The organism is Mesobacillus sp. ABV4_180, from assembly GCF_056158485.1.
The window spans coordinates 3,136,602-4,059,347 of record NZ_JBSWTJ010000001.1 but is presented as its reverse complement, the minus strand read 5'-3'; the positions used below and the strand labels follow the sequence as shown (position 1 = coordinate 4,059,347).

893 protein-coding genes, 17 tRNA genes, 3 rRNA genes, 4 pseudogenes, 10 riboswitches and 1 other annotated feature (1 of these 928 cut by a window edge) are annotated in these 922,746 nt (G+C 42.8%); of the genes and pseudogenes, 653 read left to right on the top strand and 264 right to left on the bottom strand.

The features are described from left to right. Positions 1-11 precede the first annotated feature (11 nt). From gntK to ACXAEA_RS20650, 3 genes are all read right to left on the bottom strand, one after another. Entirely contained in the window at positions 12-1,547 is a 1,536-nt protein-coding gene (gntK, locus tag ACXAEA_RS20660; RefSeq protein WP_475097721.1) for a gluconokinase, read from the bottom strand. After that, complete coding sequence (locus ACXAEA_RS20655; protein ID WP_475097720.1) at positions 1,540-2,268, bottom strand: GntR family transcriptional regulator; 729 nt, start codon at positions 2,266-2,268, stop codon at positions 1,540-1,542. The genes gntK and ACXAEA_RS20655 overlap by 8 nt, the downstream gene beginning before the upstream one ends. Positions 2,269-2,864: 596 nt before the next feature. Further along, entirely contained in the window at positions 2,865-3,770 is a 906-nt protein-coding gene (locus tag ACXAEA_RS20650) for a nuclease-related domain-containing protein (RefSeq protein WP_475097719.1), read from the bottom strand. Positions 3,771-3,880: 110 nt separating this feature from the next. Beyond that, positions 3,881-4,057, top strand: a riboswitch (Lysine riboswitch). 159 nt (positions 4,058-4,216) lie between these two features. Here ACXAEA_RS20650 and ACXAEA_RS20645 point away from each other — a divergent pair. The 3 genes from ACXAEA_RS20645 to ACXAEA_RS20635 all read left to right on the top strand — a co-directional run bounded on the left by ACXAEA_RS20645 (position 4,217) and on the right by ACXAEA_RS20635 (position 8,145). After that, positions 4,217-5,836 carry an amidohydrolase gene (locus ACXAEA_RS20645; protein ID WP_475097718.1) on the top strand — a complete coding sequence of 540 codons (1,620 nt, stop codon included), beginning with the start codon at positions 4,217-4,219 and terminating at the stop codon, positions 5,834-5,836. A gap of 228 nt (positions 5,837-6,064) precedes the next feature. Then, entirely contained in the window at positions 6,065-7,792 is a 1,728-nt protein-coding gene (locus ACXAEA_RS20640; protein WP_475097717.1) for a methyl-accepting chemotaxis protein, read from the top strand. A gap of 158 nt (positions 7,793-7,950) precedes the next feature. After that, positions 7,951-8,145, top strand: coding sequence for a hypothetical protein (locus tag ACXAEA_RS20635; RefSeq protein WP_475097716.1), 195 nt, complete (start codon positions 7,951-7,953; stop codon positions 8,143-8,145). A gap of 48 nt (positions 8,146-8,193) precedes the next feature. Here the strand turns inward: ACXAEA_RS20635 and ACXAEA_RS20630 are convergent, their stop codons facing one another. Together ACXAEA_RS20630 and ACXAEA_RS20625 are read right to left on the bottom strand one after the other, a co-directional pair. Continuing rightward, on the bottom strand, positions 8,194-8,988 hold the full coding sequence (locus ACXAEA_RS20630) for an alpha/beta fold hydrolase (RefSeq protein WP_475097715.1): 795 nt from the start codon (positions 8,986-8,988) through the stop codon (positions 8,194-8,196). Between the two features lie 136 nt (positions 8,989-9,124). Beyond that, positions 9,125-14,680, bottom strand: coding sequence for a pullulanase (locus ACXAEA_RS20625; RefSeq protein WP_475097714.1), 5,556 nt, complete (start codon positions 14,678-14,680; stop codon positions 9,125-9,127). Positions 14,681-15,149: 469 nt separating this feature from the next. Between ACXAEA_RS20625 and ACXAEA_RS20620 the strand changes: the two genes are divergently transcribed. From ACXAEA_RS20620 to ACXAEA_RS20610, 3 genes are all read left to right on the top strand, one after another. Further along, positions 15,150-15,935: an arylamine N-acetyltransferase family protein gene (locus ACXAEA_RS20620; RefSeq protein WP_475097713.1), complete on the top strand. Its 786-nt coding sequence runs from the start codon at positions 15,150-15,152 to the stop codon at positions 15,933-15,935. 61 nt (positions 15,936-15,996) lie between these two features. Beyond that, entirely contained in the window at positions 15,997-16,806 is an 810-nt protein-coding gene (locus ACXAEA_RS20615; protein ID WP_475097712.1) for an EcsC family protein, read from the top strand. Between the two features lie 284 nt (positions 16,807-17,090). Then, the gene (locus ACXAEA_RS20610) at positions 17,091-18,212 is read left to right on the top strand and encodes an SH3 domain-containing protein (protein WP_475097711.1); all 1,122 of its coding nucleotides are present in this window, start codon (positions 17,091-17,093) and stop codon (positions 18,210-18,212) included. A gap of 38 nt (positions 18,213-18,250) precedes the next feature. On the opposite strand, the gene ACXAEA_RS20605 is transcribed toward ACXAEA_RS20610, so the two are convergent. Further along, positions 18,251-19,270 carry an acyltransferase gene (locus tag ACXAEA_RS20605; RefSeq protein ID WP_475097710.1) on the bottom strand — a complete coding sequence of 340 codons (1,020 nt, stop codon included), beginning with the start codon at positions 19,268-19,270 and terminating at the stop codon, positions 18,251-18,253. 120 nt (positions 19,271-19,390) lie between these two features. Further along, entirely contained in the window at positions 19,391-20,647 is a 1,257-nt protein-coding gene (locus ACXAEA_RS20600) for an MDR family MFS transporter (protein ID WP_475097709.1), read from the bottom strand. Positions 20,648-20,745: 98 nt separating this feature from the next. On the opposite strand from ACXAEA_RS20600, the gene ACXAEA_RS20595 reads away from it, so the two are divergent. The 5 genes from ACXAEA_RS20595 (at position 20,746) to ACXAEA_RS20575 (ending at position 24,970) form a co-directional block, all read left to right on the top strand. Further along, positions 20,746-22,392 (top strand): ABC transporter substrate-binding protein, encoded by a 1,647-nt coding sequence (locus tag ACXAEA_RS20595; protein WP_475097708.1) that lies wholly within the window; start codon positions 20,746-20,748, stop codon positions 22,390-22,392. Positions 22,393-22,493: 101 nt separating this feature from the next. Continuing rightward, on the top strand, positions 22,494-22,685 hold the full coding sequence (locus ACXAEA_RS20590) for an antitoxin VbhA family protein (protein WP_475097707.1): 192 nt from the start codon (positions 22,494-22,496) through the stop codon (positions 22,683-22,685). Between the two features lie 177 nt (positions 22,686-22,862). After that, positions 22,863-23,495 carry a 2OG-Fe(II) oxygenase gene (locus ACXAEA_RS20585; protein WP_475097706.1) on the top strand — a complete coding sequence of 211 codons (633 nt, stop codon included), beginning with the start codon at positions 22,863-22,865 and terminating at the stop codon, positions 23,493-23,495. Between the two features lie 116 nt (positions 23,496-23,611). After that, positions 23,612-23,887, top strand: coding sequence for a hypothetical protein (locus ACXAEA_RS20580; RefSeq protein WP_475097705.1), 276 nt, complete (start codon positions 23,612-23,614; stop codon positions 23,885-23,887). Positions 23,888-23,992: 105 nt separating this feature from the next. Continuing rightward, complete coding sequence (locus tag ACXAEA_RS20575; RefSeq protein WP_475097704.1) at positions 23,993-24,970, top strand: GNAT family N-acetyltransferase; 978 nt, start codon at positions 23,993-23,995, stop codon at positions 24,968-24,970. Positions 24,971-25,562: 592 nt separating this feature from the next. Here ACXAEA_RS20575 and ACXAEA_RS20570 read toward each other — a convergent pair. Beyond that, a complete protein-coding gene (locus tag ACXAEA_RS20570; RefSeq protein WP_475097703.1) occupies positions 25,563-27,056 on the bottom strand; it encodes a peptide MFS transporter in 1,494 nt (497 codons plus the stop codon). Positions 27,057-27,369: 313 nt separating this feature from the next. On the opposite strand from ACXAEA_RS20570, the gene ACXAEA_RS20565 reads away from it, so the two are divergent. The 3 genes from ACXAEA_RS20565 to ACXAEA_RS20555 all read left to right on the top strand — a co-directional run bounded on the left by ACXAEA_RS20565 (position 27,370) and on the right by ACXAEA_RS20555 (position 31,604). Beyond that, positions 27,370-27,828 (top strand): DUF305 domain-containing protein, encoded by a 459-nt coding sequence (locus ACXAEA_RS20565; protein WP_475097702.1) that lies wholly within the window; start codon positions 27,370-27,372, stop codon positions 27,826-27,828. Positions 27,829-27,943: 115 nt separating this feature from the next. Beyond that, positions 27,944-28,792 carry a P-loop NTPase family protein gene (locus ACXAEA_RS20560; RefSeq protein ID WP_475097701.1) on the top strand — a complete coding sequence of 283 codons (849 nt, stop codon included), beginning with the start codon at positions 27,944-27,946 and terminating at the stop codon, positions 28,790-28,792. Between the two features lie 178 nt (positions 28,793-28,970). Beyond that, positions 28,971-31,604 (top strand): MSCRAMM family protein, encoded by a 2,634-nt coding sequence (locus ACXAEA_RS20555; protein ID WP_475097700.1) that lies wholly within the window; start codon positions 28,971-28,973, stop codon positions 31,602-31,604. Between the two features lie 47 nt (positions 31,605-31,651). Here ACXAEA_RS20555 and ACXAEA_RS20550 read toward each other — a convergent pair whose 3' ends face one another. Both ACXAEA_RS20550 and ACXAEA_RS20545 read right to left on the bottom strand, forming a co-directional pair. Next, a complete protein-coding gene (locus ACXAEA_RS20550; protein ID WP_475097699.1) occupies positions 31,652-32,038 on the bottom strand; it encodes a hypothetical protein in 387 nt (128 codons plus the stop codon). Between the two features lie 382 nt (positions 32,039-32,420). Beyond that, positions 32,421-32,912, bottom strand: a complete 492-nt coding sequence (locus tag ACXAEA_RS20545) for a hypothetical protein (protein ID WP_475097698.1) — start codon at positions 32,910-32,912, stop codon at positions 32,421-32,423. 112 nt (positions 32,913-33,024) lie between these two features. Between ACXAEA_RS20545 and ACXAEA_RS20540 the strand changes: the two genes are divergently transcribed. After that, positions 33,025-33,471: a DUF4385 domain-containing protein gene (locus ACXAEA_RS20540; RefSeq protein WP_475097697.1), complete on the top strand. Its 447-nt coding sequence runs from the start codon at positions 33,025-33,027 to the stop codon at positions 33,469-33,471. Positions 33,472-33,511: 40 nt separating this feature from the next. On the opposite strand, the gene ACXAEA_RS20535 is transcribed toward ACXAEA_RS20540, so the two are convergent. The 3 genes from ACXAEA_RS20535 to ACXAEA_RS20525 form a co-directional block, all read right to left on the bottom strand. Beyond that, entirely contained in the window at positions 33,512-35,167 is a 1,656-nt protein-coding gene (locus ACXAEA_RS20535) for a glycerol-3-phosphate dehydrogenase/oxidase (protein WP_475097696.1), read from the bottom strand. Between the two features lie 185 nt (positions 35,168-35,352). Then, positions 35,353-35,898, bottom strand: coding sequence for a glycerol-3-phosphate responsive antiterminator (locus tag ACXAEA_RS20530; protein WP_475098184.1), 546 nt, complete (start codon positions 35,896-35,898; stop codon positions 35,353-35,355). 43 nt (positions 35,899-35,941) lie between these two features. After that, positions 35,942-36,664, bottom strand: a complete 723-nt coding sequence (locus ACXAEA_RS20525; RefSeq protein WP_475097695.1) for a TspO/MBR family protein — start codon at positions 36,662-36,664, stop codon at positions 35,942-35,944. Positions 36,665-36,882: 218 nt separating this feature from the next. Here ACXAEA_RS20525 and ACXAEA_RS20520 point away from each other — a divergent pair, with 218 nt between their 5' ends. Further along, positions 36,883-37,803, top strand: coding sequence for a methyl-accepting chemotaxis protein (locus tag ACXAEA_RS20520; RefSeq protein WP_475097694.1), 921 nt, complete (start codon positions 36,883-36,885; stop codon positions 37,801-37,803). 418 nt (positions 37,804-38,221) lie between these two features. Beyond that, positions 38,222-39,886, top strand: coding sequence for a ribonuclease J1 (gene rnjA / locus ACXAEA_RS20515; RefSeq protein WP_475097693.1), 1,665 nt, complete (start codon positions 38,222-38,224; stop codon positions 39,884-39,886). 106 nt (positions 39,887-39,992) lie between these two features. Here rnjA (ACXAEA_RS20515) and ACXAEA_RS20510 read toward each other — a convergent pair whose 3' ends face one another. Beyond that, positions 39,993-41,849: an LTA synthase family protein gene (locus ACXAEA_RS20510; protein WP_475097692.1), complete on the bottom strand. Its 1,857-nt coding sequence runs from the start codon at positions 41,847-41,849 to the stop codon at positions 39,993-39,995. A gap of 263 nt (positions 41,850-42,112) precedes the next feature. On the opposite strand from ACXAEA_RS20510, the gene ACXAEA_RS20505 reads away from it, so the two are divergent. Next, entirely contained in the window at positions 42,113-42,982 is an 870-nt protein-coding gene (locus ACXAEA_RS20505) for a cation diffusion facilitator family transporter (RefSeq protein ID WP_475097691.1), read from the top strand. Between the two features lie 88 nt (positions 42,983-43,070). On the opposite strand, the gene ACXAEA_RS20500 is transcribed toward ACXAEA_RS20505, so the two are convergent. Then, positions 43,071-44,324: a helix-turn-helix domain-containing protein gene (locus ACXAEA_RS20500; protein WP_475097690.1), complete on the bottom strand. Its 1,254-nt coding sequence runs from the start codon at positions 44,322-44,324 to the stop codon at positions 43,071-43,073. A gap of 355 nt (positions 44,325-44,679) precedes the next feature. Further along, a complete protein-coding gene (locus tag ACXAEA_RS20495) occupies positions 44,680-46,428 on the bottom strand; it encodes a M4 family metallopeptidase (RefSeq protein ID WP_475097689.1) in 1,749 nt (582 codons plus the stop codon). A 234-nt stretch (positions 46,429-46,662) separates the two neighbouring features. Here ACXAEA_RS20495 and ACXAEA_RS20490 point away from each other — a divergent pair, with 234 nt between their 5' ends. The 7 genes from ACXAEA_RS20490 (at position 46,663) to ACXAEA_RS20460 (ending at position 53,148) form a co-directional block, all read left to right on the top strand. Beyond that, complete coding sequence (locus ACXAEA_RS20490; RefSeq protein ID WP_475097688.1) at positions 46,663-47,361, top strand: DUF4047 domain-containing protein; 699 nt, start codon at positions 46,663-46,665, stop codon at positions 47,359-47,361. Then, a complete protein-coding gene (gene sipW, locus ACXAEA_RS20485; RefSeq protein WP_475097687.1) occupies positions 47,330-47,875 on the top strand; it encodes a signal peptidase I SipW in 546 nt (181 codons plus the stop codon). The genes ACXAEA_RS20490 and sipW overlap by 32 nt, the downstream gene beginning before the upstream one ends. Before the next feature lie 81 nt (positions 47,876-47,956). Next, on the top strand, positions 47,957-48,586 hold the full coding sequence (locus tag ACXAEA_RS20480) for a TasA family protein (RefSeq protein WP_475097686.1): 630 nt from the start codon (positions 47,957-47,959) through the stop codon (positions 48,584-48,586). 419 nt (positions 48,587-49,005) lie between these two features. Beyond that, entirely contained in the window at positions 49,006-50,001 is a 996-nt protein-coding gene (locus ACXAEA_RS20475; protein WP_475097685.1) for an ABC transporter permease subunit, read from the top strand. Between the two features lie 65 nt (positions 50,002-50,066). Then, positions 50,067-51,635: an ABC transporter permease gene (locus tag ACXAEA_RS20470; RefSeq protein ID WP_475097684.1), complete on the top strand. Its 1,569-nt coding sequence runs from the start codon at positions 50,067-50,069 to the stop codon at positions 51,633-51,635. Between the two features lie 210 nt (positions 51,636-51,845). Beyond that, entirely contained in the window at positions 51,846-52,814 is a 969-nt protein-coding gene (locus tag ACXAEA_RS20465; RefSeq protein WP_475097683.1) for a TRM11 family SAM-dependent methyltransferase, read from the top strand. A gap of 151 nt (positions 52,815-52,965) precedes the next feature. Further along, positions 52,966-53,148: a DUF3896 family protein gene (locus tag ACXAEA_RS20460; protein WP_475097682.1), complete on the top strand. Its 183-nt coding sequence runs from the start codon at positions 52,966-52,968 to the stop codon at positions 53,146-53,148. A gap of 181 nt (positions 53,149-53,329) precedes the next feature. Here ACXAEA_RS20460 and ACXAEA_RS20455 read toward each other — a convergent pair whose 3' ends face one another. After that, the gene (locus tag ACXAEA_RS20455) at positions 53,330-53,827 is read right to left on the bottom strand and encodes a hypothetical protein (RefSeq protein ID WP_475097681.1); all 498 of its coding nucleotides are present in this window, start codon (positions 53,825-53,827) and stop codon (positions 53,330-53,332) included. A gap of 96 nt (positions 53,828-53,923) precedes the next feature. Between ACXAEA_RS20455 and ACXAEA_RS20450 the strand changes: the two genes are divergently transcribed. The 5 genes from ACXAEA_RS20450 (at position 53,924) to ACXAEA_RS20430 (ending at position 58,687) form a co-directional block, all read left to right on the top strand. Next, complete coding sequence (locus tag ACXAEA_RS20450) at positions 53,924-54,508, top strand: vWA domain-containing protein (protein ID WP_475097680.1); 585 nt, start codon at positions 53,924-53,926, stop codon at positions 54,506-54,508. Between the two features lie 18 nt (positions 54,509-54,526). Beyond that, positions 54,527-55,177: a DUF4352 domain-containing protein gene (locus ACXAEA_RS20445; RefSeq protein WP_475097679.1), complete on the top strand. Its 651-nt coding sequence runs from the start codon at positions 54,527-54,529 to the stop codon at positions 55,175-55,177. Between the two features lie 250 nt (positions 55,178-55,427). Beyond that, a complete protein-coding gene (locus tag ACXAEA_RS20440; protein WP_475097678.1) occupies positions 55,428-56,456 on the top strand; it encodes a hypothetical protein in 1,029 nt (342 codons plus the stop codon). 154 nt (positions 56,457-56,610) lie between these two features. Then, positions 56,611-57,297: a response regulator transcription factor gene (locus tag ACXAEA_RS20435; protein WP_475097677.1), complete on the top strand. Its 687-nt coding sequence runs from the start codon at positions 56,611-56,613 to the stop codon at positions 57,295-57,297. After that, positions 57,287-58,687: a HAMP domain-containing sensor histidine kinase gene (locus tag ACXAEA_RS20430; RefSeq protein WP_475098183.1), complete on the top strand. Its 1,401-nt coding sequence runs from the start codon at positions 57,287-57,289 to the stop codon at positions 58,685-58,687. Before ACXAEA_RS20435 ends, ACXAEA_RS20430 begins: the two co-directional genes overlap by 11 nt. 104 nt (positions 58,688-58,791) lie before the next feature. On the opposite strand, the gene ACXAEA_RS20425 is transcribed toward ACXAEA_RS20430, so the two are convergent. Next, on the bottom strand, positions 58,792-59,880 hold the full coding sequence (locus ACXAEA_RS20425; RefSeq protein WP_475097676.1) for a GIY-YIG nuclease family protein: 1,089 nt from the start codon (positions 59,878-59,880) through the stop codon (positions 58,792-58,794). A 217-nt stretch (positions 59,881-60,097) separates the two neighbouring features. Between ACXAEA_RS20425 and proC the strand changes: the two genes are divergently transcribed. Then, entirely contained in the window at positions 60,098-60,946 is an 849-nt protein-coding gene (proC, locus tag ACXAEA_RS20420; protein ID WP_475097675.1) for a pyrroline-5-carboxylate reductase, read from the top strand. Between the two features lie 42 nt (positions 60,947-60,988). Here proC and ACXAEA_RS20415 read toward each other — a convergent pair whose 3' ends face one another. Then, a complete protein-coding gene (locus ACXAEA_RS20415; RefSeq protein WP_475097674.1) occupies positions 60,989-61,462 on the bottom strand; it encodes a hypothetical protein in 474 nt (157 codons plus the stop codon). Positions 61,463-61,649: 187 nt separating this feature from the next. Here ACXAEA_RS20415 and ACXAEA_RS20410 point away from each other — a divergent pair, with 187 nt between their 5' ends. After that, positions 61,650-63,371 (top strand): ABC transporter ATP-binding protein, encoded by a 1,722-nt coding sequence (locus tag ACXAEA_RS20410; protein WP_475097673.1) that lies wholly within the window; start codon positions 61,650-61,652, stop codon positions 63,369-63,371. A 75-nt stretch (positions 63,372-63,446) separates the two neighbouring features. Further along, on the top strand, positions 63,447-63,671 hold the full coding sequence (locus ACXAEA_RS20405) for a hypothetical protein (protein ID WP_475097672.1): 225 nt from the start codon (positions 63,447-63,449) through the stop codon (positions 63,669-63,671). A gap of 61 nt (positions 63,672-63,732) precedes the next feature. Here the strand turns inward: ACXAEA_RS20405 and ACXAEA_RS20400 are convergent, their stop codons facing one another. From ACXAEA_RS20400 to ACXAEA_RS20385, 4 genes are read right to left on the bottom strand one after another with little or no spacing between them, the layout of a single operon-like run. Then, positions 63,733-64,038 carry a PTS sugar transporter subunit IIB gene (locus ACXAEA_RS20400; RefSeq protein WP_475098182.1) on the bottom strand — a complete coding sequence of 102 codons (306 nt, stop codon included), beginning with the start codon at positions 64,036-64,038 and terminating at the stop codon, positions 63,733-63,735. Between the two features lie 10 nt (positions 64,039-64,048). Continuing rightward, positions 64,049-64,366 carry a PTS sugar transporter subunit IIA gene (locus ACXAEA_RS20395; protein ID WP_475097671.1) on the bottom strand — a complete coding sequence of 106 codons (318 nt, stop codon included), beginning with the start codon at positions 64,364-64,366 and terminating at the stop codon, positions 64,049-64,051. A gap of 20 nt (positions 64,367-64,386) precedes the next feature. Further along, positions 64,387-65,655 carry a PTS cellobiose transporter subunit IIC gene (celB, locus tag ACXAEA_RS20390; protein ID WP_475097670.1) on the bottom strand — a complete coding sequence of 423 codons (1,269 nt, stop codon included), beginning with the start codon at positions 65,653-65,655 and terminating at the stop codon, positions 64,387-64,389. Positions 65,656-65,669: 14 nt separating this feature from the next. Further along, positions 65,670-66,986, bottom strand: coding sequence for a 6-phospho-beta-glucosidase (locus ACXAEA_RS20385; protein WP_475097669.1), 1,317 nt, complete (start codon positions 66,984-66,986; stop codon positions 65,670-65,672). A gap of 213 nt (positions 66,987-67,199) precedes the next feature. Here ACXAEA_RS20385 and ACXAEA_RS20380 point away from each other — a divergent pair, with 213 nt between their 5' ends. The 7 genes from ACXAEA_RS20380 to ACXAEA_RS20350 all read left to right on the top strand — a co-directional run bounded on the left by ACXAEA_RS20380 (position 67,200) and on the right by ACXAEA_RS20350 (position 73,418). Beyond that, positions 67,200-67,925, top strand: coding sequence for a GntR family transcriptional regulator (locus tag ACXAEA_RS20380; RefSeq protein WP_475097668.1), 726 nt, complete (start codon positions 67,200-67,202; stop codon positions 67,923-67,925). 15 nt (positions 67,926-67,940) lie between these two features. After that, positions 67,941-68,633 (top strand): chitin disaccharide deacetylase, encoded by a 693-nt coding sequence (chbG, locus tag ACXAEA_RS20375; RefSeq protein ID WP_475097667.1) that lies wholly within the window; start codon positions 67,941-67,943, stop codon positions 68,631-68,633. A gap of 276 nt (positions 68,634-68,909) precedes the next feature. Then, a complete protein-coding gene (locus tag ACXAEA_RS20370; protein WP_475097666.1) occupies positions 68,910-69,293 on the top strand; it encodes a GntR family transcriptional regulator in 384 nt (127 codons plus the stop codon). After that, on the top strand, positions 69,293-70,195 hold the full coding sequence (locus ACXAEA_RS20365; RefSeq protein WP_475097665.1) for an ATP-binding cassette domain-containing protein: 903 nt from the start codon (positions 69,293-69,295) through the stop codon (positions 70,193-70,195). Before ACXAEA_RS20370 ends, ACXAEA_RS20365 begins: the two co-directional genes overlap by 1 nt. Then, positions 70,173-70,922, top strand: coding sequence for a hypothetical protein (locus ACXAEA_RS20360; RefSeq protein WP_475097664.1), 750 nt, complete (start codon positions 70,173-70,175; stop codon positions 70,920-70,922). The genes ACXAEA_RS20365 and ACXAEA_RS20360 overlap by 23 nt, the downstream gene beginning before the upstream one ends. Continuing rightward, positions 70,919-71,608 carry a hypothetical protein gene (locus ACXAEA_RS20355; protein WP_475097663.1) on the top strand — a complete coding sequence of 230 codons (690 nt, stop codon included), beginning with the start codon at positions 70,919-70,921 and terminating at the stop codon, positions 71,606-71,608. Before ACXAEA_RS20360 ends, ACXAEA_RS20355 begins: the two co-directional genes overlap by 4 nt. Before the next feature lie 211 nt (positions 71,609-71,819). Beyond that, positions 71,820-73,418 (top strand): aspartate:alanine exchanger family transporter, encoded by a 1,599-nt coding sequence (locus ACXAEA_RS20350; protein ID WP_475097662.1) that lies wholly within the window; start codon positions 71,820-71,822, stop codon positions 73,416-73,418. 40 nt (positions 73,419-73,458) lie between these two features. Here ACXAEA_RS20350 and ACXAEA_RS20345 read toward each other — a convergent pair whose 3' ends face one another. After that, entirely contained in the window at positions 73,459-73,908 is a 450-nt protein-coding gene (locus tag ACXAEA_RS20345) for an Lrp/AsnC family transcriptional regulator (protein ID WP_475097661.1), read from the bottom strand. Positions 73,909-74,187: 279 nt separating this feature from the next. Here ACXAEA_RS20345 and ACXAEA_RS20340 point away from each other — a divergent pair, with 279 nt between their 5' ends. The 11 genes from ACXAEA_RS20340 to ACXAEA_RS20290 all read left to right on the top strand — a co-directional run bounded on the left by ACXAEA_RS20340 (position 74,188) and on the right by ACXAEA_RS20290 (position 84,837). After that, a complete protein-coding gene (locus ACXAEA_RS20340; RefSeq protein ID WP_475097660.1) occupies positions 74,188-75,747 on the top strand; it encodes an ABC transporter substrate-binding protein in 1,560 nt (519 codons plus the stop codon). A gap of 77 nt (positions 75,748-75,824) precedes the next feature. Then, on the top strand, positions 75,825-76,778 hold the full coding sequence (gene nikB, locus ACXAEA_RS20335) for a nickel ABC transporter permease (protein WP_475097659.1): 954 nt from the start codon (positions 75,825-75,827) through the stop codon (positions 76,776-76,778). 59 nt (positions 76,779-76,837) lie between these two features. Then, positions 76,838-77,668, top strand: a complete 831-nt coding sequence (locus tag ACXAEA_RS20330; RefSeq protein WP_475098181.1) for an ABC transporter permease — start codon at positions 76,838-76,840, stop codon at positions 77,666-77,668. 10 nt (positions 77,669-77,678) lie between these two features. Beyond that, entirely contained in the window at positions 77,679-78,335 is a 657-nt protein-coding gene (locus ACXAEA_RS20325) for a DUF1028 domain-containing protein (protein WP_475097658.1), read from the top strand. Continuing rightward, positions 78,332-79,366 carry an ABC transporter ATP-binding protein gene (locus ACXAEA_RS20320; protein ID WP_475097657.1) on the top strand — a complete coding sequence of 345 codons (1,035 nt, stop codon included), beginning with the start codon at positions 78,332-78,334 and terminating at the stop codon, positions 79,364-79,366. Before ACXAEA_RS20325 ends, ACXAEA_RS20320 begins: the two co-directional genes overlap by 4 nt. Then, positions 79,323-80,312 carry an ABC transporter ATP-binding protein gene (locus tag ACXAEA_RS20315; RefSeq protein WP_475097656.1) on the top strand — a complete coding sequence of 330 codons (990 nt, stop codon included), beginning with the start codon at positions 79,323-79,325 and terminating at the stop codon, positions 80,310-80,312. Before ACXAEA_RS20320 ends, ACXAEA_RS20315 begins: the two co-directional genes overlap by 44 nt. Positions 80,313-80,464: 152 nt before the next feature. Next, on the top strand, positions 80,465-82,075 hold the full coding sequence (locus ACXAEA_RS20310; protein WP_475097655.1) for a gamma-glutamyltransferase family protein: 1,611 nt from the start codon (positions 80,465-80,467) through the stop codon (positions 82,073-82,075). A gap of 24 nt (positions 82,076-82,099) precedes the next feature. Next, on the top strand, positions 82,100-82,672 hold the full coding sequence (locus tag ACXAEA_RS20305) for a chromate transporter (RefSeq protein WP_475097654.1): 573 nt from the start codon (positions 82,100-82,102) through the stop codon (positions 82,670-82,672). Beyond that, positions 82,672-83,199 carry a chromate transporter gene (locus ACXAEA_RS20300; protein ID WP_475097653.1) on the top strand — a complete coding sequence of 176 codons (528 nt, stop codon included), beginning with the start codon at positions 82,672-82,674 and terminating at the stop codon, positions 83,197-83,199. The genes ACXAEA_RS20305 and ACXAEA_RS20300 overlap by 1 nt, the downstream gene beginning before the upstream one ends. 128 nt (positions 83,200-83,327) lie before the next feature. Beyond that, on the top strand, positions 83,328-83,900 hold the full coding sequence (locus ACXAEA_RS20295; protein WP_475097652.1) for a helix-turn-helix domain-containing protein: 573 nt from the start codon (positions 83,328-83,330) through the stop codon (positions 83,898-83,900). Beyond that, positions 83,878-84,837 carry an alpha/beta hydrolase family protein gene (locus ACXAEA_RS20290; RefSeq protein ID WP_475097651.1) on the top strand — a complete coding sequence of 320 codons (960 nt, stop codon included), beginning with the start codon at positions 83,878-83,880 and terminating at the stop codon, positions 84,835-84,837. Before ACXAEA_RS20295 ends, ACXAEA_RS20290 begins: the two co-directional genes overlap by 23 nt. Before the next feature lie 46 nt (positions 84,838-84,883). Here ACXAEA_RS20290 and ACXAEA_RS20285 read toward each other — a convergent pair whose 3' ends face one another. Together ACXAEA_RS20285 and ACXAEA_RS20280 are read right to left on the bottom strand one after the other, a co-directional pair. Continuing rightward, on the bottom strand, positions 84,884-85,738 hold the full coding sequence (locus ACXAEA_RS20285; protein ID WP_475097650.1) for an amidohydrolase family protein: 855 nt from the start codon (positions 85,736-85,738) through the stop codon (positions 84,884-84,886). Positions 85,739-85,749: 11 nt separating this feature from the next. Then, positions 85,750-88,797 carry a GNAT family N-acetyltransferase gene (locus ACXAEA_RS20280; protein WP_475097649.1) on the bottom strand — a complete coding sequence of 1,016 codons (3,048 nt, stop codon included), beginning with the start codon at positions 88,795-88,797 and terminating at the stop codon, positions 85,750-85,752. Between the two features lie 387 nt (positions 88,798-89,184). Between ACXAEA_RS20280 and ACXAEA_RS20275 the strand changes: the two genes are divergently transcribed. From ACXAEA_RS20275 to ACXAEA_RS20260, 4 genes are all read left to right on the top strand, one after another. After that, complete coding sequence (locus ACXAEA_RS20275) at positions 89,185-90,240, top strand: hypothetical protein (RefSeq protein ID WP_475097648.1); 1,056 nt, start codon at positions 89,185-89,187, stop codon at positions 90,238-90,240. A gap of 129 nt (positions 90,241-90,369) precedes the next feature. Then, complete coding sequence (locus tag ACXAEA_RS20270; RefSeq protein ID WP_475097647.1) at positions 90,370-90,891, top strand: methylated-DNA--[protein]-cysteine S-methyltransferase; 522 nt, start codon at positions 90,370-90,372, stop codon at positions 90,889-90,891. A gap of 114 nt (positions 90,892-91,005) precedes the next feature. Further along, complete coding sequence (locus ACXAEA_RS20265) at positions 91,006-91,563, top strand: undecaprenyl-diphosphatase (RefSeq protein WP_475097646.1); 558 nt, start codon at positions 91,006-91,008, stop codon at positions 91,561-91,563. Between the two features lie 137 nt (positions 91,564-91,700). Then, complete coding sequence (locus tag ACXAEA_RS20260) at positions 91,701-92,966, top strand: hemolysin family protein (protein ID WP_475097645.1); 1,266 nt, start codon at positions 91,701-91,703, stop codon at positions 92,964-92,966. 55 nt (positions 92,967-93,021) lie between these two features. On the opposite strand, the gene ACXAEA_RS20255 is transcribed toward ACXAEA_RS20260, so the two are convergent. The 4 genes from ACXAEA_RS20255 to ACXAEA_RS20240 all read right to left on the bottom strand — a co-directional run bounded on the left by ACXAEA_RS20255 (position 93,022) and on the right by ACXAEA_RS20240 (position 94,663). Further along, positions 93,022-93,153 carry a hypothetical protein gene (locus tag ACXAEA_RS20255; RefSeq protein ID WP_475097644.1) on the bottom strand — a complete coding sequence of 44 codons (132 nt, stop codon included), beginning with the start codon at positions 93,151-93,153 and terminating at the stop codon, positions 93,022-93,024. Between the two features lie 36 nt (positions 93,154-93,189). Next, entirely contained in the window at positions 93,190-94,056 is an 867-nt protein-coding gene (locus ACXAEA_RS20250; RefSeq protein WP_475097643.1) for a permease, read from the bottom strand. A 28-nt stretch (positions 94,057-94,084) separates the two neighbouring features. Beyond that, positions 94,085-94,255 (bottom strand): hypothetical protein, encoded by a 171-nt coding sequence (locus ACXAEA_RS20245; protein ID WP_475097642.1) that lies wholly within the window; start codon positions 94,253-94,255, stop codon positions 94,085-94,087. Positions 94,256-94,333: 78 nt separating this feature from the next. After that, positions 94,334-94,663 (bottom strand): ArsR/SmtB family transcription factor, encoded by a 330-nt coding sequence (locus ACXAEA_RS20240; RefSeq protein WP_475098180.1) that lies wholly within the window; start codon positions 94,661-94,663, stop codon positions 94,334-94,336. 234 nt (positions 94,664-94,897) lie between these two features. Between ACXAEA_RS20240 and ACXAEA_RS20235 the strand changes: the two genes are divergently transcribed. From ACXAEA_RS20235 to ACXAEA_RS20195, 9 genes are all read left to right on the top strand, one after another. After that, positions 94,898-95,242: an ArsR/SmtB family transcription factor gene (locus ACXAEA_RS20235; RefSeq protein WP_475097641.1), complete on the top strand. Its 345-nt coding sequence runs from the start codon at positions 94,898-94,900 to the stop codon at positions 95,240-95,242. Between the two features lie 15 nt (positions 95,243-95,257). Then, a complete protein-coding gene (locus tag ACXAEA_RS20230; RefSeq protein WP_475097640.1) occupies positions 95,258-96,553 on the top strand; it encodes an arsenic transporter in 1,296 nt (431 codons plus the stop codon). 19 nt (positions 96,554-96,572) lie between these two features. Further along, positions 96,573-96,995, top strand: coding sequence for an arsenate reductase (thioredoxin) (arsC, locus tag ACXAEA_RS20225; protein ID WP_475097639.1), 423 nt, complete (start codon positions 96,573-96,575; stop codon positions 96,993-96,995). A gap of 74 nt (positions 96,996-97,069) precedes the next feature. Further along, a complete protein-coding gene (gene arsD, locus ACXAEA_RS20220; protein WP_475097638.1) occupies positions 97,070-97,417 on the top strand; it encodes an arsenite efflux transporter metallochaperone ArsD in 348 nt (115 codons plus the stop codon). A 15-nt stretch (positions 97,418-97,432) separates the two neighbouring features. After that, positions 97,433-99,223, top strand: a complete 1,791-nt coding sequence (arsA, locus tag ACXAEA_RS20215) for an arsenical pump-driving ATPase (protein ID WP_475097637.1) — start codon at positions 97,433-97,435, stop codon at positions 99,221-99,223. Further along, positions 99,220-99,642, top strand: a complete 423-nt coding sequence (locus tag ACXAEA_RS20210) for a protein-tyrosine phosphatase family protein (RefSeq protein WP_475097636.1) — start codon at positions 99,220-99,222, stop codon at positions 99,640-99,642. Before arsA ends, ACXAEA_RS20210 begins: the two co-directional genes overlap by 4 nt. Positions 99,643-99,808: 166 nt before the next feature. Continuing rightward, on the top strand, positions 99,809-99,937 hold the full coding sequence (locus tag ACXAEA_RS20205) for a hypothetical protein (RefSeq protein WP_475097635.1): 129 nt from the start codon (positions 99,809-99,811) through the stop codon (positions 99,935-99,937). 161 nt (positions 99,938-100,098) lie between these two features. Next, positions 100,099-100,449 carry a MerR family transcriptional regulator gene (locus ACXAEA_RS20200; protein ID WP_475097634.1) on the top strand — a complete coding sequence of 117 codons (351 nt, stop codon included), beginning with the start codon at positions 100,099-100,101 and terminating at the stop codon, positions 100,447-100,449. Continuing rightward, positions 100,442-100,903 (top strand): SRPBCC family protein, encoded by a 462-nt coding sequence (locus ACXAEA_RS20195; RefSeq protein WP_475097633.1) that lies wholly within the window; start codon positions 100,442-100,444, stop codon positions 100,901-100,903. Before ACXAEA_RS20200 ends, ACXAEA_RS20195 begins: the two co-directional genes overlap by 8 nt. 225 nt (positions 100,904-101,128) lie before the next feature. Here ACXAEA_RS20195 and ACXAEA_RS20190 read toward each other — a convergent pair whose 3' ends face one another. Both ACXAEA_RS20190 and ACXAEA_RS20185 read right to left on the bottom strand, forming a co-directional pair. After that, positions 101,129-101,569, bottom strand: coding sequence for a hypothetical protein (locus tag ACXAEA_RS20190; RefSeq protein ID WP_475097632.1), 441 nt, complete (start codon positions 101,567-101,569; stop codon positions 101,129-101,131). Between the two features lie 3 nt (positions 101,570-101,572). Continuing rightward, positions 101,573-101,917: an ASCH domain-containing protein gene (locus ACXAEA_RS20185; RefSeq protein ID WP_475097631.1), complete on the bottom strand. Its 345-nt coding sequence runs from the start codon at positions 101,915-101,917 to the stop codon at positions 101,573-101,575. Positions 101,918-102,079: 162 nt separating this feature from the next. Between ACXAEA_RS20185 and ACXAEA_RS20180 the strand changes: the two genes are divergently transcribed. The 5 genes from ACXAEA_RS20180 (at position 102,080) to sdaAA (ending at position 106,152) form a co-directional block, all read left to right on the top strand. Next, positions 102,080-102,418, top strand: coding sequence for a PadR family transcriptional regulator (locus tag ACXAEA_RS20180; RefSeq protein ID WP_475097630.1), 339 nt, complete (start codon positions 102,080-102,082; stop codon positions 102,416-102,418). Then, the gene (locus ACXAEA_RS20175) at positions 102,419-102,955 is read left to right on the top strand and encodes a DUF2812 domain-containing protein (RefSeq protein ID WP_475097629.1); all 537 of its coding nucleotides are present in this window, start codon (positions 102,419-102,421) and stop codon (positions 102,953-102,955) included. Between the two features lie 310 nt (positions 102,956-103,265). Beyond that, entirely contained in the window at positions 103,266-104,309 is a 1,044-nt protein-coding gene (locus ACXAEA_RS20170) for a GGDEF domain-containing protein (protein WP_475097628.1), read from the top strand. A 135-nt stretch (positions 104,310-104,444) separates the two neighbouring features. Beyond that, positions 104,445-105,110, top strand: a complete 666-nt coding sequence (gene sdaAB / locus ACXAEA_RS20165) for an L-serine ammonia-lyase, iron-sulfur-dependent subunit beta (RefSeq protein ID WP_475097627.1) — start codon at positions 104,445-104,447, stop codon at positions 105,108-105,110. A gap of 139 nt (positions 105,111-105,249) precedes the next feature. Then, complete coding sequence (gene sdaAA, locus ACXAEA_RS20160; RefSeq protein WP_475097626.1) at positions 105,250-106,152, top strand: L-serine ammonia-lyase, iron-sulfur-dependent, subunit alpha; 903 nt, start codon at positions 105,250-105,252, stop codon at positions 106,150-106,152. Between the two features lie 135 nt (positions 106,153-106,287). Here the strand turns inward: sdaAA and ACXAEA_RS20155 are convergent, their stop codons facing one another. Both ACXAEA_RS20155 and ACXAEA_RS20150 read right to left on the bottom strand, forming a co-directional pair. Then, complete coding sequence (locus tag ACXAEA_RS20155; protein WP_475097625.1) at positions 106,288-107,301, bottom strand: PTS sugar transporter subunit IIC; 1,014 nt, start codon at positions 107,299-107,301, stop codon at positions 106,288-106,290. A 30-nt stretch (positions 107,302-107,331) separates the two neighbouring features. Beyond that, a complete protein-coding gene (locus ACXAEA_RS20150) occupies positions 107,332-108,312 on the bottom strand; it encodes an L-lactate dehydrogenase (RefSeq protein WP_475097624.1) in 981 nt (326 codons plus the stop codon). Positions 108,313-108,675: 363 nt separating this feature from the next. Here ACXAEA_RS20150 and ACXAEA_RS20145 point away from each other — a divergent pair, with 363 nt between their 5' ends. The 41 genes from ACXAEA_RS20145 to ACXAEA_RS19945 all read left to right on the top strand — a co-directional run bounded on the left by ACXAEA_RS20145 (position 108,676) and on the right by ACXAEA_RS19945 (position 151,437). Next, entirely contained in the window at positions 108,676-109,836 is a 1,161-nt protein-coding gene (locus ACXAEA_RS20145) for a murein hydrolase activator EnvC family protein (RefSeq protein ID WP_475097623.1), read from the top strand. Between the two features lie 99 nt (positions 109,837-109,935). Continuing rightward, the gene (locus ACXAEA_RS20140) at positions 109,936-110,307 is read left to right on the top strand and encodes a MerR family transcriptional regulator (RefSeq protein ID WP_475097622.1); all 372 of its coding nucleotides are present in this window, start codon (positions 109,936-109,938) and stop codon (positions 110,305-110,307) included. Further along, entirely contained in the window at positions 110,304-111,971 is a 1,668-nt protein-coding gene (locus tag ACXAEA_RS20135; protein ID WP_475097621.1) for an acyl-CoA dehydrogenase family protein, read from the top strand. The genes ACXAEA_RS20140 and ACXAEA_RS20135 overlap by 4 nt, the downstream gene beginning before the upstream one ends. A 596-nt stretch (positions 111,972-112,567) precedes the next feature. Further along, a complete protein-coding gene (locus ACXAEA_RS20130; protein ID WP_475097620.1) occupies positions 112,568-113,713 on the top strand; it encodes a DegT/DnrJ/EryC1/StrS family aminotransferase in 1,146 nt (381 codons plus the stop codon). Between the two features lie 8 nt (positions 113,714-113,721). Then, positions 113,722-114,342: a sugar transferase gene (locus ACXAEA_RS20125; RefSeq protein WP_475098179.1), complete on the top strand. Its 621-nt coding sequence runs from the start codon at positions 113,722-113,724 to the stop codon at positions 114,340-114,342. 24 nt (positions 114,343-114,366) lie between these two features. Continuing rightward, positions 114,367-114,933, top strand: a complete 567-nt coding sequence (locus ACXAEA_RS20120) for a GNAT family N-acetyltransferase (protein WP_475097619.1) — start codon at positions 114,367-114,369, stop codon at positions 114,931-114,933. 39 nt (positions 114,934-114,972) lie between these two features. After that, complete coding sequence (locus ACXAEA_RS20115; RefSeq protein WP_475097618.1) at positions 114,973-116,055, top strand: lipid II:glycine glycyltransferase FemX; 1,083 nt, start codon at positions 114,973-114,975, stop codon at positions 116,053-116,055. An 89-nt stretch (positions 116,056-116,144) separates the two neighbouring features. Continuing rightward, positions 116,145-116,216 (top strand) — tRNA-Ala (locus tag ACXAEA_RS20110). Between the two features lie 164 nt (positions 116,217-116,380). Next, positions 116,381-116,707 carry a helix-turn-helix domain-containing protein gene (locus ACXAEA_RS20105; protein ID WP_475097617.1) on the top strand — a complete coding sequence of 109 codons (327 nt, stop codon included), beginning with the start codon at positions 116,381-116,383 and terminating at the stop codon, positions 116,705-116,707. 169 nt (positions 116,708-116,876) lie between these two features. Next, positions 116,877-117,596, top strand: a complete 720-nt coding sequence (locus ACXAEA_RS20100; protein WP_475097616.1) for a YveK family protein — start codon at positions 116,877-116,879, stop codon at positions 117,594-117,596. Continuing rightward, a complete protein-coding gene (locus ACXAEA_RS20095) occupies positions 117,586-118,245 on the top strand; it encodes a CpsD/CapB family tyrosine-protein kinase (RefSeq protein WP_475097615.1) in 660 nt (219 codons plus the stop codon). The genes ACXAEA_RS20100 and ACXAEA_RS20095 overlap by 11 nt, the downstream gene beginning before the upstream one ends. Positions 118,246-118,586: 341 nt before the next feature. Then, positions 118,587-120,413 (top strand): polysaccharide biosynthesis protein, encoded by a 1,827-nt coding sequence (locus ACXAEA_RS20090; protein WP_475097614.1) that lies wholly within the window; start codon positions 118,587-118,589, stop codon positions 120,411-120,413. Positions 120,414-120,483: 70 nt separating this feature from the next. Beyond that, positions 120,484-121,683 (top strand): glycosyltransferase family 4 protein, encoded by a 1,200-nt coding sequence (locus tag ACXAEA_RS20085; protein WP_475097613.1) that lies wholly within the window; start codon positions 120,484-120,486, stop codon positions 121,681-121,683. Continuing rightward, positions 121,670-122,506, top strand: a complete 837-nt coding sequence (locus tag ACXAEA_RS20080; RefSeq protein WP_475097612.1) for a glycosyltransferase family 2 protein — start codon at positions 121,670-121,672, stop codon at positions 122,504-122,506. The genes ACXAEA_RS20085 and ACXAEA_RS20080 overlap by 14 nt, the downstream gene beginning before the upstream one ends. 53 nt (positions 122,507-122,559) lie before the next feature. Then, positions 122,560-123,663 (top strand): EpsG family protein, encoded by a 1,104-nt coding sequence (locus ACXAEA_RS20075; RefSeq protein ID WP_475097611.1) that lies wholly within the window; start codon positions 122,560-122,562, stop codon positions 123,661-123,663. After that, positions 123,656-124,777 carry a glycosyltransferase family 1 protein gene (locus ACXAEA_RS20070; RefSeq protein WP_475097610.1) on the top strand — a complete coding sequence of 374 codons (1,122 nt, stop codon included), beginning with the start codon at positions 123,656-123,658 and terminating at the stop codon, positions 124,775-124,777. Before ACXAEA_RS20075 ends, ACXAEA_RS20070 begins: the two co-directional genes overlap by 8 nt. A 46-nt stretch (positions 124,778-124,823) precedes the next feature. Next, the gene (locus ACXAEA_RS20065) at positions 124,824-126,017 is read left to right on the top strand and encodes a glycosyltransferase (RefSeq protein ID WP_475097609.1); all 1,194 of its coding nucleotides are present in this window, start codon (positions 124,824-124,826) and stop codon (positions 126,015-126,017) included. Positions 126,018-126,037: 20 nt separating this feature from the next. After that, complete coding sequence (locus tag ACXAEA_RS20060) at positions 126,038-126,196, top strand: YwzD family small protein (RefSeq protein ID WP_475097608.1); 159 nt, start codon at positions 126,038-126,040, stop codon at positions 126,194-126,196. A 35-nt stretch (positions 126,197-126,231) separates the two neighbouring features. Next, positions 126,232-127,386: a DegT/DnrJ/EryC1/StrS family aminotransferase gene (locus ACXAEA_RS20055; RefSeq protein WP_475097607.1), complete on the top strand. Its 1,155-nt coding sequence runs from the start codon at positions 126,232-126,234 to the stop codon at positions 127,384-127,386. Between the two features lie 59 nt (positions 127,387-127,445). Then, positions 127,446-128,411 carry a polysaccharide pyruvyl transferase family protein gene (locus ACXAEA_RS20050; protein ID WP_475097606.1) on the top strand — a complete coding sequence of 322 codons (966 nt, stop codon included), beginning with the start codon at positions 127,446-127,448 and terminating at the stop codon, positions 128,409-128,411. Positions 128,412-128,434: 23 nt separating this feature from the next. Beyond that, positions 128,435-129,700, top strand: coding sequence for a peptidase (locus tag ACXAEA_RS20045; RefSeq protein WP_475097605.1), 1,266 nt, complete (start codon positions 128,435-128,437; stop codon positions 129,698-129,700). 13 nt (positions 129,701-129,713) lie between these two features. Next, entirely contained in the window at positions 129,714-131,264 is a 1,551-nt protein-coding gene (locus tag ACXAEA_RS20040; protein WP_475097604.1) for a lipopolysaccharide biosynthesis protein, read from the top strand. A 26-nt stretch (positions 131,265-131,290) separates the two neighbouring features. Next, positions 131,291-132,385, top strand: a complete 1,095-nt coding sequence (locus tag ACXAEA_RS20035; RefSeq protein WP_475097603.1) for an acyltransferase family protein — start codon at positions 131,291-131,293, stop codon at positions 132,383-132,385. A gap of 200 nt (positions 132,386-132,585) precedes the next feature. Beyond that, entirely contained in the window at positions 132,586-134,664 is a 2,079-nt protein-coding gene (locus ACXAEA_RS20030) for a right-handed parallel beta-helix repeat-containing protein (protein ID WP_475097602.1), read from the top strand. Between the two features lie 37 nt (positions 134,665-134,701). Then, the gene (locus tag ACXAEA_RS20025) at positions 134,702-135,790 is read left to right on the top strand and encodes an acyltransferase family protein (RefSeq protein ID WP_475097601.1); all 1,089 of its coding nucleotides are present in this window, start codon (positions 134,702-134,704) and stop codon (positions 135,788-135,790) included. 182 nt (positions 135,791-135,972) lie between these two features. Further along, positions 135,973-136,848, top strand: coding sequence for a hypothetical protein (locus ACXAEA_RS20020; RefSeq protein WP_475097600.1), 876 nt, complete (start codon positions 135,973-135,975; stop codon positions 136,846-136,848). A gap of 170 nt (positions 136,849-137,018) precedes the next feature. Beyond that, complete coding sequence (locus tag ACXAEA_RS20015; RefSeq protein ID WP_475097599.1) at positions 137,019-137,486, top strand: VanZ family protein; 468 nt, start codon at positions 137,019-137,021, stop codon at positions 137,484-137,486. Between the two features lie 240 nt (positions 137,487-137,726). Next, positions 137,727-137,951: a hypothetical protein gene (locus ACXAEA_RS20010; protein ID WP_475097598.1), complete on the top strand. Its 225-nt coding sequence runs from the start codon at positions 137,727-137,729 to the stop codon at positions 137,949-137,951. 47 nt (positions 137,952-137,998) lie between these two features. Then, a complete protein-coding gene (locus ACXAEA_RS20005; protein WP_475098178.1) occupies positions 137,999-138,772 on the top strand; it encodes a hypothetical protein in 774 nt (257 codons plus the stop codon). Next, positions 138,772-139,032: a PqqD family protein gene (locus tag ACXAEA_RS20000; protein WP_475097597.1), complete on the top strand. Its 261-nt coding sequence runs from the start codon at positions 138,772-138,774 to the stop codon at positions 139,030-139,032. The genes ACXAEA_RS20005 and ACXAEA_RS20000 overlap by 1 nt, the downstream gene beginning before the upstream one ends. Beyond that, complete coding sequence (locus tag ACXAEA_RS19995) at positions 139,022-139,513, top strand: S24/S26 family peptidase (RefSeq protein WP_475097596.1); 492 nt, start codon at positions 139,022-139,024, stop codon at positions 139,511-139,513. Before ACXAEA_RS20000 ends, ACXAEA_RS19995 begins: the two co-directional genes overlap by 11 nt. Beyond that, a complete protein-coding gene (locus ACXAEA_RS19990) occupies positions 139,489-141,300 on the top strand; it encodes an ABC transporter ATP-binding protein (protein ID WP_475097595.1) in 1,812 nt (603 codons plus the stop codon). Before ACXAEA_RS19995 ends, ACXAEA_RS19990 begins: the two co-directional genes overlap by 25 nt. A gap of 45 nt (positions 141,301-141,345) precedes the next feature. Then, entirely contained in the window at positions 141,346-142,308 is a 963-nt protein-coding gene (locus ACXAEA_RS19985; protein WP_475097594.1) for a nucleotidyltransferase family protein, read from the top strand. Between the two features lie 55 nt (positions 142,309-142,363). Then, a complete protein-coding gene (locus ACXAEA_RS19980) occupies positions 142,364-142,660 on the top strand; it encodes a DUF5658 family protein (protein ID WP_475097593.1) in 297 nt (98 codons plus the stop codon). 107 nt (positions 142,661-142,767) lie between these two features. Next, positions 142,768-144,330, top strand: a complete 1,563-nt coding sequence (locus tag ACXAEA_RS19975) for a SulP family inorganic anion transporter (RefSeq protein WP_475097592.1) — start codon at positions 142,768-142,770, stop codon at positions 144,328-144,330. Between the two features lie 353 nt (positions 144,331-144,683). After that, positions 144,684-145,709: an ABC transporter ATP-binding protein gene (locus tag ACXAEA_RS19970; protein ID WP_475097591.1), complete on the top strand. Its 1,026-nt coding sequence runs from the start codon at positions 144,684-144,686 to the stop codon at positions 145,707-145,709. After that, positions 145,684-146,472: an ABC transporter permease gene (locus ACXAEA_RS19965; RefSeq protein ID WP_475097590.1), complete on the top strand. Its 789-nt coding sequence runs from the start codon at positions 145,684-145,686 to the stop codon at positions 146,470-146,472. The genes ACXAEA_RS19970 and ACXAEA_RS19965 overlap by 26 nt, the downstream gene beginning before the upstream one ends. 11 nt (positions 146,473-146,483) lie before the next feature. After that, the gene (locus ACXAEA_RS19960; RefSeq protein WP_475097589.1) at positions 146,484-147,275 is read left to right on the top strand and encodes an ABC transporter permease; all 792 of its coding nucleotides are present in this window, start codon (positions 146,484-146,486) and stop codon (positions 147,273-147,275) included. 205 nt (positions 147,276-147,480) lie between these two features. After that, a complete protein-coding gene (locus ACXAEA_RS19955; RefSeq protein WP_475097588.1) occupies positions 147,481-148,707 on the top strand; it encodes an ATP-binding protein in 1,227 nt (408 codons plus the stop codon). A 230-nt stretch (positions 148,708-148,937) separates the two neighbouring features. Next, positions 148,938-150,122 carry an HD-GYP domain-containing protein gene (locus ACXAEA_RS19950; RefSeq protein WP_475097587.1) on the top strand — a complete coding sequence of 395 codons (1,185 nt, stop codon included), beginning with the start codon at positions 148,938-148,940 and terminating at the stop codon, positions 150,120-150,122. 136 nt (positions 150,123-150,258) lie between these two features. Then, the gene (locus ACXAEA_RS19945; RefSeq protein ID WP_475097586.1) at positions 150,259-151,437 is read left to right on the top strand and encodes a hypothetical protein; all 1,179 of its coding nucleotides are present in this window, start codon (positions 150,259-150,261) and stop codon (positions 151,435-151,437) included. 26 nt (positions 151,438-151,463) lie between these two features. On the opposite strand, the gene ACXAEA_RS19940 is transcribed toward ACXAEA_RS19945, so the two are convergent. After that, positions 151,464-152,516, bottom strand: a complete 1,053-nt coding sequence (locus ACXAEA_RS19940) for a M20 family metallopeptidase (RefSeq protein ID WP_475097585.1) — start codon at positions 152,514-152,516, stop codon at positions 151,464-151,466. Between the two features lie 283 nt (positions 152,517-152,799). On the opposite strand from ACXAEA_RS19940, the gene ACXAEA_RS19935 reads away from it, so the two are divergent. The 5 genes from ACXAEA_RS19935 (at position 152,800) to ACXAEA_RS19915 (ending at position 162,214) form a co-directional block, all read left to right on the top strand. Continuing rightward, complete coding sequence (locus ACXAEA_RS19935) at positions 152,800-156,279, top strand: bifunctional 2',3'-cyclic-nucleotide 2'-phosphodiesterase/3'-nucleotidase (RefSeq protein ID WP_475097584.1); 3,480 nt, start codon at positions 152,800-152,802, stop codon at positions 156,277-156,279. A 340-nt stretch (positions 156,280-156,619) separates the two neighbouring features. Continuing rightward, positions 156,620-159,004, top strand: a complete 2,385-nt coding sequence (locus ACXAEA_RS19930) for an immune inhibitor A domain-containing protein (protein ID WP_475097583.1) — start codon at positions 156,620-156,622, stop codon at positions 159,002-159,004. Positions 159,005-159,313: 309 nt separating this feature from the next. After that, positions 159,314-160,459: a DEAD/DEAH box helicase gene (locus tag ACXAEA_RS19925; RefSeq protein ID WP_475097582.1), complete on the top strand. Its 1,146-nt coding sequence runs from the start codon at positions 159,314-159,316 to the stop codon at positions 160,457-160,459. 114 nt (positions 160,460-160,573) lie between these two features. Beyond that, positions 160,574-162,055, top strand: a complete 1,482-nt coding sequence (locus tag ACXAEA_RS19920; protein WP_475097581.1) for an amidase family protein — start codon at positions 160,574-160,576, stop codon at positions 162,053-162,055. Between the two features lie 24 nt (positions 162,056-162,079). Continuing rightward, a complete protein-coding gene (locus ACXAEA_RS19915; protein ID WP_475097580.1) occupies positions 162,080-162,214 on the top strand; it encodes a hypothetical protein in 135 nt (44 codons plus the stop codon). A 245-nt stretch (positions 162,215-162,459) separates the two neighbouring features. Here ACXAEA_RS19915 and ACXAEA_RS19910 read toward each other — a convergent pair whose 3' ends face one another. Next, the gene (locus ACXAEA_RS19910; RefSeq protein WP_475097579.1) at positions 162,460-163,326 is read right to left on the bottom strand and encodes a YitT family protein; all 867 of its coding nucleotides are present in this window, start codon (positions 163,324-163,326) and stop codon (positions 162,460-162,462) included. Positions 163,327-163,512: 186 nt separating this feature from the next. Here ACXAEA_RS19910 and ACXAEA_RS19905 point away from each other — a divergent pair, with 186 nt between their 5' ends. From ACXAEA_RS19905 to ACXAEA_RS19885, 5 genes are all read left to right on the top strand, one after another. Then, positions 163,513-164,493, top strand: coding sequence for a CBS domain-containing protein (locus ACXAEA_RS19905; protein ID WP_475097578.1), 981 nt, complete (start codon positions 163,513-163,515; stop codon positions 164,491-164,493). Positions 164,494-164,605: 112 nt separating this feature from the next. After that, a riboswitch (SAM riboswitch) is annotated at positions 164,606-164,706 on the top strand. Between the two features lie 71 nt (positions 164,707-164,777). Then, on the top strand, positions 164,778-165,920 hold the full coding sequence (locus tag ACXAEA_RS19900; protein WP_475097577.1) for a trans-sulfuration enzyme family protein: 1,143 nt from the start codon (positions 164,778-164,780) through the stop codon (positions 165,918-165,920). 101 nt (positions 165,921-166,021) lie between these two features. Then, positions 166,022-167,323, top strand: a complete 1,302-nt coding sequence (locus ACXAEA_RS19895) for a methyl-accepting chemotaxis protein (protein WP_475097576.1) — start codon at positions 166,022-166,024, stop codon at positions 167,321-167,323. Positions 167,324-167,404: 81 nt separating this feature from the next. Next, a complete protein-coding gene (locus ACXAEA_RS19890; RefSeq protein WP_475097575.1) occupies positions 167,405-167,965 on the top strand; it encodes a general stress protein in 561 nt (186 codons plus the stop codon). A 256-nt stretch (positions 167,966-168,221) separates the two neighbouring features. Next, positions 168,222-169,310 (top strand): hypothetical protein, encoded by a 1,089-nt coding sequence (locus tag ACXAEA_RS19885; protein WP_475097574.1) that lies wholly within the window; start codon positions 168,222-168,224, stop codon positions 169,308-169,310. A gap of 55 nt (positions 169,311-169,365) precedes the next feature. On the opposite strand, the gene ACXAEA_RS19880 is transcribed toward ACXAEA_RS19885, so the two are convergent. Next, positions 169,366-169,509 (bottom strand): hypothetical protein, encoded by a 144-nt coding sequence (locus ACXAEA_RS19880; RefSeq protein WP_475097573.1) that lies wholly within the window; start codon positions 169,507-169,509, stop codon positions 169,366-169,368. Between the two features lie 125 nt (positions 169,510-169,634). Here ACXAEA_RS19880 and safA point away from each other — a divergent pair, with 125 nt between their 5' ends. Next, positions 169,635-170,243, top strand: a complete 609-nt coding sequence (gene safA / locus ACXAEA_RS19875; protein ID WP_475097572.1) for a SafA/ExsA family spore coat assembly protein — start codon at positions 169,635-169,637, stop codon at positions 170,241-170,243. Positions 170,244-170,285: 42 nt separating this feature from the next. On the opposite strand, the gene ACXAEA_RS19870 is transcribed toward safA, so the two are convergent. Beyond that, the gene (locus tag ACXAEA_RS19870) at positions 170,286-170,786 is read right to left on the bottom strand and encodes a hypothetical protein (RefSeq protein WP_475097571.1); all 501 of its coding nucleotides are present in this window, start codon (positions 170,784-170,786) and stop codon (positions 170,286-170,288) included. Between the two features lie 205 nt (positions 170,787-170,991). On the opposite strand from ACXAEA_RS19870, the gene ACXAEA_RS19865 reads away from it, so the two are divergent. From ACXAEA_RS19865 to ACXAEA_RS19840, 6 genes are all read left to right on the top strand, one after another. Next, the gene (locus ACXAEA_RS19865) at positions 170,992-171,336 is read left to right on the top strand and encodes a lmo0954 family membrane protein (protein ID WP_475097570.1); all 345 of its coding nucleotides are present in this window, start codon (positions 170,992-170,994) and stop codon (positions 171,334-171,336) included. Between the two features lie 43 nt (positions 171,337-171,379). After that, a complete protein-coding gene (locus ACXAEA_RS19860; RefSeq protein ID WP_475097569.1) occupies positions 171,380-172,024 on the top strand; it encodes a PspA/IM30 family protein in 645 nt (214 codons plus the stop codon). A gap of 135 nt (positions 172,025-172,159) precedes the next feature. Beyond that, a complete protein-coding gene (liaF, locus tag ACXAEA_RS19855) occupies positions 172,160-172,894 on the top strand; it encodes a cell wall-active antibiotics response protein LiaF (RefSeq protein ID WP_475097568.1) in 735 nt (244 codons plus the stop codon). Further along, positions 172,891-173,937 carry a sensor histidine kinase gene (locus tag ACXAEA_RS19850; protein WP_475097567.1) on the top strand — a complete coding sequence of 349 codons (1,047 nt, stop codon included), beginning with the start codon at positions 172,891-172,893 and terminating at the stop codon, positions 173,935-173,937. Before liaF (ACXAEA_RS19855) ends, ACXAEA_RS19850 begins: the two co-directional genes overlap by 4 nt. Continuing rightward, positions 173,930-174,562: a response regulator transcription factor gene (locus ACXAEA_RS19845; RefSeq protein WP_475097566.1), complete on the top strand. Its 633-nt coding sequence runs from the start codon at positions 173,930-173,932 to the stop codon at positions 174,560-174,562. The genes ACXAEA_RS19850 and ACXAEA_RS19845 overlap by 8 nt, the downstream gene beginning before the upstream one ends. Before the next feature lie 18 nt (positions 174,563-174,580). Then, entirely contained in the window at positions 174,581-174,763 is a 183-nt protein-coding gene (locus ACXAEA_RS19840; protein WP_475097565.1) for a hypothetical protein, read from the top strand. 31 nt (positions 174,764-174,794) lie between these two features. Here ACXAEA_RS19840 and ACXAEA_RS19835 read toward each other — a convergent pair whose 3' ends face one another. Beyond that, positions 174,795-174,989, bottom strand: coding sequence for a hypothetical protein (locus ACXAEA_RS19835; RefSeq protein ID WP_475097564.1), 195 nt, complete (start codon positions 174,987-174,989; stop codon positions 174,795-174,797). 290 nt (positions 174,990-175,279) lie between these two features. Here ACXAEA_RS19835 and ACXAEA_RS19830 point away from each other — a divergent pair, with 290 nt between their 5' ends. The 4 genes from ACXAEA_RS19830 to ACXAEA_RS19815 all read left to right on the top strand — a co-directional run bounded on the left by ACXAEA_RS19830 (position 175,280) and on the right by ACXAEA_RS19815 (position 179,486). Next, on the top strand, positions 175,280-175,435 hold the full coding sequence (locus tag ACXAEA_RS19830) for an RAxF-45 family protein (protein ID WP_475097563.1): 156 nt from the start codon (positions 175,280-175,282) through the stop codon (positions 175,433-175,435). 162 nt (positions 175,436-175,597) lie between these two features. Beyond that, positions 175,598-177,517: a ribosomal protection-like ABC-F family protein gene (gene abc-f / locus ACXAEA_RS19825; RefSeq protein ID WP_475097562.1), complete on the top strand. Its 1,920-nt coding sequence runs from the start codon at positions 175,598-175,600 to the stop codon at positions 177,515-177,517. Between the two features lie 134 nt (positions 177,518-177,651). Beyond that, positions 177,652-178,983, top strand: a complete 1,332-nt coding sequence (locus tag ACXAEA_RS19820; protein WP_475097561.1) for a polysaccharide biosynthesis protein — start codon at positions 177,652-177,654, stop codon at positions 178,981-178,983. Positions 178,984-179,099: 116 nt separating this feature from the next. Further along, positions 179,100-179,486: a DUF1284 domain-containing protein gene (locus ACXAEA_RS19815; protein WP_475098177.1), complete on the top strand. Its 387-nt coding sequence runs from the start codon at positions 179,100-179,102 to the stop codon at positions 179,484-179,486. Between the two features lie 16 nt (positions 179,487-179,502). Here ACXAEA_RS19815 and ACXAEA_RS19810 read toward each other — a convergent pair whose 3' ends face one another. Together ACXAEA_RS19810 and ACXAEA_RS19805 are read right to left on the bottom strand one after the other, a co-directional pair. After that, positions 179,503-180,162 (bottom strand): TrkA C-terminal domain-containing protein, encoded by a 660-nt coding sequence (locus ACXAEA_RS19810; protein ID WP_475097560.1) that lies wholly within the window; start codon positions 180,160-180,162, stop codon positions 179,503-179,505. A gap of 91 nt (positions 180,163-180,253) precedes the next feature. After that, positions 180,254-180,526 (bottom strand): hypothetical protein, encoded by a 273-nt coding sequence (locus ACXAEA_RS19805; RefSeq protein WP_475097559.1) that lies wholly within the window; start codon positions 180,524-180,526, stop codon positions 180,254-180,256. 220 nt (positions 180,527-180,746) lie between these two features. Here ACXAEA_RS19805 and ACXAEA_RS19800 point away from each other — a divergent pair, with 220 nt between their 5' ends. Further along, positions 180,747-181,682, top strand: coding sequence for a magnesium transporter CorA family protein (locus ACXAEA_RS19800; RefSeq protein WP_475097558.1), 936 nt, complete (start codon positions 180,747-180,749; stop codon positions 181,680-181,682). A gap of 199 nt (positions 181,683-181,881) precedes the next feature. Here the strand turns inward: ACXAEA_RS19800 and ACXAEA_RS19795 are convergent, their stop codons facing one another. The 5 genes from ACXAEA_RS19795 to ACXAEA_RS19775 all read right to left on the bottom strand — a co-directional run bounded on the left by ACXAEA_RS19795 (position 181,882) and on the right by ACXAEA_RS19775 (position 185,956). After that, on the bottom strand, positions 181,882-182,214 hold the full coding sequence (locus ACXAEA_RS19795) for a DUF3243 domain-containing protein (protein WP_475097557.1): 333 nt from the start codon (positions 182,212-182,214) through the stop codon (positions 181,882-181,884). 655 nt (positions 182,215-182,869) lie between these two features. Beyond that, positions 182,870-183,505, bottom strand: a complete 636-nt coding sequence (locus ACXAEA_RS19790; protein WP_475097556.1) for a Bax inhibitor-1/YccA family protein — start codon at positions 183,503-183,505, stop codon at positions 182,870-182,872. Positions 183,506-183,585: 80 nt separating this feature from the next. Further along, the gene (mscL, locus tag ACXAEA_RS19785; protein WP_475097555.1) at positions 183,586-183,954 is read right to left on the bottom strand and encodes a large-conductance mechanosensitive channel protein MscL; all 369 of its coding nucleotides are present in this window, start codon (positions 183,952-183,954) and stop codon (positions 183,586-183,588) included. A 135-nt stretch (positions 183,955-184,089) separates the two neighbouring features. Further along, positions 184,090-184,362 carry an acylphosphatase gene (locus ACXAEA_RS19780; protein WP_475097554.1) on the bottom strand — a complete coding sequence of 91 codons (273 nt, stop codon included), beginning with the start codon at positions 184,360-184,362 and terminating at the stop codon, positions 184,090-184,092. A 361-nt stretch (positions 184,363-184,723) separates the two neighbouring features. Further along, on the bottom strand, positions 184,724-185,956 hold the full coding sequence (locus ACXAEA_RS19775) for an aminopeptidase (RefSeq protein ID WP_475097553.1): 1,233 nt from the start codon (positions 185,954-185,956) through the stop codon (positions 184,724-184,726). 193 nt (positions 185,957-186,149) lie between these two features. On the opposite strand from ACXAEA_RS19775, the gene ACXAEA_RS19770 reads away from it, so the two are divergent. Next, positions 186,150-186,545, top strand: a complete 396-nt coding sequence (locus ACXAEA_RS19770) for a hypothetical protein (protein ID WP_475097552.1) — start codon at positions 186,150-186,152, stop codon at positions 186,543-186,545. 82 nt (positions 186,546-186,627) lie between these two features. On the opposite strand, the gene ACXAEA_RS19765 is transcribed toward ACXAEA_RS19770, so the two are convergent. Together ACXAEA_RS19765 and ACXAEA_RS19760 are read right to left on the bottom strand one after the other, a co-directional pair. Then, positions 186,628-187,896, bottom strand: a complete 1,269-nt coding sequence (locus tag ACXAEA_RS19765) for an MDR family MFS transporter (RefSeq protein WP_475097551.1) — start codon at positions 187,894-187,896, stop codon at positions 186,628-186,630. A gap of 123 nt (positions 187,897-188,019) precedes the next feature. Next, entirely contained in the window at positions 188,020-190,116 is a 2,097-nt protein-coding gene (locus ACXAEA_RS19760; RefSeq protein ID WP_475097550.1) for a DNA topoisomerase III, read from the bottom strand. Between the two features lie 85 nt (positions 190,117-190,201). Here ACXAEA_RS19760 and ACXAEA_RS19755 point away from each other — a divergent pair, with 85 nt between their 5' ends. After that, the gene (locus ACXAEA_RS19755) at positions 190,202-190,651 is read left to right on the top strand and encodes a GNAT family N-acetyltransferase (RefSeq protein WP_475097549.1); all 450 of its coding nucleotides are present in this window, start codon (positions 190,202-190,204) and stop codon (positions 190,649-190,651) included. A gap of 55 nt (positions 190,652-190,706) precedes the next feature. Continuing rightward, positions 190,707-191,123 (top strand): NUDIX hydrolase, encoded by a 417-nt coding sequence (locus ACXAEA_RS19750; RefSeq protein ID WP_475097548.1) that lies wholly within the window; start codon positions 190,707-190,709, stop codon positions 191,121-191,123. 36 nt (positions 191,124-191,159) lie between these two features. Here the strand turns inward: ACXAEA_RS19750 and ACXAEA_RS19745 are convergent, their stop codons facing one another. After that, positions 191,160-191,477: a YbjQ family protein gene (locus ACXAEA_RS19745; protein WP_475097547.1), complete on the bottom strand. Its 318-nt coding sequence runs from the start codon at positions 191,475-191,477 to the stop codon at positions 191,160-191,162. Positions 191,478-191,606: 129 nt separating this feature from the next. Further along, positions 191,607-191,771, bottom strand: coding sequence for a hypothetical protein (locus ACXAEA_RS19740; RefSeq protein WP_475097546.1), 165 nt, complete (start codon positions 191,769-191,771; stop codon positions 191,607-191,609). 125 nt (positions 191,772-191,896) lie between these two features. Here ACXAEA_RS19740 and ACXAEA_RS19735 point away from each other — a divergent pair, with 125 nt between their 5' ends. Next, positions 191,897-192,508 carry a peroxiredoxin gene (locus tag ACXAEA_RS19735; RefSeq protein ID WP_475097545.1) on the top strand — a complete coding sequence of 204 codons (612 nt, stop codon included), beginning with the start codon at positions 191,897-191,899 and terminating at the stop codon, positions 192,506-192,508. Positions 192,509-193,432: 924 nt separating this feature from the next. Next, the gene (locus tag ACXAEA_RS19730; protein ID WP_475097544.1) at positions 193,433-193,807 is read left to right on the top strand and encodes a DnaJ family domain-containing protein; all 375 of its coding nucleotides are present in this window, start codon (positions 193,433-193,435) and stop codon (positions 193,805-193,807) included. Between the two features lie 47 nt (positions 193,808-193,854). Here ACXAEA_RS19730 and ACXAEA_RS19725 read toward each other — a convergent pair whose 3' ends face one another. Next, positions 193,855-195,336 (bottom strand): methyl-accepting chemotaxis protein, encoded by a 1,482-nt coding sequence (locus ACXAEA_RS19725; RefSeq protein ID WP_475097543.1) that lies wholly within the window; start codon positions 195,334-195,336, stop codon positions 193,855-193,857. 200 nt (positions 195,337-195,536) lie between these two features. Here ACXAEA_RS19725 and motA point away from each other — a divergent pair, with 200 nt between their 5' ends. The 7 genes from motA to ACXAEA_RS19690 all read left to right on the top strand — a co-directional run bounded on the left by motA (position 195,537) and on the right by ACXAEA_RS19690 (position 202,175). After that, positions 195,537-196,331, top strand: a complete 795-nt coding sequence (motA, locus tag ACXAEA_RS19720; protein WP_475097542.1) for a flagellar motor stator protein MotA — start codon at positions 195,537-195,539, stop codon at positions 196,329-196,331. Continuing rightward, complete coding sequence (motB, locus tag ACXAEA_RS19715) at positions 196,324-197,091, top strand: flagellar motor protein MotB (protein ID WP_475097541.1); 768 nt, start codon at positions 196,324-196,326, stop codon at positions 197,089-197,091. The genes motA and motB overlap by 8 nt, the downstream gene beginning before the upstream one ends. Before the next feature lie 114 nt (positions 197,092-197,205). Continuing rightward, positions 197,206-198,423: an MDR family MFS transporter gene (locus tag ACXAEA_RS19710; RefSeq protein WP_475097540.1), complete on the top strand. Its 1,218-nt coding sequence runs from the start codon at positions 197,206-197,208 to the stop codon at positions 198,421-198,423. A gap of 426 nt (positions 198,424-198,849) precedes the next feature. Beyond that, positions 198,850-200,199: a nitrous oxide reductase family maturation protein NosD gene (gene nosD, locus ACXAEA_RS19705; protein WP_475097539.1), complete on the top strand. Its 1,350-nt coding sequence runs from the start codon at positions 198,850-198,852 to the stop codon at positions 200,197-200,199. Next, positions 200,196-200,657, top strand: a complete 462-nt coding sequence (locus ACXAEA_RS19700) for a nitrous oxide reductase accessory protein NosL (protein ID WP_475097538.1) — start codon at positions 200,196-200,198, stop codon at positions 200,655-200,657. Before nosD ends, ACXAEA_RS19700 begins: the two co-directional genes overlap by 4 nt. Next, positions 200,654-201,472 carry an ABC transporter permease gene (locus tag ACXAEA_RS19695; protein ID WP_475097537.1) on the top strand — a complete coding sequence of 273 codons (819 nt, stop codon included), beginning with the start codon at positions 200,654-200,656 and terminating at the stop codon, positions 201,470-201,472. The genes ACXAEA_RS19700 and ACXAEA_RS19695 overlap by 4 nt, the downstream gene beginning before the upstream one ends. Beyond that, positions 201,465-202,175, top strand: coding sequence for an ABC transporter ATP-binding protein (locus ACXAEA_RS19690; protein ID WP_475097536.1), 711 nt, complete (start codon positions 201,465-201,467; stop codon positions 202,173-202,175). The genes ACXAEA_RS19695 and ACXAEA_RS19690 overlap by 8 nt, the downstream gene beginning before the upstream one ends. A 43-nt stretch (positions 202,176-202,218) precedes the next feature. Here the strand turns inward: ACXAEA_RS19690 and ACXAEA_RS19685 are convergent, their stop codons facing one another. Next, a complete protein-coding gene (locus ACXAEA_RS19685) occupies positions 202,219-202,866 on the bottom strand; it encodes a nitrous oxide reductase accessory protein NosL (RefSeq protein ID WP_475097535.1) in 648 nt (215 codons plus the stop codon). A gap of 261 nt (positions 202,867-203,127) precedes the next feature. Here ACXAEA_RS19685 and ACXAEA_RS19680 point away from each other — a divergent pair, with 261 nt between their 5' ends. From ACXAEA_RS19680 to ACXAEA_RS19670, 3 genes are all read left to right on the top strand, one after another. After that, positions 203,128-204,225 (top strand): carbohydrate kinase, encoded by a 1,098-nt coding sequence (locus ACXAEA_RS19680; RefSeq protein ID WP_475097534.1) that lies wholly within the window; start codon positions 203,128-203,130, stop codon positions 204,223-204,225. A gap of 12 nt (positions 204,226-204,237) precedes the next feature. Next, positions 204,238-205,164: a pseudouridine-5'-phosphate glycosidase gene (locus ACXAEA_RS19675; protein ID WP_475097533.1), complete on the top strand. Its 927-nt coding sequence runs from the start codon at positions 204,238-204,240 to the stop codon at positions 205,162-205,164. 701 nt (positions 205,165-205,865) lie between these two features. After that, positions 205,866-205,951: riboswitch (cyclic di-GMP riboswitch) on the top strand. Positions 205,952-205,979: 28 nt separating this feature from the next. Next, entirely contained in the window at positions 205,980-206,108 is a 129-nt protein-coding gene (locus ACXAEA_RS19670; RefSeq protein WP_475097532.1) for an anti-repressor SinI family protein, read from the top strand. A gap of 120 nt (positions 206,109-206,228) precedes the next feature. Here the strand turns inward: ACXAEA_RS19670 and ACXAEA_RS19665 are convergent, their stop codons facing one another. Then, a complete protein-coding gene (locus ACXAEA_RS19665; protein ID WP_475098176.1) occupies positions 206,229-206,549 on the bottom strand; it encodes a helix-turn-helix domain-containing protein in 321 nt (106 codons plus the stop codon). Positions 206,550-206,796: 247 nt separating this feature from the next. Between ACXAEA_RS19665 and treR the strand changes: the two genes are divergently transcribed. Further along, positions 206,797-207,522 (top strand): trehalose operon repressor, encoded by a 726-nt coding sequence (treR, locus tag ACXAEA_RS19660; RefSeq protein WP_475097531.1) that lies wholly within the window; start codon positions 206,797-206,799, stop codon positions 207,520-207,522. A gap of 59 nt (positions 207,523-207,581) precedes the next feature. Here treR and ACXAEA_RS19655 read toward each other — a convergent pair whose 3' ends face one another. Beyond that, positions 207,582-207,857, bottom strand: a complete 276-nt coding sequence (locus ACXAEA_RS19655) for a late competence development ComFB family protein (RefSeq protein ID WP_475097530.1) — start codon at positions 207,855-207,857, stop codon at positions 207,582-207,584. Between the two features lie 202 nt (positions 207,858-208,059). Here ACXAEA_RS19655 and ACXAEA_RS19650 point away from each other — a divergent pair, with 202 nt between their 5' ends. The 4 genes from ACXAEA_RS19650 to gnd all read left to right on the top strand — a co-directional run bounded on the left by ACXAEA_RS19650 (position 208,060) and on the right by gnd (position 211,491). Further along, positions 208,060-208,578, top strand: a complete 519-nt coding sequence (locus ACXAEA_RS19650; RefSeq protein WP_475097529.1) for a type 1 glutamine amidotransferase domain-containing protein — start codon at positions 208,060-208,062, stop codon at positions 208,576-208,578. Positions 208,579-208,725: 147 nt separating this feature from the next. Further along, entirely contained in the window at positions 208,726-209,475 is a 750-nt protein-coding gene (gene map, locus ACXAEA_RS19645; RefSeq protein ID WP_475097528.1) for a type I methionyl aminopeptidase, read from the top strand. Positions 209,476-209,601: 126 nt separating this feature from the next. Beyond that, on the top strand, positions 209,602-210,462 hold the full coding sequence (locus ACXAEA_RS19640; RefSeq protein WP_475097527.1) for a MurR/RpiR family transcriptional regulator: 861 nt from the start codon (positions 209,602-209,604) through the stop codon (positions 210,460-210,462). A gap of 129 nt (positions 210,463-210,591) precedes the next feature. Beyond that, positions 210,592-211,491 (top strand): phosphogluconate dehydrogenase (NAD(+)-dependent, decarboxylating), encoded by a 900-nt coding sequence (gene gnd / locus ACXAEA_RS19635; protein ID WP_475097526.1) that lies wholly within the window; start codon positions 210,592-210,594, stop codon positions 211,489-211,491. A gap of 233 nt (positions 211,492-211,724) precedes the next feature. On the opposite strand, the gene ACXAEA_RS19630 is transcribed toward gnd, so the two are convergent. From ACXAEA_RS19630 to ACXAEA_RS19620, 3 genes are all read right to left on the bottom strand, one after another. Beyond that, positions 211,725-212,033 (bottom strand): hypothetical protein, encoded by a 309-nt coding sequence (locus ACXAEA_RS19630; protein ID WP_475097525.1) that lies wholly within the window; start codon positions 212,031-212,033, stop codon positions 211,725-211,727. 126 nt (positions 212,034-212,159) lie between these two features. Beyond that, positions 212,160-212,384, bottom strand: coding sequence for a DUF1128 domain-containing protein (locus ACXAEA_RS19625; RefSeq protein ID WP_475097524.1), 225 nt, complete (start codon positions 212,382-212,384; stop codon positions 212,160-212,162). A 95-nt stretch (positions 212,385-212,479) separates the two neighbouring features. Further along, positions 212,480-213,835 (bottom strand): alanine/glycine:cation symporter family protein, encoded by a 1,356-nt coding sequence (locus ACXAEA_RS19620; RefSeq protein ID WP_475097523.1) that lies wholly within the window; start codon positions 213,833-213,835, stop codon positions 212,480-212,482. A gap of 313 nt (positions 213,836-214,148) precedes the next feature. Here ACXAEA_RS19620 and ACXAEA_RS19615 point away from each other — a divergent pair, with 313 nt between their 5' ends. Both ACXAEA_RS19615 and ACXAEA_RS19610 read left to right on the top strand, forming a co-directional pair. After that, entirely contained in the window at positions 214,149-214,508 is a 360-nt protein-coding gene (locus tag ACXAEA_RS19615; RefSeq protein ID WP_475097522.1) for a YtxH domain-containing protein, read from the top strand. A 36-nt stretch (positions 214,509-214,544) separates the two neighbouring features. Then, positions 214,545-215,360, top strand: a complete 816-nt coding sequence (locus tag ACXAEA_RS19610) for a YihY/virulence factor BrkB family protein (RefSeq protein ID WP_475097521.1) — start codon at positions 214,545-214,547, stop codon at positions 215,358-215,360. A 618-nt stretch (positions 215,361-215,978) separates the two neighbouring features. Here ACXAEA_RS19610 and ACXAEA_RS19605 read toward each other — a convergent pair. After that, positions 215,979-217,898 (bottom strand): heavy metal translocating P-type ATPase, encoded by a 1,920-nt coding sequence (locus ACXAEA_RS19605; protein WP_475097520.1) that lies wholly within the window; start codon positions 217,896-217,898, stop codon positions 215,979-215,981. 201 nt (positions 217,899-218,099) lie between these two features. Here ACXAEA_RS19605 and ACXAEA_RS19600 point away from each other — a divergent pair, with 201 nt between their 5' ends. Beyond that, entirely contained in the window at positions 218,100-219,038 is a 939-nt protein-coding gene (locus ACXAEA_RS19600) for a DMT family transporter (RefSeq protein WP_475097519.1), read from the top strand. A gap of 15 nt (positions 219,039-219,053) precedes the next feature. Here ACXAEA_RS19600 and ACXAEA_RS19595 read toward each other — a convergent pair whose 3' ends face one another. Then, entirely contained in the window at positions 219,054-220,232 is a 1,179-nt protein-coding gene (locus ACXAEA_RS19595) for an MFS transporter (RefSeq protein ID WP_475097518.1), read from the bottom strand. Positions 220,233-220,410: 178 nt separating this feature from the next. On the opposite strand from ACXAEA_RS19595, the gene ACXAEA_RS19590 reads away from it, so the two are divergent. The 18 genes from ACXAEA_RS19590 (at position 220,411) to ACXAEA_RS19505 (ending at position 240,104) form a co-directional block, all read left to right on the top strand. Beyond that, on the top strand, positions 220,411-220,797 hold the full coding sequence (locus tag ACXAEA_RS19590) for an OsmC family protein (protein WP_475097517.1): 387 nt from the start codon (positions 220,411-220,413) through the stop codon (positions 220,795-220,797). A 29-nt stretch (positions 220,798-220,826) separates the two neighbouring features. Further along, the gene (gene cax, locus ACXAEA_RS19585) at positions 220,827-221,891 is read left to right on the top strand and encodes a calcium/proton exchanger (protein ID WP_475097516.1); all 1,065 of its coding nucleotides are present in this window, start codon (positions 220,827-220,829) and stop codon (positions 221,889-221,891) included. Between the two features lie 693 nt (positions 221,892-222,584). Then, a complete protein-coding gene (locus tag ACXAEA_RS19580) occupies positions 222,585-223,202 on the top strand; it encodes a YczE/YyaS/YitT family protein (protein ID WP_475097515.1) in 618 nt (205 codons plus the stop codon). An 81-nt stretch (positions 223,203-223,283) separates the two neighbouring features. Continuing rightward, a complete protein-coding gene (locus tag ACXAEA_RS19575; RefSeq protein WP_475097514.1) occupies positions 223,284-224,117 on the top strand; it encodes a YfkD family protein in 834 nt (277 codons plus the stop codon). Between the two features lie 165 nt (positions 224,118-224,282). Beyond that, complete coding sequence (locus ACXAEA_RS19570; RefSeq protein WP_475097513.1) at positions 224,283-225,065, top strand: YtxH domain-containing protein; 783 nt, start codon at positions 224,283-224,285, stop codon at positions 225,063-225,065. Positions 225,066-225,243: 178 nt separating this feature from the next. Beyond that, positions 225,244-226,929 (top strand): gamma-glutamyltransferase, encoded by a 1,686-nt coding sequence (gene ggt / locus ACXAEA_RS19565; protein WP_475097512.1) that lies wholly within the window; start codon positions 225,244-225,246, stop codon positions 226,927-226,929. A gap of 197 nt (positions 226,930-227,126) precedes the next feature. Next, positions 227,127-227,312: an SE1561 family protein gene (locus ACXAEA_RS19560; RefSeq protein WP_475097511.1), complete on the top strand. Its 186-nt coding sequence runs from the start codon at positions 227,127-227,129 to the stop codon at positions 227,310-227,312. 176 nt (positions 227,313-227,488) lie between these two features. Beyond that, positions 227,489-229,042, top strand: a complete 1,554-nt coding sequence (locus ACXAEA_RS19555) for a fumarate hydratase (protein ID WP_475097510.1) — start codon at positions 227,489-227,491, stop codon at positions 229,040-229,042. 163 nt (positions 229,043-229,205) lie between these two features. After that, entirely contained in the window at positions 229,206-230,015 is an 810-nt protein-coding gene (gene pdaA, locus ACXAEA_RS19550) for a delta-lactam-biosynthetic de-N-acetylase (protein WP_475097509.1), read from the top strand. A gap of 113 nt (positions 230,016-230,128) precedes the next feature. Then, positions 230,129-230,989 (top strand): DNA-3-methyladenine glycosylase family protein, encoded by an 861-nt coding sequence (locus tag ACXAEA_RS19545; RefSeq protein WP_475097508.1) that lies wholly within the window; start codon positions 230,129-230,131, stop codon positions 230,987-230,989. A 15-nt stretch (positions 230,990-231,004) separates the two neighbouring features. Further along, the gene (gene rlmD / locus ACXAEA_RS19540) at positions 231,005-232,423 is read left to right on the top strand and encodes a 23S rRNA (uracil(1939)-C(5))-methyltransferase RlmD (RefSeq protein ID WP_475097507.1); all 1,419 of its coding nucleotides are present in this window, start codon (positions 231,005-231,007) and stop codon (positions 232,421-232,423) included. Between the two features lie 17 nt (positions 232,424-232,440). Then, positions 232,441-232,944, top strand: a complete 504-nt coding sequence (locus tag ACXAEA_RS19535; RefSeq protein WP_475097506.1) for a ferritin — start codon at positions 232,441-232,443, stop codon at positions 232,942-232,944. A 342-nt stretch (positions 232,945-233,286) separates the two neighbouring features. Further along, positions 233,287-233,658: a lipoprotein gene (locus tag ACXAEA_RS19530; RefSeq protein WP_475097505.1), complete on the top strand. Its 372-nt coding sequence runs from the start codon at positions 233,287-233,289 to the stop codon at positions 233,656-233,658. Between the two features lie 167 nt (positions 233,659-233,825). Next, positions 233,826-235,901 (top strand): catalase, encoded by a 2,076-nt coding sequence (locus tag ACXAEA_RS19525; protein ID WP_475098175.1) that lies wholly within the window; start codon positions 233,826-233,828, stop codon positions 235,899-235,901. A gap of 63 nt (positions 235,902-235,964) precedes the next feature. Further along, positions 235,965-236,594, top strand: coding sequence for an NAD(P)H-binding protein (locus tag ACXAEA_RS19520; RefSeq protein ID WP_475097504.1), 630 nt, complete (start codon positions 235,965-235,967; stop codon positions 236,592-236,594). Positions 236,595-236,609: 15 nt separating this feature from the next. Next, positions 236,610-238,226 (top strand): FMN-binding glutamate synthase family protein, encoded by a 1,617-nt coding sequence (locus tag ACXAEA_RS19515; RefSeq protein WP_475097503.1) that lies wholly within the window; start codon positions 236,610-236,612, stop codon positions 238,224-238,226. A 103-nt stretch (positions 238,227-238,329) separates the two neighbouring features. Continuing rightward, on the top strand, positions 238,330-239,001 hold the full coding sequence (locus tag ACXAEA_RS19510) for an oxidoreductase (RefSeq protein ID WP_475097502.1): 672 nt from the start codon (positions 238,330-238,332) through the stop codon (positions 238,999-239,001). 5 nt (positions 239,002-239,006) lie between these two features. Then, positions 239,007-240,104 carry an MBL fold metallo-hydrolase gene (locus ACXAEA_RS19505; protein WP_475097501.1) on the top strand — a complete coding sequence of 366 codons (1,098 nt, stop codon included), beginning with the start codon at positions 239,007-239,009 and terminating at the stop codon, positions 240,102-240,104. Positions 240,105-240,165: 61 nt separating this feature from the next. Here ACXAEA_RS19505 and ACXAEA_RS19500 read toward each other — a convergent pair whose 3' ends face one another. Then, positions 240,166-240,522, bottom strand: coding sequence for a winged helix-turn-helix transcriptional regulator (locus ACXAEA_RS19500; RefSeq protein ID WP_475097500.1), 357 nt, complete (start codon positions 240,520-240,522; stop codon positions 240,166-240,168). A 293-nt stretch (positions 240,523-240,815) separates the two neighbouring features. Between ACXAEA_RS19500 and ACXAEA_RS19495 the strand changes: the two genes are divergently transcribed. Next, positions 240,816-242,006, top strand: a complete 1,191-nt coding sequence (locus ACXAEA_RS19495) for an MFS transporter (RefSeq protein ID WP_475097499.1) — start codon at positions 240,816-240,818, stop codon at positions 242,004-242,006. 219 nt (positions 242,007-242,225) lie between these two features. Continuing rightward, complete coding sequence (locus tag ACXAEA_RS19490; protein WP_475097498.1) at positions 242,226-244,244, top strand: phospholipase D-like domain-containing protein; 2,019 nt, start codon at positions 242,226-242,228, stop codon at positions 244,242-244,244. Positions 244,245-244,298: 54 nt separating this feature from the next. Here ACXAEA_RS19490 and ACXAEA_RS19485 read toward each other — a convergent pair whose 3' ends face one another. Next, complete coding sequence (locus ACXAEA_RS19485) at positions 244,299-247,358, bottom strand: efflux RND transporter permease subunit (protein WP_475097497.1); 3,060 nt, start codon at positions 247,356-247,358, stop codon at positions 244,299-244,301. 318 nt (positions 247,359-247,676) lie between these two features. Here ACXAEA_RS19485 and ACXAEA_RS19480 point away from each other — a divergent pair, with 318 nt between their 5' ends. The 3 genes and pseudogenes from ACXAEA_RS19480 to ACXAEA_RS19470 all read left to right on the top strand — a co-directional run. Beyond that, complete coding sequence (locus tag ACXAEA_RS19480; RefSeq protein WP_475097496.1) at positions 247,677-248,426, top strand: 2-phosphosulfolactate phosphatase; 750 nt, start codon at positions 247,677-247,679, stop codon at positions 248,424-248,426. Positions 248,427-248,492: 66 nt separating this feature from the next. Continuing rightward, positions 248,493-249,056: a helix-turn-helix domain-containing protein gene (locus ACXAEA_RS19475; RefSeq protein ID WP_475096935.1), complete on the top strand. Its 564-nt coding sequence runs from the start codon at positions 248,493-248,495 to the stop codon at positions 249,054-249,056. Then, a pseudogene (locus ACXAEA_RS19470) lies at positions 249,017-249,883 on the top strand (IS3 family transposase); the annotation flags it as partial. The gene ACXAEA_RS19475 and the pseudogene ACXAEA_RS19470, both read left to right, overlap by 40 nt. Positions 249,884-249,949: 66 nt before the next feature. Here ACXAEA_RS19470 and ACXAEA_RS19465 read toward each other — a convergent pair. Continuing rightward, positions 249,950-251,368 (bottom strand): glycoside hydrolase family 18 protein, encoded by a 1,419-nt coding sequence (locus ACXAEA_RS19465; protein ID WP_475097495.1) that lies wholly within the window; start codon positions 251,366-251,368, stop codon positions 249,950-249,952. A 136-nt stretch (positions 251,369-251,504) separates the two neighbouring features. Here ACXAEA_RS19465 and ACXAEA_RS19460 point away from each other — a divergent pair, with 136 nt between their 5' ends. Together ACXAEA_RS19460 and ACXAEA_RS19455 are read left to right on the top strand one after the other, a co-directional pair. Further along, positions 251,505-252,101, top strand: coding sequence for a LysE family translocator (locus ACXAEA_RS19460; RefSeq protein WP_475097494.1), 597 nt, complete (start codon positions 251,505-251,507; stop codon positions 252,099-252,101). Positions 252,102-252,147: 46 nt separating this feature from the next. Further along, on the top strand, positions 252,148-252,561 hold the full coding sequence (locus ACXAEA_RS19455) for an NUDIX hydrolase (protein ID WP_475097493.1): 414 nt from the start codon (positions 252,148-252,150) through the stop codon (positions 252,559-252,561). Positions 252,562-252,605: 44 nt separating this feature from the next. Here the strand turns inward: ACXAEA_RS19455 and ACXAEA_RS19450 are convergent, their stop codons facing one another. Then, a complete protein-coding gene (locus ACXAEA_RS19450) occupies positions 252,606-253,091 on the bottom strand; it encodes a QueT transporter family protein (protein WP_475097492.1) in 486 nt (161 codons plus the stop codon). Between the two features lie 6 nt (positions 253,092-253,097). Further along, positions 253,098-253,142: riboswitch (PreQ1 riboswitch) on the bottom strand. Positions 253,143-253,226: 84 nt separating this feature from the next. Here ACXAEA_RS19450 and ACXAEA_RS19445 point away from each other — a divergent pair. Together ACXAEA_RS19445 and ACXAEA_RS19440 are read left to right on the top strand one after the other, a co-directional pair. Continuing rightward, positions 253,227-253,688 carry a GNAT family N-acetyltransferase gene (locus tag ACXAEA_RS19445; protein ID WP_475097491.1) on the top strand — a complete coding sequence of 154 codons (462 nt, stop codon included), beginning with the start codon at positions 253,227-253,229 and terminating at the stop codon, positions 253,686-253,688. Between the two features lie 52 nt (positions 253,689-253,740). After that, a complete protein-coding gene (locus tag ACXAEA_RS19440; RefSeq protein ID WP_475097490.1) occupies positions 253,741-254,550 on the top strand; it encodes a class I SAM-dependent methyltransferase in 810 nt (269 codons plus the stop codon). A 6-nt stretch (positions 254,551-254,556) separates the two neighbouring features. Here the strand turns inward: ACXAEA_RS19440 and ACXAEA_RS19435 are convergent, their stop codons facing one another. Next, positions 254,557-255,438, bottom strand: coding sequence for an alpha/beta hydrolase family protein (locus ACXAEA_RS19435; protein ID WP_475097489.1), 882 nt, complete (start codon positions 255,436-255,438; stop codon positions 254,557-254,559). Between the two features lie 313 nt (positions 255,439-255,751). Further along, complete coding sequence (locus ACXAEA_RS19430; protein ID WP_475097488.1) at positions 255,752-255,904, bottom strand: hypothetical protein; 153 nt, start codon at positions 255,902-255,904, stop codon at positions 255,752-255,754. Positions 255,905-256,185: 281 nt separating this feature from the next. Between ACXAEA_RS19430 and ggt (ACXAEA_RS19425) the strand changes: the two genes are divergently transcribed. The 10 genes from ggt (ACXAEA_RS19425) to ACXAEA_RS19380 all read left to right on the top strand — a co-directional run bounded on the left by ggt (ACXAEA_RS19425) (position 256,186) and on the right by ACXAEA_RS19380 (position 264,530). Continuing rightward, entirely contained in the window at positions 256,186-257,859 is a 1,674-nt protein-coding gene (gene ggt / locus ACXAEA_RS19425; RefSeq protein ID WP_475097487.1) for a gamma-glutamyltransferase, read from the top strand. Positions 257,860-257,922: 63 nt separating this feature from the next. After that, positions 257,923-259,071, top strand: coding sequence for a M20 family metallopeptidase (locus ACXAEA_RS19420; protein ID WP_475097486.1), 1,149 nt, complete (start codon positions 257,923-257,925; stop codon positions 259,069-259,071). A gap of 161 nt (positions 259,072-259,232) precedes the next feature. Next, positions 259,233-260,078, top strand: a complete 846-nt coding sequence (locus ACXAEA_RS19415; RefSeq protein ID WP_475097485.1) for a pirin family protein — start codon at positions 259,233-259,235, stop codon at positions 260,076-260,078. A gap of 287 nt (positions 260,079-260,365) precedes the next feature. Then, on the top strand, positions 260,366-260,494 hold the full coding sequence (locus ACXAEA_RS19410; protein ID WP_475097484.1) for an FbpB family small basic protein: 129 nt from the start codon (positions 260,366-260,368) through the stop codon (positions 260,492-260,494). Positions 260,495-260,520: 26 nt separating this feature from the next. Beyond that, a complete protein-coding gene (locus tag ACXAEA_RS19405; protein ID WP_475097483.1) occupies positions 260,521-260,913 on the top strand; it encodes a sporulation protein in 393 nt (130 codons plus the stop codon). A 66-nt stretch (positions 260,914-260,979) separates the two neighbouring features. After that, the gene (locus ACXAEA_RS19400; protein WP_475097482.1) at positions 260,980-261,594 is read left to right on the top strand and encodes a protein kinase family protein; all 615 of its coding nucleotides are present in this window, start codon (positions 260,980-260,982) and stop codon (positions 261,592-261,594) included. 204 nt (positions 261,595-261,798) lie between these two features. Continuing rightward, positions 261,799-262,647: an STAS domain-containing protein gene (locus tag ACXAEA_RS19395; protein WP_475097481.1), complete on the top strand. Its 849-nt coding sequence runs from the start codon at positions 261,799-261,801 to the stop codon at positions 262,645-262,647. Positions 262,648-262,723: 76 nt separating this feature from the next. After that, positions 262,724-263,206 carry an AAA family ATPase gene (locus ACXAEA_RS19390; RefSeq protein ID WP_475097480.1) on the top strand — a complete coding sequence of 161 codons (483 nt, stop codon included), beginning with the start codon at positions 262,724-262,726 and terminating at the stop codon, positions 263,204-263,206. Positions 263,207-263,280: 74 nt separating this feature from the next. Then, the gene (locus ACXAEA_RS19385) at positions 263,281-263,733 is read left to right on the top strand and encodes an N-acetyltransferase family protein (protein WP_475097479.1); all 453 of its coding nucleotides are present in this window, start codon (positions 263,281-263,283) and stop codon (positions 263,731-263,733) included. A gap of 143 nt (positions 263,734-263,876) precedes the next feature. Further along, the gene (locus ACXAEA_RS19380; RefSeq protein ID WP_475098174.1) at positions 263,877-264,530 is read left to right on the top strand and encodes a DsbA family oxidoreductase; all 654 of its coding nucleotides are present in this window, start codon (positions 263,877-263,879) and stop codon (positions 264,528-264,530) included. 96 nt (positions 264,531-264,626) lie between these two features. On the opposite strand, the gene ACXAEA_RS19375 is transcribed toward ACXAEA_RS19380, so the two are convergent. After that, a complete protein-coding gene (locus ACXAEA_RS19375; protein ID WP_475097478.1) occupies positions 264,627-265,253 on the bottom strand; it encodes a nitroreductase family protein in 627 nt (208 codons plus the stop codon). Between the two features lie 198 nt (positions 265,254-265,451). Here ACXAEA_RS19375 and ACXAEA_RS19370 point away from each other — a divergent pair, with 198 nt between their 5' ends. Then, positions 265,452-266,012, top strand: coding sequence for a sugar O-acetyltransferase (locus ACXAEA_RS19370; protein WP_475097477.1), 561 nt, complete (start codon positions 265,452-265,454; stop codon positions 266,010-266,012). Positions 266,013-266,044: 32 nt separating this feature from the next. Here the strand turns inward: ACXAEA_RS19370 and ACXAEA_RS19365 are convergent, their stop codons facing one another. The 3 genes from ACXAEA_RS19365 to ACXAEA_RS19355 all read right to left on the bottom strand — a co-directional run bounded on the left by ACXAEA_RS19365 (position 266,045) and on the right by ACXAEA_RS19355 (position 268,528). Continuing rightward, positions 266,045-266,761 carry a DUF3784 domain-containing protein gene (locus ACXAEA_RS19365; protein WP_475097476.1) on the bottom strand — a complete coding sequence of 239 codons (717 nt, stop codon included), beginning with the start codon at positions 266,759-266,761 and terminating at the stop codon, positions 266,045-266,047. 138 nt (positions 266,762-266,899) lie between these two features. Continuing rightward, complete coding sequence (locus ACXAEA_RS19360) at positions 266,900-267,178, bottom strand: hypothetical protein (protein ID WP_475097475.1); 279 nt, start codon at positions 267,176-267,178, stop codon at positions 266,900-266,902. Positions 267,179-267,322: 144 nt separating this feature from the next. After that, positions 267,323-268,528: an MFS transporter gene (locus ACXAEA_RS19355; protein WP_475097474.1), complete on the bottom strand. Its 1,206-nt coding sequence runs from the start codon at positions 268,526-268,528 to the stop codon at positions 267,323-267,325. A 286-nt stretch (positions 268,529-268,814) separates the two neighbouring features. Here ACXAEA_RS19355 and ACXAEA_RS19350 point away from each other — a divergent pair, with 286 nt between their 5' ends. The 3 genes from ACXAEA_RS19350 to ACXAEA_RS19340 all read left to right on the top strand — a co-directional run bounded on the left by ACXAEA_RS19350 (position 268,815) and on the right by ACXAEA_RS19340 (position 270,221). Beyond that, on the top strand, positions 268,815-269,447 hold the full coding sequence (locus ACXAEA_RS19350; protein ID WP_475098173.1) for a cell wall hydrolase: 633 nt from the start codon (positions 268,815-268,817) through the stop codon (positions 269,445-269,447). 105 nt (positions 269,448-269,552) lie between these two features. Then, positions 269,553-269,681, top strand: a complete 129-nt coding sequence (locus ACXAEA_RS19345) for a hypothetical protein (RefSeq protein WP_475097473.1) — start codon at positions 269,553-269,555, stop codon at positions 269,679-269,681. A gap of 21 nt (positions 269,682-269,702) precedes the next feature. Next, the gene (locus tag ACXAEA_RS19340; RefSeq protein WP_475097472.1) at positions 269,703-270,221 is read left to right on the top strand and encodes a GNAT family N-acetyltransferase; all 519 of its coding nucleotides are present in this window, start codon (positions 269,703-269,705) and stop codon (positions 270,219-270,221) included. 47 nt (positions 270,222-270,268) lie between these two features. Here ACXAEA_RS19340 and ACXAEA_RS19335 read toward each other — a convergent pair whose 3' ends face one another. The 4 genes from ACXAEA_RS19335 to ACXAEA_RS19320 form a co-directional block, all read right to left on the bottom strand. Continuing rightward, on the bottom strand, positions 270,269-270,556 hold the full coding sequence (locus tag ACXAEA_RS19335; RefSeq protein ID WP_475097471.1) for a hypothetical protein: 288 nt from the start codon (positions 270,554-270,556) through the stop codon (positions 270,269-270,271). Positions 270,557-270,562: 6 nt separating this feature from the next. Beyond that, on the bottom strand, positions 270,563-270,940 hold the full coding sequence (locus tag ACXAEA_RS19330) for an SHOCT-like domain-containing protein (protein WP_475097470.1): 378 nt from the start codon (positions 270,938-270,940) through the stop codon (positions 270,563-270,565). 11 nt (positions 270,941-270,951) lie between these two features. Further along, complete coding sequence (locus ACXAEA_RS19325) at positions 270,952-271,317, bottom strand: DUF2089 family protein (protein ID WP_475097469.1); 366 nt, start codon at positions 271,315-271,317, stop codon at positions 270,952-270,954. 161 nt (positions 271,318-271,478) lie between these two features. Further along, positions 271,479-272,309 carry a glycerophosphodiester phosphodiesterase gene (locus ACXAEA_RS19320; RefSeq protein ID WP_475097468.1) on the bottom strand — a complete coding sequence of 277 codons (831 nt, stop codon included), beginning with the start codon at positions 272,307-272,309 and terminating at the stop codon, positions 271,479-271,481. Positions 272,310-272,644: 335 nt separating this feature from the next. Here ACXAEA_RS19320 and ACXAEA_RS19315 point away from each other — a divergent pair, with 335 nt between their 5' ends. The 5 genes from ACXAEA_RS19315 to ACXAEA_RS19295 all read left to right on the top strand — a co-directional run bounded on the left by ACXAEA_RS19315 (position 272,645) and on the right by ACXAEA_RS19295 (position 276,360). Continuing rightward, complete coding sequence (locus ACXAEA_RS19315; protein WP_475097467.1) at positions 272,645-273,280, top strand: pyroglutamyl-peptidase I; 636 nt, start codon at positions 272,645-272,647, stop codon at positions 273,278-273,280. A 30-nt stretch (positions 273,281-273,310) separates the two neighbouring features. Next, entirely contained in the window at positions 273,311-274,027 is a 717-nt protein-coding gene (pxpB, locus tag ACXAEA_RS19310) for a 5-oxoprolinase subunit PxpB (RefSeq protein WP_475097466.1), read from the top strand. Positions 274,028-274,032: 5 nt separating this feature from the next. Next, a complete protein-coding gene (locus tag ACXAEA_RS19305; RefSeq protein WP_475097465.1) occupies positions 274,033-274,800 on the top strand; it encodes a LamB/YcsF family protein in 768 nt (255 codons plus the stop codon). Then, positions 274,797-275,732 carry a 5-oxoprolinase subunit C family protein gene (locus ACXAEA_RS19300; RefSeq protein ID WP_475097464.1) on the top strand — a complete coding sequence of 312 codons (936 nt, stop codon included), beginning with the start codon at positions 274,797-274,799 and terminating at the stop codon, positions 275,730-275,732. The genes ACXAEA_RS19305 and ACXAEA_RS19300 overlap by 4 nt, the downstream gene beginning before the upstream one ends. Before the next feature lie 112 nt (positions 275,733-275,844). Beyond that, positions 275,845-276,360, top strand: a complete 516-nt coding sequence (locus tag ACXAEA_RS19295) for a CBO0543 family protein (protein WP_475097463.1) — start codon at positions 275,845-275,847, stop codon at positions 276,358-276,360. A 299-nt stretch (positions 276,361-276,659) separates the two neighbouring features. Here ACXAEA_RS19295 and ACXAEA_RS19290 read toward each other — a convergent pair whose 3' ends face one another. The 4 genes from ACXAEA_RS19290 to ACXAEA_RS19275 all read right to left on the bottom strand — a co-directional run bounded on the left by ACXAEA_RS19290 (position 276,660) and on the right by ACXAEA_RS19275 (position 280,286). Then, positions 276,660-277,871: an MFS transporter gene (locus ACXAEA_RS19290; RefSeq protein ID WP_475097462.1), complete on the bottom strand. Its 1,212-nt coding sequence runs from the start codon at positions 277,869-277,871 to the stop codon at positions 276,660-276,662. Between the two features lie 12 nt (positions 277,872-277,883). After that, positions 277,884-278,330, bottom strand: a complete 447-nt coding sequence (locus ACXAEA_RS19285; RefSeq protein ID WP_475097461.1) for a MarR family winged helix-turn-helix transcriptional regulator — start codon at positions 278,328-278,330, stop codon at positions 277,884-277,886. 138 nt (positions 278,331-278,468) lie between these two features. Beyond that, on the bottom strand, positions 278,469-279,365 hold the full coding sequence (locus ACXAEA_RS19280) for an ABC transporter permease subunit (protein ID WP_475097460.1): 897 nt from the start codon (positions 279,363-279,365) through the stop codon (positions 278,469-278,471). 12 nt (positions 279,366-279,377) lie between these two features. Continuing rightward, positions 279,378-280,286, bottom strand: a complete 909-nt coding sequence (locus ACXAEA_RS19275; protein ID WP_475097459.1) for an ABC transporter permease subunit — start codon at positions 280,284-280,286, stop codon at positions 279,378-279,380. Positions 280,287-280,476: 190 nt separating this feature from the next. Here ACXAEA_RS19275 and ACXAEA_RS19270 point away from each other — a divergent pair, with 190 nt between their 5' ends. After that, positions 280,477-280,953, top strand: coding sequence for an ArsR/SmtB family transcription factor (locus ACXAEA_RS19270; RefSeq protein ID WP_475097458.1), 477 nt, complete (start codon positions 280,477-280,479; stop codon positions 280,951-280,953). After that, positions 280,954-282,222 carry an MFS transporter gene (locus ACXAEA_RS19265; RefSeq protein ID WP_475097457.1) on the top strand — a complete coding sequence of 423 codons (1,269 nt, stop codon included), beginning with the start codon at positions 280,954-280,956 and terminating at the stop codon, positions 282,220-282,222. 47 nt (positions 282,223-282,269) lie between these two features. Here ACXAEA_RS19265 and rluF read toward each other — a convergent pair whose 3' ends face one another. After that, positions 282,270-282,977: a 23S rRNA pseudouridine(2604) synthase RluF gene (gene rluF, locus ACXAEA_RS19260; RefSeq protein ID WP_475098172.1), complete on the bottom strand. Its 708-nt coding sequence runs from the start codon at positions 282,975-282,977 to the stop codon at positions 282,270-282,272. Positions 282,978-283,130: 153 nt separating this feature from the next. On the opposite strand from rluF, the gene ACXAEA_RS19255 reads away from it, so the two are divergent. The 4 genes from ACXAEA_RS19255 (at position 283,131) to ACXAEA_RS19240 (ending at position 288,568) form a co-directional block, all read left to right on the top strand. Further along, a complete protein-coding gene (locus ACXAEA_RS19255; protein WP_475097456.1) occupies positions 283,131-284,210 on the top strand; it encodes a lipocalin family protein in 1,080 nt (359 codons plus the stop codon). Positions 284,211-284,327: 117 nt separating this feature from the next. Then, the gene (locus tag ACXAEA_RS19250) at positions 284,328-285,632 is read left to right on the top strand and encodes a DUF2254 domain-containing protein (protein WP_475097455.1); all 1,305 of its coding nucleotides are present in this window, start codon (positions 284,328-284,330) and stop codon (positions 285,630-285,632) included. 165 nt (positions 285,633-285,797) lie between these two features. Continuing rightward, positions 285,798-288,014, top strand: coding sequence for a sensor domain-containing protein (locus ACXAEA_RS19245; protein ID WP_475097454.1), 2,217 nt, complete (start codon positions 285,798-285,800; stop codon positions 288,012-288,014). Positions 288,015-288,109: 95 nt separating this feature from the next. Continuing rightward, positions 288,110-288,568, top strand: coding sequence for a DUF1259 domain-containing protein (locus tag ACXAEA_RS19240; protein ID WP_475097453.1), 459 nt, complete (start codon positions 288,110-288,112; stop codon positions 288,566-288,568). A 235-nt stretch (positions 288,569-288,803) separates the two neighbouring features. Here ACXAEA_RS19240 and ACXAEA_RS19235 read toward each other — a convergent pair whose 3' ends face one another. The 5 genes from ACXAEA_RS19235 to ACXAEA_RS19215 form a co-directional block, all read right to left on the bottom strand. Continuing rightward, positions 288,804-289,724 carry a ketopantoate reductase family protein gene (locus tag ACXAEA_RS19235; RefSeq protein ID WP_475097452.1) on the bottom strand — a complete coding sequence of 307 codons (921 nt, stop codon included), beginning with the start codon at positions 289,722-289,724 and terminating at the stop codon, positions 288,804-288,806. Positions 289,725-289,784: 60 nt separating this feature from the next. Continuing rightward, positions 289,785-289,940: a hypothetical protein gene (locus ACXAEA_RS19230; RefSeq protein WP_475097451.1), complete on the bottom strand. Its 156-nt coding sequence runs from the start codon at positions 289,938-289,940 to the stop codon at positions 289,785-289,787. Positions 289,941-289,942: 2 nt separating this feature from the next. After that, positions 289,943-291,394 (bottom strand): carbon starvation CstA family protein, encoded by a 1,452-nt coding sequence (locus ACXAEA_RS19225; RefSeq protein WP_475097450.1) that lies wholly within the window; start codon positions 291,392-291,394, stop codon positions 289,943-289,945. A 175-nt stretch (positions 291,395-291,569) separates the two neighbouring features. Continuing rightward, complete coding sequence (locus ACXAEA_RS19220; RefSeq protein ID WP_475097449.1) at positions 291,570-292,301, bottom strand: LytR/AlgR family response regulator transcription factor; 732 nt, start codon at positions 292,299-292,301, stop codon at positions 291,570-291,572. A gap of 3 nt (positions 292,302-292,304) precedes the next feature. Beyond that, the gene (locus ACXAEA_RS19215) at positions 292,305-294,035 is read right to left on the bottom strand and encodes a LytS/YhcK type 5TM receptor domain-containing protein (RefSeq protein ID WP_475097448.1); all 1,731 of its coding nucleotides are present in this window, start codon (positions 294,033-294,035) and stop codon (positions 292,305-292,307) included. A 123-nt stretch (positions 294,036-294,158) separates the two neighbouring features. Here ACXAEA_RS19215 and ACXAEA_RS19210 point away from each other — a divergent pair, with 123 nt between their 5' ends. Further along, the gene (locus ACXAEA_RS19210; RefSeq protein WP_475097447.1) at positions 294,159-294,866 is read left to right on the top strand and encodes a DNA alkylation repair protein; all 708 of its coding nucleotides are present in this window, start codon (positions 294,159-294,161) and stop codon (positions 294,864-294,866) included. Positions 294,867-294,932: 66 nt separating this feature from the next. Here the strand turns inward: ACXAEA_RS19210 and liaG are convergent, their stop codons facing one another. Next, entirely contained in the window at positions 294,933-295,799 is an 867-nt protein-coding gene (gene liaG, locus ACXAEA_RS19205; RefSeq protein ID WP_475097446.1) for a LiaG family protein, read from the bottom strand. Between the two features lie 165 nt (positions 295,800-295,964). Beyond that, entirely contained in the window at positions 295,965-297,197 is a 1,233-nt protein-coding gene (gene pepT / locus ACXAEA_RS19200) for a peptidase T (RefSeq protein ID WP_475097445.1), read from the bottom strand. Between the two features lie 132 nt (positions 297,198-297,329). On the opposite strand from pepT, the gene ACXAEA_RS19195 reads away from it, so the two are divergent. The 6 genes from ACXAEA_RS19195 (at position 297,330) to ACXAEA_RS19170 (ending at position 301,235) form a co-directional block, all read left to right on the top strand. Then, positions 297,330-297,479 (top strand): hypothetical protein, encoded by a 150-nt coding sequence (locus ACXAEA_RS19195; protein WP_475097444.1) that lies wholly within the window; start codon positions 297,330-297,332, stop codon positions 297,477-297,479. A 67-nt stretch (positions 297,480-297,546) separates the two neighbouring features. Next, positions 297,547-297,656, top strand: a riboswitch (TPP riboswitch). 71 nt (positions 297,657-297,727) lie between these two features. Then, complete coding sequence (gene thiM / locus ACXAEA_RS19190) at positions 297,728-298,543, top strand: hydroxyethylthiazole kinase (RefSeq protein WP_475097443.1); 816 nt, start codon at positions 297,728-297,730, stop codon at positions 298,541-298,543. Between the two features lies 1 nt (position 298,544). After that, the gene (gene thiD / locus ACXAEA_RS19185) at positions 298,545-299,381 is read left to right on the top strand and encodes a bifunctional hydroxymethylpyrimidine kinase/phosphomethylpyrimidine kinase (RefSeq protein ID WP_475097442.1); all 837 of its coding nucleotides are present in this window, start codon (positions 298,545-298,547) and stop codon (positions 299,379-299,381) included. Continuing rightward, positions 299,354-300,001, top strand: coding sequence for a thiamine phosphate synthase (gene thiE / locus ACXAEA_RS19180; RefSeq protein WP_475097441.1), 648 nt, complete (start codon positions 299,354-299,356; stop codon positions 299,999-300,001). The genes thiD and thiE overlap by 28 nt, the downstream gene beginning before the upstream one ends. Positions 300,002-300,013: 12 nt before the next feature. After that, positions 300,014-300,517, top strand: a complete 504-nt coding sequence (gene thiW / locus ACXAEA_RS19175) for an energy coupling factor transporter S component ThiW (protein ID WP_475097440.1) — start codon at positions 300,014-300,016, stop codon at positions 300,515-300,517. Between the two features lie 103 nt (positions 300,518-300,620). After that, the gene (locus ACXAEA_RS19170) at positions 300,621-301,235 is read left to right on the top strand and encodes an exonuclease domain-containing protein (RefSeq protein WP_475097439.1); all 615 of its coding nucleotides are present in this window, start codon (positions 300,621-300,623) and stop codon (positions 301,233-301,235) included. 35 nt (positions 301,236-301,270) lie between these two features. Here ACXAEA_RS19170 and trhA read toward each other — a convergent pair whose 3' ends face one another. Then, the gene (trhA, locus tag ACXAEA_RS19165) at positions 301,271-301,918 is read right to left on the bottom strand and encodes a PAQR family membrane homeostasis protein TrhA (protein ID WP_475097438.1); all 648 of its coding nucleotides are present in this window, start codon (positions 301,916-301,918) and stop codon (positions 301,271-301,273) included. 133 nt (positions 301,919-302,051) lie between these two features. Between trhA and ACXAEA_RS19160 the strand changes: the two genes are divergently transcribed. Beyond that, a complete protein-coding gene (locus tag ACXAEA_RS19160; protein ID WP_475097437.1) occupies positions 302,052-302,645 on the top strand; it encodes a DUF1836 domain-containing protein in 594 nt (197 codons plus the stop codon). A gap of 5 nt (positions 302,646-302,650) precedes the next feature. Beyond that, entirely contained in the window at positions 302,651-302,881 is a 231-nt protein-coding gene (locus ACXAEA_RS19155; protein ID WP_474835894.1) for an excisionase family DNA-binding protein, read from the top strand. A 34-nt stretch (positions 302,882-302,915) separates the two neighbouring features. On the opposite strand, the gene ACXAEA_RS19150 is transcribed toward ACXAEA_RS19155, so the two are convergent. Further along, on the bottom strand, positions 302,916-304,577 hold the full coding sequence (locus tag ACXAEA_RS19150; protein WP_474835893.1) for a PAS domain S-box protein: 1,662 nt from the start codon (positions 304,575-304,577) through the stop codon (positions 302,916-302,918). Between the two features lie 180 nt (positions 304,578-304,757). After that, on the bottom strand, positions 304,758-305,132 hold the full coding sequence (locus ACXAEA_RS19145) for a hypothetical protein (protein WP_475097436.1): 375 nt from the start codon (positions 305,130-305,132) through the stop codon (positions 304,758-304,760). A 218-nt stretch (positions 305,133-305,350) separates the two neighbouring features. Here ACXAEA_RS19145 and ACXAEA_RS19140 point away from each other — a divergent pair, with 218 nt between their 5' ends. Then, complete coding sequence (locus ACXAEA_RS19140) at positions 305,351-306,175, top strand: alpha/beta fold hydrolase (RefSeq protein WP_475097435.1); 825 nt, start codon at positions 305,351-305,353, stop codon at positions 306,173-306,175. Positions 306,176-306,193: 18 nt separating this feature from the next. On the opposite strand, the gene ACXAEA_RS19135 is transcribed toward ACXAEA_RS19140, so the two are convergent. Continuing rightward, positions 306,194-307,138: a Gfo/Idh/MocA family protein gene (locus ACXAEA_RS19135; RefSeq protein WP_475097434.1), complete on the bottom strand. Its 945-nt coding sequence runs from the start codon at positions 307,136-307,138 to the stop codon at positions 306,194-306,196. A 298-nt stretch (positions 307,139-307,436) separates the two neighbouring features. On the opposite strand from ACXAEA_RS19135, the gene ACXAEA_RS19130 reads away from it, so the two are divergent. Then, positions 307,437-309,770 (top strand): immune inhibitor A domain-containing protein, encoded by a 2,334-nt coding sequence (locus ACXAEA_RS19130; RefSeq protein ID WP_475098171.1) that lies wholly within the window; start codon positions 307,437-307,439, stop codon positions 309,768-309,770. 48 nt (positions 309,771-309,818) lie between these two features. Here ACXAEA_RS19130 and ACXAEA_RS19125 read toward each other — a convergent pair whose 3' ends face one another. The 6 genes from ACXAEA_RS19125 to ACXAEA_RS19100 form a co-directional block, all read right to left on the bottom strand. Then, positions 309,819-310,169 carry a hypothetical protein gene (locus ACXAEA_RS19125; RefSeq protein ID WP_475097433.1) on the bottom strand — a complete coding sequence of 117 codons (351 nt, stop codon included), beginning with the start codon at positions 310,167-310,169 and terminating at the stop codon, positions 309,819-309,821. Positions 310,170-310,257: 88 nt separating this feature from the next. Next, complete coding sequence (locus ACXAEA_RS19120) at positions 310,258-310,755, bottom strand: N-acetyltransferase family protein (protein WP_475097432.1); 498 nt, start codon at positions 310,753-310,755, stop codon at positions 310,258-310,260. Positions 310,756-310,906: 151 nt separating this feature from the next. Then, positions 310,907-312,568, bottom strand: coding sequence for a glutamine--tRNA ligase/YqeY domain fusion protein (locus ACXAEA_RS19115; RefSeq protein ID WP_475097431.1), 1,662 nt, complete (start codon positions 312,566-312,568; stop codon positions 310,907-310,909). Positions 312,569-312,729: 161 nt separating this feature from the next. Beyond that, positions 312,730-314,382, bottom strand: coding sequence for a M20/M25/M40 family metallo-hydrolase (locus ACXAEA_RS19110; RefSeq protein WP_475097430.1), 1,653 nt, complete (start codon positions 314,380-314,382; stop codon positions 312,730-312,732). Between the two features lie 116 nt (positions 314,383-314,498). Then, positions 314,499-316,502 carry a methyl-accepting chemotaxis protein gene (locus ACXAEA_RS19105; RefSeq protein WP_475097429.1) on the bottom strand — a complete coding sequence of 668 codons (2,004 nt, stop codon included), beginning with the start codon at positions 316,500-316,502 and terminating at the stop codon, positions 314,499-314,501. A 148-nt stretch (positions 316,503-316,650) separates the two neighbouring features. Beyond that, positions 316,651-318,018 (bottom strand): S8 family serine peptidase, encoded by a 1,368-nt coding sequence (locus ACXAEA_RS19100; RefSeq protein WP_475097428.1) that lies wholly within the window; start codon positions 318,016-318,018, stop codon positions 316,651-316,653. Between the two features lie 397 nt (positions 318,019-318,415). Here ACXAEA_RS19100 and ACXAEA_RS19095 point away from each other — a divergent pair, with 397 nt between their 5' ends. The 6 genes from ACXAEA_RS19095 (at position 318,416) to ACXAEA_RS19070 (ending at position 323,333) form a co-directional block, all read left to right on the top strand. Further along, positions 318,416-319,567, top strand: a complete 1,152-nt coding sequence (locus ACXAEA_RS19095; RefSeq protein ID WP_475098170.1) for an MFS transporter — start codon at positions 318,416-318,418, stop codon at positions 319,565-319,567. Positions 319,568-319,690: 123 nt separating this feature from the next. Beyond that, positions 319,691-320,449: a threonine/serine exporter family protein gene (locus tag ACXAEA_RS19090; protein ID WP_475097427.1), complete on the top strand. Its 759-nt coding sequence runs from the start codon at positions 319,691-319,693 to the stop codon at positions 320,447-320,449. A gap of 15 nt (positions 320,450-320,464) precedes the next feature. Then, positions 320,465-320,908, top strand: a complete 444-nt coding sequence (locus ACXAEA_RS19085; protein WP_475097426.1) for a threonine/serine exporter family protein — start codon at positions 320,465-320,467, stop codon at positions 320,906-320,908. A 133-nt stretch (positions 320,909-321,041) separates the two neighbouring features. Continuing rightward, a complete protein-coding gene (locus tag ACXAEA_RS19080; protein ID WP_475097425.1) occupies positions 321,042-321,572 on the top strand; it encodes a PadR family transcriptional regulator in 531 nt (176 codons plus the stop codon). An 85-nt stretch (positions 321,573-321,657) separates the two neighbouring features. Continuing rightward, positions 321,658-322,656: an alpha/beta fold hydrolase gene (locus ACXAEA_RS19075; RefSeq protein ID WP_475097424.1), complete on the top strand. Its 999-nt coding sequence runs from the start codon at positions 321,658-321,660 to the stop codon at positions 322,654-322,656. Between the two features lie 41 nt (positions 322,657-322,697). Then, complete coding sequence (locus ACXAEA_RS19070; protein WP_475097423.1) at positions 322,698-323,333, top strand: histidine phosphatase family protein; 636 nt, start codon at positions 322,698-322,700, stop codon at positions 323,331-323,333. 125 nt (positions 323,334-323,458) lie between these two features. Here the strand turns inward: ACXAEA_RS19070 and ACXAEA_RS19065 are convergent, their stop codons facing one another. Continuing rightward, entirely contained in the window at positions 323,459-324,448 is a 990-nt protein-coding gene (locus ACXAEA_RS19065) for an NADPH:quinone oxidoreductase family protein (RefSeq protein WP_475097422.1), read from the bottom strand. Between the two features lie 411 nt (positions 324,449-324,859). Between ACXAEA_RS19065 and ACXAEA_RS19060 the strand changes: the two genes are divergently transcribed. The 7 genes from ACXAEA_RS19060 (at position 324,860) to ACXAEA_RS19030 (ending at position 330,758) form a co-directional block, all read left to right on the top strand. Continuing rightward, complete coding sequence (locus ACXAEA_RS19060) at positions 324,860-326,029, top strand: MFS transporter (RefSeq protein ID WP_475097421.1); 1,170 nt, start codon at positions 324,860-324,862, stop codon at positions 326,027-326,029. Beyond that, the gene (gene fdhF / locus ACXAEA_RS19055; protein ID WP_475097420.1) at positions 326,010-328,139 is read left to right on the top strand and encodes a formate dehydrogenase subunit alpha; all 2,130 of its coding nucleotides are present in this window, start codon (positions 326,010-326,012) and stop codon (positions 328,137-328,139) included. The genes ACXAEA_RS19060 and fdhF overlap by 20 nt, the downstream gene beginning before the upstream one ends. A gap of 14 nt (positions 328,140-328,153) precedes the next feature. Then, positions 328,154-328,552 (top strand): 4Fe-4S dicluster domain-containing protein, encoded by a 399-nt coding sequence (locus ACXAEA_RS19050; protein WP_475097419.1) that lies wholly within the window; start codon positions 328,154-328,156, stop codon positions 328,550-328,552. A 427-nt stretch (positions 328,553-328,979) separates the two neighbouring features. Beyond that, positions 328,980-329,714, top strand: a complete 735-nt coding sequence (locus ACXAEA_RS19045; RefSeq protein ID WP_475097418.1) for an Mrp/NBP35 family ATP-binding protein — start codon at positions 328,980-328,982, stop codon at positions 329,712-329,714. Between the two features lie 24 nt (positions 329,715-329,738). Further along, a complete protein-coding gene (locus ACXAEA_RS19040) occupies positions 329,739-330,266 on the top strand; it encodes a QcrA and Rieske domain-containing protein (RefSeq protein ID WP_475097417.1) in 528 nt (175 codons plus the stop codon). Further along, positions 330,259-330,456 carry a hypothetical protein gene (locus ACXAEA_RS19035; protein ID WP_475097416.1) on the top strand — a complete coding sequence of 66 codons (198 nt, stop codon included), beginning with the start codon at positions 330,259-330,261 and terminating at the stop codon, positions 330,454-330,456. Before ACXAEA_RS19040 ends, ACXAEA_RS19035 begins: the two co-directional genes overlap by 8 nt. Before the next feature lie 89 nt (positions 330,457-330,545). Beyond that, entirely contained in the window at positions 330,546-330,758 is a 213-nt protein-coding gene (locus ACXAEA_RS19030) for a hypothetical protein (RefSeq protein ID WP_475097415.1), read from the top strand. Positions 330,759-330,788: 30 nt separating this feature from the next. Here ACXAEA_RS19030 and ACXAEA_RS19025 read toward each other — a convergent pair whose 3' ends face one another. Further along, the gene (locus ACXAEA_RS19025; RefSeq protein WP_475097414.1) at positions 330,789-331,298 is read right to left on the bottom strand and encodes a hypothetical protein; all 510 of its coding nucleotides are present in this window, start codon (positions 331,296-331,298) and stop codon (positions 330,789-330,791) included. Positions 331,299-331,671: 373 nt separating this feature from the next. Between ACXAEA_RS19025 and ACXAEA_RS19020 the strand changes: the two genes are divergently transcribed. Further along, positions 331,672-334,413, top strand: a complete 2,742-nt coding sequence (locus ACXAEA_RS19020; protein ID WP_475097413.1) for a dynamin family protein — start codon at positions 331,672-331,674, stop codon at positions 334,411-334,413. A 166-nt stretch (positions 334,414-334,579) separates the two neighbouring features. Here ACXAEA_RS19020 and ACXAEA_RS19015 read toward each other — a convergent pair whose 3' ends face one another. The 3 genes from ACXAEA_RS19015 to ACXAEA_RS19005 all read right to left on the bottom strand — a co-directional run bounded on the left by ACXAEA_RS19015 (position 334,580) and on the right by ACXAEA_RS19005 (position 337,210). Beyond that, the gene (locus tag ACXAEA_RS19015; RefSeq protein WP_475097412.1) at positions 334,580-335,359 is read right to left on the bottom strand and encodes a formate/nitrite transporter family protein; all 780 of its coding nucleotides are present in this window, start codon (positions 335,357-335,359) and stop codon (positions 334,580-334,582) included. 157 nt (positions 335,360-335,516) lie between these two features. After that, positions 335,517-336,731, bottom strand: a complete 1,215-nt coding sequence (locus tag ACXAEA_RS19010; protein WP_475097411.1) for an MFS transporter — start codon at positions 336,729-336,731, stop codon at positions 335,517-335,519. Positions 336,732-336,838: 107 nt separating this feature from the next. Then, on the bottom strand, positions 336,839-337,210 hold the full coding sequence (locus ACXAEA_RS19005) for a VOC family protein (RefSeq protein WP_475097410.1): 372 nt from the start codon (positions 337,208-337,210) through the stop codon (positions 336,839-336,841). 174 nt (positions 337,211-337,384) lie between these two features. Between ACXAEA_RS19005 and ACXAEA_RS19000 the strand changes: the two genes are divergently transcribed. The 7 genes from ACXAEA_RS19000 to ACXAEA_RS18970 all read left to right on the top strand — a co-directional run bounded on the left by ACXAEA_RS19000 (position 337,385) and on the right by ACXAEA_RS18970 (position 343,156). Continuing rightward, positions 337,385-338,194, top strand: coding sequence for a basic amino acid ABC transporter substrate-binding protein (locus ACXAEA_RS19000; protein ID WP_475097409.1), 810 nt, complete (start codon positions 337,385-337,387; stop codon positions 338,192-338,194). Positions 338,195-338,321: 127 nt separating this feature from the next. Then, on the top strand, positions 338,322-338,978 hold the full coding sequence (locus ACXAEA_RS18995; protein ID WP_475097408.1) for an amino acid ABC transporter permease: 657 nt from the start codon (positions 338,322-338,324) through the stop codon (positions 338,976-338,978). Beyond that, positions 338,975-339,697 carry an amino acid ABC transporter ATP-binding protein gene (locus tag ACXAEA_RS18990; RefSeq protein ID WP_475097407.1) on the top strand — a complete coding sequence of 241 codons (723 nt, stop codon included), beginning with the start codon at positions 338,975-338,977 and terminating at the stop codon, positions 339,695-339,697. The genes ACXAEA_RS18995 and ACXAEA_RS18990 overlap by 4 nt, the downstream gene beginning before the upstream one ends. 171 nt (positions 339,698-339,868) lie before the next feature. Continuing rightward, on the top strand, positions 339,869-340,585 hold the full coding sequence (locus ACXAEA_RS18985; RefSeq protein ID WP_475097406.1) for an MBL fold metallo-hydrolase: 717 nt from the start codon (positions 339,869-339,871) through the stop codon (positions 340,583-340,585). A gap of 4 nt (positions 340,586-340,589) precedes the next feature. Beyond that, the gene (locus ACXAEA_RS18980; RefSeq protein ID WP_475097405.1) at positions 340,590-341,159 is read left to right on the top strand and encodes a TetR/AcrR family transcriptional regulator; all 570 of its coding nucleotides are present in this window, start codon (positions 340,590-340,592) and stop codon (positions 341,157-341,159) included. A 95-nt stretch (positions 341,160-341,254) separates the two neighbouring features. Further along, positions 341,255-342,445: a M14 family zinc carboxypeptidase gene (locus ACXAEA_RS18975; protein ID WP_475097404.1), complete on the top strand. Its 1,191-nt coding sequence runs from the start codon at positions 341,255-341,257 to the stop codon at positions 342,443-342,445. Between the two features lie 282 nt (positions 342,446-342,727). Further along, positions 342,728-343,156, top strand: coding sequence for a hypothetical protein (locus ACXAEA_RS18970; protein ID WP_475097403.1), 429 nt, complete (start codon positions 342,728-342,730; stop codon positions 343,154-343,156). A gap of 42 nt (positions 343,157-343,198) precedes the next feature. Here the strand turns inward: ACXAEA_RS18970 and ACXAEA_RS18965 are convergent, their stop codons facing one another. The 4 genes from ACXAEA_RS18965 to ACXAEA_RS18950 all read right to left on the bottom strand — a co-directional run bounded on the left by ACXAEA_RS18965 (position 343,199) and on the right by ACXAEA_RS18950 (position 348,980). Next, positions 343,199-345,577: a M14 family zinc carboxypeptidase gene (locus tag ACXAEA_RS18965; RefSeq protein ID WP_475097402.1), complete on the bottom strand. Its 2,379-nt coding sequence runs from the start codon at positions 345,575-345,577 to the stop codon at positions 343,199-343,201. Positions 345,578-345,794: 217 nt separating this feature from the next. After that, a complete protein-coding gene (locus ACXAEA_RS18960; protein ID WP_475097401.1) occupies positions 345,795-346,163 on the bottom strand; it encodes a DUF948 domain-containing protein in 369 nt (122 codons plus the stop codon). Positions 346,164-346,385: 222 nt separating this feature from the next. Next, complete coding sequence (locus ACXAEA_RS18955) at positions 346,386-348,092, bottom strand: hypothetical protein (RefSeq protein WP_475097400.1); 1,707 nt, start codon at positions 348,090-348,092, stop codon at positions 346,386-346,388. 24 nt (positions 348,093-348,116) lie between these two features. Further along, positions 348,117-348,980: a hypothetical protein gene (locus ACXAEA_RS18950; RefSeq protein WP_475097399.1), complete on the bottom strand. Its 864-nt coding sequence runs from the start codon at positions 348,978-348,980 to the stop codon at positions 348,117-348,119. Positions 348,981-349,252: 272 nt separating this feature from the next. On the opposite strand from ACXAEA_RS18950, the gene ACXAEA_RS18945 reads away from it, so the two are divergent. The 13 genes from ACXAEA_RS18945 (at position 349,253) to ACXAEA_RS18885 (ending at position 369,445) form a co-directional block, all read left to right on the top strand. Then, entirely contained in the window at positions 349,253-350,170 is a 918-nt protein-coding gene (locus tag ACXAEA_RS18945) for a DMT family transporter (RefSeq protein WP_475097398.1), read from the top strand. 187 nt (positions 350,171-350,357) lie between these two features. Continuing rightward, positions 350,358-351,125 (top strand): 3-hydroxyacyl-CoA dehydrogenase, encoded by a 768-nt coding sequence (locus ACXAEA_RS18940; RefSeq protein WP_475097397.1) that lies wholly within the window; start codon positions 350,358-350,360, stop codon positions 351,123-351,125. A gap of 149 nt (positions 351,126-351,274) precedes the next feature. Beyond that, complete coding sequence (locus ACXAEA_RS18935; RefSeq protein ID WP_475097396.1) at positions 351,275-353,101, top strand: LysM peptidoglycan-binding domain-containing protein; 1,827 nt, start codon at positions 351,275-351,277, stop codon at positions 353,099-353,101. A gap of 124 nt (positions 353,102-353,225) precedes the next feature. After that, a complete protein-coding gene (locus ACXAEA_RS18930; RefSeq protein WP_475097395.1) occupies positions 353,226-355,274 on the top strand; it encodes a sigma 54-interacting transcriptional regulator in 2,049 nt (682 codons plus the stop codon). Positions 355,275-355,712: 438 nt separating this feature from the next. Then, positions 355,713-357,236: an acyl-CoA synthetase gene (locus ACXAEA_RS18925; protein ID WP_475097394.1), complete on the top strand. Its 1,524-nt coding sequence runs from the start codon at positions 355,713-355,715 to the stop codon at positions 357,234-357,236. A gap of 27 nt (positions 357,237-357,263) precedes the next feature. Beyond that, the gene (locus ACXAEA_RS18920) at positions 357,264-358,409 is read left to right on the top strand and encodes an acyl-CoA dehydrogenase family protein (RefSeq protein ID WP_475097393.1); all 1,146 of its coding nucleotides are present in this window, start codon (positions 357,264-357,266) and stop codon (positions 358,407-358,409) included. Between the two features lie 56 nt (positions 358,410-358,465). Beyond that, on the top strand, positions 358,466-359,620 hold the full coding sequence (locus ACXAEA_RS18915; protein WP_475097392.1) for a thiolase family protein: 1,155 nt from the start codon (positions 358,466-358,468) through the stop codon (positions 359,618-359,620). 308 nt (positions 359,621-359,928) lie between these two features. Then, entirely contained in the window at positions 359,929-361,500 is a 1,572-nt protein-coding gene (locus ACXAEA_RS18910; RefSeq protein WP_475097391.1) for a fatty acid--CoA ligase, read from the top strand. Positions 361,501-361,518: 18 nt separating this feature from the next. After that, a complete protein-coding gene (locus ACXAEA_RS18905; RefSeq protein WP_475097390.1) occupies positions 361,519-362,601 on the top strand; it encodes a CaiB/BaiF CoA transferase family protein in 1,083 nt (360 codons plus the stop codon). A 39-nt stretch (positions 362,602-362,640) separates the two neighbouring features. Continuing rightward, complete coding sequence (locus ACXAEA_RS18900) at positions 362,641-364,260, top strand: long-chain fatty acid--CoA ligase (protein ID WP_475097389.1); 1,620 nt, start codon at positions 362,641-362,643, stop codon at positions 364,258-364,260. 209 nt (positions 364,261-364,469) lie between these two features. Beyond that, positions 364,470-366,191: an ABC transporter ATP-binding protein gene (locus ACXAEA_RS18895; protein ID WP_475097388.1), complete on the top strand. Its 1,722-nt coding sequence runs from the start codon at positions 364,470-364,472 to the stop codon at positions 366,189-366,191. Then, entirely contained in the window at positions 366,188-367,969 is a 1,782-nt protein-coding gene (locus ACXAEA_RS18890) for an ABC transporter ATP-binding protein (protein ID WP_475097387.1), read from the top strand. The genes ACXAEA_RS18895 and ACXAEA_RS18890 overlap by 4 nt, the downstream gene beginning before the upstream one ends. Positions 367,970-368,149: 180 nt before the next feature. Further along, positions 368,150-369,445: an ATP-binding protein gene (locus tag ACXAEA_RS18885; RefSeq protein ID WP_475097386.1), complete on the top strand. Its 1,296-nt coding sequence runs from the start codon at positions 368,150-368,152 to the stop codon at positions 369,443-369,445. Positions 369,446-369,953: 508 nt separating this feature from the next. On the opposite strand, the gene ACXAEA_RS18880 is transcribed toward ACXAEA_RS18885, so the two are convergent. From ACXAEA_RS18880 to ACXAEA_RS18865, 4 genes are all read right to left on the bottom strand, one after another. Continuing rightward, positions 369,954-370,205 (bottom strand): small, acid-soluble spore protein, alpha/beta type, encoded by a 252-nt coding sequence (locus ACXAEA_RS18880; RefSeq protein ID WP_475097385.1) that lies wholly within the window; start codon positions 370,203-370,205, stop codon positions 369,954-369,956. A gap of 368 nt (positions 370,206-370,573) precedes the next feature. Next, complete coding sequence (locus tag ACXAEA_RS18875) at positions 370,574-370,759, bottom strand: YfhD family protein (protein WP_475097384.1); 186 nt, start codon at positions 370,757-370,759, stop codon at positions 370,574-370,576. A gap of 122 nt (positions 370,760-370,881) precedes the next feature. Continuing rightward, complete coding sequence (locus ACXAEA_RS18870; RefSeq protein WP_475097383.1) at positions 370,882-371,001, bottom strand: YfhE family protein; 120 nt, start codon at positions 370,999-371,001, stop codon at positions 370,882-370,884. A 66-nt stretch (positions 371,002-371,067) separates the two neighbouring features. Next, positions 371,068-371,967 (bottom strand): TIGR01777 family oxidoreductase, encoded by a 900-nt coding sequence (locus tag ACXAEA_RS18865; protein WP_475097382.1) that lies wholly within the window; start codon positions 371,965-371,967, stop codon positions 371,068-371,070. Positions 371,968-372,066: 99 nt separating this feature from the next. Between ACXAEA_RS18865 and recX the strand changes: the two genes are divergently transcribed. Then, positions 372,067-372,879 carry a recombination regulator RecX gene (recX, locus tag ACXAEA_RS18860; protein ID WP_475097381.1) on the top strand — a complete coding sequence of 271 codons (813 nt, stop codon included), beginning with the start codon at positions 372,067-372,069 and terminating at the stop codon, positions 372,877-372,879. A gap of 16 nt (positions 372,880-372,895) precedes the next feature. Here the strand turns inward: recX and ACXAEA_RS18855 are convergent, their stop codons facing one another. Further along, on the bottom strand, positions 372,896-373,573 hold the full coding sequence (locus ACXAEA_RS18855) for an SDR family NAD(P)-dependent oxidoreductase (protein WP_475097380.1): 678 nt from the start codon (positions 373,571-373,573) through the stop codon (positions 372,896-372,898). 88 nt (positions 373,574-373,661) lie between these two features. On the opposite strand from ACXAEA_RS18855, the gene ACXAEA_RS18850 reads away from it, so the two are divergent. Next, positions 373,662-373,997, top strand: a complete 336-nt coding sequence (locus ACXAEA_RS18850; protein ID WP_475097379.1) for a YfhH family protein — start codon at positions 373,662-373,664, stop codon at positions 373,995-373,997. Between the two features lie 21 nt (positions 373,998-374,018). On the opposite strand, the gene ACXAEA_RS18845 is transcribed toward ACXAEA_RS18850, so the two are convergent. Then, the gene (locus tag ACXAEA_RS18845) at positions 374,019-374,201 is read right to left on the bottom strand and encodes a small, acid-soluble spore protein K (RefSeq protein WP_475097378.1); all 183 of its coding nucleotides are present in this window, start codon (positions 374,199-374,201) and stop codon (positions 374,019-374,021) included. Between the two features lie 117 nt (positions 374,202-374,318). Here ACXAEA_RS18845 and ACXAEA_RS18840 point away from each other — a divergent pair, with 117 nt between their 5' ends. Further along, positions 374,319-374,594 (top strand): YfhJ family protein, encoded by a 276-nt coding sequence (locus tag ACXAEA_RS18840; protein ID WP_475097377.1) that lies wholly within the window; start codon positions 374,319-374,321, stop codon positions 374,592-374,594. 34 nt (positions 374,595-374,628) lie between these two features. Here the strand turns inward: ACXAEA_RS18840 and ACXAEA_RS18835 are convergent, their stop codons facing one another. Beyond that, positions 374,629-375,615 (bottom strand): metal-dependent hydrolase, encoded by a 987-nt coding sequence (locus ACXAEA_RS18835; protein ID WP_475097376.1) that lies wholly within the window; start codon positions 375,613-375,615, stop codon positions 374,629-374,631. 141 nt (positions 375,616-375,756) lie between these two features. On the opposite strand from ACXAEA_RS18835, the gene ACXAEA_RS18830 reads away from it, so the two are divergent. Continuing rightward, the gene (locus ACXAEA_RS18830) at positions 375,757-376,053 is read left to right on the top strand and encodes a hypothetical protein (protein WP_475097375.1); all 297 of its coding nucleotides are present in this window, start codon (positions 375,757-375,759) and stop codon (positions 376,051-376,053) included. A gap of 81 nt (positions 376,054-376,134) precedes the next feature. Continuing rightward, positions 376,135-377,208, top strand: a complete 1,074-nt coding sequence (gene mutY, locus ACXAEA_RS18825; protein WP_475098169.1) for an A/G-specific adenine glycosylase — start codon at positions 376,135-376,137, stop codon at positions 377,206-377,208. Between the two features lie 29 nt (positions 377,209-377,237). On the opposite strand, the gene ACXAEA_RS18820 is transcribed toward mutY, so the two are convergent. Next, on the bottom strand, positions 377,238-377,462 hold the full coding sequence (locus ACXAEA_RS18820) for a hypothetical protein (protein ID WP_475097374.1): 225 nt from the start codon (positions 377,460-377,462) through the stop codon (positions 377,238-377,240). A gap of 181 nt (positions 377,463-377,643) precedes the next feature. Between ACXAEA_RS18820 and fabL the strand changes: the two genes are divergently transcribed. From fabL to ACXAEA_RS18770, 10 genes are all read left to right on the top strand, one after another. Next, entirely contained in the window at positions 377,644-378,393 is a 750-nt protein-coding gene (fabL, locus tag ACXAEA_RS18815) for an enoyl-[acyl-carrier-protein] reductase FabL (protein WP_475097373.1), read from the top strand. A gap of 88 nt (positions 378,394-378,481) precedes the next feature. After that, positions 378,482-378,673, top strand: a complete 192-nt coding sequence (locus ACXAEA_RS18810) for a gamma-type small acid-soluble spore protein (RefSeq protein WP_475097372.1) — start codon at positions 378,482-378,484, stop codon at positions 378,671-378,673. Positions 378,674-379,412: 739 nt separating this feature from the next. Then, entirely contained in the window at positions 379,413-379,667 is a 255-nt protein-coding gene (locus tag ACXAEA_RS18805) for a YgaB family protein (protein ID WP_475097371.1), read from the top strand. Between the two features lie 233 nt (positions 379,668-379,900). After that, on the top strand, positions 379,901-380,431 hold the full coding sequence (gene ntdP / locus ACXAEA_RS18800) for a nucleoside tri-diphosphate phosphatase (RefSeq protein ID WP_475097370.1): 531 nt from the start codon (positions 379,901-379,903) through the stop codon (positions 380,429-380,431). A 95-nt stretch (positions 380,432-380,526) separates the two neighbouring features. Continuing rightward, positions 380,527-382,275 carry an ABC transporter ATP-binding protein gene (locus tag ACXAEA_RS18795; RefSeq protein WP_475097369.1) on the top strand — a complete coding sequence of 583 codons (1,749 nt, stop codon included), beginning with the start codon at positions 380,527-380,529 and terminating at the stop codon, positions 382,273-382,275. 323 nt (positions 382,276-382,598) lie between these two features. After that, on the top strand, positions 382,599-383,612 hold the full coding sequence (locus tag ACXAEA_RS18790) for an ABC transporter ATP-binding protein (protein WP_475097368.1): 1,014 nt from the start codon (positions 382,599-382,601) through the stop codon (positions 383,610-383,612). Next, on the top strand, positions 383,587-384,555 hold the full coding sequence (locus ACXAEA_RS18785; RefSeq protein ID WP_475097367.1) for an ABC transporter ATP-binding protein: 969 nt from the start codon (positions 383,587-383,589) through the stop codon (positions 384,553-384,555). The genes ACXAEA_RS18790 and ACXAEA_RS18785 overlap by 26 nt, the downstream gene beginning before the upstream one ends. A gap of 91 nt (positions 384,556-384,646) precedes the next feature. Continuing rightward, positions 384,647-386,251: an ABC transporter substrate-binding protein gene (locus tag ACXAEA_RS18780; RefSeq protein WP_475097366.1), complete on the top strand. Its 1,605-nt coding sequence runs from the start codon at positions 384,647-384,649 to the stop codon at positions 386,249-386,251. 147 nt (positions 386,252-386,398) lie between these two features. Beyond that, entirely contained in the window at positions 386,399-387,403 is a 1,005-nt protein-coding gene (locus tag ACXAEA_RS18775; RefSeq protein ID WP_475097365.1) for an ABC transporter permease, read from the top strand. 17 nt (positions 387,404-387,420) lie between these two features. Beyond that, positions 387,421-388,320 carry an ABC transporter permease gene (locus ACXAEA_RS18770; protein ID WP_475097364.1) on the top strand — a complete coding sequence of 300 codons (900 nt, stop codon included), beginning with the start codon at positions 387,421-387,423 and terminating at the stop codon, positions 388,318-388,320. 42 nt (positions 388,321-388,362) lie between these two features. Here the strand turns inward: ACXAEA_RS18770 and ACXAEA_RS18765 are convergent, their stop codons facing one another. From ACXAEA_RS18765 to ACXAEA_RS18755, 3 genes are all read right to left on the bottom strand, one after another. After that, a complete protein-coding gene (locus ACXAEA_RS18765; RefSeq protein WP_475097363.1) occupies positions 388,363-389,445 on the bottom strand; it encodes an FUSC family protein in 1,083 nt (360 codons plus the stop codon). Positions 389,446-389,669: 224 nt separating this feature from the next. Next, positions 389,670-394,139, bottom strand: coding sequence for a glutamate synthase-related protein (locus ACXAEA_RS18760; protein WP_475097362.1), 4,470 nt, complete (start codon positions 394,137-394,139; stop codon positions 389,670-389,672). Between the two features lie 345 nt (positions 394,140-394,484). Continuing rightward, positions 394,485-395,780: a glutamate-1-semialdehyde 2,1-aminomutase gene (locus ACXAEA_RS18755; protein ID WP_475097361.1), complete on the bottom strand. Its 1,296-nt coding sequence runs from the start codon at positions 395,778-395,780 to the stop codon at positions 394,485-394,487. 210 nt (positions 395,781-395,990) lie between these two features. Between ACXAEA_RS18755 and ACXAEA_RS18750 the strand changes: the two genes are divergently transcribed. From ACXAEA_RS18750 to perR, 8 genes are all read left to right on the top strand, one after another. Next, positions 395,991-397,004 carry an ABC transporter ATP-binding protein gene (locus ACXAEA_RS18750; RefSeq protein ID WP_475097360.1) on the top strand — a complete coding sequence of 338 codons (1,014 nt, stop codon included), beginning with the start codon at positions 395,991-395,993 and terminating at the stop codon, positions 397,002-397,004. Next, positions 396,997-397,788: an ABC transporter permease gene (locus tag ACXAEA_RS18745; RefSeq protein ID WP_475097359.1), complete on the top strand. Its 792-nt coding sequence runs from the start codon at positions 396,997-396,999 to the stop codon at positions 397,786-397,788. Before ACXAEA_RS18750 ends, ACXAEA_RS18745 begins: the two co-directional genes overlap by 8 nt. Positions 397,789-397,792: 4 nt before the next feature. Then, positions 397,793-398,578 (top strand): ABC transporter permease, encoded by a 786-nt coding sequence (locus ACXAEA_RS18740; RefSeq protein WP_475097358.1) that lies wholly within the window; start codon positions 397,793-397,795, stop codon positions 398,576-398,578. Between the two features lie 221 nt (positions 398,579-398,799). Further along, positions 398,800-399,207, top strand: a complete 408-nt coding sequence (locus tag ACXAEA_RS18735; RefSeq protein WP_475097357.1) for an ion channel — start codon at positions 398,800-398,802, stop codon at positions 399,205-399,207. A 76-nt stretch (positions 399,208-399,283) separates the two neighbouring features. Then, on the top strand, positions 399,284-399,751 hold the full coding sequence (gene bcp / locus ACXAEA_RS18730; RefSeq protein WP_475097356.1) for a thioredoxin-dependent thiol peroxidase: 468 nt from the start codon (positions 399,284-399,286) through the stop codon (positions 399,749-399,751). Positions 399,752-400,000: 249 nt separating this feature from the next. After that, on the top strand, positions 400,001-400,945 hold the full coding sequence (locus tag ACXAEA_RS18725; protein WP_475097355.1) for a D-2-hydroxyacid dehydrogenase: 945 nt from the start codon (positions 400,001-400,003) through the stop codon (positions 400,943-400,945). Between the two features lie 3 nt (positions 400,946-400,948). Then, complete coding sequence (locus tag ACXAEA_RS18720) at positions 400,949-401,512, top strand: cob(I)yrinic acid a,c-diamide adenosyltransferase (RefSeq protein ID WP_475097354.1); 564 nt, start codon at positions 400,949-400,951, stop codon at positions 401,510-401,512. A 109-nt stretch (positions 401,513-401,621) separates the two neighbouring features. Then, a complete protein-coding gene (gene perR, locus ACXAEA_RS18715; protein WP_475097353.1) occupies positions 401,622-402,065 on the top strand; it encodes a peroxide-responsive transcriptional repressor PerR in 444 nt (147 codons plus the stop codon). Positions 402,066-402,139: 74 nt separating this feature from the next. Here perR and ACXAEA_RS18710 read toward each other — a convergent pair whose 3' ends face one another. Continuing rightward, positions 402,140-402,490, bottom strand: a complete 351-nt coding sequence (locus ACXAEA_RS18710) for a YgzB family protein (RefSeq protein ID WP_475097352.1) — start codon at positions 402,488-402,490, stop codon at positions 402,140-402,142. A 154-nt stretch (positions 402,491-402,644) separates the two neighbouring features. Between ACXAEA_RS18710 and ACXAEA_RS18705 the strand changes: the two genes are divergently transcribed. The 19 genes from ACXAEA_RS18705 (at position 402,645) to ACXAEA_RS18615 (ending at position 410,350) form a co-directional block, all read left to right on the top strand. Further along, positions 402,645-403,520, top strand: a complete 876-nt coding sequence (locus ACXAEA_RS18705; protein WP_475097351.1) for a nucleotidyltransferase-like protein — start codon at positions 402,645-402,647, stop codon at positions 403,518-403,520. Between the two features lie 315 nt (positions 403,521-403,835). Further along, positions 403,836-405,385 (top strand): 16S ribosomal RNA (locus ACXAEA_RS18700). A gap of 207 nt (positions 405,386-405,592) precedes the next feature. Then, positions 405,593-408,527: ribosomal RNA gene (locus tag ACXAEA_RS18695) — 23S ribosomal RNA — on the top strand. Between the two features lie 148 nt (positions 408,528-408,675). Next, positions 408,676-408,791, top strand: a 5S ribosomal RNA gene (rrf, locus tag ACXAEA_RS18690). The 16S, 23S and 5S rRNA genes sit together here with 15 tRNA genes alongside, the layout of an rRNA operon. Positions 408,792-408,858: 67 nt before the next feature. Then, positions 408,859-408,933, top strand: a tRNA-Asn gene (locus ACXAEA_RS18685). 3 nt (positions 408,934-408,936) lie between these two features. After that, positions 408,937-409,028 (top strand) — tRNA-Ser (locus tag ACXAEA_RS18680). Positions 409,029-409,044: 16 nt separating this feature from the next. Next, positions 409,045-409,116: transfer RNA gene (locus ACXAEA_RS18675), tRNA-Glu, on the top strand. Between the two features lie 20 nt (positions 409,117-409,136). Beyond that, positions 409,137-409,212 (top strand) — tRNA-Val (locus tag ACXAEA_RS18670). Positions 409,213-409,230: 18 nt separating this feature from the next. Further along, positions 409,231-409,304, top strand: a tRNA-Met gene (locus ACXAEA_RS18665). A 40-nt stretch (positions 409,305-409,344) separates the two neighbouring features. Beyond that, positions 409,345-409,420: transfer RNA gene (locus ACXAEA_RS18660), tRNA-Asp, on the top strand. 5 nt (positions 409,421-409,425) lie between these two features. Further along, a tRNA-Phe gene (locus ACXAEA_RS18655) sits at positions 409,426-409,501 on the top strand. Between the two features lie 70 nt (positions 409,502-409,571). Beyond that, a tRNA-Tyr gene (locus ACXAEA_RS18650) sits at positions 409,572-409,656 on the top strand. Between the two features lie 6 nt (positions 409,657-409,662). Then, positions 409,663-409,736 (top strand) — tRNA-Trp (locus ACXAEA_RS18645). Between the two features lie 11 nt (positions 409,737-409,747). Continuing rightward, positions 409,748-409,823, top strand: a tRNA-His gene (locus ACXAEA_RS18640). 38 nt (positions 409,824-409,861) lie between these two features. Continuing rightward, a tRNA-Gln gene (locus ACXAEA_RS18635) sits at positions 409,862-409,936 on the top strand. A gap of 4 nt (positions 409,937-409,940) precedes the next feature. After that, positions 409,941-410,015 (top strand) — tRNA-Gly (locus tag ACXAEA_RS18630). A gap of 8 nt (positions 410,016-410,023) precedes the next feature. Further along, positions 410,024-410,098 (top strand) — tRNA-Cys (locus ACXAEA_RS18625). Between the two features lie 42 nt (positions 410,099-410,140). Then, positions 410,141-410,225, top strand: a tRNA-Leu gene (locus ACXAEA_RS18620). Between the two features lie 51 nt (positions 410,226-410,276). Further along, positions 410,277-410,350, top strand: a tRNA-Gly gene (locus tag ACXAEA_RS18615). 158 nt (positions 410,351-410,508) lie between these two features. Here ACXAEA_RS18615 and ACXAEA_RS18610 read toward each other — a convergent pair. Next, positions 410,509-411,177 carry a B3/B4 domain-containing protein gene (locus ACXAEA_RS18610; RefSeq protein ID WP_475097350.1) on the bottom strand — a complete coding sequence of 223 codons (669 nt, stop codon included), beginning with the start codon at positions 411,175-411,177 and terminating at the stop codon, positions 410,509-410,511. Positions 411,178-411,280: 103 nt separating this feature from the next. Between ACXAEA_RS18610 and queG the strand changes: the two genes are divergently transcribed. The 7 genes from queG to yhbH all read left to right on the top strand — a co-directional run bounded on the left by queG (position 411,281) and on the right by yhbH (position 418,989). Then, entirely contained in the window at positions 411,281-412,438 is a 1,158-nt protein-coding gene (queG, locus tag ACXAEA_RS18605; RefSeq protein WP_475097349.1) for a tRNA epoxyqueuosine(34) reductase QueG, read from the top strand. 88 nt (positions 412,439-412,526) lie between these two features. Further along, complete coding sequence (locus ACXAEA_RS18600; protein WP_475097348.1) at positions 412,527-413,414, top strand: amidase domain-containing protein; 888 nt, start codon at positions 412,527-412,529, stop codon at positions 413,412-413,414. A gap of 123 nt (positions 413,415-413,537) precedes the next feature. Then, a complete protein-coding gene (gene trmL, locus ACXAEA_RS18595) occupies positions 413,538-414,017 on the top strand; it encodes a tRNA (uridine(34)/cytosine(34)/5-carboxymethylaminomethyluridine(34)-2'-O)-methyltransferase TrmL (protein ID WP_475097347.1) in 480 nt (159 codons plus the stop codon). A 61-nt stretch (positions 414,018-414,078) separates the two neighbouring features. After that, positions 414,079-414,828, top strand: a complete 750-nt coding sequence (gene nfsA / locus ACXAEA_RS18590; protein WP_475097346.1) for an oxygen-insensitive NADPH nitroreductase — start codon at positions 414,079-414,081, stop codon at positions 414,826-414,828. Positions 414,829-415,151: 323 nt separating this feature from the next. After that, the gene (locus tag ACXAEA_RS18585) at positions 415,152-417,047 is read left to right on the top strand and encodes a PrkA family serine protein kinase (RefSeq protein WP_475097345.1); all 1,896 of its coding nucleotides are present in this window, start codon (positions 415,152-415,154) and stop codon (positions 417,045-417,047) included. Positions 417,048-417,322: 275 nt separating this feature from the next. Then, positions 417,323-417,505, top strand: a complete 183-nt coding sequence (locus ACXAEA_RS18580; protein WP_475097344.1) for a hypothetical protein — start codon at positions 417,323-417,325, stop codon at positions 417,503-417,505. 317 nt (positions 417,506-417,822) lie between these two features. Further along, complete coding sequence (gene yhbH, locus ACXAEA_RS18575; RefSeq protein WP_475097343.1) at positions 417,823-418,989, top strand: sporulation protein YhbH; 1,167 nt, start codon at positions 417,823-417,825, stop codon at positions 418,987-418,989. A 108-nt stretch (positions 418,990-419,097) separates the two neighbouring features. Here yhbH and ACXAEA_RS18570 read toward each other — a convergent pair whose 3' ends face one another. Continuing rightward, on the bottom strand, positions 419,098-420,300 hold the full coding sequence (locus tag ACXAEA_RS18570; protein WP_475097342.1) for an NAD(P)/FAD-dependent oxidoreductase: 1,203 nt from the start codon (positions 420,298-420,300) through the stop codon (positions 419,098-419,100). A gap of 124 nt (positions 420,301-420,424) precedes the next feature. After that, positions 420,425-421,225 (bottom strand): C39 family peptidase, encoded by an 801-nt coding sequence (locus ACXAEA_RS18565; protein ID WP_475097341.1) that lies wholly within the window; start codon positions 421,223-421,225, stop codon positions 420,425-420,427. 574 nt (positions 421,226-421,799) lie between these two features. On the opposite strand from ACXAEA_RS18565, the gene ACXAEA_RS18560 reads away from it, so the two are divergent. The 5 genes from ACXAEA_RS18560 (at position 421,800) to ACXAEA_RS18540 (ending at position 428,471) form a co-directional block, all read left to right on the top strand. After that, entirely contained in the window at positions 421,800-423,317 is a 1,518-nt protein-coding gene (locus tag ACXAEA_RS18560; RefSeq protein WP_475097340.1) for a glycine betaine uptake BCCT transporter, read from the top strand. A 211-nt stretch (positions 423,318-423,528) separates the two neighbouring features. Next, positions 423,529-424,467, top strand: coding sequence for a sugar-binding transcriptional regulator (locus tag ACXAEA_RS18555; RefSeq protein ID WP_475097339.1), 939 nt, complete (start codon positions 423,529-423,531; stop codon positions 424,465-424,467). A gap of 292 nt (positions 424,468-424,759) precedes the next feature. Further along, a complete protein-coding gene (locus tag ACXAEA_RS18550) occupies positions 424,760-425,974 on the top strand; it encodes a NupC/NupG family nucleoside CNT transporter (RefSeq protein ID WP_475097338.1) in 1,215 nt (404 codons plus the stop codon). Positions 425,975-426,458: 484 nt separating this feature from the next. Further along, entirely contained in the window at positions 426,459-427,625 is a 1,167-nt protein-coding gene (locus ACXAEA_RS18545; protein ID WP_475097337.1) for a glucose-1-phosphate adenylyltransferase, read from the top strand. 72 nt (positions 427,626-427,697) lie between these two features. After that, positions 427,698-428,471: an NRDE family protein gene (locus ACXAEA_RS18540; protein WP_475097336.1), complete on the top strand. Its 774-nt coding sequence runs from the start codon at positions 427,698-427,700 to the stop codon at positions 428,469-428,471. 42 nt (positions 428,472-428,513) lie between these two features. On the opposite strand, the gene ACXAEA_RS18535 is transcribed toward ACXAEA_RS18540, so the two are convergent. Both ACXAEA_RS18535 and ACXAEA_RS18530 read right to left on the bottom strand, forming a co-directional pair. After that, on the bottom strand, positions 428,514-429,479 hold the full coding sequence (locus ACXAEA_RS18535) for an NAD(P)H-dependent flavin oxidoreductase (protein WP_475097335.1): 966 nt from the start codon (positions 429,477-429,479) through the stop codon (positions 428,514-428,516). Between the two features lie 164 nt (positions 429,480-429,643). Beyond that, positions 429,644-430,474, bottom strand: a complete 831-nt coding sequence (locus ACXAEA_RS18530) for an aldo/keto reductase (protein WP_475097334.1) — start codon at positions 430,472-430,474, stop codon at positions 429,644-429,646. A 369-nt stretch (positions 430,475-430,843) separates the two neighbouring features. Between ACXAEA_RS18530 and ACXAEA_RS18525 the strand changes: the two genes are divergently transcribed. Further along, positions 430,844-431,689 (top strand): DegV family protein, encoded by an 846-nt coding sequence (locus tag ACXAEA_RS18525; protein WP_475097333.1) that lies wholly within the window; start codon positions 430,844-430,846, stop codon positions 431,687-431,689. Between the two features lie 126 nt (positions 431,690-431,815). Here ACXAEA_RS18525 and ACXAEA_RS18520 read toward each other — a convergent pair whose 3' ends face one another. Beyond that, positions 431,816-433,108, bottom strand: coding sequence for an NCS2 family permease (locus tag ACXAEA_RS18520; protein ID WP_475097332.1), 1,293 nt, complete (start codon positions 433,106-433,108; stop codon positions 431,816-431,818). A gap of 94 nt (positions 433,109-433,202) precedes the next feature. Beyond that, positions 433,203-433,304: riboswitch (purine riboswitch) on the bottom strand. Between the two features lie 409 nt (positions 433,305-433,713). Between ACXAEA_RS18520 and ACXAEA_RS18515 the strand changes: the two genes are divergently transcribed. Together ACXAEA_RS18515 and ACXAEA_RS18510 are read left to right on the top strand one after the other, a co-directional pair. Continuing rightward, positions 433,714-434,436, top strand: a complete 723-nt coding sequence (locus ACXAEA_RS18515) for a CBS domain-containing protein (protein WP_475097331.1) — start codon at positions 433,714-433,716, stop codon at positions 434,434-434,436. Positions 434,437-434,619: 183 nt separating this feature from the next. Beyond that, complete coding sequence (locus ACXAEA_RS18510; RefSeq protein WP_475097330.1) at positions 434,620-434,940, top strand: hypothetical protein; 321 nt, start codon at positions 434,620-434,622, stop codon at positions 434,938-434,940. A 48-nt stretch (positions 434,941-434,988) separates the two neighbouring features. On the opposite strand, the gene ACXAEA_RS18505 is transcribed toward ACXAEA_RS18510, so the two are convergent. Both ACXAEA_RS18505 and ACXAEA_RS18500 read right to left on the bottom strand, forming a co-directional pair. Beyond that, complete coding sequence (locus tag ACXAEA_RS18505) at positions 434,989-435,516, bottom strand: D-glycero-alpha-D-manno-heptose-1,7-bisphosphate 7-phosphatase (RefSeq protein ID WP_475097329.1); 528 nt, start codon at positions 435,514-435,516, stop codon at positions 434,989-434,991. Positions 435,517-435,528: 12 nt separating this feature from the next. Beyond that, positions 435,529-436,173 (bottom strand): DNA-3-methyladenine glycosylase, encoded by a 645-nt coding sequence (locus ACXAEA_RS18500; protein WP_475097328.1) that lies wholly within the window; start codon positions 436,171-436,173, stop codon positions 435,529-435,531. Positions 436,174-436,360: 187 nt separating this feature from the next. Here ACXAEA_RS18500 and ytvI (ACXAEA_RS18495) point away from each other — a divergent pair, with 187 nt between their 5' ends. Further along, positions 436,361-437,392, top strand: a complete 1,032-nt coding sequence (gene ytvI, locus ACXAEA_RS18495) for a sporulation integral membrane protein YtvI (protein ID WP_475097327.1) — start codon at positions 436,361-436,363, stop codon at positions 437,390-437,392. A 78-nt stretch (positions 437,393-437,470) separates the two neighbouring features. Further along, complete coding sequence (locus tag ACXAEA_RS18490; protein WP_475097326.1) at positions 437,471-437,650, top strand: H-type small acid-soluble spore protein; 180 nt, start codon at positions 437,471-437,473, stop codon at positions 437,648-437,650. Between the two features lie 15 nt (positions 437,651-437,665). Here ACXAEA_RS18490 and ACXAEA_RS18485 read toward each other — a convergent pair whose 3' ends face one another. Beyond that, complete coding sequence (locus ACXAEA_RS18485) at positions 437,666-438,940, bottom strand: ATP-binding protein (protein ID WP_475097325.1); 1,275 nt, start codon at positions 438,938-438,940, stop codon at positions 437,666-437,668. A 306-nt stretch (positions 438,941-439,246) separates the two neighbouring features. On the opposite strand from ACXAEA_RS18485, the gene ACXAEA_RS18480 reads away from it, so the two are divergent. The 8 genes and pseudogenes from ACXAEA_RS18480 to ACXAEA_RS18445 form a co-directional block, all read left to right on the top strand. Further along, the gene (locus tag ACXAEA_RS18480; RefSeq protein WP_475097324.1) at positions 439,247-440,863 is read left to right on the top strand and encodes a GGDEF domain-containing response regulator; all 1,617 of its coding nucleotides are present in this window, start codon (positions 439,247-439,249) and stop codon (positions 440,861-440,863) included. Next, positions 440,864-441,910 (top strand): HEAT repeat domain-containing protein, encoded by a 1,047-nt coding sequence (locus tag ACXAEA_RS18475; RefSeq protein ID WP_475097323.1) that lies wholly within the window; start codon positions 440,864-440,866, stop codon positions 441,908-441,910. Beyond that, positions 441,907-443,310 (top strand): glycosyltransferase family 2 protein, encoded by a 1,404-nt coding sequence (locus ACXAEA_RS18470; RefSeq protein ID WP_475097322.1) that lies wholly within the window; start codon positions 441,907-441,909, stop codon positions 443,308-443,310. Before ACXAEA_RS18475 ends, ACXAEA_RS18470 begins: the two co-directional genes overlap by 4 nt. After that, on the top strand, positions 443,307-443,993 hold the full coding sequence (locus tag ACXAEA_RS18465) for a hypothetical protein (RefSeq protein ID WP_475097321.1): 687 nt from the start codon (positions 443,307-443,309) through the stop codon (positions 443,991-443,993). Before ACXAEA_RS18470 ends, ACXAEA_RS18465 begins: the two co-directional genes overlap by 4 nt. After that, the gene (locus tag ACXAEA_RS18460; protein WP_475097320.1) at positions 443,983-446,559 is read left to right on the top strand and encodes a hypothetical protein; all 2,577 of its coding nucleotides are present in this window, start codon (positions 443,983-443,985) and stop codon (positions 446,557-446,559) included. Before ACXAEA_RS18465 ends, ACXAEA_RS18460 begins: the two co-directional genes overlap by 11 nt. Then, positions 446,559-446,939: a response regulator transcription factor gene (locus ACXAEA_RS18455; protein ID WP_475097319.1), complete on the top strand. Its 381-nt coding sequence runs from the start codon at positions 446,559-446,561 to the stop codon at positions 446,937-446,939. Before ACXAEA_RS18460 ends, ACXAEA_RS18455 begins: the two co-directional genes overlap by 1 nt. Further along, the gene (locus tag ACXAEA_RS18450) at positions 446,917-449,373 is read left to right on the top strand and encodes an ATP-binding protein (RefSeq protein ID WP_475097318.1); all 2,457 of its coding nucleotides are present in this window, start codon (positions 446,917-446,919) and stop codon (positions 449,371-449,373) included. The genes ACXAEA_RS18455 and ACXAEA_RS18450 overlap by 23 nt, the downstream gene beginning before the upstream one ends. Positions 449,374-449,756: 383 nt before the next feature. Continuing rightward, positions 449,757-449,975, top strand: a pseudogene (locus ACXAEA_RS18445) (glutaredoxin family protein); the annotation flags it as partial. A 35-nt stretch (positions 449,976-450,010) separates the two neighbouring features. Here ACXAEA_RS18445 and ACXAEA_RS18440 read toward each other — a convergent pair. Next, on the bottom strand, positions 450,011-451,186 hold the full coding sequence (locus ACXAEA_RS18440) for a polysaccharide deacetylase family protein (RefSeq protein ID WP_475097317.1): 1,176 nt from the start codon (positions 451,184-451,186) through the stop codon (positions 450,011-450,013). Positions 451,187-451,492: 306 nt separating this feature from the next. Here ACXAEA_RS18440 and ACXAEA_RS18435 point away from each other — a divergent pair, with 306 nt between their 5' ends. After that, positions 451,493-452,845 carry an L-cystine transporter gene (locus tag ACXAEA_RS18435; RefSeq protein WP_475098168.1) on the top strand — a complete coding sequence of 451 codons (1,353 nt, stop codon included), beginning with the start codon at positions 451,493-451,495 and terminating at the stop codon, positions 452,843-452,845. Positions 452,846-452,899: 54 nt separating this feature from the next. Here the strand turns inward: ACXAEA_RS18435 and ACXAEA_RS18430 are convergent, their stop codons facing one another. From ACXAEA_RS18430 to ACXAEA_RS18420, 3 genes are all read right to left on the bottom strand, one after another. Beyond that, positions 452,900-453,475 (bottom strand): YitT family protein, encoded by a 576-nt coding sequence (locus tag ACXAEA_RS18430; RefSeq protein ID WP_475097316.1) that lies wholly within the window; start codon positions 453,473-453,475, stop codon positions 452,900-452,902. Positions 453,476-453,589: 114 nt separating this feature from the next. Then, positions 453,590-454,891, bottom strand: a complete 1,302-nt coding sequence (locus ACXAEA_RS18425) for an NCS2 family permease (protein WP_475097315.1) — start codon at positions 454,889-454,891, stop codon at positions 453,590-453,592. A gap of 180 nt (positions 454,892-455,071) precedes the next feature. After that, positions 455,072-456,889, bottom strand: a complete 1,818-nt coding sequence (locus ACXAEA_RS18420; protein ID WP_475097314.1) for a beta/alpha barrel domain-containing protein — start codon at positions 456,887-456,889, stop codon at positions 455,072-455,074. 172 nt (positions 456,890-457,061) lie between these two features. On the opposite strand from ACXAEA_RS18420, the gene ACXAEA_RS18415 reads away from it, so the two are divergent. Beyond that, positions 457,062-457,244 (top strand): small, acid-soluble spore protein, H family, encoded by a 183-nt coding sequence (locus ACXAEA_RS18415; protein WP_475097313.1) that lies wholly within the window; start codon positions 457,062-457,064, stop codon positions 457,242-457,244. 133 nt (positions 457,245-457,377) lie between these two features. Next, positions 457,378-457,761, top strand: coding sequence for a DUF302 domain-containing protein (locus tag ACXAEA_RS18410; protein ID WP_475097312.1), 384 nt, complete (start codon positions 457,378-457,380; stop codon positions 457,759-457,761). Positions 457,762-457,805: 44 nt separating this feature from the next. Here ACXAEA_RS18410 and ACXAEA_RS18405 read toward each other — a convergent pair whose 3' ends face one another. Next, positions 457,806-458,804 carry an inorganic phosphate transporter gene (locus ACXAEA_RS18405; RefSeq protein WP_475097311.1) on the bottom strand — a complete coding sequence of 333 codons (999 nt, stop codon included), beginning with the start codon at positions 458,802-458,804 and terminating at the stop codon, positions 457,806-457,808. A 12-nt stretch (positions 458,805-458,816) separates the two neighbouring features. Then, positions 458,817-459,434, bottom strand: coding sequence for a DUF47 domain-containing protein (locus ACXAEA_RS18400; protein WP_475097310.1), 618 nt, complete (start codon positions 459,432-459,434; stop codon positions 458,817-458,819). Positions 459,435-460,190: 756 nt separating this feature from the next. Here ACXAEA_RS18400 and ACXAEA_RS18395 point away from each other — a divergent pair. Next, a complete protein-coding gene (locus ACXAEA_RS18395) occupies positions 460,191-460,451 on the top strand; it encodes a GlsB/YeaQ/YmgE family stress response membrane protein (protein ID WP_207499179.1) in 261 nt (86 codons plus the stop codon). Positions 460,452-460,584: 133 nt separating this feature from the next. On the opposite strand, the gene ACXAEA_RS18390 is transcribed toward ACXAEA_RS18395, so the two are convergent. Further along, positions 460,585-461,505 carry an RluA family pseudouridine synthase gene (locus tag ACXAEA_RS18390; RefSeq protein WP_475097309.1) on the bottom strand — a complete coding sequence of 307 codons (921 nt, stop codon included), beginning with the start codon at positions 461,503-461,505 and terminating at the stop codon, positions 460,585-460,587. Between the two features lie 380 nt (positions 461,506-461,885). Between ACXAEA_RS18390 and ACXAEA_RS18385 the strand changes: the two genes are divergently transcribed. Next, positions 461,886-462,284 (top strand): YhcU family protein, encoded by a 399-nt coding sequence (locus ACXAEA_RS18385; protein WP_475097308.1) that lies wholly within the window; start codon positions 461,886-461,888, stop codon positions 462,282-462,284. A gap of 53 nt (positions 462,285-462,337) precedes the next feature. Here the strand turns inward: ACXAEA_RS18385 and ACXAEA_RS18380 are convergent, their stop codons facing one another. Both ACXAEA_RS18380 and ACXAEA_RS18375 read right to left on the bottom strand, forming a co-directional pair. Continuing rightward, on the bottom strand, positions 462,338-462,808 hold the full coding sequence (locus ACXAEA_RS18380; protein ID WP_475097307.1) for a thioredoxin family protein: 471 nt from the start codon (positions 462,806-462,808) through the stop codon (positions 462,338-462,340). 1 nt (position 462,809) lies between these two features. Beyond that, on the bottom strand, positions 462,810-463,247 hold the full coding sequence (locus ACXAEA_RS18375) for a disulfide oxidoreductase (protein WP_475097306.1): 438 nt from the start codon (positions 463,245-463,247) through the stop codon (positions 462,810-462,812). A 238-nt stretch (positions 463,248-463,485) separates the two neighbouring features. Between ACXAEA_RS18375 and ACXAEA_RS18370 the strand changes: the two genes are divergently transcribed. The 5 genes from ACXAEA_RS18370 (at position 463,486) to ACXAEA_RS18350 (ending at position 469,663) form a co-directional block, all read left to right on the top strand. Further along, positions 463,486-465,027 carry a GNAT family N-acetyltransferase gene (locus ACXAEA_RS18370; protein ID WP_475097305.1) on the top strand — a complete coding sequence of 514 codons (1,542 nt, stop codon included), beginning with the start codon at positions 463,486-463,488 and terminating at the stop codon, positions 465,025-465,027. Positions 465,028-465,219: 192 nt separating this feature from the next. Further along, positions 465,220-466,965 (top strand): phospho-sugar mutase, encoded by a 1,746-nt coding sequence (locus ACXAEA_RS18365; protein WP_475097304.1) that lies wholly within the window; start codon positions 465,220-465,222, stop codon positions 466,963-466,965. Between the two features lie 40 nt (positions 466,966-467,005). Next, complete coding sequence (locus ACXAEA_RS18360; RefSeq protein ID WP_475097303.1) at positions 467,006-467,728, top strand: SDR family oxidoreductase; 723 nt, start codon at positions 467,006-467,008, stop codon at positions 467,726-467,728. A gap of 135 nt (positions 467,729-467,863) precedes the next feature. After that, positions 467,864-468,982 (top strand): GAF domain-containing sensor histidine kinase, encoded by a 1,119-nt coding sequence (locus ACXAEA_RS18355; protein ID WP_475097302.1) that lies wholly within the window; start codon positions 467,864-467,866, stop codon positions 468,980-468,982. 21 nt (positions 468,983-469,003) lie between these two features. Continuing rightward, positions 469,004-469,663, top strand: a complete 660-nt coding sequence (locus tag ACXAEA_RS18350; protein WP_475097301.1) for a response regulator — start codon at positions 469,004-469,006, stop codon at positions 469,661-469,663. Positions 469,664-469,768: 105 nt separating this feature from the next. On the opposite strand, the gene ACXAEA_RS18345 is transcribed toward ACXAEA_RS18350, so the two are convergent. Further along, the gene (locus tag ACXAEA_RS18345; protein WP_475097300.1) at positions 469,769-470,023 is read right to left on the bottom strand and encodes a YhdB family protein; all 255 of its coding nucleotides are present in this window, start codon (positions 470,021-470,023) and stop codon (positions 469,769-469,771) included. 224 nt (positions 470,024-470,247) lie between these two features. Here ACXAEA_RS18345 and ACXAEA_RS18340 point away from each other — a divergent pair, with 224 nt between their 5' ends. The 11 genes from ACXAEA_RS18340 to ACXAEA_RS18290 all read left to right on the top strand — a co-directional run bounded on the left by ACXAEA_RS18340 (position 470,248) and on the right by ACXAEA_RS18290 (position 481,523). Further along, complete coding sequence (locus ACXAEA_RS18340) at positions 470,248-470,571, top strand: DUF3889 domain-containing protein (RefSeq protein ID WP_475097299.1); 324 nt, start codon at positions 470,248-470,250, stop codon at positions 470,569-470,571. Positions 470,572-470,639: 68 nt separating this feature from the next. Next, positions 470,640-472,052, top strand: a complete 1,413-nt coding sequence (locus ACXAEA_RS18335; protein ID WP_475097298.1) for a SpoVR family protein — start codon at positions 470,640-470,642, stop codon at positions 472,050-472,052. Positions 472,053-472,233: 181 nt separating this feature from the next. Then, the gene (locus ACXAEA_RS18330) at positions 472,234-473,169 is read left to right on the top strand and encodes a cation diffusion facilitator family transporter (protein WP_475097297.1); all 936 of its coding nucleotides are present in this window, start codon (positions 472,234-472,236) and stop codon (positions 473,167-473,169) included. 144 nt (positions 473,170-473,313) lie between these two features. Further along, positions 473,314-473,682 carry a YidH family protein gene (locus ACXAEA_RS18325; RefSeq protein ID WP_475097296.1) on the top strand — a complete coding sequence of 123 codons (369 nt, stop codon included), beginning with the start codon at positions 473,314-473,316 and terminating at the stop codon, positions 473,680-473,682. 560 nt (positions 473,683-474,242) lie between these two features. Further along, the gene (locus ACXAEA_RS18320) at positions 474,243-476,603 is read left to right on the top strand and encodes an EAL domain-containing protein (RefSeq protein WP_475097295.1); all 2,361 of its coding nucleotides are present in this window, start codon (positions 474,243-474,245) and stop codon (positions 476,601-476,603) included. A gap of 45 nt (positions 476,604-476,648) precedes the next feature. Further along, a riboswitch (guanidine-I (ykkC/yxkD leader) is annotated at positions 476,649-476,744 on the top strand. A gap of 199 nt (positions 476,745-476,943) precedes the next feature. Then, positions 476,944-477,267 carry a quaternary ammonium compound efflux SMR transporter SugE gene (sugE, locus tag ACXAEA_RS18315; protein WP_475097294.1) on the top strand — a complete coding sequence of 108 codons (324 nt, stop codon included), beginning with the start codon at positions 476,944-476,946 and terminating at the stop codon, positions 477,265-477,267. A 145-nt stretch (positions 477,268-477,412) separates the two neighbouring features. Further along, entirely contained in the window at positions 477,413-477,754 is a 342-nt protein-coding gene (locus tag ACXAEA_RS18310; protein ID WP_475097293.1) for a PadR family transcriptional regulator, read from the top strand. Continuing rightward, positions 477,741-478,376 (top strand): HAAS signaling domain-containing protein, encoded by a 636-nt coding sequence (locus tag ACXAEA_RS18305; protein ID WP_475097292.1) that lies wholly within the window; start codon positions 477,741-477,743, stop codon positions 478,374-478,376. Before ACXAEA_RS18310 ends, ACXAEA_RS18305 begins: the two co-directional genes overlap by 14 nt. 111 nt (positions 478,377-478,487) lie before the next feature. Then, positions 478,488-479,951, top strand: a complete 1,464-nt coding sequence (locus ACXAEA_RS18300) for a DUF4153 domain-containing protein (RefSeq protein ID WP_475097291.1) — start codon at positions 478,488-478,490, stop codon at positions 479,949-479,951. Between the two features lie 119 nt (positions 479,952-480,070). Continuing rightward, positions 480,071-480,427 carry a hypothetical protein gene (locus ACXAEA_RS18295; protein ID WP_475097290.1) on the top strand — a complete coding sequence of 119 codons (357 nt, stop codon included), beginning with the start codon at positions 480,071-480,073 and terminating at the stop codon, positions 480,425-480,427. Positions 480,428-480,566: 139 nt separating this feature from the next. Continuing rightward, complete coding sequence (locus tag ACXAEA_RS18290; RefSeq protein WP_475097289.1) at positions 480,567-481,523, top strand: cation diffusion facilitator family transporter; 957 nt, start codon at positions 480,567-480,569, stop codon at positions 481,521-481,523. 228 nt (positions 481,524-481,751) lie between these two features. Here ACXAEA_RS18290 and ACXAEA_RS18285 read toward each other — a convergent pair whose 3' ends face one another. Next, positions 481,752-483,101, bottom strand: a complete 1,350-nt coding sequence (locus ACXAEA_RS18285; protein WP_475097288.1) for a hemolysin family protein — start codon at positions 483,099-483,101, stop codon at positions 481,752-481,754. A gap of 499 nt (positions 483,102-483,600) precedes the next feature. On the opposite strand from ACXAEA_RS18285, the gene ACXAEA_RS18280 reads away from it, so the two are divergent. After that, positions 483,601-484,671 carry an ATP-binding protein gene (locus tag ACXAEA_RS18280; protein ID WP_475097287.1) on the top strand — a complete coding sequence of 357 codons (1,071 nt, stop codon included), beginning with the start codon at positions 483,601-483,603 and terminating at the stop codon, positions 484,669-484,671. Positions 484,672-484,773: 102 nt separating this feature from the next. Here the strand turns inward: ACXAEA_RS18280 and ACXAEA_RS18275 are convergent, their stop codons facing one another. Further along, positions 484,774-485,313 (bottom strand): GNAT family N-acetyltransferase, encoded by a 540-nt coding sequence (locus ACXAEA_RS18275; RefSeq protein WP_475097286.1) that lies wholly within the window; start codon positions 485,311-485,313, stop codon positions 484,774-484,776. Positions 485,314-485,437: 124 nt separating this feature from the next. Between ACXAEA_RS18275 and ACXAEA_RS18270 the strand changes: the two genes are divergently transcribed. Then, the gene (locus ACXAEA_RS18270) at positions 485,438-486,712 is read left to right on the top strand and encodes a dicarboxylate/amino acid:cation symporter (RefSeq protein WP_475097285.1); all 1,275 of its coding nucleotides are present in this window, start codon (positions 485,438-485,440) and stop codon (positions 486,710-486,712) included. A gap of 86 nt (positions 486,713-486,798) precedes the next feature. On the opposite strand, the gene ACXAEA_RS18265 is transcribed toward ACXAEA_RS18270, so the two are convergent. After that, positions 486,799-487,929, bottom strand: coding sequence for a histidine kinase N-terminal domain-containing protein (locus ACXAEA_RS18265; protein WP_475097284.1), 1,131 nt, complete (start codon positions 487,927-487,929; stop codon positions 486,799-486,801). A 240-nt stretch (positions 487,930-488,169) separates the two neighbouring features. Beyond that, a riboswitch (TPP riboswitch) is annotated at positions 488,170-488,276 on the top strand. 106 nt (positions 488,277-488,382) lie between these two features. Here ACXAEA_RS18265 and thiT point away from each other — a divergent pair. The 5 genes from thiT to ACXAEA_RS18240 all read left to right on the top strand — a co-directional run bounded on the left by thiT (position 488,383) and on the right by ACXAEA_RS18240 (position 492,247). Then, on the top strand, positions 488,383-488,982 hold the full coding sequence (gene thiT, locus ACXAEA_RS18260) for an energy-coupled thiamine transporter ThiT (RefSeq protein ID WP_475097283.1): 600 nt from the start codon (positions 488,383-488,385) through the stop codon (positions 488,980-488,982). 233 nt (positions 488,983-489,215) lie between these two features. Then, on the top strand, positions 489,216-489,440 hold the full coding sequence (locus tag ACXAEA_RS18255) for a FeoA family protein (RefSeq protein WP_475097282.1): 225 nt from the start codon (positions 489,216-489,218) through the stop codon (positions 489,438-489,440). Continuing rightward, entirely contained in the window at positions 489,437-491,449 is a 2,013-nt protein-coding gene (feoB, locus tag ACXAEA_RS18250; protein WP_475097281.1) for a ferrous iron transport protein B, read from the top strand. The genes ACXAEA_RS18255 and feoB overlap by 4 nt, the downstream gene beginning before the upstream one ends. Before the next feature lie 21 nt (positions 491,450-491,470). Next, positions 491,471-491,632 (top strand): FeoB-associated Cys-rich membrane protein, encoded by a 162-nt coding sequence (locus ACXAEA_RS18245; protein ID WP_475097280.1) that lies wholly within the window; start codon positions 491,471-491,473, stop codon positions 491,630-491,632. Positions 491,633-491,782: 150 nt separating this feature from the next. Then, positions 491,783-492,247 carry a helix-turn-helix transcriptional regulator gene (locus tag ACXAEA_RS18240; RefSeq protein ID WP_475097279.1) on the top strand — a complete coding sequence of 155 codons (465 nt, stop codon included), beginning with the start codon at positions 491,783-491,785 and terminating at the stop codon, positions 492,245-492,247. 95 nt (positions 492,248-492,342) lie between these two features. Here the strand turns inward: ACXAEA_RS18240 and ACXAEA_RS18235 are convergent, their stop codons facing one another. Beyond that, on the bottom strand, positions 492,343-492,861 hold the full coding sequence (locus tag ACXAEA_RS18235; protein ID WP_475097278.1) for a universal stress protein: 519 nt from the start codon (positions 492,859-492,861) through the stop codon (positions 492,343-492,345). Between the two features lie 219 nt (positions 492,862-493,080). Between ACXAEA_RS18235 and ACXAEA_RS18230 the strand changes: the two genes are divergently transcribed. Next, positions 493,081-495,405: a transglycosylase domain-containing protein gene (locus ACXAEA_RS18230; RefSeq protein WP_475098167.1), complete on the top strand. Its 2,325-nt coding sequence runs from the start codon at positions 493,081-493,083 to the stop codon at positions 495,403-495,405. A 473-nt stretch (positions 495,406-495,878) separates the two neighbouring features. Here the strand turns inward: ACXAEA_RS18230 and ACXAEA_RS18225 are convergent, their stop codons facing one another. Continuing rightward, positions 495,879-496,202 carry an HPr family phosphocarrier protein gene (locus tag ACXAEA_RS18225; protein ID WP_475097277.1) on the bottom strand — a complete coding sequence of 108 codons (324 nt, stop codon included), beginning with the start codon at positions 496,200-496,202 and terminating at the stop codon, positions 495,879-495,881. A 230-nt stretch (positions 496,203-496,432) separates the two neighbouring features. Between ACXAEA_RS18225 and ACXAEA_RS18220 the strand changes: the two genes are divergently transcribed. The 7 genes from ACXAEA_RS18220 to fumC all read left to right on the top strand — a co-directional run bounded on the left by ACXAEA_RS18220 (position 496,433) and on the right by fumC (position 504,940). After that, positions 496,433-497,713, top strand: coding sequence for an MFS transporter (locus tag ACXAEA_RS18220; RefSeq protein ID WP_475097276.1), 1,281 nt, complete (start codon positions 496,433-496,435; stop codon positions 497,711-497,713). Positions 497,714-497,874: 161 nt separating this feature from the next. Next, a complete protein-coding gene (gene sigY, locus ACXAEA_RS18215; RefSeq protein WP_475097275.1) occupies positions 497,875-498,426 on the top strand; it encodes an RNA polymerase sigma factor SigY in 552 nt (183 codons plus the stop codon). Beyond that, entirely contained in the window at positions 498,392-498,739 is a 348-nt protein-coding gene (locus ACXAEA_RS18210; protein WP_475097274.1) for a YxlC family protein, read from the top strand. The genes sigY and ACXAEA_RS18210 overlap by 35 nt, the downstream gene beginning before the upstream one ends. Then, complete coding sequence (locus ACXAEA_RS18205) at positions 498,736-498,942, top strand: sigma-Y antisigma factor component (RefSeq protein ID WP_475097273.1); 207 nt, start codon at positions 498,736-498,738, stop codon at positions 498,940-498,942. The genes ACXAEA_RS18210 and ACXAEA_RS18205 overlap by 4 nt, the downstream gene beginning before the upstream one ends. A 431-nt stretch (positions 498,943-499,373) precedes the next feature. Continuing rightward, on the top strand, positions 499,374-501,131 hold the full coding sequence (locus ACXAEA_RS18200; protein ID WP_475097272.1) for an ABC transporter ATP-binding protein: 1,758 nt from the start codon (positions 499,374-499,376) through the stop codon (positions 501,129-501,131). Continuing rightward, entirely contained in the window at positions 501,128-503,131 is a 2,004-nt protein-coding gene (locus ACXAEA_RS18195) for an ABC transporter ATP-binding protein (RefSeq protein WP_475097271.1), read from the top strand. The genes ACXAEA_RS18200 and ACXAEA_RS18195 overlap by 4 nt, the downstream gene beginning before the upstream one ends. A 429-nt stretch (positions 503,132-503,560) precedes the next feature. After that, positions 503,561-504,940 (top strand): class II fumarate hydratase, encoded by a 1,380-nt coding sequence (fumC, locus tag ACXAEA_RS18190; protein WP_475097270.1) that lies wholly within the window; start codon positions 503,561-503,563, stop codon positions 504,938-504,940. A gap of 80 nt (positions 504,941-505,020) precedes the next feature. Here fumC and ACXAEA_RS18185 read toward each other — a convergent pair whose 3' ends face one another. Continuing rightward, on the bottom strand, positions 505,021-505,224 hold the full coding sequence (locus ACXAEA_RS18185) for a small, acid-soluble spore protein, alpha/beta type (protein ID WP_475097269.1): 204 nt from the start codon (positions 505,222-505,224) through the stop codon (positions 505,021-505,023). A gap of 355 nt (positions 505,225-505,579) precedes the next feature. Here ACXAEA_RS18185 and ACXAEA_RS18180 point away from each other — a divergent pair, with 355 nt between their 5' ends. Continuing rightward, the gene (locus ACXAEA_RS18180; protein WP_475097268.1) at positions 505,580-505,822 is read left to right on the top strand and encodes a hypothetical protein; all 243 of its coding nucleotides are present in this window, start codon (positions 505,580-505,582) and stop codon (positions 505,820-505,822) included. Positions 505,823-505,884: 62 nt separating this feature from the next. Here the strand turns inward: ACXAEA_RS18180 and ACXAEA_RS18175 are convergent, their stop codons facing one another. Beyond that, positions 505,885-506,985, bottom strand: a complete 1,101-nt coding sequence (locus tag ACXAEA_RS18175; protein WP_475097267.1) for an ABC transporter ATP-binding protein — start codon at positions 506,983-506,985, stop codon at positions 505,885-505,887. A 137-nt stretch (positions 506,986-507,122) separates the two neighbouring features. After that, positions 507,123-508,022 (bottom strand): PucR family transcriptional regulator, encoded by a 900-nt coding sequence (locus ACXAEA_RS18170; RefSeq protein ID WP_475097266.1) that lies wholly within the window; start codon positions 508,020-508,022, stop codon positions 507,123-507,125. Positions 508,023-508,179: 157 nt separating this feature from the next. Here ACXAEA_RS18170 and ACXAEA_RS18165 point away from each other — a divergent pair, with 157 nt between their 5' ends. Beyond that, positions 508,180-508,440: a metal-sensitive transcriptional regulator gene (locus ACXAEA_RS18165; RefSeq protein WP_475097265.1), complete on the top strand. Its 261-nt coding sequence runs from the start codon at positions 508,180-508,182 to the stop codon at positions 508,438-508,440. Between the two features lie 69 nt (positions 508,441-508,509). Here the strand turns inward: ACXAEA_RS18165 and ACXAEA_RS18160 are convergent, their stop codons facing one another. The 6 genes from ACXAEA_RS18160 to ACXAEA_RS18135 form a co-directional block, all read right to left on the bottom strand. Next, positions 508,510-508,695 carry a hypothetical protein gene (locus ACXAEA_RS18160; protein WP_475097264.1) on the bottom strand — a complete coding sequence of 62 codons (186 nt, stop codon included), beginning with the start codon at positions 508,693-508,695 and terminating at the stop codon, positions 508,510-508,512. A 60-nt stretch (positions 508,696-508,755) separates the two neighbouring features. Continuing rightward, on the bottom strand, positions 508,756-508,968 hold the full coding sequence (locus ACXAEA_RS18155; RefSeq protein WP_475097263.1) for a YheE family protein: 213 nt from the start codon (positions 508,966-508,968) through the stop codon (positions 508,756-508,758). 372 nt (positions 508,969-509,340) lie between these two features. Beyond that, positions 509,341-510,528, bottom strand: coding sequence for a YheC/YheD family protein (locus tag ACXAEA_RS18150; RefSeq protein WP_475097262.1), 1,188 nt, complete (start codon positions 510,526-510,528; stop codon positions 509,341-509,343). Continuing rightward, positions 510,525-511,892 (bottom strand): YheC/YheD family endospore coat-associated protein, encoded by a 1,368-nt coding sequence (locus ACXAEA_RS18145; protein WP_475097260.1) that lies wholly within the window; start codon positions 511,890-511,892, stop codon positions 510,525-510,527. The genes ACXAEA_RS18150 and ACXAEA_RS18145 overlap by 4 nt, the downstream gene beginning before the upstream one ends. Then, positions 511,889-512,974 carry a YheC/YheD family endospore coat-associated protein gene (locus ACXAEA_RS18140; protein WP_475097259.1) on the bottom strand — a complete coding sequence of 362 codons (1,086 nt, stop codon included), beginning with the start codon at positions 512,972-512,974 and terminating at the stop codon, positions 511,889-511,891. Before ACXAEA_RS18140 ends, ACXAEA_RS18145 begins: the two co-directional genes overlap by 4 nt. Positions 512,975-512,993: 19 nt before the next feature. After that, positions 512,994-514,091: a YheC/YheD family endospore coat-associated protein gene (locus tag ACXAEA_RS18135; protein WP_475097258.1), complete on the bottom strand. Its 1,098-nt coding sequence runs from the start codon at positions 514,089-514,091 to the stop codon at positions 512,994-512,996. A 245-nt stretch (positions 514,092-514,336) separates the two neighbouring features. On the opposite strand from ACXAEA_RS18135, the gene ACXAEA_RS18130 reads away from it, so the two are divergent. The 4 genes from ACXAEA_RS18130 (at position 514,337) to ACXAEA_RS18115 (ending at position 518,426) form a co-directional block, all read left to right on the top strand. Then, complete coding sequence (locus ACXAEA_RS18130) at positions 514,337-514,696, top strand: YlbF/YmcA family competence regulator (protein WP_475097257.1); 360 nt, start codon at positions 514,337-514,339, stop codon at positions 514,694-514,696. Positions 514,697-514,824: 128 nt separating this feature from the next. Next, a complete protein-coding gene (locus tag ACXAEA_RS18125; RefSeq protein ID WP_475097256.1) occupies positions 514,825-515,697 on the top strand; it encodes a Cof-type HAD-IIB family hydrolase in 873 nt (290 codons plus the stop codon). A gap of 266 nt (positions 515,698-515,963) precedes the next feature. Further along, entirely contained in the window at positions 515,964-517,472 is a 1,509-nt protein-coding gene (locus ACXAEA_RS18120; protein ID WP_475097255.1) for a coproporphyrinogen III oxidase, read from the top strand. Positions 517,473-517,634: 162 nt separating this feature from the next. Further along, complete coding sequence (locus ACXAEA_RS18115) at positions 517,635-518,426, top strand: enoyl-CoA hydratase (protein WP_475097254.1); 792 nt, start codon at positions 517,635-517,637, stop codon at positions 518,424-518,426. Positions 518,427-518,464: 38 nt separating this feature from the next. Here ACXAEA_RS18115 and ACXAEA_RS18110 read toward each other — a convergent pair whose 3' ends face one another. Continuing rightward, a complete protein-coding gene (locus tag ACXAEA_RS18110) occupies positions 518,465-518,650 on the bottom strand; it encodes a YhzD family protein (RefSeq protein WP_207499016.1) in 186 nt (61 codons plus the stop codon). A 147-nt stretch (positions 518,651-518,797) separates the two neighbouring features. Between ACXAEA_RS18110 and ACXAEA_RS18105 the strand changes: the two genes are divergently transcribed. The 7 genes from ACXAEA_RS18105 (at position 518,798) to ACXAEA_RS18075 (ending at position 527,599) form a co-directional block, all read left to right on the top strand. Next, on the top strand, positions 518,798-519,697 hold the full coding sequence (locus ACXAEA_RS18105) for an ABC transporter ATP-binding protein (protein ID WP_475097253.1): 900 nt from the start codon (positions 518,798-518,800) through the stop codon (positions 519,695-519,697). Beyond that, positions 519,690-520,943: an ABC transporter permease gene (locus tag ACXAEA_RS18100; protein ID WP_475097252.1), complete on the top strand. Its 1,254-nt coding sequence runs from the start codon at positions 519,690-519,692 to the stop codon at positions 520,941-520,943. The genes ACXAEA_RS18105 and ACXAEA_RS18100 overlap by 8 nt, the downstream gene beginning before the upstream one ends. A 255-nt stretch (positions 520,944-521,198) precedes the next feature. Continuing rightward, positions 521,199-521,894 (top strand): Type 1 glutamine amidotransferase-like domain-containing protein, encoded by a 696-nt coding sequence (locus ACXAEA_RS18095; protein ID WP_475097251.1) that lies wholly within the window; start codon positions 521,199-521,201, stop codon positions 521,892-521,894. Positions 521,895-522,013: 119 nt separating this feature from the next. Next, positions 522,014-523,237, top strand: coding sequence for a metallophosphoesterase family protein (locus ACXAEA_RS18090; protein ID WP_475097250.1), 1,224 nt, complete (start codon positions 522,014-522,016; stop codon positions 523,235-523,237). Positions 523,238-523,255: 18 nt separating this feature from the next. Continuing rightward, a complete protein-coding gene (locus tag ACXAEA_RS18085) occupies positions 523,256-526,255 on the top strand; it encodes an ATP-binding protein (RefSeq protein WP_475097249.1) in 3,000 nt (999 codons plus the stop codon). A 76-nt stretch (positions 526,256-526,331) separates the two neighbouring features. Next, positions 526,332-527,276: a 3'-5' exoribonuclease YhaM gene (gene yhaM / locus ACXAEA_RS18080; RefSeq protein ID WP_475097248.1), complete on the top strand. Its 945-nt coding sequence runs from the start codon at positions 526,332-526,334 to the stop codon at positions 527,274-527,276. 140 nt (positions 527,277-527,416) lie between these two features. Next, positions 527,417-527,599 carry a sporulation YhaL family protein gene (locus ACXAEA_RS18075; protein WP_475097247.1) on the top strand — a complete coding sequence of 61 codons (183 nt, stop codon included), beginning with the start codon at positions 527,417-527,419 and terminating at the stop codon, positions 527,597-527,599. Between the two features lie 65 nt (positions 527,600-527,664). Here the strand turns inward: ACXAEA_RS18075 and ACXAEA_RS18070 are convergent, their stop codons facing one another. Beyond that, complete coding sequence (locus ACXAEA_RS18070; protein WP_475097246.1) at positions 527,665-528,546, bottom strand: peptidylprolyl isomerase; 882 nt, start codon at positions 528,544-528,546, stop codon at positions 527,665-527,667. Positions 528,547-528,739: 193 nt separating this feature from the next. Here ACXAEA_RS18070 and ACXAEA_RS18065 point away from each other — a divergent pair, with 193 nt between their 5' ends. From ACXAEA_RS18065 to ACXAEA_RS18055, 3 genes are all read left to right on the top strand, one after another. Beyond that, on the top strand, positions 528,740-528,820 hold the full coding sequence (locus ACXAEA_RS18065; protein WP_207499173.1) for a YjcZ family sporulation protein: 81 nt from the start codon (positions 528,740-528,742) through the stop codon (positions 528,818-528,820). Between the two features lie 89 nt (positions 528,821-528,909). After that, the gene (locus tag ACXAEA_RS18060) at positions 528,910-528,993 is read left to right on the top strand and encodes a YjcZ family sporulation protein (protein WP_110943592.1); all 84 of its coding nucleotides are present in this window, start codon (positions 528,910-528,912) and stop codon (positions 528,991-528,993) included. Positions 528,994-529,083: 90 nt separating this feature from the next. Beyond that, positions 529,084-529,176: a YjcZ family sporulation protein gene (locus ACXAEA_RS18055; protein ID WP_475097245.1), complete on the top strand. Its 93-nt coding sequence runs from the start codon at positions 529,084-529,086 to the stop codon at positions 529,174-529,176. A gap of 107 nt (positions 529,177-529,283) precedes the next feature. On the opposite strand, the gene ACXAEA_RS18050 is transcribed toward ACXAEA_RS18055, so the two are convergent. Further along, positions 529,284-529,472 (bottom strand): hypothetical protein, encoded by a 189-nt coding sequence (locus tag ACXAEA_RS18050; protein WP_475097244.1) that lies wholly within the window; start codon positions 529,470-529,472, stop codon positions 529,284-529,286. Positions 529,473-529,580: 108 nt separating this feature from the next. Between ACXAEA_RS18050 and ACXAEA_RS18045 the strand changes: the two genes are divergently transcribed. Further along, complete coding sequence (locus ACXAEA_RS18045; RefSeq protein WP_475097243.1) at positions 529,581-529,847, top strand: DUF1878 family protein; 267 nt, start codon at positions 529,581-529,583, stop codon at positions 529,845-529,847. Here ACXAEA_RS18045 and ACXAEA_RS18040 read toward each other — a convergent pair. Together ACXAEA_RS18040 and ACXAEA_RS18035 are read right to left on the bottom strand one after the other, a co-directional pair. Then, entirely contained in the window at positions 529,809-530,384 is a 576-nt protein-coding gene (locus ACXAEA_RS18040; protein ID WP_475097242.1) for an HTH-type transcriptional regulator Hpr, read from the bottom strand. The genes ACXAEA_RS18045 and ACXAEA_RS18040 overlap by 39 nt on opposite strands. Positions 530,385-530,634: 250 nt before the next feature. Next, positions 530,635-531,000 carry a YtxH domain-containing protein gene (locus ACXAEA_RS18035; protein ID WP_475097241.1) on the bottom strand — a complete coding sequence of 122 codons (366 nt, stop codon included), beginning with the start codon at positions 530,998-531,000 and terminating at the stop codon, positions 530,635-530,637. A 174-nt stretch (positions 531,001-531,174) separates the two neighbouring features. On the opposite strand from ACXAEA_RS18035, the gene yhzF reads away from it, so the two are divergent. Next, a complete protein-coding gene (gene yhzF / locus ACXAEA_RS18030) occupies positions 531,175-531,366 on the top strand; it encodes a membrane protein YhzF (protein ID WP_475097240.1) in 192 nt (63 codons plus the stop codon). A 138-nt stretch (positions 531,367-531,504) separates the two neighbouring features. On the opposite strand, the gene ACXAEA_RS18025 is transcribed toward yhzF, so the two are convergent. From ACXAEA_RS18025 to ACXAEA_RS18015, 3 genes are all read right to left on the bottom strand, one after another. Next, a complete protein-coding gene (locus tag ACXAEA_RS18025) occupies positions 531,505-532,023 on the bottom strand; it encodes a tryptophan transporter (RefSeq protein WP_475097239.1) in 519 nt (172 codons plus the stop codon). A 124-nt stretch (positions 532,024-532,147) separates the two neighbouring features. Next, the gene (serC, locus tag ACXAEA_RS18020) at positions 532,148-533,230 is read right to left on the bottom strand and encodes a 3-phosphoserine/phosphohydroxythreonine transaminase (protein WP_475097238.1); all 1,083 of its coding nucleotides are present in this window, start codon (positions 533,228-533,230) and stop codon (positions 532,148-532,150) included. Positions 533,231-533,360: 130 nt separating this feature from the next. Beyond that, on the bottom strand, positions 533,361-533,780 hold the full coding sequence (locus ACXAEA_RS18015; protein WP_475097237.1) for an HIT family protein: 420 nt from the start codon (positions 533,778-533,780) through the stop codon (positions 533,361-533,363). A 621-nt stretch (positions 533,781-534,401) separates the two neighbouring features. On the opposite strand from ACXAEA_RS18015, the gene ACXAEA_RS18010 reads away from it, so the two are divergent. The 3 genes from ACXAEA_RS18010 (at position 534,402) to ACXAEA_RS18000 (ending at position 537,171) form a co-directional block, all read left to right on the top strand. Continuing rightward, a complete protein-coding gene (locus ACXAEA_RS18010) occupies positions 534,402-535,142 on the top strand; it encodes an ABC transporter ATP-binding protein (RefSeq protein WP_475097236.1) in 741 nt (246 codons plus the stop codon). Continuing rightward, positions 535,135-536,346 carry an ABC transporter permease gene (locus ACXAEA_RS18005; protein ID WP_475097235.1) on the top strand — a complete coding sequence of 404 codons (1,212 nt, stop codon included), beginning with the start codon at positions 535,135-535,137 and terminating at the stop codon, positions 536,344-536,346. The genes ACXAEA_RS18010 and ACXAEA_RS18005 overlap by 8 nt, the downstream gene beginning before the upstream one ends. 102 nt (positions 536,347-536,448) lie before the next feature. Further along, positions 536,449-537,171 (top strand): EcsC family protein, encoded by a 723-nt coding sequence (locus ACXAEA_RS18000; protein ID WP_475097234.1) that lies wholly within the window; start codon positions 536,449-536,451, stop codon positions 537,169-537,171. Positions 537,172-537,216: 45 nt separating this feature from the next. On the opposite strand, the gene ACXAEA_RS17995 is transcribed toward ACXAEA_RS18000, so the two are convergent. Both ACXAEA_RS17995 and ACXAEA_RS17990 read right to left on the bottom strand, forming a co-directional pair. After that, entirely contained in the window at positions 537,217-538,434 is a 1,218-nt protein-coding gene (locus tag ACXAEA_RS17995; RefSeq protein WP_475097233.1) for a M20 family metallopeptidase, read from the bottom strand. Positions 538,435-538,589: 155 nt separating this feature from the next. Continuing rightward, entirely contained in the window at positions 538,590-539,981 is a 1,392-nt protein-coding gene (locus ACXAEA_RS17990) for a hypothetical protein (protein WP_475097232.1), read from the bottom strand. A gap of 402 nt (positions 539,982-540,383) precedes the next feature. Here ACXAEA_RS17990 and liaF (ACXAEA_RS17985) point away from each other — a divergent pair, with 402 nt between their 5' ends. From liaF (ACXAEA_RS17985) to ACXAEA_RS17975, 3 genes are read left to right on the top strand one after another with little or no spacing between them, the layout of a single operon-like run. After that, entirely contained in the window at positions 540,384-541,154 is a 771-nt protein-coding gene (liaF, locus tag ACXAEA_RS17985) for a cell wall-active antibiotics response protein LiaF (RefSeq protein WP_475097231.1), read from the top strand. A gap of 11 nt (positions 541,155-541,165) precedes the next feature. After that, positions 541,166-542,209, top strand: coding sequence for a sensor histidine kinase (locus tag ACXAEA_RS17980; protein ID WP_475097230.1), 1,044 nt, complete (start codon positions 541,166-541,168; stop codon positions 542,207-542,209). Continuing rightward, complete coding sequence (locus tag ACXAEA_RS17975; protein WP_475097229.1) at positions 542,209-542,850, top strand: response regulator; 642 nt, start codon at positions 542,209-542,211, stop codon at positions 542,848-542,850. Before ACXAEA_RS17980 ends, ACXAEA_RS17975 begins: the two co-directional genes overlap by 1 nt. Positions 542,851-542,881: 31 nt before the next feature. On the opposite strand, the gene ACXAEA_RS17970 is transcribed toward ACXAEA_RS17975, so the two are convergent. Next, positions 542,882-543,388, bottom strand: coding sequence for an antibiotic biosynthesis monooxygenase family protein (locus tag ACXAEA_RS17970; protein WP_475097228.1), 507 nt, complete (start codon positions 543,386-543,388; stop codon positions 542,882-542,884). 302 nt (positions 543,389-543,690) lie between these two features. On the opposite strand from ACXAEA_RS17970, the gene hemE reads away from it, so the two are divergent. From hemE to ACXAEA_RS17945, 5 genes are all read left to right on the top strand, one after another. After that, positions 543,691-544,737, top strand: a complete 1,047-nt coding sequence (gene hemE, locus ACXAEA_RS17965) for a uroporphyrinogen decarboxylase (RefSeq protein WP_475097227.1) — start codon at positions 543,691-543,693, stop codon at positions 544,735-544,737. Positions 544,738-544,827: 90 nt separating this feature from the next. Then, positions 544,828-545,766, top strand: a complete 939-nt coding sequence (gene hemH, locus ACXAEA_RS17960; RefSeq protein WP_475097226.1) for a ferrochelatase — start codon at positions 544,828-544,830, stop codon at positions 545,764-545,766. Between the two features lie 25 nt (positions 545,767-545,791). Beyond that, positions 545,792-547,219: a protoporphyrinogen oxidase gene (gene hemY / locus ACXAEA_RS17955; RefSeq protein ID WP_475097225.1), complete on the top strand. Its 1,428-nt coding sequence runs from the start codon at positions 545,792-545,794 to the stop codon at positions 547,217-547,219. Positions 547,220-547,546: 327 nt separating this feature from the next. Continuing rightward, on the top strand, positions 547,547-548,119 hold the full coding sequence (locus ACXAEA_RS17950; protein ID WP_475097224.1) for a TetR/AcrR family transcriptional regulator: 573 nt from the start codon (positions 547,547-547,549) through the stop codon (positions 548,117-548,119). 74 nt (positions 548,120-548,193) lie between these two features. Continuing rightward, entirely contained in the window at positions 548,194-550,395 is a 2,202-nt protein-coding gene (locus tag ACXAEA_RS17945; RefSeq protein ID WP_475097223.1) for a YhgE/Pip family protein, read from the top strand. Positions 550,396-550,507: 112 nt separating this feature from the next. On the opposite strand, the gene yhfH is transcribed toward ACXAEA_RS17945, so the two are convergent. Further along, a complete protein-coding gene (gene yhfH / locus ACXAEA_RS17940; protein WP_475097222.1) occupies positions 550,508-550,642 on the bottom strand; it encodes a protein YhfH in 135 nt (44 codons plus the stop codon). Positions 550,643-550,812: 170 nt separating this feature from the next. Between yhfH and ACXAEA_RS17935 the strand changes: the two genes are divergently transcribed. The 10 genes from ACXAEA_RS17935 to ACXAEA_RS17890 all read left to right on the top strand — a co-directional run bounded on the left by ACXAEA_RS17935 (position 550,813) and on the right by ACXAEA_RS17890 (position 561,208). Further along, positions 550,813-551,547: an MBL fold metallo-hydrolase gene (locus ACXAEA_RS17935; protein WP_475097221.1), complete on the top strand. Its 735-nt coding sequence runs from the start codon at positions 550,813-550,815 to the stop codon at positions 551,545-551,547. Between the two features lie 15 nt (positions 551,548-551,562). Beyond that, on the top strand, positions 551,563-552,552 hold the full coding sequence (locus ACXAEA_RS17930; protein WP_475097220.1) for a lipoate--protein ligase: 990 nt from the start codon (positions 551,563-551,565) through the stop codon (positions 552,550-552,552). A gap of 176 nt (positions 552,553-552,728) precedes the next feature. Beyond that, positions 552,729-554,285 (top strand): fatty acid--CoA ligase family protein, encoded by a 1,557-nt coding sequence (locus tag ACXAEA_RS17925; protein WP_475097219.1) that lies wholly within the window; start codon positions 552,729-552,731, stop codon positions 554,283-554,285. Positions 554,286-554,393: 108 nt separating this feature from the next. Continuing rightward, the gene (locus tag ACXAEA_RS17920) at positions 554,394-555,170 is read left to right on the top strand and encodes an enoyl-CoA hydratase-related protein (protein WP_475097218.1); all 777 of its coding nucleotides are present in this window, start codon (positions 554,394-554,396) and stop codon (positions 555,168-555,170) included. Between the two features lie 333 nt (positions 555,171-555,503). After that, entirely contained in the window at positions 555,504-556,232 is a 729-nt protein-coding gene (locus ACXAEA_RS17915; RefSeq protein WP_475097217.1) for an AzlC family ABC transporter permease, read from the top strand. Next, on the top strand, positions 556,225-556,530 hold the full coding sequence (locus ACXAEA_RS17910) for an AzlD domain-containing protein (protein WP_475097216.1): 306 nt from the start codon (positions 556,225-556,227) through the stop codon (positions 556,528-556,530). Before ACXAEA_RS17915 ends, ACXAEA_RS17910 begins: the two co-directional genes overlap by 8 nt. Before the next feature lie 167 nt (positions 556,531-556,697). After that, complete coding sequence (locus ACXAEA_RS17905; RefSeq protein WP_475097215.1) at positions 556,698-557,486, top strand: ABC transporter ATP-binding protein; 789 nt, start codon at positions 556,698-556,700, stop codon at positions 557,484-557,486. Then, positions 557,470-558,225: an ABC transporter permease gene (locus ACXAEA_RS17900; RefSeq protein ID WP_475097214.1), complete on the top strand. Its 756-nt coding sequence runs from the start codon at positions 557,470-557,472 to the stop codon at positions 558,223-558,225. Before ACXAEA_RS17905 ends, ACXAEA_RS17900 begins: the two co-directional genes overlap by 17 nt. Positions 558,226-558,241: 16 nt before the next feature. After that, complete coding sequence (locus ACXAEA_RS17895) at positions 558,242-559,243, top strand: aliphatic sulfonate ABC transporter substrate-binding protein (protein ID WP_475097213.1); 1,002 nt, start codon at positions 558,242-558,244, stop codon at positions 559,241-559,243. Between the two features lie 678 nt (positions 559,244-559,921). Next, complete coding sequence (locus ACXAEA_RS17890; protein ID WP_475097212.1) at positions 559,922-561,208, top strand: M48 family metallopeptidase; 1,287 nt, start codon at positions 559,922-559,924, stop codon at positions 561,206-561,208. A gap of 116 nt (positions 561,209-561,324) precedes the next feature. Here ACXAEA_RS17890 and ACXAEA_RS17885 read toward each other — a convergent pair whose 3' ends face one another. Next, positions 561,325-561,561: an IDEAL domain-containing protein gene (locus ACXAEA_RS17885; protein WP_475097211.1), complete on the bottom strand. Its 237-nt coding sequence runs from the start codon at positions 561,559-561,561 to the stop codon at positions 561,325-561,327. A gap of 189 nt (positions 561,562-561,750) precedes the next feature. Here ACXAEA_RS17885 and ACXAEA_RS17880 point away from each other — a divergent pair, with 189 nt between their 5' ends. Further along, complete coding sequence (locus ACXAEA_RS17880) at positions 561,751-562,329, top strand: competence protein ComK (protein WP_475097210.1); 579 nt, start codon at positions 561,751-561,753, stop codon at positions 562,327-562,329. A 21-nt stretch (positions 562,330-562,350) separates the two neighbouring features. On the opposite strand, the gene ACXAEA_RS17875 is transcribed toward ACXAEA_RS17880, so the two are convergent. Further along, positions 562,351-562,743 carry a YhjD family protein gene (locus tag ACXAEA_RS17875; RefSeq protein WP_475097209.1) on the bottom strand — a complete coding sequence of 131 codons (393 nt, stop codon included), beginning with the start codon at positions 562,741-562,743 and terminating at the stop codon, positions 562,351-562,353. A 228-nt stretch (positions 562,744-562,971) separates the two neighbouring features. On the opposite strand from ACXAEA_RS17875, the gene ACXAEA_RS17870 reads away from it, so the two are divergent. The 6 genes from ACXAEA_RS17870 (at position 562,972) to ACXAEA_RS17845 (ending at position 571,168) form a co-directional block, all read left to right on the top strand. Next, a complete protein-coding gene (locus ACXAEA_RS17870) occupies positions 562,972-564,957 on the top strand; it encodes a S9 family peptidase (RefSeq protein WP_475097208.1) in 1,986 nt (661 codons plus the stop codon). A 155-nt stretch (positions 564,958-565,112) separates the two neighbouring features. Further along, entirely contained in the window at positions 565,113-566,048 is a 936-nt protein-coding gene (locus ACXAEA_RS17865; protein WP_475097207.1) for an LCP family protein, read from the top strand. Positions 566,049-566,178: 130 nt separating this feature from the next. Then, a complete protein-coding gene (locus ACXAEA_RS17860; protein WP_475097206.1) occupies positions 566,179-566,796 on the top strand; it encodes a TVP38/TMEM64 family protein in 618 nt (205 codons plus the stop codon). Positions 566,797-566,827: 31 nt separating this feature from the next. Then, entirely contained in the window at positions 566,828-567,382 is a 555-nt protein-coding gene (lepB, locus tag ACXAEA_RS17855) for a signal peptidase I (RefSeq protein ID WP_475097205.1), read from the top strand. Between the two features lie 108 nt (positions 567,383-567,490). Beyond that, positions 567,491-570,733 (top strand): winged helix-turn-helix domain-containing protein, encoded by a 3,243-nt coding sequence (locus ACXAEA_RS17850; RefSeq protein ID WP_475097204.1) that lies wholly within the window; start codon positions 567,491-567,493, stop codon positions 570,731-570,733. 39 nt (positions 570,734-570,772) lie between these two features. After that, positions 570,773-571,168 (top strand): VOC family protein, encoded by a 396-nt coding sequence (locus ACXAEA_RS17845; protein WP_475097203.1) that lies wholly within the window; start codon positions 570,773-570,775, stop codon positions 571,166-571,168. Between the two features lie 16 nt (positions 571,169-571,184). On the opposite strand, the gene ACXAEA_RS17840 is transcribed toward ACXAEA_RS17845, so the two are convergent. The 3 genes from ACXAEA_RS17840 to ACXAEA_RS17830 form a co-directional block, all read right to left on the bottom strand. Beyond that, positions 571,185-571,502: a hypothetical protein gene (locus ACXAEA_RS17840; RefSeq protein ID WP_475097202.1), complete on the bottom strand. Its 318-nt coding sequence runs from the start codon at positions 571,500-571,502 to the stop codon at positions 571,185-571,187. A gap of 75 nt (positions 571,503-571,577) precedes the next feature. Further along, a complete protein-coding gene (locus ACXAEA_RS17835; RefSeq protein WP_475097201.1) occupies positions 571,578-571,832 on the bottom strand; it encodes a hypothetical protein in 255 nt (84 codons plus the stop codon). Between the two features lie 43 nt (positions 571,833-571,875). Next, positions 571,876-572,133: a DUF3949 domain-containing protein gene (locus tag ACXAEA_RS17830; protein ID WP_475097200.1), complete on the bottom strand. Its 258-nt coding sequence runs from the start codon at positions 572,131-572,133 to the stop codon at positions 571,876-571,878. Between the two features lie 244 nt (positions 572,134-572,377). Here ACXAEA_RS17830 and ACXAEA_RS17825 point away from each other — a divergent pair, with 244 nt between their 5' ends. The 11 genes from ACXAEA_RS17825 to ACXAEA_RS17775 all read left to right on the top strand — a co-directional run bounded on the left by ACXAEA_RS17825 (position 572,378) and on the right by ACXAEA_RS17775 (position 582,160). Then, positions 572,378-573,586 (top strand): substrate-binding domain-containing protein, encoded by a 1,209-nt coding sequence (locus tag ACXAEA_RS17825; RefSeq protein WP_475098166.1) that lies wholly within the window; start codon positions 572,378-572,380, stop codon positions 573,584-573,586. Between the two features lie 99 nt (positions 573,587-573,685). Further along, positions 573,686-574,459 carry an ABC transporter ATP-binding protein gene (locus tag ACXAEA_RS17820; RefSeq protein ID WP_475097199.1) on the top strand — a complete coding sequence of 258 codons (774 nt, stop codon included), beginning with the start codon at positions 573,686-573,688 and terminating at the stop codon, positions 574,457-574,459. After that, complete coding sequence (locus ACXAEA_RS17815) at positions 574,437-575,144, top strand: ABC transporter ATP-binding protein (RefSeq protein WP_475097198.1); 708 nt, start codon at positions 574,437-574,439, stop codon at positions 575,142-575,144. The genes ACXAEA_RS17820 and ACXAEA_RS17815 overlap by 23 nt, the downstream gene beginning before the upstream one ends. A 17-nt stretch (positions 575,145-575,161) precedes the next feature. Beyond that, a complete protein-coding gene (locus tag ACXAEA_RS17810; RefSeq protein WP_475097197.1) occupies positions 575,162-576,022 on the top strand; it encodes a branched-chain amino acid ABC transporter permease in 861 nt (286 codons plus the stop codon). A 7-nt stretch (positions 576,023-576,029) separates the two neighbouring features. Then, positions 576,030-577,040 (top strand): branched-chain amino acid ABC transporter permease, encoded by a 1,011-nt coding sequence (locus ACXAEA_RS17805; RefSeq protein WP_475097196.1) that lies wholly within the window; start codon positions 576,030-576,032, stop codon positions 577,038-577,040. Beyond that, on the top strand, positions 577,040-577,219 hold the full coding sequence (locus ACXAEA_RS17800) for a hypothetical protein (RefSeq protein ID WP_475097195.1): 180 nt from the start codon (positions 577,040-577,042) through the stop codon (positions 577,217-577,219). Before ACXAEA_RS17805 ends, ACXAEA_RS17800 begins: the two co-directional genes overlap by 1 nt. Before the next feature lie 22 nt (positions 577,220-577,241). Next, entirely contained in the window at positions 577,242-578,252 is a 1,011-nt protein-coding gene (locus ACXAEA_RS17795; protein WP_475097194.1) for a 3-oxoacyl-ACP synthase, read from the top strand. A gap of 7 nt (positions 578,253-578,259) precedes the next feature. Then, a complete protein-coding gene (gene phaZ, locus ACXAEA_RS17790; protein WP_475097193.1) occupies positions 578,260-579,162 on the top strand; it encodes an intracellular short-chain-length polyhydroxyalkanoate depolymerase in 903 nt (300 codons plus the stop codon). A 12-nt stretch (positions 579,163-579,174) separates the two neighbouring features. After that, positions 579,175-579,915, top strand: a complete 741-nt coding sequence (gene fabG / locus ACXAEA_RS17785; RefSeq protein ID WP_475097192.1) for a 3-oxoacyl-ACP reductase FabG — start codon at positions 579,175-579,177, stop codon at positions 579,913-579,915. A 254-nt stretch (positions 579,916-580,169) separates the two neighbouring features. Further along, positions 580,170-580,499, top strand: a complete 330-nt coding sequence (locus tag ACXAEA_RS17780; protein WP_475097191.1) for a hydrolase — start codon at positions 580,170-580,172, stop codon at positions 580,497-580,499. 137 nt (positions 580,500-580,636) lie between these two features. Next, a complete protein-coding gene (locus ACXAEA_RS17775) occupies positions 580,637-582,160 on the top strand; it encodes a class I adenylate-forming enzyme family protein (protein WP_475097190.1) in 1,524 nt (507 codons plus the stop codon). Positions 582,161-582,220: 60 nt separating this feature from the next. On the opposite strand, the gene ACXAEA_RS17770 is transcribed toward ACXAEA_RS17775, so the two are convergent. Further along, complete coding sequence (locus ACXAEA_RS17770) at positions 582,221-583,372, bottom strand: MFS transporter (RefSeq protein ID WP_475097189.1); 1,152 nt, start codon at positions 583,370-583,372, stop codon at positions 582,221-582,223. 238 nt (positions 583,373-583,610) lie between these two features. On the opposite strand from ACXAEA_RS17770, the gene addB reads away from it, so the two are divergent. From addB to ACXAEA_RS17755, 3 genes are all read left to right on the top strand, one after another. Beyond that, positions 583,611-587,186: a helicase-exonuclease AddAB subunit AddB gene (gene addB, locus ACXAEA_RS17765; RefSeq protein ID WP_475097188.1), complete on the top strand. Its 3,576-nt coding sequence runs from the start codon at positions 583,611-583,613 to the stop codon at positions 587,184-587,186. Continuing rightward, complete coding sequence (gene addA, locus ACXAEA_RS17760; RefSeq protein WP_475097187.1) at positions 587,179-590,973, top strand: helicase-exonuclease AddAB subunit AddA; 3,795 nt, start codon at positions 587,179-587,181, stop codon at positions 590,971-590,973. The genes addB and addA overlap by 8 nt, the downstream gene beginning before the upstream one ends. A gap of 931 nt (positions 590,974-591,904) precedes the next feature. Beyond that, the gene (locus tag ACXAEA_RS17755; protein ID WP_475097186.1) at positions 591,905-592,213 is read left to right on the top strand and encodes an HNH endonuclease; all 309 of its coding nucleotides are present in this window, start codon (positions 591,905-591,907) and stop codon (positions 592,211-592,213) included. On the opposite strand, the gene ACXAEA_RS17750 is transcribed toward ACXAEA_RS17755, so the two are convergent. The 6 genes from ACXAEA_RS17750 to ACXAEA_RS17725 all read right to left on the bottom strand — a co-directional run bounded on the left by ACXAEA_RS17750 (position 592,210) and on the right by ACXAEA_RS17725 (position 594,223). Next, a complete protein-coding gene (locus tag ACXAEA_RS17750; protein ID WP_475097185.1) occupies positions 592,210-592,428 on the bottom strand; it encodes a spore germination protein in 219 nt (72 codons plus the stop codon). The genes ACXAEA_RS17755 and ACXAEA_RS17750 overlap by 4 nt on opposite strands. A gap of 88 nt (positions 592,429-592,516) precedes the next feature. Then, positions 592,517-592,900 (bottom strand): spore germination protein GerPE, encoded by a 384-nt coding sequence (locus tag ACXAEA_RS17745; protein WP_475097184.1) that lies wholly within the window; start codon positions 592,898-592,900, stop codon positions 592,517-592,519. A gap of 4 nt (positions 592,901-592,904) precedes the next feature. Next, a complete protein-coding gene (locus ACXAEA_RS17740) occupies positions 592,905-593,084 on the bottom strand; it encodes a spore gernimation protein GerPD (RefSeq protein WP_475097183.1) in 180 nt (59 codons plus the stop codon). Then, positions 593,081-593,698, bottom strand: coding sequence for a spore germination protein GerPC (gerPC, locus tag ACXAEA_RS17735; RefSeq protein ID WP_475097182.1), 618 nt, complete (start codon positions 593,696-593,698; stop codon positions 593,081-593,083). Before gerPC ends, ACXAEA_RS17740 begins: the two co-directional genes overlap by 4 nt. Before the next feature lie 39 nt (positions 593,699-593,737). Next, positions 593,738-593,986: a spore germination protein GerPB gene (locus ACXAEA_RS17730; RefSeq protein WP_475097181.1), complete on the bottom strand. Its 249-nt coding sequence runs from the start codon at positions 593,984-593,986 to the stop codon at positions 593,738-593,740. A 15-nt stretch (positions 593,987-594,001) separates the two neighbouring features. Further along, entirely contained in the window at positions 594,002-594,223 is a 222-nt protein-coding gene (locus ACXAEA_RS17725) for a spore germination protein (protein WP_475097180.1), read from the bottom strand. Between the two features lie 185 nt (positions 594,224-594,408). On the opposite strand from ACXAEA_RS17725, the gene ACXAEA_RS17720 reads away from it, so the two are divergent. The 6 genes from ACXAEA_RS17720 (at position 594,409) to ACXAEA_RS17695 (ending at position 601,375) form a co-directional block, all read left to right on the top strand. Beyond that, positions 594,409-596,001 carry a long-chain-fatty-acid--CoA ligase gene (locus ACXAEA_RS17720; RefSeq protein WP_475097179.1) on the top strand — a complete coding sequence of 531 codons (1,593 nt, stop codon included), beginning with the start codon at positions 594,409-594,411 and terminating at the stop codon, positions 595,999-596,001. A 135-nt stretch (positions 596,002-596,136) separates the two neighbouring features. Further along, positions 596,137-597,321, top strand: a complete 1,185-nt coding sequence (locus tag ACXAEA_RS17715) for a DUF418 domain-containing protein (protein ID WP_475097178.1) — start codon at positions 596,137-596,139, stop codon at positions 597,319-597,321. Further along, a complete protein-coding gene (locus ACXAEA_RS17710; protein WP_475098165.1) occupies positions 597,321-597,854 on the top strand; it encodes a DNA topology modulation protein in 534 nt (177 codons plus the stop codon). Before ACXAEA_RS17715 ends, ACXAEA_RS17710 begins: the two co-directional genes overlap by 1 nt. A 1-nt stretch (position 597,855) precedes the next feature. Next, complete coding sequence (locus tag ACXAEA_RS17705) at positions 597,856-598,764, top strand: fumarylacetoacetate hydrolase family protein (protein ID WP_475097177.1); 909 nt, start codon at positions 597,856-597,858, stop codon at positions 598,762-598,764. A gap of 85 nt (positions 598,765-598,849) precedes the next feature. Beyond that, entirely contained in the window at positions 598,850-599,203 is a 354-nt protein-coding gene (locus ACXAEA_RS17700) for a YisL family protein (protein ID WP_475097176.1), read from the top strand. Between the two features lie 126 nt (positions 599,204-599,329). After that, the gene (locus ACXAEA_RS17695) at positions 599,330-601,375 is read left to right on the top strand and encodes a sensor domain-containing protein (RefSeq protein WP_475097175.1); all 2,046 of its coding nucleotides are present in this window, start codon (positions 599,330-599,332) and stop codon (positions 601,373-601,375) included. 78 nt (positions 601,376-601,453) lie between these two features. On the opposite strand, the gene ACXAEA_RS17690 is transcribed toward ACXAEA_RS17695, so the two are convergent. Further along, positions 601,454-602,014 carry a DUF2777 domain-containing protein gene (locus tag ACXAEA_RS17690; protein ID WP_475097174.1) on the bottom strand — a complete coding sequence of 187 codons (561 nt, stop codon included), beginning with the start codon at positions 602,012-602,014 and terminating at the stop codon, positions 601,454-601,456. Between the two features lie 273 nt (positions 602,015-602,287). Here ACXAEA_RS17690 and asnB point away from each other — a divergent pair, with 273 nt between their 5' ends. Continuing rightward, on the top strand, positions 602,288-604,135 hold the full coding sequence (gene asnB / locus ACXAEA_RS17685; RefSeq protein WP_475097173.1) for an asparagine synthase (glutamine-hydrolyzing): 1,848 nt from the start codon (positions 602,288-602,290) through the stop codon (positions 604,133-604,135). Between the two features lie 38 nt (positions 604,136-604,173). Here the strand turns inward: asnB and ACXAEA_RS17680 are convergent, their stop codons facing one another. Then, positions 604,174-605,535 carry an MATE family efflux transporter gene (locus ACXAEA_RS17680; protein ID WP_475097172.1) on the bottom strand — a complete coding sequence of 454 codons (1,362 nt, stop codon included), beginning with the start codon at positions 605,533-605,535 and terminating at the stop codon, positions 604,174-604,176. A gap of 326 nt (positions 605,536-605,861) precedes the next feature. Then, positions 605,862-607,619 carry an alpha-glycosidase gene (locus ACXAEA_RS17675; protein WP_475097171.1) on the bottom strand — a complete coding sequence of 586 codons (1,758 nt, stop codon included), beginning with the start codon at positions 607,617-607,619 and terminating at the stop codon, positions 605,862-605,864. A gap of 287 nt (positions 607,620-607,906) precedes the next feature. On the opposite strand from ACXAEA_RS17675, the gene ACXAEA_RS17670 reads away from it, so the two are divergent. From ACXAEA_RS17670 to ACXAEA_RS17650, 5 genes are all read left to right on the top strand, one after another. Beyond that, positions 607,907-609,184: a sugar ABC transporter substrate-binding protein gene (locus tag ACXAEA_RS17670; protein WP_475097170.1), complete on the top strand. Its 1,278-nt coding sequence runs from the start codon at positions 607,907-607,909 to the stop codon at positions 609,182-609,184. Between the two features lie 507 nt (positions 609,185-609,691). Continuing rightward, the gene (locus ACXAEA_RS17665) at positions 609,692-610,975 is read left to right on the top strand and encodes an ABC transporter permease subunit (protein ID WP_475097169.1); all 1,284 of its coding nucleotides are present in this window, start codon (positions 609,692-609,694) and stop codon (positions 610,973-610,975) included. Position 610,976: 1 nt separating this feature from the next. Further along, the gene (locus ACXAEA_RS17660) at positions 610,977-611,819 is read left to right on the top strand and encodes a sugar ABC transporter permease (protein WP_475097168.1); all 843 of its coding nucleotides are present in this window, start codon (positions 610,977-610,979) and stop codon (positions 611,817-611,819) included. Positions 611,820-611,890: 71 nt separating this feature from the next. Then, positions 611,891-613,423, top strand: a complete 1,533-nt coding sequence (locus ACXAEA_RS17655) for an alpha-amylase family glycosyl hydrolase (protein WP_475097167.1) — start codon at positions 611,891-611,893, stop codon at positions 613,421-613,423. A gap of 138 nt (positions 613,424-613,561) precedes the next feature. After that, the gene (locus tag ACXAEA_RS17650) at positions 613,562-614,605 is read left to right on the top strand and encodes a LacI family DNA-binding transcriptional regulator (protein ID WP_475097166.1); all 1,044 of its coding nucleotides are present in this window, start codon (positions 613,562-613,564) and stop codon (positions 614,603-614,605) included. A 59-nt stretch (positions 614,606-614,664) separates the two neighbouring features. Here ACXAEA_RS17650 and ACXAEA_RS17645 read toward each other — a convergent pair whose 3' ends face one another. The 3 genes from ACXAEA_RS17645 to ACXAEA_RS17635 all read right to left on the bottom strand — a co-directional run bounded on the left by ACXAEA_RS17645 (position 614,665) and on the right by ACXAEA_RS17635 (position 618,247). After that, positions 614,665-615,531 (bottom strand): SDR family oxidoreductase, encoded by an 867-nt coding sequence (locus ACXAEA_RS17645; protein ID WP_475097165.1) that lies wholly within the window; start codon positions 615,529-615,531, stop codon positions 614,665-614,667. Positions 615,532-615,810: 279 nt separating this feature from the next. Then, on the bottom strand, positions 615,811-617,463 hold the full coding sequence (locus ACXAEA_RS17640) for a CoA-disulfide reductase (RefSeq protein WP_475097164.1): 1,653 nt from the start codon (positions 617,461-617,463) through the stop codon (positions 615,811-615,813). Positions 617,464-617,755: 292 nt separating this feature from the next. After that, positions 617,756-618,247 (bottom strand): YajQ family cyclic di-GMP-binding protein, encoded by a 492-nt coding sequence (locus ACXAEA_RS17635; protein ID WP_475097163.1) that lies wholly within the window; start codon positions 618,245-618,247, stop codon positions 617,756-617,758. 166 nt (positions 618,248-618,413) lie between these two features. On the opposite strand from ACXAEA_RS17635, the gene ACXAEA_RS17630 reads away from it, so the two are divergent. Then, positions 618,414-619,277, top strand: coding sequence for a CvfB family protein (locus tag ACXAEA_RS17630; RefSeq protein WP_475097162.1), 864 nt, complete (start codon positions 618,414-618,416; stop codon positions 619,275-619,277). Between the two features lie 23 nt (positions 619,278-619,300). Here ACXAEA_RS17630 and ACXAEA_RS17625 read toward each other — a convergent pair whose 3' ends face one another. Then, positions 619,301-619,432 carry a DUF3941 domain-containing protein gene (locus ACXAEA_RS17625; protein ID WP_475097161.1) on the bottom strand — a complete coding sequence of 44 codons (132 nt, stop codon included), beginning with the start codon at positions 619,430-619,432 and terminating at the stop codon, positions 619,301-619,303. 63 nt (positions 619,433-619,495) lie between these two features. After that, positions 619,496-620,356: a DegV family protein gene (locus tag ACXAEA_RS17620; RefSeq protein WP_475097160.1), complete on the bottom strand. Its 861-nt coding sequence runs from the start codon at positions 620,354-620,356 to the stop codon at positions 619,496-619,498. 127 nt (positions 620,357-620,483) lie between these two features. Between ACXAEA_RS17620 and ACXAEA_RS17615 the strand changes: the two genes are divergently transcribed. Both ACXAEA_RS17615 and ACXAEA_RS17610 read left to right on the top strand, forming a co-directional pair. Then, a complete protein-coding gene (locus tag ACXAEA_RS17615; protein ID WP_475097159.1) occupies positions 620,484-621,326 on the top strand; it encodes a YitT family protein in 843 nt (280 codons plus the stop codon). Positions 621,327-621,348: 22 nt separating this feature from the next. Further along, entirely contained in the window at positions 621,349-622,134 is a 786-nt protein-coding gene (locus tag ACXAEA_RS17610) for a BsuPI-related putative proteinase inhibitor (protein WP_475097158.1), read from the top strand. Between the two features lie 36 nt (positions 622,135-622,170). Here the strand turns inward: ACXAEA_RS17610 and ACXAEA_RS17605 are convergent, their stop codons facing one another. From ACXAEA_RS17605 to ACXAEA_RS17595, 3 genes are all read right to left on the bottom strand, one after another. Further along, positions 622,171-622,362 carry a DUF3813 domain-containing protein gene (locus tag ACXAEA_RS17605; RefSeq protein ID WP_475097157.1) on the bottom strand — a complete coding sequence of 64 codons (192 nt, stop codon included), beginning with the start codon at positions 622,360-622,362 and terminating at the stop codon, positions 622,171-622,173. Then, positions 622,363-622,515: a hypothetical protein gene (locus ACXAEA_RS17600; protein ID WP_475097156.1), complete on the bottom strand. Its 153-nt coding sequence runs from the start codon at positions 622,513-622,515 to the stop codon at positions 622,363-622,365. A gap of 530 nt (positions 622,516-623,045) precedes the next feature. After that, positions 623,046-623,864, bottom strand: a complete 819-nt coding sequence (locus ACXAEA_RS17595; protein WP_475097155.1) for a Cof-type HAD-IIB family hydrolase — start codon at positions 623,862-623,864, stop codon at positions 623,046-623,048. A gap of 212 nt (positions 623,865-624,076) precedes the next feature. Here ACXAEA_RS17595 and ACXAEA_RS17590 point away from each other — a divergent pair, with 212 nt between their 5' ends. The 3 genes from ACXAEA_RS17590 to ACXAEA_RS17580 all read left to right on the top strand — a co-directional run bounded on the left by ACXAEA_RS17590 (position 624,077) and on the right by ACXAEA_RS17580 (position 626,525). After that, entirely contained in the window at positions 624,077-624,844 is a 768-nt protein-coding gene (locus tag ACXAEA_RS17590; protein ID WP_475097154.1) for a prolyl oligopeptidase family serine peptidase, read from the top strand. A gap of 76 nt (positions 624,845-624,920) precedes the next feature. Then, complete coding sequence (locus ACXAEA_RS17585) at positions 624,921-625,232, top strand: metal-sulfur cluster assembly factor (protein ID WP_475097153.1); 312 nt, start codon at positions 624,921-624,923, stop codon at positions 625,230-625,232. A gap of 171 nt (positions 625,233-625,403) precedes the next feature. Further along, on the top strand, positions 625,404-626,525 hold the full coding sequence (locus ACXAEA_RS17580) for a TIGR04053 family radical SAM/SPASM domain-containing protein (protein WP_475098164.1): 1,122 nt from the start codon (positions 625,404-625,406) through the stop codon (positions 626,523-626,525). 101 nt (positions 626,526-626,626) lie between these two features. Here the strand turns inward: ACXAEA_RS17580 and ACXAEA_RS17575 are convergent, their stop codons facing one another. Next, positions 626,627-627,325: a Crp/Fnr family transcriptional regulator gene (locus ACXAEA_RS17575; protein WP_475097152.1), complete on the bottom strand. Its 699-nt coding sequence runs from the start codon at positions 627,323-627,325 to the stop codon at positions 626,627-626,629. A 580-nt stretch (positions 627,326-627,905) separates the two neighbouring features. Between ACXAEA_RS17575 and moaA the strand changes: the two genes are divergently transcribed. Both moaA and cls (ACXAEA_RS17565) read left to right on the top strand, forming a co-directional pair. Then, complete coding sequence (moaA, locus tag ACXAEA_RS17570; protein ID WP_475097151.1) at positions 627,906-628,922, top strand: GTP 3',8-cyclase MoaA; 1,017 nt, start codon at positions 627,906-627,908, stop codon at positions 628,920-628,922. A gap of 163 nt (positions 628,923-629,085) precedes the next feature. Next, on the top strand, positions 629,086-630,597 hold the full coding sequence (gene cls, locus ACXAEA_RS17565) for a cardiolipin synthase (RefSeq protein ID WP_475097150.1): 1,512 nt from the start codon (positions 629,086-629,088) through the stop codon (positions 630,595-630,597). 126 nt (positions 630,598-630,723) lie between these two features. Here cls (ACXAEA_RS17565) and ACXAEA_RS17560 read toward each other — a convergent pair whose 3' ends face one another. Both ACXAEA_RS17560 and ric read right to left on the bottom strand, forming a co-directional pair. Next, positions 630,724-630,909, bottom strand: a complete 186-nt coding sequence (locus ACXAEA_RS17560; RefSeq protein ID WP_475097149.1) for a hypothetical protein — start codon at positions 630,907-630,909, stop codon at positions 630,724-630,726. A gap of 54 nt (positions 630,910-630,963) precedes the next feature. Next, positions 630,964-631,662, bottom strand: coding sequence for an iron-sulfur cluster repair di-iron protein (gene ric / locus ACXAEA_RS17555; protein ID WP_475097148.1), 699 nt, complete (start codon positions 631,660-631,662; stop codon positions 630,964-630,966). Positions 631,663-631,884: 222 nt separating this feature from the next. On the opposite strand from ric, the gene ACXAEA_RS17550 reads away from it, so the two are divergent. From ACXAEA_RS17550 to ACXAEA_RS17540, 3 genes are all read left to right on the top strand, one after another. Continuing rightward, a complete protein-coding gene (locus ACXAEA_RS17550) occupies positions 631,885-633,150 on the top strand; it encodes a molybdopterin molybdotransferase MoeA (RefSeq protein WP_475097147.1) in 1,266 nt (421 codons plus the stop codon). Continuing rightward, positions 633,147-633,662, top strand: coding sequence for a molybdopterin-guanine dinucleotide biosynthesis protein B (gene mobB / locus ACXAEA_RS17545; RefSeq protein WP_475098163.1), 516 nt, complete (start codon positions 633,147-633,149; stop codon positions 633,660-633,662). The genes ACXAEA_RS17550 and mobB overlap by 4 nt, the downstream gene beginning before the upstream one ends. Positions 633,663-633,866: 204 nt before the next feature. Next, positions 633,867-634,583 (top strand): YwiC-like family protein, encoded by a 717-nt coding sequence (locus ACXAEA_RS17540; protein ID WP_475097146.1) that lies wholly within the window; start codon positions 633,867-633,869, stop codon positions 634,581-634,583. Between the two features lie 42 nt (positions 634,584-634,625). Here ACXAEA_RS17540 and ACXAEA_RS17535 read toward each other — a convergent pair whose 3' ends face one another. Further along, positions 634,626-635,300: a Crp/Fnr family transcriptional regulator gene (locus tag ACXAEA_RS17535; RefSeq protein ID WP_475098162.1), complete on the bottom strand. Its 675-nt coding sequence runs from the start codon at positions 635,298-635,300 to the stop codon at positions 634,626-634,628. Positions 635,301-635,446: 146 nt separating this feature from the next. Here ACXAEA_RS17535 and argC point away from each other — a divergent pair, with 146 nt between their 5' ends. The 7 genes from argC (at position 635,447) to argF (ending at position 644,967) form a co-directional block, all read left to right on the top strand. Continuing rightward, on the top strand, positions 635,447-636,577 hold the full coding sequence (argC, locus tag ACXAEA_RS17530; RefSeq protein WP_475097145.1) for an N-acetyl-gamma-glutamyl-phosphate reductase: 1,131 nt from the start codon (positions 635,447-635,449) through the stop codon (positions 636,575-636,577). Positions 636,578-636,588: 11 nt separating this feature from the next. Continuing rightward, complete coding sequence (gene argJ / locus ACXAEA_RS17525) at positions 636,589-637,824, top strand: bifunctional ornithine acetyltransferase/N-acetylglutamate synthase (protein ID WP_475097144.1); 1,236 nt, start codon at positions 636,589-636,591, stop codon at positions 637,822-637,824. 13 nt (positions 637,825-637,837) lie between these two features. Next, positions 637,838-638,611, top strand: a complete 774-nt coding sequence (gene argB / locus ACXAEA_RS17520) for an acetylglutamate kinase (protein WP_475097143.1) — start codon at positions 637,838-637,840, stop codon at positions 638,609-638,611. Then, positions 638,608-639,762, top strand: a complete 1,155-nt coding sequence (locus ACXAEA_RS17515) for an acetylornithine transaminase (protein WP_475097142.1) — start codon at positions 638,608-638,610, stop codon at positions 639,760-639,762. The genes argB and ACXAEA_RS17515 overlap by 4 nt, the downstream gene beginning before the upstream one ends. A gap of 78 nt (positions 639,763-639,840) precedes the next feature. Continuing rightward, positions 639,841-640,920, top strand: coding sequence for a carbamoyl phosphate synthase small subunit (locus ACXAEA_RS17510; RefSeq protein WP_475097141.1), 1,080 nt, complete (start codon positions 639,841-639,843; stop codon positions 640,918-640,920). Further along, positions 640,913-644,014, top strand: a complete 3,102-nt coding sequence (locus tag ACXAEA_RS17505; protein ID WP_475097140.1) for a carbamoyl phosphate synthase large subunit — start codon at positions 640,913-640,915, stop codon at positions 644,012-644,014. Before ACXAEA_RS17510 ends, ACXAEA_RS17505 begins: the two co-directional genes overlap by 8 nt. Beyond that, positions 644,011-644,967: an ornithine carbamoyltransferase gene (argF, locus tag ACXAEA_RS17500; RefSeq protein WP_475097139.1), complete on the top strand. Its 957-nt coding sequence runs from the start codon at positions 644,011-644,013 to the stop codon at positions 644,965-644,967. Before ACXAEA_RS17505 ends, argF begins: the two co-directional genes overlap by 4 nt. Positions 644,968-645,152: 185 nt before the next feature. On the opposite strand, the gene ACXAEA_RS17495 is transcribed toward argF, so the two are convergent. After that, on the bottom strand, positions 645,153-645,965 hold the full coding sequence (locus ACXAEA_RS17495; protein ID WP_475097138.1) for an undecaprenyl-diphosphate phosphatase: 813 nt from the start codon (positions 645,963-645,965) through the stop codon (positions 645,153-645,155). A gap of 152 nt (positions 645,966-646,117) precedes the next feature. Here ACXAEA_RS17495 and ACXAEA_RS17490 point away from each other — a divergent pair, with 152 nt between their 5' ends. Together ACXAEA_RS17490 and clpB are read left to right on the top strand one after the other, a co-directional pair. After that, entirely contained in the window at positions 646,118-646,297 is a 180-nt protein-coding gene (locus tag ACXAEA_RS17490) for a YjzC family protein (protein ID WP_475097137.1), read from the top strand. A 110-nt stretch (positions 646,298-646,407) separates the two neighbouring features. Next, positions 646,408-649,008: an ATP-dependent chaperone ClpB gene (clpB, locus tag ACXAEA_RS17485; RefSeq protein WP_475097136.1), complete on the top strand. Its 2,601-nt coding sequence runs from the start codon at positions 646,408-646,410 to the stop codon at positions 649,006-649,008. Positions 649,009-649,054: 46 nt separating this feature from the next. Here clpB and ACXAEA_RS17480 read toward each other — a convergent pair whose 3' ends face one another. Beyond that, on the bottom strand, positions 649,055-649,246 hold the full coding sequence (locus ACXAEA_RS17480; RefSeq protein ID WP_475097135.1) for a YjzD family protein: 192 nt from the start codon (positions 649,244-649,246) through the stop codon (positions 649,055-649,057). Positions 649,247-649,527: 281 nt separating this feature from the next. Here ACXAEA_RS17480 and ACXAEA_RS17475 point away from each other — a divergent pair, with 281 nt between their 5' ends. The 4 genes from ACXAEA_RS17475 (at position 649,528) to ACXAEA_RS17460 (ending at position 652,454) form a co-directional block, all read left to right on the top strand. After that, the gene (locus tag ACXAEA_RS17475; protein ID WP_475097134.1) at positions 649,528-650,265 is read left to right on the top strand and encodes a hydrolase; all 738 of its coding nucleotides are present in this window, start codon (positions 649,528-649,530) and stop codon (positions 650,263-650,265) included. Between the two features lie 67 nt (positions 650,266-650,332). Continuing rightward, complete coding sequence (locus tag ACXAEA_RS17470) at positions 650,333-651,151, top strand: hypothetical protein (protein WP_475097133.1); 819 nt, start codon at positions 650,333-650,335, stop codon at positions 651,149-651,151. A gap of 144 nt (positions 651,152-651,295) precedes the next feature. Beyond that, positions 651,296-652,243, top strand: coding sequence for a BMP family ABC transporter substrate-binding protein (locus ACXAEA_RS17465; protein ID WP_475097132.1), 948 nt, complete (start codon positions 651,296-651,298; stop codon positions 652,241-652,243). 22 nt (positions 652,244-652,265) lie between these two features. Next, positions 652,266-652,454, top strand: coding sequence for a ComZ family protein (locus tag ACXAEA_RS17460; protein WP_475097131.1), 189 nt, complete (start codon positions 652,266-652,268; stop codon positions 652,452-652,454). 31 nt (positions 652,455-652,485) lie between these two features. Here ACXAEA_RS17460 and ACXAEA_RS17455 read toward each other — a convergent pair whose 3' ends face one another. Beyond that, complete coding sequence (locus ACXAEA_RS17455) at positions 652,486-652,797, bottom strand: hypothetical protein (RefSeq protein WP_475097130.1); 312 nt, start codon at positions 652,795-652,797, stop codon at positions 652,486-652,488. A gap of 275 nt (positions 652,798-653,072) precedes the next feature. Between ACXAEA_RS17455 and ACXAEA_RS17450 the strand changes: the two genes are divergently transcribed. Both ACXAEA_RS17450 and fabF read left to right on the top strand, forming a co-directional pair. Then, on the top strand, positions 653,073-654,005 hold the full coding sequence (locus tag ACXAEA_RS17450; RefSeq protein ID WP_475097129.1) for a beta-ketoacyl-ACP synthase III: 933 nt from the start codon (positions 653,073-653,075) through the stop codon (positions 654,003-654,005). Positions 654,006-654,083: 78 nt separating this feature from the next. Further along, positions 654,084-655,325: a beta-ketoacyl-ACP synthase II gene (gene fabF / locus ACXAEA_RS17445; RefSeq protein ID WP_475097128.1), complete on the top strand. Its 1,242-nt coding sequence runs from the start codon at positions 654,084-654,086 to the stop codon at positions 655,323-655,325. A gap of 123 nt (positions 655,326-655,448) precedes the next feature. On the opposite strand, the gene ACXAEA_RS17440 is transcribed toward fabF, so the two are convergent. After that, positions 655,449-656,807 (bottom strand): IS1182 family transposase, encoded by a 1,359-nt coding sequence (locus ACXAEA_RS17440; RefSeq protein ID WP_475097127.1) that lies wholly within the window; start codon positions 656,805-656,807, stop codon positions 655,449-655,451. A gap of 774 nt (positions 656,808-657,581) precedes the next feature. Here ACXAEA_RS17440 and ACXAEA_RS17435 point away from each other — a divergent pair. From ACXAEA_RS17435 to ACXAEA_RS17375, 13 genes are all read left to right on the top strand, one after another. Further along, positions 657,582-658,565, top strand: a complete 984-nt coding sequence (locus tag ACXAEA_RS17435) for an ABC transporter ATP-binding protein (RefSeq protein ID WP_475097126.1) — start codon at positions 657,582-657,584, stop codon at positions 658,563-658,565. Beyond that, on the top strand, positions 658,562-659,584 hold the full coding sequence (locus ACXAEA_RS17430; protein ID WP_475097125.1) for an ABC transporter ATP-binding protein: 1,023 nt from the start codon (positions 658,562-658,564) through the stop codon (positions 659,582-659,584). Before ACXAEA_RS17435 ends, ACXAEA_RS17430 begins: the two co-directional genes overlap by 4 nt. 81 nt (positions 659,585-659,665) lie before the next feature. Continuing rightward, entirely contained in the window at positions 659,666-661,315 is a 1,650-nt protein-coding gene (locus tag ACXAEA_RS17425) for a peptide-binding protein (RefSeq protein WP_475097124.1), read from the top strand. A 132-nt stretch (positions 661,316-661,447) separates the two neighbouring features. Continuing rightward, the gene (locus ACXAEA_RS17420) at positions 661,448-662,398 is read left to right on the top strand and encodes an ABC transporter permease (protein ID WP_475097123.1); all 951 of its coding nucleotides are present in this window, start codon (positions 661,448-661,450) and stop codon (positions 662,396-662,398) included. Positions 662,399-662,485: 87 nt separating this feature from the next. After that, positions 662,486-663,325 carry an oligopeptide ABC transporter permease gene (gene opp4C / locus ACXAEA_RS17415; RefSeq protein ID WP_475098161.1) on the top strand — a complete coding sequence of 280 codons (840 nt, stop codon included), beginning with the start codon at positions 662,486-662,488 and terminating at the stop codon, positions 663,323-663,325. A gap of 278 nt (positions 663,326-663,603) precedes the next feature. Beyond that, positions 663,604-664,323 carry a DUF2268 domain-containing putative Zn-dependent protease gene (locus tag ACXAEA_RS17410; protein WP_475097122.1) on the top strand — a complete coding sequence of 240 codons (720 nt, stop codon included), beginning with the start codon at positions 663,604-663,606 and terminating at the stop codon, positions 664,321-664,323. A gap of 179 nt (positions 664,324-664,502) precedes the next feature. Then, complete coding sequence (locus ACXAEA_RS17405; protein ID WP_475097121.1) at positions 664,503-665,525, top strand: ABC transporter ATP-binding protein; 1,023 nt, start codon at positions 664,503-664,505, stop codon at positions 665,523-665,525. Continuing rightward, positions 665,525-666,511, top strand: a complete 987-nt coding sequence (locus ACXAEA_RS17400; RefSeq protein WP_475097120.1) for an ABC transporter ATP-binding protein — start codon at positions 665,525-665,527, stop codon at positions 666,509-666,511. The genes ACXAEA_RS17405 and ACXAEA_RS17400 overlap by 1 nt, the downstream gene beginning before the upstream one ends. Positions 666,512-666,554: 43 nt before the next feature. Then, positions 666,555-668,276 (top strand): oligopeptide ABC transporter substrate-binding protein, encoded by a 1,722-nt coding sequence (gene opp4A, locus ACXAEA_RS17395; RefSeq protein ID WP_475097119.1) that lies wholly within the window; start codon positions 666,555-666,557, stop codon positions 668,274-668,276. 34 nt (positions 668,277-668,310) lie between these two features. Beyond that, positions 668,311-669,276 (top strand): oligopeptide ABC transporter permease, encoded by a 966-nt coding sequence (gene opp4B, locus ACXAEA_RS17390; RefSeq protein ID WP_475097118.1) that lies wholly within the window; start codon positions 668,311-668,313, stop codon positions 669,274-669,276. A gap of 11 nt (positions 669,277-669,287) precedes the next feature. Further along, positions 669,288-670,196, top strand: a complete 909-nt coding sequence (gene opp4C / locus ACXAEA_RS17385) for an oligopeptide ABC transporter permease (RefSeq protein ID WP_475097117.1) — start codon at positions 669,288-669,290, stop codon at positions 670,194-670,196. 550 nt (positions 670,197-670,746) lie between these two features. Then, positions 670,747-670,965, top strand: coding sequence for a YuzI family membrane protein (locus ACXAEA_RS17380; protein ID WP_475097116.1), 219 nt, complete (start codon positions 670,747-670,749; stop codon positions 670,963-670,965). An 81-nt stretch (positions 670,966-671,046) separates the two neighbouring features. Beyond that, positions 671,047-671,793 (top strand): DUF3603 family protein, encoded by a 747-nt coding sequence (locus ACXAEA_RS17375; RefSeq protein WP_475097115.1) that lies wholly within the window; start codon positions 671,047-671,049, stop codon positions 671,791-671,793. A gap of 75 nt (positions 671,794-671,868) precedes the next feature. Here the strand turns inward: ACXAEA_RS17375 and trpS are convergent, their stop codons facing one another. Both trpS and ACXAEA_RS17365 read right to left on the bottom strand, forming a co-directional pair. Beyond that, a complete protein-coding gene (gene trpS, locus ACXAEA_RS17370) occupies positions 671,869-672,858 on the bottom strand; it encodes a tryptophan--tRNA ligase (RefSeq protein WP_475097114.1) in 990 nt (329 codons plus the stop codon). An 89-nt stretch (positions 672,859-672,947) separates the two neighbouring features. Then, positions 672,948-673,174: a binding site (T-box leader), on the bottom strand. A 72-nt stretch (positions 673,175-673,246) separates the two neighbouring features. Further along, the gene (locus tag ACXAEA_RS17365; protein ID WP_475097113.1) at positions 673,247-673,606 is read right to left on the bottom strand and encodes a DUF3899 domain-containing protein; all 360 of its coding nucleotides are present in this window, start codon (positions 673,604-673,606) and stop codon (positions 673,247-673,249) included. 273 nt (positions 673,607-673,879) lie between these two features. Between ACXAEA_RS17365 and ACXAEA_RS17360 the strand changes: the two genes are divergently transcribed. The 6 genes from ACXAEA_RS17360 (at position 673,880) to ACXAEA_RS17335 (ending at position 681,078) form a co-directional block, all read left to right on the top strand. Next, positions 673,880-675,574: a peptide ABC transporter substrate-binding protein gene (locus ACXAEA_RS17360; RefSeq protein ID WP_475097112.1), complete on the top strand. Its 1,695-nt coding sequence runs from the start codon at positions 673,880-673,882 to the stop codon at positions 675,572-675,574. 140 nt (positions 675,575-675,714) lie between these two features. After that, entirely contained in the window at positions 675,715-676,644 is a 930-nt protein-coding gene (gene opp3b / locus ACXAEA_RS17355; RefSeq protein ID WP_475097111.1) for an oligopeptide ABC transporter permease, read from the top strand. Further along, positions 676,644-677,672, top strand: a complete 1,029-nt coding sequence (opp3C, locus tag ACXAEA_RS17350; protein WP_475097110.1) for an oligopeptide ABC transporter permease — start codon at positions 676,644-676,646, stop codon at positions 677,670-677,672. Before opp3b ends, opp3C begins: the two co-directional genes overlap by 1 nt. Before the next feature lie 18 nt (positions 677,673-677,690). Then, on the top strand, positions 677,691-678,725 hold the full coding sequence (locus tag ACXAEA_RS17345; protein ID WP_475097109.1) for an ABC transporter ATP-binding protein: 1,035 nt from the start codon (positions 677,691-677,693) through the stop codon (positions 678,723-678,725). A gap of 21 nt (positions 678,726-678,746) precedes the next feature. Next, positions 678,747-679,688, top strand: coding sequence for an ABC transporter ATP-binding protein (locus tag ACXAEA_RS17340; protein ID WP_475097108.1), 942 nt, complete (start codon positions 678,747-678,749; stop codon positions 679,686-679,688). A gap of 184 nt (positions 679,689-679,872) precedes the next feature. After that, positions 679,873-681,078 carry a putative glycoside hydrolase gene (locus ACXAEA_RS17335; RefSeq protein ID WP_475097107.1) on the top strand — a complete coding sequence of 402 codons (1,206 nt, stop codon included), beginning with the start codon at positions 679,873-679,875 and terminating at the stop codon, positions 681,076-681,078. Between the two features lie 105 nt (positions 681,079-681,183). On the opposite strand, the gene ACXAEA_RS17330 is transcribed toward ACXAEA_RS17335, so the two are convergent. Beyond that, positions 681,184-681,369 (bottom strand): hypothetical protein, encoded by a 186-nt coding sequence (locus ACXAEA_RS17330; RefSeq protein ID WP_475097106.1) that lies wholly within the window; start codon positions 681,367-681,369, stop codon positions 681,184-681,186. 212 nt (positions 681,370-681,581) lie between these two features. Here ACXAEA_RS17330 and ACXAEA_RS17325 point away from each other — a divergent pair, with 212 nt between their 5' ends. The 6 genes from ACXAEA_RS17325 (at position 681,582) to pepF (ending at position 688,943) form a co-directional block, all read left to right on the top strand. Then, on the top strand, positions 681,582-682,151 hold the full coding sequence (locus ACXAEA_RS17325) for a GNAT family N-acetyltransferase (protein ID WP_475097105.1): 570 nt from the start codon (positions 681,582-681,584) through the stop codon (positions 682,149-682,151). A gap of 437 nt (positions 682,152-682,588) precedes the next feature. Next, positions 682,589-682,984 (top strand): transcriptional regulator SpxA, encoded by a 396-nt coding sequence (gene spxA, locus ACXAEA_RS17320; protein WP_207498861.1) that lies wholly within the window; start codon positions 682,589-682,591, stop codon positions 682,982-682,984. A gap of 327 nt (positions 682,985-683,311) precedes the next feature. Further along, positions 683,312-683,983, top strand: a complete 672-nt coding sequence (gene mecA / locus ACXAEA_RS17315) for an adaptor protein MecA (protein ID WP_475097104.1) — start codon at positions 683,312-683,314, stop codon at positions 683,981-683,983. A gap of 139 nt (positions 683,984-684,122) precedes the next feature. Continuing rightward, positions 684,123-685,634, top strand: coding sequence for a cardiolipin synthase (gene cls, locus ACXAEA_RS17310; RefSeq protein WP_475097103.1), 1,512 nt, complete (start codon positions 684,123-684,125; stop codon positions 685,632-685,634). A 130-nt stretch (positions 685,635-685,764) separates the two neighbouring features. Next, entirely contained in the window at positions 685,765-686,967 is a 1,203-nt protein-coding gene (locus ACXAEA_RS17305) for a competence protein CoiA (RefSeq protein ID WP_475097102.1), read from the top strand. Between the two features lie 158 nt (positions 686,968-687,125). Continuing rightward, complete coding sequence (gene pepF / locus ACXAEA_RS17300; RefSeq protein ID WP_475097101.1) at positions 687,126-688,943, top strand: oligoendopeptidase F; 1,818 nt, start codon at positions 687,126-687,128, stop codon at positions 688,941-688,943. Positions 688,944-690,294: 1,351 nt separating this feature from the next. Here the strand turns inward: pepF and ACXAEA_RS17295 are convergent. The 4 genes from ACXAEA_RS17295 to ACXAEA_RS17280 all read right to left on the bottom strand — a co-directional run bounded on the left by ACXAEA_RS17295 (position 690,295) and on the right by ACXAEA_RS17280 (position 693,068). Continuing rightward, entirely contained in the window at positions 690,295-691,176 is an 882-nt protein-coding gene (locus ACXAEA_RS17295; RefSeq protein WP_475097100.1) for a ClpXP adapter SpxH family protein, read from the bottom strand. After that, positions 691,173-691,574 carry a globin domain-containing protein gene (locus ACXAEA_RS17290; RefSeq protein ID WP_475097099.1) on the bottom strand — a complete coding sequence of 134 codons (402 nt, stop codon included), beginning with the start codon at positions 691,572-691,574 and terminating at the stop codon, positions 691,173-691,175. Before ACXAEA_RS17290 ends, ACXAEA_RS17295 begins: the two co-directional genes overlap by 4 nt. A gap of 244 nt (positions 691,575-691,818) precedes the next feature. Beyond that, positions 691,819-692,460: a lytic transglycosylase domain-containing protein gene (locus tag ACXAEA_RS17285; protein ID WP_475097098.1), complete on the bottom strand. Its 642-nt coding sequence runs from the start codon at positions 692,458-692,460 to the stop codon at positions 691,819-691,821. 20 nt (positions 692,461-692,480) lie between these two features. Next, a complete protein-coding gene (locus ACXAEA_RS17280; RefSeq protein ID WP_475097097.1) occupies positions 692,481-693,068 on the bottom strand; it encodes a CYTH domain-containing protein in 588 nt (195 codons plus the stop codon). A gap of 119 nt (positions 693,069-693,187) precedes the next feature. On the opposite strand from ACXAEA_RS17280, the gene ACXAEA_RS17275 reads away from it, so the two are divergent. The 5 genes from ACXAEA_RS17275 (at position 693,188) to ACXAEA_RS17255 (ending at position 698,308) form a co-directional block, all read left to right on the top strand. Continuing rightward, positions 693,188-693,568: a UPF0738 family protein gene (locus ACXAEA_RS17275; RefSeq protein WP_475097096.1), complete on the top strand. Its 381-nt coding sequence runs from the start codon at positions 693,188-693,190 to the stop codon at positions 693,566-693,568. Between the two features lie 34 nt (positions 693,569-693,602). Continuing rightward, positions 693,603-694,241: a GTP diphosphokinase gene (yjbM, locus tag ACXAEA_RS17270; protein WP_475097095.1), complete on the top strand. Its 639-nt coding sequence runs from the start codon at positions 693,603-693,605 to the stop codon at positions 694,239-694,241. 32 nt (positions 694,242-694,273) lie between these two features. Beyond that, positions 694,274-695,074, top strand: a complete 801-nt coding sequence (locus ACXAEA_RS17265) for an NAD kinase (RefSeq protein ID WP_251477526.1) — start codon at positions 694,274-694,276, stop codon at positions 695,072-695,074. An 887-nt stretch (positions 695,075-695,961) separates the two neighbouring features. Next, a complete protein-coding gene (locus ACXAEA_RS17260; RefSeq protein WP_475097094.1) occupies positions 695,962-696,849 on the top strand; it encodes an RluA family pseudouridine synthase in 888 nt (295 codons plus the stop codon). A 385-nt stretch (positions 696,850-697,234) separates the two neighbouring features. Next, positions 697,235-698,308, top strand: a complete 1,074-nt coding sequence (locus ACXAEA_RS17255) for a CAP domain-containing protein (RefSeq protein ID WP_475097093.1) — start codon at positions 697,235-697,237, stop codon at positions 698,306-698,308. A gap of 58 nt (positions 698,309-698,366) precedes the next feature. Here the strand turns inward: ACXAEA_RS17255 and prpE are convergent, their stop codons facing one another. After that, a complete protein-coding gene (gene prpE / locus ACXAEA_RS17250) occupies positions 698,367-699,107 on the bottom strand; it encodes a bis(5'-nucleosyl)-tetraphosphatase PrpE (protein WP_475097092.1) in 741 nt (246 codons plus the stop codon). Between the two features lie 271 nt (positions 699,108-699,378). Between prpE and mgtE the strand changes: the two genes are divergently transcribed. The 4 genes from mgtE to ACXAEA_RS17230 all read left to right on the top strand — a co-directional run bounded on the left by mgtE (position 699,379) and on the right by ACXAEA_RS17230 (position 704,047). Continuing rightward, a complete protein-coding gene (gene mgtE / locus ACXAEA_RS17245; protein WP_475098160.1) occupies positions 699,379-700,704 on the top strand; it encodes a magnesium transporter in 1,326 nt (441 codons plus the stop codon). A gap of 13 nt (positions 700,705-700,717) precedes the next feature. Then, positions 700,718-702,577 carry a monovalent cation:proton antiporter family protein gene (locus tag ACXAEA_RS17240; RefSeq protein ID WP_475097091.1) on the top strand — a complete coding sequence of 620 codons (1,860 nt, stop codon included), beginning with the start codon at positions 700,718-700,720 and terminating at the stop codon, positions 702,575-702,577. A gap of 110 nt (positions 702,578-702,687) precedes the next feature. After that, positions 702,688-703,455, top strand: a complete 768-nt coding sequence (gene fabI, locus ACXAEA_RS17235; protein WP_475097090.1) for an enoyl-ACP reductase FabI — start codon at positions 702,688-702,690, stop codon at positions 703,453-703,455. 136 nt (positions 703,456-703,591) lie between these two features. Further along, positions 703,592-704,047 (top strand): CotO family spore coat protein, encoded by a 456-nt coding sequence (locus tag ACXAEA_RS17230; protein WP_475097089.1) that lies wholly within the window; start codon positions 703,592-703,594, stop codon positions 704,045-704,047. A gap of 41 nt (positions 704,048-704,088) precedes the next feature. Here the strand turns inward: ACXAEA_RS17230 and ACXAEA_RS17225 are convergent, their stop codons facing one another. After that, positions 704,089-704,592: a CotY/CotZ family spore coat protein gene (locus tag ACXAEA_RS17225; protein ID WP_475097088.1), complete on the bottom strand. Its 504-nt coding sequence runs from the start codon at positions 704,590-704,592 to the stop codon at positions 704,089-704,091. 212 nt (positions 704,593-704,804) lie between these two features. On the opposite strand from ACXAEA_RS17225, the gene ACXAEA_RS17220 reads away from it, so the two are divergent. From ACXAEA_RS17220 to spoVIF, 9 genes are all read left to right on the top strand, one after another. Beyond that, positions 704,805-705,137, top strand: a complete 333-nt coding sequence (locus ACXAEA_RS17220; protein ID WP_475098159.1) for a DUF1360 domain-containing protein — start codon at positions 704,805-704,807, stop codon at positions 705,135-705,137. A 106-nt stretch (positions 705,138-705,243) separates the two neighbouring features. After that, positions 705,244-705,369 carry a hypothetical protein gene (locus ACXAEA_RS17215; protein ID WP_475097087.1) on the top strand — a complete coding sequence of 42 codons (126 nt, stop codon included), beginning with the start codon at positions 705,244-705,246 and terminating at the stop codon, positions 705,367-705,369. Positions 705,370-705,533: 164 nt separating this feature from the next. After that, entirely contained in the window at positions 705,534-706,022 is a 489-nt protein-coding gene (locus ACXAEA_RS17210) for a YhcN/YlaJ family sporulation lipoprotein (RefSeq protein ID WP_475097086.1), read from the top strand. A gap of 15 nt (positions 706,023-706,037) precedes the next feature. Beyond that, positions 706,038-706,517: a stage V sporulation protein AC gene (spoVAC, locus tag ACXAEA_RS17205; RefSeq protein ID WP_475097085.1), complete on the top strand. Its 480-nt coding sequence runs from the start codon at positions 706,038-706,040 to the stop codon at positions 706,515-706,517. Next, positions 706,518-707,531, top strand: coding sequence for a stage V sporulation protein AD (spoVAD, locus tag ACXAEA_RS17200; protein WP_475097084.1), 1,014 nt, complete (start codon positions 706,518-706,520; stop codon positions 707,529-707,531). Positions 707,532-707,546: 15 nt separating this feature from the next. Continuing rightward, the gene (gene spoVAE / locus ACXAEA_RS17195; protein ID WP_475097083.1) at positions 707,547-707,903 is read left to right on the top strand and encodes a stage V sporulation protein AE; all 357 of its coding nucleotides are present in this window, start codon (positions 707,547-707,549) and stop codon (positions 707,901-707,903) included. Positions 707,904-707,934: 31 nt separating this feature from the next. Beyond that, positions 707,935-708,651, top strand: a complete 717-nt coding sequence (locus ACXAEA_RS17190) for a DUF421 domain-containing protein (RefSeq protein ID WP_475097082.1) — start codon at positions 707,935-707,937, stop codon at positions 708,649-708,651. A 155-nt stretch (positions 708,652-708,806) separates the two neighbouring features. Further along, complete coding sequence (locus ACXAEA_RS17185) at positions 708,807-708,941, top strand: YjcZ family sporulation protein (RefSeq protein ID WP_475097081.1); 135 nt, start codon at positions 708,807-708,809, stop codon at positions 708,939-708,941. 177 nt (positions 708,942-709,118) lie between these two features. After that, the gene (gene spoVIF / locus ACXAEA_RS17180) at positions 709,119-709,373 is read left to right on the top strand and encodes a sporulation-specific transcription regulator SpoVIF (RefSeq protein ID WP_475097080.1); all 255 of its coding nucleotides are present in this window, start codon (positions 709,119-709,121) and stop codon (positions 709,371-709,373) included. Between the two features lie 30 nt (positions 709,374-709,403). On the opposite strand, the gene ACXAEA_RS17175 is transcribed toward spoVIF, so the two are convergent. After that, positions 709,404-711,719: a UvrD-helicase domain-containing protein gene (locus tag ACXAEA_RS17175; RefSeq protein WP_475097079.1), complete on the bottom strand. Its 2,316-nt coding sequence runs from the start codon at positions 711,717-711,719 to the stop codon at positions 709,404-709,406. 211 nt (positions 711,720-711,930) lie between these two features. On the opposite strand from ACXAEA_RS17175, the gene ACXAEA_RS17170 reads away from it, so the two are divergent. Continuing rightward, on the top strand, positions 711,931-712,263 hold the full coding sequence (locus ACXAEA_RS17170) for a hypothetical protein (RefSeq protein ID WP_475097078.1): 333 nt from the start codon (positions 711,931-711,933) through the stop codon (positions 712,261-712,263). Between the two features lie 69 nt (positions 712,264-712,332). Here the strand turns inward: ACXAEA_RS17170 and ACXAEA_RS17165 are convergent, their stop codons facing one another. The 3 genes from ACXAEA_RS17165 to ACXAEA_RS17155 form a co-directional block, all read right to left on the bottom strand. After that, entirely contained in the window at positions 712,333-712,758 is a 426-nt protein-coding gene (locus tag ACXAEA_RS17165) for a GNAT family N-acetyltransferase (RefSeq protein ID WP_475097077.1), read from the bottom strand. Between the two features lie 6 nt (positions 712,759-712,764). Further along, positions 712,765-713,274 carry a YjcG family protein gene (locus ACXAEA_RS17160; RefSeq protein ID WP_475097076.1) on the bottom strand — a complete coding sequence of 170 codons (510 nt, stop codon included), beginning with the start codon at positions 713,272-713,274 and terminating at the stop codon, positions 712,765-712,767. A gap of 195 nt (positions 713,275-713,469) precedes the next feature. After that, positions 713,470-714,195: an alpha/beta hydrolase gene (locus ACXAEA_RS17155; RefSeq protein ID WP_475097075.1), complete on the bottom strand. Its 726-nt coding sequence runs from the start codon at positions 714,193-714,195 to the stop codon at positions 713,470-713,472. A gap of 205 nt (positions 714,196-714,400) precedes the next feature. Between ACXAEA_RS17155 and ACXAEA_RS17150 the strand changes: the two genes are divergently transcribed. The 3 genes from ACXAEA_RS17150 (at position 714,401) to ACXAEA_RS17140 (ending at position 718,051) form a co-directional block, all read left to right on the top strand. Continuing rightward, a complete protein-coding gene (locus ACXAEA_RS17150; RefSeq protein ID WP_475097074.1) occupies positions 714,401-715,393 on the top strand; it encodes a TAXI family TRAP transporter solute-binding subunit in 993 nt (330 codons plus the stop codon). A 179-nt stretch (positions 715,394-715,572) separates the two neighbouring features. Beyond that, entirely contained in the window at positions 715,573-716,109 is a 537-nt protein-coding gene (locus ACXAEA_RS17145; RefSeq protein ID WP_475097073.1) for a DUF1850 domain-containing protein, read from the top strand. Then, positions 716,099-718,051, top strand: coding sequence for a TRAP transporter permease (locus ACXAEA_RS17140; protein ID WP_475098158.1), 1,953 nt, complete (start codon positions 716,099-716,101; stop codon positions 718,049-718,051). The genes ACXAEA_RS17145 and ACXAEA_RS17140 overlap by 11 nt, the downstream gene beginning before the upstream one ends. 39 nt (positions 718,052-718,090) lie before the next feature. Here the strand turns inward: ACXAEA_RS17140 and ACXAEA_RS17135 are convergent, their stop codons facing one another. Further along, positions 718,091-718,312 (bottom strand): hypothetical protein, encoded by a 222-nt coding sequence (locus ACXAEA_RS17135; RefSeq protein ID WP_475097072.1) that lies wholly within the window; start codon positions 718,310-718,312, stop codon positions 718,091-718,093. 136 nt (positions 718,313-718,448) lie between these two features. Between ACXAEA_RS17135 and ACXAEA_RS17130 the strand changes: the two genes are divergently transcribed. The 6 genes from ACXAEA_RS17130 (at position 718,449) to ACXAEA_RS17105 (ending at position 722,403) form a co-directional block, all read left to right on the top strand. Then, positions 718,449-719,090 (top strand): NUDIX hydrolase, encoded by a 642-nt coding sequence (locus ACXAEA_RS17130; RefSeq protein WP_475097071.1) that lies wholly within the window; start codon positions 718,449-718,451, stop codon positions 719,088-719,090. Between the two features lie 71 nt (positions 719,091-719,161). Then, a tRNA-Val gene (locus ACXAEA_RS17125) sits at positions 719,162-719,234 on the top strand. A 111-nt stretch (positions 719,235-719,345) separates the two neighbouring features. Next, positions 719,346-719,453: riboswitch (TPP riboswitch) on the top strand. A 182-nt stretch (positions 719,454-719,635) separates the two neighbouring features. After that, positions 719,636-720,580, top strand: coding sequence for an ABC transporter substrate-binding protein (locus ACXAEA_RS17120; protein WP_475098157.1), 945 nt, complete (start codon positions 719,636-719,638; stop codon positions 720,578-720,580). A 13-nt stretch (positions 720,581-720,593) separates the two neighbouring features. Beyond that, a complete protein-coding gene (locus tag ACXAEA_RS17115; protein ID WP_475097070.1) occupies positions 720,594-720,884 on the top strand; it encodes a thiamine-binding protein in 291 nt (96 codons plus the stop codon). Further along, complete coding sequence (locus ACXAEA_RS17110) at positions 720,884-721,645, top strand: ABC transporter permease (RefSeq protein WP_475097069.1); 762 nt, start codon at positions 720,884-720,886, stop codon at positions 721,643-721,645. The genes ACXAEA_RS17115 and ACXAEA_RS17110 overlap by 1 nt, the downstream gene beginning before the upstream one ends. Further along, positions 721,645-722,403, top strand: coding sequence for an ABC transporter ATP-binding protein (locus tag ACXAEA_RS17105; protein ID WP_475097068.1), 759 nt, complete (start codon positions 721,645-721,647; stop codon positions 722,401-722,403). The genes ACXAEA_RS17110 and ACXAEA_RS17105 overlap by 1 nt, the downstream gene beginning before the upstream one ends. A gap of 77 nt (positions 722,404-722,480) precedes the next feature. Here the strand turns inward: ACXAEA_RS17105 and ACXAEA_RS17100 are convergent, their stop codons facing one another. Beyond that, on the bottom strand, positions 722,481-723,053 hold the full coding sequence (locus tag ACXAEA_RS17100; RefSeq protein ID WP_475097067.1) for a hypothetical protein: 573 nt from the start codon (positions 723,051-723,053) through the stop codon (positions 722,481-722,483). A 547-nt stretch (positions 723,054-723,600) separates the two neighbouring features. On the opposite strand from ACXAEA_RS17100, the gene ACXAEA_RS17095 reads away from it, so the two are divergent. The 9 genes from ACXAEA_RS17095 to ACXAEA_RS17055 all read left to right on the top strand — a co-directional run bounded on the left by ACXAEA_RS17095 (position 723,601) and on the right by ACXAEA_RS17055 (position 733,662). Next, the gene (locus ACXAEA_RS17095) at positions 723,601-724,353 is read left to right on the top strand and encodes a transporter substrate-binding domain-containing protein (protein WP_475098156.1); all 753 of its coding nucleotides are present in this window, start codon (positions 723,601-723,603) and stop codon (positions 724,351-724,353) included. A gap of 174 nt (positions 724,354-724,527) precedes the next feature. Next, positions 724,528-725,187, top strand: a complete 660-nt coding sequence (locus ACXAEA_RS17090) for an amino acid ABC transporter permease (protein WP_475097066.1) — start codon at positions 724,528-724,530, stop codon at positions 725,185-725,187. 28 nt (positions 725,188-725,215) lie between these two features. Beyond that, the gene (locus ACXAEA_RS17085; RefSeq protein WP_475098155.1) at positions 725,216-725,938 is read left to right on the top strand and encodes an amino acid ABC transporter ATP-binding protein; all 723 of its coding nucleotides are present in this window, start codon (positions 725,216-725,218) and stop codon (positions 725,936-725,938) included. A 151-nt stretch (positions 725,939-726,089) separates the two neighbouring features. Next, positions 726,090-727,640 carry a BCCT family transporter gene (locus tag ACXAEA_RS17080; protein ID WP_475097065.1) on the top strand — a complete coding sequence of 517 codons (1,551 nt, stop codon included), beginning with the start codon at positions 726,090-726,092 and terminating at the stop codon, positions 727,638-727,640. A 177-nt stretch (positions 727,641-727,817) separates the two neighbouring features. After that, positions 727,818-729,863, top strand: coding sequence for a bifunctional diguanylate cyclase/phosphodiesterase (locus ACXAEA_RS17075; RefSeq protein WP_475097064.1), 2,046 nt, complete (start codon positions 727,818-727,820; stop codon positions 729,861-729,863). A 103-nt stretch (positions 729,864-729,966) separates the two neighbouring features. Further along, the gene (locus tag ACXAEA_RS17070) at positions 729,967-730,659 is read left to right on the top strand and encodes a DUF975 family protein (protein WP_475097063.1); all 693 of its coding nucleotides are present in this window, start codon (positions 729,967-729,969) and stop codon (positions 730,657-730,659) included. 206 nt (positions 730,660-730,865) lie between these two features. Next, complete coding sequence (locus ACXAEA_RS17065; RefSeq protein WP_475097062.1) at positions 730,866-731,405, top strand: DinB family protein; 540 nt, start codon at positions 730,866-730,868, stop codon at positions 731,403-731,405. Positions 731,406-731,575: 170 nt separating this feature from the next. After that, complete coding sequence (locus ACXAEA_RS17060; RefSeq protein ID WP_475097061.1) at positions 731,576-732,112, top strand: NfeD family membrane protein; 537 nt, start codon at positions 731,576-731,578, stop codon at positions 732,110-732,112. Between the two features lie 11 nt (positions 732,113-732,123). Further along, the gene (locus ACXAEA_RS17055; protein ID WP_475097060.1) at positions 732,124-733,662 is read left to right on the top strand and encodes a flotillin family protein; all 1,539 of its coding nucleotides are present in this window, start codon (positions 732,124-732,126) and stop codon (positions 733,660-733,662) included. A 444-nt stretch (positions 733,663-734,106) separates the two neighbouring features. Here the strand turns inward: ACXAEA_RS17055 and ACXAEA_RS17050 are convergent, their stop codons facing one another. Continuing rightward, positions 734,107-736,995 (bottom strand): ABC transporter permease subunit, encoded by a 2,889-nt coding sequence (locus tag ACXAEA_RS17050; protein WP_475097059.1) that lies wholly within the window; start codon positions 736,993-736,995, stop codon positions 734,107-734,109. Beyond that, positions 736,992-737,879 carry an ABC transporter permease family protein gene (locus ACXAEA_RS17045; RefSeq protein WP_475097058.1) on the bottom strand — a complete coding sequence of 296 codons (888 nt, stop codon included), beginning with the start codon at positions 737,877-737,879 and terminating at the stop codon, positions 736,992-736,994. Before ACXAEA_RS17045 ends, ACXAEA_RS17050 begins: the two co-directional genes overlap by 4 nt. Before the next feature lie 169 nt (positions 737,880-738,048). Between ACXAEA_RS17045 and ACXAEA_RS17040 the strand changes: the two genes are divergently transcribed. Next, positions 738,049-739,581 carry a carboxypeptidase M32 gene (locus ACXAEA_RS17040; protein ID WP_475097057.1) on the top strand — a complete coding sequence of 511 codons (1,533 nt, stop codon included), beginning with the start codon at positions 738,049-738,051 and terminating at the stop codon, positions 739,579-739,581. Between the two features lie 27 nt (positions 739,582-739,608). Beyond that, positions 739,609-740,223 (top strand): TetR/AcrR family transcriptional regulator, encoded by a 615-nt coding sequence (locus tag ACXAEA_RS17035; protein WP_475097056.1) that lies wholly within the window; start codon positions 739,609-739,611, stop codon positions 740,221-740,223. Positions 740,224-740,260: 37 nt separating this feature from the next. Here ACXAEA_RS17035 and ACXAEA_RS17030 read toward each other — a convergent pair whose 3' ends face one another. Then, positions 740,261-741,763, bottom strand: a complete 1,503-nt coding sequence (locus tag ACXAEA_RS17030; RefSeq protein WP_475097055.1) for a potassium/proton antiporter — start codon at positions 741,761-741,763, stop codon at positions 740,261-740,263. A 12-nt stretch (positions 741,764-741,775) separates the two neighbouring features. Then, the gene (locus ACXAEA_RS17025) at positions 741,776-742,330 is read right to left on the bottom strand and encodes a tyrosine-type recombinase/integrase (RefSeq protein ID WP_475097054.1); all 555 of its coding nucleotides are present in this window, start codon (positions 742,328-742,330) and stop codon (positions 741,776-741,778) included. A 146-nt stretch (positions 742,331-742,476) separates the two neighbouring features. Between ACXAEA_RS17025 and ACXAEA_RS17020 the strand changes: the two genes are divergently transcribed. Further along, entirely contained in the window at positions 742,477-742,947 is a 471-nt protein-coding gene (locus ACXAEA_RS17020) for a hypothetical protein (protein WP_475097053.1), read from the top strand. A 53-nt stretch (positions 742,948-743,000) separates the two neighbouring features. Here ACXAEA_RS17020 and ACXAEA_RS17015 read toward each other — a convergent pair whose 3' ends face one another. Continuing rightward, positions 743,001-744,800 (bottom strand): methyl-accepting chemotaxis protein, encoded by a 1,800-nt coding sequence (locus ACXAEA_RS17015; RefSeq protein WP_475097052.1) that lies wholly within the window; start codon positions 744,798-744,800, stop codon positions 743,001-743,003. Positions 744,801-745,211: 411 nt separating this feature from the next. Between ACXAEA_RS17015 and ACXAEA_RS17010 the strand changes: the two genes are divergently transcribed. The 5 genes from ACXAEA_RS17010 to ACXAEA_RS16990 all read left to right on the top strand — a co-directional run bounded on the left by ACXAEA_RS17010 (position 745,212) and on the right by ACXAEA_RS16990 (position 750,312). After that, on the top strand, positions 745,212-746,000 hold the full coding sequence (locus ACXAEA_RS17010) for a TerC family protein (protein WP_475097051.1): 789 nt from the start codon (positions 745,212-745,214) through the stop codon (positions 745,998-746,000). A 259-nt stretch (positions 746,001-746,259) separates the two neighbouring features. Continuing rightward, positions 746,260-747,564 (top strand): hemolysin family protein, encoded by a 1,305-nt coding sequence (locus tag ACXAEA_RS17005; RefSeq protein ID WP_475098154.1) that lies wholly within the window; start codon positions 746,260-746,262, stop codon positions 747,562-747,564. 197 nt (positions 747,565-747,761) lie between these two features. Beyond that, a complete protein-coding gene (locus ACXAEA_RS17000; protein ID WP_475097050.1) occupies positions 747,762-748,676 on the top strand; it encodes a YsnF/AvaK domain-containing protein in 915 nt (304 codons plus the stop codon). 252 nt (positions 748,677-748,928) lie between these two features. Further along, on the top strand, positions 748,929-749,639 hold the full coding sequence (locus ACXAEA_RS16995) for a DUF459 domain-containing protein (RefSeq protein WP_475097049.1): 711 nt from the start codon (positions 748,929-748,931) through the stop codon (positions 749,637-749,639). 106 nt (positions 749,640-749,745) lie between these two features. Continuing rightward, complete coding sequence (locus ACXAEA_RS16990; RefSeq protein ID WP_475097048.1) at positions 749,746-750,312, top strand: M15 family metallopeptidase; 567 nt, start codon at positions 749,746-749,748, stop codon at positions 750,310-750,312. Between the two features lie 101 nt (positions 750,313-750,413). Here the strand turns inward: ACXAEA_RS16990 and ACXAEA_RS16985 are convergent, their stop codons facing one another. Together ACXAEA_RS16985 and ACXAEA_RS16980 are read right to left on the bottom strand one after the other, a co-directional pair. After that, positions 750,414-750,830, bottom strand: a complete 417-nt coding sequence (locus tag ACXAEA_RS16985) for a pyridoxamine 5'-phosphate oxidase family protein (protein ID WP_475097047.1) — start codon at positions 750,828-750,830, stop codon at positions 750,414-750,416. 94 nt (positions 750,831-750,924) lie between these two features. Continuing rightward, positions 750,925-751,161, bottom strand: a complete 237-nt coding sequence (locus tag ACXAEA_RS16980; RefSeq protein WP_475097046.1) for a hypothetical protein — start codon at positions 751,159-751,161, stop codon at positions 750,925-750,927. A 169-nt stretch (positions 751,162-751,330) separates the two neighbouring features. On the opposite strand from ACXAEA_RS16980, the gene ACXAEA_RS16975 reads away from it, so the two are divergent. From ACXAEA_RS16975 to ACXAEA_RS16925, 11 genes are all read left to right on the top strand, one after another. Beyond that, positions 751,331-752,062 (top strand): protein-glutamine gamma-glutamyltransferase, encoded by a 732-nt coding sequence (locus ACXAEA_RS16975; RefSeq protein WP_475097045.1) that lies wholly within the window; start codon positions 751,331-751,333, stop codon positions 752,060-752,062. Positions 752,063-752,262: 200 nt separating this feature from the next. After that, positions 752,263-753,735 carry a UDP-N-acetylmuramoyl-L-alanyl-D-glutamate--2,6-diaminopimelate ligase gene (locus tag ACXAEA_RS16970; RefSeq protein ID WP_475097044.1) on the top strand — a complete coding sequence of 491 codons (1,473 nt, stop codon included), beginning with the start codon at positions 752,263-752,265 and terminating at the stop codon, positions 753,733-753,735. Positions 753,736-753,935: 200 nt separating this feature from the next. Then, positions 753,936-754,235, top strand: a complete 300-nt coding sequence (locus ACXAEA_RS16965) for a metal-sulfur cluster assembly factor (protein ID WP_475097043.1) — start codon at positions 753,936-753,938, stop codon at positions 754,233-754,235. Positions 754,236-754,351: 116 nt separating this feature from the next. Further along, positions 754,352-754,717, top strand: a complete 366-nt coding sequence (locus ACXAEA_RS16960; RefSeq protein WP_475097042.1) for a hypothetical protein — start codon at positions 754,352-754,354, stop codon at positions 754,715-754,717. A gap of 215 nt (positions 754,718-754,932) precedes the next feature. Further along, complete coding sequence (locus ACXAEA_RS16955) at positions 754,933-755,031, top strand: YjcZ family sporulation protein (RefSeq protein ID WP_475097041.1); 99 nt, start codon at positions 754,933-754,935, stop codon at positions 755,029-755,031. Between the two features lie 39 nt (positions 755,032-755,070). Beyond that, positions 755,071-755,205 carry a YjcZ family sporulation protein gene (locus ACXAEA_RS16950; RefSeq protein WP_475097040.1) on the top strand — a complete coding sequence of 45 codons (135 nt, stop codon included), beginning with the start codon at positions 755,071-755,073 and terminating at the stop codon, positions 755,203-755,205. Between the two features lie 210 nt (positions 755,206-755,415). Beyond that, positions 755,416-755,943 (top strand): RNA polymerase sigma factor, encoded by a 528-nt coding sequence (locus ACXAEA_RS16945; protein WP_475097039.1) that lies wholly within the window; start codon positions 755,416-755,418, stop codon positions 755,941-755,943. Continuing rightward, positions 755,927-756,544: a hypothetical protein gene (locus ACXAEA_RS16940; protein WP_475097038.1), complete on the top strand. Its 618-nt coding sequence runs from the start codon at positions 755,927-755,929 to the stop codon at positions 756,542-756,544. Before ACXAEA_RS16945 ends, ACXAEA_RS16940 begins: the two co-directional genes overlap by 17 nt. 106 nt (positions 756,545-756,650) lie before the next feature. Continuing rightward, a complete protein-coding gene (locus tag ACXAEA_RS16935; protein WP_475097037.1) occupies positions 756,651-757,943 on the top strand; it encodes an ABC transporter substrate-binding protein in 1,293 nt (430 codons plus the stop codon). 107 nt (positions 757,944-758,050) lie between these two features. Further along, a complete protein-coding gene (locus ACXAEA_RS16930; protein WP_475097036.1) occupies positions 758,051-759,046 on the top strand; it encodes a carbohydrate ABC transporter permease in 996 nt (331 codons plus the stop codon). Next, positions 759,043-759,912, top strand: a complete 870-nt coding sequence (locus ACXAEA_RS16925) for a carbohydrate ABC transporter permease (protein ID WP_475097035.1) — start codon at positions 759,043-759,045, stop codon at positions 759,910-759,912. The genes ACXAEA_RS16930 and ACXAEA_RS16925 overlap by 4 nt, the downstream gene beginning before the upstream one ends. Positions 759,913-759,957: 45 nt before the next feature. Here the strand turns inward: ACXAEA_RS16925 and ACXAEA_RS16920 are convergent, their stop codons facing one another. Further along, entirely contained in the window at positions 759,958-760,206 is a 249-nt protein-coding gene (locus ACXAEA_RS16920; protein ID WP_475097034.1) for a hypothetical protein, read from the bottom strand. A 190-nt stretch (positions 760,207-760,396) separates the two neighbouring features. Continuing rightward, positions 760,397-760,840 (bottom strand): YkvA family protein, encoded by a 444-nt coding sequence (locus ACXAEA_RS16915; protein ID WP_475097033.1) that lies wholly within the window; start codon positions 760,838-760,840, stop codon positions 760,397-760,399. Positions 760,841-761,124: 284 nt separating this feature from the next. Here ACXAEA_RS16915 and treP point away from each other — a divergent pair, with 284 nt between their 5' ends. From treP to ACXAEA_RS16890, 5 genes are all read left to right on the top strand, one after another. Next, the gene (gene treP, locus ACXAEA_RS16910) at positions 761,125-762,540 is read left to right on the top strand and encodes a PTS system trehalose-specific EIIBC component (RefSeq protein ID WP_475097032.1); all 1,416 of its coding nucleotides are present in this window, start codon (positions 761,125-761,127) and stop codon (positions 762,538-762,540) included. Positions 762,541-762,582: 42 nt separating this feature from the next. After that, a complete protein-coding gene (gene treC / locus ACXAEA_RS16905) occupies positions 762,583-764,268 on the top strand; it encodes an alpha,alpha-phosphotrehalase (RefSeq protein ID WP_475097031.1) in 1,686 nt (561 codons plus the stop codon). A gap of 183 nt (positions 764,269-764,451) precedes the next feature. Further along, complete coding sequence (locus tag ACXAEA_RS16900) at positions 764,452-764,865, top strand: YugN family protein (RefSeq protein WP_475097030.1); 414 nt, start codon at positions 764,452-764,454, stop codon at positions 764,863-764,865. 115 nt (positions 764,866-764,980) lie between these two features. Next, on the top strand, positions 764,981-766,168 hold the full coding sequence (locus ACXAEA_RS16895; RefSeq protein WP_475097029.1) for an alanyl-tRNA editing protein: 1,188 nt from the start codon (positions 764,981-764,983) through the stop codon (positions 766,166-766,168). Positions 766,169-766,386: 218 nt separating this feature from the next. Next, entirely contained in the window at positions 766,387-766,599 is a 213-nt protein-coding gene (locus ACXAEA_RS16890) for a hypothetical protein (RefSeq protein ID WP_475097028.1), read from the top strand. A gap of 49 nt (positions 766,600-766,648) precedes the next feature. Here ACXAEA_RS16890 and ACXAEA_RS16885 read toward each other — a convergent pair whose 3' ends face one another. Continuing rightward, positions 766,649-767,524, bottom strand: a complete 876-nt coding sequence (locus ACXAEA_RS16885; protein WP_475097027.1) for a metal-dependent hydrolase — start codon at positions 767,522-767,524, stop codon at positions 766,649-766,651. 431 nt (positions 767,525-767,955) lie between these two features. On the opposite strand from ACXAEA_RS16885, the gene ACXAEA_RS16880 reads away from it, so the two are divergent. From ACXAEA_RS16880 to ACXAEA_RS16830, 11 genes and pseudogenes are all read left to right on the top strand, one after another. Further along, on the top strand, positions 767,956-769,530 hold the full coding sequence (locus ACXAEA_RS16880; protein WP_475097026.1) for a peptide chain release factor 3: 1,575 nt from the start codon (positions 767,956-767,958) through the stop codon (positions 769,528-769,530). An 866-nt stretch (positions 769,531-770,396) separates the two neighbouring features. Then, entirely contained in the window at positions 770,397-771,794 is a 1,398-nt protein-coding gene (gene nhaC, locus ACXAEA_RS16875) for a Na+/H+ antiporter NhaC (RefSeq protein WP_475097025.1), read from the top strand. Between the two features lie 236 nt (positions 771,795-772,030). After that, a complete protein-coding gene (locus ACXAEA_RS16870; RefSeq protein WP_475097024.1) occupies positions 772,031-775,294 on the top strand; it encodes an efflux RND transporter permease subunit in 3,264 nt (1,087 codons plus the stop codon). Between the two features lie 172 nt (positions 775,295-775,466). Continuing rightward, the gene (locus ACXAEA_RS16865; RefSeq protein WP_475097023.1) at positions 775,467-776,564 is read left to right on the top strand and encodes an SDR family oxidoreductase; all 1,098 of its coding nucleotides are present in this window, start codon (positions 775,467-775,469) and stop codon (positions 776,562-776,564) included. A gap of 8 nt (positions 776,565-776,572) precedes the next feature. After that, positions 776,573-778,126 (top strand): aldehyde dehydrogenase family protein, encoded by a 1,554-nt coding sequence (locus ACXAEA_RS16860; RefSeq protein WP_475097022.1) that lies wholly within the window; start codon positions 776,573-776,575, stop codon positions 778,124-778,126. Positions 778,127-778,417: 291 nt separating this feature from the next. Beyond that, on the top strand, positions 778,418-778,852 hold the full coding sequence (locus ACXAEA_RS16855; RefSeq protein ID WP_475098153.1) for a hypothetical protein: 435 nt from the start codon (positions 778,418-778,420) through the stop codon (positions 778,850-778,852). Positions 778,853-779,128: 276 nt separating this feature from the next. Continuing rightward, the gene (locus ACXAEA_RS16850; protein WP_475097021.1) at positions 779,129-779,899 is read left to right on the top strand and encodes a TerC family protein; all 771 of its coding nucleotides are present in this window, start codon (positions 779,129-779,131) and stop codon (positions 779,897-779,899) included. A gap of 184 nt (positions 779,900-780,083) precedes the next feature. Further along, positions 780,084-781,337, top strand: a complete 1,254-nt coding sequence (locus tag ACXAEA_RS16845) for a DUF5667 domain-containing protein (RefSeq protein WP_475097020.1) — start codon at positions 780,084-780,086, stop codon at positions 781,335-781,337. A gap of 118 nt (positions 781,338-781,455) precedes the next feature. Continuing rightward, complete coding sequence (gene sigI / locus ACXAEA_RS16840) at positions 781,456-782,202, top strand: RNA polymerase sigma factor SigI (RefSeq protein ID WP_475097019.1); 747 nt, start codon at positions 781,456-781,458, stop codon at positions 782,200-782,202. Next, positions 782,199-782,309 (top strand): annotated as a pseudogene (locus tag ACXAEA_RS16835) (anti-sigma factor domain-containing protein); the annotation flags it as partial. The gene sigI and the pseudogene ACXAEA_RS16835, both read left to right, overlap by 4 nt. 162 nt (positions 782,310-782,471) lie before the next feature. Then, on the top strand, positions 782,472-783,293 hold the full coding sequence (locus tag ACXAEA_RS16830; RefSeq protein ID WP_475098152.1) for an anti-sigma-I factor RsgI family protein: 822 nt from the start codon (positions 782,472-782,474) through the stop codon (positions 783,291-783,293). A gap of 108 nt (positions 783,294-783,401) precedes the next feature. Here the strand turns inward: ACXAEA_RS16830 and ACXAEA_RS16825 are convergent, their stop codons facing one another. After that, complete coding sequence (locus ACXAEA_RS16825; RefSeq protein ID WP_475097018.1) at positions 783,402-783,602, bottom strand: small, acid-soluble spore protein, alpha/beta type; 201 nt, start codon at positions 783,600-783,602, stop codon at positions 783,402-783,404. 233 nt (positions 783,603-783,835) lie between these two features. On the opposite strand from ACXAEA_RS16825, the gene ACXAEA_RS16820 reads away from it, so the two are divergent. Continuing rightward, positions 783,836-785,194 carry a TrkH family potassium uptake protein gene (locus ACXAEA_RS16820; RefSeq protein WP_475097017.1) on the top strand — a complete coding sequence of 453 codons (1,359 nt, stop codon included), beginning with the start codon at positions 783,836-783,838 and terminating at the stop codon, positions 785,192-785,194. Between the two features lie 37 nt (positions 785,195-785,231). Here ACXAEA_RS16820 and ACXAEA_RS16815 read toward each other — a convergent pair whose 3' ends face one another. Then, complete coding sequence (locus tag ACXAEA_RS16815; RefSeq protein WP_475097016.1) at positions 785,232-785,579, bottom strand: DUF3905 domain-containing protein; 348 nt, start codon at positions 785,577-785,579, stop codon at positions 785,232-785,234. A gap of 137 nt (positions 785,580-785,716) precedes the next feature. Here ACXAEA_RS16815 and ACXAEA_RS16810 point away from each other — a divergent pair, with 137 nt between their 5' ends. Further along, complete coding sequence (locus ACXAEA_RS16810) at positions 785,717-785,878, top strand: hypothetical protein (protein WP_475097015.1); 162 nt, start codon at positions 785,717-785,719, stop codon at positions 785,876-785,878. Beyond that, on the top strand, positions 785,875-786,021 hold the full coding sequence (locus tag ACXAEA_RS16805; protein ID WP_475097014.1) for a hypothetical protein: 147 nt from the start codon (positions 785,875-785,877) through the stop codon (positions 786,019-786,021). Before ACXAEA_RS16810 ends, ACXAEA_RS16805 begins: the two co-directional genes overlap by 4 nt. A 42-nt stretch (positions 786,022-786,063) precedes the next feature. Here ACXAEA_RS16805 and ACXAEA_RS16800 read toward each other — a convergent pair whose 3' ends face one another. Both ACXAEA_RS16800 and ACXAEA_RS16795 read right to left on the bottom strand, forming a co-directional pair. Beyond that, on the bottom strand, positions 786,064-787,824 hold the full coding sequence (locus tag ACXAEA_RS16800) for a B12-binding domain-containing radical SAM protein (RefSeq protein ID WP_475097013.1): 1,761 nt from the start codon (positions 787,822-787,824) through the stop codon (positions 786,064-786,066). A gap of 379 nt (positions 787,825-788,203) precedes the next feature. Then, positions 788,204-789,247 (bottom strand): acyltransferase family protein, encoded by a 1,044-nt coding sequence (locus ACXAEA_RS16795; protein ID WP_475097012.1) that lies wholly within the window; start codon positions 789,245-789,247, stop codon positions 788,204-788,206. Positions 789,248-789,574: 327 nt separating this feature from the next. Between ACXAEA_RS16795 and ACXAEA_RS16790 the strand changes: the two genes are divergently transcribed. From ACXAEA_RS16790 to ACXAEA_RS16775, 4 genes are all read left to right on the top strand, one after another. Continuing rightward, a complete protein-coding gene (locus ACXAEA_RS16790; protein ID WP_475097011.1) occupies positions 789,575-790,588 on the top strand; it encodes a 2-oxoacid:acceptor oxidoreductase family protein in 1,014 nt (337 codons plus the stop codon). Continuing rightward, positions 790,588-792,882: a thiamine pyrophosphate-dependent enzyme gene (locus tag ACXAEA_RS16785; RefSeq protein WP_475097010.1), complete on the top strand. Its 2,295-nt coding sequence runs from the start codon at positions 790,588-790,590 to the stop codon at positions 792,880-792,882. The genes ACXAEA_RS16790 and ACXAEA_RS16785 overlap by 1 nt, the downstream gene beginning before the upstream one ends. Positions 792,883-793,023: 141 nt before the next feature. Then, on the top strand, positions 793,024-794,607 hold the full coding sequence (locus ACXAEA_RS16780) for a PAS domain-containing sensor histidine kinase (protein ID WP_475097009.1): 1,584 nt from the start codon (positions 793,024-793,026) through the stop codon (positions 794,605-794,607). A 138-nt stretch (positions 794,608-794,745) separates the two neighbouring features. After that, on the top strand, positions 794,746-795,330 hold the full coding sequence (locus tag ACXAEA_RS16775) for a DUF2087 domain-containing protein (protein ID WP_475097008.1): 585 nt from the start codon (positions 794,746-794,748) through the stop codon (positions 795,328-795,330). Between the two features lie 108 nt (positions 795,331-795,438). Here ACXAEA_RS16775 and ACXAEA_RS16770 read toward each other — a convergent pair whose 3' ends face one another. Further along, a complete protein-coding gene (locus ACXAEA_RS16770) occupies positions 795,439-796,221 on the bottom strand; it encodes a carbon-nitrogen family hydrolase (RefSeq protein ID WP_475097007.1) in 783 nt (260 codons plus the stop codon). A 130-nt stretch (positions 796,222-796,351) separates the two neighbouring features. Between ACXAEA_RS16770 and ACXAEA_RS16765 the strand changes: the two genes are divergently transcribed. The 10 genes from ACXAEA_RS16765 to ACXAEA_RS16720 all read left to right on the top strand — a co-directional run bounded on the left by ACXAEA_RS16765 (position 796,352) and on the right by ACXAEA_RS16720 (position 805,154). Continuing rightward, positions 796,352-797,545, top strand: a complete 1,194-nt coding sequence (locus ACXAEA_RS16765) for an aminotransferase class I/II-fold pyridoxal phosphate-dependent enzyme (RefSeq protein WP_475097006.1) — start codon at positions 796,352-796,354, stop codon at positions 797,543-797,545. Between the two features lie 62 nt (positions 797,546-797,607). Further along, a riboswitch (SAM riboswitch) is annotated at positions 797,608-797,716 on the top strand. A 98-nt stretch (positions 797,717-797,814) separates the two neighbouring features. Next, entirely contained in the window at positions 797,815-799,038 is a 1,224-nt protein-coding gene (gene mtnW / locus ACXAEA_RS16760) for a 2,3-diketo-5-methylthiopentyl-1-phosphate enolase (RefSeq protein ID WP_475097005.1), read from the top strand. Beyond that, positions 799,035-799,697: a 2-hydroxy-3-keto-5-methylthiopentenyl-1-phosphate phosphatase gene (locus ACXAEA_RS16755; protein ID WP_475097004.1), complete on the top strand. Its 663-nt coding sequence runs from the start codon at positions 799,035-799,037 to the stop codon at positions 799,695-799,697. Before mtnW ends, ACXAEA_RS16755 begins: the two co-directional genes overlap by 4 nt. Continuing rightward, a complete protein-coding gene (locus tag ACXAEA_RS16750; RefSeq protein ID WP_475097003.1) occupies positions 799,694-800,329 on the top strand; it encodes a methylthioribulose 1-phosphate dehydratase in 636 nt (211 codons plus the stop codon). The genes ACXAEA_RS16755 and ACXAEA_RS16750 overlap by 4 nt, the downstream gene beginning before the upstream one ends. A gap of 28 nt (positions 800,330-800,357) precedes the next feature. Then, on the top strand, positions 800,358-800,891 hold the full coding sequence (locus ACXAEA_RS16745) for a cupin domain-containing protein (protein WP_475097002.1): 534 nt from the start codon (positions 800,358-800,360) through the stop codon (positions 800,889-800,891). Positions 800,892-801,047: 156 nt separating this feature from the next. Then, on the top strand, positions 801,048-801,293 hold the full coding sequence (locus ACXAEA_RS16740; RefSeq protein WP_475097001.1) for an aspartyl-phosphate phosphatase Spo0E family protein: 246 nt from the start codon (positions 801,048-801,050) through the stop codon (positions 801,291-801,293). Positions 801,294-801,701: 408 nt separating this feature from the next. Then, positions 801,702-802,529, top strand: a complete 828-nt coding sequence (locus tag ACXAEA_RS16735) for an electron transfer flavoprotein subunit beta/FixA family protein (protein ID WP_475097000.1) — start codon at positions 801,702-801,704, stop codon at positions 802,527-802,529. A gap of 27 nt (positions 802,530-802,556) precedes the next feature. After that, a complete protein-coding gene (locus ACXAEA_RS16730; protein WP_475096999.1) occupies positions 802,557-803,582 on the top strand; it encodes an electron transfer flavoprotein subunit alpha/FixB family protein in 1,026 nt (341 codons plus the stop codon). After that, positions 803,575-804,870, top strand: a complete 1,296-nt coding sequence (locus tag ACXAEA_RS16725) for an FAD-dependent oxidoreductase (RefSeq protein ID WP_475096998.1) — start codon at positions 803,575-803,577, stop codon at positions 804,868-804,870. The genes ACXAEA_RS16730 and ACXAEA_RS16725 overlap by 8 nt, the downstream gene beginning before the upstream one ends. Then, a complete protein-coding gene (locus ACXAEA_RS16720; protein WP_023615122.1) occupies positions 804,870-805,154 on the top strand; it encodes a ferredoxin family protein in 285 nt (94 codons plus the stop codon). The genes ACXAEA_RS16725 and ACXAEA_RS16720 overlap by 1 nt, the downstream gene beginning before the upstream one ends. A 216-nt stretch (positions 805,155-805,370) precedes the next feature. Here the strand turns inward: ACXAEA_RS16720 and ACXAEA_RS16715 are convergent, their stop codons facing one another. Then, a complete protein-coding gene (locus ACXAEA_RS16715) occupies positions 805,371-805,706 on the bottom strand; it encodes a hypothetical protein (RefSeq protein ID WP_475096997.1) in 336 nt (111 codons plus the stop codon). A gap of 217 nt (positions 805,707-805,923) precedes the next feature. Between ACXAEA_RS16715 and ACXAEA_RS16710 the strand changes: the two genes are divergently transcribed. Next, positions 805,924-806,451 (top strand): hemerythrin domain-containing protein, encoded by a 528-nt coding sequence (locus ACXAEA_RS16710; RefSeq protein ID WP_475096996.1) that lies wholly within the window; start codon positions 805,924-805,926, stop codon positions 806,449-806,451. Positions 806,452-806,502: 51 nt separating this feature from the next. On the opposite strand, the gene ACXAEA_RS16705 is transcribed toward ACXAEA_RS16710, so the two are convergent. Both ACXAEA_RS16705 and ACXAEA_RS16700 read right to left on the bottom strand, forming a co-directional pair. Further along, positions 806,503-806,697 (bottom strand): hypothetical protein, encoded by a 195-nt coding sequence (locus tag ACXAEA_RS16705; RefSeq protein ID WP_475096995.1) that lies wholly within the window; start codon positions 806,695-806,697, stop codon positions 806,503-806,505. 79 nt (positions 806,698-806,776) lie between these two features. Beyond that, positions 806,777-808,006 (bottom strand): MFS transporter, encoded by a 1,230-nt coding sequence (locus tag ACXAEA_RS16700; protein ID WP_475096994.1) that lies wholly within the window; start codon positions 808,004-808,006, stop codon positions 806,777-806,779. Between the two features lie 146 nt (positions 808,007-808,152). On the opposite strand from ACXAEA_RS16700, the gene ACXAEA_RS16695 reads away from it, so the two are divergent. After that, a complete protein-coding gene (locus tag ACXAEA_RS16695) occupies positions 808,153-809,142 on the top strand; it encodes a phosphotransferase enzyme family protein (RefSeq protein ID WP_475096993.1) in 990 nt (329 codons plus the stop codon). Here the strand turns inward: ACXAEA_RS16695 and ACXAEA_RS16690 are convergent. The 3 genes from ACXAEA_RS16690 to ACXAEA_RS16680 all read right to left on the bottom strand — a co-directional run bounded on the left by ACXAEA_RS16690 (position 809,139) and on the right by ACXAEA_RS16680 (position 810,729). Further along, positions 809,139-809,324, bottom strand: coding sequence for a hypothetical protein (locus ACXAEA_RS16690; RefSeq protein ID WP_475096992.1), 186 nt, complete (start codon positions 809,322-809,324; stop codon positions 809,139-809,141). The two genes, ACXAEA_RS16695 and ACXAEA_RS16690, sit on opposite strands and share 4 nt — an antisense overlap. A 98-nt stretch (positions 809,325-809,422) precedes the next feature. After that, the gene (locus ACXAEA_RS16685; RefSeq protein ID WP_475096991.1) at positions 809,423-810,157 is read right to left on the bottom strand and encodes a TPM domain-containing protein; all 735 of its coding nucleotides are present in this window, start codon (positions 810,155-810,157) and stop codon (positions 809,423-809,425) included. Positions 810,158-810,159: 2 nt separating this feature from the next. Continuing rightward, positions 810,160-810,729 carry a LemA family protein gene (locus ACXAEA_RS16680; protein WP_475096990.1) on the bottom strand — a complete coding sequence of 190 codons (570 nt, stop codon included), beginning with the start codon at positions 810,727-810,729 and terminating at the stop codon, positions 810,160-810,162. A gap of 227 nt (positions 810,730-810,956) precedes the next feature. Between ACXAEA_RS16680 and ACXAEA_RS16675 the strand changes: the two genes are divergently transcribed. Then, on the top strand, positions 810,957-811,394 hold the full coding sequence (locus ACXAEA_RS16675; RefSeq protein ID WP_475096989.1) for a MarR family winged helix-turn-helix transcriptional regulator: 438 nt from the start codon (positions 810,957-810,959) through the stop codon (positions 811,392-811,394). Positions 811,395-811,552: 158 nt separating this feature from the next. Then, positions 811,553-813,247 carry a M3 family oligoendopeptidase gene (locus ACXAEA_RS16670; RefSeq protein ID WP_475096988.1) on the top strand — a complete coding sequence of 565 codons (1,695 nt, stop codon included), beginning with the start codon at positions 811,553-811,555 and terminating at the stop codon, positions 813,245-813,247. Between the two features lie 415 nt (positions 813,248-813,662). Here the strand turns inward: ACXAEA_RS16670 and ACXAEA_RS16665 are convergent, their stop codons facing one another. Together ACXAEA_RS16665 and ACXAEA_RS16660 are read right to left on the bottom strand one after the other, a co-directional pair. Beyond that, entirely contained in the window at positions 813,663-816,689 is a 3,027-nt protein-coding gene (locus ACXAEA_RS16665; protein WP_474835905.1) for an efflux RND transporter permease subunit, read from the bottom strand. Between the two features lie 129 nt (positions 816,690-816,818). After that, positions 816,819-818,969 carry an ATP-dependent Clp protease ATP-binding subunit gene (locus tag ACXAEA_RS16660; protein ID WP_475096987.1) on the bottom strand — a complete coding sequence of 717 codons (2,151 nt, stop codon included), beginning with the start codon at positions 818,967-818,969 and terminating at the stop codon, positions 816,819-816,821. A gap of 222 nt (positions 818,970-819,191) precedes the next feature. Here ACXAEA_RS16660 and ACXAEA_RS16655 point away from each other — a divergent pair, with 222 nt between their 5' ends. Continuing rightward, positions 819,192-820,235: a YkvI family membrane protein gene (locus ACXAEA_RS16655; protein ID WP_475096986.1), complete on the top strand. Its 1,044-nt coding sequence runs from the start codon at positions 819,192-819,194 to the stop codon at positions 820,233-820,235. Between the two features lie 47 nt (positions 820,236-820,282). Here the strand turns inward: ACXAEA_RS16655 and ACXAEA_RS16650 are convergent, their stop codons facing one another. Continuing rightward, entirely contained in the window at positions 820,283-820,942 is a 660-nt protein-coding gene (locus tag ACXAEA_RS16650) for a hypothetical protein (protein WP_475096985.1), read from the bottom strand. 185 nt (positions 820,943-821,127) lie between these two features. After that, positions 821,128-821,739: a lysostaphin resistance A-like protein gene (locus ACXAEA_RS16645; RefSeq protein WP_475096984.1), complete on the bottom strand. Its 612-nt coding sequence runs from the start codon at positions 821,737-821,739 to the stop codon at positions 821,128-821,130. A 129-nt stretch (positions 821,740-821,868) separates the two neighbouring features. On the opposite strand from ACXAEA_RS16645, the gene ACXAEA_RS16640 reads away from it, so the two are divergent. Then, a complete protein-coding gene (locus ACXAEA_RS16640) occupies positions 821,869-821,985 on the top strand; it encodes a DUF6254 family protein (RefSeq protein WP_475096983.1) in 117 nt (38 codons plus the stop codon). A gap of 45 nt (positions 821,986-822,030) precedes the next feature. Here the strand turns inward: ACXAEA_RS16640 and ACXAEA_RS16635 are convergent, their stop codons facing one another. Beyond that, positions 822,031-822,219: a YkvS family protein gene (locus tag ACXAEA_RS16635; RefSeq protein ID WP_023615106.1), complete on the bottom strand. Its 189-nt coding sequence runs from the start codon at positions 822,217-822,219 to the stop codon at positions 822,031-822,033. Positions 822,220-822,525: 306 nt separating this feature from the next. Here ACXAEA_RS16635 and ACXAEA_RS16630 point away from each other — a divergent pair, with 306 nt between their 5' ends. The 6 genes from ACXAEA_RS16630 to ptsP all read left to right on the top strand — a co-directional run bounded on the left by ACXAEA_RS16630 (position 822,526) and on the right by ptsP (position 828,663). Further along, positions 822,526-822,753, top strand: coding sequence for a hypothetical protein (locus ACXAEA_RS16630; protein ID WP_475098194.1), 228 nt, complete (start codon positions 822,526-822,528; stop codon positions 822,751-822,753). Between the two features lie 215 nt (positions 822,754-822,968). Continuing rightward, the gene (locus ACXAEA_RS16625) at positions 822,969-823,913 is read left to right on the top strand and encodes an AAA family ATPase (RefSeq protein WP_475096982.1); all 945 of its coding nucleotides are present in this window, start codon (positions 822,969-822,971) and stop codon (positions 823,911-823,913) included. 4 nt (positions 823,914-823,917) lie between these two features. Next, entirely contained in the window at positions 823,918-825,114 is a 1,197-nt protein-coding gene (locus ACXAEA_RS16620) for a DUF58 domain-containing protein (protein ID WP_475096981.1), read from the top strand. After that, positions 825,111-826,367 carry a hypothetical protein gene (locus ACXAEA_RS16615; RefSeq protein WP_475096980.1) on the top strand — a complete coding sequence of 419 codons (1,257 nt, stop codon included), beginning with the start codon at positions 825,111-825,113 and terminating at the stop codon, positions 826,365-826,367. Before ACXAEA_RS16620 ends, ACXAEA_RS16615 begins: the two co-directional genes overlap by 4 nt. Before the next feature lie 314 nt (positions 826,368-826,681). Then, entirely contained in the window at positions 826,682-826,948 is a 267-nt protein-coding gene (locus tag ACXAEA_RS16610) for a phosphocarrier protein HPr (protein ID WP_475096979.1), read from the top strand. Then, positions 826,948-828,663 (top strand): phosphoenolpyruvate--protein phosphotransferase, encoded by a 1,716-nt coding sequence (ptsP, locus tag ACXAEA_RS16605; protein WP_475096978.1) that lies wholly within the window; start codon positions 826,948-826,950, stop codon positions 828,661-828,663. The genes ACXAEA_RS16610 and ptsP overlap by 1 nt, the downstream gene beginning before the upstream one ends. A 182-nt stretch (positions 828,664-828,845) precedes the next feature. Here ptsP and ACXAEA_RS16600 read toward each other — a convergent pair whose 3' ends face one another. Continuing rightward, entirely contained in the window at positions 828,846-829,511 is a 666-nt protein-coding gene (locus ACXAEA_RS16600) for a GNAT family N-acetyltransferase (RefSeq protein WP_475096977.1), read from the bottom strand. Between the two features lie 208 nt (positions 829,512-829,719). Here ACXAEA_RS16600 and ACXAEA_RS16595 point away from each other — a divergent pair, with 208 nt between their 5' ends. After that, a complete protein-coding gene (locus ACXAEA_RS16595; RefSeq protein WP_475098151.1) occupies positions 829,720-830,619 on the top strand; it encodes an NAD(P)-dependent oxidoreductase in 900 nt (299 codons plus the stop codon). A 63-nt stretch (positions 830,620-830,682) separates the two neighbouring features. Continuing rightward, a complete protein-coding gene (locus tag ACXAEA_RS16590; RefSeq protein WP_475096976.1) occupies positions 830,683-830,859 on the top strand; it encodes a hypothetical protein in 177 nt (58 codons plus the stop codon). A gap of 34 nt (positions 830,860-830,893) precedes the next feature. Here the strand turns inward: ACXAEA_RS16590 and ACXAEA_RS16585 are convergent, their stop codons facing one another. Next, positions 830,894-832,039, bottom strand: a complete 1,146-nt coding sequence (locus ACXAEA_RS16585) for an aminotransferase A (RefSeq protein ID WP_475096975.1) — start codon at positions 832,037-832,039, stop codon at positions 830,894-830,896. A 142-nt stretch (positions 832,040-832,181) separates the two neighbouring features. On the opposite strand from ACXAEA_RS16585, the gene ACXAEA_RS16580 reads away from it, so the two are divergent. The 3 genes from ACXAEA_RS16580 (at position 832,182) to ACXAEA_RS16570 (ending at position 835,369) form a co-directional block, all read left to right on the top strand. Further along, on the top strand, positions 832,182-832,652 hold the full coding sequence (locus tag ACXAEA_RS16580) for a DinB family protein (RefSeq protein WP_475096974.1): 471 nt from the start codon (positions 832,182-832,184) through the stop codon (positions 832,650-832,652). Between the two features lie 143 nt (positions 832,653-832,795). Beyond that, on the top strand, positions 832,796-834,319 hold the full coding sequence (locus ACXAEA_RS16575; RefSeq protein WP_475096973.1) for a M1 family metallopeptidase: 1,524 nt from the start codon (positions 832,796-832,798) through the stop codon (positions 834,317-834,319). 147 nt (positions 834,320-834,466) lie between these two features. Next, entirely contained in the window at positions 834,467-835,369 is a 903-nt protein-coding gene (locus ACXAEA_RS16570; RefSeq protein ID WP_475096972.1) for a chemotaxis protein, read from the top strand. 307 nt (positions 835,370-835,676) lie between these two features. Here ACXAEA_RS16570 and ACXAEA_RS16565 read toward each other — a convergent pair whose 3' ends face one another. Then, positions 835,677-836,147 carry a YkyB family protein gene (locus tag ACXAEA_RS16565; RefSeq protein ID WP_475096971.1) on the bottom strand — a complete coding sequence of 157 codons (471 nt, stop codon included), beginning with the start codon at positions 836,145-836,147 and terminating at the stop codon, positions 835,677-835,679. Between the two features lie 134 nt (positions 836,148-836,281). Further along, positions 836,282-836,779: a L,D-transpeptidase family protein gene (locus tag ACXAEA_RS16560; protein ID WP_475096970.1), complete on the bottom strand. Its 498-nt coding sequence runs from the start codon at positions 836,777-836,779 to the stop codon at positions 836,282-836,284. Positions 836,780-836,991: 212 nt separating this feature from the next. Here ACXAEA_RS16560 and ACXAEA_RS16555 point away from each other — a divergent pair, with 212 nt between their 5' ends. Continuing rightward, positions 836,992-839,109, top strand: a complete 2,118-nt coding sequence (locus tag ACXAEA_RS16555; RefSeq protein ID WP_475096969.1) for an EAL domain-containing protein — start codon at positions 836,992-836,994, stop codon at positions 839,107-839,109. 3 nt (positions 839,110-839,112) lie between these two features. On the opposite strand, the gene ACXAEA_RS16550 is transcribed toward ACXAEA_RS16555, so the two are convergent. Beyond that, positions 839,113-839,994: a metallophosphoesterase gene (locus ACXAEA_RS16550; protein ID WP_475096968.1), complete on the bottom strand. Its 882-nt coding sequence runs from the start codon at positions 839,992-839,994 to the stop codon at positions 839,113-839,115. 172 nt (positions 839,995-840,166) lie between these two features. Here ACXAEA_RS16550 and ACXAEA_RS16545 point away from each other — a divergent pair, with 172 nt between their 5' ends. Continuing rightward, positions 840,167-840,391 (top strand): hypothetical protein, encoded by a 225-nt coding sequence (locus tag ACXAEA_RS16545; protein WP_475096967.1) that lies wholly within the window; start codon positions 840,167-840,169, stop codon positions 840,389-840,391. 36 nt (positions 840,392-840,427) lie between these two features. Here the strand turns inward: ACXAEA_RS16545 and ACXAEA_RS16540 are convergent, their stop codons facing one another. Next, the gene (locus ACXAEA_RS16540) at positions 840,428-841,216 is read right to left on the bottom strand and encodes a C39 family peptidase (protein ID WP_475096966.1); all 789 of its coding nucleotides are present in this window, start codon (positions 841,214-841,216) and stop codon (positions 840,428-840,430) included. Between the two features lie 236 nt (positions 841,217-841,452). Here ACXAEA_RS16540 and ACXAEA_RS16535 point away from each other — a divergent pair, with 236 nt between their 5' ends. The 3 genes from ACXAEA_RS16535 to ACXAEA_RS16525 all read left to right on the top strand — a co-directional run bounded on the left by ACXAEA_RS16535 (position 841,453) and on the right by ACXAEA_RS16525 (position 843,858). Then, on the top strand, positions 841,453-842,661 hold the full coding sequence (locus ACXAEA_RS16535; RefSeq protein ID WP_475096965.1) for an EAL domain-containing protein: 1,209 nt from the start codon (positions 841,453-841,455) through the stop codon (positions 842,659-842,661). 73 nt (positions 842,662-842,734) lie between these two features. Continuing rightward, complete coding sequence (locus tag ACXAEA_RS16530) at positions 842,735-842,977, top strand: hypothetical protein (RefSeq protein ID WP_475096964.1); 243 nt, start codon at positions 842,735-842,737, stop codon at positions 842,975-842,977. A gap of 212 nt (positions 842,978-843,189) precedes the next feature. Further along, positions 843,190-843,858 carry a DUF3993 domain-containing protein gene (locus ACXAEA_RS16525; protein ID WP_475096963.1) on the top strand — a complete coding sequence of 223 codons (669 nt, stop codon included), beginning with the start codon at positions 843,190-843,192 and terminating at the stop codon, positions 843,856-843,858. A 49-nt stretch (positions 843,859-843,907) separates the two neighbouring features. Here the strand turns inward: ACXAEA_RS16525 and ACXAEA_RS16520 are convergent, their stop codons facing one another. Both ACXAEA_RS16520 and ACXAEA_RS16515 read right to left on the bottom strand, forming a co-directional pair. After that, a complete protein-coding gene (locus ACXAEA_RS16520; protein WP_475096962.1) occupies positions 843,908-844,147 on the bottom strand; it encodes a glutaredoxin family protein in 240 nt (79 codons plus the stop codon). Between the two features lies 1 nt (position 844,148). Further along, complete coding sequence (locus tag ACXAEA_RS16515) at positions 844,149-845,111, bottom strand: MBL fold metallo-hydrolase (RefSeq protein WP_475096961.1); 963 nt, start codon at positions 845,109-845,111, stop codon at positions 844,149-844,151. A 183-nt stretch (positions 845,112-845,294) separates the two neighbouring features. Between ACXAEA_RS16515 and ACXAEA_RS16510 the strand changes: the two genes are divergently transcribed. The 10 genes from ACXAEA_RS16510 to ACXAEA_RS16465 all read left to right on the top strand — a co-directional run bounded on the left by ACXAEA_RS16510 (position 845,295) and on the right by ACXAEA_RS16465 (position 856,233). Continuing rightward, complete coding sequence (locus ACXAEA_RS16510; RefSeq protein WP_251478007.1) at positions 845,295-845,531, top strand: YkuJ family protein; 237 nt, start codon at positions 845,295-845,297, stop codon at positions 845,529-845,531. 173 nt (positions 845,532-845,704) lie between these two features. After that, positions 845,705-846,151, top strand: coding sequence for a cyclic-di-AMP-binding protein CbpB (gene cbpB, locus ACXAEA_RS16505; protein ID WP_475096960.1), 447 nt, complete (start codon positions 845,705-845,707; stop codon positions 846,149-846,151). Positions 846,152-846,213: 62 nt separating this feature from the next. Then, complete coding sequence (locus tag ACXAEA_RS16500) at positions 846,214-847,728, top strand: MDR family MFS transporter (RefSeq protein ID WP_475096959.1); 1,515 nt, start codon at positions 846,214-846,216, stop codon at positions 847,726-847,728. Positions 847,729-847,800: 72 nt separating this feature from the next. Continuing rightward, positions 847,801-848,694 carry a LysR family transcriptional regulator gene (locus ACXAEA_RS16495; RefSeq protein ID WP_475096958.1) on the top strand — a complete coding sequence of 298 codons (894 nt, stop codon included), beginning with the start codon at positions 847,801-847,803 and terminating at the stop codon, positions 848,692-848,694. A 73-nt stretch (positions 848,695-848,767) separates the two neighbouring features. Continuing rightward, a complete protein-coding gene (gene dapD, locus ACXAEA_RS16490) occupies positions 848,768-849,478 on the top strand; it encodes a 2,3,4,5-tetrahydropyridine-2,6-dicarboxylate N-acetyltransferase (protein ID WP_475096957.1) in 711 nt (236 codons plus the stop codon). A gap of 222 nt (positions 849,479-849,700) precedes the next feature. Next, the gene (locus ACXAEA_RS16485; protein ID WP_475096956.1) at positions 849,701-850,825 is read left to right on the top strand and encodes an N-acetyldiaminopimelate deacetylase; all 1,125 of its coding nucleotides are present in this window, start codon (positions 849,701-849,703) and stop codon (positions 850,823-850,825) included. A 44-nt stretch (positions 850,826-850,869) separates the two neighbouring features. Next, entirely contained in the window at positions 850,870-851,325 is a 456-nt protein-coding gene (locus ACXAEA_RS16480; protein ID WP_475096955.1) for a TlpA disulfide reductase family protein, read from the top strand. A 213-nt stretch (positions 851,326-851,538) separates the two neighbouring features. After that, on the top strand, positions 851,539-853,287 hold the full coding sequence (locus ACXAEA_RS16475) for an ABC transporter ATP-binding protein (RefSeq protein WP_475096954.1): 1,749 nt from the start codon (positions 851,539-851,541) through the stop codon (positions 853,285-853,287). Between the two features lie 82 nt (positions 853,288-853,369). After that, positions 853,370-855,187 (top strand): ABC transporter ATP-binding protein, encoded by a 1,818-nt coding sequence (locus ACXAEA_RS16470; protein ID WP_475096953.1) that lies wholly within the window; start codon positions 853,370-853,372, stop codon positions 855,185-855,187. A gap of 98 nt (positions 855,188-855,285) precedes the next feature. Then, the gene (locus ACXAEA_RS16465) at positions 855,286-856,233 is read left to right on the top strand and encodes a DUF4349 domain-containing protein (protein WP_475096952.1); all 948 of its coding nucleotides are present in this window, start codon (positions 855,286-855,288) and stop codon (positions 856,231-856,233) included. Between the two features lie 57 nt (positions 856,234-856,290). Here the strand turns inward: ACXAEA_RS16465 and rnjA (ACXAEA_RS16460) are convergent, their stop codons facing one another. Together rnjA (ACXAEA_RS16460) and ACXAEA_RS16455 are read right to left on the bottom strand one after the other, a co-directional pair. Then, positions 856,291-857,958: a ribonuclease J1 gene (gene rnjA / locus ACXAEA_RS16460; protein WP_475096951.1), complete on the bottom strand. Its 1,668-nt coding sequence runs from the start codon at positions 857,956-857,958 to the stop codon at positions 856,291-856,293. Between the two features lie 3 nt (positions 857,959-857,961). Continuing rightward, entirely contained in the window at positions 857,962-858,174 is a 213-nt protein-coding gene (locus tag ACXAEA_RS16455) for a DNA-dependent RNA polymerase subunit epsilon (RefSeq protein WP_475096950.1), read from the bottom strand. Between the two features lie 583 nt (positions 858,175-858,757). Between ACXAEA_RS16455 and ACXAEA_RS16450 the strand changes: the two genes are divergently transcribed. Then, complete coding sequence (locus ACXAEA_RS16450) at positions 858,758-859,528, top strand: Cof-type HAD-IIB family hydrolase (protein WP_475096949.1); 771 nt, start codon at positions 858,758-858,760, stop codon at positions 859,526-859,528. Positions 859,529-859,648: 120 nt separating this feature from the next. On the opposite strand, the gene def is transcribed toward ACXAEA_RS16450, so the two are convergent. Then, positions 859,649-860,203 (bottom strand): peptide deformylase, encoded by a 555-nt coding sequence (gene def, locus ACXAEA_RS16445; RefSeq protein ID WP_475096948.1) that lies wholly within the window; start codon positions 860,201-860,203, stop codon positions 859,649-859,651. 127 nt (positions 860,204-860,330) lie between these two features. After that, complete coding sequence (locus ACXAEA_RS16440) at positions 860,331-860,456, bottom strand: YjcZ family sporulation protein (protein ID WP_475096946.1); 126 nt, start codon at positions 860,454-860,456, stop codon at positions 860,331-860,333. Positions 860,457-860,709: 253 nt separating this feature from the next. Between ACXAEA_RS16440 and ACXAEA_RS16435 the strand changes: the two genes are divergently transcribed. The 5 genes from ACXAEA_RS16435 (at position 860,710) to lpdA (ending at position 866,881) form a co-directional block, all read left to right on the top strand. Continuing rightward, entirely contained in the window at positions 860,710-861,384 is a 675-nt protein-coding gene (locus ACXAEA_RS16435; RefSeq protein ID WP_475096945.1) for a YkyA family protein, read from the top strand. A 561-nt stretch (positions 861,385-861,945) separates the two neighbouring features. Further along, positions 861,946-863,061, top strand: coding sequence for a pyruvate dehydrogenase (acetyl-transferring) E1 component subunit alpha (gene pdhA / locus ACXAEA_RS16430; protein ID WP_475096944.1), 1,116 nt, complete (start codon positions 861,946-861,948; stop codon positions 863,059-863,061). Between the two features lie 3 nt (positions 863,062-863,064). Next, entirely contained in the window at positions 863,065-864,042 is a 978-nt protein-coding gene (locus ACXAEA_RS16425) for an alpha-ketoacid dehydrogenase subunit beta (protein ID WP_475096943.1), read from the top strand. A gap of 55 nt (positions 864,043-864,097) precedes the next feature. Continuing rightward, entirely contained in the window at positions 864,098-865,468 is a 1,371-nt protein-coding gene (locus tag ACXAEA_RS16420) for a dihydrolipoamide acetyltransferase family protein (RefSeq protein ID WP_475096942.1), read from the top strand. A gap of 3 nt (positions 865,469-865,471) precedes the next feature. Continuing rightward, positions 865,472-866,881 (top strand): dihydrolipoyl dehydrogenase, encoded by a 1,410-nt coding sequence (gene lpdA, locus ACXAEA_RS16415; RefSeq protein ID WP_475096941.1) that lies wholly within the window; start codon positions 865,472-865,474, stop codon positions 866,879-866,881. 35 nt (positions 866,882-866,916) lie between these two features. Here the strand turns inward: lpdA and ACXAEA_RS16410 are convergent, their stop codons facing one another. Continuing rightward, the gene (locus ACXAEA_RS16410) at positions 866,917-867,294 is read right to left on the bottom strand and encodes a small peptidoglycan-associated lipoprotein (RefSeq protein WP_475096940.1); all 378 of its coding nucleotides are present in this window, start codon (positions 867,292-867,294) and stop codon (positions 866,917-866,919) included. Between the two features lie 483 nt (positions 867,295-867,777). Between ACXAEA_RS16410 and ACXAEA_RS16405 the strand changes: the two genes are divergently transcribed. Beyond that, on the top strand, positions 867,778-868,653 hold the full coding sequence (locus tag ACXAEA_RS16405) for a polysaccharide deacetylase family protein (protein ID WP_475096939.1): 876 nt from the start codon (positions 867,778-867,780) through the stop codon (positions 868,651-868,653). 17 nt (positions 868,654-868,670) lie between these two features. Here the strand turns inward: ACXAEA_RS16405 and ACXAEA_RS16400 are convergent, their stop codons facing one another. Then, positions 868,671-869,105, bottom strand: coding sequence for a DUF1885 family protein (locus tag ACXAEA_RS16400; RefSeq protein ID WP_475096938.1), 435 nt, complete (start codon positions 869,103-869,105; stop codon positions 868,671-868,673). Positions 869,106-869,262: 157 nt separating this feature from the next. On the opposite strand from ACXAEA_RS16400, the gene ACXAEA_RS16395 reads away from it, so the two are divergent. Both ACXAEA_RS16395 and ACXAEA_RS16390 read left to right on the top strand, forming a co-directional pair. Continuing rightward, positions 869,263-869,562, top strand: coding sequence for a DUF3055 domain-containing protein (locus tag ACXAEA_RS16395; RefSeq protein WP_251478062.1), 300 nt, complete (start codon positions 869,263-869,265; stop codon positions 869,560-869,562). Between the two features lie 457 nt (positions 869,563-870,019). Further along, the gene (locus ACXAEA_RS16390) at positions 870,020-870,142 is read left to right on the top strand and encodes a GapA-binding peptide SR1P (RefSeq protein ID WP_079508283.1); all 123 of its coding nucleotides are present in this window, start codon (positions 870,020-870,022) and stop codon (positions 870,140-870,142) included. Positions 870,143-870,182: 40 nt separating this feature from the next. On the opposite strand, the gene ACXAEA_RS16385 is transcribed toward ACXAEA_RS16390, so the two are convergent. Continuing rightward, positions 870,183-871,652 (bottom strand): aminotransferase class I/II-fold pyridoxal phosphate-dependent enzyme, encoded by a 1,470-nt coding sequence (locus tag ACXAEA_RS16385; RefSeq protein ID WP_475096937.1) that lies wholly within the window; start codon positions 871,650-871,652, stop codon positions 870,183-870,185. A gap of 244 nt (positions 871,653-871,896) precedes the next feature. Here ACXAEA_RS16385 and ACXAEA_RS16380 point away from each other — a divergent pair, with 244 nt between their 5' ends. Further along, positions 871,897-872,856 carry an NAD(P)H-dependent flavin oxidoreductase gene (locus ACXAEA_RS16380; protein WP_475096936.1) on the top strand — a complete coding sequence of 320 codons (960 nt, stop codon included), beginning with the start codon at positions 871,897-871,899 and terminating at the stop codon, positions 872,854-872,856. 109 nt (positions 872,857-872,965) lie between these two features. Further along, the gene (locus tag ACXAEA_RS16375) at positions 872,966-873,253 is read left to right on the top strand and encodes a UPF0223 family protein (protein ID WP_475098150.1); all 288 of its coding nucleotides are present in this window, start codon (positions 872,966-872,968) and stop codon (positions 873,251-873,253) included. A 66-nt stretch (positions 873,254-873,319) separates the two neighbouring features. On the opposite strand, the pseudogene ACXAEA_RS16370 reads toward ACXAEA_RS16375, so the two are convergent. The 3 genes and pseudogenes from ACXAEA_RS16370 to ACXAEA_RS16360 all read right to left on the bottom strand — a co-directional run. After that, a pseudogene (locus ACXAEA_RS16370) lies at positions 873,320-874,186 on the bottom strand (IS3 family transposase); the annotation flags it as partial. Next, positions 874,147-874,710, bottom strand: coding sequence for a helix-turn-helix domain-containing protein (locus ACXAEA_RS16365; protein ID WP_475096935.1), 564 nt, complete (start codon positions 874,708-874,710; stop codon positions 874,147-874,149). The gene ACXAEA_RS16365 and the pseudogene ACXAEA_RS16370, both read right to left, overlap by 40 nt. Positions 874,711-874,828: 118 nt before the next feature. Next, complete coding sequence (locus tag ACXAEA_RS16360) at positions 874,829-875,449, bottom strand: YktB family protein (RefSeq protein ID WP_475096934.1); 621 nt, start codon at positions 875,447-875,449, stop codon at positions 874,829-874,831. A 169-nt stretch (positions 875,450-875,618) separates the two neighbouring features. Here ACXAEA_RS16360 and ACXAEA_RS16355 point away from each other — a divergent pair, with 169 nt between their 5' ends. From ACXAEA_RS16355 to ACXAEA_RS16345, 3 genes are all read left to right on the top strand, one after another. Next, positions 875,619-875,813, top strand: coding sequence for a hypothetical protein (locus ACXAEA_RS16355; protein WP_475098149.1), 195 nt, complete (start codon positions 875,619-875,621; stop codon positions 875,811-875,813). Between the two features lie 240 nt (positions 875,814-876,053). Next, on the top strand, positions 876,054-876,857 hold the full coding sequence (locus ACXAEA_RS16350) for an inositol monophosphatase family protein (RefSeq protein WP_475096933.1): 804 nt from the start codon (positions 876,054-876,056) through the stop codon (positions 876,855-876,857). Beyond that, complete coding sequence (locus tag ACXAEA_RS16345; protein ID WP_475096932.1) at positions 876,854-877,312, top strand: GNAT family N-acetyltransferase; 459 nt, start codon at positions 876,854-876,856, stop codon at positions 877,310-877,312. Before ACXAEA_RS16350 ends, ACXAEA_RS16345 begins: the two co-directional genes overlap by 4 nt. 52 nt (positions 877,313-877,364) lie before the next feature. Here the strand turns inward: ACXAEA_RS16345 and ACXAEA_RS16340 are convergent, their stop codons facing one another. Beyond that, positions 877,365-877,550, bottom strand: coding sequence for a YlaF family protein (locus ACXAEA_RS16340; protein ID WP_475096931.1), 186 nt, complete (start codon positions 877,548-877,550; stop codon positions 877,365-877,367). A gap of 153 nt (positions 877,551-877,703) precedes the next feature. On the opposite strand from ACXAEA_RS16340, the gene typA reads away from it, so the two are divergent. Genes typA through ACXAEA_RS16325 form a run of 3 tightly spaced genes read left to right on the top strand, consistent with a single transcriptional unit; the run spans position 877,704 to position 880,180 of the window. After that, entirely contained in the window at positions 877,704-879,539 is a 1,836-nt protein-coding gene (typA, locus tag ACXAEA_RS16335; protein ID WP_475096930.1) for a translational GTPase TypA, read from the top strand. A gap of 21 nt (positions 879,540-879,560) precedes the next feature. Beyond that, positions 879,561-879,875, top strand: a complete 315-nt coding sequence (locus ACXAEA_RS16330; protein ID WP_475096929.1) for a YlaH-like family protein — start codon at positions 879,561-879,563, stop codon at positions 879,873-879,875. Between the two features lie 11 nt (positions 879,876-879,886). Continuing rightward, on the top strand, positions 879,887-880,180 hold the full coding sequence (locus ACXAEA_RS16325; protein ID WP_475096928.1) for a hypothetical protein: 294 nt from the start codon (positions 879,887-879,889) through the stop codon (positions 880,178-880,180). A gap of 145 nt (positions 880,181-880,325) precedes the next feature. Here the strand turns inward: ACXAEA_RS16325 and ACXAEA_RS16320 are convergent, their stop codons facing one another. After that, positions 880,326-880,526, bottom strand: coding sequence for a YlaI family protein (locus ACXAEA_RS16320; RefSeq protein WP_475096927.1), 201 nt, complete (start codon positions 880,524-880,526; stop codon positions 880,326-880,328). 155 nt (positions 880,527-880,681) lie between these two features. Here ACXAEA_RS16320 and ACXAEA_RS16315 point away from each other — a divergent pair, with 155 nt between their 5' ends. Beyond that, positions 880,682-881,137 carry a pyridoxamine 5'-phosphate oxidase family protein gene (locus tag ACXAEA_RS16315; protein ID WP_475096926.1) on the top strand — a complete coding sequence of 152 codons (456 nt, stop codon included), beginning with the start codon at positions 880,682-880,684 and terminating at the stop codon, positions 881,135-881,137. 26 nt (positions 881,138-881,163) lie between these two features. On the opposite strand, the gene ACXAEA_RS16310 is transcribed toward ACXAEA_RS16315, so the two are convergent. Next, positions 881,164-881,748, bottom strand: coding sequence for a YhcN/YlaJ family sporulation lipoprotein (locus tag ACXAEA_RS16310; protein WP_475096925.1), 585 nt, complete (start codon positions 881,746-881,748; stop codon positions 881,164-881,166). A 200-nt stretch (positions 881,749-881,948) separates the two neighbouring features. Between ACXAEA_RS16310 and ACXAEA_RS16305 the strand changes: the two genes are divergently transcribed. Next, positions 881,949-883,289: a PhoH family protein gene (locus ACXAEA_RS16305; RefSeq protein ID WP_475096924.1), complete on the top strand. Its 1,341-nt coding sequence runs from the start codon at positions 881,949-881,951 to the stop codon at positions 883,287-883,289. 125 nt (positions 883,290-883,414) lie between these two features. On the opposite strand, the gene ACXAEA_RS16300 is transcribed toward ACXAEA_RS16305, so the two are convergent. Further along, positions 883,415-883,915, bottom strand: a complete 501-nt coding sequence (locus ACXAEA_RS16300; protein WP_475096923.1) for a peptidyl-prolyl cis-trans isomerase — start codon at positions 883,913-883,915, stop codon at positions 883,415-883,417. Between the two features lie 190 nt (positions 883,916-884,105). Between ACXAEA_RS16300 and ACXAEA_RS16295 the strand changes: the two genes are divergently transcribed. Continuing rightward, entirely contained in the window at positions 884,106-884,387 is a 282-nt protein-coding gene (locus ACXAEA_RS16295) for an Fpa/YlaN family protein (protein ID WP_475096922.1), read from the top strand. A 180-nt stretch (positions 884,388-884,567) separates the two neighbouring features. Continuing rightward, positions 884,568-885,767 carry an FtsW/RodA/SpoVE family cell cycle protein gene (locus ACXAEA_RS16290; protein ID WP_475096921.1) on the top strand — a complete coding sequence of 400 codons (1,200 nt, stop codon included), beginning with the start codon at positions 884,568-884,570 and terminating at the stop codon, positions 885,765-885,767. Between the two features lie 35 nt (positions 885,768-885,802). Here the strand turns inward: ACXAEA_RS16290 and ACXAEA_RS16285 are convergent, their stop codons facing one another. Next, positions 885,803-886,762, bottom strand: coding sequence for a COX15/CtaA family protein (locus ACXAEA_RS16285; protein WP_475096920.1), 960 nt, complete (start codon positions 886,760-886,762; stop codon positions 885,803-885,805). Between the two features lie 619 nt (positions 886,763-887,381). Between ACXAEA_RS16285 and cyoE the strand changes: the two genes are divergently transcribed. The 8 genes from cyoE (at position 887,382) to ACXAEA_RS16245 (ending at position 895,299) form a co-directional block, all read left to right on the top strand. Then, positions 887,382-888,308: a heme o synthase gene (gene cyoE, locus ACXAEA_RS16280; RefSeq protein WP_475096919.1), complete on the top strand. Its 927-nt coding sequence runs from the start codon at positions 887,382-887,384 to the stop codon at positions 888,306-888,308. A 102-nt stretch (positions 888,309-888,410) separates the two neighbouring features. Then, on the top strand, positions 888,411-889,484 hold the full coding sequence (coxB, locus tag ACXAEA_RS16275; RefSeq protein WP_475096918.1) for a cytochrome c oxidase subunit II: 1,074 nt from the start codon (positions 888,411-888,413) through the stop codon (positions 889,482-889,484). Positions 889,485-889,515: 31 nt separating this feature from the next. Next, a complete protein-coding gene (gene ctaD / locus ACXAEA_RS16270) occupies positions 889,516-891,387 on the top strand; it encodes a cytochrome c oxidase subunit I (RefSeq protein ID WP_475096917.1) in 1,872 nt (623 codons plus the stop codon). After that, entirely contained in the window at positions 891,387-892,016 is a 630-nt protein-coding gene (locus tag ACXAEA_RS16265; RefSeq protein WP_475096916.1) for a cytochrome (ubi)quinol oxidase subunit III, read from the top strand. The genes ctaD and ACXAEA_RS16265 overlap by 1 nt, the downstream gene beginning before the upstream one ends. Before the next feature lie 4 nt (positions 892,017-892,020). Next, positions 892,021-892,356, top strand: coding sequence for a cytochrome c oxidase subunit IVB (gene ctaF / locus ACXAEA_RS16260; protein WP_475096915.1), 336 nt, complete (start codon positions 892,021-892,023; stop codon positions 892,354-892,356). Positions 892,357-892,516: 160 nt separating this feature from the next. Further along, positions 892,517-893,428, top strand: a complete 912-nt coding sequence (gene ctaG / locus ACXAEA_RS16255; RefSeq protein ID WP_475098148.1) for a cytochrome c oxidase assembly factor CtaG — start codon at positions 892,517-892,519, stop codon at positions 893,426-893,428. A gap of 128 nt (positions 893,429-893,556) precedes the next feature. Then, a complete protein-coding gene (locus ACXAEA_RS16250; protein ID WP_475096914.1) occupies positions 893,557-894,021 on the top strand; it encodes a DUF420 domain-containing protein in 465 nt (154 codons plus the stop codon). Positions 894,022-894,126: 105 nt separating this feature from the next. Continuing rightward, positions 894,127-895,299: a GNAT family N-acetyltransferase gene (locus ACXAEA_RS16245; protein ID WP_475096913.1), complete on the top strand. Its 1,173-nt coding sequence runs from the start codon at positions 894,127-894,129 to the stop codon at positions 895,297-895,299. Between the two features lie 420 nt (positions 895,300-895,719). Here the strand turns inward: ACXAEA_RS16245 and ytvI (ACXAEA_RS16240) are convergent, their stop codons facing one another. Then, entirely contained in the window at positions 895,720-896,778 is a 1,059-nt protein-coding gene (gene ytvI / locus ACXAEA_RS16240; protein WP_475096912.1) for a sporulation integral membrane protein YtvI, read from the bottom strand. Between the two features lie 298 nt (positions 896,779-897,076). On the opposite strand from ytvI (ACXAEA_RS16240), the gene ACXAEA_RS16235 reads away from it, so the two are divergent. Next, positions 897,077-897,442, top strand: coding sequence for an Asp23/Gls24 family envelope stress response protein (locus ACXAEA_RS16235; RefSeq protein ID WP_475096911.1), 366 nt, complete (start codon positions 897,077-897,079; stop codon positions 897,440-897,442). A gap of 109 nt (positions 897,443-897,551) precedes the next feature. Here the strand turns inward: ACXAEA_RS16235 and ACXAEA_RS16230 are convergent, their stop codons facing one another. Beyond that, positions 897,552-897,911 (bottom strand): YugN family protein, encoded by a 360-nt coding sequence (locus ACXAEA_RS16230; RefSeq protein WP_475096910.1) that lies wholly within the window; start codon positions 897,909-897,911, stop codon positions 897,552-897,554. A 265-nt stretch (positions 897,912-898,176) separates the two neighbouring features. On the opposite strand from ACXAEA_RS16230, the gene ACXAEA_RS16225 reads away from it, so the two are divergent. Beyond that, positions 898,177-898,605 carry a CBS domain-containing protein gene (locus ACXAEA_RS16225; protein WP_475096909.1) on the top strand — a complete coding sequence of 143 codons (429 nt, stop codon included), beginning with the start codon at positions 898,177-898,179 and terminating at the stop codon, positions 898,603-898,605. 194 nt (positions 898,606-898,799) lie between these two features. Next, entirely contained in the window at positions 898,800-899,870 is a 1,071-nt protein-coding gene (locus ACXAEA_RS16220; RefSeq protein ID WP_475098147.1) for a CAP domain-containing protein, read from the top strand. Positions 899,871-899,934: 64 nt separating this feature from the next. Here ACXAEA_RS16220 and ACXAEA_RS16215 read toward each other — a convergent pair whose 3' ends face one another. Together ACXAEA_RS16215 and ACXAEA_RS16210 are read right to left on the bottom strand one after the other, a co-directional pair. Next, positions 899,935-900,288, bottom strand: a complete 354-nt coding sequence (locus ACXAEA_RS16215) for a hypothetical protein (protein ID WP_475096908.1) — start codon at positions 900,286-900,288, stop codon at positions 899,935-899,937. 9 nt (positions 900,289-900,297) lie between these two features. Continuing rightward, entirely contained in the window at positions 900,298-900,789 is a 492-nt protein-coding gene (locus tag ACXAEA_RS16210) for a PaaI family thioesterase (protein WP_475096907.1), read from the bottom strand. Positions 900,790-901,023: 234 nt separating this feature from the next. Between ACXAEA_RS16210 and ylbD the strand changes: the two genes are divergently transcribed. The 4 genes from ylbD to ACXAEA_RS16190 all read left to right on the top strand — a co-directional run bounded on the left by ylbD (position 901,024) and on the right by ACXAEA_RS16190 (position 902,830). Further along, on the top strand, positions 901,024-901,425 hold the full coding sequence (gene ylbD, locus ACXAEA_RS16205) for a spore coat protein YlbD (RefSeq protein WP_475096906.1): 402 nt from the start codon (positions 901,024-901,026) through the stop codon (positions 901,423-901,425). 13 nt (positions 901,426-901,438) lie between these two features. Beyond that, positions 901,439-901,678, top strand: a complete 240-nt coding sequence (locus tag ACXAEA_RS16200; RefSeq protein ID WP_475096905.1) for a YlbE-like family protein — start codon at positions 901,439-901,441, stop codon at positions 901,676-901,678. A 169-nt stretch (positions 901,679-901,847) separates the two neighbouring features. Continuing rightward, complete coding sequence (locus tag ACXAEA_RS16195; RefSeq protein WP_475096904.1) at positions 901,848-902,291, top strand: YlbF/YmcA family competence regulator; 444 nt, start codon at positions 901,848-901,850, stop codon at positions 902,289-902,291. Positions 902,292-902,554: 263 nt separating this feature from the next. Beyond that, positions 902,555-902,830 carry a YlbG family protein gene (locus tag ACXAEA_RS16190; protein WP_475096903.1) on the top strand — a complete coding sequence of 92 codons (276 nt, stop codon included), beginning with the start codon at positions 902,555-902,557 and terminating at the stop codon, positions 902,828-902,830. Between the two features lie 76 nt (positions 902,831-902,906). Here the strand turns inward: ACXAEA_RS16190 and ACXAEA_RS16185 are convergent, their stop codons facing one another. Then, positions 902,907-903,296: a DUF7147 family protein gene (locus tag ACXAEA_RS16185; RefSeq protein WP_475096902.1), complete on the bottom strand. Its 390-nt coding sequence runs from the start codon at positions 903,294-903,296 to the stop codon at positions 902,907-902,909. A gap of 157 nt (positions 903,297-903,453) precedes the next feature. Here ACXAEA_RS16185 and ACXAEA_RS16180 point away from each other — a divergent pair, with 157 nt between their 5' ends. The 3 genes from ACXAEA_RS16180 (at position 903,454) to coaD (ending at position 906,220) form a co-directional block, all read left to right on the top strand. Beyond that, positions 903,454-904,857, top strand: a complete 1,404-nt coding sequence (locus ACXAEA_RS16180; RefSeq protein WP_475096901.1) for a hypothetical protein — start codon at positions 903,454-903,456, stop codon at positions 904,855-904,857. A 298-nt stretch (positions 904,858-905,155) separates the two neighbouring features. Beyond that, the gene (gene rsmD, locus ACXAEA_RS16175; protein WP_475096900.1) at positions 905,156-905,728 is read left to right on the top strand and encodes a 16S rRNA (guanine(966)-N(2))-methyltransferase RsmD; all 573 of its coding nucleotides are present in this window, start codon (positions 905,156-905,158) and stop codon (positions 905,726-905,728) included. Further along, positions 905,729-906,220, top strand: coding sequence for a pantetheine-phosphate adenylyltransferase (gene coaD / locus ACXAEA_RS16170; RefSeq protein WP_475096899.1), 492 nt, complete (start codon positions 905,729-905,731; stop codon positions 906,218-906,220). A gap of 18 nt (positions 906,221-906,238) precedes the next feature. Here the strand turns inward: coaD and ylbJ are convergent, their stop codons facing one another. Continuing rightward, positions 906,239-907,462 (bottom strand): sporulation integral membrane protein YlbJ, encoded by a 1,224-nt coding sequence (gene ylbJ / locus ACXAEA_RS16165; protein WP_475098146.1) that lies wholly within the window; start codon positions 907,460-907,462, stop codon positions 906,239-906,241. Between the two features lie 251 nt (positions 907,463-907,713). Between ylbJ and ACXAEA_RS16160 the strand changes: the two genes are divergently transcribed. Together ACXAEA_RS16160 and ACXAEA_RS16155 are read left to right on the top strand one after the other, a co-directional pair. Beyond that, positions 907,714-908,505, top strand: coding sequence for a patatin-like phospholipase family protein (locus tag ACXAEA_RS16160; RefSeq protein WP_475096898.1), 792 nt, complete (start codon positions 907,714-907,716; stop codon positions 908,503-908,505). Then, complete coding sequence (locus tag ACXAEA_RS16155; protein WP_475096897.1) at positions 908,502-909,527, top strand: SepM family pheromone-processing serine protease; 1,026 nt, start codon at positions 908,502-908,504, stop codon at positions 909,525-909,527. Before ACXAEA_RS16160 ends, ACXAEA_RS16155 begins: the two co-directional genes overlap by 4 nt. Before the next feature lie 27 nt (positions 909,528-909,554). Here ACXAEA_RS16155 and ACXAEA_RS16150 read toward each other — a convergent pair whose 3' ends face one another. Continuing rightward, a complete protein-coding gene (locus ACXAEA_RS16150) occupies positions 909,555-910,775 on the bottom strand; it encodes a nucleotidyltransferase (protein ID WP_475096896.1) in 1,221 nt (406 codons plus the stop codon). Between the two features lie 146 nt (positions 910,776-910,921). Here ACXAEA_RS16150 and ACXAEA_RS16145 point away from each other — a divergent pair, with 146 nt between their 5' ends. The 4 genes from ACXAEA_RS16145 to ACXAEA_RS16130 all read left to right on the top strand — a co-directional run bounded on the left by ACXAEA_RS16145 (position 910,922) and on the right by ACXAEA_RS16130 (position 913,611). Further along, entirely contained in the window at positions 910,922-911,449 is a 528-nt protein-coding gene (locus ACXAEA_RS16145) for a YceD family protein (RefSeq protein ID WP_475096895.1), read from the top strand. 79 nt (positions 911,450-911,528) lie between these two features. Next, positions 911,529-911,702, top strand: coding sequence for a 50S ribosomal protein L32 (gene rpmF / locus ACXAEA_RS16140; protein WP_041965520.1), 174 nt, complete (start codon positions 911,529-911,531; stop codon positions 911,700-911,702). A 238-nt stretch (positions 911,703-911,940) separates the two neighbouring features. Continuing rightward, positions 911,941-912,708, top strand: a complete 768-nt coding sequence (locus tag ACXAEA_RS16135) for an enoyl-CoA hydratase/isomerase family protein (RefSeq protein ID WP_475096894.1) — start codon at positions 911,941-911,943, stop codon at positions 912,706-912,708. 276 nt (positions 912,709-912,984) lie between these two features. Continuing rightward, the gene (locus ACXAEA_RS16130; protein WP_475096893.1) at positions 912,985-913,611 is read left to right on the top strand and encodes an RsfA family transcriptional regulator; all 627 of its coding nucleotides are present in this window, start codon (positions 912,985-912,987) and stop codon (positions 913,609-913,611) included. Positions 913,612-913,713: 102 nt separating this feature from the next. On the opposite strand, the gene ACXAEA_RS16125 is transcribed toward ACXAEA_RS16130, so the two are convergent. After that, on the bottom strand, positions 913,714-914,187 hold the full coding sequence (locus ACXAEA_RS16125; protein WP_475096892.1) for an N-acetyltransferase: 474 nt from the start codon (positions 914,185-914,187) through the stop codon (positions 913,714-913,716). 259 nt (positions 914,188-914,446) lie between these two features. Between ACXAEA_RS16125 and ACXAEA_RS16120 the strand changes: the two genes are divergently transcribed. The 9 genes from ACXAEA_RS16120 to ftsL form a co-directional block, all read left to right on the top strand. Next, on the top strand, positions 914,447-915,790 hold the full coding sequence (locus ACXAEA_RS16120) for an acetyl-CoA carboxylase biotin carboxylase subunit (protein WP_475096891.1): 1,344 nt from the start codon (positions 914,447-914,449) through the stop codon (positions 915,788-915,790). A gap of 14 nt (positions 915,791-915,804) precedes the next feature. After that, positions 915,805-916,017 carry an acetyl-CoA carboxylase biotin carboxyl carrier protein subunit gene (locus ACXAEA_RS16115; protein WP_475096890.1) on the top strand — a complete coding sequence of 71 codons (213 nt, stop codon included), beginning with the start codon at positions 915,805-915,807 and terminating at the stop codon, positions 916,015-916,017. Positions 916,018-916,038: 21 nt separating this feature from the next. Continuing rightward, positions 916,039-917,580: an acyl-CoA carboxylase subunit beta gene (locus tag ACXAEA_RS16110; RefSeq protein ID WP_475096889.1), complete on the top strand. Its 1,542-nt coding sequence runs from the start codon at positions 916,039-916,041 to the stop codon at positions 917,578-917,580. A 397-nt stretch (positions 917,581-917,977) separates the two neighbouring features. Beyond that, a complete protein-coding gene (locus ACXAEA_RS16105) occupies positions 917,978-918,874 on the top strand; it encodes a 2-dehydropantoate 2-reductase (RefSeq protein WP_475096888.1) in 897 nt (298 codons plus the stop codon). Beyond that, positions 918,874-919,263 carry a DUF3397 domain-containing protein gene (locus tag ACXAEA_RS16100; protein ID WP_475096887.1) on the top strand — a complete coding sequence of 130 codons (390 nt, stop codon included), beginning with the start codon at positions 918,874-918,876 and terminating at the stop codon, positions 919,261-919,263. Before ACXAEA_RS16105 ends, ACXAEA_RS16100 begins: the two co-directional genes overlap by 1 nt. A 158-nt stretch (positions 919,264-919,421) precedes the next feature. Beyond that, positions 919,422-921,056, top strand: a complete 1,635-nt coding sequence (gene bshC, locus ACXAEA_RS16095) for a bacillithiol biosynthesis cysteine-adding enzyme BshC (RefSeq protein ID WP_475096886.1) — start codon at positions 919,422-919,424, stop codon at positions 921,054-921,056. A gap of 171 nt (positions 921,057-921,227) precedes the next feature. Continuing rightward, the gene (gene mraZ / locus ACXAEA_RS16090; protein WP_475096885.1) at positions 921,228-921,659 is read left to right on the top strand and encodes a division/cell wall cluster transcriptional repressor MraZ; all 432 of its coding nucleotides are present in this window, start codon (positions 921,228-921,230) and stop codon (positions 921,657-921,659) included. Positions 921,660-921,716: 57 nt separating this feature from the next. Next, positions 921,717-922,655, top strand: coding sequence for a 16S rRNA (cytosine(1402)-N(4))-methyltransferase RsmH (gene rsmH / locus ACXAEA_RS16085; RefSeq protein ID WP_475096884.1), 939 nt, complete (start codon positions 921,717-921,719; stop codon positions 922,653-922,655). A 31-nt stretch (positions 922,656-922,686) separates the two neighbouring features. After that, positions 922,687-922,746, top strand: the 5' portion of a protein-coding gene (gene ftsL / locus ACXAEA_RS16080; RefSeq protein WP_475096883.1) for a cell division protein FtsL. Its footprint extends 300 nt past the window's final position; the window shows 60 of its 360 coding nt (coding positions 1-60); its start codon is at positions 922,687-922,689; its stop codon lies off the right edge, out of view.

The following is a 922,746-nucleotide window of genomic DNA, read 5'->3' as shown; positions in this document are numbered from 1 at the left end:
AGAACATCCCCTTACTTAATCAAGCTTCTTTGATAGTTTGCGATTCTTGAATAATCTTTTTCAAGAGCACGCGATAAGCTGATAAAGATTGGCACGAGCTGCCTGTATTCCTTTGCCGCTTCTTCATTCGGCGTGTGCTTGTGTGTGCTGCCGATCATCTCGGAAGCCACTTCGAAAGAATCGATTCTTCCTGTTGCATAGAGTCCGAGGATGCAAGCGCCAAGGCAAGAGCTTTCATAGCTTTCAGGCACGACCACCTCGAGATCGAAAATATCTGACATCATTTGACGCCACACATCTGATCTTGCAAAACCGCCGGTAGCCTGGATTCTTGCAACCGGGCTTTCCATTGCTTCGGTTAATGCTAAAAAGACGGTATATAAGTTGAAAATGACACCTTCGAGTGCAGCGCGGATCATGTGCTCTTTTTTATGGGACATCGTCAATCCGAAGAAGGAGCCGCGGACATCAGGATTCCATAATGGAGCCCGTTCGCCTGCGAGGTATGGATGGAACAACAGCCCTTCCGAACCTGGTCTGACGCGCTCAGCGATTTTCGTTAAGACATTGTATGGGTCAATTCCTAAACGCTTTGCAGTCTCGACTTCCGATGATGCAATTTCATCGCGGATCCAGCGAAGGACCATCCCGCCATTATTGACAGGCCCGCCAATCACCCAGTGATTTTCAGTCAGGGCGTAGCAGAATATCCGTCCTTTTTCATCGGTTTGCGGCTGGTCGATGATCGTACGGATTGCACCGCTTGTTCCGATGGTGACCGCGATTTCGCCTTTGCCAATCGCATTGACGCCGAGGTTGGAAAGGACACCGTCACTTGCGCCGATGACGAAAGGAGTTTCTGGATCAATCCCAATTTGCTTCGCGATTTCTTGATTGCAGTTCGTGAAGGTCGTTGTTGTTGGTACAAGTTCGGATAAGTGATTTTTCGTGATTCCCGCAATTTGCAGGGCTTCTTCATCCCAATCCAGATTCTTGAGATTCATCATCCCCATCGCTGACGCAAGCGAGTGGTCAACCACATACTGGTCAAAGAACTTTTTAAAAATGAATTCCTTGATGCCGATGTATTTTTTCGCTTTTGTGGCGATTTCGGGACGCTCGTTCACGATCCAGGCGATCTTGCTCAACGGTGACATCGGATGGATCGGCGTTCCTGTGCGCTTATAAATTTCGTGTCCATTCAGTTCAGTTTTGATTTTATGCGCCCATGCTTCACTGCGGTTATCTGCCCATGTGATGCATGGTGTAAGCGGCTCGTCATTTTCATCAATCGCGATGACACTGTGCATCGCACTGCTGAATGAGATGAATGCCAGCTTTTTTTGCTGGTGGTGCTTCATGATTTTTGTGATGGCCGTCAGGACCGCCATGTAAATTTCTTCAGGGTCTTGCTCAGCTGTTGAAATATCCGGAGTGAAAAGAGGGTAGCCAATGTTTTCCTGCTGGATGACCTCGCCTTTTTCACTGAAAAGAACAGCCTTCGTACTAGTCGTACCGATGTCGACCCCTAACATATATTCAGTCACTTTTCTCCACTCCCTTGGAAAGCGTTTGCTGCGATATCCAAAGGTCTTCAACTTTACCTTGAACATCATCAAAATTTTGGTGTAAGGATTTAATCATCAGGTCGCGATTCTTCGTTTTGATGGCTTCAATATAAAGCTCATGGTTTTCGATAATGCGCTCGAAATCCTCGTACTTCTCCTCGATCCTTACTCTCATCGATAAAAGAATGAAAGCTTCCATCACGGGTTTCGTGTTATCCCAGATCATCTTGATGTAGGAATGGTTGATGGCCCGGATGATCGTTTCGTGGAAAAGCACATCCTGCAAGCTGAACTCGTCGGCATCCTTGTACTTGATGGCGATTTTCATCATTTCGAGGATTTTGCTCAACTCGAGCACCAAGTTGGTTGTATCTATTTTGATAAGTCGTTCAAAAACGAATGATTCAATCAATAAACGGACATCATAAATCTCTTCGATATCCTTTTCTGTAAGGCCGATTACAACAGCGCCCATTCTTTCCAAGCGAATCAGGTTTTCTGCTGAGAGGATTTTAAGCGCTTCACGGATGGGTGAGCGACTTACGTTGAAATCCGCAGCCAGTTTATTTTCCGAAAGGATGGCACCGCTTTCAATCAACCCCGAAATAATCTGCATCCGCAGCTCACTCGCCACACGGTCACCAGTCGAAGCCTTCGAAAGCCATTTTTGCGGATAAAGAAATTCCCTTTTTTCCGTCATTGCTACACCTTCTTCGTTAATCAAGTATACTTGTATACAAGTATTATAAAACGTACTGAGAAAATTGCAAGCGTTTTCTACTTTGATTATTTTGCCAAATTGAATTGGTTTCATTCGGGAAGGGGAATTTGAAAGGATTTCTGTCGCAGAACGTAAGGAGCTGCACCCGAAATAGGAAACACACGAGGAATTCGGTCGCAGAACGTAAGGAGCTGCGCCCGAAAAAGAGAACTCGCCAGGAATTCGGTCGCAGAACGTAAGGAGCTGCGCCCGAGTAAGAGAACTCGCCAGGAATTCGGTCGCAGAACGTGAGGAGCTGCGCCCGAAAAAGAGAACTCGTCAGGAATTCGGTCGCAGAACGTGAGGAGCTGCGCCCGAAAAAGAGAACTCGTCAGGCATTCGGTCACAGAACTTGAGGAGCTGCGCCCGAAAAAGAGAACTCGCCAGGAATTCGGTCGCAGAACGTAAGGAGCTGCGCCCGAAAAAGAGAACTCGCCAGGAATTCGGTCGCAGAACGTGAAAGGTTGTTCTCGTTAAAAAACATCCGCAAAGATTGCGGACGCTAAATGAGAGTTACTTGGTTTGGATCCGTTTTACTATTCGTAATAACGCCTATTAAAGTCACCTTGATAGGAAAGGTTTTCTTTTAAGATTCTCCTAAGTGCTTTCTGGGACGAGATACCCCCTATCCAATTATAGATTTCTTTTGTTGTCACCTTAGTATCTGGAAAGAGTATTTGATAGTCCTTAACCATTCGTAATACTGTGGATTCAATATTCTCTGTATTTCCACAATGACTGCAAAAAGATTTATTTCTACCTAAATTACTCATAAACTCCCCGCATCCATCACAAATAACCCCCTTCCTCAACCTATCAAAATCATACCCCGGCACTCTGCTAAACGGCGATTTCTTAATATGCAAGGCCAATAGAGCCTCGGCCAGTTTGGTGTGCTTGTTTGTTAATTTTGAAGAGGTCCGGTTCATCTTATCCATGAAGCGGTTCAGCTGATTCGGCAAAATTATGGGTGATTTTAATGGTGCTTGCAGTAGGGCGAATTCAGGGTTGATGAACACGAGGTGGGGTTCGAGAGGGATGTAAATGCCCAGATTCTTCAGCAGTTGTTTTAGCAGTAACTCTGCCCGATTTAGCTGATGAAGAGGGTTTTTGATTTCAGCACCTGCAGCGGTCTTGAATTTGTCTCCATCCAGATAATAGTCTCCTTCTAGATTTTTTACTTCAAAAAGGTGCAGCCGGTCTTGCGTGATCACGAAGGAGTCGATTTGAAAAAGAGTGCCATTCACTTCAAGGAGCAGGTCGTTGATAATGAGGCTTTCAACTCTATGATTGGTAAACCAATGGTCGAATTGCACTTCTCCTTCATAGCCTTTTTCGAGCGTGTAGAGGTTTTGCGCATCTTTATCTTGCAGTTCCATTCGAGGCTTGAGGGCTTGCAGGATTACTAATTCTTCTGGTTTGGTTCGTTCTTTTAAAATCATATTCCACTTCCTTTCTTCTTTCATTTTAAAAAAGTAACGCATAAAAATCAGTGAACATTCTTGGACATTTTATGATAGTATTAAGCTAATTTCATAGGATCTTATCAGATCGGTGAGGTAGAGGCGCGAATGACATGAGTAATCCATCGGAGTATGACATCGTTGATGACGGATGAAAGGGTTGTTTGCCGAAGCGTATTAAAGGTCAGACTTAATATTGCTGGGATGCTTTCTGAAAAGGAGCAGACTGTCATGCTTGAATTTGTGCATGGAGAACTACTGATCGAAACGAGGATAACGTATATTGTAAAAAGCAATGATAGGTTATTTTCTATCATTGCTTTTTTGCATGCTAGAGCTACTCCACTATCCCCTTCTATCAAACTCCAACATCCGCGCATGGGCCTCTCCTAGCTTTTCATTTTTTTTAAAAGGGGAGAATCTTCTTGAGAACCATCTATAAAAATGGAACCATCTATACATTCAATCCGCTCAAGCCAATGGTACAGGCGGTCGTCATCGAGCATGGACGATTCATCGATATGGGAACGTCTGCTGATATGGTGCTGCAATGGGGCAGCCAGGCGCAGGTCATTGATTTGGAAGGAAAGACAGCTACTCCAGGTTTAATAGATAGTCACCTGCACTTATCCATCATGGCGGATAGTTTTATCAATCTCGATTTTGCTGCCATTACTTCAAAGCATGAGATGCTGGCAAAAATCCAGGAAAAAGCAAGGCAGCTTGAGCCAGGGGAATGGATCGTCGGCAGCAGCTGGGATGAGAATCTTTTTACAGACGGGGGAATTCCGACGATTGCGGAGCTGGATTATGTGGCACCTGCCAACCCGTTGTTTTTATCAAGGACATGCCTGCACGCGGCGATCGTCAATAGCAAGGCATTGGAAGCGAGTCGCTATCATCCGGGAATCTCTGTTCCGGAGGGCGGCACGATTGTATTGGATGAAATCACGAAGCAGCCCACTGGACTGTTCCTTGAATCAGCATCGAACCTGATCAGGCAGCATATTCCTGAGAGGTCTTATGACGATTGGAAGAAAGCGATGCGCCAGACGATGTACTACGCGATGAGCAAGGGGTTAACGAGTGTGCATACGAATGATCCGCTTTATCTCGGTGGTCTCGATAAAACCTGGAATCTTTTTAATGAACTGTTAAACGGGGAACAGCTGGGTCTGCGCAGCAATCTCTTGATCAACCATGAGTTTTTAGCGGATTTAAAAGCAGCCGGAATGTATACAGGCTATGGCAATGACACGCTGCAAATTGGCGCAGTCAAGATTTTTGCCGATGGGGCGTTTGGGCGGAGGACTGCGCTTTTATCTGAAGAATACAGCGATGCACCCGGTCATTACGGCGATGCCATGTATGACCAGGAGCAGCTATTTGAGATTGTTAAAGGAGCAAGGGAGCTTGATATGCCGATTGCAGTTCACACGATTGGCGACAAGGCACTTGAAAATGTTCTCGACGTGCTGGACCAGTTTCCGGCTGCATCTTACCGTGACAGGCTGATTCATGCGCAGGTTTTACGGGAGGAATTGATTCCGCGGCTAAAAGGGCCGAACAGGATTGCTGATATCCAGCCTCGTTTTATCGCGAGTGACTTCCCGTGGGTTCAGGAGCGCCTTGGCGAACAGCGGATCAAGCTTTCCTACGCCTGGAAGACAATGATGGAAGCCGGCGTCATTTGTGCTGGTGGCTCCGATGCACCGGTCGAACCAGTCGACCCGATTCTCGGGATCCATGCCGCAGTAACGCGCAAAAAGCCAGGAGAAATGCACGAAGGCTATGTGCCAGAACAAAAGCTGCCGATGGTAGATGTATTCCGCCTGTTCACCGAACTCGGAGCATACCCAACGAATGAAGAGACACTAAAAGGCACGATTGCTAGAGGTAAATTAGCCGACATGACCGTTTACTCAGCAAATCCATTCCAGATGTCAAATCCAGATGAACTCCTATCCATGAACATCGAAATGACCATCATAGGCGGCGAAATCAAATATCGGAAACACAGGGACGGTTCTTCTGTTTCCGTTTGAAAGCACTGAAACACAGGGACGGTTCTTCTGTTTCCTTTCGGAAGCGCGACACCGTCCTTTTTATTTCCCTGAGACACAGGGAATCTTCTTCTGCTTCAATTTGGTAGCGCGAGACCCGTCCTTTTTATTTTTATGGCTAAAGTCCTAAAATTTTCTGAAATTAAACCGAAATAGATAGTAAGAGAAGAAACGGTAATTTACTCTATTGCTGGACAGGAGAGCGGAAAAATGAAATTCAAGAAGAGATTCGCAAGAAAATCACAGATGAAGTTCAGTGTTCGAGCCAAATTATTGGCGGGCTTTTTTTCGGTTTTGGCTTTGTTGGCAGTTGTGGCAATCATCACGAATTTTCAGTTTAACAACATGAATAGCCAGTATTCATCGTCTATTAATGACCGGATGGAAAAGCTGAATCTGATTGTGGAGATGAAGGATGCCATCATGAAGGAGCAGCTGGCGCTTCAAAAGTATATGGCAAATGGTGATGGTGAAAGCCTGATTGAATTTGAGGGTGCGGTAGAAGCTTTTGCCAAAAGCTCAAAGGAGTATTTGAGCACAACGAAATCCGCTGAGGGGAAAAAGGTAGGAGAGAACCTTGTGGCTGCTGAGGCAGAGTATTATAAGGTCGCTTCAGAGGCGTTTACTTTAATTCGGGATGAAGAAACGGTCAAGGTTCGGCTATTGATGCAGAAAGAAGGGAATCAGCTGATCTTTGACTTGAATTCCGCAGCGGAAGATGCTATTGAGTATCAGCAAGATGCGCTGAATTCTACGAGTGAGACGCTTTCTGGCAATGTACAGAAAGTAGCCTTGCTCATCATTGCGCTCAGTGTAGCTGCTTTTGTCATTGGAATCGTGATTGCTACTTATATCAGCAGGATGATTTCAAAGCCTGTCCAGCTTGTATCGCAGGCGGCAAAGCAATTGGCTGGCGGGAACCTGGCTATTGAAAAAATCAATGTGAAGAATAACGATGAGATTGGCCAGTTAGCAACGGATTTCAATGAAATGACGACCAACTTGAGGAATTTGATTTTTCAGGTTAGCAGTACCTCGGAGCAGGTTGCGGCATCAGCTGAAGAAATGATGGCAAGTGCCGACCAGACGAATTCTGCTACGAACCAGGTAGCGACAGCAATCCAGGAAGTCGCAGGCGGTGCAGAGCTCCAAAGCAAGAACACGGAAGAAAGCGCGAAGGCAGTAGGAGAGATGGCGGGGGGAATCCAGCGGGTTGCAGTCACGACATCCACTGTCGCAGAGTCTGCAGCTGATACGACGAAACAGGCAATGCTCGGACATGAATCTCTGGAAAAAGTCATTGAGAAGATGAAGGCGATCAATCAAACGACAGGTGAAACGAATGCCGTCATCAAGGATTTGGATCGTAAATCGGCGGAAATCGGAAAAATTATTGAAGTCATCACAGGGATCGCTGACCAGACGAATTTGCTTGCCTTGAACGCAGCGATTGAAGCTGCAAGAGCAGGGGAGCATGGAAAAGGATTCGCGGTGGTCGCGGATGAAGTACGGAAGCTGGCCGAGCTTTCAAGGCAATCAGCCAGCCAGATCTCTGGCCTGATAGAAGTCATTCAAAAAGAAACCCACCAGGTCGTGGAAATGATGAACAAAGGCACAGCTGAAATTTCTGAGGGCACCTTATTGGTAGAAGACACAGGACGGACCTTTGACGAAATTTTAAAATCGATTGAGAATGTAAGCTCGGAAATCCAGGAGGTTTCCGCTATCTCTGAAGAAATGTCGGCAAGCGTCCAGCAGGTGAACGCCTCCATTGAAGAAGTGACCAAAATCGCCCGGGATTCTGTGGCAAGCACATCAGAAATTGCCTCTGCAACGGAAGAGCAATTAGCTTCGATGGAAGAAGTAGCCTCTTCATCAGCATCACTCGCGAGACTGGCAGAAAACCTGAGAGAAATGGTAGCGAAGTTCAAGATTTAAATTGCGAGGAAGCACGGTTTCATATCGTGCTTCTTTTTTTATGCCTGACTTTCGCACACCCATAAATGCTCAATCAAGGCACATTAGCCCAAGCCAAACCCGTGATAAACGCATATAAAATTAGTGAATACAAAAAAGAGAAGAGGGAGGTAAGCCGTATGCATGCATACAGACATCCTTATCGTTCACGGGATCAGAGGTTTTTCGGTTTTGGGTTTGGGCTTCCGTTTTTAGGTGGATTGGCCGGGGGATTATTAGGAAGTGCTTTATTTTATCCGCGTCCTTATTATGGGTACCCACCATACCCGCCATATCCTTGCTGCCCGCCAAGACCGTATCCGTATTACTATTAAAAAGCTAAACAAAGGGGGAGTAAGCCAGACGGCTCACTCCCCATTTTTTTAACTGATATTCATTTTTTTGATCTGATGCTTACTCATGAAATCGAGAGAAAGCTGGTTGAATTCATCCGCTTTTTCTATATTGCAAACGTGGCCGCAGTGCTCCAGGATGACTAACTCTGAGCTTGTATCCCCTCTCAGGTCATCTGCAAGTTCTTTCACAAACATATGGTCCTCAGCTCCTGAGATATAGAACTTTGGGACATCTTCACTGATTTCCTGGACATTGCTGTATGTGGCTTCGACATCTCCGGCCAGGTGATACCATGCAAGGAAATTTTTCCTTTTCATTTTATAGGCTTCCTGGATGAAAAATCGCCTTGAGTCTTTATGGTTGTCCTTTGGCATCAGGATCAATGCCAAAATGCGATAAAGCCACATAAACGGGATGAAATCTTTTACCCACCAGGCCAATTTGATCAGCGATTTAGCGAAAAGATTCAGCCTCGTAATAGCGCCGCCAAGCACAGCGGATCTCACACGCTCGGGTTCCGTCTGCAGCAGGTGGTGGACGATGATTGTTCCGAGTGAAATGCCTACGAAATGGGCTTTCCTGATCGAGAGATGATCCAATGTTTTCACAATCTCCGAGACAATCATATCAAACGAGAAACTTCCTTTATATGAATCAATATCAGGCGAATTCCCATGCCCAGGCATGTTGATCGCCAGGATGTTGTATTTTTTAAGAAACGGTTTTAGTTGCTTGTAAAAGATATTGGAGCTCCCGCCAATTCCGTGCAGCAACACAATGTACTCCGAGCCGCGGCCCTTATATAACTTGTAATCTAGCATCCGATTCTCCTTAGGCGTTCATGAGGTGATACTTAATGATACCCTTGATGCTTTGACTAGTAAACTAAAAGGAGATGGTAAAAATAACGGCAGGCACCATCACGAGAATGATGATGCCTGCCGTAGTCTTCTATTATTACTTTTTACCTTTTTTGTCCACCTTGATGACAACAGTCGTCAATGGATCAAGTGTTAATTTGTCTTTCGTTAGTTTGAAGCCAGATGGCTTGGATACAGGGGTTTTACCTGCTTCGTCATTGTCGACAAGGACCTTTCCTTTGGAGAAGTCGAGTCCGTCAATCGTCAGCTCCCGTTTCTTAGTATCTGCGTTTACGAATACGTAGTATGTTCCAGTGTTATCGGTAGATACGTTTTCGTAGGCGATCACAAGGTCTGTATCCTTGATTTCAGGTAAATCAAGCAATCGAACATTCTGATCAACTAGTTCTTTTTCGCCGAGGCGGAAAGCGTTCGTTGACTTTCTCAGCTCGATCAAACCTTTTGTATAGGCTTGAGTTGTCGTGTTGACTGAGTATTCCTTTTTGTTCGTTGCTTTTTGCCAGTCAAACATGTTGATGGCATCGGATGAATCATAAGAATCGTGAATGAAGTATCCGAATGGGTTGCCTTGCTCATCTGTTAATTCATGATACTTCTGTTCAGGGACGCCTTCAGCTTTCCACTGTTTCGTTCTGCCGTATTCCTGGCCTGCGTGAAGGAATGCAGTTCCCTGAGACGTTAAAATGATCGAGTTTCCAATGCGGATGCGCTTATGAATTTCCAACTCATTTTCAGGTACAGAAGGGTCTTTCTTGATCGATTGGGCAATAACATCGTGAAGCGGCAGGTTGTCATGCGCTGCGATGTACTGGACCATATCGCCTGGATCATCGTCAGCTGTATTGCCCGGCTGGCCTTTAATGTTGTTGAAGATCGTGTTGATGTCTCTCGCTCCGCCTGTGATGAAGCGAGGTTCACCTTCAGAGCCGAAGCCTGATTTTAGCTCATTACGGATTTCATCGGAGAATACGCCAACATCATCCGTTTTGTCCATCCAATCCTGGTCAGCGCCCATGCCCTTAAGCTCTGGTTCAGCGATGTGGCCGGCGAATGTTCTCCAGCCTTCACCGATGAACAATGCATCAGGGTTCACAGCTGCTGCAGCATTATAAGCGTTTTGCACAGAAGGGTAGGTTGCGTCACCCATCATATCGAAACGCATTCCATCAATCTTGTATTCTTCGAACCAGTATTTCACCGAATCTACCATCAGCTTTTCAGCCATTTTGTGGCTTGTTGCCAGATTGTTTCCGAAGCCGCCAAGGAAGTTTCCTTGTGCATCCTGGAAGGCATAGTAGTTAGGAACGATGTCATTCAGCTGACTGGCTTTCGCCATATGGGTGTAAACAACGTCAAGGACGACACCCATTCCGGCATCATGGATCGCATCGATCATCTGCTTCAGTTCCTTAACACGTAATTCCGGATTAGCAGCATCTTGTGAGTAAGCTCCGTCAGGCGAGAAGTAACTGTGCGGGTCATAGCCCCAGTTGTATTCGTTGCCGCCAGCAGAGTATTCAAGCTCTCTTTGGCCCATGTTCGTCTCGTCGCCGTAATACCAGGCCATTACAGGAAGTAATTGAACATGAGTGACACCAAGCTTTTTAATATAATCAAGCTTGTCGATGAACGCTTTATAAGAACCCCATCTTGCGTCCAGGTCACCTTTTATAGAAGGATCGGATGTAAAGTCACGGACATGAACCTCGTAAATCACAGCATCCTCACGTTTTTCATAGCCTTTGATTTTAGCATGGCCGAAGTCCTCAGGATTTGTGCTGCTTAGGTCAACAATGGCTGCCTTGCCGACAGTGTCGCCGTCAGGGCCAGCATTGCCTTCTGTATTCACGGTGAAGGCTGCCATAGACTTCGCATAAGGATCAAGAACCTTGTTTGTCACTCCGTCATTTGTCACTTCATACTGGTAAAAATAACCCTTCAAATCAGACACATCCAGGTCGCCAGGAGCAACGTCTGCAGACCAGACTCCTTTTTCACCCTTCGTCAACTCGATGCTGCCGATTTGTTCAGCTGCATTGTCCTTGTTAAAGAAGTTTGCAACTACCTTGCTTGCCTTTGGAGCCCATAGCTTCAAAGTTACTGAGCCGTCCTTGTAGGAAGCGCCCAGGTCATCACCGTCGTAAGAGAACATTTCATCAAGCATTCTCCAGCCAGATGAAGCAGAAACCGTTCTGCCTGAATATGTGATGGACAATGGAAGTTTTTCTAAATCGAATTGGGCTGTTACTTCCACTTTGTTATTTTCTGTGAATTTCACACTTTCAACAGGAACGGTTTCACCTGTTGCATCTTTAATATCCAGTTTCGACTTTAAGTCTTCAGCTGTTAAGCCATCAGTCATCGTAAAGCTTAATAGAATCGTATCTTCAGAGATTACTTCAGCAGACGTAATGCCTGTAGCCTGCTCCCAGTAAGGAGATACGTAGACATTGTCATCACCCTGACGGATCCATACATGATTGTACTTATCCAGAAGGTTGAAGGTTTTGTCTCCGCCATCTTTTTCTCCGTTTGTCTTGTTAAGGGCAATCATGCCAATTGACTTAGCGTTGTCTATTAATGGAATGTCTACATACGCACCATAACGGTCTTTACCCGAGAAGGAGGCAGCCCCTGTAGGCCATCCATCAGAAGGTGCTGCGACATCTTTCCAGTTCCAGAGACCGAAGTTTTCATAGTCAGCATTGTCACGAACATAGTGGACGCGGACTGTATTGGCAGGCAGGTCGACTGGTTCATATGTGTACACCTTGTCATCGCCTTGCTTGATAAAGATTTCATTGATTTCTGATGAAGTGATGGTAAAGCCTTTGTCTCCGCCGTCTTTGCCAGCATCACCTTTTGTTACATCCATAACGAGGAAGCCGATGTTTTTCGCGCCTTCTTTAAGTTCTACGTCAATGTATGCACCGTAGCTGTCCGTTTTTTCGAACATTGTAGCTCCTGTCGGCCAGTTGGCAGAAGGGGACTTCACATCATTCCACAGCCACGCACCAAAGTTTTCATAATTATTGTCATTACGCTTGTAGTGGATTCGGATGTGGTTGGCTGGGACAGGTTCAACCGTGCCGTCGCCATTTCCATCGCCATCATCATCGCCACCGTCAGCTGGTGTAATCGACCCGCCTTCAACGGTAAGTAAAACAGTTCCGCCATCTGCTTTCGCAGGAATGGTCAGTGTTACTTTTCCATCTGCCGCAGTATATGTCTCACCTGAATAGTGGTCAGTAACAACGGCGTTGGCAGAATCCACTGTCAATGTGACTTCTTTTGCACTGTCAGCAACGTTCAATCCTACATAAGCAGCTCCATCTCCATGCTTTCGCGCAAAAAGAAGGAATTGATCGCTGTCAGAACCGGCAATTGTTTGACGATCACCTTTAGCGAACACATCAGAATAATCACTTCTAAAGTTCAAAACTTTTTTATAGTGATCAAGGACATCATTGTTTTCTACTTGATCCCATGCCAAGTCATAACGGTTATCGTATTGCGGATAGTTGTTTGCTCCGCTTTGTCCCAATTCTTCACCGTAGTAGATGACTGGCTGTCCTTTCGCTGTTGCCTGCAGGGAAGCAGCAAGTTTCAGCTTTCCTTTGTCATTTCCTTCTTTGTATAAGAATCCATCTTCATCGTGGCTTCCCAGGAACTGACCTAGTGTAGCTGTGTTATCAATTTTACCGTTACGGGCAATCAGGGCATCATTTGCAGCCTTTAGCTTGCCGTTCACAAAATCATGGGCAATGCCTTTGAATCCGAAATCAAGCAGGGAATCCATCATACCTGATTCAAGGTATCCATAGTCGTTGTTGACTTCAGCTCCCCAGGTTTCGCCGATCATCTTGTGTTCAGGCATTTTTTCTGTGATCGCGTTCTTGAACGCCATCCATGTAGTGTCTTCCACATGTTTCACTGTGTCAACGCGGAAGTAATCAATTGTGTTGCCCTTATCTGTGGTTGCTTCCTCAATCCATTTTGTCTGCCAATCAATGATTGTCTGTCGGACTGCTGGATCTTCTGTTTTAAAATCAGGAAGATCTGCCAGCTCACCAACGATTTCATCATCACCTACATCGGAACCCTGGCGGAGCAGATTGCTGTAAGTGCTGCGTTCTTCATTAGTTGGGTATCCTGCTGGCGGGTTCTCCAAAGAACCATCAAGGTCCTTTAAACCATAACCAGTATGATTCAATACAACATCCACCATAATTTTAATGCCGCGATCATGCGCAGCGTCAATCAATTGATGGAAGTCTTCCATTGTCCCGAAGTGAGGGTTTAACTTTCCGAAATTGCTGGCCCAATAACCGTGATAAGCATAATAAGAGTGCTCATCGGTGTAGCGGACATCATGCTTGATATTCTCCACGATTGGACTGATCCAGATCGTGTTTACACCTAGTTCATCCAGGTAATCCAATTTTTCAGTAATTCCCTTAAAATCGCCGCCCTGGTAAGTACCACGGTCATTCTTTGCTTCGTAGTCCTGATTATAAGGGTCATTATTACTGGAATCTCCATCAAAGAAACGGTCTGTCAGCATGAAGTAGATGATGGACTCGTCCCAGTCAAAATCGTTCTCTCCGACAGATTGTCTCGTTTTCACTGTTACGCTTGCTGTACCGTTATGTGGGTTGCCGAATGAATCGGTGACCGTTAACGGAATGGTTTTAGTGCCTGCTGTTACATTGTCATCGACTGCAATCGTTACTTCTTTCAATGAAGGGTCGATTTCTAGAGACTTTGATCCTCCAAGCTCGGAAACATCTGCAGTGATTTTGCTGATTTCAACTCCATCAGTCAGTCCCTGTACGTCAACAGACAACACAGCGTTCTGGTTGTAATCAATTTCAGCAGGATTGACTGTACCTGAAACCGTTAATTCAGCGTTGGCATAGGTGATTTTGGATACGCCGTCAACTGTGTTATAAGGATCTGTTACTTCAACAGTCTGTCCATTTTTTGTCACAAGGAATGTATATTCATGTGTGCCATTTGGAATGTTTTCGTATGGTGCTACGAATCTCTCATTCTCTGGCTCATATGTCATTTCGATGGTTTCACCATTAAACTTCAATTCTACTTTTTCAATCGTATCCATCGCATCATTTGCAAAAAGCTCTTTATCACGGTAAAAGAAGGTGGCATTGCCATTATCAATTACCGGAGCAGATCCATCAGGTACGATTCGGATTTCTTCTACACCACTTGTAATGAAGGCTTTAGTAATGGAGTCATTCTTATTCACTGGAATGAAACGATCTCCGAATTCCTTTTGGGCTGTAGCCCAATCCTCTGTACTGCGGAGGACAAAGCCGATTTCTGCTGTATTTTGCGCAACAGCAATGTCAGCTACCGCTTTGCTGCCTTCATATTTTTGAAAATCGATCTGGTCATTTTGCACGCCTGTGTTCCAGACCCAAATATTCCAATCCCCAAAATTTTGATCTTCGCGAATGTAAGTAAAACGGACTTTGCGTTCAGTAGATTCGGAAGTGGCATTCGTTCCTTCAGCCACTGCCTTATGAGCAGGTATAAAAGGAAGCCATAAGCTCATTAGCATGACCGCTGTCATGAAAATTGAGAAACTGCGTTTCGTGTTCCTTCTCATTCGAATATTTTCCCCCCTAAATAGTTTGATGTTGCTAGAGTTGCAGAAGAAATCCTCCTTTCACATATTGAGGAATCATTTTGTGAAACCGTTTGCACAAAGGGTTAAAAAATTTTAAAGCCTCCCCAAAAAAATGCAAGCGCTTGCAATCAGCTTTCCTTTCAATTTTACAATAGAATCAGCCTTCCAGCAATGAAGGCAAAACAGTTTATTGGTAGACAAATAGTGCCAAAATACTGCATAAAACCTTGCGATTATAGTCACAAAGTATCGATGGAGATGACTTTCATGAATAGTTTAATACCAGGAGTAATGTTAATAGTAGAATTATGTCGGAAAAAGAAACCTATTATCATATAAAAATGAGCCATTTGAACTATGATGAAATTTCACTTTTAGCTTTAGTCTAATTGGAAAGTGATGAAGGATATCTTATAAAATAGAATACAAATCGAAAAGAGGGATTGATATGAAAAATTTAGATCATCAATTTCGTACTAGGATTGGATATACTTTGGAAACACCCGTCAAATTTGAGAATATCAACACCATTTTAGAATTGACAGCTTCAGCCATTCCATTTGAGAACCTGCGTACATTATCTGGTGATCTTACTGTCATTGATGAAACAGCCATTGCAGAAAAGGTTTTAAAAAAGAATGAGGGCGGCCTCTGTTATGATCTGAATAGTCTCTTGTATTTGTTTTTAAAGGAGAATGATCTTGATGTCCAGCTGATTTGCGGATCAGTTTATGTCCAGGAAATTGGCGGCTTCAGCCCTACAGGGAGGACTCACGCAGCCATTTTATTGAGTGAAGGTGGCAGAAGGTATTTGGTAGATACCGGCTTCGGCGGGAATCTGCCGTTACGCCCAGTGCCGCTTGATGGGAGCGAAATCAGCACACCCACTGGGGAGTTTCGGGTAAAAAAAGAAGACAGTGAATTCGGGGATTACTTTTTAGAGATGAAACAAAAATATAAGGATTCTGGCTGGAGGGTGGGATATGCTTTTGATACCAGCGAGGCGCTGGAGGATGTCAGCGGTTTAACAGAAATGAAGAGAATCATCACAGAACATCCACAGTCACCCTTCAATAAAAAGCCTTTGCTGACACGAGTGACAGCGAACGGATCCATGGTTTTAACAGAAACAAGCTTTACCCAGTGGAAGGATAGCGGCGTGACGAAAGAAGAAATTGACTCAAAGCGATTCAGGCAGCTGGCGAAGGAATTCTATAATCTTGATGTAAAATGAAACTTTCCATACGTGCTAACCGTTAATATAAGTATTAAAAATGACAGGTGGATGAATGCATATGGATTCGAAGGACTACTTACTGAACGAATTGAAGGAAATTGAAAAATGGGAGAAGGATCAGAAGGGGCTTTGGTTTTGGGAGAAGCTCACCCGTCTGCCGTTCAAAATGCTCGACCGGTTCACGCCAAAGTTCATCCAGGAGAAAGTCGGAACCCTGCTTGATGAGCTGGGCAGCTATATACATACCGGCGGACAATATTTATCCAGCGAGAAATCTGTATTTAATTATATGGAGAAAAAGACTGGCAGAGCAATCAGCCAGTTATCGGACCTTGAGGGCGTCTCGGTTGAAGATATGAAGAAGGCGTCTTTGGCACTTGGGGAGCAGCGCAAAAAAGCAGCGACGATTCAGGGAGCAAGCACTGGAATCGGCGGGATTTTCACCCTGGCGATTGATATTCCGGCGGTGCTGGCCCTCTCGCTAAAAACACTTCAGGATATCGCGATCATCCATGGCTATGATCCGAAAGATAAGAAGGAACGCGTATTTATCATAAAATGCCTGCAGTTCTCGTCCGCTGATGTCGTCGGAAAACAGGCAATCCTGAATGAACTGACCGATTTCAACAATGATAACAAATCACGCGAAGTCATTTCACAGCTCCAGGGCTGGCGGGAAGTCACCCTGACCTATACGGAATCATTCGGCTGGAAAAAGCTCCTCCAGATGGTCCCCGTAGCCGGGATTGTGTTCGGCGCTTTCGCCAACAGATCGATGGTTAGTGATCTGGCGGAAACCGGAACCATGCTTTATCAGAAGAGACGGATATTGGAGAGGCTGTCAGAATCTGAAGACCAGCCATTATAGAATAAGACGAAACCCTCGGTGCTCCCGAGGGTTTTTTATGTGAAAAATCAATAGGGAAAGGGTCCTTTCTTATCGCTCCTATTGGTTATGCATTTTATCCTGTTTCATCGAAATGCTTGTAAAGCGAATTTCCTGTTAATTTATTTGCTTATAAACCAATGTATTCAATTATCTCCTTTTTCCCGGTTTTCATTGGACTTGGAGAGCGATTCCCGATAGTTTTGTAGTAGTTTAATAGTTTTCGACACAGCTTGCGGAAATTCTACAAAACTGGGGGAGAAAGAATGGAATTCAGAATGAAAAGTGACAACCGCTCTTCTTTTAGGAAAAGAATGACGAAAGGGATGATTGCTTCATCAATCCTGGTCAGCAGCAGCCTGTTGATGCCGGAATTTCCTTTCATGCCAGCGAAGGAATCTGTTGTTCATGCTGCCGGGCCAACTTTTACCGTTACGGCAGATGTCCTGAATGTCAGGTCCGGTCCGGGGACGAATTATGCAAAAATCGGCAGGCGGATCCAGGGCACCAAGCTTAACGTGTTTCAAAGAATGAGCAATGGCTGGTACAAAATATCTTTCAATGGAAAAACAGGCTATGTCAGCGGTGATTATGTGCACAGTTCTGCGATATACAAAGTGACGGCGACAAGATTGCATTACAGGACTGGCCCGGGCACCCAATATCAAAGCATGGGTTTGATTAACAATGGTACAGTGCTTGATGTGATCCGCCAGGAAAGCAATGGCTGGTATAAAATCTCCTATAAAGGGAAACTCGGCTATGTCAGCGGCGATTATGTTTCAACAAGTAATGGGGGAGTCACAAAAAGAATGGACATCCCTGTCATTGCACAGCGTCCGGAATTGCCGAGCGGCTGCGAGGTAACCTCACTGGCCATGGCGCTCCGTTATTACGGGATCAATGCGGATAAAACCGTCCTTGCCAAGCAAATGCCATACGACTCAACGAAACTCGTCCGAAACTCAGATGGTTCGATTAAAATATGGGGAGACCCAAATGTCGGATTTGTCGGAACACCATTTGGCAACGGCTACACCATCAACCCGGGCCCGCTTAAAAAAGTACTCGATAAGTATCGCCCGGGAGGACTCGCGCTTACCGGAAAGAATTTTACAGAAATCGAAAGTTATGTAAAAAAAGGCAAACCCGTTCTGGTCTGGTTTACCATCAACTATGAAATGCCAATTGCAAGGACATGGAAAACACCTGCCGGCAAAACGATTAATGCAGCAAGGCCTCTGCATAATATTGTCATCACAGGAACAGACGCGAACTACGTCTATTTCAACGACAGTGAAGCAGTGAAAAAAGACGTGCGAATGTCAAAGGCTAAATTCATCAACATCTATAATGCGATGGGCAAACGTGCGTTAGTAGTGAACTAATTAAGAAGCATCTGCGAACGGATTTCGCAGATGCTTTTTTAAAACAAATTTTTTAACACTAATGTCTTCAGTTTCTGGAGCAGTTGATAACTGATATACGATAAAGTAAAAACAAGAAATGCATCTACCAGATTAAGCAGTAAGTTCTGACTGCCCTGTTCCAGTCCGATTTTTTCAAAAAACAGGTCTATTACATCAATAAAGAAAACATGAATCGCATAAATCCCGAGGGAATTCGCGCCGATCTTCGTCATGAATCGGCCCTTACCAAGTTCCGGTTTGCTTAATGCGAATAAAAACAGAAACACAGTGAGGAAGATGGTCGAAAGGAAGTATTCTCCGTGTTTGGCATCCAGGCCCTTCTCAAGCCAATGTCCTTCTAAAATCTGCAGCAGGGTAAAGATGCAAAATAAATAAGTGTATAGTTTTGAATTTATTCTGCCCGGCGGTTTAATGGAAGCAAGCCAGAATCCCGCAGCAGTATAAACCAAGCTGACATACAGGGCGGCACGGGTCGTGCTTACCGGCAATTCGTCAAAAATAGAATAGGATTGCCCGAACAGGCCTAGAAGGTTGAAGCACAGGCTTATGATCAGCAGCAGCGGGACTTTATTGAATCTATAGAAGAAGTATAGAATACCAATGCTCCAGACAAGCGAAATCACAAACCACAGCTGATAGCCGCTTGTTCCCTGACCGTAATAAAGGAGATTAAGCGGAGTCAGGCCATCGATATACTTTGAAAGTTCCGCCTCGTTGTTCCCTTGGCTAATATAGATTTTTAACACATCATACACGAAATAAAAAATCAGCCAGCTAAAATAGATTTTCAGGATTTTTGTTATATATCTTCTGAAGTAAGAAAAGGACTGAGGATGGCTGTTCACTTTCAGGCTGAACAAGTATCCTGAAGCAGCGAAGAAAAAAGGGACTGCAAAGCGGGAGATATTATCAAGAATGAAATATCCAACCTGGTCATTGCTTGGGAAGGTGTGGATGACCACGACTGCGAGGATCGCGAAGAATTTGATAAAGTCGATTGCGTAATTCCGTTCCATGTTCGTGCCTCGATTCCGTAGTAAGTCCTGATATTTTCCCCTGTTCATTCCCCATTATGTAATGGTGATTCCCCAAATAAAAAAGGAGGAAAAACCATAACGGGTCCTTCCTCCTTTTTTTTATACAGTCTTACGCAGGATCAATGCCTCTTTCCGGCCTTTCCCCTGAAACAAAAACAACCCGCCATATAGCATCAAGATTCCCGCCATTAAGATGATTCCTATATACACACTCATCATGCTTGGCACCAGGAAAGCACCCATGATGATGGTGGAACGGGCAATCAGATCGGCGCCGCTGAAGCTGATTCCTGAAAAAGCGGAATAGGAGCCCCGTTTATCATCGGGCATCATATTGGCTTTTTCGGCATTGGCAATCGGGGAGTACATCAGCTCGCCGATTGTTGCGATCAGATTGAATAAAAGCAGCATGTACCAGACGTTTGCCGATGTTATGACCGTATAGCCAATGCTGTACGCGACCAGGCCTGCGAGCAACACCTTTTTCTTATTGAATCTGTCGGTGAACTTTGTGACGATAAAAGTGAACAGGACGACAAGCATCATATTTTCGATGTTCAAAATACTCAGCATCCTGACGCCGGACAGCTCGAACTCTCCCAGAAACAGCGGACGGAATTCAGCGGCAAGGCGGACACCGATATAGCTGTTCAGCGAGAATTCCGCAGCATAAATGCACATGCCGCCAATGACGGCCATCACGAACGGTTTGTCCTGAAGGGCGACCTTGTAGTTTGCCAGCAGGTCTTTGACGACGTTTTGGTGCTGTTTCGCCAATTGTGGAACAGCCGTATCCTGGAGCCAGATGGCATAGGCAATCGGCAATGTAGCAAAAGCAATCGTTAGTGTGATGAACAGGCCTAATTGATGGTGGGCATAAAACAATCCGCCAAGCGCGGCACCGATAGCCATGGACAGGTTGGTGAACCAATAATCCAGGGCATAGATGGCTTTCCGGTTTTCAGCTGTGGTTGAATCGATGATGATCGCCTGCATCGCAGGGCGGCCAAGGCTTCCGGAAAACATGAACAGTGTATAAGCAGCTGCAAAAAGGGTAATCCATTTTTGCTCTGGTACTAAGCTGATCGTCATCAGCCCCATCAAAATGGAGCTGACAGTAGATGTCGTCAGCAGGATTCTTTTGCGGTGAAAACGGTCTGATATATATCCTCCAATAAAATTGCCCACAAATGCGATGAAGACATTAACGCCAAGGAATGTCCCCGCCCAGACAGCTCCTTTATGCTGAGCAAAAAAAAGTGCCATGAACGGCAGCACCGCACTGGAAATGGCTCGATTAAAAAAAGATGTGATCAAACGGACTTTAAGATTTTGTGGATATTCTTTCCACTTCATATTGCCAGCCCCTTTCTATAATTTGTATATTAAAGGAGACGGAACAAGTTAAAAATGCCCTTTTATATAAAATATGTCCACTTTTAAGGAGAGGAACGATGGATCGCTATTTATTGACGCTCTGGAATCAGGCTGATTCTGGACAGGTAAAAGTAGAAGAGATCGCACAGCAATTAATGCTCAGTACGAAGCAAACACGGCGGAAGCTGCAGCAATGGCAAGAAGACGGGTGGCTGACTTTTCAGCCGGGCCGGGGAAGAGGAAATGTGTCATCTTTTAACTGGTGTCGGGAAGTGGAACAGGTATATGAACAGAGCTTTTACAATGCCCTTGAAAAAGAGCCGATTGAGTCTGTAAGCAAGCTGTTGCTGCTGGACTGGACGGTGGAAACGAAGCAGCGGCTAATGGCTGCTTTCCAGGGGAAGCTGGGTTTCCATCAGGAGGGGGAAGACAGCCTGATCATCCCCAGGTTCTATCCTTTTTTAACGTATCATCCGCTGAAACTGGCTGACGTCCACAGCGCGAACATCATTGCCAATCTGTATAACAGGCTCATCAGTCTGGATGCCGACAACACGATCAATCCAGAACTCGCGCATAGCTGGGAGTATACAGACCAAGAGCTGCTGCTGTATTTACGAAAGGATGTAGCCTTTCATGATGGCTCGATTTTAAAGGCGGAGGATGTGGTGCATTCCCTCCTGCAAATGAAGCAGGATGAAAACTTTGAAACAATTTGGGCGCCTATAACTTCGATTACGACACCGGCACCGCTTGTCGTGAAGCTTGAGTTTCCAGAGGGCTGTTCTTACGTCCTCCAGCTGCTGGGCCTTTTGACGGCAAGTGTTTTTAAAGAAGTGAACGGCAAGCTGGTCGGGACGGGCGGTTTTTATCTGGCTGAAGATTCAGAAGAAAAAACAACTCTTAGTGCGTTCTCTCAGCACTTTGGACACCGGCCGCTGCTCGACCGTGTTGAATTTGTCCAGGTACCGAAAGAATTCAAGGTTGTCTATCATACTGGACATGAATCGGAGATGGTGGATACCTTCAAGGTGGAAAGCGATTCAGGCTTCGGGATTGTCGTCATGAATCCATACAGGAATTCCGATATGGCCAGAAAGGAAGTGCGTGACTACGTCCATATGGTCATCGACCGGCACCGCCATGAACTATCTGAGGTGGACGCAAGAATCACTGGGAACAAAGAGGGCTGCCTGATCGGACTGTCAAAATCCTATACCATGCCAGAAGTGCCACTGCCATCAATGACCGGGCCGCTTAAGATGAAATATGTCAATTACACTACGAACACATCAATCTGGCTAAAAGAAAAACTTGAAATCGCGGGGATGGAAGTTGAGATGGAGGAAATCTCATTCCATGAGGCTCTTTATAATAGAGAACTTAAAATGGATGCCGATCTCTTTATCCATGGAGAAATCTTCGAGATGAACCAAAGCTTTTCCTATTTCTTCTTTTTAAAGAATAGCTTCTCGCCACTGCACTTTCTCGTAAAAAAAGATGAGTACCTGCTGCGGGAAGTCGAGGCGTATACCACAACACCGTTCGAGCAATGGAATGACCGCCATCTGCAAATTGAACAATATTTAAAAAATGAATCCCTGTTTGTGCCCTTGTATTTTACAAAACGGCAAATCCCATTTTCTATTAATCTGATGAATGTGGAAATCAAGCATTTTGGCTATGTGGATTTAACGAAGCTTTGGACCAAGCCAGGGATATAATGAAGCAGTACAAATTTGTGCAGTGGGTGCCTGCTGGCTGCTGTGAAAATTTTTGCCATGACCTAGTTGGTTCCTGGTAATGGCGGAGGGGAGGAAGTTAATTGGCTGACTCGATAGAAAAAGCAATGGAGAATGCAAAGGCCTCTTTGGAATTGTCAGGTTTTAAAGTAGGAGAAGGTCACACAGAGCTCGTCAGGAAAGTTCTAAAAGGTGAAATCACCGATGATGAATTCCTGGCAGAAGCAAAGCGGCTGGCAGAAAAAAAGGGAAGCGATTCAAAAAAAGATAGCTAATAAACCATTCCCCATGTAAAATTAATTGAAAATTAAATAGATTTTTAGATTCTCGTTTTGCCGTCCATTTTGAATTACAGGAGGAAACAAGGGACATTAAGACAATTATTGCTTTCGCTAATATATCAATCTAATTTTTTGAAAAATACGACTATAAGAGGTTGATGAAGGTTGAAAATGGATGTAACGACAAAAGAACCTACGATTTTTAATCACATCGGGAACAAAATCAAAACAGAGGATCGTGAAATCAACATTATAGCCAGGATGGAAGAACCGTTAATCGTCGTCTTAGGGAATGTCCTGAGTGACGAAGAATGCGATGAATTGATCAAGCTGTCAAAAGACAAACTGGAGCGTTCGAAAATCGGCAACTCCCGTGAAGTAGATGAACTCAGGACGAGCAGCAGTACGTTTATTGATGAAACTGAAAATGACGTGGTCGCCAGAGTTGAAAAAAGAATCTCCCAAATCATGGACATTCCCAATGAACATGGTGAAGGACTGCAAATACTGAACTATAAAATTGGCCAGGAGTATAAGGCGCATTTTGACTTCTTCTCGTCAACTGTAAGCAATCCAAGGATCAGCACACTCGTCATGTACTTGAATGATGTCGAGCAGGGCGGAGAAACCTACTTCCCTAAACTAAATTTCTCAGTATCCCCGCAAAAGGGCATGGCCGTGTATTTTGAATATTTTTATGACAATCAAGACTTGAACGACTTAACCCTGCACGGCGGAGCACCAGTAGTCATCGGCGACAAATGGGCCGCAACGCAGTGGATGAGAAGGAAAAGTGTGAGATAGCGGCGACATGGAAGAGCATGGTGAACATGCTTCTTTTTTTTATGAAAGAATTAATGAAACCTTTCTCTACCTGAAATCGTTAGTAGAAGTACCCTATGTAAGGAAGGCGAGAATGAATGAAGACTTTTTTTAAGGTGATCGCAGCCAGTATTCTGGGTTACCTCTTTTCCGGAGGCATCGACCTCGACGATCTGAAATTCCAAAGAAATATGAGGAAGCTGAAAAAGGAAAAATGGTTTAAGAAATTGAGCGATAACGGAATGTATTATGACAGTATCTATCAAAATGATGAATTCAAAACATACCTTACCGAGGACGGAATCGTAAATAGAATACTGAACCACGCAGAAGAAAGAGAAAAATGCCTAGCCTATATTAAAAGAGGATGGTAGCTCTAGCTGGAACTTTTTTAGCAGTGCAGATTTTTGTTGCTCTTTTTTATCAAAAATTCCCATTAAGGTAGTATAATACAAAAAAACGATAGGGAGCAGAACGCTATGGAGCTATGGAATATTTATGATCAATACAGGCATATGACAGACAGGATCCATGAAAGAGGCCAGGAGATGAAGGATGGGGACTATCATCTTGTCGTCCATGTCTGGATCGTGAATGATGGCGGCCAATTCCTGATCCAGAAGCGCCAGCCATGGAAGAAGGGCTGGGCAAATATGTGGGATTGCTCTGCTGCAGGTTCTGCTATTCAAGGTGATAATAGTGAAAAAGCGGCAATCCGCGAGGCAAAAGAAGAGCTTGGAATCGATTTAGATATCGAAAATGGGGAACGATTGTTTACGGTGAAATTTTCACGCGGATTCGATGATATTTGGCTGGTGCGGCAAAATGTAGCGATCGAAGGCCTACACATACAGGAAGAAGAAGTTGCTGATGCAAGATGGGCAAGTGAAGCTGAAATAAGAGAGATGGCGGAGAAGGGTGAATTCATTCCATTTAACTATTTCGACCTCTTGTTTGACATGGCAAATTCCAATATTGCGCTGAAAAAGGCTTCAGTGGAGGATGCAGAGGAACTACTGGCGTTGCAAAAGGAAGTGTTCCAGCCTTTATATCAAAAATACAATGACCACGAAACAAGCCCGGCAACCCAAACAATGGAGCGCTTTTTAACAAGATTCGAGCGCGGTGAGTACTTCAAGATTTTTTACGAAGGCAAGATGGCCGGCAGCGTCTGCGTCTCTGAAAAATCACCAGGATTGATGAGGCTGAATATCATCAATGTTTTAGAAAGATTCCACAACAAGGGGATTGCCCAGGAGGTCATGGAGCGGTTGGAACTCATGTATCCAGAAGCTGATGCGTGGGAACTGGACACTATCCAGTCCGAGGAGCGGAACTGCTATCTGTATGAAAAAATGGGATATAAACAATGCGGTGAATTAAAAATCATCAATGATCAGATGACAATCGTTGGGTACCGGAAAGAGACGGGCCTGAAAAAGATTGAAGTGATATAAAACTCATTTATTTGGCTGGACAAAGAAGGAAAATGAGATTGCGATTGTTTAATGGACAATTCAGAAAGAAGAGGCAGCCAAAATGTTAAGAAAGAAAGTTTTATGGACATTTCAGGATGAAGAGGCAGCCAAAAGGTCTAAGAAAGAAAGTTTTATGGACATTTCAGGATGAGGAGAAAGTCAAAATGTCTAAGAAACAGGTTTTAATGGACATTTCAGAATGAAGAGACAGCCAAGATGTCTAAGAAACAGGGTTTAATGGACATTTCAGGATGAAGAGACAGCCAAAATGTCTAAGAAACAAGGTTTAATAGACATTTCAGAACGAAGAGGCAGCCAAAATGTCTAAGAAAGAGAGTTTTATGGACATTTCAGGATGAAGAGACAGCCAAAATGTCTTAGAAACAAGGCTTAATAGACATTTCAGAACGAAAAGGCAGCCAAAATGTCTAAGAAAGAGAGTTTTATGGACATTTCAGGATGAAGAGGCAGTGGCTAAGAAACAAGGTTTAATGGACATTTCCGAAAGATGAATGAATCAAAATAAAGGACGGCCCTCCAAATGGAGTGGCCGTCCTTTTTGTAATCAAGATTATTTTACACCCTTCATGAAGCTCTGGATCTTCGGAGACATGACGAACAGGATGATACCTAGAACGATCGATGCTCCACCGATTGTTCCGAAGTAAGTCATTTCAGTTTCAGGTGAGTAGAACTTAACGATTTGTGCGTTGATTGCTTGTGCTGCAGCACTTGCAAGGAACCAAAGGCTCATTGTTTGTGCAGAGAAAGCAGCTGGCGCCAATTTAGTTGTTGCTGAAAGACCAACTGGGGAAATTAGCAACTCACCGAATACAACGATCAGATAGCTTAGAACTAGCCATAATGGGCTAACCAATGCATCTGTTCCTGTGAAGTATCCTGGAATCAGGATCACAAGGAATGATAGACCAGCAAAAATCAATGAGAATGAGAACTTCTTAGGGATTGATGGCTGGCGATCTCCCAACTTCACCCAGAATCCAGCGAAAATTGGTGCAAAGATGATGATGAATAATGGGTTCAATGACTGGAACCATGCTGGAGAAATAGTGATTCCAGCGAATTCTAATTGTGTACGCTTGTCCGCATAGTTGGCAAGGATTGTTGAACCTTGTTCCTGGATTGCCCAGAACATAACAGCTGCCAGGAATAACGGAATGTAAGCAAGAACGCGTGAACGTTCAACTTCTGTTGTTTTAGGGCTGCGGTACATGATGATGAAGTACGCAGTCGGAATTAAGATACCAAGGATTGTTACAAGGTTAATAAAGCTTTCGAATGTTAAAAGTCCAGCAGGAATTAAAATTGCACTTAAAATACCGATTGCAACGATCGCTACACCAATGATCGTGAAAGTTTTCTTCTTTTCAGATGGTGAAAGCGGGTTTGGTACAGCTGTACCAGCAAGGCCTAGGTTCTTTTTCTTTGTAAGAACGAAAACAACTAGTCCCAAGAACATACCGATTGCGGCAATACCGAAACCGAAATGGAAGTTATAAGCGTCAGAAACTGCTCCAACGATTAGTGGCGCAAGGAATGCACCTGCGTTGATACCCATGTAGAAGATTGTGAAACCAGCGTCACGACGAGCGTCTTTTTCACTGTACATTTCACCGACTACAGTCGAAACGTTTGGCTTAAGTAAACCAGTACCGATTACGATCAATACCATGGAAACGAAGAACATTGCTACGCTGCCAGGAATAGCAAGCGCGATGTGTCCAAGCATGATCAAAATACCACCGTAGAATACAGCCTGGGAAGTACCGAAAATTCGGTCAGCCATCCAGCCGCCGATGATACCTGACATGTAAACGAGTGAGCCGTAAATGGACATGATGGAAAGTGCTAAAGTTTCATCAATTCCCAAACCGCCTTTTGATACTTCGTAGTACATGTAGAATACAAGGGTCGCTCTCATTCCATAGTAAGAAAAGCGCTCCCAAAACTCAGTGAAGAAAAGTGTAAACAGACCTTTTGGATGTCCAAAGAATCCTGTTTGAGGTACACTGTCCACAATTTTCTGCCTATTTAGGTTTGACATAATTACCCCTCCCTATTTTCGTATACTAGAATACTTTTTGTTGTGTGAATTGTCAAAAACAATATTAGGAAATAAACATCACACCCCTTGATAAATAAGGATTTTGGCTGATTTTTCTCAAAAAGAAAGTTTTTTAAAAATTATTCAACTAATAAGAATTTGAAGAATTATCAGACATTTTAGTAAAAATATCCCATTCCAGCCAACTACTTTTTACCCTAATTTTTAAAAAGCAAACTGCCAAGCTGGACGAATAAACTATAGCTGTCAGGGTATGCATAGAGTATAGACATTGATGTAAGGAGGAAAGCATTTGAAAAATAATTATGGCAGATTTGGCATGATGGTTTTGACTTCCACTATTATCATGTTAATTTTGATGTATTTTAATGCGTACAGTATTGATCATGTATTTTTCAGTGAAACAAGACTATATATGGCACTTATAATGGGCGGTGTGATGGCAATTGTCATGCTTATGTTCATGAAAAAAATGTATACAAACAAGAAAGCTAATCTCGGGATTTATGCTGGCAGTGCTTTATTGATTGCGGTATCGCTGTTCCTAGTCCGCAGCCAGGCAACGGTTGATGATACATCCTGGATGAAAGCAATGATCCCGCATCATTCGATTGCGATTTTAACGAGTGAACGAGCCAATATCGAGGACCCGCGTGTTCAAAAGCTTTCAGACGAAATCATCAAAGCACAGCGCAGGGAAATCAGCGAAATGAAGATGCTGATAAAGGATCTTGAAGGGAAGGAAGATTGATGAGAAGTTTTTCCAAAAGCTTAATCCCGCCGAGGATTAAGCTTTTTTAGCCTGAAAAAGGAATTTTGATAAAGGTGGCGAATTTACGAGGGGAAGAAGGATAGGAGTGTAGCAAATGACAGCGAAATTGATTTTAGTAGAAGGGCTGCCTGGCTCTGGCAAATCGACCACAGCCACAATGATTCATGAAATCCTTGTGGAGAACAATGTGAATGCAGAACTATATATGGAGGGAAACCTTGATCATCCCGCCGATTATGAGGGAGTGGCCTGTTTTACAGAAGAGGAATTTAAAGTTCTTCTTAAGGAGAGCGTCAGCCTCAGGAAGGTATTTCAGGAGCGTGTGATGGTGAGAAGGGACCGCTATTTGCTGCCTTATCTAAAAATAAAATCAGAGCTGGGTGAAGAATTCCCAGAAGAACTGCTGGCAAGCATTTCTAAAAAGGATATCTATGAACTCCCGCTAGAAGAGAACATTGCGGTGATCACTGAAAGCTGGGAGAGATTTGCCCAAAAGGCAGAAGCAGAAGAGAAGGTCTATGTGTTTGAATGTTGCTTTATTCAAAATCCTGTTACCGTGGCAATGATCAAGTACGGTGCCTCAGAGGAAGTGTCTTTTGACTATGTAAACCAGCTTGCTCAATCTGTTAAAAAACTCAATCCTCTCCTCGTTTATGTAAGGCAGGAAGACATTGAGAAATCATTCCGCAAGACTGTAAGCGAAAGGCCGGCAGACTGGTTCAATGGGTTTGTTCATTACTATACTTCCCAGGGATATGGTGCTGCAAAAGGAATGAGCGGACTGGAGGGTACCATTGAAGTGCTGAGGGCAAGGCAGGAATTAGAGCTCAGTCTGATTGGACAATTGGACGTACCAACGGTCTGCGTTGATAACTCCCGATTTGAGCAGGAAAAGCATAAGGAGAAGCTTAAGAGAATAATAAAAACTGCACAAAACAGCTAAGCCAAATCACTATAAGGATTTGGCTTTTTTTTACATAAGAATCAAGGGGAATCCTGTCGAAATAAAAATAATTTTAATAGGTAAAATGGACGAGGAAAAGGTAGAGATAAATCGAATACAATTATCTGGGAAATGCAGGTTTGTCCTGATTTTCTACAATGAAAATGGGGGAAGATGAATGGCAAAAAAGCTCGTCTATTTGTTGTTAATGGTTTTTGTCCTTGGTACAGCCATCGGGAATGTCCATGCAGCACCGAAGAAGGAAGAAAGTACAGCAGTAAAAGGGTCAATTAAAGATCAGGAAAGGCTGCTTAACAACGGCTTGGTTGTTTTGCAGAAACAGGGCAAGGTGAACCCGATTTTTACAGAGACGGATTCCAGCGGGAACTTCAAAGCTGACTTAACAGATGGTACCTACACGGTTAAAGCTATGAAGGCAAAAAACGGTGATTGGTATAGTACTCATACAAACTTTGTTGTAAAAGAAGGAAAGATCAAGGGGTTGGATGGCGGCCATATTCAGCTGTCCGAAAAAAAGAAAGAGAAGAAAGCAAAGAGCGAATCTGCTAACCTGACTGGTGTACTAAAGGAAGGAAACAAAGGATTGAAAGCAGATTTAGTCATCTCGAAATTCGATGAAAACGAAGAAGGGATTTATCGCGTTACTTCTAAAGGCAATGGAAGCTTTTCGGCATCATTGTCTGATGGAGAATATATCCTCTATGGAATAGAAGTGGACGGCGGCCATTATCGATATGAACTTCTATTCTCAGTTGTCGATGGCAAGGTTTTAGTTGATGGTGAACCGCAATCAAAACTATCTATAGCGATTCCTGTTAATGCTTATACTGGTAAAATTCAAGATTCCGCATCCTCCTTGTCAGGGGCTGGAGTGTTATTGGAGAAACACCTTTCAGAAGAGGAATATGATACTCAATTTGTACAGTATGCTATCGCAAATAAAAAGGGAGAATTCTCTTTAAGAGAGTTAACAGATGGAAGCTATTCGATCAGTGTTGACCACCCAACTTACTATGAACATTTTGCGGTACGATTCGAAGTAGTGAATGGAACAATTTATGTTGATGGTCAAGAGACGTCTGTTTTTGAGATCACGGTGCCGGATGTGAATGTAACGGGCAAATTGACGGAAGGGAATATGCCAATCGTAAATGCGTATGTGAGCTTTGAAGGGGAAGCTGCAGACGGAGAGTATGTCGGTTTTGGTACTCAGGTAGATTCCAAAGGGAACTTCCAATATCGATTAAAGGATGGTCATTATACAGTTACCGCCATTGAAGAACAAAACAGAAGCACCATGGTGAATATCCCATTTGAAATCCGTGACGGGAAGCTAGTGCAAAATGGGGTAGAAACATCTTTATTAACGATTGATTTGCCTCCTGTTACGTTTAATGGGAAATGGATGGACGAAGGAATTGCTCTTCAGGGTGCAGTATATGTTGAATCCCTTTCAGAGGAAGATAACTACGCCTGGTATAATGCTACAACAGATGAGAATGGAGTTTACTCGCTCCGCTTGAAGGATGGAAGCTACCAGGTTACCGGCGGACACCTATTTGATGAGAATGAAGAATTAGCTCTGTCAGTTCCTTTTGAAATCATTGATGGCAAGCTCGTTGTGGCAGGTGAGGTAAAGTCCATTCTGGAATTGATGGTACCACCTGTAAGTCTGAATGGTTTGGTGAAGGACGGAGACCAGCCTGTTGCGAATGGCTGGATTTCAATTGTTTCCGAGGATCAAGGGATTTATCTTTGGAAGAGCCTGAACTCAGATGGAACGTTCAGCATGCGCCTGGCTGATGGGAATTATAAGGTAATGAATGTAGATCTCGAGGATGGAACAAGTGCGCCTATTGACCTTGCCTTCTCCATCCAGGATGGGAAAACCTATCTCAATGGCGAATTGCAAGATACGCTGGAGGTTTCCGTTCCGCCCGTTACTTTATCTGGTACACTAACGGAATCAGGAAACCCGATTATGGGCAATGTTCTCATTATGGAAATGAACAATGCGGAAAATCCGATACAATCATGGGCATGGGCGAATGAAGAAGGTCAATTCCATTCACGCCTTCCTGATGGAGATTATAAAGTGGACCTAGTCGAGCTTTACGACGATACAGCGTTTAATCCAGGAACAGAATTCAGTATTGTGGATGGCCAATTATATGTGAACGGCCAGCAGGAAGGAAAATTGGATATTGAGGTTCCGCCTGTCACAATGGCAGGAACGCTGCTTGAGTCTGGGAATCCAATCTCAGGAAGCCTCAATATCATGGAAATGAACGATGCTGAAAATCCGCTGCAATTTTGGGGCTGGGCAGAAGAAGGCAGCTTCCAATTACGGATGCCAGATGGTGACTATAAGATTTATGACGTATATCTTCACGATGGAACGGCCTTCAGTCCAGAAATAGAGTTTAGTATTATTTCTGGCCAATTATATGTGAATGGTGAATTTACCGAAGAACTTAAGATCGACATTCCGCCAGTAACGGTGTCGGGCTATGTTTTTAACGGAGAAGCCACAGTAGCTGAGGGATACGTAGCTATACATTCTTTAGATGGAAATTGGACAGCCGGATATCCTTCTTGGATCAGAGATGGATTTTATCAAATGAGGCTGCCTGATGGGGAATACGAAATTGCGATGGTAGAAGATCATCAGAACGGCGGCTCCTACTATTTTGATAAAAAATTCACGATAACAGATGGAAAACTATATGTAGATGGCCAGGAAGCAAGTTCATTGGACATCAACCTGCAGGACGGCTGGCAGCAGCCGTAAAGAAATGAAGAGCCTAATCCTTTTTATTGGATTAGGCTCTTTGTTTTCTATCTTAATCCATACATTTGCATGCAGCGATAAACACATTGGGTGTACAGGGCATCATTATTGCTGTAGTTTGCATAACAATTTCTGAGGCACTGCTGATAAGAACCATGGGTGTCAAATTGTCCCGATGGCCCTGTCCAAGGATAACCAGATGGTATCGGTCCTCCATGAGGTTGTGGTCCAGGGAAGGGTCCTAAAGGAGGTGGTCCTCCATGTGGTTGTGGTCCAAACCATGGCTGTCCTGAAGGGCCAGGTCCAATGGGGCCAAATCCGGGGCTAAGTCCGCCAGGTCCAAGTGGTCCAGGAATTCCGGGACCCAGGCCGCCAGGTCCAACCCATTGCCCTGTTCCGCCAGCTGGACCAGAAGTAAAAGGATTAAACGTCATGCGATCGCTCCATTCTATTGCATAATTTACTTCTAATAGGCTATTCAATTCTGGGGGAGATGTGATTATGGCTGTATGATTGAAGCTGGAAGACCCTCGTCAGGAAAGATAAAGGTCGCCAATACAGCTTATTGGTGACCTGAAAATTCGATAGAGGGCAAAAAAGGTAACCAATGGAGCTGGTTGGAACCCTGAAATTTGCCCTGAGTCAACAAAGGTCAGCAATATAACCAATTGGTGCCATGAAAACTCTACCGAGTGCAAAAATGGTCACCAATAAATCCGCTTGCTGCTTCACTATAGACTATTAATCAAACGTTTGATTAAAGTGGATCAATTCCATGGTAATACTGAAAAAGGGCAGCCGCGGCTGCCCCCTTTTTCAACATAACACGATGATTCTGTATGGCGTCGTTTGAGCAGGAATGCTGAAAGTAGATGGTCCATAAACTACAATCAGATTTCTGTTCGCAGGACTGTTTGTAAACCTCTGCCCATTTTCCAATAAAATCTGGGTTAGGGGTGAGAGGTTAAGCATGAGCATGCCATCACTGCTGACGAGCTGGCTGTTGAAGAAATCCACTTTCACATTTTGGCCCCGGGTTTCTTTTACCATGACAAGTGCCCGGTATTGTGGCGGATAGATCATCGGGACAGGGGCGTCAGCGTCATAGTAGCCAGTCACCCGATCGCCAACTCCGACCATCGCCTGGTCCACAAAGTAAGTCCTCGGTTCTACCACAAAATTCACTTGCCTTCCCGTTCCGTCGATGACCGACATCAATCTATAGCAGCCTTGATTTTCGCCGGATGGCGTGATGGAAAAGTCGTTTATCGTCGTTACTGTTCCACTGAAAGGTTGATATTTGACCACTCTTTTCCCTCCACTCATTGGATTCCTGCCTATATTCTATTCTTCCTGGGCAGATAGGTGCTTGTTAATAATTCGCCTGAGGGGGTAAAACAAGATAAAAAGGAATGGTGATATGCCTTTCAACTACGACCTTGATTTTGACAATATTGATTTCCGTGAGAAGCCTGAACTGTACCGGGTGGGCAGGGGGGAACAGGGTGTTTTGCTTGTTGAACCCTATAAAAGTGAAATCCTTCCTCACTGGCGGTTCAAAACGCCAGATATCGCTGCGGAATCATCAGAAAAAATCTTTGAGATGTTTCTTGAATACAAAAAGAAAAACGATTTTGTCGGGATGGACATGGCAAGAAAATTCTTGCAGATGGGCTATACTCGTGCCCGCCGCTATACGAATTATAAAGGCGGAAGGAAATATGATGAAGATGGCAAAGTGAAAGAGCGCCAGAACGATCCGGTGAAAGCAGAATCCGCGGCCATTTTTATGGAGAAATGGAAGCAGGCAAGAACGGATGAAGAGTATCTTGAGATGAAGAAGGAACACCAGAGGAAATATGGATAAAAAAGACCCCTGATTACGAGATGAATCAGGGGTCTGTGCTTTATTTTTCAGGGACAACTGCATCAGTCAAAGCTTCTTCCAATTGTAATGCGAAATCTTTCGTTTGCTGCTCGCTCCAGGCGAATTGCCCGCTCATATACTTGATTGCATTTTCTTTGAAGTTTCGCACCTGATTGATGTTGAACAAGATGGCGCCTGTACGTCTGTTAAAGAAATCGATTGGGGTAGCTGCCGCTTCATAATGGATCGCATACATCAGCTTTGCGAAAAACTCCAAAGGAAGGCCGTATTTTTCAGCATCTTCCTTGTGTGATGAAGCAAGCTGGTACACGATCGGTGCGTTCGAACCGTACTGGTATGCCAAACGGCGAGCTTCTTCGGCTGTGAAGCCTGCCTTCATCCCTTCATCAAGTTGCTTTTCAACAAAACGGCCGAAATTTGCGGAACCCCCAACCTCACCGCCTGAAATCGGCAAATGCTTGGTCTGGCATGCCGCGAAGCTGCGGCCATCTTCTTTGGAGAATTTATCAGCAAGCAGATCAACGATTGTTTCCGCCATTTTGCGGTATCCAGTCAGTTTTCCTCCGGCAATCGTTATCAGCCCTGAATCTGATTCCCAAATCTCATCTTTCCTTGAGATTTCAGAAGGGGCTTTGCCTTCCTCATGGATCAGCGGCCTTACGCCTGCCCAGCTGGATTCTACATCCTGCTCAGTGATGTTGACGTCAGGGAACATATATTTAATCGCTTTTAAAAGATAGCCCCTGTCTTCTTCCGTCATGCCCGGATTGATTGGATCCTGGTTGTAAAAAGTATCAGTGGTGCCAACATATGTCTTGCCATCGCGTGGAATCGCAAATATCATCCGCCCGTCCGGTGTATCGAAATAAATAGCTTGCTTTAGCGGGAAGCGCGATTGGTCAATGACGATATGAACACCTTTTGAAAGCTTCAGCGTTTTGCCTTTTTTCGAGTCATCCATCTCACGGATGCCATCAACCCATGGACCGGTTGCATTGACGATTTTTTTGGCATGGACCTCGTATTCCTCTCCTGTTAAAAGATCCTCGACGAGCACGCCTGAAACGATTCCATTGTTATAAATCAGGTTCTTCACTTTGGAATAGTTCAATGCTGTTGCACCTTTTTTGACAGCCTGCTTCATGACTTCGATGGTGAGGCGGGCATCGTCTGTGCGGTACTCCACATAATAACCGCCGCCTTTTAATCCGTCTTTTTTTACAAGCGGTTCCCTTGAAAGTGTTTCTGTTGCGCTGAACATTTTCCGGCGCTCTGATCTTTTAACGCCCGCAAGAAAGTCATATACACGAAGGCCGATTGAAGTGCTGAAACTGCCGAAAGTACCGCCTTTATGGAAGGGAAGCAGCATCCATTCTGGTGTCGTGACGTGCGGGCCATTTTCATAGACAATGGCCCTTTCCTTTCCGACTTCCGCGACCATTTTCACCTCGAATTGTTTTAAATAGCGCAGTCCGCCATGGACGAGTTTCGTTGAGCGGCTTGAAGTCCCAGCTGCGAAATCCTGCATTTCCAAAAGTGCGGTACTGATTCCTCTTGTAGAAGCATCCAATGCTATTCCAGCTCCGGTAATACCGCCGCCAATAACAAGGACATCGAATGCTTTGTTTTTGAGTTTACTAACGGTATGTTCACGTTCGAGATTTGAAAACTTCATATGACGCGCCTCCTCTTGGTAAAGAAAAAGAGACCACAAACAACATCATCGCGAATGCGTAATGTTATCGTGGTCTCTCCGTTTCTCCTGCCAAATTATTAACTTATCATCATCATACCACAATAACCTATATTTTTCATGGCATTAATATGTCAAATTCATAACAGTGATTAGCGTTTTACAACTTACATTTCCCATAAATCTCTTTTGGAAGTTGTAATCGCATCTGCACCGGCATTCAATGCATTTTTGACATCTTCGGGTGTGCGGATTAATCCTCCTGCAAAAATAGGGGTCTTGACGCGTTCCTTAACCTCCTTGATCATCCAGGGCATAGCTCCAGGCAAGACCTCGATATAATCAGGTCGAGTTTTTTCAATCAGCCTGTAGCTTTTTTCAAGCGCATGGGTATCGATGAGGAAGATCCTCTGTACAGCAATGACCCCTTTTTGCTTCGCTTTTAAAATAACGCTGGACTTGGTCGAAATCAGTCCATACGGTTTGTATTCCTGGCAAATATATTCTGTTGAATAATCATCGCTTTTCAGGCCTTGAATCATATCAACGTGGTAAATCATTTTTTTGCCATACTGTTTTGCCATTGAATTGACGTGTTTTAATTGAGAGATATGCATTTCTAAAAACACCCCAATCTCAAAAGGGCTTTCCAGGAACTGTTCAAATTCCTTCATGTTAGAGGAAGCAGGCAAAATTTTTTGATCCAACAAAATCCCTTCCTTAAAATCGTTTATCAATTATCTTACCATAAGCTGTTCATCGCTTTCTATTCAGGCATAAAAATATCCCGATCAGGATTATGACCGACAACACATATGAAGTAGTGCTAACGAAAGGGTGGGATGAAGCATTTTTAACGCCTATTCCGATAAAAGCCCAGATGAATACAAGGGGATAGAAACAGTCTTCATTTTTATAGGTAAAATAAACAGCTAGGAGTGTGGCAATTAAAAGCATGATGAGTGTCCATGTACCATCTGATAGCCCAAATCCGTTCCAGCCGGTGTATTTCAGGTAATAGCTGATATTTGCGATGGTCGCAACACTGATCCAGCCGAGGTAGACAGAAAAAGGGAGGAGATCCCATAAAGACGTCTTTTCAATCCTTATGACATGGTAAAGTTTGATCAAAGTAAGCAGCAGGCCGATCATCACGAACACTGTGAACAGGAAAAACTCGAAATGCCATAATAGAATCCAGGCAATGTTTAGGGCAGAGCTAAGCAAATAAAGAGGAGCAGCTTTTTTGTAGACCGGCAAATCCCTTCTCGAAGAAGGAAACTGCCTGATTGTCCAAATAAACAGTAAGAAATAAATCAGTCCCCAGATTCCAAATACATATCCAGCCGGGGTAAACAACACATCCAATTTATTTGAGATTTCCCCGGTTGTTTGCCCGTTGATCGGGAGGATATTAGCAAGCGCATTGACCAGCACAACCAGCAGCGTGGCGATCAAATTTATTATGATACGTCCCATTCAATTCACCACTTTCTTCTCCAGAACTTTGTCTATTCTATTCCACTTGAAAGAAGTCCATAACCACTTATAGCCTTTACGTTAGGAGATAAACATATGAATGTGTTCAAAGGTTGTATTGATTTAAGAAATAAACACACTTAAATTTGTTAAGTAAACACACGGCTAGTACGATAGTAATAGAGATTGGCAGACTAAAGACAAAGAGGATGACATATATGTTCACAAGTACCCCAGTAAAAAGTACACAGGTTTTTCAGGAAGATGCGGTCTTGGCAGCCATTGAAAAATCATTAGCAATGATCGAGTTCGATCCAAATGGAAAAGTGCTCTGGGCGAATGAGAACTTTGCCAGGACAGTCGGATATAGAGTGGAAGAAATGCCTGGCTTGATGCACAAACAATTTTGCACACCCGAATTTGCAGGCAGCAGAGAATACATGGAATTATGGAGAAATCTGCGAGGCGGCAAAAGCTTTCAGGAAAAAATCCAGCGCGTCACAAAACGAGGGATGCTGATCTGGCTTGAGGCGACTTATACCCCAGTGTATGATTCTGCTGGGAAGGTTGTTGGCGTATTGAAAGTGGCAACGGATATTTCCGAGCGGGAGATGAACACCTCAAAAGTAGCCCAGCAGCTTCAGCAGATGTCTGAAGACCTAAGCGGCCGAGCGGAAACAGGAATTATGAGGAGTGAAGAAGCAGCACTTGCAGCCAGCAAGCTTGTCGCCGAATCGAAAGACAATCTCGAGATCCTGGACTCCCTGAAATCACAGGCGAAATCCATCGGAAGCATCGTACAGACCATTCGGGAAATTGCCGCGCAAACAAACCTGCTCGCGCTGAACGCGGCCATCGAAGCAGCAAGAGCCGGAGAACATGGAAGAGGCTTTAACGTCGTTGCCGGCGAAGTAAGGAAACTAGCAACACGAGTCCAGGATTCCATCCAGGAAGTCAATTCTCATATCGACGGAATTTCGGGCGAAATCAATAAAATCAGCGAAGCAACCCAACGCTCGCAAAGCGGCATTACCAACAACAAGACACTCAATGAACAGGCAGTAGCAGCCTTCAAGGAGATAGGCAGCGCCGCCCGCGAATTAGACCAGCAGGCAAAAACATTTAAGGATATATTGTAAAAATAGGACACCTTAATCAAATCAGCTATTTGATCAAGGTGTTTTTTTTATGTCAGAAGTGGTAAAGGGAAATTGAAATTGTTTTGATTGCCCTGAATGGAGCCAGAAGAGGTAAAACGGTAAAAACAGATACGCTGCTTTACCCGAAAAAAAGCCAGAACAACAAAACTGGTAAAAGCACTCCCGCAACAAAAATTCAACGCCCAAAAATTCACCATTAACCAAGCAACTTTTCTCCTATAATGTTCGTCTCATTATTAAATAGGAAAGCATTATTTGTTGAATTTCTTATTTTGTGATATATTTTAAGAATTCATACCCCCTATTTTCTCCAGCCAATTTCTTCACTAATCTTTATTTTTAAATGATTCCCGTGGGAATTGATTATACATTTGCACAAAGAAACAGGAGCTGAACTATGGAAACGAAATTGAAAAAGGATCTTAAGATTTTCGCTTTGGGCGGTCTTGGTGAGATCGGGAAAAACACATATGTAATCGAATACAAAAATGAAATGGTGCTGGTGGATTGCGGAATCAAGTTTCCGGATAACGAGCTGCTTGGAATTGACTATGTCCTAGCGGATTACACTTATCTAAAGCAAAACCAGGACAAGCTGGTTGGGATTTTCGTCACTCATGGACATGAGGACCACATCGGCGGCTTGCCATTTTTGCTTCAGGATGTAAAAGCGCCGATTTATGGCGGTGATTTTGCAGTTGAGCTGATCAAGTCGAAATTGCAGGAGCACAAAATCAAGGGCGTCAAGTTCCACCAGATCAACAATGATACGGTCGTCGAATTCCAGAATATCAAGGTGCGCTTTTTCCGCACGACACACAGTATCGCAGACTCATTTGGTGTCGTTGTTACGACTCCGGAGGGGAATATCGTCCACACAGGCGATTTTAAATTTGATTTGACACCGGTTGGAGCGGGAACGGATTTCCAGAAAATTGCCGAAATCAGCAGTGAGGGAGTGCTGTGCCTGTTATCAGACAGCACGAACAGCGAGGTGCCTGGTTTCTCCGTATCTGAAAAAAGAGTCGGAGAAGCAATCGAGGATATTTTCCAAACAGTAGACGGCCGCGTTATTTTTGCGACATTCGCATCGAATATCGACCGCGTGCAGCAAGTCGTGAAGTCATCGCTCAAGCATAACCGCAAAATGGCCATTGTGGGCCGCAGTATGGAAAAAGCATTCGAAATCGGCCGCAGGTTAGGATATATTACTGCACCGGATGAGGCCTTCGTGAGCATCAATGAAATCGGGCAAATTCCAAGCGAACAGCTGACCATCATCTGTACGGGAAGCCAGGGAGAGCCGATGGCAGCATTAGCGCGAATTGCCAATGGCACTCACAGGCAAATCTCAATCATCCCTGGGGATACGATTGTGTTCTCATCTTCGCCAATCCCGGGGAACACGGTCAGCGTGAATCGTGTGATTGACAAGCTGCACCGCATTGGCGCAGATGTCATTCACCATAAAATCAGTGAAGTCCATACTTCAGGACATGGAAAGCAGGAGGAGCAGAAGCTGATGATCCGCCTGTTGAACCCGAAGTATTTCATTCCGATTCACGGCGAATTCCGCATGCTTGACCAGCATGTGAAATTAGCGGAACAATGCGGAATCCCAAGGGAAAACTGCTTTATTTTAGATAATGGTGATGTTCTTGAACTGTCTGCTGAAGGCGGCCAGATTGCCGGCAAGGTACCAGCACAGCCAGTGTATGTTGATGGCAGCGGAATCGGCGACATCGGACACATCGTGTTGAAGGATAGAAGAGTGCTGTCACAGGACGGGCTCGTGATTGTCACGATGATGATCGACCGCGAGAAGAAGCAGCTAGTCAACAAGCCAACCGTCGTGACAAGAGGGTTCGTCTATGTAAGGGAGTCAGGCGACCTGATGAAAAATGTAGAAGAACTGATTACGGATAAAATCGTCACAGAACTGGCAGGCGGGACGAAGGACTGGTCCACTATCAAAAAGGTGGTCATTGACGTCGTGAATCCATTCCTGTACAGCAAAACAGGCAGAAGGCCAATGATCCTGCCGATTATCATGGAAATTTAAATCTGCAAAACGATCCTTTCACAGGGTCGTTTTTTTTGTACACAAAAACGATCCTTCATACAGGGCGTAAAAAAAACCCCACTGAACATCAGCGGGGGTTGTGGTATTATTGTTCATCTTTTCCATAAAAACGAAGCAAATCGCCGTAAATAATCTGGTCTGAGTAGCTCAGTTCATTCTTGGCCTGCTCCATATATGGTTCGCAGCTTGCCTGTTCAATCGGCTCTTCAGTTGCCTTGTCATAGCAAGTGCCTTTCGTGTAGACGACTTTGTCTGTGATGAAACTGCCGTCTCTCAGGACAACGAAGTTATCCTGTTTTTCGGAGAATAGGTCTCTTCCGAATTGGATATCCTGCTTCGTATCGATTCCCGCAAGGCTTAGCAATGTTGGACGAAGATCGATCTGGCCGGAAACGGTTGAAATCGTCTTTCCTTCATGGCCTGGGATGTGGATGATCATTGGTACACGCTGCAACTGTGTTGAAACAAATGGCGTGATTTCTTTGCCAAGATACTGCGCCATTGCCTTGTTATGATTTTCTGAAATTCCATAGTGGTCACCGTAAATCACAATAACCGAATTTTCGTATAGACCCTCAGCCTTCAGATCCTCGATGAATAGCTTCAATGCTTCATCCGTATAGCGGACGGTTGGGAAGTAGCGGTTCAAAGTTCCACTATTTGAATCAAACTCATCGATGAACTTGTCTTCCTCATCAAGCTCGAACGGGAAGTGGTTCGTCAGTGTGATGAACTTCGCGAAGAACGGCTTAGGCATTTCTTTCAAGTGTTCAACGGACTGATCAAAGAAATCCATGTCCTTCATGCCCCAGCCAACAGAATTCGCGTCGTCTACCTGATAATCCGGCAATGAGTAGAATCGGTCATAGCCGAAATTATTGTACATAACATCACGGTTCCAGAAACTTTTGTTATTAGCATGTAGCTTTGCTGTGTAATAAGAGTTTTCCTTCAGTTTTTCAGCCAGTGACATGTATTCATTCCCGGAGTGGGTGAAGAATACAGCACCGCGGCCAAGTGGGTATAAAGAATTCTCTAAAAGGAACTCGGAATCAGACGTTTTACCCTGTGCAGTCTGATGATAGAAATTATCAAAGTAATAGCTGTCTTTAATGAACTCATTCAGGAATGGCGTGACTTCCTGGCCATTCACTTTTTGTCCGATGACGAAATTCTGGGTAGACTCCATGGAGATGACAATGAGGTTTTTACCCTTGGCTGCGCCAAACATTTCTTTTGAAGGAGCTGCATAGTGAGCTCTTGTATAGTTTTCGATATCTGTTAACTGATTTCCATCCGCTAAAGCTCTTTGTGCGGTTGTCTTTGTTTGCAGGTAAGCATCGTAAATATGGTGATTGTATGTCCCGATATTTTTCACGAGGATTTCTCTGTCAAACGTACGAGTCAATAATTCCGGACGCTCTGATTCAGAAAGACCAAGGTTAAAAAAAGCAAGCCCGATCGCGCTGAAATAGAAGGCAGCAGCTCCAACACTTTTATATTTTCTGAATGAGATCTTAGGTGTCTTTACAAAAGCAAGGCCAAGGATGATCAGTGCATCGGCAAAATAAAGGACATCTGCCAAGCTGATCAATTCCCCGACACTGCCCTTCAAATCACCCATATTGCTCGTCTGTGTTAACAGCGGAATCGTGATGAAATCGCTGAATTCGCGGTAGTAAACAACATTGGCATAAAGAACAAAGGAAGTGATGAAGCTCGTTGCCACCACAAAGATCTTCTGTTTCCTGCCAGCCATCAGGATTCCCAGCCCCAGGATGAACATAAGGAAGCTCAATGGATTGATAAACAGGATGAATTCCTGCATTTTATTCTCAATATCTATATCAAAATTTAATTTATAAACAGTGTAGGTTTTAAGCCATAATAAGATAATGGCAATAAAAACGAAATGAATGGACATGTTCTTTTTTGTCCCCATGCAATCCCTCCTAGGATTCTATTGAAGTTTACATTTTAACATATTCTCAAGTAGATTTGTAGCATTGGCCATATACGCATAATTTTCCGATAGTTATTGTATTATAAGGCCGCATTTCAAGTGTATGGTAAAATGTACTAATTTTCCCTTGGGAAACTTTCTTGCCTGCCTGTCATTAACATGGGCACGGGTAAAAAGGTTGCTGTAGACCCACTCGCATAAGGATTGTTAAAATGTTCTAGCAGTTGATTGGAGGATGGCCCATGAATGAAGAACGTTATTTGAATTTGAAATTAGGCGAGCGAGGCGCAATCATCAGCATTGCCGCTTACATAATCCTGTCTGCCTTAAAATTATTTGTTGGATATATCAGCGGTTCGGAAGCCTTGATGGCGGATGGATTGAATAATACAACCGATATATTAGCCTCAGTTTCTGTCCTGATCGGACTAAGGCTATCCCAAAAGCCTGCAGATGAGGACCATCTCTACGGACACTGGAAATCGGAAATGGTCGCCTCGATGGTCGCATCCTTTATCATGATCATTGTTGGGTTCCAGGTGTTGATCAGCGCCATCACCTCCATTTTTGAAGGAGCAGCCGAAGCGCCGGACCTTATTTCTGCCTGGACCGGCTTATTCTCGGCATTGGTCATGTATTTGGTCTATCGCTATAATCGCAATCTCGCACAAAAAATAAAAAGCCATTCGGTCATGGCCGCGGCAAAGGATAACCTGTCCGATTCGTGGGTGAGTATCGGGACCGCCGTCGGCATCATCGGCTCCCAATTCGGTTTGCCTTGGCTCGACCCGGTCACAGCATTGATCGTTGGCGGACTTATTATAAAAACAGGCTGGGATATCTTCCGCGAAGCATCCCATCAGCTGACAGACGGCTTTGATGTAGACCTAATTAAAGAATATAAACAAACCATCTGTAATATTCCTGGTGTGAAAGGAATTAAAGATTTAAAGGCGCGGAGCTATGGCAACAATATCGTCGTAGACTGTGTCATCACCGTGAATCCGACCCTCGACATCAGCACCGCACATGATATCTCCACAAGAGTCGAGCAAAACCTGATGGAAGAATACGAAATTTATGATGTGCATGTACATGTCGAGCCGGAATGATTGACTGATTAGTGTAGACGTCTTTCAGCCAAAAAGAGGCCTGTCCCTTGCTGCCTGAATTTCAGCAGGGAACAAGCCTCAACTGTTTTTAGCGAGGGTCCTGGTTAATAAACAGATCAGCCGTCTGGACTGCTTTTTCATATTGTTTGATCTGCACATAGTAGTTGTACAGCAGCTTTCCGTACTTATTGGCATGTGTTGTATGATGATGAGAACGAAAGAATGGCATTGCGGTTTCTTCTATGTATTGATAATATTCGTCAACGTCATTGCTGATGCGTAAGATCAGAAGGGTGAACAGGATCTTATATAAAGCATTCATTGCATTTTTGGAAAGTGCAAGTCCTTCATTCGCATTCTTGAGAAGTACTCTGGCAGACAACAGTTGCCCCTCCTGAGCATTATCGAGATAATTATATAACCGGTTTAAATAGGGAGAAGACTTTTTATTCCCCGCTTTAACCGCTTTTTCATAAAAGGTGTGAGCACTTTGATAGTCCTGCCTTTTAAAATAAAGAAAGCCTAAGTTATGCAGGATCAAACCTTTTTTGTCTAAAAGACCTAATGCTTCACTGTCCTCAATTAAATTCTCATACTTTTTGACAATCTCCTCAAAATCGAGCTGAGTGCTTCCTTCCAGTTGCACTAACATTAAGCCTTCTGCCAGGATTGCTCTGGCATAATTATTCGTTTCCTTAAAATATCTGAACGCTTTTTCTGCATAGAAATATGCCATCACCTTAGATTGGGTCCAATGATAAGCCACCGCTAGATGATAGTAATATTCTGGATTCCCATATTGCTCCGGATTGACCTTCTTCAGTTCATGCAAGGCTCGTTGCCTGTTCACATTCTCCAGACGTGTATATTGAGATAAATAGTACAAACCTGTCACATGGTGGAACAAATTACGATCATATGTTGATAGGGGAGATGATTCTTTTTGTATATTCAATAATATACGGCATGCCTTTTCTGGATCATTATGTAAAATATAATATCGGGCCAAAAGCAATTGATATAGTGCAGCATAATTAGAAGCACTGATATACGGAATGCTGTCTAATTCTTTTTTTATCTTTTCAACTTCCTTTACTCTCTCCAGAATGATGGATGTATGCCATTTTTGCAGTTTCTTTTCTATATTCTGGACGGCAGTTATTTCTTTCTCGATGTCAATGTGAAGCCGCTCAGAAAACAGTTCGATAATCTCGGCAGAATACGATGTTTCTCCCCTTTCAATCCTGCTCACATGTGTCGCCGTACAAATGTCTTTTCCTAATTGCTCTTGAGTCAGCCCGGCTTTTTTGCGATAAAATTTAATGATTTCTCCCTCGAGCATGCAGATTCCCCTTTCCCAATCTAAGTTGACAAATATCAAGTTTTTGTAAAAGAAAAGCAAAAGAGCATATCGATGAATCTTCTATCTATAAATCCTTATTTTTTTTAGTATAGCTTGTTGCAAATGTCTGCACTACGGCATTAAGTATCATATTTTATGTATTGCCAGGAGAAAGAAAAACAGGTATCAAATATGGTATTTAGAATGGATTTCTTCATAAGACATAAAAGTACCCGATAGGGCAGACAGCTATTTCTTGTCTGCTCTATCGGGAATAATTTAATGCCGTATAAACTTCCAATGAATTTTTGAACCTGCACCGAACCCGTTAGGCCGACGTCTATGAGCTCATAACTTACTCAGCTGGGACACCTACTGCATCGTATGCAGCGATTACTGCTTGTGTTTGTGCCGATGGCTGTCCATTTCGATCTGGATACTTATCGCGAGTAGCTTGGATTAAAGCCTGGCGCATTTCTTTAAATCCAGATGAAGGTGTTAAATACATCGTTAGAGCACGATAGTAGATTTGCCCAGTTGCATTGCGGCCGATTCCGGTAACGGTAATGCCGTTGTGCGTACCGCCCTCGGAAATTAAGTATGCAGCTTTATTGTTGATACTGCTGTTGATATGCACGCCGCCTTTATCCAATGTACCGATATAGCGATCGTCGTAATGATCCGGGTAACGATTATCCTTCATTCCATATGCAGCAGGAAGCGTCTTTGTTTTTGGATCGCTCAATGATCGAAGTCCGCCATCTCCGGCTTTTGTTGGAGTGTAGATGTCCTCGCCCATTTCCCAATCTGCCGGACTTGTAGAAGAACCGGTAGCATACATTTCTGCCAATGCCCCAAAGATATCCGCCAGTGACTCATTTATTGCACCTGATTCATCCTGATACGTCAGGTCTGCAGTATGTTCGATTACACCGTGTGTCATTTCGTGACCTGTCACATCCAGAGCACCTGATAATGAACCAAGTACGTTTCCATCACCATCTCCGTATAGCATTTGCTTGCCGTTCCAGGCTGCGTTATTCCATTTTGAACCAATATGAACCGTGCTGATTAACGGCATACCCTTGCCGTCTATGCTGTTACGCTTGTGAGCACCCTGAAAGTACTTGTTGATTTTATCAGCATTTACATGCGCAGAAACAGCAGCAGGGTCATAGAAGAAATTGGTCGAGCTATTTGTTTTTACTTCAAATCCAGTGAATCCCAAGAGTGCTGAAAGCAGGATGAATGGAGTTTCAGCCATGCGGCGCGCCTCAAACGTCGCAAGAGGGACAATATTAGGGCTTCCGAAAGAACCGCCGGCGATCGAACCACCATATAAGTAGCTTGTACCTGTTGAAAGATCCTTTCCAACCGGGAATGACTGCATCTTGCCGAATACATCCAATCCTCTTCCGGTTGCGATTGAAAGATTTGCTGGATCCGCTTCATGCAGCGCATTGAAACTGTTCACTACTTCTCCACTTATGGCATCGACAAAGTAATGGAAGTAGCCGGGAGCCGGGGTGGAAGTGGACACTTTTACTAGATAGGTTAAGTGATATTTTCCTTCATGAGAGTAAATCGTTAATTCTGAATCGATTCCATCGTAGGTCTTCAACTCATCGACACCGATTTCGGCTGCAACCCCTTGTTTAACGATTGTCTCAGCCTCTTCCTTTGATAGAGCTGGTTCAGTCGGAATGGTTCCACGAGCCAGCTTTTGCGTGACTTTACCAAATGAAGCAAATACATTATTGTTTGCATCCAATGCAACAGTTTGGCCAGAACCGTAAATAGGAATCCCTTTGTATTGCTCGACAGTACGTACATGGTATGTACCTGTTGTACTATCACTTTGCTCACTGATGATTTTGAATTGATCCCACGTAGATACGGATTTTGTTTGGTCCAGTACTTTTGATTGAAGAAAAGCCTTCACAATCTCTTCCTTACTTAAACCCTCAGCTTGTACAGAATTTACGCTTGCTGGTCCTGCAAAAGAAGGAACAGATGGCACCAGTCCTCCCAATGCAACGGATAGAGCTAGTACAGCGGGAATAGCCGCTTTTTTACCCCTGATTTTCTTTTGTTTCTTTTTCAAAATCTTCACCCCTTCGTTATGATTGTGACACCTAACAATTAAAATTATTGGGAATATTCACACTAAAATCAATTGTGTTATATTTTCAGTGATTTTTATGAGAATTGTAGGAATCATGACTAAATACGACAAAATTCCTTTTGGTTTTGCCGTAAAAATAACACAATTTCAATCTTCCGATAATTCTGTATACTGAAGGTCAAATAGATGTCCTGCTGGAAAGGAGAGTGAGAAATGAGGGGACAGATCCATAAAGCCATCCTGCTGCCATCCATATGTTGCCTTGCTTTTTATGGAGGTGCTCAGCTGGTTGGGGAAACAGAAGCGGCCTTTTCAAGCCAGGTTTCACCAGATTCAATCACGATGTCAACAGCATTTGTTTTTCCATCAGCCATTCAACAGTTAAAGGATCGCGCACAGATAGCGGCAAAGAGCATGAAGCACAATTATAAAAAGGTCAATACTGCTTCGCCAGGTGCATCAACTGAAGAATTACATGAGAAACTTGCTGAAGTTACAGCTATAGAGAAAGAACTGACTCTGCAATTACGTGCTTTACGTGGTATGCATGATGAACTGTCCGCTTATAACATTGAAATTCAAAACCAGGGTGTGACGGATGCACAGACATTTGATTACATACGTGAGGGTTTCCAATATGTCGACAGGATATTGAAAGATGTACAAGCAACGATTGATTTTTCATACATAGAGGGCATTCGTTCTTCTGTCCAATTGCAAATCGAAGATGCAGAAGGAAAAGAGGAATCTTCCATCGAACAAGTGCCAGCCAATAATCAAAAGCCAACCAACGATCAAACACGAACCAATCTAGAAGAAAACGCCGAATTACAGGATGCGGCATCAACGAATGCAACTACCGATAAGCAGGTGACAATGGATGAAGAAGAAACTTTGGAAAATAGTGAGTAGTGTGGCAAGAACGATTTTCTTTATCGTGATATGTTTGGCGGCATTTGTGGTTCTTTCTTCCAGACTATCAGGAGGAGAACCAACCTTTTTAGGTTACCAGATAAAAGCTGTATTATCAGGATCCATGGAACCAACATTCCGAACAGGTTCGATTATTTCTATCAAGCTAGGAAATCAGCAAACTTCTTATAAAACAGGCGATGTCATTGCCTTTCGTATGGATGAGAAGTTGATTACCCATAGAATTATTGATGTCAAAAAAGAGAATGGACATGCAGTGTATCAAACAAAAGGGGATCATAACAATGGCCCTGATCTATGGAAAGTTCCTGCACAAAATGTAGTAGGAAAGTACACAAACTTTACGGTTCCATATGTAGGATATGCGCTGAATTATGTCCATTCAAAAGCCGGTTCAGCTCTTTTGTTGATTGTACCTGGGATCTTATTGATGATTTCAGCATTCCGTTCCATTGCCACTGCGAAGAAAGAACTGGAAGGAAGCAAAGCATGATGGTGGTTTCATCTCCTATGTATCTACAAAAATACATATGAGTTTAATAAATTTTTTTAATATTAAAGGGGGATTATCAGGATGAGTTTCACGAAGAATGTAAGTAAAGGGATTATGAGTGCAGCATTAGGTTTATCATTAGTTGGCGGAGGTACATTTGCATACTTCAGCGATGCTGTTGTCACGCAGAACGCCTTTGCTGCAGGTACACTGGATTTAGCCATGAACCCGAATACAGTTGTTAATATCTCTAACATTAAGCCAGGTGACGAAATTTACCGCGAATTCACTCTGGAAAATAAGGGTACATTGGACATTCACCAGGTACTGTTAGGCACAGACTATCAGGTAGAAGATGTAAAAGGTGATAATACCGGGGATTTAGCAGAACATATTAAAGTAACAATCATGTACAATACTAGCAGTGCAGCTAACACAGTTGTTGAAACGACACTGGCTGAGTTAAAAGAACAAACTCCAGATGTTACAGCAATCCCTACCTTTATTGGAAGTTCTGATGGCAATCCTAATCTTCAGCCAGATGGAATTCCTGTAGGACAACAAGAAAAAATCTTCGTCTTATTCGAGTTCGTCGATAATGGTGAAGACCAAAACCAATTCCAGGGTGATACTTTAAAAGTAGACTGGACATTTGACGGAAAAACCGGGAATTCAACCTACCACGATGATACAGATCCAGATAACAATTAAACTCCAAATAGACAAAGAATGGGACTCTCAGGAGTCCCATTCAGCTTTTGGAGAAAAGGGAAAATACAGACTGAATCTAGTCCTCGACTAGATTTTTTTCATTGTATAGGAAATTATAGAATTGTTCAGATGTGTATAACTGCATGTAGTAATCTTAATCTAGCTCCAGCGCCTAGCCCCTCGAGACGCTTCGGTCCGCCCGATGAAGTCAAAGAACGACTTCACCGGTCGGCCCTCCAGCGCTTGTCGGGGCTGAACGAGGCGCTTGCGCTTTTTGTTCTTGAGAAGCAAAGCGTTCTTTTTCCCCCTCACCCTAGTTCCGTTTGTAATTTAATGGAATAATTATCAGCTATATTCATAACTTTATTGTTACAAAGATTAAATTTTCCCAAGTACGGTGAAGGTCTGGAGGGATGCTGATGATGAAAAGGATGGATGTCCGCAGAGATCTATTAACGATTTTGTATTTTGTCTTACTTTTTGCGGGAATTGGCTTGTTCTTTGGAAATGGGAGTCTTACATATTTTGTGCGAACGCTTCAGGAGTTATATCCGTTGGGTGATGTCCTGGCAAAAATAAAGGAATTGACCTTGTTAGTCATTTCTGAGGGAAGCCTTGGGACAACTCGTAATTTTGAGAGCTATGAAAGTGTCGTGAAGGAATTTTTTATAAAAAGTCTGCCGATCATTTCTTCTGCCTTTATTGTTGCTATTCCTTTGGGAATAGCAAAAGGAATTTTTGATTTTCGCAATAAACAGGGAGCACTTGCACCAATTGGCACTGGTCTAACATCTTTCATTACATCACTGCCTGATTTTTTCGTAATTATTGCCCTGCAGTGGCTGATCCTTTATAACTTCCGCTTTATCGACTGGTTTGGTAATGATCAATGGTACAACTTTATCATACCAGCCATTTTGGTCGCCTTATATCCATTAATGTATTTTGCCAGGATCACCTCAGCTGCCCTTTCTAATGAAGAAGGAGAAATGTACATCCAGACTGCAAGGGCCATGGGGCTTACGGAAAAACTCGTTGTTAAAAAGCATATATTGAAAAAATGCCTTGTGTCCATCTTTCAACATATCCCAGTTGTCATGACCTACGTTCTATCGAATCTGTTGATGGTTGAATGGCTGCTAGACTATAAAGGGGCAGCCTGGCGTTTCCTGTATTCGATTCAGCGTATCCAAGTTCCGAAAGATAATGAATTGGGATTGGCGATCGAATTTTCGTTGTGCTTCATGGTGATCCTTTTTGTATCGCAGGTAATCAGTACAGTCTGCCAGCACAAATATCAGGTAGTAAAGGGAAATCCATTTTTATCTATACTCGGAATTTTCATTAGGTACCTATTCATATCGGTGTGTATTTTGTTAATTTTGTTATTTGTCAGCATAGCCCCTCCAGAGTAACCATCCCAACTTTAAATGGGAAGTTAAGGTGATTGCATTGAAAGAATTACTGAGGGGGGATGACCTTGAGAAAAAATTGGTCTTTGTGGTTGGGAATTAGTATGTTTAGCGTCCTATTATTTTTCGCTTTTTTTGGTGATCAACTGAGCTTTGTCGATCCAGATCCTGCTGACAGCCGTATGCGATTTTATGAAGATGGGTCTATGGCGAGAGCCCCTTTTCCTCCTTCGCTTGAAGATCCGCTGGGGACCGACAATGACGGCCGGGATTTGTTGAGTTTATTGATTATTGGGACAAAGGATACTTTGAGGTATATCTTTTTAATTGCTGGCATCCGCTATCTCATAGCCATTCCTTTGGCCTTCCTGGCAGCTTCTAAAAAGGGGCTGGCCTATAACCTGGCGAATGGCTGGAATTCTTTATTCAGCAGCGTGCCGACTGTGTTCGCAGCAATTCTTTTATTGATGCTGCCAGAACCGGTTTGGAAATTTGATGTGGACACACCCTATTCTATGTATTGGGCCATTCTTCTTCTTGCTCTTATGGAGGTCGGCAGGGTGAGTACGCTTGTTTCTCATGATATTCATGAGATTTCCGAAAAGGAGTATGTAAAGGCTGGAATCATCATCGGCAACAATCCTTTTAAAATGTATACCCACTATTACCTTCCAAACATCATGCAGAATTTGATCATTAATTTCTGCAATGATTTGGGTAGAATTACTCTTTTGATTGGCCAGCTGGCTTTATTCAGCATATTCATCGCTTCCAAGATTCTCATTCTCGAGGGAGGGGTGGTCGACATTTCGTCTGCCACATATGATTGGCAGGCCCTTCTTGAAAAATCCCGAAGCGATGTCATCAAGGCCATATGGATTCCGCTTGTCCCGGCAGTTGCAATCACGTACACGATCTTTACTTTTAATCTATTGGGAGAAGGGCTTAGGAAAAGGTTTAGTGCTGATAAAATTTCTTCTGATAGTACCCTTAAAGATAGAATGATTGAGCTTATCATCATTGGCCTGTCGCCTATAAGGAAATATAAGGGGGCTAGCTGGGGCCTTGCCTGTATTTTTTTATTTGCAGGAGGAATCATTATATTGAGCCATTTTTTGGAACCGGAGACAGTGAAGGAAGCTCCAAAGGATGAGCCTGTTATCATTGCGGAAAAGCCAGTAGATATAAGTAAAACCTATGAAAAGAAAGGTGAAATACTTGTTCCAATCAGAAAATCAACGACAAAAATGGGCGGTTTATACGATGATATCAATTTCATCAAAACCACCATGCCGCTAAAAAAATACACACCTTCCCCTGTATTTGAGTCAGGTAAAATAAAGCTCGTTTGCATGAATAGTGATACCAAATGCCGAGAACCAGTTTTCTATTTTCATTCTCCATTAAAAAGTGAGGGAGAGGCGATGAAAGCAATACAGGATCACCTTCCACAGGACACTGCGGTAAAATCGACACTCGTACAAAATGGAGATAAAATATACAACGTAACCAGCGAGATTTTCAGCAGCAGCTATCCATTAGAATCTAGAGATGGCATGAACATTACTTTTAAATTTGATGAAAACAAGTGGATCATTGCCGCAGCAGTAAGGATGGGGCATAAGAAAGAAGAGTAAAAGAATAGTACTTTCATGAATTTAAAATTTTTATCTAACAAGGTGCCTGAATGAATCAGGCACTTTATCCTTCTTTTTTCCGTAGCCTGAATGGGATTCACATGAGTCCCATTTTTCGTCTTGTAAGGGGATTTATTTTTTCATTCCAGACGTATCCAAATACTTTTATCCTGCAAACTGGTATAGTTATGGAATGGAAACAAGGAAGGAATGGAACTATTGAATTTCAATCGCTTTGAGCCTGGCTCTTATCTATATGAATATGCTTTTCCTGCAGAAGAAAGCGAATTATGCAGACTTGAAATGCGTTCGTTTTTCGGTGTGGATACCGAAAGCCATTTTCTTCAGAGTCCGGTAAAAATAGAACCGAGCAGAAGTCCTTTCATGAGAGGACGAATCGATGTCCTAATTGAGAGTGACCAACTGGAGAAACTTATTGAGCAAGTAAAGGGACTTGAGATGGGTGGCATTACTTTTAAAGTGATGTTCTTGAAAAATCCGGCCTGCGAAGTCGCCTTTAATGAAAGGCGAAGGATTGAACGTGAGGTCGGCCTGCAAGTTCCAGGGGAACCGGACCTCGAGAATCCGCAAATCGTATTCGCCCTGGCAAACGTCGATGAGCGATGGGTCTTTGGAGAATATCACAGCAGTGTAGCGGTTTGGCTGCATCATCAGCATAAACCGCACAGCTACTCAACAGCTCTCAGTACCCGGGTTGCAAGGGCTGTCGCTAATATTGCTGTACCCGATCCTGCCGGAGTAAAAGCAATCGATCCTTGCTGCGGCATTGGGACGGTTGTCGTCGAAGCCCTGTCGATGGGGATTGACATCATTGCCAGCGATATCAATCCGATCATCCTCCCGGGCACAAGGGAAAACATCGCCCATTTCGGCTATTCAACCGAAGTGAAATTCAGGGATATCCGGGCAGTGGAGGGCCATTTTGATGTCGCAATCATCGACATGCCCTATAACCTTTGCTCTGTCATCACACCACAGCAACAGCTCGAAATGCTTCAAAGCACATGGAACTTCGCAGACAAAGTAGTTATCGTCACAATTGAACCAATCGATCCAATCATCTACGATGCAGGCTTTCATATCGCAGACCGTTGTGTTGTAAGGAAAGGAAACTTCACTCGGGAAGTGATTGTTTGCAAGAAGGCGCTCAAAATCTGAGCGCCTTTCCTGTGCTCCCGATTATATGATCACCCAACCTCTATCCCTAAATTTCACAAATTCACAATAATTACAGTGATACCCATTAGGGTTTGATGAGTAAAATAATAGTGAAGAAAGCGATTTCATTTTTTAGGGAAGGGTGTTGGAAATGGACTATCAAGAAGTAAAATCCCGATTAGAAGCTTTGCAGATGCAGCTGGCGGAGAAAATGCAGAATCCAAGCCTGTCTATGGATGAAAAAATAGAACTGCAAAAGGCGATTGCCAACTATGATTATATAATCGAATTGACATGCATGAACCATTTTGAGCGGGGAGCAGTAATCCACTAATAATCGAAGCCTGGAGGACTTTCTCCAGGCTATTGTTTTGGGCAGAAATTCAGAGAAAACAATTCCGAGAATGTCCGAACCCATTGCGACTTCGGACAAATTCAGAGAAAACGATTCCCAAAATGTCCGAACCTGCGATAGACCTCAAAAGTATTCCTTCCCTAAAATCGTGTTCGATATCTTATAAAATCCCGCCCAGTGGCTTCTGGCTGAAATGATCCAATGCGTAATTGACCTGCTGGATTTCATATATTTTTCTCTCGATGCAAAACTGAATCACAAGGTCGGATGTTTCACTGTCTGACAAAGAGTAGCCGGCAGAGCTTAACAGCTTGTCGGTTTCTTTTTTATTCAGTTCCAGGGCCAACGCGAGGGCTACGACCGTATTCTTGCTTGGCCTGTATTCAGGATTCGAACGGATTTTTGAAAAATGCCTGCGGTCAATTCCGACTTTCTTATATATATCTGCATCCTTGCTGCCCTTTTTATCGATGAAACCGAACAGTACCTTCTGCAGAGTCGGTTTCCGTTTCTCTGCAATGAAACTTTCAATCTCCATCGGTGAAATGCTTTCTAGGACATAATCCTCGATTGGACCGGCGGATTTTTGATAAAGGATATAGACTAAATTCCGATCAAGATACTCCTTCAATTCCTCTATTATTCTTTTATCCAGCATGTGGCCAGCCTCCTTAAAATGTCGCTTAACAGGCGACCAAAATATGGATGAATCTAGATATGATTATATCAGATTCAGCTTAGGAGGATGATAGTGATGAACAAGAATTTAACGGAAATCATTTTTTTGCTCGACCGGAGCGGCTCTATGGCGGGGCTTGAAAGAGACACCGTAGGAGGCTTCAACGCTTTTGTAAAAAAACAGTCTGAACTCGAAGGCGAAACCATTCTGACGACAGTGCTTTTTGATGATGAATATGAAGTGCTTTGGAATGGAGTTGATGCCCGGGATGCGAAGCTGACGGAGGATGAGTATTTCGTTCGCGGGACGACCGCTCTCCTGGATGCGGTGGGAAAGACGATCCTTGAAGTTGGCTATCGTCTGGCAAAAACAGATGAAGACCGCAGGCCAGGCAAGGTTATCTTCGTTATTACAACCGATGGCATGGAGAATGCCAGCCGCGAGTTCACATACGGAAAGGTGAAAGAACTGATCCGCCACCAGCAGGAAAAATACAGCTGGGAGTTCATCTTTATGGGCGCAAACATCGATGTCGCCAGGGAAGCGGACAGTCTGGGGATCGATGTTGAGAACTCGTTTAAATTTGAGGCCTCTGAAAAAGGCATTGAAAATATGTATGAGATGGTTTCAGAATCGATCATTGAAAAAAGAATGAAGTAAAATTCAGGAGGAATGATCATGACTAACAATAAATTAGGTAACTGCAAGACTTGCGGCAAAGAGATCGCCAAAGGAGTGAAGAAATGCCCTCACTGCGGAAAAGACCAGCGCAGCTTTTTTGGACGGCATAAGATTTTAAGCTTCATTGGTGTATTGATCCTGTTTGGCATCATCGGATCAGCTCTTGGCGGCGGCGAAGAAGAAAACAGCAATGAAGGCAGCTCTTCGGTACCGGCATCAGCACCGGTGAAAGAAGAAAAAGTATTTAAAGTGGGAGAAGCTGTACAAGCGGACAATGTTGAAGTTACAGTCACAAAGTTTGAGGAAAAAGATAAGGTTGGCAATGAATTCCTCAGCAAAGCAGTCTCTGAAGGCGGGACATTCATAGCAATCCAATATAAAATCAAGAACACTTCCAAGAAGCCGATCGGTATGTTTGACTACCCTGGTGTTAGCCTTGTGGATGAAGAAGGAACGGAATATGAAGCGGATATTGATGCATCTTCTAACTATGCAGTTGAAACGAATGTAGACAATGCCAAAATTGCCAGCGACTTAAATCCTGGAATCACCGTTACAGATACAAAAGTGTTCGAAGTTTCAAAGGAAAGCTTTGCAGCAGGGAAATGGTTCATCAAGATTGGCGATGAGAAAGTGCAATTGAAGTAAATTTGGAACCCGGGACTCCCCGGGTTTTTTGTTTCTTTTTTCACTTTGACATCTTTCGGACATGAAAGAAACACCAAAAATAAGCGTAAATGTCCAGGAATTCAGCATCCCTATCAATTTTCAGCTTGTCTAATATTTTTTATTTTTTTTCATTCTGACATTTTACTGACATATTGACTCGTTAAATTATGACTATAAGGTTCATGTCCTTGAACCCTAAAATAAGAAAGATTCTAGGAGGATGTCAGATATGAAAAAGAAATCAGTTATTGGATTCACCATTGCAGGGGCATTATTGCTTGGAGGATATGCTACGACTTCATTAGCGAATGACGACAGTACTACAAGTACCGCTGCTGCTACTGTAAAAAGGTTCATCGGAAAAGGCTTTGGGCACAAAGGATTCTTTGGAGGCAATTCGGAAGAGTTGATCGAAAAGGCGAAGGACCTGGGGATCAGCACATCCGGTAAAGATGCAGAAACATTGATGTCAGAAATTCGTAATGCCACGATCAAGAATGAGGCAAAGGAACTTGGAATCAAGACTGACGGCAAGGATCTTGAAACGCTTGCAGAGGAAGTGCAATTGGCCAGGCTTAAGGAAGAGGCCAATGAACTGGGGGTATCAACGGATGGAAAGGATGCAGCTGCGCTTCATGACGCCATTCGCTTAGCCAAGCTTAAAGATGAAGCCAAAGAACTTGGCGTCTCAACAGACAGCAAGGATGCACAATCTTTAATGGAAGAGATCCAAACTGCGAAATTGAATGCAAAGGCGAAGGAGCTTGGCGTTTCCACTGAAGGAAAAAACCTGCAGACACTGCAACAGGAAGTCTATACAGCGTATGTCAATAAAGAGGCCAAGAAGCTTGGAATCACAGTAGACGGTAAAGATATCCGCGATATTGCGCAAGAAGTCCAGTCTGCTAAAGTAAAAGCAGATGCTAAAGAGCTGAAGATTACGATTGATGGAAAAACAATCAGCGAAATTGCCTTTGAGGTACGTGAAAAGAAAGTAATCAATCTGGCCAAAGAACTGGGAATTTCAACAACGGATAAAGACACACGTGAGCTAATGGAAGAAATCCAGGACAAAGATGCTGACAAGCTGGAAGAACTATTTGCTGATGACTTTGGCGGAAAAGGCGGTTTTGGATTCGGCGGCGGTCATGGCCATGGCGGCGGATTTGGAAAAGGCGGAATGGGCTCCAAGGGCGGTTTCGGAGCTGAAGGCGGCCGTGGCGGTATGCACCACAATGGCGGAGGAGCAGCTTTTTAATATGCAAACGTAACGTAATAAATTCTTCATGATCCCCCGGTACAAAGCTGGGGATTTTTCCTTTATGATGTGAGAGTATAGAATTTAGTATAGAGAAATATCCAGTAAGGCGTTTGAGCTTTTCTGTCTCGATAGGAGGGAAGGAGGGACCGCAATGAAGACAGTGTTAATTATTGAAGATGAACAAACGATTTCCCGGGTATTGTCTGTTTATTTAAAACATGAAGGCTATGAGATCATCCAGGCCTTTGATGGATACGAGGGCTTGCATTCCGTCACTCAGCAGCAGCCCGATCTTGTTTTGCTGGATATCATGATGCCGGGAATGGACGGTTGGGAAGTGTTGAAGAAGATTCGTGAAATCAGTTCGTGCCCTGTCATCATGCTCACTGCCCTTGGGGATATTGACTATCGTTTAAAAGGCCTTAATCAAGGGGCTGATGATTATATTTCCAAGCCTTTCGTCGGCGAAGAGGTGGTGGCCAGAGTCAATGCGGTGCTGCGCCGATCTTCCCATGTCCTAGATACAGAAAACACAAAGCAATTTGGCAGCCTGAAAATCAATATGGATTCTCATGTTGTCACAGTAAATGGTGAGAAAGTGATTTTGACGCCGAAAGACCTGAGTCTGCTGATTTTTTTGTCAGGGAGGCCAAACCGGACTTTTACAAGGGAAGATTTAATCGAAAATGTCTGGGGAATGGACTATGACGGTAGTGACCGTGCTGTAGACCTTTCGATTAAAAGGATTCGCCAATCATTAGCGGCATGGCCGGCTGCACAAGGCGAAATCCGGACGCTAAGAGGATTGGGGTATCAGTTCAGTGTCTATGAGAGATAAGAAACCAATTACATTGCTGAGGTATTGGACGACCAGATATCTCCTTACATTGATTGTCGGGCTGCTTTTGCTCGGTGCAGGTTCAATATGGTGGATCAAACAAACCACACTGGAAAACCGGTTGAACTTAATGCAATATCTTGCGGTGGAAACGGCTGACCGGATCGGCCAATCAGATGATAAGCAGGATTTTGACCGCTTTGACCGAAGACTTGAAGAGCAGTCTAAAATTCTTCAAATGAAAACACAGCCAAGGATTTTCATTACTGATTTAGAAGGAAAGATTTTAAATTCTGGCCCGATGAGAGGCGGGGGCGGAGGTCCTCACCATTTTTCAGGAGAGATTCCTTCAGAGATCTTAGCAAATGAAGCTAGTATTAAGATGCTGACGGAAAATGGTGAAGATATTTACACAGTGAAGTCACCGATTATCATCAATGATCTACAATCCGGCTGGGTTATTGTGATGCAAAATGCCAATGAGCTGACTGACGTCGACCAGGAATACCGTTTGTTGTTCATTCTGCTGGTGGGACTCGGGTTGCTTGGCTGGGTCGTTATTTATTTGCTGACAAAGAAAATCCTCAAGCCAATCCAGGACGTAGCCCGTGCGGCAGCCCAAGTGAGAGAAGGGAATTATGATATCAAGCTGGATTCGAATCCGAAAGAGCTTGAGATTTATGATCTCGTCACTTCTTTCAAAGAAATGACGACTCGTTTGACCCAGCTTGAACAGTTGCGTGCAGAGCTGCTGGCAGGGGTGACGCACGATTTGAAAACGCCTGTCACTTCAATCAGCGGACTCGTTCAAGCAGTAAGGGATGGGATCGTTACTGGAGAGGAACGGCAGGAGTTTCTGGATATTACGCTAAAAGAAATCCAGAGATTGCAGACGATGATTTCCGATCTGCTTGATTTCAATTCATTAGCTGCCGGTGCATTCACGATCCGGATTGAACATTGCGATATGAATAGGCTGATCCAGGATATCGGAAGACAATGGCAGGTGACACACGAGCCTGTTGATTTCCAGATCATAACGCCGGCTCAGATTCATGCCATGACCGATCCGCTGCGCTTGCAGCAAATCCTCATCAATCTATTAAATAATTCATATCAGGCTTTAGGCTCTGTTGGCACTATTTCAATCATTCTTTCAGAGGACAGGATTGATGTGAAAGATACAGGCACCGGGATTCCTGAGGAAGAGCAGGCGCTGGTGTTTGAACGATTCTTCCGTGGCGAAAAGAAAAAACTTAAGGTCAGAGGCCTTGGCCTTGGCCTGCCATTCAGCAAAATGCTTGCCCGGGCTCTGGGGGCAGATTTGGTTTTAAAGGAGAGCGATTCCCGCGGCACGACATTTTCAATTGTGTGGGAAAAGGAGACATAAGAAACGGGCTGCATTTATCTTTGCAGCCCGTTCATGTAATAGCGGTTGTTCACATAGAAGCAGTTCGTTCATGTGATGGCAGTTGTTCAAAAGAAGCAGCCCGTTCATATGTTAAGCAGCTGATCAATAGAAGCATCCAGTTCATCATGACCACTGCCATCCAGCCATTCTTCTGGAATGACAATAAATCTTGCATTGCTCCCATTCAAATAACTGTAAATGATTTGTGCTTGGTCGAGCTCTTTCTTGCCAATTACGGGAGAATTGTGTTCCTTAGTTTGTTGAAAAGAAGTAACAATCCTTGTCCTAATTTCCACTGAAAGATCCTTATTCTTCTCCAAGTGGTATTTCTTACTGAAAATGACCTTATGCCCTTTGATCAGAAAAAGCTTCAAGATGCTATCATTGATCAGTTCAACCACGACAATATTTTTATTTCCTTCCGTGAATTGAATCATATTCTCCTTATACAAAAGGATGGAGAAGGATTTAATATAATTCCTGTATTTTGCTGCTTCTTCAAATTGATATTCCGCGGAAGCATACTCCATTTTCCGCTGTAATTCTTCCAGAATCTCTGAATCAGATCCTCGGAGAAAAGAAATGAACTTTTCCACAACCCCATTGTATTGTTCAACCGCTTTTCCCCCTAAACATAAACCGTTGCACTTTCCTAGAGTATAGTTCAGGCACGGAGAACCTTTGAGGGGCTGAAGGCAGTTTATCTTAAAATACTCCTTCAAGTTCTCGATTGCTTTTTTTATATAAATCATGCTTGTATAGGGTCCGAAATAAACCGTGCCTTCACTTTCTGATTTTTCAGAAACAATGGAGATTTTCCGGTAAGGCCCGCCCATCTTAATTGCTATATAAGAATACGGAAGATGGCTCTTCATCTTTTTATTGAAAAGAGGCTTTAATTCTTTGATCAGCTTGCATTCAAGCAGAAATGCCTCGAATTCCGTATCCGTATGCAAGACGAGAAAATCATTTATGTTCGCCACCATCTTTTTGATCTTTTGAGGATGGGCTGCGGAGTTTTGAAAATAGGATTGGACCCGTTTCTTGAGGCTTTTCGCTTTCCCGACATAAATCACGGTACCCAATGAATCTTTCATTAGATAAACACCAGGAGTCAAAGGAAGGTTTTTGACCTTTTCTTTTACATTCATATTTGCTCCTTCCATCGCCATTTTTTCAATCCTTATATATCTTCATATTTTAGCATAATAGGTGATTATTCCTCTTTATCAGCATATAAAGGTGTGAATCGTCCAGATGTTTCCGCTTTCTTTCACTATCTCGGCACTATGCTTGGGAATTGCGCCGTATCGCTTGAATCTCAACCTGAGCATGTTACCATAGGTACCGTTGATAAAATGCGAACGGAAATAAATGACTTTGAGGTGAATGCTGTTGTTGAGAAATAAGAAAGTGGCTTTTTTAGGTGCAGGGTCGATGGCGGAATCGATGATTTCCGGAGTGGTGAAATCGGGAAAAATGAAGCCGGAAGATATCTTTGTGACGAACAAAAGCAATGCTGCAAGGCTTAAGCGATTGGAAGAAAGATATGGAGTCAATGCATTGGCACAGGCGGAAATGTCGTACGAATCTATAAATATCTTTATTCTGGCAATGAAGCCAATTGGAGCAGCAGGAGCCCTTGCGGATTTGAAGAATCACCTATTGCCGGGTCAAGTGGTTGTCTCGGTTCTGGCTGGCATTTCTACAGGTTTTATGGAAGAAAACCTGGAAACTGGCCAGCAGGTTGTCCGAGTCATGCCGAATACGTCGAGCATGGTCCAGGAATCTGCTACCGCTATTTCACCGGGAAAACACACAACATCAGAGAACATCGAGGATATTAAAGAATTATTAAGCAGCATGGGCAAGGTATTCCTGATCGAAGAGGAGCAGATGGATATCTTCACAGGTCTTGCCGGAAGCGGTCCTGCTTATTTTTACTACTTGATGGAGCATATGGAACGCGCAGGCAGGGAAAATGGTATGGACGAAAAAATGGCTCGTGAAATTATTGCCCAGACGATCCTTGGCGCGGCTAAGATGATTATTGAAAAGGACGAAACACCGGCAGTCCTTAGGAAAAACGTCACTTCTCCAAACGGGACTACCGCATCTGGACTGAATGCGTTAAGGAAATATAACGGGGGAACAGCGATTTCCCAGGCAGTCCATCATGCAGCGAACCGTTCAAGGGAAATCAATAGAGAGCTGGAAGGAATTCTAGTTCCATCCTGATACAAAAAAGCTCCGGACGATGATGTCCGGAGCTTTTTTTGGTCAATAAATCCGATATCGATTTGCTCTCTCGAACAAGTATTGTACACCATATAATAAATACGCTTTATAGTGTAAGTAAAAAAAGAACTGAAGATGGTTTAATTTATTGAGCCGGATGATTTTTAATTTCTTCAGGACATCAATAAAGAAGAATGCGAACAGCCCATCCGCAATCGCATTTAGAGTGATGAACTTTGTGAAATTCCCATACGAAATTTTAAGCAGCCACATGGATAGCGGCATATATGGACCTATGCTGAAAGGGAGTTCATCGCGCAGAAATGACTTTCTTTTATTATAAAACTTCCACCAATTCTTCTTATGACCATACAAATGATTCATGATTTCGAAAACGATGATAAAGATCCCCGATAATGAAAAACGCTTCCAGCTTCGTTTTCCTATGAAAAGTAAAGACAACCAGGGAACAGTGATAAGTGTAATGTTAAATAAAAAATGCCTCTTTGAAATCATCTGTATTTACCACCCTGCCTTTTGAATTCTCTATCTAAAATGTCCAATTACTGGCAAAATAAACGTAATCAAGAATATTTTAGGATACAGATATCTCCGCACCGTTGTTTTTATTTTTTACAGAATTATTGAAAAAGTGGCACTCCTTGGCATATAATCACTTGAAGATAGTAAAGGAGAGCCTACTATGATCAAGAGATTTTTTACATATTACCGCCCTCATCGGCGATTATTTATCATCGATTTCAGCAGTGCCGTCATTGTCGCCCTGCTTGAGCTGGCATTCCCGCTGGCTGTCCAATGGTTCATTGATACCCTGCTTCCTGGCGGGGACTGGAACATGATTGTCAGTGTCAGCATCGGTTTATTGCTGTTGTATGTTCTCAGCACCTTCCTTCAGTTCATCGTGAATTATTGGGGGCACAAACTCGGAATCAATATTGAGACAGATATGAGACAGCAGCTGTTCCAGCATGTCCAGAGGCAATCATTCCGCTTTTTCGATAATACGAAAACCGGCCACATCATGAGCCGGATCACGAATGACCTTTTTGACTTGGGAGAGCTGGCGCACCACGGACCAGAGGATTTGTTCATAGCGGTGATGACCTTTGTCGGGGCGTTCTGGATCATGCTGACGATCAATGTGAAGCTGGCGCTGATCACGATGATCATCGTACCGTTCCTGATCTGGCTGATTACCTATTCCAACCTGAAAATGAACGCGGCGTGGAAGAATATGTACAGTGATATCGCGGATGTGAATGCGAGAGTAGAAGACAGTGTCGCAGGTATCAGGGTGGTGCAGTCTTTTACAAATGAAAATTTTGAGATTGAGAGATTCACAATGAATAATCGCAAATTCCGTCGTGCGAAATTGACTGCCTATAAGGTGATGTCCTACAGTTCTTCGGGCATTTATATGCTGACAAGGCTCATTGTCCTCGTCGTACTCGTATACGGGGCATGGCTAAGCTTTAGCGGAAGTTTGAGCTATGGGGAGCTGGTCGGGTTTGTTCTCTATGTGAATGTGCTCTTTAAGCCGATTGATAAAATCAGTGCGATTCTGGAATTGTATCCAAAGGGAATGGCTGGTTTTAAGAGATTTATTGAGCTGATGGATCAGGATCCTGATGTCGTCGACCGTGTGGATGCGATTGAAGCAGCCTATCTAAAAGGAAATATTGAATTCCGGGATGTTACTTTTAGCTATGACCAGAACAAACCGGTTCTTGAGGAAATCGATTTGAAAATCAACCATGGCGAGACGGTCGCGTTCGTCGGTCCATCAGGGGCTGGAAAGACAACGATTTGCTCGTTGATTCCGCGCTTTTATGATGTGAATAGCGGGACTATTACGATTGATGGAATCGATATCCGCGAGATGACGAAAAAATCGCTCCGCTCACAGATCGGGATTGTCCAGCAGGATGTGTTCCTGTTTACAGGGACGCTGCGTGAAAATATTGCTTACGGCTCGCTTGGGGCAACCCATGAAGATATTGTAAAAGCTGCCAAACAGGCACACCTGGAAGACTTCATTGCTGCTCTGCCTGACGGATATGAGACTCAAATCGGTGAGCGTGGCCTGAAATTGTCTGGAGGCCAGAAGCAGCGAATTGCCATCGCCAGGATGTTCCTGAAGAACCCGCCGATCCTGATTCTCGATGAAGCAACATCGGCACTTGATACCGAGACGGAAAGAATCATTCAAAAAGCACTCGCGGAATTATCGAAGAACCGGACAACACTTGTCATCGCGCACAGGCTGGCAACAATCAGAAGCGCAGACAGAATCGTCGTTGTCACCGAAGATGGCATCGCCGAAGAAGGCAGCCATGATGAACTGATCGAACAGGGAGGCATTTTCGCCAACCTGCATAAAGTGCAGTTTGAAACTTCAATATAAAACTGGTTTATTTTTCCTTGGGTTTTGCTATTATGGAAGTAGATAGTCCAAAATGATCATGCTGAGGTGATGTAAATGACAGATATGGTTATGTACATAATGATCTTTTCGATTCCGCTCGTCGCAATCGTAACAAGTCATTATCAAAAGATAGCCAAAATCAAACACAACATGATTAAAGACGAAATCGAACTTGAAAAACTCAAACATGAAAACTACTTGCTCGAAACAGAAAAAATGAAGCTTGAACTCACCCAGATGAAACTGGAAAGTCCGTTTGAGAAGACAAAAGTGTTATAGTATTAGCCCTATTTCCAGCATGCAACAAAACGGAGGGACAGTAAACCTGTCCCTCCGTCTTTTATTTAAGCAGTTCCTCAGCTTGTTCTAATACTTTCTGCCCGTTCATCATTCCGTAGTGCATGGGGTTGATAATGTCGACTTTGATGTTGTAGGGTTTTGTTTTTTCGATGATATTATCGGACAGGTAGCGGACTTGAGGTCCGATCAGGATCACATCGAGTTCTTCCAAATAATGATTTAAATCTGCTGCTGATGTGGCGTTGATGACAGCATCCAATCCTTTTTCTTCGGCGGCTTTCCGCATTTTCTGGACCAACATGCTCGTGGACATCCCTGCCGAGCATACTAACATGATTTTCAAGATGATTCCCCCTTTACCGAGACTGATGAAGCTCGATAATTTCCTGCGCCAGTTCTTTGACCGTCATGGCATTCATAAGGTGATCCTGGGCATGGACGAGCAGAATGGTCGGACTCTGGCCTTCACCGGAAGCTTCTTTTTGAAGTAATTTTGTTTGATAACGATGGGCTTGATGAACTTCGCTTTCAGCTTCCTTCATCTTCAGTTCAGCCTGATCGAATTGTTTTTTCTTTGCCGCCTGGAGAGCTTCCATGGCGGACGACCGGGCATTTCCGGCATGTAAAATAATATGGAACGAAATTTCTTCTAATGTTAACGATTCTGTGCTCATACGATCAAATCACTACTTTCTCACTTTTTCTTGTTCTGTGCCCGCTCTGATGCAAGCAGGAATGGAATGTAAAGGAATGTGGCAATCGCCAGGTTCACCAGTTGAAGGAGAACACCCAGCCACGATCCGCCTGTCACCAGATAACCGCTGATAAGTGGAGGTGTCGTCCATGGAACGATTGCAACCGTCTTCGGCACCAGTCCTAAGCTGAGGGCGAAGTAGGAGGTGATCGTCAGCACGACTGGCGTAAGAATAAATGGGATGAACATAATCGGATTTAATACAATCGGCAGCCCGAAGATGACCGGTTCGTTAATATTGAAAATACCCGGGGCAGCGGACAGTTTTCCAACGGTGCGATAATGCTTCGATTTGACCACCAGGAAGATGGCGATGATCAAGGCAATCGTCGTTCCGGAACCACCCATGTACACATAGGCATCAAAGAAAGGTTTTGTCACCACGTAAGGGACGTCAAAGGCGCTCGTGCCGGCATTGAATAATTGCTGATTCTGTTCAATAAGAGGCAAGTAAATCGGTTCGATGATGGCACCAAGGATGTTCGAGCCATGGAGTCCGAAGAACCAGAGAAGATGATTTAAAAAGGCGACCACAATGGCGGAAGGCAGTGAGTTTGAAATCGATTGAAGCGGTTCCTGGATGACTTTGAACACCATTTCGTGCAAGCTTGATTCTGCAAAGGATGCTAATAAGGCTTGAATAAGACCAACTAAAATCAGGATGATCGTCGCTGGAACCAGCGCTTTGAACGATTTGACAACACCTTCTGGAACACCTTCCGGCATCGTGATCGTCCATTTCGATTTAATCAACAGGCGGAACAGCTCCGTAACAATAAGAGAGGTAATGAGGGCAACAAATATCCCCTGGGCACCTGTCCACGCAAAGGATATTCCCCAATCTTCTGTTACCGGCGTTAAAATGATCAACGATGCGATGGAGACAAGGGCAGCGGATAACCCATCCACTTCATACGATTTGGCAAGATGATACGAGATGGAAGCGGCGACGAGCAAACTCAGGATCGCAAAGGATCCACTCCACATGTTTCCGCCGACTGATTTCCACCCTTCACCAAATAGATTGACCATAAAGTTCTGGAATCCATCTATTGGAAGGTTGTTCACCAACACAGCCAATGACCCGACAATGATCAGCGGCATAATCGAGACAAAGCCATCGCGGATGGCGACGAGATGACGCTGAGATCCAATTCTGCCGGCAATCGGCAAGAATTTTCTTTCCATAAACCCCATTATTCTACTCATGTTCTTTTCCCCCATCAAATAGATTCATTGAATTGCGGTAAGAATTCTCTATGAGCTTCCAATAATTCATCGAGCAGCACCACGGCTACTTTTTCATTTTTTACGAGCGGATTCATGATCATCGCCCGGTAAGCATCCAAGTAGCTGCCAGACATAGCGGCTTCGATCACTAACTCTTCGAAACTCTTCATTTGTTGAATGATACCTTTAACGGAGTTTGGTATGGTCCCAATCATGATTGGAATGGGTCCGTCCCTCGTGATGTAGGAATTGACTTCAATGACGGCATCTTCAGGAAGATCGGAAATGGCCCCTTTGTTGTATGTGTTGACGGTTTGAATATCCCCAGTATTATTGAAGATGCTTGCCATCAGACTGCAGGCAGCATCACTGTAATATGCACCTCCCCGCTTTTCAAGTTCTTTTGGTTTTTCGTGTAATTCGGAATTCTTATATTGTAAGAAAAGTTCTTTTTCAACTTCTCGAACAACCTGTGCCCGTGTACGGTTTTCCCGATACGATTGAAGGTCTTTCTTCAGCACTTCATCCTCTTGAAAGTAATATTGATGATAGGGGTTCGGGAGCATATTCAAGGCTTGCAGAAATTCTTTTGACCACCCGAGAGAAACGATATTTGCCGGTGAATAATCGACATCGCCGCTTATTAATCTGTTGAGGACCTCCGAAGTGGCATCCTCACCCTGGATGGTGACTTTTTTTCCGAACACGAAATGGTTCAGTCCCAGAAATTCAATGAGAACGTCATCCTGGTCGCAATCCATCAACTCTGCCACACTGTTTTTCATGTTATACGGAATATTGCAGACGCCAATGACTTTGGGATGCCCGCTGTGCTTTAGCAAGGCTTCGGTGACGATCCCGGCCGGATTGGTAAAATTGATGAGCCATGCATCGGGACAAATCTCCATGATCTCTTCACAGATCTCGAGGAGGACGGGAATGGTGCGGAATGCTTTAAAAATACCGCCAGGACCGTTTGTTTCCTGGCCGATGACGCCATGTCTCAAAGGAATTCGCTCATCCTTTTCCCGGGCCTCAAGCCCGCCGACGCGGATTTGTGTCGTCACAAAATCAGCATCTTTTAAAGCCTCCCGGCGGTTTAGTGTCCAGTCTAGCTGAATCGGTACATCAGCTTTTTTAATCATTCTGCGAGCCAGCTCTCCGACAATCTCAAGCTTTTCCTCTCCTGCTTCAATATCCACCAGCGTAATCTTCGTCACCGGAAATCCTTCATGCCTTTTGATGAATCCTTCAATAATCTCGGGAGTATAACTTGATCCTCCCCCGATAATGACAACTTTCAGAGACATTCGTTAATCTCCTTCCTCATTGAAAGCGATTTCTTTTTGGATTAAAAAAATTTTATCCCGGTGATATATTGTAGTGACAAATATAATTTTTATGACAATTGAATGTTATTTGTAATAACAAATATTGAATTGTTCTAGAATAGTAGTGAATAGATTAATAATCAATAATGTGTTATAACAAACGTAAGGAAGAAAATGGAAAGGAGTACCTCCATGAAAGAGACACAAGATGCCAAGTCCCTGCATTCTCATATAAAAGATCAAATTATTGAAATGATTAATAGCGGAGAGTACGAACCAAATATGAAGCTGCCGACAGAAGCGGAATTCTGCGACCGATTCAATGTGAGTCGGACGACGGTCCGTACTGCCCTTCAGCAGCTGACGATTGAAGGCTATGTATACAGAGAGCAGGGACGAGGGACGTTTGTTGCTGAACAAAAGGTAAGCCAGACCCTCACGGCAACAGTGGATACGTACATGAAACAGCTGGAAACACAAGGGAAAAAGCCGAGCATCCGTGTCATCAGCCTGGATGTGATTCCGGCAGAATCGGTCGTTGAAAAATCACTGCATCTAAATCATGGAGATCCCGTCAATCGTCTGGTAAGAGTTCGATATTCCGGTCAAACCCCTTTACAATATGAAGTGGCTTATCTGCCCTGGTTTAAAACACCAGGATTGAATAAAGAAGAATGTGCAAAATCTCTCTACAAGCTGCTGAAAGCACAGTTCGATCTGAAAATAAAGAAAACAGTCGAAACCATTGAGCTGGTGCTCGCGGATGAGACTATTTCGGAAAAGCTAGAAGTAGCGGAAGGGACACCGTGTTTTAAGATGGAAACAAAGGCTTATATAGAAGACGGGTCCATCATCGAGTATTCCAGGGCGATCTTCAGGGGAGACAAAGCTAGTTTTCTTGTTGAAAGAACCTATTAGAGGGAGTGGGGAAGGATGACGAAGGTAATCGTGAACGCAGATGATTTTGGCTTATGCCGCGGTGTCAATCACGGAATCATCGACAGTTATCGATATGGTGTGGTCAATTCCACCACCATGCTGGTCAATATGCCGGGAACGGGCCATGCAGTGGAGCTCACGCAGCAGAATCCTGATCTTCGTGTCGGTGTCCATCTCACACTTACCTGTGGTAAACCGGTATTGGAGAATATCCCGTCGCTGGTGAAAGAAGATGGGACGTTCAGGCTTACCCGTACTTTTCAAGAATGGGACACCGTTGTATTACAAGATATAGAAAAGGAATGGGACGCCCAAATCCAGCGCTTTCTCTCATTTGGCATTCCGCTCTCCCACTTGGACAGTCATCATCATGCCCACAGCTGGGATCCTCTGTTGCCTGTCGTTCAAACGCTCGGCCATCGATATAATGTGAAGATTAGGAATGTCTTTAACAGAAAAATCGATGGGGTGGAGTTGTTGACGGATCGATTTTCCGTGGAATTTTACGGAGAAAAGGTTTCGGAAGAGTTGCTGCAGAGACTAATAGAAAGCAGGAAAGAGGGAGAGACGATGGAAATCATGTGTCATCCTGCATACATAGACTCCTATTTAAGAGAGAATTCATCGTATTGTGACCAGCGTTTGAGAGAGCTGGATGTATTGGTTTCTACTAAAAATTTATTATGACAAATTTCTATCCAGTTCTATTTTTAAAAAAATGGATTTTTGCAGCAGTTCATTACAGATCACCAGAGCTCAACCTCACCCAGATGAAGCTGGTAAGTCTGTTAGAGAAGACAAAAGTCTTATAGTATTTGCCCTCTCGTGTAATGCGAGGGGTTTTTTTACTTTTGAATGTTTCTTGAAAAAATTGGTTAAATATCCCTTGTTAAATTTTATAATATGTTATATAGTACATTACAACAGTAATGCACTATGTGACCTGTTAGAGGAGGTACGGGGTTGATCCTTAATTCAGATAGCATGAAACCGATTTACATCCAAATTGCTGAGTGGCTGGAAACGGAAATTCTCAGCGAGAGTATCAAGATGGATGAGAAGGTGTATTCCCAATACCAGCTTGCGGAGATGTTGAATATCAATCCGGCGACAGCGGCAAAAGGATTGAATATTTTGGCGGATGAAAACATTCTTTATAAAAAGCGAGGGCTTGGGATGTTCGTATCAACGGATGCGAAGAAGATTATCACAGCGAAACGGAGGAACCAGACGTTGAAGTCATTGGTGGCAGAGTTGGTGCGGGAAGCTGAGCACCTCCAGGTGACGGAAGAGGAATTGATCGCGATGATCCAGGAAGCCAAACGGGACTTGAAGGGGGATACATGATGAGTGTGCTCGAATTTGAATCGGTAACGAAAGCATATGGTGGAAAAAAAGCTTTGGATAGCCTCAGCTTTTCACTTGGGGAAAACAAAATTACCGGCCTGATCGGAAGGAACGGTGCCGGCAAGACGACGATGTTGAAAATCGCCGCTGGCTTTATGAAGGAGACTTCAGGAGATGTCAGAGTGTTTGGTGAGCATCCTTTCAATAATTTAATGGTGTCTGCAAATATGATCATGATTGATAACGATATGAATATGCCAACGGCACTGGATTTGGAAGAAATTCTGGCTGGCGCGGCCGAATTTTACCCGAACTGGGATATGGAGCTGGCAAAGAAACTGTTTGATTATTTCTCGCTGCACCCAGGGCAGACTCATGCCGGGCTGTCAAAGGGGATGAAGAACACGTTCAATGCGATTTTAGGTTTGGCGGCACGCTGTCCGCTGACGATTTTCGATGAGCCTACAAACGGAATGGATGCTGGAGTCAGGAAGGATTTTTACCGGGCGCTGCTGAAGGATTACCTCGCTCATCCGCGGACAATCATCATCTCAAGCCATCACCTGAGCGAGATTGAAGATATCCTCGAGGATATTTTGCTGCTAAAGGACGGAAAGCAATTTTTGCATATGCCTATAGAGGAACTTCGGGAGTATGCGGTTGTTGTCAGCGGAAAAGAGGATGCGTTGGAAGATTGGCTGCACGGCCAGGAGATTTTCCATCAGAGCAGTGCAGGATTCGGACGGAATTATGCGGTGATCCGAAATGATCTTTCAGATGATCAGATCGCTGCGGCAATGAAAAACAGCCTCGAGTTCTCAACGATTTCAAACGAGGATCTCTGTCTGTACCTGACGAGCCAGGAGAAGGGTGGGATTGATGATGTATTTAACAAAGGTTAATCTGTGGGATGTTGTGATAAAGCAGTTCCGCTTCAAGCTGAAATCTTTTCGGGGCATGTTCACATCGCTGATGATACTGCAGGTAGTTGGCATCCTGTTTTCTCTTGCTGGAGAAGGAGGAGGGGGCGGCGGCTCTGATACATTCAGCTACGATATGAAATTCTATTCTGGAAATATCATTCTTGCTTTCATGCTCATCTGGGCGTTCATTTCAGCCATCGTGGTCACCACCCAGGCCTATCGTTTTGATGATTACACTTTTGTCGCCAACAGGCTGAGCAGCCATTTAGCGAATATCCTGTTCCTCGGATGGGCAAGTGTCATCGGCGGGGTCACCTTTGTGCTTGCAAGTCAATCATTGAAGCTGTCGGTCTTTTTTCTTAAGGACCGGGAATTTATCGAAAGTCAGCCGTTGACGTTTCTGCAAATGTCAGAAGGTCTTGCTGCCACGATTCTGTATCTGTTTCTGTTCACCGCAATCGGCTACCTGGTTGGCATGCTGGTCCAAAGAAACAGGATTTTCATGCTTATCCTCCCTGCGCTTCTTTTCGGCAGCTTGTTTTTAAATGTATTAGTAAACAGCGAATCTACCTTTTTAATTGATATTGGACAATTTTTTGTGAGAGAAGCATCCTTTTTATTGTTTACGTTAAAAGTACTGGCAGCTTCCTCACTTGCCTTTGGAATATCTGCCTGGATCTCGAACAGCCTGGAGGTGAGAAGATGAGCTTAATCTTTCTGTTATTCATTATCATCTTGCTGATGCTTAGCTTCGGAAGCTTTAACAATAAGTTTTTAAGTGCCAGATTTATGAGCGGAAGCAGGATTATGAAAATCCTCGCTGGATACTTCATTATCCTGCTGGGGGCTGGCTTACTATCTCTCATGGTGACAGTGGAGGGCACCTTCAAAGGCGATTATCTGACTGATCAGGAAATAGAGGAAAACGATCGATTGAATAGCGATATTTATCCTACGATTGAATCAGGAAAAATCGATGAAGTGGAAGGGCTCATAAAAAAAGAATCCTGGGAATTTCCGCTCAAGGGGAAGCTTTTAGACATAAAGATTATGGATCAGTTTGCACAGGTTTTTATCGAAAAGGTTGACTCCCTTGAGGGGGAAGTGGAAGTGACTCATTACTCTACGTATTCCTATATTGACAATATTAATGTAACCGACCGATTCCCATCACCTGACATTCAGCTGGACGACACTACCCTGAAAATCTTTCCGCCGGATCATCTCACGATCAAGCTTGTGAAGTACACGAATGCATTTCCATTCACTCAGTTCTCCGAATACGGCGAGCAATTGGGGAACGGATATGGCATGATGCAAGGAATGGATTTCATCTATATCCGTGTCCCGGCTGACACTAAGGTAAGCGGAGACGGCTATGTCATAAACTAGAATGAAAGCCCCTCTTGAATAGAGGGGTTTTTGGCATTCGTAGATCTGAGATGGAAATTTATGATTCTAAGTTTTTCCGTTTCCATCAGAAAGGTGTTGTTTTTGTAATAAATTCGTCACTGTCTGCATTATGAAATGGACAACCAGCGTGATATTCTAAGTTGTGTGGATTTTCACAATCACAAATGCACTTATTTTGGAGGAATCATCTGTGGAAGGCATAATTGGTTTGCTTGAGGAACCGTTGATCTTATTATTTGTCATATTGTTCGTCGGCTCAGCGCTTGGCGAAATCAAGATTCGCGGACTTAGCCTTGGTACTTCGGGAGTTTTGCTTGCCGCAATGGTGTTCGGCCATTTTGGCTATCAGGTATCGCCGGTCATCCAGCAGCTCGGGCTTGGCTTATTCATTGTGGCGGTAGGGTTGTCGGCAGGGCCGCGCTTTTTCAGGATGATGAAAACGAGTGGAATCGTGTTCGGAATCATCAGCTTGCTGATTGTGTTTGTTGCATCCATCACGACCATCGCAGTGTCCAAGTTTTTCCACCTGTCACCGGCCCTGAGCATCGGCATCATGACGGGAGCATTGACGAGTACACCGGGTCTGGCTGCTGCACTTCAGGCAACTGGCGACCCGCTTGCTTCTGTCGGCTACGGGATAGCCTACCCATTCGGCGTCCTGGCAGTTGTGCTGTTCGTGCAGCTTTCCCCGAGGGTGCTCAAAGCTGATTTAGCTGAGGACTTGAAAAAGAAATCCGGACCGGTCCGCAACGATGAGTCGCCTGAGGTGATCACGATTGAGGTAACCGAACCGTCGATTAATAAAAGGACTTTGAAGGAGCTGCAGTTCAATCAATATCATTCTGTTGTCATCAGCCGGGTCATCCGTGGCGACAGGAATATCATTGCCTTGAATGACACTGTTATCCTGACAGGTGACCGGCTAGTGGCGGTCGGAATGAGGGTTGACTTGAAAAAGCTTTGCGAGGAGATCGGCAGGGAAGTGGAAACCAATACTGAAAACCATGACAATGTAGAACTCCGCAAGGTCACTGTGGACGCACTGGAATTGATCGGAAAGACCATCAGGGAGCTTGAACTCCGGCGCACATATGGGGTGACAGTTACGAGGATTGAACGAGGAGGGTTCGAATTCAACCAGAGCCCGAAATGGCGTCTGGAGCGAGGCGATGTCCTTACGCTTGTCAGCAGTAAGGACCGCCTCGATGATGTTGAGAAGCTATTCAGCAGGAAAAAGCTGACGGTGACCAATATCCATATCCTGTCCTTGAGCTTAGTATTGCTGCTTGGTATCCTCGCCGGCATGGTGCCGATTCACTTTCCAAAACTGGGCACGATCACATTTGGCGTCGCCGGCGGGCCACTGTTCATCGCCTTGATCATCGGCCACTTTGGGAAGCTCGGCCCAATCCACGCACGGTATTACCAGCCTTCGAACCAGGTCATTCGTGATATTGGACTGGTGCTATTCCTAGCCGGTGCTGGTACGACCGCAGGCAAGGGAATTGTCCAGGTGATCCAGCAGGAAGGCTTTAATCTCGTAATTGGAGGAGCCATTATTACCATAATGCCAGTCATTGCCGGCTTTTTCATCGCAAGGAAATTCTTCAAACTCAGCTTCATACATTCTCTAGGCGCATTGTGCGGCGGAATGACGAGCACACCAGGGCTTGGGGCAACAAATCAGCTGATGGACTCCGACGATGCATCGGTCGCTTATGCAGCAGCATACCCATTTGCGCTAATCTCTGTTGCGATAGCTTCCCAGGTGCTTATCTTCTTTTTATAAAAATACAAGAAAAGACACAGACGAAATGTCCGTGTCTTTTTTACAATTTCAATCCAGTTCGGCTCTTGAATCTCCTCAGCAATATATGGCTCTCCACTCGTGTTATTCCTTCTAAACTGTACAATTCCTCATTTATAAAATTTTCCAAGCGAATAAAGTCCTCTACAAGTACATGCATATGTAATGTACTTGGCCCTGTCATTTGATAGCAGCTTGCCACGCTTGGATTATTCGCAAGTGTTTCCGCAACCTTTACAAGTGAAGACGGTTCACAATCAACCTCGAAGAATGCTGAAACTGATTTTCCGACTTTTTCAGAGTTGATCACTACTGAAAACTTCTCAATCACGCCATCCTCAATTAATTGATTGACTCTTTCCCGGATTGATACCCTTGATAAATTTAATTGTTTTCCTATATCGACATAAGACATTCTGCCATTTTCCGATAACAGCTGCAGAATCATGCGATCGGTTTCATCGATTATCATATTAACACCACTTTTCAAAAAGCATTCGTAAATTTATCTTACTTACATCCAGTAAATTTAGCAATCGCAAATTGGAAGAGAAATGCAAATAATTATACTAGAAAAAAATTTTAATATTTTCTGAATATTATATAGATTTTTCAAAATTCCTGTATTATAATAATACGAAATTCGAAATGAAATAAAAAAGAGTGAAACGCTTTCATAAAGTAGTCAGATATTACTTTTAGCCTACTTATGTTAAGGGAGTTGTTTTGCCGAAAAGGGGGATAAGCAAAAGTGAGTAAGAAAGTAAAAGTATTTGCTGCAGTATTTATGAGTTTAGTATTGCTTCTGACTGGATGTAACAATAGTAATTCTTCCAGTTCTGAAGGGGGGAAAGCAACGACTGCGAGTGCTCCTGCAAAAGCGGACAAAACAGAATTGGTAGTCGGACTAGATGATGATCCACCACAATTGGATCCGCATTTCTCTACCGCGGCCGTTGACCGACAAGTATTTCACAGCATCTATGACAAACTGGTTGACGTGGATGAAGAACTAAACTTTGTTCCAATGCTCGCTGAAAAGTGGGAAATCTCAGATGATGGCAAAACATATACCTTCACTTTACAAAAGGGAGTTAAATTCCATGATGGAACTCCGTTTAATGCAGAAGCAGTGAAATTCAACTTTGAACGCATGATGGATCCAAATGCAGGTTCACCTCGTGCTTCCGAATTATCTTCAATCGAGAAGATTGAAGTAGTGGACGAAACGACTCTGAAGGTTGTACTTTCTGAACCATACAGCCCATTCCTTGCAGCATTGTCTGACCGTGCTGGAATGATGGTTTCTCCTAAAGCAGTAAAAGAAAAAGGCAAAGATTTTGCCAACTCTCCTGTAGGGACAGGCCCATTCAAGTTTGTATCCCGAGTTAAGCAAGACAAGATCGAAGTAGAAAAAAATGCTGAGTATTGGGGCGGAACACCGAAGTTCGAAAAAATCGTTTATCGTCCATATTCAGATGAGAATGTAAGACTGACAAACCTGACATCAGGCGATGTAGATATCATCAGCAAGGTTCCGCCAAAGGATGTCGAAAAGCTGAAAAACGATCCAAATCTTACATTATCTGAAACAGGAGCACTTGGTTTCCAGGGATTATATTTGAATCATAAGAGCGAGCCATTCAATAATAAAGCTCTTCGCCAGGCTTTGGATCTGGTAATCGACCGTGAGGCAATCATTAAAGTTGCTCTTAGAGATACAGGAGTACCTTCAGCAGGAGCAATCCCTCCTGGAACATGGGCATATGACGAGAATATTAAACCAACAAAGAAGAATGTTGAAGAAGCAAAGAAAATTATGGCTGAAGCAGGTTTCCCGAATGGATTCGAGTTCACGCTGCAGCTATCTCCAAAACCGGTAGAGGAACAAATTTCACAAATGATTCAATCAATGGCTGCAGAAGCTGGAATCAAGGTGAAACTTGAAATCGTCGAATTTGGAACAATGCTCGATAACATGGATAACTTTAAATTTGATGCAGTCCGTTTGGGATGGAGCGGAAGAACCGATCCAGATGGAAACATCTACGCATTATTCCACACTGACGGATCTATCAACTATGGATATTCCAATCCAAAAATGGACGAACTGTTAGAACAGGCTCGCGTTGAAACAGATCAAAAGGAACGCAAGGAAATTTACTCAGAAGCTGCAGAGCTTGGACGAGATGAGGTTCCATTCATCTTTATCTATCACGAAAAGGACTATAAAGCATATAAGAAAAGCCTTCAAGGTTTTAAACATATCTCGGATCAAATGATGCGCTTCCACGACGTTTCATTTAAATAAGCAGTCTACTTGATTCGGCTTGGAGATCCATCTCCAAGCCGAAGTACTTTAAAAGCTGGAGAAAGGGAGGGAGCAGCGTGGTAAAGTTTTTGCTTCGCAGATTGGGCCTTATGGTCGTTATCTTATTTTTAGTAAGTATTATTGTTTTTTCATTAGTGCATCTTACTCCGGGCGACCCAGCAAGGATGATTCTAGGACAAGAGGCTACAGAGGAATCGCTGCAGGCATTGCGTGAACAAATGGGATTGAATGATCCTTTATATGTTCAATATTTTTCCTGGGTCACAAACGTCCTCCAGGGTGACCTTGGGAACTCATTAAAAGATAATACACCCGTTCTTACCGTACTGCTTCAAAAGCTGCCAGTCACCATCCAGCTGTCAATCATGTCGTTCTTCATTGCCATGCTGATTGCCATTCCTGCTGGAATTATTTCAGCAACAAGAAAAGGGACGCTATGGGATTATTTTGGAACGACTTTTGCATTGTCAGGTGTTTCAGTTCCTCCATTTTTCTTAGGGATTTTACTCATTTTTATTTTCTCTATTTCGTTAGGCTGGCTGGCACCTTCAGGGTATGTTGAACCATGGAAGGATTTAAAACAGAGCATGCTTTTAATGATATTGCCCGCGCTTGCTGTAGGAGTCCGATTAAGTGCTGAGATCACAAGGATGCTGCGTTCGAGCATGCTTGAAGTGCTAGAAGCCGATTACATCCGGACTGCATATGCAAAAGGTGTTTTAGAAAGAGGAGTCGTTATCGGCCATGCCTTGAAAAATGCATTGATTCCAGTGGTTACAGTGAGCGGTTTGCAGTTAGCGACTTTCCTCGGCGGTGCTGTTATCACAGAAACGATTTTTGCGATTCCAGGGATTGGGAGGCTTGTCATTGACGCCATACTGACAAGAGACTTCCCGGTTGTGCAGGGTGCCGTCTTGTTCATGGCAATTGCCGTTGTTGTTGTTAACTTCTTTATAGATGTTCTTTACTCAATTCTCGATCCAAGAATTAAGCTAACAGGGGGCCAGTGACCATGGAAGCACAGTTAGAACAAAAAATCGCAGTCGTTGAGAGCCCGAGAAAACGCAGAATGAAAGAAATGAGCTCTCGCTTTTTCCAAAATAAATTAGCTGTAGTTGGCGGGATCTTTACATTGATGCTGATTCTTATGGCCGTATTTGCACCGGTCGTAGCACCATTTAATCCTGCGGAACAGGATTATGCAAAATTTCTCCAAAGTCCAAATGAGGAAAATCTTTTGGGTACAGATGAACTCGGCCGGGATATTTTCAGCAGGATCATCTATGGAGCAAGAGTATCGATCCAGGCAGGGATTATATCTGTAGGTATTGCATTATTGATTGGGATTCCGATTGGTCTTTTTTCAGGATATTATCGCGGTGTTTTAGATGAATTTGTTGTCATGAGGTTTACAGATGCATTGCTTTCATTTCCGCCGCTAGTACTTGCGCTTTCCCTGGCAGCAGTACTTGGAGCAGGATTACAGAATGCAATGATTGCAATCGGCATTATCTTCACGCCTAACTTTATCCGTCTGGTCAGAGGAGAGGTGCTGAGCCAGAGGGAGCGGGAATATGTGACAGCGGCAAAAGCTTCAGGAATCAGTGATCTCAAAATTATCTTCCGGCATATCCTGCCGAACTGCATGCCGCCTATTTTAGTTCAAGCAACCCTTTCCATTGCGGCGGCGATCATTTCTGAGGCTTCATTAAGTTATTTAGGATTGGGAACGCAGCCTCCAACGCCGAGCTGGGGAGCAATGTTATCGATGGGACAGGGCTATCTTGGAGACGCTCCTTGGATTTCGCTATTCCCGGGCCTATTTATCTTTATGACTGTTCTATCAATCAACTTATTTGGAGATGGACTGCGTGATGCATTAGATCCAAAACTGAAGTGAGGTTAGCAGAATGACATTTTCGATAACTGCCAGATGTGAGAAAACTGGAATGTTGGGCGTAGCAGTATCAACTGCAAGGCCAGCAGTCGGTTCACTAGTCCCGTATGTAAGATCATGGATTGGAGCCATTGCGACTCAAGCTCTTGTTAATCCGTTTTACGGCATTGATGGAATCAAGCTATTAGCTGAGGGGAAAACGCCAGCTGAAGTGTTGGAATATTTACTGGCTTCAGACCCCGAACGAGAGAGAAGGCAATGCGCAGTCGTTGACAAGGATGGGAATGCCGCAGGTTTTACTGGTAAAGAGACAGTTCCATGGCAAGGGCATAAAGTCGGACCGCAGTTCGTTGTCGCTGGCAATATGCTGACAGGACCGGAAACGATCGATGCAATGTTTGAAACGTATCAGGCATTGGGAAATGAAAGCTTGCCAGAAAGACTTTTAGCGGCTCTTGCCAGCGGACAGGAAGCAGGCGGCGACAAACGTGGAAGGCAATCTGCTGCTCTATATATTGTAGACCAGGAGGAATATCCGCTTGTTGATGTTCGAGTGGATGAACATCATGATCCTGTTCAGGAATTGATCAGAATCTTTAATAAGTGTCAGGAAGATTTATTTCCTTACACTGCTAATCTAGTAAAACGAAAGGAGGAGGCAATCAAATGACACAGCCATTATTGGAAGTGAAGAATCTGAAGGTCAGCTTTGCCGGGAAAAAGAAGGCTACCAATATAGTAGCCGGACTATCCTTTAATGTGGAAAAAGGGAAAACTCTATGTATTGTTGGGGAATCAGGCTGTGGAAAAAGTATGACCTCCCTTTCAGTCATGGGTCTGCTTCCTAAGACAGGTACAGTTGAAGGAGAAATTCTATTAAAAGGCGAAAACCTTACAGATAAGTCGATGAAACAGATGAGCAAGATCAGGGGAAACCAGATTTCGATGATTTTCCAGGAGCCAATGACTTCTTTAAATCCCGTCCAGACGGTTGGAAAACAGATTGCCGAAACAATCATCCTCCACCAGAACGTAAGCAAAAAGGAAGCACGCCAGAAAGCGATCGAGATGCTTCAGCTGGTAGGGATTCCTTCGCCGGAAAAACGAATCGATGCTTATCCTCATGAGTTGAGCGGCGGAATGAGGCAGAGGGTCATGATTGCGATTGCTCTTAGCTGCAACCCCGAACTGCTGATTGCGGATGAGCCGACCACAGCTCTTGATGTAACCATCCAGGCACAAATCCTCGATTTAATGAAGAACCTTCAAAAAGACCTGGATATGGGAATCATCATGATTACCCATGATTTGGCGGTTGTATCTGAAATGGCTGATACCGTGCTGGTCATGTATGCAGGGAAAGCTGTTGAATATGGCGACAGAAAATCCATTTTCAACAATCCGCTGCATCCATATACACAGGGATTGATGAAGTGTATTCCAGATGTAGATGCTGATGAGGATGTAGAGGAGCTTTTTGTTATCAAAGGGTCAGTACCATCTCCGGATGCAATGCCTGCAGGCTGCAGATTTGCTGATCGCTGTCCATATGTACAGGAGATTTGCAGGGAACAATCACCGGATCTTGTGCAAGCCGATACTCAACAAACCGTCAGCTGCTGGAAATACACTGATTTATGGAAGGAAGGTGGAGTAAATGGGTCAGCCATTAGCGAAATTGCCGTCAGCCAATCTTCTTGATGTCCAGGACTTGAAGAAACACTTTCCTGTTGGGGATCAAGGGTTCTTTGGAGAAAAACAGGTTGTAAAGGCATTGGATGGCATTACTTTTTCTCTGAAAAGAGGGGAGACATTAGGGATTGTTGGTGAATCAGGATGTGGCAAATCTACGATGGGACGAGCCATCCTCAGGCTTCATGAACCTAGCTCAGGAACGATCATTTATGACGGAAAGGACATTACCAACGTTTCCAAACGGCAAATGAGGGATAACCGGAAGGATATGCAAATCATATTCCAGGACCCGTATGGTTCCCTGAATCCGCGAATGACTGTGGGAGCCATGCTTTCAGAAATTGTTGAAACTCATAAGATTGTACCGAAAAAAGAGCTGTATGATTATGTATGCAATCTGCTGGTAGAGGTCGGGCTTTCAGAACAGCATTATTATCGCTTCCCGCATGAGTTTTCCGGAGGCCAGCGCCAGAGGGTAAGTATCGCCCGTGCGCTATGCACCAATCCAAAGCTGATTGTATGTGATGAAGCCGTATCCGCATTGGATGTATCTGTTCAATCACAGATCCTCAACCTGTTGCAGCGCTTAAAAAAGGAGCACCAACTTACATACTTATTTATTTCCCATGACCTTAGTGTCGTGAAGCATGTAAGTGACCGTGTTGCCGTCATGTATTTAGGGAAAATGGTGGAACTTGCTGATAAAAAAGATCTTTATGAAAATCCGCTGCACCCTTATACAAAGGCATTGCTTTCTGCCATTCCTTCCACCAATGAAGAGAAGAAGAGGGAAAGAATGATCTTAAAAGGGGATGTTCCAAGCCCAATCAATGTTCCGAGCGGCTGCCGTTTCCATACAAGGTGCCCACTTGCTACCGACCGATGCAGGGCAGAAGAGCCGGCTTTCCGGGAGGTAAGAGAGCACCACTTCGCTGCTTGCCATTATGCATAACTTGGAGAGGTCCTTACCAGGTTGGTAAGGACGTTTTCTTCGAAATGTTATTTTATCGTATTTTTGCAAAAAAAGCATATTTCATTTGTAAAGCAAATAAGTTAAATTGACTTACAAATGAAAGTTATCATCCGAAAGGGAGAGAACAATCCATGAATTTAGATTATCTTAATTATCCATATCAATCCCAAAGAACCGTTACCTTTGCCAGGAATGGCATGGTTGCAACCTCTCAGCCTCTGGCAGCACAGGCAGGGCTCGATATTTTAAAAAAGGGCGGTAATGCCATTGATGCAGCAATCGCCACGGCTGCATGCTTAACCGTTGTTGAGCCTACTTCCAATGGCATTGGCGGAGATGCGTTTGCGTTAGTTTGGGTAAAGGGTGAACTTCATGGCCTGAACGCCAGCGGACCTGCGCCGAAAAGCATCTCCATTGATGCAGTCAAAGAGAAGGGCCATGAAAAAATGCCGACATTCGGCTTGATTCCTGTAACTGTTCCTGGCGTGCCTGCTGCCTGGGCGGAGCTTTCAAGACGATTTGGCAAGCTGCCGTTAACAGAGGTGTTACAGCCGGCCATTGAATATGCCGAAAAGGGTTATCCGCTGTCACCGGTTCTCGGCAAGTACTGGAATGTTGCGTTCGAGAAGTTCAAGGAAATCTTTAAAGGTGACGAATACAAAGGCTGGTTTGAAACATTCGCTCCAAATGGAAAGGCACCACAAATAGGGGAGGTCTGGAAATCTGAAGGCCATGCCAGTACATTGCGCCAGATTGCTGAAACAAACGCCGAAAGCTTTTACCGCGGGGAGCTGGCGGATAAAATTGATGAATTTTCAAAGCAGCATGGCGGTTTCATCTCAAAAGAAGATTTAGCTGCATACAAACCAGAGTGGGTAAAGCCAATTAAGGTTAATTACAGAGGCTACGATGTATGGGAAATTCCTCCGAATGGCCAGGGCATTGTTGCCTTAATGGCGCTTAATATGCTGAAGGGCTATGAATTAAATGAAAAAGAATCGGTGGATACATACCACAAGCAAATTGAAGCTATGAAGCTTTCATTTGCCGATGCGAAAAAATATGTCACTGACCCTGAGAAAATGACGGTCACATCTGAACAGCTATTGTCTGAGGAATATGCTGAAGCAAGAAGAAACTTGATCGGTGACACCGCTCGATTGCCGGAGCCTGGAACACCTCCTAAAGGCGGAACCGTTTATCTGGCTGCAGCGGACGGAGAAGGGAATATGATTTCCTTCATCCAGAGTAATTATATGGGTTTCGGTTCGGGGATCGTCATCCCTGGAACAGGTATTGGGCTGCAGAACCGCGGAGCTGATTTTTCATTGGACCCGTCCCATGATAATCGACTTGAGCCTGGCAAGAAGACGTATCATACAATCATCCCAGGATTTTTGACAAAGGATAATGAAGCGGTTGGTCCTTTCGGAGTCATGGGCGGCTACATGCAGCCGCAGGGCCATGCGCAGGTGATCATGAACACAATCGATTTCAAGCTGAATCCACAGGCAGCTTTGGATTCGCCGAGGTGGCAATGGATGGAGGGCAATAAGGTAGTCGTAGAGAATACTTTCCCAGCCCATATCGCCCAGGCGCTTGCGAGAAAAGGCCATGATATCCAATTCACATTGGATGGAGGCGGATTCGGAAGAGGCCAGATTATCTGGAGGGATCCTGAAACAGGCGTGCTTTCAGGGGGAACAGAGTCAAGGACTGATGGCGCGATTGCAGCTTGGTAATTTCAATAAAGGTGTTGAATGAAAATGAAACAGCTTGATTTATTCCTGGCATTTTTCCGAGTCGGAATGCTTGGGTACGGCGGCGGTCCGTCATCGATTCCGCTCGTTCACAAAGAAGTAGTCGAGAAGTATAAATGGATGAATGATGATGAGTTTGCTGATGTCCTAGCTTTAGGAAATACACTTCCAGGGCCAATCGCCACCAAAATGGCTGGGTATATCGGTTACCGGGTTGCGGGCTTAACCGGAATGGTGAATGCCGTAGCAGCTACAATCGTACCGACCATATTATTGATGATTGTATTACTAACCTCGATTTCTTCATTTAAAGATCTACCCTGGGTGGCAGGGATGACAAAAGCCGTTGTTCCAGTCGTTGGTGTCATGCTGGCAACATTGACCTGGGATTTCTTCAAGAAATCGAATGAAACCCTCGGCAAGGTGATCTCTGTCTTAATGGTTGTTGGAGGCCTTGTACTGATGGAAGTGTTGAATGTCCATCCTGCAATCCTGATTCTTGTATTGTTAGTTCTTGCGCTGGCTAAGAAGGATAAGGTTCCTGAGGCTGAGAAAAACATAGAAAGAGGGGTTGGCTGATGATTTATTGGCATATATTCCTCGCCTTCTTCATCCCGGGTATAGTAGGTTATGGCGGCGGTCCCGCATCCATCCCTCTGGTTGAAAATGAAGTGGTCGACCGCTATGGCTGGCTGACGGTTCCGGAATTCAGCGAAGTGCTGGCAATCGGAAATGCCTTGCCAGGCCCAATCGCGACAAAAATGGCAGGTTATATTGGGTATGAACAGGGAGGAATCCTTGGCGCTGCCGTAGGCATTTTCGCTACAGTTGCCCCATCACTATTGTTGATGATCGTCCTCCTCGGAGTATTATACCGATTCAAAGATTCACCCAAAGTTAAAAGAATGACCAATTACATTAGGCCAATCATAGCGGTACTGCTGGGCGTAATGACTTACAACTTTTTCTTTAGTTCTTATGTGGACACAGGTTTAGTGCAAACATTATTCCTGATTGTTGCCAGTTACTTGCTGTTGGAAAAATGGAAGGTGCATCCGGCCTATGTCATTACAGCTTCCTTGGCTTATGGCGGTATATTCCTATAGTTTTAAGAACCCATCCATGGAGGATGGGTTCTCTTTTGGAAAAAATTTCTTGACTTATTTTGAATGAGATAATATTATCATTATTGATAATGATAATATTCGGAAACTAAACACAGCAGGTGATCACGATGAAGGAAACGAAAGCAGATTTAATTATACACCCAGTACGGATGAAGGTTCTTCAAACGTTAGCCAGCGGGAGGAGGAAAACGGTACAGCAAATTGCTGAAAAGCTGCCGGAAGTGCCACAGGCGACCTTATATCGCCATCTGAAAAAACTGCTTGATGGAAGTATCATTGAAGTAGTTGAGGAAAATCAGGTACGAGGTACGATTGAGAAGGTCTATGCATTGCCGAAAAATAATGAAGTCCTTTCAAGAGAAGAGGTGCTCAAAGCCGGACCGGATGAGCATCTTGATTATTTTATTAAGTTTCTGGCGAATGTACTGATGGACTTTGAATCCTATATCCGCCAGCCCAACTATGATTTCCAAAAAGACATGGCGAGCTTCAGGACGGCAACATTATATGCCAGCGATGAGGAATACAGTGAATTTATCACGAAGTACGTGGAATTGATTACGCCGCTGCTTCGCAATGAGGAAGCACCGGACAGGAAGAAACGGACACTTACCAATATTTTAACAACCCATAATAATTTTGAAGAGGGGAATAAGGATGATGAACGCCCAGATGGTTAATGAGGAGATCTCATTTAAAAGCGATGTCAATTTAAAAGGTACATTATTAGTGCCGGATTTAGGGAAGGAATCTTACCCGACAATTATGTTCCTGCCCGGGTCTGGACAGTTGAACCGTGATGGCAGCACACCTAAGGGGAAATTCAAATTCGACCTATACAAGGACCTGGCTGAGCTGTGCACTTCCCTTGGTTTTGCTGCGTTCCGTTACGATAAAAGAGGCGTTGGCGAAAGTGAAGGAGATTATCATTCTGCCGGGCTTTCCGATGCCTTGAAGGATGGAGAGGCGGCATTGGATATGCTGGCAGCCCATCCGAAGGTCGACGAGAGCAAGGTCATCATCATCGGACATAGCGAAGGCTGTATGGTCGGCACTGCCCTCAATGCTAGAAGGCCGGCAGCCGGATTGGTCCTCCTTTCTGGTGGTGGTGAAACACTTAAGGAAGCGCTGGATCATCAAAGACAGTTGCTTTATAAAGAGATGAGAGAAAAGAAGGGAATCCAGGGCTTCATCATCAAAAAGTTCAACACCCTCGATAAAGCCGAAAAACAAGCTCAGGGTACCTACAAGAAAATGGTCGATTCGGATAAAGACGTGATGAAAACATTGGGCTTCATCAAAATGCCAGCCAAATATTTCAGGGAGCATTTTGCGCTTGATATAGTAGAAGCGTTAGCGAAAGTGACTTGTCCGGTGCTCGCCATCAATGGCACAAAGGATTTCCAGGCCAACCCTGAAAAGCTGAAGCGCATTGAGCAATTTGTCCAGGGAGAATACGAAATCCATGTCGTTGAAAACATGGATCATGGCTTGAAGGAACAGGTTACGCCAATGACCCCTTCAACCTTCAAGAAAGATTATTTGAAAACAATCGGAAAGCCTATCCACCCCGAAGCGGTTAAGTATCTGACTAACTGGCTACAGAGATACCTTTAAACGTTAAAAGTCCCATTATCATAGTGATAACGGGACTTTTTCTTTTTCATTCAACAAATAGCTTAATCTTCGGGAATAACTTTAAAGCAGTATTGTAAAATACATCTTCGTAATGCTCCTGCGGAATCAGGTCCTTGATAAAATCGATGTACGGACCAATCGGGATCAGCGGCCAGTCCGTGCCGAACAGGAGCTTGTCGTAGGAGTCGGCAAATTCAAGGGCATGGCGCAGGTGGTCAAGGAAACGACCCTGGCTGCGTTTATCCAGGTCTGCCTTCGTGCCAACGATCAAACCTGACAAATCGGCAAATACATTCGGGTTTTTATAAATGATTTCTGCTCCTGTCAGCGTCCACGGATCCCCGAAATGGGCCATCATGAAATTCACGTCACGGTGCTTGACCGCCACTTCATCAATCGCCATAGGATGGGAATATTTCAGGTACCCGCGTTCCGAATAGGTATCGCCGGTATGGAACACGACCGGAAGCTGATATTTTGCAGCCAGCTTGTAGACCGGTTCGTACACTTCATCATAGGCATAAAAAGGATAGTAACCAAGATAAATTTTGATTCCAACTATTTTCGGCTTTTGCAGCTCTGCTTCAAGACGGGCGAGGGCTGCTTCATCAAGGTCATAAGGATTAACCCCGGCACAGCAAACAATGTTGGCCGGAATCTCTGCCTCCATGTCCAGTCCCATCGGCGTCCGGGATTCATAATCGGGAAAGCCCATCTTGTCAGTTTCGGTCAGGCCCATGCCGATTCCGAGGACGACATTGGCATCCTTGTATTCCTTGAGGATGCCAGCGCTTGAGTAGTTGACAAATGACAGTGTCTCTGCTGTTTCATAAAAGGATTTAATGTTGGACAGGTGCATATGGACATCGATGATTTTCATAGTTTCTCCTTTTAAAATTGAACTCTTCTTATTTTTTTCAACAGATCTTCGGCCAGCGTGCGCTCATCAAACAGCAGGAACAAAGGAGAGCTTTTCTTGAATTCCCCTTGATGTCTTGAGGCTATCTGGAAAACTTCTTTATTTGTATACGCTTCAGTTGGTCCGGCATCGTTATTAGGGATAATGTAGAACTTATCCTCTGAGAAATTCGAGGTAATAAACGAACCTCCATCCAGAAGCATCGGAATCTCCTGACTGCCTGCATGATACGTATGTGCCTGCTTGCTGCCATTGCTTGAAATCCGGAAATCTTTCAGCTGGTTTCCGCCGACAAACAGGTCTGTGACCCAGACTTCATCAACGAGGTTTTTCCCGCACGCGTCCTTCACTTCTGAAAAAGAGGCGACAACCGGCACTCCTGGTAGCATCAAATAATATTGTGCATACTGTACGCCTTTCCACTGCTTATGCTCCTTGAACTCAGTGGTGATCGCCAGACCGGTCCATTTGTTGCCTTCACTGTCCGCACGTTCAATCACTGCAGCATGGCTAGTTTCTTTTAGCAATGAGAAAGTGTTGATTCCGTTTGGCGCGGTTTTCATCCCGCCGGCCCACGGATTCCACCAGCTTTTCGCTGTTAACTCTGGATAGCAGTGGTCGAGCCACTCATGGCCATTGACTGTCATCGAATAGACACCAGGATAGAAATCCGGATCCGCCTTCAAGGTGATGACACCGTTATCAATGATGAAAATTCCATCTTCCGTTTCAGCAGAAACCGTTCCCGATGGAGAAAGAAGAAGTTCACTGAATCTCGCTTCCGTCCCGTTGCCAATGTATGTGGCTTCATGGATGGACAGTGGTTTCAGAGTTGCTGTTGGCATTGTAAAAGAATGCGAGATTTTCTCCATATCGGCGGTAATTTCATAAACTTCATTCCCAATCAATAAAGTTCCATCCAGGTAGCTATTCCGGTACGTTTTTAAAGTGATCTCTAAGTCAGTATCAGGCTGGACCACCAGTTTGCTAACCTTCAGACTTAAGTCACTGGTCGTTTCAGGCTTCTTGCGGACCGGCATTTGCTGTGCATAAGAGATGAGCTCGTCGACATTCTGGAAGGCTCCGAGTGACAGGGTAATGGTTCCTGACACTGCTTTGCACCCGGGTTCAAGCTTTCCGAATTGGTCCTCAATGATGAATTGCCATCCCTCAGGACCTGCGTTGCTTTCTTTAGACCAGGCCAATCCGATCGGGCCGGAATGTCCTTCGGTAAAATACCAGTTCCCTGTCATTCTTTCTGATTCCAGTTCGCCAATTTCCATGATTCGATTTTCGGAAAAATAAACAACCTCGCCGTCGAGCGGGAAGTAGACACGCTCGATCTCATGATAAATCGGCTGGCTGAAGGCTACATCAATGTGGATATTCGCTCCCTTATTCTCAACTTCTGCCCATGTATGGATCATTCCATCACCGAACAAACGGTATGTCTGAGTTAAGTGCAGTCCCTCCATCTCAGATGATTCCAGACAGATTTTTAAATCCATCGAGCTATCTTTCGCAACCCAGGTAACCGAGGAAGGTTTTTTCTTTGTGAACTCGAGCGAATACGGTTTCCCGAGCTTCGGTGTCATGAAAGCAACAGGCTGATTCTTCTTGTTGTTTTTAGCGGCAGTTGTCAGGAGATCACGTTTGCGGACGTTGATTTGTCCGAGACCATTGAAAATATGCCAAAAATCCTTTGACTCACCGCCGAACTTTTCACCAGGCCCTTTGAAAGCAACCGAGATGTTCTGCTCGAACGCCAGCTTCTGGCCATCCGCTTTGGCTGCTGTAATTGTCAGCTCAGGCTTGTAAAATCCATGCTGTTTTACCGTTAATGGAACAGTGACCGTCTCCCGGCCGCGAGCAGGAACGTTCACGGTGAATTTTTGCTTTTCTAAAACTACCTGCTCATCTTCAGGGAAAGTTAATAGAAATTCAGCGCTCTCTCTCAAGTTATTGCTAATTTCCACTTCAATAGAAGTTTCTTTTTCCAAGAAAGATAGATTCCCAGAGTAGCTGGCTTCTAATTTTGCCGGGTTGATCGGGAAGATCCCCAGCTTCAATTCGCATTCAAGGCCGTTGATCCACACTGTTGCCTTGATGCTTGGATGTGTCCGCCAGTGGCTCGGTTCTTCTCCTTTTTCAACGATGAATGATGCTGATAGAGTAAGCTCATCATCTACCATTTGTTCCGTAGCGAAGTCATATTTAACACGTCCGTTGTCAGTACCGCTTGCCTTGAAGGAGAGTGGAGATGTGCTCTTGTTCACGACGATGATCTCGATTTCCCGATTTTCCTCCTGGATGACTTCATGGTCCGCCATCTTTATCTGCAGGAGGAAGTCGTCCGTTTCAATCAAGCTGATGCCCCGGCTCGTTCGTTCAAATTGGACCCGCGCAGAAGTGGTCTCGTTCTGCCAGCTATATTCATAGAATGTGAAGCCCTTCTCTTTGAGTCCGTCCGGCTTTACTTCTATTAATCTAGTGCTGTTCTCATACCAATCCAGTTTTTCAAAGACAGGCTTTAACAGCGGGGTGTTCAGGACCTGTGGAATGAAATTCATCAGGTGGGTCGAGTCATCCCTGTCTTCCCAGAAAAAGCCACACTTTTTATAAAGCGGAACGGCCTTCGTATTCCCGGCCCAGGTGTAAAGATCAAGACGAGGCCAGCCAAGCTCTACCGTTTTTTTCAGCGCCTGAAGCAAGAGCTTCTTGCCAATCTTATGCCCGTGATAATCCGTGCGGACATTGAGAAGGGGGATATACAGCGAGCCAGTATCCTCCTTATACTCAGACAAACCGCAGTATCCGACGACTTCCTCACCGTCCAGCGCAAGATAAAGCTCGATGTTGTCAGAGTTATCCTCTTTCTTTTTAACCTGTTCCTCCGTCATGACGCGCGTATCTCCGCCCCAGCCATCACGACTCAGGTTCCACATCTTGGCGACCCCTGCCGCCAAACCTTCATGATACTTAACGATTTGGATTACCTTGTTCAATTGTGTCACGTTCATTTTCCTCCCTTAACTATGGGCCATCTTCCTTTTTAGATAAAATCAGCTGCATTTTTGAATTGTCCATGTTACTGAACCTCCTTTTTTTTATTAGGAATGTTTTTCCACTCCCACACTTATCGTATAGGGAAATTTTAATAGTGTAAAGAAAATTTAGAATTTATCGTTTTTTTATAATGGTGGATTCAGATAAGAGAAAATAACCTGTTCAGGTATTAAGCAAACCTAGTTTCTTTTTCAGCATAACCTGCAGGCGAAAATATCATTTCTATTAAAAATGATTCAAATGACCATACCGCGAGAGTGGCTTGTACATATGATGCTAAGGCAAAGAGATAGATTTCAAGTGTTCTCTTTGTAAAAAAAATAATAGAAAGGATGGAATGTATGAAATTTGCAAGAATGAACACAGATGCTCACTTGCCATTGGGTAGGCAAGCAAAGGCATCCGTTTCAAAACAGGCACAGGATGTGGTGGTTTTCCAGGAGGGCTTTACGGTCATCCCGAATCCGACTCAATGTTATCTGGCTGGTACAGACAAAGTTGACTTTTCAGGACTGGCAGATTTTTCTGTGGTGACATCTGTAACAGATGGAGTCCAAACCGTATCATTTGATCAGCCATTGGAAAAATTCCAAGTGCCAACAACCTGGCGAACCTGGTCTTCACCTCCGTTCTCTGAATCACCTACACCTGCAGTTCTCTACAATACTGATTCTACTTTGACGATCACATTGTTCCAGCCTTCAGAGGTGTTTGGTTTCGAATTGGAGCCGAACGCTTTTGGTGCGTTCGACTATACTGCAGAATTTTTCGCCGGTGCGGTATCATTGGGAACTATTACACAGAACGTGAATGGCAATGCAGGGGCCCGCTTATATGCTGCCTCAACTGAACCAATTACAAGCGTAGTCATCACAGGTGATCCTTCTTCAGGATTCGCGATTGCCCAATTGCGCTACGCAATCGAAAGCCCATTCTGTGAGGATTTTCCGGTCGATCGGATCATCCCATTCTCCTGCACCATTGATACGGAATTTGATGTAATTGCCTTTGGTGTTCCAGTGTTAGCTGGTTTTAACGAAGATGTCGAATGTACCATCGGTTCTTGTTTATTGCCAGTGGATATTCCGCTTCCGGATGGAACAACGATCAACTGCTGCATCGAGGTTGATACCGTAAACTATACCGGCACAGCTCGCTTATTATTGACTGTACCCGCTACATTCGAAATTGAATGTCCAGAACCTCAGGCTGTAGAACTAAATTGTGCTGCTGACATTGAAATCGATCAGACATGCTTTAGCTGCTTAGGCGAAGGAGTTTGTGCAGAATCCATTTGTAATTTGCTCACCTTGGATACAATTGGAGCAACCCAAACGGCTCCTAATCAGATTGTCATCTCTGGTACGGTAGTATTCAGCTGTCCGGAAGAAGAGTAAGAGAGATCCAAGCCTTGTTATGAATGCTCCATAGCGTCATAACGGGGCTTTTCTTATTTTTACAATAAAATAAATAGATAGAGATATAATGAAAACAAGGGATAGTAATCAGGAAAAGGAGTGGGGAAAATGGGCGAGAAAATTTATTGGGATATCCTTGACTATATTAATGGGAATATATATATCGCTGCTACAAGCAAAGGCTTATGCTATGTAGGAACACCTGGACAGACTAATGATGGATTTTTAAGCGTTATACATAAACTTTTTCCAGCAGCTCAGCTCGAAAAAAATGTTGAAGTGCTAAAGCCGTATATAAATGAAATGGTCGAGTACTTCAAGGGCGAACGTAAATCATTTTCATTGTCAGTCCATGTAAAGGGGACTCCCTTCCAGGAGGCGATTTGGAATGCGCTGAAGGAAATTCCTTATGGTAAGACTTACTCTTATTCCGATATTGCCCAAAAGATCGGCAAGCCTGCAGCAGTCAGGGCAGTTGGTACGGCAATCGGCGCAAATCCGGTATTGATTACAGTACCCTGCCACCGGGTCATCGGCAAAAATGGCGCGATCACCGGGTACAGAGGCGGAACAGAGATGAAGCAATATCTTTTGAATTTAGAAAAAAAGCATGGCGGGAATTCAAAATAATGAGCTAGGCCAGCTGCCAATAACGGTATCTGGCTTTTATTTTTATAGAGAGAAAATTTTTCCAATGTTGTATAATCTAATTACTTTTAACCTGGCTGGGGGAGTGGAAGTTACATGGGTTTAACCGAATTGAATCAACAAGTTTTCAGGATGATCAACGACCTCGGAAAGCAATACGAGAGTCTCAATCCTGTCATGGTCTTTATTGCGGAGAATGCGATCTATCTTTTGGCGGCAGCAGTACTGTTTTATTTAATCAGTGGCAAGCCCGGAAACAGGCTGATGGTGGTTAGTGGGTTAATTGCGTTGGTTGTTGCCGAGGTGGCTGGGAAGGTTGCGGGGATGTTCCATTCCAATAGCCAGCCATTTGCCGAACTGGCCGATGTGAATAAGCTGATCGATATGGGGGTCAACAACTCTTTTCCGAGTGACCATACGATTATCTTCTTCACAATGGCGGTTACCTTCTGGCTCTATAAAAGGAAACATACGTATTTGTGGGTTTTGCTTGCATTGACAGTCGGTTTTTCACGCATCTGGGCTGGCGTGCACTATCCTGCGGATGTCGCGGCAGGCGCTATTTTGGGTGCTGCTGCAGCGTATTTGGGATACCGTTTAATCCTGAATGTGAAATTGATGAAAAAGATCGACAATAAGGATTTGGCAGGCTAGTCAATGGAAAATCGCATAGCATGAAACCTTCCCGCAGGTAATCCGTATATAATGGATGCTGAGCTTGTGGATTGATTTATATCCGTCAGAACAGTAAAATTATTTTTGACAAAATTTTTTTCGGAGAGTGAATTTTTTTGGAAGTTCCCATAGGTTTAATTGTTTTATTAGGTGTTTTAATTCTTTTATCTGCCTTTTTCTCATCGGCAGAAACTGCTTTTTCCTCGGTAAATAGAATCAGGCTGAGAAACTATGTGGCTGAAGGCCGCGCTGGAAGCAAAAACGCATTATATATTTCGGAAAACTTCGATAATGCTTTATCTACAATTCTAGTAGGTAACAATATTGTTAATATCGCTGCAGCGAGTATTTCATCATCTGTGGCAGTTGATATTTTTGGAGCAAGCACCGGTCTTATTATCAGTACATTTGGTATGACCATCCTGATCCTGATTTTTGGTGAAATTTTACCGAAGTCAATTGCAAAGGAACATGCAGAGGCCTATTCACTGAAAATTTCCGGCATCCTGCTGCTGTTGATCAAGATCCTGACGCCAATCAATTTCCTGTTCAGCAAATTAAAGGCTTTTGTTTCGAGGGTATTCTCGAAGGATGGAGAAGCTCAGCCGTCTGTGACGGAAGAAGAAATTAAAGTGATGGTCGATATCAGTGAAGAAGAGGGCGTCATAAACAAGGATGAAAGGGAGCTCGTGCACCGGTCCCTGGAATTTAATGAAATCCTTGTCGGAGAAATTCTGACGCACCGCATGGATATGATTACAATCGACGTAAACCAGCCGCTTGAGGAAATCAAACAGATCTTCCTTGAAGAAAGATTCTCGCGGATTCCGGTTTATGAAGAAAATATAGATAATGTTATCGGATTCTTATCCGAACGTGAATTTTTTGCTGAGCTGATTCAGCATAATCATGTCAATGTCAGAGAGCTTCTGCGACAGCCGATGTTCGTGGTGAAGTCGATGAAAATCGCGACTCTGCTCCCTGAACTGCAAAGGACGAAGAGCCATATGGCCATCGTCGTCGATGAATTCGGCGGAACGTCTGGTTTGATCACACTTGAGGACATCCTTGAAGAGCTGGTCGGCGAGATCTGGGATGAGCATGATGAAAAAGTCAACATCATGACAAAAATCGATGAGAACACTTATGAGTTTGATGCCCAATATGACCTTGATGACTTTGCAGAACTATTCAATGTGCCAATGCCGGAAACTTCGTACCACAATCTGGGCGGATGGATTTTCGAAACATTGGAGAGCATTCCGGAAAACGGCGATACCTTTGACTACCAAAACCTGCGGATCATCGTCCAGGAAGTTGAAAATCACCGAATCCGTAAAATTAAAACAGAAATCATGCCAGTTGTTGAAACGGAAGAATAAAAAGAAGGTGGAGTCAGGCGTTTTAGTGCCTGGCTCCACCTTTTTTTATGAAAAACTAGCAGCAAGAAGTGTCACCGCCGCAGCAAGCGTCTTTTTTCTCTTCTGTTTCCTGGACCTCTTTGATCTCAACATTGCAGCAATCAGACTTGGAGTTGCTGCCCATCAGGATTTTGATAATATTAGCCATTGATTTCACCTCCTTTCATCAATTTTATTTGATTTATTATACAAAGTAGAACACAAAACCAGAGATGGTAGACATCGTGATGACGGATGCAATGAAGGCAATCACAAGCTGTTTCTTGAAGATGGATTTCAACAGGATGACTTCAGGCAGGCTGGCGCCGGCTGAGCTAATCATCATCGCCATTACCGGGCCAAGGGCCATTCCTTTTAAAATCAGCATTTGCGAAATCGGGATCATGCTGGAAAGACGGATGTACAATGGGATACCGGCAATGGCAGCGACAGGTATTAACCACCAAGCATCGTGACCGAACCATTTTGAAATGAATTCAGTTGGAACAAGTCCGTGGATCACTGCACCGATGGCGGCACCGATGAGCAGATAAGGGTAGACGCTCTTCATCAGTGACCATGTTTCATTCACTGCGAACTTCCAATTGAACTTTTGATTCTTTTCTTCATAACCGGACATCATGACATTTTTGACATACCGCTGGAAGCCAAGCTTATCAAGGGTAAAACCAATGATTACAGAGAATACACTCGTGATGACTGTGTAAATGATCGTCACCTTCCAGCCCATCACCACACCCATTATTGTTAAAATCGTAGGGTCAAGCACCGGAGAAGCGAAGAGGAAAACCATGACGATTGAAAACGGGATTTTCTTTTTCAGCATGTTGACGACGACTGGGATTGTGGAGCAGGAGCAGAATGGTGTGATAAAGGCGAACAGGATGGCGGCAAAGCTTGCGAACACTTTATTGCGTCCTGTCAGTTTCCTTTCAATTTTTTCATATGGAATGTATCCCTGCAGCAGGCTGATTACAAAGGAAATTCCGATAAAAAGCACGGTCAATTCAAGGGCGATCCAAAAAAAACTTTTCAGAAATTCAATCATCATTTTCCTCTACCTTCTTCCTATTATTTGCTTACGCGTTAGCTGGAACTGTGCAGCATTGAGGCTGCGGTTTTTGAACTCGGGCTGGCCATGGGAATGGCTTCGTTTCGGGCTGCTCAAAGAACTTCCATGCATGTTTTGCTTTTCGTTCAACTTCCTGCTGTTTCAACTGTGCCAGTGCTTGATAATCTTGATAAAACATATATATCCTCTCCTTAATCAAAATATGTTGATTTATTTATCAAAAAAAATTGATTAATACCTTGAAAATGAAACCTAACTAACAACAGCTAGGTCTAAACAAGCAGCAAAGCTCTGGAGATAGTAGGTGGTTGATTTCTATGGTGTTTACTTTGTAATAGCTCCAGGTTCCTCTTGTTTCCTTTGTGATCAATTCCGCATCGAGCAGAATTTTTAAATGATAAGACAGCTTCGATTGAGGCATGTCGATGATCTCACTGAGATCACAGACGCAGCTGGAGTCTTGCTGGCAAAGCAGATTCAGGATGTGCAGGCGTTTTTGGTCGGCAAGGGCTTTGAATTTCTTCTCGTACTTTTCAAAGGTGCTTTGAAGCGGCGGTTCCTTTGGGGCTTTAGCGTTATTGGTCAGTTCTGTTAAAGGAATGAATTTTTCCACTCTCAGCTCTCCTTAATCAAAATCTCTTGATATATTGTATTATATTTCCTGTGGATCCATTTTGCAACTGTTAAATCAAAAAAAGTTGATTTAATTTATAATTTCTTATTTTTAAGGAATATTAAGAATCCGTAAATTTCCTATATAACTATTGAACATATAAGCAAATCATTATATGATGATACGGTAACTGGAGGTGGAGAGCAATTGATTAAGCAAAGTATTGAAATGGATCAGGCTGCTGCTATTTTGAAGCTGCTTGGGGACAAAACGCGTTTGACAATGATGAGGATTCTTGCGGACCATGATTGCTGTGTCTGTGAGTTTGTGGCGATGTTCGATACGAGCCAGCCGGCGATCAGCCAGCATATCCGGAAGTTGAAAGACGCAGGCATGGTAAAAGAGAGCAGAAGAGGGCAATGGATATTTTATTCATTGAACCGACAGTATGAGCATTTTGAATTTGTGCAATTGCTCATGGATGCACTGCCAAGCCAGGAAGAAAAATTAACGGAACTTGAAAAGCAAGGAAAACGGATTTCTTGTGAATAACGGAGGTGTTTCAGTTTGTCATTAGCGATCATAGCTTCACTGATCTTTCTGGCGACCCTGACTTTGGTCATCTGGCAGCCAAAAGGTTTGAGCATCGGCTGGTCTGCCATGGGTGGAGCGCTAATAGCTTTAGTATTCGGTGTTGTTACTTTCCAGGACGTGATTGATGTAACAGGAATCGTCTGGAATGCAACCCTTACTTTTATCGCACTCATTATTATTTCACTTATTTTAGACGAAATTGGATTCTTCGAATGGTCCGCCCTGCATATGGCACGGGCAGCAAAGGGAAATGGAGTCAAGATGTTTGTCTATGTAACCCTTCTTGGTGCAGGTGTTGCAGCGCTGTTTGCAAATGATGGGGCAGCATTGATTTTGACACCGATTGTTCTCGCAATGGTGCGGAACCTGAAATTCGAGGAAAAAATGGTGTTTCCTTTTATTATGGCGAGTGGATTCATTGCCGATACGACTTCATTGCCGCTTGTAGTCAGCAATCTGGTCAATATCGTCTCTGCCGACTACTTTAATATTGGATTCGTCGAATATGCTTCACGAATGATCGTACCGAATTTCTTCTCATTGGGCGCAAGTATGCTGGTCCTGTATTTATTTTTCCGGAAAAGCATCCCAAAGAATTACGATATGTCTGATCTGAAGAAGCCTGCAGAAGCGATCAAGGATATGAAGATGTTCCGCTTATCCTGGGGTGTATTGAGCATTCTGCTTGTCGGCTACTTCCTAAGTGAATTCCTGAATATCCCGGTATCATTCATCGCTGGTATCGTGTCGATTTTCTTCTTGATGATGGCGAGGAGAAGCCCGGCTGTTCACACTTCTAAAGTCATTAAAGGTGCGCCATGGGCGATTGTTTTCTTCTCAATCGGCATGTACGTAGTCGTATATGGACTACGAAACGCCGGCCTGACGAACCTGCTTGCTGATGTCATCCAGGCAACTGCTGATCAGGGATTATTTGTGGCAACAATCGGCATGGGCTTCATCGCGGCGATTCTTTCATCGATCATGAACAATATGCCGACCGTCATGATTGATGCGCTTGCGATTGCGGATACTAACACAACCGGTGTAGTCCGTGAAGCGCTGATCTACGCAAATGTCATCGGATCCGATCTTGGGCCGAAAATCACGCCGATTGGCTCACTGGCAACACTGCTCTGGCTGCACGTTCTTTCATTGAAAGGCGTCAAGATTTCATGGGGCACATATTTTAAAACCGGAATCATTTTAACCATTCCTACACTGTTCATTACTCTGGTAGGTCTATATATTTGGTTACTAATAATCTAAACAAGAGGAGCGATTCTAAATGTCAAACAAAAAAACAATCTACTTCTTATGTACTGGAAACTCTTGCAGAAGCCAAATGGCTGAAGGATGGGGAAAAAAATATCTTGGTGACGAGTGGGAAGTGAAGAGTGCGGGTCTTGAAGCGCACGGCTTGAATCCTAATGCTGTCAAGGCAATGAATGAGGTTGGAATCGATATTTCTGGCCACACTTCAGATACGATCGATCCGGAAATCTTGAACAATGCAGATTTAGTAGTCACTCTATGCGGCCATGCAGATGAGCATTGTCCAATGACACCTCCTCATGTGAAACGAGAACACTGGGGCTTCGACGATCCGGCAAAAGCGGAAGGAACAGAAGAAGAAAAATGGGCTTTCTTCCAGCGTGTGCGCGATGAAATCAGCGACCGCATTAAAACATTTGCTGAGACTGGAAAATAAAAAAAAGCAAACAGCCAAGGGAATGACTCTTGGCTGTTGTTTTAAATACATACTTACGGAGAGGAGAAAATGCGATGAAGACAATCAAAATCTTTGACCCGGCATTGTGCTGCCCTACAGGTGTGTGCGGACCAAGTGTCGATCCGGAGTTAACGAGGGTTGCCTCTGCGATTTTTTTATTGGGAAAAAAGGGCTATACAATCAGCCGCTATAATCTTGCCAATGACCCTGGCGCATTTGTTGAACATAAAGAAGTGAATCAGGTTTTACATGAACAAGGTCCGGATGCCTTGCCGCTTGTTTTGGTAGACGGAAAAGTCGAGAAAATTGGAAGTTACCCTTCTAATGAAGAGTTTGCAAGCTGGCTCGGGGTTGACCTGAAGGAACTGACTCCTGAGAAACCGCGCAATAACCTGCTGTAAGGAAGGAGAAAAGACATGTTCCAAACTTTCCATCCGAAATTTGTAGTCAACACCCCTTACCTCTTTTTTACCGGAAAAGGCGGGGTGGGGAAAACATCCACTGCCTGTGCCACAGCTGTTGCGCTGGCGGATACGGGAAAAAAAGTATTAATCGTCAGCACGGATCCCGCTTCAAACCTGCAGGACGTGTTTGATTTCGAAATCGGCAACCAGCCAGTTGAAGTGCCATCGGTTCCGAATTTGTCAGCATGCAATATAGATCCAGAAGAATCTGCGAGGCAATACCGGGAAAAAGTGATCTCACCTTATCGTAACGCCCTGCCAGAGAGCGTGGTCGCGACGATGGAAGAGCAGCTTTCAGGTGCTTGTACGGTTGAAATTGCCGCTTTTGATGAGTTCTCCAATTTGCTGACGAATCAGGATTTGATCAGCCAATACGATCATATTTTGTTCGATACGGCACCGACTGGCCATACGCTCAGGCTGCTGCAGCTGCCGACCGCCTGGAGCAGCTTTCTAGAGGAAAGTACTCATGGCGCATCATGCCTTGGACCGCTGTCCGGTCTTGGAGAGAAAAAGAAGCTGTACAGTTCGACGGTAAAAGCCCTGTCAGATCCTAAAATGACTACACTGATCCTTGTTACAAGACCTGAACGTTCATCGATGCTTGAAGCGGAGCGGGCATCCAGTGAGCTGAAAGATATTGGAATGGAAAACCAGGTCGTCATCGTAAATGGGCTCATGCAAAAACAGGTACATGATGATCCAATCTCGAAAGCATTCTTTGTCCGCCAGCAAACCGCGTTGGAAGAAATGCCAGCAAAGCTGAAGCAGGTTGGGATGTTCTCGATTCCTTTTGTGCCTTATTCATTAACAGGAGTGAAAAATCTTCGCCAGATGTTCAAGACGGTGACTTTTAGCGTTGAAAAACATGATGTGGATCTATCTGATGAACGTCTGCATTCCCTTCAGGATCTTGTGGAAGACTTTGCCGTAAAAGATCTTCGAATCATTTTTACGATGGGGAAGGGCGGGGTTGGCAAGACGACGATCGCGTCCGCAATCGCAGTGGGGCTTGCTGAAAAAGGCAAAAAGGTTCATTTGACGACGACCGATCCCGCTGCACATCTGGATTATACATTCAAGCAAAAGAATGCCCATGAAAATCTGATGATCAGCCGCCTTGATCCGAAGAAGGAAGTGGAGGCATACAAGGAAGCGGTATTGTCACAAAATAAGGACCAGTTAGACGAGGATGCCCTTGCTTATCTCGAGGAAGATCTGAATTCGCCTTGCACTGAAGAGATTGCTGTTTTCCAGGCATTTGCCGATATCGTGGAGAAGTCAAGGGAAGAAGTGGTCGTAATTGATACAGCACCAACAGGCCATACTTTGCTGTTGCTGAACTCTGCTGAATCCTATCATAAAGAAATCTCGCGTTCGACTGGCACGGTTTCGGACAGTGTGAAGAATCTATTGCCGAAATTGCGGAACCCAGATGAGACAAGCGTGGTCATCGTTACCCTGCCAGAAGCGACCCCTGTTCTGGAAGCGGAACGGTTATCAAATGATTTAAAAAGAGCGTCGATTGCTCCTGAATGGTGGGTGATCAACCAGAGTCTTTATGCGCAGCAAACGACTGATCCGATTTTACAGAGCAAAGCTGAAGCAGAAAAAGGCTGGATCAAGAAAGTCAGTGAAGAGATTGCCGAGAATACCAGCATTGTGCCATGGCAGCCAGAGGAAAAACTCGGATACGATAAAATGAAAGACTTGATTACAAATGGAAGGGTGGATATTAGATGAGCGGATACCAGGAATTGATTTCGAAGCGGATTTACATTGGCGGAGCTGATGCGATCCCAGATTTGCTGAAAAATGAAAAAATTGATGTAGTCTATGATTTGCGTGCAGAAAACACGGATGGCGAGTATGATTATAATCGCATGCATCAGCCGATCGTGGATAATGCCGAGCACCAGGATGAATCTGTGAAGCAGGCGATTGACGAGGTCATCAACGCATACGAATCTGGCAAGAACGTTTATTTCCACTGCTCTGGCGGAAAAAACAGGACAGGTACTGTTGCGATTGGGACATTGCTGAAGCTTGGAGAAGCTGCTAGCATTGAAGAAGCTGAAGCAAAGGCTAAAGGAATTCGCGAAGTCATCAATGTGAATCCAGAAATGAAGACAGCGCTGGGAAGATTGTTCCCAAACGCTTAAGATAGGAGGAATTATTGTGAAAATTACCGATCAAGCTCGAGACAGCTTAAAGCAATTGCTGCAAGAGCAAAATGCAACCGGCATCCGTGTATTTTTTGCCGGAATCAGTTGAGGAAGCCCTAAGTTAGGACTGGCTCTGGATGAGCCGGAATCAGATGATGTAGTAGTGGAATCAAACGGAATCAGAGTAGCAATCGACCCATCGATCGAAATCGAAGCGAAAGAATCAACGCTCGATTTTAACGAACAGGCCAATGGCTTTGTTTTATCAGGAAATGAGAGAGATTGCTGTTAAGGACCTATAGTCGTTGTATTCTCTTTTTGAAGAAGGGAGTGCAGCGGCTTTTTTTATTCCTCGGGACCGAAGGAAAATGGTAACAATAAGTGATAAGATTAGAAAAATGATTGACTCTGTGGTGCACCACACGGTTTAAGATGGTGTGTAAGGAGGACGGGATGTATAAGGTAAGCGAATTTTCCAAAATGACAGGGCTCAGCAAGGAAACACTGCGATACTATGCGGAAATCAAATTGCTCGAGCCAGTATTTATCGACCCGAATAATAAATACCGCTATTATGACAACGGATCCTATCTCCTCGCGCGGTTGTTGGTGCATCTTAGACGGTTTAATTTTACCATCCAGGAAATGTTGACAGTGGTGAACGATGAATCATTTGAAAACCTGGAACAAATATTATTGAAAAAAAGACAGGGTCTCGTTGAGCAAGTACAGCAATTGAATACGTTGATCGAAGAAATGGATGATTTCTTTGAATTTGGATTGGAGGATGCAAAAGATGATTAAATGGTACGAGGAGAGAATCATACCAGTCAATATCGAAACGATCTGGACATTATTCGAGCTGGAAAACATCCAGAGGATAATGCCAAATGTGATTGAGAACAAAGTGATTGAAAGAAAAGAAGGAGTCGTCGGCTCCAAATACCAGCAGAAATATAAAGAAGGCAAGCGCGTCGAAACCTATATCGTCGAAGATCTCGAGTACGAAAACACGCCTGAAAAAAAGCACAATAAAAGTGGCTTTACCCTTGCCAAAGCCTTCGAAATAGAAGTCGAATTCACTTTGATCAAAGTAGGGGAGCAGGAAACCAGGTTCATTTATCAAGGACAAAACACAGGCATCAACTTCCTCGGGAAAGTCCTTCTGAAATTGGGAGGCGAAAAGAACAATAATAAAGTAGTCGCGGATTTTATGGATCTGGTAGAGAAAGAAGCATTGAAAGAAGTGAAGAAATAATCAGAAAGCTGCCATAAACGGAAGCATTTTTGCTTTTGTCAGTGAAGATAAAAATATATCGACCACAATTTTTATTTTATCAGCGGATAATGAAATATATCGACCACATTTCCGAATATATCGACCACATTTCCGAATATATCGACCACATATCGAATTATATCGACCAAGTCGCTAATCCCGCCAAATACAAAAGCCCAGGCACAACTGCCCGGGCTCTCACTTTTACCACATATTCGGTTTCACGACCATGAACCAGAGCATCGACATCAATAAGATGATGTAGGTCCAGATGGTGCGCTTCAGCTTTGCGGCGAGTTCCAGCTTGTTCGCGCCTTCTTCGACAAACTTCCGAAGCGTCGGCGAGAATGCCCTCGCCAGGAAAAATAACGAGGAAAACAGCAGCGCTAGCGTGGCGACAATCCACGGCGTTTTCCATGTCCAAGAACCGAGGACGACTAGCAGCACCCCGGTTCCAACCAGTACATGGCCGGAGTGCATCGACAGGCGGACGACTGACTTCAACGTTGCCAGATAGGCATCCAACTCTTTCCCCACAGCTTCAGGCAGTTTTTTTACGATTGGCATCAAAATGAAAAAAGGTCCAATTGACGCAATCACGCTTGAAACGTGCAAATAAATGATGATTCGGTACACTAAATCCATTTTTTATTCTTCGACAGGGCTGAACTCATGCACCCAGACTCTCATCTGCGGAAGCCACGGCATTCCCGGGTGGTAGGATAAAATCGACTGCTTGTACTCCTCGACCGTTTCAAAGCCTTCACGGCGTGCATCGTCATCTGTCAATTCGCCAAGTGACTGGGAATACACCTTATCCACGACGAATTTCTTTCCTTTCAATACCATCACTTCACCAACATCAGCATATCTGCCGTTGCGGCGTGTTGCCGTTTTTTTTCCTTCAAGCACTTTATTAATGTCGTCTTCCATCGTCACGAGACGCTCGATCTCACAAGTTTTTGGCGGTAAAGCATTGTTCTGTTCTGTCATTAAAAAAGCTCCCTTCCTTATGTTCCTATATAATGTACCATATTTTGAAAAAAGAAACGAAATCGTAGTTGACATTAGAATTGGAATATTTTATTATATCGATAGGCGATACATCAACCGGCGTAATAACGCATGACGATATAAAAAATGGAGGACCAGATCATGAAAAACAACACACCGGAGAAATTCCTGCCGCTGACACATACAACATATTTTATCCTTGTATCACTGATCACACCGCTTCACGGATACGGCATCATGCAGAAGGTTGAAGAGATGAGCAAGGGAGAAGTAAAGCTTGGCCCCGGGACGCTGTATGGCGCATTAAGCAAGCTGGAGAAGCAAGGGGTCATTGAGAAAACGGAAGAATTGGACGAAGAACGAAGAAAATCATATGTCCTGACTGATTTAGGTAAAAAAGTGGTCACACTCGAGCTGCAAAGACTGACTGACCTGGTTGCAGCTACGGAAAATCTAGTGAAAAATATGGAGGAGATTTAGATGGCATCTACAAAAAAGGTTTTTAAAATGTTTCCTGTATGGCAGGACAATAAGGAAGAAGAATGGCTGACCCAGATGGCAAAGGAAGGATGGGGCCTGAAAAAATACCGTATGCTTTACCACTTCGAAAAAATCGAACCAGCCAACCATATCTATAAAATTGATTTTAAAGGAACGAAGAATTCCGACCTGGATGAATATAAGGCAATCTTCAACCATGCTGGCTGGGAGCATGTTACTCAATTCGGTGGCTGGCACTATTTCAGGACAGCTGCAGAAAATGGAGTCGTTCCTGATATCTATTCCGATACAGAGTCCAGAGTACAAAAATATATGGGTCTGTTAAAATATCTAACCATTGCTTATTTCGCATTGGTAGCGATGATCATCATGTATTTTCTTAATCCTGAAATTGCTTTATCCAGTTTTACAAAAGGATTCTTCACCGGGATATCTGGAGTCGCGGCCGTTGCTATTTTGATGGTATTCAATAAAGTAAGGAAACTCAGGTCAGAAGCAGGCAGACTGAGCCAGTAGTGAAAGCTGGAACGCCATTCCTCATGGGATGGTGTTTTTTCATTTTCATAGAGCTGTGTTTTTCTGGGACTTTCGCTTCTTCTTTTACATTCGGAAATATACTAAAATAGACTTTTCTAGTACAATGGAAGTATAGGGACTACATCTGTTTTTTGCCAGTGGATGTCCGATTCTATACCCAATTATCTGTAATTCAAAATGATTAGTTTCGAATCATAAGCCAATGGGTTGCTGATCATGGCGAGGCTTGCCAGCTCACAATGAGGTGTGCAGTATCTGCCGAGAGCAGCAGCTGAGGAGATGAAGTAAGATGTTTAATAAATTGGATACAATCGATGCGCTGAAAAGAAGTGTGTATATGTGGCTGTTGCCGATTATCACAGTGGCGCTGATCATAAACAGCTTCCTGAATAATGAGAGCACTTTTGACACCATCATAAATTCGATGCTCATATTCTGGTTCTCTGTCAGCATAGTCCTGGTCTATTTAAATCGGGCTATCCTTTTCGGTGAATATATGACTCTGTTACTGGTGAGCATTTATCACGTGTTCACTCTGTTCGAAGTCGTCCATAATGATCTTGCTAAAACAGGTGGCTCATTAGGGGATTTCATCGTCTGGATGCCATTGATCATCATGTTTTTCTTTTTAGTGCTTGGGACAAAAAAAGGATTGTATTACTCGATATTTATTTTTCTCATCACCCTTTCAATCGGAGTGATCTACAGTGGTGAGATGTCCTCAGAATCGATTGATTCGCTCACGCAGTTTCATGCAGCGAATATCGTCTATATTCTCATACTCTTTTATGCGCAAAATATGTTCCGTGCTTATACTGAAAGAGATTTCTTTAAAAAGCACGCTTATATCGACTCCTTGACCCGCGTAGCTAACCGGCACCAGATTGATGTCTGGCTAGAAAAAAAGCTTGAGGCTGCGGAAGAGGAAGGAAAACCATTTTCAATCATCTTTTTTGATATCGATCATTTTAAAAAAGTGAACGATGTATATGGCCATAAAATTGGCGACTGCGTCCTGAAGGAGCTGTCTGCCATCGTTTCGGGCAATCTTGCGGAGTGCGACTTGTTCGGCCGCTGGGGCGGAGAGGAATTCATCCTAATTTCCAATTGTACCGATGGACAAGCCTATGAAAAAGCAGAGAAATTCCGCAGGATGATCGAGAACCACTGCTTCAAGGGAGCCGGCAGCCTGACTGCAAGCTTCGGGGTCACTCACTATCAGCCTGGGGACAATATTGATTCCTTGCTGAACCGTGCGGACGAAGGCTTGTATCAATCGAAAAACAGCGGCAGGAATAAAGTCAGCGTGAAAAGAACCGTCCTCGTATTTTGAGGACGGTTCTTTTCTTCCAATAAATTTATGATTAAAGTGTATAGATATTGTGGTAAGATTATTATGGCTAAAACTCTTTTAAAATGTTTATATATGAAATCGCTTTCAATAGATTGATAAAAGGAGCAATGTACCATGAAATATAGGTCTGCTTTTGATATTATTGGCCCGGTGATGATCGGGCCGTCGAGTTCACATACAGCGGGTGCTGCCAGGATTGGCCGCGTAGCCCGCACCCTTTTTGAAAAACAGCCGACTAAGGCAGTCATTTCCCTGTACGGCTCTTTCGCAAAAACATATAAAGGGCACGGCACCGACCTGGCGCTAGTTGCCGGCATCATGGACTTTGATACATTCGATGAGAGGATTCCTGATGCTTTGAAAATTGCTGAGGACGTTGGCCTTGAAGTTGAATTCATTACTGAAGATGCTGTAACTGAGCATCCGAACACGGTAAGAATCAACCTTTACGATGGATTAGGCAAGGAGCTTGAAATCGTTGGGATTTCCATCGGCGGCGGAACGATTGAGATTACCGAGATCAATTCGTTCAAACTAAAGCTTTCCGGCGCAAACCCGGCGATCCTCGTCGTCCATCAGGACCGCTTCGGACTGATTTCAGCGGTAACGACCGTTTTATCAAAATATCAAATTAACATCGGCCACATGGAGGTTTCCCGCAAAGAAAAAGGGGACCTGGCTGTCATGGTCATCGAAATGGACCACAAAATCGACGAGAGCGTGTTTGCCGAATTGAATGCGCTTGAGGGTGTCACTCAGGTCATCAGGCTGGTTGATTAAGGAAATTTCCAGGTTTGATGGGGCAGTATGCTTGGTTATAAAGTAATAGCAAATGCCCGTACTGTACCATAAATATATAGTAATAGCGATTGGTCGCACTTTAGTCATAGTGCATAAGTAAAATTCAGGAGGGCAAGCCATGTTTCGTAATGTTGCGGAGCTTGTTAAGTTAGCGGAACAGAATAAGGTGAAAATCGCCGAAATCATGATTCGGCAGGAGATAGAAGTTTCCGGCCGTTCCAGGGAAGATATTATTGCCCAGATGGATAATAATCTGAAGGTCATGGAACGGGCCGTGGAAAGAGGCTTGAATGGCGTGAAGTCCCAGACCGGTCTTACCGGCGGGGATGCCGTATTGATGCAAAACTATATTGCCAGCGGAAAATCACTGGCAGGCAATCTACTATTGGATGCTGTCAGCAAAGCTGTCGCGACAAATGAAGTGAACGCGGCAATGGGCATCATCTGCGCAACGCCGACTGCGGGATCCGCAGGTGTTGTACCAGGTACGCTTTTTGCGGTAAAAGAAAAACTGAACCCGACACGCATGGAAATGATCGAGTTTCTATTCACGACAGCAGCGTTCGGTTTTGTCGTAGCGAACAATGCATCGATTTCCGGAGCAGCAGGCGGATGCCAGGCAGAAGTCGGATCAGCTGCGGGAATGGCTGCAGCCGCCATCGTTGAAATGGCCGGCGGAACACCTCAGCAGTCTTCCGAAGCCTTTGCAATCACGTTGAAGAATATGCTCGGACTAGTCTGTGACCCTGTTGCAGGGCTGGTTGAAGTTCCGTGTGTAAAAAGAAATGCGATGGGTGCTTCGAACGCGATCACTGCAGCCGACATGGCACTGGCTGGCATAACAAGCCGTATCCCATGCGACGAAGTCATTAGCGCGATGTACGCCATCGGCCAATCGATGCCATCCGCGTTAAGAGAAACAGCAGAAGGCGGCCTCGCAGCTACGCCAACAGGCAAACGTCTTGAAGAAGAAATCTTCGGGAAGCCAAAGGCGAAGCTGGTCGATTATTTGATAAAATAACATTGAAAGTGCCAGACGGGAATCTGGCACTTTTTTTGTGCAAAAAAGAAACCGGACGGCGGGAGGAGCTGTCCGGTTTCTTCAAGGCCAGCTCCTGCGTTGTTAGAGCTGACCAAGGAGCTTGCAATTTTCGTATTAATTCGGCAACCTTAAGTCGTTCTCCTTAATTTTACCGAACTTTTTAAGCATGTAGTAAATCCCATAAGAGATTGCTGCCGGTACAACGATGTAAGTGATCAACATCGCAGGAAGAATGAAGCCCAGGTCATATGATGTTAACAGCTGCAATGGTGCGACGAAAGAACTTAATCCCATACCCGCGATTTCTTTACCGGCTTCGATTTTAAAGACCAGTGCAGATAAAGGTCCGACAATCGCGCTTGCTATCAGGGTAGGTACTAGGATATACGGGTTTTTTGTGATGTTCGGCAATTGGACTTTAGGTGTGCACATACCCTGTGCAAGGATCCCACCAAGCTGGTTTTCTTTCCAAGAGATGATCGAAAATCCGATAAAGTGTGCTGCACACCCTGCAAGCGCTGCTCCACCAGCAATACCGCTCAAGTCAAGCGCCATAGCCAGTGCGACAGAAGAAGCAGGTGAGATGAGGAACAGACCCCATACCATTGCTAAGATGATAGAAGAAAGCAGTGGATTCCCTGCTGTAGAAGCTTTAATAACACCACCGACAGTCGTTAAAATTGGTGCGATAACAGTTGATAGCCAAAGTCCGGCAAAACCTGCTACTAAAATCGTTCCAAGCGGGATCACCATCATATCAAGCGGTGTTTTTCCACTGATTCTCTTGCCTACAAAGGTAGCAATCGTTGCTGTTAATAATGCTCCAATCGGTTCACCGGCTTTAATCAGTACGCCAGCTTCGGTGATGGTCAATGCACCAGCCCCAACTGCAGCAGCGATCATCGCTGAGAAGATGACGAGAGCATTAGCCCCAAGCATTAGAGCAACACCAGCACCAACAGCGGGAGCCATCAGGCTTGTGGCAATAGTACCAATCTGAACCAGAGCGTCAATTCCAAAGTTAGCGCCGATATTCTTAATTAAAAGTCCGATACCTAGTGTTACGAAGATCCCTTGTGCGATTCCTGTAGAAGCTTTAAATATTCTTGGCATTACATAATCTTTCATAAGGATGCGCCTTCTTTCTTAGTAGTAGGATTATGCTTGAACAGTTGCTAAAGCTTTTTCTTGATAGCCGATGCTCGCCATGTAGTTCCGCAGTACAGCATTTGAATTCCTGAATTTCCTTTGTTCCTCTTCTGTTAAGCGAAGCTCGACGACCTCTTTAATTCCTTCTCTTGTGATAATTGCCGGAACCCCAGTGCAAAGTTCTGTTTCACCGTACTCTCCATCTAACACGCAAGAGAGGGCAATGATGCGATGGTCATCGTTGAAAATTGATTTAGTGATGAAGGCAATCGCATTTCCGATGCCATAATAAGTTGTTCCTTTTCTTTTCAGTATTTCAAATCCTACTTTTTTGACATCCTCAACGATTTGGTCTAAATCAATGTCACCAAGCTGTTTTTTTCGCTCATCTAAAATTTGCACAAGAGGCTTGCCGCCGACTGAGACATGAGACCATGCAGCGAACTGGGAATCCCCATGCTCACCCATTGTGTACCCGTAAATGCTGCGCGGATCCACATCGAGAATTTCAGATAAATAGGTTTTCAGTCTTGAAGAATCAAGGGAAGTTCCTGTTCCGATGACGCGATTCCTTGGCAAACCTGACAGCTTCCAAACATGATAAGTGATGATGTCCACAGGATTTGAAGCGATAAGGAAGATGCCATTGAAACCGCTCGCCATGATTTGCGGAATCATATCCTCCATGATTTTCGCACCGATTCCCAATGTGTCCAGACGAGTCTGTCCTGGCTTTGGCGGCGGGCCTGCTGTGATGACCACGATGTCCACATCACCCAAGTCCTGATAAGTACCTGCATGGACTTTCGTTCTTGAATTAGTGAAGTCAATGCAATGGGATAAGTCCAATGATTCACCAATTGCTCTTTCCTTATTTATATCAACCATGATCAGCTCGTCGCAGATTCCCTGGTTTAGGATGGAGTAAGCTGCACTAGATCCAACCAATCCTGTTCCGATAATCGCTACTTTTCTAATATGCTGTTGCATGAGGGTCATCTCCTTGAGGTTAGTTGGTTGATCTTTTTATTGTGAAGTATTTCACATGTTTCATTAAAAAAATAAGATCAACCTTTGAAAAATAATTTTGTTTGTGATTCATTTCACATTATTATTGTAAAACGAATATTATCACCTTGCAACCATTGGAAACGCTATCAATATGTATAAAAATTGACCAAAAAATGAAGGGGATGTGTACGAAAACTAAAAATTACGTTATCTCAAACTAATGATACATTCGAAGCCTAAAAAAACTTACGGAGAATACAAGAGTCGACATGTTTAATAGATAGAGGAAGATATACTTGTTAATAGACAAAATGCAGGAAGAGATTGGAAAGGGGCTGAAGCATGAGAAAATCAGGCAGTTTAATGCTGGCAATCGGTTTAGTGATGACAGTGGGACAGCCTGCTGAAGCGACTGATCTTTTAGATATAAGAGATAAGCGATTGGAACTCAAACAAGAAGTTTTAGAAAAAGAAAGCCAAATTGAAACAATGGGCAAGGACGAAAAGAAATACCTTGAAGAGCTTAAGGCATTGGATGATGAAATGGCTGAGGTTAACGAGAAAATACGTAACCTTCACACCGTCCTTAATTCTTCTGAAAAAACTGTTGCAGAAATGAAAAATGAAATCGCCGATCTAAGCGACAAAATTCTACTTCGAGAACAGCTAATTAGCGAAAGGCTGCGGACCATGCAGACCCAGGACGGTTTGGGCATGTATATGGATTTAATTTTCGACTCAAAAAGCCTGTCACAATTATTCGATACAGCTACTGTCATAAGCACGATCATGAAAGCTGACAAGGATTTGCTGGCGAAACAACAAGTTGATCAGCAAACATTGAAGGACCAAGAAAAAGAGTTGCAGCAAAAAATTGTTTCATTAGAAAGTGCTCACAAGGAAAAGCAGTCGTTAAAAGCCGAGCTGCAAAAAAAGGCAGATGAAAAACAGCAGTTGCTTGACTCAATCCAGAGAAAGAAGCAGGAAAGCGAATCCGCACTTATGGATATGTATGAAATCTATGTCAACCTGGCATCCCAGGAGATTGCGATTTTAAAAGAAAAGCAGACACAAAGAGTGGAGTATATGGATGCAAATCTTGAAGACGTATTTATCATGCCAGCAGCGGGCGAACTGACTTCAGGTTACGGACCTAGATGGGGCCGATTGCATGCCGGGATTGATATTGCCGACGAATCCCCGGATGCCATCGTTGTCGCGGCTGCTTCAGGAACCGTCATCCGCTCCTATTATTCTGCTACATATGGAAATTGCGTTTTAATTACCCACAAGATTAATGGCAAGACATTCACCACCCTTTATGCCCATTTGGAAAAAAGCACAGTCACAACCGGGCAGTCCATCAGCAAAGGCGAGATGCTCGGGTACATGGGCAACACCGGCGACAGCAGGGGCAAGCATCTCCACTTCGAAATCCACGAAGGCGAATGGAATTATGAAAAATCAAACAGCGTGGATCCGCTGTTATATGTAAAAAAATGAGTCAGGTTCCCATCGCGAATCTGGCTTCTTTTCCAGTTGCTCTTTACGTTAACGTCAATGTTATAATTAGTTAACTGATTATTCTGTTAAAAAGAGGTTTTGAAAATGTATTCGATTTCTGATTTGGCCGAGGAGTTTGAGGTTACGACAAGGACCATCCGATATTATGAAGAGCTTGGTTTGTTGAAACCATCCCGTACAGAAGGCGGCCGGCGCACATACTCCAGCAGTGACTTAGCAAGACTGAAGCTTGTTCTTCGGGGTAAGCGATTTGGATTTTCACTCGAGGAAATCAAGGAAATGGTTTTGCTATTCGATGAGGACCGTACTGGAGAAAAGCAGCTAAAGCGGACAATCGAGTACGGGCATGAAAAGCTTACGGAAGTGAATGAAAGAATAGCCGAGCTGGTTGAAATCAAAGAAGAAATTGAAAGGCTGATGACCGAATTTAAAGGGAGGCTAAGTGAATGAATTTTTATCAGGAAGAACCACAGTTTCGAGCTTTGCTGAAGGAATTATTGGATGAGGACTTTTTTGCGTATGCTGATAAGGAGTTACTTGCGTTCGGAGAAAAATGCGCAAACGAAATCGACCAGCGTGCCAGGTTCACCGACCGCGAAGGCCAACCGAAGCTGATCAAATTCGATGCCTATGGCGAGGACATCTCAGAAGTATGGGTGAATGACGGCTACCGCAAAACAGTCGAAGACTCCTACAACACCGGGATTGTCGGCTACGTCCATAAAAAAATCCCGGAGCTTGGCAGGCGCGGGAACTACATCTATTCATATGCCCAGGGATATCTGTTATCCCAAACAGAGCCAGGCTTTTACTGCCCCGTCACACTGACAATGGCGACAGCCTACCTGCTCGACCAATACGCCTCACCAGAGATAAAGGGGAAATTCCTCCCGCATGTTTTATCCACAGGAGATACAACTCTGTACGAAGGAGCGACCTTCCTAACAGAGAGGCAGGGCGGATCCGATGTGGGAGCAAACGAAACAAAGGCAGTCCAGACAAAGGACGGCTACAAACTCTACGGTGAAAAATACTTCGCCTCAAACGCAGGAATGTGCGGAGTCGCCATGGTTTTAGCAAGGAAAGAAGGAGCTCCGTCCGGCACAAAAGGACTGACATTGTTCGCTGTCCCATGGCTCAAAGAAAACGGGAAGCTAAATGGCATCAAGATTCGCAGGCTTAAGGATAAACTGGGAGTCAGGGCAGTCCCATCTGCCGAAGTCGAGTTCGACGAAGCCGAAGCATTCGTCGTCGGCGACCCAGCAAAAGGCTTTTATTACATGATGGAAGCGTTGAATCTTTCACGTGTCTGCAACACAGTCGCATCACTCGGAATCATGCGCCGCGCCTATCGCGAAGCACGAGAGTATGCATTTAAGCGCGACGCCTTCGGCAAGAAGCTAGCCGACTTTCCAATGATCAAAGACTCATTAGTAAAAATGGCGGTCAAACTCGAAGTCGAAACTCGAACCGTCTTCAATTACCTGCCGCTGTTTGAGAAAGTCATGAGGAACGAACCAGGAGTCACGGAAAAAGAAGTCGTCCTTAACAGACTCTACATCGCCCTGCTGAAAAAAGAAACCGCAGAACAAGCCGTGCACTTCGCACATGAAGCGATTGAAATGCATGGCGGGAATGGTTATATTGAAGATTTTGTCACTCCGCGGTTGTTGAGGGATGCACAAGTGCTGACCGTGTGGGAAGGAACAGCGAATATCCTCGGGCTTGAGGTATTGCGATTGATGGAGAAGTTTAATGCAGGAGAGTTGTTTTTGCAGGAGATGAAGCAGCGAGTTTCTGGGATGGAAGGAGAGTTTGCCGAGCAGGTTCATACGGGAATAGAGCAGCTGGAGAAACTGCTGGTGGCTCTGGAGGATGCAACCCAAGATCATAAAACCTTTCACTCAAAGCGTGTGGCTGAATTGATGGTGAAGATTTTTGAGAGTGTGAGTGCGTTGGAGTATGCTCCAGGTGGAGATGAACGGGCTCGGAAGTTGATGGAAGTGTTTATTGAAGAGACATGGAAATCAACCTATAACTTTAATCAAAGTATGAAATCCCTAGTTTATTTTGACCAGATTGTCCACCTTTCAGAAAAAGTGGGATTATCTTAACTTTAAAAGTTTGGGGAATATATTAGGAAATCTCTCATGAATTTTAGGGGGATGTTACAAACGTAATCAATGAAAAATTTTCCGTTGGGCTCTGAAATAACTGTCACTTTTAAGACAGCAAACTTAAAAATCAGTCATTTTTTAAAAATATTTGGCCCAGGATTGGACTTAACATTCAGTGATAAGTAGCTATAAACTAAAACCTTATCCAGGAAATTTGTAATTAATAAGGTCGTATACGAACGGTTATCCTGATAAAAATTTCGGATGGGAAACTACAGATAGTTGAGATATTCAAATATATACAATAAATGCCAATCATAAAACAATTTTAGATGAGACAATTACAATAGTAGTTGTAAATATTTGAAAAGAGCATTTGAAATGATCATTTTAATGAAGTTTATTAGGGGGATGAGGAGAGATCTCATAAGAGTTCTCTCTTTTTAAGTCATTTCAGGTTCTTGAATAGTAGTTCATCGTTCTTAAAAAAGAATATTGTATAAAAATATGTTGATATCTTAAATTAAAACATGTATATTGTTCTATATATAGAACGAGCGTGAGCAGTGCCTTTGAAAATGGAGTGAATATAGATGACTAATGAAATTGGCAGTGAATTTGATTTTAACTTGGATACAGTTATGTCTTGTAAAATCAATGAACTTAAAGGAGTTATATATGATTCAAGGGATTATAGATTAGTTAGTTCAGGAAGATGCGGAATCAAGCAGGTATTATTAAATCTATTAATTCAAAAGCAAGCCGTTCAAGATGAATTTCTCCTTCCTGCTTACCTTTGTCCTAGCATCCTCCAGCCGTTTAAAGAGCTGGGTTTAAATGTAATCTTTTATGAAGTGTTGGAGGATCTCTCGATTGATACCGAAGATTTATTATCGAAAGTAACTGAGAACACAAGGGTAATATACTATATAAACTATTTTGGTATGCTGCAGCCTGACAATGTTTTGAACGTCATTCGAAATTTTAAGGAGAGTGGCATATGTGTACTGGAGGATATTACCCATAATTTTTTCAGCAATAGGCAAGATTTAGGGGACTTCTTAATAGGGAGTTTGAGGAAGTGGGGACCGTTACCCCATGGAGGTATTGTAATTTTAAATTCCGGACAAAAGGATTATCGGACTTGGAATCAACAATCTAATAAAGCATTGAGAATCAGTCAACTTAGAAGTTTTGCTCAGCAGTTGAAATATTTTTATTTAAATGGATTGCGAGAAGAAGAGGTAAAAAACTTATACTTACATCTAATGCAAGCTGCTGACAAAGAGCTATATTCAGAAATAGAAATAGCTCCAATGGATGAGTTTTCATTGGAAATCTTAAAAAGATTGGATTTTAATTTTATTGTTAAAAAGAGACGAGAAAACTATGCCCTTCTATTTCAGGAACTGAAGGATATTGAAGATATTAAAATAGTTTTAGGAGACATAGAGAACAGAATAACACCGCTTGGCTTTCATATATTGTTAGATCATAAGAACGGTTTAAGGGAGCATCTTATAAAAAAACAGATATATGCTTCTGTTCACTGGGTACTTCCCGAAGAAATTCAAAATAACTTCACAAGGTCAGCCGGAATTTCACAAAATATGCTGACAATTCCTTGCGATCAGAGATATGGGAGAAAGGATATTATATTCATTGCTGAAACAGTTAAAGAATATTTTCTTTTAGCTAATAAATACAATTCATTGCAACAGACAGGCGGTAGATCATGAAAAAAAAAATAAAAAGGGCAATGGACATAACAATTTCGTTAATAGTCGGGTTGTTGTCTTTACCATTAATTTTGTTAATTGCAATAATAATTTTTTTTACAATGGGAAAACCGGTTTTTTTTAGACAGGAGCGACCTGGAATGAATGGTAAGCCATTTAAAATGTTCAAGTTTAGAACTATGACAAATGCGAAAACAGATAACGGAGAGCTTTTGCCTGACATCGAGCGATTGACAAAGCTTGGATTGTTCCTGAGGTCCACTAGTCTTGATGAATTACCGGAACTTCTTAATGTTTTAAGAGGCGAGATGAGCTTAGTTGGTCCAAGACCTTTGGCGATGGAATATCTAGAAAGATACAACCCGGAACAGGCAAGAAGACATGAAGTAAAGCCCGGTATAACTGGCTGGGCTCAAGTTAACGGAAGAAATCTGATTTCCTGGAATGAACGCTTCAAACTTGATATTTGGTATGTTGATAATTGGAATGTTGGCGTTGATTTGAAAATTATTATACTAACTATAAAAATGGTGATATTTCGTCGGGGGGTAGTTCCAGAAGGTAGATCGGCAATGCAAGATTTTATAGGTACCGAGTCACACGGGAGTAATAAAAATTTGTCAGGTTAAATTTTTCACAAGGAGGCAAGGGGAATGGCAAACCTAATACTTTCAAAAGTTATATTACGGCCAATAGAAAAAGAAGATAGGAATCAATTACATAAATTCCGAAACGATCATGAGGTTACAAGTTTATTGGGAGGTTTTACTGCGGGATTTTCCCTAGAGGCAATTGAGAAGAAAATTGAGCAGTGGGAGCAGCAACAAAACTCAATAATATGGGCAGTTGCTTCTATAGAAACGAATATATGTATTGGACATATTGGTTTGTATGATATAGATCATATATCTCGTAAAGCGGAAGTCGGAATGCTTATAGGTGAAAAAAGTTTTTGGGGTCAGGGAATTGGGTTTGGGATAACGGACGCAGTAGTTGACTATGCTTTTAATCAACTCAATTTGCACAGTATCCAGGCCAAGGTTCTGGAAAATAATTTACCCAGTTTAAGAGTTTTCGAGAAACTGGGCTTTCGAAAGGATGGATTAATTAGAGATTTTCAGTATCGAGAAGGAAAATATATTAATGGTATATTATTAAGCATTTTAATAAATGAATGGATGTTAGAAAAAAACAGTGTAAAAAGCTCATCAAATAAATAACACCATATATTCACTACATGAACTGAGGTGCAGATTTATATGTCCCATTTCTTTTTACTGGACTCTTCCCGCCCGGAAGAATGGCATTTTTACTTAAATAAAATTGAAGAAACAGATATTTATTATACAGCAGAATATTGCAAGCTATGTGAACAGAACGGTGAAGGAAAAGCTAAACTTTTTGTTTACCAAGAAGATGATAAACTCATTTGTTATCCATTCCTCATGAAGAACCTTGACCAATTAAAATTGCCTGCCAACTCTAAAATAGGCAAAGATATATTTGATATTTCTACTCCTTATGGTTACGGTGGTCCACTAACAAATGAAAAGGACCCAATAAAAAGAAAGGAATTATTCGGAAGGTTTTCCAAGATATTTGGAATATTTTGTCGTGAAAATGCCATTGTAACAGAATTTGTGAGATTTCATCCAATTGCTGAAAATAATCTTTATTACGATTTAGTCAACCCAGAGAATATTCGAAGCACCATAAGTATAGAACTATCCGATAATGAAGAAGAGATACTATCCAGCTTTACCAATAAGTGCAGAAATAGAGTAAGACATGCCCTGAAACATGATTTAAAAGTCGAGCGTGAAGACCATGAAAATATAAAAGTTTTTATGGATCAGTACTATGCAACAATGGAGAAAAACAATGCTAATTCCTATTATTTCTTTTCAGAAGATTATTTTAGGGACTCACTTAAGTTGCTTAACAACCATATAGACTTCTTCTCAGTTAAGTATAAAGATAAGGTCATAGCTTCTACTTTTTTTCTTCATTATAACGGCTATGTCTCTTATCATTTAACTGGCTCGGACAAAGAATATTTAAAATTTGCACCTTACAATCTGTTGATTTACTATGCTGCGTGCTGGTATGGCAAACAGGGTTATAAGCATCTTCATCTAGGAGGAGGATATTTTGGTAATGAAGATGAGTTATTCCGTTTTAAAAAAACATTTTCCAAGAAGGACCCGTTGAACTTTTTTATTGGAAAAAAAGTACACTGTTGTGAGCTTTATCAATTACTCACCAAGAATATTGAAACAGAGGCGAATTATTTTCCTCTTTATCGGGACCCAAATGTGAAATTTAAAGTTGGTATCGAGTAAGGAAAAGGTACTGATTATTTAGAGATAAATAATCGGTTCCTTTTAAAAAACCTAAATGACAATATAAAGGAATTTTTATTTATTATTATGGCGGTGTAGCCAAGCGGCAAGGCGTGGGTCCCGCAAGACCCTTATCCCTGGTTCAAATCCAGGCACCGCCTTATAACGGTTTCTAGTAATAGCTTCCGTGTAACAAGGTAACAATATTTTCTCAATGACGTATTTATTGAAACCATTTGATAGTTGGCTATCAGTGTTTTTTTATTTCGTCAATTGTTCAAAATAGCAAATTTACTAATAAATTGTTGGTTATGAGGTGGAGACTTTGAAAGATATTGGTGCAAGGATTAAAGAGTTGCGTCTTAATAGAAAGCTAACTTTAGAACAATTAGGAAATGAAATTGATTTTAATTACAGCAATCTCTCTAAAATTGAACGAGGAGTTCGAAAGCCTAATATAAGCTTATTACTAAAAATCTCCGGTTACTTTAACAAAGATATAGCATATTTTTTTAATGAAAAAACTAGTTGGGCAGAGGATGATTGGTTAAAACTTTCAACAGAAATGAAAAATATTGATGTTAGTGTAGAGGAGCTAAAAGTATTAGCGGATACTGTAGCAAAAATTAAGAATAAATGTTCGTCTAATTAATAAGATTGAGATCCGTAATAAAAAAATAAATACTATTGACTTGTTCTTAATAAAGAACTATGATAAAAATATCCTTTAGATTTGTCAAAATGAACAAAACATTTGTAAATGTTTTGTAATTATTTTGTTCTGTATAAAGAAAATTCTAAAATTATTAGAAGGTGACATTATGAACGGAAAAATGGTTAATAGGCAAAAAGAGCTAGACATAAAAAGCATGTACAGAGTAATTAAGAAGCGTATTTGGATTCTTGCAACCATTTCTTTCCTAGCAGCAATTTGTGGAATTTTTTATGCGAAATATTTTAATCCCCCACTTTATCAGTCATCAACAAGAATTATCTTAAAGGCAGATGCCCAAACAATGTCCACTCTTAAAGTAATTATAAAAGAGCCTGTCATACTTGAGAAAGTCATTGATCAATTGAACATAAACAAATCACCGGAAACCCTAAGAGGACAAATATCTGTAAATAATGTAGAAGGTTCCCAAGTAGTAACTATTAGTGTAGTAGATCATGACTCACAGTTGGCAGCCTTAATAGCTAATAGTACTGTCAAGGTCTACAAAAAAGAAATAATAAATCTTTTTAACATTGGAGATGTGACCACAATTTTATCAGAAGCAAAGGAAAATCCTTGGCCTATTAATCAAAATTCCACAAAAATAATAGTAATTTCATTATTTATCGGAATTATCATGAGTATCGGATTAATATTATTATTAGATTCACTGGATGATACATTAAAGGAAGAGCGGGATGTAGAAAATTTGCTTGGTTTACCAGTATTAGGAACAGTATCTAGAATAACAAAAAGAAATACAATATTAAAAAATAAAACTAAGCAAAAGAGTATACCTTTAAGGGGTGAGTCAATTGGTTCGTAAGTTTAATGGGCAAATTTCCACAAGAAGTTTTAATAGACTAATTACTTATAAATACCCTGAATCATTAATATCAGAACAGTTTAGAACTATTAGAGCAAATATAAAGTTTTTAGAGATTGATAAAAGAAAAGAAAAAACATTTCTAATTACCTCACAGGGAATTGGAGAAGGCAAAACAACAATTGCAGTAAATCTGGCTATTTCAGTTGCGCTACAAAAACGAAGGGTTTTATTAATTGATGCAAATTTTAAAAACCCAGCTTTACACTTATACTTTAGACTAGAGAACTTAATTGGACTTACAGATATCTTGTCTGGCAAGTCTTTGTTAAATGAAGCTGTCTTTCAAACAGAGATTGGCAGATTAGAAGTCCTAACTAGTGGACAATTGAATGTCTTTTCTTCAGAGTTAATAGAAGGGAGTTCAATGATGGATCTCATTGAAGCTTCATTAAAAGAATATGATTATATCTTTATAGACTCCCCGCCAATTCTCGAGTCGTCATATGCTAAGATCTTAGCCAATAAATGTGATGGGGTATTAATGGTTGTGAAATATGGCAAAACGGATACTGAAAGTTCATTGGAAGCAAAACGGATATTAGAGAAGGCAAAAGCTAATATTTTAGGAGTAATTATAAATAAATAATTAATGATTTTAATTTGTATCCACGTTCTTTATTTAGAACGAATTTGTTTTTTATAGAGTTATATTGCCGAATTAGTAAGAATTTATTCCGGAAATGTCTCCTTTCCCGTTATCGATGGAGGCACTCGGTCATGCTGTGGGTTGAGAAATACCTTAGACGCAAGTCGTCAAGAGTGTGATGTGAGGATGGGTTAAATGCCCAGTTTTTAAGTTTTTTACTATGTGGTTTTTTATTAAGGCCATATAGTTAAAAACTTAAGAAAGGTCAGGGTTTTAATCAATGTTAGAGAATTGAGAGGAAATTAAGGCCAGTAGTTAAAATAATAAAAGGAGTAAACCAGATGACCTATAAGCAAAGGGTTTCATTTTTTATTTTTATTGATTCAGTTATTGTGTTAACAACTGTATTTTTTAGTAGGTTTTTGGTTAGTGCAGATTTTAATGTTATTACTTTTCCCGTGGTTTTGAGTGCTATCTTATTGTTGGTTAGTCACCACCTATTAGCATTCAAATACAAACTTTATAAAAAAGCGTGGGAATATGCAGGTATACGAGAACTGATAATTATTTTTAAATCATCCACCTTTTCAGTTTTATTAGTATCATTCGTCCAACAACTAATTCTTCAAGAGTCGTTTTTACGCTTACTTCTTGTAACTTGGCTAATCCATATTTTTTTGATTGGTGGATCCCGTTTTTGCTGGCGGCTTTATAAAAATTCATTTGATTATAAAATTGAGAGTAAAAAAAGAACCCTAGTTATTGGAGCAGGAGCGGCAGGAACAATGGTTGTTAGACAGCTTTTAGACAATATTAATTCTGAGTTAATTCCCGTTGCATTTATAGATGATAATGTGAAAAAGCAAAAGCTTCATATTTTAGGAGTACCTGTAGTAGGAGGAACAGCTTCACTTGAAAAAAACGTTAGAGAAATGAATATTGATAATATAATAATTGCTATTCCTTCCTTAAATAAAAAACAATTAAATAAGATTTTTAGGGAGTGCGCCAAAACCAATGCAAAAACACAAATTCTTCCTATGCTGGAGGATTTGATAACAGGAAGGGTATCCGTAAACCAGTTTCGTGATGTTTCGGTAGAAGATCTGCTGGGGAGAGAGCCTGTTCCTTTGAATATCGAGGGCATTTCAGAGACTATTTATAACAAAGTCGTACTAGTTACTGGAGCTGGCGGCTCTATCGGTTCGGAAATTTGTAGGCAAATCGCTAAGTTTAATCCTATAAAAATAATTTTACTAGGGCATGGAGAAAATAGCATTTATTCCATTGAAATGGAGCTTAAAGAAAAGTACGTGAACTCTGGTATAGAAATTATAACCGAAATTGGTGATTTGCAAGACTTCGAGAAAATGTTGTCAGTAATGAGCACCTATCAACCAAATGTTGTATATCATGCCGCTGCACATAAACACGTCCCTCTTATGGAACGAAATCCAGAGGAGGCCATAAAAAACAATATTATCGGTACCCTTAATGTTGCAAATGCAGCAAGCATAAATATGGTAGATTCTTTTGTAATGATATCAACAGATAAGGCAGTAAATCCCACAAGTATAATGGGTGCTTCCAAAAGACTCGCTGAAATGTTAATACAAGATTTAGATAAAAGAAGTAATACAAAATTTGTTGCAGTTAGATTTGGCAACGTATTAGGCAGTCGCGGCAGTGTTATTCCGCTTTTTAAAAGGCAAATTCAAAAAGGTGGTCCTGTTACTGTCACTCATCCGGATATGGTCCGCTACTTTATGACAATACCAGAAGCATCAAGGTTAGTAATTCAAGCTGGTGCACTTGCTAAAGGTGGAGAAATATTTGTTTTAGATATGGGAGATCCAGTAAAAATTGTAGACATTGCAAAAAATCTTATTAGATTATCTGGATACTCAGTGGAGGAAATTGGAATTGAATTTACGGGAATTCGTCCAGGTGAAAAATTGTTTGAGGAGTTATTAAAGGAAGATGAGGTTTATGAACAGCAGGTATATCCTAAAATTTATGTAGGAAAAACTTCTTCTCTTTTTATCGAAGAGGTGGAAGAAATCATTTCAACATACAGTACTCTTGACAAGGAAACATTAAAGGAAAGATTATTGGAAGTTGCTAATAAAGAGGTAAGACAGGATAAGTTAATGTCTATTTCTGTCTAGCCCAATGCATGTTGATCTTCCTATTTACTAACAATGTCAAGGGAATAAATAAAAAAGCATGGGTGGAATAATGTATAATAAAAAAATTTGTGTTGTTACAACAAAATCAATAACGCTAAAGGGATTTTTAATAAAACAACTGGAGTTCTTACACCAAAACGGTTATGAAGTTACTGTAGTATGCGATAAAGATGATGATTTTTATAATCAATTACCAAAGTCTTTACAGTATAAGCCTGTAAAAATGAAGCGAGGAATTGATGGGTTAGGGATGTTAAAAAGTATTTGGCTTTTGTATCGTTTATTTAAATCTGAACAATATGATATAGTGCAATATTCCACCCCAAATGCTGCTTTTTATTCATCTATCGCTTCTTGGTTGGCAAAAGTTCCAGTAAGGTTATATTGTCAGTGGGGTATTCTTTATGTTGGATACTATGGCATAAAAAGAAAATTGTTCAAAGGGATGGAAAAGATCATTTGTAATCTTTCAACAGATATAGAGCCGGACAGCCAGGGGAACTTAGATTTTAGCAGAGCTGAGGGCCTATACCCAGCATTTAAAAGCAGGGTTGTTTGGAATGGTAGTGCGAATGGAGTGGATTTAGATAAATTTAATATTAATAAGAAGGCGGAATGGCGATCAAAAATAAGAGGTAAATATAATATTAAGGAAGATCAATGTGTATTTGGATTTATTGGGAGGATTAATAGGGACAAAGGTATAAATGAATTGCTCACGGCCTTCAAGAAACTACATACAATTTATTCTCCACAAGTAAAATTGTTAATTGCAGGTCCAGAGGAAGCAGACAAAGGGATTGAACAGGATATTTTTAAATGGTCTAAAGAATGTGAATCAGTCATATACTGTGGTTTTATTGATGATGTTGAAAAATATTATGCAGCCATGGATATTTTTGTTTTACCTAGCTACCGAGAAGGCTTTGGCAGTGTTGTAATTGAGGCTGAGGCAATGGAAGTGCCTGTTATTGTTACAGACATTCCAGGTCCAACAAATGCAATGTTAAATGGAGTTACGGGAATTGTAGTTCCAAAAGGAGATATAGAAAGTCTATTCTTATCAATGGAAACTTTGTTAAATGATGCTCAATTATGTAATGTAATGGGAAAAAATGCTATAAACTTTTCACGCACTAAATATGATCAGAAGAAGCTATGGAGGCATGTTTTATCCGATAGAAATAAACTATTGATGAAATCAAAATTAATACCCACTGGAGTGGATAAGGGAAATGTACAAGGATAGGCCTAAAGTATCGGTAATCATGGGAATATATAACTGTGCAAAAACATTGCCTGAAAGTATTGAATCTATTATTGATCAGACATTTAAGGATTGGGAATTTATTATATGTGACGATGCCTCCACAGATAATTCTTATGAAATAGCATCTATGTATTCTGCTGTTTATCCTAACAAGATAAAAGTAATTAGAAATGATACCAATTTAAAACTTGCAGGAACATTAAATAAATGTCTCGAGATTGCATCAGGAGAATTTATTGCAAGACAAGACGGAGACGATATTTCTAATTTAAATAGGCTGGAAAAGCAAGTGGAATTTCTAGATGCTCATAATGATTATATGTTAGTAGGTACTGGTATGATACCTTTTGATGAAAATGGGGAATCTGGTGTTCGGATCGGTAAATTAATTCCACAAAAAGAAGATGTCCCATTAAATATAACTTTTATGCACGCTACAATTATGATGAGAAAAGAAGGATATGATGCTCTAAAAGGTTATCAAGTAATTAAACAGACCAGAAGAGCAGAAGATTATGATTTATGGATTAGATTTTTTGCAGCTGGATACAAAGGGTATAATTTACAGGAAGCGCTATACAGTGTTAGAGAAGACCGCTCAGCCTATTCTAGAAAAGAGCTCAAATATTACATTGATGTTGCATATCTAGTTTTTCAGGCTTGTAAACAGTTAAAACTTCCTATTAGATATTATTTATATGTCTTAAAACCATTAATATCTGGATTAACCCCAAAATTCATACTACAAAGATACCATAAGTATCTGGCTTTAAAGCAATATAAAAGGCTGAATATCAATTAGATATAGAAAAATATCAATTAATATTTATAATAACTTGAAAGGTTGGAAATAGAATGACAATATTTTGGTTCGCCATCGGAACTGTATTTACTTTTTCCCTCCTATCAAGATATTTCGCACTACCAGATATATCTAATTCCAACTTAATTAAGCCAAATAGGATATTGGTTCTTTTGAGTATTATTAGCTTAATTTTAGTGGCTGGTTTACGAAAAAACATAGGAGATACTTTTTTCTATATGTTTGCCTATTCTCAGAACAATATTGACTGGGAATATGTCCGGTCACAAAAAGATATTGGTTTTGGTCTTTTTCAAATGTTTCTTCAAAAAATATCCCATGATCCACAGATACTAATATTCACTACAGCCTTAATTACAAACTTATTAATTGTAACAGTATTATATAAATATTCCAGATTGTTGGATTTAAGTTTATTTGTATATATTACCTCTGGTATGTTTTTAACCTCTATGAATGGAATCCGTCAATACATGGCTGCAGCAATAATTTTTGCAGCATCAAAATATTTATTCGAAGGTAAGTTCCTTAAATATTTATTAATTATATTATTAGTTTCTACTATACACTTAAGTGCTCTTATCATGATCCCCATTTATTTTTTTGCCCGAAGTGAAGCTTGGACAAAAATAACATTTCTATATATTGGTCTTTCTGTAATCGTGGTTATCAGTTTTAATGAGTTTAGTAATTTGCTATTTACAGCAATCGAAGATTCTCAATATGGGGACTATAAAAATTTTAATGAGGGAGGTGCAAATGTTATTAGAGTCGCAATTAGTGCGGCACCATTAATATTAGCTTACATGGGCAGAGAAAAACTAAGAGAATTAAACTCTGCCAGTGACTTCATTGTTAATATGGCGCTAATTGGAAGTATCTTCATGTTAATATCAACTCAAAACTGGATTTTCGCACGGTTTTCAATTTACTTTGGACTTTATAGTCTAATATTAATTTCATGGATAGTTAAAGTGTTCAATCAAAAAAGTCAAAAATTTATTTATTTTTCGATAATAATTTTATATTTCTCTTTCTTTTATTATGAAAATATAATTATTCTTGGAACAGAATATAAAAGCGATTACTTCGAATTTTTTAGTAATCAGGGACTGTTAGGTGGAATAAATGAATAAAACTTATACAAAACGCGTTTTACAAGTAGTCAGTGCTACGAAGCGTGGTGGAGCCGAGACATTGGTTATGGACATATACAGGAAAATTAATAGAGAAAAAGTCCAGTTTGATTTTGTCACACATAGTAATGAAATTGGAGATTTTGATAAAGAGATCGAACAGCTCGGAGGAAATGTTTACAGAATTAAAAGTATTGGGCAAGTTGGGGTAAAAAGATATTTAAATCAACTAATTAAAATTATGTATAGACAACCTTACACTGCTGTCCATTCACACACAGACTATCAAGGTGGGTTTGTCACATTAGCTGCCAAAATGGCAGGAATTAAAAATAGAATTATTCACTCGCATAGTACTGACTGGGACTATAAAAAATCTATTCGCTATACCTTTACACTCTATATACTAAAAAAACTAATGAAATATACTGCAACAAATTATTGTGCTTGTAGCAATGAGGCTGCAAGCTTTTTGTTTGATAAAAATATGTTGAAGAAGACCGTTATATTAAAAAATGGAATAGAGGTAAACAAATTTATAGATTTTTCAACAGAAAATAAAGTGGAGATTCTACGCAACCTTGATATTCCCTCTTCAGCAAAAGTAATAGGTCATGTTGGTCGTTTTTCTGAATCAAAAAATCATATATTTTTATTAGAGATTTTAAAAGATTTAATTACCCAAGATAGGCACTATTACGGAATATTTGTTGGTGATGGTCATTTGAAAAATAAAATTGAACATATTGCTAAAAAAATGGGGATTTTGCAAAACTTAAGGTTTACAGGTATTAGGGCAGACATTCCACTTTTAATGAACGCCTTTGATGTGTTCGTGTTTCCCTCAATTTATGAAGGTTTTGGTATTGTAACATTGGAAGCCCAATGCAGCGGTATACCATGTGTTTTATCAGACACTATTCCTATTACAACAGACATGAAACTGGGTCTGGTTACTTATGTAAGCCTAAACAAAACTAGTTCAGATTGGGCAAATGAGATAAAACATGCATTGAAGATACCAAAGCCAGATAAAGAAGAAAGAGTAAAATATATTACGGACTCTGGATACAACATAATTACTAGCATCTCTAAATGGGAAGACTTATATTAAATATCTATCTGGTTATAACTTATTAAAAAGAGATAGAGGTAAAGGCATGAAAAAGAAAATTTTGATAACTTCTTTTGACCTGGAAGTAGGAGGGGTCGAAAGAAGTCTTATTGGGTTACTTGAGAATATAGATTATAGTAAGTATGATGTGGATCTGATGCTATACAGACATCAAGGTGGGTTTTTGCCCTTGTTACCGAAAGGACCTAGCTTATTGCGAGAAGTACCTGAGTATTCTACTTTTAGAAAATCAATAAACCAAATCCTACAGGAGAGAAATTACCCTATTACCATGACAAGGATTACTGCGAAATATATTGGTAATGCTCATGGGAAAATAATTAATAGTAAAGAGACTGACTATTTGAAAATCCAATATGGTTGGATTTTATCACTACCTTATCTTCCAAAAATAGAAAAAAAATATGATGTGGCTATAAGTTTTCTATGGCCACATTATTTTATTTGCGAAAAGGTTAACGCGGCAAAGAAGATTGGGTGGATACACACAGATTATACAAATATCGCAATTAATAAATTTTTTGAAAAGAAAATGTGGTCAAAAATCGATAGAATTGTAACAGTGTCTGATGGCTGCAAAGAATCTTTTATTAGGGATTTTCCTGACTTAAATAATAAGGTTAGTGTCATTGAAAATTTAATTTCTCCAGAATTTATAATTAATCAGGCAAAAGAAGACATATCAAATGAAATTACCAAAATTGCCGGAAGAACCACACTTGTCACAGTGGGTAGACTCTCATACGCAAAGGGCATAGATATAGCAGTTCATGCTTGCAAGCTCTTAACGGATAAAGGTTTTGATATCGAATGGTATGTAGTTGGGTATGGACCTCAAGAGGAAGAAATTAAAAAGTTAATCTCAAAATTACGAATGCAGGATCGATTTAAGCTCCTTGGAATGAAAACAAATCCCTATCCTTATATAAAAGCAGGTGATATATATGTTCAGCCATCTAGGTACGAAGGAAAAGCAGTAACAGTGCGGGAAGCTCAGATTCTTGAAAAACCAGTATTGATAACCAATTTTCCAACTGCTAAAAGTCAGGTCGATGATGGTATAGATGGACATATAACAGAACAAGGAATAGATGGAGTTGTCAAGGGTGTCATCGATTTAATAACGAATAAAAAATTTAGAGATGAATTAATCAAAAATACAAAACATAAAAATTATGGAAATCAAAATGAGATGAATAAGTTATATAAATTAATTTAGTGAAAATAAAAGAGGTTTTTATGAAAAACATTTCTAAGGAGCTTACTCTTCAACAATTTAGAGAGATAGTTATTAACACTTTTGTACTTGGACACCAGAACGAAGATATTAATACCAATAATCTAATAGAGCAAATTAAAAAACAAATAATTAACGCAATGGAGTCTAATAGTCGTTAATTTCAACAAAAAGAGTGGTGGAAAGGATAGGTTAAATGTTAACAAAAAATAAAGAGCAAATTTTTCTATCTGCGCCGCATATGAGTGGCAAAGAAATGTTATATATTCAAAATGCATTCGAAACAAACTGGATAGCACCTTTAGGTCCGAATGTTGATGCCTTTGAGGAAGAAATAGCAAAATTTATAGGAGTCAATGAAGCTGTTGCAGTTAGTTCAGGTACTGCAGCAATTCATTTGGCTCTTTCTTTATTAGAAGTACAAAAAGGTGACAGAGTATTTTGTTCAAGTCTTACTTTTGTAGCAAGTGCAAATCCTATTCTTTATCTGGGAGCAGAACCTGTTTTTATTGATTCAGAACCTGAAACATGGAATATGTCTCCTAAAGCCCTGGAAGTTGCTTTGAAAAATGCCGCTACTAAAGGGAAATTACCCAAAGCGGTGATAGTAGTTAATTTATATGGTCAAATTGCAAAAATGAATGAAATAATTGCCCTTTGCAACCTTTATAATGTTCCGATAATTGAGGATGCTGCTGAATCTCTGGGATCCACCTACCATAATAAAGCTAGTGGCACCTTTGGTAAGTTTGGAATCTTCTCATTTAATGGAAACAAGATTATTACAACCTCAGGAGGAGGAATGCTTGTATCAAATGATAGAGAAGCTTTAAAAAAGGCTCGATTCTTAGCGACTCAAGCAAGGGACAGTGCGCCTCATTATCAGCACAGTAAATTAGGGTTTAATTATCGAATGAGCAATATATTGGCTGGAGTGGGAAGAGCCCAATTAGAGGTTTTGCAAGATAGAGTAATAGCCAGACGTTTAATTTTTGATAGATATTATCAGGAATTAGCAAACATACCATATTTTGAGTTTATGCCTGAATTAGAAAATACCTGTTCAAACCGTTGGCTAACCGCTATTAAACTAGTTAATAACTCCAATGGTATCTCTGTAGATTCCATATTAAGAAAAATGGCTGAAGATAATATTGAAACTCGTCCTGTATGGAAGCCGCTTCATATGCAACCCCTATTTAAAGGTTGTGAGTACTATTCTCATAACGATAATGAAAATGTGTCAGAGCAATTGTTCAAATCAGGAGTTTGTTTACCCTCGGGTTCTAACTTAACAGAAGATGACCAATCAAGAGTAATTAAATGTCTTAAAAATTTGCTAATAGAGTAACATTCTCAAAAAAATATTTATCAAATGAATTAAAGAATAGGAATTGTGAGGTATATATTATGGAAAATGTACTATTGCTGGATACTTCTGTAGGATCTTTAAACAAAGGGGACGACATCATAATGAAATGCATACGATACCAATTATCTGAAATAACAAGAGACAGATTTACTTTAACCCTTCCTACTCATGTTTCCCCTTTTCATTGGTACCAGGTTGTTCGTGGCTCTAACAGAGTAAGGATCTATAGTGATGCTAAGTATAAATTTGTAGGGGGATCAAATTTACTTACTATGGATATGCTAACACACTTTCCACAGTGGAATATTAATATTTTTAACTATGCTCCACTAAAAGGAAGTATCCTTGTGGGGGTTGGGGCAGGTAAAGGCAACAAGATAACGGCCTATACAAGAATGTTATATAAAAAAGTTTTATCACACGAATTCATTCATAGTGTTAGAGATGAAAGGACTAAAAAATTGCTACAGGAGATGGGCTTTAAAGCACTGAATACAGGCTGTCCAACATTATGGACACTAACATCAGATTTTTGCAAAATGATTCCTGAGCAAAAGTCGGAATCGGTTATTTTTACATTAACCCATCACGATAGGGATTATAAAAATGACCAATTTCTAATAGATATATTATGCCGGAATTACAAGAAAGTCTACTTTTGGGTTCAAGATGCAGAGGATTTAAATTATTTAAGAGAATTAAAGAATACAGAGAAAATTAACATCGTTCCACCTTATGTAGAGGAATATGAAAAGGTCTTAATGACTGATGTAGACTATATAGGTACGAGGCTACATGGTGGTATTTATGCCATGCGCCACAAAAAGCGCTCTATTATTGTATCAATAGATGAAAGAGCACAGGGAATGAGTGAGACATATAATCTCAATACCATTCATAGAAAAAACTTTAATAAACTTGAAGCAATGATTAATTCCAACATTAAGACAGAAGTTAATGTGAATTTTAAGATGGTGAATGAATGGCTAAATCAGTTTAAATAAAAAATTGATAAGTGAGGAAAAAAATGAACCATATATCTTTGGAGAGAATCATTGTTAATAAAAATAAAGTCGATTTTTATTTTACAAGCAAAGGAAATGTACAAAAATATTTTAAAAGTACAAATCATTTATTCTACGAATATAATTATGATTTATCAGAGATTCCTAAAAGTATGTTAGTAATTCCTTTTTTAGCTAATATTGCACCTCTCATTTGGATCAGTGATTCAACTATTAAATTACAAGAGCTTGATAAATCGTTCTACGAGTGTCTGGATAAAATTAAAGCTGCTTATCAGAAAATGTATCCTCGAGTAAGCTTTGGAGGAAATATAGAAGTTGAGCAAATTATTGAGAATTATTTTGAACCAGAACACGAGGCGGCTCAGTTATTTAGCGGAGGTCTGGATGCCCTTGCTACTTTTATAAGGATTAAAAGTAGACAGCCCATTTTAATTACAGAGTATGGGTGGCATGAGAATGATATAAAAATGAGTGATGTTTGGGAGGCCGATAAGAATAATGCAATTAAATTTTCAATGTCTAATGGTTTGGAAAACATTCTTATCCAATCTAACTATGGAACCTTTATTAAGGCGGAAATGATTGATAAATATTATAAAAAAAAACTTGGAGACAATTGGTGGCACGGTCTTCATCATAGTTTAGCAATTATATCTGCTGCAATTCCATTGGCCTATAAGCTAAAGGTTAAAACTATTTATATTGCAAGTTCTTTTTATCAAGGTTATCAAGCAACTTGTGCATCAGATCCAACTGTTGATAATGAAATCAAATTTGCTGCCGGCTCAGTATTTCATGATGCATACGAGTTGACAAGGCAAGAGAAGGTGAAAATTGTTACTGAATATTACGCCTCTAATAAAGAACCAGTTACCATACGGGTTTGTTTTAAAAATAACGAAAACTGTTGTAATTGTGAAAAATGCCTTAGAACCATTTTAGGTATCGTTGCGGAAGGTGCAAATCCACGTGATTTCGGTTTCAACATCCCAAATGATCTTTCATTGCACGTAAGGGAATTTCTTTTTGAAAATGTGAAGTATTTTACTCCTTCAAAAATAGATGCATGGGATTTGATTAAGAAGAGGATGAGGAATAACTCAGGAAAATTGATTGAAAAAGAACTACTTGAATGGTTTACAGAATATGATTTTGCATTAGAACAGAAAAAATCATTATTTAAATATAGGGCCACAAAATTCATACCAATAATAAAAAGGAGAATAACTATTAAACTTAATAACTTTTCTCAAAAAAATAATTAGAAGGATTTACCATATGAGAATACAAAACTCAATAAAAAACATGGTCTTTGGGATAGCAGGGCAAGTAATAAGTGCTTTAATGGGTTTTATTGTAAGGACTGTTTTTGTTTATACGCTTGGAGTTGAATATCTGGGTGTAAACGGGCTTTTCACAAGCATTCTTATCATGCTGTCTCTAGCAAACCTGGGGTTCGATACAGCTATAATTTATAGCTTGTATAAACCATTAGCTGAAAATGATATCAAAAAAATTAAAGCGTTACTAAATCTATATCAAAAGGCTTATAAAATAATTGGTGTTATAGTTTTGGTTATTGGTTTAACTTTATTACCATTTCTTCCTTTTATTATGAATGGAGAAACTAGTGTAAATCATTTTAATATAATTTATTTACTTTTCTTATCCAATTCCGTGATCTCATATTATTTTGTGTATAAGCAATCAATTATTATTGCAGATCAACGCCAACATATAATATCAAAAATTCACAGTATTTTTATTGTGTGCTCTAACATAATACAGATATTTATTCTTTTTTTTACGGGAAACTATATAGGTATGCTTTCTGTCCAAATAGCATTCAGAATTTTTGAAAATATTTACATTTCCCGAAAAGCAAACGAGTTATATCCCTTTTTAAAAGTGAAAAATAATGCGAAACTATCTGCTATTGAAAGGAAAGAATTCTTTGAGAATCTTTATTCCCAAATGTTATATAAAATCAGTGGCGTTGTAATAAATGGGACTGATAGTATCGTAATTTCTTTATTTATAGGTGTAGCAAGCGTAGGGATTTACTCTAATTATGTTTTAATTATAACTACATTGACTGCTTTTCTAAGTTATATTTTTTACTCTATAACAGCAAGTGTAGGAAACTTAGTTGTGAAAGAAACTAAAGAAAAGATGTTTTTGATTTTTCGTGTTCAAAGTTTAGCCAACTTTTGGATATACGGGATTTGTGCTATAGGTCTTTGGAATACTGTAAATCCTTTTATTACTTTGTGGCTAGGAGAAGAATATATTTTCGATAAGTTTATTGTATTCGCAATAATATTTAATTTCTTTACTGCCGGTATGCAGAACGCTTCCACAACCTTTAGGGAAACAACTGGCCTTTTTAAAAAAGGAAAATATCGACCGGTGATAGCAGCACTAATAAACATTATAGTTTCCGTTGTTCTTGCAAAAACGATAGGAATTGCAGGCGTTTTTTGGGGAACTATTATCAGCAGAATTTGCACCTATTTTTGGTATGATCCATATGTGATATTTAAATATATCTTCAAAAGATCTGTAAAGTTCTACTTTATAAGATATTTAGGTTTTTTAGCCTTAGTTACCGCTTGTGCAAGCATAATTCATTATATTGGGACCATCTTTAATAGTGGAACAGTGATGACATTAATATTAATGGGAGGCTTGTCCATAATTATTCCAAACACTATTTTCTGGTTATTTGTTAGAAAAACAGATGAATTTCAATATTTGTCGAGGGTAATGAGAACAGTCTTTAATAAAACACATTCAAAACAATATACAAATAGAGCATTTAATAGTTAGAAAGCTTTAATAAACAGGAGGTAACCATGGAACTTTCCAGAAGTGATACTAAGAATATTAAAGGAATTGCTATATTGATGATGGTAATGCTTCATCTCTTTTGTAGGAAAGATGTTAATGGTCTTTATGAGACATATCTGACAGTAGGAAGTGTTCCTCTTGTTTATTATATATCCCTATTCGGCGATGCTTGCAGACCGATTTATTTATTTGTAAGTGGATATGCGTTCTTTATTATGATAACCAAGGAACCGGTATTGAGTAAGAGTAAAAACCTAAAACGACTAATTAAATTAATGGTTAACTTTTGGATTGTTTTATTAATCTTTATTCCTATAGGGTACCTAAGTGGGAAAAGTGATTTATACCCTGGTAGTATTAACGAGTTCCTGCTTAATTTTTTTGCTTTATCAAATTCTTATAATGGTGCTTGGTGGTTCCTTCAGATATATATTATCTTTGTTTTATTAGCACCTATAATTGTAAAAATAACCCGAAAAAATAGTTCGTTAATATTATTATCTATCTCGATTCTCATATATTTATTGAGTTACATACAACGTTTTAAGCATATTTTAGATTTTGGAGACAATTCAATTATATTAATGTTTATAAAGGTAATTGTTCTATTAGGTACATCTCAACTTTCGTTTATTGTTGGTGCAATTTTTGCAAAGGAAAAAATTATCTCAAAACTCCATAATAAAATTCATAATAAAAGAATAAAAAATTTGTTATGTATTACTGGGATTTCTATATTAATTTTAATTCATGCTCTATATGAATCAGCCATCATTGCACCATTTAATGCAATTTCTTTTATTTGCTTTTTTGTACTTATGGACAAAAGTCATATTATAAAAAACACACTAAGTTTTTTTGCTAATCACTCAACTAATATATGGTTAACACATATGTTCTTTTACATGACCATTTTTCCTGAATTTACATTTTCACCCAGATTCCCACTCTTAATCTTTGTATGGTTAATAACACTTTGTATAGTTTCGTCATATATAATTAATTTGATTTATAATCCAATTGTTAGAAGAATTGACTCTAAGGAATTCATTTTTTTTAAGGTTAATCGAAAAAACGAAGAAAAAGCTAGTTTGATTTAAAGATAGGAAAAATAACACTAAGTTGCACTTGAAGAAAGCACTTTTAAAGAGTGTTTTTTTTATTTGCAAATACATTAGTATACTTTATTTTTTTCATTTAGAGGTTTTAGATTTTAGGTTGTCCTTCACATTAAATACATAGAAAAAAAACTTAGTAAAAAAATAGAGATATCATGGGCAAGAAAAGGAGGTGGTAAGAAATGAAACGAAAATTTGGAATATTTATTATGTTAATTATATTACTAAGTGTAATTGCAGTGTATCTAGGAGGCCTAAATAATGGGTCAGTAAGTATTAACAAAAAAGGCGATATGAAAAAAGTTACAAAAGTCAGTAGCGAACCTAATTCTTATGAGTTGGATATTGATCGTTGGAATATTTATAACGATGGGTCACATCCACAGGAAACAACTAAAGGTTTTAACGATGCACTACAGTGGGCTAACAAAAATAAAATCAAAATATTTAAAGTTCCTCCTGGGTCCTATCTTATTAAAAAAGGTGATCCCTACGATCCTTCTTCACGAATCAATATGGTTAGTAATATTACATTTTTGTTAGAAAAAGGAGCGGTTATTCAAAAAGAAACTAATGGAAAAGAAAGATACGAGTTACTTTACGTTGGTCCAGGGATAAACAATGTAACAATAAAAGGTGGGACATATAGAGGGGATCTTGATACACACGACTATACAGGAAAAGATGCATCTTATAGCGGCGGGACTCATGAATTTGGCTATGGAATTTATGCTCAATCAGCCAAGAATTTAATAATAGATAATGTGAAAGTTGAAAAGTTCACAGGTGATGGAATTTTCATTGGGGGGAAATCTCAACAAATTAAGATACTCTCAGAAGAAGATTTTGAACCAGGGGCAATTGATAACAAAGGAAAACTCATTGATGATCCTTCAAAAATACGAACAAAAAATATAGAAAAAACAAATTTTAATCACTTTATTTTTAATAAAATTAGGACAATACAGTTCTCCCGTCCAGTAAACATGTCAAAGAAAATTCGCTTTGACATTTACTTTTATGGACCTGATGGTGTATTTATTTCTGGATTGAAAGATCAAGAAATTGATTGGAGCTTAGTAGAGGTTCCTCAAAATGCGAATTACTTTCATGTAGTATTTGATACTCCCACGTACTCAGGGGTAAAACTTGAGTATTGGAATAAGGGAATTTCTGAGGGAATAAAAATTAAGAACTCTGAGTCTTCTTTTAATCGCCGACAAGGAATCACAGTTGCTGGTGTGAAAAATATGCAAATTATTAATAATATCATTCATGATATAAAAGGTACCGCCCCTCAATCGGGCATCGATATAGAAGCAGGATTCTTTCCAAATAGTGATATTGTTATTAAAAAAAATAAAATCTTTAATAATGCCTCTTATAATGTGATTTTATATGACGGTCAAAATGTTGTTGTCCAAGAAAACTATTTAGGCCCAAATGAAAATAGATCATCTATAGGACTTGCAGTTTCCAAACCATTTCGCTCAGGGGCAGTAATAATAAACAACAAATTTGATGGATCAAAAATCGCCGTTGCAGATCACGTTGTATTTGAAGGCAATCACATGAAGGATTCTGTTGCCAGTATTGGTGGGCCGAATGTTTCCATTAATGGAACAGAATTTGTTGATTCACAATTAAGAATAGGCAGCCAAGAACCTTTTGGAATAGAAATATCAAATATAACTATGAAAAATAACAAAAAAAGTACATCCGGACTAGTTATTAATAAACAACCAGTGAATATGTCCAATATTACAATAATGGGAGAGTCAACATTGCGTAATATCACAGGAGATGTAGCAGATGGTAGTATCATTGACAATTTAAAAGTAACTGAGTATAACTCCGAGTATGGGATAGACTTACCCCCTGGGAACTACAAAAATTGTGTTTTTGAAGCGGCAAGTGGTGGGAGTGGAGTTATTGTTTTAAATAATCCTGGAAAGTACACCTTTAAGAATTGTTCATTTAAGACTAATGAAAAAGGATTAATTGTTGATGGAAAAAAGATAGATTTTACTTTTGAAAATTCAACTTTAGACCTAAGGGGTGGTGGAGAAGGTATAGTTGTCAAGGCAGCAGCTAGTATTAATATTAAAAATAATATAATAAGGTCAAAAAATGCTTCTATTGGAATTTCCACTGTTGATTTAGGAACGGCAGCCAACATACAGGACAACATTTTAATAAATGCGAAGCTCAATTTGAAAGTTGGTGATATTAATAAAAACAATCATGAGAGTTCAAAATGAGTATTAATAAAAAAGAACGGGGGGGAGGGTATTATTCATGAATATACATCAAAATAAAAGGCTTTCGTTAGTACATTCCTGCAGAACAATTGGAGTAGTTATGATTTTGATTGGTCATGCAAATAAAGTATTCAACATTTATTTTGATTATGACTGGTTCAATACAGGTGACTGGACCAGAACTGGTGGGCTGGATTTCTTTTTTATAGTAACGGGGTTCATGATATACTATCTTTATTATAAGAATGTAGGTGTTAATGGAAAGGCGAAAGAGTTTTTTCTTAAACGTATCATAAAAATATATCCAGTTTACTGGTTATTTACATTAGCGACATTAGTTTTAATATTTATTAATCCACAATTTGGTGATGGGCATGAGAAGGAACTTGAAGTAATAATAAAGAATATTTTGCTTTTTCCAACCATCCAAATATTAGATACAACATGGTCACTTACACATGTTGTATTTTTTTATTTGCTGTTTGGTTTGCTAATTTATAAACCTAAGATATTAAAGGTTATTCTTTTAAGTTGGATAACCACCTCAATTCTTGTAGAATTTGGGGTCGTTCCCAATTTGATTCCTTTTGTATTTAGCTTCAGTAATCTTGAAATTGTATTCGGATCTGTTATAGCTCATTTGGTAATGAATTATAAGATTATTTACGATAAAGCTTTCATAATTTTAGGGGTTATGGGCTACTTGTTTGTATGGATTAATAATGTCTATGGATTTATTAATATAAATGAGATATATTTTTATTTTATTTCTGCTTCCTTGATCATGCTTGGTGTATCACTAGTAGACATGAAGAAAGAAACAAAGCTCAATAAAAGTATGCGCTATCTTGGTGATGCATCTTACTCCATATTTGTGTCACAATTACCGGTCATCCATTTTTATGTTTTGGTGCTTAGAAAGTTTAACTTAGTAAATATATTTGGATATTTCAACTCAATGATATTAGTTATTGTATTTACGATTCTTACAGGTTGTGTGGTTTATTCATTTATAGAAAAACCTGTTTCTAACTTTTTAAAAAGTAAGGTACTTTCAACTACAAAAATAGCAAAAATAAAAATATTTAAAAACAACCCGGGAGATAAAATAAACAATTATAACTAATATTGGTAATTTACAGTTTGTTATAGTAAAGATGCACTGACAAATTATAAATTTAATATTATAAAATTTCGAATGTTAAGGTTAACAGTTAGTTGAGTGTTCTTAATAAAGAATTTTTTTCTGGATAATAACATTTGAACAGGTTTGCAGTTACAAAATAAAAATGAAGAGGTGCTTTTAAAATGATAAAAAAGATGATTTTATTTGTGACAATAATCCTTGCATTGCCGTTGTCTTCAGCTAATGCTGGAATAGGAGAAGTTTGCCAGTGTTCAAGTGTTGTTGGTGATGATGATAATTTAGGTAGAGTTTGTTGTTATGATATTGTCCATGAACCGGAAGATGGGATTTTCGATATATGGGATACTAGAGATAAATCATGGACACATACTTTTTCCCCTGTCGAAAGTGATGCTATATTAAATGCAAAGTTGTCAATTAACACGTATAACATAAATGATGGTTTTGATGATTCAATAGACTTGAAATTATATGTTGATGGACGTGAAGTCCCTAATGCATTTGATGATGCACCATCAACTCTCGTAATTATGGCAGAATTTATTTTAGATTCTTCTTTCTATGATTTGCTGGAAGATGGTACTGCTGTTATCGAAATACGGAACGAGGGATATCGTTTTGACAAGTTTGCTATCGATTATGCCCAGTTAGATATCGAATACAACTGCACAACAATTGTACCCATCGATATTAAACCTGGCAGTGACCCAAGCAGTTTTGGTGCGATTTCTAAAGGGAAAATACCGGTAGCTATATTTGGATCGGAAAATTTTGATGTCACAAAAATAGTTGATAGCACTGTTCGTTTTGGCGATAGAGAAAATAGTGGTGCAATTGCATCTCATTGGAGTCTGGAAGATAAAAATAGTGACGGGTTCATAGATAAAGTTTATCACTTCTCCTTCCAAGAAACAGGATTAGATACTGCAGATACCATTGGCTACCTAAGTGGAGAGACAAATGAGGGTTCCACCTTTGTGGGCTCTAGTGACATTAATATTGTAGGTATCAGGAAAACAGCTCCAAAAGGAAATTAAAGTTTTCGAGATAGATAAGGGTAAAAAAGTATGATTAAGAGTGAAAAGTAGAATGAATTTGCAGAAAAGGGGCGGATTGCCCCTTTTCTGTTTCTATAAAATGTTTTTCTTTTGCTTAGTGTCAATCCGCTTGAAGAGGTCGAAAATAGATAGCAAGAAGGAGGAAAGGAATGAAAGTTCACATAATTCGGTTGTTCATTTGGACTTTACCAGTCCTTTATATGATCTTGATTTGGCTTCAATCAAGCTATTTTAATCCTGAACATGCAATGTACCATCTTTCTCCTAAATTCAGCATGTCTTTAATATTTGCATTTGGTGCAACTCTTGAACTAGCACATTTAATTGAATTTGGGATATTATATTTTTTACTTCTATTAGCATTAGCAACCTTTGGTCCGATTAATAACAGCAAAGAATTATTTTGTCTCGTGATTGCTTTCCTGTATGGAATAATTGATGAAATCCATCAGCATTTTGTACCACATCGATCAATGTCTATTGCAGACTTGATAAAAGATACAATAGGCATTCTGATTATTTGGTTTATGATTCACAAAGGTCTTTTTCGAAATGTTATTAGAAAAGTTACCAACCATCTGGCTGAAAGAAAAACAAAAATAACAACTAGACTCTAATGATCGTGAAATTTACATTTTTTCAACTTTTTTACGATGAAAGCAAATTAACTTTATTGTTTTCTATTTTACTACAAAGGAGAATAATACCTTCATGATTAGGGTCGAATATTATCGAATTGTTTGTCGATAGAATGTTCTTTTTAAAGAACGACTTGTGATTTATACTAATGAACAGTAACTAAATGTTGTTTGGTGTGCTTGAAATTTAAACATTAAACATTCTTAGGAGGTTATTACATGAATAAAGACCAAGAAGGAAAAGATTATTTTCTGCCCAAAGTATTAAGCCATCAACCTATTAAATTTGAAACTGCGCAGAGCTGGAATAAAGGGAAGGGCAATTTAGATCACCCTGGGACAGGTAACGATGGCATTCACTATCCAAACGACCCTTATACCGGACCACGACATGATAATGGTGGTGGAAAAGGAAAGGGGAACGGGAAAGGTAAGGGGAAATAAGAATTGCGCATTCTGAGGTATTGAAAAAGGTGATTTATTTGAAAAAGATGGTAATAAGTATAGCGGACCTCACAGTTGGATTTATTTATAAATCATTCGAAGAGTTTGAAATATTAAATAAGACTTTCTCTTTAAGCTTTATTAGTAGTAGCTTTACAAACCTGAATGTGGAGATTATTGCTAATTATGGACTATCGTTTCAAGATTACAATGTTGCTATAAAGAAAGATGGTACCAATGTCTTCTTCCAAAGAACCGACTACCTAATAGAATCCACCCAAGACTACACATCAGCAACAATCCACGTCCACGACGAACTAGCGCTGAAACATGCTCTAATGAATCTCTACAGCTCCTACATCGTCTACCACAACTGGGGCCTATTGATTCATTCATCCTGTGCAATCCAGAATGGCAATGCGCATATCTTTGCCGGTCATTCGGGAGCAGGGAAGTCGACGGCTGCAAGGCTGTCCAAACCTCGTGAACTTTTATCAGATGAAGCCACGATTGTTAAAATTACGGAGGATGAGATTACTGTATTCGATTCGCCTTTCCGCAGTGAGTTGCAATCCACAGGTTATCAACAGCCAAGCACATTAGCTGGAATCCAGCTTCTTCATCAGTCAGAAACGAATAGACTGGAGAAGATGCGCAAACCAGATGCGCTACTATCTCTTATGGATAAGGTGTTTTATTGGAGTCATGATTCGGTGGAGACTCAACGGATTATGGGGTTATTGCGAACTTTGGTAGAGAAGGTACCCGTTTATGAGCTGTATTTCCGTAAAGATCCTACATTTTGGGAGCTGATTTCATAATGGTCCAATTTATTCAAAAGAATAGCTTTGATGCGACCCATATTGAGGATGAGTGGATCATTCTGGATACTGAACAATTTACGGTCACGAGGCTGAATGAGCTTGGGGGCTTCTGCTGGCAGAAGCTCCGAGAGGCGCAGTCGGTAGAAACTCTCCATGAGGCAATTGATCAGGAATATGGTGCAGTGTGTGAAAAAGCTTCAATTGATAATTTTTTATCCGATTTAATGAAATGTGGGCTGATTAGTCATGCTATTTGACCAGGAAACGATTCTTTTTTTGAAGGTTGCGATTGAGAAGGATGGATTTCTTGAATTGCCTGCTCATGGGAACAGCATGTTTCCGTTGATCAAGAGAGGGGATGTATGCAGATTTGTGCCATGCAGCCCTGGCTCTTTGATGAAGGGAGATATCTTTTTATTCCACAACGATCAGGGACAGCTGATTGCCCACCGGTTTATCCGCATGGAAGCGAATAACGGTGTCAGCCATTATCTTTTCAAAGGTGATACGAACCTGGGGTATGATCAGCCAGTTACAGCAGATCAGCTGATTGGCAGGCTTACAGTTATCAAAAAGAAACATCAAGAGATATCCACTCATGATTCCACTCTTCAACTGTGGGGGAAACTTCTTCTGGCCTTCCCCATCCTATCAGGGGGCCTTCGAAAATATCTGAACTGGAAATCTCACTATACCTATTTGTGGAGTACGCTATGGCGAAAATGGAACAGCTTGTAACGATTGCGAATCAATATTTTTCAATGAAGGATATTCGTAAGACCTTTTCGATGTTGAAGCCATTTTTTCTTAAACATTGGAAGGCTTATTCGGCACTCCTTTTTTTATTAGGGTTTGATATTTTCTTTACCATTGCTTTCGCCTGGTTTTTCGGGAATATTACGGATGCAGCAATCCGGGGTGATTTTGAGGATATGAAAAGGCTGATTCCAATTGGCATTGGGCTTACTGTTCTGAATATCATTTCGAATTTCTGTGATATTTATTTTGAAACGATTGCCTCAAATGGCTTGAAAAAGGATTTGAAAGAACATTTATTCAAGCATATTCTCAGCCTGCCTGCAGGAACTGCCTCCAACCTCCGTTCCGGCGATCTTCTTTCGTATTTTACCAATGATATACACAGCATTGATGGTGTGACAGGGAGCAGTTTGATTAATTTAATTCGACTGCCGATCACCTATATTGCCGTCCTCATTTATCTATTCCAAATAAACTGGGTGCTATGTCTGATCAGCGTCCTAATTGCCCCTGTTGCCATTGCGGCTGGTGCCGGTTTTGGGTTGCTGCTGAAACGAAATGGCCGCAAGCTTCATAGTTTGATTGCTGAAATCAACAACACTTTGAATGAAACATTCCAGGGATTCCAGGTCATACGTTCTTTTACATTGGAAAAGAAGATATTTGAAAAATTCACACGCGAAAACGATGATTATTTTAAATTGGAGCTAGAGAACGCCAAGCTGCAGGGCTGGTATTATTCCGGCGGTTACTTGATCAGTTCTGTTGTATTTCTTACCTGTCTCTCGCTCGGGGCTTACTTTGTCTATCAAAAAGAAATGACCATCGGTTCTTTATTGACATTCACAAATCTCGTAGGCTATCTTGTTTATCCTTTAACAGGGCTGGCAGGACAGTGGGCAGGATTTCAGAGGTCGATTGCTGCGATCGAGAGAATCATTGATTTGGTCGAAAAGCCTGTGGCTTCGTCAGAACTAACGTCATACTCGCCTGTAAAAACTAACATTAGATCCATAGAATTTAAGAAAGTCACATTCAGTTATGATGAAAATAATACAATCTTCTCTAACTTGAATCTGCAAATTCCAGCGGGGAAAATGGTCGCTCTTGTTGGGCCGAGCGGGGCAGGTAAAACGACGTTGTTCAATCTGCTGCAAGGTTTTTACCAGCCACAATTGGGACAGATTCTAATAGATACGATTTCGACAGAAGAAATGACGCTGTCAGAGTTAAGGAGCGCAATTGCCCATGTTCCTCAAGAGACGTTCTTATTTGCTGGAAGTATCCGAGACAACTTATTAATGGCTCGACCAGGAATTTCTGAAATTGAAATGATTGAGGCGTCAAAGCAGGCATGTATCCATGAATTTATCATGGGGCTTCCTGAAGGATATGATTCCGAGATTGGGGAAAGAGGAATTAAACTATCTGGCGGACAGAAGCAACGAATTGCGATTGCGAGAGCGATTTTAAAGGATGCGCCAATATTGCTGCTGGATGAAGCGACATCAGCTCTGGATAGCAATACTGAATCCATGGTAAAACAAGCGCTCGAGCATTTAATGAAAGATAAAACAACAATTGTCATTGCCCATAGGCTTTCAACAATTCAGAATGCGGACCAAATCGTTGTTTTGGACGAAGGGGAAGTAGTGCAGACTGGCACGCATGAAGAGTTAATTGAACAGGGTGGCCTCTACCAAAAACTGAATGCAACTGTACTAAAGCCTAAGAAGGCTGACCATTTATCCTTGGTATCAAAGTGAGCGGGGTTTTGGATTATGATAACTCAATTGCTGGATGCATTATATATGGAAAAAAGTCGTTTACCAAACGATGAATCTTATTATCAACAGCTAATAGATGATCGAGATTTCGATACTATAGCTCCTCAAATCTACCATTTGTTAAAAGAGCAAGAAAGGCTCAATGAAGTACCAGACTTCTTCTATCAATATTTGAAAAACCATTTTTTACAAACGTTGCAGCTTAATTTATTTGTAAAACACGAAACAACTCAACTTCTTCGTGCTTTTGAGGAAAGATATATGAAAGTTATTCCGTTAAAAGGTGTCTGCTTTGCTGAATCCTATTTTGGAAGCCTGGGGGCCAGGAAGACATCTGATATAGATTTGCTGATTGAGGGACAGGATCTTGATGCAGCTATGAAATTAGTAAAGGAATTAGGTTTTACAAACGAAGAGGAGAGAATTGAAGGCCATTTTCATTGCAGTTACAGCAAGCAATTGCCAGGGTCAGAAATTCCTTTGGTCGTTGAGCTCCATTGGGATTTGCTGAAGGAGTCGACAGCGAATTTCAATATAAAAGAATTCTGGTTGGCAGCCAATTCTCAAATAGAATCTGATTATATTAAAGAACTAACACACTTGCATGTATTTTATATGATTGTCCTGCATGGATGGCGTCACAACTTGGATTCACTAAAATATTTTCTGGACATTATCCATCTGATTTACTGTTTAAAGAATGAGTTGGATTTCGATTTATTAATTGAAATTGCCGAAAAGCATAAAACGAGAAAAAGAGTAATCAGAACCCTTACTGCTGTTTATCAAGAGTACCCTTTTTTGGATCGAATCAAGCATTTTCCTTATAAGTCTGGCAAGCGGTATCTGACGTTAAGGGATAAAAAGGAAGGATGCAAAATCTATAAGAAATATACGGATTATATCGATTTTCAATATTTTAGTTACGATACGTCCAGCCATGTAATGAAAGAAGTGATGGAAACAATTCTTCCAAGGAAAAAATAGTGTTATGAGGATGGGGGCGTGGGAATAATAATATGAAAAAAGCAAGGTGATGCACTTGGTCCTGTTATTCTATTATCTTTCTCTCCTCAACCTCGCTGACGCAGCCCTGACAGTTGCCGGAATCGAAAACTCGCTCATAACCGAAGGAAACCCGCTAATGGAGAAGTTGTACTCTTTGGATATTGAATTATTCATTGCGGTGAAAATTTTGCTTTCTATGATTTTATTGCTGTTTGTTTTCAGTAAAAAAGTTCCTGAATCCAGGTTGACTAAGAGTTTAACCCTTTTTGCTGCCGCATGCTATACCGCTGTTATTGCCGTACACAGCTTCTGGCTGTTTCAATTGATTTGACTCAGCCGGAAACTATTTTCCTCCTCAAAAGATCCTCTAAAAAGTTCACTTCTTTTTACTATTTTCATATTCATTATCCATTTTTCCAGGAGTATAATTTTCTTATCATGTATAAGAAAGAAGGCGTATCGTTGATGTTTGGAACCCTGAAGCGTGAAGTATTGGCCGGGATTACGGTTTCGGTTGTTGCGCTGCCGCTGGCATTGGCTTTTGGGGTGCAGGCGACGGGAAATTCTGATGGGGCCATTATTGGGTTGTATGGTGCCATTATTACTGGCTTTTTTGCCGCTTTATTTGGCGGGACGAAGAGCCAGGTTACAGGTCCGACTGGGCCGATTACAATCATTTTTACAGGGATTGTGGCTTCAAAAGGATTGGAGTATGCTTTTATTGCCGCATTCATGGGCGGGCTTTTTCAAATTGTCTTCGGGGTATTGAAGGCGGGAAATTATTTGAAATTCATTCCGTTGCCTGTAGTCAGCGGGTTCATGAATGGGATTGCCATCATTATCATTATGGGGCAACTGCAATATGTGACAGGCAGCTTTTTGGTCGTGTTGCTGACAATCGTTTTCATGCTTCTGTCAATAAAATGGATTAAAATCATTCCACCAAGTTTAATGGCGCTCATTTTAGGAACAGTTACGGTAATTCTTTTGGAAAAATTGGTTCCGGATGTTCATTTTACACTGCCGTTTATCAATGATTTTGTCTTCTTTGACAACGTTGCAAGAATTGGAGAGATTCCAAAAGGTTTGCCTCAATTCCATCTGCCTGCAGCTGATTTAGGTACCTTGATTCAGCTGATACCAGCTGCTTTAAGTATTGCAGTCCTAGGATCCATCGATTCACTGCTGACTTCGGTTGTCATGGATAATATGACGGGCACAAAGCACAAGAGCAATAAGGAATTAATTGGTCAGGGAATCGGTAACACTCTTGCTGGATTATTCGGCGCTATGCCTGGTGCTGGTGCTACTGTGCGCTCCGTTGTTAATCTGCGCAGTGGTGGACAGACCGCGATTTCGGCAATGGTCCACAGTGTTGCCTTGCTGTTATTCATGCTTGTGTTCGGACCGTTAGCAGAAGAAATTCCACTCGCAGTCCTGGCAGGAATCTTGATTATGACTGGAATCACGATGTTTGATTATGACAGTTTGAAAATCCTCAAGGATGAGCCTCGTACGGATGCGGCGGTCATGCTGGTGACGATGATTTTGACAGTAGCTATCGATCTGATGGTAGCGGTTGGCGTCGGCATTGTTATGAGTGCGCTGATTTTCATGAAACGGATGAGTGATGAATGCTTCAAGATTACGACTGTAACCGAAAATGGTTTGAAAATATACACGCTCGAAGGACCGTTGTATTTTGGAGCGACAGAGTTAATTACCAAAACAGTAAGTTCTGATGACAGCCAGCACATAGTGATTGACTTAGAAAAAGTCACAATTGTTGATGCTTCAGGCGCACTGCTTCTTCTGCAGTTGAAGGATCAGTTGAAAGAACGTGGACAGAATCTATATCTCGTCGGCAATGATTTAGACCTTGGCGGAATACTGCGCAAGATGAATATATTCCAGAAGTTTGGTTCTACAGGTCACTTTGATACTTTGGAAGAATTAATTACCTATATAAAGTTTAAAAATAATCTAGTACACGGTGCTTGAGTAAACTCAGGTGCCAAATTTTTTTGAAATACAGTTGCCAAAATTTTCTTTTACAGATACAATGTTAAAGTATTCAAAAAACTTAAGGAGGCAGTCGGAATGTTGAACACAACAACTAATGGAACAGCAACAACAATTTCATATGTTATACCTTCGGCCTGCCTGTATAGTGTGTAGTAGCGTTTATTTTTGTCATGTAAAATAACTGCTTAAACCACGGACTGGGATGTCTGTGGTTTTTTTGTGCATGGAATACGAATGTATGTTCTTTGGATTTTAAGTGCTGTTTAATGCAACCGTTTGTCAGTATTGAACAGGGAGTGAGCACTTTTCTTAATGAAAGGATGATTTTGATGATTACAGTTGAAAATTTGAAAAAGGAATATAAATTGGTGAAGCGCGATCCTGGTCTTAAAGGGGCAATCAAGTCGCTTTTTAACCGGAAGTATGAGACGAAGCATGCGGTGAAGGGGATTGATTTTTCGATCGCGCAGGGAGAGACGGTTGGTTATATTGGTGCAAATGGTGCCGGCAAGTCGACGACGATCAAGATGCTGACGGGGATTCTTACGCCTACGAGCGGAAAGGTGACGGTGAATGGACTTGTTCCTTATGAAAATCGCCAGAAAAATGCGGTGAACATCGGGGCAGTCTTCGGGCAGCGAACGCAGCTATTCTGGGACATTCCTGTCCGAGAATCTTATAATCTGTTAAAACATATTTACGAGATTCCGGAGCATGAGTATCAGGAAACGATTGCGATGTTCACAGAGGTGCTGAACCTGGAACCATTGCTCGGCATCCCGGTAAGGCAGCTTTCCCTCGGTCAAAAAATGCGTTGTGAACTGGCTGCGGCTTTCTTGCACAGGCCTAAGGTTGTCTACCTTGACGAGCCGACGATCGGTCTCGATATTGCCGTAAAAGTAAAGATTCGCAAGTTTATTAAAGAAATGAACCAGCGCTGGGGCACAACAGTGCTGCTGACTACACATGACATGCAGGACATTGAGGAAATCTGCGACAGAATCATTATAATCGATGGTGGTACGATCCTGTATGACGGTGGACTTGATGAAATTAAAAAGCAATTCGGCCAAAAGCGTGTGATTCATTTTGAACTGGCAGATAAAGAAAAATTCACACTGCCAGAGTCGCTCGAGGGTCAGGTAGAGATTTTACCGAATGAAGAAGAAACAAAGGTGAGCCTGTCTTTTGACCATGATGCGGTGAAGAGCTCGTTCGTCATTTCGGAAATGATGAGCATGTATGAAATTGGCGATTTGAATATTGCGGATCCTAAGATCGAAACGATCGTAGAGGAGCTGTACAACAAGCAGGAACAGGGGGGAGAGCATGAGAAAGTATTGGCAGATAGCTAAGGGGCGGATGCAGGAGAACACGGCCTATTCAGCGTGGTACTGGGCAGGGACTGTTTCAGCTGTAATGAGGCTGTTGATTATATACTTCTTCTGGCAGGCAGTCTATGCAAACCAGACGACAATTGAAAATATTAATTTGGAAACGATGCTGACATACATCGTGATTGCGATGCTGCTGCAGGGATTTGTAGGTGGCGTCGGCAATGAACTCGCAGAAAATATTAAGGATGGGAACGTAGCGATTGAGCTGATGCGTCCTTACGATATGATCTTTAAAATGTTCGCCGTTGATATTGGCGGGAAGATTATGTACTTAATCCAGGGAACGATTCCGATGGTGCTGATTGCGTACTTTTTCATGGATTTGTCCTTTCCAAAATCACCAGAAACGATACTGCTGTTCATCGTGAGTGCAATGGCAGGTATTTGGATTGGCACATTCTTCGATTTCCTGGTTGGCGTACTGGCATTCTGGACGGTCAATGTCTGGGGTGTTAGGGTGCTGAAGGAATCGTTGATCACATTTTTCTCAGGGGCACTCGTACCAATCACGCTTTTTCCAGATTGGCTCAGAACAATCACCGAGTTCCTGCCTTTCCAGGCGATGGTATATCTGCCGGTTTCGATTTATTCCGGGCTGATTACCGGGACGGAGGCATATATGGCGCTGGGTGTGCAGCTATTCTGGCTGGTATCTTTGTATGTTTTGGTAAGGGTAATCTGGTCGCAGGCAATTAAACAGATTACGATTTTTGGAGGTTAGGAGGCGATTCTATGCGTCGTTATTCGAGATTATATTGGGAGTTTGCAAAGAGCCATATGAAGGTGATGATGGAGTACCGGATCGACTTTTTGATTGGGGTCGCTTCGGTCATGCTCGAGCAGTTCGCTTCCATCTTTTTTGTAAAAGTGGTTTTCGACCATATTGAGCAGATTAATGGCTGGTCGTTTTATGAGATATTATTTGTTTATGGAATCGCGGCGACAGGCCGTTCGATTCACCAGATTTTCTTCGATAATTTATGGACCCTCGGCTGGCAGTATATTAGGCCGGGGAAGCTGGACCGCTTACTGATCAGGCCGGTGAATCCATTGTTCCATGTCGTGGCAGACCGCCTTCATCAGGATGGTTTTGGACAGCTGATTATCGGATTGATTATTTTAGGCACGGCGATTCCACAGCTTGACCTTGTCTGGGGAGCAGCAGAAATCGCGATGCTGGTCATCATGATTATTTCATCCGGATTAATATTCGTGGCGATAAACTTATTTTTCGCGACATTCAGCTTCTGGATGATCGACAGTCTGCCTATTGTATGGGCCGTCTTTAACCTGAGCGACTTTGCGAGATACCCGCTGACCATTTACCACAAAGGAATCCGCATGTTCCTGACGTGGATCATCCCTTATGGGTTCACGGCATTCTATCCAGCGGCATATTTTATTGATAAGTCCGGCTACAAGGATTTTGCTCTCTGGACCCCGGTAGCAGCGATTGTTTGCTGTGTTATCGCTTATGCGTTCTGGAACCGGGGACTGAAAGCTTTTGCGAGTACAGGAAGCTAAAGGTTGATGTTATAAGATTGAAGTGGAAAAATTACTCAGGATCAGGTGGAAATACCGGATCCATTTTTCATTCTATAAAAATTTCCTTTATCATCATAAAAAAAATTATAAGTGAAAAGATTGCAAAGTATGACAAAAAGTAACAAGATGTGACATATCCTGATATAATAAAGCTAACTATGTTTGAGAATTAAGGAGATTCCTTATGGAACAATTAAAAAGAAACACAGCTTTAATATATGAGGAAGTAAAAGCAGTAAAGTTCTTTTTATGGACTTTTTATATAATCCTTGTACCCTATGATTTCATCTATTATTATTTAGTTCCCTATTTTAATAAGGCAGAGGTAGGGTTACCTCTAGGCGGACTAGGTTTTTTCTTTCATATTTTTCTATTCGCGCTGATTCCGCTTGCAATTTACCTAGTAAAACGTGGCCAGCCAGAAAAAATAAAATATATTTACTTCGTAGCATTTGCGCTTTTAGATGTAGTTAACAACTTTATGATTTATTGGGGAACGAAACAGCAGTTTGGCAGTGGGCATGTATTGGAAATTTACTTTATACTGTTCTCTCCGATTTTTGTAAGCAGCCGTTTCTTTTGGACAATGACTATAGGTTTTTTTGTTAAATATCTTATAACTGGATTGATATTTCAAAGCCCTGAAGTACTAGTCGCAATGGGATTGATTATATTCATTGCTGCAATTGCCTGGATCTTGCTTAACCGTTTTCAATCTTATATTAAGGCAATTAATTTAATCCATGAAGATATGAGGCAGAAGGAAAAACTTGCAGTCATTGGTCAAATGGCAACTGCAATAGCGCATGAAATTAAAAATCCTTTATCTTCATTAAAGGGGTTTACACAATTACAGCAAGAAAAAGACAAAAACGATGAACAATACTATCCTATCATGCTAAATGAAATTGATAGAATCAATGGAATTGTTAATGATCTATTAATCTTAGGAAAACCTAATACCGCGGTAAAGATTCCTATGAATCTTTTAGATATTGTTCAATATGTAATTTCGGTAATTGATCCACATGCGCAAAGAAAAGATATTAATATAGAACTTAAAATAGAAGAATCTCTAATACTTTTGTGTGATGCGAATCAATTAAAACAGGTTTTTATAAATTTAATCAAAAATGCAATGGAAGCAATGCCTGAAGGCGGAACAGTAACAATCCGCTCTAAAACAAAAGATGACCAAGTATATATTTCTGTCATAGATGAAGGTTGTGGAATTCATCCAGAGAAACTGGCTAAGCTAGGCGAACCTTTCTATACAACTAAGCAAAACGGTAATGGTTTAGGGCTGATGGTTACGAATAAAATCATTGAAGAACATGGTGGCCGATTGACTATTCAAAGTGAGCTGAGTAATGGGACAACAGTTACCGTTACCCTACCGATAACTGAATAAAATTATGGTGGAAAAATGAAAAACCAGCTATCAAATAAACCAAAAGGACTATTCTTGTAATAGTCCTTTTGGTTTATAATGTAGAAAATAGTCGAATATCGCCTTCTTGAAATGGGTATAAAGTTTTATTTTGTTCTTATTTTAATAAAACTATTAAACTAAAAAGAATAATGGCGATATCAAAGTAAACTAATGTTTAAGGTATTTGATAGAAAATGCGGGGTACTTTTATGCAAAATTCACTTAATGATCCATCTTTGCACCATGAGGAAAAAAGAGCTCTCAAGTGGTTCTTGGCTTTGTTTTATGTTATTTTCATTTCCTTTGAAGGTTTTTACTTTTATGTGTATCCAAAATTTATTTTGAATCAGAATATTGAGCCTTTAAATGATTCAAGATTTTACTATTACTCTTTAATTGCAATGTTATTACCAATTATGGTTTTGATGTTAAAGAAGGGTCATCATTTTTGGGTTAAGCATTTTTTCTTTCTAAGTTATACTTTATTAACAATTTTGTATGATTCATTAACATATTTTGGGACATCACTCGAATATAAGAGTGGTAATATTGTAGAGGTATTCCTAATTCTTTTCGCTCCAATTTTCGTTAATAATGTTTTCTTTTGGACGGTTGCTTCAGGTACATTATTAAAATACGCTTTTATGGGTGTTTTACTTCAGACAACCGCTGTACTATTTCCTGTTGCATTAATCATAATTTTGTCACTTCTGGGTTGGATAATACTTAAAAGATTTCAAGGGTATGTCGAGGCCATTAAGACTTCGTATGATAACCAATTATCAGGCATAGTAAAGGGTGTCATTGCAACAATAGAGCTTAAAGACCCATACACAAGAGGTCATAGCGAAAGGGTTGCATATTATGCCAATTCCCTGGCAGAAGCGACCGGGAAATACACAATAGAAGAGCTTAGGTCTTTTACATATGCTTGTTTACTTCATGATATTGGGAAAGTAAATATTCCTGATTCCATACTTATGAAGCCTGGAAAACTAACTAAGGAAGAGTATGAGGTTATTAAAACTCATCCAGATGTTGGAGCTGAAGCAATTATTAAGGTTAATGGATTAGGAGATAGTATAGATATAATAAGGTCCCACCATGAAAGATGGGATGGTAAAGGATATCCAGAACAGCTAAAAGATGAAAAAATACCATACTTAGCACGGATAGTATCGATTGCAGATGCTTTTGATGCAATGACCTCGTCTAGATCCTACCGTGCTGCTATGTCTGTAGAAGAAGCTTATAAAAGAATTATTGAAGGTAAAGGTACTCAGTTTGATCCAGATTTAGTCGAACTTTTTAAAGAAGTTTTCCCTGAATGGATTGCTTTTCATGTTAGATATGATTGGCCTAAAACTCTCCCTGTTCAAGATCAAATTAGTTGAGGGGAGGTGAAGACATGAAAATCCGGAAGCTAAAAAAAGTTAAATTGACTTGCTGGTGGTGTGCATATTTACCTTAATTTTGGGAGGGGGTGTTGGCATTGGCCGCATCCCTATCTTTTCTTAATAGGTGATATTTATGAACCTTTCTTATAATACTGAAATATCGCTGCGTCCTTTAACTATTCGTAAAGATTCGAAGCATTATATTGTTGAAGATATCGGTGCTAGTGAATTTTTTGAAATGCCTTGCGTTTGTGTAGATGCAATAGAGTTAATTAATCAGAATAGATCACTAGATGAGATTGAGAACGCTTTGAAATCTCAGTATCCCGAAGAGGATGTAAACATCATTGAATTTGTTTGCCAGCTTCTAGACCTTGATTTAGTAAGCGAATTGAACGGGAAAGCAATGCATAGGAGTGCTGAAACAAATTTACACTCTGGCTACACTTGGATTCCAGCAGGACTCGGTCGCTTCCTCTTTAATCCAATCAGCTCAAAGGTATATATAGGGTTATTAATTACAAGCTTAATGATAGTTATGTTCAAACCGGGTTTATTTCCAAATTACAAAGATCTATTTGTATTCGACTTGATGATCCTAAATGTTGTAGCTTGGCTAATAATTACATTCCTGCTTGTATTACTGCACGAACTCGGCCATGTCCTTGCAGTGAGGTCTGAAGGGTTGCCAGCAAAAATTGAATTGGGGCACCGCCTCTTTTTTGTAGTGTTAGAAACGGATATGTCACAGGTATGGAAATTGCCGGCTGAAAAACGTAATAAACTATACCTTGCTGGAATGTATTTTGACGGTGCTATTTTGTTCCTGGCATTATTGGCACAGCTTTTTACAATCGAAAACACAATCATCACTGGTTTATTAAAATTAGTCGTGCTTGATACATTCATTCGTTTGATTTACCAGACCGCAGTGTTCATGAAGACGGATTTATACTATGTAGTTGAAAATAAAACAGGCTGCTACAACCTAATGGAAAACGGGCGGAATTATTTATCGAAGTGGATGCCTTTCCTCAGCGTGCCACAGACAGAAACATTTGCCGGGGAAGAAAAGTTCGTCCGAAGCTACGCAGGATTTTACTTGGCAGGCATCCTGATCACAATCGCCATCGCCGCCTACTACTACATTCCGCAAATGATTTTTGCAGTTAACCATATGATGCTTCCTGGGTTTACGGAACCAATCAACAGCATACGTTTTTGGGATTCGGTTGTCTTTTTGCTGCAAATCGTATTAGTTTCAGGTTTATTGCTTTACTCATGGACAAAGAAATATCGTTACAGCAGTTAAAAAGACAGCCGAAGGGGCTGTCTTTTTCAATACGACTTTATAAAATCTATCAATATATCTTTATATGTTTCAATAGACTCTAACTCCACAAATTCATCATCCCCATGCCAATTCCCGCCACTAGGGCCAAATTCAATCGCAGGGATTCCGAGGGCGGAGAAATACTGTGTATCTGCTGCTCCATGCTGTCCGAACATGACTGCTACGCCTCCGATATGCTTTTCCACCACAGGTTTGAGCTGAGTGATGAAGGGGTTGTCTTTCTCGGTTGCAACAGGTATTCCGTTCAGGCCCACGCGCACTTCTCCACCGGAAATGTTCTTTATTTGCTGGACGATTATATCCGGATTTTGTCCGGGAAGATACCTGATATCAAGGGACATGAGGCATTTGTCTGGAACTTTGTTAAATACCTCGCCTCCAGAGATGATGGCCAGGTTGATGGATGGTGACTGGTAAAACTCTGAGCTATCCTGGGTAAAAGGCAGGTCCAGCAGTTTTTCATATATTTTATAGGCTTTCACGATCGCATTTTTGCCTTCCCATGGGCGGCTGCCATGCGCTGATTTCCCGCTAACTTCTACCTCTAGCCTCAATACGCCTTTTGCTTGCAAGGCGATTCCCAGCTGTGTAGGCTCTGAGCAAATCACGAAATCCCCGAGATAACCATTTTTCACGAGATATCCTGAGCAATTATAGCCGCCGATTTCTTCGTCCGAGACAATCTGCAGCTGGATTTTCACACCTGGTTTCTGCGTGCTCAGTTCTTTCACGGCAACCAGCATCGCCGCAACGCCTGCCTTCATATCAGCTGCGCCACGGGCATAGATCCTGCCATCTTTTTCAACGGGGATGAACTGGTCTCTTTTCCCGCTGACGACGTCCACATGGCCGTTGAATACGATCGTTTTATCTCCTTCGCCAATCTCGCAGACGAGCATTTTATATCCATTGTTTTCGATTAATTGTGGTTGTAAGTCATGCTCCAGAAGCCACTGTTTGCAAAACTCCACAGCCTGATTGGCACCTTCCTTAGTGGAGCTGTCAATCAAAATCAATTCTTTTAACAATTCCTTCATTAGTACCAACACTCCTCGAAAAAGGTTCTACAATACAATACCACTCTATTATCATTTCAATCTTATAAATCGATGGTAGTACTTTTTGAGGGAAAAAGATAATTATATTATTCGAAAAAGCTGACTTTTTTTGAGGGGATCTGACAAATATTAGGAAAATATACCCGTTTATTTACTCGAACTTTACAAAAAGTTAAGAAAATTCAGGTCTTCCAGTCCATTTCCTTCTTCTCCAATCCTACTATAATTATACACGTATGCTACCAATTCAATTATTAAGGAGATGGATCTCTTGAAAAAGCCTTTGCGCAAGTTGGGGAAATCCGTTGTTGCTACCACAATGGCATTATCGGTATTAGCAGGACCTGTTTCATATAAAACCTTTGCAGCTGAAAAGCCTGCAAAATCTAAAACTGAAGTGCAGCTGCGTATCATGGGAACGACAGATATTCATACACATATTGCTAACTATGATTATTATAAAGATACCGAGACCAATGAATTCGGCCTGGCTAAAACGGCTACTTTAATCAAGCAGGCAAGAGCTGAAAAAGCTGGCAAGAACAATCTTCTTTTTGACAACGGAGACCTGATCCAGGGAAATCCGCTTGGCGATTATAAGGCAAAGGTGGACAAGTTGGAAGATGGCGAAAAGCATCCTGTCTTCGAAGCTATGGAACTGCTGGATTATGATGGTGCCACAGTTGGCAACCATGAGTTCAACTATGGTTTAGAATACCTGGATGAAGTATTGGACGATGCGCCTATGCCATATGTAAACGCGAACGTGTATAAGTATGACGGTGATGATAATCCGGATAATGATGTAAACTACTTCAAGCCATATACCATTTTTAATAAAAAAGTAACAGATGCGAGCGGCAAAACGCAGGTTCTTAAAGTTGGCGTCGTTGGAGCTGTTACACCTCAGATCGTTCAATGGGACAAAGCGAACCTTGATGGCAAGGTTATTACGAAAGATATTGTAAAATCAGTAGAAGCACAGATTCCTAAAATGAAAGAAGAGGGTGCTGACATCATTATTGCCCTTTCTCACTCAGGAATCGGCGATGAACAAGTTGTTGAGATGGAAGAAAATGCAGCATACGACCTTTCAACAGTTGAGGGTATTGATGCAATCATCACAGGCCACAATCACCTGACATTCCCTGGTGATTTCAAAGGACTTCCTGGCGTAAATCAAGAAAAGGGAACAATCAATGGCGTTCCTGTTGTCATGGCAGGAAACTGGGGTAACCAGCTTGGCGTTATGGACTTAACCATCGCTAAGGAAAGAGGCAAATGGATCGTTAAGGATTCAAAGTCTGAAACAAGAGCAGTTTATAATAAGACTACGAAAGAGAGTCTTGTAGAAACTGACGGAAAGATTTTGGAAGCGATCAAAGAAGACCATGAAGGAACAATTGAGTATGTGCGCCAGCCTGTTGGAGAGACTACTGCAGACATCCACAGCTATTTCGCGTTAGTACAGGACGACCCATCTATCCAGATCGTTACAAATGCACAGAAATGGTATGTTGAAAAGAAAGTCAAAGGCACAGCCGACGAAAATCTGCCAATCCTTTCTGCTGGGGCCCCTTTTAAAGCAGGTGGACGCAATGGCGCAGAATATTACACATACATCCCTAAAGGGACTATTGCGATTAAAAACGTATCCGACCTTTATTTGTATCCTAACACTGTTGCAACAATCAAGGTAACAGGTGCGGATGTTAAAGAATGGCTGGAAATGTCCGCCGGGCAGTTCAACCAGATTAACGAGAATAATGCTGGAGAACAAGAATTAGTCAATTCAAGCTTCCCAACGTATAACTACGATGTTATCGATGGAGTAACATACGAAATTGATGTAACTGAGCCAGCGAAATATGATAAGGATGGCAAGGAAGTTAACGCTGATGCCAACCGTATCAAAAACTTGCAGTACAATGGCCAGCCAATCGACCTTGATCAGGAATTTCTTGTTGTCACGAATAACTATCGTGCGAATGGAAACTTCCCAGGTGTAAGAAATAAGACAGCAATTGAAATGTATCCTGATGAGAACCGTCAGGCAATCATCGATTATATTAGTGAAGCTGGAACAATTGATCCATCTGCTGATAACAACTGGAGCTTTGCAGGTGTAAGTAAAGAGCTGAACGTCACTTTTAACTCAACGCCAGCTGCAAAAACAGCTCTTCCAGAGAATGGTCTCATCGACTTTGCTGGAGAAGCAACTAATGGATTCGCAAAATACCAGCTTCATTTGCCAATCGGCCTACAGCTTTTAGGAATCAATGACTTCCATGGCCAGCTGGACACATACAATTCAAAGATCAATGCAGGCGGTGTTGAATACCTTGCTGCATATTTAAAAGAGCGTGAAGCGACAAATCCTAATACATTAATGCTTCACGCAGGTGATGCAGTTGGTGCAAGTGCGCCGGTATCTGCTTTATTGCAGGATGAGCCGACAATCAAGATTCTTAATGAGCTTGGCTTTGATGCAGCTACTGTAGGGAACCACGAGTTTGATGAAGGTGTAGTCGAAATGCTGCGTCTGATCAATGGCGGCAGCCATCCGGCGACTGTTGAAAAGTATGGTGAATTCGAAGGGTCTGACTTCCCTTATGTTGCAGCAAACCTTGTTTATAAAGCTACAGGCGAAAATGTTTTAGAGCCATATACAATTAAAGAAGTGAATGGAATCCCGGTTGGAATCATTGGCGTAGCTCTATCCGATACGCCTAGCATCGTCATTCCAAGTGCAGTCCAGGATGTAGAGTTTACTGACGAAACAGAAGCAATCAACCGCTATACAGAAGAGTTGAAAGCAAAGGGTGTTGAAACAATTGTTGTTTTAGCCCATAATCCATCTTTCTCTAACCCAGATGGTTCAGACGCTGGTGAAGAGCTTGTGGATATTGCGCAAAGTGTTGACGATGAGGTCGATGTGCTGCTGGGCGGCCACAACCACGCTTTCACAAACACGAAAGTAGACGGCAAGATTGTTGTTCAATCTTATTCATCAGGAACAGCTTTTTCAGATGTAGATCTATTGATCAACCCTAAAACAAAGGATGTCATGGTTGGCAAATCGGAAATCGTGACGACTTACCGTGACAAGATCACGCCTGATGCAGGAATCAAAGCAATCCTTGATGGTTATGTAGCGGATGTTGCACCAATTTTAAACGAAGTGATTGGATCGACTCCAAATTATATCAAGCGTGAAGCAAATGCTGCAGGCGAATCACCAATGGGCAACCTGATTGCCGATGCAATGCGCTGGCAGACAGGCACTGATTTTGCCTTCATGAACTCAGGCGGAGTCCGTGGGGATATTGACCAAGGTTCGATTACATGGAAAGAAGCTTTCACAGTCCAGCCTTTCGGCAACGACCTTGTTAGAATGAACGTAACGGGTGCACAGATTAAGACCCTGCTGGAACAGCAATGGGGCAGCAAGGTCCGCATCATGCCAGTTTCTGGTTTAAAGGTTACGTATGATGATTCAAGAGCTGCTGGAGACCGTATTGTATCCATTACGAAGAATGACGGAACTCCTGTTCAAATGGATCAAACATACTCAATCACAGTCAACAACTACATGGCTGGCGGCGGAGACGGTTATGCGATCCTCGCAACCATCACAGATCGCACAATTGATGTGGTTGACCTTGATGCACTAGTCAACTATCTAAAGGCTCATGAAGAAGTCAATCCACAAATTGAAGGTCGTGTAACAAAATTAAATTAATAGTTTAGTATGGAAGAGCGCAAATCTAGCGTTCTTTTTTTGTTGTCCCACAAATTTCCATGTAGTTCTTTGGAATCAAATTTAGCAACCCGAAGAAATTTTCCCAATAATTAACTTTTTGAAAATGGTTTCATTTACACTTATTTACAAATGAAAAACAGGCAGTAAGTCGGGTTTACTTTTAAAAAAGCTCATTTTTAACTGGAACACTTGCCAATTTATAGGTATTTTTTATTATATTTTAAAAATTTACAATATTTTAAAATCTTGCTAGAATTCAATCAGATTCTTCAGAAAATATGAAAAATCGAAACTTGGAAAATAGCAGGGGGTTATCTTTTTGAAGAAGAAAAGTACGTTAAAGGTTCTTTCCAGCGTAGCGGCAAGCGCAGTATTTGCTTCTACTTTGTTTGCGGGCTCATTTGCGGGACCGGCAGCCGGACCGAAGCAAGTTGCAGCTGCGACAGCACCAGAATCAGCGCCGATCGATCTCAATATTATCGATCAGGATCGCTTGGCTAAAGCATTGCAACAGCGCGGGCTGGTTTCTAAAGATGCTACACAGGAAGAAGTCAACAAGGCGGTAACGGATTATATCAAGAAGAAGCAGGGTTCAAAGGCAGGCAAGACAGACAAGCATACTGCTGAAGATGAATTATCACAGAAGTCTAAGGACTTTTTAACAAAGCAAAAGGACAAGCTTACAAAGCAGCTTGAAAAAGGGCATGACAATTATAAAAAAGGCAAGCCAACAGGCTTCGCAAAAGTGGATCCGGCAAAACAGGCTCCATATAACGGAGAGGTAAGGGAAGACAAGGTTCTTGTCATCCTGGCTGAGTTCGCTGACTTCAAGCACAATAGCATTGAGCAAGAAGAAGGTTATATGTACTCGGACGACTTCAGCCGCGAGCATTATGAAAAAATGCTTTTCGGTGATGAAGAATTCACATTATTCAACGGTGAAAAAGTCCAGACTTTCAAACAGTATTATGAGGAGCAATCTGGCGGCAGCTATACAGTCGACGGCCATGTTACCAATTGGGTAACGGTTCCGGGGAATGCGAAGGAATATGGCGATGACAATCCTGCAGGCGGCCATGATAACAACAATCCAAGTGGGCCGCGTGATTTCGTAAAGGATGCTTTGAAAGCAGCTGTTGCGGATGGTACAGACCTTTCTGAATTCGACCAATTCGACCTTTATGACCTTGATGGTGACGGAGACCAGAACGAGCCAGACGGTCTTGTTGACCACTTGATGGTCCTTCATGCAGGTGTCGGCCAGGAAGCTGGCGGCGGAGCACTTGGCGATGACGCAATCTGGTCACACCGCTGGGTATTGAATGGAGTATTTGCTGTCCCTAATACAACGGCAAAGGTTGGTTACTGGGGCGGAAAAATGGCAGCTTTCGATTACACGATCGAGCCTGAAGACGGTGCGGTTGGGGTGTTCGCCCACGAATTTGGACATGACCTAGGCCTTCCTGATGAGTATGATACACAGTACACTGGACAAGGTGAACCTGTAGCTTCATGGTCAATCATGAGCGGCGGCAGCTGGAATGGCGCGGTGGCTGGTACAGAGCCTACAAGCTTCTCTCCACAAAACAAGGAATACTTCCAAAAAGTGATGGGTGGCAACTGGGCAAACATCACAGAAGTAAATTATGAAGACATTGATAAAAATGGTGTAACTGCAGTTCTTGACCAGAGCGTTACAAAGTCCAAGAACAACGGTATTGTAAAAGTAAACCTTCCAGCTAAAAAGGTTAAAGGCATCGAGCCGGCATTTGGCGAGAAGTATTACTACAGTACAAAAGGCGACGATCTTCACACTGCTTTGGAAACACCAGAATTTGATTTGACAGGCGCAACAAACGCAACATTCAGCTTCAAGACACTGTTTGATATCGAATTTGACTACGATTATCTGTATGTAAAAGCGGTAGCTGGCGGAAAAACAACTACTCTAGATGTTTACGGCGATAATGACACGGACGGCGACGCTCGTGCAGAATCTACAAAAGGTGAATGGGTTGACAAGTCATATGACCTGAGCCAGTTTGCAGGACAGAAAGTGAAGCTTGTTTTTGAATACGTAACAGACGGCGGACTTGCGCTTGATGGATTCGCAATGGATAACCTGAGCCTGACTGTTGACGGCACAGAAGTTTTTGCGGATGATGCAGAAGGAACTGAAAAAGTAACTCTTGATGGTTTCATTTCTACAAACGGTCTATTTGACAAAAAACACTACTACTACCTTGAGTGGAGAAACTACTCTGGCGCTGACAAAGGCTTGATTCAAGGCCGCGGCGTGAAGTATAACACTGGTTTAGTGGTATGGTATGGAGATGACAGCTTCACAGACAACTGGGTTGGCGTCCACCCTGGTGAAGGATTTATTGGTGTAGTTGACTCCCATCCAGAAGCGATTGTCGGCAAGCTGAAGGGACAAGATTCAGTGCTGGGCAGCACACGCTACCAGGTCGCTGATGCTGCATTCTCGCTAGATAAGGCTCCTGAATGGTACATCGATTCTCCATCACGCGGAATTTATGACTACGACGGACTATCTGGTGTGACAACGTTTGATGACTCTAATAAATACATCAACGAACTGATTCCGGATGCAGGCAAAAAGCTTCCTGAACTAGGATTGAAGTTCCAGGTCATCGGCGAAGCGAAGGATAACTCTGCTGGTGCAGTTTGGATCCACAAATAAGATTTAACCTCGAAGACATCGGGCAATTGCTGCCCGGTGTCTTTTCCATTTAAAGTCATATCGTGAATTTCCAGGTCGCCAATAAGTTGTTTGTTATGAAGCCAATAAAGTTGTGAACTCCGACAATATAATTGGGCTCTTCGTCAAAATATTCTTTTGCATACTCTAAATACGAATATCCACAGCTTGTACACATGCGGAAATTTAAAAGCTTCACTGCAAAAACACAAAACCCCGGGGGAATACTGGACTTATAACCCCGTTTTAGCTAGTATCATTACTAGAATGCTTAAGTTGAAGGAGAAAATCATGTCAGAAACTCAACCAATTATCACGCAACTGAAACCGTTCCTGCAGCAGGCCTGGGAAAAAGCCGAATTCCAGACGATGACGTCCGTGCAAGCTACCACGATCCCTCTTATTTTAGAAGGAAAAGATGTGATTGCCGAGTCGCCAACTGGCACTGGCAAAACGCTTGCCTACCTGCTTCCGGTTTTAAATAAAATTGACCCGAAAATGCAGAATACGCAGGCAGTCATCCTCGCTTCTTCCCAGGAACTTGTCATGCAGATCCTATCCGAAATCCAGAAGTGGGGTGAGGGCAGCGGCATTACTTCTGCAACCCTGATCGGTGGAGCCAACCTGAAAAGGCAAATCGATAAGCTTAAAAAGAGCCCGCACATCATCGTCGGAACACCGGGCAGGACTTATGAGTTGATCAAGCAGAAAAAGCTGAAGATGCATAAAGTCACCACGGTCGTACTTGATGAAGGCGACCAGCTGCTGACTCCTGAGCACAGTGAGACAGTGAAAAACATTGTAAAATCAACACTGGCAGACCAAAGGCAATTGCTGCTATTTTCCGCGACACTCCCGCCAGCGGTCGAGCAATCCGTGAAAAGCATGGCTAAAGAGCCTGAAATCATCCGGGTGAAAAAAGATGAAACGATCGATGCTGCAAAAGTGGAGCATATCTACTTTGTCAGCGAGCAGCGTGACAAGATCAAAATCCTTGAGAAAATCGCACGCCTGAAAGGGCTGAAGACCCTTGTTTTCATCAAGGATATCGCCAACCTGACCATCGCTGCTGATAAGCTTAAATTTAAGGATATCCATGTCGGCCAGCTGCACAGTGACCTGACGAAGCAGGACCGCCAGAGATATTTGAAAAAGTTCCGTGAAGGCGACAGCGAGATGCTTCTCGTCACAGATATCGCAGCACGAGGGCTCGATATCAAAGGGGTAACCCATGTCGTCCACTTCGACTTCCCGAGGGAGCAGGACCAGTATATTCACCGTTCAGGAAGGACTGGCCGGTTTGGCGCAGAGGGAACCGTCATCTCCATCGTCAACGAGCGTGAAGAGCGCGATTTGAAAAAGTTCTCAAAAGCGCTTAATAGCGAGCCAGCACTTAAAGAGTTTTACCATGGTAAAATTGTCGATGTAAAAAAATAAGCTTCTAAAAGCTATAGGTCCATATCCTATAGCTTTTTTAATGTAAAAAAAGGGTTTTTCCAAAAAGATAAGAATATATATTCCGAAGATTTATTTTGAAAGGAATTGTTGAAGGTGATAAATCCACGTTTACATACATTGATGGAAGAGTGGCTTCCAGAAGCGAAGATTGATGATATGCAGGGCAAAATGGAGAGCGGGGAACTGACGTCACATGAACTTGTTCTGATGTATCAGGCAAGGATCGCAGTATATGATGGGAAAATAAATTCTGTGCTGGAAGTAAATCCTGACGCGCTGCATATCGCGGCAGCACTGGATTCCGAGAGAAGGTTGAAGGGACCCAGAGGACCCCTGCACGGTATCCCGGTCCTTGTGAAAGACAATATCGATACACATGATAAAATGCACACAAGCGCTGGTTCGCTGGCGCTGAAGGACTCTATTGCACTCAAGGATTCATTTGTTTCGGCAAAGCTGAGGGAAGCTGGTGCAGTAATCCTTGGGAAAACGAATATGACGGAATGGGCCAACTTCATGGCAAACGATATGAAGGGCGGCTATAGTTCCCGCGGAGGCCAGGTGATGAACCCGTATGGACCTGGCAAATTCGAGGTCGGTGGTTCAAGTGCTGGCTCTGGTGCCTCTATTGCTGCCAATTTGGCTGCAGTTGCTGTCGGGACAGAAACCGACGGCTCCATTTTGAATCCTGCCTCACAAAATTCCCTGGTCGGCATCAAGCCGACAGTCGGCCTTGTCAGCCGCAGCGGGATCATCCCGATCGCCCACACCCAAGACACGGCTGGACCAATGGCGAGGACAGTGAAGGATGCGGTTTATCTATTAGAAGCGATTGCCGGGCGGGATGATCAGGACCCTGCAACCATGGTTACTTTGCCGGAGTTCAATGACCTATTGGATGATCAAGGTTTAAAAGGAGCAAAAATAGCTGTTGCCAGGGAAGAGTATATTGGTCAATTAACCGAGGAGCAGGAGCAGATTTTCCAAAATGCTGTTGATAAGCTTAAAGAGCTTGGAGCCGAGGTAGTGGAAGCTGAGGTTCCAGCAGCCAAAGCGAAGTGGGGCAATAAGGTTTTAAGCCATGAGTTCAAAGCAGACTTGAATGCCTATCTGAATGGGTTGGCTCCAAATGTAACAATCAGGACGCTGGCTGATGTTATAGATTTTAACAACCAGCATGCTGAGAAAACGCTGAAATACGGACAGGAAGTCCTGCTGAAATCCGAAGCAACAAGCGGAACTTTGACAGAAGCTGAATACCTGGAGCAACTCGAATACAATCTCTATATGTCCAGGGAGCAGGGGATCGACTATGTATTGAAGGAATACAGTGTCGACGCCGTATTGTTCCCGATGGACGGATCGACGATCGGGTCTAAGGCTGGATACCCGTCTGTAACGGTTCCGACTGCCTTTACTTCTGAAGGAGAGCCAGTCGGCATTACTTTTACCGGAACTGCCTTCAGCGAACCGTTATTGATTAAGCTTGCCTATGCATACGAGCAGGCAACCAGGGTGCGCCGTGCACCCGAACTTGGAATAAACGCCGATAAAAAAATCCATACTACTTCTTGAATCCATCAAAAGGAGCGAGGAAGCATGGGTAAAACAAAGCTCGGCAACGCTAACGCCCAGCGCAACAACAACAAGAAAAAAGGAAATAACACACCGGAAGAACTAGTCGAGTTCACAACCGGCCAAAAAGAAAAGAAGCTAAACAACCCGATCGATTAATTGCAAAGTGCCCAGGCGAGTCGCCAGGGCACTGTTTTTTTTTTTAGATTGCGGAAATGTAGTGATTATGCTGTATTTCGTAGTGATTCAAATAAAACCGTAGTGGTAAAAACGGATTCGTAGTGATTTGTTCAAAATTGTAGAGAATAAATCAAATTTCATAGAGATTTTGCTCGAAATCGTAGAGATTCAGACCTGACCCGGAGTGATAAGCCGAATGTTGTAGTTATTTTTGCCAAACCGGATTAATGACCTGTCCCCTTATCAAAATTACTCCCCGAAACATCGGCCACGTTTTCGATGGCAACTAATGCATTTGGGTCGATATCATTCACGACGGAGCGCAACGTCGATAATTCAATCCGGCTGACGATCGTATAGATGATTTTTTTCGGTTCGTTTGAAAAAACGCCCTGTCCCTGGATATAGGTCATGCCTCGTCCCAGCTGCTTCAGCAATTCTTCTGCAATTTCCTCTGGAACATCGGAAATGATCGTGACCGATTTCAGTTCTTCCATACCTTCCACGACGACATCAATCATTTTAAACGCAATAAAATAAGTGATAATCGAGTACATCGCTGTCTCCCAGCTGAATACGAGCAATGCTGCCAGAATAAAGATGAACAAATTCATGATCATGACGATCTGGCCGACGGACACGGTGCGCTTTTTGCTGACGAGGATGGCGATGATTTCCGTTCCGTCCAACGCTCCGCCTGCACGGATGACTAGGCCGACGCCGGTTCCGAGGATGACCGCGCCAATGATGGTCGCTAAAAATAAATCATCTGTGACTGGGTCAAAATGATGTAAATAAGCTGTCGCACCGGATAGAACGATGACACCATAAAGCGTGCGCAATGTGAACTTCCATCCCATTCTGCGGTAACCGATATACAGGAACGGCAGGTTTAGAATAATCAGGAAGATACTCATCGACACATTGGTTAACTCTGCTGCAATTATCGAGAGCCCGATGACCCCGCCATCAAGGATTGCGTTTGGCACGAGGAACATATCCAGACCAAATGCCGCTATAACAGCACCCAATGTAATCGTTACAAGCTGTGTAATTTCTTTTATAACTCTTTTTTTCTTCGTTGCTGCCATAATGAATCAAACCCTTTTCATATAGATAATCAATGTATTAATTGTAGCAAACTTTGATAAACTTCAAAAATAAAAGGCAATTCATCATGTGTTTCTGGTATTTTTAGATTATATAACCAGGATTAGAAGATCTGCATTTATGGGTATTGAAGAAGCGTAAGATATTTGATTTTTGGAGGGACCATGTTGGCTAACGATACTCAAGTTAAAAATAGACAAAAGAAACAACAGCCATCTTCAAACCGAAAGGCTGAAAAAACGCATAAAAAACACAACAATAAACCATATATTCGCACAAGCCCGAAACCTAAAGAAAAGGAAATGGATGAACACAAACTTAAGCGGAAAGAAAATGCGAAAACATCCTCAAATAATAATGTAAGTGAAACGTCAAACAAAGATAACAGAAGCAAGTCCCAAAATAAAGCACAGAATAAGGACCATGAAGTAAAGCATAAAGAGCAGTCTGGGAAATTCGAGACGGCTTTCAACAGGATTCATAAGGCTTTGAAGGAAATGGTGAAGGGGACGGACAGTGATGCGTTCGTCGAGCTGCTTTACTCTGGCTATAAGAATCAATCTTTGATCAGGAAGTATAAGAGTGAGCTGCACCAGTTCGCCAAGCTGAGGAATGCGATTGTCCATGAGCGGGTGAACGCGGATTATTATATCGCCGAGCCTCATATTGAAGTTGTTGAACGAATCGAGGAGATATGCAGGGAATTCGAAAAGCCACAGACCGCACTTTCAATCGCGACCAGCCCGGTATTCTACTATTATGAAGATGCTTATCTTAAAGATGTTCTAAAAGTGATCAACAAGTTTGATTTTACAAGATTCCCTGTCTATGACAAAGATGATAAATATGTTGCCTTGTTGACTTCGACAGAGATCATCCAGTGGATGGCGAAGCATTTTTCGGATAATGTCGTGACGATTGAAGATGTGCGAGTGAAAGAATTATTGAAGAAAGACAAAAATTATTTCGTTACTTTTGTCGATAAAGATGCTTCACTTTATCATATCGAAGAACTATTTGAACGCTATCACACGAGAGGAAAGAAGCTCCAGGCAGTCATCATCACTGAAACGGGAGACCGCCACGGGAAGCCGGTCGGCGTAATTACTCCCTGGGACTTGCTTGACAGTGACCCTGCGGAGGATTAACCTCATATACACTCTTTTCGGTGGTCAATTAATCAAGGCGGTTCCACATTGACGAGGCGCCTGCCTTGCTGATATACTGCCTATTACAAATGATATTTAAAAATTGAAATAACTCTTATCCAGAGCGGCAGAGGGACAGGCCCTGTGAAGCCCGGCAACCTTCATTTCGGTGAAAGGTGCTAATTCCTGAAGATTCACGTCTGAAGATAAGAGGGGATGCTGCGCGCGAAACCTCTTCTTATTGGAGAGGTTTTTTTACATTACAGAAAAAGCAGGTGGGCGAGATGGCAGGAAATTTCGAAACAGAAGTGCTTCATTCGATACATAACAAACCGAAGGGGATTAAAAGTAAGGCAACGCCGATTTATCAGACATCGGCTTTTACATTTAACGATCTGGATGAGCTGGAGGGCTTTTACCAGGGTGAAGGAGATTATTTGTACTCGAGGGTAGGGAACCCGAACACGGATGAATTGGGACAATCCGTTGCAGCACTTGAGCATGCGGAGGATGGAGTGGCGGCATCTTCTGGGCTGTCGGCGATTCTTGCTGGCGTCCTGGCTGTGGTGAAGAGCGGCGACCACATTGTCGCGGCAGATGATGTCTATGGAGGCAGCTTCCATATGCTAAAATCAGAGCTTGAACGATTTGGCATCGAGACGACATTTATCCCGTTTTCCGACCTGAGCAATGTTGAAGCGGCAATCAGGGAAAATACAAAGCTAGTATACACGGAATCCATTACCAATCCGCTACTTCGGGTCGAAAACCTGGAAGAGGTCATTGAGCTGGCCAAGAAACATAATCTCACCGTTCTGGTGGATAATACTTTTGCCACGCCGCTCCATGTGCGTCCGTATTTGCTCGGTGCGGACCTTGTCGTCCATAGTGCCACGAAATATATTGGCGGCCATAGCGATGTCACTTCAGGAGTCGTAGTAGGCCGCAAGGATTTAATCACTGAAGCACGTGCTAGAATCGTGAATCTCGGTGCGAACCTGAGTCCATTCGAAGCCTGGCTTACTTGCAGAGGATTGAAGACACTGGCATTAAGAATGAAGGCTCAGTCGGAAAATGCGAGGATGCTTGCTGAAAAACTGCGTGAAAACGAGAAAGTCGCAAAGGTATATTATCCTTTCGCTGAAGGTGAAAAAGGGTTCGGGGCCATTGTCACGATCGAGCTTGCCGAGCATGTGGACACAAATCAATTTTTTAAATCGCTAGGCTGGGTAAAAATTGTTCCGACACTTGCCGGTGTTGAAACAACCGTATCCCACCCGCTGAAAACATCCCACCGTGCCCTTCCGCCAGAGGCACAGAAAGAACTGGGGATTACCTATGGATTAGTCCGGATATCAGTTGGAATTGAGAATGCTGCCGATATTATTGAACAATTTGAGTCAGCACTTGCGAAATCTGAAAAATAAATTGGTATAAATAGAAAAAAACTCCAACAATTTTGATATTATATTGATATCATACTTTTCATACCCTAATAGGTTTGAAGGGTTTAACAGGAGTGGAGAACATGCGGAGGTTCATTAATCTTTCGTTAAAAACCAAGGTATTCGCTTTTTTTGGCATGTTATTTTTCGTATATGCCATATCAACAACTTATAATTTTTACTTGCTCAATAAATATAAAGGAAGCCCAGACCCGGCGGAACTTGTGTCAAAGAGCTTTTATTCAACTGCAATCGCCGGTACACTCATTTCGATAGGCTGTCTTGTTTTTATCATCATATTGTTCAAGAATGTTTTCAGGCCAATCGATCTTCTGACGGAAGCCACTCGGAAAATGGCCACTGGTGATTTATCGGTCCATCTCGAGAACCGGTCAATGGATGAAATCGGGAAGCTGACCTCTCATTTCAATGAAATGGTCGATCAGTTAAAGGTTCTTGTTGCTGAATGCCAAAGCAATACAGAATTGCTGCATGATTCATCTATCAAGCTTTATGATAATTCCCAAGGCCATGAAATAGAGAGTGAAAGGATCAATTCTTCCATTTTGCAAGTCTCTGCTGGGGCAGAACTGCAACATAAGCAATCAGTTTATTTGAGTAAAGTTGTCGATAGAATGGAAAAACGAATCAGGGAAATAGCAGAACTTGCTAATCTGATTGATGAAATGTCCTCGGAAAACGTATCTAAAAGCAAGAAGGGTATGGAGCTGATCGACGGAACAAGCACGCAAATTGGACATATGGACCAGATCACAAGCCAGGCTGCGATTGATGCAGAACAATTGGCAGAGAAGACAAATAAAATTGATCAAATCGTCAACATTATTTCTGGTATTGCGAATCAGACGAATCTGCTGGCATTGAATGCTGCAATTGAAGCGGCTCGTGCCGGGGAACAAGGTAAAGGATTTGCTGTGGTTGCAGGTGAAGTCCGGGCATTAGCTGAACAGTCGCTATTGGCTTCAAAACAAATTCAAGAAGTCATTGAAAGTGTTCGAGGGGAAATAAAAAACATGGTAGATGTCATGGCTAGCGGGAGCGCAGAAGTTCAAAAAGGGAGCAGGTTATTTTCCAATGTACAAACTGAGTATGGTGAAATGAGGGAAGGCATCCTCTCTATTCAGCGAGAAATCGGCAGGGTTGCAAACTATGCTGACGACTTAAAGAAGCAAACCTTTGAGTTGACATCGATGAACAGAGAAACAACGGCCATTCTGCACACAAATTCAGAAGGAATCACCGAGATGGCTGCAGGGCTTATTAACCAAGGAGAAACGGTCAGGGAAATCACTGCTACCGCGGAAAACCTGAAGAAAATCTCTACTGTACTTAGGGAAGCTGTTTCTGGTTATCGCAATAACTGATTATCGTTCGACATCATGTTTACGCCTCCTGTATGCGGGTATCTTTAAAAAGGACTACTCGTCTAAAGGAGGCTTTTATTTATGAACTATGAACATGAAAAACACCTAGTTGGAGTATACGATAACGAACGTGATGCAATCCAGGCAGTTGAGGATCTGAAAAGACAGGGCTATTCAACGGAAGACATCTCGGTTATCGGTAAAAACGATGATGAGGTTGATCACATCAACGAAGCAACCGGAACGAAGACTGAGGAAGGTCTTGCTGCTGGTGCAGCAACAGGCGGCATTTTAGGCGGCCTTACGGGATTACTGGCTGGTATCGGAGCGCTTGCGATTCCTGGTATCGGGCCAATCGTTGCTGCTGGTCCTATCGCTGCGACACTGACAGGCGCGGCAGTTGGCGCTGGTGCTGGCGGATTGGCTGGAGCATTGATTGGTATGGGTATTCCGGAAGATGAAGCTGAGCGTTACGAAGGCTATGTAAAAGAAGGGAAGATTCTTGTCGTCGTCGAACGCGATGAGAACCGTGTTGGGTTAAATGATACAACAAGGACAACTGGTTTGGAAAATCCGGTTGACGCACCCCTGACTTCGGACAACCCTGCGAATACTCGATTGAACAACCCTAGAGATTTTTAATAAGATATTGTCATAAAAAGGGCTGCCATTCATTTGGCAGCCTTTTGGCATTGTTGTAAAAGTAAAATAGCGTACAGTTCACTTCGAGAATTGTCCAGCTCCAGCGCTTGTCGGGGCTGCCCAAGGCGCTTCCGCTTGTCTTAGTAAGCCTTTTTTAATGAGAAAAGCTAATCACCTATACAAGATATGAAGGCTTGCATACTTTAATAATGAGGACGACTATCCGTCTTTAGTTTATATAAAGGATGTGAGTCAAATGAATTATGACAGCAATAGGAGAAACTCGGGATCCGACTCTAATTATTCCATGCATGTATCCAAACCAACCGGCCGTACTTCTCCCTATTCATACAGTGTTTTAGATTATCATGGTTCAACATTATATGTGGTCACGTTTCTTGGAGTAGTCCCTCTAACTGATGGATACCGCTGGGATTACCAGATTACAAATATAGGTTCCTATTATCCATTGAACAACTGGGTGCTGGGAATGGAGGGAGGCTTTAGCCGTTTGAGATGTTTCAAAGGAGACATCTATTCTGCTGATGCAAAGAATATCCCTGTTCCAGAGACCCCTGTCGACTGCTCATTCCCTTCGTCTAATCCAAACTTCATGTGCCCATATACAGATCCATGCTCTAATGTCACAGGTTTAAAGTATGATCATCTGAATTCTCCGGAAGAAGGGGAATTAGGTCCGGGAAAAACGCAGCGATTTTCTTTTATCATCCGTGAGAACTTGCCGGCTGAACCAGTATGTTTCCAGCTGCAATTTGGAAACAGGTCAAGAAGCGGCGAAATATACGCACCAGGATGTATTTGCAAAAACCCTTGTAATATGTGTGAAGAAGATAATGACTTCACTTGCGATGTAATGTTCCCAGACTGTTTCACCCTTGATGGAACAGCAGATGACGTTAGAGTCGGTTATTGCATTAAATGCGCCAGTGAATGTGTAAAGGATGGCACATGTAAATCACTTACTACCATCAATGTATGCGGTACTGATTTGCAATGCTGTGTCCCTGTTCAAAGGTGGAGGCAGGAAATTGATTTCCAGGTCATCTTCAACGTTCCGATAAAATCTTCGTCAGGGGCAAATGCCTGTATTGATGAACCGCTTTATGCCTGCTGCATAGATGACAGAACGGCGATCAATAATTGCTTCACATGTATTGACGATCAGGATTGTGCTCCGCCTTGTGAAGCTGCTGATTGTGAAAATACTGAGATTGTAGTGACAGGCTTAGCGCCAATCGAGGATCGATACGGAAAAATCATCGGCGTCACAATTGAATATACATTCGTTACTCCTCCATGTGGGAACGAAGTAATAGAAGAATAGTTCGTGCCAGAAAAATAAAGCAGGCTGCCAAATAATAAAGGCCGCCTGCTTTCAATTATTTTTCTTTTCTTGTATCAAGTAAATCAATCCGGCTGGCATCATCCATATTAAAAGCCGATGATATATAAAACAACAGAACGCCGCCAGCTAAGCCGAGACAAATGACAAAACCAATGGTCATCACCCATAGATATCCCATAATTCGCATTCCTCCCTTTGATAAAACTATATGCAGCACCAATATGTTGTTTTCGTCCGTAATAAAAATAAAAAAGTATATTTTCCAGGAAAATTCTCATCCTAACATTCGAGGAGGAATGAATGATGGGAAAAAAAGTAATACTGGCAATAGCACTGCTGTTCTGGCTTGTTCCGGCAATTTCTTTTGCACAGCAGGTGTATACCGTTCAGCCGGGTGATTCTATGTGGAAAATTTCTGTTCGTTATCAGATAGGCCTTTCTGAAATCATCGCTACAAATCCGCAAATCAAGAATCCTAATCTGATTTATCCAGGGCAAAAAATCAATATACCAAGCATGCAGGCTGCAAAAAGCATCGACAGTGAGGTCATCAGGCTGACAAATGCAGAACGGGCGAAGCATGGACTCAAACCGCTCGCAGCTGACTGGGAGCTGTCAAGGGTAGCCAGATACAAATCTGCTGACATGAGAGATAAAAACTATTTCTCCCATACAAGTCCTACATACGGAAGTCCGTTCACGATGATGAGGAGCTTCGGCATCAACTACCGAAGCGCGGCAGAAAACATTGCCGCAGGACAGAGGACGGCAAACGAAGTAGTCCAATCGTGGATGAACAGCCCAGGCCATCGTAAGAACATCCTGAATGCTTCCTACACCCATATCGGCTCCGGCTATGCATCTGGCGGAGCTTACGGACATTATTGGACACAAATGTTTATCACGAAATAAACACCATGAAAATTCCCCTGAAGAATCCTTCAGGGGAATTTTTTAGCATTTATACTGACAATCCACGGATGAGACTCCGCGTTCGCCTTTTCTCCACAAACGATAAAGGGCTTTTCCATCACTATGCCCTCCGCCAGGATAATCCATGGGAAGGAGAGCGAAGAATACATAATAAAACGAGAAGTAGATAAATTGGTATGAAAAAATCGATACTTCAAATAAGTCAAACCAGATCAAAAGATTGAGTAAAAGCATGCTTAATAGATTAAAGATAGAACCGCCAAGCAGAATAACGGATTTAGAAAAACGATTATTGAATGCTACATATTCAAATCGGCAATCTCCTGACCAGAAATAGAATTGATGGACGTCAATTTTCCAGAAGGAGAAGAGCCTTTTTCCGCTGCCGAGCGTTACTCTAATGCCTTTTGCGCCAAAAATCGCCGCGAATGTGATATGTCCGATTATATGGATGATGATGACGACCGGTAATATTAAGAAAAATGCCCAAAGGAATTTGATGATATCTTGTAAACCAAACATGTAATACCTCCTCATGCTGACTCTTACCTGATACCCGTTTAAAACCCGCAGTAACAGCTAATTTATTCCTCAAAAACCATATAGAATCCCGCGGTCCTGCCAACTCCTCAGCCTCAGGTCCTATTTGAAAATCAAGCTCAGGCACGTTATAGGGTTTTTTCAATCAAGGTAAGATGTAACCATAAGAGATAAGGAGGAAATGAACATGAAAAAATTTGGTTTACTTGTTGCTGGTTTCGTTGCTGCCATGGTGCTGATCTCCAACCTTGGTCCGCTCGTCGGCCTCGGGGTCAGCTTGCTGGTGCTCTACTTCGTCGTGAAGCAATTTTTAAAGACGAAATCGACAGCCGCTAAAATCGGCTGGGGAATCGCAGGCTTCATTGTCCTAATGGCTACCGCGTCCAACGTGCCTGCTATCCTGGGAATCGCTGCTGCTTATGTCCTGTACCTTGTATATAAAAACTGGGACAAAAAAGCAGAAGCGGTCCAAGAAGAAAACGATCCTTTCGTGAACTTCGAGAAGCAATGGGCACAATTGAAAAACAACTAATCTGAAAAAATCAAAATCAAACAACCAAAAGGAGAGATTTACAATGGCAAATCTATTTACAAGAATCAAAAACACAGTAATGGCTGACCTGCACGAGGCATTGGATCAGAAGGAAAGGAAAAATCCAATCTCCTTGCTGAACCAGTACCTTCGTGAATGTGAAGTGGAGACAGAAAAAGTAAGGAAGCTTCTTGAGCGCCAAGGGCAATTGAAAGAACAGTTTACCCGTGAGCATCATCAGGCACTTGAAATGGCGGAAAAGCGCAAGTATCAGTCGGAGATCGCGATGAGAGCGGGTGAGTCAGAACTTCAGGAGTTTGCCAGCCAGGAACAAGCACAGTATGTGGAAAGAGCTGCAAGGCTGAAGGAAGCGGTGGAAAACGCGGGTAAGCAGCAAATGGAGCTTGAGCGAAAATACGAAGACATGAAGCACAAATTAAAAGATATGCATATCCGCCGCCTTGAATTGATGGGACGCGAGAACGTGACGCGTGCACATTACAGGATGGACCAGGTGCTTGATAACAATGCTTACTCTGATAAAGCCTATTCACGATTTGCAGAAATGGAAACATACCTGGAAAACCTTGAACAGAAGGTGAAAAGCTCCTACAACCGTGACACAATTGACGGCAGGATCGCCCAGCTGGAAAAAGAATTCAAAAATAAAGAAACACATTCTATTTAATAGGCAAAACATGGTATTCTAAAGAGGCGCAGGAAGCTGCGCCTTTTGGGTATCACCCCGAAATTACTTCACAACATCACCTCAAAAAAATCTACCCATGTTTAATAGATAATTAGAGGAAGGGAGGAAAACAGCATGTTGAACAACTTGAAGAATGATTTTGTCAGCTGGATTGTCATTACTGGACTTATACTGCTTTTGCTTGAGGTTTCGTTTTTTAACGAAGGCCTTATTTTCTCCCTTCTGGCAAGTGGAGCGATGATTTATTTCGGACGCTCTCTCATGCCGAAAAAAACGGGGAAGGCTCTTTTCTGGGCAGGTCTGTTCTTTTTCATGAGCAGCGTTTTCAGCATGATGACCTTCAGGTTTTTCCTGCTGGCGGTACTGATTTATCTTGCCTATCAGTTTGCCCAGTCGAAAAAGAAGCCGGAACTCATAACGCCTGTTTTACAGGAGCCTGAGAAAGAATTCAGGAAGGAAATCGTGATTGAAAAACCGCCTTTATTCAAGAATCGCCTGTTTGGGCATCAGGAAACACCGCCGCATGTGTACGACTGGAATGATGTTAACATCCAGACCGGTGTTGGCGACAGTGTGATCGATTTAAGCCTGACGGTGCTGCCTAAAGGTGAAACGGTCATCTTCATCCGGAATATCATTGGCAATGTCCAAGTTTTGGTGCCATATGATTTAGAAGTTACCCTTCGGCACTCAGCAGTGATCGGGTCGGCAGAAGTGTTTGAGCATGAAGAAGGCAGAATCCTGAATCAAAGCCTATACCTGCAGACGCCCGGCTATGACGGAGCGGAGCAAAAGGTGAAAATCTTTACTTCGATGATGGTTGGGAATATCGAGGTGAAGCGGATATGACAACGGCCGTACGCCAGATTTTATGGGGATTGACACTCGGAATGATCTTGTTCATCGCGCTCACGCTATCGTTTGTGCTTGTTTTTCCGGTTGCAAGGCTATCAGATTTATGGAATCGCGAGCTGATGGATATTCCTTTTATTGTCTTTACGTTTAGTATCAGTACCGTATTAGGCGTTGCCTTTGGGATGGCCTCCGGAATCTATTGGAGAAGACAGTTCAAGACAGTGGACAGCTGGCTGTTTCAGCTCGAGGAAGGGCAGCAGCCGGAAATTGAATCAAACCAGGCCTACGCAGAAATTTCAGCAATCTCGAATAGGGTCGGGAAGCTGCACAAGCAAATTTCTGAAAAAGCGATGCTGTCACAAAGGCTCGCAACGGAAAAAGCAGAGGAGCAGGAGTCGCGCATCCAGGAAATCATTTCGCAGGAGCGCAACCGGCTTGCCCGTGAATTGCATGATTCGGTCAGCCAGCAATTATTTGCGGCATCGATGCTGATGTCTGCCATCAATGAAACAAAGTCACCTTCCGAGGAACGGGAAGCGAAGCAGCTGAAGATGGTCGAGGAAATGATCCATCAATCCCAACTTGAAATGAGAGCATTGCTGTTGCATCTTCGTCCAGTTGCGTTGAAGGGAAAAAGCCTTCAGGAAGGAATCGAAGAGCTGTTAATCGAATTAAGACAGAAAGTCACCATGAATATTAAGTGGAAGGTGGAGCCATTCCCGCTGGATAAGGGTGTAGAGGACCATCTTTTCCGCATCCTCCAGGAATCCGTCTCGAACACGCTTCGCCATGCTAAAGCCGAGCAGCTTGAAGTATTGCTGATCAAGCGTGACGATAAAGTCATCATGAGGGTAGTAGATGATGGATTGGGTTTTAATGTGGAAGAAACAAAAGCAGGATCATATGGCCTCCAGAATATGCATGAACGTGCCGGCGAAATCGGCGGAACACTGAAGATCGTCAGTGTTGAACACAAAGGGACCAGGCTCGAGGTCAAGGTTCCAATATTAGTGGTGGCGGGTGAGAATAATGATTAAAGTTGTATTTGTAGATGACCATGAGATGGTGAGGATCGGCGTTTCATCCTATTTGTCTGCACAACCTGATATCGAGGTAATCGGCGAAGCAGATAATGGCAAGACAGGAGTCGAGATGGCGCTTGAACTGCGGCCGGATATCGTCCTCATGGATCTGGTCATGAAGGAAATGGACGGAATCGAAGCGACGAGGCAAATCATCGAAAAATGGCCCGAGGCAAAAATCATTATCGTGACGAGCTTCCTCGATGATGAAAAAGTATATCCCGCACTGGAAGCAGGTGCGACCAGCTATATGCTGAAAACCTCAAAAGCCAGCGAAATCGCAAACGCGGTAAGGGTTACATACTCCGGCCAGCCGGTTCTGGAACCGGAAGTGACCGGCAAGATGATGATGAAAATGCGCCAGAAGAACAGCGTCGAGCTGCATGAAGAACTGACAGAGCGCGAAATGGAAGTTCTGAAACTGATTGCAGAGGGAAAGACGAACCAGGAAATCGCCGATGAACTGTTCATCGCCTTGAAGACAGTGAAGACACATGTCAGCAATATCCTAAGCAAGCTGCAGGTCCAGGACCGCACACAGGCAGTCATCTATGCATTCAGGCATTCACTTGTAAAATAGCAGAAGGGAGAATAGGAAATGGAACCATTTGCAGGACTATTTGGATTAATGGGAATCCTGATTTCCCTTGTACTGCCACTTGCGATGATTATCTTGTTCATCATGCTTGTAACGAGCACAAAAAGACAGGAATCCTTAATGAAGGAAATTCTTGAAGAGTTGAGAAAGAATAATTCAGGTAAAAGTGATCTGGATCAATAAAACAAAAAAGAGGCCAATGGCCCCTGTTCATCTAATTGGCTTTTTCGTCGATTACATCTAATTTCATAAGCATTTCGCTTAAGGCTATGGATATGACTTCCCGTTCTTCAAACTCATTTGGATAATGGGAAGCACTATTTATATAGTCATGCTTTTCAGCTAACTTTTCTTTAATTTTTTTACACATCCAGAGCTGGTAATCCGAAAGTTCCACATGTCGCAGCATTGAACCCACTCCTTCATTAGTTATAAATACCCGCCTTATCTGCTTACTTAAACGCTTTCTCCACAAGATTATTCAGTTTGGGAAAAATTGAGAAAAGCTCTGTTGTTGCAAGGATCAAGGGGATTTAATCAAATGTTTGATTAAGAATTATTTGCACGGGAAGCATAAAATGTAGATATAAAAAGCAAGAAATAGGCAGGAATGGAAAGAACATTTCAGGAAAAACTTGCTATAATGTTAGTGGAATATTAAAATAAGAGTGAATATTAAATGAACGGAGGTGAAGAGAGATGATCAAGACTGTTTTAGTGCACGGATTCTGGAATGAATTCCTTTATTTTTGCCGTGCAAAATTTGCTGTTGCAGTTGCCAACGGGATACGTATGCCCTTTTTTAACAGCTCAATATCAAAAACAAACGGTAGGATCATCTCTTTTCACGCTTAAAAGCAAGCTTTGGTGAATGGGGAGGGCTCTATGCCCTCCTTTTGTATTCATTGGATTGCTGGAGCCAGGAGCAGAGTTATCTGCCCCTGGCTTTTTTGCATTCATTTTGGCAATCCAGGCTGCATTTAGCTGAAAAGGGGGATGAAATAGGAGGAAAAAATAATGATAGCATGCAGTGTTAACCATATAAGCAAAATGTACGGCGGCAATTTAATTTTTGAAGATTTGTCGTTCGAAATAAGCGAGAAAGACCGGATTGGCTTTGTAGGAAGAAATGGGTGCGGGAAGACGACGCTATTGCGGCTGATTGCGGGCATGGAAGAAGCAGACCAGGGGCAGATTCATTGGAAAAAGGGTTTGAAGATCGGCTACCTGGCTCAGATTCCTGATTATCAGGAGGCACTGACGGCAAGGGATGTTCTGGCTTCGGCTTACGACGAGTTGATGGCTGTACAGGAGGACATGAATAAGCTTGAAACAGAAATGGCAGCGGCCGGGGAGGATTCGGCAAAGCTTGAAAAATTGCTGGCGAAATACGGTGTCCTTCAAGAAAAGTTTGCAATGGGCGGGGGCTATGAGATGGACGCCAATATCGACCGAATCGCAAATGGCCTAAAGATTGCCACGTTGCTGGATTCCAATTTTAACAGCCTGAGCGGCGGGGAGAAAACGAAGATTGGTCTTGCGCTCAGCTTGCTGCGTAATCCAGATCTGCTGCTTCTTGATGAGCCGACGAACCATCTGGATATCATGGCGGCTGAATGGCTCGCGGAGTTTTTGAAAGAGTATGAAGGAACCGTAGTCATCATCTCTCATGACCGTTATTTTCTTGACGAGACAGCGACGAAAATCCTCGATATGGAAGACGGGGAGATTGAGCTCTATCATGCCAATTACTCGGGATTCATGAAGGAAAAAGAAGAGAAACTCCTCCGTGAATTCCAGGCGTACGAAGAGCAGCAGCGAAAGATCAAGAAGATGAAGGAAGCGATCAAGAGGCTGCGCGATTGGGCTAACCGGTCGAATCCTCCTAGTTCCGCGCTGCATAAACGCGCGACCAATATGGAGAGAGCTCTGGCGAGGATGGAGATGCTCGACCGCCCGATTTTAAATCGAAAGAAAATGAATTTTGAATTGGAAACGGGAGCCCGCAGCGGAAAAGACGTACTCGTTTTGAAGGATCTCAAGAAAAAGTTCGGGCACAGAGAGCTTTTCGAGGATGTCAGCCTTCTGGTGCAGTATCAGGATCGTGCAGCGATTGTCGGCGAAAATGGTTCTGGGAAAACAACTCTGCTGAAATTCATCCAGGGAGAGCTTGCACCTGATCAGGGAGAAGTGAAGCTGGGGAGCAGTGTGAAAATCGGCTACCTTTCACAGCATATGGAGCTGTCCAGCAAGGATGGCACCGTGCTTGATGCTTTCAGGAGCGAAGTCGTCATGAACGAGGGTGAGGCCAGGAATGTGTTGGCCGGGTTCCTGTTTTATGGACCTGCGGTTTTCAAGAAGGTAACTCAGCTGAGCGGCGGTGAGCGCATGAGGCTGCGCCTTGCCCAGCTGATGCATCAGGATCTCAACTTCCTGATTCTTGATGAACCGACCAATCACCTTGATATTGATTCACGCGAGGTGCTGGAGGAAGCACTCGACGGTTTCGAAGGAACACTTCTCGCCGTTTCACATGACCGTTATTTCCTGAATAAACTTTTTGAAAAAATCTGCTGGCTCGAGAACGGGGAACTGACAGAAATAGAGGGTAACTATGACCGGGCAAGAGTGAAGATGGCGGAGAAAAGAAAACGGCAGGAGACCTTAACGGCCGCCGTTCGGCCGGAAAAACAGACAACTGCAATAAAAGCAGCCAGTCGACCTGAAAAGCAGACAAATGCACAAAAGGCAGCTGAAACAGGGGATGAAGAAGAGTTGCTAGAGCAAATTGAAGCCCAGGAAAACGCGATTGCTTTGCTTGAACAAAAAATGGCTGTGAATTCTGAGCTGGCCATTTTGCAGGAACTTTATAAAGAGAAAGAAGAATTAGAGTTTAGATGCAATCAGCTCTATTCAAAACTTGAGGAGATATCATAGAGAACGGACGAAGAACTGCGGATCATCGCAGTTCTTCTTTTACATTGAAGACTATTTGCACACTTTCCTTAATAATGTCCGGACTTGTCTCATATGTTTATAGGAGTAAATGAGACAGAATTGGGAGAGAAGCTATGAATACATTTTTTAAGGGGATGGCGATCCTCGTCATTGCGAACTTTCTAGGGGAAGTGCTGGAGTTCCTCGTCAATATGATTCTTGCAAGGGAGCTGGGGGAAAGCGGGATGGGGCATTACATGACGGTATTGCCGACGATTTTTTTGATTATGATGCTGGCGAGCTTCGAATTGCCAGTTTCGATATCAAAGATGATTGCGGAGAAGGATGAGCTCTACCACCGAAGCATGATCCGGCATGCAGTCAGGATGGCAGTAATGTTCACAACCATCATTCTGATTGCCGCTGCGGTGGTGCTGCCAATTATTCCGGTGTTCAATGACTATCATCCATTACTGAAGTGGGTTGTGCTGGCGCTCATACCGGTAATGACGATCTCTGCGATTGCCAGGGGACTTTTCATGGGCAAACAGGAGATGGGCAAGATCGCGATCTCCCACTTTATTAGAAGAGCAGTCCAGCTTGCTTTGCTGACCGCCGTTTTTCAGTTTTTCGAGTTCGGCAGTGAAACAGCCCTGCTCGTGGCTTTTTGCACACTGGCGGGGAGCGAACTCGTCGTTTTCCTATATTTATTGCACCATTTTATCCTATCCTACCAGCGGGTCAAAAGGCTCCCGGGCAAGCAAATCAGCGGGAGGGAAGTCCGAAAGAGTCTTGTGGAGGTCTCTGTTCCAACAACTGGACTGCGTATTTTCCACTCACTGACACATGCGGTCCAGCCATTTTTAATCAAAGCGGCTGTTGTTGCTGCAGGCCTATCTCCTGAACTTGCGACTGAACAATTCGGGATGATGGCAGGAATCGCAATGACGATTGGATTTTTCCCGGCATTCATCGCCCATTCATTCTTAATCATCCTAATTCCGACAGTTTCGAAGGCATATGCGGAAAAAGAGTTTCATAAACTGCAAAAATTGCTCCAGCATGTGATGCTTCTGACGCTTTTATATGGACTTCCAGCTGTCACTGCGTTTTACTTATTGGCTGAGCCGTTGACCAATACGTTTTTCCATTCGCGAGACGCGGCAGTGTTCCTGCAGCTGCTTGCACCATATTTTCTGTTCCACTACTTTACGATTCCGATGCAGGCTTATTTAATTGGCCTTGGACTCATAAAGGATGCGTTCATTCACTCAGTATATGCAACCGTAGTGACATTTTCACTGATCTATCTTGTCGGTTCTCGCCCGGAGTGGGGAATGGAGGGAGTCATTGTTGGCATGAATACTGGCAGTCTCGTCATCTTGTTTTTGCACTATCTGACGATCTGCAAAAAAATCGGCATCACCTGGCTGTCCAAAAACAGGATCAGTGACTCGCGATATTGAAAAAGGAAATTCCAGACGTACAGAGAATTCTATATAATAGAGTTTAAGTCAGGAGTGATGGAGTGGAAAAGGTATTGCGTGGACACCATCTGCTATGCGTCCATGGCTTCAGAGGGATGGGCTACAGTCCGGAATTCGTCAAGAAGATGGAAAGCATCGTCAATGGTATCCGGGACCCTGAGCAGGATTTTTACATAAAGGTGGTCGCAGACTTTGATGATGCGTGCATGTCATGTCCGCATCGGGGCCGGGAAATCTGTGAAGCAAGCGAGGGGTCGAATGAACATGTTCTCTCGATGGACGGGAAGACAATCCGCCATCTTGGCCTGGTCCCTGGTGAACGCTATTTAAAGTCCGATCTTGTAAAATGGACCGCAGAAAAGGTGGAACCCGACGATCTTGATTTCCTTTGCAAGAATTGTTCATGGCTTCAATATGGAGTGTGCAAAGAAGGAATCGCAGAGCTAAAAAGGAATAATAAATGCCTGACCCAGGGTGGTTGACAAAACAGCCACCGGGTCAGGCATTTTTAAATTTTTCGTCAATCAATGGGTTGTTTCCATATAAGATAAGTCGGTCACCTGGTTCCAGTTTGGTATGATGAGATTTTTGCCGGATATGGATATCGCCTCTTTTTATGAAAAGTAGGATGAGATCGTCTTCGGACTTAATAATTTCATCGAAGGTCTTCCCGGAAAAAGGAGAGTCCTCTTTAATGGAGATTTCCCGTACTTCATCCTCTTCGCCCATCACCAGGACATCCCTTATCGGCAAATCAGCGAGCTCGTAATTCTCCTTCAATTCACTCTTCATTTTTTTCGACATGAACTTCTGTACAGCTGGAGCCCTTAAGACGAGCAGCAAAACAACCAGTCCGCCTGCAATATAACCAATTTCAATTGTATAGAAGTTGTCGGTCAGAATATTGCTGATCGCGGATATGATGACTGCAAGAGAGAAAGCACCAAACAAAATTAAAAAAGCACCCAATTTCCGCCTGACAGGGTGATCGATGATCAATTCTGATTCTCCGGTTGTAAAACCAGTACCAGTAAGCATAGAGATGACCTGGAATCTGGCAACTTTCCGGTCAAGCCCAGTGGCGGCAAAAATCGAAGTATTGATTTCGATTACGGTAAAGACAATGAACAGATAAATGAAAATGAATAAAATCCCCATATCCTAAAAGCCTCCTCAACACTCGATAGTATTGGTATCAGAGGAATATATTAAACAAAAATAGACCGGGGAACTGTATTCCCCGGACATTTTATTGATGCTGCAAGTTCTCGTTGTAGTAGTTAACACCGTACATGGAGCCTTCGCTGACCATTTTGTTGTCTTCGAGGTCCATCGGGTCAGGATTCCCTGCTTTTTGTACAGGAATCACATCTGGCTTCGATGGCATGATTTTTTCCTTAACCTGTGTTGCCATATCTGTAAGTTTTGCTTTATTTTCAGGTTTCATAGCCATCCATAATGCTGCGGCGCCAACACCTAACATAACTGCTGATTTCATTGATCCAGTTTTTTGCATTTGCATATCTAATTCCCTCCTATTAATAACACTTTGTTTCAGTGTTCAGAGGCTTGAAGCTTTTTTATATGCCTCATATATGTACTGTTTACCCGCTCTATGAAAAACAAAAACCTTTTTTAAAATTGGAAGGACTGCCAAGTATTAGACTAACAGCAGTTTCAAACCATATTTATAAGGGAAGAGTAATACTTGATATGAATTGAACGAGAAAGGTCTGAGTGCCGTGCAGCACACATTTAACCAGGAAAAATGGGTTTGGTTTGATTATCAGAAGGAGGACCAGCCTGAAATCAAAGATGTCATCTCAAAATATTCAACATGTGAAAGCTGGTATAACCATGTAAAAGAGAGCGGGGCCAACTTCCTGAAAGTCAACACGGAGACAAGGGGAGAAGAATACATTTGGGGCTCACTCATTTACAGGCAGGATATAGAAGAAAAAAGCGAGAAAAATATTTTTCACTTCTATATTTGCAAAGAGTTTTTCATTTCAATTGATTTTGATTTCTCCATTCTGGAATCGAACCCGATTGGGGTTCACAAGCATATGGAACAGGCGGAGAATGCGGTTGAAGGCTTTTTCATCCTGCTGGGAGAAATTCTATCGAATTATTTACAGAAAATAGATAGCTATGAAGAGCAGCTGCATGATTTGTTATGGGAAATGAAAAAAGAAAATAATCTTGAAATCCTCGAAAAAATTTATGAAAATAGGCATGAGCTATTGATTTGGAAGAATCTAGTCGTACCAATTACCGAATTGAAATTCATCGCAGAGGAAGCTTACGGCAAGGAAATCCGTGAAATGACAGAGTTCAGCCGGGTAGAAACCCGTGTTGAACGGGTGCGGACAATTCTGGATGAATACCAGCAAGCGATCGATACGATGATCAATCTCGAAGAAGTAGTCTCCACCCATCGAGGGAATGAAATCATGAAAACATTGACCGTCATTACGATTCTTTTTACACCGGTAATGTCATGGGGAGCGCTATGGGGCATGAACTTCAAAGTGATGCCCGAACTGGAATGGAAGTTTGGGTACGCAATCGCTGGAGCATTGATTTTGGTCTCCACAGCCTGGCTGTATTATTACCTGAAGATGAAAGGCTGGATGGGAGATATTCTGAAAGTCAAAGGGAAGAACAGGTTCTTTTAATAGTTGCCAGACATAAAAAATCGCCCATCAATGGGCGATTTTCTTTAACGGATAAGAAAGCATATATCCATTTCGAGAATTGTCCAGCTCCAGCGCCTAGCCCCTCGAGACGCTTCGGTCCTGCCAATGAAGTCAAAGAACGACTTCACCGTCAGGCCCTCCAGCTCTTGTCGGGGCTGACCAAGGCGCTTGCGCTTTCCTATTCTGCCAGCTTCACTAGCATGTGTGCGAGTGCATGCTGTTCTTCTTTTGTGCCGACCTTCCAAAGCTCCTGCAATAACTGTTCCTCTTTGTTTCGAGGGGTTACTTTTTCGGCAAGGTAGTCAGCAACCTTTTGCGCAGTTACTGCGAGCTGTTCTTCATTCAATCCGGCTGTTTTGGCAAGCTGGATGCGTTTGCTCAGGTAGGTTCTGAACTCATTGAAATCACCAAGGATATCATCCGCCTGCTGGGTATTCAACCGGTCCAGAGTCTCCTCGACCTTGCTGGTATCGACTTCGCCATCTTTATGGATCATATGATCTTTTTCCATGTTGAAAACCTCCTTGTAAAAGATAGTTATTAAATATCCGTTGCGGGGAGCTTGTAAACCTGGGGGAGCACATTAAAAAAGGTGCAGGCCACTGGGCCAGCACCTTTTTTAAGTCCGACATACGGACGATGGGAGGAGTATTCAGTTTTGCTATTCAATTGCTCAGCTGGGGCAAATCGATCTTAAATGTATCGATTTAAGACCAGCGTGCCTTGAGACAGCAGCGCAAATCTTCCTCCGCTTGCATAGCCAATGACGTATTCTGAAGTTGACGTAAAGTTCTCCACTTTAACCAGCCCCTTCTATGTTAGTATTGGCATTGCTCGGATCCTGCGGACAATTTTAGAGGAGTGTTCTGCTAAGCTCTTCAATATAGCACTGTGATCTATCGATTTTAAGTCCATCGATTTAAGACCAGCGTGCCTTGAGACAGCATCGCGAATCTTCCTCCGGTTGCTAAGCCAATGACATATTCTGAAGTCGCCGTAAAGTTCTCCACTTTAACCAGTCCCTTCTATGTTTTGTATTGGCCTTGCACTATTTATATACCCGTGAGAACTTACTGAAAACTTAATAAACTTAATTAAAAGTTGGCATTTTGACCAAAAAATGGCATGAATAAAAGGCAGCCATGATCGACTGCCTTTTACGAAGATTAATCTCTGCTTGATAAAACTCCAAAGAAGCGAAGGATATACAGGAATAGATTGATAAAGTCCAGATACAGGTTAAGCGCCATTAAAGGCACTTCTTCTGGGCTCACTCCATAATGCTTCATTCTATTAAAATCAAATAGAACATAACCGCTGAAAACGAGAATTCCGATAAAGGAATAAGCCAACATTCCTGTAGAGCTTAGCGGCCAGAAAATATTGAAGATGCTGATTGCAATCAGCGCCAGCAGGGCTGCCATCAGCATGCCGCCAAGGAAGCTCAGGTCACGCTTTGTTTTTGTAGCGTATATGGCCAAACCAGTAAACACGACTGTTGTGGCACCCAGTGCATTGATGACGACATTGGCACCAGTTGTTGCGATATAGTGGGCAATGACTGGATACATCGTCATTCCTGAGATGAACGTAAAGGCATATAAGAACGCATAGGAGATGGCTTTCTTTTTACGTAAGAAGAAGACCCCGATCAGCATGGCAAATTCAATGATTACAAGCGGCAAGAAGAGCGCTGGCGGAACGAAGACACCTGCCATGGTGCCAATAAAAGCGATTGCCAGTGAAATCGCGAACGTGCGCATTACGGATGGCATAAGTGATTTTTCAGTATAAGCGTACATGTAAATGTCACCTCAATAATTTATTTGCTTATGTATACGGGTGACAGGCACCACTGGTTTCATTTTACGAAGAAAAGTTCTTAAATATGATTTTTTTCCTTCAAAAGATCGCGGATTTCTGCCAAAAGCTCTACTTTCGCATCAAGGACAGGAGCTGCCGGCTTTGCTTCTTCCTTTTTCCGGTAGCGGGTGATGATGCGAATGAAAAGGAAGATCGCGAAGGCGGTGATGAAAAAGTCGACAATCGATTGGATGAATGCCCCATATTTTATCGTTTTGTATGTAAGCGTTGAGAAATCTTCGCCAAATGATAAAAGTCCCACAATCGGCATGATGATGTCATCGACGAGCGATGAAACAATTTTTCCGAAAGCTGCACCGATGATCACACCGACAGCCAAATCCAGGACATTGCCTTTGAAAGCGAATTTCTTGAATTCATTCCACATGAAAAAAATACCTCCCATAAATGATATCTCTTCTATTCTGAGAGATTAGCGGGCAAAAAGCAATAGGGTCTGCTGGCCAGAAGGAGGTTTGTTAAATTTGATAGAAAAGCAAAAGACAGCGGATTCCGCTGCCTTTCAGTATTTTATTGCAAATGATTTAAACGTTTCGGTTTTTGCAGTTTCATTCACTTCAATATGGTCCACTGTGGAGAACGGATTGCCTCTTCGTATCTCATCAATGAATTTTTCAAGGTCAGCCCTGGGGCCGGAAGCAAGAATTTCAACGCCACCCTCATACAGATTCCTTACCCAGCCAGTGATTCCAAATTGAACAGCTTTCATTTGCGTATAGTACCGGTACCCTACACCCTGAACCTCTCCTGAAACAATAATTTGTAATTGAATCAAGACGTCGCCCCCAAATAAACAATTAGGTTAACAATATATCTAATATTATATGTAATGATTACTTGATAACTTCATTATAGCATATGGGGTTGAAGCGGATAAGGAAAAGATTAGGGGGCGGTATTTATATATAAAGTACATTAGATTGTCCATTGCCTGAAAAGAGTGAGGAGAGGGAAATCGGTAAAAGGAAGGCTGCTTCTTTGCCGGAAAAGTGCGAGGAAGAGCAAATGGTAAAAGGAAGGGCGCTGCTTTGCCCGAAAAGTGTGCGGAAGAGGAGAAACAGTAAAAGGGTGCTCTCCGCCAGGCATCAAATATAAAAAAACAGCCGAACTAAATGTCCGGCTGTTCACTATGATGATTAAAACGCCCAGTCACCGTTGCGGAACACTGGTTCAGAAGCTCCATCTGCGGTGATGCCGTCAATATCCATTTGATCGGAACCGATCATGAAGTCGACGTGCGTGATGCTTTCGTTCAATCCGTTTTCTGCGAGTTCCTCTGATGACATCTGCTTGCCGCCTTCTACGCAGAAGGCATATGCGCTGCCGATTGCGAAGTGGTTCGATGCATTTTCGTCAAACAGTGTGTTGAAGAACAGGACATTTGATTGAGAGATCGGTGAGTTGAATGGTACAAGGGCAACTTCACCAAGATAGTGTGAACCTTCATCAGTCGCAACCAGCTGTTTAAGGATTTCTTCGCCTTCCTCAGCTTCCACTTTGACGATTTTTCCATTCTCGAAAGTAAGCTTGAAGTTGTCGATGATATTTCCGCCGTAGCTTAGTGGCTTTGTGCTTGAAACATATCCGTTTACGCCAGTTTTCAAAGGTACAGAGAAGACTTCTTCTGTCGGCATGTTCGCCATGAACTCATTGCCGTTCTCGTTCACGCTGCCAGCGCCAACCCAGATATGTTTTTCAGGAAGCTCTACAGTCAGGTCTGTACCTGGAGCTTTGTAGTGCAGCTTCTTGTAGCGCTTGCCGTTTAGGTAGTCAACTTTTTCATGCAGGGAAGCGTCATGCTCTTTCCATGCCGCAACCGGGTCTGCAGTATTAACACGTACAGCCTTGAAAATCGCATCCCAAAGCTTCTCTACTGCTGTTTCAGCAGGCTCATCAGGGAAGACCATTTTTGCCCAGCCTTCAGATGGTGCAGCAATGACTGTCCAGCTTACTTTATCGGATTGTATGTATTTGCGGTATTTTGAAAGTGCTGTTCCTGCTGCTTTCTGGAAGTTACCGATGCGCTCAGACTTTACGCCTTTAAGCAGGTCAGGGCTTGAAGACACGATTGACATGAATGCTGCACCGTTCTCAGCCAGGTCTTCAACTTCGCGTGCACGCCATTCAGGATACTCGGTGAAAGCCTCATCTGGTGCAAGGTCGTATTTTGTTCTGTTGACAGTGTCGTCATTCCAGTTCACAACCACATTTTTAGCGCCAGCTTCGTATGCCTTTTTTACAACAACACGGACTAACTCAGCAGAGTCAAGCGTTGTGTTGATGACTAGCGTCTGGTCTTTCTGGATGTTAACGCCAACCTTGACAGCAAGATCAGCATATTTTTCTAAATTCGTTTGGAAATCACTCATCTATTTCGCCCCTTTTCTGAATCTTCTTTTATATTGTAACGATTTTATTGTAAAAAAGAAACTGAATACATTCGACTTTACCAGACAGAAGGAATCTATATGTCTAAAATTGCTAGCCTATCAAACTGGCATTTGAGAAGCACTGTACGGTAAAATAGAGCGGTATATAAAAGGGTCTAGGAGGATTTTTCATATGAGATTCGACGTTGTCTTGCTGAGGTTATCAGCAATTTACGCATTCATCGGGGCATTCCTTGGTTCGCACATGGCTGGTGCAGGAGACTATGCCGTACGTCCCGTCCATGCGCATATCCTGGTTGTCGGCTGGTTAAGTTTATTTGCTTTTTCAAGCTACTATCGTTCATACAAGGTTCCGAACACTTCAAAACTAGCATTATTCCATGTCTGGACTGCGATCCTCGGAAGCTTTGGGCTGACAGTTGGCATGTGGCTATATAATGTAAAGCCATTTCCGCTGCCGGAAACTTTCACAATGGTATTCTATATCGTCGGCGGCTCCACTTTGCTGCTCAGCTTCCTGTTATTTGTCTTCATGACATTCAAATACAGCGATGCAAAGATGAAATAAACGCAAAAATCCATGCAGACTCCGAATCTGCATGGATTTTTTATGCGATTATAGACTAACTATCGACCACTTCTGGCAAAACCTAAACCCCTGCAGACTTCCTGCTGTCATACATCCGAAACATCATCCAGAACAGCACTGCGCTTAAAATCGCGAGTATGCTCAAGATCGTAAAGGTCCAGCCATAGCCGATCCAGACGGTGAGCGGGATGCTGATCGGTGCGATTGTCCTGCCGATTGTGTAGCGCAATGAAGCCGCGGCGAAGTATTGCCCTCGCATATGCTCAGGTGCCAGATTGGAGATAAAGGTTTGCTGCAGGCCGGCTGTCATCAGTTCAGCAAGTGTGAACACAGCCATTGCGGCAATCAGGCCCCAGATCCAGTTTGTCGCACCGAACATCAGGATTGCGACGGCATAGACCAACGATGACAATACAAACACATTGCGTTCGCGGAAGCGGGTCACCCATTTTGTCACCGCTACAGTGAAGAGGGCAACGAGCAATCCGTTCTCGGAAAGAATCAATCCGAAAGCCTGCTCGCCATTCACGGTAAAAATCTTGCTGCCGAGCTCAAGAACAGTCTGATTATGCACCGTATCCTTTGTATAAACAGGGAATAACAGATCAAGCTGCATGAACGTTTGCGCTGCTAAAATTCCCGCAATGATGAACAGGAGAAAAACTTTATCCTGGACAATGACTTTGTAATCGGCAATCTGTTCTCTAAGGAAGTCATACCATTTTCCATTTTCAGCACGTTCTTGTTTGGCTGAAGCAGGGACCGTTTCGCGTGTCCATTTTGCAAGGACGAGCGCAAGCAGGATTGAAATGATGGCGACGGCAATCATCAATTCAAACCTGTATTTCACATAAAAAATCGCACCGAGAATCGGACCGACGACGACAGCGATATTGATCGACGTATAAAAAATCGCAAACACGCTGCTTCGGTCTTTTTCCGGTACAACGTCAGCTACCATTGCCTGGCTCGCTGGCCAGTAGATGGAGCCGAACACTCCGACTAGCGCGAAGCAGATGAATCCGAGCATCGGAGAGGTATACCATGGTGAAACGGCATAGGCAAATACAAGGAAGGCGATGCCCTGGCCGAAAGCGGAGATGACCATCATCCTTTTGCGCCCGAACCGGTCAGCGGTATAGCCGCCAAGCAAATTAGCAAAAACCGAGAAGACCTGTGAAAAAATCAGCAGAAATCCGGCCTTATCCTTTCCAAAGCTCTCGGCAAAATAAATCGTCAAAAACGGAAAGAACATCCAAAATGTAATATTCATCAAAGCCTCGCCAAACAGACGAATCTTCAGGTTTCGATCCCAATCCCTAATCCTCATGATGTTGCTCCTTCTGTATCTTTGAATGACAACCAACGAATATCATACTATTTAGAAGGAATAGATTACAAGGCAAATCATTCAACAAAAAAAGCGGCACGTGGCCGCTTTTAATAGAACTGCTTATTCCTTATCCTCAAGCGCTGCTTTCAGCAAATCGCCGAGGCTTGTGCCGAAATTGGATTCGGATGGTGCGTATTTTTCCTTCAGTTTGCGCTCCTCGCGCTTGGAAACGCCTTTTTTCTTCTTGTCCTCGGCCTTTTCGACGACATTGCACGAGCGGCACTGGAAGTATGCTCCGGCCTTGCCGTTGTGGATTTCCATCCTTTTGTGGCATTGAGGGCAGCGGCGCTGTGACAGCTTTGGATCCTTATGCTTGCGGAAGCTGCATTCAGGGCTGGAGCAGACAAGGATTCGGCCTTCCTTCGTCTTGCGTTCCTTCATGAACTCACCGCATTCAGGACATTTAGATCCCGTAAGGTTATGGGCTCGGTATGTTTTGTCACTTGTCTTGATTTCGGAAACAAGGCGGGAAGTCTGCTCACGGATTCGCTTCTTGAAAGCCTTAGGATCACCTTTGCCGCGTGCAATCTCTTCAAGTTCTTTTTCCCATTTTGCCGTCAGTTCCGGGGAAGTCAGTTCATCGTTCACAAGGTCGAGGAGCTGTTTTCCTTTCCGCGTCGAGTACAGACGGCCGTTCTGTCGTTCCACAACCTCGGAAGAAATCAGGCGCTCGATAATTTCCGCCCGGGTTGCCGGAGTGCCAAGACCGAACTTCTCCATTTTAGCGAGTATGTCCGATTCAGACAGGCGCAGTGGCGGTTCGGTCATTTTTTTGTTCAACGTCACTTGGCCGACTGCATAGCTTTTGCCTTTTTCCAGATGGCCGAGCGATTGCGTACCTGCATCGTCTTCATCTTTTCCAAGAACTTTTTTATAGCCAAGCTCGAGGATGTTCGTTTCCCGAGCGGACAATGATTCACCCTCGACCTCGAAGCTTGCATGGACCACTTCATATTGATAGGCCGGGTAAAATAAAGCCAGGAACCGGCGCACGATCAAATCGTACAGCTTCCGTTCATCCGGTGATAAATCGGCGAGGTGAAGCCTCTCTTCCGTAGGAATGATCGCATGGTGGTCAGTGACTTTTTCATTATTGAACACACGGCGCGCCTGCACTTTTCCTTTTTGCGCAAGAGCAGGCTTCGCTTCATCCTTGTAGCCGGACATGATTCCTTGCAGGCGGTCTGCCATCGTCGCTTCCATATCGGTCGTCAAATAGCGTGAATCCGTACGAGGATAGGTGACGAGCTTATGCTGTTCGTATAATCCCTGCAGCACATTGGATGTTTTCTTCGCAGAGAATCCATATCGTTTATTGGCGTCACGCTGAAGTTCTGTCAGGTCATATGGAAGCGGCTGTGGCTCTGACTTTTGCTTGCGGTCCAGTGATTTCAACACAGCTTTCTTATTGGAAAGCTTCTTTTGAATCTGCTCTGCTTTTTCTTTTGAAAAAATCCGTCTTTCTCCATTGTGCTCCCATTCTGCATTCAACGATCCGACCTTCGCCTGGATCGTCCAGTAATCCTTCGGCACGAACTTGTTGATCTCGTCCTCGCGTTCAAGAATCATCGCTAGCGTTGGTGTTTGGACACGACCTGCAGATAAAGGATCCTTATACTTCGTAGTTAATGCCCTAGAAACATTCAAGCCGATCAGCCAGTCCGCTTCGGCGCGGCAGACGGCAGATTCGTACAGGTCTTCATATTGCTTGCCAGGCTTAAGGTTTTTGAACCCATCCTTGATGGCGCGGTCCGTCTGGGAAGAAATCCACAGACGCTTGATTGGTTTGCGCCAATTTATGCGCTGAAGGATCCATCTTGCGACAAGCTCACCCTCACGACCGGCATCTGTTGCAATGATGAATTCCCCGACATCCTTGCGCTCAGCGAGATGCTCAATCGCTTTGAACTGATGGCTTGTCTGCTTGATCACCTTCAGCCCCATTTTTTCCGGGATGATCGGAAGCTCTTCAAGTTTCCATACCTTATATTTTGGATCATAATTTTCAGGCATCTTCAGTTCGATCAAATGGCCGAGTGCCCAGGTGACGATATATTGATTTCCTTCGAAATAACTCTTATTGGTTTTATTGCATCCAAGCACACGAGCGAGCTCGCGGGCAACACTTGGTTTTTCTGCAAGTACTAATGATTTCATGATTGCTCCTTTCAAAAGACAACAGTTTTACGTATGCTTTACTTAGTATAATAGATAAGAACGATTTTTTGTAATGGAGGAGAGTATGAACGATTATATTAAGGAAATCAATTTGAGCGATAGTACGAGTGCTGCCGAAGTGCATGACCTCCAGAGGAAGGCCTACAGAATCGAAGCAGAACTGATCGGCACAGAAGAAATACCACCGTTAAAAGAAACACTCGAACAGCTGCAGAACTCGGGAGAAACATTTATCGGCTGCTATATTGGTGACAGGCTGGCAGTTGCGGTTTCTTTTAAAAAGGAAGGGGAAGTACTGGATATCCATCGTGTGATGGTCCACCCGGATTTTTTTCGCAGAGGGATTGCTGGCAGATTAATGGATCACCTGGAACAGCGGAAATACACCGGAATAATCGTATCAACTGGAGCAGCCAATACTCCAGCTGTGAAACTTTACGAAAAATTAGGATTTGAAAGGCAAACAGATACAGTAGTTGGCGATGGCCTCGTCATTGCTAATTTCAAGAAGTGACCATGAGCTGGAGTTCCGGTTCGTAAAATTAATCTCCATTGAGAGGTGAAACACAATGGGTGAGGAAAATAAAATCGTGGTTGTCGTAAAAGGGCTTATTTTATATGAGGGAAAAGTACTGTTACTAAAGCGCGGAGCTGATGATGTGACAGGAGCTGGCACGTGGGAAACTGTTGGCGGCAAAATCGAGTTCGGGGAAAGGATTGAGGCGGCATTAAGTCGTGAGATTCACGAGGAAACAGGCTTGACCGTTGATGTTGAAAGGATTCTTTACGCGACAACGTTTAAAACAAACCCAAACAGGCAGGTTGTCCTGCTTACATACTTATGCAGAAGCGAAAGCAATGAAGTCCGGCTTTCGAAAGAGCATTCAGATTACCAATGGGCTGCGATTGATCATTTGAAGATGCTGCTGCCGAAAGAAATCATCGATGACTTCGAATTAAACGACGTGTATTCATCTATTGTCTGAAAAAAGGACCTGGTATGACGCCAGGTCCTTTCATGATTATTCTCTAATATAAACTGCTGTGCCTGTCGCAATGCACATCATCATGCCTTCTCGCAGCGTTTCGAAATCGAGGTCGACGCCGATTACGGCATTCGCGCCCATCCTGCGGGCCTTGTCCTCCATCTCACGGATCGCGATTTCACGGCCTTCCGCCAGTTTGTTTTCATATGCGGAGCTCCTGCCGCCAATCACGTCGGTCACACTTGCCAAAAAGTCACGCACGACATTCGCTCCCATGATCGCTTCCCCTGACACAATCCCCAAATACTTTTCCACTTCTTTTCCTTGCAAAGTTGGTGTTGTTGTAACAATCATTGTTATTTCCTCCTCCGATTTTATGAACGAGCTGCGAGAAAATTGTGTATAACAACATATACGATACCTATGGGAAAAAGTTTCAAATACATAAAAAGAACCTGGCGAAGCACACCAGGTCCTTAGGTATTAAACTTCATCTTCCTCTACGCGATTTTTGAAAGCTTCCTGGACGACGAGGAATTCCTCATCTTCCTGTGCTTCGGTCTCTGGCCGTTTTGCTTTCAAAGCACCCGCAGGCAGGTCGCCAGGGTGGCCCTTTTTCTTATGGTTGAACTCTTTGCCTCTAGCCATTTATGAACCCTCCTTTCTTGTCCAAAGTAGTTTTTCCTGTTAAAGCGCGAAATATAAAAAATCAGTTAATGGGCTGCTGCATATGATTTTATAGAGAGCAATTTTACGAAAGGAGGGCGGCGGCAATGGATGATAAATTGTACGCAAAGGACTTATCTGAGTGCCCAACAGTTTTTTGTGCGACCAGAGACGATCAGGCTCCGCTTTTCACTGCTGAAGCATTGATAAATGGTGACATCAAAAAAATCAACCTGGAGGATTATCGGGGAAAGTGGGTCATTCTATTTTTCTATCCAAGTGACTTTACCTTTGTCTGACCGACAGAATTGGCGGCGGTCGCCGCTGTTTACCCTTATATAAAGGCATTGAATGCTGAACTGCTTTCAATCAGCACAGACAGTGTATTCTCACACAAGGTCTTCAAAGAAACTTCACCTTCATTAAAAAATGTCACCTACCCGATGGTCAGCGACCGTACGCAGGTGATCAGCCGCGCGTACAGGGTGCTCGATGAAACAACTGGTGCGGCATTCCGGGCATCAGTGTTCATTAATCCAGAAGGCATCATTAAAGCAAAGCTGATTTATCCGGGAAATGTCGGCCGGAACCTCCCTGAGCATGTCAGGCTTCTCCAGGCATTTGACTATGCAAAACAAACAGGAAAAGGCGTGCCGGCAAACTGGGTGCCGGGCCAGCAGGGGATTAGTACAGATCCATCCAATATTGGGGAAACATAAGTGTGTATGGAACAGGCCTTGATAAACGGCCTGTTTTTCTTTTGGGTAAAAGAGTTTGGCAAACCCAACCAAATATCTTTTGATGAGATCTGTCACAAAAAGGGCTATGGAACTCTTCAAGGAGTTTCTTGGACATTTCAGGCAAGGGGCAGTAGCGAAATGTCTAATAAAAGGAGTTTCTTGGACATTTCAGACAAGGGGCAGTAGCGAAGTGTCTAATAAAAGGAGTTTCTTGGACATTTCAGATAAGGGGGAGGAGCGAAGTGTCTAATAAAAGGAGTTTCTTGGACATTTCAGAGAAGGGGGAGGAGCGAAGTGTCTAATAAAAGGAGTTTCTTGGACATTTCAGCAATGAAGCAGGAGTGAAATGTCTAATAAAAGTATGTTCCTGGACATTTCAGCCAAGGAGCAGAAGCAAAATGACTAATAAAAGGAGTTTCTTGGACATTTCAGAGAAGGAGCAGGAGCAAAATGTCTAATAAAAGGAGTTTCTTGGACATTTCAGCCAAGGAGCAGGAGCGAAATGTCCAATAAAAGGAGTTTTCTGGACATTTCAGCAATGAAGCAGGAGTGAAATGTCTAATAAAAGTATGTTCCTGGACATCTCAGCTAAGGAGCAGGAGCAAAATGTCTAATAAAAGGAGTTTCCTGGACATTTCAGCTTAGGAGCAGGGCGAAATGTCTAATAAAAGGAGTTTCCTGGACCTTTCAGCCGAGGAGCAGAAGCAAAATGTCTATTAAGTAGAGTTTCTTGGCATTTCAGTCAAGGAGCAGGGCGAAAGGTCTAAAAAGAGATTTAAGGGGCATTTCAGCAAAGGATAGGGGACAGAACATCCATTCCATAAACGATATAATTAGAAAATAATGGTTGAAAGTAATATACTAATAGTGACAAAGTCGAAATTATGGACTGGAGTGGTTCTAATGGATTTTTCAATGGTGGTTTCGGAGGATCGGATCAAGAAGGCCTATAAAGATGGCGAGTTTGAAAATCTGCCAGGCTATGGGAAGCCTTTGAACCTGGAGGATTTATCTGCTATACCTGAGGACTTGAGGATGGCCTACAAAATGCTGCAGAATGCTGGTTTTTCACCTGAGGAGGGTAAACTGAGGCAAGAAGTGATGACAATCGAGAACCTGATTCGCACCTGTGAAAATCCTGAAGAAAAAGAACGGCTCAACCAGGAACTTAGCTCCAAGTTATTAAGGTACAATAAAATCATGTCAAGCCGGGGAGTTAAAACGAATTCTTCGCTTTTTAAAAATTACGAGCGTAAGATTGAAAAAAAGTTATTATAAACAATCAGGGCCAGGCGGAGAGATCCAGCCTGGCCCTTACCTATTTATTATGCACCTAGTGTCTTGATTTTTTCAGCAGCGGCAGCGGTTTGGCCGACGTATGCTGCGATGGTCTGGTTATCATCGTTCAATGTTTCGATTGTTGCGTTCATTTCCTCGAGGCCTGCAGTCGCCTGTTCGATGATGGCCGCAAGTTCACGAGTAGATGCCTCCACATCGACTGTCTGATTTTTTACATCGCTCACAGTCAATTCGAATTGGCCGAATTGGTTAGTCAGCTCACGGAGGGTGCTGCTCACTTCTGAGAAGAAACCGGAAACTTCATTGACGGCAGAGTGGCTTTCAGCAAGCTTTTCACTGCTGTCATTCATTTTTTCAAGTGCTGCCGAGTTTGTTTCGTTAACAGCGGCAAGGTTATCTGTGATTTGCATGGCTGTTTCCTTCGTGATTTCAGCAAGCTTGCGGATTTCGTTGGCTACAACGGAGAAGCCTTTTCCAGCCTCACCTGCACGAGCTGCTTCGATGGAAGCGTTCAATGCAAGCAAATTTGTTTGCTCAGTGATATTACGGATGTTGACGATGAAACCGTTCGTTTCTTCAATTTTCCTAGTGAGCATCGAGAACGTCTGGCTAAGCTCTGCGATGGATCCGGCAAGTTCCTTCATGTCGCCCTGGAGTTCCCCGATTTTTACTGAGCCGTTTTCAGAGGCTTTTGCAGCCTGCAAAGTATTGTCGGATAGGAGGATGGACATTTCGGACATTTCATCCATTCTATGTCTCGTCATCTCGGCGTTTTCAGAAATCTGATTGATCTGTTCAGTCTGTACCTGGCTGCCTGCAGAAATTTCGTTGACGGCGATCTTCATCTCCGTTTGTGATGTTAAGTGCGTCTGGATTTGCTCATTAATCTTTCCGAGGCTATCAGTCACGACTAGCAGCTCACTGTGAAGCAAAGCGCTGTGATTTTCTTTCCGAGCTGTTTCTTTTTCTGATTCTGCGAGAAATGCTTCAAGTGATTTATATGTGTTGCGGTTCAAACGAATCAGGACGAAAAGGACTGCACCAAGCAAGATATAACAAAGCAAAATCGCTGCGAAGTTATTGCTGAGAAATTCTTGGTCAGCCGATGCCATCTGGGCGTTCATCACCACGGCCGCCAGACCCAGTGTGTAACCTGTGACAAAGATTTTTGTATCAAAATGGATGGCTGAAAAGACTGCGAGGAAGAGCAGGACGAGCAAAAATGCGCCATTGCCTCCAAACTTACTTATATAGAAAAAGTGATGAATAAATATAGCTGCAATGGCGGCATAAGGGAAGAAAGATTCTCTTTTAAGCCACAGCTGGAAAATCAGGAAAAATAAAATAAAAAACGATAATTCACTTGCATAAACCATTGTTTTCAACATTGGTTCCTTTTCGATGATGGTATACGCAGTTGTTGCGGCCAGCGATACAGAATAAGTACTGAGCATCAGTATGTTCTTCTTTTTCGTATCCTGCCTGCGGAGATTTTCAATCGCCTCCACGTTAAATCCTCCTTAGATGATAAATGTCTTTACATATGTTATATCGGCATAGAAATTCCAAGTTTTTATCTGTTGATAAAAATAATTTTTACGCTGCTTTTACTTAAGATTTATAAAAATATGTCGAAATAAAGAGAGATATTATGACAATCGATCAACATGAAATAGAAATAGAAGTAAAGCAGACAGGGGAGTCGTAAATGGATAAGTCGTCGATCATTGGGGTCATTTTAGCGATCATTGCGGTAGGAGTGGGGATGGTTTTCAAAGGTGTTAGCCCGAGCGCTCTTGTCAATCCGGCCGCGATTTTAATCATAATGGTGGGAACTGTTGCAGCGGTGACAATTGCATTTCCTGCAAATGAACTGAAAAAAGTGCCTAAGCTGTTCAAAATTTTGTTCAAGGAACAGGAAAGTACTGATTTGCCAGCATTGATCCGCTTATTCTCGGAATGGGCGCAGCTTGCCCGTAAGGAAGGCTTGCTTGCACTAGAAGCGAAAACAAGTGAAATCGATGATGAGTTTTTAAAGAATGGCCTTTCGCTTGCGGTTGACGGGCAGAGCGCGGATTACATCAGGGACGTTCTAACTGAAGAAGTGGAAGCGATGGAGGAACGCCACCTTTCAGGTGCGGCTATTTTCACCCAGGCTGGAACATATGCCCCGACGCTCGGAGTTCTAGGAGCGGTTGTCGGTTTGATTGCGGCCCTCAGCCATATGGATAATACCGACGAGCTTGGCAAGGCAATCAGTGCCGCTTTCGTAGCGACCTTGCTGGGGATTTTCACCGGATATGTCTTATGGCACCCATTTGCCAATAAATTAAAGCGTAAATCGAAACAAGAAGCAAAAGTGAAATACATGATGATTGAAGGGATTCTATCCATTCTTGAAGGGGAAGCGCCACGAGTGATTGAACAAAAGCTTGCTTCCTATCTGCCTGCTGGCGAGCGCAAGCTGATTCTTGAAGAAAGCAGCGTGACGAAGGATGAGTAGGAAAAAGAAGAAGCACCATCACGAGGAGCATATGGATGAATCATGGCTGATCCCGTATGCGGATCTGCTCACCCTCCTGCTGGCGCTGTTCATCGTACTTTTCGCGATGAGCTCGGTTGATGCGGTAAAATTCCAGCAGCTTTCGAAGGCCTTCAATGATGTTTTTGCCGGAGGGACAGGCGTATTTGAATTCCAGAGCCCAATGCCTGAAGGCCAAATGGAATCGCCTGATGAACGGAAGGAAGATGTTGAAAAGAATGACCAGGATGCTGCCGCGAAGGACCAAATGGAGCTTCAGGCGCTGCAGCAGAAGGTCAATGCATATATTGAAGAAAAGAAGCTTACAGACAAGCTTAATACTAAGCTGACAGATGAAGGGCTGCTGCTGACAATCAGGGATAATGTCCTGTTTGAATCGGGGAGGGCGGAGGTTCGAGCATCTGATCTTACTATCGCGAATGAAATCGCGGATTTGCTGATCATGGAACCGCCTCGGAACATCATCATCAGCGGGCACACAGACAATGTGCCGATCAGCACAGCGAGATATGAATCGAACTGGGAATTGAGCGTCATGCGCGCAGTTGAATTCATGAAGATCATCCTGAAAAATGAACAGCTAGACCCGCGCTGGTTCAGTGCAAAAGGCTTTGGCGAGTTCCAGCCGGTTGCGACGAATGACACCGCGGAAGGCAAAGCCAGGAACCGCCGTGTAGAAATTTTAATCCTCCCCCGGACAAGCAATAATCCCGGGCAATGATAGATAACCGCTGCCATTCATATCTGGCGGCGGTTTTATTTTGAAAAAATAGCATTTTCATAATTTTGGATATTTGTTATGATTGAGGAATCCAACTTTATGAGGTAAAAAGAGATGAATAATCTAAAAAACTATTACAGGCAGTTCCACCCGATTGTCTGGGTGCTGTTGAGCGGGACGGTACTTGCAAGAGGTTCAGCTTTCGCGACTCTGCCATTCCTGGCCATCTACCTTTCAAGGAATCTCGATTTGCACCCGGTAATGATCGGTCTCACGATTGGAATCAGTCCATTGTCAGGTGTAATCGGAGGCTTCCTTGGTGGGCATTTGTCCGACAAATACGGCCGTAAGCCGGTCATGATTGGTTCATTGTTTTCGATGTCACTGGTCTATTTCGGATTCTTGATTGCTGAGACACCAGGTTGGTTCATTGTCCTGAATGCACTGAATGGCTTGAGCGGTTCGTTCTTTGAGCCGACCGGCCAGGCGCTGATTGCCGATTTAACAGAAAAAAGCAAACGGATGAGGGCTTTCTCGCTTAGATATACGGCAATCAATATTGGTGCTTCAGTTGGACCGCTGCTGGGTGCTTATCTTGCAGTAGTCTCTGCAAAATCAGCATTCATGGTAACGGGGGGCATGTACTTTATTTATGTGCTGATACTTGCGCTAATGATGAAGAAATACAATCTTGGCAATCCGGTGAGTGAAGGTGCTTCGAAAGTGACGATTGCCAGCTCACTGAAAATCATCGGCCAGGACAAGGCATTAAGATTTCTGGTGCTTGGTACAATCATCATTAACTTTGGCTACTCGCAAATAGAATCTAATGTGCCGCAATATCTTGAGTCCACGATTGCAAATGGGGTTTTCGTTTACTCTATTATGCTTTCAATCAATGCGGTTATGGTCGTCCTGCTGCAAATGCCAATCAGCCATTTTGCGGAACGTTTCAAGCCGATGCAGGTGATGATGGCTGGAGCGGTCTTCCTGTCAGCGGGCATGCTGACATTTGGTTTTGTAACCGGCTGGTACTTGAGTATTTTAGCAATCGTATTCGTGACAATAGGGGAGATCCTGATTTTTCCCTCGAGCAGTTATCTTGTCGACCAGCTGGCAACCGATGAATTGCGAGGAACCTATTTTGGAGCAGCGCAGTTCAGGAAAATCGGGCACTTCCTCGGTCCAATTACTGGCGGGTTCCTTTTAAAGGAAGCTGGAGGAACTGTTTTATTCCCCGTCATAGCCATTGCCGTGCTCTTAAGTATCCTGTTCTTCATCCGGGGTAACAGGATTTTTGTAAAAGCAGCACCAGCAGCAGTTGAAAATTAATGCAAAGAAGGGCAAGATTCCGTGAGAATCTTGCCCTTCTTTGCGTATTTGAAGTTTCCATTTTCGATAAAATTACTCGGTTTCCTGTTTGTGTGTATCAGGTTTGCACATTTTATCCACAGTAAAACCGATCACAAGCATCATGGCAATTGGAATGGAGAAGTTTAGTATATGAACAATGGTCATGTCCAAGTCCTCCTTCGTATTTTCTAAGCTAAGCATATTATTTACATTATATTGCATTTGTCACAAAATAGACAAATTCATTTCGGATAATTCTGAAAACTTATTTCGAAAACTGTATTGCTGCCAGATTTTACTGAATGTACTGTGGATAACTTCAACTTTTCCCCATATTATCCTCAAAATTTCAACACATTTATTTGTTAATTTTAAAAGAGATTATTTTTGGGAGAGGAGAAACAAATGGCACTACCAGGCAGTGGCAAGATCATTCTTACTTTTCTCTTATTATTTGTGCTTAGCCAAACCCATGCCTTCGCGGAAGATTTGAAGGTTGAAGAAGGGCAATCTATTCAAGCTGCTATAAAACGTGCCCATAATGGGGATAGAATTTTAGTCTCCCCTGGATTTTATAAAGAGAATTTAATGATTAACAAAGGAATTACCGTTAAAGCCGAAGATGGTGCGATCATTGATGGGGGAAGAAAAGGGAATGTCATCATGATCACAGCTTCAAACACCGTTGTCGAAGGGCTGACAATCACAAATAGCGGTACCAACCAGGAGGATAGCGGAATCTACATCAAAAAAGCCCGTAATACGATGGTTAGAAACAACAAAATGAAAGACGTCCTATATGGAATTTTTATAGCGAACAGCAACGGAAGTAAGGTACTGGAAAATACGATTTCTAGCTATGAATCTCATTTTTCGAGAAGGGGAAATGGCATCCATCTATTTAAGGGTGGAGGCCACAAGATAGTGGGAAATGAAATTTCGGATGTCCAGGATGGGGTCTACTTTGATTTTACAAAAGAAATCAAGGTGAGTGAAAATCATATCCTTCAATCTCGCTACGGAATGCACTTCATGTTCAGCGAGAAAGTTTTAGCCGAGAAAAATCATGTTGAGAAAAATGTCACAGGCTTCATGGTGATGAATTCCAATCATATAGAATTCATTGAAAACAAAGTAATCGATCATTTTCATTTCCGCGGATTCGGAATCCTGATTTATGAAACGAAGAATGTCCTGGTTAAAGGTAATGAAATCCTGCGGAACAGTACTGGACTGTCACTGGAATACGGGGTGGACACACTGACGAGCAGGAATCTTATCGGTGCCAATCAAGTCGGCCTTGAATTCAAAGGCGACAATAAAAGGAACACGTTCACTGAGAACAATTTTATCGGCAATGTTGTCCAGTCAAAGATTTCAGGCAATGATATGAGGCTGGATGATGGTGAGAAAGGGAACTACTGGGATGACTACGGCAGCTTCGATCTCAACGGTGACGGAATCGGGGAGGAAGCTTATAAGGCGGGATCGCTATATGACCGCTTTTTGCAAAAGCAGCCTTACTGGCAATTTTTCTTCGAAAGCCCGTCAATCAAATTGTGGACGAAAGCTGAATCGATGTTTCCTACCTTAGGGTCAGCAAATGTATATGATGCCAGGCCGCTCGTGGAGCAAGTTGTCAAGCATCGAGAAGCAGAGCAAAGCGGAAAAAGGACGATTCTTCCAGGAGCAGCAGGTGTCGTTTTTATTTTAATGTCTTTACTTGTCATCATGAAAGGAAGGAAACTGCTATGATCAAAAAAATTGGAATATTAATGTTTCTATCCACGGCACTGGCCAGCTGTCAGAACAGCACGATGGAGCCAGAAGAAATCAATCCTGAAATAGATGTGTGCGAGGTTTGCAATATGGGAATTGCCCATGAGCATTTTGCGTCAGAGGTCGTAACGGAAGAAGGCGAAGTCTATAAATTTGATGATATCGGATGTATGGAAGAATTCATGCAGAAAGAGCCGAATGTGGAAGATGAAGGGGAAGCAAAAAGTTTTGTGCGGGATATGGATACTGGTGAGTGGGTTGAGTTGGAGAAGGCCTACCATGCCTATCATCCTGAATTCTGGACGCCGATGGCCAATGGCGTCGTCAGCTTCAAGGAAAAAGCAAGTGCAGAGATGTATGTGAAGGAACAAGGCATGGGAGAAGTACTGGACTATCAATCTTTACAAAAACATGAGTGGAGCTGGAACCAATGATGCAGATCGCAAGACAGCAAATGACATTGATGATGAGGAGCCACTGGCTTGCCGGCTTTGGCCTCCTGTTTTCATCCCTCGCCATCATGGTCGCCTTCCTAGGAAACACAGGGGAAGCAGGTTTCGATGGATTTAACAGGATGACGGCCAGTTTGCTTAATGTGAATCTGCTATTGATCCCGCTGCTGTCACTTTTGATCGGCAGCCTGTTCCTGTCAGGTGAGAAAGAGGACAGGGGATTGATGCTGCTGCTGACATACCCTGTCTCTACATGGAGCGTGATACTCGGTAAGTACGCAGGATTATTTGTCGCTGTCTGGTCTGTTTTAACATTTGGCTATGGTGCTGCCTTGATGGTGATTTTCTTTACAGGGGGCGGAGTTGCTGTTTCTTCACTGCTTTTGTTTTACTTGTATTCAATCTTGCTGGCAGCAATTTTCCTGTCCTTGGCAATGATGATTGGCATTGTCTCAAAGACGCGTTTCCAAGCGCTTGGAATCAGCTTGATTGTCTGGGCATTCCTTGTCCTTTTTTATGAGTTCATCATTATGGGAGCAAGCATGTTCATGGTGAAGCAGTGGATTCTGCCGATGCTGACAGCTTCGATTTTTCTTAATCCTGTTGAATTGATCCGGGTTCAGTCGATCCTGTCTTTGGATGGAGCGTCTGTGTTTGGCCCGCGTTTATACGATTTAACGATCTGGGCAGACGGCATGTCGGGCAAAGTGCTGTTTGCTGCAGGAGTTCTTTTGTGGACAGCGCTACCTGTATTGTATACAGTCCGAAGGGTTGAAAGGGGGGCAATAGATGAGTAGCAGGGAATGGATCAGGATTGAAGGATTGGCAAAACATTATAGCGAATCGAAAAAAATAACGGACATCAGCCTTACGATTGAAAAGCCTGAAATCTTCGCACTCTGCGGCGGGAATGGTGCCGGTAAAAGCACGCTGATCAAGATGCTGACAGGGATCATGAAGCCGACAGCCGGCAAGGTTTTCCTTGACGGAAAAGAATTGGGCCCGAGAGATTTCGAATTTAAGAAAATGTTCTCCTATATGCCGGACGAAATGCTGTTCCCGCGCCAATTGACGGGTCTGGAGGTCCTGACATTTTTCGCGGGATTAAGAGGGATTAACAAGCAAAAGGTGAACGAAGCCCTCAAGCAGGTCGGATTGTACGATGTGAGGAATACACCAATCAAGCAATATTCCAAAGGGATGCAGCAGCGGCTGTCGCTTGCCCAGGCATTGCTGCCCAACGTGCCGCTAAGGATTCTCGATGAGCCGACGAATGGACTGGATCCATTCTGGGTGTTCCGTTTCAAGGAAATCATCCAGGAAGAGAAACGCCAGGGAAGGACAATTTTCTTAACGACCCACATCCTGAGCCTGGTGGAGGAACTGGCAGATCGAGCTGCGTTCATGCAGGAAGGGAAACTGCACTATTGCGAACCTGTAAGTTCGCTTGTGCATAAAAATGGTGTTTATACACCTCTTGAAAAGGTATTCTTCAATTAATAAGCTAAAAAGCCCGGTGCGGGTTAATTCCGCACCGGGTTTTTTATTGTGCATGATCATCGCTTTTTTGACTATCGATACCATTGTTTTCATTCTTGCCCATCATGTCACTATGATCTTTTTTATCCATGCTGCCGCTGCTCATTTTCATTTTTTTCATATACCGTTCATTGGCCATCTGGTCAATTTCCTCCCATGATGCCATTGCCGGATTTTTGTCGCCATTTTCGGAAATGAATTTTTCTGCGCTTTCGTTATCTTTAAAGAAAGCGTAACCGTATTTCATTGGTGTTTTAAGGTCGGCTTTTACCGGAACGGCTGAATCTGCATCGATCCATTCAGCCGTGACATAGTCACGGACCCACTTTTCTTCATACTCTACTTCATCACGTCTTGGGGAATTCAATAGGCAGCCAGAGTCGTCAAAGAATACATAATCCCCGTCCTTTGATTTCGCTTGTGCTGTGAAAACGCCCATTGGGTCCGTTTCCGTATAAACCTTCATATTGCAGAAGGCACAAACATCGTCTGCACCAGGTTCATGGGGACCATCTGCATGGTCATGTTTTTCTTCTGTTGCTGCAGATGTCTGGCCATCTGTTTCCTTCTTGTTTTCAGCAGTTTCATCGCCGCAAGCTGACAGGATTATCAATAAAAAAAATGCCATTAAAATCATTGATCGTTTTTTCACTTAATTCTCCTCCTTTTATCGATTTAATCCTAACAGGCAGTTGTGATTAAATTACGAAAAAATCGTGGTGAAAGCGTGAGAAGCAAAAGATTTTTTTGACGATTTTGTGACAAAATGACAGGCGAAATGGATTCCTTCAGTAAATACAATGATTTAAAACTACACAGGAATGTAAAGGATTTTTAATATTATTGTGTATATTCAGACAAAGGTATAAAATTTGGATATAAGCAAGATTTTGGAAATAGCGAGGTGCGCAAAATGAACGAAAAAGAGGCTTTAATCCTTAAACAAATAAAGAAAAATCCGTTCATTTCACAGATTGAACTGGCTGCGAAGACAGATGTGTCAAGTTCAGCAGTTGCCGGCTATATTTCATCACTAATAAAGCAAGGGAAGGTCCTTGGACAGGCCTACATTTTACCAAAAAAAAGACAGGTACTGTGCGTGGGGGGAGCCAATATCGACCGGAAAATCTGGTCGAAGGACGAGCTGAAGCCAGGCACGTCCAACCCGGCAGAAAGCTCCAAGTCATGCGGCGGTGTCGCAAGGAATATCGGTGAAAATCTGGGCAGGCTCGGAAGCGATGTAAGTGTTCTGACCATTGTTGGCGATGACCATGAGGGCCACTGGTTGATGGAATATACCAAAGCTTTTGCGGATGTGACTCCCTCAGAAACGCTTCAGGGCCAGTCGACAGGAGTGTATACGGCAGTTTTGGACTACCAAGGGGAAATGAGCGTAGCATTGGCAGAGATGTCAATCTATGATTCTATCACTCCGGATTTCATCGACCGCAAATGGGGCTATTTCGCATCTTCTGAACTTATTATGCTTGATTCTAATTTTCCAGCTGAAGTTCTAGAAAGAATAATAGTACGCTGCCGGAAAGAAAATATCCAGCTCTGCATCACTCCAGTTTCTTCACCAAAAGCGAAGAAATTGCCGCACGACTTATTGGGGGTGACGTGGCTGATTGCCAACAAGGATGAAGCTGAAGCCATTTCTGGCATCACGATTGAAAATGAAGGGGACTTTTTTAAAGCTGCCGAAATAATCATCCATAAAGGTGCAGAAAGGGTGGTCATCAGCCGGGGAGATAAAGGCCTTGTATATTTCACGGCAAAAGGTGAAGCTGGAGTCCTGATTCCGCCAGCCATATCCGTCATCGATGTGACCGGGGCAGGGGATTCCCTTGTGGCAGGAATCATCTATGCCCACTTGAATGGAATCCAGACAGAGGATGCCTGCAAAATCGGAATGGCATGTTCGATTCTGACATTGCAAACAATTGAAACAGTGAATCCAATCCTGAACAATAAGCAATTGCTGGAAACGTATAAACAAAATTTTAAATAAGCGAGGTACTGCATGCTGGAAAAATGGCTTGAATACTCACAGGAAGTTATAGAAGCAAGGGCAGCTGGCAAACCGATCGTTGCCCTCGAATCTACGATTATATCACATGGAATGCCTTATCCACAGAACGTCCACACAGCAAGGGAAGTGGAAAGGATGATCCGGGACCATGGAGCAGCGCCCGCAACCATTGCCATCCTGGATGGGAAAATAAAGATTGGCCTCTCAGATGAAGAACTGGAATACCTTGGCCAAAGCAAGAATGTGGAGAAGGCGAGCAGGCGCGATCTCCCGTATTTGTTATCCACAAGTAAAAATGGAGCGACAACGGTGGCAGCAACGATGATTTGCGCAGATTTGGCAGGCATCGAGGTATTTGTCACCGGAGGAATTGGCGGGGTCCATCGCGAAGCTGAAACGACGATGGACATTTCGGCAGACCTGCAGGAGCTTGCCAGGACGAATGTAGCCGTTGTATGTGCTGGTGCAAAATCAATTCTCGATTTAGGCTTGACCCTTGAATACCTGGAAACTCATGGAGTTCCCGTTGTAGGCTTTGGCACAGATTCGCTCCCAGCTTTTTATACCCGGACGAGCCCATATAATGTAAACTTCCGCCTTGATACAGCAGAGTCTGTAGCAGAAATGATCAGAACGAAATGGCAGTTGGGTCTAGATGGAGGAATTGTCGTGGCGAATCCGATTCCTGAAGAAGATGCTCTGGATGAGAGTTTAATAGCTGAAGTAATTGAAAAAGCACTGGACGAAGCCAAAGCACAACAAATTGGAGGGAAGCAGGTCACCCCATTTCTGCTAGGAAAAGTAAAAGAATTGACCGAAGGAAAAAGTCTTGTCGCGAATATCGCGCTTGTCAAAAATAATGCCAAGGTCGGAGCAAAGATCGCAACAGCTCTTGCCAAACAGAGAATCAGCCTTTGAGGCTGGTTCTTTTTTTAGGTCTAAATACTGGAAGAAGTTAATACTATCTGTAAATGGGAGATTTACTCAGTCTATAAAAAGAACGATATCGTTCATTAAAAAAAACGAAAAAGTAAGAGAATTGGAGATAATTCTTAAAAACGAACGATTTTTGTTCTTTTTTAAGAAAAAATAGCTGTTTTTGGACTTTTTCACAAATGAATCCAATGGACTATACTCGAATGGAAACAGGTGGAATTTGAAAGGATTTTAAGGAGGATGAATGACCGTGTTCAGAAAAAATTGTGATCGATGCAATCGTCCCTCGTTTAGCAGCAGTGATATTGGTGAATGGCTTTGCCCTGTTTGCGGTCATGATCTTACAAGATATCCGTTCTTTAACGCCATTAGTCTTGAGAAAGTAGCCAAATTTCCCCGCTGGAAAAACGATGCTTATAAAAAAAATTCTGTATCAAATGAACCCTCATCAAATTTATGGGGGTAAAGGGTTTAAAAAGAGTTCAACAATTAGGTATATATTCTGACAAAAATCTATGAATAAATGGTTTTAATTTTCAGAAAAATAAGCCTTTTCATTGAAATTTTGTAAGTGTTTGGAAGAAAAAAGAAAAAATCCTTACTATCTAGCCGACAAATAGTTACATCATAATGATAAAGAACCAGATACAATGAGATTGGGAGTCAGGGAATAAGAAAAAAGATACAGTAAAAGGCAAACTTGTTGAAAAACTAGGACGCAAAGTCACGGATCTAAGGTGCAATGTACTATGATGGCCGGACTGCCTGGAATACCATAGTATTTTGGGGGGAAGAACTTGATTAAAGAACAGGTAGTTTTCGAAGAACTTGACACAGAATGGATGCAGCTAATTTTACAAGCATTGGAAATGGGAATAAACAAGGAAGAAATCCGAGATTTTTTAACTAAGTCTGGCGCACAGTAAGTCTGTAAGATACGATAAACTCTACATAGAATACAATTTTTTGATCGAGCAGCTCTTCAGGAGGTGCTTTTTATTTTGTTTATAAAAATGAAAAAGGACAGCTAGCTGTCCATTAATCATTTACTTATTGTGGAGTCTCCATTTATTGAATTCTAAAAACTCGCGGAACTGATCTTTTGTAATACCTGAGTCCATTGCTTCCTTTACTAGGTTAACCCAATCAGAATCCATATTTTCTTTATCTGGCTGTTCATTGATTAAGTGATCCACTGGTATATTCAGTACTGCAGCTATTTTCTCCAAAAATTGGATTGATGGATTCGTTTGAAGATTACGCTCCAAAGAACTTAAATAAGATTTCGCGACTCCCGCTTGTTCTGCCAGTTCAGACAGCGACATTCTCTTTTCCTGTCGCAGCTTCTTTACGCGTTCACCAATCACAGACATTCACACACCTTATTTTTTATTATTTTCATTATATCAAAATAAACTTTGCAGTTCCATATAAAGAACAACTAATCGAACACATTATACCTTATATAACGGAGAAATAGTTTAGTATACGTCTGTTTTTTTAGAAAAAAGCATTTGGGAAAGTTTTCTTTAGTTTTAAAAAACCTGTGTGAGTATCCAAACCGCTGAAAAAAAGGTAAAATGGTAGCAATCAAACAAGGTACGGGTGATTGAAATGCAGAAGAAGTATTTGGTGATTTATGAAGAAATCGCAAAACAGATTCAGGAGGGCCATTTTCCGCCTAAGACGATTTTGCCTTCGGAGAATGAGTTCGCAGAACGCTACCAGACCTCAAGGGAAACCATTCGGAAAGCGCTGAACTTGCTGGCACAGAATGGCTTTATTCAAAAAATTCGCGGCAAGGGTTCATTGGTCCTGGATTTGAAAAGACATCAGTTTCCGATTTCTGGTCTGGTCAGCTTCAAGGAGCTCGCTGAGAATATTGGTGGGAAGGCTGAAACGACGGTCGAGGAATTCACTCTCCAGCTTGCTGGTGGTGACATTTCCAGGGAGCTGAATATTGCGGAAACTGAAAAGGTTTGGAAAGTTAAAAGAGTCCGTCAGATTGACGGTGAAAGAGTCATATTGGATAAAGATTTTCTCGTTGAGACTCATGTGCCAGGGCTGTCCAGGAGGAACTGTGAAAACTCCATATTTGAGTATATTGAAAAGAAGCTAGGAAAGAAGATCAGCTTCGCAAAGAAGGAATTCACGGTGGAGGAGCCAAGTGCAGAAGATAGGGAACTTCTCGATATGGAGGGCTTTCACGCGATTGTCATTGTGAAAAATCATATTTATTATGATGATGCAACACTTTTCCAATATACAGAGTCAAGGCACCGGCCAGATAAGTTCCGGTTTGTCGACTTTGCAAGGCGGATGGATACGCAGTCACTCTAATAAAAAAATAAGCTGCCAAGTTTGAAAGAACATTTCAAATTGGCAGCTTTTATTATGGATTAATGCTTCGGATACTTACCGACAAGATGGATGGAACTGATGATCCTTTTATTGATCCACGTCCTGTTCTCCTGGGTGTTTAGCTGCTCAAACACCATTTTGCGTCCATCTTCAGTAGTGACATAGTGGCTTGGAAGTGTGTTCAGGCTGATGGCAATGATATCATTCCTGCACTTCTGGCAATTGCAGAACGTCTGATAATCCGGGCTCATCATCAACACATTAACAAGAGTGGAAACCACTTCTTCCATTACATTGACATAGCTAAAGTTCATGGTGCCCCTTCTCTCCCTATTGATGTCCTATCTTAAATTATAGTTGAATGTCTGAAATATAAAATGTTTTTTTTACATTCGTTTTAAGATAGGTCTTTTGGTGTGTAATTATACTAAAAAATGGAACTGCCTATAAATGTTTTACAAGTATAGGACAGGGAATCTTAATAGTGGAGAATTTTTCAAAGGAGATGTTGTATCTATGAGTAAAAAAGTTGCTTGTTTAATTACAAATCTGTTTGAAGATGCCGAGTATCTTGAACCATCACGTGCTTTTACTGAAGCCGGTCATGAAGTGATGACGATTGAAAAAGAAAAAGGAAAAACAGTTAAAGGAAAGCAGGAAAAAGCCGAGGTAAAAATCGATGAAAGCATCGATAATGTGAAGCCTGAAGACTTCGATGCATTATTCATTCCAGGAGGCTTCTCGCCTGACCAGCTTCGCGAAGATGAGCGGTTCGTCCAATTTACAAAAGCGTTTATGGACGAGAAAAAACCGGTCTTCGCAATCTGCCACGGACCGCAGCTGCTGCTGACTGCCAAAACGCTCGAAGGCAGGGACGCAACAGGCTATAAGTCGATTCGCGTTGATATGGAATACGCCGGAGCGAAGTATCAGGACAAAGAAGTCATCGTCTGCAGCAACCAGCTCGTAACAAGCAGGGAACCGAAGGATATCCCGGCGTTCAATCGCGAAGCGCTGAATTTGTTGAATAAATAGTGAATGATAGACCCTTTTGCAAATGCAAAGGGGTTTTTTATTGGGAACAGATTTTACTCCTACACTTTCATGCATTCCTGTTCATTTTGCTAAAAACATTGTATAAGATAATATAGAAGAAGATGTTTGAACCGGGGAGATGAAGGAATGATCGTTTTAAAATCGGCACGGGAAATTGAAAATATGAAGGAAGCCGGAAAATTGCTTGCTTCTGTCCATAGAGAGCTCCGCAAGATGATCAAGCCAGGGGTGACGACCTGGGAAATTGACCAGTTTGTCGAGGCGTATTTGAAAAAGTATGGCGCAACTCCTGAACAAAAAGGCTACCGAAAATATCAGTATGCGACGTGCGCAAGCATCAATGATGAGGTTTGCCATGGCTTTCCGCGGAAAGAAACACTTAATGAAGGAGATATTGTCACAATAGATATGGTCGTAAACCTTAACGGTGCACTTGCAGATTCAGCATGGAGCTATGCTGTTGGCAAGGTCAACGGCGAGACTCAAAAGCTGCTCAATGTGACAAAAGAGGCATTATACCGCGGGATTGCTGCTTCTGTACCGGGCAACCGGATCGGTGACATCGGTCATGCAATCCAGTCTTATGTTGAAGCTGAAGGATTTTCGGTTGTACGTGAATTCATCGGTCATGGTATTGGCTCGGTGATTCATGAGAAACCGGATGTACCTCATTATGGCCTGCCAGGAAGAGGGCCAAGGATCAAGGAAGGCATGGTCTTCACGATCGAACCGATGGTCAATGTCGGCGAATGGAAAACGAAGATGGATCAAAATGGCTGGACAGCAAGGACCGTGGACGGAAAGTTGTCTGCCCAGTATGAGCACACGATTGCGATCACAAAGGATGGTCCTGTTATTTTAACGGAACAGAATTAAAAATTTATCGGGCTGAACTCAGTTTGGCTCGATTTTTTTACGGTATGTGAAAATAATTTTCATCATAGGAAAATAATCATGAAAACTTTTGATAAAATAAACGAGTCAAAAGAAGGGGGCAGCAAAATGGCGGGCGAACTGAATGGACAAAACGTGATCGTAAAAATAAAAGCAATCTACTCCTCACTGTCATTGAAAGAGAAGTCAGTGGCGGACTACATTCTGAATAATCCACAGGAAATCATTCATCTTTCCATCACCGAGTTTTCGGAACAAAGTTCTGTCGCAGAAGCGACGATTTTCCGTTTCTGCAAACGACTCGGATTCCGCGGCTATCAAGCATTCAAAATTGCGCTTGCGAGCGAAGTGGTAGAACCGATCAAGAATATCCATGAAGAAATCCGGGAAGAAGATGAAGTATTCACACTGGCGGAAAAAGTATTCTCAGGACATATCGAAGCGATGAAGGGTACACTCAACCTCCTGGATAAAAAAGTGCTTGGAGACATAGTGGATGTCCTCAGCAAGGCGACCAGGATTGATTTTTACGGATCTGGGGGCTCATCGGCAATCGCGCTCGACGCCTATCATAAATTTTTGCGGACAGGCATCAACAGCAATGCTCATAGCGACGGCCACCAGCAAATCATTTCAGCTGCGCTGCTCGGTCCCGGACAGGCAGCAATCGGGATTTCACACAGCGGCAGCAATAAAGATGTCATAGAAGCGCTTCGGATTGCAAAAGCTAACGGGGCAGCGACAATCGCGATCACAAGCCATTATAAATCCCCTCTATCAAGGGAAGCGGACTACGTATTATATACGACTTCACGAGAAACCCTTTTCCGTTCGGAGGCACTTGCTTCAAGACTGGTGCAGCTGAGCCTGATTGATGTGCTGCATGTTGCGGTATCAGTGCGGAGGCAGGAACAGACTTTAGAGAATTTGCAAAAAATCAGGGAAGCAATTTCGATAAAAAGATATTAGGTGTGAAAATTATTTTCTTGTTTTACATATACAAATGAAAAATTATTTGATACTATCAAATTAAAATGAAGGCTCTGCGGGAAATGAGAACGAACCGGCAAAGCCATGACGAAAAAGGAGTGCATCAAAGTGAAACTAGGAATGGTTGGCCTTGGTAAAATGGGCTATAATTTAGTACTGAATTTAATGGAAAATGGCCATGAAGTGGTGGCTAATGATATCAATACAGAAGCAATGGAAAAAATTAAAGCAGAAGGTGCTGAGATCGCTGCTGATTACAAAACGATGGTGGACATGCTGCCGAAACCTCGCGTAATCTGGCTGATGATTCCTGCCGGCGAATTGATCGACCAGGTGATCGAGAAGTTCACGCCATACCTGGAAGAAGGCGACCTCTTGATCGATGGCGGCAACTCCAACTATAAGGATACGCTTAGACGTGCTGAAAAACTTTCCGCTGCAGGCATCCACTTCATGGACGTTGGAACAAGCGGCGGAATGGAAGGCGCTCGCAACGGTGCTTGCACAATGATCGGCGGCGATGCTGAAATGTTCGCGCATGTTGAACCAATTTTCAAAGACATCTCTATCGAAAATGGCTACCTGTACACAGGAAAAGTTGGAAGCGGCCACTTCCTGAAGATGGTCCACAATGGAATCGAATACGGAATGATGCAGGCAATTGCTGAGGGCTTTGAAATCCTTGAGAAGAGCCCGTTCGATTACGATTACAAAGAAGTATCACGCGTCTGGAACCACGGCTCTGTCATCCGCAGCTGGCTGATGGAACTGATGGAAAATGCATTCTCCAAAGAGCCAAAGCTTGAAAGCATCAAAGGTGTAATGCATTCATCAGGCGAAGGAAAATGGACAGTAGAAACCGCACTTGACTTGCAGACAGCAGCACCAGTCATCGCGCTGTCATTGATGATGCGCTATCGTTCACTTGAGGACGATACTTTTACAGGAAAAGTCGTAGCTGCGTTAAGAAACGAATTCGGCGGCCATGCTGTTGAAAGAAAAGAATAGTAAGGTTCAGGCTCTCCTCAACATGAGGAGAGCTTTTTTTAGAACAAAAAACGGTTCTCATAGCTTGAGGACCGTTTCGTTTTCTTATTTATTTTGCTTAAAGAAATCCATGAACGCGTTGTAAAATTCCACACCCTGATAAAAAATAAAGCTTACAGCTGTCAGGGAAAAGAATCCAATCATCAGGAATCGAAACCACATATACACTCCTCCTTGATTTTTATTGCTTTAAATCAAAGAGGTTTGATCACATAATTCGACTGGAAAAAGACTGCTGTAAGAAAGGCAATTAATGCAGTGACCCAGTTATTCTTGTACTCTTTAATAAGAAAAAATCTGGATAAAACAAGAAGGATAAGCACGGGCATGATAAAATGAAGTTTTTTATCTTCTTTACCGGGACCGGGGAGATCTTCGTGCACTTGATCCATAGAAATGAAAGCTTTCGTCTTGATGTCCTTAGTTTTCTCCGAAGGAAGAGTTCCGTGGCTGATTGAAATCAGGAGTAACAGGCTAAGCACAGAAAATGTCAGCTTTCTCACGGTCCCTCACTCCCTTAAAAAGTAGTAACACTATCGTATAACAATATATGCACAGTGGAAACTAAAAAGTTTTGACATTTTTCTCAGCACAAAAAAAACAGGCACTTGTCCAGTGCCTGCAGCCAATTATTGTTTGCGCAAGTTGCCAAGTTCTTCAGCAATTGCCTGCATTTCATTTGGGCTGAAGTTGTTTTTTCGCATGATCATTTCATAGATTTCCTTCAGCTCTTCATACATTTCGCCGTCAAAATGAGTCGATTTAATGGCGCCAAAGTTCATGACATTCAATTTCTCTTTGATTTTTTCAATCATGAATTCAACATTTTCGGGGCTGTTTTTAGTTAAGTCCAATCCGTTCATCCTCTCAATGGTTGTACCAACATCTTTCCACGTTCACAAAAAAAAGTCAATTAGAAATCCGGCGCCTGACAGACGCCGGAGGTATCTTACGCACTTAATCTTTTCGCCTCGATTTTCTCTTCCTTGATTGCATTCAGGATCTTTCTTGTTTCAACCACAACCACACCGGATAAGCCAAGCAGGCCGATCAGGTTAGGGAATGCCATCAATCCGTTCATGACATCAGAAATGCCCCATACAATCTCCAGCTGGGAAATCGCCCCGATGAATACGGCAATGACATAAGCGATCCGGTAATAAATCACGACTTTCTTGCTGAAAAGATAGGAGAAGCATTTCTCTCCGTAATAGGACCAGCCAATGATCGTCGATGAGGCGAAGAACAGCAGTCCAACAGCAACGATGATGGAACCGGAATTGCCAAGGAATTTGGCAAAGGTTGCAGAAGTCAGTTCTGCTGCAGTTACATCTCCTGTATACAAGCCTCCCATGACAATCGTGATTCCTGTGATTGAACAGATGATGAGTGTATCGATGAATACCTGGGTCATTGACACAAGTGCCTGCCGTCCTGGAAGATCCGTCTTGGCCGCAGCCGCAGCGATCGGAGCAGAACCAAGGCCGGCTTCATTGGAGAATACTCCGCGGGCAACACCCATTCGGATAACAGTTCCAAGTGCGCCGCCGGCAACCGCTTCTCCGGTGAAAGCATCAGTAAAAATCAATGCTAAGGCTGATGGGACAAGGTCGAAATTCATAATCATGACCGCAAGGCCAGCTGCAAGATAGAAAAATGCCATGACCGGCACGAATAAGGCCGTTACTTTTCCGATGCTCTTTATGCCGCCAATCAGGGCAAAAGCCGTAAAAATTGTCAGCACAACTCCGGTAATCCAGGCCGGAACCGAGAAGGTGGAATGAACCACACTGGCAACCGAATTGGATTGAACAAGGTTACCAATTCCAAAAGCGGCAACCGCCCCAAATAAGGCAAAAAGGACTCCAAGCCACTTTTGCCCAAGGCCTCGCTCGAGATAATACATCGGGCCCCCGGACATTTCTCCGTCCTTGTCTTCAACACGGTATTTTACTGCTAAAACAGCTTCGGCATATTTTGTGGCCATCCCGAAGAAAGCGGTGACCCACATCCAGAACACGGCTCCAGGGCCGCCCGTGAAAACGGCAGTAGCAACACCAGCTATATTTCCTGTTCCCACAGTAGCCGCAAGTGCTGTCATCAGAGCCTGGAAATGAGATATATCTCCTTCTGAATGTTTGTCCTGTTTTTTTGTAAAAGCAAGCTTAAGTGAATAAGGAAGCAGCCTCATTTGCAGGAAGCCGATTCTCACTGTTAAATAGATTCCTGTTCCGACAAGCAGGACAAGCAAAGGAGGTCCCCACACCCAGCCGCTGATTTTCCCAATCCAATCTACAAAAGTCATGATGTTCCCCCTTGAAATATTATTGCCCAAAAATGTTCTCTAACAAGAATATTCTGATAATTGGTGATTAGTCAAGCGAAAACCTTAAGGTAAATCATAGAAAATGACGTTGAGCCGTTAGGATAAAGCGTTTTTGGCTGCGAAAAAATATTATTCTTTTTTCAAAATTCTGTTCTGAAAAAAACTGACATCAGTAAAAATTGTTTCAAACTTGCATGAAGTGATGGCAATCGTGGAAAATGTTAGGTAGGAAACAGGCAGAGAAGAAAAGATACCTGTAAACTGATATGGTTTGAATTTAGGAGGAGAAGCAATGGGCAGTTCAAAAAAGTTTTGGATGGGCATGATTTTTGGAGCATTGGCGGGGGGAGCAGTCAGTCTTTTGGATAAAACAACACGCCAGTCGGTCAAAGAGGATTTTAACAAAGTATCCAGCGGAGTGGCATATGTTGTGAAAAATCCAAATGAATTCATTGAGGATCTAAAGGATGCCGCGTATAAAGTTCGGACTACAGTGGAACAAGTAACAGAGGACGTTGCTTTTATCACGGAAAAAGTCGAAGAAATAAAGGATGTGCCCCCACAGGTTACCGAATTGGTCAAGGGAACAAAAGAGACACTAAGAAAAATTGCAGCATCCGGCCAGCCGGCAAAGCATATAGATGAACAATAATTGAACAAGCCAGGAAAGCATAAATGAGGTGGAGCGATGATTGATTTATCATTTTTCAGGCAAATGTGGCACAGGATAGAGGAGGACGATGTTCCGGCACTTGCAGCCCAGCTTGCGTACTTCTTTTTGCTTTCCTTATTTCCGCTCCTGATCTTCCTGGTCACGCTTGTTCCATATCTTCCAATTACCGAAGTCGATATCCTCGGTTTTTTTGATGACTATGCTCCCGGTGAGTCGATGGATCTAATCAAAAACAGCATGGAGGATATTATGAAGAAGGACGGAAAATTGCTGTCCTTTGGCTTGATTGCGACAATTTGGTCGGCGTCGAATGGAATCAACGCGATTGTCAGGGCCTTTAACAGAGCATACCGGGTTGAAGAGACTCGCTCTTTTATAGTCAACAGATTAATGGCAATCCTTTTGACGTTTGGGATGATTTTTGTTTTTCTGGTCGCTTTGATTCTTCCTGTATTCGGAAAAGAAATAGGGATCTGGCTGTTCGCCAATTTTGGTCTGAGGGAAGAATTCATTACCGTATGGAATATGTTGCGCTGGCTGATCAGCATCCTGATTTTATTCATCGTATTCCTGGGATTGTACTGGATTGCTCCGAATAAAAAACTGACTTGCATCAGCGGTATTCCAGGTTCGATATTCGCAACAGGAGGCTGGGTGCTTGTATCTCTCGGTTTCTCCTACTATGTCAGCAACTTTGCATCCTACACAGCTACGTATGGAAGCATCGGGGCGATCATCGTGCTGATGATCTGGCTTTATCTGTCCGCGTATATCATTATCATTGGCGGGGAAATCAACGCTTATTTTAGCGAAAAGAAGGCTGGATGCTAAAGTATGAAAGCTGGCAAGAATTAATCCCCTATCCTGAAATTTCCTCGATAGTTGAACAGGATTTTGCGGAAGATAAGATGGAGGCATGTACCTCACTTTTATCAAGGGGGATTCGCGAATGACAAAGCAGACGAAAAAAGACGGCGGCACAAAACAAAAAGGCAATAAAAGCAACCCTAAGCAAAAAACATCCGGCTCAGCAAACGGATCAAACGGCTATCACTAACACCAGGCGCCCTCATATCGGAGGGCGCTTTTATGTTGGGGAAAACTCTAGATGAATGCATATAGGTGATGACGGACAAATATTGATGAGACGAGAGGGAAAATGTCCGTCATGAAGGCGATGACGGACAAAAATCGGTGAAACGAAAGGGAAAGTGTCCGTCATGAAGGCGATGACGGACATAATTCGGTGAAACAAAAGGAAAAATGTCCGTCATGAAGGTGATGACGGACAGATATGGGTGAAAGGAAAAGAAAAATGTCCGTCATGAAGGTGATAACGGACAGAAATCAGTGAAACGATAGGGAAAGAGTCCGTCATCAACCGTAAGCTGGCGCGTCCATACAAAACAAATCCTCCCGCCGGAATCGGAATCCAGCGGGAGGTGAAATTTACTTCAATAATCTCAAGCTATTCAAAATGACCAATATCGTGCTTCCTTCGTGTCCGATGACGCCGTATGGCAGGTCGAGGAGCTGCAGGAAGTTCGAGGCAATAAGCACCATGATGACCAAAATCGAGAATACAATGTTCTGCTTGACGATGCGGTTCATACGCCGTGAAAGATTAATGGCTTCGGCAATCTTCGGGAGATCGTTTTTCATCAGGACTACGTCTGCTGTCTCAAGGGCGACGTCGGATCCTTCACCCATTGCGATGCCGACATTCGCTGTTGCCAGTGCAGGCGCGTCGTTGATACCGTCACCGACCATGCCGACTTGGCCATATTGAACTTTTAGTTTCTTCAATTCATCGACTTTTGTCTCTGGAAGGCATTCAGCAATATGTCCATCAACATGGCTTTCAGCTGCGATTGCTTTTGCCGTGTTCCTGCTGTCGCCAGTTAGCATGATGGTATGGATTCCTTCAGATTTCAGCAAGTCGATTGCCTGCTTCGTTTCTTCACGGACCACATCCTTCAATGATATTAAACCGGCTAACTGGCCATTCCGTTCGATGAAGACAATTGTCTTGCCTTCAGCAGCTAGTTTCAATGCAGCACCGCCAGCGAATGCTTCTGCAGCTTGCCTGCCGACGAAATCCGCTTTTCCAATTTTCCAGTCTTCATTTTCATAGTGAGCCTTAACTCCCCAGCCGGAGACATCCTCGATGCTTTCTGGATGCAGCAGATCCTTGCCGAGAGTTTTCTTTGCATATTTTACAATCGCGTTGGCAAGCGGGTGATTGGAGTGGCTTTCAATCGACGCCGCCTTTAGGAGGACTTCATCGCGATCCAGTCCGTCAGCGATTATCATATCTGTCACTTCAGGTTTACCCTTGGTCAGAGTGCCGGTTTTATCAAACGCGATCGCTTTAAGATGGCTAAGATTTTCCAAATGGACTCCGCCCTTAAATAAAATCCCATGTTTGGCACCATTCGATATAGCCGATAAGGTAGCCGGCATGATGGATGCAACAAGGGCACAGGGGGATGCGACAACCAGCAGGATCATTGCCCGGTAAAAGGTTTCAGTCCAGCTCCACCCTAAATGGAAGTGCGGAACAACCATCATCAGCACAACCACGGCCAGGACAACTTTTACATATGTTCCTTCAAACTTCTCAATGAATAGCTGTGAAGGTGATTTTTCACTCTGGGCGTTTTGGACGAGCTGGATGATTTTTTGAAAAAGTGTTTCATTGTTTGGTTTTGTAATTTCAACTGTTAGCGATCCTGTAAGGTTGACAGTTCCGGCAAAAACATCGTCGCCGGCATCCTTTGACACAGGAATCGATTCCCCAGTAATGGCTGCCTGGTCAACCGTCGTCTGCCCTTTGGAAATTCTGCCGTCAGAAGGGATCCTTTCGCCAGGTTTGACCAAAATCAAATCGCCAATCTCCAGCTCTGAAACATGGACTCTCTCTTCGATTCCATCAGTAATTCTTAATGCTTCTTCAGGCTGCAATTCCATCAATGAGGAAATCTCTTTATGGCTTTTGTTCATCGTATACGTTTCAAGCGCACCGCTCATGGCAAAAATAAAAATCAAAATCGCGCCTTCTGTCCAGTATCCGATGATGGCAGAGCCGATGGCGGCAAAAATCATCAGCATTTCCACATTCAGTTCTTTATCCTCGATTGTTGCTTCAATGCCTTCCTTAGCCTTGGCGAAACCGCCGATTACATAGGCAAGGATAAAAGCAGCAACAGATGCCGTCTGTGAATCTGCTTTGCTGAGGATCCATCCGGCTGCAATCAGGATGCCGCTTAGGATTGCGGCGATCAATTCAGCATGTGGTTTTATTTTTTCCAAAAAACTTACTTCAGGAACTGATTTTTGTTTCATTAAAGCGTCTGCTCCCTGAGCCATCTATTTCTCCTCCTTTTATAAAAACTTCTCTCTAACTGATATTAATAATCACAATCAATACCCTTAAAAAACACGAAAGCTGCCACCAGGATGGTGACAGCGATATGCCAAGACAAAAGATACATATTGTTTTCACTATTATGTTACCATACAATATATGCTTTTTAAAAGAATTATGCTATTGCCTAAGGAGACAATTTAATGACAGCTAAAGACTTTTTTACCCATCCGCTAGGAATCGCTGCCTCGGCCGTTGGTGCGACCCTGTTGTGGGGAAGTGCGTTTCCGTTTATAAAATTAAGCTATAAAAGCCTTGATATCAAGCCGGAGGAGATGGGGGAACAGATGCTGTTTGCCGGTTACCGCTTCCTGCTGGCCGGAATCCTGATTCTCGTTATGTTCCTGCTCATGAAAAGGAATATGAAGTTCAAGCCCGATACAACCAAGTCCCTGCTGAAAATTGGTTTTTTTCAGACATTCATGCAATATGTCCTGTTTTACATCGGGTTGAGTTATTCGACAGGAATCCAGGGTTCAATTATTGCGGGAACGACTTCGTTTTTTCAAATCCTGCTTGCGCATTTCCTGTATCCTGATGACAGGATGAACCGATTGAAGATCGCTGGATTGATGATTGGTTTTACCGGTGTTATTTTTGCGAATTGGCCGAATGGAGATTATGAAATTCATTTTGGAATCGGAGAAATCCTTCTGATGCTGGCGATGCTTGCCGGTGCCTACGGCAATATCCTTGCCAAACAAGGCAGCGCAAAGATGGAGGTCATTTATCTAACAGCCTATCAGATGGTTTTGGGTTCGCTCGGATTGATTGCGATTGGCGCTTTTTCTGTGGGGATCGTGCCGTTTGACTTTGATTTGAAATCCGGGTTGATGCTCGTATATCTTGCGTTCCTGTCTGCTGCAGGCTTCATCTTATGGAATAATGTCATGAAGTACAACCAGGTCGGCAAGGTGTCGCTCTACCTTTTCCTGGTTCCGGTTTTTGGTGTGATCCTATCCTCCGTTCTGCTTGATGAAGCGCTCCATTACTTTGTCATAGCTGGATTAATATTAGTGGTAGCCGGCATTGTTTTGGTGAACCGGCCCGTACGAGCAAAAAACAGCCTCCCTGCAAAATAGGGAGGCTGTTTTACATTATAAGGATTCCGCATGCTGGGAGGAGCCTCCAGGCCGGACGGCTACAATGGCGATGAAAATCAACAGCAGCATTGAACTGATGACATAGAAAAAGCTGATTCCAGTCAACCATTCGATGGCCAGCCCGCCAATGAACGGTCCACTGATGCTCCCGAAGCTGAAAAAGATGCCGCACATCAGGTTTCCTGCCGGCAGAAGCTGCTTTGGCAGCAGGTCAGCCATATAGCTGATTCCGAGAGAAAAAGTAGATCCGACAAGCGTACCTGCTAAGAAGAAGCAGATTAACAGGCCAGTAGTTGAGTTTTCGAGCAATCCTGCGGCTGTAAAGCAAATAAAGCCGGATAACGTGATTGTAATAAGGACATTTCTTCTGCCGAGTTTGTCACTCATGATGCCAAGCGGCACTTGTGAGAGGATTCCACCGACCGCAAACGCTGGAAGCAACAACGCTACTGCATCGACGCCAATTCCCGATCTCATTGCATACACCGGGAAATTCCCGTTAAGACTTGCCTCCAAAAATCCATAGCCGAATGGCGGCAAGAATGCCACCCATGCATATTTAAAGACTTTTCCAAACCGTTTCATCGTACCGAAAAATGAGGTGCTGTCCAGGTCATGCTCAGGGCGCTCATTTTTCAGGAGCCAGACAGTGAGCCAGGCAGCAAGGCTTATTACAGATGAAACAATAAATGGAAGTGAGGTATTTATTTTTACAAGACCAATCATTAAAGGCCCCGCTGCAAAGCCAAGGCCGAAAAACAATCCATAGATTGAAATGTTCCGGCCGATCCTTTCTTTTGGCGAAAAAGACGTAATCCAAGTCTGAGTCGCAAAATGCAGCATATGGTCGCCGATTCCGATTGCCAGCCTTAAAATAAACCAGAACCAGAAGGACTTCCATAAAGGAAACAGGGCAAGAGATATTGCAACGGCGAATCCGCCGATGAGAATGATGGGTTTGTAGCCGAACCGGCGGAGCGGTGCTTCCATCAGCGGCGATGCAAGCAGTATCCCAATATACAATCCAGTGGCATGGAAACCATTCATCGACGATGATACGCCATCCTGTTCAAAGATAATGGCGATCAACGGCAGCAGCATCCCCTGTGAAAAACCAGAGATGGCGACTATGCTGACCAAAATCCAGAAACGAAGTTTAATGCTTATATTCATAAAATAATTCTCCCTGACCAATTTAGTACTCTTCTGATGTTAACGATAGAAAATTTTTTGTGCAATGTTTTTTTAGTTTATATAAGGGAAAAAATAGTGTAATCTCTTTATAGCGAAATGCGGAAAAATTTTCTAATTGGTTTTTTCCGGAGAGCAGTATGAATAAGGGGTGGATTAAATGGAATTTAAAATGAAACCAGACGTTGGCTTTTATACGGAGGCTGGATTTGGAAGGTTGGATATCGCAGGTGATGAGGAGTATGGTTTCAGGCCTTACCAGCTGCTCGTATCTTCAGTTGCGGTTTGCAGCGGGGGAGTACTTCGCAAGGTTTTGGAAAAGATGAGAATGGAAATAAAGGATATACATATTACAGCCGATGCAGAGCGGGTTGAAGAGGAAGCGAACAGGGTAAGCAAAATTATCGTGCATTTCCGTATTGAGGGAAACAATTTGGATGAAAAGAAAATCGAGAAGGCGATGGTGCTGACGAGAAAAAATTGCTCCATGGTGCAATCAGTGATTGGCAGCATCGAGGTTGAAGAAACCTTTGAAGTCGTCAAATAACAATAAAAAAGAATAGTGAGGATTGAATTATGGCAAATAAGATTTTTATGATATTAACCTTTGCCGGTGTTCCGTTATCGGTCATTGGAACGTTGATGCATTGGCCTAGCATTTCATTATTTATCATCTACTGCTTGACGATCATTGCGCTTGCAAGCTATATGGGCAGGGCAACTGAAAGCCTCGCAATCGTGACTGGACCGAGGATTGGCGGACTGCTCAATGCTACGTTTGGTAATGCGGTTGAACTGATCATTTCAATTTTTGCACTAAAAGCTGGTTTGATTGGAGTCGTTCTTGCCTCACTGACAGGTTCAGTGCTAGGTAACCTGCTCTTGGTCGCCGGATTATCTTTTTTCGTTGGCGGATTAAAATACAAGCGCCAACATTTCAATGTGTATGATGCCCGGCACAATTCAGCGCTGTTGATATTTGCGGTAATTGTAGCCTTCGTAATCCCGGAAGTTTTTGCGATGGATATGAATGAAACAAAGACGCTAAGCCTCAGTGTAGGCATTTCAGTTATTCTGATTTCCTTATATCTGGCTGCATTATTCTTCAAGCTCGTCACACACCGTGGGGTTTACCAGCATAATGTTGAAGGGGGCGGCGCTGAGCATCATGAGGAAGAACCGGAATGGGGCAAAGGCAAGGCGCTGTTGATCCTATTGGCAGCGACGATTGCGGTAGCCTATGTTGCTGAGAACCTCGTCCATACTTTCGAGGCTGTCGGCGAATCATTCGGATGGTCCGAATTGTTTATCGGGGTTATCATCGTAGCCATCGTTGGTAATGCTGCAGAACACGCATCAGCCATCATCATGGCTTACAAAAACAAAATGGACATCGCAGTCGAAATCGCTGTCGGCTCAACCCTGCAGGTTGCCATGTTCGTAGCACCAGTGCTTGTCTTGATCTCCCTGTTGTTTGAAACAAAAATGCCGCTCGTGTTCTCCCTCCCGGAGATGATTTCAATGGCAGTTGCCGTGTTCCTGGCCATCAGCATTGCAAACGACGGAGAAACAAACTGGTTTGAGGGACTTACACTTTTAGGCGCGTATGTTATAATGGGAATTGGATTTTACCTGCTTTAATATAATAGAAACAATGAACTCTGTTCCGAGAGGACAGGGTTCTTTTTTCGCTGTAAAGCATGTTCTATATAGATAAAGTTGGTGGAAAAACCTGGTGAGTAGGTCTTTAATGGACATTTCGAGGTGAGAAAGTCACGAAAATGTCCAAAAAGAGGTGTTTAATGGACATTTCGAGGTGGGAGAGTCACGAAAATGTCCAATAAGAGGTGTTTAATGGCCATTTTGAGGTGGGAGAGTCACGAAAATGTCCAATAAGAGGTGTTTAATGGACATTTTGAGGTGGAAGAGGCGCGAAAATGTCCAAAAAGAGGTGTTTAATGGACATTTCGAAGTGGAAGAGTCGCGAAAATGTCCAATAAAAGGTGTTTAATGAACATTTTGAGGTGGAAGAGTCACGAAAATGTCCAATAAAAGGTATTTAATGAACATTTTGAGGTGGAAGAGTCACGAAAATGTCCAAAAAGAGGTCTTAAATGGACATTTTGAGGTGGAAGAGTCGCGAAAATGTCCAATAAAAGGTGTTTAATGAACATTTTGAGGTGGGGGAAGTCATGAAAATGTTCAATAAGAGGACTTTAATGGACATTTCGAGATGGAAGAGTCACGAAAATGCCCAATAAATTGTGCATTTCGAAAAAGTAAAGTTATCAAACCTGTCCATAGCATGGTTATTAAAGAAGGAGAATTTACAGAATGGCATTTGTGTATCGCACTTTATTTTTCATCATTGGGTTAACGATTCTATCTTTCGGGGTATCGATGACCATTAAAGCTGGTTTGGGGACGGGTGCCTGGGATGCTCTCAACGTTGGCCTATCACAAACGGTTGGCCTGACACCTGGAAGTTGGGTTGTTTTGGTCGGAATCATCCTGATCTTCGTCAATGCGGCTTTGGTAAAAAGACGCCCGGATGTTGCAGCAATCATTACTCTTCTCATAACTGGTGTGTTGATTGACTTCTGGATTTTGCGAGTATTCGATGAGCTGGTGGTTACAGGCTATGTGAAGCAATTTGCAGTATTTTTACTTGGGATGGTTGCTTTGAGCCTCGGGCTTGCGATTTACCTGCAGCCAAAATTCCCGCTTATTCCGATTGACAATTTCATGATGGCTTTACGGGAAAGGTTTGGACTTAACCTGATGGTCGCGAAAACATTAGGTGAAGTGATCGCCCTGTCAGCGGCTTTCATCTTCAAAGGACCAATCGGCATCGGGACATTGATCGTCACATTCTCAATTGGACCGCTGATTCAATTTTTCTATCCTTACTGTGAAAAGCTTTTAAACAAGCTGGTTATGTCAGATCGATAAAAACTTTGGATAAAGTGCTGCGACTCCGAAAACACTATAAGCAAACTTATAAGTTTCATGTAGTGAAAGGAGTTCAACACCATGAAAAAAGCAGCAGCTATCCTTGTTATGACGTTGGTTTTCATGATGTCTATTCTGGCCCCTGTCTTTGCTGAGGAAGGTAAAGCGGAAAAAGCTCCGCAGCCTAAACAGGCGGAAAAGGCAAAGTATACGATTCCCAGTTCAGTCATGAATATCACGAAGGATAATACGTATCCAAATCCGACTGAGGATTTACCGTTCTTGCAGCCGAGTGAACTGACCAAGAACTTGATCCAGACGTCAAAAGTAAAGATTGAGAACCCGGACCTCATCCGTATGTTGAATGAAACATCAATCAACAGCACACCATTTGCGATTGGCTATCGCGCGATTGTTTATCTTGGTGAATGGCCGTTGAACTATGAGTCGACAGAAACGTCTCCTAACTGGGAATTCCAGAAAATCAATACGAACTATTTTGATAATCGTGGCGGGAATACGATCTATCAAATCCATTACGTCCAGGAGCAGCAAAAGGTTGTAAAGGGCGGTTTGACTGCAAAAATCAAAAATGCTGAAGATGTGCAAAAGATGATGCTGCTAAAAGCAGCCCAGAAAACAGGGCTGCCGCTGGCGTTCGAAACGATTGTAGGCGCAGGGACAAAAAAGGATCATATTTATAACATTCAGCCAAAGCGTTTAGGATATCTATACGCCTACGCACCAGCCATTAATGAAAAGGGCAAGGTGACATACGGCGAAGTTTATCTGATGTTAAAAGGAAGTAAAAAGTTCATCGTCGTCAAAAATGTCGTTTCACAGGGAATTGGCGCATGGATTCCGATGCAGGACCATGTGAGCTTCGGATTTGTTTCCAGCGAAAGACCTAGATAAGAAACGAGAAAACCTGATTCTATTAATACGAATCAGGTTTTTTATATATCGTGGTAATTTTTCCCTCTTGACAGAAGGTAGATATATCCTGTTTAACTCTTGTCCAACCCGGGAATTAGATAGGCATAACAAATAAATCAACATACCTTTAAGGAGGAAAACATTATGTCTAACAATATTCTTTCAAATGACCAAAATTCAATGAACCACAACTCAAACTCATACAGCATGAACAATAACGCATACACCTCATCAACTGAAAATGCTTCTTATGATCCGACGACAGGTACAACAACATATGCAAGCACAAATTCAAATGATTCTTATTCGAACAACACTTCAATGGGCGGCTACTCCAGCAACTACACAACTGACAGCTCAAACGGCAAGCTGATGAAGGGCTTATTAATCGGCGCTACAATTGGCGGTGTTTTGGCGATGCTTGATTCCAACACTCGTTCAAAAGTGAAGGATACAGCCATGAATGTCAAAGACACATCCATGAATGTATTCAGCGAGGTTAAAAACAACCCTACAGATGTGAAGGAGCAAATGATGAGCAGCTTCAAGGAAGCTTCCAGCATTCTGAAGGAAGCAATCAGCGATGCTCAAAACCTTTACCAGCGCCTGAATGAGGATGTTTTCAGCAAAATGGGCGATGTAAAATCATTGTCCAATGAAGCGGTGAATACTGTATCAAAAGCGACTGATGACTTAAAGGAAGTCGGCGCAAAAGTAAAGGAAGCAGGAACGACTGCAATGGATAATCCTGTTGTTAACTCGGCATCTGAATCCGGATCATCAAATTACGGTTCTGGCTCAAGCAATCCTGCTGGCGCTTATGCTACGGGCATGGACAGCAAGCCGTCTGATACAACAGGACTTGGCAACACGTCCAACGCTTTCACTGTTTCTCCTGAAGAACAGAACAACGACAACAATCGCTAATGAAACCCCAAACCAGTCCTGATGCCAGGGCTGGTTTTTTTATGGAGAAATCTGTTGAAATTTAGTTTTCACAAATAAAATTGACATCCCTCCCATAATTTTGCCTGTTTTCTAGCCGGTATATTGGGTATCTATTTAGTACAAGCTAATCGTCAGTTAATTTGGGAGGTAAAAGTCAATGGATAAGGAATTTAAACCACGCTCAAACAAGTGTGATTATGATAGAGAAACGGCTACAGGGAAAATTGCCATGGCAGCTTCGGCACACCCGATTGCTACAGACGCGGGAGAGAAGATTCTCCGGGAAGGGGGCAACGCGATCGATGCAGCGATTGCCATACAATTTGGCTTGAACGTCGGGGAACCGATGATGACAGGCATAGGTGGCAGCGGTTTTTTCATGGTGTACCATGCAGAGAGCAAGACAACGAAAATCTTTGATGGTCATACAAGGGCCCCTGCAGCTGCACATCCGGAATTATTCCTTGATGAAAATGGTGATGTCATTCCTTTTCGTGAGAGGTCGACGCATGCATCAGCTGTTGGTGTGCCAGGAATCTTAAAAGCAATGGAAGAAGCAAGAAAGGAATATGGAACAAAGCCGCTGGCCGAATTGATCGAACCTGCGGCCCAGGCTGCCGAAAAAGGAGTCGAGGTTAACTGGGTGATGGATCAGTCGCTTAAGACCTTTGAATACAGGCTCGGTGACCATGCCCGCCAGCTCTTTATACCCGAGGGGAAATCACTATGCGAGGGAGACATTTACGCGAAAGAACATCTTGCCAAGACGTTCCGCATCCTACAAAAAGAGGGTATCGAATCCTTTTATGAGGGAGAAATAGCGGAAGCCATTGTTTCTACACTAAAGGAACTTGGCGGAATAATGGAGCTATCAGACCTTAAGAGCTACAGGATTTCTATTGACGAACCAGTCTGGGGAACTTACAGAGGTTACAATATAGCCTCTTCAAATATGCCAAGCGCCGGCGGAAGCACAATGCTGCAAATCCTGAAGCTGCTTGAAGGCTTTGACCTTAGCAAATATAATCCAAAGTCCTGGGAGAAGTATTACTTATTTACAGAAGCAATGAGGATTGCTTTTTCTGATAAAATCGCCTTTGCCGGTGACCCTGAATTCAGTGATATTCCATTGGAAGGTTTGTTGAATGAGCAGTATCTGGACGACCGCAGAAAATTGATGAACTTCGAACACCGAAATGACTCCATCGATTTTGGCAACCCGTGGGCCTATACGGATGGCAAGGAATTCAGTGTCGTAAGGCAGCCTATTGAGCCGGAGAGGGAGAAGAGTGAGACAACTCACTTTACTGTCATGGATCGATGGGGAAATATTGTTGCTTGTACCTCAACGGTTGAGCATCCATTTGGTTCAGGTATTATGGTAAAGGATTATGGATTCGTATTGAACAATGAGCTGACGGATTTTGATGCCGTACCTGGCGGATTGAATGAAATCCAGCCTGGCAAGCGTCCAGTGAGCTGCAAGACGCCAACAATTGTGTTTAAGGATGAGGAACCTGTATTGACCCTGGGTTCTCCAGGCGGACCGACCATTGTGGGCTCCGTTTTCCAAACGATTGTGAATGTCATTGACTTTGGCATGGACTTGAAAGAAGCAATCGAAGAACCACGCATCTTCAATAGTACTGGTCCTCTCATCGGCTGGGAAGGAGGAATCGGCATGGAGGCGAAAGGGGAAATGGAAGCAAGAGGCTTTGAATTTGCAGACGCGCCTTTCCCACTCGGCAATGTGCAGGCCATTCAGATCGACCGTGAGAATGGAGTATTGCATGGAGCAGCTGATTCAAGCCGCGAAGGTAAAGCAACAGGACTGGATGATTAATGAGAGGCAGGCAGGCTGGAGCATGATTCAGCCTGCCTCAGTTATTTCTCCTACTTGTTTTCAAGCATCAATAAGATTTGGCAAAAACTCGGGTTGATAGTTTTTAATGAAGGGGAATACTAAAGGCAAAAGAAATAATATTGCAGAATTGTCCATTTTTAGGTAGGATGTTAACGATAGTGAAAGGAGCGAGAAGTTTGGGTAGTCCGATTAATGAAAAAAACACACAGGTTGTGTTCCTAAAGCAGCGCCTGGATATGTTTGCTGATTTGCTTGAAGCAATCGATCCGGAAGAAGCGGATCTTGAGGATATCGACCGCATGATCCAGATTGTCGAAGAAATGGATGCAAAATGCCGCGAATTCAAGAATCGCGATATGTAAGGAGACCTTTATGCAAGGTCTCTTTTTCAATTTTACAGCCGTTCCTTGTAAACGATTCCACTTTCTATCTTTAAATCGATAGATGATAGGAGTATAATGATACCGTAGAAATTATTATAAAATTTTCACATATAGAAAATAGATACGAACATGGGAGCAGAGAGAGGGGCAGAAAGATGAAGATCGAAAAGTTTCAGGAGAGCATGTACAAGCTGATTGTTGAAACATCCACGAACCTGCCAAAGGATGTGCGCAGGGCGATCAAGACGGCGGCAGAGCGTGAGAACGCCGGGACCCGTTCGGCAATGAGCCTTGCCACGATTACAAATAATATCAAGATGGCGGATGACAATGTATCGCCTATTTGCCAGGATACTGGACTTCCAACCTTTAAAATCAAGACTCCGGTTGGCGCAAACCAGATCGCGATGAAAAATGCAATTTACAACGCGATTGCACAGGCAACGAAGGACGGGAAGTTGCGTCCGAACTCAGTTGATTCGCTGACTGGGGAAAACAGCGGAGACAATCTTGGCGGAGGAACTCCTGTCATTAAATTCGAGCAATGGGAAAAAGAATATATCGACGCACGCCTGATTTTAAAAGGCGGCGGCTGTGAAAATAAAAATATCCAATACAGCCTTCCAACTGAGCTGGAAGGATTGGGACGCGCTGGCCGTGACCTTGATGGAATCCGCAAGTGCATCATGCATTCAGTCTACCAGGCACAGGGACAAGGCTGCAGTGCCGGCTTCATTGGGGTTGGAATCGGTGGAGACCGTTCCTCGGGCTATGACCTGGCGAAGGAGCAGTTATTCCGTACTGTGGACGACGTCAATCCGCATGAGGATCTCCGTGACCTCGAAGAATATGTAATGGAAAATGCCAATAAGCTTGGAATCGGAACGATGGGCTTTGGCGGCGAGACGACTCTTCTTGGATGCAAAGTCGGTGTCATGAACCGCATTCCTGCAAGCTTCTACGTTTCCGTAGCTTATAACTGCTGGGCATACCGCCGACTTGGCGTTGCCGTGAATCCTGAAACGGGAGAAATCCAGGATTGGATGTATCAGGAGGGGGAGAAAATTGACTTCGCACAGCCTGTTGCACAGGAAATTGCAGCTACGGTTGAAGCACCTGCTGAACAGAATGTCGTAACATTGACTGCTCCTATTACAGAAGAACAAATCCGCGAGCTTAAGGTGGGAGATGTCGTTCGAATCAACGGTATGATGTACACCGGACGCGACGCGATCCATAAATATCTGTCCGACCATGATTCACCAGTCGACTTGAACGGCCAGATCATTTATCACTGCGGTCCGGTTATGCTGAAGGACGAAGAGGGAAAATGGCATGTTAAGGCTGCCGGCCCGACAACAAGTATCCGTGAGGAACCTTATCAGGGCGATATCATGAAGAAGTTCGGAATCCGTGCAGTCATCGGTAAAGGCGGCATGGGCGCGAGGACGCTTGCTGCTTTAAATGAGCATGGCGGTGTCTACTTGAATGCAATTGGCGGGGCTGCCCAGTACTATGCGGATTGCATCAAGTCTGTCGAAGGCGTTGACCTGATGAACTTCGGGATTCCTGAAGCAATGTGGCATTTGAATGTCGAAGGCTTCACAGCGGTAGTCACAATGGACTCACATGGCAACAGCCTGCATGAGGATGTTGAGAAATCATCGCTTGAAAAATTGGCACAGTTCGCTGACCGTGTATATAAGTAAAAATTACGAATGGAGGCTTGCTTTTGACAGCAGGCCTCCTTTAATTTGTCTTCTGTTTTGCATTTGCCTTCTGTCAGCCAATAGATTTTTCTGCCTATAAGCTTTTGGGAATTTTTTTTGCCTGTTGACAAACAATAAAGGAAAACATCAATGGAGGAACATCATGAAACCGATTTTTAAAGTTTTCCTTGCGTTAAGCATGCTGCTGATGATGTCAATCCCAGCTGCTGCCGACTCGGAGGAATATTCAAATTCACCATTGCACTGGGGATTCAAGAAGGGTCGCAATGGCAGGCAGGCTGATGCCGGAAGGATGTTCGAGGTCATTCTTGAAGATCATGGCGCAGTTTATAAAGGTGACAAGAGTTCAAAGGACATTTATCTGACATTCGATAATGGCTATGAAAATGGCTATACCGAGAAAATCCTCGATATTTTAAAAGAAGAAAAAGTCCCGGCTGCATTTTTCGTGACCGGCCATTATCTTGACAGCGCTCCTGAGCTTGTCGACAGGATGGCACGGGAAGGCCATATCATCGGCAACCACTCCTGGCATCACCCGGATATGACGAAAATCAGCGATGAGAAAATCAAAAAGGAATTGGAAATGGTCAGAGCGGAAACAGAGAGAATTACCGGCAAAAAGCATATGGCCTATCTTCGCCCCCCGCGTGGAGTGTTTTCTGAAAGATCAATGGCAATAGCCAAAGAGGCAGGCTACACCCATGTGTTCTGGTCGCTTGCATTTGTTGACTGGAACACTGATCAGCAAAAAGGCGCACAATATGCCTACGATAAAATCATGACGCAAATCCATCCAGGAGCAGTCCTGCTGCTTCACACTGTTTCAAAAGACAATGCTGATGCCCTTGGGAAAGTGATCAGAGACTTGAAAGAACAAGGCTACACTTTTAAAAGCATTGATGATTTGATGCTCAGAAAAGGTGGCATGAAAGATCCGATGTTGTATTAATTTCAAAGTCCCGGCATCTTTATATAGTGCCGGGACTTTGAATTCCCCAATTTTTCGTAAAAATACTGCAGAAATGCTATAATACGGGGAAAATACATAAGGGCGGTTTGTGTATGTGGGAAGAAAAGGTGGCCATTTCGGGGCCATATGATTTTGATTTAGCATTGAGCAGGATGGCGCTGGATCCATTGAATGTTGTAAATGTTGAAGGGCGGTCAGTGAAGGTGCCGCTTCATATTGAAGATAAAAAAATCGTGGCTGAGGTGACCGGGACAGGCACATTGGAAAATCCGGAATTCCTTATCCGTGGCGATCAGGAAAAAGAAAAAATGTTGAAGCGTCTGACGGAAATTTTCCGGTGGGATGTGGAATTGCTCCATGTTCATGAGCATTTCCAAACGACAGAGTTAAAAGAGTTGTTCATCGACCATTTCGGCACACCACTTGTGCTCGAGTTTGACCCATTCTCGAGTTTAATCAAAAGCATCATCCATCAGCAAGTGAATTTAAAGTTTGCTTTTACCTTAACGGAGAGATTTGTAAAGGCATACGGCGAAGAAATAGATGGAGTATGGTTTTATCCATCTCCTGAAAGAGTCGCGCAAATTACAGTGGAAGAGTTGCGTGAAATGCAGTTCAGCGGGCGGAAGTCGGAGTATGTGATCGGAATTGCAAAAATGACTGCATCCGGCGAGCTTGATTTTGATAAAATGAAATCCAAGCCTGATGCGGAAGTCGCACAGGAATTGATTAAGATTCGCGGTGTAGGCCCATGGACAGTTGAAAACTTTCTCATGTTTGCACTCGGGAGGCCGAATCTGTTCCCAATGGGGGACATCGGCATCCAAAATGCACTGAAGAAATATTTCAATCTGGACCAAAAGCCATCGATTGCAGAAATGGAAAAATATAAAGAACCATGGAATCCTTATTTGAGCTATGCTTCGCTCTATTTATGGAGAAGCATTGAATAACTGGAGTGAAGTTTTATGAAAAAAGAACAGCAAGTGAAAAAAGTGCAGCAAGTAAAAAAAGAACAGCAAACAGCTAAGTTACAGCTGAAACAGACATTCCCGCTGACAATCAGGCGCCTTGGAATCAATGGCGAGGGGGTCGGTTATTTCAAGCGCCAGGTCGTATTCGTGCCCGGTGCGCTGCCTGGGGAGGAAGTTGTCGTCGAGGCGACAAAAGTTCACCCGAAGTTCGCTGAGGCGAAAATCAAGAAAATCCGCAAGCGGTCCGAGCATCGTGTCAAACCGCTTTGTCCGGTGTATGACCAGTGCGGAGGCTGCCAGCTGCAGCATCTGCATTATGGACAGCAGCTCAACGAGAAACGCGACATCGTGATTCAGTCATTGGAGCGGCATACAAAGCTGAAGATCGACGAGCTCGAAATCAGGCCGACGATCGGGATGGACAATCCCTGGGGCTACCGAAACAAAAGCCAGTTCCAGGTTGGGGAAAAGGAAGGGAAGGTGCTTGCCGGACTTTATGGCCTGAACTCCCATAACCTTATTAATATTGAACAATGCGCTGTCCAGCATCCTGCTACAACGAAGGCAACTGAAGTGGTAAAAGGAATACTGCAGGATTTGAAAATCCCAATCTACAATGAGAAAAAGCATAAGGGACTTGTCCGAACAATTGTGGCGAGAACGGGTGTCAAGACGGGAGAGCTTCAAATCGTCTTGATCACGACGAAAAAAGAGCTTCCGAAAAAGGACATCATCATCCAGGAAATCAAAAAGCGTCTGCCTGAGGTCAATTCGATTGTGCAAAACGTCAACGGCGAAAGGACATCGGTTATTTTCGGAAACGAAACGGCTACTCTTGAGGGGAGCGATTTTATTCAGGAGACACTTGGTGACCTGCAGTTCGAGCTATCGGCAAGGACATTCTTCCAGCTGAATCCTGAACAGACAGTGAAGCTTTACAATGAGGCAAAAGCAGCTGCAAAGCTGACAGGCAAGGAGAAACTGGTTGATGCCTATTGTGGCGTTGGTACCATCGGCTTGTGGATGGCTGACCAGGCAGGCGAGGTCCGCGGGATGGACGTAATCCCGGAATCGATTGAAGATGCGAAGAAAAATGCCGATAAACATAACGTTAAGCATGCGAAGTTTTATGTTGGCAAAGCAGAGGAACTGCTTCCGAAATGGCTGAAGGAAGGGTGGCGCCCGGATGTAATCGTCGTCGATCCGCCGCGCACAGGCTGCGACCAGGAATTTTTAAAGACCGTGCTGAAGATCAAGCCAAAAACATTCGTCTATGTTTCCTGCAACCCATCAACACTTGCAAAAGATATCGAGACATTGGGATCACATTATAAAGTAGACTTTATCCAGCCAGTGGACATGTTCCCGCACACCAGCCAGATTGAAAGTGTGACAAGACTGGTTTTAAAGTAGACAGAGGAGGAACTCTAATGATCAGTGAGAAATTGGGAAAAGGCTTAATTGAACAAATGAATTATGAATTTTATTCAGCGCATGCATATATGGCAATGGCTGCATACTGCTCAGCTGAAAATCTGGACGGTTTTGCGAACTTCTTTTTAGTCCAGGCTGAAGAGGAACGCTTCCATGCGATGAAATTCTATAATTTCATAAATGATATGGGTGAGCGTGTGACATTTGAAGGGTTTCATGCACCATCCAACGAATTTGCTTCTGCGCTTGATGTTTTTGAAAAAGGACTCGAGCACGAGAAAGAAGTCACTCGCCGCATCTATCAGCTTGCAGATATTGCACTGGATGAACGCGAGCACGCAACCATGACCTTTTTAAAATGGTTCATCGAAGAACAGGTCGAAGAAGAAGCGATGTTCGACGGCCTGATCCAGAAGCTCCGCAGGATCGATAAGGACAGCAACGCATTCTTCATGCTCGAAAACGAACTCGCACAGCGCACATTCACAGCACCAGAGTAAAAATAGATTTTTCAGCAGGATTCCAGGCCGGAATCCTGTTTTTTTGCCTGTTAGAGAGAAATGATTTTATTTTTTGTTCTCTGGCCGATTTTTTTCTCGAGTACAGGGTTCATTTTTATGTGAGATTGGGAGACCATCCTTCTTTATCTGACTTTAATCCTGGTTTTGCGAAATATGATTCCAGTCAAAAATAATCCCTGTTTCGCAAGAAATAATCCCTGTATCTCTTAAAATAATTCCAGTTTCCTTCATGCCAATTCCATCCAAATTGTTAAAAGCCTTTTTTATCCTCCCAACTAGGGTATTAGTTCTGTAAGAGATTTTTTCATCAAGGAGGTTCTCATGAAAAAACTACTACTATCACTAGCTGCGATTGGGATGCTGGCTGGATGCGGTTCGGATGGGCAGGAGGGTCCTCCGGAAACAGAAGTGAAAACGGAGGAGAATCCGGTGACAACGGAATACCTTCAGGAAAGGTTCACGGTAGGCATGAATTATGATGCATACGCAGTTGAGGTGCAGACATGGGCCGACAAGGGACAGGCGTCGATTGCTGATACTGTCCAAATTGACGGTCAGAAGAATGTATCTGCGGACATCATCCAGGTAGCGGATGGATTCTTGGCGGTTGTGAATGACAGCAAAAAAATTACCTTTGTTAAACCATTTGCTTCGCCAGAAGAAGCAAAAGAATACCTGAATGAAAATCTGTAGAATCGAGCCCGCTAAATATCCGTTTAGCGGGCTTTGCCTTGTGGTATACGTCCATAGAGGGGCATGGACGTAGGTGTGTCTGTTGAGACTGATTGGAAAACATCTTGTGGCCGATTACATACATATTCTCATGCTCCGACACCATGAACGGGAGGAATGAATCAGTGATGAAAGACGAAAAGAATCAAACTGTGCACGAGAATTCAAAGGACCAGCAGCTCGAGCAGTTCAGGTCTGGGCATGATGGAGAAGCGTTGACGACGAACCAGGGGCTGCGTGTTTCAGAAGATGAACATTCCTTGAAGGCAGGCGTCCGCGGTCCGACGTTGATGGAGGATTTTCATTTCCGCGAAAAAATGACTCATTTCGACCATGAGCGTATTCCTGAGCGTATTGTCCATGCAAGGGGCTTTGCGGCTCACGGTTATTTTGAGGTATACGAGCCAATGGCTGAATATACCAAAGCGGGATTCCTGCAGGATCCAGGTAAAAAGACTCCAGTCTTTGTACGTTTTTCAACGGTTGCAGGATCACGCGGATCAGGTGACACCGTTCGTGATGTTCGTGGTTTCTCTACGAAATTTTATACGGAAGAAGGCAATTATGATCTTGTTGGAAATAACATTCCAGTCTTCTTCATTCAGGATGCAATCAAGTTTCCTGACTTGGTTCATGCAGTCAAGCCTGAGCCGCATAATGAAATCCCCCAGGCACAATCAGCGCATGATACATTTTGGGATTTTGTTGCGAATAACACAGAATCTGCCCACATGGTGATGTGGCATATGTCCGACCGGTCAATTCCACGCAGCTTCCGTATGATGGAAGGCTTTGGCGTGCATACATTCAGGTTTATCAATGAGCAGGGCAGAGCCCGTTTTATAAAATTCCACTGGAAACCGGTGCTTGGTGTCCATTCGCTAGTATGGGATGAAGCACAAAAGCTTGCCGGTAAGGATCCGGATTTCCACCGCCGCGACCTTTTTGAAGCGATTGAGATGGGAAATTATCCAGAGTATGAACTTGGCGTACAAATGATCGACGAAGAAGATGAGTTCAAATTTGATTTCGATGTCTTGGACCCAACAAAAATCTGGCCGGAGGAATTGGTCCCGGTCAAAATCATCGGAAAAATGACGCTCAACCAGAATGTGACCAATTACTTTGCTGAGACAGAGCAGGTGGCATTCCATCCAGGTCATGTCGTTCCTGGAATCGATTTTTCAAATGACCCGCTGCTCCAGGGGCGTTTGTTCTCTTATACAGATACGCAACTTTCCCGTCTTGGCGGCCCGAACTTCCATGAGATCCCGATTAACAGGCCAGTGTGCCCGTTCCATAACAATCAGCGCGATGGAATGCACCGGATGACGATTGATCGTGGGCAGGTTGCTTATCACAAAAATTCAATGCAGAACAATTATCCGAAACCTGTACCAGCAAGCGAAGGCGGTTATGAGCACTATCAGGAAAAAGTCGAGGGGCGAAAGGTTCAGGCACGGAGCGACAGCTTCAAAGACCATTATTCCCAGGCAACTTTGTTCTGGAACAGCATGTCCGATGTGGAAAAACAGCATATGATTGACGCTTTCAGCTTCGAGCTTGGAAAAGTCAAAAGCAAGGATATCCAGCAGCAAACTGTGGAGATGCTTGGCAATATCAATACATTCCTTGCTGAACAGGTTGCTGAAAACCTGGGCGTGAATAAGCCGGTAAACAGCAAACCGAAGGAAGTGACTCTCACATCTCCTGCACTCAGCCAGATGAACACAACCAAGCTCCCGAATACGAGGAAGGTTGGAATCCTCGCTGCCAATGGCTTTAACGGCTCTGAAGTATCCGGCTTGATGAAGATGCTGAAAAAGAGCGGCATCACCTCAGAAATCATCAGCACGAAGCTTGGCATGATCAAGGGTGATGACGGAACCGAGCTGGAGGTCAACCAGACATTGCTGACAAGCAGTTCAGTTCTTTATGATGCTTTATTTGTCGCTGGCGGTCAGCAGAGTGTGGACAGCCTGAAGCAGAAGAAGGAAGCTGTTTACTTTGTTGATGAGGCATTCAGCCATTTAAAAACAGTAGGAGCTGGTAAAGAAGCAGTCGAGATGCTGGCTGCAGCTGGCATCGGCTTTGATCATGCACCTGGTGTCATCGTTTTTGAAAACAGCAAAGAAACAGCAGGCGAAAGCCAGAACTTTATCAAAGCAATTGCCGAGCATCGCCACTGGAACCGGATGATTTAGAATGATAGAAAAAGAGAAACGGACAGGATCTGTTTCTCTTTTTTTACAAGGGGAGGGAAAGCAATGAAAGTAATCGTGTTCGGTGCTCACAGCAGTGTCGGTGAACATGTGGTCAGCAAGCTTTTCGAAAATGGGTATACATCCTGCGCGGTCGTAGGCAATGAAAACCAAATTGAGCTGCTGAAAAAACGCGGCGCGTCGGAAGTGGTTTTATATGAAGAAAGCATGCTGCAGAGCTTATTCCATGGCTATGATGCCGCGATTTATCTTACCGGCATCAACCCAAAGGGACACACAGGAAAAACGGTCATGGTGGACCATCAGTCTGTCATCGAGACGGTCAAAGAAGCTGAGAAACAAGGTGTGAAGCGATTCGTCATGATGAGCGCAATAACAGCCAATGAAGCGGTAGGCGATGAAAGCCGGGAGATCGCCGCAAAGGAAATGCCGGATGAATTACTAAGGCAGTCAAATCTGACATATACTGTTGTGCAGCCAGGTGCTTTGACTGATAAGCCGGGTGAGGGAACCATCTCTGCCGCAGTTACCTTGGATTCAAAGGAGCTTGAAATTTCACGTGAAGATATTGCGGAAGTACTGGTCATTTCTCTTGAGACGGAAAATACATTCAACAAGACGTTTGAGGTGGCGGAAGGTACTGAACAAATACCAAAAGCCTTGGCTTCACTATAGGAAAGGAGGATTTCCATGGGTTTGACTGATTATCTGGTTATCGCCCTATTTATCTTCATCGCTATGATTCTACTTGTACCGATCCTGCTATTTATCTATTTATATTTTAAAGATGACCGGCAGAAACAGCACTCGATCCTGAGGAACTTCCCTGTGATCGGGAAGGTCCGTTACTTCACCGAACATATTGGCCCTGAGATGAGGCAGTATTTATTCAATGGTGACAATGAAGGTAAGCCTTTTTCCAGGAAGGAATACCAGGATGTCGTAAAGGCGGGGAAGTATAAGGAGAGATTGATAGGCTTCGGGTCGCTGCGCGATTTCGATGCGCAAGGTTTTTACATCAGGAATACTCTTTTCCCGAAACTGACAGATGAAATGAAGGTCGATAACGCCAATAAAATAAAAACAAGAGTTTACAAGATTGATGGTGAAGGGCTTTTTACACGAAAAGAACACAGCGAGGAAAAGCTTGCAGAACCGTATTATTTGCAAGACGAAGACGCTGTCGTGCTTGGAGGGCATTCCTGCCGATATCCTTTCCGTGTAAAGGGACAGGTTGGACAGTCGGCAATGAGTTATGGTGCGCTTGGTGAAAAAGCGATCCAGGCACTGTCCAAAGGCTTGGGGCTTGCGGGCGGAACGTGGATGAATTCTGGTGAAGGCGGGTTGTCCGACCACCACCTCGCCGGCAATCCCGATATCATCATGCAAATTGGGCCAGATTTATTTGGTGTCCGCAAACCGAACGGTGAATTTTCCTGGGAAGAATTCAAGAAGAAAAGTGAAATGGCCCAGGTAAAAGCATTTGAAATCAAGCTGGCACAGGGAGCGAAGACGCGAGGTGGCCACGTAGAAGGTGAAAAGGTCACCGAAGAAATCGCGAGAATTCGTTTGGTTGAAGTCGGAAAGACAATCAACAGTCCTAACAGATTTTATGAATTCGGCGATGTTCCTGGCATGTTTGAATGGATTGAAGAATTGCGTTCGGTTGGCGGCAAGCCTGTGGGCATTAAAATTGTCGTTGGTGATATGGACGCCCTTGAAAATATGATTTCATACATGAAGGAAAGCGGGAAAGGACCCGATTTCATTACGGTAGACGGCGGTGAAGGCGGTACGGGAGCTACGTATCAGGAGCTTGCTGACACGGTTGGACTTCCGATCAACTCAGCACTTCCGGTTGTGGATGAAATGCTTCGCCAATATGGAATCAGGGATCGGGTGAAGCTGATTGCATCAGGAAAACTGATCACTCCTGATAAAATCGCCATCGCCCTGGCCATGGGAGCTGACCTTGTGAACATCGCCCGCGGCATGATGATAAGCGTTGGCTGTATCATGGCCCAGGTATGCCACACGAATACATGCCCGGCAGGTGTAGCAACGACAGATAAGAAGCTTCAGGATGGTTTGGTCGTGGATGAAAAAATGTACAGAGTATGCAACTATATCATTTCCCTTCGAGAAGGACTGTACAATCTGGCAGCTGCAGCCGGAATCGACAGTCCGACGCAATTCGAACGGAAGCATATTGTCCATAAAGACGAATTGGGCCGAGTATCACCTGTGGAAGACCTGATCATCGCAGCGAGAAGGACACAACTGCAAAAGGAACGAAAAATCGATTAGAATTGCAAAAGCCTGTCCAATTTTGGGCAGGCTTTTAAAAATGTCTTATCAGCTAATTTGTGAAATAATAAAGTTACATGCTATTAATTAGGGGGTTACTTACTTGGCGGGCAAAACAGCTTTGATTGCCGGAGCGACCGGATTGATTGGAAAAGAACTGCTTCAATTTCTTTTGATGGCAGATGAATATGAAAAAGTAGTTGCGATTGTTCGCAGGCCTCTGAATGTGACCCATCCCAAGCTTGATCAACGAATCGTCGATTTTGATCAATTGAATCAGTACAATGAGATTTTTGCAGCGGATGATGTGTTCTGCTGCCTGGGAACGACGATCAAGAAAGCGAAAACGAAGGAAGCAATGTGGAAAATTGACGTCGACTATCCAGTATCAATCGGAAGGTTAGCAAGTTCAAAGGGGGCAAAGAAATTTTTGCTCGTCAGCTCGATGGATGCAAATCCAGCTTCCTCGATTTTTTACTCGATGATGAAGGGAAAGCTCGAGGAGGAGATTAAGCAGATTCCATTTGAGGCAACAGCCATCTTCCGTCCGTCTCTCCTGCTGGGAGAGCGCGAAGAATTCAGGCTGGGCGAAAGAGCCGCTGCGGCTATTGTCACCAAAGTTCCGTTCCTTTTTTCGGGACCATTCAAGAAATATAAAGCGATTGAAGGTAAGACAGTGGCATCGGCGATGTATCGCATTGCCCAGGTGAACAAGCCGGGGCTAACCGTCTATCCGTCAGAAAAAATTAAGGAAATCGGTGCATTTGAGAGGTAAAGAATATGCTAGTTGTATTAATTATTTTAGCGGGAATGGTTGTTCTAGGTTATGCCGTTCTCAACTACTATCCGGCGTTTGGAGGAAAGACATCCAAGGTGAAAAAAAAGATATACGCGCAATCGCCGCAATATATGAACGGCAAATTTGTCAACAAGATTCCAACAACATGGGATACAAGTTTCAGCTCGATGGTTTCGATGTTAAGGGACTTTCTAAAAAGCTCTCCGGAGAGAAAGCCTCAAATAATGATTCCAATGGCGGCTTTTTCACCTGGATCAAGACAAGGTTCAGGGGCGAAAATCACCTGGTTTGGACATTCTGCATTCCTTCTGGAAGCAGAAGGAAAAACCATCCTGTTCGATCCGATGTTTGGGAAAGCGCCTACTCCATTTCCTTTCAGGAATCAGCGTTACAGCGGGAAACTGCCCTTCAAGATAGAGGATTTGCCAGTAATCGATGCTGTTGTGTTGTCGCATGACCATTATGATCATCTTGATTATGGGTCGATTATGAAAATAAAGGGGAAAGTAAAGCAATATATAACTCCCCTTGGAGTCGGCGCACATCTGGAACGATGGGGAATTTCTTCTGAGAAAATCCAAGAGTATGATTGGTGGGATGAATTCACTTTAGAGGATCTCAACTTTGCCTGCACTCCTGCTCGCCATTTTTCAGGAAGAGGTCTTACAGACCGGAATTCCACGCTTTGGTGTTCATGGGTAATCATTGGACAGAATGCAAAAATCTTTTTCAGCGGCGATGGAGGCTATGGACCACATTTCAAGGAAATCGGCGAAAAATATGGCCCGTTTGATTTAACTTTAATGGAATGCGGGCAATATGACGCACGCTGGGCGGCGATTCATATGCTTCCGGAAGAAACGGTCCAGGCCCATCTCGATGTGAAGGGAAAAGTGCTAATGCCAGTCCACTGGGGCGCTTTTACACTGTCGCTTCATTCCTGGTATGATCCAGTTGAGCGGGCAGTCAAGGCAGCGAAGAAATCAGGAGTCGAGATCGCCACGCCGAGGATCGGGGAGACAGTCACTGTAGGAAATGACGAATATCCCAATTCGGTTTGGTGGGAACGTGCAGACTGATGGAGTAATAGCCTTCAGATTAAGACAAGAGCATCATATTTGCTGAAAATATTATGCTCTTTTACTCAATCACTTTTGGTTTAATGAGCACATCTTCTTTATTAGGGAAATTTTTTTCGATGTGCTGTTCACCCCATGAGCAAAGGGAGTCCAGAATCTCTTTTAGTGACCAGCCGTAATCTGTCAAGGAGTACTCAACCTTTGGTGGTACCTGGTTGTACACTTCACGTAAAATAACATTATCCTCTTCTAGCTCACGCAATTGCTGCGTGAGCATTTTTTGCGTGATACCCGGCATTAGTCTTTTCAATTCGCTCGTCCGTTTTTTTCCTTCAATCAAGTGGCAAAGGATGACGACCTTCCACTTGCCGCCAATTACCTCAAGAGCAGCCTCGACTGGAATATTGTATTTCTTCATGACGATCCTCCTCTTCCCATATTGAAAGTATCTATTTCCCATGTGAAAGTCATCCAATTGCTAACTGTCAATCAAGGTTCCGTCCCATTATACAGCTGCATTATAAAAAGGTGTATAGGGTACTTTTAAGTGCCTATATAACCTGAGGGTGCCTGCGGTACTTAAAAGTGCGTACTTCTCATCTTTTTCGGTATGCTTCATAATGGCTTTCATGCGACAAACGGTGAAAGGCGCCTTCACCTGCCGCTTTGCAAAAAATGAATTCACATTTCTTATTAGGAGGTTTGCTCATTATGAGTTCAAATATACAACAATCAAAAAATGGGACGCTGCCTCTATTGGCACTGGCAATCAGTGCATTTGGCATAGGTACGACCGAATTTGTCCCGGTGGGATTATTATCGACAATCTCAAATGACTTGAATATCTCCATTACTTTAGCAGGTTTGCTGATTTCAGGTTATGCGATGGGAGTGGCCTTTGGAGCGCCAATCTTAACAGCATTAACCAATAAAATGAGCCGAAAAACATTGCTCATGGTACTAATGGTCATATTTATCGTGGGAAATTCAATTGCCGCGATCTCAACTAATTTTGGACTTTTAATAGTAGCCCGTATCATTACGGCTTTCTCGCATGGTGTCTTTTTCTCGATCGGTTCTACCATCGCCGCTGACTTAGTGCCTGAGCATAAGAGGGCAAGCGCTATAGCGTTCATGTTCACTGGCTTGACTGTCGCGACTGTCACTGGTGTACCTCTTGGGACGTTCGTTGGGCAAATGTTTGGCTGGAGGGCGACATTTTGGGGAGTTGCGCTATTAGGTATTGTTGGAATTATCGCAAGCGCCATCCTGATTCCAAAAAATATAAAAGATGCACCGCCATCCAAGTTTAGTGATCAATTGAAAATCTTAAAAAACGGTCCGTTATTATTGGCATTTGCGATTACGGCACTTGGTTATGGCGGCACCTTTGTAGCCTTCACATATCTGACGCCAATCCTTGAGGAAATCACTGGCTTTACACCAGGCGCAGTCAGTGTCATCCTGTTGGTTTATGGAATTGCAGTAGCTGTGGGAAACACAATTGGCGGCAAGGTGGCAGATAAGAACCCCTTAAAGGCTTTGATGTGGATGTTCATCGTCCAAGCGATCATTCTGGCAGTTCTCACTTTCACTGCGCCTTTTAAAATTATCGGAGTCCTTACGATTTTCTTGCTCGGAATGTTTGCGTTCATGAATGTACCCGGATTGCAGGTCCTGGTTGTGAAATTGGCAGAACGTTATGTTCCGGCAGCTGTCAATGTAGCGTCAGCATTGAATATCGCAGCATTCAACCTGGGTATTGCGATCGGTGCATTTGTAGGCGGAATCGTCGTTGACACAATCGGATTGATTCATACTCCCTGGATCGGGGGATTCATGGTAATGGGGGCTGTGTTCTTGACGATGTGGAGCATGGCTATTGAAAAAAATAAGATTTGACCTAAAATCAGACTGTCCAAAATAGGGCAGTCTCTTTTAGTTTGAGTGTTTGGAAGGAGGTTGGAAAATAACTAGGTCCTTCGGTTTCTTTGTGATTTACTATACATTTTTAAACTCCTAAAATAGAATCATTTTTCGCAAAATTTACAAATTCCTCATATTTCGACAACATTTTTACATTATGATGATTTTGTATTTATATTTGAGGGGGAGTCAAAGTTGAAGAAATTGAGTTCTGTTTTACCCGCATTTATCCTATTGTTTTCAACTCTTTACCCGTCTTTCATGACAAGTGCTCCAACCGTGAATGCCGCTGAGTCTGCAAATGTGGTCATCAGCGAAATTGCCTGGATGGGAACATCCAAAAGTTACAGTGATGAATGGATTGAACTCTATAATAATTCGAGGACAGCTATTGTTCTTGACGGCTGGCAGTTGAATGCAGCAGATGGTGCTCCGGCAATTTCGCTAAGCGGAACGATACCGGCAAACGGCTATTTTTTACTTGAAAAAACAGACGACCAATCAGTGACAGAGATTCAAGCCGACCTTATCTATAGCGGTTCGCTTGGCAATACAGCCGAACACCTTAGATTAACTGATGCCACAGGTGCTGTCATCGACGAAGTTGACACATGGTATGCAGGCGATAATACGGCAAAGTCAACGATGGAACGCATCGATCCTGCTGTGTCCGGGATGGATTCAACTAACTGGGCAACAGCGAACTCAAGCTACGCTGATGGCCTTGGAACTCCAAAGGCCTTCAACTCTACTGGATCAGATGGCAGTGGTTCAGGTGGAGATGCAGGCGGCGACACGACTCCTCCGGATGCTCCAAGTGTATGTGACGACAGGACACAGCGCCTGAATAATGTTTCAGAAGCTGAGGGAGCAATGAATGTTTATTTTAACAAATGTGCATTCCCCCAATATGCATCATCAGGAAATGCAGCGAACTACAATGTGAACTTTGAAGATATTTTAATCAAGCGGCTCAATACAGCAACAAAGAGCATTGATTTTGCTACTTATGAAATCAACCTTCCGCGTGTGGTGGATACATTGATCCAGAAAGCAGCTCAGGGTGTGGATGTACGAGTCATTGCCGATTCCAAGGACGCAGCTGATCCGCATTATGCAGAGCGCTTTGAAACGATGCGACTTCACCTTGAAAAAATGGTACGTGGCCAGGATTTGAAAATTGGAACCGCGGATGACATTTTGATTTTTTCCGACTCGCCGATGTTCGCAGTGGAAGACAGTACAAAGAGAACTAATTTGGGCCTCCCGGCTAACGCGAATGATATCGCACAGGTCACTGTTACTGTTGGAACTACTGCCGAAACAGGCCGCTTATTTGTTGATGCAGAGGCAAAAGCAGCTGGAAGCTATTATGGTCCTGGAAACCAGATGCACAATAAATTCGCGATAGTAGATGATCGCTGGGTTTTTACCGGCACCTGGAATTTTACTGTGACAGGTCTTTACGGTTCAGATGAAAATATGCAGCAGGGCATACTTGACGGCAACCAGAATCAGATTGTTGAAATTAACTGGCCGCAGCTTGCTGGAATCTATGAAACTGAATTCAATGAAATGTGGGGAACCACTGCCTTCAACCCTGATCCTGCGGTATCAAATTTCAGCAGCCGGAAAACTGACAATACGACACACATCATTGATATCAATGGAAAAAAGGTGGAGATCTATTTTTCAGCAGGGGACAATGCAGTAGGGAAAATGGCTGATTTGATTCGTAACGAAGCTCATTTCAATACATACTTCTCGATATTCGCTTGGAGCGACCAGACGATTGCCGATGAACTGAAAAATAAATGGGAAGGGTCCTACAATGACATGGAAGGAACTCTTACGGGATTTGATGTAAAAGGCTTGTTCGATTCAGATTTCTGGAACCAGTGGTGGTCTGCAAGTGTCGATATGACAGGCAGGACTGCTTCACAAACAAGCGTCAACAACCCTAATACTCGCTGGAACAACCCTGCTCCTGTCTATGCAGACGCAGAGGTCCGCAAGCTTCACAGCAAGACGATGCTGATCGATGCAGATACAGACAGCGACCCTACCGTCATCGTCGGCTCGACAAACTGGAGCAACAACGGCAACAATGTCAATGACGAAAACATGCTGATCATCCATGATAAAGCAATCACCAACCAGTTCGTGCAGGAATTTAATGCCCGCTACGTACAGGCTGGGGGTACATTGCAGTAACAAAAAAAGTGCCTGGCAACTGACCAGGCACTTTTCTCTATTTTATATGAAACCCTAGCCTAAAACCTCTGGTACCGGGTTTGCAGTTCCTTTGCTTTTTTTCGCTTTCCTGCTGAACCAGCTTCGTTTTACAGCGCTTCTTGTAAAGATGCGGTAAACGGCTGGAATCAGAAGCAGGGTGATCAGGGTGGCGAAGCTTAGCCCAGCGATGATGGCGGTGGCCATTGGTGCCTGGTAGTTGCCTGATCCTCCGGTAGCCAATGCTAACGGAAGCATGCCGCCTACTGTTGTCAATGTTGTCATCAAAATTGGGCGGATGCGGTTTTTGCCTGCTTCCACAAGGGCTTCCTCTACGGTGTAGCCTTCATTCCGCAGCTGATTTGTGCGGTCAATCAATAGAATCGCGTTGTTCAGGACAATACCAATCAGCATGATGATTCCCATGCCTGACATGACACTAAGTTCACGCTGCGTCAGGAACAATCCCAGAATGACACCGACGATTGTCATTGGGATGACAGACATAACGATTAGCGGGTGGCCAAGGTGGTTGAATTGAACAGCCATGACCAGATAGACAAGGAAGATGGAAATCCCAAGGATCAGAATCATATCCTGAACCAATTCCTGCTGTTTCTCCAGGTCGCCAGCTGGTGCAATGCTATAGCCAGCCGGTACATCATATGCATCCATCAGTTTCTGGACTTCTCGGTTAATGGCGCCAAGGTCTTTCCCTTCGATATCTGCTGAAATGGTGACAAATCGCTCACCACCCTTGTGTGTGATCTCATTCGGGTTTTTAACACTCTCGAGTGAGATGAACGCAGAAAGCTTCTTCTCACCCGAAGGTGTTGGTACTTTCAGATCCAGTAAATCAGATTTTGTTGCCGTTTTTTCATCCCATTTCACCATTAGAGGGACATTCTCTTCATTGATATTCAGCTCGCCTAAAGGCATCTGTAAAAACGCCTGCTCGATAAATTGTTTGATTTGTGGCAGGGATAATCCGGATTTTTCGATTTCAGCTTCATTCAGCTGGACAACCTGTTCAACAGAAGTCCTTTCGATTGAGTTTTCAACCCCTACAATTCCGTCGATCTCTCCAAGCTCTTTAGTAAAACCATCAGCAATGTTCTGAAGCTCATCAAAGCTTTCACCGGAAATGGTTACCTGGACAGGAGATCCGCCGCCAGCTGACATTGCAGCCTGAGCGTTTTTAACTGGAACTTTATCCTCTAGATTTCTTAATACCTTCAGGATTTCTTCATTTACTTCCTTTTGCTCTCTAGTAATACCATCGCCTTTTGTCATGTTTATGATCGTATACAACATTCCGCCCATGTCCATAACATAATTCGTTTCAACGTCTGTGACACCTTCAAGGGCGGTATTCATTTCTGAAACGACTTCTTGTTTTTCCTCCAGGCTCAGCCCTGGCTCTACGGTTACCATGATTTCAGAATAACGATTAAGCATATCTGGCATTATGGTCATCGGAATTTTCGTTACGAGCATCATTGAACCGGCCAGCATAAGGAAGAAAAGGCCGATTACCGCGAAACTGTGGCGTTTTTTCTTGATGGTCCATGAAACCATGCTGCTGTATGCGCGGAGCAAACGACCATCCTTTTGAACTTTTTCTTTCTTTTTCAGCTTTAAAAATTTCTCTGACAGTGAAGGAATCAAGGTGAAGGACACGATGACAGAGCTGATTAGGGTGATCGCGACAACGACTGAAAGCATGATCATGAACGATCCCATTTCGCCGCCGAGAAGGCCGATTGGCAAGAATACGACGATCGTCGTAAGCATCGAAGCTATGACTGCAGTGGCAACTTCCTTTGTGCCTTCAATGACTGCATCCAGATTATTTAAACCAAGTTCTTTTTTACGGTAAATGGATTCCAGGATGACAATGGACGAATCGACCATCATCCCGATTCCCAGACCCAATCCGATAAGGGTCAGGATGTTAAAGCTGTAGCCGAACAGCCACATTGATGCGAATGTAAGCAGCACAGAAGTCGGGATGGATAATCCGACAATCAGCGTAGCACGGATATTTCTAAGGAACAACAGGAGTATAACAACAGCGATCAAAGCACCAATCAGGATGTTGCTAGTGACACCGTCAATGGATTCCTGTACGTAATCTGCCTGAGCGACCATTTCATTCAGTTCAACGCCGCTGACAAGGCCTTCCTCGCGAATCTTTTTGACTTCCTCGCGGACAGCTTCAGCCATCTCAATTTGGGTCGCATCAGAAACGCGGCCTACCTGGACAAAAATGAAATCCTTCGACCCGTTTTTCCATACTAAAGACGAACTTTCTACTGGCTGAAAGGAAACATCAGCGATATCAGACAGCTTGATGAATCCAGTTTGAGCAGGAATGTGCAGATTCTTGACATTTTCTACAGAATCGAGCTTCGTATTCCATCTTAATGATGGGGAATTTTCCTCATCGTTCAGTTGACCTAGTGTTGCCTCCGAGTTCGCCTGCTGGATTGCCCCGATCACCTGTGTGGCATCAAGACCTCTCTTAGTGATTTCATCTCGCTTTAGCTCAACACTGACTTCTTTTTCCAAAATGCCGGAAATCGATACGTCACGTACTTCCGGAAGATCTTCAAGCCTTGGTTCCAGGACATTTTTTGCGAAACTCGACATTTTTTCCATATCGGTACCAGAAACATCCATGAAGAATTCATAGCTCTGGCTTGTGCCGGACTGGGCGGCTACCACTTCTTTCACACCGGAAATGTTAGAGGTGGTGGAGTTAACAACTGATTCAACTTCCTTGAAAACTTCATCCCCGCGTCCACGTTCGATTGATAACTGCAGGGAGCTTCTGCCAATATTGCTTGTTGACATGACTTCCTCTACACCCTCGATACTAAGAATTTTCTTTTCTAGAGGGGTTGTGATGTTTCTTTCTACTTCAATTGCCGGCATCTCCCCGGCGTTGATTTCAACATAAGCTCCATCCATCTGGATCGATGGCAGCAGTTCTTTATCCAGCTTTAGAACAGAAAAACTGCCAATCAATAAAACTAATACAACCATTAGACTGACCAGGATTTTTCGTTGAACAATAAATTTCAATAATTTCATTAGATCCTCCCCATTATTATCGTAAAATAGGAATGTAAAAAATTTCTATTTTATTCACCCAAAAACAGATTATACACTCATTTATAGGAAAATATAACTATAAATTCGAGAATTTATAATTAATTTTTCATATAAATACCTAATGAGGTAATGCGGATGTGAATAAAAATTTTTAATCCCTTTAACTGTTACCATTTTATCCCTATAATTGGAGATTCATAATGAGCCAGAGACAGATTTTTATATAGGGCTGAAGGCTGAGGAGGAGTAGGCAAATAAAAGTAGAATACTTTTAGTAGAGAACAGTGAGGTGAGAGGATGTTTAGTCAAATCCCCTTTAAATGCAGGATGGAATGGGGAAGGCGCGGGGCGCGAGATGCAGCGGATCGCGGAGATATTGTCATTGTTGTCGATGTGCTCAGCTTTTCGTCAACAGTTGTTTCAGCTTTGAGCGCGGGAGCAGTCATTTTTCCATATCCACCTGACCTGGACGGGAAAAAATATGCGGACAGCATTGGAGCTGAATATATTCTTGGCAGAGCAGAAGCAGCCAGGGCTGGGCGGCCGACATTATCGCCCGTTACCTTTAATGAGGAGCACCGATGTAAAAAGTACGTATTAACTTCACTCAATGGCGCTTATTGTTCGTGGATTGCTTCTAAGGTGCCTGCACTGCTGATTGGATCATTGCTCAATGCTTCTGCTGTTGCGGAGACCGCTGACAGGATCCAGCAGGAAACAGGAGCCGGAATCACAGTGGTGCCAAGCGGTGAAATGTGGAATGGCACACGTGAAAATGAAGACAAGCTGCGGCCCTCGGTTGAGGATTATTTAGGAGCAGGTTCGATTCTTGCAGGGCTTAATGGTGAAAAGTCACCGGAAGCAGAAGTTTGCACCGGAGCATTTAATCATTCAGCAAAAAGACTGAAAGACCTGATTTGGGAATGCGGAAGCGGCCGCGAGCTGAGGGAACGGGGCTATGAGGAGGATGTTCTTTTTTGCAGCCAGCTCAATGTGACTGACATTGTGCCAATCATGAAAGAAGGAAGGTTTATTCAATTTAAATAGAAAGTGCCTGGCATTGTACTGCACCCCAAAAGTTAGAGTGAAATCTAACCTTTGGGGTGCATTTTTATGGTCAAATATAGTGAAGGCTTTAAGTTAAAGTTAGTTAAAGAATATCAAGCTGGGAAATTGGGTTATGACCTTTTGGCTAAAAAGTATAGTATGAAGAGCAGTACACCAATTAAAAGATGGGTAAAATCGTATGAGAAATTCGGAGAGAAAGGATTAAGAAGAAAGATGAGGAAAGTAACTTATTCTGTTCAATTCAAGCTGGAAGTATTAAGCTTTATGAAAAGAACAGGTTCTTCAGTTACTGAAACAGCCCTTGAATTTGGTTTAAACAATCCCTCTTTGTTAGGTTCATGGAAGAAGGCTTTTCTTGAGGGTGGCGCTGAAGCCCTGGATAGACCGAAAGGAAGGCCATCCATGTCTGATAAAGCTAATAACAATAAAGGTAAAAAGATTGAAGAAAAAGAAATGACATATGAACAAAAATTGGAACGGGAAAACGAGCTTCTTCGTTTGGAGGTAGAGTACTTAAAAAAGTTGCGAGCTTTTCAGATGGATCCGGAAGACTATCTCGAAAAGCACAAGCAGCGTTATCATTCGAACTCAAAGAAACCTTCAAACTAAAAGATGTTTTACAGGTAGTTGGCATTCCTGAATCCTCGTACCACTATCATATAAAAATGATGAAGAGGACCAATCCGGACCATCAGTTGGAGGAAGTTATTCAATCCATTTTCGAAGAAAATGACCGAAATTACGGTTATCGACGCATCACATTAAACTTGAAAAATAGTGGGCGCAAAGTGAATCATAAAAAGGTCAAACGCATCATGGATAAGCTTGGGCTCAAATGTGAGAAGTACAGTCGAAAATCACGAAAGTATAGTTCCTATAAAGGAAAAATTGGCACCATTGCCAAAAACCGAATCAATCGTCGTTTTTACACAAATGTTTGTCATCAAAAATTAACCACAGATATTACAGAATTCAAGTGTTCAAACCATGTAAAACTATATCTGAATCCAATTATGGACATGTTCAATGGGGAAATTCTTTCGTATGGGATCAGTATGCGTCCAACCTTAGAATTAGCACTTAAACCTTTAGAAGAAGCTCTCGAGATTGTAAAAGATTCAAAGTACAGGACTACTGTTCATTCAGATCAAGGCTGGCATTATCAACATAATCAATGGGTAAAAACACTCAAGAAAAACAAGGTGTTTCAGAGTATGTCACGAAAAGGAAACTGTATAGATAATTCCCCGATGGAGAACTTTTTCGGGTTACTGAAACAGGAAATGTATTATGGGGAACCACTGTGCTCCTTTGATGAACTAAAAAAGAGGATTGAAGATTATATCAATTATTATAATAACAAGCGTATAAAGCAAAAATTGGCAGGCATGAGCCCGGTTAAATACCGAATCCATACCAGCCAATTAGCTGCTTAATTTAAAACTCTAACTTTAAGGGGTCAGCTCACATGAAGCCGGGCACTTTTTATCGTACGTGGGGACTTAGGTTAATTTTCTTATATTGAAATTATCTTCAAGCAATGCCCAGTTTTGCGGGAATGGGTAGCCCAGGACCCAGTAGCTGACGCCCCGCAAGTTGTATTGTTTGATCAGGTCAAATTTGGCCTGTGCGCTGCGGGCGTCCTCGAACCATACTTCATGTCCGCGGCCCTGTTCATCGGTGTAGCGGAAATAAGGAGATGCGGCCACATTATCATACTGGATGGCTGCACCATATTTGATGGCTCGCTTGACAGCCTCCTGCGGGCTGTAAGTCTCTGCTTCCTGGCCTTCGACATGGGGAATGACCCAGTCTCTCGCATATAGCTGGAACCCCATGAGGATTTTATTTCTTGGGATGGCCGTGATCGCATAATCAAGCACCCGTTTGATTTCATTCAATGGCGAAACAGCACGTGGCGGCCCGAAGCGGTATCCCCATTCGTATGTCATCAATACAACAAAATCCGCAATCCTGCCATGGGCGGGATAATCATGGGCTTCATACAATAATCCTTTCTGGTCTGCGCTTATTTTCGGAGCAAGGGAGGTCGAAACAAAATATCCTTCCTTATGGAGTGCATCCACGGCTTCCTGAAGAAACGTATTGTATAGCTCCCGGTCTGCCGGGAGGACATTTTCAAAGTCAATGTTCAAGCCGCGGTAAGCTTTTTCCCTCATGACAGAAAGGATGTTGTTCAGCAGATTGCTCCGGTGTTCCTCGCTTGCAAGTACTTCGTGGGCAATGTTTTCACCTGTTTCAGTCGTTGTAAAATTGGTGATCGACATCATTGGCAATGCCCCCTTTGCAAGACCTGTCTGGATGGCATCGGTATCATCCTTCATGTAAAGGACAAGTGACCCGTCTGGCTGGATGACATAAGCGAAAGGTGCGATATAGGTCATAAGGTCGGCGACTTCACCGACCAATTCAACTGCTTGCTCGTCTGAATGGTAAGTGAATGCATTCGATTCGATTGTTGGTTTGGGCCTTGGGATAACGATAATCGTTCCGGGATATAACAGGTTAGGATTTTGGATTTGATTAGCCTTGATGATCGATTGGACTGTCACACTATAGCGCTGGGAAATCTGCCATAGTGTTTCGCCGCGCTGGATGGTGTGCCGGATTGCGGGGATACGGAGCACAGTGCCAGGATATATGAGGGCAGGGTTAGTGATGCCATTTGCCCGGACAATGGCATCCGCAGTCGTACCATACCGCTGTGCGATTGACCACAATGCTTCCCCGTACCGGACTGTATGGAATGCATCATATGATGGAATCAGCAAAGCCTGGCCAACGGCCAACTGATTTGGGTTTTCCAGTTCGTTAAGTTCGGTGATTTGCTCAATGGTCACTTGATAGCGGTTTGCAATTTGCCACAGTGATTCTCCTCTTTGGACAACATGAATGATCATAATGAACCTCCCTTAGGAAAAAGTCCTACAATATGCTATGAAGAAAAATTAGATTATATGTTGAGAGAGAAGTTTTTATGGTAAAATCCTAGGAATATAAATTCATAATTGTTAAGTCATGAAAGGGAATTTCATTATGTTATTGCTAAAAAGCATCATCCTCGGTTTCTCGGTTTCGGCACCTGTTGGGCCAATCGGCTTGCTTTGCATCCAAAGGGTACTGGCAAGTGGCAGGACTGCAGGGTTCTTAACAGGATTTGGAGCGGCTACGGCGAATATCATATATGCCATTATAGCGGCATTCGGTTTTTCAGTGATCTCGGCGTTTTTGATTGAGCAGCAGCTTTTATTAAAAATCGTCGGCTCCGCGTTTTTATTTTATTTAGGAATCAAAACATTTTTGAAAAAACCAGCAGATTCCGCTGCAAATTTGCGAGGGGAAAGCCTGATGGGCATGTATTTATCTACGTTCCTGCTGATGATCACCAACCCTGTGACCATCTTGAATTTTGCTGCCATGTTTGCGGGCCTTGGATTTGACCAGGAAGGGAATCAGAAATTAGCAGCAATCACGCTCATCGCCGGTGTATTTATCGGGGCAGCAGCCTGGTGGATCCTGCTCAGCTTTGCTGTCAGCTTATTCAAAAACAAAATCACTCCATATCTGGGTGTGGTCAATAAAATCGCAGGCCTGTTGATCGTTTTTCTTGGGGTTTTAGCCTTTACAAGGTAAATGTGATGCAAAGGATTTTTCATTTAGAAAGGTAGGGGAGAAATGTATGGAGCTTTGGGAAGGATCAGCAGGTATATGTGTCAATGAACATGGTGAAGTTCTGATGGTCCGGCAGGGGAAGGAAGACGAAGAGAAACTTTGGGCCGTTCCTGCTGGTGGAAAAGAGATAGGCGAAACTTTTGAACAATGCTGCATCAGGGAAGTTTTTGAAGAAACCGGATATAAAGTTGAAATCGTTCGCTCGCTCTTTGAAAAAACAGGGGTTACTTTTGGTATAAATGTGAAGGTAAGGTATTTTGAAATACAGGTAACTGGAGGAGAGCCACGGATTCAGGATCCTGACGGGCTGATCCATGAAATTGCCTGGAAAAAGGTGAAGGATATGGGCGAAACTGATTTTGCTTTCCCGGAAGATATTGAGTTTCTTCTGGATTTTTCAAATGGGCTTAAGGTTAAATGAATAACAAAACGCATGGATAATAAATCCATGCGTTTCTTCTATACTTAAACTAATTTTTCGAGGTTTAGGCGCTTGTGGATCGCAAGCATGACTGGAATGCCTACTGCCATAACCGTTAATTCTCCAGCAGCTGTTGTCAGCCATGTAAACCAGAATGGCAATTGGAATGCGAGGTTCAGTTCAATTGCAATCAGGAACATCGTGAACGTGAAGACTAGTGTATTCACAATCATGCGTCCAACGATATTCTTAATATATTTCGCTGTAAAAATCGTGATTAGCAATGAAATCACTGACTGGCCAACTCCAAAGACAAGATCATATGCGACCATTGGCGAAAAGAGCAGGTTTGTCAAAAACACACCCAAAACAATTCCAAAGAAATATTTCTTATTGAAAACAATCAGATGGTTGAACATTTCTGATACACGGAATTGTACATTGGTGAAGCCAAATGGCTGGATGACTGCAGAAACAGCTATATATAGAGCAGCCAGAATCCCATTCCGGACAATCGTTCTAGTATTCATCTTTCATCTCTCCTAGTTTTTTATCGTGGGATGGTTACGAACCACGTTTAATTTGAAAAGCCAATTTCATATTATATAGGATAAAAGACCTTATCACAATAACAATATTTGAGAATAATAGTGAGGAGATTATATATGGAAGTAAGGCGGTACCAAGGTGACGATTTGCTTGAAATATTTAAGTTATTTAAAGAAACCATACTTTCTGTGAACATGAAAGATTATACCAAGGAACAGTGCATGGTGTGGGCAAATAGTTTTACCAATATAGAAATATTGGGAGAGCGTCTTCATAAAAGTGATGCTTATGTTGCTGAACTAAACGGTACAATTGTCGGTTTCGGCAATATTACTGATTCCGGAGAGATTGATCTTCTTTATGTTCATAAGGATTTTCAGAGACTGGGGGTTGCAACTGTAATTCTAAAAGCATTGGAAAGTATCGCGAAAGAGGACCTGACAACCGAAGCCAGCATTACAGCAAGGCCGTTTTTCGAGTCGAAGGGGTATCAGGTGACAGAGAAGCAGATTAAGATAGTCGAAAGTTGCGAATTTGTAAATTTTAAGATGATGAAAGAAATCAGAAAAAGGAATTAAGCAACTTAATATAGAATAAATTGTAAAATTACATAGAAATGTAGGTGAGCATGTGCAAAACGTGATTGAATATTATAATCGGTTCGATGAATGGGGCCGGCTGGACAGAGAGCCAATCGAATTCCAGGTAAACTGGCATTATATAAAAAAATACCTGCCTGATACAGGCCATGTACTTGATAATGGGGCAGGGCCAGGAAAGTACTCAATGGAACTTGCCAGAGAAGGGTACGAAGTGACTCTTACAGATCTGACTCCCAAGCTGGTTGAAGTGGCAAGAATAAAAGCGAATGAACTTGATGTAATAGGTCAATTTAAAGGATTTCATGCGGCTGATGCAAGAGATTTAAATATGTTCCCTGATGGTCATTTTGATGCATCATTAATGCTTGGACCTATGTATCACTTACAGGAAGAGAAAGATCGTGCAAAAGCTCTAAAGGAATTATACAGGGTGACCAAGAAAGAGGGTGTGGTGTTTGTCGCCTTCATGCCAAGGGTCAAGCATATATTTGCATCGCTGATGGCGCCTGGAAATTGGAAGCCTAATGATAATATGGAATCTATTTTACAATTTTCAAAGACAGGATGTTTCAACCATTCAGATGAAGGCAGATTCACAGGTGCTTACTATATTAATATTGAGGACATCTCCCCATTAATGGCTGCTCATGGCTTTGAAGCAATCGAATTAATTGGTTCAAATGTCGGCACATTTTTGAATGATGGACATTGGGATTATTGGAAAAATAAAGGGGATAAAGAGGTAGAGGCAATCGTGAATTTAATTAAGGAGAAAGCTGCTGACCCTTATCTTCTAGGTGTGTCCTCCCACTTGCTTTATATCGGGAGGAAAAAATAGGAGGACTCAATCGAGTCCTCCTATTTTTATGTGTTTAAGCCAATTTGTGATGGCTGGCAAAAATTCAGGAACGAATTTCTTTTCAAGCTGGCTGAATTCCCTGGTGCTGCCGGTTCTGCAATTCCAAAACAGGTGATTGGCATCTGGAATCACTTTATAGCTGACATTAGCAGAGTTCATATAGGTATTGATATTCTGGATACTGGATTCCGGAGGGCAGAGGACATCCTTTTCCCCGAACAACGCCAGCACAGGGCATTTGATTTTAGGAAGTATTGGCACTGGATTGTAATCAACGATGAGATTGATATAATGCTTGTATCCGAACTGGGAAAAAAGTTTTGCGAGATTAAGAAGTGTTTTAATCTTCAATAATGCCAGCTGCCTTTTAAGGAAGGGTTCGTTTTCAACGCGGTGATTCAGGTCAATATCTGTCATGATTTGGTCATACACGGATATATAGGGTCCTGCCAGGGTAATGATGAACTTTACCTCACTTTGATTTGCAGCCGCAAGCTGGGCAATCCAGCCGCCCTGGCTGTGTCCGATCAAACCAATGCGTTCCGAATCTATCTCGTTCCTATTTTGCAGATAGTGAACAGCGGCAAGTGCATCCTTCGCTCTGTCATGAAAGTCCTGGTTCTCCCAGTTGCCGGATGAACCTCCGATTCCCGGCTTATCAAAAAGCAGGACAGCGAAACCTTTTTCAATACAGTGCTCAGCCAATCTAACCCACATTTTGAATCCCCAGGCATCCCCGTACCTTTCTGACTCTGCACCAGATCCGACTAAAAAAGCCATCGCAGGGTGGGGACCTGGAGTATCAGGCAGATAAAGTGTTCCTTGCAATCGTTCCTTTCCGCTTAGGAAAGTTATTTCATCTTTCATCCGAATCTCTCCGTTATCTTGGTTTTCAACTCGATGGAGAATTCTTGCTGTTGAGTATATTATAATTCATTCACAATAATAGTGTACTTTTATCTTCAAATACGTAAATACACAAAAAGAAGGAGCTAAAATAAGAATTTTAGCTCCTTGCGCTTTTCATATATAGAATGAAATTTTTTCTTAGAGAATTGTCTAGCTGCCGCTCCTAACTCCTCGAGACGCTTCGGTCCTGCCACTGAAGTCAAAGAACGACTTCACTGTCAGGCCCTCCAGCGCTTGTCGGAGTTGGGCAGTCGCCTCCGCTTTTCATGTATTAATCTTCATTTTCTTCATCTAGTTCATCTTGCTCTTCCCCATCACTAGGGCCGTTATCCTGGTCTACGCCATCTCCACATGCTGTTAATCCGCCAAATATCATACTGAATGCCATTCCGCCGGCAAGTAATTTCTTTTTCCAATCAGCCATAATTGTCAGCTCCCTTGATAGGTTAATTTTGTAGCTTAAAGAATATCTACCCACGAATCTTTTAAAACAAACTTCCAAGAGTAAAAGTTTTTTACTTAATAAGCTATTTGTTTTGTTAAGTCTGACCGGGGTAAATTAGAAGACCGCTCAATAATAGACTTAGAAAAGTTCCTGAAAAAACTGGCGGTTTAATGTTAATTCTTAAAGAACTGAAGACAATATTCATATATAGAATACTGAAAAAGTTTTTCCTAAATAAGCATGATGAAGGAGCTGAAAATATGGCAGGGATTTTTCAAAATCAAAGAAATACAAAAAACGATGAAGAAAATCAAAGGGGCTACGGCGAACAAGGTATGGTCGCAAGTGCGGTCCGCGAAGCAACCGAGGTTGGCGCAGAAGTGTTAAGGCATGGCGGGAACGCTATGGATGCGCTTGTGGCTGTCCAATTTGCTTTAAGTGTGGTCGAAATTTTCAATACAGGCATAGGTGCCAGCGGCTTCATTATCTATTATGACAATCAAAGAAAAGAAACGAAAATCATACAAGGACACTCGCAGGCTCCTAATGCAGTGACGAAAGATCTCTTCTTAAAGAAGGATGGAACTGTTATCCCTTATTTCGAAAGATCGACCCATCCAACAGCTGTAGCCATCCCGGGAATTATGAAGGCGATGGATACGGCATTGAAGGAGTTCGGGACAATGCCATTGGACAGGCTGATCGAACCTGCAGTCCAATTAGCAGAAAAAGGATTCCGAGTTAATTGGCAGTGGGACCAGGCGATAGAGATCCTTAAGATCCGGATGGGTGAAGAAGCAAAAGCCTTTTTTATCCCTGAAGGCATCCCCAGAGTAGAAGGTGAATGGGTTAAAAATGAAAACCTTGCTAAAACGCTTCGAATCATTCAGAAGGAAGGCGTTGAAGCCATTTATGATGGAGAAATTGGCGATGCTATCATTGAAACTCTGCAAAATATGGGCGGAATCATGTCAAAGGAGGATCTTCGCAATTATGAAGTCAAAATCGAAAATCCTGTAAGGGGATCCTTTAAGGGTTATGATTTGGCAGCACCGGGCTCTCCAAGTGCAGGCGGAATAACATTGATTCAGATTCTTAAGATTCTCGAAAGCTTCAAACTGGAACAATACAACATTTCTTCTTGGGAAAAATATTACCTGCTTGCCGAAACGATGAGACTGGCATTTTCCGATAAGCTCGCCTACATGACGGACCCTGCATTTGGAGAAATTCCTGAGAAGGGTCTTCTTCATCCTGAGTATATAAGGGAAAGGCAAAAGATGATCAATTGGAATGCCAGAAATGCAGAAATTGACTGCGGCAATCCATGGGGATATCAAGGGGAGAACAAAGAGAAAGGTGAGGTAAAAGCATTCAAGACGGGGGGAGAGACAACGCATTTTACAGCAGTGGACAAGTGGGGGAATGTAGCAGCGTGTACTTCCTCGATCGAGCATGTAATGGGGTCGGGAATCATGGTCCCGGGCTATGGTTTCCTTCTGAATAATGACTTGACGGATTTTTACCCGGAACCAGGACACATCAACAGCATCGAAGCGAATAAGTTTCCGGTCAGCACAAAAACACCGACGATCGTTTTTAAGGATGGCAAGCCTTTCATGACACTTGGTTCCCCGGGGGGTCCGACAATCATTGCATCGGTTGCGCAGACTTTAATCAATATTATCGATTACCATATGGACGTAAAGGACGCCATTGAAGAACCTCGGATTTACAACAGTACTGGTCCTTTCATCTGGTGGGAGGAAGGGATGGACCAAAAGGCAAAAACGAAACTTGAGGGAATGGGTTTCGAATTTCTTGACCGGGCAAAACCGATAGGGAATGTCCAGGCGATCCTCATTGACCAGCAGCATGGCAAATTGTATGGAGCAGCAGACTCAAGCCGGCCAGGAGCAGCTATTGGACTGTAAAAAACATTCACGTTTAGGTGACCCTAAGTTGAGGAAATGAAAAAAGGAGAGGAGGGCTATTTTATGGATAAAATAGAAAGCTATCTTGAACAAAAGATGCCCGAAATGAACAGCTTATTGGAGGAACTCGTAAATATCGACAGCGGCTCCTATCATAAAGAAGGTGTGGACAAGGTTGGACAGATCATCAGAGAGAAATTCGAAGAACTCGGAATGTATGTAAAGGTGCACCGAGAAACGGAATTTGGAGACCACCTAGAGATAAAGCACAAGGAAGACAGTGAGCCGGAAATTATCATAATTGCCCATATGGATACAGTCTTTCCGGTAGGGGAAGCAGAAAAACGGCCATATAAGATAATCGGAGATAAAGCCTACGGACCTGGTGTCAGTGATGAGAAAGCCAGCCATGTGTCTGTGCTTTATGCGATAAAGGCCTTGATGGATAATGGATCGGACGCTTACAAGAATGTTCATCTTATTTTTAACAGTGATGAAGAAGTAGGTTCTCGAACATCGAAAGCGATCATTAAGGAAGCGGCTGAAGGAAAGGCTTTTTCGCTCGTCGTTGAATCAGGGCGACCTGGAGATGCAATCGTTACCGAAAGAAAGGGAATTGGCCGCTTTATTTTTGATGTAAAAGGAAAGAGCGCCCATGCCGGGGTAGAACCTGAAAGAGGGAAGAGTGCAATCGAGGAACTTGCCCATAAAGTCATCAAACTGCAAAATCTAAATGACCTGGAAAAGGGCTTATCGGTTAATGTTGGACTTATTAAGGGTGGCATTTCTTCAAACACGATCGCCCCGGATGCCCAGGCACAGGTTGATGTCCGAGTAAAAAACATGGACCAGGCGAATGAGATAACTAGCAAAATAACAGGAATAGCGAACGATGAAGAAGTCACAGGCACCACAACAGAACTTAGTGGACGGATTGGAAGACCGCCTATGGAAAAGGTAGAAGGTACGGAAAAACTGTTGGAGGTCATCCGGGCTGTTGGTGAAGAAATCGGGATGTCGATTCAAGAAGTAAGTACCGGCGGCGGATCGGATGCAGCCTATACTTCAATTGAAGGGGTTCCTACCGTGGATGGGATGGGGCCGCTAGGGGAATTTTCACACAGTGAAACAGATGAGTATGTCGATCTGAAATCCTTTCCGAAACGGACAGCCCTCCTTGCTAAAACAATTGAACGACTTAGTGAAATTTGATATAGGGACCAAAAGCGTAACCTTAGCAATTCTTCGGAAAGCTGCTAGGTTACGCTTTCTTTTTGTATGATTGTGCAACAGAGAGTTATACTTACTAAAAGTAATCATTAACGGCTAAGTAAAATGTTGCTGGATAAGTAAATCTCAGGAGGGGTTAAAGGATGTTTCAACGGGATATAAAAAGTCATTGGACTGTTCAATATGAAGAGAGGGACATGCCTCATGTCCAGGCAGGCATGATATTGAATCCGCAAAACTGGAGGGAATTGGATCCCTTTATACTAATGGCAGAGGACTGGTTCAAGCGCGGCACGTTTTCCGATCATCCGCACCGTGGCTTCCAGACGATCACATATGTTATTGACGGAAGTCTTGAACACATCGACAATCATGGCGGCCACAGCATCCTCGAGGCTGGGGACATCCAGTACATGAACGCGGGAAGTGGAGCAAGGCATGCCGAGGAAGCAGTGGGTCACGACATTGCCCATACACTTCAGCTGTGGCTTAATCTGCCTGGAGAACTGAAAGGCACCAAGACTTCTTATCAGAATGTGTTTTCTGAAGCAACACCGGCAGTCCAGTTTAAAGGCGGCACCCTAAAGGTGTATTCAGGGGAAACAGCGGGAGTAAAAGGGCCGCTGGAACCATTAGTGCCTTTTACATTGTCAGAAATCAGGCTATCAGAGGGTGCCGAGTTTTCATACGAACTTCCTGAAGAACATAATGCGTTCCTATATGTACTATCAGGTGAGATCGAAGCCGGCACGAGCCAAACAACCCTGAAGAAATCATCTGCAGCTTCATTGACCTATAATGAAGCTGGTGAGGGCTCCAGTGAACTATTTGTAAAAGCAAACAAGCGCTCAAAAGTATTAGTATACTCCGGAAAGCCAATCAAAGAAGAAGTGGTGGCCTATGGACCATTCGTGATGAATTCAATGGAGGAGATCCGCCAGGCATACCGGGATTATCACGAAGGAAAGTTCGGCGGGGAAGCGAAGTAGAGAGTGGCTGAGAATTGACGGAATTCTATTCTTCATGTATGATAAATCTATACATTTAAATAGTTCTCCTAAAGGGGAGTAGCTTTTACAACAGAGTCGTCATTACGGAGTTTTCTCCCGGCTTTGTTGGCAACGACAGTTGTTAGCAAGACCTTTGCCAATCCTGGTGAAGGTCTTTATTGTTTTTTAGACCTTCACCAGAGCAGGTGAAGGTTTTTTTATTTGATACTTTTCGTAAACTTTTACTTTGTCAGCGACATAAAATTTAGTAATGGAGTGTGGTTAAAATGAAGAAAAAACAAATGAGGTTTGACCAATTGGTAAAAAAGAACAAAGAGGAACTGCTAGCGGACCAGCAATTGCTTGAGAAAATTGAGAAGCGGTTGGACGAGAAATACGCAAACCCTAAAAAGTAACCATTAACGATCTATGGAGGAATAAGATGCTATTAAGAAAGTATATGTCTTTGTTAGGTGTAGGTTCGGCTCAGATTGATCTCATCTTAGAAAAGGATGTTTTAATGCCAGGTGAATCGGTTAATGGGAAATTCATGATTAAGGGAGGGACGGTTGATCAGGACCTTCAACAGATTGAATGCTCTCTTGTAATGGTGAATTCGAAGACTGAAGCAGAAAAGGTGCTCGATACTGCTGCCATTGAGATGAAAACGCGTATCCAGTCAGACGGTGATGATCAGGTACCTTTTTCCTTTCAGCTGCCACCCGATGTACCCCCATCGAACAAGGATATTTCATATCATTTTAAAACAAAGCTTACATTTGAAAAGGGGATTGAAAGCTGGGACGAAGACATAATCAAGGTAGTAAAAAGTTGATGTGTTGATCCTTCAACTTATAGTAGGAGAATTATTTTGAGCTGATCGAGAAAGGAGTGGAGTCCGATGAATAGATTTGAACAATTAGCCAGGAGTGTCGTTTACTCTGTCAAAGGCTCAAAAGTGACCCTGATTCATCATGACAACAATCTGCAGCTGATCGGAGAGGGAAGAAGTGCCTTCGCATTTCGGATTATCGGATCGAACCTCGTATTAAAGGTCTTTTTCCCTCAGTTTGACTCAGTTGCTGCAGAAGAAGCAGCCATTTATAAGCAGCTTGAGGGCAATCCTTTCTTTCCTGTATTGCATGCATCGGGGAGCAATTATCTGGCGATTGACTATGTTAAGGGAACCACACTGTTTAACTGTCTGGTAAAAGGGATTCCAATTGCGCCTGATCATATAAAAGAAGTTGATAATGCGCTTCAGCTAGCCAGAGAGAAAGGCTTGAACCCATCCGATATCCACCTGAGGAATATCATTATTACACCTGACGGCAATGTACGCCTCATCGATGTGGCTCGGTTCAGACAGACAAAGAGATGTTCTCAATGGGATGATCTGAAAAAGGCATTTCATAAATTTTACAGACATAAGCGTTTCCCTAAAAGAATGCCTGAGTATGCGATGAATATCATCGCTTTCTTTTACAAGAAAGGCCTGCTTCCATCAATTAATTGAACGGAAAATTATATTGATGGAAGCAGCCAAACCCTCTCCCATTCTCCTCATGTACATAAGTTACCACATCGATTTTGCGGAGTAAAAACTTGTCCTGATTTCTGATCCTGCGTTATTATGGTTAATAACAGTGCATTTAGGAATAAGTTTCGTGAACTATATAGATAAATGAAATTGTCGTTGAACATGTATGGAGGAATATTAATGACCGAAGAATTAAAAGTATTAGGGGAAGCCATAGTCAACAAGAAACATGAGATTGCCAAAGCAGTACATGAAGATCGCTATTCCGCAGCTGTTTTGACAGAGGCCCAAAAGCATGAGCTTAACAAAATCGAGCAGCAAATTCTGGAGGTCCGCGCAAACTTCATCTCTTTATTTGGGCAAGCTCTAATCGAGCATGATCATCAGGAAAAGGGATTCGAAAACATCCGGAATTGGGGAAAAGAAACTGGAGAATATATCTATAAGCTCGGCGCATCTCTGGATGAAGCATTGAAAGACACTAGTTATTATCGAGCGCATATCTGGAATGCGATTAAAGAAGAATCAAAAGATATGTCCGCCTCTACTATATTTGATGTGCTTAATGTAATTGACCCATTAATGGACCATGCAATCTACAGCTTTAGCCTGACATTTGTTGAAGCACATCAAAAGAGTCTTGAAAATGCCAAAACGGCATTGCTCGAACTGTCTGTACCAGTCGTACCGTTATTGCCAGGAGTAGGGGTGCTTCCGCTTGTTGGCAACGTTGATACAGAAAGAGCCCAGCTATTGATGGAAGAAACACTGGAACAGGCAGTGAAGCTTAAGCTGACGCACCTGATTTTTGATGTGTCAGGTGTCATGATCGTCGATACAATGGTTGCAGATCAGTTGTTCAAGGTCATCAGCGCGCTATCACTAGTAGGGGTGAAGACCATCATGACCGGCATCCGCCCAGAAGTTGCGCATACGATGGTTACACTTGGACTAAGCCTCGATGGAATTATGGTGAAATCAAACCTTCATCAGGCATTCAAGGAAATCCAGAACCTGCAAAATGCATAAATTATCATAAAGCTGCCCAGGCAGCTTTTTTTGTTGTCAGAAAAGAGGAATTCACCTTTCAAAAAGAGAAATTGAAATGAATCCTAAAGGCAAAGTGATGGTATTTATGGAAAAAATGAAGAGACCTAAGAAAATCCATGTCATCGGTTCGGTCGGAAGCGGGAAAACGACCCTGGCGAAACAGCTTTCCCGAAGTCTGGACCTACCACATTATGAGCTGGATAATGTGGTTTGGAAGAGGTTTGCTGCAGGAGATATTAGACGGAGTGCACAAGAAAGGGATGAATGTCTGCAAACAATCCTTGAAGCCACTAACTGGATCATTGAAGGTGTCCACTATGAATGGGTGACGGAAAGCTTTGCGAAGGCGGATATCATCATCTTTTTAGATCCTCCATTCAGGATGAGGAAATACAGGATCTATAAAAGGTTCATTTTTCAAAAACTTGGATTTGAAAAGGCTAATTATAAGCCGACTCTTGCGATGTTCCGGAAGATGTTCGTGTGGAACCGCTACTTTGAGGAAAGAAGCAAAGAGGAAATTCAGGCCATTTTTTAAAGCCTACGAGCAAAAGCTGCTCGTTGTAAAAAATAATAAGGAACTGAAAAAAATATATGAATGGGGACTGGATCATGGCTGAAATCACAATACGTTCTGCTGAAGAAAAGGATATTCCGTTATTGCATGACCTGATGGTTCAATACATCGTTGAATTTTATAAAAGACCCGAGCCTGATAAAAGAGATTTGGACAATTTGATTCGCCACCTGCTGGATCGTCCTGAGTCAGGTTTACAGTTTGTAGCTGAAAAAGAAGGTGAACTAGTTGGCTTTGCTACCTTGTATTTCACTTTCAGCACGCTGCAAGTGAAGCGTGCGGCAATCCTCAATGATTTATTCGTTACTGCTGAGGCAAGAGGTCATAAGGCAGGTGAGCAGCTGTTTGAAAAATGCTTAACACATATCAGGGAACATGGTTTTGCATATATGACGTGGGAAACGGCCAAGGATAATGTTATCGCTCAGGGTCTGTACGATAAAATGGGCGGCAAACAATCTGACTGGCTGGTATATGAAATAGAATAACTCCTTTGATTGTCATAGGGCAGCCAAGCCTTATTTCGTGTAATTTATAAAATTAACACCTATACTATATGGGAATTATCCATCAGGAGGGATTACATATGCATATTGAAATGTGGACGGACTTCGCTTGACCGTTCTGCTATATTGGCAAAAGGCGTCTGGATGACGCTGTTAAACAGATCGAACACCCAATCGAAGTAACCTATCGCTGCTTTGAGCTGGACCCGAACATGGGACGGGATATTAAAGAAAACATATATGAAGCATTAGCGAAGAAATATAGAATGAGCATAGCCCAGGCAAAAGCCAGCACGCAAAACGTGGTTGAAATGGCAAAAGATGCCGGGCTGGATTATCAAATGGATTCGCTTATCTTAACTAACACATTCGATGCCCATCGTCTGACAATGCTTGCAAAAAAGCATGGTTTAATGGCTGAGATGACAGAGCGCATCCTTCGTGCCTATTTTACCGAATCGAAGCATATCGGTGACCACGGAACATTGACAGAACTGGCCGTTGAAGCAGGACTGGACCGAGAAGCAGCTGAAAACATGCTCGCAAGCGATCAAATGGCGGATGAAGTACGTGCTGATGAGCACACTGGCCAGCAGTACGGCATCACCGGTGTCCCATTCTTCCTTATAAATAAAAAATATGCCATTTCGGGTGCACAGCCAACAGACGTGATCGTGCAGGCGTTGAAAAAAATCATTGCCGAGGATGAAATCACCGTTTTGAATAACGATAACGGAATGGTATGCGATGACGATGGCTGTGAAATTCCTGAAAAGTAATACAAAAAAGAACTAGCCTTGATGTGTCACTGAAAGTTGGAATTCACTCCAACTTTCAGTGAAGGTACATCTTGGATTAGTTCTTTTTTTACGATATTAAATGAATTCCACAAGGTCCTCAACGGGAAGGCGAGTTGTATTGTGTGCAGGCACAGCTGCTTTACCGAGCGCAATCAGCACGATTGGCATATAGCGGTCATTGATCTTGAATTTTTCAATGAATTGCTGCTTGTTGAAACCGCCCATTGGTACAGTGTCATAGCCTCTGGCTTTCGCAATCAGCATAAGCTGCATGGATACAAGACCAGAGTCGTAAGCTGCAATGTTAGCTCTTGCTTCAGCTGGTGCCGATGGGTAAAGTTTGTTTGTGTTCTCAATCATCATGTTAGCAGTAGTTTCATCCATATAACCTGCTTCAAATGAGCTGCGGTACACCATTTCGGCATTTTTGTACATTTCCTTGTCAGCAAGGACTGCAATCACAGCTGATGCGGTTTCCGCCTGCTCCTGATTGTTGGCGATTGTTCTTAATTCTTTCTTCGTTTCCTGGTCCTGGATGACGACGAATTTCCATGGCTGCAAATTGCTTGAAGAAGGAGCCAGGGTTGCTTCTTTTAACATATCAAGGATTTCTTCACGGGAAATCTTGAAATCATGTATATATTTTCTGACTGAACGGCGCTCTCGGATGGCCGTAGATAGGCTTGTCTCAGATGAGTTCATGATTTATTCCTCCAAGGATGTAGTTACTTTTAGTAAGCACTAATAAGGTTACTCCTAGTAAGTGTTGAAGTCAAACAAGATGTTCAGGACATAGCGTTCCAAATTATGGTCTGAAAAAGAGCAGGCTTTCAGCATTGCAGTTAGGAAATCTTGTAGAATAGTAATCGAAGAGAAGAAATTTGAAGAGAGGTCTAAAAGATGATGTCAGAAAAACAAAAAATGCTGGCTGGTGAGCTATATAACGCGGCCGACCCTGTATTGGTAAAGGAAAGAGAGCAGGCACGCAGACTGACAAGGCTGTATAATTTAACGGAAGAAACGGCCTATGAGGAACGTTCAAGTCTTATTAAAGAGCTTTTCGGATCAACGGGTGAGCAGTATTTTATCGAACCCAACTTCCGGTGCGATTACGGTTACAACATCCACATTGGTGAGAACTTCTATGCCAATTTTGACTGTGTGATCCTTGATGTTGGTGAAGTGCGAATCGGCAAAAATTGCTTTATGGCACCAGGCGTCCACATCTACACAGCAGGGCATCCAATCCATCCGATGGAGCGGATTGCCGGTCCGGAATTCGGCAAGCCGGTAACAATTGGTGATAATTGCTGGATAGGCGGAAGGGCCGTCATCAATCCAGGGGTTAAGATTGGAAACAATGTCGTTGTTGCATCTGGATCTGTCGTCACAAAAGATGTACCTGACAATGTTATTGTTGGGGGAAATCCAGCCAGAGTTATCAAAAAAATCGAATCATAAACAAGGGGTGCCCGGTTTCCCCGGCACCCTGTTTACTTTGTATGCTTTTCAAGATTGACGAACCATTCCTTCGTTTCATCCGCATTCTTGCTGTTGATAAAAATCTTTTTGCTGTCTGTCTCAATGTATAAATAAGGTGAGGAGCCTTTGTGGATGAAAAGCAAGCTGCTTCCATAATCTTTTACCTTAAATTGTCCCTTAGCCATCTTGGCAAGACCGAACCCGTTTTGTTTCCACGTCACTTCCGGCATTTCTTGCAGCAGCTGTACTTCTTGAATCTCGGAGTATTTCCACTCCTCTCCATACATTCCGGTTATTTCAAAGGAGTCATTGTGTTCTTTCAGTTCGAAATCCTGATATCCCAGATATGTGAGTCCAACTATGAATCCTACAGTTCCTAAAGCGATTGCAGAACTGATGGCCAAGCTTTTCTTTCTTTTAATCTCATATTTTGAAAGATAGATGAGACCACCCAGCATAAATACAATCATGAACCCAAATTGGACTTCCAGGGCATATTCGAAATCTGTAAAACTCAATGGAAGCAAGGCCGCCATACCCGCAGCAGTCCATAGCATCAGCTTCCCAACTCGTTGCGGGTAGCCATTCTCGATTAATTGCTGCTGTTCAATCTTGGATTTTCTGTTGAAATTTGAAATCAGCCAGTACCAGTCTTTTTTAACAATTGCCCACCCAAAGAAAAGGAATAACAGGACAATCAAAATCTGAACACCGATTAAAAATGACACATCATCACCCCTCAGAATAAGTCTGTTCCTTATATACGTGTTTACCAGTAAACAAGATTCAGTTTTTTTATAAAAAGGAGAACGCAGCATTGCCCGAAAAAGCGAGGATGGACCAAAACGGTAAAAGCAGCACCTGACTTAAGATGCTGCCTTGTTCTTTTTCTTATCAAATATATCCATAATGATTGCAACTGAGAAGGTAATACCGCTAAAAATCAATATGCCTGTACTTACCACAGCGGTCATCAGCCCGCCATAGCCGAGCATGATAGCGAACCAGCCTGAACAGCCGAAAATAAGGAAGAGCACCGCCGTGTAGTATTTTAGTTTTTTTAGGCGAGGGTAATGAATATTGATGGCGTAGAAACCTAAAGAGATAAAAAATATAAAGACAACAAAAATGAAGATTGGATCCACGCACTTCCGCTCCTTTTCTCCTATTATTTTTACTGAACCATAGCCAATCTGTTAATCAAACGTTTAATTAATAGAACATCAACTATTGTCCTCATAAGCTTATCTAACAATAAAAGCTGCCAGCAGGCAGCTTTTATTTGGCAATCAGCTTGCGTTTTGCTCCGTTTCCAAGAGGGCCCGCAAATTTCGGGACCTCAAGAAAAAGAGGGCTGTCATGATGATTGACAAAGTTCCGAACATGACGCTCATATTCTGAAGACCGACTGCGTCGAGCAGGAATCCGGTCATCAGGAGTACTACCTGGAAGAAGACGCGGTCCATCATGTTCCGGAAAGAGAAGAAGCGGCCATGAAATTCCTTAGGGACCCTTGTTTGGAAAATCGTTGCTGCTGTTGGGAAGAAGCAGCCGACTGAAAATCCAAATAACAGGAAAGCGATAATCGTCAGCTCAGCCAGATTTGCAAAATAGAGCAGAAATTGAGAGAAGCCAATCAGCGCTGAGCTTGCAAACAAGATCTTATAAGGTGAAAATTTATAACTGATTCTTTTGATTAAAAATGCCCCGCTCATGAATGCGACCCCTTCGGCAGTGTAAATCCAGCCTTTAATGGCAGAACTGTCCTGAAGCTCACTGATATTGATGACTACAAGGTTGAAGCCGCCCAGGAAAATAAGCGGAATCAAAGTCAAAATCAAGGTCATCATCACAATCGGCAATTTGGTGATAACAGGGAAAACGTCCTTAAAACCTTGTTTCTGATCACCTTTCCTGGCTGATGGTGCTTTTTTGTTCTCGTCAATCTGTAAAAAGAACGTCAGCCCAAACAAAATGAAGTAAGCAGCCATCGACAGGATATACACGGTATCTAGTGGTATGGAAACCAGAAGAATTCCAGCTGCTGCCGTGCCGATTATCCTGGACAGCGTGGACACATTCATATGAACGCCATTGAGCTGCAATAAATCCTTGTCGTTGACAACAAGCGGAATCGCTGCCTGGAGTGCCGGAAAGTAGAACGCTGCAGATATTTGCAGCAGCACAAGGAAGACAAGCATCCACCAAACGGATCCAGTATGGATGGCGATCAGCATAAAAATAACGCTAACAGCACGGACGAAACCGGAAATAAGCATAACTGCTTTCTTGCTGTATTGGTCAGTCAATCTGCCCGCCATCGGTCCTACTGCAATCCCAGCCAGCAAACCAGCCGCAAGAAGCAGCGATTTTAAAAAGTCTGAAGGAATCTTTTCCTGCAAAAACTCCAGGTTCCCAATGATCCCAAGCCAAAGGCCTAGCCCGGCAATGAACTCACCGGTCAATAGAATCCATATATTTTTATTTCTCCTCATAAATATGCCTCTCGGTTTCTTAGTTTTTATTCTTATCTTCAATTATCGGATAATTATAAACTTTCGTAAAGCTAAATATTTTTATAAAAGCATTCTTATAAACGAATCTTGATAAGGAAAAGATATGCGTCTATGAAATTTATACCATTCTAAAAAACATTTTCCATTCTTTTGGCCGAGTTTTTCAGATGATTATTAGGGAAATTGCTTAAGGAAAAGAGGGGAGGGAGGTGTAAATGGTAAATCATTGTCAGCATCCATACATACTAAGTTAAAAAGAAATGGAGTGGAGATTTTGAAAAAGTACATAAAAACCATGGCTGCAGCGGGAGTGCTAGTTGCTGGACTCTCTTTATCACAACCAGAAGCACAGGCAGCAAATATGGTGGGAATGGGATCTGCTGGTTCAGATGTTACATACGTTCAGTCTGTTTTAAAAAAGCTAGGATATTTCAACACAGAGACAACAGGTTACTTCGGGCAAATGACTACTGATGCGGTTCGTCAATTCCAAAGGGAATTCGGCCTTGAAACAACTGGTGAAGTCGGTCCGAAAACAGCAAAATTAATTAATGATATCGAAACCATGGCTCATGTTGTTTACGGCGAATCCAGGGGAGAAAGTTACCAAGGACAGGTTGCAGTTGCAGCGGTTATTTTAAACCGGGTCGAATCAAATGATTTTCCAGATACGGTTAATGATGTGATTTTTCAAAGAAACGCCTTTACAGCGGTCTATGACGGCCAGTATGATCTGCAGCCCAACTATATCGCTTACCATGCCGTGAAGGATGCGTTACTCGGCTGGGATCCGTCCTACGGTTCCGTCTATTATTACAATCCAAAGATTGCGACTAACCAATGGATTTTCACCAGGACTGTAACGAAGCAAATTGGCAATCATTATTTTGCCTATTAGTATGAAAGCACCGATTCATCAGCTGAATCGGTGCTTTTACATTTTACAGGGAAAAAAGGACAAACTATCCATAATCATCATAACAAGGAGATGAGGGTTAACTGTATGAAAAAAGATAAGAAGGACTTTAAATTAAGCTATGAATCTGATGGGAAAATGGATAAAAACCAACTAGAAGGCAAAAAAAAGGACAAAAGCGCCAACTTTTTTAACATAACGCCTGACAGCGAATAAGGACATTAAAGGAGCAAGAAAATGGGAGAAGAACAGATTGTGCGGGCAACCGAGGATGATTTGCCTGTCATTGGAGAGATGTTTGCAGATTGTAAAGAGTATCTTGAAACGAGAGGCATTCTGCAATGGGATGAAAAATACCCAAATCATAAGTATTTTGAAAATGCGATGCAGGGTGAAGAATTATTTATTTTAAAAAAGGGCGATAGCACGATGGGGGTAATGGTGCTCGATGAATGGCAGGCTCCTGAATGGGAGAACGCGAATTGGTCGAATACTGGTGGGAAACCGCTGATCCTCCATTCATTTTGTGTGGACCCTTCTGCCCAGGGAGGCGGATATGGCAGCCAGATGCTCCAGTTTGCAGAGGACTTCGCGGAGGACCAAGGATATAGTGCGATCCGGCTTGATACATATTCAGGCAACGAGGCAGCTGTAGGCTTTTATGAAAAAAGGGACTACAGGATAACAGGTAAAGTCATGATGAACGGCAAGCCTGAGGGACATGAATTATATGTTTGCTTTGAGAAGCTTTTCTAAGATGAAAAAACCCTGTCTTCCATGGAAAAGGAGGCAGGGTTTTCATATTAGAGTTTTATCATGACTTCTGTGCCATCATGCAATTTAACATCAACAAGCACGGTTCCTTTGTGCTTGCCAAGTTCGCCGATGATTTCATTCATCAGTTGTTTGTTCAAAATAACATTGAATAGCTCTGCAGGAATAGTATGTTCAGTGTCGTGATTCACCCATTTGTGCAGCTGGTTGTGGAATCTTTTGGATGAAAGCAGGGAGCTGGCAGCTCTTAGGATTGTGTAAGGGACTGGGAGGGAAAAGCCGATCTTATTGGTCGTCTTGACTTTTAATTTCATCATCCGAGTTTACTCGATTGTGACTTTAACGGTATCGCCGTTGGCCGATTGTATGTCAACGATATTGCCATCGAGTTCATTTTCTATTGCATCGACGAGCAGGTTGATATCGATATCCTTAACGTATTGCTGAGACTGAGGGATACCAGCCGCGATGCTGTGTCCAGTTTTCAGGAGCGCTTTTACCAGCTTAATTGGCACATTGACGTTCACATTGTCATTTTCACTAGACACAACCCGAATTTTTAACGTCTTATCCAAGTATGGCTTTTTAGCTGGTGTGGGTGCATCTTTTTCTTTCAGTACTGCAATCAGCTCGGCACCTTTCTCCGAATCGATTTTTCCTTCCTGGACCATTGTTAAAATCTTTGAGATTTCTTCACTCATCACAAATCCTCCTATTCGCCTTTTAAAAGTTTGATTGCTTCTTCAGGAGAAATTTCGCCTTTCTCCAACATCAAAACGATTTTCTTTTCATCCAGTTCATTTTTCTTTTGAGTATCATATCCAAGAGCAGTAATGATGTCGTTAAGCTTCCCGCGGACGGTTGGGTAGGAAATTCCAAGTTCCTTTTCGACTTCCTTAATATTCCCTCGGGAAACAAGGAAGATTTCGACGAACTGGAGTTGTTCTTTTGATAATGACGCAAGCTTTGACAGCTCGAATTCATTTTCAATGGTCGTCTCACAGTGATTGCATTTTAGCTTGGTAATTTTCAGTGTTTGACTGCAAACAGGACAATTTGTTAATACAGGATATGCCATGACTGCCTCCTTCCTGGTATTTAAATTTATATTAAATGAATGAATTAAAAATGTAAATATTTTTAATGGTAAAAATTAAAAAAGTTAATTTTTTGTTTTAATAATTAAAAAAAGGAATAAAAAAACTGCCCCAATACTTTGAGGCAGGCTGTCTGTCTGAATTAATTGCGCGGATCTACATAATCCGGATAGTCTGTAATAATGCCATCTACCTTCATATCAATCAGGAACTGAGCTGCTTCCGGGCTTCGTACCGTCCAGGACTGGATTTCCATGCCGAGATTGTGAACCTTATCGACCAGTTCCTTTGAAACCAGGCCATAGCTAGGGTTAAAATAATCAGCATATGTCGCGAACTGCTGAAGGGCCGCATCGGTTACATGAAGTCTTGAAGATGTCAAAACACCAATCGGAACATCTGGGAGAAGAGTATTCATTTTCTCCATTGAAGCAAAGTTAAAAGATTGGAGGATGATTTTTTCATTCTGCGGCTTATCAAGATTACGCTCCTTCAATTCTGCAGCAACGGCTTCCTCTATGCCTGGATACAGCTCGGGCGCCTTCAATTCTATTAGAACACCGATTTTTCCATGATAGCGGTCAAGAATTTCTTCGAAGGTAGGAATCTTTTCGCCAGCGAATTGTTCGCCCTTGAAGCTCCCTGCGTCAAGGCTTCGCAGCTCCTCCAGTGTCAGGTCACCCACTCGGCCAGTACCATCTGTTGTCCTGTCTACAGTGGTGTCATGGATGACGACCAACTTGCCATCCTTGCTGCGCTGGACATCGATTTCAATGTAATCCGCCTTCATTTCGAGTCCTTTGTCAAAAGCAGCAATCGTGTTTTCCGGAGCATAGCCAGCAGCACCGCGGTGCGCTACAGTATCAAACTGCCTCAGTTCTCCAGTTGTTGTTGGCTCAGCTGCAAATGCCTGTTGGAATGGACTAAGCATAAGGGTTAGGGCAAAACCTGTTCCGATTAAAGTCTTTTTCATTTCTCCATCTCCTCTGCATGAATGATCTAACAATGCTAGATTAAAGGAGGAATATTTAGCGTCTATTTCATTTATGTATAGAGTGAGTAATGGATTTTTAAAATTATGCAGTTATATTTTCGCAGTTTTATTTACATTATAGATATGTCAATTTTCCCAGCCTTATATTCACCCAATTCCTCATCAGTCGCTTTCCCGTATTCTAATTCCACATATTCATCTAATTTATTGTGTAAATGTTAGAACTAAATGAAATTTTAACGGTATATATCCATAGTTAACTATAGTAAAATTTTTATAATCAAATACGTGAAAATAGAAACGAGGACTGGTAAATGAAAATCCTAATCTCCGGCTTTGGGCCATTTGGGAAGATGAGCATCAATCCTACAGAAGAATTATTAAAGGAGGCGGAAAAGTTTGAGATTGAGCATGCGGAAATCTCGACAGTTTTGCTGCCTGTTCATTATGACGAATGCGCGGAGGAACTGATTGCAAAAATGAATGAAGTGCAGCCGGATGTGGTCATTTCCTGCGGACTGGCGGCTGGCAGGACGGCCATCACTCCTGAACGGATTGGCATAAATAGTAAGGATACAGGTTCTGGGGATCCTTATCCTGATAATAAAGGCAATGTTCCTGTTGATGAAGCAATCGACGAGAAGGGACCGGATGGATTATTTTCCACACTTCCCAACAGGCTGATCGAGAGAAATCTGAAAGCGCAGCACATACCTTCCGCGATTTCAAATAGTGCCGGTACATTCATTTGCAATAACACACTTTATGCTGTTTTGAATCATATCAGAAAAAATGAATTGCCAATCAAGGCTGGGTTCATCCATTTCCCTGCGTCTACCGAAATGTCGGCCCGCAATCCTGGGTTGCCATCCTTGCCTCAGGAAATGATGGCCAGGGCATTGAAGGTGATCGTTGAAACGTGTGTTGAGGCTGAAGTCTACAATAAATAATTTTGCGGTTTTTCTAAAAAGGAGAAATAGATGGAATTTGAAATCTTGCCGCTTGGTGATCTGGCTGTCCGTGTGTCGTTTGGCAATAAGATTGATGAAAAGACAAACCAGCAGCTGCGCCTGTTTAAGAACGAGCTGGAGAAAGCAAAAATCAAAGGCATTGTTGAATCGGTGCCTGCCTATTCATCTTTAACCATTTATTATGAACCTGACATCTTATCCTATGAATCTCTGAAAAAGGAACTCTATAAGCTCAGGTTAACACCTGGGCGATTTCAGCAATGCAGGTCCATTGTCTATGAAATCCCGGTCTGTTACGGAGGAGAGTTGGGACAGGATTTAGCGTTTGTCGCAGAGTATCATGGCTTGAGTGAGCAGGAAGTCATCGATCTTCATGCGAGTCAAGAATACCTCATCTATATGATGGGGTTCATGCCTGGATTCCCTTATCTTGGAGGCCTGCCCGAAAATCTGGCTGTGCCAAGGCTTGAGAAGCCGAGACAGAATGTGATGCCGGGGGCAGTCGGGATTGGCGGAAGCCAGACAGGAATTTATCCCGCTGATGTTCCTTCCGGATGGAGAATTATCGGCACAACTCCTGTAATCTTGTTTTCGCAGAATAAGGAAAAACCTTTTCTGCTCAATTCAGGTCATTACACAAAGTTTGTGCCAATCGATGAGAAGCAATTTGTGAGGATAAAACAATTAGGCGAAGCCTATGAGGTAAAGACCTACCAAAAGGAGTGAGGTAAGTGTTATCGGTTGACCTGAACTGTGATTTAGGTGAAAGCTACGGCTTGTACAAAATTGGCAATGACCAGGAAGTATTAAAGCACATCACTTCCGCAAATATTGCATGCGGCTACCATGCCGGTGACCATAATGTCATGATGGAAACAGTGAAAATGGCAAAAGCATATGGAGTGAAGATTGGTGCCCATCCTGGTTTTCCTGACTTGCACGGCTTCGGCAGGAGAGAAATCAAAATGAGTGTCGAAGAGGTTTACAATTTGACTGTGTATCAAATTGGTGCACTTGCGGCAGTTACGAAAGCTTGCGGCACGAGAGTCGTTCATGTGAAACCTCATGGGGCGTTGTACAATATGGCTGCAAAAGATAAAAGAATTGCCGATGCCGTTGCCCAGGCAGTGGCCGATGTTGATGCGAACCTGGTTTTATTCGGACTGGCAGGCAGCTTCCTCGTAAAAGCAGGAGAGGAAAGAGGCTTACGGGTTGCAAATGAAGTTTTTGCTGACCGGAATTATCAGCCAGATGGTATGCTGACACAGCGCTCCGATGCGAATGCGATGATCCATGATCCAGAGTCAGCAATCATGAGAGTGATGCAAATGGTTCGGGAAGGAAGAGTACTAGCAGCTGACGGAACCGAACTTCAAATCAAGGCGGATACCATCTGCATCCACGGCGACGAACCGCATGCCGTTCATTTCGCAGTGAAATTGAAAGAGGCTTTAGCAGAGGAAGGAATTTCTGTCGGTAAGAGCTGGGATGCCAAATGACTATTCCTCTTTTCAAAGTCCTCAAGCAAGGTTTGCAGACGACTGTCCAGGATTTAGGAAGGAATGGCTTTCAGCAATATGGCATCAGTCCATCAGGAGCAATGGATCCCTATTCAATGCAGTTTGCAAATATTCTTGTGGGCAATCCCCTTAACGAAGCAGTGCTCGAAGCCGCGATGCCCGGCCCCAGTCTTGAAGCATTGCATGATGTATCAATTGCGATTTGCGGCGGTGATCTGCAGCCGATGGTGAATAAGAAGGAAGTTCGGATGTGGAAAAGCATTGTCTTAAAAAAAGGAGACATCCTGTCATTCGGCAAAGTGAAGAGCGGAGCAAGAGCGTACATCAGCTTTGCCGGAGGAATCGACGTCCCGCTTGTTTTAGGCAGCAAGTCCACTTTCATCAATGGGAAGCTTGGCGGATTTAAAGGGCGGGCATTGGAAGCAGGGGATCTTTTATATGGAAAGCCATTTGTCCGGAAAAAACGCTTTTTACATATAGACTTCATTCCTGAATACAAAAAGCAGCTTGAAATACGAGTAATCCTCGGTCCTCACCTGGATAAATTCCCACAAAGGGCGATCGAGCGATTTTTATCAAGCGACTACACAATTTCAGCCCAGTCAAATAGAATGGGATATCGACTGGAAGGTCCCGAGCTCGGCCACATCGGCGGAGCGGATATCATTTCTGATGCCATCCCGCTTGGAGGAATCCAGGTGCCGTCAAACGGCCAGCCGATTATATTGATGTCAGACCGGCAGACGACCGGCGGATACGCCCGGATTGCCACCGTTATTTCTGTCGATATTCCCCTGCTAGCCCAGGCGATGACGGGAACAAAAATCCGCTTTAAAGAAATCACTATAGAAGAAGCGCAAAAACATTACCAGAGGCAAAAAACAATATTTAAGTTCCTGTCTATTAGTTAACTATACTTGTATGAGACCTGACCTAATGGGATTCAGGTCCTCTTTATTTTAGTATAAAAACTACTCTGTAGGTAATAACTGGTAAAGTTAATATATACGGGGAGAGAGTAATATGTATTTAATATTGGTCATAGCAGTCTGGATTTATTTCGGCTATAAATTTGTCGATTGGTCCCAATGGAAAAAACAATATCCAACCATCCTATTTTTCATGATGGTAAACTTGCTCTATAATACGCTTTATTATAATCACACCTTATGGGCATTTCGCGGTATAACAGCTGAATGGCTGAACCACTCGATTATCAATATCGCGTTCACATTTTTCATCTGTCCGGTTGGATTGATGATTTATTTGCAGCGTTTTCCGTCAACAAGAAGAAATCAGCTGATCTATATAGGTACTTGGGTTGCTTTCTATACGATCATTGAGGCTTTATTCGCTCACAGGGGAATGTATGTATACGACAATGGCTGGAACAGCTGGCACAACATTTGGCTAAATTTGATTTTGTTTGTGGTTATATGGATTCATTATCAGAAACCGGTTATTGCGTGGATCATCTCCATCCCGCTCGCAGCTATTTTCTATTTATTTTTTCCGTTTCCGCTGGACAGCCTAAAGTAAAAGAGGTGGCTTAATTTGTTGATACAGAATGTATTGTCCGCGCCTGTGTTTCTCATTTTGCTCTTTTCAACCTATATCTCTATGTGGATCTATATCAGCAGGCATGAAGTCAGGCGGGAGAATAAAGAATAAAAACAGGTGGGGTTAAGGAATATAATGAGTTTTTTAGGAAAATAGAGTCCAGATTCAGGAATATACACAAAAGGATTTGAGAATAAACCCAAGAAGTAAGAAAAATTGAGTATTGTTATCCTGAAGAAAAGACAAAAAACACGGTGAAAGCCAGTCCACCGTGTTTTTTAAATTCCAACTTCCTTGGACGTTTCAACGAATTGTTCCTTTGATCCCTTTTTCACAACGAAAATCAGGGTGTAAGCAAGCAGCAGCCCAACCAGGAATATGACCGAGAACCCGTATATGAAATGGTAGTTAGTGTAGGAAGCCAGGAGCCCAAGGCCCGCAGATCCAAGAGCCATTCCCAGGTCCATTGAAGAGAAGTACATTGCATTTGCGGTTCCCTGTTTTTCCTTCGATACTGAACTGACAGCAAGTGCCTGAAGGGTAGGAGCTACTGTTCCATATGCGATTCCGTAGAATACGGCTGCAATTAAAAGGGTCACGGTGTTTTGCGTAACTGCTAGAATTGTCAATCCAATCATGCCTGAAATGGTCGCAGGGTAGATGATCACTTTGTGGCTGTACCGGTCGTACAGCCTTCCTGAAAAAGGCCGAATGGCAACCATGACAATCGTCAATACAAGGAAGAATAAAGAAATGGTTGCCCCAAGGTTTGCCTCTTTGCCTAATTCACGGAGGAAGCTGACAACTCCGCCAAGCGTGATGGAGAAAAATGCTGTCAGGATTGCAGGTGTAAAGGCATGCCAGTCAAAGGCGTGTTCCTGGAAGCTGCCTTTCTGTACAACTGTCTTAACTGGGGCTGCTTTTCGCGGGCTTTTTACAAAAATATTCAAGATTAAGGTAAGAAGAGTCAATCCAGCAGAAATAGCGATTAAAAGGTTGAACGAAAAGAGCTGCAGCAATGCCAGCGCAAGCATCGGCCCCAGGCTGGTCCCGACACTCGTTGCCATTCCGTAATACCCGATTCCTTCGCCAAGACGATGGGCTGGTATGATGTTCGTTGCCATCGTAGAAAAAATCGTCGTAATGATTCCGAAGCCAATCCCGTGGAAAACTCTCAACAAGAGTAAAAGGGCAACAGAATCCTGGCCAAAACTTAAGCCTACGGAAACAGCGATAAATCCAAGGGAAATGAGGCTTAATTTTTTGTTGTCAACCTTCTGCATCAGAGATGCGACAAAGGGACGTGATGCAATGGCGGCAACCATGAAGACAGTCGTCATCAAGCCGCCCTGTCCGGGGCTATTTTTAACGTCGGTTATAAAAGCAGGGAAGCCTGCAGTCAACATCTGCAAACAAAGGAAAAATAAAAAAGCCATTACAACAATGGCCGTAAACTGTGCTGTCCACAACTTGGATGTTTTATTCATCATCTTGCCTTCTTTCTAATTGTTTTCCTCCAAAAGCCCGTCTATATTGTCTTCTAACGAAAGTAAAACTTCTCTATATATCGCTAGCCTTTCCTCATCAATTCCATTCGTGATCTGCATGAAGATGTCCTCAAGGTAAGGAGTCACTTTTTCCACAATCTTTGCACCCTTGGGGGTGATTTTTATCAGGAAGGAACGGCGGTCTGATGGATTTGCGAGCCTTTCCACATTTTCTTGTTTTACGAGAAGGTCCAAAATTTTCGTCAAGGTTGCCTGGTCCTTATCTGACCTGATTGACAATTCTTTTTGTGATATCTCATCGGACTCGTTCAACGTCCGCAAGACACTCCACTGTTCAGTTGTTATATTGTAAGACTTTAAGTGAAAATTGATGATCCGGGTCAGTTTCTTGCTTAAACGAACAGAAGCAGAACCGAATGCTTTATCCATAGACAATCCCATGAGTGAATCCTCCTCATTTTATAAAACTAATTATATTACGAAATTTATTTAGTGTAAATATAATTTGTATACAAAGTATATTTAGGCATAAATTAAACCCGGCTTTACACCGGGCAAATAACCTCAGCAGGTGGATGATTAAATATTTGCTTTCCATTCCTTATCGAAAAAACGTCTTAACCCCTCACCTAGAATATTAAATGTAAGAATCATGCAGGTGATCGCTCCGGCTGTAAAAAAAGGAATCCAGAATGCTCTTAGCACATCGCCCCTGGCTTCTCCTAACAAGGTTGGCCAGTTCAGGCTTGTGTTCAGCAATTCACCATAGCCGTAGTTGGTCTGAACAAATATTTGTGTAACAAATATGCCGAATATACCTAACTGCCCGAGCAATAATGCGACCCTCCCTAGATCAATGCAAAAGGTAACGATGATTTCAGGCAATAAACTGGGAAGATAATAGTTTTTGAAAAAATGGGCTGGTCCGATTCCAATCGTTACTCCTGCTTCTACAAAAGGGGACTTGGAAATAGAAATGATTTTCTGCTTCATAATATAGCTGACTCGTCCAATTTCAATGAGTGCCAGGATCACTATGACCCAAACCAATCGATTGGTGCTGAACGTGAAAATGGGGAGTGTGATGAATAAGATTGCAGCAAAAATGATCGGGAGGCCGGATGATAGCTGATTCCACCAGTTGATCAGCCAGCTAAATGGCTTTTTCCAGATAAATGATAATAAAACCAATAGCAATGAAAAAAGGTACCTTATGATGCTGATTGCAAAAATCAATAGAATCGTGTCCTTCGTTCCAGCAATGATGATGCTAAATAAGTCACGGCCATCATGGTCTGTCCCCAGAATATGCTTTGATGATGGTGGAAAGGGGGCTCTGGTGAATTTGCCATCCGCCATCACCATCCGTTCTTCCTGAAGGCCTTTTTTTACAAATGAAAAATGAGGGCCTGCGAGAGCCACCAGTATAGTGGCAGATAAAAAAACCATCCCAATGATTAAATGCCAGTTTCTCAAATGGACAACCTCCTATCGAGGATCGAGCCGGGAACTGAGCAACTGACTGCCAATTTGCACAAACAGCATAATTGCCATGAAGCAAATCCCGAAAGAAATGATCACGCTCGGTTCGTAATTTGATTCTCTGCCGATAAAAATCCTCGGCTCGAAATCAAGTGCAAGCCATAAGCGATAAGCTGCTCCTTTATAGTCCAGCAGATACTCCAGAAATAGTAAATTCGATAATATGTAAATCATCATCGTTGGAACATTATTCAGAATACTCCCAGCACAATTTTTTAGGATATGACGATAAATAATTGTGTCATTATTGAATCCTTTCGCTTTTGCGACCTGGACATATTGCTTTGCAGCCTCGCTGGAAACGGCAGCGGCAGTGATTCTGCTGATATACATGGTTGGATAGATGGATGCAAGCAGGGAGGGGATGATGAAGTTGAACCATTGCTCATGCCCAAAAATGTCGAGCCAATTTAAATAAAATATGATGACCCACTGGACAAAGAGAATAACCAGGAAATCGGGAATGGACATAAGCAGCCAAGTTGTCCAATTTCCAAAGATGTTTTTCCGTTTATTCGAATTCTTGAAGTCAAATATTCCTTTTAAAATGCCGGCGGCTAAGCTAAGCAAAAATGCAGTGACGATAATTTTTAGACTCCGGGGGAAATAGACGGCAATTTCCTTCTCAACCGGCTTATTGTATCTCGTTTCGCCAAAAGTGCCATGTTGGGTAAGATTCTCAATGAAGTTCGTGAGATTCATTTGATATTCTTTCCAAGAGAAGTCGTATGAATAGACAACGGTTGCTGCCCTTCCTTCTCCAGTCACCATTGCCTGCCTTGGGAATAAAGCAATCAAGGTCAGACAGATGCAGACAATAAAAAAGAAGACAATCTTGGTGAGAACCTTCTTCAATCTTCACACCTCGCTTCAATAATTCAGTTATTTTCCAATTCTATTTTAGAAGATTGTAATAAAGTACTAATTCATTACTTTTAAATCACAATGAGGGCAGTGAAATATAATTCTAATTTTTTATTGCATTCTAAAAAATTAGAACGTAAAATAAAAATAGAACATATGAATATATTGGAAGGTGAATCTTGTGGATTATGTAAAGAAGACAATGGAAGTGAACCTGGAACAGCAAAAGTTGATTTCGAGTCCTTTACGAGTAAAAATCATTTACTTGCTTGTAACGAAGCCAATGACTGCAAAGCAGGTGGCAGATGAACTGGGGAAATCAGCTGGCAGCATCCACTATCATATCCAGCAGCTTTACAACGGGGGTATCCTGGAACTGGTGGAAACGAAAGAAAACCGGGGAATCATTGAGAAATACTATCGTTCAAAGGCGACTCATTTTAACTTGAAGAATGAAGAGGGAAAACCTGCCACCGAACAGGTCGTGAACCAGGGGACGTTCGTATCGTTGACGGATGAAGACAGGGAGAAACTGAACGCCGACCTTGATGCTTTGTTTTTGAAATACGTAAAAAAATCGGCAGAGAAAAGTGATGCGAAAAAAACATCCTACGAATTGAATTTCACACTGAAAAGGCAGAAAGAGGAGGAGAGCTAATTGGAAAGGTCTGTTAAGAAAAATTTAATATTATTTCTCTTCGGGAAGGTTACTGCTGTTCTTGGTTCATCGATTTATGCTTTTGCTATTGGATTGTATATCCTGGCGGAAACGGGTTCCAGCCTTAATTTTGCCATCACCCTGGTGCTTAGTATGCTTCCGCGAATCCTGCTGGCTCCAATTGCCGGAACACTAAGTGACCGGTTGAGCCGCAAGAAAATGATTATTACTTCAAACTTCGCGAGTGCAATTTGGCTTAGCACAATACTAGGAGCATTCACCTTCCTCTCACAGGAAATCTGGATCTTATATGCCGCTACTGCGGGTCTAAGCATCATTAACACCTTTTACTCCATTGCCGTTACCTCATCGATCTACAACATGGTCGGACCAGATCACTTGCAAAAAGCGATGTCCCTGAATCAGGCTGCAATTTCTTTGTCGGCCATTTTAGGCCCAGTGCTTGGCGGAGTGTTTTTCGGCCTCTTTCAAATTCACCTCTTCATGGCGTTGAACATCCTAACTTACCTTATCTCAGCAATTATGAGCATCTTCATAGAATACAATCTATTTTCAAGTAAAATTGAAAACAAGAAAGATACCAGCCTGTCAGAAGACCTGAAACAAGGTGTTTCTTATATTAAGAGGCAGCCATTCCTCCTCCATCTGGTGATCCTCAGCATCTGGCTGAACTTCTGGTTTGCTGTCTTCCCTGTCGCGATGCCGTATTTGGTGTTAACAGTCAGGAAAATGACGGCGGTCCAGCTTGGAATCATTGAAGGGGCATTCTCGGTCGGAATGATGGTCATGGCGCTCATTCTGTCAGCGAGGAAAGAAATCAGGCGCAAGGAATTTGCCATCATTGGGGGCATGGTGCTGCTTTCAGCCGTCTTGATGCTGATTGGTCTTCCAGCATTGCCAGTATTTCTGGGTCTGTCCAATGTGGTCATCTTTATCTATTTAATAAGCATGGTTTTATTGTTGGCAGCGTCCATCATGTTCATTAATACACCTGTGAGTGTCCTTCTGCAAAAAAATACACCTGACGAGTATCGGGGAAGAGTCATGTCATTACTGGAAACTGGTGCAAGTGCCATGACACCTTTAGGATTTATCCTATTTGGATTCTTGCTTGAAAAAATGCCTGTATGGCTGCTGCTGGCTGTGTGTGGATTCAGTCTGTTCGCGATGGTCTTCTATCTTTATCGGGAAAAAATGTTCCTAAGGCTGCTGAGGGATGAGGACCAGCCAAGGGCGGCATCCATTTAAGGATATCAAGAAAATGTAAAAAAGGATGAGCTTGGATGCTCATCCTTTTACCATTCTTTCGGCTCATAATTCAATTCACTGAAAAGCTGTCTTTTCTCTTTCTTCGACAGGTCACGCCATTGTCCTACCTGAAGATTACCAAGATGGATGTTCATGATCCGGATTCGCTGAAGCCTGAGGACTTCGTATCCAAGGGTTTCACACATGCGGCGGATTTGCCTGTTCAATCCCTGCGTGAGAATGATGTTGAATTCATATTTTGAGAGTTGGACGACCTTCGCAGGAAGTGTTTTTGTCCCAAGTATTCTTACTCCTTCAGACATAGCCTTGATGAATTCCGGAGTGATCGGCTTGTCCACAGATACGATATATTCTTTCTCGTGCTTATTTTCGGCGCGGAGGATTTCATTTACGATATCGCCGTCATTGGTCATAAGGATCAATCCCTCTGAATCCTTATCAAGTCGGCCGATGTTGAAGATTCTAAGCGGATGATTGACCAGGTCGACGATATTGCCCTTCACTTGCTTCTCAGTGGTGCTTGTGATGCCGACGGGTTTATTCAATGCAATATAAACATAATTTTGCGCCATTCGGATCTCTTCGCCATTGAGTTTTACGACATCTCCGGGTTCGACCTGGCTGCCGATTTTCGCAACCTTTCCATTGATTGTCACACGGCCTTCTTCTACAAGCCGGTCCGCACCGCGTCTTGACGTTTTCCCTGACTCGCTGATGAATTTATTGATACGCAGCTTAATCCCATCCTTACATCTGAATTATATCCTTAAGAATATTCCACTCCGCGTTTATTTTCAAGGGTTGGCCGTTCCTTTTCTCTAAGTTCAAATGTCCCTCTTTCCCTTTTCCTTGCATACCTTACTAAAAAACAGAAGGTGTGTGCTGGGATGAATGACGAAAGATTAGACGGTATTTCACTTCCGGAGGATGCGGGGCCACATGGTGATTCCAATATTGAATGGTGGTATTTTTTTGCTCATTTAAATGGAGACAGGGGCGGCAGGTATGCCGTTATGGCGTCGTTTTTTCGGGTGGGGGAGCTGGATTTTGGAAAAGGGCATTACATCATCCATACATTGATTGATCTTAACAATAGGAAACGCTCCAATTTTTCCAGTATTGATTCTAAGGTGAAACTCGGGATGCTTGCTATCTATCTCCCATTCTATCTATTGCTCCATCCAACTGACAGGAGAATGTGGAGACTCTATAAAAATCTCTTGAAGGGAAAGATTCCTCCTCCGCATACTCTTATGAAGGATGCAGGAATTGATCGGGATCCTGCAACATTGTCCTATGGGAGCCACAAGCTTACCTTTACCGGAGAAGACCAAGCGGCATTTGAGGTTTATTTAAAAGAGAAAAATTCAGAGGTTCAGCTCGGATTTACCCCGTTGAAGCCTGTTGCATTGATTGGCGGAGACGGAAAACCGGATGATTTGTTCTATTATTCTACTACCCGGAATTTTGTGAATGGAAAAATCAAGACCGAATCCGGATGGGAGAATGTCAGTGGCCAGGGCTGGTTTGACCATCAATGGGGCCGTGACTATTCATTGATTAATGGATCTGGCTGGAATTGGTTCGGAATTCAGCTTGTTGATGGCCGGGAATTGCTGTTAAATCAAATGACTTCAGGGAAGCCGGACCCCGAGATGGCAAATGTCATCGAAAAGGACGGGAGTATCCGATTTACCAGGGACCTATCTTTTCAAAAAATAAAGTACTGGAAGAGCCTGAAGACGAATGCCAGGTATCCTGTGGAATGGGAGATTCGCATCCCAGAGTTTGGTATCGAACTTCATATTGAGGCTATTTTCCCTAATCAGGAAATGCTGATCATCGGACCTATCCAGGCGATATGGGAAGGAACTTGCAAAGTCACCGGAAAGGAAAAGCTTGCAGATGGTAAAGTCAATCCCTTGAAAGGAATAGGGTTTATGGAGCTTGTAGGTTATGCAACCTAATTTATAGCCTTGCCGAATGCGGCAAGGTTTTTATCTTTTGAGCTTAGAGTGGATTAAACGTCCCTTTATTGGTCTAAATAAGTAAGGAAAGAGTTGCCAACTAAGGGGCTGGGATTTGTGATTAAGAAGATGGCTTTACGAATAAGGGAAAGTATCTGGCTTCAGCCGGGAATCTATAGTATTTTTGCATTTATCCTGGCGTTGTTTGTGATCTACATCGACCATTATGAACTGGCTCAGGGGTATGTACCTTCATTCCTGCTGACAAACGTCGAGCTGGCGCAGACCATCCTTGGTTCGATTTCTGCTGCCTTGCTGACAATGACCACCATTACTTTTTCTACAATAATGGTTGTACTGACTACCTATTCCTCTCAATTTTCTCCGAGGACATTGAATAACTTCGTTGAGGATCCTGTGACCATGAGGGTACTTGGAATCTTCATGGGCGGTTTTGTATACTCCATACTTTCATTGCTGTTCATGAGTGAATCATGGTACGAGAGCCAGGTAATTTCAGCTACAGTCGGTGTATTGATCGCGTTTATCTGTCTGGCATTTTTCGCCTATTTTATCCATAATGTCGCTACCTCCATCCAAGTGGGTACCCTGATTAGAGAAATAACCGAGGGTGCCCTTAAAGTCATCAAAAGGCAGGAGGATGTTCTTGAGAGCGAGTACACAAATGTCATTGACGACAGAAAAGACGCCGGTTTCACCTATGAATTCATCAGGGACGTTAAATGCAGGGGCTATGGCTATGTCCAGCTTACAGACTATGAAGGACTGATGAGGTATTCTTCGCAGAAAGAGATTGGGATTGAAGCGAATTTCATGAATGGGGATTTTCTCACAGAAGAAAGCATCGCGTTCCGAGTCCATCACAATGAGATGGTCGATGATGAGATGGATGCTGCATTGAATCAGTACTTGAAGCTTGGGAAGGAACGGTCATCCTTCCAGGATCCGGAATTTGCGCTCCAGAAAATTGTCGAGGTTGCCTTAAGAGCAATCTCGCCGGCAATCAACGATCCGAACACGGCCAGAGTCTGCATTTCCTATCTTGGCATGGCCCTGTCACATCTGGCCAGGGTCAGGTCGAATGGACGCTACATTGCTTATTATGATTCGGACATGCAGCCGCGAATCATCAGGAAGCAGAAACGGACGATGGATATACTTTATCTATCCTTCTATCAGCTTGCTCACTATGGCAGTCAGGATATCTCGATTCTGTTCGCCCTAATTGATGCATTTATTCTCATCGGGAAAAATGCAGATGAATCTTTGAAGCGAAGCATATGGGACCTTTACATTTATTGTATGGAAAAATTCAAATCAAACGAGCTGAAAGAACTCGACCAGATCTACCTGAATGAGAAAAAGAGAGAACTGTCTACAGTTCTTGGCATTGCCCTGTAGAAATAGTTGTTATCCAAAATTATTCAAAAAACTAGTTCATATGTAATAATCTCATTGTGCCAACCATGTATTGTTTGATATGTTAATAATATACATCTGTTTTAAAATAAGCATTTTTACAGAACCGCATACACTTACAGCGAGGCACATGGGGGAAACTGGTCAATGGGCAGTGACAGGAAGCTACATAGATATAATGTACTATATATGATTCTACTTCTTTTGTTTGCAGAATTGATTGATTGGCTCACTTCTTTTTACTTTTCAATCAGTGAAGTGAATGGCTATCTGATAGATGCCAGTGTAACCATAGTGTTTATTGCTCTGGTCATCCGTTTATTCAGAGGAATGAAAAATACGGCAGAGGATTTGCGTGATACTAAAAAGAGGCTGAAAAGCATTTTTGATACACTGGATGTGGCAATCTGGTCGCATGACCTGAAGACTGATACGCTCTTGATTACTTCGGGAATTGAAAAACTTTATGGCTATTCATCTGAAGAGTTTTATAAAGATAATACACTCTGGAAAAAGGTAATTCACCCTGAGGACCATGCAATTTTAGCGGAAAGAGAATCATTATTATCCAGGGGTGAAGCAGTAACAAGTATGTACCGGATCATCCGCCCTGACGGAGAGGTTCGCTGGATCCAGGATAGGGGAATTCCGGTATTGGATGAAAATGGAGAGTTTGTTGATTTTACGAGTGTGCTATTCGATATTACCGACCGGCAGGAAAGTGAAGGACGCTACCGGAGTTTAGTAGAAATGTCTCCCGATTTAATTGCTGTATATAGCAGGGGAAAGCTCGATTATATCAATGAAGCAGGCTGTAAACTCTTTAAGGCAGGAGGTCCTTCCGAATTGATCGGGAAGCCAATCGCGAGCCTGATTCCACCCGAGGTGCTCGCCCAGATTAAAAATCGCGAACTGACCATCGATGAAAATTTTGAAGAAAAACAATGGTTCGAATTTAAAGCAACCCAGGTGGATGGAAAAGAAATCGATGTCGAGATGTCAGCAATGCCTATTTTATATGAAGGCAGGATGGCAGAACAGATTGTCGGCCGTGATTTGACGCAGCGCAAGAAGGCGGAAAAAACAATAAAGTATATGGCTTACTACGATGTTCTTACCGGCCTTCCAAACAGGAACATGGTCAGGAAGCATTTGAATGCCTCACTGAAAAATGGGGACCAGGAGCTTGCTGTTCTTTTCCTTGACCTTGACCGTTTCAAGATCATCAATGATACAAAGGGCCATCGTGTGGGCGATCTTCTATTGAAGGTCGTAGCCAGCAGGCTGAAGAATGCCGTCCAGGATCTGGGTCTTGTCTCGCGGCAGGGCGGAGATGAATTTATCATCTTACTGAAAGGCCTGAAAAAGGAATTTATCATTGAAGTGGCCGAACGGATTCTGGAGGAGTTTTCGGAGGCAATCGTCGTTGAGAACCAGGAATTCTTTGTCACTCCAAGCATTGGCATCAGTATGGCCCCAGTGGACGGCCAGGATGAGGAAACATTGATCAAGCACGCCGATACTGCGATGTACCTGGCAAAAGATAAAGGGAAAAACAATTATCAGTTTTATACCAATCAGCTTCAGGGGCTTTCTTCCCGGAAAATGGAACTGGAAAATGGGTTAAGAAAGGCGCTGGAGCAAGATCAGCTCATGCTCCATTACCAGCCGCAGGTCAATCTCGAGACTGGGAGAATTATCGGGGTGGAGGCACTTGTAAGATGGCAGCATCCTGACAAGGGAATCATTACACCGGGGGAATTTATTCCGCTTGCTGAAGAAACCGGCCTGATTGTTCCGCTTGGAAAATGGGTGCTGAGAAAGGCTTCAGAGCAAAACAAAATCTGGCAGGACAAAGGATATAGCCCATTCCCGATATCGGTGAACATATCCGTGCGCCAGCTCCAGGAAGACAGATTCCTTGATACGGTACAACAGATACTGAATGAAACAAAACTTGCTCCTAACTACCTGGATCTTGAAATTACTGAAAGTATCATGCAGAACAGCGAGAAGTCGGCCGAGATCCTTGACCAGTTAAAAGAACTTGGTGTTTCACTGGCAATTGATGATTTTGGGACAGGATATTCATCATTGAGCTTACTAAAGCATCTTCCAATCGATAAAATAAAGATTGATAAATCATTTGTCGATGATATCATCCATCATTCCAATCAGGGAGCGATGGTCAAAACGATCATCGATATGGGCCATAACCTGCAATTCAATGTCATCGCTGAAGGCGTCGAAGAGCAGGAACAGGTTGAATTCCTGCTGGAAAATGGCTGCAAGATCGGCCAGGGCTATCATTTCAGCAGGCCGCTGCCGCTGGAATCAATCGAAAAGCTGCTAGTCCATAATTGAAGCCATGAAGGCATCCTGCTGGATCAGAATGCCTTTTTTTTGAATAAATGATCCATGTTTAGGGATGCTAAAAGGTAAAAAAGGAAGTGATGGAAATGATAAAGAGAATCATGACAATGGCTATGATTCTTGCAATCTTGCTGCCTGTTGCTGCCCATGCACAGGGCCAACCGGACTGCGGATTGCTTGCGAAAATCTTTTATACAGATGTTGAGGTAGACAATGGAGCGTGCAAGGTAGAAATCGCACGTAAAAATATTAAACCGACTCATATGGGGGAAAAACTTTCACCGGAAACGATGGAACTCGTATTCCATTTCGGATTTGAAAAAGTGGATGGCGGAACAGCGGTTATGGGAGAGATGGCTCTTCTTCAAGAGGAAGTAAATCCTGTCATAGATGAATTGCGTAAAGGAAAGCTTGAGGTTTCGGCTGTGCACAACCATATGCTTCATGAAGAACCGAGAATCATGTATGTCCATTTCCAGGGGATAGGGAATGTGGAACAGCAGGCAAAAACAATCAAGGCGGCGATTGATCAGACAAGCAAGTAAGGAAAGAGTAAGTATTGAAGAGAATAAACTAAATTTGGTTAAAAAAAGTGCCTGAACCTATGTAAGTACTAAATACTCATAGGAATCCGGCACTTCTTTTTTGATTCATTTTTTGCATATTAATCGATACCTGCGATTTTTTCTCAAAAAAGAGATGTTATTCGCAAATTCCGAAGGTTTATTCGCAAAAAGCTAATTTATTCGCAAACAGGGAACTCCTGCTAATTACCGATAATTAATCCAGGTTGTGCTCGTAGATTTTAACATTAGCAAAAATGGATGATAGTGTTGGTGCAGGCATCCCAAGCTGGGCACTTTTCTCCAGTAAATAGCCAAATAGATGGTCACCTTCAGTCATGAGCGATTTTTCCATATCACGCTGGAGGGAGGATTTCATCCCGTGACCAATCTCGTTCAATTTGCTGAGTGTTCCTGCCAATGCTTCATCAGCAAGAGGGGCGCTTAGTCCTGTCATGATTGCCACAGTCTCATGGAGTAAGCACTCGATCGTCTCCAAACCTTGCTTTTGCTCGCGGATCGGGCCGATTGGCGACCTGAACAGTGAAGTGATGCCGCTTAATGAGGTGATGAACAAGTATTTGTGCCACATTTCCTGCTCGATTTTTTCAGAAAGACGGAAGTTAGTCTTTGATCCTTCGAATGCCTTCTGCAGTCTCAAAATCCTCTCCGTTTTTTCTCCATTGCGTTCGCCGAAGACTAAATCATGGATTGGACTAGTTTGGATGACTGATCCGTTGTCATCAAGTGTCGTTTCGATAAAGCAAAGTCCACCGATTACCTTTTCTGCCCCAAAGGCTTCTGCCAAAACATCAAGATGGGCAATTCCATTCAATAACGGCAGGATCATTGTTTGTGTGCCGACATAAGGACGGATGCTTTGAATTGCGCCGTCCAGATGATAGGACTTCGTAGAAACCACAATCACATCAAAGGGCTCCACAATCTGTCCAGCTAAAATTGTTTTTGGATCAGGAAATTGCATATTGCCGTGGATACTCTCGACACTCAATCCCTTTTCACGCAGTTCCTGCTGGCGTCTGTCACGAACAAGAAACGTGACATCTTCTCCTTTTTCAAGCAGCCTGCCGCCGAAGTAGCCGCCAATGGCACCAGCGCCAACAATTAAGATTTTCATATTAATCAGCCTCCTCAAGATATAAAAGTGCACGCCTGATTCCAAGCGTGCACCCAGTTTCTAATTTGCAAGGAAGGCTGAGAGCAACCCACCTGCAGAAATTAGGACAATGATGATTTTTGCGAATAGGGGAAGTTGTTCTTTCCCTTTGTTATTGACCTGCTCTTCCTTCTCATTGACCGATTTACGGTAATTTGGGCTGCAGCATCCGCTCATCGTTATGCCACCTTGTTGTAGTTAGAGATATCTTCATCAAGCTGGACATTGTTTGCCCGTGCTTTTTTAGCGGCATTGAAGAAGATGACCGTGATGACTGCAGTTACGATTGCCGCGCCGATATTGGAAACTGTAAGTGATTGGCCGAATCCAATTTGAGCATTAAGGATATAAGAAGTCGTTGCCATTGTCATGAAAATACCTGGAATCACCGCAATCCAGTAATTCTTCTTGGCAATGAACAGGTACATCGCACCAACCCAAAGCGCGATGACAGCTGTAGATTGGTTAGCCCATGAGAAGTATCTCCAAAGAATCGTGAAATCCACTTTTGTCAAAGCGAAAGAAATGACGAATAAAGGAAGCGCAATCCATAGACGGCTAGTAAATTTCTTTTGTGCAAAATTGAAGTAGTCAGCAATGATCATACGCGCGCTGCGGAAAGCAGTATCACCAGAAGTGATTGGCAATACGATTACACCTAGAACTGCAAGTGTCCCGCCGATTGCGCCAAGCATCGCTGTTGAAGCTTCACTTACGATTGCAGCCGGTCCGCCGTTAGCAAGCATGTCGTTCAAGCCATTGTAGCCGTCGAACAAGCTCATTGCTGCAGCTGCCCAGATCATTGCGATGATACCTTCAGCGATCATCATGCCGTAAAAAATCTTGCGGCCTTGCTTTTCATTTTGTGTTGTACGAGAAATGATCGGTGTTTGTGTTGCATGGAAACCTGATAGCGCTCCACAAGAGATTGTTAAGAACAAGAGCGGGAAAATCGCTGCATTATCAGGATGGAAGTTTGTTAATGACAATTCTGGAATTGGCGCTCCAGTCACGACAAGCATTCCTCCGACACCTACAGCACTGATCAACAGCAATGCGCCGAAAACAGGGTAGAAGCGGCCGATGATTTTATCAACAGGCAGAAGTGTCGCTAAAATATAGTAAACAAAAATTGCAGCAACGATGATGCCCATTGCAACCTTACCGTCCATCAGGTTGTGAAGCAATCCAGCAGGAGCTGTGACGAAAACGGTTCCAACTAATAGTAAAAGAAGAATCGCAAATGCGTTAACAACGTGTTTCATGACTTTTCCGAGGAACTTTCCAGCCAGTTCAGGAAGGTGTGCACCGCGGTTGCGGATGGAAATCATCCCTGTCAAATAGTCATGGACTGCACCAGCGAAAATCGCACCTAGAACGATCCAAAGGAAAGCAACTGGACCGTATAGCGCTCCCATGATTGGCCCGAAGATTGGACCGACACCGGCGATATTCAATAATTGAATCAATGAGTTCTTTGCTGTGGACATTGGCACATAATCAACGTCATCCTTATGAGTGAAAGCCGGTGTGGAACGAGTTTCGTTCACCCCGAAAACCTTTTCTACAAACTTGCCATACGTAAAATAACCAATAATCAATAGTGCGATACCAGCTAGAAAGGTATACATATGAAACCTCCTTATGAAATGTATGCGTTTACATAAGTATAATAGAGTACTAGAAAATATGGCTGAATTGTGAACAAGATGCAGAAAAGTGGGGATGAAATGCAGGAATGGGCGATTTACATGCATTAAAAAACGAAAAAAGCACCAAATTGATGCTTTTTGAAAAAGTTAATTATTATAATTCCAGTTGTGTCCGTAGTGCTTTTACATAATTTCGGCTCACTGATAATAATTCATCACGCCCTGCGATTTCCAGTTGGTATGCTCCGTTGAACCATGGAGTAAGACGGATGACATAATCGAGATTTACAAGGTAGCTTTTATGGATGCGGAAAAAGGAATAGGGCAGAAGCCGGCTTTCAAGATCCTTCAAAGGAGTTTTCGTTTCGTACTCTCTTGTTTTCGTCATGATTTTCGAGAATTTTTCTTCCCTGGATATGTAAAGGATCTCTTTCGGGTCAAGATAAAAAATCTCACCGTCGCCCTCAACTGCAAGTTTCCCTGGGGGCTTGCTGCTTTCAGGCTCTGCTGGAGCTTGAAAGTGCTTCTCGATTCTCTGGATCGTTTCACTCAGCTGAGTTTCGTCATAGGGTTTAAGCAGGTAGTCGACTGCTTCATATCTGAACGCCTCTGCCGCGAATTGCGGATAGGCGGTAGCGAAGACGATCAAAGGTGCTTTTTTCAATTCCATCAGTGATTTGGCTGCTTCCATCCCATTCATTTTTGGCATTTCCACATCGAGGAAGACAACATGGGGATGAAGATGCAAGGCTTTCATTACTGCAGCTTCACCAGTTTCAGCTTCTCCAACAACATGGATGGCAGGAAATGATTTTAACAAGTGCTTCAATTCATCCCGGCTGTACATTTCGTCATCAACAATCAAAGTCCGTATCATATTTTCCATCGATCATTCCTCCACTTGTGGAATGGAAAAAGAAATTTTCGTTCCCTTCCCAGGTACACTTTCAATTCTGAGAGAAGCTCTTTCTCCATACTTCATCTTCAGCCTTCTGTTGACGTTATAGAGTGCGATCCCGCTCCCTGTTTCAGATTCGATAATTTGCTTTCCTAATTGATGGATGCGATCCTCGCTCATCCCCTGTCCGTTATCTTCAACGGTTACGGTTGTGCTTTGTTCGTCTTTATGGATGGCGATATGGATGTGGCTGTCCTGATCCATATTCTTTATTCCATGCTTAACCGCATTTTCAACGATTGGCTGCAGCGTCAGCGGAGGAATGTTTACAAGAAGAGCCTTATCTTCAATATCGTAAGTAACTCTCAGCTTTTCCACAAAACGGGCCTCTTCAATCGAAAGATAGGCCTTCACATGGCGTAATTCCTGTTCGAGTGAAGTAGTCGTCACTGTTGTCGCGTTAAGGTTTTGCCTCAGGAAATGGGAAAGCGAAACAAGCAGCTGACGTGCCTTGGCAGGGTCGATTCTGATCAGTGATGTGATGACATTCAGCGTATTGAAAAGGAAATGAGGGCTGATCTGGGCCTGCAATGCTTTTACCTCAGCTTCCTTGGCGAGCTGGTAGGCTTTATCTGCCTCGGCGATTTCAAGCTGATTGCTGAGAAGATTGCTGAGGCCGGATATGAGCTCAATGACGATATTTGTGATTTCTTTTTCCGATTTAAAATAAAACTTCAGCGTTCCAATCGTTTCATCGCGCAGCTTTAACGGCGCGATGACCGCAGCTCCAAGCGGGCAGTTTTGCTGACGGCAATGGATTGTCTCATCGTTCGCGATCACGAGCTTGCCCATTTTCAGCACATCTCTGGTAATCTGTGTTTGAATCGGACTGCTTGAGCGGTGGTGATCGTCGCCAATTCCGATATGGGCAAGAATACCGGTCTGGTTCGTCATCGCCACGGCGCTTGTCTGTACCTCATTGTGGAGGATCTGGCAGACTGCCCGTGCAGAGTCAGGATTGATCCCTTTACGCAAGTATGCGAGGGTCTGGTCGGCAATCCGAAGTGTTTTCTGCGCCAGCATGGCACCGGCTTTCTCCTCTTCAGAAACAACGTTTTTTATCACCATTAAGAATAATGCTGAACCGAGACCGTTCGCCACGATCATTGGGACTCCGATAATCTCGACAAGCGTCATGGCTTTATCATAAGGCTTCGCCATTAATAGGATGATCAACATTTGGACGGTTTCCGCGATGGCTCCGACCATGAAGGCAGTCGTCAGATTGACGTATTTCTTTTTTTGAAACCTGCCGGCAATAATTCCGGCCACAATGGCGGCAAGACCGCAGGCGAGCGCGGTAAAACCGCCAAGAGTGAAACGATGGAAACCGGCAATGATTCCCGCCCCGATCCCGACTTTATACCCGCCAAGCAATCCGGCGATGACAATGCCAATCACACGAGAGTTGGCGATCGCCTCATCTGAAGCCAGGTCAGCCGCCCAGCGGTTGAACTGGAGTGTATCGGTATTGAAGCTCATGCCCGAATAAGTTCCAATAATCCCGAAAAAACCGAAGAAAACAATCGCCAAATATTGCTGGCGCCGGTTCAGGGAATCATGGTAAATCAAACCCCGGAAAAAGCGGAATCTAGTTAAAATGAATGCAATTGTCACAATGATGCCGAGCCGCTCCAGCATCGTAATCAGTAATTCGAACATAGCCGTACACCTCAGGATGTGTTTGTATCCATTTTAATTGAACGTATGGGGAAAAAAAAGATATTAAGATATGCTTTCAATTTTTGGTATATAATGATAAAAAAATGTCTGGGCGGTGTTGGGATGAATCTAAAACAAGTAATGGCAAAGCTTGAGGAAATGGGTTCGGAGCAAACAAAGCAAACACTGATTCGCCATGGAGCGAGTGAACCATTTTACGGTGTCAGGGTTGGGGATTTAAAAAAACTGGTCAAAACGGTGAAAAAGGATCAGGAACTAGCCTATGCTTTGTACGAAACAGGCAATAGTGATGCAATGTATTTAGCCGGATTGTCCATCAACCCAAAACTGATTTCTAAAAAAACTTTACAGAATTGGGCGGAAAAGGCCTACTGGTATATGCTTGCTGAATATACGGTTGCTGGCGTTGCAGCGGAGAGTCCGTTTGCTCATGAGCTGGCTGTGGAGTGGATGCAGTCCGATAAAGAAATGATTGCGACTTGTGGATGGAGTACATATTCGAATTATGTATCAATTACACCAGATGAGGAATTGGATCTTGAGGAAATCAAAAACTTTTTACATCAAGTTGAAAGCACCATTCATCATGAGAAGAATCGAGTCCGGTATGTGATGAACAGCTTTGTAATCTCCGTAGGTGCTTATTTTGAGGCATTGCACGATGAAGCGAGAGAAGTTGCTGGGAAAATTGGAAAGGTCCATGTCGATGTCGGGCAGACAGCCTGCAAAGTACCGGTCGCTGCTGATTATATCAAGAAAGTCGCTGGCCTGAACAAGGTTGGTGCAAAGCGAAAGACGTGTATATGTTAACTCGAAGCCTGGTTGATGGCAACCAGGCTTCGTTTCATTTATGAATCCTAATTTGAATTGTATTCTTTAATAGATATCAATATTACCACTTGAAACGTCAGCGTTAATCTCATATTTTCCGCTTCCATGCTTTCCGCGAAGGCGGTTATCGGATTCGTCTTTATTTTCAAGCGGGAAATCGCTCGATAGGTCTCCGCTGCTTATTTTTCCGTTCAACGTAAAATCGGCATCATCAGGCAAATCCAGTTCGATTTTGCCTGAACTTACGTTTAGGTTAACGTCATCTGTCAATCGGTCCATCTGGATTTCCAGCTCACCTGAGGATACATCGGCATCAAGTTTTCCCGAGAAATTTTCTACTTCGACGCTTCCGGAGCTGACTTCGAAAATGCCTGAATCAGCAACAATTGAATGCATCTCAACTTCGCCTGATGAACTTTGGTGCTCAAGTGTTTCAACATCGAAATTTTCCAATATGATGCTTCCTGAACCGATATTAAGTGCCAGGTCCCTTAATTTCATAGGTTCATCTGCAGAGGCTCCTTTAAAAACAACCTCACCAGAGCCAAGCTCAATATTCATATCTTTTTCATAGTCTTCAGGAATATAGACAGTCAGTGTAGTCTTATCCATCTCAAACCAGTTAAACCAGAAGAAACCTTTTCGTTTAACCGCAACTTCGATTTCATCGCCATGCCGATCAACTTTAACCGACCCTTTGCCTTTTAATTCGGCACGGATATCATCTCGGTCCTCTGGCACGATCAGCGTCTCGACACTGGAAATATCAATTGAAATATTTTCAGTTTGCTTGCTCACCTTCTCAGCGTCTTCTGTTTTCGAAAGGTTAATTCCGCTGCCGTCGAGCATGTAATTCAACACGATATAAGCACCGGTAATCACCAAAAAGATTATTAAAATTCGTTTAATCATTGTTAAATCTCCTCTCAATCAATTTCTATATACAGAATAAGGCAAATCATTCCTCTCCCCAATGCACCACGGAATTAATTCAGGATACGACTTGAGGCTGATTTTATTCTAGTCGCAGAAAAGCCAGATTCCGTTCGTTGCGGAATCTGGCTTCTTGTTAGTTAATTAAGCTTTCGCTTCAAATAGTTTAGCGATTTCCACGATTGTTTCTACGGATTTGAGCATATTATCCACAGAGATGTATTCGAATCTGCCGTGGAAGTTCTCACCGCCTGTAAATATATTTGGAGTCGGCAGTCCCATATAGCTTAGCTGCGATCCATCAGTTCCTCCGCGAATCGGTTTGACGATTGGTTTGATTCCGAGGTTTTCCATTGCCTCGTAAGCAATGTCGACGATTTCCTTAACAGGCACGATTTTATCCTTCATGTTGTAGTACTGGTCGTTCATTTCAAGTTCAACACGGTATTCACCGTATAGAAGTCGTAGTTCATTGGTGATTTTCTGCATTAAATCCTTTCGCACCTGGAAGCTATCACGGTCAAAGTCGCGAATGATATAGTGCAGCGTTGTTTCCTCTACATCACCATGTATGGAACTGAGGTGAAAGAAGCCCTCATATCCTTCGGTGTGCTCTGGTGCTTCTTCGGCAGGGAGCTTGCTGTTGAACTCCATCGCAATTTTAGCTGAGTTCACCATTTTTCCTTTTGCCGTGCCAGGGTGGACATTCTTGCCTTTGAAAGTCAGCTTTGCACCCGCTGCGTTAAAGCTTTCATACTCAAGCTCACCAAGCGGGCCGCCATCCACGGTATAAGCGAATTTCGCACCGAAAGCCTCAACATCAAACTTATGCGGTCCTCTGCCAATTTCTTCATCCGGCGTAAAAGCAACACGGATTTTTCCATGTTTGATTTCAGGATGGTTGATCAAATAAGCCATCGCCGTCATGATTTCTGCAATTCCAGCCTTGTTATCCGCACCAAGGAGTGTCGTCCCATCAGTCGTAATCAAGGTGTGTCCTTCATATTGAGGAAGCTCTGGGAAATCCGCCGGAGAAAGGATGATATTCAATTCCTTATTCAGGATGATTTGATTGCCATCGAAATTTTCAACCACCTGTGGATTGACATTTTTGCCGGTAAAATCGGTCGCCGTATCCACGTGGGCAAGGAAACCAATCGTTGGCACCTCTTTCTCAGTATTGGCAGGAAGTGTCGCCATCACATAACCATTCTCATCAATCGTCACATCTTCCATGCCAATCATTTTCAGTTCTTCTACAAGCATATTGGCAAGAGTAATCTGGCCATGTGTAGAAGGGCATGTTTCACTATTTTCATTTGATTGTGTGTCTACTTTTACGTATGTGGTAAATCGCTCAATAATCTCGTTTTTCAATTCCCTTCAACTCCCATTCGTATGTATATTTTCATATTAGCATAGAATTTTAAGAAGACCATTTTAAAAAGAATGAAAATTCCAATTTCTGCATCCGGGATGCTGTATAATAAGATTAAAGGAGACAGGGGTATGGGATATTTACTCACGGCAATTGTTCTGTTTGTAGTTTTCTATTCTATTTTTAAAAAAATCCGTTCGGGAAGATTACCGGAAAACCACTACACTCCATTTGACGATCTTGCTGAGGGAAAGGTCGAAAAAGTAAAAGACGAAAAATAAATGGATTTTTATTTTTCACTTTACATATATAAATCTTAAAGCTACGATTAAACTAATTGAATATTCGTTGTACTACTAGGGGTGCCCTGTTGCGGGCTGAGAGAAAAACGCCATGTTTTTTAACCCTTCGGACCTGATCTGGGTAATACCAGCGTAGGAAAGTAGTAAGAGATGTTTTTCTTACATTGCTTTTAAGCCAGGTCCATTTTGTGGATCTGGCTTTTTTATATTCAAAGGAGGTTTTGAGAATGGATAAAAAAGAAATTGCCAGTTTTTTAGAAAGAGTTCGCAGAGAGAAACCGCTTGTTCACAACATTACAAATGTCGTGGTCACTAATTTCACGGCCAATGGCTTGCTGGCACTGGGGGCATCGCCTGTGATGGCTTATGCACATGAAGAAGTTGCCGAAATGGCGAGCATGGCTGGAAGTCTTGTCCTCAACATCGGGACGTTGAAGCCGGATGTGGTTGAAGCAATGGTGATTGCCGGAAAGTCCGCTAATGAGAAGGGAGTTCCCATCATTCTTGACCCAGTTGGTGCAGGAGCGACAGCTTATCGGACCGAAACAGCAAAAACGGTGATGGAAGAATTAGAGATTTCGATTGTCAGGGGGAATGCGTCAGAGATTGCTAATGTTGCCGGTGAACACTGGAGTATCAGGGGTGTTGATGCGGGTGAATCCAGTGGCAATGTATTTGAGCTTGCCATTTCCGCCGCACAAAAGTTGAAGACGGTTGTCGTGTTAACTGGAAAAGACGACATCATTACGGATGGGCAATCAGCCATTGTTGTCCATAATGGGCACCCAATGCTCACGAAAGTGACGGGAACCGGATGCCTGCTTACATCTGTCATTGGTGCTTTTGCTGCTGTTGAAAGAAATTTTCTCAAGGCAGCATCTGCCGCAGTGGCAATATACGGCGCAGCAGCGGAAATGGCCGCTGAGAAATGTGCCGCACAAGGCCCAGGGAGCTTCCAGGCTGAGTTTCTGAACCAGCTGTACCTGATTAATAAAGAAGATCTTAATAGTAAAATTTCAATCAATCTGCAGGAGGTAAATTGAGATGAAAAAGGCTTTGACAATCGCGGGATCTGATAGCGGGGGCGGTGCCGGAATTCAGGCAGACTTAAAAACCTTTCAGGAACTGAATGTGTTTGGGATGTCGGCTTTGACAGCTGTAACTGCCCAAAATACTCTTGGAGTCCAGGCCGTCTTTCCGATGGAAGCAGAAGCTGTCGCCAAACAAATTCAATCAATTGGAGAGGATATGGGGACGGACGCTTTGAAGACAGGGATGCTCTTCAATGCAGAGATCATTGAAGCGGCAGCGGAAAAAATAAAATTATTCAGCTGGGAGAAGGTCGTGGTGGACCCCGTCATGATCGCTAAAGGTGGAGCGCCGTTGCTACAGCAGGCTGCTGTCTCAACGATGAAAAGTCAGTTGCTGCCGCTCTGCCTCGTCATTACCCCGAATATTCCTGAAGCTGAAGTATTGACTGGAATGTCAATCAGAAATCTGGAGGGGAAAAAGGAAGCAGCAAGAAAAATCCATGCCCTGGGAGCGAAAAATGTCATCATAAAAGGCGGTCATGACGAGGACGAGGTTGAATCCGTCGATATCCTTTTTGACGGTACAGGATTTTCATCTTTCTCATCACCGAGGATCCCTACAATGAACACTCATGGAACTGGCTGCACTTTTTCCGCAGCGATTACTGCACAGCTTGCAAAAGGTTTTTCGGTCCATGATGCAGCAGCTGCAGCAAAGGAATTTATCCACGCGGCAATCGCTAATCCGCTCACAATCGGAAATGGCCATGGGCCTACGAACCACTGGGCCTTTAATAGAAAAAGAGAAAGTGAGGCAGAATCATGGCGAGAATCAGTCCCGAACAAATGAAGAGTTTGCTAAAAGTATATTTTATTGCTGGCAGCACGAATTGTTTGAAAGAACCGGGATCAGTGATAGAAGAGGCAGCTAGAGGTGGCATCACTCTTTTTCAGTATCGTGAGAAGGGGGCTGGCTGCCTTGAGGGAAAGGCAAAGCACGAGCTTGGAAAGAGGCTTCAGCGGATTTGCAAGGAAGACGGTATTCCGTTCATCGTGAATGACGATATTGACCTGGCACTTGAGCTCGATGCCGATGGAGTCCATATTGGCCAGGAGGATGAGAATGCATCAGAAGTGCGCAATAAAATAGGCGATAAAATCCTTGGTGTATCTGTCCACAATTTAAAGGAAGCAGAACAAGCCAGGGGAGCGGGAGCAGACTATTTCGGAGTTGGTCCGATTTTTCCCACGACAACCAAGATGGACACCAGGGATGTCCAGGGTACGGCACTGGTCGAGGAGCTGAAAGGTTTTGGAATACCGATTGTCGGCATAGGCGGCATTAATGCAGATAATGCTGCTATAGTGATGGAAGCAGGTGCTGATGGCGTTTCAGTCATTACCGCCATCAGCCATTCAGACAATGTTCAAAGTGCTGCGGCCAAATTAAGAGAAAAAATCTTTTATTAAATGGAGGTTAAAATGAGGAACACACAAAAATTGACCATTACTGCCATGATGATGGCTATTGGTACCTTGACTAGCCATATGTTGTATATTCCACTTGGGATTGTAAAAGTATTTCCGGTGCAGCACTTCATCAATGTACTTTCTGCTGTCCTGCTTGGCCCTTATTACGCAGTTGCCCAGGCTTTTGGCATTTCGCTGCTCAGGAATTTAATGGGAACGGGATCCGTCTTCGCTTTTCCGGGCAGCATGATTGGTGCACTGCTGGCAGCTTACTTTTATAAAAAGACGGAGAAAATGGGTTTTGCATTTGCGGGAGAGGTAGTTGGTACAGGAATTATAGGAGCAATTGCCTGTTATCCAATCGCCGTGCTGTTTTTAGGCAAGGATGCAGCTTTGTTTGGCCTGGTGCCGGCATTTCTTGCAAGTTCAATTGCAGGTGCGGCAATAGGTTTCATACTTTTGAAGGCATTCATGAAGAGTTCGGCAGGCAGTCTGGAGATCAGCAGCAGGCAGTAACATGGAAATGATTTCATCCTGTTCTCTAAAGCTGGAAATAAGAGGTGTCCTCCTATATGATTATAAATAGAATCATATATACCAGCTGAAAAGGGTGACATTTTTGAGCATAGAGAACAAGCTTGGATTGGTAGTGGACGTGGAGACAACCGGATTGGGTCCGGATTCAGATGAAATAATAGAACTGGCAGTGAAGCTGTTTTCTTTCCGTGAAGAAACAGGGGAGATTATCGATATCCTGGATGAGGACTCCTACTTGAGGGAGCCGCTTTCGAAGTCGGCCCAGAGCAATTATGACAGGGCGTACCGAATTCATGGGATATCGTATGAAATGGTCCGCGGAAAAACATTTTACGATGAAAAGATCCTTGATTATTTCAATCGTACCGATGCGATTTTCGCACATAATGCCTCGTTCGACAGAAGCTTTCTGTTCAGGATGTATCCTGAGGTCAATGAGATGAAATGGTATTGCACAATGAAAAATGTAAAATGGAAAAACCACGGTTTCCCAAACAGCAAGCTGCTGACGTTGCTGCAGGCTCATAATATCTCGAAATTCCAGACACACAGGGCCATGGATGACATTACATATTTGACCGAACTGCTGAAACAGCAAAATCCAGAAGGTGACTTTTATTTAAAAGAAGTACTTGAATATGGTCCGATGAGGAAATACCAGCCTGCTGCCAAACAAAGAAGACGGATGTTTTACTAGAAAAGGTGCCTGTTTGCAGGCACCTTTTCTCCATTCTATAGAACATATAGATATACACTCAGGAAATGCGCAAGGCTTCCGAGCATGATGAAAATGTGGAAAATTTCATGGAAGCCTAAATGCTTTGAACGGAGGAAATCCGGTTTCACGGCATAAATGACGCCGCCGATTGTGTACATGATTCCTCCGGCTACCAGCCAAAAAATCCCGCCGCTGCTCAAGACGGAGGAGAGGGGGGACACAACAAAGATGACCATCCAGCCCATCACAATATATATAGAGGTAGACAGCCATCTTGGGCTCCTGAACCAGATCATCTTAAAAAGGATTCCGCAAACTGCCGCGAATGAAATGATGCCGAATAACGTCCATCCTGTAACGCCATTAAGGCTGATCAGGCAAAAAGGTGTATACGATCCGGCAATCAGCACGAAAATCATTGAATGGTCAATTCTTCTAAGAAAGGCAATCACGCTGTCCCTGCTGATCACCATATGGTAAGTGGCGGATGCCGTATAAAGTAGGATCATGCTTATGCCGAAGATGGTGACAGAAGTAATCGCCAGCGCAGAGCCTGTTGTAAGTGAAGCTTTGATAACAAGGGCAAGCAGCCCTGCAAAGGAAAGGAATGCACCGGCCAGATGGGTCAGCCCATTGATTGGTTCCCGAATATAGCTGTTCATTTTAAAACCTCCATATACCACAATGTAGTTTTTATAACTACTTATAATGATATATGCATATCACCACGTAGTCAATGTTTACGCATTGGTCTTTTTGCATTATAATAAAATAAAAAACTTAGAGGGATACATATTGAATAATTTAGCGGACCTCCTTGCTGAGCTCAGCCTCGAAAACAATATAGCACTTGCGGATATACCAGAAATCGATTTGTATATGGATCAGGTGATCCAGCTGTTCGAAAAGAATTTTGGCAGCTCGACAAGGAATGAGGACGAAAAAGTCCTGACGAAAACGATGATCAATAATTACGCAAAAGGGAAACTGTTCTTTCCTATTAAAAATAAAAAATATTCGAAAGAACATATTATCCTGATCAGCCTGATCTATCAGCTCAAGGGCGTTCTATCGATTCAGGACATCAAACAGTCCCTTGCAGGTATTAACCAAAGGACTGAGTCCGGCGAGTTAGCACTTGACCAGTTTTATCAAAGTTATTTGAATCTCCATGAGAAAAATATTGAGATTTTTAATGGGGATGTCCTGAAAGCGGAACAAGAGGTGAAAGAGGAAGTGCAGGGTTTGGAGACAGATGATCCTGATGATCCTGATGAGCTGGAAACCGTACTGCTGATTGCATCCTTGGTTAATATAAGCAATTTTTACAGAAGGACAGCAGAGAAGCTCGTTGATCAGCTTGCCGATAAAAATAAGAAAAAGGAATGAAATAAGTGTATCTAACAGTCAAAGAAGCAGCAGAATACTTATCGTTGCCCGAACCTCAAATCGAGAATATGATTTTTCAGAGGAAAATCAGGGCGATTCATGATGGGAATCAATACTTAATTTACAAAGATCAATTCAATACTCATATTAAACAGGTAGAAAAATATAAAAAGCTAGTAGAAGAAATTTTGAGTGAACCTGTGCCTGAGGATATTGATATAAAGGATGAAGATTAAAAAAACGCGAGAGGACAGTTGGCCTCTCGCGTTTTTAATGTGCTGGTTCTTCGTTATTTTTCATTTTGCCTTCGTGCTTGATCGGCAATTGTATGATGACTTCCGTTCCTTTTTCAGGCTCGCTGTTGAACTTGATCGTACCATTGTGGGATTGGACAATTTTGAAGCTGACTGTCATCCCAAGACCGGTGCCTTTTTCCTTTGATGAATAGAATGGTTCGCCGATCCTTTCGAGCAGTTCTTTAGAGATTCCGACACCCTGGTCTTTAACCCTAACTGTGACGTCATGATCGGAGCTCTGCAATGAAATCAGGACGACATCCTCCGCTGAAGATGCTTCAATCGCATTTTTCACGATATTGATGAACAGCTGCTTGAGCTGGTTTGGCTCGCATTCAATCATTACCGGATGGTCTAGAACCTGAAATTCGATTTGAATATTGTGCAGGCTGGCTTCCGTTTTTAGCAGCGAAATGACATCGTGTAGTATTACTTGCAAGTCTGCTTCTGTGAATTTAATTCGCTGAGGCTTGGCCAGTAGCAGCAGCTCGCTGACAATATGGTTGATCCTGTTCAATTCGTCAATCATGATTTGATAGTAAAGCTGATGCTTCTCATCTTCCATTTGCAGTAGCTGCACCAGCCCCTTCAATGAAGTGAGCGGGTTGCGGATTTCATGGGCGACGCTCGCTGACAGTTCACCAACTACGGAAAGCTTGTCTGCTCTCCTCAGACGCTCCTCGGTTTCGCGCATTTCTGTGACATCCCTTGAATTACAGATAATGCCGGCGATTTTATCATTCACAATAATCGGAAGCGTAGTGTTTTGGAATATGAGCGGCTTACCGTTCTTGTGCAGTAATTCCAGTTCGAACATTTGTGGGCACTGATTTTCCACCACATTTGTAACCTTGTCTAAAACCTGCTGCCTATGGGATTCAGGAATGATTTCAGCCAGGTTTTGACCGATATATTCATCACGAATTAACCCTGTGATTTTTTGGAACTGAGGGTTAAGATTCGTGATGGTTCCATTCAAGTCGAGCATCGACACAATATCCGGGGTGTATTCAAACAAGGAACGATATTGCTGGCGGCTCTCTTCAAGCAAAGTTTCCACATTCTTTCGCTCGGTGATATCCCGGCCGATGATGACCAGACCTTGCCGGCTGCCGTCATCATTGAAGAGAGGGACTTTTATCGTATCAAAGGTCTTAGTGGTTCCATCCGGCTGCGGAAGCACTTCTTCGACACGAATGATCCCGCCTGCTTTCCATGCTTCCTCGTCCGAGGTTTCACAGTACCTTAATGCATCACTAAAAAAGCCGCTGTATTCAGCTAATTCCGAGTCCTTCTTCCCTTTATAATCAACGTTTTCCAGGTCGAACAGCTTTAGGCCGAAATCATTCGCTTCGATCCATCTGCCTTCACCGTCTTTGAAATTGACAAAATCGACCATCGAATTAATCAAGGTCGAAAGTCGCTTTTCTTCTTCCTTGGCAGCAGTGAGTTCTTCCATTTTTGTAATGAAAAAATAGAAAAACCAGCCGGCCAGCATAACATAAAGGATTTCCTTCGAATGCTCGATCCGTTCAATTAAAGGTGAGGGAGCATATAAGTCGAGCAGATAGTTTGTTCCGAAAATCCAAACTATACTGAGTAAGAGAAAGATTAATAAGTATTTCCTTTTTTTCATTTCCGAACTCCTATGTAAGCAATCGGTGCTCACGATAATTTAAATAGCAAGTTTACTTGTATATAGTAGCACAATTTGATCAATTAAAGATGCAGTTATATTTAAATTATCATCTCTAATAAATGGAAGAAATATACAAAAGGCCGGTGGCAGATTCTCACCAGCCCTGCAATATATGCTTTAAAAATCTCCATCTGCTGCGGTAAAAGGAATATTCAGTCGGTTTTCCACCGTACGAAGCCGCTGGTTTAAACGATTTAAACGACGAGTATGGCGCTCATCATTCTGGTTCAATCGATTAATCTCCTGGTTGATGCGGGAAATTTCCTTGTTCAGCCTTGAAATTTCCCTGTTTTGTCGGGCAATCTCTCTATTTTGCCTGTCTAATTCGGCTTTCTGCACCTGGAATTGACGCTCAAGCTGGTTTACTCTGCGTTCAAGAGCAGGCTGTCTTTCGAAATCTTGAGGGTCAAACGGTTGTGTGTGATAGTTGAAATCATAATGAGTATACGGGTCATACTGCTGAGGGCTGTAATAATATTGATAAGGATTCATACGGGCACTCTCCTTTTATAAATCCGCCTGATCCCGGCGGAGGAATTCCTTATAAAATATGTAGGTAAACGCGGAGGGTGAAGGCGAACGCCCAGGGAAGGGAAATATTGGGGAGATGGCGAATAAATGATATAGGCAGCTCATCTTGAGGATACTTAGTTTCAATGGGATGAGGAATGGCTAAGGAAGTTTTGGTTAAATAGCTAGGAGGTTATGGTTTGGATTGCAAAGTAAGTAAGGGAACCATTCATTATGATATATGCGGGGAAGGTTTTCCACTCGTCATCTTGCATGCAATGGGAACGGATCACCGCTCAATGAAGGGCTGGATTGAACCTGTTTTCAACCAAGTTGAAGGGTTTCAGCGGGTTTATGTTGATTTACCGGCACATGGATGGAGCGATATTGATGAGAGTCTAAACTCTACGGATGATATGCTCGAAAATCTGCTGTATTTTATTGATAATGCGCTTGGAGAAAGAGAGTTTTCGCTCATCGGTGCTTCATTTGGCGGATATCTAGCACAGGGCATTCTTCATAAAAGAAGGACTCGGGTGAAAGGGATTTGCCTGCTGGCACCAGCAATGCATATAAGAGAACGAAACTTGCCGGAGCGCAAGGTTTTAGTAAAAGATGAGTTCCTGTTTGAATCTCTTGAACCTGATATCCGGGCAGCATTTGAAACGCTGTTCATTCACCAAACCAAAGAATCCCTCAAGGCATTCATGGAAGAAGTCCAGCCTGGCAGGATTTTGGCAGACCGTGAATTCCTCACTTCGGACTGGAGATCTAAAGGCTATTACCTGGCAGAACCCCCTTTTCATGATGTGAAAACACTACCGCAACAAGCATTGATTCTCCTCGGGAAGCAGGATTATATTTGCGGCTATAAGGACCATCTGATTTTGATGGAACAATTCCCTAATTCGACTTTTGTTGTATTAAATCATGCGGGGCATATGCTTCAGATTGAAAAACGTGAGGTTGTACAAGGGCTGTTGAAGGAATGGATTACGGGGAGCCATGAAAAAAGAGCGCATTAACTGCGCTCTTTCACCCTATTAATCTCTTCTAAGCTGTTCTAAAATGACCTGTGCCTCATACCCAGCAGCGAAGTCAATAACCGTGGCTGCTTCACCTTTTGTAGCTTTTACAAGATTATCAATCAATGAATCTGCCTGGGAAGCATCAGCTTCCAATGGCAAAATTTCCTCGCCAAGCTTGCCGCCTTCAAGCTGTCCCCAATTCAGCAAGGATAGAGTCCCTTTATCCCCATAAGCAGTGAACGCAATTTCTTCCTTTCCGGCAATCTGGCTCATGCCATCAATGAGTACCGGTGTTCCATCTGAAAGCTCAAGAAAAGCTAAAACTGCATTCTCACTTGCCTGAGGATCATCAGGAAATTGCAGTTTTACTTGCTTCACTTTTACAGCACCAAAAATCTTCTGAAGCTGCTGGATGAAATGCACCCCGACTTCCAGGACATATCCGCCCTGTTCCTTGCTCGCAACCCAGGCGTTCTGCTGCCATGGGCGCGGCCATTGAGGGAAATGCATCTTCAATTGGACTCTTCTAAGCTTTCCAACATAGTTTTCCTTGATTAATTTTTCGAAAGTCTTGCTGCCGGCACTGTAGTTCAGCGGAAAGTTCATCGCATGGATGACTCCAGCATCTTTAGCCTGTTTTAATAGACTTTCAGCTTCCTCGACTGAATTTGCCAGCGGCTTTTCGCATAAAATATGTATCCTCTTTGCCAGCACATCCGAAGCGACGCCGTGGTGATACTTAGGCGGAACTGCTACATATACCAGGTCGAGCACCATACTTTCCAGCATTTCTTTATGATTCGTGAAAGCCGGAATTTCGCCCAACTCCGCCGCAATCTCATTTGCTCTTTCTTCCAAAGTATCGCATACCGCTGCAATTTCCGTTTCAGGGTGATCATCAAATCCTTTTATCAAACGTTGGCCAATAGCGCCCAAGCCGATAATTCCAACTTTTATCATAGGGAACCTCCTAGTGAAATAGTTCTTTGTTTTCATTATACAAATTATTGTAAAAATTAAATAGTTTAGATAGTCTAAAATTTAATATGTCGAAATATAGGTCTAAGTTATCTAGTAATTAGGTGGAATTTGGCAAAAAAGAGTGGTATTTGTAGAATATTTTAATAATTAATAATATTGTAAATAAATAGTTTAATTGGTAAAATAACATTGCACTAAATTTTATAAGACTTTATTAATGGAGAGGGGTAGGAATTTGAAGAAAAATCTAGGTCTTAAGGTCCTATCAAGCATTACGATGACTGCAATGCTTGCAAGTACGCTAACCTTTGCGTCTGCTGGACCAGCATCAGTACAAGCAGTTGAAAAAGCAAGTTTTCAAGCCAAGGGCGGAGCACCAATAGATTTAGGAATCGCGAACGATGAGAGATTAATAGAAATGCTTAAGAAAGAAGGAAAAATTGCAAAGGATGCAACTCCTGCTGAGGCTGAGAAGGGGCTGCAGAAGTATCTTAAAGCAAAGGCTTCGAGTACAGGAAAAACGAAGGATCAATTGCCAAAACCACTTGCAAATTCCAAAGAAGCTTCTGGAGAGAATGGTAGTAATGGTCTGAAAAATGGTAATGGTAACAAGCTTGGTCAAGCAAAAAAGGGAATTGTAGAATCGGTAAAAGAAGAAGAATATACTGGAGAAGTTCGAAAGGACAAGGTTCTTGTACTTAAGATCGACTTTAAAGATTATAAACACAACTCTATTACAAAAGACGAGACTGATATGTTCTATGAAAATTACTCAGATGAGCACTTCCAAAATATGATTTTTGGTGAAGAAGGATATGAAGGACCAAATGGTGAAAAAAAGCTAGTTTCCATGAAACAGTACTATGAACAGCAATCCGGTGGAAGCTATACGGTTGATGGAACTGTGGCAGGATGGTATACAGCTGATCATGATGCGGCATACTACGGTGCAAATTATCCTGGGCCAGACGACAACGATATCCGTCCTAGGTCATTAGTTTTTGAAGCATTAACAAAAGCTGCCCAAGACCCTAACATTGATTTAAGCGAATACGATGTATGGGACCGCGATGATTATGATGGAGATGGTAATTATGCTGAACCAGATGGTCTTATTGACCATTTAATGGTGATCCATTCGGGTGTTGGTGAAGAAGCAGGCGGAGGAAGCTTAGGTGGCGATGCAATTTGGTCCCACCGTTCAAAACTTTCAACTGGACCAGTTGCAGTTCCTGGCGGACATTCTGATAGTCCACGATGGGGTGGTGTATTGGGCGCTTGGGATTACACTATTGAACCTGAAGATGGTGCAGCAGGTGTCTTCATTCATGAGTTCGGTCATGACTTAGGCCTCCCAGATGAGTATGATACTCAGTATACTGGTACAGGAGAAGCAGTAGCATATTGGTCAGTAATGGCAAGTGGAAGCTGGGCAGGAGAAGTTGGCGGAACAAAACCAAGTGGCTTTAGTCCGTTTGCAAAAGAAAAGCTTCAAGAATGGCATGGTGGTAACTGGTTAAGTGGAACAACATTAAACGCTAATGATATTACAAGTGAAGGTACAACCATTTTACTTGATGAAGGTGCAACTAAGGGTACCAACAATGATGCAGTAAGAATTGACTTGCCTGATAAAGAAAATACAGTAAATACACCTGCGAGTGGTGAGTATGAGTATTTCAGTGGAAATGGTAACCTATTAGACAATTCTATGGTTACAACAGTTGATCTTACAAATGCTACGAATGCTAAACTGAAATTCAAAGCATGGTATGACATTGAAACAGATTGGGATTATGCTTCTGTAAAGGTAAATGGTGAATCTGTTGCTGGTAATATTACAACAGCGGATGATCCTAATGAGCAAAACCCTGGAAACGGAATTACAGGATCAACCAATAAAGAGTGGGTAGATGCTGAATTTGATCTATCAGCATATGTTGGTGAAGAAGTCACTATTGAATTCAACTATTGGACAGACCCATATGTAGCAAATCCAGGTTTTTATGTAGATGATATTGCTGTTGAAGTTGACGGTAATGCGGTTCTTAAAGATGATGCAGAAGCTGACTCCAAGTTTACCCTTGAAGGTTTTAAAAAGGACAGAGGTAAATTCTATTCTAAAAACTATTATTTGTTAGAGTGGAGATCACACAATGGCGTTGATATAGGACTGAAAAACATCCGCCGTGGAGATAGCATAATGACATACGATAAGGGATTAGTAGTATGGTATGTCGATGAAACCTACGATAATAACTGGACAGGAATTCACCCAGGTGAAGGTTTCCTAGGAGTTGTTGATGCAGACCAGCATACAAATTACTGGAGTGATGGAGCAGTAGGTTCTACACGCTATCAGGTGCATGATGCTGCATTTGGACTTGAAAAATCTGAAAAAATGTTCTTGGATTATTCAAAATACCCAACTGTTGCAGCAACAATGAAAGATAACTTTACAAAACGAAATCCATTATTTGATGATAGCGCTGATTACAGTAACGCAGGAATGGTTGACGCTGGCCGCAACGTCCCTAATCATGGTTTGAAATTCCGTGTAGTAGGACAAAGTGCTGACAGTTCAGTTGGTAAAGTATTAATCTTCAAGTAAAAAAAGATGAAAAGACGCTGCCGGATTTTCGGCAGCGTTTTTTCATTCTTAATCAATATCCGGCTGGAACCCTATCAGCTTCGCTTTTTTATCGGCCGCAGGGTCAGCGTCCGGGAAGGTGATGACGGAAGCGATATAATCCCAGCGCAGGAACAGGTGAGTGGTGCATGTTTCCTCAACCTGGTTTTCAGCAGGAATTGCCGTGCCATCCTCCTTTTGGACAGGAGTCCGCTTATAACAAGGATTCTCGACCCAAATCCCCATACTCTCTGCATGCACTAACTTTACAAGATACCATTCATCGGGCTGAAAGATTCCCGTAATATCCCCAACCATATTTTCAGGGAAATTTCTGAGTTTAACTTGGATCTTTTGATTCACATATGCATCTAAAAACATGAGCAGTCTCCTTTCATAGAACACTTGTCCTTTACTACTTCCTTTTTCAGCAAAATTTAAACATGAAAAAAAGGCCAATATCGGCCTTTTACAAAAATAACACCATTAATTCTTCGTCATAATATGTGTCCCCAACTCTAAGAGCTCTTTTATCCATACCAAAAACCTCAAAGCCAAGGGAAGAATAGAGCACTTTGGCAGGCTCATTGCTGGCTGTTACAGTCAGGTATACTTGTTCGATTGTTGCAAGTTCCGTCGCCTTTTTGATTGCCGTTTTCATCAGGAACTTCCCGATTCCTTGTCTACGATGTGCTGGCGTTACATACATGGCGTATATATTTGCGCGATGCTTCATTTTTCGCTTGCCTTCGGGAACAAGGGAGACAACGCCAATCAAGGAATCACCAACAATTGCACCGAATGTATAGGCAAACTCACTTTCTAGCCTGTAGCGATATTCAGGCTCATCGTAAAGAATTTCCTCTTCATAACTTGATCCGAATGCTTCAGGGTTCAACCGCAAGCCTTCATGCCGGATGATTCGATATTTTTCAGCGTCTTTTCCATTTAATCGCCTTATTTCCATTCAAGTCACCTCTGTAAATAATTCAATGAATACATAAGTTCAATATTTTTGTCCTAATTCCTTTTTTAACTTAGTGAATTTTCGAGATTCTATTACAAAAAAAATCCCCGGAAATTAATCCGGGGATCCAGTTATCCAAATGTATCATAATCTAAAGCTTGAACGAGCTCTTCAGCGATACAATAAGGTTGAATACTTTTTTGTCTTCTGTTGTGTGTTTTGGGTCGATATTGAAATAGCCGTGGCGGAAGAACTGGAATTTGCCCTGTGCCTTGGCTTCTTTCATGTTTGGCTCGATGAATCCGTTCAGGATTTGCAGCGATTTTTCATTTACCTGATCCAGGAATGATTTGTTTTCTGCTTCATCCGAGTCTACTTCTTCTTCATCATCCAAAATAAGCGGTTCGTACAGGCGGAACTCAGCAGGTATTGCATGAGTCGCGTCAACCCAGTGCAATGTTCCTTTTACTTTACGGCCTGTAAAGCCACTCCCGCTCTTAGTTTCTGGATCGTATGTGCAGCGAAGCTCAACGACTTCTCCGTTCTCATCCTTGATCACTTCATTACATTTAATGAAATAAGCATGCTTCAGACGTACTTCATTGCCGGGGAAGAGGCGGAAGTATTTTGCCGGCGGATTTTCCATGAAATCGTCCTGTTCAACATAAATCTCACGAGAGAATGGAATCTTTCGCATGCCCATATCCGGGTTTTCAGGGTTGATTTCTGCATCCAGCCATTCAACTTCACCTTCTGGATAGTTCGTAATGACGACTTTCAACGGCCTTACGACACCCATAGTACGAGGAGCCTTTAGTTTCAGGTCTTCACGTACAAAGTGCTCAAGCATTTGTACATCAGCCGTAGAAAATCCTTTGGAAACACCAGTTGCTTTTACAAACTCCCTGATTGCTTCAGGTGTATAGCCTCGTCTTCTGAATCCGGAAATCGTCGGCAAGCGAGGATCATCCCAGCCATCCACATATCCTTCTTCCACAAGCTGCTTCAATTTGCGCTTACTCATAACTGTATTCGTCAGGTTCAGGCGGCCGAATTCGATTTGCTGCGGTGTCGCTGCCATTTCACACTCACGGACAACCCAGTCGTATAGCGGACGCTGGTCCTCAAACTCGGTTGTGCATAGACTGTGGGTAACACCTTCGATTGCATCCTCAAGCGGATGTGCAAATGCGTACATCGGGTAGATGCACCATTTGTCACCAGTGTTATGGTGTGTTGCATGAGCAATTCGGTAGATGACAGGGTCCCGCAGGTTGATGTTAGGGGAAGACATGTCAATCTTCGCACGCAATACTTTTTCACCATTAACGAATTCACCCTTCTTCATTCGCTCGAATAAATCAAGGTTTTCCTCAATTGAACGGTTGCGATAAGGGCTATCTTTTCCTGGTTGTGACAAAGTACCGCGGTACTCGCGAATTTCATCAGCAGATAAGTCATCTACATATGCCAGGCCCTTTTTGATCAAAAGGACTGCGCGGTCGTACATTTCATCGAAATAATCAGATGCGAAGAACAAGCCGTCCCATTCAAAACCAAGCCATGCGACATCTTCCTTGATGGCGTCAACGAATTCCTGGTCTTCCTTCAATGGGTTCGTATCGTCAAAGCGAAGATTTGTCTTTCCGCCGAATTCATCAGCAAGACCGAAGTTGATAATGATTGATTTAGCGTGCCCGATATGTAAATATCCGTTCGGCTCTGGGGGGAAACGAGTCACGACTTTATCTCTCTTGCCGCTCTCCAAATCTTCTTTAATGATTGTTTTTATAAAATTAGAGTTTTCTTCCAATTAAAATCAGCCTTTCCTTGATCAGTCTCATTATGTCTATTTTAATGATTACTATAATATATTTCCACTGAACTATATAGTAATAAGAAAAAAGCGGAAATACAAGAGGGTTTCCGCCTGTGACCTTAGAAAAAGACGCCTCGGGAAAAGGCGCCTGCAAATTATTTAGCCAATACATTCTTGATTACTTCGTTTGTCAGATTCGGGACAATCTCAAGTGAGTAATCCATTTCCATCCGTTCGTAGCGCTTATGGGCGTCAAGACCATATGGACCGATATTAATGACCGGAACATTCAGTTCGCGGATGTCCTGGTAATCCACAAAAAATTTCGTGCCCCAGCTTGGATTGTTCCGTGAAGCGGCATCCAATGCCTCATCATCATCGCTTAAGGCGACAAAGCTCATATCGGAAATGTAAGGGAAGAAGCTGCGGATCACAATCGGGTCTTCGTATTCAGGCTGTACAGTGACAACAGCTTCCTCCAAAGCCTTAATCAGGTTCTTTTCGTCCTCGGTTTCCCCTGTCACTTCAATTCTTGGCGAATAGAGCGAGGAATAGAATACGATAATCGCCGGGCTTTGGTCAGGCATCCATTTCCAGGCTTCCTCAACCACTCTTGCTGCATACATCCTTAAATCAAGGGTAGCATCAAGCAAAAGGTTTTCCTTAAATTCGACCATATGGGCAGTATATTCAGAGCCATGAGCTTTTACCAGCTCTGCTTCCATTTCCTCGTATGTCATCACTCTTGGCTGCCATCTGAGTTCTCTGCAAGGTTCGCCGCTGATTTTGCAAAATTGCTGGTACCGTTCATAATACAGATTCAATGCGTTTTCAAAAGCTAGCTGGGCTTGATCCTTCAATTTTTCCAAAACGTCCTTAGGCGTCCATGAATGGATGAAGAAATTATAATAGACATAGGCTGCTAATGCGGTCTGCACTGTATAGTTTGGCTTAAGGTCCATCTGTTTCAATGAGACGGGAGGCATAGTTATTTCGCCGAACGCTTCATTGCAGAGCTCTGGATTGTAATCAATCTGCCTGGTCAATTCAGCTGCAATCAGGTTGGGATCCAATCCTTCGAAGGTGGAACCGACATGAGTTTCAGCACCTGTTATGAAAAAAGAAGGGAGCAGCTTACCGACCGTTCCTTTATAAATGTAGCGGTTCTTGTCCCCTTCATGGCGTGGAGCAACGAAATCGCTGTTGATAGCCGCAACATAGTCGAACCCATGCTCTTCCTTCCAGGCATTCAATTCCTTGACGGCAGAGAGGATGCCGTACGAACTGTCCTCTTCATCACACTCTGATAAAAAGACAAGGTTGCCCTCCAGCTCTTCAGGGTGCTCAGAATAATACTTCAGTAAATATAGATTGGAAGCGACTCCGCTTTTCATATCCAGCACCCCGCGGCCGAACATCCAATCACCTGATTCTGCATGAGCTTTTACAAGAGGAGGGAGGTTCTCCTTTTTCAGTTCGGCAAGCAGTTGATCTGGATCGAACGCTAAATTTTCAAGTTGTGTAAAATCATCAATCCCAACTGTATCCAGATGCCCCATCAAAATGACGGTTCGATCACTTTTGCCCTTCGTACCTTTTACAAACGCCAGCACATTGTATCGCTCAAGCACGTCGTTCTGAGTCTGCGGTTTGATCACATAAGTTGGATTCTCTATAAAATATGGAAACGATGAAATCATCGTATAGAGCGCCTGGGCAATCTCTTTCTCACCATTCGTATTGACAATGCTCCCGATGTTCACAAGCTGCTTCGTATAAAACAATACCTCATCCCGGCAATCAAGCATCCAAAGCATCCCCTTTCAAAATATTCAGGTTTTTACTATCAACCTAACGCAAATCATAATGATTTACAATGCCTTTTTAAGGAAAAAAAGAGACAGTGAACTGTCTCTTCAGTCATTTATATCTTAAATTTTCTTACTGAATCTTGCAGCTCTTCTGCCATGAAGGAAAGCGAAGCGGCAGAAGCGGCGATTTCCTGCATCGATGCCAATTGTTCTTCTGTTGCTGCGGAAACATCCTGACTCTCAGCGTTCACTCCTGCAGTTATTTCTTCAATTCTGCTGACAAATTCCACTACTTGCCTTGCACCATGTCCCATTTCTTCCATTGAGGAAGATACTTCGTTGATTTGTTGTGTTACATTGTCCATGAATTGCTGGATCTGGCGGAAAGATGCACCTGCATGGTCGACAATTTCTATCCCTTTTTCAACCTCATCTGTTCCTTTTTCCATGGAAACGACAGCTTGATTCGTATCAGCCTGGATAGAGGCGATTAATTGACGGATACTCTCGGTAGATTTTGCTGATTGCTCTGCAAGCTTTCGGACTTCGTCAGCAACAACAGCGAATCCTTTACCATGTTCACCGGCTCTGGCAGCTTCAATCGCTGCATTCAATGCAAGTAAGTTCGTTTGATTTGCAATTTCGGTAATGACATCAACGATTTGGCTTATTTCATTCGAACGTGTTCCAAGTGTATGGATAACCTGTCCGAGATCTGCAACTGTTTCATTGATATTTGTCATCTGCATGATGGATTTTTTTATGGAGTCTTCACCTGCAGCTACAACTTCATTTGCTTCTGCAGCAGTTTCAGCTACTTGTTGAGCGTTTTGCATGATTTTCTCTATACTATCCGACATTTCTGTCACCACTTCGGTACTTTGATGAACCATATTCCTCTGATTATCTGTGCTGGCGGCTACTTCCTGTATGGCATTGGCAACCTGTTCTGTAGCGCGAGTGTTTTGTTCAGAACTGGCATTCAACTGCTCAGAGGAAGAAGCAAGCTGATCTGATTTATCGCCAACCTGATGGATTAAATCCTTTAATGCCATGATCATATTATTGAAACTTACGCCTAGCTTGCCAATTTCATCATTTCTTGTAATCTTATAAAAATTAGTAAGGTCACCATTGGCGACACGGTCAGTGATTGTGCCGAGTTCTCTGATAGGACGGGCAATAGACTGAATGATGTAGTAGGACAATATAGCTCCTATCAAAAAGAAAATGCCGATGACCAATAGAGTGGCATACATAATTGGCTGTGCAGCTTCATCCACTTCAGACAAATCCATCGATCCGATGATTTTCCATCCAGTGAGCTCGTTTGTGAAAAAATCCATTTCTTTTTCTACACCATTAAATTCATAGGATATATGCCCCTTTTCACTGCCGTAAACCTTGCTTACCCAATCCCCGGAAGCTATTTCGCCAGGCTGTTCAGTGGGATGGACAATAAAACTCTTGTCTGTTCCAAGGATGGCTGGATAACCTCTTTCTCCAATCTTTATGCCATCCGTTAACTCTTTTAATTCATTCAAGCTAATGTCGATGCCGAATACTCCAGAGCCATCCTTCACTGATTGGGCAACAGTGACAAGTAAATCACCTGTAGCAGCATCAACATATGGGTTTGTTATGATAGCCTGGCCTTTGTTTTCTACAGCATCTTTATACCATGGGCGTTGGCGAGGATCAAAATCAGCTGGAAGCTCCTGTTTCGGAAATAACAGCATTTCTCCGGACTCAGTGCCCAAGTAAATATTTTTTGATTCTTCATGCAGGTACTTATACTGCTGAAATCTATTAAGGGTATTTTGAAGTTCTTTTTCACCATAAGAATCACGGTCCAATATCTCTGAAAAATAGGCACTATCAAAAAGTTTTGGTTCGATTTTGCTATTCAAAAACTTGTTTAACAGCATCACATTTTCAGAGGAACTGAGTAAAATCTGCTTTTTAATTTCCTCTTTAGAATTTTTAAAAGACATTAATCCCACCATAAAGGTTGGGACGAGAAGGATGATCAAGAACGAAATGATTAACCGGTTCCTGATCGTGAGTGATTTTTTCTTCTTTTCTTCTTTTTTGACAGCTTTCTCTCTGATGGCCATTGATGAGTTACAATCCCTTCCGTGTGAATTTTCCGGGTGGTGCAAGTATTTACACAATTACTGAAATATATATCGGTCAGAAAATGAAGGAGATTTACTGGTAAAACAATACAAAAATCCCCCTCAAAGACTGAGGAGGATTCGGGATTTATTTTTTCTTGCCTTTACTTGATAGTGCGGTGATTTTTCCGGAAGTGACTGCTTCGACTGCTTTATAGGCGTTAACATAGCCTGCTCCAACTTCGTGCAGCTGGTAGCCGGCCATTGGATCGGCGGTTTGCACCATCAGATCAAGGGCCATATCTGGAGTAAGGGAAGGGTTTGCTTCCAGCATTAATGCGACAACTCCTGAAATGTGCGGCGTGGCCATGCTTGTTCCGCTGGATGTTGTATAGAACGGCAGATGGAGCGGATCAATGTAAGTTGCATCCGTAACCGTTCCAAGTGCATTCATGACAAGTCCGGTTGAAGAACGGGTTGCAACGATGTCTACGCCTGGTGCGGTGATATCCGGATGCAAGAATTCATCTCCGGCTACACCACGTGACGAGAAGTCTGCCAATTGTTTATCCTTTGTACCTGCTGCAACGCTTATCACCCAAGGAGCTGCTGAGTAGGGATTAAGAGTATTATCGTCAGGACCTTCGTTGCCAGCTGCAAAAACAACGGTCATCCCAGCGTCATGTGCTTTTTTTGAAGCAACGTTTATTGGATGGTCAGGTGAATACTCCCCGGTTGATCCCCAGCTGTTGCTGATGACATCGATACCGTACTTTTCCTGGTTTTTGATGGCATAATCGAACGCTTCAAGTGACCAAAGAATATTGATGCCTTCGCCTACGCCAAGGCCGACTAATTTAGCATCTGGTGCCACGCCTTTATACAGACCATCACTGGCAGTCCCGTTTCCGGCGATGGTGCCCGCGACATGTGTCCCATGTCCTGAGGTCGTGTCTGTATTGAGCTGGTTTTCGAGATAGAGAGGTTCATTGCCGAATAGATCGCCGACTGCGAATTTAACGTTCTGGATAACTTTTTCGCCGTATTCCAAATCCTGATGAGTTGCATCAATTCCGCTGTCGATGACCGCAACAGTAACACCTTTTCCTGTATAACCGAGGTCGGTCCATACAGCCTCCGCACCAATCAGTGCTCTGCTGTCACGAAGGAAATAGTCCAATTCCTCATTAGAGTAAACGGACAGGATATTTGTTGCTGTTAAAAGCAGCTCGTTCAAAAGGCTGATCTTCCCTTTAACCGCGACCATCGGCAGCGAACCGAAAGCTTTTGTTTCAAATCCTAAAGTCTCCAATAGTTTAAGATCAGAAACCAGCGGCATTTCCTTATAGGTGATGATCATTTCGGCTTCTTCACTGCTTAAAGGATTGTTCAGCAGGTTTTGAAGCTTTGGGTCAAGTTCTACAGAAAGCAAGGATGCCTTAGGTGTGACAAACGATGGTGTAAGAATAAAACCAAATAACATGATAGCTAAAACGATGACACTAAACCTCTTCATAATTTCCTCCTTATTATTAGAAAATTCGTACACTTCCATTTATCCAAAGCAAATAAGAAAGAAACTTACATGTAGTTGGGAAAATTTTTTTTTGAAAAAAGAAAAATGAACCTTTGATGATTTTGCTAGTAAAACAGTAGGGTGTACCATTCTTTCTCAAAAAACTAAATCGAAATAATCAGACGTTCAAGCACTAAGCAAAATACATTCAATATCACATATTTTTCCTTTTATTTATCCAGCTGGCTGTGCTATTATTTAGAAATGCGAAATATACTGGTTAAATCTTCTCATACAGAAGGTTTTTTCTTTTTTTTACACAGCTGTTTAGATAAAGGGGAGAAACAAATTGTCACATACAAAAGAGCCTTTATGGACATCTTCATTTATAAAACTGATGGTAGGGAATCTATTCATTTTCATGTCATTCCAGATGCTGATTCCAACCTTGCCGCCTTATATAAAATCAATCGGCGCCAGCGGTACAGAAATCGGGTTGGTCACTGCACTTTTTTCCATCGGGGCAGTTTTGAGCAGGCCGTTCATTGGCTTCATGCTTGAATACAAAGCGCGCAAACCGCTCGTCCTGATTGGTGCGCTGATGCTATTACTGATTACATTCCTTTACCCGCTGTCTCAGGTGGTCGTTATTTTCCTGGCATTCCGCCTGCTTCACGGCCTGGCCTGGGGATGGTCAACAACAGTGAATGGAACGGCTGCAGTCGATGTTGTCCCTAATTCCCGATTAGGAGAGGGAATGGGCTATTATGGCCTTTCCATCACCATCGGGATGATTATTGCCCCTAGTCTTGGGATTTTCTTGTTCCAGGTGACATCTTTCGAGAATCTTGTCTATATTTCAGGGCTTCTTGGTGTCATAGCCCTGGTGCTTCTTGGGACAGTACATTATCAAACTCCTGCAGAAGTACTTAATACGAAGAAAGAAGATTTGAAATTTTCCTACCTTGGATCTTTGGTTGAAAAATCTGGGTGGTTCCCGGCATTTATTACTCTGATGATCTGTCTGGGATATGGTGCTATTGTGACTTTCATTGTGATTTTTGCTGAAGAACGGGGAATCGAGCAAATCTTCTTGTTTTATCTTTTTAATGCAATCCTTGCTTCATTTTCCCGTCCGATTGCTGGTAAATGGTTTGACCGCAATGGTCCAAGGGGATTGGTAATTGTAACAACCATCATCACCTTTATCGGTATGTGGGTGCTATCCTTTGCTCATTCCAACCTTATGATCGCCGTTGCAGGGGTTTTGTTCGGCATTGGGTTTGGGTCATTGATCCCGACACTCCAGTCATGGACACTATCAATAACGGCATCCAATCGCCGAGGTGTCGCTAACGGCATGTTCTTTTCTTCTATTGACCTTGGGATCGGATTAAGCGGGTTGGTATTTGGATTGCTGGCACAATATTTTTCAATCGCTGCTCTATTTCAGTTATCCAGTGCTTTCATGATTTTTGCAGTGATTTTTACCATAATGGAGGGACGGAAAACGAAAGAAATCCGCCAGCCTAAAGAAGCTATGTCCTGATCATATTTTCCTGAGTCAGTCCGATAAAATGGGCTGGCTTTTTACTTGGTTGCACATGAGCTCTCTTTTGATTTAAACTGATAAAGAAATTTACACAGTACGTATTGGTAAGTGAGGACAATTATGGAGAAACAGGATCAGACATTTGAAGTGATGCGTGCATGCCTGCTTGCGGGCAAGATAATGCTTCAAAGCGGTGCAGAAACTTACCGGGTAGAGGATACGATGTCGAGGATGGCTTCTGCCTTTGGCATTGATCAGACGCATAGTTATGTAACGCCAACCGGAATCATCTTTTCTGTCGAAGGGGTAGGACCCGAAAAAACGAAGCTCGTCCGGATTTCAGACCGGACAACCGACTTGCGAAAAGTGGCGATGGTCAACAGTGTTTCGCGGAAAATCAGCAGCGGCGAGGTAGGTCTCGAGGAGGCTATCAATCTCCTTAAGGAAATGGAGAAAGCCAACTTAACCTACTCTTTTAAGATTCAAATCACAGCGGCAGCGATTGCGAGCGGGTGTTTTACCATCATGTTCCTTGGCAGTTGGCTCGACTTTCTGCCATCAATGGCGGCGGGAGGAATAGGTTTCTTCCTGGTCGTATATTTACACAGGATTGTTCCGGTAAAATTTTTCGCTGAATTCCTATCTTCTTTCTTTATTGGGATGGTAGCGTTCTTCTTTGTAAAATTGGGCCTGGGGCAGGAGCTTGATAAAATCATTATTGGATCGGTAATGCCGCTTGTGCCTGGCTTATTGATCACAAATGCTGTCCGGGATTTGATGGCCGGCCATTTGGTTTCAGGTTTGTCAAAAGGAGCTGAAGCACTGCTGACGGCATTTGCGATCGGTTCGGGAATCGCGGCAATATTATCATTTTTATAGGCAGGAGAAAAAGCGATGATGTATATAGAACAGCTTATTACAAGCTTTATTGCTTCAGCAGCATTCGGAATCATCTTTAACGCGCCGAAAGAATCATTGATTAAATGTGGATTTTCCGGGATGGTTGGCTGGATCGTTTATTTTGCCCTTGATATCAATGGGTTCGGGACAATTTTTGCCACCTTGATGGCCTCATTTTTAATCGCTGTCGTCAGCCAGGTGTTTGCAAAAGCATACCGGACACCGATCATCATTTTTAGTGTCGCAGGGATTATCCCATTGGTGCCAGGCGGACTGGCATATGATGCGATGAGGAACTTCGTGGAGAATGACTATAATGTAGCGCTCTCTTTGGCAGCGAAAGCATCGATGATCTCTGGCGCAATAGCCGTTGGACTTGTTTTTTCTGAAGTGATCAACCAGGTAATCAGACGGTCAAGCCTCGGTCCTGCAAAATAGTTGGGGAAGATCCAAATTGAATTTGGGTCTTTTTTTTGTCAATCAATGAGCAGATGATTCTGTTGACATTTATTAGCAAAATATTTAAGATGTAATTATCCAACGTTGGTTATTTTAGAATGGAGTTGTGAAAGTGTCAAAACTCATTATTCTTGGCTTATTGAAAAATAAGCATATGCATGGATATGAGATCCAGACCATAATCCAGGAGAGCAGAGTAGACCAATGGGCAAATGTGTTATCTGGTTCGATTTATTATGCTCTTAATAAATTGGAGACGGATGGGAGCATCGAAACAGTCAGGGAAGAACGTACAGGTGCCCGGGTTCGGAAAATCTATGGGATTACAAAAAAAGGAGAAGAGGAGTACATCGAGTTATTGAAGGAGAATTTAAAGGCTCATCCTCACTCTTTAAAATCTGATTTCATGCTTTCATTAGCAATGGTTGAAAAGCTTCCGAAGCAGGAGGCACAGGTGATCCTCAGCGAGAACCTTAATGAATTACAAGAAATGATGAAAAACTGGCTTAAGGGAAAGGAAAACAAAGCAAATTCTGAGGCATATAATCCGGTTATGGCATATGCGTTTGAGAACACGCTGGAAATAATTAAGGCAGATATGGCACTTATTGAAAAAGTAATTAATTATTTGGAATCAAAATGACTTTTCAGAAATGAAAAGTTGTTTTTAACCCTAAATATCCAACATTGGATATTTGAATTTGGATAAGCTGGAAGGGATGAGTATTATGAATATTTTTGTTAAGACAAGACCAATTTTAGATGAAAAGGGCTTGGTTAAAGAAAATAGTATTTCTGAGCTTGTAAACGTGCGTTTAGGAGGGGTTGAGCAAAGCATATTGATTAGGGGAGAGGATAAAAGAAATCCTGTAATGTTAATGATTCATGGTGGGCCGGGGCAAAGTGAAATGTATTTATCGCATGTCCTTAATGGACCATTGGAAAGATTTTTTACAGTCGTCAATTGGGATCAGCGCGGAGCTGCAAAGTCATTCTCTAATTCCTTAAAGGTGGATAGCATGAATTTGGAGCAGTTGCTCTCTGATGCAGAAGAGCTGATACTCTTTATAAAAGAACAATTTGGAAAGCAGTTTGAGAAATTTTATTTGCATGGGCATTCCTTTGGGACCATTCTTGGTATGCTGATGGTAAAACGGTATCCGCATTATTTTATAAAATATGTGGGGGTCGCGCAGGCCACAGGCTTGCTGGAGAACCTGAAAGTCAGCTATCAGTTTGTAATCGATCAAGCTGAGAAAACGGGAAACAAGAAAGCTCTAAGTGAACTGCAATCAATCGGAAAACCTCCTTTTTATAACTTCTCGAAGGGCTTGTGGAAATATTCAGTCTGGTTGGAGAAATTTGGTGGCAAGATGCACAGCAAACCAGGGCGAGATGTTTTCAAATATATATTTTCAGCACCGGAATACAGCCTAAAAGATAAAATTAATTTTTTTAGGGGTTCCTTATTCAGTGTAAAGCACCTTCATCAGGAACTGCTTGCAACTGACCTGCGGAAATTGGTGAAGAGTGTAGAAGTTCCCGTCTGCTTCTTTCTCGGCAGACATGATTATTCTGTACCTTCACAGCTTGCTGAAAGATATATGGAAACTTTATCGGCTCCAGAAAAAGAAATCGTCTGGTTCGAGAATTCCGGACATATGCCACACTATGAAGAAACCGAACTTTATCATATGAAATTAATAGAGGTATTTTCAGGGGAATGAAGAAATAATCTAGATAGCTTAATATGAAAAGGGTTGAGAACATGGAGATTTTATTGATCAGGCATGGTGAGTCGGAAGGGGATATCCTTCAGGTTCATGAGGGAAGGGCGGATTTTCTGCTGACAGATCACGGACGTAGGCAGGCAGAGGAAATGGCCAAAGTCGTAAAGGAAAAATATATGCCCGAAGTCATCTGGGCCAGCACGTTGAAACGGGCAAGGGAAACCGCGGAAATCCTGAGCAGGGAAACGGGCATTGAGGTCATTGAAGATGACCGTTTAAGAGAGTTCAACAATGGAGTGTTAGCTGGCCTTCCATACGCTGAGGCCAAATTGCGCTATCCGGAACCAGAGGGCGGAAGGAAGCCACATGAACCCATAGAAGAGGGAGAATCCCAACTCGAATTCCGATTCCGGGCACAAACGATATTTTCAAAGATTCTTGCCGAAAGCGCAGGCCGGAAAAGAATCGCGATTGTCTCACACGGAGGCATGATTTCTAATTTGCTGAGAGCATTTCTAAACTTGCCGGTGTTATCGGATACCTATTTTCCAACTGGAGATACCGGAATCCATTTGTTGAGGGTCAATGGCAGCCAGAAAGTCGTGATGTTCATGAACGACTGCGGACATCTGGAAAAAGTAGACTCAGAGAATACCGTAGTACAAAGTTTCTAGACATTTAGCACATGAAAAATAGCTTTTAAGGTCTAAAAAACAGCCCGGATCCTGAAATGGATGCGGGCTATTTGTTCTAATCAAACTCCGGCACATAGCCCCTCGAGACTAATACGCACTTTGATTTACATTTTTACAACTGTCCGTCCGCGATTCTCGCCTTTTAAGATACGGGATAGTACGCCAGGTAGTTCTTCCAGTGTCACTTCATTTTCGATCGCTTCAAATAATCCTGCTGGCTTCAGGTCTGTGGCCATCCGCTGCCAAAGGATTTTCCTTGTTTCCATTGGGCAGTATACAGAGTCGATGCCAAGTAAATTAATTCCTCTTAGAATGAATGGGAAGACAGTCGTTGCTACATCTGTTCCGCCCGTGAGTCCGCTGACTGCTGCAGATCCGTTGTACTCAAGTTTGCTTAGGATCGCTGCTAGTGTCTTGCCGCCAACCGGGTCTACTGCTGCTGCCCAGAGCTGTTTATCAAGAGGCTTCGCCTTTTCGCCAGCCAATTCTTCGCGGCTGATGACTTCTGCAGCGCCAATTTTATACAGGTACTCGTGCTCTGACTCTTTGCCCGTACTTGCGACTACATGATATCCCCGCTTAGCGAGCATCGCGACTGCCACGCTGCCGACCCCGCCGGTTGCTCCGGTCACTAGGACTTTTCCTTTTTCAGGAGTGAGACCATTTTCTTCTAGTCGGTGCACAGATAATGCTGCCGTGAATCCTGCTGTCCCGAATACCATTGCTTCTCTGGAAGTAAGACCATCGGGAAGAGGCACAATCCAGTCACCGGGTATCCTTGCATATTCGCTGAATCCGCCGTAGTGGGAGACTCCTATCTCATAGCTTGTGGCGATGACCTTATCGCCTTCCTTGAACCGGCTGTCGTCTGAACGGACAATCGTACCGGCAAGGTCGATGCCAGGTACGAAAGGGTAGGATCTGACAATCCTGCCTTGCGGAATGCTCGCCAGCCCATCCTTATAGTTGACGCTTGAGTAGGCAACCTTGATAAGCACTTCACCGGCAGGCAGATCCATTAGTCCAATCGTTTTAACTTCTGCAGAAAAATCTTCCTCTGTCTTGTTCACCATGAACGCTTTGAAATTGTCCATTACTCCCCAACCTTTCTAGTCTTGATAGTTTAAGTATAGGCAAATACATGCCGGACTTCTATTAACTCAACTTACTCATGGCTTTCATTTTAGCATCCATTCAATGGAACTGAATATGACATTTCTTGCTCTTGGTCAACATGCGAAGAAGGTGAAAATTGTGAACTCCGACACAAAATTATTACGATTTTGTGTCCAGTTATTCTAGTGTGACGGACTTCACATATCTTTTAATCTGCCTAACTTAAGATTTAGGTAAGTAAGGTTCATGGTGGAGATTAGTGTGCTAGAAACGCTATCAAATCAATTTTTCACTATTCACAAATTGTTTACAATTGCATCCTATTTTGACTGTTATTCCATGCTAAGATGATTTTGAAATCGGAAACGATTTACAGGGAGGTAGCAAAGTTGTACAAATTCGAGAAATCTTTTTACTCCAAAACAAGCATGTATTCCTTTGTCGTTGTGACTATATTATTTTTCTCAATGTGGTATTCAACATCGAAGTTCATCCATATTGACATGGCGCTTCTGGGATATGCCATCGCATCAGCAGTGTTTGCCATCGGCCTTACAATCAGGATGAGCTTCTGGATGTGGCGTAAAGCGACGAACAGAGTGGCAAAGCGAAGCGTTGATAACCTTTTAAATAAAGAAAGATTAAAGCGGAATTCAAAAGCCCTAGTTAAAACCTTAATCGATAATATCATTTTGCAAAAATTCATTTTCCAGCGCGGGATTTACCGCGGCATCCAGCACTTCATGATTTCATGGGGCTGCATCATATCATTCGCTATCACATTCGGCCTTACATTCGGATGGATGCGTTTCGACCTGATCGACCCGGAAACCTACCAGATCATCGTGTTCGATATGCCGACCATTACGATGGCGGCTCACGGGATTTTCGCTGAGATCGTTTATAACGGCCTTAACATCGGAGCAATCATGGTTTTGATCGGAGCGGGGATGGCCCTATACCGACGCATCACTGACTACGATGTAAAAGTAACCCAGCGATTCGAGTTCGATATTCTGCCATTGATCATTCTTCTGGCAGTAACCGTTACAGGCTTGATCCTGACAATTCAGTACACATTCCTGGATGGCTGGATGCATCATTATATGTCACTTATCCACCAGGTAACAGTGATTATCATGCTAATGTACTTCCCTTTCGGAAAACTGTTCCATGTGCCAATCAGGCCGCTGGCTACAGCCGTTCCAATGAGTTATCAAGAGGTGGTCAAAGTGGATACGAAAGCATGCAAGAGCTGCGGGCAGCCATACAGCAACGACGACCAGATAGCGGATGTCCAGGCAATTTTAAAAAGCCAGAATTTCGACCTGCAGCTAGCGGATGGAACATACCTTTCAGATTACTGCACAGGCTGCCGCCGCCGGATGAGGGCAATGAAACAAATGAACCTTGAAGCGCCAAAAGGAAATCCATACGGACCGGTTAACACAAATAACGGTATTCACATATCAGGATTCAGCAAAAAACGTTCGGAAGAGTTTTACGGAATTGAACAGGATTCAAAGGAGGAAAAAGTCAATGAGCCAGTTTCTCGTTAAAGAAGGCGTTAAGAACCAGATCCGCAAAGGGGAAAAGCTAGTCACAACCCACTGCTGCTACTGTGGAATGCAATGCGGTATGCACATCCGCGTCGATGAAAAAAACAACAAGGTTGTAGGTGTAGAACCTCGGTATGACTGGGTTTTAACCAAAGGGAAAATGTGTCCTAAAGGAGTTACTGCCTATCAGACAGTCGACCATCCGGACCGGATCAAAACGCCTTTGATCAAAAAGAATGGCAAGTTTGTTGAAGCAACCTGGGATGAAGCGCTCGACTTGATTGAAAGCAAATATAAAGGAATCCAGGGAACATACGGCAAGGATGCAATTGGGGTCTACGGCGGCGTATCGATGACAAATGAGAAGTGCTATCTGGTCGGGAAGTACGCACGTGTCGGCCTCGGTACTCGATATATCGACTATAACGGCCGCTACTGCATGAGTTCTGCAGCCGGCGGTTTCAACAAGACGCTTGGCATGGACCGCGGTTCGACACTTCCCTGGACAGAGCTTGAGCATACGGACACGTTCTTCATGGCTGGATCCAACACAGCCGAGTGCCATCCGACAAGCATCCAGTGGTTCTGGAAGGCGAAGGACAAAGGGGCGAAATTCATTGTTGCGGATCCTCGTGAAACGGCAACCGCACGTTTGGCAGATGTCCACCTTGATTTGCTTCCGGGAACGGATGCAGCGCTAGCAAACGGCATCATGCACTTGTTGATCAAGCATGACTATGTTGATCACGAGTATGTCCAGGAACGCTGCAATAATTTTGCTGAATTAAAAGAAATGACGGCGAAATTCACGCCAGAATATACATCGCTGCTTACTGGAGTTGCTGTTGAGAAAATCATCAAGGCAGCGCACATTTTCGGAAAATCACCACGCTCAGTCGTCATGTTCGCACGTGGTGCTGAACAGCAGACTTCCGGTGTTGATAACGTTAGTCTTTATACTTCAATGGCATTGCTGAGGGGGCAAATCGGAAAATTCGCCTCAGGTGTTGCAACTTTCACAGGACAGGGCAACGGACAGGGCGGACGCGAGCACGGACAAAAAGCAGATGCACTTCCGGGCTACCGTAAAATCACCAACCCTAAAGATGTTGAGCACGTAGCCGGCGTTTGGGGCATTAAGCCTGAGGAAATGCCAAAAGAAGGTGTTTCTGCATACGAAATGTTCCATCTGATGCAAGACAAGACGATCCGCGCACTGCATGTCATCTGCTCGAATCCCGTTGTTTCATCACCGAATATCAACTATGTGCAGGAATCGCTCGAAAAGCTCGACTTCCTTGTAGTAAATGACTTCTTCATGTCAGAGACTGCCGAACTTGCAGACGTCGTTTTGCCAGCAACAACATGGGCTGAGGACGAAGGAACGACAACAAATATCGAAGGCCGCGTCATCAGGATCCGTAAGGTGGTTGAGCCGATTGGTGAATCCAAGCCTGACTGGGAAATCATGAAGCTGATCGCTGACCGCCTTGGTAAAGGAAAGTTCTTCGATTACAGCGAGCCGAGGGAAATCTTTGATGAACTGCGCCTCGCTTCAAAAGGAGGCAAAGCGGACTACTTCGGTGTAACATACGAGAAAATTGACGAGCAGGATGGCGTTTTCTGGCCAGCGCCTGCTGAGGATCATAAAGGAACGCCATCTGTTTTCAAGGAGCGTTTTGCTACAGAAGATGGAAGAGCGAATTTGGCAGTCTGCGATTTCAGGGGACCTGCCGAAGTCCAATCAAAGGAATATCCATTATGGCTGACAACAGGCCGGGTAGTGTTCCATTACCTTTCAGGAAACCAGACAAGACGCGTCGGCTTCCTGATGGAGCAATGCCCTGAGCCGTTCGTGGAGATGCATCCTGAACTGGCAAGCCAGTACCAGATTGAAAACGGCGAAAGAGTAAGACTTTCAACTCCGCGCGGCGATATGATCGTTCCGGTAAAAATAACAAAAGCAATTCGCAAAGATACGTTGTTCGTCCCATACCACTGGGGCAAAAAGCTCGCGGTCAACCAATTGACCAGTCCGGCATTGGACCCATTCTCAAGGATGCCTGAATTTAAAGTCTGTGCTGTAAAGCTTGAAAAACTGACGAAATAGGAGGAACGGCTATTATGAATAAGATTATGTATCTCGAATTCGAACGCTGTATCGGATGCCGTGCCTGCCAGGCAGCCTGCCGAGAGTGCGGAGACCATGACGCAAAAGAACGGAACTATGTAGAATATGTTGATTTTACCGAATCGCGCCAGACCTTCCCGATGCTGTGCATGCAATGTAAAGATCCGGCATGTGCGCGTGTCTGCCCGGCTAACGCCATCCAGATCACAGATGAAGGCGTCGTGCTTTCAGCGATGGAGGAAAAATGCATAGGATGCCGCAACTGTACATTCGGCTGCCCATTCGGAATCCCTAAATTCGACTTTGAGAAAAACAAAATGTACAAATGTGATATGTGCTACGACAGAACGCGCTACGATATCGCTCCAATGTGCGCATTCTGTCTGCCCTAGTGACGCGATCCGCTTCATCGACTTCGACGAAATGCAGCAGCTGCGCAGAAGACGCACACAAATGAACCTTGTGGAAGGCAAAAAGCCGCAAGAGGGAAATAAATGGGATTACGTTCCTGAATTCTTCGGTGTTTACACAGATTCTCAGTAATAAATTTATAAGAGCCGGCCGGAAGAGAGCGCTAAGTTCATTAGGGCCGGCTCATATGCTTTACATTGGCTAAGAATATAGCGAAAACCAAAATAATATAGTAAAAATCTGATTTTTATAGCGAAAATCAATATAATATAGCGAAAATCCGATTTAATAGCGAAAAATCAAATTTATAGCGAACTGGAAATTATCAGTGTTTTTTTCAGCATGTTGTTTCGACTGAGTTTTAATAAGGTAGGGAATAATAACCCATCCAAAAAGAGGTGCTTTAAAATGTTAAAAGGAAATGTACTGGCGGTGACAAGCGGAAAGGGCGGAGTTGGTAAATCATCATTATCTGTGAATCTTGCGCTCGCGCTTCTAAAGCTTGGCAAGTCAGTTGCAATCATTGATCTTGATATTTATGGATTCAGCGTACCGAAAATCCTTAATATAGATTCAAAGCCAAAAACGTTCAACGGAAAAATCATTCCGGTAGAAGCGAATGGCATCAAGGTCATGTCAATGGGTTTTCTTGTGAAGGACAATGAGCCCATTGTCTGGCGGGGGCCGATGCTTGGCAAGATGATCCAGCATTTTACCGAAGATGTGCTGTGGGGAGAAATGGATTATTTCATTCTTGATATGCCGCCGGGGACAGGAGACGTGGCACTTGATATGCACCTGATGATCCCCCAGAGCAAGGAAATCGTCGTGACAACTCCGCATAAAGCTGCATCATTCGTAGCGGAGCGTGCAGGAGCGATGGCGATCAAAAGCAAGCATGAAGTCATTGGTGTAGTCGAGAATATGTCTTACTTCAAACCTGAAGACAGCGACCAGAAGTATTTTATTTTTGGTAAAGGCGGCGGCGAAGAACTGGCGGAACAGCTTGGATCGGAATTACTCGGGCAGCTGCCGATCCAGGAAGCAGATGAAAATAGTGAAACACCGGCAATTGCAGCGGAAAACAGCCCGCTATTCAAGGAATATCTTAACCTGGCAGAAAAAATAGATGCTAAGTTTTAACTCTAAGTGCAGGAGGATTAAGCCATGAGTGATGATAAAAACAAAAACCATCATGAAGATGATAAAGATATGATCAAGCTGATCGATAATCTGAACAGGAAAGACGATGTTCATTTGAACAGGAGGGCTTTCTTGAAAGCTTCATTTGGAGCAACGGTCGCCATTGGGCTTGCAACGACTCCGTTTGGAATCTTCACATTCCTGCGCGATGAAAATGGGGAAGTGAAACGAGTAGAAATCACTGACATCGATGACCTGGCAATCGGAGAATCCAGGAACTTCAACTATCCGACGAAAAGTGAACCGGCGATTTTAGTCAGGACTCCCGAGGATAAATTCGTCGCCTACAACAATAAATGTACTCACCTGCAATGTCCAGTCTTTTATGAGCATAAGGAAAATGTTCTCCTGTGCCCTTGCCACAAAGGCTATTTCAATGTAGACAGCGGCCAGCCAATGGCAGGACCGCCACAGCGCGAGCTTCCAAAGATCCTTCTGGAAATCAAAGACGGCAAGGTTTTTGCAGTGGGGAGGGAAGTAAGGCATGGATAAAAAAAGAGCAGCATTCCTTTCGATTTTCCTGTTCCTTGCTGTGAATGTCGTAGCTCTGTCAAACGCGATTGAAGGGTATTATGGGCATGAGGATGAGCGTGTGTATGGCGCAGTGATCGCAGCTTTGATTTCAACCATTTTGGCAACAACAGCATTCTTTATCTGGAAGAAGGCAGAGTATAAAAAGTAGCCTGTCGGCGATGATAAAAGGAGAGCTCTTTTCAATTTTTACTGTTGTGATTTCAGCTTGCGAAAGAATTAAAAGTGGGGATTGAGACGATGGACCTTTTTCATCAAGACCGCAATAAAGAATCAATAGAAGAAGTATTAGAGAACTCAATTGAAATCGAAGAAGATTTGATGCGAACCTATTTAATAACTGCCGAACGTATCCATAATGATTCAGAGCTGAAGGAACGTCTTGAAAACTTCGCCGAAGGAAATGCGAAACGGACAAAGCAGTTGATTGACGAACTGAATAAGAAAAAATGAAGCAGCGATTTTTTTCGCTGCTTCTTCGTTTTAGCCAAACTGATTTGTTGGCACTATTTTTATATTTTTTCCTTCAAACTTTCTTTCCCCGAACAGGGTGATCAAAGTGCAGCTGGTGATCCGGAACGGAATTGGAGCAATTTCATACTCAGCAAGTATTCCGGAGCCAAGTTCTTCTCCGTCCGGATTCACTGCCTGCACGTTTTGGCCTTCAAGCGTTCGCAGCTTAGCTTTCATCAAGAACGCCTTCCACTCTTCCCAGTTCTTTATCAAAAAGGCTTTCTCACCATTCTCCAGATAGCCAAGCTGGCAGTTTCTTTCATCGATCGCGGCCTCGTTCCCATAGCTCAGCTCCAGGATAATATCCCGTAAAAATTGGAACTCATCCAGGTCCAGATATGGATCAATCTGGAATTCGACTTCTTCTGCTGTTCCCTTGATCATGGCAATTGTTTTATTGTTCAGAATGACAGAATGGTTCTTAATATGTTCCGATGCAATATGTTCGATGGGTGTGCCCATAATCTTTAAACTTAGCATAACAATCTCCTTTTCGATCGTTTGATACCTTTCATTATAATGATTTTGCCCTATCAGCGGTGTGACAAACTTCATTTCAACCCCAGAAATTACAACTATAGTTCGAAAGATATAGTTGATTCCCTGATTCGACAACATTTGGCAAATAAATGGCTCTTTTATTAAAAACATTACATATGTTTCAATGCTTGTAGCAGAACTGAAAGCTTCCTGAAATCTTGAATGAAAAATTGTTTGATAGAATACAATGATAAGGTTTGAGGGCAAGCCGGATAAGGGAAAAAGAAAAGTTATCAAACACAAATTTTTACGCCTGAAGAAATCTGAAGGCTCTTTTTTTGGATTAATATTATCAACAGGTCGGAGGAAAGTCATGACATTTGAAGAGCAATTAATCAAAAAGTCGTATTTTGAAACCTATATGGATTCAGGGAACAACCACCCAGTCCGGGTACTTGGAGAACTGTACCTTGCTGAGCAAAAGAATGATATGCCGGATCTATCCTATATTCGCTTTTCTCAGGGAGAGGTCTATTTTCATAATAAAGACTATGAGGCAGCTATTTTTAAATGGGAAAACATCACGAATGAACTGGAGCCATGGGCGAAAAAGAATATGGGGGATGCGTTCCTGGAGCTTGGCCTGCTTTCATCTGCAGAGGATCTGTACCTGTCGATCGATACAGAAAGCAATGTCCTGAAAATTGAAAGCGGACTGCAGCTTTTATCTCTTTATATAGAGCAGGGGAAGCTCGAAAAAGCAGTTGCTGTCATCAAGAAGTCCGTAGCGCTTGATCCGGACTACCCTGGTGTGACAGAAATCGCACGGGCTTTCTTTGAAGAACACCAGGACTGGGGAAATGCTGTCGAACTGGCAGTGAATGAAGCTGTACGCACTGGCTCGCCAAAATGGTTCGATGTCTTGAATCAGTACGTGGACCAGGGGCAAACTGGTCCATTTGCGCCTGAATATTTCAATGAAGCCTTATCTGTGCTTTTCCAGGTGGATCGGAGCCGCTTTGAACAGCTGGCTGTATCCCTGTGGGAAAGCTATAGGGGCAAGAGCTCTTACATGACATGGTTAAAGGATTTCAATCAATTATTCAGCGGAATGGATGGGAATAGGAGAGATGGCTGGAACCAGCTGTCAGCAGTCTATCAGGAAACCTATTTCGACTTGATCAATGGAGACCGTCTGGTAAAGGAAATTTCCCCTTTGATACCAGAATTACTGACCAATTGGCTTAAAATCACGACACCGGCTAACAGTCTTGTATCTGCATCCTCAATCATTGCCTGGAATGAAGTATTTCCTGGATCCATCACTTCATCAGCCATCCATGATGCCGAAACCCTGGTTTTGAATTCGCGAGAATATCATGATGGCTACGAGGATAGCATGAGGCTGTTCCAGTCGATCATTCAATGGGCAGAAGAGCATGAGATTGAGGTAGGCAACAGAATTAAGTGGATGGTACAAGAACTGAACGGATCCAATGTCCATAATCTGTTGATTGCTGGTGTATCAGGCAATGGAAAGTCATCCTTCGTCAATACGATTATGGGTGAAGAACTGATCACGGCTCCGACTGCTGCTGTTATCAGGTTTCATGATCAGGAAAATCCGGAAATCTATGAAATCACGGATACTGACTTCCGCCAGATCACTAATATTGAAGACTTCAAGGAAGCGGCAGGGGTTCGCCGCCAGACACATAAGAATGAAACAATCATTGATTTCAAGGCGCAATTTCCGTTCCTGCGTGAACATGCCCTTGCCCTGATCGATACGCCGGGGGTCAACCGCAATAACTATGACAAGCATCCGCTGTATAATTACCTGCGTTTTGCTGACAGCTTATTGTTCGTGCTTAATGCAAACGATCCATTTACTGAAAAAGAAAGGGAAATCCTTTCGAAAATATCTGAGTACTTCCCGAACCTGCCAATTCACTTCCTGCTGAATAAAATGGATGTTATCTACAGTCAGCAGGAGGCGATCGATATTTTCGATCAAACATGGTCAGAAATCAGCCAATACTACCCTGATGCGAAGATGTTCGCTTTCTCATCCAACTATGAAAAAGGGCAGCAGTTAAAGGATTTCTCAGATTTTATCAAAACAAACAGAAGTGCAGTCAATATTGAAGAGGAACGCACTTCAAAACTGCAGTTCTTTGTCAGAAGAGCCATAACGTATTTGCTTGATAAGCGTATTGAAATCGAGAATAACCATACGGAGTCGATCAGCTGGAATGAAGATATGGTCGGCAAGTTAAACGGCGCAATCAACCAGCTGGGAGACATTGAAGAGGAGAAGTCACGTTCAATCCAGAAATCGTTCCGCAAAATCAAGGATGATACCCGTGCAGAAATCATTGAGAAAATCCCTGAAATACTGCGCGGATGCTCCGATTTGGTAACCGAAGAGAGCGATTTTGGCAAGCTCCATGATGACATGGACAGGGAAATGAACAAAAGGATTCAGGACTATCTTGATGCAACCATCCTGCCAAAATTCCATGATGATCTACAAGGGTGGATTCAATTTTCAAAAGATGAGTTCGACCACAGCCAGAACTATTTGAATGAAATGGCTGAAGGATTCAACTCGATGTATGGAGAGGAAAGAATTCATCTGGATTGTGATTTCCGCGTGCTTGATGACTGGCGCCGGGATGCTGACCGAATGACGAATGGCGTCCATTATGAGAAGGTCAACATCATGCACCGCTCCACACCGCAGCAATTTTTCCTGAAAAGCGCTGGCAAGCTGCTCGGAGTGCTGCCGCAAAATAATGCGATGCTGTATAACCGATACAAGACTTATCTTGAGTCGGAAGATTATTATGAAATCGCCGTGTCAATCGCAAAGAGATTCCTTCAGCAATTCGAAATTTTTGAAAAATCGATTGAACGCGATGTGAATCTATTCTTCAAGCAGCCATTCATCGTTCTTGAAGAAGCAGTAGAAGAGGCACGTTCCGAAATCCAGTATGGCAAGAATGAACTTGAGAAAATGAGAATCAACCCTGAATTGTATCGCGATCCATTGACATTGTACGAAGTAAAACTCCGCCAGTACGAATGGATGACCGCTGCCGGCAGGGGCTGATGTTGATACCGGTTTTGTGATGACGCTTTCGATAATGTCTATCATCATCAACCAGGTTGGCATTACCTATTAAAGCTAAATCATTAAAGCACTCAGCAACTTTATATATGTTCATTAAAAAAAAGCTGGATTTAGAAATCATCTAAATCCGGCTTTTATTTTTTCTCTAGTCTTCAAAATAAGGCTTATTCGCATAGTAATACATCCAACCCATCATGATTCCCCCTCCGATCAGGTTGCCGATTGTCACGGGTATAAGGTTATGGATCACACCAGCAAGGGTTACGGACTCAGGCTGGTCAAGAACCATGCTGATCGCAAAGGTGCACATATTGGCAATGCTGTGTTCATATCCGGAAATGAAAAAGCAGAAGACAAACAACACCATCGCGAACATTTTTGGTCCGTCGCCCTTCATCGCCATCGGCACGAAAAACGCCAGACAAACCAGCCAGTTACAGAGGATTCCCCTGAAGAATAGTTCTGAGGTGGGAGCGAGGGTTTTCTTTTCAGCGACGCTCAGCAAGAACCCGTTAACCGAGTGGTCATCAAACAGCCCAGTTGTGTAAATCAGAAAAGCGAAAGCAGCGGCACCGATTATATTGCCCAGGTAGCTGTATGCCCACATCCTGACGACTTGCAGCCACTCCATTTTTTTCCTCAGTGCAGCAAAGGTATAGTAAAAGGTATTCCCGGTAAACAAATCACCGCCACCATAGGCAATCAGGATAATCGCTGCACCAAAGGTAATCGCCGCCATGGGATAGGCGAAGGGAGAATGCTCCAGGTAAAAGAAATTCCCGGTCTTGAATGCGACGATCACTCCAAAACCGATGAACATCGAGGCAAGAGCCGCTCTCGCAAGATACCGAGTTTTACTCTGTTTAAAAATTTTATGTTTTTTTAAGGCCAGTTTTTCGACCTCCTGCAATGCCTGTACTTCCAAATATGATCACCCGATCTGCAATTAATATGAAGACTATTCTGCCACAAACTTCTGATCCTATGTAAATGTTCCCTTGGCTGATAAATAAAAACCAGATTTCCCGCTTTTATATGCGAAAAAGACTGAATCGAAATGATCCAGTCTTTAAGCCGTATATTCAAAAAGTATTTTTCACGTATTGAGGATTGCGCTGCATGGAGGCGAACAGGACAATGCCGCTTATGAGCAAGAGAGCACTTGTCAGGACAAAAACAGAAGTAAATCCAAAATAACCGGCGAGGAATCCGCCGAGCACGGGACCGATGATGTTTCCGAAGAATCGGAGACTCGTATTGTAGCCGAGCACCTCACCCTGCATCGCAACCGGTGCTTCCTGTCTGATGTATGCAATCCTGACAGGAATGATCCCGCCGATGGTGATGCCAAGCATGAAACGGATCAGGACGAGCTGCCAGATATTATCGACGAATCCTCCTGGGAAATACACGATAGCTGATAAAAACAGGAGGATGACAAGAATTTTTATATAGCCAACCCTGTCGGCAATCTGCCCCCACCTACGCGCCATCAACAGATTTCCAAGCCCTGCAGCCGAAAAGGCAATCCCTGAAAAGAAGGCCAGGTTTGCAGGACCGTGCAATTCCCCGACATATAGGGAAAGGATGGGCTGGATGCTGAAATGGGCGATCTGGACAAGCATGGACATGATCAGGACATTCACCATGATTGGATTGTTGAAGATATGCTGAAGCACCTCTTTGCGGCTGTAGTTCGTCTTTGTTCCCTTCTTGATATCGATCCGGTACTCCATGACCATGAATACTAACAGTCCGGACAGGATAATGAAGGCGGAAGTTGATTGGAAGGTGGTTGCATAGCCGGATGTGTCAGCGAGTACTCCACCGATCATCGGACCGAGCAGTGAGCCAGTAATACTGCCTGTCTGCAGTGTTCCCAACACTTTGCCTGCATGTTCCTTCGGGGTCTGGGTTGATATAAGCGCCTGGGAAACCGGGATGAATCCCGAGAATAATCCCATGAACATTCTCAGTAAAAATAACTCCCATACAGAAGATGCAAATCCTAGTAAGAAGACGGATAACCCCATCCCAAAGGCCATGAAGATCAGGATTCTCTTGCGTCCAAAACGGTCACCCAGCCTTCCGATTACAGGTGAGAAAAGAAAGGCTGTTACAAATGTAATGCTGAACGTAATGCCGGACCAGTTCTGAACATAACTTTCCGAAAAATCACCAAAGGTTTCAATGTACAAAGAGAGAAAAGGCATTACCATTGTCATGCTGCCGGCGATGAAGAAATTCGCAAACCACATGATGATCAAGTTGCGTTTCGCCTTTTGCTGCTGGGTCATTCCATCAACACTTCTTTCTCAGTGCGAATATTTCGCTTTTCTAAATATTATACCAAAATTTTGCTCGATTGAAAACCAACCGAGCAAGCAAAGATGGGTTTCACATTCTAGTGTACCCACTCAAGTAATTCAATTCTATTCCCAAACGGATCATGGACATAAATACGGTTTGCTCCCGGCAGCTTGTCATCTTCTATGTATTGTACTCCTGAAGCCGACAAATGCTCCTTCAATCCTTCGATATTCTCTATTTCAAAGGCAGGATGTGCTTTTTGCGCAGGTACAAATGGCTCCTCAATGCCCACATGAATCTGGCAGTTCCCGTATTGGAACCATGCTCCGCCTCTCTTTTTCAATTCAGCAGGTTTATCAATTTCCTCAAAACCTAATATTTCACCGAAGAATTTCCTTGCCTGTTCTTCAGAACCCTTAGGGGCTGCAAGCTGGATATGGTCAATAGCCTTAAATTTAAACGACATCTGGATCCCTCCCTATTTATTTCTATTTTAAGTCCGGAGGAAAGATAAGGAAATTAGCAGTTTTGAATAAGGAGGAATAAGTTTTTCTTATCATTTCTTACAGTAATACAAGCCTGTTTGCCTACATATAAATTAGTAAAGATTTGTACGTTTCTAAAAGAGGGGGCAATTTGAATGAAAAAAAGATTCTTTGCCATCATCATGATGGCAATAATCGCACTTGTTGTATCTGCATGCGGTACAAGCAGCAATGGAGGAACGAAGAAGGAGCTGAGAGTCGTTACGGATGCAGCCTATGCGCCATTTGAATATATGGAAGGCGACAAGATTGTCGGTTTCGACGTTGATTTCCTAAAGGCAGCCGCAAAAGAAGCTGGTTATGAGCTGAAGTTCGAACATGTCGGCTGGGACCCGATTTTCGTAGAAATTGGAAGCAAGCGCGCTGACATGGCAGTGTCCTCCATTTCAATCAATGATGAGCGGAAGCAGACATACGATTTTTCATTGCCATATTTCTTATCCACTAATAAAATCCTCGTCCGTGAAGACAGTGACATTAAGAGCGCTGCTGACCTGAAAGGAAAGGTAGTGGCAGTCCAGAATGGTACTACCGGGCAGGCGGCAATGGATAAACTGCTCGGCAAGAATAATAAAGATATCAAGAAATTTGATAACAACAACCTGGCCATTATGGAAATGCTCTCTGGCGGGGCAGATGCAGTTGTCGCGGATAACGGCGTTGTTGAAGTTTATGCCAAAAACAATCCGAAAGAAAAACTGAAGGTAATCGAAGACAGCGGCAGCTTCGAGGCAGAATATTACGGCATCCTTTTCCCTAAAGGAACTGACCTGAAGGCGGACTTTGACAAAGCCATTAAGAAAATCGTCGAGAATGGTACTTATGAAAAAATCTATCAGGAATGGTTCGGACAAAAGCCAAACATGGAAATGCTGAAGGCGGAGCAAGAAAAAGCATCAAAATAAAAACATGAATCAATGAATCTGCAAAGATGCGTAACTCTTAAAACAGCGTTACGCATTTTTTTGTAAGGCAGGATGCTCAGCCTATGAAAAAATTCGCTCCAAACTTTGGGGCTTTGGAGGGCAAGCTATGGATTTTCGGTTTGATATTATTTTCGAATACTCTCCTTATCTATTAAAAGGTACGCTGCTGACCATTGGGCTATCATTGGCCGGAATATTAATTGGGACAATCCTCGGTTTGTTCATTGGACTTGGGAAGATGCAGCGCAGGAAGCTGCTCTCATGGCCATTTGTCTGGTATATTACTTTCTTTCGCGGTACCCCGTTATTTGTCCAAATCCTGCTGATCCATTTTGGTGTTGTCCCAATGTTTCTTGGGGAAACAAACGGGATTGCTGCGACCATCATCGCCCTGTCCCTTAATGCAGCAGCTTATATCGCAGAGATTTTCCGGGCCGGCATCCAATCGATCGACCGAGGCCAAATGGAAGCAGCACGCTCGCTTGGGATGACTCACGTCCAGGCCATGAGGTATGTCATTCTGCCGCAGGCATTCAAACGGATGATTCCGCCACTGGGCAATGAATTCATCGTATTGATCAAGGAATCATCACTCGCAGCCATCGTGGCAACTCCGGAAATCATGTACTGGGGCCGGGCAATGGCCGGTCAATATTACCGCGTTTGGGAGCCATACCTCACAGCGGCAGTCATTTACCTGATCCTGACTCTTTCGCTTAGCTTCTTATTAAATCTCCTCGAAAGAAGGCTGAAAACGGAATGATCAAAGTTACTGATTTAGAAAAGACATTTGGCAGCCACAAGGTGTTGAATGGGATTAATGTTTTCGTCCAGCCGCAGGAGGTCGTGGTGGTAATCGGTCCTTCGGGATCCGGGAAATCAACATTTCTCCGTTGCATTAACTTGCTCGAAACGATTACAGCCGGGCATGTCTTAATCGAAGGCATCGATATTACCGCTAAAAATACCAATATCAACAAAGTGCGCGAGGAGGTCGGCATGGTCTTCCAGCACTTCAACCTGTTCCCGCATAAGACGGTAATCGAGAATATCATGCTGGCCCCTCTAAAGGTGCGGGGGGTATCGGGAGAGGAGGCACGTTCGAAAGGCATCGAACTGTTGAAAAAAGTGGGACTTGCCGATAAAGCGGAAGCATATCCCGACTCACTATCCGGGGGCCAAAAGCAGCGGGTAGCGATCGCCAGGGCACTTGCAATGGAACCAAAAATCATGCTGTTCGATGAGCCAACCTCTGCCCTCGATCCTGAAATGGTCGGAGAGGTTCTCGAAGTAATCAAACAGCTGGCAAGGGAAGGGATGACAATGGTCGTCGTCACTCATGAAATGGGCTTTGCCAGGGAAGTCGGTGATCGTGTCATCTTTATGGATGGCGGTCTGATTGTAGAAGAAAACCAGCCTCGCGAACTTTTTGAGAATCCACAGCATGAGCGGACAAAAGCCTTTTTGAGCAAGGTTTTATAAATATGGTAATTGTAAGATAGGGAAGTTATCCTGTCTGGTAGCTTCCCTTTTTCAAACCAAAATGGGTTAAAAACCTATTTTTCATAATTTATCCAATTAGTAATTGTAAAAACTAATGGTATTAGTTATAATTAAAACTAACGATATTAGTTTTATTGGGAGGTTATTCGAATGAGGGTAATCAAAGAGGGCTTTTTGTATCAGCTGACGTTCATGCCAAAGGTTTTTCCGGTTAATTGTTATTTTATTGAGGAAGAGAATGGGCTGACTCTAATAGATGCTGCGCTTCCGAACAGTTCAAAACCAATCTTACAGGCAGCAGAAAAAATTGGAAAGCCCATCAAACGGATTGTATTGACCCATGCACACAGCGACCACACTGGCGCGCTCGATGAATTAAAAAAGAAGCTGGATGTCCCGGTTTATATATCAGCCCGCGATTCCCGCCTTCTTTGCGGGGATGCAGCACTTGATCCTTCCGAACCACAGACGCCGATTCGCGGCGGAATACCGAAGAGCATCAAAACGAAGCCGGATGGACTCCTTCAGGAAGGCGACGAAATCGGCTCTTTGGTTGCAATTGAAACTCCTGGACATACACCTGGTTCAATGTCCTTCCTGGACAGAAGAACATATATGGTAATTGTCGGAGACGCCTTCCAGACCAGGGGCGGAACAGCTGTATCTGGAGTGACAATCCCGTGGTTCCCGTTTCCTGCAATGGCGACATGGAACAAAGAACTGGCGTTGGAAAGCGCAAGAAAGATTCATGAAATTAATCCCGCTTTGCTGGCTGTGGGACATGGGGAATTGCTTCGTGAACCTGGGGCTCAGATTGAAAAAGCCATTCTTAAGGCGGAATCATTTTTACAGCATAAAGGAGCATAGTAAAATGTCGCCACGACCGAAAGTAGCACTTGATAAAAACACCATTGTGCTGGCAGCAGCTGAGCTTGCGAATGAGCAGGGAAGTGAGCAGGTGACGCTTGCAATGCTTGCAAAGAAACTTAATATCAAGCCGCCATCATTATACAACCACTTTGATGGCCTGCCAGGAATCAAAAGGGAGCTCGCCATATTTTCTCTAGAAAAACTGTACACCGGATTGGCGGAGGAAGCTGCAGGCAAGGAGGCTGGGCTGGATGCAGTGATGGCCATAACAAAAGGATATCTGTCATTTGCCAGGAGGAATCCGGGGCTTTATGAGTTTGCATTATCTGCGCCAGATCCTGCTGATGAAGCCGTTAATAATGCCGGTATAAAAATCGTCAGCCTCGTCATTTCGGTGATTCAGCCATTCAACTTATCAGAAGAGGAAGAAATTCATGCCGTCCGCGGCTTAAGAAGCCTTATGCACGGATTTGCTTCACTGGAGCAAAAAGGGGGCTTCGGAATGCCGCTTGGACTGGATGAAAGCTATAAGCTGGCAGTAAAAGCCTTCATCAGCGGTTTGCAAAAATAGAGTATTTTTCAGGTTCTGAAATATTCCTGCCAGTTTTCAATCTTACTCACATACATATATATAGATGCAACTTTTGAAAGAACAGGAGGCACGCTATGGATATATATGTGAGAAGAGGAGATTCCTTTTGGTATTTCAGCAACCTTTTCAACATCCCTCTCCAGTTGATCATAGATTCCAACCGTGATTTGGATCCAAATGAGCTGGAGGCAGGGCAGACAGTGAAAATCCCAGGCTATGCGGCTGTGGATTATCGCATACGGGCAGGGGACACTCTTTGGAAGATTGCCCAGAGCAGGAATATTCAGGTGGATGCACTGCTGGTAGCGAATCGCAATATAAATCCGAATGGATTATATATTGGGCAAATGATCAAGGTTCCTTTAAAAATCACCTGGAGAATTGTCCAGGGGAAAAAGAATTATGATTATGACGCCCTCATGAGTGATTTAAGGAAACTGGAAAATGTATATCCTTTCATGAGGGTGCCATCAATTGGAAACTCAGTTTTAGGCAGGAGAATACCTGAAACACTGATAGGCAATGGAAATAAACGCGTTCATTATAATGGCTCTTTCCATGCAAACGAATGGATCACCACCCCTATAATCATGACATTCCTGAATGACTACCTGCTTGCGCTGACAAATAAGTCTTCAATTCGCGGTCTGTCCATGCTGAAATACTACGGCCAAACAACCTTGTCGATTGTACCAATGGTCAATCCAGATGGCGTGGAACTTGTTCTCAATGGCCCGCCTGAGGAGGCTCCTTGGAATGAACAGGTTGTCGAGATGAACAATGGAAGCACGGACTTCAATGGATGGAAAGCAAATATCAGAGGAGTGGACCTGAACGATCAATTCCCGGCAAAATGGGAGCTTGAAAAGGAACGGAATCCAAGCAAGCCGGGGCCAAGGGATTATGTAGGCCCAAGGCCATTATCTGAACCGGAAGCCATTGCCATGGCCGACCTGACCAGGAGACGGGATTTTTCAAGAGTGCTTGCCTTCCATACACAGGGTGAAGTAATCTATTGGGGCTTTGAAAATCTTGAACCGCCAGAATCAGAAGCTATGGTCAATGAATTCGCGAGGGTAAGCGGATATCAGCCGGTAAAAACAATCGAAAGCTACGCAGGCTATAAAGACTGGTTCATCCAGGACTGGCGGCGCCCAGGCTTTACGGTTGAGTTGGGTTTTGGAATCAATCCGTTGCCATTGTCACAATTTGATGAGATCTATGAAGAAGCTTTGGGAATTTTCCTTGCAGGGCTTTATTTATGAAAAGGCTCTGTCAAAGCTGTAGGTTGATTTTTATACTCAGTTGATTGTAGTGGAAGGCGCGAAGACTCCTGCGGGCGCAGCTGGTCAGATGAGATCCCGCAGGAGCTTGCGACGAGGTTGCTCAGCGCCAGCCCCGCGGAAAGCGAAGCGCCTGGAACGAAAATCAACAGCCTCGTTTAAAAGAGCCTATGAAAAAAGTGATCACCTGTAATAAGGTGGTCTTTTTCTATGGTATTATTTGGATTTTGTTGGTAAAATACTTGTATGTGAAGGGGGAGTAAGGTGACATATTCAGGAAAAATTTCAAAATACATCATGTATATAATTTTATTCTCGGTCTTTTTCATCCAGCCGAATGTCAACAGGACCTTCCAATTTCTGATTGCTTTTGCCGCCATCATGATTCTTCTACTGCAACTCCAATTAACTTTTTTCTCAAATACACTCGAATATAAAATTAAAATCTATAAAGTCACGATTTACCGAAAGGTGCTGACACCAAGCAATATCAAAAAGATCAAGTTCGGCCGGATTGGATGGACGACGAAGAATGCCGTCATCAAGGTGAGAGGTGGTTTCAATATAGGTGTCGCCTATTTTAACAGCGAGCAGCTTATTCTTGAGCTTGAAGAATTTGCTTTGGCCAATCATATTGAAATCCATAAGACGAAGGATTATCTGCTGTTGGAAAAATACTATACGCATCAATAGAAAAAGCATCGGGAAGTTCTGCACCCGATGCTTTTATCATGCTTATTTGTCAAAAATGCTGTTGGAAAGAAGTCGGAACAGGTAGTCGGTGTGATCACGGAAACCAGCTTCCAGACCAATCATTGTAACATCCTTATCCTGTTCTTTGACGATGACGGCTTTGGATTGTGCATTCGCATTGTTTTTCCAGTGCCCAGCCACAAAAAAGTCTGCATTGCCATCAAATGATGCGGAAACCTGGTCGTTATCAGTATTTTCATACCATACAGGACGATACACGAATCCAAGATCGTCCTCACCATAACCAGCAGTGACACCTTCTCCTGTGTAATCTACCTTGGCAATACCGTTGCTGTTGTAGTCTGCAACAACTACTTTGTCATCTGTAAGGCCTAATGTTTTAGTTGCAAGGGATGCACCCGCGCCAACGGCGATGTATTTGCCGCCATTATTTAAAAATCCTTCTACGTTCGCTTTGAAGCTGTCAAACTGGTCCGGGTTTTGGAAGCCGAACTCTTTATTGCCTACACGCGGCTGGGTTTTAGCAATCAATCCTTCCGTTCCGCTGTAGACAAATACGTCAAAGCTGGAAAGACCTACTTCTGCAACCTCAACAGGTGTTACTTCTGTAACGTCAAAGCCAAGGCGCTTAAGGGCCGATTTTGTCCCTGAATGTGATTGGGCCTTATTCATGCCTCCGTCTTTAAGAATCGCGACCTTCAGGTTAGAGACTTCAACCGCGTCAGCAGGTACTTTTGCTGACTGGATATGAAGGCCGGAATGTTTTACAGCTGCAGAAATCACGTTGGCTGCTGACTCTGTGTAAAAATTGCCTTCTGCATCGCGTTTTACAGAAGCACCTTGCTGAAGCAACGTATTCACAAGATTTACTGCTTCCACAGAGCTATTTGGAATCAGGAATGGACCTTTCCCGCTGACAGAGCCCTGATTTTGAACTTGATTCACTTTTGCTGCTGTTACATCGAATTCATTTTGTACAGCAATTGCATCGAATCCCCAGAGCTCTGGCAGGCTCCACGCTGAAATATCGTACATAGCATCGACATCGTCGGTGATGTCCTCGCCATCCCATAGCATTGTATTTGCCAGCCCGGCTTTTGCCTGGTCCATTTTTACGATGTAAGAGCCTTTAGGATAAGACTTGCCGTCGGCTGTAAACGCCTTGGATGCCTGCACGACTTCAATGTCATTTTTCTGCAGGTGGGCAACAGCCTTATGTGTTACGGTAGGATCCTCCGAATCGACTGGCAGCACATATGCAGCAGGGAAGAAGCCTTCATCGTGGAATGGATGATCAAAATTGATGCCTCGTTTGAACATCTCGATTTGATCCTTGATCATTTCCTGTTTGTTATTGGTTGCATGCTGCAGGGCACCCATGATTGCGTCATACATCCAGCGAACGCCATCAAGATCATTCGTTGGCGCTTCAAGCGTGTGGCCATATGCTCCGTGGTACATTGCGTACATCGGAGTGAAGATTGGCGGATAATCATCCCAGCCCTCCGCGTCATCTCGCTGAGGGATATAGCTGCCAACCATGGATTGATAAAGGCTGCCAGTATAGTTGCCTTTGTTGGACATTATTTCTGTCTCCATTGCTTCTGCCTGGCCCATAGCCCATTTTTCGTATAAATCGTATTCGTAATTAGGGTTGTGCGGAACTGTACATGGTTCAATAAGACCCTGCTTGTTCGGTGCGTAATTTTTCACATAGCCATGGGTATCAAGGAAGACCATTGGATTCCATTCATTGATCAAGGCAACCGTTTCCTGGGTCTCAGGCTGTGACTGAGTGATAAAGTCGCGGTTCAAATCGATTCCTTCTCCGTTAAAGCGGGTAGCATCGATTCGGCCGTCAGGGTTTTGGACAACATTGAAAATTAAAATATTGTTCTCGAGAATGTCCTTCGTTGTCTCGTCATTATCCAGCGCAAAACGCTCAATCAGCTGCATGACCGCGTCACTACCGACAAACTCAGTACCGTGTATTGAACCGTTGATCATGATCGGCACCTTAAAATCCGGATTATTTTCAATCCAGTCTTGGGCTTTTTCAGGATTCTTGAACATTTGCTTTCTTAAAGCCTGAATTTTACCAAACTTGCCATGTGTGTCAGGTGCCGCAATCGTCACGACATAAAGGGGCTGTCCATCTGCTGATTGTCCTTTTACTTCAACTTTCACACGGTTGGATTGCTTCTCAATCTCTGCAAGCTTGGAACCAATTTCCGAGAATTTCATAAAGTCATAGTTTTCACTGTTGAAGAGACTTCCATCCTTCTCTTCATATGCATTCACATAATTCCACTTTAAAGATTCCGCCAGCGCTGGCGTCCATGGAGAAGCAGCCAGCAAACTTGCCGCTACAACGCCAGAAATGATTTTTTTATGTTTCATTTTATGTATTCCTCCGAATTGTTATTTTGTATATTTATACATAATAGATATTAATTATTATTTCGACAATCGTACGAATTTCCTAAATATCAATGTGGATTCCTAAGGTACGGTCAATCCTTATATATCTTGATGTTGGGAAATTAATCGAAAAGGAGGGATAGGAAAAAAGTCACTCTGAAAAGGAAAAATAAAAAACAGGGCTGGAGGCCCTGTTTTATTGTGGCTGTATAGTGCGATTGCTGTGATTGCGTTTCCACTGTCTTGCTTTATATCGGCGTTCAAGAGCAGCAACGGGTTTTGCTACCAGCGCATTCTTGAATACGACAGGGGTTTGTTTTACGGAAAAAACAACCGTGTTGACTGCTTTTTTCTTCTTTTCAAAATCAGTCATCAGTTTCTGCTGTTTAAATGTTAACAAATCGGTTTCTTCTTTAATCGCATTTGTTTTTGCCTGCACCCGGGTTGCTGTTGCCTGAAGGCCATCAATCGCAGGCTTGGCTTCCTTGAATGTTTTGAAAGCAACAAATCCCAGGTAAGCCAGGGATGCCACGATGACAGCGATGCTAATATAGACGATGAACATGATTTTAGCCTCCTTCGATTTTACACCTTAAAGTGTATTTACCCAATTTAGCCCCGTTTTAACAGGGGATACCTTCACATTCACTTGAGATATATTGGTAATGGTTTAAGAACTGTGAAATCTTGGAGTATTGATTGTCGTGTTCCTGCAAGTGAAACAGAAGTTCACTAATAAAAAAAGGACTTCCATGTGCATGGAAGTCCCTTCTTCAAAGGTTATTTATTATTTTGTTTCTTCTTCAATAATTACATCTTCAGATACTTCTTCAGATACTTCTTCAGATACTTCTTCAGCTGGTTCCTCAACAGAAACTTCAACAGAAGCAAGTACAGCAGAGATCAAAGCAGCAACTTCCTTCGCAACGTCACTTGCATGAACACTAGCTTTAGCTTCAGCTTTGTTAACTGCAGAAATGTTTACTTCAGCTTCCTCAGTAGTTTCGTCAGCAACAACATCTTCAGTTACTTCAACAGCAGTTTCTTCAGCAACAACTTCTTCAGTTGCTTCTTCAACAGCAGTAACTTCTTCAGTAGTTTCTTCAGTAGCTTCAACAGAAGCAAGTACAGCAGAGATCAAAGCAGCAACTTCCTTCGCAACGTCATTTGCGTGAACACTAGCTTTAGCTTCAGCCTTGTTAGCAGCAGAAGTGTTTACTTCAGCTTCTTCTTCAGTAGTTTCGTCAGCAACAACATCTTCAGTTACTTCTTCAGCAGTTTCTTCAGCAGTTTCTTCAGCAGTTTCTTCAGCAACAACTTCTTCAGTTGCTTCTTCAACAGCAGTTTCTTCAGCAACAATTTTATCAGCTACTACTTCTGAAGCAGTTTCTTCAGCAACAACCTCTTCAGTCACTTCAACAGACAAAGCAACAGCGGCAACAGCGGACTTTTCGTTAGCTTTTTCTTTAGCGACATCGCTTGAGTTGTAAGCTTTAGACTTCATTTTGTTAGCAATAGAAGGAGATACTTTAACATCTTCTTCAGTCACATCTTCTTCAGTCACATCTTCTTCAGTCACATCTTCTTCAGTCACATCTTCTTCAGTAACGTCTTCTTCAGTCACATCTTCTTCAGTAACGTCTTCTTCAGTTACTTCCACAAACAAAGCAACAGCAGAATTTTCGTTAGCTTTTTCTTTAGCGATATCGCTTGCGTTGTAAGCTTTAGACTTCATTTTGTTAGCAATAGAAGGAGATACTTCTGCTTCATCTTCTTCTTGATTTTCTTCTTCATCTTCATCTTCTTCAGTTTTTACCGTTGCATCTGTATCAAGATCGATCTCTTCAGAATCAGAGTCATTTTCTTCATCTTCTTCAGTTTTTACAGTTACATCAGTATCAAGGTCGATGTCTTCGGAATCTTCATCTGTTTCTTCTTCATCTTCCTTTTTCATTTCAGTGTCAGCATCAAGGTCTGCTCCCTCATCTTCCTCTGGCTTTGTTGCTGTGTCATTTTCAAGCTCAGCAGATTCTTCAGAGTCAGCTTCTTTTTCAGGAACTTCAGCTACAACTGGTTCTAACTCAATAACCTCTTCAACTACAGGTTCCTGAGTGATCACTTCTTCAGTAGGCACTTCCTCAGCAGGTGCTTGAGGAGCAGTTGGATGTACCGCTGCTTTTGGTGCTGCTTGCTTTTTAGCAGTTTCGCTTGCATGAGTGCTAGCCTGTGATTTCACTGCTTTTTCCTTAGTTGCTGCTTTTGGCTGAGCCTTGATAGCTGGCTTTGCTGGAACTGCAGGAGTTGCTTTTACAGCAGCCTTTTTAGTATTGACAGTCTGTACCTTTGCAGGTTTGACTGCGTGAGATTGTTCAACCTTTACTTTTTCCGGACCGGCAGCTTGAGTAAAGTGTCCTCCAGTCAGTACTCCGATTGACAATACTCCAGCTAACATAAAAGACTTAACAACTTTAGTTCCATTCATATAATTATTCATTTTAATAACTCGCTCCCTTTTTTATTATCGTGATCCGTGGCTGATTGCTTCGGTATACGGTAAAAAAGCAGGAGCTAAGAGTGGTGGCGGGGAAGGAGGGGCATTGACCCACTGGCTTCGAAAAACAGCAACTCGCGATGTAAAAGGCTGAAGGAGATTTAAGCTGAAAGCTTCATCCCAAACAAACCACTTATCGCTAAAGGAAGTGCCAGTATTTCCATAACTTGTCCTGTCACTTGAAGGCCCCCCTGAAGCCTTCGTGCGTGAAGGAGGATTAGGAATGTTGTCACCCTTTGGATACCTCTCACTTTTGGATGAATCTTTTTCATCTTTTTCTACTGGAGGAATTTTTCTGCTGTCCACTTTCAGGGTCCTTTTTTCGGTGACCGGTGTAACTGCAGAGTCCAAGGATGGCTCAGTCTTATCCTTTAAGCCAGGTGATTTTTGCTTTGTTTCTTTTGCGTCTTCAACCTTATGTATGGATTTTATAGCACCTTTAGCGTTATGTTTTGTTGCGTTTTTCGCCTGATTTGGCTTCTTTTGGATCATCGCTTTAGCCTTTTGATGGGGGATTGCTTTCTCATTTTTATTGAACGATGAAGCTTTCCCGTTTATTTTCTTTACCTTGGCGGGCTTCTCCAAAGGCTTTGCATTGCCCGGCTTTTGAACCGCAGGCTTTGGCAACGGCTTGGTATTGACAGCTGGTTTTTCTGGAGTTTTTTCAGAAGTCCTGGCAAACTCCGCCTTCTCTGGCAAATTGACTTGCTCAGCCGCTATAGGTTGTTGAGGCTTTCCGGCATTCGATCCTTTTTCTGCAAATGCCATGTCAGGCACCAGCATAGCTGCACCAGCGATGAAGCCAGTAATGATCAGTTGTCGGAAGTGCATCCTTTCACCTCCTTTCAATATTAATCTTTCAAGGATAGCATTCCGGATTATAAACCTCTTTTTGTCGGTTTTTGGAGGATTTTATAATAAACCGTTCTTTTAACCTATTAGGCAATTTGAAAAGGTGTTAAGACCTGATACAAACCTCCTTGATTTTTGGTACTTCTTCTTTCGTATGGAAAAATAATGGAATTGCTTTCTCTTGCCCTTTTATAAAAAAGGAGTAGAATGATAGGTATGCTTTAATCGTTTAAATGAAAGAAGGATGCAGCATGAAGAACCTTAGAATATATTTGATTTTAACCGGTACTATGATCTTGTGGGGGTTGAATGTAACGGCATTGAAGGTAATTGTCGGAAATTTCCCGCCGATCACGATTACCTCGCTTCGGGTTTTTACGGCCGGAATCTCGGTTTTTATTATTCTCTTTTTCTTTAAGAAAGTACGGCTTCCATCCCGAAAAGAATGGTCCTATATAATAGGTGGCGGAATCCTGAATGTCACAGGACACCATCTATTCCTGGGAATCGGGTTAAAAGAAACATCTGCTGTAAATGGAGGGTTGATACTTGGTCTCGGGCCATTGCTGACTGCATTGATGGCCATTTTGTTCCTCGGAAAGAAGCTGACAATTGTACGGACACTCGGTTTCATATTCGGAGGAATTGGTGTTTCATTGACTGTTCTTGCAGGAAATACGGGATTGTCAGGTATGTCACTCGGTGATTTTTATGTGTTCCTGTCGATTGTTTCACAGGCCATCAGCTTTATTATCATATCCAGAGCAGCTAAAACTCTGGATCCGCGCCTGTTGACGGGATACATGCTCGTCTTCGGGTCGATTTTATTGTTTTTTATCGGACTATGGAAAGAACCGAATGGATTGGCGAGCATAGGGAGCGGTTCGGCAGGACTATGGAGCATATTTTTTGCATCAGCAATCTTCGCTACAGCAGTAGGACACATGCTCTACAATTACGCAATAGGCAAGGCAGGTCCAGCAGAAGCGTCGATTTTCCTGAACTTGAATACATTCTTATCGATCCTGTTCGCTGCGATCTTCCTTGGGGAAAGCATTACATCAGCCCACCTGCTAGGATTAATCTTTATTATCTCTGGGGTCGTATTCGGCTCAGGAGCGCTTGAGGAATTGATGCTGAGAAATAGGGCCAAGCGGAATGTAGCTTAATGTTGAATTGGAAGGCAGGGCTTAAGCGCTCTGCTTTTTGTTATGGATTGTGTCCATTTTTCAAAAGTAACTGTCCTGATTCTGGACACTTTTCTTTCAGGACCTCCATTTTTTCATGTAAAACCATTTGGCATGATTCTTGCTTCATATATAATTAGCAAACTTACCATATTGGAGGTCGAGTTAAATGAAAATGAGTGAAGCAAGAGCGATTGTGACAGGTGGGGCATCTGGGCTTGGGGAAGCGACAGTCAGAAGAATCGTTAAGCATGGCGGCAAAGCTGCTTTACTTGATTTGTCGGAAGAACGGGGCAATGCCCTTGTTGAAGAACTTGGGGAACATGCAATTTATATTAAAACAGACGTAACGAGCGAGGAAGAGGTATCGAATGCAATCAACAAAGCGATCGAAACTTTCGGAGCGATTAACACGGTGGTCAACTGTGCAGGAATCGGGATTGCTGCCAAGCTGCTTTCACGCAAGGGTGTCCATTCGCTGGACATGTTTTCAAAGGTAATCTCTATCAACTTGATCGGGACATTCAATGTTATCAGGCTGGCTTCTGAGCAGATGGCAAAAAACGAGCCGAATGAACTTGGCGAGCGGGGCGTCATCATTAATACGGCATCCGTTGCTGCGTTTGACGGTCAGATCGGCCAGGCTGCCTACAGTGCTTCCAAAGGCGGTGTTGTCGGCATGACGCTGCCAATTGCCCGGGAGCTTGCTGCTTTTGGGATAAGGGTGATGACGGTTGCTCCCGGATTGTTCCATACCCCGATGTTCGATTCATTGCCAGCTGAAGCAAGAGACTCGCTTGGGAAAATGGTGCCGTTCCCGCAAAGGCTCGGTTATCCAGAGGAATATGCCCATCTTGCAGAAAGTATTATTACTAATCCAATGCTCAATGGAGAAACAATTCGCCTGGACGGAGCCATCAGGATGCAGCCAAAATAAATCGAATTATAATTCTAGTTTTTCTGGCTCTTTTCATTTAATGAAAAGGGCATTTTTTATGGAAAAAATTTAGCGTTGTTGAATATCCGGAAAACGAATATGATATTTTTGCAATATAACATTTTTATAGAGAGCAGGGGACAACTAGAGTGACAACAAGATTTTTTAGAATTTTCATACTTTTATTCCTGGCAGTGTCGGTTGCATACCCGCAATTCGTTTCTGCGATGGCAGAAGTGACCTCCTTCAGCCAGTCATCAACAACGGTTGCTTTTCAGGGAAATAATGTACCAGGGTATGTTACTTTCGAACTGAAAACAAGCGAACCAACCCGCGGATATATTTTAGCAGTGGGGAATGGCATCCAGACAAAAATCTATCTTTCAACGATGGATTATAAAACAGTTCATAAAATGGATTGGGTGCCTTGGGATGATACAAAGAAAATCCCGCTCCCAGCTGGGGAATACCAGTTGAAGGCTTATATGACAGACCAGGGATACAACCAGATCAGCGGCTATCCGCTTGGCAAGCTGACGGTTGTCTCTGAGGCAAACCCAAAGCCATTGTTTGATCAGGTGGCAATTAATCCGGCAGTGTTCGCTCCAAAATACGGCGGAGCGTCAACAGTCCAGATTCCTTTCAATCTGAATAGACCGGCCGAAGTGCAACTGAGCATTTGGCAAAACGGCTCCGAAATTTACGCAGGCAGTAAAATGAAGCTGATTCCTGGCAGCCATACTGTAAGCTGGAATGGAACTGATAAAACAGGCAGAATTGTTGCCGATGGAAATTATGATATCCACTTCAAGTATATTGAGACAGCATACAACTATCCAGCTACGACACAGTCTGCACAGAAAGCAGGCACCGTTACAGTCAAGGATGGCGATTATAATATCCCGTTATGGAGAGTAAAAGAAGTGGTTACCGATGCTGTTTTCAATTCTGACAGCATCAGCCCGGATGGTGACGGGATGAATGACTCTGTCACGGGTGAATTCACACTTGCAGAGCCAGCAAAAGTGTCCATTTATATAGCTAATGCAGCAGGCGCGCATGTGAAAAATGTCGTTGCCGAGCAGTCCTTCCAAGCGGGAACTCATACATTTGCATGGGATGGTACCGACTTTTATGGAGGCAAAGCTGTTAACGGAAGCTATTACATTCGAATGATGGTGATTGAGGGGGTAAATGCTGGCTACATCACTTTTACAGACTCAGTGAAGCTGGACGGCAGCTATGAAGTAAAAGCGCTCCAGCCCGAAAAACGAGTCAGGGTTATTGCGGATACAGCGAAACTATCCGTCTACCCGATGGGGCAGGGCTATACTGCAGTAAAAGGCGATACATTCCCGTTAATCTCTGAAACAATCGAAAATGGCCAGTATCAAGTACTTGTCAAAGAGGGAGTTTCAGGAGTAGTCAATGTGAGTGATGTAGAACTTGTAGTTGAACCACCTGCACCTACAGTTCCAAACACAACCGATTACACGGTTGTGAGTGGTGACACACTGTGGAAAATTGCAGCCAAGTTCAACACTACAATATCTGAAATTGTAACCTTGAATAATCTTGATCCGAATAAATACTTGTACATCGGCCAAAAGCTAAAAGTTCCTGCTGCAGATTCACCTGAACCTGCTCAGCAGCCAGTTATTTACACGGTTCAATCAGGCGATACTCTTTGGAAAATAGCCCAAAAATTTGGCACAACGATTGATGCAATCGTGAAGGCAAACAATCTGGACCCAGCCAAATACTTGTATATCGGACAAAAAATCACGATTCCTTCTGAGGCAGCAACTCCAGAGCCGCCAGTTGTCCAGCCTGTCATCCATACGGTTGTCAGCGGTGACACCCTATGGAAAATCAGTGTGAAATATGGAACTACGATTGATGCAATCGTGAAGGCGAACAATCTTGACCCGGCCAAATACTTGTATATTGGCCAAAAAATTACGATACCGCGCTAATTCTATGCCTGCTCCTTATTTGGAGCAGGTTTTTTTATATCCAATAAATGTACCTTTCCCAGTCAGTGCTTTATAATAGAAGTTATAATATTCAGAAATCTTTATTGTTGAAGGAGGGAAGTGAATGTTCGAATTCAGGGATATTGTAACTTCCGTTGACCGACAAATTACGGAAAAGGCAACCTTGCAGGAGGCGATTAAAGTCTTCAGGGAAAAGAAATGGAATCTGCTTCCCGTGACGGATGGAGACAGAAGCTTGCGAGGAGTTTTCACACGGAGCGGTCTATATCAAATGATCCTGGAGGGCTGCCCACTGGAGACACCAATCCATCAGTACATAAAAAAGGACGTAAAGTCGATTAGAGTTGACACTCCCTTTCATAAGATCGAACAGATTGTTAAAACTAGCCAGGTTGGGACCGGTGTTGTGCTTGACGAGGACAATAAAGTAATGGGATTGCTGACCAAGACCGATATGGTGATCGCCCTTCTAAAATCAGCGAACACGTTAAAAGAACAGCTGGAAACGATCCTGAGGCATTCCAATATTGGTGTGCTGATGACTGATGGGAGGATGAATGTGATCTACGCAAATGATGCTTTTGCTAAAATCAGCGGCCGTCCTGTGGATTCGCTCATTTCAAGAAGGATTGAGGAGGTTTTCCCAGGTCTGCTGAACGAAGATCATGAACCTCGCCATTATCAAAAATTCAAATCGATCCTGCATATTTCTTCTTACGAAACTGTGAGCCATGATGAAGGGAAAATCCTCCTGTTCCAGGATTTATCCGAATTAGAAAAAATGGCCGAGGAACTGGAAACAGTCAAGAAATTGAAGCTGACAATCGAAACGACGCTTGAGAATGCCTATGATGGCATCCTGATGACGGATGAAAAAAACATCATCACGATGGTAAGCCCACCGCTGCTCGAACTATTCAATCTTGAAAAGGCAGAAGTGTTAAATAAACCAGTAGATCAAGTATTGCCACAATTGAAGCTAGGGAATGTGTTCAATTCTGAATCAGCCGAGGTCAGTGATTTTAATGAGATGAATGGCATTAAATATATCGTCCACCGCATTCCGATCAAGAAGGAAGGCAAGGTGATCGGGGCAATCGGCAAGGTGATGTTCCGACAGCTGAATGAAGTCAGTGAAATGTTCAAGAGGCTGCAGAAAGCGGAGAATAAGGCCAGCTTTTACCATCAGCAGCTAAAAAAATCAGAATCAGCGAGATTCACCTGGGAGCATATTTTCAGCGAAGATCCCTATATGGAAAAACTGAAGAAAAGTGCCGCCAAAGCAGCAAAAGGCAGATCGACCGTTTTAATCAGGGGTGAGAGCGGAACGGGGAAGGAATTGTTTGCGCATGCAATCCACAACAGCAGCGCCCGGAGTGATGGGAAGTTTGTCGTAGTGAACTGCGCGGCCATCCCGGAGGATTTGCTTGAATCCGAATTTTTCGGGTATGAGGAAGGTGCTTTTACAGGTGCAAAGCAGCGAGGCAAGATCGGGAAGTTTGACCTTGCCAATGGAGGGACACTGTTCCTTGATGAAATCGGTGATATGTCCCTGTCGCTCCAGGCAAAATTGCTAAGGGTCCTGCAGGAGCGAGAATTCTACAGGGTTGGGGGAAACATACGGGTGAAGGTCGATGTCAGGATTATTGCGGCGACGAACCGCAACCTGGAAGAAATGGTGAAGCTGGGAGAGTTCAGGGAGGATCTCTATTACCGCTTGAACGTCATTTCGTTGAATATCCCGCCTCTCAGAGACCGAGTCCATGATGTCGAGCATTTGATAACCGGTTTAATGAAGGAATTGAATTCAATGCTTGGAACGAGTATCACCGGAATCTCTTCGCAAGCTAAAACAGCTCTGCTCCGATACGAATGGCCGGGGAATGTGCGGGAATTAAGGAATGTCCTGGAACGTGCGATGACTTTTGCCGAGCACGGGAAAATCCAGGTCGAGGACCTGCCGGACTACTTGATATCACAAATATCCAGCCCTGGCATGGAAACAATCAGCCTTGCCGAGGACGCGGAGCTAGGCGCAATCAAAAAAGCATTGTCACAGGCAAACGGAAACAAAGCAAAAGCAGCAAGACTGCTCGGAATCAGCCGCTCCGGCCTTTATGAAAAAATAAAGAAATACCAGCTAAGCGTTTAGGGGGATTTACTCTCGGACAGAAACGCGAAAGAAAAGCAGGGGGGTGTCCTTCATCAAGGCTATGACGGACAGGTACAGGAGAGAAGGGAAGAAAAGTGTCCGTCATCGAGGCTATGATGGACAGAAACAGGAGAGAAGGGAAGAAAAGTGTCCTTCATCAAGGGTGTGACGGAGATTAGCAGGAGAGAAAGGAAGAAAAGTGTCCGTCATTAAGGCAATAACGGACAGGAACCCAAGACAAATCAATGTCTCTGGCCGTCAACCAACAGTAATTGTATTCTGTCCAAAATAGGTGTCCAATTTTCAGACACCTTGTTTGGTGCACAGGCAAATTTCGGTCTTGGTTTAACTGGATTTATCATTATTTGAAAATTGGCATAATTATTGCATATTAAATAATGAAGGCGTTTTCAAATAAAACCAGGGGGGCAATCGAGGATGGATATTGGATCATATTTGACTCAAAATGCAAGGAAAACACCAGATAAGCTTGCGATTGAATGTGAAGGCAGAAGGTTCACATACAAGCAATTTAATGAGGAAGTAAATAAACTGGCTCATGGCATGCTTGGGCTCGGAGTTCTCAAGGGCGAGAAGATTGCTTTGATGATGAAGAACTCGGATCAATTCGTTTTTGCTTTTTTTGCAGCAGCTAAAATCGGTGCTGTCATCGTGCCGGTGAATTTTCGCCTGACAGCTTCTGAGGTCCACTACATACTCGATCATTCTGGTTCTGTAATGGTCATTTGTGATGATGAATTTGAGGATATCATTACTTCTGCCCGAGAAGGAACAAACGTTATACATGTCATTACAACTGGAACTCCTAAAACTGTAGGCCATCATTCGTACAATGGCTTGCTGACGGACAGTACTGAAAACCCGCTTATTGAAGTCAGCGATCATGATGACCTAGAAATTTTATATACATCAGGAACGACCGGAAAACCAAAGGGTGCGTTGTTTGACCATAAACGGGTATTCAATGTCGGGCTGACAATGATGATCAGCATGGGAATCAACCAGGAGGAGCGTTTCCTCCATATCGCCCCGCTGTTCCATTCAGCACAGCTCAACTTATTCCTGATATCAGGTGTCGTACTTGGCGCTACCCACATCATCCATCGCGATTTCCATCCAGTGACAACGCTGAAAGCGATTCAGGAACATAAAATCACGCACTTCTTCGGGGTGCCGGCGATGTATAACTTCATGCTCCAGGTGCCAAATGCATCTGACTACGACCTTTCTTCGATTAAAAGATGTGGCTACGGTGCTGCACCGATGGCCCCGGAACTTGTCCGAAAGAGCATGGAGTTGTTCAGGACGGATCAGTTTTACAATCTATGCGGCCTGACTGAAGCCGGGCCTGGAGGAATCCTGCTTGGTCCTGATGGACATAAGAACCATCTCGGAAAAGGTGGAAAGGCATCGTTCCTGACCGAGGCAAGAGTGGTGGACGAAGAAGGCAGGGATACCAAACCTGGTGCTGTAGGGGAGTTTGTCATCAAAGGTGAATCCATTATGAAAGAATACTATAAGAAGCCAGAAGAAACGGCAAAAACAATCAAAGATGGCTGGCTGTATACAGGAGACCTGGCCACGATTGATGAAGAAGGATATATCACTCTCGTCGACCGGAAAAAGGATATGATCATTTCCGGCGGTGAAAATGTGTACTCGATCGAAGTAGAAGAAGTCCTTTATGAACACCCTGCTGTTCTTGAGGCGGCGATCATCGGATTGCCGGATGAAGTATGGGGAGAAGCTGTCTGTGCCGTCATCGTGCCTAAGCAGGGGGCTGTTGTCGATGAACAGGAACTTAAAGGCTTTTGCCGCCAAAAGCTGGCAGGCTATAAAGTTCCAAGAAAGATTTTTATTGAAGAGGCGCTGCCAAGGAATGCTTCTGGAAAAATATTAAAATACCAGCTTCGCCAGAAATTGAATGAAGTAAAGCTTTAGCAGCTTGATAGAAAGGGGAGACGCAAAATGAAACATCCTTATTTAACGGATGACCATGAAATTTTCCGCAGGTCATTAAGGAAATTTTTAGAGAAGGAAGCATATCCTTTTTACGAACAATGGGAAGAAGACCGGATGATTCCGCGCTCCTTCTGGACGAAGATGGGGGAGCAGGGGTATCTTTGTCCCGATATTGATGAGGAGTACGGCGGCAGTGAGGTCGACTGGGGATTTGCTGTTGTCATCAACGAAGAGCTCGAACGGGTGGGCTCGGGCCTTGTGGGAATAGGGCTGCATAATGACATTGTTGTGCCGTATATAACAGCCTATGGCACTGAAGAACAGAAAAAACGCTGGCTGCCAAAGTGTTCGACTGGGGAAATCATCACAGCGATCGCGATGACTGAACCAGGGACCGGTTCGGATTTGGCAAACATCCAGTCTACAGCAATCCTTGATGGAGACCACTACATTTTAAATGGCCAAAAAACATTCATTACAAACGGAATCCAATCGGATTTAATTGTCGTCGCCTGTAAAACAGATCCAAAGGCAAACCCGAAGCATAAAGGGGTCAGCCTTCTCGTCGTCGAACGGGATACACCGGGTTTTTCGCGGGGAAGAAAGCTGAACAAGGTCGGATTGCACTGCCAGGATACAGCTGAACTGATCTTCGAGGATTGCCGGGTACCAAAGGAAAATCTGCTCGGGGAAGAAGGTAAGGGCTTCCTTTACTTAATGGAAAAGCTTCAGCAGGAGCGCCTGCTTGTGGCAATTGCTGCGCAAACTGCATCGGAAGTGATGCTCAAGCAGACCATCGATTACGTAAAAAGCCGTGAAGCCTTCGGCAAACCGGTCAGCAAATTTCAGAACACACAGTTCAAGATCGTTGAGATGGCAACAGAAATTGAAATGGGAAGGGCGTTCCTTGACCAGCTGATTGCTGAGCACATTGAGGGCAAGGATATCGTTACTAAGGTATCGATGGCCAAGTGGAAGCTGACTGACAGCGCAAGGAAGATCGCCGCTGAATGCATGCAGCTCCATGGCGGCTATGGATACATGGAAGAATACGAGATTGCAAGAAGATTCCGCGATATCCCGGTTGCCAGCATCTACGCCGGAACGAATGAAATCATGAAGACGATCATTGCTAAAAATCTTGGCTTATAGATTCGAAGAGTCAAAGATACTAATACAGATGTCGGTAAACAGAAAGGAAGATGAATATGCGCGAAGTTGTGATTGTTGAAGCTGTCAGGACCCCTGTCGGCAGAAGGAAGGGGTTATTGAAGGATATCCGGCCGGATGAGCTAGCGGCAGAGGTGCTTAAAGAAGTTGTGAAGAGGGCTGGTATCGATGCTTCACTAGTGGAGGATGTAATCCTCGGCTGTGTCACCCAGTCGGGTGAACAATCAGGTGACATAGCCAGGGTGGCGGCATTGACTGCAGGATTCCCGATTGAAGTACCAGGAACTACGATCGACCGGCAATGCGGTTCGAGCCAGCAGGCAGTCCATTTTGCTGCCCAGGCAATTTTGGCCGGTGACATGGACGTTGTCATCGCAGGTGGCGTCGAAAATATGACACGGGTGCCAATGGGCTCGAATTATCAGAATGCTCATCCGTTTAGTCAGAAGCTAAGAGAAAAATATGAGTTGATCCACCAGGGGCTTTCAGCAGAACGTATAGCTGAAAAATACGGATTTACACGCAGGGATCTTGATGAGTTCTCAGCCGAAAGCCATCGCCGCGCTTTGAAGGCACAGGCAGAAGGGTACTTCAAAGAGGAGATTATGCCGCTTGAAGTAACACTGGAGAATGGTGAAAAGACCTTGTTGACCGACGACTCAGGGCCGAGGGAAGGTACTACACCTGAAGTTCTTGCCGGTTTGAAAACGGTTTTTAAAGAGGACGGTGTCATCCATGCAGGTAACTCCAGCCAGATCAGTGACGGTGCAGGTGTCCTTCTCTTGATGAGCCGGGATAAAGCTGAAGAACTTGGATTGAAACCGCGCTTCAAGGTCCACACGAGAGTGGTAGTTGGCTCGGATCCAACCTTGATGCTGACAGGACCGATTCCAGCTACCGAAAAGGTGCTCAAAAAAGCCGGACTGAAGCTTGAAGACATCGATGTATTCGAAGTGAATGAAGCATTCGCACCGGTACCGATGGCATGGCTTAAGGAGACAGGCGCAGACCCTGCAAAGCTGAATCCGAATGGAGGAGCAATTGCGCTCGGGCATCCCCTGGGAGCGAGCGGCGCACGCCTGATGATCTCGATGATGCATGAGCTTGAACGGACAGGAGGCCGTTATGGGCTGCAGACAATGTGCGAAGGGCACGGCATGGCGAACGCAACCATTATAGAGAGGCTGGATTGATGCAGGTTTATTTATGCCCAAAAACCGGCGTGGACAAGAAAAGGGGTAACCAATAAAGACGGCTCCACACTAAAAAACATGTACTATCAATAACTGAAATCCTAGTAAATTTACAATTCATAATCTGAAAGAAAAAAACGAAGTTTATCGTCACATAAATGAAGTTAATGTGCCGATAAAGGAGGACTAAGGAAGTTTATCGTCACATAAATGGACCTAATGTGCAGATAAAGGAGAATCAAAAAACTGAACACTCATCCAGAAGTAAAGCACCCAATAGACATTTTACTATATTAGGAGGAATGCAAATGAGCACGACGATCGGCAAGATTTTTGACTTGACCGTAATGAAGTTCCCGAACAAGGAAGCCCTCTATGATGTCCGCAAAAATGTCCGCTTTACTTACAGTGAATGGAATGATGAGGTGAACAGGCTCGCCAATGCACTTCTGGCTGAAGGTGTGAAGAAAGGTGATCGGGTATCGACCTTCATGTTCAATACCGAGGAATTGGGAACGGCGTTTTTTGCCTGTGCGAAAATCGGTGCTGTCTTCAATCCTGTCAACTTCAGGCTGATGGGAGAGGAAGTTGCATTTATCCTCGGGGACGCAGCGCCAAAGGTTGTCCTTTTTGAAAAGGCAGTGGAACCAGTCATTGCCTCCATTGAAAACAGATTCCCACATATCTCTTTCTGGTACATTGACGAGGATACTCCTGAGTATGCCCAATGCTACCATGAAAAAGTAAAAGCATCAGAAATGAAGTCTGTTGATATTGAAGTAGACGAAAACGATCTTTACGCCATCATGTATACAAGCGGTACGACCGGCCGGCCAAAAGGAGTCATGCACAAGCACCGAAACATGGTCGAGCAGAGCCTGATCGTTATTGGCTCAACTAAACTGGGTGCACATGATGTGGGTCTCGTGACGGCGCCGATGTTCCATTGTGCGGAACTGCATTGTGCTTTCCTGCCAAGAATCCATGTTGGCGGAAGCAATGTCATTCTGCACCAATTCGCCCCGAAAAAAGTGCTTGAGTTGATAGATTCTGAAAAAATCACAAAGTTCTTTGCTGCACCAACAATGTGGAACATGCTATTGCAGGAAAATCTTGCAGATTATAATATCGAAAGCCTGAAGCTTGGCCTGTATGGTGCTGCCCCAATGGCGCCTTCGCTTGTCCATGCCTGCCACGACAAACTGGGCATAAAGCTCGTCCAGGCATATGGAATGACAGAAATGGGGCCGGCAATCACCTTCCTTAACGAGGAAGACCAGCTGACAAAAGCAGGTGCGGCAGGCCAGGCGTGCTTGAACCATGAAATCAGGATTGTCCGCCCGAACGAGGAGGGCCCATCCGATCCTGAGGATATTTTGCCTCCAGGTGAAAGCGGTGAGATTATCGTACAGGGCCCTTGCATGATGTCAGGTTACTTCAATCGTGAAGAAGCTTCTGAAAAAGCGATGTACAAAGGCTGGTACCATTCAGGGGATATTGGATACCTGGATGAAGAGGGTTACCTGTGGGTGAAGGACAGGGTGGATGACATGATCATCAGCGGCGGCGAAAATATTTATCCGCGTGAGGTTGAAGATGTACTGCATGCTCATGAGGGTGTGCTCGATGTAGCAATCGTCGGACAGCCGGATGACCGCTGGGGAGAATCCGTAACAGCCTTTGTCGTAAAAAAAGACCAGCAGGTCACGGAAGAAGATTTGGATGAATGGTGCAAAAACAGCAACAGCCTGGCAAATTACAAGCGTCCTCGAAAATATCTATTTGTAGAGGCACTCCCAAGGAATGCGAGCGGAAAGATCCAGAAATTCATGCTCAGAAAGCAAATGGAAGAATTATTTTCAAAAGGGCAGCCGACGTAATGGAAAGGATTTTTTGACATGTTAGATGGTATTAAAATTGTCGATTTCACCAATTATATCCCTGGTCCATTCATGACTCTGAGGCTGGCTGAGCTTGGTGCGGAAGTGATCAAAGTCGAAGCGCCGGAGGGAGACCCGGCAAGGAACACTGGTGAAGGGTATGTATTCAGCGCCCATAATCGCGGCAAAAAAAGCATTGTCATCGATCTTAAGCGGGAAGAAGGCACAATGCTTGCCCTCGATTTGCTTGCCAGGGCAGATGCAGCTGTGGAGAGTTTCAGACCCGGAGTGATGGATAAACTCGGGCTCGGTTATGAGACGGTTAAAAAGATCAACCCAGGAATCGTCTATTGCTCGTTGACTGGTTACGGGCAGAATGGAGAAATGAGCAGCCTGGGCAGCCATGATCTCAATTATATGAGCCTGAGCGGAGCACTTGCCCAAATGAAGGATAGCAATGGAAGACCGATTCATCCGACTCATACATTTTCAGATTATATAGGCGGCATGGCGGCAAGCGAGCGTATCCTTGCAGGCCTAGTTGCCCGAGGGAAAACCGGAGAAGGCAGCTATCATTGCATTGCCATTGCCGACAGCATGGCTTCATTGATGGCGAACCATGTCCTGATAGAAAAAGAAACAGGCTATCAACATGGTGTTTCTGTGCTGAATGGGAAAGTGATCGGATATGGCTTATACGAAACAAAGGATGGAAGATATGTCAGCTTGGGAGCTCTTGAGCCGAAGTTCTGGCGTAATTTTTGCCAGGCTGTCGGCCGGGAGGATTGGCTTTCAGCTCATTATTCCAAGGCGGGCGAGTCCAATCCAGTGTATGTTGCGCTTGTTGAACTGTTTAAAAGCAAACCGATGCCATTCTGGGCTGATTTTGGAATGAAGGTGGACTGCTGCCTGACTCCAGTCCTGGAGGCAGGTGAACTGGCCAATTACCCTTATTGGAGCGAAAAAGACTTTGTTTCACCATTGGGACAAATAAAAATGCACAGCGATTTGCCTGCAAAAGAGGGAGCGGTTTCTCCCAAAAAAGGGGAACAGACAGAAGAAATTTTGAAAGACTGGCTTAGCATAAAGAGCAGCACATAATAGATGTCTATCTTTAAAAGTGGAAGGGGAAATGTCGGTATGATGAATGTTCCATTGACAGTAGGTTCGCTATTGGAAAGAGCAGAAAAGTTTTTCCCGAAAAAACAGGTCGTATCTCGAACACTATCAGGTATCCAACGGTTCACTTACAAAGAAATTGGTGAGCGGACACGCAGGCTGGCCAGCGCTCTTGAGGGCCTTGGTGTCGGAAAAGGCGACAGGGTCGGGACATTTGCATGGAATCACCACCGCCACCTGGAAGTTTACTTCGCGGCACCAGGGATGGGGGCGGTGCTCCATACCATCAACATCCGATTGTCTCCTGAACATATCTCTTATATCATCAACCATGCAGAAGACAAGGTTTTATTGGTCGATGAAGACTTGCTCCCGCTGATTGAGCGAAGCAAGGATCAGTTTAAGACTGTTGAAGCATACATCATCATGACCGACAAAGACGAACTGCCGGAGACAACATTGGAGCCGGTATATTCCTATGAAGCCCTTTTGCGTGAATACAGCCCCGATTTCGAATTCGTGAAGGATCTCGATGAAAATGACCCGGCTGGAATGTGCTATACATCGGCGACTACAGGGAATCCAAAGGGCGTCGTTTACTCCCATAGAGGGATTGTCCTCCACAGCTTCGCTTTCGGTCTGGCCGATACTGCTGCGCTATCCGAAACCGATGTCGTCCTGCCAGTTGTGCCGATGTTCCATGCCAATGCCTGGGGTCTGCCATTCGCCGCGACATGGTTCGGCTCAACGCAAGTGCTTCCTGGGCCGCTTTTCACACCCAAGCTTCTTGCCGATTTGATTGAGCAGGAAAAAGTCACTTTTACCGCAGGTGTTCCAACGATTTGGCTTGGCTTGCTGAATGAGCTTGAAAAAGGAAATTACGATACTTCTTCATTAAGATCCATTGTCTGCGGAGGTTCAGCTGCTCCTCGCGGCATGATCAAAGCGTTCGAAACGAAATACAAAATCCCATTCCTGCATGCTTATGGCATGACAGAAACCACACCTCTGGCAACGGTTTCCCGACTGAAGAGCTACCAGGTCGGTCTGGATGAAGAAGAAATTCTCGATATCCGATCCAAGCAGGGACTCCTTGTTCCAGGCCTGGAAATGAAAGTCATCGGCGGTAATGGAGAAGTTAGGTGGGACGGCGAAGAAATGGGAGAGCTATTGCTGCGGGGACCATGGATTGCAGACGAATATTACAGGGATGAGCGTTCTGCCGATGCTTTCCGTGATGGCTGGCTTTACACAGGCGATGTGGCCACGATTGACGAGGAAGGTGTCATCAAGCTTGTTGACCGAACGAAGGATTTGATCAAAAGCGGCGGGGAATGGATCTCATCTGTCGACCTTGAAAACGCCCTGATGGCGCATGAAGCAGTTTTTGAAGCAAGTGTCGTCGCAGTCCCGCACCAGCAGTGGCAGGAACGTCCGATTGCTTGCGTTGTTCTGAAAGAACAATATAAAGATAGAGTTAATAAGCAGGAACTGCTCGAATTCATCGCACCGCAATTCGCCAAGTGGTGGCTGCCAGATGATATTGTCTTTATGGAGGAAATCCCTAAGACGTCTGTGGGGAAATTCCTGAAAAGGGCTCTCCGCGACCAGCTGAAGGACCATGTAGTGCAGAATTCCTGATATGAACAAGCCGGCTGTAAATTGCAGCCGGCTTGTTTTGTGTTTCATAATAATGAAGAGGAAAATAATCGTATATAATTGCGCCGTTTAAAGTAAAACATTTTTTTATCTTTTAATTCAAAATATTCCCTGAAAGAGGTATGATAGAAGATATAAAATTCGAAGGTCGAAATAATTACAGTTCGTTTTCAACTGGGGGTCATATCTTCATGAATATATTTTCATTTGTCAAACCGTACCGCATCCCGATTGCCGCTGCTCTGAGCTTGATGCTTGTTGAGTTGGCGGTCGAGCTTGTGCAGCCTTTGCTGATGGCCAAAATCATCGATGAAGGGATTGCAGCCGGAGATTTGGATACGGTCATGAAATGGGGAGCAGTCATGCTGGGGTTATCATTTCTGGCTTTTGCATCGGGTATTACGAACTCATTTATTGCTTCCCATGCCGGACAAAGCTTTGGATATGATTTGCGCGAGAAACTTTTTGCTAAGGTCCAATCTTTTTCATTCACCAACTTCAGCAACTTTCCGTCATCATCTTTGATCACAAGAATCACGAATGATGTGACGCAGCTTCAGAACACCTTGTTCATGAGCCTTAGGATTGCAATGCGTGCGCCTTTGCTTGTCATCGGCGGAATAACAATGGCAATGTTCGTCAATGTGAAACTGGCACTTGCTTTTGTTGTTATTATTCCGCCGCTACTGATTTTCCTTATTTGGATCATGACGAAGGCGGCAGGGTTGTTTAAAAGTGTCCAGCAGCGACTCGACAAGGTGAACGGTGTTATGAGAGAAAATCTGGTTGGAATGAGGCTGATCAAGGCATTTTCCAGAGGGGAGCATGAAGGTGCACGTTTTGAAGCAGCTAACAATCAACTAAAGAATAAAACAGTATTTGCGTTGAGAGTCACAGAGACGACTATTCCTGTGCTCCTTCTATTCATGAATTTAAGTATCATTGCTGTCCTGTGGTTTGGAAAAATAGAAGTCATGACAGGGGCAGTTTCTGTTGGGGAAGTAGTTGCGATCGTGAACTACGCAGCAAGAATCACGACTGCTTTTTCAATGTTTTCCTGGATTATCATGGTTTATTCCAGGGCCAGAGCTTCGGCTGAACGTGTGATGGATGTGCTGAATGAAGAAATTGACTTGCAGGACACATCTGAAAGCAGTGAGGAATACGGAATTAAAAAAGGAAAAATTGAATTCGACCGTGTATCATTCCAATTTCCTAACACCAATATTCCCATACTTCATGACGTATCATTCTCCGTTGAACCGGGAGAAACCGTGGCTGTCATGGGGGCAACAGGTGCGGGAAAGACAGCGATGTTTCAGCTTATCCCGCGATTGTACGATGTGACCAGCGGTATAATCCGAATCGATGGGCGCGATATAAAAGACTTGAAACTAAAAAGTCTTAGGGAGCACATTGGATATGTTCCCCAGGAGGCGCTGTTGTTCACTGGTTCAATCAAGGAAAATCTTGAGTGGGGGAAAGAGAATGCCACCGATGAGGAGTTGATCGAGGCTGCAGCTAATGCTCAAATGCATGAGACGATCGAAAAGCTCCCTCATCAATACGATACGCTTTTAGGGCAAAAGGGTGTGAATCTTTCAGGGGGACAGAAGCAGAGGTTATCCATTGCTCGTGCCCTGATCAAGAATCCTAAAATTCTGCTTTTGGATGACAGTACCAGTGCGCTGGATCTGAAAACAGAAGCAAAACTGCTTAATGCGATAAGCAAATACAAATGCACAACTATCATTATCACTCAAAAAATCAGCACAGCTAAAGAAGCGGATAAAATCCTGCTTTTGGAAGATGGGGCTTTAATCGGTTCTGGAGACCATGAATCTTTGCTGCAGCACTCTCCGCTTTATCAGGCTATTTACGATTCCCAGTTTGGGGAGGTGAAGGCAGAGTGATAAAAAAGCCAAAAGATAAACGAGTATCGCGCGGCCTGGGAGCGACGGTCAAAAGAATATGGTCATATCTTGCGGATCACAGGAGTTTGTTGATCCTCGTCCTTTTAATGGTCGTTGCCAGCTCCGGTCTTGGTCTGCTTGGCCCGTTTTTAATAGGCTGGGGAATAGATGAGTATTTCGCCGAAGATTCATCAGAGGGTTTTACCTGGCTTTTAGCCGGTCTGGCAGCTGTTTACGGATTGCATTCTATATCATTGTGGCTGCAAAGCTATTGGATGATCGGAATTGCCCAACAGACGGTTTATACCATGCGGAAGCAGCTATTCACCCATTTTCATAAGCTGCCAATCGATTTCTTTAATAAACGCCAGCATGGCGAGCTGATGAGCAGGGTAACCAATGATATTGAGAATGTATCAGCTACCCTGAACTCTTCCGTAATCCAGATTTTTTCAAGTGTGCTGACCTTGATAGGAACACTCGCTGTCATGATCTGGCTTAGTCCTTTGTTGACGCTCGTCACCATGATCATTGTGCCACTGATGTTCTTGGGGATGAAATGGATTACGAGCAGGACTGGTAAGCTTTACAAAGAGCAGCAGCGAAGGCTTGGGGAAATGAATGGCTATATTGAGGAAACGATATCTGGCCAGAAAATCATAAAATCCTTTTCACAGGAGCCAAAAGTCATTGAAGAATTCCGAATCAAAAATCAGCAACTGAAGCAATCAGGGTATTGGGCACAGACGTTTACTGGATTCATTCCTAAATTGATGAATATGCTCAATAACCTTAGTTTTACCATTGTAGCTGCGGCTGGCGGCTATTTTGCCCTTAAGGGTATGGTATCGATTGGGACAATTGTCATTTTCACCGAGTACTCAAGACAGTTCACAAGACCGCTGAACGACCTGTCCAACCAGTTCAATACCTTGCTCTCTGCCGTTGCAGGAGCTGACAGAGTATTTGATATCGTTGACACAGATGAAGAAGCGGTGGATGAGCGAAAAGCAGCACCACTTCCAAACATCAAAGGGAAAGTCGAATTCAGGGATGTTTCTTTTTCCTATGTAAAGGGTGGTGACACTGTAACCAATCTCTCATTTAATGCTGAAGCGGGAGAAAGCATTGCTCTGGTTGGTCCTACAGGAGCTGGAAAATCAACCATCATTAATTTGATATCGCGATTTTATGAACCTGACTGTGGAATGATTCTGATTGATGGTACTGACAGCAAAAAAATCACCCGTGAAAGCCTGCGAACACAAATGGCGTTTGTACTGCAAGATTCATTCCTCTTCCAGGGAAGCATCCGCGATAATATCCGCTACGGAAGATTGGATGCGACCGATGAAGAAGTTGAGCAAGCTGCCAGGGCAGCTAACGCCCATACCTTCATTAATAGATTGCCTGATGGCTATGAAACAGAATTAAGCCCTGACGATGCCGGTATCAGCCAGGGACAAAAACAGCTATTGTCCATTGCCAGAGCGATCCTGGCTGATCCGTCGATTTTGATCTTGGATGAAGCTACGAGCAGTATTGATACCATTACAGAACTCAAGATACAGGATGCCCTCCGGCATTTGTTGAAGGACAGGACCAGCTTCATCATTGCCCACAGGCTGAATACGATTAAGAGCGCTGACCAGATCATTGTAATCGAAAGCGGAAATATTATTGAAAAGGGCAATCATGAAGAGCTGCTTGAAGAAAAAGGTTTTTATCATAGCCTTTATACAAGTCAGCTTGAAAAGAAAATGTTGATGAACTCTTAGAAGGAGAGCCAAAATGGCTCTCCTTTTTGTTTTCTCTTATAATATGACAAATTTCCCGGGGAATAGAGGAGTGGAGATTTGTTTGTCGTATTTTTATAGGAAAGCCATCTATCTAAACAACCTCGATCAATAATAAGGGACTTCTGCTTTTTACAATCCTCTTCGAATGGAGAAGATAAGATGCTAGCCGAGAAACTGCTATTAAACGTCTTAATTATCTTGATGCCAATATTTATTCATAGTGTCCTTTTTGATAACAAGAGGGTTGGTCAATCTCCTTATTTGTGTGGTGTGCTCCAAAGTCTCTCTGTTTTTTTGTCATTGGCATTTTCATATGAAGAAGGCGGGTTATTCTGGGATTTGCGATATGTTCCATTGGTACTGGCATTTTTATATGGAGGACCAATTGCTGGGACGATGGTTTTATTTTCCTATCTTGCAACAAGGACCTTCCTGGGAGGGGACCTTGTGCTTGGCTATGCCAGTGGTATTCTGGCGGCAATTGTACCGATTATATTCACAAAGAGGTTTTGGAAGTTTGATGCACAAAAGAGGATTAAGACGGCTGTCTTTGTCGGGTTCTGGCCCTCTTTTTCCATGCTATTGATACTTGTGGTCAATATTTTAATTAATAAACCAAACGCTGGTGACACGAATGGGGTCATGATGAATGTTGCCATTTTCGGAGCCATCCAGGTTTTTGCCGTCTGGGTAGCTGCAATTCTCAATGAATCAATGATCGAAAAGGATTTGATGAGAAAAGAAATCCTGCGGGCAGAAAAATTAAATACGCTGGGAGAACTAGCTGCATCAATAGCACACGAGATCCGCAATCCGCTGACAGTGGTCAAAGGATTCCTGCAGATGATGCACAAACAAGAAAAAGGCGATAACCATTATTATTTGAGTCTCGTGCTGACCGAGCTTGGCAGGGCAGAATCTATCATTAATGATTACTTGAATTTTGCAAAGCCTCAATTCGAAAAACTTGAAGAAGCCCAGCTTGCTGAAATTATTACGGAAGTCACTTTACTCTTGGAGGCTTTTGCAGTCAAGGAAGGGGTACAGGTGAATGTCCAGCTCGAATGGGGAGTATATGTAAACACAGATCGGAATCAATTGAAACAGGCACTTGTCAATATCATAAAAAATGCGGTAGAAGCCACAGATGATGGCGGGGAAGTTTTCATCCGCCAGTCTTCGGCAGGGAATGAGTCATACATAATCATTACCGATTCAGGAAAAGGCATGGACAGTGAGCAGATTGCGAGAATTGGTACACTGTTTTATACAACAAAAGACAAAGGGACTGGTCTTGGTACATCTGTTTCAATAAAAATTATCGAAGCAATGGGCGGGACGATTTCCTATAAGAGTGAACCAAACGTCGGAACGGAGGTAGAGATTATCCTGCCATCATACCGACGTGAAGCATCCGGAAAACAAGGAACGCAGAAAGTGGAAGATGCGATATAAAGCTATATAAAATTAGAAAAAGCGAACCGGTACCGGTTCGCTTTTTGAGTAAAGTAATAAAATATTTACTTCGAGATTGTGCAGCTTCAGCGCCTAGCCCCTCGAGACGTTTCGGTCCGCCCAATGAAGTCAAAGAACGACTTCACCGGTCGGCCCTCCAACGCTTGTCGGGGCTGACTAAGGCGCTTGCGCTTTTCTTAGTAACTTGCTACTCCACAAGATGTATCGTATTCATCAATTATAAACTTTGCCGCGGTACAAAATTCCACTTGACCATTTTTAAACCTAAACGACGCAAGCCCTACCTCTCTTGCATCCTAACGGCTCCGAAGCCGATCCAGTGTGAATAAGTTGTTACCTAAAAATAAAAGCAGAACGCCATTAAGTGTTTACATTGTAATTCGGTGTGTTTCAAGTTACTTCATTTGGCGAAGCTTAATTATTATATTTCATATTCCGTGAACTGTCAACTATTTTCCTGGAATTCATTTTACAGTTCGAATAATCATTATTGCTTGCGTAGGTTTTCCTGCGCCATTCTCACGAGCTCACGAACCATGCTTCCCCCAAGCCGGCCACCGATCTTACCTGCTTCTCGGGTTGTAAGGCCCCCATTATATCCTTTATTCAATGGGACACCAACTTCCTTTGCGGTTTCAAATTTAGCATCCTCTGCTTTCATCGTGCCCGCTACCTGGGCTTTTAAATCATCCAGTGCTTTCCTTGCTTCAGGAACAAGGATTTTATTCCGTTTCGCCATCATAATCCCTCCAAATAGGTGAAACCTGAATTTGCTTTATTATTTGTTATTTCTTTGATAATTATTAAATGCCTCTTTGATGAGGAACTTAGTTTACCAATAAACATATCAGGGTAAACAATAGCTGATTTTTATCCTCAATATTATCAACAGCAAAAGTGTCGTAATCATGAGTATTCCACAGGTTTATGCACATTATCCACAGATTAGGTGCTTAATAATGATTGTTAGGGAGGTTATTGTAAATTCAAGGGAATTTAAAATTTGTTAACAGTATCCACACCCTTGTGGATAAGTATTGGTTGTTGTTAAAACAGAAGAAGCAGAATCCGCATGGATTCTGCTTTCTCTTTGGATAGTGAATATGGTTATTTTCTTCGTTTTTTCGCGCGTGCATCCGCAGCATTTGATCTTGCCATTGCTTCAAGATCTGCCTGGTCTGCAAGCTCACGATTGAATTCCACATCAATTCCATCCGACTTCATATTTTTAGGAACTTGCGGTAGTGAAGCTTTGTTGCGGTCACGTGTTTTATGTCCATGAGAACGTCCCATTCGAAAAAACCCCTTTCATATTAAAACGAAGTTGAGTTGTGCCGCTTTACTAATTGAAAAAAGTACGGAAATATTTATTTCCGTACTTTTATGGTCCTCCAAATGAGGCCTCTTAATGCCTATTATCTCTTTCCATTTGTATAGCCGGCAGCCCTGTCAGCCCTCTTGAATGCATGGCTGTATGTAAATTCCTGCATGCTTGATAAAGTGCTTTTCGTTTTTTCTTTTTTCTTCTTATCCATGGTTGCCCACCCTTTCAAAGTGATTTACTTTACAAGTATCTCCTTCTTGGAGAGGATTAAACGGAATTATTTGCCGAAAATTTCTTCAAAGGCTTCCTTTAGTTCTGGATACTTGAATGTGAAACCAGCATTGATCAGTTTTTCCGGTATTACATGCTGTCCTTCTAAAACAAGCACGCTCATCTCGCCCAGTGCGATTTTTAGCGCGAAGGAGGGAACAGGAAGCCAATGTGGGCTTTTTTTGACCTCAGATAAGATTTTTCCAAATTGATCCATTGAAACAGGTGAGGGAGCCGAAAAATTCACTGGACCGGATATTTGTCGATTTTCAATTGCGTATATGATTCCACCGGTCACGTCATCAATATGAATCCATGACAGCCACTGCTTGCCAGTACCAACTTTTCCGCCTGCAAATAATTGATAGGGCAGTGCCATCCTCGGAAGGGCACCCGCGTTTTTATCCAGGATGACGCCGAATCGGCAAAGAACCACGCGCATGCCAAGTTCTGCAGCTTCGCTTGCGGAAGTTTCCCATTGTTTTACTGTATCAGCAAGAAAATCATGGCCGGCAGCTGATTGCTCGGTGAATTCTCTGTTTAAAGAGGTCCCATAATATCCAACAGCACTCGCATTGATAAGAACACTGGGCTTTGCTGTAAGCGCTCCGATAATCCTTTTCACTTCAGTGGTGGCTTTGAGCCGGCTTTCGAGAATTTTGCATTTATATTCAGCTGTCCATCTATGGTTAATGGTGGCACCAGCCAGATTTACTATAGCGTCAATTCCTTCAAGCTCGTTTTCAGGCTTGTCACCTGGATTAAGCCATTGTACAAATTTTGGATTTGTGCATTGGCCTGAATTACTTTCTCTCGTTAAAATAAATACTTCATGACCGGCCTGCACCAATTCATCACTAAGAGCTTTGCCCACGAATCCCGTACCACCTGTGATCGCGATTTTCATCAAATCTCCTCCTCAACATACCTATTGTTTATATAGTACTTCTTTTTGAATGATATCCCTCCTCTGGATGTGTTAAAGTTTTAATAGAGGTGAAAATAAATGCCAGTAATTACAAAGATTTCGGTCCAAAAGCACAATAAAGACCGTTACAGTATTTTTAGCGACAGCGGCCGTGGTGAAGAGTATGCCTTCAGTGTCGATGAAGATGTCTTAATAAAATACAATCTGAAAAAAGGGATGGAGCTGGACGACTTTTCCGTGACGGAGATGCTTTTCCAGGATGACATCCGGAAAGCCTATAATACTGCGATCAATTATTTATCCCATCGCATGAGGTCGGAAGCTGAAGTTCGGGAACACCTGAAGAAAAAAGAAATCGCTGAACCAGTCATAAAAGAGGCCATCCATAAACTATATGAATTTAAATTCCTGAATGACGAAGAATTTGCCAATGCCTTTGTACGTACACAATTGAATACAACGGATAAAGGAGCAGAAGTCATTAAACTGGAACTTAAAGAAAAAGGCATTGCACCAGACTTGATTTTAAAGGTCATCGAGAAAGTTTCGTTCGATGACCAGCTGGAAAAAGCCATCAAGTTAAGTGAAAAATATGCTCAGAAGAATAAAAAAGACTCTTCACGCATTCTAAAACAAAAAATTGAACAGATGCTGCAGCGAAAAGGATATTCTTTTCCGATTATCCGTGCAGCTCTGGATGAAACTGAAGTCGAAAAAGAAGAGGATGGGGAAATGGCGGCCCTTAGATATCAGGGAGAAAAGCTGCATAGTAAATACAGCAAGTTTCCTGACCATGAGTACAGACAGAAGCTGAAAATGGCATTGTACCGAAAAGGTTTCCCGATGGACTTGATTGAGGAATTCATTTCAGAAATGACTGAGGAACAATAAAAAATCATGACATGCGTCATGATTTTTTAGATTCAATAACAATCTCATCCTTATCCAGATTGTTTACGATGATGCCGGCTACTTCTGCTGGAGTCCTGAATCTGGATGTGTCAGCAACATGGTCGCTTCCTTCCCAAAAAGGAGTATCCATGCCGCCCATATAGGCAGCAACAAAGCGGATTCTTGTACCTTCATATTCTTTTTGCAGGCTTTCAGTGAAGCCTCTAACCGCAAATTTGCTTGAACAGTAGACAGCTTCATTCTTTTTTCCGCGAAGACCTGCAGTAGAAACGATATTTAGTATTAGGCCCTCTTGATTCATCTCCAGGTATGGTAGAATCGCTTTTGTCATATGGATGGTACCAAAAACATTTGTCTGGAACATCCCTTCGATTTCCATGTCTGATATTTCCAGGAATGGACCAAAATAGCCTACTCCGGCGTTATTGACCAGTCCGTAAATCTCGTGATTCTTATTGATCATGAGTGCTTTTTCCTTGATATCCTCAAGGTTGCGGAGATCAAGGCCCAGAGCCGTTGCACTTCCGCCTGATTGTTCAATCAGATTTTGGACATCGTTAAGCTTATCTTCTGTCCGCCCTGTTAAAATCATATGATAGCCCTGTTTGGCAAGCAGCAGGGAAAGCTCTTTGCCAAGCCCGGTGCCTGCTCCTGTAACGATGATTGCTTTCATGATAGCCTCCTTAAGATAAAATGCTATAATTAAGTTATAACGTAAATGCTTTACTGATAAAAGCGAGAACAAATCTGGAGTGAAATATATGAGCAGAGAAAAACGCTACAGCGAGATGTCGGATTATGAATTGAACCAGGAAATCGCAAGCCTTCGAGATAAAGCAAGAAAGGCCGAACAAATGGGGATGGCAAGTGAACTTGCCGTTTACGAGCGAAAGATTGCCATGGCAAAATCTTATATGTTGAACCCCGATGATTTCAAGCCAGGTGAAATCTATGGTATAGAAGGAGATCCAGGCTCCTATTTCAAAATCGATTATATGAACGGAGTATTCGCCTGGGGAGCACGGCTTAGCGGAGAAGGAAAAGAAGAAGCGCTGCCTATTTCCCTGTTAATGAAACTGGAGCAAAACCAGAATTGATCTCTGGTTTTGCCCTGATAATCAATGGTCTTTAATGGCAGCGGTTGTATCATCTTCACGGTGAGATGAAGCGTACATGCGCTCCTGTGGACGAGTATTAGTGGTACCGTCCGCCCTTTTAGATGCGTATTCAGCTTTTGCCCGCGGTTCGCCCTCGAGCTTGTTGTTGTTCTGGTTCGGGAAGTTGGTAACTTTATTTCGCATATTGCCCTCCGTGACGGGTGAAATTACGTGTATGCCAATACAGCTGCACGCATTTATAGTATTGGATAAATGCAGTCATAGCATAACAATATTAAAAATTGGCAAAGGATGATCAGCATGAAAGAATATCATGAAGTGCTAGCAGCCCTTCTGCAGGAAAAAAACAGTGGAATTACCTATGAGCAGGCTTTGACCTGGGTCGAGCTTTTATGGGGAGATTTTGAAGCCACATATGCAAAAGCAGGACATGATTATATGGGCAGTGCAATGACAGAAAAAGTCGTCCGCCAGTGGATTGAAAATTACGGAGGGCAGCTGCATGCATTTGTGGCCAGGAACCCAAAGTATAAACATTTGTTGGAACAGGATTCCAACAAGCCTGATGTGAATTAAAAGACAGAAATCCCCGTCAAAGACGGGGATTTTTTTAGCCTTCTCCAGGAATAAACTCTAATTTCTTTCTCAGTTTTTCCTCACTGTAAATCCAGCCTGTATAAGAGCTTAAAATCTCGAGTTCTTTATTTAGATTCACAACTGCCACAAAGGGATAATGACCATTGCTCCGGTAACGCAAATCAATGAACCTGACTTCATAATAATTATCATATTCGTCGCATTCCCAGCGGTAGACAGGCGAGAAGGACAAGAAGGCTGACAGGTTCTTATCCTGCTTGGCAGCTTCCAGCACTGGTGTTTCAGGTACCGGAACACGATTGAACTGGTCCAGGATCCTGACATGATTCTTGTGGCCGCGGCCAACAAAGAATTGATGCTTGTTCATGACTGCTACTCGCCAATGGTTGAACTTCATTGTAGGAGCAATGATGATTTCTGTTGCGTCTGGAACAATATGCTCCACTGCCCTTCTAACACGATACTTCATTATAAATCGATAGATGTAATAGAAGACAAGGAGAGCATAGATTGTCAGGAAAGTGTATCCTGGATGAAAACCGAATGCCCAGAGGAACAATCCGACAACATGAACCGCAAAAATAATCGGGTCAAATGTATTGATTACCCCCAAAGCGACCCATTTCGACGAAAAAGGCCTTAATGCCTGGGTTCCATATGCATTGAAAATGTCGACAAAAACATGAAGGAAAACAGCTATAAATGTCCAAATCCATAAATGCAGCAAATTTGCATCAGGATTGAAAAAATAAACCCCTTCAGTAATCAGCAGCGGCCAAAGGAGCACTGCCGGGATTGAGTGAGTGATGCCACGGTGATTCCGTATATAAACGGCATTATTCCTGAGTTTTAGAACCGTATCGATATCTGGGATCTGGGAGCCAATAAGCGTCGCAACCAGGACGCTGCTGGCAGTGGCGGTGCTTTCGCTGACAGCAGGATCAAGAGTGGCCAATCCGCCAAGAGCGAATCCCATTACAACGTGGGTTCCTGTATCCATGGAAACCGCCTCCTTTTTAAAAGTGTATTTTTTACATGCTGAAAAGTTCTTGTCACATATCGGATTATGGTTTACTTTTAAAGGGCTGTACGGAAAGTATGCCCTCCTAAGAATGTATTTTTCTTAAAGGAGATGTCTTATATGATTCAAATGATTATTCAATATGAAGTAAAACAAAATCTGCTTGGACAATATCGGGAAGCAATCGAAAAGATCTCGGATATGCTTCCGGATTTCGAAGCAAATATGTTTTCCTGCAGCCGGGATGACCAGCAGAATATGTTCATTGAATCATTCTTTGTCCCAACTGAAGCACATTATCATGCGTTGAAAAAAATGCGCCTATCCCGTACCCATTCTGTGTTTGGCCGTCTCGAAGACTTTGTGCCGGGAGGGCTTGATCGGATTGGTTTCATGGCTATTAAGATGAAACGTTAATATTATATTCCCAAATTACCGGAAAGTTTAACCCATGGAGGAACAAAAGTGGCAACTGAAATCAAGAAAAGTATAAAAAAAATGGAAATAAAATCATTTCAGGATGACTTGATCGGATGGTTTGCGAGTGAGCAGCGCGAATTGCCATGGAGAAAAGACCAGGATCCATACAAAGTGTGGGTATCTGAAATCATGCTCCAGCAAACAAGAGTAGATACGGTCATCCCTTATTTTAATCGGTTTATAGAATATTTTCCAACCGTTGAGGCGCTTGCAAACGCCGATGAGGAAAAGGTGCTTAAGGCCTGGGAAGGGCTCGGTTATTATTCCCGGGTCCGTAATTTGCAATCCGCCGTCAGGGAAGTACATGAAAAATACAGCGGGATCGTGCCGGATTCCCCTGAAGGGATTTCGTCTCTAAAAGGGGTAGGTCCATACACGGCAGGTGCCATCCTGAGCATTGCCTATGGAAAGCCTGAACCGGCTGTTGATGGAAATGTCATGAGGGTTTTGTCCCGGATTTTATTGATATGGGATGATATTGCAAAACCATCTTCACGAAAAGTTTTTGAAGAGGCAGTAAGGCAGCTGATATCACACGAAAATCCATCTTTTTTCAATCAGGCACTCATGGAACTTGGTGCCCTGATATGCACACCTACATCACCGTCTTGCCTTTTATGTCCTGTAAGGGATCACTGCCAGGCTTTCGATGAAGGTGTACAGAATGAACTGCCTGTGAAAACCAAGAAGAAAAAACAAAAAAACATCCAGCTTGCAGCAGGGATTTTTACAGATGAATCAGGAAGGATCCTGATACGAAAAAGGCCTGAATCAGGGCTGCTGGCAAACTTGTGGGAATTTCCGACAGTCGAATTATCCCTTGATTTTCAGAGACAGCGGGACCAGCTGGCTGAACACTTTGAAGAAAGCTACCAGGTAAAACCGAAGATTCAGGATTCACTGGGAGAAATCGATCATGTATTTTCACATCTAATTTGGAATATACAAGTTTTTAGCGGACGATTTACAGGAGATATTTTAGAAACTCCACAGCTAAAGCTTGTGAATGAGGAAGAGATTCAAAAGTATGCCTTCCCAGTGCCATATCAAAAAATGCTGAAACAATACATGGAATACAAAAAGGCTGACTAACCATTTGGTTAGCAGCCTTTTACATAGTTCTAATCATAATTCACTTTAGTGCCATGGGTGTAATCAGCTTCATTGCGGTTCAATCCGCCCCTGCTTTCAATTTCTTCAACGATTTCCCTGTGGATCGTCTGGCCTTCCACGTTAAGATAAGGGACCATTTGCTGTAGAGAGTGATGAAAAAAGGCAAGCTCACTGTCCTTCCAGTCAGATTTGGACATCATTGACAACTCTGTCATATCACGACCAACATACATCAGGAATCATCCTTTCGATTAGTATCAATCTTCAGATAGTGTTTTCATGGCGGGAGAATTTTATCAAAGGAATATGCCTGGAGTGTTCCCCTCATTGTCATATATACCTGAAAAAGCTAAAATGAAACAAATGTATTAAGGTTCTGTTTTTTAAAGGGACTGAAAGAAAGGGATTTTACATATGACACAAAAAGTAGCACTAATTACAGGAAGCAGCAGGGGCATCGGCAAGGCTGCAGCGATCACTCTTGCAAAAGAAGGGTACGATATCGTTGTCAATTATGCCCGCAGCAAGAAGGCAGCACAGGAAACGGCAGAGGAGATCGAGGCTCTTGGCAGGAAGGCTCTAGTCATAAAAGCAAATGTCGGAGATGTTAGCAAAATCAAGGCGATGTTTGAGCAAATTAATGCGGAATTCGGAAGGCTTGATGTATTTGTAAACAATGCAGCATCAGGTGTGCTGCGCCCGGCGATGGAACTGGAAGAATCACATTGGGATTGGACGATGAACATTAATAGCAAGGCATTGTTGTTCTGTGCCCAGGAAGCGGCCAAGCTGATGGAAAGGAATGGCGGAGGGAAGATTGTCAGCATCAGCTCACTGGGCTCAATCCGCTATTTGGAAAACTACACAACTGTTGGGGTATCCAAAGCTGCACTAGAAGCTTTGACGCGTTATTTAGCAGTGGAGCTTGCACGCAAAAATATCGTTGTCAACGCGGTATCAGGCGGTGCGGTCGATACAGAGGCACTGACGCACTTCCCAAATAGAGAGGAGCTCCTTGCAGAGGCTAGAGAGAAGACTCCTGCAGGAAGAATGGTTGAAATCGACGATATGATCAATGCGATCATGTTCCTTTTGAAGGATGAATCCAGCATGATTCGCGGACAGACAATCATCGTGGACGGCGGGATATCATTATTGGTTTAAGTTGAAGAGCTCTAGTTCAATTTGGTAAAAATTAGTCGGATATTACACTCCACAGATGGATAATCTATTATTCGTGGAGGTGATAACGATGGCAAAACAACCTAATCAAACTCAAGCTGGAACAAACATTCAGCACGTGAAGCAGCAAAACGCTCAACAAGCTGGTGCACAAGGCCAATACGGCACTGAATTCGCTAGCGAAACAAACGCTGCAGAAGTAAAGAAGCAAAACCAGCAAGCTGAAGCTAAAAAAGCTCAAAACTCTGGCCAACAGGGCTAAGATCACCTATACGAAAGGCACTCTTATTCGGAGAGTGCCTTTTTCCTATGATTCAGTTCGTTTGAGCGGAAAGATGAAGCGGTAATCACCTTAAAAAATGCAAACCAGGTTTCAGTGCCCGAATGAAGCGGTAAACTCCCTGGAAGGGAACGCAAACCAGGTTTCAGTGCCCGAATGAAGCGGTAAACTCCCTGGAAGGGAACGCAAACCAGGTTTCAGTGCCCGAGCGAAGCAGAAATCACCCTGGAAGGGAACGCAAACGAGGTTTCAGTGCCCGAGAGAAGCAGAAATCACCTGAAAGGGAACGCAAACGAGGTTTCAGTACCCGAGAGAAGCAGAAATCACCCTGGAAGGGAACGCAAACGAGGTTTCAGTGCCCGAGCGGAGAAGAAATGACCTTGGAAGGGAACGCAAACGAGGTTTCAGTACCCGAGAGAAGCAGAAATCACCCTGGAAGGGAACTCAAACGAGGTTTCAGTGCCCGAGCGGAGAAGAAATGACCCTGGAAGGGAACGCAAACGAGGTTTCAGTGCCCGAGCGAAGTAGAAATCACCTTGGAAGGGAACGCAAACGAGGTTTCTGTGCCCGAATGAAGCGGTAAACTCCCTGAAAGGGAACGCAAACCATTATTAATCTCCATTCGACAAAGAATCCAATTCCTCTACATAACTAGTCAAAGGAAATCCATATCCACCCTAGAATACCTTTAGAAGATAAATCTTACAGGCGGTGGAAAAGCATGGATAAATTTAACGAGTTGGTTTCTACACAAATGCAAACAATGGAAAAGCTTCTTTATCTGCAGTCTGAATTGGAACGGTGCCAGGAGATCGAAAAGCAGCTGGATGCTCTGAAGCAGAGCGCTGAGCTTGAGGATCTCCGCCTTGAAATTGACCGAAAAAAGCAGGAACTTCAGGATATCCACCGGATGTTTGAAAAGCAGACGGAAGAAGTAATCCATACTTACCAAGAGCTCGCAGTAACCTTCCGTTAACAGCTTGATTCTTTTTAGGCCGAAAAAAATGAATTTTTATAAAAATATAAGCAATTTTGGTGGGCCATCGAGGAAATCGATGGCTCTTTTGTTTTAAATTCTTCCATTAACCGTTATAATAATAAAAAATAGGAATCGTTCTTTGTTGCCTTTTGTCGTTTTTCAATTTTTCTAGATAAATATACATTGATAGGTTGCAAAGTTTCCGGGAAAGGAAAGTAGGGGAGAAGAACATGGGCGTACCCATTGAAGGTGAATCTGTCCAAATCCATAGTTATAAACATAATGGGCACATCCATCGAGTCTGGGAAGAAACCACCGTCTTAAAGGGAACACAGAATCTTATAATTGGCGGAAATGATCGGACAGTCGTGACTGAATCAGACGGCAGGACTTGGATTACTAGAGAACCTGCGATTTGTTACTTTCACTCTCAGCTGTGGTTCAACGTCATAGGCATGATCCGGGAAGATGGCGTGTATTATTACTGCAATATCAGTTCTCCATTCATTTTTGACGGGGAAGCGCTGAAATATATTGATTATGATCTCGATATTAAGGTTTTTCCGGATATGACGTTTAATTTACTCGATGAAGATGAATATGAGCGCCATCGCAAAGAAATGCAATATCCTGATGTGATTGACAAGATATTAAAATACAATGTTGAAAAGCTGAAACGCTGGATCAGGCAGAGAAAGGGCCCGTTTGCACCTGATTTTATCGACATTTATTATGAACGGTACTTAACTTATCGCCGTTAATCTTTCAGGATAAACTAAGTGCAGCCTGTTGATTCGATTCAACAGGTTTTTGTTTCGTACATAAGCAAGGCCAGGCTCCTTAAGGAGGAACAAAATTGGGCAGCATCCGCAGATACTTAAAATTCGTAAAACCATATAGGCTGCAAATCATTGGAACCATCATCATCGGAATTCTTAAATTTGCGATACCGTTATTAATTCCATTATTAATCAAATTTGTGTTAGACGATGTCATCGGCAATGACACATTGACCAAAGCTGAAAAAACGGACAGGCTCCTGTGGGTGATGGGAGTCATGATTGTCGTGTTCGTGGTGTTCAGGCCGCCGATTGAATATTACCGGCAATATTTTGCCCAGTGGACAGCAAGCAAAATCCTTTATGACATCAGGGACAGGCTTTTCACTCATATGCAGAGGCTCAGCTTCCGGTATTATTCCAATACGAGGGCAGGAGAAGTCATCTCCAGAATGATCAATGACGTTGAACAAACAAAAACGTTCGTTGTTACAGGACTGATGAACCTCTGGCTGGACGTTGCTACTATTATGATAGCGGCTGCTATCATGTTCACGATGGACGTTAAGTTAACCATCGTCTCACTCATCCTGTTCCCTTTTTACGCTTTTTCGGTGAAATACTTCTTCGGAAACCTTCGGAACCTTACGAGGCAGCGTTCGCAGGCGCTTGCAGAAGTCCAAAGCTATCTGCATGAAAGAGTGGCGGGAATCTCTGTTATCAAAAGTTTCGCAATCGAGGATTATGAACAGACACAGTTTGACCGCCAGAACAAGAACTTTTTAACGAAGGCGCTCGAACACACAAGCTGGAATGCGAAGGCCTTTGCAATTGTCAACACAATTACAGATATCGCACCGCTTCTCGTCATCGGTTTTTCCGGTTATCAGGTCCTGCAGGATAATCTGACGATTGGGGAAATGGCTGCTTTCATTGCCTATATCGACCGGCTTTACAATCCGCTGAGAAGGCTGGTGAACTCATCCACTACCTTAACCCAATCGATTGCTTCAATGGACCGGGTTTTTGAATTCATGGATGAAAAATACGATATCAAGGATTCAGCAGACGCCGTTGAATTAAAAAAAGTACATGGAGATATTTCTTTTAAAAATGTAAGCTTCTCTTATGAGGATGATGGGGAAACGGTTCTCAAAAAGCTGAATATAGAGGTGGAAAAGGGTGAAACGATTGCGCTGGTTGGAATGAGCGGCGGCGGAAAGTCATCGTTTGTCAGCCTGATTCCAAGATTCTTTGACGTAACAGAAGGCGAGATCCTGCTTGACGGCAAGGACATCCGTTCGTTCAAAGTTCGTTCCCTTCGTGATAAAATCGGCATGGTTGCCCAGGATAATATTTTATTCAGTGAATCAGTGAAATCGAATATCCTGCTCGGGAAGCCGGGAGCAAGCGATGAGGAAGTTTTTGAAGCAGCAAAAGCGGCGAATGCCCATGAATTTATTATGAATTTGCCAGAAGACTATGATACAAAAGTTGGGGAAAGAGGCGTCAAGCTTTCGGGAGGACAGAAGCAGCGTGTCGCAATCGCGCGCGTATTCCTGAAGAATCCGCCTATCTTAATCCTGGATGAAGCAACATCCGCTCTTGACCTTGAAAGCGAGCACCTTATCCAGGAAGCAATCGAAAAACTGGCGAAGGACAGGACTACCTTTGTTGTCGCCCATCGTCTTTCAACAATCACCCATGCAGACAGGATCGTCCTGATCGAGCATGGGGAAATCGTGGAAGTTGGCAGCCATGAAGAATTGATGAGAAAACAGGGTGGATACTATAAGTTGTTCCAAGTACAGCAGCTGGAAAGTTAAATAATAGAAACAAAACCGAAGATTTTTGGCTTCGGTTTTTTTTCGTTTTTTAAAACAGTTCCTCAGTTTATAGCCTGTGAGGACTTTATTTTGTGTTTCTTAAATATATCATTACTTCCTCCGCATTTCGAAAGTGTCACATTTTATCATCTTTTGGCATACAAATGGAACCAATTGCCTACTACTATTCTAAATTATTATTATATTTAAATAATTAAGAAAAATCAGTAGACTATTTCATGGCATTTAATATAAAATGTTTTACACAGACAGAATTAATTTTATTCAGAAATAATATTTCGGTAATAGAAAGGAGTAGGAATGTGGTACATGCTCCGGTTTTAGATGTAAAAAATTTAAGGACGCACTTCGTGACATCGGATGGTGAAATCCCTGCAGTAGATGATGTCAGCTTTTCAGTAAACAAGGGAGAGATTCTTGGAATCGTTGGCGAATCAGGCTGCGGAAAGAGTGTAACTTCATTATCCATCATGAAGCTGATCCCTCAGCCGCCTGGAAAAATCGCCGGAGGGGAGATCCTATTGAACGGGGAGGACCTTGTCCATGCCTCGGAAAAAAGGATGCGTGAAATCCGCGGTAATGAAATCGCAATGATTTTCCAGGAGCCGATGACATCCCTGAATCCGTTATTTACAATTGGCGAACAGCTGGTTGAAGCATTGAAAATACATAAGAAGTTAGGAAAGAAAGCTGCTTATCAGCAGGCGGTGGAAATGCTCAAGCTTGTTGGCCTCCCAAGGGCAGAACAAATCATAAGAGAATATCCTCATCAGCTGTCCGGGGGGATGAGACAGAGGGTCATGATTGCCATGGCGCTAAGCTGCCATCCAAGGGTGCTGATAGCTGACGAGCCGACAACGGCACTAGATGTGACAATCCAGGCGCAAATTCTTGCATTAATGAAAGACTTGAATGAAAAGCTGGATACAGCCATTCTCATGATCACTCATGATCTTGGAGTCGTGGCTGAGGTCTGCCAGCGAGTCGTTGTTATGTACGCAGGCAAAATCGTGGAGGAGGGGCTCGTAGAGGATATATTCAAGAATCCGAAGCATCCATACACACTTGGGCTTCTTAAATCAATTCCGGATATCCGCGATAAAAAAGAGCGCCTTTACTCGATTCCAGGAAATGTGCCGAAGCCTGGCTCCATTAAGACGGGATGCAGGTTCGCGGCCAGATGCGAATTTGTCATGGACAGGTGCTTAAGCGAGAATCCTGAACTCTATGAAACTGACAGGCCGGGCCATTCCGTACGATGCCTGTTGCATGAGAAGGAGGGAGCAGCCAGTGGCAGAAGTACTGTTAAAAGTTGATGGACTCAAAAAATATTTTCCGATAAACGGGGGCATTCTGGGGAAACAGACTGGAAGTGTCAAAGCCGTTGATGATATCAGCTTCTGGGTGAATAAGGGGGAAACACTGGGATTGGTTGGTGAATCCGGCTGTGGTAAATCGACTACAGGAAGAATGCTGATGCGCCTGACAGACCCGACTGAAGGACAGGTAGTCTTTGAAGGAAAGGACCTCGTCACCCTTTCTGACAATGATATGCGAAAAACGCGGAAGGATATGCAGATGGTCTTCCAGGATCCTTTTGCCTCCCTTAATCCGAGGCATACAGTTGAAAAAATCCTTGAGGAACCTCTGATTGTCCATGGTATTGGGACGAAGAAGGAACGCAAGCAGATGGTGAAGGAAATGCTCGAGGTGGTAGGCCTTAGCAGCTATCACGCCAAAAGGTATCCTCACCAGTTCAGCGGCGGGCAGCGTCAGAGGATTGGCATTGCAAGAGCATTGATGACAAGACCGAAGCTGATTATTGCCGATGAACCAGTATCTGCACTGGATGTTTCGATTCAATCACAAGTATTAAACCTTCTGGAAGACCTGCAAAAGGAATTTCAGTTGACTTATATTTTCATCGCTCATGACCTTGGTGTCGTAAAACACATCAGTGATAGAGTCGGAGTAATGTATTTAGGCAGACTCGTAGAGATTACGGATGCGGATAAGCTGTATGAAAACCCGCTTCATCCATATACGAGAGCCCTGCTATCTGCTGTTCCGATCCCGGATCCAGATATTAAAAGGGAAAGGGAACTGCTGACAGGGGACATTCCAAGTCCGGCAAACCCGCCGAAGGGATGTGCATTCCATACCAGATGCAAGGAATGCATGGAAATCTGCAAGACTGATAGACCCGAGTTAAGGGAGATTGAACCTGGTCATTTTGCAGCCTGCCATCTTTATTCCTGACAATCAGGAATGAGTGTATGGAAGGCAGCATAGATGATATATATCATGGACTGGATCTTAAAACCGGTTCGAAAAAATAAGGGGGAAAAATATGAAAAGGCGTTTTGGATTAATGTTTTTTGCTTTTATCCTCATTCTTAGTCTTGGGCTTGCCGGCTGCAGCAATAATGAATCTGGCGGCAAGAAGACAGGCGGAGAGTCCGGTTCAGGCGGCGAATCCTCATCTGGCGGAACTCTTGTATTTGGCCGCGGCGGTGATTCAACTTCGCTTGACCCAGCAGTTACAACTGAAGGTGAAGCTTTCAAAGTAACAAAGAACATCTATGAAACTCTCATCGAATTCGGTGAGCAGGATACAGAAATCCATCCAGGTCTTGCTGAAAGCTGGGAAGAATCTCCGGATGGACTGAAGCACACTTTAAAGCTGCGCAAAGGTGTTAAATTCCACGATGGTACAGATTTCAACGCTGAAGCTGTCGTATTCAACTTTGAGCGCTGGAAAGCTGGAAACAAAGAACAGTTCTATTACTACAACTCACAATTCGGTGATGTTATCAAGGAAGTAAAAGCTGTTGACGAGCATACAGTTGAATTCACAATGAACCGTATCCTTGCTCCATTCTATAAAAACCTTGCTATGTCACCATTTGGTATTGCAAGTCCAGCTGCAATCGAAAAGCACGGCGATAAATTCATTGAAAACCCAGTTGGTACTGGACCATTCAAATTTAAGGAATGGAAACGCAACGATAAAGTTACTTTAGTGAAAAACGAAGATTACTGGGAAAAAGGTCTTCCGAAGCTTGATGAAGTTATCTTCCGAGTGATCCCTGAAAACTCTGCACGTTTGAACGCGTTGAACACTGGTGAAGTTGACATTATCGACGGTGTGAATTTCAGTGATGTTGATGCCATCAAAGGCAATGCAGATCTGCAAGTATTTAACCGACCATCTTTGAACGTTGCATACTTAGGATTAAACAACGAGCGCGGACCGATGAAAGACAAAAAGGTTCGCCAGGCATTGAACTATGCAGTAAATAAGCAAGCGCTAATCGATGCTTTCTATGCTGGTGCTGCTGAGCCTGCGAAAAACCCTATGCCAAAATCGGTAGCAGGTTATAATGATGAAGTTGAAGGTTATGAATATAACCCTGAGAAAGCGAAAGAGCTTCTTAAGGAAGCTGGATACGAAGATGGTTTTGAAATGGAACTATGGGCAATGCCTGTTGCAAGACCGTATATGCCTGATGGTAAGAAAGTTGCTGAAGCCCTTCAAGCTGATTTTGCCAAAATTGGCGTAAAAGCTAAGATTGTTTCTTATGAGTGGGCAACGTACCTTGAGAAAGCACGTGTTGGCGAAGCTGATACATTCTTGCTTGGATGGACTGGCGACAACGGCGATGCTGATAACTTCTTATACGTCCTTTTAGATCAGGACAACATCGACAGCAACAACTATGCACGATACAAGAACCAGGAAGTACATGACTTGTTCATTAAGGCCCAGTCTACAAACGACCAGGCTGAACGTGAAAAACTTTATAAAGAAGCTCAATTGTTAATTAAAGAAGATGCTCCTTGGATTCCACTTGTCCACTCTGAGCCTGCCCTTGCAGGAAGAGCTGACGTAACTGGTTTCAAGGCACATCCAACAGGGTCTGACCTGCTTGCAACGGTTGAATTCAAAAAATAATGCATCAGGAAAAGGGAGAATATATGCATTCTCCCTTTTCTTTTGAAAAAGGAATTATATGATGTTCCAAAGTGTCTAGCTACAGCGACTCGAGGAGCTGAGCAAGGCGCTTCCGCTTTTCAAATCAACAAGAAATGAGGTGGGAAGGTGTTTGCCTATTCTGTCAGAAGGATTTTTTCACTAGTTCCTGTACTTTTGGGCCTTTCACTTATTGTATTTTTTATGATCAGAGCAATCCCTGGAGATCCCGCCCAAGTCATTCTCGGGCAACTTGCCACTAAAGATGCGATTGCTGACTTAACGAAAGAGCTTGGCCTGGACCAGCCATGGTATGTGCAATATTTCAATTATCTCGGCGGACTGCTCACCGGAGATTTAGGGGAATCTTTAAGAACAAAATCGGATATTACCAGTGAAGTCTGGCCATATCTGGCAGCAACCATGGAGTTGTCGTTTGTTGCTATGCTGATCGCAATAGTAATCGGCGTGAATGCAGGTATTGTCAGCGCATGGTTCCAGAATTCATGGTTTGATTACGTGGCCATGGTGCTGGCTCTCGTCGGTGTATCAATGCCGATTTTCTGGCTTGGTTTGATGGAACAGTGGATGTTTGCCATCAATCTTGATTGGCTGCCGACATCGGGTCGTGAGGAAGTACGTAATCCGGTCGATGCGATCACGAACTTTTACATCATTGACACCTTGATCCAGGGGCGTACAGACCAGTTTGTTGAAGTACTGAAGCATCTCGTCCTCCCAGCTGCAGCATTGGCCACTATTCCTATGGCAATCATTGCCAGGATTACGCGTTCAACAATGCTGGAAGTCATGCGTTCTGATTTTATCAGGACGGCAAGAGCAAAAGGGCTTCGCATGTTTTGGGTGGTGTACAAACACTCCCTGAAAAATGCGGTCATCCCAGTTCTGACTGTGATCGGTTTGCAGACAGGCCTTCTGCTCGGGGGAGCGATCCTGACGGAGACCATTTTCAGCTGGCCTGGCATTGGCAGATATATTTACGAGGCGATTGGTTACCGTGACTATCCCGTGATCCAGTCAGGAATCCTGATCATTGCCTTGCTCTTTGTACTGATCAACCTTGTAGTTGATTTACTGTACGCAGCAATTGATCCACGGATCAAATACCGTTGATGGAAGGGGAGATACAAATGGAGATTTCAACTCAAAAGCAAATGCAGCCGCCTGTCATACAGGCAGAGGAAAAAGTGGCGTCTCCCTGGGCTGAAGCATGGTATAGCTTTAAAAAGAATAAATTGGCGCTTATTGGAACGGCGATCGTCTTATTTTTTGTACTGCTGGCAATCTTTGCTCCGGTCATTGCGCCAGAAGGCATCAATGATCAGAAGATGGAGGTACGCCTTCAGGCACCATCAGCTGAATATTGGTTTGGAACGGATGACTTTGGCCGTGATATCTTTTCCAGAGTTGTCTATGGTGCACGAATTTCTTTGTGGGTAGGAACGTTTGCGGTAATGGGTTCCATTATCGTGGGCTGTCTTTTGGGAATCCTTGCGGGTTATTACGGAAGATGGGTTGATACGATCATTTCAAGAACCTTTGATATCATGCTGGCATTCCCAAGCATCCTGCTCGCGATTGCAATCGTTGCGGTACTGGGGCCTTCACTCAGAAATGCCCTGATTGCGATTGCGATCATCAATATCCCGAACTTCGGAAGGCTGATCCGATCGCGGGTTCTCAGTGTTAAAGAAGAGGAGTATATCATGGCAGCCAAGGCAGTCGGTATGAAGGACAGCCGGATTTTATTCCAGCATATCCTGCCTAACAGCATGGCGCCGATCATCGTACAGGGGACGCTGGCGATCGCAACAGCGATCATCGAAGCTGCGGCACTTGGATTCCTTGGACTTGGTGCAGAAGCGCCAAATCCAGAATGGGGAAAGATGCTTGCAGACGCGAAGCAGTTCATGATCCAGGCACCTTGGACAATGATTTTCCCGGGTCTCGCGATCATGCTTACCGTATTAGGATTCAACCTGATGGGCGATGGACTGAGGGATGCACTGGATCCTCGAATGAAGAATTGATACTCATATGCAAACAAAAAGCAGCTGATAAACCAGCTGCTTTTAAATTTCCGTATTTTGTTCTATGGTCACGTTATTATCGTCCTTATGGTAGGACTGGAAGCTGGTGATGAGTGTGTCCAGGTGTTCAACCTGCTCGCCGTATTCCATGATGATCGACACAAGCTGCATGACGTGGTAGAACATCTGGCTGTTTGTTTCTGCCAGCTCATTTTTCTGAGCTAAAAACAATTCAAATAACTGCTTCTTGTTGAGGCAGACCTCACCTTCCATATAGGTTGCTTCCGGCCTTATTTTTCCTACGAACTTCAGCATGACCTGCTCATGGTGGTTAATCAGGCAATCTAGCTGATGCTGGATGACCTCCTGGAAATCAACTGGCAATTGATTGAATTCATTTTCATATCTATGCAGTCTTTTTAACGTTTCCAGTGATTTTTTTACGGTCGAGATCATTTGCCTGTAAATGACAAGCTTTCGCGACTTCGCAAGTTTATTGTTCTTAAAATAATCACGTTCTTCCTTATACATCATGTAAAACTGGTCAAGCTTGATGATGCCTTCACGAAGCCTTTCGATGTCAGCTTTCAGAAGCTGGTGTTCTGACGCATGCCGTGTGCTCAGCCTGATCCACTTCGTAATTTCCTCTGATAAAATAGAGCTCTTGTAATAGAGTTTATTTTCATACTTAGGCGGCAGGAAAACGAGGTTGACAATGAATGCTGACACAACCCCAAGCATGATCGTTGAGAAACGGATCAGCGCAAACTGAATGAAATCATCTCCAGGGGTCTCCATAATGGCAATCAGTGTCACAAGCGAAAGCGAAATCGTGTTTCCCAGATTCAGCTTAAGGTTCAAAGTTATGACGAGCACTGCGGCAAGGCCGATGATGAAAATACTGTTGCCGAACGCCATTACGAATAATACGGCGGTTGCGGCACCAATCAGGTTGCCCTGGATATGTTCGATGATTGATTGATAAGAGCGGTATACTGTTGGCTGCAGGGCAAAGATCGCAGCGATTCCTGCGAAGACCGGCGATGGAAGATCAAAAATATGTGACAAAAATAAAGCTAGGACGATGGCAATTCCCGTTTTCAAAATGCGGGCACCAAGTTTCATAGAGAGAGAATTCCTTTCGTATAGAGACAGTAAATCTCATTCAATAGTTTATACTTTAAACCATTTTGTTAAAAACTAAACAATTATGTACTATACAACGGAATGCCAAGAAGTTCAAGCGACAATTTTCCGAAAACCAAGCCTGTTTTTCATATAAGCGCTTACATAGTTAATAAAGAGAAAAACAAAAGGCTCCGCTGAAGCGGGGCCTTTTCTTCATAAAATCATTCTGTTGAAACTGCTGGATCAGCCTGTTCCTTAACAGGGACGATCTGCACAAAGTGATCTTCTGGATGATCAAGTAGAAGGGATAGTTCTTCCGCTTCTTTTTTCTGGCCATGGCGTTTAAGCATTTCTACGTATTGAGCCAGCAATTCTTTTACATCCTGAACACCTTTTGAAGAGAGGTGGTTGATTGATACATTCGCACCTTTGGCGATACGGCGTGAGATGGCTTCCTTCGTCAGTCCCATTTCCGGCTGGTGCCTCAGATAAACGACACCGCCCGTCATGCCTGCGCAAATCCATGGACCCGGGTCCCCAAGAACAAGTCCTCGCCCGTTGGTCATATATTCAAATGCGAAGCCTTTGATATTGGCCTTTGCACCGATATTGCCGAATTCTTTTTCCGGAATTGGATTTTTCACAAGTCCGCCGATGATCATGTCAGCTCCAGATAAACGGATACCGGCACGTGCGTCAGCATTGCCCTGGGCTACGAGCAAGCCTTTTTGGGCTCCGTACCCAAACCCTTTGCCGACTGATCCGTTATAGAAATCGCCATCCTTGCCAGGTGATTTGGCAATTAAAATGGTGCCGCCAAATGAAGTCTTACCGACTCCATCCTGGCTGCCGCCATCGATTTCAATGTTGATGCCATCAGAATTATACGCTCCAAGGCCGTTACCTAGAATTGACCCTTTGTAGCGGAGTGACACTGGCTGGAGCTTCCTGTATGAGCCGTCGAGTCTTCCGCGGACGCGGTGGCAGGAAACCCTGCTCGCCAGGACACGCTGCTCAGCGGTAACCGACTGGAATTCGCGTGACAGGTGAAGCTCTTCGTCAACAGCATCTAGATATTCTGCACCGGCAGCAACCTGAAGTTGTGCGGATGCCAGGGCTGCTGAGGCTTCTTTTTGCTGGGCAATCTGGCCGATTTCCAGAGGCTTCAGCAAGTAGGTCAAGTCAAGCAGATCTCTTCCTTTGATCTGCTCCAGAAGATCTGAATGACCGACTGCTTCCTGCAAATTCTTGATACCTGCAGATGCAGCGATGGCTTTTAATTCGTTTCCGAATGCAGTGAATAAATTCATGATGCCCTGGACAGCAAGGTCGAACTGGCGCGGTACGAAACGACGCAATCCATGTTCCTTTGCCTGTGCCTCAGAATCGATTTGTGTAGCGATGCCGACATGGCAAGTGTCCAGATGGCAGCCGCGGCAAGTCGTACAGCCGATGGCAAGCATTGAAAGTGTACCAAAGCCGACGCGGTTCGCTCCAAGCAGCATGTATTTGATGACATCCTGTGCACTTTTGACGCCGCCATCAGCCCAAAGCTCGACATTGTCGCGCAAACCGGCTTCCAGCAGGGCGTTGTGTGCAGCCTTGATGCCGATTTCAGCCGGAAGTCCGACATACTGCAATGCGTGGATACGGGCAGCACCTGTACCGCCATCGAAGCCGCTCAGGGTGATGATGTCCGCGCCTGCCTTTGCAATGCCGACTGCTATCGTACCAATATTCGGGACAACAGGGACTTTAACGGCAACTCTTGCCTGGTCGTTCGCTGTCTTGAGTTCATGAATCATTTGCGCAAGGTCTTCAATGGAATAAATGTCATGGTTGTTCGATGGTGAAATCAAATCTGAACCGATCGTTGCATTCCTTGCTTCAGCTATTTTAGCCGTAACCTTGGATCCTGGCAGGTGACCGCCCTCGCCAGGCTTCGCTCCCTGCCCGATTTTTATTTCCAGGAGGTTGGAGGAGTTCAGCAATTCAGCGTTCACTCCGAAACGTCCGGAAGCAACCTGCTGCCCGCGAGTACGCGGATACTTGCCGAGCATATCCTTGATTTCTCCGCCCTCGCCGTTCATGCTGATCATATTCAGGCGATCGGCACCTTCTGCATAAGCACGGAAGGCGATTTCATTCTGTGAACCAAATGACATCGAAGCAATGACAAATGGTAGGCTGTGTTCTCCAACACCGATTTCTACTTCATCCACTGAAACAGCGGATGAAGCCTTCTTCAATCCAGTCAAATGGCGTATAGTTGTTGGATTGGCTTCTTCTTGCTCGGTAATTTTTTCACGGTAAACACTATAGTCCCCGGTAGAAGCTACCTCACCAATTGCCTTCCAGATACGAGGGAACAGGTGGAAAGTCTTCCCGATCCGTTCTTTTTCGTTCTGGAAATCAGCTGCTCTGGCAATTGCATCTTCTTTCATTGCTACAAAGCCGTGTGTCAGTTCATTAGAGCCGAAGAAATTCACGATCATCAGGAAATCTGCAACTTCCTCGTTCAATCCGATGCTTGAGAATAAGCGTCCATATCCGCGCAATTCATGAATACCTATTGTTGAGATGACTTTTTCAAGTCCTTTCGTCAAGGCACTGTACAGGTTAACGAGCGGCTTGACAGACTCATCCAATACGGTCATGAACATATAGTATGGGCTGACAGCGTCTGCTCCGAGACCAAGTGCTAAGATGATATCATGCAGTGATCTTAGGGAAGCGGAACGCAATAGAAGTGAACATTCACGGCGCAGTCCTTCCTTAACAAGTGCCTGGTCGATTGCTGACACAACGAGATGCGGGTCAAGCCAGAGGGCATTTTCCTGGTGTGCCATGGCATCATCCAGAACAAGCAATGTCTTGCCGCCCTTCACAGCCTCGAGCGCTTCTCCAGCAAGCCTCTCAATGGCATCCTTTACAGTCTCGTCATTGCTGAACACTGTTTCCAGGTATGCAGCCAGTTTGTCTTCCTGATAGCACTGGATGACCTGGTCCATGCTTGGCTGGCCAGTCTGCAATGAAACCTCGTAACCAGCTTTGCCTTCAACAAGGAGAGGAGTGAGCAATTCGACTACCTTTCCTGTTTCCGCTTTAGCAAATAGGGAAGGACGCGTACCCAGAACAGTCCTTGTTGAGAAATGTTCAGCTTCGCGATCGCGGTCAATGGCAGGGTTCGTTACGACGGCGACACTTTCTTTGATAAAGTCAGCGATGTTTTTGCGCTCAGGATTGAGTGCAGCAAGTGGAGCGTCATGCCCAAGCGAACGGATAGGTTCAGCTCCTTTTTCTGCCATCTGTTCGACTAATTGAACGTGGTCACGTTCCCAGCCGAATGCTTTATATTGTCCGTTATGGATTTTATCCGGATAGGTCATCGTGACGGTTTTGGCAAGCTTTGGAGCTGCTAGACGATGTCGTGAATCTTTGAAAGCCAGACGCTGTGAAAAACGTTTATAAACCTCGCCCTGGAATTGTTCATGTTCAAATACTTCAATCGTGTCGCCATTCCATTTCAAGCCGACCTTCTCACCAGGTGCCAGTGGCTTCGGGTCTCCTGTATATTCAGTCGACGGGATGATTCCCGGTTCTGATGAGAATAGGTAAGAACTTTCCGTTTCTACCATCCAAACCGGGCGAAGTCCAAGCGCATCCACGCTAAAAACAGCTTCGTCGGCAAAGCGGGAAATGATGCCGGCCGGTCCCTGGGCGAAATGGCCCCAGGCTTCGCGGATATAAGTATATAAATCTTGCAAATGATCCGGGTATGCCTTGATCTCATTGATGATTGGCGGGAACATCATGTCCATCGCCTCGAATAGTGAATAACCATCACGGCAAATAAACGTTTCAAGCGTACGGCTAAGATCCTGTGAATCACTTCCGTCTTTTACAAGCGGAACATTGACCATTCTTGCTTCGTCACGAAGTCTTGCAATCGTATTGATCTCTCCGTTATGGCCCAGGACGCTGAAAGGCTGGACGCGGAAAAAGCTTGATAGAGTATTAGTTGAATAGCGGTTGTGCCCAAGGGTCATTGTGGAAGCAACCAGCGGGCTCGCAAGGTCATGGTAGTATTTTGGCAGGATATCGCCAGCACCCATAACTTTATATACGGCATGATATTGGCTGAGCGAAGCTACATGCACCTTTTCATTCTTCTCGAAATCTACAATCATAGTAAAAAGCCTGCTTGAAAGCTCGTGCCCTGTTTGGTCTGCGAGGCATGCAAACTGCCAGAACACCGGATTTTCCTGGATTGCGATTGGTCCCAATGCATCCGGAATTGTCACATCAACAGATGAAAATAAAAGTTTCATATTTAGTTCTGCTAGTTTTTGCTCAAGTTCACCCTGGATAGCTTTCGCCTGTTCAGATCTAGAGATAAAAACATGTCCGACGACAAAGTTTTCACCATCAACAGCATTCTCATCTGCTCCAGCTGCTGAAAGCTTTTCTTTCCATAGAGTGCGAGGGATGTCAATGTGTACACCCACGCCATCACCCTCACCATTGATGAATCCTGCACGGTGATTCATAGTGACGAGTCCATCGATGCAGTGGAAAATATTCTCGCGGGTAGGAATCTTCTTCTTTTCAATGCTTGCAACAATTCCACAGGCATCGTGTTCGAACCTCGAAAAATCTTTAAATTGGGAAGGGGTCCATTGTAATGTCATAAAATTCGGCTTGTAAAAGGGATTCCTTTAAGCCGGTTCACCTCCTGAAAAAATAATCTATGATTAGATTGTTTGATAGCTTTGTACATGAGGGTAAAGCGTTTAGACGGGAATTTGAAGCAGGGATTTAAGCGGCCATATGATTGGCGAATTTTCAGAATATTAATTACTATAATATCATAAGAATTTTCAGAAATCAATTAATTATACAAAAGTGTGGATGGTAAAAATTATAAGGTAAATGAATTTAATTAAAAGACATCCTTTATTGTAAACGTTTTCATTTTAAGAGAACAAAAAAACAGGAGCCGAAATGGCTCCTTGTTTGTATAGAATATTGTATAATTATTCATCGTTCATTGAATAAAATGCCTGATCCACTGCATGGAGGGTTGCGTCGATGTCTTCCTCAGTGTGGGCGATGGTCACAAACCAAGCTTCATATTTTGACGGGGCCAAATTAATGCCTTGTTCCAGCATCAGGTTGAAGAAGCGCGCAAACATTTCTCCATCGGTGTTTTCTGCCTGCTCGTAGTTTTCAATTTTTTCGGTAGTGAAGTAGATGGTCAGAGCACCTTTCAATCGGTTGATTGTGATTGGGATGCCGTGTTTACTTGCTGAAGCAGTAATCCCTTCCTCAAGCATCGCACCAAGTTTGTCGAGATAGTCGTATACGCCATCCTGTTTAAGTACCTCGAGACAGGCGATGCCCGATAGAATGGAAGCCGGATTCCCAGCCATTGTCCCAGCCTGGTAAGCAGGGCCAAGAGGTGCCACTTTTTCCATGATTTCAGCACGTCCGCCATAAGCCCCAATCGGCAATCCACCGCCGATGATTTTACCGAGTGCAGTTAAATCAGGGGTGATTCCCAGCATATCCTGGGCTCCTCCGTACATAAAACGGAAAGCGGTGATAACCTCGTCAAAAACGATGAGTGCTCCGGCCTGATGCGTAAGCGCCTTTACTTCCTCTAAAAATCCTGGTTTAGGTTCAACGATTCCAAAATTGCCGACAATCGGCTCGACCAGGACCGCAGCGATTTGGTTGCCCCGTTTTTCAAGTGCCTCCTTGAAAGGCTCGATATCATTGAACGGGACTGTAATGACTTCCTGTGCGATGCTTTTTGGGACACCTGCTGAATCAGGTGTTCCGAGAGTGGAAGGTCCGGATCCTGCCGCAACGAGCACAAGGTCCGAATGTCCATGGTAGCAGCCGGCAAATTTGATGATTTTATCACGTCCTGTGTATGCGCGGGCAACCCGGATGGTCGTCATGACTGCCTCTGTGCCGGAGTTGACGAAACGGACTTTATCCAGCGCTGGCATTGCTTCCTTCAGCATTTTAGCAAATTTGACTTCATGCGGTGTCGGGGTACCGTACAATACACCTGTTTCCGCAGCCCGTCTGATTGCTTCCGTAATATGGGGATGCGCATGCCCTGTGATGATTGGTCCGTATGCCGCCAGATAGTCGATATATTGATTGCCGTCCACATCCCAGAAGTATGCTCCCTGGGCACGCTCCATGACAACAGGGGCTCCGCCTCCTACTGCCTTGTAGGAACGGGATGGACTGTTGACGCCGCCAACGATATGTTCAAGCGCCTCATTATGTATGCGTTCCGAATTGGTTCTTTGCATTGTAAACCCTCCTATATGTAATTGCTTCTCTATTTTATCATTATTTCTCTTTTTTATAGATTGTTTCACTTTTCGTTCACTTTTGAGCATTACCGGATACTGCCTCCTTCGTTGAAGCCTGTAGCCTTTAACTGAAAAAATCAGGCGTAGCATTTGTTTTACCCGGAAGGATTGGCTAAACTGTTTGAGTGAGCTAAGGAGGAATATATAATGAATGCCATTGAAGTGAACGGGCTGCGGAAGGAATTCAAGTCTTATTCAAGCAGATCGGGTTTATCGGGAGCTTTCCGCGACCTTTTTACACGCAATTATAAAATAGTGCCAGCAGTGAATGACATTAACTTTACGGTCAAACAGGGTGAGATGGTCGGTTATATAGGAGAAAATGGTGCCGGGAAATCGACGACCATCAAAATGCTGACAGGGATCCTGACACCGACTTCAGGCAGTGTCATCGTCAATGGGATGAACCCGCATAAGGAAAGGGAAAGATTTGTCCAGACAATCGGCGTCGTGTTCGGACAGCGTTCCCAGCTTTGGTGGGACATTGCTGTCCAGGAATCGTTCCGCCTGTTGAAGAAGGTATACAAAGTTTCGGACGCACATTATAACGAGCACATGGACCATGTCATCAAGACGCTTGATATCGAGCCTCTGCTTGATAAACCAGTGAGAAAACTTTCTTTGGGTCAGAGGATGCGCTGCGAGCTTGCGGCAGCATTGATCCATAACCCGCCGCTGCTATTCCTTGATGAGCCGACCATTGGTCTGGACGTTCTCGTCAAGCTGAAGATCAGGGAGTTTTTGAAGGAAATCAATGAAAAATACAATACTACCATCCTGCTTACGACGCATGACCTCACAGATATCGAGGCTTTATGCGAGCGGGTCATCATGCTTGATGAAGGAAATATCATTTATGATGGTGCCTTGAAAAGCCTCAAGGAAAAATGGGGCGAAGGAAAGGAAATAAGCTTTGAGTTCCTTGAAAAAGCAGACCTGAGCCGCTTAGAAGTGTTAACGCAGGACCTCGAGGCAAAATGGGAGCTTGATGAAAAAAAACAAATTTTTACTGCTGTTACCGGTGATGATGATGAAGCAGTTTCACAGGTAATCGCCCGTACTGTTGCTGCTTATAAGGTGCGGGATGTGAAGATCAATGAGCCGTCCACCGAAGAAATCATCCGCAATATCTATGAAAAAGGGATGATGCAGCATGGATAAATATCTTGAAATGATCAGAATCCGCTTTTTGATGATGCTTGCATACAGGACGAATTATTACACGGGAATTCTGATATACAGCATCAATATCGGCGCTTACTATTTTCTTTGGAACGCCATTTATGGCGGGAAAAGCGAAATCGAAGGCTTGAGTGCGTTGCAGATGACGACATATGTAGCGGTCGCCTGGATGGCGAGGGCGTTTTATTTTAACAATATCGACCGTGAAATGGCGACGGAAATCAAGGAAGGGAAGGTAGCTGTCGAGCTGATCAGGCCATACAGCTATCTGGGAATGAAAACAATGCAAGGCTTGGGTGAAGGCATCTTCAGATTGTTCTTCTTTTCCGTGCCGGGAATGGTCATCGTTGCATTGATTTTTCCAATGGAATTTTCTGCGGATGCGGCTACCTGGGGAATGTTCGCTGTTTCGATAATGCTCAGCTTTTTCATCAACACGCAATTGAATTTGTTGACGGGAATCACCACTTTCTTCTTATATAATAATACAGGCCTGATTCGGGCCAAGCGCGTTCTGATCGATTTGTTTTCAGGGCTTCTGCTCCCGATCAGCTTTTTTCCCGGCTGGTCCCAGGAAATTATGAAATATTTGCCGTTCCAGGGAATCAGCTATATCCCAAGCATGATCTTCACAAATGGATTCAGTGGCAGTCAGGCAGTCGAAGGTCTCCTGCTTCAGGCTGCATGGGTATTGATCTTGGTGATTCCAGTCCAGGTTCTTTGGGTCATTGCTAAGAAACAGCTGATTATTCAAGGAGGGTGACTGGATGTTTTACTTTAGCATGTTTTTTCAATATGTCGCCCAGTATATGAAAACAAGGCTTGAATACAGGGCAGATTTATTTGTTGAGATATTTTCGGATTTGTTGTTTCAGGCAGTTAATCTGATTTTTATTTTGGTTGTGTTTGATCATACCAATTTCCTGAACGGATGGAGCCGTGACGAAATCATTTTTATCTATGGATTTTTCCTCGTGCCATTCGCTCTTTTTTCGTCCTTTTTTAATATTTGGGACTTCAATGAACGCTATATTGTAAAAGGAGAGCTGGACCGGATCCTGACACGGCCGATCCACAGCCTGTTCCAGATCATCCTCGAACGGATGGAACTTGAATCATTGTTCGGAGCTATCACTGGGCTTGCTGTAATGTTTTATGCCGGAAGCAGAATTGGTCTTGGAATCAGCTGGCACGATCCGCTGCTGTTCATTGTGCTCGTCCTCGGCGGTGTCCTTGTGTATGCAGGGATATTTGTGATGATCGCCTGCATCAGCTTCTGGGCAGATGCAAGGACATCGATCATGCCGATGATGTACAATATTGGAAATTACGGCCGCTATCCTGTAGACATTTATAACAAGGCAATCCGATTTGTGCTGACATGGATCCTGCCGTTCGCCTTTGTCGGTGTCTATCCGGCTGCCTACTTTCTCGGGCGTGAGGAATGGTATGGATACTCTTTTCTGACACCAGTAATCGGGCTCGTCTTTTTCAGCTTGTCCGTATTCATTTGGAATGAGGGAGTGAAAAGGTATCGGGGAGCAGGAAACTGAATAAATTTTTTTGGCCGCGGTTTTATTGAACCGCGGCTTTTTTATGGTATGCCTTGTTGGGATGATTAGCCGAGGGGTATTGCATTAGGATCAATTTTGTGAGGGGAAGCTTTCTGGAAAGTCCTCCGCATCAATTTAATTTAGCCCTGGGACTTGCTTGCATACTCTTATTCCCGTGAGCGTATAGATGAAGGGAGAGATGCGTGAAATGAGGCTAAGAGATGCTTTTCTATCTATCGATCTTCCTGATTATTGGCGCTATTTTTTTGAGTTTAAGGACATTATTTGTACCTCATAAGATAAAAGGGAAACAAGTATCGCTTGAAAACTTCATCACCCTTGCGCTCATTTATGCAATTGTGATGGCGGGATTTGGATTGCTTTATTATCTTCTGGATCTGAGAGGCATATGGGTTCTGTCGGATGTTAGCATGCGGCCGAGCACTTCTTCTTATGAAAGAATGGGAACAAGCATGTACTTTAGCGCAATCACACTTTTCTCGGTTGGCTATGGTGATATTGCGCCGGTTGGTGTTGGGCGTGTGATTGCCGTATTTGAAGCGCTAGTCGGCTATACAATCCCTGCAGCGTTTGTGACCAGGGCGGTGTTTGACCATAAAAAGGCCTGATATGGCATCTAATTTGTATTCCACCCAGAATTTAGATAGTCTAGTGATACAGATTCTAAATTCGGAGGGATACATAATGACCTTAGCAATAGGTGAAAAAGCGCCATATTTCGAAATGCCAGCAAGCAGCGGGGAAATAGTTAAGCTGTCTGACTTCAAAGGGAAGAATGTAGTGCTTTATTTTTACCCAAAAGACATGACGCCAGGCTGTACAACGGAAGCATGTGACTTCAGGGACCATCATGAAAGTTTTGAAGGGTTGAATGCAGTTATTCTTGGGGTAAGTCCGGACCCGGTCAATCGTCATGAAAAATTTATAGAAAAACATGGATTGCCTTTTCTTCTTCTGGCGGATGAAGATCATAAAGTCGCTGAGGCTTATGGAGTTTGGACGCTTAAGAAGAATTTTGGCAAGGAATACATGGGGATTGAACGGTCCACCTTCATTATTGATAAAGAAGGAAACCTGGTGAAGGAATGGCGCAAGGTGAAAGTAAAGGGCCATGTCGAAGAGGCACTTGATTTTATTAAAAATTCTCTTTAAATTTTGGGCAGCCATATAGGCTGTCTTTTTTATTTGAAATTTTTTCGCCTATTTTTTTCAATACAGGCTACTGTCCATTCATTTTCGTCTTAACTGAATATCATTGTATTAGGGCATACCTCCTCAAACAATTTAGCGGGCTGAAAACAGCTCGCCTTTTTTTATGATTTTTCAGCCTTGTAAGTTGTTTAAAAGAGTGAAAATTATTACAATTATTAGTACGACTAATGAGCGAAGGGTTTGATACAGTTGAACATTTATTCTGCTATCCTGCCAGCAGAATCGCTGCAGGCTGATGTGAAAAGAATGTATCCTCAGATTAATTTTGAATTCCATAAAGGTATAAAGGAAGATTTGTTTTTGGAGGCTGAGGTTTTTCTTACATATGGAGAGGATTTGACCGAAGAATTGATCTGCAGAGCAAATAAGTTGAAGTGGATCATGGTCATGTCTGCCGGTTTGGACCGTATGCCATTCGAGGCATGCAAGCAACGAGGGATTTTAGTGACCAATGTCAGGGGAATTCATAAAATTCCAATGGCTGAATTTACATTGGGCATGATGCTTCAGCATGTTAAGCAAATGAGGACCCTGTGGGAAAACGAGAAGAACGAAGCGTGGGAACGCAAATTGCCTATGGGGGAATTGTACGGCAAGACATTGCTCATTCTAGGTATAGGGGCAATTGGCGGCGAAGTGGCGAGACTGGCAAAAGCTTTCAATATGAAAACGATTGGCGTGAACAGGAGTGGAGCTGAAACGGAGTGGGCTGATCAGGTTTATACGATGGATAGCTTTAAAGAGGCCTTGCCTGAAGCGGACTTCATTGTTTCTGTATTGCCGAGCACAAATGAAACGAAGCATTTTCTTAAGGGTGAACATTTTGAACTGATGAAGGATACAGCGGTTTTCATTAATATTGGCCGGGGTGATTTGGTCAAGGACGAAGTTTTACTGACGGCTATGCAGGAAAAGCGGATTGCACACGCGTATTTGGATGTGTTTTATAGAGAGCCGTTGAGAGATGGGCACCCGTTTTGGAAAATGGATAATGTCACAGTCACACCGCACATATCCAGCCTGACTAAAAACTATATGCCGAGATCTTTTGAAATCTTTAAACAAAATTTGAATACATATATACAAAACGGCACCGATTATAAAAATGTGATTGACTTGGACAGGGGGTATTAAAAAATGAAGATTTATACGAAGACTGGCGATAAGGGGACGACATCGCTCATTTACGGTTCAAGAGTGAGTAAAAATGATGCCCGGGTAGAAGCATATGGTACATGTGATGAAACAAATTCAATGATTGGCCTTTCGCTGAGTTACTTGCAGGCTGAATATTTTACCGGAAAGGAAGAGCTGCTCGGAATCTTCCATAAAATCCAGACTGTCTTATTCCATGTTGGGGCAGAGCTCGCCACCCCTGCTGGGAAAGAAGTGAAATGGACACTCGAGGAAAAGGATATCCAAGAGCTGGAGAAAACAATAGATGCGTGGGATGCATCACTGCCCCAATTAACGAATTTCATTCTTCCAGGGGGGCATCAGGCCGGCGCTGCTCTCCATGTCGCCCGTACAGTAGCGAGAAGAGCAGAGCGCCAGGCTGTCGGACTTGGTGATGACATCAACCCTCTGGTTCTGTCATATTTGAACCGACTCTCAGACTTTTTGTTCGTCGCAGCACGTTATGTCAATTTGCAACTTGGCTCGAAGGAGCAAACCCTGCACCAGGAAGTAAAGGGAAACTGAATTTTATCTGGTTTGTGAGGTACTAATATTGACAAAAGTGGAATGAAATTAGTACACTAATTATAAATATTATAAAATAAGAATTATAATCTAAAGAAAAGTGAGGTGCATGGCGGTGGTACAGAGTCAGCTTAAAGAAGCCCTGGATACCTTAAAGGATACAGGAGTCCGTATTACTCCGCAACGTCATGCGATACTCGAATATTTGATAAACTCAATGTCGCACCCGACAGCAGATGACATCTATAAGGCGCTTGAAGGGAAATTCCCAAATATGAGCGTAGCGACAGTTTATAACAATTTGAGAGTATTCCGTGAAGTTGGATTGGTTAAGGAACTGACATATGGAGATGCCTCAAGCCGTTTTGATTTTGTAACTTCCCATCATTATCATGTGATCTGTGAAAAATGCGGGAAGATTGTTGATTTCCATTATCCAGGATTGGATGAAGTTGAACACCTGGCTTCACATGTGACAGGATTCAAAGTAGGAAACCACAGGATGGAGATTTACGGCACTTGCCCAGATTGCTCGGCAAAAGAAGCGCATTAAATATAAAGGCTGATGGCGGATGCTATCAGTTTTTCTTTTTGTGTAAATAAGAAGAACTCGGCAAGTGCCGAGTTCTATTTTTGTTTCTTATTATAACTTTCATCAAATTCCTTGCCTTCGAGTGCCGGATCGAGGGTCAACGGTTCATTGCAATACATGCAAAGGTCTACCCTGCCAAGAATTTTAGTTGTTTTGCCGCAGTTTGGACAGACAACCTGCACGGTTTTTGTCGACAAGAGACCGATCCAGAAATAAACGACAGTACTGGCAATGATGAAAAGCAATCCCAGAATCATGAAGATCGTCATGATCAAAGGTGAATTCCGAAAGAAAATACCTGCATACATAACGATAAAGCCGATAAAAATCAGGCTTAATGCGAAGGTACGGATTTTATTTATTTTACTTGAATATTTAGCCATCAATTTCCCTCCCTAAAATCTAACTATATCATATCATTTGCGGCAAGATAATCATAAAAAAGTCTTACCCCGCTGTCGAAAAATGTCTAGAGAAAATGCAGGAGTTTTTATATAATTGTCGAACATATATGCTAACAAACAAATGGAGGAGTTTACTATGGAGGATATTCTTCGTTCGATTTATCAAGAACGAGCAAGCCATCCAAATACAGTGGGGGTAGTAATGGTCGAGAAAAGGCAAAAGGCCTTTCCTACCACCGATACATTTGATGTTATATTACTGATCATTGTAAAAGAAAACGATGATCCTGTATTTGTTAAACATTATTCTTATAACGATAAGAAAGCGGCCATGCACATCGTAACAGAGAAGCAAATCTACGACTGGCTGCTGATTGGCAATAATAAAAAAATATTTGACTGGCTTTATAATGGGAAGATTGTTTTTGACCGAAATGAACGGATTGCAAACCTAAAACATGAATTGAAGGAATTCCCGTTCTTTGGAAGGAAAATAAAAATGGGGATCGAATTCGCCAAACTCATCAGGAGATATACAGATGGAAAAGCATTCTTTGACAACTACCATTATCTCGATGCCTATAATCATGTTGTCCATTCTCTGCATCACTTAGCCAGGTTGGCTGTGATTGAAAGTGGATTCCATCCGGAAGTGACAGTTTGGCATCAAGTAAAACAAATCGAACCCGAAATTTATAAATTATATGAAGAATTGGTTTGCAGCGAGGAGACGATCGAAAAAAGGCTGGAGCTTTTATTCCTGGCCAGTGAATTCCTGATTCATAAAAGAACAAAAGTGGGCACCCAGCACCTGAATGAAGTGCTTGAAGAAAGAGAGTACTGGTCCTTCAATGAAATGATGGCTCATCCTGAACTCGCATCCTACTCAGTAGATCTGGGGATCCTTATAGAATACTTAATTGAAAAGAAAGTCATAGATGTAGTTAAGGTTGAAACGAAAGGGCAAGGTATTTATCACCGATATTATCAAGCTTCTGAAAAACTATTTTAAAAAAGTAAAAAAAGCTATTGACCATTTTAAATATCCTTGGTATATTAATAACCGTCGCTGCGAAACACGGCAAAAAACATTTTCGCGGCAGACGGTTGAAATCTTCATAAGTGTTTTTCAACAGAAAACATTTTTTAAAAAATGTTGACAGAAAAAACACCGGATGATATATTAGTAAAGTCGCTTCAAGGCGACGCGCTAAGTAAATTGCTCTTTGAAAACTAAACAAACAAGCGTCAACAAACAATAATATTCTTGCTTCTATTATAGAAGACAAGAGCCAACGTTTTATTTTATGAGCTAACTCATAACTCTTTCTTGGAGAGTTTGATCCTGGCTCAGGACGAACGCTGGCGGCGTGCCTAATACATGCAAGTCGAGCGGATCTTCATTAGCTTGCTTTTGAAGATCAGCGGCGGACGGGTGAGTAACACGTGGGCAACCTGCCTGTAAGACTGGGATAACTTCGGGAAACCGGAGCTAATACCGGATAATCCTTTCTCTCTCATGAGGGAAAGCTGAAAGACGGTTTCGGCTGTCACTTACAGATGGGCCCGCGGCGCATTAGCTAGTTGGTGAGGTAACGGCTCACCAAGGCGACGATGCGTAGCCGACCTGAGAGGGTGATCGGCCACACTGGGACTGAGACACGGCCCAGACTCCTACGGGAGGCAGCAGTAGGGAATCTTCCGCAATGGACGAAAGTCTGACGGAGCAACGCCGCGTGAGCGATGAAGGCCTTCGGGTCGTAAAGCTCTGTTGTCAGGGAAGAACAAGTATCGGAGTAACTGCCGGTACCTTGACGGTACCTGACCAGAAAGCCACGGCTAACTACGTGCCAGCAGCCGCGGTAATACGTAGGTGGCAAGCGTTGTCCGGAATTATTGGGCGTAAAGCGCGCGCAGGCGGTCCTTTAAGTCTGATGTGAAAGCCCACGGCTCAACCGTGGAGGGTCATTGGAAACTGGGGGACTTGAGTGCAGAAGAGGAGAGCGGAATTCCACGTGTAGCGGTGAAATGCGTAGAGATGTGGAGGAACACCAGTGGCGAAGGCGGCTCTCTGGTCTGTAACTGACGCTGAGGCGCGAAAGCGTGGGGAGCGAACAGGATTAGATACCCTGGTAGTCCACGCCGTAAACGATGAGTGCTAAGTGTTAGAGGGTTTCCGCCCTTTAGTGCTGCAGCAAACGCATTAAGCACTCCGCCTGGGGAGTACGGCCGCAAGGCTGAAACTCAAAGGAATTGACGGGGGCCCGCACAAGCGGTGGAGCATGTGGTTTAATTCGAAGCAACGCGAAGAACCTTACCAGGTCTTGACATCCTCTGACAACCCTAGAGATAGGGCGTTCCCCTTCGGGGGACAGAGTGACAGGTGGTGCATGGTTGTCGTCAGCTCGTGTCGTGAGATGTTGGGTTAAGTCCCGCAACGAGCGCAACCCTTGATCTTAGTTGCCAGCATTCAGTTGGGCACTCTAAGGTGACTGCCGGTGACAAACCGGAGGAAGGTGGGGATGACGTCAAATCATCATGCCCCTTATGACCTGGGCTACACACGTGCTACAATGGATGGAACAAAGGGTCGCGAAGCCGCGAGGTCGAGCCAATCCCATAAAACCATTCTCAGTTCGGATTGCAGGCTGCAACTCGCCTGCATGAAGCCGGAATCGCTAGTAATCGCGGATCAGCATGCCGCGGTGAATACGTTCCCGGGCCTTGTACACACCGCCCGTCACACCACGAGAGTTTGTAACACCCGAAGTCGGTGGGGTAACCTTTTGGAGCCAGCCGCCTAAGGTGGGACAGATGATTGGGGTGAAGTCGTAACAAGGTAGCCGTATCGGAAGGTGCGGCTGGATCACCTCCTTTCTAAGGATATTGCCTAAGGGCAATCGGAATGCGAATCTTTCGATTCGTACTGTTGACCAGCTTGTTTGTTTAGTTTTGAGGGAGCAAGTGCCTCAAGACTTTTTTGTTCCTTGAAAACTAGATAATCGTAAGTAAGAAGAACCAAGAAAAAACCGAGTGATCGCCATTTTAGTTTTCTCTCTATTCAATTAGAGAAATGACCTTTCAGGTTAAGTTAGAAAGGGCGCACGGTGGATGCCTTGGCACTAGGAGCCGATGAAGGACGGGACTAACACCGATATGCTTCGGGGAGCTGTAAGTAAGCTTTGATCCGGAGATTTCCGAATGGGGAAACCCACTGTTCGTAATGGAACAGTATCTTTACCTGAATACATAGGGTATTGAAGGCAGACCCGGGGAACTGAAACATCTAAGTACCCGGAGGAAGAGAAAGCAAACGCGATTCCCTGAGTAGCGGCGAGCGAAACGGGACATAGCCCAAACCAAGAGGCTTGCCTCTTGGGGTTGTAGGACACTCTACATGGAGTTACAAAGGAACGGGGTAGATGAAGTGGTCTGGAAAGGCCCGTCAGAGAAGGTAAAAACCCTGTAGTTGAAACTTCGTTCCCTCCTGAGTGGATCCTGAGTACGGCGGGACACGAGAAATCCCGTCGGAAGCTGGGAGGACCATCTCCCAAGGCTAAATACTCCCTAGTGACCGATAGTGAACCAGTACCGTGAGGGAAAGGTGAAAAGCACCCCGGAAGGGGAGTGAAAGAGATCCTGAAACCGTGTGCCTACAAGTAGTCAGAGCCCGTTCATGGGTGATGGCGTGCCTTTTGTAGAATGAACCGGCGAGTTACGATTACATGCAAGGTTAAGTTGAAGAGACGGAGCCGCAGCGAAAGCGAGTCTGAATAGGGCGAATGAGTATGTGGTCGTAGACCCGAAACCAGGTGATCTACCCATGTCCAGGGTGAAGGTTGGGTAACACCAACTGGAGGCCCGAACCCACGCACGTTGAAAAGTGCGGGGATGAGGTGTGGGTAGCGGAGAAATTCCAATCGAACTTGGAGATAGCTGGTTCTCTCCGAAATAGCTTTAGGGCTAGCCTCACGTTGTAAGAGTCTTGGAGGTAGAGCACTGTTTGGACTAGGGGCCCTCATCGGGTTACCGAATTCAGACAAACTCCGAATGCCAAAGACTTATCCGTGGGAGTCAGACTGCGAGTGATAAGATCCGTAGTCAAAAGGGAAACAGCCCAGACCACCAGCTAAGGTCCCAAAGTATACGTTAAGTGGAAAAGGATGTGGAGTTGCTTAGACAACCAGGATGTTGGCTTAGAAGCAGCCACCATTTAAAGAGTGCGTAATAGCTCACTGGTCGAGTGACTCTGCGCCGAAAATGTACCGGGGCTAAACGTATCACCGAAGCTGTGGATTGACATCTTAGATGTCAGTGGTAGGAGAGCGTTCTAAGGGCGTTGAAGCTAGACCGTAAGGACTGGTGGAGCGCTTAGAAGTGAGAATGCCGGTATGAGTAGCGAAAGATGGGTGAGAATCCCATCCACCGAATGCCTAAGGTTTCCTGAGGAAGGCTCGTCCTCTCAGGGTTAGTCGGGACCTAAGCCGAGGCCGAAAGGCGTAGGCGATGGACAACAGGTTGATATTCCTGTACCACCTCTTTATCGTTTGAGCGACGGGGGGACGCAGGAGGATAGGGTAAGCGCGCTGTTGGATATGCGCGTCTAAGCAGTTAGGCTGCAAGTGAGGCAAATCCCGCTTGCGTGAAGGCTGAGCTGTGACAGCGAGGGAAATTTAGTACCGAAGTTCCTGATTCCACACTGCCAAGAAAAGCCTCTAGCGAGATAAATGGTGCCCGTACCGCAAACCGACACAGGTAGGCGAGGAGAGAATCCTAAGGTGAGCGAGAGAACTCTCGTTAAGGAACTCGGCAAAATGACCCCGTAACTTCGGGAGAAGGGGTGCTCATTTGGGTGAATAGCCCGGATGAGCCGCAGTGAATAGGCCCAGGCGACTGTTTAGCAAAAACACAGGTCTCTGCGAAGCCGCAAGGCGAAGTATAGGGGCTGACGCCTGCCCGGTGCTGGAAGGTTAAGAGGAGGGGTTAGCACACGCGAAGCTCTGAATCGAAGCCCCAGTAAACGGCGGCCGTAACTATAACGGTCCTAAGGTAGCGAAATTCCTTGTCGGGTAAGTTCCGACCCGCACGAAAGGCGTAACGATCTGGGCACTGTCTCAACGAGAGACTCGGTGAAATTATAGTACCTGTGAAGATGCAGGTTACCCGCGACAGGACGGAAAGACCCCGTGGAGCTTTACTGTAGCCTGATATTGAATTTTGGTACAGCTTGTACAGGATAGGTAGGAGCCTGAGAAACCGGAGCGCCAGCTTCGGTGGAGGCGTCGGTGGGATACTACCCTGGCTGTATTGAAATTCTAACCCGCGCCCCTGATCGGGGCGGGAGACAGTGTCAGGTGGGCAGTTTGACTGGGGCGGTCGCCTCCTAAAGAGTAACGGAGGCGCCCAAAGGTTCCCTCAGAATGGTTGGAAATCATTCGCAGAGTGTAAAGGCACAAGGGAGCTTGACTGCGAGACCTACAAGTCGAGCAGGGACGAAAGTCGGGCTTAGTGATCCGGTGGTTCCGCATGGAAGGGCCATCGCTCAACGGATAAAAGCTACCCCGGGGATAACAGGCTTATCTCCCCCAAGAGTCCACATCGACGGGGAGGTTTGGCACCTCGATGTCGGCTCATCGCATCCTGGGGCTGTAGTCGGTCCCAAGGGTTGGGCTGTTCGCCCATTAAAGCGGTACGCGAGCTGGGTTCAGAACGTCGTGAGACAGTTCGGTCCCTATCCGTCGTGGGCGCAGGAAATTTGAGAGGAGCTGTCCTTAGTACGAGAGGACCGGGATGGACGCACCGCTGGTGTACCAGTTGTCTTGCCAAAGGCATCGCTGGGTAGCTATGTGCGGACGGGATAAGTGCTGAAAGCATCTAAGCATGAAGCCCCCCTCAAGATGAGATTTCCCATAGCGCAAGCTAGTAAGAACCCTGAAAGATGATCAGGTTGATAGGTCAGAGGTGGAAGCGCGGTGACGTGTGGAGCTGACTGATACTAATCGTTCGAGGACTTAACCAAATAGATCATTCGTTCTTCTTGAATTCTTCTTACACATTATCTAGTTTTGAGGGAATAAAGTTTTTTGCGAAAGCAAAATAACTTTCAAAAATTTCTCTTGCAAAATGCATAAAAAGCAGTATAATAGATATTGTCTTGAAAAAAAATGTCTGGTGGCGATGGCGAGAAGGTCACACCCGTTCCCATACCGAACACGGAAGTTAAGCTTCTCAGCGCCGATGGTAGTTGGGGGTTTCCCCCTGTGAGAGTAGGACGCCGCCGGGCAGGATGCATTTTCCATCCAGTTTCTCAGATACGGATCGTGAATCCAAGTCGCAGAAATATTGATTATTCCGCAGTAGCTCAGTGGTAGAGCACTCGGCTGTTAACCGAGCGGTCGTAGGTTCGAATCCTACCTGCGGAGCCATTTGGAGAGCTGTCCGAGAGGTCGAAGGAGCACGATTGGAAATCGTGTAGACGGTTACCGCTGTCTCAAGGGTTCGAATCCCTTGCTCTCCGCCATATAAACTTTATACATGGCCCCTTGGTCAAGCGGTTAAGACACCGCCCTTTCACGGCGGTAACACGGGTTCGAATCCCGTAGGGGTCACTTGATTTTTTCACAACAATGGAGGATTAGCTCAGCTGGGAGAGCATCTGCCTTACAAGCAGAGGGTCGGCGGTTCGATCCCGTCATCCTCCACCATAAAAACTTTATTACCGTCGCGGGGTGGAGCAGCCCGGTAGCTCGTCGGGCTCATAACCCGAAGGTCGCAGGTTCAAATCCTGCCCCCGCAATCAATGAGTTATTTTCAAGTAATATACTTGAAAATACTTTGGTCCCGTGGTGTAGCGGTTAACATGCCTGCCTGTCACGCAGGAGATCGCCGGTTCGATCCCGGTCGGGACCGCCATTTGTGGCTCAGTAGCTCAGTCGGTAGAGCAAAGGACTGAAAATCCTTGTGTCGGCGGTTCGATTCCGTCCTGAGCCACCATATATGCAAATCTGATGTACCAGGAAACATGATGAAATGGCTTTTTTAAAACTTGAAATCATGTTATAATGGAGGGGTAGCGAAGTGGCTAAACGCGGCGGACTGTAAATCCGCTCCCTCAGGGTTCGGCGGTTCGAATCCGTCCCCCTCCACCATTTTACAGGGGTATAGTTTAAAGGTAGAACGAAGGTCTCCAAAACCTTTGGTGTGGGTTCGATTCCTGCTACCCCTGCCAATTTTATAATGGCGATTGTGGCGAAGTGGTTAACGCACCTGATTGTGGTTCAGGCATTCGTGGGTTCGATTCCCATCAGTCGCCCCATTATAATCACAAAATTAATATTGTTGCATACAATATATTGGGCTATAGCCAAGCGGTAAGGCAACGGACTTTGACTCCGTCATGCGTTGGTTCGAATCCAGCTAGCCCAGCCATTTTGCGGAAGTAGTTCAGTGGTAGAATACAACCTTGCCAAGGTTGGGGTCGCGGGTTCGAATCCCGTCTTCCGCTCCAAAATGTTCGGCGGCATAGCCAAGTGGTAAGGCAAAGGTCTGCAAAACCTTTATTCACCGGTTCAAATCCGGTTGCCGCCTCCACTAGATTTCTAGTGTGAGCAGTAAGAAAGATCAATTTAATATGCCGGTGTGGCGGAATTGGCAGACGCGCACGACTCAAAATCGTGTTCCTTCTGGAGTGTCGGTTCGACCCCGACCACCGGTACCACTTTTAATATAAACAGGATAACCTGTTTTCTTTATTTTCAAAGATATGTATGCGGGTGTAGTTTACTGGTAAAACCTCAGCCTTCCAAGCTGATGTAGTGGGTTCGATTCCCATCACCCGCTCCATACATACGTGACTAACGCAGCATTTCGTTTCTCTAAAACGAAGTGTTGCGTTTTTTCTTTTTACGAATTCAATTGTAAGTATGTAATTGAACTAAAAAGTTATATAAAAGATTGATTGTTAATGGGTTCTGATTGTCGTTGAACAGAAAAAGGATGCATCAGCATCCCACAATTTTATACGTGCCTGTTCCACCATGGATTTGGGTGAACATGTTCATCAGTGATTCCGTCATTTTTTTCTTGTCTTCGTGAGTAGAAGATGGTCTTAAGTAAACGATTTGAAGTGCGTTTGTCGTACTTTCTGTAACCGAGGTTCTTGCCGAATCGACGAAAGGGCTGCCGAAGGGGCCTTCGTCATCAGCAGAGACGATCAAGTTGCCTAAGTTATTTGTCCTTCCGTTCAGTCCAGCGTATTCTTCGCTTTCATCTCCAATTTTGATTGTTACATTCCCATGCAATTTATCACTGTCATAGACTCCTATTGGTGTCTGGTATTCTAGTGAGAAGAAATTATTTAAGTCGATTGCGCTATGTATCGGCTGCAGATAGTTTTGCTTTGTTACCCGCCGGTAAAGAGCTTCGGCTGAGTGTCTGTATCGATTGGGATCCTTTCCGGTAGTTTTGAATATGGCGCGCCATTCCTTGATGCCTTGGAGGTCGGTTATACTCTTTTCCAAAAGGTCAAAGTAAATTGATTCCTGGAAAAGCTGTAGCCTGCCTTTCAACATTTGCGGAGAAGCGCCTACCTGGATATCGTTGTATTCGATGATTCCTACTGAAAAATCGGGAATGAGATCGCATATTGAGCTTGTAACTTGAATTTCCATTGATTCCACCTCCAAAACTGCTTTAAAATAGTTTATCATAAAAGTAATTTACTTTTAAATGTCAGGATTTATATAGATATCAAATTGGAAAGGAGGAACTACCATGGATACCTTAAGCTTGAAACGGGATATCATTGCTTACAGCAAAACGATTGGGATTGATAAAATTGGCTTTGCTGCCCCGTCTGCTTTTGAGGAAATGAAAATCCGATTATACAGACAGCAGGAACTTCAATATCAATCCGGGTTTGAGGAAAAAGACATTGAAAAGAGAACGGAGCCTGCCCTGATTTTTGAAAGTCCTAAGTCAATTATCTCTATAGCCTTGGCTTACCCTTCAAAGATGAGAACAACAGTGGTCAGCAAAAAGGGGGAAAGAAGAGGGATCTTCTGCCGTGCATCATGGGGAACTGATTATCACACTGTGCTTCGAGACCGGCTGCAAAAGCTCGAGGCGTATATAGCTGAAAAGGTTCCTGATGCCAGGTTCAAGTCAATGGTCGATACCGGGGAACTGGTTGACAGGGCTGTTGCTGAACGGGCTGGCATTGGCTGGAGCGGAAAGAATTGTTCAATCATCACACCTGAATTTGGATCCTATGTGTATTTAGGGGAAATGATTACGAATATCCCATTTGAACCTGATGCTCCTATGGAAGATCGCTGCGGCAGCTGCAATAAATGTGTGGATGTCTGCCCTACGGGTGCTTTGGTGCAGGGCGGGCAGCTTGATGCGCAGAGGTGTATTGCCTTCGTTACGCAAACAAAGGGCTTTCTTGCCGATGAGTTCAGGGAAAAGCTGGGCAACCGCTTATATGGATGTGATACATGCCAGACCGTTTGTCCTGAGAATAAAGGGAAAGATTTTCACTTCCATACGGAAATGGAACCGGATCCTGAGATTGCAAAACCTCTTTTGAAGCCTTTGCTGACAATGAGCAATCGTGACTTTAAGGAAAAGTTCGGTCATGTTTCCGGGTCTTGGAGAGGGAAGAAACCAATCCAGCGCAATGCGATTATTGCTCTTGCTCATTATAAGGATGAATCAGCCATTCCGGATCTTATTACCGTTTTAAAAGAAGACCCAAGGCCAGTGCTTAGAGGGACAGCAGCATGGGCCCTGGGGAAAATCGGCGGTACAGATGCATATGACGCATTGAATTTTTCAGCAGAGGTCGAAAAAGATGAGGAAGTGCTGGTTGAAATCGGCAAGGGACTGGAATTCTTCGCAGATGGGGCTAAGGCGAATACACCGTTGTAGAAGAATGGATTTTATTGAATCCATTCTTTTTTTATGCCTTAAACGTTGACTCCCTTCATACATATGAATGGTGAAGGGAGTGATGAACATGCGTGAGCAACTGCAGGAGCTTCTGGAACAGCGTGTCCTTCAATGTGTTTCCATGCCCCGCAATCAATTGCATGAATGTCCGGCAATAGAGCAGAAGAAGCAAAGCTGTGCGAAGAGGTCAGCTGAAATAGTAAAGGCAAGGGCAAAGGGCAAGGTTGATCGAATGGTGGAAAATCAAGAAAATACCTCGATTATGTATTCGGTCCATTTTCAATATTTAATCAGGCAACGAGATATATTTTACATGGAAGAAGAAGTTGAAAAAAGGCATGCGGAATTCTATAAAGGAATACTGGTGAACGATAGTAAACTGAATGAAGTGGAGCCTGCAAGAGCAGGAGCTGAGGCTGTCCCAGCTATTTCAGACCAAGAGGAGCATGGGAGGAAGGGGTTCCGGTACGACAGGCTGAAGGCTGTCCAATATGCTGAGAGATGGTGGAATGAATTCAATCCCGCTTATAAGAAGTTCGAGGTCGATTGCACAAATTATATTTCGCAATGTCTTCATGTCGGCGGGGCACCTATGCGGGGCTACCCGAACCGCAGCAATGGCTGGTGGATGCAGAATGATAATTGGAGTTTCAGCTGGACCGTGGCCAATGCGATGCGCTGGTATCTCCCTGCTCAAAAGCTGGGTTTGAGGGCAAGAGAGGTAGACAGTGCTGAGAAGCTCAAGCTAGGGGATGTCATCTGCTATGATTTTCAGGGGGATGGCCGATTTGACCATACAACGATTGTCACTGGCCATGATGCGAATGGAATGCCGCTTGTTAACGCGCACACTTACAATAGCCGGATGAGATACTGGGCATATGAGGATTCAACAGCCTATACCCCCAATATTAAATACAAGTTTTTTACGATTACTGATGACCAGGATGAGTAACCGACGGATTGGGATGGTCCTGTTTTTTTACTTGCAGCGTCAAACTCGGACTGCATTTCTTTTGTCGTCCTGCCGTGAAGTGGTATAATAGCTGTTAGAGTTTTTAACAGAGGTGAAAGTTTCATGGCATTTCATGTTGTATTATACCAGCCGCTGATTCCTGCAAACACAGGCAATATTGCGCGCACATGTGCCGGTACGGATACGGAGCTACATTTAATAAGGCCGTTGGGGTTCTCCACCGACGATAAGATGCTGAAGCGTGCGGGTTTGGATTATTGGGAGCATGTGAAGATTCATTATTATGATTCGCTCGAAGATTTCTATAACCAAAACTCTGGCGGGGAATTTTTCTATGTAACCAAATTTGGCAAAAAGGCTCACTCGGATTTTGATTACAGTGCTTCTGAAAAAGAGTTCTTCTTTATTTTTGGCCGGGAAACAACGGGATTGCCAAAAGAAGTGATTGAAGAAAATCTTGATCGATGCCTGAGGCTGCCGATGAATGAGAATATTCGTTCATTGAACTTATCAAATACAGCGGCCATTTTGATCTATGAAGCACTTCGCCAGCAGGATTACAGAGAATTACGGAAAAATTAGGGGACCTTATCCAGGTCTCCTTTTTAACATTATTTAAGAATCACAAAGGAGTTGGCACAAAATGAACCAGGTTATAGAAACAATTTTACAGCATCGTTCTATAAGGCGATTTAAAGATAAGCTTCTCGATCGAACACAGATTGAGACAATCGTAAAAAGTGCCCAGGCTGCATCCACTTCAAGCTTCATTCAGGCTTATTCCATTATTGGAGTAACGGACCAGGAGAAAAAGGACAAGCTTGCTGAATTGGCTGGCGACCAGGCTTATGTGGCGGCAAATGGACATTTCTTTGTGTTCTGTGCTGACCTTCATCGCCATAAAATCATTGGCGAGATGGAACATGCTGATTTGCTGGATTCGATTGAAAGCACGGAGAAGTATATGGTTGCGCTCATTGATGCTTCACTGGCTGCCCAGAATGCTGCAATCGCTGCCGAATCGATGGGGCTGGGGATATGCTATATTGGCGGAATCCGCAACGATCTTGAAGCAGTAAAAGAATTATTGAAATTACCTGAATATGTTGTGCCGTTATTTGGGCTTGCAGCAGGTTATCCCGATCAGGAAACGGATCTGAAGCCAAGGCTGCCTCTAGAGCACGTTTATATGGAAAATGAGTATCTGCAGGATCGGAATAAGTTCGAATCACAGCTCCAGGACTATAATCAAACTATCTCGGAGTATTACCAGGAAAGAACTGACGGGAAACGCAAGGATACATGGACCGGACAAATGGCAAAAATGCTCGGGCGGAAATCGCGGATGTATATGAAAGAGTTTGTGGAAAAGCAAAATTTGAATAAAAAGTAAAAAAGCTGCCTAATGGCAGCTTTTTTACTTTTTATTGATTCCCGGCTTATCATCGTAACCAGAAGTAAAGATCGCGGCTAGGAATGCAGCGGTAACGCCTAATATTAGAAGCAGTCGCATGTATATAAGCCTCCCTTTAATCGATTTTGTCCAGATAAACTTAATTATAGCTTATTATATCCAAACTGTGAAGGATGAGCTGATTTTTTCATGCCACCAGCAAAAAGGACAGCCATGACTGTAGAACGTTTACGCATGTTCAAATTGTTTGCTGCATAGAATTTATTAATCGTCTCTTGATAACGCTACATGGGGAGGTCCATATGGATATTTTAAAAAAGATTGAAATGTATCGCCAGGATGAAGAGAAGCTGAAGTGGGAAGGGACGTTCAGGGAGTATCTGGAAATTGTCAAAGAACAGCCTTGGGTTGCTCAATCTGCACATTCGCGTGTGTATAATATGATCAAAGATGCGGGGATTGAAAATGTAAAAGGCAAGAAGCGCTATTCCTTCTTTAATTCCCAGTTATTCGGCCTTGAAGAACCATTGGAAAGGCTTGTCGAGGAATATTTCCATCCGGCAGCAAAAAGATTGGATGTCAGGAAGAGGATCCTTCTTCTGATGGGACCGGTAAGCGGCGGTAAGTCGACACTGGTAACAATGCTGAAAAGAGGCCTTGAGGCATATTCCCATACAGACAGGGGAGCGATCTTCGCGATTAAAGGGTGCCCGATGCATGAAGACCCGCTTCATATGATTCCCCACCATCTGCGCAAGGATTTCTATGATGAATATGGCATCCGCATTGAAGGCAATTTATCTCCGCTGAATATGATGCGGCTTGAACAGGAATATGGAGGCAGAATCGAAGATGTGATCGTTGAACGGATTTTCTTCTCCGAGGATAAGAGAACCGGAATTGGAACATTCAGCCCGTCTGATCCAAAATCACAGGATATCGCAGACCTGACAGGAAGTATTGACTTCTCGACCATCGCCGAATATGGTTCTGAATCTGATCCGCGGGCATACCGTTTTGATGGGGAATTGAATAAAGCGAACCGTGGGATGATGGAGTTCCAGGAAATGCTGAAGTGTGATGAAAAATTCCTCTGGCATTTGCTTAGCTTGACGCAGGAAGGAAACTTCAAAGCGGGAAGGTTTGCATTGATCAGTGCCGATGAACTGATTGTCGCCCATACGAATGAAACGGAATACCGTTCATTCATCTCCAATAAAAAGAATGAAGCTTTGCATTCACGAATTATCGTAATGCCGATTCCTTATAACTTAAAGGTGTCCGAGGAAGAGAAAATCTATGACAAGATGATCAGGGAGAGCGACGTGAATGATGTGCATATTGCGCCTCATACATTGAGGGTAGCAGCGATGTTCACGATCCTTACACGCCTTAAAGATCCGAAGAAAGGCGATATTGACCTGATCAAGAAAATGAGGCTGTATGACGGCGAGAATGTGGAAGGATATAATAGCGCTGATGTTGAGGAGTTGAAGAAGGAACATCAGGATGAAGGCATGAGCGGCATTGATCCTCGTTATGTCATCAACCGGATTTCCTCTACAATCATCAGGAAGGAAGTTAAAACGATCAATGCCCTTGATGTCCTGAGGTCGCTCAAGGAAGGACTTGACCAGCATCCATCCATCACTGCTGAGACGAGGGAGCGCTACCTGAACTATATTTCACTTGCCCGCAAAGAATATGATGACATTGCGAAAAAAGAAGTTCAGAAGGCATTTGTTTATTCTTACGAAGAGTCGGCTAAAACACTTATGGATAATTATCTTGATAACGTCGAAGCATACTGCAACAAGGCGAAGATGCGTGATCAGCTAACTGGTGAGGAAATCAACCCAGATGAAAAGCTGATGCGATCAATCGAGGAGCAGATCGGCATTTCCGAAAATGCGAAAAAAGCCTTCCGCGAAGAGATATTAATCAGGATCTCCGCTTATGCACGCAAAGGAAAGAGATTTGATTACAATTCACACGACCGCCTGCGGGAAGCCATACAGAAAAAGCTGTTTGCAGACCTTAAGGATGTCGTCAAAATCACGACCTCTACAAAGACACCAGATGAATTGCAGTTGAAGAAAATTAACAATGTAGTCGCCAGGCTGATTGACGAGCACGGATACAACTCCACCTCCGCAAATGAATTGCTGCGCTATGTTGGAAGCTTGTTAAATAGATAGAACCCTAGGGCCTGTACAATTGTGCAGGTCTTTTAAGTTTGGCTGTGTTAGAACAGATTTTTGTTTTTAAGTCCTGTTGATTGGAGTGGAAAGCGCGCAGACTCCTTCGGGATCAGCTGGACAGGTGAGACCCCGCAGGAGCTTGCGACGAGGAGGCTCAGCGCCAGCCCCGAGGAAAGCGAAGCGCCTGGAACGCAAATCAACAGTCTAATATAACACAGCCAATAGTTTAAAAATGTGTGCAGAGGGAATAGTACAGGCAAGAGGTGATAAGAATGAACAATAAAGAATTGCCGAAAAACTATGTCCCTAAAAATAGTTCCATGGCCCACAATGAAGAAGAAATGGAAAACCTAGGTAAGCAAATGGAGAACCGCCGTACTGGCGAAGTGCTGAAAGAAAAGTACGATAAGGTACCCGATCCGGTACAGTTCGATAAAAATAAAGATAAAGAGTAGCCTTTGCTGAAAAGCAAAGGTTATTTTTATGCTAGTAAATACACATTCATAGACACAAGACCACCTTGCAGACCTAATTAAAGCTAAGAAATCTGAGGGTGTAACCGGACAGCTGAATCTATAATGTTTTTGCAGAAAATGGGCTTGTCCAGCGATTAGAGAAAAGGCTAATTGTCAAAATTATTTGTAAATTATTTTGTCTTCCTGCATAAGATAGAGTAATTACAATTCCTTCAGGCTATGGCCATCGGGATATTGTATGAAACGATGTTGTGTTGTGTTACAGCCATTTGACAATTAAAAAGGAGGGGTTGAAAATGACCGATGAAAGTAGTCACCAGTTTGTGATTTCCCAGGAAGATTGGTCCCTCCACCGCAAAGGACATGATGATCAACAGCGCCATCAGGAAAAGGTGCAGGAAGCCATCCGAAACAATCTGCCTGACTTGATCACTGAAGAAAACATTATCATGTCCAACGGCAGGGATGTCGTAAAGATTCCGATAAGGTCACTGGATGAGTACAAAATCCGTTATAACTATGATAAAAACAAACATGTAGGCCAGGGCAACGGGGATACGAAGATTGGCGATGTTGTCGCCCGTGATGGCTCAGGCCAGCAGGGTCCTGGAAAAGGGCAAGGCGCTGGTGACCAGGCCGGAGAAGATTATTATGAAGCAGAAGTATCGATGATGGAAATTGAAGAAGCGTTGTTTAAGCAGCTTGAGCTGCCGAATCTCAAAAAGAAGGAGCAGCAGGAACACCTAGTGGAGAATATAGAATTCAATGACATCAGGAAGACTGGTTTAATGGGCAATATTGATAAGAAACGCACGATGATGTCAGCTTACAAACGTAATGCGATGACAGGAAAGCCGGCATTTCATCCGATTTACAAGGAAGACCTCAAATTCAAGACATGGAATGAAGTCGTAAAGCCTGAGTCCAAGGCCGTTGTTTTGGCAATGATGGATACGAGCGGCTCGATGGGATTATGGGAGAAATACATGGCGAGGAGCTTTTTCTTTTGGATGACCCGTTTCCTTCGATCCAAATACGAAACGGTTGAAATTGAATTCATTGCCCACCATACTGAAGCAAAGGTAGTTTCCGAGGAAGACTTTTTCTCAAAAGGTGAAAGCGGCGGAACTATCTGTTCATCCGCATATCGAAAAGCATTAGAACTTATTGAAGTCAAATATAATCCTAGCAAGTTCAATATTTATCCTTTCCATTTTTCCGATGGTGATAACCTGACCTCCGACAATGCCCGCTGTGTGAAGCTAGTTGAAGAACTGATGAAGGTCTCCAATATGTTTGGATATGGAGAAGTCAATCAGTACAACCGCCACTCGACCCTAATGTCCGCGTATAAGAACATTAAAGATGAAAACTTCCGATACTATATCCTCAAGCAGAAAGCCGACGTATTCCATGCGATGAAGAGCTTTTTCAAGCAAGAAGAAAACAAGATATATGCTTAAAAAGAGCCAGCCTTGGAGGCTGGCTTCTTCATGTTTATTTCTCGAATGGCTGTAAATCTGCCAGAATTAATTGCCAGCTGCAGGGAGGATCTCCGCCACCATACATGATTATCTTTCCAGCTTCACGATATCCGCATCTTTATTTGGTTTCCCAAGAATTAAATCCCGTATAATGATCGAGCCAAGCATGCTGTAAATTGTTCCGTTCCCTCCGTAGCCTAATAAGTAGTATATCCGGTCTTTTGAGGGATGTTTGCCGATAAACGGCAGCAGATCGACGGATTCACCAAAAACTGCACCCCAGGCGTAAGCTACTCTGATATCAAGCATTGGAAATAACTTTTCAACTTCCAGCTTGATCCTAATCGCTCTGTTATTAATCCATTCTTCACTCTGCGGTGTTTCTGGTTTGTCTTCATCAAGGCCGCCAGCAACGATTCTCCCGTCTTGGGTCGTCCTAAGGTATAGATAGGGCCGTTTCGTTTCCCATATCAAAGCCTTGTCTTTCCATACTGACAGATCATCTATTGGTTCTGTTGCCATAGCATAGGACCTGTTGAGGTCAGCCCTGGTTTCTGAAAGAAATGGAGGTTTTTCATAACCGGTTGCATAGAGTATATGATCTGTATGGATCACGCCAAGTGAAGTGTTCACTTCTATCCCATTTTCGTATTCGTCGATTCGATCAGCAATTACATGTTCAAAAATGTCCACACAATCAAGTTCATTCATATATTGAATGAGACTGCGGCTAAATTGAAATGGATTGACTTCAGCATCACCATGGGTAATGATGGCTGCAGGTTTGGAAAAAGGAAAATGTTCCTCAATCTCTTTTCTCGTCCAATATTCCGCTTCAAAACCGTACTTAATTAACGTTTCGAACTCTTTCTTTAATTTGCTGACATCGGCAATTTCACTTGCATAATAAAAACTCTTCCTTCGCAAGAATTCGCAGGATTCAGGAAGGTTCTCTGCAATATCTTCAAGGTGGTCGACAGCTTCCCTGCACATTTCATAAAATCGGACTGCTTTGTCCTTTCCAATCAGTTCAATCAGTTCATGAAGCATGATGTCATTCGAATAGTGCAATAAGCCTGTATTGGCTAATGTACTGCCGCTTCCCATCTTTCCTTTGTCCAGAACAGCTATTTGAAGCCCCTCTTTTGCCAGGGTATAGGCACATAATGAACCAGACATCCCGCCGCCAACAATGACTACATCATAATGGGCTTTAATATTTGCTTTTTTTATATGGATATCATCTTCTTTTGTCGTATGCCAGAATAACTTGCCATTATGTAAATCCACGGGTTATCCTCCATTCATATGCGCTTATTTTTACCCGAGCCAAAGGTCTTGAAACATTGTTGGACAAATAAAGGGAGCACCACCTTGAGTGGTACCCCCTTTCAAATATAAATATACAAATCTATCATTTTGATATTCCAATCGCCTGGCTGCCCATCTGGATCCAAGCCTGTTCGAATGCTTTTCGCGGAACGGCTTTATAACCGGCACCAGCAAGCGGATCGTTCATATAAATTGATTTTTCGTCATAGCCCACAACTACTACACTGTGCTCTCTGTAGGTAATCTTGACGCTGCCGGTATTGGTTTCCCAAATGGTGAATTCAGATTCAGGTAGCGGCGCGTAGGTTGAGTTCGTTATTACCCACACTGGAGAGCCACTATTGATCAATTCATAAACTGCATCAATCGTCTGTCCAGTTACATCCTTGATTTTACCGGGAAGATAGCTCTCAGCAAGGTTTGCAACGGGTCCATGGTAAACACCGTATCCAGATTTTTTAAAAGTATAGATATCTCCAACGAAACCATCATATGGATTGCCGCGGACATAATTTGCGTCACGGAACGGTATTTTATGTATCTGCTTAGCCAGAACCATTTTGTCTGATTCGATTCCTTCAGATTTGAGAAGCATTGCCAGACTGGTGACTTCGCATCCGCGCTCTAATTCAGGAAGCTGGCTGATATGAGGAACACCCTCAATCATTTTATTATCGTCCGGGCTGGTAAATTTCTTAAGAGCTTCCTTATCTTCAATAGGTTTCGTAACTAAATGAGCCTCTGTCCGTGTGATTTTTGGTGCCTCAGCAGCTCGTGCCTCAGCGGTGGGATTTTCAATTGACCGGATTTTTTCTGCGCCTAAAAATGTAACCAAGAAGATGGTTCCAATTGACAATGTTCTAATAAGGATTTTTTTATTCAAAGTATCTTCTCCTAACAATAATCCTGTGCAGTTTAGGAACTGGATAAGGCCCTATCAACTATCAATTTTAAACAAGAATCGACATCGATTCAATAGACTAATAGAATTATAACTGGAATCTGCTGGTAAAAATTCTTATGGTTTGGAAAATAGACATGAGGAGGAATTGCCTGTTGGTCGATATATCGTGAAAAGTGGTTGATATCCTCCGGAAAGTGGTCGATATATCGTGAAATGTGGTCGATATCCTCCCAAATGTGGTCGATATATCGAAGAATTGGTCGATATCCTTCTAGAATGTGGTCGATCTATCCATAAATCCGCTGATTTAGCTTTTTTATTGCGTCTGAAAAGAAGAATCTGCCCGATGTAAAAAATGATCCGAAATATACACTTGAAAACAATAAAATTGCATGAACACAAGAAGAATTGGTCAAAATCCCTGTAAACATTTTTAATGAAGAATTAGGCAATACTAGCTCTGTTACGAGTGCAATCTTTTAAAAAAGCCGATGAATTATGTTAGGGTATTAGAGGGCTAAAAGAAATGAATAAACAAGAAGGGAGTTTTTTTATGAAGAAAGATTCATCCGTTTTTTACATATCGACTGGAATCTTGCTTATGATGGTCCTGTTCGGAGTGTTTGTCCCAAAAACACTTGAAACGGTTACCGCTGATATACAGGCATTTATTACAGATTCCTTTGGCTGGTATTATCTAATCCTTGTATCTGTTATCGTTCTTATTTGTTTGTATTTCTTGATCAGTCCACTTGGAAGGATCAGGCTGGGCAGACAGGATGACCGACCTGAATTCTCTACTCTGACCTGGTATGCGATGCTGTTCAGTGCTGGGATGGGGATCGGCCTCGTTTTCTGGGGTACTGCGGAGCCAATCAGCCACTACATGGTCTCAACCCCGACCGGAGTGGAACCGGGCACAAATCAGGCAATCCGGGACTCAATGAGATTTACATTTTTCCACTGGGGAATCCATGCATGGGCGATTTACGGGATTGTTGCATTGGTTCTGGCCTATTTCAATTTCCGCCATGGAAAGCCAGGATTGATCAGTGCGACGCTTGAACCGATCCTTGGTGACAGGGCAAATGGCACTGCTGGAAAAATCATTGATGTGATTTCAGTTGTCGCAACTGTGATTGGGGTGGCAACAACTTTAGGATTTGGAGCTGTACAAATTAACGGGGGGCTTTCTTACCTGTTTGGAATACCTACAAGTTTCATAACACAATTGCTCATCATTTTGATCGTTACAGTTTTGTTCATGATATCAGCATGGTCAGGTCTGGGAAAAGGAATCAAAATCTTAAGCAATGTAAACATGAGTCTGGCAGCCCTATTGCTATTGGCCATGCTCATTTTGGGCCCAACGCAGTTTATTCTGAACTTATTCACTAACACCATGGGGTCTTATATTCAAAATTTACCGGCAATGAGCCTCAGAATTTCTCCATTGAATGAAGGAATTCGATCTTGGATTAATGGCTGGACGATTTTTTACTGGGCATGGTGGATTGCTTGGGCACCATTTGTAGGGATTTTTATAGCTCGAGTTTCTAAAGGCCGGACGATCAGGGAATTTGTATTTGGAGTACTGCTCGTACCTTCCCTGATTGGTTTCCTATGGTTTTCAGCATTTGGCGGCTCAGCGATTATGCTTGAACACGAAGGAGTAGCCAAGATATCTGAACTGGCTACTGAGGAATCATTGTTTGGCGTATTTGCCAATTATCCGATGAGTTCATTATTATCGATCCTGGCAATGATTCTAGTAGGTACCTTCTTCATCACTTCAGCGGATTCTGGCACGTTTGTCCTGGGGATGATGACGACGAACGGATCATTGACGCCAGGCAATAGAATTAAATTCACCTGGGGGATCATGCTGGCGGCAATCTCATTAGTATTGCTGTACTCTGGCGGACTGCAGGCATTGCAAAATACGATGATTGTAGCCGCATTGCCTTTCTCCATCATTATGGCTTTAATGGCTTACAGCTTAATCAAAGCGTTAAACAAAGAGGCGAAAGAGCTGGGAATCGGAAAAATTCCCAAACGTAAACCTCAATAAATAACAATCTAAGGGCATCTTCCATGAAGGAGGATGCTTTTTCCATGTGATAAAAATCTTTTTTTGTTAAAATTGTTCAATGGTTTATTTTACATATGTAAAGAAATGGTGATTAATGAACATTTTGCACTTTTCTAAAATGTAAATGTTTTCATTCGTTTTTTTTGTTAAAATGAATGTATTGAATATGTTATTCCCAAGGGTGATCAGGATGGAAAAAGAAAAATTATTGAAGATTATTGAAGCAGCTAAGCTGTATTATTTACTTGATTATAATCAGAACGATATCGCCAAGGAGCTTGGCGTATCTAGGCCGACGGTATCCAGATTCCTTCAGCTCGCAAAACAGGAAGGAATCGTTGATATTAAAATCATGGATCCGACAGAGGATGTAGAGAATCTGTCGACGCAGCTTGAACAAAAGTTTGGGCTCAAGAAGGCAATCGTCACTCATATACCTCAGTATGAGGACAGCCTGATTAAAACGCACCTTGGTGAGAAAGCCGCCGCCTATTTAAATGAGGTGGTAGAACATGATGACATTATCGGTGTCACCTGGGGGACAACTCTATATCATGTAGCCCTGGAATTAAAACAAAAGGCATGCAAGAACGTAAAGGTCGTCCAGTTGAAGGGCGGGGTCAGCCATTCTGAAACGAATACTTATGCAAATGAAATCTTGTATCTATTCGGAAAAGCATTCAACAGTGCCCCTCACCATCTGCCGCTGCCAGCAATTGTCGACCACGTTGTCGTAAAGCAGGCAATGGAGGCGGACCGCCATATCAAAAAAATCCTTGAAATGGGGAAACAGGCGAATATCGCGGTTTATACAATCGGACCAATCAAATCAGAATCTCTGCTTTTCCAACTTGGTTATTTTACGGAGGAAGACCTGCAGGTAATTTATTCGAAAGCTGTCGGTGACATCTGTTCAAGGTTTTTTGACAAGGATGGGAAGGTGTGCAACGAGAATTTGAATGCACGTACCTTAGGCATTGAACTTGAAGAATTAAAGAAAAAGAAATATTCGATTCTGGTTGCTGGAGGCGCTCAGAAAATTGATGGTATTTATGGTGCGTTAAAAGGGAAATATACAAACGTACTCGTAACGGATCAATTTACGGCAAAGTTTTTATTAGATAAATAAATTGCGGCGTTTCATGGAAAGTCGGTTTGGAATAGAGAGGCTTGCAAAAACACAAACAAATACCCAATAGGTTTATGACCTTGCGGGTTTTTTTGTCGAATTGGTGAAAAGGGATAAATTTCATTTTACATTTGTTCAAAAACTCGTTTACAAAAGTTTGTTGAATCTGATATATTTGCTATAGAAAGATTGATATAAACAAATGTAAACGTTTTAATGAACTTTTTTTCATCAACTTTGTAAACGTTAACAAGTTTTTTCATCAAATATCACAACAAGAGGTGGGTCAACAATGAATATTCTATGGGGTTTGATGGGTATTGCAGTTGTGTTGGGAATCGCATTTATCTTCTCTAACAACAAGAAATCCATCAATTTAAGGACAATCCTTGGCGGAATGGCTATACAGTTCATCTTCGCATTTGCTGTTTTGAAATGGGAAACTGGAAAGCTAGCCTTGAAACAGCTGTCACTTGGTGTAAACGAGATCGTCAATTATGCTGATTCAGGTGTTCAGTTCTTATTTGGCGGATTATTCCAGGCTGAAAATATTGGCTTTGTATTTGCATTCCAAGTCTTGACCGTAGTCATTTTCTTTTCATCTTTAATTTCAGTTCTATATTATCTGGGTATCATGCAGATTGTCATTAAGTTCCTTGGCGGCGGACTTGCTAAACTGCTTGGGACAAGCAAAGCGGAATCATTATCAGCTGCTGCAAACATTTTCGTTGGACAAACTGAAGCACCGCTTGTCATTAAACCATACATCGGAAAAATGACTCAATCAGAGCTTTTTGCTGTAATGGTTGGTGGCTTGGCTTCTGTTGCAGGTTCTGTTTTGATCGGTTATTCATTACTGGGTGTTCCGTTGGAATACTTGCTAGCGGCCAGCTTCATGGCTGCTCCTGCTGGATTGGTGCTTGCGAAGATCATGGTTCCAGAAACTGAAGCTTCTGAGACCTCTGATGAATTAAACATGGAGAAGGACACTGACTCTGTCAATGTGATCGATGCGGCTGCCAAAGGAGCAAGTACAGGTCTTCAATTAGCATTGAATATCGGTGCAATGTTGCTTGCGTTCATCGCTTTGATTGCTTTGATCAATGGAATTCTTGGAGCCTTCGGCGGATTGTTTGGCATGGAGAACTTAACTCTTGAAATAATTCTTGGCTATGTGTTTGCGCCACTTGCATTTGCGATTGGTGTCCCATGGGATGAGGCTGTTAAGGCTGGAGGATTTATTGGTCAAAAATTAATCCTGAATGAATTTGTTGCATACTCATCATTTGCACCGCAGATCGATCAATTATCTGCTAAAACGGTTGCAATCATCAGTTTTGCACTTTGTGGATTCGCTAACGTTTCTTCAATGGGAATCCTGCTTGGCGGACTTGGAAGCCTGGCTCCGAACCGCCGCGCTGACATTGCGAAAATGGGCGTTAGAGCAGTAGTCGCTGGTATGCTGGCATCACTTTTAAGCGCAGCAATGGCTGGTATGCTTTTATAAAAAATGAGTTACTGGGAGGAGGACAGATGTCCTTCTCTTTTTTTGCTTCGAAATAATTTAATTTTTTTTATTTTCAATAAACATTCACATTTGTTTTAAAAAAACCGAAAATCTTTTCGACAAGATTAGCTGTCAATCGCAATTGTTTACTAAAAAACTTGCTTTGTTTATCCATGCCTTTATAGAATGTGCACTCATTGTGTCAACTACTGTGAAATATAGGCGAAAGGTTCTGATTTTAGAGGATAAATTGTTTTGTTACAATGAAAAAACGTTATCAGATACAGCTATATTATCAGCATAGGAGCGGATCGGATGGAGCATAATTCGGATGGGAAAATCATCGATAAACCAAGACTTTCTTACATAGAAGAAAGGGAAGGTCAGGAGCAGGAAGAGATGTTCTACAAGCTCTGGGAAGATGATCGCAACTAGTTTTCCCTCTTAATGGGATGTCTTTACAAAACAGTTTGAGGAGGCAGCTATGACGAAGAAACAATGTATTGCCATGCTTTTAGCAGGAGGAAGGGGCTCGCGCCTGGGCGAGCTTACACAATATATAGCCAAACCAGCAGTACCATATGGGGGGAAGTACCGTATTGTGGATTTTACGTTAAGTAATTGCCGGAATTCGGGTATTGATACAGTTGGCATCCTCACACAGTACCATCCTCATGTGCTGCAGAATTACATTGGGGACGGCAAGCACTGGGATTTGAACCAGAAAAATGGAGGGGTAACCATACTGCCGCCTTATCAATGTGAATCAGGTGAACGCTGGTATGAAGGAACAGCACATGCTCTCTATCAAAATCTGAGATACATTGAAAACTACGACCCTGAGCATGTATTGGTTATTTCAGGTGATCATATCTATAAAATGGACTACCAAAAGATGCTGAATCAGCATATCGCCACAGATGCGGATGCGACGATTTCTGTTATTCATGTACCATGGAGCGAAGCAGACAGGTTTGGAATCATGACCGTCGATGAGGGGACAGACAGAATTATCGAGTTTGAGGAAAAACCAAAATTACCGAATTCCAACCTGGCCTCGATGGGGATTTATATTTTCAAATGGAAGGTTTTAAAAGGATATTTACTTCAGGAAGAACAGAATCATAATTCCTCGAAGGATTTTGGAAAAGATATCATTCCTGCGATGCTTGATGAAGAACGGGAGCTATTCGCCTATCATTTCAATGGATACTGGAAGGATGTCGGCACAATCCAAAGTTACTGGGAGGCAAACATGGATTTGCTGTCGACGGAGACAAATCCAATCCTGAAAAATCCTGAATGGCCGGTATATACATCCGACTCGCTACAGCCGCCGATGTATCTGGACGAAGGTGGAGAGCTGCAACAGTCTCTTGTGAGTGAAGGCTGCAGAATCGAAGGTCGAGTCGAGAACTCCGTATTGTTTTACGGCGTGAAGGTTGGCAAGGGAGCGATTATCAAAGATTCAGTCATCCTCCCGAATACTGAAATACAAGAAAATGCTGTTGTCATCAGGTCCGTGATTGGCAGTGACACGATAGTTGAACGTGGAGTGAAAATTGGAGCCGACCAATCCTTTGAAGAAATAACGCTTATTGGCGACAGCAAAAGAATGAAGCTAGATGAAGCAGTGAACGTTAATATGTAAAGTTTGGGGGCATCCTGGAAATGGGGATGCCCCTTGCTTTGTTTATTTTACGGTATAATAGAGAAAATTCACATGAAAGTCGTGGTTGGATTGTGTTTGATTTTATTTGCCTATAAAGTACACCCTAAATATAAGCTGATTGTGGCTGCGAATCGAGATGAAACATACGGACGTCCGACTGCCCCTGCACATTTTTGGGAAGAGGCCCCTGAACTGCTTGCCGGTCGGGATCTTGAGAAAATGGGGACATGGATGGGAGTCACCAGGTCCGGTAGATTTTCTGCTTTGACCAATTACCGGGATCCAAGCGAAGATACAGCTGGAAAGCGTACCCGAGGGGAGCTTATTGCGGATTATCTAAAAGGATCTGAACACCCTTTGGAATATTTGCAAAGAATGGATGAGAGACGTCTGGAATATCCAGGATATAATTTATTGGCTGGTGATGTCAATGAACTCTTCTATTATTCAAATAAAGGAGGACACATTCAACAAATCCAGCCCGGTATTCATGGAGTCAGCAACCATTTGCTAAACACAAACTGGCCAAAAGTGGAGGCAGGTAAGGCGGGTCTGGGCAGAATCATCGCTGAAGAACGCTTTGATCTGGTGGAGCGATTGTTCCTCCTTCTTGAAAATGCAGATCCTGCCCCTGATCATTTACTTCCTTCGACTGGTGTTTCCCTTGAGTGGGAACGTTTGCTGTCTCCTATGTTCATTAAGAGCGAAGGATATGGGACAAGAAGTTCCACTGTGATCTTGATGAATGATGTTGAAATCGAATATTATGAACGGGTCTTTAATGGAGAAGATCGGGGAGACCAGAAATTTAACATTAAGCTTTGATAAAAAACAGACAACCGGTGGAATGGTTGTCTGTTTTTGTAGCTAAGCTTCAAGCGCAACAGCAGCTTTATATTCTTCTTTTAAATTTTCAATGATTTTGTGCACTGGCAGAATTTCTTTTATTTCACTCACCCTTGCTCCGGCGAAAACAAGTCCGTTTTCGACATCGCCAGCTACAGAAGTAAGCAGGGAGTCCAATGTGCAAAAACGGTAAGAACAGTTTTTTAGGCAATCCCGGCAATGCTTGATTTTTAGCTTATCTGAGGTAGTTATTAACTCAGTGAATTTGTTGGCTATCGCCCGTCCGTGGAGACCAACAGTTGTTTTTACGAGCAAGGTGTCCTCCTTGGTTGCCAAAACATATTTATCCTTGAAGGATTGTGGCGCGTCGCATTCCTCGCTGGCTACAAATCTTGTTCCCATTTGGACGCCTGAAGCTCCAATGGACAAAGCTCTGGCGATATCGTCGCCGGTCATGATTCCTCCTGCAGCGATAACCGGAATTGATACAGCCTCTACTACTTCAGTGAGGATATCGAACAGCGGCCTGTCCGTCCCCAGATGACCGCCGGCCTCAAAGCCTTCGACCACAATGGCTGCAGCGCCGAGCCTCTCAGAGATTTTAGCTAATTTTGCAGAGGATACGATTGAAATGACAGGAATTCCGGCTTGCTTTCCCCAGGAGTACATATCCCTTGAGATTCCTGCGCCTGAAATGATGAAGTCAACTTTTTCCTCAAGTGCAGCTTTCATTTTTTCAGCAAAATCATTCATCGCAAATAATACGTTTACACCAATATAGCCCTTGTCTTTTATCAGCTTCCTGGCCTTTCTGATATGTAACCGCATTTCTTCTACCGTAATACCTGTGCCCGATATGATGCCTATACCGCCTGCATTAGCGACTGCTGATGCCAATCCGCTGAGTGAAATTCCGACTCCCATTCCACCTTGCATGATTGGAACCTCTGGAGCCATATGGCCAATTTTAAGCTGCGGGAAATCCATGCTAAAACCCCTCTCCATGTTTATTCCTAAGCAGTTTATCATATAGAATTTTAAAAAGATGTGATTTTTAGCACCAGATAATAACTTCAGGTATAATTATTTGGTCATTTTTTTGTAAAAAAAGAAACGCAGAAAAAGATTCTGCGTTTCCGTAATTCATTCATTTAGAAATCAAAATTATCTGGATCCGGGCCAACACGCTCGTTTTTGTTCAAGCTGTTCAGGCGGTCCATGTCTTCTGAGGTAAGCTCGAAATCAAAGATATCCGCATTTTGAATGATACGGTGTTCTTTTATGGACTTCGGAATTGTCACTACGCCGTTTTGCAAATCCCAGCGAAGGATCACTTGGGCTGGAGATTTCTTGTGCTTTTCAGCAATCTCGACAATCGTTGGCTCTGATAGAAGCTCGCCCTGCTTCAAAGGAGACCAGGCTTCCATTTGGATGCCTTCCGCTTTGCAGAACTCAAGCAGTTCTGTCTGGGCAAGATGTGGATGGTATTCAACCTGATTGACCATCGGCTTGATTTCAGCCTCCGCCATCAGGTCCTTGAGATGGTGAACATGGAAATTACTTACGCCAATCGCGCGGACACGTCCATCCTTATAGAGTTTCTCAAGCGCTTTCCATGTTTCCTTGTATTTGCCTTCAACCGGCCAGTGGATCAAATAAAGATCAAGATATTCAAGGCCAAGCTTTTCCATACTTGTTTCGAATGCCTGAAGTGTTGTCTCATAGCCCTGGTCAGCATTCCAGACCTTAGTAGTAATGAACAATTCCTCGCGGGGAACGCCGGCTTCCTTAAGAGCCTGGCCCACGCCCTCCTCATTCTTGTAAACAGCAGCAGTGTCGATGCTCTTGTAACCATTTTTCAGAGCGGCCTTTACAGACTCAACAACCTCTGAACCTTCCTGCACCTTGAACACCCCAAGACCGAACCATGGCATCTTGACACCGTTATGTAATGTAGTTGTATCCTGAAGATTTTTTGGCATAAACCTTGCCTCCTCTTAATTGAATTTGCTGTTTTATTTTCTCATATTTTTTATTTAGGAAAAAGAAATAGGCTTGGACTAGGTTAGAAAATAGTCTATTCATTTTCAATTCTAGTAGGAATAAAAACAAAGAGACGAGGGAATATAAAGCATAGAGAATAGGGGCTCACAAAACTTGTCCCTCCAATTCAGTCTATCGGGATCTTTATTTCTTGACGGAAACATTTGTCAATGTAATTAACATTTTCAATATTACCAATAAATAAATCGTATTCTTTTAAATTACTAATAGTCTTATCAGGCTTCTTCATATATCATGGGAAATGTAAGCATATTCATCGATATTTTTGACGAAGAACAGGAGAAATCATGACTACACAAAATGACATTGCATGGATAACAGACAGCACAGCCTCACTCCCGGAAGAGTTTATAAAAAATAACCATATATACGTTGTCCCATTGAGCATTATTTTTGGGGAAGAATCCTACTTGGAAGGCGTGGATATCACTGCTGAGGATTTTTATCCAAAGCTGGCTGCCTCAAAAGTGCTGCCTAAAACATCCCAGCCCGCGATTGGAGAATTCGTCGAGCTGTATAAAACGTTAAAAGAAAAATACAAGCACGCCATTGCCATTCATGCATCAAGTGCTTTGACGGGAACTTATCAATCATCCGTTGCGGCTTCAAGTATGGTTGAATATAAGGTCGAAGTAATCGATTCGAAAATTGGCTCTTATCCGTTAGGCAGAATGATCGAGCAGGGCATTGAACTGCAAAAAGAAGGAAAGTCATATGAGGAAATCGTTTCCCATTTAAGGACGCTTCCGGATAAAGGCAATCTTTATATGGCTCCGGGAAGTCTCGAGCAGCTTCATAAAGGAGGGCGCCTTTCCACAACACAGGTCATCATCGGCAGTTTGATCAAGTTGAAGCTAATTGTCCGTTTCGAAGATGGCAAAGTCGTTCTGTTTGATAAAATCAGGACAGAGAAAAAGGTGAAAGAAAGGCTGTTCCAGATTCTTGAAGATGCTTCTGCTAATATTAAGGAAGCAAGTGTCATCCATGGCAATGTTGGCCAGTTAGCTGAGGAATGGCGTGAGGAATTGCAGCAGAGATTCCCGCATATCCATTTTAAAACGACCATTTTCAGTCCGGTCCCAGGAACCCACACTGGACAAGGAACAATCGGCCTTGCCTGGGTCAATAAATAAGGAAACCTGATGCTTTCACATGCATCAAGTTCACGAGGAAATCAGCTGTAAAAGGCTGATTTTTTTTTTACTCTCTCAAATCCAAAGAAAAACCCCGCCATCTTATAAAAGTGACGGGGCATGATTTTATACATAGACAAAATAACCAACAAAGAGGAATCCAAGCACATACATGATCGGATGGACATCGCTCAGCTTGCCCATTCCGAGCATCATCAATGGATAGAGGATGAAGCCAAGGGCAATTCCGGTTGCGACACTGAAAGTAAGGGGCATCATGATGATTGTCACGAATGCAGGGATGATGACAGCAATATTGTTCCAGTTAATCTTGCTGATTTCAGTTGCCATCAACGCTCCTACAATAATCAATGCCGGCGCGGTCACTTCAGGCGTAATGACGGATAAAACCGGCGAGAAGAACAGCGCGACGGCAAAACACGCGGAAATGATAACCGAAGTGAAGCCCGTTCGTCCGCCGACTGCAATCCCTGCAGACGATTCCACTAATGTTGCTGTAGTGGACGTTCCCAAGACGGAACCTGCCACAGTAGATGCAGCATCAGCAAGGAGCGCACGTCCTGCGTTCGGGATTTTGTTGTTTTTCATCAGTCCAGCCTGGCTTGCAACTGCGATCAAGGCTCCAGCTGTGTCAAAGAATGCCACGAACAAGAAAGTGAAAATGACAGCGAGCACATCAGGTGTCAGGATATCTCCCAGGTGATGAAAGACGACCCCGAAGGTTGGGGACAAATCAGGCACTTTGCCAACGATTGAACCTGGCTTGTCAATTAAGCCAGTAAGTATTCCAACAATGGTAGAGAGCACCATTCCGTAAAAGATACCGCCGCTGACTCCGCGCACCATGAAAAGGATGCTGATAATGAACCCGAATAATGCCAGCAGGACGGGACCGGATGTCAGGTTGCCGATTGAAACAAATGTTGCGTCGCTCCCCACGATAATGCCTGCATTTTTCAAGCCGATAAAAGCGACGAAAAAGCCGATCCCTGCTGCGATTGCATGCTTCAGGTCCTGTGGAATGACATTGATGATTTTTTCGCGGATTTTCAATAGGCTTAAAATGACGAATAACACACCCGCAATGAAAACTCCTGTAAGGGCAACTTCCCAATCCACTCCCATCCCAATACAGACTGTGAAGGTGAAGAATGAATTCAATCCCATACTTGGAGCAATCCCGACCGGGAAATTAGCGAGCAGCCCGATGAGGAGCGAGCCGATGATTGCCGAAAGGGCTGTAGCTGTAAAAACAGCTCCCTTGTCCATTCCCGCCTGGCTCAAAATCATCGGATTGACCACAAGGATATAGGCCATTGCAAGGAATGTAGTGATCCCGGCAAGTGTTTCCTGTTTATAATTTGTGTTTCGATCTGCAAATTGGAAAAAGGTTTTCATGTGTGCTGTCCTCCTGGTTGTTGAAAAAATAAAAAACTCCGGCAGTTCATGCTGCCGGAGTACCACAAAGGACAAATAAATGCCAAAAAGAATAGCAAATATCAAAGTCCCTTGTAGTCACGCCTTTTACGGAAGCATGGTAGAAACGTCCGAGCCATATTCTCGAACATATACAAGGAAAAAATTATTATAGATTTAAATAATACTAGAGATAGTATCAGCTATTCTTGACAAGGTCAATTGTAATTCCTGAAGTTTATCTATTTGATTTTTTCTGATTATTGGCAGGCTGGAAGCTGGATGGCATATTTGTCTGTTGTTTTCCAAGTCGCGGAATCATGAGGAGAAATCGCGGAATAACATCTGGTTTTCGCGGAATCACATTAAGCTTTCGCGGAATCACCAGCCGTTTTCGAGGAAATAAAAATTCTTAATGCTGAAATACCTTAAAAAATACTATTTTTTTGGTATGATAGGAGAAATTAACCATAAATTCAACTGTAAATACCCCAGATGATAGAGTTGCAATCGAAAGGGGCAAATTAGACAGTTTCATTCAAAATTACCAGCGGGAAAAATAAAAAGCAGGCAAAGGAGTCATGAAATTGGCTGTTATTCAAAATGAAAAGAAATCAGAAAGATTTGAAGTGGCTTTCAACCGGATTCATTCGTGGATGCAGAGAACGGCGCATAATGCCCCAACTGATAAATATTCCGAGTTGTTGCGGATCAATTACCCGAGACATTCGATCATCCGCAAATATTACCATGATTTAAAAATGTATGGGCGTCTCAGAAATTCACTTGTGCATGACAAGATTGCGCTTGATTTTTACATAGCTGAACCACATGAAAAAGTGGTGGAGAAGATTGAAATGATCGCAAGCCAGGTGTCTGATCCAAAGATGGCGCTGGAAATTGCAACAAGGCCAGTTATTTATTTTAAAGAAGACACAAGTTTGATTGAGGTCCTGAAAATCATCCAAAAAAGAGCATATTCCCAATTCCCGATTTATGATGGAAACGGCTTTAAGTGGCTGCTGACATCAAACTGCATTGCACAAAAGCTTGCGGACACTCTCCTCGAAGGCGGAAGGACGATTAAGGATGCAAAGATCAGTGACCTTGAGCATCTTCATTCAAAGCGATATGTTGAATTTGCCCAGAAAAGTTCGGACATTTTTTCAGTGGAGGACATTTTCGAAAAATACCATCTGGAAAATAAAAAGCTGGAAGCAGTATTGATTACTGAAAATGGAAAAGCTTCGGAGCGGCCGATTGGGATTATCACACCTTGGGATTTGGTAGAGATCGACACATTGGATTAAAAAAACAGTTTTATCCGGTTGGAATTCAAATCCCGGTGTGGGTATCAGGATTCCATTTGTTATTGAGTTTTGACAACTTTTTGAATGGAATATGTGAATAATACATGAACTAATTCGCAAAACACCCTTGGTTGGATTCAAACTTACTATAATGATAGTGTAATCCAAACGGAGGTGCCGATAATGAACGTAACGACGATTATTGAATTGGAAAATCGTGAAGTGGAAAAGATGGCTGGCGCGAAATTAGTTTTTATTCAGGAACAGATTGATGCAAATATCGTGGAGACGTGCGTTGATTGTTTTAAATATGAAGGATCAGAAGAATGCCTGGACACAGATGAAGCGATGGAAAAGGTTTTTAACGCGTTAAAAGTCGAGGGTCTTATTCCGGAAACAGTAGAAGATTTTTCCTATGAAATGCCTTCTTGCGAGAGATTGAGAAAAGATGTTTACGAGGATCAGGACATGCCGCAAAAAGTAATCCTTAGCTACGCGTTATAAGATTGTGTGCCAAACCCAAAAACGCTGCCATTTCCATGGCAGCGTTTTTCATGAATCAAGCAAACCGAGAATAAGTGGAACTGCAGCCTGCAGGCTTGGTGCTTTTTCATCGGCTCCTGTTTCATCAGTTCCAATGAAAACAGTCTTACATCCTGCTTTTTTACCTGCTTCGATGTCGCGTTCATGGTCCCCGACCATCACGCTTCCCGAGAGGTCGATATCATGCCTGCTGGCGAGGTCCAGCAGCATGCCGGCATTCGGTTTTCGGCACTCGCAGCCTTCTTTCGGTTTATGCGGGCAGTAGGCGACCTCTTTGATGTGGCCGCCATGTTCCTTGATCATCTCTACCATTCGGTCATGAATTTCATTGAGGCGCTTTTCTTTCAAAAATCCAAGGCCGACACCGCCCTGGTTAGTGACAACAAAGGTTTCATAACCAGCATTGCTCAACTGTGCGACGGCTTCAGCCGCACCTTCAAGAAGGTACAATTCTTCAGGGCGGTTCACAAATTTTACACGGTCTGTTAAAACTTCATTCAGGACACCGTCCCGGTCCAAAAAGATTGCTTTCTTCATTATGTCCTCCGTTCACTTGGTTTCTGTGTGGATTGTCGTTACGGTTTCGGCCATTTGATGGCGTGATACGTACTTGTTGCCTGTGATCCAAAATCGCCAAGGGTAATCTGTTGCTTCCCCGGAATTGTCAATGCCAATCCTTTTTCCGGCTGAAATGGAAGCCGGCTGATTGCCTTTTGCGATCCACAAGGGTTTCTTTGTTAAGGAATGCCCGTAATCACCCATATTTATGCCAAGGGCTTTTGTCAACTTTCCCGGTCCGTTAGTTAGATTCACTGATTCGGGCATGCCTCTTCTTTCTGCCATTAATTCAATACCCGCGACAGGTTCGACTGCTCTGATCAAAACAGCTTCAGGATTACCCTCACCGCCGCTGACCACATTAAAAAGGGTATGGGTATGCATCACATAGGTGTAGGCAAGACCAGAATGATGAAACATGACCTCCGTCCGCTTGGTCCTCCGGTTATTATAGCTATGTGCCGCTTTGTCCATTGGTCCGATATAGGCTTCCGTTTCAACGATGATTCCGGCAGCTATGCCTTCCTCGGTCTCTTTTATCAGTACCTTCCCAAGCAGCGAGGATGCAAGCTCCAGAGTTGGCATCTGGAAAAACTCATGATCTAATGCGGTAAAAAGGTTGCTGAAATCCTGCATAGTTCCTCCTCATCTCTTTTTATACTTTATACCCTCTGTTTGTAACAGACATCCCTCTCACGATGGATTCCTCCATGAAATAGAGGAAATCCTGACAAAAAATTAGCGATAAGAAAAAAGATGGTTTATAGTTATTTTTATAGTTCAACATAAAAAAGATTATTTACATAGGGGAGTAATGAAAGATATGTGGAAAAAATGGGTATGGATCGCAGCTGTTGCTGGGATTATTCTGTTGCTTGTTCCATACAGCCTTCCGCTCATTTTTGCTTTTTTGACGGCAGTGATGCTTGAAGGAGTAGTTCAATGGTTCATCAGGAGGTTTTCTTTTAAACGGCTGCAAGCGGTTATTGCCGTTTTTATCGGATATGTGATCATGCTGGGTGTTATTGGGTATAATCTGGTTTCGATCATTGCCCATCAGGCAGTCTCTCTGTCTCAACGGACCCCTACATTCGTAAGGGACTTTTACCGGACTGCCATTCTCCCCTTGATGGGCAAATGGGAGTTTTATTCTAAAAATTTTCCGATTGAAGTGATTACACAAATTGAGGATACGATCGAAAAGAATGTCAATTCGCTTGATTCTTTCCTGCAGCAATTGATTGCCAGTACAATTAATCTTTTGACAGCCATTCCTGGGTTCCTGATTGAATTCCTTGTGTATCTGATTGCTTTGTTTTTAGTCAGCCTGGAATTGCCGAGGCTGAAAATGAAACTTGAATCACATTTGAAAGAGCAGACACGTCAAAAAGTTTTCCTGGTAGGCGGAGAGTTAAATAAGGCTGGAGTGGGTTTCCTAAAAGCTCAGCTGATCCTGAGTCTGGTCACCTTTGTGATGGCTATGGCAGGCTTGTCAATCCTGGGGGTCAAATACACAGGCTTGCTGTCATTATTGATTGTAATCGTCGATATATTGCCGATCCTCGGGACGGGATCGGTGCTTGTCCCATGGGCGGTAGTCGCTATTTTGCAGGATAATAATTTTCTTGGAATCGGTCTGATTATTTTATTTTTAGTGATTACCGTCGTACGCAGGGTGATCGAACCGAAGATTTATTCTTCAAGCCTTGGGATTTCTCCGCTTGCTTCCTTGATCAGTATGTATATCGGATTGAAGCTGCTCGGAATTTCCGGGATTTTTATCGGCCCGATCCTGGTCATTATTTATGAAACTTTAAGAAAAGCGAACGTTATTCAACTGAATTTTAAGATTTAAATTAGTGGTCTTCTTTTTGGATAGTAAATCATATAAAAGCATAAATTATGTTTGTTACCAAGAAGGAGGAAAGCAGCAATGAACGTAGGCCGTGCGAAAGAAATCGTCGACTCAGCAGATATCATTAATGTGACATATAATGGGACATCCGTTATTATTCAGCATGTCGATGAGAACACAAAAATGGCGAGGATTTATTCAAAGGCAGAACCGGATGATGAAAGAGATGTACCGGTTTTGAATTTAATAGAGGAATAGAAAAACGGGAGATGATCATGTCTCCCGTTTTTCTGTCATATGAAGGGGCAATGTGATTTTGAACTGTGTGCCTTCATTTAACTTGCTTTTTACATCAATGGTGCCGTCCATTTCGTGAATAATCTTGTATACAACCATCATCCCCAGGCCGGTTCCTTTTTCAGCCTTTGTAGAAAAGTAAGGTTCCCCCAGTTGTGCGAGCTGAAGGGGGGACATGCCGCAGCCGGTATCTTCAATCGTGATTGAGGCGAAACCGTTAGCTTTTTCCCGTGAGCTGATTTGCAGATTCCCGCCATCAGGCATGGCTTCGATTCCATTTTTTATGATATTGAGAATGCATTGATGGAATTTAGATGCTTCTCCGGTTACATACAGTCCTGTCATTAAATCCTTTTTAATATTGACTGAAAAATGGTTTGCATATGGAATGATCAGTTCAAGTGCTTTCTCGATTTCTTCTTTTATACCGATGGATGATGTAATCAGGGATTGTGGCTTCGCGAAAGCCAGATAATCTTTAATGATCGTTTCAGCCCGGTCAAGTTCATCAATGGCGGTATTCAGATAAAATATCCGCTTATCTTCTTCAATGGCCGGATCCTTGAGCATCTGTAAAAATCCGCGGGTTACGGTCAGCGGATTGCGTACTTCATGGCTGACACTGGCTGCCAGCTGGGATACAACTTCGATTTTATCTGATTTGATCATCGCTTTATGCAAGTAATGATTCTGTCTGATGATTTCGATATAATATGTAACAATCAGAATTCCGCCTGACAGGGTCAATCCATAAACAATCATGAATAACGGGTTTGAAGGGTCATTGAATATCGCCGCTTTCATGAGGAAGATAAGAAATGAATAGGAAATCGCAATTCCCAAAACTGTATAGAGTTTTCTTAATAAGGGAAACTCCTTAAATTTAAGTGATATGTAAGAAATAAAGACAGTGATGGTTAGCATGTTGAAGAAGTTGATCCAGACTCCGTTGCCTCCGAATGGAATCCGTGCTGCAACAACTATGAAGAACAGTGAAATACTTGCAATTGGTCCGCCATAAAGACCCCCGACCACAACAGGTATGAGTCTTAGATCAAAAATGAAATGGTCATTTCCGATGAGAGTGAAGAACATGCAGAATAAGATTTGAATTGCTGATAAAACGATGATCATTGCTTTTCCATATTTCCGATAGACTCTCGTAAAACGGTGGATAACAATAAATTGGAACACAAAGGTAGTAATCAGGATGAAAATTAAATCCAATCCAAGAACTGTTAAAAGATCCATAGTCTATATCTCCAGTCGATTTCGGTTCTTTGTACATCCAAAGTAGATGGACAGGCATTTCAATAATAGACAAATTATTCGGATATATTACTTTTACTTTAACATAAAATTGTAGCGGATTTGTGATTTTTTTGTCTTAATTACAGTAATTCTGCAAGAAAAAGATGGGATAATGAGGAAGCGGATATTGACGAAATTTGTCTACAAGCCCATTCATAGTTGATATATAATCAAGATAAAATCTAGAATCATACTGGGACCTATACGGATAACCATTAAGCCGTTAACCTATGATGAGGTGTAAAAGTGGCGTTAGAAAAATATCAAAATTTATTATTTGAAAAAATTAAGATGCAAATTACAAGCTGGTTTGAAGCAGATTCAGATGAATCCGTTACTTATGATGAGGTTTACCGTTTTTTGCATTCTATAAAAGGGACTTCGGGAACCGTTCATCTTGGAGGATTGCTTATCATTTCGTCTAAGCTCCTTGAGCAGCTTGAAGCTGAGGAAGGACGGGAGTGGAAGAAGAACGAATTAAGAGAATTCCTGTATGAGCTGATCAGCCTCAGTTACGAGTACGAACACTTTAAGGAAACGGATTATAAAAAGGATGAGCCATGCTGCGGAGACCTTCCTTTAGTGCAGATTATCGATGATGATGTCTCCATGCTGATTCTGTTGAAGGAAGCACTCGAGGAAAAAGGCTGGATGGTAATGACCAATACTGCCCCTGAAACAGCTGTGGCGCTATATTATGACTTGCAGCCTGATTGCCTTGTAATCGATATTGATTTACCCGCGAAGAATGGATTTCATTTATTGGAAAATATTCAGCAGCATAACCATAAGCAGTTCATTCCAAAAGTAATCATCAGCTCTCAAAATGATCGCAATACTAGAATGAATGCGTATGAAATGGGCGCGGATGATTTCATCGAAAAGCCGATAGATATTGAAGAATTTATCGTCCGGATAAACCGTCAGCTGCAAAGAAAGAAGATCTTTGATCAATCCGTTCTCATCGATGAACTGACCCAGGTTTATAACCGAAGATTTTTGTTTGATCTGATGGAGCGTTATATAAATGATTTCAAGCGTTCAGGCAATCCTTTTACACTGGCTCTCCTTGATCTTGATTTTTTTAAAAAAATCAATGATACATACGGGCATGTGACTGGTGATCGCGTTTTAGAATCCTTTGCTTCTTTCTTGAAGGAGAATCTCAGAAGTACTGACATTGCCTTCAGGTATGGAGGAGAGGAATTTGCAGTCCTATTCCCGAGGACGATCGCGGATGATGCAAAGGAAGTTGTTAAGCGGCTTCTAGATAAATTTTCAACGATTCCTTTCAGAGAAAAGGAACAAAGCTTTAGCGTCAGCTTCTCCGCAGGAATCTACATGGCCAACAATCCGGAAGAGGGCAGACTTGATGTGCTGAAGATGGCAGATCAGGCATTGTATGAAGCGAAGGAAAAGGGACGTGCCAGGGTCGAAAGTGCAAATGCAACCATTCAGCCAGCGAATAAAATCATCAATATTTCTGTCATAGATGATGATGCGATCATCCGGACACTTCTTGTAAGGGTTCTTCAAAATATTGATAATGGCAAATCCATGCTGAATATCACAGCTTATGAAAATGGCGAAAAATTCTTTGAATCAGGGCGCATTAGTGAAAAGGGAAAACATTTTCTTATTCTTGATGGCGTCATGCCAGTTATGGATGGTATTGAGGTACTGGAGCGGGTGAAGAACACTGCAAATGGTAATCAGGCTCATGTACTGATGTTAACCGGAAGAAAAACAGAATACGATATAGCCCGTGCCCTGAAGCTGGGGGCAGATGACTATGTGACAAAGCCGTTCAGCATTACTGAACTGCAGGCAAGGGTCCAAAGGCTGATCCAAAGGATGTTCTAGATGATAAAAGATGACATCCAGTTTCTCGTAACAGCCTTCGCTTTGTTAACAGGCATCCTTTTGATCATGCTGACATATTTAACTGCCAGAAAAGCAATCGAAATCCAGCTGCGCAAGAAAGTAGAGGATTCAAAGCGTTTAATGAATGATAAGCTGCTCCATTCCATCCTCACTGGTGATTTCCTGCGTTCTTTGCAAGCTGATACAAATGTAAAGAGAATCGCTATGGAAGAACTGCTGAGCCATTATGCAGAAATTCTGGAAGGTAATGAAGAAATCAACAATCTGAACAGGCTGGCGGAAAGCAGATTGAGCGGACATTACAGGAAAGCGTTGGTTCGGAATAAATGGAGTACGAGGATGAATGCGCTTTTCCATATCGAAGCATTCAGGATGAAAGGACTTATGGAGGACATCCTTGCGATGCTGAAGCGGAAGAGAATGACAAAAGAAGAAAAAATCAGGGTATTGACGATTTTATCCCAGCTTCAATATAAGGGGATGTTCGATTTGGTGACGAGCGAGTTCAATGACCTTTCATATCTGGATTACCGGAATATCCTATTTAGGCTTAATGATCAAGGTTTTGATCAGTTCGCCCTCGGCTTCCATTCCTGCCAGCTTCAGTTAAAATATGCCATCCTTGACCTTGTGGGCCTGAAAAGAAACCTGAATTACCTGCAATTTATCGAGACTGTTTTTTCGGTAAGCTCCGGCGAAGAAAGAGTACGTGCACTAAAAGCCCTCGCGTCGATTGGATATTCAAGAAATGTGGAACGCTATCTTCCGTTGCTGAAATCATCGAACTGGGAAGAACGTATGCTGGCCGCCCGATTAGCAGGAGAATTAAAAACTGAAAAAGCACTGCCGAAACTTGTGCAGCTTCTTCAGGATCCCTCCTGGTGGGTCCGCTCACAGGCAGGCAAGTCCATCACTTTATTTCCGCAAGGGAAAAATATCCTTCATAGTGTGATGGAAACCACCAATGACACTTTTGCCAGAGATATGGCCTGGGAATGGATCAATAAAGGAGAAAATCAGTTATGAATCTGCAAGACGTCAGCCTCTATTTTGCCTGGTTCATCATGGTATACATGATGATCGTCATCACCTTCTATTCGATTGTCATGCTGATTTCGGTTATCGAGCTGAGAAAAGAATACAAACTTGATAGACAAAAATCTTACAGTGACTATGCGGAAGACATTTTTACAAAACCAGTCTCGATTATCGTTCCAGCATTTAATGAGGAAGCGGGGATTGTCCACAGCATCCGCTCACTTCTCAGTATCAATTATCCTGTATTCGAGATTGTTGTCGTGAACGATGGTTCTTCGGACATGACACTGGAAAAAGTGATTCAGCATTATGATATGAAAGAAATCCAGAAGGTCATTCGCCGCCAAGTGGATTCAAAGCCTATTAGAAAGGTCTATCAGTCCCAGGTGCTGCCTTCCCTTTTTTTAATTGATAAGGATAACGGCGGCAAAGCTGATGCGCTAAATGCCGGATTGAATTTCTCCCATTATCCTTATATTTGTTCATTGGACGGTGATTCAGTCCTTGAAAGGGACGCCTTTCTGAAGGTAATGAAGCCAATCATTGATTCAAACGAGGATGTGATTGCTTCTGGAGGGAGCATCCGGATTGCGAATGGTTGTGAAATCAAGAATGGTGAGGTCTTGAAAATCGGCTTGTCCAAAAATCCTCTCGTCATCATGCAGGTAATTGAATATTTGCGTGCATTTTTAATGGGAAGAATTGGCCTTAGCCGCCATAATTTACTGTTGATTATTTCCGGGGCATTCGGTGTATTTTCTAAATATTGGGTTGTGAAGGCAGGAGGCTACAAGACAGAAACGGTTGGAGAAGATATGGAACTCGTCGTCCGAATCCATCGGCTGCTGAAAGAAACTGGAGCAAAAAAACGGATTGTCTATGTCCCTGACCCTGTGTGCTGGACCGAGGTTCCCGAAAATATGAAATACTTAAAAAGACAAAGGCGCCGCTGGCACAGAGGTCTCTTCGAAAGCCTGTGGAATCATCGGAAATTAACGTTGAATCCAAAATATGGACAGATTGGCTTTATTTCATTTCCTTATTTTTGGATTGTTGAATTTTTTGGACCGATCGTCGAGCTTTCCGGATACCTATACGTATTAGTCTCATTATTTGTTGGCGGCATCTATCTTGAGTTCGCGATTTTGATATTTTTATTATCTTGCCTTTACGGCTCGCTTTTTTCAGCATTCGCCATTTTACTGGAGGAATGGAGCCTCAGGAAATACCCAAAAATCTCCGACTTGCTTAAGCTTTTCTTCTATTCTTTGACAGAGACAATCTGGTATCGGCCGCTCACTGTATTTTGGCGCTGTCAGGGAATCTGGCAGATCGTGCGGGGGGAAACAGGCTGGGGAGAAATGAAACGAAAAGGTGTATCCCAATGAAATCATATTTTGATAAAAAACCTCAGCTTTGGGTCCTTTTATTTGTCTCGATTGTTTTGGCCGTTCTTACAAGCCCTTTTTGGCTTTGGCAATTGAAGCCAGAGAAGACTCTTGATATCCTGATTGTTGATAAGACCGTGCCCGACCAGAGCTATCGTGAGCATAAAGGGCTCACCTGGGTGCTGAACAACGCGAAGTATAGGCAGACAGGCGGTGAGGGGTATTCTGCCGCTGATGATTACATCGGCTTCAAGCATGAAGAGAATGAATCGTTTACGGGGAATATGCTTCCAGAGGATTTAGATCAGTATAAGGTGATTTACCTTGCCGATCTATATGGAGTCTATGAAGAAGAATTTTATGGGAAAAATGAAGACGGAAGCAGGTCCAAGCAATTATATGGCGGACTGAAGTCAGAGGATGTTGATGTTTTAGAAAAAGAATTGCTCCGTGGAAATAAGACATTGATATCAGAATTCAATACTTTTGGCAGCCCTGCTGAGGAAACAGTCAGAAAACGGATGACCAATTTGCTGAATGTTACCTGGAGTGGCTGGACTGGCCGTTATTTTTCCAAACTCGAAGGAAACGAAGTTCCACACTGGATCATTAATCAATATCAATCTCAAATGGGAGTCTGGGATTTTAACGGGCCAGGTTTTGTTTTTGTAAATGAAGAATGATTTTGTTGCTGTACTTGAGAAAAAGGACATCAATGGCGAGGGACTTGAATTCAATCTTACAGGGCAAGGTTCAAAAACCTTCAAAACTGACCTGGATTCAAGCTACACATATTGGTTTGATATTGTGGAGCCTTTGAATGAGGATGAGGTCCTCGCCTTTTATAAGCTTCCAGTCAAGGAACAGGCTTTGGCTAAAATGAAGGGCTATGGGATTCCGATTGAATTTCCAGCTGTCATCAGACATCAAAACAGGCAATACACATCTTACTATTTTGCAGGTGACTATGCAGATGAAGCTGAGGTTCCCGATATTTACCAGACCTCAGGTTTAACAGAGTGGAAAAGAAATGTAAGCGGAAGAAATTCTTTCTACTGGTCCACTTATGTTCCAATGGTCAAGGAAATCCTTGCATACGGACTTCATGATTCGAAGGGGAAAATAAAACCTGAGATTGGATCAAGCGGTGTGATTCGATATAACAGCAGCACAAATAAGCAATCAATCCAGATACAGAAAAATGGAAAGTGGGAAAACCTCCTGATAAAAGGAGTGAATATCGGGATGGGAAAACCAGGGGCTTTCCCCGGTGAGGCAGCGATCACGAAAGAAGAGTACTATCGCTGGTTCCAGATGATTGGCAGCATGAATGCGAATGCCATCCGAATCTACACACTCCATCCTCCAGAATTTTATGAAGCCTTCCATGAATATAACAAGGTCGCAGAGGAGCCTCTATATTTGTTCCATGGAGCCTGGATGAACGAAGAATTGTTCGTTCAATCCCAAAATTCATTTTCGAAGGATGTCCTTGATGATTTCAAGCGTGAATTGAAGCAAATGGTTGATATTGTCCACGGCAAAGCGAACTTGCCTCCAAGTCCTGGTCATGCATCAGGAGTATATCAATATGATATTTCGCCTTATGTCTTAGGCTTTATTATTGGGACGGAATGGGACCCAGGAGCTGTCTTGAACACGAATCTTGATAATGATGGAATCGATCAGTTTTCAGGCAAATACTTTAAGACAAATAATGCCGTGCCTTTTGAAATCTGGCTTGCTGGGATGATGGAATTCACTGCAGCGTACGAGACTGAACAGTATCAATGGCAGCACAGCATCAGTTTTACGAACTGGGTTACGACGGATTTACTTAAACATCCAAGTGAACCACTTGAAACTGAGGACATGGTTTCAGTGAACCCGAACCATATTCAAAAAACGGAAGAATTCAATGCGGGGATGTTCGCTTCCTATCACGTTTACCCATATTATCCTGATTTCCTGAATTATGATAAAAAGTATCAGCAATACAAGGACAAGCAAGGGGAAACGAACCATTATGCCGGCTATTTGAATGAGCTGATCAATGCCCATCAAATGCCTGTACTGATTGCCGAATTCGGAGTGCCAGCTTCTAGAGGGCTGACGCACAAGAATGACTCCGGAATGAACCAGGGCTTTTTGACCGAGGAGCAGCAGGGGGAAATGAACAGGATTATGTTCAACTCAATGGTTGATGAAGGCTCAGCAGGCGGATTGGTGTTCTCCTGGCAGGATGAGTGGTTCAAACGGACATGGAACACACTGGATTATGACAATCCTGACCGCCGTCCATTTTGGGCCAATCGACAGACGAATGAACAGAATTTTGGACTGTTGAGTTTTGAGCCAGGCAAGAAGAGCTCGGCAATTGTAGTGGACGGCAGAAGCGAAGACTGGCTGAAGAGGGGAATCAGTCCGCTGATGACTTCAGAAACCGGGGCCATCAGGCAGGTTTTTGCAGCCTCTGATGAAGCGTATCTTTATTATCGTCTTGAGTTTGCTGAACCGCTCGATTTGGAAAAGCAGGCAACCTACCTTTTCATTGATACAATACCAGGTCAGGGGCAGCAAAGGTTCAAGATTAGTAGTGGCTCAGAAGTGAATGCTGCTTTTGGTGTTGATTTCATCATCGAGCTTGCAGGTCCAGACAAATCAAGGATTCTTGTTGACAGCTATTATGATGCTTTTTACTACCAATATGGAAAGACGTTAAAAATGATTCCTGAGGAAAAGTATGCAGAGGAGAAGAATAATGGAATCTTCCATCCTATCCGCCTTGCACTCAATAAGGAAATGATCCTGCCAGCAGATGGACGGAAAATTCCGTTCCAAGCTTATGAAACAGGTAAACTGAAATTTGGGACGGCTAACCCTGGTGATGAAAGTTTTGATTCGTTGTCCGATATAAGTATAAGTAATGATAAAAAAATGGCAGAAATCCGCATTCCGTGGCAGCTATTGAATGTGAAAGATCCAAGTACGAAAGAAATCATGGGCAACCTTTATGTACAAGGCCTTTCAGGCAGTAAAAAGATAGAAGGAATCCATTTTGCAGCTGCTGTGACAGATGGAATCAGCATTGAATCCATCATGCCTGACAATCAAGCTGACAAACTTCAAAAAGCAATTTTTTACAAATGGCCGGAATGGGAAATGCCACAGTATCATGAAAGACTGAAAAAATCGTACAGCATCATGAAAGATACGTTTAAACACACCGGGGACAAGGGGGACAATTAGTGAAAAGGCTATTGCTGGCAGAGGATGAAGAGATACTGAGAATGCTGATCGTCGATACACTTGAGGATGAAGACTATCAGGTGGATGAAGCAGTGGATGGTGAGGAGGCATTGAATCTTCTCAACAGCACGAGATATGATTTGGTCATCATTGACTACATGATGCCTGCCTATTCAGGGCTTGAAGTGATCGGTAAGGTAAGGCAGGAGGGCTTGAACATGGATACTCCAATATTGATGCTTTCTGCTAAAAGCCAGCTTACAGAACAAGAAAAAGCGATGGCAGCAGGTGCTGATTATTTCATCGCCAAGCCTTTCAGCCCGCTTGAACTTTTGGGAAAAGTGAGAGACATATTACATGAAAAAAATACAGTTCAATAAAAATAGTCTCGTACGGCGCTATATTTATTTGATGAGCGTCTTCATTGCAGCGTTCCTGGTTCTGGCTGCCATCCTTTTGTATTCCTTTTATCAGCTGAATGAGGATTATACATCCAAGAACAGAGAGCTGGAAAAGAAGGAACGAATCGTCCAGGAACTGAGCGAGGCATACAATCAGGTATTCATGGATGTCAGGGGATATATCGCCTATGGAAATAAAAATTTGAAGGAAGACGCTCTTAAAAAAGAATCCGTCATCAGGGATTTAACAAGGCAATTAAGAGAGATGGCATCGGATTACCAGGATCAGGAATTCCTGAATCATGTCGAGCTATTTACAGAATATTATTTTGTCTCTACACTGCCTGAGGCTCTTGAAAATTATGAGAATGGCAAAATCAATGAAGTAAAAGATACAGCCAACGGTGGAGCGACATACCGAATCAATAGCATCAAAAAAGAAATTAATGGCTATAACAGTGAAATCAATAATCATATCGATGCCAACTTTCAGGAACTGACAAAAATGCAGACATATGTTCAAATTGGTTTTGTTTCTTTTATTCTAGTTTTCTTGATTGTGCTGCTTCGAATTACCAGGCTTATGTTCAGTGAAATTGCCAGGCCGCTGGCAGGGTTTGCATCTGCAGCGAACGAGATTGCCAGTGGAGGCGAGGCTGTCATTGAACTCGATTCAGACCGCGACGATGAACTGGGGGTTTTATCGGTTGCTTTCAATCGAATGATTGCAAGCCTCCAGGAAAATGAACAAAATTTATTGGCTCAAAATGAAGAACTGGTTGCCCAGCAGGATGAACTTCATGCCCAGCAAATCGAGCTCCAGGAGGCTCTTGAAGTCGTCAAAGCAAATGAGCTGAAGCTCAACAGCCGGAATGAACTCATAAACAAAATTGCAAATTCGCTCGACAAGCAAGAAGTGCTGGAGAGTGTGGTCATGAATATGTGCCCGATCATCGGGGCTGAAAGGGGCATCATCGCTTTCATTCATGAAGACTCATATGCTTCATTTGGAATCTCCCCTGATGGAGTGAAGCAATTTAGGAACAATCTGTTGTTCAGCGGCATAGTCGAAAGACTGCAGGTTGACCGGAAGCCTTTCTTATTGAAAAGAGAGGCATATGAGGATGAAAAAGGTTTTCACTTAGGGAAACTGTATTCACATGATCTGTTCCTTCCCATCTTTTTATCCGGGAAAAAACTTTTGGCCGTCATGGCATTCAGCCGGTCTGATATCCCATTTGATTCAAGGAAGATGGAAGAATACGAGGCACTTGCTAAAAATGTCGGGATCGCACTAGATAAAATCAGTCTTTTCCATAAATCAGAAGAAGCGCGACGCCTTAACCAGGATATTCTGGATACGATCCAGGAAGGCGTACAGCTGGTGAATACAAAGGGAGAAATTCTTCAGGTCAACAAGCAGTTCTGTGAGTTGTTCGGCTGTCCGGACAGGCTGAAGGAAATGGACGGTTGTACATGGGAAGAGTGGACAGTTCTGCTCGGCAGATCGATTGTCAGTCCCGAGGAATTCATTGAGTTCCTGAGAAAGGAAGTAGCCAGTCATGAAAGATTCCCGTCCAGTGAAAACCACTATATTTATAAAAATAACAGCGGGCAGGTATTCAAGGTTTATTGTGAAGGACTGTTCCATGGCAGCACAAAGTTAGGGACGATTTTTGTACACCGTAACATGACAAAGGAATTCGAAGTGGACAGGATTAAATCCGAATTTGTCAGCACAGTCAGCCACGAACTGAGGACTCCGCTTGCCAGCATACTGGGCTTTACCGAACTGGTCATGACGAGAGAGCTGAAGCCTGACCGACAGAAAAAGTATCTATCCACTATTTACAATGAGGCTGGAAGGCTCACTGCTATGATCAATGATTTCCTTGATATTCAGCGGATGGAATCAGGGAAACAGGGGTATGAACGGCAGCAAATTGAATTGCTGCCAATCATCAAGAAGGTAATCGAGCTTCAGAAAATTCACTCTGAAAAGCATGTCTTAATTCTTGAAGTGCTTGGCGGAAGCGACGCTGTCATTGGGGATGCGGAAAAAATGGAACAGGCCCTTACCAACCTTGTCCATAACGCGATAAAATACTCACCCGAAGGCGGGGAAGTTCGGATTGCATTATTCGAAAAAGACGGATTTGTTAATGTTGAAATACAAGATGAAGGTCTCGGAATACCAACAGAAGCGATTGATAAAGTGTTCGATAAGTTTTACCGGGTCGACAATTCCGATCGCCGATCAATAGGTGGCACCGGCTTAGGCCTTGCCATCGTCAAAGAAATCATCCATGTTCATGATGGAGAAATCAAAGTGAAATCACATTATGGAAAAGGCAGTACCTTTACGATTTCCCTGCCTGTATCCGCAACAGTGCCTGCATTGGCCAGTAAATAGTTGAGAAGGCGGCTGATGAAGCCGCCATTATTTTTAGGTAAGTATGATGTCTCAGTGATTGGAGAGATTAACTGGCAGCAAAAAATTACAGGAAGACCTTATCGCACAAATTGAAGTGGACGATGCGGAACTTCCGATAGAGGGGTTCTAACGGACACATATTGAAGAAATCTTCTAGGGACCGTCGATAAACTTCCTCAGTAAAGTACAGGGGAGTAGAGAGCCAGTCTAAGAGATCCCCTTTCCTGCAGGCTTATCATTGGATAGTCAGGAGTGATTGGATATATACTACTTTTACAATAGATTGCATGGAAGGAGTTACATGTATGTCTCATAACTCTTTAACACTCTTTACCAGACCAATGTGAACGGACTGCCAGGAAGCGAAGGAGTTTCTTTCGCGAAATAATGTACCATATGAAGAAATTAATGTCCACGGAGAACCTGAAAAAGAAAAGCATCTCAAGGAATTGACCGGAACCATCATTGTGCCTGCCTTTATTTTTATCACCAAAAAGTACTTGTTTCTAAAAGAGAAAAAAGTACTGATAGGTTTTGAGAATAACAGGGCGGAAATTGAGACACTTGTGAAAAAGCTCTAACTGAAAAAAGCCATCGCATGATGGCTTTTTTTGTTCTAGTTCATCATTACATCCAATGTAACAAGATGATAACCTTTTGCTTTCAGGATTGGTATGGCTTTATCAACAGCCGCGGGTGTATTGATTGCGCCAATATGCATGAGAATGATATCCCCGTTGCTTGCACCATTGAGGATCCTGTCGGCAATAATTTCTGCTGAAGGCTGCTTCCAGTCAATTGTATCGGTCGTCCAATGAAAACTATATTTGTAGCCAGCTTCGCCTACTATTCTCAGAGCCTTATCATTGAAAGAACCATATGGAAATCGGAAATATGGACGTGGGGATGTTCCAGTAGCTTTAATGATGGCTTTTTCCGACTTTACGACGTCATCCTTGAATGCCTGGCTGCTAACCTTTAAAGCATCAGGGTGGGAATAGGTGTGATTGCCGAGGCTATGGCCATCGTTTACGATTCTCTTTGCGAAATCAGGGAACATTTCAACCCATTTTCCGGTTAAAAAGAAGGTTGCTTTTACATTGTGTTTATTGAGCACATCAAGGATTGAGATACCGGCTGAATCACTCCCGGCATCGAAGGTAAGAGCGATTTGTTTTTTCTCGAAGCTGCCATTGTAAACTAGGATGGACGGTATGGTTGTGGAAGGCAGAGGATCCGGAGGAGAAACAGGCGGTGCAATGTCCTTGCCGTAAATTTTCAGTATTTGCCCAATATAGATCGTTTCTGAAGAAAGGTTATTCCAAATTAGCAATTCCGCAACAGACACTCCTGCACGAGTTGAAATGGACCATAAACCATCTCCTTTTGCCACTTGATATTGAACCACTTGATCTGCTGGAACGGTGATTTTCGCCGGAGTCGGGGAATCTGCCGGATTTTCATCGGAAGGAGGATTATGCTCTTCTGCTGGTTCGCCGTCACCATCAGGCTCACCGTCTCCACCTTCCTCTGGTGAGGTTGGCTCTTCCACCGGCTCAGTTGGAACCTCTTTAGCAATGGAAGCGGTTTGTTTTCCTGAATGAAAAGAAGATACGGCATGTGTACTCAAACCTGCGCTGAAAAACCATACGATGATTAAGAAGAATAAACTGACTGCTGCCAAAGTGAAGTAAAGAAAGGTATGTCTTGCTTTTTTTGCTTTTGATGCAAAGCCCATCATTAGAAATACAATCAAGAATAATAAAGTGGCCATGATAAAGACCGCAGCCATGTAGAGGCCTCCTTTTTAGTTGTTCAGTACTGTTTTTAACAGTCTTTGATGCCCTGTTATTATTGTATGATTCATTGCTTAAGGAGGGTGCGTGTCTTAGCCCGGGCCATGAGGGGAAAACTTTTCTTTTGTCATGGAACTTAATTGTTCTTCATAAATTATAATATATCAATATTTAATGAAAGGAGAGACAGGGTTTTAATTCCGAGTTGACTTATCAGAATACATGTATTATAGTATGTCAGAAAGATATTCTAGGAGGGAAAACAGGTGACGACTGGGCTTGTTATTTTAAATATTGCAGTTATGCTAGGCATAATTGCCGGTATTTTCTACATGCAAAAGAAGCATGTGTCCTTTTCTAAGCGTGTATTCATTGCTTTGGGAATCGGGATTGTGTTCGGTTTTGCATTACAATTAATCTATGGAACTGGATCTGAAATCATCACGAAAAGTACGGATTGGTTTGCGATTGTGGGCAGCGGGTATGTGAAGTTCCTGCAGATGATCGTCATGCCACTTGTATTCATTTCGATACTGACAGCTTTTACAAAATTGAAGCTTACGAATAACATCGGTAAAATCAGCACCCTGATTCTTGGTCTGCTCGTGGGTACAACAGCTGTCGCTGCTGCGGTGGGAATTGCAACTGCTGTTGGTTTTGATCTGGAAGCTGTGCAAATTACTCAGGGAGAAGCTGAACAGGCACGAGCTGATCAGCTTGAGCAAACCTATGGAGGAATAGAAGGGCGTACTATGCCACAGCAGATTCTTGATCTGCTTCCTGCAAATCCTTTCCTTGATTTCACGGGAGCGCGCCCGACATCTACCATTTCTGTGGTTATTTTTGCAGCATTTTTAGGAATTGCTTATCTGGGAGTAAGGAGAAAGTCTCCTGAGCAGGCAGAGCTTTTTGCAAAAATCATTGATGCGTTCTATGCAATCATCATGAGAGTGGTCACGCTTATCCTGCGCCTGACTCCATATGGTGTCCTGGCGATCATGACAAAAACAGTAGCATTAAGCGATTTTGATGCGATTTTAAAATTAGGTAAATTCGTAGCTGCTTCATATGTAGCACTTGCCATTATGTTCATCATCCATTTGCTGTTACTGACGATCTCCGGCTTGAACCCGGTCACATATATTAAAAAGGCATTTCCTGTTCTTGCGTTCGCCTTTACTTCAAGAACGAGTGCCGGGGCATTGCCATTGAATATCAAAACTCAGCGTTCACTTGGAGTGCCGGAAGGAATCGCCAACTTTGCCGGATCCTTCGGGTTATCGATCGGCCAAAACGGCTGTGCTGGTATTTATCCGGCGATGCTGGCGGTCATGATTGCACCAACGGTTGGTATTGATCCATTGACACCTTCATTTATTGCCACGGTGATTGTGATTGTAGCAATCAGTTCTTTCGGGGTAGCCGGAGTCGGGGGCGGAGCAACATTTGCAGCATTGCTCGTGCTATCTGCATTGGACCTCCCTATTGCCCTTGCCGGGTTACTGATTTCCATTGAACCATTGATTGACATGGGCCGTACTGCAGTAAACGTCAGCGGTGCTATGACGTCCGGTATCCTTACAAGCCGGATCACGAAAGAAATCGATAGCAATGTCTATACAGATATGAATCAAAAAATCGAGGCAGAAGCATAAAATAAGGAAGCCAGCCAAAATCATTTGGCTGGCTTTTGGCATATAAAATAAAAATTATACAATTTGCTCCCGCCTGATCACACAAATTGAGGTCATCAATCCCACACAGATGATTGTTAGCAGGGAATACACGAATTTCTCCATTCCAATTACTTTCAAACCCGCCAGAATCACAAGACCATCTATGAAAAATATCAGGATGCCAACATTGACAGTAAAGAATTTATTGATCAGTTGGGCAAGCAAATCGGTTCCGCCAGTGCTTGTTTCATACCGAAGCATCAAGCCGATTCCGCAGCCGACCAGTAAGCCGCCTAAAATTGCGCTCGGCAAAATTCCCAGTGTCAAACCCTTTTCAGCCGGGGTAAGAAGATCGATGAAGAAACTGGATACCAGCAAACCGTGCAGGCTGTGGAAGAAATATTTACGTTCCAGAAACCATGCCAGCAAATAGAGTGGAATGCTCAGGAAAATGATCGTCAAACCAGTCGGCCAGCCGTAAAAATAATGTATGATCAACCCAAGACCAATCATTCCGCCATCAAGCAGGTGATGCGGCACCAAAAAACCATTTACTCCGATCCCCAGCAACATACTTCCTATCAATACAGCAAGAACTTTTCCTGCCACTCATCATCACCAGCCTTGTCCTTCTCACATTATTACTATGAAAAAAGACAACCATTAGAACATTCCCTTAAAAAAAGAACCCGCAATTTTGCGGGTCCAGTTTCAAAAATCGGATTAATGTGGCAGATAAGCCAACTGGTAGAAGAACAGCACCGCGAAAACATAAAGCAATGGGTGAACATCGCGCCATTTTCCTTTTACGATTTTCAGCAAAGGGTAGGAGATGAAGCCAAGTGCAATTCCAGTTGCAATACTTGAAGTCAGCGGCATGCTCAAGATGATCAGGAATGCAGGGAATGCTTCGTCAAGCTCATCCCAGCTGATTTTTGAAATGCTGCCCATCATCAAACTTCCAACGATGATCAGGGCTGGAGCAGTAATTGCCGACAATCCTGAAACGGCACTGACAAGCGGGCCGAAAAAAGCTGCGACAATGAATAATCCGGCTACAGTCAAGGAAGTAAGACCTGTCCGTCCCCCTGCTGCTACACCCGCAGAAGATTCAATATAAGCAGTTGTCGGACTTGTACCGAACATTGCACCAGCCGCAGTAGCGATAGAATCAGAAAGCAATGCTTCTCTTGCACGCGGCATTGAATCGCCCTTCATCAGTCCAGCCTGGTGGGCAACCCCAATCATTGTACCAGTAGTATCGAAAATAGTAACAAGGATGAAAGAAAAGACAACTGCATATAAACTGTTTTGAACAACATCCATTATTGCAGTCCATGGATTAAGAACGATCATGCCTTCAGGCAGTGATGGCATCGACATGAATCCTTCCTTGAAGTCGAGCTGTCCTGTGAAAAATGCGATGAGTGCAGTAATCACCATTCCGAAGAAAAGTGCTCCATTTACTTTTAGCATCATTAGTACAAGAGTAATGGCAAGGCCAGTTAACGCAAGTACTGCTGAAGGAGAGTGCAGGTCGCCAAGCCCAACAAGGTTTGTTGGATGGTCAGTGATGATACCTGTAAGGCGTAAACCGATAAAGGCAATGAAAAGGCCAATTCCGGCAGTAATTCCGTGCTTAAGATTAACTGGAATAGCTTCTATCAATTTTTCCCGGAACGGTGTCAGAGAAAGGATTACGAAGATTAAGCCCGCGATGAATACGGCAGCGAATGCTGTTTCATACGTAATGTTCTGATGGTTTCCGACAACGGAATAAGCGAAGTATGCATTGAGCCCCATTCCCGGAGCGATAGCAATCGGATAATTAGCGAACAAGGCCATCCACAGTGTACCAATTACAGCAGCGATGATTGTCGCAGTAAAAACTTGTTCAAAAGGGACACCTGCATCAGCCAGGATAATCGGATTCACGACAACGATGTAAACCATTGTGAAAAATGTCGTAATACCGGCCATCAATTCTGTTTTTGCATTCGTGTTGTTCTCTTTTAATTTAAACATGAGTTCCTCCAAAATACGAACGATTTTAAACACAAATAATATAATATTCGTTTTTAGGTAATTTTACAAGGGAGATTCGAAAAAAAAATACTAAAAACAAAAAAAGGACTTTAGTTAGTCCTTTGTAGTAATGCCCAATATTCGTCTTTTAATATAAATGAAAGCATATATTGAGATGTTTTACGGTGCATTCATAAAAAAATCCTTAGACAGCCATAGGCCTCCAATGTACAGTGCAAGTGCGATATAAGCAGGGAGCAGGTGAATAAAATCAATATAACCGATATAAAAATGTGTAAAAATTCCGGCTGCAAACGCCGGGACTCCTCCGACCAATAAGGTTCTCCACAACCATGCTTTTCCTTCCTGGAATCCCCACAGTGCCAGCATGAGAACCAATGAACCAACACTGAAAAGGGCACTGCCGAAACCGGCACGATCGTGAGCTATCACTGGAATCAGTTTTTCGTTCAGTGCAACCATCTGATCTGGGGTCATGCAAATGAACTGAAGGTCACTCTCAACAAACACAGTTGTAGCACCAATGGTTGAAATCACGATGCCACCAAGGATAAAGGAGAAGCCAAGGATGACAAAAAAGAGCTGGCCAAAGACTGCTTTTTTCCAAGCTGAATGGTTGGTGCGGTTTTTTGAAGATGGCGATGAATGAGCAGAACGGGTTTTCCGGTATCCCATGATATAGAATGGCAGCAGGATCAGCCATAACAACCCATGGAGCCAATCGAAATAACCAAATCCAAGGAAGAGAAGAATGCCGAAAAATCCAGCTATCGCAGCGATATTTAAAGCTCTTCTTGCCCAATGGATACCATAGCGGATTGCATGCCTGGCTAGCTGCATATAGATGAAACCGCCCGACACCATCGTTCCAGCAAGAGTCATCCGGTCATGTGACATGAATTTATACAGATTGGGACTGTATGCCATCAATTCCAGCCTGCTCATCTGCAGAAAGGCTTCATCATAGAACAGAATCACTTTTGTTAAACTGAAGAACAGGATGATTGCACCAGCAATCAAAATGAGCAGCCCGAAGAGCCAATACCATATCCAGCCACTAAGTTCCTCGGTTTGATCTTCCATTGTGTCCAGCAGCGCTTCATTGATTCGTTTTGGAAGTCCTGGACCTGTTGCGACATAGCCGCCTGACAATAGGACAAGTTCAGCTCCTGCCCCAAATAGTGCAAGTGCATCAGCTGGTTCGGCAACACCGCCAGAAGTAACTATGGGCAAAGCAATCTCCTGTTTGAGATGCTTTAAGGCAGAAAGCATATCTTCTGTTTGACTGATTGGGAAGTTCAATTTGTCCTCCGCTTGAGTACAGCTTTCATCAATTACGATTCCACTTGCAAAATTGCTAAATGCTTTAATCTTACCGAGATGATCCATACAAGCTGTATGACTGACTGCCAACAGGATTGGCTTATTTTCTAAAGCATCAACAATTGCTGCCAGCTCTTGAAGATTGTTGACTTTATTGATTTCAATGATAAAAATATCGCCTAAATCTTTTAACGGTCCTGCGACCTTAGCGGGTTCTCCAAGTCTGATCATAAGAGGAATATTTTTGGCTCGCAGTCTGGATAATTTATTTATCGCGGCATCCAGCCCGATTGACTCCAGATTATGAGGTAAAATCAGTGCATCATCTATTAAAGTAGTTTCTCCATTGCCAGGCAAAGCATTTATCGGCCCAATTTCTATTCCTCCAAATCCCAGGTGAGGAAAAGCAGGGAGACCCGTTAGCTGGGGATCGATTTTACCGCTTAGACAAACCGGGCTGCTAAATGTAAAGCCAAACAGATGCCTCGACAGTTTTTCAGAAGGAGACATATGCCCTAAAAACTCAATAAAAGTTTTGCCCCCAGGCAGGCTGGATATAGAGGCCATCCCGCGGTGGATGAACTCCCGTCCGATATTCCCGGGCAAGCGGGACAGCCAGGGTTTGAATAATGGATGATAAGACCAATCAGGCATAATAACCTCCAGCATGGTTGTGCTTTTACTTTATTCTAACGTAAAAAAATTCGTTTTTGTGTCTAAGTTTTGATGCAAATATTCAATTTCGCTTTTGGACAAACAGGCATAGCGAATAAAACGATATACTTCTAGCAAAAATAGAGGAGAAATTGACTGTGGAGGTAAAATAATGGATGTAAAACGAGTAAGACAAATTCTGTCGTCTTCTGCTGAAATTGATGTGTTCTACAATGGTGCATCCGTCTGGATTGACCAGTTGAACGAGGATGGCCGCACTGCCACTGTCCATCTGCGAGGGCCGCTTGAAGAACGGACAGTCGTTGAAATTACCGAGCTGCAAGAAAGGTCTTAAAAAGAATTACGCTAACCGCCGGATGCAAATAAGTGTACGGCGGTTTTTTACTATGGCACAATGTTCATAATACCTATAGTGGTTTATTAACCAAACAAAAGAGGTATTTTAACATTCGAAAGGAGAGATCGGAATGTTCCATTATACAGTTGAAGTAGACAAGTCATTGAATGAAGCAGTAGCATCACTCGAATCAAGCTTGAAAAACGAGAAGTTTGGTGTCCTCTGGTCGCTGAATATGAAGGAAACCCTGGCCGGAAAGGGAGTAGAACTTGAAGGAGATTACATCATCCTTGAAGTCTGCAATCCTCATGAAGCCAAAAGAGTCCTTGAAAAAAGCCCGCTCGTTAGCTATTTCCTTCCTTGTAAAATTGTCGTGTACAAAGAGAATGGAGCAACAAAAGTGGGTTTGCCAAAACCGACTGAGCTCATTAAGTTTGTAGAAAATGAAGAGCTGCAAGCTATCGCCTCGGACATCGAAGACAGGCTGATCGGTGCAATCGACAGCATTAAATAAATAAAATGAAGCCCAAGGATTTTATCCTTGGGCTTTCTTATATTCTAGAAAATGGCGTTTAAAATATAGTAGGAGATTGCTGCCACTGTTGCTGAAATGGGAAGTGTAATGACCCATGTGATAATCATGCGCTGAGCAGTCGTCCATTTTACACCTTTTACCCTATGTGCTGTACCAACTCCAAGAATCCCCGAAGAAATAACGTGAGTTGTACTTACTGGCAGATGGATGAATGTTGCTCCGAAAATAACCATAGCGCCTGTCAAATCGGCTGCCACTCCATTTACTGGACGGATTTTCATTATGTTTCCGCCAACAGTCTTAATGATTTTCCAGCCGCCTACAGAAGTTCCCAATCCCATCGCAAGGGCACAGGAGAACTGAACCCAAAATGGGATATCATTTGTAGTAAGATAATTATTTGCAATCAGGGCCATAGTAATGATTCCCATTGCTTTTTGCGCATCATTCGTTCCGTGTGTGAAAGATTGCAATGCTGCGGTCGCAACCTGGAAGTAACGGAAATTCCGATTTGTTTTTGTCAGATTGTTGTTTCTGAACAATATTTTAAAAATGCTGTATACAATAAATCCTAATCCAAAAGCAAGTAAAGGTGAAATGATCAGTGCCTGAAGAATCTTCAGGAAACCATTGTAGTTAAGTGCACTAAACCCTGCTGCTGCTAAAGCCGCACCGGCAATAGAACCAATGATCGCATGAGAAGAGCTGCTTGGGATTCCATAATACCAGGTCAAAAGATTCCAGAAAATAGCTGCAATCAAAGCAGCTAAAATTACAAGCGAGCCGTTTTGAAGTGTAAAAGGATCGACAATATCTTTTGTAATTGTTTTAGCTACACCTGTAAATGTCATGGCACCAACAAAGTTCATCACCGCCGCCAAGATAATTGCCTGGCGAGGTTTTAAAGCTTTTGTTGACACAGACGTTGCGATGGCATTTGCTGTATCATGGAACCCATTGATAAAGTCAAACGCAAGGGCACCAATGACGATCAATACTGTTACGATAAATACTACATCCATTTTTCAGGCTCCTTACGCGTTTTTCATGACAATGCTTTCAAGGGTGTTTGCAACATCCTGGCAGCTGTCTGCGATTTCTTCAAGACCTTCATAAATTTCTTTGTATTGAATGATTCTGATTGGATCTTTTTCAACTGAGAACAGATGCTTGATCGACTGGCGAAGAATGCCATCACATTTAGATTCAAGATCTTTAATGCGAATTGCATGTTCTCTGATCTGTTTAAGTTTTTTTGTTGTCAATAACTGCACTGCTTGTTCAATTTCGAAAGAAGCACTTTTGATTGCGGCAACGAATTCCATCATATAGTCGTCAGCCTTTGTGATTGAATACATATCGAACAGGTTAGCGCAGTGTTCCATTCCATCAAGTACATCATCCATAGTCATTGAAAGGGCAAGAATATCTTCTCTTTCAATTGGAGTAATGAATGCGTCATTCAATTGCATGATGACTTCATGGATAAGTGAATCTCCCTTTGTCTCCATGTCTTTCATTTTCTCTGTGAAGATTTTCAAATCGCTTGCATTATTAAGTTTATAATCAGCGAAATACTCACTGCTCTCCTTTAAGTTTACGGAAATATCCGTTAGAAGATTTGCAAACTTGTCTTTTTTCCTGAAAACCATAATGTTACCTCCACATTTATCCAAATGTAAAATATTTTTTAAAGCGAAATTAATTTTAGCCTAAAGATGTCGAAATATGAAGATGTTTGAAGAAAAATTTACATTAATTTAATATAAGCACCCTTTCGCAATTTACATTCTTCATACGAGGTTAACATTTCTCGTCCTGTTCGATCCACGGGAAAATGAAATAAGCCCATTTTTTTGTAGAGGATTTGTCCGGCTGTTTAGGACAAAAATTCCCCGGGAACTTAAGGATTAGACGAAAAAAGATGAAAAAAAAATCGCCGGCCTAAAAGCCGTTAATATAGATCAGCGGCTGCCGTTTATGGCAGCCGTTTTGAATTTGCATGATCCCTGCTGATGAAATTTTTTTAAAACGGTTTTTTATTTTTCGAATTGGATACATTAAAAGCAAGAGAAATAACTGCAAATAGATCTGAACATAGAATTTGGACCTTCATGGTTTTAAATTTATCTGTGGGTGGTAATGTAGGTGTACAAGCAGGCTCAGCAAGAAAGGACAAACGTTCCAGCTTCTGAGATGGCTGCTTGAACAGCTGCAGAAAAAGATGGTTTAACATCATCGGATTAGAGGTAAGTTAAGATTAGAAGCAAGCTGATACGCTCCCGGGAAGCAAACATCATCAGCAAGCCTAATTTTAAGAATCACTGCAGTTAACTCTTAAAGGGTGAAACCCTTAGCACTTCTATTACTTGATCTTACATCTAAATTTAAGGAGGAAAAAAATTATGATGAGTTTTCTTTGGGCATTAATTATTGGTGGTATTATCGGATGGTTAGCAGGACTAATCCTTGGAAGAGATATTCCAGGCGGCGTTATCGGTAACATCATTGCTGGTTTCGTTGGTGCATGGATCGGACAGGCAATCCTTGGTGATTGGGGACCTGTAGTTGCTGACTTTGCGATTATCCCGGCATTGATCGGTGCGATTGCATTGGTATTCATTGTCAGCCTGGTAATGCGCAGCATGCGTAAAGCTGACCGTCATTAATAAGAAAAATCCTTCCGACCCCGGAAGGATTTTTTTTGTACACTTTTCCAGTCAGCCGATATAGACAGATAAAGAAAAGCTGGAAATGCACAGTCCCGATTCTGGGAATTGTATCATCTCCGGCTCTTTTACTTTAAATATTTTCAAAATCAACATTTAAAAAAATCGGCAGCTGGTCGATAAAAGGGGCGTGACATAGAATTTTTTCCTGTGTGAATGGATGGGTGAATTCAAGTTCTATTGCATGCAGAGCTTGTCTGTGAAATGTATTGCTCCCGCCGTAAAGGGTGTCTCCGGCTAGCGGGTGGCCGATGTCGCTGAAGTGTACCCTGATTTGATGAGTTCTGCCAGTATCAAGGGAACATTGGACAAGGGTAAGGTTCTCTTGCTTGTTCCTGTCGAGTACTTTAAAGTGAGTGATTGCATTCTGGCCTGTTTCTGATACTCTTCTCCGTGTTGGATGATGGCGGTCCCGGCCAATTGGCTTTTCGATGGTTCCTTTCTTTTGCCGAATGATCCCGTCAGTCAATGCCAGGTAAGTTCTTTTGATTGAACGCTCTTCAAGCATCTTATCTAGGATCGCTCCAATCAGCGCGTGTTTAGCAAAAAGGACTGCACCTGTCGTATCACGGTCCAGCCTGTGCACATGGCGGGGGCGGGAAGTTTCTCCGTTCACCTGCATGTGGAATGCTGCCGCATTGGCGAGAGTGCCGGTTTGTCCGCTTTCATTCGGATGGGTATCCATTCCAGCAGGCTTATTGAAGACAATTAGATGGTGGTCTTCATACAAAATCCCGACATCATGATATTCAGGAATGACAGTCATTTCTTCTTCAGTGAAGAGGTTCAGCTGCAGACGGTCTCCTTTGCTCAAAGCAATTGTCCAATCTGGCTGTTTTCCATTAATGAGGACCTTCTTTTCCATACGGAACTGATGGACCAGTTTTTTAGGTGCCTGCCAAAAATCTCTAAATAGTGTTTCAAGAGTGTGCTTTTCCCACTCCAATGGAATGATCATTTCAAACCAATTGCCTTTTTTGTTAGATTGAATCATGTTTTTCTCCAGTCAAAGTTTATTATAGGCTCTGTTAAATTGGGCTGTTGAATTTCGTTCCAGGCGCTTCGCTTTCCGCGCGCAGTCAGGGAGCCTCTTCGGCTCTTTACGCGCCTGCGGAGTCTCCCATGACTTGCTCATCCCGCTTGAGTCTTCGCGCCTTCCACTACAATCAACAGGTAATAGAAATCAACATTGGGTAATAACAGAGCCTTATTTTAAAAGCATGCTTAAAATGTGTTTCCACGATTACGGGATTTTGTCAACTTTTACCGTAACCATGGGCATAATTACCACCCTAATAAAGGGAATGGATATGTTATTCTAGGAATATATATTACGAATAGATTACAAAAGGGTAAAAAAAGGTGGGTCGATCATTGAAAATAGTTTTTGCGTCTACACCGGGACAAGAAGAGAAAATCATGGAGCTGGCCAGTTATTTTTATAGTGATGTTTTTCCTTTGTATTTTACCGATGAAGACATACAGGAATTCGAGCGGCTTGAAGTGTTACATACCAGACCCGAGCAATTAGAGAGATTCAGTACTCTGGGAGATGCCTTTCAGGTCATCACCAGCATGCAGACGCTGATCTCTATTTTGGAGTCTGGCCATATTCCTGAAAAATATCAGGCCATGTTCCGCAGGAATGTACAGACATTGACAGACTATGGTATTTGCTTTCCCTTCAATTACAGTCAGTTTTCTGACTCCAGGCATGTACATTTAGATTATATCAGCACTTATACGAAACCTGCTAACAGACTATTGTTATGATGGTATGAAAGAACGCCTGCGGCTTCGGCTTCGCAGGCGTTTTTTCTGATCAATTATTTTAAGCTGTTTTGATTAAACCATTCTTCGAAAGTAGGTTCTTCCTGATATCCGACAATCCGGTTGACTTCTTTTCCATCCTTGTACTGAACGATGGTTGGAGTGGATTCAATACCGAAATTGTTCCAGCCCTCTTCGAATTCCAATAGATTATATTGAACAAGATCGACGCCCATTTCCTTAGCCAATGGGGCTACCACTGGTGTTGTCCGGACACAGTGCGAACATGTTGGGCTGTAAAAGTATACCGTTGCATCTTCACCGTTTTCGATTTTCTCTTCAAGTTCATCTGGTGTGATGATATTTTGGTAGTTCGGATCCTTAAGCTGTTTGACTGTCTCCGGATGCAATGTATCCTTCCCGAACGGGTTTCCCTCAGCCTTTTCTTCGTTTTGCGCTTTATTTACGATAAATAAGGCCGCGAATAATCCAACAATAATTAAAAGAAAAATGATTACTTTTTTCAACTCATGCTACCTCCTTGGATTTCTTCCAGATAATCAGGCTCAAAGAAAAAATAATGATAAATGCCGTCAATGCCAGAAACGGGATCGTAATAAATCCCAGCCAGTTGATGTATTGGCCTGTACAAGGCACTCTTCCGCATGTGACTGCATTATCAGCCATGAACGGTACCTTTTGCAAGGAATAATGATAAAGCGATAGTAACCCGCCCGCAGCTGACATAATCATAGTGTAAAAGGAAATCTTATAATCCTTTTTGACAACGGCAATCCCGAGCATCAGGGCGAAGGGATACATTAATATCCGCTGATACCAGCACAGAAGGCACGGTTCATACTGGCGGATTTCCGAAAAATACAGGCTGCCAAACATGGCAATGATCGATGTTGCCCAGGCAGCGAATAAGAATGTTTCCCTGGAATCTTTTTTTGTTTGTTCCAAGCTAATCTCCCCTAAGCTATGTAATTTCTATTAAAACTTTCTATATAAAAGAATCTTATCTCTCATTACATCTTAAGGAAAGTAAAAAAAATTTTCAATTAACATTATGTGAATTAATTTTTTGCAAATTTTTAAATTAGCAAAAGGAGAAGCTAAATACACAGTAATACATTGAGCCGATTAAGGGTAAAGGGATATGGTATGGATTTTTTTAGAAATGAAAGGTGTGTAAAACCGCATGACGGAGCTCGACTTATCCAAGTTTGAAAAAAAGATGATTATCCGCAACACGAAACAGGAAGACATTACTGAAATCATTAATATGCAAAATAGCTGCTTTCCTGGTATGGAGCCTTGGAAACGGGACCAGCTGGAAAGCCACCTGGACATTTTCCCTGAAGGCCAGTTCGTAGCAGAGTATGACGGCAAAGTTATCGGTTCATGTTCGAGCCTGATCATAAATTTCGATGAATATGACGACCGGCACAGCTGGGATGATGTCACGGATAGCGGTTATATCACAAACCATAATCCCGATGGCTATAATCTTTATGGAATCGAAGTGATGACCCACCCTGAATTTCGGAGAATGAAGGTTGGATATCGTCTGTATGAAGCAAGGAAGGACTTCGCAAGGCAGATGAACCTGAAGAGTATCATCATTGGCGGCAGGATCCCGAACTATCATCTTCATGCAGAGGAAATGTCGGCTCGTGAGTATGTGAGGCAGGTTGCGTCCCATAAGATTTATGACCCGGTACTCTCATTCCAGCTGAGGAATGATTTTACGCTGATGAGAATAAATCCTAATTATCTGCCTGACGACCTTCAGTCAAACAAATACGCAACATTGATGGAATGGAATAATGTCGATTACCAGCCGAAGACGAAGCGTTTCTTCAAAACAAGCAATCCTGTCCGCATATGTGTCGTCCAATATATGATGAGGCAAATTCAGTCTTTTGACGATTTTGCCCATCAAGTCGAATACTTTACGGATGTCGCATCGGATGCCGGCTCAGATTTCGCTGTTTTTCCAGAAATCTTTACGACACAGCTGATGTCCTTCCTTAATGAAAAAACACCTTCGCTTGCTGTCCGCAGGGTGACGGAATACACGGAGCAATATATCGAACTTTTCACCGATTTGGCCGTTCGCTACAATGTCAACATCATTGGCGGTTCGCATTTTGTTAAAGAAGATGATGACGAGATCTATAATATTTCTTATCTGTTCCGCCGTGATGGCACGATAGAAAAGCAATATAAGCTCCATATTACACCTAATGAAAGAAGATGGTGGGGAATCAGCCGTGGAGATGAGCTTAAAGTGTTCGATACAGACTGCGGCAAAATCGCCATCCAGATTTGTTATGACATTGAGTTCCCGGAGCTTGCGAGGCTGGCGACAGACATGGGTGCGAAGATCATCTTCACTCCTTTCTGTACAGAAGATCGCCAGGGCTACCTAAGAGTCCGCTATTGTGCACAGGCCAGGGCAGTGGAAAATCAAATCTACACTGTGATATCAGGAACAGTCGGAAACTTGCCGCAAACTGAAAATATGGATATCCAATACGCGCAATCTGGCATTTTCGCGCCATCCGATTTCGAATTCGCCAGAGACGGAATTGTTGGCGAAACAAACCCGAACATCGAAATGGTCATGATTGGCGATGTTGATCTTGAAATTTTGAGGCGCCAGCGCCAGGATGGCACAGTCCGCCAGCTGAAAGATCGCCGCCACGATATTTATCGCATCCAGTATAAGAAGAAATAGTGAAAGGCCTGCCGGTTTTGGCAGGCTTTCATTATTGCTGCAAAAACTAAACTGAGATTAACAGCATGTCGTTGGCTAAACGATTGTCCTTACTAAAACTTCGAGAAGAATTGGATAAAAATTATCAATGAGAGCCAATATTGTTTTATAATTAGCTTTAAGATTTAAATCTTATTATCAGGAGGGCATTCAATGGATTGGAAAATGAAAGCCGGGACTTGGCTGGGTTTTGACGGATTGGATCCGGAGCTGAAGGCTGAGCTTGAGTCATTCAAAGAAAACGAAAAACATTTAGAGGAAGTTTTTTATAAGAACCTTGAGTTCGGTACTGGTGGGATGCGCGGGGAAATTGGCGCAGGAACAAACCGAATGAATCTGTACACGGTCCGCAAAGCGTCAGCTGGACTTGCAGCATACATAGAACAGCACGGAAATGAAGCGAAGCAGCGAGGAGTGGCTATTGCATATGATTCACGGCATAAATCGCCTGAATTTGCGATGGAAGCCGCTAAGACTCTGGCGACGCGCGGAATCCAGACATATGTGTTTGAAGAATTAAGACCAACACCAGAACTGTCATTCGCGGTACGCTATCTGCATGCTTATGCAGGAATTGTGATCACAGCGAGCCATAATCCCCCGGAATACAACGGCTATAAAGTATATGGTTCAGACGGCGGACAGCTTCCGCCTGAAAGCGCGGATGAGGTCATCTCAAAGGTAAACGAAATCGAAAACGAACTGTCAATCGAAGTTATGGACGAGCAGGAGCTGAAGGATAAAGGCTTGATCAAAATGATTGGCCCTGAAGTGGATCGCGCTTATCTTGAGAAGCTGATGACCATTTCCGAAAATCCAACATTGTCAGATGAAACGGATGTAAAAGTGGTGTTCACACCGCTCCATGGTACAGCAAATATGCCAGTACGGAACATTCTAACGAACCTCAAGTATCAGCATGTGGCAGTCGTACAAGAACAGGAGCTGCCAGATCCTGAGTTCTCGACTGTAAAAAGCCCTAACCCGGAAGAGCACGCTGCATTTGAACTGGCAATCCGTGATGGCAAGAAAATAGATGCTGATGTATTGATTGCCACTGATCCGGATGCAGACCGCCTTGGTATCGCTGTAAAAGATCTTGATGGCGAGTATGTCGTACTTACAGGTAACCAGACTGGTGCACTTCTGCTGCACTATATTCTTACCCAAAAGAAAGAAAAAGGCACACTGCCAGCCAACGGAGTTGTTTTAAAAACAATCGTAACGTCTGAACTTGGCCGGAAAATCGCTTCTTCTTTTGGACTCGATACAATCGACGTGCTAACCGGCTTCAAATTCATTGCTGAAAAAATCAAGGGTTATGAAGAATCGGGAGAATATAAATTCCTGTTCGGTTATGAAGAAAGCTATGGATATTTAATCGGTGATTTCGCCCGTGACAAGGATGCCGTCCAGGCGGCGATGCTTGCTGTTGAGGTGTGCGCTTATTATAAAAAGAAGGGCATGTCACTGTATGAAGCATTGCAAAGTGTTTTTGAAGAATACGGCTATTACCAGGAAGGCCTGCGTTCCCTTACATTGAAGGGGAAAGAAGGAGCTGAACTGATCCAGAAGACGCTTGGAGTGTTCCGCCAGGAGCCGATCAAGAATCTTGGTGAATTGAAAGTTACAGCTGTGGAAGATTATTTAACAGGTGTAAGAATGAATGAGAATAATGAGGAAGAGAAAATCGAGCTTCCGCCTTCCAATGTGATCAAATACTATCTTGAGGATGGTTCATGGATGTGCCTTCGTCCATCTGGAACCGAGCCGAAAATCAAATTTTATTTCGGCGTGAACGACAGAAGCCTTGCTGATAGCAAGCAGAAACTCCTGAAGATCGAACAAGATTTCATGGAGCTGGTCGATCAGAAAATGGAAGCAGCAAAGAGTCTTTAAGAAACAACAATGTTTTTGGCAGATAGAAAGGAAGAAAAAAATGTTAAAAGATCAAGTAGCAATCGTCACAGGTGCATCAAGAGGCATTGGCAAGGAGATTGCAGTGAAGTTGGCAGAGCAGGGAATGAAATTGGCTTTAGCTGGCAGCTCTGAAGAGATAAACAACACTGCTGATGAATTGAAACAGAAAGGCTTTCCTGATGTCATTGCTGTGCAGACAGATGTCAGCAGCGAGCAGCAGGTTAAGAATCTTGTTGATAGAACACTTGAGGCATTTGGCCAGGTTGATGTACTGGTTAACAATGCAGGAATCGGTTTTTTCAAACTGACAGAAGAAGTGACTGCAGAAGAGTGGAAAAAACTTTTTGAAGTGAATGTTCAGGGTGTATTCCTTGGTGCAAAAGCAGTTCTGCCCCATATGAAGGAGCGCAAAACGGGTACCATCATCACCATTTCCTCTGACGTGGGCCGTTATACGATTCCGAACGGAAGTGCTTATACTGCAACAAAGTATGCGGTGCAGGGCTTCAGTGGATCTCTTGCGCAAGAAGTGAGGGAATATGGCATCCGCGTTGGAACAATAAACCCTGGTATGGTTGATACCTATTTCGCGAATTCAGAGCAGGGCCTCCCTGAAAAGCATGACTGGCTGAAGGTGGAGGATATCGCCAATGCGGTCGTCTATATGGCATCTGCTCCAAAACATATGCTGATTGATGAAATCGTCATCCATCCACTTGTGCAAAATTATCCGATTGCTTAAACTCTGATCCGAAGAGAAACTTTCTCTTCGGATTTTTTTATCAATATTACGACTTTTGTCTTAGTTATTATCAGACTTTTTCTGAAAGCGGAATTTTTGCAATAAAGATATAATAAAGGAAAAAGGGGGATTTTAATGACTGGGGAAAACAAAAATTCAGATGTTGGAATTTTAAAGGAAATTGCTGAATTATTGAACGAAGGAACTGAACTTAAACAAATACTGACCGAAGTTTTAACACGGCTTTTACATATAACTGGGCTTGAGACAGGCTGGATTTTCCTTATTGATGACCAAGGGGATTTTCAGCTTGCTGCAAAGGCAGAATTGCCGCCAGCGCTTTCACTTAAAGATAATGCCCCGATGTGCCATGGAGGGTGCTGGTGTGTTGACCGGTATAATGATGGCAGATTGAATAAAGCGACAAATATATTTGAATGTAAAAGAATAGAGGACGCAATCAGCAATAAAACAGGGGAAACGAATGGATTGACACACCATGCTACAGTGCCATTGCGAGCTGGTGAAGAAAAATTTGGTGTCCTGAATGTAGGTTCGCCAAATAAAACTCATTTTAGGACTGAAGAATTAGAACTTCTTGAAGCGATTGCTTTTCAAATAGGCACCGCAATCAAAAGAGTCAAGCTGACACAGCAGGAGCATGAGCTTGCATTGGCAGCCGAACGGAACCGACTTGCAAGGGATTTGCATGATTCGGTCAACCAGCTACTGTTTTCACTCAGCCTGACAGCACGAGCAGGTGCAGAAATAGCCCAAACATCTGAACTTAAAGAAACATTTGCATATATACAGGATCTCGCCCAGGAAGCACAGGGAGAGATGAGGGCATTAATCTGGCAGCTGCGCCCAAGAGGACTGGAAAATGGAATCATTTGTGCGCTTGCAGGCTATGCGGAAATGATTGGAGTTCCTCTTGAGACGAAAGTAACTGGTGTTTCCAGTCTACCAGGAAAAGCAGAGGAAACGCTCTGGCGGATTGGGCAGGAGGCGCTGGCAAATTGCAAAAAGCACTCACAGGCTGAAAAAGTTCTGCTAAAGCTTGATACGACAAATGAGAAGGTTGAGATGAGTATTCAAGATGACGGCTGTGGTTTTAACTTTGACCCGGATAGAGAGCTTCCATCGCTTGGATTAAAAAGTATGCAAACTCGGGCTTTCTCCCTTGGAGGCAAACTTGAAATCCAAAGCACTCATGGCCAGGGCACGGTGATAACGGTACAAATTCCAATATAGAAAACAGGGGAGGAAAAAAGTATGGCAATAAGAATTCTGATTGCAGATGACCATCATGTCGTCAGAAGAGGTTTAGTATTTTTTTTGAAGACACAAGATCAGATTGAAATCATTGGAGAAGCAGGCAATGGTAAGGAAGCAGTTGAATTAGCAGAAAAAATGAATCCGGACCTGATCCTCATGGATTTGATCATGCCTGAGATGGATGGAATCCAGGCAACACGGATCATCAAGGCAGCACAGCCAGATATCAAAATCATGATGCTGACAAGTTTTTCAGACCAGGAACACGTCATTCCTGCAATCGAGGCTGGAGCTTCTGGTTACCAGCTTAAAGATATCCAGCCAGATGAACTAGTTAAATCGATTAAACGGATCATGGACGGAGAGAACCAGCTGCATCCAAAGGCTACATCCCTTGTCTTAAAGCATCTATCAAGCAATAACCGCCAGGAGCGGAAACCGCAAGATGACCTGACAAAGCGTGAGCTGGAAGTTTTGAAGGAAATCGCCAGCGGAAAAAGCAATAAAGAAATTGCGTCCTCCTTGTTCATTACAGAAAAAACAGTGAAAACCCATGTATCCAATGTGCTAGCGAAATTAGAACTTGCAGACAGGACACAGGCAGCATTGTTTGCCGTCAGAAACCGGCTGGTGGATGAGCAGCCGCCATCTGCGTGAAATAACAAATCCACCACTTTATTCCATCCGCAATCAGACAGCATAATAAACAGCAAACACGGCACCTTAATAGAGGTGGCCGTGTTTTTTGGTGGAATTCTCTTCTTAAATTAAGCCGTTAGCTGCGGGTTCCAGGATGTCCTCGCCGGCGGCTTCGTTTGCGTGGTCGATGTATCTTAATAGGGAATACAGGCGTTTTTCAATGACGGCATAGTCTTTTTCAAAATTGTAAGCGTGGAGAAAATGTTCGATCTTCTTGGCCAGGAACTGGTCTTCAGTCCTGACCATCAGGATGAGCAGGTTATCCCATTGCGATCGGTGCGTGTAATATAAAGCACGATCATAATCCGTATTATTCATTTCCGTTCCTCCTTGTAAGGAGTTGATAATATTATATGGAGTTGATGGGCGAACTTCCTCAGAAAATGTTGGACATGCTTGTTTACAGGGTTTTTCAAGTTTTACCTGTATAAACTAATCCCTATTGCTTCCTAGATAAACATGGAATTTTTTCCTTCCGGTAATTAATACATATTCAAAATCTGATGAAAGAAACTAATAAAAATCTTAAAGGAGAAGAAGTGATGAAAAGAAATATAGCAATGTTATTTGCTTCAGTATTTATTTTTAGCGGATTGTTTGGGTACAACGTCCTTGCACAAAGACCAGATTATGAAAAATACGGCCGAATTGCGACTGTTGTCATAAAGGAGGACTATCCAGGTGAAGCTGTTCAGGATTATCAGTATATGGGCAGGAAGCAGCTAAGCGATGGTCAGGTTATGGATTCCTTCCAGTACAAAGTCAGCGTTAATGGAAAACCAGTTCTTGCGACAGTGCAAATTAGCCATGATTTGAAAAATAACAGGCTGTTAAGTCTGACAGTTACAGAACAGCCACAGCAGTAAAGTTTAGAACCCGTTCATCTTTCTTCCTTTTTTCTCATACATTGTGGTAAGAGATGAAAGGGGGAGAGATGGTGTCTGAGGATCAGAAGTCACTAGAATATGCCATTTCTGAAATTACCGAAATCGCTAAGGGGTTTGGGCTGGACTTTTATCCGATGCGGTATGAAATATGTCCGGCCGAAATCATCTATACATTTGGTGCCTATGGAATGCCGACGAGATTTTCGCATTGGAGCTTTGGGAAACAATTTCATAAAATGAAGCTTCATTATGATTTAGGGCTTTCTAAAATTTATGAACTTGTGATCAACTCGAATCCATGCTATGCCTTTTTACTTGACTCTAATTCATTGATCCAGAATAAGCTGATTGTTGCCCACGTCCTGGCACACTGCGATTTTTTCAAGAACAATGTGCGCTTCCAGAATACGAAAAGAGATATGGTTGAAAGTATGGCTGCAACTGCGGAACGGATTCGCAGGTATGAAATCGAACACGGAAAGCAGGCAGTAGAGTCCTTCCTCGATGCCGTATTGGCTATTGAAGAACATATTGATCCTTCCTTGATGAGGCCGAAGCTGGCCTGGTCATTAGAAGATGAAGTCGACGATGATGATGATTCTCCAACCCCGACTCCTTATGATGATTTATGGGGACTTGATTCAAAAAAGCCAGAACCCAATGACAATAAAAAGAGAAAGAAATTCCCGCCACGGCCAGAAAAGGATTTATTATTGTTCATCGAAAGCTACAGCCGGGACCTGGCTGATTGGCAGCGTGATATCCTGACGATGATGCGGGAAGAAATGCTCTATTTCTGGCCGCAGCTTGAAACGAAAATCATGAATGAAGGCTGGGCATCCTACTGGCACCAGAGGATTTTGCGTGAAATGGATCTTACAAGCGGCGAATCCATTGAATTTGCCAAGCTGAATGCCGGGGTTGTCCAGCCTTCGAGAACAGGGATCAATCCATATTATCTGGGAATAAAAATCTTCGAAGATATTGAGGAGCGCTACAATAATCCTACAGAAGAAATGAAACGCCGAGGTGTCAAACCAGGGTCTGGCCGCGAAAAAATGTTCGAAGTCCGTGAGATCGAATCGGATATTTCCTTTTTACGAAATTACCTTACAAAAGATCTGGTCATGCGGGAGGATATGTATCTTTTCCAAAAGCAGGGCCGTGAATACAAGGTTGTCGACAAAGCATGGGAGCAGGTTCGTGACCAGCTTGTCAGCATGAGGGTGAACGGAGGCTTCCCGTATTTGAGTGTTACCGATGGAGATTACTTGAAAAATGGGGAATTATACATCTCGCATGGCTATGAGGGCATCGAGCTGGATATAAAATACCTTGAAAAGGTGCTTCCGTATATCCATCAGCTGTGGGGCCGGAAATGCCATATCGAAACGATTGTCGAAGGCAGGGCCATGCTTTACACATATGACGGAAAAGGAATACACCGCAAATATTTATAAGACAACAACGAGACCGCTGATAAATTTCAGCGGTTTTTAATGTGTAAAAATCACAATAATAAGGTATGTAAAAAAAGAGGCAAGCTTTAATTGAAAAATTGATTGAACCTTTTGCACCATTAAGTCATAATTATATATGAACATATATTCATATATAAAGAAAAGAAGAGAGGCGAGACATATGGGGCACCATCATTCACACGGACATGGCCACAGCCATGGTCACGGTCATAGCCATAGCCATACAAGCAATAAGAAGGCGTTATTTTTATCATTTCTTTTAATCGCTACTTTTATGGTGGTCGAGGTAATCGGAGGTTTTCTTACAAACAGCCTCGCACTCCTTTCAGATGCGGGACACATGCTCAGTGATGCAGCGGCACTGGGTTTGAGTTTGTTCGCCATGAAGCTTGGCGAAAGGAAAGCCACATTGTCCAAGACATTCGGATATAAGAGATTTGAAATCATTGCTGCTGCACTCAATGGGCTTACATTGATCATCATTTCGATTTATATTTTCGTAGAAGCTTACCACCGTTTTACAGACCCGCCGGAAGTCCAAAGCCTCGGAATGCTGACGATTTCAGTGATTGGCCTGATTGTCAACATCATTGCAGCGTGGATCCTGATGCGTGGTGACAAGGACGAAAACCTGAATGTGAGAAGTGCATTTCTTCATGTGCTCGGTGATATGCTTGGTTCAGTCGGAGCGATAACCGCAGCATTATTGATCTACTTCTTCGGCTGGGGCCTGGCAGACCCGATTGCCAGTGTAGCAGTCGCCATTTTAATTATCATCAGCGGCTGGAGAGTGACGAAGGATTCCTTCCATGTATTGATGGAAGGTACACCGGAACAGATTAAAGTGGATGATGTGAAGGACGCACTTTTGAATATTCCTCAGGTAAGGGATGTCCATGATGTTCACGTGTGGTCAATTACTTCTGGTGTTTTTATGCTGAGCGGGCATATAGCCGTTGCGGGTGATGGGGCGCATGACGATGTTCTCCAACAGGCACAGAAGCTGCTGCACGACAGGTTCGGCATCGACCATAGCACGCTGCAGGTTGAAGGGGAAGACCATGGGTGTCCGTGCGCTCATGGGCCATGTAATTAAAACTTGAGATAAAATCATATAATAGAACATGCCAGCCATTCAATGAAGGCTGGCATGTCCTGTATATTGAGAATACAAAAGGCAAATGCCATAAATGGATGATAAACTATTGTTGCGGAAGAGCTAAGAAAGTGAGTGATGGGGATGGAAGAGGATAAAACCCTTGAATCTAAGTATATTCAGCAGCATCTTGCGAACGAGCGGACGTATTTGGCCTGGGTCAGGACCTCAATTGCCATAATTGGAATCGGATTCTTGGCTTCAAGCCTCCATTTTAATAATATAAAATCGGTAAGTCAGTTGGCAGATACAGTTGCTGTTTTTGTCAGCATTTTTTCATTGCTGGTGGGATTGGTCATTCTGTTTTTTGCCACTATGCATTATTTTGCGGTCCGTAAAAATATTAACAGCCAGACATTTGCTTCAGCCAATAAGCTTATAAAGATTTCTACTGCAATCATCTTCCTGATTTTTATGCTCCTGGGCTTCTATTTAATGAGTATTCTTTTTTAATAGGCTGTGTTAAATTAGACTGTTGATTTCCGTTCCAGGCGCTTCGCTTTCCGCGGGGCTGGCGCTGAGCCTCCTCGTCGCAAGCTCCTGCGGGGTCTCACCTGTCCAGCTGATCCCGCAGGACATTGATTTTGCTTCTTTGAATCCGCCCACGCACGATGGAAATGCGTTAGCATTTTCGGAGGAGTCTGCGCGCCTTCCACACCAATCAACAGGACTTAAACACAACAATAAGTTATTACACAGCCTATTAATAAAATATAAACGCAGAAAAAGTCTTTACAAAAATCAGCATCGCATTTCGGTGCTGTTTTTCTTTTGCATTGGATTGGTTATAAGTCCATTGGCGAACCAGTAAATTCAATGCTGTGCTTTTGCAGAAACTAAATTCTCGTCAATTTATGTCGATATAAATGATAGTGAACAATCAAAGACAGCACTTCATCCTTAACTTATTGGTATGATATTCCGAGAATTCATCAATCTCGAACAAGATTATTGTATAATAGTAGAAATACCAGGATATTTTTCCATGAAAAACCATAGAAGCGAGGGGCAGGATGGATATTCCCCATATGTACATATTTGACTTTAATAACATAGCTTTAACTGTTGTTTTTTCGATTATCTCATCGATTATGGCGGTTGAATTCAGCAGGCAAATAAAGAAAACAATTGATCGAAAGAGACGGAAAATGGCTGCCTATTCGGTGGTGCTAGCCTTCACATTTTGGCTCACCCATCTTTTTGTCATCATTTCGGCAGGCATACCATTTTCTACGAGCAATTATTATCTATACTTTCTTGTCTTTTTTGGCATATGTGCGGTTGGGTCATACTTATCACTCAGCTTGGCACAAAGGGATATTGCCAATACTTCACAGTACATACTCACCAGCATATTAATCGCTGTAAGTATCATGTCTGCTGATTTCGCGGCATTTTACATTATCTTTTCGGAAGCAATTGATATTCAACCTTTGCCTGCTGTTTTATCCTTTTTAATGGTATCGGTTACATCTTTTTCGTTGTTGAGATTTTTGATGCAAATTACGAATGAGGATATATATGAGTTCATCAAAAAGTATAAATATGCTGGCTGTGTTTTTGGCGGCACAGCAATGGCCGGTATTCCCTATATCGTCCTGACCTCGATGATAGTGGCACCTCAAGAGGAGGGGAATGGATCTTATCTTGCTCCATTCATTTTCATGGCTGCTGCGAATTTATTATTCATACTCGTGCCCGATCTGTTTGGTGAAAAATTGATCATGAAAAGTGTTCAATCCCACTTATCCCTGTTCAGCCATAATCCCGATTCAGTATTCAGGGTTGATATGAGAGGATTCATTTTAAGCGTCAATAAAGAAGCCGTTGAACTAACAGGATACACCGCAAATGAGCTGGCAGGCATCCATTTTAACGAACTGATTGGCGGCACAGAGGAAGAAAAGAAGCTAAGAACGTATTTCATGAAGGTCTTGACGGGAGAAACGAAAGTAATTGAAACAGCACTGAAGAGGGCCGACGAAACGTTCGCAGACGTGAGAATCACGGCTGTAAGAATCATCGTCAAAAATTCCACGGTCGGAGTTTTTGGCATTGTCAGGGACATAACAGAGCAGAAAAAGGCGGATAAGCTGATCAAATATCTCGCTTATCATGACGAACTGACCAATTTGCCCAACAGGCGCAATCTGGAGAAAAAGATGGCTGCCCTTTTCATTGAGGACCAGAAATTCTCATTAATCTACCTTGATTTTGACCGATTTAAAAGAATCAATGATACGTTTGGACATGCGTTTGGCGATAAGATCTTAATCCAAATTGGCAAGAAGCTTTCAGAGGTTGTTCCGGAAGAATGCCTTGTTTCAAGAATTGGCGGAGATGAATTTGCCATACTCGCTCCTGGCGGAAACATGCCTGGAGATATCGCCAACACTGTAGTAAGAGCATTCCAGACTCCGATTTTTGCTGAAGGAATGGAGTTCCTGATTACTGCAAGCATCGGTATTTCCAATTTCCCGGAAGATACAAATGATCTCGAATTGCTATTGAAATATGCAGATATGGCGATGTACAAAGCGAAAGAAAACGGAGCGAATCACTTTCAATTTTTTGATGTAAGCATGGTGGACCAGGATCTAAATAAGTTCGAACTGGAGAATGATTTGCGGAACGCCATCAATAATGGACTGCTTACTGTTTTTTATCAGCCAAAATATAACGCAGCAACAAATGAAATTACCGGTGCGGAGGCCCTGGCTAGATGGAACCATCCTCGTCACGGGATGATTCCTCCAGGAATATTCATTCCTATTGCCGAGGAAGCCAATCTGATTGTCCCGCTTGAAAGATTGATTATCAGGCAGGTGTTTGAGCAGCTTGTTGAATGGCGGAAAAATGGGTACGATGTTCCGCGTACTTCAATCAATATATCGATCATCCATTTTTATCAGGAAGATTTCGTAAAATTCATGGAGCATACTCTTAAAGAATATAGTCTTTATGGAGAATTAATTGAAATTGAAGTAACAGAGAGCATCATGATTAAAAAGGAAGACAGTATAAATGCCCAGTTGCAGTCACTGAGAGAAATCGGCATCGAAGTCAGCATTGATGATTTCGGTACAGGGTATAGCTCATTGAGCTACCTAAGCAAACTCTCTGTTGACCGCCTTAAAATCGATCAAAGCTTCATTTCCCATTCGCAGGAAAATCGTGAAATTATCTCAACGATTGTTTCTATGGCAAACAATTTGAAACTGAAGGTCATTGCAGAAGGTGTAGAAACAGAATCTCAGATCGACCTGCTGAAGTCGCTCGGCTGTGTAGAAGTCCAGGGCTATTTCTACTCTCCGCCTTTGCCATCAGAAGAATATGAAATGATGATGAGCAAGGAACTCCAGGCAATGGAATGAACCTGCGTTGACTGCAGGTTTTGATTATGTTACTATTCCTATTATTAAAAAGTCCTCTAGGGTTCCGCAGCTCGCTGGCCTGGTCCGAGAGAGGACGCACAGGAACACCTGTGTACACGGAGGGATAAAAACCCGGGAGATATCTGTTGATATCTCCCGGGTTTTATTAGATTAGAAAATAAAAATTCACTTCGAGAAATGTCTAGCTCCAGCGCCTAGCCCCTCGAGTCGCTTCGGTCCGCCCGATGAAGTCAAAGAACGATTTCACCGGGCAGCCCTCCAGCGCTTGTCGGGGCTGACCAAGGCGCTTGCGCTTTTCTTGTGAAAGGAGCATGATTATATGGCTTGGATCTTTTTAGTCATAGCAGGGATTTTTGAAATTGTATGGGCTATAGGGCTAAAGTATACAGATGGGTTTACCAAAGCAGTGCCATCCTTGATTACCATAGCTGGAATGGCAATAAGTTTTTATTTTCTGTCGATGGCCGTCAAGACACTGCCAATCGGCACTGCATATGCGATTTGGACTGGTATTGGAGCTGCAGGAGCTGTCATTCTCGGCATCGTTCTCTTTGGAGAGCCGCGAAACATGCTAAGGTTGATGTTTGTAGCATTCATTTTGATTGGCATCATTGGATTGAAGGCTACATCTGGAAGCAACTAATAACTCTGAAGTGCGGGCACAGTAAAAGGAGTTCTGTGCCCGAAAGACAAATGTGGTTCATTTATTTGGAAAAATTCATTTGCAAAATTTACCTGCTTAAATTATGATTCAAATAGATACCTTTTTATTCTAGGTAGGTGATGAAGTGTTTAATCGTGAACTTCTAAAAGGGAGCACATCACTTGTACTGCTCCAATTGCTCAATGAACGGAATATGTATGGCTATGAGCTTGTAAAAGAACTTGATAAACGAAGCGACCATAGCTTGCAGGTTAAGGAAGGGACTCTGTATCCGGCGCTCCATAAACTTGAAAAACAGGAATATATCGAGTTTTACTGGCAGGAGCAGGAAAAGGGTCCGGCAAGGAAGTATTATCGGATTACTGATGAAGGAAGAGCTGTCCTAGTAGAGAAAACAAAAGAATGGCAGCAATTTGTAAATGTCATGAACAAAGTGATCAGGAGATCGGAAAATGATCCAATTTAAAACTGAATTCCTCAGCCAGCTTGGCAGGCAATTGGGGAAACACCCTGAAAGAGAACAAATAATAGCTGAATACGACAGCCATCTAGCAGAGATGCTGGAAGAGCTTATCACCAGTGATGAAAAGGATATCATGTCGGAGCTGTACACGAGGCTCGGGACTCCGGAGGAAATAGCGGCGAGCTGGCGCGAAGAATTATCTCTGACTCCAGGGAAAACACAATGGCTGTTCATTTTGGTGAATCTGATTTTCTTTGCTGGAGGATCCATCTTGACATTGGTACATAACCTTTTTGATTTTCCTTTAATTGATTTTGCATGGAGAAGCCTGACATCCATTCCTGCTGTGATCATCATGCTTTATCTCATATTCTGGGCATTGCTTGGATATGAGATTGGCAAAGGGTTTGGCCACAAAGGAAGGAGCCTGATGAAAAAGACGTTCGTTCTTTCCATCTTGCCCAATATCATCTTAATGAACCTGACTTTGTTCAATATCATTCCGCGTGGTTGGTTCCAGCCATTATTGAGTCCTGTATTTATCTTTATCTGCATCCTGTTCACAGCTCTTTTATATCCAATTTGCTGGGCTGGATATAGATTGGGAAAGAAAGCTTCAGTTTAATTTTTTTGCAATAATACATAGATTTTCTATGTATGTAGAGATACAGGGTATTGCTATGTCTTTTTTTGAAAATGTACCTAGTAATACGATGTATAAAAGGAGAGTGCAATTGTGGAATTTAAATTAAAAAAGGAAGACTGGACATTTTTCATCGTTTGTCTGGCTCTGGGGTTATTGGCTGAAAGATCTTTTCTGCATGGAATCATAGGAGTTTCGTATCTTGTATTTGTTACCAGTTTTTACGTTGTATTTTTCTGGAGATTTCGCACGTTCCCCTTCACTAATAAAAGAATGGGCGTATTGATGATTGCTTCCGTTTGGCTGCTTGCAGCAAGTTTTTGGTTAAGATCTAATATGATATTTTATATGCTGAACATTCTTGTAATTCCCGCAATGGTTTTTGTTCAACTCGTGCTTGTTACGTATCCGCTGCACAACCAGTGGCATAGATGGCCGTTCGTCCAGAAACTTTTTAGCATTGTGGGTGCCGCGATTGTTTATGTTTCAAGATTCATCATGCAAGGTCCTAAGCTGGCATTCAGGGGAGTCGATGAAAAAAAGAGCGCCACAGTTAGAAAGGTTTTGATTGGCGTCGCGATTTCATTTCCGCTATTATTCGTCATCATCAATCTGCTGGTCTCTGCTGATCAGCAATTTGGAGCGATGCTTGGCACACTACCGCGCTGGTTATCTGGATTGAGGATTGAAGAGGAAGTATTCAGGACAATTGCAATCGTCATTTATACATTAGTCATCTTTGGAGTATTGCAAGTATTAAGGAAAAAGCAGGCAATACCTGATATAGCGCAAGATGTTAAAGAAAAAGTGTCCTGGGATAGTGTAGTCAGTTTGACCGTACTGATTTTATTGAACATCGTTTACCTTCTTTTTGTTGTTGTCCAGTTTAAATATTTTTTCAGTGAGTCATTGCACGATGGCTATACATACGCTGAATTCGCGCGCAGGGGATTCTTTGAACTACTGTTTGTCACGATGTTGAATTTATTGATCATTTCCACTGTCGTTTCATTCGTTGAACAGGGTTCGAGAATGATCACTATGGCTGTCCGCGGCCTGCTGTCACTTCTCGTTTTCTTCAGTGGAGTGATGCTGTACTCAGCTTTCATAAGGCTGCTGATGTATGAAGAGGCATACGGATTTACTTTTGACAGGGTTCTTGCACATTCCTTCATGATTTTCCTCCTTGTGATTTTGGTCTATTCCTTCATGAGGATCTGGCTGAAAAGACTATCGCTTATTCGTTTCTACATCATGTCGGCAATCATCTTTTATACGGTAATTAATATCGTTCAGCTCGACCGTTTTGTGGTGGAACAAAACCTGCAGCGCTACCAGGAAACAGGAAAGATTGACATCTATTATTTGAATTCACTTTCATATGATGGAGTGGTGGGACTGGTAGAATTATATAAGCTCAATCCAGGCCATCCAGGTTTGTCAGAACTCCTGAAGCAAAGGAAACAGGACATTTTGTATGCTGAGGAGAACTGGAATTCCTTGAATATGTCGAAACTGAACGCTAAAAAAGTGCTAAAGGATTTGGAGATTGATTGACCCTTTTAATATGGCGAAAATGAGAACAACTCTCGCATTTGTTCCCAGTTTTGTAACATATCAATAAGTTTAATAATGATAAAATGGCATTAAGCCAGATAAAGGGGAGCATGATGAATATGGAAGGAAATCAATCTGAGATCATTCTTTTATTAAAAGGGATTGGGAATTCGATTGATTCATTGCATAAAAGGGTAGAAGGTATTGAAAAAAGACTAGACCGCTTGGAAAAAGTGGACAGCATTGAACATCGCGTAACATCTAACCAGATTGATATAACCGATATTAAAGACGCACTTGAACGCATGGAAGAATTGCAAAGTGCCAAGATTGAAAGTATGCTGAAAGAATTAGTGACAAAGGCAGAATTGAAAAACAACGCAGAGTTCATCACTATTCACAAACGCCTGGATTCTCATTTGCTGAAACTTGGCAGAGTAGAGGAAGAAATCCTGATGGTGCAGCAGGATAAATAATGGTATGAACAGGGATTGCTCAATGCAGTCTCTTTTTTTTATTGAAGGCTAATCCCACTTAAAGGTTTAAACTATCCGATTATGTGAAAAAGTAAAAAGGACATTATCAAATATGAAAAAAAGTAAAGCGGGTGAAGGAATGTCATCAATGGTAGAATTTTTTAAAAGAGGAAATAAGTCTTCGGGGATTGCTGCCCTGGGAAATACATTCCTTGCGATCGTGAAAGGGGTCGCCGCTGGCATCAGTGGAAGCGGGACGATGCTTGCCACGACGCTCCACTCGGTTGCGGATGCCTTAAACCAATTCTTTGTTTTTATCGGCAGTGCGATATCGGAGAAAGAAGCGACAAAGCGGTTTCCGACTGGTTTCGGCCGGGTTGTTAATTTGTTTGTGCTTGTTGCGGTCATCATCATCTCGATTATGGCATATGAAACAGTCCTTAAAGGATGGGAATTGATCCAGCATCCTAAAGCATCAAGTAATTTATGGCTGAATGTCATCATCATGTTGTTGGCAGTACTTGTCGACGGAGGCATTCTGGTGAAAGCGATGAAAGAAATTGCGCATGAGACAAGAAGCGAAGCAAAGGGATTCGGAATTGTTTCCAACGCTTTCAAAAATGTCAGTCTCGCTTCACCACCAACGAGACTCGTTTTTTACGAAGACTTGATTGCAACATTCGGTGCGTTACTGGCGCTATTCTCAATCGTTATGGCGCATGTGACTGGATTTTACTTGCTTGATGGGATTGGGACATTGCTGATTGGTATACTGCTGATTGGAATTGCGTTGAAGATTGGCTATGAAAATACCGTAGGCCTTATTGGAGTCGCTGCACCAAAGGTAGTTGAAGACAGGATCGCCAGGCTCATTCTGTCTGATCCGGATGTCATTGATATCAATACGCTAAGGATCGTCCAGGAGGGCAGGCAGTATCATGTGGAAAGTTATCTGGAACTCCGAAAAGGGCTGACATTGGCTGATGCAGATGACATAAAGTTTAGGGTCAGGGATAAGGTACTGACAGATCCGGATGTGGACGATGTAGTAATGGGGATCATAGAAGCAGATGACGTCCAAAACTGGAAGCTATAAACGAAAACCCGGCAGAGTCATCACTGCCGGGTTTTTTTTATGAGATAAGAAAGTACAATTTTCACTTCGAGAATTGTCCAGCTTCAGCGCCTAGCGCCTCGAGTCGATTGTCTAGCTGCGGCTCCTAACTCCTCGAGACGCTTCGGTCCTGCCAATGAAGTCAAACAACGACTTTGCCGGTCGGCCCTCCAACGCTTGTCGGGGCTGACCAAGGCGCTTGCGCTTTTCTTATGATAGTACTTCTGTTTTATTAAGGAAAAAATTTTCGGCTGGTTTTTCTGTTTCGGGTTGTTTCGTCACTTCAATATATTTGATATGGTGATCTTCCATTTCGATGATCTTAAAATGGTAAGCACCGAAACTGACGATGTCGCCCTGCTTCACTTCGTAGTTTTCTGTAAGCATCCAGCCTCCGATTGTATCAACATCCTCATCATTGATATCAACTCCAAGGAGGTCGTTAACCTCGCTCACCAGCACCTTGGCATCGATGATATAGTGGCTTTCCTTTATCTTGCGGATCATCGGAACCTCATCCATATCAAACTCATCACGGATCTCACCGACAATCTCTTCAAGTATATCCTCAACCGTCACTAAACCGGAAGTTCCGCCATACTCATCCATAAGGATTGCCATGTGGATTCGTTCCTTTTGCATTTTCACAAGCAAATCGTGGATTGGAATACTGTCGATTACCCGAATAATTGGGCGAATATATGAATCTATCGTTTTTTTGCTGCGCCCTTGCTCATCTATTAAATCAGTCATGACTTCTTTAATGTTGGCCAGGCCGACGATATGGTCCTTGTCGCCATCAATGATCGGATAGCGTGTGAATTTTTCTTCCTTTACAACCTGGAGAAAAGTTTCCAGAGTATCCTCTTTTGACAGTGAAATAATTTCCGTACGGGGTACCATGATTTCTTTGGCGATCCGGTTGTCAAATTCGAAGATTTTATTTACATACTTAAACTCTGACTGGTTGATTTCACCACTTTTTAAGCTCTCAGACAGGATAATGCGAAGTTCTTCTTCAGAATGTGCGAGATCATGTTCAGAAGCAGGCTTAAGGCCAACAAGTCCTGTAGCAATACGGGCTGAACCGTTCAATAACCAGATAAACGGATACATGATCTTATAGAACATGATCAGTGGACCTGCAGTATTAAGCGACACCCATTCTGCTTTCTGGATTGCTAATGTCTTCGGTGCCAATTCACCGATTACCACATGCAGGAAAGTGATGATGGCAAATGCGATACCTACAGACAGAATATGGCCGAAGGATTCCGGGATTTCCATACTGTGAAGGACCGGCCTTAGCATCGAAGCAATCGTTGGCTCTCCCAGCCAGCCTATCCCCAGGGCAGTAATCGTGATCCCAAGCTGGCAGGCAGAAAGATATTCATCCAGATTTGACGTTACCTTTTTTGCCAGCAAAGCTTTTTTGCTGCCTTCTTCTATTAATTGATCAATTCTGGAACTTCTCACTTTAACAATCGCAAATTCTGATACGACAAAAAATGCCGTTAAAGCAATTAAAATGGCTATCCAAACCAAGTTAAATATGTCCAAATAAGTTCCCTTATCCCGTGAATTTACGGGTAAGGAGTCACCTCCCAATAAACTGTGAATTGCGCCTTGCTATCGCAGGCTCTAATTTTCTGAATTATATTTTTTCCAAGAAGTATAACAGACCCGTTCCGTGCGGCTTTGGCAGCCAGGGTCCAAATTCCTGTTATGCTGTTGAGTCCGCAGCTGGTGCTGTTACATTCTTGATACGATAGATTGCCCCATCATACCACCTCAGCTTTTTTAATTTAAAATTAATTATACCATATTGTGAAATGGTTAGGTGAGATTAATACGGTTTAATGATAATGTATGAATCTTTCACATAAAGTATGAAGTGTATGACTAATTATATTGGAAAATTCTGATTTTAACAAATAACTTAATTCATGTGCCGAAAAAATTTCCCAATGGAAAAATCAACCTTATTATCTTCTTTTTAACAGTATTAATTGAAAACAATTATAATGTTCTGTAAAATTTTAAAAAAGGGAGGCTGTCTATGAGTATACTTTTGTCCAGCTTGCAAGGTAAATTGAATAATTTGGAGATGACTGGTGAGAAAATATGGGTCGAACCTTCCATGGATTTTATTTGCAAGCGTACTCCAGAAGGGCTTATTAAGTATGTTTCGCCTTCTGTCACCTCTATGCTCGGTTATGAACCTGCAGAATTGGTAGGCAGACTTTACACATTATTCGTTCACGGAGAGGACTATAAACGAATAGCGAATATTGCTATGCCTGCAGGAGAGGAAATTTGCTGCCTTACTTATCGTCTCAAGCGAAAAGATGGAGTTTACATATGGGTTAGTTCGCAAATCTCAATCATTCGGCATCCAGATACGAATCAACCATTCGAATTGATTTCAGTAACTAGCGATGTTTCTGCGAAAATCAAAGCTGAACATTTCATCCTGGAATATGAAAAACTCAATGTAGTTGGCCAATTGGCTGCCGGTATCGCACATGAAATTAAAAATCCTTTGACGAGCCTTAAAGGTTTCATCCAGCTTATGAAGTCAGGGCACGAATTGAACCATGGTTATTTAGCGATCATGGAAGAGGAAATCAAACGGATGGAGTCAGTCTCAAAGGAACTGATGCTTATGGCAAAGCCGCATAAGTCTGACTTAGATTCATTCGACATCAATGATTTGGCTGATCACGCAATCACTTTGCTGATGGCAGAGGCAGCGAAGAAATGTATCGACATTTCCAAACATTCAAGTCTGGAGGATGGAAGGTTTCTTTGTGATGGGAATAAAATCAAGCAGGTTTTTGTTAATTTGCTGATGAATGCCATCGACGCGATGGATTTTCCAGGTGAAATTACGGTTGGACTAAAAAGGGTGGAGAATGACCTGGTAATCACCATTGCTGATACAGGAAAAGGGATTCCCGCAGAAGATTTGGACAAGATCGGCAAACCATTTTTCACCACGAAAGAAAATGGCAACGGCCTCGGATTGATGATTTGCTATAAGATCATTCAGGAGCATGGAGGCAAAATAAAGGTTGATTCTAGTTCTGAAGGAACAACATTCACCATTTTTCTGCCCGGTGAGAAGTAGGCTCAACGTTAAAGTGCATCACGTAGTTAGCAGTTCGTATCACTCTCAATTCACTGCAGGTAAGATGATCAGCAACTGCTTATTGGGGCATGCTGGATGCAATCATCCCCACTCTCTTGCAAGAAGGCCGTAAACAATCAAATCATGGAAGGCTCCGTTTAAATATTCACCATCCCGTATGACTCCCTCTTGAATAAAACCCATTTTTTCCGGAATGGCCCTGCTTTTATGGTTGTATTTTCCGCAGCGTATTTCGATCCGGTTAAGCTGCAGATCAAAAAAAGCATGTTTGATTACTGCCTTTACAGCCCTCGATGTTATACCCCTCCCTTGCATTTTTTTAGATAAATAGTAGCCGATGCATGCAATGGAATTATTCCAGTCAATTGCATGGAGACTGACCGTTCCTGCAAGGATTCCTCTGTACTTGATAGCAAAATGAAAGCCACTCCTTTCATATAAATTTTTCTGCCATATTTGGATTACTGAATAAAATTGTTCTTGAGTACGCATGGAATCAACCCAGGGCAGCCATTGACGTAAGTAGTGCCTGTTCGAATCCACCAGCCAGAATAGTTCCCCGGCTTCCTGAAGCTCAAAATTCCGCAGTTCAATTTCGGAATCAACCTTTATAGACAGCATAGTAACCTCCTGAAATCCTCTTCTGGTATTTTCAGCCATTAAAATTTTCAGCGTTTATCTAAAAGAAATGAGGGAATAAATCACTACGATGTTTTTTACACTTTTTTAATCTGGGAGGAAAATTATGAAATTAACTACAAAGATTTTGATTGGTCTTGGTCTTGGTGCCTTGACAGGACTGATTTTAAACATCTTTTCACCCGATTTGTTTTCTATTTTAGATAAATTTCTATTTACGCCGCTTGGCAAGACCTTCATCAATTTAATCAGTATGCTGGTCGTGCCGATTGTCTTGTTTTCGATCATTCTCGGAACTGCCGGATTAGGGGATCCAAAGAAGCTCGGCAGGATAGGCTTTAAGACGGTAAGTTACTTTTTAGCAACGACAGCCATTGCCATTATCATTGGTCTTGCTCTGGCCTATTTGATTAAGCCCGGATTGATGGGACAGTTCGATACAAGCGGTGCAGAATTCAAGGCTGAAAAGGCTCCGCCGGTAAGCGAAACTTTCTTAAATCTTATTCCCGTAAACCCGTTTGAAGCACTGACAACTGGCAATATGCTGCAAGTTATTGTGTTTGCTTTATTCATTGGAATCGCGTTAACAGCCCTTGGAGAAAAGACAAAAGGGGTATTGCACCTAATTGAACAGGGCAATGATATTATGATGTATCTAGTGGGACTAGTGATGAAATTTGCTCCATACGGAACCTTTGGCCTTATTGCAACGGCAATTGGAAGCCAGGGAATCCAAGCAATCAAAGCGATGGGGGTATATATGCTTGTCGTTGTACTCGCTCTGGTTGTACATGCGCTCGTCACTTATGGATCCAGTGTATACTTGCTGGGAAAGAAGAATCCGTTCTGGTTCTTCAAGCAATTCTCTCCAGCGATGGGGGTTGCATTCAGTACATCGAGCAGTAACGCCACACTCCCTGTATCCATGGAAACCGCACAAAAGAATCTGCGCGTTCCTGAATCAGTGAGCAGCTTTGTCCAGCCGCTTGGCGCAACGATCAATATGGATGGGACAGCAATCATGCAAGGGGTTGCGACCATTTTTATCGCACAGGTATATGGTGTGGACCTTTCGATGAGTGAGCTATTAACGGTTGTATTAACGGCCGTGCTGGCGAGCATTGGGACCGCAGGTGTTCCGGGAGTCGGCTTGATCATGCTTGCGATGGTGCTTCAATCAGTCGGGCTTCCAGTTGAAGGTATCGGCTTAATCCTCGGTATCGATCGTCTACTGGATATGGCCCGAACAGCGGTCAATATTACCGGCGATGCAGCATGTGCTGTCATCGTTGCTGAGTCCGAGAAAAAGCATATTGTAAGAACAGAAAAAACGAAAGTCAAAAGTGTGGCGAACAACCGTTCACTGGAGTATTCCGAATAAAACAAAAAAGACCCAGCTGTTGGTAAGCTGGGTCTTTGTTATGTGGCCGGTCAAGCCCAATATTAATTTGAAGATCAAAAAATGAACTAACTCTCATTTCCCGTAAGAGGCAGCAGCATAATAAAAGACGTTTTTTCAGGTTCCGATGAACAGGCAAGAATCCCTTTATGCTTTTCGATGATTTCCCTGCAGACAAACAAACCAAGTCCGGTTCCGAGCGTTTTTGTGGTGACGAATGGCTCGAAGATCGTCTTTAGCAGATGGTCTGGTATGACAGGGCCATTGTTTGAAATCTCGATTTTTATATGGGTGTCATTCACGAAAAATCCTTTAATTTCAATCTTTGGATCGGCGCGATACTGGCTTAGGACATCGATTGCATTAAAGATGATATTGATGAGAACCTGGCGGATTTCGTCTGAGTAGCCGTACAGGTCCATATCATCCGCTACATCCTTGATAATCCTCACATTCGTGTCGAGGATGCTTGGGTACAGGAAATTCAAGACTTCATCTATCATTTTATTCAATGAGAATAGGTCTTTTTCTTTTCCGATGAGTTCCTTTTTGGACAGGAGCAAAAACTGTGATATTCGGAAATTCAGCTGTTCCAATTCACTTGAAATGATGTCAAGATACTTCATATCCTCATGTTCCGATCTCAGGAGCTGGATAAAGCCCTGGATGGAGGTCAATGGATTGCGGAATTCATGGATGAAGCTTGAAGTCATTTGCCCCAGCAATGTCAATCTGTCCTTATGGGTTGAATCGATGAACTGATTTTTTTCCTCGATAATCTTATTTTTTTGTTCATTATAATAAGAAACAGCGTAGTACAGGAAAGTGTCAAAGCAGTAATTAATCCGGTCAATCGTATCCTGCAGGTCTTTCCACTCCATGTTTAATTTATGCAAGTGCCTGTAAACGATAGAGCGTCCAGAGTTAACATTATAAACAAAGTCGCCAATATTAATTTCCGCCCTCACCCGTTCGTCTCCCACCATGAATGCAAGCTTTTGCAGATGTTCCTCCAGTTCTTCATTTGACTTTGAAAAAACAGAAAGAATGATAGCGTACATTTCTTCGGCGTTCTTGCTTACTTTTTCTTTATACGGGTCATCTTCGGATACTAATATATTTTCATTCCAGTCGGCAATAAGGTTTTCTTTTTCACTAGTCAGGAAGCTAAGCAATCGGTTCTCCGTAATTGGCAGCATTTTATTAAGTCCCCCAGTTATTCTATTCCGTATAAGGATTCGAGGGAAATGGAGAAATCCCTTTGTCGAATATTAAGAAGATGCGGTGAAAGCAGTCGAATAGCTAAAAATATGACAAAAGTCGCATTTTTTTAAGATGTGCCAATCGGGAATCGACACTATTGCCACTTTTGGGGCTGAAAAGATTTGTGCTTGTTATTCTTAAAAAGAAATAGTATATTCATAGTGTAGAAATTAAATAATAACCACAAGGGGAGCTGCCAAGTGCAGCTGAGAGTGAGCGGACGAGTTCTTACCCTTTGAACCTGTTAGTTAATGCTAGCGTAGGAATGTGGATGCGATAGGAAAGCAATCTCGGGAATCCTGCATCGATCCCAGATTGCTTTTTTTGTTTCTGAAGCAGAAAAGGCGTGTTGAAAACGGACCTCATTCTGAAAAGAAGGAGGAATAGAAATGAAGCAAAAGCAGACGTTGTTTTTAGTGGAAGTTGCGGTATTTTCCGCTCTGGCTTATTTGTTGGACTTGTTTTCAGGATTTTTATTTTCAAGGATCTGGCCGCAGGGCGGTTCAGTATCGATTGCGATGGTACCTGTATTCATTATGGCATTCCGATGGGGAGTAAAGGGAGGAGCCTTGACGGGCCTTCTGCTTGGACTTTTGCAGTTCATCCTTGGCTTCTCGCAAATTTATCATCCAGTACAGGGAATCATCGATTACCTCGTAGCCTTTTCGGTTCTTGGGCTGGCTGGCATTTTTGCTGGACAAATAAAAGGGAGCATCCAAAATGGCTATAAGAAAAAATGGATGGGGCTGGTTTTAGCCGGAACATTGATCGGCAGCATGCTGCGGTTCGTCGCTCACTTCTTTTCTGGCTGGATTTTCTTTGGAGTATGGGCGCCAGAAGGACAGCCAGCATGGCTTTATTCGATCATCTACAACGGCACCTACATGCTTCCAAGTATGATTTTAAGCGCAATTATTATCATTCTTGTCATTGGTTACGCCCCTTACAGAATGGTTAAATCCACTCCTGTAAGCAAAAAAACAATCTAGGAAGAAAACGAGGAGAGCTCACTGGCTCTTCTTTTTTTTGCATTCTATACCTGCGCAATTTTTAAAAATATGTCAATTGTATGGATTTTGCACTAAGTGGATGTAAATCAAGGGTGTTCTGTGACTTAAATCACAGTAAAAGTAAGGAATTATTGTTTTAATAAAGAGAATCATTCTCATTTAGAAAGTTTCTACTTTTTCACAAATATTATGAAATAAAAAAGGTGATGGCTATGCTGGGAAAATTAAAGACTGGTGAAAAAGGCCGGATCATGAATATTGCAGGTGCTGATAAATTTGTCAGGAGGAGATTGCTCGATTTGGGTATCGCTGAGGGTTCTGAAGTATGTGTGAAATGCATCCTGCCATTCGGTGGTCCTGTGATGGTTGAATCCTGCGGACAGTGCATCGGGATCCGCCGCAAAGAAGCACTAAGAATCGAAGTGGAGCGGTTATGATGAATATTGCGATCATCGGTAATCCCAATACGGGTAAAACTTCATTGTTTAATAATTTAACAGGATCCTATGAATATGTAGGCAACTGGAGCGGCGTCACAGTCGAGAAAAAAATCGGGCAGTTCAAGAATGGAAAAGGCCAGCTGATTGACCTTCCTGGTGTTTATACTCTTAATCCACTCTCAAAGGATGAAGGTGTCGTCACGAACTTCTTCCTTAATGAACACTTTGAAAAATTACTAAACATCCTCGACGCATCCCAGCTAAGGAGAAACCTTCATCTTACCTTGCAACTATTAGAATATGGTGCTCCTGTCATAATTGGTTTAAATATGATTGACGTAGCAAAAAACAGGGGACTTCAAATCGATATTGAAAAGCTTGCCGCAGCGCTGGGAGTTGGGGTTGCTCCGGTGGTTGCAAGATCCGGTAAAGGCTGCACAGAGCTTGCGGAGATGGTAACAGGCGATTTTAGCGGAAAGAGAAAGAACAATCTTGTATACTACGGAAATGCGATTGAAGAGGGCATCCTGAAGCTAGGCACCATGTTGGATGGACGTACAGAACAACCTGCACGCTGGCTGGCTCTCCAGTTGTTCGAGGGGAATCCCTATGTAAAAAGCTATCTTGAAAAATATCTGCCTCCAGAAGAAATCGAAGCATTGATTCTGAGTGTTTCTGCATCCCATGCACAGCAAACAGGAGAAACTCAAATGCTAGACCGGGTAATCCACCAGAAACGCAGCGAAGTAGCAGAGAGGATTGTTGCAGTATCTGCCACCAGGATGGAAGGTGAAAAAGTGCCTTTGACCGAAAAGGTAGATAGGATCGTCACGAATCAATTCATAGGTATCCCGCTCTTTCTATTCCTGATGTACATCATGTTCATGCTCACCTTTGACTGGCTGGGCTTTCCGTTATCTGACATATTGGATTCGTTTTTATCTGGTCCGATAACTTCAGGGATTACTGCTGCGCTTTCATCTGCAGGCACATCTCCATTTATAAAAGATTTGGTTCTTGATGGAATCATTGCCGGAGTTGGCGGAGTGCTCTTTTTTGTCCCGCAGATCTTCATTTTATTTTTCTTCATATCACTGCTGGAAGACTCTGGATATATGGCAAGGGTCGCTCTCGTAATGGACCGCCTGATGGAATCAGTAGGATTGAATGGAAAGGCATTCATCCCAATGATGATAGGTTTTGGCTGCAATGTGCCAGGCATCATGGCTGCAAGGACCATCGAAACACCAAAGGAGAGACTGATGACAATCCTGCTGACTCCCTTAATGTCATGTTCAGCCCGTCTGCCGGTCTATGCTTTATTTGTCGGAGCTTTTTTCTTGCAGCATAAAGCTCTTATCGTTTTAAGTTTGTATGTGCTCGGAATCGTGGTCGCGCTCATTCTAGCAAAGGTATTCTCAAAAACCTTATTAAAGGGAGAAACATCCCTCTTTGTAATTGAGCTGCCACCTTACAGGTTGCCTCAAGCGAGAGCGCTGTGGAGGAGCACGTGGGATAAAGGAAAAGGATTCGTAAAAAAAGCGGGTACATTTATATTTGCTGGCTCGGTCCTGATCTGGCTGCTCGCCTATGCCGGCCCGGAAGGTTTGAATGTAAGCATGGATGACAGTTACCTAGCTGGGCTTGGAGGTATTATTGCACCATTATTAGCACCTATAGGCTTCGGCACCTGGCAGGCAAGCGCCTCTCTTTTTACAGGATTCCTGGCGAAAGAGGCCATTATTTCCACAATGAATATCATTTATTTTGTACCTGATGAAGCAAGCTTGCAAGGATTGATGGCATCTCATTACACTCCGCTGTCAGCATACAGTTTCATGGTTTTCATCCTGCTTTATATCCCATGCCTTGCGACAACAGCTACCATTTACAAGGAAACGGGCTCTAAACGCTGGACAGCCTTTTCAATAGGATATGCTCTAGTGATCGCTTATCTTTTGTCTTTAGCCATTTATCAGGGAGGCAAGCTTTTTGGTCTTAGCTGATCTGGGAAGGAGGATGAAGTTATGTTAGCGAACATTCTAATCGGCGGAATTATTTTCGGATATGCAGCATGGTCCTTCTACCGGTTCATCAAAAAATCAAAGGAAGGAAAATGTGCATCCTGCTCCATCCAGAGCACCTGCTCAAGCAATTGCAGCATGGATCAGAGGAAAAAACTGAAATAGAGCTAAAAGGAATGCAGTCCGCTGCATTCCTTTTTTCTGCAGTAATTCTTACTTGTAAAATAGAACTTTTAGCTAAAAAGTAAAAAGTATTTTGAATTCTAAAGAAAAGAGTGTAAAATTACACTAAAAGAACGTAAGGGAATGAAGCGGATGACAAGGGATGAAATCATCGTCAGGGTTTCGGATAAAGTAAGAATGCTCAGGGCAGAAGTGGGTTATACACAGGATAAAATGGCGGATATCATAGGTATTTCCAAAAAAACGCTTGTCCAGATTGAGAAAGGCCGCGCGCAGGCAGGCTGGGCAACTGTCGTAACCATCTGCGCATTGTTCAGGGAATCAGAAACGATACAATTCTTATTCGGTAATGAGCCTCTTGAAGTATTGGAGACGATTGCCCACGAGGGATCGGATTACCGAAAGGAAAAAACACTTGGCGGTAAAGTATGGTGGAGGGAAATTGCTCGTTCAGGCGGCTTTGTGCTGCAACAAAACATACTCAGTCAGCATTACAGGATTTTAGATGTTGATGATTTCCGGATTTTCAGCAGCTTTGAGGAAAAAGAAACAATGGAGCGCCTTGATGAACTGGCTGCAGAAGCAAGGAATAGTTAGTTTAATAGGTCCAGAGGTTTTTATTTTGATCGATGTACTGAAAAGAGAATGAGCATTTATTAAAGCCGGGTTTTAGCGACCCGGCTTTAATGTGTTTATTTGGCTATCAAAACGTGGCAGTTAGCCTTATTCGCTACCTTTTGACTGACTCCGCCGAGCAGTTTACGCTTGATTCCCTCATTACCGGATTGGCCAATGATGATCAAATCCGCATTTACTTCATTTGCGTATTCACAAATGGTATCTGCTGGGTTTCCCTCAAGTATGGAAAAATGGGTGTCAATATTAACAGCTTCCAGCTCCGCCTTTGCGTTGTTGAAGGCTTGTTCCGAACTATTTGTAATGATCGCATGTTCAGATTTATCAAGGGCACCTTGCTCCATCGCCAGAGGGGGTACCTGGATTCCATCTGCTGGAAAGTTATTGATTGGCAATGGTTCAACAGGACGTCCGGCTGATTCCATTTTCTCAGTTCGGACTTTCTCTTCAAATACATGTCCTACAAATAACTGAACTCCATCAAGGTTTTTTGCCAATTCCTTAGCTAATTGCAATGCTTTTTTTGCTCCATTTGAATCATCGTATGCGAGTACCATTTTGTTAATCCCTGACATATTGACCAACCTCCATGATTAAAACATCTTTCTCTTTTTATACCCCTTTTCCATATATTCATGTCTTTTTTCCTTGTTATTAGGCAATATGTGTTAAACCTTATTAAAAATGGGTAAAAGAAAGTGTCATATTTCTAAACTATTTTTAAAAGGTTGGGGTGCTCAGTGAGCAAAAATTCAATAATTACACGATTTCTAAGAGGATGGAAAAGACTGCATATGAACCAGGTGATGGTCTTGTCCGTATCCACAGCTGTTTTGGCCTTTTTAAGCTTTTTTCATGTTTATTCAGAGGGGGCTGACATCAGCGAATTAAATGATGACCTGGCTCAGTCAACGGTCATTTACGATGCTAATGGGGAAGTTGCCAGTAAAATTTCGGCACTGAAAAATGAAGGCATTAAAATAGAAGAGGTCCCGGACCATGTAAAGCATGCTGTTATCGCTATCGAGGATCACCGATTCTATGAGCACGACGGTGTGGATCTTGTCGGGATTTCAAGGGCATTTGTCCAAAATGTCAAGGCGGGAAGCATTGTCGAGGGCGGAAGTACAATTACACAGCAATTGACGAAAAATGCCCTGTTGTCCACAGAGAAAACATATAAACGAAAACTAGAAGAATTTTTCCTAGCGAGGGAAATTGAAAAGCAATATTCCAAAGATGAAATTCTGCAAATGTATTTGAACCGCATTTATTTCGGAAATGGTTCCTGGGGAATCAAGCGGGCAGCAATGGGCTACTTCGGAAAAGATGTTAAGGACCTTACCGTCAGTGAAGCTGCCCTGCTGGCAGGTTTGATAAAAGCTCCATCTTCTCTTGATCCTTACAAGAATTATGAAGAGGCAAAAGAAAGAAGAGATGTCGTCCTGCAGATGATGAAGACTCATGAATTCATTAAGGAAGACGAATACCAAAAGGCTGTGGAGGAGAAGATTGCGCTCAATGAAAATGGGGCAGATCCTTTACGCGGCCGTTATCCATATTACGTAGATCATGTCATTGATGAAGCAATCAAGAAATACGGTTTGACGCAGGAGGAAATTTTGACTGGCGGCCTGGAAATTTATACGGAACTTGATGTGACGATGCAATCCGCAGTTGAAGCTACGTATGCAAAAGACGAGATCTTCCCTAAGGGTACAGATCAACAAATCGTCCAAAGCGGTGCCGTGCTGGTCGATCCGAAAACAGGTGGCATTCGGGCCCTTGTTGGAGGCCGTGGTGAACATGTATTCAGAGGATACAACCGTGCAACCCATTTAACAGCACAACCGGGTTCAACAATGAAACCGCTGGCCGTTTTTGCACCGTCGCTTGAGGAAGGCTGGAATGTAACGGACTTGCTTAAGGATGAGGAATTGGATTTCAAAGATTATAAGCCTGAAAACTATAATGGTAAATACAAAGGCGAAGTGCCAATGTATGAGGCTTTAAGAGATTCGTTGAATGTACCGGCTGTATGGCTGCTAAATGAAATCGGGATAGTCAAAGGGATGGAATCTGTTAAGAACTTCGGCATTGAACTGGATCCGAAGAATGACCGCAATTTAGGTCTCGCGCTTGGCGGGCTTTCCAAAGGTGTATCTCCAGTGACAATGGCTGAAGCCTATTCAGCGTTTGCAAATAAAGGTGAGCGTCACGAAGCTCATGCCATCACGAAAATCGTGGATAAAGAAGGAAACACGATTGTAGAATATGAGGGCAAGAAGAGTCAGGCCATTTCGAAAGAAGCTGCTGAAAAAATGACGAGCATGCTTCTTGGTGTCGTCGAGGAAGGAACAGGTAAGGGTGCACAAATACCTGGCAGAGAATTAGCAGGTAAAACGGGTTCCACCCAAGTACCGATCGAAGGTGTCAAAGGTACGAAAGATCAGTGGTTTGTTGGATATACTCCACAGCTCGTTGGCGCTGTATGGGTTGGTTATGATAAAACGGATAAAGACCATTATTTAACTACAACGAGCAGCGAAGGAGCTGCATTGGTCTTTAAGGACTTTATGTCACAGGCATTGAAGAATACAAAAGCCGAGTCATTCAACGTTACACCATTATCTAAATATGTGGAAGAACACAAAAGGTCACAGCGTGCAAAATCAGTAAAAGAATTAGAAGGAAGAATAAAGAAAGAAACTGAGAAACTGAAGAAACAATGGGAAAAAGCAAAGCAGAAAATGAAGGATAAGAAAGAAGAAAAGCCAAAGGATGAAGATAAAAAAGAAACAACAACTGAAGCCTCCACTTCTACACAAACTGGAAATACTGGTAGAGAGAGTGGCAGTGGAAATGAGGAGGATGCCGGAAGCAACGAAGGAGATACCGGTGGTGAAGATGATACTGGCAACTCCGGCGATGCTGGAGATACCGACGGGGACAGTGGTGGAGACGGTGAAGGTGAAGGTGAAGGTGAAGGTGAAGGAGGAGACGGTGAAGGAGACACTGGCGGTTCCGAAGGAGACACTGGCGGAACCGGTGACACTGGTGGAGATGACGGCGACTCCGAAGAAGGAGACACTCAAGATTCAAATGATGGCAGCAACTAATTAAAAATACACTGAGCAGGGGATCGCCTCCCCTGTTTTTTATTTTGCTTCTGGTAAGCTGTAAAATAGTAAAAAAGGAGGCAGACTCAAAAGGTCGAATTAATTCGTTGCATTAAAAATGAATTTAAAAACCTGAGTTGATCTACGTTCCAGGCGCGAAGACTCCTCGAAAATGCTAACGCATATCCTTCGTGCGCGGGTGGGTTCGAGGAGGTAAATCAATGTCCTGCGGGCTCAGCGCCGCCCTCGCGGAAAGCGAAGCGACTGGAACGAAATCAACGGACCATTTTTTCAAGCAGTCCTAAAAATAAAGAGGGTGCCCAAAAGTTTTTTATACTTTTGGAACACCCTCTTTTATGGATTGAATTATAACATACGCAATAGGAATCCGATCACGACGATTGCGCCGACGATCATTAAAATCGTTCTTACCACAAAAATTCACCTCTATATCTATTATTCTCTATTATCAATTAAATTTGGAATGACTCAGATGTTTCGAGCAGTCGCTTGCGGTTCACACGCAGAACAGAAGCTTCATTGGTTAGGAGCTTAGTAAGCTGCTCCAATTGCGGTTCTACATCTGTACCTTCCAAAATAATTTTTAATGTTGTATTCGGTTCAACCGTCAGCAGAAAGGAAACAAGCTTCGATAATGAATTCGCTTCAACTGCTTTTTGGCGGCTATACAAATAGGTAGTCCCATTCATTTTTTTTGCAGCCTGATAGATCTCAAGCATTTTCTTCATTGTGAATCTCTTCTGTACCATAACGTTTGAAGACATAATCTCTTTCATTTATATATAACTCCTTTAATGAATCATTTTTTTATTTTAGTAAGTTAGTAGAATAATACCCCGGAAGCAAGAAATGAAAACCTATTAATAATATTTGGGCTAAGTTGGCAGGGCTGAAGATAAAACATCCTCCGTCTCAAGATGGAGAAGGAAACAGTCAGGAGAAGCTAGTTGTTTCTGTGTCATTTCTTTATTCTAAAGTTAATAAAAGAAAACCAAGGAGAAGACAAATGAAAAAATTAGCGGAGATTTTCCAGAATCGGAGTTTCACGAAATTATTCTTAGCCAACTTTACCTCCCAAATGGGAAGCACGATCGGGCTGACTGCATTCATGTTTTTCTTGCTGGATCGTTTCAGTTCCCAGCCTGTGTACGCGACCATCACAGAATTGATGTATTCTTTGCCTATGCTTGCGGTGTTCTTCGTGATTGGCGTATTTGCAGACAGGATGGACCGCCAGAAAATAGCTGTATATTGTGATTGGATAAGTGCTGGTCTATCGTTGCTCCTGATTGCTTCCATATATGTTGGCTGGATGCCGCTCATCTTTGCGGTATTGTTTTTAAGGAGTGCTGTCCAAAAATTCTTCTTCCCAGCAGAACATGGGATGGTCCAGGGAATATTAAAGAAAGAGGATTATACGACTGCCGCAGGGTTGAACCAGCTTGTGATGAGCCTGTTCATGTTGTTCGGGAATGGCCTTGGCGTCCTGGCTTACTGGTCAATCGGAATTTACGGAGCCATATTGGTAGATACATTATCCTTCATAGTCAGTGCGATCCTGATCCAGAAAACGGAAGTGCCTAAAGAGGCTCGGCTGCCGAACGGCCCGCATAAGCTGAATGATCTGAATATCAAAGTTGTATTAAAGGATTTAAAAAAAGGCTTCGTATATGTTCTCAGCAGCAGGCTGTTGTTTACCTTAATCATTGGATTTTTCATCTTTGGCATCGTCAATGGGGGCTTTTCTGTCATGCCGATTTTCATCCTGAAGTATAAGCTGGCTCCTGGAACATATGAGCAATACTCAATCGTCATCGGTTTTGTATTTGGTTCCGGTGTGTTGATCGGCAGCTTGTTCGCTTCATTGCTGGCGCAAAAAATGAAGCTCTACCACATGATATCGGTCGGATTGTTAATAGCTGGCAGTTTTACGGCACTTGCATCGCTGCCTGACAATATCTATATCTTTTTAGGAATCCTGTTTATTTCCGCATTGGCGCTGCCGCTTATAAACATAGGAATAGGAGGCTGGCTTCCAAGCATCATTGATCCAAGGATGATGGGCCGGGTGCAGGGACTGATCAGCCCGCTTAACATGCTATCCCATTCGCTGACCCTTGCATTCATCGCCTATAGCTTCCCATCACTGCTGACCATTGAAATGCTTTATTGGATAGTCGGGGGATGCCTGGCGATTGTCGGATTATTTTATATGATGGTTCTGCCGAAGCTGGCGGAAGAAAACGAAAATACCGTAAAAGAACAAGGAATCGAACAGGGCGTTTAGAGGGAAAGTCCTAATGGGCTTTCTTTTTTTTGCGGATTTACGTGAGGAGAAGATTTTTTTAAAAAAAGATTTGAACGATTCTTTACTTCAACCGTCTTATTAATAAATAATCAGATAGAGAGCGATTTTTCAGGGTGGCGGGGAAAGCGAGGCATGCTTTAATGGATGAGAAAGAATTAATCAATAGTGCAAAAAATGGTGACCATCGGTCGTTTGCTGCCCTTTTCCGGGGGCATTATCCCATGCTAGTCAAATACCTGATGAAGATATCGATGAATCCTGACATTGCTGAAGAAATGGCACAAGCTACTATGGCTAAATGTGTGGAAAAAATTCATTTATTTAATGGGAAATCAAAATTTTCATCATGGCTGATCAGTATAGCCACCAACTTGTATATTGACCAGCTCCGCAAGAAGAAGCGGGAGCGCGAATGGAATGAAGGAGAAGCTGCGGCACGCAAGCTGCAATGGCATATGGAATCAAGGAATGAGGATTGGACTGATGCGCTTGCCGCTCTGGCAAAGCTGACTGAGGAAATGCGGATTCCATTAATCTTGAAACATTATTATGGGTATTCTTATGATGAAATCGGCGAAATCCTGAATATTGCAGCAGGTACTGCAAAGTCCAGAGTCCATCATGGGCTTTTAGCCATAAGAAGGGAGCTGAAGGTAGATGACAAACCAAAAAAGGACCTCGCCAGCAAATGAGCAAATGGATATGGAATTCATAGATACAATTAACCAGATTCAACATGGACTGGAGAAAATGGATTCCGTCAATCTTTATACACCTGATGAAAAATGGTTTGAACAAATGGTGCAAAGCCAGCAGGAACAGCTTAACAGGAAATACAGAAAGGAATTAGGATGGTTCATTGTGAGTGCATTATTGATTCTGAGTGCGGTCATGTTCACTTTGCTGGAACTGCCCAAGCTTTACTTAATTCTCCAGGCTGCTGCAGTAGCAGTGACTGTTTTTTATAGCTTTAAAGGTGTGCAAAAGCAGGTGGATAGCCGATGAATGGGGAACTGTCACCGCTTATGATTGCTTTGGTAGCCTTGATCCTTTTGGTGCAAAGCATTTTCCTTTTCATTAATGCAAGGAAGCATGGGCATAATTATTGGCTTTGGGGAATCCTCGGATTGATCCAGGCCCCTATGCCATTGCTCTTTTACCTGCTGTTCATCCGGAAAATCTGGAAGAGATATTCGAAAGATGTATGAAAATGATGAATATTTTAAAAAAATAGAATTGACATTGTGGCTCGTAAGGTGATAACCTTACAAAAGAGAATGGAAAAATAATCTAAAAAGGAGGTTACGGATATGAACATTGTTAAAATCGCAAGATACGCTCAATTGAATAATCGTAACCTGTCCTTTTGCCATAACTAGGTTTTTTAGAGAACCTTAAAGATGAAAGGCATAGGTTGCGTATTTGCGTGACGTGTGCCTTTTTCTGTCTTTACGATTGATTCAAGACATATCGCATGCCGCGGTATGTCTTTTTTCATTTTATAAACTCGTTATTGCTCCATTCATTAATCATCCAAAGGGGGAAAAGGAAATGTTTTTAGCAAAAGTGAAGAAATTAGTAAAAAAGGATAATCTCGAAAGCGGCTAGTCATTGCATTGACAGAAAGGAGTGTTAAAACATGTTATCAGTAATTTCAAAATTAAGCTGGTTTTTTAAGGAAAACTGGAAGAGATATAGTATAGCGATTACTTTATTGATTATTGCGGGCGTCCTTGACGTGCTGCCGCCTAAAATCGTCGGGATGGCAATTGATTCGATCCAGGTTGGTTCGATGTCCAAAGAAGTGATCCTTAAGTATGTGGGCAGCCTGGTGCTCATCACGGTTGTCTCCTATTTCATCACATATATTTGGATGTACCAGTTATTTGGTGGTGCATTCCTGATTGAACGGAAACTTAGGACCCGTTTCATGAAGCATCTGTTAAAAATGACACCGACATTTTTTGAGAAGAACCGTACCGGTGACTTGATGGCAAGAGCGACGAATGATTTGAAGGCGATCTCTGTCACAGCAGGTTTCGGCGTGCTGACACTTGTGGATTCAAGCTTTTTCATGCTGACGATCATATTCACGATGGGATTTTTCATCAGCTGGGAGTTAACTCTTGTTTCAATCATCCCTCTGCCAATCATGGCGTTCTTGATTAATGTTTATGGGAAAAAGATACATTCCAGATTCACCGCTTCGCAGGATGCGTTCGGCGAGTTGAATGATAGGGTACTTGAATCCGTTTCAGGAGTCAGGGTTATCAGGGCTTACGTACAGGAAAAAGCGGATGAAGCGCGGTTCCATGAACTGACTGAAGACGTCTATCGAAAAAATGTCGAAGTGGCAAAAATTGATTCTTTATTTGAACCAACGATTAAAATCCTTGTTGGATTGAGCTATCTGATTGGATTGGGATATGGAGCATACCTGGTGTTCCAGCAAAAGCTTACACTTGGAGAACTAGTCAGCTTCAACGTTTATTTAGGAATGCTGATCTGGCCGATGTTTGCGATTGGGGAACTGATCAATGTCATGCAGCGCGGCAATGCTTCACTTGACCGTCTGAATGAAACCCTGTCTTACAAAGAAGATGTCGCTGACCCGCTAAAGCCGGTCGAAGGCAATGAACCGGAAATGATACAGATGTCTGAACTGACGTTTAAATATCCTTCCTCCAGTGTCAACAATCTTGAAAATATCAAGCTGCACCTGAACCGCGGCGAAACGCTCGGGATTGTCGGCAAGACGGGAAGCGGCAAGACGACATTGATTAAACAGCTGCTCAGGGAATACCCGGAAGGAAGCGGGAACCTGCTTGTATCCGGTGTGCCAATCCAGGAGCACAGCCTGAGGCAGACGAGAAACTGGATGGGATATGTGCCACAGGAAAACATCCTTTTCTCCCGTTCGGTAAAGGAAAATATTATGTTCGGAAACCCAGTGGCCTCTGAAAAGGAATTGCAGGAGATCATTGATCTTGCTGCGTTCCGCAAGGATCTGGAGATGCTGCCGGAAGGCCTTGAAACGCTTGTCGGTGAAAAAGGGGTGGCACTTTCAGGCGGCCAAAAGCAGCGGATTTCAATTGCGCGCGCTTTGATCAAGGATCCGGAAATTTTGATTCTTGATGATTCTCTTTCAGCAGTAGACGCGAAAACGGAGAAAAAAATCATTGATAATATCCGCAGGGAGCGGAATGCGAAAACAACGATCATTACAACCCACAGAATGTCTGCGGTTGAGCATGCTGACCATATCGTCGTCCTTGAGGATGGCAAAATCATTGAGGAAGGCACCCATGAACAGTTGATGGAAAGTAAGGGATGGTACAGTGAGCAATATATCAGGCAGCAGGCAGAAGCAGTCGAAGAGGAGGTGCACTCCGTATGAGTACAGGAAAAAGACTGTTCCAGTATGCATTAAATTATAAAAAAATCATTTATGTCGCGCTGGCAATGCTGACTCTCGCTGTCGTTGCAGATCTGGCAGGACCATTCATCGCCAAGAGAATGATTGATAACCATATTCTTGGAATCGAATCGGTCTGGCATAAGACTGAAGACGGAAAAGGGGCCGTTGAATATAATGGCAGTTTTTACACAAAGGATGGCGAATCTGGTAACACCGATTCTGCCCGAATTTTACAGGTTGGAAGGAATTTTGTGTTTGTAAATTCAGATGTGGATTTTGATGGAAGCCGCAGCTATGAAAATGGGATTTTAACGATCACCAAGGGGGCAAAAGCTGCACAGTATGAGGCTGAGATTTTGTCCGGCAATGCATTGATGAACTTTTATAAACCAGAAATTCCGAACATCATCAAGTTGCTTGCATTCTATTTCGGCTTGCTGGTCATTGCGTCCATTTTCCAATATGGCCAAAGATTTTATTTGCAAAAATCAGCGAATCGGATCATCCAGAAGCTTAGGGAAGATGTATTCAGGCAGATTCAGCGGCTGCCAATCCAGTATTTTGACAATCTTCCGGCAGGAAAGGTCGTTGCAAGGATCACGAATGATACCGAGGCCATTCGTGAATTGTATGTAACCGTCCTTTCAACGTTCTTCACGAGTTTTATCTATATTACCGGAATTTATATTGCATTGTTCATTTTGAATGCGAAGCTTGCGGCGATTTGTTTGCTGTTATTGCCAATTCTGTTTGTATGGGCGAAGCTTTACCGCAAATATGCATCAAAATACAACCATGTCATTCGCTCGCGTGTCAGTGACATCAACGGAATGATCAATGAATCGATTCAGGGCATGAGCATCATCCAGGCATTCAGCCGGGAAAAAGAAACACAGCAGGAATTCGAATCTCTTAATAAGGAGCACTTCACATATCAAAATAAATTGCTGAGCTTGAATTCCTCGACCTCACACAATCTTGTGCAGGTGTTAAGGAATATCGTCTTCGTCGCATTCATCTGGTATTTTGGCGGCGAGGCCCTTCAGCCGTCATCCGCGATTTCACTTGGTATGCTCTATGCGTTCGTTGATTACATCAACCGCCTGTTCAATCCCGTGCAGGGAATCGTCAATCAGCTGGCAAACCTTGAGCAGGCTCTGGTAGCAGGTGAAAGGGTATTCAATCTGATGGATGAGGAAGGCATTGACGTCAGTGAGAAGGAGATAGACCGTTACAAAGGAAATGTCGTTTTCGATCATGTTTCCTTCTGCTATAAGGAAGGTGAATATGTTTTGAAAGATCTTTGTTTTGAAGCAAAGCAGGGTGAAACCGTGGCACTCGTGGGGCACACGGGATCAGGCAAAAGCTCGATCATGAACCTGCTATTCAGATTCTATGACCCACAGGAAGGCAAAATCCTGATTGATGGGATGGACATTTCTGAGATGCCAAGGCAGACTCTTCGAAAGCATATGGGAATCGTCCTCCAGGATCCATTCTTGTTCACGGGGACGATTGCCTCCAACGTCAGCCTTGATCATCCTGAGATTTCGAGGGAAAAAATTGAAAAAGCGCTCGCAAGTGTTGGTGCAGATCGTGTCCTGAAAAATCTTGAAAAAGGCTATGATGAACCGGTGATAGAGAAGGGCAGTACGTTATCAAGCGGGCAACGCCAGCTGATATCTTTTGCCAGAGCACTGGCTTACGATCCGGCGATCCTGATCCTTGATGAGGCTACTTCGAGCATCGATACCGAAACAGAGACGATCATCCAGGAAGCAATGGATGTCTTGAAAGAAGGAAGAACGACCTTCATCATTGCTCACAGACTGTCAACAATCCGTAATGCCGATCAGATACTTGTACTGGATCGCGGGCGGATTGTCGAAAAAGGCAACCATGATCAACTGATGGAGTTAAAAGGAAAGTATTTTCAAATGTATCAGCTGCAGCTTGGCAACAAGGTTAAGGCTGGTTAAAGGATCCGCACCCAACCATTTTGGGTGCGGTTTTTCTGTTCTATGAGAAAGCTCTCCCCGATTCACACATTTGTCACAAAATGTTGCGAAACCAACACGCTGGCATCTGGTCGGCTGTGGTAATTTAAAACTAATCAAACCAAAAATTCAGGGGGTTAATAGGATGGCGGAGTTGACTGTCACTTTAAGCATCGCGAGCATCATGGTCCTGGGCTATTATATTGGGTATGCAATTTATAAAGCATAATGAGCAGTGAAAATAGACATAATGAAAAGCGGAAGCAGTATCTCGACTGCTTCCGCTTTTTTGGCTTTTAAGCCTTACATAAAAGCACTTTACTGTAATCTTGATTTAAAAAACGTTATCCTAGAGGCGGAAATGTTTTAAATGTTTAGATAAGTTAATAATTAGATTGAGGAGGGATGGTTTTGTCAGATTACCGGATTGAAAAAGATACTATAGGCGAAATAAAAGTACCTGCTGAGAAATACTGGGGGGCACAGACACAAAGGAGCAAGCAAAACTTCAAAATCGGCACAGAAAAGATGCCAATTGAAGTCATCTATGCTTTTGCCGAGGTCAAAAAGGCGGCTGCCAGGGTGAACGCAGATTCCGGGAAAATGCCTGATTCAAAAGCGAAAGCAATCGAGACTGCCTGCGGTGAAATCCTTGATGGGCGATTTGATGGACACTTTCCATTAGTTGTCTGGCAGACAGGCAGCGGGACTCAATCGAATATGAATGTGAATGAAGTAGTGGCAAGAAGGGCGAATGAACTGCTTCAAGAGCAGGGGTCAAAGGAACAAGTCCACCCTAATGATGATGTGAACATGTCCCAGAGCTCGAATGATACTTTCCCGACTGCGATGCATATCGCCGCAGTAAAAAAAGTGACAGGAGAGGTATTGCCTGCTCTTGAACTATTCAAGAATACGCTGAAGAAAAAAGAACAGGAATTTAATGAGATCATCAAGATAGGCCGTACGCACCTTCAGGATGCAACACCATTGACTCTGGGACAGGAAATCAGCGGCTGGAGAGCAATGCTTGAGAAGGATGAACGTATGATTAATGATGCGCTTAAATATGCTCGGGATTTGGCAATCGGAGGCACGGCTGTCGGCACAGGTATTAACGCATCTAAAGATTTCGGGGTCAATATGGCGAAGCAGCTGTCTGACCAGACGGGTGAAACATTCCATTCTGCGCCAAACAAATTTCAGGCACTGACATCACATGACGAAATCGTGTTCCTGCATGGCGCATTAAAAGCGCTGGCCGCAGATTTAATGAAGATTGCCAATGATATAAGATGGCTCGCGAGCGGACCAAGAAGCGGAATTGGTGAACTTGCAATCCCTGCGAACGAGCCGGGAAGTTCCATCATGCCCGGGAAAGTCAATCCGACCCAGAGTGAAGCACTTACCATGGTTGCAACCCAGGTGTTCGGGAATGATGCTGCCATCGGCTTTGCAGCAAGCCAGGGGAATTTTGAACTGAATGTCTTTAAGCCTGTGATCATCTATAATTTCCTGCAGAGCGCAAAGCTGCTGGCTGACGGGATGAGATCGTTTAATGATAATTGTGCTGTCGGCATTGAAGCGAATCTAGATGTGATTGCGGGACATGTGGAACGATCATTGATGCTTGTGACCGCCCTGAATCCTCATATTGGCTATGAGAAAGCTGCACAAATTGCCAAGCTTGCTTTTAAAGAAAACTCAACCTTGAAGGAAGCAGCAATCAAAACAGGTTATGTAACATCCGAGCAATATGACATATGGGTAAAACCAGAAAATATGATTTGATAATTTAATTATTTTTTCAAAAGATAAGGCCCCCTTATGAAAGGGGGCCTAAGCCATTCTATTTTATTGTTTACTACAATTTAGCGCTGGTAGCCGCCAAGTTGCTGCTCAGCCATTTGCACTAGGCGCTTAGTGATTTCTCCACCAACTGAACCGTTAGCACGAGAAGTAGTTTCGCCGCCAAGCTGTACGCCAAATTCTGTTGCGATTTCGTACTTCATTTGATCAAGAGCTTGTTGAACACCAGGAACTAATAATTGATTAGAGTTGTTACTGCTAGCCATTAATATTTCCTCCTTTGTGTTTTTCAAAGTTGTATTTTGGGTCAGTATGGAATCGAACCATTCATGGCACTTGCCATGCCGCCAGGGTAACCCATGTTGAGGATTCTGGCTGGGCTAGCCGGAATTGCACCGGCACGCGTATAAGCTGCCTTCTAAGGCTTAACCCAATGTTCTTTGCTGCTTGTTTTTGCTGAGCGGTGTTTGTTGCTGTTTTATTAATAACTAGTATGTTTTGTTTGAAAAAGTTTATGCGCTATGGATTAAAGGTAATTAATACCAGATATCACACGCTACATAACGGACTTTATTCAACACAAACTATTTATAGCAATTAAGCCAGAAAGGACTGAAGAAAATGGGGATGTGCCCTCTTTGCAATGGTTTCCGAAACATCGTTCCAACATGTCCGAATTGCAGCGGCAGCATGGAGAATAACGGCAGGGAAGCAGATTATTATGATGATTACAGCCCATATATGCCATTTGACCAAATGAAGCTGGAGGATGGGTATCCTGCCGATCATGCAGATGGAGAATGTCCGCATCTCTTTAAATGTCCTGATTGCGGGGCAAGCCAGGTATTCTTAATCAAAGAATGAAACTTCGCATTTCATGGAATTGAAAAAAGCAACCGCAGGCGGTTGCTTTTTTATCATTATAATTAAGGACGGATTCTCACTTCTGTTTCAGCATCGAAGAAGTGAACTTTGTTCATATCAAATGCCAGTTCCATGACTTGGCCTGGTGTCACATCCGTGCGTGAATCTACACGTGCTACAAAATCCTGGCCTTCAAATTGTGAGTAAATCATCGTTTCAGCACCTGTTAATTCAGATACTTCGACAGTAGCTTTAATAGTAGCGCCTTGTGAAGCATCGATGAATACTGGCTCGTCGTGAAGGTCTTCAGGTCTTACGCCAAGGATGATCTCCTTGCCTACATAACCTTGTGCACGAAGGACCTTCATTTTTCCCTCTGGAATTGCAATTGAAGAGTTGTTGATTGTGAATTTGCCTTCTTCAAGCTTGCCAGTGAAGAAGTTCATGGAAGGTGATCCGATGAAGCCGCCAACAAAGACGTTTTCTGGATTTTCGTAAACTTCTTTTGGAGCTCCAACCTGTTGGATCACGCCATCCTTCATAACTACAAGGCGAGTTGCCATTGTCATCGCTTCGGTCTGGTCGTGAGTTACGTAAATAGTTGTTGTGTTCAGGCGGCGGTGAAGCTTTGCGATTTCAGCACGCATCTGTACACGAAGCTTTGCATCAAGGTTTGATAAAGGTTCGTCCATCAAGAATACCTTCGCGTCACGGACGATTGCGCGTCCCAATGCAACACGCTGGCGCTGACCACCAGAAAGTGCTTTTGGTTTGCGATCTAAGTAAGGCTCAAGACCAAGGATCTTGGCAGCTTCTTTAACACGGCGGTCGATTTCATCCTTAGGGAATTTGCGAAGCTTCAATCCGAATGCCATGTTATCGTAAACAGTCATGTGCGGATAAAGTGCATAGTTCTGGAAAACCATCGCGATGTCACGGTCTTTTGGAGGAACATCGTTTACGCGCTTTCCGTCGATGTAGAAGTCACCCTTAGAGATTTCTTCAAGGCCTGCAATCATACGAAGTGTAGTAGATTTACCGCAGCCAGATGGACCAACGAATACGATGAATTCTTTATCCTGGATATGAAGGTTGAAATCTTCAACAGCTGTTACTTTGTTATCATAAATTTTAAAAATGTGGTCTAATTTTAACTCGGCCATTTTTTAAAGCCTCCCTGATTGTTTGTCTACAAAAACAGTTTAGCGAACATGCACGGGTTTAATCATCGGCAGGATGCACAAAATTTATGTAAGCCCTTTTATGCAGTTTGTTGAAAGCGTTTGTATGACCTGTATTTCTAGCGTTTTTCTTCATATAGACAAGCTAGATAAACCATCAGTGCTGTATCAAAATCTTTTAAATGGACGCCAGTCCGTTCCATGAACTTGTCCATGCGATATTGAAGCGTGTTACGATGTACGTATAGCTTTTTAGCCGCGAGGGAGGCATTTGAGTTGCTTTCCAGGAACACTCTGATCGTTGTCATCAAATCCTTATCCTCTGAAAATGCTTCGAGGATTGAAACCTCGAGTATATCTCTTAAATGTTCAGGAAGGCTAGATGACAAGATTATAGGGAAAACCTTTTCGAAAGTGTATACCTTTTCACGACTGGAGATTTTGATAGCCTGATGGAACAGCTCTTTTTCTTTTTGGAAAAAATCGGCAAGCTGAGTGTTAATTCTTTGGAACTTCCCAATATAAAATGATATTTTTACATAAAAGTCGCTTTCAAATGTCGATGAAATGGACTCGAGTTCTTCAGCACTTTCGGTGACTTCTTTCTTTTCTTCGATTAAGAGCCCGTAAGAATCATCCATCCAAAGCATCGTGTGATCAGGAAAAAAACCATGCAATGCACCAGTGATTTCATCGGAATCGATTTCTTTTCCTTGCAGATGGAATTGGATGAAACGGCACTCATCAGAATAAACGGAAGGAACTGTTCCATCGTAAAAAAGGAATTGGTTCCATTCATGGGCAGTTCCATGCAGTTCAGCATCAACTGCCGGTTCAACATAATGGCAGATAGCTTTTAATAGTTCAAACTGGCTTTCGGATATCTCGTGTTTGGGTATACCGATCCATATGGATTCGCCCTCATTTTCCATGAACCAATAATAATCTGGTGATGGCTTTTCTGGTGCAAATTCCTGCGTGACAGAATCGGGGAAATACGCTAATATTTTATTAATCATATAAGTATCCTCAGATTTAATTTGATAAAAGCTGACATTTTCTTTATTATAACAGTTGTAGCTTCCTGATGTTAAGTTGGGTAATTGGTAGAAAAAAGGAAAAAATGTTGGTATAATAGATACAATACGGGGTACCGTAAGGAAGAGGTGTAGGGATATGGAATACACAGCGGAAATGAAAAATCGCCTAAAGCGATTGGAAGGCCAGGTTCGCGGCGTCATTCGCATGATGGAAGAAGAAAATCACTGTAAGGATGTTGTTACACAATTGTCAGCAGTCCGTTCTGCAGTAGACCGTGCAATCGGCTTTATCGTAGCAAAGAATCTCGAATCTTGCATCACTGAGGCAGCACAAGAAGGGAAAAATGCTGACGAAGCGATTAAAGAAGCAGTAAATATGATCGTAAAAAGCAGATAAGACACCAGCATCCTTTTTGGATGTGGTGTCTTTTTTTTTGTACAGATAGCGAGTTTTGCCTGGTCATTCCTATTCATTGGGCGGATCTTCGGGATAAAGGTCGCGGGCTTCCTCGATATTCGGTGTGCTGTCAAACCGATGTACAGTTCCGCCAGCCATACCTTCATTGATCATACGGTCCACATCGACATACATTTTGTCTCGTCCCTCATATTGAAGGTCTTCAGCAAATTGCTTCTCGCGTTTCTCTTTCATGGTATCCTCCTTCAGAGCTTTTACGCTTAGAATACCGGATAGCATAGAGAAACATACACATTATTTGTCATAAACATGGAAAAGCATGAGTTCATGGATTTGTTTCTTCAGCTGCTCAGTATTTTCTTCCGATGGTTGATCAGACGTCCATTGAATGTCTCCATTTTGATGATAAATCCCTGTATATTTAAGCTTTTTAAAGTAAAATGAAAAATGCCAGCCAGGCATCTCTTTATTTTCAAACAACGGTTTGAACTGGAAATGAGTAATCATTCTGAATCCCCCTGATATCAAGCAGTTTAATCTATTATATTATACATTAGATAATAGATTAAACTGATGGCTCTGTTTAATTAGTCTGTTGATTTTCGTTCCAGGCGCTTCGCTTTCCGCGGGCAGTCTGCGAGCCTCCTCGGCGCTTTTGGCGCCTGCGGGCTCTCCCATGACTTGCTGATCCCGCAGGACATTGATTTGTCTTCCTGAATTTACCCACGCACGAAGGAAATGCGGCAGCATTTTCGAGGAGTCTTCGCGCCTTCCACTAAAATCAACAGGTAATAAAAATCGATATTTGCCTATAACAGAGCCAAACTAAAAAGCATGAAAAATGAATTCCTCATCCAGGCTTTTCATTAATCCTTCATTCTAACTGAAGCCTGCTTTTCTGAAGAAGAGATCCACCAGTGCTGAAATCCGTTTTGCTTCGATATGGGGTTCGTCGAAGCTCATTGGTTTGGAATTCACTTCATAGATGACATATTCTCCTGTTTCTGTGATCCCGGCATCAAGGGAAAATTCCCCAAAATAGCCTAATTCCTCGGTAAGCAATTGCCCGATTTCTTTTACTGCCCAGGTGAAAAATTGATCATGTCTTTCATTCTTTGCTTTAATGTAGGGGAGCATGATTCCTCCGTTTGGAAGGTGTGTGGTCAAGTCCTGCTTTTGTGACTGCCTGATGCCAATGCCGGTTACTTCGTAGCCCTCAGGTCCGTCATGAGCATGCACACGGAAATCGAAACGCTTCCCATCAATGGCGGCCGGAATGATTTCCTTTTGGGCGAGGTACTCATACTTAAGCAATTGCTTTGATTTAACCTGCCAAAATTCCTTCATGCTCCGATAAAGCTGACGATGTGAATGGCTGGTATATTCAATCTGGCCATCCTGTACCCGCAGGCGGAAGATGCCAATTCCTTTTGAGGAGGAAGCAGGCTTTAAGTAGATTCCGCTATGGCGTTCAAGAAAAGCTGCTAACTGAATCATCGATTTCACCGCAATGCTTTCAGGCATAAGCTCACTTAAGTGCCTGTGCCTTGCAAAAAGAGCGGATAGTTTGTTTTTATTGATAAAGGCTGGGTTGAAAAATGGGATGCCCAGGGCGGAAAAATAGTTTACTGCATCTCTGAAGGCGGGGAGCTGTTCTGCATTGCGAAAAGGTACTCGATTGAAAACAAGGTGGGGCAGCGGTGTTTTCACAGGAATCCATTTTTTATCTTCAGGTAAAAAGGCAACTCCGGTTAGACCATCTTTTACAAGAGTTTCAGCTGGGAAAATGACGACTAATCCATTGCGTTTCAGCACCTCGGACTGAAGTGCCTGAAATAAAAGGCCATTCCCTGAGAGGCTCAGCTTTTTGCTCATCGCTGTCATGATTCCAACCAGGGGACCAGTATTTCCACTCTTATTGTTAAAGTTAAAACGGAAGCTGCTTTCCGGGAGGAAACTGGTTGATGCGGAAGGAATCGTGATTTTATTAAAGCCAAAGCTGATCTTTTCATCAGCTTTGGCTTCATGTGTCCACTCTTTCGATTCAGTATTATAACGGAGGATCATTTGAAAATATCCTCTGGTGCTGTAATCGCCTTTTCTGCTAAAAAGATTCCGAATGAAAGTGACAGCTTCCGGGTGAGCAAGTCGAAGCTCTTTAGTTTCGGATGCTTGAAAATAGAACGGCCTGGTTTTGAGTTCGCCTCGAAGAGCCATATGTTTCCTTCTTTATCGATTCCAAGGTCAAACCCAATTTCCCCAATGATCCCTTCCATGTTTTTTTCTAAAATCGAGCTGAGGAGCAGGGAAGCTTCTGAAAGCTTTGTTGCATACAGCTCACATTCATGTCTATCCTCGAATAATTCATCAAGAGATTTTACGACCCCTCCATTGTTCACATGCGTAGTGACACTGCCATGACCGGCTATTTTTGCGGCAATCGCTGCTACCTGCCACTCACCGTATTCATCCTTGTTTGTATGCACGCGGAAATCGATGAGTCTCTTTTCGGATCTCAGCAGGCTGATCCCCTGTTGGACAATCATCTGAGAAAGATTGCGTTTATGAAAAATTTTCTTCACCAGCTTCTCCAGGCTGTCAAACCTCGTCAGCTTATTGACACCTTCCTGGTCTCGGTAGCGGCAATAATAGTCGCCGTTATATTTATCGAACAATATCTGGTGTATTCCAAGCCCAAGGCTTCCGTTTGCAGGTTTTACATAAACATTCCCATAGCTGGACAGCATCCTCTCTATTACGGAAAAAGAAGAGAATTGATGGGTTTCAGGCAGGTAAATGGAGGCCCGGTCGTCCTGCTGCAGCCGTTCGAAAACATCCAGTTTGCTGAAAAATCCAGGGTTATACCATGGAATTAAATAATCAGTCTGCATTCTTGCCTTCAGGCTGCGGAGCTCTGATTTCCTCTCGGTACGCCTGTTCGGGAGCCGGTCGTAGACGACATTCGGGAAGGGAACCTTAATCGTTTTCCAGCCGCCATCCACAAAAAAGTAGCCGTCGATCAACCCTTGATCCCAGTCGATATGCTCCTCACCGAAGACGAAGGGAAGCGCTCCGACGGATTTATTGACTGATAGAAGTTTGGCAAAGAACATCGACCTTTCACCAACCGGCCTGAATGGATACGATGTGAAGCCTGAAGTAAGGATGCCAATCAATGGGCCGATAAATAATGTTTGCTGATCGATAAAAACATGTAAAGGAGCTGCAAGGTCTGGCATTGATAATTCCTTTTGCACATCATTGCTGAGGACGATGACGTTCCGGCCTCTTGGATGGGGTGCGCACGTAACATCAATCACTTTGTTCCCGAATGCGATTTTATTGATTTCCTTGCTATTGGGAAGGTCATCAGGGATGAAAACAATCTGCTTCGAGTGGTGGATAATTTCAATTGGATATCTTTTTCTCATAAGTGCTGTTCCTCTCTTTCTGACGGATTTCCAGAAAGCATCTGGGCATATTCAAGCGGGGCTTTATATAGTAGTTCCTTTAATTCTGGATGGGTAGCTGCGATCACTTTTCTGCCCGGCTTCGAATTTGTGTCCAATACCCATAATGCATTATCCTTCGAGACGCCGATATCCACACCTAGCTCAAAAAGCCTTGGAAAGGATGCTTCAAGGATTACTGGCAGCTTTGAAAGAATTTCATTTAATTCATGTAAAATGAATCTTTTGTTCCTGCCATTCAAGTTGTTCATATACTCTTCAAAGTGCAAAATTTCTCCGCCTGCGCTTAAATTCGACAGGATGCCGTCCTTGTTGCCGCGGCGGATTCCTTTTCCACGCAATTTCCAGTTGCCCAACCCATCTTTTTGCAACAGCACCCTTATATCAAAGGGACAATTCTGTGTATCAGTAAGCTCTAGGTATGGCTGAAGCAGGTACTCCTTCTTAATGAATAGCTGTTCCAGCCAATTCTCTGTTTCGTTTGCTGAAAGGAAGGTCAAGTCTGACAGACTGCCGCCCTGATCGGAAGAGATTACATATCCCTTGCCAGATTTTTTAATGCTGTAAATACCGGCGCCGCCCGAACCAAAGATAGGTTTAAGAATCGCTTTTTTCCAATCTTCCAGCTGGGCTGTCACCATTTTTCCGGTTTTGGCCAAGAGTGTCTTTGGGATGTATGGGGACAGGGAGGAATTTGCCAGTACCTCATAAATCGCCCATTTATTTGGCAGCCCGTTTCCCAGAAACATAATGTCTCGCCTGCTTTTTAGCCATTTCACAATTGCCATTGCTTGCTTTGACGCAAGGTCATCGGTATAAAAGCAGCGGTCGTACAGCATATTTGGAATCGGGAATTCTTCCTTTACCCAATGATCTTTTTCATGGTCATATCTTTCACCGAGCACCATTTCGGTTTGTGGGTGGATTTTTGCCGGGGAGAATCGATAACAGGTAAAGATATGCGGATTCGCACGCCGGGCTATCTCGGTAAAATAGGGGAGTTCACTTTTTAAGGATAGTGACAACATTCCAAATGAAATCATATGCATTTCTCCTTTTGGCTTATGGCTGGCAGAGTCCATAGCAGTGTTCGATGATGGCTTTTGTTGATGGCCGGATTTTTTTGCCGCGCTCTTCAAAGTTCTTGGAAGGCTTGGAATTTGCTTCAATAAGCCAGAGGTTTCCTTTAATGTCAATGCCGATATCGATACCCAGCTCGGCTGTAAGTCCCTCTGCATTTTGGCTGATGGCTTCTGCTGTCTCCAGCGCTAACTCCTTCATGAGCGCCAATTGCTGCTTCGCCTGGTTCCTGCCGAAGATCAAGGAAAGTGTTTGAATCGGTTTCAATATCTCACCGCCGCGGGCGATATTTGAAACAAACAATTGATCGGCTGATAATCTCGCCACAATTGATGTGACCTTCCAGAACTGCTGGGCATTTTTATGGCAGAGGACCCTGAAGTCCATCCTCCTGCCGTTTAATTCTGAAAGCTGCAGCCCTTGCTGGATGATGCACAGTTTTTTTTCGACTAACGGAGAGATGGCCCGGGCTAACTCCGAAATCGATTTGAAGGCTGGCAATTCTTTTGCCGGCAGGGTGGAGAACGAGGCTCTCACCAGTGCATCTTCCCTCGTGACCTTGATGATGTTCCTGCCCTGGCTTCCATGTACGGGTTTAATGTAAAGCTCATCATGCTTGCCGAGCATATCTTTCAGAAGTTTTTCTGAATATAGATGCGTTTCGGGTATGAATGGATGCAAATGCTCTTCCCTCAACAAAAATTCATGAATATCCCACTTTGATAGAAAGCGGTGATTAAATATTCTTATTCCCAATGAATCCAATTTATTTAAAAATCCCTTAAATCCCTTGCTCAGTTCCGTGCGGCGGGATGAAATCCGATTGTAAATCACAGCAGGCAGGGGCAGGAATCCTTTTTTCCATTCATCGTCATCGTAATAAAACCCTTCGACTCCTTCGTCGGAAAAATCTTTTAGTGAAAAGACATAAAAGCTGCCTCCAATCTCTGATATCCCCTGATGAAGCTCTTCGCAAAAGGAGTGGACTTTGCCGAAGTCTGGTCCGTTATCTTCTTTTATTTCAGTCAGCAAAGCGATGACAGGGCTGATTGATTGGCCTTGCGGATTTGCTGGCGCCATAACTTCTCCTCATTTTCTGTCATGCTCCCTTACGAGCATCTTACCCGGAACGAATACATGCGGAAGATGCAAAAGGAGCCGATTGTAAAATAGGCAAACACACATATTGCATCTTATGAATATGTACGGATATTGGTGATTTTTATAGCAGAGGAGTGGAATCCAGACGGTTTCGAACCTTTGGCAATTGAAGGCATAGTTTGTTATAGTGGAGTGGAGCGTTTAACGTAGAAGGAGTGATTTTAATGGCAGTTAATACTTACGATGCAGCCTACGATCTCGAAAAGGCGATCAGGAACAGTTCGGAATACACGAATTTGAAAAATCTTTATGATGCTGTGAACAGTGACGAATCAGCTAAGAAGATGTTCGAAAGCTTCCGCAACATCCAAATGCAGCTGCAGGAAAAGCAGATGATGGGGCAGGAAATTACACAGGAAGAAGTAGAACATGCCCAAAAGACAGTTGCCCTTGTCCAGCAGCATGATAAAATTTCAAAGCTGATGGAAGCAGAGCAAAGAATGAGCATGGTCATTGCCGAGCTTAACCAGATCATCATGAAGCCCCTGGAAGAGCTTTACGGCAATCCAAACCAGCAGCAATAATAGATAGACAGAACTCCCGGCCCAGATGCCGGGATTTTTTTTATACAACTATGCCTTGTTCTTTTTTCTCAATTACTATCATACAAGTTAAATAAGGACAAAAACACCGAAGAAATGGGGGCATAAAAATGATTTACCGTCTTCTTGCGCTTAATGTGGATGGCACAATCCTACAATCAAATGGCAGGCTTCATAAATCAACAAAAGACGCAATCGAATACGTCCAGCAAAAAGGGGTTTATGTGACTCTAGTAACTTCCAGAAGCTTTCCATCAGCTAAAAAGGTGGCGAAAGCTCTGAAAATAAATTCCCTGCTCGTAACACACCTGGGCTCCTATATCTCTAACGACCTACGGAGTGATCCTGTTCTGGAAAAGAGGATTCCGGAGGATGTCACCTTCCAGCTGGTCAGGTTCCTCGAAAGCTTCCCTTGCCAGATCCGATTGGTCCATGAGAAATTTTCACTGGCAAACAAGTATAAATTGAACCACAATTTACTGGCAAAAACGGTGTTCACAACAGGAGATCCGATTTTCTATTCCCAGCAATTCACCGATTCCATCAGCGAAACTCTCGTGAACGAGCCCATCTCTCCTCCAAAAATTGAAGTCTATTTCGAATACGAAGAAGACCTGACAGATGCACAGCAGGCAATCGAAGGAATGTTCTCGGAAGTATCCCTTTCCAAGCTGAATGACTACAGGCTTGATATCATGCCTGAAGGAGTCTCGAAGCTTAGCGGCCTGATCCACCTCGGCGAACACCTTGGCATTCCATTAAAGGAAATGGTCGCAATCGGTGATAGCGAGGATGACATCGAAATGATCGAAGCCGTCGGTCTCGGTGTCGCAATGGGCAATGCTCCAGTAGAAGTAAAAAAAGCTGCGGATTGGGTCACCCGTTCCAACAGCCAGCACGGTGTAAACTATATGGTCAAGGAACATTTCCGTAAACAGCAGCCAATTGAATTCCTGCGGAAAATGAACATCATCAAAATGTAAAACCTCGGCATGCCTGTGATGATTGCAGGCATGCCTTATTGCGTGTTAAGGAATATATCAAGCTTTTAAAGAAAATATCAGTGCGTTTCAGGAATATATGAGTTTTTTAAGGGAAATGAGCAGATGATTAAGGAAAATAACAAGTTTTTGATTGGATCTTACATAAAATTAACCTGAAAAACTGGTAGCTTTTGTACTGTCTTGACCTATGAAACAAACATCTATTACACTAATTGAAGCATGTTTAATTGAAAAGGTGATATTTAATGAGAATTCATATAAAAGGGATAGAGGATGACAGGTTCCAACGGCCCCTGGGATTGATTGCAAATCTATTCTTCGAAGAATCAGAAGCAGTTTTGGGTGGTTCAGCTTCAGACCTCGATGCTACCATTGATTTTGAAGTTAATACTGATACGGCTATTTATGCAAAAGCAGTCCTCACTGCAAAGGATGGAACAATTCTTATTGCAGATGCGGATAAAAAAATTCCAGCAGGCTTAAGCGATAAGGAAAAATTCAAACTGCTTAAAACCGTGGTTTCAAGGGCTTATTTAAAAGTGCTGCAGGACTGGACAGGCATCACCCAGATGTGGGGGATTCTCACTGGAGTCCGTCCTACAAAGCTTTTGCATAATAAGCTTCGTGAAGGTAAAGGGCAGGAGACTGCCCACAGGGAGCTGAAGGAACAATATCTGATATCAGATGAAAAAATCCAGCTTATGCAGCAGATCGTTGACCGCCAGCTGGCTGTATTGCCTGATTTATATGATCTGAAAAATGGTGTCAGCATTTATATTGGCATCCCTTTCTGTCCGACGAAGTGTGCGTACTGTACCTTCCCGGCCTACGCGATCAACGGCAGGCAGGGATCCGTGGATTCCTTCCTTGGCGGGCTTCATTACGAAATCCACAAAATTGGCGACTGGCTGAAGAAAAACGGTATCAAAATCACGACAGTCTATTATGGTGGAGGCACTCCAACTTCGATCACTGCAGAAGAGATGGACATGCTGTATGAAGAGGTCCATCAATCATTCCCGGATGTCGAAAAAATAAGGGAAGTGACCGTTGAAGCCGGCAGACCGGACACAATCACTCCTGAAAAATTGGAAGTGCTGAAAAAGTGGAACATCGACCGGATCAGCATCAATCCGCAATCGTATATCCAGGAAACATTGAAGGCGATCGGCCGCCACCATACAGTGGAAGAAACGATTGATAAATTCCATCTGGCACGTGAAATGGGAATGAACAATATCAATATGGATTTGATCATTGGGCTGCCTGGTGAAGGAACGAAGGAGTTCGCCCATACTCTTGCTGAAACGGAAAAATTGATGCCGGAATCGTTGACCGTCCATACCTTGTCGTTCAAGCGAGCTTCGGAAATGACTAAGAATAAAGAGAAGTATAAAGTGGCAGACCGCGACGAAATTGAAAAGATGATGAATATGGCTGAAGACTGGACGAAGGAACATCAGTATGTCCCATACTATCTGTACAGACAGAAAAACATCCTTGGCAACCTGGAAAATGTCGGCTATGCAATGCCGAAGCAGGAGAGTCTCTACAATATCATCATCATGGAGGAACAGCAGACCATCATCGGCCTAGGCTGCGGCGCATCCAGCAAATTCATCGATCCGGAGACGGGTGTCATAACCCAGTTCTCCAATCCTAAGGATCCGAAATCATACAACGACAGCTTCGAGGAATACGCAGATAAAAAGATTGACATCCTCGATTCATTGTTTAATAAGGCTAAAATATAATGTGTTAGAAGCTTCCGAAATTAATGTTTCGGAAGCTTTTTTATTTTGGGTGAGGGTGTTTTGAAATATTTCTAAAAAAATCAAAATAGTAAGAAAAAAGTTTTTAAATATAACTTTAGCCATTATAATGGACATATAAGCATATTAGGAGGGGGATGCAAGGTGACAATTGAATCTTCAACAGAGACTGTTAAACTGGCCGTTAATGGCCGTGTTGCAGTGCTGGAATTGAATAGGCCGGAAGCATTGAATGCACTGGATGTTGAAATGATTAAGGGAATTACATTTAACCTGAAAGAACTCTGCAAAACAGATGAGGTAGACATCGTTGTGATTAAAGGGGCCGGTCGTGCTTTTTCAGCCGGAGGAGATATTAAGACGATGCTTACAAGTACAAATGAAAGCGATTTCTATCATGTGATGGATCATATCCATGATATGATCGTGACTCTATACAGCATGCCAAAGGTAACAATCAGTGCAGTTACTGGAGCGGCTGCGGGCCTTGGATTCAGCCTTGCGCTGGCAACGGATTACATAATTGCTGAGCCATCGAGCAAGATTGCGATGAATTTTATTGGGATTGGCCTGATTCCGGATGGTGGCGGACACTTTTTCATGGAGGAGCGCCTTGGAGAAACGAAGGCAAAGCAGCTGATTTGGGAAGGCAAGACGCTTTCTGCAGCTGAGGCATTAAGGCTTGGGCTCGTAGATGAAGTGCCGGAAGGGGATTTTACCGATGCCGTTGAAGGAAAGGTTCAGGAATGGCTGGCAAAACCGGTACAGGCGATGATTAAAACGAAGAAAATCCTTGCAGAAAAAAACAGGCCATCGCTTTTGAAAATCCTTGAATTAGAAAAATATGGCCAGTCCAAAATGCGTGAAACTGAGGACCATCAGGAAGGAATCAAAGCGTTCCTCGAGAAAAGAAAACCAGACTTCAAAGGAAGATAGGCACAAAAAAAGCAAAGAGGAAAAACTCTTTGCTTTTCTTATGGACGAAAAAGGATCAGTTTTCCTCTTGGAGACGTGCAGCGGTGGGTCTTTTCGCTGAGATTTTTTTCTTCAAGCATTCTTGCGCCGATTTCTTTTGCTTCATCATCATTTCCGGCCTGGAACGATTCGTCGATCAGCTTTTCTCCATTTGGTTCAAAGGCTGTCAGCTTGTAAGTTTCCATAATAGAATCCCCTTTGTTATAAAATTCAGATGATTACTATTATTTTTGCATAATTTTTTTGAATATGCAAAATAAAAATTCTGAAGATATGAAACTATTTCCAGTCCGTCATCGTAGTAATTTAATGGGAGAAGGAGGAGAGAAAAAATGGTATTGAAGATCGATCATGTTACGAAACGATTTGGCGGTTTCACAGCCGTGGACCGACTGTCACTAAATATTCCAGAAAAAGAAATGTTCGGTTTCCTGGGAGCGAATGGTGCCGGAAAAACGACGACATTCCGAATGATCCTTGGTCTGCTTGATGCATCAGAAGGAAAGATTTCCTGGGACGGCAAACCGATTAATTATGAAAGTAGCAGCATCATCGGGTATTTGCCGGAGGAAAGAGGCCTTTATCCCAAGCTAAAAGTCCGCGACCAGATTGTCTATCTTGCCAGATTAAGAGGAATGCAGAAACAAGACGCTCTCAAGGAGCTTGAATATTGGCTTAAGCGCTTCAAGGTCCCAGAATATGCAGATAAAAAGGTAGAAGAGCTTTCAAAGGGAAATCAGCAAAAAATCCAATTCATAGCCGCGGTCATCCATAAACCGCAATTGCTGATCCTCGATGAGCCGTTCAGCGGTTTGGATCCTGTGAATGTTGAGCAATTAAAGGAAGCGGTGCTTGAGTTGAAAAATGCAGGTACGACGATCGTATTTGCGAGTCACCGCATGGAGCATGTTGAAGAAATGTGTGAGTATATTTGCATCATGCACAAAGGAAGCCCGGTCGTCCATGGTTCCCTTAAGGAAATCAAGAGATCCTTTGGAAAAAAGAATCTGGTCATCCATGCTGATTTTGATGCTGCTTTCCTGAAAGAGTATCCTGGAGTGACGAAGGCGAAGCTGACCGCAGAGGGGATCCATCTCCAAATCACAGGAGAGCAAGTTGCCGGAGATATATTGAAAGAGATCGTTGGCAAAGGTTTCATCCGTAAGTTTGTCCTTGAAGAACCAAGCCTGAATGATATTTTCATAGAAAAGGTGGGTGATTCATATGAATAATTTTTTCATCATCCTCATGCATACATACATGAGCAAACTGAAGACTAAATCTTTTATCGTTACGACAATCATTACCGTAGTGATTATGCTCGCACTCACGAATATGACAAACATCATCGACTTCTTCAATAAAGGTGATGACGCAGATAAAATTGCTGTCATCGACGGGACCGGCCAGCTTTTTGAGCCATTGAATGAGCAGATGAAAATGGTTAACGATGAGCTTGTTCTGGATAAGTTTGCTGGGGATGAAGAAGAAGCCCGGAGAGCTGTCGAGGAAGGGGATTATAAAGGCTTCCTTGAACTAAATCTGACCAATGAAGGTCTTCCGGCAGCTTCATACAAAGCGATGAGCATTGCCGACTCTACAATACCTGCAGAACTGCAGGCCGCATTGCAGCAGATTAAAACCGTGATGGCTTCCACACAGATCAACATCGCTCCAGAACAACTGGAGAAACTGTATGCACCTGTTGAATTTGAAAAAGCTGCTCTTGAAGAAGATGCCAAGACGGAAGAGGAGCTGAATCAGGCGAGAGGCCTTGTCTATGTGCTGCTTTTCATCATTTATTTTGCCGTTATCATGTACGCCAATATGATTGCGATGGAAGTGGCCACTGAAAAATCATCAAGAGTGATGGAAATCATGATATCCAGCGTTTCTCCTATTAAGCAAATGTTTGCGAAGATCCTCGGAATCGGCTTGTTAAGCTTGACTCAGCTCGCAGTTCTCTTGATTGTCGGATACATTTCAATCAAACAGAACCTTGAAAAAATGGAAGGCGGATTCTTTGAGTTTTTCGGTTTTGGAAATGTAGCTGGCAGCACCATCGCTTACGCTGTGATTTTCTTCATTTTAGGATATTTCCTATATGCGACAATGGCTGCATTCCTGGGCTCGCTAGTCAGCAGGATTGAAGATGTCCAGCAGATGATCACGCCAATGACGATGCTTGTTGTAGCTGGCTTCATGATGGCGATGTTTGGGCTGGGCCAGCCTGAAGCACCGTTTATCAGATACACATCATTCATTCCATTTTTCTCACCGATGCTGATGTTCCTGAGGGTGGGAATGCTGAATATACCTTTCTGGGAAATTGCCCTGTCAATCGGCATCCTGGTTGCCACGATTGCTTTCCTGGCCGTATTTGGTGCCAGGGTCTACCGCGGAGGAGTCTTGATGTACGGTAAATCCAATTCCTTCAAGGATATCAAAAAGGCCCTTCAGTTAACGAAGAATGAATAATAGTAAAAACACCGTAATTCTTCATAGGATTGCGGTATTTTTACAGGGATTTTGAGGTTTGCAGTGGAATAGTAACATGTGCCCGAAGTGAGAAGGAAACCAGGATGACGGTCACATAAAAGGCGAACATGTGCCCGAAGAGAAGGGAAAACCAGGATGAGGGTCACAAATAAGGCAAAAATGTGCCCGATGTAAAGAGGAAACTAAGATGCCGGTCACAAGATAAACCATACAATAATAGAAGGAGAGTGTTCTATGCGCCAGATCATTGCAATGGGGGGCGGGGGTTTTTCGATGGAGCCGGATAACCCGCTATTGGACTTATATATTCTAGGGCAATCGGAAAAACAGAAGCCAAAGGTATGCTTTGTGCCGACTGCCAGCGGGGATGCCGAAAATTACATTTTGCGATTTTATAAAGCTTTCGAATCCCATGAATGCATTCCGTCACATCTCTCGCTCTTCAGTCCGCCAACCAGGGATTTAGAAGCATATGTGATGGACAAAGACATCATTTATGTAGGGGGAGGCAACACAAAGAATCTGCTCGCTCTCTGGAGGGAGTGGGGGCTGGATGAAATCCTTAGGAAGGTATATCAGGAGGGTGTCCTTATGGCTGGCATCAGTGCGGGTTCGATTTGCTGGTTTGAGGAAGGAGTCTCCGATTCTTTTGGAGGAGGTCTGGAACCGCTGAAAAGCCTGGGGATTTTAAAAGGAAGCAACTGCCCGCATTATGATGGCGAAGCGGAGCGGCGGCCGGTGTATGAGCGGCTTATAGGTTCAGGAAAGATTGCGGGAGGGTTTGCCGCAGATGACGGGGCTGCCATGCATTTTATCAATGAAGAACTAGCCAGAGTTGTGAGTTCAAGATTAGATGCAAAAGCATACCAAGTCAGCCTGGAAGAGGGAAAAGCCGTAGAAAAAGTTTTGCAAACAACATATCTAGGATGAATCTGAACTGCAGTTCCATTTTGGGCTGCAGTTTTTTTGCAATCAAAAGGATAAGAACGTGCATTCGTATTTTTTAGGTGTTAAAATAAAGAAAATAAGGACGGGAAAGGAATATCTATATGAAACAGGTGAAGTTTTTACATACAGCCGATCTCCATCTTGACAGCCCGATGGTCGGACTGCGCTATTTGCCGAAAGCTGTTTTTCATCGGCTGCAGGAGAGCACGTTTAAAGCGCTGAAAAATATCACGGAAGCAGCAATAAAACATGAAGTTGATTTTGTCGTGATTGCCGGAGATCTTTTTGATGGCGAGGACAGAAGCATTCGTGCACAGGCTTATCTCCGCAATGAAATGGACAGGCTGAGGGAAAAAGGAATACAGGTTTACGCGATCCACGGCAACCACGATCATCTGGGAGGCAAGTCGGTCAACATAGATTTTCCCGACAATGTTCACTTTTTCAGAGACCAGATCGAACAGAAGATTTTCAGGAAAATGGATGGAACACTTGTGCATTTATACGGCTTCAGCTATCCTGAACGGCATGTTATGGAACGGTGGGTCGAGAAGTATGAAAAGGTTGATGGTGCAGACTATCATATCGGTTTGCTGCATGGCCATTTTGAGGGCGCCAGTGAGCATGGGAAGTACGCGCCTTTTCGCCTGACCGAACTGCTGGAAAAGGGATACGATTACTGGGCACTGGGACATATTCATAAAAGAACGCTACTATCTGAGCAGCCTCATGTCGTATATCCTGGAAACCCCCAGGGACGCAATCGAAAAGAACTTGGGGATAAAGGGGCGTACATCGTTTCCCTTAGACAAACAGGATCAGAGATCACATTTTTTGACACTGCCGATGTTATTTGGGAAGAAACCGTTATCGACGGAAGGAATGCAGCCAGCTTTAATGAAATCTATGAAAGCTGTCTCAAAGCCATTGATGAAAAAAGGAGAGAAGGCAAAGGGATTCTTTTATCCATCCAAACGGATCAACTTCGATCGGATTTGACAGACGTCAAAGAGAAAATCGATAATGGCGAGCTGATTGAGCTTCTTCAGGACGCTGAAAAAGACGAAGATTCTTTTGTCTGGGTACACCGGCTGACGTATTCAGAATTTGTCACTGCTGACCGTGGCGAGCTTATCAAGCAAAGCGATTTTTACGAAGAATTATTTAATACAATTGAACAATATGATGATATACATTCAGCGCTGTCTCCGTTATTCCAGCACAGCCAGGCCAGAAGGCATCTGGCTGTGCTGGAAGAAAGCGAAAAGGAACAACTGGTCACCGAAGCAGAGAAAATCCTGCTCCAGCTGCTGCTGAAAAATTAAAGAAAGGAGGCAGACTTGATGAAACTCATCGAATTACATATTTACGGTTACGGAAAGCTTGAAGATTATCGTCTCACTTCCTTAAATCAATTGCAGGTATTCTATGGTGAGAATGAAGCAGGAAAATCAACGATCATGTCGTTTATCCACAGCATCTTGTTCGGTTTTCCAGCAAGACAGAGTGCCGAATTGCGTTATGAGCCAAAGAACAATTCTAAATATGGGGGCAAAATTAAAGCCTTCTTCCCTGATGCAGGAATAGCTGTCATCGAAAGAGTCAAGGGCAAGGCTTCTGGAGATGTGACTGTATCGCTCGAGGATGGAACGATTGGCGGAGAGGACTTGCTGAAGGATTTGTTGAACCGGATGGATAAAAGCATCTATCAGGCTATTTTTTCTTTCAACGTTCACGGTTTGCAAAATATCCAGAGCATGAAGGGAGAGGAGCTTGGAAAGTATTTGTTTTCAGCGGGAACACTTGGTACAGACAAGCTTTTCAATACAGAGAGCAGACTGTTAAAAGATATGGAGCAGCGATTCAAGCCTGGCGGAAAAAAACCTTCCTTGAATGAGAAATTGAAAAAATTGAAGGAAGTCCAGACTTCATTGAAAAATGCTGAACAGCAAAATGAACAATACACAGAGCTGATGAAAGAGAAGGCATTCTTGAACGGCAGAATCTCACAGCTGAATAGTGAAGTTGCACAATTAGAGCAAGAAGGAATAAAACTTCGTGATTTTAAGCGGAATGAGCATCTGGTCGTCGAAGCCGCTGGTCTTCAACTAAGGCTGGATGAGCACGGGTCAGGAGCATTCCCGCAGGATGGACTTGCGCGTTTTGAAAAATTCGATCAGCAGTTAAAGCCAGTCCAGGCAAGAATGTTATGGATCGAAGAAAAAATGGATGTCTTAAAAGAGGACTCCGAAAGATCCACGCCAAACGCTGAATTGCTGGGTGTGGAGGCGGAAATCGAATCGCGGCTGGAGAAGCTTCCTTTATACGAACAGCTAAAGCAGGAAAAAAGGCTTCTTGAATTGAAAATGGAAGAACTGATGGAAGAAATCAGCAAAATTAATGATTATTTGTACACTGATTTTAACGAGGATAATATTCTTGATGTAAACACTAGTGTTTTTATAAAAGAACAAGCTGAAATGATTCAGCATGCAGAACAAAGGTTAATGGAAAAAAAGCTGGAACTTGAATCTGAATTTGAAGATGAGAAAATTATGTTAGCTGAGCTGGAAGCCAGTGCATCGTCCATACAACAGGAATTTCTGGCAGAAGAGCACCGTAACCATTTGCTGAAAAGCTTGGAGGTCCTTGAAAATAAGGAGAAAATCCAATCCGATTTGAATCATGCCAAAGAGCAGATCGTTGCACATAAAAACAGGGTGAGAAATGAAGAAAACATAAGGACGGACCAGAAGAAGAAAGACTTATATCAGCTTCTTTTGCTTGGAGGCATTTTCCTGATCGTATTAATATGGGGGATTGCCAACAGCATGTGGCTGCTGGCCACAGTTGGCATAGCAGGATGTGTAATCCTGTTTTCAATTCATTTTAAGGCAGAAAAAACTGCAGGCAAAGAAGGCATGGATGATTTTCTTGCCGAATTGCTGGAACGTGAAAAGGAACTGGCAGCTTTGCTTGGCAAGCAGCCTGCTGGCAGTCTTGTTTCAATTAAAGGCCAATTGGAAAAGGATGATCATACAAGGCAGCGGCATCGTGAACTGCTTGTGAAAATAGAGCAGCAGCATGCAAGGTTTGAAAGAGCCGTTCAGCAATTTGAAAAATGGGAAATGGATGATGGTGCCAATAAACAGAAAAAATCCGAATTGTTGAGACAGTTCAAACTTTCGGAGATCAATGGCCATATAAAAGTTTTAGATGCCTATATGTTGATTGAAAAGCAAAAACAGTTTTTTCGAGAAAGAACAAGAAAGATGGAGAAGCTAAAAACAATTTCACTGTCCATCGAGGAGATGGAAGCCAGCTTGAAAAATCTGGCACAACGTTTTCTGCATAACAGCAACCTGTCTCCTTTGGAAACGGCCGCTCTATTGAAAAAGAATGTCAGGGAAGCAATTGACCAAAAAGCAAAATATCATGAACTGATCGTCAAAATGGAAGAACTGGAGGAAGAGTATTCTTCACTTGAAAAGGAAAAGCATGTGCTGAATCATGAAAAAGAACATTTACTAATGCAGGCTGAAGCTGCTGATGAAGAAGAGTTCCGCCATAAAGCCAAAAAAGATGAAATGGTGAAAAGCCTGGGTGCACGGATAGCGGATTTAAATCACCAGCTTACCGCCTCGGGAATGACAAAGTCAGATTGTGAGCAGATTTTAAACGGCGCTTCACTAGAAGAACGACTCAAAGATAATGCTGTTGCTATCGATAAGGTCAAAAAAGAACTGTCAGAGCAGTTTGACAGGGCTGCGAATGTAAACCATAAGATGGCTGTCCTTGAAGAGGGCGGGACTTACAGTCAATTGCTCCATCAATATAAACAGCTGGAGCATGAGTTTGCGGAGGATGCCAGGGAATGGGCAAAATATGCCATCGCAAAAGATATCCTTTCAAGGACAATTGACAGCTACAAAGATGAAAGGATGCCGAGGATGCTGACCCAGGCTGAAAGATTCCTCTCCGTTTTGACTGATGGAGACTATATCAGAATTATTCCTCAGGCTGCAGGGAGCGGTTTCTTGATTGAAAGGAAGGACCATATGCTGTTCGAGGCAAATGAGCTCAGCCAGGCAACTGCAGAACAAGTATATGTATCCATCAGGCTGGCTCTTGCATCAGGCAATTATGACCGCTATCCGTTCCCGATCATTATCGATGACAGTTTTGTCAATTTTGACCATAAAAGGACGGAGCGCATCATAGGCTTGCTTCGCGAGATGAGCAATAACCAGATTTTAATTTTCACATGCCATCGCCATCTGCTCGGCCATTTTACAGAAAATGAGGTTCTTAAACTAGAAAAAAAAAGCCTGAACATAGTTTAAAATCTGATGTTTCAGAGAATCAAAGACAATAGACTCTGTATGGTATACTGTTGCAGAGAGGAGAGGTCGGTAAAAGATGAATAAAGGAATTTTGAACCATGAAACTGGGGAACAAGCAGAGTTGTTTTTACTGATTAAGCACTCGACCAAAGGAATTGCAAGCAATGGAAAACCATTTTTAACCTTAATCCTTCAGGACCAAAGCGGGGAGATTGAGGCAAAGCTTTGGGATGTATCAGAGGGCGATGAGGTCACCTACAGCGCAGAAAATATTGTGAAAGTGCATGGAGATATCCAGAACTATCGCGGCCGAAACCAGCTAAAGATCAGACAGATCCGGCCAGCAACCCCTGCTGATTCTGTGAAACTATCTGATTTCCTTGAAACAGCTCCAGTCAGCCAGGATGAAATGAACAGCAAGTTGACGCAATATATTTTTGACATGAAAAATCCTAATATCCAGAGGATAACAAGGCATCTATTAAAGAAACATCATCAGGCCTTCATGGAATACCCGGCTGCAACGAAAAATCATCATGAGTTTGTTTCAGGGCTTGCGTTCCACGTTGTATCGATGCTTGATCTGGCAAAATCAATCGCAGGACTCTATCCTAGCCTTGATAAAGACCTTTTGTATGCTGGAGTCATCCTGCACGATCTTGGCAAGGTATTTGAACTTTCCGGCCCGATTTCAACAACCTATACAGTAGAGGGGAATTTGCTGGGGCATATATCAATCATGGTAAATGAAATTGGCAAAGCAGCTGAAGAACTTGGAATCTCGGGGGAGGAAGTAGTCATCCTTCAGCATATGGTCCTATCCCACCATGGAAAAGCTGAATGGGGCAGCCCGAAACCACCGCTGATCAAAGAAGCGGAAATCCTGCACTACATCGATAACCTTGATGCAAAAATGAACATGCTGGACCGGGCACTTGCACGGGTCAAGCCAGGTGAATTTTCCGAAAGAGTTTTTGCGCTTGATAATCGTTCTTTTTACAAGCCAGTTTTTCATAAATAGGATCCAAAGCAGCCCTTCCATACAATGGAGGGGTTTTTTGTATAACTATTTTTCCTGGAGAGTCATATTACAAAAAGAACTTCATATTAATACTGTAAGAGTTCAATTTGGACAACCTTTTAAATGGAGGGTATTAAAAAATGTCAATTCCAATCTGGGTAATAGCGGTCGCAGCAGGAATCGTATTCAGTGCTTTCATGGCGGTGAAAACAGGGAAGGAAGAAAGGGAACAGGAAATGGAAAGCATTGAACGTGAGGGAGAGCTTTATATGAAGAGGCTTGAAATAGAAAAAGAACGCCGGGAAAATTCGGCGGAAGCATAAAAAAAACGCACTGGCTTCGCTGAAGAAGCCAGTGCGTTTTTTTTATGTTTTAATCGTTTGCCGTTTTATGGTTGTGTTGGTGCTTCCGCTTCCGGGAATTTGGCAGCACCCTCAAGATCCTTGTCCTTGATCTTAACGCCTGCAGCATCAAGCTCACGCTTCAGAACTTCTTGGATCTTATTGGAGTCAAGCTGTGCAAGTTTCAATTCATACTCTAATTCGTCTTTCATTTTATCGTATGATTCTTTTTCTTTCTTTTCAGTTACCTTGATGATGTGGAAACCGTGCTGTGATTTAACAGGCTCACTGATTTTGTTCACTTCAAGTGCGTATGCAGCTTCTTCGAATTCAGGAACCATTTTTCCAGGACCAAAGAATCCAAGATCTCCGCCTTGTGCAGCTGAACCAGGATCTTCTGAATATTCCTTCGCTAAATCTTCAAATTTTGCGCCGCCGTCCAGTTTCTTTTTGACTTCCTGCGCAGTCTTTTCATCCTTTACAAGGATATGGCTAGCCTTGATTTCAGGCTTGTACTCTTCATAGCGCTTTTTGACTTCTTCTTCACTGACTTTTACATCTTTAAGTGCTGCTTTTTCCATCAGAAGCTGATCGCGAAGGACGTCTTTAAGTTCTTCTTCATCTTTAAGCTGGTTCTGTTGAAGGACTAGTTCGAAGTTTTCCCCTAATTCTTCTTTAAGTTCAGCAACCTTTGCATCCACTTCTTTGTCAGTTACCTTATAATTTTCAGCAAGGACTTTCTGGTAAAGCAATTCCTGAAGTGCCTGCTCTCCATATTTTTCTTTCATTGATTGGTAAAGTTCTTCTTTTGTGATATTGCCTGCTTTAGATTCAACGATTACTTCTGAAGAATCCCCATTATCGTTGCTGCATGCGCTCATTCCGATAACTCCGGCTGCTACCGTGAGGGAAATTATCATTTTTTTCATGGTGAACATCTCCTAAACAGAAAATTCTAGTGGGCTTTTCCAATCCACAAACTCTACTATAACATAATTTCAATTATCTACAAAAAATTAGCTATGGATTTTTTTTCCTGCGTCCAGAAGATGGGCATACATCTATACCATCTCCGCGAATGTGCATAGGATGTAGGGAAGATAAAAAAGGAGGTAATGAATTATGGGCCAATGCAATTCGGGATTCGCGTTAATCGTTGTCCTGTTCATTTTGTTGATAATCGTCGGTGCGTCATTCTGCTGATCAATAAATAACATAAAAGCGGGATAACTGCCTATGCGTAAATGAACTCACTTGAATAAGATATCTTACTCTTGGAAGGAGGTGTTAATATGGGTGCAGGATACGGCAGCGGCTTTGCATTAATTGTCGTGTTATTCATTCTGTTAATCATTGTGGGTGCAGCTTGGCTTTAATTCTTGAGTAGAGTATGGGGGACAGCTCGGCCCCTGTACTCTGACAATTGAATGTTAAGGCAAGTTCGTAAGCAGGAAGGAGGAACCTCAATGTCTGGAGGAGGCTTTGGACAGGGCGGCGGCTTTGCATTACTGGTTGTCTTGTTCATTCTTTTAATCATCATCGGTGCAGCATGGCTGTAAGCAAATGATGTGGCAATGCTTGCAGCATGCCTTAATCGAAATAACAAGGCTCGCATGTAACTAAAATAAAAAGCGGTGAGGGAAGCCTCACCGCTTAATTTATGTAGTCACGTATACAAAATTTCAATGAAGGATGAAATCAGCAAGATTGTAACTAATATATTGATCGTCCTGAAAATTTTAGCATGTCTGTCTTCTGGGATCTCCTTCTGGATGCAGAGGGAATCGGTTAGCTTATTTATATAGAAAAGAATGAAAGCTGCAAAAAGAACAAACACAAATAAAATGGAGATCATCGAAGAATCCCTCCTTATCAATCTTTTTATCTTAAATACAATAACAAATATTTTAAGAAAAAGATAGTTTTTTATAATGGCATATGCCTGGGGGAACAGATTTAGAAGTTGCTGATTGATAAAGGAGTTACACAGCAGGTAGCAGATTCAATCCTGAAAACTTGTGAGAATGTGAGCATAATGATGGAAGAACAAAAAGCGGAATGGTGTATGTATTTTCATCCGCTTTATAAGACGTATTCAGTTTTGGTCCAGCCAAAACTGCAGCCAGAGGAAGTTTTCAAAAGCTTGCTGGGCACAGGGGTTCCTTCCTCTTGTGAAGGAGTTAAGAATGTATTAAACATACTCCTTTTCGGCCGGATTGATCTTTTTTAGAGTCCCATCTTGATCGGAAAACTTGTTGTCTATATTTGAAAAAGATTTCTCGAAAATTTCCATGAAATCGTCGCCATAGATATTTCGGACGATTGCCATGATTTCAATGATATCCGGGAACTTTCCATAAAGCTCTTTCAATGGCATTGCCCCGGAGAAAACAGCATTTTTATCAGGTTCATAGCTTTCCATCAATGCCAGCAGCACGCCTTCGCCTTCTTCTGTAAGCTGGATATAGGTATTTCGTTTGTCGCTTTCTTTCTTGGAAAACTTTAAATATCCCCGTTCTTCAAGCTTTTTCGAGAAGTTGAAAGCTGTGGATACATGCATAACCCCGAACTTAGCAACATCAGATATAGACGCCCCGTTCAAATGGTAAGCAATCCATAAGATATGATGCTCATTAATATTCAGGTCGAACGGCTTGATCCATTGCTGCCAATCCTTCTCGACAGACTTCCAAAGCGCTTTGCTTAACTGGGCAACTCTCTGGCTAAACATCATTGCTTCCTTCATAGAATAATTCTTGTCTCCCATTCTCATATTCACCTACTTTATTGTTTCTATTTTCATTATGCCAATAAAACAAAAATTAATAAAGATATAAATTTACAAAATTTTTTGAATTTGTTAAATTCCGTCCAAAGTCGGGTTGTTTTTATGTAATTATTTAATTGTTATAACAAATATGCCATTTGCATAATATATCTTTCTTGATAAAAAAGGAAAATCCTTCCCGGTAAAAAAATTTACTGAATGGGAAGGATTCACTTTCACTTACATAAATTTATTTTGGTTGTGAGGATGCAAGTTCTGTTTCCAATTCTTTTATTGATGCTTCCAATTCCATGATATCTTTTTGAAGTTCAATTTTGTTGGATTCAGTATGCAATTTCCATTCGAAGATTGCAGTTTTTACACCGGTAATGAATGTTTGGATACCTTCTTTACCGTCTTTTGAAGCAGTGGCAACAGAATCCTTCACTTCCATTACAGCATTTTTTACATCCTTGATTGATCCCATGAATTCATTTTTATTAGCTATAAGAGTTCCTCTCGTTTCAAATCCGGATCTTGGGGCTGTCAAGAGTGTAGCGACTCCTGCTGTGACACCGCCAACGAGCATCCCCATCATTAATGATTTCACCTTCATATTTGACCACCTCATCATTTTCTGTATATGTTCTCCAAAAGGGTGTGAATTCCTCTTTTCTTCTATATTTAATTTCCTATTTTCGGTCAAATAAACGTATTATGCTTCATAGCCTTAAATTAACAGGCATAAAAATAAAGTAAGGCTGTTTGTTTCAGGAAGGAGAGGAGGAGAATGGGGATTTTCACAAGTGTGGTATTTCTTGTCAGCGTTGCTTTTTTTGTTGGAGCGGTCCATAATCTCCTTGCACTAGGTAAACCAGGGATGTATCCTCCAAAGGCACTGATCAGAAAAAGAGCAGGATCGCTGGCAGGCGGAGGAGCGGTCTTGTTATTGATTGGGATCATTTTTTACTCATTCCAGTGATATTAAGAAAAGCGCAAGCGTTTTGGTCAGCCCCGACAAGCGTTGAAGGGCCGACCTGTAAAGCCGCTCTTTGATTTCACTTGGCGGACAACTTTACAAAGAAAGCCCCTGTCCTTACCAGGACAGGGGCTTTGATTATTAATTAACTTCTGCAAGTTTTGCTCTTTTAAAAATGTTTGAGGCCACTGGATAAAGAATCGCCATAAATATTGCATTGAAGGCTGCTGCAGGAAGGACGACTGCTGCGAATAATGCAGTGAATGGTCCTGGAAGGCCGACTAGGAAGTAGGCAGATCCGAGGAAAACAATCCCGGATACAATGGTTCCGATTGCCGTCAGGGCAGCTGCGGTGTATACAGAAAATCTAAAATTCTTTAGTGCCAGCAGGATTCCGAAAAAAACAAACGCAGTAACAGGTTTGTCGATGATGTTCGGAACAAGGCCTCCTGGGAAAGTAGTAGTCAGTCCTGAAATCAATCCAGTTACGGCTCCAACTAATAACACACTCTTTTTGTCAGGGAAAAGGACAATCCCAAGGAACATCATGGTGAGCATCATATCAGGCTTCATTCCAAGGAAAAAACCTGGAACGACAGCATGCAGCACAGCTCCCATCCCCACTAATAGTGATAATGCAACAAGATTCTTCGTATTCATTTCTCATCTCTCCTCTGCTATTCTAGCTAACTGGAACTTCTCCTGCAGTGCTCTCTGTGCCTGCAGCGAAAAGCTTGGTACAATTATAACACATATTTTAATGGAGTACAGGATTAATAATTTGTTAATTTCTCCTCCTGAAATCAGCCATGAAATTCGCCAGTTTTTCAACATGCTCGAGCGGGACAGCATTATAGATCGAAGCCCTGCATCCTCCAACCGACCTGTGGCCTGCAAGGCCGATGAAGCCGGATTCTTCAGCATCATGCAGGAAGGAGTCTGTCAATTCTTCATTGTCCAAAGTGAAGGTAATATTCATGAGGGAACGGCTTCCTTTTTCAGCATGGCCTGTGTAGAATCCACCGCTACGGTCTATGGCATCATACAGCAAAGCAGCCTTCTGATGATTCATCTTTTCAAGCTGTGATACTCCGCCCAATGATTCTGCCCACTCAAGAACAAGCATCAAGAAATAAACGGATAGAGTAGGCGGGGTATTGTATAAAGATTTTGAAGAGGCATGGACCTGATAATTGAGCATGGTTGGCAGATCCTTTTTTGACCGTTTAAGCAAATCTCTATGAATGATGACAACAGTGACACCGGACGGACCAAGGTTTTTCTGGGCACCTGCATAGATAAGGCCAAAAGATGGCAGATTAAGAGGCCGGCTCAGGATATCACTGGACATATCGGCTACAAGGGGGACAGTCAACCCTTCAGGGAAAGTGTGCCACTGCGTTCCGAAGATGGTATTGTTCGTAGTAATATGGAGATAGGCTGCATCGTTTTTAACGTGGATTTCTGAGATGCTGGGAATTGATTTGTAATTGTTATGTTTAGAAGAGGCAGTTTCAACAGCATGACCAATTCTCCGGGCTTCCTCCAGCGCTTTCTCGGACCATGTTCCAGTAACGACATAGCTCGCTGATGCATCTTTTTCGAGCAGGTTCAATGGAACCATCGAAAACTGGAGGCTGGCACCACCCTGGAGAAAGAGGATTTCGTACTCATCAGGAATGGCGAGCAGGCTCCGCAATAGATTTCTTGTGCGATCGTTGATTTCCTCGAATTCCTTGCTGCGATGGCTGAGCTCCATTACCGCCATGCCGCTGCCCTGGTAATTCATCATTTCTTTTTCCGCTTTTACAAGCACAGCTTCAGGCAAAGAAGCTGGTCCTGCATTAAAGTTTAATGCACGTTTCAATGTCATCCCCCCGAAATCATCAAAATACGGTCATTCATTAATGTGTTAAAGTTATTATCATGCTAACAGAATTCACAGAGAAATTCTAATGTTTTCAGAAAAATTAAAAAAACTCCCTCGGCAAGGGAGTTTACAGTTTGCTGTTAATTTCAGCGGCGATAGTTTTGTAATCGTCAGGTGCATATTCATCCTGGTGTGTTTTCCACACTGCACCAAAGCCATCGCCTTTTCCGTAGCGAGGGATCAAATGCATGTGGAAGTGAAATACAGACTGGCCGGCTGCTTCGCCATTATTTTGCAAAACATTTAGCCCGATTGGATCAAACGCAGAATTGATTGCTCTCGCAACTTTAGGTACCGCCTTGAAAAAGTCGGCAGCAATCTCGTCCGTTAATTCATAGACATTCTCTTTATGTACTTTTGGGATCACAAGGGTATGCCCTTTTGTTACCTGGCTGATGTCAAGGAATGCAAGGACATTCTCATCCTCATATACTTTGGCTGAAGGGATTTCTCCATTGATTATTTTGCAGAAAATACAATCACTCATTTCATTCCACCCTTTTCGCATTTTTTGAACAGACCAGCTTTTGAGTGCCTTGGGTTTGCATATAGGGCACCATCCGCTTTTTTATGGTATTTTATCACATTTTACCAGTAAACATAAAGAAAGAAAGGACAGGATCCGCATGGAATCCTGTCCCTGAAGGGGAGCTAACTACTGTTCATTTACGTTCTCAGCAGGCTTACCTTTGATAAACACCTCATTTTGAATTTATAAAAATGATGGGTTATTCAGTACCTGGTTCAATCGGACCATCCCCTGTCTGCTTTAGTAGGTTTCACAACTTATAAAGCGGGAAGTGATCTGCGACACACACCTCATTTCAAAATGTGGAGTGATGTTACTGAACGGCTGGGTTAACATTTACGTAGCGCAATGCAACCATCCCCTTATTTGAACGTTGAAATCAGTGAGCTTATAAATCGAATTAATTGTCTTTAACAGACACCTCATCTCGAAATATTGCTTGTTTCCCCTTCAAAAATTATGATGCCCCGATTATCGGGTTATATGCTAAAAAGTTTTATGAAAAGTTGAAGCTTTTCCTAAATGAAATGAATTTGTTAAAATAACGGTACACGAATACGAATCGGAAGGGCGTTGTCGATGTCTTTATTGGAAATCAATCAGGTAACCGGAGGCTATACTAGAAATCCGGTTTTGAAAAATGTAAGCTTTACTGTGAATCCGAATGAGATTGTTGGATTGATTGGTCTGAATGGTGCCGGGAAAAGCACAACGATCAAGCACGTGATTGGCCTCATGGAACCACATCAGGGTGATATCAAAATTAATGGCAAAACATTCATTGAGGACCGGGAAGAATACAGGAAGCAATTCACTTTTGTTCCGGAAACGCCAATTCTGTATGATGAATTGACACTGGAAGAGCATCTGCGGATGACTGCTATGGCTTATGGCCTCGAGGAAAAGGAGTATAAGCAGCGAATCGAAGTGCTGCTGAAAGAGTTCAGGATGAGCAAGAGGCTGAAATGGTTCCCGGCTCACTTTTCAAAAGGGATGAAGCAGAAGGTAATGATCATGTGTGCATTTCTTGTGCAGCCGTCTCTTTATATTGTGGATGAGCCATTTGTCGGGCTCGACCCGCTTGGGATCCAATCCTTGCTTGATTTGATGAACAAGATGAAGGAAAACGGAGCAGGCATTTTAATGTCCACCCATATCCTCGCCACGGCAGAACGGTACTGCGACCGTTTTGTTATCCTGCATAATGGAGAGGTCAGGGCACACGGGACCCTTGAGGAGCTCAGGGAACAGTTTAAGATGCCCGGTGCAAACCTCGATGATCTGTATATCCAGCTGACAAAGGAAGAAGACTATGTTTAATCCGGATGTCTTATGGAAAGAACGGTTTGGCGCATTTGCAAAGGAAACCGGAAGTTATTTACGATATATCTTCAATGGGCATTTAGTCATTGTTGTCCTTTTTCTGATCGGAACGGCAGCTTTTTACTATCAGGAGTGGATCAAGACACTGCAGCCGGATTTTCCAGCTGCATGGATCATCGCTTTGGTACTTGCGGGTGTGCTTACATATAGTCCAATCCAGACATTTTTGACTGAAGCAGATAAAATCTTCCTGTTGCCGCTGGAAACCCGGCTTGCCGATTATTTCAGGAAATCGATCATATTCAGCTTAAGTCTTCAGTCGTATATGCTGCTGCTTGTGCTGGCCGTATTAATGCCGCTCCATGTCAAAGTGCATGGGGCAGACTTCAAATCATTTTTCATCCTGTTGCTTGTCCTTGTTCTCATTAAAATGATAAATATCCTGACCCGTTGGAACATACAGTATTTTATTGAGACAAGCGTTAAAGTGACAGACAATGTTATTCGTTATTGTATCAATGCCGTACTTCTGTATTTCCTGTTTTCTGGTGCCAATCTCATTTTTGCCGCGATTCCCGCTGGAGTTCTTATCCTGCTCTATTTGTATTATAAGAAGCAGACGAAAGAAAAGGGGCTTAAGTGGGAGCAGCTGATCGAAGATGAAGAAAAGCGGATGAATGCTTTTTATCGTGTCGCGAATCTGTTCACCGATGTTCCTAAACTGCGCGACCGCACAAAAAGGCGAAAGTGGCTTGATTGGCTGGTCAATCTGATTCCTTACAGACAAGACCTTACTTTCAGCCATTTATACTTAAGGACTTTTGCAAGGGCGGGGGACTATTTTGGCTTGCTCGTCAGGCTTACCATGATCGGCGCAGGTGCCCTTTACTTTTTCACATATGGGCCGGGACAAATCCTGCTTGCCCTGCTGTTCATGTACTTGACAGGCTTCCAGCTGCTGCCGTTATTTAACCATCATCAAAACAAGCTTTGGGTGAGCTTATATCCTGTCCCTGAAAAAACAAGGAAGAAATCATTCTCCAGACTCCTCCTTATTGTATTGATATTCCAGTCGGTGATTTTTGCGGCGGCTGTCATGGTAAAAGGGGATCTGCTTCTGGCAGCGATTGTTTTAGCTGCAGGTATTGCCTTCTCGTTGTTTTTTGTTTATTTTTACAGCCAGACCAAGCTAAAATCATAATTTGAAATCCTTTTCGTATAGGCTCTATGCTTTTATGAAAAGGATTTTTTTTGAAACTATTTTTGGCTTGCAGCGTAATAGTAACAACAAGGAGTGAATAGCTTGAATGAATATGAGCTGAAAGTTTATGAAGAGGTTCTCGCATGGAAACGGAAGCTGAAAAAACGGTCCGGGATTCTGGCAAGGGTATCCAAGAAGGCACAGACAAAAGTGAATGAGCTGATTCCGGAAAAAGTCCATCAAATATTAACGGAAAGTATTAAGAATATGGTCAAGGCGACTCTTGCAGGATCGAACTTTACGACGAAAAAACAACAGGGTGCAGGGATGACCCTTGCCGAAAAAGATGATCTTCTGCAAAGAAAGCTGGCAGCCTTCAGGAAAACAGCTGCTGTAGAGGGGGCTGGTACAGGAGCCGGCGGATTCCTGCTAGGGGCGGCTGACTTTCCGCTGCTTTTATCCATTAAAATGAAGTTCCTGTTTGATGCTGCTTCTGTATATGGATTTGATCCTTCAGAATATGAAGAACGACTTTTCGTTTTATACGTATTCCAACTTGCCTTCTCGAGTGATGAGAAGCGAAAAGAGATCCTGGAAGTGATTGAAAGCTGGGATACTCAGAAAGCAAAGTTGATGGAAGTGAATTGGCAGCAGTTCCAGCAAGAATACAGGGACTATATTGATTTCGTAAAAATGCTGCAGCTTATGCCGGGGATTGGCGCAGTTGTAGGAGCTTACGCAAATTATAATCTTCTCGACCAGCTTGGTGAAACGGCGATGAATGCCTACAGGCTGAGAATACTGCAAACACCCCCGCAGTTTTAATTGGCAGGGGTGTTTTTTTCTAGATTTTCGGGTCGAGTTTACTGCTTATGCCAGTGTCTCGCGTTTTTCAAGATAATGCTTTTCCTGGGTCTGATAGAAGATTGCTGCTGCACATAGAGTTTTTGCCGCAATTACCATTGCTTTTTCGTCAAAATCGAACTTAGGATGATGGTGTGGATATGAACCTGAGGTTTCAGGTTTTGCACCCGTGAAGAAGAAGGTTCCTTTAACATGCTGCAAATAGTAGGCAAAGTCTTCACCGCCCATTTGCGGTTCGCTTTCTTCAATCTTTTTCACTTCAGGCACTTTTGATGCGCAATCAATGAGGAATTCAGTTTCTGCTGCATGGTTTACAACAGCAGGATAGCCTTTGTCATAAAGGTAGTCGTACGAGCAGTCAGTTGCCAGGCATGTACCGTGGACAACTTTTTCGATTTCAGATGCAATGAAATCTCTTGTCGTCTCATTAAAAGTCCTCACCGTTCCAATCAACTTAGCTTTATCTGCGATCACGTTAAAAGCATTATCTGCGACAAAGGAGCCAATCGTCACGACCGCTGAATCGACCGGATTTACTCGTCTGCTGACGATTTGCTGCAGGTTTGTCACCATTTGTGCTCCTGCGACGATGGCATCCTTTGTTTTATGCGGCTGCGCGCCGTGTCCGCCCTTTCCCTGAATGGCGATTTCAAACCGGTCAGCAGCTGCCATGATTGGACCAATTCTGTATTGGATGGTTCCTGTTGGTTCACTGGCCCATAAATGGGTGCCAAAGATGGCATCTACTCCTTCAAGGCAGCCATCTTCAATCATCGAGATCGCCCCGCCTGGAGCATACTCTTCAGCGTGCTGGTGGATCATCACATATGTTCCATGGAGATTTTCCCTCGCTTCAAAGAGTGCTTTTGCAAGAACCAATAAAGTCGCGGTATGTCCATCATGTCCGCATGCATGCATTACACCGGGAACTAGTGATTTATATGGTACATCTTTTTCATCCTGAATCGGAAGGGCATCAAAATCAGCTCTCAGGGCAACTGTCTTTCCAGGTTTGGCACCATGGATTTTTGCGACAACGCCATTGCCTCTGACGCCCCCTTTGACTTCAATACCAAGTTTCTCATAATATGCCTGGATATAATTTGCCGTGTTCACTTCCTGGAAAGACAATTCAGGGTGTTGGTGCAAAAAGCGGCGGATTTCCACCATTTCCGGGTAAAGGTTTTCGATTTTTCTAAAAAGCTGATCTTGCAAATGATTCATCTCCTTAAGAAAAATAATTTGATAATTGAAATAATTATAACACTTCCAGATTAATAGAATAAACTTTTTACCTTACAGCACAAAGAAGCTTCCGGAATGGAAGCTTCATATATAAATGGAGCCTAAATGGCATCCAGTATTTTGTTCTTAGTCAGCTAGATTAGGAACATTGCCACTATTGTTGTGGCCACGAGACCGATTGTAACGGGAATAAGGTTTCTTCTAGCCAATTCAAATGGGTCGACACCGCAAATCGCAGCAGCAGGAATCAGCGCCCATGGAACCAGTGTGCCGCCGCCTACCCATATAGCAGCAATTTGGCCGAGGGCAGTCAAAGTTGCCGCTCCTGCTCCTATGGCAGTCGAGAAAATCGTTGCCACCGAACCTGCCAGGGAGATTCCTGAGAAACCTGAACCGTCCAGGCCTGTGATGGCACCTACTGCCGTCAAAGTCACTGCACCGACTTCAGCGCTAAGTGGGACGACAGAGGCCAATGCTACACCGAGGTCATTGACGATACCGCCTGAAGTTTCAGGGAGGAATTCGCCTATGATCTTTGTGAAACCTGAGTCGCCGAGATAAAAGAACGCTGCGATTGGAATGACAGCTCCGAAAACCTTGAAGCCAAATTGGAATCCGTCAATAAGATAGCTGGTCGTTTTTTCGAGGCCCTTGTTTTTATGTGCAGCAAGGGAAATGAGCAAGAGAATGAAAATTGAAGTACCGCCTACAAGGGCTGTTGCGTCACCACCCTGTAAGTCGAGCATGGACATGGCTGCGACATCTGCAGCAAATAAAACCGGGATCAACAGGGCAAAAAACTTTTTGGCCCCATCTGACAGCAAGCCTGGCTCGCTGGTATTCTGGATATCAAAATCAAGCGATTCGCCAACTTTTAACTTGCCGTTTTTCATATCTCTTTTTAATAGATAGAAGGCGGTAATCGTGGTTACTACGCCCATGACAATGACAAGGGGGATACTGGCCTGCACAACCGAGCTGACGGGAATGCCAGCTGCATCAGCAGTCAGCTTAGGTGCAGCCTGGATGACAAAGTCGCCTGATAGTGCAATTCCGTGTCCAAAGAGGTTCATCGCGACTGCAACGCCAAGTGCTGGAAGTCCGACCCTCACAGCAACCGGAAGAAGTACAGCCCCCATCAAAGCTACAGCTGGAGACGGCCAGAAGAACCAGGAAATGACCATCATTAAGATCCCGATTGTCCAGTAAGCAAGCGCCGGGGTCCTGATCAGCTTAGCGAACGGGGATATCATCGCATCGTTTATTCCCGTTACGGTCAGGGTCCTGCTCATCGCAACGATAATCGAAATAACCAGAATAGTAGGCAAGAGCTCCGTAATCGCGTAAATAAAACTATTGAATATGCTGCTGACAGATTCGCTCAGTGACCCTGTCGCCACTATGGCCAACAAAAATATTCCAATGATGGATACAAGCGTTGTATCTCTCTTCATGACCATGAAGCCCAGGATCAGAAATATAAACAAGACATAAATCCAATGAAGTGCTGTTAACTCTATGAGCATATAAAATTCTCCTTTCTACAAAAATCACATGGAATGCCATTTTTGCGAATTATAGGCAAATATCCTAATTGAGTACTACAGGATATGATGCGAACAGAAAGTTGTGAGAGGTATGGAAAATTATTTAATACGGATCAAAAGTAATCATTTTACTTCGAGAATTGTCCAGCTCCAGCGCTTGTCCGGGCTGACCAAGGCGCTTACGCTTTTCTTTTCAGTCTGCAGACGGAGGCAAATAGCTTCTCGAGAGGGTCGAGCAGTGATGGTCGCTCCTGTAGAATTTAATTAAGTTGAAAGCTAATTAGAAATAAGAAAACTTGAACGGATTTTTAGGTTGAAACAGGAATTATCCAATCATAAAAAGAATTAGAGAGTAGGATAGGAAGAAAGAAGGGGAATCTGTTGCGAAATCGTTCCATGAATCAGATTGCTTTGGCCGTTATATTATCAGGCCTTGGAATCATTCTTTTACTGGTTAATTTAGGTGTCATTTCCTTGGAAATAAAAGAGCTTTTTGTCGTAATCTATCCTTTTGTATTGTTCGTTTATGGATTGGTGGAGCTCTCGAGGCGCCAATTCTGGTGGGGATCTTTCCTGCTGATCTTTTCATCCCTCCTGATGATGGGCCGATTCGAACTCATTGTTTTTCACTTCCTTGATGTTTGGAAGCTCTGGCCACTCCTGCTGGTCTTCATTGGAATCAGTATACTGTTCAGGAAAAGCAAAATAAAAATCGTTTATCAAACAGACTTTCCGTCTTCGCCAGAGGTAAAAGATCCCTCAGTCGCTGAACATAACTCCGTGAAGAAAATCAGGGGAGTATCGGTGGGGAAAGTGACATTCAAGCAGCCAAATTGGGCAGTGGAGCCGATGGATTTATATAATATGGTCGGCGATTATTTTATTGATTTCAGCAAAGGTTTCATACCTGACAGGGAAACTCCAATAAAAGTAAGAGGCTGGGTTGGAGAAGTGAAAATGCTTATCCCCGAAGATGTACCAGTAAAGATCAGTGCCGTTGTGGGTGTCGGGGAAGTGAAGCTGTTTGATTATGCACCTGAGCAGATAAAGCACGTTATTGCATATAAATCAGATGAATATGATGAAGCGATCAGGAAATTGAATATTACGATCGAACTGAAAATCGGTTCAGTCCGGATCGATCGGGTATAGGGGGGGAGATTATGAAGCAAATGACCAGCATTCGGTTATGGTTTATGCAAACATTCTTGCTGATGGCTTTCTTTTCTTCTCTCATTCTCTTTATCGGACTTCAAATCTACATATTCATAGTACCGGATAGCGGCATTTCAATGACGATGACTATCTTTATCTGGCTATATTGTCTTCTGGTATTGGCTGCTGCAGGTTTTTATTTCAGTTTAAGAGGGAGCTATGCAATCAAGGGACGTCTCAGCGACATTCTGTTATTTATTACCGCATTGCGCAGGGGGAAGTATTCAGAAAGAATCCAAACCTACGAAAAAGATGAGATTGGGCTTATTTCCGAAGAACTTAATCAGCTCTCAGAATACCTTCAGGAACAAGTTCAATCTTTGCAGCGATTAGCGGAAGAAAAGACAGAGCTTTCACAAACTGCAAAAACAGCGGCGACGATGGAAGAACGGCAGCGGCTTGCCAGAGACCTGCATGATGTAGTCAGCCAGCAGCTGTTTGCACTCAGCATGATGTCTTCAGCATCACTTAGGCTTTTTGATAAGGAGCCGGATAAGGCGCGTAAGCAATTAGAGCAAATTTCAGAAATCGCCGGCAAGGCACAAGGGGAAATGCGAGCTTTGCTACTTCACTTGCGGCCTGTTCAACTTAGTGGCGAGAGTCTGTGTGAAGGGATCATAAAACTGATTCAAGAGTTGAAGCAAAAAACCAGCCTGACGTTCGAAGCGAGTATTGATGAAATTGATAAGATCTCAAAGGCTGCGGAGGAACATCTTTTTCGCATTGTCCAGGAAGCATTATCAAATATCCTCCGCCATGCCGATGCGACAAAGGTGAAATTAGTGCTCACCGAGGATGACGGCACTATTTTCCTGTACATAGGCGACAATGGAAAAGGCTTTGACATCCTGGAAGAAAAAATGGCCTCTTATGGACTGAAAACGATGCGGGAACGCTGTGAGCAAATAGGAGGTACATATAATATCCGTTCAAAAGCCCTTGAAGGAACATATATTGAAATTAGGATACCTGCCTTGAGGAGGGAAGAGTAGTGGGGAAGATCAGAGTTGCGGTAGTAGATGATCATGAAATGGTCCGGAAAGGGATTCTTTCCTATTTGGAGACAGAACCAGAAATCGAAATTGTTGGAGAAGCTGACAGCGGGAAGAAGGCAGTTTCACTTGTGAAAGACACGGAGCCCGATGTTGTCCTCATGGATCTATTAATGGAAAATGGAACTGGAATCGATGCGACACGGGAAATTCTTAGTTTTTTTCCTGAATGCAAAATCATTATCATTACAAGCTTTTATGACGACGAACAAGTTTTTCCGGCAATTGAGGCAGGAGCATTCAGCTATATGCTGAAAACCGCGACTGCATCGGAAATCGTTAAAGCGATTGAAAAAGCAGCAAGAGGAGAAGCTGTCATTGAACCAAAAGTCGCAAACCGGATGATGAAAAGGTTGAGGGCTCCAGAACGCAAGCCACATGATGAGCTGACAGAAAGGGAACTGGATGTCTTGAAATGCATTGGCGAAGGGATGACCAACCAGCAAATCAGCGAAGAGTTATTCATTGGAGTCAAGACCGTCAAAACTCATGTATCCAATATCCTTGGCAAGCTGGGGATATCCGACAGGACACAGGCAGCAGTATACGCGAACAGGAATGGTTTGATCAAAAATACATGAAATGGGAGGGGCAGACACGCCCCTCCCATTTCTATTCTCCTAGATAATACTTTGAGACATAAGATGCACTTTCGAAAATATTTGGCCTTGCCGCATCGATTCCAGCTTCAGTTCCGCGGTTCTTATGCGCCTGGTCATACGCCTTCGATTTCTGCCAGTTTTCAAATGCTCCTTCAGATTCCCAGATGGTCAAAATGATATATGTGTTGGAGGTCATGGGACGCAGCACGCGGATTGCCACAAATCCTGGCTCGTTCTCAATCAATCTCGGCCTGTTCAGGAAGCGATCCTCAAAAAGCGGGCGTCCTTCATCCGTTACAGGAATATTATTCAAAACGGCAAAGCCATGCTGTCCAAGAGAACCGGCAGAATCAATCACTTCATATTTGCGTGGTGAACTGAACACGGTTTTCCCATTTGTCTCATGAACAAGAATGGATGATTCGTTATTGTTCATCAGGACCATTGTTTCCCCACTGTGCTTTTCTTTAATTTTTTGCAGAAAATCTGCTGTTCCGGAAGTTATATACAGATTCATTATTCCACCTCATTATCTTAATTGTGATTCCTTCTATAATACTAATAGTATGCAAATACATCTAAGCTATAATGTGTTTTCCCTATCAGAGAAAGTATGAAAACCAAATTCGTCAATTTTTTGACATTTGTGAGCGTCTTCTATGAAATCGGTTATTAAAAAGGATATAGTGTATATAGTTTGGTTGTTTTAACATAAATGAAGCGTTTTGAATTCGTACATAGCTAAAATAGGTGTTTTTTATTTTTATCCTTTTATATTACAATGGAATACAGACATTACTGAAAGGTGGATTTCCCCCAATGAGCAAGATGATCAATGATACTTTTTTAAAAGCAGCAAGAGGAGAGAGAACAGATTATGTTCCTGTCTGGTATATGAGACAAGCTGGAAGGTCCCAGCCTGAATATAGAGCAATCAAGGAAAAGTATTCTCTGTTTGAAATTACACACCAGCCTGAGCTTTGTGCATATGTAACAAGACTTCCTGTAGAACAATATGGCGTAGACGCTGCGATTCTATACAAAGATATCATGACTCCGCTGCCAGCAATGGGTGTAGACGTGGAAATCAAGACTGGCATTGGACCGGTCATTTCCAATCCGGTAAAATCGCTTGCGGATGTCGAGAAGCTAGGCACGATTAATCCTGAGTCGGATATTCCTTATGTACTTGACACAATCAAGCTATTGACGGAAGAACAGCTGTCTGTTCCTTTAATCGGTTTCTCCGGTGCACCATTCACACTTGCCAGCTATATGATCGAGGGAGGCCCTTCAAAGAATTACAATAAGACGAAGGCATTCATGTACGCACAGCCGGAAGCATGGTTTGCCCTGATGGACAAGCTTGGCGATATGGTGATTACATATGTTCAATCGCAAATTAAGGCTGGAGTAAAAGCAATCCAGATTTTCGATTCATGGGTAGGCGCCCTTAATGTCCATGATTACCGTACGTTCATCAAACCAGTCATGAACAGGATTTTCTCTGAGCTTAAAAAGGAAAATGTGCCTTTGATCATGTTTGGTGTTGGTGCAAGCCACCTAGCACTTGAATGGCACGACCTCCCTCTTGATGTGGTGGGGCTTGATTGGCGTTTGCAAATAAGCGAAGCCCGCGAGCTTGGCATTCAGAAAACGGTCCAGGGAAATCTCGACCCAGCGATTCTGCTTGCGCCATGGGAAGTAATTGAAGAAAAGGCAAAAGCGATTCTTGATCAGGGAATGGCGCAGCCTGGCTACATCTTCAATCTTGGACATGGAGTGTTCCCTTCTGTAAATCCGGAAACGTTGAAAAAGCTGACTGCCTTCATCCATGAATATTCTGCTGCAAAGCTGGGAAGATAGTCTCTTTTCTGCTGCAGAGCATTAGATTTGGTAAATTAGTCTTGTTTTTGGCAGAATAAAAGCTTAGAGACGGAAAAAAGAGGTGCAATCATGACTAAGAAGAAGATGGGTTTGCTTGTGATGGCATATGGCACACCCTACAAGGAAGAAGATCTTGAACGGTATTATACACATATTCGCCATGGCCGGCCGCCGGCACCCGAAATGCTTGAAGATTTAAGACAACGCTATGAAGCGATTGGCGGCATTTCACCACTTGCAAAAATCACAGTGGAACAAGGTGAGAAGCTGGAACAGCATTTAAACAGGATTCAGGATGACATTGAATTCAAGATGTATCTTGGATTGAAGCATATCGAACCTTTTATCGAGGACGCAGTCAAGCAAATGCATGACGATGGCATTGAGGAGGCTGTCAGCATCGTACTGGCACCGCACTTTTCAACATTCAGTGTTAAATCCTATAATGGCCGCGCCAAGGAAGAAGCAGCTAAGCTTGGCGGACCAGAGATCGTTTCAGTAGAAAGCTGGTATGATGAGCCGAAATTCATTAAGTACTGGTCTGACCGTGTAACAAAAACCTTTGCTGACATGCCTGCTGATGAGCGAGAGAAGGCAGTATTGATTGTTTCTGCCCACAGCCTTCCGGAGAAAATCCTGCAAATGGGCGATCCGTATCCTGCACAATTGAAAGAAACTGCCGATTTAATTGCAAATCAGGCGAATGTGCAGAATTATGAGGTAGGCTGGCAAAGCGCAGGCAATACACCTGAACCTTGGCTTGGACCTGATGTCCAGGACTTGACAAGGGATCTGCACGAAAAGCACGCTTACAAAGCTTTTGTTTATGTGCCTGCTGGTTTTGTTTCCGACCATCTGGAAGTATTGTATGACAATGATTATGAATGCAAGATCGTGACGGATGAAATCGGAGCCAGCTATTACAGGCCAGCTATGCCGAATGCAGAACCGGAATTCATTGACGCAATGGCGGATGTAATATTAAAGAAGCTGTCAACTTCACGCTAAAACTAGTAAAAGAAGGCGATTTACCGTGACAGAAAAGAAGAAAGTAGTAATTGTAGGCGGCGGCATCACTGGCCTTGCAGCGGCTTTCTATTTGCAAAAGCATGCCAGGGAAAACAAGATTCCGCTCGATGTAAAGCTAGTCGAAGCATCGCACCGCGTAGGCGGCAAAATGCAGACATATGTAAAGGATGGCTTTGTGATTGAAAGAGGCCCGGATTCTTTTCTTGAGAGGAAAGAAAGTGCAGGGCGTCTTGCCAGGGAAGTTGGTCTCGGTGATAAGCTGGTCAACAACAGTACGGGGAAATCGTATGTCCTTGTAAAGGACAAACTGCACCCCATGCCTGGCGGATCGGTGATGGGAATCCCGACTCAAATTGGCCCCTTCGTTACAACCGGACTCTTTTCATGGACGGGTAAGTTCAGGGCTGCAGGGGATTTCTTCATGCCGCCCTCAAAGGTAAAAGGAGACCAGTCCCTGGGCGAATTTTTCAGGCGCAGGCTTGGCGATGAGGTCGTGGAAAACCTGATTGAGCCACTGCTTTCCGGTATTTATGCCGGGGATATTGATAATATGAGTCTATTATCAACATTTCCTCAATTCTACCAGGTGGAACAGAAATATGGCAGCCTGATCCTTGGCACGAAGAAAACGGCTCCTTCGCCAAAAAAGAAACCAGCTGAAACCGGGCAGGCCAAGAAAAAAGGCATGTTCCTGACAGTGACGACAGGCTTGCAATCCTTTGTTGATGCGATTGAGTCCAGGCTTGCAACTGGCTCGGTTATTAAAGGGATCAGAGTTGATAAAGTAAACAGGCAGGAGAAAGGCTACCGCTTGAAATTGAGTAGCGGAGAAACACTTGATGCAGACAGTATTTTTGTTTCAGCCCCGCATGAAGCCGCCCTGCATATGTTCTCCGATCATGAACATGTTTTCGAACCATTCCGTGATATGGCTTCTACATCGGTGGCAACCGTGGCGATGGCATTCCCAGAAAGTGTCATCAAAGAAGACATTGATGGCACCGGGTTTGTTGTATCCCGAAACAGCGATTATACAATCACAGCTTGTACCTGGACACATAAAAAATGGCCGCATACCACTCCTGAAGGGAAGGTTTTGCTGCGCCTTTATGTCGGCAGGCCAGGTGACGAGGCAGTGGTTGAGCTGCCTGATAATGAAATTATCAAAATTGCACTTGATGATTTGAATAAAACAATGGATATCCAGGCACAGCCGGAATTCGCAGTCGTATCCCGCTGGAAAGAAGCAATGCCCCAGTACACTGTAGGTCATAAAGAAAGAGTAGCAAACCTCAGGAATGATCTTGAAAGTGAACTTCCCGGCGTGTTCGTAGGCGGAAGCTCCTATGAAGGAGTCGGCCTTCCTGATTGCATCGACCAGGGAGAAGCCACGGTGGAAAAAATACTCGCATTCTTGCTGCTTAATCGATAAAAAACCCTTTTTAGGGTTTTTTATTTTATTGCTGTGTTAAAGATTATCATTATCTTTATTCCCTGTTGATTGAAGTGGAAGGCGCGTAGACTCCTGCGGGATCAGCTGGACAGGTGAGACCCCGCAGGAGCCTGCGACGAGGAGGCTCAGCGCCAGCCCCGCGGAAAGCGAAGCGACTGGAACGGAAATCAACAGTCTAATTTAACACAGCCATTATCTTAAAAAAAATTAACAGTTTTATACGCTTGCTTTAGTAAAAATGGTATGATACATTAAAATTCAACTAACTGACTGTTTTTCTCATTTGGTCATTACGGAGGTGTTAGCATGGCAATTGACCGAAGGCAGCTAATAATTGATGCGGCAGCAAACTCTTTTTCTCTCTACGGCTACAAGGCTACGACGATCGATCAGGTGGCTAAATTAGCGAATGTCGGTAAAGGCACAATTTATACCTTTTTCAAAAATAAAGAAGAACTTTTCGATGAGATCATTAATGGCCTGATCAAAGAAATGAAAGAAGTCGCTGATGAGGCCGTAAATCCTTCAGATTCTTTTTACGAAAATGTCCATAGGGCATTATATAGACTGCTGGAGTTTCGCAAAAAACATCAACTCAGTATCAAACTTTCGCAAGAGGCCCGGGATATTGGGACCCCAGCCGTTGTGGAGGTTATGGATCGTTTAGAGTCGGCGATATTGACCTTCATTAAAGAAAAGGTCATTCAAGCGATCCAAAAGGGAGAAATAAAGGAATGCGATCCAGAAATTACAGCGTTCATCATGATGAAGCTGTACATTGCTTTGATTTTTGACTGGGAAAAGAAGAACGAGCCACTTGAAAAAGCTAAAATCTCCGAGCTATTTGAGTTCTATATCTTCAAAGGATTGTCTTATTAGGATAATCCTTATTTTCAGCAGAAAAATGACCGAATGAACAAAATAGTCATTTATTTAAAATTGGGAGGACATTCATGAAAAACAGACTATTCATCCAAGAATTACTTGCCATTTTCCGAAACAAGAAGCTGCTTATTCCGATTATCGCAGTCATGTTTATTCCTGTCTTATACAGTGGAATGTTCCTATGGGCATTCTGGGATCCATATGAACATCTTTCTGAACTGCCTGTTGCAATTTCTAATGAAGACTCAGGAGCAACGATTGATGGAAAAGAACTTGCATTAGGCAATGACCTGGTTGAAAAATTAAAAGAAAACCAGGACTTTGGTTTTGAATTTGTATCAGAAGAAGAAGGGATAAAAGGTCTTGAGCAGCAAAAATATTATATGCTGATCAAAATCCCGAAAGATTTCTCTGAAAATGCTACAACTCTATTGGATGAATATCCCCAGAAGCTTGAGCTTGTTTATATGCCAAATGAAAGCTTCAACTTTCTATCAGCCCAAATTGGTGAAACGGCAGCTGAAAGAATTAAAGCTTCTGTATCCGAGAAGGTTTCTGAGACTTATGCTGAGACCATGTTTGAAAAGGTCGGTGAACTTGCAGACGGTCTTGGTCAGGCAAGTGGAGGGGCTGCAGAATTGAACGACGGTGCAGAAAAACTGGAGGCTGGTAGCCAGGAGCTATATGAAAATCTATCGGTTCTGGCGGGCAAGTCGATTGAGTTCAATCAAGGGATCAATTCTGCAAATACTGGAATAAAAGAATTGGCTGACGGAGCAACAGCTCTGGCCGGCGGTATCGGCCAATTGGAAGATGGTCATAAAAAGCTGGAGAATGCTTCAAATGAACTTCTTGCAGGCCAGAAAGACTTGAATGCTGGGGCATCAAAAGTAAAAGCTGGTTTACAAGAAGCCAACAGCAAAGTTCGAGTAATGGTAGAAGGAACAACAAAAATTAAACAAGGTTCCGATCAGCTTGTAGAGAACCTTTCAGCCTGGAAAAATGGTTCAGTTGATGCTGCAGAAGGAGCAGCAGACATTTATGCAGGCATTCAAGAACTGCAAAAGCAAATGGAAATGATGCAGCCGCTGTTAAGTGCGTATCCTGATAAGCAGCAACAGCTTGTGAAAGCACTGCAGGACCTCGAAGCGGGAAGTGCAAAGCTTGCTCAGGGAACTGAAACTTTGTCTGGCTCGGCAGGGGCTCTGGCAGGCGGGGCTGAAAAAATATCCAGCAGTCTGGATGAATTAATCGAAGGGCAGAACCAATTGAACCATGGAGTCGCTGCACTGACAGAAGGCAGTGCGCAACTTGAAGCAGGAGCTGGCAAGCTAACGACAGGACAGGAACAATTCAACTCCAGCATGGAGCTTTTCGGGAACAAACTGGCAGAAGCGGAAGCTGGTTCTATGAAACTTTCCGAGGGAAGTGCTAAGCTTGCAGGTGGGATGGATCAGCTTGCATCAGGCTCATCAGCCATGTCGGATGGTACCGGCCAGCTTGCGTCTGGTGCAGGGGAACTGTCAGAAGGGAATAGAAAGGTAGCGGATGGAACATCAGAACTTGCCGAAAAACTGCAGGATGGTGCTGAAGAGGCTCAGATAAATCCAGACAAACAGACGTACAATATGCTCGCTGCTCCAGTAAAATTGGAAAATGAAAAAATGAACAAGGTTCCAAACTATGGAACAGGGTTTGCACCTTACTTCTTATCCTTAGGGTTGTTTGTAGGCGCATTGCTTCTGTCCATTGTGTTTCCTTTAAGGGAACCAGCTGATGTACCTACAGGCGGATTTAGCTGGTTCTTAAGTAAATTTGGAGTTTTAGCGGGAGTAGGAATATTACAGGCACTTGTTGCCGATGCCATTCTTCTTTATGGATTGGGCTTACACGTTGAAAATACTACGCTGTTCCTGATGTTTTCGATTATTACCAGTCTTACCTTTATTGCACTGGTTCAGTTCCTTGTCACACTGATGGGCGATCCAGGCCGGTTTGTTGCCATTGTCATCCTCATTTTGCAGCTTACCACAAGTGCGGGAACTTTCCCGTTAGAATTAATTCCTGGTTTCCTGCAAAAGTTTAATGCTTATCTGCCTATGACCTATTCAGTGCAAGGATTCAAAGCCGTAATATCGAGCGGAGATTTTGATTTCATGTGGCAAAATACAGGTATATTAGCTGCTTATATTGTGGTGCTTTCTGTTGGAACAGTGGCTTACTTCCAATTGATGTATAAAAGAAGGTTTGCTGTTTTAGCCGAGAAATAACAAAAAGAGAGCCAGCCGTTCAGTTAAGTGAACGAGCTGGCTTTTAATATGCAGGATAAACCTGTGGGAAGGGATTGTATTACACCCGGAAAAACGGGGAAGGAATTTGATTTTACAACTTTCCAGGATTCATGCATCCATCGCATTTATTTCCATAGCATTCGTGTTGTTCGTTAATTGGTTCTCCACACTCCATACATTGTTTCTTTGGCAGGTTGCGAAAAAATTCAACGACATTTTGAATCATGTTGTTCCCTCCAAATAGTAAAGTGTTTTGATACAGTTTTATGATTAATTAAATTGTATTATAACAGTGTAGGGGTCGTCAATCATAATTTTCTGAAAAAACCGCTATCGTGAAAAAATGGGCAAAATGAAGTATAGTGAAAGCAAAGAGGGTTAAAAGGAGGCATCTCATTGAAGCTGACAATTATAGGTTTCTGGGGAGGATATCCCAAGGTAAATGAAGCTAGTACCGGATATTTGCTTGAACATGAAGGTTTCAAACTGATGATTGATTTTGGCAGCGGGATCCTGGCGAAACTTCAAAATTTTGTTCAGCCAGAAGAACTTGACGCAATGATCCTTTCGCATTACCATCCAGATCATGTAGCAGATATCGGTGTTTTCCAGCATGCAAGACTTATCCAGGGTTTCCTGGGCAAAAAGTCCCCGCAACTTCCGATATACGCACATATACAGGACAAGCAGGAGTTTTCGAAGCTTACATATAAGGATATTACTAGAGGCGTCGGCTATAATCCGAACCAAAAGCTTGAGGTAGGTCCATTCACGGTTTCATTCATAACTGCTGTCCATCCTGTTCCATGCTATGCAATGAGGATCGAAGCAGGGGGGAAAGCGCTTGTTTATACAGCAGATACTTCCTTCAAGGAAGAATTCATTCCTTTTGCTTCAGGGGCCGACCTATTGCTATCAGAATGCAACTTCTATGGAAATCAGAATGGCAAAGGTGCAGGCCATATGAACAGCTTTGATAATGGAAAACTGGCTGAAGGAGCGGGAGTGAAACAGCTTGTCTTGACTCACCTGCCGCATTACGGGGAACTGGAACAGCTTGTTTCTGAGGCTTCCTCTATATACGGGGGACCGATCACCCTTGCGAGGGAAGGGCTTGAGATCACTTTATAAAAAGGAGAATCTATCATGTTATTTATCGATAATAAAGGCATAACAGATCCGAGGATCAATCTGGCAATTGAGGAGTATGCCTTGAAGAATCTTGATATCAACGAGACATATTTGCTTTTTTATATAAATGAACCATCCATCATCATTGGCAAAAATCAGAACTCGATCGAAGAAATCAATACGGAATATGTAGAGAAAAATGGCATCCATGTCGTTCGCCGATTATCTGGCGGAGGGGCTGTATACCATGACCTCGGCAATCTGAACTTCAGTTTCATTACAAAGGATGATGGTGAAAGCTTTCACAATTTCAGGAAGTTCACCGAACCGGTTGTAAAGGCTTTGAATAAACTTGGATTGAATGCTGAATTAAGTGGTCGTAATGATTTGCTTGCAGAAGGAAGGAAAATTTCCGGGAACGCTCAATTCTCAACAAAAGGCCGGATGTTCAGCCATGGAACTTTACTGTTCGACTCCGAAATTGAAAGTGTCGTTTCTGCACTTAATGTCAAAAAAGATAAAATTGAATCAAAGGGCATCAAGTCTATTCGAAGCCGTGTGGCAAATATTTCAGAGTTCCTTACGGAAAAAGTAACGATTGAGGAATTTCGATCACTTTTGCTGAAAAATATCTTTGAAGGAATGGATGACATTCCAGAATATGTGCTGACGGAAAAGGACTGGGAAAAGATCCACGAACTTTCAAAAGAAAGATACCAGAACTGGGATTGGAATTATGGGAAGTCACCGAAATTCAACCTTCAGCACTCCCATCGTTTCCCGGTTGGGCAGATCGATGTCCGCTTTGAAGTGGACAAGGGGATCATCAAGAACTGCAAAATCTATGGCGATTTCTTTGGGGTTGGAGATGTAAATGAAATCGAAGAAAAGCTGACAGGCATTAAATATGAAAAATCTTTGATTGCCGCTGCTTTAGATGAAGTTGACATCAAACATTATTTCGGAAATATTTCAAAAGAAGATTTCATTAATTTGATTTATTGATCATGGTTAACGCGGTGTCTAAGGGACATCGCGTTTTTTTATTTATTCAATGCGAATTTGTGAATAAAGAAGCACATTTTTCTTGAATACATAATTTTCTTTCAATATAATATATTTAGAAAACTTTTTTACAAAGTTTGGTGATTCAATTCACCGCAAAGGGGGAAGGGAGTTTAATGAATCTTTCATCACAGCTTCATCACACTGCCTCAATGCTTGGCGATAAGCCGGCATATTTTTTCATGGACAAAGCAAGTACATACGCTGAACTGGATGCGGCTGTTACGAAATTTGCTTCAGGCCTTGAAAAGCTAGGGGTAAAAAAAGGCGATCATATCGCGCTGTTGTTAGGTAACTCTCCACATTTTGTCATCAGTTTGTACGGAGCTCTTCGGCTCGGTGCAACAGTCATTCCCATCAATCCAATTTACACCGCAGATGAAATCGGCTATATCTTGAATAATGGCGATGTGAAACTGGTCGTCGGACTGGATCTCATGCTGCCGTTAGCCGAAAAAATGCATCAGCATCTTCCAATGGTCGAGAATTTTGTCATTTGTGAGACAGGGCAAAGCCAGATGTCAGAGGAAGATCTATTAAAGCTTTCCGTATCGTCAAAATTGAAACCGTTTACACATGTTGTTGCATCGGGAGATCTTGGTTACCAAGGACCGGAGCTGAATGAGGAAGATGTAGCGGTCATTCTGTACACATCCGGGACCACAGGCAAACCAAAGGGAGCCATGCTTACCCACAAAAATCTTTACAGCAATGCAAAGGATGTAAGCGATTACCTCAGGATGAATGAGGATGACAAGGTCATTACAGCCTTGCCGATGTTCCATGTATTCTGTCTGACAGTCGCCCTTAATGCCCCGTTAATGAACGGTGGAACATTGCTCATCGTCCCTAGGTTCAGCCCGGCCGAAGTTTTCAGGATTGCCAAGAAGTATGAGGCGACTGTATTTGCTGGCGTGCCAACAATGTATAATTTCCTTTTCCAGTATCCTGAAGGAAATCCGGATGACCTTAAATCACTGCGCCTGTGCATTTCAGGCGGGGCGTCGCTTCCTGTCGCACTGCTTCAGAATTTTGAGCGGAAATTCAATGTGATGATTTCCGAAGGGTACGGTTTATCAGAAGCAGCACCTGTTACTTGTTTCAATCCGCTGGACCGGCCGCGCAAGCCTGGTTCAATCGGAACCTCTATCATCAATGTCGAAAACAAGGTTGTCAATGAACTCGGAGAGGAAGTGTCTCCTGGAGACGTTGGCGAGTTGATCGTCTGCGGACCGAATGTCATGGCTGGCTACTATAAGATGCCGGAAGAAACAGCCGCAACAATCAAGGATGGCTGGCTGTACACAGGAGATCTAGCCCGCATGGACGATGAAGGATATTTTTATATTGTCGACCGCAAGAAGGATATGATCATTGTGGGAGGATATAATGTCTATCCACGAGAAGTTGAGGAAGTTTTATATAATCATACTGATATTGTCGAGGTTGCCGTCCTAGGTGTTCCTGATCCAAATCTCGGCGAGGCGGTAAGATGCTATGTCGTCAGCAAGAATCCTGAGCTGACAGAAGAGATGCTCCTCGAGTATTGCCGTGAACACCTTGCGAAATATAAGGTGCCAAGCGCAATAGAGTTTTTGGAGGAATTGCCTAAGAATACTACCGGAAAAATTTTAAGAAGAGCCCTAAAGAATCAGGTTTTACAAGGACAATAATGAAGTAGGATGAGAGGCAGGCGCCAGTGCCTGTCTCTTTTTTCGACAACAGCAAAAGGAAATTACGATCTTGATAGAGAATGTGAAGGAAGAGGGGAGCTGAATCATTTGGAAAATATCCAGTTTGAATTAAAAGGGCATACCGCGCTTGTCACGCTCAATAGGCCTGACGCACTCAATGCATTTAACTACGACACACTTGATGAATTGCAAAAGACGATTGAAAAAATCAGAACAAATCGCGAAGTCAGAGTCGTTATTTTTACGGGTGCTGGAGAGAAGGCTTTCAGCGTGGGGGCTGACCTTAAGGAACGTCGGACTCTGTCTGATGAGGATGTAAAGCGTAATATTTATAAGATCGGAGAAGTCTTCTCCATGATTGACCAGCTCCCGCAACCGACGATCGCGGCCATTAATGGCTTTGCTTTTGGCGGTGGAATGGAACTGGCCCTTGCCTGCGATATCCGGGTTGCCGCTGCAGGGACACAGATGGGGTTGACGGAAACAAGCCTGGGAATCATTCCTGGAGCAGGCGGGACGCAGCGTCTGCCAAGGCTGGTCGGACAGGCACGAGCGCTCGAACTGATTTTGACAGCACGCAGGCTCAAGGCGGAAGAAGCACTGGAATATGGACTTGTAACAGCAGTAGTCAAGAAAGAGAATGTGATTGATGAATGCCTTAAGTTAGCGGAGATGATGCTCGCTAACGGTCCAGTCGCATTGCAGCAGGCTAAGTTCGCCGTCAAGCAGGGGATGAACGCAGATTTGCAGACAGGACTGCAGATCGAGCGCAAGGCTTATGAAGTCACCATTCCAACAGAAGACCGTCTCGAAGCGCTGGCTGCATTCAGTGAAAAAAGGAAGCCAGTTTTTAAAGGAAAGTAACCGAACACGGCCACGGCCGTGTTTTTTGCTGAATAAGAAATAGATAGATATATGAAAATTTAATTTATCGACCACAATATTGAATAGATCAGAGGATGTATAATTTTATCGACCACATCTTCAAGTATATCGACCACATTTTCAAGTATATCAGCGGATATTTAAATAAATCGACCACATTTAAAGATATATCGACCACATTTAACGATATATCGTCCAACCCATTTTATTTCGGTAAAAGAAATACTTTTCCACGCAGCTGGAAGTATGTATAATATATTTTAATTGAGTAAAGGATTCGTATAGACATAGTTTTAGAAAGGCGGGAAAAACGTGGAAAGTACATTGGCTGTCAAGCAGGCAACGGAGTTCAAGAAAGGGATCCAGTCAGGCATCAGTATTGCGATAGGATATATGCCAATTGCGCTCACGTTTGGGTTGATTGCGAAGACAACTGGCCTTGCCCTTGGCGAAACGGTTATGATGAGCATGTTCGTTTTCGCTGGAGCGGCACAATACATATCATTGAGCCTCCTCGCCCAGGGAATCGGCATTTTTGAAATTATCCTGACCACTTTTATCGTGAATATCCGCCATTTTCTTATGTCAGCTTCTTTGAATGAGAAAGCGGAAGAAGACAGTATGGGAGCGAGAATGGCCTATTCATTCGGAATTACGGATGAGACTTTTTCGGTCGCGGCTACACGTGAAGGGGCCGTCAATGCGGGGTATATGTTCGGCTTGAATCTTACCGCATACTCAAGCTGGGTGATTTTTTCCGGTCTGGGCTTTCTCATCGGTGCAGGATTGCCGCAAACATTGCAGGAAAGTATGTCCGTTGCTCTGTATGCGATGTTCGTTGGCCTGCTTGTGCCATCGATGAAAAATAATGTGAAAGTTGTGTTCCTGGCTGTACTTGCAGCAGCCTTCAATTCCATTTTCACCATGACTGAACTTATGTCCACTGGCTGGTCAATCGTACTGGCAACGCTGCTGTCGGCTATTCTCGCAGAAGCAGTGGAAACTTTCAAGAACGGCAGGGGGGAAAAGGCAGATGAGTAAGGAAATCATCATCATGATCATTGGGATGGCAGTGGTGACCTATATTCCAAGAATGTTGCCTTTTGTCATGTTCAGGGGAAAAGAGCTTCCTTCATTCCTGCAGGGGGTACTGAAGAATGTTCCGTACGCCACACTCGGCGCTCTCATTTTCCCGGCAATCCTGTTCATCCAGGAAGATATATGGTGCGGCATCATTGGAGCCGCCGCCGCCTTCATTGCCGCTTTTTTGGGAGCGAACGTGATTGTCGTTGTCATCGGCTCGATATCCGTTCTAACTTTATATTCTTATTTTTTCTAGACTTGCAATCTTGCAGGTCTTTTTTTATTGGTTTGTAAAATTCCCAAGAAAAACAGGCTCCTAAATCAAAATTAAAATGAAATATTGACAAGATATTGGAATACATTATAATTAACATTATTAATTCCGACTAAATTAATATGTTTTATAAGAATAGGGTGATTAGATTGTTCATCGAAATAAACAAAGTAAATAAACAGTATGCAGATAAAAATAATCACCAGGTTGATATTTTAAAAGATATTAATCTTCGAGTGAATAAAGGTGAGTTCGTATCCATTCTTGGTCCTTCGGGGTGTGGCAAATCAACGCTTCTATCGATTGTGGCTGGGCTGACTCCGGCAACTAGCGGCGAAATCCTAGTATCAGGACAGCGAATCGAAAAGCCGGGAAAGGACAGGGGAATGGTTTTCCAGCAGGCAGCACTATTCCCATGGCTGAACGTAGTTGAAAACGTGATGTTTCCATTGAAAAAGGAATTGCCAAGGAAACAGGCAGAATCTGAAGCGAAAAAATATCTTCAAATGGTCCAGCTCAGCAATTATCTATCCCATTATCCACATGAACTTTCAGGGGGGATGCAGCAGCGTGTGGCGATTGCCAGGGCTCTGGCAATGAACCCGGATATCCTCTTGATGGATGAACCTTTTGGAGCGCTTGATGAGCAAACACGTTCCCGCCTTCATGAGCAGCTTGAGACGATCTGGGCAGAGACGCAAAAGACAATTTTATTCGTTACCCACAGCATCTCTGAATCAATCAAGCTATCTGACCGCATCATCGTGATGGGAACAAAGCCAGGCATCATTTTAAAAGATATAAAAGTGGATATTCCAAGGCCGCGCTATGAGCATAAAAAAGAGATGGTCGAGCTTGAAGAGTATATTATGGGCTTCCTGAAGAAGGAGATCGACAAAGTCATCAGGGAGGAGCTTGTATATGAATCCAAACATTAAAAGAATCATATTTTTCGCTGCTATCATTGCTTTCTGGTATACAGGGAGCAAGCTCGAATGGTGGCTTCCGATTATCCTTCCAGCTCCGGAAAAAGTCCTGGAAGCACTAATAACAGGTTTCCAGGATAAAACGCTGATTTACGATCTCGTTGCCAGCTTCAAACGGCTTGCGGTTGGTCTTGGCCTCTCACTGATCATTGGTACGGGACTGGGTGTCCTGCTTGCAAAATCCAAAACGGCAGATGAAACTCTGGGCACCGTGGTTCTCGCCCTGCAAAGCGTACCAAGCATCATCTGGCTGCCGCTTGCGATCATGTGGTTCGGCATGAATGAGAAGGCCGTAATCTTCGTCGTTGTTCTAGGCGGAACATTCGTCATGACGCTTAATATCAGAGTGGGCATCAAAAATGTTTCACCTTTATTCATAAAGGCAGCAAAAACAATGGGCGTGAACGGCTGGGATTTATATAAAAGGGTCATATTCCCGGCGGCAATCCCTTATGTCGTAACAGGATCACGGCTAGCATGGGCATTTGCCTGGAGAGCCCTGATGGCTGGTGAACTATTAAGCACAGGCCCAGGACTTGGCTATACGCTTCGTTACGCGTCAGATTTTGGAGATATGGCTCTTGTCATTGGCGTTATGATCATCATTGGTGTAATCGGAACAATCGTAGATCAGCTGATCTTCCAGCGTATCGAAAAATCGGTGCTTAATCGCTGGGGACTTGAATCATAAAAAAGGAGGAAATCTAATGAAAAAAGCTTTGATATTAATGGCATTCCTATTCACATTTGCGGTGCTTCTCGCAGGCTGCGGAACAGGCGGGTCAAATGCAACAGGTGGAAAAGAAAAAGAAAAAATCGTCATCGGCTACTTCCCGAACATCAACCATGTCCCGGCTATGGTTGCAAAGGATAAAGGCTTCTTCGAACAGCAGCTTGGAGATGGAACAACAATCGAGTACAAAACATTCGCTGAAGGCGGTTCTTTCATGACTGCGCTCAAGACTGGCGAAATTGATGCAGGTCTTGTAGGCCCTGGTCCGGCAATGAACAACTACACAACCGGAGCTGACGTCAAGATCATTGCAGGCGCATCCACTGGCGGCACAGTTGTTTTAGCAAGAAAGGGAGTCAAGATTGATTCAGTTGAAGACTTCGCTGGCAAGACGTTCATCACTCCTGGGGTAGGATGCACACATGATGTCCAGTATGAAACGTATCTTGAAGCAGAGGGAATCACATCTCAACGAATCGGCGGAACAATGAAACACCTTACTGGCCAGCCGGCACAGTACGCAGCAATGCTTAAGTCTGGCAAGGTTGATATTGCGGTAGCTCCTGAACCTTGGGCAGCAGTAATTGAAAAAGAAACTGGCGCAGAAGTCGTCATTGGCTGGGATGAAGTATCATTCGGAGAAACGCTTCCAGCTTCTGTAATGGTCACATCTGGCAAAATGATCGAAGAAAAACCTGAAACTGTCCAAAAAATCATTGACGCTCATAAAGAAGCAGTGAACTTCATCAATGAAAATCCAACTGAAGCACAAGCAATTACAATCAAAGATATTAAAGAAACAACTGGGCAGGAATTGGAAAAAGATGTAGTCGAACTTGCATGGGAACGAATTGGATTCACATATGAAGTCGATGCAGATGCAATCCAGGCTTTCTCTGATTCATCATACGCTTTGAAATTCCTGAAAGATAAGCCAGACTTTAAAACATTGATTGATGATAGTTTCCTGGATTAATACAGAAGGGTGCCAAGTCGTTTTCTTGGTGCCCTTTTTCTGTTATAGCGAGGCAGTGGAATGGATTGGCAGAGAAAATCGAATTACGGCTATATTATGGGCTATATGTGCCCGGTCAGGTAAAGAAAAGGGGAAACGGGTCACATAAAGAAAGGATATGTGCCCGGTCAGGTGATGAAAAGGAAAAACGGGTCACATAAAGAAAGAATATGTGCCCGGTCAGGTGAAGAAAAGGAGAAACGGGTCACATAAAGAAAGGATATGTGCCAGGTTAGGTGAAGAAAAGGAGAAACGGGTCACATAAAGGAAGAATATGTGCCCGGTCAGGTAAAGAAAAGGGTAAACGGGGCACATAAAGAAAGGATATGTGCCCGGTCATGTGATGAAAAGGAAAAACGGGGCACATAAAGAAAGGATATGTGCCCAGTTAGATGAAGAAAAGGAAAAACGGGTCACATAAAGGAAGGATATGTGCCCGGTCAGGTGAGGAAAAGGAGAAACGGGTCACATAAAAGAAGAACATGTGCCCCATAAAAGAAGATATCAGGTATTAAGGTCACATAATAGAGGAACTTAGTTGTCCAAAGCAATTTCCCCTGCCAATAAGAACTTGTTCTATTTCTGGGACAAAGGATTAAAATAGTTATAGAGAGGGTTGTACGTAAAGGGGGAAGAGCAATGGCGAGAAAGATGGGCTTTTATGGAGTGATCGCCTATGTACTTTATGGTTTTGCGGTATACTGGTATCTATTTTATTTTGCTGATACAAATCTTCCGTTTGAATTTGAAGGCTCGAGGGCGGATCCTGCGACTTTCCTGAACGGAAGGGAATTGATGCTGAGTGAGGAATATTCGAAAATCAGGAATTTATTATTTTTCCTTTCTACACCTTTTGAATGGCTCTTTTATTTTCTGATTCTGCTGCTGGGTCTTTCGAAGGCATTTAAAAAATGGGGGCAGGAGACAGCGAAGAATAAATATGGCCAAACAGCTATCTATCTGATCTGGCTTTCATTCTTTGCTTTCGTCGCAACTTTCCCGTTAAACTATATCAGTTATACGCTCTCTAAGACTTATAATATTTCCACCCAGACATTCGCTTCATGGATGAAGGATGAGCTCATTGATTTTTGGATCAATTATGCCATGATGTTCTTCATCGTCGTCGTCCTGTACCTGCTGATGAACAAATTCAAAAGGTTCTGGTGGCTGTTCGCCTGGCTGCTTTCCGTACCGTTCACACTGTTTATCATGTTCCTGCAGCCGGTTGTGATCGATCCGCTTTATAATGATTTTTACCCTTTGAAAAATAAAGAGCTGGAGACCAAAATCCTGGATCTCGCCGGGCAGGCAAATATTCCGGCACAGCATGTATTCGAAGTGAATATGGCCGAAAAAACAAACGCACTCAATGCTTATGTAAGCGGAATCGGTTCCAACTCGCGCATCGTGTTATGGGATACGACTCTGAACAGGCTGAGCGATGACCAAATTTTGTTCATCATGGCCCATGAAATGGCTCATTATGTTGAAAAGCATTTATATATAGGAATTGCCGGCTATTTGCTGTTATCCCTGTTCGGATTGTACTTCGTCTCAAGATTGATGAACTGGGCAATCCGCCGGTGGGGAAGGGAGTTCAAAGTTGAAAACCCTGGTGACCTTCAATCATTGCCGCTGTTTCTTATGTTCCTGTCGATGATCATGTTTGCCGCAAGCCCAGTTTCCAATCTTGTATCACGCTACCAGGAAACAAGGGCTGATAAATATGCCATCGAGATGACCGAAAACACCGATGCTGCGATTTCTGCTTTTCAGGAGCTGACTAAATCCGGCCTAAGCCAGGTGAATCCGCCATTAATGGTAAAGATTTTCAGATACGGACATCCGACAATGCTGGAGAGGATCTCTCGCCTGGAGGAATTCGAAGTAAAAAAGAGAAATGAGCAGGAAGATGGATTTTGACCAGCACGCCCTCGGATTCGGGGGCTGTTTTTTTATGGTCAGGAACCTTCAAATGTTCTCTCTTGGAATATTATCTTAACAAAATAAAAAATCCCCGTGATAGGGGATTTTAATAACTAAGTGCCGAATTGCTTATTGAGATCTTTCAGTTCTTCTGTCAAAGACAAGAATAAAATTTTGTCGCGGTCATCTATTGCTTTATCAATTTTCGACAGCAATTTTTCTCTTTTTGTGTTTAGCTGGATTTCGGAAATTAGCATGTCAACATACAGGTCCAGAACAAAAGATTCCTTGGCTTTAATGCGTTTCATCACGCTTGCCTTCATGATTTCAGAATACGATTTTTCTTTCACTGACCTCACCTCTTAGACCTTTTTTATATTATATGGAGGAAAGAAAAGATAATCAACAAATTTTTATAATTTTTAGAAAATTTTTATCAGCCTACTATTTGTGGCTAAATTTAGAACTTTTTCAGGTATTAAAGAAAATTTTAGCAATTATGATAAAATAGGGTATACAGTATTTTAGGAGATGAGTGAATGACAGGGAAGCCGAGGAATTTAGTTGAAGAGTATGAAATTAATCCTTTTACGATGATCATTCTTCCGGAAGAATACGGCAGCAGGATTTACTCCAGGGTGATTGAATTGGAGGAGGAATATCTTTCTCCATTCAGGCCGATTGATATTGTGAAAAAAAGCTGCAAATATTTTGGCAGCAGTTATGAAGGAAGAAAAGAGGGGACAAAAATGCTTACAGGGATTACCCATAAAACCCCCATCATTGTAGACCCCATCAGCTCCATTTATTTCATGCCGACAAGTTCACCTACAAAGCCGGACTGTATTTGGGTATCGCATGAGCATGTATTATTCCATAGGAAGGCAGATGCCCAAAGTACACAGGTTACCTTCAGGAATAAGAAAAACATCACCCTTCCTGTTTCCCATCATTCTTTTGAAAATCAGCTGCTCAGGACATCACTGCTGAGGACGAAATTCATGCAGAGGATGAAAGAAACTGAGCGGAAAGCATTATACCTTCTCCATGGACCGAAGTTCAGTGAAACACAGGGCTATCCGCATGCGAATTTCGTAAGTGAAGTATTTAAAGATTAGTCCTTAAAGGAATCCGCGACGTCAGCCGGATTCCTTTTCAATTGTCTCGAGTGTCGGTTTGAAACGTTTGAAGAGATAGTAAATCATCAATTCCTGGACTTTGTTGCGGATGCGGGGATTGAAATAATTATGGTGTTCTTCGTAGCCGTGATAGATGAAGAGGAACATGGTGAATGCGTCATCTCTTTTTACTTCTTCAACCTTCAGATTGTTCTTTTTAAGATAGCTTTTTACCTTGGCGAGTTCTTTCTGGACTGCTTTCATTGTTTCTTCAATTAGTTCCAAATATGGTTTTTTCAATTTGAATGGACTTTTTTCCACAACAGAAAGATCCCGATTCAGCACGACCAGGACCATAGGCAAATATATGGCCTGTTCCATCATATCGCGGTCTTTTTCAGGAATCCGTGTCATTTTGCTCTGCCCCTTCAAAAATAAAATAAGAACATTTGTTCGTAATTATCGTACTGGATTATGCCGAGGATTTCAAGAGGGTAAAAAATATTTCCTCCTCATTATCATAATTTCCAACATTCAGTATAAACTTTCAGAGGTTTTTCTAATATTGAGGCAGGAAAATTATTTCTGTTATCGAAATAAGGAAGACAACAAAATTTTGGTTTAGGAAGGGTGGCTGCTAAGGTGGGAGAAAAAAGATTCCTCAAAGCGGAGGATTTTTATCAATTGAAATCAGTGACAGATCCACAGTTTTCGCCTGATGGCAAGAAGTGTGTGTTTGTACAGACGGAAATGCTGGAAAAGAAGAATGATTATGCTTCAAATTTATACATAATCGATATTGAAAAAGGTGATGCTCCGAAGCAATGGACATATGGCGAAAACCGGAATCATTCGCCAAGATGGTCACCGGATGGTTCAAAGCTGGCGTTCGTTTCGAATCGAAACGGGAAAAATCAGATCTTCGTTATCGATGCTATAGGCGGGGAGGCAAAGCAGGTTACGGAATTCAAAAATGGAGCAAGCGGTCCGGTATGGGCTCCTGATGGAGAGAAGATTGCCTGCTCTGTTTCCCTGAAATCGGACGAAGATTTGTTGGAAAAGGAAGCAGAGAAGAAGGAAGAAAAGAAACTGGAACCATTCGTGGCAAAGGAAATGAAATATAAATCCGATGGAGCTGGTTTCTGGGATGGAAAGTACAAGCAGACTGTCATCGTTAATCTTGCAGATGAAAAGGCCGAGCTCCTGACAAAAGGCGATGCAGATTACCACCTGCAGTGCTGGTCGCCTGATGGCAAAACCATTGTAGTTTCAGTGGATGAGACACCTGACCGTGATTTCTCTTTCAAAAGCGATTTATTGCTGATGGATATTGAAACCGGAAACAGAACAAAAATTACTGATGGAAAAGGTTACTACGGAAACGCTGCATTCTCTCCAGATGGTAAATATCTCGGCTATACAGGGCATGGCAGGGAGTATGAAAATGCAACGCTGAACCAGCTGTGGATCCATGAACTGGAGACGGGCAATGTCCACTCCATCACTGAGAATATGGATATGCTGGTTGGCGATGCAGTTGTCGGTGATTTTCAGCAGGGTGCAAACAGTCCAGGTTTAATCTGGGGTGAAGATAGCGAGAGCTTTTATTTTCTTGCTAGCGACCAGGGAAATGCCGTTCTGTATTTCGCGAATCTAACAGGAGAAGTGTATCCGGCACTGCTCGACCAGCAGCATGTATATGGCTATACACTGGACCGGCAAAAGCAAAGGATTGTCGCGGCTATCAGCAATCCGTTGCTTCCGGGTGAACTGTTCCAGCTTGAGGTGGCCACGGGAGAACTAAAACAGCTGACATCAGTGAATGAAAAGTTCATGGAGACAATCATATTATCCGAGCCTGAGCAGATTTTCTTTTCCGCAAGTGACGGGACGCCGCTTCATGGCTGGATCATGAAACCTGCGGGATATGAAGAGGGAAAAAAATATCCGCTTATCCTTGAAATTCACGGCGGTCCGCATGCCATGTATGCGAATACATATTTTAACGAGTTCCAGGTGCTTGCTGCTGAAGGGTATGCGGTATTGTACATCAATCCGCGTGGCAGCCATGGCTACGGCCAGCAATTTGTCGATGCTGTTCGGGGGGACTATGGAGGCGGCGATTACCAGGATGTCATGGATGCGGTTGATTATGCTTTGGAAAATTATGATTTTCTTGATAAAGAAAGGCTTGGAGTGACGGGAGGCAGCTACGGCGGATTCATGACCAACTGGATCGTCGGCCATACTGACAGGTTCAAGGCTGCTGTGACGCAGCGCTCAATCTCAAATTGGATCAGTTTTTACGGCGTCAGCGACATTGGCTATTACTTTACCGAATGGCAAATAAAAGCCGACCTCAGTGATTTGGAAACACTGTGGAAGCATTCGCCGCTTGCATATGCAGATAAAATCAAAACACCTTTGCTGATTCTTCACAGTGAGAAGGATTACCGTTGTCCAATCGAACAGGCAGAGCAGCTGTTCATCGCATTGAAGAGACAGGGAAAGGAAACGAAGTTCATCCGATTCCCGGAATCAAACCATGAACTTTCAAGAAGCGGAAAACCTAATCTCCGCTTAAGCCGTCTGGAGGCTATTGCAGATTGGTTTAATGACCATCTTTAAAATCATCTGAACTGCTATGAGCACCCGCGGCATTTGCATATGCTGCGGGTTTATTTTTGAAAATTTCTTCACAGAAGTTTAAGGTTATAGAGAAAGAAGGAAATAATAAAATAAATGATGCTTCTAAAATACCTATAATCGGAAGGATTTTTCTAATGAGATCTGATCGTCATCAGCATAAGAAGAAAAAAAGAATTAGATGGTCAAGTATTTTCCTTCTGCTGTTCCTTTTGGTTGGAGCGGCAGTGTTATATTCCTATTTTCAATATCGTTCGGGTGTGAATGATTCGGAAAAAGCAGCTGAACAAAACAAGCAGGAGTACCAGTTCAATGGTGAACGTGACCGCAACGGCCTAACAAACATCCTGTTAATTGGAAGTGATGCAAGGGATAAAGAGGCATCACGTTCCGATACCATCATGATTGCTAGCTACAATCCGGATACTGAATCCTACAAGCTAACTTCAATCATGAGGGATACGTATGTGTCGATTCCAGGCCATGGGGATAACAAGATAAATGCTGCCTTTGCTTTAGGCGGGCCTGAACTGTTAAGGCAGACCATCAAGGAAAACTTCGATGTTAATCTCCAATATTATTCTATAGTCGATTTCGAGGGGTTTGTCCGTTTGATTGACGAAGCGTTCCCTGAAGGTGTCGAGGTAAATGTCGAAAAGAGAATGTCTGAAGGAATTGGCGTAACACTGGAACCTGGTGTCCAAAAGCTCGATGGGAAGCATTTATTGGGGTACGTTAGGTTCCGCCAGGATGCAGTAGGAGATTTTGGACGTGTCGAACGCCAGCAAAACGCCATCAAGGAGGTCGGCAAGCAATTCGCAAGCTTCCAGACCTTGCCGAAGTTGCCAAAACTAGTGGGAGTAGTGACGCCATTCGTCAACACCAATATGGATACAGGCGATATCCTGTTCATGGGAAAAGGCATTCTGTCAAAGGATAATCGGAATATCGAGACATTGAGGATCCCTGTTGAAGGAAGCTTCGAAAATCAGAGAGTAAGTGGAGCAGGAGCTGTTCTGGCCATCAACCTTGATGAAAACAGGATAGCGCTGCAGGAATTTTTAGCAAAATAGGATTGTTGGATACCATTCCCAAGATTGACTTACGGGTGTACAATCATTTTTAAGAGGTAAATGAAAATGTACGAATGAAAGAGTTCTTGCAGCTCTTTTCTCGCTAATGTTTTTGGACAAGGAGATTTCAATGGATTTTGAATTGATGAAAGAATGGTTTACAATCGAGAACATTATGGATCTGCTTAGAGAGTATCGGTCGTTTGGGCCTATACCAGGAATCCTGTTGCCGATGCTCGAAGCGTTTCTGCCATTTTTACCGCTGTTTTTATTTGTAATGGCGAATGCAAATGCGTTTGGGCTGTGGTGGGGTTTTCTTTTTTCCTGGATTGGGGCCGTTCTTGGAGCCCTGATTGTATTTTTGATATTCCGTAATTATGGACAGGGGAAGGCCCTCCGATTTTTGCAGCGCCATCCAAAGGTGCAAAAGGGGATGAATTGGATCGAGCGCCACGGGTTCGGGCCAATCTTCCTGATGCTTTGCTTTCCTTTTACTCCATCGGCTGTTGTCAATATCGTCGCTGGTTTATCAAAAATCAGTATGGCCCAGTATATGCTTGCCGTGATAACGGGTAAAATGGTAATGATTTTTACAATCAGTTTTGTCGGCTATGACGTGAGGGCGTTAATTACAAACCCGGTACGAACCATCATTGTTCTTGTAATAATTGCCATACTTTGGTATATCGGCAAAAGAGTGGAAGTAAAAATGAATATGAGCATCGGAAAAGATAATAAGAACCGATAGGGGAAGAGAGAACAGGTGGTGATCGAAGCCGATGAGAGAGAGCATGAAAAATGAAGGAATCGAGTGGATTAAAGCGTTCGCCCTTGGAATGATTATATTTATTTTTATAAGGATCTTCTTTTTTTCAAATTATGTGGTTGATGGCGAATCGATGCTTCCGACATTGGAAGAAGGCAATAAGGTCGTTGTCAATAAACTTGGGTACGAGACGAGCGACCTGGAAAGATTTGATGTGATTGTTTTCCATGCGAATGAGAAGGAAGACTATGTGAAGCGGGTCATCGGTCTCCCGGGAGATAAGATTGAATATCGGGAGGACAGGTTATTCGTCAATGAGGAGAAGGTTTATGAACCTTTCCTGAAGCAGTATCGTGAAAAATCGATGGGCGGCTATCTTACAGGTGACTTTACGCTTATGGATTTGACCGGTGAGGAAAGAGTCCCGGAAGGAAAGCTGTTTGTCCTTGGAGATAACAGGCTTGGCAGCTGGGACAGCAGGCAGTTTGGCTTCATTTCCGTGGACCAGGTCGTAGGAAAGGTGAACCTCCGCTACTGGCCGATCGAAGAAATGGATATATCTTTTTAACCAAGAAAACCAGCATAAGAAAAGCAGGGACTCGGCAATTTTCGAGTCTTTTTTTAATGTCCTTATGTTAGAATAGTACCAATATTACGAAAATAGGGCGGAGATTATATGCAGGGAACATTGCCGTTGATCAAAACAAAATTGATTGTTCCTAGCTTGCAGGAGCATTGGATCAGGCGGTCCAACTTTTCGAAAAAAATGAAAGCGATTGCCGAAAAGCCTCTTACCATCGTCCAGGCTGGTGCGGGGTACGGGAAAAGCACGGCTCTTGCCATGTTTGTCGGTGATGAGAATCAGTCTTGCTGCTGGTACACGATTACTTCATCGGATGACGATATTTTGCCATTTTTATCTTACGTTACGGCCTCGATCCGAACATTGTTCCCGGAATTCGGGCTGGAACTGTCTGCATACATGAAAAGCATGGACCGTTACATAAGAGATGAAGAATTAAGTATGCTTTGTTCGATTTTCATCAACGAAACCCTCAAAATACCTGCAGAGATAACTATCATCCTGGATGATTTCCACGTAATTGAGCATTCCTATCATATCAATGTCTGGCTTGAAAAGCTGCTTGAGCATATGCCTGGTCACCTTCATCTCGTCATTTCAACGAGAACAAGGCCCGGGTGGAAGATCCTCGCCAAAATGAAGGCGAAGAACGAACTGAATGAGCTTTCGAAGACTGATCTGATTTTTGGCAAAGAAGAAATTGAGTTGCTGCTATCCGATTACTATCAGCTGGATATACAAGAAGAACAAATTGAAAAGCTTTACAGTATTACTGAAGGCTGGGTCATCGCCATTGGCATGATTGCTCAGCAGCTCCCCCATTTGCACAGCCTGGAAGAATTTTTATCAGAACCATCCAAATCACTCGAGGATTTATTTCAATACCTTGTTTACGAAGTTTTTTCGAAACAACCGCCAATGATTCAGCAATTCCTCGAACAGACGAGTATTTTTGAAGAAATCAGCACAGAGGTATGCGACCACGTCCTCGGTATGCACGGGTCCATTCAGATGCTTCAGCAGCTGACTGCGAAAAATCTGTTCATACACCAGGTAGGTGACAGCCAGTTCCGGTACCATGCCCTGTTCCGGGAATTCCTCGAGGACAGGCTGATCAGCAGCCAGCCCGCTCAATACAGGTTATTGATGCTGAACAGTGCGCGTTATTTTGAAAAAAAAGGGCAATGGGAGGAAGCACTGTATTGCTATGAAAAAATCGGCCAATTTGATGCTGCGGCAGCCATCATGAATGAGCAGGGTATGGATCTTTTGGAGATGGGGAAGCTCGAGAACCTGCAGGATCGGCTCTCGAAAATTCCTTTGCAGGAAAAGAAGCTCTATTGCACACTTTTGTACCTTGAAGCTGAGGTTTATCGATATCGATCATTATATATGCAGGCAGAAGCAAGCTATGATCTGGCAATCCAAACGGCTGACAGGCAGGGAGACTTGGAATGGAAAAGCAAGGCGCTTGAAGGCAAGGCGAAAATCTACCTGGATACGATTCAGCCTCTCAAAGCTGAGCGAATACTCGCACAAGCAATTGAACTGCGTGAAAAAGCAATGTTTGATGGGGCTGCAGAGGAAACGGGGAGGCTATATCGCATGCTCGCTGAAAATCTGATCAATTCAGGTCAAGCATTGAAGGCTGAGAAATGGATGGAGAGGGCAAAGTCCATGGGTGTTCCGATTGAGGATGGCAACCTTGAAGCGAGGCTATATCTGAGGACGGGCCGTTTTGAAAAAGCGAGAGGGGTTTTGACGACGGTAAAAGGTGTCAATGACACGGGAGAAAAGAGGCTGCTGCCGCAATCACACCGTGAAACCGACCTCCTCCTTGCCCTGATCGAGGCTTTTACAGGGAACGGTGTCCAGGCAAAGGCTCTGTCACAATCTGGAATCCAGCATGGAATCAATATCCAGGCTCCGTTCGTAGAAGCATGTGGCTGGATCAGAATGGGACATGCGGTACAGCTGATTGACCAGTATGATCTGCAGCTGGCTGAAAAATGTTATGAGACAGCCCTTGAGATCATGGAGAGGCTCAATATGGAGAGAGGGAAAGCAGAGCCGCTCATGGGGCTGTGTCTACTATACGGAAGCCAGCGCGAGTATGAACGAGCTGTTGAAGCAGGCAGAAAGGGACTGCTCGAAACCGATCAGGTGAAGGATGTCTGGCTGTCGGCACTTATTACGCTTGGCATGGCCATTGCGGCGATTAATAACGGTAAGTATGAGGAAGCAAGCGCTGATTTACGCAAAGCGGATGAGTTATTCAAGCAGTGTGGCGATGAATATGGCAAAATGCTGCTGGCGTTCTGGAATTCTTTTTACTTGTATTCTCTAAATGATGAGCCGAGATTCAAAACGGCTTTCTTCAGTTTTTTAATGCTGATGAAGTCAGGGGGATATGAATTTTTCCTGAAGAAAAGAACGACTTTTGGGCCAAGGGATTTGCAGGTTTTTGCACCGATGCTCATCGAAGCGGTAAAGAAATCAATCGTTCCTTCATATGCTGAGAAACTTTTGGAAGATATGAAATTGCCGCGTTTGAATGCGCATCCCGGTTATACCCTAAGGGTACAGACGCTGGGACAATTCAGGGTCTGGCTTGGTGACAGGGAAGTGGAAGACAGGGATTGGCAGAGGGGAAAGGCAAAAGAACTTTTCCAGCTGTTTTTGACTAAGCGTGGTCAGCTCCTCTTGAAGGAGGATCTCTTCCAGATTCTTTGGCCAGAGCATGAAGATAAGAGCGCGGACAGGGATTTTAAAGTCGCGCTGAACGCATTGAACAATGTGCTTGAGCCTGGAAGAAAAGCGAGGTCTGCTCCGTTCTTCATCATCAGGGAAGGCACCGGCTACGGAATCAACCACCAGGCTGCAATCGAGCTGGATTCACATTTATTCGAAGAATGGGCTGAAGCCGGCCTAGAAGAGAGGAATGTGGAAAAAGCACTAGAAGAACTTGAGCGTGCCTTATATTTGTATAATGGGGACTTTCTGCCCGAAAGAAGGTATGAGGATTGGTGCATCAATGAACGCGAAAGACTGCTCGTTTACTTTTTGCGAAGTGCCGAGAAGCTGGCGCAGCTAAATGTGAGGCAGGAAAACTATGACTCCGCAATCCACTGGTGCCAGAAAATCCTCCATAAGGATCGGACCTGGGAAGAGGCCTATCGCTTACTAATGTTCTGTTATTACCGGAAGAATAATCGTCCTCAGGCAATTAAATGGTATAAAAAATGCTGTGAAGTGCTGGAAGAGGAGCTGGGAGTCAATCCGCTGGAGCCGACAAGGCATATGTATGAGATGATTATCGAAGGGACGAACGTTTGATTTCAACAAGGAACCTTTTAAAAGGAGGAGATGAAAGATTTGGAAAGGAAGATTCATAGTTCATTAAAGGTGCTGCTAGTTTCAGATATTGAAAGATCGAAGGAATTCTATTCCGAGGTATTAGGCTGTGAGGTAACGGACTGGTGGGTGATCCGGGATGGCTTTACAGGGCTAGGAATCAAATTGCTCGAAGCAAGAGACCCGAAAGACATCAGGCCAAATCCTCCATCAAAGGATGCTGGCAATGGATTTGACATTTATTGCTATGTTGAGAATTGGCAAGCTTTGGATGAGCTATATCAAGAATTCAAATTCAAGGGTGCAACAATTGCGATTGAGCCATGGGTAGATGAAAACAATGGGCCATGGAAGGAATTTGCGATTAAGGATCTTGATGGTTACTGCATAGCGTTTGGCGGTACTGATGGGCATTGACCAAGTACTTGAATCCTCACACTACCGTCAAGACCTGGTTGAAATAGCTTTTGATCATCAGCCATCTTGCAGGATAAGTAGAAGCAAAATCCTCGATCGATTCCTGTGAATACATGAGCAGACAGTCAATCTGTCTTTTATGGGACTTTAAGTCATAGAACAGGGCATGTAGAATCGTATAGTGCTCGTTCAATTGATATGGATTTAATTTTACAGGTGCCATACCTTTATCCTGAATAAAATCCAGCAGGGCATTTTTCTGAAATTCAATGCTAGTTTCCCTTGATAACCCATTTATATGAATCTGTTCATTTATAAAGTAAATACCGTGCAAAGAAAATCCCCTCCAATTTATTAGGCAAATCATTACGATTATTGCCAGAAAAATTGGAGGGGATACTTTATTTCTCTACACTCTGTTAGAATCATCCGAAGCTTTCTGCCATATCTTAAAAATAGCCCAAATGATAATGACCAACAGTGCACTTTCACAAGCACTTATACCAAGCACAAACATTAATCTGCCGATATCCTCTACTTCGTTAAAACCATAATCCTGGAGTTCCCAATTGCGAAAGATATTGTAACCGCTATTGAATATAAAAATGAAAGGGAACAGAGTCCAAAAGAATTTATTCATACGCTCTGGCAAATTAAAAATCATAACTTGCTCCACTCCTTCGAGCTTTTGATTAAAAAGCGCTGTTTTACCGATGGCGGAATTTATAGATCATCCCTGCGAGGATATTGGCTGGAATGAATAATAGATTCGACTGCAGGTTCATGTGCAGGATTTCTTCCTGGACAGGCATCTTCTCATAAACTTCACTTTGTGAAAGCTTCGTGTCTTTCTTCAATTCTTCCATTTTTTTTATGTATCTGTACTGAATCGGAGTCATGATGGCAGTTGTAATGATAAATGGCAGCGTGAAAAGGATGATAAGAAATAAGAATACAGAATCCATTGAGGTTGCCTCCTTTTGTATGTATCTCTCTATACGGAAAAATTTGCAAGATAGTTTCATATTAACCGATTTTTTCGATTTTTTCATAGTGTCCCCAAACTCCATAAACCCTTCTTTCACAATGTAACTCATTTGTAACTGCTGTTTTTTAAGATGATGTCAAAGCTTGTGGGCTTTGGATTCTTCATTTTTAAAGGGGGAAAAGGAAATGAAAGCTGGTAAACGGAATTTTGCTTTATCTTTTATGCTCATTTTGGTCCTGTTGTTTACAAGTGCCTGTGGTGGATCTGGAACGGAGAAGTCAGGCGGTACTGAAGGGGAAAAAGGGGAAGATGAACCGAAAAACACGGAACCGATCAAAATCGGCGTGCTTGCATCGCAAACTGGCGGTCTTGAGGCTTATGGCAAGCAGACGCTTCGCGGGTTTGAGCTTGGACTTGAGTATGCCACGGACGGAACCAATGAAGTAGCTGGCCGGAAGATTGAATTCATCGTGGAGGATACAGAAACGAAACCAGAGGTGGCTGTTCAGAAAGCTACAAAGCTTTTAGAAGAAGATGAAGTGGACTTCCTTGTGGGCTCATCAAGCTCTGGCGACACACTGGCAGTCCTTCCATTGGCTGAGGAATATGAAAAAATCATGATCGTTGAGCCAGCTGTTGCAGACAGCATCACAGGTTCTGAATTCAATGAATATATTTTCCGCACGGCCCGTAATTCTTCCCAGGACGCTGTTGCAGGTGCAGCGGCAATTGCGAAGAAAGGCGTGAAAATCGCTACTCTGGCTCCTGATTATTCATTTGGCCGAGATGGAGTCGCAGCATTCAAAGAGGCTGCAGAAAAACTTGGCGCAGAAGTCATCCATGAAGAATATGCAGATCCAGCTGCAACGGATTTCACTTCAAACATCCAGAAAATCATCGATCAGAAGCCGGATTACTTATTCGTCGTCTGGGCTGGCGCGAATTCACCATGGAACCAGATTGCAGACATGAAGGTTCAGGAAAAAGGCATTAAAATCTCTACAGGTGCTCCTGATATCGCTGCACTTGCAACGATGGAGCCGCTAGTCGGCATGGAAGGCTTCACCGTTTATTATCATGATCTCCCGCAAAATGACATGAATAAATGGCTGGTTGAAGAACATAAAAAACGCTTCAATGGAGAACTGCCTGACCTGTTCACACCAGGAGGCATGACGGCTGCGATGGCGATTGTGGAAGCGCTGAAGAAAACGGAAGGCGACACGGATTCAAAGAAATTAATCAAAACAATGGAAGGCATGAGCTTTGAAACGCCAAAAGGAAAGATGACCTTCCGTGAAGAAGACCATCAGGCACTCCAGGCATTATACGCAATCAAGCTGGAGAAAAAGGATGGAGTCAACTATCCTGTCCCAGTCCTGATCCGTGAGCTGTCTCCGGAAGAAACAGCTCCACCAATCCGCAACTAACAATATCCATAATGAACTTCGGTAGACCAGCCGGAGTTCATTATGCTTTTACTGCGGCAAATACATGGAGCAATTTTAATAAAGGCGGTGAAGAAAAGCATGACGGCAATTTTAGAAACGAAAGACCTTAGTATTACCTTTGGCGGCCATACCGCGGTAGACTCAGTCAGCATCTCAGTACCCCATAACCATTTCAAATCGATCATCGGTCCGAACGGTGCCGGAAAAACGACTTTCTTCAACCTGTTGAGCGGGCAGCTCATTCCGTCAAACGGACAGGTCTTCTATAAAGGCAGTGAAATCACAAAGCTATCCCCGACTAAAAGGACGAGAGCTGGAATCGGACGTTCTTTTCAAATCACGAATGTATTTCCGAACCTGACTGTAATGGAGAATGTTCGGCTTGCTGTCCAGTCACATGAGGGCGTCCGCTATCAGATGCTCAGGCATTTTCGTTCCTTTAGGAAGTTTGAAGAGCAGGCAGAAGAATGGCTGAAGCTGGTATTGCTCGATGACAAGAAGGATGCACTTGCAAGGAACCTTGCCCACGGTGAGAAAAGGAAACTTGAAATCGCGATGCTGCTGGCTTTGAATACCGAAGTCCTTCTGCTCGATGAACCGACAGCAGGCATGTCACTTGAGGAAGTGCCGGCGATTCTTGAAGTAATCAGGAAGATCAAGCAACGCGGAGACAGGACGATCGTTCTGATTGAGCACAAAATGGATATGATCATGGATCTCTCGGATACGATCATGGTTTTGTTCAACGGTGCGTTGCTCGCTGACGGCAGCCCGGAAGAAATCATGAAAAATGAAACGGTTCAGTCTGCATATTTAGGAGGTTTGCATAGTGAGCACGCTGCTAAAGCTTGATCAAATCGAGACATTCATCGGCCAGTACCACATTCTTCAAGGGGTGTCTTTTGAAGTGCCGAAAGGGGAGGTGACCGTTCTGCTTGGCCGGAATGGTGCAGGCAAAACAACGACCCTCAGGACAATCATGGGATTGAATCCTGCATCAAAAGGTTCGGTTCTATTTAAAGGAGAAGAAATCAAGAGCCTGCCAACCTATACGATTGCAAATAAAGGAATTGGTTATGTGCCGGAAGACCAGGGGATTTTTGCTGATCTGACCGTCGAGGAAAATATCAAGGTGGCGGTTAAAAAAGAAAATGATGAAATCATCCAGCGACTTGATTGGATTCTTGAACTGTTTCCTGACTTGAAGAAGTTCTGGAAAAAGCCTGGCGGACTTTTGAGTGGAGGCCAAAAGCAAATGCTGTCGATTGCCAGGGCCTATGTAAATGACAATGAATTGCTGCTGATTGATGAGCCGAGCAAAGGACTCGCCCCAATCGTCGTCGAGAAAGTGATGGAGTCGATCCTGCAAATGAAAGACAAAACAACGATCATCCTTGTGGAACAAAACTTCATGATGGCAAGCACCATTGGAGACAGTTTTTACATCATCGATGATGGCAGGACAGTTTCGAACGGTTCGATGAATGTCCTTCGGGAGGACGAAGAAATGAGAAGGAAATACCTCGGAATTGCTTAGGAAAGGGGGAAGCAAGAGTGGATGTTTTGATTAACCTGAGCCTTAACGGCCTTGCTACAGGAATGCTGATCTTCCTTCTGGCAGCCGGTCTCACATTGATCTTTGGCCTGATGGACGTACTTAACTTTGCCCATGGCGGATTGTTTGCATGGGGTGCCTACAGCGGCATTTGGATTTATTCTTTTACAGGAAGTTTTCTTGTTGGAATCATTGGTGCCATTCTAACCGGCATGATTCTTGGGATTGTGGCTGAACGCTGGATCATCAAACCCGTTTACGGAAATCACGTGCAGCAGATCTTGATCACGCTTGGCTTGATGCTGGTTTTATCCGAAATGTTAAAAGTGGTCTGGGGTCCGAACCAGATTTCAGCAGCGACACCTGATTATCTGTCTGGCAGCTGGGAGTTTGGCGGAGTCATCATCATCAAATACCGTGTTTTCATCATTGCTGTAGGGTTTGCGGTGTTTCTCGCAGTTCAGTACCTGCTTAAGAAGACAAAGATCGGCCTTGTTGTCCGCGCGGGTGTCATGAACAAAGAAATGGTCCAGTCACTGGGGATCAACATCCAGAAGGTATTCATGTTTGTATTCATGATCGGAGCAGGGATGGCTGCACTTGGCGGAATGCTGCTCGGTCCATATTCAGGGGTAATTTATGCCGATATGGGAATGGAGTTTGCAATCCTTGCCTTCATCGTAGTGGTCATCGGCGGGATGGGCAGCTTCACAGGCTCTGTGATGGCCGCGGTTTTAGTCGGACTTTCAGGTTCATTCATGGCCTACTATGTGCCAGACCTGGCGCTGGCTGCGAATATGCTGCTGATGGCAGTTGTATTAATCTTCAGGCCTCAGGGCTTGTTCGGTGCAAAGGGGTGAGGCGGATATGACAAAAATGTTTTCAAATCGCATGAACATATTCTATGTGCTTGTTGCCGCGTTCCTGGCTGTGCTCCCTTTTGTCTATGACTCAAGGAGCATGCTCATCCTGCTCTCCCAAGTGTTCATTTTTGCTGTCCTCGCGATGAGCTATGACATCCTGCTTGGATACACGGGCATCGTCTCATTCGGCCATGCTATGTTCTTCGGAATCGGTGCTTACACAGTTGGTGTCTTCATGAAAAGATTTGAACCGGAAACGAGCTACTTTTTGCTGGCGGTACTGGTCACGATTTTACTGACAGCGGTTGTCAGCTATTTTGTCGGACTGCTGACGCTGAGGCTGAAGAGCCATTTCTACGCGATGCTCACGATGGCGTTCGCCGGGCTGTTTTTGGTTCTTGCGGAAAAGTGGCGGACTGTCACTTACGGAAATGATGGATTCACCTTCAGGGTGCCGGATTTTTTGAAGGACAGAACGGACTTTTACCTGATCTGCCTCGGTTCGATGGTCATTGTTTTCATTTTGTTAAAAAGATTCACGAATTCACCGCTTGGGAAGGTGCTCCAGGCAATCAGGGAAAATGAACAGCGGACAGAATCGCTTGGCTACAGTGTCCTGCAGTATAAAATCATCGCAAGTGTTGTTTCAGGGGTTCTTGCCGGAATTGCTGGAATTTTATATGCGGTGTCACTACGATTTGTGAACACGAGTGTCTTCACGATGGATATTACGCTCGATGCCTTGCTGATGACGATTATCGGCGGAGTCGGGACTCTCGTCGGCGCAATCATCGGTGCAGGAATCATTGAATTTTCGCATCACTGGCTTACAGAGCTGGCAAAGGTCCACTGGATTTTCGAGAGATGGATCATCTTTTTCGGGATTCTTTATATATTGGCAGTGATGTTTTTCCCGATGGGCATCGTCGGTTCTCTCCAAAAACTGAAATTCAAAAGGAAAAAGAAGCCGGACGTCCAGATTAAATCAGATGGTGTAAGCCAGGGTGAAATGTGATGGAAACGAAGCAGATCACTTCATTCGTACTGCGCTTCCAGCTTGCTGATATTGAAATGGAAAGCGGCAAAAAATGCTGGAGAGTCAAAGTCACCCATGTACAGGAAGAAACGGAGTCTCTGTTTGATTCAGTTGAATCAGCGATGGATTTCATAAAAGAAGTTGTTGGAGAAACATAGCAGCGAAAGGTAGGGAGAGCGGATGCAAATCGGGATTGTCAGTACGGGTATCTATCTGCCGGAATCAAATATTACTGGAGCTGAAATTGCCAGGCTGGCAGGAATTCCTGAAGGTGTTGTGGAAGAGAAAATGGGGATCAAGAAAAAAACTGTACCCGGTCCGGATGACCACACATGCGAGATGGCAATCAAGGCTGCAAGGATTGCGATTGAAAAAGCAGGAATCGACCCGATGGAGATCGACCTTGTCATCTACATCGGTGAAGAATACAAGGAATACCCTTTATGGACTGCCGGAATTAAGCTGCAGGAGGAAATCGGTGCTAGGAATGCATGGGCTTTTGATACTGCCTTAAGATGCGGCACGACGGTCATGGCTTTGAAACTCGCAAAAGGGATGATGCTTTCGGATTCTGGAATTAATACAGTCCTTCTCGCGGGCGGATATCGCAATGGTGATTTCATAGATTATCAGAATCCGAGGACTAGGTTTATGTACAATCTTGGCGCGGGCGGCGGTGCAATTTTATTGAAAAAGGGCCATCAGGAAAATTTACTGCTTGAAACAGTATTAATTACGGATGGTTCTTTTTCAGAGGATGTTGTCGTTGTTGCCGGCGGGACGAAAAATCCGATTTCAGCAGAAAACCTGGAACGCGGGCTGTACCAGCTTGATGTTCTCGATCCACAGGGCATGAAGGAAAGGCTTGAGCAAAAATCGATGTCCAATTTCCTTGAAGTCATCCGTAAATCCATTGAGAAGAGCGGTTATTCCGAAAAAGACATCGCATATGTCGGCATGCTTCACATGAAGCGGTCAGCGCACGATTATGTTCTGCGGGAGCTGGGGATTGAGGCATCGAAATCTATTTATCTCGAAGATTATGGTCATATTGGACAAATCGACCAGATCCTGTCACTGGAACTGGCAGAAAAGGCAGGGAAGCTGAAGGATGGGGATGTTGCCGTACTAGTCAGTGCAGGTATTGGCTATGCCTGGGGAGCAACAACTATACGCTGGGGGAAAGGGTGAAGCTCGAATGGAAAAAATGGCAGTAGAATTGAAAAAGATCGAGTTGCCAAACGGAGAAAATCTTGCCTACAGGGAACGGGACGGCGGCGTGAAAAAAGTGCTGCTGATCCACGGGAACATGACATCATCAAAGCATTGGGATTTGCTGATTGATCAGATGGATCCTGAGTATAAAGTTTTTGCGCTGGACCTAAGGGGATTTGGCGGCTCCAGCTACGATAAGCCAATCATGTCGATCAAGAATTTTTCTGATGATGTAAAGATGTTTGTCGATAAAATCGGATTGAAGGATTTTGCCCTGGTTGGCTGGTCGACGGGAGGGGCGGTTGGAATGCAGTTTGCCGCTGATTATCCGGGCTATTGCGAAAAGCTTGTGCTGCTCGCATCCGCTTCCACCAGAGGATATCCATTCTTCGGCACCAGTCCAGAGGGCTTGCCTGATGTAAACAATAGGCTGGTCACTTATGAAGATGTAAAAGCAGATTCGGGTAAGACGATTGCCGTCCAGACAGCCTATGATCAGCAAAATAGAGGGTTTTTAAAAGCGATGTGGAATATGTTGATCTATACGGACCGCCAGCCGGAAGAGAGACATTATGAGGAATATGTTGATGATATGCTGACACAGCGCAATCTTGCAGAGGTCTATCATTCTCTTAATACTTTTAACATAAGCGCTGAGAATAATGGATTGACAGAGGGTACGAACCAGGTGAAAGATATCCGGATTCCTGTACTAGTGCTCCGCGGCGACCGCGACCTCGTTGTCACTCAGCGGATGACGGAAGAGATTATCGAGGATTTTGAGGGCCGGGCAAGGTTCGAGGAACTGAAGAACTGCGGGCACTCCCCGTTAGTCGATGATCTGGACCAGCTGCTTATGTATATTGAAGGATTTTTAGCAGAGTAGGAAGGTGTTTTTATGAGATTGAAAGATAAAGTAGCGATCATAACAGGTGCTGCGAATGGAATCGGGCTCGCGGCAGCCAGGACTTTTGCCCGTGAAGGAGCAAAGGTGGCAATGGCCGACTTTGACGAGGAAACTGGGTCACAGCGTGCAGCAGAACTTTCTGGCGAAGGATATGACATTGCCTTTTTTCAAGTAAACGTAGCCGACAGAACCAGCGTTGATTCAATGGTACAAAACGTACTGGGACACTTCGGCAAGATTGATATTTTAGTAAACAACGCAGGTATCACAAGGGATGGAATGCTGCACAAGCTCGCGGTCGAAGACTTCCAGAAGGTCGTGGACGTGAATCTGACCGGCGTGTTCAATTGTGCCCAGGCCGTTGTGCAAGCCATGGTTCAGCAGGGAGCCGGAAAAATCATCAATACATCTTCCGTTTCGGGAGTGTATGGAAATGTCGGCCAGACGAACTACGCAGCGACGAAAGCCGGTGTAGTCGGAATGACCAAAACATGGGCGAAAGAATTGGGCAGAAAAGGAATCAACGTCAATGCCGTCGCTCCAGGCTTTATCGAAACAGGCATGACAGCCAAAGTGCCAGATAAAGTGCTTGAACAAATGAAAATGCTCGTCCCGCTCGGCAGGCTGGGCTTGCCTGAAGATATCGCCAACGCCTATCTGTTCCTTGCGTCAGACGAATCCAATTACGTAAACGGCACAACCCTCCATGTCGATGGCGGGATCATGATGTAGTTTGAAAAAGCGCTCTCGCTGCGCTTTTTTATTTTGGGAATTGGTGCAACCGTGAATATATTGGGCTCAACCGGTAATAAATTCGATTCAACCAGTAAAATATTGTGCTTAACCGGTAATATATTCTGTCCAACCGGTAATATACATAGTTAAGATGTTAGCTTTTGCTCCGCTTCGGGTAATTACCAACTATTAAATGGTTAAATCCACTCTAAAAGTGGTAAATAGTAATTAAAAAGAATGAGGTGCTGTACATGGAAGAGCAAAAGCAGAAATATTTCTTTAATATAGAAAGCGGCGAGGTTTTGGACACGCCGTCTGAACCAGAGGGCCATTTTACCTTGATTGCAACTGGTGAGGAAATTAAGGATTTACGTGAATATCTTGAAGAAAACTACAAAGCGGACTGGGCCACATACGGAAATTCCCATCTTCATCCTTTCAAGGATCCCGATCGTGAGCATGCGGAATACGACAATGCCCTGAAAGAAATTTACGCAATAGTTTATAGACTGGGCGATGCCGAGGCCAAGAACCATGTAAGGAGCATGGGATTATTCACAGAAGAAGAGTTGATTAGATAACTGCTTGAGAACACCATAGCTAAGCTGCTGTGGTGTTTTTATTTTGACGGTCACCTCATTTTCGCAAAAAGTGTAACTAACCTGTAACTCTCATTTTCTAAAATGAATCCATCATGACGAGAGAGGGAGAGATTGCGGTGAGGTGGGAGCTCGATTGGCTGGAATCAAGAGCTGGATTGACACCGGAGGCGGCTGCGATTGCCGATGCTGACACGGATCAAGAATGGTCTTACTGTGTACTAAACAATCGGGCTAAAGCAATCGCGGTGTGGCTGCAGGAAAAGGGAGTCAAAAAGGGTGACAGAGTTGCGCTGCTTGCGCCAAACGGGATCAGCTACTTCGATTTGCTGTTTGCCTGTGGAAAAATAGGTGCGATTTTCGTGCCGCTGAACTGGAGATTATCTGTTGATGAATTAGCGTATATCATAAAAGACTGTGATCCGGTTCTGCTGGCATTCCAATCGAATTTTACAAAAGAAGTGACAATGATTTGGGAACGGGATGAGGATTGTATTCAAGTTAATGGTTCACGCTATGATATGCTGATTGACCGATTCGCCGGAAAGCTTCCCCAACATGAAGAAATCGACGAGGAAGACCCGCTGGCGATGATTTATACAGGCGGAACGACAGGAAAGCCAAAAGGAGCAGTCCTGTCACATCGGGCGATCATCTGGAACGGAATTTCCACCATTGCAAGCTGGAATCTAACGGATGAAGACAGGACGGTAACCTATTTGCCTTTATTCCACACGGGCGGACTGAATGCCCTCTCGATTCCGATCCTGATGGCAGGGGGCACCGTCATATTGGCCAAGGATTTTACACCTGAAAATGCGATTGACAATCTATTGAATTTCAGTTGTACGATTGTCCTTTTTGTTCCGACAATGCACCATATGATGGTAAAATCGGAGCTTTTTCAAAAAGCAGAATTTAAAAATATGAGAGTGTTTTTATCAGGAGGTGCGCCTTGCCCGCTCGAAATCTATGAAGCATACAAGCAGAAGGGGATTGCCTTCAAGGAAGGATACGGGCTGACCGAAGCGGGCCCGAATAATTTCTACATCGACCCCTCAGTGGCGGATGTGAAAAGAGGATCCGTCGGCAGGCCGATGCTGTTTCATTCAGCCAGAATCCTGAACGAGGATGGCAGCGAGGCCTCAGCGGATGAGGTTGGAGAGCTGGCACTCCAGGGAAAGCATGCGTTCTCGTTTTACTGGAAAAACAAAAGCGCGACCGATGAAGCCTTGAAGAATGGCTGGCTGTACACAGGCGACCTCGCCAAAAGGGATACGGAAGGCTATTATTACATTGTCGGCAGGAAAAAAGAGATGATCATCACGGGCGGAGAAAATGTTTTCCCGCTTGAAATCGAGCACTGGCTTTGCTCGCATCCTTCAATCCAGGAGGCAGCTGTGATTGGTATACCTGATGAAAAATGGGGGGAAGTCGTAACCGCATTTATCGTCCTGGAAGATGGCGGCACCTTGTCAGAGGATGATGCAAAAATATATTGCAGGCAGAAGCTGGGGAGCTACAAAATTCCTAAACAGATTCATTTCATCACACAAATGCCGAAGACTCATGTAGGCAAAATCGATAAAATGATGCTGAAAGGATATGCGCTGAACACGGAAAAACAGAAACCGGTCAGCTGAAAGTTAAGGATTTCGGATGACTTCTCAATAAACATACGGTTCATTTGATAAAAAGGCAGTTCAACCAGCACAATCTGGCTGAACTGCCTTTTTTATTATTTGACATAATACAATATTAAACAGGAACAACATCGCCAACAGGAGCATGACTCCTTTGAAGGGCAGAACAGCAGCTGCTGGAGGTGCGAGGCTTGCACCGGTCAGAAGAACGAATGAATACAGGGAGAGTGCTTTGGCGCGCTGGCAGCTTCCATAGGAACCGATCAAAGTGATGACAGTCGGGATGACGAGTGAAATGGATGAAACAAAAAATATCGAGAGAATGATTAATGCTCCAGTTGAATGAAAAAAGAGCAGCCCGAAGGCACTTGCAGAACCAATCGCAAGCCCGAAGATCAATGTCCGCAGTTCACCCCATTTTTCCATCAATTTTCCGGTGAAAAGCGATAAGGCAGCGCCAATCAACCCATCAAGCCGAATCATCAGCAAATCTGACGCAGGTCCGGCAAAAAAACGGCCAATCGCATCATAAAATGCAATGATTGCGAAGAGCAGTGAAAAAGAAATGATATAGCATTTCATCAGCCGCGGATCTTTTAACAATTGTAAGAAGATTTTCCACAATGGTTTGCTCTCAACGGCTGGAGCTGGGGATTCTTTTAGCAGGAAAAAGGCGGCAGCAAACAGAAAAAAATAAACAGCTGAGAAAAACAAGAAAACACTGTTCCAGGAAAACAGTCCGGCAATGAAGGCACTGGCAACCTGGCCAAAAATTCCGGCAATCAAAAACCCGGTGTTGATCAGTACTACCAGGATGGTACGTTGGCGGAATGTAAATAAATCGTAGGAGTAGGCAAAGGCCACTGAAGCAAAGGTAGCCAGTGTCAGCCCCTGAAATGAACGGGCGAACCACAGGCTCAGCGCCCCTTCGGAAAAAGCAACAGCCAATGTCGTCAGCGCGGACGCCAATAATCCAAATACAAGGATTTTCCGCCGGCCCGTATAATCGGAAACAGGACCGAATGACAGCAGCCCACAGGCATAGAAAAAGGTAAACAGACCGCTGGCGAGAACGACTTGTGATTCGGCGATTGCCAGGTTTTCCGCAAGCACAGAATAGATGGGAATCAGCGTATAAATATTGCTCGCGACCATAATCGCACATAGTGTTAGTAGGATAGAAGCCTTTTGAAAAAAGGTCAAGGAGTTCATGTTTATCACCTGCCATTCACAACATATGCTGCTGCCCAGCATTTTGCAGGTTGTTTTGGGAAAAATTAACGGCCTCTTTGCTTCCAAAATAGGTGGTAAAAAAGGTATAATGGATTACATACAGAACAATTGTTTGGCATCAGAAGGCGCATGGAAATGGAGCGCCTTTTTTCGATTTTTAGATGGTATTATTAAACATAAGAGATCCTAATTTTAAAAGAGAGAAAGGGGAAGTCAGATGTCTGTACGTTTGGTACTGGGGCGCTCGGGAAGCGGAAAAACCGAGCTGATCATTAAGGAAATAAAGGACAGGCTCATTGCCGACCCGCAGGGCGACCCGGTGATTTATCTTGTACCTGAACAAATGTCATTCCTGTCTGAATACAGATTATCCACTGACCCTGAGCTCGGGGGAATGATCAGAGCGCAGGTTTACAGCTTTCCGCGCCTTGCCTGGAGAGTCCTTCAGGAAACCGGAGGATATACCCGTCATCATTTGGATAGTGTCGGAATCAGCATGATGATCCGAAAAATCATTGAAGACAAAAAGGATGAACTGAAAATCTTCCAAAAAGCCGCGGATAAAAACGGCTTTGTCCTGCAGATGGAGCAGATGCTGATTGAGTTCAAGCGATATGCGATCAATCCTGATGAGATTACAGAAAAAATGCAAGGAAGCCCAGTAGGTAATAAGGCACTTAAAGATAAACTCCATGACCTGGAGCTCGTTTACCGCCAGTTTGAAGATGAGCTGTTCGGAAAATACATCGATTCAGAGGATTATTTCAAACTGCTTGCAGAAAAAGTGCCGGCATCGGAATACCTGAAAAATGCCGAAGTGTATATAGATGGCTTTTACAGCTTCACTCCCCTTGAAATGATGATCATTGACCAATTGATTGGCAATTGTAAAAGAGTGACGATTGCACTGCCGGTTGACAAGGATTACAAAGATGAACAGCCTGATGAGCTTCATTTGTTCAGGGTGACGGGTGAAACATGCCAGACTCTTCATGAGATGATCAGGACGAAGAGGTATGAGCTGGAGGAAGAGGTCGTTTTAACAGAGCAGATGCGATGGCAGGATGAATCACTGAAGCATCTTGAAAGGGAATTCGATTCCAGGCCGGCTGCAAGATATCACGGGGAGGCTGCGATCCATATTGCCCAGGCGGCAAACAAGCGTGCGGAACTGGAAGGAGTCGCAAGGAAAATCCTCGGACTTGTAAGGGAACAGGGCTACCGCTATCGCGATATTGCCGTTTTAATGAGAGGCAGCGAATACCGTGAAGTGCTTGAAACGATTTTTGACGATTACGGACTGCCCTCCTTTATCGATCAGAAAAGGAATATGCTACACCATCCGCTGGTCGAGCTTGTACGCTCCAGCCTTGAAACAGTATTGGGGAACTGGCGGTACGAACCAATATTCAGGGCTGTAAAGACGGACCTGCTGTTCCCGGATGGAGCTAATCTAAACAAGATGCGTGAACAAATGGATGTTCTCGAGAACTATGTCCTTGCATATGGCATCCAGGGGGATAAATGGACGAAGAAGGACCGGTGGAAGTACAGAAGGATTCGCGGCCTTGAATTTGACGGTGTCGCTCAGACAGATGCAGAAAGACAGATGGAACAGGAACTGAATGACCTGAGACTTTTGATCACTGCACCTCTGCAGCGGATGGCTCGCCGACTGAAGCGTGCTGACACCGGAAGGAAGCTCTCTGAAGCGGTGTATCTTTTTATGGAGGAACTTGATATTCCGGCGAAGCTTGAAGCCTGGAGAATGTTTGCTGAACAGGAGGGCAGGCTCGTTGAGGCAAGAGAGCATGAACAAGCTTGGAATGCCGTGATCGACCTGCTTGACCAGTTCGTCGAGATGCTCGGGGACAGCAAAGTGGCGCCGAAACAGTTCGCTTCCATCCTTGACGCTGGTTTCGAATCCCTGAGATTTTCCTTGATTCCGCCGGCGATTGATCAGGTATTGGTTGCTGATTTGGAAAAGACAAGGCTTGCCGATATAAAGATTGCTTTTGTCATCGGAGTCAATGAAGGTGTTCTTCCTGCGAAGATGAAGGAGGAAGGAATTTTTGCGGATGATGACCGTGAACTTCTGCAGTCAAATGGCATCAAGCTTGCACCTGGCAGCCGAACGAAGCTGCTGGATGAAAACTTCATTGCCTATAAAGCATTTGTGACGCCATCAGAGCAACTGTATATCAGTTATCCAATTGCTAATGAAGAAGGAAAAGCCTTGATGCCTTCATCTTATATCAAAAGAATATCTGATCTTGTGCCGGAACATCAAGCTCATTTCTTAGTACCAGATCCATCTGAATTGCCGGAAGAGGAACAGCTAGAATATGCAGCAGGCGAAAATGTTGCCTTGTCATACCTGACTTCTCAGCTTCAATTGAAGAAACGCAACTATCCTGTCTATGAATTCTGGTGGGATGTGTACAATTACTATATGAAGAACCATCGCTGGTCGGATACGGCGAGAAAGGTACTCTCCAGTCTATTTTACGAAAACAGGACGAAGCAGCTTTCAGAACCAGTGACAAAGGAGCTTTACGGAGAACAAATTGAAGCGAGTGTATCGAGGATGGAACTCTTCAACAGCTGCCCGTTCTCTCATTATGTCCAGCATGGCTTGAAGCTTCGCGATCGCCAGATATTCCGGCTTGAGGCTCCTGATATCGGGGACCTGTTCCATGCTGCCTTGAAAGAAATCGCTGAAACAGTCATGGAGCAAAACCTGAGCTGGGCCCAGCTTACCAAAGCACAGGCTGAAGAACTGGCAAGGGACGCTGTACAAAAGCTTGCACCAAAATTGCAGAATGAAATCTTGCTGAGCTCGAACAGGCACCATTATATCAGGCAAAAGCTGCAAAATATCATCAGCCGTGCGTCCCTTGTATTAAGCGACCATGCCAAAGTAAGCGGGTTTTCGCCGGTAGGGCTGGAACTCGGTTTCGGACGTCAGGGAAAACTTCCTCCACTAGCATTCTCATTGAAAAATGGCACCAGGATGGAATTGATGGGCCGGATCGACCGTGTCGACAAGGCAGAGGATGACCAGGGTATGTACCTTAGGGTTATTGACTATAAGTCTAGCGTGAAGGATGTCAATCTGACAGAGGTTTATTATGGTGTTGCACTCCAGATGCTAACCTATCTGGATATTATCATCACCCATTCACCATTGTTAGTCGGTAAGCAGGCTGATCCTGCAGGTGTCCTGTATTTCCATGTCCATAACCCGATTGTCAATGCGTCAAAAATGCTGACACTCGATGAAATAGAAGAGGAAATCCTCAAACGATTCAAGATGAACGGACTGCTGCTAAGTGATGAAAATGTCATCAGGATGATGGACAAAGGTTTGGATACGGGAAGTTCACAGATCATTTCTGCGGGATTCAAAAAGGATGGCAGTCTGCTGAAGAGCTCAAAGGTTGCAAGCAGGGAAGACTTTGATCATTTGCGGCAATTTGTACGCCACAAATATGTAGAAACAGGAAACAGGATTGTCAGTGGCATCGTGGATGTTGCGCCATATAAGCTCAAGGACCGCGCACCGTGCACATTCTGTTCCTTCAAGCCAGTCTGCCAGTTCGACCAGGCGGTAGAATCGAACGACTTCAGGAAGCTTCCAGTCATCAAGAAGGACGATTTGCTAGAGGCACTGAGACAAGATCAAAACTTAAAAGTAAACGATGGATTATCGATAAAGACTGATAGATTAGAAGAAATCAAGAAGGTGGACATTCTTTCATCAATCGGGGAGGAGGAAGAGGATCTTGGCTAAATTGAACATACCACCAGTGCCGGAAGGAGCAACCTGGACGGAAGACCAGTGGAAGGCAATCATGGCATCGGGGCAGGACATTCTCGTCGCGGCGGCGGCAGGGTCAGGAAAGACAGCCGTGCTGGTTGAGCGGATCATCAAGAAAATTACTTCAGAGAACAATCCGATTGATGTCGACGAACTGCTCGTCGTAACCTTTACTAATGCATCTGCAGCGGAAATGCGCCACAGGATTGGCGAGGCGCTGGAAAAAGCAATTGACAGCAATCCAAACTCAGCTCATCTAAAAAAACAGCTGAGCCTATTGAACAGGGCATCGATTTCAACACTCCATTCTTTTTGTCTTGAGGTAATCAGGAAGTATTATTATTTAATCGATGTTGACCCGGGATTTAGAATCGCGGATGAAACCGAAGGCCAGCTGCTGAGGGATGAAGTTATTGAAGAACTTTTTGAAGAAGAGTACGGGAAGGCAGATAATCAGCCGTTTTTCAACCTGGTGGATGCTTTCACGAATGACCGCAGTGATGAAGGATTGAAGGATATTATTGTCGACCTGTTTGATTTCGCGCGGTCAAATCCTTCTCCGGACGTTTATCTAGACTCAATCGTATCCATGTATGATGCGGCAGGCAGCGCAGCGATTGAGAGCCTGCCATTCATGAAGGTGCTCATGGCTGATATTGAGCTTCAGCTTCAGGGGGCGAAACAGCTGCTTGAAAAAGGGCTTGAACTTGCAAGGATGCCCGGAGGCCCTGCGCCAAGGTCAGTGAATTTTACAGAAGATATTCATGTGATTGATACATTGCTGAATGCTCAAAACCAGTCCTGGTCCGATCTTTATGAAGCGATACAGCTTGCCAATTTCGGTAGGGCAAAGGTATGCAAGGGCGATGATTACAACAAGGATCTTGTAGACAAGGCCGCCAAGCTTCGTGATCGGGCAAAGAAAATCGTCCAGGATTTACGAAGCGAACTGTTTTCCAGAAAGCCTGAGAGCTTTATGAGTGATATGCAGGAAATGAAGCCGTTGATTGCTGTCCTGATCGCTCTCGTAAAGGAATTCTCAAAGCGTTTTGGAGAAGTGAAGCAGGAGCGCGGCCTTGTGGATTTTTCAGACCTTGAGCATTATACACTGGATATCCTGACCGCAAAACCAGGCGAACAGGACATTCTGTATGCTAGTGCAGTTCCTTCTGAAGCAGCACTAGCATACCAGAATAAATTCAAGGAAGTGCTCGTGGACGAATATCAGGATACAAACATGGTCCAGGAAGCCATCATCCAGCTTGTGACCGCCGATGGGGAAGCAGCCGGAAACCTGTTCATGGTTGGGGACGTAAAACAGTCGATCTACAAGTTCCGTCTTGCAGAACCAAATCTGTTCCTTGGTAAATACAACAGGTTTACCTCTGATGGGGAAGAAACTGGATTGAAAATCGACCTGGCAAAGAATTTCCGGAGCCGAAGTGAGGTTCTTGATGGTACTAATTATTTATTTAAGCAGATCATGGGCGTCAAGGTAGGGGAAATTCATTACGATGAAAATGCAGAATTGAAAAAAGGTGCTCCATATCCTGAGGATGAGCAGTACCCTGTCGAGCTGCTGCTGATTGATAGAGGCGAAGGCGCAACAGGAGAAACGGAAAATACTGAAGACAGTGAATCAGCAGCCGCTGAATTCGACGCGGATGATCTTGAACAATCCCAGCTTGAAGCTAGGCTTATGGCCAAGCATATAAAGGATATGGTGGAGGAGCGCCGGGGAGTCTATAATGCGAAAACAATGACTTCGAAGCCTGTCAACTACCGGGATATTGTCATTCTACTGCGCTCGATGACATGGGCCCCTCAAATCATGGAGGAATTCAAGCAGCAGGGCATTCCGATTTACGCGAACCTGTCGACTGGCTATTTTCAGGCCACAGAGGTCGCAATCATGCTTTCCTTGCTGAAGGTGATCGATAACCCATATCAGGATATTCCACTGGCTGCAGTCTTGAGGTCTCCGATCGTCGGCTTGAATGAAGAAGAGCTGGCGATTATCAGGATCAGCCAGAAACGCGGTTCCTTTTATGAGGCGTTGACGACATTTTGTCTTCAAAGACCGACACCTGAAAATGAAGCCCTTCATGAAAAGACAAACCGTTTCTTTGAAGGCTTAAGGAAATGGAGAACTGCGGCAAGACAGGGATCTGTATCAGATTTAATCTGGCAGTTGTACAGGGAAACGCGCTTCTTTGACTTTGCAGGCGGAATGCCTGGCGGGAAGCAGCGCCAGGCAAACCTAAGGGCACTATATGACCGGGCGAGACAATATGAAGCAACTAGTTTCCGCGGATTGTTCCGCTTTTTGCGCTTCATAGAAAGGATGAGGGAACGCGGAGATGACCTTGGTGCTGCCAGAGCGCTGGGCGAGCAGGAGGATGTTGTGAGGATCATGACGATCCATAGCAGCAAAGGGCTTGAATTCCCTGTTGTTTTCGTTGCAGGACTTGCACGCAATTTCAATACGATGGACTTGAAGAAATTTTACATGCTCGACAAAGAATTTGGCTTCGCAGCTAAATATATCAATCCAGAGAAGCGGATTTCCTTCCCTTCATTGCCGCAGCTGGCCTTCAAGCGTAAACATAAGATGGAAATGCTTGCGGAGGAAATGCGTGTCTTGTATGTAGCCTTGACGAGAGCAAAAGAAAAGCTCTATCTAATTGGATCAGTTAAGGATGCAGACAAGACAATAAGCAAGTGGGAGGACGAGGCAAGCCATCCGGATTGGCTGCTGGATGAATATTTAAGGGCTTCTGCCTTAGGCTATATCGACTGGATCGGCCCGGCTGTCATCCGCCATAAGGATTGTGACTTGATAAGAGCGAGCGAAGCAAGCCTTCATCCGTCTCTGGGTGAGGAAATAACCTGCCATCCTTCACGCTGGAAAATTGAAAGTATCAAAGCAGAGGAAGTTGCTTCCTATGCTGAAGAAAAACCGGAAGAATATGAAAGCCTGATGGATCTTGTTGCATCAGGAAAACCGGTTAATAATGCCTCCGAATTGGCCGAAACGGTGAACAGGCAGCTTTCATGGAAATACCATTACAACGAAGCTGCAAATCACCGTTCCAAGCAGTCGGTGACCGAGCTGAAGCGCAATCATGAAACCCGGGATGAGGAGAGTGGCACCCAGATTGTCCGCCGGTTTGCAAAGCCGATCCTCAACAGGCCAAGGTTCATGCAGGAGAAAAAGCTGACCCCGGCTGAACGCGGAACCGCGATGCACATGGTCATGCAACATATTGACCTTACCCAGCCTGTCACCGAAGAGTCGCTCGAACTTCAGATGGAAAAAATGGTCGAAAAGGAACTGCTTTTCCCGGAACAGCGGGAGGCAATCGAGAAGAAGTGGATTCTCGCGTTTTTTGATACCGAAATCGGCAAGCGTCTTTTGAATGCAGAAAAGGTCAGCCGGGAGGTTCCATTCTATCTGTCCCTTCCGTCAAAGGAAGTATATCCTGACTGGCAGGGAGAAAATGAACCGATCTTTATCCAGGGGGTAGTCGACTGCATTTTCCAGGATGAGAGAGGAACGGTCCTGCTCGACTTTAAGACAGACGGAATCCATGACCGCTACAAAGGCGGTTTTGAACAGGCAAAGCCGATTCTGGAAGAAAGATACCGGATCCAAATCAGTCTCTATGCAAAAGCAATCGAACAAGTGTGGAAGCAGCCAGTAGAAGAAAAGTATCTGTATTTCTTTGATGGCGGACACCTTCTTGAGCTCGAACAATGATTAATTGAATAAATAAGGAAACCGGTCAGGTGAGCACAATGAAGCCTGACCGGTTTTCTTTTTTTATGATAATGTGCAGACTATTGATACTCAATCATTCGGATTTTATTAATGAAAAGGAAGCTAATGGACTGTATTTGGTGCCCTAAATTTCCGATTTCAGGAAAAACAAGGCGCCAATGACGCTGATTGGTGCCCTGAATTTCTATTTTCAGGAAAAACAAGGCGCCAATGACGCTGATGGGTGCCCTAAATTTCCGATTTCAGGAAAAATAGGGCGCCAATGACGCTGATTGGTGACCCGAATTTCTATTTTCAGGTAAAACAAGGCGCCAATGACGCTGATTGGTGATCTGAATTTCCGATTTCAGGAAAAATAGGGCGCCAATGACGCTGATTGGTGCCCTGAATTTCCGATTTCAGGAAAAATAGGGCGCCAATGACGCTGATTGGTGCCCTGAATTTCCGATTTCAGGAAAAACAAGGCGCCAATTATGCCGATTGGTGGCCTAATTTTCCGATTTCAGGAAAAATAGGGCGCCAATGACGCTGATTGGTGCCCTGAATTTCCGATTTCAGGAAAAACAAGGCGCCAATGACGCTGATTGGTGCCCTAAATTTCCGATTTCAGGAAAAACAAGGTGCCAATTATGCCGATTGGTGGCCTAAATTTCCGATTTCAGGAAAAACAAGGCGCCAATTATGCCGATTGGTGCTCTAAATTTCCGATTTTAGGAAAAAGTGGTAACCAATGAAGCATATTGGTGTACTGAAAATCGAAATTATAGCAAAAGAGGGAACCAATGAAGCGAGTATTGACGACCTGATAATCGGGTAATTGTACAAGAGTTAACTCTTGATCCGGGGGATAATAAAAGATGTGCATACATATTGATTTGAGCCCATATCAACCTGGGGAGGGAATCGTCATTTGGTAAAGAAAAAACAAACAGGAACATGTGAGCTATGCTGCAGGGATGAGGTTGAGGTGACGGTACACCATCTGACTCCGAAGGAAATGGGGGGAACCTTCTTGCCGACTGCTGACCTTTGCATTCCATGCCATAAACAGATTCATGCGCTTTTCACGAATGAGGAGCTGGCAGAGGTTCTGTATACGGTTGAATTGCTGAAGAAACATCCTGATATACATAAATTTGTGAAGTGGATAAAAAAGCAGCCTCCTGCAAGGCTGCCAAGAATTTCGAAATCCAATGTTCGAAAACAAAAAAAGCGTTAGTTATTTCCGACTGTCGGCTGGTCGATCAGGTTGGCATCGAGCACATTGTTTGCGCTCAATCCATTATTCGTGATAATGAATCCGCCAGTATTAAAACCACCCTGACCAGCGATTGTCTTTGAATTGCTTTTCGGCGAGATGAACAGAGTATCGCCAAACTGCACTGTCCCGCCGCCGACATTTATGATTTGTACAGGGCCTATTATTGCTGGCATTTGAAAACATCCTTTTCTACTTTTTCACATTCCATTGAACCGATTCTATAAAAGCATCATACAATTTTTTTGCAAGCCAGATCTTCTTTTATAAATCAGTGGAGTTACGTGGCAGCAGCTGACGTATATGCTTTACTCGCGCTTCCATGGAAATGTGGCGACTGTTCCCGAGGTGTACGACTGATGACGAGGAAGCACCCATGATGTCGATGTTTCCGACCTTCAAAACAGGGTTAATATTATAGGTCGACCTGCTCACAGTTTCATTGATGGGGTTAAATGGAATCTCTTCTGAAAAAATGGAGTATGCGAAGAAATTGCCTTCATTAGTGAAAAATATTTCCGCTTCCCGTTGGACTGCCAGGGCTCTTGAGAAACCCTGGATTCTCTCGGAATCCCCAATCTGGAAGATGGAAGAGAAAGATACCGAGTCCACCTTTATGTGGTCAACACATGCTGTTCTTTGAAGCATAAAATCACGCTTCCGCTGACAGCGGGACAAACGGACCGACAATCAGCGATTCTGCCGGAGTGTCAAATGTCGCAGCCAGCTGAATTGTTTCAGCATCACCAACCATCAATAGCGAGGAGCTTGAAACGCCGATGACTCTGATGTCACCGACGCAGATATCGCGGTTATATACTTGGAAATTCATTCAGAGCTACCTTCCTTCACTTTGTCTGGCAGGTTTTTCAGGAACAGGAACACACCATTCTGGATTTCCTGCTTAAGCAAATCAATCACCTGTTGATTCAGCTCCGGGCTTAATTCTGTACCACGTGCAGCAGTGGAACGTTCCTTCAAATGTGCCGAGACTCTGCCAGACAGCTGTTTTTTAATATCGTCCTTTATAAAAGTAAAATAAGAATCATCTACATTGATTCCAAGCTTCGTTTGGGCATCTCGGTAGATATTCTCTAAATCTGTTTCAAGATACTGGTGAAGCGCTGTTTCGATTTCAAGAGTCCTTTGAAATAACTGTTTAGGTGGAATCGGAACATTCACAGCCTTCTGGTCAACGGTAAAATCCTCGATCCCGTCCAGTTCAGCTGGATTTAATCCAATGTTCAATGTACCTTCAAGTGTTTCTACCTTCAGCTGGTCGAATTTATACTCGATATTTCCAATTTGAACCGGAGGCCGCTCCTTCAGTGCAATTATTTCCTTCTGAAGCTCATGGACCAATTTCTCCAGTCTGGCAGTCTTTTTGCTTTGATGCTCTACATATAAATGCAGCTTTTTTACATACTGATAGAATTCCGCGTCCAAATGAATCACCTCGTTTCGAACCAGTTATTTTATTTCATGTTAATCCTTACGAGGAGCCTGCAAGGGTACGGCTGGTGCTAAAAGTGTGCTTGAAGTCCCTTCCATACCCGTTGTGATTTCACTCGGATGAATAGCCTGAGGTGCAGGTTCAGTAAAACCCCCGGTATTATACAGGTAGGATACAGGCTTGATCAATCCTGCGCTCCCAATTTGTAAAACGGAGGAGTTTGTGATTCCATCAATCTTTAACATATTAATATGAATGGATTGCTGTATATAGAAATTCATCTTGAATCACCCACATCAAAAATTTAAATAGTTTCCCTGATCGACTGCATCTGGATCATAGGTATTCGTCGAGCTTTGATTATTGTACACGGTCAATCCGTCCCCGGTATTGAATGAACCAGCCCCAGAAAAAGTCTTGGCGTTGGATACCGGGCATATACTGTATACATCGCCAATGTGGAAAACAGCGCTGTTCCCGAGTGAGATGACCTGTGCGACTCCAACAATTGCTGGCATGAGCAACACCCTTTACTAATATTTCTTTATTATCCTATGTGCCCAAAAAGAGAATGTGATTAAAATGCCTATTTGTTTCAGGAAAGCATGTTATACAACAGACAAAAAGTTATATAACAGGTTCAACAATATGGTAAAATATTTATATATTTAGAATTTTAAATTTATTATACAGGGGGCTAATCATGAACGTTCCATTGCTGTTGAATCAGTTTTTAGACCGGGCAGTGTCACTATATGGTGATAAGACAGCCATTTACTCTGAGGACAGGGCGCTTACATACCGTGATTTGAATGGCAGAGTAAACAGGCTTTCAGATGGATTGAGAAAGCTTGGTGTCGCGAAGGGCGACAGGGTTGCCTATCTTGCTCCAAATTCGATCGAGATGCTTGAGGGGTTCTATGGTGTTTTCCAGGTAGGGGGCGTGATGGTGCCTTTGAATATCCGCTTGAAACCGGATGATTATTTGTTCATCCTGAACCACAGTGAATCGAAGATATTGTTTGTGGATCAGGATTTATATCATCTGATTCAGCCGATCAAAGGCCAGCTGGAAAGCGTGAATCATATCATTGTCCATTACAAGGAAGATGGCCTGGACGAAATAGGCTATGATGAATGGCTTTTACAGTATTCTTATGATGATTTCAAACGGGAAGAGCTTGACGAGAATGATATCTGCAGCCTTCTGTATACAAGCGGAACAACGGGGAATCCGAAAGGCGTCATGCTTACTCACCGCAATAATTACATCCATGCCTTAACCACGATGCACCACTTAAGAGTCAGCGACGAAGATGTCTTGCTGCACGTCCTGCCGATGTTCCATGTGAATGGCTGGGGTTCCCCATTCTATTACACAGCGAACGGCGCTTCCCAGGTATGCCTGAGGAAAACGACTCCTGAAACGATTTTTAATGCATTGGAAAAACATAAAGTCAGCGTCATGCATATGGCCCCTACTGTACTTAATTCGCTGCTCCAGTTTTATGAAAAGAATCACCCGGGCATCGAGCAGCCAGTTCGTGTAGTCATTGCTGGTTCTGCACCGCCGCCGGCATTTGTGACCCGCGTGGAAAAGGAACTTGGCTGGGAGTTCATCCAGGTATATGGCATGACAGAGTCATCGCCGCTTAGCACGATTTCGACGGTAAGGTCCCATTTGAAGCATCTTCCTTTGGGCGAACAATACCGGATGAAAGCGAAAGCAGGAATCTCGATGATTGGCTGCCAGGTAAAGGTAGTAAATGATTACGGGGAAGAGGTTGCCCACGATGGGAAGGAAATTGGCGAAGTCATCACACGAAGCAATGGCGTCATGAAAGGGTATTGGAAAAATGATGAAGCTACAATGGAGACAATCCGTAATGGGTGGCTCCATACCGGTGACATGGCAACAGTAGACAAATACGGCAATGTTGATATTGTCGATCGCAAAAAAGATGTAATCATCAGCGGCGGAGAAAATATTTCTTCCATTGAAGTCGAGGGCGTACTCTATGACCATCCATCAGTACTTGAAGCCGCGGTTATCGCAGTACCTCATGAAAAATGGGGCGAAACACCGCATGCCTATGTCGTGCTTCGTGAAAATGAGCAAGTCAGCGAACAGGATCTGATCGCTTTTTCAAGAGAAAAGATGGCCCATTTCAAAGCCATCACTGGCGTCACTTTTGTAAAAGAGCTGCCGAAAACCGCTTCAGGCAAAATTCAAAAGGTCCACCTGAGGAATGAATATTGGGAAGAAAAAGGGAAGACTGGCAGATTTGTAAATTAAATGATTGAAGGGGGCTGCCGTATTAAGGAAGTCCCTTTCTTCTTTTATTAAAGTCATTTATACCCTTTGGCATGAAGGCGTATTGTGTGATATACATAGATTAGATGTAAACTTTTGGATGGAATGAGGGGGAGTATGGAGCTTAAGTCACAAAAGCCCGGCAGCCGAATCGTGTCAATTGACCGGATGAGGGGCTTTTCATTGTTAGGTATTTTTTTGGTGAACATGATTTCATTCCATTCACCGTATTTTTATATTGATCCTGAAAAATGGTGGGATGGAACACATAATTTATTTACATACAGGTTCATTGATTTATTTGTACAGGCCAGCTTTTATCCGCTGTTTGCCATGCTGTTCGGGTATGGTCTGGTTATATTGAGGGAAAGGACTCTTGATAAAGGGCTGAGATTCACTCCTTTGGCAGTGAGGAGGCTTGCCATTCTTTTGTTAATTGGGATGATCCACGCTTTTCTTATTTGGGAAGGAGATATCCTCATCACATATGCAGTTTGTGGTTTTGCCTTGCTTTTGTTCCTGGGCTGGAGTGCCAAACGGCTATTTATTGCTGGTCTGACGTTATACATTGTGCCAAACCTGCTGCTGCTTTTGATGCTTGGTGCTGCATCCATTGTGGACGGCGGGTCTGAGTTTTCCATGTATGATGGACAGGCTGCGGAGCAAGCGATTCGAGTCTATCAAACTGGCAGTTTTTCTGAAATAACAGAGCAGAGAATATCAGAATGGTATGAGAACAATAACCTGATCGGCCTGATTTTTTACTTGATCACAATCCTGCCTCTTTTGATGATCGGTGCTGGTGCCGCAAAAATGAGGCTGTTTGAGGATGTAGGAGCCAACAGAAAAAAGATGGCGGCCGCAGCTGTTGGACTCGCAATGATTGGGCTGTTGTTAAAAGCTGTTCCATATCTTGCTGGAAGAACATTGATGACGGATTATGCCCAGGATGTCTTTGGCGGAGCGATGGTTGCAATGTCGTATGCCTTAACAATTGCCCTCGCATCGGAAAACAGGAATTTTGATCGAATGCTATACCCGCTGGAGGCTGCCGGCAGGCTTTCAATCAGCAATTATTTATTACAGTCTATCGTTTCAACGCTGATTTTTTACAGCTATGGGTTTGGATATTTTGGCAAAACATCAATTTTTGCAGGGACAATTCTTGCATTGCTGGTTTATGCCATCCAGCTTGCCTTAAGCACCTGGTGGGTCAGGAATTTTTACTATGGCCCGGTTGAATGGCTCTGGCGCTCCGGTACCCATATGAAAAAACAGCCTTTAAAAAGTGGACATCCATGATGCATAAGATCCTCATCATTGGCTGTGGCGGTGCAGGGAAATCCACGCTCGCACGGAAGCTGGGAGAGATTCTCGGACGAAAGGTTCACCATCTCGATGCGTTATACTGGAAACCAGGATGGGTACCGATGGATAAGACAGAGTGGAGGGCGTGCATCGCGAAAATCATGGAAGAAGAATCGTGGATCATAGATGGAAACTACGGCGGGACAATGGACATGAGGGCTGATGCTGCCGACTCCATCATTTTTCTCGACTATTCCACCTCAAGATGCCTCTATGGCATCTTTAAGAGAAGAATCATGTATCATGGAAAAACAAGGCCTGATATGAATGCAGGCTGCCCGGAAAAACTTGATTGGGAGTTCATTAAATGGGTTGCTCATTATAAGCGGAACAACGCGCCTGCAATCATTGCGCGATTGGATGAATTAAAGCTGCAGGGGAAGGCAGTTTATCATTTCACTTCTCCGCGTGAAACAGAAGAATTTCTTGAGTGCCTGTCTTTAAATAAAGCCATAGGAGGTCAATAAAATGAAATTTGCTACATTTGAAAATGAATATGGTCAATTCATCGGGATTGTTAATCAAGAAGGCAGCCAAGTCCTGCCGCTAAGGACCGCTTTTGAAAAAATGGAAAGCGTGACTTCTGTTCCAGGTTCTCTGCTTGAAGCAATAACGAGTGGAGATTCATTTTACCAGGACGTTCAAAGGCTGCTTCGGTGGGTTGAGGAAAACAAACTTGAAACTGAACTTTATCTTCCTCTTGAGTCTGTGTCAATACTTGCTCCAATTCCGCGTCCGGCCAAGAATATTTTCTGTGTCGGCAAAAATTATGCAGAGCATGCGATTGAAATGGGCAGCAAGGAAGATATCCCGGAACATATCATGGTGTTCACGAAAGCACCAACAACCGTAATCGGACATGAAGAAAATATCAATGAGCATAAAGAATTGACAGAGCAATTGGACTACGAAGGCGAGCTTGCTGTAGTCATCGGCAAGGAAGGAAAAGTAATCCCAAGGGAAGATGCTTTAGATTACGTGTTTGGCTATACGATTGTGAATGATGTGACAGCCCGGGACCTTCAGGCAAAGCACAAGCAGTTCTTCATTGGCAAAAGCCTTGATAAGACATGCCCGATGGGGCCATGGATTGTTCATAAATCCGCCTTAGGGAATCCAAACAATTTGAACATCAAGACGACAGTCAATAGTGAAGTCAGACAAGATTCAAACACCGAGAACTTCATTTTCCCGATCGAAGAAATCATTTCAGTGCTTTCGCAGGGAATGACCCTCGAACCAGGGGATATCATTGCAACAGGTACACCCGCTGGAGTTGGGAAAGGGTTCAAGCCTCCAAGATTCCTGAAGGCAGGGGATACGATTGAAATTACTGTCGAAGGGATTGGGATGTTGAGGAATAAAGTGGAGGGCTAGGCTTTGACTTGGGTACATAATTTTTAGGATTTTTTTACTCGATATGATATGATATTTTAGAATTTGATTTTAGGAGGACGGGTAAATGGTACATGCCCATATGACAGCGTGGTTTTTGGCGCTTATTTTATTCTTCGTTGCACTTGGTCTGCATAAAAGCGGCAAGGAAAAGGGAGCTAAAATCGTCCAGATGGTTCTCAGGGTGTTTTACCTTCTGATTCTATTGACTGGCTTCATGCTTCTTTTCAGCATTAATATCAATATGATGTATGTGCTTAAAGCTGCAGTAGGACTGTGGGTTATCTCTATGCTGGAAATGATTTTGATCCGTACAAAGAAGAAGGAAAAAGCGTCTATTTTATGGATTCAGTTCATTGTTGCAGTACTTCTTGTCTTATATTTAGGATTCTCACTGCCATTAGGAACAGATATGTTCTAAAAAATGTCGAAAAAAGTTGCCGCTATTGGCAGCTTTTTTCTTTTTTTGTCATATATTCGCCCATCGAAATATGGTATTTTAAGTTGTAAGGGATATTGGAGAAATATAAATTTATTGGAGACTGCAATGGCTACTACCAAAAGCTGTGTATACAAAAATGACAGACAACTTAATAGCTTTATAGAGAGCAATTCATTTCCAAATCACCAAAATCTTTTGGTGCAGATTTTTTTCAGACAAGAAGATGAGCTGGCAGTGAAGAATGTCCAGGCTCAAGTTAAGAAACAGCTCCCATTTGCAACAATGCTCAGCTGTGAGTCATATGGGGGTTTTCCTGCAGAAAATCAGGTGATGATTTCTATAACAGCATTCAGTGAACATGAAGTGGAAACCAACCTGCAAAAAAAGGAACAGCAAGCTATCAACACACTCGCAGATTTAGTGAAATCCTCTCAACAAGATATACTCCACTTGAACGAAACCCTTAGGGTCTCAGAGCAATACTATCGTTCCCTCTTCGACAACAATGGCGATTTTGTCTATTCAACCGATTTGTATGGGAATTTCACCAGTGTAAACCAGGCATTTCTGAACACATTTGGCTTCAATGAAAACGAATTGATTGGTGAATCAGCCCTTAATTTTATCAGCAAGAAGGATGTACCGCGGGCAAAAAAGCATTTTCTGCATGCTTTAAAAGGGAAGGACCAGACATATACGATTGAAATCCGCGTCAAAAACGGTGGAAAACAGATCTTCCAGATAAAGAACATACCCATTACTGTGAACGGAAAATGTGTTGGCACATATGGAATTGGGAGAGACATCACCAAACAGAAAAAAACAGAAGAAAAAATCATCCAGCTCGCTTACTATGATCATGATACAGGTCTGCCTAACAGGATGAGGTTCACAGAACAACTCGAAGAAATGATTCACCGTGCCAAGAAAAAGAAGGAAATTCTTGCTGTACTTGTCATTGATATCGATCGATTTAAAATAATCAATGACAGCCTTGGACATTATGCTGGCGATATTGTGCTCAAGGAGCTGGCTGAAAGAATCCAGGGAAAACTCCCAAAAGGGGCTTATTTTGGCAGGTTCAGCGGGGATAAATTCACCTTGCTGCTCACAAAAGAAGTCAGCATAGAACAGACAACAAAAACTGCAAGAGAATTGCAGCTTGTCATTTCAAAACCCTTGTACTACCAAAACCAGGAGTTTATCGTTACAGCAAGCATTGGGGTCAGCTCTTTTCCAGGTGATGGTCTTGATGAGCATGTGTTATTGAAGAACGCGGATATCGCGATGAATCGTGCGAAAAATCAAGGCGGAAATAAGATCACCTTTTTCTCGACTGGAATGAACGACCAGGCCATGGTCCGCCTTGAGCTGGAAAGCTATTTGAGGAAGGCACTTCAAAAGGATGAGTTTTACCTTTGCTATCAGCCGCTGATGGATCTAAAATCCGGCAAGATCACCTGTACAGAGGCACTGATCAGGTGGCAGCACCCGCATCTGGGCCTTGTTTCTCCGGCACAATTCATTCCGCTCGCTGAGGAAACGGGGTTGATCGAGGAAATCGGGGCTTGGGTACTGACTACTGCCTGCTTGCAGACAAAAGAATGGCAGAACAGTGGATTCACGAATCTGGGAATCTCGGTAAATGTATCTGCCCATCAGTTCCAGCAGCATGCTTTTATCGGACAAGTAATTGAAGCCCTTAAGATTTCTAAGCTTGAACCTGAGTACTTATCGCTTGAACTGACAGAAAGTGCGATGCTGAAGGATATTGCTTATAGCATTTCCGTCATGAAGGCATTGCAGGAGTTAGGGGTAAAGGTTTCAATCGATGACTTTGGGACTGGCTACTCATCATTAAGCTATTTGCGTAATCTGCCGATTGATACGCTTAAGATCGACCAGTCTTTTATCAATAACCTTCATGACGATCCTTCTGACATAGCCATTGTAAAAGCGATCATCACCATGGGGCAGGGACTCGATGTCAAAATAGTTGCCGAGGGTGTGGAAACCTTTGAACAGATGAATATATTAAGAGACCTGGATTGCCATTATGCACAGGGGTACTATATACAGAAACCGCTTGAAACCAGTGCATTCGAAAATGGTTTCAGCACTTTGGAAAATGTTGTATATACTTTGAAGTGATGGAGAAGAGCCTGCACAAATTTGTGCAGGCTCTTTTTGTACAAATCTCGGTGACATCTAAAACTCTTCGAAACCCTATCAGGAAATCCTTTCAATGACTGTCCGTTTTCCGCTGTTCATCGTCAATTCAAATCTGTCATTGTGATTTTCAAAATAATCAAAATGGTGCTGGACACTGCAAATAAGCTCTTCATTATCGAGAATTAAAAAGTTCACACCTGAAACACCGTTTTCATCGTCTAGAAATGTCAGGTGATTATAGCAATAAATACAGTCATAAATAGAAAAATTGAGCGAATTCAATGTATTGATAAATTGGACAAACGCTTCATCATTCAGTTCATCGAGCAGGCGTTCAAATGAATAGATCAGCTGTTTTCTGATCCGGACCATTTCCTGGTCCTGCAAAAAAATCTTGTCATTTCCTGTTTGGATACATCCATTATCCAATAAAAATCCCCTGGTCCATTTATTGTTCCGCAGCACTTCAACTTCCTGGTGAATGAATTCATCGATCAGTGCCGCTTCTTCGGTTTCTTCGTCAAAGAAAACCCATTGTGAATTAATGTATTCTACTGTCCCGGCATTGAAAGCCCTGGGCTGGAAATCAATTAGCTTACTTCGTTGCTGTCGGTTCATCTGGATCCTCCGTTAATTATCGCTCACCTTCTTTGTAGACAGATTTTGGCGAAATTATAACATGCATTCATCGGCTGATTTTATAATTTGTATTTCATGCTTGCCAGGACAGAGATTTTTCGCCGTTTTTTAAGAGAAAGGAGCAAAGCTCTGATCTATAGGCCATTAACCAGTTTGGGTTTTGTTGCATAAGATGAGTAATGGTTAAGCGAACAATAATTTTTGGAAAATGTTCTTACCTTAAAGAAAAGTTCCGCTGAAAGGATGATCATAATGTGTGGAATAACTGGTTGGGTGGACTATAGAAAAAACTTGGACCATGAAAGAGAAAGCATGGCAAAAATGGCGGAAACTTTAAGCAAAAGAGGTCCCGACGATACAAATGTATGGACATCAAAACATGCAGCGCTGGGCCACAAAAGGCTGGTCGTTGTTGATCCTGAAGGCGGAAAGCAGCCTATGACACGGACAAAAGACGACAACCGTTATACCATTTGCTATAATGGCGAGCTCTATAATACAGAAGACCTCAGAAAAGCGCTGTTATTAAAAGGATATTCTTTTAATGGCCATTCTGATACAGAGGTTTTGCTCACTTCTTACATGGAATGGAAAGAAAATTGTCTTGAACATTTAAATGGGATTTTTGCCTTTGCAGTATGGGATCAGTTGGAAGAAAAACTTTTTATCGGCCGAGACCGTCTTGGAGTAAAGCCGCTGTTTTTCCTGGAAACTGCATCAGGTCTTATGTTTGCTTCTGAACAAAAGGCATTGCTGGCTCATCCAGAAGTTAAGGCAGAGATAGACAGGGAAGGGCTTTGTGAGGTGTTTGGGCTTGGACCATCCCGTTCTCCTGGGGCAGGGATTTTCAAAAATATAAAGGAGCTGCGGCCAGGCCACGGACTTATTTTTTCAAAAAATGGGCTGAAAACATGGAGGTATTGGAATGTAAAAAGTGAGGCCCATACTGACAGCCTGGATGACACTGCTGAAAAAGTAAGGGAGCTGTTCACCGATGCAGTCACCAGACAGCTGGTTTCCGATGTCCCTCTTTGCACCTTCCTTTCTGGAGGATTGGACTCAAGCGCCATCACAGCAATTGCAGCGAATCACTACAAATCGGAGGGCAAGGGCAGCCTGCATACTTACTCGATCGATTACGAAGGCAACGACAAATATTTCAGGGAGAATGAATTCCAGCCAAATGCTGATGCGTTCTGGATCAATAAGATGTCGGATACATTCGGGACCGTCCACCACAACAGCATCATTTCACAGCAGGATCTCTCGGCATACTTGAAAGAAGCCGTCCATGTCAGGGATCTTCCGGGGATGGCAGATATTGATTCGTCATTGCTTTGGTTCTGCCGGGAAATTAAACAAGACTTCACAGTAAGTCTATCAGGAGAATGCGCCGATGAAATTTTTGGAGGCTATCCTTGGTTTCACAGGCAGGAAGATCTAAACAGACCAGGCTTCCCATGGATGCGTTCGATCAATGAGCGGCAAAACATGTTAAGGGATCACTGGCGGAAGAAGCTGAATCTAGAAGACTATATGATGGGGAAATTCAACGATACAATTGCCGAAGTCCCAGTACTGGAAGGCGAAAGTCCTGAAGATGCAAAGCGAAGGCAACTATTCTATCTGAATATCATTTGGTTCATGACGACTCTCCTTGACCGGAAGGACCGAATGAGCATGGGAGCAAGTCTTGAAGTCCGGGTACCGTTTGCCGATCACCGCCTTGTGGAATACGTCTGGAATATCCCATGGGAAATGAAGATGCACGGCAACAGGGAGAAAGGCATCCTGCGTAAAGCATTGGAAGGTGTCTTGCCAGATGAAGTTCTTTACCGGAAAAAGAGCCCGTATCCAAAGACACATCATCCAGGTTATACCCAGGCAGTCCAAAGCATGCTTTCCGAGTTCATGGCTGACTCGAACAGTGCATTGCATGAATTCTTCGACAGAACCACCTTGCAAAAAATGATTGAAACCGAAGGAGCATCTTTCAAGGTACCGTGGTTCGGCCAGCTGATGACTGGACCGCAGCTTCTGGCCCAGCTTGCGCAGATTCATATCTGGTTCAGGGATTATAATATCAATATAGCAGACTAAAAAAGCTAGCCCGGTGATGAACGGGCTAGCTTTCCATATTATTCGGCCTGGACAGGCTCTGCTTCTGGAACGAACGATTTTTTGACCCAAACCTTGGATCTCCAGCGCCACAGCATGAGCAGTCCACGGAGCCATTCGTCCGCGATAAAGGCGATCCAGATTCCGACCAGCCCCATCTCTAAATAGATTCCTAGAAAATAGGAGAGTGTTACGCTGACTCCCCACATTGACAATATCCCCATATAGACAGGGAATTTCACATCACCGGCTGCCCTCAGTGAACTGATGAGTACCAAATTGAAGGATCTGCCTGGCTCGAGAATGATCGTCAATAGAATCAGGGTGCTGCCGAGCTCGATGATGCTCATATTGTCGGTGAAGATTCCAAGAAGGTCCTTGGCGAAAAGTGAGACGAGTGCAGCGGCACCGATAGAAATGATGATCGCAAGCTTCAGGCTTTTAAGAGCACGTTTATAGGCATTGTCAATTTCCTTTGCCCCCACCATATGACCAATCAGGATTTGTGTTCCCTGGCTGATCGCGATACTGAACAGGAACACGAACATCATGACATTCTGTGTGTACACTTTCGCCGTCAGTGCCTGGGTTCCAAGTGCGGCGATAAAATAGGTAATCAGCATTTGCGAGCTATTGTAGCTAAGATGCTCACCTGCCGAAGGAATTCCGATATTGAGCAGATTTTTTAAATGCTTTTTTGGAAAACGGAAAAGCATGGACATCGGGAGCGATCCCGGAATCCGCTTCATCATTACATAAAATGCCGCCAACAGCCCGATTATTCTGCTGACAGAAGTTGAAATGGCAACCCCTTCGACACCGAGGACTGGAAAACCAAATGGACCAAAGATAAATAAATAGTTACCGATGACATTCAGCACGTTCATGCCGATCGTGACATACATGATGTCACGCGTAAATCCATAGCTGCGGACAATGCTGCCGCACGTCATGATCAAGGACTGTATGAACGAAAATCCCCCAACAATTTTTAGATAGGCATTTGCTTCGTCAAACAATTCAGGAGGAAGGTCCATCATCCGGAGCAATTGCTCGCTGAAAATGAACACACCTGCACTTAGAAGCAATCCAAAAATGAGATTGGCCCCGATTGAGACAACCGATACCTCCCGGGCTTCATGTTCCAATTTCGCTCCAAGGTTTTGTGCCACCAGAATCGCAGTACCAGTCGCAATAAAACCGAACATGACAATGACCATTGAAAGAATCTGGTTCGAAACCCCAACAGCCGCAACCGAGTTATCCGAATACTGGGACAGCATGAGTGTATCTGCATTACCCATGAGCATATAGAGAAGAATTTCAATAAATAGTGGCCATGTAATGGCAAAAAGTGAAAGTTTAGCAGTTTTTTTCTTCATGTTTTTACATCTCCAAGTTGTAATCCTTTTATTATACAGACAATGGGAGGAATTTGAAGTGGAAAACCTTCGTTTTTCGAAAAAAAATAAATGGTTATTTGTAAAAAATACAAAATCAGCTAATTTGACAGCAGTCAAAAAAATTATTCCTCGAAATCTATGGCGGATTCCGCGAAAAGTCTCTATTATTCCGCGATTAATACAAATAATTCTGCGAAAAACACTGTTAATTCCTTGAATAGACTAATTAAACAATAATTGTGTAAGATTTCACCCACTACAAAAAGAGCAAACCCCTTTCCAGAAGAGGAAAGGGGTATACAAATTTAAAACATGAATAAAGCAAATCCATTTGCAGCAATCTTCGCGGACAAATCATCGCTTTCTGCTGCATATTCTTCACCTGTGTAAAGATTTGTGATCTTCTTGCCTTTTAAATTAAATGGAAGTGGATAGCTTGCTTCTTCGTTGCCCATGTTGACGACTATTAAAATCGTTTTATCGCCGTTTGATTTCGTATAAGCAAAACAGCTTTCATGATAGTCGGAAGGGATGAAATGCAATTCGCCTTCATTTGCCAATAGCGGATATTCTTTTCGAAGCTGGATCATCTTCTGGACGTGATCGAACATATCCTTGTTCTGTTCCTCTTCATTCCACTTCATGCATTCGCGGCATCCTGGATCCTGCGGGCCGCTCATGCCAATTTCATCTCCATAGTAGATACACGGTGTTCCAATGTAAGAAAGCAGCACAGTGAAGATTTGTTTCACCTTATCCAAATCTCCGCCGCACTCAGTCAATATCCTTGGTGTATCGTGGCTGCCGATCAGGTTGAAGGCAACTTCGTTAACGTTTTTCGGATACATATGGTTGACGGTCGTCATGTTTTCGATAAATTGTTTTACTGAAATCGTCTTGTGTGCGAATAAATTTAAAATATTTGTTGTAAAAGGATAGTTCATGACTGCATCAAACTGATCGCCGCGCAGCCAAGGCATCGAATCATGCCAGATTTCACCAAGGATATATAAATCCGGCTTGATTGCTTTCACTTCGGAACGGAATTTTCGCCAGAAAGAGTGGTCGACTTCATTCGCGACATCAAGTCTCCAGCCGTCAATATCAAATTCGCGCACCCAGTAGCGACCGACTTCCAATAAATATTCAATGACTTCAGGGTTTTCGGTATTAAGCTTTGGCATGGATTTTTCAAATGCGAATGTATCATAATTTGGTCTTGGCTCCATTTCCAGCGGGAATTCATTAGTGTGGAACCAATCCTTATAGCGGGATCCAGCGCCATTTTCCAATACATCCTGGAACTGTGGGAAGTAGAAGCCGCTATGGTTGAATACCGCATCCAGCATGACCTTGATTCCGTGTTTATGGCATACCTGAATTAGTCGCTTCAATGTATCTTTGTCGCCGAATTGCGGATCGAGCTCCATGTAATCGATCGTATCGTATTTATGGTTCGAATAGGCTTTGAAAATAGGCGTAAAATAAATACCGGAGATGCCGAGTTTCGCCAGGTAATCAACATTTTGGATGACGCCTTCAAGGTCGCCGCCAAAAAAATTGTCCCTTTCAGGAGGTGCGCTTCCCCAAGGCAAAACGCCTTCCGGATCAATTGATGGATCGCCGTTTCCAAAACGTTCAGGGAAAATTTGATACCAAACCGTATCTTTCACCCAAGACGGAGCCCTAAATACATCAATATTATTAAGAAAAGGAAAAGCAAAATAATAGCCAGTATCCTGAGGAGGATCCTCATAGAAGCCTTTTTCAGTAAAACATACTGTTTCTGTGCCATTATTCAAAATGAATCCGTAGCGCAATCTTCTATGTGGCGGTTTTATTGAGATGAACCAGTAATCAAACAGCAAATCTGTGCCGCTTTTAATCATCGGGACTGTATTTGCGTTCCATTTGCCCTCTGACCAATCATAAGGATCGCCATTTAAAAGTGAAACTTCTTTTATGTCATCCTTTTTTGTTCGGATCCGGATATGAAGCTCTTCATTAGTGCAAGCGTATGCATAATTATCTTTAGGACGGTGATAGATCGCTTCTTTTAACAAGAGAGAACCATTCCTTTCATTATGAAATAAAGATTAAAACAAGGGTAGAACACGGATTTTAAATTGTCAATTATTAAAAAGCCTATTCACAAAAAATTAACGGAATTCACACGCCGATTAAAAAAAATTAAAAAACTAGTTGTCAAACTAATTTAAGTCTTTATAATAAGAAGTAGGTTGTGCAATCGTTTTCATAGACTTGCAAACAGGATTACAAACGTTTGCACAAAAGAGAGCGTTCTGCGCAATAAAAAAAGTAATTACACATTTTTAGGAGGGGTATACACATGAAAAAGGCATTGTCGATTTTCATGATGCTGATCTTGATGATTGGCGCTCTTGCTGCTTGTGGACCTAAAGAAGAAAAAAACACAGGTTCAGAAGGCAACGGTGAGAAAACAGAAGATGCTTCTAAACCAGAGAAGCTAGTAATTTGGGAAGACAAGGAAAAGTCTGGCTGGCTTGAAAAAGTAGCAGCTGACTTTGAAAAAGAACACGGTATCAAAATCGAGTTCAAAGAAGTAGAAATGGCTACTAAGATGAAAGAACAATTACGTCTTGACGGCCCTGCTGGAACTGGCCCAGACATCATCACTCTTCCACACGACCAAATCGGTGAACTTGCAGTTCAAGGACACATTGCTGAACTTAAAGTAAGCGATGATGTGAAAAAGACTTTCTCAGAGTCTTCAATCTCTGCTCAAACTTTTGATGGTAAATTATACGGACTTCCAAAGTCTGCTGAAACTCCAGTCTTCATCTACAACAAAGCACTTATGACTGAAGTTCCTGCTACAATGGAAGAACTTTACGAATTTGCAAAAGCTAACACTAAAGACGGCAAGTACGGTTTCTTGGCTCTTTGGGATAACTTCTACTTCGCTCACGCGCCAATCGGCGGTAACGGCGGATATGTTTTCGGTGAAAAAGACGGTGCTCTTAACCCGCAAGATCTTGGATTAAGTAACGAAGGTGCTGTAAAAGGTACTGAGTACATCCAAAAATGGTATGCAGAAAAGTTATTCCCTAATGGTATCGTTGGCGAAAGCGGCGGTTCTGCTATGGACGGACTATTCAACGAAGGTAAAGTTGCTTCTGTAATGAATGGACCATGGGCATTCGGCGGCATGAAAGATGCTGGCATCGATTTCGGTGTTGCTCCATTCCCTAAATTCGCTGATGGCACTCCAATGAAGACTTTCATGGGTGTTAAAGGATGGCACGTATCTTCTTACTCTAAGAACCAGGAATGGGCTACTAAATTCTTAGAATTCGCTACTAACGATGAAAATGCTAAATATCGTTTCGAACAAACAGCTGAAGTACCAACAAACGTTGCATTGGTTGACGATCCAGCAATCGCTGAAAACGAAGGCGCTAAAGCTGTTGCTCTTCAAACTCAAGATGCAGTTCCAATGCCAAACATCCCTGAAATGGGAGAAGTTTGGGGACCAATGGCAAGCGCATTGCAAACTGTTGTAACAGGCAAAGCTGAGCCAAAGGCAGCTCTTGATTCAGCTGTTAAGCAAATCGAGCAAAACATCAAGCAAAACCACTCTAAATAATATTTTTGATATGGCAGTACCTCCCTTGGGGGGTACTGCTGTATTTTACAGGAAATTAATTATTTCTATCATTTTACATTAATTTGTTTGCAACAATACCAAATAAAAGCAATCACAACTTACTCTGTCTTTTCGGGATTTGAAAGTCACAAAATTTACGAAAAGTGCAGTAAAAAATTCTTTCATTGAGCAAACGGTTGCGCTAAAATAGACATATAACCAATCAGGTGCTTCATGAGAGTGAAAACAAAAGATTTCGGAACAATAATGAGTGTTGCTGTGTTCAGCACGTTCAGCATTGAAAACTATGTATTCGTTCTCATAAAGCATCTGATGCTTTTATAAAGGTTTTTTTCGCATATAAATTAATGCCGGACATGACTTTTTTCCTTCTTAATTCTGGTACCAAGATTTTTTTACCAGAACCGTGAAAAAATGAGAATTGACCTGCAATAAAGTTTCCGAAAAGAGCCATACAAAACATAGAAAGAGAAAGGGGAATATAGGATGAAAGAGAAATCCTATCAAACCAACCATCGCAGAATAGCATCAGCCCTTTCGATCATTCCAGGGCTTGGACAGCTATACAACAAACAATATTTAAAAGGAATCGCTTTTCTCATTTTAACGGGTGCATTTTTTGGCGTTTTCAAAGACTTGCTTAACATGGGATTGTGGGGCATTTTCACACTTGGGGAGCAAACACCTCGTGATCACTCTATCTTCCTGATGGTAGAGGGGATTTTAGCCGTCATCGTCCTAGTATTTGGAATCGGTTTCTTCCTGTTTAACATCAATGATGCATATAAGACCGGTTTAAAGAGGGATCAAGGCGAACGACTGAGTACGGTTAAGGAACAATATAACAACCTGATTGACAATGGCTTCCCATACCTGATCATGTCACCGGGATTCCTCTTGCTGATATTTGTTGTAGTATTCCCAATCATCTTTGTGGTCTTGCTTGCATTTACAAACTATGACCTTTACCATTCACCTCCAGCGAAACTTGTAGACTGGGTTGGATTTAAAAACTTTTTTGACCTGTTCCAATTGGAATCTTGGCGTGAGACATTCTTCTCAGTTCTGTCCTGGACAATTATCTGGACATTCGTAGCTACGACTTTCCAGGTTGCGCTCGGCATGTTCCTTGCGATTCTTGTTAATCAGAAGGATGTAAAAGGAAAAGCAATTATTCGTACAGTGTTCATTCTTCCTTGGGCTGTACCAGCTTTCGTTTCGATCCTTGTATTTGCTGGTATGTTCAATGAGTCGTTTGGAGCGATCAACCGTGATATCCTTGGTTTTTTCGGTATTGATCCGATTCCATGGATGACAGAAGCAATGTATACGAAAATTGCATTGATCCTGATTCAGACTTGGCTTGGCTTCCCGTTCATTTTTGCAATGACGACAGGGGTGCTGCAATCTATTCCTGAAGAGTTGTATGAAGCTGCTACAGTTGATGGAGCAACGAACTTCCAGAAGTTCAAGAGCATCACATTGCCGCTGGTATTATTTGCAACAGCGCCAATCTTGATAACGCAGTATACTTTTAACTTCAATAACTTTAATATAATTTATCTCTTTAATGGCGGCGGGCCTGCAGTTTCAGGTGCGAACGCTGGAGGAACAGATATCCTGATTTCGTGGATTTACAGCCTCACGATGACATCTGCACAATATTCGAAAGCTGCTGCTATCACGATGCTATTGTCATTGATCGTAATCGGTGTAGCTTTATGGCAGTTCAAGAGAACGAAATCATTCCAAGAAGAGGATATGATGTAATATGAGTATTAAACGACAGAAATATATCAGACTGACACTAACGTATCTTGTGATTTTGGCCATGTTTGCGATCATTATTTATCCACTTCTTTGGATTGTCGGTTCATCCTTCAACCCGGGGCAAAGTCTTTCTGGTTCAAACATTATTCCAAAGAATGCAACACTTGCACATTACCAGGAGTTATTCGATCTTGAGCGAAGCAACTATTTGTACTGGTACTGGAATTCCTTGAAGGTAAGTGTTTTGACGATGATTTTCACTGTCATCCTTGTAAGCTTGACGGCTTACTCGTTCTCGCGCTACCGCTTCATCGGCCGTAAAAACAGCTTGATGACATTCTTGATTCTGCAAATGATTCCTAACTTTGCAGCATTGATCGCGATTTTCATCCTTGCTTTGCTGACTAAATTATTGGATACACATCTTGGCTTGATTCTTGTATATGTTGGTGGAGCCATTCCAATGAATACATGGCTGATGAAGGGGTATCTTGATACGATTCCAAAAGAGCTTGATGAATCAGCAAAAATGGATGGAGCGGGTCACCTGAGGATTTTCTTCCAGATCGTAATGCCGCTTGCGACACCAATCATTGCAGTTATTGCATTGTTCTCTTTCATCGCTCCATTTGGAGATTTTATTTTGGCAACAGTGCTCTTAAGGACTGAGAGCAAATATACTCTCGCTGTTGGACTATACGACATGGTCGCAAAACAGTTCGGAGCAGAATTCACAACATTCGCGGCAGGTGCTGTATTAATAGCAGTTCCAATCGCGATCCTGTTCCTGTCATTCCAAAAATACTTTGTTTCTGGTTTGACGGCTGGAGGAACAAAAGGATAATCTATTAGGGCAAACACTTTTTAAGCAAAGGCCGGATTCGGCCTTTGCTTAAATTATGAGGAGGAGCGGAGATGAAAAAAAGACTCATCTTCATCTTGATTCCGTTTCTTCTTTTTTACGCCCTCCCTGTAGGCGCAGTTGAAAAAGAAGGACGCAAATGGCAGGATGAAACCATTTACTTTTTAATGGTGGACCGTTTTAATAACGGAGACAATAGCAATGATTTCAAGGTTGATACAAATGACCCGAAGGCTTACCATGGAGGCGACTTCGATGGGATCATCAACGAGCTCGACTACATAAAGGACATGGGATTCACAGCAATCTGGCTGACCCCGGTTTTCGATAATGTCGACAAAGGCTACCATGGATATTGGATCAATGACTTCTATAATACAGAAGAGCATTTTGGAAGCGTTGACAAATTCAAAGAGCTTGTAAAAGAAGCGCATAAACGTGATATCAAAATAATTCTTGATTTTGTCGTAAACCACGTCGCACCTGAGCACCAGTGGGTAAACGACCCTTCAAAGCAGGACTGGTTCCATGAGAAGCAGGACATCATTGACTGGGATGACCAGGAACAGCTTGAAAATAACTGGCTGTATGGCCTCCCGGATCTTGCCCAGGAAAATCCTGAGACAAAAAAATACTTGATGGACGCCGCTAAATGGTGGATTGAAGAGACAGACATAGATGGTTATAGACTTGATACTGTCCGACACGTGCCGGTTGATTTTTGGGCCGATTTTTCAAAAGAAGTGAAAAGTGTCAAGGATGATTTTTACCTCATTGGCGAGGTTTGGTCGGAGGATCCAAATTATATCGCTGAATATGATAAGGCTGGGATTGATGGTTTTGTTGATTTTCCACTGAATGATCAGCTGCGTACGGCCTTCGAAAAACCAGACCAGACATTGGACTGGCTATTAACAACAGCAAAAAGAAATAAGGCGATTTATGAGAATCCTGAATTGATGGGGAATTTCATTGATAACCATGATATGGTCAGGTTTACAAGGAAAGCGGTTCAGAACAGACAGCATCCCGGAACCAGGTGGAAAATGGCGCTGACCTATATGTATACGGCTCCAGGGATTCCGATTGTCTATTATGGAAGCGAAATCGCCCTCGATGGAGGGGAAGATCCGGATAACCGCAGGCAGATGAGCTTCAGGGCAGATAAGGAACTGATCGACTATATTACAAAGATCGGCGAGCTTCGCAATGATTTGCCATCGTTGACCCGAGGTGACCTTGAAGTCCTTTATGAAAAGAAGGGCATGGCCGTTTTCAAGCGGACTTATAAGAATGAAACAACTGTCATCGCAATCAATAACACAACCAATACCCAGAACATCACATTGACTTCTGACCAATTGGAAGATGACAAAGAATTGCGAGGATTGCTGGCTGACGATCTTGTCAGAAGCAAGAACGGGGAATATAATCTGGCTGTTGACCGTGAGAAAGCCGAGATTTATGTTCTTGCTGAAAAAACAGGATTGAATATCCCTTATCTAATCGCGATGGGCTCTGTGTATGCAGCTTTCTTTGGCTTCATTTTCCTGCTTGTAAAAAGGGCTAGAAGTAAGAAAAAGTAGAAGGAATGCACCGACAAAACTTACCACCACTGTAATCAACGGCAATTTGAAGAACAGTGAAAAAAATACGGAACAAACTTGGACAATTCATTTATAATATAGATAAGGAATTTTTCTGGCAAGAGGGAGGGGAACTTAATGGCTGTCACAATTAAAGATGTTGCGAAGGTTGCAAATGTCGCGCCTTCAACTGTCTCGCGTGTTATCGCCAACAGTCCCAGGATTAGCGAAAAAACGAAGGAACGAGTCAGGGAGGTTATGGACCAGCTTGGGTATCACCCAAACTTTATCGCCAGAAGCCTTGCAAGCCAATCTACACGGGCAATCGGGCTAGTCATGCCAAGCTCTACGGATGTGGTTTTCCAGAACCCATTCTTTCCGACTGTTCTGACAGGATTGAGTGAAGGCGCCCATTCTAAGCAATATGCACTTCACATGACGACTGGTAAGACAGAGGATGAAATCTTTGATGGTGTAGTCTCAATGGTACAGGGCGGCAGAGTCGACGGCGTTGTCCTTCTATATTCCAAAGTAGAAGATAAGGTTATTTCCTACTTGAACGAAAGAGATTTTCCGTTTGTTGTCATTGGGAAACCTTTTAAAGATGATGAAAATACAAGCTATGTCGATAATGACAATTTTAAGGCCGGAAAAGAAGTAACCGAACATCTAATCCAGCTCGGCCATGACAGAATCGGCTTCATTGGCGGTAATCTTGACCTGGTCGTGACGGTTGAACGATTGCTTGGCTATGAGAAGGCGCTGAGAAATTCAGGTATCCAGCTTGTGGATGAATATATCGTCAATGATGAATTCCTTCGTGAGAGTGGCCAGGATGCAGTACAGGTCCTGCTTTCACTGGATAAGCCACCGACTGCGATGGTGGTTACAGACGACCTGATGGCTCTTGGTGTATTGAATAAACTTGATGAAATGGGAATTGTCGTGCCTGATGACATATCAATCGTCAGCTTCAATAACGTCCTGATCGCCGAGATGGCTCGACCGCCGCTTACATCGGTAGACATAAATATATTTGAGCTTGGTTACCAGGCTGCAAAAAGCTTGATTCAAAAAATTGAAAACCCTGATGAACCAATCAAGAGGATCATCGTTCCGTTCAAGATTGTTTCAAGATTTTCATGCGGCTCTCCGAAAGACAATAAGGAAGTATTGGTATAAACACAAAAAAGCAAAGCAGCCGCTTTGCTTTTTTTGATTGTAATAAGATGCTATTTTTCTTAACCGTTGACAATCGTGCCTCCATTGACGTGAATCGTCTGGCCGCTAACATATGTCGAGTCATCGCTAGCCAAGTAAACATAAGCGGGTGCCAGTTCAAATGGCTGTCCTGCCCGTCCCATTGGCGCGTTTGTTCCAAACTTCGCTACTTCATCTGCTGTGAAGGTAGATGGAATCAGCGGTGTCCAGATTGGGCCGGGAGCAACGCTGTTCACGCGGATGCCCTGTGATGCAAGGGACATGGCAAGGGATCTCGTAAATGTCACAATAGCTCCCTTAGTCGCGGAGTAGTCTATGAGCTTCTCATGGCCCTTATAAGCAGTAATAGAGGATGTATTGATGATTGTGCTTCCTTTTTGCAGATGTGGGAGAACCGCCTTCGTGAGATAGAACATGGAGAAAATATTCGTACGGAATGTTTTCTCAAGCTGATCTGCCGAGATATCAAGCAGACTATTTTGAGGGTGCTGTTCAGCTGCGTTGTTGACCAGGATGTCAATCTTTCCTAATTCATCGATTGTTTTCTTTGCAGCGTCTTCGCAGAATGTCTCGCTTCCAACATCACCAGCGAGCAACAGGCATTTACGGCCCTCAGCCTCGACTAGCTCCTTAGTATGTTGTGCATCATTGTTTTCTTCCAGGTAGACAATGGCTACATCCGCACCTTCTTTGGCAAAATATGTCGCGACCGATTTTCCGATTCCGCTGTCGCCTCCGGTAACCAAAGCAACTTTTCCGGTTAATTTCCCTGAACCCTTGTAATTATCATCAACTGATTTTGGCTGAGGCTTCATTTCCGGCTCAGTACCTGGCTGATGATCCTGATGCTGAGGCGGAAATCCTTGCTTATTGCTATCATTAGGCATAATTTCATTCACTCCTATAAATTGAATTCAACATTTATTAAATTCCTTAAAAAACCAGAGAAAAAACATGGAAAATCCTTCATTTGAGGAAATATGCTGTAAATCATTACAGAACTATCGCCTTGCATTGCCCGAAATAGCGAAAGAAATCCCCAAACGGTAAAAGCAGAAGCTTTGCATTACTCGAAAAAGCGAAAGAAATCCCCAAACGGTAAAAGCAAAGGAGTTTCATTGCCTCATAGAAATAAGCGGCTTCCACCTGGAAGCCGCTTTGAGCGTTTAATTCATTTTCTTTTTGAAGATTGAGTATGTCTTGTAACCGCCAGTCAGATTTTTGACCTTGAAACCGTTTTGCTGAAGGATGCGGGAAGCAAGGTATCCTCTTAGGCCGACCTGGCAAGTGATCAGGATCGTTTCATCCTTTGGGAGCTCATCAAGGCGGCTGCGAAGATCATCAAGCGGGATATTCTTTGAGCCTTCAATTTTGCCTTGAGCGTGCTCTTTTTCGGTACGGACGTCGATCATGACTGCTCCGTCCTTAATTAATTCATCAACATCATAGTGCTGTACAGTTTCAATTGTGCCATCGACGATATTGGATGCTACGTAACCAGCCATGTTAACAGGATCTTTTGCAGATGAAAATGGCGGTGCATAGGCAAGCTCAAGCTCTTGAAGGTCATACACGCTCAATCCGCCTTTGATTGCAGTCGCGATTACATCGATGCGCTTGTCAACGCCATCCTTGCCGACTGCCTGTGCGCCGAAGATTTTGCCGCTTTCTCTATCAAAAATAACCTTAAGTGACATTTGTTCTGCCCCAGGATAATAGCCGGCATGTGAAAGTGGGTGAATATGAACTACTTCATAAGAAATTCCCAGCCTGCGTAATAACTTTTCGCTGTTTCCTGTAGTTGCTGCAGTCAACTCGAATACTTTTACGATGGATGTGCCAAGTGTTCCAGGGTATGCAATCTTACGTCCATTAATATGATGTCCAACAATATGTGCCTGCCGGTTTGCAGGCCATGCCAGCGGAATCATCGTTGGCTGTCCATTAATGTAGTCTGTGACTTCGATCGCGTCACCCATTGCATAAATGGACTCGTCTGATGTCTGCAGGTATTCATTTACTTTAATGCCGCCGCGTTGGCCAAGCTCGAGGCCAGAATCCATTGCAAGCTTGTTTTCTGGTCGGACACCGATTGACAGGATGATCAATTCTGCGTCCAGGACTGTGCCGCTTTCAAGTACAACCTTCGTTCCGATATCCTGTACATCTGTGATTCCATCGCCAAGTACCAGCTTAACACCATTCTTTCTTAATTCATCCTCCACGATTGCTGCCATTTCAGGGTCAACTGGTCCCATCACCTGAGGAAGTTTTTCAACCAGTGTGACGTTGACTCCGGCATGAATAAGGTTTTCAGCCATTTCCAGGCCGATGAAGCCTCCGCCGATCACGACTGCATTTTTAGGCTTAGTGTCTTCCAGGTAAGCTTTGATTTTATCCATGTCGGGAATATTTCTCAGTGTGAATACATTTGCGCTCTTCAAGCCTTCAATAGGAGGGATGATTGGTTTCGCTCCTGGTGATAAAACAAGTACATCATAGCTTTCAGTGTATTCTTGACCAGTTTGAACATGCTTCACAGATACTGTTTTTTCTTCACGATTGATGCCAGTGACTTCAGAAAAATTGCGGATATCCAAATTGTAACGAGCATTCATGCCTTCAACCGTTTGAAGAAGCAATTTATTCCTGTCCTCGATTACTCCGCTGATATGATAAGGCAGGCCGCAGTTTGCGAAGGAAATGAATTCCCCTCTTTCGATAAGTACGATTTCTGCCTGTTCGTCAAGTCTTCTAAGTTTGGTTGCTGTTGTTGCTCCGCCTGCTACACCGCCGACGATCACGATTTTTTTACCCATTGTATTGTCATCCTTTCGGTTGAAAAATTAAACTTACTAATACCCCTACTGGTATATTAACTTGAAAATAGGGGAAAACCAATACTACTTTGTGAAGGATTTGTGAATGTTTTATCAAATGCTCGGTTAGAAATAGACAAATTTCACATCGAATTTAATACATTAATTTTACCGTGTTAACAGGATAATACCCTGGGCAGTTTGTGAAGCATTCATGAACTTTTATATAAAAAAGCGGACCTTGATCTTCAAAGTCCGCTTTTTTCCATCATATATAGTTTTTGTGTTTCTATTAACGATAATTCACAAATTGCACATCTACTGTAAGGTCTGCTTCTTTGACTGCAGCGATGATTTTTTGCAGATCATCACGGCTCTTGCCGGTCACGCGCACTTGATCATCCTGAACCTGGCTTTTGACTTTTACGCCGCTGTTCTTAATGATCGTATTAATCTTTTTCGCGTTTTCCTTGTCAATTCCTTGGACAAGTTTTGCACGCTGACGAACTGTTCCGCCAGAAGCACGCTCGACTTTCCCATAGTCAAGATTCTTTACAGGGATTCCGCGCTTGATCATTTTGCTGAATAGAACATCCTTCAACTGGTCAAGCTTAAATTCATCATCAGAAATCAGCACCAATTCTTCTTTATCAAGTGAGATATCACTTTTGCTGCCTTTAAAATCATAGCGATTCTGTATTTCTTTCATGGCAAGGCTGATTGCATTTGTGACTTCAGACATTTCAACTTTGGATACAATATCAAATGAGCTCTCTTTAGACATGGCTACCTCCGGAAAAAATAATTGTTTGCAGCAACGCCAGATTCTTCTGGGCGCTTTCGCTTTTGCTTACATTATAGTAAAATATAGCAGTTCAAACAACTTTACGTAATTTAGGCAGTTTTAATAAATAGGGTAAGATTGTTAAATAACAGGCAGGAGGGATTTTATGTCCTTAAATGAATATACAGGTCAGACATTGGAGCTGACAGTCGCAAGGATTGCAGATTATGGCTACTTTTTAACGGACGGGGAAGAGGATGTGCTATTGCACTCCAATGATACAGACCAGACATTGGAAGAAGGCGAAAAGGTGGAAGTCTTTCTTTTTGTTGATTCAAGAGGAAGGCTGACTGCTACTACGACTATACCGAAAGCCCAGGTAGGAATATATGATTGGGTACCGGTTGCGGATGTGAAGGAAGGAGTCGGAGTATTCCTTGATATCGGCATAAGCAAGGATATTCTGCTGGGTGAGGAAGACTTGCCGGTTGTGAAGTCCGTTTGGCCGCAAAAAGGGGACTTGCTTTATATCACACTGCGAGTGAATCGCAATAATATGATTTACGCACGTATGGCAACAGACCCAGTAATTCAGGACATCTCAGTAAAGGCCACGAGGAGCGCATTCAATCAAAACGTTCATGGGTATATTTACAGGACGGCGAGGGTTGGAAGCTGGATCATTACGGCTGAAGGCTATAAGGGCTTCATCCACGAATCACAGCGCCGGATCGAGCCGCGGATCGGGCAGAAAGTGGAAGGCAGGATCATCGATGTAAAACCAGATGGTTCTGTTAATATCTCGCTGTTGCCACGCAAACAGGAGGCGCTTGATGAAGACGCTGAAAAAATCATGAATTACCTGGAACTCCGCAATGGTGCAATGCCATATCATGACAAGAGCATGTCAGAGGATATCCAGGAACGCTTTGGCATGAGCAAAGGGTCCTTCAAACGGGCGTTGGGCAGGCTCATGAAGGATGGCAAGATTTATCAGGAGAACAATTGGACTTATAAAAAAGAAAAATAGAGCCGCTTGGCTCTATTTTTGCTTTATATGTGATCAGTTTTTTTAGAGTATGCGTTCTTGCCTGCTTTGCGGTTTTTTTCGCGCATCATATTCTTTTCATGGCGAAGGGCATTATTGTCCTTTGCTTTTTTATCGTTATCAGATGTATGTGGCATAATAAAACTCCTTTCAGGTTAGGTACATTTTATTTTTCCTAAAACCCGAAAGGAGTATGTAAATTATGATGGCTGTTTATTTAAAAAGAAAATTGCAATTGTTCCAGGGCCTGTATGGGATCCGACAGCTGCACCAATTGGTGTGATGATAACATCCTTTGGCTTTAGCTCCTCGATGATCATGTTTTTCATTTCAGTCGCTGTTTCAAGGTCATCTGCGTTGCTGATGCCGACTGTCTGCGTTTCGAATGACTCTCCACGTTCTTTCATCACTTCGACAATTCTCCGAAGAAGCTTTTTCTTACCGCGGACTTTTTCAATCGGTACCAATTTGCCGTCCTCTACATTCAAAAGCGGCTTGATGTTTAAAAGGCCGCCTACGAAAGCAGAAGCTTTTGATACTCGTCCGCCTTTTGCGAGGTGGTCTAGGTCATCCACAGAAAATAAATGCTCCATATGCTGGCTGTGGAATTGGACAGCTTCGATGATTTCTTCCTTGGAAGAATTTGCTTTCGCCATGCGTGCTGCTTCCAGAACAACAAGACCGTATCCGAGTGAAGCGCATTTTGAATCGATCACAGTCAAGTTCAAATCTGGATATTCCTCTTTGACTTGTTCGGATATCATGACCGCCGTCTGGTATGTGCCAGATAGTTCGGAAGAGAAGGCTATGTATATTCCAACTTGCTTATTCTTGGCCAATTCAGTAAATGCATCTTTAAAACCTGCAGGGGAAGCCTGTGAGGTTTTAGGAAGATTGCCAGCGCGAATCGACTCGTATACTTGTTTAGGCTGGATTGTTTTAAGATCCTCGTATTCCGATCCATCAATCTGGACTTTTAAAGGGAATAAAATTGCATCGTTTTCTTCATAAAAATGCAATGGCAAATCACATGCGCTGTCAGCCATGATTTTTACTGACATAACTTTCACCTGCTTTCAACCTTATATGATAATAGTTTATCGGGAATATGGGAAAAAGACAATTAAATGTAGTGATTTTCGGCAAAATAGGGGTACAGGAAGAATAGAACAAATAAGGGGGATTTACATGGTTTGGATGGAAACGAAAAAAATCATCATCGTTGTGATAGGGTCTCTTTTAAATGCAATGTCATTAAACTTTTTCTTAATCCCGGCAAATGTCTATGCCAGCGGCTTTACGGGAATTGCGCAGCTCATCTCGAGCATACTCGGAGCATATGCACCATTTAATATTTCTACCGGTATTCTGCTTTTGCTTTTGAATATCCCGGTGACTATTCTTGGCTGGAAGAAGGTAGGAAGGTCCTTTACTTTATATAGTTTCATCTCAGTAGCGCTATCATCCTTCTTTCTTGAAATCCTTCCGGTAAAAGAAGTGTCCAGTGATATTTTGCTGAATGCAGTTTTTGGAGGCGTCATTGCCGCGTTGGGTGTTGGTCTGACACTGAAATGGGGTGCATCAACAGGGGGGATGGATATCATTGCAATGGTGCTGTCCCGTATGAATGATCGTCCGGTTGGTACATATTTCTTTGCTTTGAATGGCATCATTATAATGACAGCTGGATATATTTTTGGATGGGAAAATGCATTATATACCCTGGTAGCTCTTTATGTCTCTACCAGGGTAATCGATGCCATTCATACCCGCCATGAAAAATTGACCGCCATGATCGTTACCAAGAACTCGGATGAATTGAAAAAGGCCATTCATGACAAATTGGTGCGAGGAATCACGCTTCTGCCGGCAAAAGGAGCTTTTTCAGGAGAGGAAAAGGAAATGCTGGTCATCGTGATAACAAGATATGAATTGTATGACCTTGAACACATCATCAAAGAAGTCGATCCACATGCGTTCACGAACATTGTTGAGACTGCAGGGATCTTCGGGTTTTTCAGGAAGGAGTAATCTTTGAAACGGAGGATCGTGAATGAGGAAAATCAGCTTATTGATTATTTTATTGATGATGGCTGTGGCACCTGCCCTGGCAATTGGTGAAGAAAAGCAAGCATCAAGAACAACAGATTTCAGCTTCTATGTGGACCCTGCAGCCGGTCCGGAAAAAGCGGTGTTTGAACTAGTGTTGCAGAATAACGGGAATGTTCCGCTATCATTTGAATTTCCGACATCACAAAAATACGAGATCACCGTCATTGATGCAAAAAAGAAAAAGGTGTATCAATACTCTGAAGGAAAAGCCTTCGCCCAGGCTTTCCAGACGGTGACTGTGAAGCCGCAGGAGAAAATCAAATGGAACGAAATCTGGGACTACTCATCTTCTGGTAAAAGGGTACCAGAAGGGGATTACACTGTGACCGCTCAACTGGCGGCCATTAGTGTCAATGGCAGGCCTATTGGGGATGTGAAGCTTAAGACAGACACAAAAACAATGTATATCCCCGGTGAAAATCCGGTCTTTAAGGGACTCACTGCAGAGGGAAGCCAGGGTTCATATAAAGTAAGCGGAGAAGCCAGGCCGATCAACGGAAGGTTTTATTATTCGGTGGAAGACGGGCATAATGAATTGATTCCTGAAACTGAGATCATTACCGATGTGAAATACCCCCAATGGAAGACGTTCACAATTGATCTTTCTATCCCTGTGAACAAGCTTCCCCAAAATGGCTCACTCATCCTGAATCTTTACGAACGAAGCAAGGACGGGGAAATCATCCACACTTACCCTGTTTTGCTGGAAAGGTTCAATAATCAGTAAAAGCAAAAGCTGGCGGGAGCTCCGCCAGCTTTTGCTTTACTTGCTTTCGATTGAATTCAGCTCGTCCTGAAATGACCGAAGCTGCTCTTTTTCAGCCATCGTCGTATTGGCATAGGCTGAAGATAGAGCATTTTTTGCCGTACTCATAGCTGCTGACTGTTCCGCAGGCTCCGCTGTCTTAGCTAATTGAACAGCTTTCCTTGCTTCCTGAAATAGCCTGTTTCCCATTTAGATTCCTCCCAAAGAGGATTCTTTGACATGAGCCATCTTTTGAGCTTCAGCTTCGGCATATGTGGTGTGGTAAGGGATTCTTTGATCATGCTTGGCGACAGTATCTACACCTTGCTGTACAAAACGTTTGGATTTATTGCTTTTACCCATCGTTTACCCCTCCATCAACGAGCGAATTTGAAACAGGCTAAAAACCCGCTTCACTGATAGTATGCTCTTTCGGTTTAAAATCAACCGGTCCAGGAACAGGTTCTATTTGGCAGGATAATGAAGAGTAAAGGACATTTTGAATCTGAAATAGCAGTGAAATGTGCAAGAAAGACAAGTTAAAGGACATTTTGAAGGTGAAGTAGCAATGAAATGTCCAAGAAAGACAAGTTAAAGGACATTTTGAAGGTGAAGTAGCAATGAAATGTCCAAGAAAGACAAGTTAAAGGACATTTTGAAGATGAAGAAGCAATGAAATGTCCAAGAAAGACAAGTTACTGGACATTTTGAAACTGAAGAAGCAATGAAATGTCCAAGAAAGACAAGTTAAAGGACATTTTGAAGATGAAGAAGCAATGAAATGTCCAAGAAATCCATGCTAATGAACATTTTCGGCAAGATAAACCGCAAAAACGTCCGATAGAGCTGGAGCTATCGGACGTTTTAAACTCGGTCATCAAACAGTATTCAATTTAAAGTGCCTTCAAATTCAGCAAATCATTTAAGTAAATGCCGATTCCATCTTCTTCATTGGATAGGGTGATATCATTAGCGATATTTTTTACAACGTCAATGGCATTGCCCATTGCGATGCCGCGTCCTGCGTACTCAAGCATATCTAAATCATTGTCTTCGTCGCCGAAGGCAATGATTCTTTCAGGCGGAATCTGGAAATAGTCAGATGCTTTCTTTAAGCCGACAGCTTTGTTCAATCCATATTTTACAATTTCAACGACATGGAATGGAGCCGCCCAGCTTCTGTGGTCGATTACTTCTGCATGGACTTCTGACAGGTGGGCACGTATTTTTTTTACGTCCTCCTCCTCAGAATGGATAAGCATGCTCGTTGGTGACGTCTTCAAGTATCTTCTAAGATCGCCGGTCGTGATGTTGGGGTTGCCCAGGTTGAAGATATCCATCAATTTCTCGTCATGATAGTGTACATACACATCGTCGATTACTTCGGCGATAATGTTGTGGTATTTGAAATCATCGAGTGCCTCGACAATATCCTTCGCAACATCGATTGAAAGAGGAGAATGATGGACTCCCCAGCTTGTGTCCAGAGGATGATGGACGAACGCGCCGTTAAAATTCACAATCGGAGTGTCCAACTTCAGCTCATGATAGTACATTTCGCTTGAACGGAATGGTCTTCCGGTAGCGATCATGACTACGTGGCCTGCTTCACGTGCTTTTTGGATAACCCGCTTATTCTTTTCTGAAATGGTTTTATCATCTGTAAGTAAAGTGCCGTCAAGGTCTAATGCAATTAAGTGTTTTTCAGCCATAAATACTCCTTTTATAAATCAATTTTTTTAATGTTATGCGTTTGATTGGCTCTTTTTTCATAAGAGTTCTACAATACATATATTGGATGCTGGTTAAATTGTTGTATAACCACTATGGTAACCATTTTACATATAAATTGTAAAAAAATCATTTTACGGACTTAAAAGAGCGGTAAATTTTATACAGCTCATGTTTCTGGGAGGGGTTAAAGTTGATTTTAGTCGAAAAAAAGCGCATTGGACATATTCCCGTTCTTCATATCGCAAAACAAAAACAATTTTCTGAAAGAATGCCATTGATTGTTTTCCTGCATGGATTCACGAGCACGAAAGAGCGCAATCTGCATCCTGCTTACCTTTTTGCCGAAAAAGGGTTCCGGGTGATCATGCCTTCAGCAAAATATCACGGGGAACGCGGTGAGGGATTAACTGAAAAGGAATTAGGCTTCCGTTTTTGGGAAATCGTTATGACATCGATCGAAGAACTGGTGACAATCAAAAATGAATTAGTTGCTGAAGGGCTGGTGGATCATTCAAGAATTGGTGTTGCAGGAACGTCCATGGGTGGCATCACGACTCTTGGTGCAATGGCCAAGTATGATTGGATCAAAGCAGGAGTAAGTTTGATGGGGAATCCGGCATTTGAACAGTTTGCCTTATGGCAGCTGAATGAAATGGAAAAGCGAAATGTGAAATTAGAGCTTTCCCAGCATCAAATTTCTGATTTGCTGAATCAGCTGAAAGAATACGATCTCAGCCTGCAAGCTGAAAAATTGAAAAAGCGTCCGCTGATGTTCTGGCATGGGAAGCTTGATACTGTCGTTCCGTATGAAGCTGCCTATCATTTTTATGAGCAAAACAGGAAAAGCTATGAGGGTACAGACGGTTTATTTGAATTCATTACAGATGAGAATGCCGGACATATTGTATCGAATGCTGGTATAATCGCGACAGCAGAATGGTTTGAAAAACACATATAATGTCTTTCTGCTTTAAATGATGATAAATCATTGTTATGATAGGAATAAGTATCAGCTATAAAAGGAGTGTTCACCAATGGATCAGGATTTGAAAGATAGCATGATGGGTGCGCTTGAGATGGTCGTCGACCCTGAACTTGGCGTAGATATCGTTAATTTGGGGCTTGTATATGATGTGGATTTGAATGAGGAAGGACTTGCAACAGTTACAATGACTTTGACTTCAATGGGATGCCCTCTTGCAGGAACAATTGTCGAGCAGGTAAAACTTGCACTATCTGACTTGCCTGAAGTTAAAGATACAGAAGTAAACATCGTATTCAACCCGCCATGGTCAAAGGATATGATGTCCCGTTACGCAAAAATCGCCCTTGGCGTGAGAGATTAAATTATAGTAAACAGATGGGCAGCAGGGATCAATCCTGCTGCTTTTATTGTGAGGTCACAAAATTGTCATAGACTACGTGTAATCAGTCCCTTTTATGTGAGGTAGTTCACTTAAACATGATGGAAACCCTTATATACTTTATATAGTGAAGTATAAAGGAGGGGCCAGATGATGTTTGCGAGAGATTTTAACAAGGACCCATTCATAGTGATTTGGGAACTGACAAGAGCCTGCCAACTTAAATGCCTGCACTGCCGTGCGGAAGCCCAATATAGAAGAGATCCGCGTGAATTATCCTTTGAAGAGGGGAAAGCGCTCATCGATCAGATACATGAAATGAATAACCCGATGCTAGTGTTCACAGGCGGAGACCCGCTGATGAGGGAGGACGTGTTTGATATTGCTGAGTACGCCGTGAAAAAAGGTGTGCGTGTGTCCATGACTCCAAGCGCGACGCCGAATGTCACGAAAGAAGCAATTGAAAAGGCGAAAGATGTTGGATTATCCCGCTGGGCATTCAGTATAGACGGACCAACTGCCGAGGTCCATGATCATTTCCGGGGGACTGCAGGATCGTTTGATTTGACGATGGAACGGATCAAATACTTGCATGAATTAAAAATCCCAATTCAAATCAACACGGTGATTTCACGCTATAATATCGATTATCTGGATGAAATGGCCAAGATGGTGGAAGACCTGGATTGTGTATTGTGGAGTGTGTTTTTCCTAGTGCCGACAGGGCGTGGCCAGGAGAAGGATATGATTTCGCCTGTTGAGCATGAAAAAGTGTTTACTTGGCTGTATGAGTTGAGCAAGCGAGTAAAGTTTGACATCAAAACAACTGCTGCCCAGCATTATCGCCGTGTAGTTATCCAAAATAAGATGCGCGAAGCAAAAGAACATACTGAAGAAATTGATTATCTGGCAGCATTGACCAAGGAAGGCCTCACGGGTTCGATTGATGGTCTTGGGAGGGCACCTAAAGGGGTCAATGACGGGAATGGATTTGTATTCATCTCACATATTGGAGACGTTTATCCAAGCGGACTTTTGCCAGTTAAAGCAGGCAATGTCAGAGAGCAGCCGATTGCCGAGATCTACAGGGAGTCACCTGTTTTCAAATCATTGAGAAATCCAGATGAATATAAGGGAAAATGCGGTGTGTGTGAGTTCAGGCATGTTTGCGGCGGATCCCGTTCACGTGCCTATGCGATGACAGGAGATTATCTGGAGAGCGAGCCGTTTTGCGTTTATATTCCAAAAGCGTTGCGAAAGCAGAAACAAAGTTAAAATAAGGACTGATTTTCTGCAAAAAGTGAAGTTAGCATATAGGAAAGCGAGTGGAGACAATCAAATGGCTCCACTCGCTTTTTATAATAACTCTTTCAGTCTTAATCGATTGAACAGAATACTGCCGGACAGTTTTCGCAGCCGATTTCCTGTCGCAAATAATCGACGTCATGGATCAGGATTTTTCCCTTTTTGATTGAGATGATGCCCTCGCGCTTCAGCTCGTTCAGGATACGGTTCGTACTCTCACGCGATGTTCCGCAGAAGTTAGCGAGCTCCTGGTTTGTCAGCGGCAGGTCAATCAAAATGCCTGTTTCCAAATGGACTCCATAGCTGTTTGTCATTCGGATCAGGGTAGAGAATAATGCGCCTTTTTTTCCGTTAAGCACAAGATCTCGGAATTTTGTCTGTGTTTTTCGGAAATGGTCGCTCATCCATTTCATGAATTCAAAAGCCAGGGAAGGATTCTGGAAAATTTCTTTCTCGATGACATCTTTTCTGATTGCAGCAATTTTCGCATCTTCAAGGATCAACGCACTTAAAAGATATCTTGGTGCCTCCGTGAATAACGTCAATTCTCCACAAATATCATTTTCTCCGCAAATCCTCAGCGCAAGCTCGCGGCCGTCCTGGGTGACCTTGCTGATTTGGACCTTGCCTCCTAGGATCAAGTAAAGCTCCTCCGCCTCCATGCCTTCCTGGAACAAATAAGTTCCTTTCTTTACACTGATCGTACGGTCAGCAAATTGGAGTAATTCTTTTATTTCAATCGAATGAGTCACTTTAGTTGTATTTGGCATGGTCATCACCCTTTGTTTATTTTTGGCACTGCTAAAGTATTGTAGATGAATCTTAACAGAGATGAAGCTAATTTAAATCAGGTTAAGTACAGTTGATTTTCCTGGCAAATTATCTATTGTCACAATAATAACACCGGCGTAGTGTTAACCGAATATCGAAAGACCAATTGTCAAAATGTCGTCACAAATATCAGGCTTTATGTTCATAATTTAGAAACAAATAATCTTAATCCTATTATATCGGCAAGCAATCGATTAGGAATCGGTGGTTTGGATCTATCTGTGACGTTTTGTTGAACAAAGAATAATCACATATTATTAACAGGGATTTTTTTCGCTATACTCTCACAGCTTCATTTAATGGTATTCATTTTCCTATCCAATAATATGACAACATATTGACAATTAATGCGAAAAAACACTGTCCATGCAGTTTTTATGTTGTAATATAGATATAAGGATAAAATCTACTATTTTAATAGAGGACTATTGATGTTACTGTGAGAATATTAACAGTTAACAATTTTACTAATTGTTACAATGTCAATAATCATAACTTCTATAATTGGAGTTGACACATATGGTGAAAAACATCATTAAAGACCAATTGAATAGACCGCTGCGCGATTTGCGTATTTCTGTTATAGATCGATGTAACTTCCGCTGCCAGTACTGTATGCCTGCGGAGGTTTTCGGACCGGACTTCGCTTTCCTTCCAAAAAGCGAGTTATTGTCATATGAAGAAATTGAGCGTGTGGCTAAATTGTTTATCGGGCTGGGCGTGGAAAAAATCAGGCTTACAGGCGGCGAGCCATTAATGCGAAAAGATTTGCCTGTCCTTGTTAAAAAACTGAACGAGATTGAAGGATTGAAGGATATCGCCTTGACTACGAATGGGGTACTGCTTCCAAAACATGCTGATCAGCTGCGTGCGGCAGGCCTGGTGCGCGTGAACGTCAGCCTGGACAGCTTGAAGGATGAGTTGTTTGGCGAAATCAACGGCAGGAATGTTGGTGTAGGACCAGTCCTCGAAGGAATCGAGGCTGCAAAGAAAGCTGGATTAGGCGTAAAAATCAATATGGTCGTAAAAAAGGGCCTGAATGATTCTGAAATCCTTCCAATGGCAGAATTCTGCAAGAAGGAAGACCTCGAGCTTCGTTACATCGAATACATGGATGTAGGAAGCACAAATGGCTGGAAAATGGATGATGTCATCACAAAGAAACAAATTTACGACATGATTAATGAACACTATGAATTGGAACCAGTAGACCCTGAGTACTTCGGTGAGGTTGCGAAAAAATACAGGTATAAAGGGACAGATATCAATGTTGGCTTTATTTCCTCGGTATCAGAGTCCTTTTGCTCAAGCTGTACAAGGTCACGATTGTCTGCAAATGGCCAAATCTTCACTTGCCTTTTCAATGGGAATGGGCATGATATCCGCGATTTCATGCGTGCAGGCGCTACAGATGATGAATTGCGTGCACGCATCACAGACATCTGGAACCACCGCGTGGACCGATATTCCGATGAACGGACAGCAGAAACCGTTGCTAATAGAAAGAAAATCGAAATGTCCTATATTGGCGGCTAAGACTCCTTCGGGGGTCTTTTTCTTTTTTTAGTGCAATTGGAATGCGATCGAAATAATTAAGTTTGCATTTTGTACGGAAACTTCATTTAGGGCATACTATGTTTCCGAACAAACAGTTTTGGGGTATACATAATCTACTATAAACTTGTTGGAGAATGCCTGAATGTTAAAAAGAAGAATAGAGTTTTTATTTGTATTTATCTTAATAGCCTGTTTGTATATCATTTTATTCACCGGTTACAGCCAATTCGTGAAGGGGGCAGCTATCCTTGTTTACGGAATCATCATCCTGATCAGCCTGTATTCATTGATGCTGGAGAATCGGTCAGCCCAGCATACGCTGATGTGGATGTATGTGATGCTGCTGTTTCCTGTTGCTGGGTATTTCTTTTACCTGTTTTCCGGCCAGTTGTATTTGAAAGGTTATTTATATAAAAGTAAGAGGACTCGTGACCGGGACCAATGGGAGAAATTGATGCGCAGAGAAGAGTCACGGAATCTGTCTTTCTTGACTGAGAATCAGCAATGTTTTGCCCAATATGCAAAGAATGCTTCCTTAACACCTATTACGACTTCTTCAAAGGCGAAAATCCTCAAAAATGGAGAAGAAACATTTAGCGAAATCAAAAAGAAGCTTAAAGAAGCAGAAAAGTTCATTCATATGGAATACTATATTTTCAGGTCTGACAGACTGGGAAGAGAGATTATTGACATCCTGATCGAGAAAGCAAAGCAGGGCGTTGAAGTTTTGTTTATGTTTGATGCAGCTGGCAGCTTGAAGTTTGCTGCAACAGACCTGAAGGACATGCAGGAGGCTGGCATAAAAGCCGCTCCATTTTCACCGCTGAAATATGGGTTCTTCAACCAAAAATTCAACTTCAGGAATCACCGGAAGATTATCATCATTGATGGTGAAATTGGGTTTGTGGGTGGTTTGAATGTAGGAGTCGAATATCTGGGCGAGGATGAAAATTTCGGTTTCTGGCGAGATACTCATATGATGTTGACTGGAGAGGCAGTGTATACACTTCATAATGTTTTCATGCTTGATTGGGAATATGTCAGCGGTGAGGAGGTTCTCGAGGATCATCGAGCAGTAAAAAAGGAGCATCAGGATGAAGAACTGGACGGTGCTATCCAGGTAGTGGCGAGCGGGCCAGATACACAGCAAGGAATCATGAGTGACTTCTATTATACTATGATGTCATGTGCGACAAAGTCGATTTGGATCGCAACTCCTTACTTTGTCCCTGATGAAGCAATCCGAACGGCATTAAGGGTAGCTGCAGCCAAGGGAATTGAAGTCAGGATCATGGTACCTGAAATCAATGACAGTTACCTGACTCAATATGCAAGTCGTTCATATTTTTCGGAGTTGCTGAGAAATGGTGCTGAAATTTACTCCTATAAAAAAGGTTTTTTGCATCAAAAAGTCGTCATCGTCGATGGAAATATAGCTTCAATCGGCACTGCCAATATGGATATGAGAAGCTTCCATCTGAATTTTGAAGTGAATGTCTTCCTGTTCGGTACAAGTTCGATAAGAGACCTTGTGGCACATTATGAGCAAGATATGGAAGAAAGCGAAAAAATCAGTCCTGTTCAATATCATAAGCGAGGATTTATTGAAAGATCGAAGGAATCGTTCGCCCGTCTTTTTTCAGGAGCATTATAAAGTGTCCACATGTAAAGAAATGACCTCATCTGGGAAGGATGAGGTCATTTTTTTATGAGATGAGAACGTAAAAAGTTCACTTCGAGAATTGTCCAGCTTCAGCGCCTAGGCCCTTGAGACGTTGGTCTAGCTGCGGCTCCTATCTCCTCGAGACGCCTGTCTAGTGTCACCTCCTAAAAACTCCGAAACTTCAACTCCGCCGGCAGAAGCAAAAAGCGCTTCTTTGTCGGAATCTCCAGTTTCTGCGTTTCTGGGCAGTCGGCTATACTTTTCGATTTCGGTCCTGCCAATGAAGTCAAAGAACGACTTCACCGGCCGGCCCTCCAACGCTTGTCGGGGCTGACCAAGGAGCTTGCGCTTTTCTTCCTAGGCAATATACCTTGGGAATAGGATGTTATTTTCCAGATGCACGTGCATGAAAGTATGTGATTCAAGGGCTTCCAATCGTTTATATACTAAACGATACGTTCCGCAGGCGTCCATAGGCGGGCTAAAGTCATCGGTAATTTCGCGTAATTGCTTTAGAATTGAACCTGCATGGTCATGTTCCTTTTCCAATTCGGTTATTTCCGCTACGATTTCATTTCTTCTGATTTCTTCTGCAGTATCTAGCTGGAGCAGGAGCGGGAATACGGTAGCTTCTTCTTTTGCTGTATGCTCAAGCAGTTCCTTTTTCAGTTCATAGAAAAGTTCATAGACTTTCACTAGCTCTTCATGACGGTCACCGTGTACTTTAGCAACCTTCGTGACATAAGGACTGAGCATTTTAAGCTCCTCTTCAAGCTCCCGGTGGTATTTATTCTTGATGTGGTCGATCAATTCAGCTGAGCCTGTTTCTGTCCATACCTCCATGTTTTCTGCCGTTCCGTTATGCTTTTTGTAAAGTTCCTCAAGTTCATCCATGATCGCTGAAACATCAAGGTTTTGCTCACCCGCTGCTTCTGCAAGAGGACGATTGCCGCCGCAGCAGAAGTCCAGTCTGTTCTTCTTGAATAAATCACTTGATTGAGGAAATATATTGACAATATCTTTTACTAAAGAATTTTGATCAAAAGGCATTTTCATATAATAACCCTCCATAAAATTATTTAATACTGTATCCATACTCATCATAAAGGAAATCAGTTTACTGCTTGGTGATGTGAATCACACTTCACAAAAAATCCACATATTTTCTAGACTTTTTATGAGAAAATACTGTGAGGTTTGTTATGTTTTCATTTTTACATTACTCTTATAATGATAAGGATAATCCCAGAATTTAAGCCTGTAATAGGAGCTGATTATATGTTAGAGAAAAGAAATCCTATTCCGATAGGAGAGGCAGTTAAAAAAGTGATGGAGCATAAGAAGCTTGGCTCCACTGAATATGTTTCAATCAACGAAAGCTATGGACGCTATCTGTCAGAGGACCTGAAAGCTACCAGTGATGTCCCTCATTTTGATCGGGCGCCATATGATGGGTATGCTGTCCGTTCAGTCGATACCCAGGGAGCTTCTCAGTCCAATTCGGTTGAACTTGAAGTGGTGGACCATATAGGAGCAGGCATGCTTACAGATAAAGAACTTGGGCCATTCCAGACAGTCCGGATCATGACCGGGGCGCAGATGCCCGTTGGTGCCGATGCTGTTGTGATGCTAGAACTTGCGAATGAAATAGAACGCGACGGAAAAAAGTTTATGCAAACAAAACGCAAACATAATAAAGGCGATAATGTTTCCTACAGGGGCGAAGATGCTAAGGAAGGGGAAGTGCTTGTCAAAAAAGGCACATTAATTAATCCTGGCATTCAGGCCATGCTTGCAACATTTGGTTATGCAAACGTGCCTGTTGCGAGGAAGCCGATAATCGGTCTTTATGCAACGGGCACCGAATTGCTTGAGGTCGATGAGGCCCTTGAGCCAGGAAAGATTCGCAACAGCAATTCATATATGATTTCTGCGCAAATTCTTAGGGCAGGCGCAGAAGTGAAATACTTTGGCCAGCTGCCTGATGATTTCGATACATGCTTTGACGCAGTCAGCAAAGCCATAGGTGAAGTGGATTTATTTATTACTACTGGCGGAGTATCTGTTGGGGACTATGACTACCTCCCAGAGATTTACGCAAAGCTTGGAGCAGAAGTGTTGTTCAATAAGGTAGCGATGAGGCCAGGAAGTGTCACGACTGTTGCACAGCTTGAAGGCAAGCTGCTGTTTGGTTTGTCTGGGAATCCGTCTGCATGCTATGTAGGCTTTGAATTGTTCGCTAGACCAATCATCAGGACGATGCTTTTTACGCACCAGCCCCATCTAAGGAAGGAAAAAGCGGTTCTTGATGCAGATTTCCCTAAAGCGAATCCTTTTACCAGATTTGTAAGGAGCGCACTGACAATCCGGGATGGCAGGCTAGTAGTTACACCGAGTGGCCTGGATAAATCGAATATCATCATGAGTCTGGCGGGGGCTAATTCGCTCATGATCCTCCCGGGCGGCACAAGAGGCTTTGAGCGTGGGATTGAAGTGGAAGTTCTGATGCTTGAAGACCATGTTGGCAGTGATTGGCCTTGGTGAAGCCGGCCCTGTTCCAAATTGCAGGTTACCAGAACAGCGGGAAAACAACGCTAAGCCTGAAACTGATTGAGCGGCTTTCCACCTTGGGACTAAAGGTCGCGACAATCAAACACCATGGACATGGAGGAAAGCCTGATATCCTGGAATCAAAAGATTCAAGCCGGCATATCAAGGCGGGAGCAGCTGTATCGCTTGTAGAAGGGGAAGGCAGGATCGTGATTCAGGCTGAAAATGGACATTGGTCTCTTGCTGATGAGATCGAAATGCTGTCATGCTTCAAGCCGGATGTGATCCTAATAGAAGGGTACAAGAATGAACATTATCCGAAGGCAGTCATTCTGCGAGATGAGGATGACCTGGAGCTATTGGGAAAATTGCCGAATATCAAAGTCATTTTTACCAGGAAACAAGAGCTAGTTCAAAAGCTGATCCATCTGGATATACCTGTTTTCCACTCTGCTGAAACGCACGGAGTTAATTGGATTTTAGATTATCTAAACAAGCTAGATTAGGAATAATATAATACATTTAATTAATCCACTTGAAACATCAATTCGGAAAAAAGGCTGAATCGCTTTTGATTCAGCCTCTTCTCTGTTTTTTTGACAGTTCAGTGTCAACTGAATTCCAGAGGGCAAAAAATGTGATGTGTTTCACTTATTTTGATACAACACTGCTATATAGTAAGGGTATGAAATAGAAGGGAGTGTTGAATCATGAAGTTATTTATGCCAAAACAGCACGGTGCCTGGGCGATGCTGATCATCCCGTTCTGGCTTGGAGCGGCGGCAAGTGAAATGATCTGGCAGCATATCCCGTTTTTCATAGGGTGGCTATTTTTATATTTGGGAACGTATCCACTACTATTGATGTTCAAGAAAAAGAAGATCCCATTCTATCGAAAATGGGTACTTATTTATATGGTTCCAGCCCTATTATTTTTGATGGTTCCGCTGTTCACGACTCCTTCCATCGTTTACTTCGGTATATCGATGATTCCATTTTTCATGGTCAATGCCTATTTTTCAGCAAAAAATCAGGATAGGGAGCTTATGAACGATTTAAGTGCCATCATTGTTTTCGCCATTGCAGGACTGGCTAGCAGCTACTTGCCGGCCGGGGAAGTGAATGAAAATGCGGTGCTGGTATTTGCAGCTTCAATCTTATTTTTCACCGGAAGTACTTTTTATGTGAAAACCATGATCCGGGAAAAAAAGAATGCCAGCTTCAAATGGATTTCCTGGTCATACCATCTGCTTGTGCCAGTTCTGTGGCTTGCAGCCGGAGAGATGGCCGTCGCCCTGGCAGCCATTCCAAGCCTGTTAAGATCCGTAGCCTTTTATGGCAGACATTTGTCAGTCATGCAGGTAGGAATATATGAAATTGTAAATGCCGTCCTTTTTTTCATCATCATGCTATTTCCGATTTTATAATAAGTAAGCCGCCAGCACACATAGCTGACGGCTTATATATATCTATTCAATATTACAAATTTCTACCGGACAGTTCTCACAGTCTATTTCTCTTTTTAGCTGTTTGATTGCATGAATGGTAATGAAGCCTCTATCGATTGAAATGATTTCATTCTTTCTCAATTCGCTTAATAGCCTGTTGACGACTTCTCGTGAAGTGCCGCAAAAGTTTGCGAGCTCCTGGTTCGTAAGGGATACATTGATTTTAATTCCTTCATCTGTATCAACACCATAGCTGTTTGCCATACGGATCAGTGTAGAGTAAAGTGCTCCTTTTTTTCCATGAAGGACGAGATCCCTGAACCTTGTTTGCGACTTGCGGTGCTGAAGGGACAGCCATTTAACAAGTTCAAGCGCTAGTCTGTTGTCCTTCGTGATTTCATCCTCGAGTTTATCTTTTTGGATTACCGCCACAGTTCCACTTTCAGAGGCTCTGGCATTCAGTACATGATTGGAGGCAGGACTGAATAAGGAAAGTTCCCCAACCAATTCACCGGACGAGCACATCCGGATCGCCAATTCACGTCCATCTGGCACCATTTTGCTGACCTGGAATTTCCCGCTTTGAATAATATATAGCTCATTTGCGGTATTTCCTTCTTCAAAGAGAAAACTCCCCTTTTCGATTTTCTTAATTCTATGAACCTTTTCGAAAAGCATGTTCAAATTGGGTGACATGATTGTTGCGCCAAGCATGTAAATACCACCTTATAAAGGGAATGCATATACTCCCTTGCGTATATGATTTTAATATTATTATATTGTAAAGCATTTTAAAGCAGCAATGAAATTGTGAAATGTTCACATATTGTTAATAATTTTTATTGCCTTTTCATATTTTAGTTTTTATAATAAAAAGAACTTTATTAATATTTATAAATTTTTATGGTTATTTATGCATAAGGTGGAAGGAGGAAAAAAGTGAAGGCAGCTATCATTGGCACCACAGGATATGGGGGGGAGAGCTGATTCGTATCCTCGCCAATCATCCATATTTCACTATTCATTCAATCCATACAACAAGGGAAGAAAAACCTGTGTCTGAAGAGTATCCTCATTTGACAGGAATTTTTGACAAAGTCCTCACCAAGATTGATCCTGATAAAATCTCTGAGGCAGCAGACGTTGTTTTTCTTGCAACCCCCTCTAAGGTCTCTGGAAAACTCGCTGCATCATTTTTTAAAAAGAACATCAAAGTCATTGATTTATCGGGAGATTTGAGATTAAAAGAAGCTAATGCTTATAAAAAATGGTATAAGCATGAGCCGGTTGCCAACTCAATTCTGGGTGAAGCGGTATATGGACTTAGCGAATGGAACAGGGAACAGATTGCAAATGCAAGCCTTCTGGCTAATCCAGGCTGCTATCCAACTGCAGCACTACTCGGGCTGGCCCCAGTCCTTACTGAAAAACTAGTTGATCCGAAAAGCATCATTATTGATGCAAAATCTGGTGTGTCCGGCGCAGGCAGGTCTCCCTCGATGGGCACTTTGTACGCTGAGTTGAATGAAAATTTCAAAATTTACAAAGTGAATGAGCACCAGCATATTCCTGAGATTGAACAGCAATTAAGTCTTTGGAATGGTGAAGAGTTGAAGATAACCTTTAGTACACATTTGATTCCGGTTACGAGAGGCATCATGGCGACAATGTATGTGGATTTAAAAGAAGATTGGGATACTTCGAGATTGCTGGATTTGTATGAAGAAACGTATTTACAACACCCCTTTGTAAGAATCAGGAAGCAAGGGGGTTTCCCGGCAATCAAAGAGGTGAAAGGGTCGAATTATTGCGATATCGGCTTGCATGCAGACAGCAGGACTGGCAGGCTGACCATTGTTTCGGTCATCGATAATTTAATGAAAGGCGCTGCAGGGCAGGCAGTCCAGAACGCCAATATCATGTTTGGATTGGAGGAAACGGCGGGACTTGAAATGATTCCCCTGTATCCATAAAGGAGGATAATATGTACCAGGCTTTGACAGACCAGAAGTTGATCAGAGAAATTCCAGATGGCGGGATATTGACCCCAAAGGGATTCAAGTGCGGCGGAACTCACGCAGGATTGCGTTATAACAAGCTTGATTTAGGATTGATTGTTAGCGAGGCACCGGCAAGCAGTGCTGCAGTGTATACGACAAGCCATTTCCAGGCTGCCCCATTGGTCGTTACACAGGAAAGCATTGCCCATGAGGGAATTCTCAAGGCCATTGTCGTTAATAGCGCATGTGCGAATGCATGCACAGGTGAGCAGGGGTATCGGGATGCACTGAAAATGCGCACGCTGGCAGCTGCGAAATTAGGAGTAGCAGAACATCATGTGGCGGTAGCATCTACGGGAGTCATCGGGGAATACATGCAAATGGAGAAAATTGAAGCAGGAATACAAAAGCTTGCTGTCGGGAATGGTGCCGAAGATGCAGTGGATTTCCAAACAGCGATCCTGACAACCGATATTGTCATGAAACACTCGTGTTATTCCGCTGAGATTGATGGAGTGACAGTGTCGGTCGGAGGAGCAGCAAAGGGTTCCGGCATGATTCATCCGAATATGGCAACGATGCTCGGTTTTTTAACAACAGATGCAAATATATCAAGTGACGACCTGACTTCTGCGTTAAAAGAAGTAACCAACACGACCTTCAACCAAATCACTGTCGATGGCGATACGTCAACAAACGATATGGTCCTTGTAATGGCAAATGGCTCTGCCGGGAATCAACCGCTGACCCGCAAGCATCCTGAATGGCCAGTTTTTTTAGAACTTTTGAAAGGAAGCTGTGCAAGCCTCGCGAAGCAAATCGCAAGAGATGGGGAAGGAGCTACTAAACTGATTGAAATATCCGTATCCGGAGCAATGTCTGATGATGAGGCCCGGATAATAGGAAAACAGATTGCAGGTTCGAACTTGGTGAAGACTGCGGTTTACGGGGCTGATGCAAACTGGGGAAGGATCATCGGGGCAATCGGGCAAAGCCAGGCGACGGTAAATCCAAAAACAGTCGACATCTCCCTTGGCGAAATTGCCATTCTGAAAGGAAGTACACCCATTGCTTTCGATGAAGAAATTGCGAGAGAGTACCTGATGAATGACAAGGTGGAAATTTTCGTTAATCTCCATTTGGGAGAAGGAGAAGGAATGGCCTGGGGTTGTGACCTATCCTATGATTATGTGAAAATAAACGCAAGCTATCGGACTTAAAGGGGCGGATCCGTTGAAACCAGTAGTCATTAAATGTGGGGGAAGTGTATTAGAGGAGCTTAGTGACAATTTTTTCAGCAGCCTTAAAGAATTGATGGAGGATGGGTATGATCCAATCATCGTTCACGGAGGCGGGCCGGCAATCAATTCCATGCTTGAACTATTTGGAATCCCTGCGAATTTCAAAGATGGACTGAGAGTGACGTGTGTGAAGACAATGGAAATCGTGGAAATGGTATTGTCAGGACAGACGAACAGGCAGCTATGCAGCCTGCTGAACAAGCAGGGCTTCAATGCGCTGGGCATCAGTGGCAGCGACGCACTTTGCCTTCAGTCTGACTATATCGATAAGCAGAAGCTGGGATACGTTGGAACGATTAACACAGTGAATACTGAGCTAATAAAGATGTTAATCAGCAATGGCTATATTCCCGTCATTACACCTATTGGCATAGGAGAGGATGGCAGCAGGCTGAATATCAATGGAGATTATGCTGCGGCTTCCATAGCAAAAGCACTAAAGGCAGAACGTTGCGCTTTTGTAACAAATGTGAACGGTATTCAGATCAATGGCGAACTCATCAGCAAAATTACTGATAGTGAAATAGAAAGCTATATTACTGAGGGAAGCATCTATGGCGGAATGGTTCCAAAGGTGAACTCTGCATTGTCAGCTACGGCAGCAGGAGTTAAGACGGTAATGATCATTTCTGGCAAAAAACATTTCTATAAAAATAACTGCTGGCACGGTACCGCGATTGCCGCAAAAGAAGGGGTTATACAATGAGCAATTTATTCCCTACCTATGCGAGATGGGAAATCGAACCTGAGAAAGCAGAGGGAGTTTTCATTTTTGGTAAGGATGGACGACAATACCTGGATTTTACCTCTGGAATCGGTGTCTGTAATTTAGGCCATCGTCCTGCCCCAGTGGAGCAGGCAGTTAAGAACCAGCTCGAGCTATTCTGGCATGTATCGAATTTATTCCCTCAGAACATCCAGGAAGAAGCTTCGAAAAAGCTCGCAGAAGCATCTGAACTGGATTTAGTGTTTTTTTCAAACAGTGGCGCTGAGGCAAACGAAGCAGCTATCAAACTGGCTAGAAAAGCTACCGGCCGAAAAAAAATCATCACGTTTCTACAATCCTTCCACGGCAGGACATTTGCAGGCATGGCGGCGACCGGGCAGGAAAAAATCAAGCAGGGATTTGGGATCATGCTTGAAACATTTGTACACTTGCCATTCAATGATTTAGAAGCACTTAAAGATGAAATTGATTGTGATACCGCCGCCGTAATGCTCGAGATTGTCCAGGGAGAAGGCGGAATCCATGTTGTGAATCCCGAATTTATTAAAGAAGCAGCAAGATTATGTGCTGAAAGTGGCGTTCTGCTAATAATTGATGAAATCCAGACGGGAATCGGGCGCACGGGGAAACCTTTTGCATTTCAGCATTTTGGTATTGAACCCGATGTGATCACGGTGGCAAAAGGGCTGGGAAATGGACTTCCGATAGGAGCTGCCGTTGGCAAAGCTGAACTTGGCGAATTTTTCGGACCTGGAAGCCATGGTTCAACATTCGGCGGAAATCCTATCAGTACAGCCGCAGCTTCAACGGTTATGGACCTCATTTTTAACGAGGAATTTTTAAACGGGGTATCCGCCAAAGGGAGTTTCTTGTTTGAACTGCTCAATAAGGAACTTGGCAGTTTGGAAGCAGTAAAAGAAATCAGGGGCCTTGGAATGATGGCGGGAATCGAACTTACTGTTGCTGCCCAGCCTCTTCTCGCACAGTTTAGGAAATCAGGGCTGATTGCATTGCCTGCAGGAGATAAGGTGATCAGGCTGCTTCCACCGCTGAATGTTAGTGCTGAAGAACTTAAACAGGCTGTTAGTATAATGAAAGAAACGATAAGAAAATCTACAGTCACAGCATAATAGCTGTATATTTTTTAAAAGTTAATGCATAAAAATTAGTTGGTATAAATAAATATTCAATTGTTGGAGGGGTGTCTGGTGAAAGGATATTTGCATCTTGCTGATGGCAAGACATTTCAGGGGCAATTGCATGGTTCGCTTGCTGAAGAAGGAATTGCCGGAGAAATTGTATTTTTTACAGGAATGACAGGTTATCAGGAGGTCCTGACCGATCCTTCATACAAAAATCAAATTATCGTGTTCACATATCCACTGATTGGCAACTATGGAATAAATGAAAAGGATTTTGAAAGCAAGAAACCTCATGTTTCAGCAGTCGTCGTATATGAAGCTGCCAAAGAGGCATTCCATTATGAGGCTCAGCATTCTTTTACGGAGTATCTGGCAAAATGGAACATTCCGGTGCTCGAGCACATCGATACTCGTGAACTTGTAAAAAGCATACGCCAAAATGGAACGATGCCTGCCGTTTTGTCCAGCAATCAAAAATGTGAATTAAGCTGCGATATGATAAATGGACTAAAAGTCCAGGAGGTGTCTTCGACAGAACCTGAAACAATCGGATTCGGAGATACCCATATTGTATTGATTGATTATGGCTTCAAAAAATCCATCGCCGACTACCTGGTAAAACAAAAATGCCTGGTGACGATTGTTCCCTATCACTATAGTTTCGAACAAATCGCTTCATTGAAGCCTGATGGTGTACTTTTATCCAATGGTCCTGGCGATCCGAAAGAATTATTTGGGCAGTTGAATGAAATCAGGAAAGTGATCGAATATTTCCCTGCATTGGGAATATGCCTCGGACACCAGCTTGCAGCACTCGCCCTCGGAGGCGATACAAAGAAAATGCTTTTTGGCCATCGGGGAGCAAACCAGCCTGTATACGATGTGAAAGGGAACCGTGTATTCATGTCCTCGCAAAATCACAGCTATGCCGTTGATCAGACCAGTATTGGCAATACAGGTTTAAAGATTCGTTTCTACAATAAAAATGATCAGTCAATCGAGGGGCTTTATCATGAAAAACTGCCGCTGATGACTGTACAATTTCACCCTGAAGCAAGCCCGGGACCTGAAGACAGTGCCTTTATTTTCGAAGAATTCATCAACACAGTCAAATACAGAAAGCGGAGAGAAGTCAGCTATGCCTAAAGATACGAGTATTAAATCCATATTAGTGATCGGTTCTGGCCCCATCATCATCGGCCAGGCCGCTGAATTTGATTATGCAGGCACCCAGGCCTGCATCGCCCTGAAAGAGGAAGGCTACAGGGTCATCCTGGTAAACAATAACCCGGCGACCGTCATGACAGACCATGTTTTCGCGGATGCAGTCTATTTTGAACCGATGACTGTGGAAGGTGTGGAGAAGGTTATTGAACGTGAAAGGCCAGATGGTATTCTCGGAACACTGGGCGGCCAGGCTGGATTGAATCTGGTGTTCAGGCTGAGTGAAGAAGGAATCCTCGAAAAATACAGCATAAAAGTACTTGGAACTTCGGTTGCAAGTATCAAGCAAGGAGAGGACAGGGAAGCGTTCCGCAGCCTTATGCATAAGCTGAACGAACCAGTGCCAGAGAGTGAAATCGTTCAATATGTTGAAGAAGCAGTCGGCTTTGCAGAAAAAATCGGCTTTCCACTGATTGTACGCCCTGCATACACGCTTGGAGGCACAGGGGGCGGAATCGCTGGCACAATGGAACAATTGAAGGGACTCGTTGCCGGCGGACTGAACGAAAGTCCGATTAAACAATGCCTGATTGAAAGAAGCATTGCTGGCTATAAGGAAATCGAGTATGAAATGATGCGTGATTCTGCAGGAACCTGTATCGCTATCTGCAATATGGAGAATATTGACCCGGTGGGCATCCATACTGGCGACTCCATTGTAGTTGCCCCTTCGCAAACACTGACTGACCGTGAATACCAGATGCTTAGGACATCAGCTGTAAAAATCATTTCCGCTTTAGGAATTGTCGGTGGCTGCAACATCCAGTTTGCCCTCGATCCTGAAAGCAAGAATTACTACTTGATTGAAGTGAACCCGCGGGTCAGCCGGTCCTCAGCGCTGGCATCGAAAGCGACCGGATACCCGATAGCACGTATGGCGGCAAAACTGGCAGCTGGATATAACCTCGCAGAGATTGTTAATCCGGTAACGGGCAATACATTTGCCAGTTATGAGCCAGCGCTCGATTATATAGTAGTGAAAATACCGAAATGGCCGTTTGAGCAATTCCCGCACATCGACAGAACCTTAGGAACGCAAATGAAGGCAACCGGGGAAGCGATGGCAATTGACCGAAGCTTCGAGCGAGCCTTCATCAAAGCTGTCCGATCACTTAATAACAAAACAGAGGACTTAAGGCTGCCGGCAATTGCGAAGTATTCCGCTGAAGAGCTGTACACATTGGCAGGAAATCAGACGGACCAACGGGTTTTTGCATTGCTCGAACTGCTGCGTCGGGACGAGGAAATCCTGTCTCTTCATAAAAAAACAAAAATTGATTTATTTTTCCTTGCGAAATTTAAATCGTTGATTGATATGGAGAAGACGATTGGAGAGTATGAAATCGAACAAATCACTGCTGCTGAGCTTCGGGCTCTGAAAGAAAAGGGATTCAGCGATGCTTTTCTTGCAAGAGAATGGAATGCTACAGAGAAAGCTGTCAGGGAACTTCGCAAACAATACGATGTATTGCCAGTGTACAAGATGGTCGATACATGCGCTGCAGAATTCGAATCATCTTCCAATTATTTCTATTCCAGCTATCTCGGAGAAAATGAAGCGCAAGCTGAAAGCAGTAAAAGGAAGGTTCTCGTCATTGGCAGCGGCCCGATCAGCATCGGTCAGGGAATTGAGTTTGACTATTGCTCCGTCCACGGCGTTTTTGCCCTTAAAGAAGAAAATGTCGAAACAATCATGATCAATAATAATCCGGAGACTGTGAGCACGGATTTTGCTATTTCCGATCGATTGTACTTTGAGCCATTAACCCTTGAAGATATTTTGAATGTGGTTGAAATGGAAGGGATTAAGGAAGTCATTGTTCAGTTGGGCGGACAGACTGCATTAAATCTTGCTAAGGGGCTAGAGGATGCAGGAGTAAAACTATTAGGAACGAGTTCTGGAACGATCGATTTATTTGAAGACAGAGATCAATTTTACCAGCTGCTCGACAAGCTGCAGATACAGCGAGTGAAAGGTGAGACAGCTGCTGATGGAGACGAACTGCTGAATGCGGCAGAGCGTCTGGGATACCCGGTGCTGATCAGGCCCTCTTATGTCATTGGCGGTTTGCATATGGTCGTGATTCAAAATCACCAGGAGCTTAAAAATGTTCTTGAAGCAGGGAATATCCACTATCCAATATTGGTGGATCAGTATCTAGAATCAAGGGAGGCGGAGCTGGATTTGGCATCAGACGGCGAGCATATCCTGATTCCAGCCATCATCGAGCACATTGAAAAGACAGGTGTCCATTCCGGTGACAGTTTCTGTATCATCCCTGCTCAAAGCTTCTCAAATGAAACGAAGCTGCTAATGGCAGATTATGCAAAGAGAATCGTGAGTGGGCTGCAATATAAGGGCTTAATGAATATCCAGTTCATTGTTAAGGGGAATGATGTGTATCTGCTTGAAATCAACCCCCGTTCAAGCCGTACCATGCCAATTGTAAGCAAGGTAGCCGGCGTGGAATTAGTGAATAAAGCGACAAAAATATTGCTCGGGAAATACTTTTTGTCGAAAGACGAAATCAAGCTTGATACAAATGCACCATTCATTTGTGTAAAGCATCCCGTTTTTTCTAATTTTGCACTTAAGGGGCTCGATAGCAAGACCGGTCCACAGATGATTTCTACCGGTGAAGGGATCAGTATCGGATCTACTTTTCAAGAGGCCATAAATAAGAGCTTTCATTCCATTAATGGAAAAACGGTTCAAGGTGCAATTGCCTTTGCTGACAAAAAAGCTCTATTGGAAGTGGGAAACCACGCCCTGGCTTTAACGCTGATGGATAACGAACATCTCACTGACCACCAACAGATCGCTGCCCTTTATTGTCCTGGTAATTCAGAAAGGGACATTGCATTAAGAGAATGGGCAGTCAAGAATCGAAAGATTGTTTTAACTCAAAAAGAAACCTTATACGCCCTTTTAGAAAGCAATTCTATAGAATCTTGGAATGTTAAGTCTTTGGGAGAATGGCTGACAGAAAAAAGTGAGGAAGTGATTGCGAAATGAATGCACTGCAGCAGCTGGACATTGATTTAAAAGGGAAGGATTTATTAACACTCGCCGATTTAGAGAAAAATGAGATTATGGCATTGCTGAATAAAGCGGTAATCCGGAAGGAAAAGACTCTAAAGAAACAATTTGACCAGCCGTTAAAGGGGAAAATTCTTGGGATGATTTTCGATAAATCTTCGACTCGTACAAGGGTTTCCTTCGAGGTTGGCATGATCCAGCTGGGAGGAAGCGCATTATATTTAAATGGCAATGATCTTCAGTTGGGGCGCGGTGAATCGGTTTGCGATACAGCACATGTCCTTTCAGAATACCTTGATGGCATCATGATCAGAACATTTTCGCATAAATCTGTTGAGGAACTGGCAGATCATGCTGGCATACCGGTCATAAACGGACTGACCGATTTATATCACCCATGCCAGGCTCTGGCGGATTTAATGACGATCTATGAAAAGAAGGGCAAGCTGGAAGGATTGAAACTCGCGTACATCGGAGATGGCAACAATGTCGCTCATTCATTGATGATTGCCTGTACAAAAATGGGAATGGATGTCTCGATTGCTTGTCCAAAGGATTATTCCCCGGATGCAGAAATAACTGCTCTTTGCGAAGGTTTTGCATTAGAGAGCGGGGCAAAGCTCGTCATTACAGATTCACCATTCGAAGCTGTGGATTCAGCGGATGTGATCTACACAGATGTCTGGACCAGCATGGGACAGGAAAATGAAAACGAGCAAAGGCTGAAGGATTTTTGTGATTATCAGGTAAATGAAGATTTGCTAAAGGGAGCTAAAGACGATTATCTATTTATGCACTGCCTCCCAGCGCACCGTGGGGAGGAAGTAACAGCAGAAGTGATTGACGGGCAGCACTCAGTCGTCTTCGAGCAGGCAGGAAATCGGCTCCACGCCCAAAAAGCATTACTGGTGGAGATTTTAAAAGATTAAGTCATGTGGGTTAGAGTCGAGGATTAGATGATGGCGTAAGAAAGTTAGTTCTATAAGACCGTTTGAAGGTCGTAGGCTAAAGAAGGTCACATAGAAAAATTCTATAAGCCCACATTGAGCTCACATGCTTAAAAACGTCACATAGAACAAACCCCGGCTACAAAAATAGCCGGGGTTCGCCATGTTTAAGAAAAAAGTATGACCAGCGGGCCGACGATAAAGCAATAAATCGCAAAATACTTCAGGTTTCCGCGGGCCATGATATTCATGAACCATTTTAAAGAGATATATGAAGCAATAAGAGAAGCGAAAAACGCAAACGTATACGGGATAGCTAAATCATCAAGGTAGGGATCATTCAATATGTCTGAAAATCCAAGAATCATTCCGCCAACACTTACAGGTATATAAAGAAGGAAAGAATATTTTAGTGCTGTTTCCTGTTTCATTCCTAGCCCCATGGCAGCGACAATTGTTGCTCCTGAGCGGCTTATCCCTGGTATCAATGCGACTGCCTGTGCAAGGCCTACAATGATTGCATCCCTAAAGCGTATATCTCCGTCATTTTTGCGGCCGCGCATATTGCGGATCATCCAAAGCGCAATACCGGTAATTAGTAATGTAATACCAACCGTTTGGATGGACGCCAGGTTGTCCTCGACGAAATCGCCAAATAATATCCCGATCACACCGGCTGGAATCGTGCCGACAATCAAATAAAGGATGAACATGAAATCTGACTTTGCTTCAGGATCTTTGTTTTTAAGATATGCAATCCCATTAACGATTAACCGGATGATATCATCACGATAAATCAACAATACGGCGAATAACGACGCTGTGTTCACCAATAGCGCAAAGCTCATTCCTTCGATTTGCAACCCGAAAAAATGCTCAGCTATCTCCAGATGTCCGCTCGAAGATACCGGAATCGGTTCAGTGATTCCCTGAAACAGCCCTAAAAATATGTATTTGATCAAGTCATAAAAGTTGTCCATATCGTATTAAAGATCCTCCCCCTCAGTATTGAATCCATACCAACTAATTTAACGTAAATGGCTTTTTATTGGAAGGATAAATTAAACATTAATACTTTGATTAAATCCGCAAATAATAAAATAGCCGAATTACTTATGAAGGAGGAATTCTAATGGGTCAGAGTCATCAGTTCCGTCCTGGGCAAAAAGCTCCCAATAATGGTATTTACATTGAAATTGGTGAAACAGGAAGCAATGTTAACAACCCGCAAAAAATAAAGCTGAAAGCAGGAGACCGTTTTCCGGAAACCTCAAACCACAATCGCCACTGGACTTACATGCCAAAACCTTAACAAACAAAATTATTTGCAAAGAAAGCCATCCAGTGCGGATGGCTTTACTTATTGGGAATTTTTATTATAATATTAATTAAAGGTCAAAAAAGGTCAAAGGAGTGGTTGGGTTGGATTTGAATAAAATGACGGAAAGCTTGCAGAAGGCATTTGTTTCGGCCCAGACCATGGCTGTACAGCATAATCATCAGGAAGTAGACGATTTGCATCTGTTTATTGCCTTGCTTGAGCAAGAAAGCAGCCTGGTGGGCACTTTGCTATCTGGCATGGGAATCAATCCCGGGCAAATTAGTGAAGAATTAAATAAAGCATTATCCAAAAAGCCGCAGGTAATAGGAAGCGGCGTGGAGCATGGTAAATTATATATTACATCTGCATTGCAAAAGGTTTTGGCACAGGCAGAAAAGGAAATGAAACAGTTTGATGATGAATTTCTGTCAGTTGAACATGTTTTGCTTGCTGCATTTGACACGGCTTCCTCTGAAACGGGAGCTGCATTGAAAAGATTCGGTTTATCGAGGAAAACAATGTTAGCAAGAATCATGGAAGTTAGGGGGAACCAGAGAGTGACTTCACAAAACCCGGAAGCAACATATGAGGTATTAAAGAAATATGGTCGTGATCTTGTAGAGGAAGTACGTGCCGGCAAGGTTGATCCGGTCATTGGCAGGGACAGTGAAATCCGGAATGTGGTCCGTATCCTTTCAAGGAAGACAAAAAATAATCCAGTATTGATTGGAGAGCCTGGAGTAGGTAAGACTGCAATCGTTGAAGGCCTTGCACAGAGGATCGTGCGCAAGGATGTCCCTGAAGGCCTTAAGGATAAAACCATCTTCGCCCTGGATATGAGTGCATTGATCGCCGGTGCCAAGTTCCGCGGAGAATTTGAAGAGAGATTGAAGGCAGTTTTAAATGAAGTAAAGAAAAGTGATGGTAAAATCCTTCTGTTTATAGATGAGCTTCATACGATTGTCGGTGCAGGGAAAACAGAAGGGGCAATGGATGCCGGCAATATGCTGAAGCCTATGCTCGCTCGCGGTGAACTCCACTGCATAGGTGCAACAACATTGGACGAGCACAGAAAGTACATTGAAAAAGATCCTGCACTTGAGCGCCGATTCCAGCAAGTATTGGTACAGGAGCCTGATGTCGAGGACACTGTTTCGATTTTAAGAGGATTGAAGGAAAGATTTGAAATCCACCACGGCGTCAATATCCACGACCGGGCGCTGGTAGCTGCTGCCACTCTGTCCGATCGCTATATTACGGATCGATTCCTTCCTGACAAGGCAATTGACCTTGTGGATGAGGCATGCGCGATGATCCGTACCGAAATTGATTCTATGCCTTCGGAGCTTGATGAAGTAACAAGAAGAGTGATGCAGCTCGAAATCGAGGAAGCTGCGCTCACGAAAGAAAAAGATGATGCCAGCCGCCATCGCCTGGAAACACTTCGCAAGGAGCTTGTGAACCTTAGGGAAACGGCGAATGAAATGAAGGCTAGATGGTATAAGGAAAAAGAAGGAATACAAAAGGTCCAGGAAAAACGCGAATTGCTGGAAAAACTTCGCCGGGAATTGGAAAAGGCTGAAAATGATTATGATTTAAACAAAGCAGCTGAACTTAGGCATGGACGCATTCCTTCCCTGGAAAAAGAACTGAAGGAACTAGAAACGGAAGTAAGTGACAATGCTGGTGAAAGACTTCTCCGTGAAGAAGTAACAGAGGAAGAGATTGCATCGATTGTTTCACGCTGGACTGGCATCCCTGTCATGAAGCTCGTCGAAGGAGAAAGGGAAAAGCTCCTCAAGTTGGAAAGTATCCTACATGAACGAGTCGTTGGTCAGGAGGAAGCAGTATCGCTTGTGTCAGATGCTGTCCTCAGGGCGAGAGCAGGGATCAAAGACCCGAACCGGCCAATTGGTTCCTTCATTTTTCTGGGTCCTACCGGAGTTGGAAAAACAGAATTGGCAAAGACACTCGCCCAGTCACTGTTTGATAGTGAAGAACATATTATCAGGATTGATATGTCGGAGTACATGGAAAAGCATGCCGTGTCAAGACTGATCGGAGCCCCTCCGGGATATGTTGGTTATGAAGAAGGGGGCCAGCTGACGGAGGCTGTGAGAAGAAATCCATACTCTGTCATCCTGCTTGATGAAATTGAAAAGGCGCATCCGGAAGTCTTCAACATTCTGCTCCAGATGCTCGATGACGGCCGTGTCACAGATTCGCAAGGAAGGACAGTTGACTTCAAGAACACGGTCATTATCATGACATCCAATATTGGCTCGCATCATTTGCTTGAGAGACAGGATGGAGGGGAAGAAATATCTTCAGAAACGAGGGAACTGGTTATGTCCCAGCTGCGTGGCCATTTCCGCCCTGAATTCCTAAATAGGGTCGATGAAATAATATTGTTCAAACCGCTTGCGTTAAAAGAAATAAAAATGATCGTAGATAAATTGGTTTCGTCATTGAAAATTCGACTCGCCGATCAGCAGATTCAGATTGGGATTACAGATGAGGCTAAAGCGTTTTTAGCTGAAAATGGTTTCGATCCTGTTTATGGAGCCAGACCGCTGAAGAGGTTCATACAACGGACTTTGGAAACGAAGCTGGCGAAAGAAATCATTGCCGGCAACATCAAAGAAAAAAGCCAGGTTGAAATCACAGTAGAGAATGATGAAATCAAAATAAATGTTCAGTAGATAGAAAAAAAGTCATCCATCAGGATGACTTTTTTATGTACGTTTTTTAGTGAATTCCATGCTTTCCTTCAGGTTCATTTGGAAGTACAGCCGGAACTACAAGGATAATAATAGTTGCCACGACTGAAATGATGCTGCCTGTTACCAGGTCGAACTCAACGCCGATCATCGCGCCAGCTACATAATTAAGCATTTGAACTAGCAGGAAAGTCCAAAATAAAGTCCAAAAATATTTCAAGATTTTCACCTCTTACATTTTTAAATCTTTTATCATCTTACCACAAGCCATATAAAATATAAATGAATTTTAAATAAAATGAAAAGCGTTTTCACAAATGAATATAATTTAACTGAACTCGGTGCTATTATAAATCCGAAGACATCTTTAAACGGAAGAAACCTTTTTTGAAGAAAATGTTAAAAAGGCGATTAATAATAAAAAATGGGCAAACTCCCTTTCATTTCCTGTTAAATTACATACAGTAATATGAATAATCTGTAGGAAAGGGGTTGGTAAAAATGGAGAGCCGGAACTTTAAACTGGATACCGAGTGGAACATCATCCATTATCCTGATAGGCCAAATGGTTTCGGTATCCTCGCGATTGGTGATGAAAGGCATTTTGTAAACAAAAAGGGCAGCTTCTGGACGCAGAATGAAGGAAAACGTTCACTTCTGAACATATGGAAAAATGAAGGGTATACCGTTTTTTACTCCAATTTATACGGCAGGCATTGGGGAAGCGAAAAGGCGGTTGATCTGGCAATGCGGCTGTGTAGCCATATTGTCCGCAGCGAGATTCTGAATACGTCATTCCATATTGTGGCTGAAGGAATGGGCGCCCTTGTAGCCCTGAAACTCCTTGCCCAGAACGATATTAATATCAGGTCATTAATTTTGATAAATCCTATTCTCTCTTTATATACTCACCTGGAGCAGGAAAAAGAGAATAAATTCTTTTATAAAAAGTTAGTTGCTGAATTGGAAGCAGCAAATGAAACGGAAATCGGGCTTTTGATTGAGAAAATGAAATCAGGCAAGGATTTACCGGCATTCAACAAAGATATTCCGGTGAAGATCATCCACGTGCTTGCTGGGAACAGAGGGTATAAGCAATCAAAGGTCATCAAAGACCTGTCGGCAATATGGGAGAAAGAGAATCTCCCAGTAAGCATAAGCTATGTATTGCCGGAAAAAAAACTTCAGATTGGCAGCCAGACCGTGCAATTCTTCGCCAAACATGAGCATGTCCTCTAACTATATGCAAATATTTTTAAAATGAGACTCATATGATACAAGAGAGTATTTGCAAGGAGGAATCAACATGGATAAGGCAACTATTCTTGGAGTGTATGATTTTATTGGCTATGGATTGTGTGAAAAATTGCTTGGTTATGGAGTTGAAGTAGAAGGAATCCATTTGGCAAAAAAGAAAGAGATCTATTTTACGGAAGAAAAACGTCTTGAAATCGGGAGAAATGCGAATTTTAAAGAAACCGGACTGCAGGAGTGGGATGTTGACGCAGTGGTGGAGTTTCTTTTTATAGAGCTATTTGAGGGGTTACGATACGGAAGAGAAACTGCTGAATACATTGAAGACATCATCGGAAAACTTGAAAATTCAACGCTAAAAAAATACCGGTCAATCTTAATCCTTCCCGCTTATTTCGCTCAAGAAAATGTCCTTAAGGTTAAGCCTTTTCAGCACCTTCAAAACTTCCTCGAGAAAAAACAAAATATCCTGACCATATATGTGCCAACGATTTTCGGACCATGGCAGCCTGAAGATTACTTTTTTCAGCAAGCATTGAGCAATATAAAAGAAGAGTGGGAAGTCCCGCAGCCTGCTAATTGGGAATGGACACATGATGCTTTATATATTGATGATGCAGTCACTACCATCTTAGAATTGGCGGAAGCAGACGTGGTGGGAGAAATTCTTCTTGCAAGTGGTGAAAAAAACAGATGGATCGAATGTGCGGAATACCTGATGGGCCAAGATGAAGCCATCTGGAGAAAAAATCCTGAGCCGACATACAAAAAAACAATACAGGTCAGAGCCGTGCGTAAGAATGAGCAATACAGCAGAGGGTTAAGGGTGCAAAAAGAGCACTATTGCCGTATTCTCGAAAGCCGTGTCTAGCGGGTTTTTTCATAAATCACTTTTCAAAGTTATACTCCACAGAGTAAAATGGTAAAAGATTCTTTAAATCGGTTCCATTTTAATTTAGCGGGCACTGGATTAAAAAAGACATATAAACAGTGACGCATAAAGGAGATGCATCGGATGCTGAGACGTTTCGGGCTTATATTGTTTAGCCTGCTTTTGTTGGGGGGATGCGGACAACCTCTCAAAGGCCAGGTGGAAAAAGTCGGCCTGCTTGTGCCTGAAACTATTAATGATCAGGTGTGGGGAACGAAGGGGTATAGGGGACTTCTGCAGATTCAATCGAGCCTTGATGTTGATGTTTTTTTCAAGGAAGGGATGAACAATCCGGAAGATGTAGAGGAAGCTGTTAAGGAATTTGATCGAAAAGGGGTCAACCTTATTTTTGGACACGGCAATGAATATGCCGCTTACTTCAACAAAATCTCCAAGGAATATCCTGACATCCATTTTATCAGCTTCAATGGTGATGCCAGGAATGAAAATACGACCAGCTTGAACTTTGATGCCTATGCCATGGGTTTCTTTGGCGGTATGGTTGCAAGCCATATGTCGAAAACGGGTAAGGTTGCGATTATTGCGGCGTTTGAATGGCAGCCTGAGGTGGAAGGCTTTTATGACGGAGCAATTTATGAAAATAAAGATATGAAGGTCGATATTCGCTATGTGGGCCATTGGGATGACCAGGAAAAAGCGATGGATGATTTAGAGGAAGTTATGTCCGAAGGTGCGGATGTCATTTATCCGGCAGGTGACGGGTTCAATGTACCGATTATTGAAAAAGTGAAGGATAAAGGCTTATATATTATTGGGTATATTTCTGACCAGGCTGATTTCGGAGAGTCGACAGTTTTGACGAGTACCGTTCAGCATGTAGACGATTTATATGAATTGAGCGCCAAAAAATTCAATACCGATGAACTGAAATCAGGCAATCTATCGTTCGATTTCCAGGATGGCGTGATTTCACTAGGTGAATTCAGCCCTCATGTCGACTCGGATTATCGAAAAAAATTGAATACGTATATCAATACATATAAAGAAACCGGTAAACTACCTAACCAATAAATAGATTAAAGGAGATTTTAACATGCAGAATAATGACAAGACAATGGAGTTTATGCAAATTGCGATGAAGTATCTGCCTGAAGCTCAGCAGAAACTGCAGGAAGCAGGCATCGAGCTGACGATGGATAACCTACAGCCATTTTTCACCTTATTCACGAAGGTAATGAATGATGCATATGAGCTTGGAAAAGCGGATGCATCAAAGGAATGATATCATTACGGAAAGCTGAGTCCACTGGGCCTCAGCTTTTATTTTTGTCAATAATCTGATCGAAAAGTGGTTTAACCTTCCCAAGTAAAGGCTTAAGTTCCTTGGCAGAGGTCATTAGTGTATCAACATGATTTAAAACTTCAATTACATCAATTTGGCCAAGGATACCACTGAGCGAAGATTTATTTTCACTGCCCTTTTCCTTTTCCCTTTGACCTCCGAACATAAAGTGGTCGATTTGGTCATATTCACGAGTAGGTTGATTGGATTCGTGCTCATCCATTTCAATCCTTTTATCATTTAACATGAAGTCAAACGGATCTCTGGACCTTTTCTCCTCCATTTTCACTCCCACCTTTCTTTATTTGTTTAAATGAAATCCGACTACTGACCAGGTTTTCAATGAAGTTTCCAGTCCTTGCTTATGTCAGTTTATACCGTATAGTTCCTCAGATTTATTTTATGAAGTTAGGGGGTAGGGGGACCAGGGCAAATGCGGAATTCGTAAATTTCAGTTGCAGTGCAAGTGTATTTTCTGATAAAATTAGTACCAAGTCATAATAATTGATAATAATACTTATAAATAGACATAATTCATTGTTAAAGGAGATGGATCCCATGAATGCAGGGATAACTGGGGTTGGGCGGTACTTGCCTGAGAATATTGTGACAAACCTTGATTTGGAAAAGAAGATGGATACTTCAGATGAATGGATTCGTACAAGGACTGGTATTGAAGAAAGAAGAATTGCCGGGGATGATATGGATACATCGGATCTTGCTTATCGTGCTGCATTAGAAGCTATTGACAATGCTGGAATTGCAGCTGAAGATCTTGATATGATTCTTGTGGCGACCGTCACACCGGATCAGCCCTTTCCGACTGTTGCATGCATGCTTCAGGACAGACTTGGAGCCAAAAAAGCGGCAGCAATGGATTTAAGTGCAGCATGTGCTGGGTTTATGTACGGATTGGTAACAGCTAAACAATTTATAGAAGCTGGTACTTATAAGCATGTTTTAATAGTAGGTGTGGAAAAACTGTCAAAGATCACAGATTGGAATGACCGCAACACTGCTGTATTGTTTGGCGATGGAGCTGGGGCGGTTGTGATGGGGCAAGTTTCCGAAGGCAAGGGAGTCCTTTCCTTCGAACTCGGAGCTGATGGTTCTGGCGGGAAGCATCTGTATCAGGATGATTATATCGTCATGAATGGCCGCGAAGTTTTTAAGTTTGCTGTAAGGCAAATGGGTGAAAGCAGCATCAATGTCCTTGAAAAGGCAGGTCTTTCAAAAGAGGACGTCGATTTTCTAATCCCCCACCAGGCGAATATCAGGATCATGGAGTCTGCCCGCCAAAGGCTGGAACTCCCTGTCGAAAAGATGTCAATGACCGTCCATAAATATGGGAATACATCTGCTGCTTCGATTCCTATTTCTCTTTTTGAAGAACTGGAAGCAGGAAAAATCAATGATGGTGACGTAGTAGTCATGGTAGGATTTGGCGGCGGCCTGACATGGGGTGCGATTGCCATGCGCTGGGGCAAATAATCCACGGATAATCAGGAATAAATAATAGTTGAGGAACTTATTACAATAACAGCTTTAGTTAAAGGAGATGCAATGAGGATGGAGAAACGCAGGGTCGTAGTTACAGGAATCGGGGCTGTCACGCCTCTAGGAAATGATGCAGAAACAACTTGGAAAAATATTAAAGAAGGAGTATCTGGTATCGGTCCGGTCACAAGGCTGAATGCAGATGACTTCCCAGCAAAGGTTGCAGCTGAGGTAAAAGAATTCAATGTTGAAAATTTCATAGATAAGAAAGATGCCAGGAAGATGGACCGCTTTACTCATTATGCAGTTGCGGCTTCATTGATGGCAGTAAAAGATTCTGAACTCGAAATCACGGATGAAAACGCACCTAGAGTCGGAGTATGGATTGGCTCAGGTATCGGTGGGATGGAGACATTCGAGCAGCAGCATGAAACATTCATGAACAGAGGGTACCGCAGGGTCAGCCCATTCTTCGTGCCGATGATGATTCCTGATATGGCAACAGGACAGGTATCGATCACACTTGGTGCGAGAGGCTTCAACTCATGTACAGTTACTGCATGTGCGACTGGAACGAATTCGATTGGGGATGCGTTCAAAGTCATCCAGCGTGGAGATGCAGATGTGATGGTGACAGGCGGAGCGGAAGCACCAATTACGAAGATGTCATTCGCTGGATTCTGTGCTAACACAGCGTTATCTACTAATCAGGATCCCGAGAAGGCAAGCAGGCCTTTTGATAAGAACCGTGACGGTTTTGTAATGGGTGAAGGCGCAGGAATTGTCGTGCTTGAAGAATTAGAGCACGCACTAGCCCGCGGAGCAAAGATTTATGCAGAAATCGTTGGTTACGGTGCAACTGGAGATGCGTATCACATTACTGCTCCAGCACCAGAAGGCGAAGGCGGAGCCAGAGCGATGAAAATGGCTCTTGACGACGGTGGACTTGCACCTGAAGAAGTAGGATACGTCAACGCCCATGGAACAAGCACAGAGTACAACGATAAATATGAAACAATGGCCATTAAATCTGTTTTTGGAGAACATGCCTATAATCTTGCAGTCAGCTCAACAAAATCGATGACGGGACATCTGCTCGGTGCAGCAGGCGGAATTGAAGCAATCTTCACAGTCCTTGCATTGAAAGAAGGAGTCCTGCCTCCAACAATCAATCTTGAAACACCGGATCCAGAATGTGATCTTGACTATGTACCAAACGCAGCCCGCAATCAGCAGGTAAGCGCAGCCATCAGCAATTCACTAGGCTTCGGCGGACACAACGCCACAATAGCCTTCCGTAAATATAACGCGTAAAGAGACGGGGATGATTCCCCGTTTCAGTTTGTAGACAAAAGGGGTTCGGAATGGTCTCATTCCGAACCCCTTTTTGGATTTCATCGGATTTTTCAATGGAAATAGACTCTCTTTACTATACTTTTAGGCCAATACTGGACTTCTCCATGTCCAGTTGGCCATCTTCTTCAGGTTCAAGGCAGCGAAAGTAAGCATCGCCTGCATCGACAATTTTTTAAGTCCCCTCAGGGTTGTCCAACGCATGCCATGCTTTTCTTTTGCATCTGCGAATACACGCTCAATGGTTTCTTTGCGCTTCGCATAGATTTGTTTTACTTCTGGTTTGTGCCTCAAGTGGTCTGCCTCTTCCACATACTCCTGCCAGATATGGCGCGTTACCACCTTTTGGTGGTCCTTGCTTTCTGTACATTGCGCTAAAAACGGACAACTGGCGCAGATATGCTTCGGGGATTTATATTCACGGTACCCCTCTTTCGTAGTGGTGGAATACTTCAGGACCTCACCGGCAGGACACAAGTAACAGTCGTAGAATTCGTCATACACATATTCATACTTACGGAAGAACCCATCCTTCGTCCGTGGTCGGGTATATGGTAAAGCCGGTGTCATTTCATTTTCGATCAGGAACTTCGCAATAGCTGGGGTTTTATAGGCTGCGTCTGCCGCAACGGCTTTGGGCTTTCCAACTTTCTCTATCACTTGTTCAACCAGTGGCTCAAGGATCAGGCTGTCATGAGTGTTACCAGGTGTTACAATCGTGCCCAGGACAAATCCGTTACGGTCTGATGCCGCATGGAAGGAATAGGCAAACTGTTTGGTCCGCTCATCTTTTACGTAATACCCACTCTCCGAGTCGGTCGTGCTTTCCTTGATTTCCTTCGATTCTTCCTTGTCGAACTTATCAGGAGGAAAGGGCTTCTTTCCATGATCTTCCCGATCCTGATTGATTTCTTCCTGGAGTTTCTCTTGATACGCCCGTGTTTCCTTACGCACCACTTTCTTCTCGAATTTATGTTTATTCGCACTTGCTTTTACATGGGTTGAATCAATAAAGACGTGTTCGGCACTAATAAGTTTCTTATCAACTGCCGACTTAAGAATTCGATAGAAGATCTGTTCAAACAAATCGGTGTCTTTAAAACGGCGTTCGTAATTCTTTCCGAAGGTGGAGAAGTGGGGCACTTTATCATGGAATCCATAACCCGAAAACCAGCGGTAGGCCATATTCGTTTCCACTTCCGCAATGGTCTGGCGCATGGAACGGATGCCGAAGGTATATTGAATGAAGGTGAGTTTAATTAAAATAACAGGGTCAATGCTTGGGCGCCCTACTTCCGAATACACATCCTTCACCAAGTCATAAATGAAAGAAAAATCAATGGCTGCTTCCATCTTACGGACTAAATGTTCCTGAGGAACCAGTTGGTCTAAAGCAACCATTTCTAATTGATCTCGTTGGATTGGATTGTTCTTCGAAAGCATCTTTATCACCTCAAGCGTTATATGTATCTATTTTAAAATAGACTTATGTTTAGTTCCACGCTAAGTTTAGAAATCCTGTTGATTGGAGTGGAAGGCGCGTAGACTCCTGCGGGATCAGACGGACAGGTGAGACCCCGCAGGCGCCAGCGGCGACGAGGAGGCTCAGCGCCGGCCCCGCGGAAAGCGAAGCGCCTGGAACGGAAATCAACAGCCCCATTCCAGCACCAACCCAAAAAAAGACTGTAAACAAACACGATTTTCATCGAGTTTGTCTACAGTCTGAGACGGGGATGATTCCCCGTTTTTTTTTGTTTTTTTTGAAGTTTCGGGGCCGGATTTGCGTTCCCGTTGGAGCTGGGGCTTGATTTTGTCTGTCTATGCTCCAGGTTTTTCTAGTTCGCGGAATTCTGGTTTTAATTCGCGGAATTAAGTTGTTTTTTCGCGGAATTGCAGGCCTGTTTCGAGAAAATAGTCACTAATTTCGCGGAATTAGCACCCCCTCTCATCTACCCAAAATAGCACCACCAACCTCTTTTCGGTTAAAGCAATATACAAAAATGCGAAAACCGACTCTTTCTATTTTCTTTCACAACATACCCCCTGCTAAATTTACCTTTTTTTCGTAGCTTTATAGAATTTCCCAATAAAAAGTAATGAAAGTGTAATAAAATGCCCTTCAATCTAATAATTAATAATTATTAGAATATTTAACTTGGTTAAAAAGTCACTTCTCTTTTATATCAATTTTAATTGGATAGGCGGTGTGCAAGAAACGTGACAGCCTTATTGGAGCTAAAGAATCTTAAAACATATTTTAGAAGAAAAAGAACAGTGATTCCGGCAGTTGATGGGGTGGATTTGGTCATCAATAAAGGGGAAACCGTGGCTTTGGTAGGGGAGTCAGGATCAGGAAAAAGTATTACCTCTCTATCAATCATGCGCTTGATTCCCACTCCACCCGGGGAGATTGTGGACGGGCAGATTCATTTTGAAGGACGGGACCTTGTCCAGGCAAGTGAAGATGAGATGTGTAAAATCCGCGGCAATGATATTTCAATGATCTTCCAGGAGCCTATGACCTCGCTCAATCCTGTACTTACTATCGGTGAGCAGATTTCAGAAGTGCTGACATACCACCAGGGACTGAATAATACGACGGCTAAGAAAAAGGCGATTGAGATGCTGGAACTCGTAGGGTTCTCCCGGGCAAAGGAAATTATCAACGACTATCCCCATCGCTTGTCTGGTGGGATGCGCCAGCGCGTGATGATTGCGATGGCTATGAGCTGCAACCCGAAGCTGTTGATTGCGGACGAGCCGACTACCGCTTTGGATGTTACGATCCAGGCACAAATTTTGGATTTGATGAAAGATCTGAGCAAAAAATTCAATACATCCATCCTGATCATCACTCATGATTTAGGGGTGGTTTCAGAAGTGGCAGATCGCGTTGTCGTCATGTATGCAGGCCAGGTTGTGGAGGAAGCGATGGTAGAGGACTTATTTGATAACCCGCTGCATCCTTACACATCGGGCTTGATGGGTTCGATTCCTTCAATAGATGAGGACCACTCGCGACTTGCCTCTATCGAAGGGAATGTACCGTCACCTGAAAATCTCCCTGCTGGATGCCGGTTTGCACCACGATGTCCACATGCATTTGAGCGCTGCTTCGGTGAAATGCCGGAACTTGTGAGGAAATATGGCAACCGTTCTGTTCGATGCTTTTTACATGAAGGCAAGGAGGGGCTTCAATGATCTCAGCGAAAGAAACCACTGAAAATAAATTGCCTGAAAAGAGCTCTGACACCTTGCTTGAATTGTTCAATGTCAAAAAACACTTCCCTGTTAAAGCTGGATTACTGCAAAAGACAGTTGGTCATATAAAGGCGGTTGACGGAATAAATTTGAAGGTGAATAAGGGAGAGACGCTTGGGATTGTAGGGGAATCCGGCTGTGGAAAATCCACGGTAGGCAGGACCATCATTCGGCTCTATGAACCTACGGACGGAAAAATCATCTTCAATGGCAGAGATATCTCGCATCTGTCAGAAAGTGAACTTCGTAAGGATGTACGCCAAAACATCCAGATGATTTTCCAGGACCCATTCGCATCTCTTAATCCAAGAAAAACATTGAGATCGATCATAAGGGAACCGCTTGATACGCATCATCTCCACAAAAGGAAAGAACGGGATGAAAAAGTAGAAAGCTTATTAGAGAAAGTGGGGCTGAATGCGTCGTTCATCAATCGTTATCCCCATGAATTCTCCGGCGGGCAACGGCAAAGGATTGGAATTGCAAGAGCGCTGGCATTGAATCCGGAATTGATAATAGCCGATGAGGCTGTATCAGCTTTGGATGTCTCGATCCAGGCACAAATCATCAACTTGATGGAGGATCTCCAGGATGAATTCGGCCTGACCTATATCTTTATCTCACACGACCTCAGCGTTGTAAGGCATATAAGCGACAGGGTCGGTGTGATGTATCTCGGAAAAATGATGGAGCTTTCTTCTAAAAAAGAAATTTACGCTGAGCCGCTGCATCCTTACACTCAGGCGTTGTTGTCAGCCGTACCAGTGCCAAGAAAAAAAGGTGCCACAAAAAGGGAGCGGATTATTTTAAAAGGCGAGCTTCCAAGTCCGGCAAACCCGCCAAAAGGGTGTGTCTTCCATACAAGGTGTCCTGCCGCATTTGACCTTTGCAAACAAGTGAACCCTGACTTCACTGAAGTCAAGAACAACCATTTTGTAGCCTGCCATCTTTATACATAAAAGGAGGCTGCACAATTTGAAGGGAGGAGATATCTGTACCTTTCTTTTAAAAAAAAAAATAAAACTTAAGGGGGAAATGATGTGAAATTTAGAAAAGCTTCTTGGTGGTTGATTAGTCTTACCCTGATCCTGTCGATTTTCCTGACAGCCTGTACAGGAGATAAAGCTGAGGATCCGAAAGAAACACCTGGTGACGACGGAAACAAAGAAGAGGAAACTGCAGAACCACAGCAGGGCGGGGATTTGATCATTGGATCAACTGGTGCACCAACTATCTTCAACCCGCTTTATTCTACTGACACATCAAGCTCTGATATTGAAGGCTTCATCTATGACGGACTTGTATCTTCAGATACTGAATTCAACCCAACTCTCAGTATGGCTGAGTCCATCGATACCTCTGAGGATGGATTGACTTTTACGGCAAAGTTGAAAAAAGGCATCAAATGGCATGACGGTGAAGAATTCACCGCAGATGACGTTGTGTTCACATTCAGCATTCCAAAGAATCCTGATTATAACGGCGAGCGTGGATCTGCATTCGAAGCATTGGATAAAGTCACAAAAATTGACGACTATACTGTTGAGTTCAAGCTTAGCAAAAAGGATGCTTCCTTCTATCCGGTTTCATTAAGCTATTACATCCTGCCTGAGCATATCCTAAAGGATGTACCTGTCGCTAAACTTGGCGAACATGAATTCAACACGAAGAGCCCAATTGGTACAGGTCCATTCAAATTTGTGGAATGGAAGGACGGAGAGTATGTAAAGGTTGAGGCGTTTGATGACTATTTCAAGGGCCGTCCAAATCTGGATACACTAACTTACAAGATTGTACCTGACATGGATGCCATGATCGCGCAAATCCAGGCTGGCGATATCCACTTTGCTGCAGGCGTTCCAGGTACAGACATCGAAACAGTCAAATCATTCCCAGGAGTTAAGGTAGAATCAGGCTTAGGCCTTTCATACACATATCTTGGCTACAACCAGAAGAATGATCTTTTCAAAGACAAGAAAGTCCGTCAGGCAATCACCCATGCCATTGACAGGGAAGCGATTGTCAGCTCTGTCATGAACGGTGACGGGAAAGTGGCCCACGTTCCGGAAAGCCCGCTTTCATGGGCATATAATGATGATGTGCCTAAATTCGGGTATGACGTGGAAAAAGCAAAGACCCTCCTTGCCGAAGCTGGCTGGAAAGACTCTGATGGTGACGGAATCCTTGACAAGGATGGGAAGAAATTCTCCTTCACTGTAAAAACAAACCAGGGCAACAAGGTTCGTGAAGATATCGTAGTAGTTCTTCAGGAACAGCTGAAAGAAGTAGGAATCGAAGCAAAACCGGAAATTGTTGAGTGGAGCGCCTTCATTGAACAGATTTCCGCACCGAACTGGAATTATGATGCGCTGGTACTTGGGTGGGCTCTATCCACATTCCCTGACCAGTATGATATCTTCCACTCCAGCCAGATGGAAGAAGGCTTAAACTTCGTATGGTATTCAAATCCTGAAGCGGATAAGTTGATGGAAGAAGCGAAACAGATCCTTGATCAGGATGAATATAAGGCTGCATATGCTGACATCTATAAGATGATCGCAGAAGATCAGCCTTACTCGTTCCTGTACTATCCAAATGTCCACAGGGTAATGCCGGCAAATCTTGAAGGCTATGTATTCAATGCGAGAGATGATTTTTACGAGATTTATAAGTGGTGGCTAAAAAAATAGAGAAACCATAATCCCATCAGTTCAGTTTGAAAGGGAAGGGGATTCCCTTCCCTTTCAAACTTTTATAACCCATGAAAATAAGACTAATACAGTCATTGACATAAATCTCTTAATTTTAAAAGGAGAATTGCTATGCTATCTTATATCATTCGCCGAATACTGATGGCCATTCCATTGCTGTTAGGGATTACGATTGTCTCCTTTGCAATCATGAAACTTGCGCCTGGCGATCCAGCAAGCTTAATGATGGATCCGACCATCAGCCCAGCGGACAAGGCCAAGTTCATGGAAAGATATGGGCTGAATGATCCTATCCATATACAGTATATCAAATGGCTGGGTGCCATGCTTCAGGGTGACTTTGGGACTTCACTGATCCGCAAAGGGGTTCCGGTGATAGAGATGATCATGAACAGGATGCCTAACACGATTATATTAATGGTCGTATCGACATTCCTGGCATTATTGATTTCTATTCCATTCGGAGTCATTTCAGCTACGAGACCATATTCCAAGCTCGACTATACAGTAACAGTAACATCATTCCTTGGGGTAGCTACGCCTAACTTCTTCCTTGGTTTGATTCTGATCATGGTTTTTGCTGTCCAGATAAATTGGTTCCCTACCGGTGGGGTAGCGACATTGAATGCTCCATTCAGCCTTTGGGACAGGATCCATCATTTGATTATGCCAGCATTTGTATTGGCGGCTGCCGATATGGCCGGCTTAACAAGATATACAAGGTCGAGCATGCTTGAAGTAATCAAGCAGGATTACATCAGGACAGCGAGAGCAAAAGGATTCAAAGAGAACAAGGTCATCTATAAACATGGCCTGCGCAATGGATTGATCCCGGTCATCACTATTTTTGGGTTGATGATTCCTTCTTTTATTGGAGGAGCGGTCATTGTTGAAAAAATTTTCACATGGCCTGGAATTGGCTTATTGTTCGTAGATTCAGCGTTCCAGCGGGATTATCCGGTAATCATGGGCTTGACGGTGATTTCAGCAGTGTTTGTTGTAATTGGTAATTTGATTGCCGACATACTTTATGCAATTTTTGATCCAAGGATCGAGTATTAAGGGGAGGTAAACATGGCAAATACAAATTTAGCTGGAAATTCATCTGGCGGCCTTGACTTATATGGTGTCAAAACCTCCCGTGATACAATGCTCGGGATCATTTTCAGGAAGTTTTTCAAGAACAAGCTTGCAGTAATTGGCGGGTTGTTCTTAATCATTATTATTTCTGCAGCGCTATTGGCACCGGTCATCGCTCCCTATTCACCATCGAAGCAGAACCTGCTTTTAAAATTGCAGCCGCCAAGCAGTGAGCACTGGCTGGGAACGGACCGCTTCGGAAGGGATGTTTTCTCCCGACTGTTATACGGCGCAAGAATTTCTCTGCTGGTCGGGTTTGCATCAGTGTTAGGTTCGATTACAATCGGCACTTTCCTTGGAGCTGTCGCGGGTTATATTGGCGGGATTGTCGACGCCATGATTATGAGGTTTGTTGATATAATCCTCTCAATCCCGTCCATCTTCCTGCTAATCACATTGGTAACGATCTTCAAGCCAGGTGTAGATAAGCTGATTTTAATTTTTGCACTTCTCGGCTGGACAACTACAGCCCGGCTGGTCAGGGGCGAGTTCTTGTCCTTAAGGTCCAGAGAGTTTGTCCTCGCATCCAAAACGATAGGAACAAAAACGAGTACAATCATTTTTTCCCACATCCTGCCTAATGCAATGGGACCGATCATTGTCTCAGCCACTTTAGCAGTAGGGTATGTCATCCTGGCAGAATCTGGACTGAGCTATTTAGGACTTGGCATCCAGCCGCCTCACGCAAGTTGGGGAAATATGCTTCAGGATGCGCAGAATTTTACGATTCTTTTAAAATCATGGTGGTACCCGCTTGCACCTGGATTAATGATTCTGCTGACAGTCATTTGCTTCAACTTTGTCGGTGATGGTCTAAGGGACGCGCTTGATCCGAAAATCAACGAGTAATGCCACATGGATGGTTACATTACTGAACACATTAATCAGCGCGTTTTAATTTTCGTATTCAGGAATTTTAGCATGAACGAGATTTTTTAAAGCCAGGTATTCCTGGCTTTTTGTATTTGTTGGGAAATTTCCTGGAGTGTTGTGAAAACTTTTGAACCATTGGCCACAAGCTACATAAAATAGCTGTAAATAATCATCTTTGGAGGGAAGGCAATGGGATAGTACGGACAGATGAATGGCTTGAAACAGATTTTAACAATCCAAAGAAGATATGTGAGATGCTGCTTGATCATTTCAAGGGAGAAAGGGAATCTGAAAAAATATATAGCTATTTAAAGAATTTTGGCATGTACAAGCCGGACCGCAGAAGCAAAAAGGTTTTCGAACAGCTGAAGTCAGAAAAGTTCTGGGAGAAAACAGAAAAAATCTATCGTAAATATAAAAAGAAATGGTCAGGCCCTGACATTCCCATCTTCATTTTTCCGATGGATCAATCGAATACAAGACTGATGAGGGAAGGGAAGGGCAAATCAGGGGTTTCTTTTATGGATAAAATGTTCTTATTCCTGACTCCACTTTCTGATGAAAAAGAGCTCGAGGCTTTGTTTGTCCACGAGTACCATCACGTATGCCGTATGAATGGGCAGAAAAAGAATCCTGCAGATTATACACTATTAGATTCGATAATTTTAGAAGGGCTGGCTGAACATGCCGTTGCCGAAAATTGCGGTGAAAAATATACCGGGGAATGGAGCAGGCGTTATTCGACAGAAAACCTGGCTGAATTTTGGAACAAAGATCTCTCTGATAAGCTGAATATTAAAAGAAATGACAGGGAACATGACCAGATTCTGTTCGGTTTAGAAGGTCGGCCGAAGCTATTGGGATACGCAATAGGCTATGAAATTGTAAAACATTTTAAGGAAAGTAGAAATTTTTCTGAAAAAGCATCCTTTGCTATTTCTGCTAAACAATTTGAAAAGTTTATAAAATTTTAACATTTACCAAGTCCCTAGAAAGCCCTTTTAATAAAGGGTTTTTTTATATGTTTGAAAAATTATAAATTTCCCAATTGAAAAAAAAGTATTGCAATTGTAATAAAACTGTAATAACATTTTATTAAAATATATTGAATATGCAGAATATTTTATTATTTAAAATGTGAGAAGGTGACTTAATGAGCAACTATTCAATACATAAAGAAGCACCTTTGCTTGAGGTCAAGAACCTGGAAACTGCTTTTAATATTGATGGTGAGTTTTATAACGCTGTTGATAAAGTCAGTTTTTCTGTCAAACCAAGACAGATTGTCGGGGTTGTTGGCGAATCGGGGTGCGGAAAGTCAGTAATGAGCCTTTCAGTCATGCAGCTGCTTCCGAAAGGCATCGGAAAAATCCGTGGAGGCGAAATTCTTTTCGAAGGCAAGCATCTGGAGCAACTATCTGAAAAAGAAATGAACAAGATTCGCGGCCGTGATATCTCAATGATCTTCCAGGAACCAATGACATCGATGAACCCGGTATTCACGATTGGATTCCAGCTTCAGGAGGTTTTGTTTAACCACACAAAAATCTCAAAAGCAGAAGCAAGGCAAAAGAGTGTTGCATTGCTAAAAAGCGTAGGGATATCACGACCGGAGAAAATCGTCGATGAGTACCCGCACCAGCTTTCCGGAGGTATGAGGCAGAGGGTCATGATCGCTATGGCAATTGCCAATCAGCCAAAGCTGTTAATCGCGGATGAACCTACAACTGCATTGGACGTAACAGTACAAGCCCAGATCCTGGATTTGCTGAAGAGCATCCAGGAAGTAAATGATATGTCAGTAATCATGATCACCCATGATCTTGGCGTCGTAGCCGAGATGTGCAATGAAGTCATTGTTATGTATGCGGGCAGGATCGTGGAACGTGCAGATGTCGATACTCTTTTCTACAACCCGAAACATCCATATACAGAATTGATGATGGGAGCCATCCCGAAAATGGATGAGGATAAGGAAGAGTTAAGCTCAATCAAGGGGATTGTCCCATCGCTTAAAAACATGCCAGCAACCGGTTGCCGATTCGCGAACCGATGCCCGAAAGCAATGCCTGAATGTACAAGCATCACCCCTCTGCTTGGAGAGGTTGAACAGGGACATGAAGTGGCGTGCATTCTATATGAAGCAAGTATGCCAAAAGAAGGAGTCAAGGCATAATGAGCAATTCAACTTTAGTAGATAAAGAGAATTTACTGGAAATAAGGAATCTGAAAACCTATTATCCTGTCAAAGGCGGTTTCTTCCGCCGTACGATTGGAAATGTCAAAGCGGTTGATGATGTATCATTCGAAATCAAAAAGGGTGAAACATTAGGGCTTGTAGGGGAATCAGGCTGCGGTAAATCGACTACAGGAAGAACGATCATCCGCCTCTTGAATGCTACAGAAGGGGAAGTCCTTTTTGAGGGTAAGGATATCACAAAGCTCAGGGGCAAATCCTTGCAAGAGATACGCCAGGACATCCAGATGGTCTTCCAGGATCCATATGCATCTCTGAATCCAATGCAGATGGTTGGCGATATTGTCTCTGAACCGATCAAGAACTTTAAAAAGGTCGACTCAAAGGCTTTAAAAGAAGAGGTAATGGATTTATTAACAAAAGTAGGTCTTCCTGAAGATGCTTATTATAAATACGCCCATGAGTTTTCTGGCGGACAGAGACAAAGGATCGGAATCGCCCGGGCACTGGCGCTGAGGCCAAAGCTTATCATTGCAGATGAGCCTGTATCAGCACTTGATGTTTCCGTGCAATCCCAGGTTCTGAATCTATTGAAACAGCTGCAGAAGGAATTCGATCTTACTTTCTTATTTATCGCTCATGACCTTAGTGTCGTTAAGCATATGAGTGACCGGATCGGCGTAATGTACCTCGGCAACATGGTTGAAATTGCCGAACGAAACAGCATGTATGCTGAGCCGCTCCACCCATATACTCAGGCTTTGATTTCAGCCATCCCTATGCCGGATCCGCGCAGGAAGAAGGAAAGGATCGTTCTTGAAGGAGATGTTCCGAGTCCAATGAACCCTCCTACTGGATGTCCATTCCATCCTCGCTGTCCAGCAGCGATGGCCGAGTGTTCCCAAGTGAAGCCAGCTTTAAAGGAGGTGAAGCCAGGACACCAGGTTGCTTGCCACCTTTACTAGGGCAATAATTTTTACAAAATATAAGAAAAATGGGGGGAAAACCATGAAAAAACCATTGCTTTGGCTAGCTATGCTAGTATTGGTTTTATCGACATTCCTTGCTGCGTGCAGTGGAGGAGACAAAGAAAAGACATCAAATGAACCGAAAGACAACGACAAAGACAACGCTGCAGAAGAAACAGGACCGCAAGATGGCGGTACATTGACTTACGCTTTAAGTTCTGAATTCAAAGGCCTTTTGAACTGGAACTTCTACGATGCTGACGGAGACGATGACATCATCGCATTCTTCGACGATGCATTGATCGATTATGATGAAAACCTTAAGGCTCAGCCAAACATCGCAAGCTGGAAAACGGATGACAACAAGGTTTTCACATTCACATTTGAAAAAGGCGTTAAATGGCACAATGGCGAAGAACTAACAGTTAATGACTGGGTATTCGCTATCGAAACAATCGCTACTCTTGGTGGAGAACACCAGCGTTGGTCTAACGTTAACACTATCGAAGGAGTTAAAGAATTCAACGAAGGAAAAGCTGACAAGATCTCTGGTCTTGAAGTTGTTGATGACTATACTTTAAAAATCACTTTTGACAAGGCTCGTGTAAACAACCTTGACAACGTTTGGGCTTATCCTCTTTCTAAGAAGGAATTCGAAGGAGTTGCTCCTAAGGACATGGCTGCTTCTGAACAGGTTCGCACTAAGCCTGTAGGAACTGGTCCGTTCAAAGTAACAAAAGTTATCCCTGGTGAATCAGTAGAGCTTACACGCAATGAAGACTACTGGAAAGGCAAGCCTCATATCGAAAAGATCATTGTTAAAGTTATCGACAGCTCACTTACAACTGGAGAACTTAAGAATGGAACGCTTGACATGACTCCATTCCACCCAACAGTTCTTCCTGAAATCGAAGCTCTTGATAACGTAGAAGTAGTAAAATTCCCTGGCTTATCTTACTACTACATCGGTTTCAAACTTGGTAAGTACGATGGCAAGAAAAACGTAATGGATAAAGACAAGTACGGAAGCAAAGAATTGCGTCAGGCAATGCTATTCGCTATCAACCGCGAAGAGTGGGTTGATGCTTTCTTCAGCGGATTAGGCAAGCCGCTTAACCGCCCAATCCCAACTGCACACTGGATTGCAGCTGATAACAAAGATATGCCGATCCAATACGAATACAACCCAGAAAAAGCGAAAGAAATCCTTGACAAAGCTGGATATGTGGATAAGGACGGAGATGGATTCCGTGAAGATCCAAAGGGCGAAAAGTTCACTGTTAAATTCTCTCACTACGCAACTGGAAACCCAACATTCGAAGCACGTGCAAAAGCTATGACTCAGTACTGGGAAGCTGTTGGCCTAAAGTCTGAGCTTCAAATGACTGACGTTAACCTTTACTACGATCAACTTGAAAAAGACGACCCAGCTCTAGAAGTATTCTATGGCGGATGGGGAACTGGTGCAGATCCAGATCCACTACCACTTTGGGGTGTTGAATCTGTATGGAACTACCCACGTTGGGTAAATGACGATGCTCAAAAACTTCTTGAAGATGCTGTTGACCTAGAAGTTGTAGGTACAGACACAGAAAAGCGTAAGCAGCTATATGCTGACTGGCAGAAGATCTTCAACGAAGAAGTTCCTGCACTTCCAATCCTTGAGCTAGAAGAAGTAATGGCTGTGTCTAAGCGCGTACAAGGTGTTAAGTACGATGTTTCTGGACAAAATTCACCTCATGAGTGGTGGATCAAGCAATAATTAAGTACCACCTATTCAGTTAAGGAGAATGCATATGCTTAAATACAGTTTACGACGCATACTCGGCATGATACCTATGCTTTTCCTTATCTCTGTTGTAGTGTTTTCCCTGGCGAAACTTATGCCAGGGGACTCACTCAGTGGGGAAATCGATCCGAACAATACGGATCCGGAATACATAGAAGAGATGCGCGAGAAGCTCGGTTATAATGATCCAATCCACATTCAGTATTTCACATGGATCTCAAACTTCATGCAAGGGGATTTCGGGAAATCGACCCGTTACAAAATTCCAGCTAGTGAAATCATTGCAGAACGTTTGCCTAATACTATTTTTCTAGGATTCTCAAGTATTTTTATTACTTATATACTTGCATTCATCATGGGTATATATGCCGGCAGAAAGCCATACACTCTCGGTGATAATGCCATAGGTACGGCCAACTATATAGGTTTGGCACTTCCTTCATTTGTTGCAGGGGTGTTCGCAATCTATTTCTTCTCATTTAATTTAGGCTGGTTCCCTTCAAATGGTTCTGTTGATATTTCAACAACGGAAGGCTCTGCCGCATATTGGATTAGCAGGCTTCACCACGTATTTTTACCAGCAGTTGTTTTAGGTTTATTGAGTACTGCAAGCTATACGCAATTCTTGCGTAATGACATTATAGAAAATAGCCGCAAAGATTTTGTAAGAACAGCAAGAGCAAAAGGTACACCAGAAAGAAAGATTTACAACAAGCACATTCTAAGGAATTCCGTCATTCCGCTTGTTACATTCCTTGGTTTCGATATCGTCAACTTAGTCGGTGGCGCAATCATCACCGAAACGATTTTCACTTATCCAGGAATCGGTCAGTTATTCCTGAACTCGATCAGTCAACGAGACTTTCCAGTTCTTATGGCATTGACAATGATGTTTTCATTCCTGACTCTTTTTGGAAACCTGATTGCAGACATACTATACGGAATCGTTGATCCAAGGATCAGGCTTGATTAAGGAGGATGGCCATGGAAATTTCAACAGCAAAAAATACACAGATTAACCTGAGGCCGGAAAAAGGTTTGTCTCCTTGGGCCATCGCTCGAAGAAAGTTTGTCAAAAACAAATTAGCCATGACAAGCCTGATTTTCTTAATATTCGTAGCAGTTGTCTCTTTCTTGGCTCCATACATCACAACCATTGATATCACGAAAATCAATATCGGGTCCATGTCGCTTAAGCCATCTGCTGAGCACTGGCTGGGAACAGATAAAAATGGACGTGATGTTTTCACTAGATTGCTATATGGCGGCCGAGTATCGCTCTTAGTCGGAATTAGCTGTACCGTTTTTGTTATCTTGTTTGGTACAATTGTCGGATCGATCGCCGGTTACTTTGGCGGTATTGTCGACAGCATGCTGATGCGCTTCACTGATTTCGTCCTGAACTTCCCATTCCTTGTATTCGTTATCGTATTGGCGACAATTTTTCATGGAAAAGTAAATGGATTGGTCATTTTGATCATGGTAATCAGCTTACTTAGCTGGGGCGGAGTTGCGAGGATTGTCCGAAGCAAGATTTTGGCAGAAAAAGAGAATGAGTACATTCTTGCTGCGATTTCAATCGGCTGCTCACCATTCAAAGTCATCACACAGCATTTGATTCCTAACGTCCTTTCCACAATCATCGTACAGGCAACAATCCTGTTTGCCTCCATGATTGTAGCAGAAACAGGATTAAGCTTCTTAGGATTTGGTGTCCCATCCGAAATTCCGAGCTGGGGTAACATGCTTGCATTCGCAAATGAACCAGACGTATTACAAGGAAAGCCGTGGATCTGGATTCCGCCAGCCCTTGCCATCACATTGACGATTTTATCAATTAACTTCGTTGGTGAAGGCCTGAAGGACGCATTGAATCCAAGATCACGCCGTTAAAAAATCTACCATATAAAGGTAGATTTTTTATTTTGTCGATATTTATTGGAACGGTGAGTTTACCGTAAGAGGTTCCTCAGGTAGCCGGCAATGTCTGAAGTAGCATCAGGTTCGGACAAGAAAGCAGCTGATCTCGTTGGAAATGTGCGAAGTAGGTATGGGTTCGGACAAAAAAACAAGTGCGCTAGCTCGTAATGTCCGAAGTAGCATCAGGTTCGGACAAAAAAGCAGCTAATCTCGTTAGAAATGTCCGAAGGAGGTATGGGTTCGGACAAAAAACCAAGTGCGCTCGCTCGTAATGTCTGAAGTAGCATCAGGTTCGGACAAAAAGCAGCTATGATCACCCGAATTGCACAAAGGTAACCCCAGTAATAATTCAAAAAGTAATTGGAATGATGAAACCGTGCTAAATTCAACTAAGAAGTGAAAATAATTTAGATATCTCGCTGTACTTTCTCACCAACTTACTTCATATGTATATAAAAAAATGGACAGGCCGGGGTGAGGGAAGTGTGTTATGTAAAATTTATAAGTGAATTGGTTCAATCTGATGATTTTTAGATTACTTGTTTTGACAATTGGATTTGGGATTGCTGTTTCGGGTGGAATAAGCACGATTGCTTATTTGAATATGATTATAGTCGGGCATGGCGTGGAAGAGTATCTTTCGTTCATTGCTGGAAGGATAGAATGCTACCTGTTGCCGGCTGGGATTGGAATCATATGGCTTAGTATTTATTGGCCCCATAATAATGAAAATGAAAATTGATCTTCCTTTAAAGGAATAATTTTACTTATTGCTGCCCATACTGATGGACAAACAGTTTCTTGAAGTGAGGGGTTATATATCATGTTGTATCTTCATGATGTCTGGGTAAACTGGTTCGAAGGGGAAGAGAACGGCTATAATGTCTGCCATTTTCACGAATGGCGCAAGGACGATGGGGTAGAACTTCTGGATCAGGTGCCGCTTCTGAAAATTGACCATCTGCTATTTAATTACATTGAAAATGATTTATCAGAGTTGCCTCAACAGCTTCTTGATGACATTTACCGCAAGGCATACTTGAGGAAGAACCATGAACGTACACAGCTTGATTACTGTTTCGTTGTTTCAGATGGTACAGGGATCCTGGCTGTTGATACAATTGGCTATAATATCCCGATTCGAAAGAGCCGTCTGATTCCGCGTCAGGAACAGCTGGTGTATGAAATGATCGAAAACCAGGATATCATTCAGTACGGATTCAATGACCAAACTGCTCTGAAGGATTTTCATATTTTATCGCCTTCTCCGGATTTAATGCGGGGATTGACGCGAAAGGAAAGACAATTGAAGCAATTGTTGTTCATGGCGATGGATCAGCTTAATTCTTCGAAAAACGTAGCAGAAGTCCGATACTGGTTCACTGAATGGAAACCAGAATTATATGAAGAAATACAACGCCGCTCGTTTGAAGATGTGTGGGAACAATTATATGAAGAAACTAAGTTCGGCTGGTCAGGAAAGCATGAGAAATTCTGTGAAAATTTAATAAAAGGACAGGCATTCTTCGAAAAACTGTGGGAGATGGAGCACGGTCCAAAAGTAAATTAGGAGCTGAGATCAATCAGCTCTCTTTTTGTGCGTAAGCATGAAAGAAGCTGACCTGAAAGTCAGCTCTTATTATGCTTATTTTCTTTTGCGGCCTAGCCCCATCGCATTCTCCATTTTTTTGACCATTTTGTTCGCGACATGGTTGGCTTTTTCAGCACCACGGTCGAGAATTTCATCAAGTTCTGGAGAATCGATCAATTCAAAGTATTTTTTCTGGATCGGTTCAATGACATCAACAACAACCTTCGCAAGGTCAGCTTTGAAATCTCCATATCCTTTTCCATCATATTGTGCTTCAATATCAGCAACTGGCATGCCTGTTAAAATTGAATAAATAGATAACAGGTTAGAAATTCCAGGCTTATTCTCTTTGTCATATTTCACGATTCCTTCAGAATCGGTCACAGCGCTTTTGATTTTCTTTTCAATTTGTTTTGGATCATCCAGCATCGAAATGAATGCCTTGCTGTTTGGATCTGACTTGCTCATTTTTTTCAATGGATCCTGCAGTGACATTACCCTTGCCCCAACCTTGGCAATCCGTACTTCAGGAATGGTAAAAATGTCATTGTATTTCTTGTTGAATCGTTCAGCAAGATCCCTTGTAAGTTCAAGGTGCTGCTTCTGGTCTTCACCGACAGGCACAAGATCCGTTCCGTAAAGAAGGATATCAGCTGCCATAAGTGGCGGGTAGGTTAAAAGTCCAGCTGAAACAGCTTCTTTCCCATGTGATTTATCCTTGAACTGGGTCATTCTTTCGAGTTCGCCGATATAGGCGACACATTGCATCATCCATCCCGCCTGAGCATGTGCCTGAACTTCCGACTGGATGAAAAGAGTAACCTTTTCAGGATCAATGCCGGAAGCAATGTACAACGCTGCCAGGCTCTTAATATTTTTGCGAAGCTGCATTCGGTCCTGAGGAACAGTAATCGCATGTTGGTCAACAATACAGAAATAACAATTATACTCATCCTGCAATTCCGTGAATTGCTTCATTGCGCCAATGTAGTTTCCGAGTGTAATGGTACCGCTTGGCTGAATACCGGAAAAAATAGTTTGCATGTAAAACGCCTCCTGTAAATAAGTAAATATCGTACTCTTTCCATATAAACTGGGGAAAAAGCATAAAAAAGACCATTCGTCCCTACATCAGTAGGGACGAATGGTCCGTGGTGCCACCCTAATTACTCAATAATGAGTCACTTTACCCATGCCGATTAAGCATGGATTCCTTTAACGCAGGAATTACGCCTGGCTCTACTAAAATTCAAACCAGAAGCTCAAAAGTCCATTCCAAATGCCAGGCTGTTTGTTCCCACCACCCACAAACTCTCTGAAAGCCTTAAACAAGTGTACTATTCTTCATCATTGCTTTTATGAAGCATTAAGATTTATTAAAAACGATTATAATCAAATATCTGTCAATTAGCAAGGGACGACAGCTGATTTTTTACAGGTAATATACATATAACGCAGAAAGCATCAGGATGAAATCCAAAAGTCCAGTGATGAGCAGGGGATGGGCATTGAATGTGATCATCTCGGATAATGGTGTCATCTCTTCGAAAGTCTTCTTTTTTTCTTCCTTGCCTGCAAAGACTGTGCGGAAAGAATAGGACATCGTATCAAAGAATCCTGAATTAACTGTGTATAGCAATAAGGATGAAAAAAGCAGAATACTTGCTATATAAAAAGAAATATTAATATAGTTGAGCAAAGAAAGTCCATGATAATAGATAAGAGATAGAACTAAAACGAACGTTTGCGATCCTAATACTCCAATAAAAATTTTCCCAACTCTTTTACTCATTTTTCTATTTCTCCCTTAAATTGTTATTTCATAAAAGCAATTTTCCGCATATACCGTCCAAATAAATCAAATATTACATTGGAAATTACATTGATTTTATAGAAGAAACGCTTATAAGTCACCATTATAACACATATGATTAAGGAAATTTATTACTATTGTTTCAAAGTTGTAAATTTTTCTCGTAAAAATATTGAACATTTAAATTAATCTATGTATAATAGGGAATGTAAAAAGTTTTCAGAAAACAACAAAAAAGAGGGGGACATAACTTTGAAAAAGTCGAAATTTTCATTGCTTTTAGTTTTGACTCTAGTATTCTCTCTATTTCTGACTGCATGCAGCGGAGATAAGAATACTGGAAAAGAGGAGCCTGGTGACGAAGGTACAACAGGCGAAGAAACTGCTAATGTACCACAAGAATTAAGAATGTTGGATTCTTCTGCGATTCCAACTATGGACACCGTTCTTGCTGAAGGTTCTACAAGTTTCACTTACATAAACAACGTAGGTGAAGGTCTTTACCGCCTTGACCAGAACCACAAGCCAGTTCCTGCCCTTGCAGATGGCGAGCCAGAAATCAGCGATGATAACCTTGTTTACACTTTCAAACTTATTGATTCAAAATGGTCTAACGGAGAGCCTGTAACAGCTCACGATTTCGTTTTTGCATGGCAGCGCGCAATCGACCCTAAGACTGCTTCTCCATATGGTCCATACATGATGGGCGGCAAAATCAAGGGTGCAGCAGAAATTACAGAAGCTGGATCTAAGGAAAAGCCTTACGATGTAACTACACTTGGCGTTAAAGCTCTTGACGACAAGACTTTAGAAGTAACTCTTGAAAAGCCAATCGCTTACTGGCAAGACCTTTTCGCTTTCCCAACATTCTATCCTCAAAACCAGAAGTTTGTTGAAGAGAAAGGCGAAGCTTTTGCTAGCAATGCTGAAAACTTACTTTACAACGGTCCATTCGTAATGGAAACTTGGGAGAGCACTGACGCGGAAGAGTGGGTACTAACAAAGAACCCTAACTACCACAATGCTGATCAAGTTAAGCTTGAAAAAATCACTGTAAACGTAGTAAAAGATTCTAACTCTGCTGTAAACGCTTTTGAAGCTGGCGAAACAGATATGACTGGATTACTTTCTTCTGACATCGTTCCTTCTTACGAAGGCGACGATCGTATGCTTAGCTGGATGGAAGCTACTGTATTCTGGATCAAGATGAACCAGAAGAATGAAGCTCTTGCTAACGTAAACATCCGTAAAGCAATTGCAATGGGCTTCAACAAAGAAGACCTTGCTGCTAGCATCCTGAACAACGGTTCAGTTGCTGCAAACTACTTTGTACCAAAAGACTTCGTAACACTTGACGGTGAAGATTTCCGTGAAAAGCACGGCGACCTAGTTACTTTCAATGCTGAAGAAGCTAAGAAAGCTTGGGAAACTGGACTTAAAGAACTTGGCGTAGATAAGTTAGAACTTCGCTACCTTGGTGGAGACACTGAAGCAGCTAAGAAGACTGATGCTTACATCAAGAACCAATTAGAAACTAACCTTCCTGGTTTGACAATCAAGCTAGAAAGCGTTCCTTTCGCAGTACGTCTAGAGCGTGACAACGCTATGGATTATGATCTACAATTCGCTGGATGGGGTCCTGACTATGGTAACGCGTTATCATTCACTGACCTTTGGATCACTGACGGCGGAAGCAACAGAATGGGTTACTCTAATCCTAAGTACGATCAGTTGATCAAAGATGCTCAAGGCAAGCTTGCAACTGACGAAAAAGCACAATGGGAAGCACAGCAAGAAGCTGAAAAAATCATGGTTGCTGAAGACTTTGGTCTAGCACCAGTTTACCAGCGTGCTGCTAATATCCTTCTGAACCCGAATGTTAAAGGTCTTGCGATCTACAACTATGGTCCTGACTACTCATTCCAGTGGGTAACAATCGAAGAATAAAAACTGAAGCAGGTTTCTTATTTCAGAGTGTAATAATTCTGATGATAGAAAGAGAGTATATCTAGATATACTCTCTTTTTCCCTGTATGGCATTTGTCGAATAATAGGGAAAATTGAAACAATACAGGAGGTGCACAGATATGGCAAAATACCTGTTAAAAAGGGTATTTTATATGTTTTTGACTCTTTTCATCATTGCGTCCCTAACATTTTTCTTAATGAAAGTTATCCCAGGTACGCCTTTTGCTAGTGCGAACAAATTGGGTCCGGCACAATTGGAAATCATGAAAGCGAAATATGGTCTTGACCAACCGGTTCCTGTTCAGTATGCCAAGTATATTGGAAACCTGCTGAAAGGTGATTTAGGTGTTTCCTTTCAGTTTAACAACAGGTCTGTTACGGACATGATGGTCAATCGTCTTGGGCCATCCATGCAGTTAGGAGCACAGGCGTTGGTATTTGGAACAATTGTCGGTGTTTTACTCGGAATATTTGCGGCATTAAGACAAAATACTTGGGTTGACTATAGCTCAACCTTTATAGCTGTATTAGGTAAATCCATTCCAAACTTCGTGTTCGCTGGATTACTGCAATATTATATAGGGGTAAAACTTGGCTGGTTCCCGGTACTGTTCTGGCGAGGGTTTGAGTATACAATCCTTCCAACTATAGCTCTATCCATGCTGCCGATCGCTATCGCTGCCCGTTTCATGAGAACGGAAATGATTGAAGTATTAGGGTCGGACTATATCATGCTGGCAAAAGCTAAAGGTGCGAGTTTCTTTGAGATTGCGTTCAAGCATGCTTTAAGAAATGCGCTTATCCCGTTGGTAACAGTTTTAGGACCTTTGGCAATCTCATTGATGACGGGTTCTCTGGTAATTGAAAAGATTTTCGCGATTCCTGGCCTTGGAGAACAATTCGTAAAATCTATTACACTCAATGATTACCCTGTTATCATGGGTACAACCATTTTATTTGCTGCATTGTTTGTAGTTATCATCCTTGTTGTGGATATTCTTTATGGCATTATCGATCCACGTATCAGGCTGTCTGGAGGTAATAAGTAATGGCTGACTTAGACGCAAAAATTCCAAAAGATCGTTTTAGGCCGGCAGAAATCGATTCGGCCAAGAGCGAGGAAATTAACAAGCCAAGCTTAACCTTCTGGCAGGACGCCTGGATGCGCGTCCGTAAAAATAAAGGTGCGCTTGTTAGCTTAATTGTAATGGCTTTAGTTATCATAATGGCATTCTTAGGGCCATTAATCTCTGGTAGAGAATTTGACACACAAAAAGTAAGTCATAACAATTTACCACCTAAAATCCAAGGACTGGAAAACATTAGTTGGCTCCCATTTGATGGTGTAAAGACCAATAAGGCTGGTAAAGAGATCGATATGTATGAAGTGAAAAAGGTAGACGAATATTACTGGTTCGGTACCGACGCTTTAGGACGCGATTTATTCACACGTGTCTGGAAGGGTACGCAAATCTCCCTTTACATTGCTCTTTTGGCCGCGGTCATTGATATGATCATTGGTGTTGCTTATGGCGCGATATCTGGATATTACGGTGGCAGACTGGATAATGTGATGCAGAGGATTACCGAAGTCCTTGTAGGTATTCCTACGATGATTGTTGTTATTTTGATGATCCTTGTTATGCAGCCAGGCATTATTTCCATTACTGTTGCCTTGACGATTACTGGTTGGGTAGGTATGGCCCGTGTGGTACGTGCCCAAACGCTCAAGCTTAAGGAACAAGAGTTTGTACTCGCTTCTAAAACTCTTGGGAACAGCGATGGCAAAATCATCTCTAAACACTTATTGCCAAACCTTGCTGGTGTCATCATCATCAACACTATGTTCACGATTCCGAATGCAGTTTTCTTCGAAGCTTTCTTAAGCTTCATTGGACTTGGTCTTCAGGATCCTTACGCATCACTTGGTACGTTGATTGATGAAGGCTTTAAAGTTCTCAGATTGCATCCACATGAGATGATAATTCCAGCTGTTATCATCAGTATCATCATGATTACGTTCAATATGCTGGCAGACGGATTGCGCGATGCGCTTGATCCGAAAATGCGCGATTAAAGGGCAGGTGAATGTATTATGGAAAACATTTTAGAAGTTAAGGATTTAAATATTTCCTTCCATACATTTTCGGGGGAAGTTAAAGCAATCCGCGGTGTGAATTTTGAACTGAAAAAAGGGGAAACTCTTGCCATCGTTGGTGAGTCTGGTTCAGGGAAGTCTGTAACAACTAAAGCGATCATGAGATTGCTTCCTACTGGGAATTCCGAAATCAAGCAGGGCGAAATCTTGTTTGAAGGCAAAGATTTGACAAAATTGACTGACAGACAAATGCAGAAAATCCGCGGAAAAGATATTTCAATGATCTTCCAGGATCCAATGACTTCATTGAACCCAACAATGAATGTTGGCAAACAGATCATGGAACCACTGATCAAGCACCAAAACATGAGCAAGTCTGCTGCAAGAGAAAGAGCATTGCAGCTATTAAAACTTGTAGGCATTCCAAAACCAGAATTAAGAATCAAGCAATATCCGCATCAGTTTTCAGGCGGTATGAGACAGAGGGTTGTCATCGCCATCGCTCTTGCATGTAATCCTAAGGTTTTGATTGCAGATGAACCGACAACGGCTTTGGATGTGACAATCCAGGCACAGATTCTGGAACTGATGAAAGATTTACAGCAAAAAATCGATACGTCCATTATTTTCATCACGCATGACCTTGGTGTAGTTGCTAACGTAGCTGACCGAGTTGCCGTTATGTATGGTGGGAAAATCGTTGAAATTGGCACGGTGGATGAAGTGTTTTACAATCCGCAGCACCCGTATACTTGGGGACTGATCAGTTCAATGCCAAGTCTGGATGCCAAAGAAGAAGAGCTTTATGCAATTCCTGGAACGCCGCCAAACCTGTTGCACCCTCCACAGGGAGATGCGTTTGCGCCGCGTAATGAATATGCAATGCAAATCGACTTAGAAGAGCAGCCTCCAATGTTTAAAGTTTCTGATACTCATTACGCTGCTACATGGCTGTTGCACCCAGATGCTCCTAAGGTAGAACCACCGGCAGCTGTGAAGAGCAGAATGCGCAAATTCACGGGCGCGAAATAACTGTAGGAGGAGGACTGGCTGATGGAAAACAAAGAAAAACTTCTTGAAATAAAGAATCTGAAGCAATACTTCAACATAGGTCAACCCAATGAAGTTAAAGCAATAGATGGGATATCCTTTGACATTTTCAAAGGTGAAACTCTTGGTTTGGTTGGAGAATCTGGCTGTGGTAAATCCACAACTGGAAGAACAATCATCAGACTATATGATGCAACAGATGGAGAAGTTCTTTATAAAGGTGAAAACGTACACGGCAAGAAAAACAGAAAAGATTTAAAGAAATTCAACAGAAGCATGCAAATGATTTTCCAGGATCCTTATGCTTCCCTGAACCCAAGGATGAAGGTATCCGATGTAATTGCTGAAGGCATTGATATTCATGGCCTTGCAAAAAGCAAGCAAGAACGTATGGAAATGGTATATAACCTGCTTGAAACAGTTGGATTAAATAGAGAGCATGCCAACCGTTATCCGCATGAATTCTCAGGCGGACAAAGACAGCGAATTGGAATCGCACGAGCACTTGCTGTGCAGCCAGAATTTATTATTGCAGACGAACCAATTTCCGCTCTAGATGTTTCCATCCAGGCACAAGTTGTCAACCTGATGAGGAAACTGCAGCGTGAAAAAGGGTTAACATACTTGTTTATCGCACACGATCTTTCAATGGTTAAATATATCAGCGACAGAATTGGTGTTATGTACTTCGGTAAGCTTGTAGAATTAGCGCCAGCTGAAGACTTGTACAACAACCCATTGCATCCTTATACTCAGTCTTTGCTTTCGGCAATTCCGCTTCCGGATCCTGAATCCGAGCGTACTCGCCGCCGCAAGACATACGATGTCAATTTACATCAGTACGCTGATGGTGAAGAAGTGAAGATGCGAGAAGTTGCACCAGGACACTTTGTTTATTGTTCTGAAAAAGAACTAAAGCAATATCAGCAGCAATATGTTAAATAAATTTTTGACGATCTCTTAATTTGAGATCGTTTTTTTTATCTTACCTCTATTAGAGGAAATACATTCCAATAAAAAAATCACAGAATTTTATCTAAAACTGTCGAAAGTGGGTAAAATAGACTTATAGATTCATGTAATAGAATTAGATATCATGGATTGAATGCTGAACGTTTTGAGAGGAGAGATGTGTGTGCAAGTAAAAAAAATAGCAGCAGCAGCCCTTTTAGCAGCCTCTTTTTCACAAATTAGCGGTTCAGCTTTTGCAGAAGCCAAACCGCATGAAACAGAAAAACTGCCGGTCAGGGAACATGAATCATTGGTCAGGAACATACCTGATCAGATACCTAGGTTTAAATTTGATTCCGGCTATCAATTTAAGTATCCGGATGCGGTGAGGGGTATCTATGTTACCGGCCATTCTGCAGGGGGAGAGAAGTTTAATAGTCTTTCAAAACTTGTCGACGAAACTGATTTAAATGCTATGGTGATTGATATAAAAGATGACCATGGATATCTTACATACAAGCCCGATGAGAACTCTCCTTTTAAAGATTTAGGAAAGCCATATATCAAAGACCCCAAAAAAATGATGAAGACGCTTGAAGAAAAGCAAATCTATCCAATAGCCAGGGTCGTTGTTTTTAAGGATACTGCTTTAGCACATAAGAAGCCTGAATGGTCGTTTAAGAATGGTGATGAAGTTTGGAAAAATGGCAGGGGAGAATCGTTTGTGAATCCTTTTGTGAAAGAAGTTTGGGATTATAATGTTCAAATTGCGATTGAAGCTGCTAAAATGGGCTTCGAAGAAATCCAGTTTGATTATGTACGTTTCCCTGAAGGATTTGAAAAGAGGGATGCATCACTACAGTATTCAATGGGAGACTATAAATCTGGTGATATGGATAATGTCCAGAAACGTGTAAAAGCTGTCACAGACTTTGTTGCCTATGCAAGGAAGGAACTTAAACCATATGATGTGAAAGTGTCCGTTGATATTTTTGGCTATACTGCAACGTTGCCTGAAGCACCAGGAATTGGACAGAACTTCTCGAAAATATCCGAGAATGTTGATGTCATCTCTTCCATGATCTATCCAAGCCACTGGACATCCTATTTTGGAATAGCTAAGCCTGATACCCAGCCTTACAAGCTCGTTGAGGAATATGCAAAACTGGAAAAAAAGAAACTGGATGAGCTAAAAACTCCGCCAATATCACGTCCTTGGGTGCAAGACTTTACTGCTTCCTGGCTTGGGAAAGGCAATTATCTTGTATACCGCAAAAATGAAGTAGAAGACCAAATAAGAGCCCTACAGGATCAGGGAATCAACGAATATCTGCTTTGGAATGCAAGCAATAGGTATACACCGAATGTTGACTATACACCATAAAATAGAACTAAAAAAAGCCTGAAATGTGATCAAATCATTTTCAGGCTTTTCCAAATCATTAGATAAACACTGTGAACATAAGGTATAATGTTTGTGGGATAAGGATTACTTCTTGCCGCCGCCAACATTCTTCCAGCCTGTTTGCAAACGGACTGACTGGTCTACAAATTCATTTTTCTTATTGCCACTAAAGAATTTGATTCCGACTCCATTGGTGATGACACCAATTGTTGCGGTAATTCCCACGATCAGCAAAGCAACGATAGTTAAATCCATTATGTAACCGCCCATGATAAACCTCCACCTTTTTTTTCACAATTCATTTTAGAATGAGTTGTGATAAATATAAATTCATGATTCCCGCTCATCTTTATTTTAAAAGAATTGTAAGCGTATTAAAAGAACTTTATATAGAAAAAATAATACAAGTATCTTGATCATGATTATATAAGAAAAGCTGGGTGCTTATCAGGATGGAATAAAAGTTGAAAAGGAGATAAGCAATGCATTGGTACGAAAAATTGAATCAGTATTTTCCGATTGAGGAAATGAAATCAAAAGAACACATGGAAACACTCTTAAAGGAAAGACCAGAAATTTATCACAAGGATGAAGGACCGGGTCATGTGCTTATGTATGTGGAAACAGAGGATTTTGTTTTCATTGATTATTTATTCGTATCCAAGACGACTCGTGGCCAGGGTCTTGGACATAAGCTGATTGAAAAAATGAAGGAGAAAGGCAAGCCGATCATACTTGAAGTAGAACCGGTCAATTATGATGATACGGATACTGAGAAACGACTGCGCTTTTACAAGAGGGAGGGCTTCGAGCATGCCCGCTCGATTGGATACCGACGGAGGTCACTGGCGACAAAGGAAATCAATGCAATGGAGATTCTCTATTGGGCCCCAGACCATGCACCGGAAGAGCTGGTATACGAAGCGATGAAAAAGACATACAATATGATTCACACATATAAGGATAAAAAGTTTTATGGAGAGTCATATCAGCCTGTGGATGAAGTTTTGACGCTTGAAGAAAAGCGTGAAGATTTACTCCAGGATCTTTAAATCACGAGCGCAACCTGGTGTATCAACCATGGTTGCGTTTTCATTTTGAAGGTTTAAATGAGAATGCTAATTTTTTTACAAAATAGGTTTAGGTTTTAAAAAAGGCGGGTACATATTATTAAATTATGAAAATATTAATATACGGACATAATTAGCTTGAATTATACGAATATTTATATAGATAGGATTGAAGGGTGATGAAAAAAATCAAATTTAATGAAACTTTTTTCATTTAAGTTCGTTATATATATATAGAACGTAAAATTCTTACATAGTTACCCGGAATATTTTTTTTAAAAGGGATACCTTTTATGTAATCCTTGGTGTATAATAATCAATATAAATTACAAAATTAAACTTATTATTATTTAAGAAAATGAATGCTCATTTTAAAGCAAATAATATATAAGTAATTCTAAGGGAGTGTGAATTAACCAATGGTCACTTTATACACTTCACCAAGTTGTACCTCTTGCAGAAAAGCAAAATCATGGCTAGAAGAACATGAGATCCCATATACTGAGAGAAATATTTTCTCGGAGCCTTTATCTATTGATGAAATAAAAGAAATCCTTCGAATGACCGAAGATGGAACGGATGAAATCATTTCAACCCGTTCAAAGACTTTCCAAAAGCTTGATGTGAATTTGGAAACAATGCCACTTCAGGAACTGTTTGAATTAATCAAAGAAAATCCAGGATTGCTCCGCCGTCCGATCATCATTGATGAAAAGCGCCTCCAAGTCGGATATAATGAAGATGAAATCAGGCGATTCCTTCCACGTAAAGTGCGTACATTCCAGTTGAGAGAAGCTCAACGATTAGTTAATTAATCAAGGCTCCCAAATCGGGAGCTTTTTGTTTTTTAAACATGCTTTGGCGCGTTGATGAATTGAAATATAGGTATAATTCTGATAAAATAAAAAGAATACTTTCCTTTTATGATTATATTAGCCTTTTGTAAAAATGGGTGTATATTTTGTTTCCAAATTGGCTTATTATAACATAAAATAAAAGTACAAGATTGTTATTTTATTTACCTTCCTTTAATAAAATCAAGGTGATTCAGACTCATTTATTAAGGGTAAAAGATAAAGACCAACAGCTTTTTGGGGGTATTTTGTCCCTTCAAATCCTTGCCTGGAAGGGAGAGAAAGCGAATGGAAATTGAACGTATTAACGAAAATACGGTTAAGTTTTATATTTCATATATGGATATAGAGGAGCGCGGTTTTGACCGGGAAGAGATCTGGTATAACCGTGATCGCAGTGAAGAATTGTTCTGGGAAATGATGGATGAGGTCCACGCCGAAGAAGAGTTCGCTGTGGAGGGCCCATTATGGATTCAAGTTCAGGCTCTAGAAAAAGGCTTGGAAGTTCTAGTGACAAAGGCTCAATTATCCAAGGATGGCCCAAAATTTGAACTGCCGCTTCCAAACGATAAAATCAAGGACCTGCCTGTTGATGAAAGAATCGAAGAATTGCTTGATCATCAGTTCAACCCAAAAGGTGTTGACGATGATGAGCCGGCATTCGAGGATGATCTTGAATTCCTGTTGCACTTCAAGGATTTTGAAGATGTCATAGCCCTTTCAAAACGGCCGGGAATCGATAAAATCAAAACAAGTTTGTATAGTTTTTCTGACAAGTATTATTTATATATTGAATTTCCTGAGCAGGATTTTGAGGATGAAGAGGAAATTGACAATATACTAAGCGTTGTACTAGAGTATGGACAGGAATCAAGCATGACAATTCACCGTCTTGAAGAATACGGTAACAAGATTATTGGAGAAGATGTATTCACTGTAATAAGGAAACATTTTTCCTGACAGGAAGCCGATTTCAGAGATGAAGTCGGCTTTTTTGATATAATTTGTATGAATCCTTTCATTAATAAGAAACGTATATATATAAACCATTCCCATCATCTTAAGGAAGAAAACAGAGAGAGAATACAGGTGAAATTCCATGAAGAACACGGTTCGGATTGTTGTATTTTTGTTATTGCTGGCAGGAGTTTATTATCTTTTTTATGAAAAGCTTGATACGGTTTATCTTGGATATATAAGCATTTTCATGTCATTTACGGTCATTTTCATTAGCTTCGTCATCTTCCTTGAAAATCGCCATCCAGCCCAGACGCTGACATGGATTGTCGTTCTTGGCGGTTTCCCGGTCGTCGGATTCATCTTTTACCTTTTATTCGGCCGTAATTATCGTAAGGAGAAAATGTTCCGCCGAAAATATTTTCTTGATAAACAAACATTCATAAAAGTAGAAGGTGATTCAGAAAGGGCGAATGAAGTGCGGATGCAGGAGATGGAAGAGGATCATCGGCGATTGTTCACTCTTGCGCAGAAACTTGGCAATAGCCCGATCTCCTTTGCGACCTCCACACAAGTGCTGACAAATGGAGATGAAACATTTAACCATATTCTTGATGAGTTAAAGAAGGCAACTCATCATATCCATATGGAATATTATATTGTCCGGCATGATGAAATTGGGGAAGAAATAAAGAAAGTATTGATTCAAAAAGCGATTCAGGGTGTGAAAGTCCGTTTCCTTTATGACTCGGTTGGTTCATGGAAATTGTCGAAGGAGTATGTGGCCGAACTGAATAAAGCTGGGGTGGAAATGGTGGAATTTGGTCCAGTCCGCCTGCCGTTCTTAAATAGCAAGTTCAATTTCCGTAATCACCGGAAGATCATTGTCATTGATGGATCAGTCGGATTTGTCGGCGGTTTGAATATCGGGGATGAATACCTGGGAAGGGATGAAGGCTTTGGCTTTTGGCGTGACACTCATCTCATGGCCAGAGGAGAGGCTGTTCGCAGTCTGCAGCTCATTTTCCTCCAGGACTGGTTTTATATGACGAACAATGGACTCCTTACGCCAGAGTATCTATCTCCTGCCCTAGAGGAGAATACTCATGGAGGAGTCCAGATGATTGCAGGGGGACCTGATAATGAGTGGAGCGTCATAAAGAACATCTTTTTTTCGATGATTTCATCAGCGGATAAATCTGTTTGGATTGCATCCCCTTACTTCATTCCGGATGAAGATATCTTCTCAGCTATTAAAGTAGCTGCGCTCAGCGGCCTGGATGTAAGACTGCTTGTCCCGCAGCGTCCTGATAAAAAAATAGTCTTCTTTGCTTCAAGATCCTATTTTCCCGAACTGCTAGAAGCAGGTGTAAAGATATTTGAGTACGAGAAAGGGTTCATGCACAGCAAAATTGTCATTGTCGATGGACAGCTAGCCTCAATCGGTACATCTAATATGGATATGAGAAGCTTCCATCTTAATTTTGAAGTGAATGCATTCCTTTATAAGACATCAAGCACAGAAAAACTTGTGAAGGAATATCAGAACGACTTGCTCAACTCACATGAAATCGTAAAGGAAGATTTTAATAACCGCCATATCGGATACAGACTGCTCGAGTCAACTTCAAGGCTGTTATCGCCGATGCTTTAGAAACCCGGAGTCATGTCCGGGTTTTTTATTTTTATGATCAGGATTTGAACATTTCGTGAATCTTCTCGAATAACTACAGGATTAATGTCTGCCCAGTCGAATATAAAAGAGAAAAGGAGGCGTATCAAATGTGCTTGTAGCAAACAGAAGCAATGGCTCAAGATTGTCCCTTGCGGATCGTTGGGATAAGAAGGATTTGTCAGAAATCCGATCAAGTGAAAGATTCTATTGTCCGGAATGCAAGGGAGATGTGATAATGAAACTTGGAAGCAAAAGGATCTGGCATTTTTCGCATCTGGCCGGTTCAGGCTGCCAAGATGAATATGAAAGGGAATCACAGTACCATCTGTCTGGGAAACTGCAGCTCTATAAATGGCTAAAAAGACAAGGAATTTCTGCTGAGCTGGAGAAATTCGATCCTGAGATCAGGCAAAAGCCCGATATTGTTTTCGAATTACAGGGGTTAAAATATGCTGTCGAGTTCCAATGTTCTTCAATCCCGGAAGAGCTTTTTTTCAAAAGAACAAGAACATACCTCGAAAATGGTTATACTCCGATTTGGGTTGCTGCTGGGAACATGATCAAACGGCACGCCAGCCATACCGTTTCAATGAATAATTTCCTCTATCTCTTCATCAGACGGCCTCGCCATAACTGGAATCTAACGGCTTTTTGTCCAATTGCATCCCAATTCATCAATCTGCATGGCGCTATCCCTATTTCCTCACGAAAGGCGCTCACCAATCTCGAAGTTAAACAAATCAACCATTTTACTGTGTACGATCTAATAAACCCATCTGATAAACCATTTCCTATGTTGAAAGCTTGGCAAGCAGAAAATCAGAAATTGAAATCACTATACGTAAGGCTTCCAGGAGCAAGGCAAAACCCTTTCCTCCAGGAACTATACCGTAATCATCTCAATCTCATGACACTTCCTCCAGAAATCGGACTGCCTGTTTTTTCAAATCCCTATATTGAAACTCCCCCATTCATATGGCAGACGTATCTCTACCTTGATGTCTTCCGCCATTTTAAAAAAGATGATTACATTCCATATGCAGTAATCCGGCAGGCATTCAATAAACGCTTGATGCGCGGCTTAATCCAGATCAGGAATTTGCCAGCCTCCGGAGATAGAGACTACTTGTATGCACTAGCAGAATATGTCTTGCTTTTAACGAGGGTCTCCTATTTGTCACGAATTGATTCGGGCACGGTTAAAGTCAACAGAGAAATCATCTTGCCAAAAACGATTGAGGACCAAATTAAAGCTGAGAAAGCTTTTTTCTTCAAGTTTCAAAATAATATTACAGAGGACTTTTTCAAGTAACATGAATTGCAGTATATATGCGTAAAATAAGGAAGTTAGGAAATAGGTATATTAAAATCGAAAAACTTTAAGTTAATTGAAGGAAATCTGCTGAATAAGGCGAATGTATGATACTATGAAAGTTTTTCGAATATCGAAATGTCGTGAGGAGGATTTTAATGTCTAATGAATCTGCAGTAAAGAAATTGCCATCAAGAACTGAGGTTGCCACTGAGGATACGTGGAAACTTGAAGATATTTTTGCGAATGATGATGCATGGGAAAATGAATTCAACGATGTAAAAGGATTGATTCCTTCTGTCCAGGAATATCAAGGCAAACTTGGCGAAAACGCAGACCAGCTGTATAACGCTCTGCAATTGCAGGACAAATTGCTGGAGCGCCTTGGAAGGCTGTATACATATGCGCATATGCGGTATGACCAGGATACGACCAATTCTTTTTACCAGGGGCTTGATGACAGGATCAAAAATCTTTATTCACAGGCGGGAAGCGCACTGGCCTTCATCGTTCCTGAGATTCTGGCAGTCGATGAAGAAAAAATCAAAGGATTTCTAAATGAAAAAGAAGAGCTGAAGCTATATGAGCATGCCTTGGAGGAAATCAACCTTCAGCGTCCTCATGTCCTTTCTGCTGAACAGGAAGCACTTCTTGCCGAGGCAGCTGAGGTAATGAGTTCACCTTCAAATACATTCGGAATGCTAAACAATGCTGACCTTGAATTTCCGTCCATCAAGGATGAAAATGGCGAAGAAGTTGAAATCACCCATGGCCGCTACATCCGTTTCCTTGAAAGCGAAGACCGCAGGGTGCGCGAGGATGCATTCAAAGCAGTCTACAAAACGTATGGCAGCTTTAAAAATACTTTTTCCAGCACATTAAGCGGTAATATTAAAAAAGACAATTTCAATGCAAGGGTACGTAATTATGATTCAGCGAGACATGCAGCTCTTTCCGGGAACAACATTCCTGAAAGTGTTTACGAGAACCTTGTGAACACAGTTAATGACAATCTCCATTTGCTGCACAGATATGTGAAGCTTCGCCGAAAAGTACTTGGGGTTGAAAAGCTCCATATGTATGATCTGTACACACCGCTCGTGAAGAATGTAAAAATGGAAATTCCTTATGCTGAAGCGAAAGATTATGTTTTGAAAGGATTAGCGCCTCTTGGAGAGGAATACAATAATGTCCTTAAGGAAGGCTTTGAAAACCGCTGGGTGGATGTGTATGAAAATAAGGGGAAGCGAAGCGGTGCTTATTCTTCTGGTTCATATGGCACGAATCCATATATCCTGATGAACTGGCAGGATAATGTGAATAACCTTTTCACACTTGCCCATGAATTCGGACATTCCGTACACAGTTACTATACAAGGAAGACACAGCCGTATCCATATGGCAGCTACTCTATTTTCGTTGCTGAGGTTGCGTCGACTTGCAATGAAGCGTTGCTGAACGACTATATGTTAAAAACAATCGATGATGAGCAAAAGCGCCTTTATCTGCTGAATCATTATCTTGAAGGTTTCAGGGGAACAGTGTTCAGGCAGACAATGTTTGCTGAGTTTGAGCACATGATTCACAAGAAGGCTCAGAATAATGAAGCATTGACAGCAGATTCATTGACTAAAGATTACTATGATTTGAACAAGAAGTACTTCGGTGAAGAGGATATTGTGATTGATGAGGAAATCGGCCTGGAGTGGTCAAGAATCCCGCATTTCTATTACAATTACTATGTATATCAATATGCTACTGGCTTCAGTGCAGCAACTGCCCTGAGCAAACAGATCCTTGAAGAAGGCCAGCCTGCAGTGGAACGGTATATTGAATTCTTAAAGTCAGGCAGCTCCGACTATCCAATCGAAGTCCTGAAAAAAGCAGGAGTCGATATGACAAGTTCAAAACCTATCGAAGAAGCACTGAAGGTCTTCGAGGAAAAACTAAACGAAATGGAATCCCTTCTTTCATAAAATGACGAAAACCGGCCGCTGCAATTACGGCCGGTTTTCATATTAATTTTTTGGCTCTGTTCAGTGAAATGAAGAGAAAAGTGTCCGTCATGAAGGCGATGACTTACAGAAATCGTTGAAATGAAGGGAGAAGTGTCCGTCATGAAGACGATGACGGACAGAAATCGTTGAAATGAAGGAAAAAGTGTCCGTCATGAAGGTGATGAAGGACAGAAATCGGTAAAATGAAGGGAAAAGTGTCCGTCATGAAGACGATGACGGACAGAAATCGTTGAAATGAAGGGAAAAGTGTCCGTCATGAAGGCGATGACGGACAGAAATCGGTGAAAAGGAAATAAAAGTGTCCGTCATCAAGGTGATGAAGGACAGAAATCGTTGAAATGAAGGGAAAAGTGTCCGTCATGAAGGCGATGAAGGACAGAAATTGTTGAAATGAAGGGAAAAGTGTCCATCATGAAGACGATGAAGGACAGAAATCGTTGAAATGAAGGGAAAAGTGTCCGTCATGATGGCGAAGACGGACAGAAATCGTTGAAATGAAGGGAAAAGTGTCCGTCACGAAGGCGAGGATGGACAGTAATCATGAATCTAACAAAAAAAGTGTCCGTCATCAAGGCAATGAAGGACAGAATTATAGAAATGTTGCTGTAAAATCTGTTGATTGTAGTGGAAGGCGCGAAGACTCCTCGGAAATGCTAAAGTATTTCCTTCGTGCATGGACGGGTCGAGGAAGAAAATCAATGTTCTGCGGAATGAGCAAGTCATGGAAAACCCCGCATGCGAGTAAGGCGCAAAGGATTCTTCCGGACTGCCCGCGGAAACCGAAGCGCTTGGAACGAAAAACAACAGCCGCACCAACAGAGCTAATTCTTTTAAAAACCTTTAAAGTTTTTCCGGTGATTTAAATATATCAGTAAAATAAATAGCGATAAAAACAGGATGGGGGATGTAAGATACAGTGGGACGAGGTGCATTAACCCGCCTATATGAAAGATAAAGGAAAAAAGTATAAATAAGAGCATAAGAGAAAGACCTATTTTATCCATTTTGAAGCACCTCCTGAGACTTAATATTACATATTTATGCTTGACTCAAGAGAAAAATGAGTGGGATTTGACAATATTGTGAAATAACACACAAGGTTATTGTGATGGAGGCGGGGGTATGGTATATTTATATCGTGAAGTTGATCACAAACAAACATTTACCCCTTTGTTTGACCGTGAAAAATTTCTCCCATCCCCTTTGTTCGTATAATAGAGAGAAAGGCCTTGCAGTTGGAGAGCTGCAAGGCCTTTTTCGTACTTCCACGACGATCAGATGACAAAAAAATAACCGTGCTTTTGCACGGTCATCCTTCTAAGTATCTCCAAAACATTCCGTATTTGGCGGGGATTTGTTCAACCTTTTGTTTAAGCAGGAGTTTCTTCAGTTCCTTTTCAGCCTGTGCTACGGACATGTCGTAAACAACAGCGACTTCCTTTGAAGCAACCATTCTATATTGCTTCAAGAATATTTCCAGGGGTGGAGGAGATGCTGCTTCTGGTTTTTCTGACAGCATTTCATCAAGGATTTGGACATATACCTCGTATGGGTAAAGCCCCGTTATTTTAATGCCTTCCTCCTCAACATTCGCGTTAAAGAAGACAAGTGTCGGAATTTCCTGGACATCCATTTCATTCGTGATTTTTAGGTCGCACTGAAAGGCCTTGGCGGCGGTTTCGGAATGGATATCGGTGACAAATTCTTCAACGTCGAGTCCCACACTTCTGGCACAATTCTTCAAGACCTCAAAGTTTGAGACATTTTGCTTTTCTAAAAAAAGCCCTTCCTGAAGTTTTCGCAGGAACCGGATACCTTTCTTTTTTCCTTGAAGCTCCGCTGATTTGATTGCAATTGAAGCTAAATAGGGAGATGACACTGGATCCTCAAACCATAGGGTTCCATCGCACGACATCCCAGTCCTGCTGGCTGTTTTCTCCCAAAGCTCTGCAATCGTTTCGTATCGCTTTTTTCTGCTCATGTTCAGGGTGGCAAGCCTGCCGCTTAACACATGCCGGATTGAAAAATATTTCCCATATTCAATTTGGAGCTTTTTGATGATAGGTTCAAGCGCCCAGCATTCCGGGCAGAGCGGGTCGACAAACATATAAATCTCAATGGGCTTTTTATCCATGCTGTGGCAAAAATCTGATGGATCATAGCTCAACAAGTTTTCACGTTTGAGTTTCATGTGTTCTCACCGGCTTCATCATCAGGTGTGTTGATCATGTGCTGAGCAGTAAGATAAAGCCTCGCATAAAAGTCATCCCGCAAAGGACCTTCAAGCCCCACTTCATCCATTGCATCCGTCATACAGGCAAGCCACGCTTTCGCCCTGGCCGGTGTGACTTCGAATGGAAGGTGCCTTGCGCGAAGCATGGGATGGCCATGTTCGTTCGTGTATAATGGCGGCCCTCCTAAATATTGGGTCAAAAACTGCTTTTGTTTACGCGCAGTTTCAGTAAGATCATCCGGAAAAATAGGAGCAAGATCAGGATGCATTCCAACACGGTGGTAAAAAGCGTCGACCAGCCGGTGAAGTGTCCCTTCGCCAATGGCTTCGAATGGTAAGGTCTTATTCTCAACCATATTTTTAACTCCTTTAAGTAAGTTTAGATTTTTCATTCTGCTTGATAGTTATGCTATTTATTGTAGCAATGCTAAATTTATATCTCAAACAAATAGCCTTGTGAACATTGAATATTGGTTACTTTTTGATGATTGCCTTACTAATGTACACAAAAAGACCGTCTGTTACCACTGACAGACGGTCAAAATGAATGGGAATATTATCCTTAAAGCTGCTGGTCGCTCACTCTACCATTGTAGAATTTTACCCATAAAATACATCAGTTACTTTTCGGACATAGTTTTGTGTTTCCTTGAACGGAGGGATTCCTCCATATTTATCAACATTCCCTGGTCCCGCGTTGTAGGCGGCAAGGGCAAGCTCGATATTGTTGTCGTATTTGTCGAGCATTTGGCGCAGATATTTGCTTCCTGCGAAAATATTCTCCGCTGGATCAAAGACATTTTTTACACCAAGGCCCCTGGCTGTACCAGGCATTAATTGCATCAGACCGGATGCGCCGGCATGGCTTACTGCATTTGGATTGAAATTGGATTCCTTTTGGATGACTGACTTGATCAATTTGGATGGCAGACTGAAGGCAGTTGCTGCCTGCTCAATAGTTTCATCAAAGTCTGTATTTTTTGCCGCAACTTTAGTCAACTGAATCGGAGGCAGCATCGGGCCTATACTCATATTATTAAAGTTAAAGGAGTTAACCTCAGCTTTTGCAGTATTGAATAGTTCTTCCAACCGAGTCGCCGTTGAACCAAGTGCCTCACTCTTTTCAGTGAGGATTCCGGACAGCATATCCTGGAAGAGGCTGTTTCCTGATTGGGCAGTTGGCTTGTTGTAATTTTGGAGTGCCTGTAATTCAAGCATGACTTTTAACTGGTCAACGTTCATATTTCATTCTCCTGCCTGGTTTACTCTTGTAAAAGATTATACTTTTTTGAATAGAAGCGTTTGATTTTATTATCGGTAGGTCTCTTCGGGATGTTTAGGTCCTTAAGCAATGCCAAGAAAATCTTGTATCCCTTAGCTTCATCTGTCACTTCATATTCTAGCTCATAATCTTCTGAGTTTAAATAGTAACTATGGTCCAGGACCAGCAGGCCACCCTGATATTCCAGTTCAGCACGTTCTGTAGTCAGCGAGCCAAAATATTGTATGTCACCGGCATCTCTAATCATCCTTTTTACTGCGTCTTTCACCTCGCCGTCCAACAATGTGCCTGTCGCCAAAACATTCTCTGCCTGGCCTGCTGTCAGCCATTGGTTTGTTTCCAATAGTCCCTGTTCGGCAGGCTGCTTCAAGGTCATTTCATACAATGACCCTTTTTCCCTGATCCGTAAAGCAGAGCCATGGTCTTTCAGCGAAAAGGCAGGAGTATCAAAATAGTGATTTATTTGCTTTTTAAAATCATTTTCAACTAATTTAAAATGCTTTATGAGTGAATGAAATTCTTCCTCATTCAACATATTTTTAAATTCAATTTCAATATTCTGGCTCATATAAAGTCCGTCCTTTCAGATAACCTGATCTTATTATCTCGTTAAACGACAATTGCTTCAATCCTTAGTAGAAAATGGTTATATATGATAAAATATAAAAGATTATGGAGGTTGAAAAAATGAGCCAAAGAATTAAGATTACCAATGCGATGATTAAAAACAATGAGCTGCTGCTCAGCACAGATTCACAGATTGAGATTGATGAGATGTCAGCAACAGGCCAGATGCTAGTTGATTCTGATCAATTATCTTTTATTTATATTTTAGATAAAGAAGAAGGCTACCAATACGTTTCAATTCCTGAGGAAACGTGGAATACAATTCAGGACGGTCTGAAAGCAGGAATGGATGCCTATCTGACTACAGATGGCGGCACACTAAAGCTTGAAGGCTTTCGCGAAGAAATGGAATATTTAATCGCTAATATTACTGGGAATAGCAACTATGGAGAGGAAATGGTCGCGAAAGTGGAAAAAGTCTTTACCGCACCCTCCGCTTAAGCTTCCTTGAATAGAACCGGATGAGGTGACTGATGTGAAACATTGGGATCAATTTTTAGAGCCTTATAAACACGCTGTTGAGGAATTGAAAGTCAAGCTAAAAGGAATCAGAAGCCAATATGAGCTTCATTCAGACCATTCCCCGATTGAATTTGTCACGGGAAGGGTAAAGCCTATTGCAAGCATCCTGGACAAAGCGCATCAAAAGGGGATTTCATTAGATAAACTTGATACGGAAATGCAGGATATCGCAGGACTGAGAATCATGTGCCAGTTCGTTGATGATATTAAAACTGTTGTGGAACTATTAAGGAGCAGGAATGATTTTGAAATTGTCGAAGAGAGGAATTACATTTCACACAAAAAAGCGAGCGGATACCGTTCGTATCATGTAGTAATCCGATATCCAGTCCAGACAATCCGAGGTGAAAGAAAAATTCTTGCTGAAATCCAGATTCGTACACTTGCTATGAATTTCTGGGCAACCGTCGAACATTCTCTTAACTATAAGTATAAAGGACTTTTCCCCGAAGATATTAAAATCAGGCTGCAGCGTGCAGCAGAGGCTGCTTTCAGGCTGGACGAAGAAATGTCTACAATCAGGGGAGAAATCCAGGATGCACAGGCATTTTTCACCCGAAAAAAAGAAATGCAGCAGGATGGGAAGAAATAGTATGAAACCGATATGCGGGGGTGTTTGAATTTATGAAATTTGCGATCACTTCAAAAGGGGATTCCCGATCCAATACATTGATGCATAAAATGAGGACTTATCTGTTGGATTTTGATCTTATTTACGATGAAGACCAGCCGGATATATGCATTTCAGTCGGCGGCGATGGAACACTTTTGTATGCCTTCCACCGGTACAGCAGCAGGCTGGATAAAACAGCATTCATCGGTGTACATACTGGGCACCTTGGTTTTTATGCCGACTGGGTTCCTGAAGAAATAGAAAAATTGGTTATCGCGATTGCAAAAACTCCATACCAGGTGATTGAATATCCCCTCCTGGAGGTCATCATCAGATACCAGCACGGAGGCAGGGAAACGAGATATCTGGCGTTGAACGAATCGACAGTCAAATCGGTAGAGGGTACACTCGTCATGGATGTTGAGATCAGGGGCCAGCATTTTGAACGATTCCGGGGTGATGGATTATGTGTATCGACTCCATCAGGAAGCACAGCCTACAATAAAGCATTGGGTGGGGCAATACTGCACCCCTCTCTAAGAGCAATTCAGGTAGCAGAAATGGCGTCAATCAACAACCGGGTGTTCAGGACAGTTGGCTCACCGCTGATTCTTCCTGACCATCATACGTGTACGTTAAAACCAGTAAACAGACCCGACTTCCAGGTCACTGTCGATCATCTAACACTTTTGCATAAAGATGTGAAATCCATTCAGTTCAGAGTAGCGGATGAAAAAATCCGTTTCGCCCGATTCAGGCCATTCCCGTTCTGGAAACGGGTGCATGATTCATTCATTTCTGACAGCGATTGATGGTGGCAGCTTGACAAAGGAACGACAATTAACAGTTATTTCTCTTGTTGAGTGAAATGTCAAAGAGGAGAAGTTTTAATGGACATTTCAGAGGATGCATACGGTAAAAATGTCCAAGAAAGAGGTTTTAAAGGGCATTTCAGAGGATGCATACGGTTAAAATGTCCAAGATGAGGTTTTAATGGACATTTCAGAGGATGCATACGGTAAAAATGTCCAAGAAGAAGGCTTTAATAGACATTTCAGAGGATGCATACGGTCAAAATGTCCAAGAAGAAGGCTTTAATGGACATTTCAGAGGATTTACACGATCAAAATGTCCAAGAAAGTGGTTTTAATGGACATTTCAGAGGATGAACACGATCAAAATGTCCAAGACAGTGGTTTTAATGGACATTTCAGAGGATGCATACGGTCAAAATGTCCAAGAAGAAGGCTTTAATAGACATTTCAGAGGATGCATACGGTCAAAATGTCCAAGAAGAAGGCTTTAATAGACATTTCAGAGGATGAACACAATCAAAATGTCCAAGAAGAAGGCTTTAATGGACATTTCAGAGGATTTACACGATCAAAATGTCCAAGAAAGTGGTTTTAATGGACATTTCAGAGGATGAACACGATCAAAATGTCCAAGAAAGTGGTTTTAATGGACATTTCAGAGGATGAACACGATCAAAATGTCCAAGAAAGTGGTTTTAATGGACATTTCAGAGGATGCATACGGTCAAAATGTCCAAGAAGAAGGCTTTAATAGACATTTCAGAGGATGAACACAATCAAAATGTCCAAGAAGAGGGTTTTAATAGACATTTCAGAGATTGATTGCCATTAAAATGTCCAAAAAGACCAAGCACTGAGAAACAATGGAGACAGGAGCCGCTTATATGGCGAAAAACTTCACTTTGGAATTCACGGCTGAGGCTGTTGATCAGGGAAAAATGCTAAGGGAGTATCTCAGAGAAAAAGAAATCTCCAAATCCGCGCTGACTGACATTAAGTTTAAAGGTGGTTTCATTTCGGTGAATGGCCAGGAAGTTAATGTCAGGTACATCTTGAATAGTGGTGATCGTGTCGTTATCGAGTTTCCTCCCGAATTTCCTTCAGAAGGGTTGCAGGGGGAGAATCTACCGCTTGCCATCGTATATGAGGATGACTCCATACTGGTCGTGAACAAGCCAGCAGGAATGAATACAATTCCTTCCCGGGAGCATCCGCATGGCAGCCTTGCAAATGCACTGATTGGGTATTATGATCGAACCGGAATTAAAGCAACTACCCATATTGTCACTAGGCTGGACAGAGATACTTCAGGTTTGGTACTGATTGCGAAGCATAGCCATGTCCATCATTTATTCAGTAAGCAGCAGCGGGCAGGCGGAGTGAAACGTGCTTATGAAGCCTTTGCTGAAGGCACCATTTTCGAAGATGCTGGAAAGGTGGAAGAACCAATCGCCAGAAAAGCGGACAGCATCATCGAGCGGGAAGTCAACCCGGCAGGACAGTATGCCTGCACTTTATTTGATGTGCTCCAGCGATTTACTGATTTTACTCATATAAAGCTCAGACTTATGACGGGGAGGACACATCAAATCAGGGTTCACATGTCATTTATGGGGCATCCGCTCGTTGGGGATACTTTGTATGGTGGAAATAAAAGCAAGATGGCTAGACAGGCTTTGCATTGCAGGGAGATAAAGTTTTATCATCCGTTTTTGGACAAAGAGATGGAATTCACAATTAGCCTCCCAGAGGATATGCGAGAACTAATCTAAAAAAGACAAACCGAATTATTAGTCGGTTTGTCTTTTTTATAGAGATAAGAAAGTATAAAATTCACTTCGAGAATTGTCTAGCTTCTGCGCCTAGCCCCTCGAGACGTTTTGGTCCTGCCGATGAAGTCAAAGAACGACTTCACTTTCTGGCCCTCGAGCGCTTGTCGGAGTTGGACAGTCGCCTCTGCTCGTTTTCGGTCCTGCCAATGAAATCAAAGTACACTTCACCGGTCGGCCATTCACCGCTTATCGGGGGCTGACTAAGGCGCTTGCGCTTTTCTTATGTAATTCCTTCCATCTTTTTCACAGATATTTCATTTTATATTTCCGTCAAAATTTCAAATGATAAGGGAGTAAAAATGAATTATCAAGGAGGAAATTTCAGTTGAATATATATAAACATGGGAAAATCATGGCAATCTCAGCAGTATTGTTACTAGGTCTGGCAGCGTGCAATAACAATAATGATGAAGCTCTTGATTTGCGGGACAACAGAATGACAACCCTTGGAAATGACCGGACAGGGTATTGGGATAATGAAGCAAATAGAATGAAGCAGCAAAACAGAAGGGCAGAAGTAAATGCAGATAAAAAGAACAATATTCAAAACAATGGAAATGGTACCAGTGAAATCATGCAGATGCCTGATGGATTCCTGACTGTTGATCCAAATTCCTATAGCACGGGAATACCAAGTTCGAAGTATCCACACACTGAGATAAACAGTCAGGGAAGATTGACTTTGACTGAAGGGCAGCGAGCAGATTTTAACAAATTGCTCGAAGAATTACAGCGCCGTACGGGTGTAGAAGTGCCTGACATGAATCAAGGTGCGGCACCAGCGCCTAACCAGGGACCAACACCAAGAGCTGTTCCGGCACCGGAACAGGAAGCGGCCCCTGCTCCTGCAGAAAGAGCTCAGCCTGCACCTGAACAAGAAGGAGCACCAGCTCCGGCACCAGAAGCAACCCCAGCACCAGCACCTGAAACGGCTCCTGCACCGAAACAGGAAGCAGCTCCGACACCTGCTGAGGAAGCAGCACCAGCGCCTGAGCAGAAGGCTGCACCAGGCGGAACAGAATTAAGTGCATTCGAGTCAAGGGTAATTGATTTAACGAATGAGCAGCGCAGGAAAAATGGATTGCAAAACCTTCAGCCAGATACCGCGTTAAGCAATGTGGCACAGGAAAAATCAAATGATATGCAGGCAAAAAATTATTTCTCCCACACAAGTCCAACCTACGGATCTCCATTCGATATGATGAGGGATTTTGGGGTAACTTACAACTCGGCTGGTGAGAACATCGCTATGGGACAGCAAAGTGCAGAGGAAGTAGTCAATGCGTGGATGAACAGCGAAGGCCACAGGAAAAATATCCTTAGCCCGAACTTTACACATATTGGTGTAGGCCATACAAGTTCAGGTAACTATTGGACACAGATGTTCATAGGAAAATAAAAATGAAAAAGCTAACCATTCTGAGTGAATTGGTTAGCTTTTTTATCTTTAGGGGTAATTATTTTATCTCACGGAATTTTTCAGGTACATATGGCATCGAAGAAGGGACAGAAACAAGTTCCATTTCCGGATATCTTAAAGCGGTCAGCTCCCCGCCAAATACAGCACCTGTATCTATATTATAGGTATTATTCATGATCCTGGGTTCCTTGACTGGCGTGTGACCATATACAATAAGGGCTTTGCCGCTGTACTGTTTCGCCCAATCACGCCTTACGGGTGTACCATCCGGATTCGTTTCTCCGGTGATATCTCCGTAAAGTACGAACGTTTTGACTTTTGAATTCGCTTTTCCTATATAATCTTCCCGGATACCAGCATGGGCAATGACGAGTCGGTTTTGGTCCAGTACCTGGTATAAAGGCGATGCATCATACAATTCAAGGAATTTTTCCCGGAAATAATTTTTTTGGTCATGCTCGAGTGATAAATATTCTGCTACCGTCGTTTCAAGCCCGTGTGTTGTCTGGACTTTGTTGCCTAAGAGATAACGATAGAGCTTGTTGCAATGGTTTCCGGGGACGTAGTAAGCCATTCTATTCTTAATGACCAGCTTCCATACAATTTCTGCAACCTTAAGAGATGCCGGACCCCGGTCTGTTAAATCACCGACAAAAGCAAGCTTTCTTCCATCAGGATGAATAGGGATACCGGATTTCCATGTATATCCCAGCTTTTCAGTTAATTGTTCAAACTCAGCGTAACATCCATGTATGTCACCAATAATATCCAGTTTCATTTAAGGCGCCTCCTCATTAATAAGTATATTCTTCCCGCAGGATCGGAAAAAGAAAAGTTCTTAATTAAACTCAGAATGTTGAAAGAAAAAAGGGAATGTTAATTAATGAACAACCAGCCGACACCTATGGCATGAATAAGGGAAGATAAAAGACAAAGAAATCAATAAATGCTAGTATAATGAAATGTACATAAGTAGAAAGGGGGTAAGGTGGATGTCTGAAGAACGTCAAGACACGGCATCAAAGCAGCAAATCAATACTGAGCTGCTGATGGAAGCACTTTACTCTGAGAAAATTGATGATTTCCGTGAAGAGTTCCTGGATTTGCATCCATATGACCAGGCTGCATTTTTTAGTGAGCTCGATGATGATGCACGTGCGAAAGTCTATAATTATCTTTCACCTGAAGAAATGGCTGAGCTATTTGAGAATCTCGAAGCGGATGATGAGGATTTTAAAGATGTACTGGCACAGATGAATCCTAATTATGCCGCCGATATGCTTTCCAATATGTACGCCGATGATGCTGTCGATGTACTGAATGAACTGGATAAGGACCAAGTCGCGAGCTATCTGACAATCATGGACGAAGATGCGGCGCAGGAAATCAAAGACCTGCTTCATTATGAGGAATACACAGCCGGAAGTATCATGACAACAGAATTCATAGCGATCTCTGCGAACCAGACAGTCAGGTCGGCGATGTATATCCTGAAAAAAGAAGCTCCGCAGGCTGAGACGATTTACTATATTTTCGTTGTGGATGAAGAGAAGCGGCTGGCAGGTGTTATTTCACTGCGTGACCTGATTGTCTCAGATGATGATACGATGATTGCAGAAGTGATGAATGATCGTGTGGTTTCCGTTTCGGTTGGGGAGGACCAGGAAGAAGTCGCCAGGATGATGAGGGATTATAACTTCCTTGCGCTTCCAGTTGTGGATTTCCAAAATCACCTTCTTGGAATCATTACGGTTGATGACATCATTGACGTCATGGAAGAAGAGGCTTCAGATGATTATTCGAAACTCGCCGGTATCGCAGATCTGGATACAGTTGACCGAAGCCCGCTGGCGGCAGCGAAGAAACGTTTGCCATGGCTGATTATCCTTCTCTTTTTGGGAATGTTCACAGCAAGCTTGATTGGGCGGTTCGAGGAAACGCTGAATAAGGTAGCCATATTGGCAGTTTTCATTCCGCTGATTGCAGGGATGGCTGGAAACACTGGCACTCAGGCTCTCGCGGTTGCAGTCAGGGGGATAGCGACTGGTGATCTCGAGAAAGAGAATAAGTGGAAAATTATCGTCAGGGAAGCCGGAACCGGCCTGATCACAGGCTCGATTTGCGGTATTTTAGTCACATTCATTGTGTATTTTTGGCAAGGTGATCTTTTCCTCGGAGCGCTCGTCGGCATTTCCATTTTTATTACGCTGATCATTGCGACACTTGCCGGTTCTTTAGTACCTTTGTTAATGCACCGGCTAAAAATTGACCCAGCAGTAGCATCGGGTCCCTTTATCACAACTATAAATGATATTATCAGTATTTTGATTTACTTTGGCATCGCTACTGCTTTCATGAGTTATCTTACTAATTAAAGGAGGGATGAGGATGGAACAGCATGCTTCGATTACTTCGCTCGTAATCGTCATCATTGTTGCATTTTTAACACCTATACTGCTGCATAGGCTGAAATTGAACTTCATTCCCGTCGTTGTTGCCGAGATTATCATGGGATTGATCATCGGTAAAAGCGGCTTTAATATCGTCCATGAAGATGCATGGCTTGGGACGCTTTCCACATTGGGTTTCTTGTTCCTGATGTTCCTTAGCGGCCTTGAAATCGACTTCACTGCCTTTTCAGGCGGGAAGAAAAATAAAATCATGGCGAATGGAAAAAAGGAACCCAATACCTTTGCAGTATCTTCCATTATTTTTGCAGGCATTTTTATTGCTTCATTAGGACTATCATACTTATTCGTCCTCGCAGGATTCATTGAGAATGTATTTTTAATGACCTTGATTATCTCGACAATTTCACTTGGGGTAGTCGTTCCAACGTTAAAAGACGCTCATTTAATGAAGACCAATATCGGCCAGATCATACTATTAGTGGCTGTAATCGCGGACCTGGCAACAATGATTCTGCTTGCTGTCTTTGTATCTCTCTATGATACAGGTGGCGGAAACACATGGCTGTTGCTTGTGTTGTTCGCGGCTGGTGTTGCGCTTTATTTTATCGGAAGAGCATTCAAAAATCGCACTTTCATAAACGCGTTGTCTACAGGAACAACACAAATTGGCACCCGTGCGGTTTTTGCCTTGATCATCCTTCTTGTTGCTATCTCAGAGACTGTCGGTGCGGAGAATATTCTAGGAGCGTTCCTTGCCGGGGTGCTGGTATCTTTGCTTGCGCCAGATCAGGAAATGGTGCACAAGCTTGATTCATTTGGCTATGGATTCCTGATTCCGATTTTCTTCGTGATGGTCGGGGTTGAGCTTGATTTATGGTCTTTATTCAGCGATAAGAAGCTCCTGATGCTAATTCCGTTATTGCTATTAGCATTATTCTTATCAAAAGTGATTCCAGTCTTCCTTTTGAAAAAATGGTATGATACAAAAACAGTCCTCGCCTCAGGATTCCTATTGACGTCTACGTTGTCACTGGTCATCGCGGCAGCGACAATTGGGGAAAGGATGAAAATGATCACGCCGCAAATGAGCGGTACGTTGATCCTTGTTGCCGTCATATCGAGCGTTTTGACTCCTATTCTTTTCAAAAAATTATTCCCTCAGGAAAAAGCAGAAGAGAAAAAGGTCAAAGTGGCCTTCATTGGTGCTAATCAGATGACACTCCCTGTATCACGCAGTCTGCAATCTTCCTTATATAAGCCTGTCCTTTACCATACGAAACAGGAAAAATCAGATAAGCAGATAGCTGATTCCGTATTTGAAATCATCGAAATGGAGAACTACGAGATCACTACTTTGGAGAATCATAAAGTTTATGAAGCTGATATCATCGTCATTTCAACAGGTGATCCTGACCTGAATGCAACGATTGCAGTAAGCGCGAAGGAAAAAGGAATTGGTCGAGTCATTGCACGGATTGAAAGCCCTGATCTCGCCGAAAAGGCACAGGAAGAGGGGATTGAGGTATTCTCTGTGCTGCGTTCGACAGAGTCATTGCTGAGGTCAATGATTGAATCTCCTGGGGTGATGAGTATCCTTACAAACCAGGAAAACTCCTTGCATGAAATCCGTATGCTCAATGATCACTTTGACGGTATGAGCATTAGACGTTTTCCATTCACCGGTGATGTCATTTTTGTACGCATTCTAAGAGAGAATGAATCCATCGTACCTCACGGAGACACGGAAATGAGGCTGAATGACCGTCTTATTGTCACTGGTTCAAAAGAATATGTAGATGAACTGAAACGTGAGCTTGAGTTTTGTTTTTGGTGTTAAATTAATGCAAACCCGCCCTTTTGGCGGGTTTTTCTTTTCAAATGCAAAATAATAGTGTAGAATTAGCACTAGGTACTAATAACTTGTATTAACAGGGGGATATTTAAACAATGACTCTTTCATTAAATGGCAAATCATATGTAGTAATGGGCGTAGCCAATAAAAGAAGTATCGCTTGGGGTATTGCACAATCTCTCCACAATGCCGGAGCGAATTTAATTTTCACATACGCGGGTGAGCGCCTCGAAAAAAGTGTTCGTGAACTTGCAGAATCATTGGATAAAAACTATTTAGTTCTGCCATGTGACGTGACGAGTGACGAGGATGTGGCAAAATGCTTTAAGGATATCAAAGAAGCAGTTGGGTCTATTTATGGGGTGGCTCACTGTATCGCGTTCGCCAATAAAGAAGAACTTCAGGGCGACTACATGAACGTAACTCGCGATGGGTTCCTGCTTGCTCATAATATCAGTGCATATTCACTTACTGCCGTTGCTAAAGAGGCAAAGGAACTGATGGAAGAAGGCGGAAGCATCGTTACTCTGACGTATCTTGGCGGAGAGCGCGCAATTCCGAACTATAATGTCATGGGCGTAGCAAAAGCTTCTCTTGATGCAAGTGTTCGTTACCTTGCAGCTGATTTAGGGAAGCACAATATCCGCGTCAACTCTATTTCGGCAGGACCAATCCGTACACTGTCAGCAAAAGGTGTAAGTGATTTCAATTCAATCCTGAAAGAAATCGAAGAAAAAGCGCCGCTTCGCAGGAACACTACTCCTGAAGAAGTTGGCGATACAGCGTTATTCCTGTTCAGTGACATGTCCCGAGGAATCACAGGCGAAAACATCCACGTCGATTCTGGATTCCATATCCTATAAGAAGAAAGCCCGCTTGAAAAATAATCAAGCGGGTTTTTTATGTTAAACAAAACTTGTTCTTGCAAAAAGTTTTAACCCTGGGTGAATGTCCGGCATACAAATAAATATATAATTCATTTACCCAGGAGGTTCAAAGATGGCCCGCAGAAAAAAACGCATGAAACCTCTGTTATATATCCAACAGCCTGAATATCAAGAAGTATCGACAAGTATGCAGGATAAATTTATTTTCAATGATCGTGAACAGATTGTAAAAGCAGAAGTTAAACCGCTGGAAGACAATATTAGTGAAAGTCCTGTAGCAATTGAAACGGAAGATAATATTCAAGAGGAAATGACACCTAATACTGATGAAGAAAAAGAAAAAAAGCCATTTAGGGAAATGACAATTGAAGAGAAAATAGAGTATTTGCAACAATTTCCTGTATCCGTTGTGAAAATCCAGTACAGTTTCATTACAACCGATGACAGGATAATCGCCTATTTTGTTTCAAAAGATGAAGATTACATCAGTGTCATCCCTAAAAATAAACGCAAACCTGTGCGAATAGCAATTGACGAAATTCAAGACATTAAAATTCGAGGATTGTAAAAAAAAGAAGGGCTACCTTTATGGTAAGCCCCCAAGTATTCTTATGAAGGTATTGGCAAAGTTCTTGTTGCAACAGGGTCAAGGCAAACTACTGCGCAGAAGCAGTTAAGGTCAACTGTAATACAGATACCAGTTCTGAAGAATGTTGTTCCATTTGTACCGATTTGATCACAAGGATCATCGTATTTGCTCAAGTCGCCCGGAGAATCTGTAGTAGTAAGCAGTTCAAGCTTGGCGCAGTTGTCATCCACTTTTGAGACCCTGAAGAAGAACGTCTCAATACATTGCAATGTTTGAGAGGTGGTATTTCTTGATAGTAAGCGAACGCCAGTACCAAGGAATGGGTCACACTCACAATACAGGATTAGCGGAATTGTATCGAATGTAGTCGGTGTCGTTGCTCCAGCTAGAAGATCCTGGATGGATTTGTGGCAGCTGGTATCACAGTCACCATCATTATCAACTTCGTCCTGAGCATCTGCTACTCGTTTTAAGATATCCGCTACACAGCTTTCTGTGTCATTTTTTCTTTTTCCACAAGACATATAATTCATCTCCTTTTGGTTTATATGACCTATTGTCCTTAATAGAATATGAATCGCCCGTCTAATGGTGTGGGTGTTTGTCTAATTTTCGGCAGGATTCACATAAAAATTAGTGACAGGAGCGGACAGGCTTGAGCCTATACATAGGTATTCGCTGAGCATATGCTGAAGTAATTGGTTATAGGCAGGGGGTGGGAAGCGTGGATAGCTGGATGGATTTATTCCTTTTGGTCCTGGCTAGCTTCCGTTTGACCAGGCTGATCGTCTACGATACAATCACCGAGTTTCTTCGTGCGCCATTCCATGAAACAATTGAAGAGACGCAGGAAGACGGAAGCAGCGAAACGTATATAGAAATCAAGGGAACAGGAATCAGATATTGGATTGGCGAATTATTAAGCTGCCACTGGTGTACAGGCATTTGGTGTGCAGCGGCCATTTATGGTGCTTACGCATTAATTCCGCAACAATCAATGCCGTTCATCACGATCCTGGCAATTGCGGGAATTTCCTCGATCATTCAGCATCATTTCGTGAAGGATTGAGCTGAATTATTTAATGTTGCTGTTTTTTTAGTGAGTCCGTCCAGAACACCTATGGACAATTTTTCATAAAATAGCATATGGACTCTTTAATGAAGGAGTTGTAATCATGGAGGATAAGCAAAAAACAAACAGCAGCCAGCCTAGCTCGACAGAATCCAAGCGCAGTGCTGCAACCCGCCGAGTACGTAAAAAGCGCGGCTGTGGGTGCGGTAAAAAGAAAAAACAGGAATAAAAGCAGCGTCTGCCATTTTGGCAGGCGTTTTGTTGTGTATGGGGAAAGCTAATTAGACCATTTTTACAGTACATGGAAATAATACCCGCAATAAAATATTCATAAATTTGGTTTTAGACGTGGAAAATAATTTTAACAATAAGATGAAGTATAGGAAGGGATTAATGATGAAAATAAAACAGGCCGCAATTGCTTTACTCATGCTGCTGATCATTGCCGCCGGCACCGCCGGTTGTTCATTGGGAAAAACATCTCCAGACAGCAGGGCATCAATGATTCAATCCGTCAATCCGGACCCAGGAGCCACGAATGATTTTGATCATAAAAATGTCCAATTGGCTGAGAAGGTGAAAAAGGATATTCAAGCGCTGGATGAAATTTATGATGTGGCTGTCATTGCCGGGAAAGAAGATACTCTGGTTGCGTATAAAGTGAAACATATGAAGCGCTTTGGGATGAAAAGGATTGAGAAAGAAATCAATAAGAAGCTCGAAAAGAACTACCCAGGTGAAAACTTCATTGTTTCAAGCGACTTCAAGATTTTCATTGAAGCAATTGAATTGCGTGAAAAAATGAAGGATCCGGCCTATCCGGAAAAAAAGGCGGAAAAGCAGCTGCAGCGAATCATCTCATTAAAAAAAGAAATGACTTAAGGAAGGATGGGTGAGATGGGGGATAAACAAAAGCAAAAGCTTACACCTGAGCAACAACAGTATCAGGAGCTCGAACAAAAGCATGAGCTTAAGAGGCCAGTCGTAAAAAACTGCATTAAAGCATTTCTTGTAGGTGGAACCATCTGTCTCATTGGACAGGCTATCACCTATTTTTATATCTATTTTTTCAACTTTACAGAACAAACCGCAGGGAATCCAACGGTTGCGACCATGATTTTCCTATCCATGCTGTTAACGGGTTTCGGAATTTATGACCATATTGGGCAATTCGCCGGTGCAGGGAGTGCTGTTCCGGTTACAGGATTCGGGAATTCAGTCATTTCCGCTGCAATTGAACATCGCACGGAAGGCTTTGTCCTCGGTGTCGGAGGTAATATGTTTAAGCTCGCCGGGTCTGTCATTTTGTTTGGAGTGTTTTCTGCTTTTATCGTAGCACTGGTCAAGACGTTACTAATCATGATGGGGGTGCTGTAGATGCTGATTGGAAGGCAATCATGGCAATTTGCCAACCGTCCTGTCATTGAATCATGGGCAGCATCAGGCGGTCCATTTGAAGCGGAAGGCAGGCTGGCTGCTGATTTCGATGTACTCCATGACGACTTATGGATGGGACAGGACTCATATGAAAAAGCTCATCGCCAGTTACTGGAGGAAGCAATCAATTCAGCACTGCAAAAAGTGAACTTAACGAAAGAAGACATGCACTTCATGCTTGCGGGTGATCTGATCAATCAGATTACGCCATCCAGTTTCGCGGCCAGGACGATGCAAATTCCTTACTTTGGTTTGTTTGGCGCATGTTCAACCTCGATGGAAGGATTGGCACTTGCTTCTTTCATCGTGAATTATCAAGGTGCAAAAAAGACAGTAACAGGTGCTTCTAGCCATAATTCCGCAGTTGAGAAGCAGTTCCGTTATCCGACTGAGTACGGAGGACAAAAGCCGCCAACTGCTCAGTGGACAGTAACGGGAGCCGGAGCTGCAGTGGTGACCGACAACCCGGATAAGCAGGGGAAAATTGTCACGACCTCGGCCACTATCGGAAAAGTGGTGGATATGGGGCTATCCGACCCTTTCAATATGGGCGGGGCAATGGCACCGGCTGCTGCTGATACAATTATTTCACATTTCAAAGATCTGAATATTGATCCCTCACATTATGACCTTGTTGTCACTGGCGACCTCGGCCGGATTGGCCAGGCGACAACATATGAGTTGTTATCGCAGGCGGGACTGAATATTTCAAGGGAACAATTCAAGGATTGCGGATTATTGATTTATAACGATGACCAGCCCGTTCAATCAGGGGGAAGCGGTGCCGGCTGCTCTGCTTCCGTCTTATATGGCCATCTATTGAACCAAATGAAGAATGGTATATACAAAAGGATTCTCGTAGTGGCCACCGGTGCGCTGCTTTCCCCGCTGTCTTTCCAGCAGAAAGAAAGCATTCCATGCATTGCCCACGCCGTTTCAATCGAAAAGAACTAGAAAGGAGGAACTGCCTTGCTACCAATGTTTTTCTGGGCTTTTGTTATTGGAGGGCTGATCTGCGTGTTCGGCCAGCTGATGTTTGATATCGTGAAACTGACGCCTGGTCATACAATGAGTCTGCTCGTCGTGATTGGAGCTGTACTTGATGGTGTTGGTCTATATGAGCCATTGGTCGATTTTGCCGGTGCTGGTGCTACAATCCCAATCACCAGTTTTGGCAACGCGCTCGTCCATGGCGCCTTGCAGGAAGCTGAACAACACGGTTTGGTAGGTGTCCTGACAGGAATGTTTGAAATCACAAGCTCTGGTATTTCCGCTGCAGTCATCTTCGGTTTTATCGGCGCACTGATTTTTAAGCCTAAGGGTTGAGATCTTATAGTTTGATTCAAGGGATGATACAATGCCAGATATTTTAAGAACCGTCATACGCTCCATTATGCTAATTATTGGCTTATTCTTCATTACAAAACTTCTTGGGAAAAAGCAGCTTTCCAGTCTGTCATTTTTTGAATATATTGTTGGCATTACGGTTGGCGATATAGCAGGAACGTTATCAATGGACCCGGATTTAAGCTTGAGGGACGGAGTAGCCAGCATGATAGTCTGGTCATTCGTCCCTTTAGCCATTTCAATGGTTTCCTTAAGAAGCAGGACTTTCCGCAGGATTGTTGAAGGGAAATCGACAATCTTCATCGAACGAGGGAATGTAGTAGAGAAGAATTTGCGCAAGGAAAAATACAGCATCGATGAACTGCTTGAACAACTCCGAAAGAAAAGTGTCTTCAATGTTGCCGATGTTGAATTTGCCTCGCTCGATTCAAACGGGGAATTGAGTGTTTTATTGAAAAAGGCAAAACAGCCTGTCCGTTATGAAGATGTGATGGATGGAATTGCACGTGAATCTGTTCCGGTTTCTGTAGTCATGGATGGCAAAATTATTGAAGAAAACTTAAAGATTGCAGGTGTAAACAAAGTACAGCTTTATGGAAAGCTGCAGGCAAAAGGATTTGAGCTGGATCAGGTTTTTTATGCAGAAGTGGATCGTACTGGAAATATGTCCGTGGACTTATATGATGAATATCTTGAATCAGCTTTTCCTGATTTTGATTCAATATGACTTCTTGGGAAATATTCACATGGATGGATGCTTACCAAAGAAATTTCTGCGAAAAAAAGCCTACCCAATACCTAAAAGGATGGGAGCTCGCCCATACATATGCTTGTGCCCTCACATATATTGCTATTGAGTAATACAAAGTGAGGTGAAGAATAATGAGTTACGGTTACGGCGGCTGGTGCGGCGGCGGATATGGATACGGTGGTGGCGGCTATTACGGTTCCACTTTCATTTTGATCGTTGTCTTGTTTATTTTGTTGATTATTGTAGGAGCAAGCTTTTACAACTAATTCACGAATCAGAAGGAGCCGTTTCACTCTAGAAACGGCTTTTTCGGAATAAAATTAATTAGCCCATCAGTCGAGATTTATAGCGGCTTTGTAAGTAATTCGTGCTTCACCTCTTTAATCACCATTTTTGGCTTCCTTCATACTATAGAGTAGCTAATGAAGGAGGCGTGATTTTACATGGATAATAATTTCTTCAAGAATATAGAAAAGAAGACTGGCGTAAACATGAAGGATGTTTTTGAACTTGCGAATTCTTTGCAAAATGCGAATTTTAAAGATGAGAAAACAGTTAGAGGCGTAATCCGCCGTGTATCCCAGATTGCCAATAAACCTGTGAATAAGGATATGGAAGATAAAATTGTTGAATCCATTGTTAAGGACGGAAAGCAGCTTGATTTTGGGCAGATTTCCAAGATGATCAATAAGAAGTAACAACCTACATGTAAAAACAGGACCTGAGGATTATTCCCCAGGTCCTGCTTTTACATTTTCTTTTTTCAAATTGGACAAGAAACGGGATGCATTCGCTTTTCTTCCACGCCTTTTCTGGGGGACGGAAATAAAAAGGTTCTTCTCGGCCCTGGTCACAGCTACATATAGAAGCCTACGTTCTTCTTCCATCGGCTGCCGGTCTCCATTCCGGTAAGAATCAAGAGCATAATCGTGAGGAATGCTGCCGTCAACAGTCCCGATTATATAGACATTTTCATACTCGAGCCCTTTTGACCGATGGATGGTGCTGAGTGTAATCGCGTCCGTTAAACTTTTGCTGCTCCGTTTGATTTCTGCATTCATAGCAGTCATATGGTCGGCGTGTTCAATGAATTCTCCGACCGTCTTGAAATTGCGTGCTGCCACCTTAAGGTCCCTGATGTCATCCGATCCTTTTTCGAGCTGATTCCCCTCATTGCCGCGCTTTTTAATAAAATCCTGATACCCTAAATCCTTTTCAACGATATCAATCGCAGTTACTGGAGAGAGGGAGGAGATGGATCTCACGATTGGAATCAGTTTTTTCAATTTTTGCTCCTGGAAGGCAAATCCTGTTTTCACATGCTCTAGAGCTTCAAGCATGGTGCAATCGTTCAGGATACTGTTTGCCTGCAGATCACGGAATACCGACTGTTTCAGGAACAGAGAGGGCAGAATGTTTTTTATCGCTTCTGAATCATCAGGATTCAAGCTTAGCCTCAGAAAAGAAAGCATGCCCTTTACCATGAACCGCTCGTAAAATGATTCTATGTCCTGATCAATACGGAAGGGCAGGCTTGAGTTTGCAAGCCTTTCAAAAACCGCCCGGCTTCCGGCATTGGTACGGAATAAAATGGCAAATTCCCCTGGACGGTTTCCTTTTTCAATTCTTTCCTTTATATCAGTAATAATCATGGTCGCCTCTTCTTCCTCATCATATGGGTGGAAGATGACTGGCGGGCAATCATTTGCAAACTGCGCCCGCATTTCTTTGTCATGGCGGGTGAGGTTAGCCGAAATAAGTGTATTGGCAGTCTCTACAATCTCATGAGGAGAGCGGTAATTCTGATTTAAGATGATTAATTTGGTGTTAGTAAAGTCTTCCTTAAACTTGAACAGATAGGCAGGATCGCTGCCGCGAAATGAATAAATGGATTGGTCGTCATCTCCAACGGCACAGACATTGCCTGACTTGCCAGAAAGCATTTTGACAAGTTCATACTGGACTTTATTGATATCCTGAAACTCATCTATTAAAAAATACTGAAAGCGATTTTGATAGATTTCCAGAGTGCCAGGCTGATCCCTGAAGAGCCTGTAACAGCCTAAAAGCATGTCATCAAAATCGAACAGTCCTTGTCTTTCCTTTTCAGATTCATAGTCTTTGTATAGCAGGGCTGCTTTTTCTTCCCATGGTGATTCAGGCTTTACCTCATCGGGCATGAGCATTGTATTTTTCCATAGGCCAATCTGCTGAAGCGCAAGGTCATACGCAAATTCCTTCTCATCGAGCTGAAGCTTTCTGCCAGCTTCCTTTAAAATCTGTTCCCGCTGCCAATCCTTTTTCAACAGCTTGTCAGATGACCATTTTTCCCGTTCATGGAAGCAAAGAATTCGATAGAAGATGCTGTGGAAAGTCCCGGCGACTAGCTTGTTGACTTTTGCTGGAGACATACCTGGATAATGGGTGATCCGCTTTTTCATTTCAGCGGCAGCTTTTGCAGTGAAGGTGACAAGCATGATAGAACCCGGGTCAATTTCCATTTCTTCAAGCATGTAAGCGGTTCTTGCCGTCAGTACTCTCGTTTTGCCGCTGCCGGCTCCTGCAAGAACCAATAAGGGTCCATCAATTGAAACCACAGCTTTTTCCTGGTTTCCATCAAACTTGATACCAGAGTTCTTAAGCTGTTTTAAATAATTTTGCTTTGCTCCTGGCACAAGTGGAGGCACAGGTGCAAACGGGGAAGGGATTTTAACTTCCCTGGGAGAGATAAACATCTCTTCTTTTTCAGCTTCAATCGTTATCGTACGAGATTTAGGTATTCTGAATCCATTCCGCTCAATATATTCTGTTTCTTCAGAATGCTGGATTTGCGGAGAGTATTCAATGCTCTCAATGCAATCTTCCTTGGCAGAAAGGTGATAGAAATGAGGCTTGTCCTGTATTCCAAGGTACAGTCTGACTGGTTCCCCGCAAACAGAACAGAGAAGCTTGCTTTTTTTTCCGTCATCATAAAGCTTCTGATAATCCTCACGATTATACTGTTCAAGGTTAATGATTTGCAGGTTTAACTTCGCAGTTTTCATGTTTTTCCTCATCTCCGTCCAAAAATAGCACAATCTTTATCATAACAGAATATGATTTTTAGCGTAAGGTAGTTTTAAACCAGATTGAGAGTTTGAAGAATCATGAAATATTTTCTAATTCTTTGTTTGATACGGTCATAAAAAGGGAACATCATCAGAAGGATATAGTGTAGTTTCCTTAAAAAAACTAATTAGCTTGGGGGAAATCAGAATGGGATATATTCTTCCAGTGACGAATTATCAATATATACAATATGCTGAACGAGAAATCGGTACAGATTATGATCCATTTCAAATAGGGAAAATATCAAGGATCCGTAAAGAGGATCCTGTCCAAAAAGGCCATGAACAGGAGCAGCAGGAAGTCGTTACAGTCCAAAAGCGCTCTCAGCAGGAGCCAGTGGCGCGCATGCAGATGGCGGCATCAGATTTTCATTATCCAAGGACAGAACGCATTTACAAGAAACGGGTAAATCCACATGTAGTCAGCCAGACGTATGCTGAATTAACAGGAAAAGGAAAGCACTACAGCGAGTCGATCTAAACTCAGCTGAAGTGCTTTTTTCTTCGTTAAAAAAGCTCCTTCCAATTCTCAGGAAGGAGCTTTTTCGAATTAAATGTTTTTTTTCATCGTTTTGTGCGGGATGCCTGCATCAAGGAATTCCTCGGAGACAGTGTCATAGCCAAGTTTGCTATAGAAGGGAATGGCATGTGTTTGGGCGTTCAATTTCAAATCGGTGATTCCCTGTGATTTCGCATACTCTTCAATTTTATTCATGACTGCGATCCCAGCCCCGGTGCTGCGATTTTCTTTCAGAACACATATGCGCTCTACCTTGCCGATTCCGTCCAGTACCCTGAATCTTCCGGCACCTGCGGCTTTTCCATTATCATCATATAATACAAAGTGCACGGCATCTGACTCGTACTGGTCGATTTCTTCTTCTTCAGGAACTTTTTGTTCATGAATGAATACGGTTTTGCGAACATCAAATGCGTCTGACATTTCTTGTTCAGTTTCTACGATTTTTACTTCCACGGATGATTATTCCTTTCCAAGACGAAATGTTTCATATACTGTCCAAGAGCCATTATCAAGCTGATACAGCAAATGGATCCGATCGGCAGTATCTTCGAAATTCACATCTGTCATTCTTAATGAACCATATACATCTGAGTGCTCATCGTCTGACATTTTTTGCCCAATAGTGATATGAGGGACGAAATTGTATTCCTGTCCGCCGTCAAACGCAGAATTTAGCTCATGGTGAAGCTTATCTAATTCTTCCGGAGATTCAACTTTTAAATAAATGACATTATTGACAGGCTTAAATGATCCAATTCTAGTAATTTTAATATTAACTGGGTCAAAATTCTTGGCGATCGTGTAAATTTTGCTGGCGATTTCTTTTATTTCTTCTTCTGTTGCCTCGAATGCAGCCTTTAAAGTCAGGTGCGGCGGAATCAAAGCATAATGCGGGTCATAGCGTCTTCTTAATGAATTTGCGTAATCCTGGACTTTCTTCGATGGAAAAATGACAATACCAAATTTCATCTCAATACCCCCGTTTCAGTTGTGTAGTGCTATATAGATTAATTGTAAAAAAACGAAATTATGATTTATCATTCATTATAACAAATTTTCTAAATATATAGTATAAAGACGCACTGTTTATATTATGTCCTTTTTGACTACTTTTCCCAAACCCAGATTAAAGTTTTACAACAGTGCTGAATTTTTTGCGGGTTTTTACGAAAACATCAGTTTAATGGCACGCTTCAAATCAGGCTGCCAGTAAGTCCATGTATGGTCTCCGTTGAATTCTTCATAAAAATAAGAATACCCATTTCCTTTAAAAATGCCCGAAAGCTCCCTGTTAGGGGTAAGGAAATCTTTGTTTGTGGAAGAAGTTGTTTTTACTTCAGTTTCCTTTTCGCCGACAGTATGATAAATATTCAATAATTCAGGCTGGCTGAAGTTTTTCACGGCAGTCAGCACATCGTCATTCACATATGGGGACTGCAGCAGCACTCTTCCGAATGTGTGTGGGTATTGAAGCGCTGCCAACAGGGATACAGTCGCTGCGAGTGAGTCGCCGATCAAAGCCCGTCCCATTCCCATTTGATAGGTTGGGTATTGCTCATCTAAGTAAGGAACTAACTCGTGAGCGAGAAAACGGATATAGGCTTGATGCTGTTCGCCTTTCGGGTGATACTTTCTCCGTCTGTCCTCAACAGATACATAGGGAATACCGACAATGATGACGTTTTCAATTTCCTTTTTTCCAAGAAGTTCGTCAGCGATTCGCCCGATTCTTCCCAACTGGAAGTAATCGCGGCCATCCTGTGCAATCAACAGAGAATATTTATATAGAGGAGAATAGTTTGCCGGCAAATATACCAGCATCGTTACTTCTTCTCCCAACTCCTTGCTTTGCAGTGTGATTTCTTCAATTTTGCCAATTGGATAATTCATTTACTTACCTCCAAATCGATCAATCTGCAATGTAATCTCTTGCCGTCAAAACGATTTTAGCATATGTATTTTGAAAAAGCTTTTACGGCAATCTATTTGTAGAGATTCACTATGATTTAGTAAGCAAGTAACTTGTTTGACAATTGTGTGAAGTCATATGTTAAGATTATGATGAACAATTCTATATCAATAAGGGGGAATTCTGATGAAAAAAAGAAAATTTCTTTTGTTCACTGCATTGATGCTAGTGCTTTCTATGGTTCTTGCAGCATGTGGTGGCGGCTCTGATGAAAAGGGCGGCGAAGGGGAATCAGGAGAAAAACCGAAATTCATGAGCATCCTTACTGGTGGGACAGGTGGTACATACTTCCCGTTGGGCGGAGCATTTGCAAACATTGTCTCTGAGGCAACTGGTATTGATACAAATGCTGAAACAACAGGAGCTTCTGCAGAAAATATGCAGAGCATCAAAGACAACAAAGGTGAAATTGCATTCACACAAACAGATATCGCTTCCTATGCTACTGAAGGAAAGCTGATGTTTGACGGAAATGCGATTGACAATATCAAGGCAATTGGTACGCTATACCCTGAAACGATTCAGATCGTTACAACTGAAAAATCAGGAATTAAAACAGTTGAAGACCTTAAAGGCAAGAAAGTATCAATCGGTGCACCTGGATCTGGTACTGCAGCGAACGCTGAACAAATCCTTGAAGTATACGGTATGTCACTGGATGACATCCAAAAGCAGGATTTAAGCTTTGATGAATCAGTAAATGGCATTAAAGATGGCAATATTGATGCTGCATTCGTAACAGCTGGACATCCGACTGCTGCTGTTGAAGAACTTTCAGCAACAGAAAAAGTTGTGATCGTTCCTGTAGACGCTGACAAAGCGGATGAACTAATTAAAAAGTATCCTTACTATGCAAAAGAAGTAGTGCCTTCTGGAACTTACAAATTAGGTTCTGATGTGCCAACAGTAGCTGTTCTTGCGATGCTTGTAGTAAAAGCAGATCTTTCAGATGATGTTGTCTACGATATCACTAAGGCGATCTTCGAAAACCTTGATCAGGTACAACACGCTAAAGCAAAGCAAATCAAGGCTGAAAATGCTTTGAATGGTGTAGGTATTGATGTACATCCAGGAGCTCAGAAGTACTTTGACGAAAAGGGAATCAAAGCTGCTGAGTAATAGGCAAAACGTGGCCGGACAAAATCCTTAAGGGGATTTTGCCCGGTCAATTCATATTCGGGAATGATTTTGCACTCCGGCGAGTTCCCCGAAAGGACAGACCGAACTCATACACGGTCTTTTTTACTGAATAAATATCAAACCTCAATGATAGTCATTGTACAGGCGAGGCAGAATCAATGAAATTATTTAAGACAAAAACCATGATCTTCGTTCTGTTGCTCCTCATTATTTTTATCGTAATAATCTCAATGTATATTCCTTATAGACAAGCACTTGTTTTTCTTCAACCTGAAAGAGATAATATATTCTGCTATGTTCCTATTGCTCCGGGTGAAACATTTAAGATAAAGTATAAGCATTCTATCCACCTCTCGGACGTCATCGAAAGCTATCGAGTGACTGACCAAAATGACATTCAGCAATATGAACTGGAATATGAAGATTTTGCGATTGGTATGCCTTCAGATGTTGCTGAGGGTGAGAAGTTCGAGATGCAGAATGGAAGATACTATATTAAGAATATGGACAGAAGGTTTGAGCATTTTGACCTGCGGGTTGGCAAGGTCAGGGCAAATCATACATTTGTCCAAGGTAAGGTATCCTTTCCGCTTGTCCAGGTTATCGAACCAGGTACGAGAGTGAGGATTGAAGTGAAAAAAATTAATTTTATTCAGCAGATGAAGGGAGTGAACATCCTTGAGCATGAAAAATGAAACTTTAACAGAACAGGAACAGCAGGAACTGCTTGAAAAATACGATCCTGAAGCTGCCTCAAGGAAATTGAAGGGGATAATGGGCACGATTGCATTTGTAATGTTGCTGTCATTCTCATTGTTTCAGTTGTACACATCGATATTCGGAGTTTTAACTGCTCAGCTGCAAAGATCCATTCACTTAGGGTTTGCACTGGCATTGATCTTTATATTATTCCCTGCACGAAAGAAAGACAGGGTACATAATAAAGTCGCCTGGTATGATATTTTGTTGGCCCTTATTGCGGTTGCAGTCGGTGCTTATTGGCCATTAATGATCGATGAATTGGTAAACCGGGTAGGCAGGCTTACTCCGATGGACTTTTATATTGGATTGGCCGCTGTAGTGCTTGTACTTGAAGCAACCAGGAGAACGGTTGGACTTCCTATAACTATTATTGCGATACTGTTTATGGTATATGGCTTATATGGCCCATACATGCCAGGATTCCTTGCACATAGAGGACTTGAATTAGACAGCTTAATCCAGACGATGTTCTTCACTACGGAAGGTATTTTAGGAACGCCATTGGGTGTATCCTCTACATTCATTTTCTTGTTCTTATTATTTGGAGCATTCCTTGTAAAAACAGGTGTAGGCCAATACTTTAATGATCTTGCTGTATCCATTGCAGGAAAAAGAGTAGGTGGTCCAGCAAAGGTAGCGATTTTTTCAAGTGCCCTTCAAGGAACGATCAGCGGCAGTTCTGTAGCTAACGTTGTGACGTCCGGATCCTTTACGATCCCGATGATGAAAAAACTTGGTTACCGAAAAGAGTTTGCTGGTGCCGTAGAAGCATCGGCATCCACCGGCGGTCAGTTAATGCCGCCAATCATGGGTGCGGCAGCATTCTTGATGGTAGAGTTCATTGGCGGTGGAATCACTTATTGGGATATTGCAAAGGCTGCAGCAATTCCAGCACTTCTTTATTTCACAGGAATCTGGATCATGACACATTTTGAAGCAAAACGTGTTGGTCTTCGTGGATTGAAGGATGAGGAAATGCCTGATCGCAAAGAAGTGCTGGCAAAGATTTATTTGCTGCTTCCAATATTAGCGGTAATTGTCCTGATGGTTAGCGGCATGAGTGTTATGCGGGCAGCTCTCTGGAGTATTCTTATCACAGTTTTAGTCAGTGCAATTAAGAAAGAAACACGGATTGGTTTCAGGGATATGATTGACGCGCTTGTTGATGGTGCCCGCACGGCGTTAGGAGTTGCGGCTGCTACTGCTGCGGCTGGTATCATTGTGGGTGTCGTAACAAAAACAGGATTGGGCTTAAAGCTCGCCAATGGATTATTGGATCTGGCCGGCGGACATTTACTTCTTACCCTGGTGTTTACGATGATTGCATCCTTGATATTGGGCATGGGGTCCCCGACAACAGCGAACTATGTCATTACTTCAACAATCGCTGCACCGGCAATCATTTTACTTGGAGTACCTGATCTATCTGCCCATTTATTCGTGTTCTATTTTGGAATCATTGCGGATATAACACCTCCAGTTGCCCTGGCGGCATTTGCGGCGGCAGGTGTATCTGGCGGTGAACCAATAAAGACCGGCGTAAACTCGGCAAAGCTGGCAATTGCAGCGTTCATTATTCCATATATGTTCGTGTTGTCTCCAGAATTGTTAATGATTGATACTACATGGTATTACTTAATTTGGGTAGTGTTTACAGCACTTGCTGGAATGATGTTGATTGGTGCAGGGATTATTGGTTTCTGGCTGAGGAAGTTGTTCTGGTATGAGAGAATCATTGGGGTTGTAAGTGGTTTGATGCTGATCTACCCTGAAAAAATTACCGATATTATCGGCCTTGGTTCTTTTGTTTTAATCATTGCTTTGCAATTATTAATCAAGAGAAACGATACGCCTGAGCCGAACACAGCAAGCTAATAAGCTTTTTAGAAGTCCTCAAATCGGGGGCTTCTTTTTTTAGCTTGTTTTGAGGAATTTTCGCTTTTCTGGCATGACGGAAAGGATGTTTTCAACTTTGAATAACCGTTCATCATTTCTAAGGAAACAAAATGCTTTAAAATAACTGCCGCGAATTTCTTTTACAATGATTCTTCGTTGAGTAATCTGATTATTTGCAGCTAGATAAATCATCTCCACAGGGAGCTTTTCTTTTAATGATTTTGTTAGCAGCTTATTCATGTGTGTTCACCTCCCAAATTCTATATTCTTATTATACCCAAACATTTGTTCCTTATTCAATATTTTTTAGAACGAATGTTCGTATAGTTTTCGCGTTGGAAATTAATGTTATAATGAACTTAATGGGGGGATTTTGATGGAGAGTGAAATGCTACGAATTTTTGATGACCAGGGGAATCCACTGGGGACGGCAACGCGTTCTGAAGTACATAAAAAAGGACACTGGCATGAAACTTTTCATTGTTGGTTTACCGAGAGGGTTGGCGGAAAGGACTATCTTGTTTATCAAATCCGCAGCTCGGATAAAAAAGACTATCCCGATTTATTGGACATAACAGCGGCGGGACATATTTTAGCGCATGAAACCAAATTGGACGGCTTACGGGAAGTGGAAGAGGAGCTGGGAGTAAAATTATCATTCGTGGACATTGTTTCACTTGGAGTAATCAAAGGTTCTCTTGTCAGTGCTGATTTCATAGATAAAGAGCTATGCCATGTGTATGTATATAATCAGCATGTCCCAAATGAATCTTATCACCTTCAAGAAGAGGAAGTTTCCGGAATAGTGAAAGCTAGCCTGGACGACATTGAAAAACTCTGGTTTGGGGATACAAAAGAAATCAGTGTCGAAGGATTTCAGATTGATGATTGTGGTGCAAAAAAATTACTTAGTAGAATAGTCTCTAAAAAAGATTTTGTTCTCCATGAGGATGCCTATATTAATAGAGTGATCCAGGCAATAAGAAGTTTAGGAGAAGATAAAATTGAGATGTTATAAAATTATTGACAATGCAACCATTCCAGTATATATTAATAAATGTCCTCACCAAAAAGGACAAACTCAATAACGATTCCTTAGCTCAGCTGGGAGAGCGCTACCTTGACAGGGTAGAGGTCGCTGGTTCGAACCCAGTAGGAATCATACATTAAGAAGCTTCAATCCTTCCTTGGATTGAAGTTTTTTTGTTCTGAAATGCAATTATTCTAGACGAATCAAAAAAACTTCTATATATTTAAGATGACAATTGGAGAATAGGAAATGTAGGGGAGCCGGTGGTGCCGGCTGAGAAAGTATCCAGAGATGCTGACCCTTTAACCTGATCTGGCTAGTACCAGCGTAGGGAACATCTTCTGATAGACGTGTATTCGTTTATTATGGATTTTTTCGTGCGCCTGGGATTTCCCGGGCGCATTTTTTATTATGTGAAAATCAATTCTTATTCCAGCCTTCTTTTCCAGCTTCATTGTCAATTAAATTAGAGAAGAGGGAAAGTTATGAGGAAATTTGCAAGTTTGATAACGATGTTTTTCTTGGTATTGAGCATGGCGGCCTGCTCATCCAGCGAGTCGTCGGCTGAGAAGGAAAAATCACTGAAGAAGGTATCGATTGTACTTGATTGGACGCCCAATACGAACCATACGGGCATTTATGTGGCAAAGGAAAAAGGGTTTTTTGAAAAGAATGGCCTGGATGTAGATATTATCATGCCGGGTGAAGCAGGAGCGGACCAGATTGTCGCATCGGGCAAATCAGAATTTGGTGTGAGCTACCAGGAGGGAATTACTCAGGCAAGGATCCAGGGAATCCCTATCGTTTCATTGGCTGCGGTCATCCAGCACAATACATCGGGATTTGCTTCCCCAAAAGCAAAAAATATTGCTTCTCCTAAGGATTTTGAAGGGAAAACCTATGGCGGATGGGGATCACCGATCGAAAAAGAAGTCATCAGTTCATTAATGAAACAGGATGATGCTGATGTGGAGAAAGTGAAAATTGTCAACATGGGCGATTCTGATTTTTTCACTGCAGTGAAGCGTGATATTGATTTTGCCTGGATTTATTATGGCTGGACGGGTGTCGAAGCTGAGCTCCGTAATGAGCCAATCAATATGGTGTACCTGACCGATTATTCAAATAAATTGGATTACTACACGCCTGTCATCAGCACAAATGAAGAGATGATCAAAAATGATCCGCAAACCGTTAAAGCATTCATGGCTGCGCTTACGGAGGGATATGGATTTGCGATTGAACATCCAGAGGATAGTGCGGAAATCCTGCTAAAGGCAGTACCGGATTTGGACGAAGAGCTTGTAAAAAAGAGCCAGGAGTGGCTTTCTCCCAAATATCAGGATGATGCAGGGCGATGGGGAGAACAGAAGCTTGAGGTTTGGGAGAACTACAGTGAGTGGATGTTTGACCACGGTCTTCTCGAGAAAGAATTGGATGCTGAAAAAGCTTTTACAAACGAATTTTTACCTGAATAAGGAGGAGTTACGAATGGCAAATTCTCTTGTAAGTGTACAAATCATCCCTAAGGCTGCAACAACGGAAGAAGTCATTAGAATGGTGGATGAAGCAATCAAAATCATTGATGCCTCTGGTGTGAAATTTGAAGTCCATCCGCTTGAAACGACAATGGAAGGAAACCTGGAGCAATTATTAAATGTGATTGCCGAGATGAATAAAAAAATGGTCGAACTTGGCTCGCCAAATGTCATTTCCCAGGTAAAAATCCTTTATCAGCCAGAAGGAATCACTATGGATCGACTAACGGAGAAATATCGGTAATGAGAGAGATTTTGAAGAATGGATGGAGACCAAGTCTGGTTCTCCTCCTTGCTTTGCTGCTATGGGAAGGGGTTGCATATTTTAAAGAAATCCCCGCATGGCTGCTGCCTGCCCCATCCCTCATTATTAGGGAAGCAATGACAAATTATTCTTTATTTCTCTCAGATATAGGAGCAACATTGTACCTGGCTATTGCCGGACTTTTACTTGGGGTGACAATCGGCTTTATGATTGCAATGGCTCTGCACTTAGTTCCTTCACTTCGGAATGCATTCTATCCATTCTTGATTCTATCGCAAAATGTCCCGATAATCGTGATAGCCCCATTATTTGTGATTTGGTTCGGATTCGGTTTTCTGCCAAAATTGATCCTGATTACATTAATCTGCTTTTTCCCGGTTACAATTGCCTGCCTTGATGGGTTCAGGAATGTTCCGGGTGAACTCAGACATTACATGCGAATGTCGGGTTCCACAGATTTACAGATGTTTATGAAGCTTGAACTTCCAAATGCCCTGCCTCCGATGTTCTCCGGCTTGAAAATTGCGGCGACATATAGCGTAATGGGTGCTGTGATTTCTGAATGGCTTGGTGCTGAAAAAGGACTCGGTTTATTTATGACCTTATCCTCTTCCGCATTCAGGACTGACCGGGTTTTCATAGCGATTTTCATCATCATCATCTTCAGTATGTTCTTCTACGGGCTGATTGTTTTGATGGAAAAACGTCTGATTAAATGGATGCCAAAAGGATGGGAATAATGGAAGCCAAAATCAGAATTGACAGCATTACTAAATCCTTCGAAAAAACAGGTTTGGTGCTGGAAGATATTTCACTGCATGTGAATGAAGGTGAGTTTGTATCGATCATTGGTCCTTCTGGCAGCGGGAAGAGTACGATTTTTCAATGCATAGGTGGATTGGTTCAGCCTGACAAAGGGGAACTGCACCTTGATGGACGCAAAATCAATGGAGAAACTGGGAATATAGGCTATATGCCTCAACAGCCAGCGCTTTTTCCATGGAGAACAGTATTGGACAATATCTTGCTTGGCCAGGAACTTTCCGGAAAACGTGACATAGCTGAGGCGAAAATGTGGCTGGAAAAGATAAAGTTATCAAACTATGAGAAAGCTTATCCCAATCAACTGTCGGGCGGCATGAAACAAAGAGTCGCTTTCCTGAGGGCTCTTTTAAGTCCACAGTCTGTTTTGCTGCTGGATGAACCATTTTCCGCTTTGGATGAGTTCACGAGATTTGAGATGCAAAGATGGCTCCTGTCCATTTGGGAAGAAGAGCGGAAATCTGTGCTTTTTATTACGCACAATATCGAAGAGGCGATTTTTTTATCAGATAGAATTTACCTGCTTTCTCCTCGACCTGCAAAAGTAATCAAGGAAATGAAAGTGCCGTTTAATAGGCCAAGGACGGGTCGTATACTTACTGATGATGTCTTTTTGCAATTGAAGAAAGATATTTATCGTTTGTTGAAGGCAAGTGGATTGCATGAAGGTTTTTAGTGTACAAACTCATACTAAGAAAAAAAGAAACGGCGAATTTTTTTGCCGTTTCTTTACATAAATTAATCCCCTTGGCGTTAAGGATGGTGCAGATGCTGCTGGTCTTCTGATTTTTGCTCAATGTTCTCGATCCAGGCATTACCTAGTAAATTCCCTGTTAATAGATATGAGGCCAGCAAGATAAAGCTGAGGAAAGGTATGATAACGTCTCTAGAGGATTTAATAGCAGACTTTGTTTGTTGCAAAATTTTATATAGGAATATAGATGATACAGTAAGAGTTAAAAAAAATTGGATGAGAATCAGTGCTTTTTCCGGCAAAAGCATTTCGCCAAGCATAGCCCCCATCATTCCACCCATCAACCCACTCATAAAACCCTCAATTGAGGAAGCTGTACTAAATACAAATCCAAGTCCCACCCCGCAAAAAGCTCCTATAACCATCCCGAGCATAGTAGAAAGGAACAGATCACCCTGATGGATACTGCCAAGTAAAATCCCTGATGTGATCCCGGCATTCATTCCGAAAAACATGGTAACGATCATACCTGACATCAAGTTCATTCCAGACTTAAAACGGTTAGCCATTATGATAGATATAAAGGTCACGCAAGCAAGGGTAAAGAAGACATAAACATTAAATAATAACATGGTTAACCTCCTCATCACCATGATATGAAGGATGGGGACAAACCATGCAGTTGAGCTTGAATATGCAGAAAGTGTGAATTTTAGGAACTTCGTTCGAAAAAGGAAGTTTTTATAAGCATATCGGGAAATTCACGAAAGTTGATGCAAAATCTCCTGGCTTTTCTGATATAACGTCAAAATTCGGTGATTTCTGTCGACCAGGCAAGAATCGGGAGCATCTGAAAGGATCCTAGGGGAAAAGGGAGGCTAAGCAAGCTGAGTAAACGAGAGCATGAAATACACTGGTATATCACGAATTATCAGATAATTTGAATTTTGAGAGCATATTACAGGATTGTTACAATTATAGTCATAACGTTTGTTGGGGGGAGAAAAGAGATCAAGCAAAAAAAGGAAGTTTATCAACCTCTCAAAAGGGGTAAATAAACTTTGCTTCTAACTGTCGGGATTTTTAGTACGGCAAGCATTGGAAGACAAAAAGATAAATTTAGAGGGGGAGTTTTAGAAAGTGAAGAAAATTTTATCGATATTCGTACTTATTGTGACAATGGCAGGGATCCTGGCTGCTTGTGGCAGCGATGAAAAAGCCTCTGGCGGTGAAGGAGGCATGAAGCTGGCTGAGGATGGAAACTTTACATTTGCGGCATCAGGCGAATTCAAGCCATTCAGTATCACAGATGGGGAAGGAAAGATGTCCGGGTTTGATATCGATGTGGCTGAAGCTGTTGCAAAAGAGCTGGGACTTGAACCAAGCCAGAAGAAGTTCAAATTTGCAAGTATCGTAGAAGGCGTTAAAACAGGGCGATTCAATGCAGCTGTTGCCAGCCATACGATTAATGAAGATCGCTTAAAGCATGTAGACTTTTCTACACCATATTACTATTCTGGACCACAGATATTTGTAAGAACTGACAGTGGAGCAGAGAAGCTTGCTGACCTGGAAGGGAAGGAAGTAGCCGTTTCAAAGGGATCTACATATGCAAAGACAGCAGAAGAAGTGACAGATAATATTGTGCTTTATGACAGTGACGTAACAGCTTTAGAAGCGTTGGCCAATGGAAGGCATGACGCTGTTATAACGGACTTTATTACAGGTAAAGAAGCGATCGGTGCCGGATTGAAAATCGAGGGCAAGGAGCTCCTTGGGCGCAGTGAGCAGGGAATTGCAGTTGCAAAAGACAACAAAGAATTGCTGAAGAAAATCAACGAGGCATTGGAAACATTAAGAGAAAATGGGACGTTGAAAGAAATCAGTGAAAAATACTTCGGTGAAGATATCACTGCGGATCCGGAAAAATAAGCTGTCACTCGGAAGCGAATGTGCGGTATGACTGCACATTCGTTTCTGCTTAATTTGCTGTTTTATTAACGATATGAAGCGCATGCTGGAACATTAGGCTGGATGATGCCAGATAAAAACAGCAAGAAAAACGTGAAGAGTTAAAACAGAAGTTCACAGGGAGTTGAATGAATTTTGCCAAGTTTAACGCATGTTATAGAAGTATTTTTCGACACTTATGATATTTTCCTCAAAGGCATGCTGCTTACATTGCAGGTTACTGCCGTCTCGATATTAATCGCTATTTTCATAGGTTTGTTTTTTGCCTTTCTTAAAATTTCAGGCATTAAAGTCTTGGAATGGATTGCGAATGCCTATATCTATTTGGTCAGAGGGACCCCGCTCATCGTGCAAATCTTCATTTTTTACTTTGGAATGACAACTCTAAATATGTCCGCATTTTGGGCTGTGGCGCTTGGGCTTGCATTCCACAACGGAGCCTATATTGCGGAAATCTTCAGGGGAACAATCCAATCAATCGACAAGGGTCAAATGGAAGCGGGACGCTCACTTGGAATGAGCAGAAACCTGACAATGAGAAGAATCATCCTTCCACAGGCATTCCGTCGTGCTCTGCCGCCGCTTGGAAATCAATTTATCATCGGTCTCAAGGACTCTTCTCTGGCAGCCTTCATTGGGATGTATGAATTATTCAATGTAGCGACCACAAAAGGGGCAAACGATTTTGACAATATGACATACCTGCTGATTGTCGCTGTCTATTATCTATTCCTAGTTTACTTGATATCAGCATTAGTAGGACTTCTTGAGAAGAAACTTTCGGTAAGTGATTAAGGGGGAAATTGTTTTGGAAGGTAGAGATATGATCAAAGTGAATAAGCTTAATAAATCGTTTGGTGACCTTCATGTATTGAAGGATGTTGATATTACTGTAAAAGAAAGTGATGTAGTCTGCCTGATTGGGGCCAGTGGTTCTGGAAAAAGTACGTTGCTCCGCTGCCTGAATTTCCTGGAGGTCAAGGACAATGGACAAATCATCATCGAGGGTGAGGAAATAAACGCGAATACCCACGATTTGAATGAAGTGCGCCAGAAAATCGGAATGGTTTTCCAGCACTTTAACTTATTTCCTCATAAAAATGTGATTGAGAATATCATAGAGGCCCCAGTCCACGTAAAAGGCGTCAGTAAGGAGCAGGCAATTAAGGAAGCAAGGGAACTGCTTGGCAAAGTCGGACTCGCAGATAAAGAAAAAGTATATCCATCCAAGCTTTCCGGCGGACAAAAGCAGCGGGTAGCTATCGCCAGGGCGCTTGCTATGAAACCTGATATCATGCTTTTTGACGAACCAACATCGGCCTTGGACCCGGAACTGGTGGGAGAAGTTCTCGCTACAATGAAAGAACTGGCCGAGGACGGAATGACGATGGTCGTCGTGACACACGAAATGGGCTTTGCCCGTGAAGTTGCGGATTGGGTTGTTTATATGCATGGTGGACGGATCGTTGAAGTTGGGCATCCTGAAGATATCTTTGAAAATCCGGTCGAAGAGCGTACACGTGAATTTTTAAGTAAAACTTTTTAACAGGATGGACGCTTAGGGATCTAAGCGTTCATTTTTTCTTTAAGATCTCCTATGGATAATGAAGGTGCAGTCATTGCAGAATAAAATTTATAAAGGTACCTACTGTAAATTGTTCATAGTAGATATAATTACATGAATTATGGAGGCTGACATGATCAGGAATATTTTCTCTAACTTTGTTTTTTCAGTGTCGGCTGCGGTGATACTGCTGTTCGTCGTAGTTGGAGCTATTAAGCCAAAAGCGTTTGGTGAAATAGCAGGAAAACTATTTGATTTCACAACAATTAATTTTGGCTGGTTTTATTTACTGGCTGTGTTTATTATTGTGCTATTTTTAATTGGCCTTGCTGTTAGCAAATATGGAGCAATCCGACTTGGCGGTGAAGGGGAACGTCCTGAATTCTCCTTTTTCACCTGGATAGGGATGCTTTTCTCTGCAGGGTTCGGAGCGGGTCTTGTATTCTGGGGTATCGCTGAACCAATGAGCCACTTTTTTAATACTCCTTTTGCGAGTATTGAAGGAGAATCAAGAAATGCAGCAAGGATCGCCATGGGATATTCCTTTTTCCACTGGGGTGTCAGCCAATGGTCTGTATTTGCGATTGTCGGCCTTGTAATTGGATTTTTGCAATTCCGCAAGCAAAAAAACGGGCTTGTCTCCACAGCACTAGAGCCGATTACTGGCAATAAACCAGTGGTAAAAAATACAATCGATACCTTGGCTGTCGTGGCGACAGTAATGGGGATTGCTACCTCAGTTGGTCTTGGAGTATTACAGATGAATGGCGGCCTTAACGCAGTGTTTAATACAGGTAATTCAATTGGTATACAGATGGTCATTATCCTTATTATGTTTGTTGCCTATATGATTTCTTCATCAACAGGGCTGGATAAAGGCATCGCAATGCTGAGTAACTTGAACCTCGGAATTGCGATCCTACTCCTGCTTTTCGTATTAATCGCCGGACCCACGGTATTTATCATGGAAAGTTTCACTCTGGCCATTGGTGATTACTTTGCCAACTTCATTCAATATAGCTTGAGGCTGCAGCCTTATCAGGAAGGAACATGGACCCGGGATTGGACAATTTTTTACTGGGCCTGGGCAATCGCCTGGTCACCGTTTGTCGGTGCATTCGTTGCACGTGTTTCTAAGGGCAGGACCATTAGGGAATTTATATTTGGTGTCATGGTAATTCCCCCACTCATAGCTTGCCTTTGGATCGCTGCTTTTGGTGGTACTGCATTATGGAATGACTTAAATCACGACACTGGAATTGCTGCTGCAGTAAATGCTGATTTAACTTCCGCACTTTTCAAGACCTTCGAATTTTTGCCAATGACGACGATTCTATCGGTTTTTTCAATTATTTTAATCTTTACTTTCCTGGTAACATCGGCCGACTCTGCCACTTATATACTTGCAAGTATGACTACTTCGGGAAGCCTGCATCCGCCGCTTTTTGCGAAAATTGTCTGGGGATCATTGATGGCTGCTATCTCCGCCGTATTGCTATACGCAGGCGGACTGGAAGCCCTGCAGACCGCTTCACTTATCGCGGCGCTTCCATTTACAGTCTTATTACTGTTGCTGATGTTCGCAATCCTCAAACTTCTTAAAAAAGAACCGCTGCCAATCAGGCCGGCTGATTTAAGGAGATTCAGGAGACTGGAGAAGGCAGCAAATAATGAGAAGGAATAATAGTAATGATTGCTAATAATCTGTTTGATAATTTTAGATTTAGACCGCTGCCTTGTGCAGCGTTTTTTTTATTCTAATGATCCTTGATTCCAGGTGAATTAATAAACAAAATGCAGCTGTCGCCGATATAAATACCATATTAACAACATGAAAAACTAAAAAGGATGTTTGCCTACAATGTTTTCAATACCCGATTCAGACAATATTACAATTTTACAGGGAGAATATTCGCTCCCAATAGTTTTTCTTTCTGTCGTAATAGCTTTCCTGGCTTCATTTACAGCTCTTTCGATGAACGAGAGAATCAAACAAAACGGCTTTTTTAGCCGCAATTTCTGGCTGATTCTTGCATCCATTGCAATGGGGCTTGGGATTTGGGCGATGCATTTTATCGGCATGAGCGCATTCATGCTGCCTGCTACGATGAAATATAATATTCCTCTGACAATTTTATCGGTTGCACCTGCAGTACTGGCTTCATATCTGGCATTCTATATCTCGAATCGGACCAATCTAACGTGCTGGCCGCAAATTTTTGCTGGCATCATCATGGGAATTGGAATCGCTGCGATGCACTATATCGGAATGTCAGCCATGAAAATGGATATTGAATATGCCTATAGGCCAAACATTTTTGCCCTGTCCATTGTCATCGCCATCATTGTTTCCTATGTAGCATTGTACATATTTACAAGTATGCAGAGGTTCATGGGGAATTTCTATGTCAAAACAATTACATCCTTGCTTATGGGACTTGCAGTTGCGAGCATGCATTATACAGGCATGGAGGCAGTTGTTTTTTATACAGAGGGTTCGATGGTACCACCAACTCATCATGCAAAAATGAATCTGCACTTGCTGATTGTTGCTGTAACTTTGGGAATAGGAGTTATTTTGGGACTTACGGGATTGTCCAGTCTGCTTGACCGTTATGTAGATTTCCGTTTGAACCATTTCGATGCCTTGACAGGTCTGCCTAATAGGCGACAATTTGAAAAAATGATGAATACTTCTGTACCGAATAGTCTTGCAATTATCCATTTGCATGGCTTGGAAAAGTGGAATAGCAGGTATGGATATGAGTTTGGCGATGAAGTGATTAGAGCAGTAAGTGATATTCTCAACAGGCTTAAGCCAGGATTCGGTGTAATTTACCGAATTGAGGGCAATCGTTTTGCCTTGATCTCTGCTGATGGCCGTGACTATGAAAAACTAAAAATTTCCCTGGAAACAATCACTGCAGTTTTGAAGAAACCTATAGTCATCAACGAAAAGAAAATTGTGATTGATATGGTTTGCGCTGTAGCAAGCAGACAAGGAAATGACCATGAAGATTTATTTTCCAATACTATAGCTGTGCTGCAGCATTCCCAAATAGCTTTTAAGCATGAGGTTATCGAATATGACCCGAATGTACATACCCTCGCATTTGAACGGAATCTCATCCATGATATTGACAGGGCTATACATGAAGAAGAACTATTTGTTCTTTATCAGCCGAAGGTCTGTTCCAATTCACAACTGGTCTTTGGTGTTGAGGCTTTGCTTCGCTGGAAGCATCCTGTACATGGAATGATTTCCCCAGGTGTTTTTATCCCTATTCTTGAAGAAAATGGAAAGATGCATGAGGTGACAGATTGGCTCATTGATCATGTGTGTGAGCAAATTGCCTTTTGGGCAGCTGAAGGCAATGAAGTTTTTAAAGTAGCGGTCAATATACCAGGTTCCTATTTTACATCGCCGCAGTTAATGGATTCATTGAAGCAGAGTGTCGCCAAGTATGGGATTGAAAGCAAGTACCTAGAACTTGAAATTACCGAGACAAGCGTCATTGACCATATCGAAAATGCCATCAGGGCAGTGAGTGAATTCAAAGAGTACGGGTTCACAGTTGCCCTCGATGATTTTGGAACAGGTGTGTCTTCCTTATCCTACTTAAAGCGACTGCCAATTGAGACCCTGAAAATTGATAAGTCATTTGTTGATGATGTGCCGCAATCGGAAAAGGACTCTGCGATCATGAAAGCAATAGTCAGCCTTGGCCATTCCCTGAAACTGAAGGTGGTCATTGAAGGAGTGGAATCTGAAGAGCAGATGAAATTCCTCTTAACTAATTCAGAAAATCCAATTATACAGGGGTATTACTATTCCAAGCCGCTTGAAGCTGGAAAGCTTGTTGAGTGGGTCAATAACTTTACGAAATTATCTGGGGCAGTTTCATAAATATTCTATGTATTTGTTAAAAATTTCATAATATAATTGGATGTGTCTAAATTTTTGCCCGGTATTACCGATAAGATTTATGTTCAAAAAAGGAGGAAAGTATATGGATTTAAGTATTTCACAAATAAAAAAGAAATCCCTGGCTTCATTAAAAGGGAAATGGGGAATCGGCGTCGCGCTGACACTCATTGTGTTCCTTGTGACAACATTTGTTCCAATGATGGTAGAAGTAGTGTTAAGCGGCGGGTTTTCAACTTGGGTAGCACAGACAGAAACACCGGTATGGGCAAGCCTTGTCAGTACATTTTTCACATTTCTCTTCATACCGCTGTCAGCAGCGAGCTACTGGTTTTACCTGGTGATTGCAAGATGGAATGATCCTAAGATTTCCCAGGTATTCGCGGTGTATAAAGAATGGGAACTTTCCCTGAAGGTCATTGGAACATCCATCCTGGTCGGGATTTTTACAATGTTATGGACTTTATTATTGATTATACCTGGAATCATAAAAGGAATTTCCTATTCTCAAGTGTTCTACCTGCTAAGGGATCATCCGCAGTTATCTGCTCTGGAAGCCATCACCCAGAGTAAAGTGCGGATGAAGGGTTATAAATTGAAGTTCTTCCTGATGAACCTTAGCTTCATCGGCTGGGCGTTCATTGCCATCTTCACTCTTGGAATAGGCTTCTTGTGGCTGGTGCCATATATAAGCACAGCCAATGCGACTTTTTACAACGAATTAATTGCTCCACAAGATAACGGGGAAGCTAAACCTGCTGACTTGGCAATCTTATAAATATCATTTATTCAGCCTCAGCTAGATTCATAGCTAAGGCTATTTTTTTGATGAACTACACCAACATACAGCCATTTTCACGCAAACGGCCACAATTAGAATCCCCCACTTCTATTTTAAAAAAATACATAAAGGAAAAATAAAGGGGACAGCGAATAGTATTAGTTCAATCATTTACAGAAAAGAGTGAGAATATGGGCTTTGATATGTCTACAATATTTTTGGTGGATCAGAAAGATGGTTTTACCTCGACTTTCAGCCAATTGGTGTCGATGATGAACTATACACGTAAAACTACCTTGGACGCAGTTGAGGGGCTATCAATAGACAAACTCGATTACCTCATTCATGGGGAAGCGAATTCGATCGGCATGCTTCTTGGCCACATGGCTGCAGTTGAAAGAATCTATCAGATTGTCACTTTTGAACGGCGGGACCCAACTCAGGAAGAAGAGGAAGAACTTGCCGCAGGACTGGAACTTGGCGAAAAAGGAAGAGCAGCCTTCAAAGGGTTCCCGCTGGAATATTATCTTGAAGACCTCCAGGCGGCCAGGAACGATACCTATAGTAAGTTCCAAACACTTGCGGATGAATGGCTGTTTGAACAGACCAATTGGTGGTGGAATCAGCCGGGGAACAATTATTTCAAATGGTTCCATGTGTTCGAGGATGAAATCAACCACCGCGGCCAAATCAGAATGATCAAGAAGATTTACAGCAAAAAAAAAGAAGGTTTAGCTAAATAATTTAATTTACTTTAGGCCCGCGGAGTTCTTCGCGGCCTATTTTATTTCTTATGATTTTTTGTAAATTTCTCAATGTTTTGAAACTTATTTCCAGGACAATCGTAATACATATCAAGGAATAAATGGAAAAAGGGAGGGTGTTTTATTAATTTTGGCAAGGGGTGAGGAAAATGGAGCTGTTTGGCATACCATTGGAAACGATTTATTTTTATGGATTGGTCATATCAGGTGCGGTCACGATTCTTTATCTGTTTTTTGGTGACGTAGTGGAAGGTGTCACGGAAGGCATTCCATTTATGAATCCAACATTGATCTTTTCATTTGTGACAATTTTTTCAGCAGGCGGGTATTTAGGAGAAGTTTTTACAAAGCTGAACAGTCTTTTAATTGTGGGTTCTTCTGTCATTATTGCGCTTATTTTTGTAACTTTATTGAATGTGTTTGTGCTGATTCCATTATCCAATGCAGAGGAGTCACTTGTGTATAAGGAAAGTGATTTGAGAGGCAGGATTGGAACAGTGATCACAGGCATTCCGGTTGATGGATATGGTGAGGTCCTGATCGAAAATATCAGCGGCCGAATCTCGAAGCCGGCAGTCAGTTTTACCAAAAATGAAATACCGTATGGAAAAAAAGTCCTTGTTATCGATGTTGAAAATGGTGTGCTCCAAGTACGGGTTTATGAAGAATTAGAGACTTATATTTAGGAGGAACAGGTATGGATTTAATGTTTATCGTTATTGGTTTTGTTGTATTCCTGATTATTGCATTGATTGCTGTTTTTATTACCAAATACAAGACAGCCGGGCCAGATGAAGCTTTGATCGTGACTGGCAGTTTCCTCGGCAGCCGCAATGTGCACACGGACGAATCGAATAATAAGATCAAAATCATCAGGGGTGGTGGTACCTTCATTTTTCCGGTGTTCCAGCAGTCACGTCCGCTCAGCCTGCTTTCAAGCAAGCTTGAAGTGACAACTCCTGAAGTGTATACAGAACAGGGAGTTCCAGTCATGGCAGATGGAACGGCTATCATAAAAATTGGCGGATCCATCAGTGAAATCGCCACAGCTGCCGAGCAGTTCCTTGGAAAGACAAAGGAAGACAGGGAAAACGAAGCGAAGGAAGTTTTAGAGGGGCATTTGCGTTCAATTTTAGGATCAATGACAGTGGAGGAGATTTATAAGAACCGGGATAAGTTTTCCCAGGAAGTTCAGCGGGTTGCTTCACAGGACCTTGCAAAGATGGGTCTTGTCATCGTGTCATTCACCATCAAGGATGTCCGGGATAAAAATGGGTATCTGGATTCCCTTGGTAAACCACGAATTGCCCAGGTAAAACGTGACGCAGATATCGCAACAGCAGATGCGGAAAAAGAGACGCGCATCAAAAAGGCTGAAGCGGATAAAGAAGCGAAAAAAGCTGAATTTGAGCGCGCAACTGAAATCGCTGAAGCTGAAAAAATCAATGGTTTGAAGATGGCGGAATTCCGCCGTGAGCAAGATATCGCAAAGGCGCGTGCCGACCAGGCGTACGATTTGGAAACAGCGCGGGCACAGCAAGAGGTAACAGAACAGGAAATGCAGGTTAAGATTATCGAGCGCCAAAAGCAAATCGAGCTCGAAGAGAAAGAAATCCTGCGCCGTGAACGCCAGTATGATTCCGAGGTCAAGAAGAAAGCTGATGCTGACCGCTATGCAGTTGAGCAATCAGCCGCTGCTGACAAAGCGAAGCAAATTGCAGAAGCCGATGCGAATAAGTACCGGATTGAAGCAATGGCCCGTGCAGAAGCTGAGAGAGTGCGTATGGATGGCTTGGCTAAAGCAGATGCAGAGAGAGCACAGGGTGAAACAGAAGCTGAAATCATTCGCTTAAAAGGTGTGGCGGAAGCAGAAGCGAAAGAAAAGATTGCTGAAGCCTTCGAACAGTTCGGCCAGGCCGCAATCCTCGATATGATCGTGAAGATGCTGCCAGAATACGCGAAACAAGTTGCCGCACCACTTGGCAATATTGATAAGATTACTGTTGTCGATACTGGCGGGAGCGATGCAAATGGCGGAGCGAATAAGGTAACTGGCTATGCGACCAACCTGATGGCGACCCTGCAGGAATCGCTGAAAGCATCATCAGGCATTGATGTAAAAGAACTGATTGAAAACTTTTCAGGGAAAGCCAATGTCAGGCACAGCATCGATGCACTGGCAGATGGAATACGGGAAAAGAAAAATGTAGAAGCACCAAGTGTTGAGGAGAAATAATAAGAAACCGCCTGGATGTTGATTCCAGGCGGTTTTTTCAGGATGAAAGATTGGTTTTTTGCACATTTGAATCCCAGGCCTGCAGAAAAATGTCCAAGAAAAATGGTTTAAAGGACATTTCGCCCCCATGCCGGCAGCAAAATGTCCAAGAAAAGCGGTTTAAAGGACATTTCGATCTCGAGCCGGCAGTAAAATGTCCAAGAAGACTGGTTTAAAGGACATTTCTAGCCCCAGTTGCCGGCGAAATGTCCAAGAAAACGGGTTTAAAGGACATCTCGCCCTCATGCCGTCAGTAAAATGTCCAAGAAAACCTGATTAAAGGACATTTCGATCCTGAGCTGGCAGTCAAATGTCCAAGAAAAGCGGTTTAAAGGACATTTCAAGCACAAACCATCAGCGAAATGACCAAGAAAACCGATGTTAACTTCATAGTACCATTTACATCTATTCACTCTCCGCAGGCTTCATCCACGCCTGGAAATACCCTTTTGCCTGGGGGTGGCCTGCTTTTTCGAATAATGTAATTAAATCGTGTCCAGATGCATTTTTATTTGAATACTCATTGACGTATTGCTTCATTGCTTTTTTCACTTTTCCAGCTTTGACCAAATAGTCCAGCTCAGCATACATATTGTAACCTTGTATCCCCATCATGAGCGTATAGTCATTAATATTTTTAAACTCATTTAAAGGGCTGCTTAAGTACTGGCCTTCTTTTTGAATTCTTGCGATTTCTTCTTGCTGTTTTGTTTGTTCTTCTGCAGAACTTTTAGGCGTGAAGCCTCTTTCACCCATATATGTTTTCAAGGAATAGTTAACGAGTGTTTCATTAACCCATGGTTCCTTGTAGCCCTGGCTTCCGACCAATCCTGACAGCCACTGGCGGATCACGCCATCTGACATACCAAGGGAAGAATAGCTATTATCTGAAAAATGATATCCAGGTGAGAATATCATTCCCTGGTAAGCCATTTGTGGGTTCCCTTCCGCTGTGCGAATAATATCCAGTTCCTTATAAGGCAGCGGTATACCGTAAAATTCTTCAAAGAAATCGATGGTTTGCCCGGCGCCCATTGCATTCCTGTTTGCTGTCTGCTGCTTGTCAGTGGAAGGACGGTACCATACATTCACAAGTGTTTCATTTTTACTCATGAATCTTTCTGCTTGATAATACTGTTTATCCAGAAGGACGAGAGAAAAATCACGGACATTATCCATCTTGGCACTGTATGTCTTGTTTTCACCTTTGGTCTCAGTAATAGCATTGGCTTCATCCGCATTCGACATGATTTCGTATTTGTCAGGAGCGGTGATGGTAATGTCAAAATTAGCTGTTTCACTGTAAAACGGCAAGCCGATTGGTGAATAGGGGTCCAGGTTCCAGCCGTTTTTATCATATACAGCCTGTATTGGCAGGAAGTTGCCGAGCCATACTGCTGCATAATCATAGCTTGCATTGCTGTAATTCGAAGGGAGCTGGAAATTGAATTGAATATCCAACTCGGCAGCTTTCTTGTCAGCCCAATCCTTCATTTGAATTTCTAAAATAGTTCCATCAACCTTGAAATCAGCTTTCTGATTATTTACTTTAATATCCTCGATATCGATCCAGCCAGGTGTCGGTGATGGCCCTCGAACGAATTCCCATTCGGGACCGTCAATTGGTTCTTTAAACTGGTTAGGGTACAGGTGGAAAAAGATTTTCTCCTGGTCGGCACCTGTAGTATTGGTAGTTGAAACATGCAGGCTGCCCTTTAATACAGCATCGGCATCCTGATAAGTCAGGTCGGCTTTATAGAGGACAGGTACATGCTCCTTATTTGTAAAACTGTTACTATATAACTCTTTATCTTCAGCAGATACTTCCACACTTTTTGTTTTTGTTTCTTTAGTGACTGCTGTTTCATTTGCACCAAACTCTGCATAAGAAAACATTCCTGCCCATAATACAAAGGACACGGTCAATAATGTGGTAAAAGCCGGCTTGGCATTGTATGAGATGTATTCTGTAAGCTTAAAGACAATATTTTCAATATGGCAGTAGAGGGTATAGCGGCTCATATAACCTCTTGCCATCCGGAGTTTTCCACGGAAATAGTCGCTAATATATTTCTTCTGCTCATACTCCGTCTCAGCCTTCTCTTTCACACCCACTATTACAAAGTTTTTAGAAAGGCTGGTATTCTCTATGGCAACATGATTGTCCACCGTTTTAGCCCTTTTATTCGCTGGTACGACCCCGGCTATATGATCTTCGATCCCTTTCTTCATCCAATTCACGATGATTCCAATCAATGCAATCATCACGATAGGGCTGTAGACCATCCACGGCGCACGCCTCATCAGCCAGAAGTTTTGGCCTGCCATCCCTGCAAGTTCGTTTGTAATTGTCCGATAAATCAACCGTGGTATATCAGTCAACGCTGTAGAGTGGGGACCACCGAGATACAGGGAAAAAATTCCAAGGAAAGTCAAAAGCTGCAGAACTGATAAAATCTGCTGGGTCATTAATAAAAGTAAATGAGATTTGATATTCGGCCAGACATGCTTAATCAATGTATGGAATTTGCTGGCACCCATCAGTGTTGAACTCAGTACGTAGGGTTGTTTCTCGATCTCCTCTATCATATCCAGGATAAAGTAATAGACTCCAGGCAGTCCGATGAACACCAAAACTAAAATTTGGTATTCTAATATGATATTTGAAGATATCCCAATAGGTACTCCTGCCACCGGCATGATCAGAATGATTCCGGCCAGCAATGCCGGGATATACCGAAACGGCCAAAAGAATGCACTGAAATACCGTCTAAGTCCGGAATACCATAATACCGTCAGCAGAGCCAGCAATGTCCCTGCCAAAATGCGTGCAAGAGTGATGCCAATTACCGCACCGAGTGTGTATTTAACACCGACTAGAATAAGGTTCACCATACTTCTAGCGCCTAAATCTGTCCCCAGCGGGAAGGTCAGGGACGGAGGAGCCGGAGGTGCAGCGACAAATTTACCATTCTCATCGAAAATCAACAGTTCATGGCTTTCGGGTATCGGCTCCGTGAACCAGCTGACCGTGAACATTAGAATGAGGATGGCCGCACCAATCTTTATATTCCGGTATTTTAGGTTATTGATATATTTTAGTAATGCCATGAACCTTTGAATTAAGTATTTAGCCGCAACTGTCCCTCCTTTTTTTAGCTTTGAAAAATTCAACTCCCTAGTTTCCCTGGCCAACCAGGCAAAGCCAGCTTTAATATTCTTGGAATTGATGTTCCTAAATAAAGTGATAATCAAAGCAAAAAATGTTGAAAAAATACTCCTTATCTTTTTCATATATTCAGCCCCCGAGCTTTCCCGGCATTTTTACCAAAAAAAGTGACTATTCTCTCCACGATGACGACTGGCACCATAAAGACCCCAACATAAAATAGAATCTTAGCCGGAGACACCCCTTTTGTCAGCATTAGCTTATGAAGTTCTTTAATGTAGCCATCGAGGACAAACATGTGTTCAACGAGCACCAGGTTCGTTAAAACCAAGAAGATGATGGTTTTAAAGTGAATGGAGACAACCGGCACTATATTTCGGGTTAAGTGGATGAACAGCAGCTGCATCCTGGATAACCCTTTTGCCTGACCTAAAAGAATGTAATGTTTTTCGAATTCCTCCTCCATTACTTTTATCAGGAATTGAGCTAAAAACAGCGAAGGGAGGATGGAGTTTATGATCATTGGAAAAATAAGCGGTTCTTTGCCTGCCAGCCCATACATGGTAACCAGGCGGATATTGAATTCCCTGAAAAGGGTAAACAAGAACAACTGCATCATGAAAATAACGAGTAAATCAGGAAGTCCCTCAAAGAAATTAAGGATATGTCTGACCTTGGAACGGTGAGCATAAGGTAGGTTCATAAATAAATAGGCAATTAGACTTCCTATGATAATAGTGAACAGCATACTTACAAAAATGATTTCTAATGAGTATGTATACCTGTCGATGACAGTTTCAGTTTTCCAGCTTTCGAAAAATTTCCAGCTGTCAGGCTCCAAAATCTGTAAGGCTGTCGCAGCAAGGGCTTTAAAGAAAGCAGGAAGCTTCAAGCCAAGGTGTTCGCTTTCCACTCCTCTAAAGGTAAAAAGACGAGGGAAGGTCAAGAAAAACAATAGACCTGCAATTGAGGTCAAAAACAAGAATGGGTAATGAATAAACTTTTTCATAAGCTCTCCTTTGGTAAAATTTTCTTTATTTAAACATTGACGTTGTAAGGTTATGAAAAGTTGCATAATTTTAGAAATGTTTTTTAATAATTTTGTGATAATTGAAAAAATAATGTAATATAGATTATAATAAACCGACTAGATAGTTTATTTAAAAGGGGGAAGGATTATGGACCAAAAGGTTATGAACCAATCAATCACTTCTGCATTGGGAAAATTCAAAGAATTAGACGAAAAAATCTCGCATTTTAATAGTATTTTAGGCTTGCTCAGCTGGGATCAAAAAGTAATTGCACCAAAAAAGGGCCGTTCGATTTTTGCTAAAGCAAACGGCACACTAAGAACGGAAGCATTCAAGCTATCAGTTTCGGAGGAAATGGGGGAGCTCTTAAGAACACTCACTTCTCCTGAGGCCGAGGACTATCTGGACTATGCTGCCAAGGTCAAGGTCAGGGAACGCAACAAATTTTATAATCGTTCAAAGAGGATCCCCGCTGAAATGATCAAGGAATTTTCGGTGCTGACGTCTGAGGCCAATGATGCATGGGTAGAGGCGAGGGAGAGCAGTGACTTCGAAAAATACCTTCCATATCTGGAGAAGATTGTGGATTTCAAGAGAAAGGCTATTGAAATTTACGGTTACGAAAAACATCCATATGATGCGCTGCTTAACGAATTTGAGCCAGGTCTTACGGTAGAAAAGCTCGACCCTTTGTTTGTTAAATTAAGAGAATCGAGTGCAGACTTGCTTAGAAGAATACAAAATTCTTCTTTCAAGCCGGCAGCGGAGATTTTTGACCAGCCATTTTCAATTGATCAGCAAAAAGAATTCAACCGCTATCTTCTCCCATTGATTGGTTTCGATATGGAAGCTGGGAGGCTTGATGAGACAGTCCATCCTTTTGCTCAGGCAGTTAATACCAGTGATGTAAGGATTACGACAAGATATCTCGAAAATAATGTGCGTTCGGCTATTTTCGGTACGATTCATGAGGCTGGACACGGGATTTATGATCAAAACATTGATGAGAAATTTGAGGGGACAGTCCTGCAGGAGGGGGCGTCTTTCGGGATTCATGAATCACAATCCAGGTTCCTTGAAAACATGGTGGGACGCAGTGAGCAATTCTGGAAGTACTTTTATCCAAAGCTGCAGGAGTATTTCCCTGACCAGCTGGGGAATCTGGATCTGGATGAGTTCTACCGTGCTATCAATGCAGTCGAACCCTCATTCATCCGTGTAGAGGCAGATGAACTGACCTATAATCTGCATATTATGGTCCGATACGAAATTGAAAAAGCATTAATTGCCGGTGAGATTGAAGCAAAGGACCTGCCTGGAATGTGGAACACGAAAATGAGTGAATATTTAGGAATTACACCATCCAATGACAGTGAAGGTGTCCTGCAGGATATTCACTGGTCATTCGGCGGCTTTGGCTATTTCCCGTCCTATTCTCTAGGGAATTTATATGCGGCACAGCTTCTTCACAAAATAAAGCAGGATGTTCCTGAATTCTATGATAGCATCGAACAAGGTGATTTTGCGGTGATCAAAAATTGGCTGAAGGAGAACATCCATCAATATGGCATGTTGTATACACCGAACGAGCTGATCGTTAAGGCTACAGGTGAAGAACTGAATGCTGACTACCTGGTTCAATACCTTGAAGATAAGTATAGCAAGATATACAAACTCTAATCTTAGACAGAAAAAGAGGTAGTTTGAATGGCTCCAATTGTTTCGGAAGAATACAAAGAAAAGAAGCGGCAGGAAATTTTGCAGAGTGCACATGCTTGTTTTGCGAAAAAGGGATTTGAAGCATCGACTGTTGATGATATTGTTGTGCATTCTGGCCTGAGCAAAGGGGCAATCTATAATTACTTCAAAAGCAAGGATGAAATCTATCTGGCTCTGATGGAGCGCCAGACAAACGAGTCTGGGACTAAATTCACTGAAGCGATCGCAAAGCGGAAGACAGCTTTGGAGAAGCTGGATTATCTTGTCGAAGCCTACCTGCATAACGATCCTAATGATGAAGAGAACAAGGACCAAGCCCTTGTCCATTACGAGTTCAGGCTATATTCAACCCGAAATCCTGAATTGAAGATGAAGCTTACTGAACGTTATGAAAATTTCTTTGTCACCTTGCTGGCCGGAATCATTAAAGAAGGGCAGGAAGCAGGAGAATTCAGAATCCAGCTTGATCCGGGCAAATATGCGGATATATTTTGGGCGATGGTGAATGGCGTCACATTACAGGCAACTATACTTGAACAATATGAATATAAAAAGATCTTAAAAGAGATGCATTATATGTTCGTGGAAAAATTAAGAGCATAATCGACAAAAACCAGTGAGGACTAACCTCACTGGTTTTTTACTTTAATTCAAGGGCATTTTGTTCATAAGTTGATTTTTCCCTTAATAGTTTCTTTAGTTGAGGTTTGTTCTTTCTGGCTGACAAAATGTAAAGGAAATCACCAGCCATGATCGCGGTATTGCCAGTAGGAGCAATAAGCTTGCCATTCCTGATGATCGCATTCACAAGGGAGCCTTCGGGTAAGGAGATTTCTATTAAAGTTTTGCCGACAATCGCACTGTCGCTTTCCATCTCATATTCGATCATTTCAGCATCCGCTTTTCCCAGGGAAATCAGTTCAAGAGACTGCATTGGTGTCGTTTTCTTGGGACCGTTCAATCCAAGCTTATTTGCTAACATTGGAATTGTGGCACCTTGAATCAGAGCACTGGTCAATACGACGAAGAAAACAACATTGAATATCTGGTGGCTGTCCTCAATTCCTGCCAGTAAAGGAAAGGTGGCCAGGATGATTGGGACTGCGCCTTTTAATCCAGCCCAGGAGAGGAAAATCTTCTCTCTTTGGGAAAATTTCATATTTATTGTTGAGATAAATACTGCTGCAGGTCTTGCTACCAGCATCAGGATCACTGATATCAGAATGCCCTGAATTAAAATGGCAGGAGTGAAAAGTTCTGATGGAAAAACAAGGAGTCCCAGGATAACAAACATAAGGATTTGCATCATCCAGGCGAAGCCTTCTGAAAAACGGAAAATGGAATGGCGGTAAGCAATCTCAGCATTTCCGATAATTATGGCTGCAATGTAAACAGCCAACAAGCCGCTTCCATTCAAGAAAGCTGTCACACCGTAAGTCAGCAATGCAAATGCAGTGGCGAATACAGGATAAAGTCCGCTGGAATCAAGGTTAATAGAATTCAATGATTTTACAGCGACCTTTCCAAAAATTACACCCAGAATCAATCCCAGTCCCATTTGCAAAAAGAAATCGCCTATTAATTTTAGGATGCTTGCATCGGGTATCGTAATAAGTTCAATCATTGCGACGGTTAAAAACACTGCCATAGGATCATTCGATCCTGATTCCGCTTCGAGGGTAGAACCAAGCTTTGGAGAAATATTATGCCCTTTCAGGACAGCGAAGACGGCTGCGGCATCCGTAGAACCAACAATCGCTCCAAATAATATCGCTTCAAGCCAATCAAGGCCCAAAATTGTTTTCGCAGCAACTGCAACGATCCCTGAGGTAATTAAAACACCAACTGTTGCAAGTGATAATGAAGGAACAATTACTGGCCTTACATCTTTCCAATTTGTTTGCAGGCCGCCCTCAAACAATATAATGACCAGCGCAATGACACCGATCATTTGTGTCAGTGCTGCATTATCAAAATAGACGATGCCAAGAATATCACTGCCCATGACCATCCCGACCATAATAAAGAAAATTAGCGAGGGAACTCCCAGTCTGGTTGAAAATCTTGTCGTCAATACTCCTACAATGAATAAAAAAGCCAACAGCAAGATGAATGAATCTGTACTTAGAACATTTTCCGGCAAATAAAGCCCTCCTTATAAGTTGATATTGATGTTGACCGGTACAGGATGTTGATCCAATCCGATGAAGTGCATCGTTTCTGATGGAGAAGCATGCTGAAGTCTTTTCTGAATAAGTGAAATGGCAATGCCCTGGGAATAGGCATGGTAGCCAAATGTTTTCCTGAGGGTAGTCATGCCGACAGGCTCCTCGACTCCGGCCTCTTTTGCAGCCGCATTAATGATCCGGTAAGCTTGTTGCCTTGTCATTGGTTCGCCAGTTTTTCGTGACCTAAAGAGATAGTTTGTTTCAATCATAGGATTTTCATTTAAGTATTTTGCGAGAGACTGCCTTATTGAGGCATTCAAGAAAATCGGTGGATTACTATATTGGGGAATTGAAAGGAATTCTGCTATTTCTCCATCATTGTTGCTGACATCCTGAACACGAAGGCTCAGTAAGTCATGAAGCTTAATGCCGGTATTTATCCCGAGCAAAAATAGACAATAATCTCTTGTCGAGTGCGACTCTAGAAATTGCTTCATTTGTTTGATGTGCCGCTTGGATTTTATCGCGCTTACAGTTTGCATTGATTCATCTCCTTATGTAACTTAATTATATCCTAAAACAGTTTAAGTAACATAATGATAAGCTTAAAAAAGACCTGTTTTGTTGGTTCGTTATCAAATGGTATAATGAACGGAATCAAAATTTTTGTAATGAATCTGGAGGCACTATGCTGACTTTTGAAGAAAAACTTGCAATTATTGAATCTTTTTCGGAGTTGGAACGAAAAAATGTATCTTTGGGACGTGTGAACTTCCATTTCGAAGATAGCGTCTACGACAAGAAGAATGTAGTATATCACCTGCACCCAAATGGAAATGGATTTGTTTTTGCAGAATTTTTAGGAGGCTATGATCTCGATCCAAAGGGCATGGTAAATATCCGTGATTTTTCTGCTGAAGAACTAAGGACGGTGATCCGGCAATCTATTGAGTCTCTTTCACCGAATACCACAATTGAATCTGCAATTATCGAGGATCATGAAGAGGAGCGCTGGGTTAATGCTGAAAACCATACTCTCATCCTCGTAAACGAAGACGATATGTGGAATGTGTATGCAGGATTGAACCTCGATGGGACGTTCCTGTCGTATAATGAAGCAAAGCAATATTTAGAAGAAGAGGGCTTCAGGAAAAAATAAAAAAGGATGCCATTGGGCATCCTTTTTTGTTGTTCTCAAGGTGCAAGAATTTTTTATAACTTGAAATTCCCAGTTAATTTCTCCAGTTCTAATGCTGTCTGCTGAAGAATTTTTGACGTTTCATTGATGTTCTCTGCGATTCTCAGCTGATCCTGTGTGGATTGGTCTGACTGGCTGGTGCCTGCAGCAATTTGCTGAGATGCTTGTGACACCGTATCTAGAGAATTCGTGATTTGTTCAATAGCAATCACCTGTTGCTCAATGGCAGAAGCAATATTATTTGAATTATCTTCAATTTCCAGTGTTGTTTCATAGATTTCATGAAGTGTATTCTTAGCATTAGATGAGAGATCTTTGTTATATTGAACGGCTTCTCTTGTTTTAGTAATGTATTCGACTGCTTCTCGAGTATTTTGGACGTTTTCGTTGACGATGGAAATGATGGTTGATGCTGATTTAGCACTCTCCTCAGCAAGTTTCCGGACTTCATTGGCTACAACAGCAAAGCCTTTTCCATGTTCTCCAGCTCTTGCTGCTTCAATGGCAGCATTCAAAGCTAGCAGATTTGTCTGATCAGAAATCGTATTGATGATTTTGACGAATTGTGTGATCTTATCAGATTGCTTTTCAAGCATGATGATGATGTCAGCTAGATGGTTCGTATTCTCTTCTACAGATTCAAGCCCTGTGAGCATCTCATCAATCCGTACTGTTCCTTCTTTTGAAGTAATCGTTGAATTTTTCGCAATATAGCTTGCCTGCTGTGCGGAGGCATTGATTTCTTCGATGCCTGCGTTGATTTCCTCCAATGTTGCCTGCATTTCTTCAATATTGGCGTTCTGTTCCTGCGTACTGGCAGCAGCCTGCTGGTTGGCTGCTGTAAGCTCCCTGATTGCTTCCACTGAACTGTATGATACCTTCGAAAGCGCATCCGTTTCGCTTGTGACTTCTTTTGTACTGGTTTGCACCTGTGAAACCAGGTTCCTTAATGAAGAAGTCATGGTGTTGATGCTTTCTGCCAAAGCTCCAACTTCATCCTTCGATTTCACCATGATGTCTTCTTGTGACAAGTCGCCTCTCGCGATATTCGCTGTGATATCTTTGATTTTATTAAGTGGTTTGATCAGCCTTGATACGAGGAAATACATTCCAGCGCTTGTGAAAGCAAGGATTATCAGGGCAAGAAGCCAAATGCCTCCGACCTCAGCATTAATTTTCTTATCGACCTGTGAAACATCAAAGTCCACGCCATAAAGGGCGATTACATTTCCATTCATATTGGTAATAGGTGCAAAGCCAGAGATTTTCGTGCCGTTTTGTGATTTATAAATTTCTGTCGTGGTTCTTTTATTATCTTTAAATGATTCAAGGGCGGCTGTATCAAAGGCTTTGCCGCCTGTATATGGTGAGCCGTATGTAAAATCCTTCGACATCATGGCGGAACTCATTGTAGGAACGGTTATTTTATCCCCATCCAATGTAAGTAAATAAAGATTATTAATTAATGGATTTTCTTTTAAAATCTGGTCCATTTGTTTTTGAAGCGTCATAACACCAGGATTGTTTTTGGAAGGATTGCTGATAATCGTCTGAGCTTTCCCTGGAGTGATCTGGTCAGATAACAGGCTGGAAATCGTGTTAAGTTCAGCTTCCATCGAGTCTAAATTGCTGTTTTTGATTGTATATTGAGCATAAACCGTCGTAGCTAGGGCCAGGAGTAGCATGGAGATGATACTCCAAGAAACAACCTTAAGCTTTAAGCTCATATTTCTTTTCAGTCTTCCAGATTGTTTATTGGCCGTTTTCTTCTTTTTCACTGCTTTGACGGCAGCGATCTTTTTCTTAAAAAGCAATTTGTCCACTCCTTCAGTTTTTTCGTAGGGGAATAATTAGTATATATTTTTATTTTCGGCAATTTCGAAAATTGTTTAAGGAAAAAGTACTATATTTGCAGGTTATTTTTAAAAAGTGGGAATGCCTGCATTTCACGTCTTTATATTTGACAGATTTTATGGGCTTATATATATTAAAGGTAATTAAATATTCTCTTTCTAAAGGGGAGTAGCTGCTACAATAAAGTCGTCATTACGAGATGAGAATCTCCGGCTTTATTGGCAACATGACGTTGTTAGCAAGACCTTTACTATTTTGGTAAAGGTCTTTTTCTATGCATTTTTAGGCCTTTACCATAATGGTAAGGGCCTTTTCTTTTTTGCCAGGAGAGAATATTTGAGAAAAAATCATCGCAAACAGGAGGAATGAAAATGGAACTTACATTATTTTTGGAATACGGATGGGTTTTGCTTGTGCTCGTCGTCATGGAAGGACTTTTGGCAGCTGATAATGCACTTGTTCTTGCGATCATGGTGAAACACCTGCCTGAAGAAAAACGGAAAAAGGCATTATTTTATGGTTTGGCCGGTGCCTTTGTGTTTCGTTTTGCATCGCTATTCATCATTTCTTTCCTGGTCGATGTATGGCAGCTGCAGGCAATCGGTGCCCTATACCTGCTGTTCATGGCAGTGAACCATATCATCAGGAAACTGGCTATGAAAGATATAGGTGAAGAACAAGAACAGAAGCCTGGCAAAGAAAAAGCGAAGAAAAGCGGATTTTGGGTGACAGTCCTCAAAGTCGAAATTGCTGACATTGCATTTGCTGTTGATTCCATTTTGGCGGCTGTCGCACTTGCAGTTGTATTGCCTGAAACGCCTCTGCCAGACATCGGTGGCATGGATGGAGGCCAGTTCCTTGTTATTTTTGCTGGCGGAATGATCGGTCTAATTATCATGCGTTTTGCCGCGAATATGTTCGTATCCCTGCTTGAAAGAAGACCGGGTCTCGAAATCGCTGCATTTGGTATTGTAGGCTGGGTAGGGGTGAAGCTGGCTGTTGTAACCCTGTCCCATCCTTCACTGGGGGTATTGAGCTCTGAATTCGCCCATTCAACCGGTTGGAAGCTCACATTCTATGCAGTATTGGTGGGAATCGCAGCAGCAGGCTGGTTTCTGTCAAAAGATAGAACCGAAGAGGCTGCCAGAAAAGCATCCTGATTTTTTTGCCCTGAATTTGCAGCGCCAAATCCTATATTTGGCATGCTGTACCTCAGGGTATTTTTTTCTCCTGATATATTGAAGTGAAAACACTAATAATAATGGTGAGATTATACACGTTTTTTCCTTAAAATGCGTTAGCAGTATCTTATAGGGGTATAACTAAAAAAATGCTTTGGTGTTCATCCATGTTTATGATCCTGTTTGAACTTATTCTTGATATAGGAGGTGTTTGCCTTACATAGGTAAGGCTTGCCCATTGATTATTACTAATTTACTCTTAGTCGCATTATTGATTGCATTGACCGGATTTTTCGTAGCAACCGAATTTGCTATCGTAAAAGTACGTACATCAAGGATTGACCAATTGATTGCGGAAGGCCGAAAAGGTGCCCAGGCAGCAAAGCATGTAGTCTCGCATCTTGATGAATATTTGTCAGCTTGCCAGCTCGGTATTACAATCACTGCTTTGGGGCTAGGCTGGCTTGGCGAGCCAACAGTTGAGGCTATGCTTCATCCTTTGTTTGAAAGCTGGCATCTTAATTATTCATTAACAAACATCCTGTCATTTGGAATTGCCTTCGCCTCAGTTACTTTTTTGCATGTGGTGGTAGGTGAATTAGCCCCTAAAACCGTTGCAATCCAAAAAGCGGAAGCGATTACGCTCGCATTTTCAAAACCAATTATCTGGTTTTATAAAATAGCGTATCCATTTATATGGGTACTAAATGGTTCGGCCCGCCTTCTTGTCGGGCTGTTTGGATTAAAACCTGCTTCAGAACATGAGATTGCACACTCTGAAGAAGAGTTGAGAATTTTACTGTCTGAGAGTTATGAAAGCGGCGAAATCAACCAAAACGAACTGAAGTATGTGAACAATATTTTTGAATTCGATGAAAGGATCGCAAAAGAAATCATGGTTCCAAGGACAGAAATTGTTACTTTGGATATCACTGACGATATTGAGACAATCATTAATGTCATCCAGCAGGAAAAATATACACGATACCCTGTGATTGATGGAGAAAAGGATAATGTCCTCGGAATGATTAATATCAAGGAAATCCTGACTGCTAAATTGACTCAAAAGGATCTCCATAAGGAATCAATCTTAAAGTCTTTTGTTAAGCCGGTGATCAGGGTGATTGAAACGATTCCAATCCATGATCTGCTGGTTAAGATGCAAAAAGAGCGGATTCATATGGCGATATTGATTGATGAATATGGAGGTACGTCCGGCCTTGTGACCGTAGAGGACATACTGGAGGAAATCGTCGGTGATATCCGCGATGAGTTTGATGCGGATGAAATTGCTGAAGTCAGGAAAGTGAAAGAGGGCCATTATCTGTTCAGTTCCAGAGTGTTGGTTGATGAAGTGAATGATTTACTTGGCATTCAACTATCAGAAGAAGATGTAGACACGATTGGCGGCTGGTTCATGACAAAGAATATTGATGCGAAAATTGGCGATGAAATCGAAGAAGAGGGCTATCTGTTCAGGATCATCGAGATTGATGAATATCATATTGCCTACCTGGAAGTCACTAAAATAGAAGAAGAGTAAAAGCCGTGATTTAACATCCGGCTTTTTTCTTTGGAAGCTATACGATGATGAGCTTGCGCTATTGGTTCCCTGAGAGCCTCATCCATGATGTGGCTAATATTGGCAAGTGCGAAAAATGTTTCAACCATTGAGAGCCATGGGTATTACCTCACTACCGGGACAACCGGATCAACTGATAATGAAATGGAGGAATTACAATGGCAAAAAAAGTAGTTGGAGTTTATGATAATCAAACAGAATTAATCGGGGCTATTGAAGAATATAAAAACAATGGATATGCAGTCCAGGATTTCTCAATCATCGGAGATACGACGGAACTTTCTTCTGCTCTTGAAAGCAGGACAGGTGTGACAACAGAAAACATTGGCTCTGACAGAGACGTTCATAACGAAGGAGGATTCTGGCAAAGCCTGATGACTGCATTTGATGCAGACAGAAATCTTGGCGGTAACGAGCCTTCAATCTCAGACCGACTAGTGGGACTTGGCTTAACAGATGATTCAGCAAGAGAGTATGAAGAAGACGTACGTGCTGGACGAATCATTCTTTTAGCTGAAACGAATGCATCCGGGCTTAATGCAGAGGACACAGGCTATATTTCAGATACTTCAGTGACGAACACTGGGACTGGTGTAACAGGATCTTATGATACTGACCGCTACGACACAGATGAGAAAACATTGAAACTAAGAGAAGAGCAGCTGGATGTTTCTAAAGAAACAGTCCAATCAGGAGAAGTAGAGGTTCACAAAGAAGTAGTTGAAGAAACGCAAAAGGTTAATATTCCAGTTACTCATGAGGAAGTCTTTGTCGAGAGACGTCAAGTAAATGAAGATGTCACTGGAGCGGATGCTGCATTTGATGAAGACGAAACGATCCGTGTACCAATCATGGAGGAAAAAGTGGAGGTAACGAAGAAGCCAGTTGTGACAGAAGAACTTGTCATCGGCAAGCGTGAAGTTACGGATACTGAGCATGTAGTTGAGAGTGTGAAGCGAGAGAAAGCACACCTTCATACGGACGACGACCGCCTGGTGAATGAATCAGACCTGGATGGTGATGGATGCAATAACGGAACAGACCTGGACAGAGATGGATTCAAAGACAGATAATCGGTCCATAAAAAAGGAAAAGACGCCTCGAAAGGCGTCTTTTCTGCGTATTGAGGCGACTGACTGCACGCCACATCGTGCATTTCCAAAAGGAGTGTCTGTCGGCTTACACAATTCAGCTCATCGCTTAATTAATATAACATGTTCGTAACATCATGGCAAGAGGAATAAAATTCCGTGGAGGATTCTGCATGTTTAGCAATGGGCAAAGAGCGGGTAAAAAAGGGGAAAACAACAGGGAAGGAACACAGCATGAAAAAGACAGCATATGTATTATATACGATAATTTTAATCTCCGTCCTCGCTGCCTTCAGCATTTACCATCAAACTCCAGTCACAAAGAAAGGGGACAAGCTTGTAGTAGCATTCGGCGATTCACTTACCTATGGTGCAGGTGATGAAAAAGGCTCTGGCTATATTGAAACACTTTCCGACAGGTTGAACGAGAAGTACAGCGTGGATTACAATTTTACGAATGAGGCAGTATATGGGCTTGAATCCTCTGGGATCCTCACACAGTTATCTGATATCAGGGTAAGCAGGAAACTCGATGAAGCAGATTATTTCATCCTATTTATCGGGACGAATGATTTACTTAACAGCAACGGGGGAAACCTGAAAAATCCAAAGATGGATGACATTAGAAAAGGACAGGATATCTATTCGCAAAATCTTACTGCAATTATCGATATCCTGAAAGAAAACAATGAGAAAGCTCCAATCATAGTGCTGGGGTTATATAATCCTTACCAGGAAAACGAGCAAATCGAAAAAATCATAAATGATTGGAACGAAGAAATTAACAATATTATGAAAGAAGAAAAACGAATAGTATATGTTCCGACAAATGATCTTTTCAAAGGTGTAGATAAGCAAGAATATTTCAGTGATACCCTGCATTTGAATGACAAAGGGTACAATCTGATTGCCGACCGGATTTTAGATAAATATAAATTTCATTAAGAACCGCAAACCTGGCAAATTCCTTTGCCAGGTTTTTCAATGAAACTAAGTATAAGTTGAATTCGTTATATAATAGAATAAAAGTTTAGCTGAAAGGAAATTCAATTTGAAAATTAAATTATTTGGGAGTGCATCATTTACTTTTTTATTGATATTGATTGCCCTCCTCCTATATTATCAATTCATTACAAATCCGGGCATCAATGAAGATGTTCCATTGCCACAGGACCTTCATCCAATAGTCCAGAAAAATAAAGACATTCTGATTCAGCGGTCAGCTGACACAGGAATAAAGGTAATGGTGACAGATGGATTCCGAAGTTTTCAGGAGCAGGATCAGCTATACGAAAAGGGAAGATCGACGGATGGCCAAATTGTTACCCATGCAAAAGGGGGGGAGTCGTATCATAATTTTGGGCTTGCAGTTGATTTCGCATTATTGAATTCACAGGGGAAAGCAATCTGGGATACGGCCTATGATGGGAATGGAAATGGGAAATCTGACTGGATGGAAGTAGTGGGGATCGCAAAGGAGCTGGGCTTTGAATGGGGAGGTGACTGGAGGCATTTTAAGGATTATCCCCATTTGGAAATGCGTTTTGGTTTGACCATCAATGAATTGAAACGCGGTAAGCGCCCTCCAGGTGATTCATTGACAGCATCTCAGGAATGAAAAAAAATCAGCACAAACTATTTCCCTTCCGATGCATTCACACAACATTGAAAAAAAACCAATAGAAACGGAGAAGGAACAGTTCCCTCTCCGTTTCAGGCTCATAAATTGAGTGTTTCAGGCTCCCTGTTGTCATTCATTAAGCGAATAGTGTCGGGCTTTATTTCCAAGATTATATAGTCAGGGTCATCTGGAGAATTGAGCCACTTAGACATTTTATCATTCCAGAATTTTGATTTGAGGTCCTGATCTTCACGGATTGACGCTTCGCCCTGGACCTCAATGTAGGCATCGCCCATACCATCGCCTTCATATCCGATTAGAATGTGGACATGGGGGTTTTTTTGAATTTCTTCCGCTTTATAGGTGTCCTTGCTTGTCGGAGTGTAAAGGGTTAAATCTTCATTAAAAAAGGTCATATAGCGGGAGTGAGGCTTGTTGCCTTCGACTGTGGCCAGCGTTCCCACCCTTGATTCACCCAGGACAGTCAGTATTTGATCTTTTAAGTCTTTATTCATTCGGCATCCTCCTTTAATTTCATGTTTTTAATATTCACGGGTATCAGGAAAGATAAACATAAAAACTGCCCTGGAAACACACCAGGGCAATCGATTATAAGTCATTGTCGTAGTCAACGTTGAACTTTTTCTCGCTTGAAGAAGAATCCTTTGTATGATGACCGTGTTTTTCTTCACGCTTCTCCTGTTTTAGGTCTTCCATCGGGATAGGATCGACCGTCAATTCGCTCTCAAATCTGTCGTGGAGGCTTGTCGTCGTGGTCTCATATTGTTCAGGATTGTCCATGTTTTGCGTATTATCCACTGGAATGTTCTTTTTCTTATCCTTCATTATAAAACCTCCTATCGATCTGTTTACAATAAAAATACCCTTTTACGCGAAAATGAAACAATGAAAAAATGCAGGCTCAATTAGCACACCTGTACAATGTCTTTTCAGCAGCTCTCCTTCATATAGTTAATTATGTTTGCATTTTTTAGGAATATGGAGGGGGAGCGTGATGATAATTATCAGGTTTCCAGATGCGAATGGCAGCAAACGGCTGCAGAATCTTTCTGGAAAACAAAAAGAGATCTATGATTATCTGGACAAAAGCTTAACGATGTTTGAGTATGAAACCAGCTTTCAGCTCCTTTTTGAGATAAAGCTTCGTGAAAATATCATTAATTCAGCAATGAAACTTAAGGACAGCGGGGTTGCATTTACTTCATTCACATATTCGAAATTCAATCCGGTTTATTGGACAAAGGGACCTGGCGCTTATCTTTTAAAACCTAATTCCCTTCCTTCAGAGGCGATAAATGATATTTATGTTAATGGACAGGATTATGCCTTTGAGTGTTCGACGGCAATGGTGATCATTTTTTATAAAGCGGTTTTAGACTCAATCAGAATATCTGATTTTAATTATTTGTTCCGTGGGTTGCTCGTGTGGAACTGGAATTACGATCCGGACCTGGCCATCATCACTCTTGAAGGAAGTGAGTTCATTCCTGGGGATGTCGTTTATTTTATGAATCCGGACTTTGATAAGCCGATTTGGCGAGGAGAAAATGCGGTTTTTCTTGGAGAGGGACTGTACTATGGTCATGGGATAGGAATCGGTACTGCAGATGAAATGATTAAGGCACTAAACACACTCCGTAAAGAAGGAGCTCTGAAATCAGCGTTTATGCTCCAGCAGCATAGCCGGCTGAATATTAAGTATTTGTCCCGGTTTTCAAACAGATAATCCCAAATTAGAGCGAAAGACTGGTTGAAATGCCGGTCTTTTTTTCTATTTCCTTTAGCTCATTTTTTTAAATTTAAAATCAAGTAGAATTTACGAGGCATAGTTTTAAAATATGGGGGAATATAAAAAGAGACATAATATATACATTTCTAAATTCCGGAAGTGGAATTTATAGGCATGTTAAAAAGGGAGTTATGGAAATGAGACTATCCAAGGTGCTTGAAGCCCTCGGCGGCTGTTTGAATAAATATCGAAAAGAAGCGGATCCAGAACTGGCAGGAATCCAAATGGATTCACGGAAGATCAAGCCAGGTGATCTATTTGTGGCGATTACTGGATATCAAATGGATGGCCACCAGTTTATTGATGAAGCGATAGAAAAAGGCGCCGCAGCTGTTATTGGGGAAAATGAACTTGAGCTCGCTGTGCCATATGTCCAGGTAATTGACAGCAGACTGGCACTCGGAAGGGCGGCAAGTGCATTCTATCACCATCCGTCGAGGAAGCACACTGTAATTGGCATCACCGGCACAAATGGGAAGACGACTGTTTCTTACATTCTTAAGCACATTCTTGAACAGGCAGGGAAAACATGCTCGCTGTTGGGAACTGTGTCTTATATTATAAATAATGAGGTGTACAAGCCCTCGAATACGACTCCGGATGCACTGCAAATTCAGGAACTGATTGCAAAAAGCCATGATGAATTTGTTATTCTTGAAGTGTCATCGCACGCACTCAATCAATACCGAATTGAAGGGCTGGAGCTGGATTATGGATTATTCACGAATTTATCCCATGACCATCTGGATTATCATCCTACAATTGAAGATTACTTTGAAGCAAAAACTTTGATGTACAATTATATGAAACCGGAAGGAGCCGCTGTCGTCAGCCAGTTAAGCAAATGGGGAGATGAATTGGCTGGTTTGCTTGCTACTAAAGAGATACCTGTCTATTCCTTCGGTTACGATGATTCTCATGATCTGAAAATAGAGGACATTAAATTGAATGGCCATACAAGGTTCGAAATCAAGATGGGAGGCACGAATTATGCATTGACCTTCCCATCACCTGGTTTGCATAATGTCTACAATGCAGCTATGGCTTTTTTAACAGCTTCGAAAATCGGGATCAGTCCGGATCTCATCATTGAAGCGTTAAAGAATTTTCCAGGAGTTCCTGGCAGATTCGAAATGATCCCACACCCTGAAGGGGCTACATTCATTGTCGATTATGCCCACACAAAAGATGCTATTGAATATTGCCTTCAGGCAGCACAAGAGCATGAAGCAGTGAGGATTAAGCATATATTTGGCTTCAGGGGAGAAAGGGATAAGACGAAAAGAGAGCATATGGTCAAGGCATCGGCAGCGATGAGCGATGAGTTCATCCTGACATTTGACGATCTTAACGGAGTTTCCGAAGAAGATATGTCAAATGAATTAATAGACCTAAACAATCGATTCGGCATGCAAAAAGGCAGGGTCATCACCGACAGGACCACTGCGATAAGGACAGCATGGGAAGAGGCCAAAAACGGCGAATGGATCCTGATCACCGGAAAAGGACCAGAGGAATACCAATCCAAATACGAGCTGCCGACAACATCGGATAAAGAAACTTTATTATATTTACAAAAACTCCAGAACAAAGAAAAAGTAATTGGCTGATGATATAACAGGCTGACAGCATCAGCCTGTTTATTCTATTTTGGATGATAAACAAATATTTATAAAACGACACAAATTATCCTTCAGAAATTGACAATAATATGAAATATAAAGTCCGTCACTCCAATTTTTCAAGTATTTCTTTTATGATAAAGGTAAATCAGCCAGACCTGATCCATGCGGGAAGGGGGAATCAATATATGAATAAAAATGAGATTTATAAAATGCTCGAAGAGGTCGAAGAACCAACGCTTGGAGTAGATATTGTGAACCTAGGACTCGTCTACGAGGTCAGTGTCAAGGATGATAGAGATATTGAAATCGTGATGACGACCAGGAATGAAGATTGCATGCTTGCTGATTACATTGCATTGTCAGCAAGGGAACACCTCGCAGGCAGAATGCGAAACCAAGAGCACATTGATATAAAAATGGTATCAGCCCCTAAATGGACCAAGGAGCGTATGTCCAGTTACGCTAAATATCTACTTGATCTGTAATATTCATAAGAGCTGGAAAGAAAGCCCTTTGGAATTTTTTCCATACCCCAATATATTTTGACTCTTTATCGAATTGTCTTTTAGAATAAGTTTGGGGGAATAATGGAGGCTTAAAAATGATTTTAAAGAAAATTGCTGGAATTAATATGTGGAAATTGAACAGAACTTTGAAAAAACTGGCTTTTGCCCGTATGGAACTGGAAAAGCAGATGCAAAAGGAATTGATCGTTGTCCTGCTTGAGCCAAAAAAAGAAAAAGTGCTCGCCACACCAGAAGAGAAGCAAGAAATCGAGAGAATGGTTGTGGAACTGAACGGATTCGAAACCCTGAGGATTTGCCTGCTTGAAGACTGCAAACCAGTTTACATGGAAAAAATCTCTCATAACGGTGTAACAAGATGGCTGGAAATCCCGGTTGAACCGTTGATTACATACGAATTCCTAAGTGAAAACCAGCAAAACAAAGAGATGATGGTTGTATAAAACATTTAAAGAGAGCCTGCAGAGGTTCTTTTTTTTTATCTATTTACACACGACTTGGACTTCGAAAATGAATCGATATGAAGTCGTGCGCATTCAACATTATACTGTTTTTCCTCCGCGAACAAGAAGATGGGCTAGTATTTTTTTTGGTGTTTTATTGCACAAATGTCCCGACCTGAATAGGATATAGGGACAAAAAAAAGGAGGTAGTTACAATGACTGATGGATGCGGCCATGGAGGCGGTTTCGCCCTGCTTGTTGTTTTGTTCATTCTGTTAATCATAATCGGAGCTTCTTGGGGTTTCGGTTACTAAAAAATTTTCAATAGTTGCCTGTCGAAAGGGGGTTAAATTATGTACGGATACGGCGGCGGATGCTGTGGTTATGGCGGTTACGGCGTTGGAGGAGCTGGCTATGGCAGCGGTTTTGTATTAATCGTTGTGTTGTTTATCCTCTTGATTATCGTAGGCTGCGCCTGCCATCGCTAATTAGCAGAAAGGAAGTGCCTGAATCTTACAGGCACTTTCTTTGTTACTTCGAAAAAAAGTTTTCCAAATATTAGGTTCATTAGTTAGTCATTAAGAAGGATGGAAAAACTCAGTATTCCTGTTATTTTTAAATAAAATAAAAAAATTCTGAAAATAGTGATTCTTTTTTTGATCTCATTCGTCTAACTGTTTGCAAAAGGGGGGAGAAATTTGAGCGATTATTACAGCATTCATTTCCAGAAGGTATATGAGGAATACAGTGACAAAGTTTATGGCTATCTCCTGTTATTGACCGGAAAGAAGGAAGTCGCGGAAGATTTGACCCAGGAAACGTTTTTAAAGGTGTACAAGCATATTCATCATTTCAATGGTGATTCACAGGTATTTACCTGGGTGGTGAAGATTGCCCGGAATGTGGCGATTGACCATTTAAGAAAGGTGAACCGGCTGCGTTTTTTTTCACTTGATAAGTATGCAATCCAGTCAGGCCAGCCATCTCCAGTTGAAATTATCGTCAAAGGCGAAAAAACCTCCATCCTTTACAAGGCTATTAAGGCATTGAAATTAAGCTACCAGGAAGTATTGATCCTAAGGAAAATCAAGGAATTTTCAATTCGGGAAACCGCGCTTATCCTTGGCTGGAGTGAAAGCAAGGTAAAGATTACGACATCCCGGGCAATGGCTGCCTTAAAAAAAGAGTTGAAGAGAAGAGGCGAATTAATTGAGGAAATCATTTGAACTAGAAGACAGCTTCAGGAGCCTGAATCATATTCCGAGATCACAAATCCAGAAACGGAGGACCTATAATGCTATATTACAGACCAGCAATCCGAAAAAAAGAGATAATTACATATTCATTCATTGGACCGGAGTATTCCTGACATTTGCTTTAGTTTTGACCTGTACCGCCTTACTATACACTGAAATCGTCAAACCCGCACAAAGCCAGCAATCAGCCATCCAGCCTGTGGCCCAAATGGCAGCTGGGAATGTCATCCTTACCTATCTGGCTAAATCCGATTCTGAAAACTATTTCAGTCTGCAGACAGACCTCTCAAGAAAAGGTGTTTCGATCATAGAAGACCCCTCCTGGAACAAGACAATCAACAGCGCACTGAAAAGTATGAAACCTGTTGGGGAAATCCCAGCAGAGAAGATGGAATATGATATTTTGATTGTTTATGAAGAAATGAAACCGGTAAAGTATAAGCTGTCAGTTATAGGGATGCATGTTTACATCAAATCTTTGAAAGATGGACAGGCATATAAAATTGACGATGAATATGCAGCACAGATCATCAACACAATAAATATTATGCAAAAACGGGTTCAATTTTAGAACCCGTTTTTTATTTTATAAATAAAATAAATGTTTACCCTTTTTAAATAAGGGGTAATAGTTTGCTTGTATTAATTATCAACTTGAATATACAGGAGGAAAGTAAATGAAGAGGGGTCTAGCATTCATTTTAGTAATATTTCTGCTGATTGGCTTGCTGGCTGGATGTTCCGGTGAGCAAAAGGCTGAGGCAGAAAAAACGAAAGACGGTAGGGTCATAGTCAATTTCTGGACCTTTTGGGGTTCAGAGACTCGACGCCCAATCATTGAAAAAATCATAGACGATTATAACAAGTCTCAAGAGAAGGTTTTCGTCAAACACACTTTCTTGCCTTGGGGTGACATTTGGACAAAGAATCTAGCTTCTGTAGCGGCTGGCAATCCAGCGGATGTCATCATCAATGATATCAATACAGTTGCCCAACGAGCAGAGAATAAGCAAGTTGAAGATTTGAGCAAATATGTTGATGATTCATTCAAGCAACAGTTTTATCCACATCTTTGGGATACTGTAGAATACGGGGACAAGACTTACGCCGTTCCTTTCAATACAGATACACGCATGCTTTTCTATAACAAAAACGCTTTCAGAGAAGCAGGACTAGATCCAAACAAACCGCCGGCTACATGGGCCGAGCTTGAGCAATATGCGAAGAAACTGGACGTGAAAAATGGCGATAACTATGAGCGTATCGGCTTTTACCCGTTATGGGGAAGCGTTGGCGCATCAAGCTGGATGACAAGTGCTGATGGCGGAAAAGGTTATATTGAAGATGGCAAGCTGGCGGTTAACACCCCGAAAAAAGTTGAAGCGTTAGAATGGATCCTTGGCTGGAAGGAACGCCTTGGGGAAAATACTGTCCAGGCATTCCAGGCAGAATTCGGCAGTGAACAGGCGAATCCATTTATCGCAGGAAAAGTGGCAATGTGGGTTGATGTAGGTACATTCTATACACAATTAAGAGACTATGGCCAGGATGTTGAATTTGGAGTTGCTCCAATCCCGGCTTATGAGAATGGTGATGGCAACTGGGCGGAAGGCGGCGGATTCGTTGCTGAAATTCCGAAAGGTGCCAAGCATCCGAAGGAAGCAATGGATTTCATTAAGTACCTGACAGGTGTCGATGCACAGAAATATTGGGCAGTTAAGAACTATGATAATGTCGCTAACATAGAAGCAGCTGAAGCAACTGTGAACGAGCTGAAAGGGCCGGATAAGATGGTGTATGAAGCTACGGTGAAGAACCTCGAGCAAACAAAAATGTTCCCGGTACCAGTTGAATATCCTGATTACCACAGCAGGATCAATCCGCAAATCGACAATGCGCTTTTAGGAAAAATTTCTCCAGAAAAGGCATTGGAACAAGCGGAGGAAGATGTAGCTAAAATGAAGAAGTAGAAATAGAGAAAGAGAAGGCGCTCTGATGCCCTTCTCTTTTTAATCGGTTATTCAGTTTTCGCAATTACCATAGAATTCTGCATATATTTAAGGGGGTTTGCGAGCATATGAAGTCTACTGATAGCACATTGGTGCACTCAAAAGCTGGGGCAAAAGTATTGCCTGGTCGAAAGGCAGCGACAGCTGCTGCAGAAAAAAAGCGTCTTAGCAGAAAAGCAAAAGATAACCTCGCTGGCTATTTATTTATATCTCCCTGGATTATTGGATTTATTGGTTTAACCCTGGGTCCATTATTATTCAGCTTGGCTGCGAGTTTTACTGATTATAATATTACATCAAAAATGAATTTCATTGGTTTGGAGAATTACAAACGGATGTTTACCATGGATGATTTATTTCGCACTTCTCTTTACAATACGATTTATTATGTTGTTTTTTCGGTCCCACTCACGACAGCTGGCGCTATTTTATTAGCTGTCCTGCTGAATCAGAAAGTTAAGGGAATGAAGTTTTTCCGCACGATCTATTACCTGCCGGCTGTGTTATCCGGTGTAGCTGTGTACTTCCTGTGGATGCAGCTATTGAGTCCTTCCACCGGACTTGTCAATACGATGCTTGGTTGGTTTGGAATTGATGGTCCTGCCTGGCTTTTCGATCCAGACTGGACAAAACCGGCCTTGCTGTTAATGAAGATGTGGAGCGTAGGCGGAGGAATGCTTCTATACCTCGCAAGCTTGCAGGGTGTATCGCCTCAAATGTATGAAGCAGCGGAAATTGAAGGAGCATCAGCGTGGCAAAAGTTTTACCATATTACTCTGCCGATGATTTCACCAATCATCTTTTTCGATATCATCACAAGTACGATTGGGTCATTCCAGATATTCCAGGAAGCATATGTCATGACGGAGAATGGAAGCGGCGGTCCGGGCAATTCACTATTATTTTATAATTTGCATATGTGGAACAACGCATTTGAAGTCTTTAATATGGGCTACGCTTCAGCTATGGCATGGCTGCTGTTCATCATCGTAATGATTTTAACTGTAGCGAATATGAAAATCGGAAAACGCTGGGTACATTATGAAGGGGGCGATGGGAAATGAGTTCAGTAACAGCACCTAGATTTTACGAAACCAAAAAGTTCAAAGAAAACGTTAAGCTTACAATCGTTACGTTGCTGCTCATTGCCGGGAGCACGCTGATCCTGATGCCTTTATGGTGGATGATTTCGACTTCCATGAAATCTCCGGCCGAAATCGCACAGTATCCTCCGACTTTTTTTCCAAAAGAATTTAACTTTAGAAACTATATCGAGGCATGGCAAACTGCTCCATTCACTCGCTGGGCATTAAATACAATCTTTATTGCTGCAGTCGGCACGATTGGGAGTGTGCTTGTCAATTCGCTCGTAGCATATGCATTCGCAAAAATAAGGTTCAAGGGAAGAAATGCACTTTTTATCATAGTCCTGTCTACGATGCTTATTCCGGGGTTTGTGACGATGGTACCGCAATACATCCTGTTTTCGAAGCTGGGCTGGGTGAACACCTATCTTCCTTTGATTGTGCCAGCATTCCTTGGCAGCGCCTTTTTCATTTTTTTGCTCCGCCAATTCATGATGGGAATTCCAAATGAATTGATTGAGGCTGCTGTTTTGGACGGAGCAGGGCACTTGCAAATCTGGTGGCATATTATGCTTCCATTGACAAAGCCAGCATTGATCACTGTGGCGATTTTTTCTTTTAATGGGGCGTGGAATGACCTGTTAGGACCACTGCTTTATATCAATGATGAAAGCATGTATACATTGCAGATTGGTCTGCAAACCTTCAAGGGGACTGTCCAGACACAATGGCATTATTTGATGGCAATGTCTGTAACTGTCCTGCTCCCGGTTGTGTTATTGTTCTTCTTTTTCCAAAGGTACTTCATCGAAGGTTCCAATCTGTCATCAGGGACAAAAGGATAAAAATGCAAAAAAGGATGCGGTGAGGCATCCTTTTTTTGTTTTTTATCAATTCGTCACAGGGCAGGTGGTGAGCCAAACTCCGGACACACATGTTCTATAGCCATTGTAGTAGGCGTAACGGGTACATTGCCAGCAGGAATAGCCCTCAATACTAACCTCGGTTTTGCTTTGGTAGTTCTCAATTTTTTTTGTGGAAGCATTTTGGTTGTTTGAAAATTTTTCAGAAGGAGAGGCAATGACAGAACCAGAGAAAACAAGCATTAGGACAAAAGTCAACATCAACAGCTTTTGCAAGATTCTTCCCCCTTTATGTGGATGTAATTCGCAGTGGCAAAAGACCTTGTAAAAATTTTCTATTAATTAAAAGTACTGAGTATTGACGTTTTTTAGAATAGGACGAAATGTCTATTCTTTGATTCGACCCATTAGGACTAGACAATAGTCCATATTTTTCCCAATAAAAATAGCCCTCTAAAAGGGCTATTTATGTTGTTTTTTGCTGCAGTGTGTTTTCTTCGATAATGACATTTTCTGCAGTATGACTATCCTTCCAAATCTTGAATTTTTCAAGGTCTGAAGCAATTTGCTTTAATACGAAGCTGATCACAGCCGCATCGTCAATGATTCCGAGTCCCGCCAAAAAGTCCGGAACTAAGTCGATTGGCGATACAAAATAAATAATAGCTGCGATGATCGTTGCGATTGAACCTGTCGGGATTTTTCGATATTCACCCCGCCGCCACGCTCCAACCAGGTCAAATAGGAGATGCAGGCTGTCCCAAATTTCTGTGAGCGAGCTTTTTTTATCAACAGCTTTTTTGCTGGCATCCTTTAATAAAATATCTGTTTTTTCGGGTCGTTTTATATATTCTTTAGCCTTTGCTTCAAAGTTCTTGTAGCCTTGTTCGATTTTCTTTGTTCCCAACATTACAAACACCCTTCCTGCATCGTTGCCTTATTTCTTATTTTTACCCTTATTATCTTTTTATCAAAACATTTCTCGCAATTTGCCAATTTTTTATCTTGTATACCAAGCACAACACGTTTCGAATTACTAAAAAAGGGAAGTTTAGTTAATGATTTTAAATTTGTTGACTTATCTTGTATATACAAGTAAAATGGATTCATAAACACATGTATATACAAGTTTTTTCGTCGTCATCACTCTTTTTTTAGATAGTAAATGAAAACGGTAACAGGAGGAGAAGAGATATGGATCGTCAAGCGGTTGAACAGATCGTACAGGCTGTCGGTGGGAAAGAAAATATCGCCGCTGCCACTCATTGTGTCACGAGGCTGCGCTTTGCCCTGAAAGATGAAGGAAAAGTAGATAAGGAAAAACTCGAGAATATCGATCTTGTAAAAGGTGCTTTTTCTGCAAATGGCCAATACCAGGTTGTCATTGGCCAAGGGCTTGTAGATAAGGTTTATACAGAAATGGTTGCGATTACAGGAATTGGTGAAGCAACTAAAGAAGAAATCAAGGATGCAGCAGCACAAAATTTGAATCCTCTGCAAAGAGCCATCAAGACACTTGCTGATATATTCATCCCAATCCTGCCAGCCATCGTAACAGCTGGTTTGTTGATGGGAATCAATAATATCCTGACAGGAAAGGATATTTTCTTTGAAGGTAAGGCATTAATTGATGTATATACAGGCTGGGCTGATTTTGCCAGCATCATCAATTTGATTGCAAATACAGCATTCGTATTCCTTCCAGGCTTGATTGGATGGAGTGCGGTAAATAAATTTGGCGGAAGCCCATTGCTAGGTATTGTGCTTGGACTTATGCTCGTCCACCCGGATCTTTTAAATGCGTGGGGCTATGGAGCTGCACAGCAGGAGGGAGAAATCCCTTCATGGAATTTATTTGGCTTATCGGTTGAAAAGGTAGGCTACCAGGGACAAGTATTGCCAGTATTGTTAGCGTCATATGTACTGGCAAAAATGGAGATTTTCCTTAGAAAACGCATCCCGGATTCAATTCAATTATTGACAGTTGCTCCTATTTCGTTACTGGTTACAGGGTTTTTAGCTTTTATCGTAATCGGGCCGATTACATTTTTGATTGGAAATGCTATTACTGATGGTGTCGTTGGAATCTTCGATGCTGTACCAGCTATTGGCGGATTGCTGTACGGAGGCATGTATGCCCCATTAGTAATTACAGGCATGCATCACACTTTCCTTGCGGTTGACTTACAATTGATTGGCACAATCGGCGGGACATTCCTATGGCCCATGCTTGCCCTTTCAAATATTGCCCAGGGTTCTGCAGCTTTTGCAATGATGTTTGCAGAAAAGAATAATGAAAAATTAAAAGGCTTATCATTGACATCTGCAATTTCAGCATGGCTCGGAATTACAGAACCAGCGATGTTCGGTGTCAATCTTCGATACAAATTTCCATTTATCGCTGCAATCATTGGATCAGCAATCGGGGGAGTCATTCTTACACTAAGAGGAGTTATGGCTACTTCAATTGGCGTAGGCGGTTTGCCAGGGTTTTTATCTATCTATACCGAATATTGGGGAACCTTCTTCATCGGGATGGGCATTGCCCTTGTCGTACCATTCGTCCTGACATTCATTATGGCTAAAACAAGAAAGAACAAAGAAGTATAGTTGCAACCAGAGAGAAATCCTGATGGAGGTGGATATATTATCATGACTGAACCCTGGTGGAAAAAGGCTGTTGTCTATCAAATTTATCCAAAGAGTTTCTATGACACAACAGGGAATGGAACAGGCGACCTTCCTGGAATTATCGCCAAGCTGGATTACTTGAAGGAACTCGGTGTGGATGTGATCTGGCTGACGCCTATTTACGATTCACCACAGAGGGATAACGGATACGATATACGGGACTATTATAAAATTTATGAAGAATACGGCTCTATGGAAGACTTCGACCGTCTTCTTGAAGAAGCCCATCTGCGCGGAATCAAGCTGATCATGGATATAGTCGTGAACCACTCATCAACTGAACACGAGTGGTTCCAGGATGCATGTAAATCAAAGGGCAGTCCTTACCGTGACTATTATATCTGGAAGAATCCAAAGGAAGATGGAAGTGCTCCTACCAATTGGGATTCAAAATTTGGCGGGAATGCATGGGAGTATGATGAGACGACAGGACAATACTATTTGCACTTGTTCGATGTTACCCAGGCTGATTTGAACTGGGAAAATGAGCAGCTCCGCAGTGATGTATACGAAATGATGCACTACTGGTTCAAAAAGGGCGTGGATGGATTCAGGCTGGATGTCATTAATCTGATCTCCAAAGATCAGGATTATCCTGATGATGATAGTTCCGTCCCTCCAGGAGACGGCCGCAAGTTTTACACCGACGGGCCGAAAATCCATGATTACCTGCAGGAAATGAATCGTGAGGTCTTTTCGAAATATGACAGCATGACAGTTGGCGAAATGTCTTCCACGACAATCGATAACTGCATTAAGTATTCTAATCCTGAACGGAACGAATTAAGCATGACGTTTAACTTTCATCATTTGAAGGTCGATTACAAAAACGGGGATAAATGGACGCTTGCCGATTTTGATTTCCTTGCATTGAAGCGTATTTTATCCTTGTGGCAGGGGGAAATGCACAAAGGAGGCGGCTGGAATGCATTGTTCTGGTGCAATCATGACCAGCCGAGGGTCGTTTCACGATATGGGAATGATAGAGAATACCATATCGAATCTGCCAAGATGCTCGGAACCGCCGTCCATATGATGCAGGGGACGCCTTATATCTATCAGGGCGAAGAAATTGGCATGACAAATCCTTATTTAGAAAAGATCGAGGACTATCGCGATGTCGAATCGTTGAATATGTTCAAGCTCAAGCGTGAAGAAGGAATGCCTGAGGATGAGATTCTTAAGATTTTACAGAGTAAATCACGTGATAATTCAAGGACACCTGTACAGTGGAATGCCGAACCACATGCTGGTTTTACAAAAGGAATTCCCTGGATTAATGTAGCTAAGAATTATCAGACGGTAAATGTTGAAACTGCATTAGCAGATGAGAACTCAGTATTTTACCATTATAAGAAACTGATTCAGCTGCGGAAGCAGTTTGACCTTATCACTTACGGCGATTACGAACTTATCCTTGAAGATCATCCGGAGATTTTTGCTTATATCAGGAATGGACAGGATGAAAAACTGCTTGTCATAAACAATTTTTATGGGAAGAATACATCGTTTGAATTGCCAGATTCCGTTGAGATTGCTGGATATCAGGCAAGGATTCTGCTGTCAAATTATGATGATTCAAGTGAGGTTGTTTCGCAAATCAATCTTCGGCCATATGAATCAGTAGTTTATCACCTTACGAAATAAGATTTTTAGTGGAGGCTGAGTATGGCCTCCGCTTTTTTGCAGTTCGCCGAAACCGAGAGAGTAATGTCTATTATGCAGTGATGAATGAAAGTTTCATATTTTACCAGTATGCTATTGGATGTTTGATGTCCATTTCGTGGTGGAAAAAGTGTATATACCAATTCAAAACGAAATGAGGTCTGAATGATGATACCAATTCAATCAAAATTAGACGGCAGTGAACTTACTGTAGGAGAGTTGAAGCAAAAGCTGGAGCCGATTGGTTTTACTGTCAATGGAAACTGGGAATATGATCATGCGTATATTGATTACAAATTGAATGATGATCATGGCGATCGTCAATATGTACGAATACCATTCAAGTCCACCGGCGGTCCTTTAGATGATGAGGGTACGGTGGTGCAAATTGGAACGCCATTTCTGCTTGATCACCAATTCCAAACAGAAGTAGATACTGAGGGGAATATTGGTGCGGTGTCGGGTTCATTTAACCAATTCAAAGAGCCTGCCAACAAGGACGCACCTTTTCCGGATGAGTATGTCGAACGTGGCAAGTCCATGATCAGCAAGGCAGAGCTTGCACTGACAGGTTTATAAAAGTTACAAGACAGCTTCCATTATGTTGGAGCTGTCTTTTTTTCGGAATATCTCCTCTTTTTTCAAATAATGCTATACTTGATAACAAAAGTTTATTCGGAGCGTGAAAAAAGCAATGGAACATAAGTTATTTTATCAAGATGCATATATGAGAAGCTTTTCTGCAGAACTTGTCAAGCAAGGGAAAGACGATTCAGGGCGTTTATATACAGTCCTTTCTCAAACCGCCTTTTATCCAACAGGGGGCGGACAACCGTTTGATACAGGAACCCTGAACGGAGTGAAGGTCGTCGATGTCGAGGAAGTTCAAGATGAAATCCGCCATTACATAGAAGGTGAAATACCAGGAACAAATACAATAGAAGGGAAAATTGACTGGGAGAGACGCTTCGACCATATGCAGCAGCATGCAGGGCAGCATATTTTATCCGCAGCGTTCGAGGAATTGTTTGGGTTTAAAACGGTCAGTTTCCACCTTGGAAGAGAAACACTTACCATTGACTTGGAAACAGATTGTCTATCAGCTGAAGAAACAGCTGCCGCGGAGAAGGTCGCTAATAATATCATTCTTGAAAATCGCCCAATCCAGACAAAGTGGGTAAATGAAGAAGAGCTAAAGCAATATCGTCTAAGGAAAGAACTTTCCGTTTCTGAAAATATCAGGCTCATCATCATTCCTGATTACGACTACAACGGCTGCGGCGGTACGCATCCGGAAAGTACTGGCCAGGTGGGCTCTTTAAAAATTCTAGGCTGGGAGAAACAGAAAAAGAAAGTTCGTGTCGAGTTTGTGTGCGGTCAAAGGGTACTACAGCAGCTTGGCCAAAAGCAAGAAGTGCTACAGCAGCTCACATCCTTGCTGAATGCGCCTGAACAAAGAATGATCGATGCCGTAACAAGAATGCTTGAGCAAAGGAAGGACTTAGAAAAATTAATCGAAGAAACGAAGGATCAGATTTTGAAACACGAGGCTGCTGATATCATTTCATCAGATCCAGGAAAGATTGTGGGTAAAGTATTTCAGAACAGAAGCATGCAGGAGCTGCAGAAACTGGCCAGATTGCTGGCAGTGGAAGCTGAAAATAAAATCTTCATGCTTGCTGCTGAAAATGAGGACAAGCTGCAATTCGTGTTTGCCCGTGGGAAAGATGCTGAGGGTAATTTGAAACAATGGTCAAAGCATGCCCAGCAAATCATTGATGGCAAGGGCGGAGGAAATGAAACACTCGTACAGGGTGGAGGCAAGTTCATGCCAGGCGATGAATTCATTCGACAGGTGCTTGAAAGTGTTGGTGAAGTTTAAACTTTTTTAGTTTTTCAGGTAAGAAGGTTTTAGGTCATTCGAAGTGATTTTGTGTGAAATAGATTGGATTGAACAGAATTTATTGGCGGATTTCTTAAATCTCGGACTTTAAGCCTAATTATCACAGTGAAATTGGTTATGGATGAAAGTTTTACCATTTAAAAATAGGTTTAACTCCCTCATAATGGAATTCAACCAGAGAAATAGGGGGAATCAGAATGTATGAAGTTGAAAAAGGATCTGTAGAAGAAGCAATCATGATCCTGCAAAATCTCGGTCTGAAAGTGAATGAATACGAGAAAACGAATTCAATGATTCCAGTAGATAAATATAAAGAGTTATTGGAATTCACGATTGCCGTTGCCAGGAAGACGAGTGAAATTACCGAAACGATTGATGAAATGATGGAAGATATAGAAGCAAGCATGTAAATAAATTATTAGAGCAGCCCGGCGTGCAGTTCAGCTTCGGGCTGCTCTTTTATTTAGTCTGAGTTTTATCAATGTATTCAAACAAAAAGGATTGCCCATTGCGGTAAAAGCGGGGGTCATAGACTCCGAGTTTCTCGCCATCATCGACTATGACGACAAATGGCGACCATTCATAAAGCGTCTTTGCTTCTGGTCTCTCAGAAAATAGTCCATTTAGGTTTGCATTCTCAGCGGAAGTAAGCTCATATTGAAGCTTCCTGTCTGTGAACAAGTTGTCTTGAAAAATCGCTACGTCGCTATCATTCTTTGTAATAACCGTATATGTCCAGGGAATGAAACCTGCCGAAAGGGCAATTTGTTCATAATCGTTTTCATACTGATTATAGATCATCCAGCCCTGGACACTTTGGACGATCATGTGCAGCGCGATGAAGGCCCAGGCAAATTTAAAGTAGTAAGGACTTTTCGGTTTATTTTTTCTTGAAGCAATAAATGCCGTACCGATAATGATCCAGAATACAAAATCGATGATGGGAATTGTGCCGAATGTGATTCTTATGCTGGAAAAAGGTTCGAGATATCCAGTTCCCCAGGCATTGAACAGATCGCTCGTATTATGGATCATGACAGCCAGCCATCCGAGGAAAAAGAGTTTTAAATCTTTCACTCTATATAGAAGAAAAGCTAGTAAAACAAATAACAGTGCCCATATCGGCGTCAGAAACACAGAATGGGTAATTCCGCGATGCCACATCTGGTAGAGTCCTTCATTGTCCCAGAATCGGGAAATGATATCGATATCTGGAATCTGGCTTGCCCCAACAGCTGTCAGCAAATAGGCACGTTTTTGCATTTTCTCCATATTTTTTTTATCAACGGCGCCATATAAGGCTAAACCGAATAAAGTATGGGTAATTGAATCCACTTCTGCACCTCCTGAAATTTTATTATAATCCTTCCAGAGAAATTTTTAAAAGTTCTGATATGCAATTGCAGGATTGCAAACTGTCCTCCATAAAGATAAGATTAATTTTATAGCATTAGAAAGATAAAATTTTCACTTCGAGAATTGTCCAGCTCCAGCGCCTAGCCCCTCGAGACGTATGTCTAGCTGCGGCTCCTAACTCCTCGAGACGCTTCGGTCCTGCCAATGAAGTCAAAGAACGACTTCACTGTCAGGCCCTCCAGCGCTTGTCGGAGTTGGACAGTCGCCTCCGCTTTTCGTTTTCGGTCCGTCCAATGAAGTCAAAGAGCGACTTCACCGGCCGGCCCTCCAACGCTTGTCGGGGCTGACCAAGGCGCTTGCGCTTTTCTTTTGAGGAATTTTGCCTTTAAACAGAAAGGAAACATTTAATCATGAAAAAATTAAAAGATGAAGTATTATCACGCAGAACCTTTGCGATTATTTCCCACCCGGATGCGGGTAAAACAACGCTTACGGAAAAGCTGTTGTTATTCGGTGGCGCCATCCGTGACGCTGGTACAGTAAAAGCGAAAAAGACAGGAAAGTTTGCGACGAGCGACTGGATGGAAATTGAGAAGCAGCGTGGAATTTCCGTGACATCCAGTGTCATGCAGTTTGACTATGACGGCTTCAAGGTTAACATCCTTGATACTCCCGGCCACCAGGATTTCTCTGAGGATACGTATAGAACGTTAACTGCGGTCGACAGTGCCGTGATGATCATAGACTCTGCGAAAGGGATCGAGGATCAGACTCTCAAGCTATTCAAGGTTTGCCGCATGAGAGGCATCCCGATTTTTACTTTTATCAATAAGCTTGACCGACAGGGGAAAATGCCTCTTGAATTGCTGGCTGAGTTGGAAGAGGTTCTCGGTATCGAATCCTACCCTATGAACTGGCCAATTGGTATGGGCAAGGAATTCCTGGGGATATATGACCGTTTCAACAACCGGGTTGAACAGTTCCGCGTTGATGAAGACAAGCGATTTGTTTCGCTGAATGAAGATGGGGAAATCAATGGGGACCATCCATTAAAAGATTCTTCATTATATGACCAGACTTTAGAGGAAATCATGTTGTTAGATGAGGCAGGAAATGAATTCTCCAAAGAGCGGATTGCAGACGGTACGTTGACACCGGTATTCTTCGGAAGTGCATTGACAAACTTCGGAGTCCAGACCTTCCTGGATTCTTATCTGCAATTTGCACCGCCTCCACAGCCTAGGAATTCGACTGCAGGAGAAATCGAACCATTGTCAGAAGATTTTTCAGGTTTTATCTTTAAGATTCAGGCGAACATGAACCCTGCTCACCGCGACAGGATTGCCTTCCTGCGCATTTGCTCAGGCAAATTTGAGCGTGGGATGACCGTTCAGTTAAGCCGTACAGGAAAATCAATGAAGCTTGCACAGTCAACCCAGTTCATGGCTGATGACCGCAGTACCGTTGAGGAAGCTGTTGCAGGTGACATCATCGGACTTTACGATCCGGGCACATATCAGATTGGTGATACGATCGTTTCAGGAAAGGAAGCTTTCCAATACGAAAAACTTCCACAGTTTACACCTGAACTCTTTGTCCGTGTGTCTGCAAAGAACGTCATGAAGCAAAAACACTTCCATAAGGGAATCCAGCAGCTTGTCCAGGAAGGTGCCATCCAGCTCTTCAAGACATTGAAGACAGAGGATTATTTACTTGGTGCTGTCGGACAGCTTCAGTTTGAAGTCTTCGAGGCAAGGATGCGCAATGAATATAATGTTGAAGTGCTGATGGAAAGACAGGGATCCAAGATCGCACGCTGGATTGAAGGCGATGAAGTCAATGAAAATCTGTCTAGCTCTAGAAGCCTGCTAGTGAACGACCGCTTCGACAAAAAGGCATTCCTTTTCGAAAATGAATTTGCACTAAGATGGTTCCAGGATAAGAATCCTGAAGTAAAACTGTATAATCCTATGGATGTTTCTTAAAGAATTGAGCCGGCATGGAAATGTCGGCTCTATTTTTATGAGCATTTATCGGACCATTTTTTTTGGAGGAGGGCTTCAGTTCTTCTACGTCCGAATTCCTTGAGGGTTGGTAATTTCGGTCGGAGCTTCGGATGTTTAGCGCCCGAAATCCAGGGGAGATAGTAATTTCGGTCGGAGCTTCGGATGTTTAGCGCCCGAAATCCAGGGGAGATAGAAATTTCGGTCGCAGCTTTGGATGTTCTACGCCCGAAATCCAGGGGAGTTGGTAATTTCGGTCGGAGCTTCGGATGTTTAGCGCCCGAAATCCAGGGGAGATAGAAATTTCGGTCGCAGCTTTGGATGTTCTACGCCCGAAATCCAGGGGAGTTGGTAATTTCGGTCGGAGCTTTGGATGTTCAGCACCCGAAAACCTGGAGAGTTAGTAATCTCGGTCGGAGCTTTGGATGTTCAGCACCAACATCCTGATGAGTTCTCATTTCCAGGGGTCCCCTTGTTTTCAAGCCATAATATTCTACGTAAATTAGTAATCTGAAAAACATGCCAGCAATTATTTTCTTGACTTTCCCTAATGTTAATACTATATTAATATTATTCTATGACGCTTTTGTGCATAAAAGCGTTTAAGTGAAAAAGTCATATAATAAGTGTCGACAGAACATAGTAGAATCGCCATGGGCAGCAAAGAGAGACTGGATGGCAGCTGAAAATTCAGGCAGTGGCAGATTCGAAGTACACCTGTTGCATCAGGCACTTTTAATGAAGTGGGCAGACAATGTTGTTTGCCAATTAGGGTGGTACCGCGGAGCTCCTTCGTCCCTAAAAACGCAGGAGATTTTTGTATTTCACAACTAATTGGAGGGAACAACATGTTTAATCAAAATTCAGCACTCACCCTGAAAACTTCTGAAGCTGCAGTTGTAATATTACTGCTATTGTCAGCTATCAGTTATGGAATGATACAGCTGGAATTAGTTCCGCATATTCCGGTTCTATTAGGAATCGCAGGTTTAATAGTTTACGGATTGTTGAAAAAAGTGCAGATGGCAGAGCTCGAAAATGGAATGATAGAGGGAGCAAAATCTGGCCTGGGGGCTGTCATGATTTTCTTCTTCATCGGGATGCTGGTAAGCAGCTGGATCGCTGGGGGTACAATCCCTACATTAATCTACCTGGCATTTGAGCTCGTGACGGAGAAATGGTTTTATGCCATTGTTTTTATCGTCACTTCCGCAGTTGGATTGAGCATTGGCAGTTCATTGACTACCTCGGCAGTGATTGGCGCAGCATTTATCGCGGTAAGTGAGACATTGGGATTGTCTTCTGCGATTACAGCTGGAGCAGTGGTCTCCGGCGCATTCCTCGGGGATAAAATGTCGCCGCTTTCGGATACAACTGTGCTTGCATCTTCAACGGTGAAGGTGGATTTGTTTGAACATATTAAAAATATGTCCTGGACAACGATTCCGGCATTCTTTATATCGCTTGTATTATTTGCAGGTATGTCACCAGAGTTAAGCTCAGCTGAATTCGCTAAGCTCGAAGATCTTCAGCAAGTTCTTACAGGCATGAATCTCGTACATTGGTATTCACTTCTTCCATTAGCCATCATTGCTATACTTGCAGTTAAAAAAGTGTCTTCTCTTTTGACTTTGGGTGCAGGGACATTTTCGGCTTTGGCCATTAGCCTGATGATTACAGAGAAGGCTGAATGGAGCAAGCTTCCAGGTATTTTATACTCAGGCTATGTTTCAGAAAGCGGTAATGAACAACTGGATTCCCTATTGTCGCGAGGTGGCATTGAGAGCATGTTATTCTCAGTTTCGCTTGTAATGCTTGCTTTAAGCATGGGTGGTTTGTTGTTTAAACTAGGAGTGCTCCCATCCTTATTACAGGGCCTTGCAAGTAACCTGAAAAAAGTACCGGTATTGATTGGATCTGCTGCTCTTTCCGCAATAGGCATCAACTTCCTGATTGGGGAACAGTACCTTTCCATCCTGCTGACAGGCAATACATTTGCTGGACATTTTGAAAAAGCAGGTCTGCATCCGAAAAATCTTTCACGGGTGCTTGAGGATGCAGGCACGGTCGTCAACCCGCTTGTACCATGGAGTGTATGCGGAGTGTTCCTGAGCGGCGTTCTTGGAGTCAGCACCCTAGAGTACCTCCCCTTCGCATTCTTTTGCCTGCTTTCACCAGTGTTGACACTCGCCGCAGGATTCACAGGAATCACCATATCAACGACAGGAAGAAAAGCGGTGGCTTAAGCTGCCGCTTTTTTTTGTTTGTAAAAATCTAAAACTTCTTCAATAAACGTCTCAAGGTTTCATTAAGTCTTCAATTGATTTAAAATGAATTGTATGGTCAAAATGAGTGTTGCACATTATGCCCACACTGTTTAGTTGAATTATGCTCGATGTTTCACTATATTGAGATTGGAAATTGAATTCATAGACTGTCGGGTCAGGAAGATTGTTTTTTTACCGCCGAAAGGAGTATACATATGAGAATCAGCAATTTTTCGATTAGAAGACCAGTTTTTACAATGGTGACCATGTTTTTGGTCCTGATCCTTGGGGTCGTATCCTTAATGAGGATTCCTTTGAAGTTGATCCCGGACATTAATCCGCCGGTAGGTGTGGTTGTGACCAATTATCAGGGAGCCAGTCCGGAGGAAGTTGTTGAAAAAGTGACGAAGCCTTTGGAGGCAAATTTGGCTACTCTTCCTGGAATCAAGACGATGACATCCACTTCACAGGAGGGAGCAAATCTAATCCTTATGCAGTTTTCCTGGACAACGAATATCGATGATATCCAGGATGAAGTCATCCAGAGGCTTGATATGGCTCAACTGCCTGATGATGCAGACAAACCGAGGTTCATGAAGTTCGACCCATCCCAGTTTCCGATCATCCAATTATCATTAAGCTCGGAGAAGGATGAAGATGCTTTAAGAGAATTGGCTGAGGAGCTTGAACTTGAACTGACGAAGGTAGACGGGGTGGCAAGCGTCAATCTTTCCGGAACATCTGTCCAGGAAGTCAAGGTTGAACTGGACCAGGAAAAATTGAAGGCATACAAGTTAAGTCAGTCAGATATAGTTGATTTGATCAGGGCTAACGATGTCTCAATGCCTGGGGATACGATATTAACTGATGGAAAAGAACTTACGACAAGGATCATCAGTACGCTTGATTCAGTCGAAACGCTTAAGAATCTGACAGTTTTCACGAATCCTGTCACTAAGCAGAAAATAAGTTTGCAGGATGTTGGGAAAGTTCATTTGCAAAAGCAGGATGACCGTACGATTACCAGGACGAATCAGGCTCCATCGGTTCTGTTAAGTGTCCTTCAGCAATCGGACGCCAACACAGCCGAGGTGTCTGAGGCATTCCTTGAAGAACTGGATTCATTGCTGGCAAGGGACAAGTATGCAGGAATAAAATCCGATGTCCTTTTCGACCAGGGTGATTATATAAAAATGGCGATCGGCAATATCTCTAACTCTCTGATTGTCGGGGGAGTGCTGGCAATGGCCGTTCTGTTCTTTTTCCTTAAAAATGTAAAGAGCCCTCTGATCATCGGTATTGCCATTCCTTATTCAGTTATCTTTACATTTGTATTGATGTTCTTTGCTGATTTTACCTTGAATATCATGACGCTTGGCGGCCTCGCTCTTGGCATTGGAATGCTGGTGGATAATGCCATTGTTGTCATCGAAAATATCTACCGCCATCTTTCAATGGGAAAAGATCCGAAAGCGGCGGCGAGGGATGGAGCGAGTGAAGTCGGAGGCGCGATTACCGCTTCTACTTTGACAACCGTTGCCGTATTTTTGCCAGTTGTTTTCATCTCGGGAATCATTGGCGAACTGTTCACCGAATTCGCTTTGACCATTTCTTTCAGCTTATTGGCTTCACTGGTAGTAGCATTGACGGTGGTGCCCATGCTTGCCAGCAGACTTCTTAAGGCACCAAAGAAGAATCTTGAGGCAAAGAGGCAGCGTTCTAGCTCTATGAGGGGCTTGGAAAAATCAATCAGATGGGCTTTGCGCCACAGGTTCATCGTTATTATCATTACGTTATTGATGCTTGCAGGAGGCGGATACGGCCTGACAACTGTCGGGACCCAGTTTATTCCAGCAACCGACGAGGGTTTCTTCAGCATCAGGGTGAAGCTTGAGGATGGGGCAGCACTCACTGAAACCGAAAAGGTCTTGGCTTCGCTTGAGGAAAAGTTAAAAGGTGAAGAAGACGTCGATGTTTATGTCAGCCTGGCAGGAACAACTCAGGAAGCTTCCTTCAGGGGTACGACAAATGCAAATGTCGGTGAAGTATATGTAAAGATGGATGACCTTAAAGAACGGGAAATCAGCACCTTCAAGTTTGTCGATGATGTCAAGAAAGAACTTGAGCAGGCTGCAGTAAATGCGAACAGCAGTGCTGAGCTCAGCTTCAACCTGCAATCCACTTCAGGGTCAGCACCAAATACGCTAACCTTCAGTGTCCGTGATACGAGCGAGAAGCGGCTGGATGAATCTGTATCAGAGATTTATGACTCGCTCAAAAAGCTTGACGATGTCAATGAACTGACAACGAGCCAGAATGAAACGGTCGAAGAGGTTCAGGTAACTGTTGATCGCGAAAAGGCTCTTGCCCAGGGCCTTGCTCCCGCACAAATCGCCATGGTTGTTAACGATGTAACACGAGGAAATATGGCAACACAGATGGCTGGCGGGGATGGGGAAATCCTTGGAGTCTATGTTGAATATGACAGTGAGGTAACACAAAACCTTGATAAGCTGAAGCAGCTGCTGATTAAGAAGCCGGATGGAAATTTTGTAACACTTGGCCAGGTAACAAATATCGAAATAGGCAGCGGTCCAGTCAAAATCCAGCGAATCAATCAACAAGATGCAGTCGAGTTTACGATGAAGTATAAATCATCAACGAACCTAGGGAATATCTCTAAGCAGGTTGATGAGAAAATAGAAGATCTCGATTTACCTGAAGAAACAGAAGTGATTTTCAGCGGTGACAGAGAACTGCTGGAGTCTTCGATTGATGATTTAATGCTTGCGTTTATCCTGGCAATCATCCTGATCTACCTGGTGATGGCAGCGCAGTTTGAATCATTGAAGTACCCATTCGTTATCATGTTTACCGTTCCATTGATGGTTATTGGTGTAGCCATTGCCTTGACTTCAACCAGGACACCGATCAGCTTGACAGTAATCATAGGAATTATTGTTCTGGCGGGGATTGTCGTTAACAATGCGATCGTGATTGTAGACTATATTAACCAGAAGAAGGAAAAAGGATTAAATCCACATGAGGCGATTGTGCTGTCTGTTAAAGACAGGGCCCGTCCAATCCTGATGACCGCTTTGACAACAATTCTTGGCCTTATCCCGCTTGCTGCGGGCATAGGGGAAGGAACAGAAATCAACCAGCCGATGGGAATCACTGTCATCGGCGGATTGCTCAGCAGTACATTCCTGACGCTTTACGTCATTCCTGTCGTCTATAGTTTCTTTGACAGGGATTTTAGAAGAAGGAATAGAATGTACGCAACTCCAGATGGACATTTAGTACCTGCCTATCTGCTGACAGAGTACACTGAACAGGAGGCAGAAGGAAAGCACGATACCCTTCAATCAGGAAAGTATTCAAAAGAAGAAATGGCGGGAATGCTGGAAGAACTCCTGCAACTAGTAAAAGAGGATGGAGATTCATCCTCAACAAGGGACTTACGAAGACGCAGATAAATTAGTGAATCGAAGCCTGGCCTGAGAATGGTCGGGCTTCATTTTTTTAATAGTCAGTTGACTTTGCACAGATACTTGCACTTCTAGATTTTTCTGAATTATCAGCAAAAACCTTTGCCAATGAAAGCGCTTCTCGATAAAATATAGCTAATTAGCAATGAGGAGGAAGTATATGGGGTACGGATACTTTTTTACTGGCTTTCCCGGATTCATCAGCAATCAGCTTATTCGCGAGGTTTTAAAAAAGAATCAGGGCGAAGGAACTGTGTTTGTCCTTGTCCTGCCTTCAATGGCAGACAGGGCAGAGTCTGAACGACAGGCGATCATGCGTGATTTTGGCATGACAGAGGATCGATTTGTGATCATAAGCGCTGATATAACCCATACTGGTTTATCGATTAATCCCGAACTCACCTCTTTACTGCAGGAATCAGTGACACATGTTTTCCATCTTGCAGCGATCTATGACCTTGCAGTACCAAAGGATATAGCATTCCTTGTAAATGTAGAAGGGACAAGAAATGTGAATGAATGGGTAAGGACTTTAAAGAATATCAAGCGTTATACGTATTTCAGCACGGCATATGTTGCAGGCAAACGTGAAGGGATCTTGTATGAGAATGAATTGATAAAGCCGCATTCATTCAAAAACTTCTATGAAGAGACTAAATATGAAGCAGAGGTTCTTGTTGATTCTTTAAAAGCAGATGTACCGGTTACAATCATCCGTCCTGGCATCGTAAAAGGTCATTCGAAAACAGGGGAAACCATTAAGTTTGATGGTCCTTATTTTATTATGAACTTCATTGACCGACTCAGTTTCATGCCATTTTTGCCGAAGCTTGGCAAAGGCGATACTGTTGTAAATCTGGTGCCTGTCGATTATATTATTGAGGCGACAACTTATTTGGCTTTTGCCGATATCGGAGCAGGAAAGACATACCATCTTACCGATCCAAAACCCTACAAAGTATCTGAACTATATGAAATGATGATGGTCGAGCTGATGCAAAAACAGCCAAAAGGGTCCCTGCCATTGGCGGTTGCTAAAGCAGGCCTTAACTTCAGGGTGCTCAGAAAATATCTGGGTGTTGAAAAAGAAGCACTGGATTACTTCACATGGAGAGGCTTTTTTGATTCTTCCCAGGCCAAGTCTGACTTAATAGACTCCGGAATCAAGTGTCCGGACTTTAAAGAGGGTATAGCGGCCATGACATCGTTTTATCAGAAGAATAAGCATGATCCTAATTACCAAATTAATATTTCATAGGCAGGTGAATGAGTGTGCATTCAGTTGAAGAAGTTCAAAAATTATCTGTTATTGCACCTGCGACAGGAAAAGTCATTGCCGAAATAGACGAGACACCTCTACACGAAGTTCCTACATTCTACGAGCGTGGCAGAAATGCATTTCACAGCTGGAGCAGACTTCCAATCTCAGAACGATTAGGTTATTTCAAGAAGCTGAAGCAGCAGATGGTCGACGAAATGGACGCAATCGCCCGGATCATCTCAGAAGATACAGGCAAAGTGCTGACAGAAGCAATTGTTGCCGACATCATGCCGACACTTGACGCGATCGACCATATTATTAAGCACGCCGAAAAGGTGCTAAGGAGACAAAAAGCCAAAACTCCACTGCTTCTGATAGGCAAGAAATCTTATATCGAATATATGCCCCGCGGAGTTGTACTTGTGATATCTCCCTGGAATTATCCTTTACAGCTGGCAATGGTACCGATGATCAGCGCGCTGGCAGGGGGAAATACGGTTATCCTTAAGCCATCAGAGGTAACGCCGCTCGTAGGCAAATGTATTGAGGATTTGTTCACAAAAGCTGGTTTTCCCCAAGGGGCAGTACAGGTGGCACATGGTGGAAAAGAAGTGGGGGCAGCATTTACGGCAGGAAAGCCAGATTATATCTTCTTTACCGGTTCGGTCCGAACGGGAAAAATCATTCAGCAGCAGGCGGCAAGGGATTTGATCCCCACAACGCTTGAACTCGGCGGCAAGGATCCGATGATTGTTTTTGAGGATGCAAATCTCGAAAGGGCAGCAAAAGCGGCTGTCTGGGGTGCTTTTACAAACAGCGGACAAGTCTGCATGAGTGCCGAGCGTCTTTATGTTGAACATACAATCTATGAACGCTTTCTTGAAATGCTGGTTAAAGAAGTTTCATCCCTCAATCAGGGAATTGACCAGGACGCAGATGTCGGGTCAATGACTTTTCCGGCCCAGAAAAATGTAGTTAAAGCTCAGCTTGAAGAAGCGCTGGGCAGGGGTGCGAAAATTGAAACAGGACTCAAGCCTTCAGATTGGCAGAAGGGAATGTTCCTTCCGCCTACAGTTGTCACCCATGTGGAACAAGATATGAAAATAATCCAGGAAGAAACTTTCGGGCCATTGCTGCCTGTAGTTCCATTCAATACAGAAGAGGAGGCCGTTGCTTTTGCAAATGGAACTGTATTTGGATTAAATGCAAGTGTCTGGACCAAAGATAAAATAAAAGCTCGGCGTGTCGCTTCAAAACTTGTATCAGGTGCAGTCGTCATAAATGATGTCATCATCACTGTTGCCAACCATGGGCTGCCATTTGGAGGGACAAAGGAAAGTGGCATTGGACGTTATCATTCCGAAGGTGGATTAAGAATCTTTTGCCATGAAAAATCTGTCATGGAGGATATGGGAATAGCGAACTCTGAAATCCAATGGTATCCATACAAAGGCAAATATCCATTATTCCTCAATTTATTCAAAAGCTATTTCGGTGAAAAAAGAAATTGGCTAAACTTTGCCAGGTACTACATTGCTCTTTTAAAAAGCAATAAATAATCGTCTCAAACCGTCCTCCGAAAACTGTGACGGTTTTTTTTATGTTTCAAATTCTTCGGTGTTTAAAACGAAAAATTAACATTTAACTGGAAAAATGATAGTTCAGGCCATATTTTGGACAATCTAAAACGAACAGGATTACGTGATGGAACTTTAGATTTAAATCATATATACCCCGATTGCTTTTTGCCAAAAGGATCAATGCATCCATACCAGAAGCATCAATAATTAGACTAAAGGATGAAACACGACGTGGCCATAAAAAAGAATTTAACCAAATTAGAAGCGGTAATGTGGAGCATTGCGCTGCCAGGTTTTGCACAGCTGCTGACTGGCAACCTGGTGAAGGGTATTTTGTTTGTCATCCTTGAGTTCCTCGTTAACGTAAACAGCAATTTTAATAAAGGAATTATGTACAGCTTCCTTGGTGAAACGGAGAAGGCATTGCATGTAATGGATTACCAATGGCTGATGTTCTATCCTTGTCTTTATATGTTCGCGATGTGGGATGCATACAGGAGTGTCATGCCAGAGGAGGAGAAAATCTCATTTTTGCCCTTCGTATTTTCAGCTTATTTCGTCACGGTTGGCTTAATGATTTCACCGAAGGTTAAGTTATTCGGGATATTCCCTGGACCTGTATTCCTGCCAATGCTTTTTGTGATTCCAGGCGTCATAACTGGCTTTTTAATCAGGAAAATCTTATTAAGGTTCTATAAGGACTGATTCAGTGTCAATTTCGAAAACCAGAGCATATATTATTAAAAAGAACATGTAATTTTTAAAAATTGAATAGTATCTTCCAAAGGGGAGTAGCTGTTAGGGAAACCTAAAGCAAAGTCGTCATTTCATGGGAATCTTCCATCGGCTTTGTTGGCATTTACATATGCTTAGCAAGACCTTTGCCGCCTGGCAGAGGTCTTTTTTGTGGTTTTAAATCCAGAAATTGTGCCTTTATCAGCCGGGAGTAATGTAAATAATAAGAACCGGAGGGTGACAAATATGGATTTAGCGATGTTGCTTGAATACGGATGGGTACTGCTTGTCCTTGTTGGCCTGGAGGGAATCCTGGCTGCTGATAATGCTGTTGTGATGGCTGTCATGGTCAAACATCTGCCAAAAGATCAGCAAAAGAAAGCATTATTTTATGGATTATTCGGGGCATTCATCTTTCGGTTTGCAACCCTGTTCATGATTTCCCTGCTGGCTGATGTTTGGCAGGTTCAAGCGTTGGGAGCAATGTATTTATTATTTATCTCTGGCAATCACCTCATCAAAAATTATCTTGGAAAAAAAGCACATGAAAATAAAGTGCAAAAAAGAAGTTCGGGATCTGGGTTCTGGATGACTGTATTGAAGGTGGAGCTTGCCGATATTGCGTTTGCCATTGACTCGATGCTTGCAGCAGTTGCGCTGGCAGTTACACTTACTCCTTCAGGCTGGTTCCGTTTTGGAGGAATCGACGGTGGGCAATTCACGGTCATGTTCCTTGGAGGGATTATCGGGCTGGTTATTATGCGGTTCGCTGCGAACTGGTTTGTAAAACTACTTCAGGAACGTCCGACGCTCGAAACAGCCGCTTTTTTAATTGTTGGCTGGGTTGGAGTAAAACTTGCGGTCTTTACCCTTGCACATCCAGAAATCGGAATTTTGGATGTGCATTTTCCAGAATCCTTCAGCTGGAAGATGATTTTCTGGATTGTATTGATTGCGATTGCGGTTGGTGGTTATCTTTTCTCTTCTAGGAAGATGCGTTTACAGCATGATTCTTAAAAAAAATTCGATAAAACGCCCTCTATAAATCCCTATAAATCAACAAAAACTTTAAAACTTCAGTCGTAAATTGACTGAAGTTTTAATATTTATTTTAACAACACCCCCATAAACCCCCAGTGTGCAAACGTAACCATGTAGTGATTAAAGCGGCCGCTCCAAAAACATATGAGGTGAACAGAGAATGAAAAAGCTTTCTAACCAAGAGATGAAGAAAATCGCAAAAAGTACACTTGCTCTAGTGCTTGCAGGTACATTTACTTTTTCACCAATCGCAATGGCAGAAGAGAATACTTCTGATCTGGAAACAGTTGAAATGCAGTCAGTAAGCCCAGAAGAAATTGAAGAGGCAAAATCACAAGTAGAAGAGCTTGAAGAAACCAACCCTTCTTTAATCCCTGGAGACTTCTTCTATTTCGCGAAGATCGCACTAGAAAAGATCAAGCTTGCATTTACATTTGATAATGCAAAAGAAGCAGAATTGCTTGCTGCATACGCATCAGAACGCCTTGCAGAAGCTAGCGCACTGTTTGCAGAAGGAAAAGAAGATGAAGCCCTTGAAGTAATCGATGAGGCTGTTAAATATATGGAAGATTCACAGAACATCGTAGATGAAGAAACTTCAAACGATGAAACTGATTCAGAAGAAGGAACAAAGTCTGAAGACGAAACAAAATCTGATGAAGAAACTGATTCTGAGGACGAAGCAAAATCTGATGAAGAAACTGATTCTGAAGAACAAACAGAAGAAGGAACAGAGACAGATGGTGATTCAGAAGAAGAAACTGATTCAACAAAAGACGAAGTACCAGCTGACGATTTAGAAGATGAGTCTGGTGAAGAAGTTTCAGAAGAAGAGGAAGTAGTGAGTGAAGATCCTTTCGAGCAAATCGAGGGCATGCTTAGACAAAATATCATCGCATTGAAAGCAGCAATGGAACACGTTGGAAATGACAATGCAAGAAAAGCACTTCAAAGGAATATTGACAAAACATACGCTAAGATGGCAAAGAAACTGGCAAAGCTGGAAGAAAAATATGCTGAACAGCCAGTAGAAGAAGAGGAAAATACAGAAACTACTCAGCCAGTAGAATTAGAGCCAGTAGTTGAGTCAGACCTCCAGCCTGCTGATGAAGCAACAGAAACACCTGTGGAAGAGCCAGCTGATGAAACAAAAACAATGCCAGCAGATGACGACACAACTGCAGTCCCTGTAGTGGCTCCTGTAAAAGCTGACAAAGAAAAGGCTAAACATGAGCATAAAGCAAAAAAAGCTGCAGTGAAACAGGAACGAAAGGCTGATAAGCAGCAAAAGAAGGAAGAGAAGCGCCAAGCGAAGCAAGTTAAACATGAAGAAAAGAAATCTAACAAACATGGCAATGAAGGCAAGGGTAATGGTAATGGTAATGGCCATGGAAAAGGCAATGACAAACATTAATACTCATTGAACAATAGACTCGAAAAGATAGCCGTTTTTGGCTATCTTTTCACTGCCTAACCACAAAAAGAGAATTGACACGATATGATATAATGTGGTGAGAAAAGAGGTGAGGCTATTGCTAAGTTTATTGTTCATGACCAAGAAACGGCGCAGACCTTTGGAAGAGACTGTTGAAAAAATCCAACAGGGTGACAGAGAATTAAGAGAGGAATTGATTGATTCTTACAAACCCTTTATTGCTAAGACTGTTTCAGCTGTCTGCAAAAGATACATACATGAATCAGACGATGAATTTAGCATTGGCCTCATCGCGTTTAATGAGGCGATCCAGAAGTATTCATCTGAAAAAGGGAATTCATTGTTAAGCTTTGCGGAAGTCATGATCAAACGGCGAGTAATTGATTATATCCGCCAGCAAAGCAGAAACCAGAATTTAAGCTTTACGATTTCAAATGATTCTTCTGAGGAAGAGCAGCAGCGTTCAACGATTGAAGATGAGCTTTCTCTTGATGAGTTCAGGAAAAAGACAGAACAAGAACTTAGAAGAGAAGAAATCATACAATTCCAAGGAATCCTGAAAGAATTTGATCTTTCATTCCAGGATCTGCTTGACCAATCGCCAAAGCATGCAGATGCCCGCAAAAACGCTATGCTAGTAGCGAAGGCAATGGTGGAGAATGAGGAGCTGAAACTTCTCCTTCTTGATAAAAAACGCCTGCCAATCAAGCATTTGGAAGAAATGGTGGATGTCAGCAGAAAAACAATAGAGAGAAACAGAAAATATATTATTGCAATTGCACTTATTTTAATTGGGGATTATGTATATTTAAAGGATTATATTAAAGGGGTGTTAGAGACGTGAGAAAAGGAATTATCCTTGAGATCAATGATCTTTACCTAACATTGTTGACCCCCGAAGGCGAGTTTTTACGAGCCCGAAAGCTTCAGCAAGATTACCACGTTGGAGAAGAAATTCATTTTTTTCCCGAAATGGCCGTGGTTAAAAGGAAAAGAATCAATCTTTCGTTTTTAAATAATTTCAAAGCAAGGACAATCGCACTATCAGCAGCATTGATGCTTGTCATGACTGCTTTTATTCCGGTATACCAAAACGGACAGGTTTATGCTTATATGTCAATCGATGTAAATCCAAGTATTGAACTTGCAGTCAACGATGAATTAAAGGTTCTTGAAATGTCAGGTTATAATTCAGATGGAAAAGAAATCATCGCTGAGCTGCATGACTGGAAAGATAAAGATGCGACCATTGTCGCCGAGATGATCCTTGAAAAAATCGGGGATAAAGGGTTTTTTAAAGAGAATCATGACGTTGTTATCGCAACTGTCCATACTGGTAAGGTAAAAGAAGATGTTGACCAGAAACTGGACATGAAAATATCGGAAATAAAAAAATCAACCCAAGAAGAAGATCTAGAAGTCAAGGTAATGGAAGCAACAACTGAAGATAGGGAAAAAGCAAAAAAACAAGGATTGACTACGGGTATATATAAAGAGAAACAAGTAGGAAAACAAAAGCCTGTAGATAAGCCAGCCGAACAAAAGAAAGAATCAAACCATACACCTGCCAAAAAGGATAACACACCATCAGTAAATCCTAAGCCAGAGAAAAAAGAAGCACCTGGCCAGGTGAAGAAAACGGATCAAATAACACCAAAAGCTAATCAAGCACAACAAAATACACCAGCCTTAGAAAAGAACAGAGCACAAGAAAATAAAAGTAACAGTGATGCAGGGCAGAACAAACATGGAAGAAATAAAAACCATGGCAATGGATCAGATAAGAATGGGCAGGCAGGCGGGGGAAAAAAATACGCACACAATAAACCCGCAAATTCAAACAAGCGATCCAATAATGATAATAAAGCAAATAAACAACCTCAGCACAAACATGAGCAAAAAGGAAATGAAAGAAAAGACAAAGGCAAGCGCTAAATAAAACGATTATTAAAAGTCCGGAAGTAATTTTCCGGACTTTTTTCCATGTCTATATTCAATTTTGGGTAACTTAATAAAACATTTTAAACCAACTCAATAGCGCTTTTACTGTTGGTTTTGTCCAGAAAGTTGTGCCTGTGCCTGCTTAACAAGGCGCTTCGTGATTTCTCCGCCCACTGATCCATTTGATCTGGAAACAGTATCCGAACCGAGAGTAACACCAAATTCTTGTGCTATTTCGTATTTCACCTGGTCCATGAACTGCTCCACACCAGGGACAAGCAATTTATTTGAATTTCTAGCCATTGATTTCAACTCCTTAAGTGAATTACAGAGATTACTCTGTAATGATAGTTTGGACACTATTTCTTCGTTCATGAATGGTAATGTTTTATTGAAATGGTTATTGCTTGGTGAGATTTTCAAAATTAAACGGCAAACGATATAATGATTGTGATAATGGCAGGAAAATACTTTATTAATCAGATGATATTCTTTATCATAGGTATGTAAATGAAATGCCCTGAAAGGAATCATATATGTGGATAAACATTAGAAAAAGATTAGACAAATTATCTCCGGCGCAAATCATTGTCGCATACTATTTGATTGCGGTAATTGTCTCTATGAGTTTATTGAGTCTGCCAGTTGCGATTCAGCCAGATGCAAAGTGGTCGTTTATGGATGCGTTATTTACGGCAGCCAGTGCAGTCAGCGTTACCGGTCTGTCAACGGTAAGCATCCGTGACACTTTCACAGTCCCCGGGATATTCATCCTCATGTTTGTTCTGCAATTTGGCGGAATCGGTGTAATGGCGCTTGGAACCTTCTTTTGGCTGATCATTAAAAAGAAAATCGGCCTGAAGGAACGAAGGCTAATCATGATGGACCAAAACCAGACATCAATGTCAGGGCTGGTAAAATTATTGAAGGAAATCCTTGTTATCATTGTCCTGATTGAATTGATAGGTGCTCTCCTCTTAGGATTGTATTTTCTGAAGTACTATCCCACTTGGCAGGAAGCATTCCTGCATGGCTTGTTTTCATCGGTAAGTGCAACTACCAATGGAGGCTTTGACATTACCGGTGCTTCACTAATTCCATATGCACAGGATTACTTTATAGTCACCCTCAATACTGTTTTAATTACTCTTGGAGCAATTGGGTTCCCGGTACTTGTAGAAATCAAAGGCTATCTCCTAAGAAAGAAGAAGAAAAGGGGACCATATCATTTTTCGCTATTTGCAAAAATCACGAGCATCACTTTTATTGGACTCCTTATATTTGGAACAGTTGCTATCTGGGTGCTAGAATACAATCATTTTTTGTCAGATAAGTCAATATTGGACTCTTTCTTTTATGCTTTTTTTCAATCAACCACTACAAGAAGTGGCGGGTTGGCAACGATGGATGTAAATGATTTCACAGATCCCACCTTATTTCTGATGTCAGCATTGATGTTCATAGGGGCATCTCCGAGTTCAGTAGGCGGGGGAATCCGGACAACGACTTTTGCCCTTAATCTTTTATTCCTTTATCATTTTGCCCGCGGAAGAAGGGCGATAAAGGTATTTAACAGGGAATTGCACCAGGATGATATTATTAAGTCACTGGTGGTATCTATCATGGCTGTACTTATTTGCTTTTTTGCCGTACTCATCTTGATGATGACCGAGAACCAGTCATTGCTTGCCATCATTTTTGAAGTGGCCTCTGCTTTTGGTACAACAGGATTATCAATGGGAATCACTCCCGAGCTTTCGTCTATCGGCAAGATGGTGCTTATTATCCTGATGTTCATTGGACGAGTTGGAGTCATTTCCTTCCTTCTGATCATTGGCGGCAAAACAGCGAGAGAAAGCATCCATTATCCAAAGGAACGAGTAATTATTGGATAAACATGAAAATCCGGGGACTTCCCCGGATTTTTTGTATTTAATCCTGTCCTTTACTCACATCTATTGTTGGATGCATAAATGGAACGGCCTGAGGCTTTTTCTTTTCCTCAAGCAGTTCCCTGTTTTCAGCAGTGTTCCATCCAATATCATTCGTGGGGTGAACCCATTCATCCCCAGCCATGATTGCAGGATCTGTGTTATCTGTCCAATTTTCAAGCGGAGAGTTCGGTGACGCGTACATGCTGTCTCCGATAATCACACCATGCTCGTTTTTGAACGGTGCTTTCATTTCAATGCCAGTGTCTTTGAAACTTGGAGCATTTATTTGATGGGGCAGAGTTTCCTGTATATCCAAAGGTTCCAGTTCTGGATTTTTATCAGCCATTTTAGCTCCTCCTTTTTGTGCTTATTTTTTCTTGTCCGCTATTTTTTATAAGACCGTTCTCTTTGTAAAATAAGGTAATTTAATCTGTACATAGCTAGACACTGATTGAAAAAAATAAAGTTATGGAGGTGGTTAAAATGGCTAAAAGGAAAGCGGAAAGAAATGCTTTGGCTAAGTATACAAACACACCTAAGAAAAATCTTCAGGAAAGCGAATTTTCTGCTGAATTCGCACATGGAGAAGATGCAGGCAAATTTGCCAACAGGAACTCCAAGCAGGGCAGGAAGGGAAGAGCATGATGAAGAAGCATGAAAGCCGTACACAAAAACCATTAAACGTAGAATTCGGAATGGAATTCGGCGATATGAACGCAGCAAAATTGTATGACCTGCCTTTTGCAGGAAAAAAAGATAAAAGCAAAGCTGAAAAAGAATGCAAATAAATAGGGTCGATAGCAGTCCCAGCACCAAAACAAAAAGCCGGCTTAAGCCGGCTTTACATCTTGCGCTTTGAATGAGAAGAATTGAGGTGCTTCTGACTTCGGATCAAAATACACGAGCATATAGGAAGCGGAGTTTACAAGCTCTCCAGTTTTCATATAGTGCTCCATGTCAATCGCAATATCCTCAATCAGGGTATGCTTGTACAAATCTTTTTCATTGATATTGAGCTGAATATACTGATCTCCAAGTGCTTCTGGATTGTCGATGATGCCACGGTAAAATTGAGATCTATGCTGTTTGTCTGTTTGCATTTCCCACCACGGCTTCCTCGGCTTGTATTTCATGCTGGCAAGGTAGTCATACTTCATTAAGCTTTCAATTAAATCGAGGTTGTCGACTCCTTTTACCTGCAGGAACTCAGCCAGCCTTTTGAACAGATCTTCCAGCTGATGTCCAATTCGGGACCATCCCTTTGACTCCCAATACGAACCAAACTCCTGGAAGAAATCGAACGGTGATGGAAATGCGTTAGCGACAAGATATTCAATTGTGCTGTCCATCCTGTGGTCATTCCAATATTTTTCAAGTACATCTTCAACCTGTTTGATTTTGATGATTTCATTGAAATCAAGGACATTATTACCCAAAATTTCATATGGCGAATGGTCCATGTAGATATAGTCATGCTGTGCAGCTCTCAGCCTCAACCCTGTTCCTCTCAACATCTTCAGGAAACCTAGCTGAAGTTCTTCAGGCCTCATAGCAAACACATCGTTAAATGTTTTCTTGAAGGATTGATAGTCTTCTTCCGGCAAACCGGCAATTAAGTCGAGATGCTGGTCGATTTTGCCGCCTTCTTTTACCATTGTGACTGTCCGTTTGAGCTTTTCAAAATTCTGTTTGCGCATTACAAGCTCATTAGTGAAGTCATTAGTGGACTGTACTCCGATTTCAAAGCGGAATAAGCCTGGAGGTGCTTCATGGTTCAGGAATTCGATGACTTCAGGCCTCATAATATCGGCTGTGATTTCAAATTGGAATACTGTTCCCGGCAGATGCTCATCGATCAGGAACCTGAACATTTCCATCGCATAACTCCTGCTGATATTAAAGGTTCTGTCCACGAACTTGATTGTCTTCGCTCCATTTGCCATCAAATAACGAATATCATCCTTTATTTTCTCCCTGTCAAAGTAGCGAACACCTACTTCAATCGATGAAAGGCAGAACTGGCAGCTGAACGGACATCCACGGCTTGTTTCGATATAACTGACCCTTTTGGAAAGATGAGGTATATCCTCGGTGAAGCGATATGGAGAAGGAAGCTCCTTTAAATCGAGCTTGTTTCTCTGAGGATTTATCAGGATCTTGCCATCTTTTCGATAGGCGATGCCAGGCACATCCGCAAAATTCATATCAGCTTCAATTTGTGCAAGCAGCTGCTTGAAAGTCTGCTCACCTTCTCCGATTACGATGCAGTCAAACTCCGGGACCTCTTGCATCCAGTCCATCACATCATAAGTAACCTCCGGGCCGCCCACGACAATTTGGATTTCAGGATTGATTTTCTTGATCATCTTGATGACCTTAATCGTTTCTTCAATATTCCAAATGTAACAGCTGAATCCAATTACGTCAGGGTTCTTTTGGATAAGGTCTGTCACAATATTGATGATCGGGTCTTTGATGGTATACTCAGCGAGCTTGGCATCGAATTCAGGAGATGCATATGCCTTGAGATACCTGATTGCTATATTCGTGTGTATATATTTCGCATTAAGCGTAGTTAAAACGATATTCATTGTATAATCTCCTTTTTTGAGCAGCAAATCAACTTTTAATTATATCTCAGTTTGGTCAAAAAAGACAGTTGAAATCCGGAGACATAAAAAATGGAAAGAGGATGACTCAAAAGGTCGAAAAAAATTGACCTGGACAGACTGAGGAACGAATTATAGCTCTTTTTTACTGGGAAAAATCGAGGGTTTTTTCCAGTTCGCGGAATTATGGTAGAATTTCGCGGAATTAATGCGGGTTTTCGCGGAATTCCGTGCCATTTTCGCGGAATTCTGGTATTGTTTCGCAGAATTCAGCTCTTTTTACGCGCAATCCTCAAATTTTCACGCCAATCCTCAAAACATGGAAAAACCGGCTGGCATCCTGCCACCCGGTTTTTTCATATTAATCACTCAAAAGCTTGCGTCGGTAGAATCGGACTATTGCCGTGAATCTTGTTTTCAGGCGGTTGATTCTTGATGTTTTAAACTCGATTAAAGGCTGCGCCAGTGCGGCTGCGTATTTGCTTGATAACAAGAGAGTCAGCAGCAAGGCAATGAGCGCAAGCAGCAGGAAGCGTTCAGGACTATGGAAGAAGTTCTGTACTTCGCTTTCCCGGAATGTGCGTACAAAAAAGCCGTGAAGCAAGTACACATAAAGTGTGTTTTTCCCCAAATTTGTAAAGAAATATTCCTTTTTTGGCACAATGGTCAAAAAGCTGAAAACCATCATCAAGCTTAATAAATAAAAGCCCAGCCGTGTGAACATGCTTGAAATCGAAGCAGCCTCCATTTGGGAATAAGGCTTGGATCCAAGCAGCCATTTATAGTCAATCTCTGGGTTGAAGTAAAATCCAAAGAAGACAACCGCAAAAGCTATGATGGCACTGACTTTAAACGCTGGCTTTGTCAGCACTTTGATATGATCCTTCGTTAAATGGTAACCAAGAAGGAACAGCGGGAAGAACACGAATGTTCTTGAAAGGCTTAGATAATTGGAAACCCAATCAAAATACCCTACACCCAGTCCCAATGCAAAGGCTATTAAAAGTCCAGCTGGCGCGCTGATCCTCGAAAAACCAATCAGCATGATGTTCCAGCAAAATAAGCTGATCAGGAACCAGAGAGACCAATGCGGATTCAACGGATCGATCGTAAAGGTGGATTTACTGTACAGAAAATAATAGAAAACGGAATAGATCAGCTGAAAAATAAAGTATGGAAGAATCAATTTCCTGGCGATTTTCCATACATAGCCCTTCTTATTAAAGCCTCTCGCAAAAAAGCCAGATACGAGAATGAAAGCAGGCATGTGGAAGGTATAAATGACTTTATAAATATTGTAGATCGTTTCATTGTCTTCAATGAACGAGCGCAAAAGATGGCCAAATACGACGAAAAAAATCAAGATGAACTTGGCATTATCAAAGTAGTAATCTCGTTGTTTCATAATTCCTCCCTTAATTAGAGACCCCCAAAAAACACTATAACCCTTTTACCCTTTTTCACCTATATAAAAACTATGTTAATTGCTCAAATTTAAGGAACTATTGCCTAAAACAGGAAAGGGTATTCTGTACTAATATAAACTTCACTCTGTTATATAAAAGGAATTCGCCATAACATACGGGAAAATCTAATTTTTTCTGGGTGTGTTTCAATAAAAATTTATAAATGTTTGATATATGTCACAGCTTAATCTTTGAAGAGTACTTAAAATTGATAATGGGGAATGTTGATATTCAATTACCTTAACAACAAAATGGGGAGGGAGATTATGTCTATCTTACCGAAAAAGAATGATTTAGGATTTTATGAGATTAGACTTGAATCAATAGGAGGACTTGGCGCAAACCTGGCTGGAAAAATGCTTGCTGAAGCTGGCGTGCTTGGTCTTGGTCTGAACGGCTCCAACTTTTCTTCGTATGGATCGGAGAAAAAAGGATCGCCCGTTAAGAGTTTTGTCCGATTCTGTGAGCCAGAAACGGAAATTAGGGTACATAGCCCGATCGAAGAGCCTCATGTAGTGGGTGTATTTCATGAGGCGCTTTATAAAATGGTTGATGTGGTCAGCGGCCTCCGCCCTGATGGTATCCTGCTCGTGAATTCGACGAGGGATTTTGACGATATCAAAAAGGATCTCAATCTTGAATATGGAACGCTTGCGATTGTCGATGCGCTGTCCATTGCAGTAGAAGAAAAGACGAAAGTGAATACTGCGATGCTTGGAGCGTTGTACCGCATCTTAGATTTCCTTGATCCGGCTGCAATGAAAAACGTTATACGCAAAACGTTTGAAAAGAAGTATCCTCATTTTGTCGAACCGAACATCAGGACGTTTGAAAGAGGATATAACGAAGTCCAGTTCAAAACATATGAACTCGAAGCAGGAGCCGAAGGCAAGGAATTCAAGCGCCCGTCATCAACGCTTGGCTACGAAACACAGGAAATTGGCGGAGTCATCACTGCCCAGGCGAACAGCATCCTGAAGGATTTAAGTGGTTCCAGACAGGGGTTCCTACCTAAGTTCGTCCAGGAAGAATGCATTAACTGTGCCGCCTGCGATACGGCGTGTCCTGATTATTGCTTTGTCTGGGAGGAAGGCGAAGACAAGCGTGGCAGGAAGCAAATGTTCCTCAAGGGAATCGATTATCAATACTGCAAAGGTTGCCTGAAGTGTGTTGAGGCATGCCCTACATCAGCATTAAGCGATTTAAGGGAAATGATTGGCTATGCTGATGAAAATCAAGTGAAGCATAATTATCCTTATGTAACTGGAGGGGTTTCTTAATGTCGATTCTGGAAGAAAACCTGAAAACAATGAACAGAGCAGAGCAGATCACGACGTTTGAGTCGGGTAATGAAATGGCTGCTATGGCAGCCGCACAGATCAACTATCATGTCATGGGTTATTTTCCGATTACTCCTTCAACAGAAATCGCACAATACCTTGATCAGATGAAATCCAGGGGAGAGCATGATATCAAGCTGATTCCTGCAGATGGTGAACATGGTTCAGCTGGTATCTGTTATGGCGCGGCGGCTACAGGTGCCCGGGTATTTAACGCAACAAGTGCAAATGGCTTAATGTATATGCTTGAACAGCTCCCTGTCCAGTCAGGAACAAGATATCCGATGGTCATGAACCTGGTAACAAGATCAATAAGCGGTCCGCTGGATATCCGCGGCGACCACTCTGACTTGTATTTCGCACTTAATACAGGCTGGGTAATTCTGACAGCAAGGACTCCGCAGGCCGTATACGATATGAACATCATGGCATTGAAAATTGCCGAGCATTCTGATGTCCGCCTTCCTGTTATGGTGGCTTATGATGGCTTCTTCACCTCCCACCAGAAACGCAAGGTCGACTATTTTAAAGATAGAGCTGTCGTACAGAAATTTGTTGGTGATGCTCCGACTGAATATAATTTTGCAAGGGATCCCAAGAAGCCGGTGACCATCGGAGCCCATATGAATGGAGATGATTTAATTAACAATCACTTCCAGCAATCAGAAGCAATGTACAGAGCTATGGATGTATATAAAGATGTGGCTGCTGATTATGCTAAACTGTCAGGCCGACGATATGACATTCTGGACCTTTACCAAATGGAAGATGCAGAGGTAGCAGTATTCCTGCTGAACTCAGCCGCCGAATCAGCAAAGGATGTTGTCGATAAGCTGAGGAAGCAAGGAATCAAGGCAGGTGTCATCAGCCCGAATATCATCCGGCCTTTCCCGGCGAAGGAAATCCGGGAAGCGTTATCCAACGTTAAATCCCTCCTTGTCGGGGAACGTGCGGATTCTTACGGAGGGAACGGGCCAAACCTGACTCACGAACTAAAATCTGCCCTTCAGGAAGACAAGTCGAATTCCACAATTGTCCAGAGCAGAGTATTTGGTCTTGGCGGCAAAGACTTCTATGCTGACGATGCAGAAGCATTCTGTAAAATGGCAATCGAAGCTATGGAGAAAGGATACGCTGAAAAACCCTTCGATTACTACGGCCATATAGCTGGAGACCCAGAAAAGGCAATGAAGCAAGTCATCGAACCGCAGCATGGTAATGTATACAAATCCGGCCTTATCCAGGTAACAAGGGACGAGGAAAAAAATAAAGTAAACGTCAAAATTCCGCCACTAAGAGCACTGACTGCGAAACCGAAGAGAATTGCTTCTGGCCATGGGGCATGCCCGGGCTGCGGGATTTTTGGCGGCCTCGAATTATTCTTTAAAGGGATTGAAGGGGACCTGGTTGTGCTGTTCCAGACAGGGTGCGCTTACGTTGTTACTACTGCTTATCCACATACTTCCCATAAGCAGACGACAATTCACAATCTGTTCCAGAATGGTGCAGCAACATTGTCGGGAACTCTGGAAGCATTCCTTGAACTGAAGCGGCGCGGGGAAATCGAAGTCTCTGCGGATGCTACTTTTGTAATGGTCACGGGCGATGGCGGGATGGATATCGGCATGGGATCAGCAATCGGTACGGCACTTCGCGGCCACAAGCTGATCATGCTGGAATATGATAACGAGGGCTATATGAACACTGGCTCCCAGCTTTCCTATTCAACACCATTTGGTCATATGACAAGCACATCTAATGTTGGCAAGGTGCAAAAAGGGAAAGCGTTCCACCATAAGGATACAGCGCAAATCATGGCATCAACCAATATTCCTTATGTATTTACCGGAACAGAAGCATTTCCTCAGGACCTGGTCAAAAAGGCAGCAAAGGCGCAATGGTACGCACAAAACGTTGGTACAGTCTACGGGAAGCTATTAATTACTTGCCCGCTTAACTGGAAATCAGAAGATCGCTTTGGCCAGACAATTGTCGAAGCAGCGGTTAATTCAAATTTCTTCCCGCTGTATGAAGTGGAAGAAGGAATCACCAACATCACTTACGATCCAGAAGCAAAGAACAAAAGGATTCCACTTGCTGACTGGCTGAAATATATGGGCAAAACAAAGCATTTGTTAAAAGAAGAAAACAAGGATATGCTTGCTGAATTTGAAGCAGAAGTCGAAAAAAGGTGGAAGCGTCTTAAAGCGAAGCATGAGTGTGAGTATCTATAAGCAGCGATCAGAGAAGCAGGGGGAACCTTGCTTCTTTGCTTTTGCAGTGAAAGTTCAGGAAATCCTCCCGATTATAAAGGGATTTTCACCCTAGATGTAGAAATTACTAGAAAAATGGGGATCCGGCAAGGAGGCTTTCTGGTGAAGGGTGCTAATAATGCAGATGAAATACTGGCACTGAAAGAGAAAATAGCCGCATTAGAACGAGAAAATTCATCATTGAAAGAGTTGGTCAATAAAAATCAGCAGGCTGCTGCGGATTGCTCTTTTAATATGGAAGTAGCGTACAGCCATGGAAATGACTTTAACGAAAGATTCATAGAGAATAGTGGGCTGCTAAAAAATTTGTTCCTTGAAACGCTTGATGGAATTGTTTTTTGGGGTAAATGCGGAAAAATTTTTGCTGCCAATGAGGCAACCTGTAAAATATTCGGTTTGTCGATTGATGAATTACTGAGGTATAAGATTTCTGATTTTATTTACGAAAAAGATGAGAAATATACTGAAATGAAACAGATTATTAATGACAAAGGTGCCCTGCGCGAGGAAGCATTCTTTTTACTGCCAAATGGGGAGAAGAAGTTGCTTGAATTTACCGTAAAGCTCAACGCAGGTGATGGCTATCATATGACGATTGTTCGTGATGCCAGTGAACGGCACCGGATGGAACAAGAACTTCGCATGAGTGAAGAGAAGTTCAGGAGAATTTTTGAAGGTTCACTTGAAGGTATGATCCTTTGGGATGAAAATTGCAATTACTATGAAATTAACCCTTCAGGTTTAGCAAAGCTTGAATTGATGCCTGAGGATCTGAAAGATAAAAATTTCAGGGACCTTTTCATAACCCTGGGAATTCCTGAAAATACAATCAATGAGAAGCTGCAAATCCTGTTGGATAAGGGAAAGCTGGATGGACAGATTACACTGCCTATTGAAGATGGCAGGATCAAGCATTTCGAATATACGGTAAAACATCATCTCGTAGATAGTTTAAATTTGATTGTTTTTAGGAATATAACGGAAAAAATTGAAATGGAAGCCCAGCTGCGCAAATCGGATACGCTAAATATCCTTGGAGAACTCGCAGCAGGTATCGCGCATGAAATCCGAAATCCAATGACAGCTTTAAAAGGCTTCATCCAGCTGCTTGAAAACAGCACTGGTGATGCATACTCATTGTATTTCCAGGTCATCAAATCGGAACTCCAGCGAATTGACTCGATCATAAATGAATTCCTGATTCTTGCGAAACCTCAGGCGATCAAACATGTTCACACGGATATCGCTAAAATCATGAAAGAAACAGTCGACCTTTTGACTGCCCAGGCTGTCCTCCATGATGTCCAATTCCAGACCCATTATAATCAAAACTTGACTGAAATGTTATGTGAACCAAATCAATTAAAAAAGGTCTTTATCAATATAATAAAAAACGCTATCGAAGTCATGCCGAAGGGTGGCATTGTAACTGTAGCAATCAGCCAGGAACAAGAAAATAAGTTACATATATCGATCAAGGATGAAGGAGAAGGAATACCGGCTGATAAAATAAAGAAACTCGGAGAACCATTTTACACCACCAAGGAAAGAGGTACAGGCCTTGGATTGATGGTCAGCTTTAAAATCATCGAAGAGCACGGAGGAACAATTGAAGTTGAAAGCGAAATTGGTAATGGAACTACATTTCATATTTATTTGCCAATCACAGAGGAAACGCCTGGCTGAACTATTCGGCCAGGTTTTTTTGTTATTTTTCATTTTTTTGGATGCAACTGTGGAAAAAGGCTTTTCAAATAATGGAAAATGAAGTATGTTAGATATATACCTAATTAGATAAACGTTAAAATAAATAGAGGTGATTTTATGCAGCTGGACAGAATAGTCGCATTCCACAAGGCAATGGGTGACCCGACACGGATAAGGATTGTTGCATTGCTGGCAAATGGGCCGCTTCATGGGCAGGCGATTGCAGGCAAACTTGGGCTTACACCCCCAACGATTACGCATCACATAAAAAAACTCCGTGATATCAATGTCATCTATGAACGCCGTGACAAAAACACCATTTATTTTCACTTGAATGAATCGGTGGTCAAACAGCAGGCAAAAACTCTTGGCAAATTGATCGAGAAAAAAGAAGGGGAGGTGGAGGCTATGCTTGAACAAAATATCGAGCGACAGAAAGTAATTGATAATTTCCTTACAAAAGATGGGAAGCTGAAGAATATCCCTGCACAGCGGAAGAAGAAGCTGATGGTATTCGAATATATTGTCCGAGGGTTAAAAGCTGGTAAAAAATATCCTGAAAAGGAATTGAATGAGTATATCCAGAAGTTTCATGAGGACTATGCAACCATCAGGCGTGAATTCATCATCAATCATTACATGTATCGCGAGAATGGAATTTATGAATTGAATCCCGAAGAAATGTGGGCTAAGCCAGAATAATTACGCAAGTTTTTTGCAAGTGAATCATACCGATTGTTATACAAAACCCAACAACCTCCTCAGGAATTTCCTGGGCGGATGTTGGGTTTTTGTTTTTTAGTCAGTCCACTAATACAATTCTGGCCTGCGGTCAGTGAAAATCGGGATCCTGCTTCTGGCTTCTTTTACCTTGGCAAGATCGATTTCCGCCAGCAAAATTCCCTCTCCGTCGCCGGCTTCTGCAATCACGTCACCCCACGGTCCAATTACCATTGAATGACCTGCGAATGTGTTATTCGGATCAGAGCCGGCCCGGTTGCAGGCGATTACGTAACATTGGTTCTCGATGGCGCGGGCAATGAGCAGAGCACGCCAATGCTCCAGTCGTTGGATAGGCCATTCAGCGACGACAAAGATCGCTTCGACATCCTGCAGTGCATGAGCACGGACCCATTCCGGGAAACGGATGTCATAGCAAATCAGTCCTGCGAAATGATGACCGTCCAAAGTGAACAGCCCTTTTTCTTTGCCTGCTGCGAGGTACAGATGTTCATCCATAAGCTGGAACAGGTGGAGTTTGCTGTATTTTCCCGCTTGCTCCCCGTTCTTGTCGATTACTAACATCGTGTTTTCGATGCCCGCTTTCGTTTTGTTGGCGACAGAACCGCCGACAATATGGGCATTGTATTTAAGTGCTGTATTCTTGAAAAAAAACTTTGCATCCTGTGCTTCTGGATCTGCTGTCTTTTGGAGATTAACCAAATCATAGCCCGTTGTCCAAAGCTCAGGAAGAACAATGACATCAGGTTTTTCGGAGCCGGCTTTATCGATCAGTTTGCTGGCTGTGTTGTAATTTTGCTCAATATTCCCAAATGCAATGTCCATCTGCAGGCAAGCTATTTTAAATTTCATCGTCCATCACCGCCGTACTTTCAGAAAATTATATCTTTACAAGTTACTATTTACGTTATATCATTTGTGACTAGAATTTCAAATTAAAATTTTTAAATAATAATATATTTCTTATTAAGCAGGTGAAAAAATGGAATTCCAACAATCAGAGTTACTGAAAAGTCTTCCCAAGCAATTTTTTGCTTCACTGGTGCAAAAAGTGGGGGCTTACACAGAAAAAGGGGCGGATATCATTAATCTTGGCCAGGGGAACCCTGACCAGCCGACCCCGGGACATATTGTTGAAAAATTGAAGAAAGCAGCGGAAAATCCCATTAACCATAGGTACTCACCATTCAGGGGAATTCGCTCCTTAAAAGAAGCGGCAGCAGAGTTTTACAAAAGGGAGTATGGGGTCGACCTTGACCCTGAAGAGGAAATCGCAATCCTTTTTGGAGGCAAGGCAGGTCTCGTTGAGATTCCCCAATGCCTTCTGAATCCAGGGGACACTATTCTTGTCCCTGACCCAGGCTACCCGGATTACTGGTCAGGTGTAGAACTTGCAAGGGCGAAAATGGTAACGATGCCGCTGCGGGAAAAGAAGGGCTTCCTGCCCGATTACAGTGAGCTTGGTGAAAAGGTCCTATCGGAAGCAAAGCTGATGTTTCTTAACTACCCAAACAATCCTACGGGTGCCGTAGCAGACAAGGATTTTTTTGATGAAACGATCGAACTTGCCAGGAAAAATGAAATCTGTATTGTCCATGACTTTGCATATGGAGGCATTGGTTTTGACGGACAGCGTCCATACAGCTTTTTGCAATCAGACGGCGCGAAGGATGTCGGAATCGAGATCTATACTTTATCTAAAACGTATAATATGGCCGGCTGGCGTGTTGGTTTTGCAGCAGGAAATAAGAGTGTCATTGCGGCAATCAACCTGCTTCAGGATCATATGTATGTCAGTTTGTTTGGTGCAGTCCAAGAAGCAGCAGCTGAAGCATTGCTAGGGCCACAGGACTGTGTTGCCGAACTGAATGATTTATATGAATCCAGAAGGAATGTTTTAATTGAGGGGCTGACAAAAATCGGCTGGAGCGTTACTGCTCCGAAAGGATCTTTTTTCGCGTGGCTAAAGGTTCCCGAACCATTTACATCCGTTGTATTTGCTGACTTCTTGCTGGAAAAAGCGCATATTGCTGTGGCGCCTGGCGTTGGATTTGGAGAGTTCGGCGAAGGCTTTGTAAGGGTAGGATTGCTGACTTCAGAACAGAGATTGCAGGAAGCTGTCAGTCGAATTGAAAGCTTAGGAATTTTCAAAAAAATTGTTGACATTAATTTATGAACCTGACATAATCCTAATTAATAAATTTACTTTAACCAATTAAATAACTTGATTAAATTATTTTCTTATCAAGAGCAGGCGGAGGGACGAGCCCGATGAAGCCCGGCAACCGACCCAGCAATTATGCTGGGCACGGTGCTAATTCTTGCAGCGAAAGCTGAAAGATAAGAAGAGTTTAGTGTATTTTCTAACCTCTTCTTTTCGAAGAGGTTTTTTTTATGCCTCAACCCTTGTTGAATAAGTTTTAGTTTTGGAAAGGATTGATCTACTTGAGTGAAATTACAGCAACTTATATAGTCCATGACGCTAAGCATAATCCAGAAAAAAAAGCAGAGGGAATTGCACTTGGATTGACAGTGGGATCTTGGACAGACTTGCCTGAGCTGGACCAAAAACAGCTGAAAAAGCATAAAGGGAGAGTCGTTTCTGTTGAAGGAACAGGTCTCGATGAAAATTCAGAAACAGTCGCAATCATTAAGATTGCTTATCCAGCAATCAATTTTTCGCCTGACCTGCCGGCAATTCTCACAACGGTATTTGGCAAGTTATCTCTTGATGGCAAGGTGAAATTAGTAGATCTTGATTTTGGGGACGAACTGAAAAAAGCTTTTCCAGGTCCGCGTTTTGGAATTGAAGGAATTCGAACGAAGCTAGGTGTTCACCACCGTCCTTTATTGATGAGCATTTTCAAAGGGGTAATCGGCCGCGATTTGGATTTCCTGTTGGAACAACTAAAGGAACAGAGCCTGGGAGGAGTCGATCTGATCAAGGATGATGAAATCCTGTTTGAGAATGAGCTTACTCCTTTTGAGAAGAGGATCGCTTTAGGGAAAAAGGTTCTCGATGATGTCTATGAAACTACTGGACACAGAACATTATATGCTGCCAACCTGACAGGAAGGACCACGCAGCTGAGGGACAAAGCAAGGAAAGCGTCAGAGCTGGGAGCGGATGCACTGCTGTTCAATGTTTTTGCCTACGGATTGGATGTGCTGCAGGAACTGAGAGAAGATGATGAAATCAGTATCCCGATTATGGCACATCCTGCAGTAAGTGGTGCATTGACTTCAGCACAGGAATATGGTTTCTCGCATTCTTTATTGCTAGGCAAACTTGTACGCTACGCTGGAGCAGATTTTTCTCTCTTCCCATCCCCATATGGAAGTGTCGCACTTGAGAAGCAGCAGGCGTTGTCCATTGCCGAGTCACTGACTGTTGTGGATCAATTCAAAAGAGCCTTCCCGGTGCCTTCCGCGGGTATCCATCCTGGAATGGTCCCTTTGCTGGTTAAAGATTTTGGAGTGGATTCCATTATCAATGCTGGAGGCGGTGTCCACGGGCATCCTGGTGGAGCCCAGGGCGGCGGAAAAGCCTTCAGGCAGGCAATCGACACGGTGCTTCAAGGAAAAACGCTTGAAGAAGGAGCGCAGGAGCATGAAGAATTGAAAATCGCGCTTGACCTGTGGGGATCGGTTGAGGCGGTGGCAAAGTGAGCCATCCAGTGATTTTCTGTGACTTTGACGGAACAGTGACCGAAAAGGACAACATTATTGCAATCATGAACAGATTTGGTCCTGAGGGCTGGGACGAACTGAAAGAAGGAGTGCTGAATCGCACCATTTCTATCAGGGAAGGAGTAGGGAAAATGTTTTCCCTCCTTCCTGTCAGCCTGAAGGAAGAAATCATTGAGTTTGCTGTGGAAAATGCAAGGATCCGCCCAGGTTTTCAGGATTTCCTCGATTTCGCGAAAGAGGAGGGCATACCGGTTTACATCGTTAGCGGAGGAATTGACTTTTTCCTTGACCCTATCATAAAACAATTCGGACCGATTACAGGCATTTACTGCAACGGTTCTGATTTTTCCAGAGAAATGATAACAATCGAGTGGCCGAACAGCTGCGATCATCACTGTGCAAATGATTGCGGCTGCTGCAAGCCATCGATTATGAGGAAACTCGAACAAGGTGATACTTACAAAATTGTCATCGGAGATTCAGTAACTGATTTGGAAGCTGCAAAACAAGCGGATTTTGTATTGGCAAGAGATTACTTGAAAGTGAAATGCGAAGAATGGGAGATCCCGCATACTGAATTTGAAACATTCTATGACTGTATTGAAGCTCTTAAAATAAAGGCAGGGGTGAGAGGATGAGCGATTTAGAAACAAAATGGGAAGAATTGGCGGATGTGAAGTCAGAGCTTGCTGAGCGTGACTGGTTCATGGGTACGAGCGGCAATCTTGCGATTAAAGTGAATGATGCCCCCGTACAATTTCTTGTAACGGCAAGTGGAAAGGATAAGCGTAAAAGGACAGAGGAAGATTTTTTGCTTGTTGACCAATTCGGCCGGCCTGTCGAGGAAACCCATCTGAAGCCTTCCGCTGAAACATTGCTTCATGTAGAGATTTACAAAAAAACAAATGCTGGATGCAGCCTGCATGTCCATACCATTGACAACAATGTCATATCCGAAGTGTATGGAGACAGGGGTGAAGTGCAATTCCAGGGACAGGAATTGATCAAGGCTTTTGACAAATGGGAGGAAGATGCTGTCCTTAAAATTCCCATTATTCCGAATTATGCGCATATCCCAACACTTGCAAAAGCATTTGCAGAGCATGTAAAGGGGGATACGGGAGCGGTCCTGATCCGAAACCATGGCATCACTGTCTGGGGAAGGAACGCTTTCGAAGCTAAAAAAATCCTCGAAGCTACAGAGTTTTTATTCTGTTATCAGTTAAGGCTGCTAGAGCATAAGCCATTTCAATTGTTTAAGGTTGTCTAAATAAATCATTTCAAAGGAGAGGTTTTATATGGCATTCATTGTAAAGCAAAACACCCAGGAAAGAATCGTTGAAGAACAGCAGGTTGAAGAATTTTTATCCGCTCAGGAAGTTATTTATGAAAAATGGGATATTAACAAGCTCCCAATCAATTTGCAGGAAAAGTACTCATTATCAGATGAAGAAAAACAGCAGATCCTTGATGTGTTCAAAGTTGAGATCGAAGACATTTCGACGCGCAGAGGGTACAAAGCACAGGATGTCATTTCCTTATCAGACAATACACCAAATCTTGACCAGTTGCTGGCGAATTTCAAGCAGGAACATCATCATACTGATGATGAAGTAAGATTCATTGTCAGCGGCCATGGGGTGTTCGTAATCCAGGGAAAGGACGGCGAGTTTTTCGAAGTATTCCTGGATCCAGGAGACCTGATTTCTGTACCAGAGAATACTCGCCATTACTTCACATTGCAGGATGACCGCCAGGTGGTGGCTGTAAGGATATTCGTAACAACTGAAGGCTGGGTGCCTATTTACGAAAACGAGGCTGTCAGCCAGTAATTGCAGTGTCTGCATTCTTTGTCGAAAGAAAAAAATTCAGCAGTGAAAATTGTCTTATTTTGCGATTCTATTTACTTTCAACCTAGCATTTGCAATAATTCTTCAAGTAATCTTTTTATTTATTTAAGGAATTAAAGTAGCAGAGGAGATAGTGAAGTGTATCAATCGCAAAATGCCTTGTTGAATGAAATCAATCGTGTAAGAGAATTAATGGTCGCAACTGCGCAGGAAACGGGATATACGAGTGAAGAAACCGTCCGATGCAGTCAGGAGCTAGACAGATTAATTTTTGAATATCAAAGCTTTTGCAAAGAAAAGGAATGGCAGAGGCAAAAAGCCAAGATCCTTTTTAGACATATGATTTTAATGACTAAGAAACAGTATGTAGTATTACATGCGTAACATAAGAATGATAATATGGAGAAAATAAGCCACTGCCAGGAACCGGCGGTGGCTAAAATATTTTTATAATGTAATTTTCCACTGTTAAACACTCAATTTATTTCTTCTGGACGCTTACCCTCTAAATTTAACAATTTGCTCAAAAATTCACGTGAATATGGCTTTGTGTGATTTTTATCATATTTTTAATACGTCTTTTTATATATTTTTAACATAGATAGGTCATTTACATCATCATGAGCATCCATCCCACCATGTCCTCTGCATCCTGAAAACTTCTTTCATAGACTTATCACTTTTTCAATTGTTGGTACTATGCTTGTAATGCGATTCATATATCGTACTACATAGCATTTTATTTTCAACCACAAAGAAACCGTTTTCATTTCAAGGAGGGGAAAAGAGAATATGCACATTGTCGTTTGTGTCAAGCAAGTGCCCGATACAAAAATCATCAAAATCAATCCAAAGACAAATACACTGGATCGGCGCAGTGCTCCTGCAATATTGAATCCATATGATGCCCATGCTGTTCAGGAAGCAGTTAAGATCAGGAACAGGACAGGGGGAACAATTTCTGTTCTGTCAATGGGACCGCCGCAAGCAGTAGCGGTTATTAAAAAGAGTGTGGAAATTGGGGCAGACCAGGGATTCCTAATCTCGGACAGGGCATTCGCGGGAGCTGATACGCTGGCTACCAGCTATGCATTGTCGAAAGCACTTGAAAAAATCTCCAAAGACAAGCCAATCGACCTTATCATCTGCGGAAAGCACGCGATTGATGGTGATACAGGACAGGTAGGACCTGGGATTGCGAGACGTCTTGATATACCGCCGATTACGAATGTAATTGAAGTTTCAGAGGTTAATAAGGAAGAAAAATATGTGCATATAAAGCGCAAGCAAATTAATGGCTATGAAATCATTCAATCTCAACTGCCTTGCTTACTGACTGTGGAGAAGGAAATTAACGACATTGAGTACGCGCCGCTTCCAAATATGATCAACGCTGCACGATACGAGCCTGTGGTCTGGACCGTGAATGACCTTGAAAATGTCGATAGGACTCAGCTTGGCCTCAAGGGGTCACCAACGATTGTTGGTAAAATGTTCACCCCTCCAAAGCTTGATGGCGGAAAGAGAATCGAAGGAACTCCAGATTCTCAGGTAGAACAGCTGATGGACGTTTTAATGGAAAGAAAAGATTTATTGAAGTTAAATACAGCCAACTCTTGATGCCGATTTTAAAGGGGGAATAACAGGATGCAAGAAAACCAGGGTGTCTGGGTATTCATTGAAGTGAACGATGGAAAAATCGAAGGTGTGTCACTGGAATTGCTGGGTGCAGGAAGAAAGCTGGCTGATAAGCTGGAAGTGCCTCTTTCCGGGGTGATGCTTGGCGAAGGTGTCCTGCCTAAAGCGAATGAAGTGATTTATGCTGGTGCGGATCAAGTTTATGTTGTCGACCATCCTGTCCTGAAAAACTACCGGACTGAGTCCTTTATGAAGGGTGTCTGCGAACTGGCTGAAAAATATAAGCCTGAAATCTTTCTTTATGGAGCCACTCCCAATGGGAAAGACCTGGCAAGCGCTGTGGCAACGGACTTGAGCACAGGCCTGACGGCTGATACAACCATGCTGGATGTAGATGTGGAAAAAAGGCTGCTTGAGGCAAGCCGCCCTGCATTCGGAGGAAATATCATGGCAACGATTCTTTGTAAAAAGCACCGGCCACAAATGGCTACAGTGCGTCCAAAGGTTATGAAGGCGCTTGAAGCAGATACAGGCAGGAAGGGAATCATCATCGAAGAAGCGCTGGAACTCAGGGAAGAAGATATGCGCACAAAAGTGCTGAAAATTGTGAAGGACGTAACAAAAAAAGCAAGTCTGGCAGAAGCTCATGTGGTCGTCGCAGGAGGAAAAGGACTTGGGGATATCCAAAACTTCCAGCTGATTCATGAGTTAGCAGAAGTAATCGGTGCGAGCGTTGGCGGCACAAGGGATGTCGTTGAAGCTGGCTGGCTGAAGCATGAACAGCAGGTCGGGCAGACAGGCGAAACTGTCACGCCGAAAATCTATTTTGCCATCGGCATTTCTGGTGCGATTCAGCATGTTGAAGGGATGAAAAACTCTGAGCTAATCATCGCAATCAACAAGGATCCAAACGCCCCGATATTCGATGTGGCGACATACGGAATCGTTGGGGATGCATTGGAAATATTGCCAAAATTAATCCAGCAATTCAAAGAGCTCAGCAAAGAGAAGGGCGGGGAAATAAGCTATGCATGAAAAATTTGATGTAATCGTCGTAGGAGCAGGCCCTGCTGGAACCTCATGTGCATACAACTGCGCCAAAAACGGCCTGAAGGTACTATTAATCGAACGTGGAGAATACCCGGGCAGCAAGAACGTTATGGGCGGGGTCCTTTACCGTAAACAAATGGAAGACATCATACCTGAGTTTTGGAAAGAAGCCCCGCTTGAAAGGCCTGTCGTTGAACAGAGATTCTGGATGATGGACAAAGAGTCAGTCGTCCAGTTTGGATACAAAGGTCTGGAATGGGCGGTAGAGCCATATAATAACTTTACAGTGCTGCGTGCGCAGTTCGACCAATGGTTCGCACAGAAAGCAGTGGAGCAGGGTGCTCTGCTCATCAACGAAACAGTCGTAACTGAATGTATCGTTGAAAATGGAAAAGTCATAGGTGTCCGTACAGACCGTCCTGATGGTGAGGTATTTGCAGATGTCGTCGTCCTGGCCGACGGAGTAAACTCCCTGCTTTCAAAACAGCTTGGATTCCATCGGGAATTCCGGCCAGATGAGGTAGCCCTGACGGTCATGGAAGTAATCAATCTGCCGAAGGATAAAATCAATGAACGCTTCAACCTTGAAGGAAATCATGGAACAACCATTGAGATTTTCGGGGACTCAACAAAAGGCAACCTTGGAACAGCATTCCTTTATACCAACAAAGAAAGTTTGAATATCGGGGTAGGAACAACCCTGTCAAGCATGATCAACGCGAAATTAAAGCCATACGAGCTGCTCGATTACCTAAAAAAACATCCAATGGTTCGGCCGTATCTTGAGGGAGGGGAGTCAGCAGAATACCTTGCCCATTTGATTCCAGAGGGTGGATTCCATTCCGTGCCGCGTGTTGCAGGCAATGGCGTTCTAGTTGTCGGAGACGCGGCCCAGCTTGTTAATGCCATCCATCGCGAGGGCTCCAACATGGCAATGGCTTCAGGGCAAATGGCAGCAGAAGCGATTACTGGGGCGAAAGAAGATGGAGACTTCAGTGAGAAAAGCCTGAACCGTTATAAGGAAGCATTGTTTGGTAGTTTCATCATTAAGGATCTTGAAAAGTATAAGGATGCTGCCCATACATTCGAGAAATATCCACAGTACTTCAAGGAGTACCTGCCAATGATGAACAAAGCCATGAGCAAGTTCTTCACTGTAGATGGAACACCGAAGAAGGAAAAGCAAAAGGAAATCATGCGCAGCGTAACTGCAGAAAAAGGAACCTTTAAGGTAATGCAGGACATCTATCGTGCCTGGAAGGCGGTGAAATAATGTCAACAACAAACATCGAGGAAAAACAATTTCTTTTAAGGTTTAAGTGTGACACAAAATCGCATCTGACTGTCCTGGACCATGACGTCTGCATGACTCAGTGCCCAGACAAACTCTGTACCGTATTCTGCCCTGCTGAAGTTTATAAGTGGGAAGGAAAGAGGATGCAGGTAGGATATGAAGGCTGCCATGAATGCGGCAGCTGCAGAATCGGCTGTCCTTATCAGAATATTAAATGGGAATACCCTAAAGGCGGACACGGGATTGTATTCAGGCTTGCTTAATGGATCAGAAACAGGATCTGGCGGACAAATAAATGTCCGCCAGTTTTTTTGATATGAAAAATCGGAAAGTGAGAAGGAGGCTTGTCTTTAGGTTTAATATAAAGTAACGCTTTACAGGAGCATAAAATTAGATTTTTCTATATTCATCATATGTAAGTTAATTCACAAATGGGTTCAAAAAGAGAGAAGCTAAATGAGAGGGGTATGAAGAGGGGGTTAGCTGATTTTTTCTTGCTGATGGACTGCGAAAAGTTTGTCATTGCGGATATCTTTTTCTATATTCCGCGCTGCCTCGACAGCGTCATCAAACCGTACATACAGTGGTGATGTGTAAACAGGTTTGCAAGCATCATAGATTCCGGCTGAATCTGCTTTATAAATCATTATGTTCCAATGGTAATATTCCCTGCCTTCTTCCTGGTGCCCTTGAAGTCCAATCAATAAGTGGGTATGAAGGAGGTCAGGCTGAACATCCAGGAATGCTTTCTTGTCACTCAAGCCGGCTGGTATAAGGGATTTTTCGTAAAATTCGCGATACAGATGATTTTGCAATGTATACTCACTCCTTTTACATTAAGCTATAACTTCATTATATGTAAGGTTTCTAGAAATTTGAAGGCGAATTGTTAAAATTTTTAGAAATTTTAACGAAGTGTCATTTTTTCTTCACAATTCACAAGAAAAATATAAATTGTGATACCAATCACAACCCTGCAATTAATTGGATTCTATAATTAAACTATCAAAACGTAATAGGAGGCCGATCAGAATGACGGGATGTATGAGCGGGATCAATCATGATTCAAACTTTATTTTAAGTGAGGGATTGCAGCAGTTGAAGAATGAGCATCCACCTCTGCTCGAGATGCTTGCGACGCTTTTGGATATCTCTTTGAGAATTGAGGCGGGTGAACAAGCAGAGGAGAATTTCTCTAAACTTCGCCCGGCTGTTGTAGAGTTCCTGGCTGAGCTGGAGCCGCACTCCGAGCGTGAAGAGGGCGTGCTGTTCGAGATGATGTCTGCATATATTGGCAGGGAGATGGGACCGATCGCTGTCATGGAATATGAACATGATCAGGCTAAAAGATTCATAGGCAGCTTCCTCGATAATACAAAGGATGGCACTGCTAATATTACAAAAGAGCAAATGATCGACAATGCTCAATTGATAAAGAATGCGAATTACACTCTGGTCAGCCATTTTGCAAAAGAAGAAAGCATTCTTTTCCCGATGGCAGAGAATATGTTTACTGAAGAAGAAAAGCAGGAATTGGCTGCGAGGATTAAATTGATATGATGATATGCAAAAAGGGTGAAGCTTCATGAGAGCTTCACCCTTTACCATATTTTAAGCTTCAGTAATTGTAACAAGCTTAATGTCCTTCGTATCAAATCGGTAAAAAACATCGTCAGCATCAGTAAATTCTATCATTCCCTCGTGATCCTTTGCATCCTGGATGGCTTCGGAAATGTTTTCTACCTCAATTGGTCGTGATACGGAAAAATCTTTTTCAAAAAAATAATTGATCTTGAATTTAGACATGTCAATCTCCCTTCCTGTTGTGCTCATTAACCTATTCCTTAAGAAGAGTGTGCCTAAACATAAATCAATATGGTAAATATTAATTGTTCCATTCAGCAAGCTGTTCATCTGATGGAAGGAACGACGTCAGGATGCCGAGTAACGGGAGAAAGCCGACACTCATGATCATCATTGGCAGCCCAATCATATCAGCCAGATATCCAAGACCAACTGAACCAAGCGCTCCCATGCCAAACGCCAGTCCAACTGTCAGGCCGGCCATCGTGCCAATTTTACCTGGGACAAGCTCCTGGGCATACACAACAGTAACAGAAAAACTCGACATCAGGATAAATCCGCTCACCGTCAGTAAGATGAATGCAGCTATCGGAGGTGCAAACGGGATAATCGCTGACAAAGGTGCGGTTGCAATCATGGAAAGAAAAATAATATTCTTTTTTCCAAAACGATCAGCTAGCGGGCCGCCGAAGAAAGTACCGAAGGCACCCGCGACAAGGAAAGCGAACAGAAACATCTGCGCCTCCCGGATGCTAAATCCATATTTATCGATTGTATAGAAAGCATAGAAATTCGTCATTCCAGATATATACCACGAGCGGGCGAAAATTAAGAATAAGATCAAGACGAGTGCCATTTTTATGTTCATTGAGATGGTTTTATTAACTTGTTCGCCGGCTTTCTTACTTGTGAAGAATTTGTCAGAGTCAAGTTTCCTGGAATACCAGGTTGCGATATAAATAAGCAGTGCCACCGCAATTGCTGCTACTAAGGTAAACCAAACTGCCCCGAATTGTCCCAGCGGTACAAGGATCAGCGCTGTGATGAGGGGGGCAAGTGCCTGTCCGGAATTGCCTCCTACCTGGTAAATGGATTGGGCTAATCCTCTGCGAGGTCCTGCAGCCATATAAGCTACCCGTGAACCCTCGGGATGGAATACTGCCGAGCCCAGGCCAATAAATAAAACGGAAAGTATGACAAACTCAAAACTGGAAGCAAACGCTAATCCTAAAACCCCGAACATCGTCGAGGTCAAGCCAAGCGGCAGGGCATAGGGCATCGGTTTCTTGTCGGTTGCCATGCCAATGAGCGGCTGTAGAATTGAAGAAACGATATTTAAAGAAAATGCGATCATTCCTAATTGAGTAAAACTAAGTCCCATTGATTTTTCCAGGATTGGAAACATCGCAGGTATGACAGACTGGATGGAATCATTCAATAAGTGCACTAATCCAATAATGAAAAGTATTTTATAAGCTGTTCCGTTCTGATTTTGTGGTTTCAGCCTGACAGCGGCTGCAGATTGGCTCATGATGGTCTCCTTCTAATAATTATTTCGGTTTCCTACATTTTATTTTACAAAAAAAGTCTCCAGATAAAAATAGCTTTTCGAAGGAAAAATGTGATGTAATATAAATTGAGTATTGAGAAAATACAGGTTATTTAAGGGGGATGAATATGGAAAAAGTTGTGGATGCTTTGATGAACAAAGAAATGCAAAATCAGTTCCTTGAATTGTTCGGGCTGGAAGCAGAAATAAAAAAACTAGGCGATTTTGAGAATTATGTATTTGAAGCATATAAAGAGGGAAATCCTTATATTTTGCGCATAACGCATAGCTCCCATCGGAATAAGGAGGAAATTCTATCTGAAATGGATTGGATGAGGCATTTACATAATGCGGGATTATCAGTACCTGAGGTCTTTTATTCTAACAATGGGCTGACTGTAGAAGAAATTCCCGCGGCTGATGGGAGCGAATTTTATGGTTGTCTATATGCAAAAGCGGCTGGAGGCTCAGTCAGTGTCAAATCAGAACAATTCAATGAGGAGCTCTTCAGGAAATGGGGAGAAATAACAGGCAGGATGCACCGTGCGACAAAATCCTATAAGCCATCTGAAGGCATTAAAGAGCGGAGCAGCTGGGATGAGGATGAACTTCTTCAAATAGAAAAGTATTATCCGGAAAGTGAAAAGCTGTTAGTTAAAAACGCAAAAGACGTAATTGCTGCAATATCGGCACTAGGGAAAAGTACCGACAATTACGGAGTCATCCACTCAGATATCCATTCAGGAAACTTTTTTTATGATGGTGAGAAAATTCATGTTTTTGATTTTGATGATGCAAGTTATCATTGGTTCGCATCAGACATAGCCATCCCGCTGTACTATGCCATTCTTTATAAAATTCCGCCAGCCCAGGAGGAAGAGCGCCAGAGCTTTGGTCACACGTTCCTGAATGCCTTTATTAAGGGCTATCAATTGGGTAATCAGCTTCCAGAGGGCTGGAAGGAGCAAGTGCCTTTATTTCTGATGCTTCGGGATGTGGTCCTTTACGCAGTATTGCAAAAAAAAATTGCTCCTGAAGACAGGGACGGCAAATTGCTGGCAATGATGGACGAAATCGCAGGCAGGATCCGGAATAAGAGACCGATTGTTAATGTTTAGTTCTGGTTATTATTTCTCCTGAAAATCGAATAAAGAAAGAAAGTCCCACTTATCAGGATAATGACCATCAATAGAAAGAACAGTATCCCAATTTCATCGATCATCGTACTTAGATAAAATACCAGAATCAAATCTGTTATGACTGCTATGATGAGATAGTAACGCAAAAATTTGGGATTCATTGCTTTCACAACTCCTTTCAACTACTAGTTTGAAAACAATTGATGATAAATATACGATGCAAAAACACCAGAGTTCAAATACTCTGGTGTTTTCCTTTTTACCAGCCTCTGCTGGCGCCGCCGCCACCGGAAGATCCGCCCCCGCCACCACGGGGTCCGCCGCCCCCGCCACCGCCTCTTGATATGATTGAAAGCAGGAGGTAGGTAAGAGTGCCGCCGAAGAACATGAAGTCAAGGACGACAACTCCAATTACGATGATGATGAACAGCCAGGAAGGGATCGGGAAATCCTGCTGCTCGACATCACGCGGAGCATTGCCGAATTCATCCGTTCCAGACACCTCGTTTGCGAGGGCCTGATACGTATTCATGACGGCCAGGTTTGGCTGGCCATTTTTTAGGTGTGGTATCGCATATTCGTCAAGAATCCTGCCGGCTTTGCCATCAGGTATGGTTCCCTCAAGTCCGTAGCCTACTTCAATCCTGATTTTCTTTTCCTGCATGGCAAGTACCAACAGGACACCATTATTGTTTTCTTCGGTACCCAGCCCATATTTGCGGTAGGCTTCGACTGAATATTCCTCTATGCTTGCCTCACCAATCGTGTCGACAGTGAGGACAGCGACCTGGGAAGAGGTTTGATCCTCTATTGATTTTCCGATATTCACTAGCTGAATTTCTTCATTTTCATTTAAAAGATTTGCGAAATCCTGGACATAAATATCACCCACAGGAGCTGGAATCTCATTTGGTGCCGCGATTGCTCCGGCCGGCAGCAGCAAGACCAGGATGCCTAGTATCGCTGCTAATCCGGATAATCTTCCGTGAGCCATGATCAGCCTCCAAAGTCAACCTCAGGAGCTTCTTGCGCCCCAGGGTCTGCTTTGAAGTATTCTTTTTCATCAAAACCAGTGATGCTGGCAACGATGGCACCTGGGAATTGCTTTACTTTCCTGTTATAAATAGATACTTGATCGTTATAATCTTTTCTTGCAACAGTCAAGCGGTTTTCAGTCCCTGCAAGTTCATCCATCAACTGTGTGAACTGTTTGTCTGCCTTTAAATTTGGATAATTTTCAACAACTACGAGCAAACGGCTTAAAGCGCTTGAAAGCTCAGCGTTTGCAGTTGCCTGGTCTTCCGGAGTTTTTGCCCCTGCCAGTCTGGATCTCGCATCTGAAATGGATTGAATGACTTCTTTTTCATGAGCAGCATATCCTTTTACCGTATTCACGAGATTTGGAATGAGGTCGAGCCTGCGCTGCAGCTGGTTCTCTACCTGTGCATATGCATTGTTGACATTTTCCTCTTCAGCTACAAAACTGTTGTAGCTGCCAACCCCCATCATAATGAAGATTAATAAGATGACTCCCAAACCAATAATGATGCCTAACCCTTTTTTCATAAAATGCACTCCCATGTCTTTGTTGTTTTTGATGTTGACCGTATTTTTCCCTCATTTGAAAGGTTTTTAAACTTAGACCATGAGAATCATGATTGTTATAAAAAAATATATTTTGAACAACTAAAATAGTTTTTCTGGATAAAATCTAGGGAAATACTGATAAAAACAATAAATTCAGCTATACTCTAGATATGGATAAGTCGTTATAGGTAAAGGAATGAAATTTCATGAACAATGGAACAGAAAAATCTTTGAAATTATTCATTGTCCTGTCCAGGGCATACCGGGCTGTAAATGAAAAGGTGAACAAGGTAATCCAAAAAAATGGATTGAATCCGACTGAATTTGCTGTACTTGAACTTCTTTACCATAAAGGAGAGCAGCCGCTGCAGCAAATAGGAGGAAAGATCCTGCTGGCTAGCGGAAGTATTACCTATGTGGTGGATAAACTCGAAGAAAAGGGATTTTTAAATAGAGTTGCCTGTCCTAAAGACCGGAGAGTGACATACGCGAAAATCTCCGAAGATGGAAAGAAATTGATTGAGGAAATTTTTCCTGAGCACAGCGCATTGATTCATGAATTGATGGACAGCCTGTCAGATGATGAAAAAGGAACTGCTATCGACCTGTTAAAAAAGCTTGGACTTTCTGTAAGCAAATACTAAAAGAGAAAACGGCAAACGCCGTTTTTTTATTTAAAGATAAAAACCAAATTCACGATGAATAATTTTTACGGAATAAAAAGGGAAACCGGGAATATTCGTAGAATAGGAAAGAGATAGGAATTAGCTCAATCCTGTATAGAGAAAAAGGGGGCAATACTATGAAGTTTGAGCAATATACATACACCCGTCCGAATTTGGAAGAGGTGACTGTTAAATTCGACAATCTGCTGGAACAATTCAAGAACGCCGGTTCCGTTGAAGAACAGAGTGCAGCTATGAATGGAATCAACGATTTGCGAAATGATGTAGGCACAATGTTCAATCTGTGCTATATCCGCCATTCAATCGATACAGAGGATGAATTCTACAAACAAGAACAGGATTTTCTTGATGATCTTGCACCACAGGTGGAAGGTTTGGTCACGAAATACTATGAAGCGCTTGTTGCTTCCAATTTCCGTGCCGAGCTTGAAGCAAAGTGGGGCCAACAGCTTTTTGCTCTGGCTGAAGCGCAGTTAAAGCAATTCTCTCCGGAGATTGTTCCGTTGATGCAGAAGGAAAACAAGCTTTCAACTGAATATACAAAACTCGTTGCATCGGCGAAAATCATGTTCGAAGGCGAAGAAAGAACGCTGGCCCAGCTGGACCCTTTTACAGAATCGACAGACCGTGATACTAGGAAAAAGGCTAGCGAAGCGAAATTTGCATTCTTTTCTGAGCATGGGGAAGAGTTTGACCGAATCTATGATGATCTTGTAAAAGTCAGAACAGAAATGGCTCACAAGCTTGGCTACAAAAACTTTGTAGAACTAGCTTATTTCCGCATGTTCCGAACAGATTATGACAGCAGCATGGTCGCAGCTTTCAGGGACCAGGTCCACAAATATATCGTCCCTGTTGCGTCAAAGCTGAAGGAACGCCAGAAGAACCGTATTGGTGTCGATGAATTAAAATATTACGATGAGCCATTCAATTTCAAAACAGGCAATGCGGCACCAAAAGGAAGTCCTGAATGGATCATCGAAAACGGGCTGAATATGTATGATGAGCTTTCTCCTGAAACAGGTGAATTCTTCCGTTATATGAACGAAAACAATCTGATGGACCTCGTTGCGAAAAAAGGGAAAGCCGGCGGCGGATATTGTACGTATATCGAAAACTACAAGTCACCGTTCATCTTCTCGAATTTCAACGGTACATCAGGCGATATCGATGTGTTGACACATGAAGCCGGACACGCATTCCAGGTGTATTCAAGCCGACACTTTGAGATTCCAGAATATAACTGGCCAACCTATGAGGCATGTGAAATCCACTCAATGAGCATGGAATTTTTCACTTGGCCGTGGATGGAATTATTCTTCAAGGAAGATACGGATAAATATAAATTCTCCCACTTAAGCAGCGCGCTTCTATTCTTGCCATATGGAGTCTCTGTGGATGAGTTCCAGCACTGGGTTTATGAAAATCCAGAGGCAACTCCGGCGGAGCGAAAGCAGCAATGGCGCGAAATTGAGAAAAAGTATCTTCCGCACAAAGATTATGATGGCCATGCATACTTAGAAGAGGGAGGGTTCTGGCAACGCCAGGGTCATATCTACAACTCACCTTTCTATTACATCGATTACACACTTGCGCAAATTTGCGCATTCCAATTCTGGAAGCGTTCAAGAGAAAATCAGGAAGAAGCATGGGAAGATTATGCAAACCTCTGCAAACTTGGTGGAAGCATGGCATTCACTGAGCTTGTGAAAGAAGCGAATCTTATTTCACCGTTTGAAGAAGGCTGCGTACAGTCAGTAATTGGCGAAATCGACAGCTGGCTCGATTCTGTGGACGACAGCAAGCTGTAAAAAGAAAAGCGAAGCCCGCCGGCTTCGCTTCAGACTGCAAAGAAACTCGATGAAAATCAAGTTTCTCTGCAGTTTTTTTATATATCTGTAATTAGACTGGACAAATTAGTTTCAGTCTCATCTGCATTGACCGAAAATAAAGGAAAGAACTCAGATCGATAAAAGGGGAGCCTCTGCATTGACCGAAAATACAGGAAAGCACTCAGAACGGTAAAAGGAGAGTCTCCGCATTGCCGAAAATGCAGGAAAGAAACAAGAACGGTAAAAGGAGGGCTTCTGCATTGCCCGGAAATACAAGAAAGAAACATGAACGGTAAAAGGAGATTCCTTGACTCCCGAAAAATTGGATATCTTCTGTTCGAATCTCGGCACAGAATCGAATTAGAAAGCCCGCATCTGCATGCGGGCTTCCATTTTACATACTTCTTTCTTTTTTCACCTGTCTAAAGAAAAATACTTCATAGATGACTGGAATCAGGATCAATGTCAGCAGGGTTGAGGAGGTAAGGCCTCCGATTACGGTTACTGCCAGCCCTTTGGAAATCAGGGTGCCTGATGAGGTTGTAAGCGCCAATGGAATCAATGCTGCGATTGTCGCAAAGGCTGTCATCAGGATAGGGCGAAGTCTGGTAATTCCTGCTTCAATAAGGGCTTCCCTAATAGGCAAGCCTTTTTCGGTGCGATTTTGGCCGATTCGGTCGACCATGACAATCGCATTGGTTGTTACGATTCCAATAAGCATCAAAAGTCCAATCATTACACTTACTGACATCGGTTCATCGGCAATCCACAGTCCCAGAAGGGAACCGATTGGGACGAAAATCAAGGATGAAAGGATGATAAATGGAATCCTTGCCTGCCCGAATGTAATCAGCATGGTCAAGTAGACAAGCCCAATCGCTACAACCATTGCTATTCCCAGCTGGGTGAAGGTTTCAACAGTCTCATCACTTCCGCCGCCGCCTTCTAGTGAGACATCATCAGGAAGGTCTATATCCTTTTTAACACCTTCTATTACAGCTGTTGAAACGGCCCTTATATCATTGGAATCAATCTGTGCAGAAACGCGGGCGAAGATTTTGCCATCCAGTTTCTGAATCGATGTAAAAGCTTCCGTTTCAGTGATTTTGGCGATCTCAGTGATTGGAACAGGTCCCTGTTGAGTGAAAATGACCGTATTCTTCAAATCATCGATAGTTTCGGACTGTTCATCATAGGTGATTGAAATTTTCCGATCTTCACCGCCAAGCTGCATCATTCCGGCGTCGACAGGCTTAGTTTTATCGGTGATCGTACCAAGAATCTGGAATCCGGAGAGTCCTAGCTGGGCTGATTTTTCTGGATCGATATCAACAAGTACCTGCTTCTGTTTTTCGGAAAAATTATTTGATACATATTTTAAGTCATCCTGCTTGTTCATATAACCTTCCACTCTGGCTGCAGCATCCTGCAAGGCAGCAAGGTCAGTAGAATACAAGTCTATATTGACATTATTATTTGAAGGTGGACCACCTGTAGATTGTTCCTGGATGCCGAGTTTGGCATCTGGCTCAATAGAAAGGACAATTTCTTCCATTTCTTTTTCCAGCTTGGGAATAAACTCAGAAACACTTGCACCATCTCCAAGGCTGATGAAATAGTTCGCCTGGTTCTGACGTTTCAGGCCAGTCTGGAAATCCCGGCTGCCGATTCCAACGGTAACATCATTAATTTCTTTTTGCTCAGCGAACATATTCTCGACTTTCAGAGAAACTTCATTCGTTTTATCAAGAGAAGTAGAAGAGGGCAGCTGGAATGTAGCAACAAGCAGCTTTTGCTCCTCGTTTGGAATGAAGGTGAAACCAAGTCCTTTAACAAGGAATCCTGAACCTGCAAGCAGGGCAATGGACAGGAAGATTACAAGAGTTTTATGGTTCAGGGACCACTTGATAGAAGATGCGTAAGCTCTTTGCAGTGCACCTTCTTTTTCTTCTTTTGGAACTCTTTTGAATGAGAACTTTGCCAGGATTGGGACGATTGTGACAGCTACTATTAAAGATGCAAGCAATGAAAAGACAATTGTCAGTGCGAAAGGCAAAAAGAATTCTCCTGTAATTCCTCCGACAAGGCCTAACGGCAGGAATACAACAACAGTGGTGATCGTTGATGAAGTGATTGCTTTCAAGATTTCCTTTGTAGAGTTCTGAATCAAATCATCTGTCATGCCCTGGTTGGTTTTGCGGACTCTTCGGAAGATATTCTCGATGACGACGATACTATCATCGACCACGCGTCCAACCGCGACAGCCATGCCGCCCAGGGTCATGATATTCAGTGAAATATCAAGCTGGTTTAAAAAGATAGACGAAATCAACAGTGACAGCGGGATGGAAACGATCGCAATAATCGTCGCCCTGAAGTTCCTGAGGAAAATCAGGACCGCGATTGAAGCGAACAGTGCTCCGAGCAAACCTTCCTTTACCAGGGTATTGACCGATTTCTCAATTCCTTCTGCGGAATCGAAACCAATCGCATATTCCAGGCGATCGCCATAACTGTCGATTACAGCTAATACCTTCTCAGCCACTTCGACGGTGTTGGCATCCTGCTTTTTCGTGATGGCCATGGATAATGATTCTTTTTCATTGTAACGTGTGATTTCCGGTTTTTCGGTTACCACTTCAATCGAAGCCAGGTCACTCAGTTTCACCGGAGGTGCATCAGGTACAAATTTGGACTTGATGACAAGGTTTTCGAGTTCATTAATTTCTTCAATTTTTTCCTGCACCCTTACAGGTACCTGAATTTCATTTTCATTCAAGTTGCCTGCCGGGAAGCTGAATTTCCTGGCATTGATTGTTTCTTTAATATCATTCAAGCTGAGGGCCAGTTTGGCTGCCTTTTCCTCATCGACAGTTATTTGGAGGATGTCTTCGGTCATACCCCCAACTGAAACACTATTTATTCCCTGGATTTTATTCAATTCAGGAATGATTTCTTCGTTCACAAGCTGTTCCAGTTCCTGGTCACCTTTTGAGAAAAGGGAGATATTGAATATCGGGAATGTGCCAAAGGAAAAGCGGTTTACATTTGTCTGCACATTTTCAGGGAGTCCCGCTTCCTTGATGAAGGAGTTGACTTGCTGTTCGGCATCGTCAAGTTCTGTTTCAAAAGGAAATTCAAGATTGATGATTGCGATGCTTTCAAATGATGAACTCTGCATTTTCTTGATGCCATCGATCCCTTTGAACTTCGTTTCAAGCTTCTCCGTTACCTGTTCGTTGATATCCTGAGGAGAGGCCCCTGGATAGATCACTTCTACAGAGAGCTGAGGGAATTCGATATTAGGCAGCAAATCGACTTTAAGCCGTGTGAAGGAGTACAGCCCGCCTAGTATCAATAAAAATGAAATGATAAAAACAGCAAATGCATTTTTAAGACTGAATTTTGTTAAAAACCCCATTAGGTTTACCTCATTTCTATTTGTAAATTCATGATTCTATTTTATATGTGTTTTATGTAGTTTTCATTTTTAAACTGTAAAAATACAAAAACTTTTGGCCCGAAGTTGGACTCCGGGCCTAAAAATACGTTATTTTCTGTTGATTTTGATTGTGTCATTCTCGAGGACTGCTTCAAGATTGTCTGCATCCGGTTCTTCAAGAATGAAGTCGGCAATGGAATCCTCAAGCTGGTCCTGGATGGAGCGGCGAAGAGGGCGAGCACCGAAAGCCGGATGGTACCCCAGTTCTGTAAGTCTTTCCTTTACACCATCTGTCACTTCAAGACTGATATTTTGTTCTTTTAGTGTTCCTTTCAGTTCAGTTAGCATCAGGTCAACGATCTGAAGCAGATGTTCTTTTTCTAGCGATTTGAACTCGATGATGCTATCAAAACGGTTCAGGAATTCTGGCTTGAAGAACCCTCCCAGAGAATCAAGAATACTTGATTCATTGACAGCAGTGTTCTGCCCAAATCCTACCTTGATGGACTTGTGACCTACGCCTGCGTTGCTTGTCATGATGATGACCGTCTCCTTAAAACTTACAGTGCGGCCCTGGCTGTCCGTCAGGCGGCCATCTTCAAGGATTTGCAGGAACATGTGCTGTACATCTGGATGAGCTTTTTCAATTTCGTCAAGCAGGATGATGCTGTATGGATTGCGGCGGATTTTTTCCGTCAGCTGGCCAGCTTCATCGTGGCCGACGTATCCCGGAGGTGAACCGATCAGCTTGGAGACGCTGTGTTTTTCCATATATTCGCTCATATCCAGGCGGACCATTGCATCTTTGGATCCAAACAGTTCCTCAGCCAATGTCTTCGTCATTTCGGTTTTACCGACACCTGTTGGGCCGACGAACAGGAAGGAACCTATTGGGCGGTTCTTGGTTTTCAGGCCTGCACGGCTGCGGCGAATCGCTTTGGAAACTTTTTGCACGGCATCTTTCTGACCGATTACCTTGCTGTTCAGGTTTGCTGCAAGGTTTTTCATCTTTTCCTGTTCTTCTTCCTGAAGTTTGCCTACAGGAATACCCGTCTTCTGTTCAATGATTTCCTGGATATGCTGGATGGTAACAACAGGACGTTCTGAACTGGTGTTATTCTCCAGAGCTTTTTCAAGCTTCGCTTCTTCATCACGAAGCTTAGCAGCCCTTTCATAATCTTCTTTTTTCAATGCTTCTTCCTTTTCCATTGCAATCTCAGCAAGCCGGTTCTCGGCATCGTTATTATTTGAGTATTCAGTAACCAGGTTGAGTTTGGATCCGGCTTCATCCATAAGGTCGATTGCCTTGTCAGGAAGGAAGCGGTCCTGGATATAGCGGTGTGATAATTGCACACATGCCTTGATTGTATCTTCCGTAAAAAGAACCTGATGGAATTCTTCGTATTTGGTCTGAATTCCTTTCAGAATTTCGATTGCTTCTTGCACAGTTGGTTCAAGTACATGGACAGGCTGAAAGCGTCTCTCGAGTGCCGCATCCTTTTCAATCTGGCGGTATTCCTTCAACGTCGTCGCACCAACAACCTGAAGCTCACCGCGGGCTAGAGCTGGCTTTAAAATATTCCCTGCATCCATCGAACCTTCAGCAGAGCCTGCACCAACAAGCTGGTGAATTTCATCAATGAAAAGAATGATATTTTTTCGAGCCTGTAATTCTGAAATCAGCTGTTTCATTCTTTCCTCGAATTGGCCGCGTATACCTGTGTTTGACAGCATTGATGCGATATCTAATAAATATACTTCTTTGTTCTTCAGCTTATTCGGTACAGAGCCTTCGACAATCTTCAGCGCAAGTCCTTCGGCAATCGCCGTTTTACCAACGCCGGGTTCACCAATGAGAACAGGATTGTTTTTATTTCTTCTATTTAAGATTTCGATTACGCGCTTAACTTCTTCGTCACGTCCAATCACAGGGTCAATCAAACCCGTCCTGGCGATTTGCGTGAGGTTTCTTCCGTATTGGTCAATAAAACCATTTCCGCCCCCCGTAGTTTTAGCTGTTGCAGCCGGTTTTGGTTCAGGGATTTGATGATTCAGATCTCTTGGGATTTTGAACATATCATCGAATGGTGAGCCGCCATGTCCGCCGAATCCGGACATCGGGCTGCCAAAGGAAGCACCTATCTTTTCTTTCTCTTTTTTGTAGCAAACATCACAGAGCATTAAATGCTTCTGATTACCGTTCAGGGTTATTTTTAATTGAATATTAGCGTGTTTCTCATGGCAATTTTGACAAAGCATTTAAGTTCCTCCTTCAAAATTTCTATTTAGGAATCTGATCAGAGAATAATCTATTTGACTTTGACTATCTTTGATCAATGTAGTTTTATTATACTTTGACCTTCTTTGACTTTCAATCGCTTTGATTGTGGTAATTTTTACAAAATGTGATTGATCATTTAAAAAAAGCTCGTCATGGTTTGTCTGCATCCACATATATTGGAAAGAAGGGAGGGGAATGCTTTGAAGACAAACTGGGGTGCTGCCTTTCAAATCGCTGCAGTATATGTAGGCACTGTAGTAGGTGCCGGCTTTGCGACAGGGAGGGAGATCGTCGAATTTTTTTCCCGCTTTGGCATATTTGGTTTGGTAGGAATATTCATGAGCGGTTATATGCTTATATACATGGGTTCAAAACTGATGAGGATTGCTGCTGCAATCGGTGCACGTTCATATGAGGAAATGAATGAGCATTTATTTGGGAAGTTTTTTGGGAGGATTATCAATGTTGTCATGCTGGTCATGCTTCTAGGGGTCTGTGCGGTTATGCTGTCAGGCGCAGGTGCCGTCTTTGAAGAGCAGCTTGGGCTGACGAAATCATTGGGAATCTTTATTACAATAGCGCTGTCACTGGCTGTCATGTTTGTTGGCTTGAAAGGTGTTTTTGCGGTCAATACATTTGTGGTTCCAATGATGATTCTTTTCAGCATGATCCTTTTTTTTCTTTCTGCTAAATTGCCTGGTTTCATTGAACAAGTGGTATTTATACCGCATGCTGATGACGGGTGGAAATCAGTCGTTGCTCCATTCTCTTACACCGCGCTGAACTTGTCCCTTGCTCAGGCTGTACTGGTGCCAGTGGCTGCAGAAATCAAGGACGATAATACGGTAAAATGGGGAGGGATTATCGGAGGAATAGCCCTGACACTAATTTTGATTTCAAGCCATCTAACTTTGATCATGCTTCCAGGGTTTGAAACGTTCGAGATCCCGATGGCGGTGATCATGAAACAATTGATTGCAGGACTTTATTGGATCTTTGTTTTAATTGTGTATGGAGAGATTTTCACTTCGGTAATCGGGAATATCTTTGGTTTGGAAAGGCAAATTCAAAAATACATCAAGCTGCCAAGCTTACTCATCGTTTCATTTTTATTCTTGATTTGCTATTTCATCAGCCAAATCCATTACGGAACATTGCTTTCAATTTTGTATCCTGTCTTTGGTTACATCAGTTTGATTTTTATTGTCCTTTTATGGATGAAGCCAGTAAACCTTAAAAAATGAAGAATTGAGATATAAAAAAAGAAGGGAGATTACCCTTCTTTTTTGTGTTATTTTTTTTCTGCCATTATTGATTTAGCCATTTCGATGAATGCCTGGCGGTGGTCTGCATTGTCTTTTGTGAAAAGGGTCAGTTTCAGAGGCTGATCCTCATTTTTAATTAAGTAGGATGTTACGATGTCTGAACCATTTTTGGTCTCCATTGCCCATGCATTTTCAAAGAATGGGTCTTCAGGCGTTTCTGCTTCTGTGACTTCTGGTCCTACAGCGGACAGTTGTGCTTTGGAATTCTCTTCAACCAATGTCCATTCGGCATCAGCAGGCAGCAATTCGATTCGCATAAATACGCTGTCGTCTTCAGACCATAATAAAACATCTTTGTTTGGTTCCTCAGCAGTCAGCTCATAATCCGGCAAAACATACATAGAATAGTTTTGGTTGTCATTGTATTTTAAGAATGCAGTTTGTTCCTTTTGTTCGCCGTTAACTGTGTAAGAAAGATTTTGTTCCATGATGCGGATCAGGCCTTCTTCGTTTTTCTGTTCTTCAGACTTCTGGCCTGCCGTTTCATTTTCATTTTTTTTCGGTGCTGATGCTGGCTGTGAAGCAGGTGCTTTATCAGCTGACTCTGATTGTTCTGCAGAGCCGCAGCCCGCAATAAGGATTGCTGATAAGCTGATTACCGTGAATGGCGTTAATAATTTTCTCATATATTTTGCCCCCTGTTATCTCGAATGGTGTGTTCTACTTTTTTAGACGCAAGATTCGAATGAAAGTTACAAATCCTGTCATATAAACTAAAAGATATCATGGACAAGTATATCGGGCAATAATGAAAATGACCCATTGCCAGGGACAATAGGGTCATTTTATCAGTGGATATGCTTTTCTGCATTCATCGGAGAGGCAGAAAAACAAATAATAATAGATCAAAAACGATATGCGATACAATGACGAGTGGCAGGCTCCGTTTCCAGGCATATAAAATACTCCATGCCAGTCCAGCAATTATAGCTGCGATCACAAGAATAATTTCCCCGGAATATAGGTGGACGGAAGCATATAAAAGTACGGATAGCCCGATTGTTGTCTTCAAACCAAAGTACTTTCCAAGGCGTTTTTGGATAAAACCTCTCCAAAAGATTTCTTCGCCAGGAGCGATGACCAGAACCAGAACAATGTAATGCCAAAATAACTCAGGTGAGAATCTGCCATAAAGGCGCGAGATTTGGTTTGAAAATGGAAGGTTCAATGCATCAATCAAATTACTTCCAATCCAGAAAAGACCAAATAAGCCAAGACCGGCTACAGTCCCAATTGTTAAATAGGAGATTGTTGAAGCTTGATCCTCAATTTCTTCATGTATGATTGAATAACTGATGAGTACCAGCATCGAAGCTGTGAATATATACCAGAAGACAGTCTTATCCTCGAAGGTAAAGAATAAGAGTAGATGTGCGATCAAAATGCCAAGAATAAATCTCCGATCCGCCATCCAATTTTTCATTTATGACAAACCCCTTTCCAGAAACAAAACTTATTGTACCAAAAAAATTATTAAAATTGTAAGGAAATGATTTCATCTGGTTGGGGAATGGTAATATGGAAACACAATTTCATTAATGGAGGGAAAAGTATGTCAGAATCAAAGCGTGAAAAAGAGCGGAACTGGACAGTCCGGAAGCAGGACCAGCACCCTCATGGAAAAGTAAAATCATTTAAGGAACTTGCTGGAAAAGAGAGCAAGGAATAATAAAGAAAAAGCAGCCTAGGCTGCTTTTTCTGCTTTTCTCATATATTAATATGCTGTTTCCTTAACAATTTTATAGTTTTTATGATTGATAACAGTGCGTTGATCAAGTTCCAAATCACGAAAATTGTTCATATAGGTTAAATCAACAATGACCGAATTTTCATTGACTTTTTCAACAACACCTTGCAGTCCTTCTTTGAATTCGATTACATTTCCAACTTCAGCTTTCTTCAAGTAAACTCGCTCCTTCGTAATATTTCGAATTACTAACATTTTGCACTATATTTAAGCGGGCGTAAAGGAAAATTCGTGGTAAATTTTAAATGTTCACGAAATTTTCATTTTATAAAAATTAGAAAATTCAATTTATATTATCCATTATATAAAACATTTCCGTTTCCATCTAGAGGAAATTTCATTACCAGAGTTAAATAGGCTGCCGTTATTTTAAGAACGTATATTTTACATTCCCATTTATCGCGATGAAAAACCTTTAAAAGAAGATGGTTATTGCAATTCTGAGGGAAGGGGATAAAATAGTTGGTAGTTTACTACGATGAGGGAGCTGGTATTGTGGACAAGGAACAAGCTGTGAGAATGCTTGAAAGTTTAAAAAATAGAGAAGTTGAAGAGATCTTTGTATCAAAGCAGGATTTTATGAGTTTTCGCGAGGTTCTTGTGAATAGGGAAGATTTTAAACATTTCCGTGGAATTGCCCAAAGGGGCGGAGATGCCATCTATCAATATCTTGAGGAACCAAGGAGCTAATTGAGAATAATTGCAAGAAAAATTACAACGAAATAAACGAAGAAAAGAGGTGCCTTGGAGGGGCATCTCTTTTTTTGGATAAATATGGGTGGGAAAATTGCTCTTTTAATATTATGAATGGTAAACTTTAAGGTAAGTATTTTTGGAATATATCCTATTTTATGAATATTAATTGAATGTTTTATTAAAGAGAGATTCTTATAGGGGGAAAAAGAATGGAGTGGAAAAGCAAGCTGCAATATTTAAAAGAAGAAATAGCAAAAACTGTTATCGGACGTGACCAGGAGATTGAAATGATGGTTATTTCACTGCTGAATAATGGACATATCCTCATGGAAAGCGTACCCGGTACAGGGAAGACTTTGCTTGCAAAAACTTTTGCAAGTGCGATCAGCGGCAAGTTTTCACGAATTCAATTCACACCAGATGTTTTGCCGAGTGATATAACCGGAATCCAATTTTTCAATCCTAAACTTCAGGAGTTTGAATTAAAGCCCGGTCCGATTGTAACGAACATTCTCCTTGCGGATGAGATTAACCGGGCTACGCCGCGTACTCAGTCCAGTTTGTTAGAAGCGATGGAGGAGCACCAGGTGACGATTGACGGACACACCATTCCGCTGAAATCGCCATTTCTTGTGATTGCGACCCAGAACCCGGTGGAATCACAGCAGGGTACGTTCCAGCTTCCTGTTGCACAAATGGATCGCTTCTTTATTAAACTGTCACTTGATTATCCGGAATGGGATGAAGAAAGAGAAATGATCCGCAAGCATCGTTTCGGTTCATCCAGTAAAGGAATCGAAGCTGTCTTGAATGAAGAGGATGTAGAGGCTTTAAGAAGAGAACTTCAAAATGTTAAGCTCTCTGAAGTAGTTGAGCAATACTTGCTTCAAATATCGAGAGAAACGAGAAACCATTCATCTATTGAATTGGGAGTAAGCCCGCGAGGAACTCTTGCATTGGTCAAGGCTGCTCAGGGAAGGGCACTTATTAAAGGAAGAAGTTATGTAATCCCGAATGATGTCAAAGAAATGGCGCCTTTCGTATTAAGCCACCGTATTTATTTATCTGCTGAGGCCTCATTAACTTCTACACCTGAAAAAGTGGTCAAGGAATTGCTCGAATCCATCCCCCTCCCAGTTGAAGTCGAGGTTTAAGCTAATGCAATGGAAAAAGATAACCCTTGAAGACCGATTTCTTCCCATTTTGGCGTTTCTCAGTATCTTATTGCTAATTGTGAGCTTTTACATAAACTCCTGGATTCTATTTGGTTCAGGGCTTTTTATTCTTTTCATTGCTGGAGCTAATACTTTTTATTTAAAGCATGTTGGGGAAGGGCTGGTATTAGAGAACAATCGGGTACGGCACCGTTTCTTTATCGGCGATCGCGGGGAATGGTCACTGAGTTTTGCGAATGTCGGGCTGCCTATCATGAAAGGCAATCTTACCATCTTTTTTGATAGTGCCGTAATTCCTTCAAACGGGGAATTTCATATCCATCAGCAAAAGATTGATGTCAGCCTTCCATTTTCCATGAGCACTAAAGAAAAAGTCAAATTAAAAATTCCTTTTACTGCTGACAAGCGCGGTCTTTCAAAAATAAGAAAGGTGGAAGTCCATATTCCTCACTTTTTTGGATTCGGCGATACGATCCTTGAATTTTCTGGTGTCTTAAGTATGGAAGCATTAGTATATCCGAAGTCAATTGCAGTCAGGAATATTGATAAGCACAAATCTGTAAGACCTGGCAACAATCCTTTCGTTTTTTCCGTTTTTGAAGATAATATGGGCCCGATTGGAACAAGGGATTATCTTCCGTCTGACAGCTTTAACAGAATCAACTGGAAAGCAAGTGCAAGAAGGATGACCTTGCAGACGAAGGAGTTTGAGAGAATCAATGAAGCGGGAGCCGTTATATTTGTGAATGTATCTGATGGCTTTTCCGTGACAGCGAGTCTTGAATTCCTTATGAGCAGCATTGCGGAAATGGGTTATTTCTTTCACAAAAGCCATATTCCCTTTTCGCTCTGCATGAATATCAGGTCAGCTGGTGCAACTCCATTTACCTACATTCCTTTAGGTTCTGGAAAAGATCAACTACAGAAACTGCTGGATATTTTAGCGATTGCAGATTTTCACTCGCCGACGATCCCGTATGATAAGATGCTTTTCTTTTACAGAAGGCATTTGCCGTCAGCACCTGCCATGATTCACGCTGGCATGCTTACACCTGGAGCGTTCGGATATTTTAGGGAATTCGCGCGAGAGGGAGTGCAGATGTTTAAACTGCAGGAATTGGATGAAGGCGCATACTTGGAGCCGCTGAGGTTGCATGTTAAGGACGTGGTGGTGAAATGAATTCACGTATATTAAATGTGTTTTTTCGTTTTTATATAGAATGGAACTTTGCAACTGCCATCCTGTTGACGCTCCATTTATTATCGTCTCAGCATTTCCCGCTTTTTGCGATAATGGGAATGGCTGGTGCATCATCACTGGTTTTAGCTATTCTCCTTGAAAATTCAGGGAATCTGGGCAAATTAATGTATGTAACCCTGATAATGCCATTACTGATCCTGGCAGGTTTTCTTGCAGGCATTCAGATATTTTATACGATGGTCATGGCGTTATTTATATTTTGGAGGACGCTTCATTTTCATCAGGAAGCTTCAAGTAATTCAGAGAGTATCTGGCTTGTATTGACCTTTCTTGTTGGTGTATTTTTGTCACCGCTCGCATCATATTATGGAGGCGTCTATTTAAAACAGCTCGCGTTTTTGCTTATTTTCCAATTGTTATTTATCCTCGCGGGGCAATTTTTACTGAAATGGCTTGATACAAACATTTCCGCAAAAAGGAAATTCGCCCTCGACTTCAGCAAGTTGCTTGGGTTGAGCCTGGTGCTGGTGACTGTGATTACCTTGGGCAGAAATATCATAAAGGAGATATTCTTTTTCGCGCTTCAGGGTATTGGACTGATTCTTTCCTTTCTGCTTTATCCGTTATTTTCATGGATTGCTTCACCGGCCATGCAGGAAAGAGCCGGTGAATTGTTCGCAAAGCAGGATCGTGTCGAGCCGTATAAATCACCGTTTGAAAATGCGAAACAAGTATTTGATCCAGACTTTTGGGGACCAATCTTATTTGCGGTCATCGGAATCATCATTTTTTATATCATATATAAAAAATCCAGCTTGTTTAAAAGAGAACCTGAGGCAGCTGCAACGCCCAGCGGCTTTGTTACGGCGAGTGAACTTAATGATTCTTTATACAATGGCCGTTTGTATAAAAGACGGCTGGATGTTCCAACTAATCAAATACGGAAAGAAATCTTCCAGCTCGAAAAATTTGCTCATAAGAAGGATTTTGGGAGGTTCAGCCACGAATCCATCGATGAATGGTTTGAAAGATTGGGCATTCATTACGATCGCCGCATTGTCCAGACTTACGAGAATGTCAGATATGGCGAATGTGGTGATGGCTATATAGAGAACTGGTTTAAAGAAGAAATCAAAAATATTAAAAATCAGGTTAACACACTGCAAAAGGAACGGAAGCAAGAGAACAATCAGGGATTGAAGGATAAGCTGAAGAATGCTTTTAAAAAATAAAATATCGTTTGTCACAATTTTGTTAAAATGAAAACGTTTTACTGAAAAAAATGCTCAAAACCTTTCAAAATCAAGCATTTTTCATTGTCTAAGCCTATGCAAAATGCTATTCTTTTGTTTGGGATGCCAGTCAATGTTTCTGCGGAAATGATTGGAAACAATATATGGTGTGAAAGAACAATACAAATGGGTAAAATACAAGTATCATTTTAGCTAGGCCTGAATTTTGACCTTTCGCTGAATTGAGCCATTTAGTTTGGAAGGCATCATGTATGGTCATCTTAATCATTTAATTAAAAGGAGAATGATATAGTATGGTACAAAAACAATTCAAGGTTGTTGCTGAAACAGGAATTCATGCTCGCCCTGCTACAATGCTGGTACAGGCTGCAAGCAAGTTCGATTCAGAAATCCACTTAGAATATAAAGAAAAAAAGGTTAACCTTAAGTCAATCATGGGTGTAATGTCTTTAGGAATCGGCCAGGGAGCAGATATCACGATTTTTGCTGAAGGAAGCGACGAGCAAGATGCGCTTAACACACTAGAAGAAACCCTTAAAAGAGAAGGTTTGGCTGAATAATGGGCTTTCTCCAGGGAATTGCCGCTTCAAATGGCATTGCGATCGCCAAAGCCTATAAGCTGGTAGAACCGGATTTTTCTTTTGAAAAAAAGACCGTAGAGGCTCCAGCTGAGGAAGTTGCTCGTTTCCAATCAGCACTTCAGACAGCAAAGGCAGAGCTTGAAAAAATCCGTGATCATGCCGGAACTGAATTAGGCGCTGACAAAGCAGCGATTTTTGATGCACATCTTCTAGTCTTAAGTGATCCAGAATTAATTTCACCCATCGAAGATAAAATCACAACCGGAAACGTCAATGCTGAACATGCTTTGAAAGAAACGGCTGATATGTTCATTGGCATGTTCGAATCCATGGACAATGAATATATGAAAGAACGTGCAGCAGATATCCGTGACGTAACAAAGCGTGTTTTAGCACATCTTTTGGGAATCCAGATTCCTAACCCAAGCATGATTGCTGAAGAAGTGGTCATAGTGGCAGAGGATTTGACGCCGTCGGATACAGCACAGCTTAACCGTCAATTTGTTAAAGGTTTTACTACGAACATTGGCGGACGTACTTCCCATTCCGCAATCATGGCTCGTTCCATGGAAATCCCTGCGGTAGTGGGCACGAAGGCAGCTACAGAAGAAATCAACAATGGCGACATCGTCGTTGTCGACGGATTGAAGGGCGAAGTGCATTTCAATCCAACTCCTGAAGTGCTTGATGCCTATAAAAAGGTTCAGGAAGATTTCGAGAAACAAAAAGCAGAATGGGCTAAGCTTGTTAACGAAAAAACGGAAACAGCTGATGGCCATCATGTAGAGCTTGCTGCTAATATCGGCACACCTAAGGATTTAAAGGGTGTTGTGGAAAATGGCGGCGAGGGTGTAGGGCTGTACCGTACAGAATTCCTCTATATGGACAGAGACCAGCTTCCTACCGAAGAGGAACAATACACTGCTTACAAAGCAGTTCTTGAAGGCATGGAAGGAAAGCCAGTCGTTGTCCGTACATTGGATATCGGCGGCGATAAGGAGCTTCCATATTTGAATCTGCCTAAAGAAATGAACCCTTTCCTTGGCTTCCGTGCAATCCGCCTCTGCCTTGAGGAACAGGACATTTTCCGCACACAGCTTCGTGCACTTTTACGTGCGAGCGTACATGGCAATTTGAAGGTCATGTTCCCGATGATCGCTACTCTGAACGAATTCAGGGAAGCGAAAGCAATGCTTGAAGAAGAAAAAGCGAAGCTGGTCAACGAAGGAATTCAGGTTGCTGATCACATCGAGCTTGGCATCATGGTTGAAATTCCTTCAACTGCAGTTCTGGCAGACCAGTTTGCAAAGGAAGTTGACTTCTTCAGTATTGGAACAAACGACTTGATTCAATACACAATGGCTGCAGACAGGATGAACCAGCAGGTTTCATACCTTTACCAGCCATACAATCCGTCCATTCTGCGTCTTGTAAAAATGGTAATCGATGCTGCCCATAAAGAAGGCAAGTGGGCTGGCATGTGCGGAGAAATGGCAGGGGACGAAACAGCGATTCCAATCTTGCTTGGCCTGGGCCTTGACGAGTTCTCAATGAGCGCTTCCTCTATTCTAAAGGCACGTTCTTTGATCAGGAACTTGAGCAAAGCCGAAATGGAAAAACTCGCTTCAACCGTGCTGAACATGAGCACAACAGAAGAAGTAGTCGAAGCAGTAAACAAAGCAGTTTCTTTGTAACAAAATTGTAATATAAAAAATGTTTTACCCTATATATGGCGGGTATATATGAGTAAGCACTTTGGTTAGACTGAAAGTAAGCTAATCATTCTCATTTTCCCCCAGATTTGGCCGGCTGATTATCAGCCGGCATTTTTTTTGCCCGCGAATTAAGAGAAAATGCTGCCACACTTGGCAAATTTTTAACGTCTGAATGGATTCTTCCATTCCATTAACATTCCATAATCCAGCGATTCCTCGTCTTCAAGGTATTTTGCTACTGGTCTTACCGGCGTACGGCCGCAGCGAAGCAAAAATGAAACGACTGGATCCTTCAATTCTCCTTTGAGTACCTTCTCTGCATATTGTTCAATAGACAGGTCAGCCGAGTACCGGTGGTATCCTGGCATCCTTCCGCCCCCCAAAAGCCTTTTCAGCCCTAACTGAACAACAGTCTCATACATGGACTGCATCATCCATTTTCCAAGGCCGAGTTTTCGGTAAGCGGGGCTGATACAGATATCGACAATATAAAGCGTATTGCCATTCGGATCATGATTCCGAATATAGCCATTATCTGTGATCTCGGTCCAGGAATGGTCTTCATCCCCATCTTCTATCTTCACAGTCAAGCCCGTAATAGAGCCGGCAATCCTTCCTTCGATTTCTACACAGAGTGCGCCTTCAGGGAACAATGCAATATGGTTCATCAGTTGTTCTGTATTCCACCAAAGTTCCTCAGGAAACGGCGGTGGGAATGCTTCTTGCTGTACACGGATCAATTGGTCAAAATCATCCTTGCCATAATTCCTGATGATTGCTTTTACTGGATTGGAATTCTCAAAAACATATAATTCTTTATAATACATTTGCGCACCTCGAATTTTTATCCTATAACCAAAGTATAAAAAGAATAGTCCTTAAAGGCAATTTAAGTGATAAATTCCAAGACCAGGTTTAAAGCTTCAGCAGACGGGGTAAAACATAGTGCGCATAAAATTGTAGATCGTTCTGGGAGGCCGAAGTTTATTTCTTCGGCCTTTTTTCATATACAGTGTTAAAATAAATCTAAAATATATATGGAAAGAAGGAGTACATATGCTTTCAAAAGAAGATACCGTAATCGGCTTTATCGGTACTGGTGTTATGGGGAAAAGTATGGCAGGCCATCTGCTCGATGCAGGCTATCAGCTGACGGTTTACACAAGAACAAAGGAAAAGGCTTCACAATTAATTGAGAAAGGGGCTGTCTGGTCAGATTCTCCTCGACAGATTGCCCAGAAGGCAGACGTTATTTTTACGATCGTTGGTTATCCTTCAGACGTGGAGGAAGTGTATCTTGGTGAAGAGGGTCTCGTTGCCAATGCCAAGAAGGGAAGTTACTTGATTGATATGACCACCTCAACTCCCTCCCTTGCCAAAAGGATTTATGAACAGGCAATAGAGAAAGGCATTCATGCAATTGATGCCCCGGTTTCTGGCGGAGATGTCGGAGCCCAGGAAGCAAGGCTGGCAATCATGGTCGGCGGAGATGATGATGCTTTTCTGCAAGTGGAACCGCTGCTGAATATTCTTGGCACAAATATTGTCCATCAAGGGGGTGCCGGAGCTGGCCAGCATACGAAAATGTGCAACCAGATTGCGATTGCCTCAAACATGATTGGAGTATGCGAGGCGGTCATCTATGCTGAAAAAGCTGGTCTTGATCCGGAAACTGTCTTAAAGAGTATTTCTACAGGTGCAGCAGGAAGCTGGTCACTGTCCAACCTCGCACCGCGCATGATCGATGACAATTTCGAGCCTGGATTCTATATCAAACATTTTATAAAGGATATGAAAATTGCCCTGGATGAAGCCAGGCGGATGGATATGGAAGTGCCAGGGCTTTCGATGGCACTGTCATTGTATGAACAGCTTGCTGAAAAAGGAGAAGAAAACAGCGGTACACAGGCATTGTATAAGTACTGGAAACAATGATAAAACTTTCTAGTCATAGCCTCCTCTCCAGGTAAAATACTAAAACAAAAGGAGGGGATTTCTATGGCAAAAAGAACAAAAAAGAATGATCCACAGCAAAAGAATAAAAAAGGGTTCGATTCTGCAGTGATCGATTCTGAATTTTCCCATGAAATTGGAAGTGCAGCAACAAACAAAATTCACAAGGACAAAGCTAAGAAAGAAAAAGCTCCTAAAAATAACGGAAAATATAAAGAGTAACAAAAAGCCGTTCCTGATGGAACGGCTCTTCAAATCAGCTATTTAAATATTTTTCCAAACGGTCCATGCCCTCTTTTAATGTCTCCATTGAATAAGCATACGAGAGTCTGAAATATCCTTCTCCATATGATGAGAACGCACTGCCAGGAACAACTGCAAGCTTCACCTTGTTGACCAGGTCCATGCAAAAATCAAATGATGACAGATCGGAATGAGGAATTTTTATAAAAAAGTAAAAAGCGCCTTCAGGTTTGATGACTTCAAGATTCATTGCAGTAAGCCTGTTATATACATAATCCCTTCTGGTCCCGTACTCCTGCTTCATCGGGATCGCGTCGTCGATTCCTGCAGTCAATGCTTGCAATGCAGCCATTTGGGCAATCGAAGTGGCACAGGTCACATTATATTGATGCACTTTCAAAATATGCCTTGTAAGAAAATCAGGTGCGAAAAGCATCCCAATCCGCCAGCCTGTCATTGAGTGCGATTTGGATAGGCCATTGATGACAATTGTTTTTTCTTTCATAAATTGTGCGATTGAAACATGTTTTTGTTCGTAAACCAGTTCACTATAAATTTCGTCAGCAAGCACAAAGATATCCTTGTCCTTGAGCAACTGGGCAATCTCCTGAAGCTCGGTCTCATTCAGGCTGACCCCGGTCGGATTCGATGGGTATGGCAGGACAATGCATCTTGTTCTTTCGGTAATAAGGCTCTCAATCAGTTCGGCAGTCATCCGGAATTCAGTGTTCCTGATATCTGCATAGATTGGAGTGGCGCCGCATAGCTTGATGATTGGCTCGTATCCTGGATAAACAGGTCCGGGAAGGATGACTTCACAGCCTTCATCCAGGATGGACCTGAAGGTGATATCGATCGCCTCACTTGCACCTACTGTGATGATTGTTTCATTCTCAGCTGAATAATTTACATTGTATTTTGTTCGGTAAAAGTTTGCCGCAGCCTGTCTCAGCTGAATTAAACCCGCATTATGTGTGTATGTAGTGATGTTGTCCTCGATCGCTTTCCTGCCAGCTTCTTTTACATGTTCCGGGGTTGGAAAGTCTGGCTGCCCAATAGTCAGGGATACCATGTCCTGCACATCAGCAACCAGATTAAAGAACTTCCTGATCCCCGAGATTTCTATATTTTTTACCCTTTGGTTGATTAAATGCTCCACGTCTTTCATCCCTCCGATTGAATATCATTATTTTACCATGCTCAAGCAAAAAGGTGTAAAAATCGTCTGTTTTAAAAAAGAAGGTTATTTTCATGAAAAGGTGAATATTTATTTATGATAGTAAAGAAAAGGGGAGAGTCAATTGAATCTGGAACAAATGAAACAGCATTATACTGAGTTTGATGTATGGGTAAATTCTTTGAGGGATGTTACAGATGCCGAGTGGCAAATGCCTTTAGGTGAAGGTAAATGGTCGGTGGGAGCAGTTGTGACTCATCTGTTATTCTGGGATAAATACTCACTTGAAGAAAGATTCCCATTCTTCAAGGAAGGTGCAGAATTGCCTTCATACCCGGATTTCCAGGGTGTCAATGATCGTGCTCGTGAATATGCAGAAAAGACCGCACCTAAAGAGCAGATCCTGGATGAACTGTTGACAGTACGAAAAGAGTACCATAAAATGCTGGAACACATGGACAGTGAGAAGCTGGCTGTATCTTTTAAAATCTCCAATCACCAGCTGACAATAGGGGAGTATTTTGAAGATTTCATTCAGCATGACATCCATCATCAAAAGCAAGTCGATCAAGCATTGGGTAAGACACTGGTTTAATATTTTTAACTTAGCAAACCGAGTTTTCGGTTTGTTTTTTTTTATAGCTGAAAATCATTAGTGACAAAAGAGGGTGAATAATAGGAATATTTTGGATGTCTGGAGAATTAATAGATATACACAGATAAATAAGGGGGAAAAAAATGAAAAAGATTATGATGATTTTAATAGCAATCACTCTAATTTCAGCCTGCAGTAACAATGCAAATACTGTACAGGAAAAGCAAGAACAGAAAGATCATTCTAAAAAAGAACAAATAATCAAAGAAGCACCTGTTGAAGAGGAAAAGCAAAATGGAATACCGGAATATCCGAAGGCTGCCCAGAGAAAAATCGAGGGGGGAAAACCTGGTGAGCCTATTACTGATTTTAAGCCAGCCCCTATACAAAATGAAAATAAAGCAAGCTACAATCTTGATTTAACAATGGATTCTGATGAAAAATTCACAGTGACTGCTGAAGTGAAAGTTGAAAATACATCTAAAGATGTGTGGAATGAAATCGTGTTTTATTTTATACCAAACGCATTCACCGAAGAAAATAAGCCCGAATCATTGGATGATGCTGCAGAAGTATCTATTAGCAGAATTGAACTTGACGGGGAGAAAGCAGATTATCTGTTAAGCCATGATACACTGTATCTTCCTCTTGAACAGGGCTTTAAACCAGGGGACGAAAAGTCAGTGAAGGTGAGTTATGCATTTAAGGCACCCGAGTTTGGATACCGTTTATCAAATAATTTTAACAATATCTATTTGGCTGAGTGGTACCCGATGCTTGCAACCTATCATTCTGGTTGGAGAAAAGAAGATTACATCATGTCAGGAGAATCTTATTTTACTGATTATAGCGATTTTAAAGTGAAATATAGTCTGCCAGAAGAATATTTGGTCCTGAGTACAGCAGATAATGACTCTGCAGTTCCTTCCAAAAGTGGCGAACTTGAAAGTCAAAATGTCAAAGAGTTTTACATGGCCTTAACCAAAAATATGGAGGTGGTTCAACAGACTTCTGGTGACGTTGAAGTGAGGGTGGCAGGAGTGGCTCCAACCGACAGCCTTAAACAGGTTTTAGACACCTCCGTTAAAGCGTTAAACTACTTTTCCGCCAAACTATCTCAATACCCGCATAAACAGATTGATATCATAGCGGACGAAGGGGGAATGGAATACCCTGGTATTGTGACAATCGGCCAATTGAATGGGGAACTGAAAAATGAAGGAAGGGTTTCACAATACCATGCTCTTATCCATGAAATAGCGCACCAATGGTTTTATGGAATGGTTAATAATGACCCTTACTATGACGTGTTTATCGATGAAGGCTTAACGAATTTTGCCACCTACTTATTTATGATTGGACATGATCAAAAGACTCCTGAAGAGACTTTCACATTCGCAAAACAACATGCTGCCCAAACAACTGCACTTGCTCATCTGCCTTTGCACGAATACCTAAATGGGGGCTTTATGGGTGCGAATTATGAAACTCCTTCAGTGAAGCTTTGGGAGCTCACAGGTGGAGAAAAAGAGGCATTCGACTATTTGAATAAATATGTTGAACTTTATTCTTATCAACAGGTTGATACAGCCGAATGGATTCGTTTTACTAAATCCTATTTCAAGATGAATGATGATCAATTCTTTCAGGAGTGGATCTCCTACTGAGTTTTTGTAAACGGGCTTTCATTCGAGAGCCCGTTTGATTTTTTAAGTTGCTATATATTCTGTCGCTTTTTTCCAGCTAAACAGTTCATTTTCATTCACCGATAATAGGTATATGGTACTTATTTTATATAGAGAAGGAAGAGCGAAATGAAGGAAAGCAGTATTTTATTAGAGTCCGGCACGAATGAGCTGGAAATCGTCGAGTTCGGAATCGGAACAAATCAATTTGCAATAAATGTGATGAAAGTAAAAGAGATTTTGATACCTGTTCCAGTAGTGGCCATTCCGCATGCCCACCCTTACGTGGAGGGAATCATGGAGTTGAGGGGAGAGGTGCTTCCAGTCATTGATGTTGCTGCAGCTCTTGGCTTGCCACCTTCCGCCAGCCCGGAACAGGACAAGTTCATTGTTGCTGAATTCAATCAGCAGAAGACTGTTTTTCATGTACATACAGTTTCACAGATCCATCGCATTTCATGGACTCAGATTGAGAAGCCCTCGGAGATGTACCAGGGACAGGAAAGCCAGGTTATAGGAGTAATCAAACTTGGAGGGGAAATGATCCTTTTCCTTGACTTTGAAAAAATCCTTCTTGAAATCAATCCTGATTCTGGTATCAAGATGAGCGATGTCAAAAAACTTGGGCCAAGGGAGAGATCTATGAAAAGGATCGTGGTTGCAGAGGATTCACCGATGTTGAGGAAAATGCTGCATGATACATTGAATGAAGCGGGTTTCCAATACATTGAATTCTTTGAGAATGGGCAGGATGCGGTCTCGTATCTCGAACATCTTGCAAAGGATGAAACGAGTTTCGTAGATACCGTTCAGCTCGTGATCACGGATATTGAAATGCCGCAGATGGATGGCCATCATTTGACCAGGAGAATAAAGGAACATCCGATTCTGGCGAAACTGCCGGTTATCATCTTCTCCTCGTTGATAACGAATGAACTGCGCCATAAGGGAAATATGGTAGGTGCGGATGCCCAAATCAGCAAACCTGAAATCAGTGAATTAGTCCTGAAAATCGACGAATTGATTTTATAAGATTTTTTAATGATAGACTTAAAATAACGCTCTGTTATTACCCAATGTTGATTTCTATTACCTGTTGATTGTAGTGGAAGGCGCGAAGACTCCTCGAAAATGCTACCGCATTTCCTTCGTGCGTGGGTAAATTCAGGAAGCCAAATCAATGTCCTGCGGGATGAGTAAGTCATGGGAGACCCCGCAGGCGCCTCAAGCGCCGAGGAGGCTCCCAGACTGCCCGCGGAAAGCGAAGCGCCTGGAACGAAAATCAACAGCCCAATTTAACAGAATCTAAAAAAAGAAAGCTGGGGATCCAGCTTTCTCCTTAAGGGTATCGTTCACCGAGTTTCTTGAACACAGGTTTTGTGTATTTTTTTGTGTTCCCAGTTCCTAATGGCTCACGAGCTTCTTTAAGTCCTGTATAGGCAGACAATAATCTTTTCGCAGTGTTCAAAGAAATGGAAGACTTAGGGTTCCTCACTGATTGATCCAGTTTACCTAAATGGGGGAGTTGTTCAAAATCTTGTTTCGTCGGCGGTATATGGAAGGTATACTCTCCGCAAACAACTAGTACGTCTGACTGCTGTTGACTGTTTCTTGGATTATTGGAAAAATGCAATCCAGTTTTCTTAGCCTTTCCTTCCTCAAGCATTTTTTTTATTCCATCATGTTTTAACTGATATAAAAATTTTGGGTTTGGAGCAGTTTTTGCATGACGGTTCACAGTGAAGATCGCTTGTGAGAGGTTCTCGATCGTTGGACGGAGTTGGGGGATATTGTTCCTTTCATTACTCAATGGCAATAGGCTCCTTTCTTTTAAAAGCATAAGTCTATTATACCCTTAATTTGTTCAATTGAGAAACAGAAGCCTATTGACAATGTTTTTATAAAGTAAAGAAGTATAAAGTCCACTTCAAGAAATGTCCATTCTTATCGGGTTATCGTTACCCTCGTTCCATTTGGGACTTGTCTTGCAAGCTCCAGTACATCTTTATTATGCATCCTGATGCAGCCCTTTGAGACTTCTTTTCCAATTGAAGCGGGATTGTTGGTGCCATGGATTCCATATCCCAATTTTGATAGTGATAGCCACATGGCACCAAATGGTCCCCCAGGATTTGGTTCTCTGTTGACAACAACAAATTCCCCTACCGGTGTCTGGGTCAGCATCTTTCCGATGGCGACTGGATATGATTTTATCAACTGGCCGGCTCGAAACAATGTGAGCCTTTTGCCGCCTAATGACACTGAGATAGAGTAGGGAATCGAATAGGGATCTGGAAGACCTGGAATGGTAATTTTTTGGCCTGGAAAGATAAGTGCAGGATTCACTATTCCAGGATTTGCTGCAAGGATTTGCTGAAGCGGCCTGCGATAGTTCGCAGCGATCAGTGCCAGTGTTTCTCCTCTTTTTACGATGTGCTGCATGGAATCTCCTCCTTATCTCCAGCTTATGCAGAATCAGGAATTAGAGTTTCTCCTATTACAGACAGGTAGCAAAATGTCGTTTTTTAGCGAATGATTGAAAATTATAAAAATTATTATCGTCTTTCATTATTTTTAAAGGTAAAATAGGAATATGAAACTATGAAGAAATCACGGACCAGGTACTTTAGTACTTATTGAATGAGGATGGTAAGATGAATCAGACTAAGCAATCCAGATTAGCATATAGAAGGAGCATGCCTGCTTCCAGGAAAATCGAACAGATGATTTCGGATATCATTTTCAAGCATGTCAAGGACCTGGTTTTTATTATGAAAGTTGAAACTGGTTTCCAGCTTCGTTACTTGTTTGCCAATGAAAACGGCCTGTTGCATGCTGGAATGAATCCTATGGATATGGGCAAGACAATGGAAGAGGTGCTGCCGGCCTACAGGGCTAATCCATTGTATAAGCACTATCTCAAGACGGTAAAAACCGGAAAAGAAGTCGTCTTCTATGATGAGGTTAATCTGGAAAACGACCAGCGGGTCTTGGGTGAAACACTGCTTTCTCCAATAATGGATCAAGATGGTGTTGTTCAGTATGTCGTTGCCGTTACCCGTGACATTACAGAGAATAATAAGGAAAAGAACAGGCTAATCGAGAGTGAGCAGCGTTTTCGCTCCCTGATTGACCATAACCTTGACGCGGTTTTTTCAATCGATTTGAAAGGTAAAATTCTCGATGTGAATCCGGCAGCACAATTGCTTACAGGCTATACAATCAAACAATTGAAGTCGAAAAAGATTACCGGTCTAATACGGGAGACTGATTTACCTTCCTTTCATGATATCCTGAAAGAGACAAAGGCTGGAAACGCCATGGAATCGCTTGACTGCCGTTTCATCCATCGAAAAGGGCAGAACTTGACGGTCCATCTCAAAACGATTCCGATTGTCATCCATTCCGAAATAAAAGGCATGTACATCATCATTCGCGACCTGTCCGAGCAGGCAAAAACCACCGAACTAATAAAGTATATGGCGTTTCATGACCAGTTGACAGGGTTGCGTAACAGACGCGCACTCCTTGAGCATCTTGATGATCTTGTAAAAATGAACCAAAGGAAAAGCGATGAATTCGCGCTTCTATTTATTGATATCGATCGTTTCAAATATTTGAACGATACGCTTGGACATCTGGTTGGGGACCAGATTTTGAAGCAAGTAGCCGAAAGATTATCTGATATACAGAAGGACAAGTGTACTGTATACCGTCAGGGAGGCGATGAGTTCATCATCGTCCTCGAAAATACCGGGAGGCAGGGGGCCGGAGAGTTTGCCCAGAAGGTGCTGTCCAGGTTCAATGAATCTTTTTATTTCAATTCACAAGAATACTATATCACCCCAAGCATTGGCATCAGCCTTTTCCCAAACGATGGGAAAGATGCGGAAACTTTGATTAAGAACGCCGATGAGGCTTTGTATAGTGTAAAGGAAAAAGGAAAGGCACATTATCAGTTTTACCGATCAGATATGAATTCCACAGGGCATAATATTATCACCCTCGAGGCTCATTTGCGTAAGGCGATCGAGCGAAGTGAGCTTGAGCTTTACTATCAGCCGCAAGTAAATTTGTTCACGAGGGAGATCACAAGCTTTGAAGCATTGCTGCGTTGGAATAACAAAGAGTTAGGTTTCATATCGCCAGCAGAATTCATTCCTCTTGCCGAAGATACAGGTTTGATTATTCCAATCGGAAACTGGGTTATTGACAGCGCCTGCAGACAAATCAAGGAATGGACTGAGAAGACTGGAAAGCCAATCAGGATTGCAGTCAATATTTCTCCTAAACAATTCCTGCAGATTGATTTAGTCAGGACGATAAGGAATGCGATTGATCAATACGGAATTAATCCGTCTCAACTGGAAATTGAAATTACAGAAGGTGCCATGCAGGATACAAAGGAGACGATTCCGATCCTGAAAAGGCTGAAAGAGCTGGGAATCACGATTTCGGTAGATGATTTTGGGACAGGTTACTCATCATTGAGTTATTTGAAACAGTTCCCGATTGATGTTTTAAAAATAGACCAGAGTTTTATAAGGGATATCAAATACAACGGTAAAGATGCGGCGATTATTACAACCATCATCCATTTGGGAAAAAGCCTTGGTATGGAAGTGATTGCCGAAGGCGTCGAAGAACAGAGCCAGGTTGATTTCCTGGCAGATGCAGATTGTGAAAAGGCACAAGGTTTCTTTTTCGCAAAGCCTTTAACTTCCTATGAAGCTGAGCAGAAATTCATTTTAAACCAAAAAACAAGCAGGTGAGTGTCATCTGCTTGTTTTTTTATTTTGAAGAGTGAATACAGCAAGTTCAGGCTGTGATAAAAACCTGAAGGGAAGTCTGGTCGTACCCAGACCCCGGTTCACATAGAGCTTCAATTTATGATCATTGCCTAATGTATAGAAACCTTCAACATATTTCTCGGCAAATGGTGGAGTGACCCATGGTCCGTAAAAAGGTATTTGGATTTGCCCGCCATGGCTGTGGCCGCTAAGCTGAAGATGAACAGGATACTTGACGGCTTCATCCGCCATATCTGGTGCATGAGATAAAAGTATTGTATATGAATTTTGAGGTATTCCTGACATGGCTGCGGCAATATCCGGCTTGCCAAGCATGGCATCATCGATCCCTGCAACCCAGAGAGAGCTGCCATCGAGCAGTCTGACATTAGCAGACGTGTTTAACAATAGTTTGAACCCTGATTGTTCCATGATTTGCTTATAAAGGTCCGATCCATATCCACCGTGATCATGATTGCCGTATACTGCAAACTTTCCCAGAGGTGCGTTAAGGCGGCTCAGCATGGTAATGAGCGTTTTTTCCTCTTTGAAATGGCGTGGATCGTCCAGCAGATCACCAGTGAAAAAAATAAAATCTGGCTGCATTTTATTTATTTTGTTGATCAGTTCATCCAGCTGGTCCATAGTGTACTGGAACCCAATATGAGTGTCGCTGAACTGGATCATTTTCATGCCATTGAAACCGGCAGGCAAGATATTATTTTTAATGGTTCGGCGGGTTACAGCCAGCATGCGCGGTTCTAATTCCCGGGCATAATAATAGCCGCCTGTGCTTGTTGCTGCAACAGCCAGTACGCTTCCAACCATCCTTTTAATGAACGTTCTTCGCGACAATTTCTCAGACATGGAAAATACCAACCTATCTCCAAATTTTCTCTACTATACTAGCAAACTTACTTGAAAAATAGAAGTGCCATTTTAGGGAAGAGTCGTGCACACACTGAGCGTCATGGGTTTTTAATATTTGGCAGAAGGGAAGAAACAGGACATAAGAATTTTATTTTAGAGGTGTTGTCCTGTGAATGACTATGATATGCGAATCGAGATGATTTTTATTCCTGCAAAGAATGGATACATTAAAATATTTGTTTATGGTTTTGCCACTTTGGGTGCCTTTGGGAATGTGGTCGCTGAATTCAATGGTCTCTCAGTATCGGCAAAAGGAATCGGTAAAAAGAAAACCATTGTCCGTTCGATTGCCAGGCTGCATGAGTCACTGGTGAGAAAAGAGAAGGATAAATAAAAAAGATAAGGCCGGGAATCCAGCCTTATCGGTTCGTCATTTATAACTGACAGCCCTTGATTGCATTGCTTTCCAGGTTTCGATGAAACGTTGCTTGTTCACGGGAACCTGCTTCCTGCCGGATAAAGGGTCATTTAAATACACAGTATTCCCTTCATATCCGACCAGGACGACTGCATGTAAGTCCAGTGGCGTTTTAATGACTTCTTTGCCATGTGTCCATGATTCCCAGCGGTCAGGAAGGCGGTAGTCGCCAGTAGTCCAAACCACTACAGGATAACCTGCAGAAACATGGGCGATGACCTCCTCGAAACTTTTGCCTGTCAAATTGACGGCTCTTCCCGGCAGGTACTGATTGATCAATACTACCATAGGTTTGTCAAAGACAGCATAGCCTGCACGTCTTCCTGTCATATCTCCGACGAAGCCTTCAGCAGGATTTCCCCAGCTTATGATATCCCCTCTGGAGGATCTTCTTAAAGGGTCCTGATCTTTTTCGATTTCCTGGAAAAGCTTCATTTTATCTGTTTCAGCACCGGCATACTTTAACATCATTGCCAGGCTGGTTACTTCACATCCGTATTTTAGTTCCGGATTTTGTTTAATCAAAGGTACGTTCAGCAGAGTCTTACTTTTAATTTCTGGTGGTTTTTCATTATTCTGGATGGGTTTTGGGACTGCCTTTTCCTGAATTGGCTCAGGTGTTTCTGTAACTGTAATTGGTGCTTCATTAAAATTTTGTGTACGCACTTCATTTTCGGCGGGCGAGCCGTGGCTGCATCCAAGCAAAGGAAGAAGAATGCCAATGAAATGCCACGTTTTCATGTCATCATCCTTCCATAAGCTCTAGTCATATTTTTTGGTTAATACGCTGCTTTTATAACATGAGGAAAATGGAAACAGTGTTACTGAGGGATTACTCATATTATGGTAAAATCATTCATATCAAAATAAAGAGAAAACATTACCCATAAATGTAATGAATATAGGGATCATAACGCCCTTGTCATAAAAAGCGGATCCTAAGGTCTTATGGAAGTTTGGGGAGGAGTTGAGTTAAAATGGATGCCCTTGATATATTAACTGACCTTGAGAATGTCATTCCATTTTTTCAGCCGATTTTTAATGCGGAAGAACATCGGATCATCGGATATGAGATTTTAGGACGATATAACAGCGGAACAAATGTCATGAGTCTTGAGTCTTTTTTTGAGGACGAGACAATTCCGGAAGAGTACCGGCTGGAAGTTGATAATACCGTGTTGGTAAAAGCGCTGGAAATGGCTTCTCAATACAGTGTGAATGATATTCTCTGGTTTGTGAATAGGGATGCAGAGTTATTGATGCTGGATGACGGGGAGCAATTTCTCCAGTTGATCCTTTCCTACTCAGAGAAAGGAATTCGACCTGAACAGATTGTTCTCGAAATTTCTGACCGTAATGAGCATAGCCATTTTGAGCATCTGTTAAGTTACTACAAATCATTTGGGATCAAAATCGCCATTGATAAAGTTGGGAATGAAAGCAGCCACTTGGACAGGATTGCCGGAATCGAGCCTGAAATTTTAAAAATAGACATGTCCACCCTGAGGTCGAATCATTCCGGACCTGGATACCTGGATGTTCTTCACTCTTTATCAATCCTTGCTCGCAAAATCGGTGCAACCCTGTTATTCGAGAACATTGAAACACCTTACCAGCTCCAGTTTGCCTGGAAGAATGGCGGCAGATTTTATCAGGGATATTACCTTAGAAAGCCTGAAAGGAATTTAGCGGAAACAGACATTCTTAAAAATCAGTTAAAGAGTGAAATCCATGGGTTTATTTTATCCGAGAAGAAAAGGCTTCAGTCTTTTTTTGATTTAAGGAATGAATTGCATGTAAAATTCCAGGATTTGTTCAATCGGAATAAAAAGGAACAAAATCCAAGCGACTTATTGATTTTCCTAGGAAAGAACCTTAATGGAATTGCTTTCCGGATGTATATTTGTGACGAAGATGGATTTCAGAAATCACCAAACCTCTTTAAATCAGGTGACAGCTGGCTACTCCAGCCTGAATATTTGGAAAAAAACTGGAGTTGGCGCCCGTTTTTCCTTGAAAACATCATCAGGATGAGAACTGGGAAAAAAGGAATCCTCAGCGACCGGTATAGTGATATTGAGTCCGGAGAGATTATCCGTACTTTTTCAGTGCCCTTGAACGAAAACGAATTTTTGTTTGTCGACTTAAGTGCATCGTACCTAAATGAAAGGGAAGGGTTATTTTAACAGGCCGAAAAACGAATAACAATTCGGATTAAGCACAATTTATAGATACAGCCTTCGAAAAAGGGGGATTTACATGAGCATCTTTACGACAATGCTGCTATTGGCCGGAGCAGGGGTTCTGGTTGCCGGACTTTTCTATACCTGGTCATTCGGCAAGTCGCAGAAAAGAGTACAGGGCAATATCGATTCCCAGGTCCCAGGTGCTGTACAAGAGCACGCATATATTCGCAACCCGATTTTTTTGACCTATATAATCGTCCTATCCATTGCCTTGTTGTTTGTTGTATATTTTGCCGTAACAACAGCTCGTTATTAACCTCCATATAGGGGGTTATTTTTTTTGTTCCTTATGAAACCACAATTTTTTTGATGATTTGCGTTAGTTCGAGTTTTATGAGGGTAAATTGAGAGTGTAAACGATGGTTTATGTCAGATGCTGATGTTATTTTACGAATGATTTTCGTAATCGTACCGGGAAAATGTTGGTAAAATTATATTTACTAGTCATCACGGCAAAGGGGGAGAAAAATGGACAAGCGAACTAGGCTATCATTTTTATTATTTTCATTTCTAGTTTTGTTGATACCAGTCAATACTTATGCCCAATCAAATATGGAAGGCCGGGAACAGGTTTTTGAATTTCTCGAAGACGCGTTTAATTCACAAGTTTCATTAAGTGAAAAAGAACGAACAATGGGAGAAATCGAAGCGGTTCTTGATCCTTATTTTACAGAAGAATATAAATCCCGATTCATTGATGAAAATGTTGTCGGACAGGAAAACCAGTACCAGACATATGGAACAGATTTCGCACCATATTACATTCCTTTTTATGCATTTTCGGAAAAGACAAAAGTGGTTGAATTGGAAAATGAAATCTTTGTGGTTGAGTATTTCCCTGCTAATGGAGAAGGACCAGTAAGCTACGAGGACCACTACGAAGGCTTGAAACTCGTCAATGAGGAAGGGGAATGGAAGGTGGCTGATTACTTATACGATCAGGTACCGGAGGAAGTAATCAAAAAAGCATATCCTGAAAAAACAGCTGGAAAACAGGTAGAAAAAGCTGTCAAGGAGGATCTGCCTTTTCCAAAAAATCTAGTTTATGGCCCAAGCTTTTCTTCACTGAAAACCTTTATGGAGATGGGGATTGTCTTCAGAAATGAAAACAGAACCTTATTGTTCGGGTTACTATAAAATAAACAAGAGGTGCCATTATCCCTGGCACCTCTTGTTTATTTGGGTGTTAATCATGGATCTCTAAAACTCTCTTTAGCTTCTCAAGATCAAAACCTGTGACGACTTCCTCTCCGATCACGATGGTTGGTGTTGAAAAAGAACCATAAACATTGGTTAGTTCCTGCCTGCTTTGATCATCTTCATTAATATTCTTTTCAGTATAGGCAAAGCCATATTCATTAAGGAACATTTTTATGATCTTGCAGGGAGGGCAGTCATTTTGGGTATACACGATGATGTCATTCATATTAATGGGTTCCTCCAGCATTTTTTTTCAAATAATCAGCTAGTCCCATGGCACTGACGCTTATATCCAAGTGCAAAAGTTCGTAAATTGGATGGTTTTCAGCAAGTCCCTGTTGAGTTAAGTGAGCCTTAACTTTACCATAGATTCCGTTGGTTATGCCCCTGATCTGCTTCTCTGGATCGGCATGTTCTGTTGCTGCCAATCTGGCTTCCTCTATGAATATATCCAGCCATTTCTCTACCTGGGAGTATGCTTCATGGGTGTTTTCAGACATGCCATAGTGCCCGAAATAGATTCTTTCAATCCCTAAATCCTTGTATCGCTTGATAGACTGCTTCATCAAATTCGGATCGAACTGATTTGGAGATGTAGACGGAAGGAAGAATTCAATTCCTTCCCGGTCGAGCTGAGGATAAAAAATGCCTGCTGTGTCCCCGGTGAATACTCCATTGGTTAAAGGGTGATAAATGCTGAGATGATGGCTGGCATGGCCGGGAGTATCTAAAAACTTTAGGGAAATATTTTCTCCCAGCATCAGGCTGTCCCCATCTCCCTTTACCAACAGGCGACCTTCTGGAATTGGCACAATTGGCTCAAATAATTGCTCGAACTTATCTCCATATACTGCTTTTGCACCCTGGATCAAACGCGATGGATCAGCTAAATGTCTTGCTCCCTTGGGGTGAACGATTAACTTTGCATTTGGACAATGCTCAAGCATCAATCCAGCACCTCCAGCATGGTCGAGGTGAATATGAGTAACGATTATGTAGGCAATGTCATCCGGTCTAACTCCCAGGTAATCCAATCCTTGCAGGATATATGGAATGGAAGGGCTAGCAGAAGTTTCGATAATGGTGACATATTCTTCTGTCAGCACGTAAGTTCCAGTCCGTTCAGCCATACCTAAATCGTAATCATCAATAAGGTATACATTTTCGGATAATTTCACAGGATTTTTCAAAAAAACACCTCTTTTAGCAAAGCTTTTACTTGTACATCGTCTGACAATATTTTATTCTGTTAATATTGACATGTAAAGAAATATGTATAGAATATTCTGAAATCATTTTACATGGATATAAATATGCCAATTGAGAAACCTATTGTTAGTTAATTGGTTTTTGTTTTGAAAGGAGAGGAAGCAATGTCACAGCTTCAGGGAATTATTACTCGTTTAAAGAATCTGCAAGAGCAGTCCAATGGAGGAGAACCTGCTCAACGCTTTTTTGAAGTGAATGGTGAGCGTAAATGCCAGGTTACATATCATCCAAAAACGGAAACATACGAATTGGAAATATACAACGAAAAAGAGAAGCCAAAGAAGTATCAATTTGACAATATTGATATGATCACAATCGAGATTTTCGATCTTATTCAATAATCTTCAAGGATAAAATTAAAGGACCAATGCGGTCCTTTTTTCTTTTTAATCGAGACTTTGAAAAAATTATCATTTAATAAACCCTTTTTTCTTGTATAAACTAAATGTAGGCGTCAGTATATAATTTGTGATAAAATATAATGGAAAGAAATCCATTTTAGGGAGTTTTCGCCATGATTAGTCTTCACAGCGGTGAATTTTTGGAAATCACTATTAAAGACCTGATGATTCCTTCTGAACGCGTTGCCCATGTTCAAATCGGCAATAGCCTCGAGCATGCTCTACTCGTATTGACGAAGAGCGGTTATACCGCTATTCCAGTCCTTGACCCCCACTATCGCCTTCTGGGTTTGATCAGTACACCAATCATTATGGATTCCATCCTTGGACTCGAAAGAATAGAGTTTGAACAACTAGAGAAAAAGCGGGTTGAGGAAGCCATGAACAAGCAAATTCCCAGAATCAGCATCAATTCAAATCTTCAATCCTCATTAGATTTGCTTGTTGACAACCCTTTTCTCTGCATTGAAGATGAATCCGGGATTTTCGAGGGGATTCTGACGAGAAGGACAGTATTGCTGCAGTTAACTAAACAAGTAAAGAGACATAATAAGAGATAGAGCACAAGCCAACAGCTCCCGTCCGCGGGGGCTGAATTTTTTACTCCGTTTGAGGTGAAGGTATGGGACAAGCAGGGAATCCAGAGCAAAAAATGAACAAAAGGGTAACGAAACGTACTTTTGTCCTGGCAACAGTCATGCTGAGCATGTTTATGGGTGCAGTCGAGGGTACCGTTGTATCAACGGCTATGCCTGCGATAGTAGGAGATCTCGGCGGTTTTGCATTATACAGCTGGGTTTTCTCGGCGTACTTATTAATGAATGCCGTTACGGTCTTGATTTATGGCAAACTGTCAGATCTATTTGGCAGAAAGCCGATTTTAACATTTGGAATCATAGTCTTCTTGATTGGATCGATTTTGTGCGGGACAGCAGAAACGATGGAAATGCTGATCTTTTACCGGTTCATTCAGGGTTTCGGTGCTGGGGCTATTATGCCGATTGCAACGACAATCATTGGCGATATCTATTCGAAGGAAGAAAGAGCAAGGGTACAGGGCTATCTATCAAGTGTGTGGGGCATTTCTGCAGTTTCAGGTCCAGCACTAGGAGGTCTTCTAGTCGAATATGCCAGCTGGAGATATGTATTCTGGATCAATGTTCCGTTAGGAATCCTTGCGATCGCAGGTCTGTGGTTGTACCTGCATGAAAATATTGAGAAAAAGAAGCACCAAATCGATTACCCGGGTGCGGTCCTATTGACGGTCTCCATCAGCACTTTGATGATAGTCCTCGTGGAAGCAGGGACGAACTGGGCGTGGAGTTCACCAAATACAATCGGGATGATCAGTGTGAGCGTCTTGACTTTTATTCTCTTCATTCTCCAGGAAAAAAGAGCAGCTGAACCAATGATGCCATTTAATATCTGGAAGGAAAGGTCGATTTTCATTGCGAATATGACCTCATTGGCAACAGGTGTCATGCTGATTGGCATTTCAAGCTTCTTGCCTGCTTTTGTACAGGGAGTTATGGAGAGATCACCGATTGTCGCCGGTTTTACTCTGACAGCAATGTCAATTGGCTGGCCAATAGCAGCAGCGGTGGGGGGGCGCCTCCTTTTAAAAATTGGCTACAGAACGACATCTTTGATCGGAGGAGCAGCGCTGATTCTTGGCAGCATCTTGTTTGTGACATTGGAGCCTGAGGCTGGGCCACTATGGGCCGCTGCAGGATCATTTTTTGTCGGGGTTGGAATGGGGCTGACAAGTACTGCTTTTATTGTGTCCATTCAAAGTACTGTCGCCTGGCAGCAAAGAGGGATTGCGACCGCTGCCAATATGTTCATGAGGAACCTTGGCAATACCGTTGGAGCAGCATTGCTTGGTGGGATCCTCAATAGCAGTATCATTGGATTTATGAAGAAAAATGGGGCGGAGGAGCAAGACCTGTCAATAGACACCGCGAATGTGCTCCTTAACGAAGCTGAGCGGATGAAGCTGCCGGCTGAATTGAAGGCCCTCCTGCAGGATGCCCTGACAAATGCGCTTCATTCCGTGTATATCGTTGTATTGCTTTTTGCGATCGTCAGTTTGTTATTCATCCTTTTCCTGCCTAAAAAAGAGACAACAACAGAATAATGGATATATTGATAATGTTTATGCGAGAGATATCAATTATAATATATGCAAAACTTATAAAGAGGTTCTTCAATGTCATCAATTTCAGAATTCCACCTGTTATCAGTACTCGCTCATGAGATGAACATGAGAAAAGCAGCAGAAAGACTATTTGTTTCACAGCCTGCCTTGTCTCAAAGACTTCAGACAATTGAAAAAGACTGGGGAGCCAAGCTCTTCTTGCGTTCTCAAAAAGGGCTTACCTTAACTCCAGCTGGGGAAGTCGTTATTCAGTTTGTGAACGAAACGATCACCAGGGAGGAAAAAGCAAGGGAATCCATCCATGCATTAAATTCTGAAGTGTATGGAACCCTTAAAATAGCTGTTGCATCCATAGTTGGCCAAAATTGGCTCCCCCAGGTACTGAAGAAATATGTGAGCCGGTATCCACAGGCAAAGATTTCTCTTGTGACCGGCTGGAGCAGCGAAATTTCAAAGGCATTGTACGAGGATCAGGTCCATATTGGGATCATCAGGGGAACACCGGATTGGAAAGGTGTCAAATTACATCTTTTTAAAGACAATCTTTATCTTGTCGATACAGAAATCACCACCCCTGAACAGGTACTGGAGACTGACAGGCCTTTTATCCAGTTTAAAAGTGACTCGAATTATTATCAGGAAATCCAGGATTGGTGGCTGAGACAATTCCAGACAGCGCCAAAAAGAACGATCATCGTTGATCAAATCGAAACATGCAAGCAGATGACTTTCAATGGAATTGGATATGCAATATTACCCGCAATTACCTTGAATGGTGCAGAGAAGGATATTTTTAAAGTACCGCTGCATGACGAGAATAACGAGCCGCTTGGAAGGGACACCTGGCTGCTCGGCTACGAATCTGCTTTCCAGCTAAAGCAGGTACAGGCTTTTATTGATATTGTCAAAGAGCACATCATGGATACCTACAATAATGAAAAATAGTTTTTCTTGTTTTCAATACTTTTGTTTGTTAAAGTATTTTTAGAAAAATACATAACTGGAGGGTAACATTATTATGAAGATGATGGACGCGAACGAAATCATTTCGTTTATTCAAAATAGCAAAAAAGCGACACCGGTGAAGGTTTATATCAAGGGTGATCTTGAAGGAATCGACTTTGGCGAAAATACAAAGACTTTCATTTCTGGCAATACTGGCGTCATCTTTGGCGAGTGGGCAGAAATTAACCCGGCAATCGAAGCAAACCAGGCTAAAATTGAGGAGTATGTAGTTGAAAATGACCGCAGGAACTCTGCTATTCCATTATTGGATATGAAGAATATCAAAGCGCGTATCGAGCCAGGCGCAATCATCAGGGACCAGGTTGAAATTGGCGACAATGCTGTCATCATGATGGGTGCTTCCATCAACATCGGCGCTGTTGTAGGTGAAGGTACAATGATCGATATGAACGTTGTTCTTGGCGGACGTGCGACTGTAGGCAAGAACTGCCATATCGGTGCAGGTTCCGTGCTTGCTGGTGTAATTGAACCACCTTCAGCAAAGCCGGTTGTTGTAGAAGATGATGTAGTAATTGGCGCGAACGCGGTGGTACTTGAAGGCGTAACGGTTGGAAAGGGCGCAGTCGTTGCTGCAGGCGCGATCGTCATTGAAGACGTCCCGCCTTATACAGTTGTTGCCGGAACACCAGCACGCGTAATCAAGCAAATTGATGAAAAGACAAAATCAAAAACTGAAATCAAACAGGAGCTTCGCCAGCTTTAATAGCAGACAGCAAGCGAGAAAGCGTGGATCAAATATCCGCGCTTTCTTTTATAAGCTTGGAATGTATATCATTCTTTGAAAAATGTCCAGCTCCAGCGCCTAAGCCCTTCGAGACGCTTTGATCCGCCCAATGAAGTCAAAGAACGACTTCAACGGTCGGCTCATCAGCGCTTGTAGGGGCTGACCAAGGCGCTTGCGCTTTTCGTATAAGGAGAGAGCTCTATGGTATTTGATAAGTTTATAAAAATCAGACGAGATTTGCACCAGATTCCTGAACTTGGATTTCAGGAGTTTAAAACTCAGGCTTATTTGCTGGATTATTTACACCAGCTTCCGCAGGAACGGATCGAAATTAAGACATGGAAAACAGGGACCTTTGTTAGAATCCAGGGCTTAAATCCTAAGAAAACAATTGGCTACCGTGCAGATATTGATGGTCTTCCTATTACAGAGGCAACCGGCCTGGAATTCACATCAACACATGAAGGCAGGATGCATGCATGCGGCCACGATTTCCATATGACGATTGCGCTTGGTGTGATTACGCACTTTGTAGAAAATCCAGTGGATGATCACTTGCTCTTTATTTTCCAGCCTGCTGAAGAGGGACCAGGCGGCGCTGAACCATTGCTAAAAACTGATACCATGAAACAGTGGAAGCCAGACATGATCATGGCTCTTCATATTGCACCGGAATATCCTGTGGGCACAATTGCTACAAGAGAAGGCCTTTTATTTGCCAACACTTCCGAGCTTTTCATAGATCTTAAGGGAAAAGGCGGGCATGCTGCTTATCCGCATAATACAAACGATATGATTGTCGCTTCATGTGCCCTAGTGACACAATTACAATCAATTGTAGCAAGGAATATTGACCCTCTGGACAGTGCAGTGGTCACGATCGGCAAGATTACTGGAGGAACAGTGCAGAACATCATAGCAGAAACAGCCCGGATAGAGGGCACCATTCGAACACTTTCAGTTGAATCCATGGCAAGGGTCAAAGAGAGAATTGAATCCCTTGTCAAGGGGATTGAAGTAGGGTATCAATGCCAAACAGCAATTGATTACGGAGCAATGTACCATCAGGTATACAACCATGAGGAAATCACCGGTGAATTCATCGAGTTCGCAGAGGCACAAGGAGAAGTCAAAGTCATAGTTTGCCGTGAAGCAATGACTGGTGAGGATTTCGGTTATATGCTGAGGGAGATACCGGGCTTCATGTTCTGGCTCGGTGTAAACTCTGGCTATGGACTTCATCACGCCAAGCTGAATCCAGATGAAAAAGCAATTGGCACAGCGATAGAGTTGCTCATTAAGTACATCAAGTATAAAAACAAGTAATCTTTCATTATCTGAACAAACCAATATTATTTGAGGTGATGAAAATGAGATTGCATGAACAAATGCCGGAATTGACTGGGGCAACTGAATGGCTGAATGGCGAGATAACCAGGGAGCAATTGGTCGGTGAAAGACCCAGCCTTATACATTTCTGGTCCATCAGCTGCCACCTGTGCAAGGTAGCAATGCCTCAGATCAATGAGTTCCGGGATAGTTATAAAGGTAAGTTAAATGTCATTGCCGTTCATATGCCGAGATCTGAAGACGATTTGAATATGAATGAAATCAAAAAGGTAGCAGCAGAACACAGCATCACCCAGCCTATTTTCGTGGATAATGATCATAAGTTAACGGATGCGTTTGAAAATCAGTATGTCCCTGCCTATTATGTTTTTGATAAGGACGGAAAGTTAAGACATTTCCAGGCAGGCGGCAGCGGAATGAAGATGCTGGAAAAACGCGTGAACCGCGTACTGGATGAATTAGTTAAATCAAAGTAATGCAAACGGCCGACTCAAGTCGGCCGTTTATTTTTGTTTAATTAACTGAGTATTCCTATATACAAAAAAATAAAAAAATTCTTAAAAAAGACTGGAAATATATTTCGAAACCCGATATATTAATGTATACGTGCCTTTGGATTTTGTTAAGCTTTTCCAATATAAAGCGCACGATACTAAAATGAATCTTTTAGTTCCAAAGGGGGGGAATGAATGGAGACATTCAAAAAACTGAAGGAATATTACTGGCCTTATAAAAACTATTTCATTTGGTCAATTTTATTTATGCTGGTTGTTACTGCAATTACTGTTGTATATCCTATGATTCTCCAGATTACAATTGATGAGGCGGTAATCGGCGGGAGATATAGCCTTATACCTGCTCTGGCAGCAAGTTTTGTGGGATTCATGCTCGTTAAAGGTGTTTGTACTTATATTTATCAGTATACTGGCGACTTGTTTGGTATTCACTCTGTTTATAAGTTAAGAAACTCGCTTTATGAAAAGCTCCAATTTCTATCCTTTAAATACTACGACAATGCGAAGACTGGTGACCTAATGTCGCGGCTTACAGCTGATGTAGAGGGCTTTCGCTTTTTCCTGAGCTTCGGCTTTTCAGAATTGATCCGTTTTGTCTTATTGATTGGAATAAGCTTTTCGGTGATGTTCTACTATTCAATATCATTGACCTTTGTCACACTGGCTACGCTTCCTTTCCTTGCAATCGCTGTTTACAAGTTTGATAAAGCAGTCCACCCTGCATTCAGGGGAATCCGGAAATCCTTTGGCAAATTGAATACGAAGGTCCAGGAAAATATCAGTGGAATCAATACAGTCAAATCTTTATCCAGGGAAGATTATGAGATTGGCAGATTCAATGATTCCAATGGGGATTATAAAGATAAGTACTTATTTACTTCAGACATCTGGGCAAAGTATTTTCCACTGATGGAATACATGGGCAATTTAAGTGTCGTCCTCCTTCTTGGCTATGGAGGTTACCTTGTTATGAACGGTTCATTGCAGCCTGGAGAACTGGTCGCATTTTACAGCCTTGTATGGTATATCATGTGGCCAATCATGAATCTGGGATTTGTGGTTAATTTATTTTCCCAATCGAAGGCATCTGGGGAAAGACTATTGGAAATTCTTGAGGCGGATGCTGAAATTGAAGAAAAGCATGGCGCCTTAGAAACGGAGAAGCTATCTGGTGATGTAGAGTTTGATCGTGTGACACTCCGCTATGGTGATGATGATAATGAAGCACTTTATAATATTTCGTTCAAGGCACGCCCAGGTCAGACAATTGGCCTGATTGGCTCGACTGGCTCAGGAAAAACCAGCCTTACACAGCTAATGACCAGGTTCTACGAGCCGGCAGAAGGTAAGGTCCTGATTGATGGGCGGGATTTAAAAGAGTATTCATTGCGTTCCCTGCGGAGCAGTATTGGAATTGTGCTGCAGGAGTCATTCTTATTCTCCTCATCCATTAAAGCCAATATTTCTTATGGAAAACCCGACGCAACGATGGAGGAAATCATTGCCGCAGCGAAACGGGCACAAGCGCACAGCTTTATCATGGAATTGCCGGACGGTTACGATACGATTCTTGGAGAGAGAGGAATGGGTTTATCTGGCGGACAGAAACAAAGGATTGCGATTGCCAGGGCAATCTGTGTCAACCCAAGCATTTTGATTCTCGACGATGCCACAAGTGCTGTAGATATGGAGACAGAGTTCAAGATCCAGAAGGCACTGCTTGAAGTCATGAAGGGGAGGACAACCTTCATAATTGCCCACAGAATATCTTCATTAAAACATGCAGACGAAATTCTCGTATTGGAAAATGGGGCAATTGCTGAACGAGGCACTCATGAACAATTAATCAAAACTGGCGGAACGTATCAAAAAATCTATGATATTCAATTTAAGGACCGGAAAAAAGTAACACAAACTGGCTGAGGCATTGAGGACCGTTATGCTTGCCAGTGTAGTATCAGTGCAACCGATTAAGTGTAATAGTGAAAATTCAGGGGGGAAGGTTTTGAGCAAAAAAAGCAACCCACAAGTTTTAAAAAGATTTCAATATTCTACTGACCAGGTAATTGATAAGCCTTTTAACTGGAACCAGATGCTAAGGCTTTTCAGTTATATGATGCCTTACAAGACAACTCTGGTTCCGCTGTCCATTGCCATGGTATTGATTACAACAGCAGTCAGGCTGGCGATCCCGATCCTCATTGGAATCTATACGCTTGACCGGGCTGTGAAAAATAAGGACAGTGCCATGCTTTTTTGGCTGGTCGCGATAATTGCTGGACTATATACATCTGCCTATATAGCAAATATATTCAGGATCCGCTGGATGAACCAGTTGGGCCAGAATGTCATTTATGATTTGCGCAAACATTTATTCACCCATGTCCAGAATCTTTCCCACCGTTTCTTCGACCAGCGTTCGGCCGGTTCAATTCTGGTAAGGATCATGAATGATATTAATTCGTTGCAGGAATTGTTCACCAACGGAGTTATCAATCTATTAATGGATATCGTTCTGTTAATCGGGGTCTTTTTTATCCTGTTCTCATTAAGCCCTCAGCTAACACTTGCCATTATGGTTATCTTGCCAATCATGTTCTTGATTTCAACGAAGCTGAGGAAAAATATCAGGCGTTCATGGCAAGATGTGCGCTTAAAACAATCCAAACTTAATTCCCATCTGAATGAAAGTATTCAAGGGATCAGGGTTACACAGTCTTTTACACAGGAAAAAGAAAACATGGCTTTCTTTGATGGAGTCAATGATGAAACCTTCCAAAGCTGGAAGTCGGCTTCACAGAAAAATGCGATGTTCCGTCCGCTGGTTGATTTGACTAATGCGCTCGGAACGGCAGTTTTAATCTGGTACGGAGCTCATTTAATCCAAAATGGAACCATCTCAATCGGTGTATTTGTTTCATTTGCATTCTATCTGGGGATGTTCTGGGAACCAATCTCAAGACTTGGCCAGGTTTACAACCAACTCTTGATGGGGATGGCCTCTTCTGAACGGATTTTCGAATTCCTGGATGAGAAGCCCATCGTTTCCGAGGCAGACAATCCAGTTGAATTGAACGATGTCAGAGGAGAAATAGAATTCGAAAAAGTTGTCTTCTCATATGATGAAAAACGGACTGCTTTAAAAGGAATCAACCTGGAAATGCACGCTGGCCAGACCGTTGCATTGGTTGGCCACACAGGCTCTGGGAAAACGACAATTGCGAATTTAATCAGTCGCTTCTATGACCCTACATCAGGCAGGGTACTGATTGACGGTCATGATTTGAAAGAAATTTCAATTGGAAGTTTGCGAAAATATATCAGTATCGTTCTTCAGGACACCTTTATTTTCTCAGGTACGATTTATGATAATATCCTTTTTGGCAGGCCGGATGCGACAGAAGCAGAGGTAAAAGCGGCTGCTGAAGCTGTTGGTGCTGCGGATTTTATTGAGAAACTCTCTAAGGGCTATCAGACAGAAGTCGAAGAGCGTGGAAATATTCTCTCAGTTGGAGAAAGACAGCTTCTCTCGTTTGCGCGTGCATTGCTGGCTAATCCAAGAATCCTGATCATGGATGAAGCCACTGCCAGCATCGATACGGAGACAGAAATGAAAATCCAAAAGGCTCTTAAAACATTATTAAAAGGAAGAACCTCTATCATCATTGCCCATCGATTATCAACAATCAGGGAAGCGGACAATATTTTCGTGCTTGAAAACGGCTTGATTATTGAAAGAGGAAACCATGGGCAATTAATGGCGCTTCAGGGTGAATATTATGATCTTGTCCAGGCCCAATTCAATATGCTTGATGCTGTGTAAAAAGCCTTCTCCGTGAAGGCTTTTTCTTTTGAATAATGTAACATTTTTACAATATTTACGTCTCCTTCATAAAAGAGGTAATTCGAGGGGGATTTTCGTTGTTTAAAAGGAGATTGGCTATCTTTCTATCTTTGCTATTTTTGCTTGCTGGCTGCAGCGGAGGAAAGTCACAAGAAGAGAGTAATATGAGTGCTGACAGGGATATGTCGTCTGGTGAAATGGAGAATAGCAGCAGTGAAGAAATCGCTCTTTCCGGTGGAAAAGAGAAGAAGGAAGAGGCTGGAGAAGCGGCGGATCACCCAGACAGCACAAATCCAAATGAGGAAGCGACTACCCATCGTATGGTAATCTTTAATGCAGAAATGAGTTTGAGGGTGAAACATTTCGAAAAAGCCCGGAATTCTCTTGAACAAAAAGCAAAGAGCTATAATGGCTATATCGTCCAGTCCGATTCGAATAGATATGATGGGGAACGGCAGAGCGGAACGATGACCTTCAGGATCCCCCAACAGCATTTTCAGGCATTCCTGAATGATGCCGAGGGATTGTCTGTTCAAGTCAACAACCGTCAGGTAAGCGGACAGGATGTTACCGAGGAATATGTCGACCTTGAGTCGAGGTTGAAATCCAAGAAGGCGGTGGAAGCAAGGCTGCTGGAGTTTATGAAACAAGCGCAAAAAACAGAGGATTTACTAAAAATTTCAGATGATCTCGCTAAAGTTCAGGAGGAAATCGAGCAAATCTCCGGCAGAAAGAAGTTCCTGGAGAACCAGACATCCTTCTCGACCGTGACAATTTACCTCGAAGAAAATGATGTGCCTGTCCCAAAAATTGATAATGAAAATCTGAATACATGGCAGAAAATAAAAAAGCAATTTGCGGAGAACATTAATCTGCTGCTAGCTGCAGGTTCTGGAATCATTGTTTTCCTGGTGGGCAATCTGCCAATCCTCTTAATTACAGGTTTCATTGTGGCAGCAGTCATCTATTTTGTAAGAAAGAAAACGAGGTCTTCTTCAAATAATAATATTGATTCAAATAGCTGATTTATAAATACACACACCAAAAAACGTTGCGATTGTCGCAACGTTTTTTCAATCTAATTAAACTTCCATAATGATCGGCAAAATCATTGGACGGCGTTTTGTTTTTTCATAAAGGAATGGAGCGAGTGTATCAGTAATTTCATTCTTGATTTCAGACCATTGAGTCGTTTTTCGTTCCATTACCTTGTTCAAGTGCTTATTAATCAAGCTCTGTGCATCATTGATTAGATCACCGGATTCGCGCATATAGACAAATCCGCGTGAAATCAGGTCAGGACCGGAAGCAATCTTGAAGTCCTTCATATTGATGCTGACGACTACGACTACCAAACCTTCTTCGGAAAGGATTCGGCGGTCACGAAGAACGATGTTTCCAATATCGCCAACACCGCTGCCGTCGATATAAACATTGCCTGAAGGGATTTTGCCGGCCACGCCAACTTCATTGTCACCGAGTGCAAGAACTTCACCATTATCCATAATGAAGCAATTCTCTTCTGGCACTCCACAATCGGTCGCAAGTTTACTATGCATCTTCTGCATACGGAATTCACCGTGGATTGGCATAAAATACTTAGGCTTGATAAGGCGAAGCATTAATTTTTGTTCTTCCTGTCCGCCATGTCCTGATGTATGGATGTCATTCAATGAACCATGGATCACATCAGCACCAGCACGGGACAGCATATTGATCGTACGGTTTACGCTGATAGTATTTCCAGGAATAGGCGACGATGAAAAGACAACGGTATCGCCAGGCTGTATTTGGATTTGACGGTGTGTCCCGTTTGCGATCCTTGATAATGCAGCCATGGGCTCCCCCTGGCTTCCTGTACATAAAATAGTTACCTGGTTTGCAGGAAGGCGATTGATTTGCTGTGAATCAATGAAAGTATCCTTCGGTGCAGTAATATAGCCAAGTTCCTGTCCGATATTGATCGCTGATTCCATACTACGTCCGAAGACTGCGACTTTCCTGCCATTTGCAACCGCAGCTTCAGTGACCTGCTGTAATCTATGGATATTTGAGGCGAATGTAGCGAAAATGATCCGTCCATCCACTTTCCTGAAGATGTCCTGGATGCTTTCGCCCACACGGCGCTCAGACATCGTAAAGTGAGGGACTTCCGCATTCGTGCTGTCTGAAAGGAGGCATAGTACGCCTTCTTTTCCGATTTCAGCCATTTTGGTCAAGTTCGCAGGTTCACCTACAGGCGTAAAGTCAAATTTGAAATCTCCAGTGTGTACAATCTGGCCAGGGGGAGTCTTGACAACAACACCGTAGGAATCAGGAATACTGTGGGTAGTCCTGAAGAAAGTAACCGATGTCTTGCGGAATTTGATAATATCATCTTCCTTGATTTCAATCAGCTTGGCCTTGCGCAATAAACCGTGCTCTTCAAGTTTGTTTCGGATCAATCCGAGGGCAAGTTTGCCGCCATATATAGGAACATTGATCTCACGCAGTAAATAAGGAATGCCGCCAATGTGGTCTTCATGGCCGTGTGTGATGAAGAGGCCCCTGATCTTGTCTTCGTTTTTCACAAGGTATGAATAGTCAGGAATGACATAATCGATGCCCAGCAATTCATCTTCTGGGAATTTAATGCCGGCATCAATCAAGATGATTTCATCCTGGAATTGCACACCATAGGTATTCTTGCCGATTTCGCCCAGTCCACCGAGCGCGAAAACGGCTGTTTGGTCATTTTTTACAAATTTCATAAATTATCCGATCTCCAATACTTCAAAGTCTTCTTTTTGCTTTTCGTACTCAAAATAATTACCCTCAACAGCCTCGATATATTCAATATTATATTGGCGGTCAGCTATTTTTGTCCGAACATCTCTTTCAGAATCAGCTTGTACATAAATAGTTTTTGTTTTCTCGCGAACTGGAACTTGCTTGTTTGATTCCTGGAAGTAAACTTTAAATATCATGTAAAATCTCTCTCCTTAAAAATGTACTTTTTCTCTTTTGCGGGCAGCTTTCGAAGCAAAACAATTGTCTACACGAAAACAGCCAAATATAAAAATTAACAATGAATTACATTGTTAGATTCATCAGGTTATATTTCTTGCATTTACTCGTTTTTCCGCTATTAACCAATTTACAATAAGGAAGGAGCCCTTCGCAAGTTTGAAGGGCTCAAAAATTTAAGCGATTGTTTTTTTACGAAGCAAATCTTTCCACTGTTTTAAGAGCTTTTTCCGTAGCTTCTTTAACATAGTGGATCATCTCCTTATTTCTTATTTTAAACTATCCTTGTCCAAAGTAAAGTAAACAAGGAAAAGTTTAGGTGAGATTATTTTTCAAAAACTATCTTTTTGTTTATATTATATGATGAAATAGAAAATTTTTTCATGGGTAATGTTGGAATGACCGAAATTGTCATGGTTTTGCCATAGTTCATCGTTTCGTTTTGGTGTACATGCACAAAAGAATTTGGTAGACTACCGTGATTACATAATATTTGTAAAAGGAAATACAATACTTCAAGTAGAAGCAGCAAAGGAGTAAACCATGAGTAAAATCGTATTTTTTGATATCGATGGTACATTGCTTGACCATGATAAAAATCTGCCGTCCTCCGCAAAAGAGGCAATCTCTGCATTGAAAGAAAATGGGGTTTTCGTAGCAATTGCAACAGGCAGGGCACCTTTTATGTTCGAAAGCTTAAGAAAAGAGCTGGACATTGATTCGTTTGTCAGCTTTAATGGCCAGTATGTGGTCTTTGAAGGGGAGCCAATTTATCAAAACCCCCTGAATAATGCGAAGATAGAAGAGCTTTATTGCAGAGCTGCTGAAAAAGGGCATCCTGTCGTTTTTATGAACCATATGACGATGAAATCATCCGTTAAGCACCATGAATATATTGAAACAAGCCTGGGAGGTTTAAAGTTCGCGCATCCCGAACTTGACGACCGTTTTTATATTGAACGTGACCTCTATCAAACGCTTTTGTTCTGTGAAGAAGGGGAAGAAGCATACTACCGAGAATCTTATCCAGAATTCACCTTCATAAGATGGCATCCCTATTCAGTCGATATCCTTCCAGCAGGCGGATCGAAGGCAGAGGGAATAAAAAAGATGATTGAGAGGCTAGGCTTCAAGCCTGAGGATGTATATGCGTTCGGTGATGGCCTGAATGATTTTGAAATGCTGAAATCAGTCGGCACTGGCGTTGCCATGGGGAATGCGGTTCCTGAATTAAAGGAACATGCTAATATGGTGACAAGGGATGTTGATGATGACGGAATTTGGCATGGATTGAAACAGCTGAAATTGATTTAACAAGAATAGCGAAAGCTCCTTGTTCAGCCCCGACAAGCGCTGAAGCTGGACAATTCTCTTAGTGGAATTTTATACTTTCTTATCTATTGAAAAAAGCCGAATCGATTTTTCGATTCGGCTTTATCTTTCAACTGGTGCAGCATCAGGTATCTCTGCAAAAGGGTCTTGTTTATTGATATGGTCATAAAACATGATTCCGTTAAGATGATCGATCTCATGCTGGAAAACAATAGCTGGCAGGCCTTTTAAACGGATTTTAACATCTTTTCCTTCAAGGTCCACCCCTTTTACTGTTACTCTGGCATATCGAGGAACATATCCAGGAATTGATTCATCAACTGAAAGACAGCCTTCCCCGGTATGAAGGTAAGAACGTTCAACTGAATGGCTGACAATCTTTGGATTGAACAGGGCATAGCTGATCAGGTTTTCTTTTTCATCGGTAACATGGACGGCAATCATCCGTTTGGAAACATTTATCTGGGGAGCAGCAAGACCGATTCCGGGACGAAGTCCATGTCTTTGGGCAATGTCAGGATCCTGGCTGTTTTTTACGTATTCAAGTATACTTTCCAAAACGGCCATATCATCCTGTGTAGGAGGCATAGGCACTTCTGCCGCAACCTGGCGGAGAACAGGATGTCCATCACGTACGATATCATCCATCGTCAACATAAACTTCACCTCTGGTATGTAATAATGTTAAGTCTATCAAATGAACAACAAAAAGTTAACAAGAAAGTTTGCAATGAAAGCCTATAAAAAAGAGAGAAGGTGCAACTGAACACCCTCTCTTGCTTCTTTAGAATTTCATGCAGGCACAGCCTACGATGATCAGAAGAATGAACAACACGACAATTAAAGCAAATCCTCTGCCATACCCTGCTCCAGCAACCGGATAACCGCATCCATATCCATATCCGTACATATAAGGAAACCCCCTCTATTTCATTTTTCGCCCTAACAAAAAATGGGTCGATTGCTATAGCCTATGCGTCTGCCAATAAAAAGTGTAGGCTTGCGCCTAGCATAAACTACAATGTAATGGAATATATTTAGGGCAAGGACAAGCAGTTATTACTTCCCTTCAAGAACAAAGGACCTTGCAAAATTTCATATCTATTGTCAAATCCCGTCGCAATCGCTATAGTAAAATTGGTATCTATGAGGAGGTTATTATTTTGTCCACAATCAAAAAAATAAGTTTAGCCATTATTCTGATGGCTGGAGTTTTTAGTCTAGCTGGGTGTCTGGACAAGCAATCGCCCGAGGAAAAAATGTTTGAACAGCTTGAAAAAGTAGTGTCCATCGAGAAAGAGTTTGAGGACCAGCAAGACCCTCTTGTCGAATTGGAAAAACAAGAAAAGGAAATATATGAAAAAATCATCTCTCTTGGAATGAAGGAATACGACCAAATCGTTAAACTGGCAGATGATGCACTTAAAATCGCCGATCAGCGAGCAGAGCATATTGACAAGGAAAAAAAGAGCATAGATGAGTCGAAAAAAGAATTTGAAAATGTCGCCAAGATCATGGAAGAAATTGAAGATCCGGCTTTGAAGAAGCAGGCAACAGAACTTAAGGCTACAATGGCAGAAAGATATGAAATCCATGGTGAGTTATACAAAAACTATAAACAAGGCCTGCAATATGACAAGCAACTATATGAAATGCTAAAGGACAAGGAATTAAGTTTCGAGAAACTAGAAGAACAAATCAATAAAGTCAATCAGGTTTATGAAACTGTGCTGAAAAATAACCAGGAATTCAATGATAAAACGGATCAGTACAATCAAGAAAAAATGGCCTTTTATAAAAAGGCTGGAATAGAAGTCAGCACGGATAATGAAAAGTAAAACCATTGCGAAAGCCGCTTTTAATAATGCGGCTTTTTTTGTTTTATTATTGTCAAGCAGGATCCTGAAACCTGAAAACGGTTTTACTAATACAGATTGAATTCAAAGTATTTTATTATAGTACAGTAATAAAATTTTAGTAATACAGTTGCGCTTCATAGATTACAACATATTAATAGTGAATAAAATCAAAAAAGATAAAACTAAGTATTTGACGGACTTATATTCCTGATGTAAACTAAAAATCGAATGAGTTGATTGTATTACTTTATTTTTATTTTTCATTGATACAGCTGTTATGCTGATGAATTGGATAAATAATAGTTTTTTTATAGTGAATCTGTGGAAAACTATAGAATGGTGTGTGCACAATCAGCTGAGCTCTGGATTTTGTTCCAGAATTCAATGTGAAGTAAGTTTGTGGTCCAGCCAGAAAATAAAAGGTACAATACTGCTCTAAGTTGTATTTAGAATCCGGGGAAGTTTATCCTGATTTTGGGTATCCTATTTCTGTATATTCAATTAAAAATCTATGAAGTAAGAAAGGAAGAGGTGGCTCTGATGGCATCTAAAACAAAAAACAACACTTTTGATGCAGTGAAGCAGCTCGAGAATGTTGCAAGCCAATTTGAAATGTTCCAGATTTTAAACGAAGAGGGCGAAGTTGTTAATGAAGCAGCAATGCCTGAGCTTTCGGATGAGCAATTACAAGAATTAATGAAGCGCATGGTATACACAAGGATCCTTGACCAGCGTTCTATTTCCCTAAACCGTCAAGGACGCCTGGGCTTCTACGCTCCTACTGCAGGACAGGAAGCGTCACAGCTTGCGTCTCAATTCGCGCTTGAAAAAGAAGACTTTATCCTTCCTGGATACCGTGATGTTCCACAAATGATCTGGCACGGACTTCCGCTTGCACAGGCATTCTTGTTCTCTCGCGGACACTTCAAAGGAAATCAGATTCCTGAAGGAGTAAATGTAATTTCACCACAAATCATCATCGGCGCTCAATATATTCAGGCTGCTGGTGTAGCTCTTGGAATGAAGAAGCGTGGCGCAAAGGCTGTAGCTGTAACTTATACTGGTGACGGCGGTGCATCACAAGGGGATTTCTATGAAGGAATCAACTTTGCAGGTGCATATAAAGCTCCAGCAATTTTCTTTGTCCAAAATAACCGTTTTGCTATTTCAACACCTGTTGAAAAGCAATCTGCAGCGAAAACCATCGCTCAAAAAGCTGTCGCAGCTGGTATTCCTGGAATCCAGGTAGACGGAATGGATCCACTTGCAGTATACGCGGCAACACTTGATGCACGTAAACGCGCAATCAACGGTGAAGGTCCTACATTGATCGAGACAATGACTTACCGTTATGGCCCACATACAATGGCTGGTGACGACCCAACTCGCTACCGTACAGCTGACCTTGATAACGAGTGGGAAAAGAAAGATCCACTAGTTCGTTTCCGTAAGTTCCTTGAAAAGAAAAACATTTGGAACGAAGAGCTTGAAAACGAAACAATTGAAAAGGCTAAGGAAGATATTAAAGAAGCTATCAAAGAAGCTGATAATACTCCTAAGCAAAAGGTTACTGACCTGATTTCAATCATGTATGAAGAAATGCCAAATCACTTACAAGAACAGTATGAAATATATAAAGAGAAGGAGTCGAAGTAAGCCATGGCTCAAATGACAATGATTCAAGCAATTACAGATGCGTTGCGTACAGAACTCCGCAACGATCCTAATGTACTTGTATTTGGGGAAGATGTAGGAGTAAACGGCGGTGTATTCCGTGCAACTGAAGGACTTCAAACTGAATTCGGAGAAGATCGAGTATTCGATACTCCACTGGCAGAGTCTGGAATCGGAGGCCTTGCGATCGGTCTTGCACTTCAAGGTTACCGTCCAGTTCCTGAAATTCAATTCTTTGGTTTCGTATTCGAAGTAATGGACTCTGTTGCAGGCCAAATGGCTCGTATGCGCTACCGTTCAGGCGGCCGTTACAGCTCTCCTGTTACAATCCGCTCACCATTTGGCGGCGGCGTACATACGCCAGAAATGCACGCTGACAGCCTTGAGGGTATGGTTGCCCAGCAGCCTGGTCTTAAAATTGTCATTCCTTCAACTCCATATGATGCAAAAGGATTATTGATTTCATCAATCCGTGACAATGATCCGGTTATTTTCCTTGAGCATATGAAGCTATACCGTTCTTTCCGTCAGGAAGTTCCTGAAGAAGAGTACACAATTCCACTTGGAAAAGCAGATGTAAAGCGAGAAGGTAAAGACCTTTCAATTATTACTTACGGTGCAATGGTTCATGAATCCCTAAAGGCAGCAGAGGAGCTTGAAAAAGAAGGGCACTCTGTTGAAGTAATCGACTTAAGAACAATTATGCCTCTTGATATTGAAACAATCATTGCTTCAGTTGAGAAAACTGGAAGAGCTATCGTTGTCCAGGAAGCTCAAAAGCAATCTGGTATTGCTGCGCATGTTGTTGCAGAAATCAATGACCGCGCAATCCTGAGCCTTGAAGCGCCTGTATTGCGAGTTGCTGCTCCAGATACAGTATTCGCGTTCTCTCAGGCAGAGACTGTATGGCTGCCAAACTATAAAGATGTTATTGAAACAGCCAAGAAAGTTCTAACATTCTAAAACAAACTGACGTTCTGTGAAAATAGGTTCGACAAAATTAGGAGGGTGAATTCCATTGGCATTCCAATTTAAACTGCCAGATATCGGTGAAGGCATTCACGAAGGTGAAATTGTCAAGTGGTTCGTAAAGCCTGGCGATAAAGTCCAGGAAGACGATGTGCTATGTGAAGTTCAAAATGATAAAGCAGTAGTTGAAATTCCTTCACCAGTTGCTGGTACCGTAGAAGAAGTATTAGTAGAAGAAGGAACAGTTGCTACTGTTGGACAGGTTCTTGTAACATTCGATGCACCTGGCTACGAAGATCTAAAGTTCAAAGGTGACGAGGAAGAAACACCTGCAGAACAGCCTAAACAAGAAAAAACGGAAGCTCAGGTCCAATCTACATTAGAAGCTGGACAGGATATCAAGAAAGAAGCAGCAGAGGTTCCTGCTCCTGCAGCTGAAACTGGTGCTGGCGCAGCAGCAGCTCCTCAGGCGGATGTTGATCCAAACCGCCGAATCGTGGCAATGCCTTCTGTCCGCAAATACGCACGTGAAAAAGGTGTGGATATCCGACAGGTTCCTGGTTCAGGAAAGAATGGCCGAATCGGCAAGGAAGATATTGACAGCTTCTTGAGCGGCGGTGCTCCGGCAGCGGCTGCTCCACAGGCAGAAGCCCAACAGGCTGCACCAACAGAAGAAGCGCCTAAGGCAGCGTCTGCAAAGCCAATCCCGCAAGGCGAATACCCTGAAACACGCGAAAAAATGAGTGGAATCAGAAAAGCGATTGCTAAGTCAATGGTTAATTCAAAGCATACAGCTCCACACGTAACGTTAATGGACGAAGTGGATGTAACAAAGCTTGTCGCTCACCGCAAGAAGTTCAAGGAAGTAGCAGCAGAAAAAGGAATCAAGCTTACATTCCTTCCTTATGTGGTAAAAGCATTAACAAGTGCATTGCGTGAATACCCAGCGTTGAATACATCTCTTGATGATGCAACGAGCGAAATCATTCACAAGCACTATTACAACATTGGTATTGCAGCTGACACTGATAAGGGCTTGCTTGTTCCTGTCGTTAAAGATGCTGACCGCAAGTCTGTATTCTCTATTTCTAACGAAATCAATGAACTTGCAGGAAAAGCTCGTGACGGCAAGCTTGCTCCAGATGAAATGAAAGGTGCTTCTTGCACAATCACGAATATCGGATCTGCAGGCGGACAATGGTTTACACCGGTAATCAACCATCCTGAGGTTGCAATCCTTGGAATTGGCCGTATCGCAGAAAAACCAGTAGTTAAGGACGGGGAAATTGTTGCTGCACCTGTACTAGCGCTATCATTAAGCTTCGATCACCGCATGATCGACGGCGCAACTGCTCAGCATGCATTGAACCACATCAAACGCCTATTGAACGATCCAGAACTATTGTTAATGGAGGGTTAATAAATGGTAGTAGGAGATTTTCCAATCGAAACTGATACTCTTGTCATCGGTGCCGGACCTGGCGGATACGTGGCAGCCATTCGTGCTGCCCAGCTGGGCCAAAAAGTAACGATCGTAGAAAAAGCTACACTTGGCGGAGTCTGCCTTAATGTAGGCTGCATTCCATCTAAAGCTTTGATTTCTGCAGGTCACAGATACGAAAATGCATTGCATTCTGAAGACATGGGAATTAAAGCTGAAAATGTGACGCTTGATTTCTCAAAGGTTCAGGAATTCAAAGCTGGTGTAGTTAAGAAGTTGACAGGCGGCGTTGAAGGACTTTTGAAAGGCAATAAGATTGACATTGTAAGCGGTGAAGCATATTTTGTCGATGCTAACACAATCCGTGTTATGGATGAGAATTCCGCTCAAACATACACGTTCAAAAATGCAATCATTGCTACTGGATCTCGTCCAATTGAAATTCCTGCTTTCAAATATACAAAGCGTGTGCTTGATTCTACTGGAGCGCTTAATCTTCAGGAGCTTCCAAAGAGCATTGTGGTCATTGGCGGCGGCTATATCGGAACGGAGCTTGGTGGGGCATATGCAAGCTTTGGCACAAAGGTAACAATTCTCGAAGGTGCTGATGAAATCCTTAATGGTTTCGAAAAGCAGATGTCTGCTCTGGTAAAACGCAACCTTAAGAAAAAGGGAGCAGAAATCATCACAAAGGCACTTGCTAAAGGTGTCGACGAAACTGACTCTGGTGTAACAGTTACGTATGAAGCAAACGGTGAAGAGCAAAAAATCGAAGCAGATTACGTATTCGTCATGGTAGGCAGAAGGCCGAACACTGACGAGCTTGGTCTTGAGCAAGTAGGAATCGAGATGAGTGACCGTGGTGTCATCAAAATCGATAAGCAATGCCGTACAAGTGTTGGCAATATCTATGCGATCGGTGATGTCGTTGAAGGACCGCCACTTGCACACAAAGCTTCCTACGAAGGGAAAATCGCGGCAGAAGCAATTGCTGGACACCCAGCTGAAATTGACTACCTTGCGATCCCGGCTGTCGTATTCTCAGACCCAGAATTAGCATCTGTAGGATACTCTGAAAAGCAGGCTAAAGACGAAGGATTAGACATCGTTGCGTCTAAATTCCCATTCGCGGCAAACGGCCGTGCGCTGTCATTAAACCAGACAGACGGCTTCCTGAAGCTCGTTACTCGCAAAGAAGATGGTATTGTGATTGGTGCCCAAATCGCTGGTCCGAATGCATCTGATATGATTGCAGAACTTGGTCTTGCAATTGAAGCAGGAATGACTGCTGAAGACCTGGCTATGACAATCCATGCTCACCCAACTCTGGGTGAAATCACGATGGAAGCTGCAGAAGTAGCAATCGGCAGCCCGATCCATATCATTAAATAATATAAAAAAATCCTTTCCATCTGGAAAGGATTTTTTTATTCATCATTTAGCACGGCTGTAAGTGGTTCAATGATTTGATCTTTCGTGACAGTTCCATTTACATTCGCAATTACCTCGTCTTGATGAACAACGAGAAGGGCTGGGAATTGTTCCACTTCGAACAGGTTATAATATTTTTTTGCATTTGAAGCCGGGATGACTACCATATTGCCGATTTCATCTGGATACTGTTTTTTTAATTCGATTATTGCATCGTAATAGGAAGCTTCATGTTTGTAGTTTTCTTCATCGGAGAAGAATACCACTTGCTTAAGCTCTTCATTGAGTATCAGAACATCTGAATCGTTGACTGGGTTACAAGAAGCCGTCAGGAAAAGGAACGTTGCGACAAAAACAAAAGATAAGCCTTTCATTTATCTTTGCCTCACTTTTTTTCGGATTCTTCGTCACATTTGGTGACTGTTTGTCCATATTCTATCATAGCAATTTCCATAAACATGGAATGTTATTGAAATGTTACATAATTGAAAAATATCCTTCCGGCTCGGACATATACTAAAATAAAACCTCTAAATGTTTAATATTCTTTTACGGGGGAATGAAATATTTTAGACATGGTGGTGGAGGAGTTTGAAGGTGTATACAGTCGTCTTGCTGCAACTGATTATATGGAGCGGATATACCTTTATAGAATGGCTGTCCAAGCATGATCATCCCATATATAATGTAATTATGTTCTTGGTATTTTTTTATCTCGCAATCATAATTGGCAATTACATAACGAAATCAGCGAGAAAAACATTTTTTATTACAGTCATAAGTCTTTCCGTTTATGCTTCATTTCATTTGACTATGTCTTTAATCAATTGACAGCATGGTATTGCCAGCAGGAGGGAATGGGTTTGAAGAAAACGTTATTAATGGCAGCTACATTGATTTTCATAGGGGGCTGTGGAGCGCCTGTAGAAAAAGAGAAAGCTGAAGTTCATAAGAGTGATTCCAGTTTGCAGAAGGAAGAAAGTGAAAAAGTAGAGAAAGAAGGAAATGAAGCACCTGAAGCAACTGAAGAAGATACCACAGTTGAAACTGCTGAACCTGAGAGTGAAGTAGTTGTACAAGCACCTCGGTATAAAATAAATGAAGATTTTTCAGTCCAGAATATTGCAAATCCTGAAGAAAAAGTGGTGTTGTTGACGATTGACGATGCTCCTGATAAAAATGCGCTGGAAATGGCCAAAACTTTGAAGGAATTGAATGTTAAAGCAATCTTTTTCGTCAATGGACACTTCATCGATACTCCTGAGGAGGGAGAAGTGCTTAAGCAAATCCATGAAATGGGATTCCCCATCGGAAATCATACATTGAGCCATAGATCTTTAAGGGATTTGACAGAAGAAGAACAGCGACAGGAAATCATCGGGCTAAATGACAGGATTGAAAAGTTGATAGGCGAACGTCCTCAGTTCTTCAGAGCTCCATTCGGGATGAATACTGATTACAGCAAGAAGCTTGCCGCTGAAGAAAAGATGCTGATCATGAATTGGACATATGGCTATGACTGGGAGAAAAATTATCAATCAAAGGAAGCCTTGACAGAAATAATGGTGAATACCCCATTGCTTCGTAACGGAGCTAATCTGCTTATGCATGACAGGGAGTGGACAAGCGCCGCACTTGGTGACATCGTGAAAGGCCTGCAAAACAAGGGCTACAAAATTGTTGACCCACACTTAATTGAAACACCAGCAAATAAAGGAACGGCCGCTCAATAGCGGCCGTTCCTTTTTCATTACTTTCTAGGATTAAAATACATGACCCTGCCATTGAATAAATGCAGTTCTCCCTGCAGTTTTTTTGCGATGAATTTACTGAATTCATTTGCTTTGCCCTTATCGCCGGCAGTGGCTGTTGGGGGCAGTGTAATTTGTATGTATGTTTGTTCGCGTTCCGTGCCGTCTTCCTCGGAAATTGTTTCTTTGTCCACTCCAATTAAAATTGCATTGTAGCGATCCTGTGAGGATTGAAGATAAAACCATATGCCTTTGGCTTCTTCTTTTTCCTTTAATTCGTATGGAAATGCGGAATCTTCATAATTCCAGTCTACCTGGTCGCCAGTTTTAGCGGTAATTTGCTTGTAATAATTAAATAATTCCTGCAGATCTGCGGTGGAAATGGCTTGCTGAGATGATGATGGAACAAGTTTTATATATGCGTTACTAGACATCGTCCAATCCCCTTTTCCTATCTATTCACCATCATTTTATCACTCCTGAAAAAGCGTTGACAATAGAATAAAAGCTTTTTAGCTTCATATGAGTTGCCTTTTTAGCATAAATTAATTATAATAATATTCTAAATATTTAATTTAAAGGAGGAGGCATATGGAACTATTCGAAAAGCTTTATGATGAGCACGAAAAGGTTCAGGTCAGATTTGTGGGGTTTACTACTTATGACACTCGATATGACTTTGGGATCGTGTATACAAATATGTTTTTCGGAAAACCGCTCGTCGTTTGCATGCAGACTGGGCGTTCAGCACTCCTCGACCCAAAGGATATTGAAGATGTAGAGTTTTTGCAAAGGGCTTTCCATATCACAGAAGTACGACAGGCTGAGGATCTTGCATTATTTTTCAATGAAGAACTGCCAACGGCCCCTTTCCAGACACAATATGAATAAGCAGGTTAGAGCAGGCCAAAGAGGCCTGTTTTTATTTTTTTGGCTGTGTTAAAGCTGGATGTTAAGTGGAAGGCGCGCAGACTCCTCCGAAAATGCTAACGCATTTCCAGCGTGCGTGTGAAGGTTCGAGGAAGCACAATCAATGTCCTGCGGGCTTAGCGCCAGCCCCGCGGGAAGCGAAGCGCATGGAACGGAAATCAACAGTCTAATTTAACACAGTCATTTTCTTTAATAAGCCTAATCTTAGTCACGGCGTTTTATCTTTGATTAAACCAAAGTGTCATACTAATCGATATTGAAGCATATATTTTGATTTTGTATAACGAAAATAACCATTTAAAATTTAAAAGTGTTATACGATTTAGGCTTGAAAATATAATAGTGTTATATTATTATATAATTAGAAATGATAAAGCGCTTACAAAATTAAAATCAAAACGAAAAGGGGTTTGAAAAGATGGGTACAATCGTTTGTCAAACTTGCAATTCTACAATTGACCATTTCGAAGATGAAAAAGTAACTGTGTTATATTCAAAAAAATGCAACTGCTGCGACCATGAAGGTGCAGAAGAAAGATAAGAATAGATAAAAGGGCATGCGCTGCATGCCCTAATTTTTTTTAGCGAATCGCTTTATGCTCTTTAATCACCCGGAAGGATTTGATTTCATCATCCTCTGGTCCCTGTACAGGAAGTCCGGCTTCCATATTGGTTTTAATATAGATAAGGTTTTCTTCAGTAATGATTTCCCCTGGGATGAAGATTGGGATCCCTGGTGGATAGACCATGACGAACTCTGCAATGATCCTGCCTTCTGATTCCTCAAATGGTACAATCTCTGTATCAGCGTAGAACGCATCCCTTGGAGTAAGTGCCAATAATGGAATATCAGGAAGCATCACTTCAGCATGGACCTTTTCAGCATTGTCATGGAATTCCTTCGAAAGCTCACGAAGGGCTTCTACAAGAATCCTGGCTTCATTTTCCGTATCACCAGGTGTAATGATACACAGAATATTATATAAATCGGAAAGTTCGACTTCGATATTGTATTTCTCACGCAGCCACTTTTCTACTTCATAACCTGTAATGTTAAGGTCTTTAATGCTGATCAAGACCTTGGTAGGGTCAAAATCAAACGTAGCATTAGTTCCTAGCAGGTCTTCACCCGGGCAATAAAGATGCTCGATCGCATTTACCTCATTGCGGATCCACTGTGCCAATTTTATCGTTCGATCAATGATCTCTCTTCCTTCTATTGCGAGTCTTCTTCTTGCGGTATCCAGTGATGCCAGAAGGAGGTAAGAAGTGGATGTAGTCGTAAGCATGCTGATGATTGATTGAACACGCTTAGGCGAAACCAAACCTTCTTTTACATTCAGGATCGAGCTTTGTGTCATTGATCCGCCTAACTTATGAACACTTGTTGCAGCCATGTCAGCTCCAGCCTGCATAGCCGAAAGCGGAAGTTCATCATGGAAATGGATATGAACACCATGGGCTTCATCGACGAGTACTGGAACATTGTAGGAGTGGGCAATATCGACAATCTTCTTTAAATCCGCAGCAAACCCAAAATACGTCGGATTAATGACTAGCAACCCTTTTGCATCTGGATGCTGCTCAAGTGCTTTCTCTACAGAATCAGTAGAAATCCCGTGGGAAATACCTAAATTCTTATCGATTTCCGGATGGATGAAGATTGGAATCGCCCCGGAAAATACGATGGCCGACATAATCGATTTATGAACGTTTCTTGGAACAATGATCTTATCCCCAGGACCGCATACGGTCATGATCATAGTCATGATTGCTCCACTTGTTCCCTGTACTGAGAAGAAAGTGTGGTCTGCACCAAATGCTTCTGCAGCCAACTGCTGTGCCTGTTTTATGATGCCTTTAGGTGAATGCAGATCATCCAATGGCCCGATGTTGATCAGGTCAATGGATAAAGCGTTATCCCCAATGAAATTACGAAATTCAGGATCAATCCCGCTGCCTTTTTTGTGGCCGGGAATGTGGAACTGGATTGGATTCTTTTTAGCGTGTTCCAGAAGGCTTGTAAATAATGGTGTTTCGTATTGTGACAATTGAAGATCACACCTCTTTAATGTATAAGATTTGTTTGTTTATAGGTTATGATTATTGTTGGTTATTTTAAAAAAATAAAACACAAGCATTATAGCACTAATCACACCCTTTGCAAAGAAATATCCGAGTGGTATACATATTAATTTTTACTCACCGGCCTGGAGGACACACCTGCAGGAAAAACAGGAATTAATGTCATAGAAATAGAAGTAATAAGAATCACAAAAGCGAAGGAGAGAGAGCATGAATTGGGAAACAGATGTAACCAGACTTTTGGCGATAAAATATCCAATCATCCAGGGAGGACTGGCCTACCTTGCATATTCTGATTTGGCTGCTGCTGTTTCGAATGCAGGAGGGCTTGGTCAAGTTACTGCGATGTCATTAACTGACCCAGAGGCACTGAGGAATGAAATTCATAAAGTAAGGCGATTGACTGACAAGCCCTTCGGAGTTAATTTTGCGATTGGCCAGCATGGAAGGCCTTTTTCTCACTTTTTGGAAGTAGCGATCGAAGAAAATGTACCTGTTATTTCAATGACAGGAGGGAATCCAGCTCCAATATTTGACCAGCTAAAAGGCACAGATATAAAAAAACTGGTGCTTGTAGCAGCCAAAAGGCAGGCGGAAAAAGCTGAAGAACTTGGAGCGGACGCTGTCATGGTTGTTGGGCAGGAGGGCGGGGGGCATTTGGGAAAAAGTGATACAGGAACGATGGTGTTGATCCCAACAGTCGTGGACGCAGTGAATATCCCGGTAATTGCATCCGGAGGAATTGGTGACGGCAGGGGTTTGATGGCCGCATTAAGCCTCGGAGCCCAGGGCATCGAAATGGGAACAAGATTCATTGCGACACAGGAATGTGTACATGCTAATGAATCTTATAAGCAAAGGCTGGTAAACGGGACAGAGAATGACACAACCGTTATTAAAAGAACACTAGGGATGCCGGCAAGGGCTGTTGCAAATACATTGACTGAAAAAATTCTGGAGATTGAAAAAAACGGGGGCGGTTATGAAGATTTGAAAGAGCTGATCAGCGGAACCGCCAATCGGAAGTATATTTATGATGGGGATGATGTAAACGGATTTGGCTGGGCCGGGCAGGTGATGGGGCTGATTCAAGATACGCCAACTGTAGGCGAGTTATTTGAGAGAATGATCAGTGATGCAGAGGAAATTAGAAGCAGGTGGTCCAGTTAGGTTTTAGATCCTTGCACTCCTTAATGAATACCTGTAAAATCTTTTTCAACAAGTTGTGAAATGTCCCTATGTCAACAGAGAGGGCAAAGCATATGAAGCAGGTGAAATGATGGAATATCAATATCCAATAGACTATACATGGTCAACTGATGAAATCGTCGATGTAATCCATTTCTTTGAATGCATCGAAAAAGCGTATGAAAAAGGAATCGACCGCGAAGTTTTGCTTGTCGCTTACCGACGCTTTAAAGAAATCGTACCAGGAAAGGCACAGGAAAAAACCATTTTCAACGAGTTTGAAGAAGTGAGCGGTTACGTTTCATATCAGGCTGTAAAAGCAATAAAAGAAACAGCTTCAGGTGCAAAGATAAAGGTACAGCCGCAGCGAAAAAAATAGGAATCCTTTTAATATAAGTAAAGAGCCCATGCAAATGAGCTGACCCCTTAAAGTTAGAGTTTTAAATTAAGCAGCTAATTGGCTGGTATGGATTCGGTATTTAACCGGGCTCATGCCTGCCAATTTTTGCTTTATACGCTTGTTATTATAATAATTGATATAATCTTCAATCCTCTTTTTTAGTTCATCAAAGGAGCACAGTGGTTCCCCATAATACATTTCCTGTTTCAGTAACCCGAAAAAGTTCTCCATCGGGGAATTATCTATACAGTTTCCTTTTCGTGACATACTCTGAAACACCTTGTTTTTCTTGAGTGTTTTTACCCATTGATTATGTTGATAATGCCAGCCTTGATCTGAATGAACAGTAGTCCTGTACTTTGAATCTTTTACAATCTCGAGAGCTTCTTCTAAAGGTTTAAGTGCTAATTCTAAGGTTGGACGCATACTGATCCCATACGAAAGAATTTCCCCATTGAACATGTCCATAATTGGATTCAGATATAGTTTTACATGGTTTGAACACTTGAATTCTGTAATATCTGTGGTTAATTTTTGATGACAAACATTTGTGTAAAAACGACGATTGATTCGGTTTTTGGCAATGGTGCCAATTTTTCCTTTATAGGAACTATACTTTCGTGATTTTCGACTGTACTTCTCACATTTGAGCCCAAGCTTATCCATGATGCGTTTGACCTTTTTATGATTCACTTTGCGCCCACTATTTTTCAAGTTTAATGTGATGCGTCGATAACCGTAATTTCGGTCATTTTCTTCGAAAATGGATTGAATAACTTCCTCCAACTGATGGTCCGGATTGGTCCTCTTCATCATTTTTATATGATAGTGGTACGAGGATTCAGGAATGCCAACTACCTGTAAAACATCTTTTAGTTTGAAGGTTTCTTTGAGTTCGAATGATAACGCTGCTTGTGCTTTTCGAGATAGTCTTCCGGATCCATCTGAAAAGCTCGCAACTTTTTTAAGTACTCTACCTCCAAACGAAGAAGCTCGTTTTCCCGTTCCAATTTTTGTTCATATGTCATTTCTTTTTCTTCAATCTTTTTACCTTTATTGTTATTAGCTTTATCAGACATGGATGGCCTTCCTTTCGGTCTATCCAGGGCTTCAGCGCCACCCTCAAGAAAAGCCTTCTTCCATGAACCTAACAAAGAGGGATTGTTTAAACCAAATTCAAGGGCTGTTTCAGTAACTGAAGAACCTGTTCTTTTCATAAAGCTTAATACTTCCAGCTTGAATTGAACAGAATAAGTTACTTTCCTCATCTTTCTTCTTAATCCTTTCTCTCCGAATTTCTCATACGATTTTACCCATCTTTTAATTGGTGTACTGCTCTTCATACTATACTTTTTAGCCAAAAGGTCATAACCCAATTTCCCAGCTTGATATTCTTTAACTAACTTTAACTTAAAGCCTTCACTATATTTGACCATAAAAATGCACCCCAAAGGTTAGATTTCACTCTAACTTTTGGGGTGCAGTACAAAAATGGGCTCTTTCTTTTTGTCCAGCGCTTGTCGAAATTGGGCACTTGCCTACTCATTTCAAGGTTTATGCCAATTTGTATAGGGGTAATATTTCTTTAAATACAAACTCAATTTTAGAAAGCATTTCTTCACTGCTTAACTTGATGGCTTCCTCGCGAGGTATGTTCAAACCGCAAAGAATTTCTGCTTTTTTAACAGTTTGAAGGCGTTCGAACATTGAAAGGAGTTCTTCCTTTGAAAGTTCACTGTGCAAGGTGGCTTCTGGTTTCATATGATCACCAGACCAATAGAAACCCTTAGGAGTCCTTGTATAGATGGAATTAATCTTCTTTTCGAGTTTTTTTCCGATCGCTTCCTTCTCTGGAGCTTCGTAAATAACAGCAAACCAGATAAAAACGTGGGTTTCCCACAGCCCAATCTGGAAATGTGGAAGCATCTTATACCCACGGGGATTGCTGGCGAACGCAACCCATGTATCCTTAGGAGGATTAATTGTTCTCCGGGCGTGTTTTGCGACATGATAGTGCATTTCATCGCCTGTAAGGACAGAAAGAGTAGGTGAGAAATGCTGGCCGAGTTCTTCCAGTTTCGGGCGGATATGGGATTTCAAGGCCTCCATTCTTTCGTCGAGACCATCAATTTTGAACACATCGAAATCTGCTTGTGTGAATCCTGAGAATGACAATATAAAAACCTCCTAGTACTTTGTCAAATATTGTAGCAAAAAACTTCATTGAATGAGAAGCAAGAGGCATTGACCTACAACTAGGTAAACGCACATATTTGTACCACTGATAACAGAAAATTCATACAATAAATAAAAAATCAAGAAAATAATAGAGGAGTGTAAAATGATGAAACAACTAATAAATTCGACAAGAAAAAGAAACGGCGAACTGCAAAGGACGGCTGTACTTCGTTTAGAAATGGATTATGAATTGGCAACACTTTTTGATGCGATGACTGATGCAGATAAACCAAAAATGAAAGAATGTAAACAAAAACTTGAAAGAATCAGACAAGAATTATTGCGTTTGAAAGCATTGTAAAAAACAGAAGAAAGAATGAGAAACCAATGATTGTTGAAATGAAAAACCGGGCTGCTTAACGAACTCCTATTAGAATTATGGGGTTCGTTTCTTATGTTAGGCATAATAATGATATGCAGTTGCATTTTAGACAGGCAGTGAGGGGAATCCTAATACTTGATGGAATTGCACCATTTTCGATAAGCTAATATAGATATCATAAGCTTGATTGGTAAAAATAGAGAAATGGGGGATCGCCAAATGGAATATACAGTGCAGGAGATTGATACATACGCCAAACAATGGATAAAAGAAGCTGGTGAAAACATCAGGGCATCATTTCCCAAAACGTTGAATGTAACAACAAAATCTAACCCCAATGACTTGGTTACAGATATAGATAAAGGTACAGAGCAGTATTTTATCGAAAAGATTAAAAGCACTTTTCCTGACCATCTTATTATGGGAGAAGAGGGTTACGGTGACGAAATAACAGCTTTGTCTGGAGTTGTTTGGATTATTGACCCAATCGATGGAACGATGAATTTTATCCATCAACAGCGGAATTTTGCGATCTCGATAGGAATCTATATTGATGGTGAAGGTGTGATCGGACTCATATACGATGTTGTCCATGATGAATTGTATCATTGCATAAAAGGTGAAGGTGTTTACCTGAATGGGAAATCAATCCCGAAACTGGAAGAATCCAAGGTCAATGAAGCCATTATCGCACTTAATGCAACATGGGTCGCCCCCAACAAGAGGATTGATCATCAACTCCTGATTCCTCTTGTAAAGGATGTAAGGGGCACCCGTTCCTATGGTTCTGCGGCGATGGAAATGGTATATGTCGCCACGGGGAGAATCGATGCTTATTTGACTCCAAGGCTTGCACCGTGGGATATTGCCGCCGGAATCATCATGATCACAGAGCTTGGCGGAAAAGCCACGAACCTAAGGGGAGAAGATTTGGATATGCTTAAAGAAAATTCCCTTTTCGTTTCAAAACCCGGTCTGCATGGGGATATATTGAAAAATTACCTTAAGAACGGAAAATGGTGAAGTTGATTTTTCGTGGATTTCAAAATGAGGATTTTGAATTTTTTAAGGACGTTATATCCAATAGTGCGAAATGGAAAAAGTATGAGTTGGATGGTAAGGGATTAATCGATTATATGGAGCAATATGAAGAAGTGCCTGGTGAGTGGAGAGTTTGGGAGAAAGAGAACAGCCCAGTTGCAATTACTTTTCATGTTCAGCATGCTCCTTCCAACCAAAAACCTTGGCTTGGAACAATCCTGGTGGAGGCATCTGAAAGGCGAAAGGGAATGGCTTTGTCGATTATTGAATCACTCTCAGCTGAATTAAGGGACAAAGAAAATAAGGTGCTATTTGCAGGAGTGCCGATTGAAGAGTACGAATGGTCAAACTTCCTTACAGCCTGCGGTTTTGAACAATTCAAATCAGAAGAAAATAAGGGCGAAACCTTTTTAATCATGGTTCGCCCGTTGGTATGACCGGCTGCATTTTTTTCGGCCGGTTTTTATCATCTTTGGTAAAATAGTGAAGTTAAAGCTCCCCAGCTTCCCTCATCTTCTTTTTTTTCTTGAATCCGAATCCCATTACGAGTACAAGTGCGATGACACATGCGATGACCCCTGCAATACTTCGTTCACCAATAGCAATTCCTATTCCAATCATGCATGAAGCGGCTGCAAAAGCAAAAAATAATAATGGCCATTTTATTTGCTTCATCGTGACTCCTCCATTCGACACTAAGGTGCAAAATAATATATTTTTAATTGTACATTAAAATGCTTTTAGGTTTCTACCCTTATTATGTTATAATATGTAGGTTGTGAAAAAAGCCAATAGATAAATTACGATATTAAAGGCAGGGTGACTTTTTTGAAATTAAGAGAAGATATTAGAAATATAGCGATCATCGCTCACGTTGACCACGGTAAAACGACTTTGGTTGACCAGCTTTTAAAGCAGTCAGGTACTTTCCGTACCAATGAGCATGTTGAAGAAAGAGCGATGGATTCCAACGATCTTGAAAGAGAGCGCGGAATCACGATTCTTGCGAAGAATACAGCTATTTCATATAAAGATACACGCATTAACATCCTTGATACACCTGGTCACGCTGACTTTGGCGGTGAAGTAGAGCGTATCATGAAAATGGTTGATGGCGTTTTGCTTGTTGTCGATGCATATGAAGGGTGCATGCCTCAAACACGCTTTGTATTGAAAAAAGCGCTGGAACAGAGATTAACGCCAATCGTGGTTGTAAATAAGATCGACCGTGATTTTGCACGTCCGCAAGAAGTAGTGGATGAAGTTCTTGACTTGTTCATCGAACTTGGCGCTGATGAGGACCAGCTTGAATTCCCTGTTGTCTATGCATCTGCAATCAACGGAACAGCAAGCCTGGATCCAGCACAGCAGGATGAGAACATGCAGTCATTGTATGAGTCCATCATCGAACATATTCCATCTCCGGTAGATAACCGTGAAGAGCCATTGCAATTCCAGGTTGCGCTTCTTGATTACAATGACTATGTCGGAAGAATCGGTATCGGCCGAGTATTCCGCGGTACAATGAAAGTTGGCCAACAGGTTGCGTTGATGAAGCTGGACGGTTCTGTAAAACAATTCCGTGTAACGAAGATCTTTGGCTTCTTTGGCTTGAAGCGCCAGGAAGTACAGGAAGCTTATGCGGGAGATTTAATCGCTGTTTCTGGTATGGAAGATATCAATGTCGGAGAGACAGTTTGTCCTTTCGACCAGCAGGATGCACTGCCAGTATTAAGAATTGACGAGCCTACGCTTCAAATGACTTTCCTTGTGAACAACAGTCCATTTGCAGGCCGTGAAGGCAAGTATTTGACTTCACGAAAAATCGAAGAAAGACTTCGTGCTCAGCTTCAAACGGATGTAAGCTTGAGAGTTGACAACACAGATTCACCAGACGCATGGATCGTATCTGGCCGTGGTGAGCTGCACTTATCCATCTTGATTGAAAACATGCGCCGTGAAGGTTATGAACTTCAAGTTTCTAAACCAGAAGTAATCGTTAAGGAAATTGACGGTGTCAGATGTGAACCGGTAGAACGTGTTCAAATCGATGTACCTGAAGAAAACACTGGTGCGGTAATGGAATCAATTGGTGCCCGCAAAGGTGAAATGCTTGATATGATCAATAATGGCAGCGGCCAGGTTCGATTGATTTTCAACGTGCCGGCACGCGGACTTATTGGTTACACAACAGAATTTTTAACATTGACTCGTGGATATGGTATCATTAACCATACATTCGACAGCTATCAGCCTATGCTGCAAGGACAGGTTGGCGGACGCCGCCAGGGTGTTCTAGTATCAATGGAATCTGGAAAAGCGTCTACTTATGGAATTATGCAGGTAGAAGACCGAGGCACGATCTTTGTCGAGCCAGGGACTGAAATCTATGAGGGTATGATTGTAGGCGAACATACTCGTGAAAACGACATTACTGTAAATATTACAAAAGTAAAACAGGCTACGAATATCCGTTCAGCGAACAAGGATCAGACAAATGTGATCAAGAAGCCGAGAATCATGACTCTTGAAGAATCTTTAGAATATCTGAATGATGATGAGTACTGTGAAGTAACACCGGAATCAATCCGTCTTCGCAAAAAAATCCTTGATAAAAATGAACGCGAAAGACTTGCTAAAAAGAAAAAATTTGCTGAAGCTTAAACATAAGTAGGGGGAAGAAGTATGGATGTAAGCCAGAGATTATCATTTTTTGCGGCACTTTTCAGGGTCGATGAGAACCCGACAGTTGGCATGTGGCTGCTATATCTAACTATAGCGGCGTTGAGCATCCTGGTTTACAAACTTGGGTTTGCCCAAAAACTGCCTATGCTCAAAAATATTATAATTTATGCATTCTTGCTGATAGGCTCTACAGTCCTTACCTTCCTCGCTATTTTCCTTCCGATCGCGGAAGGGCTTGTGGTCGCTGCACTCATCCTGATCATATACAAACTCAGGCTGCGTCAGCATAAAAAAGAAGAAGCGAATGTTAATTAGGAGTTGGCGATATGAAATCACTCCAGGATGCTATCTATAACTGGCTGACAATCAAAATCGTCAGTGATGCAAGGCCGGATGACACTGCGGCAGTTGATACAACACAATTGTTTGATCAAATCCTCGCAGAAGAACATAATGTGGAATCCAAACAACTAAAAAGGGATGCACTCATGTATTATGTCACTGTTGTCCAGGGCGGCGAATCAAAGGAATACCGCTTCCCGCGTGACCTGATTGAAGTCATGCTGGACCAGATCAGGCAGGAGCCTGACAAATATGTGAATTATCCTGAAGAAGACTAAAAAAATCCGCCCCTGGCTTGAAGGGGCGGATTTTTTGTGATTGTGCTTTATTGAATTTTTTTCCCTGGACAAGATTTAATAAGCAGCGCTAATAGATGTTCCAATAAAACGCTGCATAGGAAAGGTAATTGAAAAATATGCCCGATCACCAATCATCCTTTTCAACCCTTGTCCGGTAAAGTTTAAAATTGCCTGTTGCCAGGCGACTGTTTGTTTTTTCCGTAATCCTGTCATTGCATGTTGTGCACATATATGTATGGATCGGCCGATTTCGAAGTCGCTTAGCCTGGAGAGTATCACTGTTAATGTTTTCAATCTTATCGCAAAGTACACATTTGACCCGCATTTTTACACCTCTGATCTCTAATTATGATACATAGCCTGTTTTAGTTTGGATTATATTATAGTATATCATTGTTTTAAGCCTGTAGAGGGAAAATCATTTGATTTGCCCTGAGTAAAGGTTCGTAGTACTATTATGATAGTTTAAGGAGGGTGAATATGGCAAATCAAGTAGAACCTAAACTGATCAAAGCTTTGTTTGATGAGCTCCAAAAAGAGCGTTTTGTGACTTTGGCGACAGTTGACCATGAAACTGGAGGACCGAACGTCAGCGCAATTTCCTGGGTGCTTGCAAAGGACGAAGAAACGATTTACTTTGCGGTGGATAACCGTTCCCGCATCATTGAGAATATTAAAAACAACGATAAAGCCGTTATAAATTTAATCGCTAATGAATCTACATATTCCATCAGCGGGACAGCAGGCGTAAAGCAGGAAAAGCTTGAAGGTGTTCCTTTGAAGCTCGCTCTCGTTGAAATCAAGATTGGTGAAGTAAGGGACGTTATGTTCTATGGATCAAAAATCGTCGCTGAACCACAATATGATAAAACATACGATAAGGATGCAGCCGCACGTCTTGATAAACAAGTGATGGATGCAATGAGAAAAGCTTAGTCGACTGACTAAGCTTTTTATCTTGCTCATTTATGATAATTAGACTGTTGTTCCTGGTCCTTCTCAAGCTGTTTTTTCTCTTTCTGGTCAAGGTTTTTCTTTGGATCTTCAGTAGGGCTTTTGGTCTGCGGTTCAACCATATCTGCAGGAATCTCCGGCATTACCCTTCCTGTAATATCAGATAGTTCATTCATGATTCCGATGATTGGCTGCCCATTTTTTATATCATTGGAAATCTCCTTCAATCTTGCCGTGATGTCCGGGTCTGCAACCACGACTGCCCGCGCACCATGGGGGTCTTTTTTCAGAGCTTCTGCCACTGTGTATTTTACAGTGTCCACTTCTGATCGCTCCATATTGTCATTGACATCTATTCCGACAATGGCGTATCGTCCGACAACTACAGCAGCTGCATCATCAACATTCGGGATGTGGGTTGTCAAGTTCACGAGGTGGCGGGAAATCTTTTGTCCAGACTCCCGGTCAACCTCTTGAATCACGCTGTTCTGTACCTTGACTTTGTGATCTTTTTTGTCCTCGCTTGCGTTATTCTGCATAGTGCACGCACTGATCAGCGTTAAACAAAATAGTGCGGCCGCAAATCTTATCATGATAAAACCCCTCCGGATATTTAGTCATTAGGAAAATGCCATGGAAACAACAAGGAATGCTATATAAAAAAAGAAATGCTCAAAGGTTATTGTGCAAAATATCTTCTATCTTTATACAGAAAGTCATATATTTTACCAAAGTCCCGGCCAAGGCTGCCAAGTTGGCCTGAGTCGAGATCAAGAAGGCGGGAGGCATCAATTTGAGTAAAATATACGTACTGGATACAAACGTCTTATTACAGGATCCGCACGCGATTTTTTCTTTTCAAGATAATGAAGTTGTCATACCTGCTGTAGTCCTGGAAGAAGTGGATTCAAAGAAAAGATATATGGATGAGATTGGCCGTAATGCTCGCCAGGTATCCAGGCTAATAGACGGAATGAGGGAAACAGGCAAACTCCATGAGAAAATCAATCTCGAAGGAGGAGGTACTCTTCGCATTGAGCTGAATCACCGGTCATTCCATCAGCTTCAGGAAATTTTCATTGAGAAAACGAATGACAACCGGATCCTCGCTGTGGCGAAAAATCTGAGTCTCGAAGAAGAGACGAAGGAAAATGGACGACAAGTGATCCTGGTCAGCAAGGATGCACTGGTCAGGGTGAAGGCGGATGCGATTGGCCTCCTGGCAGAAGATTTTTTGAGTGACAGGGTCGTGGAATTGAACCATCTTTATTCTGGTTTTGCAGAAGTGTATCTTGAGATAGAAGTACTAAACCGCTTTTATGAAAAAGGAGATCTAAATATATCCGATCTGAATGGGCAGAACTTCCTATACCCTAATCAATTCGTGATCATGAAGGATATCCTCGGAAGCTCTGCTTCTGCAATCGGCATGGTCGATAATAAGAAAAAGAAAGTAAAAAAGCTTGTGTTTGAACATGAAGGGAAACATATATGGGGAATCAGGCCGAGAAATGTCCAGCAAATTATGGCCATGGAATTGCTGCTGAGGCAAGACATGCCTTTAATTACCCTGATTGGCCGTGCTGGGACAGGGAAGACTCTTCTTGCACTTGCATCCGGGCTGCTGCAAACTGAGGATTTAGGGATTTTCAAAAAGCTGCTTGTTGCACGGCCAATTGTACCCGTAGGGAAGGATTTGGGCTTCCTGCCTGGTGAAAAAGAGGAAAAGCTAAGGCCTTGGATGCAGCCGATCTATGACAATCTGGAGTTCTTATTCAATACGAAAAAACCTGGGGAACTGGATGCGATACTGGCCGGAATGGGGTCTATCGAGGTGGAAGCCCTGACTTATATCAGGGGAAGAAGCATTCCTGATCAATTCATCATCATTGATGAAGCGCAGAACCTGACTAAGCATGAAGTGAAAACGATCCTTACAAGGGTAGGGGAAAGGAGCAAAATTGTATTGATGGGGGACCCGGATCAGATCGACCACCCGTACCTTGATGCCTACAATAATGGCCTTACTTATGTTGTCGAGAAATTTAAGGACCAGCAGATTGCAGGCCATGTGCAGCTTGTAAAAGGCGAGCGGTCCCCGCTTGCACAGCTGGCGGCGGACTTGCTTAAATAAAGAACAGCGGATGCGACTTGGTTAGCCCTGACAAAGTCTGTAGCTGGATCATTCTCGCAGGTGCTGCAATTTTTATAAGAAAACGGGTATCCAAAACTGGATGCCCGTTGGCTAAACCGTACATATTATTCAACTATGAATCCTGTCACATTTTTTATCGGGTTGTCCTGGTTTGAGCCGTCTTGATAGAAAATATGAAGAGGACCATCTTCTTTCAATGGTTTGCCGTCTTTGGAGAAGCCGAGAATAAGGTTGGCAGCCTCTTCGAGTGACAGCTGTATTTGTTCATTCCCTGAACATTCAATCACTACATTCTTCGCAGTTTCCTCCGGTTCCGCGTTCTTAAGGAAAGGTTTGAATGGAATGCCGAAAGTACCTGTCAGAACTTTCTCTTTTTCGAATTTGACTTCTGTTTTTAGTGTTGGGGGATAGACCGCACCTTCCATTATTTCGCGGTCCCAATGCTTAGAAACAGACTTTGTATACTCTTCTAAATCATTTCTGCCATCTTGTTCCTGATTGAAATATGTATTCAATTCTACTTTCCGATCGTCAAAAATCCATACTCCTGGATCCAATGTGATCTTGTATTTAACTTTTCCTTTGATAGGGATGATTGTTTCCATAAAATCCTCCTGCCCAAGTTGCTCATGTTTTAAATTCAGTATAGCGATAAATACCGGAAATGTCATTTGGCGAGGATTTAAAAGCGTCTATCCAATAATTTCTGAATCCTTAATATTCTTGCATTTTTGGCTGCTTAAGGGTAAAATTTATAGAAGGATCGGGTAATCGCTCGGAAACGGGGGGATCAAGTTGGCGTCTGATATGATAATAAACCATCAGGAAAAAGCCCATGCCTTGTTAAAGGCTGACGCTGATAAAATTTTAAAGCTGATCAAGGTGCAAATGGATAACCTGACAATGCCTCAATGTCCTCTATACGAAGAGGTTTTAGATACGCAAATGTTTGGATTATCAAGAGAAATAGATTTTGCAGTCAGACTCGGCTTAATCGAAGAATCAGATGGGAAAGTAATTCTTGGTCAATTGGAGAAAGAACTTTCCATTTTGCATGAGGCTTCGTTAAAAAAATAAATCCTAAAAGCTCAAACAGTCCTCTTCGGTTGTTTGAGTTTTTTTGTGATGGCTTCTCTAAAGATTTTTCTTTTCGATGACAGTTTAATTAAAGTTTAAAGAACTTTTCCATAAACAAAGGCAGGATATTTCAACTTATAGTAGAATAGATAAAACAACTTAGAAGATGGGGAAGAGACGATGTTTAAAAAAATCATGAAATCCTATGACTATTCATTGATCATTGTTATTGTGCTCCTGAGCTTGTTCGGCCTTGTCATGGTTTACAGTGCCAGCATGGTTACCTGGCATGGAGTAGATAGTGATTTCTTCTATGAAAAGCAAAAGTTCAACTTACTGGCAGCTTCTGTAGTTTTCATCGGTGCGGCACTGTTTCCATACAAAGCAATGAAGAGTACCAGATTTCTCCTTCCTATGGTGGTCCTGACCCTTGGAGGTCTGCTCATCCTGTTTGTAGTTGGGAAGGTAGCAGGTAATGCTCTTAGTTGGATTGAAATGGGGACGAGGAGTATCCAGCCATCTGAACTTGCGAAGTTGAGCGTCATTGTCTACCTTTCTGCGGTGTACGCAAAAAAACAATCCTACATAAATGAGTTCAATAAGGGAGTATTGCCTCCGCTGTTATTCCTTGTAATGGTATTCTTCCTGATTGCGCTTCAACCTGATTTCGGAACAGCAGGCATTATTATGTTGATTGCAGGGGCAATCATTTTATCATCGGGCATGAATCTGAAGAATATAATGAAGCTTGTCATGATTGTCGTAATTCTTCTCGTACCGGTTTCCCTGGTGTTAAAAGATGAAGTTTTTTCAGAAAAAAGAATGGCGCGACTTACTTCTTACAGCAATCCTTTTGATGATGAACAAAAATCAGGATATCAGCTGGCGAATGCATATTATGCAATTGGCTCAGGCGGACTTACAGGCCTCGGTATAGGCCAGAGCAATCAAAAACTTGGCTACCTGCCTGAAGCTCATACCGATTTTATCATTGCTGTCATTTCTGAAGAGCTTGGTGTTTTTGGAGTCGGCTTCGTGCTCATCTGCCTTGCCTTTATTGTCCTGAAAGGAATATTTATCGCCCTGAAATGCAAAGATCCGTTTGGGAGCCTGCTGGCAATAGGGATAGCCAGCATGATTGGCATACAATCATTTGTCAATCTCGGAGGAGCTTCTGGAGTCATCCCTCTGACTGGGGTACCGCTGCCATTTGTAAGCTATGGAGGATCATCTCTGCTCCAGCTCGCACTTGCCACAGGAATCCTTGTTAATGTTTCGATGTTTGTTAATTACGAAGAGAAGTATAAGAAGGACAAGGCTCCACAGCCAAAATCGAAGCCGGTCCCGGTACCTCAGAATACTTTTAAATTCCGTTCATAACAGAATGAAAAAAGCTGCAGCGTATGCTGCAGCTTTTACTTTGCCGTTGCTGGAGTAATGAGGTCGCCTTGTTTTTGATTCTGGACTCTTGCTTCATTTTTTCTGCTTCTGCTTACGAGAAGGATAAAGTAGCTGAAGACACCGAAAAGTACAGAAATAAAGAATGCATGACCCAATGCAATATATAGATTAAGTCTGGTGAAGATAATCAATGCGCCAGCCGCGACTTGTAGGGAAACAAGGATAAATGAAATGATCCATCCCCAATAAAGCACTCTTTCGTGTTTATAATGCTTGACAGCAAGGTAAGTGACATAAGCAATCCAAATAAAAATGAATCCTGCCGCAGCCCTGTGTCCCATCTGAACCCATTCATAAATGTTGGTGGGAAGGAATGAGCCGCCATTTGAACATAATGGCCAGTCTTTGCAAACCAGGCTCGCATTCATATGTCTGACGAGAGCACCTGTGTAAACGACGAGATAACTATAAATCGCAAGACCGATAATATGGAACTTCATTCTTTTGTCAATCACAAGTTTTTCAGCCTGAAACTTCTTGTCTACTTCAAAAATGAGCATGGTCAATAATAGGACTGCTGCAAATGATATGAGCGAGATTCCGAAGTGGAGAGCCAAAACGAAATCCGACTGGCCCCAAACAACCGCTGCGGCACCAATCAGGGCCTGAAGCATAAGGAAGAAAAACGATAATACAGCTAAAAACTTTGTTTCACGGATGTGGCCAATCGTTCTCCATGTCCAAATAGACAAAACCAGCACCATGATGCCTACGCTTCCTGATACTAATCTATGGGCGAGTTCTATCACCAATTCTGGTGTAATATCACTAGGTACAAATTCGCCGTTGCACAGCGGCCACGATTTACCGCAGCCCATCCCGGATTCGGTTTTGGTTACCAAGGCACCCCCGAGTAAAACAAAAAGCATCCCGATCGTGGTTAAAACCGCCAGCCACTTAAGGGAACGTTTCATGAACATCACCTGCTTAATTAAAGTTCGATAAGTTGTCAAATTATAAACTTGACATGTATAATGAAAGAATCTTGTAGAAAACCTGAAAATTCTATTCCTATAATAACGAATTTTGACGAAAAAGGATAGAACACAATACTTAAGATACTACACAATAAAAAGTAATATATCAATACATCATGATACAACTGGACAATAAAGGAATTTGTGTTAGAATGCTCAAACCAACAGCGGCTTTTTTTTTGAAAAGACAAATACATACCAGCAAAATGGCAATCATGAAAATATTATCCAAAAATATATAATTTGTAAGGAGAGGCTATTTAATTAGGGATCGTAAATTTAAATGATTATTCCTTGCAATAAAATTGAAGTTTATGGATAATGGCGGTAAGACACAAATTAGTCAAATTTTGTTCAAAAAAAATTCACAAAAAAGTTGTGAAGTGTGATTTAATATACAACGTAGGTGTTATTTTTCTACACAAACAATTAACAGTCTTTACATGTTGAGAATAGTGAAAACTATCAGGAATATAAGGAATAAATACTTCTCTTTTTTTTGTAAAAATTTGCTTGTTTGATTTTTAAAAACAAAAGGGGATGAAGGAGGATATGGATGTCTAATTCAAAAGCTTTTTCTGAAGCTGTGATCGAGGACGGACAGCCAGCAGTCGTGGAAAATACGATGATGAAAGACTTTCTTGCATTGATAAAAGTAGGCATTGTGAACTCCAATGCTATGACAACTTTCACAGGATTATGGCTCGCACTGCATTTCAGCGGGGCGCGGTTCCTGGACAATATTGATTTGATGCTTGCGACATTGGTCGGATCTTCTCTGATCGTGGCTGGATCATGCAGTTTGAATAACTATATAGACCGGGACATTGATCATCTCATGGAACGTACAAAGGGTCGGCCTACGGTCACGGGCAGAGTACAGCCTGGAAAGGTAGCATTGATGAGTTTCCTGCTGATTGGAGCAGGTACTGCATTCTTGCTTACTACTACGATAACAGCAGCTCTGATCGGGCTTTTCGGAGTATTTAGTTATGTTGTTCTATATACAATGTGGTCAAAACGCAAATATGTTTCGAATACAATTGTAGGCAGCATTTCTGGTGCTGTTCCGCCTCTTATTGGCTGGGCTGCAGTAGATGCAAATCTTGATGTGATGGCATGGATGCTATTTGCCATTGTTTTTGTGTGGCAGCCGCCTCACTTCTACGCATTGGCAATGAGAAGGGTAGAGGAATATCGAGCAGCCGGTATCCCAATGCTGCCAGTCGTGAAAGGCTTTAAAGCTACGAAAAGGTCAATCTTTCTATGGGTAGCTGCACTGCTTCCATTGCCTTTTTTCCTTCCAGAACTGGGGATTCCATTCCTCGTGCTGGCTACCGCCTTGAATATTGGCTGGCTTGCATTGGGAATTTATCTATTAAAGCTTAAAGATGATATGAAATGGGCAAAACTGATGTTTGTATATTCTTTACAATACTTAACGGTCATGTTTGTCGCTATGGTTATTGTCACTCTTATCTAACCTTTGTTAGGAGATTCGCTCTTTGCTGAGAGAGGATTTTTCCATATATTTTTTTCAACCAAATTTATTAGATTTTTTACGAAAGAGGGGTTTAATTAAGCTATGAAGATGCTTGCTAAATGGCGTCTGCTGTCTTTGTTCACATTGATGGCATTAGTCTTGTCCGGCTGTGGTGAGCCTTACCTGTCTACATTAAGACCAGCAGGTGAAGTTGCTCAGTCCCAGTATGAACTCATGTTATTGAGCACGGCGATTATGGTGGGAGTAATTGCTGTCGTCACAATCATTTTTATTTATGTTGTAATGAAGTTCCGCAGGAAGAATGATCAGGAGATTCCGAAGCAAGTTGAGGGCAGCCACAAGCTCGAGATCCTTTGGACAGTTATTCCGATCTTATTGCTTCTAATTCTTGCTGTTCCAACAGTTGCGTCAACCTTCAAGTTAGCGGATGTCTCTCCAATGGAAAAGAAAAATGCCGAAGGAAAGACAGATGCTCTTGTAATCAATGTTCGCGCCAACCTTTACTGGTGGGAATTCGAGTATCCAAATGAAGAAATCATCACTAGCCAGGATTTAGTCGTCCCAACTGATGAAAAGGTTTACTTCAACCTTAAGGCTTCTGATGTAAAGCACTCTTTCTGGATTCCTTCTGCTGGAGGGAAAATGGATACGAATACGGATAACGTCAATAAGTTCTGGCTTGAGTTTGACAGCAAAGGAGCTGACGAAGCCGGCGGCCTTTTCTATGGAAAATGTGCTGAGCTTTGCGGGCCATCACACGCATTGATGGATTTCAAAGTAAAGGCATTATCTCGCGCTGAATTCGATCAATGGGTATCTAACATGCAAGCAGTCAAAGAACCTGTGAAAGCAGAATCTCAAACTGCACAGCAAGGCCAGGAAATCTTCAATAACAGCTGTATTGGCTGTCATGCCGTAACTCCGGCAAACACTGCACCAGAAGCTGCCCGTGTAGGTCCTAACCTATCAAACTTTGGCGACCGTTCACGTGTTGCTGGTGTTCTGGACATGTCTGAAGAAAACATCAAGAATTGGTTGAAAGATCCGGAAGCATACAAGCCAGCAAACAAGATGACTGGTAAGTATCCTGAACTTAAACCAGAAGAACTTGAAGCATTAACAGAATATCTGATGGGCTTGAAAGTCCAGAAATAACAGGGGATTTGTTTGAAAGGGAGGTAAAACTGTGAGTACCTATGCTCAGAAAAAAGGATTCGGCGCAACTTTATGGGACTTCCTTACAACGGTAGACCATAAGAAAATCGCGATCCTTTATCTAATTGCTGGCGGATTCTTCTTCATCCTTGGCGGACTTGAAGCATTGTTCATCCGTATTCAGCTGGCTGTACCTAATAATGATTTTGTAAGCGCAGGTTTTTATAATGAAATCCTGACGATGCACGGAACAACGATGATTTTCCTTGCAGCGATGCCGCTTGTATTCGCTTTTATGAACGCTGTAATGCCATTGCAAATCGGTGCACGTGACGTTGCATTTCCGTTCATGAACTCTTTAAGTTTTTGGCTTTTCTTTTTTGGTGGTGTCTTCCTGAACCTTTCTTGGTTCCTGGGAGGAGCTCCTGATGCAGGTTGGACTTCATATGCATCACTTTCTATTGCATCAGAGACACATGGTATCGATTTTTATGCACTTGGACTGCAAATTTCCGGTGCAGGTACTTTAATGGGTGGTATTAACTTCCTTGTTACCATCATTAATATGCGTGCGCCAGGTATGACATATATGCGTATGCCAATGTTCACATGGGCTACTTTTGTAACGTCAGCTTTAATCCTGTTCGCATTCCCTCCATTAACTGTGGGATTGTTCTTATTGATCTTTGACCGTATGTTCGGATCTAATTTCTTTATTACTGCAAACGGCGGTAACACAGTCATTTGGGAACATCTTTTCTGGATCTTTGGTCACCCGGAAGTATATATCTTGATTTTACCGGCTTTCGGTATTTTCTCTGAGATTTTTTCTATCTTCTCTAGAAAGCGTCTGTTCGGTTACTCATCCATGGTATTCGCGACTGTATTAATCGGTTTCCTTGGATTCATGGTTTGGGCTCACCATATGTTCACAACTGGTCTTGGACCAATTGCGAATGCGATCTTCGCAGTAGCAACAATGGCGATTGCCGTTCCGACTGGTATCAAGATTTTTAACTGGATGTTCACGATGTGGGGAGGAAGCATCAAGTTCACAACTCCGATGCTTTGGGCTGTAGCCTTCATTCCTTCATTCGTTGCCGGTGGTGTAACAGGTGTCATGCTTGCAGCAGCAGCAGCTGACTACCAGTATCATGACAGCTATTTCGTTGTCGCACACTTCCACTACGTAATCGTTGGTGGTGTAGTATTCGCTCTATTTGCTGGTGCACACCTGTACTGGCCAAAAATGTTTGGCACAATGCTTAACGAAACATTGGGTAAAATCACTTTCTGGTTATTCCTGATTGGTTTCCACCTTACGTTCTTCATCCAGCATTTCTTGGGATTGATGGGTATGCCACGCCGTATCTTCACATTCCTTCCTGGACAGGGATTTGAGTTAGGAAACTTGATCAGTTCAATCGGTGCGATTTTCATGGCAATTGCTACAATTGTTCTTTTAATCAATGTAATCATGACAAGTATTAAAAACGAAAAAGTTGGAAATGACCCATGGGGCGATGGCCGTACACTTGAGTGGGCAATTGCTTCTCCACCGCCATTCTATAACTTTAAGCAGCTGCCGCTTGTACGTGGTTTGGATGCTTACTGGCTGGAGAAAATGGAAGGCAAAGAAGGCATGACACCTGCAGAACCACTTGGTGACATCCATATGCCGAACAACTCATTCATTCCTTTCGTAATATCACTTGGTCTTTTCATTGCAGCATTTGGTGCAATGTACCGTGCTGAAACCAGCTGGGGATTACTAGTACTGATCATTGGTATGGGAGTAACTCTAGGAGCAATGTTCGTACGCTCAATTAAAGATGATCATGGATTCCATATTCATAAAGAAGATTTAATGGACGATGATAATGATAAGGGGGTAAAGGCATAATGCAAGCTGAAGAAAAATTCACTTATGAAACATGGCCTGCCGCGCCTGAAAAAGCAACCCTCGAAGCAAAAAACAAGTTTTTGGGCTTCTGGTTTTTCCTTGGTGGAGAAACAGTTTTGTTTGCTACACTCTTCGCAACTTATCTTGCCTTGAAAGATAAGGTACCTAATGCAGAACATGCACTTGCAAAAGATATTTTCGAAATCCCGCTTGCTTTTGCTGCAACAATGCTGCTTTTGACAAGCTCTTTAACAAGTGTTTATGCGATGTATCACATGAAGAACTTCAACTTCAAGAAGATGCAGCTTTGGCTTGGATTGACAGTAGCTCTTGGCGCTGCTTTCCTTGCTCTTGAGATTTATGAGTTCAATCACTATGTACATGAGTTCCACCATACATTCACAAGCAGTGCATTCGGCTCTGCCTTCTATACGCTTGTTGGATTCCACGGTGGACACGTAGCATTTGGTTTGCTCTGGATCACCACTTTGATGGTCCGTAACTCGAAGCGTGGTTTGAACCTTTACAACGCGCCTAAGTTCTATGTTGCCAGCCTGTACTGGCACTTTATCGACGTTGTTTGGGTATTCATCTTCACGGTTGTATATCTAATGGGAATGGTGGGATAAACTGATGGCGAATCAACAACCAAGTTCAGGGAACCCAAGAGTAGACATTGAATACCGTCGCAAGAAGAGCGCGGAAGAGATGAGATACCAAATCGTTTCCTTCGCATTGATGATTTTCTTGACAATCGTTGCCTTTGTTGCAGTAGGTTATGAAGGATTTTCAGGCTGGTTCACAGTTCCATTCATCCTTTTGCTTGCAGTAGTTCAGGTAATCTTCCAGTTATACTATTTCATGCACATGAGCCACAAAGGGCATGAAGCACCAGCATTATTCCTGTATTCAGGAGTACTTGTAGGAGCCGTAACTATTTTGGCTTTTACAACGATCATCTGGTGGTAATACTATAAGCATAATCTAAAGAAAAAATCGGCTGACAAGGCCGATTTTTTCTATGAATGGCATGTTGCTAGCATTTAATGGAAGAGTCATTTCATTGATGTTGCCTACCTTTGGAAGTATAATGAGAGTAAAGTTCTCTATCTGGACGGGGTGAATAATGATGCTTACTCTTGATATATTTGGGTTCAGAGCCCTATGGAGCCCGGGTTATTTTCTTGTGATGGCAGCGCTGATCGTTGCCTATTATCTAGTTGTATTTAAATTTTATGGTCGTTTCAGGGAAGGTGCTCCTGCAACACGAAAGCAGGCTGTTTATTTTACATCAGCAATAATCGTGTTGTATATCATAAAGGGCTCACCAATCGATTTGATGGCCCATATCACTTTTTATATGCATATGATACAAATGTCAGTCCTTTACCTTGTCGTGCCGCCTTTATTGATTTTCGGATTGCCTGATTGGCTTTGGAGATCGATCTTGTCTCTTCCGGTCGTCGACCCGTTGTTTCGATTTTTTACGAAGCCGCTGATTGCCTTGATCATGTTTAATGGAGTATTCTCTATCTACCATATTCCGCTTATCTTTGACTTCGTAAAAACGGATATGTGGCTCCATGCAGGTTATACATCCGTGCTATTTATACTCGCGATGTTAATGTGGTGGCCGCTCGTCAATAAATTGGAAGAATATCAGACATTATCAGGCGTAAAAAAGATGGGATATATCTTTGCTGATGGCGTATTGATTACGCCGGCATGTGCTCTGATTATCTTTGCAGATACACCTATGTATGCAACCTTTTCAGATCCGAATGCATGGGGAGAAGCCTTGAAATTATGTGTTCCGCCAACGATGCTTTCATCTTTGAATCTGAGTGGTCCTGAAACCTTCAGTTCCATCTCTCTTCTTCATGACCAGCAGCTAGGTGGAGTCATTATGAAGGTAATCCAGGAGATTGTATATGGTATATTCCTTGGATATGCGTTCTTCCAGTGGTTCCGCAATGAAGAAGATCGTCAGGCAGAACTAGATGCAATCAATCTTGCAAGCGCACCGCAGACAGTTGAATAACTAGAATGGCTTTCCGATTAGCGGGAGGCCATTTTATTTTTTTTGAGAGACAATCAAAGATTGAAAAAATACTGCATGTCACCTACAATTAATCTTATGGAGAAATAATGATTGAGAGGGAATTTTATATGTCTAATTTACCGATTTTGCCTACCATCAGTACCACATTTATTGTCCTGAGTGCAATTACCGTGGCAATTGGCTGGGCACAGATAAAACAACGAAAGATTGAAAAACACCGAAAAACAATGACATTGGCTGGTATTTTCGCCATCATCTTTTTTGTGATTTATGCATCAAGGACCATCTTCATTGGGAATACATCCTTTGGAGGTCCGGATGATATCAAAATTTATTACACTGTATTTTTATTTTTTCACATTACACTTGCGACAATTGGAGCAGTACTTGGGATTACGTCCCTTTACACAGGTTATAAAAACAAGCTGGACCGCCACAGGAAACTGGGACCTGTAACCAGTATCGTATGGTTCTTTACAGGTATCACAGGTGTTGCTGTATACTTGCTTCTATATGTTTTCTATGAGGGCGGCGAAACGACATCTGTCATAAAGGCAATTCTCGGAACTTAATGTTTATATTAGAAAAGCATTGCTTATAGCAATGTTTTTTTGTTTGGCAGGGATTTTAGATGGTTCAGGCGAATGTATACAGATGAATAAAGGGGGAAGTCAAGAATGGATATAAAGGTTTTATCTGAAGAGCATTATTTACAGTCAATGAATCTATCGATGTATGCTTTCCAGTATCAAGTACCAGAAAGTGACATACCGAAGCGCCTGGAAACATTAAAAAAGCATCGTTTGCTTGGGATTTTTGATGGGGAAGAACTGGCGTCAAAATTACATATTTTATCTTTGAATGTGAAGCTTGGGAAAGTGGAGTGGAAAATGGGAGGGGTTGCAGGTGTTGCGACCTATCCAGAGCACCGACGAAAGGGGTATGTTAATGCCCTGATCAAAAAGGCCCTTGAGGATATGAACGAGGAAAATAATATCGTTTCATTCCTGCACCCGTTTCAAATCGATTTTTACAGGAGATTTGGCTGGGAAATCATTTCAGACAACAGGAAGGTAACGGTTGAAAAGGTACATTTAAAACCGATAGAACAGCCTTCTGGGAAGATTAAGAGATATACTGAAAAGAGCCACTCTTTAGATGTCGAAAAAGTTTACGAAAAGTACGCTGAACAACACAGTGCCATGCTTTCAAGGGATGCAGACTGGTGGAGCAAAAGCGTGTACGGTTCGATGACGGCAGCTGTGTATTATAATTCTTATAATGAAGCTGCAGGATATCTTCTATATGAAGTGAAAAATGATGTTATGAAGGTAGAGGAATATGTTGCGCTTGATCACGAAACAAGAGTTGGATTATGGAATTATATCTGCCAGCATGATTCTATGGTAGATCGTGTAGAATTACGGTTATCTGTTCATGAGCCATTCCCATATTTCCTCAAGGAACCTAAGCTTAAAACCGAGATTAGCCCTTACTTTATGGGTAGAGTCGTTAATGCAGAAAAGGCTCTCACATCGTATCCTTTTAAAACAGCGGATCATAATTTGTTTCTCCATCTCGAGGACGGGGCAGCACCCTGGAATTCAGGTGCCTATCTGATTGGGCATGAAGGGGTAAAATTCTTTCCAGTGAAAGAAGGGGATTCTTGCGTAAAACCTCCACAACGTGGTTTGCAGCTTAATATCAATGCTTTGACAGCGATGCTTTTAGGCTATAAGCGGCCATTGGAGCTGTATGATATAGGGATGATCAAAGGTAAATTTGAAGAAGTTCAGGTACTTGAAGAATTAATTCCGGCATTCAAGCCATTCTTTTATGATTTCTTTTAATTTTAATAATGGCTCTGTTAAATACAGCTGTTGATTTTCGTTCCAGGCGCTTCGCTTTCCGCTGGGCTGGCGCTGAGCCTCCTCGTCGCTTTGCTCCTGCGGGGTCTCACCTGACCAGCTGCGCCCGCAGGAGTCTTCGCGCCTTCCACTACAATCGACAGGGTTTAATATCAACATTCAGCTTTAACAGAGCCTTAATAATAAAACATGGAAAACCCGGATGATCTTTCGATTACCCGGGTTTTTTGGTTGACTTAAATTTAGACTGTTGATTTCCGTTGCAGGCGCATCGCTTTCCGCGGGGCTGGCGCTGAGCCTCCTCATCGCAAGCTCTTGCGGGGTCTCACCTGTCCAGCTGCATCCCATAGGATTCCACTTCAATCAATAGGACGTAATAACAATGATTAGCTTTAACACAGCCTAAATTTTAAATTTCATCTTAATTATTCCAGCTTCTTTGGCTGAGTTGAATCCAATCAGGATTAATGGACCGATGACGAAGCCCATGATTCCAAATAACTTTAAGCCAAGATACATGGCTATCAGGGTCGAGAGCGGTGAAAGGCCGATATGACTGCCCATTACTTTTGGTTCAACTGTACGCCTGATGATCAAAAGGATTACTGCCAGAGCGGCAAGCTGGGTTCCAAGGGCAATGTTTCCTGTTGCAAGATGAAAAATGGACCAGGGAGCTAAAATGACGATCGATCCAATCAAAGGAATGAAGTCAATCACCCAGATAATCGCTGACATGACAATCGCATACTCAGGCGCTATAAAAAGCAAGCCAATCAATGCAACGATAAAAATGATTACACTTACTAGGAATTGGGCTTTTAAGAAACCGAATACTACATAAGAAAGCCTTGATGTCATAAAATGAACCTTGTCTGCCGTCTTTTCCGTCAAGTGGCTGTATACACCTTTTCTTAACGCTGGGAGCTCAAGCAAGAATAGAAATAATGCGATCAAATAGACAAGGAAGCTGATCAGGAAATTTGGGATGTATGTCAGCAGAGCCTTGAGGTTGTCAATATTGATGAACGCTATCATGTCTGTTTTAGCTTTATTAAGGAAATCCTCGGCACGGTTGCTGATTTCCGTAACCACTTCCCTTGGAAGATCATTTGCCGCTTCAACAAACCTGTTCTCAGCCTTATACCAGGCATTCGTTATTTCATTTATGTATACAGGAGTATTGTCGATCAAGTCAATTGCCTCAGTGACCGCTGTTGTCGTGAGAAAATAGCCTGAAATCACGATAAGCAATACAAACAGCAGGAAAATTCCCAGAACAGAGAGCCTGCGCCCAATCCTGAATCGATTCTGGAAGTATACAACAGCAGGTTCTAAAAAGAGGGCTGTGATCAGCGCAGCGATCAGCGGGATGGATACCGGAAGGATAATATAAAGAATTGCTGCAACGATAAGAGTGATAAATGCGATTATGATGGTTCTTTTAGTAAAAATACCGGACAATTGAAACTCCTTTCTATACCTGTAGCAGGTATATACCTCATGAAAAACAAATTATACTATGACTATTCGCTCCTTAAGTCATAAAGAGTGAAAAATTCCTTAACACTTAAATTATAGTATGCATTTAATATAAGAAACAACAAAAATCAACGTTATCCATCGCTCTTTCTTAAACTTTGCTGTTTTTCAGGTGAAAAGGGAAAATTGGGTTCGGGATTTCCTTGATATAGCTATTTCCTGGTAATTATCTTTGTCTGGATCGATGTATTTAAATCCTTTATCAACAAGGGGTGGGACAATGAAGGATACAAGGAACAACATGCCTCAGCATTTTATGGAGGTATGTCGTGCTGTCTGTGCGATTGTCCATGCCAATATAAATGAAAATCACCTGTTTAAACAATCTGGTCCAAGGAAAAGAACGAGAATTTCTACTTTTTCGAGAAAAACTTTTTACGACCATGGAGTTAGCGTCAGACACGACGAGGGAATGATTCACGTTAAAATATACGTCAGTGCCGTTGCTGATTCTTGTATTTATCATAACGCTATAGAACTGCAGCGGAGTATTTCAGAGGAAATTTTGATGCTTACTTCATTTAATCCTAAAAGTATTGATATAAAAATTACAGGGATACACAAAATTGAAAAAAAGACGCAGTAATTAGCGTCTTTTTTTAGAGATAAGAAAGTATAAAGAAGTCAAAGAACGACTTCACTGTCAGGCCCTCCAGCGCTTGTCGGAGTTGGACAGTCGCCACCGCATTTCGCAGTTAAATTGCGAATTTCTCAACTTCAGCTTTTACTTCGCCAAGAAGTTTTTCGCACTGGCTGACAAGTGCCTTTGGAAAGTGTTCGCCTTCACCATATTCAACACCATGAGGGTAATAATGCTTGCCTAGCAAAGGAGTCATCAATTGAATGATCGCTTTGTGTGCTCCTACATCACCTTCATGAACATGGCCCTGTACGCGAAGATAATATGTACCCTCTTTCAGGATTAATTTTTTGTCGTACGTTACACGCTCATAATCCCATTGTCCTTCACGCACAAGTCCGTGCTCGAGCATGACCTCATCAAGACGGTTCAAGTCCGCTTTAAGTGTTTCAATACCGGTATTTTCAAATTTCATCCTATTCCCTCCTAAAAAGCACGCTGCAAAAGTATTGCTTGATATGATTATATCTCAGATTCAATAATAGTAAAAATTTGCTTAAGTTGCAATGAATAAAATAATTGATACTCTTAACGCCCGGAACTGATTACCCCTTATTTTTTCAAATAGTAGTATCTGTTGAGGAAAGATGAATTATGTGGTTTTTCAGCATAAACAGGTGGAATCGGGCAAACCTAATATAGTAGAATTCACAGCTTTGATTCATAAGGAGGAAAGAGAAGTGCGTAAAATCCGTGATATCATGACAAGTGATGTGGAAACATGTACTTTGCTTGATAATGTATTTGAAGTGGCTGTAAAGATGAAAGAACTCAATGTCGGTTCAATTCCTATTGTAGATGAGGACAGGCTGGTAGGCATGATCACAGACCGGGACATCGTCATACGTGGCATTGCAGAAAAACACCCGCCATCCTCTAAAGTGGAAACCGTTATGAGCGACCATCTGGTGACAGCATCTCCTGACATGTCTACTCAAGAAGCTACCAGACTTATGGCTGATCATCAAATCAGAAGGCTGCCTGTTGTAGAAGGAGATAAACTAGTTGGAATTGTTGCCCTTGGCGACTTTGCTGTCAATGAAAGGACAGATGAACAGGCACAGCATGCATTAACCGAAATTTCAGAGCATGGAAACCAGATGCAATAACAATTGTGGCACTCTTCTGGGTGCCATTTTGTCATTTCTGTGAAGATTTACAAACCTCTATAAATAAAGATTATGTGCATTTATTTTTAAGGTACAGAAGTAATGGTTCTATTAAAAAGAACGTTTAAAATGATATAATAATTTTAATAATCGCTCATATAGTATTAGAGAGATGATAGAAAGGGGGTTTACATCTGCGTACTATTGGAAGAATTTTATTAATTGCAGCAACCTTTCTGCTTATTGGGTTGTATCTTGGCTTTAACAAGGACGATGGAAATGAACTGATCATGGAAAATGAATCGGCCCCGAAAGTAGATGAATCCCTCGAAAAAAATATGAGTGAACAAAACATCAGTGAGGGCATTGATCAGCCTGGGAAAGGTGTAGGTTCGTTATTGGGGAAAGATATAGAAGATCTTAAAGCAGAGCTTGGTGAACCTGATCGCGTCGATCTTTCTGCGTATGGCTTTCATTGGTGGATTTTTAACAATAATCTCGAGCAGTATATCCAGGCAGGTGTTTTAAATGGGAAAGTTGTTACTGCTTATGGAATTGGTCCATCAGTCAACGTTGAACCATTTAAAATCGGGCAGCCAATTGAAGAAATTTTTTCAATGAATGTGATTGAACCTGAGGTTACGTTTGAATACAGCGGCAGTTCATATAAATTCGAGCTTTCAGAACAGGATATGAACACACGTCCAATCATTAAAATGGGTGATTATTTCGTCCAGCTCTATATCGATAAATTTACCGGTTCAGTTTCAAGCATCCGCTATATGGACAAGGAAACGATTGTAAAACAGCGGCCGTACGAAATGGTCTACAGAGGGACTCTAGTTGAACCTCCTGTTTTATCTGACGGGGACTGGGTAAGAATCGAAGCAGGCATTGAGAAACAGATTCTAGACATCACCAATGTAATCAGGTCCCGACATGAGTTGTCACAGCTTGAATGGGATGAAAAAACAGCAGAGGTGGCGTATGCACACAGTAAGGATATGGCCGTGGAAGACTACTTTTCTCATGAATCAGAAAAATTCGGGGATTTGTCTGAACGATTAAAAGCTGCGGATGTTTTGTATCAAGTGGCCGGGGAGAATATCGCGGCTAATTACACAGACGCTCCGGCTGTGGTAGAGGGATGGCTCAACAGTGAATCCCACCGTGAAGCATTGTTGAATGATGAATTTTCACATCTCGGAGTCGGTGTCTATCGTAAGCACTATACCCAAAATTTTGTGAAAACGTGGGAACAGTAATTGCTATATTATTTTTATTAATTTATTCAGTACGAAGAGCATGCCCACATTTGGCATGCTCTTGTTATTTGTGCAGCGCTCTGTTGACTGAAAAATAACCTTCTTTCCAATTGCCATAGAGGTGAACGGATGCACCTTCCTTAAACACTGGGGGTACCGTTCCATTTCTTAGCGGGGTTATCTTTTTTACAATCAATTCCTTAACGCCAGTATTGATTTTCAGGACAGATACATGGTTGAATCTATGGTAATAGAAACGTTCCTTGTGCTCACGGACCTCTACGATCCGGCCGCTTACGACAGCTTCTTCCGGTATATCCTCAAGCTTAAGCCACTCTTCATAATTTGCCTGCATCTCTCTTTTCGTCAGCCAATAAAAGTAGATCAGGACAATTGGGATTACAATTGCAGTGACCATAGAACCACCTTACTTATGTGTTTTTTCAACAACAAAAAAGCTTCCTGAAGAATGGGCAATTTTTTTACCGTCAGACCTGAAAACATCGGCTTCCAGTACTACGGTACTTCTTCCTTTATGAATCAGGGTCGCCTTGCAATGCAGTCTGTCACCAATACCAGGAGCCAGGTAATGGATATTCAGCTGTGAAGTCACCGCTGCAAAGCCTTCCGGAAGCAGTTTATTCGCCAATGTGCCCATCGCCGTGTCCAGTATGGTAGCAGTAAAACCGCCATGTACAATGCCCAGGGTATTATCCAGCATTTTGGTGATAGGGATGTCTATTTCACATGTTTCGTTGTCCAGTCTCCGGTCCATATGGAGCAGGCCGTCTATATAGGTGCTGTTTTTGCCGGATAGCTTATTTTTCACTCCGGATAAGACTGTTTGCAAGGTGTCAAGATCCTCTTCGCTTGATTGCGAGATGCACTCATCCAAAAGCTGATGCAATTCTTTTTCCACTATATTAATACCTCTTTCTGAACGGCTTTTTACGTTCGTTATCTTAGAATTTTCATTATTGTAAAAAAGCCTTAGTGATTTCTGTATTTTATTTTATCACTTTAAAAATCATTGATGAACAGTAATACTCCATTAATAGGAAATATTCCACTTTTATTAATGGGTATTCTCTCACCAATCCTGGTGAAGTTCATAAGCTATTATAGGCATTTGTTACACTGTGAGGTGAAAGGTATGGCCAAAAAGAAAATTCATCCCTCTGTCCAAAAGTTCAAGGAATTTGTGAAGGCTCATCCAGAGCTGGTGCAGGAAGTGAGACAGGGAAACACAACCTGGCAGGATTTATATGAAGACTGGTATTTGCTTGGAGAGGATGACCCAAAATGGGATACCAAAAACAGCAGTGAAAAGACTGAAAAAAGCGAAGAGACGGAAACGAAATCGGATTGGATTGGTACCATAATGGGAGCGGTTAAAAATATGGATCCTGAACAATTGCAGGGACAAATCTACAACATCAGTCAGGCGCTCGGAGCGATACAGGGAGTGCTTTCACAATTCCAGGGTAATAAAGGCGGCCAAAGACAAGCAGGCAGTTCAGGTCCCAGTCACCCATTTTCATTCAGAAAAGATTAATTGGAGGCGGAAAATGAGAAGAGATGTCATGGAGCAATTACGAACGAATAAGGAATTGATTGAGTTCGTCCGAGCCCAGCCTAATTGGTACAGGAAACTGAGCAGAGATCCCCGGGAAATATATTCGGCCCAGATTGCAGCACTGCACCATTTTGAAAAAACGATTCCGCATAAGGTCCAGAAATTTTCAAATAGTGTCCAGATGGCATCGATGATGATGCATATGTTCTCAAGCATGAATTCCCAATCATGACAAAGCTTTCTTCTGTGTGAAGAGAGCTTTGTTTTTTAAAGTGACAGAGAGCCACAGTAGTCAGGCAGGAAGAAAAAGGCTGAATCCATCACCAGCATGGGGGTCAGGTCCAGAAAATTTAGCTTTTCTGGCAGTTTCATGGTAAAATGGGGTCGGAGGTGAGCCAGCATTGCTTGCTGTTACATCAGAAAGAGTTTTATTGTTGGAAGAAGCTGAACAACTTGTCAGCATGATTTTGCAATCTGATATTGCCGAGCATTATCGGCAGTGTTTATATAATGTTAAAAACAATGTGGACACACAAAGGAAAATCCGTGAGTTCGTGGACATGAAGGAACGGTATGAAGAAGTCCAGCGTTTCGGAAAGTATCATCCTGATTATAAAGAAGTCATGGGCCAGATCCGCATTGTAAAAAGAGAGCTTGATATGGATGAGGTGATTGCCGAATTCAAGATAGCAGAGAATGATCTCCAGGGACTGCTTGACGAGGTTAGCGTAATCATCGGCAGGTCGGTTTCAGAAAGTGTCAAAGTGCCTACTGGCAACCCATTCTTTGAAAGCTCATGCAGCGGCGGCTGCGGCAGCGGTGGAAGCTGCGGATGTTCCGCATAATGATTTTACAAAAAGCATGGATTCCATGCTTTTTATTTTTTACCATATTTAGAAGCAGTCTAATGAGGCTGGAATATCCTGTCAAGCGCCGAGGAGGCTCCCAGACTGCCCGCGGAAAGCGAAGCCCCTAGAACGGAAATCAACTGTCTAATTGAACAGAGTTAATGCAAAAAAGTTTTTGAAAAGAACATAGATGATTGAAAATACTGGTTTTTGTATGCTAGACTAGTACAAAGCAAACGTTTACCGAAGGGGAAAAATGTATGATAGGACAAAGGCAGGGAATCATCGTCTGGCTATATTCTCTAAAACAAGCCAAGATGCTCAGAAGGTTTGGTAATGTTCATTTTGTCTCAAAAAGACTGAAATATGCCGTAATCTACTGCAACATGGACGAGGCAGAGGCACTAATGGAGAAAATCAGTTCATATTCGTTTGTTAAAAAGGTGGAACCTTCCTATAAACCATTCTTAAAGATGGAATTCGAAAACTCTTCCCCTGACAAAGCAAAGGAATATGATTATAAAATGGGAATATAGAAAGCGGGCTGTTTTCCCCGCTTGGAATAAAGAAAAGGGTGAGGGAAATCCTCACCTTTTTCTATGCCGTAAACTGTTATTGAAGCGGAGGAATATAGTGGTTAAGCCTTAAAATTCCTATTAAATATTGATAATATAGCTCTTTTTCGGCAAACACGGCTGATGGCTTTGCGTCGAATTCGATAATAATTTTGTCCAGGTCGGCAGCAAGCTCTGCGAACAGATCAAATCTTTTGTTTTTCAGGACATGCGGGTTAGGAATTCCTTCCCGGCAAACATAGAGTGCCTGGAAATTCCCTGGATTGGTTGGCTTCAGGACAACAACAAGGGAACTGACCTCTTTCTCCCCAATTTTTGTATGGATCGCCATTAAGTGCATCAGGCGATGGCGATTGGCTTTTGCTGTTTCAATCAGTTCATAAAGATCTGAATATCCTTCTCCCAGCTCGATAAAACGCTGAATCAATTTGAATTTCCCCTTCCAACATTCGTTCCATCATACTTTATCATTTACCGCAACAAATTTGAAGGCATACCAGGTTAAAACTATTTTCAAAATTTGTCTTACCCAACAGCTGTGTTTTTGCTATTTTATTAGTAGTAAGAGATTGGAGAGTCAGACAATGAGAAAAGTTTCCATCCTATTAATAACAGGGTTTTCCTTAATAATTATTGCGACAATGCTTTGGCAATGGATTGCCTTTTCCAATAATCAAGCAAAATCATCTAAACCAGAGGAAAACATTAATCTAGCAGTAACTGTGAAAATAGAAGAGCGTGGACTAAAAATCAGCCAGGAATTCAGTAATCTTGGGGTCAATCGAAAATATAGCGCTGCTATTCCCTCTCAAGTTTCTGAGGTTAAATGTACACTTTCAGATGAAAAACCATGCGAGGAAGGGAATCTGACTTTTTCGGAAGTGGATGAGCTTCAATTTGAATATGACATAGAAGCTGATCCGGGTATTGCTTTACTCCTCAACGACTGGCTGGTTTTGCTTAAGGATACGAATGTTGCAAAAACGAGAATAGAGGTAGTTGACCAGATTAACAGTGGTGGGACGTGGACTGCAGGACTTCCGCTAAAAGGGTATAAGCAAACGGAAGTCCTGCAATATTATGTTTTTGAAGGAACTGGTGCAAATCCATCCCTTTATTGGCAGGAAAAGCCGCTTGCCAGGCATACCGGACAAAGGGGTATCGATTATTATGTTTCCTCAAAGGATAAGGGCATTTACAAGTTTGACAGCCTGAAACCTTTTGCAGCCAATCAGCATTTATCAGTTGTAATACATGATGGTAACCGCTTGGTTCACGGCAATGGCATCATTCATGTTGGAAGCTCACTAAGGGATAAAGAGCTCGAGCAGCAATTGGCCGTTTCATTCCTGTCATCGAAATTCGAATCTCTGGCAGCAACCGAGAGCTGGATTATAGATGCTTTGGCTTCGCTGGTTACAAAACATAAACCTTTGAATGTGAAAAGTGCTGAAATGGTTAAGGAGCTTAAAAGCACACTAACTCAAGCTGAGCTAGGTGAATTTATCAATCAAATTTCCGATGAAACTAGTAATATTGAACTTGATATCCTTGATCAATATCTATTTTCTATTAAAGGCATGAAAACGAAATTCTTTTCTGAGAACAGACAGGATGGCTCGCGTGTATTTCCGTTGCTTTTCGTCGAAAACAGGAGCGTAGTGGTGAACGGGGCACAAATGGATCAACTTGATGTAATCAATAAAGGGGATAAAAAGCTTTTTCCTTTAGCGCAAACGATGGGAACATTAGGATTCAAAACAGAATCAGGCCCTGGCATGCAATCGATTGAAATTTCATCAGAGGGCAGCAGATACTCTTTTAACCTGAAGAATAAGATATTCATTCATAATGGCAAAAGCTTTGGTCTCCTTGAAAATCCATTTCACAACATCCAGGGCACTCTGTTCATTGAACGGCATTGGCTGAATGCGATCTTCAATGTGTCAGTAATTGAGAGCCAAGATAGTATTGCACTTTCTTTTTAAAAATACTATGTAAAACAATCATGTTGGCCACTGGGATTTTTCAAAAAAAAAGCCCTGCAGATTCTGCAGGGTCCTTCTACATCCCTTTCACAGGATAGAAGGCAAAGGGAGAGGAGAAACCGGAGGAAGAACTTATGGGGAAACGTAAGTCTTCTCCGCGGTTGGCAACAACATCCTCGAATTGATGTTGTTATTTTTCATTATTTCCATAAAAGGAAGGGTTATACACTTGTTTGGTTAATTTTTTGTTTGTGTGGTAGGATAAGGGAGTAATTTGCAGAATTGAGGAGTACATAAAATGAGAGTTGTATCAGGAGATTTAAAGGGCCGTATATTGAAAGCGGTACCCGGTACGTCTACACGGCCTACGACTGATAAAGTGAAGGAATCCTTATTCAATATGATCGGGCCTTATTTTAGCGGAGGGCTTGGACTGGATTTGTTTGCCGGAAGCGGAGGTCTCGGGATTGAAGCATTGAGCAGGGGACTTGAAAAAGTCATTTTTGTAGACCGTGAAGGGAAAGCGATTCATATCGTCAACGAAAATCTTAAGTCTTGTGACCTAGAAGACCGAGCCGAAGTTTACCGGAATGATGCCGTAAGGGCTCTTAAAGCCATTCAAAAAAGAGATCTTGTTTTCGATTACATATTTTTAGATCCTCCTTATAAAAAACAGCAGCTGGTCAAGCTGCTTGAAATGATCGACAATGAGAACCTGGTCCATAATGACGGACTGATTGTTTGCGAACATGCTTCCGACATTGCTCTGCCGGAAAAACTGGGAGGGTTAAAGCAAACAAGGAATGAGAAATATGGAATTATCGGCATAACACTATATAAGCTTAATACTGAAGATGAGGGGGAAGAATAAGTGGCAAGGGTTGCTGTATGTCCAGGCAGTTTCGATCCGATTACATATGGTCATTTAGACATCATAACAAGGGCTGCCAAGGTTTTCGACGAGCTTTATGTTGTAGTATTGAATAATTCTTCAAAGAAACCGTTGTTTACGGTAGAGGAAAGAATTGAATTGATCGATGAGGTGACAAAGCATATCCCGAACGTGAAAGTCGACTCATTCCAGGGATTGCTGGTCGAATACGCAAAAAGTGTAAATGCGAATGCCATAATCCGGGGCCTGCGAGCCGTTTCTGATTTTGAATATGAAATGCAGATTACTTCCATGAACAGAGTATTGAATGATCAAATCGAGACCTTTTTCATCATGACAAACAACCAGTATTCATTCTTGAGTTCAAGTATTGTAAAAGAAGTAGCAAAGTACGAAGGGAAAATTTCCGAGCTTGTTCCAGTTCAGGTAGAAGAAGCATTGCTGAAAAAATTCAATGAGAATAAACAATAACGGGCAGATATCTGCCCGTTATTGTTCTTTCAGTATGCGTTTTCCAATCAGCATAACATATAAAATCAGGCTTCCGATTGTTATGAGCGGTCCGGCTGCTGCCATCATGCCATGAACGTCGGCAAGGCGAGTGCCTTCAGATGTCAGATATTCCATTACTGGAAGTGCATTCGACGGCTGCCCATCTTCAAAGAATCGCTCATACACCGGCTCCCAAAGGATGAACGCATAAAAAGCGGCAAAAAAACCATGCAGGATTCTCGCAAAGAAGAAAGGCTGGAAGCGAATGTCAGTCTGGGCAAGGATGCTTGCAACCTGCGCCTGTACGCTGAATCCGCTGAAGGCGAGAATGAAGCTCGTAATGACAGCCTGATGCATTAAAGTCGCATCCTGAACCTGGCTGGTCATCTGGCTGCCCAGTGTAATCTCGAAAAGTCCTGAGATATAGGGCATGCTAAGTAATTCAGTCATACCAAGCATAACAAGTGCCGTTTCGATGAATTTTGCCAAAAAGGCCGTAATATGCAGGTGAAATAATAGTTTGTTGATGACAGAAAAAAGAATGATGAATCCGCCAATCATTAATAGAGTCTGGATGGAAGACATGACGGCGTCGCCGAGAAGCTTTCCAATCGGCCGATTATCTTTAATGCGTGTCCTGTGCAGCGCCACAAATGCGTCTCTGATGGAAAGCTTTCTTTCTTTTTCATTTTTTGAATTTTCTTCATTTTTACCGTAGAATCTCATGATCAGCCCCACACTGATGTTTCCAAGATAGTGTGCCAGAGCAAGAATGATACCCAGCTGGACATTATAAAAGAACCCCACTGAAACAGCCCCGAAGATAAACAGAGGATTGGATGAATTGGTGAAAGATACTAGCCTTTCAGCTTCCACTTTCGTCAATTGACCTTCCTGCCTAAGTCGTGCCGTCAGCTTTGCCCCTGCGGGATACCCTGAAGCCATGCCCATGGCCCATACAAACCCTCCTACACCGGGGACCTTGAACAATGGTCTCATCAAAGGTTCGAGTAGGACACCGATGAAGCGGACTACCCCGAATCCAATCAGCATTTCAGACACGATGAAAAAGGGAAGGAGCGAAGGGAAGACGATTTCCCACCACATATTCAATCCTCTAATCGATGCGTCAAAGGATTCTTGCGGAAATGATATGAGCGAAACAGCCATCAGCGTGACCGAAGCTGCAAGAAAAAGCGTTTTTAACTTGGATTTTAACACCATTCATCCTCCCTCCAACGGTCTGTTGCTGTAAAACTTCATTAATCAATGGTAAAATAAAGAGAATCTTTTCAGTGGAGGTTTTTTCCATCCTCTGTTGATTGAGTTATTTAAACAGCAGTAAAAATTGATAAAAATAATGTTGAATTGTCAGCCTTGTCCTCATATAAATCAATATACTCGCTGAACTACAAATTAGACCAAGTTTAGCAGGTGTGGATAAAATTACGGTTTTGAGGGAGGAATAAGCTTTGGCAAGCCCAAAGGTAGGTTTAGCCCTTGGTTCAGGCGGTGCACGAGGATTTGCCCATCTGGGTGTAATAAAGGTATTGCGGGATGAAGGAATCCCGATTGATTTGATTTCAGGGAGCAGCATGGGTGCACTTGTGGCATCGTTTTATGGTGCCGGCCTTGACGTTGACCGGCTTTATAAGCTTTCCCGTGTTTTTAAACGTAAATATTACCTTGATTTTACGGTGCCGAAAATGGGGTTTATCGCTGGAAAAAGGGTAAAAGAGCTGATCAGGATATTTACACATGGAAAAAGGATTGAAGAGTTGGATATCCCGATTGGAATTGTAGCTACAGATTTGATGTCAGGTGAAAAGGTTGTTTTCAAGAGTGGCCCTGTTGCGGAAGCGGTAAGGGCGAGCATCGCGATCCCTGGAATATTTGTGCCTGAAAAATTAGGTGGAAGGTTGTTTGTCGATGGGGGAGTTGTCGACAGGATTCCTGTCTCAGTCGCGAAGGAGATGGGGGCTGATATCGTCATTGCTGTCGATGTTTCCAGCGTGAAGATAAATGTGGATGTCACATCGATTTTTGATGTTATCATGCAGAGTATTGATATCATGCAAATGGAGCTGGTTGCTAATCGTGAAGTGGCTTCTGATGTGATGATCAGGCCAAGAGTTGAAATGTATAATTCAAAAGCTTTCACTAATATAGAAGAAATTATTTCGATTGGTGAAGAGGAAGCAAAGAAGCATATTGATAAGATTAGACAGTGTATTGAGCAATGGAAGGAGTCCCACGAAGAATGAGCAGAAGAACTTCTATCAGGCTGTCTATATTGGCAGCTGTACTATTAATGGCAAGCGCTTTTTATTACTTGCCTTATTATGTTTCAAAACCAGGTATGGCAAAAGAGCTTGAGCCGATCATCGAGGTTGAAGGCGGTTATGAAGAAGAAGGAAGCTTCATGCTTACGACCGTCAGGATGGGCCGGGCGAATATTTACGCGTATATCATTGCCAAGCTGAGCAAATATCAGGAATTATATCCTGTTGAAGATATCAGGGCGGAGAATGAATCAGATGAAGAATATAACATCCGCCAGCTTCACATGATGGATAATTCAAAGACTTTGGCGATAGAGGTTGCCTATAAAAAAGCTGGTATTCCTGTAAAATATACATATAAGGGAGTCTATGTGCTGAGGATCATGGAAGGCATGCCTGCTGAAGGGAAGCTAATGCCAGGGGATCTTGTCTTTGAAGTAGATGGAAATGAATTTAAGTCGTCTGAAGAATTTATTGACTACATCAGTTCGAAAAAGCCTGGGGATATCGTCGAGCTTGCGTACAAACGCAATGGCAAGACGAACCATGTTGAATTACCGCTCAAAGCTCTTGATGACGGCAGCGGCCGCCCTGTAGTCGGAATCCAGCTAGTAGATGACAAAGAAATAGAGGTTGAACCTGATGTTGCAGTCCAGTCTGAAGAAATCGGCGGTCCATCCGCAGGTTTGATGTTCTCGTTGGAAATTTACAACCAGTTGACTGAGGAAGATTTAACAAAAGGCTATCAAATTGCCGGTACTGGGACAATCAGCCCGGATGGTACTGTAGGAAAAATTGGCGGGATCCAACAAAAGGTCGTCGCAGCTGATAAGGCGGGGGCAGAAATTTTCTTTGCTCCAAATGAAAAAGGTGCAAAGGATTCCAATTACGAAGAGGCAATGATGGCTGCAGAAGATATTAAGACAAAAATGAAGATCGTTCCAGTCAATACATTTGAAGATGCTGTATCCTATCTGGAGAAATTAAAGAAAAAATCAAGCTGAATCAGCTTGATTTTTTTTTCTTTTTCACTATTGATCTTTCAGCATGATGGGAGGCTGTGAGAATTCCTGAGAAAGCAGGCGATGCTGAGCTTCGCCGCTTTGCCCTAAAGCATAGATTCTTGAGGCCTTGATATCCAGTTGAAGATCCGGGTCGGAATAAGCGGAAATCCTGGACACAAGCGGGATGCCAAACTTTTTTTTCTGTAAGTTCAGGTAGGTACGGCCCTTTTCTGTTGCTCCTAATAACCTTAAGTAGTTTACCGTGTTTTTTGTGCTTTTCATTTCGTGTTTTCTCGTGTTCGTCAGGATGTGCAGGGAGACTCTCTGAAGCCTTGTCCACGTATAGCGTTTCGTTTTGATGGCTTCCATATATTCCTGGAATGATTCCGAAGAAGAAGCTGCAGCAAGAAGCCTGTTTTCAAGACCTTCTTCCACTTCGTAATATTCCTTTAGCTCCTTGGGACTGCTCTGCAGAAGCTTATACTTCAATAGTGGCCAGTAATTCTCCCAGGAATGGAATCCGCCATATTCTTCTCTGTAATGAATTAATTCTTTGAAGGTCGATATTGGAACGAGCTGTTTAATTGTTTCTATTTCCCCTTCTGCTCCAAACAGGGCCTTGCGGATGCTTGTAGCGCTCGCAATTGTTGCAGAAGCAAAATGTTCATCATGGTACCCGGCATTTTTTCTTGTAATGGTTTCGGCTTGCATCGTGCTATTCTGCCTGATTATTGCTTGTATGTAAAGAAGACCAAGAATGTTATTTGGCTTTGATATGTCGATGTAATTTTCGGATGGTGATAATGATTGGAAGCTGAGTGCGATTGATTTGGGATAACTGTATCCTTCGCCCGCGTAATATTTAATTTTATCCTGGAAAGGTTCATTGTTCTCTTCCAGAAAGGTGATCGTCCGTTTGAAGGCTTCCAAATCGCCGGATTCACTTCCAAAGCAAAGTGAGTGGCAGCCAGCTGCTGAGAGGATTGAGACAGCACCTTCAGCAAAGGTTTCTGCATGCTGGGTTGCAAAGCGATAGGGGAGTTCGAATACGAGATCAACACCTGCAGCCAATGCCATTTTCGTCCTCGCCCATTTCGAGATAAGGGCAGGCTCCCCTCGCTGCAGGAAATTTCCACTCATGGCTGCGATGGCAATATCGGCACCAGACTGTTCCTTTGCCTGTTCAAGATGGAATAAATGGCCATTATGAAAAGGATTATATTCAACTACGACACCAACAGCTTTCATTATTGCCCTCCTTCGTGTTAAGATGGATATTGCATTGCTTGGAAGTTTAAATTCAAGTATTTATGTAAATTATAGTGTAAAGAAAAAATATTGACAAATGATTATGCGAAGGGCTATAATTACCTTTGTTGCCTTGGGGTGATTCTATGAAATGGACACTAAGTCAGATACAAAAACATCGAAACAAGGACTTTCTGATCGACGACGTTGTCCGGATGGATTCGATTAAGGAAACAGATCCAACAATCCGTGTTGTCTCTCCTATCCATCTCACTGGAAGGGCGGACATAAGTGCCACGAGAGTGACATTCCATATTCGGATTGAAGGCCATCTAATCCTGCCTTGTTCACGGACGCTGGTTGACGTTAAATATCCAATTGATGTTGAAACCACTGAAACTTTCATGTTAAATAGCCACGACTACGAGGCTGACGAGGAAGTTCATCAAGTAAATGGCGATGTCATTGATCTTGAACCAATCATCAGGGAGATTCTGCTACTGGAAGTTCCAATGCAGGTTTTCTGTGATGATAGCGCCGATCAGGAAAGAGGCGCACCCCAGTCAGGTAAGGATTGGGAAGTAATCGAGGAAAAGGAGAAATCCGAAAAACTTGATCCCCGTCTTGCTGGACTTGCAAAATTCTTTGAGGACTCTAAGGGTTCCTCTGACTAACCGATTAAAAAAGAGCGTGAAGGTCCGGGTTGGACTGGCCTTCATAAACTTTCTTATTCCTTTTAAGGAGGTGGGAAGAATGGCTGTACCATTTAGAAGAACGTCTAAAACTGCGAAAAGAAAACGCCGTACTCATTTTAAATTACAAGTTCCGGGTATGGTAGCATGCCCTAACTGCGGTGAAATGAAACTTGCTCACCGTGTGTGCAAAGCTTGCGGAACATACAAAGGAAAAGAAGTTGTAAACAACTAATTTTCTCAGGGAAAAGCACAGGATGCATCTGCATTCCTGTGCTTTTTTTTGTTGTATAGGAAATTATAAAAATGTTCAGTAGTGTATAACTGCATGTAGTAATCTTAATCTAGCTCCAGCGCTTGACGGGGCTGAACGAGGCGCGTGCGCTTTTTGTTCTTGTATGAAAATGTTTTTGATTTATATTTTCCGGAATATTGTTAAAATTTATAGGACTAGTATTTTGAGGAGGGCGATGATGAATTCATACATAATTTCAAAAGAAAAAGGTGGAGTACTGCTATTTACGATCAACAGGCCAGATCGGAGAAACGCCATTGATTTCGATGTGATGTCCGGACTCGAAAAGGCACTTGATTTGGCTGGAGAAGAGGATATCAAGTTTTTTGCGATTACTGGTACAGGAGATCAGGCTTTTTGTTCAGGGGGGGATTTATCAGCCTTTCATCTCCTTAAATCGGAGGAGCAGGCGTATGGGATGCTCTCAAGGATGGCTGGAATCCTGTATAAACTTCTAGTACTCCGAAAACCTACAATCGCTATCCTTAATGGGTCAGCTGTTGGAGGAGGCTGTGAAATTGCCTCTGCCTGTGATTTCCGAATTGGAAAAAAGGGAATTAAAGCTGGATTTATTCAAGGCAGTCTGGCTATTACAACTGGGTGGGGTGGAGGCTCAATCCTGCTAGAAAAGCTTCCTCAGAATATCGCACTGAAATTACTCATTGATGCGAAGGTGCATACTGCCGATGATTTGCTTGATTTTGGTTTTCTTCATGATATCTATAATGAGTCTGGATTGGATGCCTGTCTCTCATTTTTAAATGATGGGTTTAAAAAGGAAGTAGCAGTACTGGAGGCATATAAATCTCTGATAAATAAAAGATGGGAGCTTTTATCCATGAGAGAGCGTATGGAAGAAGAAGCGGCAAAATGTGCCGTGTTATGGGAGGATGAAGCCCATCACCGGAAAGTCGATGAATTCATGAGCAAAAAAAATAGGCTCTGATATTGCCTAACGGTGACTTTTATTACCTGTTGATTGTAGTGGAAGTCGCGAAGACTCCTGCGGGATGAGCAAGTCATGGGAGACCCCGCAGGCGCGTAAGCGCCGAGGAGGCTCCCAGACTGCCCGCGGAAAGCGAAGCGCCTGGAACGAAAATCAACAGCCAAATTTAACAGAGCCAAAAAATAAAAAATAATTAGCAGGGTATTGGATGATATCAGTCTATCTTTCCTATTAGATGCATATGAATGAATAAAAAACAATAGGAGGGATTTTCTGATGCCATTAACTCGTCAGGATGCCTGGTCACAAGACGAAGATTTATTGCTGGCTGAAGTAGTTTTGCGCAATATCCGCGAGGGCGGTACTCAATTAAAAGCGTTTGAGGAAGTGGGGAAACAGCTTTCAAGGACTGCTGCTGCCTGCGGTTTCCGCTGGAATTCATATGTGAGAAAACAATATAAATCTGGTATTGAGCTGGCCAAGAAACAGCGCAAGGAAACAAAAAAACAAATAAAGCCTGAGGTTGGAGCGGATAAAGCCCAACCGGTAAATGAGGCTCCAATGCCAGCACAGGCACCTGAAGTGAAACAATCTGATTTGAGTTTGGAGAAAGTGAAGCAATATCTCGATGACCTTCATGAAAAAGCAGGAACTGCAAGAAGCCAGCAAAGCCTGGATGAGCAAAAAGAAAAGATTCGGGGCCTCGAAAAGCAAATCTATTACTTGTCTGCTGAAAATGAAAAATTAGAAACTCAATTAAAGTCAATGGAAGAAGATTATAGAGCCTTGATTGACATTATGGAGCGGGCGAGGAAAAGAGTAGGCCCAAAAGATGAAGAAAAACAGCCAAAACTCAACTTCCAGCTTGAAGGAAAAGGAAATCTTGAGAAGGTTGAAAAATAGGCTACAAGAAGCGCCTGCCGTGATTCGGCAGGCGCAGTTTTATTAAGAAATAAGAAAGTATAGATTTCACTTCGAGAAATGTGCAGCTCCAACGCGCTTTGCTTATTGCAGTTGTTCTGTCACGCCTGCTGGGTACCATACAAGCGGATTTTCGCCGCGGTCCCGTTCAACATCATACTGTACAGGTGTGAAGCCCATCTTATCCCAGAAATCCTGTGATTTTACTCTGGGATTTGTTTTAATCGGCAGGCCGAACCCTTTTGCGAATTCAACCAGCGATTTGCCATAACCTTTGCCCTGGTAATCTGGCAGTACTTCAAGTTTCCATAGTTCCAGGTAATCCTGTGCAGGCTCGAAATAGCGGTCGAACTGCTTTTTTACCTGATAAAGACTCATACGGGCAACGAGCTTGTCGCCGAAGTAAATTCCGTAAAAAGGCGAATCACTGTCGTTTTCCACGATGTTTGCTTCAAGGTCTTCAAGCATTGAAAGTTCCTGGTGCCCATATTCCCTGAATTTCTTGAATTCTTCTAATGTCTTATAATTGATTTTTAATTTTTCCACTTTATTTGCCATAAAGCAATCCCCCGATCAAGCCGCCGTTAGTTCATTGTCTTTGAAAAAAGACATGTATAGATATATACCCAAAAAAATACGCTGTAATAAGGCAGCCGAATATATTTGTTTTTTTAATCTTATTTTTATTATATTATAAAAACATAAAAAATTCTGCATTTGAATTTTAGAAAGCGGTTCCAATTTTTGCAGGAAAAAAACAGAATATTGTAGAATTTTATAAAGTGAGCGTATTTTTTTACGGGAAAGGGGAAACAGCGTGCAAAAAATATTAATTGCAAACAGGGGAGAAATAGCGCTTCGAATCATCCGCACTTGCCGTGAACTCGGTATTGAAACAGTGGCTGTCTATTCAGATGCTGACCAGGGTCTGCCATTTGTGAAAGAAGCTGACACTTCGTTCAGGATCGGGGAACCGCCTGTCCAAAAATCCTATCTTAATGCAGAAGAAATATTAAGAATTGCTAAAGCTGAGAATGTAGACGGCATCCATCCCGGCTATGGCTTTTTATCGGAGAATGCTGATTTTGCCCGAAAGGTGGAAGAAGCAGGCCTGAGCTTTATCGGCCCAGCTCCGGATACGATTGAAAAAATGGGAGACAAGATTATCGCGAGATCGACGATGGAAAAAGCAGGTGTTCCCGTCGTGCCTGGAAGTGATCTCGGCCTAAAGACTTTAGAGGAAGCTGTTGAGCTTGCTGCTGAAATCGGCTATCCGGTCATGCTGAAAGCCAGCGGAGGCGGGGGCGGCATCGGAATGGTGCTTTGTGAAAATGAGCAAGCGCTCACTAAGAATTTCGAATCAACAAAAGGGAGAGCAAAAGCTTATTTCGGCAGCGATGAAGTTTTCATTGAAAAATACATCAATAACGCCCGCCATGTAGAGGTACAGGTTTTTGGTGATTCTCACGGCAACCATGTGCATTTGTTTGAGCGCGACTGTTCAATCCAAAGGCGCCACCAGAAAGTTGTCGAGGAAGCTCCTTCGCCGTTCTTGAAAGAAGTTGCACGCCAGAGGATGTATGAAACTGCTGTTAAAGCGGCGAAGGCAATGGATTATGTGAACGCTGGCACTGTCGAGTTCATTGTGGATGAAAATGAAAACTTTTATTTTTTGGAGATGAACACCCGGCTTCAGGTTGAACACCCAGTAACTGAAACAATCACTGGACTTGACCTGGTGAAGTGGCAAATTCTTGTTGCACGTGGAGAAAAGCTGCCATTGCTGCAGGATGAAATTGAAAAGGCTGGCTGTGCGATTGAATTTCGCCTGTACGCCGAAGACCCAGTCAGGTTTCTGCCATCACCAGGGAAAATCAGTGAATTTTCTTGGGTAGCTGCAGATGGAATCCGAGTTGATGCCGGCTATGAATCTGGTTCAACCGTGACCCCATTTTATGACCCAATGGTCGCAAAATGTATTGTTGGAGGTAAGACAAGAGCTGAGGCGATCCAGCGGGCACAGGAGTTTTTTGCATCACTGAAATTGGAAGGCATTAAGTCAAATGCACCGTTATTCGCAGAAATTTTGAGTGAAGAGGGCTTTCAGTCCGGTAATTATACAACCTCATACTTAACAGAAAGAAAATTGGCATCCAAATAGAGGAGGAAAAGAAGATGAGAGAAATTACAGCAAATATGGCAGGTACTGTTTTGAATGTTATGGTGGCATCAGGTGATTCAGTAACAGAAGGACAGGAAGTATTGATGCTTGAATCTATGAAAATGGAAATCCCGGTTGAGAGCCAGGGTGCAGGAAAGGTTGCCGAGGTTAAGGTGAACATCGGTGATTTCGTAAATGAAGGCGATGTCCTGCTTGTATTGGAATAATAGTATTTTAGGAGGGGAAAAATGACTACGGCAAAAACATTAGCAGATACATTACAAGAAAAAGCTAAACAAGTAGAATCTGGCGGCCATCCGAAATATCATGAGAAGCTGGCTGAACAGAATAAGTTGTTCGTGCGTGAGCGCTTGAATCTTTTATTTGATGGCGGAATTTATGAAGAAGATGGCAAGTTCGCCAATTTCCAGGCGGGAGACCTGCCGGCGGATGGCGTAGTGACCGCAATCGGTAAAATAGGCGGACAGACAGTATGTGTGATGGCGAATGACTCAACCGTTAAAGCAGGTTCATGGGGTGCCAGAACGGTGGAAAAGATCATAAGGATTCAGGAAACAGCTGAGAAGCTTAAGGTTCCTTTACTGTACCTAGTGGATTCAGCCGGTGCCCGGATCACAGACCAGCTGGATATGTTCCCGAATCGACGCGGTGCAGGGAAGATTTTTTACAATCAGGTAAAAATGTCCGGTATGATTCCACAGATTTGTCTTCTATTCGGACCGTCGGCAGCTGGCGGAGCGTATATTCCTGCTTTCTGCGATATCGTGATCATGGTTGATCAGAATGCATCCATGTATCTTGGGTCTCCGAGGATGGCTGAAAAGGTCATCGGTGAAAAGGTAACCCTTGAGGAAATGGGCGGCGCACGCATGCACTGCTCTGTTAGCGGTGTAGGCGATATGCTTGTATATAGTGAGGAAGAAGCGATCCAAGCAGCACAGAAGTATTTGAGCTACTTCCCTGCCAGTTTCAAAACGAAAACGGAAGTGATTGAAGGGGTTGCTCCAAAAGCAGGAAGAAGCCTCGAAGAGATTGTTCCGCTGAATCAAAATGCTCCGTTCGATATGTATGAGGGCATTGATGCGCTGATTGACGAAGGAAGTTTCTTTGAAATCAAAAAGCTGTTCGCACCTGAAATCATCACAGGGCTTGCACGCATCGACGGCAGAGCGGTTGGAATCATTGCGAACCAGCCGAAGGTAAAAGGTGGTGTCTTGTTCGTCGATTCTGCAGACAAGGCGGCGAAATTTATCCAGCTTTGCGATGCTTTCCATATTCCATTGCTGTTCCTTGCAGATGTGCCGGGCTTCATGATTGGAACGAAGGTCGAAAGAGCGGGTATCATCCGTCACGGTGCGAAGCTGATTGCGGCGATGAGCTCTGCCACTGTTCCGAAAATATCTGTCATCGTCCGTAAAGCATACGGAGCAGGTTTATATGCAATGGCGGGTCCTGCATTCGAACCGGATTGCTGTATCGCCCTTCCGACTGCACAGATTGCAGTCATGGGACCGGAAGCAGCAGTGAATGCAGTGTATTCAAACAAAATCAATCAAATAGAAGATCCAAAAGAAAAGATTGCGTTTGTACAGGAAAAACACCAGGAATATAAAGAGAGCATTGATATCTATAAGCTTGCTTCCGAGCTGATCGTCGATGACATCGTCGCAGCAAACGACTTGAGGAATGCTCTGATTGAGAGATACCGTTTATATGAAACAAAGGAAATGGAATTCGGAGTCAGGAAGCATCCTGTCTATCCGGTATAATGCAAAACGGAGGTCCTCCAGGATCTCCGTTTCATTTTTTAGCTGCACATTCTATGCAATCTATTGAAATTTATTGCAGATGTCCATTGCAGTAAATTCACTTCTCCCGAAAATAAATTCCGCTTATTTATTTGGCTCTGTTATTGCCCAATGTTGATTTTTATTACCTGTTGATTGTAGTGGAAGGCTCCCAGACTGCCCGCGGAAAGCGAAGCGCCTGGAACGAAAATCAACAGCCAAATTTAACAGAGCCATTTTTTAAAATAATCACAATCACTTCTTCCTAATAAAGCACTGTTTCTGCTAAAATATGACTAAAGACCAATATAGAGAGATGTCACTTGAAGTGGCTTTTAGGAAAAAAATCGGACTACACTCATCCGGATGTGGGGTTTTCATGAAAATAGCGATTATTGGCGGAGGTTCTTTAGGTTTATTATTCTCTTATTATTTAAGCTTGAAGCACGAAGTCTATCTATATACAAAAACCCAGGAACAATCAGACATCATTAACCAGCAGGGTATACATATCGTGAAATCGGGACATGAGAGTACTTCTCATCAGGTAACTGGATTTCCTATCCAGCAATGGCAAGGCAAGGAAGAGTTAACGATTGTTGCGGTGAAGCAGTATCAGCTCAAGCAACTTCTTCCGATTATAAATTCAAAGCAGGCAGGCAGCATCCTTTTTCTCCAAAATGGTTATGGCCATATCCAGCTGTTATCAAAACTATCAGCACATAATATTTTTGTAGGTTCCGTGGAGCACGGCTCTGTCAGAGCTTCTGCGAATGCTGTTCTTCATAACGGTGCAGGAGTGACAAGAGCGGCAGTTTTCAATGGCGATGATCGACTGCTTAGAGAAATCTCCTCAACAGTGCCTATGGAATTTCCCTTCCAGATGGAGTCGGATTACAAAGAGATGCTATTAAAAAAGCTTGTTGTGAATTCCGTAATCAACCCAATGACTGCCATCCTGAAGGTGAAAAATGGCGAGCTTGTTAAAAACCCATTTTATTATAAAATCTTCACACAGTTATTTGATGAGTGCGCCGCAGTACTTGAATTACATAACAAGGCAGAGTATTTCCAGAACCTGATAACGGTTTGTGAAAAAACTGCAGACAACCATTCATCCATGTATAAAGACCTGGAAAATGGCAGACAAACAGAGATTGATGCCATTCTGGGCTATTTGCTCGAAACATCAGCAAAGAAAAAAATAGAAGCTCCATTAATACATAATTATTATCATTGCATCAAGGGGAAGGAGCACGAAAGGGAGGAAGCGTGATGCCGGGATTACTATCCGCATTTGTTGCTGCATTGATAACAGTACCAATGATTGGCTACCTTGCTGTGTTCGTGATCAGCAAACAAATTACACGGAACCATCGGCGTTCAGTCAATTTGGCAATTGACTTCAGTACTTTTTTGCTCGTGCTGTCTGTGCATTTTTTGATCATTACCATTTGGGAGAGGTCCTTTCTCTGGCTGATCCTCGTTGTATTGTTTGCACTTGCTTCGTTATTTGTCTGGATACACTGGAAGTATAAAGAGGAGATTGTTTTGCCGAAGGTATTTAAAGGCTTTTGGCGCTTTAACTTCCTGTTATTTTTCTCAGCGTATATCATCCTTGTAATATTCGGCTTGATTCAGAGGCTGACATACCTATTTGCTTAAGATGTGTTGGACCGATTCAAGCGAAAGGTCCAGCACTTTTTATTTACAAAAATACCTTGATTTTAGAAATTTCGAAAGGCAAAGTTTTTTTCTTTTCGTTTCAATCAATGCTATACTCATAACAGTGAAAATTGTTTTCGAGAAAGGGAGTACACGTAATGGAGATGTTGAGTCTCTCTCTTCCGGCTGCAAACCGGTTTGCGACTGATTACTTGGCTGGAAGCCCTGAACTTCAGAGTTTCTTTCATTATAATTTTAATAATAAGGACGCATATGTTCGTCGCCTGGATGAACTGAAAACTAGAAGCTTCATGAGGAATGAACTGGCTGACCATATTCAATCATTCATGTCGCATTATGCACGATCAGAAAAAATCACCACTAATATTGATAAGCTCAGGAAAGAAAACAGTGTGGCGGTTATTGGAGGCCAGCAGGCAGGAATATTGACCGGGCCGCTTTATACAATCCATAAGGTCATTTCCATCATCAAGCTTGCAGAACAAAAAGAAGCTGAACTTGGCGTACCGGTTGTACCAGTGTTCTGGATTGCCGGCGAAGACCATGATTACCAGGAAGTAAACCACGTTTATGTCATGAAAAACAATAAGCAGGAAAAGTGGGTTTATCCTGAAAAGAATCTTGAGAAAAAGATGATTTCTGAGGTCTGCATCAATAAAGACTTATGTTATTCGTGGGTTGAGCAAATTATTGAAACCTATGGAGAAACGGATCATACAAAAGAGGTCTTATCTTTTGCGCTGGACTCGTTGAAGAACGCGAAATCATTCGTCGATTTTTTTGCTTCCATCATCATGGAGTTATTTAAGGATTCAGGACTGTTGATAGTTGATTCTGGGAATAAAGATCTTCGTAAGCTTGAAAAAGAATATTTCATGAACATGATAAAGAATCATCGGGAGATTACATCTGCTGTTCAAGAACAGCAAAAACTGACAGTCTCGGCTGGTTTCCCAAATATGATTGATGTCAGTGAAAATGCTGCGAATCTTTTCTTTTACGATGAAGAAGTGAATGAGAGAATTCTGCTCCACTATGACCCACAAAGTGGAGGATTCGCAGGTAAGAATGGTGAAGTCAGCTTCACATATGACCAGCTAGTGGAGATTGCAAATGAGTTTCCGGAGAAGCTGAGCAATAACGTGGTGACCAGGCCGCTGATGCAGGAGTGGCTATTCCCGACCCTCGCTTTTATTGGTGGTCCTGGTGAAATTGCCTATTGGGCAGAACTTAAAAAGGTATTCGAGCGTTTCGACGTAAAGATGCCTCCGCTGGTGCCAAGGCTGAACATTACGCTGCTGGAAAGATCAGTTGAGTCAGATCTGGAAGAACTTCGGCTCGACCTGAGGGAAGTCCTTATTTCAGGAACAAGCGGCCATGAGCTTAAGTTTATAGATTCCTTGAAGGACCGTGAAGTTGAAGAGCTATTTGAAAATCTTAAAGGAATTCTTACTGAGCAATATAAATTGATACGCGAAAAAACAAACGGGATGAATCCTGTATTAATGCCTTTATTAGCAAAGAATGAATCGATCCTTATGAATCAGATTGGCTTTATGGAAGATAAAATTGTGGAGGCTGTGTGCCAAAAGCATGACCATATCCTGAGGAAATTCACTAGAATCGATCATGCCCTAAGGCCAGGCGGGTCGCCGCAGGAAAGAGTCTGGAATCCTTTCTACTATCTGAATAAATATGGATTGGGCCTGATTCCGGATTTGCTTGGGCTGCATTATGAATTCGATGGTACTCATAAAATAATTAAACTGTAAGCTAAAGCTTCATCCATACAGGATGGAGCTTTTATTTTTAAAAAATCCGAAGAAATTACTGGAACCCGTGTTTTTTAGGAGGAATTCCAGATAGTGGGGAGAATATTTAAAATAAGGTGGTGAAAAGTGGGGGAATGTGGTACATTGTATTTAGAAAGTGGGGGTAGTGGCATGTTCATGGGTGAATACCATCATAATGTTGATAGCAAAGGCCGATTGATCATCCCTGCCAAGGTCCGTGATAACCTGGGAGAAATGTTCATTCTTACCCGTGGACTCGACCAGTGTTTATTTGGTTATCCCATTTCTGAATGGTCAGTGATTGAAGACAAGCTGAAAGGGCTTCCGCTGACTAAAAAAGATGCAAGAGCATTTACCCGTTTTTTCTTTTCGGGTGCTACCGAGAGTGAAATTGACAAACAGGGGAGAGTCAATATTCCAACCCCTCTTATGCAATACGCCAAGCTTGAGAAAGAATGTGTGATTTTAGGTGTTTCCAATCGAATTGAAATTTGGAGCAAAGCCATCTGGGAAGAATATTTCGCAGAATCTGAGGAATCTTTTGCTGAAATTGCGGAAAATATGATTGGATTTGATATTTAAGGGTAACATTATTCTGATATAATATTACCTGCTCCTCGATTGGAAAGGTGGATCATGATGTTCAAACATACAACAGTTTTACTGGAAGAAACAGTAGACGGGCTCGATATCAAGCCTGATGGTACATACGTGGATTGTACTCTCGGTGGCGCAGGCCACAGCGAATTGATTTTGTCCAAGCTTTCAGAAAAAGGAAAGCTTTATGCCTTTGACCAGGACAATGTAGCCATTGCCAACGCAAGGGAAAAGCTGGCAAGCTATGGTGACAAACTTACAATTATCAAAAGCAATTTCCTGAATTTGCAGGAAGAACTCGAGAAACTTGGAGTAACGGAAGTGGATGGCATCCTCTACGATCTTGGCGTTTCTTCTCCGCAGCTGGATACACCTGAACGTGGTTTCAGCTATCACCATGATGCCCCTCTGGATATGCGCATGGATCAGGATGCTCCATTATCAGCTTACGATGTTATTAATGACTGGCCGTATGAGAAATTGGTCAAGATCTTCTTCCAATACGGCGAAGAGAAATTTTCAAAGCAAATTGCCAGAAAGATTGAGGCAGCAAGGGAAATTAAACCGATTGAAACGACTGGAGAACTTGTCGAATTAATCAAGGATGCCATTCCCGCTCCTGCAAGGAGAAAGGGCGGACATCCTGCAAAGCGGGTATTCCAGGCTGTAAGAATTGCAGTGAATGATGAACTTGGAGTGTTCGAGAAATCTCTTGAACAGGCAATCGAAATGCTTGCTGTTGGCGGCAGGATCAGTGTCATCACTTTCCATTCATTGGAGGACAGGATCTGCAAGGTAACTTTCAAGAAAGCGAGCGAAACACCACAGCTTCCGCCGGGTCTGCCGATTATTCCAGATGAATTCCAGCCGAAATTGAAGCTGGTCACAAGAAAACCAATTCTGCCTTCTGATGACGAGCTTGAATACAATAACCGTGCAAGGTCGGCAAAATTGCGTATCGCTGAAAAAGTTAAAAAATAAAATTATAAAAAATAGAATCTCAGGAGGGAAAATGATGAGCAATCTGGCAAGAAAATTGCAACAGGAACAGCAGCAGCGCACTGTTCAAACA

What these genes read in the sequence shown, in the direction of transcription:
- liaF (WP_475097568.1), top strand. Translation starts at nt 172,160, where the DNA reads ATGTTGAACAACTTGAAGAATGATTTTGTCAGCTGGATTGTCATTACT.
- ACXAEA_RS17825 (WP_475098166.1), top strand. Translation starts at nt 572,378, where the DNA reads ATGCTCATTTTGGTCCTGTTGTTTACAAGTGCCTGTGGTGGATCTGGA.
- ACXAEA_RS18350 (WP_475097301.1), top strand. Translation starts at nt 469,004, where the DNA reads ATGGCAATAAGAATTCTGATTGCAGATGACCATCATGTCGTCAGAAGA.
- ACXAEA_RS19130 (WP_475098171.1), top strand. Translation starts at nt 307,437, where the DNA reads ATGACTGCAATGCTTGCAAGTACGCTAACCTTTGCGTCTGCTGGACCA.
- ACXAEA_RS18840 (WP_475097377.1), top strand. Translation starts at nt 374,319, where the DNA reads ATGAAAGAATATCATGAAGTGCTAGCAGCCCTTCTGCAGGAAAAAAAC.
- ACXAEA_RS19895 (WP_475097576.1), top strand. Translation starts at nt 166,022, where the DNA reads ATGCGGAGGTTCATTAATCTTTCGTTAAAAACCAAGGTATTCGCTTTT.
- ACXAEA_RS19605 (WP_475097520.1), bottom strand. Translation starts at nt 217,898, where the DNA reads ATGGCTCAGGGAGCAGACGCTTTAATGAAACAAAAATCAGTTCCTGAA.
- ACXAEA_RS19335 (WP_475097471.1), bottom strand. Translation starts at nt 270,556, where the DNA reads ATGATGAAATTAAAAGTCAAGACGACCAATAAGATCGGCTTTTCCCTC.
- ACXAEA_RS20460 (WP_475097682.1), top strand. Translation starts at nt 52,966, where the DNA reads ATGGACTATCAAGAAGTAAAATCCCGATTAGAAGCTTTGCAGATGCAG.
- ACXAEA_RS18530 (WP_475097334.1), bottom strand. Translation starts at nt 430,474, where the DNA reads ATGCCAAAAAATCTTCAGGATACAACTACATTACATAACGGTGTCAAG.
- ACXAEA_RS16455 (WP_475096950.1), bottom strand. Translation starts at nt 858,174, where the DNA reads ATGATATTTAAAGTTTACTTCCAGGAATCAAACAAGCAAGTTCCAGTT.
- ACXAEA_RS17805 (WP_475097196.1), top strand. Translation starts at nt 576,030, where the DNA reads ATGACAAAAATGTTTTCAAATCGCATGAACATATTCTATGTGCTTGTT.
- ACXAEA_RS16365 (WP_475096935.1), bottom strand. Translation starts at nt 874,710, where the DNA reads ATGGTCAAATATAGTGAAGGCTTTAAGTTAAAGTTAGTTAAAGAATAT.
- ACXAEA_RS17745 (WP_475097184.1), bottom strand. Translation starts at nt 592,900, where the DNA reads ATGCTTCAAAGAACAGCATGTGTTGACCACATAAAGGTGGACTCGGTA.
- ACXAEA_RS19740 (WP_475097546.1), bottom strand. Translation starts at nt 191,771, where the DNA reads ATGGCTAGAGGCAAAGAGTTCAACCATAAGAAAAAGGGCCACCCTGGC.
- ACXAEA_RS19000 (WP_475097409.1), top strand. Translation starts at nt 337,385, where the DNA reads ATGAAAAAAAGATTCTTTGCCATCATCATGATGGCAATAATCGCACTT.
- trmL (WP_475097347.1), top strand. Translation starts at nt 413,538, where the DNA reads ATGGCATTTCATGTTGTATTATACCAGCCGCTGATTCCTGCAAACACA.
- ACXAEA_RS18550 (WP_475097338.1), top strand. Translation starts at nt 424,760, where the DNA reads ATGAATATTCTATGGGGTTTGATGGGTATTGCAGTTGTGTTGGGAATC.
- ACXAEA_RS16145 (WP_475096895.1), top strand. Translation starts at nt 910,922, where the DNA reads ATGAAATGGACACTAAGTCAGATACAAAAACATCGAAACAAGGACTTT.
- ACXAEA_RS16410 (WP_475096940.1), bottom strand. Translation starts at nt 867,294, where the DNA reads ATGAAAGGCTTATCTTTTGTTTTTGTCGCAACGTTCCTTTTCCTGACG.
- ACXAEA_RS19845 (WP_475097566.1), top strand. Translation starts at nt 173,930, where the DNA reads ATGATTAAAGTTGTATTTGTAGATGACCATGAGATGGTGAGGATCGGC.
- ACXAEA_RS18415 (WP_475097313.1), top strand. Translation starts at nt 457,062, where the DNA reads ATGGATGTAAAACGAGTAAGACAAATTCTGTCGTCTTCTGCTGAAATT.
- ACXAEA_RS19300 (WP_475097464.1), top strand. Translation starts at nt 274,797, where the DNA reads ATGACTATTCCTCTTTTCAAAGTCCTCAAGCAAGGTTTGCAGACGACT.
- ACXAEA_RS20425 (WP_475097676.1), bottom strand. Translation starts at nt 59,880, where the DNA reads ATGGCGATGGAAGGAGCAAATATGAATGTAAAAGAAAAGGTCAAAAAC.
- ACXAEA_RS19460 (WP_475097494.1), top strand. Translation starts at nt 251,505, where the DNA reads ATGTTATTGCTAAAAAGCATCATCCTCGGTTTCTCGGTTTCGGCACCT.
- ACXAEA_RS17490 (WP_475097137.1), top strand. Translation starts at nt 646,118, where the DNA reads ATGGGTCAGAGTCATCAGTTCCGTCCTGGGCAAAAAGCTCCCAATAAT.
- ACXAEA_RS20320 (WP_475097657.1), top strand. Translation starts at nt 78,332, where the DNA reads ATGACACAGCCATTATTGGAAGTGAAGAATCTGAAGGTCAGCTTTGCC.
- ACXAEA_RS17535 (WP_475098162.1), bottom strand. Translation starts at nt 635,300, where the DNA reads ATGTCACCCAATTTGAACATGCTTTTCGAAAAGGTTCATAGAATTAAG.
- ACXAEA_RS20505 (WP_475097691.1), top strand. Translation starts at nt 42,113, where the DNA reads ATGAATGAAGAACGTTATTTGAATTTGAAATTAGGCGAGCGAGGCGCA.
- ACXAEA_RS18540 (WP_475097336.1), top strand. Translation starts at nt 427,698, where the DNA reads ATGAAAGTCGTGGTTGGATTGTGTTTGATTTTATTTGCCTATAAAGTA.
- ACXAEA_RS19595 (WP_475097518.1), bottom strand. Translation starts at nt 220,232, where the DNA reads ATGAATATAAGCATTAAACTTCGTTTCTGGATTTTGGTCAGCATAGTC.
- ACXAEA_RS18225 (WP_475097277.1), bottom strand. Translation starts at nt 496,202, where the DNA reads ATGAAAGAGATTATGTCTTCAAACGTTATGGTACAGAAGAGATTCACA.
- ACXAEA_RS19985 (WP_475097594.1), top strand. Translation starts at nt 141,346, where the DNA reads ATGGAAAAAAGTCGTTTACCAAACGATGAATCTTATTATCAACAGCTA.
- ACXAEA_RS20435 (WP_475097677.1), top strand. Translation starts at nt 56,611, where the DNA reads ATGAAGACAGTGTTAATTATTGAAGATGAACAAACGATTTCCCGGGTA.
- ACXAEA_RS19100 (WP_475097428.1), bottom strand. Translation starts at nt 318,018, where the DNA reads ATGAAGAGGTTTAGTGTCATCGTTTTAGCTATCATGTTATTTGGTTTT.
- ptsP (WP_475096978.1), top strand. Translation starts at nt 826,948, where the DNA reads ATGGGCTTTCTCCAGGGAATTGCCGCTTCAAATGGCATTGCGATCGCC.
- ACXAEA_RS17450 (WP_475097129.1), top strand. Translation starts at nt 653,073, where the DNA reads ATGAATGCAGGGATAACTGGGGTTGGGCGGTACTTGCCTGAGAATATT.
- ACXAEA_RS18420 (WP_475097314.1), bottom strand. Translation starts at nt 456,889, where the DNA reads ATGCCTGATTGGTCTTATCATCCATTATTCAAACCCTGGCTGTCCCGC.
- ACXAEA_RS19500 (WP_475097500.1), bottom strand. Translation starts at nt 240,522, where the DNA reads ATGAAGAAATACAATATTCCAGTCGAGGCTGCTCTTGAGGTAATTGGC.
- ACXAEA_RS19810 (WP_475097560.1), bottom strand. Translation starts at nt 180,162, where the DNA reads ATGGGGATTTTATTCATTTTCATTTATCTGTTCATTGTCTTTACCGTA.
- ACXAEA_RS18335 (WP_475097298.1), top strand. Translation starts at nt 470,640, where the DNA reads ATGGTGTCTGAGGATCAGAAGTCACTAGAATATGCCATTTCTGAAATT.
- ACXAEA_RS16810 (WP_475097015.1), top strand. Translation starts at nt 785,717, where the DNA reads ATGGCTAAAAGGAAAGCGGAAAGAAATGCTTTGGCTAAGTATACAAAC.
- ACXAEA_RS19125 (WP_475097433.1), bottom strand. Translation starts at nt 310,169, where the DNA reads ATGTTTTTAGATGCATATGTGAATCAAAAGATCCAAGTTAAACTCAGA.
- ACXAEA_RS17875 (WP_475097209.1), bottom strand. Translation starts at nt 562,743, where the DNA reads ATGACACGGATTCCTGAAAAAGACCGCGATATGATGGAACAGGCCATA.
- nhaC (WP_475097025.1), top strand. Translation starts at nt 770,397, where the DNA reads ATGTTTAATCAAAATTCAGCACTCACCCTGAAAACTTCTGAAGCTGCA.
- mgtE (WP_475098160.1), top strand. Translation starts at nt 699,379, where the DNA reads ATGGAAGCACTTTACTCTGAGAAAATTGATGATTTCCGTGAAGAGTTC.
- ACXAEA_RS16310 (WP_475096925.1), bottom strand. Translation starts at nt 881,748, where the DNA reads ATGATAAGATTTGCGGCCGCACTATTTTGTTTAACGCTGATCAGTGCG.
- ACXAEA_RS19970 (WP_475097591.1), top strand. Translation starts at nt 144,684, where the DNA reads ATGATTACAGTTGAAAATTTGAAAAAGGAATATAAATTGGTGAAGCGC.
- addB (WP_475097188.1), top strand. Translation starts at nt 583,611, where the DNA reads ATGTCTGTACGTTTGGTACTGGGGCGCTCGGGAAGCGGAAAAACCGAG.
- ACXAEA_RS19315 (WP_475097467.1), top strand. Translation starts at nt 272,645, where the DNA reads ATGAAAATCCTAATCTCCGGCTTTGGGCCATTTGGGAAGATGAGCATC.
- ACXAEA_RS20330 (WP_475098181.1), top strand. Translation starts at nt 76,838, where the DNA reads ATGAAAGAAATGAGCTCTCGCTTTTTCCAAAATAAATTAGCTGTAGTT.
- ACXAEA_RS19450 (WP_475097492.1), bottom strand. Translation starts at nt 253,091, where the DNA reads ATGAATACTAGAACGATTGTCCGGAATGGGATTCTGGCTGCTCTATAT.
- treC (WP_475097031.1), top strand. Translation starts at nt 762,583, where the DNA reads ATGACTGAACCCTGGTGGAAAAAGGCTGTTGTCTATCAAATTTATCCA.
- ACXAEA_RS20250 (WP_475097643.1), bottom strand. Translation starts at nt 94,056, where the DNA reads ATGATGATTGAATTTCTGAAAAGTTTTTTTTGGATCGCCCTTGAATTG.
- ACXAEA_RS17640 (WP_475097164.1), bottom strand. Translation starts at nt 617,463, where the DNA reads ATGGGTAAAAAAATCGTGATCGTCGGCGGTGTAGCAGGCGGAGCAACA.
- ACXAEA_RS17175 (WP_475097079.1), bottom strand. Translation starts at nt 711,719, where the DNA reads ATGAAAACTGCGAAGTTAAACCTGCAAATCATTAACCTTGAACAGTAT.
- ACXAEA_RS19815 (WP_475098177.1), top strand. Translation starts at nt 179,100, where the DNA reads ATGGGCTACAGTCCGGAATTCGTCAAGAAGATGGAAAGCATCGTCAAT.
- ACXAEA_RS16110 (WP_475096889.1), top strand. Translation starts at nt 916,039, where the DNA reads ATGACTACGGCAAAAACATTAGCAGATACATTACAAGAAAAAGCTAAA.
- ACXAEA_RS18235 (WP_475097278.1), bottom strand. Translation starts at nt 492,861, where the DNA reads ATGTCAGGGATTAACAAAATGGTACTCGCATACGATGATTCAAATGGA.
- ACXAEA_RS16250 (WP_475096914.1), top strand. Translation starts at nt 893,557, where the DNA reads ATGTCTAATTTACCGATTTTGCCTACCATCAGTACCACATTTATTGTC.
- ACXAEA_RS16930 (WP_475097036.1), top strand. Translation starts at nt 758,051, where the DNA reads ATGAAGTCTACTGATAGCACATTGGTGCACTCAAAAGCTGGGGCAAAA.
- ACXAEA_RS18275 (WP_475097286.1), bottom strand. Translation starts at nt 485,313, where the DNA reads ATGCTGTCTATAAAGGTTGATTCCGAAATTGAACTGCGGAATTTTGAG.
- ACXAEA_RS17690 (WP_475097174.1), bottom strand. Translation starts at nt 602,014, where the DNA reads ATGAACCGACAGCAACGAAGTAAGCTAATTGATTTCCAGCCCAGGGCT.
- ACXAEA_RS19145 (WP_475097436.1), bottom strand. Translation starts at nt 305,132, where the DNA reads ATGAATCCTTATCAATATTATTACAGCCCTCAGCAGTATGACCCGTAT.
- spoVAC (WP_475097085.1), top strand. Translation starts at nt 706,038, where the DNA reads ATGGGGGATAAACAAAAGCAAAAGCTTACACCTGAGCAACAACAGTAT.
- ACXAEA_RS16530 (WP_475096964.1), top strand. Translation starts at nt 842,735, where the DNA reads ATGAGCATCTTTACGACAATGCTGCTATTGGCCGGAGCAGGGGTTCTG.
- ACXAEA_RS19925 (WP_475097582.1), top strand. Translation starts at nt 159,314, where the DNA reads ATGTCAGAAACTCAACCAATTATCACGCAACTGAAACCGTTCCTGCAG.
- spoVIF (WP_475097080.1), top strand. Translation starts at nt 709,119, where the DNA reads ATGGATAATAATTTCTTCAAGAATATAGAAAAGAAGACTGGCGTAAAC.
- ACXAEA_RS18345 (WP_475097300.1), bottom strand. Translation starts at nt 470,023, where the DNA reads ATGAATAATACGGATTATGATCGTGCTTTATATTACACGCACCGATCG.
- ACXAEA_RS17635 (WP_475097163.1), bottom strand. Translation starts at nt 618,247, where the DNA reads ATGTCTAAAGAGAGCTCATTTGATATTGTATCCAAAGTTGAAATGTCT.
- ACXAEA_RS16590 (WP_475096976.1), top strand. Translation starts at nt 830,683, where the DNA reads ATGGCAAAAAGAACAAAAAAGAATGATCCACAGCAAAAGAATAAAAAA.
- ACXAEA_RS20070 (WP_475097610.1), top strand. Translation starts at nt 123,656, where the DNA reads ATGAATAAAACTTATACAAAACGCGTTTTACAAGTAGTCAGTGCTACG.
- ACXAEA_RS18075 (WP_475097247.1), top strand. Translation starts at nt 527,417, where the DNA reads ATGTCAATTCCAATCTGGGTAATAGCGGTCGCAGCAGGAATCGTATTC.
- rsmH (WP_475096884.1), top strand. Translation starts at nt 921,717, where the DNA reads ATGTTCAAACATACAACAGTTTTACTGGAAGAAACAGTAGACGGGCTC.
- ACXAEA_RS20410 (WP_475097673.1), top strand. Translation starts at nt 61,650, where the DNA reads ATGATCAAGAGATTTTTTACATATTACCGCCCTCATCGGCGATTATTT.
- ACXAEA_RS18535 (WP_475097335.1), bottom strand. Translation starts at nt 429,479, where the DNA reads ATGGATTTCCCGCAGCTTAAAATTGGCCATATGGCTCCAGAGGTTCCA.
- ACXAEA_RS18520 (WP_475097332.1), bottom strand. Translation starts at nt 433,108, where the DNA reads ATGAAAACCTTTTTCCAATTTGCAGATCGAAACACAAATTATAAACAG.
- ACXAEA_RS19215 (WP_475097448.1), bottom strand. Translation starts at nt 294,035, where the DNA reads ATGTTCGAATTACTGATTACGATGCTGGAGCGGCTCGGCATCATTGTG.
- yhfH (WP_475097222.1), bottom strand. Translation starts at nt 550,642, where the DNA reads ATGATTCAAAATGTCGTTGAATTTTTTCGCAACCTGCCAAAGAAACAA.
- ACXAEA_RS18465 (WP_475097321.1), top strand. Translation starts at nt 443,307, where the DNA reads ATGAAATCATATTTTGATAAAAAACCTCAGCTTTGGGTCCTTTTATTT.
- ACXAEA_RS17465 (WP_475097132.1), top strand. Translation starts at nt 651,296, where the DNA reads ATGCTGAGACGTTTCGGGCTTATATTGTTTAGCCTGCTTTTGTTGGGG.
- ACXAEA_RS19030 (WP_475097415.1), top strand. Translation starts at nt 330,546, where the DNA reads ATGGACCTTTTTCATCAAGACCGCAATAAAGAATCAATAGAAGAAGTA.
- ACXAEA_RS16665 (WP_474835905.1), bottom strand. Translation starts at nt 816,689, where the DNA reads ATGGGGTTTTTAACAAAATTCAGTCTTAAAAATGCATTTGCTGTTTTT.
- ACXAEA_RS17660 (WP_475097168.1), top strand. Translation starts at nt 610,977, where the DNA reads ATGAGTATTAAACGACAGAAATATATCAGACTGACACTAACGTATCTT.
- arsA (WP_475097637.1), top strand. Translation starts at nt 97,433, where the DNA reads ATGTTCCAAACTTTCCATCCGAAATTTGTAGTCAACACCCCTTACCTC.
- ACXAEA_RS20655 (WP_475097720.1), bottom strand. Translation starts at nt 2,268, where the DNA reads ATGACGGAAAAAAGGGAATTTCTTTATCCGCAAAAATGGCTTTCGAAG.
- thiT (WP_475097283.1), top strand. Translation starts at nt 488,383, where the DNA reads ATGAAGCAAAAGCAGACGTTGTTTTTAGTGGAAGTTGCGGTATTTTCC.
- opp4B (WP_475097118.1), top strand. Translation starts at nt 668,311, where the DNA reads ATGCTTAAATACAGTTTACGACGCATACTCGGCATGATACCTATGCTT.
- ACXAEA_RS17895 (WP_475097213.1), top strand. Translation starts at nt 558,242, where the DNA reads ATGAAAAAAGCTTTGATATTAATGGCATTCCTATTCACATTTGCGGTG.
- ACXAEA_RS18835 (WP_475097376.1), bottom strand. Translation starts at nt 375,615, where the DNA reads ATGGATACAGGAACCCACGTTGTAATGGGATTCGCTCTTGGCGGATTG.
- ACXAEA_RS16540 (WP_475096966.1), bottom strand. Translation starts at nt 841,216, where the DNA reads ATGAAAACGTGGCATTTCATTGGCATTCTTCTTCCTTTGCTTGGATGC.
- ACXAEA_RS18765 (WP_475097363.1), bottom strand. Translation starts at nt 389,445, where the DNA reads ATGAAACTTGGTGCCCGCATTTTGAAAACGGGAATTGCCATCGTCCTA.
- ACXAEA_RS18880 (WP_475097385.1), bottom strand. Translation starts at nt 370,205, where the DNA reads ATGGCGAAACGGAATAAAATCCTTGTTCCTGAAGCAAGGAAAGCACTG.
- ACXAEA_RS16730 (WP_475096999.1), top strand. Translation starts at nt 802,557, where the DNA reads ATGCAAGAAAACCAGGGTGTCTGGGTATTCATTGAAGTGAACGATGGA.
- ACXAEA_RS17800 (WP_475097195.1), top strand. Translation starts at nt 577,040, where the DNA reads ATGGAAACGAAGCAGATCACTTCATTCGTACTGCGCTTCCAGCTTGCT.
- ACXAEA_RS17630 (WP_475097162.1), top strand. Translation starts at nt 618,414, where the DNA reads ATGTCCTTAAATGAATATACAGGTCAGACATTGGAGCTGACAGTCGCA.
- ACXAEA_RS18175 (WP_475097267.1), bottom strand. Translation starts at nt 506,985, where the DNA reads ATGGCCGAGTTAAAATTAGACCACATTTTTAAAATTTATGATAACAAA.
- ACXAEA_RS20020 (WP_475097600.1), top strand. Translation starts at nt 135,973, where the DNA reads ATGATAAAAAAGATGATTTTATTTGTGACAATAATCCTTGCATTGCCG.
- ACXAEA_RS18135 (WP_475097258.1), bottom strand. Translation starts at nt 514,091, where the DNA reads ATGGCGCCAGCAAATCCGCAAGGCCAATCAATCAGCCCTGTCATCGCT.
- ACXAEA_RS19340 (WP_475097472.1), top strand. Translation starts at nt 269,703, where the DNA reads ATGGGAGAAGAACAGATTGTGCGGGCAACCGAGGATGATTTGCCTGTC.
- ACXAEA_RS17550 (WP_475097147.1), top strand. Translation starts at nt 631,885, where the DNA reads ATGTTAGAGAAAAGAAATCCTATTCCGATAGGAGAGGCAGTTAAAAAA.
- ACXAEA_RS16935 (WP_475097037.1), top strand. Translation starts at nt 756,651, where the DNA reads ATGAAGAGGGGTCTAGCATTCATTTTAGTAATATTTCTGCTGATTGGC.
- ACXAEA_RS19880 (WP_475097573.1), bottom strand. Translation starts at nt 169,509, where the DNA reads ATGGGATATCTATGGGTGATGACCATTGGTTTTGTCATTTGTCTCGGC.
- ACXAEA_RS18855 (WP_475097380.1), bottom strand. Translation starts at nt 373,573, where the DNA reads ATGAAAGCAATCATCGTTACAGGAGCAGGCACCGGGCTTGGCAAAGAG.
- ACXAEA_RS16770 (WP_475097007.1), bottom strand. Translation starts at nt 796,221, where the DNA reads ATGAAATTTAAAATAGCTTGCCTGCAGATGGACATTGCATTTGGGAAT.
- ACXAEA_RS17780 (WP_475097191.1), top strand. Translation starts at nt 580,170, where the DNA reads ATGGAAGAGCAAAAGCAGAAATATTTCTTTAATATAGAAAGCGGCGAG.
- ACXAEA_RS19235 (WP_475097452.1), bottom strand. Translation starts at nt 289,724, where the DNA reads ATGAAAATCTTAATTGTTGGCGCTGGTGCCATTGGCGGCTACTTCGGC.
- ACXAEA_RS16405 (WP_475096939.1), top strand. Translation starts at nt 867,778, where the DNA reads ATGGGTTTGAAGAAAACGTTATTAATGGCAGCTACATTGATTTTCATA.
- ACXAEA_RS18110 (WP_207499016.1), bottom strand. Translation starts at nt 518,650, where the DNA reads ATGGAAACTTACAAGCTGACAGCCTTTGAACCAAATGGAGAAAAGCTG.
- ACXAEA_RS17260 (WP_475097094.1), top strand. Translation starts at nt 695,962, where the DNA reads ATGGCGAAAAACTTCACTTTGGAATTCACGGCTGAGGCTGTTGATCAG.
- ACXAEA_RS19805 (WP_475097559.1), bottom strand. Translation starts at nt 180,526, where the DNA reads ATGCAAATGCAAAAAACTGGATCAATGAAATCAGCAGTTATGTTAGGT.
- ACXAEA_RS20595 (WP_475097708.1), top strand. Translation starts at nt 20,746, where the DNA reads ATGGATCGCTATTTATTGACGCTCTGGAATCAGGCTGATTCTGGACAG.
- ACXAEA_RS16155 (WP_475096897.1), top strand. Translation starts at nt 908,502, where the DNA reads ATGAGCAGAAGAACTTCTATCAGGCTGTCTATATTGGCAGCTGTACTA.
- ACXAEA_RS16925 (WP_475097035.1), top strand. Translation starts at nt 759,043, where the DNA reads ATGAGTTCAGTAACAGCACCTAGATTTTACGAAACCAAAAAGTTCAAA.
- ggt (WP_475097512.1), top strand. Translation starts at nt 225,244, where the DNA reads ATGGATAAGGAATTTAAACCACGCTCAAACAAGTGTGATTATGATAGA.
- ACXAEA_RS20465 (WP_475097683.1), top strand. Translation starts at nt 51,846, where the DNA reads ATGGAACTATTGAATTTCAATCGCTTTGAGCCTGGCTCTTATCTATAT.
- ACXAEA_RS16970 (WP_475097044.1), top strand. Translation starts at nt 752,263, where the DNA reads ATGAGACTATCCAAGGTGCTTGAAGCCCTCGGCGGCTGTTTGAATAAA.
- sdaAA (WP_475097626.1), top strand. Translation starts at nt 105,250, where the DNA reads ATGTTTCGTAATGTTGCGGAGCTTGTTAAGTTAGCGGAACAGAATAAG.
- ACXAEA_RS17705 (WP_475097177.1), top strand. Translation starts at nt 597,856, where the DNA reads ATGAAATTTGCTACATTTGAAAATGAATATGGTCAATTCATCGGGATT.
- ACXAEA_RS19770 (WP_475097552.1), top strand. Translation starts at nt 186,150, where the DNA reads ATGAGATTCGACGTTGTCTTGCTGAGGTTATCAGCAATTTACGCATTC.
- ACXAEA_RS19515 (WP_475097503.1), top strand. Translation starts at nt 236,610, where the DNA reads ATGGGTTTGACTGATTATCTGGTTATCGCCCTATTTATCTTCATCGCT.
- ACXAEA_RS18425 (WP_475097315.1), bottom strand. Translation starts at nt 454,891, where the DNA reads ATGTTTAAATTAAAAGAGAACAACACGAATGCAAAAACAGAATTGATG.
- ACXAEA_RS20600 (WP_475097709.1), bottom strand. Translation starts at nt 20,647, where the DNA reads ATGAAGTGGAAAGAATATCCACAAAATCTTAAAGTCCGTTTGATCACA.
- ACXAEA_RS20525 (WP_475097695.1), bottom strand. Translation starts at nt 36,664, where the DNA reads ATGGGACGTATCATAATAAATTTGATCGCCACGCTGCTGGTTGTGCTG.
- ACXAEA_RS16660 (WP_475096987.1), bottom strand. Translation starts at nt 818,969, where the DNA reads ATGCTTTGTCAAAATTGCCATGAGAAACACGCTAATATTCAATTAAAA.
- motB (WP_475097541.1), top strand. Translation starts at nt 196,324, where the DNA reads ATGAGTAGGAAAAAGAAGAAGCACCATCACGAGGAGCATATGGATGAA.
- ACXAEA_RS18010 (WP_475097236.1), top strand. Translation starts at nt 534,402, where the DNA reads ATGTCTTTATTGGAAATCAATCAGGTAACCGGAGGCTATACTAGAAAT.
- ACXAEA_RS18295 (WP_475097290.1), top strand. Translation starts at nt 480,071, where the DNA reads ATGGAAGGAAATCAATCTGAGATCATTCTTTTATTAAAAGGGATTGGG.
- ACXAEA_RS17585 (WP_475097153.1), top strand. Translation starts at nt 624,921, where the DNA reads ATGGATCAGGATTTGAAAGATAGCATGATGGGTGCGCTTGAGATGGTC.
- ACXAEA_RS16390 (WP_079508283.1), top strand. Translation starts at nt 870,020, where the DNA reads ATGGGTACAATCGTTTGTCAAACTTGCAATTCTACAATTGACCATTTC.
- ACXAEA_RS20135 (WP_475097621.1), top strand. Translation starts at nt 110,304, where the DNA reads ATGAATTTTTATCAGGAAGAACCACAGTTTCGAGCTTTGCTGAAGGAA.
- ACXAEA_RS18720 (WP_475097354.1), top strand. Translation starts at nt 400,949, where the DNA reads ATGAAGATTTATACGAAGACTGGCGATAAGGGGACGACATCGCTCATT.
- opp4C (WP_475098161.1), top strand. Translation starts at nt 662,486, where the DNA reads ATGCTCGGGATCATTTTCAGGAAGTTTTTCAAGAACAAGCTTGCAGTA.
- ACXAEA_RS19765 (WP_475097551.1), bottom strand. Translation starts at nt 187,896, where the DNA reads ATGAGGATTAGGGATTGGGATCGAAACCTGAAGATTCGTCTGTTTGGC.
- ACXAEA_RS19775 (WP_475097553.1), bottom strand. Translation starts at nt 185,956, where the DNA reads ATGAGTGATTTCCAAACGAATTTAGAAAAATATGCTGATCTTGCTGTC.
- ACXAEA_RS17990 (WP_475097232.1), bottom strand. Translation starts at nt 539,981, where the DNA reads ATGCTCATAGAGTTAACAGCACTTCATTGGATTTATGTCTTGTTTATA.
- ACXAEA_RS17000 (WP_475097050.1), top strand. Translation starts at nt 747,762, where the DNA reads ATGGCAAAAAAAGTAGTTGGAGTTTATGATAATCAAACAGAATTAATC.
- ACXAEA_RS20405 (WP_475097672.1), top strand. Translation starts at nt 63,447, where the DNA reads ATGACAGATATGGTTATGTACATAATGATCTTTTCGATTCCGCTCGTC.
- cls (WP_475097103.1), top strand. Translation starts at nt 684,123, where the DNA reads ATGAAGAACACGGTTCGGATTGTTGTATTTTTGTTATTGCTGGCAGGA.
- ACXAEA_RS16640 (WP_475096983.1), top strand. Translation starts at nt 821,869, where the DNA reads ATGTCAGAATCAAAGCGTGAAAAAGAGCGGAACTGGACAGTCCGGAAG.
- ACXAEA_RS17665 (WP_475097169.1), top strand. Translation starts at nt 609,692, where the DNA reads ATGAAAGAGAAATCCTATCAAACCAACCATCGCAGAATAGCATCAGCC.
- ACXAEA_RS20270 (WP_475097647.1), top strand. Translation starts at nt 90,370, where the DNA reads ATGGGCGAGAAAATTTATTGGGATATCCTTGACTATATTAATGGGAAT.
- ACXAEA_RS17835 (WP_475097201.1), bottom strand. Translation starts at nt 571,832, where the DNA reads ATGATTTTTAATTTGCCAGAGCGTATGAATAAATTCTTTTGGACTCTG.
- ACXAEA_RS19295 (WP_475097463.1), top strand. Translation starts at nt 275,845, where the DNA reads ATGTATTTAATATTGGTCATAGCAGTCTGGATTTATTTCGGCTATAAA.
- ACXAEA_RS18745 (WP_475097359.1), top strand. Translation starts at nt 396,997, where the DNA reads ATGGATAAATATCTTGAAATGATCAGAATCCGCTTTTTGATGATGCTT.
- ACXAEA_RS16680 (WP_475096990.1), bottom strand. Translation starts at nt 810,729, where the DNA reads ATGAAAAAAGGGTTAGGCATCATTATTGGTTTGGGAGTCATCTTATTA.
- ACXAEA_RS20540 (WP_475097697.1), top strand. Translation starts at nt 33,025, where the DNA reads ATGCCTTTCAACTACGACCTTGATTTTGACAATATTGATTTCCGTGAG.
- ACXAEA_RS18365 (WP_475097304.1), top strand. Translation starts at nt 465,220, where the DNA reads ATGGATTGGAAAATGAAAGCCGGGACTTGGCTGGGTTTTGACGGATTG.
- ACXAEA_RS20085 (WP_475097613.1), top strand. Translation starts at nt 120,484, where the DNA reads ATGTATAATAAAAAAATTTGTGTTGTTACAACAAAATCAATAACGCTA.
- ACXAEA_RS17055 (WP_475097060.1), top strand. Translation starts at nt 732,124, where the DNA reads ATGGATTTAATGTTTATCGTTATTGGTTTTGTTGTATTCCTGATTATT.
- ACXAEA_RS17645 (WP_475097165.1), bottom strand. Translation starts at nt 615,531, where the DNA reads ATGCCTAATGATAGCAATAAGCAAGGATTTCCGCCTCAGCATCAGGAT.
- ACXAEA_RS16750 (WP_475097003.1), top strand. Translation starts at nt 799,694, where the DNA reads ATGAGCGATTTAGAAACAAAATGGGAAGAATTGGCGGATGTGAAGTCA.
- ACXAEA_RS18070 (WP_475097246.1), bottom strand. Translation starts at nt 528,546, where the DNA reads ATGAAAAAAATGATAATTTCCCTCACGGTAGCAGCCGGAGTTATCGGA.
- ACXAEA_RS16535 (WP_475096965.1), top strand. Translation starts at nt 841,453, where the DNA reads ATGGATGCCCTTGATATATTAACTGACCTTGAGAATGTCATTCCATTT.
- ACXAEA_RS19370 (WP_475097477.1), top strand. Translation starts at nt 265,452, where the DNA reads ATGATGTCAGAAAAACAAAAAATGCTGGCTGGTGAGCTATATAACGCG.
- ACXAEA_RS18405 (WP_475097311.1), bottom strand. Translation starts at nt 458,804, where the DNA reads ATGGATGTAGTATTTATCGTAACAGTATTGATCGTCATTGGTGCCCTT.
- ACXAEA_RS18025 (WP_475097239.1), bottom strand. Translation starts at nt 532,023, where the DNA reads ATGAATACGAAGAATCTTGTTGCATTATCACTATTAGTGGGGATGGGA.
- ACXAEA_RS16135 (WP_475096894.1), top strand. Translation starts at nt 911,941, where the DNA reads ATGAATTCATACATAATTTCAAAAGAAAAAGGTGGAGTACTGCTATTT.
- ACXAEA_RS20620 (WP_475097713.1), top strand. Translation starts at nt 15,150, where the DNA reads ATGAAAAATTTAGATCATCAATTTCGTACTAGGATTGGATATACTTTG.
- ACXAEA_RS16290 (WP_475096921.1), top strand. Translation starts at nt 884,568, where the DNA reads ATGTTTAAAAAAATCATGAAATCCTATGACTATTCATTGATCATTGTT.
- ACXAEA_RS19035 (WP_475097416.1), top strand. Translation starts at nt 330,259, where the DNA reads ATGGATAAAAAAAGAGCAGCATTCCTTTCGATTTTCCTGTTCCTTGCT.
- ACXAEA_RS16125 (WP_475096892.1), bottom strand. Translation starts at nt 914,187, where the DNA reads ATGGCAAATAAAGTGGAAAAATTAAAAATCAATTATAAGACATTAGAA.
- fdhF (WP_475097420.1), top strand. Translation starts at nt 326,010, where the DNA reads ATGAGCCAGTTTCTCGTTAAAGAAGGCGTTAAGAACCAGATCCGCAAA.
- ACXAEA_RS16950 (WP_475097040.1), top strand. Translation starts at nt 755,071, where the DNA reads ATGTACGGATACGGCGGCGGATGCTGTGGTTATGGCGGTTACGGCGTT.
- ACXAEA_RS16735 (WP_475097000.1), top strand. Translation starts at nt 801,702, where the DNA reads ATGCACATTGTCGTTTGTGTCAAGCAAGTGCCCGATACAAAAATCATC.
- ACXAEA_RS19675 (WP_475097533.1), top strand. Translation starts at nt 204,238, where the DNA reads ATGCTGGAAAAATGGCTTGAATACTCACAGGAAGTTATAGAAGCAAGG.
- ACXAEA_RS18290 (WP_475097289.1), top strand. Translation starts at nt 480,567, where the DNA reads ATGTCATCAATGGTAGAATTTTTTAAAAGAGGAAATAAGTCTTCGGGG.
- ACXAEA_RS19650 (WP_475097529.1), top strand. Translation starts at nt 208,060, where the DNA reads ATGAGTAAAAAAGTTGCTTGTTTAATTACAAATCTGTTTGAAGATGCC.
- lepB (WP_475097205.1), top strand. Translation starts at nt 566,828, where the DNA reads ATGAGAGAGAGCATGAAAAATGAAGGAATCGAGTGGATTAAAGCGTTC.
- ACXAEA_RS17130 (WP_475097071.1), top strand. Translation starts at nt 718,449, where the DNA reads ATGGAGAGTGAAATGCTACGAATTTTTGATGACCAGGGGAATCCACTG.
- ACXAEA_RS17190 (WP_475097082.1), top strand. Translation starts at nt 707,935, where the DNA reads ATGCCAGATATTTTAAGAACCGTCATACGCTCCATTATGCTAATTATT.
- ACXAEA_RS18165 (WP_475097265.1), top strand. Translation starts at nt 508,180, where the DNA reads ATGGAATACACAGCGGAAATGAAAAATCGCCTAAAGCGATTGGAAGGC.
- ACXAEA_RS16115 (WP_475096890.1), top strand. Translation starts at nt 915,805, where the DNA reads ATGAGAGAAATTACAGCAAATATGGCAGGTACTGTTTTGAATGTTATG.
- ACXAEA_RS20625 (WP_475097714.1), bottom strand. Translation starts at nt 14,680, where the DNA reads ATGAGAAGGAACACGAAACGCAGTTTCTCAATTTTCATGACAGCGGTC.
- ACXAEA_RS19285 (WP_475097461.1), bottom strand. Translation starts at nt 278,330, where the DNA reads ATGGGATTGTCTATGGATAAAGCATTCGGTTCTGCTTCTGTTCGTTTA.
- ACXAEA_RS18325 (WP_475097296.1), top strand. Translation starts at nt 473,314, where the DNA reads ATGGAAGAGGATAAAACCCTTGAATCTAAGTATATTCAGCAGCATCTT.
- ACXAEA_RS18180 (WP_475097268.1), top strand. Translation starts at nt 505,580, where the DNA reads ATGGGGATGTGCCCTCTTTGCAATGGTTTCCGAAACATCGTTCCAACA.
- ACXAEA_RS19850 (WP_475097567.1), top strand. Translation starts at nt 172,891, where the DNA reads ATGACAACGGCCGTACGCCAGATTTTATGGGGATTGACACTCGGAATG.
- ACXAEA_RS20585 (WP_475097706.1), top strand. Translation starts at nt 22,863, where the DNA reads ATGGATGTAACGACAAAAGAACCTACGATTTTTAATCACATCGGGAAC.
- treP (WP_475097032.1), top strand. Translation starts at nt 761,125, where the DNA reads ATGGATCGTCAAGCGGTTGAACAGATCGTACAGGCTGTCGGTGGGAAA.
- ACXAEA_RS20480 (WP_475097686.1), top strand. Translation starts at nt 47,957, where the DNA reads ATGAGTTTCACGAAGAATGTAAGTAAAGGGATTATGAGTGCAGCATTA.
- ACXAEA_RS16190 (WP_475096903.1), top strand. Translation starts at nt 902,555, where the DNA reads ATGATAGGACAAAGGCAGGGAATCATCGTCTGGCTATATTCTCTAAAA.
- ACXAEA_RS20035 (WP_475097603.1), top strand. Translation starts at nt 131,291, where the DNA reads ATGGAACTTTCCAGAAGTGATACTAAGAATATTAAAGGAATTGCTATA.
- ACXAEA_RS19475 (WP_475096935.1), top strand. Translation starts at nt 248,493, where the DNA reads ATGGTCAAATATAGTGAAGGCTTTAAGTTAAAGTTAGTTAAAGAATAT.
- ACXAEA_RS19745 (WP_475097547.1), bottom strand. Translation starts at nt 191,477, where the DNA reads ATGATTGTTACAACAACACCAACTTTGCAAGGAAAAGAAGTGGAAAAG.
- ACXAEA_RS20380 (WP_475097668.1), top strand. Translation starts at nt 67,200, where the DNA reads ATGAAAGAGACACAAGATGCCAAGTCCCTGCATTCTCATATAAAAGAT.
- ACXAEA_RS18760 (WP_475097362.1), bottom strand. Translation starts at nt 394,139, where the DNA reads ATGACATTACAATGGACCCCTTCCCAATTTAAAGATTTTTCGAGGTTC.
- ACXAEA_RS16695 (WP_475096993.1), top strand. Translation starts at nt 808,153, where the DNA reads ATGGAAAAAGTTGTGGATGCTTTGATGAACAAAGAAATGCAAAATCAG.
- ACXAEA_RS17945 (WP_475097223.1), top strand. Translation starts at nt 548,194, where the DNA reads ATGAAAAACAGACTATTCATCCAAGAATTACTTGCCATTTTCCGAAAC.
- ACXAEA_RS17670 (WP_475097170.1), top strand. Translation starts at nt 607,907, where the DNA reads ATGAAAAAGGCATTGTCGATTTTCATGATGCTGATCTTGATGATTGGC.
- ACXAEA_RS18945 (WP_475097398.1), top strand. Translation starts at nt 349,253, where the DNA reads ATGAAGAACCTTAGAATATATTTGATTTTAACCGGTACTATGATCTTG.
- ACXAEA_RS19405 (WP_475097483.1), top strand. Translation starts at nt 260,521, where the DNA reads ATGCTATTAAGAAAGTATATGTCTTTGTTAGGTGTAGGTTCGGCTCAG.
- ACXAEA_RS19010 (WP_475097411.1), bottom strand. Translation starts at nt 336,731, where the DNA reads ATGACCCAGCAGCAAAAGGCGAAACGCAACTTGATCATCATGTGGTTT.
- ACXAEA_RS17455 (WP_475097130.1), bottom strand. Translation starts at nt 652,797, where the DNA reads ATGGAGGAGAAAAGGTCCAGAGATCCGTTTGACTTCATGTTAAATGAT.
- ACXAEA_RS20155 (WP_475097625.1), bottom strand. Translation starts at nt 107,301, where the DNA reads ATGAAAGATTATGTAATGCCAAGAATATTTAAAGCTTCTACAGGAATC.
- ACXAEA_RS17595 (WP_475097155.1), bottom strand. Translation starts at nt 623,864, where the DNA reads ATGGCTGAAAAACACTTAATTGCATTAGACCTTGACGGCACTTTACTT.
- thiD (WP_475097442.1), top strand. Translation starts at nt 298,545, where the DNA reads ATGAAAAAGGCTTTGACAATCGCGGGATCTGATAGCGGGGGCGGTGCC.
- ACXAEA_RS16525 (WP_475096963.1), top strand. Translation starts at nt 843,190, where the DNA reads ATGGACAAGCGAACTAGGCTATCATTTTTATTATTTTCATTTCTAGTT.
- ACXAEA_RS16560 (WP_475096970.1), bottom strand. Translation starts at nt 836,779, where the DNA reads ATGCAGCACATCGTAAAAAGAGGAGAAACACTGGCACTGATCGCTGCG.
- ACXAEA_RS17225 (WP_475097088.1), bottom strand. Translation starts at nt 704,592, where the DNA reads ATGTCTTGTGGAAAAAGAAAAAATGACACAGAAAGCTGTGTAGCGGAT.
- ACXAEA_RS20060 (WP_475097608.1), top strand. Translation starts at nt 126,038, where the DNA reads ATGAAAAACATTTCTAAGGAGCTTACTCTTCAACAATTTAGAGAGATA.
- ACXAEA_RS16720 (WP_023615122.1), top strand. Translation starts at nt 804,870, where the DNA reads ATGTCAACAACAAACATCGAGGAAAAACAATTTCTTTTAAGGTTTAAG.
- ACXAEA_RS19070 (WP_475097423.1), top strand. Translation starts at nt 322,698, where the DNA reads ATGGAGATTTTATTGATCAGGCATGGTGAGTCGGAAGGGGATATCCTT.
- ACXAEA_RS20430 (WP_475098183.1), top strand. Translation starts at nt 57,287, where the DNA reads ATGAGAGATAAGAAACCAATTACATTGCTGAGGTATTGGACGACCAGA.
- ACXAEA_RS18780 (WP_475097366.1), top strand. Translation starts at nt 384,647, where the DNA reads ATGAAAAGGCGTTTTGGATTAATGTTTTTTGCTTTTATCCTCATTCTT.
- ACXAEA_RS17730 (WP_475097181.1), bottom strand. Translation starts at nt 593,986, where the DNA reads ATGAATTTCTATATACAGCAATCCATTCATATTAATATGTTAAAGATT.
- treR (WP_475097531.1), top strand. Translation starts at nt 206,797, where the DNA reads ATGCAGAAGAAGTATTTGGTGATTTATGAAGAAATCGCAAAACAGATT.
- ACXAEA_RS18035 (WP_475097241.1), bottom strand. Translation starts at nt 531,000, where the DNA reads ATGAAGGTGAAATCATTAATGATGGGGATGCTCGTTGGCGGTGTCACA.
- ACXAEA_RS20100 (WP_475097616.1), top strand. Translation starts at nt 116,877, where the DNA reads ATGAACGGAAAAATGGTTAATAGGCAAAAAGAGCTAGACATAAAAAGC.
- ACXAEA_RS17610 (WP_475097158.1), top strand. Translation starts at nt 621,349, where the DNA reads ATGAGGAAAATCAGCTTATTGATTATTTTATTGATGATGGCTGTGGCA.
- ACXAEA_RS19110 (WP_475097430.1), bottom strand. Translation starts at nt 314,382, where the DNA reads ATGCTTGATTGCCGGGATGAGGTATTGTTTTATACGAAGCAGCTTGTG.
- ACXAEA_RS19830 (WP_475097563.1), top strand. Translation starts at nt 175,280, where the DNA reads ATGATCAAGACTGTTTTAGTGCACGGATTCTGGAATGAATTCCTTTAT.
- ACXAEA_RS18965 (WP_475097402.1), bottom strand. Translation starts at nt 345,577, where the DNA reads ATGAAACATAAAAAAATCATTTCTGGCGTTGTAGCGGCAAGTTTGCTG.
- ACXAEA_RS19960 (WP_475097589.1), top strand. Translation starts at nt 146,484, where the DNA reads ATGCGTCGTTATTCGAGATTATATTGGGAGTTTGCAAAGAGCCATATG.
- ACXAEA_RS19910 (WP_475097579.1), bottom strand. Translation starts at nt 163,326, where the DNA reads ATGGCAGCAACGAAGAAAAAAAGAGTTATAAAAGAAATTACACAGCTT.
- ACXAEA_RS18545 (WP_475097337.1), top strand. Translation starts at nt 426,459, where the DNA reads ATGACGAAGAAACAATGTATTGCCATGCTTTTAGCAGGAGGAAGGGGC.
- ACXAEA_RS20490 (WP_475097688.1), top strand. Translation starts at nt 46,663, where the DNA reads ATGAGGGGACAGATCCATAAAGCCATCCTGCTGCCATCCATATGTTGC.
- ACXAEA_RS19600 (WP_475097519.1), top strand. Translation starts at nt 218,100, where the DNA reads ATGACAGCTAAAGACTTTTTTACCCATCCGCTAGGAATCGCTGCCTCG.
- ACXAEA_RS19485 (WP_475097497.1), bottom strand. Translation starts at nt 247,358, where the DNA reads ATGAAATTATTGAAATTTATTGTTCAACGAAAAATCCTGGTCAGTCTA.
- ACXAEA_RS18870 (WP_475097383.1), bottom strand. Translation starts at nt 371,001, where the DNA reads ATGGATAAGAAGAAAAAAGAAAAAACGAAAAGCACTTTATCAAGCATG.
- ACXAEA_RS16820 (WP_475097017.1), top strand. Translation starts at nt 783,836, where the DNA reads ATGTGGATAAACATTAGAAAAAGATTAGACAAATTATCTCCGGCGCAA.
- ACXAEA_RS19430 (WP_475097488.1), bottom strand. Translation starts at nt 255,904, where the DNA reads ATGGCTGATTGGAAAAAGAAATTACTTGCCGGCGGAATGGCATTCAGT.
- ACXAEA_RS18990 (WP_475097407.1), top strand. Translation starts at nt 338,975, where the DNA reads ATGATCAAAGTTACTGATTTAGAAAAGACATTTGGCAGCCACAAGGTG.
- ACXAEA_RS18060 (WP_110943592.1), top strand. Translation starts at nt 528,910, where the DNA reads ATGGGTGCAGGATACGGCAGCGGCTTTGCATTAATTGTCGTGTTATTC.
- ACXAEA_RS18740 (WP_475097358.1), top strand. Translation starts at nt 397,793, where the DNA reads ATGTTTTACTTTAGCATGTTTTTTCAATATGTCGCCCAGTATATGAAA.
- ACXAEA_RS19695 (WP_475097537.1), top strand. Translation starts at nt 200,654, where the DNA reads ATGATGCAGATCGCAAGACAGCAAATGACATTGATGATGAGGAGCCAC.
- ACXAEA_RS17295 (WP_475097100.1), bottom strand. Translation starts at nt 691,176, where the DNA reads ATGAAACTCAAACGTGAAAACTTGTTGAGCTATGATCCATCAGATTTT.
- ACXAEA_RS19320 (WP_475097468.1), bottom strand. Translation starts at nt 272,309, where the DNA reads ATGAAAAAGACTTTAATCGGAACAGGTTTTGCCCTAACCCTTATGCTT.
- ACXAEA_RS17770 (WP_475097189.1), bottom strand. Translation starts at nt 583,372, where the DNA reads ATGAACTCCTTGACCTTTTTTCAAAAGGCTTCTATCCTACTAACACTA.
- ACXAEA_RS16245 (WP_475096913.1), top strand. Translation starts at nt 894,127, where the DNA reads ATGGATATAAAGGTTTTATCTGAAGAGCATTATTTACAGTCAATGAAT.
- ACXAEA_RS18255 (WP_475097282.1), top strand. Translation starts at nt 489,216, where the DNA reads ATGCTGGGAAAATTAAAGACTGGTGAAAAAGGCCGGATCATGAATATT.
- ACXAEA_RS17650 (WP_475097166.1), top strand. Translation starts at nt 613,562, where the DNA reads ATGGCTGTCACAATTAAAGATGTTGCGAAGGTTGCAAATGTCGCGCCT.
- ACXAEA_RS16915 (WP_475097033.1), bottom strand. Translation starts at nt 760,840, where the DNA reads ATGTTGGGAACAAAGAAAATCGAACAAGGCTACAAGAACTTTGAAGCA.
- ACXAEA_RS18435 (WP_475098168.1), top strand. Translation starts at nt 451,493, where the DNA reads ATGCTAGGCATAATTGCCGGTATTTTCTACATGCAAAAGAAGCATGTG.
- trhA (WP_475097438.1), bottom strand. Translation starts at nt 301,918, where the DNA reads ATGAACAGCTATATTCGGGAACCAATCAATGGGCTGACCCATCTGGCC.
- lpdA (WP_475096941.1), top strand. Translation starts at nt 865,472, where the DNA reads ATGGTAGTAGGAGATTTTCCAATCGAAACTGATACTCTTGTCATCGGT.
- ACXAEA_RS20395 (WP_475097671.1), bottom strand. Translation starts at nt 64,366, where the DNA reads ATGAGCACAGAATCGTTAACATTAGAAGAAATTTCGTTCCATATTATT.
- ACXAEA_RS17095 (WP_475098156.1), top strand. Translation starts at nt 723,601, where the DNA reads ATGGCAGGGATCCTGGCTGCTTGTGGCAGCGATGAAAAAGCCTCTGGC.
- ACXAEA_RS20180 (WP_475097630.1), top strand. Translation starts at nt 102,080, where the DNA reads ATGAAAAACAACACACCGGAGAAATTCCTGCCGCTGACACATACAACA.
- ACXAEA_RS19390 (WP_475097480.1), top strand. Translation starts at nt 262,724, where the DNA reads ATGAATCCTAAAGGCAAAGTGATGGTATTTATGGAAAAAATGAAGAGA.
- thiM (WP_475097443.1), top strand. Translation starts at nt 297,728, where the DNA reads ATGGATAAAAAAGAAATTGCCAGTTTTTTAGAAAGAGTTCGCAGAGAG.
- ACXAEA_RS20650 (WP_475097719.1), bottom strand. Translation starts at nt 3,770, where the DNA reads ATGATTTTAAAAGAACGAACCAAACCAGAAGAATTAGTAATCCTGCAA.
- ACXAEA_RS18145 (WP_475097260.1), bottom strand. Translation starts at nt 511,892, where the DNA reads ATGAGAAAAAGATATCCAATTGAAATTATCCACCACTCGAAGCAGATT.
- ACXAEA_RS17950 (WP_475097224.1), top strand. Translation starts at nt 547,547, where the DNA reads ATGGCAATTGACCGAAGGCAGCTAATAATTGATGCGGCAGCAAACTCT.
- ACXAEA_RS19075 (WP_475097424.1), top strand. Translation starts at nt 321,658, where the DNA reads ATGAATATTTTTGTTAAGACAAGACCAATTTTAGATGAAAAGGGCTTG.
- ACXAEA_RS18500 (WP_475097328.1), bottom strand. Translation starts at nt 436,173, where the DNA reads ATGCAGGATTTCAGCAACCTTTTTACCGCATTAGATCATGAGTTTTTC.
- ACXAEA_RS17430 (WP_475097125.1), top strand. Translation starts at nt 658,562, where the DNA reads ATGATCTCAGCGAAAGAAACCACTGAAAATAAATTGCCTGAAAAGAGC.
- ACXAEA_RS20605 (WP_475097710.1), bottom strand. Translation starts at nt 19,270, where the DNA reads ATGGAACGGAATTACGCAATCGACTTTATCAAATTCTTCGCGATCCTC.
- ACXAEA_RS18400 (WP_475097310.1), bottom strand. Translation starts at nt 459,434, where the DNA reads ATGGTTTTCAGGAAAAAAGACAAGTTTGCAAATCTTCTAACGGATATT.
- ACXAEA_RS18950 (WP_475097399.1), bottom strand. Translation starts at nt 348,980, where the DNA reads ATGCACTTCCGACAACTGATCATTACTGGCTTCATCGCTGGTGCAGCT.
- ACXAEA_RS18585 (WP_475097345.1), top strand. Translation starts at nt 415,152, where the DNA reads ATGGATATTTTAAAAAAGATTGAAATGTATCGCCAGGATGAAGAGAAG.
- ACXAEA_RS16375 (WP_475098150.1), top strand. Translation starts at nt 872,966, where the DNA reads ATGGAATATCAATATCCAATAGACTATACATGGTCAACTGATGAAATC.
- ACXAEA_RS20580 (WP_475097705.1), top strand. Translation starts at nt 23,612, where the DNA reads ATGAAGACTTTTTTTAAGGTGATCGCAGCCAGTATTCTGGGTTACCTC.
- ACXAEA_RS19085 (WP_475097426.1), top strand. Translation starts at nt 320,465, where the DNA reads ATGATGTATATAGAACAGCTTATTACAAGCTTTATTGCTTCAGCAGCA.
- ACXAEA_RS17720 (WP_475097179.1), top strand. Translation starts at nt 594,409, where the DNA reads ATGAACGTTCCATTGCTGTTGAATCAGTTTTTAGACCGGGCAGTGTCA.
- ACXAEA_RS16425 (WP_475096943.1), top strand. Translation starts at nt 863,065, where the DNA reads ATGGCTCAAATGACAATGATTCAAGCAATTACAGATGCGTTGCGTACA.
- ACXAEA_RS18015 (WP_475097237.1), bottom strand. Translation starts at nt 533,780, where the DNA reads ATGAGTGATTGTATTTTCTGCAAAATAATCAATGGAGAAATCCCTTCA.
- recX (WP_475097381.1), top strand. Translation starts at nt 372,067, where the DNA reads ATGCCAGTAATTACAAAGATTTCGGTCCAAAAGCACAATAAAGACCGT.
- ACXAEA_RS16845 (WP_475097020.1), top strand. Translation starts at nt 780,084, where the DNA reads ATGAAAAAGCTTTCTAACCAAGAGATGAAGAAAATCGCAAAAAGTACA.
- ACXAEA_RS17340 (WP_475097108.1), top strand. Translation starts at nt 678,747, where the DNA reads ATGGAAAACAAAGAAAAACTTCTTGAAATAAAGAATCTGAAGCAATAC.
- ACXAEA_RS18050 (WP_475097244.1), bottom strand. Translation starts at nt 529,472, where the DNA reads ATGATCTCCATTTTATTTGTGTTTGTTCTTTTTGCAGCTTTCATTCTT.
- ACXAEA_RS17335 (WP_475097107.1), top strand. Translation starts at nt 679,873, where the DNA reads ATGTGTGTGCAAGTAAAAAAAATAGCAGCAGCAGCCCTTTTAGCAGCC.
- argF (WP_475097139.1), top strand. Translation starts at nt 644,011, where the DNA reads ATGAATGCACTGCAGCAGCTGGACATTGATTTAAAAGGGAAGGATTTA.
- ACXAEA_RS17285 (WP_475097098.1), bottom strand. Translation starts at nt 692,460, where the DNA reads ATGAACGTTGACCAGTTAAAAGTCATGCTTGAATTACAGGCACTCCAA.
- ACXAEA_RS19860 (WP_475097569.1), top strand. Translation starts at nt 171,380, where the DNA reads ATGGCAAATCTATTTACAAGAATCAAAAACACAGTAATGGCTGACCTG.
- ACXAEA_RS18865 (WP_475097382.1), bottom strand. Translation starts at nt 371,967, where the DNA reads ATGAAAATCGCGATCACAGGTGGTACGGGATTCGTGGGCAAAGCTCTT.
- ACXAEA_RS20445 (WP_475097679.1), top strand. Translation starts at nt 54,527, where the DNA reads ATGACTAACAATAAATTAGGTAACTGCAAGACTTGCGGCAAAGAGATC.
- ACXAEA_RS18525 (WP_475097333.1), top strand. Translation starts at nt 430,844, where the DNA reads ATGACTACACAAAATGACATTGCATGGATAACAGACAGCACAGCCTCA.
- ACXAEA_RS20325 (WP_475097658.1), top strand. Translation starts at nt 77,679, where the DNA reads ATGACATTTTCGATAACTGCCAGATGTGAGAAAACTGGAATGTTGGGC.
- rlmD (WP_475097507.1), top strand. Translation starts at nt 231,005, where the DNA reads ATGAAAAAAGAACAGCAAGTGAAAAAAGTGCAGCAAGTAAAAAAAGAA.
- ACXAEA_RS17460 (WP_475097131.1), top strand. Translation starts at nt 652,266, where the DNA reads ATGCAGAATAATGACAAGACAATGGAGTTTATGCAAATTGCGATGAAG.
- ylbD (WP_475096906.1), top strand. Translation starts at nt 901,024, where the DNA reads ATGGCCAAAAAGAAAATTCATCCCTCTGTCCAAAAGTTCAAGGAATTT.
- opp3C (WP_475097110.1), top strand. Translation starts at nt 676,644, where the DNA reads ATGGCTGACTTAGACGCAAAAATTCCAAAAGATCGTTTTAGGCCGGCA.
- ACXAEA_RS20210 (WP_475097636.1), top strand. Translation starts at nt 99,220, where the DNA reads ATGAGCGGATACCAGGAATTGATTTCGAAGCGGATTTACATTGGCGGA.
- arsD (WP_475097638.1), top strand. Translation starts at nt 97,070, where the DNA reads ATGAAGACAATCAAAATCTTTGACCCGGCATTGTGCTGCCCTACAGGT.
- ACXAEA_RS16765 (WP_475097006.1), top strand. Translation starts at nt 796,352, where the DNA reads ATGGAATTCCAACAATCAGAGTTACTGAAAAGTCTTCCCAAGCAATTT.
- ACXAEA_RS19095 (WP_475098170.1), top strand. Translation starts at nt 318,416, where the DNA reads ATGGTAGGGAATCTATTCATTTTCATGTCATTCCAGATGCTGATTCCA.
- ACXAEA_RS16865 (WP_475097023.1), top strand. Translation starts at nt 775,467, where the DNA reads ATGGGGTACGGATACTTTTTTACTGGCTTTCCCGGATTCATCAGCAAT.
- ACXAEA_RS17725 (WP_475097180.1), bottom strand. Translation starts at nt 594,223, where the DNA reads ATGCCAGCAATTGTTGGAGTCGCACAGGTCATCTCACTCGGGAACAGC.
- ACXAEA_RS18985 (WP_475097406.1), top strand. Translation starts at nt 339,869, where the DNA reads ATGAGGGTAATCAAAGAGGGCTTTTTGTATCAGCTGACGTTCATGCCA.
- ACXAEA_RS17025 (WP_475097054.1), bottom strand. Translation starts at nt 742,330, where the DNA reads ATGCAAACTGTAAGCGCGATAAAATCCAAGCGGCACATCAAACAAATG.
- nosD (WP_475097539.1), top strand. Translation starts at nt 198,850, where the DNA reads ATGGCACTACCAGGCAGTGGCAAGATCATTCTTACTTTTCTCTTATTA.
- ACXAEA_RS16555 (WP_475096969.1), top strand. Translation starts at nt 836,992, where the DNA reads ATGAATCAGACTAAGCAATCCAGATTAGCATATAGAAGGAGCATGCCT.
- ACXAEA_RS16700 (WP_475096994.1), bottom strand. Translation starts at nt 808,006, where the DNA reads ATGAGCCAATCTGCAGCCGCTGTCAGGCTGAAACCACAAAATCAGAAC.
- ACXAEA_RS18410 (WP_475097312.1), top strand. Translation starts at nt 457,378, where the DNA reads ATGTTCCATTATACAGTTGAAGTAGACAAGTCATTGAATGAAGCAGTA.
- ACXAEA_RS17680 (WP_475097172.1), bottom strand. Translation starts at nt 605,535, where the DNA reads ATGAAGAAAAAAACTGCTAAACTTTCACTTTTTGCCATTACATGGCCA.
- ACXAEA_RS18160 (WP_475097264.1), bottom strand. Translation starts at nt 508,695, where the DNA reads ATGAAAGAGAAACGCGAGAAGCAATTTGCTGAAGACCTTCAATATGAG.
- ACXAEA_RS18930 (WP_475097395.1), top strand. Translation starts at nt 353,226, where the DNA reads ATGTTCGAATTCAGGGATATTGTAACTTCCGTTGACCGACAAATTACG.
- ACXAEA_RS18280 (WP_475097287.1), top strand. Translation starts at nt 483,601, where the DNA reads ATGAGTATACTTTTGTCCAGCTTGCAAGGTAAATTGAATAATTTGGAG.
- ACXAEA_RS19480 (WP_475097496.1), top strand. Translation starts at nt 247,677, where the DNA reads ATGTTTAGTCAAATCCCCTTTAAATGCAGGATGGAATGGGGAAGGCGC.
- ACXAEA_RS20000 (WP_475097597.1), top strand. Translation starts at nt 138,772, where the DNA reads ATGGTCCAATTTATTCAAAAGAATAGCTTTGATGCGACCCATATTGAG.
- ACXAEA_RS20455 (WP_475097681.1), bottom strand. Translation starts at nt 53,827, where the DNA reads ATGCTGGATAAAAGAATAATAGAGGAATTGAAGGAGTATCTTGATCGG.
- ACXAEA_RS19400 (WP_475097482.1), top strand. Translation starts at nt 260,980, where the DNA reads ATGAATAGATTTGAACAATTAGCCAGGAGTGTCGTTTACTCTGTCAAA.
- ACXAEA_RS19835 (WP_475097564.1), bottom strand. Translation starts at nt 174,989, where the DNA reads ATGCTGCGACATGTGGAACTTTCGGATTACCAGCTCTGGATGTGTAAA.
- mutY (WP_475098169.1), top strand. Translation starts at nt 376,135, where the DNA reads ATGGAAATAAAATCATTTCAGGATGACTTGATCGGATGGTTTGCGAGT.
- ACXAEA_RS16965 (WP_475097043.1), top strand. Translation starts at nt 753,936, where the DNA reads ATGAATAAAAATGAGATTTATAAAATGCTCGAAGAGGTCGAAGAACCA.
- ACXAEA_RS20045 (WP_475097605.1), top strand. Translation starts at nt 128,435, where the DNA reads ATGAACCATATATCTTTGGAGAGAATCATTGTTAATAAAAATAAAGTC.
- ACXAEA_RS19555 (WP_475097510.1), top strand. Translation starts at nt 227,489, where the DNA reads ATGAAGATCGAAAAGTTTCAGGAGAGCATGTACAAGCTGATTGTTGAA.
- ACXAEA_RS16600 (WP_475096977.1), bottom strand. Translation starts at nt 829,511, where the DNA reads ATGTATTATAAAGAATTATATGTTTTTGAGAATTCCAATCCAGTAAAA.
- ACXAEA_RS17890 (WP_475097212.1), top strand. Translation starts at nt 559,922, where the DNA reads ATGGCGAGAAAGATGGGCTTTTATGGAGTGATCGCCTATGTACTTTAT.
- ACXAEA_RS17135 (WP_475097072.1), bottom strand. Translation starts at nt 718,312, where the DNA reads ATGAATAAGCTGCTAACAAAATCATTAAAAGAAAAGCTCCCTGTGGAG.
- ACXAEA_RS19530 (WP_475097505.1), top strand. Translation starts at nt 233,287, where the DNA reads ATGAAAAAACTACTACTATCACTAGCTGCGATTGGGATGCTGGCTGGA.
- ACXAEA_RS20290 (WP_475097651.1), top strand. Translation starts at nt 83,878, where the DNA reads ATGATGAACGCCCAGATGGTTAATGAGGAGATCTCATTTAAAAGCGAT.
- ACXAEA_RS16355 (WP_475098149.1), top strand. Translation starts at nt 875,619, where the DNA reads ATGAAACAACTAATAAATTCGACAAGAAAAAGAAACGGCGAACTGCAA.
- ACXAEA_RS20550 (WP_475097699.1), bottom strand. Translation starts at nt 32,038, where the DNA reads ATGACGTTTAATCCTTTTACTTCTGGTCCAGCTGGCGGAACAGGGCAA.
- ACXAEA_RS18850 (WP_475097379.1), top strand. Translation starts at nt 373,662, where the DNA reads ATGAGCAGAGAAAAACGCTACAGCGAGATGTCGGATTATGAATTGAAC.
- ACXAEA_RS17880 (WP_475097210.1), top strand. Translation starts at nt 561,751, where the DNA reads ATGACAGGGAAGCCGAGGAATTTAGTTGAAGAGTATGAAATTAATCCT.
- ACXAEA_RS17230 (WP_475097089.1), top strand. Translation starts at nt 703,592, where the DNA reads ATGGCCCGCAGAAAAAAACGCATGAAACCTCTGTTATATATCCAACAG.
- ACXAEA_RS19445 (WP_475097491.1), top strand. Translation starts at nt 253,227, where the DNA reads ATGGAAGTAAGGCGGTACCAAGGTGACGATTTGCTTGAAATATTTAAG.
- ACXAEA_RS17365 (WP_475097113.1), bottom strand. Translation starts at nt 673,606, where the DNA reads ATGAGTAAAAGAGTTGGGAAAATTTTTATTGGAGTATTAGGATCGCAA.
- ACXAEA_RS16805 (WP_475097014.1), top strand. Translation starts at nt 785,875, where the DNA reads ATGATGAAGAAGCATGAAAGCCGTACACAAAAACCATTAAACGTAGAA.
- ACXAEA_RS19375 (WP_475097478.1), bottom strand. Translation starts at nt 265,253, where the DNA reads ATGAACTCATCTGAGACAAGCCTATCTACGGCCATCCGAGAGCGCCGT.
- bshC (WP_475096886.1), top strand. Translation starts at nt 919,422, where the DNA reads ATGGAGATGTTGAGTCTCTCTCTTCCGGCTGCAAACCGGTTTGCGACT.
- ACXAEA_RS20360 (WP_475097664.1), top strand. Translation starts at nt 70,173, where the DNA reads ATGATGTATTTAACAAAGGTTAATCTGTGGGATGTTGTGATAAAGCAG.
- ACXAEA_RS17495 (WP_475097138.1), bottom strand. Translation starts at nt 645,965, where the DNA reads ATGGACAACTTTTATGACTTGATCAAATACATATTTTTAGGGCTGTTT.
- ACXAEA_RS17540 (WP_475097146.1), top strand. Translation starts at nt 633,867, where the DNA reads ATGAAGTTATTTATGCCAAAACAGCACGGTGCCTGGGCGATGCTGATC.
- ACXAEA_RS16330 (WP_475096929.1), top strand. Translation starts at nt 879,561, where the DNA reads ATGGATGTAAGCCAGAGATTATCATTTTTTGCGGCACTTTTCAGGGTC.
- ACXAEA_RS18810 (WP_475097372.1), top strand. Translation starts at nt 378,482, where the DNA reads ATGGCAAAACAACCTAATCAAACTCAAGCTGGAACAAACATTCAGCAC.
- ACXAEA_RS17085 (WP_475098155.1), top strand. Translation starts at nt 725,216, where the DNA reads ATGATCAAAGTGAATAAGCTTAATAAATCGTTTGGTGACCTTCATGTA.
- ACXAEA_RS20010 (WP_475097598.1), top strand. Translation starts at nt 137,727, where the DNA reads ATGAATAAAGACCAAGAAGGAAAAGATTATTTTCTGCCCAAAGTATTA.
- trpS (WP_475097114.1), bottom strand. Translation starts at nt 672,858, where the DNA reads ATGCAAACTATTTTTTCCGGTATTCAGCCAAGCGGTACCATTACACTC.
- ACXAEA_RS20630 (WP_475097715.1), bottom strand. Translation starts at nt 8,988, where the DNA reads ATGCTAGATTACAAGTTATATAAGGGCCGCGGCTCGGAGTACATTGTG.
- ACXAEA_RS20265 (WP_475097646.1), top strand. Translation starts at nt 91,006, where the DNA reads ATGGGTTTAACCGAATTGAATCAACAAGTTTTCAGGATGATCAACGAC.
- ACXAEA_RS17515 (WP_475097142.1), top strand. Translation starts at nt 638,608, where the DNA reads ATGAGCAATTTATTCCCTACCTATGCGAGATGGGAAATCGAACCTGAG.
- ACXAEA_RS17345 (WP_475097109.1), top strand. Translation starts at nt 677,691, where the DNA reads ATGGAAAACATTTTAGAAGTTAAGGATTTAAATATTTCCTTCCATACA.
- ACXAEA_RS17155 (WP_475097075.1), bottom strand. Translation starts at nt 714,195, where the DNA reads ATGAATTATCCAATTGGCAAAATTGAAGAAATCACACTGCAAAGCAAG.
- ACXAEA_RS19535 (WP_475097506.1), top strand. Translation starts at nt 232,441, where the DNA reads ATGATCAGTGAGAAATTGGGAAAAGGCTTAATTGAACAAATGAATTAT.
- ACXAEA_RS16150 (WP_475096896.1), bottom strand. Translation starts at nt 910,775, where the DNA reads ATGAAAGCTGTTGGTGTCGTAGTTGAATATAATCCTTTTCATAATGGC.
- ACXAEA_RS18085 (WP_475097249.1), top strand. Translation starts at nt 523,256, where the DNA reads ATGAAACTCATCGAATTACATATTTACGGTTACGGAAAGCTTGAAGAT.
- ACXAEA_RS20535 (WP_475097696.1), bottom strand. Translation starts at nt 35,167, where the DNA reads ATGAAGTTTTCAAATCTCGAACGTGAACATACCGTTAGTAAACTCAAA.
- ACXAEA_RS18100 (WP_475097252.1), top strand. Translation starts at nt 519,690, where the DNA reads ATGAATAATTTTTTCATCATCCTCATGCATACATACATGAGCAAACTG.
- ACXAEA_RS17075 (WP_475097064.1), top strand. Translation starts at nt 727,818, where the DNA reads ATGTTTTCAATACCCGATTCAGACAATATTACAATTTTACAGGGAGAA.
- ACXAEA_RS16620 (WP_475096981.1), top strand. Translation starts at nt 823,918, where the DNA reads ATGCAATGGAAAAAGATAACCCTTGAAGACCGATTTCTTCCCATTTTG.
- ACXAEA_RS17110 (WP_475097069.1), top strand. Translation starts at nt 720,884, where the DNA reads ATGAGAGAGATTTTGAAGAATGGATGGAGACCAAGTCTGGTTCTCCTC.
- spoVAD (WP_475097084.1), top strand. Translation starts at nt 706,518, where the DNA reads ATGCTGATTGGAAGGCAATCATGGCAATTTGCCAACCGTCCTGTCATT.
- spxA (WP_207498861.1), top strand. Translation starts at nt 682,589, where the DNA reads ATGGTCACTTTATACACTTCACCAAGTTGTACCTCTTGCAGAAAAGCA.
- ACXAEA_RS17330 (WP_475097106.1), bottom strand. Translation starts at nt 681,369, where the DNA reads ATGGGCGGTTACATAATGGATTTAACTATCGTTGCTTTGCTGATCGTG.
- ACXAEA_RS19655 (WP_475097530.1), bottom strand. Translation starts at nt 207,857, where the DNA reads ATGAACTTTAGCTATGTCAATGTAATGGAAGAAGTGGTTTCCACTCTT.
- thiW (WP_475097440.1), top strand. Translation starts at nt 300,014, where the DNA reads ATGAGGAACACACAAAAATTGACCATTACTGCCATGATGATGGCTATT.
- ACXAEA_RS17580 (WP_475098164.1), top strand. Translation starts at nt 625,404, where the DNA reads ATGTTTGCGAGAGATTTTAACAAGGACCCATTCATAGTGATTTGGGAA.
- ACXAEA_RS18510 (WP_475097330.1), top strand. Translation starts at nt 434,620, where the DNA reads ATGAACGTAACGACGATTATTGAATTGGAAAATCGTGAAGTGGAAAAG.
- ACXAEA_RS20570 (WP_475097703.1), bottom strand. Translation starts at nt 27,056, where the DNA reads ATGTCAAACCTAAATAGGCAGAAAATTGTGGACAGTGTACCTCAAACA.
- ric (WP_475097148.1), bottom strand. Translation starts at nt 631,662, where the DNA reads ATGAAAATGCCTTTTGATCAAAATTCTTTAGTAAAAGATATTGTCAAT.
- ACXAEA_RS18915 (WP_475097392.1), top strand. Translation starts at nt 358,466, where the DNA reads ATGCGCGAAGTTGTGATTGTTGAAGCTGTCAGGACCCCTGTCGGCAGA.
- ACXAEA_RS18245 (WP_475097280.1), top strand. Translation starts at nt 491,471, where the DNA reads ATGTTAGCGAACATTCTAATCGGCGGAATTATTTTCGGATATGCAGCA.
- pdaA (WP_475097509.1), top strand. Translation starts at nt 229,206, where the DNA reads ATGAAACCGATTTTTAAAGTTTTCCTTGCGTTAAGCATGCTGCTGATG.
- ACXAEA_RS16475 (WP_475096954.1), top strand. Translation starts at nt 851,539, where the DNA reads ATGGAGACATTCAAAAAACTGAAGGAATATTACTGGCCTTATAAAAAC.
- ACXAEA_RS16380 (WP_475096936.1), top strand. Translation starts at nt 871,897, where the DNA reads ATGAATTGGGAAACAGATGTAACCAGACTTTTGGCGATAAAATATCCA.
- ACXAEA_RS17375 (WP_475097115.1), top strand. Translation starts at nt 671,047, where the DNA reads ATGTTGTATCTTCATGATGTCTGGGTAAACTGGTTCGAAGGGGAAGAG.
- ACXAEA_RS16285 (WP_475096920.1), bottom strand. Translation starts at nt 886,762, where the DNA reads ATGAAACGTTCCCTTAAGTGGCTGGCGGTTTTAACCACGATCGGGATG.
- ACXAEA_RS18900 (WP_475097389.1), top strand. Translation starts at nt 362,641, where the DNA reads ATGATGAATGTTCCATTGACAGTAGGTTCGCTATTGGAAAGAGCAGAA.
- ACXAEA_RS20065 (WP_475097609.1), top strand. Translation starts at nt 124,824, where the DNA reads ATGAAAAAGAAAATTTTGATAACTTCTTTTGACCTGGAAGTAGGAGGG.
- ACXAEA_RS16215 (WP_475096908.1), bottom strand. Translation starts at nt 900,288, where the DNA reads ATGGTCACTGCAATTGTAATCCCAATTGTCCTGATCTACTTTTATTGG.
- safA (WP_475097572.1), top strand. Translation starts at nt 169,635, where the DNA reads ATGGGAAAAAAAGTAATACTGGCAATAGCACTGCTGTTCTGGCTTGTT.
- ACXAEA_RS20345 (WP_475097661.1), bottom strand. Translation starts at nt 73,908, where the DNA reads ATGATAATCGATGAAACCGATCGCATGATTCTGCAGCTGTTATCGGAA.
- ACXAEA_RS20170 (WP_475097628.1), top strand. Translation starts at nt 103,266, where the DNA reads ATGTTTAATAAATTGGATACAATCGATGCGCTGAAAAGAAGTGTGTAT.
- ACXAEA_RS19820 (WP_475097561.1), top strand. Translation starts at nt 177,652, where the DNA reads ATGAATACATTTTTTAAGGGGATGGCGATCCTCGTCATTGCGAACTTT.
- ACXAEA_RS18105 (WP_475097253.1), top strand. Translation starts at nt 518,798, where the DNA reads ATGGTATTGAAGATCGATCATGTTACGAAACGATTTGGCGGTTTCACA.
- ACXAEA_RS19325 (WP_475097469.1), bottom strand. Translation starts at nt 271,317, where the DNA reads ATGGCATATCCTGTATTAACAAATTGTCCTGTTTGCAGTCAAACACTG.
- ACXAEA_RS18230 (WP_475098167.1), top strand. Translation starts at nt 493,081, where the DNA reads ATGAACCAGGTGATGGTCTTGTCCGTATCCACAGCTGTTTTGGCCTTT.
- thiE (WP_475097441.1), top strand. Translation starts at nt 299,354, where the DNA reads ATGGCGAGAATCAGTCCCGAACAAATGAAGAGTTTGCTAAAAGTATAT.
- ACXAEA_RS16795 (WP_475097012.1), bottom strand. Translation starts at nt 789,247, where the DNA reads ATGAAACAACGAGATTACTACTTTGATAATGCCAAGTTCATCTTGATT.
- ACXAEA_RS16645 (WP_475096984.1), bottom strand. Translation starts at nt 821,739, where the DNA reads ATGAAAAATTGGATGGCGGATCGGAGATTTATTCTTGGCATTTTGATC.
- ACXAEA_RS20500 (WP_475097690.1), bottom strand. Translation starts at nt 44,324, where the DNA reads ATGCTCGAGGGAGAAATCATTAAATTTTATCGCAAAAAAGCCGGGCTG.
- ACXAEA_RS17600 (WP_475097156.1), bottom strand. Translation starts at nt 622,515, where the DNA reads ATGGGTAAAAGCAATAAATCCAAACGTTTTGTACAGCAAGGTGTAGAT.
- cax (WP_475097516.1), top strand. Translation starts at nt 220,827, where the DNA reads ATGGCAAATAAGATTTTTATGATATTAACCTTTGCCGGTGTTCCGTTA.
- ACXAEA_RS18555 (WP_475097339.1), top strand. Translation starts at nt 423,529, where the DNA reads ATGGAAAAAGAAAAATTATTGAAGATTATTGAAGCAGCTAAGCTGTAT.
- ACXAEA_RS17900 (WP_475097214.1), top strand. Translation starts at nt 557,470, where the DNA reads ATGAATCCAAACATTAAAAGAATCATATTTTTCGCTGCTATCATTGCT.
- ACXAEA_RS20510 (WP_475097692.1), bottom strand. Translation starts at nt 41,849, where the DNA reads ATGGGGACAAAAAAGAACATGTCCATTCATTTCGTTTTTATTGCCATT.
- ytvI (WP_475097327.1), top strand. Translation starts at nt 436,361, where the DNA reads ATGTGGAAAAAATGGGTATGGATCGCAGCTGTTGCTGGGATTATTCTG.
- sugE (WP_475097294.1), top strand. Translation starts at nt 476,944, where the DNA reads ATGGCTTGGATCTTTTTAGTCATAGCAGGGATTTTTGAAATTGTATGG.
- ACXAEA_RS19135 (WP_475097434.1), bottom strand. Translation starts at nt 307,138, where the DNA reads ATGATAAAAGTTGGAATTATCGGCTTGGGCGCTATTGGCCAACGTTTG.
- ACXAEA_RS17050 (WP_475097059.1), bottom strand. Translation starts at nt 736,995, where the DNA reads ATGAAAAAGATAAGGAGTATTTTTTCAACATTTTTTGCTTTGATTATC.
- ggt (WP_475097487.1), top strand. Translation starts at nt 256,186, where the DNA reads ATGGCAGGGATTTTTCAAAATCAAAGAAATACAAAAAACGATGAAGAA.
- ACXAEA_RS20355 (WP_475097663.1), top strand. Translation starts at nt 70,919, where the DNA reads ATGAGCTTAATCTTTCTGTTATTCATTATCATCTTGCTGATGCTTAGC.
- opp3b (WP_475097111.1), top strand. Translation starts at nt 675,715, where the DNA reads ATGGCAAAATACCTGTTAAAAAGGGTATTTTATATGTTTTTGACTCTT.
- ACXAEA_RS16955 (WP_475097041.1), top strand. Translation starts at nt 754,933, where the DNA reads ATGACTGATGGATGCGGCCATGGAGGCGGTTTCGCCCTGCTTGTTGTT.
- ACXAEA_RS19870 (WP_475097571.1), bottom strand. Translation starts at nt 170,786, where the DNA reads ATGTTTGGTTTACAAGATATCATCAAATTCCTTTGGGCATTTTTCTTA.
- ACXAEA_RS17105 (WP_475097068.1), top strand. Translation starts at nt 721,645, where the DNA reads ATGGAAGCCAAAATCAGAATTGACAGCATTACTAAATCCTTCGAAAAA.
- ACXAEA_RS19220 (WP_475097449.1), bottom strand. Translation starts at nt 292,301, where the DNA reads ATGGAAAATATGATACGGACTTTGATTGTTGATGACGAAATGTACAGC.
- ACXAEA_RS17850 (WP_475097204.1), top strand. Translation starts at nt 567,491, where the DNA reads ATGCAGGGAACATTGCCGTTGATCAAAACAAAATTGATTGTTCCTAGC.
- abc-f (WP_475097562.1), top strand. Translation starts at nt 175,598, where the DNA reads ATGATAGCATGCAGTGTTAACCATATAAGCAAAATGTACGGCGGCAAT.
- ACXAEA_RS17865 (WP_475097207.1), top strand. Translation starts at nt 565,113, where the DNA reads ATGAGATCTGATCGTCATCAGCATAAGAAGAAAAAAAGAATTAGATGG.
- ACXAEA_RS20615 (WP_475097712.1), top strand. Translation starts at nt 15,997, where the DNA reads ATGGATTCGAAGGACTACTTACTGAACGAATTGAAGGAAATTGAAAAA.
- ACXAEA_RS16895 (WP_475097029.1), top strand. Translation starts at nt 764,981, where the DNA reads ATGGAACATAAGTTATTTTATCAAGATGCATATATGAGAAGCTTTTCT.
- ACXAEA_RS17060 (WP_475097061.1), top strand. Translation starts at nt 731,576, where the DNA reads ATGGAGCTGTTTGGCATACCATTGGAAACGATTTATTTTTATGGATTG.
- ACXAEA_RS18170 (WP_475097266.1), bottom strand. Translation starts at nt 508,022, where the DNA reads ATGATTAATAAAATATTAGCGTATTTCCCCGATTCTGTCACGCAGGAA.
- ACXAEA_RS16710 (WP_475096996.1), top strand. Translation starts at nt 805,924, where the DNA reads ATGACGGGATGTATGAGCGGGATCAATCATGATTCAAACTTTATTTTA.
- ACXAEA_RS20295 (WP_475097652.1), top strand. Translation starts at nt 83,328, where the DNA reads ATGAAGGAAACGAAAGCAGATTTAATTATACACCCAGTACGGATGAAG.
- ACXAEA_RS19700 (WP_475097538.1), top strand. Translation starts at nt 200,196, where the DNA reads ATGATCAAAAAAATTGGAATATTAATGTTTCTATCCACGGCACTGGCC.
- ACXAEA_RS18220 (WP_475097276.1), top strand. Translation starts at nt 496,433, where the DNA reads ATGAAAAAATTAGCGGAGATTTTCCAGAATCGGAGTTTCACGAAATTA.
- ACXAEA_RS18450 (WP_475097318.1), top strand. Translation starts at nt 446,917, where the DNA reads ATGAAAAAAATACAGTTCAATAAAAATAGTCTCGTACGGCGCTATATT.
- ntdP (WP_475097370.1), top strand. Translation starts at nt 379,901, where the DNA reads ATGGGCGTACCCATTGAAGGTGAATCTGTCCAAATCCATAGTTATAAA.
- ACXAEA_RS18240 (WP_475097279.1), top strand. Translation starts at nt 491,783, where the DNA reads ATGACAAGGGATGAAATCATCGTCAGGGTTTCGGATAAAGTAAGAATG.
- ACXAEA_RS18155 (WP_475097263.1), bottom strand. Translation starts at nt 508,968, where the DNA reads ATGATTACTCATTTCCAGTTCAAACCGTTGTTTGAAAATAAAGAGATG.
- ACXAEA_RS16850 (WP_475097021.1), top strand. Translation starts at nt 779,129, where the DNA reads ATGGATTTAGCGATGTTGCTTGAATACGGATGGGTACTGCTTGTCCTT.
- ACXAEA_RS20575 (WP_475097704.1), top strand. Translation starts at nt 23,993, where the DNA reads ATGGAGCTATGGAATATTTATGATCAATACAGGCATATGACAGACAGG.
- ACXAEA_RS17750 (WP_475097185.1), bottom strand. Translation starts at nt 592,428, where the DNA reads ATGCCAGCAATAATAGGCCCTGTACAAATCATAAATGTCGGCGGCGGG.
- ACXAEA_RS19680 (WP_475097534.1), top strand. Translation starts at nt 203,128, where the DNA reads ATGAACGAAAAAGAGGCTTTAATCCTTAAACAAATAAAGAAAAATCCG.
- ACXAEA_RS17400 (WP_475097120.1), top strand. Translation starts at nt 665,525, where the DNA reads ATGAGCAATTCAACTTTAGTAGATAAAGAGAATTTACTGGAAATAAGG.
- ACXAEA_RS17420 (WP_475097123.1), top strand. Translation starts at nt 661,448, where the DNA reads ATGCTATCTTATATCATTCGCCGAATACTGATGGCCATTCCATTGCTG.
- ACXAEA_RS20120 (WP_475097619.1), top strand. Translation starts at nt 114,367, where the DNA reads ATGGCAAACCTAATACTTTCAAAAGTTATATTACGGCCAATAGAAAAA.
- queG (WP_475097349.1), top strand. Translation starts at nt 411,281, where the DNA reads ATGGATACCTTAAGCTTGAAACGGGATATCATTGCTTACAGCAAAACG.
- ACXAEA_RS20005 (WP_475098178.1), top strand. Translation starts at nt 137,999, where the DNA reads ATGGTAATAAGTATAGCGGACCTCACAGTTGGATTTATTTATAAATCA.
- ACXAEA_RS18460 (WP_475097320.1), top strand. Translation starts at nt 443,983, where the DNA reads ATGAAGAATGATTTTGTTGCTGTACTTGAGAAAAAGGACATCAATGGC.
- ACXAEA_RS19965 (WP_475097590.1), top strand. Translation starts at nt 145,684, where the DNA reads ATGAGAAAGTATTGGCAGATAGCTAAGGGGCGGATGCAGGAGAACACG.
- rnjA (WP_475096951.1), bottom strand. Translation starts at nt 857,958, where the DNA reads ATGAAATTTGTAAAAAATGACCAAACAGCCGTTTTCGCGCTCGGTGGA.
- ACXAEA_RS19545 (WP_475097508.1), top strand. Translation starts at nt 230,129, where the DNA reads ATGTGGGAAGAAAAGGTGGCCATTTCGGGGCCATATGATTTTGATTTA.
- ACXAEA_RS18600 (WP_475097348.1), top strand. Translation starts at nt 412,527, where the DNA reads ATGCGTGAGCAACTGCAGGAGCTTCTGGAACAGCGTGTCCTTCAATGT.
- ACXAEA_RS20415 (WP_475097674.1), bottom strand. Translation starts at nt 61,462, where the DNA reads ATGATTTCAAAGAGGCATTTTTTATTTAACATTACACTTATCACTGTT.
- ACXAEA_RS19040 (WP_475097417.1), top strand. Translation starts at nt 329,739, where the DNA reads ATGAGTGATGATAAAAACAAAAACCATCATGAAGATGATAAAGATATG.
- ACXAEA_RS20150 (WP_475097624.1), bottom strand. Translation starts at nt 108,312, where the DNA reads ATGCAACAGCATATTAGAAAAGTAGCGATTATCGGAACAGGATTGGTT.
- ACXAEA_RS20255 (WP_475097644.1), bottom strand. Translation starts at nt 93,153, where the DNA reads ATGGCTAATATTATCAAAATCCTGATGGGCAGCAACTCCAAGTCTGAT.
- ACXAEA_RS16615 (WP_475096980.1), top strand. Translation starts at nt 825,111, where the DNA reads ATGAATTCACGTATATTAAATGTGTTTTTTCGTTTTTATATAGAATGG.
- ACXAEA_RS19465 (WP_475097495.1), bottom strand. Translation starts at nt 251,368, where the DNA reads ATGATCATTCATGTTGTCCAAAGAGGAGAATCACTGTGGCAAATTGCA.
- ACXAEA_RS18735 (WP_475097357.1), top strand. Translation starts at nt 398,800, where the DNA reads ATGCTTTTCTATCTATCGATCTTCCTGATTATTGGCGCTATTTTTTTG.
- ACXAEA_RS18200 (WP_475097272.1), top strand. Translation starts at nt 499,374, where the DNA reads ATGTTATCAGTAATTTCAAAATTAAGCTGGTTTTTTAAGGAAAACTGG.
- ACXAEA_RS17240 (WP_475097091.1), top strand. Translation starts at nt 700,718, where the DNA reads ATGGAACAGCATGCTTCGATTACTTCGCTCGTAATCGTCATCATTGTT.
- ACXAEA_RS16705 (WP_475096995.1), bottom strand. Translation starts at nt 806,697, where the DNA reads ATGTCTAAATTCAAGATCAATTATTTTTTTGAAAAAGATTTTTCCGTA.
- ACXAEA_RS16395 (WP_251478062.1), top strand. Translation starts at nt 869,263, where the DNA reads ATGGAACTATTCGAAAAGCTTTATGATGAGCACGAAAAGGTTCAGGTC.
- ACXAEA_RS20090 (WP_475097614.1), top strand. Translation starts at nt 118,587, where the DNA reads ATGACCTATAAGCAAAGGGTTTCATTTTTTATTTTTATTGATTCAGTT.
- ACXAEA_RS20385 (WP_475097669.1), bottom strand. Translation starts at nt 66,986, where the DNA reads ATGTCTCTGAAAGTTGTCATTATCGGGGGAGGATCAAGTTATACTCCC.
- ACXAEA_RS18005 (WP_475097235.1), top strand. Translation starts at nt 535,135, where the DNA reads ATGTTTAATCCGGATGTCTTATGGAAAGAACGGTTTGGCGCATTTGCA.
- ACXAEA_RS16350 (WP_475096933.1), top strand. Translation starts at nt 876,054, where the DNA reads ATGGAATATACAGTGCAGGAGATTGATACATACGCCAAACAATGGATA.
- ACXAEA_RS19415 (WP_475097485.1), top strand. Translation starts at nt 259,233, where the DNA reads ATGTTTCAACGGGATATAAAAAGTCATTGGACTGTTCAATATGAAGAG.
- def (WP_475096948.1), bottom strand. Translation starts at nt 860,203, where the DNA reads ATGTTGACGATGGATGATATCGTACGTGATGGACATCCTGTTCTCCGC.
- ACXAEA_RS19020 (WP_475097413.1), top strand. Translation starts at nt 331,672, where the DNA reads ATGACATTTGAAGAGCAATTAATCAAAAAGTCGTATTTTGAAACCTAT.
- ACXAEA_RS18490 (WP_475097326.1), top strand. Translation starts at nt 437,471, where the DNA reads ATGAACGTAGGCCGTGCGAAAGAAATCGTCGACTCAGCAGATATCATT.
- ACXAEA_RS16830 (WP_475098152.1), top strand. Translation starts at nt 782,472, where the DNA reads ATGTCAATCGATGTAAATCCAAGTATTGAACTTGCAGTCAACGATGAA.
- ACXAEA_RS16995 (WP_475097049.1), top strand. Translation starts at nt 748,929, where the DNA reads ATGAAAAAGACAGCATATGTATTATATACGATAATTTTAATCTCCGTC.
- ACXAEA_RS17980 (WP_475097230.1), top strand. Translation starts at nt 541,166, where the DNA reads ATGAAGCAAATGACCAGCATTCGGTTATGGTTTATGCAAACATTCTTG.
- dapD (WP_475096957.1), top strand. Translation starts at nt 848,768, where the DNA reads ATGAAGATGATGGACGCGAACGAAATCATTTCGTTTATTCAAAATAGC.
- ACXAEA_RS17925 (WP_475097219.1), top strand. Translation starts at nt 552,729, where the DNA reads ATGAATCTTTCATCACAGCTTCATCACACTGCCTCAATGCTTGGCGAT.
- ACXAEA_RS20015 (WP_475097599.1), top strand. Translation starts at nt 137,019, where the DNA reads ATGAAAGTTCACATAATTCGGTTGTTCATTTGGACTTTACCAGTCCTT.
- ACXAEA_RS20635 (WP_475097716.1), top strand. Translation starts at nt 7,951, where the DNA reads ATGCATGCATACAGACATCCTTATCGTTCACGGGATCAGAGGTTTTTC.
- ACXAEA_RS20305 (WP_475097654.1), top strand. Translation starts at nt 82,100, where the DNA reads ATGAAACAGCTTGATTTATTCCTGGCATTTTTCCGAGTCGGAATGCTT.
- ACXAEA_RS17170 (WP_475097078.1), top strand. Translation starts at nt 711,931, where the DNA reads ATGGGATATATTCTTCCAGTGACGAATTATCAATATATACAATATGCT.
- ACXAEA_RS19890 (WP_475097575.1), top strand. Translation starts at nt 167,405, where the DNA reads ATGAACTATGAACATGAAAAACACCTAGTTGGAGTATACGATAACGAA.
- ACXAEA_RS19945 (WP_475097586.1), top strand. Translation starts at nt 150,259, where the DNA reads ATGAACCTTTCTTATAATACTGAAATATCGCTGCGTCCTTTAACTATT.
- ACXAEA_RS19240 (WP_475097453.1), top strand. Translation starts at nt 288,110, where the DNA reads ATGATAAAGAGAATCATGACAATGGCTATGATTCTTGCAATCTTGCTG.
- sdaAB (WP_475097627.1), top strand. Translation starts at nt 104,445, where the DNA reads ATGAAATATAGGTCTGCTTTTGATATTATTGGCCCGGTGATGATCGGG.
- ACXAEA_RS17930 (WP_475097220.1), top strand. Translation starts at nt 551,563, where the DNA reads ATGTTATTTATCGATAATAAAGGCATAACAGATCCGAGGATCAATCTG.
- ACXAEA_RS18390 (WP_475097309.1), bottom strand. Translation starts at nt 461,505, where the DNA reads ATGATTCAATCTAACAAAAAAGGCAATTGGTTTGAAATGATCATTCCA.
- ACXAEA_RS19525 (WP_475098175.1), top strand. Translation starts at nt 233,826, where the DNA reads ATGAAAGACGAAAAGAATCAAACTGTGCACGAGAATTCAAAGGACCAG.
- ACXAEA_RS17620 (WP_475097160.1), bottom strand. Translation starts at nt 620,356, where the DNA reads ATGTCAGTAAAAATCATGGCTGACAGCGCATGTGATTTGCCATTGCAT.
- ACXAEA_RS18320 (WP_475097295.1), top strand. Translation starts at nt 474,243, where the DNA reads ATGGATATTCCCCATATGTACATATTTGACTTTAATAACATAGCTTTA.
- ACXAEA_RS17290 (WP_475097099.1), bottom strand. Translation starts at nt 691,574, where the DNA reads ATGGTTGAGAATAAGACCTTACCATTCGAAGCCATTGGCGAAGGGACA.
- mecA (WP_475097104.1), top strand. Translation starts at nt 683,312, where the DNA reads ATGGAAATTGAACGTATTAACGAAAATACGGTTAAGTTTTATATTTCA.
- ACXAEA_RS18485 (WP_475097325.1), bottom strand. Translation starts at nt 438,940, where the DNA reads ATGGATCTTTTAACAGTTCTTGGATTGGATTTAATTTTCATCCTGATT.
- ACXAEA_RS17215 (WP_475097087.1), top strand. Translation starts at nt 705,244, where the DNA reads ATGGAGGATAAGCAAAAAACAAACAGCAGCCAGCCTAGCTCGACAGAA.
- ACXAEA_RS16500 (WP_475096959.1), top strand. Translation starts at nt 846,214, where the DNA reads ATGGGACAAGCAGGGAATCCAGAGCAAAAAATGAACAAAAGGGTAACG.
- ACXAEA_RS20280 (WP_475097649.1), bottom strand. Translation starts at nt 88,797, where the DNA reads ATGAACGTGACACAATTGAACAAGGTAATCCAAATCGTTAAGTATCAT.
- ACXAEA_RS18770 (WP_475097364.1), top strand. Translation starts at nt 387,421, where the DNA reads ATGGAGATTTCAACTCAAAAGCAAATGCAGCCGCCTGTCATACAGGCA.
- ACXAEA_RS18705 (WP_475097351.1), top strand. Translation starts at nt 402,645, where the DNA reads ATGGAGGATATTCTTCGTTCGATTTATCAAGAACGAGCAAGCCATCCA.
- ACXAEA_RS18270 (WP_475097285.1), top strand. Translation starts at nt 485,438, where the DNA reads ATGAAATTAACTACAAAGATTTTGATTGGTCTTGGTCTTGGTGCCTTG.
- ACXAEA_RS19225 (WP_475097450.1), bottom strand. Translation starts at nt 291,394, where the DNA reads ATGTATACCTTTCTAGCTGGTATCGCACTATTGATTATTGGTTATTTT.
- ACXAEA_RS16230 (WP_475096910.1), bottom strand. Translation starts at nt 897,911, where the DNA reads ATGAAATTTGAAAATACCGGTATTGAAACACTTAAAGCGGACTTGAAC.
- ACXAEA_RS17695 (WP_475097175.1), top strand. Translation starts at nt 599,330, where the DNA reads ATGGCTACTACCAAAAGCTGTGTATACAAAAATGACAGACAACTTAAT.
- ACXAEA_RS19755 (WP_475097549.1), top strand. Translation starts at nt 190,202, where the DNA reads ATGAACGATTATATTAAGGAAATCAATTTGAGCGATAGTACGAGTGCT.
- ACXAEA_RS16880 (WP_475097026.1), top strand. Translation starts at nt 767,956, where the DNA reads ATGAAAAAATTAAAAGATGAAGTATTATCACGCAGAACCTTTGCGATT.
- ACXAEA_RS19940 (WP_475097585.1), bottom strand. Translation starts at nt 152,516, where the DNA reads ATGAAGGAATTGTTAAAAGAATTGATTTTGATTGACAGCTCCACTAAG.
- ACXAEA_RS17405 (WP_475097121.1), top strand. Translation starts at nt 664,503, where the DNA reads ATGAGCAACTATTCAATACATAAAGAAGCACCTTTGCTTGAGGTCAAG.
- ACXAEA_RS16825 (WP_475097018.1), bottom strand. Translation starts at nt 783,602, where the DNA reads ATGGCTAGAAATTCAAATAAATTGCTTGTCCCTGGTGTGGAGCAGTTC.
- ACXAEA_RS18305 (WP_475097292.1), top strand. Translation starts at nt 477,741, where the DNA reads ATGATCCAATTTAAAACTGAATTCCTCAGCCAGCTTGGCAGGCAATTG.
- ACXAEA_RS18120 (WP_475097255.1), top strand. Translation starts at nt 515,964, where the DNA reads ATGAGAATTCATATAAAAGGGATAGAGGATGACAGGTTCCAACGGCCC.
- ACXAEA_RS17995 (WP_475097233.1), bottom strand. Translation starts at nt 538,434, where the DNA reads ATGAATCATTTGCAAGATCAGCTTTTTAGAAAAATCGAAAACCTTTAC.
- ACXAEA_RS17910 (WP_475097216.1), top strand. Translation starts at nt 556,225, where the DNA reads ATGAGTAAGGAAATCATCATCATGATCATTGGGATGGCAGTGGTGACC.
- ACXAEA_RS19395 (WP_475097481.1), top strand. Translation starts at nt 261,799, where the DNA reads ATGACCGAAGAATTAAAAGTATTAGGGGAAGCCATAGTCAACAAGAAA.
- ACXAEA_RS20190 (WP_475097632.1), bottom strand. Translation starts at nt 101,569, where the DNA reads ATGGATTTAGTGTACCGAATCATCATTTATTTGCACGTTTCAAGCGTG.
- ACXAEA_RS19790 (WP_475097556.1), bottom strand. Translation starts at nt 183,505, where the DNA reads ATGTACGCTTATACTGAAAAATCACTTATGCCATCCGTAATGCGCACG.
- ACXAEA_RS17830 (WP_475097200.1), bottom strand. Translation starts at nt 572,133, where the DNA reads ATGGATTCTGTATTCTTATTTCTTATCATCCTTTTCACGCTGCCATTT.
- ACXAEA_RS19995 (WP_475097596.1), top strand. Translation starts at nt 139,022, where the DNA reads ATGCTATTTGACCAGGAAACGATTCTTTTTTTGAAGGTTGCGATTGAG.
- map (WP_475097528.1), top strand. Translation starts at nt 208,726, where the DNA reads ATGATCGTTTTAAAATCGGCACGGGAAATTGAAAATATGAAGGAAGCC.
- ACXAEA_RS19455 (WP_475097493.1), top strand. Translation starts at nt 252,148, where the DNA reads ATGGAGCTTTGGGAAGGATCAGCAGGTATATGTGTCAATGAACATGGT.
- ACXAEA_RS19045 (WP_475097418.1), top strand. Translation starts at nt 328,980, where the DNA reads ATGTTAAAAGGAAATGTACTGGCGGTGACAAGCGGAAAGGGCGGAGTT.
- ACXAEA_RS17625 (WP_475097161.1), bottom strand. Translation starts at nt 619,432, where the DNA reads ATGCCACATACATCTGATAACGATAAAAAAGCAAAGGACAATAATGCC.
- ACXAEA_RS18340 (WP_475097299.1), top strand. Translation starts at nt 470,248, where the DNA reads ATGAAAAGAAATATAGCAATGTTATTTGCTTCAGTATTTATTTTTAGC.
- sipW (WP_475097687.1), top strand. Translation starts at nt 47,330, where the DNA reads ATGAAGAAGAAACTTTGGAAAATAGTGAGTAGTGTGGCAAGAACGATT.
- ACXAEA_RS18265 (WP_475097284.1), bottom strand. Translation starts at nt 487,929, where the DNA reads ATGCTGCCAATTACGGAGAACCGATTGCTTAGCTTCCTGACTAGTGAA.
- ACXAEA_RS19955 (WP_475097588.1), top strand. Translation starts at nt 147,481, where the DNA reads ATGGAACAATTAAAAAGAAACACAGCTTTAATATATGAGGAAGTAAAA.
- liaG (WP_475097446.1), bottom strand. Translation starts at nt 295,799, where the DNA reads ATGATTAAACGAATTTTAATAATCTTTTTGGTGATTACCGGTGCTTAT.
- ACXAEA_RS17860 (WP_475097206.1), top strand. Translation starts at nt 566,179, where the DNA reads ATGGATTTTGAATTGATGAAAGAATGGTTTACAATCGAGAACATTATG.
- ACXAEA_RS17280 (WP_475097097.1), bottom strand. Translation starts at nt 693,068, where the DNA reads ATGAGCCAGAATATTGAAATTGAATTTAAAAATATGTTGAATGAGGAA.
- ACXAEA_RS16685 (WP_475096991.1), bottom strand. Translation starts at nt 810,157, where the DNA reads ATGGCTCACGGAAGATTATCCGGATTAGCAGCGATACTAGGCATCCTG.
- ACXAEA_RS19105 (WP_475097429.1), bottom strand. Translation starts at nt 316,502, where the DNA reads ATGGCCATCAGAGAGAAAGCTGTCAAAAAAGAAGAAAAGAAGAAAAAA.
- sigY (WP_475097275.1), top strand. Translation starts at nt 497,875, where the DNA reads ATGGATGAGAAAGAATTAATCAATAGTGCAAAAAATGGTGACCATCGG.
- ACXAEA_RS16800 (WP_475097013.1), bottom strand. Translation starts at nt 787,824, where the DNA reads ATGAATATCGTTTTAACTACGCTTAATGCGAAATATATACACACGAAT.
- opp4C (WP_475097117.1), top strand. Translation starts at nt 669,288, where the DNA reads ATGGAAATTTCAACAGCAAAAAATACACAGATTAACCTGAGGCCGGAA.
- ACXAEA_RS16450 (WP_475096949.1), top strand. Translation starts at nt 858,758, where the DNA reads ATGAGTAAAATCGTATTTTTTGATATCGATGGTACATTGCTTGACCAT.
- ACXAEA_RS19120 (WP_475097432.1), bottom strand. Translation starts at nt 310,755, where the DNA reads ATGGAAATAAGGCGATTAAATGGAAAAGACGCTGAAAAATATCGAATC.
- ACXAEA_RS16440 (WP_475096946.1), bottom strand. Translation starts at nt 860,456, where the DNA reads ATGTACGGATATGGATATGGATGCGGTTATCCGGTTGCTGGAGCAGGG.
- ACXAEA_RS20310 (WP_475097655.1), top strand. Translation starts at nt 80,465, where the DNA reads ATGAATTTAGATTATCTTAATTATCCATATCAATCCCAAAGAACCGTT.
- proC (WP_475097675.1), top strand. Translation starts at nt 60,098, where the DNA reads ATGCTGTTGTTGAGAAATAAGAAAGTGGCTTTTTTAGGTGCAGGGTCG.
- ACXAEA_RS19505 (WP_475097501.1), top strand. Translation starts at nt 239,007, where the DNA reads ATGCTAGTTGTATTAATTATTTTAGCGGGAATGGTTGTTCTAGGTTAT.
- ACXAEA_RS16890 (WP_475097028.1), top strand. Translation starts at nt 766,387, where the DNA reads ATGTATGAAGTTGAAAAAGGATCTGTAGAAGAAGCAATCATGATCCTG.
- ACXAEA_RS18090 (WP_475097250.1), top strand. Translation starts at nt 522,014, where the DNA reads ATGAAACAGGTGAAGTTTTTACATACAGCCGATCTCCATCTTGACAGC.
- ACXAEA_RS16200 (WP_475096905.1), top strand. Translation starts at nt 901,439, where the DNA reads ATGAGAAGAGATGTCATGGAGCAATTACGAACGAATAAGGAATTGATT.
- ACXAEA_RS19900 (WP_475097577.1), top strand. Translation starts at nt 164,778, where the DNA reads ATGGCAGGAAATTTCGAAACAGAAGTGCTTCATTCGATACATAACAAA.
- ACXAEA_RS18205 (WP_475097273.1), top strand. Translation starts at nt 498,736, where the DNA reads ATGAATGGGGAACTGTCACCGCTTATGATTGCTTTGGTAGCCTTGATC.
- ACXAEA_RS16860 (WP_475097022.1), top strand. Translation starts at nt 776,573, where the DNA reads ATGAGTGTGCATTCAGTTGAAGAAGTTCAAAAATTATCTGTTATTGCA.
- ACXAEA_RS20050 (WP_475097606.1), top strand. Translation starts at nt 127,446, where the DNA reads ATGGAAAATGTACTATTGCTGGATACTTCTGTAGGATCTTTAAACAAA.
- ACXAEA_RS18980 (WP_475097405.1), top strand. Translation starts at nt 340,590, where the DNA reads ATGTCGCCACGACCGAAAGTAGCACTTGATAAAAACACCATTGTGCTG.
- ACXAEA_RS17040 (WP_475097057.1), top strand. Translation starts at nt 738,049, where the DNA reads ATGGACCAAAAGGTTATGAACCAATCAATCACTTCTGCATTGGGAAAA.
- ACXAEA_RS18055 (WP_475097245.1), top strand. Translation starts at nt 529,084, where the DNA reads ATGTCTGGAGGAGGCTTTGGACAGGGCGGCGGCTTTGCATTACTGGTT.
- ACXAEA_RS19915 (WP_475097580.1), top strand. Translation starts at nt 162,080, where the DNA reads ATGGGTAAAACAAAGCTCGGCAACGCTAACGCCCAGCGCAACAACAAC.
- ACXAEA_RS16130 (WP_475096893.1), top strand. Translation starts at nt 912,985, where the DNA reads ATGCCATTAACTCGTCAGGATGCCTGGTCACAAGACGAAGATTTATTG.
- ACXAEA_RS19690 (WP_475097536.1), top strand. Translation starts at nt 201,465, where the DNA reads ATGAGTAGCAGGGAATGGATCAGGATTGAAGGATTGGCAAAACATTAT.
- ACXAEA_RS18360 (WP_475097303.1), top strand. Translation starts at nt 467,006, where the DNA reads ATGTTAAAAGATCAAGTAGCAATCGTCACAGGTGCATCAAGAGGCATT.
- ACXAEA_RS16690 (WP_475096992.1), bottom strand. Translation starts at nt 809,324, where the DNA reads ATGAATCCCAAATTTTTGCGTTACTATCTCATCATAGCAGTCATAACA.
- ACXAEA_RS19520 (WP_475097504.1), top strand. Translation starts at nt 235,965, where the DNA reads ATGAAAGTAATCGTGTTCGGTGCTCACAGCAGTGTCGGTGAACATGTG.
- argJ (WP_475097144.1), top strand. Translation starts at nt 636,589, where the DNA reads ATGTACCAGGCTTTGACAGACCAGAAGTTGATCAGAGAAATTCCAGAT.
- ACXAEA_RS20195 (WP_475097633.1), top strand. Translation starts at nt 100,442, where the DNA reads ATGATTAAATGGTACGAGGAGAGAATCATACCAGTCAATATCGAAACG.
- ACXAEA_RS17655 (WP_475097167.1), top strand. Translation starts at nt 611,891, where the DNA reads ATGAAAAAAAGACTCATCTTCATCTTGATTCCGTTTCTTCTTTTTTAC.
- ACXAEA_RS19050 (WP_475097419.1), top strand. Translation starts at nt 328,154, where the DNA reads ATGAATAAGATTATGTATCTCGAATTCGAACGCTGTATCGGATGCCGT.
- ACXAEA_RS16485 (WP_475096956.1), top strand. Translation starts at nt 849,701, where the DNA reads ATGGTATTTGATAAGTTTATAAAAATCAGACGAGATTTGCACCAGATT.
- celB (WP_475097670.1), bottom strand. Translation starts at nt 65,655, where the DNA reads ATGAGTAGAATAATGGGGTTTATGGAAAGAAAATTCTTGCCGATTGCC.
- ACXAEA_RS17010 (WP_475097051.1), top strand. Translation starts at nt 745,212, where the DNA reads ATGGAACTTACATTATTTTTGGAATACGGATGGGTTTTGCTTGTGCTC.
- ACXAEA_RS18960 (WP_475097401.1), bottom strand. Translation starts at nt 346,163, where the DNA reads ATGTTCATCGTCTATATTAGCATCGCTGTCATCGTGGCATCCCTGGCT.
- ACXAEA_RS17185 (WP_475097081.1), top strand. Translation starts at nt 708,807, where the DNA reads ATGAGTTACGGTTACGGCGGCTGGTGCGGCGGCGGATATGGATACGGT.
- ACXAEA_RS18885 (WP_475097386.1), top strand. Translation starts at nt 368,150, where the DNA reads ATGCTAGCCGAGAAACTGCTATTAAACGTCTTAATTATCTTGATGCCA.
- ACXAEA_RS19385 (WP_475097479.1), top strand. Translation starts at nt 263,281, where the DNA reads ATGGCTGAAATCACAATACGTTCTGCTGAAGAAAAGGATATTCCGTTA.
- ACXAEA_RS17115 (WP_475097070.1), top strand. Translation starts at nt 720,594, where the DNA reads ATGGCAAATTCTCTTGTAAGTGTACAAATCATCCCTAAGGCTGCAACA.
- ACXAEA_RS16235 (WP_475096911.1), top strand. Translation starts at nt 897,077, where the DNA reads ATGAAGGATACAAGGAACAACATGCCTCAGCATTTTATGGAGGTATGT.
- ACXAEA_RS20075 (WP_475097611.1), top strand. Translation starts at nt 122,560, where the DNA reads ATGACAATATTTTGGTTCGCCATCGGAACTGTATTTACTTTTTCCCTC.
- ACXAEA_RS17220 (WP_475098159.1), top strand. Translation starts at nt 704,805, where the DNA reads ATGGATTTATTCCTTTTGGTCCTGGCTAGCTTCCGTTTGACCAGGCTG.
- ACXAEA_RS20285 (WP_475097650.1), bottom strand. Translation starts at nt 85,738, where the DNA reads ATGAAAATCATCGATGTCCATATGCACCTGTCCAACATTAAATCCTTT.
- ACXAEA_RS18355 (WP_475097302.1), top strand. Translation starts at nt 467,864, where the DNA reads ATGACTGGGGAAAACAAAAATTCAGATGTTGGAATTTTAAAGGAAATT.
- ACXAEA_RS16790 (WP_475097011.1), top strand. Translation starts at nt 789,575, where the DNA reads ATGTCTATCTTACCGAAAAAGAATGATTTAGGATTTTATGAGATTAGA.
- ACXAEA_RS17470 (WP_475097133.1), top strand. Translation starts at nt 650,333, where the DNA reads ATGGATAAGGCAACTATTCTTGGAGTGTATGATTTTATTGGCTATGGA.
- ACXAEA_RS19620 (WP_475097523.1), bottom strand. Translation starts at nt 213,835, where the DNA reads ATGACTTTTGTAGATTGGATTGGGAAAATCAGCGGCTGGGTGTGGGGA.
- ACXAEA_RS16265 (WP_475096916.1), top strand. Translation starts at nt 891,387, where the DNA reads ATGCAAGCTGAAGAAAAATTCACTTATGAAACATGGCCTGCCGCGCCT.
- ACXAEA_RS16785 (WP_475097010.1), top strand. Translation starts at nt 790,588, where the DNA reads ATGTCGATTCTGGAAGAAAACCTGAAAACAATGAACAGAGCAGAGCAG.
- ACXAEA_RS18925 (WP_475097394.1), top strand. Translation starts at nt 355,713, where the DNA reads ATGGATATTGGATCATATTTGACTCAAAATGCAAGGAAAACACCAGAT.
- ACXAEA_RS19975 (WP_475097592.1), top strand. Translation starts at nt 142,768, where the DNA reads ATGTATAAGAAAGAAGGCGTATCGTTGATGTTTGGAACCCTGAAGCGT.
- ACXAEA_RS19420 (WP_475097486.1), top strand. Translation starts at nt 257,923, where the DNA reads ATGGATAAAATAGAAAGCTATCTTGAACAAAAGATGCCCGAAATGAAC.
- ctaG (WP_475098148.1), top strand. Translation starts at nt 892,517, where the DNA reads ATGCTTACTCTTGATATATTTGGGTTCAGAGCCCTATGGAGCCCGGGT.
- ACXAEA_RS18610 (WP_475097350.1), bottom strand. Translation starts at nt 411,177, where the DNA reads ATGGAAATTCAAGTTACAAGCTCAATATGCGATCTCATTCCCGATTTT.
- ACXAEA_RS17150 (WP_475097074.1), top strand. Translation starts at nt 714,401, where the DNA reads ATGAAAAAAAGAAAATTTCTTTTGTTCACTGCATTGATGCTAGTGCTT.
- ACXAEA_RS17710 (WP_475098165.1), top strand. Translation starts at nt 597,321, where the DNA reads ATGCATAAGATCCTCATCATTGGCTGTGGCGGTGCAGGGAAATCCACG.
- moaA (WP_475097151.1), top strand. Translation starts at nt 627,906, where the DNA reads ATGGTGAAAAACATCATTAAAGACCAATTGAATAGACCGCTGCGCGAT.
- ACXAEA_RS20300 (WP_475097653.1), top strand. Translation starts at nt 82,672, where the DNA reads ATGATTTATTGGCATATATTCCTCGCCTTCTTCATCCCGGGTATAGTA.
- ACXAEA_RS20450 (WP_475097680.1), top strand. Translation starts at nt 53,924, where the DNA reads ATGAACAAGAATTTAACGGAAATCATTTTTTTGCTCGACCGGAGCGGC.
- ACXAEA_RS16400 (WP_475096938.1), bottom strand. Translation starts at nt 869,105, where the DNA reads ATGTCTAGTAACGCATATATAAAACTTGTTCCATCATCATCTCAGCAA.
- ACXAEA_RS19615 (WP_475097522.1), top strand. Translation starts at nt 214,149, where the DNA reads ATGGGCAGTTCAAAAAAGTTTTGGATGGGCATGATTTTTGGAGCATTG.
- ACXAEA_RS17380 (WP_475097116.1), top strand. Translation starts at nt 670,747, where the DNA reads ATGATTTTTAGATTACTTGTTTTGACAATTGGATTTGGGATTGCTGTT.
- ACXAEA_RS18755 (WP_475097361.1), bottom strand. Translation starts at nt 395,780, where the DNA reads ATGCAAAGAACCAATTCGGAACGCATACATAATGAGGCGCTTGAACAT.
- ACXAEA_RS16975 (WP_475097045.1), top strand. Translation starts at nt 751,331, where the DNA reads ATGATAATTATCAGGTTTCCAGATGCGAATGGCAGCAAACGGCTGCAG.
- ACXAEA_RS20275 (WP_475097648.1), top strand. Translation starts at nt 89,185, where the DNA reads ATGAAATTTGCAAGAATGAACACAGATGCTCACTTGCCATTGGGTAGG.
- ACXAEA_RS19575 (WP_475097514.1), top strand. Translation starts at nt 223,284, where the DNA reads ATGAAAAAAGCAGCAGCTATCCTTGTTATGACGTTGGTTTTCATGATG.
- chbG (WP_475097667.1), top strand. Translation starts at nt 67,941, where the DNA reads ATGACGAAGGTAATCGTGAACGCAGATGATTTTGGCTTATGCCGCGGT.
- ACXAEA_RS16340 (WP_475096931.1), bottom strand. Translation starts at nt 877,550, where the DNA reads ATGAAGCAAATAAAATGGCCATTATTATTTTTTGCTTTTGCAGCCGCT.
- ACXAEA_RS18370 (WP_475097305.1), top strand. Translation starts at nt 463,486, where the DNA reads ATGACGGAGCTCGACTTATCCAAGTTTGAAAAAAAGATGATTATCCGC.
- ACXAEA_RS17035 (WP_475097056.1), top strand. Translation starts at nt 739,609, where the DNA reads ATGGCTCCAATTGTTTCGGAAGAATACAAAGAAAAGAAGCGGCAGGAA.
- ACXAEA_RS16520 (WP_475096962.1), bottom strand. Translation starts at nt 844,147, where the DNA reads ATGAATGACATCATCGTGTATACCCAAAATGACTGCCCTCCCTGCAAG.
- ACXAEA_RS20175 (WP_475097629.1), top strand. Translation starts at nt 102,419, where the DNA reads ATGGCATCTACAAAAAAGGTTTTTAAAATGTTTCCTGTATGGCAGGAC.
- cbpB (WP_475096960.1), top strand. Translation starts at nt 845,705, where the DNA reads ATGATTAGTCTTCACAGCGGTGAATTTTTGGAAATCACTATTAAAGAC.
- ACXAEA_RS17440 (WP_475097127.1), bottom strand. Translation starts at nt 656,807, where the DNA reads ATGCTTTCGAAGAACAATCCAATCCAACGAGATCAATTAGAAATGGTT.
- ACXAEA_RS19345 (WP_475097473.1), top strand. Translation starts at nt 269,553, where the DNA reads ATGAAAAAAGATAAGAAGGACTTTAAATTAAGCTATGAATCTGATGGG.
- cyoE (WP_475096919.1), top strand. Translation starts at nt 887,382, where the DNA reads ATGTCTAATTCAAAAGCTTTTTCTGAAGCTGTGATCGAGGACGGACAG.
- ACXAEA_RS17100 (WP_475097067.1), bottom strand. Translation starts at nt 723,053, where the DNA reads ATGTTATTATTTAATGTTTATGTCTTCTTTACCCTTGCTTGCGTGACC.
- ACXAEA_RS18040 (WP_475097242.1), bottom strand. Translation starts at nt 530,384, where the DNA reads ATGGGAGACAAGAATTATTCTATGAAGGAAGCAATGATGTTTAGCCAG.
- ACXAEA_RS18475 (WP_475097323.1), top strand. Translation starts at nt 440,864, where the DNA reads ATGATAAAAGATGACATCCAGTTTCTCGTAACAGCCTTCGCTTTGTTA.
- rsmD (WP_475096900.1), top strand. Translation starts at nt 905,156, where the DNA reads ATGAGAGTTGTATCAGGAGATTTAAAGGGCCGTATATTGAAAGCGGTA.
- ACXAEA_RS19005 (WP_475097410.1), bottom strand. Translation starts at nt 337,210, where the DNA reads ATGTCGTTTAAATTTAAGGCTATTGACCATATCCAGCTTGCAGCCCCT.
- ACXAEA_RS18875 (WP_475097384.1), bottom strand. Translation starts at nt 370,759, where the DNA reads ATGGGACGTTCTCATGGACATAAAACACGTGACCGCAACAAAGCTTCA.
- ACXAEA_RS19990 (WP_475097595.1), top strand. Translation starts at nt 139,489, where the DNA reads ATGGCGAAAATGGAACAGCTTGTAACGATTGCGAATCAATATTTTTCA.
- ACXAEA_RS17970 (WP_475097228.1), bottom strand. Translation starts at nt 543,388, where the DNA reads ATGAATCTGTATATAACTTCCGGAACAGCAGATTTTCTGCAAAAAATT.
- arsC (WP_475097639.1), top strand. Translation starts at nt 96,573, where the DNA reads ATGTCAAACAAAAAAACAATCTACTTCTTATGTACTGGAAACTCTTGC.
- ACXAEA_RS19255 (WP_475097456.1), top strand. Translation starts at nt 283,131, where the DNA reads ATGAATGACGAAAGATTAGACGGTATTTCACTTCCGGAGGATGCGGGG.
- ACXAEA_RS18470 (WP_475097322.1), top strand. Translation starts at nt 441,907, where the DNA reads ATGAATCTGCAAGACGTCAGCCTCTATTTTGCCTGGTTCATCATGGTA.
- ACXAEA_RS20055 (WP_475097607.1), top strand. Translation starts at nt 126,232, where the DNA reads ATGTTAACAAAAAATAAAGAGCAAATTTTTCTATCTGCGCCGCATATG.
- rpmF (WP_041965520.1), top strand. Translation starts at nt 911,529, where the DNA reads ATGGCTGTACCATTTAGAAGAACGTCTAAAACTGCGAAAAGAAAACGC.
- ACXAEA_RS19245 (WP_475097454.1), top strand. Translation starts at nt 285,798, where the DNA reads ATGGGCAGTGACAGGAAGCTACATAGATATAATGTACTATATATGATT.
- motA (WP_475097542.1), top strand. Translation starts at nt 195,537, where the DNA reads ATGGATAAGTCGTCGATCATTGGGGTCATTTTAGCGATCATTGCGGTA.
- ACXAEA_RS16480 (WP_475096955.1), top strand. Translation starts at nt 850,870, where the DNA reads ATGAGATTGCATGAACAAATGCCGGAATTGACTGGGGCAACTGAATGG.
- ACXAEA_RS17070 (WP_475097063.1), top strand. Translation starts at nt 729,967, where the DNA reads ATGGATTTAAGTATTTCACAAATAAAAAAGAAATCCCTGGCTTCATTA.
- ACXAEA_RS18185 (WP_475097269.1), bottom strand. Translation starts at nt 505,224, where the DNA reads ATGGCTAGCAGTAACAACTCTAATCAATTATTAGTTCCTGGTGTTCAA.
- ACXAEA_RS20610 (WP_475097711.1), top strand. Translation starts at nt 17,091, where the DNA reads ATGGAATTCAGAATGAAAAGTGACAACCGCTCTTCTTTTAGGAAAAGA.
- ACXAEA_RS18065 (WP_207499173.1), top strand. Translation starts at nt 528,740, where the DNA reads ATGGGCCAATGCAATTCGGGATTCGCGTTAATCGTTGTCCTGTTCATT.
- pxpB (WP_475097466.1), top strand. Translation starts at nt 273,311, where the DNA reads ATGGAATTTGAAATCTTGCCGCTTGGTGATCTGGCTGTCCGTGTGTCG.
- ACXAEA_RS17275 (WP_475097096.1), top strand. Translation starts at nt 693,188, where the DNA reads ATGAGCCAAAGAATTAAGATTACCAATGCGATGATTAAAAACAATGAG.
- mraZ (WP_475096885.1), top strand. Translation starts at nt 921,228, where the DNA reads ATGTTCATGGGTGAATACCATCATAATGTTGATAGCAAAGGCCGATTG.
- ACXAEA_RS18955 (WP_475097400.1), bottom strand. Translation starts at nt 348,092, where the DNA reads ATGAATAATTATATGAATGGAACTAAAGTTGTTAAGTCTTTTATGTTA.
- ACXAEA_RS16985 (WP_475097047.1), bottom strand. Translation starts at nt 750,830, where the DNA reads ATGAATAAAGACTTAAAAGATCAAATACTGACTGTCCTGGGTGAATCA.
- ACXAEA_RS19640 (WP_475097527.1), top strand. Translation starts at nt 209,602, where the DNA reads ATGGCGGGCGAACTGAATGGACAAAACGTGATCGTAAAAATAAAAGCA.
- ACXAEA_RS17575 (WP_475097152.1), bottom strand. Translation starts at nt 627,325, where the DNA reads ATGCCAAATACAACTAAAGTGACTCATTCGATTGAAATAAAAGAATTA.
- fabG (WP_475097192.1), top strand. Translation starts at nt 579,175, where the DNA reads ATGAGATTGAAAGATAAAGTAGCGATCATAACAGGTGCTGCGAATGGA.
- ACXAEA_RS17045 (WP_475097058.1), bottom strand. Translation starts at nt 737,879, where the DNA reads ATGAAAAAGTTTATTCATTACCCATTCTTGTTTTTGACCTCAATTGCA.
- ACXAEA_RS19495 (WP_475097499.1), top strand. Translation starts at nt 240,816, where the DNA reads ATGAGTTCAAATATACAACAATCAAAAAATGGGACGCTGCCTCTATTG.
- yhbH (WP_475097343.1), top strand. Translation starts at nt 417,823, where the DNA reads ATGACCGATGAAAGTAGTCACCAGTTTGTGATTTCCCAGGAAGATTGG.
- ACXAEA_RS19065 (WP_475097422.1), bottom strand. Translation starts at nt 324,448, where the DNA reads ATGGACAATTTCAAAGCGTTCATGGTGAACAAGACAGAGGAAGATTTT.
- ACXAEA_RS18995 (WP_475097408.1), top strand. Translation starts at nt 338,322, where the DNA reads ATGGATTTTCGGTTTGATATTATTTTCGAATACTCTCCTTATCTATTA.
- ACXAEA_RS20030 (WP_475097602.1), top strand. Translation starts at nt 132,586, where the DNA reads ATGAAACGAAAATTTGGAATATTTATTATGTTAATTATATTACTAAGT.
- ACXAEA_RS20560 (WP_475097701.1), top strand. Translation starts at nt 27,944, where the DNA reads ATGACAGCGAAATTGATTTTAGTAGAAGGGCTGCCTGGCTCTGGCAAA.
- ACXAEA_RS20440 (WP_475097678.1), top strand. Translation starts at nt 55,428, where the DNA reads ATGAAAAAGAAATCAGTTATTGGATTCACCATTGCAGGGGCATTATTG.
- ACXAEA_RS19290 (WP_475097462.1), bottom strand. Translation starts at nt 277,871, where the DNA reads ATGATGAATAAAACATCCAAGTTGTGGACAGCACAGTTTACGGCCATT.
- ACXAEA_RS17080 (WP_475097065.1), top strand. Translation starts at nt 726,090, where the DNA reads ATGATCAGGAATATTTTCTCTAACTTTGTTTTTTCAGTGTCGGCTGCG.
- ACXAEA_RS16625 (WP_475096982.1), top strand. Translation starts at nt 822,969, where the DNA reads ATGGAGTGGAAAAGCAAGCTGCAATATTTAAAAGAAGAAATAGCAAAA.
- ACXAEA_RS17265 (WP_251477526.1), top strand. Translation starts at nt 694,274, where the DNA reads ATGAAATTTGCGATCACTTCAAAAGGGGATTCCCGATCCAATACATTG.
- ACXAEA_RS17475 (WP_475097134.1), top strand. Translation starts at nt 649,528, where the DNA reads ATGGAGAGCCGGAACTTTAAACTGGATACCGAGTGGAACATCATCCAT.
- ACXAEA_RS19210 (WP_475097447.1), top strand. Translation starts at nt 294,159, where the DNA reads ATGAATCTAAAACAAGTAATGGCAAAGCTTGAGGAAATGGGTTCGGAG.
- ACXAEA_RS20475 (WP_475097685.1), top strand. Translation starts at nt 49,006, where the DNA reads ATGATGAAAAGGATGGATGTCCGCAGAGATCTATTAACGATTTTGTAT.
- ACXAEA_RS20640 (WP_475097717.1), top strand. Translation starts at nt 6,065, where the DNA reads ATGAAATTCAAGAAGAGATTCGCAAGAAAATCACAGATGAAGTTCAGT.
- ACXAEA_RS19935 (WP_475097584.1), top strand. Translation starts at nt 152,800, where the DNA reads ATGGATCTCTTGAAAAAGCCTTTGCGCAAGTTGGGGAAATCCGTTGTT.
- ACXAEA_RS19090 (WP_475097427.1), top strand. Translation starts at nt 319,691, where the DNA reads ATGGAGAAACAGGATCAGACATTTGAAGTGATGCGTGCATGCCTGCTT.
- ACXAEA_RS19355 (WP_475097474.1), bottom strand. Translation starts at nt 268,528, where the DNA reads ATGAGGAGAAATAAAAATATATGGATTCTATTGACCGGTGAGTTCATT.
- phaZ (WP_475097193.1), top strand. Translation starts at nt 578,260, where the DNA reads ATGGAAAAAATGGCAGTAGAATTGAAAAAGATCGAGTTGCCAAACGGA.
- ACXAEA_RS16510 (WP_251478007.1), top strand. Translation starts at nt 845,295, where the DNA reads ATGTCACAGCTTCAGGGAATTATTACTCGTTTAAAGAATCTGCAAGAG.
- ACXAEA_RS20130 (WP_475097620.1), top strand. Translation starts at nt 112,568, where the DNA reads ATGACTAATGAAATTGGCAGTGAATTTGATTTTAACTTGGATACAGTT.
- fabF (WP_475097128.1), top strand. Translation starts at nt 654,084, where the DNA reads ATGGAGAAACGCAGGGTCGTAGTTACAGGAATCGGGGCTGTCACGCCT.
- ACXAEA_RS18140 (WP_475097259.1), bottom strand. Translation starts at nt 512,974, where the DNA reads ATGATTTCATTTGGAATGTTGTCACTATCCTTAAAAAGTGAACTCCCC.
- bcp (WP_475097356.1), top strand. Translation starts at nt 399,284, where the DNA reads ATGACCTTAGCAATAGGTGAAAAAGCGCCATATTTCGAAATGCCAGCA.
- ACXAEA_RS18505 (WP_475097329.1), bottom strand. Translation starts at nt 435,516, where the DNA reads ATGAAGAAAGCAATCTTTTTGGACCGGGACGGTGTCCTGAATGAAGTT.
- ACXAEA_RS20555 (WP_475097700.1), top strand. Translation starts at nt 28,971, where the DNA reads ATGGCAAAAAAGCTCGTCTATTTGTTGTTAATGGTTTTTGTCCTTGGT.
- ACXAEA_RS18580 (WP_475097344.1), top strand. Translation starts at nt 417,323, where the DNA reads ATGAACAATAAAGAATTGCCGAAAAACTATGTCCCTAAAAATAGTTCC.
- ACXAEA_RS16300 (WP_475096923.1), bottom strand. Translation starts at nt 883,915, where the DNA reads ATGGAAACAATCATCCCTATCAAAGGAAAAGTTAAATACAAGATCACA.
- ACXAEA_RS16675 (WP_475096989.1), top strand. Translation starts at nt 810,957, where the DNA reads ATGAACAATGGAACAGAAAAATCTTTGAAATTATTCATTGTCCTGTCC.
- ACXAEA_RS16670 (WP_475096988.1), top strand. Translation starts at nt 811,553, where the DNA reads ATGAAGTTTGAGCAATATACATACACCCGTCCGAATTTGGAAGAGGTG.
- mscL (WP_475097555.1), bottom strand. Translation starts at nt 183,954, where the DNA reads ATGTGGAATGAATTCAAGAAATTCGCTTTCAAAGGCAATGTCCTGGAT.
- ACXAEA_RS18975 (WP_475097404.1), top strand. Translation starts at nt 341,255, where the DNA reads ATGGATATATATGTGAGAAGAGGAGATTCCTTTTGGTATTTCAGCAAC.
- ACXAEA_RS19230 (WP_475097451.1), bottom strand. Translation starts at nt 289,940, where the DNA reads ATGAGCGGATGCTGCAGCCCAAATTACCGTAAATCGGTCAATGAGAAG.
- ACXAEA_RS16870 (WP_475097024.1), top strand. Translation starts at nt 772,031, where the DNA reads ATGAGAATCAGCAATTTTTCGATTAGAAGACCAGTTTTTACAATGGTG.
- ACXAEA_RS16105 (WP_475096888.1), top strand. Translation starts at nt 917,978, where the DNA reads ATGAAAATAGCGATTATTGGCGGAGGTTCTTTAGGTTTATTATTCTCT.
- ACXAEA_RS17505 (WP_475097140.1), top strand. Translation starts at nt 640,913, where the DNA reads ATGCCTAAAGATACGAGTATTAAATCCATATTAGTGATCGGTTCTGGC.
- ACXAEA_RS16100 (WP_475096887.1), top strand. Translation starts at nt 918,874, where the DNA reads ATGCCGGGATTACTATCCGCATTTGTTGCTGCATTGATAACAGTACCA.
- ACXAEA_RS17700 (WP_475097176.1), top strand. Translation starts at nt 598,850, where the DNA reads ATGGTACATGCCCATATGACAGCGTGGTTTTTGGCGCTTATTTTATTC.
- ACXAEA_RS19840 (WP_475097565.1), top strand. Translation starts at nt 174,581, where the DNA reads ATGGAACCATTTGCAGGACTATTTGGATTAATGGGAATCCTGATTTCC.
- ctaF (WP_475096915.1), top strand. Translation starts at nt 892,021, where the DNA reads ATGGCGAATCAACAACCAAGTTCAGGGAACCCAAGAGTAGACATTGAA.
- ACXAEA_RS18940 (WP_475097397.1), top strand. Translation starts at nt 350,358, where the DNA reads ATGAAAATGAGTGAAGCAAGAGCGATTGTGACAGGTGGGGCATCTGGG.
- ACXAEA_RS19150 (WP_474835893.1), bottom strand. Translation starts at nt 304,577, where the DNA reads ATGAAAAAAAGGAAATACTTATTAATCTTTCTCTTACTCAGTATAGTT.
- feoB (WP_475097281.1), top strand. Translation starts at nt 489,437, where the DNA reads ATGATGAATATTGCGATCATCGGTAATCCCAATACGGGTAAAACTTCA.
- ACXAEA_RS17740 (WP_475097183.1), bottom strand. Translation starts at nt 593,084, where the DNA reads ATGAATTTCCAAGTATATAACCGCGATATCTGCGTCGGTGACATCAGA.
- rnjA (WP_475097693.1), top strand. Translation starts at nt 38,222, where the DNA reads ATGGAAACGAAATTGAAAAAGGATCTTAAGATTTTCGCTTTGGGCGGT.
- ACXAEA_RS19795 (WP_475097557.1), bottom strand. Translation starts at nt 182,214, where the DNA reads ATGGAAAAAGATCATATGATCCATAAAGATGGCGAAGTCGATACCAGC.
- ACXAEA_RS16775 (WP_475097008.1), top strand. Translation starts at nt 794,746, where the DNA reads ATGCAGCTGGACAGAATAGTCGCATTCCACAAGGCAATGGGTGACCCG.
- ACXAEA_RS16610 (WP_475096979.1), top strand. Translation starts at nt 826,682, where the DNA reads ATGGTACAAAAACAATTCAAGGTTGTTGCTGAAACAGGAATTCATGCT.
- ACXAEA_RS18395 (WP_207499179.1), top strand. Translation starts at nt 460,191, where the DNA reads ATGAGTTTTCTTTGGGCATTAATTATTGGTGGTATTATCGGATGGTTA.
- ACXAEA_RS19750 (WP_475097548.1), top strand. Translation starts at nt 190,707, where the DNA reads ATGGGTGAGGAAAATAAAATCGTGGTTGTCGTAAAAGGGCTTATTTTA.
- ACXAEA_RS17145 (WP_475097073.1), top strand. Translation starts at nt 715,573, where the DNA reads ATGAAATTATTTAAGACAAAAACCATGATCTTCGTTCTGTTGCTCCTC.
- ACXAEA_RS18560 (WP_475097340.1), top strand. Translation starts at nt 421,800, where the DNA reads ATGAAGAAAGATTCATCCGTTTTTTACATATCGACTGGAATCTTGCTT.
- ACXAEA_RS20145 (WP_475097623.1), top strand. Translation starts at nt 108,676, where the DNA reads ATGAGAAAATCAGGCAGTTTAATGCTGGCAATCGGTTTAGTGATGACA.
- ACXAEA_RS20315 (WP_475097656.1), top strand. Translation starts at nt 79,323, where the DNA reads ATGGGTCAGCCATTAGCGAAATTGCCGTCAGCCAATCTTCTTGATGTC.
- ACXAEA_RS18330 (WP_475097297.1), top strand. Translation starts at nt 472,234, where the DNA reads ATGGGGCACCATCATTCACACGGACATGGCCACAGCCATGGTCACGGT.
- ACXAEA_RS19435 (WP_475097489.1), bottom strand. Translation starts at nt 255,438, where the DNA reads ATGAAAGATGAAATAACTTTCCTAAGCGGAAAGGAACGATTGCAAGGA.
- ACXAEA_RS19865 (WP_475097570.1), top strand. Translation starts at nt 170,992, where the DNA reads ATGAAAAAATTTGGTTTACTTGTTGCTGGTTTCGTTGCTGCCATGGTG.
- prpE (WP_475097092.1), bottom strand. Translation starts at nt 699,107, where the DNA reads ATGAAACTGGATATTATTGGTGACATACATGGATGTTACGCTGAGTTT.
- ACXAEA_RS20365 (WP_475097665.1), top strand. Translation starts at nt 69,293, where the DNA reads ATGAGTGTGCTCGAATTTGAATCGGTAACGAAAGCATATGGTGGAAAA.
- ACXAEA_RS17120 (WP_475098157.1), top strand. Translation starts at nt 719,636, where the DNA reads ATGGCGGCCTGCTCATCCAGCGAGTCGTCGGCTGAGAAGGAAAAATCA.
- ACXAEA_RS20245 (WP_475097642.1), bottom strand. Translation starts at nt 94,255, where the DNA reads ATGTTTTATCAAGATTATCAAGCACTGGCACAGTTGAAACAGCAGGAA.
- pdhA (WP_475096944.1), top strand. Translation starts at nt 861,946, where the DNA reads ATGGCATCTAAAACAAAAAACAACACTTTTGATGCAGTGAAGCAGCTC.
- ACXAEA_RS16650 (WP_475096985.1), bottom strand. Translation starts at nt 820,942, where the DNA reads ATGAGAAAATTATTAACGCCATTCACGGTAATCAGCTTATCAGCAATC.
- ACXAEA_RS19025 (WP_475097414.1), bottom strand. Translation starts at nt 331,298, where the DNA reads ATGCTAAGTTTAAAGATTATGGGCACACCCATCGAACATATTGCATCG.
- perR (WP_475097353.1), top strand. Translation starts at nt 401,622, where the DNA reads ATGGCGGTGGTACAGAGTCAGCTTAAAGAAGCCCTGGATACCTTAAAG.
- yhzF (WP_475097240.1), top strand. Translation starts at nt 531,175, where the DNA reads ATGGGGATTTTCACAAGTGTGGTATTTCTTGTCAGCGTTGCTTTTTTT.
- ACXAEA_RS18195 (WP_475097271.1), top strand. Translation starts at nt 501,128, where the DNA reads ATGAGTACAGGAAAAAGACTGTTCCAGTATGCATTAAATTATAAAAAA.
- ACXAEA_RS16550 (WP_475096968.1), bottom strand. Translation starts at nt 839,994, where the DNA reads ATGTCTGAGAAATTGTCGCGAAGAACGTTCATTAAAAGGATGGTTGGA.
- ACXAEA_RS16320 (WP_475096927.1), bottom strand. Translation starts at nt 880,526, where the DNA reads ATGCGGGTCAAATGTGTACTTTGCGATAAGATTGAAAACATTAACAGT.
- ACXAEA_RS18830 (WP_475097375.1), top strand. Translation starts at nt 375,757, where the DNA reads ATGATTCAAATGATTATTCAATATGAAGTAAAACAAAATCTGCTTGGA.
- hemE (WP_475097227.1), top strand. Translation starts at nt 543,691, where the DNA reads ATGAGCAAGATGATCAATGATACTTTTTTAAAAGCAGCAAGAGGAGAG.
- ACXAEA_RS16745 (WP_475097002.1), top strand. Translation starts at nt 800,358, where the DNA reads ATGGCATTCATTGTAAAGCAAAACACCCAGGAAAGAATCGTTGAAGAA.
- ACXAEA_RS18895 (WP_475097388.1), top strand. Translation starts at nt 364,470, where the DNA reads ATGAATATATTTTCATTTGTCAAACCGTACCGCATCCCGATTGCCGCT.
- ACXAEA_RS18820 (WP_475097374.1), bottom strand. Translation starts at nt 377,462, where the DNA reads ATGTATGTTGGTCGTGATATGACAGAGTTGTCAATGATGTCCAAATCT.
- ACXAEA_RS16980 (WP_475097046.1), bottom strand. Translation starts at nt 751,161, where the DNA reads ATGAAGGATAAGAAAAAGAACATTCCAGTGGATAATACGCAAAACATG.
- ACXAEA_RS17210 (WP_475097086.1), top strand. Translation starts at nt 705,534, where the DNA reads ATGATGAAAATAAAACAGGCCGCAATTGCTTTACTCATGCTGCTGATC.
- ACXAEA_RS17715 (WP_475097178.1), top strand. Translation starts at nt 596,137, where the DNA reads ATGGAGCTTAAGTCACAAAAGCCCGGCAGCCGAATCGTGTCAATTGAC.
- ACXAEA_RS19610 (WP_475097521.1), top strand. Translation starts at nt 214,545, where the DNA reads ATGATTGATTTATCATTTTTCAGGCAAATGTGGCACAGGATAGAGGAG.
- opp4A (WP_475097119.1), top strand. Translation starts at nt 666,555, where the DNA reads ATGAAAAAACCATTGCTTTGGCTAGCTATGCTAGTATTGGTTTTATCG.
- ACXAEA_RS20025 (WP_475097601.1), top strand. Translation starts at nt 134,702, where the DNA reads ATGAATATACATCAAAATAAAAGGCTTTCGTTAGTACATTCCTGCAGA.
- ACXAEA_RS16855 (WP_475098153.1), top strand. Translation starts at nt 778,418, where the DNA reads ATGTGGAGCATTGCGCTGCCAGGTTTTGCACAGCTGCTGACTGGCAAC.
- ACXAEA_RS20200 (WP_475097634.1), top strand. Translation starts at nt 100,099, where the DNA reads ATGTATAAGGTAAGCGAATTTTCCAAAATGACAGGGCTCAGCAAGGAA.
- ACXAEA_RS17160 (WP_475097076.1), bottom strand. Translation starts at nt 713,274, where the DNA reads ATGAAATTTGGTATTGTCATTTTTCCATCGAAGAAAGTCCAGGATTAC.
- ACXAEA_RS19885 (WP_475097574.1), top strand. Translation starts at nt 168,222, where the DNA reads ATGAATTATGACAGCAATAGGAGAAACTCGGGATCCGACTCTAATTAT.
- ACXAEA_RS19730 (WP_475097544.1), top strand. Translation starts at nt 193,433, where the DNA reads ATGGATTTTTCAATGGTGGTTTCGGAGGATCGGATCAAGAAGGCCTAT.
- hemH (WP_475097226.1), top strand. Translation starts at nt 544,828, where the DNA reads ATGACTAAGAAGAAGATGGGTTTGCTTGTGATGGCATATGGCACACCC.
- ACXAEA_RS16960 (WP_475097042.1), top strand. Translation starts at nt 754,352, where the DNA reads ATGATTTTAAAGAAAATTGCTGGAATTAATATGTGGAAATTGAACAGA.
- ACXAEA_RS18750 (WP_475097360.1), top strand. Translation starts at nt 395,991, where the DNA reads ATGAATGCCATTGAAGTGAACGGGCTGCGGAAGGAATTCAAGTCTTAT.
- ACXAEA_RS17605 (WP_475097157.1), bottom strand. Translation starts at nt 622,362, where the DNA reads ATGGGAAACAGGCTATTTCAGGAAGCAAGGAAAGCTGTTCAATTAGCT.
- coxB (WP_475096918.1), top strand. Translation starts at nt 888,411, where the DNA reads ATGAAGATGCTTGCTAAATGGCGTCTGCTGTCTTTGTTCACATTGATG.
- ACXAEA_RS18910 (WP_475097391.1), top strand. Translation starts at nt 359,929, where the DNA reads ATGAGCACGACGATCGGCAAGATTTTTGACTTGACCGTAATGAAGTTC.
- ACXAEA_RS19330 (WP_475097470.1), bottom strand. Translation starts at nt 270,940, where the DNA reads ATGAGTGAAGAAATCTCAAAGATTTTAACAATGGTCCAGGAAGGAAAA.
- ACXAEA_RS18440 (WP_475097317.1), bottom strand. Translation starts at nt 451,186, where the DNA reads ATGGCTGCGGTCTTTATCATGGCCACTTTATTATTCTTGATTGTATTT.
- ACXAEA_RS19195 (WP_475097444.1), top strand. Translation starts at nt 297,330, where the DNA reads ATGGGATATTTACTCACGGCAATTGTTCTGTTTGTAGTTTTCTATTCT.
- ACXAEA_RS18920 (WP_475097393.1), top strand. Translation starts at nt 357,264, where the DNA reads ATGAAACATCCTTATTTAACGGATGACCATGAAATTTTCCGCAGGTCA.
- ACXAEA_RS18845 (WP_475097378.1), bottom strand. Translation starts at nt 374,201, where the DNA reads ATGCGAAATAAAGTTACCAACTTCCCGAACCAGAACAACAACAAGCTC.
- ACXAEA_RS16315 (WP_475096926.1), top strand. Translation starts at nt 880,682, where the DNA reads ATGGCAAATCAAGTAGAACCTAAACTGATCAAAGCTTTGTTTGATGAG.
- ACXAEA_RS17795 (WP_475097194.1), top strand. Translation starts at nt 577,242, where the DNA reads ATGCAAATCGGGATTGTCAGTACGGGTATCTATCTGCCGGAATCAAAT.
- nfsA (WP_475097346.1), top strand. Translation starts at nt 414,079, where the DNA reads ATGAACCAGGTTATAGAAACAATTTTACAGCATCGTTCTATAAGGCGA.
- ACXAEA_RS19950 (WP_475097587.1), top strand. Translation starts at nt 148,938, where the DNA reads ATGCAAAATTCACTTAATGATCCATCTTTGCACCATGAGGAAAAAAGA.
- ACXAEA_RS20185 (WP_475097631.1), bottom strand. Translation starts at nt 101,917, where the DNA reads ATGACAGAACAGAACAATGCTTTACCGCCAAAAACTTGTGAGATCGAG.
- ACXAEA_RS18095 (WP_475097251.1), top strand. Translation starts at nt 521,199, where the DNA reads ATGCGCCAGATCATTGCAATGGGGGGCGGGGGTTTTTCGATGGAGCCG.
- ACXAEA_RS18130 (WP_475097257.1), top strand. Translation starts at nt 514,337, where the DNA reads ATGGCAGTTAATACTTACGATGCAGCCTACGATCTCGAAAAGGCGATC.
- ACXAEA_RS18805 (WP_475097371.1), top strand. Translation starts at nt 379,413, where the DNA reads ATGGATAAATTTAACGAGTTGGTTTCTACACAAATGCAAACAATGGAA.
- ACXAEA_RS16725 (WP_475096998.1), top strand. Translation starts at nt 803,575, where the DNA reads ATGCATGAAAAATTTGATGTAATCGTCGTAGGAGCAGGCCCTGCTGGA.
- ACXAEA_RS16570 (WP_475096972.1), top strand. Translation starts at nt 834,467, where the DNA reads ATGAAGGAAAGCAGTATTTTATTAGAGTCCGGCACGAATGAGCTGGAA.
- ACXAEA_RS19760 (WP_475097550.1), bottom strand. Translation starts at nt 190,116, where the DNA reads ATGAAATCATTAGTACTTGCAGAAAAACCAAGTGTTGCCCGCGAGCTC.
- ACXAEA_RS16325 (WP_475096928.1), top strand. Translation starts at nt 879,887, where the DNA reads ATGAAATCACTCCAGGATGCTATCTATAACTGGCTGACAATCAAAATC.
- ACXAEA_RS19570 (WP_475097513.1), top strand. Translation starts at nt 224,283, where the DNA reads ATGTCTAACAATATTCTTTCAAATGACCAAAATTCAATGAACCACAAC.
- fabL (WP_475097373.1), top strand. Translation starts at nt 377,644, where the DNA reads ATGACACAAAAAGTAGCACTAATTACAGGAAGCAGCAGGGGCATCGGC.
- ACXAEA_RS17140 (WP_475098158.1), top strand. Translation starts at nt 716,099, where the DNA reads ATGAAAAATGAAACTTTAACAGAACAGGAACAGCAGGAACTGCTTGAA.
- ACXAEA_RS16815 (WP_475097016.1), bottom strand. Translation starts at nt 785,579, where the DNA reads ATGGCTGATAAAAATCCAGAACTGGAACCTTTGGATATACAGGAAACT.
- ACXAEA_RS16495 (WP_475096958.1), top strand. Translation starts at nt 847,801, where the DNA reads ATGTCATCAATTTCAGAATTCCACCTGTTATCAGTACTCGCTCATGAG.
- ACXAEA_RS20040 (WP_475097604.1), top strand. Translation starts at nt 129,714, where the DNA reads ATGAGAATACAAAACTCAATAAAAAACATGGTCTTTGGGATAGCAGGG.
- ACXAEA_RS19710 (WP_475097540.1), top strand. Translation starts at nt 197,206, where the DNA reads ATGAATAATCTAAAAAACTATTACAGGCAGTTCCACCCGATTGTCTGG.
- ACXAEA_RS18150 (WP_475097262.1), bottom strand. Translation starts at nt 510,528, where the DNA reads ATGATCCTCCGTTATAATACTGAATCGAAAGAGTGGACACATGAAGCC.
- ACXAEA_RS17065 (WP_475097062.1), top strand. Translation starts at nt 730,866, where the DNA reads ATGTCTACAATATTTTTGGTGGATCAGAAAGATGGTTTTACCTCGACT.
- ACXAEA_RS17325 (WP_475097105.1), top strand. Translation starts at nt 681,582, where the DNA reads ATGCATTGGTACGAAAAATTGAATCAGTATTTTCCGATTGAGGAAATG.
- ACXAEA_RS19590 (WP_475097517.1), top strand. Translation starts at nt 220,411, where the DNA reads ATGGAATTTAAAATGAAACCAGACGTTGGCTTTTATACGGAGGCTGGA.
- ACXAEA_RS16180 (WP_475096901.1), top strand. Translation starts at nt 903,454, where the DNA reads ATGAGAAAAGTTTCCATCCTATTAATAACAGGGTTTTCCTTAATAATT.
- ACXAEA_RS18905 (WP_475097390.1), top strand. Translation starts at nt 361,519, where the DNA reads ATGTTAGATGGTATTAAAATTGTCGATTTCACCAATTATATCCCTGGT.
- pepF (WP_475097101.1), top strand. Translation starts at nt 687,126, where the DNA reads ATGTCTAATGAATCTGCAGTAAAGAAATTGCCATCAAGAACTGAGGTT.
- yhaM (WP_475097248.1), top strand. Translation starts at nt 526,332, where the DNA reads ATGAATAAAGGAATTTTGAACCATGAAACTGGGGAACAAGCAGAGTTG.
- ACXAEA_RS20115 (WP_475097618.1), top strand. Translation starts at nt 114,973, where the DNA reads ATGTCCCATTTCTTTTTACTGGACTCTTCCCGCCCGGAAGAATGGCAT.
- ACXAEA_RS17820 (WP_475097199.1), top strand. Translation starts at nt 573,686, where the DNA reads ATGACGGCAATTTTAGAAACGAAAGACCTTAGTATTACCTTTGGCGGC.
- ACXAEA_RS16575 (WP_475096973.1), top strand. Translation starts at nt 832,796, where the DNA reads ATGAAAAAGATTATGATGATTTTAATAGCAATCACTCTAATTTCAGCC.
- ACXAEA_RS17615 (WP_475097159.1), top strand. Translation starts at nt 620,484, where the DNA reads ATGGTTTGGATGGAAACGAAAAAAATCATCATCGTTGTGATAGGGTCT.
- ACXAEA_RS20080 (WP_475097612.1), top strand. Translation starts at nt 121,670, where the DNA reads ATGTACAAGGATAGGCCTAAAGTATCGGTAATCATGGGAATATATAAC.
- ACXAEA_RS18125 (WP_475097256.1), top strand. Translation starts at nt 514,825, where the DNA reads ATGATTTACCGTCTTCTTGCGCTTAATGTGGATGGCACAATCCTACAA.
- ACXAEA_RS18210 (WP_475097274.1), top strand. Translation starts at nt 498,392, where the DNA reads ATGACAAACCAAAAAAGGACCTCGCCAGCAAATGAGCAAATGGATATG.
- cls (WP_475097150.1), top strand. Translation starts at nt 629,086, where the DNA reads ATGTTAAAAAGAAGAATAGAGTTTTTATTTGTATTTATCTTAATAGCC.
- ACXAEA_RS17410 (WP_475097122.1), top strand. Translation starts at nt 663,604, where the DNA reads ATGCTGCTTGATCATTTCAAGGGAGAAAGGGAATCTGAAAAAATATAT.
- ACXAEA_RS20520 (WP_475097694.1), top strand. Translation starts at nt 36,883, where the DNA reads ATGTTCACAAGTACCCCAGTAAAAAGTACACAGGTTTTTCAGGAAGAT.
- fabI (WP_475097090.1), top strand. Translation starts at nt 702,688, where the DNA reads ATGACTCTTTCATTAAATGGCAAATCATATGTAGTAATGGGCGTAGCC.
- ACXAEA_RS19580 (WP_475097515.1), top strand. Translation starts at nt 222,585, where the DNA reads ATGGCATTTGTGTATCGCACTTTATTTTTCATCATTGGGTTAACGATT.
- ACXAEA_RS17020 (WP_475097053.1), top strand. Translation starts at nt 742,477, where the DNA reads ATGCTGACTTTTGAAGAAAAACTTGCAATTATTGAATCTTTTTCGGAG.
- ACXAEA_RS19410 (WP_475097484.1), top strand. Translation starts at nt 260,366, where the DNA reads ATGAAGAAAAAACAAATGAGGTTTGACCAATTGGTAAAAAAGAACAAA.
- asnB (WP_475097173.1), top strand. Translation starts at nt 602,288, where the DNA reads ATGTGTGGAATAACTGGTTGGGTGGACTATAGAAAAAACTTGGACCAT.
- ACXAEA_RS16900 (WP_475097030.1), top strand. Translation starts at nt 764,452, where the DNA reads ATGATGATACCAATTCAATCAAAATTAGACGGCAGTGAACTTACTGTA.